We start from the raw sequence: 922,746 nt of genomic DNA on the forward strand, positions 1-922,746 counted from the left end.
TATTGCACATAAGTGGGCACGTCGCTGGCGCGCACAATCACCAAGCGCACGTTGGGCAGGTTGGTGCCGATAATCAGTTTGCGCGAGCTGCCCGGTTCTTCGAGCGGCACGATGCCGGCGGCGGCCAGCAGCGGCAGGGTTTCATCAAAAATACGGCCTTTGGAAAGGGCGATGGTCAGTTGGTTTTCTTGCATGATGTATAAAGAAATGATGGTTTCAGGCCGTCTGAAAATGTTTCAGACGGCCTCTTCGGACGGGTTATGATTTTAGCAAGATGCGGATATCGTCTGCAATCTGTTGTGCCGTGCTTCCGTAAGGCTCAAATACCGCCACTTCGCCGTTTTTATCAATCAGATAAGCCCCTGCAGAGTGGTCAACCAGATAAACCTTTTCAGATTGCTGCTGCGCTTTGGCCGATACAACACGGTATTGCTGCTTGATCAAAGGTAAGTCCTGCCCTTCGGTTGCGGTTACGCCGATAAAGCCGGGATTAAACTGCTTAACGTATTTGCCGATTAATTCGGGCGTGTCGCGCTCGGGATCGACGCTGGCAAAAACCACCGCCACATCTTTGGCATCGCCGCCCAGTTGCTTGATGGTGTCGCTGTATGTTAAAAGCTCGGTAGGGCATACGTCGGGGCAGTGGGTGTAGCCGAAAGAAAGAATAACCGTTTTGCCTTTTAAATCGTCGAGATTAAACACTTTTCCGTCGCCGTCGGTAAGCGTGAAATTACCGCCGATATCTTCTTTGCCCATGTCCGTGCCGTGAAAACCCGCAGAGGCACGGGCAGGCTCTGAAACCTGTTCGGGGACAGGTTGCGATGCCGCAGGAGCGTTTTCCTGAGGCGTACAGGCATTCAAAGCAGCCAATACGCACGCAGCAAGCACGAAATTTCGGGTAATCGGATTCATGTCGTCTCACTCCAAAACAAGTAGGGTAAATGAAGGCTATCTTAACGCGTTTGCCTGTGTAGATGTTGAAGAAAATACGCAATCGCATTAAATTAATCAGGCCTTGATTAAACCTTCGGGGCAGATTTTGATTCCGACCATAAGGGCAGCAACCCCGTTTAAGGCAGAATCGTTTGCTTCGGTTAAAAAATAGATGTTTTAATTTTATTTATTTTCAATGAATTGTAAATTTTGAGGCAATTAATACATATTTGGGGCTTTACAGGAATTTTTTTATCACTATAATAGCCAACTCTTCTCACCTGCCCAGGTGGCGAAATTGGTAGACGCAGGGGACTCAAAATCCCCCGCCGAAAGGTGTGTCGGTTCGAGTCCGACCCTGGGCACCATAAAAAAACCGCTCTCAAGCGGTTATTTTTTTGCCTGTTGGAAACGTGCAGCCGAATTGTGCTTAAACTGGATTGGCTATGGTCGGTTTCTGAATGCGTTAAATCTGTGAGGCCGTCTGAAAATTTCTTTTGTGCTTGAAAAGTTTGATTGCTACCAAAGCGTCAAGCCGCGATATCTTAATCTCCAACTGTTGTGAATTTGATGACCACACCGAGCGGGCGCAATGGGCGGCTGATGTGTTGCGGTTGAAGGTTATCGGTTTTTCAGACGGCCTCAATCTTTTCTTTTCCTTTGTCTTTATAGATTAACCAAACAATACCGACTTGCATCTCAGAGATTTTGAACAGGCTGTTCTAATACTGAGACACAAGTCGGTTTTGATTGCTGTTTTAGCGCAGCCTTTGTTTCAACAGCAGGTACATCAATGCAACATTGATGGAGTCGTTGAGCGCGTCGTGGCGGGGCAGGCCGGTGAGTTTGAGTTTTTTCAGCATGGTGTCCATACGCAGGTCAACGTAACCGTCGTGGATGTTTTCTTTTTGCTGCCAGCGGTGGAAGAGTGAAGATACATCGGTTTGCGGGTTGGGCAGTTTGATGCCGATCATGGGTTTGAGAAATTTGTTGACCATGGCGACGTCGTATTCCAAGTAATAGCCTACCAAGCCGCGGCCACCGATGAATTCGAGCAGCTGCTTGATGGCTTCTTGCACGGGGATGCCGTCTGAAAGGTCTTTCGGCCTTAAGCCGTGTACGCTGATGTTGGCGGCTTTCATCGGGTTTTCGGGCTTAACCAGCACATAAAACGATTCGCTCACCAATACTTGGTTTTTGCGGATTTTAACGGCACCGATGGATAGGATTTCGGCTTCTTTTACGTCGAGGCTGGTGGTTTCGCAGTCGAAGCTCACCCATTCGTCGGGGTGTTCGTCGAAAAGGAAGCTGTAATACGGGTCGGTGAGTTTTTTGCGCTCTCTGCCCTGCAAGAATTTTTTAAACATAGACGGCACCCCTGATTACGAAGTGATGTGGAAGTGGTGGCGGATCACGTTTTTAAACCGCTTAACGACTTGCAGCGCATCTTTGAGCAGGTCGCGTTCGAGCGTGGACAGGTTGCCGAAATCGAGTTGGTTGGGGGTGCCGGAGCCGCCGTTGTGCAGGATGGCGAGGTTGGCGCTCAGGCGTAAGTCCATGATGTAGCTGAGGGCTTCGGCAACGTCTTTGCCTAATGCTTCGTCGATAACGTTCAGTTGGACGAGATGGTGAATGCGCTCGAACGTATTGGTTTCTTCGATGCGGGCTTCGAGGCTGAGGGCGCGGATGCCGTGAACAACGGGAAACTGCCCCATTTTTTTGATGTCCATTTTTTCGGCTTGGCCGCGGTTGAGCAGTTGGGAGAAAAAGCCTTTGCTTTGGCTTTCAAATTGATCGACGGCGCGTGCAAAGGCCATCAGCATGCCTACGTCGTTAACCATCACTTTTTGCAGATGTTCTTTGACTTCGGCCAGCATGGAGGTGTCGCCGGCTACGGCTTTGGCATCGATAAAAATGGCGAGGTTCATCATGTTTTCGCCGCTGGCATTGTGGCACCAGCTGCTGACCATTTTTTTGAATTCGGGCAACGGTTTGCGCCATTGGGGGTTGTTGACCATGATATTGCCGGGGCAGGGCGGATAGCCGAGACGGGTAAGCGTTTGTGAAAATTGGGCGGCTATTTCGGCGGCGAGATCGGGGTCGACGCTTTCGTGCAGAATCAGGGCATTGTCTTGGTCGGTTTTGAGAATTTGTTCGCCGCGCCCTTCGGAACCCATCACGATCAGGCAGGATTTGTCGTAGAGTTCGGCCGGTGCGAGGATGCGCCACGCTTTTTCAAACAGGCTGCTGTTGAGCACCTGCATTAACTCGGCCAGTTGCGGGGCCCGCACGCCGTTGTTGCGCAACAGGCGGATCGAATCGGTCATCTGGCCGGAGATATCTACCAACTCGTCTATGGTTTTGGCGCGCTCCAAACGCTGTGCGACCAAATGGCTGTGGTTGGAGAGATAAGCCAATACGTCGATTTGTTCGAGCGTGCCGATGGGGATGCCGTTTTCTTCTACTACAACGCGCTGGATTTGGTAGCGCATCATGCGCAGCAAGGCGTTGAACACGAAATCGTCGATGTCGGCGGAAATCAGATTGAAGGCTGTCCATTTGTGTACGGCTTCGTCTGACGGTGCTCCGGCGATGACGATGTCGCGGAAGGCGGATTCGGTGAACACGCCGATTTTACCTTCGTGGCGTACCAATGCGGATTTGGTTTTGCGTTCTTTCAATACGCCGGCGGCGTGGAAAATGGTGTCGCTGCCTTCGAGCCAAACGGGTTTGTTGCGGTAGGCATCACGGACTTTGGCGGTAAACAGGCTTTCAAATTCGCTTTCGTTTTTGGTGTTGGAAAGGCTGGCAAATTTGTCGGCCACGCTGGTGTAGCAATAGGCTCCGAAGCGCGGGTTGGAATCGATGATTTCGAGCACTACGGCTTTGGGAATGGTGTAGACCAGCGCTTCTTCTTCCACTACGAACTGGTGGTGGCTGATGCCTTCGATCAGGCCGCGGGCTTCAAAGGTGTCGCGGGGGTGGTAGAGGGAGACGACATCGCCGTCGGCACCGATTTCTTTTACCAAGCCTTTGATAACGACATACAGAAATTCGATGGGTTCGTCGGGGCGGATAATGGTTTCGTTGTCGTGAAAAAACGAGATGTTGACCGATTTTTGCAGGGCAACGCGCTCGGGGTTGCTTAAGTAGTTGAATGGGGCGTAGCTGAAGTCGAACCGTTCCATGATGATTTCTTCCTTTGTTTTTTGTTTTATTGTCAGTTAATTATGCCATGCTTTCAGTGGAATGGGTGTATGCTGTGAGGCCGTCTGAAATTAATTTATACTGTGTTCGGGGTGTGTTTTCAGACGGCCTGCTGCTTAACGCGCATTTTCCTCGGGCATTTGCGTTTTTTATACCGAAAAACCACCCCGCCAGCACACTTTGAACAGATTGAATAAGCCGATCAACTTATTTTTAATACAAAGCGGCAACGCGCTAGTAAAAGTTAAGTTGAATGGCTAGATGAGGCGGTTGCGCCTGTTTATTGCCGAGAGTCGTATCATGAAAACCGTTCTGCAGTTGTTGAAACACCCTGATATTAAGTTTGAATCTTTTTCAGACGGCCTGCCGGTAAAAAATCCGGCCACGGGCGATACCATCGCCTATGTGCGTATGACCACGCCGCAAATGTTGGGCGAACTGATTGCCAAAGCACATGCCGCGCAAAAAGAGTGGGCGGCGAAAACCGCTTTGGAGCGTGCCGATGTTTTGTGGAATTGGTATCGTTTGGTCAAAGCCAACAAGGAAAGTTTGGCGCGCATCATGACGATGGAGCAGGGTAAAAGCCTTACCGAATCGTTGGGCGAAATCGACTACGCCGCCGGTTTTATCCGCTGGTTTGCCGAAGAAGCGCGTCGGGTGGATGGCGATATTCTCACGAGCGTCAAGCAAAGCCAAAAGCTGATGGTGATTAAACAGCCGGTGGGTGTTGCAGCGTCCATCACTCCGTGGAATTTCCCCGCCGCCATGATCACGCGCAAGGCCGCACCGGCATTGGCTGCGGGGTGTGCAATGATTGTGAAATCCGCCAGCCAAACGCCTTTGAGCGCTTATGCGCAGGCATTATTGGCTTATGAGGCGGGCGTGCCCGAAGCATTGTTTGCAGTGGTTAACGGCAAAGCGGCAGAGCTTAGCGCGGTTTTTGCCCGAAATCCGGTGGTAAGAAAAATCAGTTTTACAGGTTCGACCGAAACCGGTATGAAAATTTACCGCCAAAGTGCCGACCATATCAAAAAACTCAGTTTGGAACTGGGCGGCAATGCACCTTTGATAGTGTTTGACGATGCCGATTTGGATAAAGCCGTGCAAGGGGTTTTGCTCAGCAAATTCCGCAACAGCGGGCAAACTTGCGTATGCAGTAACCGCATTTACGCACAATCAGGCGTGTATGACGAACTCTGCCGCCGGGTTGCCCGCGAAGCAGGCCGTCTGAAACTGGGCAACGGCTTGGATGACGGCGTTCAGCAGGGGCCGTTGATTGACGAGCAAGCGGTGGCCAAAGTGGAAGAACATATCCGCGATGCGCTGGAGAAGGGCGCGGAATGTTTAACCGGCGGTAAGCGCAGCAGTTTGGGCGGTACCTTTTTCGAGCCTACGGTGTTGAGCGGCGTAACGGAAGCTATGTTGGTGGCGAAAGAAGAAACCTTCGGGCCGCTTTGCCCCATTTTTAAGTTTGAAACCGAAGAAGATGTGATCAGGCAGGCCAATGATACCGAATCGGGCTTGGCGGCTTATTTATTTACGCAAGATACCGCACGCCAATGGCGGGTATCGGAAGCCTTGGAATACGGCATGGTCGGCATCAATACGGGTTTAATCAGCAATGAAGTGGCACCGTTTGGCGGAATCAAAACCAGCGGCTTAGGCAGAGAAGGTAGCAAATATGGAATGGACGAATATTTGGAACTGAAATATCTGTGTTTGGATCTGAGTTGATATGGCATCTGTACTGTCTGCGACTTGCTGTCTTGTGTTAAATGATTGACTACATTGGAATATTACGGATGCGTTTTCAATGCCCTGAAAACGCGCATCAATTAAAAAGCACACTTTAATTCGCTTAAAGTGTGCTTTTTTATCACTCAGATTGATCGGGTCAGTTAAAACTTACCGCCTGATTCGTTCACCATATAAGTTACGGCAGCTTTAACTTCGTCGTCGCTTAAGTTGGTGTTGCCGCCTTTGGCAGGCATCAGGCTGCCGCTCGGGCCGGTGTAGCCTTCGATGGCACTTTTGAACAATGCGTCTTTACCTTTTTTGATGCGTGGAGCCCATTCGTCGTTTTTGGTAATGCGCGGTGCATTGGGAATGGCAGAAGTGGCACCGTGGCAGGCTACGCAAGTGGTATCAAAAATACTTTTGCCGTCAATCGAAGTGGCTGGAGAAGCAGCGGCAGCGGTTTCACCGGATGCGGCAGCTTCGGATGCGGCAGCACCTACGGCAGGCGCTTCAAAATTACCGCCGGATTGGTTGGTCATGTAAGCGATAACGCGTTTGAGTTCGTCGTCGGTCAAATCGGCTTGGCCGCCTTTGGCGGGCATGGCATTGAAGCCGTTGAGTGCGTTGTTAAACAGGGTTTCAAAACCTTTGGCAATGCGCGGTGCCCATTCGCCGTTATTGGTGATGCGCGGTGCGTTGGGAACGTTGCCGTCTGCAGCATGGCACTGAATGCAGACTTTGTTGAAAATCTGTTCGCCGGTGCGTTCGCCGATCGGTGTGCCGTCGCCCATAGCCAAGCTGCCGGCAGGCATGATGCGGGTTTCTGTGGCGGATGTGGTGGTTTCTTCTACGTTGCTGAAATAGTTGCTGTTTGCCAGTTTAACCAGAAAAAACAGTACTGCAAGCAGGATAACGATACCGCCCACAAGGGTGGTTAATGCAGAACCTCGGGCTTTGTGATTGCTCAGTTGATTCATTTGGTATGGCCTCGCCGTTTTGGTAGGTTGTGACGAAATTAAGTTGTAATTCTAGGGGTTGTGTTAATTCGAGTTAACAATATTTTGCTGGATTATACTGAATTCACGCCGTCTTTCCAATCTTTAAGTTGAATCCGCCGCAAAAAATGCCGTTAAATTAACAGCGGAGCGGGCAGTTTGCCGCAAGCTGTGCCATGATCGGGTATCTGTTCGGAGCTGCGGTAAATTAATTTTGCCAAACGGGATGTTTTACGCTAACCTTACGCCTTTTCGCACCCATAGCTCAGTTGGAAGAGCGTCAGTTTCCGAAGCTGGAGGTCACAGGTTCGATCCCTGTTGGGTGCGCCAGAATAACCGCAAACCCTGCAATCCAAACGAGCTTTATTGCTATGGCTCGAAAAGAGGCGGGGTTTGTTTGTATTTCTTAGAGCTGTTTGATATTTAAGGCCGTCTGAAAAGCATGTTTTCAGACGGCCTTTTGTTTACGTCCGTTTAATCTGAATATTGTAGTCGGATGTTGTTTTAATTTATTTTGATGAAAATCAAATAGTAAAGGCTTTATGAAAATTTTGTGCAGGCAGATGAAAGTTTTTGTCTTGATTGGATTGGGGAGTTTGGGGTATTGTGCAAACTCTTTTTTACTTTGATGAACGCTCAAGCGTCTGATTCAATTGATTGGGCAGCTTGGTTGTCGCCGTTTTTCTGTGGTGCGCGTACCCTAAATCGCTGCTTACAGAAAATGCATTACAGGTGCTGTGGCGAAGCCGGTTGCTCCTATTGGTTTACACGCAGAAAATAGAGGCAGACATGCAATTATCAGGTGCACAAATACTCGTGCAGAGTCTTAAGGCCGAGGGCGTGGAATACGTTTTCGGTTATCCGGGCGGCGCAGTTCTCGAAATCTACGATGCGCTTTTCCAACTCAATAAATTCAAACATATTTTGGTACGCCACGAACAGGCGGCGGTGCATGCCGCAGACGCTTATTCGCGCACCAGCGGTAAAGTCGGCGTGGCGTTGGTTACTTCCGGGCCGGGAGCAACCAATGCGCTAACCGGTATCGCCACCGCGTATTCCGATTCCATTCCCATGGTGGTTATTACCGGTCAGGTGGGTACGCCCGCAATCGGCACGGATGCGTTTCAGGAGGTGGATACGGTAGGTATTACCCGTCCCTGCGTGAAGCATAACTTCTTGGTTACCGACATCAACGAGCTGGCAACGACCATCAAAAAAGCCTTTCAGATTGCTTCAACCGGCCGACCCGGCCCGGTGGTGGTGGATATCCCCAAAGACGTAACGCAGGCGATGGCGAAATTCAGCTATCCGCAAGAAGATATTTTTATCAGGTCTTACCAACCGGTTACGCAAGGGCACACCGGTCAAATCAAAAAAGCCGTACAGATGTTTGCTTCGGCCAAACGGCCGTTGGTGTATTTCGGCGGCGGCGTGGTATTGGGCAACGCGCATCAGGAATTGATTGATTTCGTGCGTTTAACCGGAGCGCCCTGCACCGGCACCTTAATGGGCTTGGGTGCGTTCCCTTCCAGCGACCGTCAGTATTTGGGTATGCTGGGTATGCACGGCACTTACGAAGCCAACTTGGCTATGCAGAATGCCGATGTGGTGTTGGCCGTAGGTGCGCGTTTTGACGACCGTGTGGTTTCGGTACCTGCTAAATTTTTAGAAAAACCTAAGAAAATCATCCATATCGACATTGATCCTTCCAGCATCGCCAAGCGCGTTAAAGTTGACGTGCCGATTGTGGGTGATGTGAAAAACGTATTGTCGGAAATGTCGTGCCTGTGGAAAAAGCAGGAGCTGCTTGTGACGCCTGCCGCTTTGGAAAAATGGTGGCACAACATCGAATCATGGCGCAGCCGTGATTGCTTGTGGGTGGATTACGACAGCGAGATTATCAAACCGCAATATGTGGTGAAAAAGCTGGCCGAAGTAACCAACAATTCAGCCATTATCACTTCCGACGTAGGGCAGCACCAAATGTTCGCCGCTCAATACTACCCGTTTGAGCGGCCGCGCCAATGGCTCAATTCAGGCGGCCTCGGTACGATGGGCGTAGGTTTGCCTTATGCAATGGGTGCGAAACTTGCCGCTCCCGACCAGGATGTGTTCTGTATTACCGGCGAAGGCTCGATTCAGATGAACATCCAAGAGCTTTCAACCTGTTTCCAATACCGCATACCGATTAATGTGGTAACACTCAACAACGGTTATTTGGGTATGGTGCGCCAATGGCAGGAGCTGTATTACAGCAACCGCGAATCGGAAACTTACTTTGATTCACTGCCCGATTTTGTGAAATTGGCCGAAGCCTACGGGCATATCGGTATCCGAGTGGACAAAAAATCAGATGTAGAGGGTGCGCTGCTTGAAGCTTTGAATCAGAAAGACCGTTTGGTTTTCTTGGATTTCATTACCGACAAAAAGCAAAATGTGTTCCCGATGGTAGGCAACGGCAAAGGTTTGGACGAAATGGTGCTGCCGCCTCATATGCGCGAAACCCCGATGGATTCGGACGTGAACGACGTTAAAGACCGTGATTACGACACAAGGAGCGTGCCATAATGCGACATATATTATCTATCCTGATGGAAAACGAATCAGGCGCGATGAGCCGCGTGGTAGGCTTGTTCTCCGCTCGTGATTACAACATTGATTCTTTAGCCGTTGCGGCAACCGAAGATAAAACCCTTTCGCGCATGACCATTGTTACTCATGGCGACGACACCGTGTTGGAACAAATCACCAAACAACTCAACAAACTGGTTGAAGTGGTGAAGGTGGTCGATTTGAATGAAAGCCGGTTTGTCGAGCGCGAACTGATGCTGGTTAAGCTGCGTGCCGTTGGAAAAGACCGCGACGAGTTTTTGCGCCTGACCGAAATCTACCGCGGCAGCGTCGTTGACGTAACCGATAAAACCTACACCATCGAAATTACCGGTTCCAGCGATAAACTGGACTCATTTTTGGAAACCGTAGGCCGTAGCCAGATTTTGGAAACCGTGCGTACCGGTGCGGCAGGTATCGGCCGCGGCGAACGGATATTGAGAATCTGACTTTTTCAGACGGCCTCTTCACTATATAGATAGTTTGATGGAGCTTTCTAGAGGCCGTCTGAAAAATATCGATAAGGAAAAACGCCATGCCTAACGTAAAAATTGCCGCAATGATTGTTGTGAAACCCGAATACCGCCAAGAGCTGTTTGATGAGTTCCTGCAATTAGTCTCCGCCAGCCGCAGAGAAGCAGGCAATATACGTTACGATTTACACCAAGATTTGGAAAACCCCGACAGAGTAGTGTTTTTTGAAATCTGGAAATCACAGGCAGCAGTTGACGAACATGCCGCCTCGGCACATTTTCAAGCCTTTCTCAAGGCAATCGAGGGCAAAACTCAAAGTGTGGAAATCATATCCATGCGAGATCTTTCCGAAAATGCACCACAATAAGCCCGCCCAACCCAATATTATTTACTAAATGAACAAAGGAAAAAACATGCAAGTTTTTTATGATAAAGATGCAGACCTGTCATTGATCAAAGGTAAAACCGTAGCCATCATCGGTTATGGTTCGCAAGGCCATGCCCACGCGGCTAACTTAAAAGATTCCGGCGTAAACGTAGTGATCGGTTTGCGCCAAGGCGGTTCTTGGAATAAAGCCGTAGCCGCCGGTCACGACGTACGCTCCGTAGCGGAAGCCACCAAAGCTGCCGATGTGGTAATGATTCTGTTGCCTGACGAAACCGCTCCTGCCGTTTACAACGCCGAAGTCCACGATAATTTGAAAGACGGTGCCGTTTTGGCATTCGCACACGGCTTCAATGTTCATTACAACCAAATTGTTCCTGCAAAAAATGTCGACGTTATAATGGTTGCGCCTAAAGGCCCCGGCCACACCGTACGCAGCGAATACCTCAAAGGCGGCGGCGTGCCTACCCTGATTGCCGTTTACCAAGACAACTCAGGTAAAGCACGCGATATCGCCTTGTCTTACGCAGCAGCCAACGGCGGCACCAAAGGCGGTGTGATTGAAACCAACTTCCGCGAAGAAACCGAAACCGACTTGTTCGGCGAGCAAGCCGTATTGTGCGGCGGCGCAGTGGAATTGGTGAAATGCGGTTTTGAAACATTGGTAGAAGCCGGTTATGCCCCCGAAATGGCTTATTTCGAATGCTTGCACGAGCTGAAACTGATTGTGGATTTGATGTATGAAGGCGGTATTGCCAACATGAACTACTCCATTTCCAACAATGCCGAATACGGCGAATATGTTACCGGCCCCGAAGTGGTTACTCCTGCCACTAAAGAAGCCATGAAAAAGGCACTGTACCGCATCCAAAGCGGCGAATACGCAAAAATGTTTATTCAAGAAGGTGCCACCAACTATGCCAGCATGACTGCCCGCCGCCGTTTGAATGCAGATCACCAAATCGAAAAAGTGGGCGCACAACTCCGCAGCATGATGCCTTGGATTTCCAAAAACAAACTGGTTGATTTAGACAAAAACTAAATGTTCGACTTTTCGTGAAATGCGCTCTCAGCAGCTAACGATTCTGCCTGTTTCAGTAAGCGGGTAAACAGTAAGCGGATAAAAGAGTGCATGGGGCATCTGCCGGCCGAGACCTTATGTTCATATAAGGTCTCGGTTTTTTTTAGGAATAAAGAAAGGAGGCAATCATCTGTTGTAAAAAGAAAGTAAGTATGCCCCGATTTAGCGGAATATATTCAATCACCTTAACTGTTACTAGGGTGTTATTGCGTCTTGATCGGCATCCATATTCGTTGTTCGCAAAATTTTATACCGTTTGTCTTAAAATAATGCCGACTGTATCATTTTGTTAACAGAATGGCTTTTATATTTGTTATTGATTTTAATATGAAAATTATATTTTTAGCCGGAGTTTTGATGCGGTGGGTTGAAATGATGTTGCAACAACAAACAAGTGGTTAATATGTTAATTGTCTATATCTATAATTTGGCATTTTAAAATTTATATTAAAATCAAATATTTATTATTTTTATTTGTTATATATACCGAATATCCGGTATTTTTTATGCTTTTTGATAGATATTTTCTAACGAAATTATTTTTACAGTTAAAAATAATAACTAGAGAAAATACGTTTGTCTTGATAATATGCCGTTTATCGAAATAAACCAATTATCTTAAATTTGTTCCGTTTATTTGTTCGGGAACCATTTTTAAAGGGGCAAACATCATGACCATCATTGCTATCGACCTTCAACCCCAATGCCGTTTTTCTTGCTTTGCGGCTAACGACCAACAATGTGTTCACCAACCGGAAAACATTGTACCGGAGTTGAACCGTCAGGCCCGTTTTGCCCACAAGCGTTTATTAGTTGAAAACATTTCTGCTGCGAAAAAGACCTTATGCGCCAGCTTGTGCAGCGGTGGGGCAGGTCAAGTGCACAACACATTTACGTTCAGCCGCGAAAGCCAGTTTGCTATCCGTGTTGAATCTTGCCGCGGAACACATTTGCTCAAAGGCTTGCCCAGCCCGGCGGATTACGATCATGCCGTAGAAGTGGAGGGTGACGAGTCTTTCAGTGCCTGCTTTCATGATGCCAAAGAAAGCCGCAGCACCGGTTTAATCGAATGGCTGCATGCGCAAAATGCCCAAACTGTGATTATCGGCGGTTTGGCAATGGAACAGGCTGTTTTGGAAACTGCCGCTCATTTGGCTTGGTATAACGACAACTGGCATATTATTGTGAATCTGGCGGCATGCAGCGGTTATACACCTGAAGATACCTTGAAAGCAGTATATGCTTTGCGCCAAGCAGGTATTACGGTAGTGGCTTCTTCGGAAGAATTGGAAGCGGCAATTGCTGCCGGCCCCACCCGTTTGATGGAAAAAGTATCTTAAGCTGAAAGATTAAATCAGTCTGGGTTTAGGCAGGCTGCTTCTGTGTGATAGCGTAAAGCCGTATATGAGTAGAGTACGGTGCCGATAGGGCGGGAGCAGTATTGGAAGAACCTCAGGCTGCTTTATGTTTTGATTGATTTCCTTTAGTTTAACTCTCCAGAATCTCTTTGCAGACACTCCCATCTGTAAGAGCACTTCAAAGGCCGTCGTTTTTTTTCAGACGGCCTCTTTTTTATATCGCAAATAAACTTATTGTTGATACAAGGCAGTGAGCGACCTGACAATATGTGTATAGCCAATCAACTTAATTTCTGCTACGGCGTTGCTGCTCAGTAGCAGAAATTAAGTTGATTGGCTATATGCGTGTGGCAGGTAAACTCTGCTTGAGACCTTTGCAAAATCCCCATCTGCATTTCTGTACGCGTTACGACGCGTTGAATTGCATCTGCATCAGGGGATTTGTAAAGGTTGCAGCCTGTTTATTGCTGTTGCTGGGCAGCGCGAACCGCGTTTTGATCAGGGTTGATCAAGATTTCTACACGGCGGTTCTTGGCTCTTCCTTCAAGGGTGTCGTTGCCTGCAACGGGTTGGCGCGAGCCGTAACCGATGGTGCTGAGTCGCGAAGCTGCCACACCGCGGCGGTTCAGGTAATCGGCTACCGATTGGGCGCGGCGTTGCGACAGCGGCTCGTTGATGGCATCGGAACCGGTGTTGTCGGTATGGCCGGCTATGGTTAAAGTGGTGTCGTGATATTGAACGAGCGTTTCGGCCGCTTTATTCAAGGCGTCCATGGCATTGCCGCTCAATGCCGCACTATTGGTAGCAAAGGTTACGCTTTCGGGCATGATCAATTTGATTTGATTGCCTTGGCGTTCGATTTCTACGTTGGTATTGGCTAAGCTTTCACGCAGTTTTTTCTCTTGGTAGTCCATATAGCCGCCAACGCCCGCACCTACTGCGCCGCACGCCAAAGCCGAGTTGCGTGCGCCTTTGCCGCCGTGGGTAAGTGCGCCGACGATGCCGCAGGCTGCTGCGCTGCCTAAGCCGTACATAGCGGTTTTGCTCATTTTTTGTTGGCCGGTTACGGGGTCGGTTACGCAGCCTGAAAGCATTAATGCGGAAGTGGCTGCCAATACGGTTAAGGGTTTCAACAGGTTCATAGGTTTTCCTTTCGATTCTGTACTAATGATTTATTCAGGTTTTCGGCCTGTTTTGTTGAGACATGTTTCTGCGTTTACTATATAGAACATTATCCATGCTAAACAGTTTGCTTAACGTTATATTACAAAGCTGGCCGCTTGCTTACTGTTCAGACGGCCTGATGCCGTCTGAACGGGTATAAACCGTGTCTTTTATGATACACGGAGAAGTAGCAGGTGCTTATTGCCGGCTGTGCTTTCTTTGGCCGTATTTCTGTAAACGCTGTATCAGCCTGAGCTTGATTCTCAGTTTGACATCGTATCCGACCGAACCGAATCCCAACACGAACAGTATTGCCGATACGGGTAAGGCGAAGTGATGGCCTACCGTGTGGTAGCCCCATGCGCCGATCAGGCCGCCGGCAAAAAAGGCTGTTAACAGGCCGGTAAAGAGTTTGGCTTTGGGTTTGTTAACGTGCACGTTGGGCAGTTTGGGGTTGTTGCTGCGGCTGTAATAGAGCATTTTGGAAATTTCTATGCCTAAATCGGTTGCCGTGCCGGTCATGTGGGTGGAACGGATGGCACCGCCGGAAAGTATGGTAACGACGGTATTGTGCATACCCATAATGAAACACAATAAAAACATGGCCAATGATGGCATTTCTGCAATGTCCCATTCGAGCGCGGTAACGCCCAAAACGCCGAAAAGCAGCATATAGATTCCTTCCAGCCACATCGAAAAACCGAATCCGCCGCGAAACCTCCGCCTTTTCGCCCATAAAACCACCCAACTCGAGTGGGCTGCGCCGAGAATAAAGCACACCAGCCCGAGCATGGCAATCAATACCGCTTTCCATTCGCCCAAATAAGCCATATCGGCTGCGTGCGACATTTCGCCGGTAACGTGGGAAGTGTAGCGTACAACCGCAAAAAAGCCCCCGGCGTTAATGGCTCCCGCTAACAGTGCCATCAGATAACCGAGTATGCGGAAGCGCACATCGCTGATATTGTGTTCGTGCAGATAAGGTTTGTCGGCCTGCCAAAACGGCTGCGCGTTTTTTGTGCGGCGGCGTTTGATGCGGTAGGAATCGGGGGCTTTGTTGTCCATGTGGCAGATAGAATACGGATGTTATGGAGATGCCTTTGCGTAATGGTTATCGGAATATGCGGGGGCCGGCAAAATAAAATTCGGCAAAAGCATCGTAATCAGCGGTGTGTGTCTGCTTTTATTGTAACGTGCCGTCTGAAAAAAGAAAGTTCAAATCATGCCGGTTTATCGGTAAAACCGTTTTAGATATCGAACGAAGCGGTTTTTCCGCCTTTACATTTTGCCGCAGCATCGATTGGCGGACGCTTTACGGCTCTTTTCTAACCCGTAAAAACGTAGCGAAGCGCGGCGTGCCTTTTTGTGTGAATCCGCTGTAACGGTAGGTGATTGTGCTGCCGATGGCAGGCGGGTTGGCGCGGTCGGCATCTTTCAAACCGCTGCCGATGCGGAATTCGCCGTGGCGGTTGGTGCAGCCCAAGGCACCGACCATGCCGGCATATTTGCCTTTGCCCTCGTAGTGGCGGGTAACGGTACATTCGTCGTCGTGCCGGCTTTTTAGTTTGAGCAGGTAGTTGCTGCGTCCGCTTTGATAAGGCATGTCGGGATGGCGCAACATCACGCCTTCACCGCCGGCCGCTTCGATTTGCTTTAAAAATGCGTGGGCGTGGGCATTGTTTCGAACCGGTGTTTGAGGAATGATTTTGACAGGTGCTTGAGGGTGTTGTTTCAGCCAGTTTTCCAATACTGCCAAGCGCCGGTAGAGATTGCCTTGTGCTTGCGGCACGTCGAACACATGCAGTTTGATGTGCTGCCAGCTGCCCGAGCTTGAACGCACGGCGGCAGATATGCGTTCGAATTGCCCTCTTTGGCTGAACAGTTCGCCGTCTAGGGGGAAGGGCGGGAAATGGGCGGTGTAGCCGGCGGGCGGAGTAAACGCATAACCTTGACGGCTGACAAGCTGTTTGCCGTTCCAATAGGCGCGCACACCGTCTAATTTTTCACTCATGGCCCAACCGCTAACATTTTGGCCGGTATATTCTTTTGCCAGCAGCAACTCCGAAGCGGCCGCTGCGGTGGTCTGCGTGATAAACAAGGCGCAAGAGAGTATGATGCGTTTCATTTTGTTTGATCCCCTGTAATGCTGTTTCATTTGTGTATTTGGTTGCGCAAGATACTATTACAGGCCGTCTGAAAAATAAAGGAATTGATTGATGACTTTACAATGCGAAATCATTGCGGTAACACCGTTCCGTCAAAACTGTACCTTGATTTGGGATGACGAAACCCGTGAGGCCGTTTTAACCGATGTGGGCGGCGATGTGCCGTTTCTGCTGCAGGAAATCGAAAAGCACAATTTGAATTTGACCCAGATTTGGCTGACGCACGGCCATTTGGATCATGTGGGCGGAGTGGTGGAACTGCGCTCGCATCTCGATGTGCCGGTATGGGGGCCGCATTCGGAAGATTTGTTTTTGCTTGAAGAATTGCCGCGCATTACGGCTGAATACGGCTTCCCCGTGTCGCCGTCGTTCACGCCTACGCGCTGGTTGCAGGAAGGCGATACTTTGAAGGTGGGCAAATATGTATTTGACGTACTGCATGCGCCCGGCCATACCCCGGGTCATGTTGTGTTTTATTGTAAAGATGCGGAATTATTGATAGCAGGGGATGTCTTGTTTTATGAAAGTATCGGCAGAACGGATTTTCCGCGCGGAAATCACGCCGATTTGATCCGTAATATCACAAGCAAGCTGCTGGTATTGCCCGAAACGACACAAGTGATCAGCGGGCATGGCAGAACAACCACGATAGGCCATGAAAAACGCCATAATCCGTTTTTGCGGGCGTGATGGCTTTGTTAAGAAATGAAAAACTCAAAAAATGCCGATGAAATTTATTTAACGTGCTTCGGCATTTTGTTTTATTTTCTCCGGGTTGCGCGATATTGCCGATACGTTAAGTTTAAGTGTCAGAAAAAACGTGCTGCGGAAGCATAAACACAAATTATGAGCCGTGCCGTATTTTTGGTGCTTATTTTCGACACCTCTCACAACAAGGAGAAAGAAGTATGTCTTTTGATTTGGGCAATTTATTGCAAAGCCAACTGGGCGGCGTGTTGAGCCGTTTTCTTACCCAATCGGGCGAAAGTGCCGAAAACAGCACCAAAGCAGTCCGTCTCGCCCTTCCTGCGGTAGTAGCCGGTATGCTGAAACACATCAGCAACCAGCCGGACAACGCAGCCAATTTATACGAAACCGTTAGCGGTGCTTCGGGCAATCTCTTGACCAATGCCGTGGGCCGCGCGGAAGAGGGCGGTTCCGGCTTTAACGATTTGCTGGTATGGGGTAAAACCCAACTGCCTCATTTCTTGGGAGGAAACGCAGCCGATGTATCCGACCAGATCTCCCAAGAAAGCGGCGTGTCAAAATCGGCCGCGGGTTCTTTGATAGCCTTGGCTCTGCCTTTGGTATTGTCGGTTTTGCGCAATAAAATGAAAACCGAAAATCTCGACCGCGATCAAATGCTGGGCTTGTTCAGCTCGCAACGCGATTGGTTGTCGGGTTCGCTCAGCAACGGCATGTTGTCGGCCTTGGGTATCGGTAGTTTGAGCGGCCTGTTCGGCAGCCTTTCCGGTTTGTTCGGTACTACCGCGCGCACCGCGGCTACCGGAGCTTCTGCCGCCGCTGCTCCCGTCGCATCAACTGCTGCGGCAAAAGGTTCGGGATTGGGCAAATGGATTGCTTTGGTGCTTGCCGCACTGTTGGCCTTGTTTGCTTTCAAGAGCTGCGACCGCAAAGCAGGCGATACCACGCCGGTTGCCGCATCGGGTGAAGCGGTTTCTGATGTGGGAGCGGTTGTCGAGCCTATGGATGCGTCCGGCGTGTCTGCCCCCGTTATGCCGTCTGAACCTTCTGTGATTGCCACGCCGGTTGCCAGTGAAGCGGCAGCATCCGCGGCTTCTCAAATCGTTGTCGATGCCGTCAAACCCGATGATGCACACGTGCTTTATCAAGACGGCGTAGCCAAATTCTATTTTGCTACCGCCAAAGCCGATGTAGCCGAAGGTGCGGAAGTGATGGCGGCTGATCTGATTGCCGCAGGTAAAGAAGGCAAAAAACTGATTATCAGCGGTTTTGCCGACAGCACCGGTAATGCCGCCGCCAATGCCGAATTATCGAAAAAACGCGCCAACGCCGTGAAAGCGTTCTTTGAAGCACAAGGCGTAAACCCCGCGAACATCGAATTGCGCAAACCTGAAAACACTACCGGCGCCATCGGTAACGATGCCGAAGGCCGCCGTGTAGAAGTAAGGGTGGAAGGCTAACGGTAATGTGATTGCCGATTAGGAAAGGCCGTCTGAACATGATTCAGACGGCCTTTTAAGTATGGCTGCAAGCTACTGTTTATTTCGTGCTGTTGCAAGAAGTTTGGGTTACGTTGCCGTAGCGGTCGGAGAAAGACAAGATGGCTTCGCCGCCTTTTTGGTGCCATTCGGTTTTTTTGTCGCGTGATACGTAACGCTCGCCCGAACCGGATACTGCGCTTTCAAGAGTGGCGTTATAACGCTCGTCTTGCAGGCCGTATTCAACAGCAACGCGGTCGCCGTTGATGCGGTTTACGTTAACGGTAAAGCCGTTTTGGCAGCTGAATTTGGTAGCTGAACCGTGTGTATGGTGGCTGTGGTCATGGCCGTGGCTGTGGTCGTGACGGTGGCCGTGGTCGTGATGTCGGGGAGCATCAGAAGCACATGCAGCCAAAATCAGGGCAGCAGCGGCAGGAGCAAGCATTTTTACAAATTTCATCAAACATTCCTTTCCAGTAAAATCATCTTTATAAATAGAGCCGACCGAAGGCAGGCTGCGGATATACTACTGCCGTTTGGCCGAAACATTGTCTGCACGGCCTAAACATTGTAACGTTTAACTTTCATTTACCGGCCTTTTCACAGTCTGTTGCACTTTTCAGACAACGCAAAGCCTTATAAAATGAAACAATTTTGCAAGCCTGAAAACAGGCCGTCTGAAATAACCGGCTTCACAGGTTTGGCCAAATCCGCTAAAACGATTTGAATCACTGCTATATAACCGAATAACCGAGAACACCATGACCGATTACAGCAAAACCGTCAATCTTCACGAATCGCCTTTTCCCATGCGCGGCAATCTCGCCAAGCGCGAGCCGGCGTGGGTGAAAGATTGGCAGGATCAGCAACGCTACCAAAAACTGCGCCAAAAAGCCCAAGGCCGCCCGAAATTCATTCTGCACGACGGCCCGCCCTATGCCAACGGCGACATCCACATCGGTCATGCCGTTAACAAAATTCTGAAAGACATCATCATCCGCAGCAAAACGCTGGCCGGCTTCGACGCGCCCTATGTGCCGGGTTGGGACTGCCACGGCCTGCCGATTGAAGTGATGGTGGAAAAACTGCACGGCAAAAACATGCCCGATGCCAAGTTCCGCGAACTGTGCCGCGAATATGCCGCCGAACAGATCGCCCGCCAGAAAAAAGACTTCATCCGCTTAGGCGTGCTCGGCGATTGGGGCAAACCTTACCTGACTATGGATTTCAAAACCGAAGCCGACACCGTGCGCACCCTCGGCGAAATCTACAAAGCCGGCTACCTCTACCGCGGCGAAAAACCTGTACAGTTTTGCTTGGATTGCGGCTCTTCGCTGGCCGAAGCCGAAGTGGAATACAAAGACAAAGTATCGCCCGCCATCGACGTGGCTTATCCGTTTAAAGACAACGCCGCCCTTGCCCAAGCCTTCGGTTTGAGCAACCTCGACGGCCAAGCCTTTGCCGTGATTTGGACAACCACGCCGTGGACATTGCCCGCCAGCCAAGCCGTGAGCGCAGGTGCTGATGTGGTTTACCGGCTGATCGACACGCCGAAAGGCAAACTCGTACTCGCCAAAGATTTGGCCGAAGACGCTTTGAAACGCTACGGCTTTTCAGACGGCCAAACCCAAGTGTTGGCAGAGACCACCGGCGACAAGCTCGAAAACCTGCACATGAGCCATCCGTTTTTAGAGCGCGACATCCCGATGCTTAACGGCGAACACGTTACCACCGATGCCGGTACCGGCTTGGTTCACACCGCACCTTCGCACGGCTTGGAAGACTATTTCGTCTGCTTGAAATACAACATCACGCTCGACAACCCCGTTAACAGCGAAGGCCGCTACCGCAGCGACGTGCCGCGCGTGGCCGGCTTAACCGTTTGGGAAGCCAACGCCGTGATTATCGAATGGCTGCAAGAAGAAAACAGATTGCTTTCCCACGCCAAAATCGAACACAGCTACGCCCATTGCTGGCGGCACAAAACCCCGCTGATTTACCGCGCCACCGGCCAATGGTTTATCGGCATGGACAAAGCCGGAGCCAGCGGCAAAACCCTGCGCAACAACGCGCTCAAAGCCGTGGACGATACCGAGTTCTTCCCCTCATGGGGCCGCGCCCGCCTGCAAGCCATGATTGAAGGCCGCCCCGACTGGGTGGTGTCGCGCCAACGCTATTGGGGCACGCCGATGACCTTCTTCGTCCACAAAGAAACCGGCGAACTGCACCCGCGTTCCGCCGAGCTTTTGGAAGAAGTGGCCAAACGCATCGAAGAAAAAGGCATCGAAGCATGGTTCTCGCTGGATGCCGCCGAACTCTTGGGCGCGGAAGCCGATCAATACGAAAAACTCAAAGACACCATGGACGTATGGTTCGATTCGGGCAGCACCCACTTTTCTGTGCTGAAACAGCGCGACGAGCTGGCTTGGCCTGCCGACCTTTACCTCGAAGGCAGCGACCAGCACCGCGGCTGGTTCCAGTCGTCCATGCTCACCGGCTGCGCATCGATGGGCCGCGCACCTTACAAACAACTGCTCACGCACGGTTTTGTGGTGGATCAAAACGGCAGAAAAATGTCCAAATCGCTGGGCAACGTTGTCGCTCCGCAAGAAGTGTATAACGAATTCGGTGCCGACATCCTGCGCTTGTGGACGGCCTCTACCGATTACAGCGGCGAATTGGCGATTTCCAAAGAAATCCTCAAACGCGTTACCGAAAGCTACCGCCGCATCCGCAACACTTTGAGCTTTTTGTTTGCCAACCTGAGCGATTTCCGCCCCATCGAGCACGCCGTGCCGCAAGACCAAATGGTGGAAATCGACCGCTACGCCTTGATTTTGGCGCGCCAACTGCAAGAGCGTTTGGCCGGCGATTACTACCCGCGTTATGCCTTCCACTTCGCCGTGAAAGACATCGTGAGCTTCTGTTCGGAAGACTTGGGCGCGTTCTATCTCGATATTCTGAAAGACCGCCTCTACACCACCCACGCCGACAGCCACGCCCGCCGCAGCGCGCAAACCGCGCTTTACCACATCACCCGCAGCTTGGTGTTGCTGATTTCGCCGATTCTCTGCTTCACCGCAGAAGAAGCGTGGGACATCATCGGCGGCGGCGAAGAAGACAGCGTGCTGTTCCACACATGGCACGAATTCCCGCCCATCAACGAGAAGAGCGAAGCCGAACTCGTGAAAAAATGGCAAGCCGTGCGCCAAGTGCGCGAAGCGGCCACCGCCGCCATCGAGCCGTTGCGCACCGATAAAACCGTCGGTTCTTCTTTGCAGGCCGAAGTCGAAATCACTGCTCCCGAAGATTTGGCAGGCTACCTGAAAATGCTTGGCGACGAATTGCGTTTCGTGTTGCTGGTGTCCAAAGCCTCCGTTAGCAAAGGTGAAGAGCTGGCGGTAACGGCCAAAGTGAGCAGCGGCGAAAAATGCGAACGCTGCTGGCACTACACCGACGACATCGGCGCGGTTGCCGAACATCCCACCATCTGCAAACGCTGTGCCGACAATGTGGACGGCAAAGGCGAAGAACGCCACTATGCCTAAACCCCGCTGAATGGTCTAATCAGTAAGAGGCCGTCTGAAAACATGGTTTTCAGACGGCCTTGATGTTTTTATCTTGCAACAGTTTCAACCTGCCTTTGCAAACCGTTGCTTGGGCAAATTTACATGGGAAAACAATCTGCCGTGTAAGAATTTACCGTTGCGCGCGTCTGCTGTATAAAATCCCGATCAACAGGAGGAAATCATGAAAACCCCCAAACATACGGGCTGGAAAATTTTTGCCCTGATTGCCGCAATTGGTGCGGGCACGGCCGTTTTGCTGCCGCAAACGCAATCGGCAGCCGCTGCGCCCGTGCCGCAAGTTTTGTATAAGCTGCAAGACACTCAAGGCAAGCCCGCCGGAAACTATCTGCAAAAAGACAAGCCTACGTTGATTAAATTTTGGGCGAGTTGGTGTCCGCTGTGCCTTTCCGAGCTGGGGCATACCGAAGAATGGGCAAAAGACAGCCGTTTTCAGACGGCCAATCTGATTACCGTGGCCTCTCCCGGCTTTCTCGGCGAGAAAAAAACGGGCGAATTTCAGCAATGGTATGCCGGCCTGAACTACCCCAAGCTGCCGGTGATTGCGGATGACGGTGGTAAAATCGCCAAAAGCCTCAATATCGGTGTTTACCCCTCGTGGGCGGTGCTCAACAAAAAAGGCGAAGTCGCCCGCATTATCAAAGGCAGCATCAACGAAGCGCAGGCTTTGGCTCTGATCGATAACCCCGATGCCGACATAGGCCGTCTGAAAACCCAATTCTACAAACCCAGCGACAAGAAAAAGGAATCTGCCGTGATCAACACCAAAACCATTTATCTGGCCGGAGGCTGCTTTTGGGGCTTGGAAGCCTACTTCCAGCGCGTGCCCGGCGTAGTGGATGCCGTATCCGGATACGCCAACGGCAAAACCGACCACCCTTCTTATGAAGACGTGGTTTACCGCGATACCGGCCATGCCGAAACCGTAAAAGTTACCTACGATGCCGACAAACTCAGCCTCGACGATATCCTGCAATACTATTTCCGCGTAATCGACCCCACCAGCCTCAACAAACAAGGCAACGACCGCGGCACACAGTACCGTACTGGCGTTTACTATACCGATTCTGCCGAAAAAGCAGTGGTAGAAGCTGCCCTGAAAAAAGAGCAAACCAAATACAGCCTGCCGCTGGTTGTGGAAAACCTGCCGTTGCAACATTTCTACGAAGCAGAGGAATACCATCAAGATTACCTGATTAAAAACCCCAACGGCTACTGCCATATCGATATCCGCAAAGCCGACGAGCCGCTGCCCGGAAAAAGCGCACCGAAAACCGAAAAAGGTTTTAATGCCGCCACCTACCGCAAACCGAGCGATGCCGAACTGAGACGCATATTAACCGACGAGCAATACCGCGTTACCCAGCAAAGCGGCACCGAATACGCTTTCAGCCACGAATACGACCATCTGTTCGACCCGGGTATTTACGTTGATGTGGTCAGCGGCGAACCCCTGTTCAGCTCCGCCGACAAATACAATTCCCACTGCGGCTGGCCGAGCTTTACCCGCCCGATCGAACAGGCCGCCGTTACCGAACACGACGACTTAAGCTACAACATGCGCCGCGTCGAAGTACGCAGCCGTGCCGCCGATTCGCACTTGGGCCATGTGTTCCCCGACGGTCCCAAAGACAAAGGCGGTTTGCGCTACTGCATCAACGGCGCCAGCCTGCGTTTTATTCCGCTGGATAAAATGGATGCCGAAGGTTACGGCCATCTGAAATCAAGCGTGAACCCTTGATAGATGTTTGAAAAACAGCAGGTTTGTTGATTCAAATGTGAAATACCGTTTTCCTTCGTCAAAAAAGGCAGTGTGCTGATGCATACTGCCTTTTCTGCGGGATTAAAGCGTATTGAGAATACAGAGTTACTCAATCCCCGCCCATTTATGTGTTTGCACGCTCAATTGCCAATGCACGGGGGCATCGGAGCGGCTGTTGAGCACACCGATTTGGCGGATGGTATCGTAAATATTCATTTCGCCGTTTTGCTCGCAGGGCGAAAGGTAGTAATGCTTGGCACGGATTTTGTGCTCCATACGTTCGCAAAACGCCAGCACATCGCCGTCGGCCACGATGCGTACTTCGTCGGCGGTTGCGATGCACTGCTTTTCGTATTTTTCTGCATAGCAGGCTTTGGGGCTGGTGGCGACAAAGTCGATTTGCGGCGGCGCGGGGTTGAGGCCGTTGGTTTCGATACAGAGCGTGTAGCCTTCGGTTTTCAGTGCATCGAGCAGAATATCGAGATGCGGCTGGATGGTGGGTTCGCCGCCGGTGATGATGATGTTGCGTGCTGTGTAGCTTTTCAGACGGCCTAAAATATCCTGCAAACTCATCATATTGAATGTGAGGTAGTCGGTGTCGCACCATGAGCAGGCGAGGTTGCACTTGCCGAGGCGGATGAATACGGCGGGCATGCCAGTGTTATAGCCTTCCCCTTGCAGGCTTTCGAAGATTTCAACGATGCGGTATTGCGGGTTTTCGGGGCGGATTTCGGTCATGGCTTTATTCCCCTTCGTATTCCGCGCAAGACGTAGGTGTTTCCCACAGGCGGATCAGGCTCACGGGCAGGCCGGCGTTTTTCAGACGGCCGAACATTTCCACCGTCATGTTTTCGGCGGTGGTGCGGAAACCGAACCGCAGGGTTTTCATGTTCCAGCTTTCGAGCAGGGCGGCGATTTGGCTTTCGCGCGGGTTGTTGCCGTTATAGATAAAGGCGTGGTCGAACGGCTCGATAATGGTGCGTTTGACGATGGTTTTAAGGTCGGAAAAGTCCATCACCATGCCGTCTTTCGCGCCGCCTTGAATGAGGCCGTCTGAAACCGTGACTTCGAGCTTATAGGTGTGGCCGTGCAGGTTTTGGCATTTGCCGTCGTGTCCGTCGAGCATGTGCGACGAATCGAATGTGAAGATTTTGGTGATTTTCATGGTGGGTTTGGTTTGGAGTTCGGGCCGTCTGAAACGGGTTTGGCAGGTTTTGCTATAGTGGGTCAACTTACAAATAGTACGTTCGTCATACTCGGGCTTGACCCGAGTATCTCTTAAAGTTAGCGGAACTCAAGATACTCGGGTCAAGCCCGAGTATGACGGTAATGCTACTAAAATTAAGTTTTTTAACTATAAAACCCGTTTCAGACGGCTTTTTTTGTTTTGGAAAGCTGGGGCGTGTTTTCACAAGCCTTCTGAAGACAAGCCTTTAAGACGGTCAACGTGAAGCGAGATATTCTGCCAGCCCGCGTTCGCGCAGCACGCAGCTTGGGCATTCGCCGCAGCCGCCTTCCACGCCGTGATAGCAGGTGTGGGTGTGTTCGCGGATGTAGTCGAGGCAGCCCAAACGGTCGGCCAACGCCCACGTTTGTGCTTTGGTGAGATACATCAGCGGCGTGTGGATTTGAAAGGCGTAGTCCATTGCCAGATTGAGGGTAACATTCATCGATTTCACGAATATGTCGCGGCAGTCGGGATAGCCCGAAAAGTCGGTTTCGCATACGCCCACGATAATGTGCTTGATGTTTTGGCTTTTGGCGTAAATGGCGGCGTAGAGCAGAAACAGCGCATTGCGGCCGTCGACAAAGGTATTCGGCACGCCGTTTGAGGCCGTCTGAATTTCGGCGGTGTCGTCCATCAAGGCGTTATGGGTGATTTGCTGCATCAGGCTTAAATCAAGCACGGTTTGCGCGATGCCTAAATCTTCGGCAATCCAACGGGCGCGTTCCAGCTCGATGGCGTGGCGTTGCCCGTATTGAAACGTGATGGCCTGCACATTTTCGCGGCCGTAGGTTTGGACCGCCTGAATCAGGCAGGTAGTGGAATCTTGGCCGCCTGAAAAGACGACCAGTGCTTTTTCGTTGTGCATTTGGGTTCCTAGTTTTGGTATCGCGGGAGGATTTCGAACCGCGTGGAAACAAACGCGCGATTATACAGCAAAAGCTCCGAGGCCGTCTGAACACAGGCTTGCCGGATTATCTCTCCGGTGTGTAAAGCTCGCAGCAACGGGCTTAACTATAAGGTTCAGACGGCCTCAATAAGAAGGAAGTAAAACCGCTTATATGCTTTTTGGTTTTCGATGTAAGAATGTTTTTGAATTAAATCTTCTTTAAAAACATAAATATAAAAATTTTTTTGTGTATTTTTTCCAATGGGTTGTAAGTTTTCATTTATTGTTCCGTCATTTTATCTGCAAGGCGGGCGGATGTGTCCGGCAAGTGTTGAAGGCTGAACAATGCCCTACAGTTTACTGCCGTGCCCTTATATCCGGCTGCCGTTACCGGTTGTCTACTCAAACAAAACTAAAGGAATATAAAATGAAAAAACAATCATTCAATACTTTACTTTCATTGACTGCGGCAGCAGTGTTGACTGTTTTTGCCGGGCAGGCACATGCTGAAAACAGTACAGATTTGGCAGAAACGGTGAAGCAAAATAGAAAATTAATCCATGATAATGACCAACGGATTTCGGAGGTGCGTGCAAAATTTGGCTTGCACCAAGAGCTTATTGATAGTCATGCCAATCTCATAACGGCAGGCCAGCAAAATCGTCAAGAGTTGGCTAGGAAGAATACTCAACAGGACGAGCAAATCAAAAAAAAATACAGATGCTGTGGCGGCTCAATCAACCAAAGTCAACAAGATTGAAGGTGATTATGCCAATTTAGCTTCAAAAGTAGGATTAAACCTCGGCTATATTAAAAACCTTGAGAAACAACATAAAGAACAGGAAACAAACATCAATGGTATTAAGGCAGATTTACAAAAAGTAAAAACGAATGATGCAAAGGTCAACCAACTCGCAGCAGAGACTAAAAAAGCACGCGAAGAGTTTGCAATACTGAAAAATGAGGCGCAACAAGTTAAAGAAGCTACTATTAAACTTAGAGATACAACAGTTCCCGCAAACACAACAGCTATTGCAGCCAATAAGTCAGAGATTGCAACTATCAAAGCCGATTTGGGCAAAGCTAAAGAGACCATTAAAGCGAATGAAGAAGCGTTAAAAGAGCAAGTTAAAGGTCTTGTTGAAAACGAAGTTAAAGTGAATGTGCTTACCGGCGAAGTAGACAAACAAGGCAAAACAATTAAGAAACATGAAGAGCAGCTGACAGCTTTGAATAAGTTGACTCAGGATAATCAAGTGGGAGTCCAACAACTGCGAGCAGGCGCGGATGCTCAGGCTAAACAAATCCAAGAGAATAAAGATGCTATTGCACGTATTTCTCTCGGTAAAGGTGTAGATCCTCAAAAAGTGGAACAAATCGACAAGAATGCTGCAAAAATCAAGAGCAATGCCGAAGAAATCAAACGCAATACAAACAGAATAACCGAAGTGAGCAATGCGGTGGATGCGAACAGAGCCCGAATCGCCGCCAACGAAGCAGGTATTGCCACCAATAAGAAAGACATTGCCGCAAACAAAGCCGATATTGCCACCAACAAGGCGGGCATTGCCGCCAACAAAGCCGATATCGCCACCAATAAAGCAGGCATTGCTGCCAACAAAGCCGATATCGCCACCAACAAAGCGGGCATTGCTGCAAACAAAGCCGACATTGCCACCAACAAAGCAGGCATTGCCGCAAACAAAGCCGATATTGCCACCAACAAAGCAGGCATTGCAGCAAACAAAACCGATATCGCTGCCAACAAAGCCGGTATCGCAGAGAACAAATCAAGAATTTCTGCCAACGTAGAAGCGATTAACCGCTTGAACCAAAGCAGAGCATTGGATCAAAAGCGTTTGGACGGCGTTCAAGCTCAAGCAGCACAAAACAGCAAGAAAATCCAACAGTTAGACAGAAAAGTCAAAGATTTGGATAAAGAAGTGCGCCGTGGCTTTGCCACACAAGCAGCATTAGGCGGTTTGTTCCAACCCTACAACGTAGGCAAATTGAACGTATCTGCGGCAGTAGGCGGCTACCGTTCTGAAACTGCTGTTGCCGTAGGCACGGGCTACCGTTTCAACGAACACTTCGCTACCAAAGCGGGCGTATCGTTCAACCCGAAAGGTGGTCACACTGCTTATAATGTGGGCGTGAACTTCGAGTGGTAATCTCTTTGAAAACGGTATAAATGGCCAAAGAAGCCGCCAACGGCAACACGAGCGGCTTCTGCAAACACTACGGGGGAACAGCCGGAGCGGGTAAAACCGTTCCGGCTGTTTTTCATTTGATTGGTTATATCGGTAAAAGGCCGTCTGAAAAAAGTTTTTTCAGACGGCCTGAATTTAAACTGCATCGCCATTCGGCAATGCTGCCAAAGGTTTGAGGTATGGCTATTTAGAGAAAAAACGGTTTAACGCTGTGATTCGATAAAGGCTTCCACTTGGGCGGCATCGGTTAATGCGCTGCATACCGCTTCTTTATTAATGCGTTTGGCCAGCCCTGCCAACACTTTGCCGGGGCCGCATTCGGCGGATTGGGTAATGCCTTCCGCTACCAATGTGTTAACGGTTTCTGTCCAGCGCACGGGGCTGTAAAGCTGGCGCACCAAAGCGTCTTTGATTTTGTCGGGATCGTCATAAGAGGCAACATCGGCATTGTGAATCACGCGTATTTGCGGTGGTTTGATGTCGATGTTTTTCAGGGCTTCGGCCAATTTTTCGGCGGCGGGTTTCATCAGGCTGCAATGCGAAGGCACGGATACCGGCAGGGGCAGGGCACGCTTTGCGCCTTTTTCTTTGGCCAAATTCATAGCGCGTTCGACTGCGGCGGCAGAGCCGGCAATCACCACTTGACCGGGCGAGTTGAAGTTTACGGCTTCAACTACCTCGCCTTGTGCGGCTTCAGAGCACACTTGGCGCACAACTTCATCGTCCAGACCCAAAATGGCGGCCATTGCGCCTTCGCCTTGCGGCACGGCACTTTGCATCAATTCTGCCCGCAAGCGCACCAGTTTGACGGCATCGGCAAAATCCAATGCACCTGCGGCTACCAAAGCGGTGTATTCACCCAAACTGTGGCCGGCTACCGCATCGGGTGTTTTGCCGCCGGCTTCGAGATAAGCGCGGTAAGTGGCTATGCCTGCGGCAAGCATAAGCGGTTGGGTATTAACGGTTTCGTTGATGGCGGCGACATCTTCGCCGTTCATCATGGCCCACAAATCTTGGCCGAGGGCGGTAGAGGCTTCATCAAAGGTGGCTTTTACTGCGGCTGTGCCTTCAAAGCCGTTCATCATGCCGAGGCTTTGCGAGCCTTGGCCGGGAAAGAAAAATGCAAAAGACATGATATTCCTTTTAGCGTTAACTTTTTAAGAATAAGGCAACGGGATTGTCGCAGTAATGTATCAGCAGGCCGTAGGTTATGGCAATATTTATGGCTACGGTAATCCAGAAAATGCGGATAAAAGAGGCTTTGCCGGTTTTGTGGTTGTATGCGCCGCGTGCAAACAAGGCTCCAGGCCAACCGCCGAGCAGGCCGATTTGGTGCAGTTTTTTTTCAGGCACGCGCCCGAGATAACCTTGTTTTTTATGTGATTGGGTTACTGCGGTTTGTTTGTCGCTGCGGTAAAGCCAAAAGGCTGCTGCGCTGGTCAGGCAGTAAAAAGCCGCCACGATGGGTGAAAAATAGGCCACTCCGAAAAGGTAGAGGCTGCCGAACAGGCCGTAACACAACAGTTTGCGCATATTGAGGTTGAATTCGTGGTAATCGTAGGGGCGTTCGGAAAACAGCGAGGCTTCGTGTCCGCTCAATACCACCCGCATTGCCCGCTGCGGTTCGCTGCCTACCGGCCGGTTGCAGTAAAAACTGACTTTTTGGTCGGTGCGGGGGCGTTGCGACATATAGTGGAATGCGGAAATATGAAAGAAAACATTTTGCCGGTTTTCGGTGGCGATAAAGCCGTAACCTTTTTCATCGTTCCAGCGCGCGATTGTGCCGCCCAGCACCCGGTTTGCGGGCAGGGCTGCCGGCAGCTCGGTGTTTTGCGCTTCGAGTGTGGTATTTTTGACCCAACGAGGCGGCGGGAGCGGCGGTGCCGGAATATCTTCCGGAATCGGTATGTCAGGCAGGGGTGCCGGCATTTTTTCGATGATATCGACTTCTACCAGCAGCCATTGGCCGTTGCTGTGTTTGACCAGACGGCCTTCGAGTGTTTCGCCGTTTTCGGGGATGCGGGTTTGATCGTTGAGAAACTGCCCCAAAACGAAAATGGGCGAGTTGCGTTGCACATGGTGTATGCCGTAGCCGCCGTTTTGCTGGTAATTCCAATCGCTCAGGGTAATTTCTATCCGTTCGTTTTCCGCTAGGGGCGGCAGCAGGGTGGCGTTTTCTGCGCATAAACGGTTTCTGCCGTCTTCGTGCAGGCTGAAACTGATGCGGTCGCCGCTTTGAGGGCAGCGGTAATTCGGGGTTAGCGAATAGGCTTCAAGCAAGATGCGTTGTGTGCCGTGGTCGTCGGATAATACCGAGCCGCGTTGAAGATCGGTAAACCAGTGGGTTACCGTGCCGTAATGTATTTGTTTGTCCATTTTTTATTCTGTGTGAGTAAGGAGCTTCCCCTGCTCCTGATTAAAGGCCGTCTGAAAAATTATTTTTTTGTAGCCGGTTGGTGCCGAAGCCGATTATATAAGCTGCTGTTTGCGCTTGTGTGTTTGTTTGGATTCGGTTGCCGAAATTCAGACGGCCCGTATTTAGGCGATTAGTATTTCAATAATACTGCTCCCCATGCGAATCCGCCGCCGATACCTTCCAGCAGCAGGTGTTGCCCGCGACGGATTTGCCCGTTGCGGATGCCGTGATCCAAAGCCAAAGGAATGGATGCGGCGGAAGTGTTGCCGTGCTCTTGCACGGTTAGGATCACTTTGTCCATGCTCAGCCCTAAATGCTTGGCCGTGCTGTCGATGATGCGCTTGTTGGCTTGGTGCGGCACGAGCCAGTCGATTTGTTGCGGGGTGTAGCCTGCTTCTTTGATAACATCGTCTGCCACTTTGGCCAGCATTTTAACGGCGAATTTGAATACGCCGGGGCCGTCCATTGTCAGAAACGGCGTGCCGCATACTTGGCCGTTCATCACTTGGCCGGGCGTTTTGAGCAAATCGATATAGTTACCGTCGGCTTGCAGCTTGCTGTGGATGATGCCCGGTTCGTCCGATGCGCCGAGTACGACTGCGCCGGCACCGTCGCCGAACAGCACGCAAGTGGTTCGGTCTTCCCAGTTCATGATGCGGCTGAATGTTTCGGCACCGATAACCAACACTTTTTCAGCCATGCCGCTTTTGATGTAGGCATTGGCGGAGGTTAAGGCATACATAAAGCCCGCGCACACGGCTTGAACGTCGAAAGCGGGGCAGCCGGTTGAGCCGATGCCGAGCTTTTGTTGGACGATGGTGGCGGTGGAAGGAAAAATCATATCGGGTGTTGAGGTTGCCACGATAATCAAATCAATTTCGTCGGCGGCAACACCCGCATCTTGCAGTGCACGGCGTGCGGCGGCAACGGCCAAATCGCTGGTTTTTTCGTGTTCGTCGGCGATATGGCGGAATTTGATACCGGTGCGGGTGGTAATCCACTCGTCGGATGTATCTACTTTTTTGGCTAAATCATCATTGCTTACGCGGTTGGCGGGCAGGTAGCTGCCTGTTCCGAGAATTTTGGCATACTGCATGGTATCGCCTTTGTGATGGTTTTTGAATAAAGAGTATTGTAAGGGAATACGCCTGATTTTCCTAACACTATAACGATGAAAACCAATCTTTTCGGCTATGTGGTTTGGCGGCGGCAGAAGGCGGCGGGTTGCTTAAATTGCTGAAACGGTAGCGGAATCGGCTTTTGTTGCAAGTGAATGCTTGAATGTTAACCTTGCGTATGGATTATTCATTTTCACAACGGTTGTTATGTGTTTTTCAGACGGCCGCAGATGTGTGCAAATTTGCTGCCTGCTTACGGTGCATTGAAAACTGATTCACCGTTTGGCTGCGTCTTGGATAAATAAAAGCTTGACTACAAAGTAAAACAGGCGGCTTTGAATATTCAAAGCCGCCTGAAAAATGGTGGTCGGAATGAGAGGATTCGAACCTCCGACCCCTTCGTCCCGAACGAAGTGCGCTACCGGGCTGCGCTACATTCCGAATAAGCGGCAGATTATAGGCAAAGAATGTGTGCTTGGCAAGCAAACAAGCAAAAGTTATGCCGCGTGCAAGATGAAAATGGTCGGGCGCTTTTTCAAATCGGGCAGGGCGGGGAGTTTTCTCCAATCGGCAACAGGTTTGCTGATGATGCTTTGTGTGGGTAAGGTTAAGTCGCTGGCCGTGCACAAACGCGTTGCGGGAGCAAGTGTGGCAACAGCGTCTTCCAGCATTGCCGTATTGCGGTAGGGTGTTTCGATGAATATTTGGGTTTCTTTGTGCTTGCGGGAATGTTGTTCCAGTGTTTTCAATGATTGGATGCGCGCGGTTTTTTCAGACGGCAGATAACCCTTAAAAGCGAAGCTCTGGCCGTTTGCTCCCGAAGCCATCAGGGCAAGCAGCAGGCTGGAAGGGCCGACAAGCGGGCGGACTTCAAACCCGTGGGCGTGGGCAAGGGCAACAAGGTCGGCACCGGGGTCGGCTATGGCAGGGCAGCCCGCTTCGCTGACTATGCCCATACTGCGGCCTTCATGCAAAGGTTTGAGTAGCTCGGGGAGTGTTGCCGGCGGGGTGTGCTCGTTGAGTGCCTGCAAATTAAGCTCGCGAATCGGCGTGCTGACGCCCAAATGCTTGAGATGGGTGCGGGCGGTTTTTTCGGCTTCCACAACGAAATCCGTCAGGCCGGTAATTTGAGCCTGTTCATGCGGCAGAAGGCAAGGTGTGTCGGGTGTGCCCAGCGGTGTGGGAATCAGATAAAGAATAGGTTGCATAACGATGTCGTGCAAAATGGTTTGTATGTTAAAAATACGGGTGGTTTGGGCAGGCCGTCTGAAACATTAATAACACTTACAAAACAATTTTCAGACGGCCTCATAGAAATAATCGCGTGCTTTAAAGCACGTTGAAACCTTCTGCCGCCAAAAAATCAATCAGCTTGAAGACAGGTAAGCCGATTAAGGCGTTCGGGTCTGTGCTGTCGACGCGTTCCAACAAGGCCGCGCCCACCCCTTCGCTTTTGGCAGCGCCGGCGCAAAACACAGCATCCGGTTCGCGTTCGAGGTAGCGGCTGATTTGCGCGGATGTGAGCTTACGCATAGCGACCACGGTTTTGTCGACATGTGTTTGCAGGTTGCCCGAAAATGTGTTCAGCAAACAAACCGCGCTATAAAATTCAATGTTTTTGCCGCTTAAAGATGCCAGCATATGTTGTGCGTTTGCTACGTTCATCGGTTTGCCCAACTGAGTGCCGTTACACCATGCCACTTGGTCTGCGCCGATGATCAAGGCTTCGGGAAATCGGGCGGCAAGCGAATGCGCTTTGCCCACGGCCAAACGCAATGCGGTCTCTTCGGCCGTTTCGTTTTGCGAAGGCGTTTCATCGTAATCGGGCGGGGCCGTCTGAAAATCAATGCCCAAGCGTTGAAGTTGGGCTTGGCGGAATGCCGAGCTTGAGCCTAAAATAAGCGGCAAACGAGTATTCATAGCTGCAATAAAATCGTTGACGTTAAACCTTTTAAATTATATCATATCCCGTTTATGTCAGACCTTAATTTGATTGACCCCGCAGCTTTCGCCGCAGAAAAGCAGAGTTTGCAAGGCAGATTTTTGCTTAGCCAGTTGGACGAACGCGTTTGGTCGCACGAATATTTTGCCGACAAACAGTCTGAGGTTTCGTTTACGCTGCAAGGCGGGCAAGACCGCTTGCAGCGTTTGTTTCTCGATTTGAGCGTAACCGGAAACCTTCCTTTGGTTTGCCAACGCTGCATCAAACCGATGGCATTCGAGCTGAAAGAAAACAGCCGCATCGTTTTGTTTGATGATGAAGCCGTTTTGGACGAAGCCATGCTTTCCGATGAAGAGTTGGAAGGAATGGTGGCAGAAAGCGAAATGGACGTGCGCGTTTTGGTGGAAGACCAAATCCTGATGGCACTGCCGTTTTCGCCCCGTCACGAATCGTGCGGCAATACCGCTCTTGAAGAGGTTAATCAGGACAAACCCAATCCGTTTGCCGTTTTGGCAGGGCTGAAAAGCAGCCGCTAACCGGTTTTAGTTTTATATATTTTTAGGAGCTTGAAATGGCCGTTCAACAAAATAAAAAATCTCCCTCAAAACGCGGTATGCACCGTTCGCATGATGCGTTGACTGCACCTGCCCTGTCTGTAGACAGTGCCACCGGTGAAGTGCACCGCCCGCACCACATTTCTCCCAACGGTATGTACCGTGGCCGTAAAGTGGTAAAAGCCAAAGGCGAATAATTTTTCCGCCTCTGCTGATGAAGAGAAAGCCAGAAAATTGCCCGTAAACTGCAATTGCTGGCTTTTTTGCGTTAACTGCCGCAAGTTGGGCAGCAAAGGCCGTTTGAACGGCTTTTAAAGCCTGATTTGCCGGGCTTGGTGGTGTTTTGAATGATGAAAAAGAAAATCTGGTATACATACGATGATGTCCACCGCGTCATCAAACAACTGGCCGACAAAGTTAAAGCATCGGGTGTTCGATATGATGCAATGATTGCTATCGGCGGCGGCGGGTTTATTCCTGCAAGAATCTTGCGCTGTTTTTTGAATATTCCCATTTATGCCGTTACCACCGCTTATTACGATGGCGAGCATACGGGCCAAGTAACCGACGGTGTTAAAAAAATCCAATGGCTGGATCCTTTGCCCGAAACCTTAAAAGGCAAAAACGTATTGGTGGTGGATGAAGTGGACGACAGCCGGGTTACTTTGGAATTCTGTCTCAACGAGTTGGCCAAAGAAAATTTCGGCACAATCGGCATTGCCGTTCTGCATGAGAAAATCAAAGAAAAGAAAGGCCGGTTGCCGCAGGGTATGCCTTATTTCAGCGGTATCACCGTGCAAGATTGGTGGATTAATTATCCTTGGGATGCCGAAGATATCGACGAACATAACCGTTTGGCCGATCAGTCGACCATTGATTAAGTTTAGATAAAAAGTCCGGCGTTGTTATATAGTCAGGTCAACACATTTTTAATATAAGGCATCAAGCCGCAGCAAAGCCTGAGTTAATCGACTATCGGGCGGTTTGTAACAGGCCGCTTGTTCGCCGGAGCCGATGAATAACAAAATATCGCTGCTCAAAATAAAATAGATTGGTTTCAGGATAGCGTTGAATAATTCAGGCTGGGCCGGATAGTGTTTTTTCAGACGGCCTAGCCGGATTATGAGGCCGTCTGAAAACATTGCAGGGGTTGCCGTGCGCACGCAGGAATATCTGATCAAATACCTGCCGTTGCCGGTATTTTGAGCGTGTTATCGTGAGTATGCTGGCGGTTGTATTAGTCAAGCCACTTATTTTTAATATAAGGCGGCAAGCCGCAGACAGTACAACAGTAGGGAGCAGATTCTGTTGCCGCTTCAGCGGCTTATACAATCGTTCTCTTTGAGATAAGGCGTAGCAACGCCGTAGTAAAAATAAGTGGCTTGACTATATATGCGGTTTTACCGGAAAGCCGATTCAGCTTTACTAGATAAGTTAAACGGTACGCGTTTAGGGAACACGGAGAATATTTATGATTACTTTGGCAGTAGATGCTATGGGCGGAGATGCGGGTTTGGATGTTACCGTGCCCGGTGCCGTAGCTTTTCTTAAGCAGCAGAGTAATGTACATCTGATTATGGTAGGCGATGAGCCTGTTTTGAAATCTGCATTGGCGGCCGCGCAGGCGCCGATGGATAGAATTACCGTCCATCATTCCACTCAGGTTGTGGAAATGGACGAACCGCCGCAGTTGGCATTGAAAAATAAAAAAGATTCTTCTATGCGTGTGGCGATTAACCAAGTTAAAGAAGGGCATGCCCAAGCCGCCGTGTCGGCAGGCAATACGGGCGCATTAATGGCTACGGCGCGTTTTGTGCTGAAAACCATTCCGGGTATTGAGCGTCCGGCGATTGCCAAGTTTCTACCGTCGGCTTCGGAACATGTTACTTTGATGTTGGATTTGGGTGCCAATGTAGACTGTTCGGCCGAGCAGTTGATGCAATTTGCCGTTATCGGCAGCGAGCTTTATCAGGCGCTTTATCCTGAAAAAGGAAACCCTAAGGTGGGCTTGCTGAATGTGGGTACGGAAGAGATTAAAGGTACCGACACGGTTAAGCAGACTTTCAAGCTGCTGAGTGAAAGCAATTTAAACTTTATCGGCAATGTGGAAGGCAATACGGTATTCACCGGCAAAGTGGATGTGATTGTGGCCGACGGTTTTGTCGGAAATATCGTGCTGAAAACCATTGAAGGCGCGGTTAAGTTTATGGGCGGCGCCATCAAACAGGAATTTAAAGCCAACCTGTTTACCAAAGCGGCGGCATTGGTTTCCATGCCTGCTTTGAAAGGGTTTAAAAACAAGTTTGATCCGCGCCGGTTCAACGGGGCGATTTTTCTCGGTTTGCGCGGTGTGGTTGTGAAAAGCCACGGCGGCACGGATTCTGTGGGTTTCGCCTTCGCTCTTGAGGAAGCCTATCACGAAGCACATGCGGCCAGCTTGACTAAAATAGAGCAGGGTGTGGCATCGCAGCTTGCCGTGCTGGCTGAGAAACAGTTGGAAAGCGAACATGCCGCGATGGCGGATAACTTGGGTTGATTACGATGGTTTATAAAAAAGCAGATGTTGAAACATCTGCTTTTTTTATTTTAGGCCGTCTGAATGGAAAGCCATAGATAGTGTCCGGCAATGGCCAAAAACCATATCAAACCGATACGGTTGTTTTCTAGAAAAGTACGGAAACACAACCAGCAATCACGCGTTTTGATTTGTTTGTATTGTTTGTATTGCCAGTAAATGCTGATAGGCAAGGCTATCCAGAAAGGCCATGTGGCCTGAATCTGCAAGCCGAGTATGGTCATCAATACGGTAAACCAAAAGTGGCAGATCATGATGGCGGAAATATCGTTATCTCCGAATGTGATGGCAGAGGTGCGGATGCCGATTTTTAAGTCGTCTTCTTTATCGGCCATGGCATAGATGGTGTCGTAGGCCAAAGTCCATAATACATTGGCGGTAAAAATCAGCCAGGCTAGGGGTGGAACGGTTTCGTTAACGGCGGCGAATGCCATGGGGATGCCGAATGAAAAGGCTAATCCTAAATAAAATTGGGGAAGTGGGAAAAAGCGTTTGGTAAACGGGTAGGTTACGGCTAAAAACAAAGCCGGAAGGCTCATCAGCCATGTGAGACGGTTGAGGGGAAGCAGGCAGAGTGCTGCCAGCAGGCAGAGGATGAGTGCCAACAAAATGGCTTCTTCGGTAGAAACCAAACCTTTGGCAAACGGGCGGTTTTTGGTGCGCTCTACCGAGCCGTCAAATTTGCGGTCGGCAAAATCGTTAACAACACACCCTGCGCTGCGCATCAGAAAAGTGCCCACGGCAAAGGCAATCAAAATGGTGAAGTCGGGTATGCCCTCGGATGCAATCCACAAAGCCCATAAGGTCGGCCACAACAGCAATAAAGTGCCGATGGGTTTTTCTATCCGCATCAGCCTGCTGTAAATCACCAGTCTGCCCACCACATAGCGGGGTAGGAATGTTAAGAGCAATCGTTTTATGTTCATGTGCAATATTTACTTTATTTATTGATGGCTTGTAAATACAGAAAGCCGTCTGTTTCCAAACGGCTTGTGTTGCGCTGTTTCACAAAGTAATTATAGACCAGATTATGAAAATGCTCACATCCTTAAACAAAACTTTTCAGCCCGGGCAGGAAGTATTCGGTTAAGCCCAATATTTCCCGCTGCCAGCTGAAAAACGAACGGCGTGCCGCAAAGGCCGTGCCGTCGAAGCCGTGTAGTGTGCGGTCGGGTTGGACGGCGGCGTATTCGAAACAGGAGCGGGTAAGCGGCAGGGAGCCGTCAAACAGTTTTTCACCCAACGGGCGTGTGCCGCAATCGAGAAGGCCGCGCCAGTTGCCGGCATCACTTTTGCACATACTGCGCGCCCATACGACCGGTATGCCGTTCAAGCACAATAAAACATCGCGGGCAAACCATGAGTCTGCTCCGTCGGATATGAGGCCGTCTGAAAAGGCTTGGTCGAAGCTGTGTTCCCCCAAATGCAGCAGGCGTACGGAAAAATCGGAATGAATGCTGCGTAGCGCGGTGGTGAGCGACTGCGCCTGCATAAGGGCGGCGGCATGGTCTGAAACGCTGTGTAAAACGGTTTGCGGCAATTCGGGCTGCCAGATCATATTGTTGTTCATATGGTTTGCGATAGCGTGATGGTTGTTCGGCTTGCGGGTTTTCTGCGGAAATGGAGAGGTTAAGCAGGTTCGGCCATGCTCAAAGCTTGTTGGATATCCACCGCTACAATCCGTGATACGCCTTTTTCCTGCATGGTAACGCCGATAAGCTGCTCGGCCATTTCCATGGTAAGGCGGTTGTGCGAGATGTAGAGAAACTGGGTTTGCGCCGACATTTCTTTCACCAGATTGCAGAAGCGGCCGGTGTTGGCATCGTCGAGCGGTGCGTCCACTTCGTCGAGCAGGCAGAAGGGGGCGGGGTTGAGGCTGAACAGGGCAAACACCAAACTCATGGCGGTAAGGGCTTTTTCGCCGCCGCTCAAGAGGTGGATGGTGCTGTTTTTCTTGCCGGGCGGGCGGGCCATGATGGATACGCCGGAAGTGAGCAGGTCATCGCCGATCATGTGTAATTTGGCTTCGCCGCCGCCGAATAGGGTGGGGAAGAAGGTTTGTACTTTCTCGTTAACGGCATCGAAGGTTTCTTTAAACCGCGATTTGGTTTTGTTGTCGATTTGTTCGATGGCTTCTTCGAGCAGGTTGATAGCGGCCTGCACGTCTTCGCTTTGGCCGCGGTAGTAGCCGTCGCGTTCGCGGGCTTCTTCCAACTCTTGCAGGGCGGCGAGGTTGACGGCACCGAGGGCTTCGATTTGTTGGGCGAGACTGCCGATGTCGCTGTTGAGGTTTTTTAAGCTGCCGGACGCAGCAGCCAGCGATTCGAGTGCGTCGAAATCGGCTTGGCGTTCGGCAAGATTTTGATGGAAGCGTTTGGCGTTCAGCAGGGCTTCTTGTTGTTGCAGCAAAGCGGTTTGGGTGGCGGCCTGCAATTGCGGCAGTTTGGCCGACAGGGTTTGCTGGCGGGCGTATTGTTCGCGGCCTTTTGTTTGGGTGGCGGCGAGTTGCTCCTGCATGGCGGCGTATTGCTCGTCGAGGGTTTGTACGGATTCGCTCAGTTCGCTGAGTTTGGCGTGCTGTTCGTCGTTTTGGGTTTCGGTTTCGTAGGCGAGTGCCAGTTCGGATTGGCGTTCCTGCCAATCTAAGGTTTGCTGTTCAAGTTGGGCAAGCTGCTGCTGGAAGTGCTGTTTTTGCTGTTGCAGTTTGTGTACGGCCACTTCTGCCAAACCGTATTGGCGGTTGGCTTCGAGCAGTGCAAGCTGGGCTTGTTTCAGACGGCCTTGTTGTTCTTGGCGGCTGCCGCCGGTATTTTGCTGCTGGTGTTCGAGTTCGGCTGCTGCTTCGGTAAGCGTGGCGATGTCGTCTTCGAGGCCGTCTGAAGTTTGTTCGAGAATGAGTTGTTCTTCTTCGAGTTGAGCCAGTTCGCGTTCGATGTGCTCGCGGCGGATTTGGCCCTGATTGGTGCGGGCGAGCAGTTCGGCGGCGCGGTTTTGTGCCGCTTGGTATTGCTGGCTGTGCTGTTTTTGCTGCTGTTGCAGGTTTTTATGGTGTTGTTCGGCAGCGTTCAAGGCGTTTTGGGTTTGGGCGTACTGCTGCTCGGCGGCGGCCAGTTGGGGGGTGAGTTTTTCCAGTTCGGCGGTTAATTCGTCCAAACGGGCTTTGCGTGCCATCAGGTTGTCTTGCGCGGCTTGGGCGTACAGCACCACGCTGACGCGGTCGATTTGGTGGCCTTCGGGGGTTAGCCAGATTTGGTTGTTTTGCAAGTCGGCTTGATGCGCGAGTGCGTAATCTAAATCGGGCGCGCACAATACGCCGTCGAGCCAGTGGTGTAAGGCCGTCTGAAAAGGGGCTTTGGCTTGGATTTGGTTTAAGAGTGCTTGAGCGGGCAGGGTTTTCTTGAGACCGCCTGAAAGGTTGTCGTGAAGCCATGCGGCACGGCCTTCGGGCAACGGCGACGGCAGGCTAAACGAAGGCGGTACGGCGCGGGCGTGCAGCCGTTCGGCCAAAATAACGCTTAAGGCGTGCTGCCAGTCGGCAGGGGCGGTGATGTGCTGCCACAGTTGCGGGGCTTCGGCAGCAGCAGTGTGTTGCCAAAAATCGGTTTGGGCGGCTTCGTCTTGAGTGAGCAGTTGTGCCAATGCCTGCTGTTGCGCTTGCAGGGTGATATGTTGTTGCTTCAGGTTTTGCAGGTGTTGTGAGGCCGTCTGAAACTGTTCGCGCAGATGATTGAGCTGTTCTTCGGCAGCGAGAATCTGTTCTTCGTAATGTTCTTGTTGGCTTTGCAACAAGGCGGCCTGCTCTTGTGCGGCGGCGGTTTCGCTGTCGTCGGGCAGGTTGAGTGCTTGGCTTTCCTGTTTCAGACGGCCTCTGCGTGCTTGATGCTGTTGCAGGGTTTGCTGCGAATGGGCGAGTTGCTGCTGTTTCAAGGCCAGCTCGCGTTTGATGCGGTTGTGTTCGTCCTGCTGGTTTTGGTAGGCGGTGTTCAGCACGGACTGTGCTTCTTCGAGTTCGGGCAGGCGTTCTTCGTATTCGGCAACCTGCATGGCCAGTTCGGTCAATTCAACTTGCTTTTCTTCTATGTGAATGTCTGCTTCTTCCAGTTGCTCTTTGATTTGCCGCTGCTCTTGGTGGATGCGCGAAAGCTGCACCTGCGCGGCGGCTTTGTCGCGCTCGATGCGTTGATGCAGGGTTTGTTGGTGGCGGATTTGTTCTTCCAAGCGGGCAATCTGTTCGCGCAATACACCGCGCTGATTGCTGATGTCGTGCACGCTTTGCTGCTGCGCCTGCTCGGTGGCTTGTAGGGCGTGGATTTCTTCGGTTAGGGCTTGAACTTGGGCGGAGGTTTCGTCTTGCTGCTGCTGGAATGTTTGGTGTTGTGCAGTGGCTTTGTCGGCAGTGGCCAGCGATTGCTGCCATTGTACATAGTCGAGCAAGTCCTGCTGTTGTGAAAGCTGACGGGTGAGCGTTTGGTAGCGCTCGGCAGTTTCGGCCTGTTTTTCCAGTTTTTCCACTTGGCGGGCGAGTTCGCTTTGCAGGTCGGCAAGGCGTTGCAGATGCTCGCGGGTGTCTTTCAGACGGCCTTCCGTTTCTTTGCGGCGTTCTTTGTATTTGGATACGCCCGCCGCTTCTTCTATATAAGCCCGCAATTCTTCCGGCCGTGCTTCGATGATGCGCGAAATCATGCCTTGTTCAATCACGGCATATCCGCGCGCGCCCACGCCCGTTCCTAAAAATAAATCGGTAATGTCGCGGCGGCGCACCACTTGGTTGTTAATAAAGTAAGTGGATTCGCCTTGCCGCGTAAGCTGCCGCTTGATGCTCACTTCCGCATATTGCCCCCACGCCCCCTGCAAACTGTGATCGCTGTTGTCGAACACCAATTCCACCGATGCGCGCGGAGCCGGGCGGCGGGTGGCCGCGCCGTTGAAAATCACGTCCTGCATGCTCTCGCCGCGCAATTGTTTGGCAGAAGCTTCGCCCAATACCCAGCGCACGGCATCAATCACGTTTGATTTGCCGCAGCCGTTCGGCCCGATAACGGCAACGAGCTGCCCGGGCACATGAATGGTTGTGGGGTCGGTAAACGATTTGAAGCCTGCAAGTTTGATATGGGTAAGGCGCATAAAGTGGAAAAGTTGAAGCGTGAAAGGCCGTATTTTAACGGAAATTGCAAAGCTGATGTGTGAAAGGCCGGCAAGTTGCAGGAATGTTTAAAGCCGGAAAAATGAAAGGTGTGTTGCAAAAAGGATAATTACCTTATTTATTATGTTGTTTTTGTCAAAATATTTTAAATGATTAAAATTAGGTTGTTTAAATTCAACTTATTAACGTTTTCTGCTAAAAAGTTATTAAATGTTAAGGCGAATACAATAGGATACCTGTTATCCGTAAAAAAATACCGTTGGTATTCTGATATGAAAAAGCACAGTTGATGCGTATATCATCTTATTATTGCCATGTACTATGTCATGTGGAAAATCATTAGCCAGATTCTAATTATAGTTGGAAATATTTAAATATAACGAACGGCATCTATTGTGCAGATGCATTATCGAAAGTCAGGAGTTTTGAATTATGTTTCAGTATCGTAAATTATTGTGGATGTTATTGCCGCTCACAGCAGTAGGGTGTGCTCATCAGCAGAGAGAAAGCTGGGTGGGTACTAAAGAGGCCGCATACAGCACTTCCGTGCCGGACAACCGCTCTTCCGTGGTGGTTTACCGCCAAGCCGACGCGATTGTAGGCCCGACCGTCAATATTTACGTTAACGGACAATATTCAGGCTCGCTGCAACCCAATGCTTACCGTCAGGAAACCGTATGTGCGCAAAACCAGCGTTTCCATGCGGAGTTCACCAAGCGGGATGAAGGTTACCGTCACAAATTAAATTCAGGCGACTACTACAACCTGCCTGAAGCCGCCGTTTCTTTTTTCAAAATTGTCGATGACGGAGCAGGTAATCCGGTGCTGCAAGCCGTATCGCCCGAGCAGGCCGCCGTTGAAATGAAGGGCATTCCCCGCCAAAACCACACCCTTTCGCGTGTTTCAAGTGCACAACAATGTTCAACCGTATTGAAAAAATACGATTTGCAAGCCGCAACCCTGTTTGCGTTCAATCGTTCAGATTATGCCAGTATGCTGCCTAAAGGCAAACAGGAAATTGCCGACATTTCCAATGAAATCAGACAACATCCAAATTTAGTGCGCAGCGTGGTTGTGGTAGGTCATACAGATCCCTCCGGCAAACCGGAATACAACCAAAAACTGTCGGTTGAACGTGCTGAAACCGTTAAACGCGTTTTGGCGGAAAGCGGCTTAGACAACAGATTAATCACAGCAGAAGGGCGTGGTGAGCGCGAATTATTGGTAGAAGATTGCCGCGCCAAGCACCCGACTGATGCGAATGCACGCAAACAATGCGACCAACCTAACCGTCGCGTCGAAGTGATTCTGCACGGCGAAAAAAAATAAATTAAATCTAAAAAATAAAGGTGAATAATATGTCTAAAAACATTACGTTAAAAATTAACAATGCCAAAGAAACTGTGGAAACAGTCAAGTTTCAGACGGCCTCAAGCGAAGTTTTGCGCATTCCTGCGCAAGCCGATGTGAACTATCAATTTGTCGATGAGATGACCCAGTTCGCTCCTGAAAACATCATGACTAAGCGCGTGGGTGACAACCTTGAAATTGCGTTCGAAGGCAGCGAAATCCAAAATCCGGATTTGATTTTAGAAGGTTACTATTCAAGCGAAACAGGCGCATCGAAAAGCAGCTTGCTGGTCGGCGAGCACGAAAACGGAAATGTTTATCCTTATGTTCCGGAAAGCACGGAAACTTCTGATGCGGTAACGATGCTGGCCAAAGAAGTTCAGGCCGGTCAGGCTTTGGGCGGTGAGATCATCAGCGCAATGTGGCTGCCTAATCCCTTGTGGCTGTTGGCCGCTCTGCCTTTGGGCGGTTTGGCCGCTTTGGGTGCAAATGATGACGATGCTCCGCGTGATCCGGCTATTTCGGTTAATGCCCCCGACAATACAACCGATAACACCCCTGAAATTACAGGTAATGTAGCTTTTGCCGAGCCGGGAAGCATTGTAACGGTTGTGTTAACCGACAGCCAAGGCAATACCCAAACCGTTTCTACCATTATCGGAGAAACCGGCTTTTATTCTGTAGAACCGCAAGCACCTTTGGCCGACGGAGAGTATCTCGCTACCGCTACTGTGCAGACGTCTTCCGGCAAGTCAGCTACTGCAACCGACCCGGGCAGCATTGATACAACCGCTAAAATTACCGTTGATGCGCCTGATGCAAGCGTTGATACCACACCTACCATCACAGGTTCTGTAAAAGATGTAGAAGAAGGCCAAATTGTTACCATCGTAGTAACCGATGCCAACGGTAAAGTACAAACCCTAACTACCACCGTTCAAAAAGACGGCAGCTATAGTATCGATGTTCCCGAAGCATTGCCCGATGGAAAATATACCGTAACAGCAACCGTTAAAGATAAATTGGGTAATGAAGGTACTGCCCAAGATAACGGTTCTATCGACACCACCGCGCCGATGATCAGCGTAGACGCACCGGACAACAGCAAAGACAACACCCCGACGATTACGGGCAAAACCGACGCTCCGGCCGGTTCCGTGGTAACCGTAGTAGTGACCGATGCCAAGGGCAACACCCAAACCGTCAGCACCACCGTTCAGAAAGACGGCGGTTACAGCGTAGACGTGCCGAACGCATTGCCCGACGGCAACTACACGGCGGAAGCCAAAGTCAAAGATCCGTCCGGTAACGAAGGCAAAGCCGCCGACAAAGGTTCGGTGGACACCCAAGCCGCCATCACCGTAGACGCACCGGCACTGAGCAGCGACAACACCCCGACCATCACCGGCACCACCACCGACGTGGAAGAAGGCCAAGTGGTGACTTTGGTGGTAACCGATGCCAAAGGCAATACCCAAACCGTCAGCACCACCGTTCAGAAAGACGGCGGTTACAGCGTAGACGTACCGAATGCATTGCCGGACGGCGAATACAGCGTTAAAGCCACCGTCAGCGACAAAGCGGGCAATACCGCCACTGCCGAAGACAAAGAAGGCAACGTTATCGATACCTCTGCGCCGATGATCAGCGTAGACGCACCGGACAACAGCAAAGACAACACCCCGACGATTACGGGCAAAACCGACGCTCCGGCCGGTTCCGTGGTAACCGTAGTAGTGACCGATGCCAAGGGCAACACCCAAACCGTCAGCACCACCGTTCAGAAAGACGGCGGTTACAGCGTAGACGTGCCGAACGCATTGCCCGACGGCAACTACACGGCGGAAGCCAAAGTCAAAGATCCGTCCGGTAACGAAGGCAAAGCCGCCGACAAAGGTTCGGTGGACACCCAAGCCGCCATCACCGTAGACGCACCGGCACTGAGCAGCGACAACACCCCGACCATCACCGGCACCACCACCGACGTGGAAGAAGGCCAAGTGGTGACTTTGGTGGTAACCGATGCCAAAGGCAATACCCAAACCGTCAGCACCACCGTTCAGAAAGACGGCGGTTACAGCGTAGACGTACCGAATGCATTGCCGGACGGCGAATACAGCGTTAAAGCCACCGTCAGCGACAAAGCGGGCAATACCGCCACTGCCGAAGACAAAGAAGGCAACGTTATCGATACCTCTGCGCCGATGATCAGCGTAGACGCACCGGACAACAGCAAAGACAACACCCCGACGATTACGGGCAAAACCGACGCTCCGGCCGGTTCCGTGGTAACCGTAGTAGTGACCGATGCCAAGGGCAACACCCAAACCGTCAGCACCACCGTTCAGAAAGACGGCGGTTACAGCGTAGACGTGCCGAACGCATTGCCCGACGGCAACTACACGGCGGAAGCCAAAGTCAAAGATCCGTCCGGTAACGAAGGCAAAGCCGCCGACAAAGGTTCGGTGGACACCCAAGCCGCCATTACCGTAGACGCACCGGCACTGAGCAGCGACAACACCCCGACCATCACCGGCACCACCACCGACGTGGAAGAAGGCCAAGTGGTGACTTTGGTGGTAACCGATGCCAAAGGCAATACCCAAACCGTCAGCACCACCGTTCAGAAAGACGGCGGTTACAGCGTAGACGTACCGAATGCATTGCCGGACGGCGAATACAGCGTTAAAGCCACCGTCAGCGACAAAGCGGGCAATACCGCCACTGCCGAAGACAAAGAAGGCAACGTTATCGATACCTCTGCGCCGATGATCAGCGTAGACGCACCGGACAACAGCAAAGACAACACCCCGACGATTACGGGTAAAACCGACGCTCCGGCCGGTTCCGTGGTAACCGTAGTAGTGACCGATGCCAAGGGCAACACCCAAACCGTCAGCACCACCGTTCAGAAAGACGGCGGTTACAGCGTAGACGTGCCGAACGCATTGCCCGACGGCAACTACACGGCGGAAGCCAAAGTCAAAGATCCGTCCGGTAACGAAGGCAAAGCCGCCGACAAAGGTTCGGTGGACACCCAAGCCGCCATTACCGTAGACGCACCGGCACTGAGCAGCGACAACACCCCGACCATCACCGGCACCACCACCGACGTGGAAGAAGGCCAAGTGGTGACTTTGGTGGTAACCGATGCCAAAGGCAATACCCAAACCGTCAGCACCACCGTTCAGAAAGACGGCGGTTACAGCGTAGACGTACCGAATGCATTGCCGGACGGCGAATACAGCGTTAAAGCCACCGTCAGCGACAAAGCGGGCAATACCGCCACTGCCGAAGACAAAGAAGGCAACGTTATCGATACCTCTGCGCCGATGATCAGCGTAGACGCACCGGACAACAGCAAAGACAACACCCCGACGATTACGGGCAAAACCGACGCTCCGGCCGGTTCCGTGGTAACCGTAGTAGTGACCGATGCCAAGGGCAACACCCAAACCGTCAGCACCACCGTTCAGAAAGACGGCGGTTACAGCGTAGACGTGCCGAACGCATTGCCCGACGGCAACTACACGGCGGAAGCCAAAGTCAAAGATCCGTCCGGTAACGAAGGCAAAGCCGCCGACAAAGGTTCGGTGGACACCCAAGCCGCCATTACCGTAGACGCACCGGCACTGAGCAGCGACAACACCCCGACCATCACCGGCACCACCACCGACGTGGAAGAAGGCCAAGTGGTGACTTTGGTGGTAACCGATGCCAAAGGCAATACCCAAACCGTCAGCACCACCGTTCAGAAAGACGGCGGTTACAGCGTAGACGTACCGAATGCATTGCCAGACGGCGAATACAGCGTTAAAGCCACCGTCAGCGACAAAGCGGGCAATACCGCCACTGCCGAAGACAAAGAAGGCAACGTTATCGATACCTCTGCGCCGATGATCAGCGTAGACGCACCGGACAACAGCAAAGACAACACCCCGACGATTACGGGTAAAACCGACGCTCCGGCCGGTTCCGTGGTAACCGTAGTAGTGACCGATGCCAAGGGCAACACCCAAACCGTCAGCACCACCGTTCAGAAAGACGGCGGTTACAGCGTAGACGTGCCGAACGCATTGCCCGACGGCAACTACACGGCGGAAGCCAAAGTCAAAGATCCGTCCGGTAACGAAGGCAAAGCCGCCGACAAAGGTTCGGTGGACACCCAAGCCGCCATTACCGTAGACGCACCGGCACTGAGCAGCGACAACACCCCGACCATCACCGGCACCACCACCGACGTGGAAGAAGGCCAAGTGGTGACTTTGGTGGTAACCGATGCCAAAGGCAATACCCAAACCGTCAGCACCACCGTTCAGAAAGACGGCGGTTACAGCGTAGACGTACCGAATGCATTGCCGGACGGCGAATACAGCGTTAAAGCCACCGTCAACGACAAAGCGGGCAATACCGCCACTGCCGAAGACAAAGAAGGCAACGTTATCGATACCTCTGCGCCGATGATCAGCGTAGACGCACCGGACAACAGCAAAGACAACACTCCGACGATTACGGGCAAAACCGACGCTCCGGCCGGTTCCGTGGTAACCGTAGTAGTGACCGATGCCAAGGGCAACACCCAAACCGTCAGCACCACCGTTCAGAAAGACGGCGGTTACAGCGTAGACGTGCCGAACGCATTGCCCGACGGCAACTACACGGCGGAAGCCAAAGTCAAAGATCCGTCCGGTAACGAAGGCAAAGCCGCCGACAAAGGTTCGGTGGACACCCAAGCCGCCATTACCGTAGACGCACCGGCACTGAGCAGCGACAACACCCCGACCATCACCGGCACCACCACCGACGTGGAAGAAGGCCAAGTGGTGACTTTGGTGGTAACCGATGCCAAAGGCAATACCCAAACCGTCAGCACCACCGTTCAGAAAGACGGCGGTTACAGCGTAGACGTACCGAATGCATTGCCGGACGGCGAATACAGCGTTAAAGCCACCGTCAGCGACAAAGCGGGCAATACCGCCACTGCCGAAGACAAAGAAGGCAACGTTATCGATACCTCTGCGCCGATGATCAGCGTAGACGCACCGGACAACAGCAAAGACAACACCCCGACGATTACGGGTAAAACCGACGCTCCGGCCGGTTCCGTGGTAACCGTAGTAGTGACCGATGCCAAGGGCAACACCCAAACCGTCAGCACCACCGTTCAGAAAGACGGCGGTTACAGCGTAGACGTGCCGAACGCATTGCCCGACGGCAACTACACGGCGGAAGCCAAAGTCAAAGATCCGTCCGGTAACGAAGGCAAAGCCGCCGACAAAGGTTCGGTGGACACCCAAGCCGCCATTACCGTAGACGCACCGGCACTGAGCAGCGACAACACCCCGACCATCACCGGCACCACCACCGACGTGGAAGAAGGCCAAGTGGTGACTTTGGTGGTAACCGATGCCAAAGGCAATACCCAAACCGTCAGCACCACCGTTCAGAAAGACGGCGGTTACAGCGTAGACGTACCGAATGCATTGCCAGACGGCGAATACAGCGTTAAAGCCACCGTCAGCGACAAAGCGGGCAATACCGCCACTGCCGAAGACAAAGAAGGCAACGTTATCGATACCTCTGCGCCGATGATCAGCGTAGACGCACCGGACAACAGCAAAGACAACACCCCGACGATTACGGGCAAAACCGACGCTCCGGCCGGTTCCGTGGTAACCGTAGTGGTGACCGATGCCAACGGCAACACCCAAACTGTGACGACTACCGTTAAAGGTAACGGCAGCTACGGTGTAGATGTGCCGAACGCATTGCCTGACGGTGGATATAGTGTCGAAGCCAAAGTGAAGGATCCTGCCGGTAACGAAGGCAAAGGCCGTGATCACGGTTCTATTGATACGGTTGCACCGAAAATCACTGTAGACGCACCGGACAACAGCAAAGACAACACCCCGACGATTACGGGTAAAACCGACGCACCGGCCGGTTCCGTAGTAACCGTAGTGGTGACCGATGCCAACGGCAACACCCAAACTGTGACGACTACCGTTAAAGGTAACGGCAGCTACGGTGTAGATGTGCCGAACGCATTGCCTGACGGTGGATATAGTGTCGAAGCCAAAGTGAAGGATCCTGCCGGTAACGAAGGCAAAGGCCGTGATCACGGTTCTATTGATACGGTTGCACCGAAAATCACTGTAGACGCACCGGACAACAGCAAAGACAACACCCCGACGATTACGGGCAAAACCGACGCTCCGGCCGGTTCCGTAGTAACCGTAGTGGTGACCGATGCCAACGGCAACACCCAAACTGTGACGACTACCGTTAAAGGTAACGGCAGCTACGGTGTAGATGTGCCGAACGCATTGCCTGACGGTGGATATAGTGTCGAAGCCAAAGTGAAGGATCCTGCCGGTAACGAAGGCAAAGGCCGTGATCACGGTTCTATTGATACGGTTGCACCGAAAATCACTGTAGACGCACCGGACAACAGCAAAGACAACACTCCGACGATTACGGGTAAAACCGACGCTCCGGCCGGTTCCGTAGTAACCGTAGTGGTGACCGATGCCAACGGCAACACCCAAACTGTGACGACTACCGTTAAAGGTAACGGCAGCTACGGTGTAGATGTGCCGAACGCATTGCCTGACGGTGGATATAGTGTCGAAGCCAAAGTGAAGGATCCTGCCGGTAACGAAGGCAAAGGCCGTGATCACGGTTCTATTGATACGGTTGCACCGAAAATCACTGTAGACGCACCGGACAACAGCAAAGACAACACCCCGACGATTACGGGCAAAACCGACGCTCCGGCCGGTTCCGTAGTAACCGTAGTGGTGACCGATGCCAACGGCAACACCCAAACTGTGACGACTACCGTTAAAGGTAACGGCAGCTACGGTGTAGATGTGCCGAACGCATTGCCTGACGGTGGATATAGTGTCGAAGCCAAAGTGAAGGATCCTGCCGGTAACGAAGGCAAAGGCCGTGATCACGGTTCTATTGATACGGTTGCACCGAAAATCACTGTAGACGCACCGGACAACAGCAAAGACAACACTCCGACGATTACGGGTAAAACCGACGCTCCGGCCGGTTCCGTAGTAACCGTAGTGGTGACCGATGCCAACGGCAACACCCAAACTGTGACGACTACCGTTAAAGGTAACGGCAGCTACGGTGTAGATGTGCCGAACGCATTGCCTGACGGTGGATATAGTGTCGAAGCCAAAGTGAAGGATCCTGCCGGTAACGAAGGCAAAGGCCGTGATCACGGTTCTATTGATACGGTTGCACCGAAAATCACTGTAGACGCACCGGACAACAGCAAAGACAACACCCCGACGATTACGGGTAAAACCGACGCACCGGCCGGTTCCGTAGTAACCGTAGTGGTGACCGATGCCAACGGCAACACCCAAACTGTGACGACTACCGTTAAAGGTAATGGCAGCTACGGTGTAGACGTGCCGAACGCATTGCCTGATGGTCGATATATTGCTAAAGCTACGGTGAAAGATGCAGCAGGTAATATTGCTAAAGCAACAGATCCCGGTTCGATTGATACGGCAGCTCCGTCTGTGAAAGCAGTAGATCAGCAAGTACAGGAGGCAAGTTGTGCCAAGGTTAGTGGCATTATCAAAATTGGTGATGCCAATGGTGTAGCGATGATTACTGTTGCCGGAAAAGATGTGACGACAGCGTCTGTGTCTAATCCGATTGTTATCAAAACAAACAAAGGTATTTTGACTGTAAATGGTTACAATGCAGCAAAAGGTGAAGTTGCTTACACTTATGCAGAAAATGGTGAACGCAAAGACCATTCTAGAGGGGATGATTCCGTAGCCGATAAATTTGTGGTAACGGTTAAAGATAAAGCCGGTAATACCGGAATGGATACTTTAGATATCAAGATTACCGATACGGCTCCTGTGGCGGTTAATGATGTAAACAGCATGAGCGAGCGCGATACTGCAGTACGCGGTAATGTGTTGGCTAATGATCAAACGGGTGCAGATACCCCGGTTATGTCATCCTCAGGTAGTGCTAACGGTCAGTATGGCAAATTGGTACTGGCACAAGATGGTACTTATACCTACACTCTGAATGGCAATAATTCTGCTGTTAAAGCCTTGAATAGCGGTCAGAAGCTTGTTGATACATTCACTTATACCGTGAGAGATGCCGATGGTGATACTTCTACTGCTAAATTGAGCATCACGATTAATGGAGTCGACAACGATAAAATTACGATCGGTACAAATGACTCCAATACCATTAAAGGTGGAAGCGGTAATGATGTATTAATCGGCGATCATGGCGGTACACAAACCATTATCACGAAAGGTACGAATTACAACGTAGCTATCCTGTTTGACGTTTCAAGCAGTATGAAAAACTTTATTGCAGCAGATGGTAAGTCCTATCTGCATATGGCTAAGAAGTCGCTGCTTAAGCTGGCTGCCGATTTGGCCGCACATGACGGTAGCGTGAATACAAGCTTGATCGTTTTCAGCGGTACTGCGCGCGAGGTGGTAGATATTCGTGATTTGAACGAGCGTAATGTCAATAAATTGCTGAAAGGCATTTTGGCTCAAACGGCAGATGAAACGGGCGGTGTAACTAACTATGAAGATGCTTTCCGAGATACTGCCAAATGGTTTAAAGAAGTATCCGGCAACGGCTACACTAACGTTACTTACTTCTTGACCGACGGCCAACCTACTGCCTACGGTAAAGACGGTTCCAGCGGACATCCGCGTACAATCGGTTATGTAACACAAGAAGCAGTAGATGCCGGTTTACATAGCTTCAAGAAATTGAGTGCATTATCCGATGTGCATGCAATCGGCTTTAGAAACGGTGTTGAACAAACAACATTGAAGTATTTCGACACAACAACTCCTTCAGGCCAATTGGGTTATGGTCGTGATGTGGTAAGTGCACCGATTTTCTATGATAAATATGCATCTGTGGTTTATCACGGTAAAACCGGTGAAGCGTCGATTGTTCATTCACCCAAAGAGTTGGATGCAGCGTTACAAAAAGGTTCTACTTCGATCATCGCGAACGAAGTGTCTAACGATACTTTATTTGGTGGTGAAGGTAACGATATTCTGTTTGGTGATTCCATCAATACAGATAATCTGTCTTGGGTTAATGGTACTACTGGAGCTTCTTATGAAGCAGGCAGCCACGACGGTATGGGCTCTGCTGCACTGGATGAGTTCATCAAATGGAGTGAAAACGGCGGCAAGGCAGCAACTATGCAGCAAAAAGTTGATTTTGTGCGTAAAAACTGGGAAGACCTGTTAGACGGACGCTCTGATGGCGGCGATGATAGGCTGAACGGCGGTGCCGGTGACGACATTCTGTTTGGTGGTGCCGGTAACGACAGTTTGTCCGGCGGAGAAGGTTCAGATAAATTTGTATTCTTAGCCAACAGCAACAGCGGCAAAGATCAAATTCTGGATTTCCAAGCAGGCACCGATAAAGTGGTGTTTGCCGATTTGGTAAGCCCTGCTGACTTACAAGGTGCGGTATGGAATGACCAAACTCACACATTAAGCTTTACCGGAGTGGGTGAGGATGGAGTAAGATACCAAAACAGCATTACATTCTCCGGCATGTCGTCAGGTGAAACTCTGAACAGCATTTTAGAGAAACACGTTGAATTTATCGGTTAATGAAATTGTTTAAGCAAAGGGTTCTGTCGAAAGGCAGAACCCTTTTTTATAATCAAATTAATTATTTATAGTAAATCAGCTTAGCTTTTGCTATGGCATTGCTGTATCGGCATCCAGTTTTGCAAAGCCCTCCAACAATTTTCAGACGGCTGCTCTGCTTTCCCATTTAAAAAAGAAAACGCCTTCATATAAGAAGGCGTTTTGCAATGTGTTATTTGATTGTAATTATTTGGTTGAGGATGCAGCAGAAGCTGTTGCTGCCGCTTCAGAAGCTGCACCTTGAGCAGCTTGTTCACCCCATGAAGCAGGATATTTATATCCTGCGAAGCGTTGCTTGGCATAAGTTTTAAATTCTTCGGAATTGTAAACTTCGGTAACGTCTTTAACCCACTGGCTGTCTTTGTCGGTTGTTTTAACTGCGGCCCAGTTCACATAAGCAAAGCTCGGCTCTTGGAACAAGGTTTCTGTCAATTTCATACCGCTGCTCATTGCATAGTTGCCATTGACAACTGCAAAGTCAACATCGGCGCGGCTACGCGGAAGTTGGGCAGCTTCAAGTTCTACGATTTTGATTTTTTTCAAATTGTCTGCAATATCGTTTTTAGAAGCTGTTAACGGGTTAATACCGTCTTTCAATTTCACCCAACCTAACTCATTCATCATCACCAAAGCACGGGCAAAGTTGGACGGATCATTGGGTGCAGAAACGCTGCTGCCTTCTTTTACTTCGTCTAATGATTTCAATTTACCCGGATAAAGACCTAACGGGGCAGTTGGAACTTGGAATACTTCAACAATATCCAATTTATGTTCTTTTTTGAAATCATCCAAATAAGGTTTGTGTTGAAATACGTTGATATCCAGTTCACCTTCGGCTAAGGCTTGGTTCGGCCGCACATAGTCGGTAAATTCAATCAACTTAACGGTATAACCTTTTTTCTCCAAAGCAGGCTGGATTTGTTCTTTAACCATGTCGCCGAAATCACCTACTGTGGTGCCGAATACGATTTCTTTCTTTTCCGCTTTCGCTACGGCTGAAGCTGAATCGGATGCGGGAGTAGAAGCACTTTCTTTTTGGCCTTGACCGCCACAGGCAGCCAGGGCGAATAGTATCGCACCGGCAGAAAAAGTTTTAAACAACACAGACGCTTGCATAATCATATACTCCTTGAGTAAATTAGATAAAAGAAGATTGGGCCGTCTGAAAAGTTCAGACGGCATTAGGCATCAAAAGAAAAATTATCGTTTATCCAGTTTGCGGGAAATGAAATTTCCCAAACTTTGAATCAAAATAACCAGCAGCACCAAAATAGCCACAATGAAAATGATTACTTCGGTTTGATAACGGTAATAACCGTATCGTATGGCCAAATCACCCAAACCGCCGCCGCCGATCATGCCTGCGGCAGCGCTGTAAGACAACAGGCCGATTGCCAAAACAGTAATGCTCGATACCATACCCGCTCTGGCTTCGTTCAACAGCACTTTACGGATAATCGTCATCGGCGTGGCTCCCATACTGCTGGCTGCTTCAATTACTCCCCGGGGTACTTCGCGCAGGTTTTGCTCAACCAAACGTGCAAAATAAAACATGCCTGAAACGCTAAGCACCAAAGAAGCTGCCACAGGGCCGATTGTACTGCCGACAATCGCGCGGGTTGACGGAATCATCGCAATCATCAAAATAACAAAAGGAAATGCCCGCATTAAATTAACCAAATTGTCCCACACTAAATTAACCGGACGGTTATAGTGCAGCTGACGGTTGGCAGTTACAAATAAAAATACGCCCAACAGTGTGCCAAATAGAGTAGCGAAGGTTGTGGAAAGTCCTACCATGATGAACGTTTCCCACAAAGCCTGCACAATTTCACCGCGCATACGGGCAATGTTTTCTACTGCTTCAGTGAAGGTTACATCAGCCATCTCAATCTTCCCTCACCAATTCGCAACCAATTTCTGAACGTGCATGTATCTGATTGTTTTCAACATTTACTACTTCTACAATTTTCCCTTGGTGCAGCAGGGCAGCACGGTCGCACAAACGGCGGATAACGCTCATTTCATGAGTTACGATAACAATTGTTACATTGAAACGTTTGTTAATATCTTCCAAACATTCCAATACGCTGCGGGTGGTTGCCGGATCTAACGCAGAAGTAGGCTCGTCGGCCAAGATGACTTTAGGGCTTGAGGCCAATGCGCGCGCTATGCCAACCCTTTGTTTCTGCCCGCCTGAAAGTTGTGCCGGATAATGTTCGGATCGGTTTTCCAATCCTACAATTTCCAAGCACTCCGCAACGCGCTTTTTGATTTTTTCAGACGGCCAGCCTGCGATTTCTAAAGGAAAAGCAACATTATCGGCAACAGTACGGTTGCTCAACAAATTAAATTGCTGAAACACCATGCCGATATTTTGGCGTGCGTTGCGCAGTGCCGCCGCATTTAAGGCCGTAAGCTCCTCTCCACCGACAGTTACTTTGCCGGTGTCGGGTCGTTCCAACAAATTAATCAGGCGCAACAGGGTAGATTTTCCTGCGCCCGAATAACCCATCAGGCCGAAAATTTCGCCTGCTTTTATTTCCAAGGTAGTGGGTTCTACCGCAGTAAACCATGATTTGTCACGGTTTTGGTAACGCTTGGAAACATTGTCCAAAATAATCATAAATTTTCCAACACATACAACAAAAGCCCGATGTGTAACACAGCGGGCTGGAATCACAAAACGGAAGGGTGCAGTCAGCAACCTAACGCTTTAGCTGTTTAACGCCCGCAAGCTGTATCAAATCGGCGGATAAATGAATGCAGCAATATTACTGCAAGGCAGCTGTTAAATCAAGTTTATACATGTGAATTTAAATATAAAAAACACCGTTGTAATTCAAACCGCACAGGCCGTCTGAACGCTTCGCTGTTGTTGCGGTTGGACGTGGTTAGCAATGGGTTTATAATTAAATATGGCAAAAATATTTAATAGATACATAAAGTTGAAGGAGAATGCCCATGTTTGTTAAATTTATTTTTCCAGCCTTGGTGGTGGCTTTGGCTGCCTGCACTTCAAAAAATGAAGTTGAAAATTTGCGCAACAAATTAACTGAGGCAGAAGTGGCGGTAAAACTGTCTGCCGAAAATACCAAAAGGTTGGAAAACACTTATTCCGATATTTATTTTGTTTTAAACAGCCTGACTGTTGATAATTTTAAGAACAAAGTGGCCAAAGGTGATACTTTTTACGTTTATATTGGCCGTCCGAGTTGTGGAGATTGTGACGCTTTCGAGCCTATGTTCAAGCGTTACATCCATAAACACCAATTGCAAGGCAAAATTTATTATGTGAATGTGCACAGGCTAAATCAAGACAAACCGGCATGGACTGCGTTTAAAAAACAATACGGTTTGAGCGGTACTCCAGTTCTGGCCAAATATGGACGGGGAAAACTGCTTAATAAATTAGATTTTGAAGACAATCAAGGTATTAGTCCGCAGGCTTTGGAAAATTGGATTAAACAGAACCATCTTTAATCGGCATTGAGATGGCATCAGAGTGTTTGAGCAGTCGGTGCATTGTTGATATGGGGCTAAATCTCGGCGCTAAGGTGTGAAAAATGCTTGTAAAGCAGCTGATTTTGGTGTGCTTTTGGCCTTGAGACTACGAATTTTTTTCGGAAGTGCGGCAGATTGGCAAAGTTAGCAACCGCTACACAAGGGTACACGGGCATGTTGGAAGCTGTTTTAAAATCAGTGAATAACACCTTGAATCGTTGCCTTATGGGGTGAGAGCTAAAATCATATGGCTCTCATTTTTTATTTTTTGAGGAGATTCTTATATATAGTCAATCAATACTTTTTAATACAAGAAATCAAGTTGCAGACAGTACAGGCAGTGCGGAACCGATTCTGTTGTTATTCCAGTGGCTTACACAATCGTTCTCTTTGGGCTAAGGCGCGGCAGCGCCGCAGTAAAAGTTAAGTTGATTATAGTGGTTCTTATTCATATACCACTCCAGCGACCAACATTTCTGCATCTAAACTACCGTAAGATTGTTCCCATGCCTGAGCCGCTTCTGCCGCCGAACAGTTTTGGGCAAATATTTGTTGAGAGTGGCTCATTTTATCGAAAGCAATATGGTTCAATTGGGTACATTCATTTAAAGAAAAAGCAGCTTCTGCTTCAGAAGAAGAACCGGTAACCATCATAAAAAATGCTGAAACCAATGCGCCTGACACAATTAAAATTCTACCTATTTTCATAATATCGCTCCTGAATAGCACGCTTTTTGCGTAACAGATGTCAATTAACCATTTCAAGTTTTTCGAACGTGAAGTAAGGGAAATATTGAAAAAATCGAAATGAAGATAGTTATGCTTACTTGAGAGGGTATGTTTTTCATTTAATCTCATGTTTTTTTATTCTACTAAGGTAAATCTGAATTATCAATACTTTTTCTTATTTAATTTTTCAATTAATCTTACTTTTTATTCAAAACTAAAGTAAAATAAAGCTTACTGGATTCAAAGTATGAAAAAACACACCCGACCAAGGAACAAAAGATGGATACATTTAAAGACAGATTAGTTTTTCTTTGGAAAGACGAAGCCCGTCAAGCCAAAATTGCTGCCGACATCGACATGACCATTGCGGGATTCAGCAGAATTTGGAACGAAGGAGGGCTGCCAAAAGCTGAAACGCTAAAGAAAATCAAACAACTTAAAGGGTGTAGTATAGATTGGTTGCTAACCGGCGAAGGCGAGCCTTTCCCCGATGCTTCTTCTGCTGCTTCATCAGCACAAGATACGTTGGGTAATCCGGTGGATATAGATGAATTTATTTTTGTGCCCCGTTACGATATCCAAGCAGCAGCGGGGCATGGCCGCTTGGTGGGTGATGAAAAACCTGTATTCAGCATGGCGTTCAGACGTTATTGGGTTGAAAACTACATTACCCGAGATACTAAAAACCTTTCTGTTATTTCCGTAAAAGGCGATTCAATGGAAGGGGTGTTGAATGACGGCGATTCCATCTTGATCAACCATGGCGAAACTACTCCCCGCGACGGTTTGTATGTGTTGCGCTTGAATGAAAATCTTTTGGTGAAACGCCTTCAGCTTATGCCGGGTGGGATTGTCAATGTGATTTCAGCCAATGAAGCGTATCCTACCTTTGAAATAAATCTCAATAATATGACCGATGATGTGGCAATTATCGGCAGGGTGGAATGGTTTGGTAGAAATATTTAAAACAAATGCTGATATCAAATTGCCAAAACTTTTCCGAGGCCGTCTGAAAAGAACAGGCGGTTTTCAAACGTAACCGAACATTTTTAATCAGAATCCGCTAGAATAGCGGGCTTCATTTTTCAGACGGCCTTTTAGATATTGATATGTTGGTATTGGGAATAGAATCTTCTTGCGATGAAACCGGTGTGGCTTTGTACGACACGGAACGGGGTTTGTTGGCGCATCAGCTGCACACGCAAATGGCTATGCATGCAGAGTATGGCGGCGTGGTGCCCGAGCTTGCCAGCCGCGACCATATCCGCCGGTTAGTGCCTTTAACGCAAAGCTGTTTGGAACAGGCAGGTGTGGAATATAGCGATCTTGATGCTGTGGCTTTTACTCAAGGTCCGGGATTGGGAGGAGCGCTGCTTGCGGGATCGAGCTACGCCAACGCGTTGGCTTTTGCATTAAATATTCCGGTTATACCTATTCATCATCTTGAGGGTCATTTGCTGTCACCCCTGCTTTCCGAAGAAAAGCCCGAGTTTCCTTTTGTTGCTTTGCTCGTGTCGGGAGGGCATTCCCAATTTATGGCAGTGAGATGTATTGGAGACTATACCCTGTTGGGAGAGAGCGTTGATGATGCTGCCGGTGAGGCTTTTGACAAAACAGCAAAATTATTGGGGCTGCCTTATCCCGGCGGAGCCAAGCTTTCCCAACTTGCTAAGGATGGAGCTGAAAATGCCTTTGATTTTCCCCGTCCTATGTTGCACTCGCCTGATATTCAGATGAGCTTTTCCGGTTTGAAAACCGCAGTGCTAACCGCTGTGCAAAAAGTGCGGGAACAACATGGCGGTATTGTGCCGGAGCAAACCCGTAACGATATATGCCGTGAATTTCAGGATGCGGTAGTAGATGTATTGGTTGCAAAAGCACACAAAGCCCTACTGGATACCGGTTTTCGAACTTTGGTTGTTGCAGGGGGGGTAGGGGCGAATTGGAAGTTGCGTGAAGCTTTAGGCCGTCTGAAAATACAGACTGCGCCCATCAAAGGCCAACCGAAGCCTTTGCCGGAAAAGGTAAAAGTATATTTTCCCCCGATGGAATATTGTACTGATAACGGCGCAATGATTGCTTTTGCCGGAGCAATGCGGTTAACAAACGCTCGGGAAGCGGGCAGTTTTAATGTTAAACCGCGATGGCTCTTAACGGATATTGTGGTAGCTTGAAAATGATGCAAATCCGATAAATGATAGACGGCCATTGCAAAACCAACATCAATAACGCACAGTAATCCGATAACATTTCAACAGTGAAAAACCGCAACATCCGACAAATGCCGGGTGTTGCGGTTTTTCATGTTAAACGCTTAACTGAATGTAAGCATCAAATCGGACTTTTCATACGGCATTACCGTTTTATATCCAACTCACACCGTTAGATATTGTCCGGATCGTTTAAAGCATTGATGCTGTAGCCGCCGTCAACATAGGTAATTTCACCCGTGATGCCTGAAGCCAAGTCAGACAATAAAAATGCTGCCGTGTTGCCTACTTCTGTGATGGTTACATTGCGGCCGAGCGGATTATGCGAAGCAACATGGTTTAACAATTTGCTGAAATCGGCAATGCCTGAAGCAGCCAAGGTTTTGATCGGGCCTGCTGAAATGCCATTGCACCGGATGCCTTCTTTGCCCAAGCAAGCAGCGGTAAAGCGTATGCCTGCTTCCAAGCTGGCTTTGGCCATGCCCATTACGTTGTAGTGGGGAACGGCTCTCACCGCACCGAGATAGGTTAATGCCAAAATCGAGCCGTTTCTACCCTGCATCATCGGGCGCGCCGCTTTTGCCAAGGCAGGCAAGCTGTAAGCCGAAACTTCGTGGGCGATTTTGAAAGCCTCGCGGCTGATGCTGTCTAAAAAATCACCGTCTAACGCTTCGCGGGGCGCAAAGCCGATAGAATGAACCAATCCGTCTAACCCGTCCCATACTTTTCCTAGGTCGGTAAATGTTTTCTCAATTTCTTCATCGCTTTGTACATCGCAGCGGAATACCAATTCGGAACCCAGTTCTGCGGCCATTTTACGTACGCGGTCTTCTAATTTGTCGACAACATAAGTGAAAGCCAATTCAGCACCTTGTTCATGACACGCTTTGGCAATACCGTAAGCAATAGAACGCTCAGAGATCATGCCGGTAATCAGAATTTTTTTACCTTGCAAAAAGCCCATGTATATTATCCTTAAATAGTGGTTTTGAGGATTAACCAAACGGCGCATTATATCAAAATCAGCAAGTTAAGCATAGAAAATGGGAGCATACACTTCGGCCTTTTTATAATCCGAAAAACACGGTCTTTATCGATGGGGTGGTCATTAACAACAAGCCGTTTTTTTATTTTTATTAAGCTGACATTTGGAGATTCCGGAAAGATGGAGAAGCAGTGCAAATCTGATTTCACTCAGATAGAAAAAGCCGGCTCGTGTAACATAAAAAGATTCGCAAATCAAAACGGCTTGATAATGTAGATTATTTATTTCAGATGTTCGGGCAATAAATTAAGTTTATTTTTCATAAGAGGTAACCCCTATTGTAGAACTTATTTGTTTGGACTGTGCTTCGCGATTTGAGGAAGAGTTAAGCTATAATTCGCCCTTTCCGCAATCGGAAATTTGCACAATTTTTGCGGCTTTTCCGGTGCGCTTAAGTTGGTACACTAAAGATTTTGAAAGGTTTTTCCATGAATGATTACAGCGAAATGATGCCGTCTGAAACAGACCGCGAAGTGAGCGCACTTGCTTTGCCGCCCCATTCTATGGAAGCCGAACAATCAGTATTGGGCGGATTGCTGTTGGAAAATTCGGCATGGGACAGAATAGCAGATGTTGTCAGCCCTGAAGATTTCTACCGTCATGAGCACCGCCTGATTTTTCGTCATATTGCAGCCTTGATCAACGAAAGTCGGCCGGCGGATGTGATTACAGTGCAGGAAGCACTGGAGAGAAACGAAGAGTTGGAAGCCGCGGGCGGATTCAATTACCTGATCTCGTTGGCTCAGAACACCCCTTCGGCGGCCAACATACGCCGCTATGCAGAAATTGTGCGCGAACGTTCGATAATGCGCCAGCTTGCAGAGGTTGGCACAGAAATTGCACGCAGTGCCTATAATCCTCAAGGAAGGGATGCAGGGCAGCTTTTGGATGAGGCTGAAAATAAAGTATTCCAAATTGCCGAAAGCACGGCCAAGTCGAAGCAGGGCTTTTTGGAAATGCCCGCGCTGCTGCGGGAAGTGGTTGCCCGTATCGACATGCTGTATTCGCGTGAAAACCCTGATGAAGTAACCGGCATTGCTACGGGTTTTATCGATTTGGATAAAAAAACATCGGGGCTTCAACCCGGAGATTTGATTATCGTTGCCGGCCGGCCGTCTATGGGTAAAACCGCGTTTTCAATCAATATTGCCGAGCATGTGGCAGTAGAATCCAAATTGCCGGTGGCCGTGTTTTCTATGGAAATGGGTGGCGCGCAATTGGTAATGCGTATGCTCGGTTCGGTAGGCCGCCTCGACCAGCATGTGTTGAAAACAGGCCGTTTGGAAGACGAACATTGGGGCCGTCTGAACGATGCCGTCGCAAAGCTATCTGATGCGCCGATGTTTATTGATGAAACGCCCGGGCTGACTGCACTCGAACTGCGCGCCCGCGCCCGCCGTTTGGCACGACAGTTCAATGGAAGGTTGGGGTTGATTGTCATTGACTACCTTCAGCTGATGGCAGGTTCGGGGCGGAGTGATAACCGTGCATCGGAGCTGGGAGAGATTTCACGTTCGCTGAAAGCTTTGGCCAAAGAATTGCAAGTGCCGGTGATAGCATTGTCGCAATTGAGCCGTACAGTTGAGCAGCGCACCGATAAACGGCCGATGATGTCGGATTTGCGTGAATCGGGTGCAATTGAGCAAGATGCTGATTTAATTATGTTTATGTATCGGGATGAATACTATAATGCAGAAACCCAGTTTAAAGGTTTGGCAGAATGTATCATCGGCAAGCACCGTAACGGCCCAACCGGAAAAGTATTCCTCACCTTTATCGGCCAGTTTACCAAATTTGAAAATGCCGCATATGTGCCTGAGGCGGCAATGATGGAAGATTGATACAGATTCTCCCATACTGTCAGCCGTATTTCATATTTTATTAGGCGGGCATGACGTTATCGTTTACAATAGCAAACGAAAATAAACAAATCGTTAATTCAGAAGGCAGATACATGTCGTATCACACCTTCAATAATAGGGTTGCGGGGCCCTAAATAATTGATGGCACAATGGTTTTATTGTTGGCCGTTTGTCAAACTTTCGTCTTAAAGCCGGTTGGTAGCATAACCATTATTTTCAGGCATATCACACATGAGGCCGTCTGAAGCGGTTTGCGGACGAGACACATTACTCAAACAACGTCATCAGGTTTACTCATGCATTCACAGAGCAAAGGTTTTACCTTAATAGAATTACTGATCGTTATTGCGATTGTTGCCATTATGGCTACGATCGCCCTCCCTAATATGAGCCAGTGGATTGCCTCGCGCCGTGCAGCGGGTCAGGCAGAACAAGTGGCCAATCTTTTGCGTTTTGCAAGAGCGGAAGCGGTCCGCTTAAATGCCATTGTATATGTTTGCCCCGTCCAAATTAAAAAAGACGGCAATCCGGATCAATACTGCGACATGAAATATACAGGCCAAGGGCTTGCCGCGTTTGCAGACAACAATAAAAACGGCATTTATGAGCGCAATGAAGACACGGATCTGCGTACGGTAATCCTTAATTCGCCGCAAAATACCAAAGTGAGTTATCAGGTTGATAATTATGCTTTCAGCGGAGAACGCACCGGAAATAATCACATGTGGGGCTTCCTGCCCAACGGCACCTTCGGTCATAAAGCACAAGCCGCCGACAAATTAAACCACTCCACCGGATATGTAAAGATTTCTCTTACCGATGCATCAGCCAGTAGCGAGGCAGATAAAAGGGCGCGCTCAACGATTGTTGTCATTGATAGTGCAGGTCGGGCAACCGTATGTTCGGGCAACTCCGATGGAAGTCAAAATTCTGAAGATGTTATGAAAAATTTATGTCGTTATAGCAGCGATAACACATAACATTCTGTCTGTTTATCATTTCCTTTTCATGAACACCAAAAAAGAATATCTAAAATGAATGTTAGCAACAAGAACATAATAAAGCCAAAGACAGGCCGTCTGAAAAAAAGCCAGCGCGGTATGACTTTGGTAGAAGTGTTGGTATCTATGTTTGTTTTGGCAGTTGGCGTGCTGGCTTTGCTGGCAACCCAGTTAAGAACAGTCGCAAGTGTGCAGGAAGCTGAGAGCCAAACTGTTGTAGCCCAGGCAGTTCAAAATCTTATGGAAAGTATGCTGATCAATCCTACGTTGTGTAGCAAAGATGATAAAGATGATCCTCGATGTGCCGGTAAGGTTGATGACAATACGCCTGAAAATTGGGTTGTGAAAAGTTACGATAATAATAAGATATTTGTGGATGATAATGGGAAGCCAATAAGTTATCGGTATTCAAATCCTGTTGAAGCAAAACCTTGTAGTGGAAATAATTTATGTCGCTCTCCTGATTCCACTTCTTTGAATAAAAGAGAAATTTTAGAAGATCAGTTAGGCCGTTTTGAGGACAGCTTATCAAAGGCGCTACCTAATGCGAATGTTTGGTACATTATTTGTAATGATAATTCAGGAAAAGACATGACTATTTCAGGCAGTTCGGTTACACATCATTGTTCAGGCAATGAAAGTCATCCTTTTGTTATCAAAGTGTTGTGGGAAATGGAAGCCGAAAAAATCAAAGATAATAAAGCCTTAACTCAAAATAATAAAAAAATTGTGTATACCTACCAAGCACGCCTTGCGGAGTAACGTATCATGAGAATGTACTTATCTTCTTCACACATTGCGGGCAAACATAGTCAGCAAGGTTTCAGTTTGATTGAATTCGCTGTAGCCAGCATATTGAGCCTGTTGGTATTGGTTGCGGTCAGTACAGGTTATTTTACTGCGCGCACTTTGAATACGGCGGCTGATACCCGTCTTAAATTTCAACAGGATTTGCGTAATGCCGCCAATATGGTTGTGCGGGATGCCCGTATGGCAGGTGGTTTTGGCTGTTTCAGCCTGATTGGTGAAAAAGACGGTAAGGTTATTCATGATCGCAACACTTCTACATCCGGTTCGGAAGCGTTTAAATTGGAGAACAATCCGTCCAATCTAATGCCTGTTCGTACAATAGCCCAATCTAACTTCAGGCCGGCCGGTTTTTCGGCATCGTCTGATGCATTGATATTTATGTACGGTTCGGGATCGGGACGTATAGGCAGTATAGACAGAGGTGTTTCAAATAACCAGCCTTTGATTTTCAGCAGTTGCAATACCTTGGTGCGTCCTGCAAACGATACTATACCTTCCGATGAAAGTGCGCTGAAAACCACATTAGGTGTTTCGGATTTGCAGTTAAGTGAAATTATGGTGATGAATTACACGGTAAATGCTTATGTAACCGGCAGTATTAATGGTCAATCGGGATTGTTCCGTTTTCAATTGAGTGGAAATGATTGGAGTAGCCCGCAACTGCTGATTAAAGATGTTACCGGAGCAAATTTCAGATATACCTATGTGAACAATTGCCCCGAAGAAATATTGCCGAAAGATAAAACCAAGTTTGAAAGATTCGAATATTCTCCTAATTTGACGAGAATGCCTGCGCTCATACAAATGAATTTAAGCGGAGGAGCTCAGGATCAAAATCAAATTTATACCATTAACGCTTCAGTGAGGGGGGGGAACTCATGCGCAAACCGTACACTTTAAAACACATCAATAAATCGGCACAACAAGGGTTTTCGTTGTTTATCGTGTTGATGGTGATGATTGTAGTGGCATTTTTTGTGGTGAGTGTGACGCAATCGTACAATACTGAACAGCGCATCAGTACTAATGATGCCGATAGAAAATTTGCAGCAGCTTTAGCCGAAGCGGCATTAAGGGAAGGGGAAAGTAAAATTGCAGCCTTCGATGGTATCGTTAAATTCACGGATAATTGTACGGATGCGAAATGCCGTGCCGCAGGTAGTTCTCCCGGTACTTTCGGAGATATTATCGTTGAGCCCGGTACTTCAAAGGTTGAAGCTTGGGAACGGCGCAATGGAGGCGGCAAAGCTAAACTTTTGATAGATACTAACGGAGGGACATTGGCGAACATGGGAGCAAGTGAATCACCGCGTTATATTATCGAATATATCAGCACTCAAGATGACGGCATGGTTATCTATCGTGTTACCGCCAAAGCGTGGGGAAAAAATAAAAATACGGTAGTGGTTTTACAGTCCTATGTGACTGCAGGGTAAGGGGGGAGCAGAAACATGTCTTTCCAATCAAAAGGGTTTACTTTGATTGAAATGCTGATAACCATTGCAGTAATCGGTATTTTAGCCACTATCGCTCTGCCTTCTTATATGCACTACATAGAACGTGGCCATTTGGCTCAGGCACATAACGAATTGGTAAATATCAATAACCGTATTAAAACGGAGCGGGTTAAACAGCCGTCGAGTTATAGGGATCAAAGCCAGCTCAGACTGTTTGTAGAAGGTCTTCACAAAGAAGCGGAAGTAAAGAAGAAATATGATATTCAAGTGTATGTGCCTGAGAGTAATAGTCTTGTTTATCATCTGGTGGCCAAGCCTCAAGCAAGCAGCGGTTATACAAAGGCTGTTTGGATGAATAGTGCCGGAGATGCTTATAAGTGCGATAATGCCGCTGCTGCCGAGCGCTATGCGACTAATGGAGATTGTGAAAAAATCGGCGGAAAGTAGATAACTATATTGCCTGTTTCTGTTGTCTATTTGCTTCCAAACAAGTGAAAAAGTTTAAAAAGAAATGTACTCGGGATAAGAAGTCGAAATTCAATCTAAGAATTTCGACTTCTTGTTTATGATTCCATACATTTTTTTGTGATGAATCATCATCGCCCAATCGAATATCGCATGTGGTTGTGAGCAGACAGTCGGCAGGCTTCCAATATAAGACAACAGATATTCGATCACAGATTTCGTTACTGCGTTTGGGGAGAAGATCGCAAAAAAGTCTTTCAGATGATGCATCCCAATCCCACAATAAAAGTTAAATTGATTAAACATATGGCCCCTCTTAAAACAGTTTGGTAAGTTCGGAGCATTTATAATTGTTTTCAGACGGCCTTAAGTAAGTAAACTATGGAATAACAATGAATACATTTGAAAAGATAAATAACGGCATCAGCCAAAGTCTTAGTCATTATGAAACCATGACCGGCAGTGTAAATGCGATGGTTCAGGCATTTTGGTTGCGGGTTCCTTATTTGGTATTGGCGCTGTTGGTATTTATTCTGTTTTATTTTTTATCCAAGCTGTTTAAGCGGCTGACTGCCAAACTGCTTGCCGGCCGTTTGAGTAACCGCATGAATCTTTTGCTGGTTTTGCAGCGTATCGGAGGAGCCTTAATTATATTTGCCGGATTTTTGGCTTCAATGATGATTGCTATTCCCGATTTTACGCCTACCCAGTTGATTAGTGCGTTGGGTATCGGCTCGGTTGCGATAGGTTTCGCATTTAAAGATATTTTTCAAAATTTACTTTCAGGTATTCTGTTGCTGCTCAGTGAGCCGTTTAGGATAGGGGATAGGATTGTATCCGGCTCATTTGAAGGTACGGTAGAAAATATAGAAATCCGAGCTACTACCTTGCGCACTTATGATGGCCGCCGTATTGTGATACCGAATGCGCAATTATTTACATCACCGGTAACGGTTAATACCAGTAGCGGCAGATACCGTCAAAGTACAACTTTTAATGTATCGGCACAATTAGATATAGATGCTGTTAAAAATCGAGTGATTTCAGCCGTCTTGGAGCAGTGCGGTCATGATATTTCGGATCCTCAAATTGCAGTAATTGAGCTTTCTGATGGCTCTGCTACTTTAGAATTACGCTGGTGGTCTCAAGGCCATGCAGACAATAACCGCATTTTAGATGAGGTGTTATCTTGCATTCAGCCCTTTTTGATAAAAGGGGATAAGGATTAAAGCAATGGGAATCAAAACAAAGAGTTGGTTGAAAAATATTTTTCAGACGGCCTTGATGGTTTTGTTGGTGTCTTTTGCGGTTGACTGGTGGCGAAAGCCTGAGCAGCCCCTTGAATTTGCCGAACAGCCGCTTATTCTGCTCGACGGACACAAAACCAGTTTGAGTGGGATGAGTAGCGAGCGCACGGCAATAGTTTATTTTTGGGGGAGTTGGTGCGGAATCTGCCGTCATACTTCTCCGGTTATACAACGCATACATCAAGTAGGTGTACCGGTATTAGGTGTTGCTTTGCGTTCCGGAGCGGAGAATGAAGTGCGCGATTATATGCGTAACAACGGCATGAGCTTTGATACGGTAAACGATGCAGACAGCGCACTTTCAGCGCAGTGGCAGGTGTCGGTAACACCTACGATCGTTTTGATTAAAAACGGCAAGATGGTACACAGCACCACAGGCTTGAGCAGTTATTGGGGGTTGCGCGGCAGGCTTTGGCTGGCGGACTGGATAAATTAAATTCAGACGGCTTTCGTTTTGTGTAACCAATCTTGGCAAAAGCCGTAAATGGTGGATGCAGTTAATCTTGTTCGATATTGTCAATAAAAATCCCGTGTTGTCTATATTCCAATATGGACAACACGGGACTTTTGCAAACAAGTATTTGTTACGCAGCCGGTTTCTTATTGTTTTCGGTTTCTTGATATTCTTGGCCGTCTGAAAGCAACAATTTAGGTTTGCTGCCTTTTTCAATCACGTTTTCATTGACCACAACTTTTTTCACTTCTTTCAAACCGGGCAATATGTACATGGTTTCCAGCAGGCAGCGTTCTACGATGGAACGAAGGCCGCGTGCGCCGGTTTTGCGTTCCATCGCTTGTTTGGCAATGCTGCGTAATGCGGAGGGTAAAACTTCCAACTCCACACCTTCCATAGCAAACAACGCTTGGTATTGTTTGATTAGTGCATTTTTCGGTTCGGTCAGAATATTGATTAATGCATCTTCATCGAGCTCGGCCAGAGTGGCGATAACAGGCAGGCGGCCGATAAGTTCGGGAATCAAACCGAATTTAATTAAGTCTTCAGGCTCTACGGTTTCAAATAAAGCCGTAATATCAGCGTTTTCATCTTTGCTGCTGACGGCGGCACCAAAACCGATTCCGCCTTTTTCCGTGCGTTGGCGGATAACTTTTTCCAAACCGGCAAACGCACCGCCACAGATAAACAAAATGTTGGTGGTATCTACATTGATAAATTCTTGATTGGGATGTTTGCGCCCGCCTTGGGGAGGAACGGAGGCAACCGTTCCCTCAATCAGTTTCAGCAATGCTTGTTGCACACCTTCTCCCGATACGTCACGGGTTATCGAAGGGTTGTCACTTTTGCGGGAGATTTTGTCGATTTCATCGATATACACAATACCGCGCTGTGCTTTTTCGACATCGAAATCACATTTGCCCAATAATTTCGTAATAATCTGTTCCACGTCTTCGCCCACATAGCCTGCCTCTGTGAGCGTGGTGGCATCGGCCATTACGAAAGGTACGTCGAGTTTGCGTGCCAGTGATTGGGCGAGCAGGGTTTTTCCGGAGCCCGTCGGGCCGATAAGCAGGATATTACTCTTTGATAATTCTACATTATCGCTGCTTTTGGGATGGCGCAAGCGTTTGTAGTGGTTATAAACCGCAACAGCCAAAGCCTTTTTGGCTTGCTCTTGTCCGATAACGTGATCGTTGAGATTGGCAACGATTTCGGCCGGAGTCGGTAATCGGTCTTGTGGAGCATTTTCAACAGAGATGTTGTCGGAATCTTCATGCTGGCTTTGAAGCATAATGCCGCAAGTTTCTACGCATTCATTGCAGATTAAAGCTTTTTCGCCTTCAATCAGGTTTTTGACCTCATGCTCGGGTTTGCCGCAAAACGAGCAGAAACGTTTTTCGTCTGACATATTTTAGTTTTCTTTGGAGAATTATTTTTTAAGAATGGATGAGGAGCTGGTTAAGTTCAACTGGTAAGTATAATAAGTATCTGCTTGTTTATCAAACTAAGTAGATGAGTATTCATATAGAAGCTTAAGAGGCTCTTAAGCACAATGAAGATTTACCGTGGCGGCTTTTGGAAAAAGAAAAAGTATCGGGTGATGAAAAATCAAGAATTTTTCAACATGTACGGTTTGTGCAACAAGATTTTGACTTCATTAAAAGTAAATATGGTTACTTTTTATTTGGTCTTTTCGGCAAAAATGAGCATATTGGTATGCTTATTAGATAGTTTTATAAGGTAAAATATGGTTTAAGTAGAAGAAAATATATTTTTCGACTTTACAGCAAAGCCGGTTTTAATCAATAATTTAATGAATACAGGTAAACCGTGTTGTCATAAGCCTGAAAAGCAGGAAGGTGACGGCGCGATGGTTTTATTTTAAATACACACGGAAGATGAAAAATGCCGATGATGAATATCAGCAAAAAAATTGCCGCCGCTTGTTTGAGTATCGGTTTGGCAGCTTTCAGCCTGCCTGCGGCGGCCGATGACTTAGACGTGTTAGGGCAATTTTTAGAGCAGAATTTTCCGGTTGAAAGCGATCCGTTGGGCGCATTCGCCACAATGAAAATCGAAGATCAGTTAGAAGCGCAGGCTGCTTATGCAGGTCCTTTGCTGTCTTCGCAATCTGCTTTAATCGTCAACAATAAAACAGGCGAGGTGCTTTTTCAGAAGAACCCCAACCGCGTGATGCCGATTGCCTCGATTTCAAAATTGATGTCTGCCATGGTTGTGCTTGATGCCAATCAGAATATGAATGAGCCGATTACCATTACCGCTGCGGAAATCGACCGTTTGAAAGGCACCGGCAGCCGCTTGGCAATAGGCACTACTTTAACCCGCGGCGAACTGCTTCATTTGAGTTTGATGAGCAGTGAAAACCGTGCCACTCATGCACTCGGCAGAAGTTATCCGGGCGGTATGCCCGCTTTCGTGGATGCCATGAACCGTAAAGCGCAAAGCTTGGGTATGGGCAACACCCGTTTCTACGAACCGACCGGTTTGGACTTCCGTAATGTTTCAACTGCGAACGATTTGAGCAAAATGGTACAGGCGGCGAGTAAGTATCCCGTTATCCGCCGCGACAGTGTTTCAAATTATCGTGCGGTTTATACCAACCGGGGGCAGCAAAGCTATAAAAACAGCAATGCTTTGGTTCGTGAAGGCGGTTGGAATATTGAGCTTCAAAAAACCGGCTATATCCGCGAGGCAGGCCGCTCTATGGTTGTGAAGGCGAAAGTTCAGAACCAACCGGTAACCATTGTTTTGTTGAATGCGCCTTCATCTCTCAGCCGCGTGAACGATGCGCGCAAAATTGAATCTTGGATGCTGCAAAAACGCTCTTAATATTTAGAGTATATTTTGTGGTTAATCAATAACAGCCTGACGGATATTGTTTGAATCGTCAGGCTGTTTGGTTTTGAAAACACCGGGTAAGCCGTTTAAATGATTCAGCTTGGAGCAAGGTTTGTGCTTTTTCTTAAGTTGGTTGGCTACGGTAATTACAAAAAAGCCGTCTGAAATAGATTTTCAGACGGCTTTTCAATATACGTTTTATGGTTGATTTACTCGCTTAATAGAGCAATATCGGCCACGGCGTTCATCAGATCCGCCAATTGATTCAGAAGGTTGAGGCGGTTTTGTTTTACCGCGGCATCGTCGGCCATTACCATTACATTGTCGAAGAAGGCATCTACTTGCGGCTTTACCGAAGCCAAAGCGGATAAGGCTGTCTGAAAATCTTGGGCAGCCAAGGCGGCTTCGATTTTCGGCTGCAAATCTTTTGCAGCGGCAAACAGGGCTTGTTCTTCGTTTTGTTGCAGCAGGCTTTCGTTTACTGCGCCTAATTCGGCATCGGATTTTTTCAACAGGTTCTGTACGCGCTTGTTGGCGGCGGCAAGAGCGGCTGCTTCGGGCAGTTGTTTGAACGCGGCCACAGCTTGCAGCTTGGCAGCCAAGTCGTTTAAACGGCTTGGTTTTTTGGCCAATACGGCTGCAACGATGTCTTGCGGGTAATCGTTTTGCAGCAATACGGCTAAACGCGCCTGCATGAAGTCGGCAACTTCGGCAACGGTGTTGTCGGCGAGTTTGCCTTGCGGGAAACTGTTGTAGGCCGTCTGAAGCAGATCGTTGATGTCCAAATCGTGTTGCATCAGCATACGCAACACGCCAAGTGCGGAACGGCGCAGGGCATAGGGGTCTTTGTCGCCGGTGGGAATCAGGCCGATGCCCCAAATGCCGACCAGGGTTTCCAGTTTGTCGGCCAAGGCAACGGCGGTGGCAATCGGGCTTTCAGGTAGCTTGTCGCCGGCAAAGCGGGGTTGGTAATGCTGTTCGACGGCATCGGCAATTTCCGAGCTTTCGCCGTCAAGTTGGGCGTAGTATTTGCCCATGGTGCCTTGCAGTTCGGGAAATTCGCCGACCATTTCGGTAACGAGGTCGGCTTTGGCCAAGCGGGCTGCGCGTTCTGCCGTGGCTTTGTCGGCTTCCAATTGTGCGGCAATGTGTGCGGCCAGGCTTTGCAAACGCTCGATGCGTTCGGCTTGCGAACCGATTTTGTTGTGGTAAACCACGTTGGCCAGTTTGGGCAGACGGCTTTCGAGCGAGGCTTTTTGGTCTTGTTTGTAGAAAAATTCGGCATCAGACAGGCGGGCGCGCAATACGCGTTCGTTGCCGTGGATGATGTGGCTCGGATCTTCGGTTTGCAGATTGGAAACCAGCAGGAAGCGGTTCATCAGCTTGCCGTTTTGATCGAGCAGCGGGAAGTATTTTTGGTTTTGCTGCATGGTGAGAATCAGGCATTCCTGCGGCACGGCGAGAAAGTGTTCTTCAAACTGCGCTTCCAATACCACAGGCCATTCCACAAGCGCGGTGACTTCGTCGAGCAAGGCTTCGTCGGCGGCAACCGTGGCGTTCAGACGGCCTGCCTGTTGGTTTAAGGCTGCTTGAATGGCGGCTTTGCGTTCGGCAAACGATGCAATCACTTTGCCTTGTTCGCGCATTTGCTCGGCGTAGCGGTCGGCGTGGGTAATGTCGAACAGGCCGTCTGAAAGAAAACGGTGCCCTGACGTTTGACGCTGGCTTTCCAGTCCCAATACGGAAGCGGCAACGGTATCTGCGCCGTGCATCACGATTAAACCGTGAACGGGGCGCACGAAGGTGTGCGTGCTGCTGCCCCAACGCATCACTTTCGGAATCGGCAGTTTTTTCACGGCTTGGGCGAGAATGTCTTCCAGCAATTCAGGCAGGCTTTTGCCTTGTTGGGTAAATTCGTATGCGTAAACATCTTGCTTGCCGTCGTGAACGATTTTTAAGTCGGCAATATCGGCACCGCAAGAGCGGGCAAAGCCTTCCAATGCTTTGGTGGGTGCGCCGTCTTTCATGGCATTGGCTACTGCCGGGCCTTTTTTCACCACCTCTTGGTCGGCTTGAACGGCTTTGACGTTTTTAACCTGCACGGCAAGGCGGCGGGGCGAGGCATAGGCGGTGTATTCGGCAACACCTTCGATTAATTGCGCTTTTTCTAAGCCTTCTACAATGGAAGCGGCAAGGCTGTTGCCCAAGTTGTTGAGGGCTTTGGGGGGTAGCTCTTCGGTGAGGAGTTCGATTAACAGGGTTTGGGTCATTGTTCAGACTTTCTATCTATAATACGTTTATCCGTTTTCAGACGGCCTTTATTTGTGAATTTCATCGCATTGATCGTATTCGGTTTCATGGCAGTAAAAACCGTCAATCAGTTTGCCTGCGCGTAAGTGCTGTACGTCTTTTCGTGCAACCAGCCATTCAATCAACATTTGCCGCTGCATCGACGTGATATTGTGCGGCGGGCGTTGGGTGTGGTCGAAGATGATGGAAAAGTTTTCCGCAGTTCCTCCACTTACCAAGCACATTGAGTTTGCGTACACCCAATCAATTAAGTCATCAATAAACTGTTCGAAATATGCAGCAGTTCGATATTCCGGCATCAGGCTGCCGCACACGCTGAAAACCAAGTTTTGATACTCGCCCACATAAAATTTTTTGCGTTGGCGGGCATTCATTTTGCGGATTTTCCGTCGGCTGGGTGTGCGGTGGTAATGCGGCATAAGTTTACCCACAGATGTTTTCAGACGGCCTATCTGAAGAAAAGAAGCAGGCCGTCTGAAATTAAGCAGATTGGTTTTTAATCAACGGAAAACCCAATTTCTCCCGGCTCTCGACAAACTTCTGCGCCACAATCCGGCTTAAGGTGCGGATACGGCCGATATAGGTGGCGCGTTCGGTAACGGAAATGGCGCCGCGCGCATCAAGCAGGTTGAAGGTGTGGCCGGCTTTGAGCACCAGTTCGTAAGCGGGCAGGGCGAGTGACGTGTCTTCTACTTCCAGCAGGCGTTTGGCTTGGGCTTCGTAGTCGTTAAATTGCTTCAACAGCCATTCGGCATCGGAATATTCAAAGTTGTAGGTGGATTGTTCCACTTCGTTTTGGTGGTACACGTCGCCGTAGGTAACGGTTTGGCCGTCGGGGGTTTTCGACCATACCAAGTCATATACGTTTTCTACGCCTTGCAGATACATGGCGAGGCGTTCGATGCCGTAGGTGATTTCGCCCAAAACAGGCGTGCAGTCGATGCCGCCGACTTGTTGGAAATAGGTAAATTGGGTGACTTCCATGCCGTTGAGCCACACTTCCCAGCCCAAGCCCCATGCGCCGAGGGTGGGGTTTTCCCAGTCGTCTTCTACAAAACGGATGTCGTGTACTTTCGGGTCGATGCCCAGCTCGCGCAGCGAATCGAGGTATTGTTCTTGAATGTCGGCGGGGGCGGGTTTTAAGGCCACCTGAAATTGGTAATAGTGTTGCAGGCGGTTGGGGTTGTCGCCGTAGCGGCCGTCTTTGGGGCGGCGGCTGGGTTGGACATAAGCGGCATACCACGGCTCGGGGCCTAATGCGCGCAGGCAGGTGGCGGGATGGCTGGTGCCGGCGCCGACTTCCATGTCGAAAGGTTGGATGATGGTGCAGCCGCGTTCGGCCCAAAAGTTTTGTAATTTGAAGATAATTTGTTGGAAGGTGAGCATGGTGGGCTTCTGATAATGGTGAAATATATAAAAGTGTGCATTTTACTGTTTCGGGCGGGTTTTGGGTAGGTTTCGATGGTTGTAGGGGTAGGTGGGATGAGTTGGTAAATGGGTATGCTTTATGGATAAAAATGCTGATAATTCTGTATGTTAAATTTTATTTTGTAGGGATTGGGTGCTTTCTTGATTCGGATTTTTGAGTATAATCCGTCCGTATTTCATCTATTCAAAGGAAAATAAAAATGTCGGATAACGATGATCACAAAGAACAGCGCATCGGTTTGTGGGTTGCCGGCGGTGCTTCTGCGCTGGCTGTGTTGTCTATTTTGTTCTATGCCGTTTGGGGTTGGGAGAACGGTAAAATAGAGGGATCTCCGGGATACGGAATAGCAGCTTCCGATGTGGCGGTTGCGGTTCCTGCTTCAGCTGCGGTTCAGACGACCCCTGCGGTTGGCGTTGCTCCGGTGGCAGCGGTTTCGGAACCGGAAGTTGCGGTTGTGGCTTCTGCTGTGGAACAAACTTCGGTAGCCGAGCAGATTTTGGCTGCTTCCGACACGGCTGAAATGGTGGCAGACGGTGCTCAAGCGGTGGTGGAAAACGGTGTAGTGAAATTTTATTTTGCTACGGGTAAAGCCGATTTGGCGGCAAATGCTGCCGATGCTTTGAAAGATGTGCTGGCCGGTGCGAAAGAGGGCAAGAAAGCGGTGATTTCGGGCTTTCATGATGTAACGGGCAATAAGAAGCTGAATGAAGAGCTGTCTAAAAAACGTGCGTTTGCGGTGCGTGATGCTTTGCTGCATTTGGGTGTGCCCGAAGCGCAAATAGAGTTGCGTAAGCCCGAAAATGCGACGGGTAGCGGCAATAATGCCGAAGCGCGTCGTGTAGAAGTGGTTTTGGAATAATATAGGCCGACGAATATTGGCGTATAAGCGTGAAACAACAAAGCCCGGAATATATTTCCGGGCTTTGTTGTTTTCAGACGGCCTGAGACCTTTGCAAAACCCCCATCTGCGGCGCATTTCTGCGTTGTGCGCTGCTCGCTCGTTTGCCTATCTGTATGATATGTCTGCACTCGCTGTGCTGCTACGCCTTGAACTGCATCCACATCTGAGGGTTTTGCAAAGGTCTCGGCCTGATGGATTCAAGGTTGTTGGGATGGTTGGTTTGAAGCGCAGACGCGGCAGTGCGGATTTTTTGCCAATTCAAACTGTTGCCATTCGCTGCGCAAGGCATCGTAAACAGAAAGCGTACCGTGGCTTGGGCTGCCGATGCCGGCTAAAATTTTCAGGGCTTCTGCGGCTTGTGCGGTGCCGATAATGCCGACAAGCGGGGAGAATACGCCGAATACGGCACACGCTCCGTCATCGGCGTGTTTGCCGTCAAACAGGCAGGCATAGCAGGGGGAGTCGGTCAGGTCGGGGCGGTACACGGCAAGCTGGCCTTCGAAGCGCACGGCAGCGCCGGAAACCAACGGAGTGCGGGTGGCGACGGATGCCCGGTTCACGGCTTGACGGGTGACAAAGTTGTCGCAGCAGTCGATTGCAATGGAAACGCCCGCCATCAAGTCTGTTAACCGTTCCTCGGTGAGCTGTTCGTTAAGCGCGCTGATACGGATGCGGCTGTTGATGTTTTTCAGACGGCCTGCCATCACTTCGGCTTTGCTTAAACCGATGTCGGCTTCGGTGAAGGTGATTTGGCGTTGGAGGTTGGTGCTGTCGATGGTGTCGTGGTCGGCTATTATCAAATGCCCCACGCCGGCGGCGGCCAGATAAGGCAAAACCGCCGCGCCCAAGCCGCCGCAGCCGACCACCAATGCCGAGGCATCGAGCAGTTTTTGCTGGCCTTCGATGCCGATTTCTTCAAGCAGGATGTGGCGGCTGTAACGCAGCAGGTCGCGGTCGTCCATATCGGTTTTAATAGTTGAGGTTTTCTAAGTTGTTGTCGAAAACGAAATTGCCGCTCTTGCCGCCGGCTTTTTCTTCTAAATGAATTTGTGAAATAACCATGCTTTTATCTACGGCTTTGAGCATGTCGTAAATGGTGAGCAGGGAAATGTTAACCGCCGTTAAAGCTTCCATTTCCACGCCGGTTTTGCCTTCGGTGCTGGCGGTTACGGTGGTTTTAACGCGGGCAAGTTGGAGATCGACGTCGAAATCTATGCGCACATGGGTTAGGGCAACAGGATGGCACAGGGGGATCAGAAAGCCGGTTTGTTTGGCTGCCTGTATGCCGGCAACGCGGGCAATGCCTAGCACGTCGCCTTTGTTGGCCGCACCGTCTGCAATCAGGCGCACGGCTTCGCGGCTCATATTGATGTAGCCGCTGGCTTTGGCAACGCGTTTGGTAGGGGCTTTTTCGCCGATGTCCACCATGTGGGCTTCGTTGTTTTCGTTGAAGTGGGTTAAGTCGATCATGATCGTTTCCTGAATGTGCTGAAGGTAAAAATACAGGCTCTGTTGCATCTCGGGCGTGTTGTCCTGTGCCGGTGAGGCCGTCTGAAAAAACACGCCGGCATGCCTGCTATTTTAAGTGATTTTTACAAAGCCGACTATGGTGAACAATATATTGATGTATCAATATGTTCAATGAAACAACAATATGAGGCATTGGCAAAACTAAGGTTCCGATATATTGAAAAAAGCGGTTGCAAGAAGCTTTGACAAACATTTAACCCATTTTTATATGCAGCAGGCATCTCAATCTGGTTGGCAACATGCTTCTAATCCAGTTACTTTTTACTGGATTGCTAACAATTATGGTTTCTTTCCGAACCTTGCTATAAAATTCCCGCACTTTTAAATATCGAGAGAGAAACACCATGCGGCTTGACATTCTGAGTAATCCCAAAGACGAACCGTTGGCGGCCGATGCGGAGTTTTTAACGCAATCGCTGTTTAAACTGCTGCATAACGAAACCACCGAAATTGTTTTAAACACGGTTAAGCAATTGGCCGAGTCCGACGACAGCAGCGCAATTATCGAAGAAGTTCTGCCCAAACTTAGCGAACGCCAAACCCAAAACCTGATTTTGGCGTGCGGGCTGTTTTCGCAAATGCTGAATATTGCCGAAGACGTGCATCACGAACGCCGCCGTTTGGCGCACGAACACGCGGGCAGCAGCGCCGCTTCCGGCAGCGTGGCCGATACTGTGCGCAAACTGAAAGCGCATCAGATCAGCAGCGAAGCCTTGCAAAAGCAGCTCGACCAAACCCACATCGCTGCTGTATTGACTGCACATCCGACCGAAGTACAGCGTCAGGCCACCTTAAACTTTCACCGCCGCATCCGCACGCTTTTACCCCGCTACGAACGTTGCAACAGTGCGGAAGAGCTGGAAGAGTTGCAAAGAGAAGTGGATGCGACCTTGCTGGCTTTATGGCAAACCAGCGAAACCCGCCATTTCAAAGTAACCGTTAAAAACGAAATCAACAACGGCGTATCTATTTTTCCGCTGAGCTTTTTCCACGCGCTGCCGAAACTCTACCGCAGCATGGAAAAAGAATTTCAGACGGCCTATCCCGATATCCGCATTCCCGACATTCTGCAGATCGGCGGTTGGATTGGCGGCGACCGCGACGGCAATCCTTTCGTGTCTGCCGAAACTTTGCGTCATGCGTTCAAACAGCATGCTGATACGGTGTTCCATTATTACCGCCGCCAGTTGGCCGAGCTGTATCACGACTTGCCGCTTTCTATACGGCGCGTGAACGTAAGCGACGAAGTATTGGCACTTTCGGCTTTGTCGCCCGATACCGAAATTGCCCACGAAGAAGAACCCTACCGCCGCGCCATTGCTTATATTATGTCGCGCCTGATTGCACGCGGGCATGAAATCGGTTTGACTTTGGGCTGTAAATTCGGCTTGGGCAAGCCTTACCGCAATGTCGAAGAATTTATTGCCGACTTGAACGCCATGCGGCAGTCTTTGCGCGACAACGGCAGCACCATGTTGGCCGATGCACGTTTGGCCGACATTATCCGCACCGCTTCCGTGTTCGGCTTTTACATGATGCCGCTCGATTTGCGCCAGCACGCGGCCAAACATGCCGAAGTGGTGGCCGAACTGTTCCGTCATGCCGGCTTGGAGGATTACGCCGGCCTTTCCGAGGCCGAAAAGCAAAATGTTCTACTGCGCGAACTGCACAACCAACGCCCCTTGTACAGCCCCTACATAGATTACAGCGAGCATACCTGCCACGAACTGGCCATTTTTCACGAAGCGCGTAAAGTCAAAAACGAATTGGGCGAAAAAGCCATCAACCAAAGCATCATTTCCAACTGCGAACACCCCAGCGATTTGCTGGCGTTGGCGTTGTTGCTGCAAGAAAGCGGGTTACTGGTGTTGGAAAACGGCAAGCCCGTGAGCCGTATCAACATCGTGCCGCTTTTTGAAACCATCGAAGCGCTCGAAAACGCCTGTGCCGTAATGGATACCCTGTTCAACCTGCCGTGGTATCGCGATCTGCTCGCCAGCCGCGACAATATTCAGGAAATCATGCTCGGCTATTCCGACAGCAACAAAGACGGCGGTTATGTAACCAGCTCTTGGGGTTTGTATCAGGCCGAACAAGGCTTGGTAGAACTTTTCAGACGGCATGGCATCAGAATGCGCCTGTTCCACGGTCGCGGCGGCAGCGTCGGCCGTGGCGGCGGCCCGTCTTACCAAGCCATATTGGCGCAGCCCGAAGGCAGCGTTGGCGGACAAATCCGCATTACCGAACAGGGCGAAGTGATTACCGCCAAATATGCCGACGCCGGCAACGCCCACCGCAACTTGGAAACCTTAGTAGCCGCCACCCTTGAAGCCAGCCTGCTGCCGCAACACCAAGACCCCGACAGCACGCTGATGCAGGCATTGTCTGACAGCGCCTTCAAACACTACCGCGCCCTGATTACCTGCGACGGCTTTATCGACTACTTCCTGCAAACCAGCCCGATTCAAGAGATTGCCACCCTCAACTTGGGTAGCCGCCCCGCCAGCCGCAAAACATTGGCACGCATTCAAGATTTGCGTGCGATTCCGTGGGTGTTTTCGTGGACGCAAAACCGCCTGATGCTGCCTGCGTGGTACGGCTTCGGCAGCGCGGTGGAAGAATTGTGCCAAGCCGATTCAGGCCGTCTGAAAGACTTGCAGCAGCATGCGCAAAACAATCCGTTTTTCCAAACCATGCTGTCGAACATGGAGCAGGTGATGGCGAAAACCGATTTGACGCTGGCCGAAAACTACGCAGGTTTGAGCCAATCGCCCGAACGTGCCGCCGAGATTTTCGCCATGATCAAGCAAGAATACCTCAAGAGCCGCCAAGCACTGATGGATATTCTGCAAACCGAAGAGCTGCTCAGCGACAACCGCAGCCTCGCCCGCTCGCTGGCCTTGAGGATTCCCTATCTCAACGCACTAGGCGGCTTGCAGATAGCTTTGCTCAAACGCCTGCGCCAAGACCCTGAAAATGCCCACCTGCTGCAAATGGTGCACCTGACCATTAACGGCGTGGCACAGGGATTGCGTAACACGGGTTAATGCCAAAGGCCGTCTGAAAAATATTTTTTCAGACGGCCTTTTAGGTTTGTTTTGGGAACAGCCGGCAGCAAAAGCATACCGGCTGTTTTTTTTTCCGTGTTTATAAATCAAATATGCAAAATAATTATGTAAATAAAATATTAATAGAATATAGGCATGATTGAACCGCTGATTTTTTTAAGCCATATAAGGCATAAAAAACGCAAAATGCGGGCAAAAAAAACCATTCATACCAAGGGAGAAGTATGAATGGTCAATACATTGCGGGAAAACGTCTTACTGTCTTGGGCTGCCTCAAGGGAGAAAAGGCAACCGCTGCCAGTGCTTTGCATTCTAAACCCAGTTAGCTTTAAATGGGGTTAATCTGTGCAATTATTTTCATTTTTTACGTTCAGTGTTGTTTGTTTGCAAATGGCATAAATAAATTCCAAGCGATTATTGGTTTTCGCGTATCCATTTCAGCCATTTTTCAAACAAATCCGTTTGCAGGCCGGCAATAACCGAGCGTTTGAACACATGCTCGCCGCTCCAGAAAGCGTCGCCTTCCAGCGTGGCCAAGCTGCCGCCCGCTTCTTCAAAAATTAACGCACCGGCAGCGTAATCCCACAATTTTTGACCGCCGTGAACATAAATATCGTAGCGGCCGGCGGCAAGATAACACCAATCAAGCGTGCTGCTGCCCATGCTGCGCAGGCTGCCGAACGGCGCGAGCGTGTTCATGCGGCTGGAGAGCTTGCCGGAACGCAGGTATTTGATTTCCACACCCGCAATGGCTTCGTGCAGCTGCTTGTCGACATGGCGCAAGGGCAGGGGGCGGCCGTTGAGATAAGCGCCTTTTTGGTGTTCGGCGTAGAAACATTCGTCGCTTACGGGGTTGTACACCACGCCGAGTTGGGCGCGGCCGTTGCGGATATAGGCGCACGAAAGCGCGAAATGGGGCAGGCCGTTGATGAAATTGTTGGTGCCGTCGATAGGATCGACCACCCACAGCCCGTCGCGGTTGTGCTGCCATAATTCTTGCTGGCGGCGGGGCGTCATTTCTTCGCCGAGCATGGGGCAGTCGATGATTTCGGGCAGTTTAGCCGCAAATGCCGCCTGTGCCGCCAAATCCGCTTCCGTGAGCAGCGAGCCGTCGGCTTTGCGGCTGATGCTGACATCTAAAAAGCGGGGCATTACTTCGGCACGCGCCACTTCGCGCACCAGCACATGCAGTTTGTCTAACACGATGAATCATCCTTAAATACTTGCTATTTCGGCCTGAAAACGACAATATTAACTTTTTTCTGCCAACGACACCAACCCCGTATGCCGCGCTTTTACGTCCCTTTTGCTTTGCACACCGGCCAAACCGTTGATTTGCCCGACAATGTGGTGCGCCATTTAAATGTGCTGCGCACCCGCATTCATGAAGAAATTGTTTTATTTAACGGAAACGGCAAAGCGTATTCCTCCCGACTGAGTATTTTGGAAAAACGCCGTGCCGAGGCGGAAATTTTGCGCGAAGAGGCTGCCGACAACGAATCTCTGCTGCGGATTACGCTGGTGCAGGCGGTTTCAAGCGGCGAGCGCATGGATTTTACTTTGCAGAAAAGCGTGGAATTGGGCGTAACCGAAATACGGCCTGTGTTGAGCGAACGTTGTGTGGTGCGCTTGAGCGGAGAACGTGCCGACAAGCGTGCCGCGCGTTGGCAGGATATTGTGGTTTCGGCTTGCGAACAAAGCGGCAGAAACAGCGTGCCGCAAGTGCTGCCGCTGCAAAACTACCGCGATGCGCTGGCCTCGCTGCCCGACGACGGCACACGTTTGTTGATGAGCCTGAACCGCGCTTCGGCTTTGAAAGATATTGCGCCGCCTCCGCGCCATGTGGTGCTGATGATCGGCCCCGAAGGCGGTTGGACGGCGGCGGAAGAGCAACAGGCTTTTGATGCGGGATTCCGTTCGATAACCTTAGGGCCGCGGGTATTGCGCACGGAAACGGCTTCGTTGGCAGCGATTGCGGCCATGCAGGTATTATGGGGCGATTTTGCTTGATATTGCGCTTGCGAATGGATAGGGCTGCCGAAATGAATCAGGCCGTCTGAAAGTGCTTTTTCAGACGGCCTCCGGTTTGTGTAGGGCGTTGGGTGTATGAAAAGTGTGTTGGAAAATCCGGCGTAAGCATGGGTGAACAGGTTTGCGGCCGGATATGCGGTTGAGGCCGTCTGAAAACTCAATCCAAGGCCAGCAACACATCTTCTTTCACTTCTTCCATCACCACATAGCTGCGGCTTTCGGCGGCGGCAGGCAGTTGCAGCAGGATGTTGCCGAGCATATCGCGGTAGGCCGACATATCGGGCAGGCGAACTTTGATTAAGTAGTCGTATTCGCCCGACACCAAATGGCATTCCAAAATTTGCGGAATCATCGACACTTCGCGGCGGAAGTCTTCAAAAATATTGCCCGATTTCGAGCGCAGTTTGATTTCCACAAACACCAACAGGCTTTGCCCCAAAGCGTGCGGGTTGAGGTGGGCGTGGTAGCCGGTGATGATGTTTTCACGTTCCAAACGGCGCACGCGCTCGGTTACGGGCGTGGTGGACAGGCCGACTTTTTCAGCCAATTCCGTCATCGGAATGCGGGCGTTTTGTTGCAGGATTTTTAAAATTTTGCGGTCGGTTTTATCCAGTTCTTTCATCAAATTATTCACTATATCCATTCAAATTATCATAATAATAATCTTTTTTACGGCTTAAATAAAGTGAATAAAACTATTAATAATTATTTAGACTTGAAAATACACTACGGATAAAATCGGCGGCTTTATAGCCGTTTTGCGTCAGCACCGAAAGGATGAAAAGAGAAAAACTATGCACGTTATCGTATTGGGCGCAGGCGTGGCAGGCGTGTGCACGGCTTGGTATTTGTTGGAAGCAGGCTGCAAAGTAACGGTTATCGACCGTGCCGACGGCGCGGCCATGGAAACCAGCTTTGCCAACGCAGGCCAACTTTCCTACGGCTATACCACGCCGTGGGCGGCGCCGGGTATTCCCCAAAAGGCGGCAAAATGGTTGTTTAAAAAACACTCGCCGCTGATTTTCAAACCCGACGGCAGCCTGTTTCAACTGCAATGGCTACGGCAGATGCTGGCAAACTGCAATACTGCCAGCTACCACACCAATAAAGAGCGCATGGTGCGGATTTCGGAATACAGCCGCGAAATGTTCCTCCGTTTGGAAGAGCAGACCGGCATCGGCTTCGAAGGCCGCCACAAAGGCACATTGCAGATTTTCCGCAGCCCGCACGAAGTAGAAGCCGCCGCCAAAGATATCGAAGTGCTCGAAGCATACGGCGTGCCTTACCAACGTTTGCGGCCGGAAGAATGCCTGCAATACGAACCTGCTCTGAAAGGCGCGTTGCACAAAATCGCTGGTGCGCTGCATCTGCCCAACGACGCCACCGGCGACTGCCATCTGTTTACCCGAAAACTCGCTGCCATGTGCGCCGAAAAAGGTGCGGAGTTCAAGTTTAACCATACCATCGAGCGCATCGAACATTCAGACGGCCTCATCAAAGCCGTTCACGCAGGCGGGCAGCGTTTTGAAGCCGATGGTTTCGTTTGCGCCCTCGGCAGTTTCAGCCGCCCCGCCTTAACCGAACTGGGGCTGGATTTGCCTGTTTATCCCGTTAAAGGCTACTCGCTCACCATTCCCGTTACCGAAAGCGGTGCCGCGCCCGTTTCCACCATTATCGACGAAACCTACAAAGTGGCGATTACCCGTTTCGACCAACGCATCCGCGTCGGCGGCATGGCCGAATTGTCGGGCTATGCCATCCGTCTCAATCCCGAACGACGCGAAACTTTGGAACTCGTGGTTAAAGACTTATATCCGCACGGCGGCGATTTGGGCAAAGCAACGTTCTGGAGCGGCCTGCGCCCGATGACACCCGACAGCACGCCGATTGTCGGCGCTACCCGCTTCGGCAACCTCTTTACCAACACCGGCCACGGCACGCTGGGCTGGACGATGTCGCTCGGCTCGGCAAAAATCGCCGCCGATTTGGTATGCGGCAAAGCCGCCGAAGTACGCAGCGATGATTTGGGTTTAAGCCGTTACCGCAAATAGTAAAACCGCCAATCTAAAGCAGAGGCCGTCTGAAAAAACTTTCAGACGGCCTTGATACTTGTGGAAGTCTTATTTGGGAACCTAAAAATTAGATACGTTGGGGCATGGGTTGTAGATAATCATCTTTAATGTATAGGCATTTATCGATAACGCTTTTATCTGGCTCTACTAAACTTGGACAGAAAATTTTAATTTTACCTAGATTCCATGCCATATAGCCGAAGAACGCATTGTCTGGATAGTAACTATAAAAATTCTTTTGGTGATTTTGACTTGGTTTAGGTAAAAACTTAAATTCATTGCGCCATAATGATGGGTAATTTGTTTTTAACGGACTTAAGGCTTCGATTTTATTTTTATTTATGTTGTTTAAATTGTTCCACTCAAGATAACGCTTATCCAAGAGATACCAGCGTGCTTGCGATGGCATTTCTATGTAGCCTAAGTTTTGGAACAGATGTTGTTTGAATTTTGCTTCTTCCAGTCCAAAGCTCCATAAAGAGAAAACTACGACAATAATCAAGGGAAGAAACCAAATTAGTTTCTTGATCTTTTTCTCATCTTCTTTGTTTTTAGATAGCTCGAAGCCTACTAATGAAGCTGCGAGAATGGAACTCATAAAGATAAAGAATGCAAATAATCCTAAGTAAAACCAAGATGTAGAATTATCAAACCACTCAATAGTTATACTCAATGCAAAAATAATACTAGATGAGGATATCATATTTATTACAAAATAAATAAAGCTTGACTCAATCCATGAAATAAGGTGGAAATTTTTTACATGTTTTATACATTGGGCATGTGTTATCCACAACATCATAATACATACAAGGATAAAGATTATGAGTAAGAAAGATGGAAAAAACCAACTTTCTAATATAGGCGGTATACGAGATAAAATTTCTTTTTTAAATATAATTAATAAAACAATAATTATATTAATCAGTGTAGTGAAAAATATGGAAATGAGATAAGTTTTTCCTCTTGCTTTAATAATATCTTTATTATTTCCTAAATCATCCTTCAAAAACTCGCTGTTAATGTAGCTTGCTATCATGAACGGTATATACACAGGCACCAAAATAAATAGCATAAAAACAGCAAATAAAATAACAATTGAAAGAAAAATTGAAGGTTGTGAAATAATGTCTACTAGAAGGTGCCTGCTACCAATATCAGCTAGGTAAGTATAGACAGACATGGCCGCAATGACGATTGATATAGAGGATAAAGCTGCAAGTAAGCGGTTCCACTTACTCAGTAATGTCCAAAAATTGTCCTTCTCTTTCTTTTTCTCTACACGCGTTTCCACTATGCCCTCAACAGCTACTTTATTCGTAGCCATTGGTTTGGCTTCTAAATCCTGCAAAATCTGCTGTTTGAGTTCCCGTTTGATTTTTTCCTCAAATTTTGTTGATTCCTGTGTGTCGCTAGAAGATTTTTTTTGCTTAAAGTTAAAAAAACACCTCATTATTATTTACTCCCATGCTTGTAATAAAAAGGGTTGAAATGGCTGAAACGTTTTGCAGTAGTACCATACCAAATTTTCTAGAGTTTCAGCTACTGCTTTAATTGTATAAAGTGTGCTTATTGGCTTTTAAGGCCTTGAACAGTATGGTAATCAAAAGGCCGTCTGAAAATGAGTTTGCGAACTTCGCCAACAACTTTTTCAGACGGCCTTAAATAATGTAAGCAACCTTGATTATTCAAAACCTATTGATGTGTATGCTTCACTATGTTTGCTTCGTGTTTTGCTGCTTACCGTTTTCCGTATATTTCTCGGCAACCACTTCTTTAATCGGTTCCGCTTCGGCGATTTTTTCGCGCGCTTCCTGTTTTTCTTCGCAGTCGGCAGCTTCTTTTTCCTGCACGGCTTCGGCGGCGGGGGCGAATTGGAATTTACCGTACACGGGGAAGTGGTCGGAGCCGATGGTGGGCAGCACTTCGATGCGGCTCATCATGAAGTCGCTGCTGTGGAAAATGTGGTCGAGCGGCCAGCGCAGGAGCGGGTAGCCGGCGTGGAAGGTGCTGTACATGCCGCGGCCTTTGCGGGGGTCGAGCAGGCCGCTGATTTGTTGGAACAGCCGCGAGGTGCGCGACCATGCTACGTCGTTCAGGTCGCCGAACACGAGCACGGAATGGTTGTTTTTTTCGATTTCTTTGCCGACGAGCAGCAGTTCGGCATCGCGGTCGGTGGAGGTGTCGGCTTCGGTGGGGCTGGGCGGCATGGGGTGCAGGCAGTAAATGCGTATCCATTCGCCGGAGCGCAGTTGCAGCTCGGCGGCAATCGAGGGGATGTCTTCGGCAACCCAATGGCGGATTTCGACGTTTTGCAGGGGCAGGCGGCTGTATAGGTGCATGCCGTAAAGGTTGTCGAGCGGGATTTTAACGGTGTAGGTGTAGTCGAGTTCGTGTTCGAGCGGGGCGAGTTGTTGTTCCCACCAGTCGTCGCTTTCTAAAGTGAGCACGACGTCGGGCTGATATTGGCGTACTTGGTTGAGCAGCAGGTCGGCGCGGCGGTTGTGGGTGAGCACGTTGCCGGTAATCAGTGAGATGGTGCGGTCGTTGTCGTCGCCTTTGTACTGGAGCACTTCGGGTTTGCTCAGGCGGGTGTAGGCGGCGATTTCTTTGAGCTGGTAGGCGAAGCAGGCGAGGTTGAGGATTTCAAAGGCGATGAAGAGCGGATGTTCGTGCTGCTGCCAAAGAATGTTCAGCACCACGCACAACAGGCTTACGGCGGCTATCTGCGGGCGGGGAAAGTCGAAGATGCGGAACGTCCAATGGCTGTGGTTGATTAAAGGGAGCAGGGTGGCCAAAATCGGCAACAGCAGCAAGGCAAACAGCAGCCAGTCGGTAAGATCAAATGCGGACATAATATAAAAAGCGGGAAAGAAATGGTGTATCGGGTGGATATTAACGAAAGCCTTGTGATGCTGCAAACCTGTATCGGAAATAATCTGCTTGGGATTGGTGTTTGATGCCGTCTGAAAGCCTGAAAAAGTTTGGTTTCAGACGGCCTCAAGCCTTTGTACAACCGGCAATGGTTCTTAACTATCCGAATCAAAAGCCAAACGTAGGGGAGGATTGCATATCTTCCCCTGCGCAAGCCGTTATGTAGATTGAGACCTTTGCAAAACCCCCGTCTGCGGCGCATTTCTGCGTTGTGCGCTGCTCGCTCGTTTGCCTATCTATATGATATGTCTGCACTCGCTGTGCTGCTACGCCTTGAACTGCATCCACATCTGGGGGTTTTGCAAAGGTCTCAGATTATTTTGTCAAAGTGCCGACCTTATTGAAAAACAAAAGCCGAAGCGCGCTTCAAACACGCTTCGGCTGTTTTACACTGATTCATCAGCTTATCCGCCGATTATCGGTTTACTCTTCATACGCGCTCATCGGCGGGCAGGAGCAGACCAAGTTGCGGTCGCCGTACACATCGTCCACGCGGTTCACGCTCGGCCAGAATTTGTTTTCACGCACATACGGCAGCGGGAACACGGCTTCTTCGCGGGTGTAGGCGCGGTTCCATTCTCCGGCTACGTTAAACGCGGTGTGCGGGGCGTTTACCAGCGGGTTATCGTCTTTCGGCCATACGCCGTTTTGTACTTTCAGCACTTCCTGTTTGATGGATTTCAACGCAGCGATGAAGCGGTCGAGTTCGGCTTTGCTTTCGCTTTCGGTCGGCTCGATCATCAGCGTACCGGCCACGGGGAACGACACGGTGGGGGCGTGGAAGCCGTAGTCCATCAGGCGTTTGGCGATGTCGGTTTCGGTGATGCCGCTTTCGGCTTTAAGCGGACGCAAATCGACGATACATTCGTGCGCAACGCGGCCGTTTTTGCCGGTGTAGAGAATCGGGTAATCCGCGCTCAGTTCTTTGGCCACATAGTTGGCGTTCAGCAATGCCCATTGGGTGGCCTGCTCCATGCCGGTTTTGCCCATCATGGTGATGTACATCCAGGTAATCGGCAGGATGCTGGCGGAGCCGTAGGGCGCGGCGGATACGGCGCTCATGCCGTCGGTTGCGCCTTCTACGGGCGATACGGTGTGGCTAGGGGCGAACGGGGCGAGATGGGCTTTCAAGCCGATGGGGCCCATGCCGGGGCCGCCGCCGCCGTGCGGGATGCAGAAGGTTTTGTGCAGGTTCATGTGCAACACGTCTGCGCCCACTTCGGCGGGCTGCATGATGCCGATTTGGGCGTTCATGTTCGCGCCGTCCATATATACTTGGCCGCCGTGGTCGTGGATGATTTGGCAGATGTCGCGGATGCCTTCTTCGTACACGCCGTGGGTGGAGGGATAGGTAATCATCAGTGCGCCCAAGTTTTGCTGGTGCTCGGCGGCTTTGGCTTTCAGGTCTTCGATATCGACATTGCCTTGCTCGTCGGTTTTCACCACCACCACTTTCATGCCCAACATTTGCGCGGTGGCGGGGTTGGTGCCGTGCGCAGATTGGGGAATCAGGCACACGTCGCGGTCGGGCTGGCCGTTGGCTTCGTGATAGCGGCGGATAGACAGCAAGCCGGTGTATTCGCCTTGCGCGCCGGAGTTCGGCTGGATGGAAATCGCGTCAAATCCGGTGATGGCTTTGAGCTGCTCCTGCAAATCGGTGAGCATCTGCATGTAGCCCGCCACTTGGTCGCGCGGGGCAAACGGGTGGATGCTGCTGAACTCGGGCCAGGTAATCGGCAGCATTTCGCTGGTGGCGTTTAGCTTCATGGTGCAGCTGCCGAGCGAAATCATGCTGCGGTTCATCGCCAAGTCGCGCTCTTCCAGCTTTTTCAAGTAGCGCAGCATTTCGTGTTCGGTGTGGTAGCTGTTGAACACGGGGTGTTGCAGGATGGCGTCTTTTCTCAACAGGCCGTCTGAAAGTTTGGCGGAGGCTTGTTCGGGCAGGCTTTGCGCTTTGCCGGTAAAGAGTTCCACGAGCTTGGCAAAATCGTCGGCGGACGTTTCTTCGTGGAACGCCACGGCCAACACGTTTTCGTTCACTTGGCGCAGGTTGTAGCCCGCGTTTAAGGCGGCCTGATAAATCTCTTTGGCTTTCGCGCCGCAATCTACGGCCACGGTGTCGAAGAACACTTCATGCACCACTTTGAGGCCGTCTGAAACCACCGCGTCGGCAAACGCCGCCGCCAGCGCATGAATGCGGTTGGCAATACGTTTCACCCCTTCTGGGCCGTGGTAAACGGCGTACATGCCCGCCAAGTTGGCCAGCAGAGCCTGCGCGGTACAGATGTTGGAGGTCGCCTTTTCGCGGCGGATGTGCTGCTCGCGGGTCGATAAGGCCATGCGCAGCGCGGGTTTGCCCGAAGCGTCTTTCGATACGCCGATGATGCGGCCGGGTGCCGAGCGTTTGAATTCGTCTTTAAACGAAAAATAAGCCGCGTGCGGGCCGCCGAAACCCATCGGCACGCCGAAACGCTGGGTGTTGCCCAAAGCAATGTCCGCGCCCAAAGAAGCAGGCGATTTCAGCAGCACCAAGCTCATCACGTCGGCCGCCACCGCCACAATCACGCCTTGCTCTTTCAGACGGCCTATCACGGCTTCCAAATCGCGCACATCGCCGTCTTTGCCGACATATTGGAACAGTGCGCCGAAGTATTCGCCTTCGGAGGCCGTCTGAAAATCGCCCACCACCAACTCGAAACCGAAATATTTGGCGCGGGTTTGCATCACGTCCAAAGTTTGCGGATACACGCGCTCGTCCACAAAGAAACGGTTGGATTTCGACTTGCTCACCCGTTTGGCCATCGCCACCGCTTCGGCCGCCGCCGTTGCTTCGTCCAACAGCGACGCGCCCGCTACGTCAAAACCGGTAAGGTCGAGGCACACCTGCTGGAAGTTCAGCAAAGCCTGCAAACGCCCCTGGGCAATCTCCGCCTGATAAGGCGTATAAGCCGTGTACCAGCCCGGGTTTTCCAGTACATTGCGCAAAATCACATTCGGCAGGCGGGTCGGGTAATAGCCCAAGCCGATATAGCTTTTGTTTACCTTGTTTTTCGCCGCCACAGCTTTGAGCTTCGCCAACGCATCGGCCTCGCTCAAGGCTTCGGGCAGATTGAGTTCAGACGGCATACGGATGCTTTTCGGCACGGTGTTGTCGATAAAACTTTCCATGCTGCTTTCGCCGAGGGCTTCCAGCAAAGCCGCTTCGTCTTTAAAGCTGATGTGGCGTGATGCAAATTCGTTTTGGTTGAACAAGTCGTTGAAGTTCATGATTTTTCCTTTGTATTCAATGCAAGGCGGCAGCATCGGGCAGTGCCACCCAAACGCAGGCTATTGTAAACGCTTTTTCGGGTGGCGGGGGCGGGTTAAGGGTATTTAAGAGTATTAAAAGATTGCCCGAAGGTGCGGGAGTACGGCGGGAATGCGTGAGGCCGTCTGAAACGGGTATGTGCTATGATTGAGAATAATTCCTATTAGAGTGGAGGTATATGCTGATGGACGGCAAAATTTCTCCCGATAAAGTCGGCGCTTTATCGGAAACCATGCTGATTACGCTGTGGGCGAAAGCGGTAGAAAACGACCGCGCCGATGCGCTGCTGCGGGACGAGGCGGCCGCACGCATGATGAAGCAGATCGACTACGATTTCAGCACGTTTGCCGGAGCGAAGATGTCGCAACCCGGCTGCTGCGGGCGTGCCGCTTTGATGGACAATGAAATCAAAGGCTTTTTGGCAAAACACCCCGATGCCGTGGTCGTGCAGCTCGGCGCGGGGCTGGATGCGCGTTTTGAGCGTTTGGGCAAACCCGCCGTTACCGCTTGGTATGATTTGGATTTGCCCGAAGTGATTGAACTGCGCCGACAACTGCTGCCGGAAGACGGCAATCATTATCTGGCTGAATCGATGTTTGATGAAAGCTGGATGGACACGGTAGCGGCGCACGGTAAGCCCGTTTTGCTGGTGTTGGAAGGGGTGCTGATGTATTTCGACGTGGTGGAAGTGCAGGCGCTGTTTGCCAAACTGTCGCACAAGCTGCCGGGCGTGGTTGCGGTATTCGATATCGTGCCGGTGTTTGCGGTCGGCAAAGCAAAGCACCATGATGCGTTGGGGAAAATGAATCAAGGCGGCGAACGCCCCGAATTCAAATGGTCGGTGGTTGATGCAGGCGAAATGGAAAAGTGGCTGCCCGGCCTGCGTGTCGAGCATGTGGCTTATTTAAGCGATTGCTGCGGCCACCGCTATCCGTGGATCGCCCGTTTACTTTACCGCACCCGCTGGGGCAAGCGGAATTTAGACCAACGGATTGTGCGTATTGCGTTGGGAGAGGCCGTCTGAACAGCTGATGCGGGGTTGGGCGAAACTTGCATGGCTTGCTTTAGCGAAGCTCGCAAAGCCCGCTTTCAGACGGCATCAGATAGAGATTATTTGAAATTCAAACGTTTAGACCACGTTTTCACAAACTCGGTCAGCTCGGCCACGCTTTCGGGCTTCAGCATCGGGCGGGCTTGTTTGGCCAACGCTTTGGCTTCCTGCAGATTGATTTCGCCTGCGCGGTAGCGTGCCCAATGGGTTTGAACGTAGTCGGACATTTCCTGCTGATGCGTTTCCTGCGTGTGTTTGAGGATAAATTTTAAGGCTTGTTTTTCGATAATGTTCATAGGGTTTAATGGCTTTGATTTGAAGGCAAGGCCGTCTGAAAATGTGTTTTCAGACGGCCTCCGTTTAGTGAAGTAAGCCTGATGTTAGGCCACTTGGGTTTGATGTTCGTCGCCGTTGCGTTCGCGGATTTCGCCCAAACGGTAAACGGTTTCGCCTTGTTCGGCCAAGAATTTCTGCACCGCGTCGGCATCTTCTTTGGCGATGATAACCACCATGCCGATGCCGCAGTTGAAGGTGCGGTACATTTCCTGTTGTGCCACGTTGCCCGCTTGTTGCAGCCATTGGAACAGCTTGGGCATTTCCCATGCTTTGGCGTCGATTTGGGCAACGGTGTTTTCGGGCAGCACGCGCGGTACGTTTTCGGTGATGCCGCCGCCGGTGATGTGCGCCATGCCTTTGATGGTGAACTGTTTCAGCGCGGCGAGAATCGGTTTCACATACAGGCGGGTGGGCGCGATGATGGCTTGGCGCAGGGTTTTGCCGCCGTCGAACGGTGCGTCCAAATCGGGTTGGTCGCGCTCGATGATTTTGCGTACCAATGAATAGCCGTTGGAATGTGCGCCGTTGGAAGCCAAGCCCAGCACCACGTCGCCGGGAACGATGCTGCGGCCGTTGATGACTTGGTCTTTTTCCACCACGCCCACGGCGAAGCCGGCCAAGTCGTATTCGCCTTCGGGATACATGCCGGGCATTTCGGCGGTTTCGCCGCCGATGAGGGCGCAGCCGGATTCTTCGCAGCCTTGGGCGATGCCTTTAATCACGTCGGTGGCGCGGGCAACATCGAGTTTGCCGCAGGCGAAGTAGTCGAGAAAAAACAGCGGCTCTGCGCCTTGCACCAGAATGTCGTTCACGCTCATGGCCACGAGGTCGATGCCCACGGTGTCGTGTTTGTCCCAATCGAAAGCCAGTTTCAGTTTGGTGCCCACGCCGTCGGTGCCGGAAACGAGCACGGGGTTTTGGTATTTTTGGCCGATTTCCACCAGTGCGCCGAAGCCGCCCAAATCGCCCAATACTTCGGGGCGCATGGTGCGTTTGGCAAAAGGTTTGATGTTTTCAACGAGTTGGTCGCCTGCGTCGATATCTACGCCTGCGTCGCGGTAGCTCAATGAATCGCTCATGTTTCGGGCTTTCTGTAAGGGTAAAAATCGCCGCTATTTTACCTGAATTTGCAGAATCATGGTTTGCGGTAGGCAAATAATTTCAGACGGCCTGAGACCTTTGCCCAAACCCGCAAATGGGGTAGAGGCTCCGATAAGCAAAAAAACAGCCGTTGCAATAATCGGCTGTTTCTTTTTGCGGTTTAAGCGGCGGGGGCGGTTTGGCGGTTATTCCTGCCAGCCGCCCAAATAGCCGGCCAATTCTTCAAGCATCGTACTCAAAGCCTCGGTCATCAGGATTTGCGAAGCAAATGTCAGGCTGGCGGCATCGTCGCCGTGGCCTTCGGCTTCTTCCTGCAAAACATCCAGATATTGAATGCGTTTGAGTGTGAAGTCTTGCGTGAGGATAAATGAAATTTGTTCACGCCATATCAGCCCCAGCTGGGTAACGGTTTTGCCGTTTTTCACATGTTGGATAACCTCATCGGCGGTTAAATCCTGTTTGGATACTTTAACCACCGGTGCTACGTCTCCCGTTCCTTTCAGCTCGCAATCGCTGTCCAGTTCGAAGCCGCCTTCGGCCGCGCCGCGCAGCAGCCAGTCGGTCATCAAGCTGCCGGGCGATTGTTTGGCATTGGGCAAACGTGCTTCCAAACCGCCCAATGCTTCGCGCAGTTTGGTCAGCATGCCTTCTGCTTTGGCGGCCGAAGCGTTGTTTATAAAGAGATAGCCGTGTTTGGTGTCGAAAATGGCTTGGGTGCGGCTGCTGCGGGTAAAGGCGCGCGGTAATAAGTCGTCGGTAATTTGTTCTTTTAATTCTTGTTTTTCTTTGCGCCCGACGTTACGGGCTTCTGCGTTCTGTATTTCGGCAACGCGTTCGTCCAAAATATCGCGGATCACGCCTGCCGGTAATACTTTTTCTTCTTTTTTTAATGCCACGCGCCAAGTGTAGTCAGCAGGGAAAACGGTTTCGGGCGAAAAGGAAACCGGAGCGGAAAAACCTTCGCTGAACCAATCCAAACCCATGCACGGCGTGAATTCGGCTTCGTTGAGTTTTTCGGCCAATGTTTCGAGGGCGGGAAGTTTGTCTGTGTTGAGCGGGTAAAAGCTGATTTGTTTGAACCACATGGCATTTCTTTCATATTAAACCGCGGCATTATACCGTAGCGGCAGGCCGTCTGAAAGGCGTTATGCAGGTGTTTTATTGACAAGTGTGTTGCGTATCGGTATAGTTGCGCGTTTCGGTTACGCGCCCATCGTCTAGAGGCCTAGGACACTGCCCTTTCACGGCGGCAACCGGGGTTCGAATCCCCGTGGGCGTGCCAGTTTTCAGAAAAATCCGCTTGAGTACTTAAGCGGATTTTTGTATTTAAATCGGGTTGAAAGATAGGGCGGCAAAGGCCTTGCACCGGTCTTTTGTGAACGATAACAAAACTGCACCTCACAAGTGGGAAGCATCTAACTTGTGAGGTGCAGTTGGTTTTTCAGACGGCCTCGTTGCCGGCCGCCGGATTTGGGTTAGGGATTCATAATCCGCGCAATCAATGCCTTATCTTTACCCTGCATGTTGGGAATCTTTACCTGAATACCGTTGCCGGGCGCGGCATCCACCGCTTCGCCTTTGCGGGTCATGGCGTCCAGCACCAGCGTTTGGTTGCCTTGCGGGTGGATGATTTCAATGGTGTCGCCCACGGCAAAACGGTTTTTCACTTCCACCGTCGCCCAACCGTCGGCATCGATTTCGGTAATCTGGCCCACAAACTGGCTTTGTTTGGCCAGCGAATGGCCGTGCAGGTAGTTTTGGTATTCCTGCGTTTGGTGGCGTTCCAAAAAGCCCGAAGTGTAGCCGCGGTTGGCCAAGCCTTCGAGTTCGGCCAACAGGCTGTAATCAAAGGGCTTTCCGGCAACGGCATCGTCAATCGCTTTGCGGTAGGCTTGGGCGACGCGGGCAACGTAGTAAACCGATTTGGTGCGGCCTTCCACTTTAAGGCTGTCCACACCGATTTCGGTGAGTTTGGCCACTTGCTCGATGGCGCGCAAGTCTTTGGAATTCATAATATAGGTGCCGTGCTCGTCTTCCATAATCGGCATCAGTTCGCCCGGGCGGTTGGCTTCTTCAATCAGGAACACTTTGTTGGCTTCGGGGTGACGCACTTGGCCGTTGATGCCTTCAAATGCGGCATTGGCTTCTTCTTGCGCTTGGTTGAAATTAAAGCCTTGCAACAATTTGGCATCACCCATTTCATCGGTTTCGGCGTTGTGAACCGTGTAGTCCCAGCGGCAGGCGTTGGTGCAGGTGCCTTGGTTGGGGTCGCGGTGGTTGAAGTAGCCGGAAAGCAGGCAGCGGCCGGAATAGGCGATACACAATGCGCCGTGCACGAACACTTCCAATTCAATGTCGGGGCACTGTTGGCGGATTTCGGCGATTTCTTCCATGCTCAATTCGCGCGAGAGGATAATCCGCTCCACGCCGATTTTTTGCCAGAATTTCACGCCCCAGTAGTTGGTGGTGTTGGCCTGTACGGAAAGGTGAATCGGCATTTCCGGCCATTTTTCGCGCACCTGCATAATCAGGCCGGGGTCGGCCATAATCAGCGCGTCGGGTTTCATGGCGATCAGAGGCTCCATGTCGGCCATAAAGGTTTTCAGTTTGGAGTTGTGCGGCAAGGTGTTGACGGTAAGGAAGAATTTTTTACCGCGTTGGTGCGCTTCGTTAATGCCTTGTTCCAGCACCGGCAGTTTGGCGAATTCGTTGTTGCGGGCGCGCAGGGAATAGCGGGGGCTGCCGGCATAAACGGCATCTGCGCCGAAATCGTAGGCGGCGCGCATGCGTTCGAGACCGCCGGCAGGGAGAAGGAGTTCGGGTGATTTCATGATGTGTATTGCTTTTAAAAATAAAATGTTTCAAACGCTTAGGCCGTCTGAAACATAAAACGGACAAGGTGCGGGATTATCCGCCTTTTCGTTTGAGAGGTCAATTTTGAACGGGCTGCGGGTTTTTCAGACGGCCTTATGCAAAGAACGGGGATGGGCCGTCTGAAATAAATCATTTCAAGATGTGTATTTTCTTGTAAAATACTTCGTTTCGTCCGGCACCTGCGTGATGCCGGCTTTCTCTTTCGTTTGAATGGATTTAGAGCCGCAACATGAATTTTCGTTTCGACATTATCCTTGAATATCGCGAGATGTTCATTTACGGCACACTGACCACGCTGGGGCTGACGGTGGCCGCTACTTTGGGCGGTACGGTTTTAGGCTTGTTCGGTGCTTTGGCACGGTTGACCCGTTTTGAAAAAGGCAATGTTTTTGCCCGCTTTTTCGCTTGGTTTTTACGCACCGTATCATTGGTGTATGTAACGCTGTTTCGCGGCACACCCCTATATGTGCAGATTTTTATCTGGTATTTCGTGTGGGCGGTTGCGTTAATCCACCCGACCGACGGCTGGCTCATCCGCGGTGATTTGGCGATTGAGCTGCGCCGCAATTACGGTGCTTTGATTGCAGGTGCTTTGGCGTTAACGGTGAATGCCGGCGCTTATATTACCGAGATTTTCCGCGCAGGTATCCAGTCTATCGACCGCGGGCAGATCGAAGCCGCACGCTCGCTCGGTTTGACTTATCCCCAAGCCATGCGTTATGTGATTTTGCCGCAGGCGTTGCGCCGTATGCTGCCGCCGTTGGCCAATGAGTTTATTACGCTGCTGAAAGACAGCTCGCTGTTGTCGGCAATTGCCGTAACCGAATTGGCTTACGTTCAATCTACCATTTCCGGCCGATATTCGATTTACGATACGCCGCTTTATACTGTTGCGCTGATTTATTTGGTGATGACCATGTGTTTGGGTTGGCTGTTTGCGACTTTGGAAAAACGCTACAATACCGCAGGCCACCGTTAACGGTTTGCATATTGCCCAACTGCATGAATACACTTGAAAAACCCGCTTGCAAAGCCCGATAAATAACGGTTTGGCAAGCGGGTTTTGTTGTAAAGAGACGGTTGGCGAGTAAGGTTTTGCGCGGATTAATCCACTTCGCGGTAAACCGTTACCTTGCCTTTGCGTTTCAGCGTGGCGCGGTCTTCCTGAACGTGCCAGCGGGTTGAGGCATTGCTGTATTCCACGCCTTTTGCCCAAGATTGAACCTGTTTGAGGGTTTCCGTGGTGTTGCCTTCGCGCAATTCAACCGTAAGCGGGCTGTGGTTGTTGTAATACACGGCGGTCAGGTGTTTGCCTTTGTAGGATTTATAGTGGATGGTTTGGGATTCGGATTCGGCCACAACGGGCGCGGGGGCGTCGGGGCGCACGGCTTTTTGGGTGCCGCAGGCGGCGCAGCACAACAGGGAAAAAATCAGAAAATAACGTTTAATCATAACTATGCAACCGGTAGAAATAACGGGTGCATTATAAACGAAATGCCTGTCATATTTTCCGGATGTTGCGAAAAAGCCGAATATTATAAAAAGCCGAATATTATGATGTGCAGGCTTAAAAACGGGGTGTTGTTGTGATTGGCGGTAAGCCCGAAACGGCGCGGCAGTCAAAAAGTTAATCTGCGCTACAAACCGTATGGCCAATTCACTGTTGCGGAAGGGGCGAAGCGATGCGGCAGGCGATGCACCCTAAAAAGACGCTTTGTTAAAAAAGCGTCTTTATATCCGGTTCGGGAGGGTGTGTTGCCGGTTAGTGGTGGCCTTTGATTTCGCCTTCCAGCCGGTAAATCGTGCCGCAGTAGGGGCATTCGACGGTGCCGTTAGATTGGATGGGCAGGAACACGCGCGGGTGGCCGTTCCATGTTTCGTTTTTCGGGCCGGAGCAATGCAGGGGCAGGTCGTGGGGCGTGATAACAATAGTAGTAGCGTTTTGGTTGCTCATGGGGTTTCCTTTTTTATCATGGGTGGCTGGCCGCCGCAGTAGCATGGGTTTGGTTTTTACCGCTGTAAACAGGGCGTATGGTACGGCATGCCCGCCTAATTTTAAAGTATCGGCAGCGGATTATCATCAAAACGTGTTAAAACCGTACACAATTGCGGCGGTGCGCAGATGCGCAGATAGGATGCCGGCTGTGAGGCCGTCTGAAAACAAAACGCCAACGGCCGTCGTTTGCTGCTTTCTTTGCTATAAGGGCGGCAAATCGTTTAAACTGTTGCCTCCGCACCGGCCGCTTCAGACGGCCTGCTGTTTTACCTCAAAAATAATCAGAATACGGAGCATGTGATGAAAATCATTTCCGGCATTATTAAAATACTTATTTTATTGGTATTTTTAGTACTCGCTTTAAGCAATACCCAAACCGTTCAGTTTTTCTACCTGCCTGCGCAACCGATCGAGCTGCCTTTGATTGTGGTGCTGTTCGGTGCTTTTGTGATCGGCGCCATATTCGGCCTGTTTGCCCTGTTCGGCCGTTTGATGACTTTGCGCAGCGAAAACAACCGCCTGCGCAGCGAAGTGAAAAAATCCGCCCGCATAACCGAGCAGGATTTGGTTGTGCCCTCGGCGCCCGTATCTCCGGCTGCCCCCGCCGTATCTCCGCTGCCGTCTGAACGCAAGGAATAATCCGGCATGGAAAACGAACTTTGGATTCTGCTGTTGCCGATCATCCTGCTGCCGGTGTTTTTTGCGATGGGCTGGTTTGCGGCACGGGTGGATATGAAAACCGTGCTGAAACAGGCTAAAACCGTGCCGGGCGGTTTTTACAAGAGTTTGGACGCATTGGTCGACCGCAACAGCGGCAAAGCCGCACGCGAGCTGGCGGAGGTGATCGACCAGCAGCCGCAGTCTTACGATTTGAATCTCACTTTGGGCAAACTTTACCGCCAGCGAGGCGAGAACGACAAAGCCATCAGCATGCACCAAGCGCTGCTCGAATCGCCCGATACCGTGGGTGAAAAACGCGAGCGGGTGTTGTTTGAACTGGGGCAGAATTACCAAAGCGCGGGTTTGGTTGACCGTGCCGAACAGATTTTTCTCGGCCTGCAAAACGGCAACATGGCCAAAGAAGCGCGGCAGGTATTGCTGAGTATTTACCAGCAAGACCGCGATTGGGAAAAAGCCATTGAAATGGCGCAGCTGTTAAGCCACGACGAGCAGACTTATCAGTTTGAAATCGCGCAGTTTTATTGCGAGTTGGCTCAAACCGCCCTGTTTAAGTGCGATTCCGATACCGCTTTGCATTACGTTGAAAAAGCACTGGATGCCAATAAAAAATGTACCCGTGCCAATATGATTTTGGGCGACATTGAGCAGAAGCGCGGGCGTTATGAAGCCGCCATCGAAGCCTATACCGCGATTGAGAAGCAAAACCACGCTTATTTGAGCATGGTGGGCGAGCGGCTCTACGATGCTTATGATGCGCTCGGACGGGCGCAGGAAGGGTTGAACGTGCTGATCGGCTATATGCACACCTTCCCCCAGCTTGATCTGATCAACGTGATTTATGAAAAATCGCTGCTGCTCAACGGCGAAAGCGAAGCCGCGCATACCGCAGTCGAACTGGTGCGCCAAAAGCCCGATTTGAGCGGCGTGTACCGCTTGCTGGGTTTGCAGTTGAGCGAATTGAATCCGGCTTGGAAAGCCGATGCCGATATGATGCGTTCTGTGGTCGGCCGCCAGCTGCAAAAAGCCGTGATGTACCGCTGCCGCAACTGCCATTTCAAATCGCAAGTGTTTTTCTGGCATTGCCCGGCTTGCAACAAGTGGGAAACTTTTACCCCCAACCGTATCGAAGTGTAATTTTCAGACGGCCTCGACAGTATGCAGTCAGGCCGTCTGAATTTTTTATCAGCTTTTTAACGAAATACCGTTCTTGTTATGTCTGAACATATTATCCATCTTGATGATTTGAACCCCGAAGATCCGGCAGGGTTTCTCTATACCTTGTCGGACGCTTACCTTGAATACAGCGAAACGCACGGCATGGAAACGCTGAACGACGAGCAGCACACCTTGTTGGCCTATTGCTATCTCGACAGCCAAGTGCAGGAGGGCGGTTTTCTCCAACTGATTGCAGCAGGTTACGGCGAATATATTTTTATGAACCCGTTGGCCGACAGCCTGCGCCGTTGGCGGATCAAACCGACGCCGAAAATTATCGAAAAAGCCAAAGCCCTGTATGTGGAACACGGCGCGGCTATTGAGCAGATGGCCGACGAAGAAGTGGCGTTGGAAGACATCCGCGCACAGTTCGGCATGTTTGAAGAATTGGACGGCGATTACTACGAAGCCGCCGATGAAGATTTGGCCGCCGCTGCCTTATATGTGTTGGCGAACCGCGATAAGTTTATGGTAATCGGGCGGGAATGATGCCGTCTGAAAAATTAATGGTGATGTTGTGAGGCAGTTAAACAGCAGCTTTGCGCTGTGAGTTTGTATTGCTGTTGAGTTTGTTTTTCCCCAAACTTCAAGGCCGTCTGAAAATTTCTTTTCAGACGGCCTGTTCATATACGCGGCTTGAGGAGATGGTTTTTAACCTGCCAGCGAGCCGATGTATTTGATTAAAGTCATGCCGCTTAATACCGCCATGGCGATTACCACAATCAAACCGCACACCGTCATCCATTTCGGGTGTTTGTAGTCGCCGACAATATCGGAACGGTATGCGGCCAGCAGAATCAGGCCTAGGGAAATCGGCAGAATCAAGCCGTTGAGGGTGCCGACGAACACCAACACTTGGGCGGGGCGGCCGATTGTTGCCAGCACCAGCGTTGAAACCAGAATAAAGCCGATAATCCAAGCATTGCGGTTTTTTTCGATACGCGGGCTGAAGCCTGAAATAAACGATACCGAAGTATAGGCTGCACCGATAACGGAAGTTATCGAGGCCGCCCAAATCACCACGCCGAAAATCAGCAGCCCGGCATGGCCGGCAACATGTTCAAACGGTGTGGCGGCGGGGTTTTTCGGGTCTAACGTTACGCCTTGGGATACCACGCCCAACACGGCGAGAAACAGGATAACCCGCATCACGGAAGCGATCAGAATGGCCGAAACCGAGCTGCGGTTGACTTCGGGTAATGACGATTTGCCTTTAATGCCGGCATCGAGCAAACGGTGTGCGCCCGCAAAAGTGATGTAGCCGCCCACCGTGCCGCCCACTAAGGTAACAATTGCCACCGCATCCAGTTTTACCGGCACAAAAGTACGCAGTGCCGCTTCGCCCAAAGGCGGCGATGCCCGCCATGCCACATAAAGCGTGAGAGCGATCATGATGAAGCCCATCACTTGGGCGAATCTGTCCATCGCTTTTCCCGCCTCCCTAAACAGAAAAATGCCGATGGCCACCGCGCCGCTGATAATCGCACCCATTTCGGGCGATAGGCCGGTGAGAATATTGATGCCCAAACCTGCACCGCCGACGTTGCCGATGTTGAAAGCCAATCCGCCCATCACGATCAGCAGAGCCAAAAAATAGCCCGCACCGGGAAAAACACGGTTGGCAATGTCTTGGGCGCGTTGTTCGGATACGGCGATGATGCGCCAAATATTGAGCTGCGCGCCGATGTCGAGCAGTATCGACACCAAAATCACAAAGCCGAAACTGGCAAGCAGGCTTTGCGTAAACGTGGCCGTTTGGGTAAGAAAGCCCGGCCCCACAGCCGAGGTGGCCATCAAGAAAGCCGCGCCGATAAGGGTGTTGCGGCGGTTGTTGTTTGACATAGAGTTCTCCTGTTGTTGTTATATTTCCGCACCATTGCTGCGGGGTGCTTGCGGCAATGTATGCGGTTAATGCTTTTATGGTTGGGATGTTTTGCGTTTGAAGTGCTGTTCGGTTTGATGGTGTGTATGGTGCGCAAACAACTTGCGGTGTTGTGCGCACTTTTTTGTTATGAATTGTCAAAAAAATGCAAGATACTTTAGCAAGACAGCAGATATTGTTATTAGTTCACTATCGGTATGGATTGTTTTCAGACGGCCTGTATGCCGATGCGGTTTGCTGTTAAGGCTTGGGTGATTTTGTCGGCAAACTCGAGCGCATGGGCGCCGTCTCCGTGCAGGCAGATGCTGTCGGCGCGCACTTTAACCGTGCTGCCGTCCACCGCCGTTACCGTGCCTTCTTTAACCATTTGCAATACTTGGGCGATGGCTTCTTCGTCGCTGTCCACTTGGGCGTCGGGGCGTGTGCGCGGCACGAGCTTGCCGTCGGGCAGGTAGCGGCGGTCGGCAAATACTTCCGAAATCACTTCCAAACCGGCGGCTTGCCCGGCTTCGAGCAACAGGCTGCCGGAGAGTGCCATCAGTTTCAGTTCGGGGTTGAAGCGGCGCACGGCGTCGGCCACGATGGCGGCCAGCGCGGCATCGGCGGCAGCTTGGTTATACAAAGCACCGTGCGGTTTGACATAGGCCGTCTGAACGCCTGTCGCATCGCACAAAGCCTGCAATGCACCGAGCTGGTATTGCAGATAGGCGCGCAATTCCTGTTCGGGCAAAGTCATGTTGGTGCGGCCGAAATTTTCGCGGTCGGGATAACCCGGATGCGCACCGATGCGCACGCCGTATTGTTTGGCCCAAGCGATGGCTTTCTGCATTTGAGCCGCATTGCCCGCATGGAGCGCACAAGCAATGTTGGCCGACGAAATGCGCTGCATCAGGGCGTGGTCGTTGCCGCAGCCTTCGGCTAAGTCGGCGTTTAAATCAACGTGCATTTTCCGCAATCCTTTTGATTTGGTTGAGATAAATTTGGTTTTGTTTGAGCAGGTTGGCGGCGTCTTGCATGGAGGCCGTCTGAAAAAAGATTTTGCTGCCGAAGCGGATTTGTGCCAAACGCCCTAAGTCTGCGGCAACGACCGAGGCGATTTTGGGATAGCCGCCGGTGGTTTGTGCGTCGGCCATCAAGATAATCGGTTTGCCGCTCGGCGGTACTTGTATGGTGCCGAATTGGACGGCGTGGGAAAGCATTTCCAGCGGCTCGGCGGTGGTAAGTTCCGCGCCTTCAAAACGGTAGCCCATACGGTTGCTGTTGCTTTGCAGCGTCCATGCGTTTTGCCACAGCAGCGAGTGTGAATGCCGCGTAAACGCAGCGTATTCGGAAGAAGGAACGGCACGGATGCGGTGCGACGGTGTGGGCGGAGCGATGCCGATGCGTTTGGCTTCGGCACCGCGGATGTTGAGCGGAATGCTGTCGCCTTCCTGAAGCCTGCGGCCTTCGAAACCGCCGAAAGCCGCTCTTAAATCGGTGCTGCGCGAACCCAGCACTTCGGGCACGTTAAAGCCGCCGTATACGCACAAGTAGCCGTACATGCCCTGCACGGCACGCACGAGTTTCAGCGTTTGCCCGCGCCGTGCGGTATAACGCCAATAAGAATAAACCGGTTCGCCGTCGAGTTCGGCTTCGTACACTGCGCCGGTGATGCAGAACGGCGTATCGTGTTCAAAAGAAACGGTCAGCCCGCCGAGCGTGATTTCTACGGCTGCCGCATTTTCGGCATTGCACAGCAGCAGATTGCCCGCGCGCAGCGAAAGCGTATCCATCGCTCCGGCATGGCCGACGCCGAAACGCCGCAAACCGAAGCGGCCCAAGTCTTGAATATGTGCCAAAGCGGGCGCTTGGATAACATGCATCATAGGCAAACCTTTTCGGCAACAAAACGCACCGTGTCTCCCGCCTGAAGCAGGGTGGGCGGGTATGAGGCCGTCTGAAACAAAGATATTTCCGTGCGCCCGATCAGCTGCCAGCCGCCGGGCGAGGCAAAAGGATACACGCCGGTTTGGCTGCCGCCTATGCCCACCGAGCCGGCAGGCACTTCGGTGCGCGGCACGGCGCGGCGCGGTGTGTGCAGATGTTCGGGCAGTCCGCCCAAATAGGGAAAGCCGGGTTGGAAACCCATCATAAACACAGTGTAAACCGGTTCGGTGTGGCGTCGGACGATTTCCTGCGGCGTGGTGCGGTGAAATGCGGCAACTTCATGCAGATCGGCACCGTATTCGCCGCCGTAACAAACGGGGATATCGATGTGGCGGCCTTTTTTCCGGCGGGCGGCGGTTGACTGCCATATCTCAAGCAAGATGTGCGTGCATGCGGTCAGGTCTGCATCGGAGCGGAGAAATACCGTCAGATTGTTCATGCCGGTAACGGCCTCAGCCGTTTCGGGCAGATTTTGCACGGCATCGGCAAATGCCCACAAACGCTGCTGTTTTTCCGGCGCGGCGGGCGGCGGCAGCACGCAAACCAATGCCGATTCGCTGATGGGAGTAATCTCGATGGCAGACATGATTGGATTTGTAGCGTTTTGTTATCTTATGTAGTGATTTTATATTAATCTTTTCAATAAGTTTGTCAAGGCCGTCTGAAAAAACGCCGTTTAAGCCTTACAAACATAAAAAAAAGATGTATTTCGCAACAGTTTCTTTTAAAATATAGCAATTGCATAACCACAAGATTACAAGCTAAAAAAGGGAAAGCATGCGCTATCACGGAACCATTATGCGCTGGGACTACGAGCTCGGCTTCGGATTCATTAAAGAAGAACAAACCAAATCTGAAATCTTTGCCCATATCGGTGAATTTGAAACCGAAAATCCGCCCCCGCGCGACGGCGAAACCGTGTCGTTCGACATCGTCAGCAACAGCCACGGCACGGAAGAAGCCAAAAATATCGAATACACCAACCGCCGCCGCAAGCCCGTTGCGGTGGATATCGAAACAGAAGAAGACTCGCCTAAAAACCTGTCGCTTTGGCTGAAAGGCATGGTGGCTGCTTTGGTGGGCATTCCCCTGTTGGGTGCGGCCGGCTATTACGGCTTGAGCCGTTGGCAGGATTATCAGGCCGAACACCGCGTAACGGGCGTAATGGTCGATCAAGTGGCCGACAAAATGATGGCCGAACGCGAAGCATGGAAAAGGGCGGTGGAATCTCCCGCGCAAAGGAAATCCGCTTCCCCTTTCAAATGCGACGGACGCACACATTGCTCGCAAATGAAATCGTTTGCCGAAGCGCAATATTTCTTGGGGCTGACGTAGATTAGCAGTCATGATAGGCTGCCAAAATGAAGATAACCCACTGTAAGTTAAAGAAGAGTCTGCAAAGAAAACTGCTTGAATATTTTGTATTGGAAGTAACCGCACGTTCTGCTGCCGATATCTTGGGTATTCAGCCCAATACGGCTATTCTCTTCTACCGTAAAATCCGTCTTGTTATCAGCCATCATTTGGCTTTGGAAGCAGATCAGGTTTTTGAGGGCACTATAGAATTGGATGAGAGCTATTTCGGCGGTAAGCGTAAAGGAAAGCGCGGTAGGGGAGCAGCAGGTAAAGTGGTGGTTTTCGGTATCCTTAAACGTGGAGGTAAGGTTTATACGGTTGTAGTGAATAATGCCCGAAAGGAAAGTTTATTTCCTGTTATTACAAGGAAAATTACACCTGATAGCGTAGTTTATACGGACTGCCTGAGCAGTTACGACGTGTTGGATGTCAGCGGTTTTCACCATCACAGGATTAATCACAGCAAAAAGTTTGCCGACCGACACAACCATATCAACGGCATTGAGAATTTTTGGAATCAGGCGAAACGTGTCTTGCGCAAATACAACGGAATTGACCGAAAATCTTTTCCTCTGTTCTTGAAAGAATGTGAGTTTCGTTTTAACTTCGGGACACCAAAGCAGCAGTTAAAAACTTTGCGGCTTTGGTGTGGTGTTTAGGGCTAATCTACTTCAGCCCCTATTTCTTAGAATACTGCCCCAATGTGAAGATGGACGGCGACCGTAACGGCATTCCCTGCGAGGAACAGTTTGCCGACGAAATCAAGCAGGCCGGCATGGATACCGGCAAAAACAATGGCAGCATAGGTTCCAAATTGGCAGGCATGTTCGACGATAAAGACAGCGATAACGAGCGCGGCGGCATTTGGTCGGATAACGACGGCGGCCGCAAGAGAAGATAAAGTCGGCGTATCCGCATGGCCGTCTGAAAGTAACCGTTCAGACGGCCTGACATTTTTGCAAACTCCTTGCAAAGGTCTCTGCCTGTTGCTTTGAAATCGCGTTGCCCTGCATCATCGTGAGATCAATCAACACCACAACACGCCGAATCATCTGCCGAAACAGAAAAAGATTTTTCATCAAGCCGATTTCTTTTAAAATAAGCCCATTCCGAATCAGGCCGTTTCAGACGGCCTTTAAAGCATGTTGTTCGTCGGCATTGCGGCGGTATTTCGGATCAATATCCACAACTATATTTGCCGCGTTTAAAAGCCCCTAGGGATGTCCAATCTCGCAGTGTTTTGTCTTGCCCCTGCGGATTGTTCTAAAAACTGTTCCGCAAGCGACCAATCACATGCTTACACTTAATACATTCAAAACAGAGCATCTACATGAATCTACATCAAACCGTATCCCGCGAAGCGGAACAAGCCTTTGCCGCGGCCGGTATCGCCGGTGCCCCCGTGATTTTACAGCCTGCTAAAAATGCCGATTTCGGCGATTTTCAAATCAACGGCGTGATGGGCGCCGCCAAGCAGGCCAAACAAAAACCGCGCGAGTTGGCGCAAAAAGTGGCCGATGCTTTATCAGGCAGCGACGTGATTGAACGCGCCGAAGTGGCCGGCCCCGGCTTCATCAACCTGCGCATTGCCCCCGCCTTTCTTTCAGACGGCCTGCAAAAAGCCTTGGCCGACACTGCACGTTTGGGTGTACAAGAAGCGGAACGCAAACAAACCGTCGTGATCGATTATTCTTCGCCCAACTTGGCCAAAGAAATGCACGTCGGCCATTTGCGCTCCAGCATCATCGGCGACAGCATCGCCCGCATTCTCGGCTTTTTAGGCCACAAGGTTGTCCGCCAAAACCATGTGGGCGACTGGGGTACGCAGTTCGGCATGTTGGTTGCCTATATGGTGGAACAACAACAAGACAACGCCGAGTTTGAGCTGGCCGATTTGGAACAGTTTTACCGCAATGCCAAAGTACGCTTCGATGAAGACGCCGCGTTTGCCGACACCGCCCGCGAATATGTGGTGAAGCTGCAAGGCGGCGATGAACACGTTTTGGCTCTGTGGAAGCAGTTTGTCGAGATTTCTCTGAAGCACGCGCAGAATGTTTACGACACGCTCGGCTTGCTGCTCACGCCCGACGATGTGGCCGGCGAATCGATATACAACGACGATTTGCAGGCCGTAGTCGATGATTTGAGCGCTAAAGGTTTGGCTGTGGACGACGACGGTGCCAAAGTGGTGTTTTTAGACGAATTTAAAAACCAAGACGGCGATCCGGCTGCCTTTATCGTGCAAAAACAAGGCGGCGGTTTTCTCTATGCCAGCACCGATTTGGCCTGTATGCGTTACCGTGTAGGCACACTTCAAGCCGACCGTTTGCTGTATGTGGTTGACCACCGCCAAAAACTGCATTTCGAGCAGCTGTTTACCACTTCGCGCAAAGCAGGCTATCTGCCCGAAAACGTACAGGCAGAATTTATCGGCTTCGGCACCATGATGGGCAAAGACGGCAAGCCGTTCAAAACCCGTAGCGGCGATACCGTGAAGCTGGTGGATTTGCTCAACGAAGCGGTTGAGCGTGCAACAGAGTTGGTAAAGAGCAAAAATGCCGAATTGGCTGAAAACGAAGCCAAAGCCATCGGCCGTACCGTCGGCATCGGCGCGGTCAAATACGCCGACTTGAGCAAAAACCGCGCCAGCGATTATGTGTTCGATTGGGACAACATGCTCAGTTTCGAAGGCAATACCGCGCCTTACCTGCAATACGCCTACACCCGCGTGCAAAGCGTGTTCCGCAAAGCAGGGGAGTGGGACGAAACCGCCGCGCCGGTGTTGACCGAACCGTTGGAAAAACAGCTTGCCGTTGAATTGCTGAAATTTGAAGACGTGTTGCAGTCTGCCGCCGATACTTCCCACCCGCATTATTTGGCGGGCTATCTCTACCAAGTAGCCACCCTGTTCAGCCGTTTTTATGAAGCCTGCCCGATTCTGAAAGCGCAAGGCGAGGCCCGCAATACCCGGTTGCAGTTGGCCAAATTAACCGGCGCAACCCTGAAACAAGGTTTGGAATTGCTGGGCATTGAAACGCTGGATGTAATGTAATCCGCTCGGGGGTTAAGTTTATTCAAATCAAGAGCCGTTAATATGATAATATAGCGGTCGACATAACTGTCAGAACCCATGCCGGACAAAGCAAAGCTTGTGTCCGGCAAAACTTTTCGATCATAACAATAAGGAAATACCTACCATGAAATCAAACGTTACGCTCACTATCATTGCTGCATGTGTACTCGCGGCTTGCGGAAGCAGCGGCCATAAAGCACCTGTTGCTGTGTCTAAGCCGCAATTGGAGGCTCACGGAGCGAAGAAAGAATCGGCTGACAAATCTCAGGATTTAGACGGGCAAAATTCTTCTAATGAAGGATCTCAACCTAAACAAGAAGCTAAACAAGAACCCGAACAAGAGCCTAAGCAAGAAGCTAAACAGGAGCCTAAGCAAGAAGCTAAACAAGAACCTAAACAGGAATCTAAACAAGAGCCTGAACAGGAGCCTAAGCAAGAGCCTGAACAGGAGCCTAAGCAAGAGCCTAAACAGGAGCCTAAACAGGAGCCTAAGCAAGAGCCTAAACAGGAGCCTAAACAGGAGCCTAAGCAAGAGCCTAAGCAAGAGCCTAAGCAAGAGCCTAAGCAAGAGCCTAAACAGGAGCCTGAACAAGAGCCTAAACAGGAGCCTAAACAGGAGCCTGAACAGGAGTCCAAACAAGAACTTGCGCCTGAATTGCTGAAAACCGACAATTCCGAGCCTCAAGCAGAAGCCCGTCCTTCGGATCAGGAAGTATTCTCCCGTTTAAGCCCATATGCCAAAGGTGGTTTGATAACAGACGGTTTCTTTAAAATGATATTCAATGAAGGCTCGAAAAAAATAGAACTCGACATTATTAAGCCCCATCATTTCACCGGCCAACACCAAATAGAAACATTGCGCGATATCGAAGGGGCATTGGTCGGCTATTATGGTTATGCCCGTGTGGCCGAACAGAGGCTGGACGATAACCGTGAACAGTATGCGGTTGATCACCATTACTTTATGCAATATGCAGATCCGACTTTGATGAAGCGTCCGGTAGGGCTTGAAAACATTACCTACAACGGCAAAATGCTGTATCAATACAAAGCTTACCCTAACAACCCTTCTGAGGCGGATGTCGAGGCCGTGTATTATGGTAAGGATAAAACGTTGAGCATGACCATTACTTCGCGTGAAGACGGTGTGTGGAAGCTGCATCAAGGCAGAACGCCCAAAAGCCCTGCTTTTGTGAATGTGGATGAGCGCGGGAGCGTAGCCGGAAATCTGATGTTTTTGAGTAACGAAAGGACGAAAGTAGTGCCCGACGGGCATTTTATCGGCGGCTTATACGGCAAAAACGGCAGCGTATTAACCGGTTACGTCTATTCTGAAGAGAGAGATAAAGAGTGGCAGGGTGCGGTAGGCGCAACAGCCGTTGCCAAACCTGCGCCTTAAGTTCAGCCTTTTCATGATTAAAGCCGATTATCGGTAGGCTATGGTACAGGCCGTCTGAAATTGTTCAGACGGCCTGTTTATTGATTGGCTTTAAAAGCGGTATGCCGGCAGGATTCTTTCTATCATTGCCTGCAATATCCTGATAATATAAACACATAATATGACAGATAGACGAGGTATGCGATGAGTTGGTTGGTTTTGCTGGTGTTGATAGGCGTGCTGGTGGTGCTGCCGATCGTGATTTACAACCGTTTGGTGCGTGAGCGTAACGAATACCGCAATGCGTTTGCACAAATCCAAGTACAGCTCAAGCGCAGGCATGATTTGATTCCGAATTTGGTGGAAAGCACGCGGGCCTATTTGGAACACGAAAGCCAAACGCTGGAAGCGGTGATTCAGGCGCGCAACCATGCGGCGGGGTTGTTGGAATCGGCTGCCGTCGGCAGGGCAGATGAAAACACGGTGGATATTCTTTCATTGGCGGCGGGCGAGCATCAGTTGAGCGCCGCTTTGCGCCAGTTGAGCGTGACGGTGGAGGCATATCCCGAGTTGCAGGCCAACCGTTCGGTGCAAGCGTTAACCGAAGAGTTGGCCGGTGCGGAAAACCGTGTAGCGTTTGCGCGCCAAGCCTATAACGATGCGGTGCTGGCCTACAATAACGCCCGCGAAACCTTCCCGGCATCGTTGTTGGCCGATTTTTTCGGACACCGGCACAACGCGGCCATGCTGCAATTTGACGACCATGCGGTAATCAGCCGTGTGCCGCAGATTGAATTGCGCCGTTGAGCAGCCTGATTATGCGTTTCCGTCAATATCAGAAAGACGCCCGCCGCATCAGCAGCGGGCTTTTGTGCCTGTATGCTTTGGCCGTGATGTCGGTGGCCGGCTTGACTGCTTATGTTACCGCGCTTATCTGTTCGTTCTACATCGTACCGCCTTCCGAAGGCTCCGGCATCGGGTACAGCAAAACCATTTTTATTGTGGTGTTTGCAGCTATTTCGGCGGTTATCATAGGCGCGGGCTGGGTGCGTTTGCGCCAGCTTTCGGCAGGCGGCCATGTGGTTGCCGAAGCTTTGGGCGGCATGCGGATAACGCGCGGCAAAGCGGGTTTGGCCGAACGGCGTTTGCTGAATGTGGTGGAAGAAATGGCCATTGCTTCGGGCGTGCGTATGCCTAAGGTGTATGTGCTGCCCGATTTGAGCCTGAATGCTTTTGCGGCAGGCATGAGCGAGAATGATGCCGTTATCGGCATCACACGCGGTGCGGTTCAAGGTTTCGACCGCAATGAGCTGCAGGCGGTAGTGGCGCATGAATTCAGCCATATTCTTAACGGCGATATGCGCCGCAATATGCAGTTGTGCGGCTGCCTGTACGGTTTGCAGATGATAACCAGCCTCGGCCATTTTTTTATGCACGGCGATACCGGGTCTTCGTTGCGAAGCGGCGAAAGCCGCGGCCTGCCGACCATGTTTTTGGGTGTAGTGTTGCTGTGTTTGGGCTTTGTGGGTTCGTTGGCCGCAAGCTGGATTCAGGCGGCCATCAGCAGGCAGCGCGAGTTTTTGGCAGACGCTTCCGCCGTTCAGTTTACGCGCCAAAGCGACGGTTTGGCTTCGGCGTTATATAAAGTGGCGGTGGCTTCCCATAGAAGGTTAACGTCGCCTTATGCTGCGGAATATGCCCACTTTATGTTTGAAGGCGTGCATGAGGCCGATATTTTCGACAAACTGGCGGCCACCCACCCCGATATTTATCTGCGCATCGAGCGGCTCAGCCCGTTTAAAGCCCGCCGCTGGAAGAAAGAAATCCGTGAAGCCCAATCGGTACGCACAGATTTTTTCTTCACATCTTCAGCGGCTTATCTTTCAGACGGCCGCAGTGATTTTTCAGCTGCCGAAGCAGAATACCAACAAAAACACCTCAGCCGGCAAACCGCCGAAGCGATTCGCGCTTTTGACCCCGAATCGGCAGGCCGGGCGGATGAGTTGGCGCGTATTGCGCCAAGACATTGGTTGAGCGCGGAAGGCGACGGCGAACGCCTGTTGGTGGTGTTGGCCTGCTTGTTTGCCCCGCAGGCATCGGCTCGTGCGGCTGAACAAGTGTGGGAAACGGCTTTTCCTTTGCGTTTCGCGTTTTACCGACGCTTGAGCCGCCACCCTTTGCCGCAGCCCGTACATCAGGCTCTGTTGGAGCATTTGCTGCCTTCCGCCGCCGCGCTGCCGCCCGATGAGCGCGAGCGTTTGCACGCCGATTTATACGCATTGGTTCAGAACGAAACCTTGTCGCCCGATGCCGCCGTATTGTGGTTGGAAGCTGCTGCATGGTTGGGATGGTTTAAGCCCGTTTCAGACGGCCTCTCGGAAGCGCAAATCCATACCGCCGTTATCCAAGCCGTGCAAGATTGGGCGGCCGAGGCAGGCCGTCTGAACCCTTTCGCCGCGCGAGAACTGCCGCATACCTTGCACCGCATGGCTGCTCTGGAACGCCGTAAGTGGTTGCTTTTGAGCGAAGCGTGCTGCCGGATTTTGGCAGAAGGCGGGCAGGAAGATTGGCGCACGCGGGCACAGGTTGCGGTAAAGCTGTATGGCCGGTGAAGCCTTAACCTGTTCAACGTTCCGTTGCGGCGGTGTTTTCAGTTAAAACGCCTGTGCCGGCGATTTCGGCCGAATGCCCGTGCCGAGGCCGTCTGAAAAGTAAATTCCGCTTTATTGCATCATAAATTTCAGACGGCCTATCGGCTTGCTGCGGCTTTAGTTTAGAATACACACTTTGCTTTAACCGACATCCGCAACGTGAAAATACTCATACTCGGCAGCGGGCAGGTAGGTTCTACCGTTGCCCACAACCTTGCCTCCATACCCGGTAACGACGTCACCATCATCGATATAGACGAAAACGCCCTGCACAATATCGGCAGCCGTTTAGACGTTCAAACCGTGCTCGGCAACGGCGCATCGCCGCTGGTGTTGGAGCGCGCCGGTGCGGCCGATGCCGACCTGATGCTGGCGCTGACCCGCAGCGACGAAACCAATATTGTGGCCTGTAAAATGGCAGCCGGTTTGTTTAACATTCCCGGCCGCATCGCCCGCGTGCGTTCCACCGATTATCTGGAATACCGCGCGCCCGGCAGCAATGAATACGACAACAGCCTTTCGCTGTTCGACATTACCGAATCCATCAGCCCCGAACAGCTGGTTACCGAGCGGTTGGTCGGCCTGATCAGCTACACCAGTGCTTTGCAGGTGCTGCGGTTTGCCAACGACAGAGCACGAATGGTGATTGTGCAGGCGCGTAAAGGCGGGCTGTTGGTCAACAGAGAAATTTCCCAAATCAACAAGCACCTTCCCGAAGGTGTCGACTGCCAAATCTGCGCCATCTACCGCAACAACCATCTGATCGTGCCTTCGGCCAAAACCGTGATTATCGAAGGGGACGAAGTATTCTTTGTGGCCGCCACCGAATACGTGGCCGCCATCATGCGCGAATTGCGCCCGCGCGAGCAGCAAAACCGCCGCATTATGATTGCCGGCGGCGGCAACATCGGTTACCGCTTGGCCAAGCAGCTCGAAAACCAGTACGACATCAAAATCATCGAATTCAACCGGCCGCGCGCCGAATGGTTGGCCGAACATCTCGACAATGCCCTAGTGCTGCAAGGTTCGGCTTCCGACGAAACCCTGCTCGAAGCCGAATATATCGACGAAATCGACGTATTCTGCGCATTGACGAACGACGACGAAAACAACATCATGTCGAGCCTGCTGGCCAAAAATCTCGGTGCCAAGCGCGTGATTTCGATTGTGAACCGCTCCAGCTATGTAGATTTGCTCGAAGGCAACAAAATCGACATCGTCGTGTCGCCGCACCTGATTACCATCGGCTCGATTTTGGCGCACATCCGCCGCGGCGATGTGGTGGCGGTGCATCCGCTGCGGCGCGGCACCGCAGAGGCCATCGAAGTGGTGGTGCACGGCGACAAACACACGTCTGCGCTGGTAGGCCGCCGCGTTTCCGAGATCAAATGGCCGCAAGGTTGCCATTTCGCCGCTCTTGTGCGCGACAACCAAGTGATCATGGGGCATAAAGAAGACGCCGAAATGGCCGACGGCGACCACATCATCTTTTTCGTATCGCGCCGCCGCGTATTGCGCGAACTGGAAAAACTGATTGAAGTAAAAATGGGCTTTTTCGGTTAAACATCAGGGCGCGCCGTTACCGTGTTTTCAGACGGCACGCCCCGAAGCCGCCGCCCGCGCAGGCCGTCTGAAAACACGGCAAACACTTTTTCAGACGGCCTCTGCGCACATAACCGTTTCAACGCTCGACACCATACCGGAAAACCATCATGAACATCCGAGTGAAAATCTGCGGCATCACCCGCCCCGAAGACGCCCTTGCCGCCGCCCGAGCGGGTGCTGATGCGGTCGGTTTGGTGTTTTACGAAAAAAGCAAACGCCGCATTACCGTGGCCCAAGCACAAGAAATCGTGCGCGTGTTGCCGCCGTTTGTGAGCGTAGTGGCTCTGTTTGTGAACGAAGATGCCGCGCGCATCCACGATATTTTGGCGCGGGTGCCGGTGGATGTGATTCAGTTTCACGGCGATGAAGACGATGCCTTTTGCGCTCAGTTCAGACGGCCTTATTTAAAAGCCGTGCGGGTGCGGCATGCAGAAGATATTCAGACGGCCTGTGCGCAGTTTCCCAACGCCCGCGCCTTGCTGTTTGATGCCTACCACCCGACCGAATACGGCGGCACGGGGCAGCAGTTTGATTGGACGCTGCTGCCGGAGCAGTTGGCCAAACCGTGGGTTTTGGCAGGCGGCCTCACGCCGGAGAATGTAGCCGAAGCCGTGCGTCTCAGCGGTGCGGCGGCGGTAGATGTGTCCGGCGGCGTGGAGCGTGAGCCGGGCATTAAAGATGCCGATAAAATGGCATGGTTTGTGAAGAATGCAAAACAGGCGGCCGGAGCCGTCTGAACGCGGCGGTTGGAATCCGTTTATTAAAGTGTTGTATATTTTTCCGATTTTCAAATAACTAAGGCAATTTCCATGAAAAACTACCAAGCTCCCGACGCACAGGGATTTTTCGGCGAACACGGCGGCGTATATGTTTCCGAAACCCTGATTCCCGCCTTGCAAGAATTGGCCGAAGCCTACCGCGAAGCCAAAAACGATCCGGCTTTTTGGGAAGCGTTCCGCCACGATTTGAAACATTACGTCGGCCGTCCCAGCCCGGTTTATCATGCCGCGCGTTTGAGTGAAAAGCTCGGCGGGGCGCAAATCTGGCTCAAGCGCGAAGACCTCAACCACACCGGCGCGCATAAAGTGAACAATACCATTGGTCAGGCCTTGCTGGCCAAGCGCATGGGCAAAAAACGCGTGATTGCCGAAACCGGCGCGGGGCAGCACGGTGTGGCGAGTGCCACGGTTGCCGCGCGTTTCGGCATGGAATGCCATGTTTATATGGGGGCGGACGACATCCAACGCCAAGCGCCGAACGTGTTCCGCATGAAGCTGTTGGGGGCGAACGTGGTGAGTGTCGACAGCGGTTCGCGCACGTTGAAAGATGCCATGAACGAAGCCATGCGCGAGTGGGTGGCACGGGTGGACGACACGTTCTACATCATCGGCACCGCCGCCGGCCCCGCGCCTTATCCCGAAATGGTGCGCGATTTCCAATGCGTGATCGGCAATGAAGCCAAAGAGCAGATGCTTGAAGCCATCGGCCGCCAGCCCGATGCGGCTGTGGCCTGTGTGGGCGGCGGCTCCAACGCCATCGGCTTGTTTTATCCCTATCTCGGCGAAGAAAACGTGCGTTTGGTCGGCGTGGAAGCGGGCGGTAAAGGCGTGGATACCGACGAACATGCCGCGCCGATTACCAGCAAAGCCCCGATCGGCGTGCTGCACGGTTTCCGCAGCTATCTGATGCAGGACGAACACGGCCAAGTGGTCGGCACCCATTCGGTATCCGCCGGTTTGGATTACCCGGGCATCGGCCCCGAACACAGCCATTTGGCCGACCTCGGCCGCGTCGAATACCATGCCGCCAACGACGATGCCGCACTGGAAGCCTTTGATTTGCTGTGCCGCTACGAAGGCATTATCCCCGCGCTGGAAAGCAGCCACGCGCTGGCGTGGGCGGTGGCCGAAGCGCCGAAGATGGGCAAAGACCAAGTGATTTTGGTGAACTTGTCCGGTCGCGGCGACAAAGACATTAATACCGTAGCCAAGCTCAAAGGTATCGAACTGTAACGTTGCGGGCAGCAAAGGCCGTCTGAAACGGCCGACCTGCCTAAGCAAAACTGTTAAATTGAAAGCAACCACATGATGTTTACCCAAGCCGCCGAACAACTTTCTACCGTGCGCGATATTTTGCGCTTTGCCGTCAGCCGTTTTAACGAAGCCGACCTGCATTTCGGGCATGGTAGCGACAATGCCCACGACGAGGCCGCCTATCTGATTCTGCATACCTTGAGCCTGCCGCTGGATATGCTCGAACCGTATCTCGATGCCAAGCTGCTCGACAGCGAAAAAGAAGAAGTGTTGGGCTTGATTGAAAAGCGCGTTACCGAACGTGTGCCCGTGGCTTATTTAACCAATCAGGCTTGGCAGGGCGATTTTGATTTTTATGTGGACGAGCGCGTGATTGTGCCGCGTTCGTTTATCTACGAACTTTTGGGCGAGCCGCTTGCGCCGTGGATAGAGCATGAAGAGCTGGTTCACCGCGCTTTGGATTTATGCACGGGCAGCGGCTGTTTGGCGGTTCAGATGGCCTATCATTATCCGGCTGCCGAAATCGACGCGGTCGATTTGAGCCTCGACGCTTTGGAAGTGGCCGCCATCAACGTGGAAGACTACGGCTTGGAAGAGCGCATCAATCTGATTCACACCGATTTGTTTGAAGGCTTGGAAGGCACTTACGATTTAATCGTGTCGAACCCGCCTTATGTTGATGCCGAATCGGTGGAAGCCCTGCCGCAGGAATATCTGCACGAACCCGAACTGGCATTGGGCAGCGGTTCAGACGGCCTCGATGCCACCCGCGAGATTATTTTGCATGCCGCCAAGTTTTTGAACCCCAAAGGCGTGCTGCTGGTGGAAATCGGCCACAACCGCGATGTATTGGAAGCGGCCTATCCCGAACTGCCGTTCACTTGGCTGGAAACCAGCGGCGGCGACGGCTTCGTGTTCCTGCTGACCCGCGAGCAGCTGTTGGGCGAAGCGTGATGGTGATGTAAACAGGCAGAGACCTTTTCAAAGCCTTCATCTGCAGCGCATTTCTGCATTGTGCGCTGCTCGCTAGTTTGACTATACGCCTTGAGCTGCATCTAGATCTTAAGGTTTTGCACAGCAATCAGGCCGTCTGAAAAATTATTTTCAGACGGCCTGATTGCTGTGTGAACCTAATTTCACGTTTTAAAACGGCAATCCGCAAGCCCCCGAAGCCTGCCGGTGTTGCCGGTAGCGGTCGGCCAAATCATACAGAATCATCGCAGTCAGCCCCCAAATGTCGTAGTGCAGATAAGGCAGGGCGGGGGTGTTGAGGCGGTTGCCGTTGTAGTTGAGCGTTCGGGTTTCATACGCGCGGGTGTCGAGTGCCACGGAGAGAGGCAGGTAAAAAATTTCTTCCACTTCCGCCGCATTGGGGAAGGTGGGCGGATTGCCGGCACATAACGCGGGCACGGGAGAAACAATGTAGCCCGAAGGCGTGTAATAAGGTTGGAAGTGCGGAAAGGTTTGCCAATGCTCGGCGCCGATGCCGGTTTCTTCGGCTGTTTCGCGCAAAGCGGTGTGGGTAAGGTTGGTGTCGGTAGCATCTTTTCTGCCGCCTGCCAGCGCAATCTGCCCCGCATGTTCGGGTAGGGCGGCATTGCGGCGGGTAAGCAGAACCTGCCATTGGCTGTCGCGGCAGACCATGCCCAGCAAAACGGCGGCTTCGCGCGTGGCGGTTTGCGCAAACAAGGCATTGCGCCGCTTGCCTGCGTCGGCGGGGTAATGTGCGGCTTGTTGTAAAAAACCGGCAAGTTCGGATTGGGTCATGTGTGCACCTGCGTATTGTGTTCAGACGGCCTCGTTATTTGGGGGCGTGTCGTTAGAAAGCATTGCGGCGGTATGTTCACAGCCGATTTTATAGTCAACCGACTTAACTTGATACTGCGGCGTTGCTGTCTTGTGTGAAAAATAAGTGGATTGTCTGTCGCTTCTCAAGCCTTCCGGTTGCGCACCCTAAAATAAGCCGTTTCTGCATGATATATCTGTTTGGCGGCCGGTGTGAAACCGCTTAGATATGCGGTTGCGTATCCGGCCTGTTTAAATGTTGCGGCAGATAACTTTACATATGTAATTATGATTTCTGCAATGTCAACAAAGCTCCATGCTTGTGATAAAGTATCGCACATCTGTTTTTCAGGATACAGGCCGTCTGAAATCATGTGCCTGATCCTGCACATATCGAAGGAAAGTTTTATGTTTTTGGGAAAAAACCGCATGCGTTTTGCGGCACTTGCCGTAATGGCTGTGTTTGCCGGTCAGGCTTATGCACAGGCAGAGGCGTCGAAGCAGCCCGAACAGTCGGTGAAATCTGTGGTGGCAAGAAAAAGCCAATATACGCCCGAAGAGCGTGCTTCGGAATACGAACGCCGTTCGGCCATTGTTGAGCGTGCCAACCATCTCTTTACCCTGTTGGGCGGCGAAATGGCGGTGCAGAAAGGCGATCCGGGCACGGCATTGGCCACCTATATCGTGATGCTCAACCGCACCAAAGACCCGGTGGTGGCAGAGCGTGCGGTAGAAATGGCTGTGGCGCTGCGCGCCTATCAGCAGGCCGGTCAGATTTACCAAATATGGCGCGAAATCGAACCGGTGCCGGGAGATGCCCAAAAACGGATGGCGTGGACGCTCGATTTAATCAACGGCAAGTCGGAAGCCGCAGCCAAAGGCTTGGAAGCCGTACTCGAGCGTGCGAACGAAGAGCAAACCCGCCGTATTTTCCTGCTGCTTGCGCAAATGAGCCTGCAACATGCTTCTTTGGCGGAGAAAGCCGGAAAAGAAGTGCACAAAGCCGCGAAAAAACATGCCGATAAGCCCGAAGCAGCCATTGCCGATCTGATTTTAAGCGCCCAAAGAGAGCGGGAACGCGATGCCGTTCAGGCTTTGCAAAATCTGGCCAAGCTGGATACCGATATTCTACCGCCTACCGAAATCACCCTGAGGCTGGTTGCCCAACACAGCCCCAAAGTCTTGCGCCGTTTTTTTGCAGAAACCGACACCGCCAAACTTTCCCCCGTATGGCAGGAATTGGAAATCAGCGGATTGATTGCAGACGGCCAGCATGACAAAGCCTATCAACGTCTGCAAACCTTGTTAAACGAAAACCCGAATGCCGATCTGTATATTCAGGCCGCCATTTTGTCGGTAACGCGCGAAGACGATATTTCCGTAGTCGGCAACTATCTCGACAGAGCCTACCGTATCGGCACCAGCGAACAAAAGAGCAGGGCGGCCGTGATCGGTGCCATGCGTTATGCAGATGTAAAAGATTTCAAACAAGCCAAATCGTGGGTGGAGCGCATTACCTCGCCCGAATTTAACTTCGATAAAGCCGTATTGAAAGCCTCCATCGAAGCCGAGCAGGGCAATGGCCGCAATGCTTTGGCAGAAGCGCGCCGTGCACAAAAACTGCCTGAAAAACAGGGGCGGTTTTTCGGCATGAGCGATATCCAGCGCGTTTATCTGTTTGCATTGAGCAAGCACAACAGCCCGCAAGAAGCACTGTCCGAATTGAATGCTTTGGCCGCAGATGCCGAAAAACAGCCCGACGGCAAAGAGCGGCTGTCGGATATCCTTTACCAGCGCGCCATGCTTTATGCCGACAAACTCAACCGCCCCGAAAAAGCCGTAACCGACCTGCGCCGTTATCTCGAGCTTAATCCGGACAGCGCAATAGGCATGAATGCCCTTGGCTACACCATGTTTTCCTTGCCGAAATACGATGTCGAAGAAGCATTCAAACTGATTCAGGCGGCCTATCAGCAGGAACCCGAGTCCGCCGCCATCAACGACAGTTTGGGATGGGCATATTACCTGAAAGGCGATGCCCAAGCCGCATTGCCCTATCTCGAATACGCATTTGAACAGTTTCCGGATCCCGAAGTAGCCGCACATTTAGGCGAAGTATTCTGGAAGCTCGGCCAGCAGGAAAAAGCCAAAACCGTTTGGCAGCAAGGGTTGGATAAAGACCGCAACCATGCCGTGCTGAGAAAAACCCTGCAACGGTTCGGTGTGCAGCTTCCCGAAAAAGCAAAACGTGCCAAAGCCAAGAAAAAATAAAGAAGCAGGCCGTCTGAAAACCTTTATTTCAGACGGCCTCAATGTCAGATTTACATCGGCTTGAATAAACGGCCGTCTGAATATCCACTCTTAAGGCAATCTATGAAATACAACCGTTTCAAACCCATATTACCCGTTGCAGCCTTATTGATGCTGGTTGCGTGCGCCCAACCCCACATGGCGGGCAAAGAAAGCTGGCGCGCACAAACCGATATTCCCGATTTTGCCGCCGACGGCCGCTTGGCTGTAAAAATGAACGAAAAAGGCTCGTATGCCAATTTCGACTGGACGTACCAAAACCAAGTCCAAACAATTGACGTCAACACCCCGCTGGGCAATACCATCGGCCAACTTTGCCAAGACCAACAAGGCGTGCTGGCCGTGGACAGCAAAGGAAAAAAATATCAAGCGGCCACCCCGCAGCAATTAAGCGAGCAACTATTAGGCTTCGCCTTGCCAGTACAATATCTGCATGTGTGGGCCAACGGCCAATGGGTTGCCAACGCGCCGTACCAACTGTTGCCCGACGGGCGTTTGCAGCAATTTGAATGGACGATTACCCGTTCCCTCAATACAGACGGCACGCCGAAAATCCTGTTATTGGAAAGCAGCCGATTAACATTGAGGCTGGTGTTCGACCAAATGGAATACGCCCGCAATGCCGATGCCGCAACCCAATGCGCAGCAAGATAAACAATAAAATCAATCAATGGATTGAAGGAAAATTATGACGCAGGCCATTGTTCCGAACCATGCCACAGCTTATCCCGCACCCGCCAAATTGAACTTGGATTTGCGCATCACCGGCCGCTTGGAAAACGGATATCACTGCTTGGAAAGCATTTTCTGTTTGATTGATCTGCAAGACACGGTTTATCTTGCCCCCCGCAACGACGGCAAAATCATCTTGCACACCCCGTTGCAGAACGTGCCGCCCGAAACGGATTTAACCTATCGGGCCGCTGCCGCTTTGCAGCCTTATTCAGACGGCCTAAAAGGCGTGGATATTTGGTTGGATAAACGTATTCCCATGGGCGGGGGCTTGGGAGGAGGCAGTTCCGATGCGGCAACGGTATTGATCGCCCTCAATACCTTGTGGCAATGCGGTTTGACCACGCCCGAGTTGATAGATATAGGCGTCAAACTCGGTGCAGACGTACCGTTTTTTATTTTCGGACGTAACGCTTTTGCCAAAGGCATAGGCGAGCAACTCACGCAGATTGACCTTCCCCAACAATGGTTTGTTGTAGTAAAACCACCGGTTCACGTCAGCACGGCTGCGATTTTTTCACACGAACGCTTGACACGGGATTCCCAACCCAGCATAATGCCGACTTTGCAATCGCTGCAACCTTTCAGAAATGATATGCAGGCGGTTGTGTTTCAGGAGTATCCTGAAGTCTTGAAGGCTTATCAGTTGCTGGAAAAAATAGGCAAACCTTTAATGACCGGTTCCGGCGCCTGTTTATTCATCGCTTTTGACAGCGAAGAAAATGCAAACTCAGCCTTAAGCAAAGTTTCAAAACACTATGAAGCATATTGTGTGAAAAGCTTAGATGTTCATCCGCTGCTGAATAGTTAACAGTTGATTGTGTTGGGGAGTCGTCAAGTGGTTAAGACACTGGATTTTGATTCCAGCATGCGAAGGTTCGAATCCTTCCTCCCCAGCCAACCCCTCATTGGGGAGTCGTCAAGTGGTTAAGACACTGGATTTTGATTCCAGCATGCGAAGGTTCGAATCCTTCCTCCCCAGCCAATAAAAAAGCGTGTGAGTTTACTTGCACGCTTTTTATTTTGTGAGAAGGTTTTCATTTAAGAGGCTTTGAGAAGACTTTAACGCAACAAAGTCTAGGGCCGTCTGAAAAAATATCAAGAATTAAAGAAGGGGCTTTGATGGTTGACCGTTGGCGCGTATAATAACCGCTTCGGCTGGCCGGCCAAAAGCAGAAGGAAGCAATAATGTTTTCCGAGCACAACCCCAATACACATCCAGGTGACGAAGATATGGCTGCATATGACAGTTTGATGGTTTTTACCGGTAATGCCAATCCGGAATTGGCTCAAAAAGTGGTTAAACATCTAGATATTTCCTTGGGAAATGCCTCCGTCAGCAAGTTTTCAGACGGAGAAGTAGCCATAGAACTTCTGGAAAATGTGCGCGGGCGTGATGTTTTCATTCTTCAGCCTACCTGTGCACCCACCAACGACAACTTGATGGAAATCCTTACCATGGCCGATGCCTTGAAGCGTGCATCAGCGGGGCGCATTACAGCAGCGATTCCTTATTTCGGCTATGCCCGCCAAGATCGCCGCCCCCGTTCCGTGCGCGTTCCGATTTCTGCCAAACTGGTTGCCAATATGCTTTATTCGGTAGGTATCGACAGGGTGTTGACCGTTGATCTGCATGCCGATCAAATTCAAGGTTTTTTTGATATTCCGGTAGACAATATTTACGCTACGCCCATTTTGATTAACGATATCCAGCGTCAGCGTATCGACAATCTGACAGTGGTAAGCCCCGATATCGGCGGTGTCGTTCGTGCACGGGCGGTAGCCAAAGTACTGAATGCCGATTTGGCGATTATCGACAAACGCCGCCCCAAAGCCAATGTGGCGGAAGTAATGAACATTATCGGTGATGTTCAAGACCGTACCTGTTTGATTGTCGATGATATGATTGATACCGCGAATACTTTATGTAAAGCCGCTTCGGCCTTGAAAGCCAGAGGTGCTTCCAGAGTGTTGGCTTATGCTACCCATCCGGTATTCTCCGGAGAGGCGGTATCCCGAATCGACTCTTCAGATATAGATCAGGTTGTGGTAACGGATACCATTCCTTTGTCGGCATCTGCACAGCAATGCGAACGTATCCGTCAGGTAACGATTGCCGGACTGTTGGCCGAAACCGTTCGACGTATCAGCAATGAAGAATCTGTTTCATATCTTTTCAATGAAGATGTGTTAACCAACGGCAGTGTATTTCTGCCTTAACGTGAGCTGCTTTGGGCTGGTCGCGGCCGATTGCAGTTAATTTTATTTATTTTGGAGTTTTTTAATTATGTCATACGAAATTCAAGCTACCGTTCGCGAGGCACAGGGCACTGGTGCGAGCCGCCGCCTGCGTCGTGAAGGTAAAACCCCTGCCGTATTGTACGGTGAGAACCAAGAGCCTGTAGCAATTGCGGTTGATCACAAAACAGTGTTCTATGCTTTGGAAAAAGAATCTTTCCATACTGCTCTGATCAAATTGACTCTTGACGGCAAAACCCAAGATGTGATCGTGCGCGATTTCCAAATCCACCCTTTCCGTCAAGAAGTTCAACACATCGATTTCCAAGTGGTTGATGCAGCCAAGCCCCTGCGTATCCGTGTACCTTTGCATGTAGTGAACGCAGAAACTTCCCAAGCTGTAAAATTGCAAGGCGGTCGAGTTTCACTGTTGAATACGACTGTGGAAGTTATCGCTCTGCCTAAAGACATTCCTGCTGCGTTGGAATTGGATTGTGGCAATGTTGTGGCAGGCGACATTCTGCATTTGTCGGATATCAAACTTCCGGAAGGCGTTGAAAGCGTTGCCCTGAAACGTAATGCCAATTTAGCTGTTGCTACAGTAACAGGTAAAAAACGTTAAGTGAAAAATAAAAAAATCCCACGATTATTGTCGTGGGATTTTTTTATTTGAAAGTTGATATTAATTTCTGAGTCTTTTTCTTATGTATTTTTATGGGTGGGTGTGGGAAATATTTGCGTGATATAGTCAATCCACTTAACTTTTACTACGGCGTTGCAGTGCTTTGGCTCAAAGAGAATGATTTTGTTAACAGAATCGGTTCCGTACTACCTATAACTTTCTGCGGCTTGCTGCCTTGTATTAAAAAATTGAAGTGCATTTGACCATATATGTTTGCACCTGCTGCGCTGCTACGCTTCGAATTATATTCATATCTGAGATTTTTTTGCTAAAAGTCTCAAAGGGGCAGTTTGAACAGCTGTTTCAGACGGCTTTGAACTTTTGCGCTAATACGGTAGTGAAAGCTGAAAAAAAACGCCCGATGGCATGAGCGATCGGGCGTTGGGATGCATCCTGTTTTATCGGTGCGTTTCTACTTGCACCATAGGGGCTTCATCATGAAGTGCGGTTTCTACCGGTTTCGGCACATCCGCGCGTCGCAGCCCGCTTGAGGCTTCGGTGTGCGTTGATGCAGATGCTGCTGCCAAAGCATCCGCGCGTGTTTCCACCAGTACTAAGCCGCCTAAGTTGAGGCCGTCTGAAACCGCTTTCGGTTGGCTTTCGGCAGGGGTTGTTGAAAGTGCATGTTCTGAGGTGGAAACTTCATTTTGCACTTCGCCAACCGGTTCATTTTCTATATGGCCGATACCGAAAACGGTATTGACGGCTTCTTCTACATTGGCAACCGCAGCAGCAATGATGCTTTGTTCGTCAGTGTCGACGGTATTTTCTGCCGGAGCGGAAGGTGCTGAAGATGCAATGGCTGAATCTGATTCGATAGCAAACAGGGCGGGTGCTGATTCGGCGGTGTCGGTGTCGATTTCCGGTACAACCACCACCAGCGGGCTGTCTGTTTCAGCAGCAACGGCTGTGTTTGACTGTGCCAAAGGAGCAGTAACGGCAACGGCCAAAGGTGCTTCTTCGGCTTCTCCGAATACATGTGCCACGGCAAAGCGGACTTTGTCGGCAGCTTCTTCGATGCTCAAATACTGCTCGATTTTGGCTGCGGATGGAATGTTCCGTTTTTTGCTGCTGTTGCGGCGTTCGCGTTGTTGGTCGCGGTCGCGATTGCGGCTGCGTTCTTGGCGCGGAGAACGGTTTTCTCTTTCGCTGTTGTCGGCTGTTTTATCGGTACGGACGGCTTCGGCAGCAGGAGCGGTGTTCTCCTGAACGCTCTCGGCAACATTCGGCAGGGCGGCTACGGCAGCGGCAGTCGCGGCTTTATCGTTACGGTTGCGGCGGCGGTTGTCTTGACGCTGTTCGCGATTGCCGTTTTCTTTGGCAACGGCTTTGGTTTCGGCGTCGGACTGGCACGCTTCGGCTGCGTTTTGGCGGCTGCGTTCGCGGCTGTCGTTTTGACTGCGGCGGTTACTGCGTGTTTCCTTGTTGTTTTCTTTGATGCTTTCGTGAGAATCTGCATCGGCTGTACGCGCATCTGCTTGGGTGTCGTCGCTATCTTGGCGTTTGAGATTTTGGTTGCGGCGCGGATTTTGACGTCGGTTGCTCGGGCGGCGGCTGTTCGGGCGGTTGCCGTGGCGTTTTTCCGATTTTTCTGTTTCGGAGGCTTTTTCGGGTTCGTTTTTGCTGCCGCCGAATACTTTGCCGAGCCATGATTTGAAACCTGTCCACCAAGAAGAAGACACTGGGGCTTCGCTAACAATCGGAGCAGGCTGGGTGTGCTTCACGCCTTTCACGGCAGGTTCGGGGCGGGCGGTTTTGGCTTTTTCGCCGCCGAAAGGTTTGGCGGTTTCGTCTTCTTCTGGTTCGACAACACGCTTGTAGCTCGGCTCGGCGTTATCGTCCACATCATCGGTACGCACGCGGGTAACGTCGTAGTGCGGGTTTTCGAGATGGATATTGGGGATCAGGAAAACGGATACGTCCAAACGCTCTTCCATACCGAAAAGTTCGGCACGTTTTTCGTTGAGTAGGAAGGTTGCCACATCTACCGGCACTTGTGCGTGTACTTCGCCGGTGTTGTCTTTCATGGCTTCTTCCTGAATGATGCGCAGCACATGCAGGGCGGTGGATTCGATACTGCGGATGACGCCTGTGCCGCCACAACGCGGGCAGGCGTTATGGCTGCTTTCGCCCAATGCGGGTTTCAGGCGTTGGCGCGATAATTCAAGCAGGCCGAAGCGGGAGAGTTTGCCCATTTGTACGCGGGCGCGGTCTTTTTTCAGGGCGTCGCGCAAGACGTTTTCCACATCGCGCTGATGCTTGGGGTTTTCCATGTCGATGAAGTCGATCACCACCAAGCCGCCCAAGTCGCGCAGGCGCATCTGGCGTGCCACTTCTTCGGCGGCTTCCATATTGGTTTTGAAGGCGGTGTCTTCGATGTCGGCACCGCGGGTGGCGCGTGCGGAGTTTACGTCGATGGAAACCAGTGCTTCGGTGTGGTCGATCACAATCGCTCCGCCGGAAGGCAGGCTGACGCTGCGTGAAAATGCGCTTTCGATTTGGTGTTCGATTTGGAAACGCGAAAACAGCGGAGTGTGGTCTTGATAGAGTTTCAGACGGCCGACGTTGTTGGGCATCACATACGACATAAATTCGGAAATCTGATCATACACTTCTTGGTTGTCGACCAAGATTTCGCCGATGTCGGGGCGGAAGTAGTCGCGGATGGCGCGGATAAGCAGCGAGCTTTCCATAAAGAGCAGGTAAGGCTCGTTGTGCGCACGGCCGGCTTCTTCGATGGCCTGCCACAATTGTTGCAGGTAGTTGAAATCCCATTGCAGCTCTTCCACGCTGCGGCCGATGCCGGCGGTGCGGGCGATCAGGCTCATGCCGCGCGGCACGTCCAATTCGGCCATGGCGGCTTTCAATTCTTGACGTTCTTCGCCTTCGATACGGCGCGATACGCCGCCGCCGCGCGGGTTGTTGGGCATTAAAACCAGATAACGACCGGCCAGGCTGATGAAGGTAGTTAACGCAGCGCCTTTGTTGCCGCGCTCGTCTTTTTCAACCTGCACGATTACCTGCATGCCTTCTTTCAGCACGTCTTGGATGCGGGCGCGGCCGCCTTCGTAGTCTTGGAAATAGGAACGGGAAACTTCTTTGAAAGGGAGGAAACCGTGGCGGTCGGTGCCGTAATCGACGAAACACGCTTCCAGCGACGGTTCGATGCGGGTAATCACACCTTTATAGATATTGCCTTTGCGCTGTTCTTTGCCCAGCGTTTCGATGTCGAGATCGAGCAGCGTTTGCCCGTCGACAATCGCCACGCGCAGCTCTTCGGCCTGCGTGGCATTAAATAACATTCGTTTCATAACCACCTCGTTTTTGAGCACCCACGAGGCCGGTAATCAGTATTCAACGCTTATAAGCCGCCAATGGTCAGGCCGTCTGAAACGGCGTGTGGGGCATTATCTGAACGAGAAGGAAAATAAAGAACGATAGGCATACGTTAAGGTTTGTGTTGCCGGCTGTTTGCTGTTGTTTATAGATGCCGCCGCTGAAATTGCTTGGTCGGCAATAATGGTTTTTTCATGCCAAAACGGGTGGCAGAACAGTTAAACAGACGCAGAGCGGTATACCTGCTGTTTCGCTGTGATAAATGCTGCGAAACACAATAAATCTGAGCCGTCTTCTTCATTGCTGTCCGGCGGCTTTGTTACCAACGGCTGCGCGCGAATCAACTAGGAGCGTCTTATGCCTGACGGAAAGCCTGCCGGAAAAGGTTAAACTTAATTACGTCTTCACCCGCCGGGCTTGGCGGCAGATGAAGGAAATGCTTTGTGGCGTGCTTTTTAGTATAAAATTCCGGTTTACAATAAGTTTTCAGACGGCCTGAACAATCTGTAAAACGGCCCCCGAAAACGTAAGCGGATTATAGAGAAAATGCCGACAATTAGCAAAGACTTGGTTAACCACATCAGCATCACTGCGGAAGACGCAGGGCAGCGGCTCGACAACTTTTTAATCAAGATTTTGAAAGGGGTGCCCAAAAGCCATATCCAGCGCATCATCCGCGCAGGCGAAGTACGCTTGAACAAAAAACGCTGCAAGCCTACCGACCGTATAGAAGCGGGCGATGTTTTGCGTATTCCGCCGGTGCGCATTGCCGAAAAGCAGAGGCCGTCTGAAAACATGCCGGTGCCTGCGCGTGATTTTGAAATTGTTTACGAAGACGATGCGATGCTGGTGGTGAACAAGCCCAGCGGCGTGGCGGTACACGGCGGCAGCGGGGTAAGTTTCGGCGTGATCGAGCAATTGCGCCGCGCCCGACCCGAAGCGCGTTATCTGGAGCTGGTGCACCGTTTGGACAAAGACACCAGCGGGCTGTTGATGATTGCGAAAAAGCGCAGCGCGTTGGTAAAGCTGCACGAAGCCATCCGCAACGACCATCCGAAAAAAATTTATCTGGCTTTGGGCGTAGGAAAGCTGGCGCAGGATAAGCTGAATGTGAAACTGCCACTGTTCAAATACACGGGCGCACAAGGCGAAAAGATGGTGCGCGTGAGTGAAAACGGCCAGCATGCGCATACGGTGTTCCGTGTATTGAAGCGTTTTTCAGACGGCCTGCTGCATCAGGTCGGCCTTTCGCATTTAACATTGGTGGAAGCCACCTTGAAAACCGGCCGCACTCATCAAATCCGCGTGCACATGCAGTCGCAGCATTGCCCGATTGCGGGCGACGAACGCTATGGCGATTATCAGGCCAACAAACGGCTGCACAAATTGGGTTTGAAGCGGATGTTTCTGCATGCGGCGGAGTTGCATTTGCAGCACCCGCTCACGGGCGAGCCGTTGCATTTGAAAGCCGAGCTGCCTTTGGAGTTGCGGCAGATGGTGTTGATGCTGGAGGGCGGCCGGCAAGCAGAGTAAAAAAGCGGGGCATATATGCTCCGCTTTTTTTATCCATTGCTTAGAAAAGCGGTTGTGATGTTGGTTGAAATGGGCGGTACTCGTTATGGGAAAGCATGCCTGCTTGCAATCGGTTTAGTTGTGAGCGGGGTAGGAGCATATTTGCCGCAACGATTTGATTAGAAATCAAATCCCATTTGGTCGGGTAATTCGGTGGAGATTTGCCCTTCGCGTGCGGCTTTTTGCAGTTTGCTGCGGCGCATGGCAATCAGGCGCATGACTTGGTGTTTTTGTGCGTCGGACATATTAAGCCAATAGAGCCGCTCTTCCCGACTGCGCAGGCAGCCTTTGCAATAGCCTTTGCTGTTGGCTTCGCATACGCCGATACAGGGGCTGGGAATGGCAAAGAACTCGAGTTGTTCCATAAACAGTGGCAAAAAAAAAGAAACATTTTGAGACCTTTGCAAAACTTCCGTCTGCGGCGCATTTCTGTGTTGTGCGCTGCTATGCTTTGAACTGCATCCGCATCCGAGAGTTTTGCAAAGGTTTCATTCTGCTTGAAAAATACGCTATGTTCAACGGTTTGCCGCATCAGTGTTTTTCAGACGGCCGGTTGCAGGGATATTGCAAGAGGCCGTCTGAAAAGCCGTTTAAGACCGGTTTTGCGTTTTTATTCTTTCTGTTTAAACCTGCTTTAAACGGTTTTGGAGTATTGTGCCGTGGTTTCTTTGTGGCGGAGATGGTAGTCAAACACCATGGCAATATTGCGGATAATGAATCTGCCTTTGGGCGTTACCGTTAACCCGCCGGGTTTTAGGCGCAACAGGCCGAGTTCGGCCAAATCCTGCAAATCTTGCAGCTCTTGGCTGAAATAGTCTGCAAACGAAATATTGAACAGACTTTCGTAGGTTGGGAATTCGAGAGAAAAGCGGCACATCAAATCCTGAATAATGCTGCGCCGCAGAATATCGTCGCCGTTTAGGCGGTAGCCGCGCATGACCGGCAGCCTGCCTTCATCCAAAGCGGCATAATAGGCGTCGATGTCGCGCTCGTTTTGAATGTAGGCGTGGCCGATTTTACCGATGGATGAAACGCCGATGGCAATCAGATCGCAGTCGGCATAGGTAGAGTAGCCTTGAAAATTACGTTGCAGCCAGCCTTCTTTCAGGGCGATTGAAAGTTCGTCGTTTGGCTTGGCAAAGTGATCCATGCCGATGAATACATAACCGTGGGATGTCAGGGTTTGTACGGCGTATTGCAGGATATCCAGTTTTTCTTCGCTGCCGGGCACAACGGCCGTGTCGATACGCCGTTGGGGTTTGAAAATATGGGGCAGATGGGCGTAGTGGTAAAGTGCCAAACGGTCGGGGTCGAGAGAAAGTACCGTGTCGAGAGTGGGTTTGATGCTCTCGAGCGTTTGATGGGGCAGGCCGTAAATCAAATCCACGCTCACCGATTTGAACCCTGCTTCGCGGGCCGCTTCGATAACTTCGCGGGTTTCTTCAACAGTTTGTATGCGGTTGACGGCTTGCTGTACCACGGGGTCGAAGTCCTGAATGCCGACGCTCATGCGGTTGAAGCCGAGTTTGCCCAAATGCAGCACGGTATCGCGGCTGACTTTGCGGGGGTCGATTTCGATCGAGTATTCGCCGTTGGGCAGCAAATCGAAATAGCGGCGTATCAGGCCGAACACACGCTCAAGTTGTTCATCGTTTAAAAAAGTGGGCGTGCCGCCGCCGAAGTGCAGCTGTACCAGCGGGTGGCGGCCGTTCAGATGCGGGGCAAGCAAGGCCAGCTCTTTCTCGAGATATTCGATGTAGGCGTCGGCGCGCGATGTGTCTTTGGTGATGATTTTATTGCAGCCGCAGTAATAGCAGATGGTATTGCAGAAGGGGATATGGATATACAGCGACAGAGGTTTGTTGAGTGCGCCGACTTTGCGCATGTTCAGCGACTCGATATAAGCTTCGGCATCAAAGCTGCCGGTGAAACGGTCGGCGGTGGGGTAAGAGGTGTAGCGGGGGCCGCTGGAAGGAAGCGAAGCAATCAGATTGCGGTCGAAATCGGGTGCGGTGTTTGTAGCTATCTTGATGATTTTCATGTGTAGTTTGCTTTATAAACGTCTGCCCGCCGGCCTTGGTAAGCCGAATTGCGGGAAGAATAACGCCCTTTTTAATCATTAGGCAAATTAGGGGCACTTTGGTAGAATACCTACACTATGATAAATACACCTTGACGGTAGTCAATACTCATTTAGTCGGCTTGTTTGCCGGCAGCTTAATTGAAAAGGTTAACCGTGTATGCCAACACATAATGCATCAAGCCAAATGAAAACATTGTGTTCGACATGTTCTTTGCGAGAGTTGTGCCTTCCCGTCGGTTTGATGCCGACGGAATTTGCGCAATTGGATGCGGTTATCCGCCAGAGCCGGCGTTTGAAAAAAGGCGAATGCCTGTTTCGCGCAGGCGAACCGTTCAGTTCTCTGTTTGCGATACGCACGGGTTTTTTTAAAACCACGATTGCCAGCCAAGACGGACGGGATCAGGTAACCGGCTTTTTTATGTCGGGCGAGCTGATCGGTATGGACGGTATCTGTTCGCATCTGCACAGTTGCGATGCGGTGGCTTTGGAAGACAGCGAAGTGTGCGAACTGCCTTTTTCGCATATGGAGGAATTGGGGCAGAAAATTCCCAGCCTGCAAACCCATTTTTTCCGTTTGATGAGCCGCGAAATCGTGCGTGATCAGGGTGTGATGCTGTTGCTGGGCAATATGCGTGCCGAAGAGCGTTTGGCGGCTTTTTTATTGAACTTGTCCAACCGCCTTTATTCGCGCGGCTTTGCGGCAAACGATTTCATTTTGCGTATGTCGCGCGAGGAAATCGGCAGCTATCTGGGTTTGAAGTTGGAAACGGTAAGCCGCACTTTATCGAAATTTCATCATGAAGGTTTGATTTTGGTGGAGCATAAGCATATTCAAATACTGCAGCCTGATGCTTTGAAAAAAATGGTGTCGGGTTGCGCCCATGCTTTGTGATGCCGGATAAGGTTTGAAAGAGGCCGTCTGAAGTTTTGAACTTTCAGACGGCCTCTTTGGTTTATCTAGCTGCGGTAGTCGGCATTAATCGACACATAATCGTGCGATAAGTCGCAGGTGTAAACCGTGGCCTGTTCGCCGCCGCGTTGCAGATCGACACGCACGGTAATTTCATCTTGGTTCATAACCATTTGCCCGGCTTCTTCGGTGTAGCTCTCGGCTCTGCCGCCGTGTTCGGCAACCAAAGCGGAGCCTAACCACAGGCGTACTTTGTCGGTGTCGAAGTTTTCCAAACCCGAGTAGCCGATAGCGGCAAGCAGACGGCCGAGATTGGGGTCGGACGCGAAAAACGCGGTTTTTACCAAAGGAGAATGTGCGATAGCGTAGGCGACTTTGCGCGCTTCTTCACGGCTGGCGGCGTTTTCTACTTTGACGGTGATAAATTTGGTGGCACCTTCGCCGTCGCGGACAATGGATTGGGCCAGTTCGAGTGCCAGACCGCCGAGCAGTTCTTTCAGTTGGTCGTAGCGCGGATCGGCGATATTGTCGATTTCGTTTTGGCCGCATTTGCCTGTGGCGGCTATTACAAAGCTGTCGTTGGTGCTGGTGTCGCCGTCAACGGTGATGGCGTTGAAAGAAAGGTCGGCGATTTCCTGCGTGAGCATTTGCAATACGGGTTGCGATACGTTGGCGTCGCACACGATAAAGCCGAGCATGGTGGCCATGTTGGGGCAGATCATGCCCGCACCTTTGGCAATGCCGGTGGCGCGGACGGTGTGGTTGTTGCCGATTCTGCTTTCGCGGCTGGCCGATTTGGGCACGGTGTCGGTGGTCATGATGGCGCGGGCGGCATCATTCCAGTGTGCGGGTTTTAAATTCGGCAGTGCGGAAACGATTTTAGCGGTGGGCAGCGGTTCGAGAATCACGCCGGTGGAGAAGGGCAGCACTTGTTCCGGCTCGCAGCCGATTTCTCTGGCGACGGCACGGCACACGGTTAGGGCGTCTTCACGCCCTTTGATGCCTGTGCCGGCATTGGCGTTGCCGGTATTGATTACCAGTGCGCGGATACCGTTTTCGTTGGTCAGATGTTCTTGGGCAATATGCACGGGGGCGGCGCAGAAGCGGTTTTGGGTGAACACTGCTCCGATGGTGTTGTCGGGGTTCAGTACAATCAGCGTCAAGTCGTCGTGGGCGGCTTTTTTAATGCCGGCTTGCCCGATAAAAACCTGTGCGCCGTCAACAGTAAGCAATTCTGCCGCGTATTTTTCTTTTAAGTTTACTGCCATTTATCGATTCTCCTTAATATCGGCCTGTTTGGCGGCATATTCTTCCTGAACACGCTGCCGGAAACGTGCGCCTGCCGCATGGTAAAACGGTTTGGGTGAAAATTGGCGCGACACCTGAGATGCAAAAATAGCACCAATCAACAACCAAAACAACAGATTCTGTCCGCCCGTCATTTCCATCACCACTACGCTGGAGGTGAGCGGGGATTGCGTGGCGGCGGCCAAAAACGCCGTCATGCAGATCAATACCAATACGTTGACACCGGTTTGTAGGTCGGCAAATTCGGCAAGATGCTGGCCGATCATGGCGCCGACGGTGAGCGAAGGGGTGAAGATGCCGCCGGGAATGCCTGCCCAATAAGACAGTACGGTGGCGGCCCATTTGGCAAGGGCAACGCCGAAAGGTGCGTCGTACATGCGTCTTAAGGCATCGGAAGCTTCGTGATAGCCCGTGCCGAATGTTTGGCCTTGATAAACCGTGCCGAGTGCAGCCAGCACTATGCCGATAATGCCGGCCAGCATAATGGGGTTGCGGCGTATCCAGCCGCGGTATTTTTCGGGAGAGAAGGCCGCCGCGCCTTTATACAGCATACGGGCGAACAGGCCGCCTGCTACGCCGCAAACCAGCCCGCTGAGCAACACCCACATCAGCATGTCGTCTAATTCGGTGCCGTGGAAGCCCGAAAAATAGGGGTTGTTGCCCTGAATGGCCACTTGAATGAAACCGGCTGCCAAGACGCCGATGAAAATCTGCCGTTCCCAGCGCAGCAGAATGCCGCGCCCCAGCTCTTCGATGGCAAACACCACTCCGGCAAGCGGGGCATTAAAGGCGGCGGCCAAACCGCCCGCCGCGCCTGCGGCAATCAAATCGTTTTCCTGCATGCCTTTGAAGGCGATATTGTGTTTTTTACACCATGCGCCCCAAGCCGACATCACGGCGGCGCCAACTTGCACCGAAGGCCCTTCGCGCCCGATAGACGCGCCCGCGAGCATACCTAAGAAAGTAAGCGGGATTTTCAGCATGGTTTGCCACAGCGAAATCAGTCGGGTTTTTTGTGCGCCATAGGGTAACGACAATGAAGCCAGTACCTGCGGGATGCCGCTGCCGGCGGTATAGGGCGCGAAACGGCGCGTCAGCCACACAATCAAAGGCAGGCCGAGCGGCAGGGCTACCCACGCAAACCACGGGTATTCTTTAACCAGCCGCGCATTTTCTTCTAATGCCCAGTCGGCCATTTTGGCAAAAGCCAGCGACACCAAAGCCACCAGCGCGGCACCGGCGAGCAGGAACATAAAAGCCAGCGTTTTGCGCGACAGCCGTTGGGTTTGGTTGAGTTTGTGGATGATTTTTCGCTTGAGTATCCGGTAATGTGTTGAAAAAGAGGATTTCATGGGAATGACAACCTGTAATGTGCAGTAATCGGTTTCAGACGGCCTCGGAGACATGTTCGGCAGATTGCCGGTAAATGGCGGTGCGCCGTTGCGTTCGTCGAATCGGCAAGGTGTTGCAGAATCATCATGTTTGCGGTGTGCCGACAAACCGCTATTATGAGCAGATTTTTTCTCCGTATAAAGGTTTGCCGCAATACGGCGCAAAGAATGTTGCAGCCTTGCAGATTGCGGTGTTCGCCCGAGCGGATGGGAACGCTTTTCAGGCAATATGCGGCAAATTGCGCTTTCAGACGGCCCCGTTCCGGCCAAGACGTAGATAAACATAAGATATTGCTTATGGAAAAAGTAAAAAACACTCTGCTATACTAGCGGGCTTACTTACTGACTATGAGAGCTTGTATGCCCCATAAAAGCCGTTTCAACACCACCGGCCCCAAAATCGGCCTCAGCGTGCGATTGGCGGAAAACCAACAAGAAATCGAAGCCGCGCAACGCCTGCGTTACCAAGTATTCGCCGAAGAATTGGGTGCAGACATTCAAAGCGGCAACGGTTTGGATGTGGATGAATACGACGAACACTGCCACCATTTGCTGGCTTTCGACGATGCCACCGGCGAAGTCATCGGCTGCTACCGCCTGATTACCGAAGAAAGCGCCCGAGCCGTAGGCTCGTGGTACAGCGAGCACGAATTCGACCTTTCCCCTTTGAAAGACATTCTGCCCCAAACCGTAGAACTCGGCAGAGCCTGCATCCATCCCGATTACCGCAACGGCGGCTTGATTATGCTTTTGTGGTCGGGTTTGGTGAAATTCATGCGCGATGAAAACCTGCGTTTTATGATCGGCTGCGGCAGCATCAGCACCGTCGACGGCGGCCACGAAGCGGCCGGCCTGTATCACGCTTTAAAAGAAAAGCATTTGGCGCCTGCACAATGGTGCGTGCGTCCGCTCAATCCCCTCAAATGGGACGAACTGAATCCCGTTGAAAATCCCCCTTGCCCGTCGTTGATTAAAGGCTATTTGAACGCCGGTGCCTGGTTTTGCGGCGAGCCGTGCGTCGATGAAGCATTCAACTGTGCCGATGTGTTGATTCTGATGGACATCAACCGCTTAAACGACCGCTATCTCCAACGCTTCGCCCCGCGACTTTAAAATAAATCGATCAGGCCGTCTGAAAACCCGCTGGAGGGTTTCGCTAAAGCGAACGATGCAGGCTTCGCTAAAACTTCTTATTCAGACGGCCTGCTGATGTATTGCACACACACTTCAATAATATGAAAACCTTACGCACTGCTTTCCGACTGTTCTGCATAGCCGGCTGTTTGCTTTACGGCATGCTGGAAATGTTTTTCCTGTTTCCTTTTTACAGCAAGCAACGCAAACTGCGCGCCATTCAATTGTGGTCGCTGCGCGTGCTCGCCTCTTGCGGGCTGAAGCTCAAAACCTACGGCAACCTGCCGAAAGAAGGGCAGGGGCAGATGATGATCTGCAACCATATTTCATGGCTCGATATTATGGCCATTAACGCTGCTTTCCCCGGCCGTTTTGTGGCTAAAGACGATGTGGCCAAATGGCCGGTTGTCGGCTACCTCGCCACACAGGCGCAAACGGTTTACGTTACGCGCAACAAAGGCACCGAAGGCAACAGCCGGAAAATCCGCCATGTTACCGAGGCGTTGAAAAACGGTGACACGGTTACTCTGTTTCCCGAAGGCACGAGCAGCGAAGGCCGCGAAATTCTGCCGTTTAAAACCAGCTTTTTTCAGGCGGCCAATGAAGCGGGCGTGCCGTTTATTCCGGTGCTGTGCCGCTATCCCAATCCGGACGGCAGCAGCCCAAACCCGGCCATGGCGTACTACGGCGACATCAGTTTGGTGGAATCCATTCGCATGATCGCTTCGCAGCCGGACGGTACGGCAGAACTTCATTTTCTCGACCCCGTGCAATCGGGTGCGGACAGGCAGGAAATCGCCCGCCATATCCATCATCTGTTGAGCGAAAAACAACGGGAACTGGGGTAATCTTATTGGTTATATCGAGGCCGTCTGAAATATTTTTTCAGACGGCCTTTGCGTTGCGGGCAGCGTTGGGTTTGCCTTGGTAAAAGTTAAGTTAATTGATTATAGGTGTAAGTTTCGGGCACGGGATGCGTCCATGTCAGTAGATAGATTTTTTAACCGGTTATTTAGGTGATCAAAATGGAAAAACTGATTCAAACATTCCGACAATCGAATTTTGATATTGCTGCCCTTCGCGCCGGAGTATTTCTGGTTTTTTTGGTTTACGGCATTTTCAAATGGATGCAGTTTGAAGTGGACGCTTTGGAAGCCATGCTGCCGAAAACTTGGTTGGGCTTTCTTTATCCGCTTTTAGGCGCGCACGGTGCCAGCTATCTGCTCGGGGTGGTAGAAGCTGTGGCTTATATTTCGCTGTTTTTAGGTTTTTTCAAACCGCGCCTGAGCATTGCGGGCGATGTTCTGGTTATTGTAACCGGCTTGGTTACGTTGAGCCTGCTGTTGCAGATCGGCTTTAACGGTTTTGTGTTTAAAGATGTGATGCTGATAGGTGCGGGTTTGGTGTTGTTGAAACACGATTTGGGCAAGCCGGCGTAGCCTGCAAGAAGACTTTTGCACAGGTCGCAACCTATTGGAAACCTATGGAAAAGGCTGAACTTTGCGTCAAACAAAGTTCAGCCTTTCGGTTAGTGATGAGGGCTGTCTGAGCGTTCAGACGGCCTGCTCGATCATCGCCTTGTATTACAGAAACGGTTATTTATAACCGGCCTGTTTCATCAGCATTACGGCTTTTTTCTGATTGCTGCCGGCTACCGATACGTTGATCACGTCTTGTTTGAATTTGCCCCATTTGGCCACTTTCGGATCAGGATTGATTTTCGGGTTGGCGGGGTATTCGTGGTTCAGGTCGGCAAACAGGTTTTGCGCTTCGCTGCCGCTCAACCATTCGATGAATTTCTGCGCTTGGGCGGCTTTTTTGGTGTGCTTGGTCACGCCCGCGCCGGATACGTTGACGTGTGTGCCTTTACCTTGTTGGTCGGCGAAGAATACGCCAATGGGCAGGTTGGGCTGTTTGTCCATCAGGCGGCCGTAGTAGTAGGTGTTGGCAATGCCCACGTCGCAACGGCCTGCGCCGATGGCTTCAAGCATGGCAGTGTCGTTGGCAAACGGCTCGGTGGCCAAGTTGTTGACCCAGCCTTTCACGATTTGGGCGGTTTTGGCATGGCCTTGGTTGGCAATCATGGTGCCGACCAAAGATTGGTTATAGACGTTGTTGGACGTGCGCAGGCACAGGCGGCCTTTCCATTTCGGGTCGGCCAGATTGGCATAGGTGGAAAGCTCGGAAGGCTTCACTTTTTGAGTATTGTAGAAAATGGTGCGGGCGCGTACGGAAAGGCCGAACCATTGGTTTTTCGGGTCGCGCAGGTTGGCGGGAATGTTGTTTTTCAAAGTGGCGGAATTAATCGGACGCAGCAGCCCCATTTGGGTGGCTTGCCACAAATTGCCGCCGTCAACGGTGATGAATACGTCGGCAGGGCTGTTGCTGCCTTCGGCCTTGAGTTTTTCCATCAGCGGGCCGGCTTTGTCGTTCACCAGTTTGATGGTTACGCCGGTTTTCTTTTGATAGGCTTCGGCAACGGGGCGCAGCAGGTTGTCGGCACGCGAAGAATAAACCACCAATTCTTCGGCAAATGCGGGCGCTGCGGCCAGCAGGGCTACGGAAACGGCAAGTGTTTTTTTCATCATGTTTCTGATCCTCTTAAAAATTCACCACTTAAATTGAAATGAATGCAGAAGCCGGTTTTTGCGAAAATTTGATGAAATAATGAACATGGCAAATATTTCAAATTGCTTAAAACCGACCATACATTCTTGTATTGTAATGAAGTATCGTATTAAGAACAATATAAATTATCATTTATAGCGAAATTGATGCTGTTTGGTTTGCATTCCGTATAGGCTGAATAGATAATGCCGTATCACCGTTTACGAAGTGTGTTTGCCTGTTTATGAACCGTTCTTTTTCCAAACTGTTATTGCCGCGCCTGTGGTTGACGGCCTGTATTGTGCTGGTGTTGATACCGCTGGCCGTTATCGTGGCGGCATTGGGGGAGTTTGATGCCGAAATCTGGTCGTTTCTGCTCGAATACCAATTGCCCGAGCTGCTGAAAAACACGCTGTTTCTGGTGTCTGGTGTCGGCGCGGGCGTGGCGGTGCTGGGCACTTCCTGCGCGTGGCTCACCGCGATGTATGATTTTCCGCTGCGGCGTTTTTTCTTTTGGGCATTGATGCTGCCGCTGGCGGTGCCGGCGTATGTGCTGGCATTTACCCAGCTCGGTTTGTTTGACTACACCGGCCCGCTGAATACGCTGATACGCGAACGCTACGGCATCGAGCAGTTTTTGCCCGATGTGCGTAACGGTTTCGGTTTGGCGGTGGTGATGAGCCTGACGTTTTATCCGTATGTGTACCTGTTGGCGCGAAATGCTTTCGGCAGCATGGGGCAGCGGGCGTTGGAGGCGGGCGCGTCGTTGGGTTTGTCGCCGCGGCGGGCGTTTTTCAAACTGGCCTTGCCGATGGCGCGGCCGTGGATCGGAGGCGGCGTGATTTTGGCTTTGATGGAAGTGCTGGCCGATTTCGGCACGGTATCGGTGTTCGGCTACGACACGTTTACCACGGCGATTTATCAGGCATGGTTTGATTTTTATTCGCTGGAAACGGCCAAACAGCTCGCCGCTTTGCTGATTACGCTGGTGTTCGTGCTGTTGGCGTTGGAACAGCTCAGCCGCGGCAACCGCCGTTTCAATCAGTCCGGCAAGGCGCAGCAACACCGCTGCAAGCCGCTTTCAGACGGCCTCAAGTGGCTTGCAACGGCTTATTGCGGCTTGATTTTGCTGTTTGCGTTTGTTATTCCGCTGGTGCAACTGATCGTATGGGCGCACGAAACTTGGAACGACGGTTTCAACACTTCGCTGTGGCTGCACGCATGGCATTCTTTTGCTGCCAGCTTTGCCGCCGCCGTATTGGTGGCCGTCGTCGCTTTGCTGCTGGCTTTGGCCAAGCGTGCGGATAAAAGCCGTTTCGCCGCCGTTGCCGCGCGTATTGCTACGCTGGGTTACGGCATTCCGGGGACGGTGCTGGCGGTGGGGGTGTTCGTGCCGGTGGCGTGGTTCGACAATATTTTGATTGAACACCTGAATCTGCCCGAAGGCACTACCGGTATTTTGAAAGGCACGTTGGCAGTGATGTTGGCAGCGTATCTCATCCGCTTTCTTGCCGTCGGTTACGCCGCGGTGGAAGCGGGGCTGGAGCGCATCAGTCCGTCGCAAGCCGAAGCGGCGCGTTCGCTCGGCTGTACCGGCGGCGGCGTGTTGCGGCGCGTGTATCTGCCGTTGCTGAAAGGTGCAATCGGCACGGCGGTGCTGATGGCGTTTGTGGATGTGATGAAAGAAATGCCGATTACGCTGATGACGCGCCCCTATGATTGGGACACGCTCGCCGTGCGGGTGTACGCTTTCACCATCGAAGGGCAGTTTGCCAATGCCGCACTGCCCGCTCTGCTTATCGTTTTAACCGGCCTGCTGCCCGTTATCCTGTTTTCGCGCACGGAGCAAAACACATGATTTTAGAAGTTTCCCAAATTAATCTTTCTTTCGACGGCAAACCCGTGTTGCAGGATTTTGGTTTTGCATTGGAACAAGGCGAAATCGCCTGCCTGCTCGGGCATTCGGGCTGCGGAAAAACCACCGCGCTGCGCTCGATTGCAGGCTTTGAGCAGCCCGAAAGCGGTAAGATCGTGTTGAGCGGCACCACGCTTTCAGACGGCCTCACATCCATGCCGCCGCACCTGCGCCGCATCGGTATGGTGTTTCAGGATTACGCGCTGTTTCCGCATCTTACCGTCGCCCAGAATATCGCGTTCGGTATCAGCAAACAGCCTGCCGCCGAACGCCATGCACGGGTGGGCGAGCTGCTCGAATTAATCGGCTTGCCCGACTACGGCAGCCGTTATCCGCACCAGCTTTCAGGCGGACAGCAACAGCGCGTGGCTCTTGCGCGCGCTCTTGCACCCAAGCCCGAGCTGATTTTGCTCGACGAACCGTTTTCCAACCTGGATGCCGACTTGCGCGCACGCCTGTCGAAAGAAGTGCGCCAACTGCTGAAACGGGAAAACACCAGCGCGATTCTGGTCACGCACGACCAGCAGGAAGCGTTTGCGATGGCCGACAAAATCGGCATCATGCACGAAGGCCGTCTGAAACAGTGGGATACGCCCTACAAGCTCTACCATGAGCCTGCCGACACCTATACCGCCCGCTTTATCGGCACCGGCGTAATGCTGCGCGGCAAGGTTAAAAGTCCGGCTTGCGTACAACTGGCCGTCGGCGAGTTTTGCGGCACCGTGCCGTTTGCCTGCCAATGTTGCAGCGAAGTGGACGTGCTTATCCGCCCCGACGATATCGTGCACGACCACGCCAGCCCGATTACCGCCGAAGTGCTGGATAAAGATTTCAAAGGCAGCTATTTCATCTACACGCTCAAGCTCGACAGCGGCGAAACCGTTGCCGCCCAAGTGCCCGCCCACCACGACCACCCCGTCGGCAGCCGCATCGGTATCCGCATGGATTTGGAACACTTGATTGCGTTTGGCGTGTGAGTGTGCCGGGTTAAAGTTAAATAAGCGTTAGGCCGTCTGAAAAGGTTTTCAGACGGCCTAACGCTTATTTATAAAAAGGTTTCGTATAGTCAATCCAGAATGGTTCTGAAAGTCAGGCTGATTCGGGGGGCATGCACGGTTTTGCTTTTCATCACGGCATGCCGCCAATGGGTTTGCGTGTCGCCGTGCATCACAATCAGCTGCCCGTGTTGCAGAAATATTTCACGTTTTTCATGCGTTGTTTTGTGTTTGAACGCAAATTTTCGGGTTGCCCCGAAACTGACCGAAGCAATGACCGGCTCATTGCCCAGCTCGGGTTCGTCGTCGCTGTGCCACGACATACCTTCGAGGCCGTCTGAATAAAGGTTGAGCAGGCAGGAATTGAACACGGCAGGCGTGTGGGGGCGGATGCAGTCTTCAACCGTTTGTTTGATCTCCAACAGTACAGAATGCCACGGCAAAGCAAGGCGGGAAATACCCGAATAAGTGTAGGCAAACGGTTTGTCGCCATACCAAGCGGTTTGACGGGCCGTGGTAATCCGCTTGCCGTACATCAACACTTCGTCATGCCGCCACAGAATCTCTTGAGCCAGCACGGAAAAATAAACGTCGGCCTTTTCGGCAGCAATAACCGCGCCGTAGTCGTTAACCGATCCGTCGTAGGGAAGAAGATTGGCCGGTGTGTTTCTGCCGGTTGGAAATAAACTCAATGTCATCTTTATCTCTATGTTTTTAATATATTTTTTATGACGTTTAAACTCTATTATTCAAATAGGTTATTAATAAATCATAAACGAATCGTTACTTTTAGCCGGATAACATAAAGAGCCGCTGAAAAAACCTTGTTGGCAAGGCCGATTTTATGTTTAACAATATTTAACTTACGTTAATTCTGATTGGTAAATCATTTCTTTTATTCATAAATTCGGTATGCATATATATTATTTACTCAAATTGTTAACAAATAAAATTGCCGCATCATTGAATTTTGTTAACAAAAAGTAACATTTTATTATTTCATCTCAATTGGATAATGATAAAAGTATAAAAAAATATATTAAAACAAGAGGCGTCTTTTCCGATTTGGAAAATACATTATACTCTTGCCTCGCATTTATCTTTTTGGAATGAAAGATTTATTTAGGAGGTTAGATAAAAAATGTCGAAATATGTCGTACGCACACATAAAACTTACGGAAAATATGTAGATATCAGAGATTTCAAAACCAAAAACAATAGTTATGATGATGCGGTAAAAGCAGCATTGGTTGCGGCCAATAAAGAAAAAGCTGCGCTTTATATCAACGGCATGATCAGAATCACCCAAGCAATCGAAATCAACGCCGATACCAAAGATGTGAGAGGGATTTTCGGCGACGGTATGGGAAAAACCAAGATTCTGTTTACCCATACGCAAACCGGTGTGCACAATCCCGACAGTAACAGCACCGTTCCCGAAAAAGCCGGTATTTGGATCAATAAGCAAAACGGTAAATTTATCAGCGATTTGTCGATACAGTACCAGCATACCAAACCAACCGATTTCTACCGTTCCGGCCAAAGTTATTTCGGTAAAATCAACGGTATCGTCGTGAACGATTCCGACCATACCCTGATTAAAAAAGTGGAAGTTTCCGGAGCCAACCGGGCGGGGGTTTTATTTACTTCGACCGATGCGGTGTCGACAGGTGCGAAATACTCGCTGATTAACGGAAAAATTTCTGCCAACCAACTGCCCACCGGCGACAACAATAAGATTGTAGACAGCTACCTGCACCACAACCGTGTTGCAGGTATTTTAGTATCTTATCAAAAAGGTTTTGTGGCGGAGGGCAATACCTTATCTTGGAACGGCCATAAAGACGACGGCGGAACAGGTTACGGAATCGCCTTGGTGGCAGGCAGCTACAACAACGGCATTACCATTGCCAAAAACAAAACCGACCACAATTACCGCAAAGGTATCGATTCGCACGACGGCAACAACATCACCATCAAAGACAACATACTCAACGGCGACCGTATGTATGGCATTGCAGTCGAAAACCGCCAGTTCACTATGGATAAAGTAACCATACACAATAATAAAATTATCCAAGATCCTTCGTTCCGCCTGCTGAGAGACGACAATTTCGGTGTTCCGCACGAATCCAGCGACTATGCGGGTTTTCGCGGCATCAAGCTGGAAAACAAAGCGCAAGCTTGGCAAAAATTCGCCAACCCGAAAACCGGCGCGTTTGTGATTACCAACAACACCATCGAGGGTTTAACCGATAAAAACGGCATCACCCGCGGCATTGAGATGCGCAATAACGAAAAAGATGCCACTTATTCTTTGAGCATTTCCAACAACACCATCAAGGGCAATTCTTCCGACAGCTTGATCAGCGTATTCGGCAATCCGGATAATCCGGATACCAAAGCGGTTGAAAGAGGGCCGGGTTCGGGAACAATCCGTATCATCAACAACACGATGGAAGTAACCAGAAGCCACAGCGCGCCGATTTTGATTCAAGAGCAAAATACCAACGGCCGCCTGCACGGCAGAATCATGATCGAATCCAACAAACTCCATATCAAGCAGTCGAATGCCGCCACCGAAGCACTCTCTGCCGAAACCAATGCCCAGTCGATTACCGTCAACCAAAACACATTCAATTTGGGCGGCCTGATCGACAGACCGGTTATCCGCACCAAAGGTGTCGGCGGGTCGCAGAAAATCCAACTTAATGTGTCCGGCAACAAATTCGAAACCGACGGCACCGCCGCTTTTGAAAACGGCGATTGGCTGAAAACGGAAAACACAACCACCAGAATCCACAGTAACCAACACAATAAGGCAGTCGGCATTTTGGGCAACAACGGCATTACCGTTCAAGATATTGCCGCCGCCCAAAAGCTCAAGGCACTGGCGGCCAAATCCAAAGCGTCCGCCCAAGCCAAAATGCCCTCTGCCGGCATGATTCCCGAAGAGATGCAAAACGACAATCCCCATGCGGAAAATATGCCGTCTGCGGGCAAGGCCAAGCTTGCCGACATCGGCCACACCACTTTCAGCGCGTCGGCTTCTGAAAACATTCAGGTTAATCCCGCAGCTTTACGCACGGCCGGTCAGAAAACGCCTGCAAATGCGGAGCATGCCGACAAGGCAGACGGGCTGCTCGATAACCGCCAGCCGTTAAACTTGGGTGCAATCGGTATCAACGACCGTGCGGAGCCGTGGCCGGAGAGTGCGCCGGAGGTTTACACCGCCGCCAACTCTGCCGCCTATGTGCTGCCTGAAGACAATACCGTCGGCCACGTTTGATTGGAGGCGTTGCGTTAATTAGAGCATGTTGCACAAAGCATTGCGGCGGATGTTGATTGAACAGCCGCCGCAATAAAAGCTTTCAACAAACTCTTTGTGCCATGCCGGGTTCGGAGAGCAATATAGGTTTCAGACGGCTGTTTGCGTTATAATCCGTCGATTGAACATTAATTTCAGCTCATACGAAAAACATCATGCTAGACAAATACAATCCCGCCGAAATCGAAGCCAAACATTATCAAAACTGGCAGTCTCAAGGCTATTTCCAGCCTGATTTTTCCCGCACCGAATCTTTTGCCATCCAACTTCCCCCGCCCAACGTTACCGGCACCCTGCACATGGGTCATGCCTTCAACCAAACGATTATGGACGGCCTCACGCGCTATTACCGCATGAAAGGCCGCAACACCTGCTGGATTCCCGGCACCGACCATGCCGGCATTGCCACGCAGATTGTGGTGGAGCGGCAGTTGGCCGAGCAGGGTGTTTCGCGCCACGATTTGGGGCGCGAAGGATTTTTGGAAAAAGTGTGGGAGTGGAAAAATGTTTCCGGCGGCACGATTACCGAACAAATGCGCCGCATGGGTTGTTCGGCCGACTGGAGCCGCGAATACTTCACGATGGACGACGTGCGTGCCGAAACCGTTACCGAAGTGTTCGTGCGCCTGTTTGAGCAGGGCTTGATTTACCGCGGCAAACGCTTGGTAAACTGGGATCCCGTGCTCGGCACCGCCGTTTCCGACCTTGAGGTGGAAAGCGTGGAGGAGCAGGGCAGCATGTGGCATATCCGCTATCCGTTGGCCGAGAATCCTTCAGACGGCCTCATCGTTGCCACTACCCGCCCCGAAACCTTATTGGGCGATGTGGCGGTGGCGGTGCATCCCGAAGACGAACGCTATGCCCACTTAATCGGCAAAGCATTGCTGCTGCCGTTGGCGAACCGCCGCATTCCGATTATTGGCGACGAATATGTAGAAAAAGATTTCGGCACCGGCTGCGTGAAGATTACGCCCGCGCATGATTTCAATGACTACGAAGTCGGCAAACGCCACGATACGGCTTTAATCAACGTATTTGATTTGGAAGCCAAAGTTTTAAGCCAAGCCGAAGTATTCAACTTTAAAGGCGAGGTTCAGACAGGCATTGCTTTGCCCGAAGCCTACGCAGGTTTAGACCGTTTCACCGCCCGCAAACAAATGGTGGCCGACCTTGAGGCGCAAGGTTTGTTGGTGGAAGTGAAACCGCACACCTTGATGACCCCGAAAGGCGACCGCACGGGTTCGGTTATCGAGCCGATGCTGACCAGCCAATGGTTTGTTGCCATGAGCGCGAAGCCCGAAGGCGGTGAACCGGCTGGCGAGTTTGCCGGCATGAGCTTGGCCGAAAAAGCCAAACACGCGGTGGATTCCGGCCAAGTGAAGTTTATCCCCGAAAACTGGGTCAACACCTACAACCAATGGATGAACAACATCCAAGACTGGTGTATTTCGCGCCAACTGTGGTGGGGCCATCAGATTCCCGCTTGGTACGATTCAGACGGCCGCGTTTACGTTGCCCGCAATCAGGAAGAGGCGGAAAAACTGGCAGGCAAAAGCGGTTTAACCCGCGACGAAGACGTGCTGGATACTTGGTTCTCGTCTGCGCTGGTGCCGTTCTCCACTTTGGGCTGGCCGTCTGAAACCGAAGAATTGAAAGCCTTCTTGCCGAGCAACGTATTGGTAACCGGCTACGAAATCATCTTCTTTTGGGTGGCGCGCATGATTATGATGACCACCCACTTCACCGGCAAAGTGCCGTTTAAAGACGTATATATCCACGGCATGGTGCGCGACCACGAAGGCAAAAAAATGTCGAAGTCCGAAGGCAACGTGATTGACCCCGTCGACTTAATCGACGGCATCGACCTCGAAAGCCTGCTGGTCAAACGCACCACCGGCCTGCGCCGCCCCGAAAAAGCGCCGCAAGTGAAAAAAGCCACCGAAAAACTGTTCCCCGAAGGCATTCCCGTGTTCGGTACCGACGCGCTGCGCTTCACGATGGCGAGCTACGCCAGCCTCGGCCGCAGCATCAACTTCGATTTCAAACGCGCCGAAGGCTACCGCAATTTCTGCAACAAGCTGTGGAATGCCACCAACTTTGTGTTGATGAACACCGAAGAGAAAGACTGCGGCCAAGACGAAACCCTGCCGCTGGCGTACAGCTTTGTCGATCAATGGATTATCGGCCGCCTGCAACAAACCGAAGCTGCCGTTTCCGAAGCATTCGATACCTACCGCTTTGATTTGGCAGCGCAAACGCTGTATGAATTTGTGTGGAACGAATATTGCGACTGGTATATCGAGCTGGCGAAAGTGCAACTGCAAACCGGCTGCGAATCTACCCAGCGCGCCACCCGCCGCACTTTGGTGCGCGTGTTGGAAGTGGTGCTGCGCCTGATGCACCCGATTATGCCGTTCATTACCGAAGAGCTGTGGCAGGTTGTTGCGCCGCTGGCGAACGCCAAGAAAACCGACAGCATCATGCTGGCCGCTTGGCCGGTTGCCGACAACGAAAAAATCGTGCCCGCCGCGTTTGAACAAATGGCCGCGCTGCAAGACTTAATCGGCGCGGTGCGCAACCTGCGCGGCGAAATGGGCTTGGCACCGAGCGTGAAAGCACCGTTGTTTGTCGAAGGCGGCAAAGATTTGGAAGCCTTGCTGAAATATGTGCCGATGATGGCGCGTTTGACCGAAGCCAAACTGGTCGAAAAACTGCCCGAAAGCGAAGATGCGCCGGTGGCCGTTTGCCAAAATGCGCGCCTGATGTTGAAAGTAGAAATCGACAAAGCCGCCGAAACCGCCCGCCTGAACAAAGAAGCCGAGAAGCTGCAAAAAGCGTTGGATAAACTCAACGCCAAACTCAGCAAACCCGGCTACACCGACAAAGCCCCTGCGCATCTGGTCGAAAAAGACCGCGCGGAGCTGGCCGAGTTGGAAGGCAAAATGGCAAAAGTACAAGCGCAACTGGCTAAGTTGAAATAAAAGCCGGTATTTAACAAAAGGCCGTCTGAAAACCCGCTGGCGGATTTTCAGACGGCCTCAAGTTTTGGCTGGGGCTGTTTTATCCGAGTTGTGCCAAGGTATCAAGCCGCTTGTTATCCAACCAAATACAGCCTGAGACCTTTGCAAAACCCCCATCTGCGGCGCATTTTTGCGTTGTGCGCTGCTCGCTCGTTTGCCTATCTGTATGATATGTCTGCATTTGCTGTGCTGCTACGCCTTGAACTGCATCCACATCCGAACCGCTATAACAAGAAGCCGTCTGAAAAATTTTCAGACGGCTTCTTGTTATAGCGGCGGTAGGCTGCGGATTACGCGTTACCTTCTTGCGCTTGTTGATACATGGCTTCGAAGTTGATCGGAGCCAGCAGCACGGGCGGGAAGCCTGCTCGGGTAATGGTGGTGGAAACGGCTTCGCGGGCGTAGGGGAACAGGATGTTCGGGCAGGCAACGGCCAGCAGCAGTTTCACGTCTTCTTCAGGGATGTTTTCCAAACGGAAGATACCGCTTTGCGATACTTCGTTCAGGAACATTACGCGGTCGTTCTCGAGTTTGGCGGTAACGGTTACGGTTACGGTAACTTCGTGGAAACCTTCTTCCAGTTTGGCACTTTCGGTAGAAACGCGCATATCGACTTCAGGCTCGCCTTGCTCCAAGAATACTTGGGGAGCGTTCGGCACTTCTAAAGACATATCTTTAACATATAGTTTTTCGATGCTGAATACGGGTTGCAGTTCTTCGCTCATGGTGGCTCTTTCTATGAAAAGTTATGCTGCGTGTGCAGCGGGAAAGGGTTATTCGGTTTCGCCTTCCAACAGGCTTTTGAGGCCGCCGCGTTGGTGCAGTGCGTATAAGTCGGTAAAGCCGCCCACATGGGTGTTGCCGATGAAAATTTGCGGCACGCTGCGTTGGCCGGTGATTTGCTGCATTTCGGCATAGTCGGCAGGGTTTTGATCGACGCGGATTTCTTTGATTTCGCTGATGCCTTGTGATTTTAAAAACTGTTTGGCCATGGTGCAGTAAGGGCAATAGGGGCCGGTATACATGGTAACGGGCTGCATATAACGTCCTCGATGATGAATGTGCTTGTGTTAGATTTTATGCACTATATGGGCATTAAAGTGTTTTTACAAGGGTTGGGAAACCGGGTGCGGCCGTCTGAAAATTTTTAACGGAGCCCGTATCGTTCGTTTTAGCGAAACTCGCAAGCTCGTTTTCAGACGGCCTCGCTTATGCGGCTTCCCAATAGTCGATATAAAGTTGCAATTCGATATTGTTGCGCCATTCGTTGGCCACGGGGCGGTATACCGTGCGGACGCGGGTGGGAAGCTCTTCGGTGCAGCGCCAAAACATGGCTTCAAATTCGCAGCCTTCTTTACGCAGCCACACTTTTTTGTGGTTCACGCCCATAGCCTGTTGGCGGATAACGGCAAATTCGTCGGTGAAGGTCGGCGGGGCGAATCCTTGCCCCCACACTTGGCGGGCGAGGTTTTGCGCTTGTGTGAGCGTGATGTCGGCGGCGGGCAGGCTGCCGTCGGTGATGTAGGTTTGCGCCAAGTCGTCGGCATGCACCAATTCGCGTACCGTCTGCTCAAAGGCCGTCTGAAAAGCGGCAATGTTTTCTTCGCGTATGCTCAAGCCTGCTGCCATGGCGTGTCCGCCGAATTTCAAAATCATGTCGGGGTGGCGTTTGCTCACCAAATCCAAGGCATCGCGCAAATGCAGGCCGGGAATGGAGCGGCCGGAGCCGCGCACTTCGCCGTTGTCGGCAGGGGCGAACACGATGGAGGGGCGGTAGAAACGGTCTTTCAGACGGCTGGCTACGATGCCGACCACACCTTGATGAAAGTCGTTTTGATAAACAACCAAAGTGGTTTGGCCGGACGGCAGCGATTCGGGAAAGGCATTCAGCGCGTCTTGCAGCATGGATTGTTCGATTTCGCGCCGTTCGATGTTCAAATCGTTGAGTTGGGCAGCAAGGCTTTGCGCTTCGGCTTCGTTGTCGGCCAGCAGGCAGGCGATGCCGACCGACATATCGTCAAGCCGGCCGGCGGCATTGATGCGCGGGCCGAGTGCAAAGCCCATGTCGAAAGGCTGGGCTTTGCGCCAGTCGCGCCTTGCGATTTCAAACAGGGCGCGGATACCGGGGCGCATTTTCCCCGCACGCATCCGTTTCAAGCCTTGTGAAACGAGAATGCGGTTGTTGTGGTCGAGCGGCACGACATCGGCAACGGTGCCGAGTGCGACTAAATCCAACAGTTCGGCCAGATTCGGTTCGTTGAGGCCGTCTGAAAGCGAATGTTCAGACGGCCTGAACCGGCCGCGCTGCCGCAATTCGGCACGCAAAGCCATCAGCACATAAAAAATCACGCCCACGCCCGCCAAACTTTTGCTGGCAAAGTTACAGCCGCGTTGGTTGGGGTTGACGATGATGCAGTCGGGCACGGTTTCGGCAGGCAGATGGTGGTCGGTTACGATAACATCTAAACCCAATGCCTGCGCGCGTTCTACGCCGGCAATGCTGGCGATGCCGTTATCGACGGTTAACAATAACTGCACGCCTTGGGCGGCGGCGATGTCGGCCAGTTCGGGCGTGAGGCCGTAGCCGTGCTCGAAGCGGTTGGGCACTAAAAAATCGACCGAGGCTCCCATTGCCGACAACCCTTTGATGCCGACTGCACAGGCGGTTGCGCCGTCGGCATCGTAATCGGCCACGATTAAGATTTTCTGTTTGCGCTCCACCGCATCGGCCAATCTGGACGCGGCTTCGGTGCAGCGGGTGAGACTTTGGTAGGGCAGCAGGGCGGCGAGTTTGTCGTCCAACTCGGCAGGGGAGGCCACATCGCGGGCGGCGCACAGGCGGGCGAGCAGCGGGTCGGTGCCGGCCTCGATGAGGGTGCGGCAGATGTCGGGGTTAACGGTGCGGGTTTGGATTTTAACAGCCATGAAGATGATAACCGTGTGAAATCATGAGCAGCCTTGATAAACCGCTGTGGTGTAGGGTTGAGAGCGTGTTTGCTTGCAGCGGTTTGGCAAGGTTGAAGTTGTTTTAGGTTGTTTAATTTGGTGTGTTTCGGCAGCTACGGCATTTCAGACGACCTCTGTATTCTGCCCGGACTTTAGGCAATATGTTGGCAGGCAGAATCGTGCGCCGCTTCGTGCGATTGCTTTGAAAAAAGCCGGGCAATGGTGCAGAAAGGTGCAGTTGATGAAACCGTGTCCCGCTGCCATGTTGCCCGGCTTTCAATGATGTTAAAGCGTTCCGTAGGAGTGTAGGCCGCTTAAAAACATATTCACGCCGATAAAGGCAAAAGCGGTAATGAACAGGCCGATAATCGCCCACCATGCCAGCACTTTGCCGCGCCACCCGGCCACAAGGCGCAAGTGCAGCCACACGGCGTAGTTCAACCATACGATAAACGCCCACGTTTCTTTAGGGTCCCAGCTCCAATAGCGGCCCCATGCGTCGGCCGCCCACAATGCACCGAGAATGGTGGCGATGGTGAAAAACAGAAAGCCTACGGCAATGGCTTTGTACATCACTTCCTCAATCGCCTGTGATTCGGGCAGCCACGATTTTTTACCGGCGTTTTCACTGCGGATGGCCAACAGTTCGGCCACGCCCAACATGGCGGAAATACAGAAAGCACCGTAGCCGATGAAGTTTGCCGGCACATGAATTTTCATCCACCACGATTGCAGGGCGGGAATCAGCGGCTGGATGGTATGGGCTTCGCGGGATACGCTGTACCACAATACAAAAACCACCACCACCGCCATGAAAGAGAGCACAAATGCGCCCAGTTTCTGTATGGCGAATTTGGTTTCATAGTAGAGATACATCAGGGCGGTAATCACCAAGAAGAGAATGAAGACTTCATACAGATTGGATACGGGAATATGGCCGGCGTCGGGGCGGAGCAGGTAGCTTTCATGCCAGCGCACGAGCAGGCCGGTAAAGCCTGCCAAGGCAGAAATCCATGTCAGCACGCTGCCGATGCCCAGTAAAGTGTTGGTTGCAGTATTTTGTTTTTTGGCGATTACTGCGCCCAAAATGTAGCAGAACAGGGCGAAGAAAACGGTAGCGCACTGCCACATAATCGCCGATTGGCTGCTGAGAAAGTATTTCAGCAAAAAGCGGTCGGCATGGGCGATATCGCCCGAGTAAAGCTGTACTGCACCGTAGGCCAGCAATATCGATGCAACGGTAAACCCGCGCAGGGGCTTGAAAAACCAGCCCAGCAATATGGTGCCGGCTGCGCTGCTCCACAAAATGACTATTTCGTAAATATCCATGCGGTGCCCGACATGGAATTGGGCAAACACGGCGGTCATGGTGATGAACAAGGCAAACAGCCAATCCCAACCGTTGAGACGGCGCAAAAACGACCGGTGGGTCAGCAGAGTGTGATGGTGTGGTAATTTATCCGCACCGCGTATGGTGTGGTTCATGTGTATGTTCCTTCATAATTCGGCCAACTTGTTTTCAGACGGCCGTCTGAACAAATTCTTACACAGGTTACTAAATGTTTTTGTGTAAATCTGAGGCCAATGTTGCCAAATCTTGTGTGTGTTTGGGAAATTCTTTTTGTAAATCACGTTCATTGCGTGAAGAAGACATGGAAAAGCGTACACCGTTTTGGTCAAACAGAAGCCATGCACGTTTTTCGCGGATGTAAAACATAAATACGGTGCCCAATACCAGCAATACCGAACCCAAATAAACCAAAGAAGCGCCGGGCGAGCGGGTCATTTGCAGGCCGGAAGAGCGGACTTCTTTATAACCGTTTAACTGTAAGAGTACGGGCGAAGGGTATTCGGTCAAACCGGTATAAGCGTCCATGCTGTGCAGCAGAAAACGGTTTCTATCGGCACCCGGTTTCCATTCGGGCAGTTTGTAGGTGGCGATGGTTTCTTCCAATATCGAGTTTAACGCGCCGTATAGAATGCGGTAAAAGAAATCCTGCATTTTATCACGTTCGGCTTCGGGCACTTTTTGTTCGATATATTCGTTCAATGCCAAATAACCGCCCTGTGCAAACAGAGCCAGCGTGTTTTCCACGGCCAAACTGAATCCCGCACGCACGTTATCCGGAGCGGCTTGTGCAGAGTTGGCGATAACGCGCTTGCGTACTTCGGGATCATTCAACAGCTCCCGCCAAGCCATAAAGGTATCGATACTGCCTTGTGCATCGGCAGGCAGCCGCAGCCAACGGTATTGCTGCTCCAGCCCCGAGCGGGTGCCGGTAATGAAAAAGTAATCTTCTTCCTGTTTCACGGGCAGCATGTAATTTTTATATTCGACCGCTTGTCCGGATTTGTCGCGGATGCGGTAAACAATCGAAGGGCCGATGTTGGTGAATTTTTTATCTTGTTTCACGCTGCGCACATCGTTGATGGCCGTCTGAAAACCTGCTTTGTCTTTTTCCTGCGGCGCGCTCATGTCTTCAACGTTCATGGCGGTAAACTGGTCGAATTCCAAGCGGTATTGCTTGCCGTCCAAATCCAGCGGGAATTCACGCATTGAAACCGCATTCATCTGCGCAGGTTCTCGGCTGTTGCCTGCCAAATTCCAAGCTTTCAATTTTAAGTCGGAACCGCCGTCGGCAAAGCTGGCCTGATAAATGGTGATGCCGTTGATGGTGAGGGGATGGTTTACCCTGATGGTTTGTTCGGTTACTTTACCGGTGGCCTTCTCGGTAACAACCAAGTCACTGGCAAAGTCTTTGGGCATGCCGGTGTTGTAGAAATCGATGTGGAATTTTTTCAGATTTACGGTAAAAGGCAGATCCTGAACCAACATGCCTTTGTCGGCATTTAAAAATACCACGTCGGCTTGCTGGCCTTCGGTAATGTTGACATTGCCGCGGAACGAAATATTGCCGCTGCCCAAAATGCTTTCGGGTTTAAAGTCTTTGGCAAATAAAGAATCGTTATCCGGCACGATTTTGCCGGTGAGCATGCCGGCTTTTAACAACAGGTTGCTGTCGATCAGGCCGCCCAAGCAGATAACGATAATGGCGGCGTGGGCGAAAATGTAGCCCCATTTGTTCATCGCACCTTTTTTCGCCGCCACTAAAACCGAGCCGTCTTCCCGCTCAACCGTTTTGCTGCTGAAACCTTGAACTTCCAAATAGCGCGCGGCAATTTCAGGCGAGAGGCCGCCTTCGAGCATGGCGGTGTGTTTCATGGAAGCAAGTGATTTTTTGGTGGCGTTTAAGCGGAAAGATTTCATTTCGCGCAAGAAAGGTGGGATGTTGCGCCACAGACACAAGCCGGTGGACAGCACCAAAAAAATCATAATCAGCACAAACCAGCTGGACGCATATACGTCAAACAGCCCCAAAAAGCCGAATATTTCTGTCCAAAAAGGGCCGAATTTCACCACATAATTAACCGGCGGCTGATTTTGTTGCAGAACCGTGCCGATTATGGAAGCGATACCCAACAGGCTGAGCAGAGCCACGGCAAAGCGCATGGAGCTGAGAAAAGCAAACCAAGGGCGGCGGATAAGCGGAACAGATGTTTTAGATTGGGCCATAGGGTTTTGCCGGTTAGCAGTTAAGGTGAATGAGATAAAAACATGTTTTCAAATCGGCGGAACGGTTTTTAAACGCCGTAACGCGTCATCTGAACCGAAGGCCGTCTGAAAGCGTTTCTTTCAGACGGCCCCGGTATCAAACCGCATGATGCAATGTTAATGCAGCCCTTGGATGAAGTTGGCTACGGCGTTCAATTCTTCGTCGGTCATACGGCCGGCAATGTCGGCCATGATGGTGTTTTTACGTTGGCCGGAACGGTAAGCCTTCATTTGGTCGACAATGTAGGCTTTGTGTTGGCCGCCTAAGCGGGGATAGGCCAAAATTTCTGTGCCGCCAGCAGGTATGCCGGCACCGTTGGGGCCGTGGCATGACATACAGGCGGGAATTTTTTTGTCGGCCAAACCGCCGCGGTAGATTTTCGCACCGAGTTCGGCATTTTCTTTAGGATTGGTTTCGCCCGGTTTGGGGAACTGGGTGGCGTAAAATGCCGCAACATTGCGCATATCCTGATCGGAAAGCGAGGCAACCATCGGTGCCATTGCGGCAGCTGCGCCGGTGGTGCGTTTACCTTCTTTAATCTCTTTGGTTTGAATAAAAAGATATTGGGCGTGTTGCGCAGATAATTTGGGATACATTGCGATAGCGCTGTTACCGTCGGCGGCGTGGCATGATGCGCAGATATTGGTTGCAATTTCTTTGCCTTTGGCAATATCCGCTTTAGGTGCGGCTGCTGCAACGGCGGCGGCAGTCAAAGCCAAGCCCAACAAGGTAAAACGTTTCATGGAAGTGTGCTCCTGAATGACAGCATTACGGTAGGGACTCGCAATGCCCTTTAACTATACTCAACACGGGCGTATTGGCGCCCGACTAAACCGATAACTTTATAATCGTGGTATTCTATACCAAATTCACACAATTTTACCACTTATGAACTTATTTCAAAATGCAAAATTCTTTACTACGGTCAATCATCTGAAAGATTTGCCCGATACGCCTGCCGAAATTGCCTTTGTCGGGCGCAGTAATGCGGGCAAGTCCAGCGCCATCAATACGCTCACCAACCATGTGCGTTTGGCTTATGTGTCGAAAACGCCGGGGCGTACCCAGCATATCAACTTTTTCGAGCTGGCCGGCGGCGGATTTATGGTTGATTTGCCCGGTTACGGTTATGCGCAGGTTCCGGAAGCCGTTCGCGCGCATTGGGTGAAATTGTTGGGCGATTATCTTCAGAAAAGACGGCAGTTGATCGGTTTGGTGCTGATTATGGATGCGCGTCATCCGTTGAAAGAGCTTGATATCAGAATGCTCGATTTTTTTCATCTCACCGGACGTCCGGTGCATATATTGTTGTCGAAAGCCGATAAATTATCTAAAAACGAACAGATTAAAACGCTGGGAGCTGTGAAGAAATCGTTGAAGCCTTATATGGAACGCCAGCAGATCAGCGTGCAGCTTTTTTCGAGCTTGAAAAAACAGGGCATCGAAGAAGTGAACGGGGTGGTGGGTAAGTGGTTTGCCGACTACAACGGAGCTCAGCTTGCCGAAGATGCCGAACCGGAGCATGAAGAAGTGCGCGGGGAAGAGTAAGCGTGCGGTTTGCCGTGATGTTTTTTTATCGCGTTATCCGGGCGCATGGATATGTGCCGGGCAGGATGTGAGCCCGTTTATATGGTTCTTCGGCAGTGCGGATTTTGATAAAATAGCCGCCGTTTTGTTCAGGCCGTCTGAAAAAAACTTTCAGACGGCCTGATAAGCTCATTACTTTTAATATCCAACTAAAACGGTTGTGTGGAACTTTCGAGATGGTTCCGCGCCCCATTAATCAATATAAAATTGATCAGCACGGATTTTGCCTCGAAGCATGTCGGCAGCCTGTATCGGCAATGATGTGTTTCGCATTTGATTGGCAGGCCGTCTGAAATCAGATACTTATGTATAAAATCATCCCTACCGTCCATATTTTATCGAAGCTCGGCGTATTGTTTTCGATACTTCTGCTGGTTCCCACAATGGTGTCGTATATTTATTTGGACGATGCCTTGCGTGCTTTCGGCTCTACTGCATTGGTTACGATTATCAGCTCGGTGGTTATTTGGCTGCTGACGCGCCGCCATCAGCGCGAATTGCGTGTCCGCGACGGTTTTACACTGGTGTTTATGTTGTGGGTAGGGTTTGCGGTAGTGGCTGCCATGCCCTTTTATCTGTATTTTCCGCAGATGAGCTATACCGATGCTTTGTTTGAGGCCATGTCGGGGCTGACTACCACCGGCGCAACGGTTATTACCAGCTTGGATACATTGGCTCCATCGATTAATTTTTGGCGGCACATGCTCAACTGGTTAGGCGGCATGGGTATTATTGTGTTGGCGGTGGCCATTCTGCCTATGCTCGGAGTCGGCGGTACGCAGCTTTTTAAAGCCGAGATTCCGGGTATTGATAAAGACAATAAAATCGCACCGCGCATTTCTCAGGTGGCAAAGAAATTGTGGCTGACTTATGCAATCAGCACCGTCATTGCCTGTTTGGCGCTGCATTGGGCGGGAATGAGCTGGTTTGATGCGGTTTGCCATGCCTTATCAACTATCTCGTTGGGCGGTTTTTCTACGCACGATGACAGCATTGCATACTTCAATTCGCTCTCTATCGAAATGATCGTGATGGCGATCACGTTGTTTGGTGCCATCAGTTTTGTTACCCATCTTTCAGTAGTCGGCGCACGCTCTCCGAAGCGTTATTGGAAAGACGAAGAGTTCCGCATTATGTTCAGCGTGCTGGTGGTGAGTATAACTGCCGTCAGTATATATTTGTGGCATAAGCAATATTATCCTTCTTTTGAAGAGTCGCTCCGATACACATCGTTTAACTTTGTATCGATCGGCCTTTCCAGCGGGTTCGCCAGTGCCGACTTCGCCCAGTGGCCGCTGATTACATCGTTATGGATGTTTTTTCTTGCCAATATTTTGGCCAGTTCGGGCTCTATGGGCGGCGGTATCAAAAACGCACGGGCCATCGTGCTGGCAAAATTCAGCCTGCGCGAAATGCTGCTGCTGCTGCATCCTAATGCCGTGCGCAATGTTAAAGTGAACGGCCGCACCATCCCCGAGCGCACGGCATTAACGGTTATGGCATTTATTTTTGTGTATTTCATGACCATTGTGCTGTTTACGTTTTTAATGATGGCTTCGGGGCTGGATTTCATCTCGGCTTTCAGTGCGGTAATCGCGTGCATCACCAATGCCGGCCCGGGTTTGGGCGTTGTGGGGCCCGCATATAATTATTCCGGATTGGCAGATGTTCAAAAGTGGCTGTGTACGGCAGTGATGCTGTTGGGGCGTTTGGAAATTTTTACCGTGTTGATTTTGTTTACACCGCCGTATTGGAAAAAATAAGGCTTGTGCCGACCGATATGCGGCTTAGTTTGTGTGCTGGAAATGGAAACGGCCGTCATTTTCAGACGGCCTCGAAAAGAGTAAAAAAATGTTGAATAACAGCGTGAGCATTGCCGTTATTCAACATGAGGTAGAAACAGGATTGATGTGTTCTGTGGATTTATTGAATCCGCAGTTTTTCCTCGCTCACGGCATGAACCACGTCCATTCCGAACAGCGCATTTACATCGGTTTCGTCAAATACATATTTGGCATTGCAGAAGTCGCAATCGATTTCAACGCTGCCTTGCTCAAGTAATACGGAGCCGACTTCTTCTCCGCCCAACATCAGCAGCATATCGCTTACTTTTCCGCGTGAACAGGTGCAGGCAAATTCAATCGGTTCTTGCTCAAATACGCGAGGCGGTGTTTCATGGAACAGGCGGTAGAGTACATGTTGAGCGTCTAAAGCGGCCAATTCGTCGGCAGTAACGGTTTGAGTGAGCGTAGTTACATGTTCCCAAGCCTCCGCATCGGGCACGGATTCGGGCAAACGCTGCACAAGCAGGCCGGCACATGCTTCATCTGAGGCCGTAAGTGTAATGTAGGTATCCAGCTGCTCGGAGCGTTTCATGTAGTTAACCAGCATTTCCGAAATACTGTCGCCTTCCAGCGGCACAACGCCCTGCCAAGGGTCGCCGTCTTGCGGTTGTAAAGTAATCACAAACACACCGTTTTCGCCCAATAATTCGCGTAGGCTTTCATTGTCGCCGATGTGTGCTTCTTCATTCCAGCGTGCCGTAGCGCGGCAGGTGTCGGTTGATGAGGCTTCCACAACCAGCATTTTCAGTTTGCCCTGACCCTGAACTTGAACGGTCAGCGTGCCTTCGATTTTCAAATTGCTCGACAGCAATGCGCCCGCTGCCAACAGTTCTCCCAAAGCCCGGCGGATGGCGGCGGGGTAATGTTTCTGACCGGCAATGTGCTGCCATACTTTCTCAAGGCGAACATGCTGGCCGCGAACGGGCATGTTGTCGAAAATGAAACGGGTTCGGCAGTCGGAATGGTTTACGGCTGCCGCAAGAGTGTTGTTTTTCATATTTGTCATCGCGTAGGTTGTATATATTTTTCAGATGGCCTGAATATGGTTACAGGCCGTCTGAAATCAAGTGCAGGTGAAAAAACGAAGGCCGGTGTGAATAAATCCGAATAGATTCAACACCTATTGTGCCGGCCTTTTATGATAAAATAGCCGCCTTCAAAATTTTACATGTACAGCCCGCCCGAGTTTCAGAATGGTGGACACAGAAAGGAAATACTATGGCAGGCCACAGTAAGTGGGCGAATATCCGTCATAAAAAAGAACGTCAAGATGCCAAGCGCGGTAAAATTTTTACCCGTTTGATCAAAGAGATTACCGTTGCGGCCAAAATGGGCGGCGGTGATCCTGCTTCCAACCCCCGTTTGCGTTTGGCTATGGATAAGGCATTCAGCAACAACATGCCTAAAGACAACATTCAACGTGCAATCGATAAAGGTACCGGCAATTTAGAAGGTGTTGAATATGTAGAGCTGCGCTACGAAGGCTACGGTATCGGCGGTGCAGCCTTAATGGTGGATTGTCTGACCGACAACAAAACCCGCACCGTTGCCGATGTGCGTCATGCATTCAATAAAAACGGCGGCAATTTGGGGACGGACGGCTGCGTAGCCTTCAATTTCGTGCATCAAGGCTACTTGATTTTTGCCCCCGGTGTAGATGAAGATGCCTTGATGGAAGCGGCTTTGGAAGCCGGAGCGGAAGATGTATTAACAAATGATGACGGCTCATTGGAAGTCGTCACAAGCTCCAACGATTGGGCAGGTGTTAAAGCCGCATTAGAGGAGGCAGGTTTTCAGTCTGAAGACGGCGACGTTACGATGCGTGCTCAAAATGAAACCGAACTCAGTGGCGAAGATGCTGAAAAAATGCAAAAACTGATTGATGCACTTGAAGATTTGGATGATGTGCAAGATGTTTATACTTCTGCCGTCTTGAATTTTGAATAAATTCAAACAGTCAAATTTAGGCGTTAAAAAAGCAGGCTTCAAGCCTGCTTTTTTTGATAAGTGGCGATATGCCAAAAATAAAAAGCTGAGACCTTTGCAAAACCCTCAAAAATCCTCTAAATTCCCACTCACATCAAACTCCGGGAATTTAGAGAATTTTGTTCATGAGCAGCTTTTTACACACCGACGCCCTCCACCACATCGAAAAACGTCTCGACCGCTTCCCCCTCATCAAACTCGACCGTATTCTTGACTGGACACCCATCGAACAATACCTCACCGGCCGCAAAACCCGCTACGTGCGCGACAACGGCGACCGTCCCGCCTATCCCCTGTTATCCATGTTCAAAGCCATCCTGCTCGGCCAATGGCACAGCCTCTCCGACCCCGAACTCGAATACAGCCTCATCACCCGCATCGATTTCCAACTCTTCTGCCGCTTCGACGACTTTTGCATTCCCGACCACAGCACCCTCTGCCGTTTCCGCAACTGGCTGGCGCAAGACAACACCTTGGCCGAACTACTGGATCTGATTAACCGCCAACTGACTGACAAGGGCTTAAAAGTAGAAAAAGCATCCGCCGCCATCGTTGACGCCACCATTATTCAGACGGCCGGCGGCAAACAGCGTCAGGCCATCGAAGTGGATGACGAAGGGCGGGTCAGCAGCCAAACTACACCGAGTAAAGACAAAGATGCCCGTTGGATCAAAAAAGACGGCCGCTTCCATCTGGGCTACAAACAACACACCCGTACCGATGCGGACGGCTATATCGAGAAACTGCACATTACCCCGGCCAATGCTCATGAGTGCAAACACCTGCTGCCATTACTGGCGGATATCGCAGAAGGCAGCACCGTCTATGCGGATAAAGGCTACGACAGCCGGGAGAACCGACAACATTTGGCAGCGTGCGGCTTGAAAGACGGCATCATGCAAAAAGCACACCGTGGCTGCCCATTAAGCCAAGAGCAGAAAATCCGCAACGGCCGGCTGGCGAAAGTGCGCTATGTGGTGGAACAAAGCTTTGGTACGTTGCACCGCAAATTCCGCCATGCCCGGGCAACCTATTTTGGGTTGACCAAAGTAAGGGCGCAAAGCCACCTGAAGGCGATGTGTGTGAACCTGTTGAAGGCGGCCAACAGGATAGGTGTGTCTGTTGCTGCCTGAACAGGCAGGCAGTGCCTCATAATGAGGCACTTTAAGGGGACTTTAGGGGTAGCTTGTCTACTTTTTACGCAAAAACAGCCGGAACATGATGAAGAATGTTCCGGCTGTTTGTTGGCGTGGGGTTTTGCAAAGGTCTCAAGCTGTTTTTCTGGCTGGAACCTTCACAAAATCAGTGCCTTTACCACCTTTCTGCGTTGCTGCTACTGCTGCGCCTTGAGCGGCATCTATCATTCAGAGGGGATGCAAATGTTTCAATCTAAAGAAGTGGCCGTCTGAAACTTTTTCAGACGGCCACTTCTTCAGGTTATTGGAATAGAAATCTTTTCAATAAAAATCAGCAGTTTTCCGTAAACTCAACAATAAATCACGGAAAGCATTAGGATCCTTGATGAAAGTCATTTCGCCTGCTTGTGGAAAGTGAAAGTCCAAAAGCCGTGAAACCCAAAAACGGATACAACCTGCACGCTGAGCCGTTGGAAAGTAGGTTCGCTCTTCATCGCTCAGCGGCCTTACGCTTTCATAACCTTCGATAAAAGCTTTCTGCAATTCGCTATCTAAAAAATTATCGGCAGTACGCGCCCAATCGTTTACTGCAATGGCCAAGTCATACATAAAATTGCCGTTGCATGCATAATAAAAGTCAATGAATCCCGCAACTTCTTGTCCGTCCAGTAACACATTATCTTTAAAAAGATCGGCGTGAATGATACCGGAAGGTAAAAAATCTCCGCTATTTTTATCTAAATACTCAATTTCACTTTTCAATAATTCGGCATCGTCTTTATTTAACAAGGGAGAGAGTTGAGTGTAAGCGTCGAACCACCAATCGCGGTAACGGGGATTGGTCATTTCGAAAGGGAAACTTTGTCCCGCTAAATGCATTTTGGCCAACATGGCTCCCGTATTGAAACATTGGCCGGCTGTAGGCCAACTAGTATCGGTTCCTTTTAAACATGTAACCAAGCAAGCGGGTTTATCAGCCAAAATAGAATCAAATTTACCGTCTTTTCGTGCTACCGGAGCAGGGCAAGCCACCCCTTTTTTGCTGAGATGTTGCTTGAGTTCCAAAAAAAACGGAAGCTCATTTTGCTGTAAGGTTTCGAATAGCGTTAATACAAAACGCCCCTTGGTAGTGGTTAAAAAATAATTGCTGTTTGTTATCCCTTGAGCAATGCCTTGCAGTGAAACAAAATCACCTAAATCGTAATCATTTAGAAACTGACGCATCTCTTCATCGGAAACGCTGGTGTAAACAGACATAACGAAGCCCCATAAAAATGAACTTCATATCATATCAAAAAAAGAAATCAAATGAATTGATTTTGAAACTTAGGCTTGGAGTGTGATGTCGACAAAAAAGAAATAAGCGGCTTAAAACAGTAAGATTATGTCGTGGCAAAATTAATTTGCAAAAGATTTTAAAATAAAAAAACCGATAAGAAACATCGGGATGGGTGATTTGGTGCGAATAATTGCATTTTTGGTGTTGACGGGTTGGGTTTGGGGTGTGTATAGTTCGGTTTCTTCGCTGCTGAGACGGCGGATTTAAGTTCTTTAACAACACAGATTACCGATAAGTGTGAGTGTCTTAGGCCTCACACTGCGACAAAAACAGACGAGACAAGATTATATCATTGTCAGTCGGTTTCTTTGAAGCAGACCAGAAGTTAAAAGTTAGAGATTGAACATAAGAGTTTGATCCTGGCTCAGATTGAACGCTGGCGGCATGCTTTACACATGCAAGTCGGACGGCAGCACAGAGAAGCTTGCTTCTTGGGTGGCGAGTGGCGAACGGGTGAGTAACGCATCGGAACGTACCGAGTAGTGGGGGATAACTGTCCGAAAGGATGGCTAATACCGCATACGCTTTGAGAAGGAAAGCGGGGGATCTTCGGACCTCGCGCTATTCGAGCGGCCGATGTCTGATTAGCTAGTTGGTGGGGTAAAGGCCTACCAAGGCGACGATCAGTAGCGGGTCTGAGAGGATGATCCGCCACACTGGGACTGAGACACGGCCCAGACTCCTACGGGAGGCAGCAGTGGGGAATTTTGGACAATGGGCGCAAGCCTGATCCAGCCATGCCGCGTGTCTGAAGAAGGCCTTCGGGTTGTAAAGGACTTTTGTCAGGGAAGAAAAGCTTGAGGCTAATACCCTTGAGTGATGACGGTACCTGAAGAATAAGCACCGGCTAACTACGTGCCAGCAGCCGCGGTAATACGTAGGGTGCGAGCGTTAATCGGAATTACTGGGCGTAAAGCGGGCGCAGACGGTTACTTAAGTCAGATGTGAAATCCCCGGGCTCAACCTGGGAACTGCGTTTGAAACTGGGTAGCTAGAGTATGTCAGAGGGGGGTAGAATTCCACGTGTAGCAGTGAAATGCGTAGAGATGTGGAGGAATACCGATGGCGAAGGCAGCCCCCTGGGATAATACTGACGTTCATGCCCGAAAGCGTGGGTAGCAAACAGGATTAGATACCCTGGTAGTCCACGCCCTAAACGATGTCAATTAGCTGTTGGGGCACTTGATGCCTTAGTAGCGTAGCTAACGCGTGAAATTGACCGCCTGGGGAGTACGGTCGCAAGATTAAAACTCAAAGGAATTGACGGGGACCCGCACAAGCGGTGGATGATGTGGATTAATTCGATGCAACGCGAAGAACCTTACCTGGTCTTGACATGTACGGAATCCTCCAGAGACGGAGGAGTGCCTTCGGGAGCCGTAACACAGGTGCTGCATGGCTGTCGTCAGCTCGTGTCGTGAGATGTTGGGTTAAGTCCCGCAACGAGCGCAACCCTTGTCATTAGTTGCCATCATTAAGTTGGGCACTCTAATGAGACTGCCGGTGACAAGCCGGAGGAAGGTGGGGATGACGTCAAGTCCTCATGGCCCTTATGACCAGGGCTTCACACGTCATACAATGGTCGGTACAGAGGGTAGCCAAGCCGCGAGGTGGAGCCAATCCCACAAAACCGATCGTAGTCCGGATTGCACTCTGCAACTCGAGTGCATGAAGTCGGAATCGCTAGTAATCGCAGGTCAGCATACTGCGGTGAATACGTTCCCGGGTCTTGTACACACCGCCCGTCACACCATGGGAGTGGGGGATACCAGAAGTAGGTAGGGTAACCGCAAGGAGCCCGCTTACCACGGTATGCTTCATGACTGGGGTGAAGTCGTAACAAGGTAGCCGTAGGGGAACCTGCGGCTGGATCACCTCCTTTCTAGAGAAGAAGAGGTCGCGGGCACTCACACTTATCGGTAAACTGTGAAATTAAAGATGCGTTAGAATTTTTGCATGCTTGAAGTTTGGGTGTGCAAAGACAAGAGGCCTTGGGTTTGTAGCTCAGCTGGTTAGAGCACACGCTTGATAAGCGTGGGGTCGGAGGTTCAAGTCCTCCCAGACCCACCAGACATTCTCAAAGCGAAAGTAATCGGTATCGATACTTGGTTAAGAGTATGGGGGCATAGCTCAGTTGGTAGAGCACCTGCTTTGCAAGCAGGGGGTCATCGGTTCGATCCCGTTTGCCTCCACCAAAACTACGCCAAAAGGACTTTACAAATTAAAGTAAGCTGCTAGAATGCGCAGCTCGTTTTAATTTGCAAAGTTTAACCGTAAGCGGATAAACAGACGCATTGATCTTTAACAAATTGGAAAGCCGAAATCAACAAACAAAGACAATGTCGGCTTACCGTAACAGGTAAGCCACAGTATTTGGGTGATGATTGTATCGACCGGACTGTGAAACACAAAAGGCACAGTTCGGTACACAACAAGCAGTAAGCTTTGTCAGAGTAGAGTCTTCAAGTTGCGTAGGTAGTCAACGCCGAAACAACGAAGTCAGAGAGGTTCTTGAAATGATAGAGTCAAGTGAATAAGTGCATCAGGTGGATGCCTTGGCGATGATAGGCGACGAAGGACGTGTAAGCCTGCGAAAAGCATCGGGGAGCTGGCAATAAAGCTATGATCCGGTGATGTCCGAATGGGGAAACCCACCGTATTAATACGGTATCCTAAACTGAATACATAGGTTTAGAGAAGCGAACCCGGAGAACTGAACCATCTAAGTACCCGGAGGAAAAGAAATCAACCGAGATTCCGTAAGTAGTGGCGAGCGAACGCGGAGGAGCCTGTATATGATAGCTGTTGAGATAGAAGAACAAGCTGGGAAGCTTGGCCATAGTGGGTGACAGCCCCGTATTCGAAATTTCATCAGTGGTACTAGGTATACGACAAGTAGGGCGGGACACGTGGAATCCTGTCTGAATATGGGGGGACCATCCTCCAAGGCTAAATACTCATCATCGACCGATAGTGAACCAGTACCGTGAGGGAAAGGCGAAAAGAACCCCGGGAGGGGAGTGAAATAGAACCTGAAACCTGATGCATACAAACAGTGGGAGCCTATTAATTGGGTGACTGCGTACCTTTTGTATAATGGGTCAACGACTTACATTCAGTAGCGAGCTTAACCGGATAGGGGAGGCGTAGGGAAACCGAGTCTTAATAGGGCGATGAGTTGCTGGGTGTAGACCCGAAACCGAGTGATCTATCCATGGCCAGGATGAAGGTGCCGTAACAGGTACTGGAGGTCCGAACCCACGCATGTTGCAAAATGCGGGGATGAGCTGTGGATAGGGGTGAAAGGCTAAACAAACTCGGAGATAGCTGGTTCTCCCCGAAAACTATTTAGGTAGTGCCTCATGTATCACTTCCGGGGGTAAAGCACTGTTATGGCTAGGGGGTCATTGCGACTTACCAACCCATGGCAAACTAAGAATACCGGAAAGTGCAATCATGGGAGACAGACAGCGGGTGCTAACGTCCGTTGTCGAGAGGGAAACAACCCAGACCGCCAGCTAAGGTCCCAAATGACAGATTAAGTGGTAAACGAAGTGGGAAGGCCCAGACAGCCAGGATGTTGGCTTAGAAGCAGCCATCATTTAAAGAAAGCGTAATAGCTCACTGGTCGAGTCGTCCTGCGCGGAAGATGTAACGGGGCTCAAATCTGTAACCGAAGCTGCGGATGCACTTAGTGCATGGTAGGGGAGCGTTCTGTAGGCCGATGAAGGTGACTTGAGAAGGTTGCTGGAGGTATCAGAAGTGCGAATGTTGACATGAGTAGCGATAAAGCGGGTGAAAAGCCCGCTCGCCGAAAGCCCAAGGTTTCCTACGCAACGTTCATCGGCGTAGGGTGAGTCGGCCCCTAAGGCGAGGCAGAAATGCGTAGTCGATGGGAAACGGGTTAATATTCCCGTACTTGATTCAAATGCGATGTGGGGACGGAGAAGGTTAGGTTAGCAAGCTGTTGGAATAGCTTGTTTAAGCCGGTAGGTGGAAGACTTAGGCAAATCCGGGTCTTTTTTAACACCGAGAAGTGATGACGATTGTCTACGGACAAGAAGTAACCGATACCACGCTTCCAGGAAAAGCCACTAAGCTTCAGTTTGAATCGAACCGTACCGCAAACCGACACAGGTGGGCAGGATGAGAATTCTAAGGCGCTTGAGAGAACTCGGGAGAAGGAACTCGGCAAATTGATACCGTAACTTCGGGAGAAGGTATGCCCTTTGATGTGAAAGACTTGCTCTGTAAGCATTGGAGGGTCGCAGAGAATCGGTGGCTGCGACTGTTTATTAAAAACACAGCACTCTGCTAACACGAAAGTGGACGTATAGGGTGTGACGCCTGCCCGGTGCTGGAAGGTTAATTGAAGATGTGCAAGCATCGGATCGAAGCCCCAGTAAACGGCGGCCGTAACTATAACGGTCCTAAGGTAGCGAAATTCCTTGTCGGGTAAGTTCCGACCCGCACGAATGGCGTAACGATGGCCACACTGTCTCCTCCCGAGACTCAGCGAAGTTGAAATGGTTGTGAAGATGCAATCTCCCCGCTGCTAGACGGAAAGACCCCGTGAACCTTTACTGTAGCTTTGCATTGGACTTTGAAGTCACTTGTGTAGGATAGGTGGGAGGCTTAGAAGCAGAGACGCCAGTTTCTGTGGAGCCGTCCTTGAAATACCACCCTGGTGGCTTTGAGGTTCTAACCCAGGTCCGTTATCCGGATCGGGGACCGTGCATGGTAGGCAGTTTGACTGGGGCGGTCTCCTCCCAAAGAGTAACGGAGGAGTTCGAAGGTTACCTAGGTCCGGTCGGAAATCGGACTGATAGTGCAATGGCAAAAGGTAGCTTAACTGCGAGACCGACAAGTCGAGCAGGTGCGAAAGCAGGACATAGTGATCCGGTGGTTCTGTATGGAAGGGCCATCGCTCAACGGATAAAAGGTACTCCGGGGATAACAGGCTGATTCCGCCCAAGAGTTCATATCGACGGCGGAGTTTGGCACCTCGATGTCGGCTCATCACATCCTGGGGCTGTAGTCGGTCCCAAGGGTATGGCTGTTCGCCATTTAAAGTGGTACGTGAGCTGGGTTTAAAACGTCGTGAGACAGTTTGGTCCCTATCTGCAGTGGGCGTTGGAAGTTTGACGGGGGCTGCTCCTAGTACGAGAGGACCGGAGTGGACGAACCTCTGGTGTACCGGTTGTGACGCCAGTCGCATCGCCGGGTAGCTAAGTTCGGAAGAGATAAGCGCTGAAAGCATCTAAGCGCGAAACTCGCCTGAAGATGAGACTTCCCTTGCGGTTTAACCGCACTAAAGAGTCGTTCGAGACCAGGACGTTGATAGGTCGGGTGTGGAAGCGCAGCAATGCGTGAAGCTAACCGATACTAATTGCTCGTGAGGCTTGACTCTATCATTTGAAGAACTTTGAAAGACGTGTTCTCAAAAATAAAGCTTACATCAGTCTTGAAGACGATACACATCACAGTTGATTGAATAATAAGCGGAAGAGTTCTTCCCTAACGGCTTTCCCGATTTGTACAGTTTACGTCTGGCGGCCATAGCGAGTTGGTCCCACGCCTTCCCATCCCGAACAGGACCGTGAAACGACTCAGCGCCGATGATAGTGTGGATACCCATGTGAAAGTAGGTCACTGCCAGACACTTATTCCGAACCCCTGATATTGCATATATCAGGGGTTTTTTGCTGGCTCGGGGGAAGGCTTGTTTGCCGCACATATGGTTTTACAGGCATAGGGCAAAAAAAGGTTTATTTGCGGTAGTGTTCCGTCTCGTGATGAAAGGGGATGTTGCCCGGTTGCGACAATATCCGGCATCTGTATTGTTACTTTGGTTATTAGTATTTGAAGGGTCGGGCTAATCTGTTTATGATGGTTGGCCGCCCACAAAGGTGCTGCAAAATCTGCGGCAACGGACGGGGCGTTTCAAACACATTCGGAATAAGGAGCATTATTGTGAAAACATATATGAAACGATTTTACGCAGGGGTATCGGCTATGTTGTTGTCGGCGCTGTCGCTGGCGGCGGTGAATATCAATACGGCAACGGAGGAGGAGTTGAAGGCTTTGCCGGGTATCGGCCCGTCGAAGGCGGCGGCGATTGTGGCCTACCGTCAGCATAATGGCCAGTTCAAGAGTGTGGACGATTTGAAGAACGTGAAGGGTATCGGCGAGGGTGTTTTAGCGAAGCTGCGCGATGAGGCGACGGTGAACGGTGGAGCCAAGAAGAAAACCGACAAAGCCGTTCCGGCAATTAAGGGTAAATAAGCACCGGGGACGGTGAAGCTCTGAAAACCCGTCTTCACCCAAACGGACGATAGGGCGGTCTTGCGGATGAAGACGGTATTTGAGTTTTTGAAGTGTAATAATATGAATTGCTACAGCGGACAGTGCAGGTAGTACGGAACCGATTCTGTTGCCGCTTTAACGGCCTACACAATCGTTCTCTTCAAGGCCACAGTAAAAGTTCAGTTGATTGACTGTAGCACACAGCTCAGAAATGCATCGTGGACAGTGATTTTGTAAAAGTCTCAGTTGTAGAAAATCCTAGTGTTGTTTACAGTATTTGAAAGACAATTATGTATGTGCACCCATAAAAATACCCGCTTAACTCCCACATAGCTGCCAAGCGATATGGCATAATTATGCCCAAGATAAAACCACCGTTACCTCTTTGGCTAGGCAGTACAACGTCAACAGAGTAACCATTTATCGCATATTCAAAGCCGCCTGGCTGAAATTGCTGATTCCGCAGAAGAATACCAACGACCGTTAACCGTTTCAAACAGACTACATACGGTATGAAATGCCTGGCTAAGGTCTAGCGGGAAATTGAAGAGAAATTAAAGAAAAAAGCCAAACGCTACAATAAATTCTGTCCTGGCGAAACGGTTCATGTCGATACTAAAGGATTGCCGCTGCTGCGTGATCAAAAGTAACCGAACAGAGGGATTATCTGTTTGTTGCTATTGATGATTTCTCTCGGGAGCCGTATGCGGCGATCTTGCCTGACCGCACTTCGGCCGGCGTGGCCAAATTCCCTATGTGCGATGTGATCGACTGCTGTCATTATACGATAGAGAGTGTTTATTCCGATGACGGCATGGAATACAAGGGCAGCGCCAACCATCCGTTTAGCGTTAGCTGCTATCCGTTTAGCGTTCGCTGCTATAAAAACTACATCGGCCAATTGTTACCCGTGTCGCTCCCCGCAAACCAACAGCAAGCGGAGAGGGATACGCACGCTGATGGAGATTTGGCATGACAAAGGGCAATTTAAAGATTCGGAACAACGTCGCAAGGAGTTGTGCCGCTTTGCCAATTACTACAATACATTGAAACTGCATAGCGGTTTGAAAGGAGGGACACCTTCGAGGTGTAGCAGGCTTATTTTTCTAAACCTGTTGTGCAAAAAACGCGAAGATTTCTAACTATCTTAGAAAAATATCCGAAATTGTATTCTATGATTTCGGATATTGAGTTTTGTAGAGGTCTTAAAATAAATGAATCTTGAAAAAATGGCTCTTATTTTCAAAAATAAGAGCCATTTTTTCATAAATTTGGCACGCCCACGGGGAATCGAACCCCGGTTACCGCCGTGAAAGGGCGATGTCCTAACCGCTAGACGATGGGCGCGGATTAAATTCATTTGATTGTTGGCGCACCCGGAGCGATTCGAACGCCCGACCCTCTGGTTCGTAGCCAGATACTCTATCCAACTGAGCTACGGGTGCGATAAAGATTTAAATTATATGTATTGGAATATACATTGTCAAGCCTTGTATCTTAAAAAAGTGTAGAATATTTTTATTCGTGTATTTGCGTGGAAAACATAATGGTTTTAGATTCTAGATGGCTGCAGCTTGCAAAATATTTTGCTAGCTTAGGTATACCTGTAGCAATAGTGGATATTGAATCAACCGGCGGTAATTTATATGAAGACCGTATAACCGAGATTGCTATATTGAGATTTGAAAATGGTATCGTTCGTCATTATGAATGGTTAGTGAATCCTCAAAAGCCAATTTCCGAATTTATCACAATGCTTACGGGTATTGATAACGGTATGGTTATGAATGCACCTGCATTTTCAGACATATCCGATATTCTGTTACCTTTATTACGTGGCACTTTACTTATCGCACATAATAGCCGTTTTGATTACACTTTTCTTCGCCATGAATTTCAAAGAATAGGTGTTTACTTTGCAGCACCTACTTTATGTACCGTACAACTTTCACGTCGTCTTTACTCGCAACACCATAAGCATAATCTTGATAGCATTATTGAGCGTTTTCAGATTGATGTGAAACAACGACACCGTGCAATGTCTGATGTGTTGGCATTGGCCGATTTTTTAGAAAAAAGTTTTACTGAAAAAGGGAATGGAGAGTGGGAACGGCAGTTTTATTCACTTACCCAACCGAAAGTATTGCCCTCATGGTTGCCAAATTCTTTATCTAAGCAAGTCTATGCGTTACCTGATATATACGGTGTTTCTGTATGGTTGGATAAAAAAGGGAAAACTGTAAAAATAGATGTGCATGAAAAAGCTTTTTCTGAAATATCCGCATCTTTACAAAGTACAACTGGCTTGGCATTTACACGAGAAATCAGTGAAATTCGTTTTATTCCTGCATTAGGTAAACTACATGCTTTGAGAGAAAAAGCGCTATTAGAAGTGGATTCACATATCAGGCCGTCTGAAATAAACAGTCGTTATTTTACTGTGCAATTTGTTTTCGAGGAGTCATCCAGCTTGCAGGCAAGAATTACTCCTTTGATGAGTGGTTATATGCACCAACCGCCTACTGGTTTGTTTCTTCACAAAAAGTCAGCAAAGAGAGCACTAACTGCCTGGGCAAAGGAGCATGGATTGTGTCCTTCTTTACTTGGCATTTTACCTGATTCTCATGCGCGTAATATGTCTTGCCCAGTTAAAGAAATCGGCCATTGTAGTGGTGATTGTTATGCTAAGAACGGGATAGAACTTCAAAATCGTAAAATTATTGATAATGCTTCACTTCTTCCGATTGTTGACTGGGGTAATGCCAAAAAAATAACAGTTGTCGAGTTTGATGCACTTTCCGGGCAAAAAATCGTATTAAACTGTGTAGGAGGAGCGCTGGAGTTGTCTGATGGGCGCTGGTATTTTGACCATACATTACCTAGATTGCTGAAAGAAAAATTTAAACTTGGCCGAAAAGCCGTTCAGGTAATCGAGGCCGTCTGAAATTGAACGACATACCTAAATTTGAATCTTAACTTGGAAGAAAATTTGGCCTAGTTATTTAGGATATGTCGTCAGAGAGCACTATGGCGGTATTTATGGGCAAAAATCCGCATCTGCAAAATTCAAAATCTGCAAAAGATGTCCAACCTTACTGCGCTTTTGGGCTTGCATTTACAGATTTTGCCTCGGTTGTCACAACGGGCTTGCAAAGCTAAACAACGCTTCACAAGCCCTCATGATGGCATGACAGGATAGCGTCAATCAAAATAATGTATCCGTAGGCTCTGTAAAATGCAAACCGTTGCTTTTCATAGGAGTATTTGGGTTTTCAGGCTGAGAAGGCATTACTTTCTCAGGCAGGCCGTTTTTCTTGTCTTGATTCGGTCGCTCGGCCTGATTGTTATCTTTTTTTGGAGATAGAACAGGACTTTCTGCATCTACTTCAATTTCTGTTCCCGGAGGTAATATTTCATCCTTTGGTTTTGGGGGTTCTATCGGAATGGTTTTAACTTTTGTGGGTAATGAAGACCCCGTTGTCCATGCTAAGGACGTTAAAGGAGCTTTTAACTTTACGTTTTGTTTGCAAGTTAAGCAATTAGCTTGTCCCGTGCGGTTTTTGAGAATGGCATCCACACGCTTTGGATTAATTGATTTTCCATGTGCTTTAGCCCATGAGTAGATGCTTTTGCGTAAAGTTTCAGCATTCAGATTCTTTTGATTGTAGGGGTCGCGATATGCAGCTAGCCATAAATGATTGTTAGCGTCTACATTTAATGTGGCCATCTGATAAATAACAGAAACAGGGGAGCCGCTGTGAATTGTTTTTGCAAATTCAAGTGCATCAGGTGATCTCATGCGAACACAACCATGGCTGCGAACCCCGGGGACGCTAGCTGGAGCGTTAGTGCCGTGAATACCTAAGCCGAGTTTAGGATCCCCCATGCGTACAAAAACAGGCCCTAACGGATTTTGAGGGCCGGGAGGGATTGTTTTTACGCCATCTCCACGTTCTTTTTGAATACTTTTAGGGATATGCCAAGTGGGATTGAAGGCTTTTGCTCCAATCTTATGTTCGCCTAAAGTGGTTTGAGTGGCTGCTTTTCCAACTGCCACAGGGTAAGCTTTAACTAATTTACCATCTTTATAAAGGAATAAACGCTGCTGAGGTATATTGATAACCACATGTTGGCCGGCAGCATAAGGCGATACATCAGGTAAAGGTGTGTTTGCTACTGCTGTTGTAGATAATATGAGGCAGGCAAGGCTAAAACTAATTCTTTTCATCGGTGTTGTTATATAGAGTTATTCGGTGATGGAGTGTGAATTATACTTCGGGTAGTAATTTCTTTTTTTAAATTGAACAGAGATGCCATACAAAAAATTTCTTGTGTATTCTGTGTATCTCTAATGCAAATTAATGACCCTCAAATTTTTGGAACTATGAATAATACTATTGAATCGGAACACATTGCAGATGTTTTTTCTATCGATTATGAAGGACGCGGTGTTGCAAAGATAAAAGGCAAGACTGTTTTTATTCATGGAGCATTGCCAACTGAGCGTGTTTCTTTAGTAATAGAAAAAGAGAGAAAGCATTTTAGTGAAGCGAGAGTTATAAAGGTGTTGCAACCGTCGGTTGAGCGTGTTTTTCCAAAGTGTTGCCATTTCGATACATGTGGAGGATGTGTATTACAACACGCAACACTTAAAGCCCAAGTTGCATATAAGCAAAGAATATTGGAAGAACAATTGGAAAAAATAGGAGGAGTCAAGCCTGATGAATTTTTGCCGCCTATTTACGGGTTGGAGTGGGGCTATCGGAATAGAGTGCGTTTTAGCGTTTCTGAAAATGAACAAGGAGTATTCAGTTTAGGGTTTAAGGAAAAGTACAGTCATTCAGTTGTTGATATTAAAGGTTGCGATATTTTACCGGCTTCAGTATCAGATATTCTCCCCGAATTAAAATTTGTATTGCAAAAATTAGTTAAGATAAATGGGAAGGTTAATTATGTAGAATGTTTTTTTGGGGAACGCCTGACAGTTTTGAATGTCTGTATGCAAAACATACTGAACAAGTCAGCGCAAGAGTTGTTGAAAAGGTTTTCAGACGGCCTCAATCAAGCAGGTAGCCGTTTGTGGCAAATATGGGTTAAGCATAATAAAGACCAAGCTTATCCTGTTGATACAGATTCACAGTTATCACTTGATTATACTCTGCCTGAATATGATGTTATCATGCCTTATCTGCCGGGAGATTTTACTCAGGTTAATATGCAGATGAATGCGTTAATGGTCAATAGGGCTTTGTCTTTGATTCAGGCTGAAAAAGAAGATCGGATTGCCGATTTGTTTTGTGGTTTAGGTAATTTTACGATCCCAATGGCTAAAAGCGGAGCGCAAATCATAGGTATGGAAGGAGCAGACTATCTTGTTCAGCGGGCTTCTAAAAATGCCTTTTTAAACCAATGTAGTAATGTCGAATTCAAGCAGGCTGACTTGTTTAAAACAGATAGGAAAACAATTGCAGATTGGGGGAGATTTGACAAAATGTTACTTGATCCTCCGAGAAATGGTGCTTATGCCGTAGTGAAATCGTTGCATGCACCTTATTTGCCTAGAAGAATAGTATACGTATCCTGTAATCCTGCAACACTGGCAAGAGATGCTGGTGTATTGGTTGATAAAGGTTATTGCTTTAAATCAGCGGGGGTAATGAATATGTTTGCACAAACAGCACATGTTGAAGCGATAGCATTATTCGAGTTGTATTAATGCAATTGGCAATGATGATAAACTGAGGTTGTTGGTGTAATAAACAGTTAAATCATGTTATCATTAACCCCTTAAGGGGGCAGTATGGCTTAAATAACGTTTTAAACTTGAATTTATTGAATTCGGATAAACTGTAGTAAGCTGTCGAGATATTTAGACGCATCGGGAGATATCCTTGGATTATTCACATTTTATTATATTGCTGCTGTCTGCATTGCTTATCTTATTGTTTGTACGCTATAAACAGAGCTCTGGTAAAAATACCCAGAAGCAAAAAAATATGCGTGCCGGCAACCAAAGACGACGTGTTGATACATCAGAGCAGTCGCCACAGCATGGTGGTGATTGGATGGATCAGGTTAGTCAATCTGTGTCGGAAAGCGATAATCAGGATTGGGGATGGGATGGAGGAGCCGCTTCTGAAGCGGCAACTGCGGCCGTTTCCGCTCAAGAAGTAGATCCTTTAACTGAATATCAGGTTTATAAGCAGTTTGGCTATGAGGCGAAGGCAGCCGCATCGCTAGCGAGTTATTTAAATAATCTCAGCGACGGAGCTCCTGAGAAGCTGGTGCACGAGCTTATCGGCCTGAGTTTGCGTACTAATGATATTGATCTTCTAGCTGATACTTTAGATAAACACGGCAATACTCTTTCGGAAGAAAATATAGCGGAGTATGTTAAGGCTGGTTTGATGGCTAATTCTACTCATCTCCCTCTCAGGGTGATGGCGGAAAGTCGTTTGGGCTGGGGCATGCAAGAAGTTGCACGAATTATTGGCGAGAAAACTGGGCTGGAAGACATTCAATCTGATTCAGGGGTACCTTCGCTGACAATCAATGCTGTTAATGGCCACAACCATAGCAATGTTAGTTTACCTTCACGTAATCCCTTGGTTATGGGTAACAAGGATTTGGACAAAGTCAGCAGTGAAGAAATGGGCGCGGTAATTGGTTTTGTAAAGCCTGAGAAGAGTGCAAGAATTTTGAAAGGCAAGGTGGACTATCAAACAGCATTACGTCAATACAATAAAGCTATTCAGAAATCTTCGAAACCAGCTAGTTTGATTATTGATGCTCTCAAACTTGACTACCAGCACGAAGAAGTAAATCAATTTGCTAAGCATCTTTGGAAGCTATATTACTCATTGGGCCAGTATGGACGTCAAGTAAAAGAAAGGATGTTGGGTTGGGGATACAGCTTAGGTTATCATGAACTATTTGATGATTTGGAAAAGGGTCCTTCTGAGCAAAAAGTTCGTGAAATTGGTTTGGAGCGTGGTTATCTAGAGCCGACTTCCCTTCAATTAAAATCCAAATATCGTGACTTGGTACAAAAAAATTCTTCAATGATTAGTGAGAATTCTTCTCCTGCAGAAGAAGCCATTAAAGAAGTTGAATCTTTACTTATGTATGGTCAGCTCGATCAAGCTATAGGTACCTTGGAACAGGCTGTTCTGCAATATCCTCAAGAATCACAATTATATGTAATGTTGTTTGATCTTTATGAACGTGCGGAAGATTGGCCTAGATTAGAGCAATTCTTGCGCTTGCTTAGAGAAAAAGTGGCAAGCTTGCCGGAAGAGGTTGTCTTGGCTATGAGCCAACTTTTACGTCGTGTAAATCAACATTCTAAATAACAATATTTTTTAAGAGCACTCTAATAATGGATAATTTGTTACCTAAAGTAAAAACAGTGCGGATTATGCTTAAGGACATGGGGGAGCAGCAAGAAGCTGTATTCCGCATGGCATTTAAAATGCACAATACTACTAATTATGAAATCGTGCTGCCGGACTCAGGGGAAAAGCCGGATTTGATTTTAGTAGATACTGATTCAGAGCAAGGATTTGCAAGCTGGCAAAGGTTAAAAGATGAATACAGCAAAATACCTGTTGTGATGTTTTCTGCCAAAGAGCCGACAGTTACCACGCCTTATTTAGCTAAGCCAATCAAATTTGATACTTTATTTCCTATCTTAAGAAGCCTCTCTCAAGGCGGCAATATTTTCGAGGTGACTGATAAAACTACGGATAAAGGCGATAGTTCTGAAGCCAATGGCTCACGAAAAGCAACCATCCGTCGTTTTAACCCTCAAAGAGGTTTGCTTGGTGCTTTAAAATTTGCCAGCCAGGGACATCAAGATATCGCAGTATTGTATAACGGCAAACCGGTTCTTATTGTCTTTCCTAGCATACAGCGTGTATTACTTACGGTAAGCGCTACCGAGCTGGAGAAGTTGAGCAAAGATGATAATTTATCAGTAGTTTGCAAAGCAGTTCCAGATAATCCGCAATGGAAAGAAAAAGCCAAAGTTACGATAATGTCTTGTTTATGGCAGATGGCTATTTGGACTGCTCAAGGCCGTCTGATTTATCCAATGACCCCGCAAACAATTTTTACTTTAAAGCGTTGGCCAAATTTAACTCGTCTGGCATCTGTTCCGGAGTCAATGCGTCTTTCAGCATTTTTGACAAAAACATCGGTTAATTTAAACATACTATATAAAGTAATGCCTTTAGAAATGCCTGATATTCTCAATTATCTGGCTGCGACTCACGTGACTGGTTTTTTGGCGGTGGATGCGGAATTTTCAGGTGACGGCAAACAAACTAATATTGTTGGAGATAAGGTTAATGTTAGTGGTGATGTGCCAGATAATCAAATGGCTAGGGATGCAGAAAAAGCGGTAAGTCCTTCGGCTGAGCAACCAAGAAGCCTGTTGCAAAGATTAATGCGTAAGTTGATCGGTAAGAAATAATATTAGGAGTGATAGGAATATGAAAGAAAATAAAATTATTTTTACCGGTCCAGTAGGTGTAGGCAAAACAACAGCCATTTCTGCATTATCTGATGAGCCACCTGTTCAAACTGATGCTGATGCATCTGATATGACTTTAGTGAGAAAAGGTTATACTACAGTAGCCATGGATTATGGTGTTATTCGTTTAGATGAAGAAACTAAAGTTCACTTATATGGTACTCCTGGTCAGGAGCGCTTTAATTTTATGTGGGAAATTTTGAGTCAAGGTAGCATGGGTTTAATTCTATTGTTAGACAATACAAGAACAAACCCTTTAAAAGACTTACAATTTTTCCTAGATGCTTTTCGAGAGTTACTCAAAACAGCTCCTTTAGTTGTGGGCGTTACTAAAATGGATATCCGTTCATTGCCTGGGGTGGACGTATATCAGAAATATTTGGCTCAAAATAATTTTAATGTACCGGTATTTGAAATTGATGCACGTCGGGAGGACGACGTTAAACAGTTGGTAAGTGCGATGCTCTTTTCGATTGATCCGGGATTAGAGGTATAAAATGGAATCTACACTTTCTTTACAATCAAATTTGTACCCTAAAATTACTCCGGCTGGTGCATATTATGCAGTTTCCGGAGATACTGCTAGCGCAAGCCGCACATTACTTTATGGCCTTTTACGTGCTGATCCAAATGAAACTATCAGTAGTGATAAATTAATGAAATGGGCAGATACCAATGACTTTGAAAGTGCATTAAATCTACTTTACAGATTGCAGCGCCTTGAGTTTTTGTATGGTGACGAGAGTGTAGGTAATGAAGACTTGAATCTGTCGGATGAACAGTTACCTGAATTACTGGCTAAATTGTCCAATTCAGGTAAAGCGTTATTGGCTGATGAGAATGGATTGTATTTTGCAAATGCTGGATTTCACCACGAAGCAGCTGAAGAGGTAGGTATTCTTGCCGGTGAGATTGCTGAAGTGGTTGATAGACATCAGCTGCTTATCAAAAATAATTTACATATTCACCATAGTGCTTGGGGTATTTGCGATCCTTCAGGACAAAGTGAGTTGACTTTTTTCCCGCTTTATATTGGTATGAGTAAACTGATTTTGGTAATTGGTGGGGTTCCTGATTTGAATAAAGAAGAGTTTGTTATTCTAGTTAAAGTTTTGCATAATCGTTACGGTAAATATTAAAAACCGAAAGATTAGAAATTGTTACTCAGGCTTTAAGTCTATTGATATGATATTGACGGGATAAAAATATGCGTGAACAATTATTAATTTCAGTATTAAGTGATTTGAATAATACATCCTCAGATATTACGGCATCGGCTGTAATTTCAACTGATGGTTTACCTATTGCAACTTTATTACCTAATAATTTGAATGCTGATCGAGTAGGTGCAATGTCTGCTACTTTGCTTGCATTAGGTAATCGTGCAGTTCATGAGTTGGCTTGTGGAGAGCTGGATCAAGTCATGGTTAAAGGATCTCATGGATATGTTTTATTGAGTCAGGCTGGTAATAGTGCAGTTCTTGCATTGATGGCACGAGAGAGCGGTAAGCTGGGGTTGATTTTATTGGATGCTAAGCGAGCGGCAAAACATATTGCTGATATTTTATAACTCTTAACAAAATGGTTGTTTAAGCAATAAGATTAAAGTTGTTTTATATTGTTGACAAATTTTTAATTTGTTAATATAATGCATAGCTGTTCCCCGATAGCTCAGTCGGTAGAGCGACGGACTGTTAATCCGCAGGTCCCTGGTTCGAGCCCAGGTCGGGGAGCCAAATAAGTCAAAAGATAGGCCGCAAGCAATTGCGGCCTATCTTGTTTTGGGGCTGATGTAGATTAGCAGTCATGCTAGGCTGAGACCTTTGCAAAACCCCCATCTGCGGCGCATTTCTGCGTTGTGCGCTGCTCGCTCGTTTGCCTATCTGTATGATATGTCTGCACTCGCTGTGCTGCTACGCCTTGAACTGCATCCACATCTGAGGTTTTGCAAAGGTCTCAGCTTGTCTACTTTTTACGCAAAAACAGCCGGAACATGATGAAGCATGTTCCGGCTGTTTGTTGGCGTGGGGTTTTGCAAAGGTCTCCGCCATACTGTTTTACCGCAAAATCCGCCTCGTCATCAGTCATCATTGGGCTTTGGAGGCAGATCAGGTTTTTGAGGGAAGCATAGAATTGGATGAGAGTTATTTCGGCGGTAAGCGCAAAGGAAAACGCGGCAGAGGTGCCGCAGGAAAAGTGGTGGTTTTCGGCATCCTCAAACGTGGCGGGAAGGTTTATACCGTCGTGGTGGACAGTGCCAAGAGAGAAAGTTTATCTCCTGTTATTAAAAGCCGGACAGCGTGGTTTATACGTACAGCTTGAGCAGTTACGACGTACTGGATGTCAGTAGTTTTCACCACCACAGGATTAACCACAGTAAGGCATTTGCCGAGAGGCAAAACCACATCAACGGCATTGAGAATTTCTGGAATCAGGCCAAGCGTGTCTTGCGCAAATATAATGGCATTGACCGAAAGTCTTTTCCTCTATTCTTGAAAGAATGCGAATTTCGTTTTAATTTTGGGACACTAAAGCAGCAGCTAAAAATTCTGCGGATTTGGTGTGAGGTTTTGGGCTAATCTACTTCAGCCCCAAAATTTTACTATGGTGAAATTTTAAGAAAATTTTTATACTTTTTATTCTCTTCCGTTCATATTTTTATATTGTCCTACTGTGCATCATTTTTTTATATACTAAAAACAAGCCCAACTGGAAATAAAATTTTATAAATCATAACGTTATTTGAATAGCAGGTTAAGGTTGTAGAAATTTCTAGCGTTGTTTACAGTATTTGAAAGAGAATGCTGTATGAACATTCACAAGAATACCCGGCTCACCCCACACAACCGCCAAGCCATTTGGCGGGCATATACCCAAGACAAGCACAGCGTCACCTCTTTGGCTGCAGAATACAAAGTCAGCAGGCCGACAATTTACCGCATCCTCAAAGCGGCTCGTCTTAAGCTGCTCGTCCCGCAAAAAAGCACCAATAACCGCTTCAAACAAGCCAAATACGGTATGAAGCGCCTGGCCAAGGTGGAGCGGGAAATTGAAGAGATGTTGAAAAAGCAAGCACGCCGCTACAACAAATCCTATCCCGGAGAAATGGTGCATTTTGATACCAAGCGGCTACCCGGGCTGAAAAACCAAACCGTCGCCGACCCCTTCGAATACTTGTTTGTCGCCATTGACGACTATTCCCGCGAGCTGTATGCGGCCATCCTGCCTGACCGCACCGCTGCCGGTGCGGCTAAGTTTCTGCTGCGTGATGTGATTGACTGTTGCCCGTACACCGTGGAGTGTGCCTATTCGGATAACGGTGTCGGGTACAAGGGAAATGCATCCCACCCGTTCAGTGTGGTCTGCTGCCAAAACAACATCGTGCAAAAGTTTACCCGCATTGCCCGCCCACAGACCAATGGTAAGGCGGAGCGCGTTATCCGTACACTGATGGAGATGTGGCATGACAAGCAAACTTTTGCCGATGCACAACAACGTTGTAGAGATTTGCGTCGGTTTGTGAATTTCTACAATACGGTTAAACCTCACAGCAGCCTGAAAGGTGATACGCCTTTTGAAGTTTTGGAGACCTACTTTACTCAACCTGTTGTGTAAACAACGCGGTTATTTCTTACAAATAAGTCTGTAACACCTTGAAAGGTGTTTCTCCGTTCAAACCGCTGTGAGCTGTACACTATACCAAAATTACTTTTAATTTTCCAAGATGTTATGATAAAAAAACTATACTCTTCTGATGATACTTAGCTTGAAATTATTTGGTTGCGGCTATTTTGATAAGCAAGTATCTGACACAAAACTAAATTGTGCTATCGATGTATTCGAGCAAGCTGTAAAACAGCTTATTTAAGGATTAAATACCGTTGATATGCTGTGTACCACGAGCGAACTCATTGTCACCGTGATGCACTCTGAAATGCTTCGCAAAGCCCATGTCAACCGGTCTCTGATAACCGCGCCACCCATCAGTATTGATGACGTTCTCAACCGAGATATGGCCTCTGATAACCTTTTGCAGCGTGACTTTAGAGGCATCGGGGACGATTTCGGTATACACTTTGTCACCGCGCTTTAGAATGCCGAAAAAAAATCGTTTTGCCGCCGGCACCACGACCACGTTTTCCACCAATACGCTTGGTACCAAAGTAGGATTCATCCGGTTTTACGATGCCCCACAAAGGTGTCTGTTGCTCACATTCGTCAGCCAAACGCCGACGCAATTTCAGGTATAGACTGTTATGCTTCTGACACTGATTCCTGTTAGTTTGGGGGTGTTGTAAGCCGTCAAATCCAAGGCGAAAAGTCGTAGGATTTGGCGGGGTTGGGCTCGGTGATTTTGCTTCCTAAGTCCCTAATTGCCGGATTTGGTTTCGGTAATAAATCCTACTTTGCTGATACCGGCTTCACGTGCGGAATGTAAAGCTTGTGCGACAAAATCGTATTCTACGCTTTTATCGGCGGCAATCGCCAAAATGGTATCCTCGTTATTGGTTTTGGCTTGCTTCAATCTGCTTGTTACCTCTTCCAAACTCAGTTTGGTTGTTGATTCTGCTCCAAGCAAATATGCTCCATCTGCAGCAATCGTCAAACGCAACGGTTCTTTAGGCTGTGTTTCCTGTTTCACGTTTTCCGAAGCTGTAGGCAGTTGTAATGGAATTGAGTGCGTGAGCACAGGCATGGTAATCATAAATACAATAAGCAACACCAGCATTACGTCAACCAATGGGGTAACGTTGATATCGGCCATTGGGGACTCATCACCTGAATTCATTGAACCGAATGCCATATTATCAATCCTTATTGTTTAACAGTTGTACATGGAAATCGTGGGCGAAAGCATCCATATCTTGAGCCAGCGTTTTGTTTCCGCGTACTAAAAAGTTATAGGCTAATACTGCAGGAATGGCTACAAACAGACCAAATGCCGTAGCAACCAATGCTTCACCGATAGGGCCTGCCACTGCTGCAATACTCATTTGACCGCTTTCACTAATGTTGATTAGGGCATGGTAAATACCCCAAACTGTTCCAAACAATCCAATAAACGGAGCAGTTGCACCTACAGAAGCCAGTGCTGTTAAGCCGCCATCAAATTTACGCAAAATCTGACTCATGCTGTTACGGATTTGTCTGACTAAATAATCATTCAACGGTACTGCCGCAGCAATTTGCGTATCTTTGTGCTTACGGTAGTTTTCATGAGCGCGTACAGCTTCTAAAGTCAATTCGCTCATCGGTGAAGAAACTGTTTTGGCTTTTTGTACAGCTTCATCTAAAGTTTTGGCATTCCAAATTAAGGGTTTGACCGCTTGATTGGCTTTTTTGGCTTTCATCAGTTTGATACCGCGCACAATCATAATGGTCCAAGTGATGATGCTCATGAAGAGCAATAAGAAAAAAACACTGATCAGTACGGCATCACCTGATTCAAAAATTAATTTTAAATTCATAACTTTTTCCAAAAAATAATAACAAGTAACTAAATCAATATAAATTTATTATGCGGGGCATCCGTTTGGAGATTGCAGTATTTGCAATATGCCGGGTTAAATTTAAAGATGGAATTTTACGGATATGGTGAATTCAGTCCATCCTCTAGGTTTAAATCCACCTTTGCGTGCAGCATTTACAGCCGCTTTATCCAGGCGGACATAGCCGCTGCTTCGGGAGATTTTCACATCCACCACTTTTCCGCTGGGATCTACCACTACTTTAAGCATAACCGTGCCTTCTTCTCCGTTTTCCTCGGAAATTGGAGGGTAGGGAGGGCGAGGAATAGAACCTGTTGCCCGAGTGGGGTTGCCTCTACTGCTTCCGACACCGGCACCTGCCCCTCGGGTATCGCCATCACCGTGGCCGCTTCCGGTTTTGCTGCCGCTGCCTTCGCCTTTACCTAAGCCCCGACCATCACCGGTGCCGTCTGTCCCGCTGCCTTTACCTTGAATCTTAGAATAACCGGTGCCATCGCCTTTGCCGTCTTTGGCGGTAACTTTTCCGCCTGCAGAAGTGCTCTCGGAAGACGTATCAGCAGTTTTGGCAGCTGGCTTTTCAACCGGCTTTTCTACGGGTTTTTCAACAGGTTTCGGTTGAGGTTCAGGCTTAGGTTTTTCAACGGGTTTGGGCTTGGGCGTTTCTTTGGCTTGTTTGATATCCGCCTGATCTTTTTTGGTGATCACAGGCTTGATTTCAGCCTTAGGTTGTTCTACTGGTTTGGGTTTAGGCTGGGGTTTGGCCTCAACTTTAGGTTTGGGCTTTTCCGGACGGGGCTGTTCAGCTTTTTCAGGTGCGGGCGCGCCTGAGCCTTCCGGTCTGCCGTCTCCGCCGCCGAAATCCCCTAAGTCGACAAACTCTATATGCTCTACCCCCATCTGCGCAGGCTTGGCGATTTGCCATGCCAAAAAGATCAACCATATATGCAATAAAGTGACCACTACAAAGGTGGTAGGCGTTAGTACACGTTCATTTTCCATAACGTCGAATGTTAATAGCAATTATTCCTGTTTGCAACCTATTTTTTGTACAATATAACGTATAGCAAAGCTTTTTTAACGTTTCACTATGTTTTGAAAGGAAATTTATAACTTATTAAATATGTTTATTATTTTTATAATAAAAATCACAATAAAATAAGATGTTTGGATAATTGAAAGCAGCATCTGAAACAAAGAACTGAGATTTGGTTGAGCGATCGGATTGTTTACATTTTGTGTAAAACAGCTTTTGCTTGAGCCGAAACAAAGTGATTTTGAGTGTCGGCTCAGAACGATACGGCCTTAAATATGTTTTAAGCCGACATGTTGTCGATCACGGATTTTTTCTGCTTGGAAAGTTGTACGTCAAATTTGAATCCGCTATACAATAGCCGTTACATATCGGACTTATCGGGGAAAGCAATGACACACATCGCACAAGCACCCAGCAGCATCGCACCGGATCTCAATGCTTACTATAAATGGTTTAACGAATACGTTGCCAAACTCAATGAACGTGATGCCCAACTGCTGCTCAACGCCCGCAAATTGGCGGAAGAATGTTATCCCGTTGACGGGTTTACTGCCAACGGCGAGCCTTTAATGAGTAATTTCTTAGGTGCGGCGCAAATGGTTGCCGATATGGACTTGCTGCCTGAAGCTGTTGCCGCCACTATCTTGACTGAAATTTCTTCTTACTGCCCCGAATGGCAGGAAACGGTTGCCGAAAAATGCAATGCCACCGTTGCCAATTTGGTGAAAGGCATAGACGAAGTACAGAAACTCACCCATTTCGCCCGCGTTGACAGTCTCGCTACGTCGGAAGAACGCGCCCAACAAGCAGAAACCATGCGCAAAATGCTGTTGGCAATGGTTAGCGACATCCGCGTTGTGCTGATTAAACTTGCCCTGCGTACCCGCACCATGCAGTTTATCGGCACGCTGCCCGACAGTGAAGAAAAAAGGGCACTGGCCAAAGAAACGCTGGATATATTCGCTCCGCTCGCTAACCGTTTGGGGGTATGGCAGCTTAAATGGCAGCTCGAAGACTTGGGCTTCCGCCATCAAAACCCTGAGCAATATAAAGAAATTGCCCGCCTGCTTGATGAAAAGCGCACCGAACGGCTGGAATATATCGAGCATTTTCTTCAAGCGCTGCGAAATGAGTTAGACAAATACGGCATTCATTATGATGTGGCCGGCCGCCCGAAGCATATTTATTCGATTTACCGCAAAATGGTTAAGAAAAAAATCGGGTTCGACGGTTTGTATGATATCCGTGCCGTCCGTATTTTGGTGGACACCATTCCCGAATGCTATACCACACTGGGTATCGTACACAGCTTGTGGCAGCCGATTCCGGGGGAATTCGACGACTATATCGCCCAGCCCAAGGGAAACGGTTACAAAAGTCTGCATACTGTTGTTGTGGGCCCAGAAGACAAAGGCGTCGAAGTGCAGATACGCACCTTCGATATGCACCAATTCAATGAATTCGGTGTTGCCGCTCACTGGCGTTATAAAGAAGGCGGGCGCGGCGACAATGCCTACGAGCAAAAAATCGCTTGGTTGCGCCAACTGCTCGATTGGCGCGAAAACATGGCCGACCACGACCGTGAGGATTTAGCCGGAGCCTTCCGCACCGAGCTGTTTAACGACACGATATATGTGTTGACTCCGCACGGAAAAGTGCTTTCGCTCCCTAACGGTTCCACGCCCATCGATTTCGCCTACGCTTTGCACAGCAGCATCGGCGACCGCTGCCGCGGCGCCAAGGTCGAAGGCCAAATCGTGCCGCTTTCTACGCCGCTTGAAAACGGCCAGCGTGTAGAAATCATTACAGCCAAAGAAGGTAAACCTTCCGTTAACTGGTTGTATGAAGGTTGGGTCAAGTCCAACAAAGCCATCAGCAAAATACGCGCCTTTATCCGCCAGCAGAACGCCGATGCCGTGCGCGAAAACGGACGTAGCCAATTGGAAAAACAGCTTGCGAAAGTATCCTGCAAGCCCAATCTCCAAGATTTATCTGAAAAACTCGGCTTTAAGAAAATCGACGATTTATACACCGCCGTCGGTCAAGGTGAAATTTCCCCCCGCGCGCTGCAGAAAGCATGCGGCACATTGGTTGAACCGCCTCCTGCACCTTTGAACGAAACCACCATCGTCAAGCAGTCTAAAATCAAAAAAGGCGGCAAAAACGGCATATTGATCGACGGTGAAGACGGCTTGATGACCACATTGGCCAAATGCTGCAAACCCGCACCGCCCGATGAAATTGTCGGCTTCGTTACCCGCGAACGCGGTATATCTGTGCACCGCAGCAACTGCCCCTCGTTCCAACATCTTGCCGAACAATCGCCCGATAAAGTGTTGAGTGCAAGCTGGGCACAAACACAAGAAGGCCAAGTGTTTGCCGTAGATATAGAAATCCGCGCCCAAGACCGCGGGGGACTGCTGCGCGATGTTTCCGACACCTTGGCACGCCATAAACTGAATGTTACCGCCGTACAAACCCAAAGCCGCGATTTGGAAGCCAGTATGCGGTTCACGCTGGAAGTGCGGCAAGTAAATGATTTACCGCGTGTTTTAGCCAGCCTTTCCGAAGTTAAAGGTGTGTTGAGTGTAACCCGGTTATAGAAACCGCTAAGTTCAGGCCGTCTGAAATGATCTAAACACCCGTCCGATCAGCTTTTCAGCCAATCGGGCGGGGTGTTTGTTTGTGTTTGAAAGACGAAGTTGCTAAAACGCCTCGCCCACTTTCACGCCGCCGGCAACATCTTTCGGCGTGGCCAGTTTGGCAGTAGCGACTTGAGCGGCCTTAAATTCGGGCGTTTCCATCACGGCGGCGGCTTGTTCGGCGGGCAGGGTGTTTGCCATGTATTGCCAGCGGTCGGCCAATGCGGGGTTGGACGGAATCACGAAATCCTCGCGCAATTCATCGACCAAATCGGGGCGGTTGCACACCAGCACGATGTCGCAGCCGGCATCAAACGATAATTTTGCCCGCTCTTTGATGCCGCCCGCTCCACATGCGCCTTCCATGGTGAGGTCGTCTGAAAAAATCACGCCGTTAAAGCCGATGTCTTCACGTAGAATATCTTTCAGCCATTTGGCCGAAAAGCCCGCCGGTTGGCTGTCGACTTGCGGGTAAACCACATGCGCGGGCATCACGGCCGCCATGCCTGCCGCGCTCATGCGGCGGAAAGGCACGATGTCGGCGGCTTCCAATTCGTTCAAACTGCGGTCGTCTTGCGGCAAAACATGATGGCTGTCGCCTTCGACGAAACCGTGGCCGGGAAAGTGTTTGCCGCACGATTTCATACCGCCTTTATTTAAGCCTTTCTGCAAAGCCAGTGCCAGCTCGGTAACGATTTCGGCGTTGCCGTGGAAACTGCGGTTGCCGATCACGGCGCATTGCCCCCAGTTCAAATCCAGCACGGGCGTAAACGACAAATCCACGCCGCACGCGCTCAATTCGGTTGCCAACACCCAACCCACTTGCTCGGCCTGTGCTTTGGCCGCTTCGGGGCTTTGCGTATCCCAAATTTCGCCGAGCACATTCATGGCGGGCAAGCGGGTAAAGCCGTCGATAAACCGCTGCACGCGTCCGCCTTCGTGATCGACGGCGACAATCAGTTCGGGCGAGCGCAACGCTTTGATTTCGCTTATCAACTCTTTAAGTTGGGCAACATTTTCAAAATTGCGGCGGAACAAAATCACGCCGCCGACGGCAGGGTCGAGCAGGCGTTGTTTTTCTTCGTCGGTGAGACGGAAGGCGTGGACATCGGCCATCACGGGGCCGCGCGGGATAATGGGTTTGGTCATAAGTTTTCTCAACAAATAGGGAAGGTGGTGCGGAAAAGGGAAGATTATACAAGACTGAAACGGCAGGCAGTAGGCATGTGGCCGATAGTGTGGCGTTTATATAGATAGGCCGTCTGAAAAAAAGGGTTTTCAGACGGCCTTAACCTAGCATCAGCCGTTTTACCCGGCCAGCCAAGCCATTGCTTCGATTTTGTGGCCGTCTAAATCGCGCACAAAGCAGCCGTAATACTCTTTGCCGTAATGCGGGCGCGGGCCGGGTGCGCCGCTGGCAGTTTGTGCGTGTTGTTTGTCGTGCGGAGCCTGAATCCAAAATTCGGGATAGGCGCGACCGTAAGCCACGGCTCGGTGTTCGCTTAAATCCAAAACCCGCCCGATGCCGAGCTTAGCCAACACTCTGTCTTAAAACGCCACCGCTTCTTCAAAACGGTTGGTGCCGAGCGATACATGGGAAAGAATGCCGGGATTGGCAGGCATGGTTGCGCTGCTTTCCAAAAAGAGTTGCGCCAAAAGATTTCAGACGGCCTCAAGAGGCCGTCTGAAAAAGTGTAAACGCCTGAACGGCAAAGACTTACACTTGGTTTTACGGCAGGGTTAAAGCCATAAAAATGGTATCGCCGTTTCGTTCCACCAACAGCGGAATATTTTTTCCCGCACCTTCCAGCGCGCTTTTCAATGTGGCTTCGTCTTCTACGTTGAGATGGTTCACGGTAACGATTTCGTCGCCTCGTCTCAAGCCGGCGCGCTCGGCGGGACCTTCGGCTTTAACCACCACCAAGCGTTTGCCGGTGTTGGAGGTGCGCACTTTCATGGTTAGACCCACCGCTTCAACCGCAAAGGCTTGGCCGTCGGTAGAAAACATCGGATCGTTGTTGCCTGCGTTGCTCGTTTCGGTGTCGTTACCGCTGGCGCCGAGTATCACTTTGATTTGTTGCTCTTTACCTTTGCGCCAAACATTGAGTGTGACTTCCTTGCCCGGGGCAATTGCGCCGACCATTACGGGCAGGTCGCTGGATTGGCGGACTTCCTCTCCGTTTACGCTGCGCACGATGTCGCCGGACTGCAAACCTGCTTTCAGGGCGGGGCTGTTGGGCAGCACGCGGGTAATTAAGGCGCCGGAGGCTTTTTCAAGGCCGAATGATTTGGCCAGATTATAGGAAACTTCTTGAATAATCACGCCGAGTTGGCCGCGCTGTACTTTTCCGCCGGCTTTGAGCTGTTCGGCCACGTTCATGGCTACGTCAATCGGAATGGCAAACGAAATACCCATAAATCCGCCGCTGCGGCTGTAAATCTGCGAATTGATGCCGACGACCTGACCTTTCAGGTTAAACAGCGGGCCGCCCGAATTGCCGGGGTTGATGGCAACGTCGGTTTGGATGAACGGCGTGTAGTTTTCGTTGGGCAGGCTGCGTCCTTTGGCCGACACGATGCCTGCGGTAACGCTGTTGTCGAAGCCGAAAGGCGCACCGATGGCGGCCACCCATTCGCCGGGTTTAAGGTCTTTGGCATTGCCGACTTTGATGACGGGCAGGTTTTCGGCGTCGATTTTCAACAAGGCTACATCGGATTGCACGTCGGAGCCGATTAATTTGGCGGTGTATTCGCGTTTATCGTTGAGCAGCACTTTGATGTTGCTCATGCCGCCGACCACATGGGTATTGGTTAGGATGTAGCCGTCGGGGCTGATGATGAAGCCCGAGCCGAAATGCAGTTCGGTGTCGTCTTCCTGCTCGGGAATGTCGGGCAGGTTGGGTACGAGGCGCTTGAAAAATTCGTAAAACGGATCGTTGTCGGGAAACTGGTTCAAGTCCATATTGTCGTTGCTGCGGCCTGCGCGGGGGGCTTGGAGGGCTTGAATATTGACTACCGTTTGGCCTTCTTGTTCGACCAGTTTGGTAAAGTCGGGCAGCAGCATTTCTACTTTGCCGCTGTCGGTTTGCGTTTCTACTTTTTGTACCAAATCCTTTTGCGGCTCGTCTTGCTTGCCGAAAAAGCTGTCCACTTTATCGCAGCCGTTTAAGACCAATGCAGAAGCAAGCACCAAGGCAATGTATTTTGGCGTTTTGTTCACAGTGTTTCCTTTTAAACAGATTCGTTAAGTTTCAATGGTGTGATTGTAAACGAAAATATAGGTCCCTGCACGGTGAAAACAAGTGCATATATTCCATTTAAGCAGATGTTTTTACAGTTTTTCACACTTTCTTGCGATATGCCGTACCATGCCGTGCGGTTTGTGGAAAAAATGCGGGAAACATGCCGTTGGAAATGAAGCAATCGGCAGTGCGCGGCAATGTTGTTACAATAATATGTTTTCCGGTTGGGATGGCCGGCGCTGCCGGGTATCTCTGTTTCTGCTTTTTACCGGTATGGTTTATGAACGGCGACATCACTTTTTTGACTTTGTTTCTTATCGGCTTTTTCGGCGGCGGGCATTGCGTGGGCATGTGCGGCGGGTTGAGCAGCGCGTTTGCTTTGCAGTTGCCGCCGCATATCAACCGCTTTTGGCTGATTGTGTTGCTGAATGCGGGGCGGATCAGCAGTTATGTGCTGATCGGCGTGCTGCTTGGCTTGCTGGGGCAGGTGGGGATTTCGTTGGATGAAACTCGGTGGCTGCAAAACGGTTTGTTTGTGGCGGCGAATGTGCTGCTGTTGCTGTTGGGGCTGTATCTTGCCGGCTTGTCGGCCTTAGTGGTGAAAGTGGAGGCAGTGGGCAGGCCGGTGTGGAAGCGTTTGAACCCGCTGCTGAATAAGTTGCTGCCGATACGCAGCGTGCCGGCCTGTTTTGCCGTGGGCATGTTGTGGGGCTGGCTGCCGTGCGGTTTGGTGTACAGCGCGTCGCTGTATGCTTTGGGCAGCGGCAGCGCGGCGCAGGGAGGCATGTATATGCTGGCTTTTGCATTGGGTACGCTGCCCAACCTGCTGGCGATGGGCTTTTTCGCGGCGCAGTTGAAAGCGTGGCTGCAACATAAAACGGTGCGTTTGTGCGCGGGTTTGACCGTATCGGCATGGGCGGTATGGCAGTTGGCGGTGTTTTTTCAGACGGCCGTCTGAGAAGTATGGGCTGGGAAGAGATGGGCATGCAGGGCGGGCAAGTTGCCGGTTTTATTTGTTATAATGCCGCCTTTATAGTGCCTACAAAACCGTATGAAAACCGTAGAAAAAAATATGTTGGTGCTGCACAGTGCCGAGCAGATGTTCGAGCTGGTGGATAGGGTGGAAGACTATCCGCAGTTTCTGCCGTGGTACAGCAAAACCGAAATCATCGAGCGCGGCGGCAACGAGCTGAAAGCGCGTTTATTTATGGACTATATGAAAGTTCAGCAGTCTTTCGCCACGCACAACCACAACGTGCCGGGGCGCGAAATCCGTATGAACTTGCTCGAAGGGCCGTTCAAAACCCTGCAAGGCACATGGAAGTTTATTCCCGTGGGCGACGATGCCTGCAAAATCGAATTCAAACTGCAATACGATTTTTCCAGCAGCCTGCTTTCCGCACTGATTTCGCCGGTGTTCAGCCACCTTTCGCGCACGCTGGTGGACGCATTCGTTAAAGAGGCAGACCGCCGCTATGGTTGAAATTGAAATTGTGTACGGCACGGCAGATAAGCAGCTGTTGCAGCGTCTTTCCGTTTCAGACGGCACAACCGCGCGCGAGGCGGTGTTGCAGAGCCGCATTGCCGAAGAGTTTCCCGAAGCAGACGTGCACAATGCGCCGTTGGGTATTTTCGGCAAAGCGGTGAAAGACGATACGGTGTTGCGCGATAAAGACCGCGTGGAAGTGTACCGTCCGCTGTTGATTGATCCCAAAGAAGCCCGCCGTTTGCGCGTGCGGAATAATAAAGAAGCCGATTGAGCCGTGTTTGGCGATATGGCGGCTGTGCTTTTTTGATATTAAATAAATAGGCGAATCAGAAGATACATCAGGCCGTCTGAAATTTCAGACGGCCATAAATATGGAAAGATAAAATGTCGGAAATCAAATTAATCGTCGGGCTGGGCAACCCCGGCGCGGAATACACCCACACGCGCCACAATGCCGGATTTTGGCTGATAGACGAATTGGCTTGGGCATGGAACGCCCGCTTGAAAGAAGAGAAAAAATTTTTCGGCGAAGTGGCGCGCGTTACCCACCCCGAAGGGGAAATATGGCTGCTGAAACCGAATACGTTTATGAACCGCTCCGGTCAGGCGGTGGCCGCATTGGCGTCGTTTTACAAAATCAAGCCGGAAGAAATTTTGGTGGTGCACGACGAATTGGATATCCCTTGCGGGCGCATCCGCTTCAAGCTCGGCGGCGGCAACGGCGGCCACAACGGCCTGAAAGACATTCAAGCCAGACTGGGCACGCCCGGTTTTTACCGCCTGCGTTTGGGCATCGACCACCCCGGCGACCGCAATCTGGTGGTGGGTTATGTGCTCAACAAGCCCAGCGCCGAAGACCGGCAGGCGATAGACGATGCCATCGCCAAATCCATACAGGGCTTGCCGCTGGTGTTGTCGGGTCAATGGGAAGAGGCGACCCGTTTTCTTCACAGCAAGTAATGTGAAAGCTTTTTAAAATCAAAAGCTAATCTGGAATATGGGTTTCAATGTTCCGTTACTGAAAATCACATGCGGGCGGATAGGTAATCCGCCCCGCCGCAAGATGTTGGCCGTTGGGAAGGTGTTTTAGTGAAACTCACAAGTTCGCTTTCAGACGGCCTCAAATACGCGTTTTTATTCTTCTTTATACAATCCACTCGAAACAAGCAGGTGCAAAACCTTATTTGTGCAGCCCGCATTCTTTGCTGTCTTTGTTTTCCCACCACCAACGCCCCGCACGGATGTTTTCGCCCAGTTTCACGGGGCGGGTGCAGGGTTCGCAGCCTATGCTGGGGTAGCCGCAGCGGTAAAGTGCATTCAGCGGCACATTATGCGCGTGTGCGTACGCCCAAACGTCGGCTTCTTCCCAGTCGAAAATCGGATTGAACTTGGCAATGCCGCGTGCGCCGTCGAACTCTTCAAAATCCAACCCGCTGCGGGTATCGGACTGGCTGCGCCGCTGTCCGGTTAACCATGCCGGTGCTTGGGCGAGGGCGCGGTTGAGCGGTTCGATTTTGCGAATGTGGCAGCATTGGCGGCGCAAGTCCACGCTTTCATACATAGCGGCTTGGCCGAACGCGCGCTCGAATGCGGCGGCAGCTTCGGCATCGGGGCGGAACACTTCGATTTCAAACGGATAGCGTATATTGGTTTCGCCGATTAAGGCCGAGGTTTCGGGGTTGAGCTTGCCCGTGTCGAGCGTGATGATGCGCAGCGGCAGTTTCAGACGGCCTATAATGTCTGCAATCACCATATCTTCCGCAGCAAGGCTGGATGCAAACACCGCCTGCGGAAAACGCGCGGCAATCTCGTGCAGACGTTCGCCGAGTGTGTTTTCCAATGATTTCAGACGGCCTGATCGGGTTGGGTCGGGGGCGGGGATTTGCCAGAATTTGGGAGTGTGTAGAGACATAGCGGTATGGGTTTCGTGTGTTTGAACTGTGCGTTTAATGCCGACTGATATTGTGCGCCTGCCGCCGCAGGCCATAAAAGGAATGTTTGTTTATTTGTTTATAACCAAATGAAAGAGGCCGTCTGAAAATGATGTTTCAGACGGCCTCTAAGGTTTCTTAACTATATTGTAAATGCTTGGTGCTTTATCCGCCGCGTTTGCCTGCACGTTTGGCGCGGATCACTTCAATCACGCCGGGCAGCACCGAAATCACGATAATCGCGCCCAGCACCAAGCCCAAATTGTTTTTCACCACCGGAATATTGGCGAAGAAATAGCCCGCGTAGGAAAACAGCACCACCCACAAAACCGCACCGATTACGTTAAAGCGGATAAAGCGGCCGTAGTGCATGTTCGCCATGCCCGCCACAAAAGGTGCAAAAGTGCGCACGATGGGCACGAAGCGGGCGATGATGATGGTTTTGCCACCGTATTTTTCGTAAAACTTGTGGGTTTTGTCGAGATAGCTGCGTTTAAAGATTTTGGAATCGGGGTTGGCAAACAGCTTGGCACCGAAGTATTTGCCGATCATAAAGTTCACCGCGTCGCCGATGATGGCCGAGGTAATCAGCAACGCCACCATCACATGGATATTCATTTCACCGATGGCCGCAATGCCGCCGGCGGCAAACAGCAGCGAATCGCCGGGCAGAAACGGCGTAACCACCAGCCCCGTTTCGCAGAAAATAATCAGAAACAGAATGGCGTAAATCCACACGCCGTATTGGGCGGCCAGCTCGGTAAGGTGTTGGTCGATATGCAGGATAAAGTCGATAATGGCTGAAATAAATTCCATCGGGCGTGCTTTCGGAAAAATGGGCACAAAGGCCGTCTGAACAAATATCTAAATTTAAAGGTTTCAGACGGCCCGACAAGTATAAAGTTCGCCATTTTAAGTGAAAACGTTAAATCCTGCCAAACGCCTGCCGCAGCTTGCTGCCGTTTGTTGAAACAACGTACAATGTGCCGTCTGAAAGCCGTTTGAAAACCGTTTCCGTGAACCAGCTTATTTTTGATTTTGCCGCCCGCGATTACCCTTCGTTCGATAAATTTTTAGGCACGTCGAACGCCGAACTTCTGCACGTTTTGCAACAGCAGCACGGGCAGTTTATTTACGTTTGGGGGCAGCAGGGTTCCGGCAAAAGCCATCTTTTGCAGGCTTGGGTGGCGCAGGCTTTGCAGGCGGGGCACAACGCCGTTTATATCGATGCCGCCCGCATGCCGCTGACCGACCAAGTGCTCGAAGCCGACTATCTGGCGGTGGATCAGGTTGACAAACTCAACGACGGCGAGCAGGCGGTATTGTTTGAAGCCTTCAACCGCTTTCGCAACAGCAAACACGGCTTTCTGTTGCTGAGTGCCGACGTGCCGCCGCCGCAACTGGTGATTCGCGAAGACTTGCGTACACGCATGGGCTATTGTTTGGTTTACGATGTCAAACCTTTGAATGACCAAGAAAAAATCAATGCATTAGTGAGCATGGCGGTGGCGCGACAATTAACCGTAGAACCGGAAATCTTCCAATACCTGCTCAACCACTGGCGGCGTGATATGGACAGCTTGATGCAGATGCTCGACACGCTCGACAACTACGCCGTGATGATGGGCAAACGCATCACCCTGCCGCTGCTGCGCCAACTCTTAAAACAACAGGAAACAGAATGAAAAACCTCGCCATTTTCGATTTGGACAACACCTTAATCAACACCGATTCAGACCATTCTTGGCCGCAATACTTAATGAAAAAAGGCGTGGTGGATGTCGAATACACCCGAGCCCAAAACGACAAGTTTTACCGCGACTACCAAAACGGCTGTTTGGACATCGACGAGTTTCTCGCATTTCATCTCGAACCTTTAAGCCGCTTCAGCAAAGAAGAACTGGCCGAAATGCACCGCGAATTTACCGCCGAATTTATCGCCCCGCACATCTTGCCGATGGCCAAAATGCTGGTACAGAGCCACCGCGATGCAGGCGACGAACTGCTGGTGATTTCTTCCACCAACGAATTTATCATCACCCCGATTTGCCATATGTTCGGCATTGAAAACATTATCGGCACGCAGCTCGAAACCGGTTCGGACGGCCGCTACACTGGCCGGTACGTCGGCACGCCCAGCCTAAAAGAAGGCAAAATCACCCGCCTGAACGAATGGCTGGCCGCACGCGGCGAAACGCTTGAAAACTACGGCAAAACCTATTTTTACAGCGATTCCAAAAACGATTTGCCGCTGCTGCGTTTGGTGAGCGACCCCGTAGCCGTCAACCCCGATGAAACTTTGCAGCAGGAAGCCGAAGAAAAAGGCTGGCCCGTGCTGAATTTTCGATAAGGCCGTCTGAAATGCCCCAATTCAAACCTGTTGTCGTTATAACCACCGCGCCCAACCGCGAAGAAGCCGAACGCATCGGCGGTCTGCTGCTGGAAAACCGTCTCGCCGGCTGCGTGCAATACGAAACCATCCGCAGCCAATATGTGTGGGACGGCGAATTGTGCAATGACGAAGAAATCCGCATCGTGATTAAAACCGCCCGTTGCCACTATAAAGCGGTGGAAAAAACCATCGTGCAAAACCACAGCTACGACTGCCCGCAGATTCTGATGCAGCCGGTAAGCAGAGGCTTCGTGCCGTATCTGCGTTGGATGAAAGAGCGTTTGGGCCTGTAAGCCCGCCGTTTGGTGCTCGGCAGCCCGACATATCCGGCATTTGGCCTCATCTGCGGCGTATCTTCGCTATAATAATCTTATCAACCAGTAAAACGCTTTAATTTATCGAAACAGCCTTATCGGAAACACAATGGATATACAGCCCAATCCAACCCAGCGGCATCGTGCGTCTTTGCGTAAGCACAGTATTTATCTGCTGCCCAACTCTTTTACCATTGCCGCGCTGTTTGCCGCATTTTTCGCCATCACCCAAGCCATGCACGGGCATTATGAAACGGCGGCGATTGCGGTGTTTACCGCCATGCTGCTCGACGGCATGGACGGACGGGTGGCGCGTTGGACCAACAGCCAAAGCGCGTTCGGCGAGCAGCTCGACAGCTTGGCAGATATGGTCAGCTTCGGCGTGGCGCCCGCTTTGATTGCCTATAAATGGCAGCTGTGGCAGTTTGGCAAAATCGGTTATTCGGTTGCGTTTATCTACTGCGCGTGTGCGGCATTGCGGCTGGCATTGTTCAACACCTTGATCGGGAGGGTGGACAAACGCTGGTTTATCGGTATTCCCAGCCCCACGGCGGCGGCTTTGATTGTGGGCATGATTTGGGTAAACCACAGTTACGAGCGTTTGCCTTATGTGCAATGGTTGTGTTTGCTGATTACTTTGTTTGCCGGGCTTTCGATGGTGGTACAGATTCCGTTTTGGAGCTTTAAAGAAATCAACGTGCGCCGCAAAGTGCCGTTTTTCGCCATGATTATCTTTATGCTGATTTTGGCGGTGGCGGCGTGGGAACCTTCGTTGGTGCTGTTCCTGTTTTTCTTGGGATACAGCCTGTCGGGTTATGCGATGTTTGCCTGGCGGTGGTTTAAAAAGCGCAAGAAGGCCGTCTGAAAGCGTTTGTTTGCATTCAGAGCAATTTGTTGTTTAAAAATAATACAGTCGTAACTTAATAAACGTGCAAACGCCATGCCTGGGTTAGACCAAGTAAGCGTTTGAACGATAGTCTGCAAAGAAAAGAAGAAAATATGCTCGATTTTGAATTGATTCTCATCATGCTGGCAGTAGGTGGTTTTTCCGGTTTCATTGCCGGGCTGCTGGGTGTGGGCGGCGGTATGATTATCGTGCCGGTGGTGTTGTGGGTGCTTCAAATGCAGGGGATGGAACACATTGCCCATGCCCAGCATTTGGCGGTGGGTACGTCGTTTGCGATTATGGTATTTACCACTTTTTCCAGCATGATGGCGCAAAACCGCAAAGGCGCGGTGGATTGGCAAGTGGTAAAACGCATGGCGCCGGGCATGATTTTCGGGGTGCTGGTCGGTTCGTTTATCGCCAAGCATATTTCCAATAGTGCTTTGCAGGTTTTCTTTGTTGCCTTTACGGTGGTTATCGCGCTGAAAACCTTAGCCGATGCGAAGCCTAAGCCTTCGAGGGGGTTGCCCGGCGGCGCGGGTTTGACCGGTGTGGGTACGGTGTTCGGCATTGCTTCCAGCTGGGTGGGCATCGGCGGCGGTTCTTTGTCGGTGCCGTTTTTAATGTATTGCAATGTGCCCGTGCACAAAGCGGTGGGCACTTCGGCAGGTTTGGCTTGGCCGATTGCGGTGGCCGGTGCGGTGGGTTATCTGTATTCCGGCTGGAATGTGAGCGGGTTGCCGGAGGGTTCGTTTGGATTTTGGTATCTGCCCGCGGTGGTGGTGTTGAGCGTGGCAACGGTGTTGTGCGCGCCTTTGGGCGTGAAAGCTGCGCACAAGCTCCCGCCCGAAAAACTCAAGCTGGCATTCGGTATTTTGCTGCTGGTGATTGCCGGCAGAATGTTGTGGCGTTTGATTTGATATGGTTACTCAACTTGCTTTTAACACAGGGCAGCAATGCCGTGCTTAAATCATGTTGATTGACCATGACGGCATTTTTAATCGGATTGCGGTTTCTTGCATGAGGCCGTCTGAAATGGTTTTCAGACGGCCTTGATATATAATATGCGCTGCCGTCTGAAACATTTCGGTTCATTTGCCCCATAAAAATACCCGACACAAACACAACCACAATCTCAATATGAACAAACAGATCCGCCAAGAAATCTTCGAGCGTTTGCGTACGGCCAATCCGCATCCCACAACAGAGCTGAATTTCAATAACCCTTTCGAGCTGCTGATCGCGGTGCTGCTGTCGGCACAGGCAACCGACGTGGGAGTAAACAAAGCAACCGCCAAGCTGTTTCCTGCCGCACCCACACCGCAAGCGATGTTGGATTTAGGCTTGGAAGGCGTGATGGAATACACCAAAACCATCGGCCTGTATAAAACCAAATCAAAACACATCATCGAAACCTGCCGCATTCTGCTGGAGCAGTATCAAGGCGAAGTGCCGGCCGACCGCGAGGCGTTGGAAGCCTTGCCGGGGGTGGGGCGCAAAACGGCCAATGTGGTGTTGAATACGGCGTTCGGCCAGCCGGTGATGGCGGTGGATACGCATATTTTCCGCGTATCGAACCGCACGAAAATCGCACCGGGTAAAAATGTGCGCGAAGTGGAAGACAAGTTGATGAAATTTGTGCCCAAAGAGTTTCTGCAAGACGCGCACCACTGGCTGATTCTGCACGGGCGTTATACCTGTAAGGCACAAAAGCCTTTGTGCGAAAAGTGTTTGATTCATGATTTGTGCGAATATCCGGCCAAAACCGTTCCGGCATAACAAGAGCAAACAAAAGACCCTTGCAGCGAGTGCAAGGGTCTTGTTTTATTGATTTCCGATAAACGGTTTTGAGCCGTTGGTTAAATGATTATTTAACGATTTCTACCGGACCGTGATCATCGCAATGGTCGCCGTGCTGATGATGCAGGCGGCCGTTAACGATGTAGTCGGTGTGGTCGCCGTGCGGTACGGCTTCATGGCCGCAATCGGGGCCGTGAACGTGACCGGCGCAGTCGTGTACGGGGCGGCAGCCGTCGGGGTTGGTTTCGTTTACGTCCAAGCTGTGTTCGTCGTAGTGGCCGTTATGTTCGTGATGCAGATGGCCGTCGTGAAGGTAATCTACATGGTCGCCGTGTTGGATGGCGGTATGGCCGCAGCCGCTGCCGTGAACGTGCTCGTGATCGGGGTGTGTTTTGCAATTGCTCATGGTTTTCTTTCTACAATGGTTGAGACATGCGCTTTATCATACGGGCAAATGAAAAATTTGTAAATAACTTATTGTTTATAATAGATTTTATTTCGATATAGCATAACACTGTTCGCGCAGAGTCTGCTTAGACGGCTCGGGGTAGGGCGGTTGGGGTATAATTCTGCCTTTTGCCTGATGTGCCCGTATGCCTGAGCGGGCAGCTGTTTTCATTGATTTCATGTTTAATCGGGCACGGTTCAGACGGCCTCTGACGACAAGCCCCAGGGTTTCATGAGGCTGCGGGCCGTCTGAAATAACGATATGAACGGCTTATGGATAGTCTGATTACTTTACTTTCTGTATTAATTCCGCTTTTTCTCGGCTTTTTCATTAGTGTACCCAAGCTGTATTTGCGGTTGGTGGACAAGGCTTTGGTGTGGCTGGTTTATGCGATTTTGCTGTTGATCGGCGTATCGTTGTCGCGGGTGGAGGATTTGGGCGGGCAGATTGATACCATTGTTGGCTCGGCGGCTTTGCTTTTTGCGTGCGTGATGGGCATGAATCTGCTGGTGCTGATGTGGTTCGACCGCCGTTATCCGCAGCAAACGCAGGGCGGCGGCAGGAAAAGTCGGGTCAGTATCGCCGGCAGCATCAATCAGCTCGGGTGTGTGGCGGCGGGTTTTATGCTGGGTAAAGTTATGGCCGGATGGTGGTTGCCGCCCGAAAGCACGGGCAATTACTGCCTGATGCTGATGGTGCTGCTGGTGGGGGTGCAGTTGCGCAGCAGCGGCATCACTCTGCGGCAGGTGCTGGTAAACCGCAGAGGTGTGCAAACCAGCGTGCTGTTTACGCTATCTTCTTTGCTGGGCGGCATATTATTTGCAGCATTGGTGCCGGAAGTATCGTGGAGCAAGGGGCTGGCGTTGGCATCCGGGTTCGGATGGTATTCGCTTTCGGGTATTGTGATGACTGAGGCTTATGGGCCGGTGTGGGGCAGCATTGCCTTGCTTAACGATTTGTCGCGTGAGTTTTTTGCGCTGGTGTTTATTCCCGTATTGATGCGCGGCCATCCCTGTGCGGCGGTAGGCTCGGGCGGGGCGACCAGCCTTGATTTTACGTTGCCGGTGATTCAGAGTTCGGGCGGTTTGCAGGTGGTGCCGCTCGCCATCAGCTTCGGTTTTGTTGTGAATGTGATTGCCCCTTTTCTGATGGTGGTGTTTTCCAATATGCGGTTTTGAGGTTTATACGGGCACCCAAACAGCCGCTTGCACCCTTGCGCCGAATTTGGCACAATGCGCCGCATAAGTTTATGATGTAAAATTATTTTAACAAATTATCAGTCTAAATAAGCCATGCCACCCCGCATACAACGCCACGAAAAAATCATTGCTTTAGTCCGCGAATATAACTTTATGCCTATCGAACAGCTCGCACGGCAGCTGGATGTGACGCCGCAAACCATACGCCGCGACATCAACCAGCTGTGCGAAGAAAATATTTTGCGGCGTTATCACGGCGGTGCCACTTTGGGCGAAGGCTTGGAAAACGAAGATTTAAATACGCAGAAAACCAAGCTGCAAAATGAAAAAATCCACATCGCCGATTTGATTGCCGAGCATATTCCCGATAATGCTTCGCTGTTTTTGAGTATCGGCACAACCATCGAGGCGGTGGCAATGGCCTTGGTGAAAAAGCGCAAAGGCTTGTGCATCATCACCAATAACATCCATGTGGCGTCGATTGTATCCGGCCGCAGCGATTACACGGTTATCATCACTTCCGGCGTGGTGCGCCCGATAGACGGCGGCGTAACCGGCGTGGCCACGGTTGATTTTATTAATCAGTTCAAAACCGATTATGCGGTTTTGAGTGCGTCGGGCGTGGATGCAGACGGCTCTCTGCTTGATTTCGACTATAAAGAAGTGAGCGTGATGCAGGCCATGATGCACAATGCGCGTATGTGCTATTTGGGTGTCGATCACAGCAAGTTCGGCCGCAACGCTTTGGTGCGTATGGGCGATATTACCGAATTTGATGCCGTGTTTACCGACCAAACGCCTGATGAAGCCATGTGCAAACAGCTCGAAGCCGCCGGCGTGAAGTGGTATGTGGCGGCACGCGGTATCGATGAAGAATAAGCCTGCAGCCGGGGCATGCGGCAGGATTGGCTCGGAGTTTGTTTGCCGAATTTCTCTTCACGATTGAAACGGCGTGGGCGGAACATGAACGGCAGGCCGTCTGAAACAAAAAGCCACAAAGCTTGTCAAACGTGGTTTAATGGCAATCCGGCTCCACCAGATAAGGCACAAGACGATTATCATGAAACCGAACGCTCCTATCATTCAATCGCTGCTCGACACCGATTTATATAAATTCACCATGTTGCAGGTTATCCTGCACCAATTTCCCCAAGCGCACGGTGTGTATGAATTCCGCTGCCGCAACAACGACCAAACCGTTTATCCGCTGGCCGACATCAAGGCCGATTTAGAGCAGGAATTGGATTGGCTGTGCGAATTGAAATTCACGCAGGACGAGCTGGATTATTTGCGTTCCATGCGTTTTATCAAAAGCGATTTCGTTGATTATTTGGAGCTTTTTCAGCTTAAACGCCGTTTCGTCAATGTGAGCACCGACGATGAAGGCCGTCTGAATATCAAAGTCGAAGGCCCGATGATACAGGCGATGTTTTTCGAGATTTACATTCTCGCCATGGTTAACGAGCTGTATTTCCGCCGCCTCGAAACGCCCGAAGTGCTTGCAGAAGGCGAACGCCGTTTGCAAGCCAAAGCGGAACGTCTCAAAGAGTTGACCAAGATTCAAAACCCCAACGACCCGCCGTTTCTCATTTCCGATTTCGGCACGCGCCGACGCTATACTTTGGCTTGGCAGGAACACGTTGTCCGCACCCTGCTTGCCGCAGCACCCGATATCGTGCGCGGCACCAGCAACGTTTATTTGGCCAAAAAGCTCGACATCACGCCCATCGGCACGATGGCGCATGAGTTCCTGCAAGCGTTTCAGGCTTTAGACGTGCGCCTGCGCGATTTCCAGAAAGCCGCGCTGGAAGCATGGGTAAAAGAATACCGCGGCGACCTCGGCATCGCCCTAACCGACGTAGTGGGCATGGATGCCTTCCTGCGCGATTTCGACCTTTACTTCGCCAAACTGTTTGACGGCCTGCGCCACGACAGCGGTGATCCTTATGTTTGGGGCGACAAAGCCTATGCCCACTACAAAAAGCTCAAAATCGACAGCCGCACGAAAATGCTTACCTTTTCAGACGGCCTGAATATCGAAAAATCATGGGCATTGCATCAATATTTTAAAGACCGCTTCAAAACCAGCTTCGGTATCGGCACCAATCTCACCAACGATTTAGGCCACACGACGCTGAATATCGTGTTGAAACTGGTGGAGTGCAACGGCCAATCGGTTGCCAAACTTTCCGACAGCCCGGGCAAAACCATGACCGACAACAATACCTTCCTCGCCTATTTGCGGCAGGTGTTTCAAATTCCTGAGCCGGTTGAGAAACCATAACTGCGCAACCATGATCAGGCCGTCTGAAATTTTTTCAGACGGCCTCACTATTAAATATTTAGATGGTTCACTCTATTTTTATGCCTGTACAAGCCTGTTTTCAAAATTATTTATGCCGGATTCGCAGCGGCAGAAGGTGTGCAACCTGGCCGCAACGCCCGAATCAGGCGGTTTTGCAAAGGTCTTTATTTGTGATATAAGGCGTGTGCTGATTGAAAACTAACCGACTTTATTAAACTTAAACAGGCTTCATTTGAAGGCCGTCTGAACATTTCAACAGATCAAAAAAGGAAATATCATGAGTTCACAAGATTTGAGCGGCAAAATCGCTTTGGTAACCGGCGCATCGCGCGGTATCGGCGCGGCGATTGCCGACACATTGGCACAAGCCGGCGCAACCGTTATCGGCACCGCCACCAGCGAAAGCGGTGCGCAAGCCATCGGCGAACGCTTGGCACAATGGGGCGGCAAAGGCCGCGCCTTGAATGCCGCCGATGAAAACGGCATCGAAAACCTGATTTCAGACATCGAACAGGAATTCGGCAAACTCGATATTCTCGTCAACAACGCCGGCATTACCCGCGACAATCTGCTGATGCGCATGAAAGAAGAAGAGTGGGACGAAATCATGCAGGTAAACCTGAAATCAGTATTCCGTGCCAGCAAAGCCGTATTGCGCGGCATGATGAAACAGCGCAGCGGCCGCATCATCAACATCACTTCCGTGGTCGGCACCATGGGCAATGCAGGCCAAACCAACTATGCCGCCGCCAAAGCGGGCCTGATCGGTTTTGCCAAATCGATGGCACGCGAAGTCGGCAGCCGCGGCATTACCGTGAACTGCGTTGCCCCCGGCTTTATCGACACCGACATGACCCGCGCGCTGCCGGAAGAAACCCGCAAAATGTTTACCGCGCAAACGTCATTGGGCAAGTTTGGCGAAGCGCAAGATATTGCCGACGCCGTGCTGTTTTTGGCCAGCGACCAAGCCAAATACATCACCGGCCAAACCTTGCATGTGAACGGCGGTATGTTGATGCCTTAACGGCATGTGGTTAATCAGCTTGAGAAAAGTACATACATCATGCTTGGGTCAAGCTCGAGTGTGCGGTACGGCGGCCCGGTAAGTGGATTAACCGTATAAAAAGCTAAAGGTTAGCCTTTATGCCGACGAGGCCGTCTGAAAATGTTCAGACGGCCTCGTTGCGTGAGTGGCTTACATGCTTGGAAAAAATGTTTTATCCAATCAAATCGTTATCTTCTTCAGAAGAATCAGCCGCCGCTTCTTCCGGCTCTTCCTGTACGGGCTGCTCGGAAACTTCAACACCGTCGTCTTTCAGACGGATATCAATTTCGGCAAAACTTTCCGGCTGGATGATGCGCACCAAGCCTTCTTTGGCCAGTTCCAGCAAAGCGATAAAGTTGACCACCACATAAGCGATGCCTTGTTCGGGATGAAACAGCTCAGAAAAGCGGCATTGCCCGCGTTCGTTCAAACGGCGCAAGATGCTGCTCATTTGCGCCCGCACCGAAATCGCTTCCTGCACGACGGCATGGCTGCGGGTGTGCTTGGCGCGGGAAAGGATGTTCAGCCATGCCTGCGTGAGGTCGGCAACGTGCACATCGGGCAGTTTGGCTTCGACGGCGATTTCCAGCGGCAGATAAGCCCATGCAAAATCGCGTCCGGCGCGGGGCAGGGCGTCCAAACCGGCGGCGGCGAGCTTCATTTGTTCGTAAGCCAGCAGGCGGCGCACCAGTTCGGCGCGCGGGTCGGCTTCTTCGCCTTCTTCGATGCCGGCCGGTTGCGGCAACAGCAGCCGCGATTTGATTTCAATCAGCACCGCCGCCATCAGCAGGTATTCCGCCGCCAAATCAAACTGATAGGCTTCCATCTGGGCGATGTAGTGCAGATATTGCTCGGTGATTTTAATCATCGGAATATCCAGCACATCGATATTCTGCTTGCGGATCAGGTAAAGCAGCAAATCCAGCGGCCCTTGAAAGCTGTGCAGCACCACCTTGAGCGCGTCGGGCGGGATAAACAAATCCTGCGGCACGTCGGTAACGGGCTGGCCGAAAATCCATGCGACGGCGTTGAGGTTTTCGGTTTGCAAAGGTTGTTGATCGGCGGCAAGCGGCATATCGGGGCTTTCCTATACTTCAGGGTGCAAATAGGGGTGGACTGTTTTCAGACGGCCGTGAGAGAAAATAAACAGGGCTTCGTAAACACCTGCGCCGTCGCTGTTGAGCGCAGTCAGAAAGAAGGTATCGTCTGCGGCATTATAAAAGCAGCGGTGGCGGTGTTCGCTGATTGTGTCGAAGTAGGGGTTGAAGAGGTGTTCGAATAATACTTTGTCTGCCGCACGTTTTTTTCCGTTGCGGGTAAACACGATGCTGCGGTAATGGGTTTGGGGAATCGTGCCGTCGGTTCCCCAAACTTTTTTGCCTCGGTATTTCGTTAAACCGGCTTTGTTATTGTGGCCGGTGAATTCTTTTTTATGGGCTAAGTATGGGAAATTGCCCATGGAAACCATGAGTCCGGTGCCGTTTTTGAGGCAGCTGAATCCGTCGGGGCGGGTGGTAACGGGAATGTCAGGATAGCTGCTGACCAAGCGCAGGCGGGATTGGTGTATCCAACCGTCCAATTGTTGGCCGTTGGGGTAGCGGTATGAGCTGTAATACCAACCGTCTTTGCTTGGAGAGTCTAAGCTGTCGCCTTCGGGCGTGTAAACCCATGCGCCGTGGCGTACTTTGCCGATAATCGGGCTTTTTACGGAAGGTTCCTGCCGCATATTGGTATGGCCGTCTGAGTCGATAATTTGGGCGAATTCTGCCAGCGCGCAGTTGCAGTTAACGGTGAGCAAAACGGCGAGGGCAAAAAATGTTTTCATAGCGGTGCTTTCAGACGGCCTGCAATATGGTCGATAGCTGCCTGCGCACAATACAGGCCGAATGAGGCGGTAACCAACATGCTCGCGCCGTAGCCCGCGCAGGACAACCCTTGCGGGGCGGCATCGGCGGCGCAGGCTTCGCCTGATTGCGGCGGGGTGATGTTTTCGGTGGAAAACACGCAGGGTACGTTCATTTTGGCTTTGGTGTCGCGGGAAAAGCCGTAGCGTTTGCGCAAGGTGTAGCGCAGGTTGGCGAGCAGCGGGTCGTGGGTTACGCGGCTCAAATCGGCCGTCTGAATCAGCGCGGGGTTTTTCTGTCCGCCTGCACCGCCGCTGAGGATAAAAGGTTGTTTGTGTTGGACGAAATAGGCCGCCATTGCTGCTTTGACGCGCACTTGGTCGATGGCGTCTATCACAAAATCAAAAGGCCGTCTGAACAGTTCGTCGAGGTTTTCTTCGGTAACGAAGTCTTCGATTTCGGTGACTTGGCAGGCGGGGTTGATTTGCAGGATGCGTTCGTGCAGCGAGCTGACTTTGGCTTTGCCGAATTCGGAGGTCAGCGCGGGAAGCTGGCGGTTGACGTTGGATTCGGCCACGTTATCCAAATCAATCAAGGTCAGACGGCCGATGCCGGTGCGTGCGAGTGCTTCTACCGCCCAAGAGCCGACACCGCCGACGCCCACCACGCACACATGGGCTTGATGAAAGCGTTGCAGGGCTTCGGTGCCATACAGGCGGGCAATGCCGCCGAAGCGGCGTGTAGAAAGGGATTCGGACATGTTCGGCCTTGTGGTAAGTCAAATTCAACACAAAAAACGCTGCCAAAACAGCGCGGGGGTATTATACTTGAAGCTGGGTTTGATTCACACTTCACACAAAGGGCCGGTAAGGTGCCGTTAACCAAGGAGAACGAAGATGTATAAAAATTTAGTGGTAGCCGTAGACGGTAGCGCAACGTCTCTCAATGCCTTGAAACACGCAGCCGATTTGGCAGGTGCGGGTAACGCACGGTTGACTTTGGTGCACGTTGCCAATCCGGCCGAATATATGGCGTTGGCACCGGAGTTTCTGCAACACGAAAGTTATGAGGCTGCGGCCATCGCACAAGGCAACGAGGTATTGGACTTTGCCGAAAACAGTGCCAAAGAGCAGGGTGTGGCAGATGTGGTGAAGCATTTGCTGGTGGCCAATAAAGGTGCGCGCGAGATGGCTCAGGAGTTGGTGGACTATGCTGCTTCTCAAGGTGCCGACCTGTTGGTGTTGGGTACGCACGGCCGCAGCGGTTTGATGCACCTTTTGATGGGCAGCTTTGCCGAAACCGTGATGCGTCAAAGCCACCTGCCGCTGCTGGTTATCCGCAGCACGGAAAGTGAAAAAGAATAAATACTTTTTCAATATTGAATTTGATTGAAAGCCGGAAGCCGCCGTATATTGCGCGGCGGTTCCGGCTTTTTGTTTGTGCGGCCGTTTGGCCATTCAACTGGAATTTTTCTGCGGTTTTAGGAGCGGATTGTATGTCCGCCCCCACGTTTCAAGATGACCCGAACCGGTTTGGCTGTGCCTCGGCCTTGTTTATCGGGCATGTTGATGGGAAAACAATCAGCGGTTGGCATCCAACATGTTTTCAAACTGCTCCGTCAGCTGCTGTAAATCGATCAAGCCGGCTTGCGAAAACAGCATAAGCAGCAGCGTTCCGGCCAACAGCGTGATTAAGGCGTAAACGATATAGCCGATGATGATTTTGCCGCCTTTTTGCCCGCTTAATTTCATAAAACCGATAATCTGTACCCAAAAAATCCAAATCTGCCAAAACAAGCCGATGCTTGCCATGGCGGGCACATACAAAAGCAGCAGCGTGGGAATCGCCAGTGCTTCGGTGGCGAGTACAAAGCCCCAAAAGGGCAGGCGCGGGGCTTGGGGTTGGCGCAGCATGCCGCTCATCACGCGGCTGAGAATCAGGCATTTCAATACCGTCAGCAAAACGGCGAATACAATCAGGGGCGTGCTTTTACCGAACAAGGGAGCGGAGGCGGCGGCGTTGATAATGCCCAGCAACAGCAATACTGCCAAGTTCACGGGTATCGAATAACGGTATTCTTCGGGTTGTTTGTAACGCAGGCGCAAAACATCCCACATGTCGCGCAGAAATTGATAAAGCATAAGCGGAACGGTAAGGGTAAATAAAAAACGGCATTGTAGCGGAAAAAAGCACATCAGGCCGTCTGAAAATGTATGCTTCGACGAAACGGAGGTATGCGATATAGTCTGCAACATGCAGCCGGAGTAATACGGCACGGAACACCTTGCAGGCCGGAAGGGTTTTTGGTGTAATGCAGAAACCGCCGACACAGGCGGCTTTATGCACAGCATAGGCCGTCTGAATACTAAGGCGGGCAAGTAAGGCCGAAACGGTTTTGATAGAAGAAACAGATAATTAAAGGAGAACCACCACATGACTGCTTATCCGGCGCAAATTAAAATTCCGGCGGTCTACTACCGCGGCGGAACATCGAAAGGCGTATTTTTCAAACTCAGCGATTTGCCGCAGGCGGCCCAACAGCCGGGCGACGCGCGCGACAAAATACTTTTGCGCGTACTTGGCAGCCCCGACCCTTACGGCAAACAAATCGACGGTTTGGGCAACGCCAGTTCTTCTACCAGCAAAGCCGTGATTCTCGATAAAAGCAGCCGCCCCGATCATGATGTGGATTATCTGTTCGGGCAGGTTTCCATCGATAAACCTTTTGTCGATTGGAGCGGCAACTGCGGCAACCTTACTGCTGCCGTGGGTGCTTTCGCCATTGCCAACGGCCTGATAGATCCTGCCAAAATACCTGAAAACGGTTTGTGTACCGTGCGTATCTGGCAAAAAAATATCGGCAAAACCATAGTTGCCCATGTGCCGGTTACGAACGGCGAGGTGCAGGAAACCGGCGGTTTCGAGCTGGACGGCGTTACGTTTCCTGCCGCAGAAGTGCAGATTGAGTTTCTCGACCCTGCCGACGGAGAAGGCGATATGTTCCCCACCGGTAATTTGACGGACGAATTGGATGTGCCCGGTATAGGCCGTCTGAAAGCCACTTTGATCAATTCCGGCATTCCCACCATTTTTGTGAATGCCGAAGACATCGGCTACACGGGAACGGAGCTGCAAGACGATATCAATAATGATGCAGACGCCTTGGCCAAGCTCGAAACCATCCGCGCACACGGTGCTTTGAAAATGGGTTTGATCAGCCATCTTGAAGAAGCTGCCACCCGCCAACACACACCGAAAATTGCTTGGGTGTCTGCCCCGAAAGAATATGTGTCGTCCAGCGGAAAAAACATCCAAGCCGGCGATATTGATCTGTTGGTGCGTGCCATGAGTATGGGCAAGCTTCATCATGCCATGATGGGCACGGCTTCTGTGGCTATTGCCACCGCCGCCGCTGTTCCGGGCACTCTGGTTAATCTGGCCGCAGGCGGAGGCGGGCGTAACGAAGTCCGCTTCGGCCATCCTTCAGGCACTTTGCGCGTCGGTGCGGCTGCCGAGCAAGTTGACGGCAAGTGGACGGCAACCAAAGCCGTGATGAGCCGCAGCGCGCGTGTGATTATGGAAGGTTGGGTAAGAGTGCCCGCCGACTGTTTCTAAACTGAACGGCAAGCTACGGCAGGCCGTCTGAATGAACAACGCCGCAACCGTTTATACGGTGCGGCGTTTTTTTATGAAAGTGTAGTTATCTCTACCGTTAAATTATAGTGAACCAGCTTAAAAAATAGCACGTTGCCATATTCGGGCCACGGACGAGTATGGCGGAACCGTGATGAAAATTAAACGGTTTAAAGATATTGGCTACAAAGCAGTTTTTTCACTCAAAAAATCAATCATGCTGCGGACTTTCGCGCTGAGAAACGTTCTGTCTACATAAACCGCGTAGAGTCGGGAACGGTGGATTTTATAATCCGGCAGCAATTTCACCAGTTTTCCGGCATGGATATCTTTTTCCGTGCACCATGCCGGTTGGTAGCCGATACCTATGCCTTCGCGTATCAGCTGCCCCGTCATCAGCGTGCTGTCGCAACGCACATAAGTATTTAGCGATAAAGTTTCCGTATGGCCGTCTGAATGCTGTATTTCGATATTGCTCATATCAGTGTATGAAGGCAAAACCGCAAGATGGTGCGACATTTCTTCAGGCGTATTCGGCGTGCCGTGCCGTTTGAGATAGTCGGGTGAAGCGAGAAGATAAAATTCTATATCGGCCAAAGGCTTAACGATAAGTGCGGGATTGGGGTCGTTTGAAACCCGCAAAGCCAAATCCACACCTTCAGCAATCAAATCAACATGGCGGTTGCTTAACTGTAAGTCCAGCGAAACATCGGGGTATTGGCGGCAATATTCGGTAAGCCAGCCGCTCACGCGCGGATTGGCAAACCATTGCGGCATTGCAATCCGCAACACACCTTGCGGCTTGTCTGTGCCGCTGGCGGCAATCCGCGCCGCAGTATCGAGCGTATCCAAGGCATAGCTGCATTGGCGGAAATACGCCTCACCCGCTTCGGTAAGGTGCAGATTGCGGCTGTTGCGGTGCAGCAGTTTCGCTTGAACCGTATTTTCCAAATGGCTCACATGTTTGCTTGCCATGGCCGTGGAAATGCCGAGTTGGTCCGCCGCACGCGTAAAACTGCCGTTCTGAACCACTTGGCGGAAAACTTTCAAACTGAACAGAGTATCCATTATTTAAAAATAAGAAATGTTCTTTCAATAAAACGATTGTATATTAACATAAAGGAAAGCAATATACTGCGCCTTCTTCAATATTACACACACAAACAAAAGGAAATTTTATGAACGCTTTATCACGTTACCAACCGGTTTTACTGGCCGTTCTCCGTATCACAACCGCTTATATGTTTATATTGCACGGTACGGCAAAACTGTTCGCTCTGCCCCATGTTGAAATGTTCGACAACATGCAGATTATGTCTATTTACGGGCTGGCGGGTATTTTTGAAGTAGTCGGAGGCATATTGTTACTGCTCGGCCTGTTTACCCGCCCGGTAGCTTTTATTCTTGCCGGTCAAATGGCAGTTGCTTACTTTATGGCGCACAGCGCACCTTCGGTTTTCCTGCCGCTCTTAAACGGCGGCGAGCCGGCAGCTCTCTTCTGCTTTATTTTCCTTTACATCGCATCAGCCGGTGCAGGTGTTTGGGCATTGGATAACCGTTTGCAGAAAGCTTAATATCATTTAATTTGCAAAAAGTCGTTATTGGCGTTTTACTCAATACAGCAGCCGGGCATCGATGCCCGGCTGCTGTTAAATACCAATCATGAATAAAGGCCGTCTGAAACATTTTGTTTCAGACGGCCTTTATTCATATTGAACAGTTTACAAACGGTTTATATGGTTATTGGCGTTTTGCACCGTAACCGCCAATTAATTGCTGGTTGCCGTTAGACAAGCCGTAAGTGCCTCCGATTTCATCTACTTTGGTTCCGTAGAACTTGCCGTTCAAGCTGCCTTTGAAACCGTGTTGTGCGGTAGCAGCTTCGCCTTTAAAGGTATTGCTGTTTACTGCCCATGAGGCAGAGCCGGACATATCGTAACCGGCAGCAGGGGTTGATACCCTTGCGCCTTGTTCCAAAGTATGGAAGTGAGTATTAGAAGTTTTAAACGTCAGGCCTTTTTTAGCAAAATCGGCAACGGCCACTACATTTGCAGTTAATTGACGGGCGGGTTTGCCGGTTTCGGTAAGGTGAGCTGTTGTTAAGCCTCTGTATGTTGCTGTACCTTCGGTAGGAACATCCGAAACAGGGGTTTCATTACCTAAGCTTTGGTAACCATGGTTGATATAATTGTTTAAATCTACATAGTGTGCAAAAGTTTGCTCCGTCCATCCGGCTGCGGCGGGATCATGGAGAGTAATACGTACGCCGTTTATGAATTTAATTACATATACTCCGCCGAAAGGTTTGTCGAAATCCAATTTATTTTTGTCTTTGTGGACATAAGCAATACCGTGTAGAGCATCAGCAGTTTTATTGGCATTTTCTTTCATACCGTCAATCGCATTGTTACTGTTAGCATCTAATACAATTCTCATGAGCAGTTTGTCGGTGTGTTTGGGCTCCCATTTTTTCAGGGCTTCCCAGCCGCTTTCATCACCATTGTTGACTTTCTTCCATGCGTCATCTATTTCTTTGACAGATGTTTGAGCATTTTTGAAATCGTCGGCAACTTTGTTCAAAATACCTGTTATGCCTGTAACATCAAAGGCTTCTTGATGATTTTTCGCTATTTCCAATATATCGTTATATTCAAAATCATCAGCATAACGGGGTTGGGCTTCTTTAATTTTTTTCTTGGCATCAGCAATTGCTTTAGGATCTGCTTCAGGATCTTTCAAGGTTTCCCAAGCTTCTTTCAGTTCTTTAAATTCGGCTTTGATACGTTCATCCAAAGTTGTTTTAACTTCTGAATAAACGCCCTCTTTTTTACCAAACAAAGGAGAGATGTTTTCTTTTGTAGAACCTGCAGGCGTATATTTGGTAATAGACGAATCGGGAGTTAAAAACTCGACTTGAGTGGCCGGATTGTTTTCGGCACGGTTGGTTAATACTGCGCCGTCTAATACCACTTCATCATTTTTGTTTAGAAGCAGACTGCGGATCAGGCCGATTTGGTTATCTACAAAAGCAGGTTTGCCGTCAACCTGTCTCAATTGAAGGTGGGGATTGTGCTGTTGGGCGCCTGAAGATGAAATAAAAGAAGTATGCAAAGGAGCCGGTTTGTTTAAGGGTGCCAGGCTTTTGTTGTCTTTAATTTCCGAAGTGTGGTCAGGTTGCGGATTTGCAGGGTCGGCGGGGTTGCTGTCGTTAGATAATCCTGCCAAAGCAGCCAATGCCGCCTCCAGTTTTTCAACCGTTTGTTTACTGATCAGGGCCTTTTGGCTATCGTTTAAGCTGTTGTATGCTTTTTGAGCATTTTTGATGCTTTGTGCGTCTCCCGCATCTATTTTTTCAACGCTGTCTAACGCTTCAATCATATTTATTACTTTTCGTGCGGAAATGGCGTTATCGACGAGCTTGGCATCGGGTGAACCGCCACCGCCGCATGCTGCCAATACGGCAGAACAAATAACAGTCAGTGCGATGTGTTTTAAAGGCAATTTTTTAGACATAATATCCCCTTTTTCAATAACGGAAACAGCCGGGCAGGAAGTGCTTTGGCTTACAATTCATAACAAACATGAGAAATTGTAAATCATTGTTGATTTAAAAACAAATGTCATTAACGAATTGTGTGTTTGATGTGCTTTGAATACTTCTATTTTGCAACATATCGCTTTTGGGGCGCATGGGAGCAGTTGTTAAAGTTTGCCGGTTTGTACGGTTTGTGAGTTTCTATCTTTCCGGTTTGTATCTTTTGCTGTTTAGTTCTCTTTCACTTATTCAGCCCCTGTTAAGTGGCAGGCTGTTGGAGTAAACTTGCGTTTCCTGCCATGTCGCTACCTGATGAATTCAATATGACTGCCATTGCTCCGCTTAAAAAGATTACGCTTATCGGCGTCGGCCTGATAGGCGGTTCTTTTGTGCTTGATTTAAAACACAAAGGCTTGGTGGGTCAGGTGGCGGGCGTGGATTTGAATGCCGGTAATTTGGAGCGGGCTTTAGAGCGCAAGGTAATTGATGAGGCGTTCGGCACGGTTTGTGCGGAAGCGTTGGCGGGAGCCGATTTGGTGGTGATTGCCACTCCGGTAGCGACGCTGCCTGATGTTTGCCGCAGTTTGTGTCCGCTGTTGGATAGCCATACTGTGATTACGGATGTGGGCAGTACCAAGCAATCGGCGATTGATGCTTTCCGCCGTTATCTGCCTGAGCATCTGCCCCGATGTGTTGCGGCGCATCCGATTGCAGGGTCGGACCGCAGCGGGGCGCTGGCGGCGCAGTTCGGGTTGTTTCAAAACAAAAAGTTGGTGGTTTGTCCGCACGGAAAAGAGGATTCAGACGGCCTTTTGATGCTGGAGTCGCTTTGGCAGGCGGTGGGGGCGCGCATTTGCCGGATGGGGGCGGATGAGCACGATGCGGTTTTTGCTGCGGTTTCCCATTTGCCTCATTTGTTGGCTTATGCTTATGTGCATCAGATTGCAACGCATGCGGACGGCTCGACTTATCTTGATTTTGCCGCCTCGGGTTTTAGGGACTTTACGCGTATTGCTTCCAGCCATCCGGCGATTTGGGCGGATATCTGTATGGCCAATAAAGAGAGTTTGCTCACGTTGTTATATGGTCAGCAAAAGCAGCTCGCTGCATTGGCTGCTATGTTGGAAAATGCCGATGTTTCGGCTTTGTACCGTTATTTTGAAACGGCCAAGCATACGCGGGATGATTGGGCTGCTTCGCAATAAGTTGTAGGCTGAGGCCGTCTGAACAGCTGTTTCAGACGGCCTTATGCAAAGGTTTCAGGCTGCTCAAACGAATCGAATCTGTTTCGGTTGGCGTGTGAAGATTGTGCTGCAAATGATGTGTTAAATGGAGTGTTGATGAAATGAACGGGTTCCGAAAAGTATTGTGGTTTATCGTGCTGTTGTCTGCATGTGCTGCATTCGGTTCGTTTTATTCGCAATATGTGATGGGTTTGAATCCTTGTGTATTGTGTATTCTGCAACGTTTGGCTGTGATGGCGGTAGGTTTTTTGGCTTTGGTTTGCGCGTTATTCAGCCAAACCGGTAAGGCGGCGCGTATGGTGAGTGCGCTGTTGGTGAGTATTCCGGCGGTTTATGGCGCAGGGGTTGCGGTTTATCAGCTTTATATTCAAAGCCTGCCGCCCGGTGCGGCTCCGGCATGCGGTGCGCCGTGGACTTTCCGTTTGCGCGATTGGCCTTTGTTTGAGTGGTATGAGCCGGTGATACGCGGTTTCGGCGATTGCGCCGTTCCCGATTATGTTTTGGGCATTCCTTTGCCGGTATGGAGCGTGCTGTATTTCGGCTTTGTAGGTTTGCTGGTGTGGGCGGGCTGGTTGAAAAGCCGTAAGGCTTTGCTATAAGGTGTTTGCAGCATAGTCGGTTTGTGTGCCGGAAAAGTTATTCGGGCTTGAAGATCAGTTGAACGGGCGTGCCTCTTTTAAATTTATTTAATCATTTCGGGCTGCATTTGCTTTTTAAAATACAGTACACTGGCAGCGTTATTAAAGATAAAAACGATTATTAATTATGTATGTAGGCGAACGGTTTAATGCGTACAGCCATCTGGTGGGCTCACTGCTGGCCGTAACCGGCTTGGTATTTTTGCTGGTTAAGGCGGTGGAAACGATGGATGAGTATAAAATCGTGAGTGCGGCCGCTTATGGTTCGTGTCTGATTATTCTCTATGCCGGCTCAACGGTTTATCACAGCGTTTCGCGGCCTAAGGCTAAAGCGGTTTTGCAGAAAATCGATCATTGCGCCATTTATCTGTTGATTGCCGGCAGCTATACGCCTTTTACTTTGGTATCGCTGCATGGTGCATGGGGTTGGTCTCTTTTCGGCGTATCTTGGGGTTTGGCCCTTTTCGGCATCATTCAGGAATTGACCATCAGCCGTAAAAGTGAAAAACGCAGGCTTTCGATGTTTTTATATGTGTTGATGGGCTGGCTGATTTTGGTGGCGATTTATCCGCTTACCAAGAGTTTGCCGGCGGAAGGTCTGTTTTGGCTGGTGTTGGGCGGCTTGCTTTACAGTGCAGGCATTTATTGGTTTATCAACGACGATAAAATCAAACACGCCCACGGTATATGGCATCTGTTTGTGCTGGGCGGAAGCTTGGCGCAATTTATCTGCGTGTATTTCTATGTGATTTAGGGTGTTGCTTATACTGTTTACGGTTTGCCGTCTTGTATCAACCAGTTTATTTGTTACATAGAAACGGGAGCCGTGTTTCAGACGGCCTGCGGCCTTTGGATAATCCTCTTATGCAGCCCATTTCTGGATTGTTTGCTGTTCTCGCTGTGCTGCTGATTCTTGTATTGCATACACAGTCGGAAGCAAAGGTTTCAGATTTGGTTGTGCGGCATACTTACATGGTGTTGCACGGTTTCGGAAAGTAAGCAGAATGAAAACATTAGGCATCATCGGCGGCATGAGTGCAGAGAGTACCGTGTTGTATTATCAAATCATCAACCGTGAAACCAATGCGCGCTTGGGTAGCAACCACAGTGCCGACATCTTGATGCACAGTGTTGATTTTGAAAAGATTGTAGCGTTGCAGAAAGCAGGCGACTGGGCAGCTGCCGGAGCGTTGTTGGCGGAAAGTGCGCGCAAATTGGAGAGCATGGGTGCGGATGTGTTGGTGTTGGCAACCAATACCATGCATAAAATCGCACATGTGATTGAGCAGGCTGTAGATATTCCGTTGCTGCATGTGGTGGATGCGACTGCGGAGACGGTCAAAGCCCGAGGCGTGAAGCGTGTCGGGTTGTTGGGCACACGGTTTACCATGAGCGACGGTTTTTATTCGGAACGGATGGTCAAGCTCGGTGTGGACGTTATGGTGCCGTCTGAAAAAGAGCAGGCGGAAATCCACCGGATTATTTTTGAAGAACTGTGTTTGGGCAGGGTTTGCGCCGATTCCAAAAGTTATTATCAGCAAGTGGTGCGCCGTTTGCAGGAAAGCGGGGCAGAAGGTGTGGTTTTGGGTTGTACGGAAGTCGGTTTGCTGTTGAAAGAAAACGATTGTCCGCTGCCTCTGTTCGACAGCGCTCAAATTCATGCCTTAGCTGCGGTAGATGCTGCTTTGTCTTAAAAACTTAAAACCGTTGAGGCCGTCTGAAATCTGTTTTTCAGACGGCCTCAACGGTTTTGCTTTACCGGTTAAACAATAACGGCTCCGCAATTAAGCCAATGCTTCTTCCACGGCACGGTAGGCTTGGTCGATGGCTCCGTTGACATAAGGCATCCATGCGGCATCGGCTCCGGCAATAAAAATGTTGCCTATGCGCTTTTGCATGGATGAGGTGGCGTTTTCTGCGCTGCTGTCCGAATCCCACAAACCGGTTTGTTCGTAGCTGTAACCGTGCGCCCAGCGGTTTAATGTAACGGCCACCAACACCGTATCGAGCTTTTCACCGGCAACGTCGTAAATGCTGCGCAGCTGATCAAGCATTTCTTTTTCAAGGCTCTCGTAACTTTGGCTGTTTAAGGCGCGGCGGCCGCTTTTATACATATCGCGGGCGGTTTGGCCGGTGAAATCGGTGGCGATGCGAACCATGTGGATAACCATGGGTTCGTCTGCCGTTTGCGGAAACTGATAACCGCCCATGCTCACGGGGTCGTCGAGTTTGACGAGGCAATAGGGTGCGTCGGGTGCGTAGAGTGAATGCACGCCGAGCTTTTGGAAGGCTTTGGAGTTCTTGACCACGGCTTTGCCATAAACCATCGGCACTTTGACGTTGGTGAGCGAAGCAGTTTTTTGTGCATCGGGCATTTCGGGGATCACGCGGGCGGCCAGTGCGCTGTGTCCGGCGAAAATGGCTTGTTTGGCCTGCACTTGTTTGAGGTTTTCGCCATCGTGCGGCATGTAGGCAACGGCTACGCCGTCCGAATTGTTTTCGATACGCAGTGCGGTGCTGTTCAGACGCAGGCGTACTTGGTTTTCGGGCAGGTCGAGTTTGGCGTAGTCGAATTTGGCCAAAACGATGTCTTCCATCGTGTGGCCTGGTGCCGAATCGGGAATCATTTTGCGGACGAGCATTCGGGCAATGGAGGCGTTGCCGTCGGGGAAGTGGTAGATATAGGGTTCTTCTTCCGATGCTTCGTGGGTCAGGCCGAGGTTTTGCACGCCGGGGTAGCCGTCTTCCAGTGCTTCCTGCACGGAGATGGCGTTGATGGCGTGTCCCCAATATTCGGAACTGATGTTTTTGAGATATTTCAATGCGCCTTCGGGCAGTTTGGCTTCGTTTTTCAGGAAGTCGTAATAGCTGGTGTTTTCAGCAAAATCGGCACGTTCGCCGTCGGTTTTGCCTTCGAGATAGTCGGCCGGGGCGGTGTAAAGTGCGATGAGTGCTTTTTTGTCGGCTTCCGGCAGCGGAAAGCGGTTGATGATATCGGCTGCTTTTTCTTCGCCTGCTTCAGGTACGGCGGCAACAACGGCGTTTTTGCCGAACGAAGCGGCGTTAAAGAAAATGCCTTCTTTGAGTTTGCGCTTGGTTTCGTATAAATCTTGATGGAAATAATCGGCAAATTTGGTGTAGTCGATACCGATATCTTTGAGCAGGGCGAGCGATTCTTTGGAATATTCGGATTCGGGCGAATCGATGGATTCGCTGCCTGCATAGGAAATAAGCAGTCTGCCGTTAACGGTAAATTCGTTGCGTTGGGCGTGGCCGCCGAAATCATCGTGGTTGTCGAGCAGCAGGATTTTGGCTTGAGGGCGTTGTTTTTGGTAGAGATAAGCTGCAGTCAGGCCGCTGATGCCGGCACCGATAACAACGAGATCGTAATGTTCTTCGGCCGCACCGGGCAGGGTGTAGTTTTTGTTTTGCAGAGCGATGCTGTGGGCGGCTCTTTGAACACCGTCGGCATCACCGCGCAAACCGAGCAGGGCGGGCGGATAGTAGGTGGCGTTGACGGCGGCGTTAACGGAAGATTCGAGCGTTTGCGGGGAAAATAATTTGTAGATTTTATAACCGCCCAGCATCGCTGTGCCGGTAACGGCGGCGGAGCCGGCTAGGAACGCGCGGCGCGAGAGTTTGCGTTTCATAAACTTCCTGATTGATATGGGTTAAAGTTGTGTGCCTGTTGCGTGCCCGTTTAGCCCGGGTTGGGGTATGTTTGGCGGCTCATACAGTATGAGACTTTTATAAAACCCCTGTCTGCGGTATGCCCGCTTACTTATCTGTTTGATATGTGCCTGCCCCGATATTGCAAACAGACTTGATTTGCTACGGTCTTGCGGCGGCTTGCCGTATGTTGCAAACATAGATTAATGATGGCGGCAAAACGGGTAGGAATGTGAAAAGGGCATAAGTCTAACAAATTATGTGTTCGTCGGACTACAAACGGCATGAAAAAAATGATTGTGTGATTGATATTTGCGACAGATAGTGTTGAGGCGAGAGTCTGAGCCCTTTACAAAACCCCGGTTGCGGCGCATTTCGGCGTTGTGCGTTGCCCGACTGTTTGCTTATCTGTGTGATATGTCTTGCATTCGTCGGGTTGCTGCGTGTTGAACTGCATTAACATTCGAAGGTTTTGTAAAGGTGTGAGGCCGTCTGAAAAATGGTTTTCAGACGGCCTTTTGAATATATCTGTTCCGGCAAAATGGTTACGGTAACGGTTACTGGTCGGAGGCGGGAAGGTCAACCAGTTTTTCTTTGGCTTTGAGATTGACGGCATAGCCTTGGTTTTCAATCCATTTCTCTTCTACGCGCCATTTGCCGTCGGTATCTTCGACCCGTACATACCAGTGGTGGGTAGCGGGCAGGGGCTTGAATACGGCGTTGTATTCGGCTTTGTTGCCGGAAAGCGTGCCGCTTTGGACGGCTTGCAGTTTCACGGTTTGGTCGTCAGACTTTTTGGCCGGATGCATCAATACCAAATTCAATGTTTTGTTGCGGTCGAAATCACCGCTCACGAAAACTTTGGCGGCGTTTTTATCGGGGCTGATCAGCACTTGTGCGGTGATGCCGCGCTTAAGGGCTTCTGCGTCGCGGTGCAGCTGTAAGTCGATGTGTTTACCGTCTTTGTAGTAATCGTCGCTGACCAAATCGGCGGAATTGCTTTTGGCCAGATAGAAAGTGTAAAAAGCGGCAACCACCACGATGGCGGGCCCCGCCATCAGCAGCCAGGGCCACGGTTCTTTGTACCAAACTTTGGATTTTTTGGCGCGGTCGGTCACATTATTCTCCGATAAACGATGATTTTTCAGTAAGCGTATTGGTTTCGTTGCTGCCGCTCTCGCGATAGGTAAATTCAAACTCAATCGGATGGCTGCCTTTGTCGGCATATTCCGGAATGGTGGATACTTGTACCGGCACGGTAATGGTTTCTTTCGGCGGAACTTTGATGCCGTCTGAAGGCAGGCCGGTTAGGGCGATTTCGTCGAAACCGCTGACTTTGGCCGTGAGCACCTGTTCCTGTTCGCTGTCGTTGATGATGCGCAGATTATAAGCGTTTTCCAGCCAGCCGTTGCTGTTTTCGCGCAGCATCACGCCGCGGTCTTTGATGATGTCTACGCTCATGGTTGCGCGGGTGGCGATGCCGGTAATCATGGCGGTTACGGCCACCAACAATACCGCTCCGTAGCCGATCACACGCGGGCGCAGCAGGCGTTTTTTGATGTCTTTGTCGGCGTATTCGTGCTTGAGTGCGCTTTCGGTGGTGTAGCGGATGAGGCCGCGCGGATAGTTCATTTTATCCATGATTTCGTCGCAGGCATCGATACAGGCTGCGCAGCCGATACATTGGTATTGCAGGCCGTCGCGGATGTCGATGCCGACGGGGCATACCTGCACGCACATGGTGCAGTTGATGCAGTCGCCCAGTTGGGTGTCTTCTTTGCTGGCGGATTTTTTGCGTGCGCCGCGGGGTTCGCCGCGTTCTTCGTCGTAAGAGATAATCAACGTGTCTTTATCGAACATGGCGCTTTGGAAGCGGGCATACGGGCACATGTATTTGCACACTTGCTCGCGCATTTGGTGCGCCATCAGCCACGTCATAAAGCCGTAGAATGCGGCGGCAAACAGCGAACCGCCTCCGGCCTGCAAAGTAAAGATGGCCGGTACGAACTCGCGGATGGGGGTGAACCAGCCGGCAAAGGTGATGCCTGTCCACGCGCATACGGCGAAAATCAGCAGGTATTTGGTCAGCTTGATGCGGATTTTGCGGAAATTCCACGGTTCTTTGTCGAGTTTCAGGCGTTTGTTGCGGTCGCCTTCAACCAAGTGGTCTATCCACAACATGATTTCGGTGTACACCGTTTGCGGGCAGGAATAGCCGCACCACAAGCGGCCGGCGATGGTCGTCCACCAAAACAGGCCGAACGCGGAAATAATCAGCAGCAGCGTCAGATAAATCAAATCGCCCGTACCCAACGAGAGGCCGAAAATATAGAAGTGGCGCTCGGGAATATCAAACAACACGGCTTGGCGGCCGCTCCAGTTGAACCACGGAATCACATAAAACACAAATTGCGTTGCCAATACCGCCAAAATGCGCAGATTGCTGAAACGGCCTTTGGCCAGTTTGGGGTGAATGCGTTTGGCTCCTTGGTAAAGTTGGATAACCTGCTCTTTGGGCTGGTTGGGTGTTTTGCCTTTCTGTTCGCTAGACATCACAGTGTTCCTTAAATTTTTTATGTTTTACGGCGCGTTTTCCAACGGCCTGATTTGCTTATTATAACAGTTTCATGATTTCAGACGGCCTCAAGAAGGTTAAAACGGGAGGCCGTCTGAAACAGCCGAAATCATCAAGGTTTGCGTTTGCGCCTTGCCGTGCCGGAGTTGTGCGCTTGGCAAGTAACGCTTGCCTCTCAAGAAAAAATCCATTAAATTATTTTGTATTAGAACAAAACGGATTTTGTATTGTGGAATTAAAACCTAAAGGAAGCACCGCTGTCAATATCGCCCAATCCATCAGCAGCCTGATACGCGAAGAAGTGTGGCCTGCGGGCTACCGGCTGCCTACGGTGCGCAATTTGGCCGAAGATTTGGGGGTCAATCCCAATACCGTATCGGCTGCTTACAAGCAGTTGCGTGATGCCGGTATGATTGCCACCGACGGTAGGCGAGGCAGTTTCGTGCCGGCAAAAACCGAAATCCTGCACACCGAAAGCGCCGTGCCGAAAGGTTTGGTGGATTTGGCTTCCGGCAATGTCGACCGCAAACTGTTGCCGGAGCTGCCGCCTTCGTTGCTGGACGGCTACCATTTGGCAACCGACGTCGGCGGCAGGGGCGACAATCCCGAGTTGATGGCACATATCGAACATTGGCTGCGCGACAACACCGGCATTGAAAACAGCGAGATAGTGTTGTTTTCCGGCAGCTTGGACATTATGGAACGCGCCCTTAGTCAGCGTTGTATGCCCGGTGCCAAAGTGTTGGTGGAAAGCCCTTGTTGGCTGCCTTTGCTGGCCTTGTTGTCGAACCTGCGCCTCGAAGCCGTGCCCGCCGAATTGGACGAAGAAGGCGCGCTGGTGCCGGAGCATGACGACTTAAGCGGCGTGTCTGCCGTTATCTTAACGGCGCGAGCACACAGCCCGACGGGGGTTTGTTACAGCCGCCGCCGCTGGCAGGAATGGCAGCGGGCGTTGTCGCAACATAATGCGCTGCTGATTGTGGACGACCATTGGGGCGCGCTCAGCCGCCATCCGTTTTACGGCATGCAAGGTTTTGATAACGAATGGATTTACAGTACATCGACCAGCAAGTTTCTCGGTACCGATGCGCGGATTGCCATTGCCGCCGGTAACGGCCATACACTCAAGGCGATGAAAAAACGCTTTTCGCTGGGGCCGCGCTGGATTAGCAAACTTTTGCAGCATGTTACTTTGCAACTGTGGCGGCAACTCGGTTCAGACGGCCTCAAGGCTGTGGCAGAAAGTTATCATGCGCGCCGTTGCCGTTTGATCGAGTGCTTGAACAATCACGGAATCAGCGTGCCGGGAAGCAGCGGGGAGGGCCAGCATATTTGGCTGCCGGTACAGAACGAGGCACAGGTGATTCAGTTTTTGGCAGCCAAAGGTTGGGCGGTGCAGAGCGGAGCGGCGTTTAATTTGTCGAAACAACCCGCCGTGCGCATCACCATCGGCAATTTGAGTTGGGAGGATTGCGGCACATTGGCCGACGATATCGCCGATACGCTGGCTGCCGGAAGCAGAACCTTATATTGAACCGCACCAATAAATTTAATTCTGTGTGCCGAGTGCGGCACGTTACGGTCAATAACCTATTTTGAATACACGGCGGTAAGCCGCAGCAGCCCCGAATTAACATTAAAAAGTGAAGTTGATTGGCTATAAAAGGTACAATAAGCGGCTCGGTTATGTTGCCGGGTCGGTTGAAAAACATACACAAGCCACCGTATTTTAAATATGCCTAAAAAAATTCTGATTATTTCTCCCAGCTGGATCGGCGATTGCGTGATGACCCAGCCGCTTTACCGCCGTTTACACGAATTTAATCCCGGTGTAACCATTGATGTGTTTGCGCCGAAGTGGTCGATGGCGGTATTCGAGCGCATGCCCGAAGTGAACGACATTATTGAAAACCCGTTCGGACACGGCGCTTTGCAACTCAAAAAACGCATTCAAACGGGCAGGGTGTTGGGCAAGCGCGGCTATGATCAGGTGATTGTGCTGCCCGGTTCGCTCAAGTCGGCGCTGATTGCCGCGGCTACCGGCATCAAAAAGCGCACCGGTTATGTAGGCGAATCGCGCTATCTGCTGTTAAACGATATCCGCAAGCTCGACAAACAGGCGCTGCCTTTGATGGTGGACCGCTACACCGCGCTGGCGCATCCTTCCCAAGCCGATTTCAACGGCCGTTCCGACCATCCCCTGTTCAGCATCAAACTTGAAAGCCGCAGTGCAGCTTTGGCCGCGCACGGTTTGAATACAGAAAAGCCTGTGCTGGCGTTTTGCCCCGGAGCAGAATTCGGCCCGGCCAAACGCTGGCCCGCGCGCCATTTTGCCGAACTCGCCCGCCGTTATCAGGCGCAAGGTTGGCAGGTTTGGCTGTTTGGTTCGCAAAAAGATTTTGATATTGCAGAAGAAATCAATACGCTTTCAGACGGCCTGTGTGTCAATTTGTGCGGCAAAACCAGTTTGTCGGAAGCGATAGATTTGCTCGGATGTGCCGACGCTGTAGTGTGCAACGACAGCGGCCTGATGCACTTGGCCGCCGCATTGGGGCGCAAACTGGTGGCGGTTTACGGCTCTTCCAGCGCCGACCACACGCCGCCTTTAAGCAGCCAAGCCGCCATAGTGAGCCTGAATTTGGACTGCTCGCCGTGCTTTCAGCGCGAATGCCCGTTGGGGCATATGGATTGTTTGAACAAGCTAACGCCCGATTATGTTCAGCAGGCGTTGGAAAGTTTGTAAATAAAGTTTGAGGCCGTCTGAAAAAATCCCGCAGCTCTTGTTACAAGAAACTGCGGGATTTTTTTCAGACGGCCTCATCAGACCAAGAGAATAGGGTTGTGCGAAACCCCCTTATTCCTGTTTGCCGAATTCTTTTTCAACTGCCGCGCGTACTTTTTCGGCTGAGGCTTCGATGTCGGTTTGGCTGACGGTGTGGCCGGTTTCAACCGCTTCGGTAGCCGCGGGTGTGGAAGCGGGTTCGGCAGCGAAATTCTGCACAGCCGGCACTTCTTCTGCTGTTTGGGTTTCGGCAGTTTGGCGGACAGGTTCGGTTTTCGGTGCGGCCGGCGCGGTCAGCGGCAGGCGTGCCAAAATGGTGCTGGTGCCGCTTACTTTGTCGCCGATGGCCACTTGCGCCTGTGCGTCCAACGGCAGATATACGTCAACACGCGAACCGAAGCGGATAAAGCCGTAACGCTCGCCGCGGCGCAGCGTGTCGCCCACGCGGGTGTAGCACAAGATACGGCGCGCCACCAAGCCGGCCACCTGAACAAAAGTTACTTCACGGCCGCTGCGGGTGGTGGCCAATACCGCGTTACGTTCGTTTTCGGTGCTGGCTTTGTCGAGCGCGGCATTTAAAAATTTGCCGGGGTTGTATTCCACCGCCGTTACCGTGCCGTCGATGGGAGAGCGTTGGGAATGCACGTTAAACACATTCATAAATACGCTGATTTTCAACGACTCGACTTGGCGGTAGGGGTCGGTAGCGCGTTCAACCACCACGATGCGGCCGTCCACCGGGCTTAACACCGCATCTTCGTCTTGAGGGGTAGGGCGCGCGGGGTCGCGGAAAAACTGCAATGCGAAAACGGTAAACACCCAGAAAGGCAGCGACCACCAACCTGCCGACACCGTAACCAGAATGCTGATAATCAAACCGCCGACGATAAACGGCCAGCCTTCGCGGGCAATAATCGGATGAGGGTAAAAACTGGGCATGGCGTTTCCTTTTGTGCAAATGAAAATATCTCTCGAATTATAGCCGATAACCGCGGGTAAAGGGCAAAGCAGACGGTGGGCGCAGGTGCATAGGCCGTCTGAAAAACATATCGGGCGTGGGGCGGGCAAGGATGCTCTCCCTACTATATAATTGCGTTTTAACACATAATCGGTTAACCGATGGCCTGCTGCGGTATGTGTGCCGGCACCGGTTGCGGGCGCGTTTTCCGGCGGAACGCGCGCCAAGCAGACGGTGGGCGCGGCAAAGGTTTCAGGCCGTCTGAAAGGCTTTTTTTATCATGCAACCACCCTCTAACGAACCGGTACGCCTCTCCAAACGCATGGCCGAGTTGGGCTTGTGTTCCCGCCGAGAAGCCGACAGCTACATCGAGCAAGGCTGGGTCAAAGTCAACGGGCAAACTGCCGTACTCGGCCAAAAAGTGACCGCCGCCGACCGCATCGACCTCAACAAACAGGCGCACGAAAAGCAGGCGCAGCGGGTAACGATTCTGCTCAACAAGCCGGTGGGTTATGTAAGCGCACAGGCCGAAAAAGGCTATAAATCGGCTGCCGAACTGATTACGCCCGAAAACCATTGGGAAGGCGACACCAGCCGCATCGAGTTCAGCGAAAAACACCGCTTCGGGCTGGCACCGGCGGGGCGTTTGGACATTGATTCGGTGGGCTTGCTGGTGTTGACGCAAGACGGCCGCATCGCCAAACAGCTCATCGGCGAGAACAGCAGCAGTGAAAAAGAATACCTCGTGCGCGTGCGCGGCAAGTTGAGCGACGAAGGTTTGAAACTGCTCAATCACGGCCTGAGCCTCGACGGCGAAAAGCTCAAGCCCGCGCAAGTGGAATGGCAAAACGAAGACCAACTGCGCTTTGTGTTGAAACAAGGCAAAAAACGCCAAATCCGCCGCATGTGCGAATTAGTCGGCCTGCGCGTTACCGGCCTGAAACGCATCCGCATGGGCAAAGTGAAATTGGGCCGCCTGCCGCCGGGAAAATGGCGTTATCTGCGCCATGACGAGCAGTTTTAAGAGGTGGTTGCAAAGCCTGTTTGCAAAGCTGCGGCAAGAGCATCGGTGTGCCAACAAAACCCTGAGAGGCCGTCTGAAAACAATGGTTCAGACGGCCTGAATATCCTTAAGGTATAATGCCTGCTTTCTTTCAAGTGTATTTTTCACATGATTTATCCGTGGCATCGAACCCAATGGCAGCAAATCGCCGCCCACAGGCACAATCTGCCTAACGCATGGCTGTTTACCGGCAAGGAAAACACCGGCAAAACCGCGTTTGCCCGCCATACCGCACAAGCCCTGTTGTGCGAAAACCCCGCAGCAGAAGGAGAGCCTTGCGGCGTATGCCCGTCGTGCCATCTGTTCGGCCAAAACAGCCACCCCGATTTTTACGAGCTGACACCGGAAATCCCCGAAGGCGAGGCAGTCGGGCGCAAGCTGTTGCAGATTAAAATCGATGCCGTGCGCGATATTGTCGATAACATTCATTTAACCTCCGTGCGCGGCGGCAGGCGGATTGTGTTGGTGCATCCGGCCGAAAGCATGAACCTTCAGGCGGCCAACGGTTTGCTCAAAGTACTGGAAGAGCCGCCTGAAAACGTATTGTTTCTGCTGGTAACGCACGCACGCGACAAACTGCTGCCCACCATCAAAAGCCGCTGCCGCCAAATGGTGCTGCCCGCACCGTCGCACCAAGAGGCTTTACAGTATTTGCAGCAACGCGGCACGGAGCAGGCCGAAGCGTTGCTGGCTTTTCACGGCGGTGCGCCGTTGTTTGAACACACTCCCGATTTGGACGATCTTCGCCAAGATTTGCTCGACCTGCTGTCCGCCCCGCGCCTGCTGGCGATTCTCGATTACGCCGCCGCATTCGACAAACACAAACAGCCGCTGGCGGTTTTTCTCGACTGGCTGCACAAATGGCTGCTCGATGTGGGTTTGGCGCAACAGCGTATGCCGCCGCTGTATTACCCGCAATACGCGGCTGCGCTGGAAAAAACAGGTGCAAAAACTTCTCCTGCCGCTTTGTTCGCACTTATAGGCCGTCTGAACCGTTTAAGCCCTTACGGACACCATACCTTGAGTGTTAAAATGCAGCTCGAATACTTACTCACCGAGTATCTTAACTTTTGGCAAAACAAATAAATAAGGGAAAATATATGGATACCGCAAAAGACCTGCCGGGCAAAATGATGACTTTGCAATTAAAAGAAAAAGTTGCCCTGTATAACTGCTACATGCCTTTTCTGGAACACGGCGGCCTGTTTGTGCCTACCGACGATGCCTTTTCTTTGGGGGAAGAAGTATTGCTTGCCCTTGAATTGACCAACCATCCGGGCAAAAGATTTCTGCGCACCCAAGTGGCTTGGATCAACCCCGCGCGCACCTCTGTGAACCGCCCCAAAGGCGTAGGTTTGGCGTTTGGCAACGATGAAATCTGCATTCAAACCAAAAACCTGATCGAAACCGAGTTGGGTACAAGCATCCGTAGCGACCGTGCCACTTTCACGCTGTAAAACAAAACGGTTATGTTGCTTTGCAGCTGTTCTGATATCGGATTCGTGATGCCGTCTGAAACTGACTGATTCAGACGGCCATGCTTATGGCAACATCTTTGCCCGAATGCCTGCTAACTTGAATATTCTTAATTATTCATCTTCCAAAATATTATAAAAACTTCGTTTTTTGATACCTTCTGCACCGTAGTTATGTCTGCACCCACATTTTCCGAACGCCTCGTCCGCTGGCAGAAAGCACACGGCCGCCATCACTTGCCGTGGCAGGTACGCCATCCTTATAACGTATGGCTTTCGGAAATCATGCTGCAACAAACGCAGGTGGCCACCGTTTTAGACTACTATCCCCGCTTTGTCGCCCGGTTTCCCACCGTTCGCAGCCTTGCTGAGGCTGGTCAAGACGAAGTGTTGAGTTTGTGGGCGGGTTTGGGTTATTACAGCCGCGCCCGCAACCTGCATAAAGCTGCCAAACAAGTGGTAAACGATTTCGGCGGTGAATTTCCCGAAAGCCGCGAGGGCTTGGAAAAACTGTGCGGCGTAGGCCGGAGCACCGCTGCCGCCATCGCCGCATTTGCTTTTCTGCAACGCGAAACCATCTTAGACGGCAATGTGAAGCGCGTTTTGTGCCGCGTGTTTGCCCGCGACGGCAACCCGTCCGATAAAAAATTCGAACAAGAATTATGGGATTTGGCCGAAAGCTTGCTGCCGCACTCAAGCGAAGCCATGCCGGCTTACACGCAAGGCTTAATGGATTTGGGCGCAACCGTGTGTAAGCGCACCAAACCCTTATGTACACAATGTCCGATGGAAGATATCTGCGAAGCCAAAGCCCAAAACCGCATTGCCGAACTGCCGCGAAAAAAATCCCCGCCGAAGGTTCACACCCTGCCGCTGTATTGGCTGGTGTTGCGCAATCCGAAAGGCGAAGTATGGTTGGAAAAACGCCCGCCAAAAGGCATTTGGGGCGGCTTATATTGCGTTCCCTGTTTTGAAGCGCTTGAGGATATGTACCGTTATGCCGAAAAGTTTACAGACTGTTCAGACGGCCTTAACGAAGCATTGCCCCTTACCCACCGACTTACCCACCGATTATTGCTGATTACCCCTTTTACCGCCGTTGCCTGTTCCAACAGGCCGTCTGAAAACCGTTCAGACGGCCTGTGGGTTGCCGAGCAGGATTTACCCGATTACGGCTTACCCAAACCGTTGGAAAATTATTTTTCCAAGCCTGCTTTGTACTGAATGCCGAAGAATTAAAGTGCTCGGCAAAACGGGAAAAGATTTGAATCGGGAAAAGATTTGAATAATGTGATACAGATGTCAGGTTGTGTTGTTATTTATAGTCAACTAAATTACTTTTCGCTACGGTGTTGCTACGCCTCGGCTCAAAGAGAACCACTGCGTAGCCGTACAACCGGCAACAGAATCGGTTGCATACAGCCTGTACTGCCTGCGGCTTGATATCTTGAATTAAAAATAAGCTGATTGATTTCGGCTTACTTCAGCCGTATATTTTCGTGTGCTTAAATTGTTCGGTTGTGTATTTTATTTATCAAAAAAGAAAATAATGTGTGCTTTTTTGAGATTTTTATTTTCACAAAAGAAAATTTTAAGTAAGCCGTTTTTCAAAACGCCCGAAAAGGCTTGACGGCGATTTGCCAGCAACACCGTTTGCTGATAGGATTTCGTATTAAGTAATGTATATTCAAACGCAGTTTTTTACTCTGTTTAAATATCGATAAAGCATTAATATACTAATATTTTATTAGTGCTTTGAATATTAAGAAGTATGTATTGCTGGTATCTTGGCCGGCGGCTGCAAAGCGCAAACACCGGGCAAGTTTCATAAACGAAAATGGAAAGGCCGTCTGAACCGGCCGATTCTGAAACTCAACAGAAGGGATAGATATGTCGACCCAAATCCAAGACGCTGATCCGATTGAAACCCAGGAATGGCTGGACGCGTTAAGCTCAGTATTGGAAACAGAAGGCGAAAGCCGTGCCCACTTCCTGCTGGAACAATTGGTGAAATACACCCGCCGCCGCGGCGTTCACATGCCGTTTGATGCAACCACCGCTTATTTGAACACCATTCCGGTAGGCAAAGAGCAAAAATCGCCGGGCAATCATGAATTGGAGCACCGCATCCGTTCGATTATCCGCTGGAACGCTGCCGCCATGGTATTGCGCGCAGGTAAAAAAGACTTGGAATTGGGCGGCCATATCGCTTCTTTCCAATCTGCCGCCACCCTGTATGATGTCGGCTTCAACCATTTCTGGAAAGCCAAAGGCGACGGCGAAGAGGGCGATATGGTATTTATCCAAGGCCACTCAGCCCCCGGTATTTATGCCCGTGCTTTCGTTGAAGGCCGTTTGACTGAGGAGCAGCTCGACAACTTCCGCCAAGAAGTAGACGGCAAAGGCCTGTCTTCCTATCCCCACCCCCATCTGATGCCCGATTTCTGGCAGTTCCCCACCGTATCTATGGGTTTAGGCCCGCTGATGGCCATCTACCAAGCCCGTTTCCTGAAATATCTCGAATCACGCGGCTTGAGCAAAACCAAAGGCCGCAAAGTATGGGTATTCTGCGGCGACGGCGAGATGGACGAACCCGAAAGCCAAGGTGCGATTTCTTTGGCCGCCCGCGAAGGTTTGGACAACCTGATTTTCGTGATCAACTGTAACTTGCAGCGTTTGGACGGCCCGGTGCGCGGCAACGGCAAAATTATTCAAGAGCTGGAAGGCAACTTCCGCGGCGCAGGTTGGAACGTATTGAAAGTGATTTGGGGCAGCCGCTGGGATGCGCTGTTGGCACGCGATACCGACAATGCACTGAAACAACGCATGAACGAATGCTTGGACGGCGACTACCAAACCTACAAATCCAAAGACGGTGCTTATGTGCGCGAGCACTTCTTCAACACGCCCGAATTGAAAGCCATGGTAGCCAATATGTCCGACGCCGAAATTTGGGCGTTGAACCGAGGCGGCCACGACCCGCATAAAGTATATGCAGCCTATTACGAAGCCACCCATAACGCCAACGGCCGTCCGACCGTGATTTTGGCCAAAACCATTAAAGGTTACGGCATGGGTTCTGCCGGCGAAGGTCAAAACGTTGCCCACCAAGCCAAAAAAATGGATGTGGAATCACTCAAAAAATTCCGTACCCGTTTCGGCATTCCGGTAAGCGACGAGCAAATCGAAAGCGGCGATCTGCCTTACTACCGCTTCCCCGAAGACAGCGAAGAAATGAAATACCTGCGCGAGCGTCGCAACGCTTTGGGCGGATACCTGCCGCAACGCAACCCCAACAACGAAGCATTGCCCGTGCCCGAACTGAGTGCTTTTGACGCACAGCTGCAAACCAGCGGCGACCGCGAGTTCTCTACCACCATGGCATTCGTGCGTATCCTTTCTACCTTGCTGAAAGACAAACAAATCGGCAAACGCATCGTACCTATCGTACCCGACGAAAGCCGCACCTTCGGTATGGAAGGCATGTTCCGCCAATACGGTATTTGGAATCCGAAAGGCCAACAATACACCCCGCAAGATAAAGACCAGCTGATGTTCTATAAAGAATCTACCGACGGTCAGATGTTGCAGGAAGGTATTAACGAGCCGGGTGCGATGGCCGACTGGATTGCCGCGGCAACCAGCTATGCCAACAACCGTTACGCTATGATTCCGTTCTACATTTACTACTCAATGTTCGGTTTCCAACGCGTAGGCGATTTGGCTTGGGCGGCGGGCGACATGCACGCACGCGGCTTCTTGGTAGGCGGTACCGCAGGCCGTACCACACTGAACGGCGAAGGCTTGCAGCACGAAGACGGCCACAGCCACGTTCAAGCCGATCTGATTCCGAACTGTCTGTCTTACGACCCGACTTTCCAATATGAGTTGGCCGTGATTATCCAAGACGGTTTGCGCCGCATGTATGTAGAACAAGAAGACGTGTTCTACTACCTGACCGTGATGAACGAAAACTACGCACATCCTGCCATGCCGCAACGCAAAGGCATCGAAGAAGAAATTCTGAAAGGTATGTATTTGTTCCGCGAAGGTGCGAAGAGCGACAAGAAAGTACAATTGATGGGTTCGGGCGTGATTCTGAACGAAGTCATCAAAGCCGCCGACATGCTGAAAGCCGATTTCGGCGTAGAAGCCGACGTTTGGGCCGTACCGTCGTTCAATATGCTCTACCGCGATGCCATCGAAGTGGAACGCTACAACCGCCTGCACCCGATGGAAGAAAACAAATTGCCGTTTGTAGCCCAACAGTTGCAAGGCCATGAAGGCCCCGTGGTTGCTTCTACCGACTACATCCGCAATTTCGCCGACCGCATCCGCGCCCACATCCCCAACGATTACCACGTTTTGGGTACCGACGGCTTCGGCCGCAGCGATTCGCGCGCCAACCTGCGCGATTTCTTCGAGGTAGACAGCCGCCACGTTGTCGTTACTGCCCTGAACGCATTGGCCGAGCAAGGCAAAATTGAAAAAGTGGTGGTGCAGCAAGCCATCGAAAAATACGGCATCAAAACCGATACCGCGCCGAGCTGGAAGCGTTAATGATATTTTCAGACGGCCTCGAAACGATAGAGGCCGTCTGAAAGATACTTTTCGCTTTGCAAATAGATTTTAGTTTTAAACAAAACAACATGCCGCAGCAGTTGGTTGTTGCGGTTGTTAAAGGAAAAAACGATGAGTCAAATCGTAGAAATCAAAGTGCCCGATATCGGCGGCCATGACAATGTAGATGTGATTGCCGTTGAAGTGAAAGCGGGCGATACCATCGCAGTCGACGATACCCTGATTACGTTGGAAACCGATAAAGCCACTATGGACGTACCTGCCGATGCCGCCGGTGTCGTGAAAGAAGTAAAAGTGAACGTGGGCGACAAGGTTTCCGAAGGCAGCGTGATTGTGCTGGTAGAGGCAGCCGGTGCGGCAGCAGAAGCAGCCCCTGCTGCAGAAGCCGCTCCTGCCGCCGCAGAAAAACAGGCCGAACAGGCTCCCGCCCCCGAGCAAACCGCACCCGCAGCCGCGCCGGCCGCAGGCGGTGCAACCGTTAAAGTGGAAGTGCCCGATATCGGCGGTCACGACAATGTGGACGTAATTGCCGTAGAAATCAAAGTGGGCGATACCGTATCTGAAGACGATACCCTGATTACTTTGGAAACCGACAAAGCCACTATGGATGTGCCCAGCACTGCTGCCGGCGTAGTGAAAGCCGTGTATGTGAAAGTGGGCGACAAAGTTTCGCAAGGCACACAAATTATCGAAGTGGAAACCGCAGGCGGTGCCGCTACCGCGCCGGTTCAAGAAGCGAAAGCCGAAGCACCCGCAGCCACTCCCGCACAACAAGCCGCTCCGGCTCCTGCCGCGCCTAAAGCCGATGCCGCTCCGGTTGCCGCATTCGGCAACACGCCGGTAAACGAAGCGGCATTTGCCAAAGCCCATGCCGGCCCGTCTGCACGCAAACTGGCGCGCGAATTGGGTGTGGATTTGAGCTTGGTAAAAGGTACGGGCTTGAAAGGCCGTATCGTCGGCGAAGACATCAAAGCCTTCGTTAAAGCCGCCATGCAAGGCGGTGCGGGCAAAGCTGCGCCTGCTGCTGCAACCGCTTCATTGGGCGGCGGTTTGGACTTGCTGCCGTGGCCGAAAGTCGATTTCAGCAAGTTTGGCGAAATCGAAGTCAAAGAACTTTCCCGCATTAAGAAAATTTCCGGTCAAAACCTGTCGCGCAACTGGGTGGTTATCCCACACGTTACCGTGAACGACGAAGCCGATATGACCGAGCTGGAAGAGTTCCGCAAAACGCTGAACAAAGAATGGGAGCGCGAAGGTGTGAAACTGTCGCCGCTGGCGTTCATTATCAAAGCTTCCGTAACCGCATTGAAAGCTTTCCCAGAGTTCAATTCTTCTCTCGACGGCGAAAACCTGATTCTGAAGAAATACTACAACATCGGCTTTGCCGCCGACACGCCCAACGGTTTGGTTGTGCCGGTGATTAAAGATGTCGATAAGAAAGGCTTGAAAGAAATTTCCCAAGAGCTGACCGAATTGAGCAAAAAAGCCCGCGAAGGCAAACTCAAGCCCAACGAAATGCAAGGCGCCTGCTTTACCATTTCCAGCTTGGGCGGCATCGGCGGTACAAGCTTTACGCCGATTGTGAACGCACCCGAAGTGGCCATTTTGGGCGTGTGCAAATCACAAATGAAACCGGTATGGAACGGCTCGGCCTTTGAACCGCGCCTGATGTGCCCGTTGAGCCTGTCGTTCGACCACCGCGTGATCGACGGTGCGGCCGGTATGCGCTTTACCGTGTATCTGGCGAACCTGTTGAAAGACTTCCGCCGCGTAGTGCTGTAAGGCTTTTCAGACGGCCTTTGGCAATCAGAGGCCGTCTGAAACAAGATTTAATGAAAGCAGTATGTATAAAGCTGCTTTACTGAAAGGTTTAACAATGAGCTTGATTGAACTCAAGGTTCCCGATATCGGCGGCCACGAAAACGTGGATATCATCGCCGTGGAAATCAAAGCAGGCGATACCGTGGCGCTTGAAGATACGTTGGTTACTTTGGAAACCGACAAAGCGACTATGGATGTGCCCGCCGAAGCTGCCGGCGTGGTTAAAGAAGTAAAAGTCAAAGTAGGCGACAAAATTTCCGAAGGCGGCGTGATTGCCGTGATTGAAGCCGCCGGTGCCGCAGCCGAAGCGCCGAAAGCCGAAGCAGCCCCTGCGCCGTGAAAGAAGAAGCGCCCAAAGCGGCTGCGCCCGCACCGCAAGCCGCCCAATTCAGCGGTTCTGCCGATGCCGAATACGACGTAGTGGTGTTGGGCGGCGGCCCGGGCGGTTACTCTGCCGCTTTTGCCGCAGCAGATGAAGGTTTGAAAGTGGCTATTGTCGAACGCTACGCTACTTTGGGCGGTGTGTGTTTGAACGTGGGCTGTATTCCTTCCAAAGCCTTGCTGCACAACGCCGCTGTGATTGACGAAGTGCGTCATTTGGCTGAGAACGGCATCAAATATTCCGAGCCTGAGCTGGATATCGACATGCTGCGCGCCTACAAAGAAAAAGTGATCGGCAAGCTGACCGGCGGTTTGGCCGGTATGGCTAAAATGCGTAAAGTGGATGTTATCCGCGGTAACGGACAGTTTGTCGGCCCGAACCATATGGAAGTGGCCTTGACTTCCGGCGAAGGCAAAGAAGAAACCGGCGAGAAGAAAACCGTTGCATTCAAAAACGCTATCATCGCAGCGGGCAGCCGCGTGGTGAACCTGCCGTTTATTCCTGAAGACCCGCGCATCATCGACTCTACAGGTGCGCTGGCCTTGAAAGAAGTGCCGGGCAAAATGCTGATTATCGGCGGCGGTATTATCGGTTTGGAAATGGGTACGGTGTACAGCACGCTGGGTACGCGCTTGGACGTTGTGGAAATGATGGACGGCTTGATGCAGGGTGCCGACCGTGATTTGGTTAAAGTGTGGCAAAAGCAAAACGAATACCGTTTCGACAATATTATGGTCAACACCAAAACCGTTGCCGTTGAGCCGAAAGAAGACGGTATTTACGTTACTTTTGAAGGTGCCAACGCGCCCAAAGAGCCGCAACGCTACGATACCGTATTGGTTGCCGCAGGCCGTGCGCCCAACGGTAAGCTGATCGGTGCCGAAAAAGCCGGTGTTGCCGTAACCGACCGCGGCTTTATCGAAGTGGACAAGCAGCAGCGTACCAATGTGCCGCACATTTACGCCATCGGCGATATCGTCGGCCAGCCCATGTTGGCGCATAAAGCCGTGCACGAAGGCCATGTTGCCGCTGAAAACTGTGCAGGCCACAAAGCCTATTTCGATGCACGCGTGATTCCGGGTGTAGCCTACACCGCGCCCGAAGTGGCTTGGGTGGGTGTAACCGAAACTTCTGCCAAAGAGCACGGCATTAAAATCACTAAAGCCAATTTCCCATGGGCGGCTTCAGGCCGTGCGATTGCGAACGGTTGCGATCAGGGCTTTACCAAGCTGATTTTTGATGCCGAAAGCGGCAAAATTATCGGCGGCGGTATTGTCGGCCCCAACGGCGGCGACATGATCGGCGAAATCTGTTTGGCCATCGAAATGGGCTGCGATGCTACCGACATCGGTAAAACCATTCATCCGCATCCGACTTTGGGTGAAACCATCGGCTTGGCAGCCGAAGTGGCTTTAGGTACATGTACCGACCTGCCGCCTCAACGTAAGAAATAATCCGTTTTAGCCGGATAATCATTAGGCCGTCTGAAAGTTTTTTTCAGACGGCTTTTTTGCGCTGTTGAGTTTTTAAGAATAATCAAACAAATCCGGCTGCTTATGCTCGCTGGTAACGCGCACGTCGGTTTCGCCGTCGGCAAACATAATGTGCAGTTTCTGACCCTGCTTCAAAGCATGGGCGCTGCGGATGACTTGCCCGCGGCTGTTTTTAACCACGCTGAAACCGCGTTCCAAAATGTGCTGCGGCGACACGGCTTCGAGCAGCGCGGCCTGTTTTTCAAGGCGCTGGCGGTACAGCGCAAACAAAGACAAACGGCTTTGCCGTAAGGCCGTCTGAAAACGAGCCACGTCGCGTTGTGCCGCAGATATATCGGGGCGCAGATGAATCAGGCTTTGTTGCCGGCGGGCAAGCTGCTGGATGTTGAAACGGTGGTTGTTGTGCATGGAAAAGCGCAGCGACTGCTGCAAGGCGGCAAGCTGGCCGCGCTGTTGGTTCAATTTGTGTTGCGGGTGGCGGATTTGGCGGGCGAACCAATCCACTTTTTGGCTGGCATCGTAATAACGCTGCTCCAATGCCGTTTTCAGACGGCCTTGTGCCTGTGCGAGCTTATGCAGCGATTCCAAGCGGTTGGGGCTGACCAGTTCCGCCGCGCCCGTGGGCGTGGGTGCGCGCATGTCGGCGACAAAATCCGCCAGCGTGAAATCGGTTTCATGCCCGACACCGCTGACCACGGGGATTTCACACGCTTCAATCGCCCGCACCACAGGCTCTTCGTTAAACGCCCACAAGTCTTCGATGCTACCCCCGCCGCGGCACACGATTAATACATCCGCTTCGGCACGCGCAGAGGCCGTCTGAATCGCTTGGGCGATCTGCAATTCGCTGCCCGCACCTTGCACGGCGGTCGGGTACACAATCACGGGGATTTCCGGCGCACGGCGTTTCAACGTGCTGACCACGTCGCGCAAGGCTGCCGCGGCAAGGCTGGTTACGATACCGATAGCGCGCGGATGGGCGGGCAGCGGTTTTTTGCGTTCCGCCGCAAACACGCCCTCGGCCTGCAATTGGGCTTTCAGCTTTTCATAGGCTTCGTAAAGCCGCCCCAAACCTTTCAAGCGCACTTCGTTTACGGTGATTTGAAACTCGCCGCGCGCTTCGTAAATGCTGATTTTGCCGGTCAGCTCGATGTGGTCGCCTTCTTTCAGCGGTGCAGCCAACTTCGCCGCCGTGCCTTTGAACATGGCGCAGCGCACTTGGGCGCGGCTGTCTTTGAGCGAAAAATAGTAATGCCCGCTGGCGGCGCGGGTAAGGTTGGATACTTCGCCCGCTATCCACAGCCCGAACAGGTTGTCTTCCAGCAGGCTTCTGGCTAAGGCGTTGAGTTCGGAAACGGAAATGGCGGCAGGAGCGAAAAGTTCGGACATGGTTCGGCCAAAGGGTTTTAAAAGCCGGAATTATAAAGGTTGAAAGCCGAGTAGGGGATATTTTGAGTATTGGCAGGGTCTTATAGCAAAAAAGTTTATTTGCCATGCCCGATAGCCGGGTATGGATGCGGCGGATGGGTTGTCTAGCCTGTTTTCTCATCCGATGTTAAGATGGATGGCATAAAACACCATAAAAACATGCTCTTCGGTTTTTGCGAGGGCATAACGTCTTACCCGCACAACGTTCTGTTTATCCATAATATGAAAGAAAGGTTGTGTATGTCTGCAAAAGAAAATCCCCCTGTTAAACGCCCGCCTTATTTTTTATGGACTGCGCTCTTGGTTGGGCTGATGGCGGTAACGGCGGTAGTCAAACCCGCTTTGCTGACCAATACGGTTGCCGATGTCGGTAAGTTTTTTTATTTGAAATTCGATTGGCTGATTATGTGGCTGCCGCTGCTTGCCTGCGCGGTGGGTTTGTCGGTGGCTTTGTCGCCTAGATTCGGCAATATCCGTTTGGGTGGCAAGGATGCGGAGCCGGAGTATTCGTTTTTTTCATGGATGAATATGCTGTTTACTGCGGGCATCGGTGTGGGGATTGTATTTTTCGGGCCGATTGAGGCGTTATGGCATTATTTTCATTCACCCATCGGTGTGAAAATGGAGGGGCTGACCGATTCGCAACAGGTGGAAAATGCCATGAGTTTGGCACTGCATGTGTGGGGCATTCCCGCATGGTCGCTGTATATGATTGCGGGCTTGGTTATGGCTTATTTCACCTATCAGCATAAAACCGAATGCACGCCCGCCGCGCCGTTGCAATATGCGTTCAAACATAAAAAATGGGCGGTGCCGCTGGGCATGGTTGTAACTGCGATGGCAATCTTGGCTATTGCCATGTCGGTGTCTTCTTCGATTGCGATGGCTACGGCACAGATTGCTTCGGGGCTGGGCATCATCACGGGGGAATCGTTTAACAACATCGGCTGGAAAACGCTGATATTGGTGGTATTGGCGTCGCTCTATACTTTGGGCGCGGTGCTGCCGATTAACAAAGGCATGAAATTTCTCGGCGACTGGACGGTTTATCTGTCGATCGTGCTGCTGCTGTTTGTGTTTTTGGTTGGGCCTACCCATTATTTTTTAAGCACAATGGTGGTTTCTATCGGCAATATCCTCACCAAAACCGTGCATCATTCTTTTCAGCTTTATATGTTTCATAACCGTGATTGGATGGTGTGGTATCCGATGGCGTATTGGGTGTGGTGGGTTACTTGGGCGCCGTTCGTAGGGGTGTTTTTGGCCAAAATTTCAAAAGGACGCACGTTGCGCCAGTTTGTGTTTGCCTCTGTGATGGTGCCGGCAGGGTTTATTGTGATTTGGTTTTCGGTGTTTTCGGGCTTCAGTTTGCTCGATACGGTTGAAGGCTCGGGGCGTTTGGCCGAAATCGGCAACAAGGGCGATTATGAGGGTGCGTTTTATTATCTGCTCAATATGCTGCCGCTGTCTGATTTTACCAAGCCGCTAACCGTGATTCTGTTTCTCGGTTTTATCGTAACAACGGTAACGAGTGCGGCGATTTCGTTGGGCATTATGACCAGCAACGACGGCCGCAGCGAGAATAAATTCCGCGCGGTGGTGTGGAGTATTTTTGCCACCCTTATCGGCTATGCGGTGATTGTTACCGGCAAAATTGAGGGAATTAAAGCCGTGGGTTCTTTTGCCGGTTTTCCGTTTGTGTTTGTGATGTATTTGTGGTTTGCGGCTTTATGGCGGCAGTTGAACCGCGATGTGCCGCACCGTTTCAAAGATTATTCGGAAAAGGAATAAAGCGATGAAAAAAGAAATTCTGTATTGGAACCAAAGCCCGCACGATAATATGGTAGAAACGGTCATGATGCTGCTTACCGTATTGTTTCTGTGCTATGTGGTGAAGTTGGCGTTTTTTGATAAAGACGAATAATGAAAGCCGGGTAATATGAATCATGCCGTCTGAAAGCATACTTTCAGACGGCATGATTGACTATATATAGCATCTTTAAAGTTTAACGGTATGGTGGTGTTGGCGCGGAATGGGCCGCTTCTTTTTGGTTTGGGCAATGTTGGAATAAATGGCCCAAGCGGCCAATCCTGCGTAGCCCAAGGTGGAAAGAATGCCGATAACGGCAAAGATAGGCATAAGACGTTCGATCATGGCTTCTCCGAGTAAATAAATGTTTATTTATGTGATGGTTTGTAGTTTTATTTTTAGTCAGAAAGAATAAAAACTGTGCTTTTTATTTTATCAATATTCTGTTATTAAAAAATGTTAATGTCAATTTAACTTGATAAATTTATTCTGATAGTTCCTTTATTGTTGTAAAAAAATGTAATTAATAAGTTAAGAATCTATGATGCCTCTGCAAGACCATCGGGTGCGGATGCCGTTTAAGGCGTGGCACAGCGAGTGCAGGCATATCAGACAGATAAGCAAACGGGCGGGCAGTGCGCAATGCAGCAATGCGCCGCATACGGGGTTTTGCAAAGGTCTCTTTATGTATTTTCGAGATATGGCGCGGCTATAAATGCCATTGAAGATGGTCGATTGCCCCGCCGATGGCCTGCGCGTACAATCCCTTTTCATGAAAAAAACATGCTTCCATTGCGGGCTGGATGTGCCCGACAACATTTCTCTGCCGGTGGTTTACGAAGGCGAATCACACGATACCTGTTGCGCCGGTTGTCAGGCCGTGGCGCAAAGCATTATCGATGCAGGGCTGGGCAATTATTACAAGCAGCGCACGGCCGATGCGCAACAAGCTGCTCTGCCTCCTCAAGAAATTCTCGACCGTCTCAAACTTTACGATATGCCGGAGGTGCAGGCAGGATTTGTAGAAACGGGAGCAGACGGCGTAAGCGAAGCCGTGTTGATGCTCGGCGGCATTACCTGTGCCGCCTGCGTATGGTTGATCGAGCAGCAGCTGCTGCGCACCGAGGGCATAGTGCGCGCCGATTTGAATTACAGCACCCGCCGCGTGCGCGTTGTTTGGCATAACGACAAAGTTTCGCTTTCCGACATTCTTTTGCTGATTCAAAAAACCGGTTATACCGCCGTGCCTTACGATGCGCGGAAAATGGAAGAACAGATGCAGGCCGAGCGCAAACAGGCGTTGATACGGCTGGCGGTTGCCGGGCTTTCGATGATGCAGACGATGATGTTTGCCGCGCCGACTTATCTTTACGGAAACGAAATCGAACCGCTTTACTTGGGCGTGCTGCACTGGGGCGCATTTTTGATGGTGTTGCCGGCTATGTTTTATTCTGCCGTACCGTTTTACAAAGGCTTTTGGCGCGATCTGAAAAACCGCCGTATGGGTATGGATACGCCGGTGGCCATTGCCATTTCGCTCACGTTTTTGGCGGGCGTGTACGGCTTGATCAGCAACGCAGGGCAGGGCATGTATTTTGAATCGGTGGCGATGTTTGTGTTTTTCCTGCTGGGCGGGCGCTATATGGAGCAGATTGCGCGGCGCAAAGCAGGCGATGCGGCGGAGCGCTTGGTGAAACTCGTTCCCGCTTTCTGCCACACATTGCCGAATTATCCTGAAAACGATACCGCCGAAGAAGCGGCGGTGGTGCAGCTGAAAACCGGCGATGTGGTGGCGGTGTATCCGGGCGAAGTGATTCCGGTGGACGGCACGGTGCTGTCGGGCGAGAGCGAAGTCAACGAAGCCATGCTCACCGGCGAGAGCCTGCCCGTTTTGAAACAGCAAAGCGCCAAAGTGACCGCAGGCACGTTGAATACCCTCAGCCCGCTGGTTGTCCGCACCGACCAAGTGGGCGGCGATACCCGTTTGTCGCACATCGTCAAACTGCTCGACCGGGCATTGGCACAAAAACCGCGCTTGGCCGAAATGGCCGACAAATACGCCTCTACCTTCGTTTCCGGCCTGCTGATAGCCGCCGTGCCCGTGTTTATCGGCTGGACGATTTACGCAGGGCCGTTTCAGGCATTGTGGATCACCGTTTCGCTGCTGGTAATTACCTGCCCGTGCGCCCTTTCTCTCGCTACGCCTACTGCGCTGGCGGCCTCTACGGGCATGCTGGCTTCAGACGGCATCTTGGTTAGCGGCAGCAGAAGTTTGGAAACCCTGTCGCAAATCGATGATGTGGTATTCGACAAAACCGGCACGCTCACCAAAGGCACACTTGCCGTGACCCGCGCCATCGCTTTAGGCCGTCTGAAAACAGAAGAAGCTGCCGCCATTGCCAAAGCGCTGGAAAGCCAGTCGGAACATCCGATTGCCAAAGCCATCATCCGCTACGCCGAACAAGTCGGCGGCAACCTTGCCGCATTGCAGGTAGGGCAGCGTGTCAATCATGTTGGAAAAGGCGTGAGCGCCAGCCTTACCGTTAACGGCGAAACTCAAATCTGGGCATTGGGAACCGCCGATTTTGTTGCAGGCATTGCCGGTGTACCGCTTCCGGCCGAACACATCGAACACAGCGGCAGCATTGTTTATCTCGGCAACGAACAAGGTTTTCAGACGGCCTTTTTGTTGGAGGACGAAATCAAAGAAAGTGTGGCCGACATGATTGCCGCCCTGAAAAAACAAGGCATGCATCTGCATCTGCTCAGCGGCGACCGCGAAGCCGCCGTAGCCGGTCTCACTGCTTCTTTGGGTTTGGATACCTACCGCGCAGAAGCCTTGCCGGAGGACAAACTCGCATACGTTGAAACCTTGCAGCGGCAGCAGCGCAAAGTGCTGATGGTCGGCGACGGCATCAACGACGCCCCCGTGTTAGCGCAGGCCGATGTGTCGGTTGCCGTAGCGGGCGGGGCCGACGTGGCCAGAGAAGGAGCAGACGTTATTTTGCTCAACGACGACATGCGCGTACTGCCGCATACCATCAACCAAGCGCGCCGCACGCGTGCGGTTATCCGGCAAAATCTGATATGGGCCAGCGTGTACAACCTGATTGTGATACCTTTGGCCGTGTTCGGATACGTTACCCCGTGGATTGCCGCGCTGGGCATGAGTTTCAGCTCTTTAATCGTGGCGGCCAATGCGTTGAGGCTGTTGAAGAAAAGGCCGTCTGAAACTGAATGGCAGTCGGTAAAATAGGGATATTCGCTTGGATGCTGTAAAAAAGAGAAAAAACAGAAGATTGTTTGTATCAGAAATGTGCCGGAATGCGGCAAGATGATGAAGACAATATTATGAAAACAATGATGAATGGTGGTGGAGGCGGGGGGAATTGAACCCCCGTCCGAAAGTCCTCTACAAAGCGTTCTACATACTTAGTCTTGCCAACTTAAAATCTCGTTCCCATTCCGCCGACAGACAGGCTGTTTGGAAACCAGTTACCTTAAATCTTATTTTCTGCCAAGTAACCCGACAGAAAACCAGTCAATGTAAGATGACGTTGCGGTAGCTTGCGCTACACAGCCCATTGACCAACTGCTGCAACGGCAGGCCTTAAGCGGCCAGTGCGTAAGTTTCGTCGTTTGCGACTATTTTCGTTCAGTGTTTTACGGGAATCTGAGACCCCGGTATGCCCGCATCTGCTTCGCAACCCCCGTCGAAACCAAGATCGCCCCCAGATAGGAATAGGCCATTATACGCCGGTTGCGCACAAATTGCCAATGAATGTATAAATACACAGGCCGTATGAATGGTATGCAGAAGCCGTTCAGACGGCCTTATCGGTTATAATGGCCGTCTGAAAACCATTTTACACACACCACACTATGTATGATGTCAACACCCACGATGTGCGCCGTTTTTTCGCACAAGTTTGGCAGCAGCGCATGCTGCCTCTGCAATTAGACGCGTTGCAACAAAAGGCACTGAGAATTATCGAGGCACACCCCGAATACCATCACTATTTGGAGCGCATCGAGGACTATCTCGACAAAACTTGGACACCCGAAGCAGGTGAAACCAATCCGTTTCTGCATATGTCGTTACACCTTTCGATACAGGAACAGGCGGCGATTGACCAGCCGCCGGGAATTCGTGCGATTCATGAAAAACTGTGCGGCAAATATAACGGCGATTGGGTAAAAGCCGAACACGATATGGCCGATGCGCTGGCCGAAACCGTATGGGAAGCCCAGCGTTTCGGCCGGGGTTTGGATGTGAATGCCTATATGACGCGGTTGCGTAAGCTGGTGGGTTTGGGGCAGGAAGACAATGCCCGTATCAATCCGCATGAAGTAGGGGTGTCCGACAAAATCAGCGGTCGGGAATAAGCGGCTGTTGTTTGAATAAGAATTCCGTTGGGCAGCCTGTTCCCAACCTTTGGCATAAACCGTATAACAATTGCCGGCATCTCACATATCTTGCGCCGTTCTGCTAAAATATACGCCAAATCAACAATATTTTCAGACGGCCTAACCATGAAAAAGGCCGTCTGAAAGCTTTCAGGCAGAACACATCATCATGAACGACAAACCCGAAGTTACCCCAATCGACCGCCCCGTGCTGAACCCGCCCGGCGGTGAGAAAAAAGTGCTGCTGCATTCCTGCTGCGCCCCCTGTTCCGGCGAAGTGATGGAAGCCATGCTCGCCAGCGGCATTGATTTCACTATCTTTTTCTACAATCCCAATATCCATCCGAAAAAAGAATACGAAATCCGCAAAAACGAAAACATCGCATTTGCCGAAAAACACAATATTCCTTTTATCGATGCGGATTACGATGTGGACAACTGGTTCGAGCGCGCCAAAGGCATGGAAATGGATCCCGAGCGCGGCCGCCGCTGCACCATGTGTTTCGACATGCGTTTCGAGCGTGCCGCCCTTTATGCCCACGAACACGGTTTTCCCGTACTCACCAGCTCTTTGGGTATTTCGCGCTGGAAAAACATGAACCAAATCAACGATTGCGGCCATCGCGCTGTTGCACCTTACGATGACGTGGTGTATTGGGATTTCAATTGGCGCAAAGGCGGCGGCAGCGCGCGCATGATCGAAATCAGCAAGCGCGAACATTTTTACCAACAGGAATACTGCGGCTGTGCTTATTCGTTGCGCGATACCAACCACCACCGCAAATCGCAAGGCCGCCCGCCGATTAAAATCGGTGTGAAATATTACGGCGACGAAGAAAACTGACGACACGTCCCATGCAGATATGAGGCCGTCTGAATATTTCAGACGGCCTCCTGCGGAACAGGAAGCCCGAAACCTGTGTAAAACGCCATCTGCGGCGTATTTTGCTTAGTGCCGCCTCAACGGCTTAAACTATCGTTCTATTTGAGCTAAGGCACGGCAACGCCGTAGTAGCAGGAGTAAAAGTTAAGTTGATTGGCTGTATACGCCTTGAACTTGCATCCACATCAAGGAAGCAAAAGTAAAGTTTCGGCTTACCGTTTTGCACACAGGGAGAATGTAGAGATGACCCGGATATATGATTTTACGGTGAAAAACGCCCAAGGCGGCAATGTGTCTATGCGTAACTACGCCGGTAAAGTGCTGTTGATTGTCAACACGGCAACCCAATGCGGCCTAACGCCCCAATACAAAGGCTTGCAGGCTTTGCATGAACGCTATGCCGAGCGCGGTTTGGTTATTCTTGATTTTCCATGCAACCAGTTCCGCGGGCAGGCACCGGAGAGCAGCGTAGAAATCGCACAGATATGCGAAACCCGTTTCGGAACGCAGTTTGCGGTGTTTGATAAAATCGATGTAAACGGCAGCACGGCTCATCCGCTTTACGTTTACCTGAAAGAACAGCAACCGGGCGACAGCGGCGGCAGTTGGTTGAAAAATACGCTGTTTACATTGCTTTCCCGAAATGTCAGGCAGCACAGTAGCGATATTCAATGGAATTTCACCAAGTTTTTAGTAGACAGAGAGGGCAGGGTGGTCGGCCGTTTTTCGCCTGCCGTAACACCGCAAGAGTGCGGAGAAGCCATAGAGCGTTTGTTGTAAAACAGCGCGGATAGGAAAGGAAACGTAATGGAACAGCGAGAGTTGGGAACCTCGGGTATCAAAGTAAGCAAAATCTGTTTGGGCACGATGACTTGGGGCGAGCAAAATAACGAGGACGAAGCACACGCCCAGCTTGATTATGCTTTGGCTAACGGCGTGAACTTCATCGATACGGCAGAAATGTATCCCGTGCCGCCGTGCAAAGAAACCTATACCCGCACCGAGCAATATATCGGCAGCTGGATCAAACAGCGTGGCCGGCGTGATGATTTTGTATTGGCCAGCAAAATCGCCGGCCCCACCGGCGCCAATAATCTCGACAGCTACATCCGCGGTGGAAATGATTTTTCCCGCGCTCAGATTTTTGAAGCCTGCGAGGCCAGCCTTAAGCGTTTGAATACCGATTATCTCGATTTGTACCAACTGCATTGGCCGGAGCGCAAAGTGAATTTTTTCGGCAGACTGGGCGTATCGTCGGTTCATCAAGGTGAAACGTTTACCCCTTTTGAAGAAGTGGCCGATGCTTTGGGCGAATTGGTCAAACAAGGCAAAATTCGGGCGTTCGGTTTGTCAAACGAAACGCCGTGGGGAGCCATGCGTTATTTGAATCAGCATGAGCGCAACCCCGAGTTGCCGCGTGTGGCTTCGATACAAAATCCCTATAATCTGCTTAACCGCAGTTACGAAGTGGGCATGAGTGAAATTTCGTTGCGCGAACAGGTGCCGCTGCTGGCCTATTCGCCGCTGGCTTTCGGCGTGCTGACCGGCAAATACCGCCACGGCGCTTTGCCCGAAGGCAGCCGATTGGCGCTGTTTGAGCGATTCAAACGCTACACCAAACCGCAAGGTTTCGCAGCGGTGGAGCGTTATGCCGAAATTGCCGAGCAGGCAGGTTTGAGCCTGACGGCGATGTCGCTGGCGTTTGTGAACAGCCGCGAATTTCTCGCCAGCAACATCATCGGTGCAACAAACTTGGCGCAACTGAGTGAAAACATTGCCAGTGCCGAAGTAGAGCTATCGCCGGACGTGCTCGCCGCCATCGACCAAGTGCACGCCGAAATCAGCAATCCCTGCCCTTAACGGTTGGGATTCAACGGCAAAAAACGTAACAGACAGGCAAACCGGCGGGCACCCACAAAAGTGGCAATACGCCGCAGGCAGTATCTGAAACACTCTTGAGGCCGTCTGAAAAAGGTTGATGCCATCCCCGCCCCGTATATTTGCCCGTGCGTGAAGCAGGTAAACACGCCGGCCGGTAAACGGTTGGCAGTCAATCAACATATTTTTAATACAAGGCAGCAAGCCGCAGGCAGTACGGGTAATAAGAAACCGATTCTGTTGCCGCTTCGGCGGCTTACACCGTCGACTTCTTTGAGCTAAGGCGCAGCAACGCCGTAGTAAAAGTTAATTTGATTGGCTATACAATGCCGTTTTAATATCTTATTGCAGTACCCTACAGGAACGTATTCCATGAAAATCAGCACCCAGTTTGATGCCGGTTCCGTAACCGTAACCGACCTGAGCGACCCTTCCAATATCCGCCTCAATCTGCGCCCCGACAACGCATCCGATTTTGCCCAATGGTTTTATTTCCGTTTGCAGGGCGCGGCCTACCAAAATTGCGTGATGCACTTTGAAAACGCCGCATCGTCTGCTTACCCCGACGGCTGGCAGGATTATCAGGCTGTGGCTTCTTACGACCGCAGCAACTGGTTCCGCGTACCTTCCCGCTATGAAAACGGTGTGTTTACCATCGAACACACGCCGTTGGCCAACAGCGTTTATTACGCCTATTTCGAGCCGTATTCGCACGAACAGCATCTGAATCTGCTCGGCGACGCACAAGGCAGCGGCCTGTGCCAGATTGACGACTTGGGCAGCACCGTACAAGGGCGCGACATCAATCTGCTTACCATCGGCAACCAAGTGGCCAGCGACCTGAAAGTATGGATCATCGCCCGCCAGCACCCCGGCGAAACCATGGCCGAATGGTTTATCGAAGGCTTGCTCGGCCGCCTGCTTGATCCGCAAGACCCTACCGCACGCGCTTTGCTCGACCGCGCAACCTTTTATATTGTGCCCAATATGAACCCCGACGGCTCGGTGTTGGGCAACCTGCGTGCCAATGCCGCCGGAGCCAATCTCAATCGCGAATGGCTGGAGCCGACTGTGGAACGCAGCCCCGAAGTATATTATGTGCGCGAAAAAATGCGCGAAACCGGCGTGGATTTGTTTTTAGACATTCACGGCGACGAAGCCATTCCGTTTGTGTTTGTGGCCGGCACCGAAGGCGTGCCTTCTTATGATGAGCGTATTGCCGCGCTGGAAACGCAGTTCAAAACGGCTTTTGCCGCCGCCAGCCCCGATTTCCAAGACGAACACGGTTACGACAAAGACGCCCCCGGCCAAGCCAACTTAAGCATGGCCACCGCATGGGTGGGCGAAAACTTCCGCTGCTTGGCCTACACGCTGGAGATGCCGTTTAAAGACAACGACAATCTGCCCGACGACGATTTCGGCTGGAACGGCCAACGCTCGCTGCGTTTGGGCGAAGCAGTTTTATCGGCCGTGTTGAATGTGTTACCCGATTTGCGTTAAAACGTGAAAAGAACGGTTGTACCGGCTTTACGTATTCTCGTGCCGACCGACCGATTATCCGGTGAAAAGGCCGTCTGAAAAGTTTTCAGACGGCCTTTATATCACGGCCATGAAACCGTTTGAAAAACACGTTATACTTGATTTTATTTTGCTGTTATATCACAGGATATTGAGGAAAGCACCATGCCTGACCAAAACCGTTTACTCTGCCGCGAACTGAGCCTGCTCCAGTTTAACCGCCGTGTGTTGGCACAGGCGCAGGACACGCGGATTCCGTTGTTGGAGCGTTTGCGTTTTCTGTGCATCGTTTCATCCAATTTAGATGAATTTTTTGAAGTGCGCATGGCCTATCTCAAGCGCGAACACAAACAGAATCCCAATCTGATTCTCGACAGCGGCAGAACGCCTGCCGAAACCATCGAACTCACCACCCAAGCGGCGCGGGAGCTGATTCGCGAGCAATACGCGCTGTTTAACGACGAGCTGCAACCTGCCTTGAGCAAAGAAGGCATTCATTTTTACCGCCGCCGCAACTGGACGGCCGAACAGCGTGCTTGGATTGAAGATTATTTCGACCGCGAGTTGCTGCAAGTGCTTACCCCCATCGGTTTGGACCCTTCCCATCCCTTTCCCCGTCCGCTCAATAAGTCATTGAACTTTGCCGTGGAATTAGAGGGTAACGATGCTTTCGGCCGCGCATCGGGCATGGCGATTGTTCAAGCGCCGCGCATTTTGCCGCGCGTGCTTAAGCTGCCGTCTGAAATCTGTAACGGCGACGACGGCTTTGTGTTTTTATCATCGATTCTTCACGAATATGTAGGCAAACTGTTCCCGGGCATGGAAGTGCGCGGCTGCCATCAATTCCGCGTAACGCGCGACAGCGATCTGACGGTTGACGAGGAAGACCTGCAAAACCTGCGCACCGCGATTCAGAGCGAACTGCAAGACAGACACTACGGCGACGGCGTGCGTTTGGAAGTGGCGGAAACCTGTCCGAAACATATTTACGAATTTTTGCTCGGCCATTTCGATTTGGATATTTCCGATCTGTATCAAGTTAAAGGGCCGGTTAATCTGGTGCGTCTGATGTCTGTGCCGGATATGGTGGACCGCCCCGATTTAAAGTTCCGCCCCCATCGGGCGGGGGTTCCTAAATATTTGGCTAAAGGCAAATCGATTATCGAAGCCGCCGCCGCTGCGCCGATTTTGCTGCATCATCCTTACCAGTCGTTCGAGCCGGTGGTGCGCTTTATTCAGGAAGCGGCAACCGATCCCGATGTTGTGGCGATTAAGATGACGATTTACCGCACGGGTACCGATTCCGAATTGGTTAAAGCCCTGCTGCGTGCCGCCGAAGCAGGCAAAATCGTGACGGTAGTGGTTGAGCTGATGGCGCGTTTCGACGAAGCGAACAACGTCAGCTGGGCGCAAAAACTCGAAAATGCCGGCGCACATGTGGTGTACGGCGTATTCGGTTATAAAGTTCACGCCAAAATGGCGTTGGTGATCCGTCGTGAAGAAGGGGTACTCAAACGCTATGCGCATTTGGGCACGGGTAACTACCATCAAGGCACATCGCGTATTTATACCGACTTCGGCCTGATTACCGCCGATGAAGATATTACTGCCGACGTTAACACGCTGTTTTTGGAAATCACCGGTTTGGGGCAGCCCGGACGCTTGAATAAGCTGTATCAAAGCCCGTTTACCCTGCACCCTATGGTGTTGGAGAGCATCGAGCGCGAAAAACGCAACGCCGAGGCCGGCAGGCCGGCGTGGATCATCGCCAAGATGAACTCGTTGATCGAACCGGGTGTGATCGAAGCCTTGTATGCCGCCAGCGCAGCGGGCGTGCAGATCGATCTGATTGTGCGCGGTATGTGCGCGTTGCGCCCCGAAGTGCCGGGCTTATCCGACAATATCCGCGTGCGCTCGATTATCGGCCCGCAGCTCGAACATGCGCGCGTGTATTATTTCTTCAACGACGGCGAAGAAAACACTTATATTTCGAGTGCCGACTGGATGGCGCGCAATTTCTTCCGCCGCATTGAAACCTGTACGCCCATCGAAGAGCCCGCACTCAAAGCGCGCGTGATCCGCGAAGGCTTGAGCTTGGCCTTGAAAGACAGCCGCCAAGCCTGGCTGATGCGGCCGGACGGCAGTTATGTGCGGGTACAGCCGGAAGAGGGTCAGGCCGAATCCAACCTGCAGGAACAGCTGTGGTCGGAGTATGGTGTGTAAACCGTTTGTGTAAAGAATACCGAGCCGTCTGAAAAAGGCTTTTCAGACGGCTCGGATGTTTTCAGGGTTTGCCTCGGATGCTGTTCGGAACTTTGCAAGGGTATCAGGCCGTCTGAAAAAGATATTTTGTTATAATCGGCGCAATCATTTTTATTGTATTGGGAAACCATTATGAATACATGGCACGAAGCCATCGGTTCGGAAAAAGAACAGCCGTATTTCCGGCATATTCTGAACAGCGTTAAAACCGAGCGTGAAGCCGGGCAAGTGGTTTATCCGCCTGCTTGCGATGTGTTCAATGCGTTTAAAGCGACGGAGTTTGATCAAGTTAAAGTGGTGATTTTGGGGCAAGACCCTTACCACGGCGCGGGGCAGGCGCACGGATTGGCGTTTTCGGTGCGGCCGGATATTGCCGTTCCGCCGTCGTTGGTAAACATCTATAAAGAATTGGCAAACGATATTGCCGGTTTCCAAATTCCGCGCCACGGTTTTCTGCAACATTGGGCGGAGCAGGGCGTGCTGCTGCTGAACACGGTGCTGACCGTGCGTGCAGGGCAGGCGCATTCGCACGCTTCTTTGGGTTGGGAACAGTTTACCGACCGCGTGATCGCGCAGTTGAACGAACACCGTGAGCATATCGTGTTTCTTTTGTGGGGCAGCCACGCGCAGAAAAAAGGTGCGTTTATCGACCGCAACCGCCATTTGGTGCTGACTTCGCCGCATCCCTCGCCTTTGTCGGCGCACCGCGGCTTTTTCGGTTGCCGCCATTTCTCGCAAGCCAACCGTTATTTGCAAGAGCACGGCGAAACGCCGATAGATTGGCAGGTATAGCACAACAGATGAGGCCGTCTGAACGTTTCAGACGGCCTCGATGCGGCATGATGAAGCCGTTGATATGATAAGGAAAGTCCATGAACATTTTGTTTATCGCCGACCCGATGGCGACTTTTAAAACTTATAAAGACACCACCTATGTGATGATGCGCGAAATGGCCGCGCGGAGGTGGAAGCTTTCACACACCTTGAGCAGCGAATTGGCGGTTAAAAACGGCGTGGTAACGGCTCAGGCTGCGGCGTTTGAATTTGTTGGGTTAGATCATGATGATGATAAACAATGGTTTAAAGCCGCCGATAAAGTTCAGACGGCCTTAAAAGACTTTGATGCCGTGATTATGCGCACCGATCCGCCGTTCGACATGCAATACCTCTACGCTACCCAGTTGCTCACATTGGCCGAACAGCAAGGTGCGAAAGTGTTTAACAGCGGGCAGGCCATGCGCGATTTCAACGAAAAGCTGGCGATTCTGAATTTCAGCCGTTTTACCGCGCCTACTTTAGTATCGACCCGCTCCGCCGATGTGCGCGCCTTTTTGAAAGAGCATGGCGACATCATCGTGAAACCGCTCGACGGCATGGGCGGCATGGGCATTTTCCGCTTAACCGAAGCCGACCCCAATATCGGCAGCATTCTCGAAACCCTGATGCAGCTTGATACGCGCACGATTATGGCGCAGCGTTATATCCCCGAAATCGTGCACGGTGACAAACGCGTGCTGGTGATCGGCGGCCAAGTGGTGCCGTTTGCGCTGGCGCGGATTCCGCAGCAGGGCGAAACGCGCGGCAATCTGGCTGCCGGCGGGCGCGGTGTGGCACAGGAACTGTCGGCCCGCGACCGTGAAATCGCCGAAACCCTTGCACCCGAGTTGAAACGCCGGGGTATTTTGCTGGCCGGTTTGGATGTGATCGGCGAATATCTGACCGAAGTCAACGTAACCAGCCCCACCGGTTTTCAGGAAATCATGAAACAGAAAGGTTTTGATGTGGCCGCTATGTTTGCCGATGCCGTGGCCGAATGGTCTGAGGCCGTCTGAAAACATGAACGACAAACCGAAAACCTATGCCGCATCTATGAAGGGCGGCCGCGGCATTCGGCGAATCCTGAACGCTTTGGCTTATTCGGCCGACGGCATCCGCGCGGCATGCAGCGAACAGGGATTCCGCCAATTATTATGGATACACGGTGCTTTAATGGCGTGGCTGTTTTTTGCAGACTTTACGTTGCCGGTAAAAATGATATTGGTGTTGGTGTCGGCCGTTTCGGTAGTGGTGGAATTGATTAACACCGGTTTGGAAGCGGCGGTTGACCATACTTCCGAAGAAATGCACGAGTTGGCGAAGAAAGCCAAAGATGTAGGTTCTGCCGCGCAATACACCACTTTGGCGGCTTTGGCCGTGTTGTGGATCATGGCGTTAACAGGGTAAAACATTATGTCGAACGAAAACTATGCACGCCAAAAGAAAGGCAAAAAAGGTATCCGCCGCATCATCAACGCCGCCGGATATTCCAAAGACGGACTGCGTGCCGCCTATCGTTATGAAAGCGCATTCCGCCAGCTCGTATGGCTCAACGGGCTGCTGATTGCGTTGGCGGTTGTGCTCGATTTCGGGCCGTCAACCCGTATGATGCTGATTATCGCGTCGTTCATATCGCTGATTGTCGAGCTGTTCAATACCGCCATCGAAGCGGCGGTCGATCATACGTCAACCGCCCGCCACGAGCTGGCGAAACGTGCCAAAGATGCCGGTTCGGCAGCGCAAATGCTTGCTTTGCTGTTGTTGGCCGTTTTATGGCTTATGGCGGTTTGGCGCGAATACGGGTTGAATCTTTTTTAATCTATATGGGAAAAAACTTATTTAATGCACAAACATGAAGGAGCAAACATGAAAAAATGGTTAGGCGTTTTAGTGCTTTCCGGCCTGTGTCAAACTGCGCTGGCGGGCGGCATCGACGTGGATGACGCTTGGGCGCGGGCTACCGTGGAAGGCATGACCATGGGCGGTGCGTTTATGGACATTAAAAACGAAACCGGAACCGATGATACTTTAATCGGCGCTTCCAGCCCCGTGTCGGAGCGCATCGAAGTGCATACCCACATGAACGACAACGGCGTGATGCGTATGCGCGAAGTGAAAGGCGGGATTCCGCTGCCTAAAGGGCGCGAAGTCGAGCTTAAACCCGGTAGCTACCACATTATGTTTATGGGCTTGAAACGCCCGCTGAAAGAAGGGGAAAAATTTCCGCTGACCCTCAAATTCAAAAAAGCCAAGCCGAAAACCGTAGAAGTGGAAGTAAAAAACACACCCGGAGCAGGGCATCACCACCATCACGGTCATGGCGGCAAACACAGCCACTAATCGGCAGATGGCCTATCTGACCAAGCAGCAAAGGCCGTCTGAAAACATTTTTTCAGACGGCCTTTGAAAGAAACTGTTTGGTTAGGGTTAAATTTTGATAGAATACGCGCTCCTTAAAATTCAATCAGATCCCCATTTGCAAAAACGGCGGCATACCGTGTAAAAAACAGGAGTAATTTTATGTCTGAAAAACTGATTCTAGTATTGAACTGCGGCAGCTCTTCATTGAAAGGTGCCGTTTTGGATAACGACAGCGGCGATGTATTGTTAAGCTGCTTGGCAGAAAAGTTGAATCTGCCCGATGCCTATATCACTTTCAAAGTGAACGGCGAAAAGCATAAAGTCGAATTGACTGCCAACCCCGACCATACCGGCGCGGTAGAAGCCTTGATGGAAGAATTGAAAAAACACGGCCTCGACAGCCGTATCGCAGCAGTCGGACACCGCGTTGTCAGCGGTGGCGAGCTGTATAGCGAATCCATCGTGATTACCGAAGAAGTGGTTGACGGCATTGAGAAATGTATTCCCCTTGCTCCTTTGCACAACCCCGCAAACCTGTTGGGCATCCGCGCCGCGCAAAATATTTTCAAAGGCCTGACAAACGTTGCCGTGTTTGATACCGCTTTCCACCAAAGCATTCCCGAACATGCCTACACTTATGCCGTACCGCGCGAGTTGTACCGCAAATACGGTCTGCGCCGCTACGGTTTTCACGGCACCAGCTACCGTTTTGTAGCCGATGAAGCCGCACGCTTCTTGGGTAAAGACAAAAATAACCTGCGTATGGTGATTGCCCACTTGGGTAACGGTGCGTCGATTGCTGCCGTTGCCAACGGCCAATGCCAAGATACCAGCATGGGCTTGACTCCGTTGGAAGGTTTGGTAATGGGTACGCGCAGCGGCGATGTGGATCCGAGCGTATTCTCTTTCTTGGCAGAAAATGCCAATATGAGCATTACCCAAATCACCGACATGCTGAATAAAAAATCAGGTTTGTTGGGTATTTCCGAACTTTCTAACGACTGCCGTACTATTGAAGAAGAAGCCGCCAAAGGCCACGAAGGTGCCAAATTGGCTTTGGAAGTATTCTCTTACCGCTTGGCCAAATATGTTGCTTCAATGGCGGTGGCGGCCGGCGGTTTGGATGCTTTGGTGTTTACCGGCGGTATCGGTGAAAATTCTGATCTGATCCGCAGCAAAGTATTGGCTTACTTAGGCTTCTTGGGCTTGACCGAAGATGTTCAAGGCAATGAAAAAGCCCGCTTCGGTAACGCAGGCGTGATTACTACTTCCGACAGCAAAGCCTTGGCAGTGGTTATTCCGACCAACGAAGAGCTGATGATTGCCCAAGATACGGCACATTTGAGCGGCTTGAAATAAGCACACATGAAATTGCCCGACAGCCCTGCATGCGCAGGGCTGTTTTGTTGAAAACTGCATTCATGCGGGCAGGCTTGTAAATACCCGCCTAACATGGTTATGATAAAAACTCTGTCAGCCGGGCCGTCTGAAAATATGAAACGAGCTTTTATTCTTAGTGATTGCGAACCACCTTTGTGCGAAGAAAAGCCTTATGCTTTGCTCACCGCAAATGTAACCAAAGGCCACCATTTCATTGCGCAAACCGAACAGCGTCAACATGCTTTCAACCGCGATGTAAACCCTCAAAATCAAAACGTATACCGGCTGCCGCTTTCGCTTTTTCACAAACCTTATAAGGGCAAGGCGGAGAGCGTGAACATTGAAAACAATCTGGAAGTAAACAATCTTTACACCTTATCTTTTGTAGAAGGCAGCGGCGGCAGCCAATACAACTTGGAAAGCTGGTTCAGCCGCCATGAAAGCGGCTATGAAGAGGCCACCAATACTTTGAGAACCATACGCACCGGCAGTCAGAACGTACCTGAATCGATGTGGCGTATTTTAAGATTGAAATTATTGGGTATTTTCAGAAATCCTTACAATCACAATACCTCGTTTGTACACGGCCTGCACCAATCTGTTCTGAGTCAGCTTCCGGAGGTCAGCTCGGAATTCGTCGGATTAATCGAACAAAGGCAGCAACCGCGCTTGGAAAAAATCTTAACTGCTTTTGAATTTACACCAAACAGCTATACCCGATGGTTGGCAAACCTATACGGTATGCTGAGTGAAGGTGTGATGCAGCCTTCTTTGTTTGAACGCCTGTTTGCTGCCTTGTTTGCAGACCCTGGGGCGGTAAAAATAGAATTATATTGCTACACAAAAGAGTCGGATTGCTGCCTGTTTGCCGATACGGGATTTTGCGCTCAGGTCTCTCAGGCGCAGTTCAGCATAGGCGTGAGTATAGCCTCAGACATGTTTGCGATTGTTCATCTCCAACGTGCACGTTGGAAAGCGTTGAGAGATAATTTTGCAGACCATGTTCCCAAGCCTTCAGAATTGGATATGACGGTTATCGAAAACAATCAACAGCAAAGAGCTACATTTAACCGATTGTGCATCAGAAATGCCCGTGAAGCGGTGTTCGGGCGAAGTAATCAGCGGGCAGATTATTTTTAACCGGTTCTCAACAAGAGCATAAAAGGCCGTCTGAAAATAGATTTGATGTTAAGTTGATCGATTGAAAAAATTATATTTTCCTGCTGAAGTTTAGGTTAAATTGAGAGTAGATCCACTTTAATTAAATAATCAAGGGCGTGTGGCCGGTTTACCGGCCACACGCCCTTGATTATTTAAATTTAAGAATACAGCCAATCAACTTAATTTCCAATACGGTAAAGGCGCAGCAACGCGGTAGCAGAATTTAAATTGATCAACTATAAAGGTTTGTTGCAACGGCGGCAGAAATATCTACAGGATTTTCCTTTGAATCGGATTCTTGTTCTTCAACCTGTTCTTTATCACCGGCTTCGGATAAATTGTTTTCGGTTTTAACAGGCATTCTGATTGCAGAAGGTAAAGGAATACCCGATGAAACCGGTTCTTTCATGATAGGGAATCCATTATCTTCAGGCTCTTTATCAGATTCCATTTCAATGGGTGCAGAACGGTTTATATGGCTATCAACAGTTTGTACGGCATCTTGAGTAAATTCGGTATTGCTTGTTACCGGCTCTGTAAACTCTATTTCCGATTCTGCCGCTGTGATTTCAGGTTGAGTAATTTCGGATGTATTTTGAAAAGCAGTATCTTCGGTTAAAGTGGTTTCAGGTTGGTTAACCACAGTTTCAGGCTGGGTTACCACGGTTTCAGGCTGGGTTACCACGGTTTCAGGTTGAGTCACCACGGTTTCAGGTTGAGTCACCACGGTTTCAGGTTGAGTCACCACGGTTTCAGGCTGGGTGACTACGGTTTCAGGTTGGGTTACCACAGTTTCAGGCTGGGTCACTACGGTTTTGGGTTGGTTAACCACGGTTTCGGGCTGGGTTACTACGGTTTCAGGCTGGGCTGGCAGGTCATCAGTATGCTCAGGAATAGCGCGAGCTTTCTGATTATCTGTGTTGATGTTGGTTACTGTTGCATTAGATTCGGTGGTTTCTAAATCGGATTCAAGTCTGCTTGCCGACAAAGTTTTGTGTGTATGATCGGATTTGACAGGAACAGGATCGATGTAGCAATTTTCGCCGACTTTAACAGTGTCTATACCCGAAACTAAAAAAGTATCGGTGGGTGTGTTGTCTTTAGCGTATTCGATTTCGCCTTTCAAAGCAACATATACAGGTGTTTTGGATGGGGTATTTTTTCTTATACTGATGAGTTCGGCCATGGCTTCATAGCCGTATTTTTTGTATGGCAGTAAGGAATAATGTTGGCGTCTTGTGCAATCTTGAAGACGTACAAAATTATTTTCAACGATTAACATGCCCGGGAAGTATCCATTAGCTGCATCTTTAGGGTGTTCAGCAGGTTGTGCAAAAGCCGGAACTGAAACATGGTATAGCAAAGCCAAGATTGCCAAGCGGATATGGTGAGGCATAAAAACCTTTCTGTAATAGAACTTAATGTAAGTGAGTTTGTTATGCTGTAAATATATCATTTATGCATATAAATGCAAAATGTATTTTTAATAGGTTAAAATGTTTTAATTTCATGAAGTTGTAATGATTTGTTTCTAAATGGGAAATAAGATTTTCGAGTTTGAAGGGGTATCGGAAGGGGAAAGAATTTCAAAATAGGTGGTAGATATAAACTAATATATATCATATAGATAACTCAATGTGTCGGCAGTATGCAACTGCAAAAACTGTTTGATTGGCTATATAGCAGTTATTTTGATGTTTTTATGTTTTCGGCCGGGCGGGTATATAAATGCAAATAAAAAGCCTGCTTTCCAAAAGCAGGCTTTGAGTCTATTAATATTAGTTTAATTTCCCATGGCATTGTTTATATTTTTTGCCGCTTCCGCAGGGGCATAAATCATTGCGGTGGATGATTCTGCCTTGTTGAGCAAGCACTTCGGGGCTGTAATCATTGCCTGTGGGGTCGAATGCCTCTGTTGCCAAATCATCGCGCGATTCGCCTAGCACGTCTTCCATCGACGGTGCGCCGGAGTGGGTGGCTTGCATAAACGCAGGCTCTTTGGGTTCGGTATCGGCGACAATATCATCGCTTTGTTCGATTTGAACTGCCGTTAGCAAAGATGCAACATTTTGTTTGATGCCGTTCCACAGTTGCTCAAACATGATGAAGGCTTCGCGCTTGTATTCCTGTTTGGGGTTTTTCTGGGCATAACTGCGCAAATGAATGCCTTGCCGCAGGTAATCCATAGCGGCGAGATGCTCGCGCCAGTTGTTGTCGATAACTTGCAGCAATACATTCCGCTCGAAGTTGTTCATGTTTTGTTTGCCTACCAGCTCCGATTTGTCTGCATACTCTTTTTCCGCTTGGGCGATCAGACGCTCTTTAATATCTTGGTTGTCCAAGGTATTGTTTTCTTTGAGCCAGCCTTGAATGTCGGCATTTAAACGGAATTCGCTCGCCAGTTGTGATTCCAGTGCCGGAATGTCCCATTCTTCTTCCATGGTATCGGGCGGCATGTAGCTGTCTACCAAGCTGCTTAATACTTCTTCGCGGATGGATTGCGCGAGTTCGCCGACATCTTTATTGGTAAGGATTGCATTGCGGTAATGGTAGATGACTTTACGCTGGTCGTTGGCAACATCATCGTATTCCAATACTTGTTTGCGCATATCGAAGTTGCGGCCTTCTACTTTGCGCTGTGCGCCTTCGATTTGGCGGGTCAGCATGCTGTGTTCGATGGCTACGCCGCGCTCGGGGGCTAAGCGGTTAAGAAGGGCGGCTGCGCGGTCAAGGGCAAATAGGCGCAGCAAGGGGTCTTCGAAAGAAAGATAGAAACGGCTGGAACCGGGGTCGCCCTGACGGCCGGCACGACCGCGCAATTGGTTGTCGATGCGACGGCTTTCGTGGCGCTCTGTGCCGATAATATGCAGCCCGCCCGCTGCCAATACTTTGTTGTGCTCGGCTTCCCAGCTGTTTTCCAGTTTGCTGATACGGGCTTGTTTTTCTTCTTCGCTCAGGCTTTCGTCGGCACGGATGGCGTCGCTTTGATGTTTGACGTTACCGCCCAGAACGATGTCGGTGCCTCGGCCTGCCATATTGGTGGCAACGGTAATCATGCTCGGCTTACCGGCTTGGGCAACGATTAAGGCTTCGCGTTCGTGTTCTTTGGCGTTCAATACGTTATGCGGCAACCCGGCTTTGTTGAGTAAAGCAGATACCAATTCTGAGTTTTCAATGCTGGTGGTGCCGACGAGCACGGGTTGGCCTTTATCGAAGCAGGCTTGGATGTCTTTGATAACGGCTTCGTATTTTTCTTCGGCGGTGCGGAAAATTTGGTCGTTGAAGTCTTTTCGCTGCGTCGGACGGTTGGTGGGGATGATAACGGTTTCTAAGCCGTAGATGCTTTGGAATTCGAAGGCTTCGGTGTCGGCCGTGCCGGTCATGCCTGCAAGTTTTTGATACAGGCGGAAATAGTTTTGGAAAGTGATGGAGGCAAGCGTTTGGTTTTCACGTTTGATTTCTACGCCTTCTTTGGCTTCCACCGCTTGGTGCAAACCTTCCGACCAACGGCGGCCGGACATCAGACGGCCTGTAAATTCGTCGACAATAACGATTTCGCCGTCTTGAATAACGTAGTGCTGGTCTTTATGGAACAAGGCATGTGCACGCAATGCCGCCATCAGGTGGTGCATCAGCATGATGTTGCCGGCAGAGTAGAGTGAATCGCCTTCTTGGAGCAACCCTATTTCAGACAGAATTTGCTCGGCATGTTCGTGGCCTGCTTCGCTCAAAATAACCGAATGGGCTTTTTCATCTACCCAGTAATCTCCCGCGCCTTCTTCGGTTTCTTGGCGGATGAGTCGGGCCGGAACCTGATCCATAACTTGATACAGCTGCACGTTGTCGTCGGCTTGGCCTGAGATAATCAGCGGGGTACGGGCTTCGTCGATCAAAATGGAGTCTACTTCGTCCACAACGGCAAAAGACAGCTCGCGCTGAACTTTGTCGTATTGGTCGGTAACCATGTTGTCGCGCAGGTAGTCGAAACCGAATTCGTTGTTGGTGCCGTAGGTAATGTCGGCGTTGTAGGCGGTTTGGCGGAAGAAGGGCTGCATGTCGCTCACAATCACGCCGACGCTCAAGCCCAAGAAATTATAAAGCGGTTCCATAATGCCGGCATCGCGCGAGGCGAGGTAATCATTGACGGTAACCACATGAACGCCTTTGCCGGTAAGTGCGTTGAGATATACGGCTAAGGTTGCAACCAAAGTTTTGCCTTCGCCGGTGCGCATCTCGGCAATTTTGCCGTCGTGCAGCACCATACCGCCGATCAGCTGGACATCGAAGTGGCGCATACCCAGCACGCGGCGGCTGGCTTCGCGGCATACGGCGAATGCTTCGGGCAGAATGCTGTTCAGGCTTTCGCCTTTGTTTAAGCGCTCTTTGAATTCGGGTGTTTTGGCTTTGAGGGCTTCGTCGCTGAGTTCTTTCAGTTGGGGTTCCAACGCATTGATTTTGGCTACTGTTTTGCGATATTGTTTGAGCAGACGGTCGTTGCGGCTGCCAAACACTTTTTTGGCTAAGTTGGTAAGCATGGAATTTCCTGTGACGGAGCGGCTGAATCGTTCCGCGGGTATGTAAATTTAAGATGCAAATAAATTAAATCTGAATTTTAACACAAGCCGTTTGGCAGGGTTACAATGCCGTTTGAAATGGCGGCAGTTTGACTGAATTTCAACTTTTCTTTACTGAATGAAAACAACACTCGGGCGGTTGACTTAACATGGATTTGGAAAAAATCGGCAAAAAAGACAGCAGGCTGGCGGCTTTGATCAAACAGTCGCAACAATGGCGCAAGCTCGACAGGCAGGTCAAGCAGATTATGCCGGCCAATCTGCGGCCGCATTTTCAGACGGCCTGTGTGGAAGACGGGGTGCTGATTTTGCTTGCCGATAACAATATGGCGTTGTCGCGTTTGCGCATGATTGCTCCGGGGCTGTTGCCGCAGCTTCAGGAGATTGTTGCCGACATTCGGGAAGTGCGCGTGAAGATTGTGCCTAAGCAGGCGGAAGCGGCACGGGAAAACCGGCTGGTGTTAAGCGATGCGGCGATTGAGGGGTTTAAAGATACAGCCGAACGGTTGGCACACCACCCCGAGCTGGCCGAAGCATTGCGCCAACTGGCCGACAAATACGGCAGGCGTTAAGCTGAATGAAGAATATTCCGATGCAAAACGGATTAAGGCGTTTGTGCGGGAAAGGTTGTAAACAGGCCGTCTGAAACCTTTCAGACGGCCTTTACCCAATTTTCACTTTAATTTGGGAAGTGTGTGCTCAAGACAAAATGGCAGCGCCGGATAAGCTGATAAACAGTCCGGCAATCACCGCGCTCATCAGGTTGGACAGCGAGCCGGCCACTACGGCTTTCAAACCCAAGCGGGCGACGTCTTTGCGGCGGTTGGGTGCCATAATGCTCAAACCGCCCACCAATACGGCAATCGAACCCAAGTTGGCAAAACCGCACAGGGCAAAAGAAATAATGGCTTTGGTCATGTCGCTGAGCTGAACGGCCGATTCGGGCTTCAGGTAATTGACAAATTCGGAATAGGCAACAAATTCGTTAACAACGATTTTTTGGCCGATAAGCGAACCTGCCACGCCGGCTTCGCTCCACGGTACGCCGATAACCCAAGCCAAAGGAGAGAACAGCCAGCCGAGAATGGCTTGCAGGGTAAGGTCGCCGTGGCCGAACCAGCCCGCTACCCCGCCGATAATGCCGTTAATCAGCGCAATCAAAGCCACGAAAGCGAGCAGCGAAGCACCTACCGCGATGGCAATTTGCGCACCGGTAACGGCACCGCCTGCCGCTGCGTCTATCACGTTTGTGGGTTTTTCTTCATCGCTTTGCGCCATTACTTCCAATTCGTTTTGCGTTTTTTCCGTTTCCGGAATGAGCAGTTTGGCAAACAGCAAACCGCCCGGCGCGGCCATAAACGAAGCGGCAATCAGATAAGGAAGCGGCACGCCCATTTGCGAATAACCGGCCAACACCGAGCCGGCCACCGATGCCAAGCCGCCGCTCATCACTGCAAACAGTTCCGATTCGGTCATTTTGCTGATATAGGGGCGCACCACCAGCGGGGCTTCGGTTTGGCCCACAAAAATATTGGCCGCCGCCGACATGGATTCGGCTTTGGACGTGCCGAGCATTTTTTGCAGGAAACCGCCGATAAATTTAATCAGCATCTGCATCACGCCGATGTAGTACAGCACCGCCATCAATGCCGAGAAAAACACAATCAGCGGCAATACGCGCAAGGCAAACACAAAACCGCCGCCGCCGAACACTTCAAACATTTTGTCCGACACCAGCCCGCCGAATAAAAAGCCCAAGCCGTTGTTGCCGTATGCGATTACTTTGCTTACGGCTTCCGATACCGCCAGCAGGCCGTCGCGCCCCCACGGCACATACAGCACCAATGCGCCCAAGGCCACCTGAATCAGAAACGCACCCGCCACCGTGCGGATATTGATGGCCCGGCGGTTGGTGGAAAGCAGCACCGCAATCGCCACCAGCACCGCCATGCCCAGCAAACTGTGTAAAACACCCATTTCGGTTTTCCTTTATTGACAAAGTTCCGCCATTATAAAGGAAGCCTGCGTAAAGCCGTGCCGGAATTTTCAGACGGCCTTTGGGGTAAGCGCAGAATGGTATAAGATAAAGGCCGTCTGAAAACCGATTGAGAAAGAGAACGACATGCCGCAATACAGCTTTACCCTGCCATCTTCCGCCGAGCGCGATTTCGTATCCGACGAACACCTGCCGCTGGTGGTTTATTTCTACCCCAAAGACAGCACGCCCGGCTGCACCACCGAAGGCTTGGATTTCAACGCCCGCTTAGGCCAATTCAAAGCCCTCGGCTACACCGTGGTCGGCATCTCGCGCGACGGCGTGAAATCGCATCAGAACTTTTGCGCCAAACAAGGCTTCCAATTCGAACTGCTCAGCGACAAAGACGAAACCGTGTGCAAGCTGTTTGACGTAATCAAGCTGAAAAAACTCTACGGCAAAGAATCGCTCGGTATCGAACGCAGCACCTTCGTGCTCAACAAACAAGGCGGAATCGAGCACGAATGGCGCAAAGTCAAAGTAGCGGGGCACGCGCAGGAAGTGTTGGAAACCGTCAGTAAGGCCGTCTGAAAAAAGGTGGAATCATGAACACGCCGCAACCGATTACCCTCAGCTTAAACGGCATCCGCTTGGAGCCGTTGGGTATGCAGCACGAAGAAGGTTTGCGCGAAGCCGCGGCCGACGGCGAACTGTGGCAGCTGGTGTTTGCCTCCGTGCCCGAGCCGCACAATACCGCCGCCTATATTCAGACGGCCTTAAACATGCCCAACCGCTTGGCCTTCGCCGTGATTGACGAGCGCAGCGGCAAAGTGATCGGCAGCACCAGCTATCACGATATCGTCCCCGCCGCCGCGCGTTTGGAAATCGGCTATACCTGGTATGCCCGCAGCTACTGGCGCAGCCATGTGAACACCACCTGCAAATACCTGCTGTTGCGCCATGCCTTTGAAACGCTGGCCGTACAAACCGTGGGTTGGCGCACCGATATTCTGAACACCCGTTCGCAGCAAGCCATCGAACGCTTGGGCGCGAAAAAAGACGGCGTTTTGCGCGGCCACCAAGCCCGGCGCGACGGCAGCGTGCGCGATACCGTGATGTACAGCATGATCCGTGCAGAATGGCCGCAAGCCGAAGCCAAGCTGGCGGCATGTGTGCATGTGCAGCCATAATTTTTCAGACGGCCTCAAACCATGAACTATCCTTGTCTTTATTCCGCCCCGTTCGGCGACATCACCTTAATCTTCGATGCAGAAGAAAACCTCGTCGAACTGAATCTGTACGGCCGCCCCGAATATGCGCCTTACCCCTTGCCCGAAGCATGGAAAAAGAAACTGGACGACTACTTCTCAGGCCGTCTGAAAAACTTTCATCACCCGATTTCCACGCAAGGCACGGCGTTCCAGCAGAAGGTTTGGCAGGCGATTGCCGAAATCCCCGCCGGAGAAGTGCTCACGTACCAAGACATCGCCCGCAAAATCGGCAGCCATCCCCGCACAGTCGGCGGCGCATGCGGCAAAAACCCGTTGGCCTTAGTGGTACCGTGCCACCGCGTCGTCGCCAAACAAGGCTTGGGCGGATTTTCCAGCGGAGAAGGCGACGCGCTGGCGATTAAGCGTTGGCTGCTGCAACATGAAGGCATTGAAATAAACAGCAAATAAACTTTATTTCTGCTACGGCGTTGCTGCGTCTTGCCGTATTACTCATACTGTCTTCGACTTGCTGCCTTGTATCAAAAATAAGTTTATTTTGCTGTTAAGGCCGTCTGAAAACCCTTTTCCCGCAAGGAAACCAACATGCACGAAACCTCCGACAAAGCCCCGCAAACCCGCCCGACGGAATGGGACATTGAAAAAAACAAGGCGGAAACCGCCAAACTGCAAGCCGAGGCGCGTTTGGCCGAGGCCAAAGCCCGAACCGCCAAAGTCGTGATGATCGGCATTTTGGCCGCGATTGCGCTGGTGTTCGCCTTTATTGTTGTTATGGCCGTTCTTTAAGAAAACCCTTGCGATGCCGTCTGAACACCATCCCGATACCTATATCGACCGCCTGCTCGAACACCTTTGGCTGAACGACCGTCTCAGCCAAAACACGCTCGACGGCTACCGGCGCGACCTGCAAAAAGTCGCCGCGCGCTTGGCCGAACACGGTCTTAACTGGCAAAACGCACAAAGCAGCGATTTATCCGCTGCCATTTACCATCCCGACGAGAAAACCCGTTCGCAAGCCCGCGCTCTTTCCGCCTGCAAACGCCTTTACGCTTGGCTGCTCGAAACCGAACGGCGCAGCGATAATCCCACCCGCCACCTCACCACGCCCAAACAGCCCAAAACCCTGCCCAAGCTGATTACCGAAACACAAATCGACGCGCTGCTGAATGCGCCCGACACCGAAAGCGCACACGGCCTGCGCGATAAAGCCCTGTTGGAACTCATCTACGCCACCGGCCTGCGCGTCAGCGAAGCGGTAAAACTCAAAATCGGCGAAGCCAATCTGCACAAAGGCATCATCAACACCATCGGCAAAGGCAACAAACAGCGCATCGTGCCGCTCGGCGAAGAAGCCGCTTACTGGATAAAACGCTACCTCGCCGAAGCCCGCCCGCTGCTGCTGAAAAACAAAGCCTGCGACGAATTGTTCGTCAGCCAGAAACGCACCGGCATCAGCCGCCAGCTCGCTTGGATGATTGTTGAAAAATACGCCCAAGAAGCCGGTATCGAACACCTTAGCCCGCACGGACTGCGCCACGCCTTCGCCACCCATCTCGTCAATCACGGCGCCGACCTGCGCGTGGTACAACTTCTGCTCGGCCACGCCGACATCAGCACTACCCAAATTTACACCCATGTTGCCAACGAACGGTTGAAAAGTATTGTGCAGGAACACCATCCGCGCGGTTAAGTTGGCGGTTAAGTTATTGGTGCAGAAATGAAAACAGGTCGTCTGAAAATATTTCAGACGGCCTGTGTGCTTTTCAAAAACATACGATTCAAAAACATACGAACACCGCTTGCGGGCGGCTAGGCAATCCGGCTCTAGGCACGCGGATTTTCGTTCGGCAGGTTTTGGCTAAACTCGCGAAGCTGGTTTTCAGACGGCCTCAAGCTGTGAAGCTGCGTTGCGTTACGGCATTTTCCGTTCCCGAAATGACAAACCTTCAAACACCTTCACCGGATTGCCGCGCTCCACCTGATAAAGCTGTACATGTTTTTGACGCGCATAGGCTTCTGCCCGGGTGCTGTGCGCTTCGGCCAGTTTTTCCGACAGCAATGCCAACGCCCGTTTTTTATTGGCGTGCTGGCTGCGCTCGCTTTCCACCCGCACGGAAATGCCGCTTGGCGTGTGAGTTGCACGCACCGCACTTTCGGTTTTGTTGACGTGCTGGCCGCCTTTGCCGCCCGCGCGGCAGGTTTGAAAAACGATTTCGCCGTCGCCGTACTCGGGTAAATCCTCGTCGGGCAGGCGGAAGATGCCGATGTACCAGTTTTTACGCAAATGCTGTTTGCGGACGGGGCTGCTGCATATCCATTGCAGCGTTCCCAGCCAGCGCTGCGACCACGTTTCTGCCGCCGCGCCGTTGAGTTTGACCGTGGCCGAAATCATGCCGTATTTGCTTTCGGAGGCCGTCTGAACAGCGGCGGCAATGCCTTGCGACTTGGCTTCCCGTATCAAATGCCGCACAACAAAACGGGCGAATATCTGGCATTCCGCCGGGCCTTGTGCGGTGGAGATGTGTAATAAAACTGTGTTCATGTCTTGTTCCTATGCGCCGCAAGCGCCTGATGTTTTGTAGGTCAGCACCGGTTTAAACCGCGCCACGATGGTGATCAAGCCCGCGTTCAGCAAAGCATTGACCACGCTGTCAACGTTTTTGTATGCCTGCGGTGCTTCTTCGTAAATCAACGTTTTATCTCGGCATACGACGATGCTGCCGAAGGCGGTGCGGCGCAATGAGTCGGCGGAATATTTGTGCGATAAACGGCCGCGGCATTCCGTACGCAGCCATTTCCGTCCGGATCCGTGTGCCAGCGAATTGAGCGACAGGCTGCAATCTTCGGCGGGTAAAACCAGATAGCTGAAGTCGCCGCGCGAACCGGGAATGACTACCAAGCCGCGGTCGGCCGGTGTCGCGCCTTTGCGGTGCAGCCAGCCGTGCACGCCGCCGATGTCGGCTTCTTCGAGAAAGTTGTGGTGCACATCCAGCAGGCAAGAGCCTTCGCTGCGCCAGTTGTGCAGCATTCTTTCTGCAATCAGGCGTCGGTTAGCGTGGGCGAAATCCAAAGCATCTTGATGTGCGTGTAAATAGTCTGCCGCCGCTTCAGAGCCGGCATCTAAGCCTTGATGCCCGAATTGCTGAACGTGGCGGCTGAGAATGTGTTGACCCAAGCCGCGGGAACCGCTGTGTACCAAGAGTTGTAGTTTGGTTTTGTCAAACGCAGCGGGCAGCAGGTCGGCGCGGTAAATGTCGTCAACGGCTTGCAGTTCGGCAAAATGGTTGCCGCCGCCGATGGTGCCTAAGGCCGTCTGAAACGGGTGGGCGGGCAGCAATTCGCGGATGTGTTCGTGCCAGTTTTCATCGAGCGGCATGTCGATATTGCCGAGCTGTTTGGCGAGTTTCTCGGGTTTGGCTTTGTGGGCGGTCAGATCGGTTTGCCAAAAAGCCATGCCGCAGCCGATGTCGTTGCCGATTAAGGCGGGGTAAAAGTGATTGCGGCTGAAAAAAGCCGCGCCTACCGGATAACCGCGTCCGGCGTGTAAATCCGGCATGCTGGCTACACGGAGCATGTGCGGCAACGTGGCGGTGGTGTGGAGTTGTTGAACCGCGTTGCCTTCTATCCAAGTGTCGGAATCGGCAATCACGATGGAATCAGGGTGGGAAATAAGTGTGCCCATAATATACTTTCGTGCAGGCGCAAACCGCATGAAGTCTGTGTTTCATGGGTTGACGCGAATAATCAGGAAAGCAGCCCGAACGCGGGCGACACAGAAAAAAGAGGTGCGCGCTTATACGCCGGTGCTGCAAAGAGTGATTGAGCAGATTGTGTGGTAAATCATCATGATGTGCTCCTTTCTTTGCTGAAGATGAATCGAATGGGGCGGATTGTAGTACCAAGGCGGTAAAAGTGGCAACCAACGGCCTTGATTTATGCCGGTGAGTGTGGCGGATTGTGCAACAAGTTGGGGTGGTGTTTTTAAGTTCATATAAAGCACACAGGCCGTCTGAAAGGTTTCAGACGGCCTGTGTGCTTTATAAATGGTGAACGATGACTTAGCTTTGTACGTTGATACCGGCGGTCATGGTGCTGGTGCTGGAAGTGTTGCTGCCGGTGAGGAAGGAAGAAGCCAATTCGCTGCAACAGCCGCAGCAGGTTGCGACACCCAGTTGGGCTTGCAGGTCGCTCAAGCTGGAAGCACCGGCGGCAACGGTTTCTTGAATTTGGCGGTCTGTAATGGCATTGCAGATACATACAAACATTTTCGTGCTCCTTGTTCCGTTATTCGTAATGAGATTGAGTTTTATTATAGGGGTGGTTGAGAATATAAATAAAAACGGTTCGCATTGCAAGTATAGCAATTGTAAATTAGGCAGATATTGCAAATAAATCACGGGCAGAAGTATCGGCTTCTGTGTCCTGTTATTTGCACTATCTGCCTAAGATAGGGAGCGGATGGTGAAAATGCTTTATTGAGCGGGGTGTGCTGCGGTTATCTTGCGGCAAAGGTATTGCATTGGTTCACGTCGCCGCTGTTTAGGCCGCGTTTGAACCAAGCCATGCGTTCGGCCGACGAGCCGTGGGTAAAGCTGTCGTGCACCACATAACCTTGTGAACGTTTTTGCAGGCGGTCGTCGCCCACGGCTTCGGCGGCGTTGACGGCTTCTTCGATGTCGCCTTCTTCAAACAGGTTTTGGTTGACGGCGTAATGCGCCCAAATGCCGGCAAAGCAGTCGGCCTGCAATTCCAGCTTGACGGAAAGTGCATTGGCTTGTGCTTTGGAGTTTGCCGCCTGCTGCATTTGGTTGACTTGGGGCAAGATGCCGAGCAGGTTTTGTACATGGTGGCCGACTTCGTGGGCGATTACATAAGAGAAGGCAGCATCGCCGGATGCACCGAGTTTTTTACGCATGTCTTCATAAAACGATAAGTCGATATAGACTTTACGGTCGGCAGGACAGTAAAACGGCCCCATCGCTGCTTGGCCGGTGCCGCAGGCGGTTTGCGTGCCGGCGGTGTAGAGCACCAGTGTGGTCGGTGTGTAGCGGCTGCCGTTTTTGGCGAAATAGTTGCTCCATACGGTTTCGGTGTCGGCCAGTACCACGCGCGAAAGTTCGTTGAGTTGGGCTTCGAGTTTGCTGTCTAATTTGGTTTGCGGCTGAGTGATTTGCGTAGGCGAGGGTGTGCCGACCAAGCCGGATAAATCCACGCCGTAGTAAGCGCCTACCAATAAGATGATGATGCCGATGATACCCGTGCCTTTGCCGCCGATACGGCCGGAACGCCCGCGGCGGTCTTCTACGTTTGAGCTTTGCTTTCTGCCTTGCCAGCGCATGGTTTTTTCCTTTTCGTGGTGTTATGTTGCCGCCATTATACGGTATAGATTTGATTTGGGCGGATGGTGTGAAGGGTAAATCTTTGAAGCGTATGTGATGCCGCTTTGGTGAAAATAAAGTGTGAGGCCGTCTGAAACTGTTCAGACGGCCTCATGTGTTTGGTAATCAGTTGATACGGAAATAGTGTTTCAAATCCTGCCAAAAACGCGGTTCGAGTTTGAGCAGGTAGGCAACCAGCGGTATGTTGCCCAGTGCTACCACGAGATAAAGCAGGGTAATGCTGTCGAAGGCAAACAGCAGTAATGCGCTCAACAGTGCTGCCGTTACCATAAACATACCGTTAACGATATTGTTGGCGGCAATGGCATGGGCGCGGAAGGTTTCGCTGCTGGCGGTTTGCAGCCAAGTGTAGAGCGGCACGGAGAAAAAGCCGCCGAAGAAACCGATGGCGATCATGGTAAGGATAACCGGATAGGCGTTGGCTTGAGACAAAAACCAGCCGATGCCTTGAAGCTGTTCAAAACGTTGGCCGTAAGTCAGCCATACCAACAGCAGCCCGCTAACGGTTAAGCCCGCGCCGCCTATGGCGACCAGCCCCAGATGCAGGCGTTGGTGGCTGACTTTGGCGCACATGATCGAACCGGCGGCGATGCCTATCGAAAACAGGGCCAGCATCAGGTTGAATACGTTGTCGTTGCCGCCGAGATGGATTTGCGTGAAGGTAGGCAGCTGGGTGGTATAAACCGCGCCGACAAACCAAAACCATGAAATGCCGATAATGGCTGTGTAAAGTTCGCGCTGTGCGAATGTTTCTTTCAACAGCACCCAAGTGCCTTTGGCGATATTGGGTTCGATGCGTGTGGTTGGGTCTTTGGCAGCGACAGACGGCATAAACAGGCTGGCGGCAGTGCCTGCTATGGCAACGGCCATCACCATCATGCCGACGAAATGGGGCGGAATGCCCGCCACGGCGGTGCCGAGAATCTGGCCGAACAAAATGGCGATAAACGTGCCCGATTCGATCAGGCTGTTGCCCATAATCAGTTCTTTGTTGTTGAGATAGTCGGGCAGGATGGCGTATTTCAGGGGGCCGAACAAGGTGGATTGGGTGCCCATGCAAAACAGGCAGAACAGCAGCAACGGAGCCGATTGGATATAAAAACCGTAGGCTGCCGCCGTCATCACCAGAATTTCGAGTAATTTGATTACCCGTGCCAGTTTGGCTTTATCGAATTTGGTGCTCAGTTGTCCGGATACGGCCGAAAACAGAAAGTAAGGCAGAATGAACAGCAGCGCGCCGAGATTGAGCATTTGGCTGGCCGGCAGCACGGTGTTTTGGCCCAGACCGTAGAAGCTGATCATCACAAACAATGCGGTTTTAAACAAGTTGTCGTTAAACGCGCCTAAAAACTGTGTGCCGAAAAGTGGCGCGAAACGGCGGCCGGTTGAAAAATTCAGGTTATCTTTCAGGCTCATTTTCGGGCTTTTCTCGGTTTTCGCTATTGCCGGTTTCGTTTTGTGCGGCGGTGTCGTCGTCATCCATGATGATGCGGTGGGCAGGGCCTTCCAAGTCATCAAACTGCCCGTTTTTGCCGGACCACCAGAAAAAATAAGCAATCAGAAAAGCCAAAATAATGCTGATGGGTATCAGGATAAAGATGCTTTCCATTTAGATCGTTCCTGTCAGATCGTTGAGCACCAGCGTTTGCCCGCCGATGCTGAGATATTCGTTGCGGAGGCGGCCGATAAGGGATTCGTCGTCGAATAAAACCACATGGTCTTTTTCTGTTTTCCAGTAGAGCGGCTTTCCGCATTCTTCGTAAAAGGCAATGGCGCGTGCGGCGGCGGCGTCTTGCGGTGCGGTTTCGCTTTGTGCCTTCACGGCAAAGCGGCCGCTTGAAGGCGGCTGCCCGGATTCATCGTCGGGCAGCATAATGAAAAAGCCCAGATGTTCGCCTTGTTGCGTGTGGATGCTGAAGTAGTGCATGTTTTCAGACGGCCTTATGGATGGGGGCGGTTTTAACGGATAACGGCGGATGTGCAGATGGTCAAGTTTATGCGTTCTGCTCCGCCGCTGCCTGCCGGGTATAGTCGATAAATGCCTGCTGTTTGGCTTTGGCTTTGCCCGAATCGATGGCTTGGGCGGCGGCGGCCACGCCTTCTTGCAGCGAAGGTACGATATCGCCCGCATACAGGCAGGCGGCGGCATTGAGCAATACGATGTCGCGCGCGGCTCCGGTTTCGCCTGCCAACACGCGGTTCATCATGGCGAGCGATTCGGTGCTGTCGGCTACGCGGATGTCGTCGAGGTTGGCGTAAACGGGCAGGCCGAATTGGTCGGGCGTGATGTCGTATTCGCTGATGCGGCCGTTATGCAGCTCGGCCACGCGGGTGGCGCCGGTAATGGTGATTTCATCGAGGCCGTCGCTGCCGTTGACCACTAAAACGTGGCGCGAGCCGAGTTGTTGCAGCACGCGCGAGAGAATGCCGCACAAGTCGATATGAAACACGCCCAAAAGCTGGTTGGGTGCGCCTGCGGGGTTGGTAAGCGGGCCTAAAATGTTGAAGATGCTGCGGAAGCCCAATGAACGGCGCACAGGGGCAACGTAGCGCATGGCACTGTGGTGGTTGGGGGCGAACATAAAGCCGATGCCGATATTGTCGATGCTGCCGCCGACTTGTTCGGGAGAAAGGTTAAGGCTTGCGCCCATTTGTTCCATAACGTCTGCCGCGCCGCTGGAAGACGACACCGAACGGCCGCCGTGTTTGGCTAATTTGGCTCCGGCGGCTGCGGCCACAAACATGGCGGTGCTGGATATATTGAATGTTTGCGCGCCGTCGCCGCCGGTACCGACGATATCGACCAGATGGGTGTTGTCCTGCACGGGCACGGGGGTGGCAAATTCGCGCATGACGGCGGCGGCGGCGCTGATTTCGGACACGGTTTCCACTTTGATGCGCAGGCCGGTAAGAATGGCGGCAATCTGTTCGGACGGAACCTGACCGCTCATAATCTGGCGCATCAGGTCGGTCATTTCGTCGTAAAAGAGTTCGTTATTGTCGATAAGGCGGGCAATGGCTTGCTGCGGGGTAATCATCGGGGTGTTGCCTTTAAACGGATAAGTTTTCGTGAAGGCCGTCTGAACGGTTTCAGACGGCCTTTGGTATATGTAATCAGGCCGTCTGAAAGTCGGCAAATTCTTTTAAGAAATTATCGAGCATTTCGTGCCCGTGTTCGGTGAGCAGGGCTTCGGGATGAAACTGCACGCCTTCGATGGGAAAATGCTTGTGGCGCACGCCCATGATTTCGCCGTCTTCCGTCCACGATGTCACTTCCAAGCAGTCGGGCAACGTATCGCGGTCGATAACCAAGCTGTGGTAGCGGGTGCAGGTTACGGGATTGGGCAGCTCTTTGAACATGCCGCGGCTGTGGTGGTGCACGGGCGATACTTTGCCGTGCATCAGCGTTTTGGCACGCACCACGTTGCCGCCGAACGCTTCGCCCATGGTTTGATGGCCGAGGCAGATGCCCATAATCGGCAGTTTGCCGGCAAAATGCTGCATGGCGGCTACCGAAATGCCTGCTTCTTTGGGCGAACAGGGGCCGGGGCCGATAACAAGGTATTGCGGTTTGAGGGCGGCGATTTCTTCTAATGTGATGTCGTCGTTGCGGCGCACCACCACTTCTTGGCCGAGTTCGGCGAAGTATTGGACGATGTTGTAGGTAAAGCTGTCGTAGTTGTCGATCATTAAAAGCATGATGGTTTAACTTTCATAAGGCCGTCTGAAACGGCTGGAGCGTTCAGACGGCCTGTCATACGGATGGCAAGCGCCGGTTATTTTAAAGGTTCGTTGCGCTTGCCGAAACAGATAAAGCCGATAATGCCGAGCACAATCATCGGTACGCTCAACCATTGCCCCATAGACAAACCCAAACTCAGCAGGCCGAGATAGTCGTCGGGTTGGCGGGCATATTCGGCGATAAAGCGGAAGATGCCGTAGCCTGCGAGAAACACCATAGATGTTTGACCGACCGGGCGCGGCTTTTTAGAAAACAGCCACACAATCACAAACAGGCTGATGCCTTCGAGCGCGAATTGGTAAAGCTGAGAAGGATGCCGCGGCAGCATACCGTATTGCGCCAACCATTCTGCCCATTGCGGGTTGTGTGCGGCAGCGGAGGCATCTTCGTGGCGGGCCTGCGGAAAACCCATGGCCCAGAAAGCGTTGATGTCGGTAACGCGACCCCACAGTTCGCCGTTGATAAAGTTGCCGATACGGCCGGATGCCAAGCCCAGCGGCACCAGCGGGGCAACGAAATCAGCCACGCGCCAAAAACCGATGTTGCGTTTGCGCCCGAACAGCCACATGGCAACCAACACGCCCAAAAAACCGCCGTGGAACGACATACCGCCTTCCCACACTTTCAAAATATCGCCGGGGTTTTGCATGTAGTGTGAAAACTTGTAGAACAGCACATAGCCCAACCGCCCGCCGAGAATCACGCCCAATACGCCGTAAGTCAGCAAATCGTCGAGCATTTCTTTGGTAAAAACGGTGTTGCCTTGGCTGATGCGCCGTCTGCCGAGCCAGATAAACAGAACGAATGCGAGAATATAGCTGAGCGCATACCAGCGGATTGCCAGCGGGCCGAAGCTGATCAGTTCGGGGCTGAACTGCGGATGTACCATCATAATCATGCTGCCTTGATGTGTTTTTTAAGGCGGCTATTATAACAGTTGGCATTCAAATTAGGGGCGTTACCGTTCAGACGGCCCGATTGGGCTTTGAGCGGGGACATGCTTTGTTCGAGTGCCGTCTGAAACGGTTTTTTCAGACGGCACATTGCCCGTTTGAGCGCCGTTTGTCAGGCAAAATCAACGCAGATTAACGAATCTTGACTTAAATCAAGCCCTGCGGTTAAATGCCGATGCAGGTTTTCAACGGAACCGGCAGCAGAAAAGAAATAAAAGCGTCGCGTTTTCATGCGGCTTTTCCATTTAGAAATCGAGGTTTATATGGGCAATTTTAATCCGATGTACGTTACCTTCGGGATATACCTGATTGCAGTATTGCTGATCGGTATGGCGGCATATTATTCCACCCGCAGTTTCGACGACTATATTCTCGGCGGCCGCAGTTTGGGCAGCTTTGTTACCGCGATGTCGGCAGGTGCTTCCGACATGTCGGGCTGGCTGTTGATGGGCTTGCCCGGTGCGGTTTACGCCAGCGGTTTGAGCGAAGCATGGATCGCCATCGGCCTGACAGTCGGCGCTTATTTCAACTGGCGTTTGGTGGCGGGCAGGCTGCGCGTCCACACCGAATACAACAACAATGCCTTAACGTTGCCCGATTATTTTTTCCACCGCTTCGGCAGCAAAGGTGCGGCAATGAAAGTGATTTCCGCCGCCATCATTCTGTTTTTCTTCACCATCTATTGCGCTTCGGGCATCGTGGCCGGCGCACGTCTGTTCCAAAGCCTGTTTGACGTTACCTACACTCAAGCCATGTGGCTGGGCGCGGGCGCAACCATTGCCTACACCTTTATCGGCGGCTTCTTGGCCGTGAGCTGGACGGATACGATTCAGGCAACCTTGATGATTTTCGCCCTGATTCTCACGCCGATTATGGTTTATTTGGCGTTGGGCGGAGCCGATGAAATGAATGCCGCTATCCAAGGCGTTGCCGCTTCAACCGGCAAAGAATACGGGAGCCTGCTCGCGGGCACCACGCTGATGGGCATTATTTCCACCGCCGCATGGGGCTTGGGCTATTTCGGCCAGCCGCACATTCTGGCGCGTTTTATGGCGGCCGAAAACGTGAAATCGCTGGTGTCCGCCCGCCGCATCGGCATGACGTGGATGATTCTGTGTTTGGCCGGAGCCTGTGCCGTCGGCTATTTCGGCATCGCTTACTTCGGCGGCCATCCCGATCAAGTAGCGGCCATGGGCGGCAACAACGAGCGCATCTTTATTGCCTTGACCACCATTCTGTTCAACCCGTGGATTGCCGGCGTGATTCTTTCCGCCATTCTTGCCGCCGTGATGTCCACGCTGTCTTGCCAACTGTTGGTATGTTCCAGCGCGATTACCGAAGACTTCTACAAAGGCTTTTTGCGCCCCGATGCACCGCAAAAAGAGTTGGTTTGGGTAGGCCGCCTGATGGTGTTGGCCGTGGCTGTGATTGCCATCATTATCGCCGCAGACCCCGAAAGCAGAGTGTTGGGATTGGTATCTTATGCTTGGGCGGGCTTCGGCGCTGCCTTCGGCCCCGTAGTGATTCTGTCGGTATTCTGGAAACGCATGACCGCCGCCGGAGCATTGGCCGGTATGATTGCCGGAGCATTGGTTGTGGTGGCATGGAAACCGTTAACCGGCAGCAGCCTGTATGAAATCGTTCCCGGCTTCATCGCCTGCTTTATCGCCGTGGTTGCCGTATCGCTGATCGGCAAAGCACCGAAACAAGTGGAAGAGAAGTTTGAAGAGGCAGATAAAGCCTATCAGGCAGCAAAATAAACCGCTGTTGATGCCGATATGATTGAGGCCGTCTGAAATTTCAGACGGCCTTTTGTTTAGACGGCTCAATAAAAAGTGTTAACGGCTGCTTGCTATAAAAAGCCGGGAACTTTGCATAATCAGCCATGGTTTTGAAATGCCTGTATCTAAAACCAAATCATAGTCTCGGATACATGACCACCCTGTGAAGGCTGCTTGTTGTTTGGAGGCCCTTTTAGCGAAACTCACAAAATTCACTTTCAGACGGCATGGCGGCAAAGGCTACCGATAAAACGGGTAGTTGTTGTCAATAAAAAAGCTCCCTGTTAACGGGAGCTTTTTTATTAGGCTGAAACAATTCTGTTTCGTTTTTCCTTACGCCTTTTTGTTGGCCAAAGCCGCTTTAATGTAAGCGGTAAACAGCGGGTGGCCTTTACGCGGCGTAGAGGTAAATTCCGGATGGAACTGGCAGGCGAAGAACCACGGGTGCTCGGGCAGTTCGATGGTTTCCACCAAACGCTCGCGGCCTGCGGATACACCGCCGATCACCAAACCGGCTTGTTCGAGCTGCGGCAGGAAGTTGTTGTTGACTTCGTAGCGGTGGCGGTGGCGTTCTTTGATTTCGGTGCTGCCGTAGATTCTGGCGGCGAGGCTGTCGGGTTTTAGTTCCACTTCTTGTGCGCCCAAACGCATGGTGCCGCCCAAGTCGGTGTTTTCGTCGCGTTTTTCCACGCTGCCGTCGGCAGTTTGCCATTCATCGATTAAGGCAACGACGGGATAAGCCGTTTTCAGATCGAACTCGGTTGAGTTTGCGCCTTCCATGCCGGCAACGTCGCGTGCGTATTCGATGAGTGCAATCTGCATACCCAAGCAAATGCCCAGATAAGGCACTTTGTTTTCACGCGCGTATTTCACAGCGGCGATTTTGCCTTCTACGCCGCGGATACCGAAACCGCCGGGCACTAAAACGGCATCCATGCCTTTCAGGCAGTCGGTGCCTTCTTTTTCGATGGCTTCGCTGTCGATGTAGGTAATCTGCACGTCGGTTTCGGTGTGGATGCCGGCGTGTTTCAGGGCTTCGGTGAGCGATTTGTAGGATTCGGTGAGATCGACATATTTGCCGACCATGGCGATTTTAACGGTGTGTTTCGGGTTTTTAATCGCGTAAACGATTTTTTTCCACTCGGTTAAATCGGCCTGTTGTACGTTTAATTGCAACTGCTCGCAAATGATGTTGTCGATGCCTTGGCTGTGGAGCATTTCTGGGATTTCGTAAATGCTGTCGGCGTCGTAGCTGCCGGCCACGGCGCGCTCTTCGACGTTGCAGAAGAGGGCGATTTTGCGTTTTTCTTCATCGGGCAGGATGCGGTCCATGCGGCAGATGAGCACGTCGGGCTGGATACCGATTTCGCGCAATTCTTTAACGGAATGCTGGGTCGGTTTGGTTTTGATTTCGCCCGCTGCGGCAATGTAGGGAACGTAGCTCAGGTGGACAAACAGGGTGTTGTTGCGGCCGAGCTGGCTGCGCATTTGGCGGATGGCCTCCAAGAAAGGCAGCGATTCGATGTCGCCCACGGTGCCGCCGATTTCGACGATGGCGACATCATGGCCTGCCGCGCCTTCGTGGATTTTGCGTTTGATTTCGTCGGTGATGTGCGGGATAACCTGCACGGTGCCGCCCAAATAGTCGCCGCGGCGTTCTTTGGCAATCACATGTTCGTACACTTGGCCTGCGCTGAAGCTGTTGCGCCTGAACATGGTGGAGTTGATAAAACGCTCGTAGTGGCCGAGGTCGAGGTCGGTTTCCGCGCCGTCTTCGGTAACGAACACTTCGCCGTGCTGGAAGGGGCTCATGGTGCCGGGGTCGACGTTGATATAGGGGTCGAGCTTGAGCATGGTTACTTTCAAGCCGCGCGATTCGAGAATGGTGGCAATAGAAGCGGCGGCGATACCTTTACCGAGTGAAGATACGACGCCGCCGGTTACGAAAATAAATTTGGTCATGATGTTTACCGCTCGTTTTGAATGCGTGATTTTACCTTGAATGGGGTTTGCCTTCAACTTTAGAGGCCGTCTGAAAAAACGATAATGCTTGCTTTCAGACGGCCTCTCGGTGCTATGTGGTTAAGATTTTTGGGCTTCTTCGCGCAGTTCGCGGCGGAGGATTTTGCCGACGTTCGATTTAGGCAATTCGTCGCGGAATTCGATGTCTTTCGGCACTTTATAGGCGGTCAGCTCGGTGCGGCAGAAGGCGATAAGCTCTTCTTTGGTAAGCGAAGGGTCTTTTTTCACAACGAAAAGTTTGAGCGCTTCGCCGGTTTTTTCGCTGGCTACGCCGATACAGGCCACTTCGAGCACTTTGTCGTGGTGGGCGACCACTTCTTCGATTTCGTTGGGATAAACGTTGAAGCCGGAAACGACAATCAGGTCTTTTTTACGGTCAACCAGTTTGAACCAGCCTTTTTCGTCGACAACGGCAATGTCGCCGGTTTCGAGAAAGCCGCGGCCGTCGATGGTTTTGGCGGTTTCTTCGGGGCGGTTCCAATAGCCTTTCATCACTTGCGGGCCGCGCACCCACATTTCGCCGGGTTGTCCTACCGGTACTTCTTTGCCGTCGGCATCACGCAGTTCGATTTCGGTGGAGGGCACGGGCAGGCCGATGCTGCCGGTGTAGGAAGGAATGCTGAGCGGGTTGCAGCATACGCCGGGGCTGGCTTCGGTGAGGCCGTAGGCTTCGACAATCGGCGTGCCGGTGATGTTTTTCCATTTTTCGGCCACGGGTTTTTGGGTGGCCATGCCGCCGGCAAGGGTGAGTTTGAGGGCGGAAAAGTCGATTTCGGCCAGTTCGGGGCGGTTGACCATGGCGTTAAACAAGGTGTTTACGCCGATGAATACGCTGATTTTTTCTTTTTTCAATTCGCCCATGAAGCCTTTCATGTCGCGCGGATTGGTAATCAGCAGGATTTTGGCACCGGCTTGGGTGAAGATCATCAGGTTAATGGTTAAGGCCAAGATGTGGTAGAGCGGCAGGGCGGCAATCACGATTTCTTTGCCGGGTTCCAATAAATTTTTAATCCATTCGGCGGCCTGCTGCATATTGGCGCAGATGTTGCCGTGGGTGAGGATGGCACCTTTGGCCACGCCGGTGGTGCCGCCGGTGTATTGTAGAAAGGCGGTGTCGTCGCGGGTGAGGGTAACCGGCGTGAACGGATGCGCCGCACCTTGTTTTAAGGCCGTCTGAAAAGGAATGATGTTGGCGATGCGGTATTCGGGTACCATTTTTTTGACTTTGCGTACCACAAAGTTCATCAATTTGCCTTTCAGCCCGAACATGTCGCCGACGGTGGCGACAATCACGTTTTTCACTTTGGTGCGTGGCAAAACCAGTTCCAGCGTGTTGGCGAAATTTTCCAGCACCACGATGGTGGTCGCGCCGCTGTCGTTAAGTTGGTGTTCAAGTTCGCGCGGGGTGTAAAGCGGATTGGTGTTGACCACGATCATGCCTGCTTTCAAGGCACCGAAAAGGGCGATGGGGTATTGCAGCAGGTTGGGCATCATGATGGCAACGCGTTCGCCGCGCGGCAGTTTGAGGGTATTTTGCAGGAACGAGGCGAAGTTTTCGGCCAGCTTGGCGGTTTCGGCGTAGGTGAGGGTTTTGCCCATGTTTTGAAAAGCAGGCAGATGGCCGTGTTTGCTTACGCTTTCTTGAAACACTTCGATAATCGAGTTGTAGCGTTCGGTGTCGATTTCGGCATGGATGCCTTGCTCGTAGCTTTGGAGCCAGATTTTTTCCATAAAGTGAGTTTCCTTGTTGTGAGGCCGTCTGAAAATCAGGTTGGCTTTTTCAGACGGCCTGACTGTTATTGTGTAATGATAACGGGTTTGTCGGTAGCCGTAATGATGCCGCCGCCCAAGCATACGTCGCCGTCGTAGAGTACGGCGGATTGGCCGGGGGTAACGGCCCATTGCGGTTCGTCGAACAGCAGCTCGGCGGTTTCGTTGTCGATGTAGCGCAGTTCGCACGGCGCATCGGCCATGCGGTAGCGGGTTTTGCAGGTGTAACGGCCTTCGGCGGGGCGTTCGGGCAGTGTCCAGCTTAAATCGTTCATGGTCAGGCTCTTGGTGTAGAGCAGCGGGTGGTCGTGGCCTTGTACGACGATTAATTGGTTGCGGGTCAAATCTTTACCGGCAACAAACCACGGTTCGCCTGCGCCACCGATGCCCAAACCCTTGCGCTGGCCGATGGTGTAGAACATCAGGCCGACGTGTCCGCCTACTTTTTTGCCTTCTGGCGTAACCATGTAGCCGTTGTCGGTGGGCAGGTATTGTTGCAGGAACTCGCGGAACGGGCGTTCGCCGATAAAGCAGATGCCGGTGCTGTCTTTTTTGGCGGCGGTCGGCAACTCGGCCTCGGCGGCAAGGCGGCGCACTTCGGGTTTTTCCAAGTCGCCGAGCGGGAAAATGGCGCGTTGGAGCTGGTGCGGTTTGAGGCGGTATAAAAAGTAGCTTTGGTCTTTATTGTTGTCGAGACCTTTGAGCAGGTAGTGCACGCCGTTGCGCACTTCTTTGCGGGCGTAGTGGCCGGTGGCGATCACGTCTGCGCCTTGTTCGATGGCGTAGTCGAGAAAGCATTTGAATTTGATTTCGGCGTTGCACAATACGTCGGGATTGGGCGTGCGGCCTGCCGAATATTCTGTGAGAAAATAAGCGAATACGTTGTCTTTGTATTGGGCGGCGAAGTTGACGATGTCGATGTCGATGCCGATGATGTCGGCCACGGCGATGGCATCAAACGAGTCTTGTTTGATGCTGCAATATTCGTCGTTGTCGTCGTCTTCCCAGTTTTGCATGAAAACGCCGCGCACTTGATGGCCTTGCTGTTTGAGCAGATACGCGGTTACGGATGAATCAACGCCGCCGGATAGGCCGACGATGATGTTTTGCGGAGTGGATGTGTGCATGTTTGCGGTAGTGTAAACATAATTTAAATGATTGGCGGATTTTAACATTTTTAAGCGGTTTATCACCACCGCGGCGGCATGTGCGCGTGTGCTGCGGGTAAGTGCTTGGAAAGATTTGTTGAAAAAGACGGGTTTAATGGGTGTACAATAGCGCCTTTTTTCAGACGGCCTCCCAAGCCGTATCTCATACGCTTTACCATAGAAAGAAACACGCATCATGTTCCGTACCATGCTCGGCGGCAAAATCCACCGTGCCACCGTTACCGAAGCCGATTTGAACTACGTCGGCAGCATCACCATCGACCAAGATTTACTCGACGCAGCAGGCATTTGCGTGAACGAGAAAGTGCAAATCGTCAACAACAACAACGGCGCGCGCCTTGAAACTTATACGATTCCCGGCGAGCGCGGCAGCGGCGTAATCTGCCTCAATGGTGCCGCAGCGCGCTTGGTGCAGAAAGGCGATATTGTGATTATTATGTCGTATGTGATGATGAGCAGCGAAGAAGCCGCCAAACACGAGCCGAAAGTGGTTTTGGTGAACGAGAAAAACAAAATCCGCGGCATCATTCATTACGAACCGCCGCATACCGTTTTATAAATCAAACCGTAAGGCCGTCTGAAAACATTGCTCTGTTATTTTTCAGACGGCCTCAAACCAAGCGAGGCCATATCATGAACGTTAACATCAAAAATATTACCGTAGCCAACGATGCGCCGTTTACCCTGTTCGGCGGCATCAACGTGCTGGAAGATTTGGATTCCACCCTTAAAGCCTGCGAACATTACGTTAAAGTAACCGACAAACTCGGCATTCCCTATGTGTTCAAAGCCTCGTTCGACAAGGCCAACCGTTCGTCTATCCATTCTTACCGCGGCGTCGGTTTGGACGAAGGCATGAAAATCTTTGCCGCCGTGAAAAAAGAATTCGATGTGCCGGTGATTACCGACGTGCACGAGCCGTACCAATGCCAGCCCGTTGCCGAAGTATGCGACGTCATCCAACTGCCCGCATTTTTGGCGCGTCAAACCGATTTGGTGGTGGCGATGGCGAAAACAGGCAATGTTATCAATGTGAAGAAGCCGCAGTTTTTAAGCCCTTCGCAAATGAAAAACATCGTGGAAAAATTTAAAGAAGCGGGTAACGAGCAAGTGATTTTGTGCGAACGCGGCGCACAATTCGGCTACGACAATTTGGTGGTCGATATGCTCGGCTTCGGCGTGATGAAGAAAACCTGCGGCAATCTGCCGGTGATTTTCGATGTAACCCACTCGCTGCAACAGCGCGAATCGGGTGCCGCCGCATCGGGCGGCCGCCGCAGCCAAGTGCTTGATTTGGCACTCGCAGGCATGGGAACGCGCTTGGCGGGTCTGTTTTTGGAATCGCACGCGAATCCCGACGAAGCCAAATGCGACGGCCCGAGTGCGCTGCCGTTAGCAAAATTGGAAGATTTTTTGGTGCGCGTGAAAGCGGTTGACGATGTAGTGAAATCGTTTCCGGTGCTGGCTATCGACTGATACAGCTAAAGCCATTGGATAAACATAAGGCCGTCTGAAAAAAGTTTTCAGACGGCCTTATGTTTTGGCTGAATCCTTAAGGCAAAGGCATCAAGGCTTAACGGCTTGACCGTTGATTTTAATACTTGTCAGTTTCAAATCATAGGTTTTGCCGTCGTCGGTGTAAGTGATTTGGGCAGGTATGTTGTTAAACGCCGGTGCAAAAGCGTAATTTACCGTGCTGTCGCCGCGTTGGATGCGGTATTTGTTCACTTCGGTGCTGCCGCCGCTGATTTTGTATTGGCCGCTGCCGGTTTTGTTCAGGCCGCCGACACGGTAGATTTTTTTACCGTTGGTAATGCGCAGGCCGGAGGGCAGGGAGGCATCGTTGGCGGCCAGCTGCCACGCGAGGGTGAACAAATCCATGGTGGTGCCGGAAGCAGCTTCGGTTTTTTGTTCGCCCGCTTTGCCGTAGGTAACTTTGCCGCCGCCGAATTTGGCTTCGGCATAGGTTTTGCCGCCGCGCACATCTTTATAGTAGGAAGGAATCAGGCGGTTGCCGGAAATGGTGCCGCCGGATTCAAAGCGGATGTTGTACAGCGGCACTTTGATATGGGAAACGATTTTGTAGCTGTTGCCGTTGCGGTTGAAAGTCATGGTGGCGGGGATGCCGTAGCTGCCCGAATATTTCAGTTCGGCCGATTGCGGCAGCTCGGCCGCAGATACGGATAAGGGAGCGGCCAAAGCGAGTGCGAGCAGCGGCAGGCTAAATGTTTTCATAATGGGATCCTCTCTCGGAAAATTCAGGCCAGCAGTTGGGATTCAATGTGGGCCGAAGGTGTGCGGATAACGCGGTTGCCGTTTATGTTCAGACGGCCTGCGGCAAAATCTGCCACGGCTTGTGGAAATAATTGGTGTTCTACTTTTAAAACCCGTGCCGCCAGTGTATCGGCGGTGTCGTCGTCGAACACCGGCACGGCGCCTTGTGTGATTATGGGGCCGCAGTCCAGTTCGGGTGTCACAAAATGAATGGTGCAGCCGGCAATGCGGCAGCCCGCTTCGATGGCGCGTTCGTGGGTGTGCAGGCCGGTGAAGGCGGGCAGCAGGGAAGGGTGGATGTTGATCAAACTCCCTTCGTAATGGCGGCAAAACTCGGGGGTAAGAATGCGCATAAAGCCTGCCAACACGATTAAATCCGGCTGATAAGCATCGATTTTTTCCATCATTGCGCGGTCGAACGCCGAGCGGTCGGCAAATTGCTTGTGGTTCAGGCTGTCGGTAGCAATACCGCGCTGCGCCGCCCAAGCCAAACCGGCGGCGTGTTCGTTGTTGCTCAACACGGCGGCAATACGCACATTGGGGATTTGGGCATCAACAATGGCCTGCATATTGCTGCCTCTGCCGGAAATCAGGATAACGATGTTTTTCATATTCAGACGGCCTTGAAAGGGGATTAACATATCGCCGCATTGGTTGTGCTGCAAGGGCATTAGCCTAATTTAACGGCTTTTTAATGAAGGTTGTAACAATTTGCTGCCGTGCAGCATACGGCTTGAGCGGCTTGGCAAGCCGAGGCGTATTGTATCAAGAGGAAAGAGCCGTTTGAACCGTTTCAAACAGCCTGAAATCTTTTTTAAACCTTTATCTGTCAGGAGTTTTTACACAGGCCGCGGGCTTTTCTTTTGGTTGATATTTGTTATATTATAACAACCTGTTCAATCCGATACCGACCATTCAGAGAGGAAAAGATGAAAAAATACAGCGCATTTGCTTTGGCTGCTTTGCTTGCAGCCGCTTCGGCACACGCCCACCGCGTATGGGTGGAAACCGCGCACACGCACGGCGGCGAAATTTTGAAAGCGGAATTGGGTTATGGCGAGTTCCCCGATATGGAACCGATTGCGAAAGACCGTCTCCACATTTTCCGCAAACCGATGCAGCTGGTTACCGAAAAGGGCAAAGAAGATTTGGTGCAAAAAGGCGAGCACAATTACCAATACCAAAGCAAAAAGCCGGTGAAAGACGGCAGCTATCTGGTGACAGCCGAATACCAGCCTACTTTCTGGTCTAAAAACAAAGCAGGTTGGAAGCAGGCCAGCATTAAAGAAATGCCCGATGCCGATTATTGCGAACAAACCCGCATGTACGGCAAAAACATTGTGAATGTAGGCCATGAAAGTGCCGACACCAAAATCATTACCCGTCCGGTAGGCCAAGGTTTGGAAATCGTGCCGCTTGATAATCCTGCCAATATTCATGTGGGCGACCGCTTCAAGGTGCGCGTGTTGTTTAACGGCGAACCGCTGCCGGGTGCGGTGGTAACGGCCACTTTCGACGGTTTCGACAACAGCGACCGCAGCAAATCGCACAAAGTGGAAGCGCAGGCGTTTTACGATAAAGCGGGTGACGACGGTACGGTAGATATTATCCCGTTGCGCCAAGGTTTTTGGAAAGCGATGGTGGAGCACAAGGCGGATTATCCCGACCAAAAAGTCTGCCAAAAACTCGCCAGCTATACTACGCTGACTTTCCAAATCGGACATCAGGCACATTAACGGGGATGAATGGCTACGGCAAAAAAACTTTATTTCTGCTAGGGCAAGGCGCAACAATGCCGTAGTATAAAGTTAAGTTGATTGACCATGGCCCCAAGTTAAACCTGAAAAAACGAAACCGCTTGCAAACAGAACGGCAAGCGGTTTTTTTCAGACGGCGGGATGTTTTATAGAGTTTTTATAAAGTTATGGATAAAAAGCTTTAGGCCGTCTGAAAAATCGTATTCAGACGGCCTGTTAGCAGAAGAATAAAGATGATTATTTGGCAGAAGCAGAAGGCTCGGCTTGCTCGGTATTATCCGCAGCGTTTTCGGGTTGTGCCTCGGCTTTTTTCGCTTCCGCCGCAGCTTTACGCTCGGCTTGTGCGGCAAGGGCTTGTTGTACTGACGGATGCTGTTGGGCAACAGCCTGCTCTTCGGGGCTTACTTCGCCTTTGAAGCGGTTGTTCAAATCGAAGCGTTTGCCGCCGCGTGCCAATGCTTTGAGATAGCGGGGGCGGCGGCAATGATTGGCCAATACGCGGGCAATCAGAGCCGGATCGAATTGCGGCAGGGCGGTGACGAGATCTTGATCGATGCCGACGGCCAAGGGTTTGAAGCGTTTGAATACATCGTATTTGTTGTAGATGTAGTCGGCAATCATATCGGTTTGTTTCTTTTTGCTCATGGTTTGCACTGCGGTTTTGAGCGCAGCACCCAAAGCGGTTTCCTTCGTCATGTCGGTTTCCTGTGGTAAAGCTTGTGTTTTAAATGCCGGATTCGGCCATCCGGTTTGTTTAAGGGGCAGATGCTGTGTTGTGCCGGGCGGTTGGGCGGCGGTTGCGTGTCCGCTACGGCTTCGGCTTTAAGGGGTGTGCCGGTTCGGCGCTGCTGCACGGCAAGCGGTTTTGGGTTAAACACGCCAAGCTCTTTGCAAAATTGCCGGTTGATAACACACCCGTAATATTCAGACGGCCTGAACATACTCAGGCCGTCTGAAAACTGTTTGATGCGCCTGAGGCTCGATGGTTCGCCACAAATATAAGATTTTGCGCATTTTATTATAAAGCGGATTTTTTTGCTAAGATTTTATATCTGTTTTTAATAAAGTGAGAGGCCGTCTGAATGGTTTTCAGACGGCTTTCGAGTCTATTACCTGTTTGCGGCGATATCGGGTGTGCTCACGCTCACATCGGCATTTTGTGCACGGTGGCGCAGGACATGATCGATCAGCACCAGGGCAAGCATGGCTTCGGCAATCGGAGCGGCGCGCAGGCCGACGCAGGGGTCGTGGCGGCCGTGGGTAGCCAATTCGACAGGGTTGCCGTGTATGTCAATCGAGCGGCGCGGGGTGGCGATGCTGCTGGTGGGTTTGACGGCGATGTTTGCCGTGATGTTTTGGCCGGTGCTGATGCCGCCCAAGATGCCGCCTGCGTGGTTGGATAAGAAACCTTCGGGAGTAAGTTCGTCGCCGTGTTCGCTGCCGCGCTGGGTAATGCAGCCGAAACCTGCGCCGATTTCTACGCCTTTGACGGCGTTAATCGACATCATGGCATGGGCGATGTCGGCATCCAAACGGTCGAATACGGGTTCGCCCAAGCCGACGGGCACGTTGCGGGCTTCGATAGCGAGTTTGGCGCCGACCGAATCCAGCGATTTGCGGATGCTGTCCATATAGTTTTCGAGTTCGGCAATTTGGCTTTGGTTGGCGGCAAAGAAAGGATTGTTGCCGATGTGTTCGTAGCCTTCGAAGGCGATGGTTTTTTCGCCGACTTGGGTAACGTAGGCGGTGATTTCGGTGCCGAATTGTTCTTTCAGCCATTTTTTGGCCACCGCTCCGGCGGCAACGCGGGCGGCGGTTTCTCGGGCGGAGCTGCGGCCGCCGCCTCGGTAGTCGCGGATGCCGTATTTGTGCCAGTAGGTGTAGTCGGCATGACCGGGGCGGAAGCTTTGGGCGATGTTGCCGTAGTCTTTGCTGCGCTGGTCGGTGTTGCGGATGAGCAGGGCAATCGGGGTGCCGGTGGTTTTACCTTCAAATACGCCGGAAAGGATTTCCACTTCGTCGGCTTCGCGCCGTTGGGTAACGTGGCGGCTGGTGCCGGGCTTGCGGCGGTCGAGGTCGGTTTGGATGTCGGCGGCGTTTAATGCAAGCCCGGGCGGGCAGCCGTCGATGATGCAGCCCAATGCGGGGCCGTGGCTTTCGCCGAAAGTGGTTACGGTGAAGAGTTGTCCGAATGTATTGCCTGCCATGATTTTTGATGTGGGAAAGTGGATATTGGCGGCAAGTGTAGCATAAAAGGCCGAGACCTTTGCAAAACCCTCATTTGCGGCGCATTTCTGCGTTGTGCGCTGCCCGATCGTTTGCCTATCTGTATGATATGTCTGCACTCGCTGTGCTGCTACGCCTTGAACTGCATCCGCATCTGAGGGTTTTACAAAGGTATCAGGCCGTCTGAAACGGAGTGGGGCGGGCGAAATCGCCGTATGCGTTTGGGAAGGAGTTTGCTGTAAAACACAAAACCGCTGCGGCTTGATCGGCAGGGCAGCGGTTGCGGGCTTAAAATGATACGGACTTATTCGGAGCGGGCCTGCTGGAGCCATTGTTGGGCAGATGCGGCATCATCGAAATATTTGGGATGCTGTTGGGTAATCAGGCTGGAGAGGCGGGTGCCCAGTTTGATCCATACGTCGTCTACCACGATGGCGATGCGGCCGAAGTCGTCTTCGTGTTCACGCATGAATTTCAGCTGTTCGATAGCCATGTCGATGGTGAAATCTTTAAGCATGCTTAAATCGAGCAGCATATCGGGGCGGTGGATTTTTTGTGTGCATTCGAGCGCGGCACGTTCAAATTCATAAAAGTCTTCCACTGTAAACTCGTTATACAGAGCCACATTCAAACCATAATCCTGTTCGCGGATGGAAATCATCATGCACTCCTTTTAAATTGCAGTTGGTTATTTAGATAATCTGAATGTGCGCAGCCGTGAAGGGTTTAGGCTGCTCAAGATACCGCTTGCCACAATAATACCCATTCCCAGAACTTCCTGCCAGCTGATTTTGTCGCCCAAAAACCAAACGCCTGCAAGTGAGGAAAAGACAACTGTTAAATAAGAAAGAGATGCTACGGTGAATTTTTTGCCTACTTTATAAGCGCGGGTCATACACAGTTGGGCAATCATGGCGGAAAGGCCGATGCCGACGAGATGGGGCAGGGTTTGCCATGAAAGGCTGTGCCAGCCGGTATATGTAGCCCATACGCTCGATAAAGCCATGCCGACCACAGAAAGGTAAAACACAATCCGCCAACCCGGTTCGCCCAGCAGCGAAAGTTCGCGCACGAGCAGATAAGCCCAAGCGGCAAGCAGGCCGCCGCACAGGCCGACTAAGGCGGCAAATTCCTGCCCGCTTTGAAAAGAAGGGTTGAGCAGCACGACTACGCCGATAAAGCCCAAAACCAGCACGGCCGCTGTGTAGGAAGAAATTTTTTCTTTTAAAACAATAAACGATAAAACGGCAAGAAAAATCGAAGAGGTGTAGCCGAGGGTTACGCCGGTTGCCAGCGGCAAGTGCATGATGGCGTAAAAAATGCACAGCATACCCAAGGTGCCGGATATGCTGCGGTTCAAATGCGCTTTCCAATGCGGTGTGCGGAAGCTTTTGCCTTGTGCTTTGGCACTGATGCCGAGAAAAAGGGCGGCGAAACCCATCCGCCAAAATACCAGTTCGCCGGTGCCGAGAGAGAATTTTTGCGAGGCACTTTTTACCAAAAGGTTCATCAGGGTAAAGCAGACGGCAGCAATAATCATCCAGCCTGAGCCGAGCGGGTCTTTGTATGGAGGGTGGGCGGTTGTGTTCATGGGTTTGCAGTTTCGGCAAAAAGGCAGGCCGTCTGAAAGTGTTCAGACGGCCCGGTTAGCATTCGTTCAGCTCGGGCATTTCAAGCCCAGCCATTTCATTGAACCGTCTTGCTCAAGCTCTTTCACGGTTAAGATGAAATCGCCGATGTGGATACGGTCGCCTTCTACGGGCACATTGCCTTCGAAGCGTTTTTTAAACAGCCCGCGCAAAGTCAGGTTGCGTTCTTCTTCTTCCAGCCGCAGCCCGTAAGCATCGGCCAGGTCGCCGGCCATGCTGGCGGGATTGACCACGAATTCGCCGAAGAAGTTGAAGTTGACGCGCACGGAGTTGCCGGTTTCGGAAAAGCGTTTGGCGATGGTATCCACTTGTTCGGGCGGCACGATGTACCAAGCAATATCGCCTGCCTGCAAGCGGGTATCCAGCCCCAGCTCTTCGCGTTTGTCGTTGCGGATGAGGGCGAAGCAGCGGGTGGAAAGCAAGTCTAAATCTTGGGCCACTTCGTCGGGGTGCATGCCTTCCGCATCCGAATCGGCAACCACTTCATAAGCCAAAAGCGGCACCGATTCGCTTTCGGAAAGCCATATCTCGCGGCTGTCTTTCGGCTCGGGTTTGGGCGGCACGGTTACTTTCAGCCAGCGGGCGACAATCGGAATGGTTGTGCCCTGAATCAATAACGACAAAATCACCACGGCAAAAGCCACATCGAACAGCAGCCGCGCATTAGGCACGCCCATCACCAAAGGCATCATGGCAAGGGTAATCGGCACGGCACCGCGCAAGCCTACCCAGCTGATGTAGGCCATTTCGCGCATGTTGTAGTGGAATTTCCAAATGCCGCTGGCCACGGCAAGCGGGCGGGCAACCAGCATTAGGAAGGCGGCAATCGCCAATGCGTCCAAACCGTGTTCGAGCAGGCGGGAAGGCGTAACCAGCAGACCCAGCACCACAAACATGCTGGCTTGTGCCAACCATGCCAAACCGTCCATCACGCGTAAAACATGCTCGGTGGCGTGGCTGTGGCGGTTGCCTACGATGATGCCTGCCAGATAAACGGCTAAAAATCCGCTGCCGCCGATCAGGTTGGTAAAGGCAAAAATCAACAGGCCGCCTGAAACAATCATCAGGGCATACAGGCCTTCTGCCAAATTCAGACGGCGGGTGAGGCGGGAAAGGATTTTACCGCCGATAAAGCCCAACAGCAGACCGAAACCGAGCTGCTGCACCAGCATCCATAAAAATGCAAATACGCCCGCTTCTTCGGGGTTCATGGTTAGGGCGATTAATGCCGTTACGAGAAAAATCGCCATCGGGTCGTTGGCGCCCGATTCGATTTCCAAAGTGGCCTGCACCCGTTCGTTTAAGCGCACGCCGCTGTTGCGCAGCAGGCTGAATACGGCACCGGCATCGGTAGAGCCGACAATGGCGGCCATTAAAATACCCAGCCGCCAATCCACATCCATATAAAGTGTGGCAAAAATGCCTAATAGTGCCACGGTGGCAATCACGCCCCAGCTGGCCAACACCGAAGCGGGTTTGAGTGCGATGCGGAAGCTGTCGAGCTTGGTGCGCAGGCCGCCGTCGAGCAGGATCACGGCTAAAGAAAGTTGCCCGATTAAAGTGGCGGTAACAAAGTTGTTAAAGGCGATTCCGCCGATACCGTCTTCGCCGGCCAACATGCCGACGCCGAGAAACATCAATAACAGCGGCAGCCCCAGCCGGGCTGAAAGTGTGGTGGAAACAACGCTGAGAAACAGCAGCAATCCCGCCAGTAAGAATAAGGTGTTGATTCCGTCCATAATGTTGTGTGTGTAGTATGCGGTAAAACGGCGGTATTTTAGCACAAAACACTATATTCCCCGTGAGAGCAGGCGGCTTGGAAAGGCGGATGCAGCACTTCCGGCGTGCGGTTTCAGGCATTTGCCGCGCTATGCGGTTCAGACGGCCTGCCAACCATTGGTCGGGCCGTCTGAAAACAAAATGCCGAAATCGGCTATAATGCGCGCTATTTCAAACTTGTTGTTCAGGAAACACTTATGGCCTTTGCCTCTCTTTTTACTTTGCTTGACGATATTGCCTCGGTATTGGACGACGTGGCAGTGATGACCAAAATGGCGGCGAAAAAAACCGCAGGCGTGGTAGGCGACGATTTGGCCTTGAACGCCAACCAAGTTACCGGCGTTTCGGCCGAGCGCGAGCTGCCGATTGTGTGGGCTGTCGCCAAAGGTTCGATGATTAACAAAGTGATTTTGGTTCCTGCGGCATTGCTTTTGTCTATCTTCATACCGTCGCTGATCAAACCGCTGCTGGTTATCGGCGGGGCGTTTTTATGTTTTGAAGGGGTGGAAAAACTGCTGCACAAGTTTTTAAACAAACACAGCGGTCATGATCACAATGCGGCGGTGGGCGATGAAATCGTAGATGAAAAAACCAAAATCAAAGGCGCCATCCGCACCGATTTTATTTTGTCGGCCGAAATCATCATTATTGCGTTGGGTGTGGTGGGCAGCTACGGCGTGCTGACCAAATCGCTGGTGTTGTCGGTTATCGGTATCGGCATGACGGTGCTGGTGTACGGTTTGGTGGCCGGCATTGTGAAGATGGACGATTTCGGCATGTGGCTGATGAACAAAACCAGCACCGCCGCCCGTGCGTTGGGTAAAGGCATTATCCTGTTTATGCCGTGGTTTATGCGTGCTTTAAGCGTAGTCGGCATGTTGGCGATGTTTTTGGTGGGCGGCGGAATCATTGTTCACAACATCGACTTCGTTCACCACCTGCTTGAAAAATACGGTGTGGTCGAAGGCTTGGCCAGCTATCCCGCCACGTTGCTCGTCGGCCTGCTGACCGGTGCGGCGGTGTGTGCCGTGGTGCTGCCGGCCATGAAGCTGTTCGGTAAAAAAGCGGCGCATTAAACAATTTATTAAAGGCCGTCTGAATCATGTTTTCAGACGGCCTCAAATCTTAATGGCAACCGTTTTCAGGCATCGGCAATACATTGCCAAGCCTTGTGCCCATCCCAACCCAATCCGAGCCAAACACATCTTATGAATGTTTTTTACCAAGCCGAAACCATATGGCGGAAACCCGCGGTTTATTGGCCGTTGCTGACAGCCATCGCCGCCGCCACTCCTTTAACATTCGCACCGTATTACCATTTTTGGCTGATGCCTTTACTGTTCGGTGCTTTAATCAAGCTCACCGAGCTGCGCCCGCATTATGCGGCGAGAAGTGCTTATCTCTTCGGCTTGATCGGCTACACCGCACAGTTTTATTGGATTCACACGGCACTGCATACCGTGTCGGGCTTGCCCAATCTGTATGCCGTTCCCTTAACCTTTCTGCTGCCGGCTTTTTTGGCTTTGTATCCTGCTACCGCTTTTTGGCTGGCCGGAAAATTCAATCTCCCGCGAAGTGTGCGTATCGGCTTGGTGCTGCCGATAGTATGGACGATAACCGAATTTGCCCGCGAACGCCTGCTTACCGGCTTTGCGTGGGGCGCGCTGGGTTATTCGCAGATTGCCGAAAACAGCCCTTTGGCCGGTTTCGCACCATTGGGCGGCATTCATTTGGTTACGCTGGCCACCGCTTTCACCGGCGCATGGCTGGTGTTGCTGTTGGACGGCAAAGGCCGTCTGAAACAACGTGCCGTGGCCGCAAGCGCATTGGCGGCAGTATTGTTGGCAGGTTATGCAGCCAAACAGATCGAATTTACCCGGCCAAACGGCAGTTCCGCCACCGTTGCCTTGGCACAGGGTAATATCCCGCAAACATTAAAATGGACGCCCGAGCAATTCTGGCCCACGGTTGAGCGTTATTACGAACAAGTGGCGGGCAGCCGCGCCGACATTGTTATTTTGCCCGAAACCGCCATCCCCATGATGCGGCAGGATTTGCCCGATGGTCTAATTGCCCAATTTGCCGAACAGGCACGGTCTAACGGCAGCGCATTGGCCGTAGGCATCAGCCAATACACTTCAGACGGCCGCGACTATGAAAACGCCGTTATCAACCTTTCGCAATTCAACAACCAAACCCCCGACCGTATTCCGTACTACGCCAAAAACCATTTGGTGCCCTTCGGCGAATACAAACCGCTGCCGTGGCTCACCGAGCCTCTGTATCAATTGATGAACATGCCTTTGGCCGATTTCAAACGCGGCGGCGATATCCAAACCCCGTTTCAGATGGCCAATCAGAAAGTTGCATTTAATATTTGTTACGAAGACGGTTTCGGCGACGAATTAATCGCATCGGCCAAACAATCTACCCTGCTGGCCAACGCCAGCAATATGGCTTGGTATGGAAAATCCAATGCCATGTTCCAGCATTTGCAGCAATCGCAGGCGCGGGCGTTGGAGCTTGGCCGCTACATGGTGCGGGCCACCAATACCGGAGCCACCGCGATTATCGACCCGAAAGGCAGAATCGTCAGCCAAACCGTGCCGGATACCGAAGCGGTGTTGGAAGGAAAAATCGAAGGTTACACCGGTGAAACACCTTATATGAAAACGGGCGGCTCGCTGCCCTTGGTGATTTTGCTGGCAGTTGCCGCAGCTGCATTGTTTATATGGGGCAAACGGCGCAACTAAGACCTTTCAGACGGCCTGTTGCATGCCGTAAAAACACACCATCTAAGGGCCGTCTGAAACGATAAATTCACACAATATGTATAATCTGTGTTTTAATGTGAACCAATCTTGATAAAAACACTCAAATATTATAAATTAATCAAAATTTCAAAAATACAAAATTTTACCTATTATGTATTGAACCCATACACGGAAATTCTGTTTAATAAGAAAACCGGGCATCCGGTAAACCACAGAGGCTCAGGCATCCGCCGCAAGCCTTGCACAATATAAGGAAAGCCAACTAATGACAATGAATAACGCCTTTGCATTACCCGTCCCCAGCGGCCATGGTAGCTTGGAGCAGTACATTCATACCGTAAACAATATTCCCATGCTTTCTGCCGAAGAAGAAACCCAATTGGCGGAAAGACAACAAAAAGGCGATTTAGAAGCCGCCAAACAACTGATTCTTTCACATTTGCGTGTGGTTGTTTCGATTGCACGCGGTTACGACGGCTACGGCCTCAACCAAGCCGACTTGATTCAAGAAGGCAACATCGGCCTGATGAAAGCCGTTAAGCGTTTCGAACCCACCCGCGGCGCACGTTTGTTTTCATTTGCCGTACATTGGATTAAAGCAGAGATTCACGAATTTATTCTGCGCAACTGGCGTTTGGTGCGTGTGGCAACCACCAAGCCGCAACGCAAGCTGTTTTTCAATCTGCGCAGCATGCGTAAAAACCTGAATGCCCTGTCGCCCAAAGAAGCACAGGAAATCGCCGATGATTTGGGCGTGAAACTTTCGGAAGTGCTGGAAATGGAACAGCGCATGACCGGTCGCGATATCGGTATTCTTGCCGAAAACAGCGACGACGAAGACAGCTTCGCCCCGATTGATTGGTTGGCCGACAACGACAGCGAGCCGACCCAGCAAATCGAGCAGAAAGCCCACTATGCCCTGCAAACCGAAGGTCTGCAAAACGCATTGGCCAAACTCGACGACCGCAGCCGCCGCATCGTAGAAACCCGTTGGCTGCAAGACGACGGCGGTTTGACTTTGCACGATTTGGCTGCCGAATACGGTGTGTCTGCCGAACGTATCCGTCAGATCGAGGCCAAAGCAATGCAGAAGCTGCGCGGTTATCTTTCTGAAGACGCGGAAGAAACTGTTTAAGGTTTGAATGATGTAAAAAGGCCGTCTGAATTTTCAGACGGCCTTTGCCGTATCAGGCTTATTTGCCTGCAGCTACCAATCCGGCCAAGTCTTTATCAACGTGATACAGACCTTTACCGTCGTTGCCTACCAAATTGATTTTGTCCAAAATCGACTTAAACAAGCGTTCTTCTTCGTGTTGTTCCGACACATACCATTGCAGGAAGTTGAAAGACGAATAGTCTTTTTCACTAAAAGTAGCTTCCACTAATTCATTGATTTTCTGCGTAATCATTTTTTCGTGTTTATACACGGCTTCAAACATTTCTTTCAAGCCCTTGTAGTTGGTTTTCGGAGCGGGAATCGTACCGATTTCAGGCATGGAGCCGGTTTCGCTCAGGTAGTCGAAAAGCCGGTGCATGTGTTCCATCTCTTCGGCCGCATGTGTTTTTAAAAATGCCGCGGCACCTTCAAATCCTTTGCTGTCGGCCCAAGCAGACATTTGCAGATATACGTTGGAAGAATAAAACTCAAGATTTAACTGCTCGTTCAGGTGTTTGACGATTTTTTCAGACAACATGACATCACTCCTTTGTAAAGGGTTGAGGGGAAATGGTTGAAAAACGGTGGTGTGTGCAATAGGGCGGGCGGCTTGTTAAAAATGCGTCCGAGAAGATTGCTGTTGTTATTGGCTAAGTTTTTATGAACTGCGTTGGTGTGGTAAGGCGATGATTCCGCTTTTATCTTTGAATGTTATGGTGCCGGAAATATCCGTACATACAAAGATAACACATTCAGATTAATTAAAAAATGATATAGGTTATCATTTGATTAAAGTTGGGTAAGCGTTTTGAAAAATACCCGTAGCGGGATGTGGTGATTTGAGGCCGTCTGAATTTTCAGACGGCCTGTTTGGTGTTGTTGTATTCAATATTTGGAGAGCATGACTGTTTGAGCCAAGAAACGTGCGGCTACTTTTTTTTGCGTTTGGAGCGCGGATGGGCGTCGTCATATACCTTTGCCAAGTGATCGAAATCCAGTTTGGTATAAATTTGGGTGGTCGATAAACTGCTGTGGCCGAGCAGTTCTTGTACCGCCCGGATGTTTTGTGCCGACTGGAGAAGGTGGCTGGCATAGCTGTGACGCAGCATGTGCGGGGAAATGTGTTGCGTGCTGCCTTGCGCCAAGGCCCAGTCGCGCAAACGGTTTTGAATCTGACGTACGCCGAGACGTTTGCCCAAGCGGTTGGTAAACAAAGCAGATTCATCGGCCGAAGCAATGCGATGCGGCAAATAGGCTTCAATGGCTTGGATACTTTTTGCCGTTAACGGTACGCGGCGTTCTTTGCTGCCTTTGCCTGTTACATTCACCCAGCCTTCTTGCAGCAGCACATCGCTTAGGTTTAATGCGTTCACTTCGCTAACGCGCAAGCCGCTGCCGTACATCAGTTCAAACAGGGCGTGATCGCGTATGCTTAGCGGTTCGTCGCCGCTATGCCGGTCGAGCAGTTGGTTGAGCATTTCCTGCTCCAGAGCCTTGGGCAGCCGTTGCGGGGCTTTGGGTGCTTTGAGCGTTTCGGTCGGATCGGCCTGCATCAGCCCTTGCTGCACCAACCAAGCGCAATATTGCCGCCAGACGGATAGTTTTCTGGCCATGCTGCGTTCGCCGGTATTTTTTTGCGACAGGTTTTTCAGTGCGGCAACGAAGTGTTTGCGGGACGCAGATTCGTTGTGTGAATCAGGGGGGAACAAGCCTGCAAGCTGGGTTAAATCGCGCCGGTAGGCGGCAACTGTATGCGCGGATTTTCCTTGTTGCGTCAGGGTTTGGAGATAGTTGTCTTGATGGTCGAAAAAACGGGAAATCTGCATGGTTTGAAGCTTCGGCGAAAAAGGCGCTGGAAAGGCTTGATGTGGTATATAGTCAATCAACTTAACTTTTACTAAAACGTTGCTGCCCTTAGCTCAAAGAGAACGATTGTTGTAAGCCGCTAAAGCGGCATAACTTGTACTGTTTACGGCTTGCCGCATTGTATTAAAAATGTGTTAGTTGGTTATAACACAGTGTGGCCGGTACGTTGAGGCCGTCTGAATAATGATATTCAGACGGCCTCTTTATTTATTTCAGTATGTTTTTAATCACGCCCATCACGCTGCGCGAAATGGCGCGCGTTACCTGCTTGTTGATCTGATCACCCACGCTGTCGGCCAAATTATAAGCCGCGCCTTGATTGGTTTTTTTGCGGCCGCCGAACAAACCGCCTAAAAAGCCGTCGACAATGCCGTCTTTTTGCGGCTGCGCTGCCGCTGTTTTTTCCGCTTTGGCTTGTTCCTTTGCCGCCGCTTCGGCCTGCTTGGCTTCCGCCTGCTGCTGTTCCCGTTCGGCCAGCGCTTCGTAAGCGGAATAGTTATCTACCATGTCTTTATAGTGGCGGTAGAGAATATCTTTTTGGAACTTCCCGTCGCGTTCGGCTGCGGCCAACGGGGTCAGGTTGGATTGCGGCGGCAACACCAATGCACGCTCCACCGGCATCGGCATGCCTTTTTCATCTAAAAACGATACCAGCGCCTCGCCTACGCCGAGTTCGGCAATCGCTTCCACCACATTGACTTTCGGATTGGTGCGGAAGGTTTCGGCGGCGGCTTTCACAGCTTTTTGGTCGCGCGGCGTGAACGCCCGCAAAGCATGCTGCACGCGGTTGCCGAGCTGGCCTAAAATCGTGTCGGGCAGGTCGAGCGGGTTTTGGGTAACGAAATATACGCCCACGCCTTTCGAACGAATCAGACGCACCACTTGTTCGATTTGTTCCACCAGCGCGGCGGGGGCGTTGTCGAACAGCAAATGCGCTTCGTCAAAAAACATCACGAATTTCGGCTTCTCCAAATCACCCACTTCGGGCAGGGTTTCAAACAATTCGGCCAACATCCACAGCAGAAACGCGCTATACATACGCGGCGAGCGCATCAGTTTTTCGGAATTCAGGATATTGATCACGCCTTTGCTGCCTTCGGTTTGCATCCAGTCTTCCAGATTGAGCGCAGGCTCGCCGAAGAGGTTTGCCGCCCCTTCGTTTTCAAGTGTCAGCAATTGCCGCTGCACCGCGCCGACGCTGGCCGGTGATACGTTGCCGTATTGGCTGCGGTATTCGGCGGCATTGTCTGCGACGTGTTTGAGCATACCGCGCAAGTCTTTCAAATCAATCAGATGCCAACCGTTATCGTCGGCCACGCGGAAAACCAGATTGAGCAAACCTTCCTGTGTGTCGTTCAGATTCATCAAACGTGCGAGCAGCATCGGCCCCATTTCGGAAATGGTTACGCGCACAGGAATGCCGGTTTCGCCGAACACATCCCAAAAGCGCACGGGAAAGCCTTGCAGCCAGCCGCTGCCCAAACCGAATTCGGCAATGCGCTCGGCCACTTTGCCGCTGTCGCTGCCTGCGTTCACGATGCCCGACAAATCGCCTTTCACGTCGGCCAGAAACACGGGAATGCCCGCTTCGCTGAAGGCTTCGGCCATGCGGCGCAGGGTAACGGTTTTGCCCGTACCGGTCGCACCGGCGATCAGGCCGTGGCGGTTAGCCATTTTGCCTTGTATTTCCAGCGTGTTGCCGTCTGAACGGGCGATGGGGAAAGTGGTCATCAGAATGTCCTTGATAGGTTGAATGAAGATGCACATATTGTCTTATGAATCGGTGCAAGGCGCAAACGGCTCTTCAGTGATGTTTGCTGTTTCGATTACTAAAATGTGTTGATTGGTTATAGCGGTTTTTCAGACGGCCTGACGGCCATTTGAAAAATGGCGGGAGTATGCAGATGAGTAAAAATCTTTTAAAGGTCGAATCTTGTAGAGAAAGCGCAGCGCGCAAAAATAGAGGCCATCTGAAATCAAGCAGATGGCCTTAAAAAAAGAATCGATGAAAAGGAATGTAAACCGGCTGAATTAACGGCCTTGCTACGAAACGAATCTTAACAAAGTTAAACAAATAGTGCAACTATTTTTTACAGTATTGTGTTGATTTTTACATTTTGGCGAAAATTTTAACGGTTTGATCGTCTCAATCACCCATTTCGGCCAGCAACTCGGCTTGATGTTCCGCTATTAAAGCGGTGGTCAGCTCTTCTAAATCGCCGTCCATAATAAAATCGAGTTTATGCAGGGTTAGGTTGATGCGGTGGTCGGTTACGCGGCCCTGCGGATAGTTGTAGGTGCGGATGCGTTCGCTGCGGTCGCCACTACCGATCAGGCTTTTACGTTCGGCCGCTTCTTTGGCTTGGGCTTCGCGTTTTTGCGCATCATTCAAACGCGCAGCCAATACTTTCATGGCTTGGGCTTTGTTGCTGTGCTGTGAACGGCCGTCTTGGCATTCCACCACCATGCCGGTAGGCAGATGGGTAATGCGTACGGCGGAGTCGGTTTTATTGATGTGCTGGCCGCCGGCGCCGGATGCGCGGAAGGTATCGATGCGCAAATCGGCAGGGTTGAGCTGGATTTCTTCCAGTTCGTCTGCTTCGGGCATCACTGCTACGGTGCAGGCCGATGTATGGATGCGCCCTTGGCTTTCGGTTGCGGGTACGCGCTGCACACGGTGTCCGCCCGATTCAAATTTCAGTTTGCTGTAAGCACCTAAGCCGACAATGCGGGCAATCACTTCTTTATAGCCGCCCAAGTCGCTTTCGTTGGCGGAAACGATTTCTACCTGCCAGCGGCTGCGTTCGGCAAAGCGGCTGTACATTCTTAGCAGGTCGCCGGCAAACAGCGCGGCTTCGTCGCCGCCGGTGCCTGCGCGTATTTCGATGAAGATGTTTTTATCGTCATCGGCATCTTTGGGCAGCAACAGCTTTTGCAATTCGGTGTCTAAAGAGTCAATCTGCGCTTTGGCGGCTTCGATTTCTTCTGCGGCAAAGTCTTTCATTTCCGGGTCGGACAGCATTTCTTCGGCATCTGCCAAATCACTCTGCGCTTGTGTGTATTGCCGGAATACTTCCACTACCGGTGTGATTTCCGCGTGCTCGCGGGTCAGCTTGCGGTAGTTGTCCATATCATCGGTTGCTTCGGGTTGGCCGAGCAGGTGGGTTACTTCTTCCAAACGGTCGGCCAGTTGTTGAAGTTTGTCCAAAATTGATGGTTTCATGATATTTATCCGATAGAGGCCGTCTGAAAATAGTAAATATACAAACCTAAGAACAGCGGCTTGCGTTAGGGTCTGTCGACAATTTGCCTAATGGCGGTATTTTTGCTCAAAAAACCGCTTCATCAGCCAAATGCCAACAGACCCTAGGGCTGGAATTTTTCAGACGGCCTTCATGCTAAAGGTTTAGGCAAGGGCTCGGTTTGGCTGGCTATATAGAGTAGAGGAAATACGGAGAGATTATTTCTGCATTGCCCGGTTTGCTGAAACATAACCAACCATACTCATCACAGCCCAGCCGTTTTTCTAAATCGTTGCCGTTTGATAATGCGATTTACCGATAAATAAAAAAGCCAGCTAACTTGTAGCTGACTTTGTTTATTGTTGGTCGGAGTGAAAGGATTCGAACCTTCGACCCCTTGCACCCCATGCAAGTGCGCTACCAGACTGCGCCACACTCCGACTCGAAAAGAGAACGTGATTATAAAGTCACATTACTCAACTGGCAAGTGTTTTTTCAATTTCGCCCAGCATTTTTTGCAGTTCATCCCGCATTTCATCGGCTTGAATGGCAGGGTTGCCTTCTGCATCCAGTGCGTTATGGGTAAAAGTATCTACAAAAGGGGCAAACGTGTCTTTGAGCTTGATCAGCTTTAATACGTCGGAACGGGTATAGTTATTGCCGCCGTAGCCTACTACCACGCCTTTTTCATGCTGCCATTGGGAAAATTGTGCAGGGCTGATTTGCACCAGTTCGCACATTTCGTTCAGGCTGAAATAGCGTTTGGCCGGAATAACAGGAACGGTATCAACGTTGTTTGTCATAGTAGTGCTCCACCATGCCTTTGAGTTTTTGGCTTGCATGGAAAGTAACGACTCTGCGGGCGGTAATCGGCACTTCTTCGCCGGTTTTGGGGTTGCGGCCGGGGCGTTGCGGTTTGTCGCGCAGCTGGAAGTTGCCGAATCCGGAAATTTTAATTTCTTCGCCACGGGCTAAAGTGGCGCGGATTTCTTCAAAAAAGAGTTCGACGATTTCTTTGGCATCGTTTTTGGTTACGCTGCTTACTTTTTCTACCAAAATATCTGCCAATTCGGCTTTCGTTAATGTCATATTATTACCTTCGTTTTTCAATAGGTGGGGATTATTACTAATTTTTTTTTAGAATTCAAGTGAATAAGGTTTTTTTTAGCCGCGAAGTTGCGCCCCCGCACTTTCAGCCGCTTTGATTAACTCTGCTATAAGAGGCTCTACGGCTTCGTCTGTAAGCGTGGCTTCCATATCTTGCAGCATGATTTTCACGGCCATACTCTTCATGTTGTCGGGCAGGCCGGTGCCTCGGTATACGTCGAACAGGGCGATTTCCTGAATCAGCGGGCTGCGGACGCTGCTTAACGCGGCATGCAGTTCGGCATAGCCGGTGCTTTCCGGTAACACGAAGGCCAAATCGCGGCGGGACGGTTGGAATTTGGAAACGGGCCGGTAAACGGTTTTTTCCTGTTCCAATACGGCAGCCATATCTACTTCGAAAACCAGCGGAGCTTGGGGCAGATCGTATTTTTGCAGCCATTGCGGGTGCAGTTCGCCGATGAAACCGACCGTTTTTCCGTTGATTTTAATTTCTGCGGTGCGGCCGGGGTGCAGGGCAGGGTGTTCTGCTTTGACGAACTCGGCATGTTTGCCTGCCAGCAGTTCTTCTACGTCGCCTTTAATGTCGTAAAAATCGACAGGGCGGCTTTTTTCGCCCCACTGCTCGGGCAGGGCAGAGCCGTACACCAAGCCGCCGATGCGTTCGTTTTGAATGAAACGGCCGTCTGAATCTTTGCGGAAAACGCGGGCGATTTCAAACACGCGCACGCGGTTTTGTTTGCGGTTGAGGTTGTTTTGCAGGATTTCTACCAGCCCGCCGATAAGTGTTGAGCGCATCACGCTGTATTGTGCGGCCAACGGATTTTGCAGGCGGATAGGATGCTCGTTGGCGGCAAAATCCCGTTCCCATTGCTCGTTAACGAAAGCATAGCTGACCACTTCCTGATAACCCCGTGCAGCCATTTGACGGTAAGCGGCAAAGCGCGGACGTTGGGTTTCGGGCAGCGCCATCATTTTCAGACGGCCTGAAGTGTAATCGTCGGGAATGTTTTCGTAGCCGTAAACGCGGGCGATTTCTTCAATCAAATCGGCTTCGATTTCGATGTCGTAGCGGAAACTGGGCGATGTAGCTTGCAGGCCGTCTGAAACTTTTTGCGGTTGCAGGCCGAGGGCAGACAAAATGCTTTCGATGCGCGCTTCATCTACGGCTACGCCCAGCAGTTTTTCGACTCTCTCGGTACGGACGGATACGGTTTTGCGTTCGGGCAGTTTGCCGACGGCTTCTACGATTTCGCCCGCTTGACCGCCGCAAATCTGCAAAATGAGTTCGCTGGCGCGTTCGATGGCATCTCGTTGCAATTCGAAATCCACGCCGCGCTCGAAGCGGAAAGATGAATCGGAACCGAAACCGTATTGGCGCGATTTGCCGGCAATGATTTCAGGGGCGAACCAAGCCGATTCGATCACGATATTGCGGGTGCCGTCTGAAATTGCGCTCGCTTCGCCGCCCATCAAACCGGCCATGCTCAACGCGCCTTTTTCGTCGGCAACCACTAAGGTGTTGTCGGATAGGGTAACGGTTTTTTCATTCAGGCAAGCCAGCGTTTCACCTTCGTTGGCACGGCGCACGATGATGCTGCCCGAAAGTTTGTCGGCATCAAAAACGTGCATGGGTTGGCCGATTTCCAACATCACATAGTTACCGATGTCCACCAGCGCGGAAATGCTGCGGATGCCGCTGCGCGCCAAACGGTTTTTCATCCATTCGGGCGTGGCGGCTTGAGCATCGACGTTTTCGATCACGCGGCTCAAAAAGCGACCGCAATCTTCGGGGGCATCGATGCGCACAGGTTGGGTTTTGCTGCTGCCGATCGCAGCCGTCTGAATGGCAGGCTGATTGAACGCGCAGCCCGTTAATGCTGCGGTTTCGCGCGCCAAACCTTTGATGCTTAGACAATCGGTGCGGTTCGGCGTGATTTTCAGCGTAAATACGGTGTCGTCCAAGTCCAGATAATTGCGGAGATTTTCGCCGACGGGTGCATTGTCGGGCAGGATATACAGGCCGTCGATGCCGTCATCGGGCAATCCCAGTTCATTGGTAGAACATAGCATGCCGTTTGAAACTTGCCCGCGCATTTTGGTCGGCTTGATCTTGAAATTGCCGGGCAGCACCGCGCCGGGCAGGGCGCAGGGCACTTTGATGCCCGCTTTCACATTCGGCGCACCGCAAACAATCTGAATCAGCTCTCCCGTGCCTGCATCTACCCGGGTAATATTCAGGCGGTCGGCATCGGGGTGCTTTTCTACCGATTTCACTTCGGCAACCACCACATTGGAAAATGCAGGAGCGGCGGTTTCGGCTTCTTCCACTTCAAGGCCGGACATGGTTAATAAATGACCGAATTCATCGGCTGAAAGACGGGTGTCGGCTTGGGTTTTGAGCCACGAATAAGAAAATTGCATGATTTGATCTCAATTATGTTATTTCAATTCACTTTTTAGCCAAGATATAAGTTCTGACATTATTGTTGAACCTATGAAAAACATTAATGACCAAATGCTAATATTAGTACCATCAAATTTTGCCCCTTTGTCAAGCCCTATTAATGAATTTGTATTAAGAGCGATTACAAACAATATACCTATACCTATAGAAATGATAGTCATTAGCCAATCACATACTGTCACTAATGACTTACGATTTGTAAAGAGGGATTTTATAAATTCCCACAAGGAAATAGAGGCAATACCACATGCAAAACCTAAATACTCTGATGGTATTTGATCTTTGAAAGAGTAACTCAAACCACTTATGACAACACATAATATAAACGTTGCACTTCCTAAGTTATTTTTGAACTCTTGATTCATTTTTTTTAAATCCTTTTGGAAAGTTATCAAATTTTCAATAACTTATTTAAATAAATTTAAGTTTGAATTTTGTCACAACACTGAAATAGTAAATAACAATATTTATATAATTTTAATTTGGTAGTGGACTTATTTATTTAAACTGTTTCAAAAAATTCAAATCATTATCAAAGAATAAACGCAAATCGTTGACGCCGTAGCGCAGCATAGCGAAGCGGTCGAGGCCGATGCCGAAAGCAAAGCCGGTGTATTTTTCCGAGTCGATGTTGACGTTGTTCAATACGTTGGGGTGCACCATGCCGCAGCCACCCACTTCCAGCCATTTGCCGTTGTCGCCCATGATGTCGATTTCGGCGGAAGGCTCGGTAAAGGGGAAAAACGACGGGCGGAAGCGTACTTGCAAGTCGTCGCGTTCGAAAAAGCGGCGGATGAAGTCGGTAAATACGGCTTTGAGATCGGCAAAGGTTACGCCTTCTTCCACCCACAAGCCTTCGGCCTGATGGAACATGGGCGAGTGGGTGGCATCGCTGTCTACGCGGTAAACGCGGCCGGGGGCGATGATACGGATGGGCGGATTTTTCTTGTCCAGCATGTAGCGGATTTGGATGGGCGAGGTGTGGGTGCGCAATACGTCGCCGTTTTCTACATAAAAGGTATCCTGCATGGCGCGGGCGGGGTGGTTTTGTGGAATGTTCAGTGCTTGGAAGTTGTGGAAATCGTCTTCGATTTCAGGGCCGTCGGCCACGTCGAAACCCATGCCGTGGAAGAGTTCGACCACGCGTTGGAGGGTAAGGGTAACGGGGTGCAGGCCGCCTGAAACTTGGCCGCGGCCGGGCAGGGTAACGTCTAATGCTTCGGCGGCAAGACGGGCTTGCAGCTGGGCGGCGTTGAGGGCATCGCGTTTTTCGTTATAGGCCGTCTGAAAGCGGTTTTTGCATTCGTTGATATGGGCGCCGACGGTTTTGCGCTCTTCGGGAGGCATTTGTCCGAGCTGTTTCAAAAGGGCGTTCAGTTCGCCGGTTTTGCCCATGTAGCGGGCTTTGACTAATTCTAATGCTTGAAAATCCGGGGCTTCATTAAGGGCTGCAATGCCTTCTGCAACGATTCTGTTTACATTTTCCATGATGTTTGATTCGTTTTTCTGTGGTTTGGTGCGGACGGCAAGGGTTAACAAACAAAGGCCGTCTGAAAACTGTTTCAGACAGCCTTATAAGGCGTTCCGCTTCAATTTTAAAGGGGGCTATTGTAACGCAAATTACACCTAAAAAACAGCAGGCTAAAGCAAAAAGAGAGATAGGCCGTGCCCGGTTGATAGCGAGTAGCGTTTGGGCGGGTATAGCGTATTCCTCTTCTAATATGATGAATAGTAAACATTTTTTATTTATTGCCGGAAGGTGCTTGGTTAGAAAAAGCACGCCGGCTGTTTTTTATGGCCGGCAAAAGTATTTTCAGACGGCCCGGTTGGGATAGGTTGTTGTAAATATCCCAAGATGTTGAAAATTCCAATTAAATATTTGCATGATTTTGTCATTAGTGATACCTTTTGTTTTAATTTGTAAATAATAAATAAAGTTACTTTTACAAATTGGTTTTTGAATATCGATTAATAAAATTAATATAAAAAACATATTGTTGTTTTGTTGGTTGGTTGAAGGTTGTGCTTGTTAAATGTGTATTTGAATGATGAATTAAGAATATTGATTGCTATTCAAGCTAAATATTGGTTAAAAAATTAATAAATGTTATTAATTGTTAATAAATGTTTTTTTTGAGTTTGCCTTTCAGTAATTTTTAATATATCTGATTGTTTTATAAATAAAAAATAAATATTCATATTACGGAGATTTTTAAGATGTCTAATCAGATCGTTGTTTCTGTGGGCAGGTTGGTTGGCGGACGCTTTGTGGATGCGGAAGGTGTTGTGCAATACAACGCGCACAGAGGGTCGGGTAAGCCTTTGTATATTCGGGCAGAAGCGCATGCCGTTTATCGGTTGGCAGATGAAGATACCGGCTTGGTGCCTGAAAATATCGAATTGGTGCAGGTGGGTAATCATTTGCATATCCGCGCGAAAGATTCTGCAGCAGCACAGCCGGATATTGTGATTGAAGACTACTATGTATATGCCAAACCTGAGAACGGCAGCCGGGTGTTTGCTTTCGATGCAAAGGGCAATGCGCATTATTATGAAGTAGAAGTGCCCGAAACGGCTTTGTTGGCGCAAGAAGTTACGGTTGGCCGTTCGTCGTCGGGCGGGGTAAACAAATTGGCGGTTGCTTTGGGCGGTTTGGCCGGAGCGGGTTTGATTGGTGCGTTGGCGGGAGGTGGCGGAGGCGGCAAGTCTTCGAATGAAGCTGCCGCACCTTCTGCGCCTGCTAAGGTTAACCGTAAAGAAGAAGCACCGCTTGGCAAGATGCCGTCTGAAGAGAAAAACAGTGGCGGGGCACAACTGTTTATCGCCACAAACGATGCGGAACCGACCGTTGTCGATGTGGCGCCGCCTGCAGATAAACAGGAGGAAAACAAAGAGATAGAGCAAGCAAGGCCGTCTGAAAAGGTGGCGCAGGCCGATACGGTAGAAGTTTCGGAAGTAGCGGCGGAAGTAGCTCCTGCCGAAGATGCGCCTTCGGTTGCAGATCAAGAGAAAACCAAAGAGGTAGAGCAGGACAAGCCGTCTGAAAAGGTGGCGCAGGCCGATACGGTAGAAGTTTCGGAAGAGGCGGCGGAAGTGGCTCCTACTGAAGATGCGCCTTCGGTTATAGATCAAAACACAGCCGAAAATCAGGAACCGGAAAAAACTGCCGAGGTTGAAAATGCGGCGGTTGTGAAGCCTGTTGATCAGGCCGAGCCTACATCGCCGGATTCATTGGAAAAAGTAGGCAATAACGACAGCGAAGTAATGGAAGTGCGCTTCGGTAAAGACGGGCATTTCTATATTTACCAGCATGAAAAGTACGGCCGTTATATCGATGCGGCAGAGTTCGGTACCGATGCAACCGGTAAAACCGACAGCTTGGCTGCGATTAATAATGCGCTCGCAGCCGCCCATCAAGAAAAAGTAGCCGTGCGCTTGAGCGGCAAACTGTATATTTCCGACCAAATTGTTTTTAATAAGGCAAATTCGGGTGTTACCGGTATTTTTGGCGACGGCATGGGCAAAACCGTTGTGTCTTTCGATAAAGCGCAAAAAGGGGTGTTCAATCCGAACAGCAACGAAGACGATGTGCGCGATTTTGCCGGTATTTTGGTGGACGGGCAAAGCAATAAAACCATTGCCGATTTGTCGGTGAAATACACCCACCCTGATTTTTACCGCAAAGGCCAAAGCTATTTCGGCAAGGTAAACGGTATTTTGGTTAACGATGCCGATAACACGCTGATCAGCAAAGTAGAAGTATCCGGCGCAAACCGTGCGGGCGTGTTTTTCACATCAACGCAGGCTTTGCAGAAAGACCCCGAAAGTGCGAAAGGCAGAACCTATAAAGCCAGATTGATTTGGAAAGAAGTAGACGAACACTACGACAATCTGCCTTTAGGCGAAAACAACCGCATTGTCGACAGTTATCTGCATCACAACCGTGTAGCCGGCGCCTTGGTTGCGTATCAAAAAGATTTTGTGGCCAGCGGCAACAAACTGGCGTGGAACGGACACGAAGCCGACGGCGGCACGGGTTACGGTATTGCAAGCATGGCCGGCAGTTACAACTACGGCATTACATATACGAACAACACGACAGACCACAACTACCGCAAAGGTTTGGATGTTCATGACGGCGACGACGTTGTAATTGCAAACAACACCTTAATCGGCGACAGGCTGTATGGTATTTCGGTTTATAACCGCCAATTTACAATGGATACCGTAAAGATTGCCGATAACACCATTATTCAAGATCCTACATTCCGTTTGGCGGTAAGCGACAATCCTCGATACACTTATCACGGCTATTCCGGCATCCAAGTGCAGACCAATACGCAGTTTAAAGATTTAAACAGCAGTGCTACGGGTAAATTTGAAATTCACGGTAATACCATCAAAAATTTGGAAATGTATAAAAATGCCCAGCATACTTACGGTATCGAATTCCGCAATCACGAACAGAAGATGCACTATCAATTGGATATCAGCAATAACGTGATTCAAGGCGAATCGACCAAATACATGATTGCCGTAATCAACAATACCCGCGACCGTGTAACGGGCGATAAAGGTTCGGGTGCGGGCGACATCAATATCACAGGCAATAAAATGAGCATCGGCGTGATCCCGTCGGGAACCGTGCCCGTGTTTATCAACGAAGAAAGCAATAACGGTAAGCTGCGCGGAAAAGTAACCTTCGAAGGTAATGATTTGACCATACGCAAGCAGTCCGACGGCAGCATCGAAGGCATTCAGATGATAGGCAATGCCCAAAGCTATCATGTGAACAACAACAACTTTGAAATTCACGGCAACATGAACAAGCCTTTGATCAGCGTGTTAGGACGTGCAGGCAGCGAAACGCCGGATTTGCATGCTTACGGCAACGATATTACCACCGACCTCAAAGGCCAACTTTACCGCAGCTGGATCGAGCGCAGCAAAGTTGATGTGTTTGCCGATGACAATACCCACAATAATAAAGCGCTGGCTAAAATAGAGCATATTACTGCGCCGGCAGCTGGGGCTGTTCATGATGATGGCAATACGGCCAATCTATGGGACATCGGCACGGACAGCATTTCGGGAATTCCCGTTGACCGCCAAACAAGCTCTGCACAATCGGAGCGTTCCGAATCGGTGGTGCTGAAAACGGGAGAGCAAAACGAGATATTCTTGGCCGAACCGCAGGATACAGCCAAGTTGGATAACCTGCTTGCTGTAACCGAATTGAATCTTTCCGGTTTGTTGGGAAGAGAGAATACGACGGCATTTGCCGAAAATGTGATCGTGCCGGAATATAGCGTGCTCAATGTTCAGGCAGGGCAATGGCAGGATGAATCGGCAGCGGCCTACGTTGTTTAACAGCAGTTTGTTTGCGGATGATTAGGTATTGTTTACACTTTTCGTTTTGGCATACAAGCACCGTTTGCAGATTTTTGAGATTTATCTGACAGGCGGGAAGCCTTTGCCGAATGTTATGCTGCAAAGCACAAAAATCATTTTTCAGTAAAAACAAAAGCCTTTGGCTTTGAAAAGTGTAAACACCCTAAGCCTGCCGACAATCTAATTGCATTGAAAATCAAAAAAGAAACAAAAATGGAATATATAATTTGTATGTCTGTGTTAAAATGATTTTCGAAATGTAAAGACAGATTTTCTAAAGCATGTCGTTATCGGGCGTTGCAGCCAAAATCGTTGCAACGCCCGATGGCGATATGCCTTAAATTATCTTGGTTAAATTAACGTTCAATAAAAGGCCGGAAGCCTTTGCAAAATCCCGAATACCGATGCAGTTCAATGCGCAGCAGCACAACGAGTGCCGGCCTATCATACGATAGGCTGAGCAAGTGGGTAGCGCATAATGCAGAAATGCGCCGCAGACGGGAGCGCAAAAGGTCTCAGCCGATCAATCATCTGCTTAATATATATCATGAAATACGCATTGCTTTTCCTTTCAATAAGCGGGTTGTTTTCCCAAGCGTTTGCCAATCCTGCTCCCGCGCCCGCCGATGAACTTCCGCTGCCTAATCCGGAGATGAAATTAAATCTTCATCCCGCGGAACCTTCTCTACTTCAACAGACGGGGAAGCCGGAGGTAGAGGCTCCTCCTAAGCAGGAAAAAGTGCTCGAGGTAGATGAAAAAACGCTGCTGGAAAATCCGGAATTATTGTCCCGAGCCATGTATTCTGCCGTAATGGCTCAAAACATCGAAGGTATCAAGGTATTGCTGCCGATTTACCGTAAATGGCCGAAACATGACCAGGAAATGGCTTTGTTCGGTCAGGCTTTGGTTTATCAATACAGCGGTAAAGCGGGGGAAGCGGTTAAGCTTTACCGTATTTTGATTTCCACCCAGCCTGATTCATCAATAATCCGCTTGCAGTTGGCACAAGCTTTGTTTGAGAACCAGCAAAATGAAGCGGCGGCAGACCAATTCGACAGGCTTAAGACCGAAGAATTGCCCGAGCCTGTGCTTCAGCGGGTAGAGGCATACCGAAAAGCATTGCGCCAGCGTGATTCGTGGCAGATTTACGGCGGCTTCAATATTACCCGTGAGCAAAATATCAATCAGGCTCCGAAGCAGCAGCAGTTGGGCAGGCATTTATCTCAACAAGAGTGCGAAAGCCGCCGGAAAAACAATCCGCAAAGCAGCTGTTTCGACGGTTGGACGTTTGACAAGCCGATTAATGCGACGGGTTTTAACTACCAGTTTGGTGCGGAGAAAAAATGGTCGCTGAAAAAGGGGCTGTATGCCAAAGCCGGAGTGGACTTGGCTGGGAAGGCTTACCGTTCTTATTCACGTTATAACGACGACACGGCGCGTGTTTCGGCCGGTTTGGGTTACGCAGACCAACGCAATGATATCGGGCTGACTCCTTTTCACGAGCGGCGTATTTACGGTAAGCACGCTTACAGTTATTCCAGCGGTGCGCGTATCCACTGGAACCGTTGGCAAACGCATAATTTGCAAAGCCTCACTGCAATAGAAGCCTCGCGTCTCAATAACCAGAAGCGCAAACGTTCCGATATCAACAGCCGTTTTGCCAGCGGTTCTTTGATGTATCAACGCAGTGCGAGACAATATTGGCTGGGCGGCGCAGACCTTTATCAAGAACGCAACCGCGACGACCGTTCGGATGATTTTAACCGCTATGGTTTGCGTGCCGTTTGGGGTCAGGAATGGGGGGGCGGTTTGTCCACCCGTTGGCAGGTCGGAGTGGCCAAACGCTTTTATAAAACGCCGAGCTTTTTCAGTGCAGGGGCAAAACGTCGGGATAAGGAGTTGAATACATCGGTTTCAATTTGGCACCGCGCGGTTCATTATGAAGGTTTGACTCCCCGTTTGACATTTAGCCACCAACGCACATCCAGCAATGATCCTTATCACAGTAACGATAGAAACCGCATGTTTATCGAGCTGGGCAAAACCTTTTAACCAAGCAAAGGCGTTAAATTGAATGGTGTGAATTGAATGAGGCCGTCTGAATAAAATTGTTTCAGACGGCCTCGATTTGTTTGCCTGAAAAATATATAGCCAATCAACTAATTTTTATACACGGCAGCAAGCCGAGACAGTGCAGGTAGTATGAAACCGATTCTGTGGCCGCTTTAGCAGCTTGCACGATCGTTCTCTATAAGCAAGCGGTTTGATCATAGCGTTTCAACAGAGTGATCAAGCCATTTTTTTTACGCTTTTAAACGGTTGCGTTACCCCTCTTGAGCGGATGCCATGTCGAGCAGTTCGGCGGCATGGCTGCGGGTGGTTTCGGTAATGGTTTCTCCGCCGAGCATACGGGCCACTTCCTGAATGCGTCCGGCTTGATCAAGCACACTGATTTCGCTGGTGGTTTTCCCATCTTGGCTGTGTTTGTGCACCTGCCAGTGGTTTTCTCCGCATGCGGCGACTTGAGGAAGATGGGTAACGGCCAACACTTGGTGTTTTTTACCTAATGAACGCAAAGCCTTACCCACAGTTTCGGCAACACCGCCGCCGATGCCGGTATCGACTTCATCAAATATCAAAGTCGGCACTTGGGTGTATTGGCTGGTAACCACTTGGATAGATAAGCTGATGCGGGCAAGTTCGCCGCCGGATGCAACTTTGTTCAGCGGTCTGAGCGGGCTGCCTGCATTGGCGGCAACTTGGTATTGAATTTGTTCCAAACCGTGCGCGGTAGGGGAGACGGGCAATAATTCGATATGGAATTGGGCACCTTTCATGGCCAATTGCTGCATGTGGGCAGTGGTTTCGCTGCTGAGTTTGGCGGCGGCCTGATGGCGCATGGCCGAAAGGGTTTGTGCAGCTTCCATATATTCGGCTTCGGTATGTGCTACGGCAGATTCAAGTGCGGCAATATCGGTTGCGGCCTGCAGGGTTTGCAGACGGTTGCTTAATTCTTCGAGTTTTGCGGGCAGCTCTTCGGGTTCGACACGGTATTTTCGCGCCGTTGACATCAGTTCACCCATGCGGCGTTCTTGTTCGGCCAATTCTTCGGGGTTGATTTCGACCCGGTTGGCAACATCACGCATATTGGCGCTGATTTCACTGAGTTCCGCTTCGATGCTGGCCAGCATATTCAGGCTTTCGGCAAAGCGCGGTTCGATTTGTTGCAGAGAATCCAACATTTTCTGGCATTGGTACAGTTGACGCTGCATGCCGTTGTCGCCGTTGATGTAGTCGGCCGTCTGTTCGGCAGCCTGCAATAATTCGGCAGCATGGGATAAGCTGCTGTGGCTTTGATTAAGGTGTTCCCACTCGCCCGGTTTGAGGTCGAGACGGTTGAGTTCGTTAAATTGCCATTCCAGCCGTTCGCGCTCGATGGCCATATTCTCAGCTTGATTTTGTGCTTCGCTAAGTGCTTTTTGCGCGTTATGCCAGTTTTGGTAACACTGTTTCACTGTTTCAGCCTGCTTTTGGGCGCCGGCAAAGGCATCGAGCAACTGGCGTTGAGCCGGTTCCTGATTGAGCGAGTGGTGGGCGTTTTGGCCGTGGATGTCGATAAGCTGCCCGCCGATGGCTTTGAGTTGGGCGAGGGTGGCGGTTTGGTTGTTGATGAAACTGCGGCTTTTGCCTTTGGCGTCGATAATGCGGCGGATGCTGAGTTCGTCGTCGCCCTCTTCAATCAGCCCTTGTTCGTAAAGGTTCTGTTTCAGCCGGTGCAGGCCGCCGATATCGAATAGGGCGGAAAGCTGCGCTTCTTTGGCTCCGGTGCGGACTTGGCTGTAATCGGCTTTGTCGCCCAAGAGCAGGCCGATGGCATCAAGCGTAATCGATTTGCCTGCGCCGGTTTCGCCGGTTAGCACGGTAAAGCCGTTTTGAAAGTTGAGATTCAGTTTTTCTACGATGACAAAATCGCGTAATGAAAGTGCCAAAAGCATCGGATTTCCTTCGGTTGAGAGGCCGTCTGAAAATGAGTTGGTTTAGAAAATCTGATTATAACTAAGATTTATCGTAGTTTGAATAAGTTTTTGTTGATGGTAATCGAATCTGATTGATTTTATGGCATTTTGTAATCGTCTGAAACAGTTTGATTGCCTGTTTTGCAGGATTTCGGAAGAGAAAGCAAGAATAATTTTTTACCAACGGAAAGAATGGCTTTCATCAAAATAAGAAATAAGCGCAGGCTGGAAAAAGGGTAGGGAGCAGGGGCGGGTTATGAACGTGTTTTGTTAACAATATCTGATTTTTTCATTCGCGGGTGCAGTAAATTCAGTTACAATAGCTCCGATTTTTTGCTTGATTTTTCCCAACATCTGAAGGATTTCAAACCATGTTTTCAAAAAGCGTAACCATTGAGCAATACGATCCCGAACTTGCCGCCGCGATGGCCAAAGAAGTGCAACGCCAGCAAGATCACGTTGAGCTGATTGCTTCGGAAAACTACGTCAGCTGCGCCGTGATGGAAGCGCAAGGCAGCCAGCTAACCAACAAATACGCCGAAGGCTACCCCGCCAAACGCTATTACGGCGGCTGCGAATATGTAGATATCGCCGAGCAACTGGCCATCGACCGCGTGAAAAAACTTTTCGGCGCCGAATACGCCAACGTGCAGCCGCATTCCGGCTCGCAAGCCAACCAAGCCGTGTACGCTTCGGTGCTGAAACCCGGCGACACCATTCTCGGCATGAGCTTGGCACACGGCGGCCACTTAACCCACGGCGCATCGGTTAATATTTCCGGCAAACTGTATAACGCCATCACTTACGGTTTGGACGAAAACGAAGTGCTGGATTACGCCGAAGTAGAACGCTTGGCTTTGGAACACAAACCGAAAATGATTGTGGCCGGTGCTTCCGCCTATGCCCTGCAAATCGACTGGGCCAAGTTCCGCGAAATCGCCGACAAAGTGGGCGCATACTTATTTGTGGATATGGCGCACTACGCAGGCTTGGTGGCCGGCGGCGAATATCCCAACCCCGTGCCTTATGCCGACTTCGTTACCACCACCACCCATAAAACCCTGCGCGGCCCGCGTGGCGGCGTGATTCTGTGCCGCGACAACACGCACGAAAAAGCCCTCAATTCCGCCATTTTCCCGAGCCTGCAAGGTGGCCCGCTGATGCATGTGATTGCCGCCAAAGCCGTGGCCTTTAAAGAAGCGTTGGAGCCGGAGTTCAAAGCATACGCCAAACAAGTGAAAATCAATGCCGCGGCTATGGCGGAAGAGTTGGTGAAACGCGGTTTGCGCATCATTTCAGGTCGCACCGAAAGCCACGTTTTCTTGGTGGATTTGCGTTCCAAAAACATTACCGGCAAAGCCGCCGAAGAAGCCTTGGGCAAAGCGCACATCACCATCAATAAAAACGCCATTCCGAACGACCCCGAAAAACCGTTTGTTACTTCCGGCATTCGCGTCGGCACCGCAGCGATTACCACCCGCGGTTTCAGCGAAGCCGATGCCCGCGAGTTGGCCAATTTGGTTGCAGATGTGCTGGAAAACCCCGAAGACCAAGCCACGCTGGAGCGTGTAGCCAAAGCTGCTACCGCTTTGTGTGAGAAAAATCCGGTTTACGGTGCCTAATCGGTTTGAATCCGTCGGATTGATAGCAACATGCCGTCTGAAAGGATATTTTCAGACGGCGTTTTTTTATGCTTAAGCGGGTTGACTATAATGCAGCGGTATGAAAACAGGAAAAGGCACGAGAACGATATGCTGCGGCCGAAGTCTTGTGCCAATACACTCAAACGAATCTGATAAAATAAGCGCATCTTCAACACAGGCCGTCTGAAAATGTTTCAGACGGCCTAAACTGCTATCCGTATCCATATGAATTATCCCATCCCCGCCCCCGCCCAAAAATCCCGCTGGCTCGGCCTTTCGCGCGGCAGCCTGCCTTTGATGCTTACCGAATGCCTGCCTGAACAACCTGTAAAAATCATTCTCACGCAAGACGTGGAGCAGGCTTTGCGGCTGCAAACCGCGTGGCAGTTTTTCCGCCCGCAGGATAAGGCGGTGTTTCTGCCCGATTGGGAAACGCTGCCCTACGAACGTTTTTCGCCGCATCAGGATTTGGTTTCGGAGCGGCTTTCTGCCTTGTGGCAGCTGAAAAACGGGCAGGCCGACGTGTTGGTGGTGCCGGTGGCCACCGCCATGCAGAAGCTCGCACCGGTGTCGTTTCTGCTCGGGCGCACGTTTTGGCTGAAAACGGGTCAAACGCTCGATATCGACGCGTTGCGCGAAAACTTGGTGGAAGCCGGTTACAGCCATGTTTCCAACGTGATTGCCGCCGGCGAATTTGCCGTGCGCGGCGGTATTTTGGATATTTTTCCGATGGGCGCGGAGTTGCCCTACCGCCTCGATATGTTCGGCGATGAAATCGACAGCATCAAAACTTTCGACCCCGACACCCAGCGCACGCTTGCTCCGGTAAGCGAAATCCGCCTGCTGCCCGCGCACGAGTTCCCGACCGACGACGACGCGCAAAAAATCTTCCGCAGCCGTTTCCGCGAAGAAATCGAGGGCGACTACAACGCCGCCACCGTGTACAAAGCCGTGAGCAACGGCCATTTCGGTGCGGGCGTGGAATATTATCTGCCGCTGTTTTTTGAAAACGAATGCGCCACATTGTTCGACTATATCGGCGAAGAAGCCGTTGTCGTGTGCCTCGGCGACGTGCACGCCGAAGCTGCGCGCTTTTGGGCGGACGTGAAAACCCGTTATGCGATGGCGCAGGGCGATGATACCTACCCGCCTTTGCATCCACAGCATTTGTATCTCAGCGAAGACCAGTTTGCAGGCCGTCTGAAACCTTATCCGCAAATCCTGCCCGACTTTCACGGCAAGCAGCACCAATTGCCCGATGTGGCCGTGAACCGCCAATCCGAAACCCCGCTCGCCGCCCTGCACGGTTTTCAGACGGCCTTTGAGGGCAGGATTCTGTTGTGTGCCGAAAGCGCAGGCCGCCGCGAAACCATGCTCGGCTTTTTTGCCCAGCATGGTCTGAAACCGAAAAGCGTGGACGGCTGGCAGGCGTTTTTAAACAGCGATGCGCCGCTGTGCATTGCCGTCACGCAGTTGGCGTACGGGTTTCAGCTGCCGTCTGAAAACGCGGGCGGTGTTTCCGAATCGGCCGAACCCGTAGGTCGGATTCTTGAATCCGACAAAACACAATCAGCGCAAATGTCGGATACAAGTATCCGACCTACGGCAGCCCATCTTTCAGACGGCCTTTCAGGTAGCCTGTCTGAAAATGTTGGTCAGACACACGAACCGGACGAAGTAGGTCGGATTCTCGAATCCGACAAAACACAATCGGCACAAATGTCGCGGCCTACAACCGGCCTTGCCGTTATCACCGAATCCGACCTCTACCAATATGTCGCCCGCAGCCGCACCGCACGCCGCAAGAAACACGTCCAAGTTTCAGACGGCCTTTTGCGCGATTTGGCCGAAATCAACATCGGCGACCCCGTGGTACACGAAGAGCACGGCATCGGCCGCTATATGGGCTTGGTCAGCATGGATTTGGGTGAAGGCAGCACCGAAATGATGCTGCTCGAATACGCCAACGAAGCCCAGCTTTATGTGCCCGTGTCGCAGCTGCACCTGATCAGCCGCTATTCCGGCCATGCCTATGAAAACGTGCAACTGCACCGCTTGGGCACCGCCGCGTGGAGCAAAGCCAAACGCAAAGCCGCCGAAAAAGCGCGCGATACCGCCGCCGAACTGCTCAATCTCTACGCCCAACGCGCCGCACAAGAAGGCTTTAAATTCCAGTTTAACGAATTGGACTACCAAGCCTTTTCAGACGGCTTCGGCTACGAAGAAACCGAAGACCAAGCCGCCGCCATCGCCGCCGTGCTCCAAGACCTCACCCAAGGCAAGCCGATGGACAGGCTCGTTTGCGGCGATGTCGGCTTCGGCAAAACCGAAGTCGCCCTGCGCGCCGCCTTCGTGGCCGTGATGGGCGGCAAACAAGTGGCCGTGCTCGCCCCCACCACGCTGTTGGTCGAACAACATGCACAAAATTTCAGTGACCGCTTCGCCGATTTTCCCGTTAAAGTCGCCCAGCTTTCCCGCTTCAACAGCAGCAAAGAAACCAAAGCCACGCTCGCCGGCATGGCCGACGGCACGGTCGATATCGTTATCGGCACGCACAAACTCGTGCAAGACGACATCCAATTCAAAAACTTGGGTTTGGTGATTATCGACGAAGAACACCGCTTCGGCGTGCGCCAAAAAGAGCAACTCAAACGCCTGCGCGCCAACGTCGATATCCTCACCCTCACCGCCACCCCCATTCCGCGCACCCTCAGCATGGCGCTCGAAGGCTTGCGCGATTTCTCGCTCATCACCACCGCGCCCAGCCGCCGTTTGGCCGTTAAAACCTTCGTCAAACCCTTCAGCGAAGCCAGCGTGCGCGAAGCCGTGCTGCGCGAACTCAAACGCGGCGGGCAAGTATTCTTTTTACACAACGAAGTCGAAACCATCGAAAACATGCGCGAACGCCTGCAAGAGTTGCTGCCCGAAGCCCGCATCGGCGTTGCCCACGGCCAATTGCGCGAACGCGAACTCGAACAAGTGATGCGCGACTTCCTGCAACAGCGGTTCAACCTGCTGCTGTGTTCCACCATCATCGAAACCGGCATCGACATCCCCAACGCCAACACCATCATTATCAACCGCGCCGACAAATTCGGCCTTGCCCAACTGCACCAACTGCGCGGGCGTGTCGGGCGCAGCCACCACCAAGCCTACGCCTACCTGCTCACGCCCGAATACATCACCAAAGATGCCGAAAAACGCCTCGATGCCATTTCCGCCGCCGACGAACTCGGCGCAGGCTTCACGCTGGCCATGCAGGATTTGGAAATCCGCGGCGCAGGCGAAATCCTCGGCGAAGGGCAAAGCGGCGAAATGATGCAGGTCGGCTTCACCCTCTACACCGAAATGCTCAAACAAGCCGTGCGCGACCTCAAAAAAGGCCGCCAGCCCGACATCGACGCACCGCTGGGCGTTACCACCGAAATCAAACTGCACAGCCCCGCGCTCTTGCCCGAAAGCTACTGCCCCGATATCCACGAGCGGCTAGTGCTCTATAAACGCCTCGCCACCTGCGAAACCGAAGGCCAAATCAACAGCGTGCACGAAGAACTCGTCGACCGCTTCGGCCTGCCCGAACAACCCGTCAAAACCCTGATCGAAAGCCACCGCATCCGCCTGATTGCCAAAGAAATGGGCATAGACGCGATCGACGCCACCAGCGACGCCGTTACCCTCACCTTCGGCAAACACCACAACATCGACCCCGCGCAGATTATCCTGCTGATGCAAAGCAACAAAAACTACCGCATGGCCGGCGCAGACAAATTGCGCGTAAGCGCGGTGATGGAAGATGTGGAAACACGGATTCAAACGGTGAAAGCGGTTTTGAAGAAATTGGGGGAGAAGTAAACAGGCTACCGGAAAGAAAAGGCCGTCTGAAATTTCAGACGGCTTCAACCAGCTGTGGCGCGGGCATCCTTGCCCGCCGCTTGCTAAATAAAGAAAGGACGACCAAATGCTTCATGCCATTATTCAAGGCAAAAGCAGCCGTTGGTTGAAAGGAGCTAAAAAAGAAGCGCTTTTATCTGCCAACAAACGCATCCATACACCTAAAGAAGATGAAATTACTTCGACCATTTTCGGGGTAATGAAATATCTCAACGCTTTTGACGTGTACCGTTTTTTTCGGAAACTATCAAAGCAAAGCATTCCAAACGATATTCAGCATGTCAGTCACCAAATCGTTTTTTGGGAACGTAGAAAACATAAGTGGACAGATAACACGGAAAGAGTGACCGAACCCGATATGCTGGTTTATTTTGAGGTGGATGGTAAAAAAGAAAGCTATATTGTTGAACTGAAGTGGGGAGCTTACTCGCATTTCGGGCACGATCAATTAGAGAGGGAGTGGGCTTGCTTTCAAGAAGGAGAAACGCATCTGATTTATTTGGCCGATATGATTCATCCTGATTTCTATCACAAACAAAAAGGACTTCCTTGGCATGCCCTCACTTGGCAACAATTTTTGGGTATCGTTTTATCGGAATGTAAGCATAATCATGGCTCATATGCTTTATATATGCAGGATTTGAGCAAGCTATTAAATGCTCTAAAAATAAAACAGTTTTATGCTTTTTCTGCATTAAAATTGCCTTCCGATTCGGAATGGCAAAATAGCCATTTTCGCATCTTTGATTTCACTCAAATTAATGTACCGATTTTAAATAATACTTGGAGAGTAACAGATGAACAGTAATATTCAGCAAGGCGTGGCAATCAGTCAGGCTTTAAATGAATTGGAAAAATTTTTCCAAGAGGTAGAAGCACTACGCAGATTATTATCCGAACAATTAAATGATTTTTTATCGAACAGTACAGAATTTCAAATAGGAGATATAGACTATATTTGTACGCAATCTGAAAGTACTTGGCTATTTCCTTGGGATAATCTGAGTATTGCTATATTTAAGAAAAAAACAAGAAAGTTGATAGATGATAAGGCTCACAGATTTATTAACTTTCAATTTTCGTTCTTCGGAGAAAGCACCGCAATTCCCGAACAACAGGCGCGGCCTATTCTTCATGTCAGTTCTTCAGAGTTACGTCACTGCCTTGATGACTTTTATGTTCGATATCCAATTGATAAAAATTGGTATTTGGGTGATTTTCCGGGAGTCTTATCTTTAGAAAAAAATGAATTAATTTGGTCAAATTATGATTATGGCGATAAATTTTGGCACTATAGTGTTGATTTATTAAGCATCAACGCAGCTAATGTTAAGCAAATTCTCATCGACCCCGTTTACCGCTTGTTACATGGTGAACCATGGGAAGTGGTTCCCGATTCTGCTTTAGATAAAGCTATTGTTCGATACGAAAACTTAGAAAGCATTCTCAAATAAAACCAATTGCCGTAGGGCGGTGATGCCCACCCTACAAATGGTAAAAACCAATAAACAAAACACAAAAAAAGGAAAACGTCATGCCCAATTTCCGCCGCCATTATGTGTTGGGGAATGTATTGTTTTCAAAATGCCGTCTGAAACCCAGTTTTCAGACGGCCTGTGATTTTTACCAACCCTCCCGATGTAAGTGCAGTTCAATGCGCAGCTGCGTAGCGGGTGCAGGCATATCGCATCATAGGCAAACGGGCAGGCAGCTCCTAACTCAGAAATGCGCGGAAGATAGGCGCAAAGGTTTTGGTCTGTGATTGCCAGCGAACCGCCTTAGACGTTATCCTGCTTGTCTTTGTACTTATCTCTAAAACGTTTTATGACGCGCCAAACTGCATTTCTGCTTCTGCTTTGCTGCTTTACCGCCGGCAATCTCCACGCCGATGATTTGTTTTCGTGGTGGCAATCTTACCGCAACACCGCCAAACCGGCCGGGCAGAAGCAGAAGAACGAATCTTACGTCCGATATTACGAAGGTGTGGTTACGGCGGTTTCAGACGGCGATACGCTGAGAATGATCGATACCCACGGCCGAAAGCACAAAATACGTCTGGCTTATATTGATGCACCGGAATTGCAGCAGGCACACGGGCAGGCTGCCCGCAGGGTGTTGGAAAAGGCCGTTTGGGGGCAAACCGCAGAAGTGCGTATTTTCGATATTGACCGTTATGGTCGGGAAGTGGCGCAAGTGTGGGTGCAGCGGCAGGATGTGAATTTAATGCAGATTCAACAGGGCTATGCTTGGCACTATGCGTCGATCGCCAAGCGCAGGCAGCACAAACAGGATTTTGCCGCCTACGCTTATGCCGAGGCGGTTGCCCGCAACCAACGGCTCGGCTTGTGGCGGGATAGGGAGCCGCAGGCACCGTGGGCATTCCGTAAGACGGAACGTGAGCGGCCGAACCGCTTTTTTCTGTGGTAAATCTTTGATTTTCTGTAAATGCAAGGGCTAAGCAGGCCGTCTGAAATGTTCAGACGGCCTGAATTTTTGCGAGCTTGAGAGGGCTTTAAAATGTTTTGGAAAATTCTACAAACATATTCTGTTTGCGGTAATCATAGAGAAACACGTTACTCTTGTTGCGGGCATGCTGCCAAGTGATGCGCGGGGTAATGCCCCAGAAATGGATATTGCGGTGCCATACGGAAAGGTTGAGCTGCAAGGATCGGTCTTTTCGGGTTTTTTGAATCGGCCAAGGCATGGGGGCGTGGTAGGTTTGTTTGCTCCATGCGGCGCGGGTGCGGGTGCTGAAGCCTTTGGGCCATTCCTGTATCCAGCCCAGCGATGCCGTCCATTGGTGGTTGCTGTTGTCGGGGTCGTGTAGGGTTTCGCGCTGGAAATCCAATCCGCCGAACCATGCTTGGCGCGGGTTGGATTGGTAAATCAGGGTGTGGCCGGTTTGGCGGCGCATGCCGTCGAAGCGGAAGCGGTGTTCGTGGTTGATTTTTTCGATGCGGGCGTATTGGTTCAGCCGCCAGCGGCGGTCGAGGCGGGTACTTATTCCGAGGGTGGCGCCGAAGCTCTCGGAATACGGTTTCAGGCCGCTTTCTTCTTTGCCGCCCCGCCACCAGCGTTTGGAAACGAACGGCATGATTTCGGCATCAAAACGGGCGTTGCGGTAGCCGATACCGGCGGCGGTGTTAACCAGCAGATCGTTGTATTGTTTGTGCGCGGGGTAGTGCTTGCCGTGGATGTCGGTGCTGAATTTGGCGGTGAAGCCGTGCGGCAGCGCCCAGTCTTTTTCTGCGCCGAGACGGTAGCTGACGCCGTGGGCACTTTCGGGTTGCGATCGGGTGTCGAGATTGCCTTGTTGTTTGACGATGGGGGCGTTGTTGATATTGGGTTCGTAGGTGTAGTTGGCTCCGCCGCTGAATTGCCAGCGGTGGCGTTGCCGCAGTTCGTCGAGAAAGCGGTTGATGGCTTGTTTTTCCGGTTCGGGCAGGTCGGATTGGGCGAGAAGTTTGGTAAATTGGTCTTTGGCGGCGAGGTCTTGGCGGTCGTAGAAGAGGGCAATCGCCAGATACATGCGGATTACGTTTAGCTCGGGTTTTTCGGCAATCAGGTTGCGGAGCCCGGCTACGGCTTCACCGAAGCGGCCTTGGTGCATGGCCAGTTTGCTTTCGGCCAATTGCAAAAGGATGGGGTCGCGGTTGCTTGAGGGCAGTTTGCGGTAAACGGGCAGTAATACGCCGATGCCGTCAAAGTCGTTGCGCAATACGCTTTTATCCAGCAGCAGGTTGAGCAGTTGCGGCCGGGCGAGCAGGGTGGCTTCGTCGATATCCTGTATGGGGGCGGGGGCTGCTTCGGCGGGTTGCCATACGGGCTGTTCGGATACTAGTTCGGGCAGTTCGGGTTGGACGGGTTCGGGTTTTTGTTCGGGCGTGAGTGTTTGTGCCGTTGCGGTGCATGTGAACAGTAACAAGGCAGTGGTGAAGCTCGTTTTGGCGAAACCGGCTTTGCCGGTTTTAGCGAAACTCGCAAAGCTCGTTTTCAGACGGCCTGAACGGTGTGTGTCGGTTTGCATGGTATGTGATGTCGTGAAGTAAGATAAGCGGTGTAATAAACCGCAGGTCGGTTCGATATGGTGTGCGCTGTGGCACGGCTCAGGCCGTCTGAATGTTTTTCAGACGGCCTTTAGTGTTTAAAGCCTGTTGTTTAGAACTTCATTTCAAACCCTACGGTAATGTTGCGGCCGGGTGCGGCGAACTGTTGGTAGTCGGAACCGGGTACTTTTTGCTGCGACAGGGAGTTGATAGAACTTTGGCGCACGGTTTCCCAAGTCAGATAACGGTAGTTCATGGCGTTATAAATGCCCGCTCGCAGGGTGGCTTTTTTCCACGGACGGTAATAGCCGATCAAATCGACGGTTGTCCACGGTTTGGTCGCCGCTTTGGTAACGGCGCGGTTGATAGTAGGGCCGGTATCCGAATAGGCTTTGCTGATGAGTTCCTGCGGGTTTTTGCCGCGCGAGTGTATCCAGTTCATCGACATTCCCCATTTTTCGGAAGGGGCGTCGTAATTCAGCCCGAGCACATAGCGCGAGGGCTGGATGGTTTCGAGCGGATAGTCGGCCAGCCAAGTGTAGCGTTCGGGGTGGTTGTTAAACAGGCGTTTGGCCTTGATGCGGTTGTAGGCCATGTTTAACGACAAGCCTTCGGGCAGTTTGCTCCACATGCCGTTCAAGTCTATCGACGAGCGGATATTGATACCGTTCAGATCGGTGTTTTGAAGGTTGAAGTTACCGATATTTTGGTAATTGTTTTTGTCGGTTTTGGTGATGGCATAGGCAATCAGGTCGCGGTAGCGGCTGTTGAACATGCTCAGTTCGATATTGCCGAAGTTGCCTTTAAACGTGAGGCCAAATTCTTGGTTGAACGATTTTTCCGGCTCCAAATCGGCAACGTAGTGGACTTTGCTGTCGCGCGGGATGCCCGGCACGTTGTAACCGTAAAGCTCTTGGAAGCTGGGCACGCGGAAGCCGTTGGAGGCGCGGTAGGAAAGCGCCCATCTGCTGTTGGGTTTGACAACGAGGCCGGCATTCCACGAGCGGTTGGTGTAGTTTTTGTTTTTAATGGCAACATCTTCGGAGCGGAAACGGTGGCGGTCTAAGCGCAAGCCGAGGCCGAGATCGATGTATTTTCCCAAGGCTATATTGTCGCGCAGGGCGAGATAATAGCTGTTGCCCTTAATCGGTTTGCGCGAGCAGGTTTCGATCTTCCAATCGATACAGGGATATACATCATTTATAACGGTACCCAAGTCTTTATAAATGTCGATGACGCGCTTTTGCCCGTTGATAACGCGGGTTTCCGTGCCTATTCTGACTTGGTTTTTCTGTGCAGAGGTTTCGCGGAAAGCTTTGGCAAAGCTCGAATCGAAATGGTCGTAGCCGGCTGCAATTTGAACGTCGTGTTTGCTGCGCCCCCACTGCCATTTTTTGTTCCATTTGGTGTTGAACAACGTATGGTTTTCGGTGTAGTCGATTTGCTCTTCACTTAAAAAAGAACCGGGTTTGTCTTTGCTGGGGGCGCAGTTGAGCGTTGTGCTGTAATCCGGATAGCGGGAACAGTGTGCGTGAACGGTTCCGGTGTCGGTTTTAATGTTTTGGCGGTCGATGCTCAGCTCTAAAGCGTCGGCCCAAGTTCCGCCTTCTTGAGGTTTGTAGCGGTAGGCGATGCCGTTACGCATTTTGCTGTGCCGCTCTTGCAAGAAGCGGGCGCGCGACCACAGCAGCTTGGAGTAGCCTTCGCGGAGATCGTTGCGCCAAACGCCGTCATCGTTCAGCTCGAAGATGGGTTTGGATAAAGGCGGGTAGTAGGAGGGGTAGCGCATGTCGCGACTGTCGTAGTTCTGTTTGGTGTGTTCCGTCAACCAGCCGATATGATGCTGCGGAGAAATATGGTAGCCCAAACGTGCCAACCACGAACCGCTGCGGTATTCCATCGGATTGGGGCGGATGCGGTTGCTGCCGGTGTATTCTTTGGCTGAAACGGTTTCTTTTTTGTGCCGCATCGCATGGCTGCGCTGGGCTTCTTCTTCGGGCGTGTAAGGCTCGGTGCGGCTTTGCGGCTGCCATAAGTCGGAGCGGGTAGGGGTGGATTTGTGGCGGATAACATCGGGTTCGTCTTCAAAACGGAACATATTGTTGCTCAAGAGGCCCGGCTCTCCGCGCAGGTCGTATTTGTCTTCGTAAACATGTTGTTTGTAAAACGATTGGCTGGTGTTGCCCGCATCTTTGTGGATGTTGATTTCGTTGCCTTTGCGGTGGGTGTATTGCAGCAAACCTTCAAAACCTTTATAGCTGAACGCGCCGCCGAGGGTTTGGGCGAATCGTTTGTCTTTGCTGCTGTAAACCGATTTGCCGGTCAGCCCCCATTTTTCGCCTTCTTGAAGAAAATCGCCGACGTTTTTGGTGTGGTAGTTTACCGAGCCGCCCAAGCTGCCGCTGCCGGCTTCAACGCTGTTGCTGCCTTTGCTGATTTCTACGGCCGATACGTTTTCATATTCGATTTCGTTCATGGAGCCGCTGCCGCCGCTGGACGAAGTGGTGTCGGCATAGGATTGCAGTTGGGGAATGCCGTCCACCGATACCTGTACGCGGTTTTTGTCCACCCCGCGGATGGAAAACCCGCTGCTGCCGCCCCGGCCTTGTTCTACCACGGAAATACCCGGGTCGTAGCGTACCAAGTCGCGGATATTCAGCACTTGTTCTTTTTCGAGCTGTTCGGCATTTTTAACCACTTTGCCCAAGCCGGTAACTTCTTGGGTTTTGCGGTTGATTTTTTTGGGCGCGGTTACATACACGGTGTCGAGTTCGACCGCACTTTCGGTTTGCGCTTGGTCAGCAGCGTGCAGGTTGCCGGAAAATGCGGCAAAACATAGGGATAACGAAGTTACGATGATTTTTTGCTGTGGTGAGGGATGAGTAGTAAACATAATGGTTGTCTGCTGTATTGATTTATGATTGTTGTCGGTATCGGCGGATAAGGCCGTCTGAAAACTCGGGCGGCTAGGCGGCAGGATGAAACGGGCAAACCGCCTCTCCTGCCGGGTTCAGCCTGCGGCTTATTCTTGTTTGGTTGCGCCGAATACCGCACCTGCGCGGATATCTGTGCTGTCTCGGTCTTTATCCGGTGAGTTGTAGATCAGCGTGCCGCCCAGTTCGCGTGCGCCGGGGCCGTAGAAACCGCCCTCCACTTTGGCATCGGGAACATAGGCGGAATAGCCTTTAGTGAGATTACCCGGGTCGAAGGGGAAGCTGCCGTCGGTATAGCCTCGGCCTGTAAAGCCGCTGCCGTTGATATTGGCTTCGATATTGAATACTCTGCGGCTGTCGGTGCCGATTAATGCGCCGTTCAGCTTTTTGTTATCAAAATCAACGTCAAATGATGAAACGCCGGATCTGCTGCTTGAGCTGATGTTTTTCATGGTGGCGTTATGACCGTAGTCGGGGTTGCCGAATGCGTGGCGTTGCGGCGGTTGTACTTTGATAAAGCCGGTCCAGCTGCCTAAGTATGTGGCTTTTCCTGATTGCGGCAGATCGGATACGGGGGTTCTTTCGCCTTGAAGATAGAGGGCGTGCACGGGGTCTTGCCCTGCTTTTTCCTGTAACACGAATTGACCGAAGCGCAGATAGCTCAAGTTGCTGCAACACACCTGCACGAACTCGCGGGGCTTGCCTTCGCTGTTTTCCGGCAGGGTAATGCTGTGGGTTTTGCCTGTTGTGTCGGAACCTATTTCGGCGTTGGCGTTTTTCAGCATTTCGTCAAGCTCGGCTTTTTCCAAGTCGAAAACTTTGTTGCCGAAACGCAGTTTCATGGCATAGCCGAAATTGGCCAAAGGTTTGCGCTCGGTTTCGGTGAGGTGTTGGCGGACTTGGGGTTCTTTTTCTTCTTCTTCGGTAAAGTCTTCTTCTGTAAGGGCGTCGTTTGCGGCGGTGTCGGTTTCGTTGATTTCTTCTTCGTCCTCTTCGTACTCCACATCAACCCGTTTGGGAACGGTAATATAGAAAGCGTCTAATAATGCATTGGTTTTTTTAGGTTGGTTCGGATTGTCGCTATCGCGTTTTGCGCCGAATACGACAAACAAAGAGTTGTCGTTGGCTAAGAATTTGCCGGCAAGCTCTTGGGCTTCGGGGCCGTAGAAACCGCCTTCGAGCAGGTTGGAGTCGGCAGCAAAAAATGCTTTGTCTAAGGTTGAAGAGTCGTCGTTTACCTTAGATAAGGCTTTTCCGGTAAAGCGGTTGCCGTTGAGCTGTGCTTCAATGTCGTACAGCTTCCTTTTGGATTCGATGCGTGATTCGTAATGAAGCCCGCCTGTCATGCTTTTATCGGCGAAATTAACGGTAAAGTCAGACGTATATTTTTTGTCGGTAGTCTCATTTGCTTGGCCGGTTGCACTGGCAATATCGCCGTTACCTTTCAGGCTGTTAAAACCGTTGCCGAGGTGAGGGTTGCTTCCAGGCTCTTTTCCTTTGCCTTTTTTTACGTCGCTCATGAAATACCACTCACCCCGATAGTTTACGTTGTTGTCAACGGGAAGGGCGGCTGCGGCAGAGGTGCCGTGATAAAAGGTGTGAACGTTCCAGCCTTCTCTTTGCGTATACCATTTTAAATCGCCCTCTTTATCCCTAACCGTTTCTTCAATTACTTCGGGATAATCGGCAGTAACGTGGCCGAAGCGGATATATTGGTATTTCCCTTCTTGCTGTTTGCCTGTGTGATAAACATGATGAGCCCCGCGGTTATTAGGGTCGTTCTGCATTTCTTTCAGCTTGGGAATAGTCAAATCTGCATCGTTAACGGCTTCGACATCGTTGGGATTGAGCGGTATGTAGATTTCCGCTTCGGTAGGATTGCCCGATGCGTCCAACAACGGATTGCCGTTTTGATCGTGCTTGGCTCTGTTGCGGCGCAAGCCTTTCATCACAAAACCTGCGGCAGGTTGTTTTAAGGCAGCCTGCTCTTCCGGATTTTGGCGAGGTTCGGGTACTTTTTCTACTTTGGGCGGTTCGGGTAGCGGGGGCGGTTCGGGGTTGACGTTCAGCGTATCGAAGCTGCCGCCCGCGCAAGCGGTAAGCATGGCGGTAAGGCTGCAAAGTGAGAGTGTTTTGAGCTGCTGCATCTATTGTTTCCTTATATCGTATCAATGGTGTTTTGTAACAACGGTTTTTTTAATGTGTTGTTTAAAGCGGGGAAGCATACTGATTCATTACGCCCAACATCTGTTAAATATCAAGGTGTTCGTTTTTGTAAATATGCGTTAATCCGATAAGTTGTGTTTGATAATATTTTTATGCAAAACAGGTTCTTATCGAAGAAGATGTTGCTTTGGAAATCAGTAAAACTGGGAGTAATCCCGATAGATGGTTTGGCTTGTGCGTTAAAAAGCATTTGTTATGTGAGAAGCGTATATTTAATGAAAAGACCGTAAATCATTACAATCTATTTCGTTTTTTAAAATATTAAATCAATATGTAATTTATGTAAATAGGAATTATTTGTAATTTTATTGAAAGAGTAGGGAGTAGATGTCAAACCGATGGCAGCCAAAGTTTAAGCCGGGTGAAGTAGGGGGATGTGGCAAGCGGGCAAACATCGGGCTGACTACCCAAAGGAAAGATGGCGTATAATCAATATATTTTTGATAAAGAGGCCGTCTGAACGATGTTCACGGCCGATAATGATAATATTTCAGGAACCTTACCATGACCGAAACCATAGAACGCGACAGCATGCAATACGACGTTGTGATTGTCGGCGCGGGCCCCGCAGGTTTGTCCGCCGCCATACGGCTCAAGCAGATGGCGGAGCAGTCGGGGCGTGAAATCAGTGTATGCGTGGTGGAAAAAGGTTCGGAAGTGGGGGCGCATATTTTATCGGGTGCGGTTATTGATCCGGTTGCGTTAACTGAACTGCTGCCCGATTGGAAAGAATTGGGCGCGCCGCTTACCCGCAGCGTTACCGCCGACCAAGTGCTGTTTCTTACCAAAAACAAAGCCGTCAAACTGCCCGTTACCCCCAATTTCGACAACCACGGCAACTACATCATCAGCCTCGGCGCGTTGTGCCGCTGGCTGGCGGAGCAGGCGGAAAACCTCGGTGTTGAGATTTACCCGGGCTTTGCCGCATCGGAAGTGCTGTACCATCCCGACGGCTCGGTGAAAGGCATCGCCACCGGCAATATGGGCGTAGGTAAAGACGGCGAACCGACCGACAATTTCCAGCCCGGCATGGAATTGTGGGCGCAGCAAACCATTTTTGCCGAAGGCTGCCGCGGCTCGCTCACCCGACAACTTATCCAAAAATACGCGCTCGACCGCGATTGCCAGCCGCAAACCTACGGCATCGGCATCAAAGAGATCTGGGAAGTGCCCGAAGGCTGCTGCCAACCCGGATTGGTGGTGCACAGCACGGGTTGGCCGCTGGATAGCAAAACCTACGGCGGCTCGTTTATCTACCATCTCGACAATAATCAGGTGGCCGTCGGCTTCGTGGTCGGTTTGGATTATCAAAACCCCTATCTTTCGCCGTTTGAAGAATTCCAACGTTTCAAAACCCACCCCGAAATCCGCAAAACTTTTGAAGGCGGTCGCCGCATCGCTTATGGCGCGCGTGCGCTTAGCGAGGGCGGTCTGCAAAGCCTGCCCAAGCTCTCGTTTAAAGGCGGTGTGCTGGTGGGCGATGCGGCGGGCTTCTTGAACGTGCCGCGCATCAAAGGCATCCACACCGCCATTAAATCGGCCATGTTGGCTGCCGAGGCTGTGTTTCCGATTTTGGAAAATTTAGAAGAGGTCGAATCGTTTGAACACGGCAAAGAAGCCGTTGCTTACGAAGATTTGTTCAAACAAAGCTGGGCACACCGCGAGCTTCACGCCGCACGCAATATCCGCCCGTCGTTCAAATGGGGCTTGTTCCCCGCTATGGCTTATACCGGTTTGGAACAATATGTATTCAAAGGCAGAACGCCGTGGACGATCAAGCACCACGGCACCGATCACGGTTCGCTGAAAAAAGCCGCGGCCTGCCGCCCGATCGATTATCCGAAACCCGACAATACATTAACATTCGACCGCCTGAGCAGCGTGTTTTTGGCCAACATCAGCCATGAAGAAAACCAGCCGTCGCACCTCACGCTGAAAAATCCGCAAACTATGCTTGATGTGAATGTGCAGGAATACGCGGCCCTCGAAACCCGCTATTGCCCGGCGGGTGTGTATGAAATCGTGGAAGAGGGCGGCAAACCGCAACTGCAAATCAACGCCCAAAACTGCGTGCATTGCAAAACCTGCGATATCAAAGACCCTACCCAGAATATCGTTTGGATCTGCCCCGAAGGTGCAAGCGGGCCGAATTATGGCGCCATGTAAACATAAAGGCCGTCTGAACATAAACAGCGTGTAATCATCAGTTTTCAGACGGCCTCAAACACCATCAGGCCGTCTGAAAACTTTTTCTCCCGCATCGACATGCGCCGATTGCATCCGAAAATTCATCATCTGTTTCTATTTATTGACCATGCAACTCTTCAAATATCTTCAATCCCAAGGAATAGGCAGCCGCAAAGAATGTATGTGGCTGATTGAAAACGGCTGCGTTGCGGTTAACGGAGTGGTTCAGGATTCACCGCGCAGCACGGTTGAGCCGAAAGAAGTACAAAGCTTGGAAATTGACGGCAAAGCATACACCGTTGTGCCCATGCCGTATTTTTATATCGTGCTCAACAAACCGGCAGGCTACGAAACTTCCCATAAGCCCCAGCAGTATCCCAGCGTATTCAGCCTGTTTCCCGACCATATGCGCAATATCGACATGCAGGCCGTTGGGCGTTTGGATGCCGATACAACCGGTATCTTGCTGATTACCAACGACGGCGGCTTCAACCACAGGCAAACCTCGCCCAAGCATAAAGTGGCCAAAGTTTACCGCGTTACATTAAAACATCCTGCCGACGAAACTTTGTGCGAAACGCTGAAACAAGGCGTATTGCTTCACGATGACGATGAAACCGTTGCCGCTGCCGATGCGGTTTTGGAATCGCCTAACGTGTTGGTGATGACGATTACAGAAGGCAAATACCATCAGGTAAAACGCATGATTGCAGCCGCAGGCAATCGGGTTGAGCAGCTCCACCGTACACGTTTCGGGGATTGGACAGCCGATAATATGCCGATTGGGAATTGGCGGTTTTTATATTTGTAAAGAAATGGAAAGAAAAAGAAAGCTTTTCTGGTATTTTTTATATTGAAAACAATGCTATATATATTTATCCATTTCATTTACATAACTTAATACTAAAATTCATGAACTAATATATAATTCACATGTCTGAGTAACACTTGCTCCGAAAGGAGTGAGTAAGTGAGTAAGACGTTTTCCCCGTAATGTGTTTGGCCATCTATACTTTTCCCCTTAGTATAGATGGTTTTTTTTATCTCTGAAAAATTTATTGTTTAGATAATAGTATTTATATTAACTGTTTTGGATTTACTGTTTTTGTAGCGTCCGAGTTTGGGATAAAGTGACGAGGCCGTCTGAATATTTTTTTCAGACGGCCTCTTACGGTTTCAGTCAAAACAGTTCAGCCTTGGCAATCGAGCATATCTTTGCGGATATCGCGCAGCACGAATGCGGCAGTGTCTTCATCTTCGGCTTGAACCCACACAAACAGCTTGGCGATGATTTTGCCGAGAAACACTTTTTCCAGTGCGTCGGCATCGCCCAGCCGGTATTGCGTTAAGAAAGCGGCAATGTCTTCAGGCAGTGCGGTGTGTGCGGCTTGGCGTATATCGGCGAAGCGTTTGTCGCTCTCTACGCGCATGAGCAGGGTTTGGTTTTTATCGGGTTTGATGCCTTGCTCTTTTTCTTCGAGGGTGGCACGGGTAAATTGGTCGTAAATTTCCGCGTAGAGCATATCGTTCGGGCCTTCGAAAATGGTAAAGGGGCGGATGTCGATGGCGATATTGCTGGCGGGATGACCCCGTTCGAAACCTTTGGCACCGAGCAGTTTTTGCAGGATTTGTGCTGCGCCGTAGGTGTATTCGGTGGCTAAAGTTTTAATGATGTTGGCTTCCATCAATTGGTGTGCGACGGGGGCATCGGGGGCAACGCGGTTGCAGGTAAAGCGGTAGAGCACTTGCGAGATGCCGTAACGGTGCATGATTTCGCGGCATTCGCGGGCAACGAATTTGATGTCTTGCTGCACGAAACGGCGCATGTTTTCGATGATGTATTCCATAATGCCGTGGGTCATGCCCACCAGTTGCAGGCGGCTGCGGATGAAAATGTTTTGGAATGCGCGCAAGCCGGCGGCATCGCTTTCGGAAAGTTTCATCACGCAGTCGGCGGGAATGTGTGCATCGATGCTGTTAACGGAATAACGAACGGCGAGCAGCCCTTCCGATTTGAGGGTTTCGCAGCGGATGTATTGTTTGGGCACCAGCAGCAGATTGATGGTTTTTGAGAGTTTGCCGTTTTTGCGTTCTTTGGCGGCAACGAGCAGAAATTCGCTTTGCGAATTGCCTTGCCAGTATTTGGTTGCGTTAACGTAAACGGTTTGATCGTCGGTATATTCGTAATATGACTGCATTTCGCGGGCGATCGCGGCACCCGAGGTTTCCGGCTCGGTAATGGCCAAGCCGCCGCCTTCGCCGTTGAAAATCAAATCGAGACCGGTACGGATTTGGGCTTCGTTGCCAAACTCGGTTAAGGGCTGCAAAACCAATGCGCCTTCGATACCGGTGCGCAGGGTAACGGGTACGCCGTAGTGTCCGGCAATGCGCAACACTTCCTGAATTTCAAATTGGCTGCTTTTTCTGCCGCCGTGTTTCTCCGCCAGAAAAGGCAGCAGCAGGCCGGCTTTTTTAAGCTCCAACCATTTGTTTTCAGGAAGATATTGCATTAAATCTAGGCCGTCTGAAAAAATGCGTTTGAATGCAGATTCGATATGCGCCAAAAAAGCAGCGGTGTTCATCTGAATGAGCTGTGTTTCCAAAATGCCTGATGCCATGATGATCTGTATTTCCGGTTTAGAGTAAAATTTCTATTTTATATCATATTCGCGGCAATTTGATAATGGCAGATAAAAAATAAGTTGTTCGGCGGCAAACAACGGTAGGAGACTTTTGCTCCCCTGCTTGCTTCGCATAACGAACACCGAGGTATCACGGAGATGTAAAGTTGTTGGGTAAGTGGCTCAAGAAGGTTGGCGGTAACGGCGCAACCATTCGCTTGGGCTTATGCCGGTTTCGCGCGTGAATACCCGGCTAAGGGCGGCTGCGTGGCTGTATCCCACTTTTTCGGCTACCAGCGCGACAGGCATACCTTTTTGTAGCAGGGTTTGGGCAACGGCGATGCGCCAGTTGGTAAGGTAGGCGAGCGGGGCTACGCCCATGGTGTTTTTGAAATGGGCGGCGAAAGCCGAGCGCGACATGGCGGCTTGTTCAGCCATGTTTTCCACCGTCCATTCGTATTCGGGTGTTTGGTGTATTTTTTGCAGCAAGCCGCCCAGTTTTTTATCTACCAAACCTTTCAACAGGCCGGTTTGTAATTTGTTGTTGGTTAAACAATAGCGTACAACCTGAATGGTAAAGTAGGCGCACAGATGGTGTATGGCGGCGTGGTAGCCGTAAGAGCGGCTGCTGCTTTCTTTGAAAATTTCATCGGCAAGCGCATGCAGATGGGGCTGGTTGTCTAGAAACAGCACTTCCACCCGGTCAACGGTGTGTACCAGCGGGTTGCGTATGCCTTCGCCGAAATCGAAGTTGATACACAACATGCTCAAGCCTTCTTTGTCTAGAGGGTGAACATGATGCAAAACGCTGCTCGGTGAAAAAACGATACAGGGGCGTTCTATCAATATGGTTTGGTTTTCCGATAAATTCAGCAGGCAACGACCTTGGCGGATGAAGTGGAGATAGCCTTTGTTCGGCTCGTCGAAACTGCCGGTTCGGCACAGTTGGCCGATAAAGAAAAGATCGGTTCTGAATTGAAAATGGGTAAACAGGTGGGAGAGGCTGTCCATTAAGACTTTCGGTTAAGAAATGTGGATTAACGGTTAAATTGCTGTGGCGTGTATTGATTAGAATACACCTGCTTTTGTTAGAAGTTAAATATTATCTACATTATCATAAAGGAAAATCTTATGTCAGACCACAAAGAAGAGCAAATCGACCAATCCCGCCGCGATGCTTTGGGCACAGGTTCCCGCCTTGCGATGGCGGCCACTGTTTTGGGTGCAATGGGTGTTGCTGGCACGGCCGGTGCGGCGGCACAACCGGCGGGTAAGCAAGGTATTTACGACGAGCCTAAAGAATACGGCATGAAGCGTTACGGTATGAAAATCGACCCGAAGCGTGTTGCGCTGGTGGTGGTTGACCCGCAAATTGATTTTCTAAGCCCGAAAGGCGTATTGTGGGGTGCGGTAGGCGAAAGCGTAACCGAAAACAATACCGTAGCCAACATAGAACGCCTGTTTAAAGCGGCCAAAGCTGCCGGTATGCTGACGGTGGTTTCGCCCCATTACTATTATCCTCAAGACCATCAGTGGGAATTCGGCGGCCCGGGCGAACATGCCATGCACGCTTTGGGTATGTTTGACCGCAAAGGCGCATACACTCTCGAAGGCTTCGAAGGTTCGGGCGCCGACTTTATGCCCCAATACAAACCTTATATTTTCGACGGCAAAACCGTGATTGCTTCGCCGCACAAAGTGTTCGGCCCCGAAACCAACGATGTGGTGTTGCAGTTGCGCAAACGCAAGATCGATCAGGTGATTTTGGCAGGTATGTCGGCCAACTTGTGCATCGAGTCCCATCTGCGCGAATTGGTTGAGCAAGGCTTTGAAGTGGCGGTTGTGAAAGATGCCACCGCAGGCCCCCGCCTCCCTGAAGGAGACGGCTATCTGGCGGCATTGGTTAACTTCCGCATTATTGCCAACGATTTGTGGACAACCGACCAAGCCGTGAAAAATATCAAAGGCTGATTCGGAAAAACCGTAGGTTTCACCGAGTATTTTTAGGAAGGCATTCAGACGGCCTGTTGGGGGGTGCTCCATCGGGCCGTCTGAATTGTCTATATTATGGGGAAGAGGCCGGCCGGTTATAGACAGCACCCATACCCCGCGCCATAATTGCGGTGTTTCAAGCGAATTGTTGACGGAAGAATAATATGACCGAAGCCGTATTAACCCACATTCAAAATGTGATCGATTCCCGCAAGGGGCAAGATCCGCAAACTTCTTACGTTGCCCAGCTGTTGAGCAAAGGCGGCGATAAAATTTTGAAAAAAGTCATCGAAGAAGCAGGTGAAGTATTGATGGCTTCCAAAGACGGCGACAGCGCGCATTTGGTTTACGAGGTCGCCGATTTGTGGTTTCACACGCAGGTACTGCTGGCGCATCACGGTTTGCGGGTTGAAGATGTATTGAACGAACTGGCACGCAGGCAGGGTTTGTCGGGTTTGGCAGAAAAAGCCGCGCGGCAGGAAAGCTGAATTTGTATTAAAATCCATGAACAAGATACAGAGGCCGTCTGAAGATTCGGTTTCAGACGGCCTTTCTTTTAGCATGATGATTGTGCTGCCTGATGCGCCGCCGTTGGTATACCGAACAGGCCGCCCGCTGTATTTCGGAGTATATGATGACAGACTGTATTTTTTGCAAAATCGTCGATAAGCAGATTCCGGCCGGAATAGTTTATGAAGACGACGACATGCTGTGTTTTAAAGACATTAACCCCGCAGCCCCCGTGCATTTGCTGCTGATTCCCAAAACACATTTCGATTCGCTCGCGCACGCCCGTCCCGAGCATGAAGCACTGTTGGGCAAAATGATGATGAAAGTGCCGCAAATCGCCGAAGCCAACGGATTGGGCAACGGGTTCAAAACCCAAATCAACACAGGTAAAGGCGGCGGGCAGGAAGTGTTTCACCTGCACATCCATATTATGGGGCGGCCGGTTTAAACCGCGCATATATAGTCAATCCACCCTACCTTTACTGCGGCTTGCTGCCTTGTATTCAAAAGGGGGTGTAATTGACCATAGGCCGTCTGAACCATTTAAACTGAATTAACCAATCAATAAACATAAGGATCTGATTATGGGTAGCTTTTCTATCTGGCACTGGGTTGTGGTGCTGGTGATCGTGGTGCTGGTGTTCGGCACCAAAAAACTGCGTAATGTCGGCAAAGACTTAGGCGGTGCAGTGCATGATTTCAAGAAAGGTTTGAACGAAGGCACTGAAGAAGCCGGTAAAAAAGACGACGTGATCGAACATCAAAAAGACGACAACAAATCGGCTTAACCCATGTTTGATTTCGGTTTCAGCGAACTCTTGCTAACCGGCGTGATTGCGCTGGTGGTACTCGGCCCCGAACGCCTGCCCAAAGCCGCCCGCATGGCAGGGAGCTTGGTCGGGCGCGTACAGCGCATGGCCGGCAGCGTGAAGCAGGAATTGAGCGCGCATATCGAAATGGAAGAGTTGCGCAAGGCCAAGAGCGAGTTTGAATCTGCCGCCGAATCGCTGCGCAGCGGATTGGGCGGCACGGGCGAAAGCTTGCGTAAAGAGTTGGATGATATTTCAGACGGCCTTAAAGTGCCTGCATGGGAGCGCGTGCCGGAGCAACGCACACCTGCCGATTTCGGTTTGGACGAATACGGCAATCCGCTCGGCAATACGCAGCCCGACGCTGATTGGCCGCATTATTCCGTGCCGTCAGAACATCATGCCGCCAACGTCGGCGGTTTTCAGACGGCCTCCATCCGCAAGCAGGCCATGCGGCGCAAGCGCGATATGCGCCCGCGCCACCGTCCGAAACCGCAACTGCGCGTCCGCAAAAAGCATCCGCAATGAAGTGAGTAAACGGTGTCTGAATCAGAACAACAAGCCCAACAACCTTTGGTCGAACATTTAATCGAACTGCGCCGCCGCCTGATGTGGATCATCGGCGGCCTGTTGATCTGCTTTTTGGGCCTGATGCCTTTTGCCCAAAAACTCTATACCTTCGTGGCCGAGCCGCTGATGGCTTCGCTGCCGGCCAATACCAGCATGATTGCCACCGACGTAGTTGCGCCGTTTTTCGTGCCGGTAAAAGTTACGCTGATGGCGGCTTTTTTATTGTCGTTGCCGCACACGCTGTATCAGGTTTGGGCGTTTGTTGCACCCGCCCTCTATCAAAATGAAAAACGCCTGATTACGCCTTTGGTATTGTCGAGCATGATTCTGTTTTTTGCCGGCATGGCATTCGCCTATTTCTTGGTGTTTCCGGTGGTGTTCAAATTTCTGGCCGGTGTGACGCCCATCGGCGTGAACATGGCGACCGACATCGACAAATACCTGTCGTTTGTGTTGGGCATGTTTGTCGCATTCGGTACCACGTTCGAAGTGCCGGTGGTGGTGGTTTTGCTGAACCGCATGGGCGTGGTTTCACTGGAGCAGTTAAAGTCGGCCCGGCCTTATGTGATTGTGGGCGCGTTTGTGATTGCCGCCGTCATCACGCCGCCCGACGTGATTTCGCAAATCATGCTGGCCGTGCCGTTGGTGCTGCTTTATGAAGCGGGTTTGTGGTTTTGCCGTTTTGCGAAGCCGTTGTCGCGCAGGCAGGAAAGTTGAAAGTGAGAAAACACCATGTATGTGCCCAAAGTATTCCGGCAAAACGATGTGGGTGAAATTCACCGCTTTATTGAAAGCCATCCGTTGGCGACGTTGGTTGTAGAGAGGGGCGGTATTTTGCAGGCTGCCCATATTCCTGTTTATCGGCACGACAACGGCACGGAACAGGGCGTATTGCGCGGCCATTTCGCCAGAGCCAACCCCATCTGGCAGGCGGCGGAGCATACCGGCAATCGCTGGCTGGCCATTTTTCACAACAGTGGTTGTTATATTTCTCCGAATTGGTATCCGAGCAAACACAGGGAACACAAAGCCGTGCCGACTTGGAATTATCAGGCTGTGCATGTGGGTGGAACGATGCGTTTGATTGAAGAGCCGCAGGAAGTGCGCGGCATATTGGCTTCGCTCAGTGCGATACATGAGTCGGCACAGCCCAAGCCGTGGCAGCTCGAAGATGCACCTGCCGATTATATTGATGCGATGAGCAAGGCGGTGGTGTGTTTTGAGATGGAAATAGAAACGATTGAAGCAGCCTACAAACTCAGTCAAAACAAACACGAAGAAGACCGCACGGGCATTATCGACGGTTTGCAGCAAACCGGCGGCGAAGCGGAAGGGTGCATGGCCGAAAAAGTCGCATCTTTCTCTCAAACTTGAATGATTGATGAAAGCCAAACTGTATCGGCATCGCTTTTACATGGGCATGGCGAAGCGGTGAAGCAACGTGATCAGGCCGTCTGAAAATATTTTAGCGAAACCAGCTTTGCTGGTTTTCAGACGGCCTTAACCGTTTTTAAGCTAAAATGCCGTTTGCATTTCTTGATCAGCCGCATAAAACTAATTCTCTCAAAGGCCGTCTGAAAACAATACGATTTTTCAGACGGCCTCACATTAAACAGATTGAACGATGAATACACTTGCCGATAAAAAACACTGGTCGCATACCGCCGCCGTTATCAGCCTGTGCGGGCTGATTGCCGTGAGCCTTGCTTGGGAGCTTTGGATTGCGCCGCTGCGCCCGGGCGGCTCGTGGCTGGCCTTGAAAGCCTTGCCTTTGTGTCTGCCGCTGGCGGGCATTTTGAAAGGCAGAGTTTACACTTTCCAATACAGCTGCCTGCTGATACTGTTTTATTTTGCCGAAGCGGTGGTAAGGCTGTTTGACGCTGCGCCCGCCAGCCGCGCCTGTGCAGCCGCCGCATTATTGTGCAGCAGTGTGTTTTTTGCAGCCTGTTTGGCATTTGTTAGGTATCAGAGAAAGGCGGTGCGCCATGTTTAACCGTTTTTCAGACGGCACGGCTACGGTATGGTCGTGGCGGTTGTGGCCGGTGTGGCTGTGTTTTGCGTGTATCTGCATCGCGCCTTTTGTGTCGCTGTACCGCGTAGGGCCGCTATCCAGCTTTTATCTTGAAGCAGGTTCTTTGGCCGGTGCGGTTTTATTGTTGTTGTTGACTGCGTTAACAGGCCGTCTGAATGTGCGCCTGCCTGCGGCTTCGGTTTATTTTTTGGCTTTGGCCGCTTTTTGGTGGCTTCAGGCGCGGTTGATGAATCTGACTTATCCGGGCATGAGCGATTTGGCGGTATCGGCTTTTGTGATCATTGCGCTGGCGGCTTGGGCTTGCCGCAGCTGGGTTGCCGGGTTCGGGCAGGAGCGGATAGTGTCGGTGCTGGCGTGGACTTTGCTGTTCGGTGCGTTGATTCAGTCGGTAGTGGTGGTGATGCAGTTTACCGGCTGGGCATCGGCGGAAATGTTCCGCGGTATCATATCCTACCGCGGTTTGCGCGAAGTAAGCGGGCAACTCGGCCAGCGCAACCATTTGGGCCATTATCTGATGTGGGGTACGCTGGCTGCATCTTACCTGTGGGCGGCGCGCAGAATGCCCGGTTGGCTCGGTTTCGTATTGGTGCTGCTGTTGACTTCTGCGCTGGGCTTGGTCAATTCGCGCACCATTCTCACTTATGTGGCGGGTGTGGGTCTGCTGTTGCCCTTCTGGCGCTGGCGTAGCGGAGCGGGCAGCAACCGCATGGTCGGCATCGTGCTGTTTGCGTTGGTGATGACGTTGCTGGTTCAATTCGGAATCGGTTACATCTTAGACTGGGTTTCCGGCATGAAATACGATACCGCAGTCGAACGGGCGGGCAGCTCCAGTTTCGGCGGTTCGGCACGCGATATCGAATGGCGCAAGGCTTGGACGATTTTTCTTTCTGCGCCCGTGTGGGGCTACGGCTGGGGCAGTTATTCGCTGCAAGGTTTTCTGGTGCATGCCGAAGAAGGTAAGTTCAGCATGAACATCTTAAACGTGCTGTTTACCCATTCGCACAATCTGATTTTGCAGCTGCTGTCGGAAATGGGTTTGGTCGGCACGGCCTTAACCGTATTCGGTTTTCTTGCGGCAATTTGGCGGATGTTCAGACGGCCTCCGAGCAATGCTTCGCTGCTTCTTTTGTCCATGATGGCTGTGTCGTTATGCCACAGTATGTTGGAATATCCGCTTTGGTATATTTATTTTTTGGTGCCGTTTGCTTTAATGGCCAGCTTGTCGCCCGCTGATGAACATGATGCTTCAGACGGCCTGAAAACCGCCAAACGGCAGAACATCGGCGCAGCGGTATTGGCCGTGTGTTTGCTGGCAGGCATTGCCCGCTTAGGTTTCGTTTATACCGACCTTGCCCGTTTCGACCGCCAGCCGAAAGGTGAAACCGTTGAGCAGTCCGCCCAAAAAATCGAAGGCTTGAGAAAGATTGCCGAAACCGAACCGATGTTGCGCTATTACGCCCAGCTTTCATTAACCCGCAGGGTTAATCCTTCTGCGCCTACCGTGTATCCGTGGGCAGACCAAGCGGCACGGGAAGCCTTAACTTACCGGCCGTATTCCAATGCTTATCAGGTCGGTTTGTATCAATACCGCGCCGGACAAACCCGGCAGGGCAGCGCATGGTTGGATAAAATGTATCTGTATTACCCGTATATGATGCAGCATTATCTCGATAAAATCCGCAGCAACGGCACACTCAAGCCCTTAGAGCCGCGCTTGTGGCAAACGTGTGAAGCGTTTTATGAGAAAAAATATCCCCAGTCCAAACCGTGTAAACGTTAGCCATGTCATCATTCGGTTTGGCGGCGGCGTTTTCGCCAACATTTAGTGGCATCTGCTTTATCGGAAAACCGCTAAGCCCGCCGGTTGGTACTTTTAAATAGACCCTTAACGAACCGTTATGCCGCCCATGTTCAAGCGGCATAACGATTTATTTTTTACCCGGTAAAACCATACTTGCACATATCCCGGCCGTTAGAAAAACAGCAAGGTTTTTCTAACGGCTTGTATTTTATTAGAATAAACCAAAATTAGCACAAAGACATTTTGTTATATTATAACATTATGAATTAAAAAGACAATTTGACTTTGCTCGTGGTTTGGCCTATAACAGAACTTGATATTTAACCCTGTTTTGTTATGAAAGGAAGACGCATGAAAGCAATGGCCTATTACGGTGCAGGCGATATCCGTTTTGAAGAAAAACCCAAACCCCAAATCATCGATCCGACCGATGCAGTGGTAAAAATTGTCAAAACCACCATTTGCGGTACCGACTTGGGCATCTGGAAAGGCAAAAACCCCGAAATCACTCCGGGGCGCATTCTCGGGCATGAAGGCATCGGCATTGTCGAAGAAGTGGGTTCGTCTGTTAAAAATATCAAAAAGGGCGATAAGGTTATCATTTCTTGCGTGAGCAAATGCTGCACCTGCGACAACTGTAAAGTACAGCTTTATTCTCACTGCCGTAACGGCGGTTGGATTTTGGGTTACATGATCGACGGTACCCAAGCCGAATATGTGCGCACACCGTTTGCCGACAACAGCTTGATTCTGCTGCCCGACAACGTGAACGAAGAAGTAGCGCTGTTGTTGAGCGACGCATTGCCGACCGCACACGAAATCGGCGTGCAATACGGCGATGTGCGCCCCGGCGACACAGTATTTATCGCAGGCGCAGGGCCTGTGGGTATGTCGGCTTTGCTGACCGCACAATTGTACAGCCCGTCTGTATTGATTATGTGCGATATGGATGAAAACCGCCTGAAAATGGCCAAAGAATTGGGCGCAACCCATACCGTCAACCCCGCATCCGGCGACGTGGCCAAACAGGTATTCGATATCGTGGGCGAAGACGGCGTAGATGTAGCCATTGAAGCCGTGGGTATTCCCGCTACTTGGGATATGTGTCAAGACATCGTCAAACCCGGCGGTAATGTGGCCGTAGTCGGTGTACACGGTGTGCCCGTTGATTTCAAACTGGAAAAACTGTGGATTAAAAACCTGACCATCACCACCGGTTTGGTTAATGCCAACACCACAGAGATGCTGATGAAAGCCATTTCCACCAGCTCGGTCGACTACACCAAAATGCTGACCCACCGCTTTAAATTCAGCGAACTGGAAAAAGCATACGATGTATTTAAACACGCAGCCGAAAACGGCGCGATGAAAGTGGTTTTGGAAGCCGATTAAGTTTGTTTTGTGTTTTTTAGGTAATTAAATCGAAGAAGCCGTCTGAAAATATTTTCAGGCGGCTTCTTTGCTATTGAGCTTGGATAAAGATATAAACAGTAATCTAGAAATATAGCTGATAAATTTAAAAAATGCCTGCATGTTTTATGCTTGTGCTTGTTGAGAGTGTGCCGTTATCTGTAAAATTTAGGTATAAAATCAATCTTCGGTCAGTTCGTCTACTTTTTCTACATCGCGATATTCCAGCTCATCTATACCTTTGAAATATTGTTCGGCGCATTCGATTTTCAAACGTTCAGAGTAACGCAGTTGGTCTTTATCCACGCCCGCTTGTATACCTTTAGCTGTGCCTTTGGTTTCTGCAACGAAAAACGCTTGTTTCCCGGTTTCGGCCACTACCGCCCAGTCGGGATTGTAGTTGCCCAAAGGTGTGGGAATCTTGAACCATTTGGGTAGTTTGAAATAGAAAGGTATTTTTCCAAACGTATCGTCGTTGTAATTTTCACAATCACGGGCGAAATTTTTTTCAATAGCTGAATCCAGCGGGATATAGTTTTCATTAATGGTTTTCTCCGGTCTGCTTACTTTAAACGTGTAGTCGTTTTCGTAAAACTCCGTGCCGTTGGTTTCCATATCTCGCCATTTTTCCATCAGGCTTTGGCAATAGCGCTCGTCTTCGCTGATGTCGTAGCGTATGCCTTTTACCATCAGGTTTCGCAGAGCAAGGTTGATTTTGTCGGCGGCAAGGTCGATAAAACGTTGCGGATTGCCCGGTAGGTCGGGCAGGCGGTCGGATTGGACGAGGATTTCATACACGGTGCGCCGTGTCAGCCCCGTTTTTTTCTGAATGGCACCTAATACGTCGGGAACAGCCCATTCGGCTTCCACAGTCAAGCTGCGGCTGGCGGTTTCTTCTGCCCAAACGCCGTCAGTTTGCGACTGCTTGATTCGGGCTTTGTGCATTTGTATTTTCGGTTTTTGGATTTCGGGCATATGGCGCACGGTTTCGGCGGCGGATTCAATCAGTACGGCCGTGTCGAAATCCACGCGGTAGCGCGGTTTGTGGCTGAGTTTCTGCCAAACGGCCTGAAACGCGGGGCCGAGCGTAAAATCTTTGCGGTAGTGCACGGTTTTTTTACGGGCAGCGTTTTTGATATTGTCCGATGCAAACGTGATGCCGCACTCGTCTTGGTATTCCTGTTGCAATGTGGCGGCAAAATGCTCGTAGCTTTCATTGGGAATAACCGTGAGTACGTTCACTTTTTCATCGCGCACCCGCACACCGCTTTGGTTGACTGCCAAACGCAGGCCGCGTCCGATTTCCTGCCGTTTTTTGATCGGCGAGTTGCTTTCGTTAAGCGTGCAGATTTGAAACACGTTCGGGTTATCCCAGCCTTCTTTCAGGGCGGAATGTGAAAAGATAAAGCGCAAAGGGCTGTCGAACGAAAGCAGCGTTTCTTTGTCGCGCATAATCAGATGGTAAGTGTCGTTGTCGGCCTGCGTTGTGCCGTTGGTGTTTTTCAGACGGCCTTGTTTGTCTTGCGAAAAATAGCCGTTGTGTACGCCTTCCGGGTTCTCTCCGCCCGAAAGTTTGGTGTAAATCTCTTCAAACCACAAAGCAAACTTGCCTGCTTCACCCGCTGCTGTGCGGTAGTTTTCCACCTTGTCGATAAAAAACAGCGACAGCACCTTGATACCGTAGGCTTTCAGGCGTTTTTCCTTTTTCAGGTGTTCGGCAACGGTATGGTGAATCTGCATTTTCATGATATTGTCGCGCATCGCATCACCGCTGCCGCGCTCGATTGTTCGGCCGTCTGAAAGCGCGATTTCCTGTGTTTCGCTATCCATGCCTTCAATGATAAAGCCGTGTCGGTAGGCTTCGTTGCCGCCCGATTTGTCAAACAAATCATCGCCGTTTTTCACGCTCACGGTTTTCTTTTTTGTTTGCCGCCCGTCTTCAACCAAAATATTCACTTTTGCTTTCAGACGGCCTTTGGAAGCCGATAACACTTCCAGTAGCTCCACCGGCGCGCCGTTCACATCGTTTTCTGCCTGCACCGACAACACTTCAATCTGCTTAACCAGCTTCAGGTTATAAGCCTGCACCGGATTCAGGCTGTAAATCTTGTGGCGGCTTGCTTTGTGGGTGGCCGAATAGCGCAGCGTAAACAGCGGATTGAGCGATTCAATCGCTTTCAGACGGCCTTCCGTTTCCATATTCTGCGGTTCGTCGATAATCACAATCGGACGCGTTTGGCTGATTTGCGTAATGGGCGCATCGCCGCTTTCGTTGACCTGATTGATCACATTCAAGTCTTTTTCAAACGACTGGATATTGATGACCAAAATTTCAATATTGTCGTTAACGGCAAAAGAGCGCAACGCCGACAAACGGCTGCTGCTGTATTCTGCATAATTCATCACGGGCTTGTCGAACAGGTCGGAAAAGTGCGTGCGCGTGCTGCGCAGGGTTTGCAATACCCCCTCGCGGATGGCCACGCTCGGCACCACAATCACAAACTTCGTCCAGCCGTATTGTCGGTTCAACTCGAAAATCGTGCGCAGGTATACATAAGTTTTGCCCGTACCCGTTTCCATTTCCACCGAAAAATTCAAGCCGTGTTCGCCAATGTCGGTTTGGGAGAGTTCTGATTCCTGCTGGACGGTATTCAGGTTGCGGTTTATGGTCTCCCAATCCAAAGCCAATTCATTTGCCACAAAGCGGCTGGTCGCACTGCTTTGCAATTCAAAATCCTGTTTGCGGTTAGGCTCACCTTCAAACAGGCGCAAAACCGCATTGACCGCATCAAGCTGGTAATTCAGCGTTTCAAATTTCAGTTCCATATCGTTTTCTTTTCAAATCATCTGTTGCGCTGTACGGAGCCGGTAGGTCGGATACTTGTATCCGACGATCTGATAGGCAGATATTGTCGGATTCGAGAATCCGACCTACACACATTCAAAAATAATGCCCGCGTCGCGCATCTGCAAAACGGCATTACTTTTTAGCGCATCATTGCCTTCAAACAAACGGTCGAGTGCCACGACTTTGGCGGGGTTTTCGGCAATCACTGTATCTATCAAAGCTTCGTCGGCGCGGGTAAGCAGCAGGGCGGTGCGTTTGCCCGTGTCTTCGTCTTCCGCCCAATACACGCCGTCTGATACATGTAGTGGGCAGGTGAGTTTCAAACCTAAGCGCAGCATCAGTTCGTAGGCCATATTCAGCGGTTCGGCATGTTCGGCAACAGGATCGATAAACATGGCCAGTTGCGCCTCGAGGCCGTCTGAACCTTTTTCAGACGGCCTCCACGGTTTGAAATGGCTTTCGGCCAGTTTGAATACCTTAAAACCGGTATCAATGTTTTTTTCAGGATGTTGTTCGCGGATTTGCCTGCCCGCACGGCGGATGCGTTCTTTGGCGATTTCGGCGATGGTGTCGAAACCGGCTTTGCGCGCTTCGGATTTTTCGTCGGTTTCTTCGGGAAGCTGCACGCAGATATAGCGGCGGCTGCTTCCGTCTTCGGCGTTAAGCTGCATTACGGCGTGGGCGGTGGTGCCGGAGCCGGAGAAAAAGTCAAGGATTAGGTCGTTTGAGTTGCTGACATAAGAGGCCAAGTGATGGATGAGATTGGTGGGTTTGGACTTTCCAAACACTTGGCTATTAAATAACTGCTTGATGCTTTCACCGCCGTTTCGGGTGGGTATATCAATTATTCCTTTCAAGTTGCTTTCGGTTTCTTCAATAAATAATTTCCGATAAGCTCTTTCGCCACGCCATACAATTCTGTTATTTTCAAACAGTTCATTAATGTAATCCTGTCCCATCCAATGGCGGCCTTCAGGCGCGGGAATAAGTTTATTACCGAAATAGCGGGGTGGGCCGCTGCCTTCGCCTGTTAAATCCACGGCATAGTAGATTTTCCAGTTGTTATCTAAATTGTTGTAGTTGCTAATCCAATTGTATTTTTTACTTTTTTCCCGCTTTCCTCGTTCCAAAATATCCTTAATTGCTTGGCTAAGCATTTGCCGAGTTTCATCTAGGCTTTTTCCTCGCAGCTTGGCATCGGCAATTAATGTGTTTAAAAAGGCACTTTCGGGACGAGTGTTTTTCCATCTTGTTAACCCGTAATTATTTTTGGCATAGCACAATATATATTCGTGCTCTATTGCGATCTGTTCGCTGTTTCGTGAAGAGTTGTGCCAAACCATTTGTCCCACAAAATTCTCTGCCCCAAACACCTCATCACACAGCAGCTTCAATTGCGCCTGTTCGTTGTCGTCAATCGAGATAAAAATCACACCGTCGTCGCGTAGCAGGGTTTTGGCCAGATGTAGGCGCGGCAGCATCATGGAGAGCCAGTTGCTGTGGTAATGGCCGCTTTCCTTGCTGTTTTTGCGCCATGCACCTTGGAATACGCCGTCGCGTTTCAGGTAGCCTTTGTCGCTTTTGTCGCCGACGCGGCGGGCGTATTCTTCGCGGGTTTCCGAAAACTTGTCTGGATAGATAAAAGAATCGCTGCCGGTGTTGTAAGGCGGGTCGATATAGATCATCTTCACGCTGCCGGCATAGGCTTTTTGCAGGATTTTCAGGGCTTCGAGGTTTTCGGCTTCGATAAATAGATTATTCGTGCCGTCGAAATCCACCGATTCGGCTTGGTAGGGAATCAGTGTGTTGGATGTGGGCGCTTGAAGAGTGCGGTAGGCTTCGCTTTTGCCTGCCCAGTTGAGCTGGTAGCGTTCGTTGTGATGGGCGAGATTCTCTTCGCCGAGAATGAGCTTGAGTTTTTCCCAGTCGATTTGGTCTTCGCAAAAGGCTTCGGGAAAGAGAGATTTTAGTTTTAATATATTGATTTTATTGTAATTTTCATTTATAATTTGGTTGCTGGTTGCTGGTTGCTGGTTGCTGGTTGCTGGTTGCTGGTTGCTGGTTGCTGGTTGCTGGTTGCTGGTTGCTGGTTGCTGGTTGCTGGTTGCTGGTTGCCCATATTTTATCCTTTCCCTTTGATAGCTGAAAAAAACGCATCATAACAGTTCGCTAAGCATATTATCAGAGGCCGTCTGAAAAAACAGCGCAAATCAACTTATTTTTCAGGCTATGGTTGCATTAAGCCTGAGTGTGGCGGGCATATTGTTTTCTCAAGTTGATTTGCGCTGTTTTTTCAGACGGCCTTTGTCTGCTTCGACTTCATGTTTTTAAACCCTGAAATAAACACCTTTTTCATCACATACCCGCTCGATCGGCCACTGATAGACTTCTGCCAGCAATTCGGGCTGCATCACTTGTTCGGGAGCTCCGGCGGCAACCACTTTGCCCTGATTCATCAATATCACATGTTGGGCGTAACGGGCGGCCAGATTTAAATCGTGCAACACCATAACCGCGCTGAAATGTTGGCGGTTGCCGCCCAGATAGTTCATCAAGCTGTGTTGGTGGCGGATGTCGAGATGGTTGCACGGTTCGTCGAGCAGCAGTATCGGGGCGTTTTGGAGTAGGGCGCGGATGATGTTGGCGCGTTGCTGCTCGCCGCCGGAAAGGGTTTGGATGCGCTTTTCGGCGAGTTCTTGCAAATCGAAATGAGCCAGCAGGGCTTCGGCTTGTTCAGACGGCTTGGAGGCCGTCTGAAAAGGCCATGTGCTGTCGCTTCCGCGCCCGAGTTCGATGTATTCGCGTACGGTTAGCGGCATTTGGTATTGGCCGTGCTGCGCCACCCAAGCGACGCTGCCTTGTTTCAGTTGCGGTGCTACGGCCTTGCCGAACAGATTTACCGTGCCTTGCCCCGTTTGGCGGATCAGGCTTTTGAGCAGAGTCGATTTGCCTGCCCCGTTGGGGCCGATAATGGCTGTGTGGCAGCCGTGCGGCAGGTTCAATTCTTCGATTTCCAGCAGCACCTTGGTTTTGGCTGTTACTTTCAATTGTTTGATGGTAAAAGAATAATTCGTCATATATTTTAAGAGACCGTAAGTTTGGGCGGTGGCAAAGGCGGCGTGGAAAGCAAAGCAACGGCCGCAGCAACAGTTCGGTTGATTAACTTTATTTGCGTAAAGGTTTTAAAAACAGCCACATAAAGAAAGGCCCGCCGAGCAGGGCGATAACGATGCCTACCGGAACATCTACCGGATAAGTAAACCAACGTGCCGCGCTGTCGACAGCCAGCAGAAACACGGCACCGAGCCAAGCCGAAAGAACAATCAGTTTGCTGCGTCTGCCGCCTACTGCCTGAGCCACGACATTCGGCACCATCATGCCGAGAAAGCCGATGATGCCTGAAAGCGATACGGCGGCTCCGGTAAGCAAAGCGGCACCGACCACGGTTTGTATCCGCACCGCCTGCACCGAAATCCCCATGCTGACGGCGGTATCTTCGCCAAGCATCAGAATGTCGAGCTTTTTGCCGACGATAACCAGCAGTATCAGCCCCGCCAGCATCACGGTTGCAGCATACAACGGTGAAGTAAATCCTGCTTCGGCCAAGCTGCCCGACAGCCAGATGGTTGCGCTGCGCAAAACCATATCGTCGGATAAAAACAGAATCAGGCTCACGATGGCAGCGGAAAATGCGCTCAACACAAAGCCCAGCACGAGCAACCCCAATGTGCCGCCGCCGATGAAACGGTGAATGCCCAATATCAGCAGACAAACCGCCAAAGCTCCGGCAAAGGCCGCCAGCGGTACGCCCACCGCTCCGATGCCGAAAGCCAGTACGATAATCACGCCCAATGCCGCTCCGCCGGAAGTGCCGATCAAGCTCGGGTCGGCCAGCGGGTTTTCAAACAGTGCCTGCAACGCTGCTCCGGCCGCCGCTAAAGCCGCGCCGACCAGTAAAGAAGTGAACACGCGCGGCAGTCGGATGGCCTGTATGGTTTCGTCCATTTGGTGCGGCGGCTGCCATTCGCCGAAGCCGACGCCGGCACAAAACCAGATGAGGGCGGCGGTAATTGTGAGGGAGAGAATAAGGGGGAAAGGTTTCATGGCTTTATCGCGAAACTGTTTTTTAAAAAAGCTGTTAAATTCGAGGATGACAAACGTTGTAGTTTCAACCGCGCGCAGCACGGCAAACGTCTGCCTGCGTGGGAACAAATATTATGTGCTTTGCCGTTGGGTGTAGATTTTGGTGTGGGCCGGTTGGGTGAAATGTTGATGGGGTTTGCTTGTTCCGGCGGATTGTGTTTGGCTATTTTTGTAATTTTTTTGTTAAAACAGCCGTCTGAATGTTCAGACAGCTGTTTCGAGATTAAGGCTTAACGGAAAAAGTCGCCCATTCCGGCAGGTAGGCCTTGGGTGAACGCGCCCATGGTTTTGTTGGTGGTTTCTTCGGCTTTATTGCCTGCATCGTTGATGGCGGCCAGCACCAAATCTTCGAGCATTTCTTTGTCGTCGGCCGCTTCTTTGATCAAATCTTCGCTGATGTCGATTTTGCGGACAACGTGGTTGCAGGTCATGGTTACTTTAACCAAGCCGTTGCCTGCTTCGCCGTTCACTTCGGTTTCAGCCAGCTTGGCTTGTGCTTTTTTCATGTTTTCCTGCATTTGTTGCGCCTGCTTCATCAGGCCGCCTAATCCGGCTTTTCCGAACATGGTTTTACTCCTGGTTAAAAAGGGTTTGATGATACCTTTTGAATGGGAAGACGGCAATACGGCGCGGCTTTTCAGAAGGGTTTATTCACGGTTTGTCATACTCGGGTCAAGCCCGAGTATGACGGGTATGGTTTTGCCGATATATGGTTAACGAAACTGTTTTCAGACGGCCTCAATGCTTTATTCCTGCGACTCGGCCAGTTTGAGTGTGTCTGGCAGCCACTCGGCTTCAAAAAGGTCGAGAATCTGCCGTGCGGTTTGGTCGGCTTCGAGCAGGTCTTGCGCTTTTTGGCGGCCTTCGAGTTGCAGGCGTTTGCTGCGCATGGCGGGGGTCTCCCAACCGGCATCGTCGCGCCACGGCTCGGTTTGCAGCTTCAGTTGCAAACCGTAGGCATCGGCAAGGGTGTTTTGGATTTTGTCGAGACGCTCTTTATTGGTAACGGCGCGGGCTTCGCCCGATAGTGACAACAGCATCAAGCCTTTTTCGGCATCGTAGCCGGTCCAGGCGGCGTGTTGGGTCAGCATTTGCGCCGCGCCGAGTTTGGCGGCAAAGCGTTTGGCGATGGCCGCCCAGTTTTCGGGGGCGAACTCGGGCAAGGGGGCGAAGCCTGCTTCGTCTTCATCGTCGGGCGGCGTTTCGTCCTGCTCCGTTTGTGCATTATCCGTTTTTTCGTGGTGTTCAGACGGCATCACCGGCATATCGTATTCGGGATAGGCGTATTCTTCGGGAAAATACGGCGGCTCGTCTGCATCGGGATAAGGCGGCGCATCGGCATATTCGGGCGGATAATCCGAGGCCGTCTGAAAAGCGGTTTCGGCGTTTTCAGACGGCATGGTTTGCGGGCTGTGCACTTCGCTTAACGGAGAGGCCGTCTGAATATTGGCCGTGCTTGCTGCCGGTGTTGCCGCTGCGTTTTGAAGGCTTTCCATGCTTTCAGACGGCATGGCGGCTCCGGGTTGGCCGGTTTGAGGCGTTTCAGGTGCGGTTGGTTCTTGTGCGGCAACTTGTTCGCCTACCGTTTCGGACGGCTTTGCTGTCGGCATTGAGGCCGTCTGAAAATGCTCTGCTGCCACGGCAGGCGTTTCCTGCATGGGATTATGCAAAGGTGCTTCTTCTGCCTGAACAGTTGTTTGCGTTTCAACTTTTTCAGACGGCCTTATGGGTTCGGAGGCCGTCTGAAAATGCTCTGCTGCCACGGCAGGCATTTCCTGCGTGTGATTGTGCAAAGGTGCTTCTTCTGCCTGAGCCGCTGTTTGCGGTTCAATTTTTTCAGACGGCCTGATCTCTTCGGAGGCCGTCTGAAAGCCGTTCTCTGCCGTTTCAGGTGTTTGCGGCGCATCTTCCCACGGCGGGGTGTCTTCTGCCTGAACAACCGCATCAGGCTTTTCAGACGGCCTCACGGTCGGTGCGGGCGGTGTTGGGGCGGCGGGCGGTGCGGTTTGTGTTTCAGGCAGAATCAGCGGCTTTTTTGCGGCAGGTTCCGCCGCTTCGGGGTTGTGCAGTTGCGTACCTTCAATCACGCCGTCGGGGTCGTGCGCTTTGGCGGCAATCGGGGCAAACGCGAGCATACGCAACAGCGTCATCACGAAACCGGCGTATTCGTCGGGCGCGAGGCTCAGGTCTTGTTTGCCGTGGATGGCGCATTGGTAGTAAAGCTGGATTTGTTCGCCGCTTAAATATTGCGATAAGCGCAGCAGCGTTTCGTGTTCGGGGTCGTCGGCAATGGCGGCGGGAACGGTTTTCGCCAAGGCCAACCGTTGTAGCAGCATGGCCAGTTCGCTCAGGGCGTTGTCGAAACCGATGGCGCGGGCGGCCATTTCCTGTGCTTTGCGCAGCAGTTCTTCGCCGTCTTGGTTTACGATGCCTTGCAGCAGTTCGTAAAGATAGCGTTTGTCAACCGCGCCGATCATCTGGCGGACATCATGCTCGGTAACGCTGCCGGAACCCATCGCAATCGCTTGGTCGAGCAGGCTCAAGGCATCGCGCATCGAACCCATGGCAGCGCGGCCGAGCAGTTGCAGCGCGGGCGGTTCGAACGGAATCTGCTCCACCGTCAGCACATGCGCCAAGTGGTCGGCCACTTGCTGCGTGGTCATGTTGCGCAGCACGAATTGCAGGCAGCGGCTCAATACGGTGATCGGTACTTTGTGCGGGTCGGTGGTGGCGAGAATGAATTTCACATGCTCGGGCGGCTCTTCCAGCGTTTTCAGCATGGCATTGAACGCGCTTTTGGAAAGCATGTGCACTTCGTCGATGATATAGACTTTGTATTTGCCTGCGGTGGGCGCGTATTGGGCGTTTTCGAGCACTTCGCGGATGTTGTCGATGCCGGTGTTGGAAGCCGCGTCGATTTCGAGTAGGTCGACGTATCGCCCCGCGTCAATCTGCGTGCAACTTTGGCACACGCCGCAAGGCTCGCCGTGGTTGGCGTTTTCGCAGTTGAGGCTTTTCGCCAAAATGCGGGCGATGGTGGTTTTGCCCACCCCGCGCGTGCCGGTAAGCAGATAGGCATGGTGCAGGCGGCCTTCGTCGAGCGCGTTGCGCAATGCTTTGACAACATGCTCCTGCCCGACCAAATCGGCAAAGGTTTTAGGCCGCCACTTACGGGCGAGAACTTGATAAGCCATAGATTCTCTTTTTTACTTAAAAGTATAATAATAATAAAAAGTATAATAATTTATATTTAACTTTATGATTTATTTTTTTTAAAAGGATTGCTTCTAATAAACATTTCCTTCAGTGATTTTTTTTGAAGGGCTAAGAGATTTTTTAATTTATTTTCATTTTTTAATAATTTTTTTTTTTTAATAATTTTTTGATTTTATATGCATTCCGTATACAAAGTATTGTATGCATAAATAAGTTTGATGCTAATAAGAAGAAACCAAGAGAAACTAGGTGTAAAAGTACTGCTTTAAAACCAGAAATGTTATTGAAATTAAATATAATTGCTACAGCATAAATAGAAAAAATAACAAGTAATATACAAAAAAATATAAACCAGAGATAAGCAGTCCATTTAAATTTAAATATTATTTGATTTTCTTTTAATTCTAATTTTAGATATTCGCTTGCGCCTTTGATTTGTTTGAAAGAAAATTGAGACAATTTCCTATGAAAAATATCATATATTTTTTCTCTTTCTGTATCGTTTGCGCTTAAACCTGTTAGTTTTTTAAAAAATAGCTTATTTAGTTCATTTTTCAAGAAATTTTTATTATTTTCATCAATATAATCATTTTTAAGTAAGTTTTTTATAAATTCCTCGTGTCTATTTCTAATTTTATTAAAAATAGGCATAATATATTTATAATTTAAAAATATCAAAATTATAATGAATACTATTGTACTTATTATATCGGCTGAATTGCATGTTGTGTTTGCTTTACTTACACTTTCACTTACACTTTCACTTGTACAATTCCTTATTTGATTAATAAAATTTGTAATAAAATCGTTTATTTCTTTTAATGAAGATAAATTCATAATTTAATTCCTCTCTATATATATTTGTTATTTTACAAACGGTAGTTGCCGCCCACGCCGTTGGCGATATCGCGCACGGCGGTTACATACATGCGGCTGTGGTTGTATTGCCATACGGCGTAGAAGTTATTCAGGCCAATATAGTATTCATACACGCCCGGCGCGGTTTCGAGGCGGTAGAGCACGGCTTTTTCGTTGTCGTCCACCACTTCCTGCGGCATCACGCCCAAGCGTTTGAGTTCGCCCACTGTGCGGGTGAGCGCGGTTTTTTCGTCGATGATGTTTTGCAGTTCTTGCGTGATGGTAAGCGTAACCGGCACCACCATTTTGCCGTTGGTCTGCCAGCCGTGCGCTTTCATGTAGTTCGCCACCGAAGCCGCTACGTCGCCGACGTTGTTCCAAATATCGCGCAGGCCGTCGCCGTCGTAATCGACCGCATATTTGCGGAAGCTCGAAGGCATAAACTGCGGCATGCCCATCGCGCCGGCATAGCTGCCTTTAAAACTGAATACGTCGCGCTTCTCTTCTTTCGCCATCAGCAGAAATTCATGCAGTTCTTTTTGGAAAAACTCGGCACGGCGAGGATAGTCGAATGCCAGCGTACTCAAAGAATCCGCCAAACGGAAGCTGCCCATATTGTTGCCGTAGTTGGTTTCGATGCCGATGATGGCCACAATCAGTTCGGCCGGTACGCCGTAGCTGCGCGCCACGGCATCGATGGTGGTTTTGTGTTGTTGGTAGAAGCGCTTGCCGTTATTGATTTTGGCTTCGCCGGAGTTGCCCGTGCGGAATTCGTACCACGGGCGCGACGTGCCGGGGCGGTTCATGATGTTGATGATGTTGCCTTTGTATACCACGCCGTCGAAAAAGCTTTGCAACTCGCCGCTGCTGAATTTGCCGCTTGCCGTTTCATGTGCGATGAAACGCTGCACGTTGGTGTTGCCGTTAAAGCCGCTGATGGCGACCGAGTCGGCAGTATGGTCGAACACGGGGCGTTTGCCGACGGGGGCGACGGGCGTTTCTTTCGCTTTGTGGTCGGGGGTGGTGCTGCAGGAAAGTAAGGTGAGGGCGGCAAGAACGGTGAGTGCGGTTTTTTTCATGGCGGTATGTTTTCTTGAGGCGGTTGCGGGAGATGCAGTTTATCAAATTTAGGTGGGTGCTTAAAGGCCGTCTGAACAATCAGGCTGCATGCCGTCCGGCATTTGCCGTCGGTGTGATGGGGCAGCTTGATTGTTCAGACGGCCTTTGCTTACGCTTCGCCTGCTTGGGTTATTTCACGTTGCGCAGGTAGTTGAGCAGCAGCGGTACGGGGCGGCCGGTAGCGCCTTTCTCTTTGCCCGATTTCCAAGCCGTGCCGGCAATATCGAGATGCGCCCACGGGTAGTCTTCGGTGAAATATGACAAGAACGTGGCGGCAGTAATCGTGCCTGCGCCGGGTGTGCCGATATTGGGGATGTCGGCAAAATTGGATTTGAGCTGTTCTTTATAAGTGTCGAACAGCGGCAGCTGCCATGCTTTGTCGTCTGTTTCGCGGGAGGCTGCGAGCAGTTGGTCGACGAGTTTCTGATCGTTGCCCATTACGCCGCTCACGTCGTTGCCCAATGCGATGATGCAGGCGCCGGTGAGTGTGGCAACGTCGATCACGGCTTTGGGTTTGAACTGTTCGGCGTAAGTGAGTGCGTCGCACAAAATCAGACGGCCTTCGGCATCGGTATTCAATACTTCGATGGTTAAGCCTTTCATGCTGGTTACGATGTCACCGGGTTTGTTGGCTTCGCCGGAAGGCATGTTTTCGCAGGTGGGTACGATGGCAATCAGGTTGATGGGCAGTTTCAGTTTGACGGCGGCGCAGAATGTGCCGATTACGCTGGCGGCACCGCACATGTCGTATTTCATTTCGTCCATGTTGAGGCCGGGTTTGAGCGAAATACCGCCGGTGTCGAAGGTAATGCCTTTACCCACCAACACGATGGGGGCGTCGTCTTTGTTTTTGGCGCCGGAATAGGAAAGTTCGATCAAATAGGGTTTCTGTTTGCTGCCTTTGGCCACCGACCAAAAAGAACCCATGTTTTTCTTGATGTAGTCTTTTTCGAGGATTTTCACCGATGCGCCGATTTTTTCGGCTTCTTTTTTAGCGGTTTGCGCCAAGAATTTCGGCGTGCATTCGTTGGGAGCGGCGTTGCCGAGGTCTTTGCACAAGGTCATGCCGTATATTTGCGCTTCGGCGGTTTCCAACGCGGTTTTGATGCCGGCTTCTTGGCCGGGGCAGTAGAAAGTTACGCCGGCCAGCTTGGCGGGTTTGGCTTCTTTTTTGTAGCGGTCGAAACGGTAGGCGGCATTGCCGAATGCGGTGGCGAACACTTCGGCAACCAAAGCGGCGTTCTTTTTGCTGAACGGTGCGGTGCAGATGTGGATATGCTCTTGTTTTTGCGCCCATGAAGTGGCTTCGGCGGCGGCTTTGGCAACGGTTTCGCGGCTCAGGTTGTTCAAGCGCACAACGGCGATGGCTTTGAGGCTGCCGTTTTCGACAATTTGGGTTTCGGCAAACGATTGGTTTTCTTCCAACGTGCCGCAGAGCAGGGCGGCGGTTTCATTGTCGCTGTTTTTGCTGCACGGGCAGGCATCTTCGCAGATGTAGAGCAGCGCACCTTCTTGGCTTGGCTGCAATTTTTCGGCTTTTGTGCTAAATTCCATGTTTATTCTCCTGAACTGAACGGTGGTTCGCAATATATTTTTCAGACGGCCTCAAGCAAAGCAACAGCAGGCCGTCTGAACATTTCGGCCTGATTGTACTCTATATGTCCGGCCGTCTGAAACTTTTCAGACGGCACGAACACCCGCTTCTGCACCGAAAGCTGCAAAATTTTATGATTTACCAACGCAATTTTATTAAAGAACTTTCCTTCACGGCCGTCGGCATCTTCGTGGTGCTGCTGGCGGTGCTGGTATCGACGCAGGCCATCAACCTGCTGGGGCGTGCTGCCGACGGCCGCGTGGCGATTGATGCCGTGGCCGCACTGGTGGGTTTTTGGGTAATCGGCATGACCCCGCTGCTGCTGGTATTAACCGCCTACATCAGCATCTTGACCGTGCTGACGAGATATTGGCGCGACAGCGAAATGTCGGTTTGGCTTTCATGCGGTCTGGCATTAAAACAATGGATACGCCCCGTTTTGCAGTTTGCGGTGCCCTTTGCCGTGTTGATTGCCGTGATGCAGCTTTTCGTGATGCCGTGGGCGGAACTGAGAAGCCGTGAATTTGCCGAAATCCTCAAGCAGAAACAAGAGTTATCGTTGGTAGAGGCGGGTGAGTTCCGCACACTCGGCAAGCGCAACGGGCGGGTGTATTTTGTCGAAACTTTCGACGTGGATTCAGGCATCATGAAAAACCTGTTTTTGCGCGAGCAAGACGATAAAGGCAACGACAATATCGTGTTTGCCAAAGAAGGCACGTTTTCTTTAAAAGACAACAAGCGCACGCTGGAACTGAGCAACGGCTACCGTTACAGCGGCACACCGGGCAAGGCGGACTACAACCAAGTTTCATTCCAACATTTAAGCCTGATTATCAGCACCACGCCGAAAATCATCGACCCCATTTCCCACCGCCGCACCATTCCCACCGAAAAATTATTCGGCAGCAGCAATCCGCAGTATCAGGCCGAACTGATGTGGCGTTTGTCGCTGCCCATCAGCGTATTGCTGTTGAGCATATTGGCTGTGCCGCTTTCCTATTTCAACCCGCGCACCGGCCATACTTATAATATTCTCTTTGCCATCGGCCTTTATCTGATTTACCAAAACGGGCTTACCTTTCTGCGCAACGCCGTTGAAGACGGCAAACTCAATTTCTGGCTCGGTATGTTGCCGATGCACATACTGATTGCGTTTATCGCCTTTATCCTGCTGCGTGTGCGCAGTATGCCCGCCCAACCGTTTTGGCAGGCGGTCAAACTCAGCCTGAAAGGCGGTGCGAAATGAAACTGCTTACCCGTTACCTCATCAGCCGCCTCAGTGTAACTTCGTTTTACGCGCTGTTGGCATTTCTCGCGTTATACAGTTTTTTCGACATCATCAACGAAGTGGGCGACATCGGCAAAGGCAGCTACAACGGTGCCAAAATGATGCAGTATGTGTTTATGCAGATGCCTGCCCATGCCTATGATTTAATGCCGCTGGCCGTATTGATCGGCGGTTTGGTGGCACTCAGCCAGTTGGCTTCCGGCAGCGAGCTTACCGTAATGAAAACCAGCGGTATGAGTACCAAAAAGCTGATTGCCGTGCTGCTGCAGTTCGGCCTGATTTTTGCCGTATTGACCGCACTTTTGGGCGAATGGGTTGCCCCTTCGCTCAGCAGACACGCCGAAAACATGAAAGCCACCGCCGTTAGCGGCAAAATCAGCACCGGCAGCCAAGGCTTATGGCTGAAAGAGCAGAATAATGTTATCAATGTGCGCGAAATGCTGCCCGACCATACCTTGCTGGGCGTTAAAATCTGGCGGCACAACAATGACTTTCAGCTTGCCGAAGCCGTTGAAGCGGATTCCGCCGTGGTGGAGAAACACAGCTGGAAGCTGAAAAACGTGCGCCGCAGCTTGCTGGAAAACGGGAAAGTGCGCACCGAAACCCAAGCCGTACAGCCGTGGCAGGTTAACTTGAACAGCAGTTTGCTCGACGTACTGCTGGTCAAACCCGAGCAAATGTCGGTATCTGCGCTGGGCACCTATATAGGCCATCTGAAAAACAACAGCCAGCAAACCAAAACTTATGAAATCGCATGGTGGCGCAAACTGATGTATCCGGTTGCCGCTATGGTGATGGCGCTGGTGGCATTGGCCTTTACGCCGCAAAACACCCGCCACGGCAACATGGGTTTGAGGTTGTTCGGCGGCATCTGCTTGGGCTTGGCCTTCCACTTTGCCGGCCGCCTGTTCGGTTTTACCGGCGAACTCTACGGCGTGCCGCCTTTTGTCGCGGCGGTTTTGCCGACGCTTCTTTTCGGGGTTTTAGGCGTTTATTTGATCCGCAAGCAGGAAAAGCGTTAAGCGATACCATGTAATCAGAACAATAAGCAAGGGGCCGTCTGAAAATTTTCAGACGGCCTTGTATTAAAAACGTGTTGATTGACTTGTGTTGATTGACTAAAGATAGCAGGAGAACAGCGTGAATATTTTAATTTTGGGCGGCAACGGCTTTATCGGCAGGCGTGCGGCGGCGATCCTGCGTGAGCGCGGTCATGAAGTTGTGGCGGCGGGGCGCAAAGAGTGTAATTATCTTCGTCTTGATGAGGCGGTGGCTAGAGCGTTGCTGCGCGGAAAAGATGTGGTGATTAACGCTGTGGGCGTGATGAGCCGTCATGCAGATATTTTGGAGCAGGTGCATCACCGCGCACCGGAGCAGCTGGCGCAGTGGGCGGAGCAGGAGGGTGTGTCGCGCTGGGTGCAGCTTTCTGCCTTGGGTGCGGACGCGCAGAGCGGTATTGCTTTTGTCGGCAGTAAAGGGCGGGGCGACCGCGCGGTGTATGCTTCGGGCGTGCAGGTGTCGATTGCGCGGCCTTCGGTGGTGTATGGGCGCGGCGGAGTGAGTTGCGAGCTGTTTATTCTGTTGGCCAAACTGCCGCTGTTGGCGATGCCTGCGGGCGGGCGTTTTGATGTTCAGCCCGTACATGTAGCCGAAGTGGCCGAAGGTTTGGCTAATCTGGCGGAAAATCCGGCCGAACACGGCACGGTTATCAATATGACGGGCGGCCGTGCGCTGACGTTGGCGGATTATTTCAACACATTGCGTGCAACCCTACACAAAAAGCCGCCGCAAAAAATGATTGCGCTGCCGTTGTCTTGGATTAAGCCGCTGTTGCCGTTGGCGAATATCGTCAGCAACGGCGTACTCAGCCCGGGAAGTATCGCATTGTTGGAGCAGGGTTCGTGTGCGGATAACGGAGCGTTTGCTTCGCTGTTGGGGCGGGAGCCGCTATCGCCGGAAGAGTTTGCCGATACGCCCTAACATAATCTGCCCAACATGTTTTCAGACGGCCTGAAGCTTTTCAAACCCGTTGATATTGTGGTGAATCAACTTAAAAAAGCAACCGTTGCATCATACCCAGGTTAAGCCCGAGTATGATGCAACGGTTGCTAAAATTGAGTAGGTTAAGTATAGCTTTGAGTGTATTTTCAGACGGCCTGAGACCTTTGCAAAACCCCCATCTGCGGCGCATTTCTGCGTTGTGCGCTGAACACCCGTTTGCCTATCTAAATATGATATGTCTGCACTCGCGGTGCTGCTACGCCTTGAACGGCATCCACATCTGAAGGTTTTGCAAAGGTCTCGGCCTATTCAAACTTGTTCGAGAACTGGTTTGAGAATCAGTCTGCCAATAAACCGCGCCAGCGTTCTACCTGCAAGCGCACTTGCTCAGGCGCGGTGCCGCCCAAGTGGTTACGGGCATTCAAGCTGCCTTCGGGCGTGAGCACGCTGTAAACATCTTCGGTTATCAGGTTGCTGAAACCCTGTAAAACATTCAGAGGCAGTTCGCTCAAATCCACGCCCTGCGAATCGGCATGGCGCACGGCAAGGGCAACGACTTCGTGGCTGTCGCGGAAAGGCATTCCTTTTTTCACCAGATAATCGGCCAAATCGGTTGCCGTGGCAAAACCCTGCATCACGGCGGCACGCATGTTTTCGGGCTTAACGGTTACGCCGCGCATCATGTCGGCATAAATACGCAAAGTATCAATCAGGGTGTCGGCAGTATCGAAAAGAGGTTCTTTGTCTTCCTGATTGTCTTTGTTGTAGGCCAAAGGTTGCGATTTCATCAGCATAATCAGGCCGGTAAGGTGGCCGATAACTCGGCCGGATTTGCCGCGCACCAGTTCGGGCACGTCGGGGTTTTTCTTTTGCGGCATGATCGAAGAGCCGGTGCAGAAGCGGTCGGCAATGTCGATAAAGCCGAAGCGCGGGCTCATCCACAAAATCAACTCTTCGCTCAAGCGGCTCAAATGCACCATAATCAGGCTGGCTGCAGCGGTAAACTCAATCGCAAAATCGCGGTCGGAAACGGCATCGAGCGAGTTTTGGCAGATTTGCTCGAAGCCGAGCAGTTCGGCGGTGGTTTCGCGGCTGATGGGGTAGGTGGTGCCGGCCAGGGCGGCGGCACCCAAAGGCATGCGGTTTACGCGCTTGCGGCAGTCGGCCATGCGCTCGAAATCGCGCCCCAGCATTTCCACATAAGCAAGTATGTGGTGGCCGAAACTTACCGGCTGGGCAACTTGGAGATGGGTAAATCCGGGCATCACAACATCGGCGTTGCGTTCCGCCAAATCAACCAGTGCCGATTGCAGATCGCGGATAAGGGTTTGGATGTCGGTAATCTGGTCGCGCAGCCATAAGCGGATGTCGGTAGCCACTTGGTCGTTGCGGCTGCGGCCGGTATGGAGACGTTTGCCGGCATCGCCTATTTTGTCGGTTAAATGGCGCTCGATATTCATGTGCACATCTTCGAGATCAAGCGACCACTCCATTCGGCCGGATTCGATTTCTGCTATAATATCGGCCATTCCCTGACGGATGGCAGTTAAGTCTTCTCTACTCAATACGCCTGCTTGTTCAAGCATCTGAGCATGGGCTAAAGAGCCTTGTATATCCCACTTTGCCAAGCGTTTGTCGAAGTCGATAGAGCCGGTGTATTTTTTCACCAGCTCGGCTACGGGTTCATTAAAACGCCCCGACCAGGTTTTATTATCGTTCATAAAATTCATCCACTCAGTTGTCGCATTTAGAGAGTTTGTTGTAAAGATGCCTATTATACGCCAAATACAATCTTGGTTTGCACTTCCTGATTTACGGAATTTCGGTACCATCTCGCGTTTGATTTTGTCGAGCATATTGGGTCTGATGGCCTTTCCGTTGATCAGTCTCTCCAATGCGAGCTATATCGACCAGCTTTACCATAATGCGGCATGGGCGGCGCCTACGTTGCTGGCGATTTTGATTAAAGGTTATCTGCTTGCCAACTCTTTGCCGCGTATTACCGAATCGAAATTCGCCGTATTGATCGTGCATATCAGCAATCTGATCATTTTTACGGTTGTGGATTATGTGGTGCTCGGCGAACGTATGTATTTTTGGCAGCATTTCTTTCTGTTTAACTTTTTTGCTTTGGGTTTTATGTACACCGAAGCTTCGCGCCGCCACAGTTTGGTTCCCTCGCTTTCGGAGGCGCGCCTGAGTGCGCTGACCGCGCGTATCCGCCCGCATTTTTTGTTTAACAGCTTAAACGCGGCCATCAGTTTGATCAGGCTCCGCCCTTACGATGCAGAAACGCTGCTGGAAAATCTGGCCAATTTGTTCCGCGCCCAATTGCGCGACGGCAGCCAAAACAGCACGCTCGGGCAGGAAATCGAATGGGCGCAGGAATACATTGCCATCGAGCAGATCCGTATGGGGCATACGCGCGTTCAGGTAATGTGGCAGCATCACGCGCCCGACGATGCGGAAACCCCCCATCTTTTGTTGCAGCCGCTGCTGGAAAATGCGGTATTCCACGGTATTGAATCAACCCACCGTCCGGGCTGTATTTCGGTGTTGACCACGCGCCAGAAGCATTGGATTTATATCCGCATTGAAAATCCTTATGTGCCGACCGAGAGTGAAGAAAACGCCAAACCGCATAAAGGCAATTCGATGGCTTTGCGTAATTTGAAAGAGCGTTTGGCATTGATGTACGACAACGATGCGGTGATTAAAAGCCGCCAGCTTGACGGCATTTTCCGTGTCGATATCCGCTTGCCCTACCGCAAGAAATCGTCTGATTTGAAAAAACTGTTCGGTTAGTTAATGGTTAATCATTGCCTGCATGTTTGATGCTGCAAAAGGTTCTCAGGCCGTCTGAAACTGTTTTTTCAGACGGCCTTTTTTTATGATTTGCCGGTTGCTTGGGTTTAGGGAAAACAGCAATACAATCATAGCCTTTAACATAGCTCGTTCATCAAATACGGCTATTGCCTCCGGATTCTTTTCAGCTTCAACTTAAGCTATAATAACGTGTTAGCACATTCATTTTGTTATTGTTCATGCAACTCACCGCTGTCGGTCTCAATCATCAAACCGCACCTCTCAGTATCCGCGAAAAGCTGGCTTTCACTGCCGAAAGCCTGCCCGAAGCGGTGCGCGCGTTGACTGCGGGCGGGGGCGCGCAGGAAGCCGTTATTCTCTCTACCTGCAACCGCACGGAGCTTTATTGTGTGGGCGATGAAGAATACATCGTCAAATGGCTTTCGGCTTATCACGGTATCAGTGCCGATGAAATCCGGCCTTATCTTTACACTTTGGATAACGACGAAACCATACGCCATGCTTTCCGTGTAGCCTGCGGTTTGGATTCTATGGTGTTGGGCGAGCCTCAAATTCTCGGCCAAATCAAAGATGCGGTGCGGGTGGCTCAAGAGCAGCATACTGTCGATACTTGGCTCAATGCGCTGTTTCAGAAAACATTTGCTGTGGCTAAAGAAGTGCGCACCGGCACGGCGGTGGGCGAAAATTCGGTTTCGATGGCGGCTGCTTCCGTGAAAATGGCCGAGCAGATTTTTCCCGATATTGCCGATTTGAACGTATTGTTTATCGGTGCGGGCGAGATGATTGAGTTGGTGGCCACTTATTTTGCCGCCAAAAGCCCGCGCCTGATTACGGTAGCCAACCGCACTTTGCCCCGTGCTCAGGAGTTGTGCGAAAAACTCAGTGTCAATGCCGAGCCGCGCTTGTTATCCGAATTGCCGGAAATTTTGTATGAATACGATGTGATCGTGTCTTCTACGGCCAGCCAATTGCCGATTGTGGGTAAAGGCATGGTGGAGCGCGCGTTGAAGCAGCGTCAGAATATGCCTGTGTTTATGCTTGATTTGGCCGTGCCGCGTGATATCGAGGCCGAAGTAGGCGATTTGGGCGATGCTTATCTTTATACGGTGGACGATATTGCCAATATTGTGCAAACCGGCCAGCAGGCCCGCCGCCAAGCTGCGGAGGCTGCCGAGGCGATGGTCGATCAGAAAGTGGGCGAGTTTGTCGAGTGGCAAAAAGGCCGCCAGAATGTGCCGATGATCCGTGCTTTGCGCGACGAAGGCGAACGGGCGCGCCGTCAGGTTTTGGAAAATGCCATGAAGCAGTTGGCCAAAGGTACGCCGCCCGAAGAGGTGTTGGAAAGGTTGTCGGTGCAGTTGACCAACAAGCTGCTGCATTCGCCGTCGCGCACCTTGAATAAAGCCGGTTCGCAAAGCAGCGATTTGGTGGATGCCGTGGCGCAGATTTATGATTTGGAGCATTTGAAGCAGGGCTGAATTGAGGCCGTCTGAAAAATGTGATTAAAAAAACCGATGCTCAGAAACGGCATCGGTTTTTTTAGGTTTTAAATCTGTGAAACTGATTTAAAAAAATTTTTGCTTTTAGTTGCGCTTTTTAGTTGCGCTTGGGGTCGTTCGGGCGCAGTTGCACGGCGAGTTTGTCGAGAATGCCGTTAACGAATTTGTGCCCGTCGGTGCCGCCGAAGGTTTTGGTTACTTCGATGGCTTCGTTAATGATAACGGGGTAGGGGGTTTCGGGCATGGCATTCAGTTCGTGGCATGCCATCAGCAATACCGCACGCTCGATGGGGCTGAGTTCGTTTTCGTCGCGGTCGAGCAGGGGGCGGATTTGCTGCATATATTCGCGTTGGTTGGCTTGGGTACCGAAGAAGAGGGCGGAAAACAGTTCGTCGTCGGCTTTTTTGAAGTCGCTGCTTTCGCGGATGTTTTTGGCGGTTTCGGCAGCGGGTGCGCCGGTAAGGGCGGATTGGTAGAGTGCCTGAACGGTAAATTCGCGGGCGCGGCGGCGGGGAGTTTTCATGGTGAATCCTTATGGTGTAACTGTTCAGACGGCCTGCGGCGGGTGAGGCCGTCTGAAAACGGGCGGGCTTTATTCGTCTTCTTCAAATTCTTCAAAGTCGTCGATGGCCTGCTCGCTCCACAAGCGGTTGAGCAAGTTGGCGCACTCAACGGCCACAACGGCGGCATCGGTGGCTTTTTCTTCGATGCGCGCATGTGCCTGTTCATCGTTTTCGGTGGTGAGGATGGCGTTGGCAATCGGCATGTGGTAATCGAGGCCGACTCGGGTAATGGCGGCTCCCGATTCGTTCGCCACCAGCTCGAAGTGGTAGGTTTCGCCGCGGATAACCGCACCGATGGCAATCAGCGCGTCGTATTGCATGGATTGTGCCATCTCTTGCAGGATCAACGGCACTTCCAATGCGCCGGGAACGGTGGCAACGGTAATGTTGTCGGTATGCACGCCCAAGCTGATGAGTTTGTCGGTGCAGACTTTGAGCATTGCGCTGCCGATTTCGTTGCTGAAGCGGGCTTGTACGATACCGATGCGTAAGTTTGTGCCTTCGTGGTCAGGTTCGATGATGTTCATGATTCGGTTTCCATAGAGAGAAGTTAGAAAATAAAGGGTTTGCAAGCAGCGGCTTAATGTATGTGCCGTTGCGGGTGTTGTTGTGAGGCCGTCTGAAAACAGGTGTTGCGGAATCAGTCTTTCGGCTGCCAATCGCTCACGCTTTGGAACACGCCTTCTTCATCGGCTTCCCATGCGGAGCCGGCGGGAAGGTTGAGAAATTCGGATACGGCGGGGTGGTTTCGGGTAATCTCGCTGATGCTGTACACGCCGAAATTTTCGGGATCGGCGGTGTATTCGTCGGTTTCGTCGCCGCTGAAAAAACGCCAGCCGCTGTCTTGCTCGAACACCGGTTCTTCGCGGTACATAAAGCCGATGGGGCGGCCTTCTTCGCTCACGGTTTTGGCGGCAATACAGCGGCCTAGAGCGGTTGACAGGGCATTGGCAAAGGTATTCATGTTCAGACGGCCTGTGGAGAAGTAAGGGCAGGATTTTATCACGATTCCGCCGGTTTACGCATGGCGGTTTTCGGTGCGGGCGAGCCGAGGTAGATGGCAAACAGGGTAAGTGCCGCGCCGCTCCATTGCAACGCGCCGATAGGTTTGTCGAGCAGAAAATAATCAATCGCCAGCGCGGCCACAGGCTCGCTCAACAGCAGCAGGCCGGTTAGCGACAGCGGCAGCAGCGGTATCGAATAAGCAATCAAACCCCAAGCAAAACACTGCATTACCACCCCGTAAATCAAAACCAGCCCCGCATCGCGTAAGGTTGTCGGGAAAATATGATGCGTATCCAACAGCAAAACCGGCAGCAGCAAAGCCGCCATGCCGCCCAAGCTGACCAACAGCATCATCGGAAACAGCGGCGTCGGTTCGATGTGATGGGTTTTACGCACAAATACCATCGACAAAGCCAGCATTGCGCCCGAAACGATTCCGCTGGCAAAGCCCCAGCCCGCCGCTTCGTTGCGGCCGAATTCCGGGCTGGCTATCAAAACCACGCCGGCCACTGCCATCAAAAGGCTCAAGAGTTGGATTTTTCCCAAACGCTCGCCGAAAAAGAAGAAACCGACGGCAGTGAGAAAGAAAATTTGCAGGCTGTTGAGCAAGGTAGAAATACCCGGCCCGACCGCATAAATGCTTTCGTGCCACAAGGCCAAGTCCACCCCCAGAAACGCGCCCGCCAGCAGAGCGAAGCGCAAAGCCTTGCCGTTGCGGGGGAGCTTGTGGCCGAAAAAGCGCGAAAGCCCCCAAAACACAAATGCCGCAATGCACAACCGCCAAAAAGCAATGGCATAAGCGCCAACCGGCACTACTTTCACAATCAGGCTGCCCAGCCCGAAAATCACACAGCCCGTAATCAACAGCGGTGCGGCATGGCGGTTGGTTTGGGATGTGGTCATCATGGTCGGCAGGTAAAGTTTCAGACGGCCTGAATTGTAGGTCAGGCCGTCTGAAAAGAGAAGAAGCGGTAAAACAAATGCGCGAACATGCGGTTTTAGGTCGTGTCGCCCGAAAGCTTGCGAAGCGGTTTGTGTGAGGCAAAGCCCGCAATGCAAAGCGTCAAGCACGGCAAGATTAAACATTTTGCGCGTATTTCGTTGTCCCTTTGCAGCATTAACGCCGCAGATGCGGATGGCGGCCAAAAAATACCGCCGCAATGCTTTCCGATAACACGCCCTAACACAAGGCCGTTTCAAAATTGGCTTTTTTCAGACGGCCTTAATTTCAATTAACGCAAACTTGGTTATAATCCACGCTTCCTTATCCCGTTACTCAGGAATCAAAACAATGACGAAAACTTTCAAAATGAGCGCATTGGCAGTTACCGCTGCATTGGCGTTGGCAGCGTGCAAACAAAACACCGAAAACGCACCCGCCGCCTCCGGAGAAAAAGCCGCTTCGGCAGCCGCATCAAGCATCGGTTCGCCTACCCAGCAAGCCAGCTACGCCATGGGTATGGACATCGGCCGTTCGCTCAAACAAATGAAAGATCAGGGCACCGAAGTCGACCTGAAAGTGTTTAACGAAGCCCTGCAAACCGTGTTGGACGGCAAAGAGCCGAAAATGAGCGACCAGCAGGCTCAAGAAGTGATGATGGCGTTTCTGAATGAGCAGCAGCAAAAAGCACAGGCAAAAATGGAAGCCGACGCCAAAACCAATCTTGAAAAAGGCCAAGCCTTCCTGAAAGAAAATGCCGCCAAAGAAGGCGTGAAAACCACAGCATCCGGCCTGCAATACAAAGTGAAAACCGAAGGCACGGGCGCACAGCCGAAAGCCACCGATGTCGTAACCGTAGAATATGAAGGCCGTCTGATCGATGGGACTGTATTCGACAGCAGCAAGCAGCACGGCGATAAACCGGTTACCTTCCCCCTGAACCAAGTAATCAAAGGTTGGACGGAAGGTTTGCAGCTGATGAAAGAGGGTGCCGAATACACCTTGTTCGTGCCTGCCGAAATGGCATACGGCCCCAACAGCCCCAGCGAAAAAATCGGCCCGAACTCAGTTTTGGTATTCGATGTGAAGCTACTCAAAATCGAAAAAGAGGCCGCAGCGGCCAAGCGATAATACGCAAACGCCCCATGCCGAGCCGTCTGAATATCTGTTTTCAGACGGCTTTTTTACACACCGCCGCACATCGGAAACGGCAATTTCCCTTGACCGTGCCGGTTAAAGCCTATACTATCCGCAACCTTGTCTTTTTGAAGCCATCGTCTTCAGCCAACTTCACATTATTCAAGATTCAAGCCCGCAGCAGCGGAGCTTTTCTGATTTGTTCGGCACAACCAAGAAACATCGGCCCGAATGCCGCTAAAACATGTTTTCTTTACCGTAGCCGGGCTGCTTGCAGGTTGTCGCCGATGTTAACCACAGGTTGAAAAATACCTGCGACAACCCTGCGTACGTCATTTCATGATCCGATTGCGCCTTCTTTGCTTCAGGGCCGTCTGAAAAACTCAGGCGGAAAAAGTGTTGTTGTTCCGTTCAGGAAACCCATGTCTGTAAAATTTAGCGATTTAAATCTCGACAAAAACCTCTTATCCGCATTAACCCAAGCAGGCTACGATTCGCCCACGCCGATTCAGGCACAATCGATTCCCCATGCGCTCGACGGCCGCGACATCATGGCTTCGGCGCAAACCGGCTCCGGCAAAACCGCCGCATTTTTGCTGCCCACATTGCAACGCCTGACCAAACGCAGCGACAAACCCGGGAAAGGCCCGCGCGCGCTGGTACTCACGCCCACCCGCGAATTGGCTGCCCAAGTAGAAAAAAACGCACTCACCTACGCCCAAAACATGAAATGGTTCCGCACCGTCAGCATTGTCGGCGGGTCTTCTTTCGGCTACCAAATCAGAGCCTTAAGCAAACCGATTGACCTGATTGTGGCCACGCCCGGCCGTTTGATGGACTTGATGGACAGCGGTAAAGTCGATTTCAACCGCCTCGAAGTGCTGATTTTGGACGAAGCCGACCGCATGCTCGATATGGGCTTTATCGACGACATCGAAACCATTGTTGCCGCCACGCCCGAAGACCGCCAAACCCTGCTGTTCTCGGCCACTTGGGACGGCGCAGTCGGCAAGCTGGCGCGCAAACTCACCAAAAACCCCGAAGTGGTTGAAGTAGAGCGCGTGGATGACCAAGGCAAAATCGAAGAGCAGCTTCTGTATTGCGACGATATGCGCCACAAAAACCGCCTGCTCGACCACATTTTGCGCGATGCCAACATCAATCAGTGCGTGATTTTCACATCCACCAAAGCCATGACCGAGCAACTGGCCGATGATTTGTATGAAAAAGGCTTTGCTGCTAACTGCCTGCACGGCGATATGCCGCAAGGCTGGCGTAACCGCACTTTGATGGATTTACGCAAAGGCCGCTGCAAAATTCTGGTGGCCACCGACGTTGCCGCCCGCGGTATCGACGTGCCCACCATCACCCATGTGATCAACTACGACTTGCCCAAACAGGCCGAAGATTACGTTCACCGTATCGGCCGAACCGGCCGTGCGGGCCGTACCGGTTTGGCCATTTCTTTTGCCGAAGTGAACGAATACGTTAAAGTACACAAAATCGAAAAGTACATTAACCGTAAGCTGCCCGAGATGACCATCGAGGGCATGGAGCCTACCCGCAAACGCGCATCTAAAGCGGCCAAGCCGAAAGGTAAGGGCGGTTGGGGCGACCGTAAGTTCGGCGATAAAAAATTCGGCGACAAAAAGTTTGGCGATAAGAAACCGGGTGCCAAAAAATTCTCCGGCAAGAAACCCGGTGTGAAGCCCAAGAGCGAAGGCTTCGGCGGCAAGAAAAAACCTGCCGGCGGATTCGCCAAAAAATAAAACAGGTTTCCAGCCTGATCATACTTAAACACACACGCAATAAAATGCCCGCATTCGGAAAACTGCCTGCAAGCACGATTTCTGATGCGGGATTTTTTTAGGGGCTGACGTAGATTAGCAGTCATGATAGGCTGCCAAAATGAAGATAACCCACTGTAAGTTAAAGAAGAGTCTGCAAAGAAAACTGCTTGAATATTTTGTATTGGAAGTAACCGCACGTTCTGCTGCCGATATCTTGGGTATTCAGCCCAATACGGCTATTCTCTTCTACCGTAAAATCCGTCTTGTTATCAGCCATCATTTGGCTTTGGAAGCAGATCAGGTTTTTGAGGGCACTATAGAATTGGATGAGAGCTATTTCGGCGGTAAGCGTAAAGGAAAGCGCGGTAGGGGAGCAGCAGGTAAAGTGGTGGTTTTCGGTATCCTTAAACGTGGAGGTAAGGTTTATACGGTTGTAGTGAATAATGCCCGAAAGGAAAGTTTATTTCCTGTTATTACAAGGAAAATTACACCTGATAGCGTAGTTTATACGGACTGCCTGAGCAGTTACGACGTGTTGGATGTCAGCGGTTTTCACCATCACAGGATTAATCACAGCAAAAAGTTTGCCGACCGACACAACCATATCAACGGCATTGAGAATTTTTGGAATCAGGCGAAACGTGTCTTGCGCAAATACAACGGAATTGACCGAAAATCTTTTCCTCTGTTCTTGAAAGAATGTGAGTTTCGTTTTAACTTCGGGACACCAAAGCAGCAGTTAAAAACTTTGCGGCTTTGGTGTGGTGTTTAGGGCTAATCTACTTCAGCCCCTTTTTTTATCTGTTCGTTATTCAGACTTTCAGACGGCCTGAGACCTTTGCAACATCTCCATCTGCGGCGCATTGCTGCGCTATGTGCTGTCCGCTTGCTTTGCCTTATTTATGATATATCTGCACTCGCTGTGCTGCTGCGCCTTGAACGGCATCCACATCAGAGGGTTTTGCAAAGGTCTCGGCCTGATTCGGCAAAACGTCGTTTTAGCGGTAAAGCGAAACAATGGTTTCTGTCGCTTTCACGCAGGTATCTACATCGGCCACCAATGCAATGCGCACATAACCTGTGCCCGGGTTGCCGTTGTCGGTATCGCGTGCGAGAAAGCGGCCGGGCAGCACTTGAATGGCCGCTTCCTGCCAGAGTTTGCGCGCAAACGCCAAGTCGTCGCCGTCGGGGACTTTCAGCCAAATATAAAACGAGGCTTCGGGCAGGCGTACGTCGAATACCTGCCGTAATACGGGCAGCACTTTGTCGAACTTTTCCTGATACAGACGGCGGTTTTCGGCAACGTGGGCTTCGTCGTTCCAAGCGGCAATGCTGGCGCGCTGAACGGGAATGCTCATGGCGCTGCCGTGATAAGTGCGGTATAGCAGGAACGCTTTGAGAATGTCTGCGTCGCCCGCTACAAAGCCCGAACGCATACCCGGCACGTTGGAGCGTTTCGACAGGCTGGTAAACATTACGATGCCTTTGTTGCTTCTGCCCAGCTGCTGCGCCGCTTGCAGGCCGCCCAACGGCTTTTTGCCGTCGAAATAAATTTCCGAATAACATTCGTCGGAGGCAATCACAAATCCGTAACGGTCTTGCAAATCAAACAGTTTTTGCCAGTCTTCCAACTGCATTACGCTGCCGCTGGGGTTGTCGGGCGAGCAGACAAACACGATGCGGGTGCGTTGCCAAATGGATTCGGGCACTTCCGACCAGTCGGGCAGAAAGCGCGGCGCACGGCTGTTGGCAAAATAGATTTCGCCGCCGCCGAGCATGGCTGCCCCTTCGTATATCTGATAAAAAGGATTGGGGCTGACCACCACGGGTTTGAGGCCGTCTGAAACGGGATTCAGCACGGTTTGAGTGAAGGAAAACAAGGCTTCGCGGCTGCCGAGCACGGGCAGAATTTCCGTTTCGGGGTTGAGCTTCAAGCCGTCGTAGCGGCGGAACACCCAATCGGCGCAGGCTTGGCGGAGTTCGGGCAAGCCTGCAGACAGCGGATATTTTTCCAATTCGGACAAAGCGGCGGTTAATGCATCGGTAACGACTTTAGGCGCAGGGTGTTTGGGTTCGCCGATATGCAGGGGAACAGGTTGCAGGCCGTGCGGGGCGTCGATTCCGTTCATGGCTTCGCGCAGGCGGGCGAAAGGATAAGGTTTGAGAAGGTCGAGCAATGGATTCATGGTGCGGAAGAGTTCGGCTGGATTGGTTAAATAAGGTCAAAGAACGCGTATCTTAGCATTATTCCGCTTCTTTCGGCGGCGCATATTTCGGGCATATCATGATTCTGATATGATGCGGCAAACTAAAAAATCCGAAACCTCAGTTAAGTTTACCCGAAGGTTTCGGGCCGTCTGAAAAGGATGATTCCACTATGAATATTGCCATCGTAGATTACGGCATGGGTAACCTGCATTCCGTGCTCAAATCCGTGCAGGCCGCGCAAAAACTTGCCGGAGTTGACGCTGAAATCAAACTCACCCACCGCCCTGAAGAGGTTTTTGCCGCCGATAAAATCATTTTTCCGGGGCAGGGCGCCATGCCGGACTGCATGGGCGCGTTGCAAAAAAGCGGACTTGGCGAAGCCGTTTCAGACGGCCTGAAAAACAAACCGTTTTTCGGCATCTGCGTGGGCGCACAGCTTTTGTTCGAGCACAGCGAAGAGGGTGATACCGCCGGTTTGGGTTGGTTTAAAGGCGACGTCAAACGCTTTGCCGCCAATCTTCACGACGAAGAGGGCTGCAAGCTGAAAGTGCCGCATATGGGTTGGAATACCGTACACCAAACGCAGGCGCACCCGCTGTTCCAAGATATTCCGCAAGACACCCGTTTTTATTTCGTGCACAGCTACTATTTTGCGCCCGCTGATAACGACATCATACTCGGCACCAGCAGCTACCCTAACGAATTTGCGTGTATCGTCGGCAAAGACAATGTATTCGCTACCCAATTCCACACCGAAAAAAGCCATGACGGCGGCTTACTGCTCTTGCGTAATTTTTTACGCTGGAACGGATAAGTTGTGTAAAATAAATGCTGAAAATTTTGCAAAACCGCCGTCTGCGGCGCATTTCCGCACCAGAAGTTGCCTGCCTATTTATTTGATTGATTTGATTGAACGGCATCCGCATCTGCGGGGCAAAGGTTTTATGCTGTGATTCCGGCTTTCAGACGGCCTTTATTTCTTAATGCCGTCTGAAACTTTACTTTAAAACAAAAGAAATCAATATGTTACTGATTCCTGCCATAGATTTGAAAGAAGGCCGCTGCGTGCGCCTGAAACAGGGCTTGATGGATCAAGCCACCGTGTTTTCCGACAACCCCGCCGAAACCGCCGTGCATTGGCTGAAACAAGGCGCGCGCCGCCTGCATTTGGTGGATTTGGACGGCGCATTCGCAGGCAAGCCGAAAAACCTCGATGCGATTGCGGCGATTTTGCAGGAAGTGTCTAAAGAAATCCCCGTTCAGCTCGGCGGCGGCATCCGCAATTTGGAAACCATTGAAAAATATCTGGCTTTAGGTTTGACCGATGTGATTATCGGCACGGCCGCAGTCAAAAATCCCGAATTCGTGCGCGAAGCCTGCCAAGAATTTGCCGGCCACATTATCGTTGGCTTGGATGCCAAAGACGGCATGGTGGCCATCGACGGCTGGGCAACCGTAACCGACCATCACGTTATCGATTTGAGCAAACGGTTTGAAGACGACGGCGTGAACAGCATCATCTATACCGATATCGGCCGCGACGGCATGATGAGCGGTGTCAACATCGAAGCCACCGTTAAGCTGGCCGAAGCGGTGAACATTCCTGTTATCGCTTCAGGCGGCCTGACCGATTTGAACGACATCCGCGCCTTGTGTGCGGTAGAAAAAAGCGGTGTGGCGGGTGCGATTACCGGCCGGGCGATTTACGAAGGCAGCATCGATTTTGCCGAAGCGCAGCAGTTGGCCGATTCGTTGGCATAACGCTTACATAAAAATAATATGCTCGGGTCGTCTGAAAGGGTTTGCAGCGCAGCCCGGTTTGTTTGCCCGAGCACACTATTCATCAAATTTCGTCTTACTTATTGAATTTATAAGGTAAAAATATGTTTCAGGCTTTTTTGCTCGGTTTTTGGGCAATATGGTCTTATGATCGCGATGTTCACGCCATCAGCGAAAGTTTGACTTTCATGATTATTGCCGTGCTGATCAGTATGGGTGTGAATTTTGCCATACCGATGATTAACGGCGAATGGGCGCTGATTATGGCCATTTTGTGGATGTATGTAGCCGGCGTATTAACGGTGGTTAACCGTTATTCCAACAGCTTTGTAACCACTATGCTGATTGCTTGTATTTCTGCTGTGGGCTTTTATCAGCTCTCCGAACGGTTGCCCGGCTGGGTGGCTTCGTGGATAGTATAAACGGCAGGCTGCTTGGTGCAGCCTGAATTTATTTTACGGATTTGTTTTCAGGAATGATTCATGGCATTAGCAAAACGCATTATCCCCTGTTTGGACGTGGACAACGGCCGTGTGGTCAAAGGTGTCAACTTCGTCGGCCTGCGCGATGCCGGCAATCCGGTTGACGTAGCCAAACGCTATAACGACGAAGGTGCCGACGAGCTGACCTTTCTCGACATCACCGCTTCTTCCGACAACCGCGACACCATTCTGCATGTGATTGAAGAAGTGGCCTCGCAAGTGTTTATACCGCTCACCGTCGGCGGCGGCGTGCGCTCCGTAGCCGATGTGCGCCGCCTGCTCAACGCGGGTGCCGACAAAGCCAGCATCAACACCGCTGCCGTAACCAACCCCGATTTGGTGAACGAAGCCAGCGGCTTTTTCGGCTCGCAAGCTATTGTGGTGGCGATTGATGCCAAAGCCGTCAACCCCGAAAACACCCGCTGGGAAGTGTTTACCCACGGCGGACGCAAAGCCACCGGCATTGATGCGGTCGAATGGGCGAAAAACATGCAGGCGCGCGGCGCAGGCGAGATTCTGCTCACCAGCATGGACAGAGACGGCACCAAAATCGGCTTTAACCTGCCGCTTACCCGCGCCATCAGCGAAGCGGTGGATATTCCCGTTATCGCCTCCGGCGGCGTGGGCAACGTGCAGCACCTGATTGAAGGCGTAAAAGAAGGCAAGGCCGATGCCGTGCTGGCCGCCAGCATTTTCCACTTCGGCGAAGTGAGCATACGCGAAGCCAAAGAAGCCATGCGTGCGGCGGGTATCGAAATGCGTTTGTAATATTGATTTCAGACGGCCTTTCAACCGTTGAGGCCGTCTGAAAAGAAAGAAACCGATATGAAAAAGTTCATTCCAATTATATTGATGTCTGCCCTGCTGGCCGCGTGCGGCGGCGGTGGGGATACCGATAAAATCGGCGAGGCCAGCACCGTGTTCAACATGCTCGGCAAAAACGACCGCATTGAAATCCATGCGTTCGACGACCCGCAGATCCAAGGTGTTACCTGCTATATTTCCTACGCTAAAAAAGGCGGCCTGAAAGAAACGGTGAACTTGGAAGAAGACGCTTCCGACGCTTCCGTATCCTGCGTGCAGACCGCGCCGCAAATCAGCTTTAACGAAGCCGAAATCGCCAAACCGCAGAAAATTTTCAAAAAAGGCTCCAGCTTTATTTTCAAAACCCTGCAAGTGATGCGCTATTACGACCCTGCGCGTAAAGTGTTTTCATACATGGTGTACAGCGATAAAGTGATTCAAGGTTCGCCGAAAAACTCGATGGACGCTTTCTCCTGCTACACCGGAGCGCCGCTGGACGCTGCCAAAGTGAGCGTGCAGCCCAACCAGCAGATTCACGGCTCGTGCATCGTTACGCTTGCCCAAAAATAAACAGGCCGTCTGAAAGCCCTAGGCTTCTACCAAGCTACAAACAGATCGGATCAGCATGGATTTAACCCTTTGGCATTATGCGGCGATTGCCGTGCTGGGCATTTTGGCCAGCATCATCAATATTTTGGCGGGCGGAGGTTCCAATCTGATTCTGCCGCTGTTGATGGCCTTCGGCGTGCCGCCCGATATTGCCAATGCCAGCAACCGCGTCGGCATTTTTTTCCAGTCGCTCACCGGCATCAGAGGGTTTAGAAACGCCGGCGCCTTGCCCACGCACGATTTGCGCGGCATTTTGCTGCCGATGATATTCGGAGGTTTGGTCGGCTCCGTGCTGGCTTCGGTATTGCCCAATCAGATTCTGAAACCCGCCTTGCTCGTCTGCATTCTCGGCGTGGCCACGCTCACTTTTCTCAAACCGCAGCTTTTGCTGCCGCCGCAAAACGTGCAGGAACGCAAAGTATCCGACACCCGCGGCGCAGCGGTTTTGCTGTTTGCCGTCGGCATCTACGGCGGCTTTGTGCAAGCCAGCACCGCGTTCATTTTGCTGCCCGTGCTGGCGGGCGTGCTGCATTACAACCTGCTGCGCGCCAATGCCTTAAAACTGGTATGCACGCTGGCGTTCACCATCGTGGCTTTGGCCGTGTTTATCGTGCAGGGGCAGATTTGGTGGGATGTCGGCCTTGTGCTGGCGGCAGGCAATGCCATCGGCTCGATGATCGGCGTGAAAATTGCCTTAAAACTCTCGCCCAACACCTTGCGCACGATTTTGTTTGTAATGACGGTTGTGGCCGTGGCCGCGGCGTTTTTAAAGTAAATGAGGCCGTCTGAAAACACAGATTTCAAAAGGTAAATTCATGAACATGCCCGCAAAATCCTACCGCTACATTCTGCTTGCCTCAGCCTTATTTCAGACGGCCTGTGCGCCCGAAAGCAGCAGCCAATCCCAAGCCGAACGCGAAGTTTTATCCGCAGTTGCCGCCAAAGATTCGGCTTCTTGGGTCGGCATCTATCGCGGCGAACTGCCTTGCGCCGACTGCGATTACATCGAAGCCACCATCGTTTTGCGCGACAATCTGCATTACAGCTTAACTACCCGACACGTCGGCAGAGTGGCCGGCGTATTGCCGTCTGAAAAACGCGGCATCTTCCATTGGCGCGACGATGGCCTGCTGCAATTGGATGCGGCGGGCGACGATATGGTGTTTTTCGCTCACGAAAAAGGCCTGCAAATGCGCGGCAACGACGGCAAAGCCTATCCCGACGGCAAGGGGAAAATCTGCGGTTTGGCAAAAACCGGCAGTTTTGTGCCCGGGCAGTGAGCGGTTTTCAGACAGGCATTCTTGCGATGGCCTGCTCTGCTGTACAACAAGGAGAAACCATGCAGTTTGAGGAATACAGAAAATATGATGCCGTCGGCTTGGCAGAGTTGATCCGCAAAGGCGAAGTATCTGCCGATGAAGTGCTTCAGACGGCCTTAAACCGTTTAGACGCGGTAAATCCCAAGCTGAATTTATTGGCCCATGATTTGCGCGAACGGGCTTTTTCATGGCAGAGGCCGTCTGAAAATCCCCATGCGCCTTTAGTCGGCGTGCCGTTTCTATTGAAAGACTTAATCGCCGATTGGGAAGGCACGCCCACATGGTCTGGTTCGCGCATGATGAAAAATTATGTAGCCAAACAAAACAGCGCTTTAACTCAGGCTTATCTAAATGCGGGGTTGCGCATTTTCGGTAAAACCACCACGCCGGAATGGGGCGCGTATCCCGTTACGCAAACAGAAATCTACGGGATTACCCGTAATCCGTGGAACTTAAGCTATACACCGGGCGGCAGCAGCGGCGGTTCGGCGGCAGCCGTTGCCGCAGGCGTTGTACCGGCGGCACATGGCGGCGACGGCGGCGGTTCGATACGTGTGCCTGCCCATAATTGCGGCATCTTCGGCTTGAAACCGAGCCGTGGCCGCAGCAGCTTTGAACCGTTACAAAGCGAAGCATGGCAAGGCTTGGTCAACGAACATGTGCTGACCCGCAGCGTGCGCGACAGCGCCCTGTTTCTCGATATTGCGGCTCAAACCCAAACACACGCCCTGTATGCCTGCCCCCGACCTGCCGAATCGTTTTCAGACGGCCTCAAACGTGACACAGGCCGTCTGAAAATCGCTTTTTGGCAGAAGCCGTGGTTTGGCGGAGAAAATGATGCAGACACGCAAGCGGCATTTGCCCACAGCCTGAAATTGTTGTCAGATGCAGGGCATGATTTAGAAGAAGCCTCTCCCGATTTCTCCCCGCCTAAAATACTCAACCGTGCAGCACGGGTCTTGGTGATGGGTGAAACAGCCAAACTGCTTTATCTTCATCAACAGGCAACGGGGCAAAAACTGCATCACAGCCAGTTGGAACCGACAACTTGGGCGTTGATTTCACAAGGACAGCAAATCAGTGCAGGCGAAATGGCGTGGGCGCGTGACGTGATGCTGACACAGGGGCGCGCCGCCGAAGCGTTTTTTACACGCTACGATGTCTTAATGACACCGATTTGCCCGCGTACCACACCGAAAATCGGCGAACTCATGCCGTCTGAAACCGAGCAAAAGATCATCCGTTTGCTGTTCGGTACGTTGAAATTAGGCTGGCTGATGAAACAAAACCCCTTGATTGAAAAAGAAGCCGAGCGCACGTTGCAATACATCGGCTACGCCGCACCATTTAATATGACCGGCAATCCCGCCATGAGTGTGCCGCTGTTTTGGCACAACGGGCTGCCGATAGGTACACAGTTTGCCGCAGCACACGGGCGGGAAGATTTACTGCTGCGCTTGGCGGCGCAATTAGAGCAGATTCAACCGTGGGCGGATAAACAGCCGTCCATATAAGATAAAATTACCAACCTTAAAAATGTCGTATAAGAAAGCCTGTAACAACAAGGCCGTCTGAAAAAGGAGTAACAAACATGCCGAACCCACTGCTGGATGCCGTTAAATTCGATGAAAAAGGCTTAGTTTGCGCCATCGCACAAGACGCGAAAACCCTGCGCGTGCTGATGGTGGCTTGGATGAACGCCGAAGCGCTGCAAAAAACCGCCGAAACGGGTTATGCCCACTATTACAGCCGTTCGCGCCAAAAGCAATGGATGAAAGGCGAAGAGTCGGGGCATACGCAAAAAGTGCACGAGCTGCGTTTGGATTGCGACGGCGATGCGGTGATTATGCTGATAGACCAAGCAGGCGGCATTGCCTGCCATACGGGGCGCGAAAGCTGCTTCTACCGCGTGTGGCGCGATGGAGCGTGGCAGATTGTGGATGCGGTATTGAAAGACGAAAAAGAGATTTACGGGCATACGCACGGTTGATAGAGGCCGTCTGAAAGCCGTAGGCTTCTGCGAAGCCAAAACGGGCTTTACTCGCTTCATTAAAATCGCTTAACGGGTTTTTCTAAAATATATTTTTAATACAACACGGAAAAAATGAAAAAACATCTGTGCATTTTATGGGTAATGATGGCAGTGGGCGTAAGCACGAAAGCGTTTGCCGAACCTGCCGCATTAACAACGCCTTTGACTTTTAACGAGATTAAAAAGGCTGATACAAACCCGCATTCGGGCTGGATACCTGTGCCGATGCTTCACTATCCTGAAGAAGCGGAAATGAAAGGCTGGGAAGGCGATGTGGTCGTTTCCGTTCTGGTTGCGCCCGATGCGAGTATTCAAAACGTAGAGGTAATCCAATCAAGCGGATATAAAGTATTGGACGAAGCGGCTAAAAAAACAATAGCGCAAGCCACATTCAAGCCGCACGGGTGGACAGCGTTCCGTATTCCCTTGCGCTTCCGTTTGGACGGGGGCAAACGGCAATGTGCAAAAAGCATCTGTTGAGCAGGGAAAAGAAGCGTGCATAAAACAGTTTGTATTGGTTTCGGTAAACAATCAAGTCTATAAAATCAAATTGATTAACCCTAATAAAATTCATAATAGGGATAATGCGACGGCAAAATAAGCATGGAAAGTAAAGTTTGCCGACACGAAACAACGGATAAGATATACAGCCAGATAAGCTTGTGTTCCGATAAATAAAAACTTCCCGCTGCGGACTATCTGTCTTTATTGAGGCCGTCTGAAAAGTCGGCTTAATTGGCGGGTAAGGTAACGATAGTGCGTATCCGTCCAATCGAGCATGGGCGCCACAGAAAAGAGAATCACCAAAGGGTCAACAATGAAAAAGCATAATGATATTTTTGCCGTATTGCTCGCTGCTTTTTGTGCGGGAACTGCGGTTGCCGCACCGATGGCTCCTTCAAAAACGCTGCCTGCAACGTCGTCGGCGGAAATGCCGATTAAGAAAACCGGGCAAATCTCCCGTCCTGTTTATCCCGTTATGTCTGTTGAAAAAGGCGAAGAAGGAAAAGTGGTGCTGTCTATACTGGTAGCGCCGGGAGGCCGTGTCACCGAAGTAAAGTTAATTGAATCCAGCGGATATGAAAGGTTGGACAAAGCGGCAATCCACGCGGCATGGAAAAGTAAATTCGACACACAGGAATGGACTGATTTTAGAACCATAGTGAGATTCGATTTGGACAACGATATGAAAGAAAATGCTATCCAAAAAGAAAAGCCGCAGCCATCCGAGCAGGCAGGCTCAACATAAACGGCAACCTAACCGTTGAGTAAAGCCGAGGCCGTCTGAAAAGCCGAACTGTCCCCCAATCTTTGCGCCAAACCAAGCTTTTCCAACAAGCGGTATGGGGTTTTTAAGGTTGAAACCCCGTTCAAATAAGCGCAAAATGTGGGCAATTTTTGCCGTGCTTTTTCAGACGGCCTGTTGATAACGAGAAAGAATCATGAGCGATACACTCCACCCCGAAACGCTGGCGATACGCGGTGCGAAAAGCCAAACCGAATATAACGAGCACAATCAGGCGCTGTTTTTGACCAGCAGTTTTATGTTTGACGATGCCGCGCAAGGTGCGGCCTTGTTTGCAAAAGAAATCGAAGGTTACACTTATTCGCGCACGGCCAATCCTACCGTGGCGGCGTTTGAAAAACGGGTGGCCTGTTTGGAAGCGGGCGAGAGCGGTGTGGCAACCTCTACGGGCATGTCGGCGATTCAGGCGGCCATGCTGACGTTTTTGAAAACGGGCGACCATCTGATTGCCAGCCGCAGCCTGTTCGGCACTACGGCGGGGTTTATCAACGGTATCGTGTCGAAATTCGGTATCGAAATCACGCTGGTGTCGCAAACCGATGTGTCCGAATGGCGGGCGGCGGTGAAAGAAAACACCAAGATGCTGTTTTTGGAAACGCCTTCCAATCCTTTGAACGAAATCGCCGATATCGAAGCATTGGCCGCCGTGGCGCATGATGTGGGCGCGCTTTTGGTGGTGGACAACAGTTTTTGTACGCCGGCTATTCAGCAGCCTTTGAAATTCGGTGCGGATTTGTCGGTGCAGTCGGCAACCAAAGGTATCGATGGTCAGGGCAGGGTGTTGGGCGGTGTGATTTGCGGCAAAACCGCTTTGATTAAAGAAATCGCGATGTACAGCAATTCGGCAGGTTTGGCTTTGTCACCGTTTAGTGCGTGGGTGCTGCTCAGCGGAGTGGAAACGCTGTTTGTGCGCATGGAAAAGCAGGCGGCCAATGCTTTGCAGATTGCCCGATGGCTGCGCGGTCAGGCCAAAGTGAAAGCCGTTTATTATGCCGGTTTGGATGATCACCCGCAGGCAGAGTTGATGCAAAAGCAGCAGGTTTCCGGCGGCATCGTGGTGGCTTTCGAGGTGGAAGGCGGCCAAGAAGCGGCGTGGAAAGTGATTGATTCGGTAAACATTTTCTCGAAAACCGCCAATCTCGGCGATGTGCGCTCCACCATTACGCACCCGTGGACGACCACCCACGGCAGAATGGCACCGGAAGCGAAACAGCAGGCAGGTATTGAAGCGGGTTTGCTGCGCTTGTCGGTAGGTTTGGAAAACGTGCAGGACTTGATTGCCGATTTGCAGCAGGCTCTGGCATAAGTTTCATGCGGCCTCTTGCTGTTTTATACAGAGGCCGTCTGAAAGAAAACAGTTGAGGAGTAGGAATATGGATGAGGCAGTATTTGCCGATTGGGCATTGAAAATCTGCTTAACCGTGCTGATTGTGTTTTTGGGCTTTATCGTGTGGAATCTCGGTAAAGAATCGAAAGCAGGCAAATTCGGCATGTTTGTTTTGTTTTTGGTGTTGGGGCTGGGCGTGTTCGGCTTTATCTTCAAAAACGTATTGATCGAATTTTTCGTATTGTCGAAATAAATATCAAGGCAGGCCGTCTGAACAGTTTTGCATGATTTCAGACGGCCTCTCCGTGTTTAAGCTGTATTTCTTCCCGAAAGAAAACCGATGACTTCTCTTGTTTGGCAGGCAGGGCGTTTTGCTATTGATTTAAGTGCGCCGAAAATAATGGGCATTGTAAACCTCACGCCCGATTCGTTTTCAGACGGCGGCGTGTATTCGCAAACCGTTCAGACGGCCTTGAAGCACGCCGAGCAGCTTTTGAAGGAAGGCGCGGATATACTCGATATCGGCGGCGAATCCACCCGCCCGGGATCGGATTATGTGCCGCCCGAAGAAGAATGGGCGAGGGTGTGGCCGGTGTTGAAAGAGTTGGCAACGTGGGGTGTGCCGGTTAGCTTGGACACGCGCCGCACAGTGGTTATGAAGCAGGCTTTGGAGCAGGGCGGTGTGGACATCATCAACGATGTGTCGGCATTAAGCGATGAAGGCGCGGTCGATTTGCTGGCGCAGCAGGTGCAAACCGGCATCTGTCTGATGCATATGCAGGGTATGCCCGCAACCATGCAGCAAAATCCGCAATATCAAGATGTTGTGCGGGAAGTGGCCGATTATTTGAATGAGCGGACGGCAGCGTGTGTGCAGGCGGGTATCGCGAAAAACCGCATCGTGCTCGACCCCGGCTTCGGCTTTGGAAAAACCTTGCAACACAATATCTTATTGATGCGGCATTTAAACGAACTGGCCAAACAATCCGGCCTGCCGCTGTTAATCGGCGTTTCGCGCAAACGCATGATCGGTGCGCTCACCGGCGAAGAAAACGCGGCCGACCGCGTGCACGGCAGCGTGGCGGCAGCATTGGCTGCCGTTGCCCGCGGCGCGCAAATAGTGCGAGTGCACGATGTAAAAGCCACGGCCGATGCTTTGAAAGTGTGGAATGTGCTGGGAATAAACGCAAATTAAATACCGCGCTTACCGATGCCGTCTGAAATTTTCTTTCAGACGGCATCGTTTATTGTGCCGAATACCAACCGAAAAACCTTGTAAACCGCTGGATACCGCTGCTGGGCTGCTTTACAATACGGGTTCAAGTCTGAACGGAGTGTTTTTATATGGCAAAAAAATATTTTGGAACCGATGGTGTGCGCGGCGAAGTAGGCCAGTTTCCGATTACGCCCGATTTTGTATTGAAACTCGGTTATGCGGCCGGACAGGTGCTGGTGCAGCACGACAGCGGCCAAAAGCCGACCGTGATCATCGGTAAAGACACCCGTATTTCCGGCTATATGCTCGAAGCCGCTCTGGTGGCAGGTTTTACCGCCGCAGGCGTTAACGTGATTCAAACCGGCCCGCTGCCGACACCCGGCATCGCCTATCTTACCCGTGCGTTGCGCCTTTCTGCCGGCGTGATGATTTCCGCTTCGCACAATGTTTATTCCGACAACGGCATCAAGTTTTTTGCCGAAGGCGGCGTGAAGTTGAGCGACGAAATCGAGTTGGAAATCGAAGCCAAGCTGGACGAAGAAATCAAAACCCGCCCGTCCGACCGTTTGGGCAGGGCGCGCCGTGTCAGCGGTGCCGACGACCGCTATATCGAATTCTGCAAATCCACTTTCCCCGCCAACTACGACCTGCGCGGCTTGAAACTGGTGGTCGATACCGCCAACGGAGCCGGCTATCATGTGGCGCCGAAAGTGTTTCACGAACTGGGTGCACATGTGGTGGCCATCAGCGACGAACCCAACGGCTACAACATCAACGAAAAATGCGGTGCCACCCATCCGAAAGCGTTGCAGGCCGCCGTGCTGCAAAACGAAGCCGATTACGGCATTTCGCTCGACGGCGACGGCGACCGCCTGATTATGGTTGACCGCCACGGCAAAGTGTACGACGGCGACAGCTTGATTTATGTGATTGCCAAAGCGCGTGCCGCAGAAGGTTCGGCCATCGGCGGCGTAGTCGGCACGGTAATGACCAATATGGCGATGGAATTGGCTTTGCAAGAACAGGGCGTGGCCTTTTGCCGTGCCAAAGTCGGCGACCGCTATGTGCTAGAGCAGTTGCAGCAGCGCGGTTGGCTGATTGGCGGCGAAGCCAGCGGGCATATTTTGTGCATGGATAAACACAATACCGGCGACGGCATTATTTCCGCCCTGCAAGTGCTGGCCGCCCTGCGCACGCTGAATCAGGATTTGGCTACCGTTTGCGCCGACTGGCAGGCTTTCCCGCAAACCATGATTAACGTGCGGATTCAAAAAGGCCAAGATTGGCAGGGCGCATCGAAAGATGTGTTGGCCGAAGTAGAAAAAGAGTTGGAGGGCAAAGGCCGTGTCGTGCTGCGCGCTTCCGGCACCGAGCCAGTGGTGCGCGTGATGGTAGAAGCACGTCAGGCCGATTGGGCGAAGAAAGGTGCGGAGCGGATTGCCGAGGCGATTCAAAACGCTTCGGATTCTGCCAAAGACAAGAAGTAATTCAGGTATTAATCTTAAGGTGTTTCAGACGGCCGAGGGCAATGGTTTCCGGGTCGTCTGAAATAACATGAGAAACTGTTGGGCAGCATCAAATTTCACCTTATTTTCAGACGGCCTCAAGCGCAGTATCAAGCCCGTTTGCAATACAATGAAGTTTAAACTGCGAAATATCCGGGCAGGCCGATAAGCAATGTTTTCAGACGGCCTGCCTACTCAAACCGATATTTTATTTCACACAATCAAACCAATAAGGGACAAGCGTTATGCTTGCTATTTTAGAAGCTTTCTTCATTCAATACGGTTATGCCGCAGTATTTTTGGTGCTGTTGGCATGCGGATTCGGTGTGCCGATTCCCGAAGACGTTACGCTGGTGGCAGGCGGCGTGATTTCGGGTTTGGGCTACACCAACGTGCATATTATGGTTGTTGTAGGCATGCTCGGCGTGTTGGTGGGCGACGGCCTGATGTTCGCCGCCGGACGGGTGTTCGGCCATAAAATATTGAAAGTACGCCTGATTGCCCGCGTGATGACGCCGCAGCGCTACGCACAAGTTCAGGAAAAATTCGATAAATACGGCAACCGCGTGCTGTTCGCGGCACGTTTCCTGCCCGGCTTGCGTACGCCCATTTTCATCACCGCCGGTATCAGCCGCAAAGTATCGTATATGCGCTTTTTGATGATGGACGGCCTTGCCGCCCTGATTTCGGTGCCGGTGTGGGTGTATCTGGGTTCTTACGGTGCGGAAAACCGTACATGGCTGATGGAAAAAATCCACCAGTTCCAATACGGCTTGTTTATCGTAATCGGCATCGGTGCGGCGGTGCTGCTGTATTTCTTTTGGAAAAAACGCCAACGCCAACGTTTTTTCCGCCAGCACATCCGCGAGCTGCGTTTAAAACGCAAAGAGCGCCAAACCGCAGCCAAAGCCAACCATACGGCGGATTAAGCAAGGTTGCTGTCCGGCAAAAGGCTTTCAGGCCGTCTGAAAGCCTTTGGTTTATTGATTCAGACGGCCTTTAAGCAATAAAGTATGAAAGACAGACATGAGCGGTAAAATTTACGGCGACGGTGCATTCCGTCGCGAATCACTCAAAGGTTCAACCATTGAAAACACTTATTCCGGCGCATTGTCGTTTATGCGCCGCCGCTACACGCGCGATTTGAGCGAGGCCGATGTAGTGGTTTCGGGCGTGCCGCTGGATTTGGCCACCACTTTCCGCCCGGGTGCGCGTTTAGGGCCGGCGGCTATCCGTGCCGCCAGCGTGCAGTTGGCCGAATTGAACCTGTTTCCGTGGGGCTTCGACCCGTTTGACGATTTGGCCGTAATCGATTACGGCGACTGCTGGTTTGATGCGCATCAGCCGTGGACAATTCGTGAAACCATCGTTCAACACGCGCGCGACATCATCAACAACAGCAACGCCAAAATGCTCACTTTCGGCGGCGACCATTTCATCACTTATCCGCTGTTGCAGGCACATGCCGAAAAATACGGCAAACCTTTGAGCCTGCTGCATTTCGATGCCCATTGCGACACTTGGCCGGATGATGCACCCGAATCTTTGAACCACGGCACCATGTTTTACAAAGCCATCAAAGAAGGGTTGATTGAGCCGAAAACTTCCGCCCAAGTCGGCATCCGCACTTGGAACAGCGATTTTATGGGCATGAATATGCTGTTCGCGCCGTGGATTAATGAAAACGGCGTTGAGGCGACGGTAAAACGCATTTACGAGATTATCGGCGACAACCCCGTTTACATCACGTTCGATATCGACTGCCTCGACCCTGCGTTTGCTCCCGGCACCGGCACCCCCGTTCCCGGCGGTTTGAATTCGCATACCGCTCTGGGTATTGTCCGCGCGCTGGGCGATTTGAATATTGTCGGCATGGATGTGGTGGAGGTGTCTCCGGCTTACGATAATGCAGAGATTACCGCCATTGCCGCTGCGCATGTGGCTGCCGATATGCTGTGTTTGATGCGCAATAAAAAAGTGGCGGGTAAGTTGTAAGTGCAAACTTGCTGCGCTGCCGTATAAAAAAACGGGTCTGAATCTTTTCAGACTCGTTTTTTTATACGGGGAAGCGATTTAAAAATCTAGTGAATCAATTTAAAAATAGCATATTGGTCATACTCGGGCTAAGCCCGAGTATGACGTTTTGGTTATTAAGCGGGGGATTAACGATAGCGGCTGGATATAACAAAAATGAATTTTGTTAAAACCAACCATTCTTTCCTTTTTTCAGACGGCCTGTTTAAAGTTGGGCAAAGTCAAACAGCCGTTTTACCGCACAGCGGCAACGGCGGTGTTAACAATAAAAAAGGAAACCCGCATGAGCCAAGCCAATCCGCTGCCACCTGAACTGCCCGCCCAATTAGCCGCGCTTTCGCCCACCCAACTGGCTTGGTTGTCGGGCTATTGTTGGGCGCAGAGCCAGCTGGGAGAAACCGCTTCCGTTCAGACTGCCTTTGCCTCGCCCAAAGCTCCCGCTGCCGAACCGCGCCGCGTAACCGTGCTTTCGGCCTCGCAAACCGGCAACGCCCGCCGGGTAGCCGCCGATTTGCTAGTGAAACTGGAGTCTGCGGGCATCAATGCGCGCTTGGTGGCGGTGGCCGATTTCAAGAGCAAAACGCTGCCCGAAGAAGACATTGTGCTGTTGGTAACGTCCACGCAGGGCGAGGGCGAGCCGCCGGAAGAAGCGGTGCCGCTGTATAAACTGCTGTTCGGCAAAAAAGCCCCCGATTTGAGTAAACTCAGCTTTGCCGTGCTCGGCTTGGGCGATTCTTCTTATCCCAAGTTTTGTCAGGCCGGTAAAGACTTCGATGCCAAACTTGCCGAATTGGGCGCAACCCGTTTAAGCGTGTTGGGCGAATGCGATTTGGATTTTCAGACGGCCGCCAATGCTTGGGTGGAAACCGTTTCCGCCAAAGTGACCGAACTGTGTGCCCAAACCGCAACATCGGTTTCAGACGGCCTCAAGCCCGTTCAAACACCGCCATCTGCCGCACAGGTTTACACGAAAGAGCAGCCGTTTACCGCCTCCCTTGCCGTCCGCCAGAAAATTACCGCCCGCAATGCCGAAAAAGATGTACAACATATCGAAATCGACTTGAGCGGCTCCGGCATCCGCTATCAAGCCGGCGATGCGTTGGGCATCTGGCCGCTGAACGCCCCCGACTTGGTGGCGGAAATTCTGGCCTTGAACAACTTAAACGGCAGCGAAACCGTGCGCCTTGCCGACGGCAGCGAAACCGATATTCAGACGGCCTTAACCGAACATGCCGACATCACTCAAAACACGCCTGCTTTTGTGCAGCAATATGCCGCTTTATCGGGCAGCGAAGACTTGCAGCGCACCGTAGAAAATGCCGAAGCATTGGATACTTATCTTGCCGTTACCCCGCCGGTGGGCGTGCTGGCCGATTTTCCGCATCCGTTGGATGCACAAACCCTGTTCGGGCTGTTCCGCGCCCAAACGCCGCGGCTGTATTCGATTGCTTCCGCGCAAGACGAAGTGGGCGATGAAGTGCATTTAACCGTAGGCATGGTGCGTTACGAACACCACGGCCACACCTACACCGGCGCGGCTTCGGGTTTTGTCGGCAGCACTTTGGAAGAGGGCGGCAGCGTGCGCGTGTTTGTCGAACCCAATCCGCATTTCCGCCTGCCCGAAAACGGTGATACGCCGGTAATCATGATCGGTGCAGGCACCGGCATAGCACCTTTCCGCGCCTTTATGCAGCAGCGCGAAGCCAACGGCGACGTGGGCAAAAACTGGCTGGTGTTTGGCAACCAACGGTTTACCGACGATTTTCTGTATCAGGCCGAATGGCTGCAATACCGCAAAAACGGCCTGCTGACCCGTGCCGATTTGGCTTGGAGCAGGCAGAGCAAAGAAAAAGTGTATGTACAGCACAAATTGGCCGAAAACGCCGCCGAAGTTTGGGCATGGCTGCAACAGGGCGCACATATATATGTGTGTGGCGACGCAACCCGCATGGCGCGCGATGTGGACAATACTTTGTTGGACATTATCGCCGAACAGGGCAAACTCAGCCGCGACGATGCCGAAGAATATTTGAACGGTTTGCGCGAAGACAGGCGTTACCAGCGCGATGTTTATTAACCGCTTAATCAATTGAATGTAAAACCTTGAGGCCGTCTGAAAAAAGTTTTTCAGACGGCCCCGTTGATGTATAAGCGTCATTATGCTGTGTGCAAAAAAGACACCATGCCGACGAGGCGGCAAAGGAAGCGTTTTTATACTTTATCAGCCGCGAAATAAGGCGCATAATGAGACCTTTTTACGCGCGGCAGCACCTTGTGTTTAACGGTAAAAATAGTAATAATGTTACGAATTTTTCCAAGCGCAACTAATCTTCCGTTGCATCCATAACATCAATCAAGAAAGCACGAAAAATGGCGTTAATCGTACAAAAATACGGCGGCACTTCAGTAGGCTCCGCCGAACGCATCAAAAACGTAGCCAAACGTGTCGCCAAAACCCGCGCAGAAGGCCACGACGTCGTTGTGGTGGTATCTGCCATGAGCGGTGAAACCAACCGCTTGGTTGCATTGGCGCACGAAATGCAGGATTTCCCCGACCCGCGCGAATTGGACGTTGTATTATCCACGGGCGAACAAGTTACCATCGGCCTGTTGGCGATGGCGTTGAAAAACATCGGCGTAGATGCCAAGAGCTACACCGGCTGGCAAGTACCGGTGAGAACCGACAACGCCCATACTAAAGCGCGTATCGAAGACATCGACGACAAAGCCATGCGTGCCGATTTGAAAGAAGGCAAAGTGGTGATTGTGGCCGGTTTCCAAGGCGTGAATGCCAACGGCGACATTTCCACTTTGGGCCGCGGCGGTTCGGATACTTCGGCCGTTGCATTGGCTGCCGCTTTAAAAGCCGATGAATGCCAGATTTATACCGATGTGGACGGCGTTTATACCACCGACCCGCGCGTCGTGCCGGAAGCCCGCCGTCTGGATACGGTAACTTTTGAAGAAATGCTGGAGTTGGCAAGCTTAGGCTCGAAAGTTCTACAAATCCGTTCGGTGGAATTCGCCGGCAAATACAAAGTCCGCCTGCGCGTGTTGAGCAGCCTGCAAGAAGGCGGCAGCGGTACATTAATTACCTTTGAAGAGGACAACAACATGGAAAGAGCAGCCGTATCCGGTATTGCATTCGACAAAAACCAAGCCCGTGTCAACGTGCGCGGCGTGCCGGACAAACCCGGTGTGGCTTACCAAATTCTCGGCGCGGTAGCCAATGCCAACATCGAAGTGGACATGATTATCCAAAATGTCGGCGCAGAAGGCACAACCGACTTTTCATTCACCGTACCGCGCGGCGAATACAAGCCCGTGTTGGAGCTGTTGAACGGCTTAAAAGAAAGCATCGGCGCTGCTGAAATCGATGGCGACGATACCGTGTGCAAAGTGTCTATCGTTGGTTTGGGTATGCGTTCGCATGTGGGTGTTGCTTCTAAAATGTTCCGCACCTTGGCAGAAGAAGGCATCAATATTCAAATGATTTCGACTTCCGAAATTAAAGTATCGGTATTGATCGACGAAAAATATATGGAACTGGCCACGCGCGTGTTGCACAAAGCATTTGAACTGGCATAATTTCTTCGGCCTCCATATCAAATAAAAAATACTCACAAGCGTTGGGCTTGTGAGTATTTTTTATGTTCCGGTATGAAATATGGTCAATCAACTTGTTTTTCATACAAGGCAGCAACGCCGTGGTAAAAGTTCAGTTGATTGACTGGCAAATGGCCGGAACAGAGATTTAATCTACCAAATTAACTTTGCCGCGCATCAGCCCCACATGTCCGGGGAAAGAGCAGAAAAATTCGTATTGGTTTCCGGCGGCAAACTTACCGGTATCAACCGTAATGGCAGTTTCTTCACCGCCGCCGATCAGCTTGGTTGAGGCGATAACGCGCTCATCGCCGGCTTTAAGATATTCGCCCTCCACTCCGGCAGCAGCGCCGTCTCGTGCAATGCTGTCCACATCTTCGGTTTTGGAAATAACAATGTTATGACCCATTGCTGCTTTAGGCATTTTGCCGACATGTTTCAGGTTGATGGTAAATTCTTTACATGCTTTGCTGATGTTGATTTCGGAAACATTGTATTTCATTGCATCGTCCGATTCTACAACGGTGCTGCAAGCGGCATCGGCTGCTACGGCAGGAGCCACTTCAGAAACGGCAGCGGCAGGTTCGGCGGCAGGTGCTGATGCAGGTGCGGTGGCAGCGGCAGGGGCTTCGGCTGCCGGAGCTTGTTGTGCAGGCTCTTGAGAACATGCGGTCAAACCTAATACGGCTGCGGAAATGAAAGCTAAATAAAGTTTCATGTGAAAACACTCCTTATGTGTATTGAGTTGTTTGGGTTAGCAGTTTTGAATAATTTGATTTAAACCATATTATTCATGAAAAAAGCTGAAAAATCAGGTTTTCGGATATTTTATTTCAATCTTGATTGAGTTATGTCAAGTTTGCTGTTCAGATGGCCTGCTGACGGTACGCCCGGATGATATTCAGCCCAAAAAGAGTTTATACGCCGCATTATCGGTTTCGTCTTCGTAAACATAACCGAGTCCGTCGAGAAATTCGGCAAATGCTTCACAATCTTGTTGGGGCACATCTACACCCACGAGCACTCTGCCGTAATCGGCACCGTGGTTGCGGTAGTGGAAGAGTGTGATGTTCCAATCGGTTTGCATATTGCTTAAGAATTTTGCCAAAGCACCGGGGCGTTCGGGAAACTCGAAGCTGACCACCCGTTCGTTGGCTACTTTATGCGTGCGGCCGCCCACCATATAGCGTGTGTGGATTTTGGCAACTTCATTATCGGTCAGATCGGTGTTTGGCAATCCGGCGGCGGTGAGTTCCGCGCTGATTTTGGCTAAGTCTTGTACACCGGCCGTCTGAATGCCCACAAAAATATGGGCGATTTGGTCGTCGCCGTAGCGGTAGTTGAATTCGGTAATGTTGCGGCTGCCTATAATGTTGACGAACTTTAAAAAGCTGCCCGGTTTTTCAGGAATGGATACGGCAAAAATGCCTTCGTTGCCTTCGCCCAATTCACTGCGTTCCGATACGTGGCGCAGGCGGTGGAAGTTGATGTTCGCACCGCTGGTAACGGCAATCAGCGTTTCGTCTTGTGCTTGGGTGCGGTTTACATAGGCTTTGAGTCCGGCCAATGCCAAGGCTCCGGCAGGTTCCATAATACTGCGGGTGTCGTCGAAAATATCTTTAATGGCACCGCATACTGCATCGGTATCCACCGTAATAATGTCGTCGAGCAGGTCGCGGCAGATACGGAAGGTTTCTTCGCCTACAAGTTTGACTGCCGTGCCGTCTGAAAACAGTCCCACATCTTTCAGTTCAATCCGCTTTCCTTCTTCGATCGACACTTTCATGCAGCAAGAATCATGGGTTTGCACGCCGATAATTTTAATTTCGGGGCGAACCTGTTTGATAAAAGCGGCAATGCCTGCGGCCAAACCGCCGCCGCCGATGGGCACGAAAATGGCATTGATTTTGCCGGAAGTCTGGCGCAGGATTTCCATACCTACCGTGCCTTGGCCTGCGATTACATCGGGGTCGTCAAAAGGGGCGATATAAGTTAAACCTTCTTTTTCGGCGAGTTCGACCGCATAATCATAGGCATCGTTATAAGATACGCCTTTCAATACCACCTCGCCGCCGCGGTTTCTGACGGCATCCACTTTGATTTGCGGAGTGGTTTCGGGCATCACAATCACAGCGCGACACCCCAAACGCTGTGCCGACAAAGCCACGCCTTGAGCATGGTTGCCCGCACTGGCCGCAATAATGCCGCGTGCCAAAGCTTCTTTGGAAAGCTTCGACATTTTGTTGTACGCGCCGCGAATCTTAAAAGAAAACACGGGCTGCAAGTCTTCGCGTTTCAGCAAAATATGGTTGCCTGCACGGTGGGAAAGACTGCGTGCCTGTTCGAGAGGGGTTTCTACTGCTACGTCATACACAGAAGCATTCAGAATGCGGATAAGATAGTCGGAATAAGAAGGAGTGGCCATAATATTTATTTATTCTAATCAAAGAGGTATCTGTTTTTCCGCAGCAGCGGCAAACATGGAGCAATGAAAAGCGCAAACGCAGGATTGCGCTTCATTCGGCTAACCGCGCCATTGCTGAAACAAACAGGTTAAATAATATTTGAATAAACCCGAAACCATACTCCGCGGGCCGTCTGAAAGCAAGAAAAATCTTAGCAAATGAATACATTAATCGGTATAATGCGCCACTTCAACAAGGCTTGTTTCCGGCGGATATCGTGCTGCCGGAGCGATATAAACATTCCTTTAATAATTTGCAATACTTGCGTTAAGGCATGTCCTTATTCCTACAAGGCCGTCTGAAAATACAGACGGCTGTATCGTTCATAAACATTTAAAGAAGCCACCTACATGAAGAAAACCTTACTCGGCTTGATGATAACCGCCGCACTGATTTGCAACGCCTCTGCCGCAACCGCACCCAAAGCCGATGCACCTGCCCAAACTGCCACGCCGGCGGCTATCGCACTGCCTGAAATTTCCGCCACTGCTTATATTGTGAAAGATGCGCAAAGCGGCCAAATTCTCGCCGAAAAAAATCTCAATGCCCAAGTCGAACCGGCATCCCTTACCAAATTAATGACTGCTTATCTCGCTTTCAAAGCCTTGGATAACGGCACCTTGAAACCGGAACAAATGCTAACCGTATCCGATAAAGGTTGGCGGGCAGAAGGATCACGCATGTTTCTCGATCCCAAAAAGCCGGCCAGTGTCAGCGATTTAATCAAAGGTTTGATCGTGCAGTCGGGTAATGATGCCGCGATCACATTGGCAGAAGCCATCGGCGGCAGCGAAGAAGGATTTGCTTCTATGATGAATACTGAAGCTAAGCGCTTAGGTATGACCAATACTTTTTATACCAACAGCACAGGCTTGCCCGGAGAAGGCCATTTAACCAGCGTAAACGACTTGGTGATTTTGGCGGGAGCCATTATTCGGGATTTCCCCAAGTATTATCCGATTTACGCCATGAAATCGTTTAAATACAACAATATCGAACAACCCAACCGCAATTTGCTGCTTTATCGCGATTCCAGCGTAGACGGATTGAAAACCGGTCATACCAGCAGCGCAGGTTATAATTTGGTTGCCTCAAGCAAACGTAACGGCCGCCGCGTAATCTCTGTGGTCGTCGGTACCGAAAGCACCGAAGCCCGGGCTTCCGAAAGCAGTAAATTATTGAATTGGGCCTTGCAGGCTTACGATACGCCCAAGCTGTATGATGCCAACCAAACCATCTCTCAGGTTAAGGTGTATAAAGGCAGCTCTAATGCCGTTAACGTAGGTTTTTTAAATGCCTCTTACGTTACGATTCCTCACGGTGAAGGCCAAAACATCAAACCGATATTGGAAACCGTTCAGCCCGTATTGGCTCCCATTCAAAAAGGTCAGGTTTTGGGTAAGCTCAAAGTGATGAACGGCAACACCGTGTTGGCAGAAAAAAACGTGGTTGCTTTAAACGCTGTGGAAGAAGCTGGTTGGTTCGGTCGAACTTACGACAGTATTGTGCTTTGGTTTAAGAGCCTGTTTGCCGAAGCATAAACCGATTTGCCAAAGCCGCTTGATAAAGCGGCTTTTTTATGGGGCAAAAAGCCATTCGGAAAACGGGACGAGACCTTTGCAAAACCCCATTTGCGGCGCATTTCTGCGTTGTGCACTGCCCGCTTGTTCGCCTTATATATGATATGTCTGCACTCGCTGTGCTGCTTCAAATTGAACTGTATCCGCATCTGAGAGTTTCGCAAAGGTCTCGGGGCATATAAATAAACATGCTTGTAAAAAATAAATTAATATAGATTCATATATTTATATATTTTTTACCATTAAAGTATAGACAGGCAGGGCAAACCCTATTATTATTCGGTTTCTTGATTCACAGCACTAACGAAGCGTAGTGAAATAAGCACCCGTAGCTCAGTTGGATAGAGTATCTGGCTACGAACCAGAGGGTCGGGCGTTCGAATCGCTCCGGGTGCGCCAAGAATCAAAATCAAATCCGCGCCCATCGTCTAGCGGTTAGGACATCGCCCTTTCACGGCGGTAACCGGGGTTCGATTCCCCGTGGGCGTGCCAAATTTTCAAACCTCTTAAGAATATTTTCTTAAGAGGTTTGTTTTTATTGAGACTTTTGCAAAAGAACAGATGTGGATGCCGTTCAAGCTGAAGCAGTACAGCGAGTGCGGACATATCGCGAATAAACTTATCTCTGTTTTGGCGTAGCCGCGCTTTGCCGCCTTGTATCAAAACAAGTTGATTTGCTATATCGCATGATATGCAAGTGAACGGCGCACAATGCAGAAATCCACCGCGTATGTGAATAAAGACCTCATCCAATTTGGCTCTACTCTTTGCTTTGCATCTGTAGCTTTTGCTTCGGTAGCGCAGCGGATTTTCGAAGCCAGAAAACCGCTTAGCAAGCTCTCTGAAAACACACTTTAGAATCGGATTTCTGTTCCGGTTTCATCAACGCAGCTTTGATGTAAGGCGAAAGGCCGTGTTTTAAAATCGGGCCGGTTGCTGATGTGTTTCTTTTTATGCCGGTTCTTTGATTACTTCCAAAGAACTAGGCATCTACTTAAAAAGCGTTTTTTTTCTCCGCCTTTTTCTTTCGGCTTAAACCCTTTCGATGCATATTTTCTTGAGGGTGGCTGTTCTATATTCCAATTGTAGAAAACTATTTTCAGACAGGCATTGCCCTGTCGGTGCGATAAACAAAAGGAACCCGCCATGAGCCACTTTTTAGACCGTCTGAAATTTTTCAGCCAAAAACACGAACCGTTTGCCAACGGGCACGGGGTGGTAACCGAAGAAAACCGCAAGTGGGAAAATGCCTACCGCAGCCGCTGGCAGCACGACAAGGTGGTGCGTTCCACCCACGGCGTAAACTGTACCGGTTCGTGCAGCTGGAAAGTGTATGTGAAAAACGGGCTGATTACTTGGGAAACCCAGCAGACCGACTATCCGCGCACCCGCCCCGATTTGCCGAACCACGAACCACGGGGTTGTCCGCGCGGGGCTTCGTACAGCTGGTATGTATATTCCGCCCAGCGTGTGAAATACCCGATGATACGCGGCGTGCTGGCGGAAATGTGGCGTGAAGCGCGCAAAACCATGCAACCTGTCGAGGCATGGGCTTATATTGTGGAAGACGAGGCACGTGCCAGATCGTTCAAAACCCAGCGCGGTTTGGGCGGCTTTGTACGCTCTACTTGGGAAGAAGCCAATGAAATGGTGGCGGCGGCCAACGCTTACACCGTGAAAAATTACGGCCCCGACCGTGTGATTGGTTTTTCGCCGATTCCTGCCATGTCGATGGTGAGCTATGCCGCCGGTGTACGTTATCTCAGCCTGATGGGCGGTGTGGCAATGTCTTTCTACGACTGGTATTGCGACTTACCGCCTGCCAGCCCGCAAATTTGGGGCGAGCAAACCGACGTGGCCGAGTCTGCCGACTGGTACAACTCGAATTATCTGATGGTATGGGGTTCCAACGTGCCGATGACGCGCACGCCCGATGCCCACTTCTACACCGAGGTGCGCTACAAAGGCACCAAAACCGTAGCGGTTTCTTCCGATTTCGGCGAGATGGCGAAATTCGGCGATATTTGGTTGGCGCCGAAACAAGGCACCGATGCGGCTTTGGCAATGGCGATGGGGCACGTTATCCTTAAAGAATTTCATGTCGAGAACCCGTCTCCTTACTTTACCGACTATATCCGCCGTTTAACCGATATGCCGATTTTGGTACACCTTGAGCAGGAAGGCAGCGGTTATGCGCCCAAATATTTCCTGCGTGCGTCCGAATTGGAGGGCAACTTCGGCGAAAACGACAATCCCGATTGGAAAACGCTGGCTTGGGACGAGCTTTCAGACGGCCTGATGGTACCCAACGGCTCTATCGGTTTCCGTTGGGACGGCAGCGGTAAATGGAACTTGGAAACGCAAGCGCAAGGCAATGAAGTGCGTGCCGCGCTGTCGCTGAAAAACCGTTCGGACGAAGTGGTGGAAGTCGGCTTTACCTACTTCGGCGGCGAGCACGACGAAGTGATTTACCGCAAAGTGCCTGCCAAACGCATTCCTTTGGCCGACGGCAAAAACGCATTGGTGGCAACCGTATTCGATCTGATGGTGGCCAACTACGGCGTGGACAACGGCTTGGGCTGCGAAAATTGTGCCAAAGATTATTTCGACGACAAGCCTTATACCCCTGCATGGCAGGAAAAACACACCGGCGTGAAACCGGAATTGGTGATTCAGGTAGCCCGCGAGTTCGCCCAAAACGCCCACGATACCGAAGGCCGCAGCATGGTAATTGTCGGCGCGGGTTTGAACCACTGGTACCACATGGACATGGCCTACCGCGGCATCATCAATATGCTGATGATGTGCGGTGCCATTGGAAAATCCGGCGGCGGCTGGTGCCACTATGTCGGCCAAGAAAAACTGCGCCCGCAAAGCGGCTGGATTCCGTTAACGTTTGCCACCGACTGGCACCGTCCGCCGCGCCAGATGAACAGCACCTCGTTCTTCTACGCCCATACCAGCCAATGGCGGCATGAAAAAGTAGCCGTAGATGAAATTCTCGCGCCTAATGCCGACGGCAGCATGGGCAAGCTCTCGATGATCGACTACAACGCCAAAGCCGAACGCATGGGCTGGCTGCCGAGCGCGCCGCAATTGGGCGCAAACCCTTTGGATATTGTCGATCAGGCCGAGGCTGCCAGTGTCGATCCCGCCCAATATGTGGCAGGCCGTCTGAAAGACGGTACGCTGGATATGGCGTGTAACGACCCGGACAACCCGCAAAACTTCCCGCGCAACCTGTTTGTGTGGCGTTCCAACCTGCTCGGTTCTTCGGGCAAAGGGCACGAGTATTTCCTGAAATACCTGCTGGGCACGCAAAACGCCGTGTTGAACGACGAAAACGACGAAGAGTGCATCAAGCCGTCTGAAATCAAGGTTCGCCCCGCAGCAGAGGGCAAACTCGATTTGCTCGTGGTGCTCGATTTCCGCATGTCCACCACCTGCCTATACGGCGACATCGTGCTGCCTACCGCCACATGGTATGAAAAAGACGACCTCAACACTTCCGACATGCACCCGTTTATCCACCCGCTCACCGAGGCCGTGCAACCGCTGTGGCAAAGCAAAACCGACTGGGAAATCTACAAAGGCTTTGCCAAAAAATTCAGCGAAATCGCCAAAGACTATATCGGCGTGCGCAAAGACATCGTGCTCACCCCACTGATGCACGACAGCCCGCAGGAACTCGGCCAGCCGTTTGACCCGAAAGACTGGAAACACGGCGAATGCGACCCGATTCCCGGCAAAACCATGCCCGCTATGACCGTGGTGGAACGCGACTACGGCGCGATTTATGAAAAATTCACTTCCATCGGCCCCTTGTTGGAAAAAATCAACAACAACGGTAAAGGCATGGCTTGGGATACCAAGCACGAAGTCGAATTCCTGCGCAAACTTAACGGCGTGCAAGCAAGCGGTGCAGGCAAAGGCCAGCCGAAAATCGAAACCGCCATCGATGCCTGCGAAATGGTGCTGACCCTCGCGCCAGAAACCAACGGCCACGTTGCCAAAAAAGCATGGAAAGCCTTGGGCAAAGCCACCGGCCGCGACCATACCCACCTGATTAACAGCAGCGAACACACCGCCATCCGTTTCCGCGACATCGTTGCCCAGCCGCGCAAAATCGTTACCTCGCCGATTTGGTCTGGCGTGGAAAGCGAAGAAGTGTGCTACAACGCCGGCTACACCAACGTGCACGAACTCATCCCGTGGCGCACCATCACCGGCCGCCAGCAGTTCTACCAAGACCACAAATGGATGCGCGATTTCGGCGAACACCTGTGCGTGTACAAACCTGCCGTGGACTTTAAAACCACCAAGAAACTTTTGGGCAAATACCCCAACGGCAATAAGGAAATCACCCTTAACTTCCTCACGCCGCACCAAAAATGGGGCATCCACAGCACCTATTCGGAAAACCTGCGTATGCTCACCCTCTCGCGCGGCGGCCCGCATGTGTGGATTTCCGAAATTGATGCCCAAAAAGCCGGTATCGTCGATAACGATTGGGTGGAAGTGTTCAACGCCAACGGCACGATTGCCTGCCGCGCCGTTGTCAGCCAGCGTATTCCCGAAACCATGATCCTGATGTACCACGCACAGGAAAAAATCGTCCACACTCCGGCGGGCGAGGTTTCCAAAAAACGCGGCGGCATCCACAATTCCGTTACCCGTGCCATTCTGAAACCCACCCACATGATCGGCGGCTACGCCCAACTGGCCTACGGTTTCAACTACTACGGCACGGTAGGTTCCAACCGCGACGAATGGGTGATTGTGCGTAAGATGAACAAAGTGGATTGGATGGATACACCTGTGTAACTCATCAGGCCGTCTGAACAACGCCTGCCCGAAAACCGTTTCAGGCAGGCGTTTTTATGACCGATACGAGAAAGGCGAATCGAAATGAACCGGCTCGATATTCTGCATATTGCAGAACATTTAACGGATAATCCCGCAGAATCCATCCGAACTGTGCTTCATCAGGGAAGTGATATGAATCTGGTGCTGTGGCAGCTTCCGCTCGGGGGTATTTTGCCGCCCCACCGCCATCCGGCCGGGGAAGATATTTGGGTGGTGCTGAAAGGATGTGCCGAAATATGGGGCGACGATAACAGCCGACAGGCGGTAGCGGCGGGCGACAGTGTGGTTATCGATACCAGTTGCCGTCACGGTTTGCGCAACACGGGCGAACAAGATTGTGTTTTGCTTTCCGTGCTTAGGCCGCAGGCCGGATTTGAAACGGCTTGAAACCGTAAAAACATTATTCAATCAAGATTTGAATATGGGCAGCAACGTTGCAGTAAAAGTTAAGCTGATTGATTATAGGCCGTCTGAAAAGCGTTAAATGCTGTTCAGACGGCCTCATGCGGTTAAAGCGGTAAAGCTAGCCTTTATGTTGCATAACCGCGGCAAAAAAGCCGTCGGTATGGTGTTCGGCCGTATCCAAACGGAGATATTTTCCGGTATCCAAACCGTTAACTTTGGCTGATTCGAGCAAAGCGGCACAGTCCGACAGTTCGAATTGCGGATGTTCGCTTAAAAAGCGTTCTACCTGCCGTTCGTTTTCTTCGGGCAGAATGCTGCATGTGGCATACACCAAACGGCCTTGCTCTTTAACCAATGCCGAGGCCGCGCTCAGGATATTGTGCTGCTGCTCAAGCAGTTTGGATACGGTTTCGGGCGATTGGCGGTATTTCAAATCGGGGTTGCGGCGCAAAGTACCCAAGCCGGAGCAGGGGGCATCAACCAACACGCGGTCGGCTTTGCCGTTCAGACGGCCTATACGCGGATCGTGTTCGCTGCTGATGCGTTCGGGGTGGATATTGGTTAAACCGGCGCGAACCATGCGCGGCTTGAGATTGGCAAGGCGTTTTTCGGCAATATCAAAAGCATAAATCCGCCCTTTATTGGCTGTCATCGCACCGATGGCCAGCGTTTTGCCGCCTGCGCCTGCGCAAAAATCAACAATGATTTCTCCGCGCTTGGCGCCGGTTAACAAGGCAAGCAGCTGGCTGCCTTCGTCTTGAACTTCCAACGTGCCGTCTAAGAAAAGGGGATGTTTGTTGAGCGCGGCTTTGTCTTGCAGGCGTATGCCCCAAGGCGAATACGGCGTGGCTTCGGCGGCCAAACCTTCGCTTTGCAGGGCTTCCAGTACTTTGTCGCGTTTGGCTTTGACGGTGTTGACCCGCAGATCGAGCGGGGCAGGGCGGCTGATGCTGCGTCCGAATGCGAGTATGGCTTCGTCGTCGTAATGCGCCTGCAAGTGCCTGATCAGCCATTCGGGCAGTTCCGCCGCCGTGCTGAGGCCGTCTGAAAACTCGGCTTTGCGGCTTTTCAGACGGCTTAAAAATTCGCGTTCTTCTTCATTGATCAATTCGCTGATTTGGCTGATGTTGATGCCGCGGCCGAGAACCAAAGCAGCCAGTGCCGCTTGTTTGGCTTGGGCGTGCGGCCGGCGCAGCACTGCTGAAATTTTTTGGTAATGGCGCAGTGCGGCAAATGCGGTTTCGGCGATTTCGTGACGGTCTTGGCGGCCGAGTTTTTTGTGGTCGCGGAAATAGGCGGAAAGCACGGCGTCGGCAGGCTGTTGGAACGTCAGCATTGATGAAAGCACGGCGGCGGTATGGTCAAGTTGGGTTGAATTTATCATAGCGGTATGAAATAGGTATCGGCGCGGATTATCCGTAGCAGGCCGGATAACATTGCATGTGGTTGATGGCGGGCGGTCGGAGTTTTTCAGACGGCCTGCCCGAAAATAAGCAGTCAGGTGCAGCAGGGTAACTTAACACGGGCAGATGATATGCGGTATGGCTACCACTCGCCGCGTTTGATTTTATCGATTTGGCGTCGGTCGCGCTTGGTAGGCCGTCCATCGGGATACGCGGCACTTACGCGGCTGGCTTGGTCGAGCAGTTTTTGCGCTTCGCGTTTCTCGGCCGTCTGCTTGTCTTCTTCATACAGCAACCGCGCTTCGGGAGCGGGGCGGCGTTGGTGGTTGAGTGCCAAAACGGTCAGTTTGTAGGGAAGCGAATTTAAAGTTAAATCGATAACGTCGCCGGCAGAAATGTTTTTGCTGTTTTTCACTTTGGAGCCGTTAACCTGTACGCGTCCCAATTCGATATGCTTTTGAGCCAAGGCACGGGTTTTGAAAAAACGTGCAGCCCACAGCCATTTATCGAGCCGCATCGCAGTATTATCGTGATCGCTTTTCATGTTATTGCCGTGTGATTGAAGTGTGGGCGAGTTTAGCATAAGATACGGGATTGGGTGCAGTGCGAGTATTTGCACTAAAACCCGGGAAATAGAGATACAGCCGTTATATGCAACGGCACAATACACATTAATCAGACGGGCGGCGTGATGAAACACGACAAAATACTGCCGAAACTGCTTTGATTAGCGTATGATTACGTCCGAATCCTATTGATAAGAGCATTAATTATGAAACCCGTTTTCTTGGATTTTGAACAACCTATTGCGGAATTAACGAAAAAAATCGATGAGTTGCGCTTTGTGCAAGGTGAGTCGGCCGTAGATATTTCAGAAGAAATCGTCCGCCTGCAGAAAAAAAGTGCCGATTTAACCAAATCGATTTTCAGCAAACTCACTCCCGCCCAAGTATCCCAAGTATCGCGTCATCCCCAACGCCCTTACACATTAGACTATATCAACACCATTTTTACCGATTTCGAAGAGTTGCACGGCGACCGCCACTATGCCGACGACCATGCCATTATCGGCGGATTGGCGCGCTTCAACGGCCAAAGCGTAGTAGTGATCGGACATCAGAAAGGCCGTGATACCAAAGAAAAAATCCGCCGTAATTTCGGCATGCCGCGGCCCGAAGGCTACCGTAAAGCATTGCGTTTGATGCAGCTGGCCGAAAAATTCCATCTGCCTGTGATGACGTTTATCGACACGCCGGGTGCTTATCCCGGTATCGGCGCAGAAGAACGTAACCAATCGGAAGCCATCGGCCGCAACCTTTACGAATTAACCAAACTGCATGTGCCGGTGTTGTGTACGATTATTGGCGAGGGCGGTTCCGGCGGCGCATTGGCGATTGCCGTGGGTGATTATGTCAATATGCTTCAATATTCCACCTATTCGGTGATCTCGCCCGAAGGTTGCGCCTCTATTTTGTGGAAAACTGCAGAAAAAGCATCCGATGCTGCGCAAGCGTTGGGTATTACCGCCAAGCGTTTGGCCGAATTAAAATTGATCGACCGCGTGATTGAAGAACCTTTGGGTGGTGCCCACCGTGATCATGCCGAAATGGCAAAACGCGTTAAGGATGTGTTGGCCGAGCAACTGCGTATGGCGCAAGATATGCCTATGTCCGACCTGCTTACCCGCCGTTTCGACCGGATTATGTCTTACGGCCAATTTGTAGAGAAATAAACCGGGCATCAATACAAAAAACAGCAGGCGTTAAAACCTGCTGTTTTTTTATATTGAAATGCCCGTTCGTGCCGCAAGCGTGAAGCTTTGCGGCTGCGCTGCCTATTTAAACGACGGTAACGGTTTAAGGCCGTCTGAATTAGCCCAAACCGCTTTTTTCAGCTAAAATAAGCGGCTATTTGATCCCGATTTATCAGGCCGTCTGAAACGGTATGTTCTTCTTTTTCAGACGGCCTCTCACAGAATAACGAGCAGCATGTCTAACTCAATGAAAAACATTAGAAACTTTTCCATTATCGCCCATATCGACCACGGCAAATCCACACTGGCCGACCGCTTTATCCAATATTGCGGCGGCTTGGAAATGCGCGAAATGAGCACGCAGGTGCTGGACTCGATGGATATTGAAAAAGAGCGCGGCATTACCATCAAAGCGCAAACCGCCGCCCTGAACTATAAGGCGCGCGACGGGCAAACCTATCAGCTCAACCTAATCGACACCCCCGGACACGTCGATTTTTCCTACGAAGTGTCCCGCTCGTTATCTGCTTGCGAAGGCGCGCTCTTGGTTGTGGACGCTTCGCAAGGCGTGGAAGCGCAAACCGTGGCCAACTGCTATACCGCGATTGATTTGGGTGTGGAAGTGGTGCCCGTGCTGAATAAAATCGATTTACCCGCAGCCGACCCCGACCGCGTGGCGCAGGAAATCGAAGACATCATCGGTATCGATGCTGTCGGTGCAGTAACCTGCTCTGCCAAAAGCGGCTTGGGCGTGGAAGACGTGTTGGAAGAAATCGTTGCCAAAATTCCTGCTCCCGAAGGCGATGAAGATGCACCCTTGCAAGCCATGATCATCGACTCTTGGTTTGATAATTATGTCGGCGTGGTGATGCTTATCCGCGTTAAAGAAGGCCGTCTGAAACTGAAAGACAAGCTGCTGTTTATGAGCACCAAAGCCGAAACGCAGGCGGAGCAACTTGGTGTGTTTACGCCGAAATCGGTTCAAAAACAAGAATTAAAAGCCGGCGAAGTAGGCTTCCTGATTACCGGTATTAAAGAATTGAATGCCGCCAAAGTTGGCGACACCATTACTTTGACAGCCAATCCTGCCGAAAAAGCTCTGCCCGGTTTCCAAGAGGTTCAATCGCAGGTATTTGCCGGTTTGTATCCGGTGGAAAGCCACGATTACGAAGCCTTGCGCGATGCTTTGGAAAAACTGCAATTAAACGACGCTTCGCTGAAATTCGAGCCGGAAGTTTCTCAAGCCTTGGGTTTCGGTTTCCGCTGCGGCTTCTTGGGGTTGTTGCATTTGGAAATCGTGCAGGAACGCTTGGAGCGCGAATTCGATATGGATTTGATTACCAGCGCGCCGACGGTGGTATATGAAGTATTGCTGAAAAACGGCGAAAAAATCGAAGTGGAGAACCCGTCCAAACTGCCCGATGTCGGCAGTATCGACACGATATTCGAGCCGATTATCACGGCCACGATTTTGGTGCCGCAGGAATATGTGGGTGCGGTGATGACCTTGTGCAACCAAAAACGCGGCGTGCAAAAAAACATGCAATACATGGGCCGCCAAGTGATGCTCACTTACGATCTGCCGATGAACGAAGTGGTGATGGATTTCTTCGACAAGCTCAAATCCACTTCACGCGGCTATGCTTCGTTGGATTATGAGTTTAAAGAATTCCAAGCGGCCGATCTGATTAAGCTGGATATTATGGTGAACGGCGAAAAAGTCGATGCTTTGAGCCTGATTGTCCACCGCTCCAATGCCGTGTTCCGCGGCCGCGAATTGGCGGCGAAAATGCGCGAACTGATTCCGCGTCAGATGTTCGATATTGCCGTACAAGCGGCAATCGGCAGCCAGATTATCGCCCGCGAAACCGTAAAAGCCCTGCGTAAAAACGTATTGGCCAAATGTTACGGCGGCGATATTACGCGTAAGAAAAAACTTCTTGAAAAACAGAAAGCCGGTAAACGCCGCATGAAGCAGGTCGGCAATGTGGAAATTCCGCAGAGCGCGTTTTTGGCTATTTTGCAGGTTGGGGATAAATAATGAGTAAAACATTGATACTGGGCGCAATTGCCGCTTTGATCATCGGTTTCGTGCTGTTTGCCAGAAGCAACAAACAGCGTGAAGAAAACGGTGAGTGGAGCAATTCGCTGCAATGGGGCTATTTGCTGATGATGGTCGGCATATTCGGCGTGCTGTCGGCATTCATGAGTTTTACCGCAGTTTTGCTGATTTTCGTGTTGATTACAGGCGTAATCTGGTTTGTCCATAAAGGCCGTCTGAAAAAACAACCTGAACATCATGGCAGCAACAACCACTTTACCGATTATTTGGGCGGCTTTTTTCCCATCATTTTAGTGGTATTTGTGCTGCGTACATTTGTTGCAGAGCCTTTTCAAATTCCCTCAAGCTCGATGAGGCCTGGGTTGGTAGTAGGTGATTTTATTTTGGTGAATAAATTTGCCTACGGTATCCGAACCCCGATCATCAATAATGTATTAATTCCCACCGGACAAATACAGCGCGGTGATGTTGCGGTATTTAATTATCCGGAAGACCCTAAAATCAATTACATAAAGCGGATTGTCGCCCTGCCCGGGGATGTTGTCGAATATCAAGATAAGGTATTGACGATCAACGGCGTGAGGGAAAAAGACATACTCAAAGGCACATATTCTTATCAAGATGATCAAGATCCTTCATTAAATAGAGAAGCTAAAATTTATCAGGCTTCCGTATTCGATCATGATTTCGATGTGTTAAAAATGGATGATGTTCCGGCGGTAGATTTGAATGCGGTGAATTTTGTACAGCACAGAATGGCCGAAGCCGGCTTGCAAAGCGGCCTGATTGAAAACTGCCAATATGCGGCAGACGGAAGCGGCTTTGCGTGCAAAGTGCCTGAAGGTCATTACTTTGCACTGGGCGATAATCGGGACGGAAGCTCCGATTCGCGTTATTGGGGTTTTGTGAGTGATAAATATATTGTCGGAAAAGCCTTTTTTATTTGGATGAACTTCCGCGATATGAGCCGTATAGGAACGACTATCCGTTAATCATCTCTTTTTGTTTGGAAAAGCCGAATTCGAGTTGATCGAGAATTCGGCTTTTTTAGTGCACGGCTTTTGAAGGCTTTTAGTATTAATGCAAGCAGCATTCGAGATATCTAAAATTTGAGACATTTGTGTCCAATCTGAATAAGGTGTTTGCTCATTGATTTAATTAGGCAGATTTATAGTTAATCAGCTTATTTTTAATACAAAGCAGCAAGCCGTAGACAATACAAGTAATACGAAACCTACTCCGTTACCGCTTCAGCGGCTTATACAATCGTTCTCTGTTGAGCTAAGGACCAGCAACATCGTAGTAAAATTTGATTGACTATAACATGTTTCATTAAAGAATTGGATACTATATTATAGTTTTTAAGTTAATTATTATTAATCAATAAAATAACATGTATAAACATAAGATAACTAAATCTGATAAAAATAAATAAATTTCAAATATAGTGATAAAAACTTTTACAAATTGCTAATTAATGATAATAAAATTTTATTTTTATGTCTTTTTTGAAATAAAAATTTGTTTCGGTAAGCGTTTGTTCATTATAAATGTGTAACTCAAGAATCTATCTCAATATTTATCATTTTTATGCATTAGAATTACTTCAAAAGCATAATTATGCTTAATGAATACATGTTTGTATAATGAAATTGCGAGTTTCATCTAAATTTATTATTAAATTAGGTTAATTATTGTTATATTTTGATATATGAATTGGAAGCAGATAAGAATTTAAAATTTATTATTTCAATGTAATATAACTACAACTTTATATGTTGATGAAGTATATATAATTTATTTTTTAATATACATAGATGTATGTAAAATTTTCTTTACTTATCAAAAAGATAACTTTAAAAATAGTAATTTTAAAAATAGATTGTAAGTTTTTTATGGATATAATCATCATAAATCCACTACATAGTCATTTTCTTAAAGCCGTATAGTTTAAGTGATAGGTTATCGGTGGATTTATTGCAGTGCGGGAGTTGTATATCCCTTTTTATTTGTTTCTGATCATCAAATCAAATATTTCATATTTGATTTAGAGGGTCTGTTTAACTTGTTTATGAAAGGAATGTATCATGAAAAAATTGACTGCTGCTGTCGTGGCTTTGGGTATGAGCGCTTCTGTTTTTGCTGCCGGTTCTTTCAACCAAGCTGTTTTGAGCGGTAAAGATGCTCAATTGGTTGTTTCTACCGGTTATGCTAACGCTCAAGGTTTGAACGTGATCAATGCCAATGATTCAATTACTAAAGTTGATCAAGGTGTTTTGATCAACAACTTGGATCTGGAATTGAAGAATGCTGCTTACACTACTCAAGGTGCCAACGTAGTTGTTGCCGGCAAGGAAACTAAGAACGTAGATCAAGAAGCTTGGGTTAACGAAGTTAAAATGAAAACCACCAATGGTTCTTACAACACTCAAGGTGTAAACGTAATTGAATTGAAATAAGCAGTAACTTGCTAATGGGGGTCGGTAGTTGAAATGGATTTATTTTGCTGCCGACCCCGTTTAACAATTTGATGTTTTGATGTATGGAAGGCAGGATATCATGATGAACAAATTGCTAAAGTTAACAACTCTTTTATGTGTTTCTTCAATGCTGGTGCCTGTGCCGTTGATGGCAAAACATCCGGGTTATCCTGATATACCTTCTACAAGAACAAAAGCCATGCCGCATAAGATGATTATGGAAGCACGGGTACGTCCTCAAAGAACAAGAACTGACGGCTACCATGTTACCGATCCTTATGGAAATTCATATTATGTTGATAATGTCATCAAGCCTAAATGTGCTTTTTATGCGAACTATATCAACACAGACTCCTCAGCCCTCAATCGTGCAGGAAGAGTTAATCAACCGAAAATTTCAAGCAAAGCTTATATTGGTAAAGTGACTATTAAAGGCTGCAATTAACTATTTTTTGAATTAATTTGATTAAGATTAATTGATAGGGAGAAAGCGTTATCATGAAAGCTTATGCTTTAAGGATTTTAGCTTTGGCTGTATTGTTTTCAGGCTGTTCATCGCAATCGGTAGATTATGTTTCTACTGCCGCTACGCCTAATTATACTGAATCTTCTTTAGATAAATCTTTAGACTGCGTAGGTAGGGAGTTTGAAGAATTTACCAAAACCAGCCCTCGGGTTTCTTTGTTTATCGTGTCTAATGTTATTGATGGAACGGTAAGGCAGCAGGCATTGCACAGTCCGTTGGCCGATGCGGGTGCTTTTCATTTAAAAACGCGTATCCATGCATTGTTTCCTTATACTTTAGCAAAAGTAGTGAAAGAAGAACCTTTGATTTTTCAGGCTGTTAACGGGCCGGTCGGAATCAATGCGTTCGGTTTGGTAAATACAAATTATTTGAAAGCTTATCAAGACGGTAATCTGTCGTCTATCAATTTTATTCGTAATCAAGCCGGGTTATCTCCCGCTTCTTACCTTCAATTGATCCCGATTGAGGCGGCATTTACACGCAACGACCAAGAGGATTTTTTCAATAGAGGCCGTGGTGCCAATGCTTCACAAAGCAGAGCCAGAATACAGGGTAATATTGATTACGGTTCGAGCAGTTCATCGAAAATCATTAGCTTAGCCGTAAATGTAAATGATCCTTCCACTAACACTATTGCTTATGCCACTTCTTTCGACTTGAAATATTCGGCGAAAAGAAAAGAATTCAGCATACAGTTAACGGGTAAAGAACCGGGCATCGGCTATTCGTTTTCTTCGGGACAAGTGGAAAGTGTGCAAAGTGCACAACAGGTTTTGCTTGATGCTGCCAGTTTGTGGGTTGCAGACTTGGCATATCCCGAATTACAGTTGCAAAAGAAATGCTCCCCGAAAAAATCTTAAACTGTCAGCTTTATTTAAGACATAATCCGATGGGTAGAAGTCGGTTATAGTAAAATGGTCATTAAAGGCCGTCTGTACAAACGGTATGGGCGGCCTTTATGTTTAACGATGTTTACTGCTTGGTAGGGAAAAATCGTGGCCTTTAGAAAAATGAATATAAAAGAGTATTGGCGTTTATGTATTTGTTTACCGTCGATCATGTTTGTGGCTGCATGTGCCTATCCGCAAAGCAAACCTGATCAAAAGCATCCGGTTTCAGCAGAGCAAACAAATGCTCACATACAAAGCCAGTTTGACAAACCACATGAAAATTTGGACTTGGAAACTTCTTACGGCAAAAAAAGCAGAGGCATGAAGAAGATGGCCAAGCAGGCAGATCATGTAACGGCTGAAGGTGAAGTTAAAAAGGCAGATAATCCGCCTGCTCCGATCATTAATCCGGATAAAGCCAAAGCTGCTTCGCGTGAGTTTAAGATTCAGGCTGAAGCAAATCCGCCTTACAAAGGGTTGGATGAGTTGAGCGAAGAAGAACACGATAAGATTTTGAAAAAATCTTTGCCCTTGATAGGCCAATATGGCAATGTCGATTCAACGGGTTTGGGGCATTATCCCCGCCGACAGGGGGAGCAGTATCAATCTGACAAACCGATTATTTATTATATTGATGAGTAATTTGAGTACTTAATATTAAGATGCCGTCTGAATTGTTTCAGACGGCATCATTTATTTTTCTACATTCAAACCGAAGTGCAGGTAGCTGCGTTCGGTAGCCATGCGCCCGCGCGGGGTGCGTTGCAGGAAGCCTTGCTGGATGAGATACGGTTCGATAACGTCTTCGATGGTGTCGGTGGATTCGCCGATGGCGGCGGCAATGTTTTCCAATCCGACCGGGCCGCCGCTGAATTTATAGATCACGGCTTCGAGAAATTTTCTATCCATCAAATCCAAACCGACCGAATCGACATCGAGCATACTCAAGGCGGCATCGGCGGTTTCGGCGTTAATCAATCCTTGGTTTTTCACTTCGGCGTAATCGCGCACGCGGCGTAGCAGGCGGTTGGCGATGCGGGGCGTACCGCGGCTGCGGCGGGCGATTTCCATTGCGCCTTCTTCGCCCATATTGAGTTGCAGCAGTTCGGCGGAGCGGGCAACGATGGTGGCTAAATCGTCGTACCCGTAAAATTCGAGGCGGGAAACAATGCCGAAACGGTCGCGCAAGGGGTTGGTGAGCATGCCGGCGCGGGTGGTTGCGCCCACCAGCGTGAACGGCGGCAGGTCGATTTTGACCGAGCGGGCGGCGGGGCCTTCGCCGATCATAATGTCGAGCTGGTAATCTTCGAGCGCGGGGTAGAGGATTTCTTCGACGACCGGACTGAGGCGGTGGATTTCGTCGATAAACAATACGTCGTGGGGTTCGAGGTTGGTTAGCAGGGCGGCCAAATCGCCGGCGCGTTCGAGCACGGGGCCGCTGGTTTGGCGAAGGTTTACGCCCAATTCTTTGGCGATGATGTGTGCCAGCGTGGTTTTGCCCAATCCGGGCGGGCCGAACAGCAGGGTGTGGTCGAGTGCTTCGCCGCGTTTTTTGGCGGCTTCGATGAAGATGGCGAGCTGTTCTTTGGCTTTGTGCTGGCCGATGTAGTCGCCCAATGATTTCGGGCGCAAGGCGCGTTCGAGCATTTCTTCTTGGGCGGAAATGCTTTGGGCAGTGATGATGCGTTGCGGTTGGGCGGTGCTGAGATTATCGGTTTGCAGCATAGTTAACAACTCGTAAGTTAAGTTTTTGAGGCCGTCTGAAACATATTTTCAGACGGCTTTGCTATTTATTTACCCGGTATGACTGTTTTGCCGCCAAACCAAATAATCGCGCAGCGGCGGCATGGGCGGGTTGATGCAGTGCGGGCATACGCCGGTGATGTCTTCATCGTCATCTTCGATATGGAGGGCGTTGGGATCGAACCGTGCCTGCTGTGCTACGGCATGTGCCAAAGCTTGTTCCTGCACAACGTCAAACTCAAAACCGTTGAGAATTTCGCGCAAGAGTTCATGTTCTGCGTTGCTGAAATTTTCGCTGTTCAGGGTGATCAGGCGCAGATAGTCGCGGTTGCTTATTTTTTGGTGGAGTAAGTCGGTGTTCATGGTTATAAGGCCGTCTGAAACGGTTGGGTTGGTGTGAGATGAATCAAAGAGTTTGGAATTATAACGTGTTTCAGACGGCAGCGGACGTTGCCGTGCGTTGTGAAACAGGCTCAGGGTTGGGAGGTTGATGGTGAATCATGATCTGAAACATTCATAACCATTCAGACGGCCTCATATACGTTTTAGCGCATTTTGAGGCCGTCTGAAAAATGAATAGATAGTAGGTTCGATTATTTACCGCAAGAAACGAAGTGACGCACTTGCGGCGGTGTTTCGCCTTGGTGGAAGCGTTTTACTGCGTTTTGCAGGTCGGCGTCGGTTTTGGAAACGCGTTTGTGCTGGCGCAGGTGTTCCGCCCACGATTCGACCAAGAACCATTCGAGCATAATGGAAGGATCGGCAGTGTCTTCGCTCACGCCCCATTGGTAGGCTCCGTCGCGACGGCGTTCGGCCGAAAGCGCGGTAATGGCTCGGATAAACGCTTCGCGGTCTTCGGGGCGGATGCGGTATTCGATTTGAATCAGCACCGGCCCGCGGTCGTTGGCAGGGCGGGATACGGTGAGCGGTTCGGGCCAATGGTTAGACGGGCTTAAGTCGTTTTCGCCTTGCGGCAGTTTGATGCGGTGCGCTACCAATGCGGAAACCACCAATGCCGCCGCACCTGCAAGCAAGGTCAAGGGGATACCGATAAGGCTGGCAACGCTGCCCCATAACAAGCTGCCGGCAGTCATGGCGCCGTTGAATACGGTGAGGTAAACGGCCAATGAGCGGCCGCGCACCCAGTTGGGCAGAATGCTTTGCGCCACGCCGTTGAGTGTGGTTAAAGCGGTAATCCACGACGCGCCGAGCAACAGCAATACCACCACTGCCAACCATTTGGGCGGTGCGGCGGCCAAAACGGCCATCACGGCAGCGGTTACGCCTGCGGCCAAAAGCAGTAAGCCGTCGGCACTCAAGCGGCTGTGCAAGCGCGGCATAATCACGGCGCCGATAATCGCGCCTGCGCCTACCGCACCCAGCAAGATGCCGTAAAAGCCCGCGCTACCGTTGAGAAGTTGTCGTGCCACCAAAGGCAGCAAAGCCCAAACCGAGCTGGCGATGGCGAAGAAGACAAAGGCACGCAGCAAAACGATGTGCAGCTCGCGGCTGGCGCGCACATAGCGCAATCCGGCACGGAATGCCCCGCCGAATTGTTCGGAAAGCTCGTCGCGCTGGGTTTTGGGGCGTTTCCACCACAGCAATGCGCTGATCACAAACACATAGCTCAGCACGTCGGCACCGTAGGCGAAAGCCGCGCCCGCTCCGGCCAAAATCAAGCCGCCGAGTGCGGGGCCGATGGCGCGGGCAATGTTTACGCCGAGAGAGTTCAAAGCTACGGCATTTTTCAAATCTCTTTTATCGACCAGTTCCGGTACGATGGCCTGCCAAGTCGGCCCCATCAGTGCGGCACCGATACCGCCGAGGAAGGTAAGCGCAATCAGCGAGGCAACCGACTGCATACCGCTTGCCGAGAGCAGCATCAGTCCGGCGCTGACACCGGCGAGCAGAATCTGAATGCCGATTAAGAATTTGCGGCGGTCGAGAATATCGGAAAGCACGCCGGCGGGAATGGCAAGCAGAAACACCGGCAGAGTGGCGGCGGCTTGCACCATGGCAACGGCGGCAGGCGAAGGCGATAAATCGGTCATCAGCCACGAGCTGGCAACATCGCGGATAAAGCTGCCGGTGTTGCCTAAGATGGTGGCTATCCATAACACGACAAACAAAGTTTGCCGCAACGGGGCGAAGCTGCTGCCGGAAGTTTCGGCGGCAGACGAGCGGTGTTGGGTCATATATGTTGTTCCTTTGATTCCGTAATGTGGAAAAGCTGTTCAGACGGCCTGAGACCTTTGCCGGCTTGCTGTTTATATCGTTAAAGTACTTTAAATCGATTGACTACACATACAATAAAAGATTAGGTAGGCGCTACATTAAGGCTGCTTATCAGTTCCATCGTGGCGGTGTTTTTCGGCACAATCCGCTTGGATAGCATGAGGCCGTCTGAAAAAACAAACATCGTGTGTGCACGGCTGTACGGCTTTGTGCGGTGCAAGGATAAAAGCACAAACCGGCCCGCTCGGTTCATGAAGCGGGATGTTGTGCCTGAATCCTGCGCGGTTTCCGGCAGCAGGCTGCCGTGCGGTTTTACCGATTAGCGCAAATGGTCGGGCGCTTCCGGAGAAGGCAGACGGCTGAGTTTGCTGCCGGATAAATCGATATCTCCGAAACGCGGGTGGCCGCTGTTCCAATCGGCAACGGCACGGCGGAGCGAATCGGGGTTGTCGGCTACGAAATTCCACCAAAACAGGGTCGGGTGCGGCAAAGGTTCGCCGCCAAGCAGCATGATGTGTGTTCCTGCTTCGGCCTGAATGCGGATAATGCCGTCTGCATTGCCGTTGGTGAATACCATCATTTCATCGGCGGTCGCGCGTAAGCCGTCGGCTTCTACGCTGCCGGCGAGTACGAGGATGCCGTATTCCCAGCCTGAGTGGGCGGGTATTTCCAAAGTACGGGCCGTCTGAAAACGGATATCCACACCGACCAGCGGGCTGAATTGTTTGGTCGGCGCAGTATGGCCGCCGTAGCTGCCGATGGTTAAGATGTAATCGACACCGTTTTCGTGCCATTCGGGCAGTTCGGGATAGTGTTGGAAATCAGGTTCGATTTCCTGATGGGTCGGCAAGGCAATCCACAATTGAACGGCATGCAGGGTGTTGATGCCTTCAGGGGTTTGCTCGGTATGGCTGATGCCGCGCGTGTCGCCCGTGCCGGCAGTCATCAAGTTGACCTGCTTGGGGCGGATCAATTGGCGGTAGCCGAGGCTGTCTTGATGCCACACTTCGCCTTCCAGCATCCAAGTGAAGGTTTGCAGATTGGTGTGCGGGTGCGCGCCGACCTGCATACCGTCTTCGCCCGCACCGAATTCGGCGGGGCCGGCATGGTCGAGAAAACACCATGCGCCGATGGTACGGCGTTTGCCTTGCGGCAACAGGCGAGCAACAGGAATACCGCCGACATCTTTGATTTTGGCAGGAAGTTTTTCTGTGTTCATATCAGGGTTCCTTTGTGTGTTTATATCCGGTTGGCACGACAGCTTATAACCAACCGACTATCGTGCTGCGGGGCGCAACGTTCAAGCAAGGATTGATGATAAGCCGTTTGCCAAATGCGGTTACGGATACGGAAAGTCATCCGTATCCGTTCGGGCGTTTTCAGACGGCCCAGCACGAGCAGCCGAGTGCGCCGAAGAAACCTTGCAGGTCTGAAACGGGCGCCGACGATGCCCATGCGCGGGCATGATCGTGGCCATGCAGACCGCACGCGCTGGCGCAACTGCATGAAGCGATGGCTTGTTGGCGCAGCGGTGCGAGCGAGTTTTTACCGGCACCTTCGGGGTCGCCCCATGCGCCGTAGCCGCGGTATTTGTGTACCGGCGACCAATCGGGCATGGCAGGCGGCGGCGGGGTGTCCAAATCAGCGAAGCTGCCTGCGCCGTAAACGACACGGCCGCCCACCACGGTCAGATCCGAGGTCAGGAACGGAATTTCGTCTTCCGGCACGCTGAAAAAGTCTTTGCTCGGCACCATCATGTCGGCCAAATGGCCTACTTCGATGCGGCCGCGCTTGCCGACTTCGTTGGAGAACCATGCCACATTTTCCGTCCACATGCGCAAAGCGGTTTCGCGGTCGAGCAAATTGGCTTGAGGATAGAGTTTCATACCGCCGACGGTTTTGCCGCTGATCAGCCAGGACAAGGATACCCACGGGTTGTAGGAGGCCACACGGGTGGCATCGGTACCGGCCGATACTTTCACGCCGCTTTCGAGAATGCGTTTCACCGGAGGCGTGTTGGCCGCGGCAGCCGTACCGTAGCGCTCGGCAAAGTATTCGCCTTGATAGGCCATGCGGTGCTGCACGGCGATACCGCCGCCCAGCTCGGCAATGCGGTCGATGGATTTTTGCGACACGGTTTCGGCATGGTCGAAGAACCAGTTGATGCCTTCCAGCGGAATATCGCGGTTAACCTTTTCAAATACATCCAAGGCGCGGGTAATGGTTTCGTCATAAGTCGCGTGCATACGCCACGGCCATTTGTTTTGCGCCAAAATGCGTACCACTTCTTCCAATTCGCCTTCCATTTCAGGCGGCATCTCGGGGCGGGGCTGGCGGAAATCTTCAAAGTCGGCGGCAGAAAACACCAACATCTCGCCAGCACCGTTGTGGCGGAAATAATCGTCGCCCTGTTTATAGGTAACCGAAGAAGTCCATTTGAGGAAGTCTTCTTTTTCCTCTTTCGGTTTCTGCGTGAAGAGGTTATAGGCGATGCGTACGGTGAGTTGGTTTTCTTCGGCCAGCTTGCGGATCACTTCGTAATCGTCGGGATAATTTTGGAAACCGCCGCCGGCATCAATCACACCGGTTACGCCCAAACGGTTCAGCTCGCGCATGAAATGGCGGGTGGAGTTGACTTGGTAATCAAACGGCAGTTTGGGACCTTTTGCCAAAGTCGAATACAGAATCATGGCATTCGGTTTGGCCAGCAGCAGGCCGGTGGGGTTGCCTTTCGAATCGCGTTTGATTTCGCCTCCGGGCGGTTCGGGGGTGTCTTTGGTGTAGCCGACGGCGCGTAATGCGGCTGCATTGAGTAAAGCACGGTCGTATAAATGCAGGATGAACACCGGCGTATCAGGCGCAACGGCATTGATTTCTTCAATGGTGGGCAGGCGTTTTTCGATGAATTGGTGCTCGGTAAAACCGCCGACTACGCGAACCCATTGCGGCGCAGGAGTAATATCGACTTGCGCTTTCAGCATGGCCATGGCATCGGCCAGCGAACGCACGCCGTCCCAACGCAGTTCCATGTTGTAATTGAGGCCGCCGCGGATGATATGGGTGTGGTTGTCGAAAAGGCCGGGTAAAACGCTGCGGCCTTGCAGGTCGATGCGGCGGGTATTTTCGCCCGCCATCGCTAAAATTTCGCTGTTGCTGCCGACTGCGGCAAATTTTCCGTCGGCAACGGCAACGGCTTGGGCAACCGGCTTGGAGCGGTCTAAAGTCGTAAATTCGCCGTTATAGAAAATTGTGTCGATTTGTGTCGTCATCATTTACTCCTTATTGTGATTCTGGTCTTGTGAGTGTGCGGTTTGGGAGATAGATGTTTGCGGAGAAAAAAATTGTTTGGAGAGCGGAATCATTTGTTCGCCCAACAACATGCCCAAAAGTCCCAGCAAGGCCACTACGGGCGGCGCGGGAGAGCGTACATTAAGCAGGTAGTAAACCACACCAACCAATATTCCGGCTCCGAAAGAAAACACATACAACTTCATAAATATCTCTTAATGGGCAGATTAAACAGCAAAGGTGTGATTTTGATGCAAACCACACCTTCGCATTAACAACAGTAAATCAGGGTTTACTTAGCAGGGTTAGGGCCGATGCGTTCGCCGTGTTGCACGCGCTCGGGCGCTTTGTGAACCATAGTGTAGGCGTAATCCACACCCATGCCGTATGCACCGGAATGTTCTTTTACGATATCCAATACGGCATCGTAGGTTTCTTTACGGGCCCAGTCACGTTGCCATTCGAGCAAAACTTGTTGCCAAGTTACTGGAATAATGCCTGCTTGAATCATGCGTTGCATAGCGTATTCGTGCGCTTCTACCGTTGTGCCGCCAGATGCATCTGCCACCATGTAGATATCATAGTTGCCTTCGGCAGCAGCAGCCAGAGCAAAGCCCAAGTTACATACTTCTGTCCACAAGCCAGCTACGATAACTTTTTTACGGCCGTTTGCAGCCAAAGCATCACGCACGTTTTGGTCGTCCCAAGAGTTCATTGAAGTGCGCTCGAGAATTTTGTTCTCGGGGAATACGCTCAACAATTCAGGGTAAGTGTGGCCGGAGAAGCCTTCGGTTTCAACAGTGGTGATGATGGTGGGGATGTTGAATACTTTGGCTGATTTGGCCAATGCAACCACGTTGTTTTTCAGGGTTTGGCGGTCGATAGATTGTACGCCGAAGGCCATTTGCGGCTGGTGGTCGATGAAAATCAGCTGGCTGTTTTCAGGGGTTAACAAGTCTAAAAATTTGTTTGACATGACGATTCTCCATGTGTCGTTAAAAGAATTTTAAGGCAATAAAAAAGCGGCAGATTCCAGGTTTTGGGCCTGTCTGAATTTGCCGCGTTATTGCACGGTGTATTCAGGCTGTGGTTCAGCCTGAAAATAATTACAGGCCGTAAACTTTCAGGCGGTCTTCTACGGGAGCAAAAGATTTATCGCCTGCAGGCTCGGTGATGCCGCCGAATACGAGCTGGGCGCTCATTTTCCAGTTGGCCGGCAGATTCCATGTTTTAGCCACCTCGGCATCAATGATCGGGGTGTAGTGTTGCAGGTTGGCACCTACGTTTACCGCAGCCAGGGCAGTCCAAATAGCGTATTGGCTCATGGCATCGCTGTGACCTGCCCATACGGGGAAACCGGCGGCATAAGCAGGGAACTGCTCTTGCAGGCCTTTAACAACATTTTCATCTTCAAAGAACAACACGCTGCCGGCAGCCGCTTTAAACATGTTCAGTTTGTCTTCGGTAGCTTGGAAGTTTTCGGCAGGAACGATTTTGCGCAGTTCGGCAATGGTGATGTCCCACAGTTTTTCATGCTCGGCGCCGAACAATACAACGAAACGGGTTGATTGCGAGTTGAACGCAGACGGTGTGTGTTTTACAGCGTGCTCAACGATTTTTACTACTTCTTCTTTGTTTACGGGCAGATTTTTGTTCAGCGCGTAAACAGAACGGCGGTTCTCAGCAGCTTGCTGCAAAGTTTGTACAACAGACATTGTGGTTTCCTTTATTTCAGGTTGGCTAGATGGCTGCCCGAGATTTTTCAGGCAGCTAAAAAGTTTGGATAACATTTTACTCCGATTTCCGTTAGTGTAACTGGTTGATATTGGCTTCTACGTCCATCGGTACGTCCATTAACAGGATTTCCGCATCGCCCAAAGCCTCTACGTCAAAGCCGTCGGTTTCCCACAAGCCCAAGCCGTCGCGCTCGCCCAATTCGATACCGCCTACTTTGGCTTTACCTTTAATCACAAACACATACACGCCGTTGCCTTCGCGTTTTACGTCGTAACGTTTTTGGGTGCCGTCTGAAAAACGTGCCAGCGAGAACCAAGCGTTTTGGTGAATCCACACGCCTGCGTCATCAGCATTGGGAGACAGGATTTGCTGGAAGTCGTTGGGTTTGGCTTCGTTGGCAATCGTGATTTGCTGATAGCGGGGCGCTACGTTGTTTTTGCGGGGCAACACCCAAATTTGCAGGAATTTCACAGCTTGGTCGCGGTTGGCGTTCATTTCGCTGTGGGTAACGCCGGTACCGGCCGACATAACCTGCACATCACCGTTTTTGATGATGCTGCCGTTACCCATGCTGTCGCGGTGGGCCAAATCGCCGCTCAAAGGCACGGAAATGATTTCCATGTCGCGGTGCGGGTGGGTGCCGAAGCCTTGGCCGCCTTCTACAAAATCATCATTAATCACACGCAGTACGCCGAAGCCCATGCGCTCGGGGTCGTAATAGTTGGCGAAGCTGAAAGTGTGTGCGCTTTTCAGCCAACCGTGATTGGCAAAGCCGCGTGAATTAGCCGGATGGTATACAGTTTGCATTTTATCTTTCCTTTAAATTAATTACTATTGTTAATATAACGATTTGCGATGGAGTGAATTATAGGGGGAAAGTTTGTGGGGAAAAAGACACGAATGATAAATTGATTATCAATCCAGAGTAAACAATAGTTCAAAACATAAGAGGCTGGATAACTGGTGTGAAAAATATACTATCCGAAAGAATTAGAAAAGTATTTTTTTGATGAATAGATCTGAATATTGATATTCATTTTATGATCAATCAACTTAACTTTTACTGCGGCGTTGCTGTGCTTGGTTTAAAGAGAACGAATGTGCAAGCTGCTAAGTGGCAACAGAATCGGTTCCGTACTACTTGTATTGTCTGCGGTTTTTCTCCCTTGTATTAAAAAAGTTGATTACAAGCCGTCTGAAAAGCTTTTTTAAACGGCGGGTTATCTTTGGTTGAATGAAAAGCACACCAATGTTTGCATTTTTTAAATAAAAAATGAAAGGGTGTTCGGTGAGGCCGTCTGAAAGCATTGAATTGCATCCGCACCGGGGCGTACTGGTTTCAAACGGCATCAAGGCGGGTTTTACAGGTAAACGATTTCTCCGCTGCGCCCTTTGCTTTCTTCGCTGCTCCACCAAACAAATTCGGGCATGATGTCTTCGTAGTTTTTGCGCTCGCTGCGGGCTTCGCCGGGGTGGGTTTTCATGCGTTGGGGCGAGTTGACGGCACCGGGCACGAGCACGTTGGCGCGCAGGTTGGGGAAGCGTTCCCATTCGTCGGCGGCAACTTTGCACAAATAGTTGAGTGCGGCCTTGGATGCGCCGAAACCGCCCCAGTAGGCGCGCGGGTTTTCGCCGTGGCTTTCGCCGACGAAAATCACCGAAGCGTCGGGCGATTCTTTGAGCAGGGGCAGGAAAGCGCGGGTTAAGCCCATGGGGGCAACGGTGTTGATGCGGTATTGGTTGACCCACTCGGCTACGGTTTGGAAATCGAGCGGAGAGAGGGCGTAGAAGTAGCTGGCGCAATGCACGATACCGTCGAGCTTGTTGCCGGTGGCTTCGGCGATGGTGGCGGCGAAGCGGTCGAACTCGGCTTCTTCGGCGGTTAAAAGGTCGAAGCAGATGGCGAAGGGTTCGGGGCCGCCCGATGCTGCGATTTCGTCATACACTTTTTCGAGTTTTTTCTGGTGTCTGGCAACCAGCACCACAGTGGCACCTGCGGCGGCGTAGGCTTTGGCGACTTGTTCGCCGATACCTTGCGATGCGCCGGTAATCAGGATGGTTTTGTTTTGAAGCTGGCTCATGGGTTTTTCCTTTAAGGTTTCAATCGGTATAAACGGCAGGCCGTCTGAAAAGCAATAGTGCTTAGCGGTAACGCTAAAGTTTTGGCCTGTACGGGTTGTATTCGGTCAAACACAGTTCTGCGGCGGTTGCGCCGGATTGTACGGCGGCTTCGAGCGTGGCGGGGTAGCGCGGATGCAGGTAGTCGCCGGCGGGATAGATACGGCGGTGGTGCAGCCATGCCAAATCGGGTGGGGTGCGGCCGGCCGTTGCTGCGGCGGTAGCGCGTTTTTCGGTAATCACTTGCGCGGCAAGCGGTTCGCCCAAATAAGGGCAAAGCGTTTTCAAATCGGCATCTACGCGCGCAATCCATTCTTCGTTTTTCAGACGGCCTATGTGGTCGGACACGCTGATCACGGCGGCGGTTTCATTGGCGGGCAAGCCCAGCGCGGCGCGGTGGACGAACCATTGTGCGGTGCCTTCGGCCAGGCCGGTAAGCGGCGCGGGCAGATGCACGGTTTCGGCGTAGCGCAGATAAACGGTGGTGATGGCATGGTAGGTAATGCCTTCAAAGGACGTCTGAATATCGGCGGGGGTTTCAGGCGGCATCAGTGCGGCGGCATGATAGGGGGCAACGGCAAGAATGGCGGCATCAAACGTTTCGCCGTTCACGCACACGCGGCCGTCGGGCAGGTTGGAAAGCTGCGACACGCGCGTTTCCATACGGATGTCCGCCCGATGTTTGGCCAAAAATCTCAACGCGGGTTCGGCGATGATGCTGCCTAAATCTTGCTTGGGCAAAAGATAATCGCTGCCGGTTTTATCCGCCCACACACCATCTTGCAAAACATTACACAGTGTTTGCAGACTCGCGGATTCGAGCGGCGTGTTCAATGCGCCCCATACCAGCGGCTGCCAGAATTGCGCGACGGCTTTACGTTGGACGTTGCGGCTGCGCAGCCATTCGGCCACAGTGATGTCGGGCAGCGGAAGCGGCGAGCGGTGCCGCTGTTGCAGCGCGTGCATATCGTTGAGCAGTTTGATTTTTTCGCCGAAACCGATGTTCTTGGCTTTAAGCAACCCCACAACGATATGCAGCGGCGAAGGCAAAGAGGCCGTCTGAAATTGGAGGCCGTCTGAAATATGCCATTGCAGCGGCAGGCGCAGAAAGGCTTGGTGTTCGTCCGCACCGATCTGCTTCATCAGCGCAAGCACGCCGTGGTAAGCACCGAGCAGGATGTGCTGGCCGTTGTCGAGAAAGCTGAAACCGCTGTTATCGGCATTCAGCGTGCGCGCCCGCCCGCCGGCGCTGCGGCCTGCTTCAAACAGCGTCAGGTCGGCGCGCGGTGCAAGCTGTACGGCGGCGGACAAGCCTGCCCAGCCTGCACCGATAACAGCAATTTTGGGGCGTGGGTTTTGCGGTTTCATGGGTTAAATCCGAACAGCCATGTTTTCAGGGCAATGCGTTTTTTGCGCGGCGAAGGAATGGCGATTTTGTATTTCAATACGTTTTGGGCACCGTCGGCAGCGATTTCGTTCAATAAGGCATAGTAAATGCTGCCCATCACCAAACCGGCTTTTTGAGATTTTTTGTCTTCAGACGGCAGCAGCGCCACGGCCTCGCGGTAGGTATTGCGGGCGCGGTTGATTTGGAAATCCATCAGTGCGGCGAATTCGGGCGTGGGCGTGCGCTGCATCAGCACTTGCGCGGGCACGTTGAAACGCTGCAATTCTTCGGTGGGCAGATAAATGCGGCCGTTGCGTGCGTCTTCGCCTACGTCGCGGATGATGTTGGTGAGTTGCAGAGCCAAGCCGAGCGTTTCGGCGTATTGCAATGTTTCAGGCCGTCTGAAACCGAGAATGCGGGCAATCAGCCGCCCGACCACGCCCGCCACGCGGTAGCAGTAAAGTTTCAGGTCTTCAAAACGCCCGTAGCGCGCCTGCTCCAAATCCATCTGCATGCCGTTGATGATGTCTTCCAACTCTTCCTGCGGCAGGCCGAAATCGGCGGCAACGGTTTTCAAGGCACGGCAGACGGGGTGCTCCGGCGTTTCGCTGCCGAACACTTTGGCCAGCTCGATCCGCCACCAGTTGAGCGTGGTTTGGGCAACGTGCCGGTCGGAACAGTCGTCCACCACGTCGTCCAGCTCGCGGCAGAAGGCATACAGCACGGTCATGGCATCGCGTTTCGGTTGCGGCAGAAAACGAAAACCCGCCAGAAAGCTGGATTTGCTTTCGGCGGCTTTGTGACGGCAGTATTCGAGCGGCAGCACGGCGGTTCCTGAATGGTTTTTATCGGATACGGATTGTAGCGGGAAACAGGGGGGATAACAATTCGAGGCCGTCTGAAAACAGCTGCTTTCAGACGGCAGCGGATTCAAATTTGAAGTGCAACTTTCCACAACAGAAAAAGGCCGGTATGCGGTAGCATACGGCCTTCCGTAAACGCTACGGCAGCACATGGAGCAGAGGCAAAGTGCCCGACCGCATAGGCATTGAAAACCGACCCGCCATCGTCGACGAAAAATCCCGTATAGGCGACTGGGAAGCCGACACCATCGTCGGCAAAGATCAGAAAAGCGCATTATTGACACTGGTCGAACGGGTTACCCGCTACACCATTATCTGCAAATTGAAGAACTTCAAAGCCCAAGATACGGCCAATGCCGTCATTCGGGCGCTGAGGGCGCATAAAGACAGGGTGCACACCATCACCATGGATAACGGCAAGGAATTCTACCGCCACACCCGAATAGCCAAAGCATTGGCGGCTGAAACCTATTTCTGCCGTCCTTACCGTTCTTGGGAAAAGGCGCTGAATGAAAACACCAACGGACTCATCCGCCAATACTTCCCCAAACAAACGGATTTCCGCAACATTAGTGAGCGGGAAATACGTAGGGTTCAGGATGAGCTGAACCACCGGCCAAGAAAAACACTTGGCTATGAAACGCCAAGTGTTTTATTCTTGAATCTGTTCCAACCACTACTGCCTGAGTGCTGCACTTGAAATTTGAATCTAAGCCCGTCTGAAAATATCTAGGTTTTTCAGACGGCCTCACAGCAAATATTGATAGATAAAACAAAGGAATATCATGCAAACCCTTACTATTGTCCAGCCCGACGACATGCACCTGCACCTGCGCGACGGAGAAGCATTAAAAGCCGTGTTGCCGTTTACCGCACGCCAGATGGGGCGGGCGGTCATCATGCCCAACCTGAAGCCGCCGGTAGTCAGCGTAGCCGATGCGCAAGCCTATAAAGAACGCATTTTGGCCGCCCTGCCGCAAGGCAGCACTTTTGAACCGCTGATGACCTTGTATCTGACCGATAAATCGACACCCGAACTGGTGCGCGAAGCCAAAGCGGCGGGGATTGTGGCCTTCAAACTTTACCCTGCCGGTGCAACCACCAATTCCGATTCGGGCGTAACCGATTTGTTCAAACTGATTCCCGTTTTGGAAGAAATGGCTAAACAAGACATGCTGTTTTTGGTGCACGGAGAAGTAACCGACCCCGAAATCGATATTTTCGACCGCGAGGCTGTGTTTATTGAGCGTGTGATGAAACCCGTTTTGGAAAAAGTGCCCGGTTTGAAAGTGGTGTTCGAGCATATCACCACGGCCGATGCCGCCCGTTTGGTGATGGAGGCCGGAGACAACGTGGCGGCCAGCGTTACCCCGCAGCATTTGCTGTTGAATCGTAACGACTTGTTGGTCGGAGGTGTGCGCCCGCACCACTATTGCTTGCCCGTGCTCAAGCGCGAGATACACCGCAAGGCGTTGGTAGCGGCGGTTACCGGTGAACAATCGCACAAGTTTTTTCTAGGTACAGACAGCGCACCCCACGCGCAATCAGCCAAAGAAAACGCTTGCGGCTGCGCAGGCATGTTCAGTGCGGCCACGGCAATCGAATTGTATGCCGAAGTATTTGATCAGGCCGGAGCGTTAGACAAACTGGAAGCATTTGCTTCAAAAAACGGCGCACGTTTTTACGGCCTGCCCGAAAACCCCCGAACCATCACGTTAATCAAGCAAAGCCAGCAGGTTGCTTCTGAAGTGCCTTTCGGGAGCAATGAAGTTTTGGTGCCGATGCGCGGCGGAGAGAGTGTGGCGTGGACTGTTCAATATTGATAAAAGCAGAGAATTGAAATCTCTTCGGGGCGCGGCGTGATCCGAATCACCACCTGCCTTATACCGAAAGCAGCTTTCTGTAAAAAAAACATTTCGCCGTCATTGCAAACAAAGCAAGTGCGGCGAAATGTTTTTTGCGTATATGCCGTCTGAAAACTGGCGGTTTTATAAAGGTATCCGACCTTATCCTGATTGCGATTAGTGGGGCATGTTGCGCGGTGAGCCTGAGTTGGGCGCATGGTTCAGTTCGTTTAAGCGCTGTTGTGCAGTTTTAACGGCATTTTCCAGCTGTTGGATGCGCTCTTGGTAACGCGCATAATTCCGTTCGTTACCATAACGAACCTGCTTGCCTTCGGTTAAAGCTTTTTTTGCCGCGTCGAGCTGTTGTTGTGCTTCTTGGCGTTTGGCCAGAATATCGGGCGGAACAGAAGCATCGTTTTGCCGGTCGGCCGCCGAAGCAGGCGAAGAATGCTGTGTGGTTTTGGCAGGGGTATTGGAATAAATGCCTATTCTGCCGATATCGGCTTTTTTGCATTGTTTGCCGGCATTTTGAACATAAACCGTGCGGCCGTTACTGTCTTTGCATTCATACACCGTATTTGCCAAAACGGGCAGGGCGGTTAAAACAAGTGCGGCGGCTCCCCATAACGGTATGGTTTTCATAAATGGCTTTCGTTGTGGAAATGGATGTTAACGGCTGGAAGTATGCCGTCTGAAAAAGCGGCAGGCAACTGTTGCCGTGAATAATGTTGCTCAATAGTTTCTGCGTAACCAAAACCACCACACTGCCAGCAAAACCGCCGCCATCAGAATATTGCCGGCAACAATTTTCATCCAGCTTCGGGAACCGGCCGGTTTTGCGTTCCGTTTACCCCTGCTTACATAAAAAAACGGGCTGAGCAGGATGGATACGGCCGATACAAGAATAACGGCGGCATAATATATTTTTTCACGCTCCATGATCTGCCTTTCGGTATTTTGAAATATTATTTTAAAAACATTATATAAGCGTTTGCCGGCGAAGAGGTCTTTCAACCGAAATATCGGCTTGCAAGTCAGATAAACAGCCGCAGATATTATGCAGGAGTGATAAGGTGCGGCATAAATAATCGATGTGTAATTTTTAACACATTTGCATGTTAAGCAATGGAATGAGCTTTAGGCTGAACTTTGCAAGCAGCAGGCCATCTTACTACCAACACCTTTCAAACCATGCAGTAAACGTTTGCATATTCTTACCGAAAAAGATTGGTAAAAAAATGCATTCAAGGCTAAAATCGGCACGTGTTTTTCCCGAAATACTTTAAAACCATAAATAATAACGGAGTTGAAAAAATGACCGCTAAAGGACAAATGCTACAAGATCCTTTTTTGAACGCTTTGCGTAAAGAGCATGTGCCTGTTTCCATTTATTTGGTAAACGGCATCAAGCTGCAGGGGCAAGTTGAATCGTTTGACCAATATGTTGTGCTGTTGCGTAACACTTCTGTAACGCAAATGGTTTACAAACATGCGATTTCCACTATTGTTCCGGCCCGCGCCGTGAGTTTGCAGCACGAAAACAAACAGCCCGCTTCTGCCGCACCCGTTCAAGTCGAAACCACACAGCCTTCGGCTTAAGATCAAGGCTATTAAAATACCTTACCTTTTTGAGGTAAGGTATTTTTTCTCATGTTTCAGACGGCCTTATGCTGCTGCGCAATATTCTGCCTTTTACCCATGACTTGCTGCGTGCCCGTATCCGTGCCGGAGATACCGTATTGGACGGTACGGCAGGTAACGGCCACGATACGCTTTTGCTTGCACGCTGCGTAGGCAGTAACGGTAAGGTTTGGGCGTTCGATATACAGAAACAGGCATTGGACGAAACGGCAAAACGCTTGCAGGCCGAAGGCGTTGGGGCGCAGGTCGAGTGTGTTCATGCCGGCCATGAAATTTTATCCGATTATGTGCGCGAACCTTTGGCCGCGGCTGTGTTTAATTTCGGATGGTTGCCGGGCGGCGATAAGTCGCTGACCACCCAAGCGGATACCAGTATACGCGCTCTAAATTCGGTGCTGGCGTTATTGGAAAAAGGCGGTTTGCTGGCAGCGGTGGTTTATCCCGGTCACGAAGCCGGACAATACGAGGCGTCCGCCATCGAGCATTGGGCGCAAACTCTGCCGCAACAGCAATATGCTGTATTGAAATACGGATTTGCCAACCGCCAAAACCGCCCTCCCTATCTCTTGGCTGTGGAAAAGCTGAAATAAGCAGGCTGCGGCTGTATGACGTATGGTACTGCCGGGCAACGTGTTTCAGGTACAATAGGCCGTCTGAATATACCTTTCGGAAAACCTTTTTTATGCAATATCTGATTGTAAAACACAGCCACATGACCTTTGTGGCAATCACTATTTTGCTGTTCAATCTGCGTTTTTGGATGCGTTATGCCCGCCCCGAAAAACCGCTGCCGAAAATTTTGAAAATTATCCCCCATTTCAACGACACGTTATTGCTTTTTACCGGCCTTTGGCTGATGCACATTACCCGTTTCATGCCTTTCGGCAATGCCGACTGGTTGGGTGTGAAACTGTTGCTTTTATTGGGCTATATCGGTTTAGGTATGGTTACGGTACGCGCCCGCCCGCGTACGCCGAAGTTTTGGCTGGGTTATGCCGCATCTATGTTGTGCGTGGCCGCCATTGTTTACCTTGCCTGGTTCAAACCTTTGTGAGGCCGTCTGAACATGCCAACGTCTCTACCCCATATCGCCGTGATTGCCTTGGGAAGTAATCTTGACCGGCCGCAAGAGCAGGTTAAAGCAGCATTGGAAGCCATTTCACGCCATCCGCAAATTGAACTGAACCGCGTATCTTCACTCTATATTACCGCCCCCGTGGGTTATGCGGATCAGCCCGATTTCGTGAATGCGGTGTGTATCGTGCAAACGGCTCTGGACGGCAGAGAGTTGCTGGCCGTGTTAAACCGCATCGAAAACGATTTCGGCCGCCGCCGCAGTTTTCGTAATGCGCCGCGTACTCTGGATTTAGACATCATCGATTACAACGGAGAAACCAGCAGCGACCCGCATTTAACCTTGCCGCATCCCCGTGCGCACGAACGCGGTTTCGTTATGTGGCCGTTGGCGGAGATCGCACCGGATTATGTTGTCGGTTTGCACGGAAAGGCTTCGGAGTTGGCGGCAAAACTGGGTGAAGACGGTATCCGTTTGCAAAATAAGGTTGTTTGATTCAAAAAAAGTTGAATATTGGTTTCAGACGGCCTCAATAGCGTACAGATACCTCGAAACACATTTTAAGTAAGAAGAAAGACTATTCATGCATCATCGTTACATTGTGGTTGAAGGTTCTATCGGCAGCGGCAAATCCGAATTAAGCCGGCGTTTGGCCGAGTATTTCAATGCGTTGCATCTGACGGAAAGCCCCGAGCGCAACCCTTTTTTGGAACAGTTTTATCTGAATGCGGCCAATCACGGCTTGGCAACCGAATTGTTTTTTCTGATGCGCCGTGCCGAAGCGGTAGAAGTGATTAATGAAGAAGAAGAAAAAAACGAGCTGATTATCGCTGATTTCCTGCTCGAAAAAGACCAGATTTTCGTGCCGGTGGTGTTGAAAGGCAATGATCCGGCCAACGAACAAACTTTGTTTTGGCAGATGAAACGCAAAATCATGCCCGAATATCCGGTGCCCGATTTGGTGATTTATCTGCAAACATCCGACGAAAATGCCCAAAAACGCTTGCAGAAGCAAAACAAAGGCATGTTGAACCTGTTTCCGTCGGGTTATTTGGGGCAGATTCAAGACGAATACCGCCGCTTTTTCCATCTGTATCAAAATGCGCCGTTGCTGATTGCCAATGCCGATGAGTTGGACTTCATCAACAACGATGAGCATTTCGAAATGCTGCTGCGCGCGATGAGCGATATGCAGGGCAGCCGCCATTATTTGAATTTAAGCGAAGTTTAAGCCGGGGCGGGAAGTCGTCTCTTGTAATCAATATACGTTGATTGACCATAATATGCGGAAAGGCCGTCTGAATGTTCAGACGGCCTTTTTCATAACTATAAGATAAGCATGATTTAGCGCAAACTATGCAGAAAGTGCATGTGTTTGTGATATTGGTCGATGATATCGTTAATCACGCCTTCTTTGCTCCAGCCCATGATGTCGTAGTCCTGCCCGCCTTCACCCAAATGAACTTCGGCGCGGTAATACTGCTGTTCGTCGCTTACGGCTTGTTCGGAATGGTCGGACTGCACGAATGTAGGTTGGACATGCGGCGTGGCGATAACTTGGTAGGTAAAGTTGATTTCCGCTTCATGATCGGCAACCAGCACGATTTCTCCCGAAGCAGGTTGTCGGATTTGAATGCTCACACCCAGCTGCCGCAGTTCTTCGCCGACTTCGTGGCAGGCTTCCGATACGGTGGTATCGACAAAGTGATGAACGGTTTTTTTATCCGGAAAATCCATAATCACTTTAAGACGTTCGCGCCAAGCACCTTTGGAGCGCAACATCGGCGCAACGGTGGGCGGAGACACTTGCTGCACCATCTGTTTTTGAATGTCGATATTCAGGGCTTTAAACAAGCCGTACATGGCAATCATCAAAACGGTTACAAAAGGCAGCGCGCTGGCAATCGCCATGGTTTGCAGCGCACCGAGTCCGCCGGCCAACAACAGCACGATGGCCACTACGCCGGCACCGACCGACCAATAGATACGGTAAGCCACGCCCTTGCTGCCTTCGCCGTAAGCACACAACATATCCATGACCAATGCACCGGAGTCGGCGGATGTAACGAAAAATACCACCACCATCAACAGGGCAATATAGGTAAAGAGGGTGGAGAAAGGCAGGTGTTCCAAAAAGGCAAACAAAGCCAGAGAAACGTCTTGTGATACGACTGTTCCGAGCGATGCGATATTTTGGTTCAGAATCATATCGATGGCGGAATTGCCGAAAAAGGTCATCCACATAAAGGTGAAGCCTGTCGGTACCAACAATACGCCGATAACAAATTCACGGATGGTGCGTCCGCGCGAAACGCGGGCGATAAACAGGCCGACAAAAGGCGCCCAACTCAGCCACCAGCCCCAATAAAGAATAGTCCAACCGCCGATCCAGTCGGTTTTTTGGTAGGCAAAAAGATTGAACGTCATGCTGACGATATTGGATGTGTAGTGGCCGATGTTCTGTACCAACGCCTGCAGCAGAAACACGGTAGAACCGCCGAGCAATACAAACAGCAGCAAGACCACCGCCAAGCCCAAATTCAATTCGGAGAGAAACTTAACGCCTTTATCCAAGCCTGTGGCTACCGAAACCGTTGCTAAAGCGGTAATGGCGATAATCAAGATGATTTGTGTAGAAGTGCCGACCGGAACAGCCGGAAAAAGGTGGTTCAAACCGGCGTTAACCTGCAACACACCGTAGCCCAATGAAGTGGCAACGCCAAATAAAGTGCCGACTACGGCAAAAACATCTACCGTATGACCGATCGGGCCGTAAATTTTATTGCCGATTAAAGGGTAGAGCGCAGAGCGCAGCGTTAGCGGCAGATTGTGGCGGTAAGCAAAAAACGCCAAAATCAGCGCCACAATCGCGTAAATCGCCCATGCGTGCAGGCCCCAATGGAAAAAAGTCAGCCGCATGGCTTGTCGGGCGGCTTCGACCGTGTTGCTGTCGCCGACGGGCGGAGACAAGAAATGCATGACCGGCTCGGCAATACCGAAAAACATCAAGCCGATACCCATGCCTGCGGAAAAAAGCATGGCAAACCAAGAACGGTTGCTGTAATCGGGGCGGGCGTGATCGGGGCCGAGCTTGATGGTGCCGTAGCGCGACAGGCCCAAGTAAACAGATGCCAACAAAATCACGGCAACGGTTAAAACATAATACCAACTGGCGTTGGAAACGATGGCCGTCTGAATGGCTTTGAAGGTTGAGTCTGCAGTTTGGGGAGCAATAACGGCAAACAGTATGATGGAAAAAATGATGGCTGAAGAGCTGTAAAAAACAGCCGGGTTGATTTTCCCTTGATGTGCGAGAGGGTTTGGTTTTGTAGGCATAGCTTCCTTTCTATTCGGTTGACAGCACAATGCCGAAAATGGTTTGGCGTGAAAACACCTTAACAAAACAACGCTGATGAGAAAACCTTTCCTGTAAAAAAACGATAAACAAATCGCTCTTTAAATATTTTATTGGTTATTTTTTATAATTTTTGAAATTAAATGCCAATAATTTCATGGCAAATAAACTTGTCTTTAGATACAAGGCTGCAAGCCGCAGGCAGTGTGAGCAATACGGAAGAGATTCTGTTGCCGCTCCAGTAGCTTACATAAGCGTTGTTCTCTTTGAGCTAAGGTGCAGCAACGACGTAGCAGGATTGCGGTTTATTTGCAACAGCAGCAGCAATGGGCTTTTGATATGCAAAGGCCGCCGCCGATGCCGCTTGTGCAGCCAAATCGTTTAAAATGCCTGTTTTCCTTTATGCCATCTGTTTTCCCATGATCGAACTCAAAAACCTTACCCTCCAGCGCGGCCTGAAAGTGTTGCTCAACCAAGCCAGCCTCACCATCAACCCCAATCAGCGCGTAGGCTTAATCGGCAAAAACGGCACCGGCAAATCGAGCCTATTTGCTTTAATCAAAGGGGAAATCACACATGATGCGGGCGATGTGCTGATTCCCAAACATTGGAAAACGGCGGCAGTAGCGCAGGAAACGCCCGCGTTGGATACGTCGGCTTTAGATTATGTTTTGCAGGGCGATACCGAGTTGCAGCAATTTCAGACGGCCTTAGCAGCAGCCGAGGCACAAAACGACGGCATCAAAATCGCCGAATGGCACGCCAAGCTCGAAGAAATAGATGCCTACACTGCACCCGCCCGCGCCGCCAAATTGTTAAGCGGACTGGGTTTCGCTCAGGAAGAACACAGCAAGCCCGTGAAAGCCTTTTCAGGCGGCTGGCGTATGCGTTTGAATCTCGCCCAAGCCTTGATGTGCCGCGCCGATTTATTGCTGCTCGACGAACCGACCAACCACTTGGATCTCGAAACCGTACTGTGGCTGGAAAACCATCTCGCCAACCTGCCATGTACCCAAATCATCATTTCGCACGACCGCGATTTTCTGAATGCCACTACCACGCAAACCGTTGAATTATCGAATCAGAAACTCACCCAATACGGCGGCAACTACGATTTTTACCAAACCGAACGCGCCCAGCGTTTGGCGCAACAGCAGGCCGAGTATGTGAAGCAGCAAACGCAGATCAAGCATCTGCAATCGTTTATCGACCGCTTCAAAGCCAAAGCCACCAAAGCTACGCAAGCGCAAAGCCGCATGAAAGCACTGGCCAAACTGGAGCGCATCGCACCCGCGCATCTCGACAGCGAATTTTCATTTGAATTTGAAACGCCCGCACACTTGCCCAACCCTTTGTTAAAAATGGACAAAGCCGATTTGGGCTACGGTGATACGGTAGTGCTGCACGACATCACTTTATCGCTGGAAAGCGGCGCGCGCTACGGATTGCTGGGTGTGAACGGCAGCGGCAAATCCACCTTTATCAAAGCCTTAGCCGGAGAATTGGCTTTATTGTCCGGCCAGATGGTTAAATCCGAAAAGCTCAATATCGGCTATTTCGCCCAGCACCAGCTCGATACCCTGCGCGACGACCAAAGCCCCGTTTGGCACATCCAGCAGCTTTCTCCCGATGTGCGCGAGCAGGAAATCCGCAATTTTCTCGGCGGCTTCAACTTTGTCGGCGATATGGCTTTGCAGAAAATCGAACCTTTTTCCGGCGGAGAAAAAGCGCGGTTGGCATTGGCGATGATTGTGTGGCAAAAGCCCAATCTGCTGCTGCTCGACGAACCGACCAACCACCTCGATTTGGATATGCGCCACGCACTTACCGTGGCTTTGCAGAGTTTTCAGGGCGCGTTGATTGTGGTGTCGCACGACCGCAGTTTGCTCGAAGCCACCACCGACAGCTTTTTATTGATTGATAAAGGCCGTTTGAAAAACTTCGACGGCGATTTGAACGATTACCGCCAATGGCGTTTGGCGCAGGAAAATGCCGCCGCAGCCCCCGCCGCTTCGGCGCAAACCCAAAGCCGCAAAGACACCAAACGCCTCGAAGCGCAGATACGGCAGGAAAAGGCCAAACGCACTAAGCCTGTTCTGCACAAAATAGATAAAGCAGAAAAAGAAATGGCGGAGCTAAACGAAGTTCAAACGGCATGTGAAACATTTTTGTCACAAGAAGATGCTTATTTGGAAGAGAATAAAGTAAAGCTTCAGCAAGTGCTCGCTAATTTAGCTGATGTTAAGGTAAAATTGAGTAAACTTGAGGAGAGCTGGTTGGGTTGGCAAGAAGAGTTGGAACAAATCGAAAGTGAAATCGAAGCACAGTTTCCGTCTGCCCCATCAAGTTGAATTTTAGGGCGTGCCGCCGGTGGACGTTGCATGTGGCATTTTTCTTAAAAAACCGCTTCGCAAGCCGATTGAGATGCGTCCTAATATAACCATTAAATTTTAAACTACGGGGTTTTACTCATTATGTCTTATACATCTTTCAAGCAGGCCATTCTTTTGCTGGCGGCCAGCGAAGCGCTTCTGTCTGATCAAGGGGAGGTCAAAGAGCATCTTTCATCTCTGTGTGATGCCGAATCGGCAGCAGAATCACAAACTTCGGCTGTGTATGCGGTAAACGATTAATTTAATCGGATGTGCAGATTGCAGGATTCATGCATATCGATTATGCTTCCGCCCGCTTGCCTGTTTGTTTGGAAAATATGCTTTAAACAAAATGTGCGGGCGTGATTGGGCAAAGCAAATATGAATAAAGCTGCTTCTCGTCCGGCTTGCCGTACGGTGCGATATGGCGGCCTATCGGGTAAAGCAGCTTTGGTGTTTCTAAGCTGCTTTTATTCATCTGTCTGTTGATTGCCCACACATATCCGTTTATGGATTTTTGAGATTGAGCGGTTTGCAGAGTAATCGGTTTTTCGGCTTGATCACGGCAGCCGTCTGAACATCCGCTCGGCAGAAAGGCGGCAACAACCGCAGCGGTTTACTGTTGATTCTTGTATTTAAAGATGTTTTGAATAATATGAAAAAGTTAATCGGGATAAGCGTATTTTTACTGTTGGGTTTGTCCGGCATTCAGACGGCATCGGCAAAGATTTATACTTGTGTCGTCAATGGCCAGATTACCTACACTTCCAAGCGTTTGGGTAATTGCCAAGCAGCCGATTTGCCTTCTATCGGCCGTTACAGCAGCAGCCGTTACGATCAGCCGCAATATACCCAAAGTAGAGCGGCCGAGCCCAAAAAACAGCCGGCGGAAAAAGCGCATGCTTCTAAAAACTATGTTAAAGCAGCTCCGCAACACGCTAAAGCCCCTGTTGTGCCCGTTGCACCGAAATCGTCTGCAAGCAACAGCCGCCGTTCGATTCTGGAGCAGGAATTAGCCAATGAGCGCAAAGCATTATCGGAAGCGCAACAGTCTTTAGCATCTGCACGCGCGGCAAAAAACGGCAATATAGACCAACAGCAAATCAGCCAACTTCAAGGAAGCGTACTCGACCGCCAGCAAAATATACAGGCGCTGCAACGCGAGTTGGGAAGGATGTAATCCATCCGGTTTTGTATGGCCGTCTAAAAAAAAGCTGCATCTTATTGGGATGCAGCTTTTTTTCAGACGGCCGACACCTTTGCAAAACGCCGGTTGCGGCGTATTTCTGCGTTGTACGATGCCGGCTTTGCTTGATGCGTGATATGCCTGCATTGGTTACGTTAGCTAACCCTTAAACGGCATTTGCATTTATGTTCAAATTAAAAGTTGAAAGATGTTTATTCCGCCTCGTTAATCCATGCTTGCTGTACGGCTTCGAGAATTTTTTCACCGCAACGGGCGGGATCGTCATCGAAATCGGGCAGGGCGAGAATCAAGTCGCGCAGATGGGTAAAGCGGATGGTTTTCGGGTCGATGTCGCCGTGGGTGTCGTAAAGTTCTTCGGCAATGCGTTGGGTGTCTGTCCATTTCATAATGTGTTCCTTTGCTGTGTCGAGGCCGTCTGAACTGTACTCAGACGGCCTTTCTGTTTAATGGTGCTCGCGCGCGTGGTTGATGGTGTATTTGGGGATTTCTACCACCAAATCTTCATCGGCTACTTTGGCTTGGCAGCTCAAACGTGATTCTGCCTCCAAACCCCATGCTTGGTCGAGCAGGTCTTCTTCGATTTCAGACGGCTCTTCCAAGCTGTCGAAACCTTGGCGCACGATGACGTGGCAGGTGGTGCAGGCGCAGGATTTTTCGCAGGCGTGATCAATTTCGATGTCGTGGTCGAGCAGTAAATCGCAAATGGTTTGGCCTTCGGGCGCGTTATCGATGATTTTGCCTTCGGGGCAGAGTTCGGCGTGTGGGAGTATGGTTACTTTCGGCATGTGTGTTCTCTTGGGATAAAGTTTTTTTCGGGCGTTATGGCAAATAAACTTTATTTCTGCTACGGCGTTGCTGAGCCTTAACTCAAAGAGAGCAACGCTTGTGCAAGCCGCTGAAGCGGTGCTTGCAGCCTTGTATCAAAAATAAGTTTATTGGCTGTATTTTACCCGATGCGGCAGAGGGTCTGCCGGGGTTACTATTAATGTTTTAAATTAAGCGGCAAAAAAACGGGCAAACGGGGTATTGCCTTTGCTGTTTTGCCGACAGGTCGGGTTTATGGTTTGGTTGGCGGATGTTTAAGCCAACAGTTCTAAATGTTCGATCAAAATCGACGAGCCTATCAGTATGAGCACGATACCGCCCAAAATTTCGGCCCGTTTCCCCATCGCTTTGCCGAACAAACGTCCCAAAACGATACCGAGGGCAGACATTAAGGTGGTGGCCATGCCGATTAACAGGGCGGTTGCAATAATGTTGACATTCAGAAACGCCAGGCTGATGCCGACAACCATCGAATCAATGCTGGTTGCAACGGCAGTGGCAACAATCATCAAAAAGCCGTATTTCCCCGATTGGGCTTTACAGTCCGGTTCATTTTGTTGGAAAAGGGCGCCGTATATCATTTTGCAGCCGAGTGCCGACAATAGAACGAATGCTATCCAATGATCCCAATCGGAAATAAATTTTTGAGCCATTCTGCCGCCGGCCCAGCCTATCAGCGGGGTAATGGTTTCGACAATGCCGAAAATCAAAGCGATTTTGATTATTTTCAGGGCATTGGGCTTGTTGATTACCGCACCTTTGACGATGGAGGCGGCAAAGGCATCCATAGACATGGCAAAGGCCAGCACGATAAGGGCGTAGGTGCTCATGTCTTAGATATCTTCTACTTTTTGCCCCGTTAATGCACGTTTGATGTTTCTATCCATGCGTTTGGCGGCAAAGCCGTCGGTGGTGTGGCCGAGGGCTGCGACGGCGTTGCGGATTTCGTCGGCCTTGCCGGTTTCAACAAGATTCTGCAAAGCGGTGATGCTGTCGCGGATGGCGGCAAGTTCGGTTTCGCTTAATAAATCGCCGTCCATTTCCAATGCGGCTTCTACGGCTGCAATCAGGCCTTCGGCTTCTACAACGGCTTCGGCGCGGGCGCGGGCGGCCATGTCGTCGGAGGCGTTCGACATGCTCTCTTTCAGCATTTGCGTGATGGTTTCGTCGTCGAGGCCGTAGGAAGGCTTCACTTCAATTTGCGCCTGCACGCCGGTGGATTGTTCGCGGGCGGACACGGAAAGCAGGCCGTCTGAATCCACTTGGAAGGTAACGCGGATGCGCGCGGCGCCGGCCACCATCGGCGGAATGCCGCGCAAGGTGAATTTGGCTAGGCTGCGGCAGTCGGATACGAGTTCGCGCTCGCCCTGCACCACGTGGATGGTCATCGCGGTTTGGCCGTCTTTAAAGGTGGTGAACTCTTGGGCACGGGCGGTGGGCAAGGTGCTGTTGCGCGGGATGATTTTTTCCGCCAGCCCGCCGTAGGTTTCGAGGCCGAGCGACAACGGAGTAACGTCGAGCAGCAGCCATTCGTCTTCGTTTTTATTGCCCGCCAGCACATTGGCCTGCATCGCTGCGCCGAGTGCGACCACTTGGTCGGGATTAAGGTTGTTGAGCGGCGTTTGGCCGAAAAAAGTGGCCACGGTTTGCTGAACATGCAGCATGCGGGTGGAACCGCCCACCATAATCACGCCTTTTACGTCGGCTTTGCCCACGCCTGCGTCTTTCAAAGCCTGTTTTACCGGCTCGATGGTTTTGGCAACCAGATGTTGCGTAAGGGTGTGGAATCCTTGGCGGGTAACGGTGGTATCGACTTGGCGGCCGTCTGAAAGCACGGTGCGCACGGTGGCGCTGGTGTCGGTAGTCAAGGTTTCTTTGGCGGCACGGGCGAGGCTGAGCAGCAGTTGGCTGTCTTGCTCGTTGAGTTGGGACAAACCGTTTTGTTCGAGCAGCCAGCAGAACAGGCGGTGATCGAAATCATCGCCGCCGAGTGCGCTGTTGCCGTTGGTGGCTTTCACTTCAAACAGCCCTTTGGTGAGCTGCAATACGGATACGTCGAATGTGCCGCCGCCGAGGTCGTACACCACAAACGTGCCTTCCGATGCGTTGTCCAAGCCGTAGGCAATGGCAGCGGCGGTCGGCTCGTTGAGCAGGCGCAAAACGTTTAATCCGGCCAGCCGTGCGGCATCTTTGGTGGCTTGGCGTTGGGCATCGTCGAAATAGGCGGGCACGGTAATCACGGCACCTACGAGTTCTCCGCCGAGGTTTTCTTCGGCACGCTGTTTTAAGGCGCGGAGAATGTCGGCCGATACGTCGATAGGCGTTTTGTCGCCTGCGCGGGTGTGCAGCTCGATGATGCGTTCGTTGCTGCCGAAGCGGTAGGGCAGGTAATGGGGGTCGTGTTTTAAATCTTCCAGCGTGCGGCCGATAAGGCGTTTGGCCGAGCTTATGGTGTTGACCGGGTCGATTTTTTGGGCTTTGAGCGCATCGTAGCCGACTTCGGAGCGGGAGTCTTCGCAATAGCGCACTACGGAAGGCAGCGTTACCCGCCCTTGTTCGTCGGGCAGGCAAACGGCACTGCCGCTTTTAACGGAGGCGACAAGGCTGTTGGTGGTGCCTAAGTCGATACCGACGGCTAGGCGGTGTTGGTGCGGTGCGGCGGACATGCCGGGTTCGGCGATTTGCAGAAGTGCCATGTTTTGTGTGCCTTTGAAAATTTTATTTTTGTCGGCGCGTATTTTAGCAGATTTGCAGAAGGTAGTTGAGTAGTTTTGTCGGGAATTGGAAGGTAGGCCGTCTGAAAGGCCGGTTGAGGCTTGAAAACCGTAGCATGCTGTTGCCGAAAGGTATTGGCTTGATAGTATAAATCAATAGTATGACACCTTTGCCGAACCCTTATCTGCGGCGTATTTCTGCGTTGTGCGCTGCCCGCTCGCTTAGCCTTATATATGAATATGTCTGCACACGCTGTGCTGCTAAGCCTTGAACTGCATCCACATCCGAGGGTTGGCAAAGGTATCGGTATGTTTCTGTAGAAAGGCGCGGATTCGGGTTGTTTAATGTGATTCTTCGTTTTCGTCCAGTGTTTTCAGCCAAGCCAGTTTTTCGCCGATTTTGATTTCCAGCCCGCGCGGTACGGGTTGGTAGAAGTCGGGTTCGTCCAAGCCGTCGGGCATATAGGTTTCGCCTGCGGCATAGGCGTGGGGTTCGTCGTGCGCGTATCGGTATTCGCGCCCGTAGCCCAAGTCTTTCATCAGTTTGGTGGGGGCGTTGCGAAGATGGACGGGTACTTCGTCGCTGGCGTTTTGCTTCACAAACTCACGCATCTGATTATATGCTGTATAACCTGCGTTGGATTTGGCGGCTGCGGCCAGATAAAGCACGGCTTGTGCGAGCGCGAGTTCGCCTTCGGGAGAGCCTAAGCGTTCGTAGGTGGCGGCGGCTTCGTTGGCAATCTGCATGGCGCGGGGGTCGGCCAAGCCAATGTCTTCCCAAGCCATGCGTATGATGCGGCGGGACAGGTAGCGCGGGTCGGCACCGCCGTCGAGCATGCGGCAGAACCAATAGAGTGCGGCATTGGGGTGCGAGCCGCGAACCGATTTGTGCAGGGCGGAAATTTGGTTGTAGAAGCTTTCTCCGCCTTTATCGAAACGGCGGATTTGTGCGCCGAGGCTTTCGGCCAAGAAAGCGGCATCCAGTGTTTTCAGACGGCGTGTGCCGGCGGCGCGCAACAGTTGTTCGAGCAGATTGAGCAGGCGGCGGGCGTCGCCGTCGGCCGTATCGGTAAGTAGCGAACGTGCGTCTTCGGTGAGATCGAAACCGGTGTATTCGGGCAAGGCCAGCACTTTGTCTGTTAGTTGCCGCATGTCTTGCGGATTTAAAGATTGCAGAACATACACTTGGGCGCGGCTGAGCAGGGCGGGGTTAACTTCAAAAGAAGGGTTTTCGGTGGTGGCACCGATGAAGGTTAACAGCCCGCTTTCAACATGCGGCAGAAAAGCGTCTTGCTGGGCTTTGTTGAAGCGGTGGACTTCATCGACGAATAAAATGGTGGATCGGCCTTGTTGCAGAGCCATTTCGGCTTTGTCGATGGCCTCGCGGATATCTTTCACGCCCGAAAAAACCGCCGATACGGGCAGAAACTGGGCGTTGAAGCTTTGTGCCAAAATTCGTGCCAGCGTAGTTTTGCCGACGCCGGGCGGCCCCCACAAGAGCATGGAATGCGGCTTGCCGCCTTCTACGGCCACGCGGAGCGGTTTGCCTTCGCCGATTAAATGTTGCTGCCCGATCACTTCGTCAAGTGAGTGCGGGCGCAGGCGTTCGGCCAAAGGTGCATCGGGTTGGCGGGTGAAGAGATCGGTCATGGCGTGCTTTTCTGTTCAGACGGCCTGTTATTATATAGTCAATCAACTTATTTTTAATACAAGGCAGCAAGGCCGTAGTAAATGTTAAGCTGATTGGCTATGGCGGATAAACAGAGGGCAATGCAGGCAGAAAGCTTCGGGTTGGGTTGAAGGATTTTGCCGCCGTATATAATCGTGTAAGCGGCAGCCTGATGTTGTACAATACCGGCTTGATTGGGTTTCAGACGGCCACTTTGCCGAAAGCCCCGCCGTTTGCCGCAATGGCTCCGAATACCGCTTGCCGGTTGGCTTTAAGGAAGAAAAAACCATGAAGAAAATAACAGGTTTGATGGGTGTTTTATTACTGGGCGGCTGTGTTGCCGGCGGTGACGGCATAGCAAGAACCGACGGCATTGTTAAAACCGTTGTAGAAAACCAATGCCGCACAGAATTGAATAAACGCAATGAATGGAAGCTGGCCGCTTTGGTGATGACGGCGCAGCAGCAACGCGAATGGGAAAACAAAATCTGCGGTTGCGCCAGCGAAGAAGTGCTCAATCAGGTAACAACCGAAGAGCTGATTAAAATCGTTAACCCCAATACACGCGCGCAAACTGCCGCTTCGGTAACGGCCAAAACGGTTACGGCGTGCGTCAAGCGGTTGATGCGTGAGTGAAAATATGATTCAGACGGCCTCTTTGGGTATAGGCCGTCTGAACGGTAAAACGAGCTTTAATTTCCTAACTTTCTCAGAATACAAAAAGAAATCATGAAATATATCAGCACCCGCGGCCAAACCGCACATAAAGCATTCAGCGAAGTTTTATTGATGGGTCTCGCTCCCGACGGCGGCCTGATGATGCCCGAAAGCTATCCGCAGATTGACGGTCAAACGCTGGAAAAATGGCGCGGCTTGAGCTATCCCGAATTGGCTTTTGAAATCATGAGCCTGTTTGTCACCGATATTCCCGCCGACGACCTGCGCGACATCATCAACCGCACCTACACTGCCGAAGCTTTCGGCACGGCAGACATCACGCCGGTGCGCACGCTTTCAGACGGCATCAAAATCCAAGCCCTCTCCAACGGCCCGACGCTCGCGTTTAAAGACATGGCCATGCAGTTTTTAGGTAACGCATTTGAATATGTGCTGAACAAAGAAAGCAAAAAACTCAACATTCTCGGCGCCACCAGCGGCGATACCGGTTCGGCCGCCGAATATGCTTTGCGCGGTAAAAAAGGCGTTCATGTATTCATGCTGTCGCCCGAAGGCAAAATGAGTGCGTTCCAACGTGCGCAGATGTTCAGCCTGCAAGACGACAATATCCACAATATCGCCGTAAAAGGCATGTTTGACGACTGCCAAGACATTGTAAAAGCCGTGCAAAATGACGCTTCTTTCAAAGAGAAATACCATATCGGCACGGTCAATTCCATCAACTGGGGGCGCATTTTGGCACAAGTGGTTTATTACTTTGCCGGTTATTTCAATGCCACCCTCACCAACGAACAAAAAGTCAGCTTCTGTGTGCCCAGCGGCAACTTCGGCAACGTATGCGCCGGCCATATTGCACGCCAAATGGGCTTGCCTATCCACCGCCTGATTGTGGCGACCAATGAAAACGACGTGTTGGACGAGTTCTTTAAAACCGGCGAGTACCGCCCCCGCACCGCCGACCACACGATGGTCACTTCCAGCCCGTCTATGGATATTTCCAAAGCCTCCAATTTCGAGCGTTTTGTGTTTGATTTGGTTGACCGCGATGCTGCACAAGTCGAAGCGTTATGGGCTGAAGTCGGCACAGGAAAAGGTTTCGATTTGAATTGGCTGCTCGAAAAAGTGCATCAACAATACGGTTTCGTATCGGGCAAGAGCCTGCATAAAGACCGTTTGCGTACCATCGCCGAAGTGTATCAAACCGACGGCGAACTCATCGACCCGCATACCGCCGACGGTGTGAAAGTGGCGCGTCAAGTGCGTGAGGCGGGCGAGACCATCGTGTGTTTGGAAACCGCGCTGGCAGCCAAGTTTGAAGACACCATCCGCGAAGCCGTGGGCGACGTGCAGATACCGCGCCCCGCCGGCTTGGAAGGCTTGGAAAAACTGCCGCAACGTGTTCAAGTGGTGCCGAACAATGCAGACATCGTGAAAACCATTATTCGTGAAACCTTAGAAAAAGAAAAATAAAGACATTCAGGCCGTCTGAAAACATATTCGGGCGGCCTTCGGACGATGATGCCTGAAGCACGAAAGCAGCAAGGCAAACGGGCACATGTGCCGACGGGCAAGGGTGCTTCCGCAATATCGGCAAACATTGTGATGAGAAACATTTTTGTTTAAAATTCGGTGTTTGCGCTCAATTTACGGGAAATTGTGCAGAGCAAATGAAAGAACAATCCAATCTGGTTTTATACAAACGCCTGCTGGGGTATCTGAAAGACTACTGGAAAATATTTTCGGTGGCCGTTTTTTCGATGCTGGTGGTGGCGGCAACCATGCCTGCTTTCGGTTATTTGCTTAAGCCTTTGATTAACGAAGGCTTTGTAGATAAAAACATGCAGAAGATGGCTTGGTTGCCGATGGCGATTGTGGGCCTGTTTCTGATTCGCGGCCTGTTTAATTTTCTCAACGAATATTGTACGACTTATCTCTCCAGCCATTTGGTGCAGAGAGTCCGCGGCGAAATGTTCGAAAAAATGATGCGCCTGCCGTCGGGCTATTTCGGCAACAACAGCAGCGGCCGGATCATGTCGCGCATCTTGAGCGATGCAGGGCAGATTACCGAAGCCGGTTTCAACGTGATTACCGTTATTGCCAAAGACGGCGTAAGCGTTATCGGTTTGCTCGGTCTGCTCTTGTATTTGGATTGGAAGTTAACCCTGATTACCTTCGCAATTTTGCCAGTGGTTGCCATCAGCATCCGTTTGGTCAGCCGCCGTTTGCGCAATCTGTCGCAGGTTAATCAAACCTTTCTCGGTCAAATGATGCAAGTGTTGAACGAAAGCATCGAAGGCGCGCGTGTGATTAAGGTTTATGGCGGCCAAAAATATGAAACGGCACGCTTCGAACACGTTTCCGACAATGTGCGCCGCAACACCATCAAACAAGTATCCGCCAGCTCTTTCGGCACAGGTTTTACCCAGTTGATGGCATCGGTGGCATTGGCTGTGATTGTGTATGTGGCGGCGGGTCAGGCAAACTCTTCCGATTTCAGTGCCGGCGACTTTATGGCCTTTTTATCGAGCATGATCATGATGTTCGACCCGATTAAACGGATGACGGGCGTAATGCAGTCGCTCCAGCGCGGTTTGGCGGCGGCAGAAAGCGTGTTCGGTTTTTTGGATGCCCCCGAAGAAAGCGACGGCGGCGGTTTGGCTTTAAGCGCCAAGCCCGGCAACATCGAATTCTGTAATGTTGTACACCGTTATCCCGAAGCAGAACGCAACAGCTTAAACGGTATCAACCTGCTGGTGCCGCAGGGAAAAGTGGTGGCTTTGGTCGGTGCTTCCGGCTGCGGTAAAACCACATTGGCCAATATGCTGCCGCGCTTTTTCGACCCGACGGAAGGCGAAATTCGCATCAGCGGTATTGATTTGCGCGAATTTACGCTGGAAAGCCTGCGTGCGAATATGGCGTTTGTGAGCCAAGACGTGGTGCTGTTCAACGGCACGGTGGCGGCCAATATCGCTTACGGCCGTCTGAACAAAGTGAGCGAAGCCGAGATTATTCAGGCGGCAAAAGCCGCTAATGCTTGGGAATTTATCAAGGCCATGCCCAAAGGTTTGCAGACGGAAATCGGTGAAAACGGCTTAAAACTTTCAGGCGGGCAGCGTCAGCGTTTGGCCATTGCCCGCGCCATTCTGAAAGATGCGCCGATTTTGATTTTAGACGAAGCCACCAGTGCGCTGGATAACGAATCGGAGCGTTTGGTGCAGGCGGCATTGGAAACTTTGATGCAAAACCGCACAACCATCGTTATCGCCCACCGCCTTTCCACCATCGAAAAAGCCGACAACATCGTTGTGATGCACGAAGGAAGGGTTGTTGAGCAGGGAACACACGCCGCACTGCTGGCCAAAGGCGGACGCTATGCCGATCTGCACAGCCTGCAGTTCGATAAACACTCCGAAGATTCAGACGGCACCGTTCAGGCAGCGGTGTGAATAATGATTTTCAGACGGCCTGTCTGCGCGTTCAGACGGCCTTTTCAATTTAATATTAGGAAACCGATAATGGCAGCATTCAATACCCAGAAAGTTTTATCTGTACACCATTGGACAGACGCTTACTTTACCTTTACCTGCACGCGCGACGAATCATTGCGTTTTGAAAACGGGCAGTTTGTGATGGTGGGTTTGATGGTGGACGGCAAGCCGTTGATGCGTGCATACAGCGTGGCCAGTGCCAACTGGGAAGAGCATCTCGAATTTTTCAGTATTAAAGTGCAAGACGGCCCTTTGACCAGCCGTTTGCAGCATTTGAAAGTGGGCGACGAAGTATTGATCAGCAAAAAACCCACAGGCACGTTGATCTGTGGTGATTTGAATCCCGGAAAAAATCTGTATCTGCTGTCAACCGGAACCGGTATCGCCCCGTTTTTGAGCATCACCAAAGACCCTGAAGTTTACGAGCAGTTTGAAAAAGTCATTTTGGTACACGGTGTGCGCTATGAAAAAGATTTGGCCTATTACGACCGCTTTACCAAAGAATTGCCCGAGCATGAGTATTTGGGTGAAATCGTTAAAGAAAAACTGATTTATTACCCGGTGGTATCGCGTGAAGAATATCCGCACCGCGGCCACATTACCGATCTGATGCGCAGCGGCAAGCTGTTTGAAGACATCGGCTTGCCGATGATGAATCCCGAACACGACCGCGCGATGCTGTGTGGCAGCCCGGCCATGCTGAAAGATACCAGCGAGGTATTGAACGAGTTTGGTTTGAAAGTTTCACCGAAAATGGGGCAGCGCGGCGATTATCTGATCGAACGTGCGTTTGTTGACCAATAACCAATAAGCGTAATCCGAGTGTTTGATAAGACGGTTGACTCAAAAAGTTTATCATCTTGTTAAGAAAGCACGAACCATAAACAGGCCGTCTGAAATAATATTTCAGACGGCCTGTTTATGGTTCGGCTGCTTAATCGGCCGGCCGTGAGTGTTTCGTGCACATATCGTCAATCAGCTTAACTTTAATAGCAAAACCGTCATGCTTGGGGCAAGCCTGATTATGACGAACGCACTATTTTCAAGTTGATTGACTGTCATAAATTAAATTTCAAAACTGCTTTCCTGATGGGTATTGCGTATCATGCCGGCAGCTACCGTGTGATTGGTGGCTTCATCTATCAAAATGAACGCGCCTGTGGCAGGGTTTTCATTGTAAGCCGTTGCATTGAGCGGCTGCTGGGTTTTCAAACTCACATTGCCGATGTCGTTTAAATGGAGCTGTTGTGCCGATTGAACACGGCTTAAAGTGTGAACGTCCCATATATATGAAATTTCGCTGATTTTTGCCGGAGTGGTTCGTGTGCCTTGTTTTAAAAGATATTTGCGTCGCAGATTGAGAGGGTTTTCATCAAACCAACATAACGCAGCTTGAAAATCCCGACTGGGAATGATCGGATTGTCGGCAGAAACAATGCTGTCGCCGCGAGAGATATCAATGTCGCTGTCTAAGGTTAGCGTCAACACATCTCCGGCTTGGGCGGAATCGGTTTTGCCGCCGGGAAGATGAATCTCGGCAATGCGGGCGGTTTTGTTGTTGGGCAATACCCGGATTGCGTCTCCCGTATTCAGACGGCCTGCTTCCAAACGGCCTTGGTAACCGCGGAAATCATCGCTGCTGCTGCCGTCTTGCCGGGCTACACGCTGCACGGAAAAATAGGCGGGCAGGTTATCGGTTTCCGTTTGTGAGGCCGGCAGGCTTTCCAACAGCGGCAGTAAAGGCAGACCTTCATACCACGGTGTGTTGGGGCTGGTATTGACTATGTTGTCGCCGTTCAGCGCACTAATGGGAAGAAAATGTATATCGGCTTTTATGCCGATGCGGTCGGCTAGGTTTTGGTAAGCCTGAGTAATTTTTCGGTATTTTTGTTGATTAAATTCAAGAAGATCAAGTTTGTTGACCGCTACGATGATGTTCGGGCAGCCCAGCAGTTTCAAGATGGCGCTGTGACGTTTGGTTTGGGGTAGCAATATGGGATTTTCATTATCGAAGTCCACGCGGGTGGCATCTATCAAAATAATGGCTGCATCTGCGGTGGAAGCTCCGGTAACCATATTGCGTGTGTATTGTTCGTGGCCGGGGGTGTCGGCAATGATGAATTTGCGTTTGGGCGTTGAAAAGTAACGGTAAGCAACATCGATTGTAATACCTTGTTCGCGCTCGGCTGCCAAGCCGTCGGTAAGGCTGGCAAAATCGGGAGTGGTACCGTTTTGTGCGGTTTGATCAAGTTTGGCTATTTGGTCGGCCAGAAGGGTTTTGCTGTCGTAAAGCAGGCGGCCGATAAGGGTGGACTTGCCGTCGTCAACGCTGCCGGCGGTGATAAAGCGGAGCAGGGGTGCGGTGGATGTGTTCATATTAAAATCCTTTTTTCAGATGGCCTGTTATCTGATGGTTACTGTAAACAGGCCGTCTGAAAAAAGGAAAGAATGGTTCGTTTTAATTTAAGATGATTTTGTTATATTGGAGTTGAAAATATTGTATTTCTGTGAAATGGCCGTCTGAAAAATAATGAAATCGCCCACGGGTTTAACGGCAAACAAAATCCCCTGATTGGAAACTGTAAACGGCACCAATCAGGGGATTTTTCAAACTGAATGTTTGTTAACACGTTTGATTTCAGACGGCCTCAATCAAGAAAGCAAGTGGGCAACACCGGCTTTTTCTTCTTCCAACTCTTTCAGAGTTACATTGATACGCTCTTGACTGAATTCGTCGATTTCCAAACCTTCAACCAGTTTGTATTCGCCGTTTTCGCAAGTAACCGGGAAGCCGAACATAGTACCTTCGGGAATACCGTAAGAGCCGTCTGAAGGAATGCCCATGGTCACCCATTTACCGTTGGTGCCCAATACCCAGTCGCGGATATGGTCGATGGCGGCATTGGCGGCCGATGCGGCAGAAGATAAGCCGCGTGCTTCAATAATGGCGGCACCGCGCTTGCCTACGGTCGGCAGGAACTCGTTGGCATTCCATTCTTGGTCGTTGATCATGTCTTTTACGCTTTCACCGTTGATGGTGGCAAAACGGTAGTCGGCATACATAGTGGGAGAGTGGTTGCCCCACACGCACAGTTTTTCGATATCTGCCACAGCTTTGCCGGTTTTCTCGGCGATTTGGCTTAATGCACGGTTGTGGTCAAGGCGCAGCATGGCGGTAAAGTTTTTGGCAGGCAGATCGGGAGCAGACTTCATGGCGATGTAGGCATTGGTGTTGGCAGGGTTGCCCACTACCAATACTTTTACATTGCGGTCGGCAACTTTATTCAGCGCCGCACCTTGTTTGGTAAAGATTTCGGCATTGGCCAGCAGTAGGTCGGCACGCTCCATGCCTTTGCTGCGCGGGCGCGAGCCTACCAAGATAGCAATCTGCGCATCTTTAAAAGCCACTTCGGGGTTGTCGGTAGTGAACATGTCGGCCAGCAGAGGGAACGCGCAATCTTGAAGTTCCATCATCACGCCTTTAACGGCATTTTGCGCTTGGGGCAAATCCAATAATTGCAGAATAACGGGCTGGTCTTTGCCTAACATTTCGCCGCTGGCAATACGGAACAGCAAAGCATAACCGATTTGACCGGCAGCACCGGTAACTGCAACACGAACGGGTGATTTCATACCAAAACTCTCCTGGGTGAATTTGTGATTGTGATCAAATAATAAAAAATGATTCAGACGGCCTCGTCACCAATATCCGGCTAAAATTTATCAAATAATGTGCGAGTACAGTTGAAGCATTGATTTTAAGAATGTCATCAAGGGTAAGCAAAATGATTAGAAACCATTTTGTATCCGTGCAAAAAAGCCTTTAATAATTTAATAATCAGACGGACGATTAAAACGATTAAAACCTTTTTTGCAACGCCGTATCATACCAAATTTACACAATGGGGCAATAAAATTTTGTAATTGCTTGAAACCGCAAACAAGTATTTTTTATGCCGTGTGCAAGTATTTTTGTTGGGTTTCAACATCCGCTTTTGTTTTGATTTTTCAGGTTCTCAGTGAAAAACCGATAGAAAAATCAGGCTAAGTTAAAATTTTATGTGCCTAAATCAATTATAAAAATTTATTGTTCTTTAAAGCCGCCATAAAATTCACAAAAAACTCTAATAAAAGACTGGTCAAGCAGTTGCAAAACATGTAAATTACGTCTTAACGTAGTTTTATGTAGCTTGTTGTAGTCCGAGCGCATAAACCTGCTTTTTGGTTTGAGTTTTTGAGAAAAATATACTGTGTAAAGAGGATATTGAAATGCAGACGAAGCAGCGCCCTGTGTTCCTTGAAATCCCCAATATCAGATTACCGATACCCGGGATTGTTTCTATTCTGCACCGCATCAGCGGGGTTCTTTTATTTTTGAGTCTGCCCCTTTTGCTGTGGTTTCTTGCCGGTACGTTGAGCCGTGAGGCTGCATTTGAAACTTACCGTTCCGTTGTTTCCAATCCGTTTGTGAAGCTGGTATTGATCGGCCTTTTGTGGGCTTATCTGCACCACTCTTTTGCCGGCATCCGTTTCCTGTTGTTGGACGCCCATAAAGGTCTGGAGCTGCAAACCGCCCGTGCCACCGCAAAATTGGTGTTCGTGGCAGCATTGGTTTCAACAGTAGCATTGGGAGCATGGTTATGGTAGACCGCAAATTGGCCGGTGCCCACTACGGCCTGCGCGATTGGGCGATGCAACGTGCAACAGCTGTTATTATGCTGATTTACACAATTGCTTTTATCATCTTTTTACTTGCCTTGCCGGGTGATTACGATTCATGGCAGGCATTTTTTGCGCAAACATGGGTTAAAGTATTTACCCAAGTTACTTTCGTCGCACTGTTTCTGCATGCCTGGGTAGGTATCCGCGATTTATGGATGGATTACATCAAGCCTTTTGGTTTGCGGTTGTTTTTACAAGTAGCCACCATTATTTGGCTGGTAGGTTGCTTGGTTTATTCGGTTAAAGTAATTTGGGGTATTGTATGAGTTTTCCTGTTCGTAAATTTGATGCTGTTATCGTTGGCGGCGGTGGTGCCGGTTTGCGTGCCGCCCTACAGTTATCTAAATCCGGTTTGAATACCGCTGTATTGTCTAAAGTTTTCCCTACCCGTTCACATACCGTGGCAGCCCAGGGGGGTATTTCTGCGTCGTTGGGTAATGTGCAGGAAGACCGTTGGGATTGGCACATGTACGACACCGTAAAAGGTTCGGATTGGTTGGGAGACCAAGACGCAATTGAGTTTATGTGCCGTCGCGCTCCCGAAGCCGTAATTGAATTGGAGCACATGGGCATGCCCTTCGACCGCGTGGAGAGCGGTAAGATTTATCAGCGTCCGTTTGGCGGTCATACGGCGGAACACGGTAAGCGTGCCGTTGAGCGTGCTTGCGCAGTAGCCGACCGTACCGGCCATGCTATGCTGCATACGCTTTACCAGCAAAACGTGCGTGCCAATACCCAGTTTTTTGTGGAATGGACTGCTTTGGATTTGATCCGAGACGATAACGGCGATGTTGTCGGCGTAACCGCCATGGAAATGGAAACCGGTGATGTTTACATTTTCCACGCAAAAGCCGTCTTATTTGCAACTGGTGGTGCCGGTCGTATTTATGCTTCGTCAACCAATGCCTTCATGAATACAGGCGACGGATTGGGTATTTGTGCCCGTGCAGGTATTCCTTTGGAAGATATGGAATTCTGGCAATTCCACCCGACCGGTGTTGCCGGAGCCGGCGTATTGATTACGGAAGGTGTGCGTGGTGAAGGCGGTATTCTGCTGAATTGCGACGGTGAACGTTTCATGGAGCGCTATGCGCCTACCGTAAAAGATTTGGCTTCGCGCGATGTAGTTTCCCGTGCGATGGCAATGGAAATTTACGAGGGGCGCGGTTGCGGCAAAAACAAAGACCATGTGTTGCTGAAAATCGACCATATCGGTGCAGAAAAGATTATGGAGAAACTGCCGGGTATCCGTGAAATTTCTATCCAGTTTGCCGGTATCGACCCGATTAAAGACCCGATTCCCGTCGTGCCGACTACACACTACATGATGGGCGGTATCCCGACCAACTATTTAGGCGAAGTAGTTGTTCCTCAAGGAGATAATCCTGAAGCTGTGGTGAACGGTTTGTATGCCGCAGGTGAGTGTGCCTGTGCTTCCGTGCACGGTGCGAATCGTTTGGGTACCAACTCGTTGTTGGACTTGGTTGTGTTCGGTAAATCTGCCGGTGACAGCATGATTGAGTACATTAATAAGCAAGACGGATGGAAAGAGTTGCCGAATAATGCGGGCGAATTAACCAAACAACGTTTGGATCGCCTGAACAATCAAACCGGCGGTGAAAACGTAGATGAATTGCGTCGAGAGTTGCAACGCACTGTCCAGTTGCATGCAGGCGTATTCCGTACCGATGCTATCTTAAAAGAAGGTGTGGAAAAAGTATTGAAACTCGCCGAGCGTGTTAAATACACCGAAATCAAAGACAAGAGCCAAGTATGGAATACTGCGCGCATTGAGGCTTTGGAACTGGATAACTTAATGGAAGTGGCGAAAGCGACTCTGGTTTCTGCCGAAGCGCGTAAAGAATCACGCGGGGCACATGCTTCAGACGACCACCCTGAACGTGATGATGAAAACTGGATGAAACACACGCTTTTCTATACTGCCGACAACAGCTTGTCTTACAAACCGGTTCATACCAAACCGCTGACCGTTGATTATATTGAGCCGGCTAAGCGCGTTTACTAATAATAAAAGGAACACAACACATGGAAAAAGTACGTTTTCAGGTGTATCGCTATAATCCTGACGTAGATGCCAAACCTTATATGCAGGACTATGAGCTCGAAATCGAGCCCACAGATGTGAAATTGCTGGATGCTCTCGTTAAACTGAAAGCAATAGATGACAGCCTGTCTTTCCGTCGTTCCTGCCGTGAAGGTATTTGCGGTTCAGACGGCATGAATATCAACGGTAAAAACGGCTTGGCTTGTTTAACCGATATCCGCAGCCTGAAGCAGCCGATTAAACTGCGTCCTTTACCCGGTTTGCCGGTCGTTCGTGATTTGATTGTCGATATGACTCAGTTTTTCAAGCAATATCATTCAATCAAGCCGTATGTTGTCAACGATACGCCCGCGCCGGATCGTGAACGCTTGCAAACTCAAGAAGAACGTAAAGAGCTCGATGGCCTTTATGAGTGCATTTTATGTGCATGCTGTTCTACCGCTTGCCCCTCGTTCTGGTGGAATCCGGATAAATTCGTAGGCCCGTCAGGATTGCTGAATGCATATCGCTTCATTGCAGACAGCCGTGATACTATTACTAATGAGCGTTTGGATAATTTGAACGACCCTTATCGGTTGTTCCGTTGTCATACTATTATGAACTGTGTTGACGTATGTCCGAAGCACTTGAATCCGACCCGGGCTATCGGTAAGATTAAGGAAATCATGTTGAAACGAGCAATATAAGATGCCTGTTTTTGATGAAGCTGCAAAACGCAGAATACAGTATCAAATGCGCCGTGGACTTCTCGAGTTGGATATCCTGCTCGGGAAGTTTATGGAAAAAGAATTCCAGAATCTCAATGATGAAGAGCTGGCTGTTTTTGTTGAAATTTTAGATTTGCCCGACCAGCAGTTTTTAGCTTTGGTAAATCAAAAAGAACAGACAGAACACACCCGTTTCCTTCCTCTTCTGGAAAAAATAAGACGTGCTTAAGTTTTATTTGAAGCCGTCTGAAAACAGCAAAGCCGAATTTAATGATAAAGGTAATGCACTGAGTCTAACTTCAACAGAAAAATAAAGGAGCAAGAGATGTCCAAAACGATTAAGTTGCAAGCCGATGGTAAAGAATCGTTGGAATTGCCGATTTTAGAAGGTACTTTGGGTCCGGATGTTGTTGATATCCGGACTTTCACCAAAGGAACCGGCATGTTTACATTTGATCCCGGCTTTGTATCTACTGCAAGTTGCGAATCAAAAATAACCTTTATTGATGGTGATAAAGGCCAGTTATATTACCGTGGTTACCCGATTGAACAGTTGGCTGAAAACAGTGATTATTTGGAAACCTGCTATTTGTTGATTTACGGCGAGTTACCGACTGCCGAACAAAAAGCCAAGTTTGAACACACTGTTTCGCGCCATACTATGATTCATGAGCAATTGACTTGGTTCTTCCGTGGTTTCCGTCGTGATGCACATCCCATGGCAATGATGGTGGGCGTAGTAGGTGCGTTGTCTGCATTCTATCAAGACAGCTTGGAAATCTCTGATCCTGAGCACCGTAAAATTGCTATTTACCGCTTGATTTCTAAAATCCCGACCATTGCTGCGATGTGTTACCGCTATTCCAATGGTTTGCCGTTCAATTATCCACGCAATGATTTGTCTTACACGGCCAACTTCATGCACATGATGTTTGCCACTCCTTGCGAGAATTATGAACCTAACCCTGTTTTAGTGCGTGCCTTGGATCGCATTTTCATTCTGCATGCCGATCATGAACAAAATGCTTCTACTTCTACCGTTCGTTTGGCCGGTTCTTCAGGTGCAAATCCCTTTGCATGTATTGCAGCGGGTATTGCCAGCTTGTGGGGTCCTGCACACGGCGGAGCGAATGAAGCCGTGTTGAAGATGCTGGATGAGATCGGTGATGTTTCAAATGTTGCATCGTTCATGGAAGGCGTAAAAGAGCGCAAATACCGTTTGATGGGCTTTGGACACCGTGTGTACCGCAATATGGATCCGCGTGCAAGCATCATGCGTGAAACCTGTTATGAAGTATTGAAAGAGTTGGGCTTGGAGGATGATCCTCAATTTAAATTGGCAATGGAATTAGAACAAATTGCCTTGAACGATCCTTACTTCGTAGAACGCAAACTGTATCCCAATGTAGACTTCTATTCAGGCATTGTATTGTCTGCATTAGGTATTCCGGTATCAATGTTTACCGTGATTTTCGCATTGGCACGTACAGTAGGTTGGATCTCTCATTGGCATGAGATGATCAGCGATCCTAATCAAAAAATCGGTCGTCCGCGTCAACTCTATACGGGGGAACCGCGCCGAGATTATGTATCAATCGATAAACGCTGATATTTCTCATTGTTTTAACCCTTGGTCTGTAAAGCAGGCCAGATACGGGTGTGTAATTAAATTACCTTTAAAAACAATGTAGAAAATATTAGCTAACTTAAAACGTAGAGAGTAGAATGGTGATATTTTCAACAGACATGGATTTATGTCATGAAAATAAGGATTCTACTCTCTAATTATATTCATTAAAGGGCAACACTCATGATGGAAGACAAGCTGAATTTTTCTTATTTATTTGGCTCTAATGCACCCTATATAGAAGAATTATATGAAAATTTCTTGAATGATCCGGAATCTGTGGATGAAAGATGGAAGCAATATTTTACTGATTTGGCTGCGCAGCCGGGGGGTGTAGAACGTGATGTTGCCCATCGTCCTATTCAAGAATCATTTGCCAATTTGGCAAAAAAACGAGCTACTGCTGCCATCGCAGGAACGTTAGACGAAAACATGATGAAAAAGCAGGTCGGCGTATTGCGCATGATGTCTGCTTATCGCATTCAGGGTGTCGGCGCTGCTGATCTTGATCCGTTAAAACGCATGCCTCCCCGCAATCTTGATGCTTTAGATCCTAAATTTCACGGATTGGATGCTTCTGATATGGCTGTCCAATTCAGTGTCGGTAAAGGCGACTTTGCCGGTAGTGACAAAATGGTGTTATCGGATATCGTAAGTAAGTTGAAACAGACTTATTGCGGTCACATCGGTATTGAATATATGTATATCGAGAATACCGAAGAGCGCCATTGGATCAGAAATTATTTTGAAACTGCCTTGTCTACGCCTAAATACAATGCAGATGAAAAACGTTTTATCTTAAAGCAACTTACTGCCGCTGAAACTTTAGAGCGTTATCTCCATACCAAATACGTCGGTCAGAAACGTTTCTCTGTCGAAGGCGGTGAAAGCGCTATTGCCGGTTTGAATTATCTTGTTCAGAATGTGGCTAAAGATGGCGTGGAAGAAGTGATTATCGGCATGGCTCACCGAGGCCGTCTGAACGTGTTGGTTAACACTTTAGGCAAAAAGCCCAGCGATCTGTTTGCCGAATTCGAAGGCCGCGCTGCGGCAACCTTGCCTAGTGGCGACGTGAAATACCACATGGGCTTTAGTTCGGATATCGCAACTTCTCACGGTGCAGTTCATGTTACCTTGGCATTTAACCCGTCTCACCTTGAGATTGTTAATCCGGTAGTGCAAGGTTCGACTCGAGCCAAACAGCGCCGCCGCGGAGAGAACGGCCAAGGGCAGGTATTGCCTGTGTTGATTCACGGCGACTCAGCATTTATTGGTTTAGGCGTGAACCAGGCAACATTCAATTTATCGAAAACCCGCGGTTATACAACCGGCGGTACGATTCATTTGGTGATTAATAACCAAATCGGCTTTACAACATCCGATACCCGTGATGTGCGCTCGACAGTTTATTGTACAGATATTGCCAAAATGGTTGAGGCACCTGTGTTCCATGTGAATGGAGATGATCCTGAGGCAGTGTGTTTTGTTGTTCAAGCCGCTTTGGATTACCGTAAAAAATTCCATAAAGATGTTGTGATCGATTTGGTATGTTATCGCAAGCTGGGCCATAACGAAGGTGATGACCCGACTTTGACTCAGCCGATGATGTATAAGAAAGTAGCCCAACATCCGGGTGTGCGTTCGCTTTATGCCGATAAACTGGTTGCAGAAAATGTGATTCAAGCAGATGAAGCCGAAGGTTTGATTCAGGCTTACCGAGATGCTTTGGATAAAGGCGAGCATGTCGAACAAACACGCTTAACCGATTATGAAAGCAAACACAGGGTAGATTGGTCTAAATATCAAGGCCAAGATTGGCGTGAAAAAGTAGAAAGCGGATTGCCTGTTTCAGACATCAAACGATTGGCCGATAAATTCACACAAGTTCCCGAAGGTTTTGCGTTGCACAATACGGCCAAGCGTGTGTTGGAAGCGCGTAAATCCATGTCGGTCGGCGAACAGCCTATCGATTGGGGTATGGCCGAAACATTGGCTTATGCGGCATTGGTTACCAACGGTATCGGTGTGCGCATTTCCGGTGAAGATTCGGGTCGAGGCACATTCTCACACCGCCATGCCGTGCTGCACGACCAAAAACGCGAGAAGAGCGATGACGGTGCTTATGTGCCCTTGAGAAACATGTCTGAAGGACAGGCTTCGTTTTTGGTAATCGACTCTATTCTGAATGAAGAAGCCGTTATGGCTTACGAATACGGCTTTGCTTGTTCGGCTCCTGATAAGCTGACTATTTGGGAAGCACAGTTCGGCGACTTTGCCAACGGTGCCCAAGTCGTGATCGACCAATTCATTTCTTCAGGCGAAACCAAATGGGGTCGTTTGTGCGGCTTAACAACGATTCTGCCGCATGGTTACGACGGCCAAGGCCCCGAGCACTCTTCTGCACGCTTGGAGCGTTGGTTGCAGTTGTGTTCAGAAGAAAACATGCAGATTGTTATGCCGTCTGAAGCGTCTCAGATGTTCCATATTCTGCGCCGCCAAGCATTACGTTCATACCGCAAGCCATTGGTTATCTTTATGTCTAAACGCTTGTTGCGTTTTAAAGATTCAATGAGCCCGTTGGAAAACTTTACCGAAGGTTCGACTTTCCGTCCGGTTATCGGCGATACCTTGGAGCGTGCAGATAACAATAGCGTGAAGCGCGTGATTCTTTGCTCCGGTCAGGTTTATTACGATTTGGTGGCAGGCCGTGCGGAACGTAAGCTTGAAAACGATATTGCCATTGTGCGCGTAGAGCAGCTTTATCCGTTCCCATACGACGAAGTTAAAGCCGAATTGGATAAATTCCCGAATGCCAAAGATGTGGTTTGGGCGCAAGAAGAACCCCGCAACCAAGGTGCTTTCCACCAGTTGCGCCACCGTATCGAAAAAATCTTGGGCGAGCAGCAAAAGCTCAGCTATGCGGGCCGTCCGGCCAGCGCTTCTCCAGCTGTCGGCTACATGAGTAAACACATTGCCCAGTTGAAACAGCTTGTTGAAGATGCAATGAATCTGAACTAACCATTCGGGCCGTCTGAAAACGGTTTAAACGGTTCAGACGGCCTTCACTACCGGAGAATAAAATGATTGTTGAAGTAAAAGTACCTGTGTTATCTGAAAGTGTATCTGAAGGCACATTGATGTCTTGGCACAAAAAAGTAGGCGAATACGTTGAGCGTGATGAGATTTTGATCGACGTGGAAACCGATAAAGTGGTTTTGGAAGTTCCCTCGCCGCAAGCAGGTGTGTTGGTTGAAATCGTTGCACAAGACGGTGAAACCGTAGTGGCGGAGCAGCTGCTGGCCAAGATCGACACCGAAGCCAAAGCAGAAGCTTCTGCGCCTGCCGCAGAAAGCAAACCTGCCGAAGCCCCCGCCGCCGCTCCTGCGGCATCTAACGCCCAAGCCGGTGTGGCCATGCCTGCCGCTGCCAAACTTGCCGCCGAGAAAGGTGTCGATATCGCTTCCGTACAAGGATCCGGTCGTGACGGCCGTGTATTGAAAGAAGATGTCCAAAATGCTTCCGCAGCACCGAAAGCGGCTGCACCTGCCGCTCCCGTTCCTGCCGGTGTGCGCCCCGAACAGCGCGTGCCGATGAGCCGTTTGCGTGCCCGTGTTGCCGAGCGTTTATTGGCTTCTCAACAAGAAAACGCCATTTTGACTACCTTTAACGAAGTCAACATGAAGCCGGTTATGGATTTACGTGCCAAATACAAAGAAAAATTCGAAAAAGAGCACGGCGTGAAACTGGGCTTTATGTCGTTCTTTGTTAAAGCCGCCGTTGCAGCACTGAAAAAATTCCCGGTTGTGAATGCCTCTGTTGACGGCAACGACATCGTTTACCACGGTTACTTCGATATCGGTATTGCCATCGGCAGCCCGCGCGGTTTGGTTGTGCCGATTCTGCGTGATGCCGATCAAATGAGCATTGCCGATATTGAAAAAGCCATTGTGGATTACGCCGTAAAAGCCAAAGACGGCAAAATCGCTTTAGAAGATTTAACCGGCGGTACTTTCAGCATTACCAACGGCGGTACTTTCGGCTCGATGATGTCTACCCCGATTATCAACCCGCCCCAATCAGCTATTTTGGGTATGCACGCTACCAAAGAACGTGCAGTTGTGGAAAACGGTCAAGTAGTGGTACGCCCGATGATGTATCTGGCACTGTCTTACGACCACCGTATCATCGACGGCCGCGAAGCGGTGTTGACTTTGGTAACCATCAAAGACTTGTTGGAAGATCCCGCACGTTTGCTGCTTGACCTGTAAGCGGTGTAGCCGGATACATGGTTTCAGACGGCCCGGGCATTTAATCTGTGCCGTTTGAAACCGTGCTTATAATTAAAAATAAAGTAATACAGTAAACATATTGGTTTCGGGCGTTTGCTCGAAGATTTTGGAATGTTCAAGGGGGCTCATGAGATACTTTTTGTTTTGCGCCGTATGTTTTTTGAGTGCGTGCGCTTCGACAAACAACGAGCAATATTTGGTATCTGCTTATGATGCAAAAGGGCGCTTGCTGACCAAACGCGTGGAATTGGGCAGCAATAAGGCAGGCGTTCCTTTGGTACGCGACACATTGTGCAAGGTTTATCCCAAAGCCGTTATCCGCGTACATGAAAAAACCAGCAAACAGTTGGCTAAAGATTTTCAACCGTATTCATGCCGTTAAAATAATCAGGCCGTCTGAACAAGCTGTGTTTCAGACGGCTTAAACATGAAAAGAGAAAAAGGATTCGATCATGTCTCAATTCGACGTAGCAGTTATTGGTGCAGGCCCCGGCGGTTATATCGCCGCCATCCGTGCCGCGCAACTCGGTTTTAAAACCGTCTGTATCGATGCAGGCGTAAACAAAGCAGGCGATGCGCCCGCATTGGGCGGCACATGTTTGAATGTCGGCTGTATTCCTTCCAAGGCTCTGTTGCAGTCTTCGGAACATTTTCATGCCGCCCAACACGATTTTGCCGAGCACGGCATTACCGTGGGCGATGTGAAATTCGATGCGGCCAAAATGATCGAACGCAAAGACGGCATCGTCACCAAACTTACCGGCGGTATTAAGTTTCTTTTCCAAAAAAACAAAGTGGAAAGCCTGTTCGGCAAAGGTTCTTTAAAAGGCCGTAACGGCGATGTTTGGCAGGTTGAAGTCGATAACAAAGGCGAAAAATCAGTTGTTGAGGCCAAACATGTAATCATCGCAACCGGTTCGGTTCCGCGTCCTCTGCCTTTAATCGATATCGACAACGTGAATGTATTGGACAACGAAGGTGCATTGAATCTGACCGAAGTGCCGAAGAAATTGGGCGTAATCGGTTCGGGCGTAATCGGCTTGGAAATGGGGTCGGTGTGGAAACGTGTGGGTTCTGAAGTCACCATTCTCGAAGCCATGCCTACTTTCTTGGCTGCCGCAGACCAGCAAATTGCCAAAGAAGCCTTTAAAGTATTCACGAAAGAACAAGGTTTGGCGATTGAGTTGGGTGTAAAAATCAATGAAATCAAAAACGACAAGAACGGTGTAACCGTATCTTACGAAGTCGGCGGTGGGGCGAAAACCGAAACCTTCGACAAACTGATCGTGTCTATCGGCCGTATCCCAAACACCGAAGGTTTGAATGCCGAAGGCGTGGGCTTGGAAAAAGACGAGCGCGGTTTCATTAAAGTGGACGGAGAGTGCCGCACCAATCTGCCCAACGTATGGGCCATCGGAGACGTGGTACGCGGCCCGATGTTGGCACACAAAGCCAGCGACGAAGGTGTTGCCGTAGCCGAGCGTATCGCCGGTCAAAAACCGCATTTGGATTTCAATACCATTCCGTTTGTGATTTACACCGATCCCGAAATCGCATGGGTAGGCAAAACCGAAGAACAACTGAAAGCCGAAGGCGTGGAATACAAAAAAGGCACTTCCGGCTTTGCAGCCAACGGCCGCGCTTTAGGTTTGGGCAAAGCCAAAGGTACGGTAAAAGTGTTGGCTTGTGCCAAAACCGACCGCGTATTGGGCGTTCACATGATCGGCCCGATGGTTTCCGAGCTGGTAGCCGAAGGCGTGATGAGCATGGAGTTCAGCGCCAGCAGCGAAGACATCGCGCGTATCGTTCACGCACACCCGACCTTGTCGGAAGTGTTGCACGAAGCGGCCTTGGCAGCAGACAAACGTGCTTTGCACGGCTAATTGACGATTGGCCTGATGTTTTGAAACTGCTCCGGTTTTTAGCCGGAGCAGTTTTATTTATACGACAAAAAACTTTCTTATCAAGCCCAATAAGGTTTTTCAGACGGCCTCTTGTGTTATTTTAAAACTATCAATGCTATGATTATTTCATAACAAGACGGGAAAACCTTACATGAGTATCAAACAATGGCCGGAAGGCGAACGTCCGCGCGAAAAGCTGCTGGAGCGCGGTGCGGGTGCGTTGAGCGATGCCGAATTGTTGGCGGTGCTGCTGCGGGTGGGAACGCGCGGCATGAGTGCGGTGGATTTGGCACGCCATCTGCTCAACGAGTTCGGCAGCTTGGGGCGGTTGATGAGTGCGGATGTCAAAGCATTGTCGGCGCACAAAGGCATGGGACTGGCGAGCTATACGCAATTTGCCGTGGTGCGCGAAATCGGACGGCGGATATTGGGCGAAGAGTTGCGCGAAACCGCCGTGTTGAACAATCCGCGCGACGTTGCCGATTTTCTGCGCCTGCATTTGGCGCACGAACGGGTAGAGGTGAGTTTGGCGTTGTTGCTGAATCAACAAAACCAACTGATTGCCCTGCACGAATTATCACGCGGCACGGTGGCCGAAAACACCGTTTATACCCGCGAAATCGTGAAACTCGCGCTCGACGAATACGCCAGCAGTATCATCATTGCCCACAACCACCCCGGCGGTTCGCCCGATCCTTCCGATGCCGACATTGCTTTCACGCACAGGTTGGCGCAAGCTTTGGATTTGGTAGACATCACGCTTTTAGACCATTTCATCGTTACCGCCCGCCGAGTAACGTCTTTACACGAACGCGGCTTGATGCGCGCGGTGTAGAGACACATTCAAGGCCGTCTGAAAAGCGTTATAATTCCGCCATTCTTTTTTCAGACGGCCTCAAACCTTCATGCTTTTTTCCGCCGATTTAGACTTCGACCGCCGCCATATCTGGCACCCTTACACCTCGGTGATCGATCCACTGCCCGTCTATCCCGTTGCCCGCACCGAAGGCGTGTACATAGAGCTTTCAGACGGCCGCAAGCTGGTGGACGGCATGTCGTCATGGTGGTGCGCACAACATGGCTACAATCATCCAGAACTGCTTGCCGCCGCCCACAATCAGCTCGACACCATGCCGCACATCATGTTCGGCGGCATCACCCACGAGCCTGCCGTCCGTCTGTGCCAAAGCCTGAAAACCATGCTGCCCGAAAATCTCGACTGCATTTTTCTGGCGGATTCCGGCTCGGTGGCGGTGGAAGTTTCCCTGAAAATGGCTCTGCAATATTGGCATGCGCGGGGCGAAGCGCGGAGCAAATTTCTTACCATCGAGCGCGGTTATCACGGCGACACCTTCGGCGCCATGAGCGTGTGCGACCCCGTAAACTCCATGCACAATCTTTACCGCCGTTTCCTGCCCGAACACATCTTCGTGCCTGCTCCGCAAAGCCGTTTCGACGGCGAATGGCAGCCAAGCGATATCGCCGCTTTTCAGACGGCCTTATCGCAACACAGCAACGATATCGCCGCCGTGATTCTCGAACCCATAGTGCAAGGCGCGGGCGGTATGCGCGTGTATCATCCCGAATATTTGCGGCAGGTGCGCGCCCTGTGCGACGAATACGGCATCTTATTGATTCTAGACGAAATCGCCACCGGCTTCGGGCGCACGGGCAAGCTGTTTGCGTGCGAACACGCCGCCATTCAGCCCGATATCATGTGCATCGGCAAAGCCCTCACCGGCGGCATGATGACGCTTTCCGCCACCGCCGCCACCCGCCATGTCGCCGAAACCGTGTGCGGCGGCGAAGCGGGCGTATTCATGCACGGCCCCACCTTTATGGGCAACCCGCTGGCCTGCGCCGTGGCCGAAGCCAACATGCAGATACTCAAACGCAACGAATGGCAGGCGCAAGTTGCCGCCATCGAAGCACATTTTCAGACGGCCTTAACACCGCTGGCCGCCCATAAAAACGTGGCCGACGTGCGCATTATCGGCGCCGTCGGCGTGGTCGAAACCCGCCGCCCCGTCAACATGGCCGCCATGCAGCAGTTTTTCGTGCAGCAAGGCCTGTGGATTCGGCCGTTCGGCAAGCTGGTTTACCTGATGCCGCCTTACATCATCCGCCCGCACGAATTGCAACGGCTCACCGATACCGTTGGCGCGGCCGTTCAAAAAACAGAATTGTTTCAATAACAACAAGGAATCATCATGGATTTGAAAGAAACCCAACTCAGCTCCGAGCCGATTTTTCAAGGCACGTTCATCAACATTGCCCGCGACACCATCCGCTTGCCCAACGGCAACGAAAGCACGCGCGTGGTGATCCGCCACCCCGGTGCCGCCTGCGTGCTGGCCGTAACCGACAACGACGAAGTGGTGTTGGTACGCCAATGGCGTTACGCTTGCGACCAAGCCTTGCTCGAACTGCCCGCAGGCAAACTCGATGCCGGCGAAGACCCCGCCGTCTGCGCCCTGCGCGAGCTGGCCGAAGAAACGCCTTACACTGCCGACAGCGTTAAGCTGTTGCACACTTTTTACACCGCGCCCGGCTTCTGCGACGAATTGATGTACCTCTACCAAGCCGAAGGCGTGCGCGAAGGCAGTACCTTGCAAAACGACGATGACGAATTTACCGAAACCGTGCTGATGAGCCGCGAAGAAGTGAAGGCGGCGTTGAAAAACAACCAAGTTTCAGACGGCAAAACCTTGGCCGGTTTGCAATATTGGCTGTTGAACAGTTAAGCCTGTTTGGATTGAGAATGCTTTGGCTGCTGCGTCGGCAATAGCTGTCAAGATGGCAGGCGGGTAGGGCGGAGCATCTAAAGCATTTTGAATGCCCGTAGTTTTTGCACACATAATGATGAGGCCGTCTGAAAAATTTCAGACGGCCTCAAAAAATTAACAATGTGAATGAAGCTCAAACCGTAACGTCATCAAAGCAAGGTTGGTTCATCCGTTATCAACCTGCTTTCAAACTTTGTTCAAAATCTTCCAACATGTCCAACTCAAAACGGCTGAAGCCTGCGCGCTCACGGGCTTCGATGTTGACGTAACCGCGGAAAATAAACAAATCGTAGCGCGCAATCAAAGTGCGGAATAGTGAAATCGGCTCCAAGCCGCGTTCAGCGCACAAATATTGATACCAACGGTTGCCGATTTGCACATGGCCGACTTCGTCGCGGTAGATGATGTCGAGCACTGCACAGGTTTCTAAATCGCCTTTTTGTTCCACTTTGGCTCGGATGGCGGGTGTAACGTCTAAACCGCGCGCTTCGAGTACGCGCGGCACCAACGCCATACGCAGCAGGGGGTCGTAGGCGGTTTTGTAGGCCATATCCCACAGATGGTTGTGCGCTTCGAAGTCGCCGTAATCATAGCCGTTCTCCTGAAGGCGTGCGCGCATCAGGCGGAAATGGGCGGCTTCTTCATAGGCAACGCGCAACCAGTCGGCTGTAAAAGCGGCAGGAAGGTTGCGGAAGCGGTAGGCGGCATCAAGAGCCAGATTGATGGCGTTAAATTCGATATGGCAAATCGCATGGAGCATGGCTGCGTAGCCTTCGGGCGTACCCATTTTGCGGGCGCGGACAGCGGTGGAGGGAACCAGCTCGGGTTTTTCGGGGCGGCCGGCAAAGCGGAAATCTTCGGGCGGTTCAGACGGCCCGTTGTTTAATATGCCCTTGGTGTAGGCAGAAAAAATTTCATCGGTAAGACGGCATTTAACTTCCGGATCGGTTGCATTTAACGCAGATAAAAGCAGGGGATAGACGGATTGTGTTGTATTCATGTGGCGGATTATACGGTAAACGCGATTTAAATTCAGGTTAAACGCCTGACGATTTTGCCCTTGTTCATAAGCAGTTAGTATGCCCGGCTTTCTTTACAAGGGAACACGGGGCTGAGTGCGGATGCCCAAAGTGTTGAATTTCCGATAAAAAGGCTTAATATACGCTCTAGCAATCTGCTGGGAGCCGATTGATTGATTTTCCCGAAAGGAACACCTGAGATGATTCAGAAAAAACAAATGTTTACTGCTCTTGCTGCCGTATTCGCCCTCGGTATCGGCAGCGCACAGGCCGGTGCGATTGACGCACTCAAGAAATTTAACGAAGATGCCGACGGTATCAGCGGCAGCTTCACCCAAACCGTAAAAAGTAAGAAGAAAACCCAAACCACCAGCGGTTCGTTTCAGATTTTGCGGCCCGGTTTGTTCAAATGGCAATACACTTCGCCCTACAAGCAAACGATAGTAGGCGACGGCAAAACCATTTGGTTATACGATGTAGATTTGGCGCAAGTAACCAAGTCGGCGCAAAACCAAACCATCGGCGACAGCCCCGCTGCGATTTTGTCGAACAAATCCGCGCTCGACAGCAGCTATTCTCTGCAAGAAGACGGCTCGGCAGGCGGTATTGATTATGTGCGTGCCATGCCGAAGAAAAACAACGCAGGCTATCAATACATCCGCATCGGTTTCAAAGGCGATGCTTTGGCTGCCATGCAGTTGAAAGACAGCTTCGGCAATGAAACCACCATCCGCTTCAGCAATTTGAACATGAAGCCGAATCTTTCGCGCGGCACATTTAAATTCACGCCGCCCAAAGGTGTGGATGTGTTGAGCAATTAATGTAATGTGAGCAAAGACGGGCTGTTTCAGACGGCCGTCTGAAATCATACAGATGCACCCGTTGCCGGTTGATACGGCAGCGGGTGTTTTGTTTGGTTGTAAGGCTTTTCAGACGGCCTCAAGTTTCACTAACGCAGGCCGCTTATCAATCGAAATAACGATTATGTGCGCAGACACTTGCAATCCGCGCGGGCAAAGAGTATTTTCATCACTTTTAACACATCCACTTGAGAAAATAATCATGGCAAGAGAAGTTCCCGCCGTATTCGGCAGTGTTTTTCATCAAGACATGCCTGTTTTGGCATTTGAAAACGGTTCGTGGCAGGAAGTGCGCTGGCAGCAGGCAAACGAACTGTCCCTTGCTCCGGGGGCGCATTGTTTGCATTACGGCAGCGAGTGTTTCGAAGGCTTGAAAGCATTCCGTCAAAAAAACGACGACATCGTTTTGTTCCGCCCCGATGCCAATATTGCGCGTATGCAGCAAAGTGCTAAGCTGCTCCATTTGCCTGTGCCGGAAGCGGAAGCGTTTCATGCCGCGCTGGTGGAGTTGGTGGCCCGTGCCGCCGATGAAATTCCCGATGCGCCGGCTGCGCTGTATCTGCGGCCGACTTTAATCGGCACCGACCCTGTGATCGGCAAAGCCGGTGTCGGATCGTCTAACGCATTGCTGTATATATTGGCTTCTCCTGTGGGGGATTATTTCAAAGCAGGGGCACCGATGAAGCTGTTGGTCGAAACCGAGCATATGCGCTGTGCGCCGCACATGGGGCGGGTGAAATGCGGCGGCAACTATGCGTCGGCTTTGCCGTGGGTAACGAAAGCCCGCGAAGAATATGGTGCGCATCAAGTATTGTTCTGCCCGAACGGCGACGTTCAAGAAACCGGCGCCTCTAACTTCGCACTGATTAAAGGCGACGAAATCATCACCAAGCCGCTCACCGACGAATTTCTGCACGGAGTGACCCGCGATTCGGTGCTCAAAATCGCCCGCGATATGGGTTATCAGGTGAGCGAGCGCAATTTCACGGTAAGCGAACTGAAAGAAGCGGTAGAAAACGGTGCCGAAGCCATTTTAACCGGCACGGCGGCGGTGATTTCTCCGGTAACTTCTTTTGTGATTGAGGGCAAAGAAATCGAAGTGCAAAGCCAAGAGCGCGGTGCGGCCATCCGCAAAGCAATTACCGACATTCAATACGGTTTGGTTGAAGACCGCCACGGCTGGTTGGTTAAAGTAAAGCCTTAACCAACCTGTAACAGCTTGCACGCAAAACGGCCATTTGGGCGCATTTTTGCGTTGCCTGCTTATGCTATGTCTGCCCCGTTGCGCTGCTACGCCATGAACTGTGTTCATATTAGGGGGCAAATGTCTCAGGCCGTCTGAAAAAACATAAACTTTCAGACGGCCTGTTTAGTCTTATCTTGATTGCAATCCCGCTCACTCTTTTAAACTGCAAACAATGAATATAGAAATCACATGGGGGCAGATGCTGATTTATCTGCATACTGCCGTGGCACTGGGTTTTATGGTGCGCGTACTCTACAAACAGCGCAACACCGGCACGGCATTTGCCTGGTTGATTATTTTGTTTCTGTTTCCTTTGTTCGGCGTGGCGGCATACCTGATGCTGGGCGAGCCGCGCTTGGGTATTGCCCGAGCCAAACGCACGGAAGAAATGAACCGGTTTTACGGCCGTTTCGCCGAACGTTATTTGGCCGATATCGATTTGGATACCACCGAAGAAGTTAGCCCCCGTTATCGCGGTATCGCCAAAGTGGCGGCAGACCCGACCGGATTGGGCGTTACGAAAAATAATGCCGTGTCGCTGCTGTCTTCCACCGCCGACATACTGGCGGCAATGGAAAACGATATCGAATCTGCAACCCAATCCTGCCTGCTTGCGTTTTATATCATCGACCCGCAAGGACGGATTGAACGCCTGTTAGACAGAGTTATCGAAGCGGCCGGACGCGGAGTGGATTGTGTGATTTTGGCCGATGCGGTGGGCAGCCGCAGTTTTTTCAACAGCGCATGGATAGAGAAGTTGCGTCATGCCGGCGTAGAAGTGCATGCCGCATTGCCGGTGGGGCCGCTGCGCACGCTGTTTACCCGCAGCGATTTGAGAAATCACCGCAAGTTGATGATTATCGACAAGAAAATAGGCTATACCGGCAGCTATAATCTCGTTGATCCGCACTTTTTCAAAAAAGGTGCGGGCGTGGGCGAGTGGGTGGATGTGATGATGCGCTGCACCGGCCCGATGGTGCTGGAAATGACGGCAGTGTTTTATGCCGATGTGGCGGTTGAAAACGATGAGAATTTGGTTGAAATACAAAAATACCTGAGCACTTATGTAGATATTATTCCGGCCATGCTGCCTGAAAAAATGCAAGCCGGAAAAGTGGTGGCGCAGGTTATCCCTTCCAGCCCCAGCCAAACCGACCGGGTAATCTACGAAACCATCATCAGCGCGATTTATGCGGCAACCCGCAAACTGGTGATCACCACTCCCTATTTTGTGCCCGACGATTCCCTGCTGATGGCGTTGACCAATGCCGCCAAACGGGGCGTTGAAGTTACCTTGATTCTGCCGGCCAAAGTCGATTCGCTGATGGTGCGTTACGCTTCGCAGGCCTATTACCCGATGCTGTTGCGCTCGGGCGTGAAAATCGCGCTTTTCGACGGCGGCTTGCTGCACGCCAAAACCATGACGGTGGACGACGGCTACACGCTTTTCGGCACGGTAAACATGGATATGCGCAGCTTCTTTTTGAATTTGGAAATCAGTTTGGCCATATACGATAAAGGCATGACCAAACAGGTGCGCGATTTGCAGGCGCATTATTTGCAAAGCAGCCGTTATGTGAGCATTAAAAATTGGCAGCAACGTGCGCGATGGTGGGGATTGGTCGAAAACACCGTGCGTTTGATGAGCCCGTTGTTGTAATACGGTATTGTCGTTGACAGGCCGTCTGAAAATATTCAGACGGTCTCCTATGGGCAATTGCATAATTTTATAGCAATTCTGAAAATATATAAGTGTGTATACATTTTCTTGGTGAAGTTTGGGTTAGAAATTAAGCTGAAACTAAAAGATGTTTTGTTTTGTCGTATTGGTAAAATTTTGCTAATCGCATTCAGAGAGATGTTGAATGAATAAATGTTTGATTTGAGCTACTCAAATTTATTTTTAAGTGAAGTAGATAAAATGAACATTATGAATATGAAATATAAAAGTAAAAAAAGAAGCATTGAAGCGCATAATAAAAATAAAGTACAATTCCGAACTTTGAATTTAACTCCAAAAATCCATTATATAGTAGTTTCTTTGTCTGAAAGCTACTGTATCTTGTGTTGAAGGTAAGAGTTTTTGGTATAACTTTCAATAAAGTAATTGAGATGGTACTAACTTAAGATAGGATAAGCAGATGAATGCAGCAAATGACCTGAAAGTTACAAAGCGAGACGGTAGGTTAGAACCGTTGGACCTTTATAAAATCCACCGCGTCATCAACTGGGCGGCGGAAGGTTTGGACAATGTTTCCGTTTCTCAGGTCGAGCTGAAGTCGCATATCCAGTTTTACAACGGCATCCGTACCGACGATATCCACGAAACCATCATCAAAGCGGCGGCCGATTTAATTTCACAAGATACGCCCGATTACCAATATCTCGCCGCACGCTTGGCGATTTTCCATTTACGCAAAATTGCATATGGCGAATTCGAGCCGCCGCACCTGTTCGACCACGTTTCCAAGCTCACCGAAGCGGGTAAATACGACCGCCATATCCTTGCCGATTACAGCCGTGAAGAATTCGAAGAATTGAACGATTATATCGACCACGAGCGCGATATGACTTTCTCTTACGGTGCGGTCAAGCAGCTTGAAGGCAAATATCTGGTGCAAAACCGCGTAACCCGCCAAATCTACGAAACGCCGCAGTTTCTGTATATTTTGGTGGCCATGTGCCTGTTTGCCAAATATCCGAAAGCCACCCGTTTGGATTATGTGAAACGCTTTTACGATGCCGTTTCCACCTTCAAAATTTCCCTGCCTACGCCGATTATGTCGGGCGTGCGCACGCCGACGCGCCAATTCTCAAGCTGCGTGTTGATTGAGTGCGACGACAGTCTCGACAGCATCAACGCCACCACCAGCGCGATTGTGAAATACGTTTCGCAACGTGCCGGTATCGGCATCAACGCAGGCCGTATCCGCGGCTTGGGCAGCGAAATCCGCGGCGGCGAGGCACAACACACCGGCTGTATTCCGTTTTTCAAAATGTTCCAAGCCGCGGTTAAGTCTTGTTCGCAAGGCGGCGTGCGCGGCGGCGCGGCTACTCTGTTTTACCCGCTGTGGCACATCGAAGTGGAAAGCCTGCTGGTGCTGAAAAACAACCGCGGCGTAGAAGACAACCGCGTTCGCCATCTCGACTACGGCGTGCAAATCAACCGCCTGCTTTATACCCGCCTGATTAAAGGCGGCAACATTACCTTGTTCTCGCCCAACGAAGTACCCGGCTTGTACGAAGCGTTTTTTGCCGATCAAGACCAGTTCGAGTGTTTGTATACGCAATACGAACAGGATCCGAATATCCGCAAACGTTCACTGCCTGCAACCGAACTGTTTTCATTGATGATGCAGGAACGCGCCGGCACAGGCCGCATCTACATTCAAAACGTCGATCATTGCAACACGCACAGCCCGTTTGACCCCAAAGTCGCGCCTGTGCGCCAATCCAACCTGTGCCTGGAAATCGCCCTGCCGACCAAGCCGTTAAACGACATCAACGATGAAAACGGCGAAATAGCCTTGTGTACCTTGTCGGCATTCAACTTGGGCGCGCTGGAAAGTTTGGATGAACTCGAAGGCTTGGCCGATCTCGCCGTCCGCGCACTCGATGCCTTGTTGGATTATCAGGATTACCCCGTTAAAGCGGCCAAAGTCGCCACCATGAACCGCCGCACCCTCGGCATCGGCGTGATTAACTACGCCTACTATTTGGCCAAAAACGGTGTGAAATACAGCGACGATTCCGCTATCCCTTTAACCCACCGCACCTTTGAAGCCATCCAATACTACTTGCTCAAAGCCTCGGTGGAACTCGCCAAAGAATTCGGAGCCTGCCCGCTGTTCAATGAAACTACTTACGCGCAAGGCAAACTGCCGATTGATACCTACAAAAAAGATTTGGATGCCATCTGCCAAGAGCCGCTGCATCTCGATTGGGAAAGCCTGCGTGCCGACATTGTGAAGCACGGCCTGCGCAATTCAACCTTAACCGCCTTGATGCCGTCTGAAACCAGCTCGCAGATTGCCAACGCCACCAACGGCATCGAACCGCCGCGCGGTTTGGTGTCTGTCAAAGCCTCGAAAGACGGTATTCTGAAACAAGTGGTGCCTGAATTCGGCCGTCTGAAAAACCAATACGAACTGCTGTGGCAAATGCCTTCCAACGACGGTTATTTAAAACTTGTCGGCATTATGCAGAAGTTTGTCGATCAGGCCATTTCCGCCAATACCAGCTACGACCCGCAACGCTTCGAAGGCGGCCGCGTCCCGATGAAGCAACTGCTGAAAGATTTGCTCACCGCCTACAAATTCGGCTTGAAAACCCTGTATTACCATAACACCCGCGACGGAGCTGACGATACGCAGACTGACTTGCAGGATGACGGCTGTGTTGGTGGGGCTTGTAAGATCTAGATGTAAGTTTAAAAGCTAGCCCATATTGAGTTTTTCAATATGGGCTATGCAATAGTTTTTCAGAAGAGGAACTTTTTTTGTGGCAACACGCAGAGTAATTATAGTAGGTGACCGAACTACACATGGTGGTATAGTTTTAACTGGTTCGAGTACGATGCTAGTGGAAGGAAAGCAAATCGCAAAAATAGGAGATTTGGTACATTGTCCAAAATGTAATGGCACTTTCCCTATTATAGAAGGCTCCAATCAGGCGTTTTTCTTTGGTACAGGTGTTGCACTTGAAGGAATGAAAGTGGCATGTGGAGCTGTATTAATAGGCTCACAATCATTAATGTATGTTGATGATGAAGCTAGTGGCTCGGGTAAGTCACATATTTCGCTTAATGTTTTAGAGAATAAAAAAGAGATTGAGAAAAAAATAATAGATTTATATTGGTCTTATGGTGAAAATAAAATCCGATTAGATCAAGAAAAATCAAGATATTATACGGATTTGAATTTGCATATTGTTACCGAGAATTATCATGATGGGGAGCTTGTTTCGGTAGAGTGTGAATATGAAGGGGAGATGGGGATTAGTAAGAAAACGGTTTCAGCAGTTGTGAATAATAATGCAGCCTGTATTTTGCAGGTGTTTAAAAATGAAAGAATTATAGTTTAGTGGAACTATTATGACCATCACAGTAACTGCTCAAGGAAGTTCAGCTTCTATTTCTATTAAAAGACCGAGATTTTCTGATTTATGGAAAGCTTATCCTAAAAAATCAAGTGCAGAAGAAGCTTACCGGCAGGCAGGCGGTATTCCGCTTGCGTTATATTTAGAAAACTCAACCGCTTATGAGAATGCTTGTGCTATCAGATTGAGCCATTCATTCAATGAAGGAAATTTTCCTTTAACTAAACAGAAATTATCCAGTGTGAAAAATGCTTACGCTCAAAAAGGAGCAAATGGAAAACCATATCTATTCAGAGTTAATGACATGATTAAGTATGTTACTAATCAGTTAGGAAAACCTGACATAGAATTAATAGCAAATGGAACTAATCAAAGTAAACATTTCGCAGGCATGCAAGGCATCATTATTTTTGTGGTTAAAGGGTGGGGTAATGCAACCGGGCATGTGACATTATGGAATGACTATGAATGTGGAGACAAATGTTATTTCCAACCAAATAATGCAACGTTAGTAAAAATATTATTTTGGAGATTAATAGATTGAAAAACAAATTTTATCTTTCAGTTTTTATAATATTACTCTCAAATTCTATATCATCATATGCGAAATCAAATGAAATTATAAAAAACCGTCAGCTTCTAAAAAACTATGGTATTGCTCATTGTATTGCAAAGTTTGGAGAAGGCGAGTGGTTGAAAAAAGACTTGGGCAATGCAAAAAGTCTATATTTTCAAGCAGGAAGTTATCACGGAGATGCACTTAAGCATATTGATCGTTATTTTGGAAAGGAAATGGCTAATTCCAAAGAAGCCGATAGTGGAAATAATCCTTTAATTTTTCATAAATGTTTAACTATCTATAATTCACCTAAGTATCAGAAATTTATAAATGGTTTGGTGAAATAAATTGACAATTCTATATTAGAAATTGAGATGTCGAGAGAGTTTTATGTCCTGCGAACACCTAGTGATGTCATACAGTACATTCAGCAAAGCAAAAAATGATGCTTTGCAGGAGCCGATGTTTTTCGGCCAGCCTGTGAATGTTGCCCGTTATGACCAACAAAAATACGAAATTTTTGAAAAACTGATTGAAAAACAACTGTCTTTCTTTTGGCGGCCGGAAGAAATCGACGTGTCGCGCGACCGTATCGATTACCAGAATCTGCCTGATCATGAAAAGCATATTTTCATCAGCAACCTGAAATACCAAACGCTGTTGGATTCGATTCAGGGCCGCAGCCCGAATGTGGCTTTGCTGCCGTTGGTGTCGATTCCGGAGTTGGAAACGTGGATTGAAACGTGGTCGTTTTCGGAAACCATCCATTCGCGCAGCTATACGCACATTATCCGCAATATTGTGAACGACCCTTCGTTGGTGTTCGATGATATTGTCGATAACGAATACATCATTGCCCGTGCGGAAGATATCGCCTGCTATTACGATGATTTGATTGAATATACCCAATACTACAATCTGTTGGGCGAGGGCGAGCACCGTGTGAACGGCAAGGTGGTTATGGTTAACAAGCGCGAGCTGAAAAAGAAACTGTATCTGTGCCTGATGTGCGTGAATGTGCTGGAAGCGATCCGTTTTTATGTGTCGTTTGCCTGCTCGTTTGCTTTTGCCGAACGCGAGTTGATGGAAGGCAATGCGAAAATCATCAAGTTGATTGCGCGTGATGAAGCTTTGCACTTAACCAGCACGCAGCATATGTTGAACCTGATGCGCAGCGGTGCGGACGACCCTGAAATGGCTGAAATTGCCGCCGAATTGGAACAGGAATGTTTCGAGTTGTTTAAAACGGCGGCCACTCAGGAAAAAGAGTGGGCGGAATATCTGTTTAAAGACGGCTCGATGATTGGCCTGAATAAGGAAATTTTGAGCCAGTATGTTGAATATATTACCAATTTGCGCATGGCAGCGGTTGGTTTGAAGCCTGCTTTTGAAGGGGCGAGCCAAAACCCGATTCCGTGGATCAATGCTTGGTTGTCGTCCGACAACGTTCAGGTGGCGCCGCAGGAAGTGGAAATCAGCTCTTACTTAATCGGCCAGATTGATGCCGAAGTGAGTGCCGACGATTTGGGTGATTTCGAACTTTAAGGCCGTCTGAACAGTCGGGCTGCTTACGGACAATGATTCTGCGCCCGATGTTGTTGTGATGGGTGTATCGGCGGATAGGCTGCTCCGCCTTTGCACATTATTATGCAGTGCGCTGCGGCGTTTTGAATCTGAATATTCGGGCCGTCTGAAAGCTTCTGGGAACGGGAGTTTCAGACGGCCTCAAGTTTCAAAGTTGTTTCAGGCCGTCTGAAAGCGAGCTTTAGTGAGTTTCGCTAAAGCGAATTTCGCTAAAATCTCTTAACCGGGTTTCGTCAAAATGAGTGATGCAGACGGGCAAAATACGGGCCGTTGCAGCACAAGTGGAATGTCTTGATATATGCCTTTAATTACCACACGAGACAAAATTTTCGAGCTTCAAAACGGTGAAACGTTGTTGGAAGGTTTGGAGCGCACCGGCCATGAGGTCGAATACCAATGCCGCAGCGGTTATTGCGGTTCGTGCCGTGTGAAAATATTATCGGGCAGGGTGGAATATGATGATTTTCCGTTGGCGTTTGTGGCACCGGGCGAAATTCTGCCGTGTTGTTGCCGGGTAACGGAGGCGGTGGAGCTGGATTGCCGGTTGCGCGTGGAAGAACCGGATTTGTTTGATGTCGATTTATTTGATGAATAAAAGCGGCATTAAAGATATTTTGTTACTAAACTGAAGCAGATTGACTGTATATGGCGGAGAGGCCGTCTGAAACCTTGTTTTCAGACGGCCTCTCCGCATTGGTGTGTGATGGTGTTATGCGGAAAGCTGTTCCAGCAGCGCCTGAGTTAACGCCAGTTGTTTTTTAGGGTTGTCGAGTTGGGGGCTGAACAGCACGAAGCTGTCTTCGGCGCGTTCGTCGAGCGTGGCGATTTTGGCATAGCGCAGGCTGATGTCTTGAGCGGACAGCACTTCGGCTATGTCGGCCAGTAGATAAGGGCGGTTGACGGCGACGATTTCGAGGGTGTACCAGCCCGGATAGTCGGTTTCGGGCATCAGGTGTACGCTCGGTGCGATCGGCAGGTGGCGGCTGCGGCGGCTGCGGACGGCGGTGCTGTGCGGGGTATGGTTTTGGGTGGTGTCGAAGCCGTGAATGAAATTATTGATTTCGGCTTCTAATCCGCTTTGTACGCTGCGGTATTCGCCGCTGTCGTATTTTTCGGGTATCTGCACGATAAAGGTGTCGAGAATATAGTTGTGCTCGGTAACGAAAGCGCGGGCGGCGAGAATGTCGAACCCGTGGCGGCTGAAAATGCGGCACAGGCGGGCAAACAGGCGCGGGGCGTTGGGCATGAACACCATCACTTGCAGCGTTCCGCCTTCGAGCAGGCGGCTGCGTATTTGGGGGGATTCGGTTTGGTGGACGAGATTGGCGGTGTGCCAGAGGATGTCTTGCAATTCGTGGCGCACAAAATAGGCCGAGCCGAGTGCCTGCCAAAGTTTTTTCTGTTGCTTTTCGGGTGTGCCTGCGCGGTTGAGTTGGTCGACCGCACTCTGTTGGCGGCGGCTGACCAGTTGGTGGCGGCTGCCGCTTTCTCCGGCAAAACGGCGGGCGGCGGCGTGAAACAGGCTTTCGAGCAAACCGGCTTTCCAGCTGTTCCATAATTTGGGATTGGTGCCGCGGATATCGGATACGGTGAGCAGGTAAAGGGCGGACAAGCGCTCGCGGGTTTGTACGCGTTCGCAGAAATGGCTGATCACGTCGGGGTCTTGGATGTCTTCTTTTTGCGCCACGGCCGACATGAGCAGGTGGTCTTCTACCAGCCAGCACAGCAGCGCGCTTTCTTCTTCGCTGAGAAAATGGTCGTCGGCAAAACGGCGGGCGTCGGCAATGCCTTCGATGGAGTGGTCGCCGCCGCGGCCTTTGGCGATGTCGTGGAAAAATGCGGCGAGATAGAGAATGTGTTTTTTCTCGAAAGCGTGCATCAATGCCGAAGCAAACGGCAGCTCATGGCTGCGCGAGTCCATCGCCAAACGCCGCATATTGTGCAAAACGGTGAGAATGTGGTCGTCGACGGGGTAGATGTGGAAGAGGTCGTGCTGGAGCAGGCCGACGATTTTGCCCCACGCGGGCAGATAGCGTTCCAGCACGCCGTAGAGGTTGAGAAAACGCATCACATGGGTCAGCCCTTCGCCTTGCTTGAAAAAGCCTGCGAAGCGGCGGCGGTTTTCGGCATTGTCGTAAAACCGGCGGTTGATTTTGCGGGTGGCCGCCCACCATGCGCGCAGGGTTTTTGGGGCGATGCTGGAAATATCGTTGCGGGTTTGCAGAATCTCGATGATTTTAAACAGATGCTCGGGCTGGCGGGCAAACAGTTTTTTGTCGTACACGGCAACCTGATTGTCGAGTTGGTAATAGTGCTCGTCGATGCGGTGAACCACGCGGCGCACCAGCGAATAGACGCGGCCGCGCAACATGGGCAGCAGAATGCCGCCCAATTGGATCAGGGTTTTGCCGGCACGGTAAAACATACGCATCAGCTTTTCGCTTCTTTCGCGCCGGCTTTCGTTTTGCCAGCCCAGATTCTCGGCAACTTGCGACTGCAAATCGAAAATCAGGCGGTCTTCGTTGCGCCCGGCAGACAGATGCAGCTCGATGCGGATGGTGGCCAAACGGGTGTGGCTGTTGAGCAGCATGGCGGCTTCGGTGCGGGTGAGTACGCCTTGCGCAATCAACGTGCCTAAAGGTGCATCCAAACCTTGGGCTTTGGCCAGCCACAGCATGGTGTGGATATCGCGCAGGCCGCCGGGGCAGGTTTTGATGTTAGGCTCCAGCACCGCTCCCGTTCCTTGCGATTTGGCATGCCTTTGTTGCATTTCGAGCAGTTTGGCTTCGATAAAAGATACGGTGTCGCGCTGGAGGTTCATGCGTTCGAGCAGTTCGGTGCCGACGCTGCGGTTGCCGCACAGAATGCGGGCTTCGAGAAAGGCAGTGTCGCCGGTAATGTCTTCACGCGCACTCTCGCACAATTCCGAAATGCTGCCTGCTTTAAGGGCGGGAGTAAGCTGCATATCCCACAAAGCCTGCACGAATGCGGCGGTGCGTTCCTGTTCTTGAGGCGTAAGCGGCTCGGCGGACACCAAAGCCAAATCAACATCGGAATACGGATACATTTCGCCGCGCCCGAAACCGCCCGTGGCCATCAGGCACAGGTTGGTATGGTCTGAAAAAAGCGTCTGCCACAAAACGGCCAACGCTTCTTCGACGGCCGCTCCGTATTGCTCGAAAAATATCAGGGGGTTATGCCGGACACGGTAAGCATCGACGGCTTGTTGTTTACGGGTTTTTAAGGTGTCGGCGGCTAAAGGAATCAGGTTGTGCATAATCTTATCGAGCAGTTGTGTGGTAGGCAGCAGCCGTTTGACTGTTCAGACGGCCTTATGGCTGAATGTGCGGAAGATAGGCATAAAGCCTGATTATCCGACCGAACCGCCGTGCTTACAATACTTCTGTGCCGATACCCAACTGGCTGAACTATAAGAGAGGCCGTCTGAAAGATTTTGGCGGCAAGCGTGCAAAGACTTCGGGTTAATCCCGTTATAATGCCGAATCGTTTCTGTATAAGGAATCCGTTATGACCACAATCCGTTTGAACGGCCAAGCCGCAGGCGTGAACAATATCTACTGCATCGGCCGCAATTATGTTGACCATATCGCCGAATTGAAAAACGAAACGCCCACCGAGCCGGTGGTGTTTATGAAGCCCAACAACAGCATGCTTGCCCATGGCGGCACCATACGTTTGCCGCATTACAGCCAATCGGTGCATTACGAATGCGAAATGGTGCTGTTTATCGGGCAGGATTCAGACGGCCTCGACAGCCGTGATTTAAGCGGCATTGTGGCCGGATACGGCGTCGGCCTTGATTTGACCGCCCGCGACGTTCAAAGCCGTCTGAAAGAAAAAGGGCTGCCGTGGACGAAAGCCAAAGGTTTCCGCGGCGCGGCGTGCGTATCGGATTTTGTTGATGCCGCCGCGCTGCCGCAAGCGCAGGATTGTGTGTTTACCTTGACTGTGAACGGCGAGTTGCGCCAAAAAGGGCAAACATCCCACATGATTTACCCGATTGCCGCCATTTTGCGCGAACTGGCCGAAAGCTACGGTTTGAAAGCCGGCGATGTGGTGTTTACCGGCACACCGGCGGGCGTGGGCGAACTGCATGCTGGTGACAAGTTGGAATTGGATTTGGCCGGCGTGGTGCGGGCGCATTTTGATGTGGCTTGAGAGGCCGTCTGAAAAGGAAAAACATGAAACCCGTACAGTTTTTTGAACTTGCCGCTTCCGTGCTGAAGCGTTTGGATATGCTGCTGCCGCCCGAAACGGCCGAACCGGATTGGAACGCACTGGCCTACCGTTGGCAGAGCATAGGCAGAAAAGGCCTGCTCGAAAGCCTGCCCAATCCGCACACTTTTCCGCTTAAACGGCTGGCGGCGGTGGACAACCAAATGCACAGGCTGGTGCGCAACACCGAGCAGTTTTTAACCGGCCGCCCCGCCAACAACGTATTGATGACCGGCGCGCGCGGCACGGGAAAATCGTCGTTGGTGAAAGCCCTGCTGCACGAATACGCCGACCGCGGCCTGCGCCTCATCGAAGTCGATAAAACCGATTTGATTACCTTGCCCGCATTGCTGCCGCTGCTTGAAAAACGTGCTGAAAAATTCATCGTGTTTTGCGACGACTTATCGTTTGAAAGCGGCGACGAAACCTACAAAGCCCTGAAAACCGCGCTGGACGGCGGTTTGTCGCAGCGGTGTGCCAATGTGCTGGTGTATGCCACTTCCAACCGCCGCCACCTGATGCCCGAATATATGGACGAAAACCAAGCCTTTACCGGCGAGCGCGGCGAAGGTCACCCCAAAGAAGCCGTTGAAGAAAAAGTGTCGCTGTCCGACCGTTTCGGTTTGTGGCTCAGTTTTTACCCGTTCGACCAAAACGATTATCTCAAAGCCGTAGCAAACTGGCTGGAAGATTTTGGCTTGCCCTACAACGAAGCCGCACGCAAAGCCGCGCTCGATTGGTCGCTCACACGCGGCAACCGCTCCGGCAGAACGGCATGGCAGTTTGTGTGCGATTGGGCGGGCAGGCCGTCTGAAGAACGCGAGGCATAGCCCTGCGATCGTGTTGCTCACTAGGCAGTTTAACCATATCGGAATTTTTCTTTTACCATTTTCAAAAAAAATAGGCTGAGACCTTTGCAAAACCCTCAGATGTGGATGCAGTTCAAGGCGTAGCAGCGCAGCGAGTGCAGACATATCATACAGATAGGCAAACGGGCGAGCAGCGCACAACGCAGAAATGCGCCGCAGATGGGGGTTTTGCAAAGGTCTCAGGCCGTTTTTTTTATTTGAAAAAACAGATATTTGTTTAAAACCGCTAAACTTTGTTAAAAAATAATGCAAAAAAATGCCGTTTCGCTGTAAGAAACTGGAACGTGCCCCGTCTGTTAGGCATGACTTTTTTAATAAGGCATGTCTGATTATCCGGTCATGCCGAATATATTGCTTAACCGTTTGTGTGTATTTTGAAAATAATGAAAGGAACCTAAATGTTTAAACAAACACTGATCGTTGCAGCTTCTTTACTCGCTTTGGCCGCTTGCTCTCCTTCCAACGAAACCGCGCAAGCCGAACAACCCGCCGCCGAAGTGGTGCAAGCTGTGCCGCAAACCCCTGCCAATTGGGAAGTGTCTGATGCAGGTATCAGCTTTTTGAGCAGCAAAATCAACAAACAACTGGGCAGCATTACCGAACAGTCACGTTTTACCGCCAGCCAAGCCGTGTTGGATAAAGACGGCCAGTTCAAAATGGAAATTGATTTGAGCAGCGTTAACACCGGCATCGAAATCCGCGACCAACGCTTGAAAGACTGGGTATTTGAAACCGCCAAATTCGCCAAAGCCAACGTAACCGGCACCGTAGATGTGGAGTCTGTGAGCAAGTTGGCATTGGGTGAAACCATCAACCTGAAACAGCCTTTGGTTTTGGATATTCACGGCAAGCAAATCAATCTTGAAGCTGATTTGTCTGCACAACGCGTGAGCGCAGACAAAATCATGGTCAGCACCCTCAGCCCCGTATTGCTCGACGTGAAAGCCATGGACATGACCGGTGGCGTGGCCAAACTGGTTGAAGTAATGGGCTTGAGCTCCATCGTTGAGCAAGTGCCCGTATCGTTCAACGCCGAATTTACCCGTAAAGAGTAATCAGGCATTCAAAACGGATATTCATTCTTTTATTCCCTTTTAATCGACCGTAAGGCCGTCTGAAAAAACTTTTTCAGACGGCCTTACGGTTTTGTGTTTGAAGGTAGTGCGGGAATATAGTCAATCCTCTTAAATTTCATAACAAAACCGCCATGCTCGCGCTTGATCCGAGTATCTCCCAAACTTGCTGAAACTCAAGATACTCGGGTCAAGCCCGAGTATGACGGACGTACTATTTTTAAGTTGATCCACTATAGTTAATCCACTTAACTTTTTAATTTTTAATACGGCGTTGCTGCGCCTTAGCTTTTGGCTATACATGGTTTTTAATAAAAAAGCCGTCTGAAATAATTTCAGACGGCCTCGTGTGGCATCACACGGTTAGTTTGACTTACCCAAAGCCTCCAACACTTTGGCGGCTACTTCGCCAACAGCCACGCTTTGCGCTTCGCTGTCGGTGCGCTTGGCGTATTCGACGTTGCCTTCTTTGAGCGCGCGGTCGCCGATAACGATGCGGTGCGGAATGCCCAACAGCTCGGAGTCGTTCAGCAACACGCCTGCGCGTTCGTCGCGGTCGTCGAGCAACACATCCGCGCCTTTGGCCAACAATTCGGCGTAGAGTGTGTCGGCAGCTTCGCGCACGGTATCGGATTTTTTGTAGTTCATCGGCACGATCACCACTTCAAACGGTGCCATCGCATCTGTCCAAATGATGCCGCGTTCGTCGTTGTTCTGCTCAATGGCGGCGGCCACGATGCGGGTGATGCCGATGCCGTAGCAGCCCATTTCCATGATTTGCGCTTTGCCGTTGTTATCGAGGAAGGTGGTGTTCAGGGCTTTGGAATATTTGTCGCGCAGTTGGAAAACATGGCCGACTTCGATACCGCGTGCCAGTTTCAGACGGCCTTTGCCGTCGGGGCTGGGGTCGCCTTCAACCACATTGCGCAAATCGACAAACTCAGGTTCGGGGCAGTCGCGACCGAAGTTGAAGCCGGTGTAGTGGTAGTCGTCTTCATTGGCACCGATCACGGTATCGGCCAGTTTTTCAACGGCAAAATCGGCATACACTTTGCCGGCGAAACCGACAGGGCCGAGCGAGCCGCCGTTGGCGCCGAAGGCCGTCTGAACGGCGGCTGGGGTAGCCATGGCCAAAGGTGATTTCACGCCGGCGAGTTTTTCGGCTTTGATGTCGTTGAACTCGTGATCGCCGCGCAACAGCAGCAACACCAATTCGCCTTCTTCTTCGCCTTCCACCACGATGGATTTGAGCGTTTTTTCAATCGGCACGTTCAAAAACGCCACCAAGTCGGTGATGGTTTTTACATTCGGCGTGTGCACTTTGGTTAAGGTTGCGGTGGCGGCGGCGCGTTCGCCTTGTTGCGGCAGGGTCGGTGCCAGTTCGACATTGGCGGCGAAATCGGATTGGTCGCTGTATGCGATTACGTCTTCACCGCTTTCGGCCAGCACTTGAAATTCGTGCGAGCCGGTGCCGCCGATGCTGCCGGTGTCGGCGGCTACGGGGCGGTAGTTCAAGCCCAAGCGGTTGAAAATGCGGCAATAGGCATCGTACATAGGCTGATAGCCGTCGCGCACCAGCGATTCATAATCGCTGTGGAATGAATAGGCATCTTTCATCACAAATTCGCGTGCGCGCATCACGCCGAAACGGGGGCGGACTTCGTCGCGGAATTTGGTTTGGATGTGGTAGAAATTTTTCGGCAGCTGTTTATAGCTGGTGATTTCTTTGCGCACGATGTCGGTAATCACTTCTTCGCAGGTGGGACCCATACAGAAATCGCGGTCGTGGCGGTCTTTCAGGCGCAGCAGCTCTTTGCCGTAAAATTCCCAGCGGCCGCTTTCCTGCCACAATTCGGCGGGTTGCACCACCGGCATCAGCAGCTCCACCGCGCCGGCACGGTTCATTTCTTCGCGCACGATGTTTTCGACTTTACGCAATACGCGCAAACCCATAGGCATCCATGTGTACAAACCCGAAGCATTGGCTTTGATCAGCCCGGCGCGCAGCATCAGTTTGTGGCTGGCGAGAGCGGCTTCGGCAGGGGCTTCCTTTAAGGTGGAAATGAAAAATTGACTGGCTTTCATGGTGTGGTTTCGCGTGAAAAATAAAAACCGCCATTTTACCGCAATGCAGACTTTTCGGCAGCGGTTTGATGCGGCTTGGCGGGAGGAGTTGCAGCAAGAAATAATGAATGGCAATTTCAGATGGCGAGCAGGGTAGAGGGCTGTTCAATAAAGGTATCAGGCCGTCTGAAAACCTTAAAAGGCGTTTTCAGACGGCCTCGATAGCCGATGCGCTCAATAATCGGAGATGGATGCGGGCGTTGTTATTGTTGGTGCAGCTTGTTAACGTATTCGACTTCTTCGCGGCTGCCCATTACCACCGATACGCGCTGGTGCAGCCCTTCGGGTTGGATGTCGAGCATATTTTGAACGGCATTGCTGCTGGCTCCGCCCGCCTGTTCCAATACCAAGCTTAAGGGGTTGGCTTCGTACATCAGGCGCAGTTTGCCGGGTTTGCCGGGGTCGCGTGCGTCTTGCGGATACATAAACACGCCGCCGCGCATCAGAATGCGGTGGATTTCGGCCACCATCGAGGCCACCCAGCGCATATTGTAGTTTTTGCCGCGCACGCCGGTGTCGCCCGCCAAGAGTTCGGCAATGTATTGCTGCATGGGCGGGAACCAATGGCGCTGGTTCGACATATTGATGGCAAATTCTTTGGTTTGCTCCGGCACTTTGGGTTCGGCTTGGGTTTGCACGAATTGGCCGTCTGAATCGAGCGTAAACACAAACACGCCGTGTTTCAAGGTAAACACCAGCTGGGTTTGCGGGCCGTAGAGCACATAGCCGCTGCCCACCTGTTTGCGGCCTTTTTGCAGGAACGATTCGGTGGTCAGTGCGCCTTCGGGTTTGGCGAGAATCGAGAAAATCGTGCCTACGGAAATATTCACATCAATGTTGGACGAGCCGTCTAAAGGGTCGAACAAAACGAGATAAGCACCGTTTTCGTTGCAGGTAACAAATTCGTCTTCTTCTTCGCTGGCCAAGCCCGCCACATTCGGGTTGGCTTGTAAAACGTGTATAAGGATGTCGTTGGCAATCACATCGAGCTTTTTCTGGTCTTCTCCCTGAACATTGCCCGTGCCGGCCTCACCCAACACGCCGGCCAATGCGCCCTGACGCACTTTGCCGTTGATTTGGGCGCAAGCGGCGACAACGGATTCGAACACGCTGCCTAAGGCATTGGGAATATGGTGGTGATTTAAATGTTGGGGCAGAAATTGCGATAGGGTGGTCATGTTTTTCTCACTTTTGCGGAATGGTTTTCAGGCGGCCGGCCGATGCAGCTGCGGCCTTGGGGCACAGGTGTCGGACATTATATTTTATTTTGAGTGTTTGGCTAAGAGGCCGTCTGCATCGTTTAAATATTGTAATAAAGCAACGCGGCAGGCATATTCATGACTACAATACTGCCGCAAATATGCCGACTGCGGCTTCTCACAAGTTTGGATACCTTTGCACCCCCCGTCTGCGGCTTGTTATTGAGTTGAGTGGTGCTGAGATTTCGGCTTGTTGCGGCATACACGGCGTTCAGACGGCCTCTGCCGCCGTTTCGACGATATGGTTCGATAAGATTTTTATTTTTTAAGGATACCCCATGATAACGATTCTGATTGTTCTCGGCCTGATTTTTCTGTTTGTCGGCTTGCTCGGCACCATTTATCCCGCCATTCCGGGCTTGGGGCTGATGTTTGCCGGAGCATGGCTGCTCGGATATGCAGGCGATTATCAGGTTGTTACCACCAACACGCTGATTTTTCTGGCGGTGGTAACGGTGTTGGGTACGGCTACGGATTATGTGGCGGGTATGCTGGGCGCGAAATTTACAGGTGCCAGCAAGCAGGCGGTGTGGGGAGCATTGATAGGCGGGTTGGTGGGCGCGTTTTTCTCGCTGCCCGGGCTGCTGCTGGGGCCTTTGGTGGGCGCGGGTGCGGGCGAGCTGTGGGCGCGTAAGGATTTATGGGCGGCAGGCAAAGTCAGCGTCGGCACGTTTATCGGTTTTATCATCGGCGTGGTGGCCAAATTAGGCTGTGCGATCACCATATTGCTCACATTGATAGTGGTCGGCATCGTGGGCTTGGTTTGATGCCTTAGCATTAACGGCAAAGGTCTTATCCGGCATACCTGATTTTTTATTCCCCTTTAAATACAGCATTCTGCATATGCCGGATTGGACTTGAAAAACAAACAGGGTAAACTCTGCCGAAGCCGCCGTGCCAAAAGGCGGCAACAACCATAAACCATAACCACAGGAAAATACAAATGGAACACAAATTACCCGAACTGCCGTATGCCTTGGATGCTTTGGAACCCCATCTTTCTAAAGAAACTTTGGAATACCACTACGGCAAACACCACCAAACCTACATTACCAATCTGAACAACCAAATTAAAGGCGGCGAATTTGAAAATGCTTCTTTGGAAGAGATTGTGAAAAAATCTTCCGGCGGCGTGTTCAACAATGCCGCGCAAACTTGGAACCATACTTTCTACTGGCTGGGTTTCACCCCCAAAGGGCAAGGCAAGCCTTCGGGCGAGCTGGCTGCGGCCATTGATGCGAAATGGGGCAGCTTCGAGCAGTTCCAAGAAGCGTTCAATACCTGTGCCGCAGGCACGTTCGGCGCAGGCTGGGCTTGGTTGGTGAAAACACCTTCCGGCGAGCTGGATTTGGTTTCCACTTCCAACGCCGCTACCCCGTTAACCACCGAAAACACCCCGTTGCTCACTTGCGACGTGTGGGAACATGCTTACTACATCGACTACCGCAACAGCCGCCCCAACTACTTGAAAGGCTTTTGGGAAATCGTTAACTGGGACGAAGTAGCCAAGCGTTTTGCCGCTTAAGCATCGAAACGGTTAACGCGGCAAAAACGCCGCTACGCTAACTGAGCGTAACCTTGAAGGCCGTCTGAAAACCCCTGTCGTTTTCAGACGGCCTCAATCTTGATAAGATGCCCGCATCTTTTGATTCTTTTATTTCGGACAAAACCCTATGTGGCGGTATATTTTTCATCGTCTGCTTTTGCTGGTGCCCACGCTGTTGGGCATCTTGGCGGTAACGTTTGCCGTGATCCAGTTCGTGCCCGGCGGGCCGGTGGAGCAGATGGTGCAGCAGCTCACGCAAGGCGGAGTCGGCGGCGAAACGGCAGCACAGGCCGGCGGCGTATTGAAGCGCGGGGGCGGCTTGAGTGCCGACGATATGGCCGCGCTCAATGCTTTATACGGTTTCGACAAACCGCCGCTCACGCGCTTTTTCGATATGGTATCGCGTTTTGCCCGTTTTGATTTGGGCGAAAGCTTTTTCCATCATCAAACGGTGCTGGAATTGGTGAAAGAAAAAATGCCGGTGTCGATGAGCTTGGGCTTGTGGACTTTTTTTCTAACCTATTTAATCTGCATTCCGTTGGGCATTGCCAAAGCAGTGCGCGACGGTTCACGGTTTGATGCGGTATCGGGCATCGTGATTTTGGTGGGCTACACCATTCCGCCTTTTGTGCTGGGTTTGGTGTTGCTGGTGTTGTTCGGCGGCGGCAGCTTCTTCGCATGGTTTCCGCAGGGCGGTTTGGTAAGCGATGATTGGGAAACACTCGGTTGGGGTGCGAAAATAACCGATTATCTGTGGCACATGGCTTTGCCGATCACCGCTTCGGTGGCGGGCAATCTGGCGGTGATGACGGTGCTCACCAAAAATGTGTTTCTCGAAGAAATCCGCCGCCAGTATGTGTACACTGCCCGCGCCAAAGGTTTGCCGGAAAAGCAGATTTTAATGAAACATGTGTTCCGCAACGCTATGATTCCGCTGATTACCGGCTTTCCCGCCGCCTTTATCGGCGCATTTTTTACCGGCAGCCTGCTGATTGAAACGCTGTTTTCGCTCGACGGCTTGGGTTTGCTCTCTTATGAATCGGTAATTAAACGCGATTATCCGGTGGTGATGGGCACATTGTATGTGTTTACGCTGATGGGTTTGCTGGCGAAGCTGCTGTCGGACATTTCTTATTCGTGGGTAGATCCGCGCATTCACTTCGGCGGGCAGAAATAACCAAAGGCCGTCTGAAATTTTCAGACGGCCTTTAATACATTGAATAAATAGAGAGAACAATTAACCCAATTTACCGCGGTTAATCAGCGTGAGCGGTTCGTTGACATCGAAGATTTTGTAAACCACCTCGTTGATACCGAATGTTTTCAAACGGGCGGAATGCTTTTCCACATAAGCCAGAGCGGTTTCTTCGTTTTCAAAAAGATAAATTCCGCCGGCCTCTTGGTTTTTCTCGCTTTCCGTCCATACTTTCCAAATAAAGCCCGGTTCCTGATTAATCGATTCGGCAAGTTCGCGAAGTTGGTCAGCCATTTCCGAACCGAACGGCCCGTGGAAGCTAAAATGCATTTGCAGTAATTTTTTCATTTCTGTTCCTTATCGACAATAGGCGGAAATTACATATTCCGCTCACATTTAACAGTATAAACACAAATTGCTGTGGCAGGGCCGTCTGAAAACCGTTATCCTTTTCCACGGTTTTTATTACGGTTAATGATATGCGACTTGATTCCTTACGAACCACATGGCAGGCATTCAAACAACACAAACGCGGCTGGCTGGCCTTGAGGCTGCTGGCCGTGTTGTTTGTGATTGCTTTGGCCGCGCCGCTTTGGAGCAACGACAAACCGTTATGGATACACTACAACGGCCAATATTACTTCCCGCTCGTCAACACCTATCATGAAACCGAGTTCGGCGGCGATTTCGATACGCCCGCCGATTACCTCGATCCGCTGATAAAGCACAACATCACCGGCGGCGGCAATTATGCCGTTTATCTGCCCAATCCTTATGATGCCGACACTCTCAACGATTTCGACAGGCAGCCCGACCCCGCAAGGCCGTCTGAAACGCATTGGCTCGGCACCGACGACCGCGGGCGCGACGTGTTGGCACGGTTGGTGTACGGCTTTCGCGATTCGCTGCTGTTTGCGCTGGCCTTAACTGCCGTAACCACCTTTATCGGCGTGTTGGCGGGCGCGGTACAAGGCTATTTCGGTGGCAAGGTCGATTTGGTAATGCAGCGGTTTTTGGAAATCTGGGGCGGGCTGCCCGAGCTTTATTTGCTGATTATCTTATCGTCGTTTTTCAATCCCGGCCTGCTGGTGCTGCTGGTAATTCTGTCGCTGTTCGGCTGGATGGGCTTGTCGGACTACGTGCGTGCCGAGTTTCTCAAAAACCGTCAGGCCGATTATGTGCTGGCGGCAAAAAGCATGGGCGTGGGCAACCGCACGATTATGTGGCGGCACATTCTGCCCAACAGCTTAACGCCGGTGCTGGCGTTTCTGCCGTTCCGCATTTCTGGCGCGGTGCTGGCCTTAACCAGCCTCGACTTCCTCGGCTTGGGCGTACCCGCTTCGCAAGCCAGCTTGGGCGAACTGCTGGCGCAAGGCAAAGACAATCTGGACGCATGGTGGATAGGCTTGTCGGCCGTCGGTGCGCTGACGGTGATGCTGTTGCTGCTGGTGATGATTGGTGAAGGGCTGCGGTATGCGTTTGATGTTAGGGCGCGGACATAAAACAGATAAAGGCCATTTCCCTATCAATATTTAAAAAAGCATTGATTTTGTATTTCTCTTGGCATATGGAAAGTAATGATGGAAGTAGATAAGTTTAAGGATTTTTTCTGTAATTTTAGAATGTTAAGGGAAAGAGTGATGAATCAATCGGATTTTCAGCAGCAGTTTGTTAAGTTTTATGATGAGTTTAGATGTTTATATGAAAAACAACCTGAGCAGAAAGCAAAAGCTGAGATTGATTATTCTATAAATTTGGATGCTTCTGAATTAAAAAAATTTTTGGATGCTTATCGGGAGAGAGATGATGCCTTATTTCGGGCAGGAATGCAGATGAACCTTTGGCAGTTTGTGAGAATAGGCAGATCGGAGCTGAAAAATTGTGAAGTTTTAGGCTGGTTGATGGACGAAAAAGGCGATCACGGCTTGGGGAAATGTTTTTTATTGAATCTATTGAAATTTATTGATAAAGAAAACCGCTTGGGTTCGGTAATTGATTATTTAAGATATGAATCTTATGCAACTCAGTTTGAGATTTGTCAATACGGTAATATCTCCGAACGCATAGATATCGTGATAAAAAGCCGAAGCACCTGTTTGTTTTTGGAAGCGAAAGTAGACGCTAATGAGGCAATAAATCAGCACAGCAGCCAATTACGGCGTTACTGGGAACGTTTGAATAAGGAAATGGCATCACAAAAACATTTGCTATTTCTCACGAAAAATAAACAACTTCCACATGATACATTGCTGCACAATAAAGTGATTTTGCTTTCTTGGCAGGAGATTGCTAAATGTTTAAGGCAAACAATTTCTTCGTATTCACACTATTCTCCATATCAGCAGGTTATTTTTAACCAATTGATTAATCACTTTGCATCGCTATAAAGGATTTTAAAATGAACAATACTGAGCACGAACTGGCTAAACTGGTTTTGAAAAATTTGGATATGGTTGAAAAATCCTACGATTTTTTAAGAAAGATTGATGACGATTTTTTGGAGAAAATAGATAAAAAATTTCAAGAATGGAATGAGAAGACAAAATCAAATAACAATTGGCCAAGGAATCTTGGTAAAAAAAAAGAAGAAGAGGCAATTTGGTTTGATTGGGATATGAAGACGGGGTCTAAAAAAATTGATACATACATGAAAGATCCTTCTTGGCTAAGTCTGTTTACGGATTTGGTTCGTTATGATGATGGGGAAGTTATTCAAACAGGCATAAAATTTGGTTTTAAAGCAGGTTTTTTTAATTTAGATAACGCAGGTGCAAAAAAATTTATGCAAGAACAATTTGAAAAATATATAAATTTGCACCAAGCTGGTTTCCAATATATTGCATATGCTAAAGACGAGAGAGAGATATTTTTACCTGTTAAACTTGATTTAGAAAAATTAATAGAAGAGTATCCTGATTATGAGGATGCGTTGCAGCCATTTGAAGATGCTTTGAATATCGTTGATGAACATATGTCAATTTTTGAAAGTATTGCCAAAGATTTAATAGAGAAATATTTTAAAAAAGAATATCAACAAGAAGAATAATATTTAAGTAAATGAACATTCTCGAAATCCAAAACCTAAACGCCTCTTTCCCTGGCAAGCAGGTGCTGTACGACATCAATCTCAATGTCAAACAAGGCCGCAAGCTGGCGATTGTAGGCGAGAGTGGCAGCGGCAAAACCGTGTTGGCGCAGGGCATCATGCAGTTGAATCCGGCGGTGTCGTTTGAAGGCCGTCTGAAATTCAACGGCGAAAACCTGCTCGATAAACCTCCGCGCGCGCTGCAAAAATGGCGCGGCAGGGAAATCGGTATGGTGTTTCAGGAACCGATGACGGCTTTGAACCCCGTGATGCGAGTGGGCAAGCAGATTGCCGAAGTGCTGACGCTGCATCTGGGTTTGCCGCCCAAGCAGGCATGGGCGCGGGCGGTGGAATTGCTGGCGGAAACGGGTATTCGGAATCCCGAAGAGAAAGTGTCTGCCTTTCCGTTTCAGCTTTCGGGCGGTCAGCGGCAGCGGGCAATGATTGCGATGGCGGTGGCGGCGGAGCCTAAATTGCTGATTGCCGACGAGCCGACTACCGCACTGGATGTGGCCGTGCAGGCGCAGATTCTCGATTTGCTTGCGCGCTTGCAGGCCGGCCATAACATGACTTTGGTGTACATCAGCCACGATTTGAACTTGGTGCGCCGTTTCGCCGACGATATCGCGGTGATGCGGCACGGGCGGATTGTCGAACAGGGTGAGGCCGCTCAGGTGTTTGCCCGTCCGCAGCACGAATACACCAAAATGCTGCTGAACGCCGGCGCTGTGAGGCAGGTGCAGACTGTGGCCGAAGGTGCCGAAACCGTGCTCGAGGCGGAACGTATCAGCGTGGCCGTGAGCGAGCAGGCAGGGTGGTTTAAAAAACGGCGCAAAATGCTGCTCGAACCGGTGTCGTTCGATTTGAAAGCGGGCGAAACGCTGGGCATTATCGGCGAAAGCGGCAGCGGTAAAACCACGCTGGCCAAGGCGGTGATGCGTTTGATGGAGTCGGAAGGCCGTCTGAAAATCAACGGGCAGGCTTGGCAGCCGTTGTTGCGTAAAGAAGTGCAGATGGTGTTTCAAGACCCGTTCGGCGCGTTCAACCCGCGTATGAATGTGTTTGAGATTGTTTCCGAAGCCCTGCGCGTGCACGAGCCGAAAATGAGCCGCGAAACCATGCGCTCCCGTGTGGTGGAAGTGCTGCAACAAGTCGGCCTGCCCGAAGATATTCTCGACCGCTATCCGCATGCTTTTTCAGGCGGCCAAAGGCAGCGGCTGGCGATTGCCCGTGCCATTATCGTGCACCCGAAGGTGCTGGTGCTCGACGAACCCACCAGCGCGCTCGATGTGCAGTGGCAGCAGCAGATTTTGGCATTACTGGCTGATTTGCAAAGCAAACACGGTTTGAGCTTAATCATCATCAGCCACGATTTGGCCGTTATCCGCGCCTTGTCGCACCGCGTGATGGTGTTGAAAGACGGCCGGGTGGTGGAGCAGGGCGAGTTGGAAGCGGTGTTTGCGAAACCCGATGCGGACTATACTCAAAAACTATTAGCCCACAGCAGCCCTTGAAATTTTGTCTGCCAGCCCCTATGCTAACAGCCATGAGCTAATCGAATGGCTTTCATTCACCACCATTTAAAGGAAAATAACATGAGCAGCAACTTAATCGTACACGCTACCGATGCTACATTCGAGCAAGACGTTTTGAAATCAGACGTACCCGTATTATTGGACTTTTGGGCTCCGTGGTGTGGCCCCTGCAAAATGATCGCCCCGATTTTGGACGAAGTGGCCGCCGAATTTGAAGGCCGTCTGAAAGTGGTTAAGGTAAACATCGACGAAAACGAGCAAACCCCGAGCCAATTCGGTGTGCGCGGCATTCCGACGCTGATGGTGTTCAAAGACGGCCAAAACGTGGCCACTAAAGTGGGCGCTTTGGCCAAAGGTCAGTTGGTTGCGTTTGTAAACGCTTCAATCTGATACCTGAATACTTCGGTATTCGAATCAATAAGCAAAGGCCGTCTGAACATTTCAGACGGCCTTTGCTTATTTTACGATATATTCATTGAAACCGTTTGTGTTGTTTATTCAAAACAGTGATTTAACCGCCGCTTCAATATCGTCTGCACGCATAAAGGTTTCGCCAATCAGGAAAGTGCGGACGCCGTGGCTTTGCATAAAATCGACATCCTCTTTATTGCGGATGCCGCTTTCGGTTACGACGGTTTTGCCGCTTAGTTCGGGCAATAAATCCAATGTTTGCTGTAAAGAAACATCGAATGTGCGCAGGTTTCGGTTGTTTACGCCCCAAAGCGGAGTGGTCAGGCGGCGGCATTTTTCCAATTCGGAAGGGTCGTGCAGTTCGAGCAATACCGACATGCCCAGCGCATGGGCGGTTTGTTCGAAACGCTCCAACTCTTCGGCTTCGAGAGCGGCGGCAATCAGCAAAACGGCATCCGCACCCCAAGCGCGGGCTTGGTAAATCTGGTAGTCGTCGATAATAAAATCTTTGCGCAACACGGGCAGCGAAACGGCTGCTTTAACCTGTTTCAAATATTCGGGCGAACCTTGGAAATACTGTTCGTCGGTCAACACCGACAAACATGCGGCTCCGGCGCGCTCGTAAGCCCGTGCAATATCAACCGGATTGAAATCGGCGCGAATCAACCCTTTGGAGGGGCTGGCTTTTTTGATTTCGGCAATTACTGCGGGCAGGCCGGCGCGGTGTTTGGCGTGAATAGCATCGGCGAAGCCTCGGGCAGGCTCGGCATCGGCGGCTTGGCTGCGGATGGTTTCAAACGGCACGGCGGTTTTGGCGGCGGCCACTTCTTCGGCTTTGGTGGCAAGGATTTTATTCAAAATATCAGACATAATCGGCTTTCTTAAAAGTTTTTTCAGACGGCATTTCGGTTTTGCGGCTGCGCTTTCCGTCAAGCGCAAACCGGGCGGCGGCGTTTTAAAATTCAAAACGGCAACATACGGCAGGCCGTCTGAACCGAAGGCGGAGATTGTCGAAGTATAAAGACATGGCCGCTCTAAAACAAATATTCAATCGTTTTGCAACGGCATAAATGGCGTGCCATCATTTTTTCTGATGGAAGCCATTTAAAGAAAGCATTTTACATGCGGCAGATGCTTAAACTACATTCGTCAGCTGTTGCCGTCAGGCCGCATCAGGCTGCAAAACCGGCAACCGTCATATTCGATAGATTCACGATAAGAAATAAACTGAAAAGGAGAAACCATGTCCGACAAGCTGATTTTGGTATTAAACTGCGGCAGCTCATCGCTGAAAGGCGCGTTGATCGACAACCATAGCGGCGAAGTAATTTTAAGCTGCTTGGCCGAAAAGCTCACAACCCCCGAAGCTTATATTACGTTCAAGTATTTCGAGCATCCGCATGTTCGGCCGGTTGACCGCGGTTCGTGGTTCGTAAACAGGAAAGACGGCGAAAAACACGAAGTGAGCCTGTCGGGCAGGCACGACCATACCGGTGCGGTGGAAGCTTTGTTGGAAGAATTGAAAACACATGACCTGCAAAATCTGGTTCAGGCCATCGGCCACCGTGTGGTGCACGGCGGCGAAAAATACAGCGGTTCGGTGGTAATCGACGACGACGTTATCGCCACGCTCGAAGAATGTATTCCGCTCGCCCCTCTGCACAATCCCGCCAACCTTACCGGCATCCGCGCGGCACAAAGCATTTTCCCCGGCCTGACCAATGTGGGCGTGTTTGATACCGCCTTCCACCAAACTATGCCCCAACATGCCTACACCTACGCCGTGCCGCAGGAGCTCTACCGCAAATACGGTTTCCGCCGCTACGGTTTCCACGGCACCAGCTTCCGTTACGTTGCCCCTACCGCCGCTAAAATTCTCGGCAAAGACGTTACCGATTGTTCGCTGGTGATTGCCCATTTGGGCAACGGCGCATCGGTGTGTGCGGTGAAAAACGGCGAATCGAAAGACACCAGCATGGGCGTTACCCCGCTGGAAGGTTTGGTGATGGGCACGCGCAGCGGCGATATCGACCCCAGCACTTATTCGTTTTTGGCCGAAAACGCCGGCATGGACATCAAAGCCGTTACCGATTTATTGAACAAAAAATCCGGCCTGCTCGGTATTTCCGAGCTTTCCAACGATTGCCGAACCATTCAAGAGGCAGCGGAAGAAGGCCATGAAGGTGCAAAGCTGGCTTTGGAAGTGATGACTTACCGTTTGGCCAAATACATTGCCGCTATGGCGGTGGCCACCGGCGGCATAGACGCTTTGGTGTTTACCGGAGGAATCGGCGAAAATTCGGATGTCGTGCGCAGCAAAACCGTCGGCTATCTGGGTTTTATGGGGCTGACCATCGACGAAAAAGCCAATGAAGCCACCCGTTTCGGCGCATCGGGCATGATCAGCCAAGCCGGATACAGCCCTGCCGTTTTGGTGGTGCCGACCAATGAAGAGCGGATGATTGCCATGGATACAGGCCGTTTGTCGGGTTTATCCGATTAACCGACGGATAACCATAGTCAATCAACTTGATTTTACTACGGCGTTGCAGTGCAACAGCTTAAAGAGAACGATTGTTAAGTTGCCACAGCGGCAACAGAATCGGCTCCGTATCCCTTATCATGTCTGAGGCTTGCCGCCTAGTATTCAAAATAAGTTGATTGACTGTGCAATCATGAATGCATCAGTTTGAACTTAAAAAAGCTGAGTTCTGTTGCCCACAGAACTCAGCTTGAAAAGACTGTTTGAGAGATTCTTAAACTCGTTCAAATATTGGATAGCAGTTCAACGTTCAGACGGCCTCGTTAATATGAACACTTGTTACCAATAACCCAAAACTTTCCACCATATACCGCCGATAACCACAAACACCAGCAGGTTGACGACGCTCATCACGAAGCCGGCTTTCCACCACTCGCCGAGCGTGGTATAGCCCGAGCCGAAAATCACGGGCGACGTGCCGGTGGCGTAGTGGGTAAGCGTCATCATGATGCTGGAGGCGGCTGCCATCAGCAGGGCGAACAGCATGGGCGGTGCACCCAAGGCGATACCGGCGGCGTAGAAAGCGCCGAGCATGGCGGTGATGTGGGCGGTGGTGCTGGCAAACATATAGTGCGCGTACATATAGGCCAGCAATAACAGTGCCGATGCCCCTACCCAGCCCAAACCGAGATGTTCGATGCTGTTTTCCAATACGCCGGAAAACCATGCGATCAGGCCGAGTTTGTTCAAGAAAGTGGCCATCATCACGAGCGCGGCGAACCAGGTTACGGTGTCCCACGCGCTTTTTTCTTTGAGGATGTCGTCCCAAGACAGCACGCCGGAAAGCAGCAGCAGCGAAAGGCCGATAAAGGCGGTGGTGGTGGCATCGACTTTCCAACCGCTGCCGAACAGCATGGCAGGCACGCCCGCCCACAAGATCAGCAGCAGCGCGAAAATGCCGAGCATGATTTTTTCACCGCGGTTCATCGCTCCCAATTCGTTCAGCCGTTCTTTGGCAAACTGTGCGGCGTTCGGTGTTTCTTTGATTTCGGGCGGATAGATGAAATAGAGCACCAACGGCATCAAAAACATCGCGGCCAAACCGGGCAGCAGCATGGCCAGCGCCCAAGTGCCCCAGCTCAGATGAATGTCGGAATTAGTGGCTTTGGCGATGATGTCGACCACCAGCGGGTTGGGCGCGGTGGCGGTGATGAACATGGCCGAAGTAATCGGATTGCTGTGGTAGTTGACCAAAGCCAGATATTTACCGATGCGGCCTTGCGTGCCTTTTTCGGGGTCGGAATCGTAACTGGAGGCAATCGCTTTCATCACGGGGTGGATAATACCGCCGCCGCGTGCGGTGTTACTCGGCGTAACGGGGGCGAGCAGCAGCTCCGACAAGGCCAGGCTGTAACCGATGCCTAAGGTTTTTTTGCCGAACAGGGAAATAAACAGATAACCGATACGCGCGCCCAAGCCGGTTTTCAGAATGCCGCGCGAAATCATAATGGATACGCCAATCAGCCAAATCAACGGGCTGGCGAAACTGCTCAAAGCATCTTTAATGGCATCGGCGGGCTTTTCGGCGGTAACGCCGGTAACGGCCACCAGCATAATCGCCACCATCGAAAGCGCACCAATCGGCATGGCTTTGCCGATAATCGCCGCAATCACGCCGACAAACATCGCCAGCAGATGCCATGCTTGGGGTGTTACACCTTCGGGCACGGGAATAACGAACCAAATCAATAAGGCCAACCCTACTGCAATGGCAGCGGGTATTGGTTTAAAGCCGAGTTTGTTGTCCATATCGGTATCCTTTTTTAGGTTGGAACGGAAAACATCGCTTGAATATTATTTTTGAATATAAATCCTTGCTTATTCTACCGAAAAGGCCGTCTGAAAAGAATTGCAGCTTTCAGACGGCCTGCTGTCTTTGACAAATGATTTGCGCAAGATCAAATAGCCATTTATATGGGATGGTGTTTTATGGTTGCGAATGAATACATATATAGTCAATCAACTTAACTTCTGCTACGGCGTTGCTGCGCCTTGAACGGCATCCGCCTTCAGGGAGTTTTGCAAAGATATCGGGTTTTTTATAAAAGATTTGTTGAAGAGAAGTTAAGAAATGCTTGTTTTGATGTTTTTATTCATCGTTAAAAAGCAGTTGTTTGATTTATATCAAGCAGGGGCCTCAAAGCATTTTGTGATAAAAAATAATGTTTTCAGTGTGTTAAATATGAAAAAAATCAAACTTTAATCGACATGATTTGCTGGAAGCCCGCTGTGTTTCGTGTAAAATCGCATAAGTGAAAATTTATATCAACCTTAACAAATTGAAACTTTATTTAATATACGGATAGCTTGAGGCAGGATAATTTGGGTTTTTGAGAAGTATGCCGAAAGCAACGTGTTATACGGGTTTCAAAAGGTTTAGCGTTTATGATTACGATTTTATATTTCGGTGTGCTGAAACAGAACCTGAATACTGCCCGCGAAAGCTTGGCGTGGGCGGGCGGAAACGGACATGATCTGCTGGCATTGCTGCGCGCGCGCGGCAGCGAATGGGAAAGCGCGTTGGCGGAAGACAGGATTTTCCGTTTGGTGGTAAACAAGAAAATCGGCACATGGGAAGACGAGATACCGGATGGGGCGGAAGTGGGGTTGCTGCCTCCGGTAACGGGGGGCTGACCATGAAAGCGGTTATCAGGGTTCAAACCGAAGATTTCAACCTGCAAAGCGAATATGATGCGCTGTTGGCAAAGGGAGCCAACACCGGTGCGGTCGCGGGTTTTGTGGGTTTGGTGCGCGACCGCGATACCGAAACGCCTTTGGCGCATCTTTTTTTAGAGCATTATCCCGAAGTTACCGAAAACGAAATCGCCCGTATCGTTCAGACGGCCGCGCAACGCTGGCCGCTGAGTGCGTGTACGGTGGTGCACCGTGTCGGCAGTTTGTCGGCCGATGACCAAATCGTTTTGGTGCTGACGGCGTCGGAGCACCGCAAGGCGGCATTTGCGGCTGCTGAATTTATTATGGACTACTTGAAAACCGAAGCACCGTTTTGGAAGAAGGAAACTTTTTCAGACGGCCTCGAGCGTTGGGTAGAGGCCAAACAAAGCGATGCGGAGGCTGTGTCTCAATGGGAGAAATAAACGATGACGGTAAGTGCATTGATTATGGCCGGCGGCGAAGGCCGGCGCATGGGCGGGCAAGACAAGGGATTGATGTTGTGCGGGGAAAAGGCTTTTATCGATCATGTTATTGATGCGGTTAACCCGCAGGTTGACAATATTGCCATCAGCGTGAACCGCAATATGGAAGAATACGCACAACGCACGCCGCATGTGTTTGCAGATGCGCGCCAATGGCAGGGTTTGGGGCCGTTGGCGGCGTTGGGTACGGCGGCAAGCGATATCCAGTTGGCGAAAGCGGATTGGCTGCTGATTGTGCCGTGCGATACCTTGAAGCTGCCGCCCGATTTGGTTGAGCGGTTTCTTCAGGCCGCAGGGAAACATACTTCGGCCCATGCTTTTTTTGCCGAAACGATATCGAAAAAGCATTACAGCGTGATGTTTGTGCGGCCGCAAACGCTGCAAAGCACGCCTGATTACCTGCAAACGGGTTTGCGCACGATGCGCGGTTGGTTGGAGCAAGAACATGCCGTGCCGGTGATGTTTCCCGACGACGCAGCGTTTATGAATTACAATTCGCCTCAGGATATGGAAGTTGTGCCGTGTTGATGCCGGTTGGCTGATGCGGGCAAACTATGCCGCACAATCTTTTTGATATCGGTTGTTATTACGGATGAGGCCGTCTGAAACCATATTTTCAGACGGCCTTGTTTTATTTAACGGCGGCGGGTTGCAACGTTAGCCCGGCAAGCGCAAAGATCAGGCTTTTTCTGCGTATTGTTTCAATAATTCGCGGAAGGCGTCGCCGGTTTCAGGGTGCTTCAAACCGTAGGCGAGGGTAGCTTCCAGATAACCGATTTTGCTGCCGCAGTCGTAGCGGGTGCCTTCGAAATTATGTGCCAGCACAAACTCGTGATCCAACAGGCGGGCTATGCCGTCGGTAAGTTGGATTTCGTTGCCTGCACCGCGCGGCAGGTTGGTGAGCAGGTCGAAAATACGCGGGGTGAGAATGTAGCGTCCGACCACGGCCAGATTGGAAGGTGCTTCTTCGGGCTTGGGTTTTTCAACGATATTGGTGATGCGTTTGTAGTTTTTGAGGTTTTCGATTTCAACGATACCGTATGAGCCGGTTTGCGAGGGGTCGACGGTTTCTACGCCTAAAACGCTGTTGCCGGTTTGGTTGTAGATATCCACCATCTGCTTCAATGCGCCTTGCGGTGCGTCGATCAGGTCGTCGGCCAGAATCACGGCAAACGGGTTGTCGCCGACGGCGGCTTTGGCGCATAACACGGCATGTCCCAACCCCAATGCTTCGGCTTGGCGGATATACAGGCAGGTAATTTCGGGCGGCAGAATGTCGCGCACATGTGTCAGCAGTTTTTCTTTGTTGCGCTGCTCCAGCTCGGTTTCCAGTTCGTAGGCTTTGTCGAAGTGGTCTTCGATGCTGCGTTTGTTGCGGCCGGTTACGAACACCATTTCGGTGCAACCGGCGGCCACGGCTTCTTCTACGGCATATTGGATCAAAGGCTTATCAACAATCGGCAGCATTTCTTTGGGGCTGGCTTTGGTGGCCGGCAGAAAGCGCGTGCCCATACCGGCAACGGGAAATACGGCTTTTTTAATCGGTTTCATTGTGTCTCCTTATAGATAGTGGGGATAGGACAACTTTAGCCCGATAAAGTTTAACGAATTATGTGAGCATGTCAAATATTTACGGCATTGATTATTTGGTTTGTTCGGTATGGCGGTTTACGGGTTTAAAAGTGCCATCAATTGTGCTTCATCCAATACCGCCACGCCCAGCGCATTGGCTTTTTCCAGTTTGCTGCCCGCCGCTTCGCCCGCGACTACATAATCGGTTTTTTTCGATACGCTGCCTGACACTTTCCCGCCCGCGGCTTCAATCATGGCTTGTGCTTTGTCGCGTTTCAGCGTCGGCAAAGTGCCGGTAAGCACGAAGGTTTTTCCGGCTACGGCTTGGTTGAGGCCGTCTGAAACGGATGCTTCGTTTTCAGACGGCATCTGTTCCAAAAACTGCCGCATAGATAGTAAAAGGGCTGCATTTTCGGGTTGGTTGCGCCATTGTTGCCAGTCGGCATTCAACGCATTGTCGTTCAACAGGCCGTCTGTATTTTTGCCGGCCAAATCCCACAAGGCGGCGGCTTTGGTTTCGCTGATTTTGAAACCGGGCAGGCGGCTGAGCCATTTGGCCGGAGTAACATATTGGGAAAGGGGCAGGGTAACTGTTTGGTTTTGCGGAACAACGCCGACGACAAGCAGTTCGTCTATCATGGCCTGCTGCTCCGGTTGGGCGAAGAAATGGGCGATGGAACGGGCGACGACGGCACCGATGTCGGGCAGGCAGGTCAGCACGGGTTCGGGGGCGCGGCGCACGTTTTCCAGCGTGCCGAACGCTTGAGCCAGCGATTTGGCCGTGCGCTCGCCGACGTGGCGGATGCCGAGGGCGAACAGAAAACGGGCGAGTTCGGGCTGCTTGCTGGCTTCGATACCGGCGAGGATGTTTTCAGCCCACTTGGTCGGCGACTGTTTTTTAGCCGTTGTTTTGAGGCCGTCTGAAACCGTTTCGCCGGCATCGGCAGCCTGTTCCTTATCGGCGTTTTCTTTCATCAGCTGCAAGGTCGGTACGTCCAAACGGTAAAGGTCGGCGAAATGCTGCACCAGATTTTGGGCGACCAGCTGCTCGATTTGCCGCTGGCCTAAGCCGTCGATATCCATCGCTTTGCGCGAAGCAAAATGAATCAGCCCTTGCGCGCGTTGGGCTTGGCACAACATGCCGCCGCTGCAACGGGCCACGGCTTCGCCTTCTTCGCGTTCGATTTCACTGGCGCAGATCGGGCAGCGTTCGGGCAGGCGGTATTGGGGGTAAAGCGGTATTTGTTCGGTTTGTACGTTTTCAGACGGCCTAACCGGTTCGGCAAACAAATCGTTTTGCAGGCCGTCTGAAACGGTTTCGGTAACGGTTTGCATCGGGCGGCGTTCAAGCACTACGCGCACCACTTCGGGAATCACGTCTCCCGCGCGGCGCACTACTACGGTATCGCCGATGCGCACGTCTTTGCGTTGCGTTTCGCCTTCGTTGTGCAGCGTGGCATTGGTTACGGTAACACCGCCGACAAACACCGGTTGCAAGCGGGCGACGGGGGTAACGGCTCCGGTGCGGCCGACCTGTACGTCAATCGCTTCGACCACGGTTAAGGCTTCTTCGGCGGGGAATTTGTGCGCGATGGCCCAGCGCGGCGCACGGGAAACGAAGCCCAGAGTTTCCTGCTGCGCCAAACTGTTCACTTTTACCACCATACCGTCGATTTCATACGGCAGTTCGGGGCGTTTTCGCGACATGTGTTCGTAAAATGCCAGTATTTCGGCGATATTAGGGAAAACGCCGAATTGCCCGTGCGGCAGGCTGAAACCGAGTTCAAACAAATAAGCCAGCTCTTGAATATGCTCTTCCAAACGTGTACCGCCTTCGATGCGGGCGATGCCGTAAGCGAAAAAATGCAGACGGCGTTTGGCGGTGATGCGCGAATCGAGTTGACGCAGGCTGCCCGCAGCAGCATTGCGCGGGTTGGCAAACAGTTTTTGATTGTCGGCAGCCTGTTTCTCGTTTAAGGCGGCAAAATCCGCTTTGAGCATCAGCACTTCGCCGCGCACTTCAAGCAGCGAGGGCAGGTTGTCGCCGCGCAGTTTCAGCGGGATATTGGCAATGGTTTTGATATTTTGGGTAACGTCTTCGCCGGTGGTGCCGTCGCCGCGCGTGGCCGCCTGAACCAGCACGCCGTTGCGGTAGAGCAGGCTGATGGCGAGGCCGTCGAATTTGGGTTCGATAACGTATTCGGGTTGAACGCCGGACAATCCGCCGCGCACGCGCTCGTCAAACGCCAGCATTTCGGCGTGATAGAATGCGCCGTTTTCGTCTTGCGGCGAAAAAGCATTGTTCAGCGACAGCATCGGCACGGTATGGCGCACGCTTTCAAAGCCGTCCAAAGGCATGCCGCCGACGCGCTGGGTGGGACTTTCGGGCAAGCGTAAATCGGGGTGTGCGGCTTCGAGGGCTTCGAGTTCGCGGAAAAGCCTGTCGTACTCGGCATCGGGCACGGTGGGTGCGTCGAGTGTGTAGTATTCGTAGGCGTAGCGGTTGAGCTGTTCGGTGAGTTCTTGAATGCGGCGTGTGGTGTTGTTCATGGATGAGGCCGTCTGAAAAAGGTAAGCGGTTTTTCAGACGGCCTCTGGTTTTGATGAATAAATGTTGAAGGCCGTCTGAAACAGATAGGCCGTATTATATAAAAAAAGCCGTCTGAAAAGTTTTCAGACGGCTTTTTTCTTTTTTAAGTGCGCTTGGGTCGTTGTGCCTTCAGGTTAAGAAAACAAGCGTTTGGAAAGTTCGCCCGCAGGTTCGATGCCGACTTTTTTCATTTCGTCCTGACGTGCCAACACATAAGTGCGGACATCTTTCAGCCATTGGGTTGACAGCTCTTCCAGTTTGTCATTCACCAAATCCAAGCCCAAGTTGCTGGAAAGTTTCACGGCAAGATCCATGAAGCGGTTGAACTGTTTCTCGCCCGCAGGCACATGCGGAATGTCGAACAGCATGCTGAAGCCGCGGTAGGCTTGGCTGTCGAGCAGGCTGGAAGTAAAGGGCGAATTGTCGAGGGTAACGATGGTGAACAGCGGCTCGCCTTTTTCGTCGGGGAAGTGGAACGCGCCGTCCACGCCCAGTTCAAAGCCCAATTGTTCTACGGCAGAGCGCAGTTCCACGCCGCTGACGGTGCCGCGCGAAACCAAGTGCATGGCAATGGTTTGATCGACGCGGGCGCACAGTTCGTCGAGCGGGCGGGCGACGTTAAGGAAGGTTTCCACATCGGTGAGCAGCAGGCCGCCGTTCATTTTCTCGGCAAACTGGTTAACCTGCTCGCCGAAATGTTCAAGTTCCTGAGTGGTGGCCAGGCCGCTGCGGCTGATGGATTGCAGGCCGATGATAAAGCCTTGGTAATACACGCTGGGAATCGGCTCGGCGATCTGGAAGCGGTCGTCCATGGTGCAGCCGGCGATTTGGAAGCGGTGGCGGCTGGAGAGGCGGGGAATGGTGTGCAGCTCTTGCGGTTCGCTCAGGGAAATATAGGCCATGTAGTCGAAACGCGGGTCGAACCACGGCAGCTCGAGTTTGGGGAGGTCATGCAGGTCGAGCAGCAGTTTGCGTTTGCCGTGAAGTTTGGTTTGGGAATAAACGGGTGCGGCCACGCGTTTGAAATCGTAGGCGGCATCGGCTTCTTTTGTTTCCGGTTCGATAACGCTTTCTTTGAAGTCGTCTTCGTACTCGATTTCCACATCGGGTTTGTTGGCGGCGGCTTGTGAAACTTTGGCGGCAAACAAGTCGTCTTTAGGTTCGAACGCGGGAGTGGAAATGTCTTTTTGGCGGATGGGGCGCAAGGGCACGCCGGTTTGGTCTTGCGATTTGCCGTCGCGCACAAAATCGGTTTTGCTGCCCATCAGCGCATCTTTGTCGGAATGGCCGAATTGGCGGCGTACCTGCTGGCGGTACTGGTTTTCTTGGTACATGTTGTAGGCGATGATGGCGAGAATGATGGCCAAGCCTAAAACGACAATAATCAGAATTGTTTCACTCATAAGTCTGAAAACCCGTGTTTAATTGGTTGAACGGTGCATTATGCCGGGATTATAGCTAAATTTGGGCTATATTACAGCTTAAGACGGCTTAAGGCCGTCTGAAATCTGCCGATGAATTCAAATGCGGGCAATTTCTATGCCGATTTCATGTATTTTAGCCCAGTTGAAAAAATGACCGGGGTCACTTTTTCTATTTGGTGCGATATCCTGATGACCGGTAACGGCCTCGATGGGATAGCGGTCGCGGAGGGCTTGCAGAAGCCGGTTGAGAGATTGGTATTGGGCTTCGGTAAACGGTTCGAAATCACAGCCTTCCATCTCGATGCCGATGGAGAAGGTATTGCATTTTTCGCGCCCGCGGAAAGACGACACGCCGGCGTGGTAGGCCATGTCGTCGCAGGAAACGAATTGTACGGTTTCGCCGGTGCGGGTGATGAAAAAGTGGCTGGAAACGCGCAATTCGTGAATCACGCTGAAAAAGGGATGGTCATCGGGGTTGATGCGGTTGGTAAACAGTTTTTCCACCGCGCCGTTTCCGTATTCGAACGGGGGCAGGGAAATATTGTGCAATACGGCCAATGAAACGGCTTCTCCGTCGGGCCGCGGTGAAAAATTGGGCGAATCGATCCGCTTTGCGGGCTGCCACCAGCCTTGCTGCCAGTTGTGTTCCATGATGGTTTTCTTTTCTGTCTGTTTGTAACGGCCCGGTTTGGCAGGCCGTCTGAAACGGTTGGTGGGTTCAGACGGCCTTTTATCGGAAAATAACGTGCCTGTCTGCGCTTTTGGGCGATAATTTTTTAATGTAGAGTATGTGCAGTGTAAGCGGCTTTGTTTGATAGTCGGCCAACTTAGCTTTTTCTGCGGCGTGCTGCTTTGTATTAAATAATGTGTTGATTGACGATAAAGGTTTTATACTGTCGCCCGAACTTTAGCCCGAACTTTAATAGAACGAATCCTACCATGTTGAAAAAATTGTTTAAATGGCTTGCGTGCCTTTTTGTTTTATTGGTTGCGGTATGGTCGGCATTGCTGTTTGCGCCGAAAACCAACGATAAACCTTATCGCGTAAAAGTAGAGAAAAACCAGGGTATTGCTTCGGTGAGCCGTAAGTTGGCCGACGACGGGGTGATTTACAGCCGCCATGTTTTGTTGGGAACGGCTTATCTGCTGGGCGTACACAACCGGCTGCGCACAGGTGCGTACCGTTTGCCCAAAAAAGTATCCGCATGGCAGATTCTGCAACGACTGCGCGGCGGCCGGCCCGATTCGGTTACGGTGCGTATTGTCGAAGGTATGCGTTTTTCACAGATGCGCGGCATCATTAACGGCACAGAAGATATTGCGCACGAAACGCGCGGTTGGAGCAATGAAAAACTGCTGCAAACGATTGATCCCAACGCATTGAGCAGTAATCCCGAAGGGCTGTTTTTCCCTGACAGCTACGAAATCGACGCGGGCAGCAGCGACCTTCAGATTTATAAAACCGCCTACCGCACGATGCAGCGGCATTTGCAGGCGGCTTGGGACGAGCGCCAGAGCGGGTTGCCGTATAAAAATCCGTATGAGCTGCTGATTATGGCGAGCCTGATTGAAAAGGAAACCGCTCACGAAGCCGACCGCCGCCATGTTGCCGCCGTGTTCGTTAACCGTTTGGCCATCGGTATGCGTCTGCAAACCGACCCTACCGTGATTTACGGTATGGGCAGCGCATATAAAGGCCGCATCCGCAAAGCCGATCTGCAACGCGATACGCCTTACAACACTTACACCCGGGCCGGTTTAACGCCCACGCCGATTGCTTTGCCGGGCAAGGCCGCGCTTGAGGCTGCCGCTCATCCGTCGTCGGCGAAATATCTGTATTTTGTTTCTAAAATGGATAATACGGGCTTGAGCCAGTTCAGCCATACTTTGGAAGAGCATAACGCGGCGGTGCGCAAATACATTCTCAAACGGTAAACGGCAACCGCTATCAACCGAATTGGCTTTTTTGTTGGAAAACAGGCCGTCTGAAAACGCTTTCGGGCGGCCTTGGCGTTATAATGCGACGTTTGAGCGTTCAGACGGCCTCTTAACCGCTATTGAAGGCGGTCTGAAATAATGGAACACTTTACATAAAATGATTCAAGCACAGTTTATTACTCTCGACGGTATCGACGGTGCGGGCAAATCTACGAATTTGGCCGTTATCAGGCAATGGTTTGAACGCCGAAACCTGCCTGTTTTGTTTACCCGCGAACCGGGCGGCACGCCGGTGGGGGAAACGTTGCGCGACATTCTGCTGAATCCGGCAACGAAAGCCGGCTTGCGTACCGAAACGCTGCTGATGTTTGCCGCCCGCTGCCAGCATATTGAAGATGTGATTTTGCCCGCATTGGCGCGCGGCGTGCATGTGGTGTCCGACCGCTTTACCGATGCGACGTTTGCTTATCAGGGCGGCGGCCGCGGCGTGCCGTTGGAAGACATTGCAGTGCTGGAAAATTGGGTGCAGGGCAGTTTGCGCCCCGATTTAACAGTGTTGCTCGATGTGCCTCTGGAAATATCTATGCAGCGCATCGCCAAAAGCCGCGAGAAAGACCGTTTCGAGCAGGAAGAAGCGGCATTTTTTACCCGTGTGCGCGATGTTTATCTGAACCGCGCAGCCGCCGCGCCCGAGCGTTATGCGTTGGTGGACAGCAGTAAAAGCCCCGAAGAAGTAAAAAACGCTATCGAATCGCTGCTCGATAAACACTTTGCCGTGTAACAGGCGTTTTCAGACGGCCTTCTCCGTAAAAAAACTTTGTTATAACCTAATGATGTATAACAGTTTTATCTGTTATGCGCAGAAACAGCAAAACAAGAGGAAAATCAAATTATGATGTACCGTTGGCTTTTAGCACTAAAAAAACCGAGCAACCGCTTGTGGGTAACGCCCGCTTTATGGGCGTTGGTGGCCGTTTTATTTGCGTTTGGCGCGCGTTTGGCCACCATTTGGTTACCCGCCAATCTGCTCCCCCAAATCAGTTTGTCGACATTGGAAAGCCTGCTTGAAGTGATTGCTTCGAGTATGCTGGCAGTGAGTACATTCTCGTTGTCGATTATGGTGTCGGCCTTCTCTTCTGCCGCCAACGGTGCCACACCGCGCGCTACCGAGTTGGTGATGAGCGACGACAACACGCGCACGGCCATCGCCAGTTTTATTTCTGCCTTCATCTACGCCATCATTGCCAAAACCGCATTGGGTATGGAGTTTTACGGGCAAAACGGGCGTTTCGTTTTGTTTGTGAGTACCGTATTGGTATTGGCATATCTGATCGTAACCCTGATCCGCTGGGTGCATACCATTTCCCAATTGGGCGGCATGGCCCATACGGTCAACAAAATTTTGAAGGCGGCAGAAGAATCGCTCGACAAATACCGTGCCGATCCGAATATGGGCGCGGGCTGGCGCGGCTCGTGCAGCAACCGGGCGCGGATGGTGCAGGCAGGCCACAGCGGCTACCTGACCCATATCGACATGGCTTCGCTGCAAAGCAGGGCGGAAGATTCCGATGTGCGCATCCATATTTTGGTGCGCCCCGGCGAACTGGTGGCGCATGATACCCCGCTGCTGTTGGTAGAAGGCGGAGAAACGGATAACGAAGACTTGTTGAAATGCTTCGTGTTCGGAAGTGCGCGAGGCTATGATTTCGACCCGAGCTGGGGTTTCGTGGTATTGAGCGAAGTCGCCCAGCGTGCCTTGTCTCCAGCGGTTAACGATCCGGGCACGGCCATCAATGTAATGACGGGCATGATGAAGGTGTTGACCAAGCAGCCGTCTGAAGAAGCGTCCGGCGAAGAAGGTCGATACGACCGTTTATCCATCAAGCCCGAAGATTGCGGCAAATGGGTGGAAGAAGCCTTCTATCCGATTGCACGCGACGGCGCGGGTATTTTGGAAGTGGGCGTGGTGATGCAGAAAGTCTTGGCAGGCATCTGGCGTAATGCTCCGGAAACCGGCGTTTCCCAAGCAGCTGCGAGAGTGTCTGAAAAAGCCTTGAAACGTGCTTTGCAGGAACTTTCTTTCGAACCGGACGCGGAAGAGCTGCGCAGCAAACACGAGGCATTGTTCGGCAGAAAACAAGCAGTTTAATGTGTTTTCCCGTTATGAAGCCCGGCATGCCGCATAAGAATACCGTATAGTTAAAGGCCGTCTGAAACCCTGTTTTCAGACGGCCTTTCCTTTCCTGAAAAATGCAGCTATTGAAATTCCGGTAAAAAACATCATATCTGTTGCCACGTTGATTGAAACTGTAAAACATGAAAACACTTTTACGTTTGTTGTTTACCGTATTTCTTCTGTTGGCTGCCGCAGGAGCGGCTTGGTATGTTTGGCAAAACCGTGTTCAAGAGCCGAGCCACCAAGTGCTTACGCGCGAAAGTGTGTTGACGCGTATTCAAAATCTCAACCGTTTGGAAAGTACTGCGTTCCATATCGACACCATTATTAAAACCGAGAAAAAAGGCAATTGGTATGCTTTGTGGCAAGATTCGCAAACCGGCCTGTTTATCGCTCAAGGCAAGGTGTTGGCGGGTTTGGATTTAAATAAGCTGGATGCGGAAAATGTTCATGTAGTGGACAACAAAGTGATTATCAGCCTGCCGCCGGTAGAAATTCTGAGTGTCGGTCTCGACAATATTGAAGTGTACGACATCAAAACCGGTTCGCTCGGCCTGCATCCGATAGATAAAAGCGTGTTCCAAAGCGTTCAGGAGCAGGCGAAAAAACAAGTATTGGCCGGTGCATGCAAAGCCGATATATTGGCCCATGCCCAAACTCAGGCGCAGCAGCAGCTGGAAACGCTGTTTGCCCTTACCCAAACCGAGGTATCGATTTACCCTTCCGCTTTGCCGCCGTGCAAGGCATAAACCGTTTGATAATTTTTTGATGATTAAGGAGATGTTATGGCTCAAGTTACCCTGCAAGGCAACCCTGTCGAAGTAGGCGGTTCTTTTCCGCAAAAAGGCCAGTCCGCCCCTGATTTCCAACTGACTGCGGGGGATTTGTCTGAGAAAACGCTGGCTGATTTTTCGGGTAAACGCAAGATTTTGAATATTTTCCCCAGCGTAGATACAGGTGTGTGCGCCCAATCGGTGCGTACGTTTAACGAAAAAGCCGCCGATCTCGACAATACGGTTGTGTTGTGTGTGTCTGCCGATCTGCCTTTTGCACAAAAACGCTTCTGCGGTGCCGAAGGTATCGAAAACGTAGCCATGCTTTCTACATTCCGCAGCGGATTTGCGCAAGATTACGGCGTGGCATTGGAAAGCAGCGCGTTGAAGGGTTTAACCGCCCGTTCGGTAGTGGTATTGGACGAAAACAATCAAGTTTTGCACAGCGAACTGGTTGGCGAAATTGCCCGCGAACCGAATTATGAAGCCGCATTGGCGGTGTTGTAATCCGAGCGTTTTTGAAGAAGCCGGCCGTCTGAAAAGATATTTTTCAGACGGCCTTTATTGTTTTTTGTAGAATAAACGCTGTTTTCGGCAAGACCTGTTGATTACTGCCGCAACAGGCTGAGGCCGTCTGAAAACATATGCGTTTTTCTCACTATCGAATGTAGCTGCTTATGCCTTCTCTGCCTGATAACGATTTGAACCATGCCGCCGCCGATGCGGCGGTTGCCATGCTGCAACGCCATGCTCCTGAAGATGCGGCATTGGCCGAGCCTTATGTGCGCCGCCTGTTTGCCGCGTTGCAGGAAGGGCATGCTTTTATTTGGCTGGAAGACGACGAAGTGCAGATGGTTCGGCAGGCCGCAGATGTTGTCGGCGGCAGCGGTGATACGCCGTTGATTTTGGCAGGTAAAAAGCTTTTTTTAGGGCGGATGTGGCAATTTGAACGGGATTTGGCGGCAGAAATACTCCGCCTCGCCGATGCGGCCGTGCCGCCCGTAGATTGGTTGCAGGCGGGTCAGAATCTGGCGGAATGGTTCGCACAAAAAGGAAGCGAAGGCCAGCGTGATGCGGCGGCGTTGGCTTTGTTGAAACCGTTTATGCTGATCAGCGGCGGGCCGGGTACGGGCAAAACCACAACGGTGGCGAAACTGCTCGGTTTGTTGTGCAGCCATGCGGGCAAACTGCCGCGCATCGCCTTGGCCGCGCCTACGGGCAAAGCCGCCGCGCACATGTCGCGCGCTTTGCACCGTGCCGTGCAAACATTTGCTCTGCCCGAAAATGTGCGCAATCATCTGCTGCAACTGGAAGGCCAAACCGTACACCGCCTGTTGAAGCTGCGTCCGCCGCAAATGCAGCCGCTGTTTCATCGCGAACAGCCGTTGCCGCTGGATATTTTAGTGATAGACGAAGCTTCTATGCTTGACCTTGCCTTGCTGCTGCAACTTCTGCAAGCCGTGCCTTCGGGTTGCAGGGTGGTGCTTTTGGGTGATGAGAACCAACTGCCTTCGGTAGGGGCGGGAGCCGTATTGTCGGAGCTGGCGCAGCCGACCGTATTGGCCGCCGATACGGCCAGAGAACTCGAAACCATGTTGCCGCAACACGGTTTTGCCGTTTCAGACGGCCCGCCGCCCTTGGCAGAAAACATAGCGCGTTTGCAGATTAGCCACCGTTTCGGCAGCAACAGCGGCATAGGGTGTTTGGCGCGTGCGGTGGCATCGGACGATGCAGCCGAAGCATGGGCGCAGTTCGGCCGCTTTCCTCAAGAGTTGGAGGTGCGAAGCGGCAGCGGAAAACAGCAGGCAGAAATACTGTATCAACGTCATGCACGATATTGGCAGGCGGTTGACGAAGGCGACGTGGCTGCCGCATTCCAATATCAGGCCGATGCAGTTGTGCTGGCTGCCAGACGCGACGATGCCGAAGCATTCAACGGAGAATACCGCCGCTGTCTGCAACGCCACGGCCGTGCCAGAGCCGATGCACCGTGGTTTGCAGGGCAAGTGATTATGGTTTCGAGCAACGATTATGCCTTAGATGTGTTTAACGGCGATATCGCACTGATTCTGCCCGATCAAGAACAGAAAGACGTTTTGGCAGCTTATTTTCCGGCGGCAGAAGGTTTCCGCAAAACAGCCCTCAGCCGCCTGCCTGCATACGAAACCGCCTTTGCCATAACCGTACATAAAAGCCAAGGTTCGGAATACCGCGAGGTATGGCTGTTGCCGCCCGCGCTTGCGGAAACAGGCGGAGCGCAGCACGGTTTGAACAAAGCCTTGCTCTACACCGCCATTACCCGTGCCCGCGAGCGTTTTGTGTTTTGGGGCAGCCAAGCTGTTTTTCAGACGGCCTGTATGCTTAACGAACGCCGCCGCAGCGCCTTAAGGGAAATGATACATAAACACCGCTCAAGCGCGGCCGTTAATACCGAATAGCGGGGGTTTACCCGATCCCGAGGTTTGCGATTAAAATAGGCATCCGTAAAGAAAACCGAAAACTTCAGGCCGAAACCGTTGCCGCCGTCTGCAGTGCAGCTTTGCCTTGTATGCTGCCTGCCTATAACTATATTCGATATGTCTGCATCCGTTGCGTTGCTGTACCTTAAACTGCACTCATATCGGGAGATTTTGAAAAGGTCTCAGGCCGTCTGAACAATTTATTTGGAAAGAACATCAATCATGCAGAACTACCTAACCCCCAATTTTGCATTTGCGCCGGTTATTCCCGAGCGTGCGGCAGGCAGCCGCGTATGGGATACCGAAGGGCGCGAATACATTGATTTGGCAGGCGGAATCGCCGTAAACGCACTCGGGCATTGCCATCCGGCCTTAATCGAAGCCCTTAAAGAGCAGGCCGAAAAGCTGTGGCATATTTCCAATATCTACACCACCGTACCCGCGCAACAACTTGCCCGAAAACTAACCGAACACACCTTTGCCGATAAAGTATTTTTGTGTAATTCTGGCGCGGAAGCCAATGAAGCCGCATTAAAATTGGCACGCAAATATGCCCGCGACCATTTCGGCGGCGAAAAAAACGAGATCATTGCATGCGTCAATGCTTTTCACGGACGCACATTGTTTACCGTATCGGTGGGCGGCCAACCCAAATACAGTCAAGATTTCGCACCTCTGCCGCCGGCCATCACCCACGTTCCTTTTAATGATGCCGAAGCTTTGGCGGCAGCGATTTCCGATAAAACCTGTGCCGTCATTATCGAACCGATACAAGGCGAAAGCGGTGTGCTGCCTGCCGAACAAGCTTTTTTACAAGCCGCCCGTCAAGCCTGTGATGTGCACAATGCCTTGCTGATTTTTGACGAAGTGCAAACCGGTATGGGGCGCACCGGCAAATTGTTTGCCTACCAGCATTACGATGTTGTGCCCGATATTCTGACCAGCGCCAAAGCACTCGGCAGCGGCTTTCCCATCGGTGCCATGCTGACCACCGACGCCATCGCTCCCAGCTTCGGCCCCGGTACTCATGGCACCACTTTCGGCGGCAACCCGCTGGCCTGTGCCGTAGCCAATCGTGCTTTTGATGTGATCCATACTCCTCAAACATTGCAACAAGTTACAGATAACGGCCTGAAACTGCAAAAAGAATTGGCCGCTTTAGGCAGGGAAACAGGTGTTTTTAAAGAAGTGCGCGGTATCGGCCTGTTAATCGGTTGCGTATTGGCCGACCAATATGCCGGCAGGGCGGGCGAACTGATGCAGCAAGCCCTCAGGCACGGTTTAATGGTTTTGGTGGCCGGCAGCAATGTTGTCCGCCTCGCTCCCAGCCTGCTGTTAAGCGAAGAAGACAGACAAGAAGGTTTAACACGCCTGAAAGCCGCCATAGATGCTTGGTTGCCGGTTTGAGGCCGTCTGAAAACCCGGTTGTTTATATCGTATAAGCTTTAACCTTATCTGCAGGTTTGTTGTTTGATAAGGTACGGGCGCATGGTCTTAAACTGTCTCTACATTTGGGAGCATAGCTTTCAACCCGTTTATTTCAAGAAAATGTCAAACTGAAAGTATTTGTTTGCTTTTCTTTTGTAAGTAAACGGGTTATAATCGGTAAATTTTTCAATTTTCACGAAAAATGGCCACCCGGCCATTTTTTTGTTTTTGGAGTGTTATGGATATTCAAACCATTCTCGATAAAACCCTGCCGGGCTTGGGATACGAGCTTGTAGATTTCGAATTGACTGCTCAAGGCGATTTGCGCGTATTCATCGACAAAGAAGGCGGTATCACAGTAGAAGACTGTGCAACCGTGAGCAACCACCTGAGCCGTTTGTTTATGGTAGAAGATGTTGACTACAAACGCTTGGAAATTTCCAGCCCCGGTTTGGACCGCCCGTTGAAGAAGGCGGCCGACTTTGTGCGTTTCGCCGGGCAGCAGGCCAAAATCAAAACCCGCTTGCCGATAGACGGGCAAAAAAACTTCATCGGCCGTATCGAGAGCTGCGAAAACAACATCGTGCGTATCGCGTTTGACGGAAAAACAGCCGATATCGAGCTGGATAATATCGACCGCGCGCGGCTGCGCCCTGAATTTGATTTTTAAAAATATTGAGCTAACGGAGAATAATGAATGAGTCGTGAGATGCTGTTGCTGGCGGAAGCCTTGGCTAGTGAGAAAAACGTTGATCCCGAAGTAGTATTCAGTGCATTGGAATTTGCACTCAGTACGGCGGCTAAAAAGAAAAACGGGCGCGAAAATATGGATGTCCGCGTAGAGATCGACCGCGATACCGGCGAATATAAAACATTCCGCCGTTGGTTGATTGTGGCGGACGAAGATTACACCTACCCCGATGTAGAAAAAACCATCGAAGAAATCCAAGAAGAAATTCCCGATACAACTCTCCAGATCGGTGAATATCACGAAGAATTGTTGGAAAACGAAGGTTTCGGCCGCCAAGCCGCCCAAACTGCCAAACAAATTATTCTGCAACGCATCCGTGATGCCGAGCGTGAGCAGATTTTGGAAGAATTTTTAGCCCGTAAAGAAGATATCGTAATGGGTACCGTTAAACGTGTGGAGCGTCACGGTGCCATCATCGAAATCGGCAAATTGGACGCTTTGCTGCCGCGCGACCAAATGATTCCGCGCGAGAATTTCCGCAACGGCGACCGCGTGCGCGCGCTGTTTTTGCGTGTGGACGAAATCGGTGCGTCAGGCCGCAAGCAAGTGATTTTGAGCCGCACTTCGCGTGATTTCTTAGTGAAATTGTTTGCTATGGAAGTGCCTGAAATCGAAGACGGTTTGTTGGAAATCAAAGAAGCCGCCCGCGATCCCGGCCACCGTGCCAAGATTGCCGTTAAAGCCAATGACCAGCGTATCGATCCGCAAGGTACCTGTATCGGCGTGCGCGGTTCGCGCGTTAATGCCGTAACCAACGAACTGTCGGGCGAGCGTATCGACGTGGTGTTATGGTCGCCTGAAACCGCCCAATTTGTGATTAACGCATTGTCGCCGGCCGAAGTAACGCGCATTTTGATCGATGAAGACAAACATGCGGTAGACGTTATCGTGGCGGAAGACCAGTTGGCATTGGCGATTGGCCGCGGCGGTCAAAACGTGCGCTTGGCTGCCGATTTAACCGGCTGGCAGTTGAACATCATGACGGTTGCCGAAGCCGAAGAACGCAACGCCGCTGAAGATGCCGCCATCCGCAATCTTTTTGTGGAACATTTGAATGTGGACGAAGAAACGGCCGACATTCTCGTGCAGGAAGGTTTTGCTACTTTGGAAGAAGTAGCCTATGTGCCTGCTGCCGAATTGCTGGAAATCGAAGGTTTCGACGAAAACATTGTAGAAACCTTGCGTAACCGTGCCCGCGACGCGATTCTGACTCTGGCCATCGCATCCGAAGAAAAACTGGAAGATGTAGAAGAAGATATGCGTAATCTCGACGGTATCGATCAAGAGATGTTGCGTGATCTGGCGCAGGCCGGTATTACCACGCGCGACGATCTGGCTGAACTGGCGGTAGACGAATTGATTGAAATTACCGGAGTAAGCGAGGAAGAAGCCAAAAAAGTGATTTTGGCCGCCCGCGAACATTGGTTCACCGAAGAAAACTAAGGGGGTAATAGTATGAGTAACACTACAGTAGAACAATTTGCCGCCGAACTTAAAAAGCCCGTCGACGATTTATTGAAACAGTTAAAAAGTGCCGGAGTAAACAAAAGCAGCGGCAACGACAGCATAACGTCTGACGACAAGCAGCTGTTGTTGGCGTATCTGAAAAAATCGCACGGAAGCGAAAGCGCTACCATCAGCATCAGCCGCAAAAAAGCCGAGGTCAGCACCATCGGCGGCGTACAAGTAGAAACCCGCCGCCGCAGCCGTAAAGTGATTGTGCCTTCTGCCGACGAGCTGGCTGCCGAAGCCAAAGCTAAGGCGGCAGAGCAGGAAGAAGCGCGCAAAGCAGCCGAAGCCGCTGCTCAGGCAGAGCGCGAAGCGGCCGCCAAAGCAGATGCGGAACGTGCGGCTGCCGAAAAAGCCAAGGCCGAAGAAGAAGCGGCCAAATTGAAAGCCGCTCAGGCGCGTGCCGAGAAAGCCGTTGAAGAAAAAGCGGCCGGTCAAGAAACGGCAGCCGAAGCAAAAGCCGAACAAGCTGTTCAGACGGCCAAAACGGAAAAGCCGGCCAAACACGCCAAACAGAAAGAACCGAAAAAACAAGCGGCACCTGCGGTTATCCAACCGGTGGTCAGCGCAGAGGAACAAGCCCAACGCGACGAAGAAGCCCGCCGTGCCGCCGCCATGCGCGCGCATCAGGAGGCGTTGCTGAGAGAAAAGCAGGAACGCCAAGCCCGCCGTGAAGCCGTGAAACTTCAGGCGCAACAGGAAGCGAAGGCTGCCAAAGAAGGCAAAACAGCCGAACAGCGTTCCGCCAAACCAAGCGAAAAAGCACCTTTGGCTTCTACTTCAAACAAGCCTGCCGCACCTGCGCGAGCCAAGAAAGAAGACCGCCACAACCGAGACGAGATGGAAAGCCGTCCGCGCGGAGGCAAAGACAAAGGCAAAGGCCGCAATCAAAACGCCAATCAGGAAGAACGTGTACGCGGCGGTAAAAAAGGTAAAAAACTCAAGTTGGAACCGAACCAGCACGCTTTCCAAGCACCGACCGAGCCGGTGGTGCACGAAGTGTTGGTGCCCGAAACCATTACAGTGGCCGATTTGGCGCACAAAATGGCGGTTAAAGGCGTTGAAGTAGTCAAAGCCTTAATGAAGATGGGCATGATGGTGACCATCAACCAATCCATCGACCAAGATACCGCTTTGATTGTGGTGGAAGAGTTAGGCCATATCGGTAAACCTGCGGCGGCAGACGATCCTGAAGCCTTCTTGAGTGATGATGCCGAAAGTGCGGCAACGGCAGAGCAATTGCCCCGTCCGCCGGTAGTCACCGTAATGGGTCACGTTGACCACGGTAAAACCTCGTTGCTCGACTACATCCGCCGTGCCAAAGTGGTGCAAGGCGAAGCGGGCGGTATTACCCAGCACATCGGCGCTTATCATGTGGAAACCCCGCGCGGTGTGATTACCTTCTTGGATACGCCGGGTCACGAAGCGTTTACCGCGATGCGTGCCCGCGGTGCCAAAGCCACCGACATTGTGATTCTGGTAGTCGCCGCCGACGACGGTGTAATGCCGCAAACCATCGAGGCGATTGCCCATGCGAAAGCAGCGGGCGTGCCGATTGTGGTGGCCGTAAACAAAATCGACAAGGAAGCCGCCAATCCAGAGCGTATCCGCCAAGAGTTGACGGCACATGAAGTGGTGCCGGACGAGTGGGGCGGTGATACCCAGTTTGTGAATGTGTCCGCCAAACAAGGTTTGAACATCGATGCCCTGCTGGAAGCGGTTTTGCTGGAAGCCGAAGTATTGGAGTTGACCGCTCCCGTCGATGCCCCCGCCAAAGGCATTATTGTGGAAGCGCGTTTGGACAAAGGCCGCGGTGCCGTTGCCACCCTGCTGGTACAAAGCGGTACGCTGAAGAAAGGCGATATGCTGTTGGCCGGCACCGCATTCGGTAAAGTCCGTGCGATGACCGATGAAAACGGCAAACCGATTGAAGAAGCCGGCCCGTCGATTCCCGTGGAAATCCTCGGTTTGTCCGATGTGCCGAATGCAGGCGAAGATGCTATGGTGTTGGCAGACGAGAAAAAAGCCCGTGAAATCGCGTTGTTCCGCCAAGGCAAATTCCGCGACGTGCGTTTGGCCAAGCAACAAGCGGCCAAGCTGGAAAACATGTTCAGCAACATGGGCGAACAGGCGCAATCGCTGTCGGTTATCATCAAGGCCGACGTTCAAGGTTCGTACGAAGCACTTTCGGGCAGCCTGAAAAAACTGTCTACCGACGAAGTGAAAGTCAACGTGCTGCACAGCGGCGTGGGTGGTATTACCGAGTCTGATGTGAACTTGGCGATTGCATCCGGCGCATTCATTATCGGGTTCAACGTGCGTGCCGACGGTTCGGCCCGCAAGCTGGCTGAGAGCGAAGATGTGGAAATCCGCTACTACAACATCATCTATGATGCCATCGACGATGTGAAAGCGGCCATGAGCGGCATGTTGGCGCCGGAAGAGAAAGAGCAAGTGATCGGTACGGTGGAAATCCGTCAGGTAATCAGCGTGTCGAAAGTGGGCAATATTGCCGGCTGTATGGTTACCGACGGTATTGTGAAGCGCGATTCGCATATCCGCCTCATCCGCAACAACGTGGTTATCCATACAGGTGAACTTGCTTCGCTGAAACGCTTCAAAGACGATGTCAAAGAAGTACGCATGGGCTACGAATGTGGTTTGATGCTGAAAAACTTCAATGAAATCATGGAAGGCGACCAGCTGGAAGTATTTGAAATCGTAGAAGTGGCACGTTCGCTGTAATCAGCTTTTGAACAACCCTACAGGCCGTCTGAAAACGTTTGGCGAAACCCGCTAAGCCTGTTTTCAGACGGCCTTTCGCATATATATAGCAAAAAAACTTATTTTTGATACAAAGCAGCAAGCCGCAGGCAGTATGAGTAATACGGAACCGATTCTGTTGCCGCTTTAGCAGCTTACACTATCGTTCTCTTTGAGCTAAGGCAATGCGGCGCCGTAGCAGAAATAAAGTTTATTTGCTATAAGGCAACACCGTTATAATAAGCATTCTTCAATCAGCAACAGGCCGTCTGAAAAGCCATGACTACTATTAATATTAAAGAAAAAATTCTCGCCCAAGCCAAACAAGAAGGGGCGCAGGTAACTGCTCTGCGCGAGCAGGTTTTAGACATCGTTTTGCAGCAAACCGGTGTGATTAAGGCATATAACGTATTGTCGCAAATGCAGCAGCAGAGTGAAGGCGTAGTGGCACCGCCGACTGCGTATCGGGCGTTGGATTTCTGGGCAGAACAGGGCGTGCTGCATAAAGTGGCTGCCGTAAACGGCTATGTTTTGTGCAGCCATGCCCAGCACGACTGCAATACGCATTGTCATGAGCATGATGAAGCGGCTCACCACAGTGCGTTTATTCTGGTGTGTACCGAATGCGGGGCGGTTGACGAGCAAACCCTCAGTAAAGAATGGTCGGCTTTGCGGGCCGGTGTGGCGGCAAGCGGGTTTGCTTTAAAAGAAGAGCATGTCGTATTAACAGGAGTATGTAAGAAATGTCAGTAAAAAAAACCAAAGTCCACCTGATTTCGGGCTTTCTCGGTACGGGTAAAACGACAGCGTTAAAAAGTTTGATGGAACAAAAAGACCCGAATGAAAAATGGGTCATTATCGTCAATGAATTTGGAGAAATCGGCATCGACGGTGCCGTGTTGAGCGATAACGGTATTCCCGTTGCCGAAATTGCAGGCGGCTGTTTGTGCTGCACCGCCGGCCCGCAGCTGGGTGCTACCGTACAGAAAATGTTGCGCGATGCCCAACCCGACCGTTTGATGATTGAAGCCAGCGGTTTGGCACATGCCGCCAGTGTGATTGACGAATTGAAAGTCAAGCCGCTTGAAGAGCAGCTTGAAATCGCCGCTGTGTTTACGGTGGTAGACCCCCGCCAGTTTGTCGATCCCAACTACGCACAGCAAGCCTTGTATAAAGACCAGATCGGCGTGTGCGATGTATTGGTGGCCAGCAAAACCGATTTGTGCACGCCCGAAGTATTGGCGGAATTTCGCGAAAAAGCCGCCAAGCTGTTCCCGCCCAAAGCCAAAGTGGTAGAGGTTGAAAATGCCAAAATGGATATCGCTTGGTTGGAAATCCCCGTTGTGGAAAAATCCCGTTACCGCTTGAAAGCCCTGCCCGACAATACCATGGGCTATCAATCGCAAGGTTTTACATTTCCGGCGGGTAAAGATTTTGACGGCGAACGCCTTACCAATTTTTTCAACGATCTGCCGAAATTTACCGAAGGTCTGGTGCGTGCCAAAGGTGTGTTTCAGGTAATGGGCACATGGGTGTGGCTCAACTGGGTGGACGGTAAATGGGGCGCAAACCAGGTTTCATGGCGGCGCGACAGCCGTTTCGAGCTGATTGCCAAAGCTTTTGATGCCGATTTGATTGAGCAAAAACTTAACGACGCTTTGGAATAAACACTTATTCGACGAGGCCGTCTGAAAGCAGATAACTCCATATCCGCCGAGAGGCTTTGCACAACCAAAACCCTCGAATGCAGTTTGCAGCGTTTTTGGCCTTATGTTGTGCAGCCACATCCCAAAAAAATCATCTAAGTAGGAACATAATGAACAAAATCATTGCCGCCGTACTGGTTGCTTGCACACTTGCCGCTTGTACCGGCGGTGTGCCGAAGCCGAGTGTGGTGCCGGATATTGCTGCCGAATCGGGCACATGGTTCCGGCTAACCGAATATGATGCAGACGGAAACATGCTTCAAAACAGCCTGTTGGCGGTTGAAAAAAATGCACACATGCTGCGGTTCGTGCAAACCGATGCGTTAGGTGCACCTTTGGCGCGTCAGGTGCTCACGCAAAAAGGATGGCGCAACGACGGTTTTGTGATGCCGAACGTGCCTGCCCGCCGTTTGTTTGCGGCCATGTTGCCCGTTTTATCCGGCAATTCTGCGGCACCTTATCCTGAAATGGTGCGCCGAAAAACCGAAAATGGCGAATGTTTTCAACAGTACGGGCATGATGTGTGGTGCGTTAAGCAGGCAGATAAAGGATGGCAATTCGTTTTTCCCGACCAAACAAAATGGGCGGTTGTGCCGATTGAAGAATAAATAATCCGATGAATATATTGATCATATGAACACCCCTGTTTATCTATCTGCACCGGCTCTCGTCAGTGCGTTGGGAAGCGGTTTGCAGCACCATATCCACGTCTTGCTCAACCCCTCCGGCCGCTCTCCGCTGATATTTTCCGACCAATGGGTAAAAGGCAAAACATACGCTTTCGGTGTGGTTGAAGAAAGTTTGAAACCGTTTCTGGAACATCTGCCAGAGGCATTCCGCAGCAGAAACAATCAGCTGCTTTGGCAGGCATTGGTACAAATCGAGCCGCAAATCGAACAAGTGGTTTCGCGGTTCGGCAGGGAACGTATTGCCGTGGTTATCGGCACATCAACCAGCGGCGTAGATGAAAATATCGCCATGTTCGAGCATGTTGCACGCGGCGGGGCTTGGCAAGACGTATCGTTCAAACAGGCGCAACAGTTGATGCACGCGCCGGCCGAATGCGTGGCCGAAATATACGGCCTGCGTAATCTGAATTATGTTGTGTCCACCGCCTGCACTTCGGGTGCGAGAGCGTTAATCAGTGCCGCCCGTTTGCTGCGTGCCGGTTTGTGCGACGCCGTGATATGCGGCGGTGTGGATACGCTTTCTCCTTTAACCGTTAACGGATTTGCATCATTGGAAGTATTGTCGGAAAGTTTGGCAACACCGTTCTCAGCCAACCGCAACGGCATCAACATCGGAGAGGGTGCCGCCGTGTTTGTGATGACGCGCGAACCTTGCTTCGGCGAAAGCCTGCCGCTTTTGGGCTACGGCTCGAGCAGCGATGCTTATCACATGTCTTCCCCCCGCCCCGACGGATTGGGCGCAATCAAAGCTTTCCAGACGGCCTTAAGCCATGCCCGAATCGCTGCGCAAGACATCGGCTGGATTAATTTGCACGGTACCGGCACGCTTCATAACGACAGCATGGAAAGCATGGCTGTGGCAGAGGTGTTTGGCGCAGATACCCCTTGCACTTCCACTAAGCCCTATACAGGCCATACGCTTGGCGCGGCGGGCGCGTTGGAAGCGGCTTTCTTGTGGGGCATAGTCAGCCGCCATACCAATCCTGAAGGCAAACTGCCCACCCAGTTGTGGGACGGCGAGCGCGACCCTGCTTTGCCCAAGATAGCTCTAACCGACAACGGCAGCAGTTGGCTGCAAGCGCGCAGAATCGGTGCCAGCTCGTCTTTTGCGTTCGGCGGCAGTAATGCGGTATTGATCATCGGAGAGCATGGTTAGAGACCTGTGCAAAACACATTTGGCGGTTTTGCAGGAGGCTCAAGCCGTTTTCGATTAAAGTTTGAGGCCGTCTGAATGGTTTGAATTGTCCCCAAAGTCTTGGGCAAACGACAAACCTTTTCAGACGGCCTTGTTTGCTGTGCTTAGCCCAAAGCCTTGCGCGCTCCGGCGAACATTCTGTACCAGCCGGAAAGTTCGCTGTTTTGCCAATCGTCGGGATGCCAGCTCATTTGGGCGGTGCGGTACACGCGCTCGGGGTGTGGCATCATGATGGTAACGCGGCCGTCGGCGTTGGTTACGCCTGCGATGCCCAGCGGCGAGCCGTTGGGGTTGAGCGGGTAGGTTTGGGTAACTGCGCCCAAGCCGTCCACATATTGCAGGGCGATGTTGAGGCCGTCTGAAATTTTGCCGCCGATATGGGCGAAATCGGCGCGGCCTTCGCCGTGGCTCACGACGACGGGCAGGCTGCTGCCTTGCATTTCGGCCAGAATCAGCGAGGGCGATTTGGGCACGTTGACCATGCTCAGGCGGGCTTCAAACTGCTCGCTTTGGTTGCGTTTGAACTTCGGCCAGCCTTGCGTGCCGGGGATGATTTCCGCCAAGTTGCTCACCATTTGGCAGCCGTTGCACACGCCCAAAGTGAGCGTGTCGCCGCGCTCGAAGAAGGCGCTGAACCGGTCGCGCAATTCGGGGTGGAACAGGATGGATTTCGCCCAGCCTTCGCCTGCGCCCAATACGTCGCCGTAGCTGAAGCCGCCGCACGCGGCGAGCATGTGGAAGTCGGCCAGTTTCACGCGGCCGGCCATCAAGTCGCTCATGTGTACGTCGTAAGCGTCGAAGCCCGCGCGGGTAAAGGCGGCGGCCATTTCCACCTGTCCGTTCACGCCTTGTTCGCGCAACACGGCGATTTTCGGCTTGGCACCGCTCGCGATAAACGGTGCGGCGATGTCTTCTTTAAGGTCGAATTTCAGGTCGGCAAACAGCGCGCTGCGTTGGTTGTCTTCCAGCAGGGCAAATTCGCTGTCGGCGCATTCGGGGTTGTCGCGCAGACGTTGGATTTGGTAGCCGGTTTTCTGCCATGTTTGTTGTAACTCTAAACGGCTTTCGTTAAAAATTCCATCACGTGGCTTGACAGCAGTCATGCGTCTAAAAATATTAATGCGAATTTTATCTTCGCTATTTAGTCCACCAAGTTCCTGAACTGCTTCGTGTAATTGATGTTTAGTAAAAATAGATTGGATGTATTCGATATCTTCTCGATGAATCTGTAAAACAGCTCCAAGTTCTTCATTAAATAATAGGCGAATAGCATCTTCATCAGAAGAATCCCTTTTTTCTCTATCTACTAATTGCATATGCATCTTAGTTAAATCAATATCTAAACCGACACGCCCGGCAAACGCCATTTCCGCCAACGTAGCAAACAGGCCGCCGTCGCTGCGGTCATGATAAGCCAGCAACTTATTTTCGGCTACAAGCTGCTGAATCACTTGGTAAAATGCTTTCAGACGGCCTGCTTCGATATCCGGCGCTTCGCCTGCCATATCGTTATACACTTGGCTTAAGGCCGAGCCGCCCATGCGCGCTTTGCCGAAGCCCAAATCCACGGCAAGCAATACGCTGTCTGCAGTGTTTTTCAATTCGGGCGTAACGGTTTTGCGCACGTCCTGTACCGGTGCGAAGCCGGTAATAATCAGGCTCAACGGCGAAGTTACCGATTTTTGCGCGCCGTTGTCTTGCCACACGGTTTTCATCGACAGCGAATCTTTGCCCACGGGAATGCTGATGCCCAGTTCCTGACAGGCCTGCGACACGGCTTCGACGGTGCGGTAGAGTTTTTCGTCTTCGCCGGCGTTGCCGCAGGCGGCCATCCAGTTGGCGGAAAGTTTGATGTTGCCGATGTCGCCGATATTCACGCCGGCGAGATTGGTCAGCGTTTCGCCGATGGCCATGCGGCCGGAAGCGGGCGCGTTAAAGAGGGCGACGGTCGGTTTTTCGCCCATAGCCATGGTTTCGCCTTTGTGGATGTTGAAGCCCATCATGGTGACGGCGGCATCGGCTACGGGGGTTTGGTAACGCCCCACCATTTGGTCGCGGTGGGTCATGCCGCCAACGCTGCGGTCGCCGATGGTAATCAGGAAGTTTTTGGCGGCCACGGTGGGCAGGCGCAACACGCGGTAGGCGGCTTCTTTCAGGTCGATATGCCTGCCTGAAAACGGTTTTTCAGACGGCCTCACGGTGTTGTCGCTGCGGGTGGTTTTGGGCGGTTTGCCGAGCAAAACGTTCAGCGGCAAATCGACGGGATTGTTGCCGTACAAATCGTCGCGCACTTGCAGATGGCCGTCGTCGGTGGCGGTGCCGACCACGGCAAACGGGCAGCGTTCGCGCTCGCAGATTTGGCGGAACAAGTCTAAGTGTTCGGGCAAAATTGACAACACATAACGCTCTTGCGCCTCATTACACCAAATCTGCATCGGGCTTAGGCCGTGTTCTTCCAACGGTACGTCGCGCAGTTTGAATATTGCGCCTCGGCCTGCGTCGTTGACCAATTCGGGAAAGGCGTTCGACAAGCCGCCTGCGCCGACATCGTGAATGGCAATAATCGGATTGCCTGCGCCCAACTGCCAGCAGCGGTCAATCACTTCCTGTGCGCGGCGTTCGATTTCGGGGTTGCCGCGCTGTACCGAGTTGAAGTCCAAATCGGCGGCGTTGCTGCCGGTATCCATAGACGAAGCCGCACCGCCACCTAAACCGATGAGCATGCCGGGGCCGCCGAGTTGCACCAATAATGCGCCCTCGGGGATTTGGTCTTTATGGGTTTGCCCTGCCTGAATGTTGCCCAAGCCGCCGGCAATCATAATCGGTTTGTGGTAGCCGCGCATTTGGCCTTCGAACTCTTCTTCAAAGGTGCGGAAATAGCCCAAAAGGTTGGGGCGGCCGAATTCGTTGTTGAACGCCGCGCCCCCGATGGGGCCTTCGATCATGATGTCGAGCGGGCTGCTGATGTGGTCGGGCTTGCCGTAGCCGCCTTCCCACGGTTGTTTGAAATCGGGAATGTTGAGGTTGGACACGGTAAAGCCGGTCAAACCCGCTTTCGGGCGCGCGCCGCGTCCGGTGGCACCTTCGTCGCGGATTTCGCCGCCCGCACCGGTGGCCGCGCCTGCAAAAGGCGCGATGGCGGTGGGGTGGTTGTGGGTTTCCACTTTCATCAAAATATGCGTTTCTTCCTCGCTGAAGCGGTAGCCTTGCTGCTCGTCCGCACGCGGGTAGAATCGCTCGATTTTCGCGCCTTCGATAATGGAGGCGTTGTCTTTATAGGCCACTATGGTGCCTTCGGGGTGGGCGTTGTGGGTGTCGCGAATCATGCCGAACAGCGATTTGGGCTGTTTTTCGCCGTTTAAGATGAAGTCGGCATTGAAGATTTTGTGGCGGCAGTGCTCGGAGTTGGCCTGCGCGAACATCATCAGTTCGACATCGCTGGGGTTGCGCTGCAAGGCTTGGTAGTTTTCCAGCAGATAGTCTATTTCGTCGGGCGACAGCGCCAAGCCCAGTTCGCTATTGGCTTGTATCAAAGCGTCTTTGCCTTTGCCTAAAACGTCAACGGTGGCAAAAGTTTGCGCTTCGGGGTGGGCGAAGAGTTGGGAGGCCGTCTGAAAATCGGGCAACACGCTTTCGGTCATGCGGTCGTGCAAGAGGGCGGCCCATTGCTGTTTTTGCTCGGCGTTCAGTTCGCCTTTCACCCACACCGCCATGCCGCGCTCGATGCGTTCGATTTCGCCCAAACCGCAGTTGTGCGCGATGTCGGTGGCTTTCGATGCCCACGGCGAAATGGTGCCGATGCGCGGGGTGATTAAAAACAAATGCAGGCTGTTTTCGGCTTCGGGTGTTTTTTCAACACGTTCAGCTTCCAACAAAGCCTGCAATTTCGTTGCGGTTTCGTGGTTCAGCGCGGATTCGCTGCTCACAAAATACCAAAATTCGCTGCTTAATTCTGCTTTCGGCAGGCCGGCAGCCGCAGCTTTTTGCAGGAGTTTTTCGACACGGAAATCAGACAGGGCGGTAACGCCGCGCAAAGGCAATACGACAGACATGAATCTAGCTCACACATGCGGTTGGAAATGGGCGTAATTGTACACAAAACCGGCTCCGGCCGCTTGGCTAAATTTCCCTTTTCAGACGGCCTGAAAAGCCCATTGAACCTTGCCGTGCTTTGTGCTAAAACAGGCCGTCTGAAACCATTTCACAGCGAGAAAAAACATGAAAAAAATAGAGGCGATTATCAAGCCGTTCAAACTCGACGACGTGCGCGAAGCGTTAACCGAAATCGGCATCACCGGCATGACCGTTACCGAAGTGAAAGGCTTCGGCCGCCAGAAAGGGCACACCGAAATCTATCGCGGCGCGGAATACGCGGTTGATTTTCTGCCCAAAGTGAAAGTGGAGTTGGTATTGAGCGATGCCGATGTGGAGCGGGCGGTGGAAACCATTATCGAAACCGCGCGTTCGGGCAAAATCGGCGACGGCAAGATTTTTATTCTGCCGGTGGAAGAGGCCATCCGCATCCGCACGGGCGAGCGGTCGGATGCGGCGGTTTAATATAATATGTAATGCAAATTCCGTTTTAGCAAATACAGCATAAGGCCGTCTGAAAATATTTTTTCAGACGGCCTTATGTGTTGGAAAAGGTCGGGTTATTTACACTTTTTATGCCAAACAGCTTTTGTTTTTTGCAGGAATGATGGTTTCGTGATTTTTGAGTATTCTCAAGAACGATGCGGCTTCGCCGTGCCTTTCGGCATTCTTGACAACCCTCAAAAATCCCAAAATGGGTCTGCATGCAAAACACGGAAAGTGTAAACAACGCTAGAATTTCCTACACCTATGGCGGCACGCCTGAACCTTTGCAAAAAACCAACTGATGCAGTACGCAACGCCGAAATGCGCCGCATACGCAGATGCAAAGGTGTCAGCCTGAAAGTTAAAGTGCTATATAATCCGAGCTGTTTGAATTTACTTCGCAGGCCGTCTGAAATGCCTAAAAATCCCGATGCCTTTACCCGATTAATCAATGCCTTGAAAATTCTGCCCAACGTCGGCCCCAAGTCTGCACAGCGTATGGCTTACCAATTGTTGCAGCACAGCCGCGACGGTGCGCAGGAATTGGCAGATGCGTTACAACACGCGTTGAAACAGGTGCATCACTGCAGCCGCTGCAATACGTTTTGCGAAGGCGAGTTGTGCGACATCTGCGCCGATACCGAACGCGACCCGCGCCGCCTGATGATTGTGCACATGCCTGCCGATGTGTCGGGCATGGAAGCGGCCAACTGCCACGACGGCTTGTATTTCGTGCTGATGGGGCAGGTTAATCCGGCGCAGGGCATGGATTTGAGCCATATCGCTTTAGACAAACTGGTCGAGCGGCTGCAAAACAGCGAAGTGGAAGAAATCATCATTGCCACCAATTTCACCGCAGAAGGCGATGCCACGGCTTATGTGCTGTCGGAGCTGTTTAAAAACCTTTCTTATAAGGTCAGCCGTTTGGCGCGCGGGATTCCTTTGGGCGGCGAGCTTGAATACATAGATGCCGGCACTTTGGCGCAGGCGGTTTATGAACGGCGTTTGCTCAAAGAATGATGCGGCACGAGCCGGAAATGCCGTCTGAATTAAAAAATATCCGTTTATAGAGAAAAAGTTACGCTTGGTATAAATAACTTCACAGCCGGCAAAAAACCGCGTATTTTCCGCATGAAATTTTCCCTTTTTTCTTTCTTTTTTCAGACGGTCTCTATCCGCATACAGGCCGTCTGAAAACCAAGAGACGACGATGAGCCTGATTACCGTACTCCGCCCAGCAACGCCCCAAGATTGCGAACACATCTACAATGCCCACCGCTATTCCGTGCAATACACCTGCACCCGCAGCTATAACGATCGGATATTGGCTGTGTGGAGCAAGCTGATCAGTCCTGCGGGATACCTCGATACCATCGCCGATCCCAACAAAGCCTTGTGGGTGGTTGAATACCGCGGCCATATTCAGGGGTTTTTCCAGTTTGATTTTAAAGAAGCCCAATTGGATGCCTTATACGTCCACCCTTTCGTGCACAATCACGGCTTAGGTACGGCGTTGTTGCAGCGGGCCGAAGAGTTGGCCGTGGATGCGGGTTTGAGTTTTATCAAACTGTATGCCTCGTTGAACTCGGTGGCGTTTTACAAGCTCAACGGATACGAATCGCTGGGCGAAGCGGTTTTGCCGCTAAACCGCGAAGTGGCGGTAGAGTGCGAATTGATGAGAAAATATCTTTAAATTTAGAAAGATTGTTTTGCCGGCTAAAAATATCCGCCTATCCGAACGAATCGGGCAGGCGGATATTTTATGGTTTCAGACTTTGCCCAGCTTCACAAAATAAAGGACATAACGGCGAATACGCCCATAATCCACAGCCCCGACAACACCAGCCACATCACGCAATAGCCCATGATGTCGCGTGCCGACAGGCCGGCTACGTCCAGCAGCGGCAAAGCCCAAAAAGGTTGGATCTGGTTGGTCCAAGCATCGCCCCACGCAAACGCCATAATGGTTTGGGGCAAATCGGCTCCCAATGCTTTGGCCGCTTCCACAACTACCGGCCCCTGTATCGCCCATTGGCCGCCGCCGGAAGGAATAAAAATGTTGACCAAACCTGCCGATAAGAAGGTCATCACCGGAAAGTTGGCGGCATCGGATACCGATACGAACCATTGCGCCATCAGGTTGACCAAACCCGAATCGGTCATCATGCCCGCAATGCCGGCATAGAGTGGAAATTGGACGATAATGCCCTGAGTGGAAGATATGGCGGTTTTCGCCGCATCAAGAAAAGCGGCAGGCGAGCGGTGGAGCAGCAATGATGCCGCCAAAAACAGCATGATCACAATATTCAGATTAACGTCGAAACCTTTTTCGGCGAAATGCTTGCCTGCAAACAGCAAAGGCAGCACGGCCAGCAGCAGATTAAACAGATAGCGCTGCTCCAGTTTTTCCGAAAAGAAGAGTGGGCCGGCGTGTTGCGCCGCTTGGGTTTTTTCGGGTGTTTCTTGGTGCGCCTGCGTTACCGAAACAGGCTGTTTGGGCGGCGACACGAAAGCATACATCAACAGCAGCAAAACCAAAATGCCGGCGGAAATAAGCAGATTCCATGAAGAATACAGGGTTTGCGACACCGGTATCACGCCGAGTGTTTCGTGTAAAAAGTGTTTGGGTGTCGCCACCACCAGCGGAATGGCCGAAGAGGGGCCGCGTATGATTTCTGCGCTGTATGCCGCCGCCACCACCAACGGAAAATGCAGCCCCTGCACTTTTCTGCCCATCTCTTTGGCTACCATCGCGCCGACTACCAAGCCGAAGCCCCAGTTCAGATAACATGCGGCAAACGATACCGTACCGGTGAGCATCAGTGCCTGCCGGGGCGTTTTGGCTGCATCGGTGAGCTTGTCTAAAAAACGGTTTACCGCCGGCGTTAATGCCAATATGTATCCCAAAAGCAGCACCAGCACCATCTGCATGCCGAAAGTGAAAAGCTTGGAAAAACCTTTGCCCCAGTAGTCGGCCATGTCAAAAAGGCTGTGGCCGCCTGCGGTAACGCCCGCTACCACAATCAAAGCGGTCAGTATGATGGCGAGTAAAAACGAATCGGGCAGGTAACGCGGCATTATTTTGCTTAAGAAATTGGCAATCATGGTTTCTCTCCTGCGCTGTTGAGGTGTGTTGCGACGGGGCGCATAAGGCAAATAAACTTTATTTCTGCTACGGTGTTGCTGCGCCTTGCTATAGTTAAAACACTTAATTTTAGTAGCATTTCCGTCATACTCGGGCTTGACCCGAGTATCTTGAGTTCCGCTAACTTTAGGAGATACTCGGGTCAAGCCCGAGTATGACGAACGTACTATTTTTAAGTTGAGCCACTATAGTGTCTGCGGCTTGCTGCCCTGTATCCAAAATAAGTTTATTTGCCGTATCTTTATTTCAAACTCTTTAATTTCAGACGGCCTTTGGCGGTTAACGGACGGTTTTGACCGTACGGAAGCCGACATGGCTGATGGCTAAGTCTTTTTCCTGCGGATGGCGGGCGGCGGCACGGTAGCGCATGCAGTAGTTTTCGGCGCATAAAAACGAGCCGCCTTTGATGGTGTAGCTGTTGAACGAATGCTGCATGTGGCCGGAATGAAGCTGGCCGATGCCCATATGGTCGTCGTGGTTGCCCGAAAAAGGCGTGCGCGTGTATTCCCATACGTTGCCGATGGTGTCGAACAGGCCGAAGCCGTTGGCAGGGTAGCAGCCGACGGGAGCGGCATCGGCATGGCCGTCTTTACCGAGGTTTTGGTAGGGAAATTCGCCGTGCCAAGTGTTGGCGTCGATACGCTCGCGGTCGGCGCTGATGTCGCGTTCTTTACTGAAGCCTTTGGCGGCGTATTCCCATTGCTCTTCGGTGGGCAGCTCGCGCCCGACCCATGCGGCGTAGGTTTGGGCATCTTTCAGCGTGATCATGCGCACGGGTTCGTTGGGGCGGATGCTGCGTTGTGCGTCAGGCCCCCACGGCTGTTTCCAGCTGGCACCTTTTACCAGCTTCCACCAGCCCAGCTCGGCCACGGCCTGGGTGGGTTGGATGAACACTGCGGCTTCGCCCTGCTGTTCGGCTTCGGTAACGTAGCCGGTGGCCTCCACAAAACTTTGGAATTGGGCGTTGGTTACTTCGGTGCGGTCTATCCAGAAATCACCGACGGTTCTGCGGCGGTTTTTGAGTGCAAATTCTTCGGGATAATGGTCTTCGCTGCCGATGTCGAAACTGCCGCCTTTGATTTTGACCATACCGGCATAGGGGTCTTGCTGCCATTTTTCGGGCAGGCCGGAATAATTCAGACAGGCATCGGCGTTGCCCAAACCGGCTTTATCAGCGGCGGTATTTACGGCAGCAGCTTTATCCGAAGCAGGCGCATTCTGTGCGGTTTTGGGGGTGTCGGGCGAACAGGCTGCGGTTAGGGCGGCAGCAAGGCAAAGGATGAAACGGGTGTGCAGAGTGTACGGCATGGCGGCTCCTTATTCGTATCGCGGCAAAAAGCAGCGGTTGAGGCCGTCTGAAAAGCAAATGCCTGCCTGAAAGCGGCAGCCGTGTGTTTTGGCTGCCGCCGGGCAAAAGGCTTGAAAAGCGTGACGGCACACTTTAGGCGGTGTTTTCAGACGGCCTGACAGCGTATCGGGTTAACCGCCTGATTTTTTCAGGAAATCGGGTTGGATACATTCGGTGTAGAAGCAGTTCATTTGGCCGTATTTGTAGCGCACGGGTGCTTCCACCACGCCTACGCGGCGGGCATAGCGGTTCCATTCGCCCGCCAGCTCGCGCGTTTTTTGCGGATGGCGTGCGGAGAGATCGGTGCGGAACGACGGGTCGGTTTTACGGTTGTACAACGCCCATTTGCCGGTGCCGTAAGGCGGGGTTTGGTGCAGTGCCGCCCAATCGCCGCGGTAGAGTGCTTTGCGGTTGTTGAACTCCCAGCCCAAAGAGCGTTCGGGCAGCTTCTTGCCGGCGAACACGGGCAGGAACGAGCGGCCTTCCATGGCCAGCAGCTTGTTGCCTTGATACGAGGCGGGGCGTTTGGCTCCGGTCAGCTCCAACACCGTGGGCACGAAGTCGATAACGTGCAGGGTTTCGCTTTGAATCTGCCCGGCCTTGATCTTGCCGGGATAGCGGATAACGGCCGGTACATGGATGCCGCCGTCAGACAAAATGCTCTTGAAATAAGGCAGCGGTGTGGAGGCAACCTGCGCCCATTGCGGCCCCAATGTAACATACGAACCTTTTTTGCCCATGTTGGCCATGCTGTTGTCGAAAGTGCTGTCCACCCATTCCCTGATGCCGTTTTTGTCTTCGGTGGTGCCGAGCGATTCGGGCGTGGCCGATTCGGCGCCGTTGTCCGACATAAACAGAATCAGAGTGTTGTCGAGTTCTCCCGTGGTGTTGAGATAATCAACAACGCGGCCGATGTTGTGGTCGAGGTTATCTACCATCGCCGCGTAAATCTGCATGGCTTTGGTTTGTTCCTGACGCTGCGCCTCGGTGAGGCGGTTCCAAGACGAAAACACGCCTTCCAGCGGATTGTTGATCTGCGTTCCGGCCGGCATCACGCCTTTTTCAATCATGCGTGCAAGACGCTGTTTGCGTACCGCATCGTATCCTTCGCGGTAATGGTTGCGGTATTTTTCCAAAAACGCATCGGGTGCCTGCAACGGCCAATGCGGTGCGGTAAACGCGAGATAACCGAAGAACGGCTGGCCGGGTTTGCGGTCGTTTTTCAGGTAGGAAATCATCCTGTCGGTAAAGAAATCGCTTGAGAATTTAAAGTCGGCGGGCAGTACGGTTTCTTTGCCGTCTTCAAAATAACGGGCTTTGTAATTGCCGGGGAACATCTGGCTGGCATCCATATGCGCCGCCCCGCCCGGCATCAGGGTAAACGAACGGTCGAAGCCGCGGGCTTTGGGGTGGCTGTCGTCGGTTGCGCCCAAATGCCATTTTCCGGTAACAAACGAAGCATAGCCGTGGTTTTTCAGAATTTCGGCAACCGTCATCACTCTGCCGTTCAGACGGCCTTCATAACCGGGTTTGCCTTTTTGCTCGGGCTGGAGGTATTCGGCCATCGTGCCGAAACCCGCCTGATGGTGGTCGTTGCCGGTGAGCAGCATCGAGCGGGTTACCGAACAGGTGGGGCCGGTGTAGAAATTGTTTAATACCGCGCCTTCTTTGGCGAGACGGTTGATGTTGGGCGTGGAAATTTCGCCGCCGAAAGGTTCGGTGTCGGAAAAGCCCAAATCGTCTGCCACGATAACCAGCACGTTGGGCGGCTGTTGGGCGGCAGGTTTGGCCGTGGCCGCAGATGTGCACAGCATGGCCGGCACGGATAAGGCCAAAATGATGGGTTTGATGTTCATGTTGTTTCTCCTCTGTGAAAAACAGGCCGTCTGAAAAAGTTATTTTTTAGTTGTTTATTGTTTATGATGTTTTGTGGTGTTGTGCGGTTGAGTGCGTTTGTTTGATGCTTGAAACGGGTTAACTTCGGGTATGGAAAACGTGTTGATTCAGTTATAGCGTGTGCGTCATAACAGGGTTTGCCCCGGATATGACCTAAAATGGTATGACTGTAAATAAAGATAAAAATTCAAATAGTTAACGGTGAGTTTTAGGTTTGGCCGTGGGAAAGATAAACGGCTTGCTCGTCTTCCGATACGCTTTCCTGTATCAGAGAATGGTTTTTACAGGGGCCGTCCACGCACAGGCCGGTTTCGATATCGAACATGGCCGAATGGTGCGCGCACATGATGTAGCGGTTTTGGTAAGTGAAAAAACGGCCTTGGGCATTGTCGAGCTGGATGGAAAAATGCGGGCACACGTTGCGGTAGGCAAAGCAGCGCCCGTCTTTCCTGATCAGCACGATGGTGATGTTCTGTTCAACGGGGTGGGGTACTTTGAACACCCCGCCGTTTTCGTCCAGCTCGGTCTGGCGGCAGAGAAAGGTTTTATCGCTCACGGCTCTCGTCTCCCGTTAGGATGAAATCGTATTCAATCAGCCGGTAATCTGTGTTCAGGCCGTAGCGTTCGCGGCTGGTGTCGTCGGCTTTTTCTTCGCTGTAACGTACAATCAGGCGGTCTTTCACGCCGAACACGGCATCGTTTTGCAGATATTCGTCGCCTTCGAGAAACAGGTGGGTAACCAAGCCTTGAAAACCGTCGGCCTCGATTTTGAAATGGATGTGCGCCGGCCGCCAAACGCTGCGCTTGGCATAAGCCATCAGCTTGCCCACCGTGCCGTCGTCGGGAATCGGGTAACTTACCGGCAAAATGGTTTGGAAGGCATAGCTGCCGTCTTCTTGGCTGAGAAACACGCCGCGGAGGTTGTCGGTGCTTTGGTGCGGGTCTTGACCGGAATACATGCCGTTTTCGGCGGTTTGCCAAACATCGATGCGCGCGCCCGCAACCGGATTGCCTTCGATGTCGGTGATTTTGCCGCGCACCAATAAAGGCGGAGCCGCCGCATCATCGGAAATGATGCTGCTGCCGAACGGCCTTATCGGCATATTGTCGATAAAGAACGGGCCGAACACGGTGGAAGGCGTTTGCACTTCGTTTTTTTCGTGCAGAATCTGATCGATCAGCATCGACACGCCCAATACGTCCGACAGCAAAATGTATTCCTGACGCTGCTCGTGGCAGAGCTTGCCGGTGTCGGTTAAGAAGCGGATGGCCTGCTCCCATTCCTGTTCGCTCGGTTCGGTTTCGCGCACATATTCGTGCAGTTTTTTGATGAAAGTGGTAATGAGAAAACGGTGCCGCTCGTTTTCGATGTTTTGAAAACTGCGGATAACCTGTTCGGTCAGATTCATGCGTTCCTCCTTGGTAGCTTATTGTTTTGTTTATTTTATTAGTAGGCCGAAGGGATGCCCAAGCCGCCGAAAGCGGCCTCGGGCAGGATGGAGGCCGTCTGAAAACAGTATTCAGGCGGGCGGCCGGCCTTCATGGGCTTTTTTCAATAAGTCGAGCAGCTCGTCGTAAACATACGGGCGCGGGTTGTAATAGGGGCTGTCGCACACGATACGGGCAACTTCTTCGGCTCCGTGTTCGGGAAAGCCGATGTCTTTCAAGGCCATCGGAATGCCTAAAGACTGGTTGAGGCGGTAAAGCTCGGAGCCGCATGCTTGCGGGTCGGCGATATCCAAAGCCGAAGCCAGACGAGCCATTGCTTCATCGTCGGCTGAGCGGTTGTAATGCACCGAATAAGGCAGCATGATGGCATGGGCTTGGGCGTGGGGCAGATTGAACGTGCCGCCTAAGGTATGGCAGATTTTGTGGTGTACCGCCATGCCGACCGAACCCAAACAGATGCCCGCCAGCCATGCGCCGTAAAACGCCTGTTCGCGCGCCGTTTCGTCTTGAGGGTTTTGAACGATTTTAGGAAGCGCGTTTTTCAGAGAACGCACCGATTCTTCGGCCATCATGCTGATAATCGGGTTTTTGTTTTCCGCATAAAGGGCTTCAACCGCGTGAGCCATCGCATTCATGCCCGATGCGGCAGATATGGCGGCAGGCAGGGTAAAGGTCAGCTCGGGGTCGTAAATCACGGCTTTGGGCAAAACGCGGATATCTTTGCCGGTGGTTTTGCGGCCGTTGTCGGTCAGGCCGTAAACCGTGGTCATTTCGCTGCCTGCGTAAGTGGTCGGTACGGCCACTATGGGCACGCCCAGCTCCAAAGCCACGGCTTTGGCCAAGCCGATGGTGGAACCGCCGCCCAGCGCGATACAGCAGTCGATTTGGTTTTCGCGCACATAGGCCGAGGCTTTTTGAGCCACTTCCACCGGAACGTGCATCACGGCATGGGGGTAAACACCGGCGGCAATCTCGCCCAATGTTCCGGCCAGTTTTTCACCGGCGCTTTTTTGGTCGGGCGTGGTCATCACCAGCACATTACGGTAGCCGTAGCGGTCTAATATGCCGCGCAGTTCGCTGATGCGTCCTTTGCCGAAATACACATCCAGCGGCAAGGCTTGGTAATGGAAACGGTTCATAACAATTCCTTTGTATTCATGATATGCAGCTAAATCGCTTCACTTAATCGATTAAGTTGTGTCGCGCCGGTTCAGACAGGCATAAGCGGCGGGTAAGTGAAGTGTGATCCTGCTCTTGGAGGCAGTGTGGATATGAGGCAAGTGCGGCGGGCGGCTACCTGAAAGGGATTAGACTTGCCGCCCGAACGCTTTGCCTGCTTACTTGCGTCTGTCGAAGTGCGGCGGAATTTGGGCATCCACATTCACCCACACCGATTTGGCTTCGGTGTAGTCGTGAATGGCTTCAAAGCCCATTTCGCGACCGTATCCCGATTTGCCTACGCCGCCGAAGGGGCTGCCGGGATTAACGCGTTTGTAGCTGTTGATCCAGCACATGCCTGCGCGTATCTTGCGGGCAAACAAATGTGCGCGTTGCAGGTTTTTCGTCCACAAGCCGCTGCCTAAGCCGTATTCGGTGCCGTTGGCGATTTCCAAAGCTTCTTCGTCGTTTTTGAAGCGCAGCACGGTAACAAACGGGCCGAACACTTCTTCTTGCGCCACGCGGTCGGTAGGTTTGGCTTCCACCACGGTGGGCAAAACGTAGTAGCCGTTTTTCAACGCGGCATCTTCGGGTGCTTTGCCGCCGGTTAGGATTTTCCCGCCCTGTTTGGTGGCGATTTCGGCATAGGAAAGCACTTTGTTGCGGTGCGATTCGGAAGTGAGCGGGCCCATTTCGGTTTCGGGGTTAAGCGGGTCGCCCAAGCGGATGGATTCGGCCAATTTCACGAATTTTTCCAAAAACTCGTCGGCGATGGATTCGTGCAGCATCAAGCGGGAACCGGCGATACAGGCTTGGCCTTGGTTGTGGAAAATCGCCCATGCCGAGCCGTTAACGGCAGCATCGATGTCGGCATCTTCAAACACGATGTTGGCACCTTTTCCGCCCAATTCCAGTTGCAGGCGTTTCAGGTTGCCGGCAGAGGCACGCACGATGCTTTGGCCGGTTTGGGTGGAGCCGGTAAAGGCCACTTTGGCGATGTCTTCATGGTCGGCAATGCGTTGTCCGGCGGTGTTGCCGTATCCTGCAACAATATTGACCACGCCGTCGGGGAAGCCTGCTTTCTGAATCAGTTCGGCAATTTTCAATGTGGAGAGCGGGGTGAGTTCAGAAGGTTTCATCACTACGGTGTTGCCCGCAGCCAAGGCCGGGCCGAGTTTCCATGAGGTAAACATCAGCGGGAAGTTCCAAGGTACGATTTGGCCGACTACGCCCACAGGCTCGCGCACAACGTAGTTCAAAAAGCCTTGTTCGACAGGAATAACCGAGCCTTGGATTTTGTCGGCCATGCCGCCGAAGTATCGGAAGCAGGCTGCGGTACGGGGAACGTCCAAACGGCGCGAATCGCGGATTGGATGGCCTGTATCGAGCGATTCGATTTGCGCCAATTCTTCGGCATGTTCTTCAATCAGGTCGGCCAGTTTCAACAGCAACCGTCCGCGCTCGGCGGCAGGTGTGGCTGCCCATGCGGGGAAGGCTTTTTTGGCGGCGGCCACGGCAATATCCACATCTTCCGCTTCGGCGGCGGCGATTTTGGTGATCAATTCGCCGTTGGCAGGATTGAGCACATCAATGGTGCCGCCTTTTTGAGCGGGAACGAATTTGCCGTTGATAAATAATTCTGTATTCATTTAACAAGCCTTTCTTTGTTTTAAATGAAGAGTGGTTTTGTGTCCGGTGTGTTTACATGCGTTTCCGGCAGGTTGCACCGAATAGCGCCGCTCTTTTTTAAAAGCTGGGCGTGGTGCGGTGCTTATCCGGAAAAGCCGGTGCGCTCGCGTCCGGCTTTTTCCTTTTTCTCTATGATGGATTCGGGCTTAAAAAGCAACCGGATAAGGGGGCAATTCGCCTGATTCGTATTTTTGCGGCAGGTTGGGCGTAGCGTTTTCCCAAACCAGCAACATAGAACGTTTGGTCGAATAACCTTGGTGGCGGATATTGGCAGGCATGGCTGCAATGTCGCCTGCTTTCATAATCAGGCGGGCAATCGGTTTGCCGTCGTTTTTATCGGCGATATCCCAAGTGATTTCGTCGGAAAGCTGTAAAAACCACTCTACGCGGTCGTTACCGTGGAAAATCGGCAGAATGTATTCTTCGGTGGTCGGGCAGAAGAGGCTTTCTTTACATACCGAAGTAACCGAAGGGTTCCAAGTAACATCCGAGCGGGAAAGGTATTTGAACAGGTTGAAACCGCCCAATTGGCCTTCAAAGCCGGGTTCGCAATGGATTTCGGGTTCGTCTTGAACCACGTCTTGGAATTGGCGGTTTACCGGCAGATCGTCGCGCAACGGAGAATCGTCGGGCAGGCTGGGCATACGCTTGGTGGCAATACGGTAACGGTCGATGGCCGCTTCGTTGTTGCCTTCTTTGCGTCCGAATGCGCTGCCTGTTTCTTCGGGGGCGGCAAACGGGTCGAAGCTTTCGTTAACCCAGTCGTGCAGGATGGCTTTAAAAGTGGCCATAATCAGCGGGGTTTCGAAGTTTTCGATGTAATCCACACCGGCTTCTTTCAATACGCCGTTAAATGTGCCTGCATAAAGGTCTACGCTGCCGTAGTGGTTGCGGGTGCCGATAACGTCGTCAAAGTTTACCCAGCCGTAGAAAAAGCCCCAAGCCACATCGCGCATCAAAGCACGCAGGAATGCATCTGCCGACATCAGGTGCGAATGGGTTTCGCCTTTTACGCTCCAAGTGATTTTGGCAAAGTATTCGTCACGCTCGAAAGTGAATTGACCCAAGCGGAATGTGCGGTAGCCGGTCAGCTCGTCGCGCTCGCCTGCCTGCACGCCGGCAGCCAGAAATTCTTCAAATTTTTTATCCATGTTTTTTCTCCTTCCGGGTGGGTTTATTGAATGCAGATGCTGTGCCATTTTTCGACCGATAGCGGGCCTTTGATGGTTTGGATTAAGATCACGCCGGGTTTGGCGGCTTCGAAACGGTAGGCGCTGCCGGCGGGCAAGATGGCCTGATGACCCTGCTTCAGAATGGCGTGTCCCATTTTTTTGCCTTGCGGGTTATCGCCGGCCAAGCGGGTGCCTTCTTCGGCTTCGTCAACCAAGGGCTGGTCGAGCTTGATATAATCAACGCGGATTTCGCCGTCCATCACAATCACGAATTCATCGTGCGAGGCGGTAAACCAAGGCGACGTACCTTCTGCTTTCAATGATTCGATAACGAATTTCAAATTCATGCCGACTACGCTTTTTTCGTAGGGGGCGGATTGCGAGGCAACTTCAAAAATATTGGAAAAAGCATAATTGCTTGCTTCTCCGCTGATCAGTTGGATAGAACCTTTTTCGTAATCGTTCAAACTGCCGAATCGGGTTGCTTTCGCTTGATTATTCTCCATGGCTGTATCTCCAGTTAGTTTGATTTCATTTCTGCATCAATGCGCTAATGCAGTTGGATGTCAAAATACAATGAAACCCGGCAAACAACAATTCGGCAATTGCCGACATGACTGTTCGTTAAATGAAAGCAATCTCAGAACAATGCGCAGCGGTAAACATTCGTTAGGCCGTCTGAAAACAGATTCAAATCTGTTCGCAAACAGTTATTATTTTGACTGTCGGAAACATATATTTCAGTATTGCTTGTGTGTGCATATAGTCAGTCCACTTAACTTTTATTATGGCGTTTACTATGGCGTTGCTGAGCCTTGGCTAAAAGAGAACGATGGTGTAAGCCGCTGAAACGGTAATGGAATCGGTTTCGTACTCCCTGTGCCGGCTTCGGCTTGCTGCCCTGTATTAAAATTAAGTGGATTGACTGTAAATATAAAAAACCGCTCCCGAAAATCGGGAGCGGTTTTTTATGTTTATGTGAAATGCGTTGGCGGCAGATATCATGCGCGGTATTGCACAGTATCTTGACCGCTGCCTTTTTGAATAAACTCGATTTTGTAGCCGTCGGGATCTTCAACAAAAGCAATCACCGTCGTGCCGTGCTTCATGGGGCCGGCCTCGCGGGTTACTTTGCCGCCTTTGGCACGCACCGCATCGCAAGCGGCGTAAGCGTCTTCAACTTCAATGGCGATATGGCCGTAGGCATTGCCCAAATCGTAGCTTTCGGTATCCCAGTTGTGGGTAAGCTCAAGCACGGTGGTGTCGGATTCTTCGCCGTAGCCCACAAAGGCCAAAGTGAATTTACCGTCGGGATAGTCTTTTTTGCGTAAGAGTTTCATGCCTAAAACGTCTTGATAAAATGCTAACGATTTGTCGAGGTTGCCGACGCGCAGCATGGTGTGGAGCATTCTCATGGTGGTTCCTTGGTATAAGAGAGAAACCGCAGATGCGGCAAGAATGTCTATTTTAACATAAGCCTGTTTTATCCCGCTGGCAGCAACGGTTTGATATGTATCGGAATAGCGTTTTTTTCAGACGGCCTGTGTGTTTGAAGCACCGTAAATTGTTAACATTTTGATATTGTGTTTGCGCTTGAAATTCGTTATAAAGTGGCTGCTAATTTATATTTAATCGTATTTTTAATGTGACTAACGTGTTTATGAGGAAAATGAGATGAGGATTGGTATTCCGAAGGAATCTCTGCCCGGTGAAACCCGTGTGGCGTGTACCCCTTCAACCGTAACCCAGTTGCAGAAACTGGGTTTCGAAGTTGTGGTGGAGCGCGGCGCAGGTTTGGCGGCGAGTTTGGATGATGCGGCATACGAAGCAGCAGGTGCGGTTGTGGCCGATGCGGCGGAAGTTTGGTCTAGCCCGTTGATTTATAAAGTCAACGCACCTTCTGAAAGCGAAGCAGGCCGTCTGAACGCGGGGCAAACGCTGGTAAGCTTCTTATGGCCGGCACAAAATCCCGAGTTGGTGCAAAAGCTCACTGATCAAAAAGTGAACGTGCTGGCGATGGATATGGTGCCGCGTATTTCGCGCGCGCAGGCATTGGATGCGCTGTCGTCTATGGCGAACATCAGCGGCTATCGTGCCGTAATTGAAGCGGCGAATGCGTTCGGCCGTTTCTTTACCGGCCAGATTACCGCTGCGGGCAAAGTGCCGCCGGCGCAAGTGCTGGTGATTGGTGCGGGCGTGGCCGGTTTGGCGGCGATTGGTACGGCAAACTCGTTGGGCGCGGTGGTTAAAGCATTTGATACCCGTTTGGAAGTGGCCGAACAAATCGAATCAATGGGCGGCCAATTCCTCAAGCTCGATTTCCCGCAAGAAGCGGGCGGCAGCGGCGACGGTTACGCCAAAGTGATGAGTGAAGAGTTTATCGCGGCGGAAATGAAACTGTTTGCCGAGCAAGCCCGACAAGTGGACATCATCATCACGACGGCGGCCATTCCGGGCAAACCTGCGCCCAAGCTGATTACCAAAGAAATGGTGGAAAGCATGAAGTCGGGTTCGGTGATTGTCGATTTGGCTGCGGCTACCGGCGGCAACTGCGAATTGACCAAACCGGGCGAGCTGTTCGTTAGCGATAACGGCGTGAAAATCATCGGCTATACCGATATGGCCAACCGTTTGGCCGGCCAGTCTTCACAGCTTTACGCCACCAACCTCGTGAACCTGAGCAAGCTGTTAAGCCCGAATAAAGACGGTGAAATTGCGCTTGATTTCGAAGATGTGATTATCCGCAACATGACCGTTACACGCGACGGCGAAATCACTTTCCCGCCGCCTGCGATTCAAGTGTCTGCCGCGCCGCAACAGCAAGCGCAAGCCGCACCTGTGTCGAAACCCGAGCCGAAACCCGTTCCGACATGGAAAAAACTGGCTCCGGCGGTGATCGGTGCGGTGTTGGTATTGTGGATGGGTGCCGTTGCTCCGGCCGAGTTCTTAAACCACTTTATCGTGTTCGTGCTGGCCTGCGTGATTGGCTATTACGTGGTGTGGAACGTGAGCCATTCGCTGCACACGCCGCTGATGTCGGTAACCAATGCCATTTCCGGCATTATCGTAGTGGGCGCATTGCTGCAAATCGGGCAGGGCAACGGCGTGGTGTCGTTTCTCGCCTTTATTGCCGTGCTGATTGCCAGCATCAATATCTTCGGCGGTTTCTACGTTACCCGCCGCATGTTGAATATGTTCCGTAAAGGTTAAGGAGGCGAGAATGTCACAAGGATTAGTTACTGCGGCATATATCGTCGCCGCAATCTTATTTATTTTTTCATTGGCCGGCCTGTCGAAACAGGAAACCGCCAAAAACGGCTGCTATTACGGCATTGCCGGTATGGTGATTGCTTTATTTGCCACCGTGTTCAGCGAACAAACCGCAGGCTTGGGTTGGATCATCATCGCTATGGCCATCGGTGCGGCCATTGGTATTTACAAAGCCCAAAAAGTGGAAATGACCGAAATGCCCGAATTGATTGCCTTGCTGCACAGCTTCGTGGGTTTGGCTGCCGTGTTGGTGGGCTTCAACAGCTTTATCGAACCGGGTAATGTATCTTCCGATATGCACACCATTCATTTGGTGGAAGTGTTTCTCGGCATTTTCATCGGTGCCGTAACCTTTACCGGTTCGATTGTGGCGTTCGGCAAACTGAACGGCAAACTCAGCAGCGCGCCCTTGCAACTGCCTCACAAACACAAGCTGAATCTGGCTGCTTTGGTGGTGTCGTTTATCTTGATGCTGGTGTTCGTATCGGCTGATGGCAGCTGGTTCGCCCTGATTCTGATGACCGCTATTGCACTCGCGTTCGGCTGGCATTTGGTGGCTTCCATCGGCGGTGCTGATATGCCGGTGGTGGTTTCCATGCTCAACTCGTATTCGGGCTGGGCGGCTGCCGCAGCGGGCTTTATGCTTGCCAACGACTTGCTGATTGTTACCGGCGCGTTGGTCGGCTCAAGCGGTGCGATTTTGTCTTACATCATGTGTAAAGCCATGAACCGCTCGTTCATTTCCGTGATTGCCGGCGGCTTCGGCACCGACGGTTCTTCCACAGCAGCAGGCGGAGAAGAAATCGGCGAATACCGCGAAGTGAAACCCGCCGAAGTGGCCGAAATGCTCAAAGGTGCAAACTCAGTGATCATCACGCCCGGATACGGTATGGCCGTTGCCCAAGCGCAATACCCGGTTGCCGAAATCACCGACTTACTGCGCAAACAAGGCGTGGAAGTGCGCTTCGGTATCCACCCCGTAGCAGGCCGTCTGCCCGGACACATGAACGTATTGCTGGCCGAAGCCAAAGTGCCTTACGACATCGTGTTGGAAATGGATGAAATCAACGACGATTTCCCCGAAACTGATGTGGTGCTGGTGATCGGCGCGAACGACACCGTGAACCCCGCCGCTCAAACCGACCCGAACAGCCCGATTGCCGGTATGCCGGTATTGGAAGTGTGGAAAGCCAAAGAAGTGGTGGTGTTCAAACGCTCGATGAATACGGGCTATGCCGGCGTACAAAACCCGCTGTTCTTCAATGAAAACAGCGTGATGTGCTTCGGCGATGCGAAAGCGACTGTGGACGAGATTCTGGCGGAATTGAAGAAATAAGGCCGTCTGAAAAATAAAATGCCTGTCTGAACAATTTCAGACAGGCATTTTATTTTTCAGACGGCCTTCATGAAGCGCATGAATCAAGAAGTTGATTGACTCTACACTTGCCATCAGCAAAGCCGGCCGGGTGGTTGCTTACTTCTATTCTTTGACCCGAATCGCCATCAAGGTATGCAGTCTGCGGTTGTCGGCGCGGGCAACGGTGAATTGCAGCGGGCCGATAACCACTTTTTCGCCGCGCACGGGCAGGTGGCCGATTTCCTGAATCACCAAGCCGCCGATGGTGTCGACTTCTTCGTTGCTGTAATCGGTGCCGAAATATTCGTTGATGTCTTCTATTTCGGTGATGGCGTTGATGCGGTAGCGTTCGGCGGAAACGGGAAAGATGTTGTCGGCGCTTTCGTCTTCGTCGAATTCGTCTTCGATGTCGCCGATAATCTGTTCGATGATGTCTTCAAACGTTACCAAGCCGGAAATGCCGCCGTATTCATCAACCACGATGGCCATGTGGTTGCGCTGCTCGCGAAATTCTTTAAGCAGGGTATTGAGCGATTTGCCTTCGGGCACAAACACGGCGGGGCGCAAGATGGTTTGAAGGTTGAACTGCTCGGGGTTGAGTGCGTATTTGAGCAGGTCTTTGGCGTGGAGGATGCCGAGCACGTTGTCTTTGTCTTCGCCGATAACGGGAAAGCGCGAGCGGGCGGTTTCGATGATGTAGGGAATGATGCGCTCCATGCTTTCGTCGGCTTTGATCACGTCCATCTGGCTGCGGGTGATCATGGCATCGCGCACTTCGAGTTCGGCGAAGTCGAGCATTTTTTCGAGCCGCAGCAGGGTTTCGCTGTCGAATACTTCCTGCTCGTGCGCTTGGCGCAGCAGGGCGACCACGTCTTCGGCGGAATCGGGGGCATCGCCCGAAATGCGGGCGATAAGGCGTTCAAAAAAAGTGGGTTTCGACTGGCTGTCGTCCATGTCTATGTTCATCCTAAGCGTATGGGTTGGGGTATCCTAACTGATTGAGCAGTCGGGTTTCAAGAGGTTCCATGATTTCGGCTTCGTTCTCTTCGATGTGGTCGTAACCCATCAGGTGCAGCGTGCCGTGTATGGTGAGGTGGGCGAAGTGCTGCGCGGGCGTTTTGTCTTGTTCTGCGGCTTCTTTCAGCACCACTTGCGGGCAGATGATCAAATCGCCGTAGAGGCCGTCTGAAAGTTGGTCGGGCATGATTTCGCCTTCGTTGAGGGCGAAACTCAATACGTTGGTGGCGTAGTCTTTGTCTCGGTAGTCGCGGTTGTAGGCGCGGGCGGGTTCTTCGTCGAGCAATATGATGCTGATGTCGGCGCGGCGGTATTCGTTTTTGAGCGCGTGCCATGCCCAGCGGTAGAAATCTTGTTCGGACGGCAGGCCGGAAAGGCTGCTTTGGTTGTCGAAATGCAGGGTAAAACGCTGTTGTTGCAGCTTGATAAAAGGGAATGTTTTGGCGCGTTTCATAAATCGTTGCGGGAATGTGGTTCAGGCTGAAATATAGCATAAGGCCGTCTGAAAAACATGATAGACTTGCGCGGTTAGTGTGACGTACCGCAAATATATTTTTATGACTCCGAAAAAACTTGTAATCGCCAGCCGCGAAAGTGCGCTGGCCATGTGGCAGGCCGAGCATATTCAAGGCCGTCTGAAACAGCTTTATCCCGAATGCGATGTGAGCATTTTGGGCATGACTACGCGCGGCGATCAGATTCTCGACAAAACGCTCTCGAAAATCGGCGGCAAGGGTTTGTTTATCAAAGAGTTGGAGCAAGCCCTGCAAGACGGCCGCGCTGATTTGGCGGTGCATTCGATTAAAGATGTGCCGATGGTGCTGCCCGAAGGGTTTACGTTGGCGGCAATCGGCGAGCGGGCCAACCCGTTTGATGCGTTCGTGTCTAACCAATATGCGCGTTTGGAAGAGCTGCCCGAAGGGGCGGTGGTGGGCACATCGAGCCTGCGCCGCGAAGCGCAGCTGCGTGCCCGCTATCCGCATTTGAACATTAAGCCGTTGCGCGGCAATGTGCAAACCCGTTTGGCCAAGCTGGATAACGGCGATTACGATGCCATTATCCTTGCCGCCGCCGGTTTGCAGCGTTTGGAGCTGGACGAGCGCATCCGCCTGATTATGTCGCCGTTCGACAGCCTGCCTGCCGCGGGGCAGGGCGCATTGGGTATCGAAATTGCCGCCCACCGCTATGATTTACTGGAAGTGTTGAACCCGCTGAACCACGCCGTTACCAATGCCTGCGTAACCGCCGAACGTGCGCTTGCCCGCGCGTTAGACGGCAGTTGCCAAGTGCCGTTGGCGGCTTATTGCACCGAAGAAAACGGCCTCTTGACCTTGCGCGGTTTGGTCGGCCACCCCGACGGTTCGGTGATTTTGCAGGCCGAAGCCCAAGCGCCCGTGGCCTATGCCGATTCGCTCGGCCGTGCCGTTGCCAAGAAATTGGCGGACGACGGTGCGGTAGAGCTGATTCAGGCGATTTTGAGCGAACAAACCGCCTAAACGCGAATCCAATAAACGGCACCGCACCATTTGCCCCGCCGGTTGGCGTGCGGATGCTGTTTCAAAACTGAAACCTGAGGCCGTCTGAACATTCTTCTGCTGACATTCTTTTCAGACGGCCTGAGAGCCTGTTCAAAGTTTTTTGTGAAGCGGTTTTTGTATTGAAAATATTCTGAATAAGCTCAAAAGGGACAAGGAATACCTGCCATGCCGCACGACCATCACCATGCCCACAGCCACACCGCCAATAAAAAAGTATTGGCGGTGTCGTTTGCCGTTATCACGTCTTTTATGGTGGTGGAAGCAGTCGGCGGCTGGCTCACCAACTCGCTGGCGTTGTTGTCGGACGCAGGGCATATGTTCAGCGACGCTTTCTCGCTCGGCATCGCCTTGCTGGCGTTCAAACTGAGTGAAAAAGCCACCACTTTCGACAAAACGTTCGGCTATAAACGCTTTGAAATTTTAACGGCCGCGTTTAACGGCATCACTCTGATAGTGATTGCCGCGATGATATTTTACGAAGCCGTCGAACGCTTCCGCCAGCCGCCGGAAATCGCCACCACCGGCATGCTGGTGATCAGTATCATCGGGCTGCTGGTTAATCTGTTTGTCGCATGGTATATGCTGCGCGGCAGCGACACCGAAGGCAATATCAACATGCGCGGAGCTTATCTGCATGTGTTGAGCGACTTGTTCGGTTCGTTCGGCGCGATAGCCGCCGCCGTGCTGATGATGGCGTTCGGCTGGAAATGGGCCGACCCGCTCGCCAGCGTTTTGGTGGCTGCTTTGGTCGGCCGCAGCGGTTGGCAGGTGTTCCGCAAAACCCTGCACATTTTAATGGAAGGCACGCCCGATAATGTCGATGTCGGGTTATTGCTTGAAACCATCCGCCAAACCGAAGGCGTACAGTCGGTGCATGATTTGCATGTGTGGATGATTACCAGCAACATCAATGCCTTATCGTGCCATGTGGTTGTGGACGGCAGTTTGAGCGTTGCCGAAGCCGAGCAAATCGTTTACCGCATCGAACATGCGCTGGCGCATCAAAATATCCAGCATACCACCGTGCAAATCGAAAGCAGCCGGCATCCGCACGAAGACAGCGTATTGTGCTCGATTCATCCGGACGATCATGAAACGCACGGCCATCATCATGCACATTAAATCTGCTAGAATTGAGGCCGTCTGAAACCTGCTTAACCTCTTTTCAGACGGCCTCAACGCATAGAAAACCGTTACCCATCATCATTAAGGACTCCCATGACCGAAGCCGTATTGTTCGACTTGGACGGCACCCTTGCCGACACCGCACTCGATTTGGGCGGCGCACTCAACACCTTGCTGCGCCGCCACAATTTACCTGAAAAAAGCATGGCAGAAATCCGCCCCGTCGCCAGCCACGGCGCAAGCGGCCTGATTTTGATGGGCGCAGGCATCGGCAAAGACCATCCCGAACATTCCTGCTGGCGGCAGGAATATCTGGCCGAATACGAACGCTGCTTCAACCATGAAACCGTGTTGTTCGACGGTATCGACCGATTGATTGCCGAACTCGATAAACGCGGCATCAAATGGGGCATCATCACCAACAAGCCGCACACCTTTACCCACCGTCTCGTGCCTAAACTCGGCTTCAGCATCGCACCTGCCGTAGTTGTCAGCGGCGATACCTGCGGCGAAGCCAAACCCAGCACCAAACCGATGTTTTACGCCTGCGAACAAATCGGCGTAAAACCCGAAAACTGTATCTATGTAGGCGATGCCGAGCGCGACATGCAGGCAGGCAGAAATGCCGGCATGAAAACCGTATTGGCAAACTGGGGCTATATCGCTGCCGAAGACAAAACCGAAGAATGGCCGCATGATGCGCGTATTGATACGCCGCTGGAATTGTTGGCGCATCTTTGAGCGGTGTAGGCTCAATCCTATTTCCCCAATAACCTAACGCCTGTTTGAAAACCTATTCAAACAGGCGTTGGTTTCATTCTCATCAAATCTCTATCGAGGCTGGCTCAGATTCCGTTAAGCAAAGCGTAAATAATTTCTTCATAAGAAATTATTTACGCTTTGTTTAATTGTAACGTGCTCCTCCAAACAGTTGAAAAAGCTGCTAAATGATGATTGATGCCGTCTGAAACGCTTATTGTTTCAGACGGCCTTTTATCATATGCAAATGGAAAATAAATATCCGTTCTGTTATATTTCTAAAGCATAATTTCCCTTTGTACACACCGCTTTGGAACACCCGCGATGACCCAAACCCAATCCTACCAGCTCAGCTTCTCCCGCTTCACTCCCTCTCTCTCCGTCGTCTCTTTCACCGCCACCGAAGCCTTAAACACAGCCTACCGTCTCGACATCGAACTCACTTCTGCCGATGCCGACCTACCACTGTCGTCGTACATCAACCAAGCGGCCAAGTTTACGGTGACGCCGGTAAGCTCTGATGTGTTGGGACTGATTGAGGGAATGATCGCCCCCCAGGCGTTGAAGGAATGGAGCGGTATCATCACTTCGTGTGAGAAGCTGTCGGTATCGGCGGACGAGACCCGTTACCGCATGGTATTGGAACCCCGCATCGCCGCATTGAAGCATCACCGCACTTCGCGTCTGTTTCAAAACCAAAACATCCCCGACATTATTTCGTCGCTGCTGAAACACCACGGCTTCTCCGGCGTTGATTTCCGTTTCAATACCTCACGCGAATACGGTGTGCGCGAGTATGTGACCCAGTATCAGGAAAGCGACTTCGCCTTTCTCAACCGGCTGTGCGAAGAAGAAGGCATCTGGTACGCCTTCGAGCAGAATGCCCAATATGGCGATGTGGCGGTATTCGGTGACGATACCGCCCATTATTTTCGCGGTAATACCTTTCCCTATCCCTACCGCCCCCACGGCGGATTGGAGAGCGTCGGAGCCGAAGCGGTGTTCGCCTTACAGGTAAAACACAACCCCATCCTCGAATCCATCCGCGTCGGCGACTACAACTACCGCGATGCCGATACCGATTTGTCGTCCCAAGTAACAGCTAAAGATAAGGAAAGCGACAGCAGCGTCTTACTCGGCAGCGACAGCCATTGGGGTTTGCATCAAAAGACACCCGCAGAAGCCCAACTTCAGACGGCCTTACTGCAACAATTGAACCACAGCCGCCGTATTGTTGCCTCCGGCAGCGGCAACATCACCGCCCTCAGCACCGGCCAAGTGTTTCAGACGGCCCCAAGCTTCAGCGAAGCGCCCAACGGCTGGCTGGTAGTGTCGCTCACCCACAGCGGCAGCCGCGACCAAGCGTACAGCCACCGCTTTAGCGCCATCCCCGCCGACAGCATCTTCCGCCCCGAACGCATCACCCCGTTACCCAAGATCCAGGGCAGCCTACCCGCACGAGTCACCAGCCCCGGCAACTACACCTACGCCTATATCGACAACATGGGCCGTTACCGCGTCAAACTGCCGTTCGACCTCGACGAATGGAGCCCGGGCGGGGAAAGCCGCCCCATCCGACTGGCCAAACCCTATGCCGGCCCCGACTACGGCCAGCACTTCCCGCTGCACGAAGGCACCGAAGTGATGCTGTCGTTCGTACAGGGCAATCCCGATAGGCCGTATATCTCGGGTGTGATGCACGACAGTTCCCACCCCGACCACGTTCCCGCCGATTGGAACACCCGCAACGTCATCCGTACTTGGGCGAATAACAAACTGCGGATGGAAGACAAACAGGGTCAGGAGCATATCAAACTGGCGACCGAATACGGCAAAACCCAACTCAACCTCGGCCATATCGTCGACAGCCAACGCCAAAAACGCGGTGATAACGGCGAAGGCTTCGAGCTGCGTACCGACAGTTGGGGGGCATTACGGGCGGGTAAGGGTTTGTTCATCAGCACCGACGCCCAAAATCAGGCTTCGGGACAGGTGTTGGATATGGATGCAGCCATCGCCCAGCTCGAACAGGCAATCTCCCTAGCCAAAAGCCTCAATAAAGCTGCCCACACCGCCCAAAACGAAGCCACCGAGGCCGAAGAGCAGGCAGGCCGTCTGAACGACAGCCTCAAACAATTGCAACGCGCCGGCATCATCCAATCCGCCCCCGACGGCATCGCCACCGCCACCCCGCAAAGCCAACTGCACACCGCCGGCCAACACATCCACCATATCAGCGGCGGCGACACCGACATCAGCACCGGCCGCAACTTTACCGCCCATGCAGTCGGAAGCGTCAACCTGTTTGCCCAAAGCAGCGGCGCGAAGTTACAGGCCAATCAGGGCAAGGTAGAGATTCAGGCACAGAACGACGAGATGCAGATCAACGCCCTCAAAGACGCCACCATTACCAGCAGCGCCGGCAAAGTAACCGTGGCAGCGAAAGACGAAATCCTGCTCACCAGCGGCGGGGCATACATCAAGATTAAAGACGGCAACATCGAACTGGGCAGCCCGAAGATGGTGTGGGTGAAGTGTGCGGGGTTTCAGGTGATGGGGCCGAGTTCTGCAGGGGTGAATATACAAGGCATACCTGCCGTTGAAAAGTATGATGAGCAGTTTCAATTGCTTTTACCCGATTCTTCCCCTATGCGTTTCGTTGAATACAATATACGGTCAGGAGAGCAGGAAATTACCGGGAAAACTACCTCGAAAGGCATGAGCCAACGCATACACACCGAACAAAAACAGGAATTAGAAGTTGAATTAAAGTGGGTTGGCTTTACCGCCGACCTTCCATACGGAGAAGCCTGATTATGACAACCCAACTGACTTTCAAGACCGCAGAAACCAATCAAACGCCCGAAAGTTGTGCTGCTTCTCAATGCGGATGCCCTACATTTTGGTCGCTTTTACAGCAGAAAAGCTATGTATTGCTTTCTAATCAAACGGTAAAAAATCAATACCACTTAGAAGCATGGTATGAACAGCGCGCCCGCAGGATAGCTGCGGTTTATGCACGGATTTACCTTGAAACGGACAAAGACATGGGAGCCAATCCGCGCTTGAAAGGCCGCTTTTATTGGATGGGCTTGGGGGCATTCGCTTCCAAAACCGTAGCGGCTACGTTTGATTCTTGGCTGACACGGACAGGTTATCAGGGCAATAAAGTAACCGCCAATTTTTTGGATGCCCCGAAATCGGTACATATTTTTGCCAAAGGCAATTTGTGGCTGTTTATGGATGTGGCACCGTGGCATTGGGCTTGGGCGGTTAGCCCCGGCTCGTTCGAGCTGTGTAAGGGCAGCCGCAATGCAGACAGCTACGTTTCGCCGGTAAAAAAGGCGCTGAATGCTTTGCCGTGGGCTTCCACCGCTCTGCCCGGGGTAAGGGGGTTTCGGCTAACTAAAGAAATTCGGGACGCTTTTGCCTTGCTACCGGAAATAGAAAAACAAAAGCCTTTTTCTTCAGAAAAAATCAAGAAGGATCAATTCACACATCTAAAAATAATTGCGGTACAGGAACAGAAAAACATCCTGCAAGGGATCTGTTGGAATCACCCGTGGATGCAGTCAGGCGCGCGAGCGCAGAGATTTTGGAGAAAACCGAAAACTTTTATTCGTTTCCACAGTAATTATGATGAAGAAATGAACGGTCTATTTGGCAAATCTGATAAAGAACGTTACGGCTTGCCGGAAGATCCTTTTTCGTACGCCCCAAAAAACATGAAAGCAGAAGAATACGACAGTAGGATGGATTGGATTTTAGCTGTAGCTAAAAAATATCATAATTTGATGATAGATCCGAATGGTAATAGCTATGTTGAAGGCCATTTGCGTAACATCGCAGGTTGGATTAATAGCAGTAAAGAAGGAGAAACCGATGGCTATTCCAACGACCCACAAGGCAACCAATAAATACCGCTGGGCTGTGCTGATCGTCTTAAGCACCATCATTTTATTATGCTCGGCAGCCTGCCGGGAAGAAAAGGAAAAAAACATGACACAAAACGTAACATTGGAATTGGGTAGAAGCGGCCCACAAACTTTCCAACAGGCTGGGGCAGCAATGGATAACCGCACCGCCGGCGAAATCGCGGGATTTCTTGATTTGAAATGGAAACCTTCCGCTTTGGGTAATGTAACCATCAAACACGGCGGCCACAGCTTAACTATTCCGCATACTTTTACCGTAATGGGTACAGTATGGCCTAAACCCGCAGGCGAGGGGGTGGCCAGTATCGACTTAAACAGCGGCATCAGCGCAGATGAACTTATCCGTCACCGCGAAGCCTATGATTTATGGGTAAAGCTGATGGAGCAGATTCAAGACAGTGGATGGCAGCCGTTTATTGAATTATCCCAGCCAAGGCTGTCAGGTAAAGATGCACTCAGGTATTTTCAGGATAAAGAAAATTTCGGCTTAGGACATGCCATAGACCCTTATATTCTGCCGGATTTTCAAACATGGCTGACAGTAGTTGCCCAAAGAGGTATTTTTACATATTTTCACCTAAATGGTCTTGCAATGAGTATTTCTCTTGATCAGACCGTTAAAGATCAAGAAGATTTAGACCGTATCAATAACAAATTAAATTTCACCGAATGGGGGCAATATATGCTGGATATTAAATTTACAACCACACGGTACAACACTCGAAATTTTGTATACCACAAATTTATTCCAGACGATTCCAGCTTGGAACAGATTGACGAAGAAATAAAGAAAATCAACGCCGACTTACCGACTTACTTAAAACGCTATCAGAATATAGAGCTTTCCAAACGTAAGCAGGAAGAAGAAAGACTAGCTAAATTAGGCTACAAAATCGATACGACTTACCAAGACCCCGACCCGTTACCTTATTTGCAGCAAGAACCGAAGTTCTAAGTTTGAGCAAATATGCCTGCTTGGCGGAATGTCGGGCAGGCATATTTACTCAAGGCTTTTGGATTCGAATTTCAAGTGAAATCTTAGGTAGTGCAGGCTAGAACAGATTCAAGAATAAAGCACTTGGTGTTTTGTAGCTAAGAGAGTATGGGAACATCTGCTGTGAAACGTTTTTAATGATTTGCCGATTGATTTAAATTCTCTATCTAGAGATAAAGTGGATCTGAAATTATTTATTTGCGGACAGATGGATAATCTAAAAATTATAATTAAAATGCCAATAATATATTTCTTTTATATTCCCTTAAAATTAAAAATCTTTTAGATACCAGCTTGGGAGCGATTATTCTTTAAGGATATATGAAGAAGTAAATTTACATGAAAAAATATTTGATTTTATTAGCATTATTATCATTAATTGCAGCTTGTAATTCAAAAAAAGACGTGCAAATATTACCCGATGCGGAATTGGGAGAGCCATATTCAGTTAGAATAGATTTTAGCAATGGCCAAAGAACATATCCCGATTTTTTTAAAGTTACTATATTACCTGCGGATTCTGGTTTATCTGATTCCGGATTAACTGGAAAATGGGATAATGAAACAGTCATCTCCGGTATACCAAAAGTAAAACAGGATATTTCTATTGAAATTTATTATTTAATACTGGGGCCGGTAGGGTTTTTTGAAGATAAAGAGCAAACGAAATTTTATAAAATAAAAGTTAAAGAATAAATAAAAGGCCGGGATCCTTACAAAACCCGCATCTGAAGGGTATTTTTGTGCTGCTCGCTTACTTGCCTATCATGTGATATGTCTGCGCTCGCTGTGCTGCTTTACCTGAAACTGTATCGATATCTAGCGGTTTTTGTAGAGATCTCGGGCCGTCTGAATCAATGCTATTCGATATTCTGAACCTGTTCGCGCATTTGTTCTATTAAAACTTTCAGTTCTACTGAAGCCTGCGTGCATTCGGCGGCAATCGCTTTGCTGCCGAGGGTGTTGGCTTCGCGGTTGAGTTCCTGCATCAGGAAGTCCAAACGCTTGCCTACGCTGCCTTGCGAGCTGGTAACGATACGGCGGACTTCTTCGATGTGGGTGCGCAGGCGGCTGAATTCTTCGTCGACGTCTGATTTTTGGATAAACAGGGCAAACTCCTGCTGGAGCCGGTCGTTATCGATATTTTCTACCGCTTCTTTCAGACGGCCGCGTACTTTTTCCATGTGCGCTTCGAGCAGTTCGGGGAATACGCCGCTTAAACCGTTGATGATTTTTTCCATTTCATACAAACGCATCAGTAAATGCTGGGCGAGCTTTTCGCCTTCGCGGGCACGGGCGGCGGTAAAATCGGTTAATGCTTGTGCCAACAGGTTTTTCAATACTTCGGCAAATGCTTCTTCGTCTTCGTTTTGGCTGGCCAGCACACCGGGAAATTTCAAAATGTCGGCCACTGTCAGCTTGCCCAAATCATCGTGTGTTTTACGCCATTGTTTGTTTAGTGCGGCAAGTTGGGCGACCAGTTCTTCGTTAACCGCCAGGCCTTGTCCGTTTTGTGCAATATCCTGAATTTGGATTCGGCATTCCAGTTTGCCCCGTGCCGCGTTGGCGGCAATGGTTTCGCGCAAGGTATTTTCGAGATGGCGCAAATCGTCAGGCATGCGGAACTGCACATCAAGATAGCGGTGGTTTACCGCACGGATTTCCAAATTGATGCGTTTGCCGCCGCACTCGCCTGCCGCATTGGCAAAGCCGGTCATACTGTGGATGGTCATAATGCCTTACTCCGAATTAAATGGTATTGGGGGGAATCGTTGCAAAATATACCACAATCCGTCATGTTATAATCCGCTCCAATTGAGAATAAAGGAACTTTTATGACTGCTTACGTCCGCACTTCGCGCCCCGCCGATTCGCTGCGCAACATCACCATCACGCCCGGTTTTCTGCCCCATGCCGACGGTTCGTGCCTGATCGAGTTCGGCAATACCAAAGTGATCTGCACGGCTTCGATTGATGAGAACCTGCCGCCTTTCCTGCGTGGTAAAGATCAAGGTTGGGTAACGGCCGAATACGGAATGCTGCCTGCATCTACTGCTTCACGAATGCGCCGCGAAGCTGCGGCAGGCAAACAAAGCGGCCGCACGCAGGAAATCCAACGTTTGATCGGCCGCTCTCTGAGGGCGGTAGTGGAATTGGATAAGTTGGGCGAACGTCAGATTTTGATCGATTGCGACGTGATTCAGGCCGACGGCGGGACGCGCACGGCTTCGATTACCGGTGCGTTTGTAGCTTTGCAGATGGCGGTAAACAAACTGGTTCATGCCGGCATGTTGATACACAATCCTATCCGCGAAGCTGTGGCGGCCGTGTCGGTAGGCGTAGTTGGCGGCGTTCCTTTACTGGATTTGGATTATCCCGAAGATTCGGGCTGCGACAGCGACATTAATTTGGTAATGACCGCTTCGGGAAAAATCATCGAAATACAAGGCACGGCCGAAGGTGCGCCGTTCAGCATCGAAGAACTCGGCCAATTAATCGGCTTAGGCAAGAAAGGCATTGAAGAACTGTTCGTCCACCAAGAACAAGCCCTGAAGCGGGCGGCAAACGGCATTCAGACGGCCTGACAGATTCAAAGGCCGAGACCTTTGTAAAACCCTCGGATGTGGATGCAGTTCAAAGCGTAGCAGCGCAGTAAGTGCAGACATATCATGTAGATAAGCAAGCGTTTGCAAAGGTCTAAGGCCGTCTGAATAATTTTTCAGACGGCCTCATCGATATAAACACTTTCATAAAACTGCTTGTTAGCAGTCATACATTTACACCGTTTATGAGCAAACATATCCTTCTCGGTATCAGCGGCGGTATTGCCGCCTATAAATCCTGCGAACTCGTGCGCCTGTTAAAAAAACAAGGGCACAGCGTAACCGTTGCCATGAGCCGCGCCGCCACCGAATTTGTGCAGCCGCTTACCTTCCAAGCCTTGAGCGGCAACCCCGTTTTGGCGGAAACCCACGCTGGTGGCAGCGGCAACGGCATGGCGCACATCAATCTTACCCGCGAAGCAGACGTATTTCTGATTGCGCCCGCCAGCGCAAACACGCTCGCCAAAATCGCCAACGGTATAGCCGACAACCTGCTTACCAATCTCGCCGCCGCCCGCAAATGCCCGTTGGCCGTCGCTCCGGCCATGAATGTAGAAATGTGGTTCAATCCGGCCAACCAACGCAATATCGCCCGGTTGATTTCAGACGGCATCACCGTGTTCCAACCTGCGTCGGGCGAACAGGCTTGCGGCGAAACCGGCGTGGGCCGTATGCCCGAAGCAGCCGAGCTGGCCGAATTGCTGCCCGATTTATGGGCCGAAAAAGCGCTGCACGGCAAAAAAGTACTGATCACGGCAGGAGCAACTTTTGAAGCCATCGACCCCGTGCGCGGCATTACCAATATTTCCAGCGGCCAAATGGGTATGGCACTTGCTCGGGCCTGCCGCGCCGCCGGAGCAGAAGTTACCCTGATTTACGGCCAAATTCAGACGGCCTTGCCGGTAGGGTTGGCGCATAGCGAACAGGCAATCAGCGCAGAAGCGATGTACCGCGCCGTAATGAAGCACATCGCACGGCAGGACGTGTTTATTTCCGTAGCCGCCGTGGCCGATTATAAAGTCAAAAACAGCAGCCCCCACAAGCTGAAAAAAGACGGCTCCGGCAACCCGCCTGTTATCGAACTTGAAGAAAACCCCGATATTCTTGCTTCGGTAGCCGCTCTTCCCGATGCGCCTTTCTGCGTCGGCTTTGCTGCCGAAAGCAACAACGTATTGGAATACGCGCGCACCAAACGGCTGAAAAAAGGCATTCCCATGTTGGTGGCAAATGATGTGGCGGTAGCGATGGGAAAAGCCGTGAACCGAATCACCATTATCGACAACCAAGGCGAAAAAGCTTTTCCCGAAACCGACAAGAACCAAGCGGCCGCAGCCATTGTTGACAGGCTGGCCGAACTGCTCGCTTAACCGTTATAGTCAATCCGCTTCATGTTTCATACAAGGCAGCAAGCCGCAGGCAGTACAGGCAGTACGGAACCGATTCTGTTGCCGCTTTAGCGGCTTACACAATCGTTCTCTTTGAGCTAAGGCGCAGCAACGCCATAGTAAAGTTTAAGTTGATTGACTATATACGGGCAAACCCGGTTTCAGACGGCCTGTATTCACAACCAGTAAGGCCGTCTAAAAATCAAAATAAAACAAGGAACCGTCGTGCATATCAAATTAACCGCCATATTTCTTTTGGCAGTATTTTCAACACCGGCTTTTGCTTCACAGTTGGAGCAAGATGCTTTGTCTGAAACGGCTAAGGTGTGGGCTCAACCGGTCAAACAAGAAGCCAATCTATACCGCATTGATCCCAATCTCTACCGCAGCGAACAACTTACCGCCGATGATGCCGCCGATTTAGAAAAAATCGGTGTAAAAAGCGTTATCAACCTGCGCTTTTTCGACCGAAATGATAATGAAACCGTTCTATCCGGCCGTAACTTCACGCTGCTCAACCGCCCCTTGCTCACTTGGCGTATCAAACCCAAAGACATAGCCGATACGCTCTACCTGATTGAACAACATCAAAAAAACGGCCCGGTGTTGATACATTGCTATCACGGTGCCGACCGTACCGGCCTGATTTCCGCTATGTACCGCATCGTTTACCACGGGTGGACAATCGAAGAGGCCAAAAACGAAATGCAGCAAGGCCCTTACGGTTTTCACAGCATTTGGAAAAATATAGGCAAACTGTTTACCGAAACCAATGTTGCCGAAGTTAAAAAACATCTCGAAGCTTTGCGCCTTCAAAACAGATATAGTTAAGCGGTTTAACGATTTTGCAATTTTGCATTTTGAAGCATGTTAATCAACACGCTAATCAATAGGTAACGGGCGGCTTAATCAAGTGTGATTGCTTATTCCGGCTTTATTCCATCATTTCCAAGCGTGCTTGCGGCGGCAACAAGAGCTGGTAAGCGGGAACGCCTAAAGCTACTGCCATTTTTTCTATGTTGGACAAAGCGATATTCCAACGCTTGCGCTCAACCGCCGAAACATAAGTACGGTCAAGCCCGCATTGGCGGGCGAGTTCTTCTTGCGACCACCCTTTGTTCACGCGAAACAGACGCATGTTATAAGCCAACACGGCGCGCAGATCAGATTCGTCGGGCAGTTCGGCCGGTGCAGTCAGTTTGTTGCTCATGATGTGTCCTTATGAATTTGCTTTAACGGATTTTACTTCACGTTAAGTTTAAATGAAATACTCTCTTTGAGATAAAGTATAGCGACGACATAGCAAGTTAAGGGTACTTATGATCACAACACAGAGAGCGCAGATATATCACATAGACAGGCAAACAAGCGGGCAGCTCATAGTCCAAAAATGCTAGAGCGGATGATGGAGGTAGAGGTTTCAGGTTGTCGGATGTGTATTATCAAATTAAATGATTCTGAGAAAAGCACAGCGGAGAAACCTGATTGTGCCAAAGCTTTTTCGGCTTTTAGCAGCTTGTTTCTCCGCTGTGCAATGCTGTGCAATAAAGACAAAACCGTGTGTATTAAATTTCTTCGTTTAATATTTCAACCGGTTTTTCATCGGGGATCAACCAGTTGAGCACAATGGCGAGAATGGCGCACAAACCCACACCGGCAAAGCTGACTGTGCCGAATTTAATCACCATGCCGCCTACGCCGGTGGTCAATACGGAGCTTACGATCACGAGATTCTTCGGCCGCATTAAATCTACTTGGGCATCAATCAGGGTTTTCAAGCCCAGAGAAGCAATTGTGCCGAACAGCAAAATCATGATGCCGCCCATCACTGGTAAGGGAATCGATGCTAAAAAAGCATTGAATTTGCCGAAAAATGCCATACAGATGGCAAATATTGCAGCCCAAGTCATGATATAGGGATTGCTGTTTTTGGTGATCATTACCGCACCGGTTACTTCACCGTAAGTGGTTACGGGCGGGCCGCCGATGAGGCCGGCTACGCATACGCCCAAGCCGTCGCCGGCGAGTGTTTTATCCAAACCGGGGTCTTTGGCATAGTTGTTTCCGGTTACTTTACCGATGGCCATTACACCGCCGATGTGCTCGATTGCCGGAGCGATGGCAACGGGAAGCATAAACAAAGCAGCTTGCCAGTTGACTTGCGGCGTTTCAAAGTGCGGTACGGCAAACCAAGGGGCATCGCTAATGGGAGCAGTATCGACTAAGCCGAGCATCCACGCCGCTATATAACCTGCCGCAACGCCGATCAGAATGGGGATAAGCTTCATCATTTTGCTGCCGAACACGGCCACCACCACGGTAACGGCAAAAGTAAAACCGGAAAGTATTAAAGATTGGGTGTAATCCACAGCCTGTTGGCCGCCTGCCTGCCCCATAGCCATCTGGCTGGCAACCACCGCAACCGACAGGCCGATTACCATAATCACAGGGCCGATAACAACCGGAGGGAGCAGGCGGTTTACCGTTGCCAATCCGCGCCATTTGATCAGCGCCGCAAATACAAAATACATAAACCCCGCGGCAAACAGGCCGAACATGGTAGAGGGCAGCCCCCATTCGCTTATCGAATAGATAATCGGAGCAATGAATGCAAAAGAAGAGCCGAGAAAAACCGGCACTTTGAATTTTGTTACCATTTGGAAAAGCAGCGTGCCGATGCCTGCGCCCAAAAGTGCTAAAGCAGGGTTTAACCCGGTAAGCAGGGGAACAAGTACCATTGCACCGAAGGCCACAAATAAAATCTGCGCGCCCGAGACGGCCAGTTTGAGTTGTTGCATGTTAAGTTCCGTTAGTTTATTGAAGTCAAACGGTTGCAATTATAACGCCGTAAAAGCAGGTTGTGTTTACAGATCATCAGGTTTCAGACGGCCGGGTTCAAAAATATCCGGCTGGCCGTTTCAGCAAAATAACTTGCAGAATCAGGGTGTGCCGATATAATCGGGCCTGAAATATCTCGGTTTGCATCTGCCGGTGTTTCAAACGGCATATCAGGCAGGCTGAATGCAAAAGGCCGTCTGAAAAGCATTCAAACCAATTTGAACATTACTGTCTGTTATCATATTTTTTCAAAAAATTCACATTAAGTTGAAGACAATACAATGGATTTAAACCGAAAAATCATCGCCATCGACGGCCCCAGCGCATCCGGAAAAGGCACCGTTGCCTCGCGGGTGGCGGCTGAATTGGGTTTTGATTATTTAGATTCAGGCGCGCTATACCGGCTCACCGCCTTACATGCGAAACACCAAAATATCGGTTGGGATGATGAAGAAGCCTTAGCCGGATTGGCTCATGGCCTGCCCGTAGAATTTGTCGGAAAAACCATTTTACTTGACGGTAAAGACGTATCCGAAGCCATCCGCACAGAAGCTATCGGCATGGGTGCTTCTGCCGTGGCCGGGTTGCCGAAAGTCAGGCAGGCACTATTGCAGCGCCAACGTGATTTCCTTACCGAAAAAGGCTTGGTAGGGGACGGGCGCGATATGGGGTCGGTTATTTTTCCCGATGCCGCTTTGAAAATATTCCTAACCGCATCGGCAGAGGTTAGGGCGGAGCGCAGAGCAAAACAGATAGGCGAGCCGCTCGGCGGCGTAGCATTTGAAAGAATATTGGCCGACATTCAAACACGCGATGAAGCCGACCGCAAAAGGCCGGTAGCTCCGCTTCAACAGCTGCCCGATGCCCACCTGCTCGACACAACAAATTTAAACATCGAGCAGGCAGTAAAAAAAGTGCTTGATTGGTATGCAGAAATCTAATTAATACTGTATAATCCCGCAATCTTTTTCAGACGGCTTCAGTTGAACAAGAGGCCGTCTGAAAAACTTTTTTGATTCATAGGCTTGTTGTGCCAAGGGCATCAAGCTTTTTGCAAACCAACCCCGCACCCCTTGGCGGTGTATTGAAAAGAGTAATATATGACTATGGAAAATTTTGCCCAGCTGTTGGAAGAAAGCTTTACCCTTCAAGAGATGAATCCCGGTGAAGTGATTACCGCTGAAGTAGTGGCAATCGACAACAACTTCGTTACCGTAAATGCCGGTTTGAAATCAGAGTCTCTGATCGACGTGAGCGAATTTAAAAACGCACAGGGCGAGATTGAAGTAAAAGTTGGCGATTTCGTTACCGTAACCATCGAATCAGTTGAAAACGGTTTCGGCGAAACCAAACTGTCGCGCGAAAAAGCCAAACGTGCCGCCGATTGGATTGCTTTGGAAGAAGCCATGGAAAACGGCGACATCCTGTCCGGCGTAATCAACGGCAAAGTAAAAGGCGGTTTAACCGTTATGATCAACAGCATCCGCGCCTTCCTGCCCGGTTCGCTGGTTGACGTACGTCCCGTAAAAGACACCTCACACTTTGAAGGCAAAGAAGTAGAATTCAAAGTGATCAAACTCGACAAAAAACGCAACAACGTAGTGGTATCACGCCGTGCCGTTCTGGAAGTGACTTTGGGCGAAGAGCGCAAAGCACTGCTGGAAAACCTGCAAGAAGGCTCAGTGGTTAAAGGTATCGTTAAAAACATTACCGACTACGGTGCATTCGTTGACTTGGGCGGTATCGACGGCCTGTTACACATCACCGACTTGGCATGGCGCCGTGTGAAACACCCGAGCGAAGTGTTGGAAGTAGGCCAAGAAGTTGAAGCTAAAGTATTGAAATTCGACCAAGACAAACAACGCGTGTCTTTGGGTATGAAACAACTGGGCGAAGATCCTTGGAACGGCCTGACCCGCCGCTATCCGCAAGGCACCCGTCTGTTCGGTAAAGTATCCAACCTGACCGACTACGGTGCATTCGTAGAAATCGAACAAGGCATCGAAGGTTTGGTACACGTTTCCGAAATGGATTGGACCAACAAAAACGTTCACCCGAGCAAAGTTGTTCAGCTGGGCGACGAAGTAGAAGTGATGATTCTGGAAATCGACGAAGACCGCCGTCGCATCAGCTTGGGCATGAAACAGTGTCAAGCCAATCCGTGGGAAGAGTTTGCCGCCAACCACAACAAAGGCGACAAATTATCCGGTGCGGTTAAATCGATTACCGACTTCGGCGTATTCGTCGGCTTGCCCGGCGGCATCGACGGATTGGTTCACTTGTCTGATCTGTCTTGGACTGAAGCAGGCGAAGAAGCCGTACGCAAATACAAAAAAGGCGAAGAAGTGGAAGCCGTTGTATTGGCGATTGATGTTGAAAAAGAGCGTATCTCCTTGGGCATCAAACAATTAGAAGGCGATCCCTTCGGTAACTTCATCAGCGTAAACGACAAAGGTTCTTTGGTAAAAGGTACTGCTAAATCAGTAGATGCCAAAGGCGCGGTTATCGCCCTGTCTGATGATGTTGAAGCATATCTGCCTGCGTCCGAGTGGTCTAGCGAGCGCGTGGAAGATCTGCGTAACGTATTGAAAGAAGGCGAAGAAGTGGAAGCTGTTGTTTCTACGGTAGATCGCAAAAACCGCAGCATCAAATTGTCTGTTAAAGCCAAAGATGCCAAAGAAAGCCGCGATGCTTTGAATTCAGTTAATGCTGCTTCAACTGCAAGCGCAGGCACCACCAGCTTGGGTGATTTGCTAAAAGCCAAGTTGTCCGGCGATCAGGAGTAATACAGGCATGACCAAGTCTGAATTAATGGTGCGTTTGGCAGAAGTTTTTGCTGAAAAAAACGGCACTCAATTGGTGGCCAAAGATGTAGAGTATAGTGTAAAGGTTTTGGTAGATACAATGACCCGCTCACTGGCAAAAGGCCAACGCATTGAAATCCGTGGTTTCGGCAGTTTCGATCTTAACCGTCGCCCCGCGCGTATCGGACGCAATCCTAAAACCGGCGAACGTGTGGAAGTACCTGAAAAATTCGTACCCCACTTCAAACCGGGTAAAGAATTGCGCGAACGCGTCGATCAAGCGATGTCAGACAAATAAGCAATGTAAACAAACGCTGCAGAAATGCAGCGTTTTTCTTTTTCTGTCTAATTTAATTTTTGTGTTTGATTTATTTTCGCCTCTTAATTTAAGCAAACCCAATCAGGCTTTTAATAATAAACACTTGGAGGCCGTCTGAAATCATTTATAATGGGCAAACCTGTTTATTTGCTCTACATAACAATGATGACTAACAAAGAAAATCGGTTTGTAGCACCTGATTTCAGCAACCACAGCCCACTTACTTGGTATCAAGCGGCTTCTGAGCAACCGGCATTTATCCGCGACGAGGCGCAGGCTAAGGCAATCGAATATCTCGACCGTTTGTGGACGGAGTTGATGATGTTCAAGCGTAAGCGTAACCGTTTTTTGGGGCGCAGTTTGCGCTCTCCGCAATTGCCTAAAGGTTTGTATTTCTACGGAGGGGTTGGCAGGGGGAAAAGCTTCCTTATGGATGTGTTCTATGGCTGTTTGCCTTACCGGCGCAAACGGCGTGTGCATTTTCATGCGTTTATGGCAGAAGTTCATAAGCGCATGAAAACCCTGAAAAGCGAGGCTAACCCTTTAAAAGCTGTTGCGGCCGAGATTGCTAAAGAAACACGGGTATTGTGTTTTGATGAATTTCATGTAAGTGATATTGCAGATGCAATGATTTTGGGCAGGTTGTTAGAAAATCTGTTCGAAAATGGGGTGGTGTTGGTTGCAACGTCTAACTATGCACCTTCGGAGTTATATCCTCAAGGGCAAAATCGAAGCAGTTTTTTACCGACCATTGCGCTGATTGAAAATAAACTGACCGTTTTGAATGTGGATGGAGGTGAAGATTACCGTTTGCGTACTTTAAAGCCGGCCGAAGTTTTTTATGTGCCCGACAGCCCGGAAAATGAGGAAAAACTTGCAGCTTTGTTTGCGCAAGTTACACACGGTAAAACCAAATCTCCCGAACCAATTATCATACACGGCCGAGAATTAATCTGTAATGCGCATGATGATAAGGCAATCTGGTTTGATTTTCGCATGTTGTGTTTTGGTCCGCGTTCCCAAGCGGATTATCTCTATTTGGCGGAAAATTATGAAATGGTGTTTGTGTCGGGTATTGAAAAGCTGAATGAAAGTGAAAAGGCAGAAGCACGCCGTTTAACGTGGCTGATAGATGTGCTATATGATTTTCGGGTTAAATTTTGTGCAACAAGTAAAGTGCCGGCAGAAGAAATTTATGTGCAGGGCGATTTTGCGCATGAGTTTGTCCGCACAGTCAGCAGAATGGTAGAAATGCAGTCGGAAGAATATTTGGCACAACCTCATTTGACTTTAGGTGTTAAAAACAAAAAAAATACTGATGTTTAACCTAAATAGGGGCGGAGTTTGATAAAATACGTGCCCAGCTTATTGTTTTCAGTTAATAATAAACGTAAAGGAACTTTTTCATGGCTATTGAACGCACTATTTCTATCATCAAGCCTGACGCGGTAGCTAAAGATGTTATCGGTCAGATTTACAGCCGCTTCGAAAATAACGGCTTGCGCGTTGTGGCAGCTAAAATGAAACATCTGAGTACAAAAGAGGCTCAAGATTTCTATGCTGTTCACAAAGAGCGTCCTTTTTTTGGCGATTTGGTTTCTTTTATGACCAGCGGCCCTGTAATGATTCAGGTTTTGGAAGGTGAAAATGCAGTAGCTAAAAACCGTGAGTTGATGGGAGCGACCAATCCGAAAGAAGCGGCGGCAGGTACGATTCGTGCTGATTTTGCAGAATCTATCGATGCGAATGCAGTTCACGGTTCGGATAGTTTGGAAAATGCTGCTAAAGAGATTGCTTATTTCTTTAGCGAAAGCGAAATCTGCGCCCGTTAAACGTATATCTGTTGTGCTTCGGGCTGTCTGATGTTTCAGACGGCCTGAAGGTTTTTAAATGGCAGCTTTATAAATATTAAGCTGGATATATATTAAAAAGCTTTCATTTAAAAGCTTAAATGATGAACATGAAAACCAATCTGCTGAATTTTGATTTAAACGGTTTAACCCAATACTTTGCTCAGATGGGTGAAAAACCTTTCCGAGCCAAGCAAGTTATGCGTTGGATACATCAATCAGGTGCTTCTGATTTTGATGAGATGACCGACTTGGCTAAATCTTTGCGTGCAAAGCTAAATGAAAATGCCGTTGTGGAAGTGCCGAAGTTGATGACTGCTCAAGAGTCTTCAGACGGCACCCGTAAATGGTTGCTGGATGTGGGAACTGGAAACGGTGTAGAAACCGTTTTTATTCCTGAGTCGGAGCGCGGAACACTATGTATTTCGTCTCAAATCGGATGTGCATTGGAATGTACATTCTGTTCAACTGGGCGCCAAGGGTTTAATCGTAATTTGACTGCCGCAGAAATTATCGGTCAATTATGGTGGGCGAACAAAGCACTGGGAGTAACGCCTAAAAACGAGCGCATTATTTCCAATGTGGTTATGATGGGCATGGGCGAGCCTTTGGCAAATTTTGATAATGTGGTAACTGCATTGAATATCATGCTCGATGATCATGGTTACGGTTTATCCCGGCGGCGCGTTACTGTTTCTACTTCGGGTATGATTCCTCAAATGGACAGGTTGAAAGAAGTTATGCCGGTAGCTTTGGCCGTTTCCTTGCATGCTTCCAACGACGCGGTTCGTGATCAGATTGTGCCATTGAATAAAAAATATCCGCTAAAAGAGCTGATGGCGGCATGCCGACGTTATTTGGAAAAAGCGCCAAGGGATTTTGTAACTTTCGAATACGTTATGCTTGACGGTGTGAATGATCAGGCTCAACACGCAAGAGAGCTGATTCAGCTTGTGCGTGATGTGCCCTGTAAGTTTAATTTGATTCCTTTCAATTCGTTTCCTAATTCGGGTTACAACCGCTCAACCAATGCCAATATCCAAGTATTCAGAGATATTTTGCAACAGGCGGGGTTCGTAGTAACAGTTAGGAAAACCCGCGGCGATGATATTGATGCAGCCTGCGGCCAGCTTGCCGGGCAGGTGAAAGACAAAACGCGCAGGCAACAGAAATGGCAACAGGTTATGTTGGAACAAAGGGGCTGATATGAAATTCAAAACCGGTTTGGTTTGTGTGTTGATGTTGGGGTTGGGGGCATGCGCCGGAAGCGGTGTTAAGCAGCCTAGTGCGCGCGAGAGAGCCCATCAAGTGTCCAATATCAAAACGCAATTGGCGTTGGAATATATGCGCGGCCAAGATTACCGTCAAGCAGTTGCCAGTATTGACGAAGCATTGGCTGCCGATGCCAAAAATGAAAATGCTTGGTTGATACGTGCCCAAATTTATCAATATTTGAAGGTTAGGGATAAGGCGGAGGAAAGTTTCCAAAAAGCTTTATCTATTAAGCCGGCGAGTGCCGAAATCAATAACAACTACGGTTGGTTTTTGTGCAGTATTCAAAACCGCCCCAACGAGTCAATAGCTTATTTTGATAAGGCTTTGGCAGATCCTACTTATCCTTCTCCACATATTGCCAATTTAAACAAGGGTATATGCAGTGCAAAAATGGGGCAGTATTCTCTATCGGAAGCTTATTTCGAACGTGCTTTAGCGGCGGCTCCCCAATTTTTCCCTGTGTTGAAAGAGATGGCGCGGACAAAAATGCTTGCCGGCAATCTCAGCGATGCGGATTATTATTTCCGTCAGTATCAAAGTAAGGTGGATATGCTTGCTGCAGATGATTTGTTATTGGGCTGGAAAATATACAAAAACTTGGGGGATATTCAGGCTGCTTATGAATATGAAGCACAATTAAGGGCAAATTATCCGTATTCCGAAGAACTGCAAACAATTACAACAGGACGTTTGTAATGACTGATAATCAAAATACCGAACAATATTCTGCAAATAGTGTTGCTGCAGAATTAGGAATGAAATTGCGTCAGGCCAGGGAGCAGAAAGGTTTTTCTATCGGTGAAGTTGCCGAGCGCTTGAAGTTGTCTGCGCGCCAAATTGAAGGCTTGGAAAGCGGAAATTACGAAGGTATGCCCGAATTGGTGTTTGTGCGCGGTTTTCTGCGTACTTATGCGCGTTTTCTAGGCTTGGACGAGCAAGAGGTTTCCGCCTATCTGGATCGGATTATGCCTCAAAGCCGCAGTAATGTTTATGCTGTGGAAAGAAACGGCAGTTCATCGTTAAACTATCAGCAAACCGAAATAGCCAAAACATTTCCTAAATGGATTTTGGGTGTCGCATTATTGGCTTTAATCGGCGGGGGCGTTTATGTTTGGCAAAGTAAATCACAAACAGAATATGCTAAACAAAACGACACTATTGTTCCGCCCGAATTAAGCAGTACTCCAACGAACGGTTTGAATGCGGATAATGTTTCTGTGGTTTCTATGGGCAGTGATGCGGTTGCTTCTGCTATTCTCAACCCGGTTTCTACTGCTTCGGGTGCGGTTGTGACGGCAGCTTCGGATTCTGTCGGTGCTCAAACAAACGTTTCGGTTGCGTCAGGTGCTTCTCAAGATATTGTTGCCGGCGCGAGTGGTGTAACTCCTGTTGCCGCAGATGAGCTTTTGGTTAAAGTTTATTATCGCTCTAAATTGGTTATCAAAGATAAGAGCGACCAATTTGTGATTAATGAAATTGTGCCTGCCGGAAGCGAACACCGTTTTAAAGGCGGGGCACCTTATAATGTTTGGATCGGTTATGCACCCGGTGCAACTGTGAATTACGGTGGTCAGGAAATCGCCGTTCGTAAGCATATGGTCGGTAAAACGACTTCATCATTTACCGCGGGACAGTAATGAGCAATTCCCCTATCAAACGAAGAGAAACCCATCAAGTTAAAATTGATCACTTAACCGTTGGTTCCGATGCGCCGGTGGTGGTGCAGTCTATGACCAATACGGACACCGCCGATGCCGCCGGTACCGCTTTGCAGGTGAAGGAACTGAGTGATGCCGGTTCTGAAATGGTGCGGATTACGGTTAACAGCCCGGAAGCTGCTTCTAAAGTTGCAGAAATCAGAAGCCGTCTGAACGATATGGGCTGTCAAACGCCTTTGGTAGGCGATTTTCATTTCAACGGTGAACGTTTGTTGCAAGAGTTTCCGGATTGCGCCAAAGCTTTATCAAAATACCGTATCAATCCGGGTAATGTGGGTAAAGGTGCGAAGGGCGATGAAAAATTTGCCTATATGATCCGCACGGCTGCCGAACACGACAAAGCGGTGCGTATCGGTGTGAATTGGGGATCGTTGGATCAAAGCCTCGCCAAGCGTATGATGGATGCGAACTTGGCATCGTCGGCTCCGCAACCGCCCGAGACGGTGATGAAAGAGGCTTTGATTGTTTCGGCATTGGAATCTGCTCAAAAAGCAGTGGATTTGGGTTTGCCTGAAAACAAAATCATATTGTCGTGCAAAGTAAGTGCAGTACAGGATTTGATTCAGGTTTACCGCAAATTGGGAGACAGCTGCCGCTATCCTCTGCATTTGGGTTTGACTGAAGCCGGTATGGGAAGTAAAGGCATTGTGGCATCTACGGCTGCGTTGTCCGTATTGCTGCAGGAGGGTATCGGCGATACGATTCGCATTTCTTTGACCCCCGAACCGGGCAGCCCGCGTACTCAAGAAGTTGTGGTTGCGCAAGAGATTCTTCAAACTATGGGTTTGCGCTCCTTCACGCCTATGGTAACGGCTTGTCCGGGCTGCGGGCGCACAACCAGTACCGTATTTCAAGAGCTGGCCAGAGATATCCAGCATTATTTGCGTGATCAGATGGCAGTATGGCGGACACAATATCCCGGAGTGGAGTCATTAAACGTGGCGGTAATGGGATGTGTGGTTAACGGCCCGGGAGAAAGCAAATTGGCTGATATCGGCATCAGTTTGCCGGGAACGGGCGAAACACCTGTTGCTCCCGTATATGTTGACGGCGAGCGTAAAGTAACGCTCAAAGGCGATAACATGGCGGCAGAGTTTTTAGCTATTGTGCAGGATTATGTGGAAACCAATTACGGAGAGGGCGGAAAAAAGCGAAATGAAAGCCGGATTATTCCTATCCGTTCCGTATAATCGGTTTCCGTTATTTTCTTGTTTGAGATCGGCATAGAGCGGTTACCCAAATTTTAATAGTAAGGCAAATGATCATGGCAGACTTGCGCGAACTACTTCTAAGACTGTATCTGATTAATAACCCGCAAGTGGAGCACCAAGTGTTTATTTACACCTATCAGGGTGTAAGCGATATGGCTGTTAATCCTTTTCAGTTTGTAAGTGCCGAGTTGTTGGATAATGTTAAAAAAAGTGTGATTTTACAGAACCTTCCTTCGGGGGAAATGGTTCAGGCTTTTATCGTGCCGACCGGTTTGGCCGCTAGGCAACCGCAATGGGAAGTTGAAAATATTATGCTGTACGGTAATAAAAACGGTGTATTGGTTTCGATTGATTTGGATAAAGAAAGCATTGCCGAGTCCGACAAATACAAGCAGTTCGTTAATTTGACTTTCAGTATGCTGCGCCAGTTTACCAACGGCGGAGTCATTTGAATAATTTCAGACGGCCTGAGGTTTGGGGCCGTCTGAAAAATAACTAAATACAAAATAAAACCTTTCAAAAACTCCGGATGCGGATGCAGTTCAAAGCATAGCAGTGCACAAGGCAGAGCACCGCAAACGGGAGTTTCGCCAAGGTTTCAAAATAAACAATACAGATAACAATAATAGACTATCGATATATGGGACAAAAAATCCAAGCCGTTAAAGGCATGAATGATTTATTGCCGGTAGAGCAGAAAGATTTCCAACTGACTGCTCCTTTATGGCAGGCATTTGAAGAAACCGTGGCACGGTGGGCAAGACGTTTCGGCTATCAGCACATCCGTACACCGATTGTGGAACAAACCAGTTTGTTTGTGCGTTCAATCGGGGAAGAAACCGATGTGGTCGGCAAAGAAATGTACACTTTTTCAGACTCCAACGATAAGCTGAGCCTTACTTTACGCCCTGAAGGTACGGCATCTTGCCTGCGTGCGGTTGTCGAGCATAATTTGCTTTACAACGGCCCGCAGAAGCTGTGGTATATGGGGCCTATGTTCCGTAGGGAGCGGCCGCAAAAAGGGCGCTACCGGCAGTTTCACCAAGTCGGAATCGAGGCCTTGGGGTTTGCAGGCCCTGACGTGGATGCCGAAATTATCGCAATGTCGGCAGCATTGTGGCAAGAATTGGGCATAAGCGAATATGTAAACCTTGAGCTTAACTGTTTGGGAAACCGTGAAGAACGTGCCGCACACCGTGATGCTTTGGTTGCTTATTTAAGCAGTCATGAAGAAAAGCTTGATGAAGACAGCAAGCGCCGTATGCACACCAATCCCTTGCGTGTTTTAGACAGTAAAAACCCCGATTTGCAGGATATTTGCAATGCCGCCCCTCGTTTGACGGAATATTTGGGCGAAGAGTCGCGCGTTCATTATGAACGGTTGAAAGCGATGTTGGACGGCTTAGGTATTGCATATATTGAAAATCCGCGCTTGGTTAGAGGCTTGGATTATTACAATCAAACGGTTTTTGAATGGACTACCGACAAGCTCGGTGCCCAAGCAACCGTATGCGGCGGCGGACGTTATGACGGATTGATCGAAGAGTTGGGCGGCAAGCCCGCACCTTCCATCGGTTTCGGTATGGGGATTGAGCGTTTGCTGCTGTTGGTGCATGAGTATGGGTCATTGAGCTGTCAAACCGCAGCCGACGTTTACGCTATGCATCAAGGCGAAGGTGCCGATTTGCAGGTTATGAAATATGCCCAATTGCTGAGAGCGGAAGGATTTGACGTATTGCAACATTCAGGCAGCCAAAGTTTGAAAGCGCAAATGAAGAAAGCAGACGGCAGCGGTGCCCGTTTTGCACTTATTGTGGCTCAAAACGAACTTTCAGACGGCACCGTTACCCTTAAAGACATGCAGGGCAAGCACGAGCAAATAACGATTGATGCTGCTTTGTTGGCAACCACTTTACAACGATGGAAGAACAGTTAAATGGCAGGACACATCCAGGAACAAGAAGAACTTGAAAATTTCAAATATTTTTGGAGAAGTTGGGGGCGTTGGCTTTTTGGCGGCTTAGTGATTGCTGCGTTGGCTTACCTTGGTTATATCATGTACCAAGGACACAAGTTGGATAAGCGTCAAGAAGCAGCGGGTATTTTGGTAAAAATTGCCGAGAAAACCGAAGCGGGGGCCGACATCAAAGAAACACAAGCCGATTTGCAGAATTTACAGCAAAATTACAGCGATAGTTTGGCGGCAGCCCAAGCCACTCTGATGGCAGCGTCTTTGGAATTCGACAAAGGCAATTACGATGTTGCGGCAGGCCATCTGAATTGGGTGTTGAAACACCAAACATCCGCTCCTGTACAGGCATTGGCAGTTCAACGTTTGGCCGTTGTGCAGTTGCAGCAGGGTAAATATGATGAAGCCCTGGCCACCTTGAATACTTCTGTGGATTCTGCTTTCGAATCCCTGATAACCGAAACCAAAGGCGATGTATATGCCGCTCAGGGTAAAAACAAAGAAGCGGTACAGATGTACGATCAAGCTTTGGCAAAGCTGGCAAAAGATTCACCTAACAGAGATGCCGTGCAATTTAAAGCCGATCAGTTGAGATAAGGCCGTCTGAAAGATGAGGCTTGTCAGGCATATTGCTTGGCAAGCCCTTGTCTGTTTCAAAATATGAACCCTCACATGTTCCAATACGCATTTTTTTAAGATATTCAGTCAAATAAGATATTTAAGGCCGTCTGAAAACAACGGCTGAAGAAAGCATCACTATGAAACCCACAATTGCCCTTGTCGGCCGCCCGAATGTAGGCAAATCTACTTTATTTAACCGCCTCACCCGCACCAAAGATGCTTTGGTAGCCGATTTGCCCGGTTTGACCCGCGACCGCCACTACGGTCACGGCAAGGTTGGCGGTAAGCCTTATTTGGTGATCGATACCGGTGGTTTTGAGCCGGTAGTCGACAGCGGCATTCTGCATGAAATGGCCAAGCACACTTTGCAAGCCATTGATGAAGCGGATGCCGTTGTGTTTTTGGTCGACGGACGCACCGGTTTGACGCCGCAGGACAAGATTATTGCAGACCGTTTGCGTCAAAGCCCGCGCCCCGTTTATTTAGCCGTTAATAAGGGCGAAGGCAGCAACCGTGCGGTATTGGCTGCCGAATTTTACGAGTTGGCTTTGGGTGAGCCGTATGTGATTTCCGGTTCGCATGGCGACGGTGTGTATGATTTGATGGAAGAAATTCTTGGATATTTTCCTGATGCCGAGGAAGATGAAGAACAACCCAAGCACCCCGTGTTCGCCGTAATCGGCCGCCCCAATGTGGGGAAATCCACTTTGGTTAACGCCATTTTAGGTGAAGAACGTGTGATTGCGTTTGATATGGCCGGCACAACCCGCGACAGTATCCACATTGATTTCGAACGTAACGGCAAACCTTTTACCATTATCGACACGGCAGGTGTACGCCGTCGCGGCAAGGTTGAAGAGGCCGTTGAGAAATTTTCGGTTATCAAAGCCATGCAGGCGGTAGAAGCCGCCAATGTAGCGGTGTTGGTGCTGGATGCCCAACAAGACATCGCCGATCAAGATGCAACCATTGCCGGTTTTGCTTTAGAGGCAGGCAGAGCCTTGGTTGTGGCTGTCAACAAATGGGACGGCATCAGCGAAGAACGTCGCGAACAGGTTAAACGCGATATCGCCCGCAAACTGTATTTTTTGGATTTTGCCAAATTCCATTATATTTCCGCGTTGAAAGAGCGCGGCATCGACGGTTTGTTCGACAGCATTCAGGCCGCCTATAATGCGGCGATGATTAAAATGCCTACGCCCAAAATTACCCGTGTGCTTCAATCGGCGGTTGAGCGTCAAGCACCGCCGCGCGCAGGTTTGGTACGTCCGAAAATGCGTTACGCCCACCAAGGCGGCATGAATCCGCCCGTGATTGTGGTACACGGCAATGCCCTGCATGCTATTTCAGACAGCTACACCCGTTATCTGACCCAAACTTTCCGCAAGGCATTTAATCTTCAGGGTACGCCGTTGCGTATCCAATACAATGTTTCCGAAAACCCGTATCAGGAAGCGGAAGACAAGCCCAAGAAAAAACCTTTGCGTCGGGTGGCTTTGAGCAACCGCATCGAGAAGCGGGAAGGGCGTAAAGAAGAAAAAAGCCGTTTTAAAAAGAAAAACAAAGTGAGCGTGAAGAAACAGCACAGCAAATAGCAAGGCTAGGCCGCAATAGATGCTGAAACCTTTATTTTCAGACGGCCTGTTGCAGAGTGATGCCGAATTTAAATAAACACCGCCGTTACTTCAGGTAAAATACGCGCTTTTTTATATTTAGGACAAAATAATGTTATTGGCCTGTTTGGGTTTGATTTTCGGTTTGATATTGTTAACGATGAGTGCCGACCGCTTTATCGAAGGTGCGGCGGAAACCGCACGCCATTTCGGTATGTCGCCACTGTTTATCGGTATGGTGATTGTGGGCTTCGGTACGTCTGCGCCGGAAATGGTGGTTTCCCTATTGTCTTCTATGCAGGGGAACTCCGGTATTGCTTTGGGCAATGCCTATGGCTCCAATATCACCAATATTGCTTTGATTCTCGGTGTAACCGCTTTAATCAGCCCGATTTTCGTGCAACGGGGCATCATTGCGCGCGAGTTTCCGGTGTTGTTGGCTGTAACGGCACTGACGGTTGTTTTGCTGCTGGACGGCGACTTGTCGCGTTGGGACGGTGTGATATTGATAGCGGCATTGATGGCGTCGTTTTTGCCTACCGTAATGAAAGCCTTGAAAGGCGGTGACAACATTGTGGAAGATATTGCCACCGAGTTTGAAAACGAAGAGAGCCGCATGTCGTTGCGTAAGGCTTTGATCGTGCTGGTTTTGGGCTTGATTGTGCTGGTGCTGAGTTCGCGCTTGCTGGTGTGGGGTGCCGTAACTATTGCCCAGAATTTCGGTGTATCCGATTTGGTAATCGGTTTGACCGTGGTGGCGGTAGGCACTTCCTTGCCCGAATTGGCTTCTTCCGTGATTGCCGCACGCAAAGGTCAGCACGATATCGCTATGGGTAATGTGATCGGTTCTAATTTGTTCAATACATTGGCCGTTGTCGGTTTGGCCGCCGTGGTTGCACCCATGCAGCCGGGGCCTGAAGTGCTGAACCGCGATGTAGCCATCATGTCTGCCTTAACCGTAGCTGTATTCGGATTGTCGTGGTTGTTGAAAGGCCGTCTGAACCGTATGGTTGGTTTGGGTTTGTTGTTGGTTTATATTGCTTATACGGTTTATTTGGTTATGGGTTCTTTCGGAGCGTAACGGACTTTAGGCAGTTAGATTGTTGAATGCTGTATCAAAAATAAGGCGGGTTTGAACACCCGCCTTATGTTTATTTTGAAAACCGATATTTCGATGCCTTTGAGAAACCTTTGCCTGCGGCCTTGCATTAAAAATAAGTTGATTGATTATGTGCTTGAGCCGCGATCACATTCGGGGGCAAGGGTCTGGTTTTATTTGCTTATGTAGGCATATCTATTGCCGCCGGTTTATCGCGGCATTCCCCGTGCCAGTGCTTTATTGGCCCGTTGAACGGCCAATTTTTCTTTCCAGTGCATATAGCGTTGGCGGTAACGTGCTTTCATCATGTTGTCGAATTTACGTTGTACCGTCAGGTTCCAGATGCTGTGTGCCTTGACTGCCAAACTTTCGTCCCATGCGCGCAGGGAAAGAGAGAATGAACCGTCGAGATATTTCATCCAATGCCACCAGCCGGTCGGCATAAACAGAGTATCGCCGTGTTCAAGATGGCATTCGATACCTTCGACGCCTTCCAATGCGGGAAAGCGGTCGGTATCGGGGTTTTCTACGCTGTAATCTTCCAAGGCATAAGTTGCGTAGGGGATGCGGTAAAGCCTTTCTTTCCATTTGTAATCGAACAGAATAATGTGCTTACGGCCGAAATGGGTGTGGAAGATGTGCGCCATGTCTATGTCGTAATGCAGAAAGGTTTCGGAGCCGATTCCGCCGAAAAACATGGTTGGGTATTTATCCAAAAAGCCGCCCATCAGATCTTTGGGAAACACATAATCGTTGAGCAGGGAAGGTGCGTGCTTGATAGGGTCGAACAGGAAAATACGCAAATCGGTAGGTTCGCGTTTGATTAAGTCGATATAGTCGCCAAACTTCATTTCTGTGCTGGCGGCATTAATTGGTGCGGCCGGGTCGGCTTTGCTGCTGTCGTAAAGCGGTACGGTAATGTCACCGATCACTTCTTTCATGTAATCCAACGACCATTTTTCGTATGCCGGCCATTGTTTGCTCATGTTTTTAATCACGAGGGGGCGGCGCGGTTTAAGGTAATGACGGCGGAAGTCTTCGCGGCTGATGTCATCTACAACATCAATCGGTGTCAGTTTGAAACCCATGGCGGTTATTTTCATCAATCAGCTATAAAAAACAGATTTTAGTTAAATTTTGACGGCTGGAAAACTGCTATAAGGCAAAAATTTTTAATCCGGGTGATTGGTATCGACAGATAAATACAAAACATCGGAAACAGTTTTTCCACAAGCTTCAATACAGTCAGTCAAATTTGAGACCTTTGCAAAACCCCCAGATGCGGATGCAGTTCAAGGCGTAGCAGCACAGCGAGTGCAGACATATCATATAGATAGGCAAACGAGCGAGCAGCGCACAACGCAGAAATGCGCCGCAGATGGGGGTTTTGCAAAGGTTTCAAATTAACTTTTATTACGGCACGGCAACGCCATAGAGGAAATGAAGTCTATTGGCCACAAAACCATGCCTGCCGTAATAGTATCCGGCAGGCATGGTTGTATGGAAAGGGCGGATTAATAGTGGGAAAAGTTGAAGCGTTGGCCGATACTGCCGTCGCAGCGGTACATACGGATTTGATTGCCGTGCTTGCCCGCATCCAAACATTTTCCGTTGAGCGCGCTGCGGATGGTGCGTCCGTCGCGATACCACTGCTGGTTTTTACCGCCGTGGCAGGCGTAGGCAATTACGGGCGTGCCGTCTTCCGTTCTGCCGCCGGCAATGTCGAGGCACTGGCCTTCTACCATGATGCGGTTGCGGGAAAGGGTAAATTGTTGGTTAGGCTCGCCGTGGCACGGGTAGGTAATCATGCCTTTGTAGCCGGAACGGCTGTGATCGACGCATTTGCCGTCTGCGCTGCGGATAAGGTGTGTGCGGGCTTCTCTGGAATCTTCGGAAGGATACGGATAACGGGGATAGGTTTTACGTTCCGGTGCGGGCTTGTCGGCACGGGTATCGTTGTTGAGATCGGGAAAGCCGATGGGCGGTTCGATGTAGATGCAGCCTCCGGCCAACAAGGGTAAAAGGAGTAAAGCGGCTTTCGTTTTCATATTATTAAATCCTTATAAAGATTGCGCGGAATGAACTGATTGTTGTGTTGCGGCAAACGGGCAACACGGGTCAGGCTGTATGTATATTACCCTTGCAAAGTGTATAAAATATGATGCTTGGGGTTAAAAATGGTCAGCGTAATTAATAAGGATGAGACCTTTGCAAACCCCCCAGATGTGGATGCAGTTCAAGGCGTAGCAGCACAGCGAGTGCAGACATATCATATAGATAGGCAAACGAGCGAGCAGCGCACAACGCAGAAATGCGCCGCAGATGGGGGGGGGTGCAAAGGTCTCAGGATGTTTGAAGTTCAGGCCGCTGCCGCGGGCTGAATATGAAAAGATGAATGGATATCGTTGGCAAATACTTTCAGACGGCCTGTAGCGTTTAGGGCATGTCGAGGCCGTCTGAAAAGGCAGATTGTTGAAAACAGGCATTGCCAAAGTTTGAAGTGTCGGGATTATTTTTGAGCGGCAATAATCTGATTGCGCAGCCAACGGGCAGCGGGGGCGATTTCGCCGGCCAACATGCCGGTTTCGCCGATTTCGGAATCTTTCAATACATCGGCAGCGGCTCCGTGCAGCCACACACCGCCGCGCACGGCCTGTTCGGTGTCTATGCCTTGAGCCAGCAGGCTGCCGATGATGCCGCTGAGCACGTCGCCGCTGCCTGCCGTAGCCAAGCCCGCATTGCCGCTGAGGTTGGTATAGAGGCTGCCGTTCGGGCTGCATACTAAACTATGACGGCCTTTGAGCACGGTGTAGGCATTAAATATACGGCTGATCTCGGTTACTGCTGCTTGGCGGTTTGACTGTATATCGGCGGTGGCGGTATTCAGCAGGCGGGCGGCTTCGGCGGGGTGGGGCGTCAGTACGAGTGTGGGGTAGTCGCGCGCCAAAGCGGTTAGATCGGCGTGGCGGGAAAGCAGGGTAACGGCGTCGGCATCGAGCAGCAGCGGGGTTGAGCGGTCGGGAGCGGTAAGCCGCGTATGCAGTAAGGCAAGGGCTTCGGGGCAGACGTCCATGCCGCATCCCATAACCCAAGCATGAATGTCGCTGCGTTTTTGGAGTGCATTGCCGGTGGAAAGCATGATTTCGGGGCGTTCGGGAATAACCGGCAAGGGCAGGGCGGCTTGGTTGAATCCTGCCCAAACTTTACCGCAGCCGCTGTAAATGGCGGCGGTGGCGGCAAGAATAACCGCTCCGCTCATGCCCGATGCACCGCCGATAACGGCCAAGGTGCCGTGGGTACCTTTGTGGCTTTGCGGGTCGCGCGGGGCGAACACTTGCGGAAACTGCGCGGCGGCTTCAATCTGGGCAGGCAGGCAGCCGCTGGTATAATGGTTTACGAACATCATGATGCCTTTGTGTAAATCTATTACAATAGCAGGTGTTCAGACGGCATCGAGGCCGTCTGAAACGGCACAAACCATCATATAAGAACGAAAGAATTTTATGAAGCAGAAATTGAAAGTTTGGGATGTTCCCACGCGGCTTTTTCATTGGACTTTGGTCATCGCGATTGCATTTATGTGGTACAGCGCCGAAACCGGCGGCAACCTGATGGTATGGCATTTGCGTGTAGGCTTATTGATATTGGGGCTGATTGTGTTCCGCCTGTGTTGGGGCATCTGGGGTAGCGACACCGCCCGTTTCGGCAGTTTTGTACGCGGCCCGGCACAGATTAAACGTTATCTCAAAGGCGAAATCACCGAAAACGAACAGCCCGGCCATAATCCGCTGGGTGCGCTGATGGTGTTGGCGCTGTTGGGAGCGGTATCGTTTCAAGTTATCACCGGCTTGTTTGCGCCGGACAACAATGCTTTTGTTAATAACGGCTTCTTAAACGGATGGGTGAGCGAAGATACCGGCAGCCTGATCCATACCCTGCACGTTCAATTTTTCAATTACCTGTTGGCACTGATCGCCGTGCATGTGGCCACCATTTTCATTTATAAATTCGTTAAAAAACACAACCTGATTACCCCTATGATCACCGGCTACAAATATCTTGAAGGCAAGCTGCCGGTAATCAAGTTTGCCGGGGCAGGCAAATTGCTGGCAGCATTGGCAGTGGCGGCGGGTGTTGTGTGTGCGGTATGGTTCGGTGCGTAAACTCGGAAAAGGCCGTCTGAAATGAAGCTGACTTCAATTACCCGTTACCCTGTGAAATCAATGGGCGGAAATAGGCTGGAGCAAAGCGCGGTTGTCGCCGCCGGTCTTCTGCATGACCGCGAATGGCTGGTGGCCACACCGCAAGGCGGTTTTATCACCGCGCGCAAATTTCCGCAGATGCTGTTGTGGAAAACCGATGTGGCCGGCGATGTGCTGACTTTAACAGCCCCAGACGGCAGCAAGCGTAGCGTTTCCACCGGTGAAACGGCTGTTCCTGCCGATGTAACAGTGTGGAAAGATCATTTTTCTGCCTATTACGGCAGCGCAGAAACAGACGCATGGCTTTCTGAAAAACTCGGCACCGATGCCCGCCTGTATTGGCTGGGCAAGCAGAGCAAGCGGGTGTTGGCTGCTGCACAAACGCCGCTTTCTTTTGCCGACAGCGCTCCGTTTATGCTGACCAATACCGCTTCGCTCGACAACCTTAATGCAATGCTTGATACGCCTGTGGAAATGGAGCGTTTCCGTGCCAACTTCGTGGTGGCAGGCTCCGAAGCCTACGAAGAAGAAAAGTGGCGGCGCATCCGCATCGGAGAAGTGGAATTTGAATACCTGAAGCCGTGTACCCGCTGCGTGATGACAACGGTGGATTTAAAAACGGCTAAGAAAGACCCGTTTCAAGAGCCGCTCAGCACCTTGGCCGTTGCACGAAAAGCCATATTCGGCGTGCACTTGATTGCAGTGAGCGCAGGCGTGGTAAAAGCGGGTGACGAAGTGGAAGTTTTATCTTATCAATAACCACGTTAAAAAATTATCTTAAGCAGCCGCAATACCTTATCTCTAGGCTTGAGTTTTCAGACGGCCAGAGACCTTTGCCAACCCCCCCCCATCTGCGGCGCATTTCTGCGTTGTGCGCTGCCCGCTTGTTTGCCTATCGTGTGATATGTCTGCATTCGCTGTGCTGCTGCGCCTTAAACTGCATCCACATCCGGGGGCAAAGGTCTCAATCTGAAAACTTCGCACCATCTGCCGGTTTTACAAAAGTCTCAGGCCGTCTGAAAACCTGTAAAACGGTTCAGACGGCCTTAGATTATTTTTTTACTTCAAGCTGTTCGGGCTTTTATAGCGCAGCCAGAACGGCATCACCCATTTCAGAGCAAGAAACGAGTTTCGTGCCTTCTTCGAAAATATCGCCGGTGCGGTATCCCTGCTCCAATACCTTTTGCACGGCTTGTTCGATTTGTTTCGCCCGTGTTTCGTCATTCAGGCTGTAACGCACGAGCATAGCCAGCGATAAAATCGTAGCCAGCGGATTGGCCTTGTTTTGGCCTGCGATATCGGGTGCGGAGCCGTGCGAAGGTTCATATAAACCTTTGCCGGTTTCGTTCAATGAAGCCGAAGGCAGCATACCGATGGAGCCGGTCAGCATTGAAGCCTGATCGCTCAAAATGTCGCCGAAAATATTGCCGGTAGCGATGACGTCGAACTGTTTCGGGGCGCGCACAAGCTGCATGGCGGCGTTGTCAACATACATGTGCGAAAGTTCTACGTCAGGGTAATCTTTAGCGGTTTCGGTGAAGATTTCTTTCCACAGTTCGGTGGTTTCCAGCACGTTGGCTTTATCGACCGAGCACAGCTTTTTATTGCGTTTTTGTGCGGCTTCAAACGACACTTTGGCGATGCGGCGGATTTCGCTTTCGCTGTATTTCATGGTGTTGAAACCTTCACGCTCGCCGTTTTCCAGCGTGCGGATGCCGCGCGGTTCGCCGAAATAAATGTCGCCGGTGAGTTCGCGCACAATCAGAATATCCAAGCCCGCAACCACTTCGGGTTTGAGCGTGGAAGCATTGGCCAATTCTTTATACAGGATGGCGGGGCGCAGGTTGGCAAACAGGTTTAAATCTTTGCGGATGGCCAGCAAACCGCGCTCGGGGCGGAGCGGGCGGTCGAGATTGTCGTATTGGGGGCCGCCGACGGCACCGAGCAATACGGCATCGGCTTCGCGGCAGAGTTTTTGAGTGAATTCGGGGTAAGGGTGGCCGTATTCGTCGTAAGCGGCGCCACCGAGAGGGGCGTATTGATACTGGACATCGAGGCCGTCTGAAATCAATTTGTCTAACACGCGCACGGCTTGGGCGATGATTTCGGGGCCGATGCCGTCGCCGGGCAATATGGCAATTTGTTTGGTCATTGAAAATTCCTCTATATATTCTTACATAAAGCAGGACATGGTTTATTGGCGTTCAAGCAAACGGATATTACCATTTTCTAACAGATAAAGTTGCGGTGAAATCAAGTAAGTTTTTTCTTCTCAAATTTTTTGGTTCTCGAATCGCTGCTTGCATTGCCGGTGTAACAGCTTTGCTTGATACATAAAAGCAAACCGCCCTTTCAGACGGCCCTATCATTGCAGCAAGGCCGTCTGAAAAACATTATAATGCCGCCCATGAAACTGATTACTTCTGCACGAAACGAACAGCTGAAACATCTATCGAAACTGCTTGGCCAAGCCAAATTCCGCCGCCTGCACGGGCAAACGGTGCTGGAAGGCGTGCATCTTCTGCAAGCCTATTTAGACAGCGGCGGGCAGCCTTTGCAGGTTTATATTCCCGAAGTCAAAAAAGACCTGCCGGAAATCCGCGCAGCCGTGCAAACCCTGCCGCCCGATGCGCTTACATGGGTATCACAAGGCATTTTGTCTAAAATCACCGGCCTTACCGAAGCGGAAGACTTGATGACGTTGATTGATATCCCGTTTCAGACGGCCTTACCTACCGAGGGCGATTGCGTGGTGCTGGAGCGTGTGCAAGACCCCGGCAATGTCGGCACCATCATGCGCAGCACGGCGGCAGCCGGTGTCAAACAATTGGTGTTGAGCCGCGATTGCGCCGACGTATGGGCGCCGAAAGTATTGCGTGCCGGCATGGGCGCGCATTTTTTGCTGAATATTTATGACCGCGCCGATTTGCCCGGGTGGAGCCGCCGCTACATCGGCGGCAATATTTGGGCGACCGCACTTTCTGAAACCAACAACCATAATCTTTATGAAATGCGTTTGGGTGAGCCTGCCGCGTGGGTGTTCGGTAACGAAGGCAGCGGTGTCAGCCACGAAATGCTCGGGCATGTGCACGGTTGCGTCAAAATTCCCATGCTCGGGCAAACCGAATCATTGAACGTTGCTATGGCGGCAACCGTATGTTTGTTTGAACAGATGCGCCAAAGATTATATTCTGCCCGATAACCGCTTATCGATTATTCTATTATTTCAGACGGCCTCATGCCGCGCTGCACAAGGAACCACCATGTTTGATGAAGCTTCCCGCCAAAGACTTTCCGAACTGCTTGATACAAAAGCAGAAACCCATGCCACCATGCGCTGCGACGAGGTGCAGGCCTATATGATGGCGCTGCTCACCGGCCCGGACGCACTCAATACGGGCGAATGGCTGCCCGAAGTGATGGGCGACGAAAACCTGTTCACGCCCAACGAGCAAAAAGAAATCGAATCGCTGGTTCTCGCTTTGGTGATGGATATGCACACCAAGCTCGAAGAAAAAATGCTGCCCGATTTGTGGCTGTATGACGACGAAGCCGAAAACCCCGATTTCCATACTTGGTGCAATGCCTATCTTTATGCTTTGGATGTGGTGCCTACCGATTGGTTTGAGGCCGTGAACAATGAAGAGTTTGAAGATTTGTTTTATCCCATCATGGCCTTGGGCGGCATCTATGATGAAGACGACAACGGCGAAGTTTTGCTCCATCTTACCGATAAGGAACTCACCCAGCTCGAATCCGAGCTGCCGCATGTATTGCTCGACATTTATTACTATTGGCGCAGCATTAAAAACAAACCGAAAACCATACGCAACAAAACCGCCAAAGTCGGCAGAAACGATCCCTGCACTTGCGGCAGCGGTAAAAAATACAAAACCTGCTGTGGTAAAGAACAATAAAGCCCAAAGGCTTCAGGCCGTCTGAAAGGTATGCCCATGAACAACCCCTTTGATTTAAACGCCGCCATCGGTTTACAGCCGCACGGTAATGCACCGTTTTTCAAAGCCGAATGGCCGGCACCCGCCAATGTGCACACTTTAATCACCACCCGCAACGGCGGCATCAGCGAAGGTGTATACCGCAGTCTCAATTTAGGCAGCCATGTCGGCGACCGCCCGGAACATGTGCGGCATAACCGCGAAACCGTTCAGGCACATGTGGGTGTGCCGGTGGTGTATCTGAATCAGATTCACGGCACAACAGTTATTCAGGCCGCCGAGCATATCGGCGTTTCCCCGGATGCCGATGCCGCCGTTGATCGAACGGCCTCCGCCGCTTGCGCCGCCATGACCGCCGACTGCCTACCCGTGTTGTTCTGCGACAAAGCGGGCACCGTGGTTGCTGCCGCACATGCGGGCTGGCGCGGTTTGGCCGGCGGCGTTCTACAAAACACCATCGCGGCCATGAATGTGCCGTCTCTTGAAATCATGGCTTATCTCGGCCCCGCCATCGGCCCCGATGCATTTGAAGTGGGGCAAGATGTTTTCGACGTATTCTGCGCCCAAACCCACGAAGCATCGCGGGCCTTCGAGCCGATAGGCGACAACAAATATCTTGCCGATATCTACGCCCTTGCCCGATTGGTTTTACAGCGGGAAGGCGTAAACATGATTTACGGCGGCAATCATTGCACCGTGCTCGAACGCGAAACTTTCTTTTCTTACCGTCGTGAAAAACAAACCGGCCGGATGGCGAGCATTATTTGGTTGGATAATAGGTAAATATTTCAAATGTTTATGTTAGCGCAATATATAAAGGCGGATGGTATGTCCGCCCTTATGAAAGTTTTTACAGTTTTAAAAGCGTTTTAGAAAAACTCACAAAGTTCTCTTTAGCAAAACTCGCGTAACAGGTTTTCAGACGGCCTCAAAGCTTTTTAAGCCCCGTTTGAGCGTGTGCAAAAGCTTCAGCATAAAAAATCCGGCACGGTTGATACCATGCCGGATTTTTGCTGTTCAAATATTGGTCGTTTCCTGCTTTTACTGCGGCACGCCTTTCAATATGGCGTGCCGCAGTAAAAAAGATTACCAACCCAACCTTATTGGCGTTGCGCATCCACCGCCGTTAACGCAATCATATTTACGATGCGGCGCACGGTAGAGATCGGCGTAACGATGTGCACGGGTTTGTTCATGCCCATCAGAATCGGGCCGACGGTAATGCCGTTGGTTGCATTCACGCGCAGAAGGTTGTAGCTGATATTGGCTGCTTCTACGTTCGGCATCACCAACAGATTGGCCGAGCCGGTGAGGGTGGTTTCGGGGAAAATGCTCTTACGCATTTCTTCGTCCATCGCCACATCGGCCTGCATTTCGCCGTCGATTTCCAGATTCGGGTCAATTTCGCGAATCATTTCCAATGCCTGCTGCATTTTGATGGCATCTTTGTCTTTGCGCGAACCGTAAGTGGAATTCGATACCAAAGCCACTTTCGGTTTGATACCGAAGCGTTTCATTTCTTTGGCGCACATCAGCGTACCTTTGGCCAGCTGCTCGGCATCGGGGTCTTCATTGATATAGGTATCGGCAATGAAGAAGTTACCTTTGTTTGAAATCAGCGCGTTCATGGCGAATGCGTGGTTTTCGGGGTTGTTGTAGCCGATTACTTCTTCAAAGATATTGAAGTGGTCGTAAAAACGCCCCATTGTGCCGCAGAGCATACCGTCGGCATGGCCGAGGCGCACCATCAATGCGCCGATCAGCGTGCTGTTTGCGCGCATACGGCGGCGTGCCATTTCTTCGGTAACGCCTTTGCGTTTGCGCAGTTGGTAGTATTCTTTCCAGCTTTCTTCAAAATAAGGGTTGTCGCTGATGTCGATCAGGTCGAAATCTTTACCCGGCTGAATGGTTAAGCCTTGAGATTGCAAGCGTTCTTCGATGATTTTGCGGTGGCCGACCAAAATAGGGAAGGCCAGTTTTTGCGATACCACTTGCTGTGCGGCGTGCAGCACGCGCTCGTCTTCGCCTTCGGTAAGTACGATGCGTTTGATCTGTTTGCGCGCTTGGTTAAAGATCGGGCGCATGAACAGGCTGGTTTTATAAACGAACTGGGTCAGTTTTTCAACATAGGCATCCATGTCGGTAATCGGGCGGGTGGCCACGCCGGAATCCATAGCGGCTTGAGCCACGGCAGGGGCGATTTTGGCAATCAGACGCGGATCGAAAGGCTTGGGAATCAGGTATTCGGGGCCGAAAGTCAGGTCGGCATCTTCGTAAGCACCGGCCACTTCCGCGCTGGATTCTGCCAAGGCCAAGTCGGCGATGGCGCGAACGCAGGCGAGCTTCATTTCTTCGTTGATGGTGGTTGCACCCACATCCAATGCGCCGCGGAAAATAAACGGGAAGCACAATACGTTGTTGACTTGATTGGGGAAGTCGGAACGGCCCGTGCCGATAATCACATCGGGGCGGGCTTCTTTGGCTTCGGGCGGCCAAATTTCAGGGGTGGGGTTGGCCAGAGCGAACACAATCGGGCTGGTGTTCATGGTTTTGAGCATGTCGGTGCTCAATACGTTGGGGCCGGACAAGCCGAGGAAAATGTCTTTACCGTTAACCGCGTCGGCCAATACGCGCTGGCCGTTGTCTTGAACGGCATAACGTACTTTGCTTTCGTCCATGCGTTCGCGGTCTTCGCGGGTGGTGTAAATCACGCCTTTGGAGTCGCATACGGTAATGTTTTCGCGCTTCATGCCCAAGGCTACCAGCAAATCCAAGCAGGCAATGGCGGCTGCTCCGGCGCCTGAGCACACGAGGGTAACGTCTTCGATTTTTTTCTCGGTTACGCGCAGCGCGTTCAGTACGGCGGCAGCGGTAATAATGGCCGTGCCGTGTTGGTCGTCGTGGAATACGGGGATGTTGCAGCGTTCGCGCAGTTTTTGTTCGATATAGAAGCACTCGGGTGCTTTGATGTCTTCAAGATTGATGCCGCCGAACGTAGGCTCTAATGAAGCGATGATTTCAACCAGTTTGTCGGGGTCGGTTTCGTTGATTTCGATATCGAATACGTCGATGCCGGCGAATTTTTTAAACAGAACGCCTTTACCTTCCATAACGGGCTTGCCGGCCAATGCGCCGATGTTGCCCAAACCCAATACGGCGGTGCCGTTGGAAATCACGGCCACTAAATTGCCGCGTGCGGTGTATTTATAAGAAGCGAGCGGGTCATTATAAATCTCCATACACGGAGCGGCTACGCCGGGCGAGTAAGCCAGCGAAAGGTCGTATTGTGTGGCCAGCGGTTTGGTGGGGGCAACTTGGATTTTGCCGGGATTGGGGTATTCGTGAAAATGAAGGGCGGCTTCTTTGATTAATTCATCCATAATGTATCCTGACTGATCGGCTGAAAGGCCGTCTGAAAAAAGATAATGGCTTCAGACGGCCTGTTGTCTGAAAGCGTAATGTTATCATGTGTAATAAACGACGCATACCGTTATGTAGGCATATGGCCCAGCAGAATAAGCCGTTATCGTGACATTTCTGTTTTCAAAGTTAGACCGCAGGTTGGGTTGTATGTTGCTATTGTGCGGCGGGTTGGGCTGATTTACGCAAGTGCTTGATATGCAAACCCATTAGGCTGCAATAAGGCTAGGGTGATCGGAATGGGCAAAAAATATTTATAAACGATGAAAAATGTTTAAGGCCGTCTGAAAACACAATGTTCAGACGGCCTTTACGTTTTACGGCAGGCTTTGCAGCAAACAAACTTATTTTTGATACAAGGCAGCAAGGCCGTAGCAGAAGCAGTTTATTTGCTATACGCGCTTGTTTGCTCAAACATAAAACGCGTACGCCCAAGCAGCTACCAACACGATACACAGCACATTCAGCAGCACGCCGGTACGCATCATTTCTTTTTGCTGTATCAAACCGGTTCCGAATACGATGGCATTCGGCGGGGTGGCAACCGGCAGCATAAATGCACACGATGCACCGATGCCGATTACAAATACCAACACTTCTTTAGGCAAACCCATTTGGGTGGCGATGCTGGCGAAAATCGGCACAAGCAGCGCGGCAGAAGCGGTATTGCTGGTAAATTCGGTTAGGAAAATAATAAAGGCGGCCACGGCAAAAATCACTACCAAAGGATGAGCCAACACAAATGCGGTGGCCAACTGTTGGCCGAGAGCAAGGGAAGCGCCGGAAACTTTCAGCAGGTTGCTCAAGGCAATGCCGCCGCCAAAGAGCATCAGCACGCCCCAGTCGGTATTGCGCGCAACTTCTTTCCAGCGGGCTACGCCGAATACCACCACGGCCACGGCTGCGGTAAGGGCGATAACGGTGTCGGGATTGGCGATACCGAACGCTGCTTTGATTTTGGCACTGAATACCCACGCTACGGCGGCAGAAATGAAAATCAGCATGGCAATCACGCGGTGCAGTGTCCACGGAATGTGTTCAGCTTTGACTTCAACGCGCTCGTTGAGATTGGGGCGCAAAATGATATACAGGGCAAACAGCATCAACGGCAGAATCAGCAGCATCATGGGTAAGCCCATTTTCATCCAGCCGGCAAAATCCAAATCCAAGGCTTTGGCGGCAATCGCGTTCGGCGGCGAGCCGACAATGGTGCCCAAGCCGCCGATACTCGCGCAGTAGGCGATACCCAGCAACACAAATACATAGGTTTTGCGTTCTTTTTCTTTATCCAAGTGGTCCATCATGCCCATGGCCAGCGGCAGCATCATCGCGGCAGTGGCCGTATTGCTGATCCACATAGACAAAAATGCGGTTACGCCGAACAGCATCAATACGGCGGCTTTCATGTTCCCGCCCGATAACGACAGCAGCCATACGGCGATTTTGCGGTCGAGACGCTGCATGTGGAGCGCGGCGGCCAGAGCGAAACCGCCGAAGAAAATATAGATAATCGGGTCGGAAAAACTGCTCATGGCTTTTTTAATATCCATTTCCGGAAAGCCGAGCAGCACCGCCAGCACGGGTACCATCAAAGCGGTAACCGTGATATGAACCGCTTCGGTAAACCACAAAATCGCTACAAACAGCAGCACGGCTATGCCTTTGTTGGCAACGGCATCGTAAGGAAGAATGTGGTAAATACCGAAGCATATTACGGCTGCGATAATGGTGGTGATCAGGCCGCGGAAATCGGTTATCGGCGCTTGTGCGCTCAGCAGCTCGATATTGTCCGGGCGTTGTTGGTTGTCAGGAGTCATCTTTTTTGTCCTGTTGAAACGTTATGAAAAAACAGCTTGGTCAGCCAGCCTGCACTTATTCAAAGCGTGGCCGTTAAACTGGATATGCCATACTACATGGCTCCGTGTGTTCTGTTTCGGCTGCCTTTGGGTATGACATATCAGGTTGCATAGCAATATGCAGGCTGCCGAATCAGTATAAGTGTAATTTTGTGTAGTTGTAAAGAATATGTAAACGAGCGGTTAAGGGCTTGGTTGAGAATAAAGGTTTTGAATCAATAAGCCTTTAAAATATATAGGGCATTAGAAGTGAAAGCCGTAGGTCGGACGCTCATTTTCAACAGCAACGGCAAAGCAAGCAACCGTAAAAAAGGCATTTTAACCGGCACGACGTCAGCGTTGTGGGGAATAACGGTTTCTTTCGATTACAACATGGCGGAGATACGCTTTCCCGCTATCCGCTTGTTTTTTCAGACGGCCTGCTATATAAATGCCGGCAGTATGTCGAACCTATATAGCAAATAAACTTATTTTTGTTAAGGCATTGCTGCCTTGTATCAAAAATAAGTTTATTTGCCATAACAATATTGATAGAGAAGAGAACACCAACGTGATGCAGCATCATTCCGAAAACTTGCGGTTGGCGTGGTTGGTAATCATGTGCGCGGCAGCCGTGTTGATGATAACTTCGGGCATACGGCTGTCGCTGGGCTTGTTTATGCAGCCCATGGTACGCGATACACCGCTCAGTATTGCCGATATCAGTTTTGCCATTGCGGTCACCCAGTTGATGTGGGGCGTTTCCCAACCGCTTACCGGTGCATTGGCCGACCGCTTCGGTGCTTGGCCGGTATTGTTGTGGGGTACGTTGCTGCTGATAGCAGGCTGCCTGCTGGTGCCGTGGGTGCCTGGTGTGTGGGGGCTTGCGCTCACTATGGGTGTGATGATTGCTTTCGGTTCGGGTGCAGGCGGTTTTTCGATTTTGATGAGCCGGGTTGCCAACAAAGTTCCCGCAAGAATGCGCGGCACCGCTTCCGGAGTGGTGAATGCGGGCGGGTCGTTTGGCCAATTTTTGTTTTCACCCTTGGTGCAGGGATTGATTCTGCTGCCGACCGCCGGTTGGCGCGCAACCATGTATGTTTTGGCCGCCGTCAGCATGCTGATTATTCCGCTTTCCCGTTTGCTGACCCGCGGCGACGGCTCGGCTAAGCCGCAACAGGCAGCCGCAGCCGGGCATACGGGCGAAACGCTCAAACAGGCGCTGGTTCGCGCTTTTAAAGACCGAAGTTATATTCTGCTGCATTTGGGTTTTTTCACTTGCGGTTTCCATATCGCTTTTCTCGTTACCCATTTGCCGACCGAAGTGGCATTATGCGGATTGCCGCCTTCCGTTGCTTCTTGGTCGCTGGCGATTATCGGATTATCGAACGTAGCAGGCAGCTTGGCCGCAGGTTGGGCGGTAGGTCGTTACCGCAGCAAATATATTTTATTTTGGATGTACGGCTCGCGCGCTGCTTTGATTGCCGTTTATCTGCTGCTGCCGCGCACCGATACCGTTTTTTATCTGTTTGCCGCCGGATTGGGTTTGACTTGGCTGGCAACCGTTCCGCCTACCGCCGCCATTGTCGGTAAACGCTTTGGTGTGCGTTATTTGGCCACGTTGTTCGGCTTAACCTTGCTTTCACACCAAATCGGTGCATTTTTCGGTGCGTATCTCGGCGGCAAGGCCATTACTGCGTTCGGTGATTACGGTTGGATGTGGTATGCCGACATGGCTCTGGCAGCTGCTGCGGCCTTGCTGAATCTGCCTATTCAAGAAGATAAAATCAACCGTCATGCTTAAGCTATCCGGGTAAAGGCTTCGAGGCCGTCTGAAAGATACGTTTGAGTAGAAAAGATTGTTTAAGCATATTTTGACACCTTTTAGAATCTTCGGATACGGATGCAGTTTAAGGCGTAGCAGCACAGCGAGCACAGATATATGAAACAACAGGCAAAAGAGCGGGCAGTGTGCAACGCAGAAATACGCCGTAAACGGGGGTTTGCAAAGGGCTCGATATGTATTAAAAAGCCGACCAAAGAAATCTCTTTCAAAAAAGACGGGGCAGATTGTTTAATCTGCCCCGTCTTAATATTACAACGCACTTATTCTTGCTGAGTATTCACTTTTTGTGCGCCTTGAGTTTGCTTAATCGTTGAATTGAGATAAGTGATTAAAACATCGAGATTATTCGCACCTTGAGCTTGACCGATGGTCTGCTTGATTGCCTTGATTTGATCTTGTGTAATGTTGTCGGGCACTTTAACGGCCTGAACCTCTACCAATACCGGTGCAGGCAGGTTGGACAACAAGGCATAAGCCGGCTTGCCTTGAGCGGGGCGGGCTTTTGCCAATTGGGTATACGCTTCAGGCGGCATCGACTTCCGCGCTTGTTCGGCTGTCATTTGCGATACCGGCGACCACGTCAAACCTGCTGTTTTGCCTTTTTGAACATCTGCTAAAGCTTGGTTGGCTTTTGTTTCCGCCAGTTTGCCCGCTTCGGCGCGGATGTAATCTGTTTTCACAAACTCTTTGGCTTGGTTAAATGTTTGGGTGGATTCTTCCCGAACTTCTTTCGCACGCACAACCCAAATCAACCCGTCGCCAACAGTTACAGGTTCGGAATTGTGTTTTTTCTTAATGACATCGTCACTGAATAAGGTATTGATGAGTGCATCGGGCATACCGGCAGCTTTACCGTTTTCTCTTGTTAGCCAATCTGCGGGCGCTTCGACTTTCAAACCTAATTTTTTGGCCACTTCGGTTAAACTGTCGGGGTGATTAAATGCTTCTTCTGTCAATTTTTCTTTGGCTTCATTAAATGCCGAAGTTGCTTTTTTCTGCTTCAACTCGGCTTCGATGCGTGCCTTTTCTTTTTCGATATCTTGAATATTCAATACGGTAATTATATGGTAGCCGGCATCGGTTTGAACCAATTCGCTAATTTGGCCTTTTTCAAGTGAAAATGCTTTATCTTCAAACTCTTTCAACAAGCCGCCGTCTTTTGGCAGATAGCCGAGATTACCGCCGTTCTCTGCCGACCCTTCGTCACGGGAATACTGTTTTGCCAATGCGGCGAATTTGGCAGGGTTGGCTTTCACTTGAGCCAATACTTTTTCAGCTTCTGCTTTAGCTGCCGCGCGCACGTTTTCTGGTGCATCTTTTGCTACGGTAAACAAAATATGCGCAATTTCACGCGCAGGCACAACTTGTTCAAGTGCTTTATTCAGCTCTTCGTTGCTGATGGTTTGCTTCTCAGCCAGATCTTGAATGTTCAATGCCACATATTCAAATTTAACCGCTTGAGGAACAATGTAGTTTTTCTTGTTGGCATCATAATATTTTTTAAGGGCCGCATCATCTGCTTTCACCTGTGCGGCAAAAGCCTCAGGCGTAAATGTTATGGTGCGTATCGTGCGCTCAACCTGACCGGCATTAATAATCTGCTTGGCTTGTGCATCGCTAACCAATACGCCGCCGCCTACCATGGCTAAAAGATGCTGTACGGCAAATTCGCTTTTGAGTTGGTCGATATATTGGTCTTCCGAAAGGTTGCGTTGGCTTAAATATTGATTAAACAGGTTTTGGCTGAATTTGCCGTTTTGATCGTGAAATGTACGGTCATTCACAATATTTTGTTTCAATTGCTCTTGAGATACGGCAAAACCCATTTCTTCGGCGCCTTCAGCCAATAAAGCGCGCTGTAACAGTGCTTGGAAAACAGTTTCGCGGGATTCCGATGCTCCGCCCGAATGCTGTAAATTCTGTAAAGTTGTGTTTAAGTCGAATTCGCTAACCTTTCGGTCGCCTACCTTCACAATATAATCGGAACCGGGAGCGGAAACGGTGCTGACTCCGAAGCCTACGAATGTGATTGCAATCAAACCCAACAAAATTTTGGCGGGTGTTTTATATTTTTCTACTGTTACAAACATGGCATTAAAATGGTGGTTGTAATGGAATTTAAAGTGATCAAGGAATATAAAATCCGGAGTTTATCTGGTTGATAAAGTATGGCTTTAAACGGATTTATTTTCCAGCAGGAATTTCGATGCACATTGTAACAGCCTTTCCATATACTGTGCAGCTTTGCTCTTTCGATGATTGAGTTGGAAAATCAAAATGTATGTATATATAGTGAATCAACTTGTTTTAATACAAGGTAGCAGGCAGTGCAGATAGCACGAAACCGATTCTACTGCCGCTTGAGCGGCGTACATCGTTCTCTTTGAGTTAAGGCGCAGCAACTCTAGAAGAAAAGTGAAGTTGATTGACTATGTTGATAAAACGATAATTTGATTAAATCAGGATAACAAAAAAGCAGGCATATAGCCTGCTTTTTGAAATAGAAAAGCTGATCCGTCAACAATTACAGAGCATCTTTCAATGCTTTGCCGGCACGGAATTTAGGTGTTTTTGCTGCAGCGATAGTCAAAGGTTCGCCGGTTTTGGGATTGCGGCCTTGACGCTCGGCACGTTCGCCAACGTAGAAAGTACCGAAACCAACCAGGGTTACAGTGTCGCCCTTTTTCAAGGCATTGGTTACGGCATTGGTCATACCGTCCAAAGCTTTGGCTGCGGCAGCTTTAGAAATATCAGCCTCTTGGGCAATAGCTTCAATCAATTCAGACTTGTTCACAATTAAGTCCCTTTCTATCGTTTGAAATAATGAAACCCCTAAAAATCGGGCGTTTAGGTACAAATCCGTACATCTGCCGACTTTATAGCAAGCCTAAAATCAACGTGTCAAGCAAAAAGATGCGTAGTATCGGGCTTTTTAAAGCTTTCTTTACAACACCCGCATCTTTTACAACAGATTCCAACAAAATCAGTGTTTGGTTGCCTTTACGCTTGACTTGCGGCCTGATTTAGCCAATGACGAATCGGTGGGCGCTTCTTCGTTTTTCCATGGTTCGGGCTGGCGTTCCAAGCCGAATGCCAGCACTTCTTCGATCCATTTCACCGGATGGATGGTAAGCCCTTTTTTCACATTGTCGGGGATTTCTTCCAAATCCTTAACATTGTCTTTCGGAATCAACACATGTTTGATGCCGCCGCGCAGTGCGGCCAGCAGTTTTTCCTTCAAACCGCCGATGGGCAATACTTCTCCGCGCAGGGTAATTTCGCCGGTCATAGCTACATCGGCCCGTACCGGAATTTGGGTGAAAGCCGATACCATGGCCAAAGTCATGGCGATACCTGCACTGGGGCCGTCTTTCGGCGTAGCACCTTCGGGCACATGGACGTGAATGTCTTTTTTCTCGTAGAAGTCGGGAGACAGACCGACGGCTTCGGCACGCGAACGTACGACGCTCCATGCTGCGGATACCGATTCTTTCATCACGTCGCCAAGTTGGCCTGTGCGGATGATGTTGCCTTTGCCGGGCAAAGCGACGGCTTCGATGGTGAGCAATTCGCCGCCGACTTCAGTCCATGCCAAACCGGTTACTTGGCCGATGCGGTTTTCGTCTTCGGCAACACCGTAATCGAAACGGCGCACGCCTAAGTACTCGTGCAGGTTTTTTTCATCAACCTTCACGGCTTTGGTTTTCAGACGGCCTCTGCCGGAAGCGGTGGTTTTTTTATCTTCGGCCAGCGTAATTTTCATCACGACTTTACGGCAGATTTTGGCGATTTCGCGGTCGAGCGAGCGTACGCCTGCTTCACGGGTGTAGTAGCGGATGATGCCGCGTACTGCACTCTCGTCTATAACCAATTCGCCTTCTTTTACGCCGTTGCGTTTCATTTGTTTGGGTACTAAATATTGCATGGCAATGTTGATTTTTTCGTCTTCTGTGTATCCTGAAAGACGGATAATCTCCATACGGTCAAGCAAAGCGGGCGGGATGTTGAGGCTGTTGGATGTGGCGATAAACATAACGTCGCTCAAATCATAATCCACTTCGGCATAGTGGTCGGCAAACGAATTGTTTTGTTCGGGGTCGAGTACCTCCAAAAGTGCGCTGGCGGGGTCGCCGCGGAAATCACTGCCGAGTTTGTCGATTTCATCGAGCAAAAACAGCGGATTTTTCACGCCGGCTTTAGCCATATTTTGCAGAATTTTACCCGGCATCGAACCGATATAGGTACGGCGGTGGCCGCGGATTTCGCTTTCGTCGCGAACGCCGCCCAGTGCCATGCGCACATATTTGCGGCCGGTTGCTTTGGCAATGGATTCGCCCAGCGAGGTTTTACCTACGCCCGGAGGGCCGACCAGACACAAAATAGGTCCTTTGATTTTGTCCATGCGTTTTTGTACGGCCAAATATTCCAAAATGCGTTCTTTAACTTTTTCCAAGCCGTAATGATCCGCGTCCAAAACCAAATCGGCTTTGGCTAAATCTTTGCTTACGCGCGATTTTTTCTTCCACGGCAGTTCGAGCAGGGTGTCGATGTAGTTACGCACTACGGTGGATTCTGCCGACATCGGCGGCATCATTTTCAGCTTTTTCAGTTCGGACAAACATTTTTCTTCGGCCTCTTTACTCATGCCGGCTTCTTTAATCTGTTTTTCCAACGCTTCGAGTTCGCCGCGTTCGTCTTCTTCTCCAAGCTCTTTTTGAATGGCTTTAACCTGTTCGTTCAAATAATATTCGCGCTGTGATTTTTCCATCTGACGTTTGACGCGGCCGCGAATGCGTTTTTCCACCTGCATGATGTCGAGTTCGGCTTCCAGTTGGCCGAGCAGGTATTCCATGCGGTCGGTAATGCTCACGGTGTCGAGCACTTCTTGGCGCTGTTCCAGTTTAAGCTGCAAATGTGCGGCCACGGTATCTACCAAGCGGCTGTTTTCGTTGATGGCGTGAATGGTGCTGATGACTTCGGCCGGAATCTTTTTGTTGAGCTTGGCAAATTGGTCGAATTGCGAAAGCAGGGTGCGGCGCAGGGCTTCCATGTCGGGATTGTCGGCATCGGTGTCTTCGGCGGTTTCAACATGCGCCATAAACAGTTCGCCGGTGTCTTCTACTTTCAAGGCACGGGCGCGGTGTACGCCTTCTACCAATACCTTCACGGTGCCGTCGGGCAGTTTCAATACTTGCAGAATTTGGGCGACCGTGCCCATTTCGTGCAAATCTTCGGCATTGGGTTCGTCGTCGTTGGGGTCGCGCTGGGCAAGCAGAAACACCCGTTCGTCGTTGTCCATGGCTAGGTTCAACGCAGCGATGGATTTTTCGCGCCCCACAAACAGGGGCAGAACCATGTGCGGATAAACCACCACGTCGCGCAGGGGCAGGGTAGCCAGAGCGGCGTATTCCTCAATATGTTTGTCTGTAGCCATAATTCTCAGTCTCTTTAATCATTTACTGGAAGACTTACTGAAACATCCGGCGTGTTTGCGGTTGTTTCGGGCAGGTCTTTTATTTATCGGGTTGCCGCCTACATTGGGCTGGTGGGGTGCTATTTCAAGCCTTGAAAAAATTTCGACAGCCGATATTTTACTGCGGGTAATCAAACGGCCTTTTACAAGGCAGTATAATGGATTGGCCAACGTGTTTGCGTTAAAATACTGCCGGTTTGAGTGATAAGGCCGTCTGAAACCTTTCAGACGGCCTATACTGAGGAAACACCATGACTGAACACAATACTTCGTTAATCGAATTTCCCTGCAATTTTCCCATCAAAGTGATGGGGGGGCAGCATCCGGAGTTCGAATCTTCGGTGCTCGCTTGCGTGCAGAAACACGCGCCGGAAACCCAAGCGCACCACGTCAGCATCCGTCCGAGCAGCAAAGGCAATTACTTGAGTGCCACGGTGCAGGTGAATAATGTGCAAAATCAAGAGCAGCTCGATAATATCTATCGCGACCTTACCGCCCACGAGTTAGTTAAAGTAGTGCTGTAAAACATGAAAACCGTACAACTGGGGTTGGCCGATTACCAACCGGTATTCGAAGCCATGAAGGCTTTCAATGCCGCCCGAACCGATGAAACCGAAGACGAATTGTGGGTGGTAGAACATCCGCCGGTATTCACGCAGGGTTTGGCGGGCAAGCCCGAACATTTGCTGTTGCACAGCGATATTCCCGTCGTGCAAATTGACCGGGGCGGGCAGATTACCTACCACGGCCCTGGGCAATTGGTTGTTTATACCTTAATCGATTTCAAACGCCGCAAAACCAGCGTGCGCCACATCGTTACCGCTTTGGAAAACAGCATCATCGCCACATTGGGCGCATACGGCATAAATGCCTCAGCCGATCCCCAACGCCCCGGCGTATATGTCGGCGGGCGTAAAATCGCTTCTTTAGGGCTGCGGATTAAAAACGGCTCGGTATATCACGGTTTGGCTTTGAACATTAATATGGATTTGTCGCCGTTTCGATATATCAATCCCTGCGGCTATGCCGGTATGGAGATGGTTCAGATGGCCGATTTCATCAACCCTTGCCCAACCTTAACGGAAGTGGCGGACAAACTTACCGCACACCTTACCAAACAACTCGCCCCGAAAGACACCATATCATGAGTGAACAAAAATTAGACAACGCCCAAGGCGTGAAGCATAAAGGTGCAGCCAAAACTGCCCGTATTCCGATTAAAGTCGTACCGCTGGAAGAAAAACTCAAAAAACCCGAATGGATCCGCGCCAAGCTGCCTACCGGTAAAAAGTTTTTCGAAATCAAAAATATCTTGCGCGACCAAAAAATGCATACCGTTTGCGAAGAAGCCAGCTGCCCCAATATCGGCGAATGTTTCAGCAAAGGTACTGCCACCTTTATGATTATGGGTGATATTTGCACCCGCCGCTGCCCGTTTTGCGACGTCGGACACGGACGCCCTAATCCGCTCGACCCCGAAGAACCCAAGAACCTTGCGGAGTCGGTAGCCGCCATGAATTTACGTTATGTGGTGATTACTTCGGTTGACCGCGACGACTTGCGCGACGGCGGCGCACAGCATTTTGCCGACTGTATCAGCGCCATCCGTGAAAAAAGCCCCAACACCAAAATCGAAATTCTTGTGCCGGACTTCCGCGGCCGTTTGGATATTGCTCTGGAGACTCTCTCGCGCACGCCGCCCGATGTGATGAACCACAATCTCGAAACCCATCCGCGTTTGTATAAACAGGCGCGCCCCGGTTCCGATTACAAACATTCGCTGGAACTGCTGCGCCGCTATAAAGAAATGCAGCCCGATATTCCCACCAAATCCGGCATTATGGTCGGCTTGGGCGAAACCGACGAAGAAGTGCGCGAAATCATGCGCGACATGCGTGAGCACAATATCGAAATGATAACCGTAGGCCAGTATCTCCAACCTTCAGACGGCCACCTGCCTGTGTTGCGTTATGTTACGCCTGCGCAATTTAAAGAGTTTGAAAAAGAGGCTTACGAAATGGGCTTCACCAACGCCGCTATCGGCGCGATGGTCAGAAGCTCGTATCATGCCGACGAACAGGCTACCCAAGCCTTGCAGGAAAATGTGTTGAATCACGCGGTTGATTAGAACGGTGTGAGCAACAGAATGAACAGCGGCAGATTTGCTGCTGTTGATTTATCTGTATCTGTAAACGGTTTTCAGACGGCCTGATGAGTATCAGAGGCCGTCTGAAAGCAAAGAACACAAAAGATTATTCTTCTTCGTCGCTATGGTTGTTGATGCGGATGGCGGTATGTATTTCACCGGCGGGAACCGTAGAAGGCGAAGATTTGTCGTCAGACAGCTTCTGCAAATATTCTTCGTCTATATCGCCGGTAAGGTAACAGCCGTTGAAACATGAAGCATCGAAACCGGCAATGTCGGGATTGAGCTTTTTAACGACTTGTTCCAGTTCGGCCAAATCTTGGAAAACGCAGCCGTCGGCACCGATTTCGCGGGCAATGTCATCATTGGAACGACCGTTGGCGATTAATTCTTCGCGCGTGGGCATGTCGATACCGTACACATTGGGAAAGCGCACTTCGGGAGCGGCTGATGCAAAATAAACTTTGCGGGCGCCGGATGCGCGAACCATCTCAACGATTTCTCTGCTGGTTGTGCCTCGAACGATGGAATCATCAACCAGCAAAACGCTTTTACCTTTAAATTCCGACTCCATAGGGCTGAGTTTTTGGCGCACCGATTTTTTGCGGGTTGCCTGACCCGGCATAATAAACGTGCGGCCGATGTAGCGGTTTTTGATTAAACCTTCGCGATATGGCTTGCCGAGATGATGAGCCAGCTCCATCGCGCTGGGGCGGCTGGTGTCGGGAATCGGCATCACCACGTCGATGTCGTCGATAGGCAGTTCGCGCTTCACTTTCTCTGCCAGAGTAATGCCCATATTCAAGCGCGATTGATACACGGATACGTTGTCAATCACCGAGTCGGGGCGGGCGAAATACACATATTCAAACAGGCAGGGACTCACTTGCGGATTCTCGGCGCATTGGCGGGAGAAAAAACGGCCGTCCAGCGTGATGAATACGGCTTCTCCGGGGGCGATGTCGCGGTCCAAATCGAAAGCCATGCCGTTGAAGGCAACCGATTCCGAGGCAATGGCGTAGGCGGTTTTGCCGTTTTCGTCGGTTTGCGTGCCCAAAACCAAAGGGCGGATGCCGAAAGGGTCGCGGAAGGCTACCAAACCGTATCCGGCGATCATGGCGACTACGCCGTATGCGCCCCGCACGCGTTTGTGCAGTTTGGCGACGGCATTGAAAATGTTGTCTACGCTGAGAATGGAAGAGTCGGAGTCGGTAACTTCGCGGCGCAGTTCGTGTGCGAATACGTTGAGCAGAACTTCTGAATCAGAACGGGTGTTGATGTGGCGCAAGTGTTTGTTACACACGTTTTCATACAGCTCGGCGGTATTGGTGAGATTGCCGTTGTGTGCCAATACGATGCCGAAAGGGGAGCTGACGTAAAAAGGTTGGGCTTCCGCGGTGCTCTCGGCATTGCCGGCGGTGGGATAGCGCACATGGGCGATGCCGGCGTGGCCGGTCAGATCGCGCATGTTGCGGGTGCGGAAAACATCGCGCACCATGCCTTTGCCTTTGTGCATATGGAAAATATTGCCTTCGACGGTTACGATGCCGGCCGCATCCTGCCCGCGGTGTTGCAGCATTTGCAGGCCGTCGTAGAGGCTTTGGTTAACGGGTTGGTAGGCTACCATGCCTAATACGCCACACATTGTTTTTTCTCCGAAAATTAAAGAGAGGGGTTGGGTAGTTGTTCTGTAATCACAGACGATAAATAAGGTACGGCAAGCTGTGCCAATGCTTCAAAGTAGCTCGCACTTAGTGACTGCTGCCAGCCGTCGGTATGCGGCAGGTCGGTAAACGAGCAAACGGTTACGGCCAATGTAACCAGCAAGATGCCTTTTGCTGCGCCGAACAGCCCGCCGAGCAGACGGTTTACGCTTCCTAAGCCGCTGGCTTTTACTGCCGAGGTAAGCAGGGAGCGTAAAAAATGCTGCACGAGCCATGCAGCAAAGAATAGGGTAACAAAAGATAAAGCGATGCCTAAGGCTTGGGGTTCGAATGAGTTGAACGCGATTTCGGCAAAAGGCACGGCGAACATTTTGGCCACGATAAACGCGATAATCCAAGTAATCAGCGAGGCGACTTCGATAATCAGGCCGCGCATCATGGAAACGATGATGCAAATGCCGATCAGGCCGAATGCGAGAATGTCGAAAGTCGTCATTATTGCTGCCCGATGACCATGCCGTCCGCACCTTTTTGGCGGATTTTTTCCAAAGCTTTTGCGGCGGCTTCACGGTTGGGATAGCTGCCGGTGCGGACGCGGTACACTTTGCCTTTGCTGGTTTCGGTTTCGCTCACATAAGTGCTCACGCCCGCATCGGCCAGTTTTTGCTGCATTTGCTGGGCTTGCTGGCGGCTGCTGTATGCGCCGATTTGAATCATGGCTTTGGTGTTGGTTTTGCCTTCGAGAATGGCTTTGGGGTCGCTTTTTTCAGCCGGGCGGGAAGATTTGTTGGCCAGAGCGTCTTGAGCGGCCTTGCGGTTGGCTTCTTGTTGTTTTTTCTGTTCGGCTTGGGCGGCACGTTTTTCCGCTTCGGCTTTGGCTTTGGCCTGCTGTTGCGCTTTCAGACGGCCTGCTTCTTGTTTGGCTTGGTGTGCGGCTTTTTCGCGTTCTGCTTCTTTGGCGGCCGCTTCGGCTTTGGCTTTTTGTGCGGCTTGTGCTGCTTTTTGCTGTGCGGCTTTCTGTTCGGCGGCTTTTTTCTCGGCGGCTTTTTTCTCGGCGGCTTTTTTCTCGGCGGCTTTTTTCTCGGCGGCTTTTTTCTCGGCGGCTTTTTTCTCGGCGGCTTTACGCGCGGCTTCGGCTTGGGCGTCGGGTTCGACGCGGTTGTTGATGATGACTACGGGAGGCGGAGCGTTGTCGGCTTCGGCTTTCGGTGCTTCGGTTTTGGCAGGCTTGCTAACCGGTGCAGGTGCGGTTTTGGCAGATTCTTTTACTGTTTTTTCAGACGGCGTTTCAGGTTTGGTTTCGGGTTTGGCTGCGGCTTGCTGTTTGGCCGTCGCTGTTGCGGCTGCGGCAGTTTCGGCTGACGGTGCGGGAGCAGGTTCGAGCACGGGTTGGGGGGCGGTTTCTGCTTCGGTTGGTGCGGGAGCGGTGAGCGGATTATCCAGCTCGACGCTTTCCGTGCCGCTTTCGGGTGCAGGTTCCAGCACGGCGGCAGGAGACAGATCGGAAGCGTCGTCGGACGAAGCGGCGCGGTTGGGCTGGATAACCGATTGCGTTTGTTCCGGAGAGGCCGTCTGAACGGAAGAGGCGGCCTTGATGGTAATGTTTTCGGCTTCGGCACCTTCGTTGCTTTGGCTTAATACCCTGGCCAAAATAAAGCCCGCCACAATAACCAGTGCCGAAGCTCCGACCAAGCGGCGGCGGTTTTTTCGCTTGAGTTGTTCGTATTCGTTTAACGATTGGAAGCGGTTGTTTGCCATGTTCTGCCTTGTTTACAGGGTTGCCATAACCTCGGCAACGGTGTGGAAGGAACCGAAGACGGTAATTCTATCATTTTCCGAAGAAGCCGCCAAAGCTGCTTGGAAGGCCGTCTGAATATTGTTGAAACAGGTTATGTTTTCGATGTTGTGTTCGGCCAGTTTCCGGCTTAATGAATCTATATTCATGCCGCGCGGCAGGTGCAGCGGGGCGATGTACCATTCGTCGAACTGGTCTTTAACGATGTCGAGCACTTGGTCGATGTCTTTGTCGGCCAAGATGCTGAATACGGCGGTGCGTTTTTGGGCGAACGGCAACGCCATCAGCCCTTGCCGCAAGGCGCGGGCGGCGTGGGGGTTGTGGCCTACGTCGAGAATCACCAGCGGGCGGCCCGGCAGCACTTGGAAGCGGCCGGGGTTGCTTACCAGCAACAGGCCGCGTTTGATGGAGCCGATGTCGATGGGCAGTTTATCGTTTAAGCATTCGATAACGGCCAGCGCACAGGCGGCGTTGTTCAGTTGGTATGCGCCGCGCAGGGCGGGAATCGGCAAGGCGTTGCGGTTGCGTTTGAGGCCGTCTGAAAACAGTCGGTCGGATTGCGGGTGGAAATGGAACGACCATTGCTGCTGTTCGAGTTTGCTGAAATCGAAATCGCGCTTGATCAGCAGCAGTTCCGCACCGATGTTTTCGGCATGTCGGCGCAGGGATTCGGGCGGCGGGTTTTGGCCGCAGATGGCGGGTTTGCCGCCGCGGAACACGCCTGCTTTTTCGTAGCCGACTTGTTCGACGGTGTCGCCCAAAAAGGATTGGTGGTCTAAATCGATGCTGGTCACGACGGCGCAGTCGGCATCGAAGATGTTGACGGCATCCAAGCGGCCGCCCAAGCCGACTTCGAGCACCATCACGTCGACTTGTTCGCGCATGAAAATATCGACGGCGGCTAAGGTGTTGAACTCGAAATAAGTCAGCGAAATATCGCCGCGAGCGGCTTCGATGCGCTCGAACGAGGAGATGATGGCTTCGTCGCTCACCGGCTCGGCGTTGACGGCGATGCGTTCGTTGAATGTGAGCAGGTGCGGGCTGGTGAGGGTGCCGACTTTGAAGCCCGCCTGTTTGTAGATTTGGGTGAGAAAGGCGCAAACCGAACCTTTGCCGTTGGTGCCTGCCACCACAATCACGGGGCATTGCGGGTTGAGGTTCATGGCGGTTTTGACTTCGCCCACGCGCGACAAACCCATGTCGATCAAGCCTGCGCTGTGTGCGGTTTCGAGGTGTGATAACCAGTCGTTGAGTGTTTTCATGATGGTGTTGCGTTGGTGTGTGAGGCCGTCTGAAAACACGCTTTGCGGGTTTTCAGACGGCCTGTTTTACGGTTTCGGTTGCCCCCAGCGCGCCCATACGAGCAGGCGGCGGTAGCTTTCACGGTCGGTCATGTCGGGCAGGATGAACTGCCGAATCTGCCGGTCGCCCAAGTCCCATTTTAAAAACAGGGCGTAGCGGGAAACCAAGCTGCCTGCACACAGGCCGGCGGTAAAGGCGGTTTGTTCGCTGCCGACAAAAACGGCGGCGTTTCCCTGCGGGCCGACGGCGATTTTGTGTATGGCATCGGGGCGGTTCAGTTTATGTATGCGCCATACCCAAATAAGGCTGGCGGCCAGTAAAATCAAGCCTGCCGCACGCATGGTTCCGTGGAAGGCAAACAGGCAGGCAAGCACCGCCCAAAGGTGCAGCAATACGGTAAGGGTTAATGCGGTGCGGGAAGGTTTTAAGGCCGTCTGAAAAGCCTGCATGGTTTACATCATGTTGTCGAACACGGGGCTGACGGTCATGTCGGCTTCTTCCATGTCCAGCACCATATCGTGGATTTCCACTTCGAAATATTCCCAAAATGCTTTCAGGCTCATGTCTTCGGGCCATTTGTTTTTGGGGATGTCCCAACCGGCGATTTCGGCTTCGAAGATTTGCTGGTAACGCTCGTCGAAATAGGAAACCACGGCTTCGGGTTCGTCGAATTGCGGCACGAGAAACACCGAGCAGTTGCTGCGGATTTGTTCGATGGTTAAATCGGGCATGTTGTCGTCGGCCTGTTTCAGCCATGCCAGAAAGTGTGCGGTGGGTTTCAGCACCACGGCGGTGCGGTCTACAAAATACATGAAGTTTCCTTACGGGCGTTTGTTTCAGACGGCATTGTACTCAATATTGAGGCCGTCTGAAATATCGTTTTCAGACGGCCTGTTATGCTACGGAACGATGTTTATTAGTGGTCGCTGGCTTCAGCCGCGCCGATACCGGTCATCGAACGTACATATTGAGCTTCGAAGCCTGCTTTATCCAATTCGGCCTGTTTCGATTTGTCGGTAATCGAGAAGAACCAAGCTGCGATAAAGGCCAGCGGAATCGAGAACAGGGCAGGGTTGCTGTATGGGAAGATGGCTTCTTTGTTGTGCAGCACTTTCACCCAAACGGTCGGGCCTAAAATAATCAGCACGAAAGCAACCAACAAGCCTAAGAAACCGCCGATCACCGCGCCGCGTGTGGTCAGGCCTTTCCAGAACATCGACAAAGCCAGAATCGGGAAGTTGGCCGAAGCCGCCAGCGCAAACGCTAAGCCCACCATGAACGCTACGTTTTGGTTTTCAAACGCAATGCCCAAGATAATCGCCAAAATACCCAAACCTAAAGTGGCCAAGCGGGATACGCGCATTTCTTCTTCTTGAGTGGCTTTGCCTTCGCGGATTACAGAAGAATACAAGTCGTGGCTGACGGCAGACGCACCGGAGAGGGTCAAACCGGCTACTACCGCCAAAATGGTGGCGAATGCTACGGCTGAAATGAAGCCCAAGAACAGGTTGCCGCCCAATGCGCCGGACAAATGCACCGCCGCCATATTGGTGCCGCCGATCATTTCGACTACGGTTTTGCCTTCGTTCACCATAGTGGTGAAGAATTGCGGGTTGTCTTTGGTAACGAAAATAATCGCACCGAAACCGATAACAAAGGTCAGCAGGTAGAAGTAGCCGATAAAGCCGGTGGCCACGAACACCGATTTACGCGCTTCTTTGGCATCGGGCACGGTAAAGAAACGCATCAGAATGTGCGGCAGACCGGCCGTACCGAACATCAAGGCCAAGCCCAACGAGAGCGCATCAATCGGGTTGGACACCAAGCCGCCCGGCGCCATAATCGCCGTGCCTTTTTCATGGATTTCGGTGGCTTTCAGGAACATACCTTCTAAGCTGAAGCCGCTGGCTTTCAGAATCATGAACGCCATGAAAGTCGCACCGGAAAGCAGCAGCACGGCTTTGATGATTTGCACCCAAGTGGTTGCCAACATACCGCCGAACAATACATACGCCACCATCAGCGCGCCCACGATAATCACCGCGGAAGTGTAGCTCATGCCGAACAGCAACTGAATCAGTTTGCCCGCGCCCACAACTTGCGCGATCAGATACAGAATCACCACCAGCAGCGAGCCGCTGGCCGCAAACACGCGCACGGGTTTTTGTTTCAGGCGGTAGGCAACTACGTCGGAAAAGGTAAATTTACCTAAGTTACGCAAGCGTTCGGCTACGAGGAACAATACGATCGGCCAGCCCACCAAGAAGCCGGTGGAGTAGATCAGGCCGTCGTAACCGGTGGTGTACACCATAGCGGAAATACCGAGAAACGAAGCGGCAGACATGTAATCGCCGGCAATCGCCAAGCCGTTTTGGAAGCCGGAAATACCGCCGCCGGCGGTGTAGAAGTCTTTGGTGGATTTGTTCTGCTTGGCCGCCCATTTGGTGATGAACAGAGTGGCACCCACGAAAATCAGGAACATCACGATGGCTGCGATGTTCAAAGGTTGTTTTTCCACTTCGCCGCTGAAGGCATCGGCCCATACGCTACCCGAAACCAGCAGGCCGGATAAGGTGATTAATAATTTATTCATGCGTTTATTCTCCCTCAACTTCCCGCACAACTTCTTTGGTCATGTCTTCAAATTTGCCGTTGGCAATGCTCACATAAATCCCTGTGGTGATGAACGAAAAGATAATCACAAACAAACCGGCGTAAATGCCCCAAGTGGTGATGCTGCCTTCGGATACGGGGCGGGCGAAAATTTCGGGCGATGTGCCGATCATCCAAATGTAGAAAACATACATAAAAAATATGACGGCAGAAAACCCCCATCCTATGAGTGCTTTCTGGCGCGCCATACGCTGGAATTTGGGATGCCGGAGCACCCGTTGTGCCGTTTGTTTTTCCATTTTTTCTTCTCCTTTCGTAAAACCTTTAAGGTATGAACGATGGGCATTAAAATTAAAAAATATTGCAATGGCTAATTTTATTTTCTGATAGTATCAATCCGTTTTATTGATGACAAAAAGCAAAAAATATGATTTTAAAAAGAAATATTGTTTTCAAAAAGCTTTTCAGACGGCCTTGAAATGTGTTAAAACAAGCAAAGGCAAGCAGCTCCGAAACGGGCTGGGCGATGCTTTATTCATAACATAATAAACAGCTGGCGTGAGAAATATGGACTACAACCAACTCAAAACATTTACCGAGGTTGCCCATATCGGCAATCTGACTCAAGCGGCGGAGCGTTTGCATTTATCGCAGCCTGCCGTTTCGGCACAAATCAAGTCGCTTGAAAAACGGCTTAACGTAACCTTGTTCAAACGCACCACCAACGGTATGGAGCTGACGCCGGCGGGGGAAGTGTTTCTGCCCGAAGCCGAAATTTTATTGCAACACCATCACAAGCTCGACTGTTTCGCCAAAACCTTGGCCGAGCATTATGTGGCTCATGCCGATATCGGTTTGATTCATCCCGTTCCTTCCGACAAAATCACTTGCCTTACCGAAAAAGTGCTCCGCCATGATCCGGATATTCTGCTGCATATCCAATACGGCATGAGCGGGGAAATCGAGCAGCGCATTCTCGACAAACAGCTGCACGGCGGCTTTTTTCTCGGGCCGGTCAACCACCGCAGCCTGCGCAGTATTTTTCTGCAAGACCTCCATTATTCGCTGATTTGCCCTGCGGAGGCCGAGCAAACGGTGCGGCAGGATTTGCCTGCCAGCCTCGGTCAGTATGCATGGATTGAAATGTCGGGTGTATCGGGCAGCCGCAAACACATGCAGCAGTTTTGGCGCAAACACAAAATTTCGCCCAAGCGGCAGATTATCTGTGATTACTCTCAAACCATCATTGATTTGGTGTGTCAGGGAACCGGCGTTGCCGTGGTGCCGGAGCACCGTGCGCGTTCGGCGAAAGAAAGCGGCAGGCCGATTGCGGTGATTGAGGAATACCGCCAAACCATGCCGTTGAATTTCATTTATCTGAATGAGTTTGAAGAAGACCCGATTCTTAATCTGCTGAAAAATTCCGTGGAAGAAGTGTGGGGAATATAGCCGATAAATCTGTGTATTTGTATTGGAGTGGCGATTGATATAACGGAGCCGTTTTTAGTCAGAAAGGCCGTCTGAACAAATATTTTCAGACGGCCTCGTGCGTTTTGAGAGGAACTTATTTGGCCTTCAATGCCGATGCTTCTTCAGCCAATCGGGTAATCGCGGCCCAATCTTTATTTGCCACTGCGTCTTTAGGCGTGAGCCATGAACCGCCGACACACAATACGTTGGGCAGTTTCAGGTATTCGGGTGCGGTTTCGAGGCTGATGCCGCCGGTGGGGCAAAACTTCACTTGGGGGAAAGGGCCGTGCAGGGCTTTGAGCATTTCGCGCCCGCCCACGACTTCGGCGGGAAAGAGTTTCATGGTGTCGATGCCGTGTTCCAAAGCCAGCATGAGTTCGCCGGGTGTGGCAATGCCGGGAATCACGGCGATGCTGCTTTGGGCGGCGGCTTTGGCGAAATGAACGTTGAAACCGGGGCTGATGGCAAACACGGCGCCTGCGTCTTCTACGGCTTTGAGTTGTTCGCCGTTGATTACCGTGCCTGCACCGACGATGGCGCCGGGCACTTCTTTTTTAATCAGTTCGATGGCTTTGATGCCGTGCTCGGTACGCAGCGTGATTTCAAGCGTGGGGATGCCGCCTTCGACCAAGGCGTGTGCCAAATCGACGGCGGTATGGATGTCGTTGATGGCCATTACGGGAACGACTGCGCCGGCGGAAAGGATGTCGCGTGCATTCATGTTTGCTCCAATCTGTTAAGACGGTAAGGCCGTCTGAAAAGTGTTGCGGAAGTGTTTTCAGACGGCCTGTCGGGAATGAGGCCGTCTGAAAAGCCGGTTCAGGCGAAGTCGCCGCCGAAGCTCATGGCACCGGTTTCTGCGCTGCTGGTCATGCTGCGGAAGCCGGCGAACAGTTCGCGACCGATGCCGTGGGTGTTTTTGCTCAAGTCGGCCTCGGCGGTTTCGCGCGCGTTCCATTCGGCTTCGTCAACCAAAGCAGTCAGCTCGCCGGTAACGGAATCGAAGCGGATCATATCGCCGGTGCGGATTTTGCCGATGCCGCCGCCGAGCAGGGCTTCCGGGCTCATGTGGATGGAGGCGGGTACTTTGCCCGATGCGCCCGACATGCGGCCGTCTGTAACCAAGGCAACTTTGAAGCCGCGGTCTTGCAGAATGCCCAAAGGCGGGGTGAGCTTGTGCAGTTCGGGCATGCCGTTGGCGCGCGGGCCTTGAAAACGAACAACGCAGATAAAGTCGCGTTCCAGCTCGCCCCGTTCAAAGGCCGCCAACACTTCGCGCTGGTCGTTGAAGACAATGGCGGGTGCTTCGATGATGCGGCAGTGTTCGCGTACGGCGGAAACTTTGATCACGCCGCGGCCGATGTTGCCTTTCATCAGGCGTAAGCCGCCGTCGGGCGAGAAGGGGCGGGAGAAGGGGCGCAGTATGTCTTCGTCGCGGCTTTCGGCTACGGCGTCTTGCCACTGGAGTTTGCCGTCGATTAAGAAAGGCTCTTTGGTGTAGGCTTCCATGCCGTGCCCCATGACGGTTTCTACATCGTCGTGCAGCAGGCCGTTGTTGCGCAGTTCGCGGATAACGAAAGGCAGGCCGCCGACTGCGGCAAAGTGGTTGACGTCGGCTTGGCCGTTGGGATAAACGCGGATCAGCAGCGGAATGATAGACGAAATCTCATCGAAGTCGTCCCAATTCAAAATAATGCCAGCCGCGCGCGCCATCGCCACCAAATGCATGGTGTGGTTGGTGGAGCCGCCGGTTGCCATCAGGCCGATAAGTGCGTTGACAAACGATTTTTCATCGAGCATTTCTCCCATAGGTTTGGCCGTGCCGTTTTTGATGCTTTCGACCAAATGGGCGGCGGCATAGCGGGTCAAGGCTTCGCGCATGGGTGTGTAGGGGTGGAAAAAGGCGGCGGCAGGCAGATGCACACCCATCATTTCCATCATCATTTGATTGGAGTTGGCTGTGCCGTAAAACGTGCAGGTGCCGGGGCTGTGATACGAACCCATTTCGCTTTCGAGCAGCGCATCGCGGCCGACTTTGCCTTCGGCGAAAAGCTGGCGGGTGCGGGCTTTTTCTTTGTTGGCGATGCCGCTTTGCATAGGTCCTGCGGGTGCGAAAATGCCGGGTATGTGGCCGCAGCTCAACGCGCCTATCATCAGGCCGGGTACGATTTTGTCGCACACGCCGAAATACAGTGCGCCGTCAAACATTTGGTGTGACAGGCCGACTGCCGTGCTCATGGCGATGACGTCGCGCGAAAACAGTGAAAGCTCCATGCCCTCGTAACCTTGGGTAATGCCGTCGCACATGGCGGGTGTGCCGCCGGCCACTTGCGCGGTGGCACCGTGTTTTCGGGCTTCGTCTTTAATCCAGTCGGGAAATTGGAAAAACGGCTGGTGTGCCGAAACCATATCGTTATAGGCGGTAATCATGCCCAAGTTCGGTGTGTTGTGTTTGAGCATTTCGATTTTGATGGTTTGCGGCATGGCGGCATAGCCGTGGGCAAGGTTGGAGCATCCCAGTTGGTCGCGTTCGACACGTCCTTGCTGTTTCAGTGCGCGGATGCGTGCAAGATAGGCTTCGCGGGTAGGGCGGCTGCGTTCGATGATGCGTTCGGTTACGGCGGCCAGTTTGGGGTGTAGGGGAGCGGGAGTGTTCATAAGGCTCTGCCTTTCGTAGTGGTCTTCGGCGGAAAGTGCTTTTTGCTTGGTGTGTGCTTTGTTTTAAAACAGATTCAAACAGATAAGGCCGTCTGAAAGCTTTATTGATTAAAATTATAATATAGATTGTAGTTAAGTTACAAAATAATGCTTGCACTAGGTCAAACTTTCTTGTGTAGTTTTGTAACAAAATGAAATGATCGGTCAAATAAGGATTTGGCGATATGTTTACATAGGTCAAATTTTTATGAAAAACAGCATAGACAAAAACTGTAGTGCTGTGTAGGATTGCTACTGATTTTATTCTGATTACAGTTACAGAATACGGCGTGTAGTTTTATGCAAATCATGTAAGCCGTATGCAGCAGATTTATATTTAGTTATGGCGTTGAGCCAGCCTCAGTAAACGAAAGAAGACGTGATGAATACGCAAACAAACTTTGATTTGGTGTTATTTGGTGCAACCGGCGATTTGGCCATGCGCAAGCTTCTACCCTGCCTGTATCAGGCTCATGTGGCCGGGCTGCTGCATCCGCAAGGCCGTATTTTGGGCGTAAGCCGCAGCGATTTGGATACCGAAGGTTTTCTCGCCAAAGTGGAAAGTCATTCCAAAATCCATATTAAAGAAAACTTAAGCGATGAGGCGTGGGCATCGTTTGTTAAACGCATCGCTTACCTCACCGTAGATGTTACCCGTTCCGAAGATTTCGGCACATTGGCCGAAATGGTTAAAGCCCGCCGCGAAACCGACAACGTCGTTATTTATCTCTCAACCGCCCCTAAATTTTTTGCCCCCGCGTGTGAAAACCTTGCCGCTGTGGGCTTGAATGCCGACAACGTGCGTATCGTGTTGGAAAAACCCTTGGGCACCGATTTGAAGTCTTCGCAAGAAATCAACACCGATGTAGCGCGTTTTTATAAAGAAGAACAGATTTACCGTATCGACCACTATTTGGGCAAAGAAGCCCTGCAAAACCTGTTGGCGCTGCGCTTTGCCAATGTTGTGTTCGAGCCGTTGTGGAACAATAAATATGTGAAAAGCGTTCAACTGACCATTGCCGAACAATTGGGCGTGGAAGAGCGCGGCGAGTTTTACGACATCACCGGTGCGCTGCGCGATATGGTGCAAAACCACTTGATGCAGATGTTGTGTATGACAGCGATGGAAGCGCCCGCCAGTTTGGATGCCGATGCCGTGCGTGATGAAAAACTGAAAGTGATTAATTCTTTAAAACCGCTGACTTCGGCCGATGTCGATGCAAATGTGGTGCGGGGCCAATATATCGCCGCCCAAAAAGACGGCCAAACCGTCAACGGCTATTTGCAAGAGCATAACGTACCTGCCGACAGCCGCACCGAAACCTATGTGGCTATTAAGGCGGAAATCGACAACCAACGTTGGGCGGGCGTGCCTTTCTATTTGCGCACCGGCAAACGCATGGCGGGTAAAGTAGCCGAAATCGTGTTGAATTTCCGCGAGCTGCCCAACCATATTTTTGAGGGCAGCCAAAAAGCCCCCAACCGTTTGGTTATCGAACTGCAACCCACCGAATCCGTCTGCCTGTACACACAAGTCAAAACGCCGGGTGCGGGCAACCGTGTGGAACTGACCGCGTTGAGCGTGGATATGGGCAAAGAAGTGGCCGGCCGCCGTGCCGAGGCTTACGAACGTTTGCTGCTCGACGTGATCAACGGCAAGCTGGCATTATTCAACCGCCGCGACGAACTGGAAGCCGCGTGGGAATGGGTAGTGCCGATTATGGACAACTGGGCTGCCAGTTCCGTGCCGCCTCACGGATACGAAGCCCATTCGTGGGGGCCGGAAGCCGCCCGCCAATTGTTGGCACGCAACGGCGACAAATGGCACGAAGAGCAATAACAGCTTTTCAGACGGCCTGTCGATTATGCGTTTGAGGCCGTCTGAAAAACGATACCGAAAGAGAGTTGATTATGGCTTACCAATGGCACCAACATGAAAACGCCGCTGCTGCTTCTGCGGCATTGGCCGACGCCGTGGCTGCTTCGTTGCAGCAGGCTTTAGTTAAACAAGGCGGAGCCGTGTTGGCTGTGTCGGGCGGGCGGTCGCCCATTGCATTTTTCGAAGCCTTATCGCAGAAAGATTTGGATTGGGCGAAAGTAGGCATAACGTTGGTGGACGAGCGCATCGTGCCGACCACCCATGCCGACAGCAACACCGGCTTGGTACACGAATACCTTTTAAAAAACAAAGCGGCCGCCGCTACTTGGATTCCCGTGGTCGAAGCAGGAAAAACCGAAGCCGGTTTATCTCCCGAAGCAGTGGTTCAGACGGCCTTAAAACACTACCGCCAACCCGACGTGCTGGTGTTGGGTATGGGCGGCGACGGGCATACTGCATCATTGTTTCCGCAGGCACCGCAATTGGACAAAGGCTTGGATATGCAAAACAGCGTGCCTTTGCTGCACACCACTCCGGTTACCGCGCCCCACGAGCGTATCAGCATGACCTTGGCTGCCATTGCCGCAACGCCTGCCGTTTTTCTCGCCATTCAGGGCGAAGAGAAAAAAGCAGTATTCGACCAAGCCGCTGCGGCCGCTTCCAAAGATTTTCCGACCGGTTATGTACTCAATAACGAAAAGGTAAACTGCCATGTCCACTACTCAAATTAAAGAAGATCAAGCTTCCGGCAAACACGCTCCCGCACCTGCCGACACCGTTGAATGGCCGCGCTTGGTTGCCGACATCGGCGGAACCAATGCCCGTTTCGCATTGGAAACCGCTCCCCAACAACTCGAAAAGATAGAAGTGCTGCCGTGCAACGATTACGACACCATCGTTGATGCCATCCGCGAATACTTGAAACGCGCGGGCAACCCGAAAATCAGCCACGCAGCGATTGCCATCGCCAATCCGATTTTGGGCGATTGGGTGCAAATGACCAACCACCACTGGGCATTTTCCATTGAAACCACCCGCCAATCTCTGTGTTTGGAAACCTTGATTTTGCTGAACGATTTTACTGCGCAGGCATTGGCGATTACCCGCCTGCCCAAAGAAGAATTGGTTCAGGTCGGCGGCTCCAAACCGGTAGAAAACGCACCCAAAGCCGTTATCGGGCCGGGCACGGGGCTGGGGGTGAGCGGGTTGATACCCAGCAATTCCGGCTGGGTGCCGTTGGCCGGAGAAGGAGGGCATGTCAGCTTTTCCCCGTTTGATGATGCCGAAATCATGATTTGGCAATTCGCTAAGAAAAAATACGGTCATGTTTCTGCCGAGCGTTTTTTGAGCGGCGCAGGTTTGACGCTGATTCATGAAGCTTTGTCGGCCAAAGAAGGCGTGAAGCGTCAAAAAATGACACCGGCCGAAATCAGCGAGCAGGCTTTGAGCGGTTCATCGCCGTTGTGCCGTTTGACGTTGGACATTTTCTGCGCCATGTTGGGCACGGTATCGTCGAATCTGGCGTTAACATTGGGTGCAAGCGGCGGCGTGTATTTGTGCGGCGGCATCATTCCGCGCTTTATCGATTACTTCAAAAACTCGCCTTTCCGCACGCGCTTCGAGAGCAAAGGCCGGTTCGATGCCTATTTGGCCGCCATTCCCGTATATATCGTATTGGGCAAATACCCCGGTATAACCGGTGCGGCCGTAGCGTTGTCGAACCATCTGCAAGGCAAGTGCAACAATACCGCGGCTTTGGGCGGTGCGGCAGGTAAAAAAGGAGAAACGGCAAAAGCATAGCCGCCTGCTTTTCGATACCGCAACCGCACGGAATGCCGTGCAATAAAACCCACACCGTTCCGTGCGGCAGTTGGCTGTTTGCTGATACGGCAATAAAATGTCGCACAAATACGCAGGTGGCGTTTAATACCTGAATACATAGTCAATGAACTTAACTTGTAGTACGACGACACGCCCTAGCAGAAATAAAGTTTATTTGCCATACCTGTTCAGACGGCATACTGCCTGAATATACAGGCAGCAGATTATAGAAAGCAGAATTATTATGTTAAGTAAAATCAGCGAATCACTCAGCGACCTTTCGGGAGCGGAACGCAAAGTGGCAGAATCGGCATTGGCCGAACCCAAGTGGTTCGTGCATGCCGCAGTAGCCGAAATTGCCGAACGGGCTTCAGTGAGCCAACCTACCGTTATTCGTTTCTGCCGCAGTTTGGGTTATAAAGGTCTGCCCGAATTCAAACTGGCGCTGTCTGCCAGCCTCGGCCACGAAGGAATGCCGTATGTGCATGAAGAATTGAATGCCGACGACGACATGGGCAATGTGGTGGAAAAAGTGCTCGGCAATGCGGCCGCTTCGATTTTGGGTGCGCGCCGTTTCCTGAAAGAAGCCGACCTCGAAACAGCCGTGGTAATGCTCAGCCATGCCCGCCGCATAGAGTTTTACGGAGTAGGCAATTCAGGCATTGTCGCCCAAGATGCGCAGCATAAATTTTTCCGTTTCGGTATTTCAACGGTGGCCTATGTCGATACCCATATTCAGCTGATGGCCGCATCGGTATTGAGCAACCGTGACGTGTTGGTGGTAATTTCCAATTCCGGTTCTTCGATCGAGCTTTTGGATGCCGTGAGCATTGCAAAAGAAAACGGTGCTTCGGTTATCGCCGTTACCCGCTCCGAATCACCGCTTGCCCAATTGGCCGATTGTGTGTTGAGCATTTCTGCGCAAGAAAACAGCGAACTTTACACGCCTATGGTTTCACGTCTGCTCCAATTGGCGGTAATCGATATACTCACCATCGGCTTGGCTTTGCGGCTGGGGGAAACCGCCAGCCTGCAATTACAGAAAGGCAAGCGCAGCATCCACAGCAAACATTTGGAATATAACAGTAAGGAAGAGTTATGAAACATTTACAGGATTTGCCTGTATGGCGGGAGCTGTGGAAGCATTTCGATGCAACCAAAAGCCTGCATATGCGCGATTTGTTCGAGCAAGACCCCGAACGGGCGCAGCGTTACTGGCTGGAAGTAGGCGGTTTGATTTTAGATTATTCGAAAAACCGCATTACCGACGAAACATTGTCTCTGCTGATGCAACTTGCCCGCGAATCAGGCGTGCCGGAGCGTATCAAACAGATGTTCCGCGGCGAAAAAATCAACACAACGGAAAACCGTGCCGTATTGCATGTGGCTTTGCGCAACCGCACCAATGCCCCGATCCGTGTCGACGGCGAAGACGTGATGCCCCAAGTCAACCGCGTGTTGAGCCGTATGGGCGAGTTTGCACACGAAGTACGCAGCGGCGAATGGCTGGGCTATACCAACCAAGTGATTACCGATGTGGTCAATATCGGTATCGGCGGTTCCGATTTGGGGCCGTTGATGATGTGTACGGCACTCAAGCCTTACGGCCATCCGCGTTTGAAAATGCACTTTGTATCGAATGTGGACGGCTCGCAGTTGCGTGATGTGCTGGAAAAGGTGCACCCCGAAACCACGTTGTTCATCATCGCTTCCAAAACCTTTACCACGCAAGAAACCCTAACCAATGCGTTAACCGCCCGCGAATGGTTCTTGAAATATGCTGATGAAGAATCTGCCGTAGCCAAGCACTTCGTAGCCGTATCGACCAACAAAAAAGCCGTGGCCGATTTCGGTATCGACACCGCCAATATGTTCGAGTTTTGGGATTGGGTCGGCGGGCGTTACAGCCTGTGGTCTGCCATCGGCTTGCCGATTATGCTTTATTTGGGCGAAGAAAACTTTATCGAAATGCTCAACGGCGCGCATCTGATGGACCAGCATTTCTTCAATGCGCCGTTGGAACAGAATATGCCTGTGCTGTTGGCATTGATCGGTATCTGGTATATCAACTATTACGGAGGCGGAAGCCACATCATCGCCCCGTACGACCAACACCTGCACCGCCTGCCCAAATTCATCCAGCAGCTGGATATGGAGAGCAACGGCAAACAGGTTACGCTCGACGGACAAGCGGTAGCCCATGAAACCGCACCGATTATCTGGGGCGAAACCGGCATCAACGGCCAACACGCTTTCTTCCAACTGCTGCATCAAGGCACGCACATTACGCCGATTGATTTGATTGCTTCGCTGCAAAAACGCAGCAATCTGCCCGGTCATCACGAGATTTTGCTGGCCAACGTATTCGCTCAAGCCGAAGCCTTTATGCGCGGCAAAACGCCCGACGAAGTGCGCGTCGAACTGAAAGCGCAGGGCATGGATGAAGCGCGCATCGAAGAATTGGTGCCGCATAAAACCTTCTCCGGCAACCGCCCCAGCAATCTGATTCTAATGAACAAAATCAACCCCCGCAACATGGGCAGCCTGATTGCGCTGTATGAACACAAAACCTTCGTGCAGGGCATTATTTGGGGCATCAACAGCTTCGACCAATGGGGCGTGGAGTTGGGCAAACAGCTTGCCAAAACCATTTTGTCGGAGCTGACGGGAGAAACCGCCGTTCAGCAGCACGACAGCTCAACCGAACGCTTGATCCGCCTCTACCGCAATGCCAATTGTGACAAAGACAGCGGCTGCCAATAGGCTCAAGCATCTCAGGCCGTCTGAAAACATGTTTTCAGACGGCACGCAATAATAGGGTATATAAAAAATAGCAATATCCGTTTAGTAAAAAGATGAGTATTATCAGTTGTTTTCAGCTATTGTTGCGCTTGGCGGCAATGCGGGAATAGCAATTTTTTAATCAATCGAGTTTGTATAAGGATTTGAAAAAATGTCTACGCAATCACAAACAAACAATAATTTTGCATTGTCGGTGTTGACCACATTGTTTTTCATGATGGGTTTCATCACATGCATGAACGACATTCTGATTCCCCATCTGAAAAGCATCTTCAACCTGACTTACACGCAGGCGATGCTGATTCAGTTCTGTTTCTTCGCCGCGTATGCCGTGATGTCGATTCCGATGGGCAAACTGGTAGAAAAAGTCGGCTATAAAAACGGCGTTATCGGCGGCTTTCTGATTGCCGCTCTCGGCTGTTTCTTGTTCTATCCCGCAGCGGGCAGCCACTCTTACCCGATTTTCTTGGGCGCATTGTTTGTGTTGGCATCCGGCATCGTGCTGCTGCAAGTGGCAGGTAACCCATACGTTACCCTGATGGCCAAACCGGGCAAAGAATCGTCTACACTCACCCTGATTCAGGCGTTCAACTCTTTGGCAACCATGATTGCCCCGCCTTTGGGTGCGATGCTGATTTTCGTGGATGCCACGGCCAGCGAAGCCGAACGTATTTCTTCCGTACAGATTCCCTACTTGGGTTTGGCGGGTTTTCTGATTCTGTTGGCCGTCGTGGTTAAGATGCTTCATTTGCCCGATGCGCGCAAAATCGCCGAAGAAGTTACCGAACACAATCACGACGGCAAAACCAGCGTATGGCAATACAAACACATGGTATTGGGTGCCGCTGCGATTTTCTGCTACGTTGGCGCCGAAGTGGCCATCGGTTCGCTGATGATTAACGTGTTGGAAGAAGTGGCCGGATTAAACCACTCTACCGGTGCGTTTTACCTGTCGTTCTACTGGGGCGGGGCAATGGTCGGCCGCTTTATCGGTTCGGCGATGATGAACAAAATCGCTCCCAACAAATACCTGACTTTCAATGCTTTGGCTGCGATTGCGCTGATTATTATTGCCATTTCCGCCGGCGGCGGCGCAGTAACCCAGTGGGCACTGTTGGGTATCGGTTTCTTCAATTCGATTATGTTCCCGACCATTTTCTCTCTGGCCACCAAAGGCTTGGGTAAATTTACCGGTGCGGCTTCGGGCATTATCTGTACGGCAATTGTGGGCGGTGCGATTGTGCCGGTGGTTCAAGGCTTCTTTGCCGACAACGCCGGCCTGTTGGTATCGTTCATCGTGCCTGCCATTTGCTACATGTACATCACGTTCTTCGCAACCAAAGGTTACAAAGCAGACGAAGTTGCTTAACGTCTGTTTCCCAACCGGATTGATATATCGACCAAACATGCCGTCTGAAAGTACAGGCGGCATGTTTTTTGTTTTCATCCTATGTTAAAAAGCGTAATATAGATAAGTTGAAACCTTTGCAAAACTTTTGTCTGCCGCGCATCTCTGCGTTGTGGATGTGCTGTAAACCTTGAACTGCATCCGCATCAGGGAGTTTTGCAAAGGTTTTAGGCTCGAATTTTTGTTTTCATCCGTTTCCCTGTTAATTCCAGAAAGGTAGCACTATGTTTTTCGACAAAATCGAAGCTGCTCCGGCCGACCCCATTTTAGGCTTGGGCGAGGCGTTCAAAGCAGAAACCCGTGAAAATAAAGTGAACTTGGGTATTGGTGTATATAAAGACGCCCAAGGCCAAACGCCGATTGTGAAAGCGGTTAAAGAGGCGGAAAAACGCTTGCTTGAAACCGAAAACACCAAAAACTACCTGACTATCGACGGCGTGGCCGAATACAACGCCCAAACGCAAAAACTGCTCTTTGGCGCAGACAGCGAAATCATCGCCTCCAAGCGCGCCAAAACTGCACAGAGTTTGGGCGGAACGGGTGCGCTGCGTGTGGCTGCCGAATTTATCAAACGCCAAACCGGCGCGAAAAACGTATGGATTTCCGCCCCAACTTGGCCGAACCACAATGCGATTTTCAAAGCCGCCGGAATCAATATCTGCGATTACCGCTACTACGACAAAACCACCCACGGTTTGGATTGGAACGGTTTGATTGAGGATTTGGGCCGTGCCGAAAAAGGCGATGTGGTGCTGCTGCACGGCTGCTGCCACAATCCTACCGGTATCGACCCCACGCCCGAACAATGGGAAACCTTGGCAAAAATGTCGGCCGAAAAAGGCTGGCTGCCCCTGTTTGACTTTGCTTATCAAGGTTTTGCCAACGGTTTGGAAGAAGATGCCTACGGTTTGCGGGCTTTTGCCAAGCTGAGTAAAGAATTGCTGGTGGCCAGCTCGTATTCAAAAAACTTCGGCATGTATAACGAGCGCGTGGGTGCGTTTACTTTGGTTGCAGCCGATGAAGAAACCGCCAACCGCGCATTCAGCCAAGTGAAAACCATCATCCGCACGCTGTATTCCAACCCCGCTTCACACGGCGGTTCGACTGTTGCTTTGGTGTTGAAAGATGAAGCATTGAAAGCGCAATGGATTGCCGAATTGGACGAAATGCGCGGCCGCATTAAAGAGATGCGTCAGAAATTTGTCGATTTGTTGAAAGAATACGGTGCCGAGCAGGATTTCAGCTTTATCGTGAAACAAAACGGCATGTTCTCGTTTTCAGGTTTGACACCCGAACAGGTTGACCGACTGAAAGACGAATTTGCCATTTATGCTGTACGCTCCGGCCGCATCAACGTAGCCGGTATCACCGAAGACAATATCCGCTATCTGTGCGAAAGCATTGTGAAAGTGTTGTAAGCATTATAGTCAATTGGCTTAATTTTGATACACGGCAGCAAGCCGCAGACAGTACGGTTAATACGGAAAGGCGCAGCAATGCAGCAGTAAAAGTTAAGTTGATTGGTTATAGCTGTTTAAAAGTCTGTTGAAAGTATCTAATCAATAAGGCCGTCTGAAAGGAAACTTAATTCTTTCAGACGGCCTTTGTGTTTTCAAACCGGCTTATTCGGGAATACGCAGTTTTTGTCCGGGGTAAATTTTGTTGGGGTCGCTCAACATGGGTTTGTTGGCTTCGAAAATTTTCATATATTGATTGGCATCGCCGTAGTATTTTTTAGCGATAGCAGACAGGGTGTCTCCGCTGACCACATCATGATATTTGGCTTCTGCTGCTGCGGGGAACGAGAGATTGTTGTCTACATCAGACACGCCGGTAACATTGCCTGCGGCCAAAACGGCTTTTTCTGCGGCTTCTTGCGAAGGGGCTGAACCGTTGAGCGTTACTTTGCCGCTGGCTCCGTCGAAAGATACGCTCAAGCCGGTCAGGCCGAGATTTTGTTTTTCAATATAGTTTTGAATCGCGGCAGAAGCTTTGTTGTTTAAGTCTTCCACATTGGCGGCTGCGGCTGCGGCCACTTCTTTTTCGTCTTTTCCAAACAGTTTTTCGCCTGCGTTTTTGATAAAGCTAAACAAACCCATTGTTCATTCCTTTTCGTGTGTTGATGAATCGTCCGGCGAGCCGGCCTTGCTTGGATTATAGACAAAAATGTTTTAGGCAAGTGCGGGGAACAATAAGATTACTTTGTTTTACATTAAAGTAAACGGTGGGCAAATACGGATACAATGTTTATTTAAACAAAAAGTAATATTAAAAAACATAAAGATGCGGTTGGTGCGGAATGATTTTGGCAGTCTGTAAGGTGCGGCGCATTTCTGCGTTGTGCGTTGCCGCTCTTGGACTGCATCCGCATTTGGCGTTTTACAAAGGTTTCAGCCTGTTCGGAACATATGAAAGCAAAGGAGAAATGCTATGACCAAACTTTATCTCGGTCCTGTGTTGTCGTTTCGCGGTGGCGCGGAATGCGGAGAATGGAAAGTAACCGCTTTGATTGCGGTATCAAACAGCGCGCCGTTTCCGGTTGTAAGGGTGGACGGCAAGCCGACTTGCGCGCCTAAAATTCTGATGGAACACGGCGGTAAAGCTTATCTGCGTTACGATTTGTCGGTTGCGCAGCAGGCGCAAGAAAGAAAAGTCGAATATTGCATCGACGGTGTGGATGAAGTTTGGCATTTCACCGTGCCTGCGCTGGGTCAGGCTCCGCGTATGATTTATGTGTCGTGCAACGGTTTTTCGGATGCGAACGGTATCCGCAAGCTGATTAAAGGCGAAAATGCGGTTTGGGAAGATATTTTGTGCAATCACGATAAATCAGTGCGGCCGCCGGGCTACCAAATCGACAAAGAGCAGCTATGGCATGAAACCCGCACGCACGATTGCGGTTTGCAGCGTTTTCATCTGCTGGTGATGGGCGGCGACCAGATTTATTTCGACCCGATTTGGGAAGACATCAAACTGCTGAAAAAGTGGATCGGTCTGCCGCGCAAAGAGCAGCTGAAATATAAAGTCAGCGCGTCGCTCGAGAAAGCGATTGAAGACTACTACATCGATTTTTATCTCAGCCGTTGGTTGCCGCGTAACCACGCGCCGTGGGGTTCGGTTAATAAAACCCTTGATTCGGCACACGGCATGGCACGGATTCCGACCGTGATGATGTGGGACGACCACGATATTTTCGACGGTTGGGGTTCGCATAGCCCGGAAATGCAGCGCAGCCCGTTGTTTCAACGCATGTTTTATCACGCCCGCCGCGCTTTTTGGGTATTTCAGATGCAGCAGGCAGCTGACCAACTGCCGGAGCTGACGCTATGCACAGAATTGAATATGCGTATCGACGACCCGATTTTCGAACCGATTAAATGGTCGGAGATTTTGCAGTCAGATCCGTTGGCATTGCCGCTTTTCGATAACCAGCCGGGTTTTTCGTTTGCACACACAGTCGGCCCGGTAAGTTTATTGGTAGCCGATTTGCGCACCGAGCGTTCTCACGAACAGATTATGGGGCCTTACACTTGGCGTGCGATGCAGCAATGGCTTTTTTGCGGCATACCCGAATGCAGCACCGAAAGGCACTTGCTGTTTGTATCGTCTGTGCCGGTTATGCACCCGAAACTTTCGTTGGCAGAGTTGCTGATGGAAAACTTGGGCTACGACCATGTGCTCGACAGCAGTGCCGATGATTTGAAAGATCATTGGACCAACGATGCCCACGAAGGCGAACGTAAAAGGTTGATTGAAACTTTGTTTAAAACCGCAGAAGCATTGCAACTCCGTGTAACGGTGTTGTCGGGAGACGTGCATGTGGCGGCTTGGGGCGTGGTGTACCGCACCGATTCGGATTACGCCAATTGCTCGACACAAATCCAGCAGCTGACATCAAGTGCCGTGGTGCATCCTTCTTTAGTATCAGTTATGGAACGCCTGTTTTGCCATGTGTTGAACTCGCTGGCCAAGAAAAAACAAAAGCTGGATGTGAATCTTGAAGCGGAAATGATGCTGTTTCCGTCGTCAAACCGTTATGTGATGCCTGCACGCAACTGGCTGGCATTGGAATTGGACGAGGGGCGTCGCGGCGGTAACAAACTGTGGGCCAGTTGGCGTTGCGAAACAAAAGGTGACTTTACCAATCATTTGCTGGCCATCGAACCGCTGCGGCGTGCGTCATCTTGAACGGTTAAGGTGCTTGCCAATCATTCAGGCCGTCTGAACACGCTGTTTCAGACGGCTTTTTCATGAGAATACGTTAAAAAACATCAAATTTATCTTTGCCAAAATTTTGTTTCAAGCAGAGAACTAATCTTCAGTCATAAAACAAGCGGATTGCGAATCTGATAAGTGGAATAAGTATCAAAAAACAAAAGATAATGATAAAAACATTTTATCGGGCAAAAAGCATTTCGGTTAATTTGGATTTTAATTTCTATTAAATTTTTAGCATTATCTTGCGATTATTTAGAAACTAAACCATACAAAGCCACTCTCACAAGCCAAGTGCAGAGTGATCTGCATACGCGGCACCATGCCCGATACAGCCGTCCGGCCCCTTCCCGAACGGTTGAAACCAAACAGAAACCAAACTGTCTTAAAAGAAAGGATGTATTTTTATGAAAAAATTATGGATTACCGCAGCAATGGCCGGCCTGATGCTGACCGCCTGTTCAAGCAACAAAGACAAAGCTGCGGTTCCCGAAGCCAATCTGACTGTTGAACAGGCAATCGAACAGTGCCAAAAAACAGTTGGTGCCAACCAAGATCAAGCCGCAATGGATGCGTGCATGAAAGAAAAAGGTTTCGAGCGTCCTGCAGACGCATCAGCTCCCGCTGCTCCTGCTCAATAACAGGGCCGCACTGCAAGGGAAACGGCTGCCTTAGGGCAGTCGTTTTTCTTGGTTTACATATATGTATATGCCGAACCGACAAAAAAAGCCGCTGAAGGTAATTCATGCGGCTTTTGCCGTATTTTGTTTGTACAGTCAATCCACTTAACGTTTACTACGGCGTGGCTATGCCTTAGTGTAAAGAAAACGATTGTGTAAGCCGCTGAAGCGGCAACAGAATCGGTTCCGTATTACATGTATTGCCTGCCGCTTGTTGTACAGTATTAAAAATGTGTTGATTGGCTATATAATCGGGCTTCACTACCGTTTTCATCGTTTGCATGACAGCGGTTTGTTTGACGCACAGAAAGGAAAAAGATGAAACACAATAAAAAATTATGGTTGTTGTGTCTGGCTGCCGTATTCAGTTTGGGCGCATGCGGCGGCGATGACGATTCAGACCGCCGCGACCGCAACCAGCGTTTTGAGCGCGACAGAGATGACCGCAGGGATAGGGATTATGGTGATGATGACGACCGCCGCGACCGTTATGATGACAGAGATGACGATGACGAAGACCGCGACAGACGCAGAATCAGAAGAGATAGGGATGATGATGACGATCGTGACGATGATCGTGATGACGACCGCCGTTAACACAGATAACAATATTTGATATATAAACATGCCGTCTGAAATATTTTTCAGACGGCATGTTTATTTACTTAAATCAAATTACTCTTCAACCAAATTACTCTTCCGGCTGCTCGCCGTCGGTATCATCCAATGTGCCTTCGGTAATTTGAACGTTTACGCCCACTTTGGCACGGATTTTGGCGTCGATTTCGTTGGCCACTTCGGGGTTTTCTTTCAGCCATACTCGCACGTTGTCTTTGCCTTGGCCGATTTTGGCACCGTTGTAGCTGTACCATGCGCCTGATTTTTCAACGATGTCGTATTTCACGCCCAAATCAACCAATTCGCCTTCCCAGCTGATGCCTTCGCCGTAGAGAATGTCGAATTCGGCTTGGCGGAAGGGCGGGGCGACTTTGTTTTTGATCACTTTGACTTTGGTTTCGTTACCCAAAACGTCGTCGCCTTTTTTGATGGAACCGGTGCGGCGGATGTCGAGGCGCACCGAGGCGTAGAATTTCAGCGCGTTACCGCCGGTGGTGGTTTCGGGACTGCCGAACATCACGCCGATTTTCATGCGGATTTGGTTGATGAATACGACTAAGGTGTTGGTTTTTTTGATGTGGCCGGTGAGTTTGCGCAAGGCTTGGCTCATCAGGCGGGCTTGCAGGCCGACGTGGCTGTCGCCCATTTCGCCTTCGATTTCGGCTTTGGGCACGAGCGCGGCTACGGAATCGACCACGACCATATCCACCCCGCCGGAGCGTACCAGCATGTCGCAGATTTCAAGCGCCTGCTCGCCGGTGTCGGGTTGGGAAACGAGCAGATCTTCCACTTTCACGCCGAGTTTGCGGGCGTAGATGGGGTCGAAAGCGTTTTCGGCATCGATAAAGGCGCAGGTGCCGCCGTTTTTCTGGCATTGGGCGATGGCTTCCAAGCACAAGGTGGTTTTACCGGATGATTCGGGGCCGAAGATTTCGACGATACGGCCGCGCGGCAGGCCGCCTACGCCGAGTGCCAAGTCCAAACCGAGCGAGCCGGTGGAAATGACTTCTAAATTTTCGTCTTTATGGCTGCCGTCCATCTTCATGATGGAGCCTTTGCCGAAGTTTTTTTCGATTTGCGCGAGCGCGGCGGCTAACGCTTTGCTTTTTTCGTCTGACATGATGTTTCCGTGTGGCAGGGTGGTAAGGATTTCGGCGCAGATTATCGCATAAATCGCGGTGTTCAGAAAAAGTTTTCGCTTTGCTTTCAGACGGCCTTTTCATGAAAGCTTAACCATATTAAGATAAGCCCCGCAATATCTTGATCATGATTGTCAACATTTTTAAGGAACACACCAATGAAAGTATTACTGCTCGGCGCACCGGGTGCGGGTAAAGGCACACAGGCTCAATTTATCACGGCAGCTTTCGGCATTCCGCAGATCTCTACCGGCGACATGTTGCGTGCGGCGATTAAGGCCGGCACGCCGTTGGGCTTGGAAGCGAAAAAAATCATCGATGAGGGCGGTTTGGTGCGTGACGACATCATCATCGGCATGGTTAAAGAGCGCATCGCACAGGATGACTGCAAAAACGGTTTCTTGTTCGACGGCTTTCCGCGCACGCTGGCACAGGCCGAAGCCATGATTGAAGCGGGTGTGGATTTGGACGCCGTGGTGGAAATCGACGTGCCGGATTCGGTGATTGTCGACCGCATGAGCGGCCGCCGCGTGCATTTGGCTTCGGGCCGTACTTACCATGTGTCTTACAATCCGCCGAAAGTGGAGGGTAAAGACGACGTTACCGGCGAAGATTTGATCCAGCGCGACGACGATAAAGAAGAAACGGTGAAAAAACGCCTTGAGGTGTATCACGACCAAACGGCGGTGCTGATCGACTTTTACGGTAAGCTCACGGGCGAACACGCACCGAAATATATCAAGGTGGACGGTACGCAGCCGGTTGAAGCGGTAAAAGCAGAGGTGTTGTCTGCGTTGGGCAAGTAAACGGTAGAGCGTAGAAATAGGATACAATACAGGCCGTCTGAAATATTTTCAGACGGCCTGATTTTCGCGGCAGCCGTTTTCCGGTGCCGCCAACTTAATTTTTTTAATGATGATACAGCCTTAAACCTTTTCAGCATTTTACCGGCGCATGCCGTTCCGGTTACGGTTGAAGTGTCGAAAAGCATTCGGGCTGCCGATGAAAGTATGCAGATGAAACACAATCCTGTCCGGCAACACGCTTTGGAGCAGATCCAGCGGCGTATCGGCTACACCTTCAAACAGCCACAGCTGTTGGAGCAGTCGCTTACCCACCGCAGTTTTTCGGGACGCAACAACGAACGCTTTGAGTTTGTGGGCGATTCGATCCTCAACTACACCGTGGCCAAAATGTTGTTCGACACTTTTCCCGATTTGCCGGAAGGCCGCCTTTCGCGTATGCGCGCGAATCTGGTCAATCAAGATACGCTTGCCGAAATCGCTGCCGATTTGAATCTGGGCGATGCTCTGTTTCTGGGGCAGGGAGAACTGAAAAGCGGCGGTTTCAGACGGCCTTCTATTCTGGCCGACGCGATGGAAGCCATGTTTGCGGCGGTGAGCTTCGACGCCGATTTTTCCACCGCCGAAAACACCGTGCGCCATCTGTTTGCCGAGCGTGTGAAAAAAGCCGATCTGAACCGTGAAGATAAAGATGCCAAAACCTTGTTGCAGGAATCGTTGCAGGCAAGGCGTTGGCCTTTGCCCAAATACCGCATCGAGCACCAGCAGGGCGAGGGTTGCGATGCCGAATTCAGCATTGCCTGCGATTTGGGCGAGTTGGGTTTTATCAGCCGCGCCAAAGCATCAAGCCGCCGCGCGGCGGAGCAGGAAGCGGCCAAAGAAGCCTATGCTTGGCTGGAGGCAAACCATCCGCAAAAGCATATCCTTAAAAGCAGAAAAAAATAAGCCGACCCGATGTGTTCAGACGGCCGTCTGAACCGTAACCGATGGAAAGAATGAAATGAATATGGAAAATACCAACGATATGCTCCCCAATGCCGACGGCTACCGCTGCGGTTTTGTGGCGATTGTCGGCCGCCCGAACGTGGGCAAATCGACGCTGATGAACCATTTGATCGGGCAGAAAATCAGCATTACCAGCAAAAAGGCGCAAACCACTCGGCATAAAGTAACCGGTATTCATACCGATGACACCGCGCAATTAGTGTTTGTGGATACGCCCGGCTTCCAAACCGACCACCGCAACGCTTTGAACGACCGTTTGAATCTGAACGTAACCGAAGCCATGAGCGGCGTGGATGTGATTGTGTTTGTGGTGGAAGCGATGCGCTTTACCGAAGCCGACCGCACGGTGATGAAACAATTGCCCAAGCATACGCCGGTATTGCTGGTGGTCAATAAAATCGATAAAGACAAAGCCAAAGACAAGCTGGCATTGCAGGCATTTATCGATACCGTGAGTGCCGAATTTGAATTTGCCGGCCATGAAGTAGTCAGCGCTAAGCACGGTTTGCGGATTGCGCATCTGCTGGAAACGCTCAAACCTTATCTGCCGGAAAGTATTCCGTTGTACCCCGAAGATATGGTAACGGACAAATCGAGCCGTTTTTTGGCGATGGAAATCGTGCGCGAAAAACTGTTCCGCTATTTGGGCGAAGAACTGCCCTATGCCATGAATGTGGAAGTGGAGCAGTTTAACGAAGAAAACGGCATGTACCACATTTATATCGCCGTGTTGGTGGATAAAGAAAACCAAAAACCGATTGTGATCGGCAAAGGCGGCGAGAAATTGAAGAAAATTTCCACCGAAGCGCGTTTGGATATGGAAAAACTGTTTGATACCAAAGTGTTTTTGAAAGTGTGGGTGAAGGTGAAATCCGGTTGGGCGGACGATGTGCGCTTTTTGAAAGAGTTGGGTTTATAACCGCCGGTGTGATGCCGGTTGCGGAACAAGGCTTTGGCGGTTTCGTCAAAGCCTGTTTTATTGTTATGGTTATGCAGCATCGCGCTTGGTTGCCGTTGGATTGGCGGAAAAGGTTTGAGGCCGTCTGAAGGCATTCGGGCTGCGTGATGTGTTTTCAGATAAAGACAGTTGTGCCCGATGCGGCTATTTTTGGTATTATCTCGCTATTTTTTATCAGGTTATTTGAGAGTCTGCCGACAATCGGCCGTATGGCGGTGTTTTCGGCCAAATTCGGCATCTGCGTGCGAACGATGACAGTAAGAAGAGGTGTTTCAACAGAGGCCGTCTGAATGTCGAGGGGCAGCAGAAATAAATACCTGTTTTATCTTTTATCTTTACCTAAACACAAACGAGAATTTCTATGTCGATCAGCTCCCATTGGACATCCAAAATAGGTTTCATTTTATCTGCGGCAGGTTCTGCCATCGGCTTGGGGGCGATTTGGAAATTCCCCTATACGGCGGGCACCAACGGCGGTGCGGTATTTTTTCTGCTGTTTTTGTTTTTTACGGTGTTGATCGGGTTGCCCGTGCTACTGGCCGAGTTTTATATCGGCAGGCAAACCCAGCGCAATGCCGTCGATGCTTTTAAGGCATTGGCTCCGAAGTCCTCATGGCCGTGGGTAGGCCGTATGGGTGTGGCGGCGTGTTTTATCTTATTATCGTTTTACAGCGTAGTGGGCGGATGGGTGTTGGCTTATGTTGTACACGCATTCACGGGTGCGATTGCTCCGGAAACCGATTTTAAACAGCTCTTCGGCGAAACCATCAGCAATCCGGCTTCCGCTGTCGGCTATCAGAGCCTGTTTATGCTGCTCACGATTTTGGTGGTTCAAAATGGTATTTCTCAAGGCATCGAAAAGGCCAGCCGTTATCTGATGCCTGCTTTGTTTATTGTCTTTCTGTTGTTGGCCGTCCGTTCGCTGTTGCTGCCGGGAGCGATGGAAGGCGTGTCTTTTTTACTGAAACCCGATTTCTCGGCAGTAACGGCCGACACGGTGCTTACTGCATTGGGGCAGGCGTTTTTCTCGTTGAGTTTGGGGGTTTCCGCCATGATCACTTATGCGGCCTATCTGGATGACAAACAGGATTTGTTCCGTTCAGCCAACAGCATTATGTGGTTGAATATGTTGGTGTCGTTGTTGGCGGGTTTGGTGATTTTTCCTGCCGTTTTTGCATTGGGGTTCGAGCCGGGAGAAGGGCCGGGCTTGATTTTTGCGGTGTTGCCTGCGGTGTTTCAGAAAATCCCTTTCGGAACGGTGCTTTTTGCCGTGTTTATGTTGCTGGTAACGTTTGCCACGCTTACGTCGGCATTTGCGATGCTGGAAACGGTGATTGCCGCCGCTATCCACAACAATGAGCAACGCCGCCGCCGCGTTACTTGGCTGACCGGTTTGGCGATTTTACTGGTGGGCATTCCTTCGGCGCTTTCTTTCGGTGCGATGTCTGAATTTACCTTATTCGGCAAAACCGTATTTGATTTATGGGATTATCTGATTACTTCTTGGATTATGCCGGTAGGCGCTTTGATGACGGCTTTATTTGTGGCTTGGATACTGCCCAAAAGCAAGGTGTTGGCACACATGCGGCAAGGCAGCACGCTTCATGCAAAAATCGCAGCGGTTTGGTATCAAACTTTGCGTTATGCCGCGCCCGTAGCGATTCTGCTGGTCTTTGCCAATACCTTGGGTTGGCTGGAGTGGTTGAAGTAACGGCCTTAAGATATGCCGCCCGTCGGCTGAACTGGATATTTCTTGGGGCTGAAGTAGAGTAACCCTAAATACCACACCAAAGCCGCAGAATTTTTAACTGCTGCTTTTTCTTTCAAAAACAGAGGAAAAGATTTCCGGTCGATTTCGTTGTATTTGCGCAAGACACGTTTCGCCTGATTCCAAAAACTTTCAATGCTTTCTTTCATACAAGGTCGCCACCGTAGTCGGTTAAATCGCCGTTGCAGCCGATCACGCGGTGGCACATTATCAGGATGGAAATCTTGATCTGCCCGTTGGCGGCAGCTACGGCACGCACAGCCTGCAGTTTGCCGATGCGCCCCACCTATTGTTTGTAGCTTCGGGTTTCTGCGTAAGGAATGGTTTGCAGTTTGCACAATACTTGCTGCTAAAAATGTGTCCCAACAGGGTCAAACGGAGTAGCTAAGATTTTCTGACAGCCGTCTGAAAGCCTTATCCCTGCTGCTCAAGCATCTTTCTGAAGCGTACCAAAGCAAAGGTCAAAAACAGCACTCCGGTGAGCGTCATCGCCGTAAGCTGCGGCCATACGATACTCAAACCCGCATCGCGGAACAGCACGTTTTGGGAAAACTGCACAAATTGGGTGCTCGGCCAATATTCGCTGATCCATTGTGCCGCTTCGGGCATATTGTTGCGCGGAGAGGCCATGCCGGAAAACAGCAGCAGCACCATATACAGCGGAATCATCAGCAATCCGAATTGCGCCATGCTCGGGGCGATGGTTGCCAGCATGATGGCCAAAGCGGAAAGCGAAAAAAGATAGATGCAGATGCCCAAAGCGTATAAAGCCAGTGAGCCGTTAATCGGAATACCGAGGCTTTGTTTCACTACAAACCACATCGACAGCATTGAGGCAATCAAAATCACCAAACTGTTGGCTGTTACTTTTGCCAACATGATTTCCGCCGCGCCTACCGGCATTACCAAAAGGTGTTCGATTGTGCCGTGTTCGCGCTCTCTGATAACCGCCGCACCCACCAATATCAAGGCCAACACCAGCACCATATTGCCCATTTCCATCGGCGGGCCGTAATACACGCCTTCGGCATTGGCATTGAAATGCATTCTGATCACGGGTTTGACCGGCAACAGCGTTTCGGCGGCAGGCCGGTTGAGAAAGACGGCGGTTTCGCGCGTAAATATCTGCATCAGATAGTTTGCACCCAAACCCGCCTGCGACATTGCCGTTGCGTCAACCAAGAGTTGAATCTGCGGGCTTCTGCCCATCAGCACATCGCGTTCGAACCCGGGCGGAATTTCAAATGCAAAAATGTATTCTCCCTTATCCATTGCCTCGTCTGCCTGCTGCGGCGACACTTCTTCGGGCGGCCGGAAATGCGGCGGGCGCACCGCGTCGCGCAGCCGGAAAGACAACGCGGAACGATCGTGATCAATCACTGCCACCGGTGCGTTATGCACGTCTTGGTTCACTTCGGCAGCCGAATAAACCGTTACCGTAAACATAAACACAATCAATATCATCAACACAGGGTCTGAAAAGAGGCTGCGCAATTCTTTCCAAGCGAGATAAAAAATGTTTTTCAGAATCCTCATCGGTTTTGCCTTTGGGTATTCAGACGGCCTGATACTTTCGCGAACATCGGTCAAGGGGTCAAAATATGGCTAACCAGTTAATAATCATACGGTTTATATAATCAGGTCAAGCCTAAAGTTGATTCACGATATACAGTTAATCAACTTAAGTTTAGTAACAAAATCGTAGATACTGTCCTTCCCCGTCAAACCGTTGCGGGCGGACATGTACTCTGCCTCTACGATTGTGTTATTAAAATTGGGTAGATTGATTATAGAACCCTTGCAAAACTTGGGTCTGCAAGCGTCTCAGATTTTTTCTTGAGATTGTACAAAGGTTTCAGGCCGTCTGAAAAATCAGTTACCCGCTTTTTCAGACGGCCTTTAGCATCAAATGTTCGCGCCTTTGCTGCAAACGCTGCGTTTTTTATGGAGCTGAAGCAGGTGCAGCAGGGGGGGAGCTTCCTCTCTCATCTCGTAGTGCTACAATGGTTAACCGATTCCTCGCTTACTTCAACCGGTTGTAGCTTCCTCTCTCATCTCGTAGTGCTACAATAGTTCAGGCCAAATCAGGTGGTAATCGTCGGTTGTAGCTTCCTCTCTCATCTCGTAGTGCTACAATTCCAGCGAGACCGAGACCAACAACAGGCAGGTTGTAGCTTCCTCTCTCATCTCGTAGTGCTACAATAGTGGTAGACTTTCTACAGCAGACATGCTCGTTGTAGCTTCCTCTCTCATCTCGTAGTGCTACAATTTTGAAGTACATGTCTAGCAAAAGTTGTAGGTTGTAGCTTCCTCTCTCATCTCGTAGTGCTACAATTTTCCCCCTACCTATAGAGACTGTAGACAGGTTGTAGCTTCCTCTCTCATCTCGTAGTGCTACAATTTCATGCTTACTTCAAGCCTGTTCATACTGGTTGTAGCTTCCTCTCTCATCTCGTAGTGCTACAATTGCAAGTTTGTGCGTCAAAGTTAAACACACGTTGTAGCTTCCTCTCTCATCTCGTAGTGCTACAATTGCAAGTTTGTGCGTCAAAGTTAAACACACGTTGTAGCTTCCTCTCTCATCTCGTAGTGCTACAATTCTTCTGCTTCCTTTTTGTCTTGTTTGGCTGTTGTAGCTTCCTCTCTCATCTCGTAGTGCTACAATCGGGCTTACCATGATTGCATCCTTTTTTCTGTTGTAGCTTCCTCTCTCATCTCGTAGTGCTACAATAGGCATAGTTAGCTTCAGGAAGTTTCGACTGTTGTAGCTTCCTCTCTCATCTCGTAGTGCTACAATTGAATTGCGCTATTTAATTGCGCGGCAACAGTTGTAGCTTCCTCTCTCATCTCGTAGTGCTACAATTTTACCGACCATAAAGGCAACGGGGTTTGGAGTTGTAGCTTCCTCTCTCATCTCGTAGTGCTACAATACTTAAACAGGTAAGCCTTATAAAATAAGGCTTACCTGTTTTATTTTGATTAAAAAAAACGGCTTCAAAAAAGCAAAAGTTGGTCGGCATTGACCTTTTTTTCGCGGGGTTTGGGTTCTCCAATAAGCATGACCATACTTGCGTATTGCTTTTCTGTTACTTCCAAATAGCGTACTTGGCCTTCTTCCGGTAAATGCAGCATCAATCTTTTGTGGTGTTTCTGCAACGCGTCCCTTCCTTTTACAATGCGTGAATAAACTGATAATTGCAGCATGTGATAGCCGTCTTTCTGCAAAAATTTACGAAATTGGCTAGCTGCTTTTCTTTTGGCGGCAGTGGTTACAGGCAAATCAAAGAAAACAATTAAGCGCATAAATTTAGCCTCACTCATAATCATGTACCTTTAAGCGCAGCATTTGCGGTAGCTTTAACAGTTTGGGCTTGTTTTGGCTGACGGCCGTCTGAAAAGATTGGATGGTGCGGTCTATGGCAGCCAATACACTATATTTGTATCCGTCTAAAGCTGCTTGGCAGCATAACAAAGAGATTAATTGTTGTTTGCTTGCGGGTGTCAGCTCATCTGGTAGACTGTTTGAAAGCATTTTGTCGTAAACCCATAAATCGGCAATGGGGCGGTATGGTTCGATAAGGTCGTCGGCCAAGTTGAAAGGATTGAGTTCGCTGCGGTGGTGCAGTCCGAGAGCAGGTAGAAAGCCGTATTGTACAAGGGCGCGGGCAATGGCTGAGCGCAAAATGCTGTAACCGTAATTCAAATGGGCATTCACGCTGTTTTCATAACTGCGGGTAAACTGTTCGCCGAACAGTACGCGGAAATGCAAAGCGGCGGCTTGGCTTTCGGCAAAGTTTTTGTCGCCCGATTTTACGCTGTCGGCCAAAGCGTTCAGACGGCTTGCGGCGATATCGTGGCCGCTGTAATCCAAAAGCCAAGCCTGATTGCGGATTTTTTGTTTCACAATTTGTTGCCACAACTGCTTTTTTTGTGGTTCCGTCATGTTGATTTGTTGTTTGAGTACTTTCAGGCTGCGGTGGTATTGTGCAAACGGCAACCATTGACCACAGGGTAAGAACTGCTCATCGCAGGTAAGCAGGGTGATACCGTATTGTGCCAAAGCCGATAGCAGAGGTGCGGTCAGTATCACCTCCCTTGCTTCAACCACAATCACGGCGATGTCTTCCAGCGGTATAGGTATGGCTTCGTCTTGTTGAATCAGCAAGTGGTTTTGTTGTAGCGACAGGCGTGCGGGGCGGCTGATTAGAATACTGCGCCAAGTCATTTGGTTTTCTCCGTAAGCAGTCTGTTAAATAGGTTACACAACAAAACGGCTGCGCATTTGATGCGCAGCCGTTGAACATTATTTTTTCTTTTTACTGTTTAGTTCAGGATGTTTTTCTACCTTGCAAAGGCAGATTTCTTTACCCAAAGGATCGACTTGGTATTTTTGAAAAGATAAGACGGTTTTTACACCGACACTTTGATGTATACCATTTTTGGCTTTCTCCTTAGATAAATCGTGCTCTTTAATATCAATGGCACCTGTTGCACGGTTTAAACCAGAGTAATAACCGAAAATCCGTCCTTTCTTGGAAATGATCTCCACTAAATCGTTTGGGTATAGCGTAAATTTAAACTCATAGCTGTCATCCATTTCATCCCAATCTGCTTCGTCAGCATAAGCTACTACGGCCCGATTCGGTAAAATACCTTTTGCTACCTGCCAAGCATAAACCGGTACTAGATAATTTTTACCTTTTTTACCGAATACATCTACACGCACCATGGTGGCATTATCGGCAATGCCGCGTGCTATACCGCCACGATCTTTTCTTACCATTACGCCGGTTTTCTGTACATCTTTCACCCGAACGGCTTTTACTAATGACCCTTGCCCGCCATTTTTTGCAGGCTTGTAAAACGGCTCGGCAAACGCTTTAACCGGATCGTCTTTATACGCCTGTAACCGTTCCCGCAAAGCTTGATATAAAGCAGGCTCGCGGTCGGGATAGCCGACGATGTTTTCAATGTCCTTCAATTTTAACGCTGTCAACGGCTTTCTCACCACGCTGATGTTTTCAGACAGGCGTTTGGCGGATTTGACGGTTTCAAGATGCCCTTGTCCCGTCATCTTGCGGTTGGGGGCGCGTGAAACAAATAAAGGGGATACAAAATCATGCAATGCTTCAGGCCGGCCACTTAATTTCTCTGCCAGCTCTTCATGCGGAGAGTCGCTGAATACCCGTATCATCACTTCTTGGCGGAAGAAATCCCACGGCTGCGGAATACGGGTTTTGATTTCGCCGGTTTCGGTGTCCACAGTTTCCAAAGTTTCACGCCGCTGCATGGCTTTGGTGATTTTCTGCTGCATGGAAACGGTGGAGCAGGCGACTACGATGGCATCGAGCGCATGATGGCGGTCGTTGTCTTCCCGTACCTTTTTCAAGCCCCATAAACCGCGCAGCAAGGCGGTGATTTGGCCGTTCGATGCAAACACGCGCCGTTTGCCGGCGCCTTGCAGATGCAGGTTTTCTTCAATAAAGACGCATAAAAAGCGGGCAATATAACGGGTATCGTTCAGGTTGCGTTCCAAAAAGCCCTGTTTGGTTTTGCCATCCAACCTGGCCGTCTGAATACGCTGTTTTTTCGCATAGGGAAAACGACAGCCTTGTAGCCGCGCCTGAAATTCGCGCCAGCGTTGGCTGTTGCTCGCTCCGTCAAGATATTCGTAAGGTGTTTGGTTACGTTTTTTTTGATTTTCGCTGCCCAGTACCAGCACTTTGTTGTTAAAGCTGTCATCCCAGGTGCGAGAGAAAGGCAGGGCGTGGTCGATTTCTACATAGCCTTTTTCGTTCAGACGGCCTAAGTCTATCGGTATGCCGGAATAGAGGCATTTACCTTGTTGCTGTTCATACAGGCGCAGTTTCAGAATATCGCCGCCTTTGGGTTCCCCGGCAAAATGTGGGAACAATTCTTTAAAATGTTCCGCCGCACGTTCGCGTTCTTTGCGGTTTTCTTCCTGACGTTTTTCGATTTCTTTTCGATCTTTAAACGCTTTGCCCAACTCGCGTGCGGTTTCGATATGCACCCGCTGAGGAGAGCCGTAGCGGCGGATAATCGCGTTAATCACTTTGCGTGCTTGTGTGAGTGTACGTAACACGACAGGATTGCGGATTTCGTTGGCAGGAATGGGTGGCAGCAGCATTTGGTTTTTCGATTGTGAGTGTACGTAACACGACAGGATTGCGGATTTCGTTGGCAGGAATGGGTGGCAGCAGCATTTGGTTTTTCGATTCTGCCAAGGCGCGGTGATCGCCGTAAACTTCTTTGCAGGCTTCGTCATAGCGTATGCCGCGTTCCATCAAAGGCAGAATATTGCCTAAAGTTTTCAGCGAAAGTTGGATGAACTTATCGAAGTTCAAACCTGCCAGCAGCGCGTCCAACACGTTTTCAGGTAGCTTTAAATCGGCCAAGGCTGCTTGGATATCTTCGTCGGTTTTGTATAGTGAAAATGCCGTGCCGATTTTATCCAGTACTTCGGGGTTGCGGATACGGTTTTCCCATTCGCCTTTTAAACCGGCTTTGTCCAATACCGTGCGGATTTTATGATAGGCTTTCATTTCCATTAACGCGCCGGTTTCCGCTTTGAGGCCGTCTGAATCTTTGCCGTAACGCAATCCTTTGAATGTGGCATCGTGAGGTATATCAAGCAATTTGCGCGCTTGCGAATAGGTCAGCTTGGCTTTTTTATACGGCTCGTCCAACAATAATTTACGTTCGGCTTCGTTTAAAGCGCGTTCTGTGCCGTTTTCTAAGATACGCAGATTATTGAGTTTGGTCAGCCAGATGAATCTTTCGGCAGAATAAGTATGCTTCGCCGCCTTGTATTCGGAAGGCTCAAACGTGCATTTTCCCAGCATTTTCAACACGGCTTCGCCCTGCAAGGCACTGCGCTGAATCATTAGTAATCCATCAACCTTGCTTTGCAACTCTGCCGAAGCAAACGGATTTCCGAATGTACGTTGTTGCTCAAACAGTAAATGCAGCTCTTTCTGTAAATCCAAGCGGTTGAAAGTGTGGGTGTAATCGCCGCCTTTATTGCGTAAATGCCCCGATTGTTCTGCAAATAATTTAACCGCCAATTCGGCAGGTGTGCGGTATTGATTGGCACTCTCTGATAATAATTTGCTGTTTTCGGCCACACCGGCAAGAAGACGTCCTAATTCCTTATTTTCCGTTTGGGTTTCGCTTTTTCGTTGCGACAGATAACCGCGGTGTTTGACCAAATGCAGCAATACCGCCGCCCACTCGTGATTTGTGAGCTTTCTATCCAAACCCGCTACACGCAATTGCCAAGTATGGATTGGCAGATTGGGCAGGCCGTCTGAATTGAAGTCGGCAGCACTCAAAACCCCTTCGCGTTTTAGCAGGCGGCGTAAACGCAACAAACGGTGGGCGCGACGGCGGATTAGGCGGCGCACACTGCGTGCTTGCCGACGGGCCAAAGCTAAAGAATCGCCAGTTTTCGGCACTTCTGCCCGTTCAAACGTGCGCACCCCACAATCCAGCAGACCGATGGGATTTTCTTCCTCATCTACCAAAATCAAACCCCAGCCAACTGAAGCAATACCCAAATCCAAACCTAAAATATAGCGTTGCGGCTGTTGTTTCATTGCTTCCCCCGTTTCATCTTGATTTACAAAAAATACATACGCTTATTTATAGTAAATAAAGAAATATTTGACAAGTGTTTTCATCATCACTTAGAATCAGCTTCATTGTTGCACTACGAGATGAGAGCCGTTGCTACAATAAGGCCGTCTGAAAAGACGTGCCGCGACGTAAAGATTCAGAAATGAGTTGAGCCCCTGTTTAAGTCTGCTTAAACAGGGGTATCGTCTTTTTATGATCTTAATAATCCCAAAATTAATATTTAAAGCTTATTTATAGTTAAACTAATTGACGTAGTAACAGCATCTTTATATCCAGACTTAATCCGAGCATGGTGTATATACTATTTTTAATTTTAAGCTGAACTACCATACAATGAAGCAGGCCGTCTGAAAATAATCAACTTACATTCAAGGTACGGCATTCTTATATAACTAAACGCTCTAAGTCCAAAATACCAAACTGTGAAGCTTAATATGGCAGTTTGACGGAGTAAAACACATTGTTGGAACGGGAAGGCTCAATGCCTGTCTGAAAAATAATCGCAATTTTCTACAACACAGGAACAAAGCATGAAACTTTTCAAAACCAGCAGTTTGGTTTCCGTAATCAACGCATCTGACTTTCAAACCTCATTGGGGTGGTATCAAACATGGTTGGGCGAGCCGGATGTGGTGCCGATGGAAAATATGGCGGAATGGCGTATTGCCGATAATGCGTGGCTGCAGCTAACAGACTCCGGTGCGATTGCTGCGGCAGAAGTGATTATCGGCGTGGACGATATCGCCGCCTGCCGCAAAGCGTTGCTTGGAGCCGGTATTGAAGCCGGAGACATTAACGATTGGGAAGTGGTGCTGACTTGCGGCATTACCGACCCCGACAACCATAAAATCTTTTTTGCGCAAGCTGTGGGCTAAGATGCCGTCTGAACATAACTTATGAAAATCATCTCAAACAAAAAATCAGGCAGATTGGAATATCTGCCTGATCATTTGAAACAGGTGAATCAGCGTTCAACCCAATCGCCTTTAATCGGGCGTGCATAATAAGCGAGCACGGCAATCATGCACACTTCGATAGACACCGACCAATACACATGGCCGAGAATTTCGCTGATGTGTTCCGCCGCATTGAGGTTCCACGCCCAACCCGTTGCGCCGTCGGCATAGGCGGGATTACGGAAACCGAACATGGGAATCAGCAGCCAGTGCATGACAACGGTAATGATGATGCCGTAAAACGCGCCATACCACAGGCGGATTTTCGGCCAATAAGCCGAAACCCACACATACACAAAAGCAAACACAAAACTAAACAGCCAGTGGTAAAGCGTTACCGCACCCAACACGCTGTTGCCTTGATACATATAATCAAGAGAGTGCTGGTTGAAGCCGAGCCAACCCAGCCATGCGTCGATATTGGCACCCGGTGGAGAAATTTCTCCCGGCATACGCGGCGGCATATTCACTTCGGAACCCCATTTCACCAGCGAGCTGAAAAAACCGCCGATGAGGGTAGTCCACAGAATCACTTTACGGTTGACCTCAGAAGAGCAGAGTGTGCGGGCCATGTTTTCTTCCTTTCCTTGAGTAGGTTAGACGTAAAACAGCGCGAAAGCGGCAACATGCAAAATGCAGCCGTCTGCTCAACAAGACGGCAAAAGCCGTTATTTAGTTTCTGTGAAGAAGCGGTAAGCTGATGATATTTGTTTTATATCAATATCACTAAACGATTGATTGAAATATTCTTTCAATGAAGATTGGATGGAAACACGCAGGCAGCCGGTTTTTCAGACGGCCTCAATATAGCATGCCTGCCGAAACCTTTAAAGAAAGCCTTTATGAATATCAGCTTGAAACATTTTTACGTCAGTGTGGCATCGGCTTTGATGCTCGCCGCCTGCAAAAGCACCGTTGTGCCGCTCGACAGCAAAATCGACATTCCGCAAGCCTTTAGCCAAGCGGAAGCGGCGCGCGGTAGCGCGGAAATCGGCCGTTGGTGGCAGCATTGGAACGACCCCGTACTCAGCCGCTTAATCGAACAAGGTTTGCAGCAAAACCACGATATCCAAATCGCCCGCAGCCGTTTGAACGAAGCGCGCGCCATTGAGCGCTTGGCCGATGCCGACAAAGGCCCGACGGTCGGCGCGGGCGCGGAAGCATCGCGTCTCAACGCCCGCATCAGCAACCCGCTGAGCGACGAAGAGCGCGCCTTGTTGGGCAGGATTCCGCAGGCTGCCGATTTGGCGGGCGAGCATTTCACGTTGAAAGGCAACAGTCTTACGGGCGGTTTTTCCGCATCGTGGGAGCCGGATATTTTCGGGCAGAAACGCAGCGATGCCGATGCCGCCGCTTATGCCGCACTCGGCAGGCAGGAAGAAGTGTACGGCACGCAAGTGCTGATCGGCGGCGAAATTGCCGAGTATTATCTGCAAGCCCGCGCCACCCAAGCGCGTCTGAAATCGGTAAACCGCAGTATCGCCACCATGGAGCGGCTGGCAAAATATGTGCAAGGCCGTTTCAAAGCAGGCCACGTTACCGCTTATGAAGTGGACGAAGTGGCTACCCAACTCACTGCTTTACGCGCCAAACACAGCACCATCGAATCGGAATACGCCGCCCATGTGCGCAGCATCGCCGTGCTTACCGGCCAAACCCCGCAAACATTTTCCCTGCCCGAAAGCAGCGTCAACATCTTAAGCACGCAACCCGCCGCACCGAGCGGCCAAACCCCGCAAGGGCTGCTTGAGCGCCGCCCCGACATCCGCGCCCATGCCGCGCAAGTGAACGCCTACGCCGCCAAGCTCGCCAGCGCCAAAGCCGATTTATTGCCGCGGTTTTCCATCGAGTTTTTGGGCAGAGGCACCATCAGCATCGACAGCGACAGCGGTTTAAAAGGCTGGGGCAGCTTAATCAAAGCAGGCATCAAAGTGCCGATTTTCACCAACGGGCGCATCAAAGCCAATATCGCCGCCGCCGATGCACGGCTTCAGACGGCCTTATTGCAATACGACCAAAACATCCTCAAAGCCCTCGGCGAAGTGGACAGCGCATATCAGGCACACAGCGCACTCACCCGCCAAAACGCTTTGCTGATTACCGCACACAAACAGGCGGCAAAACAGGCGGGCGATGCGGAAAAACTGTTTCAATACGGTCATAAAACGCTCGATAACGCCCTCACCGCACGCCTGAACGAAGAAGCGATGCAGGAAAACCTGATTCAATCGCAACTGGCGCGCGCACGGATGCTCATCGGTTTATATAAGGCTTTGGGCGGCGGTTGGGAGCAGGGCGGGTATAGTCAATCCACTTAAAAATAGGACATACGTCATACTCGGGCTTGACCCGAGTATCTCCCAAACTTGCTGAAACTCAAGATGCTCAAGTCAAACCCGATAAGTGGATTGACTATATAACAGTTGCTGCTGTTTCCCGCCTGATGTGAGAAGCAGTTTGATGAGAGAAAAAAAAAAAATAGGGGCTGACGTAGATTAGCAGTCATGATAGGCTGCCAAAATGAAGATAACCCACTGTAAGTTAAAGAAGAGTCTGCAAAGAAAACTGCTTGAATATTTTGTATTGGAAGTAACCGCACGTTCTGCTGCCGATATCTTGGGTATTCAGCCCAATACGGCTATTCTCTTCTACCGTAAAATCCGTCTTGTTATCAGCCATCATTTGGCTTTGGAAGCAGATCAGGTTTTTGAGGGCACTATAGAATTGGATGAGAGCTATTTCGGCGGTAAGCGTAAAGGAAAGCGCGGTAGGGGAGCAGCAGGTAAAGTGGTGGTTTTCGGTATCCTTAAACGTGGAGGTAAGGTTTATACGGTTGTAGTGAATAATGCCCGAAAGGAAAGTTTATTTCCTGTTATTACAAGGAAAATTACACCTGATAGCGTAGTTTATACGGACTGCCTGAGCAGTTACGACGTGTTGGATGTCAGCGGTTTTCACCATCACAGGATTAATCACAGCAAAAAGTTTGCCGACCGACACAACCATATCAACGGCATTGAGAATTTTTGGAATCAGGCGAAACGTGTCTTGCGCAAATACAACGGAATCGACCGAAAATCTTTTCCTCTGTTCTTGAAAGAATGTGAGTTTCGTTTTAACTTCGGGACACCAAAGCAGCAGTTAAAAACTTTGCGGCTTTGGTGTGGTGTTTAGGGCTAATCTACTTCAGCCCCAAAAAATATTGTAAAAATCAGTTGATCGGTTGATAAACGGCCGGGATTTTATATGTGATGCCGTCTGAAATTACTTTTGGCAATTCGGGCAATAAAACGTACCGCGTTGGCCGATGGTTTCTTTCATAATCAAACCGCCGCACCTTACGCAAGCTTGGTTGTGGCGGCCGTAAACCGTGTATTCCTGCTGGAAGTAACCGCTTTTGCCTTCACTGTCGACAAAATCGCGCAGCGTGCTGCCGCCGGTTTCGATGGCCCGCATCAGCACCGCCCGTATGTTATCCACCAGCTTGACGCATTCTTCTTCAGACACTCGGTTGGCTGGGCGTTTGGGCGAAATGCCTGATTTGAAAAGGCTTTCGTTTGCATAAATATTACCCACGCCTACCACCACGGCATTGTCCATCAAGGCCAGTTTCACGGCGCGTTTTTGCGTACTCAGTTTTGCGTGCAGATAAGCAGCATCGAATCCGCTTTCCAACGGCTCGGGCCCGAGCGATGCCAATAACGGATGGTGCTCCGCGGCTCCGGCAAACCATACGACCATACCGAAACGGCGCGGGTCGTGATAGCGAAGAACCGTGCCGTTTTCAAACCTGATATCCACATGATCATGCTTGCCCGCATGTTCGATAAGGGGATGTTCCGCCGTGAAAATACGCAAACTGCCCGACATACCCAAGTGAATCAGCAATATGCCTGCGGGAAAATGAATCAGCAAATATTTTGCACGCCGGGTGCAGCTTAATACTTTTTGCGCATGCAGAATACCGGCCAAATCAGGCGTTACCGGCAAACGCAGTTTGGCTTGGCGCACCACAACATCGGCAACGGTTTGGTTTTCGATATGGGAGCGGATGCCGCGCAGCGTGGTTTCGACTTCGGGTAATTCAGGCATGGCAGGCTTTCATAAAAGAAGCGGTTGACGGGGATGAAGAATCATATTTAAAGCAAACAAAAGTTTGCAGGCCGTCTGAAAAAATCATTCATGCTGTTTTCAGACGGCCCGTTATCGGTTAATACGGTTTATTTCCACACCAGCAAAGCATGATTACGCTTGCCGCGGCGGATAATGGTGTATTTGCCGAAACGTTTGTGTTCGTCGGTAATCAGGTAGGCATCATCGGGTTTTTCTGCGGCGTGTTCGGGATTGTTGAACGCAGCCGTTTCGCCGTTGAGCAAAACCGCTTTGTTTTTCACAAACTCGCGCGCTTCTTTGTTTGACTTGGCCAAACCCGCAGTAATCAAGGCTTCCACCACATTCAGACGGCCTGATACCTCAAACGCGGGCAAGCCGTCTAAAGCGAGCTGTGCGTAGTCGCTTTCCGTGAGGCTGCTTTCGTCGCCGGAAAACAGGCTTTCCGAAATGCGTTGCGCCGCTTCCAACGCCGCTTCGCCGTGAATCAGGTGGGTCATTTCTTCCGCCAGAATACGCTGCGCTTCCGGCTTCACGCCGCTGGCTTTGTCTTTCGCTTCGATGGCATCAATTTCTTCAACCGATAAGAACGTAAAGTATTTCAAGAATTTATACACATCGGCATCGGCTACTTTCAGCCAGAATTGGTAAAACTGATAGGGCGAAGTTTTTTGCGCATCCAACCACACCGCACCACCTTCGGTTTTGCCGAATTTCGTGCCGTCCGATTTCGTTACCAGCGGCAAAGTCAGGCCGTAAACGGTGGCTTTGTTTAAGCGGCGGCATAAGTCGATACCGCCGGTGATGTTGCCCCATTGGTCGGAACCGCCGATTTGCAGCACGGTTCCGTGGCGTTTGTTCAACTCGGCAAAGTCATAGCCTTGCAGTAACGCATAGGCAAATTCGGTGAACGAAATGCCCACATCGTCGCGCTCGATGCGCTGTTTCACGGATTCTTTGTTCAACATCGCATTCACAGAGAAATGCTTGCCGATGTCGCGCAGGAAATCCAAGCAGTTCATGCCGCCGAACCAATCGTGGTTGTTGGCCATAATCGCGGCATTGTCGCCCTCGAAACTCAAAAACGGCTTGAGCTGGTTACGGATTTTTTCCACCCAACCCGCCACGGTTTCAGCTGTATTCAAACTGCGCTCAACCGCTTTAAAACTCGGATCGCCGATCATGCCGGTTGCACCGCCCACCAAAGCCACCGGCGTATGGCCGGCCTGTTGGAAACGGCGCAAAGCCAATACCGGCAGCAAGTGGCCGATATGCAGGCTGTCGGCAGTAGGGTCGAAACCGCAATACAAAGCGATTTTTTGTTCGTTTAATAAAGCGTCTAAGGCTTCGGCATCGGTGGTTTGCGCGATTAAACCGCGGGATTGGAGGTCTTGGATAATTGATTTCATTGGACTCTGTCTAAATTAATTATTGCTACACAATAAGTTGGTAAACCAAACCTTATCAAGATTCTGTTTATTCACTTCAAATTGTTCGGTTGAAACGGGATTAGGCGATTGTTTGCCGGCCCGTTTCAAATATTTTGCATATTTTATTGGATTCGTGCCCGTAAGAGTAGGAATAATGCAGCATTCAGGCCGTCTGAAAAAAGCTTAACGGGCGACTGCTTGCGATGCTTGCTCCAAACCGCGGTTTAAAGATTCAACCATAGCCGTGTAGCCGTCGCCTTGCTGCTCGGTTTTAACATGAAACGGGCGGCTTTCGCCGTTGGGCCACAGTGCATAACCGCTGACCAATGTTTTGCCTTTATAGCTGCCTTGAAATGCCTCTATGTAAATTTTCAGTATCTGCGAACTGTTGCTTCGTGCCGCGGGCACAAACGTATAACGCGGGTTGAGCCTGTTCATTTTGTTGCTGAATCCCGAAGCTAAAGCATTATCGAGCGCACCTGCCCATAAATGGTTGCGGGCGAAGTTAACATGGTAGGCATCGGTTTGGTAAACCAAACCGCCGTTATTGAGCGGTTCGGCAAGGTAAACGCGCACGGCAACTTCGTTCAGGCTTCTGCCCGGATGGCTGTATTGGCTGTCGGGCAGGGTGAAATATTGCGGCACGGAAGTGGCGCATGCACTCAGGGCGAGTAGGGCGCCGGTTATGGTGAGTTTACGCATCAGCGGCTTCCTTTCGGTATGGGGTCTTTAACATTGCTGTTGAAAATTAAAGAGTTGGGTTTTTCTTTTAAGGTATTGATCACCGGTTGGGCATCTTTCAATGTTTTATCTATGCTTTGCAGGGTGGTTTGAACGTCGCTGTATAAAGGCGATTGCGGCGATATGCCTTTAAGGGTTTGGCGCAGTTCGTGCAGGGTTTTATTCAATTCGTTGGGAATATTTTGGGTTTGCGGTTTGCCGAGTAGTGCGTTGGCCGAGTTGAGCGTTGCTCTCAATTCGCGCAAAGATCCGTTTAATTCGCCCACGGTTTTGTCAAGCGGCAATTTGTTGAATTTTTCCAATAAGTTGCCGAGTTGGTCTTGCAGATTGTCCAAACCGCCGTTGCGGCTGGCAATCACGATATTTCCGTTGTAATCGGCCACAGGTTTGAGTTTGGGGCCGTTTGACGGGCTGTCGTCGAGTTCGATCATTTTACTGCCGGTGAGCAGATTGTCTGAAGACAGGGTGGCGGTCAGCCCTTTGTTTAAGGCCGTCTGAAAACGGTTGCGCCAATATTCTTTGCTTTGTGCATCGGCATTGATTTCCAAGCGGTCGGGTTCGATGCGGATGCGTACGGGAATCCAACCGTTATCAAACAGTTTCAGGCTGTCGTTGGGAGCGAAATAAGGCACATCGGCTACGGCGCCGATATTGATGCCTTTGTATTCTACCGGCGAGCCTGAACTCAGCCCGCGCACGCTTTGTTTGAAGAAGGCGGTGTAATACAAAGCGCGCTCGCCGGGAAGGTTGTCTACTTCGCTGCGGTTGCTGTACACCGTGAAAGTGTCTCCATTTGCGGGGGGCAGTCCTTTTTCGCCGCTCACAGGCCTTGAGAAGGCAATCGCTCCGGAAAGCAGAGCCGGAATCGGGGCGGATTCTATACGCACCCCGCCGCCGGTTGCTTCGATATTGATGCCGCTTTGCAGCCAGAATTGGCTGTTTTTGCCGACCAGTTTGTCGTTGGGGCTGGTGATGAATATGGTGTAGTTAACGGTTTGTTCGTTGGGGTCGAACGATGCGCTTTCCACTACGCCGACGCTGAAGTCTTCATACAAAACAGGGCTGCCTACGCTGATCATTTTGTCGTTTTTGCCCACCAGCTTCAGGCGCAAGCCGTGCTGGCCGATGGCGGTAATCGGCGGAATGTCCGACACTTCGAAGCGGTATTGCGTTTCTTCGCTTTTACCGGGGGTGAAGGCAATGTAAGAGCCGGACACCAGCGTGGTCAGCCCGGAAATGCCGCTTTCGTCGATGCGCGGTTTTACCACCCAAAATTGGGTGTCTTTGCGCATCATGTCTTTGGCATCGGCGGTTAAACGTACGGTAACTTCTACGCCTTTGCGGTCGTGTTGCAGACCGATGCGGGTTACGCGGCCGACTTCCACGCTCAATACTTTAACAACCGTATTGTTGACTTCGATGCCGTCCGCACTGTCCATCAGCAGCGTCACTTCAGGCCCTCTGTTGCGGATTTCCTTCATCAGCAGCCAACCGCCTACCAAAAAGGCGATTAAGGGTATCAGCCAGATAACAGAGGTAAATACATTGGTTTTGCGCACCACGGCAGGCACGGGTTTATATTCGTTTTGATGGTGGTTATTCATATTCGGCGTGTTTTACCGTCAGCTTTTCAGACGGCCTCTTGATGTTGGCTTGGTGGTTACGGGCTTTGTCCCACAATAAACGCGGGTCGAAAAAATAAGCGGAAAGCATGGTCAGCAGCACGACCAAACAGAAATATACTGCGGCCGGCCCCGGCACAACCCGTGCCACATGGGTGTGGAAAGAACTCATTAAAATAATGATGACGAAAATATCAATCATCGACCATTTGCCGATGGATTCGGTAAAGCGGTAAATCCGCAGCATGGTTTTGGCACCGGCAGGCAGGCCGTAGCGTGCACTCAGGTTCAAAACCAGCAGCAAAACGATTTTCGCACCGGGTACCAAAATGCTGGCACTGAAGATAATCGCGGCAATCAGTTTGTCGCCTTCGTCCCACATATACACGATGCCGTTGAGAATGGTGTTGATCTGCACCGTGGTGGGATTGGATGAAATCATAATCGGCAGAAGGTTGGCCGGAATATACAGCACGACGGCGGCCACTAAGAAAGCCATCGACACGGCAATGCTTTTGGGGCGGCGCTCATACAGATCGGCACCGCACACGCCGCAGGTAGGCTCTTCGCGGTTGCGGAAATAAAGACAGCGGCTGCAACACACTCGCTCTTCCGAGGCCGTCTGAATGGTGTTTCTGCCTAAAATGCGGTGGATTTTATAATATACCCAATGTTGCGGAATCGACACGGAAGTGCGGATCAGCAGCACGGCCAAGCCGAACATCAAATAAAACGCCGCACCGTATTCGACTTCTGCAACAGAAGAAAGTTTGATGTGTGCCACCAGCGTAGAAATGAAAAATACGTCCACCATAATCCAATGGCGCAGGCGCACCAACGTGCGCGTTGCCGTGCGCAGCCCCGGATAAGCCCTGCCTTGCAGTAACGCCGTATAAACATAAAGGCACAACAGCAGAAACAGCAGCGGCGTGCCGAATGTCAGCACAAACATCACTTCCGCCAAAAAACCGAAATCAAGCAAAATCAGCTTACGCATCATCGACGGCAGCGATTGGATAGACGTAACCCCCGCCATCGTTACCGTTACAAACATCATCGTATAAACGAAAGACATCAAAATCAAAGATGCGGCCGCATAAGCCAACGGAGCGATATACGGATTTTTTTCGACCTCTACCGCTTCATATCCGCAGTTCGGACAATGCGCTTCCTGCCCTTGCTGCAAACGCGGCAACTCCATACGCTGCCCGCATTCGGGGCAGTCGAGCGTATGGGCAGGCAGTGCCACATGCCGTTGCAGGGTATGGTAACGCCACCAACGGCGGTAGTTTCGAACAGCTTTCACGGTTATTCAGACGGCCTTTAAAAAGCACGGGCGGAAAAATCAAACAGGCGGGTATTATAACTGAAAACGGCAAAATACATTTTTCAGACGGCCTGATGCCGACGCACACGCACCCTTGGGGTCAATCCTGTTACAATTCGCACCTTAATCAACAACGACATCACTTGCATACAGGAAAACGCATGAGTGAGAGTATTTTCATTACCGGCTCCAACCGCGGCATAGGCAAAGCCATTGCTTTGGGGTTGGCTGAAGACGGCTACGACATTGTGGTTCATTGCCGCAGCCGCCGCGAAGAAGCAGAAGCTGTTGCAGAAGAGATACGCACATTGGGCAGACAAGCCCGCGTATTGCAGTTCGACGTATCCGACCGCTCCCGGGCACGCGAGATACTCACAGCCGATATAGAAGCCAACGGCGCTTATTACGGCGTGGTATTGAACGCCGGCCTGACGCGCGACAACGCTTTCCCCGCTTTTGAAGACGAAGATTGGGATGAAGTATTGCGCACCAATTTAGACGGTTTTTACAACGTGCTGCATCCCCTTATCATGCCGATGATCCGCCGCCGCAAAGCCGGGCGCATCGTGTGTATGTCTTCGGTATCCGGCATTGCCGGCAACCGCGGCCAAGTGAATTACAGCGCGTCTAAAGCCGGCATCATCGGCGCGGCCAAAGCATTGGCGGTTGAATTGGCCAAACGCAATATTACCGTCAACTGCGTTGCTCCCGGCTTGATTGATACCGAAATTATCGATGCAAACGTGCCGGTGGAAGAAATATTAAAAGCCGTACCGGCAGCCCGCATGGGAACGCCGGAAGAAGTAGCCCATGCAGTACGCTTTTTGATGGATGAAAAAGCCGCCTATATCACGCGGCAGGTCATTGCAGTAAACGGGGGTTTGTGTTGAAACGGGTAGTGATTACAGGCGTAGGCGGTATTACGGCTTTCGGCCGCGACTGGCCTACTGTTCAGACGGCCTTCAAACGTAAGCGCAATGCGGTGGTCAACATGGGCTGGCAAGAACGGTTTCCCGATTTGGAAGCCCATTTGGGCGCACCGGTTCCCGAATATGCGCCGCCCGCACATTGGACGCGCAAACAGCTGCGCAGTATGGGGCGCGTGTCTTATCTGTGCGTTGATGCTGCGGAGCAGGCTTTGGCCGATGCCGGCCTTTTAGGTGATGAAACCATTAAAGACGGCCGCATGGGTGTGGCCTGTGGTTCGTCAACCGGCAGCACCAAAGATATCCGCGATATCGGTGAATTGCTGTTAACCGGCTCTTCGCGAAATTTCAGCGCCAATACTTATGTGCGCATGATGCCGCACACAACCGCAGCCAATATCGGCATTTTTTTCGGACTCACCGGCCGCATTATTCCCACTTCAAGTGCCTGTTCTTCCGGCAGCCAAGGCATAGGTTATGCTTACGAAGCAATTAAATACGGCATGATAGAGATGATGCTGGCGGGCGGAGGCGAAGAGTTTTGCCCTTCTGAAGTGTATGTTTTCGATTCGCTTTACGCCGCCAGCCGCCGCAATCACGAACCCGAAGCCACACCCCGCCCTTATGATTCGGGGCGCGATGGCTTGGTTATCGGAGAAGGCGCAGGCATTTTGGTTTTGGAAGAATTGGAACATGCCAAAGCCCGGGGCGCGAAGATTTATGCCGAAATTGTCGGATACGGAGCCAACAGCGACGGCTCGCATGTAACCCAGCCCCAAAAAGATACCATGCGCCGCTGCATGGAGTTGGCTTTGAAAGATGCGGGCATACGCCCCGAACAAGTGGGTTACGTTAACGGGCACGGTACGGCTACCGAAAAAGGGGATATTGCCGAAACATTGGCTACCGAAGCGGTTTTCGGCCACATTCCCATGAGTTCGCAAAAAAGCTACTTCGGCCACACTTTAGGTGCGTGCGGTGCGCTGGAGTCTTGGTTTTCAATAGAAATGATGAACGGCAACTGGTTTGCCCCTACCATTAATTTGGAAAATATCGATCCGTTATGCGGCAAGGTAGATTATATCCGCGGAGACGGGCGGGAAATCCATACCGATTATGTGATGAACAACAACTTCGCATTCGGCGGCGTGAATACTTCACTGATTTTCAAACGCTGGCAGGAATAATGCGTATTTTTTAAGAATCAATACATTATTAATATAGCCGCAGGGTGGTGCATCTTGCTTCTATGAAAGCATGGTTAATCAGTTAAGTTATAAGTTCGGACCATATAATTCAGACGGCCCCAACCGAATGTAACATTAAGCGGTTGAGGCCGTCTGAATCATTTTTACAGGTTTAACAGCTTATTCAGCAGCGGGCAAATCCATCGCCAATACGGTTTGTTCCTGTTTTTCGCGGAATGCGGCAAGTTTCTGCGCCAATTCGGGGTTGTCGTTCGCCAACATGGAAACGGCAAATAACGCGGCATTGGCGGCACCGGCTTCTCCGATGGCAAACGTGGCAACAGGCACGCCTTTGGGCATCTGCACGATAGACAGCAGCGAATCTTCGCCGCGCAGGTATTTGCTCGGTACCGGTACGCCCAATACCGGAACGGTGGTTTTTGCGGCTACCATACCGGGCAGATGGGCCGCTCCGCCGGCTCCGGCAATAATGGCTTTGATGCCGCGCTCACGGGCTGTTTCGGCATATTCAAACATCAAATCGGGCGTGCGGTGTGCCGAAACGACGCGGGCTTCAAATTCCACACCGAAATCTTTTAAAAATTGTGCCGCGTGCTGCATAACCGGCCAATCGCTGTTGCTGCCCATGATGATGCCTACCTGTATCATATGTTTTCCTTGTGAATAAAAGGTTGGAATATTGTTGTCTGTTTTACGGCGGGATAGTTTGGCCGTATCAGCGTTTTTTCAATTCTGTGTATGCACGTTTGGCCGAAGCGCTTTCAGGATACATTTGAATCAATTTGCGCCAAGTGTCTCGGGCGATATCCTGCTGCTGCATGCGGTATTGGCATGAGCCTACGCTAAAAAGGGCTTCTGCGGCCTGTGGCGAGGTGCGGAAGCGGTTGGCAAAGCGGTTGCCTATGTTGATAACAGACTCGCAATTACCTAAACGCTGGTGGCTCTGCATCAGCAGATACATGCTTTGGCGGTCGGTTTCGCCGCCGTTTCCTCCACCGTCAACACCTTTGAGTAATGCCACGACAGCGGCGTAATTGCCTTTTTGATAGTGCTTTAAAGCCTGTTCGTATTGGTTGGTTTGGGTGGCCGAGCGGGGAGGTTCAGCCGCAACCGTGTTGGTTTGCGTGCGCACAGGCGGTTTGGTATGGGAGCGGTTGGCGGCAGGGCGGCGTTCGAGTTGGCGCACTCTGGTTTTCAAACTGTCGACTTCTTTTTCGAGGCGGGCGATTTTGATGCCTAAGTTATTGATTTGAAATTGTGCGTCAGGTTCGGGATAGGGGATGGCATCTGCTTGGTTTGGCTGATGGTCGGCGTGCGGTGCAGAAGTTGTGATGCCTGCACAGGCACTCAGTAACAAGATGCTGAATAACGGGGCGGATAATCGGATATCGTAAATAAACTTAAATTTTGCTACGTCGTTGCTGTGTCTTGAGGTGCTGCTTGTATTTTTTGCGGTTTGTTGTCTTGCATCAAAAATAAGTTTGTTTGATATATTCATCATGACCTCGCATTATTTTTTAAGCAAAAGGGTTAAACCGTCGCCTACCGGAAGCGTGATCGGAATGATACGGCCGTCTTGCGGCAGGCTTTCGTTAAACGCCTGTAAGATGCTGTGAGCCGGCGGGCTGTCGGCATGAACGGGCTGTAAAACGCGACCGCCGAGCAGCACGTTGTCGATGGCAATAACGCCGCCGCTACGCACCAATTGCAAACAGCGTTCGTAATATTCCGGGGTGGGCGGTTTGTCTGCATCAATCAGGGCAATGTCGTAAGTTTCCGATTCGCCTGCGCTGATCAGGTCGTCTAATGTCAATAAGGCCGGTTGCAGATGCAGCGTGATTTTGTGTGCTATGCCTGCCGCCTGCCAGGTTTCGCGTGCGATGTCGGTAAAGGTAACGTTGATGTCGCAGGCGGTAACGGTGCCGTGAGACGGCAAGGCCAAAGCCATGGCCGTGCTGCTGTAACCGGTAAACACACCGACTTCCAAATAACGCTCGGCGCGCATCAGTCTGGCCAGCCAGGTCAGCAATGATGCCTGCGAAGGGGCGATAGCCATTTTGCCGAGCCGGTGTGTTTGCATGCGTTCACGCAAAGCGGTCAAAGCGGGATGCTCGGCTTCGCCGATACTGTTGAGATACGCACCCAGCTTCGGATCGGTATTGTGTATGTGGGTTGCCATATTGCAAGCAAGGCCGTCTGAAAAATCAGTCGGGCTGGTAGGCGTAGGGTTTTTTGGGCAGTTTGGCCGCTTCGTATCCGGCTTGTTCTTCGGGATTTAATTCGACATCCCACAACAAGCCGCGGTTTTTCAGGCGTTGTTGCGCTTCTTCGGGATGTTGTTCGATGTATTCTTCGAGAAATTTTGTGGCATCTGATTTGTAGTGGTACATATTGTGTTCTCCTTATCGGATGTGGTGTTCGTTACATAATCAATATTATAGCTTAAAAATGAATCGGTGAAGACAACAGGCATCGTCTGCCATCGGTGCAAAATAGGGCGTGCCAAAAAATTACGTTCGGTGTGCTGCGCAGCTTTGCGTATTGTTTCCGAGTTTGCGGGAAAACAGCACGCTGAATTTCAATCGGGTATAATACGCGGTTTGTTTTTTCAGGCTTTTTACCGTGGCCGTCTGAAACCTTTGCAGAAAGGCTTGTATGCAGGCTTTTCTGCAAAGGTTCAGGTGTTTCAGACGGCATGGTTTTGAAATGGTTGATTGATTTATGTTGAAGAAATGGCTGTACAAGGTTTTGCCCGGCAAATCGGGAAAACCACGTGCGCGTAAGGAAGTGATTCCGTTTTCCGGCCACCGCATCAGTGCCGATATGTTGAGTTTTGCCGCTGAAAAAGTGGTTCGCCGTTTGCACAACGAAGGTTTTGAAGCCTATGTGGTCGGCGGCGCGGTGCGCGATTTGCTGTTGGGCATGGAGCCTAAGGATTTCGATGTGGCAACGAATGCCACGCCCGAGCAGATACGCAAAGTATTCCGCCGCAGCCGTATTATCGGCCGCCGCTTTCAGATCGTGCATGTGATGATCGGCCCGGAAACCATTGAAGTTACTACATTCCGCAGCGGCGGCAAAGTATTGCACAACGAACACGGCCGCATTATGAAAGATAATGCCTACGGTTCGATGGAAGAAGATGCGATGCGCCGCGATTTTACCTGCAACGCTCTGTATTACGACCCGATCCGCCAGCATATTATCGATTTTCATCACGGCGTGGCCGATATTGCGGCGCGAAAATTGGTGATGATCGGCAATCCTGCCGAACGCTATCAAGAAGACCCCGTGCGCGTGTTGCGTGCGGTGCGCTTGTCGGGCAAGCTCGGTTTTGATGTCGAGCAGGAAACCGCCGCGCCGATTGCCGAATATGCAGGCCGTCTGAAACAAGAACCGGTGGCACGTTTGTTTGACGAAATCATGAAGCTGCTGTTTTCAGGCTATGCTTCGGTGTGTTTGGCTCAATTTGAAAAGCTCGGGGTGCAGGAAAACATTCATCCGATTTTAACGGCTTTGCTGAATGCGGCAAAAGACGAACGGAGCATCACCGCCGCCGCCCTGCGCAATACCGATGAACGTTTGCGTGCAGATAAATCGGTGTCTGTGGGTTTTGTGTTGGCTGCCGTGATGTGGCCGCAATTGAATGCACGCTGGCAAAAAAACATGAAAAACGGTCAAAAGCCCGCGCCGGCATTAACTCAGGCCATTAACGATCTGCGCGATATGGAAAAAGGCTGGGGTGTTCCTCAGCGTTTTTCGGCTACCATGCGGGAAATTTGGCAGTTGCAGCCGCAATTTGAAAACCGCCGCGGCGCCCGGCCGCACCGCCTGTTGGCTCAGCAACGCTTTCGGGCAGCTTACGATTTCCTGCTGTTGCGTGCCGAAACGGGCAATGCAGACCCTGAGCTGGCGCAATGGTGGACGGCGTTCCAACACGCAGACGATACCGCCCGTTTGGAGATGACCGCAGCCCGGCAAGGGCAGGGTGCCGCATCGGGTAACGAAGCCAAGCGCAAACGCCGCCGCAAACCGCGCAAGAAAAAAGAGGTTGCCGCATGAAGCCGCTTGAATCTTCAACACAAAGCGGATGGCGGCTAACTTTGATGTTCCGCGAATATTGCAGTTTGTGCCACAAAATGCGGGATGCTTTAAAACCTTATCAAGAAGCATACGGCTTTGAGTTGCATATCGTTGATGTGGATAACGATCCCGTGCTGGAAGAAAAATACAACGAACTTGTGCCCGTGCTGCTCGACGGCGATATGGAAATCTGCCATTGGTTTTTAGACGAAAACAAGTTGCGCGCCTATCTCGAAACTAAGGCCGTCTGAAAAAAGCGGAGGTACAAAATGCCTCCGTTTTTTTTCAGACGGCCGATAATACGGTGGTTTACTAAGCTGTTGCGCGGCATTACCCGGGTTTGATTGAAAGGGCATAAGATTTTGCAGTTTTTAAAGTTTGCTTACGCCGATTCATAGTTAAATGCGCCGTGAACCTGATTTATCCTATTGAATCGAAAGTTGAAAGGAATAAAATGAAAACGCTAACGGCTGCATTATTTGCCGTACCTGTTGCAGTGGTGGCACCTTATGCCGCCGCCCAAACCCAGCAGCACCCTGCGCAGGCACAACTTCAACAGAACATTGATGCCGTATTGAAAGTTGTTCGTAACAAAGGCTTGAGCGAACAACAGAAAATCAAACAGATTGAACGCTATGCCGACAATTATCTCGATTACCAGCGTATTTCCGCATTGGCAGTCGGCCTGCCGTGGAAAGAGTTTTCTCCCAAGCAGAAAACCGAATTTATTTCGGCATTTAAAGAAATGATTATCGCCATGTATGCGCGGTCGGCTTTGATGGGGGCGGAAAAAGCCCAAGTAAAAGTGCTGCCGAAAATGGTGGATAACGGCAAAAACAAAGTGGATGCTTACAGCGAAATCGTTACGCCGAGCGGAAAAAAATATGAAGTTTCCTATCAGTTTTACAAAGTCGGCTCGGTTTATAAGGTGTATAACATCCGTGTGGACGGCGTGAGCATGGTTACGGTTTACCGCAATCAGTTCAACGACTTAATCAAACAAAAAGGGATTGACGGTACGATTGCCACCGTTCGTGCCAAAGGTTTGAAAAAAGCGGAATCTCTGTAACGCCATCCCGATATCGCTAATCCACTTGAATTTTAATAATGATGTTGATTAACTACGTCGGGTCATAGACCGTTGATAGACCGAGGCCGTCTGAAAAGCTTTTTTCAGACGGCCTCGGTTATTTGAATCGGATGATGCTCGAACGGTTGTGAAAAAAGGGCTGCTCAGGCTTTGCCGTTAAGACAGCAGATCATTCGGAATGCGGCATACCGGAATCGGATTAACCTTATGCTGCATGGCTTGGTGCAGGCGGGTGTAGATTTCCAGCACTTCACGCTGGCGGCCTTCGAAATCTTCGGGGCGGTTCCAGCCGTACACACTCATGGCCCATTCCAGCTCGGGATAGCTGGCGCCCATCTGTTCTTCGTCGGTGCGGTCGGTATCCCACAAGCCGTCGGTGGGTGCGGCCACCTGAATCGATTCGATTACATTGAGTGCTGAGGCAAGTTGGTAAACCTGCGTTTTCAGTAAGTCGCCGATGGGGTTGATATCGACGCCGCCGTCGCCGTATTTGGTGAAAAAGCCAACGCCGAAATCTTCCACCTTGTTACCGGTGCCCGTTACCAAAAAGCCGTTGATTTGCGCGTAGTAATAAAGCGTGAGCATACGCAAGCGCGAGCGGGCGTTGGCCAAAGCCAGTTGTTTGGATGGATAGTCGCTTTCGTTAACTTCTACCGTTTCGGCAAAAGTGTCGAATGTGGGGGTTAGATCGACAAGCATGCTTTTTACGTTGGGAAAGCGTTGGTGCAGGTTTTCGATATGGGCTTTGGAGCGGCTGCTTTGATCTGCTTTTTGGCGGATGGGCATATCGAGCACCAATACAGGCAGGCCGGTACGGGCGGCCAAAATAGATACGACCGCAGAATCGACACCGCCCGACACGCCCACTACCAAACCTTTGGCTTTGGCTTTGGCTGCGTAGTCTTTGAGCCAGCCGACGATATGGTCGATAACGGCTTGTGTTTGCATAAAGTATCCTTTCGGAGGTGATATCTGTAAGGGTTAATAACAGTAGTAAAAGACAGTATTTATTGAAATGTAATATAACGTAATTTTAATTTAAGTGAAAGTAAAGTTTGTAAGCAATAAGCTTTACATAACCATACTTGGAAATAATGTTACAGTTTTCAGTCTTTTTTATTCAAACGGGATTTTATTGCGTATGCCCATAGTCAATAAAATATTTTGAATACAAGGCAGCAATGAGCATACAAGATATAAGTATAGTCAATATATCAGGCCGTCTGAACCATAATCTGACCCTTCCGAAAGTAAGAAGTTTCAGACGGCCAAATCTCGCGGAAAGCACAGGCTTGCGGCTGAATGCCGCCGGGCAAAGTCAAAAACAGGGTCAAAGGTTTGGGCTGCATGAATTTGATGAATATACGGCTGCAAATAAAATCACTTTTCCTTTTCGTTAAGAAAAGCCCGTGTTTTGATAAAATACGCGCCTGATAAAACGGTATGGACGAAATACAGCAAACAAACTTATTTCTGATAGGCAGCAGGCCGCAGACTGTACAGACAGCACACAGCACGAAACCGATTCTGTTCACACTTCAATGGCTTAGTGGGGCGGGCAGCTGTATTTCAGATTTAATGAAGCCTTGTTGTGCGCTGTCCGCCCGCTTAGCCTTGTATTTGAATATGTCTGTGCTCGCTATGCTGCTCCGTCTTGAGCCGCATCCACATCTGAAAGTCTTACAAAGGTTTCTTCATACACACTTCAAATCAAAGGAATGTTATGTCTTTTCTAGATAAAGCCAACACCGTAGCCCCGCCCGGTTTCAATCGCTGGATGGTGCCGCCTGCGGCGTTGGCGGTTCATTTGTCTATCGGGCAGATTTATGCCTATTCCGTATTCAATGCCCCGCTTACTAAAATCATCGGTATCACCGAGTCTGCGCCCGATGATTGGAAGCTGACCACGGTAGGTTGGGTGTTCAGCATTGCTTTGGCGGTGCTGGGGGCATCGGCTGCGCTGTTCGGCACTTGGATGGAGCGGGTAGGGCCGCGTAAAGCGATGTTTGTGGCAGCCTGTTGTTTCAGCTTGGGTTTTTTTGTGTCGGCACTAGGGGTTTACACCCATAACCTGTGGTTGCTGTATCTCGGTAACGGCGTACTTGGCGGCGTAGGCTTGGGTTTGGGATATATCGGGCCGGTATCGACGTTAATGAAATGGTTTCCCGATAAACCCGGCATGGCAACCGGTTTGGCCATTATGGGATTCGGCGGCGGTGCGATGCTTGCGTCGCCTTTATCGGTAGCATTAATGAATGCTTTCAGCAGCGCCGATTCCACCGGTGTGGCGCAAACTTTTATCGTGCTCGGTATTTTCTATTTTATTTTCATGATGTTCGGTGTGTTTACCATTCGTGTACCGGCAGAAGGCTGGAAACCGAAAGGCTTTGTGCCGCCTGCCAAAACGAAAAAAATGGTCAGCAGCAGCCATGTGAATGCAGGGCAGGCGGTAAAAACGCCGCAGTTTTGGTTACTGTTTTTCATTTTGTGTTTGAATGTTACCGCCGGCATAGGTGTGCTCGGTCAGGCATCGGTGATGATTCAGGAGTTGTTTTCCGAAGCTTCGGTCGGTGCGGGTGCGGCGGTTGGCGCAGCCGCAGCAGCAGGGTTTGTCGGGTTGTTGAGTTTGTTTAATATGGGCGGCCGCTTTTTTTGGTCGAGCATTTCCGACAAAATCGGCCGCAAGCATACCTATACGCTGTTTTTTGTGCTGGGCTCGCTGCTTTATTTTGCTGTTCCGTCTATCGGCGAGAGCGGTAGCAAGGGGCTGTTTGTTATCGGGTTCTGCATCATTATGTCGATGTATGGCGGCGGTTTCGCAGCGATTCCGGCCTATTTGAAAGATTTGTTCGGCACTTATCAAGTCGGCGCGATTCACGGACGGCTGTTGCTGGCGTGGTCTGCCGCCGCCGTGTTGGGGCCTGTGTTGGTTAACTATATCCGCCAAGGGCAAATTAACAGCGGCGTACCTGCCGCACAGGCATACAGTATTACCATGTATATCATGGCCGCTTTGCTGATTATCGGTTTGTTGTGCAACCTATCGGTGAAGCCGGTGCATGAGAAACACCATGATAAAAGCGTGAAAGATGCGGCTCAAAGCCACAATCCCGACGACGAAACCACCTTGTCGGATGCTTATCTGGCAGCCGAAGAAGTGTCGCACGGTGGTGTGCGTGTGTGGTGGCGTTGGGCGTTGGCAGGTGTGCCGTTGGCTTACGGCGTGGTTATGGTGTTTGTAAAAGTAATGGATTTGTTCCGCTGATATAGCCAATCAACTTATTGTTAAACCGGAGCAGGCAACAAATACTGAAAGGTCTCAGCTGGTCAGACGCACCTCGACGTTCGCCACCCTATACTGGCAGAACTTGGAAACCGATTACCCAAGCTTGATGCAGGCCGCAGCACACATAAAAAGCCGCCACCAACTGCAATGGCTGGACTGGAGCCGCTATTCAACCCGCCAACAACAGCACATCAACTTAGGCGGAGCCATAGGCACTTGGCAATTTCAAGATTTACCGCTACCATTCAGCCAACTGCTCCATCTCGGACAATGGTTGCACATAGGCAAAGAAACCGTGTTCGGCTACGGACGCTACAAGATAAAAGAGGTTAACCCATGTTTAACTTTGTAAACTTTGAAAAGATTGGAAACCCCGTTTCCAACCCACTGACTTTAAAAGGAGAAAAACAGACCTGCGATTGAAAACAAAGCCCCACCATTCGGGGATTAGGCTGAAAGTATCATGGTCAATCGTGTAGGTGATATATTGAAAACAAAGCCCCACCATTCGGGGATTAGGCTTAGTTGCCAAGGCCGCGCCTAAAAATTAAAGGGCTGAAGTAGATTAGCCCTAAATCTCACACCAAAGCCGCAGAATTTTTAGCTGCTGCTTTGCTGTCCCAAAATTAAAACGAAACTCGCATTCTTTCAAGAATAGAGGAAAAGACTTTCGGTCAATGCCATTATATTTGCGCAAGACACGCTTGGCCTGATTCCAGAAATTCTCAATGCCGTTGATGTGGTTTTGCCTCTCGGCAAATGCCTTACTGTGGTTAATCCTGTGATGGTGAAAACCGCTGACATCCAGTACGTCGTAACTGCTCAAGCTGCCCGTATAAACCACGCTGTCCGGCATAATTTTCTTTGTAATAACAGGAAATAAACTTGGGGCTGACGTAGATTAACTGCGCATGACTGCTAATCTACTCAAGCTTCCCATTATTATGGTAATTTACATGGTAATATCATCTTGTTGTTAGTCAGTACATTGCCATTTTCATGAAACTCAATCCCCAGCAACAACAAGCCGTGCAATATCTCGGCGGCCCCCTGCTCGTTTTGGCAGGTGCGGGCAGCGGTAAAACCGGTGTGATTACCCAGAAAATCAAATACTTGATTACGCAAGTAAATTATCCTGCCCACCACATCGCCGCCATCACGTTTACCAACAAAGCCGCTAAAGAAATGCAGGAGCGTGTGGGCAAAATGTTGCCGAAAAGCCAAACGCGCGGCTTAACCATCTGTACTTTCCATTCGCTCGGTATGCGCATTTTGCGCGAAGAAGCCGCCAACATCGGTTACAAGAAAAACTTTTCTATTCTCGACGGCACCGACAGCGCCAAAATCATCAACGAGCTGCTCGGCAGCACCGGCAAAGAAGCGGTGTTCAAAGCCCAGCACCAAATTTCCCTGTGGAAAAACGATTTGAAAACGCCCGAAGAGATTCTTCAGACGGCCTCCAACGAGTGGGAAAGCCAAATGGCGAAAGTGTATGCCGGCTATCAGGCCACGCTGGAGAGCTATCAAGCCGTCGATTTCGACGACTTAATCCGCCTGCCCGCCGTGCTGTTGCAGCAAAACAGCGAAGTGCGCCACAAATGGCAGCTCCGCCTGCGCTATCTGCTGGTGGACGAATGCCAAGACACCAACGCCTGCCAATACACTTTGATGAAGCTGCTCACCGGCGCGGAAGGCATGTTTACCGCCGTGGGCGACGACGACCAATCCATCTACGCATGGCGCGGCGCAAACATGGAAAACCTGCGCCAAATGCAGGAAGACTATCCGCAGATGAAGGTAATCAAGCTGGAGCAAAACTACCGCTCCACCGCGCGGATATTGAAAGTGGCCAACAAGGTGATTGAAAACAACCCCAAGCTGTTCAAAAAAACCTTGTGGTCGCAGTTCGGCATGGGCGAACACATCAAAATCGTCGCCTGCCAGCATGAACAACACGAGGCCGAATGGGTGGTGAGTCAAATCGTGAAACAAAAACTGGTGGGCGGCGACAAAACCCGATACGCCGATTTCGCCGTCCTCTACCGCGGCAACCATCAGGCGCGGGTGTTTGAAGAAGCCTTGCGCAGCGCGCGCGTACCTTACCAGCTTTCAGGCGGCCAGAGTTTTTTTGATAAAGCCGAAATCAAAGACGTATTGTCCTACATCCGCCTGCTTGCCAATCCTAACGACGACCCCGCCTTTTTACGCGCCGTTACCACGCCCAAACGCGGCATCGGCGAAGCCACGCTCGGCAAACTCAACACCTATGCCCACAGCCACGAATGCAGCCTGTATGAAGCCGCGTTAAACCCCGAAGCACAGGCCGTCTTAAACGCCCAAAACCGCGAGCATCTGCAACAATTCATGGCCTTGATGGAAGATTACCGCGCCCGTGCCGAACACGACGACGCGGGCGAACTCGTCAACAACCTGCTGGCCGACATCGCCTACGAAGCCCATCTGCTCGGCAGCGAAGAAGGCAAGGCCGGCGAAATCAAATGGCGCAACGTTACCGACCTCACCGACTGGCTGGCGCGCAAAGGCGGGCAAGACGGCAAAAACATCATCGAAATCGCCCAAACCATCGCCCTGATGACCTTGCTCGAAGGCAAAAACGAAGAAGAAACAGATGCGGTCAAACTTTCCACCCTGCATGCCTCCAAAGGCTTGGAATATCCGTATGTGTTTCTCGTCGGCTGCGAAGAAGGCATGCTGCCCCACGCCGACAGCATCGAAGAGAGCAACGTCGAAGAAGAGCGGCGTTTGATGTATGTAGGCATCACCCGCGCCAAACGCCAACTTACGCTCACCCATTGCGTGAAGCGTAAACGGCAAGGCACATGGCAGTTTCCCGACCCCAGCCGCTTTATCGACGAAATGCCGCAGGAAGATTTGAAAATCCTCGGCAGAAAAGGCGGCGAGCCGATTGTGAGTAAGGAAGAAGGCAAGAGCAACTTGGCCGGTTTGCGGGCGATGCTGGAGTCTAAAATGAAAAAGGTATAGGAAAAAGAATTTGAGGCCGTCTGAAACGGCATTATTTGCAGATATGGCTGATTCGTAGCGGAAATACAGTTTGGTTGGGGAGCTTGCAGGCAGTTTCTAATACAAATTGGGTGTGCAGGCAGCAACGTCGTAGCAAAATTGGAGTTTATTTGCCATAGAATGGTCAACGCAAATCTAAATCGAATTGAATGATTTAAAAAGCCTGATGTATCCAACATCAGGCTTTTTTATATTATTAGCTAATAAAGCCAAGGTGTTATAGTAAATTCAGCGTTTCCAGTTTTTGTTGAAGCTGTTTGTTGTCGAGACCGTTGCTGACGGCGAGTGTGAGCAGAACGAGTGCCGTTTCTAAATTGGCCTTGCCTCCGTTTACAACACCTGCCTGCCGCAACGCACTGCCTTGTGCATACACAGCAGCCGCATTGCCTTGTTTGGCTTGGCTGATATTGAGCACTAACTTTCCGCGTGAAGTCAAATCGTTAACTGCCTGAATAAAATCCCGGTCAGACGGTGCATTGCCGTGGCCGTAGCTTTGCAGAATCACAGCATCGGCATTGCGGTAAAGGCCGTCTGAAAAAGACTGTGCCGAAAAGCCCGGCACAAGCGTGTGGCAAACCACTTTGGCTTGTGTGTCGAGTACAGGGAAGGGCGTGTGTAATGCGGCGGATGTTTTTTCAGACGGCCTTTTGTTCACATGCCGCCAACCGCATTCGGGCGACCATATTGCGATTGTGCCGAAATGGGGGTTATCAAAGCCGTCGGCCTGCTCGGTGCTGATTTTGCTGCTGCCTACGGCCTGAAAAAGTTTACCGTTGAAAGCAATAACCGTTTCGGACAGGTTTAATTCAAACGCTGCAACGGCGGTAGCTAAGTTTAAAGGGGCATCGCTGTGTTGGGCATTGTAAGGCCATTGCGAGCCGGTGATCACAATCGGAAGTTTCAAATCGGGCAGGGTAAGGGTGAAAAGATTGGCCGTGTAAGCCAGGGTGTCGGTGCCGTGAAGCACCAATATGCCGTCGTATGTACGGGCTTTTTCTTTGAGCAATTCCAACCAGTTGTGCCAATCGGACAGGGTGACGGCCGAAGAATCAATTAAGGGATTGCAGATGTGCCAGTCGAACGAATAGTTATCTGCAAACGGTATCAGGGCCTTTTCAGCCAAAGCGGTATCAGGGCTGAGCCCTTGCGGGGTTTGGCGCATTCCGATGGTGCCGCCGGTATAAAGCACAAAGATTTTTTTTCGGGTAGTCATAGTGTTGTGTGTTATGAATTGGATGTTTAATCGAGGCCGTCTGAAAAATCTTCAGACGGCCTCTAGGGGATTTTATTGATAAATCACACCGTTGTGTTTTAACCAGCCGTCAGGATGCCTGCCTTGAGGGTCGTGATGCGTCCAATGAATCACGCCGCCTTTTTCCGACCATTCGTATTCGCCGTAAAAAGCTACCGTATCGCCTTTTTTCAAGCCTTTGATTTTAGGGGCGAGATCAATGTTGTGGGCGATCAAAAGGCTTTGTCCGCTACTGAGTTTCACAATAAACCGTTGATGGCGTGAGCCTTTATTATCGTCGGGAAGGGTTTTGCTCACTCTGCCGCTGCCCTCAACCTGAATATTGCTTTGACGTTGTTCAAACGCTTTTCGGAGAGTTGTTTCGGCAGCTTCGCTTCTATTCGCCGATGACACAGATGATGGGGACTCGGTTTGGTGTCGGGAGTGTTGTTGATAAAAATATTGGGAACCGAATAGCGCGGCGGCGATGACGGCAGGTAAAATCCAATTTTTTGTCATGAGCGAAGATTCCGGTATGTATTTTGTGAATAAGAGATATCGCGGTTAACAAGTTGAGGTTCGTGCAAAATCTTCAAATGTGGATGCAGTAAAAGGCATAACAGCCCGGCAGATGCAGACATATCATATAGATAGTGTAAGCAAGCGAGCAGCGCACAACGCTGAAATGTGCCGCAGCCGAAGGGCAAAGCTTTCAAGTTTTGAAAACCCAACATCGGTGTTCGATAGCCGGTTGTCGGCCGTATGCTTTGAATGCAATGGGCAACCGCTTGCGGCTGAAACATTTTGTTTTCTATTTAAATATCCGGCCGCCGTATGGGGAACACGGCGGCCGGAGAGAATATCCAGATGTTTTCAGACGGCCTCTAACCAAAATATCAATTATCAGCGGTTATATTTCAAACTGTATTTAATCTCCGACATAGCGGCTTTTAAATTGTAGTCCAAAATCTCATCTACAATGGCGGGGGTTTGTTCGTTTAACATTTGTTGAAGCTGGTAAGTAAGGGCAGCGGTTTGTTTCTGTACCGCTACGCGTACCATGCCTGCTACCGCATCAGTCAAGTGAGGGCGCAAACGGCGGCTCAAACGCTCCAGTAATTCTTGTTCCGACAAACACATCACAGGTTTGCGCGGATCAACCTGTGGATTAATCACTTTTACCGTTACCGGCAGCCAATCTTCTGCCTGAACGTCAGCTTCAAAAGCATTTTCAGTCTGCTCTTCCGAATGCTCTGCTGTTTGACGGCCTGAACGTAAATTTTCAACTTCGTGGGGGCGGTCAAAAGAAACCGTTTGACGTTTGGGGTTGAGCCAAACCGTGCGGGTGTTTTCGATATTTTTATCGTCTATTCGTGCAGATTGGAGGGCAGTTTGGGCGGCAAGCCAGTCTTCTTGCAATAAAACAGTGGTATCGGTTTCCGCAGTAATATTTTCCGAAAATAGGTCGTTATGCTCCTTTTGCCATTGTTGCAGATATTCACGCAACATCTTCTCAGCCGCACGCGCACTCAATTGCGCTTCCGTCGGTGTCGGTTTGGAAGAAGCCGGTTGGTAAGACGGGGCGACACTTTGAGGAGCAGAGCGGGAAGGAGCAGGTGTTTCACGCGCCGTATTGCGTTGCTGGCGCAATTGTTCCAAACCGCGTTCCCAGTCGAATTCATCTTCTCCGTTTTGCGTATCGGGTTTTGTATGATCATGATAACGTGGATTATTCATTATTGATTATTCACTTTCATTCGGAGTCTGGCGGTATGTGTACCGTGTTCATTACGGTATATCCAAAACTGTTCGCCGGCTATTGCAACCAGGCCGCCGTCGAACCGCAGTATTTTTAAATCCTATATTTTAAATCCTATATAATGTTTTATTTTAACAGAATTTATAGAAGGAAAAATCATGAGCAGCATTGAGCAGCGTTTAGAATACTTAGAAGAAGCATACGATGTTTTACGTATGCAAAATCATGTACTTTCAACAGCCTTCAAAGGCATGGTAAGAGCCTTGCCTGCAGAAATCGCGCAAGATGTAGTGGAATCGGTGCAATTGGCTTTCGAAGATGCTTTAGCCGAGTTAAATTATGAAGACAGCCCTCATGTGGATTTATTTCATGATGTCACTTATGCTTTTTTTAGAGAAAAAGAGCGTTAAGATTTAAGCGGAAGCCGTAAAACCGACAGGGCGGTTTATTTACGTTGTTTTGAATAACTTAATAATTGCTTAATGATTATGGCTGCCAAACCAATTTTAGGTCGTCTGAATCATATATCCCATAATAATTGCTGTTTCCCTTTGGGTATCAGATGGCTTACTCCGATGCCGATGAGTCGGAAGGAATCTCCTGAATGTGTAGGAATACGCTGCATCAGCGTTTGTGCAGCTTTCATTAAAGAAGGTTGATCAGGAAGCGCAGAAGAATAAGTAAGAGAACGGGTAATGATATGGAAATCTGCCGTTTTCAATTTTAACGTAACGCTGCGCGCTTCAACTTGTTTGCGGTTCATTTGCGCCCATAAATCAGCAGTCAAAACAGGTAAATGAATAATCAACTCCTTTAAAGGCAAATCTTCGGGTAACGTAATTTCCGTAGAAATCTGCAACCGTTCACGGTTGGGTTTTACTTCACGTTCGTCTATACCGCGTGCCAAATCATACAAACGGTAACCGTATCGCCCAAAATGATGCAGCAGCTGCCCGCGTTCGAAACGGCGTAAATCTCCCGCCGTTTGCATCCCCAAAGCATTCATTTTCTGCAAAGTAACCCTACCTACGCCGGGGATTTTTCCAAGCGGCAGCGTTTCTAAAAATGCTTCAACCTTTTGAGGAGGCAATACAAATTGGCCGTCGGGTTTGCGCCAATCCGATGCAATTTTGGCTAAAAATTTATTCGGTGCAATACCGGCAGAGGCAGTAAGCCCGGTTTCCTGCCTGATTTCTTGGCGGATTTTTTGAGCAATTTCGCCGGCATAAGGAATATTCTGAAGATTGCGGGTTACATCCAAATAAGCTTCATCAAGCGACAAAGGCTCAATCAGTGTTGTATATCTGGAAAAAATAGCATGAATTTCGCGAGATATTTGTCTGTATAAATCAAAATGAGGAGGTACATATATCGCTTGAGGGCAAAGCCTTTTTGCAGTTGAAACGGCCATTGCCGAATGTAATCCGAATTGTCGGGCTTCATAAGAAGCCGCACAAATAACAGAACGCGGGCCTTCCCAAGCAACCACAACAGGTTTGCCGCGCAAATGCGGTTGTTCACGCAGTTCAACGGAAGCATAGAATGCATCCATATCGATATGGATAATTTTGCGGAATTCCATCATTGTTTACCACTCAATCCGAAACAAAATTCGACGTTATTTTGATAAAACAAAAAACCTTCTGCCGTCGGCTATTTCTTTTTCTTTTATAGTTCTTTTATAGTTTTATTGACACCCTATTTCTATTATTTATTGTAACGCTTTTTTCAAGCGTTGATTTATTCGTTCTAAGCCGTTATAATAGCCCGTTTTCCAACCTTGCCTTTTACTTTTCGCATGGTAAAAGGCTGTTTTTAAACCGTAAGGAGATAACATGCGTCATTACGAGATCGTGTTTATCGTTCATCCTGATCAAAGCGAGCAAGTGCCCGCAATGGTTGAGCGCTACAAAACCATGATTGCCGAAGCAGGCGGTAAAATTCACCGTTTAGAAGATTGGGGCCGTCGTCAATTGGCTTACCCAATCAACAAAATCCACAAAGCACATTATGTTTTGATGAATATCGAAACCGCTCCCGAAGTGGTTGAAGAACTGGAAACTGCTTTCCGTTTCAATGATGCAGTATTGCGTCATCTGACCATCAAAACCAAACAGGCCGTTACAGAAGCTTCTCCGATGCTGAAAGACGAAAAGTCTAAAAACCTGCTCGACAGCAATTCAGCGGCTAAAGAAGAAACTGCCGAAGCGTAATCGAAGATTGAAAAATCTTTTAAATCTTACCGCCCAAATTGTCCATTGCGGAGAATTGAGATACACGCCAGCCGGAGTACCGGTTTTGGATATTGTGCTAAGGCACGAATCATGGCAGGAAGAAAACGGGCAAAAATGTTTGGTAAAACTGGAATTGCCCGCAAAAATTCTCGGTAAGGATGCGCTTAATTGGCAACACGGGATTGAAACCGTCGTCACAGTAAACGGTTTTTTGGCACAAAAAAGCCAACGTTATCCAAAACCCGTGTTGCGCATACAAAACATTAAAGAATATAAAGGTTAAACGACAATGGCTCGTCAATCATTCAAACGTAGAAAATTCTGCCGTTTCACGGCTGAAAAAATCCAAGAAGTTGATTACAAACAAGTAGACTTGTTGAAAGACTTCATTTCTGAAAACGGTAAAATCATTCCGGCCCGCATTACCGGTACCAAAGCACACTACCAACGCCAATTGGCTGTTGCCGTAAAACGTGCCCGTTTCTTGGCTTTGCTGCCTTATACCGATCAACATAAATAATTTACGGAGATTTTGATCATGCAAATTATTCTGTTAGAAAAAATCGGTGGCTTGGGCAATTTGGGCGATATTGTTACCGTAAGAAATGGTTATGCCCGTAACTTTTTAATTCCTTCCGGCAAAGCTAAACGTGCTACCGAAGCCAATATGAAAGAATTTGAAGCACGTCGTGCCGAATTGGAAGCGAAGCAGGCCGAAATTTTGGCTGATGCTAAAGCCCGTCAAGAGAAATTGGATGGACAAACCATCACGGTGGCTCAAAAAGCAGGTGTAGACGGTCGTTTGTTTGGTTCTGTAACTAATGCCGATATTGCCGCTGCTATCGTTGAATCAGGTATTGAAGTTGCAAAATCAAATGTACGTTTACCTAACGGCCCTTTGAAAGCTGTTGGTGAATACGAGGTAGAAGTAGCTTTGCATACCGATGCAGTTGCTGCTGTTAAAGTTGCTGTGGTGGCCGCTGCCGAGTAATTTATTTTATAAAAGTACTTAACTGAATACAGGCCGTCTGAATTTTCAGACGGCCTGATTTCTTTTCTTAATATATTTTCAATAACTCTAAACTTTAATAAACTTATTGATATTACTTTGTTTATGTATATCAACCATGTTTAAATTAACATTAATATACCAAGCGTTTATTTTTAGTGAATTATTTATCAATAATAAACATTGTTTATCAAAACCGTTCTTGTAATAAATATACAAAAATATTATATTACCCGTATCTCATACCATGAAAACAACAAAGAAAGGAGATATTTATGCAGCATCGCAGACGTCAGGCTATTTTTCAGGCATCAAAACGAGCATTTAATGCGCGAAAGCCTGTAGACAATCAATCTCGTACGCGCAATAAAGTTATGTAACCTTCTCAGCTGATTTATCATTGTTTGAATAATCTAAAGCCTCAATTTAATCCAATAAGATAAATTAAGTAGCAAATGATAATTGGCCGGAATCCGGAATAAAGCAAAACCCTGCATCCAGCAGGGTTTTGCTTTTGGGTTTTTGTAAGATTGCTAGATTATTCTAGATACATTTTAAATAACTAATGTGAGAAAAGGTTTCGGGTTGTTAAGTCAGTCTATGAAATTCGGTTAAACAATATCGATGCACACTATTTCACCGCATAAAGATTTACCTGCTTCACTAAAATGCCCCGGTTTAAATGCAGCAAAGGTATAAGTAAGGTCGGCCTTAAATGCATTTTCATCAGCTTCACCGGTGTCGCCGTTTAAACCCGTAGGGATATCTAAAGCAATTTTAAAGCCGTCTGAAAGATTCAATAAACGGCAGATACTGGCTACAGATTCAGGCAATATACCGTTAAATCCTGTGCCGAAAATACCTTCGATAAGTAGGTTGTAGGAGAATTTTTTCAGACGGCCTTCCAGCTCACTAGGCTCTATAAATTCAATACCGGGTAATCCGTGTAAGCGGCTACGGTTGAGTGCGGAAAGTTCGGACACATTATCACCTAAAACAAAAACAATATCAGCTTTCCAGCCAGATTGTTGAAGCACTCTTGCGATTACCAAGCCGTCCCCACCGTTATTACCTTTTCCGCACACAACCAATACGTGACCGGCTGTCGGGTGGCGTTTGAGAATATCCGCTGCTGAACCTTGTCCGGCATTTTCCATTAACTGTTCAAAGCTAGTTCCTGCATCAACAGCGGCTTGTTCGTAACGGCGCATTTCGATAGAGGTGTATATTTTCATGATAAAGGCCTTTGCACGGAATCGATAATCGGGAGAGCGAATTTTCTTCTCTGTTTATAGAAAGTCAGATTTTTTGTTCCATCTATATGCAATATCAAGGCTGTCTGATATTTTCAGACGGCCTTGATATTGTAAGAAAAAATGTTGTTGATTCGCAAGATTGCAACAGTAGATAAGTTGGGGAAGCAACTCAGAGTTATTTCAGTTTTTGTAAGAGTATAGTCAATCAACTTAACTTTTGCTAAGGTATTGACGCGCTTTAGCTCTTCTAAAGAGAACGATTGTGTAAGCCGCTAAAGCGGCAACAGAATAGGCTGCTCATTACTTAATATTGCATACTAATCGATGCTTTGTATTCAAATTAAGTTGATTGACTATAGTAATTTTAAACAACGAAAATAAGGTATTTATTCAAATATTTTGTGTAAAAATATTTAAATTTCATGTGAATAGGCAATAAAAAATCCGGTATTAAACCGGAGTATTTTTTGGTGCCCAGGAGAAGACTCGAACTTCCACACCCGTGAGGATACTAGCACCTGAAGCTAGCGCGTCTACCAATTCCGCCACCTGGGCACGTTGAATTCTTTATGTTTTTACTGTATTAAAGCTACTCAGAGTTTCAAAGTTGAAACTATGGTGCCCAGGAGAAGACTCGAACTTCCACACCCGTGAGGATACTAGCACCTGAAGCTAGCGCGTCTACCAATTCCGCCACCTGGGCTTTGCTTTAATCTTTGCTTTACGTTAAAGTGTCGGCTGCAAAGAGATGTGAATTATATATTTAAATGAAAGATTGTCAATCATCAAAATGAAGAAAAATACTAAGTCACTCAGTTTAAGAGAGAAAGATCCTTTTTTGAGCCGCGAGCAGCAACGCTATCATCATCCGTTGCCCAGCCGCGAATGGATTATAGAAGTATTGGAGCAGGAAGGTGTTCCTTTACAGATTTTCAAATTGGCAGAGAAGTTGTCGATTACTGAAGCTGAACACGAGTTTTTCGAACGCCGTATTAAAGCGATGGCGCGAGACGGGCAGGTGTTGATTAACCGTCGCGGTGCCGTTTGTGCGGCCGAAAAACTGGCATTGGTGAAATGCCGTATCGAAGCCCATAAAGACGGCTTTGGTTTTGCCGTGCCTTTGGTGCCGACCGGTGAAGGCGATTTTGTTTTATACGAACGTCAAATGCGCGGCTTGATGCATGGTGATATCGTTACTGTGCGCCCGGCAGGAACAGACCGTCGCGGCCGTCGCGAAGGGCAGGTTTTGGATATTGTCGAACGTGCTCAAAAACAGGTTGTCGGCCGTTATTATGTAGAACGCGGTATTGCCATTCTTGAGCCTGAAGATCACCGGCTCACCCAAAGCATTGTTTTAGAGCCCGAAGGTTTGGCGGAATTAAAGCCCGAATCGGGGCAGGTTGTGGTAGCGGAAATCGAAAGCTATCCTGATGGTCACCGTCCGGCGGTTGCCAAGTTGGTTGAGGTATTGGGTGATTATGCAGACAGCGGCATGGAAATTGAAATCGCTGTGCGCAAGCACCAGCTGCCCCATATTTTTAGCGAAGCGTGTTTGCAGGCTGCCGAAAAAATTCCCGATCATGTCCGGCCGCGAGATATTAAGGGGCGCGTAGATTTGCGCGATCTGCCTTTGGTTACGATAGACGGCGAAACTGCACGAGACTTTGATGATGCGGTTTATGCTGAAAAACAGGGCAGGAATTACCGCCTTGTTGTGGCTATCGCCGATGTGAGCCATTATGTCCGCCCTAATGACCCTATTGATAAGGATGCTCAAGAGCGCGCCACCAGCGTGTATTTTCCGCGCAGGGTAATCCCGATGTTGCCGGAGAGCCTTTCCAACGGCATTTGTTCGCTCAATCCGGATGTGGAACGCTTGTGTATGGTATGCGACATGGTGGTAACGTATGCGGGCAATATCAAAGAATATAAGTTTTATCCGGCGGTTATGCGTTCACATGCTCGTTTGACTTACACGCAAGTTTGGGATTGGATAAAACAAGGCGGCGATTATCCGCATAGGGCGCAAATCGAACCGCTGTACAAGCTGTTTCAAATTTTTCAGGCAAAACGGCACAAGCGTGGTGCGGTTGAGTTTGAAAGTACTGAAACACAAATGATTTTCGATGATAACGGAAAAATCGAGCGTATTGTGCCTATCGTACGCAACGATGCCCACAAGTTGATTGAAGAGTGTATGTTGGCAGCCAACGTGTGTGCGGCTGAGTTCTTATTGAAGAATAAACATGCATCGCTGTTCCGCAACCATTTGGGGCCTACTCCTGAAAAGCTGGCTACATTGCGCGAACAACTGGGTTTGCTCGGATTGCACTTGGGCGGGGGAGACAATCCCACTCCGAAAGACTACGCGCAACTGGCCGAACAGTTTGCAGGCCGTCCTGATGCCGAATTGCTTCAGGTAATGATGCTGCGTTCTATGCAACAAGCGGTTTACGAGCCTGAAAACCAAGGCCACTTTGGCTTGGCCTATGAAGCTTATACCCATTTCACGTCGCCGATCCGCCGCTACCCCGATTTGACCGTACACCGAGCCATCAAAGCAGTATTGAATGAAGAAAAATACCGTCCTGAATCATGGCAGGCTTTAGGTGTGCATACGTCTTTCTGCGAGCGTCGTGCCGATGATGCCAGCCGCGATGTAGAAAACTGGCTGAAAACCTATTACATGCGCGACAAAGTCGGCGAAGTGTTTGAAGGCCGTATCAGCGGCATGGCTAATTTCGGCATCTTTGTGACTTTAGACGATATTCACATCGAAGGAATGGTGCATATCAGCGATTTAGGGGAGGATTATTTCAACTACCGCCCCGAAATTATGGCTATGCAGGGCGAGCGCAGCGGCATACGCTTTAATATGGGCGACCGTGTAACCGTTAAAGTGGCTCGTGCCGATTTGGATACCAGCAAAATTGATCTGACTTTGATCAGTGGCGGTGAAGTATCTAAAAAGAGCAGCAGAAAATCTGCGGTTCAGACGGCCTCATCTGAAACGGCTTCACGCAGCAAACGAGGAATTACGGTTAAAGTGAAGTCGGATGGTAAGGCTTCATCCGACCGTAAGCCTCATAAAGAAAAGCGAAAAAAAAACAGCCGTAGCGAAAGCACTAAGGCCAAACGCAAAAAGCGTTAACGGCTTATTTGGTAAAGCCCGCTAAGTGTGGGTTTTACCAAGCTCGCAAAATCGCTTTCAGATGGCATTCTGCTACTTTGGAGAAGTAAAAAGAAAGTAATTTATATGCGCTCATTAAAGAAAGCTGCAATGAGCAAAGTAGTATATCAAACACAGGTTAAACGTAAGAACCTGTTCAAAGTCTTTTAACGGTAAGAAGCTTCGCAGACGAGCAAGAGCTGTATCTGTTTGTACAGGCTTGCCTTGTACAATCGTTTTTTTGAGCTAAGGCGCAGCAACGATGTAGCAGAAATTAAAGTTTATTTGCTTATCGTTTTAATCTTTCTTTTCAACCGCATCTTGATGAAGCGAAACCAACAGCTGGTCGATTTTCAGATTATCGGTGTCGATGATTTCAAACTTGTATTTGTCGAACACCACGAAATCGGTTCGTTTGGGCACTTTGCGCAACGAATACATCATAAATCCGCCCACGGTTTCGTAGTTTTCCGAATGGGGAAAAGCGGCAATGTCGAGGGCGCGCATCACGTCTTCGAGCGGTGTTGCACCGTCCACCAGCCAAGAGGTTTCGTTGCGGCGGATAATTTGCGGCTCTTCTTCTGTCGCTACCAAATCACCCATCACAATGTTCATCACGTCTTTCAGCGTAATCACACCCACAACCAAAGCGTATTCGTTGATGATTACGGCAAAGTCTTCGCCGGCGTTTTTAAAGGTTTCCAATACTTCGTAAAGCGACAAAGTATCGGGAATAAACAAAGCTTTGCGTAACACGCGGCGGTCGGTCAGGTTGATGTTCGGCTCTTTCAGATAATGGGTGAGAAACGTGTGCGATTCGATATAGCCGATCACTTTTTCCAGCCCGCCGTTGCATACCAAGATTTTAGAGTGAGGGGTTTCGTCTATTTTTTCCAGCACGGTTTCGTTATTGTCGCTTTTATCTACATAAACCAAATATTCGCGAGCGCTCATGGTAGAAGTAACCGTGCGCTCCTGCATATCGAAAATGTTTTCAATCAGATAATGTTCCTGCTGCTTCAACACGCCTGCCTGCGCACCGGCATCGACCACGGCGTAAATGTCTTCGGAAGTCAGGCCGTCGCTGCGTACGGTAGAAATTTTCAGCAGTTTGAAAATCAGATTGGCCATGCCGTCAAACAGGAAAATCAACGGCTTGAACACGAAAATCAGCAGCATGACCGGCCGTACTACGCGCACGGCCACCCGTTCGGGGTTAATCATGGCAAAGCGTTTGGGCATCAGGTCGGCAAACAGAATAAACACGCTGGTCACAAAAACAAACGCCAGCACCGAAGCCGCTGTTTCCAAGCCGGTGCCGGCCAGCAGATTGCTCAAAAACGGCCGCACCGCCGCTTCGCCGACAATACCGCCCAATACTGCTACGGCATTCAAACCGATTTGTACTACTGTAATAAAGCTACCGGGGTGCTCCTGCATGTTCAAGACATCAAGTGCACGCACGTCGCCTTCTTTTGCCATGACCTGTAATTTGATTTTACGGGAAGAAGCCAGTGCCAGTTCGGCAGCCGAAACCAAAGCACTGATTAAAATCAGAAGAAACAGGATGATAACGGCTTCAAGAATACTCATAAAAAATAAAGGTTTGTTGTTGATAAGAAGATTGTAGCATTATTTCAGAAAGGGACACACCACACCTAAGCGGCAAGATGCCGTCTGAACACTTCAGACGGCATGGTATGTGGTCAGAGATCTTGATCGGTAGCGGCCTTTGCTTGGCCATTAATTGTAAGCGGGCAAAACGGCAGATTACACCGCAGCCGAAAATGCATCTGAGAAGAATGCTGTTTCGGGTAGACCGCATTCTTGCTGCAAAAGTTGCTTGGCCGATTCAATCATTTGAACGGAACCGCAAGCATAGACTTGAAAGCCCGATAAGTCGGGATAATCGGCAGCAACTTGGGTTTGGACATAGCCGGTTGCGCCTTGCCAGTTTGTGTCCGGTTGCGAAAGCACGGGAGTAAAACGGGCGTTCGGTAAGCGGGCGGTTAATGCCGAGGCCGTCTGAAAATCATATAAGCCGCTTTCATGGCGCGCACCCCAATACAGATGCACGGGGCGCTTGCTGTCGCTGTCGGCCAGCTGGCGGAGTATGCTGCCGATGGGTGCAAAGCCTGTGCCGGTTGCCATCAAAATAATCGGTTTATCGCCGTCTTGCAGCGCAAACGTACCCAGAGGGCCGCGCACGCGCAAAATGGTTTTTTCTTGAACAGAGGGGTTTTCTCCGAACAGCATGTCGGAAAATAAACCGCCTTGCCGTTTGGCAATATGCAAAGTGAGGGTTTCGGTGCTGTTGGGGTTGCCGGCGATGGAGTAACTGCGTGTTTCACCGTTTTTCAACAGAATATCAATGTATTGGCCGGCCCAAAAATGGAAAGGCGGTGCTTTGGGTAAAGAGAGGGTTAACACGGCAACATCATGAATATATTCCACTGAAGCCACGCGCGTAGGAAAGGTTTTAACGGGCGGGGCGGATGCGCCGTTATAACCGGGTATTTTTAATGTGACGTCGCCGTTTAATTTGGTGCAGCACATCAATATTTTACCTTGGGCGGCTTCTTCCGAACTTAAGGCCAGTTCGGCATAGGCTCCCCGTTCGATATCGCCGCTCACTACTTGAGCCTTACATTGACCGCAAATGCCGCTTTGACAGGAATGGGGCAGGTTGAAATTTTGTCTCTTGGCGGCACTCAATATCGGTTCGTCGGCTTCAACACTGAAAGTCGCATGATCGGGCACAAGGGTAACGGTGTAAGACATAAGTTGCGGAAGATAAAATTGTTTATCGGAAGGGCTTTAAAGGTTTCAGGCCGTCTGAAAATTTCAGACGGCCTCTTTAGATGCTACGCAATCAAGCCAGTTTCGCTTTCAGCAATTCCTGCACCTGCTGCGGATTGGCTTTGCCTTTGCTGGCTTTCATCACTTGACCCACCAGCGCATTAAAGGCTTTTTCCTTACCGGCTTTGAATTCTTCTACCGATTTGGCGTTGTTGGCCAACACTTCGTCGATGATTTTTTCAATCGCGCCGGTGTCGGTCATCTGTTTCAAACCGTCGCGCTCGATAATGGCCTCGGCATCCAAATCGCTGCCCCACATCGCTTCAAACACCTGTTTGGCGAGTTTGTTGCTTAATGTGCCGTCGGCGATTTTCGCCACCAATCCGGCCAAGCGGTCGGCCTGAATCGGGCTTTCAGACAGGCTCAAACCTTCTTTGTTCAATGTAGCGGCCAATTCGCCGTTCATCCAGTTTGCCACCAATTTACCTTGTCCGCTGGCTTGGGCGGCGGTTTCAAAGAAAGCGGCTTGAGAGCGGCTGGCGGTTAACAAACGGGCATCGTAGTCGCTCACGCCGAAATCGGCTACGAAACGCTGTGCCATTTCAGACGGCAGCTCAGGCATTTCGTCTTTCGCTTTTTGTAACTGGCCGTCTGAAATCATCACCGGCAATAAATCGGGGTCGGGGAAATAGCGGTAGTCGTGCGCGTCTTCTTTAAGGCGCATCACGCGGGTTTCGCCTTTATCGGGGTCGAACAGCATCGTTGCCTGCTGCACTTTGCCGCCGTCTTCGATAATCTCGATTTGGCTTTCCACTTCATAATTAATCGCCTGCTCTAAAAAGCGGAAAGAGTTTAAGTTTTTGATTTCGCGGCGCGTACCGAATTCCTGCTGTCCTTTCGGACGCACCGATACGTTCGCATCAATACGGAATGAACCCTCCGCCATATTGCCGTCGCAAATATCCAGCCACGTTACCAAGCCGTGCAAAGCTTTGGCATAAGCCACAGCCTCGGCTGCGGAACGCATTTCCGGCTCGGAAACCACTTCCAGCAGAGGCGTACCGGCGCGGTTGAGGTCGATGCCCGTTGCACCGCTCAAACCTTCATGCACCGATTTACCCGCATCTTCTTCCATGTGCGCACGCGTTACATTGATGGTTTTGACTTCGTCGCCCACCACAATTTCCAACTTGCCGTGTTCCACAATCGGCAAATCCAATTGGCTGATTTGATAGCCTTTGGGCAAGTCGGGGTAGAAATAGTTTTTACGGTCGAACACGTTTTTTTGGTTGATTTTCGCATCCAAGGCCAAACCGAGCTTAATGGCTTTTTCCACCACTTCGCGGTTCATCACCGGCAACACGCCCGGCAAAGCACATTCCACCACACTGGCATGCGCGTTCGGCTCGGCACCGAAAGCAGTAGAAGCACCGCTGAAAATTTTGGATTTGGTATTTAATTGGACGTGGATTTCCAGTCCGATTACGGTTTCCCAGGTCATAAAAAATCTTTCAAAATCAAGGAATATTTTAAAATTTAGGTAGATTGGTCGGGTATGAAACCCATATCAAGCAATTTTGGTCGCAAAATGGCAAAACCAGGTGCAAACTTTTCTGACATTATTTAACGGCATATTTAATCACTTCTTCTTTTCCATCGGGATGATGACGTATTAGATCACCGTTCTCACGCCGATACACGACAACTTCATGCTGTTTTTTTATCTGTCATCCACGCGTTGAACACAATATGAAGACGGCGCTGCTGTTCGAGCAATTCTTCGCGCTTGGTCATTAAAAACCTCTTTAATGTGAAGATTATTTATTGAAACCTTCATCTTGAAGTTTCGCAATAAATCTTTCTAATGTGGTTAAATTATAAATACTGGGAATATTATTAAATGCTTCTTCCAATTTGTTTTTAGCAGATTGCCAACCTTGGCCGTCAGTAATCCAAACAAATTCATAATTAGGATGCCGATTTATCTTAGGAGCAATATCTGAATAAGCGCGGGCAACTTCATTAGGCTTTGAACCACCAGTATTATAAAAATTGGTTTCTATTAGGTAGGTTTTGAGCTTTGTTTTAATAACAAAATCAAAACGCTTAATATCCTTCCCTAAACCAGTAATATCAGGAAAATTAGTATTGGGAACTTCTTTTAGAAATGGAATATTTGCATTCTCCAACTGTTTGGCAACGGCAAAGTTCATATTGTCCCCACCGCGATTTTTTCTGCCATGAGTGCTTAACCCAGCTTCCACACCAAAAACATAGTCCACCAGATTAGTAATATCTTTATTTTGGAAAATTTTTTCCAAACCTGTTTGTTGTATGTAGTCGTAAATCCCCTCCAATGAGGAAAAGTAACTATTTACAAAAACAATTTCCCCTTGATTGTTGAAAGTTTTAGTTTTGTTACTTTCTCGAACAGCAATCAAAATACCAAGCACATCAAAAGCTTTAGGATTTTCATTATAAATATCTCGAATGGCTTCTTTTAAATTACTTTTACCGATTAAATAATTTAGCTGATTGAGTTTTAGAGCTATTTTGCTAACATTTTTTCTGACAGTATCAAAACTAACAAAATAATCCAATGTTGCATTTGTTTCCACCAATTGATCTAAAAATTTTTGAAATTCAGACATTTTTATTATCTAACCTATTTTTTGTTAACTCAAAAAATCCTGTTTCTAGCTCACACCCACAAAATTTCCGCCCATTTTTTAATGCAGCTATACCTGTCGTGCCACTTCCCATAAATGGGTCAAAAATCAAATCACCCACATTTGAAGCTGCCTGAATGCATCGCTCAACCAAAGCCAACGGTTTTTGTGTTGGGTGTTTACCCAATGCTTTTTCTGTTTTACTTGGTGGTGCAATTTTCCAGACACATTTCATTTGTTTATCGTTGTTTTGTGCTTTTATTACATCATAATGAAAAGTATGTTTGGCTTTTTTGCTTTTCTTCGCCCATAGCAGTGTTTCAGTTGAATGTGTGAAAAAACGGCAGGATAAATTTGGCGGTGGATTGGGTTTTTCCCATGTAATGTTGTTCAAAATATGGTAGCCGATGATTTGCATCAGGTAGCCTATCAAGTAAATATTATGATAAGTACCGCATACCCATATTGTGCCGTTTGGTTTCAATAGTGCGTAAGATAGGCGTAACCACTCTTCATAAAATTCTAAATCGGCAGATAACCCTTGAGATTTATCCCATCGGCCTTTATTTACCGAAACCATTTGCCCGTTTTGGCAGGTAAAACCATCATTGGACAAAAAATAAGGCGGGTCTGCAAAAATCATATCGAAGCAGCCGTTTGGATATTTATCCAAAATACGGCGCATAACAGTTAAAGCATTTTCGTTATAAATCACGAGGCCGTCTGAAATATGTTTTTTCAAGCCAATATGGTAAGCCGCTGCTTCTTCTTTTAACCGGTTAAATTCACTCGCCATATATCGCCAACAATTCGCCTACTTTTTGCCTACTGCTACCTTTTGCTGCAATATTTCTTTGCACGTCAATGGTTTCTAATCGTGCTTCTTTGTAAATCTCTCGGGTAAAGGCTGTATCATGATTGGAAATCAATACACCTTGAGATTGTATTGAAATTTGTTTGGCTGTTTCAGCTAAACGGGTTTGGTCATTTAAATCAAATCCGCCTTTAGCATAAGCGGTAAATGAAGCTGTTTCACTCAAAGGCACATAAGGCGGATCGCAATACACGATATCATCGCTATTTGTCAAATCCAAGGCCGTCTGAAAATCAGCACACATCAACTCAATACGGTTGGCTTTCGCAATAAATGCCAACATTTCCATTTCAGGGAAATAAGGTGTTTTGTAGCGGCCGAAAGGCACATTAAAAGCACCTTTGCTGTTATATCTGCATAAACCGTTGAATGCGTGGCGGTTTAAATAAATAAATAAAGCGGAACGTTCGCTTAATTCTCGAGAAGAATTAAATTTTTCCCGTAATTCGTAAAAGCGAATTTCCTGATTATTTTCTAAAGTAAAAAAAGAACGAGCATAATTAATAAATTGCTGTTTTTCTTCTTTAAGTATATGAAATAAACCAATTAAATCAGGATTGGTATCATTTAACAAATAAGCTTCAAAATCCAAAGCCATTGACACGGCAGCAGAACCCGCAAACGGTTCGATAAGGCGTTTGCGGGGTTGTTTAGGCAGATTAAATTCAATAAATGGGGCAAGTTTGAATTTCCCACCAGCCCATTTTAAAAAAGGTTTAGAAGAGGCCATCGGATTTAAGCGGCAATAAGTAATTTATAGTTTTGTGCAGCTTCTAAAGCTTCTTCAAAGTTTTCACATTCAAATGTTTCAATATAGGCTTGGTCTTTGTCAGCAATTTGAGCATTGAATATATCCACTATATATTCTTCAGTTTCTTCGTCAAAAGAGATAAAGAAGTCTACAGTTTTATCAAAGTTCAAACCTTCTTGATAAGTGTTCATATTTAAATATCTTTCATCATTTGTATTTAATCGAATGAGTCATTAAGGCAGCTTGAATTTTTCAGACGGCCTTATTATTTTCAGGTAGCCCTTTTTTAAACACCGGTGGGCGTTTTACTGTGCCAATCACTTTCCAACTGCATCTGATGCGCCACGCCCAGCAATTTCGCTTCGGCGAAATAATTGCCAATCAACTGTACGCCAATCGGCAGGCCGTCGGAAGAGAAGCCTGCGGGCAGGGTCATAGCGGGGAGGCCGGCGAGGTTGACGGCGATGGTGTAGATGTCGGAAAGGTACATCTGCACGGGGTCGTTAATGTTGCTGTTCAGTTTGGGTGCGGCGGTGGGTGCGGTAGGTGCGAGGATGATGTCGCATTGCTGTAAGGCCGTCTGAAAATCGTTGGTTACGAGACGGCGCAGTTTTTGGGCTTTGAGGTAGTAGGCGTCGTAATAGCCGTGGCTCAAAACGTAGGTGCCGATCATGATGCGGCGTTTGACTTCGCTGCCGAAGCCTTCGGCGCGGGTGTTGCTGTACATTTCTTCCAAGTCGCCGAATCGGGCGGCGCGGTGGCCGTAGCGTACGCCGTCGTAGCGGGATAGGTTGGTGCTGGCTTCGGCCGAGGTCAAAACATAATATGCGGGGATGGAAAGCTCGGTTTGCGGCAGGCTCACTTCTACCATTTCTGCGCCTTGTGCTTTAAGCAGGTCGATGGCCGCTTGAATGGCTTTTTGTACGTCTGCACTCATGCCTTCGCCGAAGTATTCTTTGGGCAGGCCGACTTTCAAGCCTTTGAGGGGTTGGTTTAAGTTGCGGGTGTAGTCTTCTTTGGCGCGTTCCAAGCTGGTGGAATCGCGTTCGTCGAAGCTTGCCATGGCATTCAGCAGAATGGCGCAGTCTTCGGCGGTTTGTGCCATCGGGCCGGCTTGGTCGAAGCTGGATGCATAAGCCACCATGCCGAAACGCGAAACGATGCCGTAGGTGGGTTTGATGCCGGTAATGCCGCAATGCGAAGCGGGCTGGCGAATGGAGCCGCCGGTGTCGGAGCCTAATGCGGCAGGTGCCAAACGGGCGGCGATAACGGCTGCGGAACCGCCGGAAGAGCCGCCGGGTACGTTTTCTAAATTCCACGGATTTTTGGTGGCGCCGTCAAACGAGGTTTCGTTGGTCGAACCCATCGCGAATTCGTCCATATTGGTGCGGCCGAGCGTTACCATGCCTTCGTCGAGCAGGTTTTGTACGACGGTGGCAGTGTAGGGGGAAACGAAGTTATCGAGCATTTTGCTGGAACACGCGCTTCTCCAACCTTGTTGGCAGAAGATGTCTTTAAAGGCAATGGGTACGCCGGTGAGGATGCCTGCGTTTCCGGCGGCCAAGCGTTCGTCTGCGGCCTTGGCTTCGGCAAGCGTTAGTTCTTTATTCAGAGTGGTGTAGCCGTTGATGGCGGGGTTTCGGGCGTCGATGGCGTTGAGGTATTCTTGCGCCAGCTCGGTGGCGGAAATTTTTTTAGCTTGCAGCAATTCGCTGGCTTGTTTCAGAGTGTATTGGGTCATTTTATATTCAACCGTATGATTCAGACGGCCTTAAACGTTAGCTGGTGGGAGGCCGTCTGAAAATATTGCTATTATATTAACAGTATGTGTTTCACATAGGCGGTTTGATTAACCGTAAGAAATGTGTTTTATGTGCCGGTTATTCTTCGATAACTTGGGGAACGATATACAGGCGGTTGCGCACTTCGGGGGCAACGGCTTGGTATTCGGCGGCATGGTCGGTTTCGGTTACTTTGTCTTCACGCAAACGCAGGGCAACTTCGTGAGGATGTGCCATCGGTTCGATGCCTTCGGTATTTACCGATTGCATTTTTTCAACCAATGAAAATATGTCGTTCAATTCTTGAAGGTTTTGCGCTTTTTCAGCATCTGTCAGGCTCAGGCGGGAAAGTTTGGCAATTTTTTCCACATCGCTCAAGGTCAGGGCCATAAAAAATCCTTAAATTTAATTCAGCAAATACCCAAACTAGGGTATTATTACGCGTTTATCTGATTATTGCTCCGTTCGGCGGAGAATTATAACCGAAAACCATATCTTTCGGCATGGCGATTTTAGTGCTTTTCAACTGTTTGTAACAGTATGCGGCCGTCTGAAATGCGATGCTCCCTCTTTCTTAAATTGTTTAACCAAACACCATAATCCAGGACATATTTATGTTTCGCTTTTTAACACGCTATTTTTCCAACGATCTTGCGATTGATTTGGGCACGGCCAACACGCTGATTTATATCCGTAACAAGGGTATCGTTTTGGACGAGCCTTCGGTTGTGGCGATGCAGACGGATGCGGCGCACGGCAAGAGTGCGATTTTGGCGGTGGGCGCGGAAGCTAAAAAAATGCTGGGTCGCACGCCGGGCAGCATTCAGGCCATCCGCCCGATGAAAGACGGTGTGATTGCTGATTTCAACGTGACCGAAAAAATGTTGAAACAGTTTATCAAAAAAGTGAATAACAGCCGCTTTGCCGCGCCGCCGCGTATCGTTATCTGCGTGCCGTGCGGTTCTACCCAAGTGGAGCGCAAAGCCATTCGTGATTCGGCTTCGGCAGCGGGTGCTTCTTCAGTGAATCTGATTGAAGAACCGATGGCGGCGGCAATCGGTGCGGGGTTGCCGATTGAAGAAGCAACCGGCTGTATGGTAGTGGATATCGGCGGCGGAACAACCGAAGTGGGTGTGATTTCACTTTCGGGCGTAGTATATTCGCATTCCATCCGTGTGGGCGGCGATGCGTTTGACGAAAGCATTATCAATTATGTGCGCCGTAATTACGGTATGTTGATCGGGGAAGCAACCGCCGAAGAAATCAAAACCAAAATCGGCTCGGCTTTTCCGGGTATGGAAGTAAACGAAATCGAAGTCAAAGGCCGTAATTTGGCCGAAGGCATTCCGCGGGCTTTTACCATCAGCTCGAATGAAGTGTTGGAAGCATTAACCGAACCTCTAAACCAAATCGTGCAGTCGGTAAAAAATGCGTTGGAGCAAACGCCGCCCGAATTGGGTGCGGATATTGCCGAACGCGGTTTGGTGCTGACCGGCGGCGGGGCGCTGCTGAAAGGTTTGGACCGCCTGCTGGCCGAAGAAACCGGCTTGCCGGTGATGATTGCCGAAGATCCGTTAACCTGCGTGGCACGCGGTTCGGGCAAGGCTTTGGATATGATAGGCAAACTGAATTCGATTTTTGTGGTCAATCCTTAATCAATATCGAATGAATCCTAACCGTCAGGATGCCGTCTGAACAATGTCCGAACCTTCTTTAAACTTTGCCCAAAGGGGCATGAAGCCTGCCAGCAAACTGATTGTGTTGTCGATTGTTTGTGTGGCGCTGATGATGCTCGACAGCCGTTATGCTGCGGTTCAGCGCGCCAAAGGCTATGTGGCTACCGCGCTGTATCCCGTACAATGGCTGGCTAATCAGCCGGTTAATCTCTACCGCTATGTGAGCGGTTTTTTGCAGTCACAATCGGCCTTGATGGCAGACAATCAACGTTTGAATGAAGAAAACGGCCGTCTGAAATTGATGTTGGAGCAATCCAAGCTGCAAGTACGCGATTTGGCGGAGTTGAAAAAACTGCAAGGTTTGCAGGAAAGAGGCATACGCATTACCGGCGGCGCAGAAATTGTTTCCAACGGCAAAGACCCGCTTTCCGATAAACTGATTCTGAATAAAGGCAGCACGCACGGCCTGCGTGCCGGAGATGCCGTGATTGACGGCAGCGGCTTGATGGGGCAGGTTACTCAGGTGTATCCCTTGAACGCGGAGCTGACTTTAGTTACCAACGGCAAAACCGTGATTCCGGTAGCGGTGGCGCGCACGGGCGTGCGCAGCCTGCTTTACGGCAGCGGCAGTGCCGTAAGCTTGCGTTATTTTCCTGCCGATGCCGATTTGCGTGCTGGCGACGTGCTGTTGACCTCGGGTTTGGACAGCGTATATCCGGAAGGCATTCCCGTTGCTAAAATAGAACAGGTGGCGCATGCCGCAGGAACGCCTTACTACCGCGTATCACTTTCGCCTTTGGCCGGCTTCCGCAGCAGCAAGTATGTGCTGGTCATTCCGCAACAAGCCGGGCAGGCCGTGCCGTCTGAACAGGCCGCCCAAACTTCCCCTTAAGTCTATCAAGTCTTGTTATGACTGATTTTGAAGATTTTCACAACCGTGTGCCGGCGAGCATCATCGTATCCAGCTTCGTGCTTGCCATGTTGCTGGATTTTATGCCGTTTCCGTTTGAAGTGTTTTTTTGGCTGCCCGAATTTACGGCATTGGTTTTGCTGTATTGGGCATTGCACAAACCGCAAACCGTGGGTATCGGCATAGCCTTTGCAGTAGGGCTGCTGGTAGATATTGGCACCGCTTCGTTATTGGGCCAGCATGCGCTGGCTTATATGGTGATGGTGTTTTTTATCCAGCATCATCAAAGGCAGATTGTGCTTTACCATTACGGCTTTCAGGCCGTTGTTGTGTTGGCGGCTTTGTTGTGCAGCCAAGCCGTGTTGGCGGTGGTGCGTTTGATGTACGATCAGCGTTTTGCCGAGTGGCCGGCGTTTGTCGGCCCTTTCGTAGGTGCTTTGCTGTGGCCGCTCTTAAGCAAAATGATGCTGTCTATTCTTAACTCCCGCCGTTTACGCCGATGAACAACCATACTTACCGGCCCTACGACCACAACCATGATATTGCCCGACGCCAGCGCGATTTCAGATTGCGGTTGGTGCTGGCTTTTGTGCTGATTGCCGTTTTTTTCTCGGTGTTGCTGGCACGCTTTGTGTACCTTCAGGTATTCAAGCATCAAGATTATGTGGTTCAAGCCAATACCAACCGTATTTCGCTGGTGCCCACGGCACCGATACGCGGTGAAATCGTCGATGTTAACGGCGTGGTATTGGCGCACAATTATCCCGCTTATTCGCTTGAAATCGTGCCGGGAAAAGTAGAAGGCAAAATAGAAGGTTTAATCGAATCGTTACGTCCTTATGTGGATATTACGCCGGGCGACTTGAAGCGTTTTAAAAAATTCCGTGCAGAATTCCGTTCTTACGAAAACATTCCCCTTAAATTAAAACTCCATCCCGATGAAGCGGCGCGTTTGGCGGCCCAGCTTTACCGCTTCAAAGGCGTGGAAATCAATGCCCGCACCTTCCGTGCCTACCGTTATCCTGAATTGACGGCACATTTTCTCGGCTATATCGGCCGCATCAGCGACCGTGATCAGAAAAAACTCGACGAAGAAAATCTGTCTGCACTTTATCGCGGCAGCACCCATATCGGCAAATCGGGTTTGGAAAGCTTTTACGAACGCCAGCTGCACGGTTCTCCCGGTTATCAGGAAGTGGAAAAAGACGCTTATGGCAACGTGGTGCGTGTGATGAAAACCGTTCCGCCCAAAACCGGCCAGACTTTGCGTTTGGCAATGGACATCCGTTTGCAGCAGGAAGCAGACCGCCTGATGGACGGCCGCCGCGGTGCGGTTGTGGCCATCAATCCGCAAACCGGAGGCGTGTTGGCGTTTGTGTCCAAACCGTCTTTCGACCCCAATTTATTTATCGACGGGATCGACAGCGACACATGGAAAGCTTTGAACGAAGATTGGCAAAAACCGCTGATTAACCGCGTAACGCAGGGCTTGTATCCCCCGGGTTCTACATTCAAACCGTTTATGGGTATGGCTTTGCTCGAAAACGGCAAGATTACCCAAACCACGGTTGTGCCTGCTCCTGGCGCATGGAGCATTCCCGGCTCGCGCCATTTGTTCCGCGATTCTGTACGCAGCGGGCATGGTTCGGCCAACTTAAGCAAAGCGATTCAGGTGTCTTCCGATACGTTTTTCTACCGTTTGGGCTATGAAGTGGGGATTGATAAAACATGGCCTTATTTGGCCGAATTCGGTTTGGGTTCGGCAACGGGTATTGACTTGCCGCACGAATATAAAGGGGTGTTGCCTTCGCGCGAGTGGAAAGCGAAGCGGTTTGCCAAATCTAAAGACCCGAAAGCGCGCGAATGGAATCCCGCCGAAATGGTGTCGGTGAGCATCGGTCAAGGTTACAACGCTTATACGCCGCTTCAGATGGCCCATGCTACGGCTTCTCTGGCCAATAACGGCGTGGTGTACCGCCCGCACTTGGTCAAAGAGTTGCTCGACCATGAACGCCGTGAAATTACGCTGATTGATCCCAAACCCGAGCGCACGATTCCGTTTAAACGCGAAAACTTCGAATATATCAAACAAGCGATGGCCAAAGTGTTGCAGGGCGGTACGGCGCGGCGCATCAGTCACGGCCTGCAATACACCATGGGCGGCAAAACCGGCACGGCGCAAGTGGTACAGATTAAGCAGGGCGCACGTTACAATGCGGCGGCATTGGCCGAACAACACCGCGACCACGCTTGGTTTATTTCGTTTGCGCCTGTGGAGCAGCCGCAGATTGCGATAGCGGTATTGCTCGAAAACGGCGGCTGGGGAGCAAATGCCGCACCTGTGGCGCGTGCCTTAAGCGATTATTATCTGCTGACCTTGCAAGGCGGCAAAGCAGGAAAAGGCGAGGTTGTTCAGGCCGCTTCAGCGCCGCAACCCGAGCAAACCCATCCGCAGCTTACCGCTTCCAGTGCGCCGCTTGCGCCTTCTTCGGCATCTTCGGTGTTCAGGCAGGCATATCAGAGCGCGGCCGATGTTCAGACGGCCTCGGGAGCAGCACCATGAGTATGAATGAAGAAACGTTGTTCGGCCGCATCAGGCGTGCCGTGTGGGAGCCGATGGATCCGTGGCTGTTTTATGCGATGTTGGCGGTTTACATCATGAGCCTGTTTTTGCTGTATTCGGCCGACGGTCAGGAAATCGGCCAACTTGAAAATAAAACCGTCCACACCGTATTGGGCTTTATTCTGTTGTGGTTTATTGCCAAGGCGCGGCCGCAAACTTTATCGGCGTTTGCACCGCCTATGTATGCCTTGGGCGTGGTGTTGCTGTTGGGCGTGCATTTTTTCGGCGTAACGGTCAACGGTTCGACCCGTTGGCTGAGCATCGGTATCGGGCGGATACAGCCGTCTGAAATCATGAAAATTGCTTTGCCGATGATGGTGGCTTGGTATTTTCAAAAATACGAAATGTCGTTGCGTTGGTATCACTATATCGGTGCGTTACTGTTGGTGCTGATTCCGGGTGCGCTGATTCTCAAGCAGCCCGATTTGGGTACGGCAACCCTGATTATGGCTTCCGGCCTGTTTGTGATTTTCTTTGCCGGTTTGCCGTGGAAAGTGATTTTTACCGCTCTGGTCGGCTTTTTGGCCGCGCTGCCGCTGATTTGGAACTACGGTATGCACGACTACCAAAAAACGCGCGTGCTGACCCTGCTCGATCCCACCAAAGACCCGCTGGGCGCGGGCTATCATATTTTGCAGTCGATGATTGCCATCGGTTCGGGCGGTATTTGGGGTAAGGGTTGGCTCAACGGCACGCAAACCCATTTGGACTACATTCCCGAAGCCACCACAGACTTTATTTTCGCCGTTTACGGCGAAGAATTCGGCTTAATCGGCAATGTATTGCTGCTGGCGATTTACCTGCTGATTTTGGGGCGCGGCCTCTACATTGCCGCCAAAGCGCCCACTTTATACAGCCGCACGTTAGCCGGTGCGCTCACGATGACGTTTTTCTGCTATGCTTTTGTCAATATGGGCATGGTTAGCGGTATTCTGCCCGTGGTCGGCGTGCCGTTGCCGCTGGTCAGCTACGGTGGCACGGCAACTTTGTCGATTATGGTGGTGCTGGCTCTTTTGATGGGTATCGGCAACCAGCGGCGTTAAAACGGCGAAGGCGGAGAGGCCGTCTGAAAATAACATGAAACACAACAATAAAAAGGCAAACAACACATGATAGGCATGGAAATCGGCAAGCTGATATTGGCGTTTATGGTGTTGATCAACCCGTTTGGCGCATTGTCGATTTATTTGGATTTAACCCGCAACTTAAGCACGCGCGAACGGCGGAAAGTTGCACAGGTAGCATCGGCTACCGTGATGATTGTGATTACCGCATTCTGTTTGACCGGCGGAGCCATCTTAAAGCTCTTCGGCATCAGTGTGGGTGCTTTCCAAGTAGGCGGCGGCATTTTGGTGCTGCTGATTGCCATTTCGATGATGAACGGCGGCAACAATCCGGCCAAACCGGATGTGGGTACGGGGGAAGACAACGATATCACCATTCGCCCCAAAGCCGCCCAGAGCATAGGCGCGATTGCGGTTGTGCCTTTGGCGATTCCGATGATGATCGGGCCGGGCGGCATTTCTACCGTGATTATTTATGCTTCGGCGGCCAAACATTACCGCGATACGCTGCTGATTTTGGCGGCCGGTTTGGTTATCAGCCTGATTTGTTATGCAGTGTTGATGGCGGCCACTTATGTGAGTAAAAAACTCGGCGATACCGGCCTAACCATTCTCAATCGGGTGATGGGTATGCTGTTGGCGGCGGTGTCCGTAGAGATTATTGTGGCGGGGTTGAAAGCCCTGTTTCCGCAGTTGGCTGTTTGATGATAAGTTGAGGCCGTCTGAAAAGTTTTCAGACGGCCTCGGTAACACATCAGGCATCATGCCTGAACAATATTAAAAATAAAAAGCACGGATGCCGCCGTTTGCGGCTCCGACCGAATAAAAAATACCGACACATTACAAAAATGCGACTCATACGTTTTTTACTGCTTGCCGCAGTGCTTTTCTCTGCCGCCTTCGTGCGTGCGGGCAAAGTGGAGCATGTTGAAGGCAAACTCGACAACGGCTTGATTTACCACATTTTCAACGTGCCTTCCGCCGACCGCAGGCTGACCTTGCGTTTGCAGGTGCAGGCGGGTGCTGCCGATGAAAACGACGGTGAAGAAGGCATCGCCCATATCACCGAACATATGGTGTTTCAAAGCTCGGCGGCTTTTCCGCAAGGTTTGTCGGCTCATCTCAATCAGCAAGGCTGGCAGCTCGGCCGCCACTACAACGCTCAAACCGGCTACCGTTTTACCCGCTATCTGCTGTCTCCGCCGCAAGGCAAACGCCAGCTTGAAGAGGCTTTGGCGGTTTACCGGCAGATGCTTTCCCCGCAAAACTTTTCAGCGGCCGATTGGCAGAAAGAGCAGCAAGTGATTTTGGCCGAATGGCGCCAGCAGCAAACGCTGGCCAACCGTTTGAGCCGCCGGCATCACGCCTTGCTGCATAGCGGTTCGCGCAGCGGCCGTTACCCGCCTATTGGCAGCCGTGAGGCCATCGAACAGGCGCAGGCGGATACCGCCTCCCGTTTCCATTCCAAATGGTACGGCAGCAACAACGCCGTGCTGGTCATCGTCGGCGACCTCAATCCTAAAAAAGCCGTTACCGCCGTGCAAGAAGCATTAGGCCGTCTGAAACCGATTGATTTGCCGATTCGCCATGCACAAGAATACGAACCCCAACCTGCCGCCAAACAAATCCACCACATTACCGACAAAGACAACACCGAAAACAAACTGTCGTTGGTGTTCCGCTTCGACAATGCCGCGTCGCAAGAAAACAGCGATGCCGGCCTCTATCAGCGGCTGCTGGATAATTTTGCCGCCCACATCATCAACACGCGTTTGCAGGCGGAAGGCGGGACTGTGTCCATGAAGTTCGGCGATCTCGGCAAGCAAACAGGTTCGCTCGGCTTCTATACCGATGTTCCGCCGAGCGGGCATCAAGAAGCTTTGGCGGCACTGCACCGCTTGCTTGAGAGCGTGAAGCAGCAGCCCGCGTCAGACAGCGAAACCGCCGCCTACCGCAAAATCCTGCATAACCATTTAAGCCGTCAAGATGTGTTGCCGGATGATTTTCACCAAACCGTTCAGACGGCCGATGAAACCGTATTGGCAGGCAAAAGTGTGCCTTCGGCCGCATTACGCGCTGCCGAAAGGGGGCAGCTTTACCGCATAAACACGCAAGCCGTTAACCGCCGCATATCGGAATGGCTGAATGCGGCAGACAAACTGGTGATGATGCAGACGGCAGCAACGCCGCAAAACCAACCGGCCTCCGAAGCCCCTGTGCAAACCCAAGCAGCCAAGCTGGTTCCGGCCAAGCAGCAGCCTTCCATACACACACTTGCCACGCCCGCGCAAACAGCGGCTAAGCCGCAAGCTGCGCAGCATACCGCTTTTGCCGTGCATAAAGGGCAGGGCGTAGCGGTATCGAAAAGTTACGATAAAGACAATGCCGTTACCTATCTCACCTTGAGCAACGGCGACCGTATTTCGCTTCTGCAACACGCTTCGGCAGGCGGCAAAATTTATTTCAAAGCCATTGCCGACACCGGCTATCTGCACGGCGGTGCAAACGGCTGGCAGGCACAGTTGGCGGCAGACATCGCCAACCGTTCCGCCCCCGAAGGTTGGAGCACTCACGTTTTCAAACAATGGCAGCGGCAACAGGGCATCGTTTACCGTTACCGGCTCGACAGCGACCGCCAAACGGTTGATGCCCAAGTGCCCGCAACCGGTTTGGAGAAGCTGCTGCAACTTTACCGCAGCCGCCAAGCCGCATCGGTGGCGGCGGCCGATTGGCAAAGCAGGCTGGAAGCCGCTGCCGTGCGCTTGCCGGTGTATCTGCAATCGGTTCCCGGCAAGCAGGAGCAAGAGCTGGAAATTCTGCGCTACGGCCAAACCGAACCGAGACCTCACGACAGCACCGAGATCCGCGCATTAACGCCACAAGATATGCAGAGGCAATGGCGCAAGCTGACATCGGGTAATGTGAACCACTACATAGTCAGCAGTATGCCGTCTGAAAAAATCATTCCCCTGCTCACACAATATCTGGCCGATATTCCCCGCAGCCCCGCCGAAAACATGAACAGGCCGCTGTTGGAAGGGGCTACTTTGCGCCGCGCGCCCATCAACGATATCGACGGCACCGATGTGAATGCGTGGTCTTGGCAGCCCTTCTACGACTGGACGCCCGATACCTCGGAACAGATTCCGCTGCTGGTCAACCTTGCCAATGCGCGTTTGAAAGACGAATTGCGCAGCCGCAACCAAAGCACATACAGCGTCAAGTTTGCCGCTTTGCCCGAGCCTGTTTACAACCGCGTGGAAAGCAACCTCTTCTTCAGCACGCCGCCCGAACAGGCCGCCGAAGCGTGGGAAACCGCCCAACAGATTTTGCAGCGGCTGCCCGAAAACATCACCAAAGCCGAAGCCGATAATCTGCAACAGCTGTTTATCGAGCAGGAAGCCAAACGCCAAGCCAACCCCGAAATATGGCTGGAGCGTTTGGCCGCCAGCCACAGGCATTACGGTGATGCACGTTACCTGAGCCGCCTGCCTCAGCTGCACCGAACCATCATCCAAACCCGCCTGCGCCAAACGGCCAAACTGCTGTGGTCGACACACAACGCACGGGTATTGCTGATAGACCCCGCCCGTCGGCCGGAATAAGGTGCGGACAAAATAAAAAAGGGGCTGAAGTAGATTAGCCCTTTGGCAGCCTATCATGACTGCTGATCTACTTCAGCCCCTATTTCTTTGTCGGCATATTGGGGCGCTTTAATCAAAAATGCTTGCACGGTGTCCAACCCTGCAAGCATGTTTTTTTCAGACGGCCAAAGCGGTGCTGTATCGCTTATAAAACATCGGTTCATCATATTGATGATGTTTTTTATTTCTGAATCTGAACGGCCGATACTTTGATTTCCACCGCCCACTCGGGGTTGGCAAGTTTGGCTTCTACACAAGCGCGGGCGGGGGCGCGGTCGGGGGCTACCCATTCGTCCCAAGCTTCGTTCATGGCGGCGTAGTCGGATAGGTTCGGCAGGAAAATCGTGGCTTCGAGAATATGTTTTTTATCGGAGCCGCATTCGGCAAGCCATTTGTCGATTTGTGCCAATACATCGCGTGTTTGTTCGGTTACGCCCACATCGGTGCGTTCGGGAACCATGCCGGAAAGAAAAACGAAACCGTTGGCAACGGTGGCTTCCGAGAGGCGGGGTGTTTGGCCGAAGTATTGGATGGTCATATTTTGTCCTTTCTGGATAGGGAAAGCCGTTGTCGGGAAGTGCCGAAAAGCAAAGGTTTCAGGCTGTCTGTCGGCTTGAGAGTCTGTTTAAAGAGCTTATGGTAACATAGCCGGCTACATATTCTAACCGTCGCCAAACATGCCGGACACGGCAAAAAGGTTTGGCGTTTTCTGCATGATTGTTTTTCAGACGGCCTTCTGTTATGAGCAAAACCGATTATCCCGTTACGACGGCTATCCGCTTTTTGCGGGCGCACAATATTCCGTTTACGCCCTATCTTTATCCTTATGTCGAGCATGGCGGCACGGCGCATTCGGCGCAGTGTTTGGGTGTGCCGGAGCATCAGGTGGTTAAAACCATTGTGCTTCAAAACGAAAACAAGCAGGGCATGATTGTGCTGATGCACGGCGACAAACACATTTCCACCCGCAACCTCGCCCGCGAGTTGGGCATGAAGCATATCGAGCCTGCCGACCCGAAGCAGGCCAATAAATGGACGGGGTATTTGGTCGGCGGCACCAGCCCGTTCGGCACCAAAACCGTATTGCCGGTGTATGTGGAACGCACGATACGCGATTTGGAGCAGATCTATATCAACGGCGGCAAACGCGGTTTTTTGGTGGCTGTAACGCCGCAAGCGTTGGAAACATTGAATGCTAAAGACGTTTCAGTGGCTACGGAAAACTGAAAGCCGTCGGCAAAGAACCACACCGGTTCTGTGTGCCGTTTGTGCGGAAACCGGCTAAAAAGCTTTATAATGTGCCGTTTCGTATGATCAAATCACAAACCGATTATTTATTTTCATGACTGCCGATTCTTTACCGCCGCGCCGCCTTTCCGTTGCGCCCATGCTCGACTGGACGGATACCCACTACCGTTATCTTGCCCGCCAGATTACCCGCCATACTTGGCTGTATAGCGAAATGATCAATGCCGGCGCGATTATTCACGGCGACCAAAACCGCTTTTTAACATTTAACGCAGGCGAGCAGCCGGTGGCCTTGCAACTGGGCGGCAGCGAGCCGTCTGACTTGGCCAAAGCCGCAAAAGCAGGAGAAGCTTACGGCTACAACGAAGTCAACTTAAACTGCGGTTGCCCCAGCCCGCGCGTACAAAAAGGCGCATTCGGCGCGTGCCTGATGAATGAAGTGGAGCTGGTGGCCGACTGCATCAAAGCCATGCAGGATGCGGTGCAGATTCCCGTTACGGTTAAGCACCGCATCGGCGTCGACCGCCAAACCGAATACCGCACCGTGCAGGATTTTGTCGGCGCTTTATCGGATAAAACCGAGTGCACCACGTTTATCGTTCATGCCCGCAACGCTTGGTTGGACGGCTTGTCGCCGAAAGAAAACCGCGAAGTACCGCCGCTAAAATACGAATATGTGTACCAACTTAAGCGCGATTTTCCCGATTTGGAAATCATCATCAACGGCGGTATCACCACCAACGAACAGATTGCCGAACATTTGAAGTATGTGGACGGCGTGATGGTGGGGCGCGAGGCCTATCATAACCCGATGGTTATGCGCGATTGGGATTCGCTGTTTTACGGCAGCCAAGAAGCCCCCATCGAATACGCCGATTTGGTGCATCGTCTGTACCGATACAGCCGCGACCGCGTTCAGGCCGGCGGAGGTGCTTTATTGCGGCACACCGTGCGCCATTATTTAGGCTTGATGCACGGTTTGAACAAAGCGCGTGTGTGGCGGAGAATGCTGTCGGATGCCGCTTTGCTGAAAGACAACGACGGCAGCTTGATATTGCAGGCTTGGAAAGAAGTGGCCGAAGCAAACGGCTTGCCTTACGAAGCCGATGGGCCGTTGTGAGTGTTCAGACTGCCATCTATCGGAATCTACACTGAAGGCCGTCTGAAGCGCCCGTAATGCGTTTTTCAACACATGCTTCGATTGTTGAATAAAAACCGAAACGAAACAGGAAACAGCATGAACAGGCCGTCTGAACACCGTCCAGCCATTTTGATTGTCCGCCCCCCCTCGCAAGCCTCGGCGGATGCGGCCACACTTGAAGCACAAGGTTGGCGTGCCGTGCCGTTCAGCCCGATGCGGATTGAGCCGGATCACGAAGCCTTGCGGCATCTCAACCGGCAGTTTCACAACGCGGATGCCGTTTTCTGGGTGAGCCCCAGCGCGGTTGAAACCGCCGCGCCGCACATTGATTTTTCAGACGGCCTCTCCATACACATTACCGTGGGGCAGGGCAGCCGCCAAGCCTTAGCAAAGTTTTACCCTTATCACATCATCTGCCCGCAAGAAGGCAACGACAGCGAAGCCGTGTTGGCTTTACCGATATGGAATACGCTGAAACCCGGTGCGAAAATCCTGATCGTGCGTGGCCGAGGCGGGCGGGAATGGTTAAGAAACGCCTTGAATCAAAAAGGTTTTCAGGTAGAAGTGGCCGAAGTCTATTTCAGACGGCCTCTTACGCCCGATTGGCAGATATTGGCAGCCGAGCAGCCGCAAGCCGCATACGTTACCTCCGCCGAAATGGTTCGTTTATTGTTTGAGCAGGCACCGGATAGATTCGCCCAATTTCTGAGAACCTTGATATACTTCACCCATCATCCGCGTATTGCCGATGCTTTACGCGAAGCAGGTGTGCGCCGTATCAGGATGGTGCGGCGTGCAGACGAATGTGTTGTACGGAGCGACGAATGAGCGAATCCAATTCAAACACCCCTCAAAACGAACTGCCCGAAAATGCGCCAGCGCAGGAGCAGTCCAAGCATTTACTGGTGGTATCGAAAGACGGCACGGTGAGGCCGTCTGAAACGGTTTCCGACGATGCCGCCGAGCCATCATCACAAAAAGAACCGACCGCCGCCGCGCAGATACCGTCCGAACCGAAAACCGGTTTCGCCGCAGCGGCTCCGAATAATCCCGAACCAGCAGGAAATTTTATGTCTGACCCCAAAAATAACCAACCCCTAGTCACCCCGGTGGTGGTAAAGCAATCATCAGGCCGGGCGGTAGCCGTTGTGGCACTGGCTTTCTCACTGCTGGCTTTGGGCGCGGGCGGCTTTTTGTTTGTGCAGGGCCAAAACCTGCTCAAAACACAAGAAATGGATTTCAACCAAAAAATAGACAAAGCCGCATTGGGCGAATCGCAAAACGCCGCGCTGCTGCAAGAAATTTTGCGTAAACAAAACAGCAACCAAAGCGTATTAGACCAAATCGTCGGCAACCAAAAACAAAATGCCGATAAAATCGCCGCCGCCAACAAAGCTTATCAAGAATTGCTCAAAGGCCGTGCCGACTGGCTGGTGGACGAAACCGAAACCATGCTCAATATGGGTTCGCAGCAATTGCTGCTCACCGGTAATGTTCCCGCTGCGGTGAACGTGCTGGAAAACATCGAAAGCCGCTTAAGCCGCTTTGATCACCCCGAACTGCTGCCCATCAAGCAGGCCGTCAGCACCGATCTGACGGCTCTGAAAAACCGCCCTTATCTTGATGTTTCCGCCGTATCGTTGCGCCTCGACCGTTTGGAAACTGCCGTAGCCGGTTTGCCGCTGATGGTGGACGGCGCGCTGAAACCGGGTCAGAACGCCCAGCCCGAAACCGCACCGGCGGCCAATCTTTCTTGGTGGCAAAACGCTTGGCAGAAAACCGTTGCCGCGCTGAAAGGCATGGTAGAAGTGCGCCGTTTGGATAACAACGACGCCATGCTGATTGCACCCGAACAAGTGTATTTCGTGCGCGAAAACCTGAGATTGCGCCTTTTGGATGCCCGCACCGCCTTGCTCCAACATAACGGCGAAGTGTATCTGAACGATTTGAACAATGCCGAAACCGCCGTCAAACAGTATTTCGACACCGCTTCTCCGGCCACACAATCTTGGTTGCGCGAGCTGGGCGAATTGAAAGCTCTGGATTTGCGTTCCGTATCTGACGACGTGCTGAAAAACAGCTTGAATGCCGTGCGCAATTATCAGGAAGTGGTGCGCCCGAGCCGTCCTTCCACGCTCCCCGAAGCCGCATCTGCACCCGCCGCTGTGCCTGAAGCGGCATCTGCTCCGGCAGCATCGGATGCCGCAGAGAAAAAAGAAGAGGCCGCTTCTGCGCCTGTTGTCGCACCTTCTTCTCCCTCCACGTTGAGCCCGAAAAAAGAAGATGCGCCCACAAATGTGAAACCTTCGGCCGCGCCGCGTGAAAGCAAACCGGCTTCCGCTCCGGCTGTTGTGAAAGGGGAGCGGGCATGAGAGGCTTGATTTGGATTATCGTTTTGTTCGCCGTAGCCGTAGGCTTGGCGATTGCGGCAGGTTTATACAGCGGTAATGTGTATGTGGTGGTAGAGCAAACCATGCTGCGCATCAACCTGCATGCCTTTATTATCGGTTTGATTGCCCTTGTGGTGGTGCTTTACCTGCTGGTGCGCCTGATTGCCGGCATTCTCAATGTGCCCGGGCGTATGCAGCGTTTCGGTGTGGCGCGCAAAGGCCGTCAGGCTGCGACTGCTTTGAACAATGCCGGATTGGCGTTTTTTGAAGGCAAGTTCCAAAAAGCCGAACAGGAAGCGGCTAAGGTATTGGCCAATAAAGAAGCGGGCGACAACCGCACCTTGGCTTTGATGCTTGGCGCACATGCCGCCGACCAGATGGACGATACCGCCCTGCGCGACCGTTATTTGCAGGACATCGAAAGCCTGCCTGCCAAGCAGCAGCTTTCGCGTTATCTGTTGCTGGCGGAATCGGCATTGACCCGCCGCGATTATCCGGCTGCCGAAAACCACTTGGCGGCTGCGGCACAAATCAACCCCAGCCTGACCCGTTTGGTGCGTTTGCAGTTGCGTTATGCTTTCGATAAAGGCAATGCGTTGGATGTGTTGGACAAATCGGAGAAACTGGTTAAGGCCGGTGCGATCAGCGATTATGAATCCGACCAATACCACAGTTGGGCATACCGCCGCCTGTTGGCGTTGGTTTCGGATGCCGGCGGCTTGAAAGCCTGTTTGAAACGTATTCCCGATCATCTCAAATCGGGCGAGTTAAGCGTGGCCATTGCCGAGAAATATCAGCGTTTGGGCCTGTATCAACAAGCCGTAAAATGGGTGGCGGATCATTATCCGAAAACCCGTCAAATCGAATTGCTTGAGCCGTTTGTGGAGAGCGTGCGCTTTTTGAGCGATAAAGAGCAGCGCAAAGCCATTGATGTTGCAGACGGCTGGCTGAAAGACCATCCCGACAATGCCGTATTACTGATGCATTTGGGGCAGCTGGCACACGACAAGCAACTGTGGGGCAAGGCGCAAAGTTATTTGGAGGCCAGTATCGCACTCAGCCCCGAAGTGCCCGCCCGCCTTGCTTTGGCTAAAGTGTTTGAAGAAACCGAACAGCCTCAAAAAGCCGAATTGCAGCGTAAGCTGGTGTTGGAAGCCGTTGCACGGGACGAAGAAGAAAACCTGTTGCCGGTAGAAGTCCGTTAAAGGCGATACCCGCTTCAGTAAGAGGCCGTCTGAAAAAAGTCTTTCAGACGGCCTCTTGATAGGAAAAAACTGGCGCCGAACATATTATTTATCTGTTGCGGCAGCAAATTTATATTAACGAGACCGAACATGAACAATCTGAAAAACGATACTTTTCTGCGCGCTTTACTCAAGCAGCCTGTCGAATACACACCGATTTGGATGATGCGTCAGGCAGGCCGCTATCTGCCCGAATACAAAGCCACCCGCGCCCGCGCCGGCAGTTTTCTGGATTTGTGCAAAAACACCGAATTGGCCACCGAAGTAACCATTCAGCCGCTGGAACGCTTTAATTTGGACGCGGCGATTCTGTTTTCCGACATCTTAACCGTGCCCGATGCCATGGGCTTGGGTTTGTATTTTGCCGAGGGCGAAGGCCCCAAATTCGAGCGGGCTTTGCAGCATGAGGCCGACATCGCCAAACTGGACGTACCCGATATGGGCAAGCTGCAATATGTGTTTGATGCCGTTACTTCCATCCGCAAAGCCTTAGACGGCCGCGTGCCTTTAATCGGCTTTTCCGGCAGCCCGTTCACGCTGGCCTGCTATATGGTGGAAGGCGGCAGCAGCAAAGAATTCCGCACCATCAAAACCATGATGTATTCGCGCCCCGATTTGCTGCACAAGATTTTGGACGTTAACGCCCAAGCCGTAACCGCTTATTTGAATGCCCAAATCGATGCGGGCGCGCAGGCGGTGCAGATTTTCGATACATGGGGCGGCGTGTTGAGCGATGCGGCGTTTGAAGCCTTCAGCCTGCGTTATATGAAGCAGATTGTCGGCGGTTTGAAACGAGAAAGCGAAGGCCGCCGCGTGCCGGTGATTGTTTTTACCAAAGGCGGCGGTTTGTGGCTGGAAAAAATGGCCGACACCGGTGCCGATGCCCTCGGTTTGGATTGGACATGCAACATCGGCGAAGCCCGCAAGCGCGTAGGCGGTAAAGTGGCGCTGCAAGGCAATTTCGACCCCTTTGCGCTGTTCGGCACACCCGACAGCATCCGCGAAGAAGCCGCGCGTATTTTGGCAGCCTACGGCCACGGCAGCGGCCATGTGTTCAATCTCGGCCACGGCATCAACCAACATGCCGACCCCGAACACGCCAAGTTGCTGGTGGATACGGTGCATGAATTGTCAAGGCAATACCATCGTTGATCCGTATTTGAAATGGCATTGAGGCCGTCTGAAAAACTGTTTTCAGACGGCCTCAATGTGAATGGGCAAAGACCATATTTGTTATAAAACCAATATCAAAAACGGTTTTTCAGCTCCCTCATTGCAGCAAATATCGCCACTTCGTCTTGGCTGTTGATGCCGCTGAGGGCGCGAATCCGCCCGGCGGTTTCTGTGCGGCCGGTGCGTAAAAAGGGATTGATGTTGCGTTCCCGCGCAAGGCTGACCGGCAGTGTCGGAATATACCGGGCTTCATTAAGGGCCGTCTGAATATCGGCATTGTCCGGTTCGATATGGGCGGCAAAACGCAGATTGGATGCTGTGTATTCGTGGGCCGGATAAAACAGCGTGTGCTCGGGCAGGCTGTTGTAGCGCTGTAACGAAGCGAACAGCTGTGCTGCCGTGCCGGTAAATACGCGACCGCAACCTGCTGAAAACAAAGTGTCTCCGCAAAAAACGTGGAGGCCGTCTGAAATATGCAAAACATAACTCAGATGCGTGTCGGTATGCCCGGGTGTGGCCCATACGTCAACCGTGTTGCCGCCGAATGACAATTGCGAGCCTTCGTTCACATGGATATCGGCATCGGTAATGTCGCGGTTGCCGTAAACCGTACATTCGGGAAACGCCTGCTTGAGCGCGGCAATGCCGCCGGTGTGGTCGTTGTGGTGATGGGTAATCCACATTTGGCTAAGCGTCAGCCGGTGCTGTTTGAGATAAGCCAGCACGCCATCTGCTGCGCCGGGGTCGATGCAGACGGCTTCGTTTTGATGTTTGACGAGCCAAATATAGTTATCGCAAAAGGCGGGAATAGGGTGGATGTTCATTGGTTTGTTTCCTGAAATATCGCAAATAAACTTAACCTGCTGCGTTGCTGCTACGCCTTGAACGGCATCTACACCGGCGGTTTTGCAGAGGTTTCTTAAAGTCTTCTCAAAGTCTATTGTATTTCGCTCATAAGAAAACCGCACCTTAATGGGTTGGCTGATGCCCAACTTTTGGGGTGCGGTTTATATTTTTCAGACGGCCTTAGATTCAAATCGGCATTGAATGAAATCAGGCGGGGTCAAATGCTGCTTCGAAGATGCCGACAATCTGCTCTTTGTTGGCTTGAATCGGGTTGGTGAAGCCGCAAACGTCTTTCAACGCATTGTCGGCCAGTACGCCGAAATCTTCTTTTTTCACGCCCAATTCTTTCAAAGATTTGGGGATGCCGACAATACGGGCCAGTTTGGTAATCGCGTCGATGACGTCCAAGCCTTTCAAATCGTCGTTGTTTTTGCTTAAGATGGTGCCGATTTCATCCAAACGCTCTTTGGCGGCCTGTTGGTTGAAACGTTCAACGTGGGGCAGCAGTAGCGCGTTGCAGACGCCGTGCGGCAAATCGTAGAAGCCGCCCAATTGGTGTGCCATTGCGTGAACGTAACCCAATGAAGCGTTATTGAACGCCATGCCCGCCAAGAATTGCGCATAAGCCATTTTTTCGCGCGCTTCTTTGTTTTTCGGCTCTTTGACGGCGGTCGGCAGATAACGTGCAATCAGTTCGATGGCTTTAACCGCGCAGGCATCGGTAATCGGAGAGGCAATGGTAGAAACATAGGCTTCTACGGCATGGGTTAAGGCATCCATACCCGTGGCCGCAGTGAGCGGGGCGGGCATGCCTTCCATTAACGAAGGATCGTTTACCGACAGCAGCGGCGTAACATGTTTATCGACAATCGCCATTTTTACATGACGGGTTTCGTCGGTAATAATAGTGAATCGAGTCATCTCAGAAGCCGTACCGGCAGTAGTGTTCACGGCAACCAGCGGCAATTGGGGTTTCTTGGATTTGTCCAAGCCTTCGTAGTCTTCGATTTTTCCGCCGTTGGTGGCCACAATGGCTACCGCTTTGGCGCAGTCATGTGAAGAACCGCCGCCTAAAGATACGATGAAATCCGCGCCTGCGGCTTTCAAGGCAGCCAAACCGTCGTTCACGTTGGTTACGGTCGGGTTCGGCTGAACTTTGTCAAATACCGCGTAATCAATATTTTTTTCTTTTAACAAGCCGCCGATTTTGTCGGCAACGCCCATTTTGCTCAAACCGCCGTCGGTAACGATCAATGCTTTTTTCAACCCTAAAGCGGTAATAACATTCATCGCTTCAGACAAAGCATTTTCACCTAAAATGTTTTGAACGGGCATGAAGAATTGTGTAGCCATAGCTTTGCTCCTTGTAGTTGTGTTATTTGAAATAAATGGATCAATGCCGTGATGATTTTTTATAAATAAGCATTGATGTGTTGAAATTGCCACAAGGCAGGCAATACTGCAATGCAAATTTGCCTTGATTGACGTTATTTTTATATTTCTCCGCTTATTTAAAACAAATAGACTGCTATTTTTAACGTAAATTAAAAGAAGGGCTGGATGGTGTTTGCTGTTTTTGGGCGGTAAATATTTTCCTAAACGGAAGCATCAAATACTTGGGATATATAATGCCTGCCCGAAAAAAAGTCTTTCTGGGGAGCTTGGTATATGGGAAGAGGGGTCACTTTGGGTTGCAGATATTTATGATTGAGGCCGTCTGAAAAATTTTCAGACGGCCTCAGTCATAGCGGTTGCTACGGTTTAGCTTAATCAATCAAACGCCAGCTTATCTCCGTCCGCTTTCACATGAATCACGCTTTCAGGCTGATATTTGCCTTCGAGCAGAGCCAGAGCCAGCGGGTTTTCGATTTCCGCTTGGATGGCGCGTTTGAGCGGGCGTGCGCCGTATACGGGGTCGAAGCCTGCTTTGGCGATGATGTCCAGCGCGGCATCGTCGACTTTGAGATGCAGGTTTTGCGCGGCAAGGCGTTTTTCCAAGCCTTTGAGCTGGATTTTGGAGATGCTGCGGATATTGGCCTGATCCAAGCCGTGGAACACGACCACTTCGTCGATACGGTTAATCATTTCGGGGCGGAAGTGTTCTTTCACGTCTTCCATGACCACTTCTTTCACGGCCTCGTAATCCGATGTGCCCATTTGCTGGATGTGGTGGCTGCCGATGTTGGAAGTCATCACGATCACGGTGTTTTTAAAGTCTACCGTGCGGCCTTGGCCGTCGGTCAAGCGGCCGTCGTCCAGCACTTGCAGCAGGATGTTGAACACGTCGGGGTGGGCTTTTTCCACTTCGTCGAGCAGGATCACGCTGTAAGGTTTGCGGCGGACTTGTTCGGTTAGGTAGCCGCCTTCTTCGTAGCCGACGTAGCCGGGAGGCGCGCCGATTAAGCGGGCAACGGCGTGTTTTTCCATGTATTCCGACATATCGATGCGGATTAAATGGTCTTCGCTGTCAAACAGGAAGCTCGCCAATGCTTTGCACAGCTCGGTTTTGCCGACACCGGTCGGGCCTAAGAAAAGGAAGCTGCCGTAGGGTTTGTTGGGGTCGGCCAAGCCGGAGCGTGAGCGGCGGATGGCATCGGATACGGCGCGCACGGCTTCGTCTTGTCCCACTACGCGGTTGTGCAGCACGTCTTCCATTTTCAGCAGTTTTTCGCGTTCGCCTTCCATCATTTTGCTCACGGGAATGCCGGTCATGCGCGATACGATTTCGGCCACTTCGTCCGCGCCCACTTTGGTGCGGAAAAGTTTGTTGGCCTGTTTTTCTTCGGGATTGCTTTCCAGCGATTCCAGTTGGCGCGCAAGTTTGGGCAGTTCGCCGTATTCGAGTTCCGAGGCGCGGGCAAAATCGCCTTGGCGTTTGGCCTGCTCGATTTTGACTTTGATGTCGTCGATTTGTTTTTTCACGTCGGCGGTGCCGGCGGAAGCGGCTTTTTCGGCTTTCCAGATTTCGTCCAAATCGGCGTATTCTTTTTGCAGGCCGGCGATTTCTTCGTCGATCAGCTCCAAGCGTTTTTTGCTGGCATCGTCGCTTTCTTTCTCAACGTGCATTTTTTCCATTTTAAGTTGGATGATGCGGCGGTCGAGTTTGTCCATCTGCTCAGGTTTGGAATCCAATTCCATTTTGATGCGGCTGGCGGCTTCGTCGATCAAATCAATGGCCTTATCGGGCAGAAAGCGGTCGGTAATGTAGCGGTTGCTCAATTCCGCAGCAGCGACAATGGCCGGGTCGGTGATGTCGATGCCGTGGTGGATTTCGTAACGCTCCTGCAAGCCGCGCAGAATGGCGATGGTGTCTTCCACGCTTGGTTCGCCCACCAATACTTTTTGGAAGCGGCGTTCCAGCGCGGCATCTTTTTCGATGTATTGGCGGTATTCGTCCAAAGTGGTGGCACCGATACAGTGCAGTTCGCCGCGGGCAAGGGCGGGTTTGAGCATATTACCCGCGTCCATCGCGCCGTCGGTTTTGCCCGCGCCAACCAAAGTATGGATTTCATCAATGAAAATCAGCGTGTTGCCGTCGTCTTTAGCCAAATCGTTTAAGACGGCCTTTAAGCGTTCTTCAAACTCGCCGCGGTATTTGGCACCGGCAATCAATGCGGCCAAATCAAGCACCAGCAGGCGTTTGTTGCGCAGGGAATCGGGCACTTCGCCATCGACGATGCGTTGAGCCAAGCCTTCCACAATGGCGGTTTTACCCACGCCGGGCTCGCCGATTAACACCGGGTTGTTTTTGGTGCGGCGTTGCAATACTTGGATGGCGCGGCGGATTTCGTCGTCGCGGCCGATCACGGGGTCGAGTTTGCCTTCGCGGGCACGCTGGGTTAAATCGGTGGTGTATTTTTTCAGGGCTTCGCGTTGGTCTTCGGCGTTGGGGTTATCCACAGAGGCTCCTCCTCGTACCGCGTCAATGGCGGCGTTGATGTTTTGTTCGGTGGCACCGGCGTTTTTCAGAATTTTGCCGGTGCTGTCGTTTTGCTGTACCAGTGCCAGCGGAAACAGTTCGCTGGCAATATAGGCATCACCGCGCTTCACGGCGGCTTTGTCCATCAGGTTTAAGACGGCCTGCAATTCGCGGCTGGGCAGAATTTCGCCGCCGGTGCCGGATACTTTGGGCAGGCTGTTTAAGGTTTGGGTAAGTTGTTGTTTTACTTGCGGCACATTTACGCCGGCGTGTGAAAGCAGGGCGGCGGTGCCGCCTTCGTTATCGTCGAGCAGGGCTTTCAATACATGGCCAGCTTCGAGATAGCTGTTGTCGGCAGCCAAAGCCATGCTTTGGGCATCGGCCAGCGCTTGTTGGAATTTTGCGGTTAGTTTGTCGAATCTCATCTGTTTTCTTTCTTTAAAGTTTGTGTATTGTTCAGATGAAAGCTATATGGGTTCGCCTGTGGGTAAGTCAATGTATAAACGGTTTAAAAATGATGAAAAATATTTTATTTATTGATTTTTATATAGAAATTTTTATTTAAATTGTGGATAAGTTTGGTATGCTTGGAGCTGATAGCTTTTTATGCTATATGTTTTTTTAGAATGCGCAGTTTTGAAAAATATAAAATATAGTAGTTAAACATGGAGATGATTGTGTCTGAGTTTGAAAGTTACCCATTTTTTCGCGTAGTTTTATTTATACCGCTTATTTTATCCATTTTAAATGGTATTTATTTTTTTAATAATGCAGTATTTGATATCAGGAGTCGCCTTTTTTCATTAATATCATTCCTTTTAGGTATATATATAATACCGGCATTAGGAGCAGGAATTTGGGCGGTATGGAGGCGATATGACAGAAAAAACAAATGCAGATATTCGATAATTGGCGGGTTGTTTCATACTTTTGCATTTATGCTTTATATAGCTTTTAGTTTCTGTGTTGGATCGGTTGATTGCGGAAAATTTGGATGGTGGGGATTTTTTTATGCTAATGTGATTGTTTTTGTAATTTCCACAATTTTCTATTTCATCTGTTCTTTCTTAATATTGCCAAAGAAAAGCCGAGTATAATTGCGCATATTTTTTATTGTTCAGGTAAAGGTAGGGTGCCCTGAATGTTCTTGAAGAGAGTTTGAAAATAATGGAAATATTTAATAAAAAACGCGTTTTAACCGGCGTAACCACCACCGGCATTCCGCACTTGGGCAACTACGTCGGTGCCATCCGCCCTGCGATTGCGGCCTCACATGCGCCGGATACCGAATCTTTCCTGTTTCTCGCCGATTACCACGGCATCATCAAATGCCATGATCCCGAGATGATTCACGAATCCACCCAAGCCGTTGCCGCCACTTGGCTGGCTTGCGGTTTAGACCCCGAAAAAACCACGTTTTACCGCCAGAGCGACATTCCCGAAATCATGGAATTGAACTGGATTCTGACCTGCATCACCGCCAAAGGCCTGATGAACCGCGCCCATGCCTACAAAGCGGCAGTGCAAGAAAATCTGGATAAAGGGCAGGAAGACCAAGACCACCAAATCGAGATGGGCTTGTACAGCTACCCGATTCTGATGACCGCCGACATTTTGATGTTTAACGCGAAAGAAGTGCCGGTGGGTCGCGACCAAATCCAGCACGTTGAAATGGCGCGCGATATTGCAGGCCGTTTCAACCACCGCTTTAAAGAAGTGTTCACGCTGCCCGAAGTGAAAATCGACGAAAACGTCGAGTTGCTGGTAGGCTTGGACGGCCGCAAGATGAGTAAAAGCTACGGCAACACCATTCCGCTGTGGGAAAACGATAAGAAAACCCAAAAATCGGTGAATAAAATCATTACCAACTTAAAAGAGCCGGGCGAACCGAAACAGCCCGACGAAAGCCCGTTGTTTGAGATTTACAAAGCCTTTGCCACACCTGCCGAAACCGCCGAATTCACGCAAATGCTGGCCGAAGGCTTGGCATGGGGTGAAGCCAAAAAAATGCTTGCCGCAAAAATCAATGCCGAATTGGCCGAACCACGCGAACGCTACAACGCCTTAACCGCCAACCCCGCGCAAATCGAAGATATTTTGCAGGCAGGCGCACAAAAAGCCCGGAAACAGGCGCGCGTGCTGCTTGATCAAGTGCGCGATGCCGTGGGTATCCGGGCTTTGAAATAATTAAGTTTCGTATGAGGTTGGAAAGTGGGAAAGCCGGGCTTGAGGCAGTTTACTCGTCTTCAGGTTCCGGCTTGATATCTTCCAAGTGCAGCCGTTTGTTTTCGATTTCGCGGTCGCTTAAAGGATGGTCGGCATAGGTGACCAAATCGTCTACCGAATCTTCGATGACCAGCTCGCGCTCTTCGGCTTCCATTTCTTCCGCGGGTGTTAAATCGAATGTGCTGTCTTGTTCGGTCGGTTTCATAATAAACTCCTTTTAATTTGATAACGTGCCGAATACCGGCACGGTTTTATTCTAAACCAAAAAAGGCCGTCTGAAATTCAGACGGCCTTACAATGATGAAACTTAATCAATGTTATGAATTTTGATTTGAAAAATCTATATCAATCGATAGTGCAGGCTGAATTGAGACAAAGGATGCAAAATGCAGTGAATGTATTCCATTTTGCTGTATGGCTGTGGCAGCAGGATAGAGTGCCGGATATTACTGCTTATCGCGCTGCGATTAAGGCGGTGTTTGAACATTTTATCCGGCCTGAGCGTGATATGCTGCGTGAGCAGAGCCATTTGTATTATGAGAAGAAAAAAGCAGAACATGAAATTAACCATGATCCGCGCAGTGTCAGGCAGATCAGGGAGAGACTGATTCGGGAAGCAGAAAGGGAGCAAGAGCGTTTGACGCTTACTCTGAATCTGGAAGAAGCCCACCCTGTTACGCTAGGTAACAATTTTTTGCACCCGTTAGAAAAAATGAAATTTTCTGCTGCAGATGAAAATCAATGGTTTGAAACTTTGTCTTACAATTTTTGTAATCCTCCTTACGGATTGCGTGGTTTGACAGGGGAAGAAGCAATAGCTTTATGGCGAGATTTCTGTTTTTTGACGGGATTAATCAAGACCGATGAACCTGTTGTTACCGATTGGATACAGCATCAGGTGTACGGCAGAACACTCGAAACCCATCCATTCAGCAATTATTTTGACGACGGATTAGATTGGTGGGGCGTGTGGTGTTTGACGGTGTTCAATCCGAACAATAAACGCTTGCGGTTATTGTAGCCAGTGCTTCAGATTGAAATGAACAAAAGGCCGTCTGAAAAAGCATTTAGCAAATCTTAATCTTGCCTTACATCTTGATGTTTTTCGCATTTTTTCAGCCGATGCAATATCGGAAAACCCTTACCCGAGCTTTATCGGTTTTCAAAAAGGAACGAATGATGACTCCCAAAACCGTACTTGATTTTTGGTTCGATGAACAAAACCGGCCGTTTTGGTTCAGCAAAAGCGATGAGTTTGATGCGGAAATCCGCAGCCGCTTTGCCGATGTGTGGCGGCAGGCGGCTTATTCGGAGCTTTACGGCTGGCGCGACACGCTGCATGGCCGTTTGGCGGAAATCATTGTGCTCGACCAATTTTCACGCAACCTGTTCCGCGACAGCCCTATGGCGTTCGCGCAGGATAATATGGCGGTGGCGCTGGCGCAGGAAGCAGTGCGGCAGCCGGGCTTTGCCGGGATGGAGGCTTCCGAGCGCCATTTTATGTTGATGCCGCTGATGCACAGTGAAAGCCGTGTGATTCATGAGCAGGCGGTGGTATGGTTTGAACGCTACACTACGCCTTATGCGCTTGATTTTGAAATCAAACATAAGGTTATTATCGACCGCTTCGGCCGTTATCCGCACCGCAATGCTGTTTTGGGGCGCGAAAGCACTGCGGAAGAAATCGCTTTTCTGCAAGAGCCGGGTTCGTCGTTTTAACTACAATTAATTGAGACCTTTGCCATCCCCCCGTTTGCAGCGCACCGAGCAGAAACGTTGCGCAGAGAGGGCTTTGTAAAGGTTTCCGGCTGTTCCGCATGATGAAATGTGCGGGCAGGATAAACCGTCAACCAGCAATTTATCAGGAGTATTCATGACTAAAATCGCTCTCGTTATCGGCAGTTTGAGCCGCAAATCCATCAACCGCGCAGTTGCAGAACACATTACCGCCCAAGCGCCCGAAGGTGTGGAAATCGAAGAAGTAAACATCGGTGACCTGCCGCTTTATACCCAAGACCTCGACGGCGAGAACGTACCGGCTTACGAGCGCGTGCGTGCCCAGCTGAAAGCCGCCGATGCCGTGCTGATGGCCAGCCCCGAACATAACCGCACCATGCCGGCGGCTCTGAAAAACCTGATCGACATCGCTTCGCGCCCCAGCGGTCAAAGCGTATGGGCAGGCAAAAAAGTGGCTGTTGCCACCGCTTCGCCCGGCAGTTACGGCGGCATCAATGCGGCCTTGCACATCCGCCAAAGTTTGCAGGCGATGGGCGCGGATGTGTTGATTGCGCCCGAAGTATTTCTCAGCCGCGCATCCGCTGCTTTGGATAACGGCAAAGTGGCAGACGAACGCACGGCAAACTTCTTAAACAAATTCGCCGCTGCGTTTTATGCTTGGGCGGCAAAATAAAACCGAAAATACCGCCTTAACGGCGGACATCGGTGTTTTACGGGTTGCTTTACTTTGTGGGCGGAACAGCTGAACCATGATAGGCCGCATTTTACGCATTGTTTTTTTAGTCGCCTTGCTTGGCTTGGTGGTTAACCGCTTACTTAACCGCAAACATAAACGGGCAGTACACGAGACAGTGCAAACCGGAGCGTGGGTGCTGCTGGCAGCATCTGCGTTGGCTTTGGGCTGGTATGTGTTGGCGGCAGGTTGAAGTTTGAGACACCATACAGCAAATAAACTTATTTTTGATGCAAAACGGCAAGCCGTGCGACGCCGTAGCAATGAAGTTTATTGGCGATAAACCAACCGGCCGTCTGAAATGTTCAGACGGCCGGTTGGTTATCGCAAAACCGCTTATCTGCGGCTTGCTGTTTGCATTAAAAATAAGTGGATTGACCATATAGGATATGCCTGCATTCGTTCACATTTGAAGGTTTTGCAAAGGTCTTTTCGGGTTATACCACTCCGTTTTGTTTGTTTTCCAAAATTTCCCAGCGTTCCAATTTTTCCAGCAGCAGCATTTCAATTTCTTCCGCACGCGTTTGCAGGGCGCCGGCTTTTTCGTAATCTTTGAACACGTCGGGGTCGGAAAGGCTGCCGTTGATTTGGGCTTGCTCGGCTTCTAAAGCGGCGATTTCTTCGGGAAGGGCTTCAAGCTCGCGCTGCTCTTTGTAGGAGAGTTTGACGGTGCGGTTGGCTTTGGGTTTGCTCTTTTCGGCGGCGGGTTCTGCGGGCTTTTGCTCTGAGGCCGTCTGAATCGATTGTTCGCGTTTTTTGGCATCGAGATAGTCTTCATAGCCGCCGATGTATTCTTTCAGACGGCCTTCACCTTCAAACACGATGCTTTGCGTGATGACGTTATCCAAAAACATCCGGTCGTGGCTGACCAAGAATACCGTGCCTTGATAATCGCGCAGTAATTCTTCGAGCAATTCCTGAGTTTCGATATCCAAGTCGTTGGTCGGTTCGTCGAGCACGAGAATATTGGCCGGACGGGTAAACAGTTTGGCCAGCAGCAGGCGGTTGCGTTCGCCGCCGGACAGCGACGACACGGGGCTTTGGGCGCGGGCAGGGTGGAAAAGGAAGTCTTCCAAATAGCTCATCACGTGTTTTTTCTTGCCGCCTACTTCCACATAATCGTTGCCTTGGCCGAGGGTGTAAAACACGGTGTCGTTTTCGTTCAGCGCGCTGCGGAACTGGTCGAAATACGCGACTTCCTGTTTGCTGCCCAAACGGATTCTGCCGTAAGTGGGTTGGAGTTCGCCCAAAATCAGCTTTAGGAAGGTGGTTTTGCCGATGCCGTTGGGGCCGATGAGGCCGATTTTGTCGCCGCGCTGGATTACGGTAGAGAATTTGTCCATGATGATTTTGTCGCCGTATTGGAACGAGGCGTGCTCGAGTTCGGCGATGATTTTGCCGCTTTTTTCGCCGGCATCGAGTTTGAACGATACTTGCCCTTGGCGTTCGCGGCGGGCGGCGCGCTGTTTGCGCAGCTCTTCCAAGCGTTTGACGCGGCCTTCGTTGCGGGTGCGGCGGGCTTCGATGCCTTTGCGTATCCACGCTTCTTCTTGGGCGTGGAATTTGTCGAACAGGCGGTTGTGCTCGGCTTCTACGGCCAATTCTTCGGCTTTTTTCTCGCTGTATTTGGAAAAGCTGCCGGGATAGGAGCGCAGTATGCCGCGATCGAGTTCGACGATGCGGTTGGCGATATTGTCGAGAAAGCGGCGGTCGTGGGTGATGACGACGATGCTGCCGGAAAATTGCTGTAAAAGGTTTTCCAGCCACAGAATCGCGTCTATATCGAGATGGTTGGTCGGCTCGTCGAGCAGCAGCACATCGGGTTTCTGCACCCATGCTTGGGCTAAGGCCAGCCGTTTTTTCTGGCCGCCGGAAAGGTTGGCGATGGTTTCGTTTTCGGGCAAGCCGATTTCGCTGATGGTTTGTTTGATGGCGGCATCGAACTGCCAGCCGTTTTGCACTTCCAATTTGGTTTGCAGTTCGTTCAGCTCTTTCAGCAAGGCTGCGTTTTCGCCGTTTTCGAGTTGCTGGCTGACATGATGGTAGCGGCGCAAGATGTCGCGCAGGCTGCCCAGCCCGTCAGCCACTACATCGAATACGGTGGCTTGCGGGTCGAAAAAAGATTCTTGCGGCACATAAACGGTTTTCAGGCCGTTTTGCACGATGAGTTGGCCGTCATCTGCTTTTTGCACACCGGCGAGAATTTTCAGAAAAGAGGATTTGCCCGCACCGTTGCGGCCAATCAAGCCGATTTTTTCGCCGCTATCGAGTTGGAAAGAGGCTTTGTCTAAAAGGGCAACGTGGCCGACGGCAAAGGATAGGTTTTCTGCTTGCAGGATGTTCATAATATCGGGTGTGCAAAAATGGGTTATTTTAACTGATTTTGGCAAACGAGGCCGTCTGAAATGGTTTTCAGACGGCCTCGTCTCATCGGCGGGAAGGTTTACAGCAACACTTTTTCAATACCGCCGTTATTGGCTTTTTCGACAAACTCGTTTTGCCAGTTGTCGCCGAGAATGTGTTTCGCCATTTCCACCACGATGTAGTCGGCGGGCATGGCGTTGTCGTCGGTGTAGCGGCTCAAACCTTGCAGGCAGGCGGGGCAGGAGGTGAGCATTTTTACCGGCTCGCCCTGCGGCAACTGCTTGAGGTTTTTCTCGATTTCTTCCTGTTTGCGGAATTTCACTTGCGTGGCGATGTCGGGCCGTTTGACGGCAAACATACCTGATTCGCCGCAGCAGCGGTCGCTCAACACCACTTCTTTGCCCATCAGTTCGCTGGTCATTTTGGTGGCGTTCATGGTTTTGATCGGGCTGTGGCAGGGGTCGTGATACAGGTATTGCTGGCCGCTCACGCCGTCGAGCTTGATGCCTTTTTCCAATAAAAACTCATGAATATCAATGATGCGGCAGCCGGGGAAAATGTCTTCGAAGCGGTATTTTTCCAGCTGGTCGTAGCAGGTGCCGCAGCTCACGACCACGGTTTTGATGTCGAGGTAGTTTAAGGTGTTGGCCAAACGGTGGAAGAGCACGCGGTTTTCGGTGGTCATCTGTTCGGCTTTGTCGTGGTTGCCGCCTGCGTCTTGCGGATAGCCGCAGCAGAGATAGCCCGGCGGCAGCACGGTTTGTACGCCGGCATGCCAAAGCATCGCTTGCGTGGCTAGTCCGACTTGGCTGAACAGGCGCTCGGAACCGCAGCCGGGGAAATAGAACACGGCTTCGCTGTCTTCCGGCAGTTGCGGGTTGCGGATAATCGGCACGGTTTTGTTGTCTTCAATGTTCAACCAAGCGCGGGCGGTTTTTATCGGCACATGGCGCGGCAGCGGGCGGTTGATGAAATGCACCACCTGCTCTTTAATCGGCGAACCGCCCGTGGTGGCTTTTGGGGCTTTTTTCAGACGGCCTGCACCGATGTGGGCTTTCTTGCCCCAGTTGTATGCCATATTCTGAAATTTGAAACCGGCTTCCACTACGCCTTTGCGCAACACTTGGATGGTGCGCGGGTCTTTGGCGTTGAGAAAAGCCATGCCGGCGGCAACGGCGGGGTTGAACTTGCGTTTGCCGGCTTTGCGCAGATAGTTGCGGATGGCCACGGTTACGTCGCCGAAGTCGATGTTGACGGGGCAGGGCTTCACGCAGCGGTGGCATACGGTGCAGTGGTCGCCGACATCGTTCAGTTCGTCGAAATGGCGCAGCGATACGCCGCGGCGGGTTTGTTCTTCGTATAAAAACGCTTCGGTTAGCAAGCCGACACCGAGAATTTTGTTGCGCGGGCTGTACAGCAGGTTGGCACGCGGCACATGGGTGCTGCACACGGGTTTGCATTTGCCGCAGCGCAGGCAGTCTTTTACCGATTCGGCGATGGTGCCGAGGTCGGACTGCTCCATAATCAGTGATTCCACGCCGAGCAGCTCGAACGAAGGCGTGTAGGCGTTGCGTAAATCCGAGCCTTTCATCAGTTTGTGGCGGTTGAAGCGGCCTTGAGGATCGACTTTGGCTTTGTAGTCCCAAAAGGGCTGCATTTCTTCGTCGGTGAGGAATTCGAGTTTGGTGATGCCGATGCCGTGTTCGCCGGAAATCACACCGTTTAAGCTGCGGGCGATGTTCATGATGCGTTCCACCGCTTTGTGGGCAGTTTGCAGCATCTCGTAATCATCTGAATTGACAGGGATATTGGTGTGGACGTTGCCGTCGCCCGCGTGCATGTGCAGGGCAACGAACACGCGCCCGCGCACCACGCGGCTGTGAATCTTGGCCAAACCTTCCATGATTTTGGTGTCGGCCTTGCCGCTGAAGATTTCAGACAGGGGTTTCATTACGTCGGCTTTAATCGACACGCGCAGGCGGAAATCGCGGAAAGCGATAAAACTGCTTTCTTCGTCTTTGGCTTCGGGCGCGGCATGAACCGCGTCGCCGTAACGTTGTTTGTATTCGGCCAACGGTGCGTCAAGATTGGCGAGCAGCCATTCCCAGCGCTCTTTAACCGATTGAACGTGTGCCAATGCGTGTTTGGCGCGTTCGCCCAGCAATTCGCTGCTGGGCAGGTCGGTGCCCATTTTATCGACGGGCAGGCTGCCTTGCAGATATTGGATTAAGGCTTCGCACAAGGCCAGTTTGTTTTTAATCGACAACTCGATATTGATACGCTCGATGCCGTCTGAATACTCGCCCAAGCGTTCGAGCGGAATCACCACGTCTTCATTGATTTTAAAGGCGTTGGTGTGCTTGGCGATGGCGGCGGTGCGGCTGCGGTCGAGCCAGAAGGTTTTGCGCGCTTCGGGCGTAACGGCGATAAAGCCTTCGCCGTCGCGGGCTTGCGCCAGTTTGACGATATGCTCGGCCGCTTCGATAACGGCGGCTTCGTCGTCGCTCACAATATCGGCAATCAGCACCATTTTCGGGCGGCCTTTGCCTGCTGCTTTGGTGGCATAGCCGACCGCGCGTACATAACGCCAGTCGAGATGTTCCAAACCGGCCAGCTGTACCTGTTCGTGGCCGAGCAGATAATCGCGGATTTCTACGATAGACGGCGTGGCGTTGGCAACGGTGCCGAAAAACTCCAAACAAATGGTGCGGATGTGTTTCGGCATGGTGTGCAGCACAAAGGCCACGCTGGTGATGATGCCGTCGGTGCCTTCTTTTTGCACACCGGGCAGACCGCTGAGGAATTTGTCGGTAACGTCTTTGCCGAGGCCGACTTTGCGGAATTGGCGGCCGGGGATTTCCAGCCGTTCGGTTTTAACGACACGGCGGCCGTCTGAATCCAAAGTATGCACGTCGAAAACGGCGGTTTCTTCGTCGTGGATTTTGCCGAAGTTGTGGCGCACACGCTCGATTTTCAGCCATTCGCCTTGCGGGTTGACCATTTTCCAGTAGGCAAGATTGTCCAACGCCGTGCCCCATAGCACGGCTTTTTTGCCGCCCGCGTTCATGGCCACGTTGCCGCCTACGCAGGAAGCATCGGCGGAAGTCGGGTCAACTGCAAACACCAGCTTGTTGGCCGTGGCGGTTTCTTCCACCCGCCGCGTTACCACGCCCGCCCCGCAATGGATAATCGGGTGTTTGCCTTCCAAGCCGGGTAGTTCCACATATTCCACGCCGTTGTGTTTGTCGAGTTTTTCGGTGTTGATGACCGCGCTCATGGCATCGAGTGGCACCGCGCCGCCGGTGTAGCCCGTGCCGCCGCCGCGCGGAATAATGGTCAAATCCAGTTCGATTAAGGCTTTTACCAAAGGCGCGATTTCGTCTTCGGTGTCGGGGTTGATGACCACAAACGGATATTCCACGCGCCAGTCGGTCGCATCGGTAACGTGTACCACACGGGCGAGGCCGTCGAACATGATGTTGTGTTTTTTGGTGATTTTGGACAAGCGCGCCAGAATCTGTTCACGCTTTCTGCGGGTGCTTTCAAAGCTTTCGTCGAAACGCTGAACCGCCGCTTCTGCCGCCTGCAACAGTTCGGATACCTGTTCGTTGTTGTCGCGGCGTTTTTGGATTTCGTTCAAACGGTGGCGCATCTCCCGTACCAGTGCGGCAAGGCGGTTGGGGTGGTCGAGCAGGTCGTCCACCAGATAGGGGTTGCGGGTAACGACCCAAATATCGCCCAATACTTCAAACAGCATCCGTGCCGAACGGCCGGTTCTGCGTTGGCCGCGCAAGTCCTGTAATACGTTCCACGCTTCCGAACCCAGCAGGCGGACGACGATTTCGCGGTCGGAATAAGATGTGTAGTTGTAGGGGATTTCGCGTATGCGTTGCTGTGTGGCTGTGGTCATGGCGGGCGGTTCCGTATCATTCTTTTTTAAACTGTGCGGCAAGCGTAAGTTTTTTATCCGTAACAGTTTATTTTTTATTTAAGGATTCAGACGGCCCGAATCAGGCCGTCTGAAAAAAATGTTCATGTAACAAAATCGTAATTTAATGTAATTCCGATTGTTTTTCAATGGAAAAATATGGCTGAACATTATGCAGCGCGTTCATAAAGACGGCATTTTTGTCGACAATTCCGGTATTTTTGTGCGCCTCAGGCAACAGGCTATTGGTATTTTCACACAAAGCGGCTATAATGCACGGCTTACGGCGGGTCTCCCCGCATGGTAATTCGGAACAACGGGTCAGGGGCGGAAGCCAGCAGCCCACTCTGATGCGCCAGTGCCGGGGGTTGGGCTCGCCACCCTTTACCAAACACCGACGGCTTGTCTGAGCCGTCGGTGTTTTACTTTTCAGACGGCCTTAAGAGCAAGGCTCGGCCTGTTACTTTTACAGATTGAGTAGAGGCCGTCTGAATGATTTTGTTTTTATTGGGAATATCTGCCATGTCGGTTAACCATTATGAAAACTTCCCCGTCGGGTCTTTGGTATTGCCCCGTCGTTTGCGAAAACCGGTTCATGCCGTTTACGCTTTCGCCCGCACGGCAGACGATATGGCCGATGAAGGCGATGTGCCGGATGATGTGCGCTTGCAGCAGCTGGACGGACTGCGGCAGGAATTAGACAGAATTTCACGCGGCGAAACACCCGAAACCGATTTGATGCGCCGTTTGCAGCGGGAAGTGCTCCAGCCGTTCGGCGTGCCTTTGCAGCCGTTTTACGATCTGCTTTCCGCTTTCAGCCAAGACGTAGTGAAAAAGCGTTACCAGCATTTCGGCGAACTGGTAGATTATGCCCGCCGGTCTGCCAATCCCGTCGGCCGGATTCTGCTGCATCTTTACGGTGTGACAGATGAACGCAGCATCGCCCAAAGTGACGGCATCTGTACGGCTTTGCAGCTGATCAATTTTTGGCAGGATGTGGCGGTCGATTGGCAGAAAGGGCGGGTGTATATTCCGCAGCAGGATTTGGAAAAATTCGGCGTCAGCGAAGCACAAATCGCAGAGGGTAAGGCCGATTTCGCTTTCCAGCGGCTGATGGCGCACCAATGCACCCGCGCCCATCAAATGCTGAAAGCCGGTTCTCCGTTGGCAAAAACTTTGAAAGGGCGCATCGGTTTTGAGTTGCGTATGATCATTCTCGGCGGCCAACAGATTTTGAACAAGCTCGACGCAAACCGCTACGATGTGTTCAACCACCGCCCTAAATTGGAAGCGGCCGACTGGTGGAAGATCGTGAAACGGGCGGTGTTGAAAAAGTGATGCCGTGTTGGATGTTTATTGATTGAATTGAGGCCGTCTGAAAGCTCGTGTAGTTTGTTTTCAGACGGCCTGAGACTTTTCACTTTCGCGAAAGATACGGAGTATAATCCCGCGATATTTTCCCGCATCATTTTTTATGTCTGTCCAAACCCACCGCATCAATCACGAACCTGCTTTTCTGCTCACCGCCAAGCCGTGGCGCGAGAGCAGTTTGTGGGTGGAATTGTTCAGCCGCAGTTACGGGCGGGTGGCTGTGCTGGCACGCAGCGCACGCACGCGCCAGAGCGAATTGCGCGGCGTGCTGGTGCCGTTTGTGCCGATGAGTGCCTCGTGGTATGGTTCGCAGGAATTGAAAACCCTGCACCGTGCCGAATGGCTGGGCGGTTGGCGGCAGCCGCAGGGGAGGGCGCTGTTTAGCGGTTTGTATGTGAACGAACTGGTGTATAAACTCACCGCCCGCGAAGATCCGCATCCCGCCCTTTACGATGCGCTGCATACCGTGATGCAGACGATTGCCAACGAAGCCAACCATGTTGCCGCTTTGCGCCGCTTTGAATGGACGTTGTTGACCGAACTCGGTTTCGCCCCTGATTTGCAGCAAGACGAACACGGCGGGGCGGTTACTTCGGATCGCCGCTACTGGCTGCGCCCCGAACACGCGCCGCTGCCGTTTGAAGAAGCAGGCGGTTTGCCGCCCGGCGAAGTGCAGGGCGTGGCGGTGGACGGCAGCAGCTTAATCCAATTGCGCAGCGGCAGCTTTGAAAGCGGCGAGAGTTTGCAGCAGGCGCTCAAACTTACCCGCATGCTGATTGACTTCCGCCTGCCCGAAGGCATCAAATCGCGGCAGGTATTGCAGCAGATGCAGCAGTTTCAGACGGCCTGATTTGATACGGCAAACAGGCCGTCTGAACAGACAAAACACGAAAGGATTTCCCATGTTGTTAGGCGTAAACATCGACCACGTTGCCACCCTGCGCAATGCACGCGGCACCATTTACCCCAGCCCGCTCGAAGCCGCGCTGATTGCCGAAACCCACGGTGCCGACCTGATTACCCTGCATTTGCGCGAAGACCGCCGCCATATCAAAGATGCCGACGTGTTTGCCATCAAACAGGCCATCCGCACACGCATGAATCTGGAAATGGCCTTAACCGAAGAAATGCTGGAAAACGCTTTGCAGGTGATGCCCGAAGACGTGTGTATCGTGCCGGAACGCCGCGAAGAAGTCACCACCGAAGGCGGATTGGACGTGTTGGCGCAGCAAAAGAAAATCGCCGAGTTTACCAAAACGCTTACCGATGCCGGCATCCGTGTTTCGCTGTTTATTGATGCCGATGAAGCCCAGATTCAGGCGGCACGCGATGTCGGCGCGCCGGTAATCGAACTGCACACCGGTGCGTATGCCGATGCCGAAACGCCTCAACAACGTCAGGCGCAATTGCTGCGGATTGAAGAAGGCGCGAATTTCGGCAGCGATTTGGGTTTGGTAGTGAACGCAGGCCACGGCCTGACTATCCACAACGTCAGCCCGATTGCCAAAATTCTAGCCATTCACGAACTGAACATCGGCCATTCGCTGATGGCGCAAGCGATTTTTATCGGCCTGCCCGAAGCCATCCGCCAGATGAAGGAAGTGATGTTCAGAGCACGCTCGCTGCCTTATTAATCAAGACTGATTCAGGCCGTCTGAAATAACCATTCAAAGGAAACGCCATGATTTACGGAATCGGTACCGACATCGTTGCCCTGAGCCGCATCGAAAAACTGTATAAAAAATACGGACAATCCTTTGCCGAACGCCTGCTCAGCCGTGTAGAGATGCTTGAATATCCGCAGGCGGCGCGTCCGGTAAATTTTCTGGCCAAACGCTTTGCCGCCAAAGAAGCCTTTGCCAAAGCCGTCGGCACCGGCATCCGCTCGCCCGTGAGCCTGCGCAACATCGGTATCGGCCATGATGCACTCGGCAAGCCTGAATTTATCTGCGAACCCGAATTGGAAAAATGGCTGAAAGATCAAGGCATACGCCGCGTGCATCTAAGCATGAGCGATGAAGACGACAAAGTGATGGCTTTTGCGGTAGCGGAGAAATAACGCCTTTATCTATTTTATGTTCAGACGGCCTCCATTGCATGCAGGCCGTCTGAAACCCGATTGCAAATTCAACTCGAAACAAGGAAACGCAACATGAGCAATTCAGTGATTACCGTGATCGGCAAAGACCGTGTCGGCATTGTGTACGACGTGTCTAAACGGCTTGCCGAAAACCAAATCAATATTCTCAACATCAGCCAGCAACTGATGGACGATTTTTTTACCATGATTATTTTGGTGGACACGGCAAAATGCCCGAAAACGCGTCAGGAAATGCTGGATCTGTTTGCAGAAGAGAGTAAAAAACTCGCGCTCGACATCCGTATGCAAAACGAAGAAATCTTCAACGCCATGCACCGCATTTAAAGGATTGAAATCATGACAACCAGCATTCAATCCAGCGAAATATTAGAAACCGTGCGTATGGTGGCCGACCAGAATTTCGACGTGCGCACCATCACCATCGGTATCGACCTGCACGACTGCATCAGTGCCGACATCAACATTCTCAACCAAAACATCTACAACAAAATCACCCGCATCGGCAAAGATTTGGTGAAAACCGCGCAATATCTTTCTGCCAAATACGGCGTGCCGATTGTGAACCAGCGCATTTCCGTTACGCCCATCGCCCAAATCGCCGCGGCTACCCACGCCGATTCGTATGTGAGCATTGCCCAAACACTGGATAAAGCAGCCAAAGACATCGGCGTGTCATTTATCGGCGGCTTTTCCGCATTGGTGCAAAAAGGCATGTCGCCGTCGGACGAAGTGCTGATCCGCTCCATTCCCGAAGCCATGAAAACCACCGATATCGTGTGCAGTTCCGTCAATATCGGCAGCACGCGCGCCGGCATCAACATGGACGCGGTAAAACTGGCGGGCGAAATCATTAAAGAAACCGCCGAAATCACGCCCGAAGGCTTCGGTTGCGCCAAAATCGTTGTTTTCTGCAACGCCGTCGAAGACAACCCCTTTATGGCCGGTGCGTTTCACGGCGCAGGCGAAGCCGATGCGGTTATCAACGTCGGCGTATCCGGCCCCGGCGTGGTTAAAGCCGCTTTGGAAAACACTTACACGCATACGCTTACCGAAGTGGCCGAAGTAGTGAAAAAAACCGCTTTCAAAATCACCCGCGTCGGTGAATTGATCGGACACGAAGCCAGCAAAATGCTCGGCATTCCGTTCGGCATTCTCGATTTGTCGCTGGCTCCCACGCCTGCCGTCGGCGATTCGGTAGCCCGCATCCTCGAAGAAATGGGCTTGAGCGTATGCGGCACCCACGGCACCACCGCCGCCTTGGCCTTGCTGAATGATGCCGTGAAAAAAGGCGGTATGATGGCCTCCAGCGCGGTCGGCGGTTTGAGCGGCGCGTTCATCCCCGTTTCCGAAGACGAAGGCATGATTGCCGCTGCCGAATCGGGCGTGCTGACTTTAGACAAACTCGAAGCCATGACCGCCGTCTGCTCCGTAGGCTTGGATATGGTCGCTGTGCCGGGCACGACTTCTGCTGCCACCATTTCCGGCATCATTGCCGACGAAGCCGCCATCGGCATGATCAACAGCAAAACCACCGCCGTGCGCATTATCCCCGTGCCGGGTAAAGATGTGGGTGACAGCGTAGAATTCGGCGGCCTGCTCGGATACGCACCGATCATGCCCGTGAAAGAAGGCTCGTGCGAAGTGTTCGTTAACCGCGGCGGACGTATTCCCGCTCCGGTGCAGTCGATGAAGAATTGATTGGTTCGTATGGGTTAAAAGACCGTCTGAAAATATTTTCAGACGGTTTTTTTCAGACGGCCTCTCCCAATATCGCAAGAGTAAGTTGCTAAAAGCAAACCATAAAAAAAATTCCTCTCATCCTTGATAGTACGAGAGGAATTCGCTTTTATAAAGATTTCGGCTTTAACGCATAAGAAAAAAGATTCGGTAATTTTCTTAAGCGCGTTTGCGGAATTCGCCGGTGCGGGTGTCGATTTCGACTTTGTCGCCGTTTTCAACGTAGGCCATTACTTGGATTTCGGTGCCGCCGACCAAACGCGCGGTTTTCATCACTTTGCCTGAGGTGTCGCCTTTAACGGCCGGCTCGGTGTATTCCACTTCGCGCACGATGATGGTGGGCAGTTCTACGGAAATCGGGTTGCCTTCGTAGAAAGTTACTTCGCATACGTCTTCCATGCCGTCAACGATGAATTTCAATGCGTCGCCGATGTTTTCGGCTTCGATTTCGTATTGGTTGAACTCTTCGTCCATGAATACATACATGGGGTCGGCAAAGTAGCTGTATGTGCAGTTTTTGCGGGCCAAAATAACAACGTCGAATTTGTCGTCGGCTTTGTAGATAGTTTCGGTGGCTGCGCCGGTCAGCAGGTTTTTCAGTTTCATGCTGACTTTGGCAGAGCTGCGGCCGCCTTTGATGTATTCGGTTTTTTGTACCACCATCGGGTCGTTGCCGACCATAAATACGTTACCTGCGCGCAGTTCTTGTGCGGTTTTCATGTTGTGTTTCCAATCTTTGATTCGGTAAAAATAAACGCGTTATTTTAGCGGTGTTCGATAAATTTGGCTAGTTTTTCGATGGCTGAAGATTGCCGGAAAAGCCTGTTTTTCCAATCCGCCGCACTTTGTTGCCACAGATGGGCGAATTGTTGCAGGGTTTGCCATGCGGCGAGGCGTTGTTCGGCTGTGAGTGCGGTTGCGCCGTTCAGTTCGTCCGATAGGGCTTGGTGAGCGGTTTGAATGTTTTGGGGATAATCGGCATAGGCTTTGTGCCAGAAGGCGTGCAGTTTGTCGATATGCACGGATTCTTCCTGCGGATAAATATGCCAGAAAAAGGGTTTGGCGGCGAATTGGGCGCGCACGAAGCTGTCTTCGCCGCGGATGATAAGGCCGTCTGAAAGGTGCAGCAGGCGGTCGAAATCGCTTTGGGGAATAAACGGTATCTTAACCAGCTGAACCGAGGCCGTCTGAAAAACGCTGCCGCTTTCGGTTAAGGCATTTTGCGGTATGGCTCCGGCGGTTTTCAGGCTTTCGATGATTTGGTTGCCGGCCAACAGCAGGGTAATCGGCTGCCCGGCTTGCTGCCACATGGTCAGCCATTCTGCCCAAACGGGGCTGTGATAGCCGAACAGCAGCCATTCTGGGGCGGTTTTCGCGGGGAGTTGCAAGGTTTTGCGGAACGTATGTTCGTTGAAAAGGCAGCGTGTTTCGTAGTCTTGTTCGCGCAATAGTCCGCCGCTTCGTTCGCTGAAGCCCATAAACCAGAAATATTTTTGCAGACCGTCGGCTTGGGGCGAGGGTAGGGCGTGGAGTTTTTCGTTGCTGTCTTCGGCGCTGAGGTATTCCCAATTCAGCCATAAGGGGCGGTGTCGGCGGATAACTGCCAAAACATCGGGCGGTAAATCGCAGGCGAAGGTTTCGATAACGATATGCGGAGGCGGGGTGTTATCCAAGCCGTCGGCACGCTCTGCCTGCCATGTTCGCACGGTGATGTGTTGATGGGTGCAGGGCGTAGCGGGCAAATCGGGGCAGAGGGCAAGCAGGGCGGCGGCATCGTCCACCCATAAATGCACCTGCCAGCCCAGTTCGCGGGTGAGCATTTGTGCCAGCCGCCACGACACGCCGATATCGCCGAAGTTATCGATAACGCTGCAAAACAACCAGCAAATTTGAGGGGATTTTTTTTCAGACGGCATGGCTTTGAAGATAAGGCTTTGACTGGCTGGAGATTATAGCTTGAAAAGCTTTTGTCAAGCATTTTTATGTTTTTATCCACACTGTTTTTCAGTTGGGCGGTGTGTGCCCGTGTAGGATGCTTGACAACTTGAAAACTATTGTAACTTGATGATATATATTGATTTTTATAAAAGGCTTATTTTTTGTGCAACACTATGGAAAGCCTGATTTTTCGGGAAAAAGACGGGTATTTCACATATTGTCCACAAAGTTATCCACATCTTTTGTGAGTAAGCGGCAAAGCATTGACGGCACTTGGATTTAGCGTTTTGTCATGATAAAAAGCGGTGGAAATTTTTTGATATTTTTGAGTATGGGCGGCGGCTTGGAAAATAATTTTCGGTAATGCGGCTTGGAAAATAATTTTCGGTAATAAAGAGCATGTAAAAAACGGTTTTCAGACGGCCTTTATAATCGTTCTCTTCGGGCTAAGGCACAGCAACGCTTTAACAGAAACACAGTTTATTTGCTATACGGCGAGTTTACGCTTTGCCCTGCATGTTGTGGTGTTCGATTTCAAAACCGCTGTTTCGATAGGCGCGGAAGCGTTCGCGGGCTTCGGCCAACTCTTCCAAACTACTGCCGACGATTTCCAACACCCGCGCAGGCGGCACCGGCGCGTCGCACCAAAAGTCGGGCGCAAGATTCAGCACCACCAAACCGCTTTCCGTTTCGGGCAGAGTGTTGCCGCAGGCCAGCACCAGCGGCACGTCTCGGGGGCAGTCTTGGCCGGTCTCCCAAACTTCGTGAGCCAAGAAACTGGTCGGCTCGAATTGCCATAAGTCGATATCCAAGCGCGCAACGGCTTCGGGCGAATCCGCCCACACCAACACGCGGGAGCCGCTTTGCATGGCACGGGCGGCCAAACGGCAGGTGAAGGCGTAGGGGTTGCCGACATGGGTATAGAATGTTGCTTTAGGCATGTTGGTCTTTCGTGTTCGGTTGCGCTGTGTTTTTCAGACGGCCTGAAGTGTCGTATGGGTATGTTTAATATAGATGGGAAATGCGGTAAGGTCGAGTTGCGGCGGAAACAATAAGATGAGGCCGTCTGAAAGTGTTCAGACGGCCTCTGCCGTTATTTGGCTTCCAGCTTGGTTACGCCGCCCATATAAGGTTGCAGTGCGGCGGGGATGTTGATGCTGCCGTCGGCGTTTTGGTGGTTTTCCAGCACGGCCACCAGCGTGCGGCCGACCGCCAAACCCGAGCCGTTTAAGGTGTGTACCAAACGGTTTTTGCCGTTTTCGTCTTTAAAGCGGGCTTTCATGCGGCGGGCTTGGAAGTCCTCGCAGTTGGAGCAGCTCGAAATTTCGCGGTAGGTGTTTTGTGCGGGCACCCATACTTCCAAATCGTAGGTTTTGGTTGCGCCGAAGCCCATATCGCCGGTGCACAGGGTAATCACGCGGTAGGGCAGTTCCAGCAGTTGCAGGATTTTTTCGGCGTGCCCTACCATTTCTTCGAGCGCATCGTAAGATTTTTCGGGGTGGACGATTTGCACCATTTCCACTTTGTCGAACTGGTGCTGGCGGATCAGGCCGCGCACGTCTTTGCCGTATGAGCCGGCTTCGGAGCGGAAGCAGGGCGAATGTGCGGTCAGTTTAAGCGGCAGGCTTTCAGACGGCATGATGCTGTCGGCTACGGTATTGGTGAGGGTAACTTCGGCGGTGGGAATCAGGTATTGCGTGGTTTTGGTTTCGTCGCCGCCGCGGGTAACGTGGAACAGGTCTTCGCCGAATTTCGGCAATTGGCCGGTGCCGAACAGGGTGCTGTCGTTGACGATATAGGGCGTGTAGCACTCGGTGTAACCGTGTTGCGTGGTGTGGGTATCGAGCATGAATTGTGCCAAAGCGCGGTGCAGGCGGGCGATTTGGCCTTTCATCACGGTAAAGCGCGAGCCGGAAAGCTGTGCGCCGGTTTCAAAATCCAAACCCAGCGGCGCGCCCAAATCGACGTGGTCTTTTACTTCGAACTCAAATGCACGCGGCGTGCCGATTTTACGCACTTCCACATTTTCGGTTTCGTCTTTTCCTACCGGCACGCTTTCGTGCGGCAGGTTGGGAATGCCGGCCAACCATGCTTCGAATTCGGTTTGGATGGCTTCGAGTTTGGCGGCGTTTTGTTCGAGTTCGTTTTTGATATCGGCAACCTGCGCCATCACTTGTTCGGCTTCTTCGTGTTTGCCTTGGCCTTTGAGCATGCCGATTTTTTTCGATTCGCTGTTGCGGGCGGCCTGTAATTCTTCGGTGCGGACTTGCAGCTGTTTGCGTTGGTTTTCCAATGCTTCGAAACGGGCGGTGTCAAATTCGTAACCGCGTTCGGCCAAACGGGCGGCGATGGCGGCGGTGTGGTTGCGGAGTTGTTGGATATCTAACATGGTTTCTCTCAAACAAAGTAAAAATCGGAATGGCCGTTATTGTAAACCAATTCAGGGCGGAAAGGCCGTCTGAAAAACATTTTCAGACGGCCTGAGACCTTTGGGCTGTGTGTTTATCGAATCTGCATGAATGCTTATGCGTTTTCTTCTATATCGAGTTCAAGTTGCGGATCGGGTGCGGGCGGTTTTTCTAAAAACTCGTTCACGCCCCGTTCGCAGCGGGTTTTCTTTTCATTCAACGTGGCTTGCAGCAGGGCATCGTTGCGCGGCAGGGCGGCGCGTTCGGCTTCGTGGTGCCACAGATGGTAGGCAATACCGGCGAATTTCAGATTGTGCCGTTTCATGCCGCTATGGTAGCAGCGGGCGGCAAATTCGCTGTCTTCGCGACCCCAGCCGACAAATTCGTTGTTGAAGCCGTTTACCGCTAACGCATCGTCGCGGAAAAAGCCCATATTGCAGCTTTTGATGCCTTTGTGTTTGCGGTTGCCGCGTTTGCCGAGCAGCTTGGCGAGCTTGGTGAGACGCAGGGCGGACAGGCGTTTTTTCACACCGTTTGAGCTAAAAGACAGCTCCGGCAAAGGCAGGCCGGGTTGGTTTAATATGGCTTCGGTACGCTCTTTGCTGAGAATCACGCGCGAGCCTTGAATCAGACGGCCTTTTTTGGCCGCGGCGATGTGGTCGGCGATAAACGACGGATCGAGCACCATGTCGCCGTCGATAATAATCAGGTAATCCGAGGTGGCGGCGGCGATGGCGCGGTTGCGTGATTCGGCGGCGCGGAAGCCGTCGTCTTTCTGCCAAGTGTGTTTGACCGGCACGGGGCTGGCTTGGGTAAACTTACCCACCACTTCGGTGGTACGCCTGTCGGAACCGTCGTCGGCGATGATGATTTCCTGCGGCAGGCGGGTTTGCGCCAATGCCGATTTCAACACCAAAGCCAGCGCATCGGGGCGGTTGTAGGTGGTGATGATCAGCGACACGCTCATGTTGCGGTTGTGTTCGTAGAGCTTAACGTATTTATAGTAAGAGCCTTGTGCGTTAACCGAAGAAATAATCAAACCGTCGGCACCATACATAAAGCCGCGTTTGAGCAGATAGTTTTTAATAAAGGCTACTGCGCCGTGGAGCAAGCCTTTAAAAGGGGTGGCATCTTTTTTATAACGGTTTTCTTCGGCATAAAGGGTGCTGTAATGCTGCATTTTGTGAATCAGCCCTTCAACATTTTCATAAGAATAATGTTTCAGATGGCCGTTGAGCTTGCGCACGACGGTTTGAGGCGGAAGCACGATGCCTTCGTGTACTTTTCTGTCGGAAAAACCGGTGTGGGTGCGTTGGTAAAGTCGCGGCAAAATATCGGGATACCATGTGCAGCCTTTAATCAGGCGGCCGTTGTAGTGGTTGAGCCGCAAAAGGGTATAGACGGTTTGCGGGTCGTTGTGTTCAACCGCCCGGCGGATGTTTTCCACCAATTCGGCATCGGGCACTTCGTCGCTGTCGATGCTGAAAATCCAGTTATGCTTGGCCAACGACGCGGCAAGGTTTTTCATCGGGCCGAAGCCGGTAAACTCGTGCTTGCACACGCGCACGTTGCCGAAGCGGGCGGCAATTTCAAGCGTGCGGTCGGTAGAGCCGTTGTCGAGCAGCAGCACTTCGTCGAAGTCGGTCAAAGCAGTGAGCACTTCTTGCAGATAGCGTTCGGAATTTTTAACCAGCATCACGGCACTGGCGGGAATTTTGTGTGTTTGCATAAATGGTTAGGGCAGGAAGAGCCGTTTGAGGCAAACGGTTTGAGTTATATTGGACATATAAGGTAAGGCCGTCTGAAAAGCATGGTAGCACGGTTTGCATACGGTTTTTTTCAGAAAACGCTGAGTTTCCGATATTTTCGCGGGTTTGGCAAAATAAAATAAACCGTCTGCAAATATATTACAGACGGCCTTTGCAGTTTATTTTGCTTATGGCTTATGGGTTCAAACTTGCTTTTGTTGCAGTTATCTCTGCTTTGCACTGATCCAGCGATACACTTTCCAGTTTAGGTCGGCCGACAAATGCACCAAAGCCGACGCTTGCTTTGACACATTGGACTTCATTGGCCCGTAGCGGAATCGTTACGCTTCGGCGCGCTTCTGTTTTGGCCCAAATTTCGTAATCTCCCGGAGCCAATTCTTTACTGATATAACCGCCGTTGCGGATATTGCCGATTTTTTGTTCCCCCGCATATACATCATAATGAATAGCTGCACCTTTGAAAGAAGGAGAGCGGTAAACATAAAGTTTACTTTGTCCTTCGGAAGGTGCTTCAAGGGCAGAGAACTGCGTGCCGGTTGCTCCGCAGGCGGCTAATAGAAAAGCTAAAGTACCTATGGTAAATATTTTATTCAGCATAAAGTTTTAGGGGCTGACGTAGATTAGCAGTCATGATAGGCTGCCAAAATGAAGATAACCCACTGTAAGTTAAAGAAGAGTCTGCAAAGAAAACTGCTTGAATATTTTGTATTGGAGGTAACCGCACGTTCTGCTGCCGATATCTTGGGTATTCAGCCCAATACGGCTATTCTCTTCTACCGTAAAATCCGTCTTGTTATCAGCCATCATTTGGCTTTGGAAGCAGATCAGGTTTTTGAGGGCACTATAGAATTGGATGAGAGCTATTTCGGCGGTAAGCGTAAAGGAAAGCGCGGTAGGGGAGCAGCAGGTAAAGTGGTGGTTTTCGGTATCCTTAAACGTGGAGGTAAGGTTTATACGGTTGTAGTGAATAATGCCCGAAAGGAAAGTTTATTTCCTGTTATTACAAGGAAAATTACACCTGATAGCGTAGTTTATACGGACTGCCTGAGCAGTTACGACGTGTTGGATGTCAGCGGTTTTCACCATCACAGGATTAATCACAGCAAAAAGTTTGCCGACCGACACAACCATATCAACGGCATTGAGAATTTTTGGAATCAGGCGAAACGTGTCTTGCGCAAATACAACGGAATTGACCGAAAATCTTTTCCTCTGTTCTTGAAAGAATGTGAGTTTCGTTTTAACTTCGGGACACCAAAGCAGCAGTTAAAAACTTTGCGGCTTTGGTGTGGTGTTTAGGGCTAATCTACTTCAGCCCCAAGTTTTAATCCCTTTAAATTAGTTGATCAATTTAATAACGCTTACCGCCAAAAGCAGTATCAAGGCTCGGATTATTGTCGAATTTAACAACACCTGCGGTCTCTTCATAATGCTTCCCGAATAACCCTCCCTGATATCGTCCTCCATTGTTGCCAATTACACTGGCAGTTCCAGAGTAAGATGCTCCATTCAGACGCCCCTCGTGCAAAGAAATATTTCTGCGTAATCCAGGCATTTCTATCTCGCCACTAACAGTTTTATTTCCAAAATCAACATGAATACGACTTTTTGCATCCAAGAGAATGTCGTTATCGATGCTGTCGTTACGCACGGCATTACCGTGGTAAGTAGCCGAACCTGAGTTAGGTATATTTTTTTCAGGTGTTAGCGTACCTTGATAGCGTATTTCTTGGAAGTGACCGCTGTTATTTAGCCATGCTCCGTAAAATGATGAATCTTGATTCCAACCTTTTAATTTACCATCGGTAGTATCTGCTTCGATGGCTCCTTTAGGGCTGAGTTCGAGGTTAATTTTAGTGCCGTCTGGAGTGGTGGTTGTACCTGCTCCGCCGCTGCCGCAGGCGGCTAATAAAGTCGAGGCCAAAACAGTAAGAAAAATTTTTTTCATGTAGACAAGATCCTTCTGTATTTAAAGATTAAAAGTTCATTTTTTTAGTAGATGGCACAGCCGAGCTGACTGTGTAAAAATTTTTTCATTATTTTTATTTTTAATCAACTATTTATTTTATTTTTTAGCTTTTTGTAAATTATCTTTATGATTTTGTTTGTAAAATAATTCAAAAATGAACAATACTAACCTTTTGTTTTATTTAATAGTCATGAATTTACAGTTGCCGAATAACTCGTTGTGTTTTGAGAAGTGAAAAACCAATCTGTGTTTGAATAACCGCATGATGCAGATACGATCTCTTTTTCACTCCGAAGGTATATTATTGATTATCTGCCGCATACCCTGCTTAGCGCAAAAACAGTATAATCACGTTTCGACATATGCTCGGCCGTCTGAATGTGCTTTCAGACGGCATTATTGATGATCAAGGAATACCATGAGAAAACCACAGCGCGGCTATGCCCGCCAAGACCGTGTTAAAGAACAGATTATGCGCGAAATGGCCGAACTGGTGCGCACCGGCCTGAAAGACCCGCGAGCAGGCTTTATTACCATTAACGAAGTGGACGTAACCCGTGATTACAGTCATGCCACGATTTACTACACCGTGCTTGACGACAGCACCCGTGAGATCACCGAAGATGCGCTCGAACATGCCAAAGGTTATCTGCGCACCGAATTATCCAAGCGCATCAAGCTGTTTAAAACACCCGAGCTGCATTTCAAGTATGACGAATCGCTCGAGCGCGGCATGAGCATTTCCCATCTTATCGATAAAGTTGCGGCAGAAAAGCCTGTTGAAGATTAATACGGCAGGCCGTCTGAACAGCCCGTTCAGACGGCCTGAAACCTTTACACATTTATGAACCCGTTTTCCAAACCGCAAAAACGCGCCGTGAACGGCGTACTTCTGCTCGACAAACCACAAGGATTGTCGAGCAATACCGCCTTGCAGAAAGCCCGCCGTCTCTACCGCGCCGAAAAAGCCGGCCATACCGGCGTGCTCGACCCGATCGCCACCGGCCTGCTTCCCGTATGTTTCGGCGAAGCCACCAAATTCGCACAATATCTGTTGGATGCCGACAAAGCCTACACAGCCACACTCAAACTCGGCGAAGCGACTTCAACCGGCGATGCCGAAGGCGAGGTTGTTGCCACGGGCCGTGCCGATATTCCATACGAAGATTTTCAGACGGCCTGTCGGGCATTGACCGGCTCTATCCGACAAGTGCCGCCGATGTTTTCGGCATTGAAGCATGAGGGCAAACCGCTTTATGAATACGCCCGCAAAGGCATAGTCATCGAGCGCAAGCCGCGCGACATTACCATTTATTCCATCGATATCCAATCCTTTAGCCCGCCCGAAGCCGTAATTGATGTGCGTTGCAGCAAAGGCACTTACATTCGCACACTGAGTGAGGACATCGCCAAACATATCGGCACTTTCGCCCATCTGACCGCGCTGCGCCGCACCGAAACCGCCGGTTTTTCGATAGGGCAAACGCATACGCTCGAAAAATTGGAAGGGTTGGACGAAGCCGCACGCGACGGTTTGCTGCTGCCTTGCGATGTGCTGGTCGAACACCTCCCCCGTCTTGTTTTGCCCGAACCGTCTGTTCGGTTGCTCAAGTTCGGTCAGCAGCCGGCGCATTCCGGCAACAGTGTTTCTTCCGATATGCCGATTCGGATTTATGACGAAAACGGCACTTTTATCGGCTTGGTCGAGTATCAGATTGAAACAGGCCGTCTGAAAGCGCTGCGGTTGATGAATACGGCAACATAATTGCGCTTTATTTCACATCACTAAAGTTATTATTCAAAAAAGCAATCAAATAGGGGGAAATCGGCTGTAAAAAGCCCGATTTTCCCTCTGATAGTTTGATTTTGCTCAATGCATATCCTTGTTGGCTTGCGCCTGCATATCGTTCTGATAAGAACTGTGCTAACCTAGCAACGATTGTTCACGTTACACAACTATAATTTACACAAGGCTGCCGTGAATTTTCATGCGGTTCGTGCGTAAACATGCGCATGCAGTACAGACGCAGGGGATACCTTTACAAGCATCTTTCCCGCTTCAGATTGCATCCGCCTGTTTCCAATCATGCTGCATGATTCCTGTTTTGCCTTGATTCTTGCTCACTTTCGCAGTCTGTTCACCGTTTCTTTGAAAGGCGGTTTGACAGGATAAAACCTCCGTCGAACGAAGATTTTGAACAGGCTCTCAGCTTCTACTATAAAACGTAACCAAACAATTGCTTTTATCTCAACAAACTTGCGAGGTCTTTATGAAACATCTCAAAACGTTTCTGATCTGGGGCATAGTGGTATTGGTCGGCCTGGCCTCCTTTACTACGCTTGCCATCCACAGGGGCGAGCAGGTGAGCGCGGTATGGATGGTGGTTGCCGCCATTTCCGTTTACTGTATCGCCTACCGCTTTTACAGCCTGTACATTGCCAAACAGGTGATGGCACTCGACCCCAACCGCTTAACCCCGGCCGAACGCCATAACGACGGTTTGGATTATGTGCCCACACACAAAGGCGTATTGTTCGGCCACCACTTTGCCGCCATTGCAGGCGCAGGCCCGTTGGTCGGCCCGGTGTTGGCAGCGCAAATGGGTTATTTGCCCGGCACGCTGTGGATTATTTTCGGCGTGGTTTTTGCCGGTGCCGTTCAAGATATGATGGTGCTGTTTGTTTCTATGCGCCGCGACGGTAAATCGTTGGGCGATATCGTCAAACAAGAGCTGGGCACTACCGCCGGTGTTATTGCTTCTATCGGTATTTTGATGATTATGGTCATCATCATGGCCGTGTTGGCATTGATTGTGGTTAAAGCACTGGTACACAGCCCGTGGGGTACGTTCACCATTGCCGCCACCATGCCGATTGCACTGTTTATGGGCATCTATACCCGTTATATCCGTCCCGGCAAAATCGGTGAAATTTCCATCGTCGGCTTTATTCTGCTGATGTTGGCCATCATTTACGGTGAGAATGTTGCACAAAGCTCGTTTGCACACTACTTTGATTTAGACGGCATCCAGCTGACTTGGGCAATTATGATCTACGGCTTCGTGGCCGCAGTATTGCCCGTATGGCTGCTGTTGACTCCGCGCGATTATCTTTCAACCTTCCTGAAAATCGGTACCATCATTGCCTTGGCTATCGGCATTCTGATTGTCAGCCCCGCTCTGCAAATGCCCGCTGTTACCCGATTTATCGACGGCACCGGCCCCGTATTCTCAGGCAGCTTGTTCCCCTTCTTGTTCATCACCATTGCCTGCGGTGCGGTTTCAGGCTTCCATGCCCTGATTTCTTCAGGTACCACGCCGAAAATGGTGGAAAACGAAACCCACGTACGCATGATCGGCTACGGCGGCATGCTGATGGAAAGCTTTGTGGCCATTATGGCTTTGGCGGCCGCCGCATCACTTGATCCCGGCGTGTACTTTGCCATGAACAGCCCCACTGCCCTTATCGGCACCGACGCTGCTCAAGCCGCACAAGTGATTACTAACCAACTGGGCTTCCCCGTTACTGCCGACACTTTATTGCACACGGCTAAAGAAGTAGGTGAAAACACCATTCTGTCGCGTGCCGGTGGCGCACCGACTTTGGCCGTAGGTATGGCACACATCATGAGCCAACTGATTCCCGGCGAAGCCATGATGGCGTTCTGGTATCACTTCGCTCTCTTGTTTGAAGCGCTTTTCATTCTGACCGCGGTGGACGCAGGTACCCGCGTTGCCCGCTTTATGATCCAAGATTTGGGCAGCGTATTCTACAAACCTTTCGGCAACACCGATTCGCTTCCCGCCAACCTGTTTGCGACTTTCTTGGCTGTTACTTTCTGGGGCTACTTCCTTTATACCGGCGTAACCGATCCGCTGGGCGGTATCAACTCACTCTGGCCTTTGTTCGGTATCGCCAACCAAATGCTGGCCGGTGTAGCCCTGATTATGTGTTCCGTGGTGCTCGTGAAAATGAAACGCGAACGTTATGTATGGGTTCCGCTTGTTCCTGCGGTATTGGTTTTATTCGTAACCTGCTATGCCGGTTTGCAAAAACTGTTCCACAGCGACCCCAGAATCAGCTTCTTGGCACATGCCGCTAAATTCAACGATGCGGCGGCACGCGGTGAAGTTTTGGCTCCGGCTAAAGACTTAGAGCAAATGAGCCGTATCGCATTTAACGACTATGTTAACTCTGGTTTAACCATCTTGTTCCTTTCCATCGTCGTTATCGTAGCCATATACGGATTGCGGGTTGCCTTGAAAGCGCGTAAAGTAGCATGGCCTACTGCCAAAGAAGTGCCTGCGGTTTACCGTAACGAGGTTCAAAGTAATGAGTCATAATTTATTGCAATTCATCAAACGCGCATGGAAAACAGCACGCCTGACCGGCAGCCTGATGGTTGGCGTACCCGACTATGAAAACTATGTTGCCCGTCAACGCAAACACAACCCTAATGCGCCGGTGATGACGAAATTGCAATTTCAGGATTACTGCAGCAAGCGCCGCAGCGGAAGCAATGGCGGACGATGCTGTTAGTTCATCATCTGAAAACATCCTGAAAGAAAAACTCCCGCCGATGAAGGCGGGAGTTTTTTCAGACGGCCTCCATCCAGCCAAAATAAATTTCATTACAATTCATATTATTAATCTATTTTCATATAAACGGATTAAAAATATATTGACGATTATAAAAACCAAGCTATAATGTCGACTTCTTCCCCGATAGCTCAGTCGGTAGAGCGACGGACTGTTAATCCGCAGGTCCCTGGTTCGAGCCCAGGTCGGGGAGCCAAATAAATCAACAAGATAGGCCGCAAGCAATTGCGGCCTATCTTGTTTTTAGACGGTTTGATAGACGGTCTCAAATTTTACAAAACTTTTAAAATACCTTTGTTACACAATCAAAAATATCTACCGTCTTATTAGTTTAATGCTCTTTTCTCATCGAACCTAAAAATTAAGAAACTTATTCCATAAGAAACCCATTGCACGAGCAATTTACATATGACAAAAGGCCGAGACCTTTGCAAAATAGCCCCTTTACCCAACAGCCGAAACCCAAACACAGGATTTCGGCTGTTTTCCGTTCTAAATATCCCCTTTATTCTTCTCAAATACCCGATAATCGGGTATCTGAGCTGCCTTTCAGATGGCAACAGGCGCACGTAGCCTGTTGGCTGCTTTCAACAGGTTCAAACACATCGCCTTCAGATGGCTTTGCGCACTCACTTTGCTCAGGCCAAAATAAGTTGCCCGGGCATGGCAGAATTTACGGTGCAGCGTACCAAAGCTTTGTTCGACCACATAACGGGTTTTCGATAAGTGTCGGTTACGTTTGGTTTGCGCTTCCGTTAGCGGCCGGTTGCGGTGGGATTTGCACATGATGCCGTCCCGCAACTGATGTTCTTCCAGATGTTGCCGGTTTTCCATACTGTCGTAGCCTTTATCGGCATAGACAGTCGTGCCTTTGGCTAGGCCTTCCAACAAAGGCAGCAGGTGTTTGTACTCATGGGCATTGGCGGCAGTGATGTGCAGTTTCTCAATATAGCCTTCCGCATCGGTACGGGTATGTTGTTTGTAACCCAGATGGAAGCGGCCGTCTTTCTTTACCCAACGGGCATCGCTGTCTTTACTCGGTGTGGTTTGGCTGTTGACCCGCCCTTCGTCATCCACTTCTGTGGCCTGACGCTGTTTGCCGCCGGCCGTCTGAATAATGGTGGCGTCAACGATGGCGGCGGATGCTTTCTCTACTTTTAAACCCTTGTCAGTCAGTTGGCGGTTAATCAGATCCAGTAATTCGGCCAAGGTGTTGTCTTGCGCCAGCCAGTTGCGGAAACGGCAGAGGGTGCTGTGGTCGGGAATGCAAAAGTTGTCAAAGCGGCAGAAGAGTTGAAAATCGATACGGGTGATGAGGCTGTATTCGAGTTCAGGGTCGGAAAGGCTGTGCCATTGGCCGAGTAGAATGGCTTTGAACATGGATAGCAGGGGATAGGCGGGACGGCCGCGGTGGTCTCGAAGGTAGCGGGTTCTTTGATGGTTGAGGTAATGTTCGATCGGTTGCCAATCAATCACCTGCTCCAACTTCAACAGGGGGAAGCGGCCGATGTGTTTGGCAATCATGGCTTGTGCGGTTTGCTGAAAGAAGGTGCTCATGAAAAATCCCCTAAATGTCTTGGTAGGGAATTTAGGGGATTGTGGGGAATTTTGCAAAGGTCTCGGCCGTCTGAAATTTCAGACGGCCTTTTGTCATATGTAAATAGAAAATAAATATCTATTCTGCTATATTGCCAAAGCATATATCTTGAATTCCGATACTTTGACACACCGCTTTTGGAACACTCGCGATGACCCAAACCCAATCCTACCGCCTCACCTTCTCCCGCTTCAGTCCCTCCCTCTCCGTCGCCTCCTTCACCGCCGCCGAAGCCTTAAACACAGCCTACCGCCTCGACATCGAACTCACTTCTGTTGATTCTGATTTACCGCTGTCGTCATACATTAATCAGGCGGTCAAGTTTACGGTAACACCGGTAAGCTCTGATGCGTTGGGATTGATCGAAGGGATGATCGCGCCCCAAGCGTTGAAGGAATGGAGCGGTATCATCACTTCGTGTGAGAAGCTGTTGGTATCGGCCGACGAAACCCGTTACCGCATGGTATTGGAACCCCGTATCGCCGCATTGAAGCATCATCGCACTTCGCGGCTGTTTCAAAACCAAAACGTTCCCGACATTATTGCTTCATTACTGAAACACCACGGCTTCTCCGGCGTCGATTTCCGCTTTAACACTTCCCGCGAATACGGTGTGCGCGAGTATGTGACCCAGTATCAGGAAAGCGACTTCGCCTTTATCAACCGGCTGTGCGAAGAAGAAGGCATTTGGTATGCCTTCGAGCAGAACGCCCAATATGGCGAGGTGGCGGTATTCGGCGACGATGCCGCCCATTATTTTCGCGACAACCGTCATCTGTATCCCTACCGCCCTCATGGTGGGTTGGAGAGCGTCGGTGAAGAAGCGGTGTTCGCCTTACAGGTGAAACACAACCCGATTCTCGAATCCATCCGCGTCGGCGACTACAACTACCGCGATGCCGATACCGATTTGTCGTCCCAAGTAACAGCTAAAGATAAGGAAAGCGACAGCAGCGTCTTACTCGGCAGCGACAGCCATTGGGGTTTGCATCAAAAGACCCCCGAGGAAGCGCAACTTCAGACGGCCTTACTGCAACAGCTCAACCACAGCCGCCGTATTGTTGCCTCCGGCAGCGGCAACATTACCGCCCTCAGCCCCGGCCAAGTGTTTCAGACGGCCCCGAGCTTCAGCGAAGCGCCCAACGGCTGGCTGGTGGTGTCGCTCACCCATAGGGGCAGCCGCGGTCAAGCGTACAGCCACAGTTTTACCGCCATCCCCGCCGACAGCATCTTCCGCCCCGAACGCATCACCCCGCTGCCTAAGATACAGGGCAGCCTACCCGCCAGAGTCACCAGCCCCGGCAACTACACCTACGCCTATATCGACAACATGGGGCGCTATCGCGTCAAACTGCCGTTCGACCTCGACGAATGGAGCCCGGGCGGGGAAAGCCGCCCCATCCGCCTAGCCAAACCCTATGCCGGCCCCGACTACGGCCAACACTTCCCCTTACACGAAGGCACCGAAGTGATGCTGTCGTTTGTACAGGGTAATCCCGACAGGCCTTACATCAGCGGGGTAATGCACGACAGTTCCCACCCCGACCACGTTCCCGCAGACTGGAACACCCGCAACGTTATCCGCACCTGGGCGAACAACAAACTGCGGATGGAAGACAAACAGGGTCAGGAACACATCAAACTGGCGACCGAATACGGCAAAACCCAACTCAACCTCGGTCATATCGTCGACAGCGAACGAAAGCTCCGAGGTGATGATGGACAAGGCTTTGAGCTGCGTACTGACCATTGGGGTTCTGTACGCGCAGGCAAAGGCTTATTTCTATCAGCCAACGCCCAAAGTGCTGCTAATGGTGAAGTTTTAGATATGGAAGCAACTATCCAACAATTAAAAGAAGCGTTGGATATGGCACAGGGTTTAGCTAAAGCAGCCAAACGTGCGGAAACCCCATTAGGTGATCAAGATGTAAATAGCGGTAGTAAAGATTTAATGGATCAAGGCGGCCAATACGGCAGCAGCAGTCTGAGTGAACTTGATGCTAAAGGTTTGAAAAATGCCGGCCTGATTGCCAGTGCGCCAGCTGGTATCGTATTGAGCACACCAAAGCACATTCAAATCAGTGCTACTGAAAATATTCTTCATACCGCTGGCAACAATATCCACAACAGTGTCTTCAAGAAATTCACTGTTGCAGCTGGCGAATTGATCAGCTTTTTTGCCCAAACCCTAGGCATCAAAATGGTTGCGTCCAAAGGAGACATAACGCTACAGGCACAACAAGATAATATTACGGTCGCAGCAGCCAAAGATATCCGCATCGATAGCGTAAACGGTGAAATAACTATTTCCGCCTCTAAAAAGCTAACATTAGTGTGTGATGGTTCTTATATTACTTTAGGTGGCGGCAATGTCGAGATTGGCACACCTGGGCAAATCATCAATAAATCTTCTGGCTGGCAAAGTACTGGCCCCTCTAGTAAATCTGTAAAAGGTACCATGCCGAAAGTAGCTAAAGGCCAACTAGAGCTGCTTCATTACTATGCAACGCAAAAGAAAGACGGTGTAGCTGGAGGTGAATACACTGTTATCGATAGTTCCGGGCAAGTACGTAAAGGTATTTTAGATAGTAATGGTTATGCAGTTGTGAGCGGACTGGCTGAAGGTGCTGCGAAGGTAGTATTTAGTAAAGATCCGAGAGATGGCCATAGTGATAAAGATATTATCGAAGATGCTTTTAGAGTCTTACCAATTGGAAAACAAACTACTTCAGATAAAAATCAAATTGCACAATTTGAAATCGCCAAAAAAGAAGTAGACACACTTTTAGCAGATACCAAAAATTTGGTCTCACAAGCACAAGCATTAAAGCAAGTTTCCGACAACATAAAATCCCGATCTTATAAAGATTTAGCTAAAAGCTTGTCCATAAATCAACAGCTTGTTTTAACTGAAAAGATTACATCTAATATCAAAAAGAAATAATCGGAAGTTAAATAATTTTTTACAACTATATCAGTTTGAATTTTAAAGAGTAACATCAAAATGGCTCCTCAAACCACACCATATAAAAAAGTTGCAGTTGGCCCTAAAAATACTTTCACCAAGGATGCCCAAAGAGGAGCTTCTAAATTTGATAGGTGGCTCAGAAATATTTCAGACGGCTATGTAACTTTAGATAGGCTGGCAATGGCTGCCGGAGCAATACCTGTTATCGGCAATGCAATGGCTGTTGTTGATACCATGCTTGCTATTAAAGATATGGCCAGCAAAAAAAATACCGATATGTTCGACTGGATGAATTTGGCCATCAATGTTATCGGGATCATTCCAGGAACTGGTAATGCAGCAAGGACTACGTTACGTCCTACATTACTTTTAGTACGTGAACAAGCGTTGCGGCACAAAGGACTTTTGACTGAAGCAGCTGTTACAGCAATCGCCAATCATATTTTGGCAGGGCACAAGGGAGACGTTGAAAAATATGTAGCGGCTATTCAACGACAAATGAATGGCATGCTAAAAGAAGTTAGTCGGCATGCTCAGCGAACCTTATTATCTAGTGCGGATGCCTTAACAAAAATATCCTCAGGTAAAGTTTTTGACACTCGCACACTACATCGAAAATCAAGTGAGGCTTATAACAAAGGAACTGTATGGACTGAACAGGGCCGCAATCTATATCGTGTAGCAGCGGGATATAAAACTGAAGCTGTTGCGAAAGATGTAGCAAATGCAGCTGTTGCCAAGTTGGTTCCCCCGCAAATCAAAACCAAATTGTCTGTAATTGCTGCTCAATTGCATGGATATAGAAATACAGTAGATGCTCGGATTATGGGACTGGCAGGAGGATTATTAAAATTATTAAACCTGCTTTTATCTGCCCTAAAAAAACGCAAAAACATCAGCCGCCCAGCCGCTATTCCTGGTAAAAGCCAAAAAACCAACCAAAATGCTCGTCTGGATGCGTCCACTCAGCAAAGTAAAAGTAAAAATAAGCCTTCTGACTGCAAAAGCTGCGGTACCGGCGCTTCTAGAAAATCTATCGATTTTGCTACTGGACAAGAAACATTTACCCATATAGATTTTTCCCTGCCAGGTATTATGCCGATCAGCTGGACCCGCACTTACTGCTCAGGATTAATCACCTATGAGCGGGGTGAATTGGGGGCACGCTGGATCACTCCCTATACTGCACGCATAGGCATCCGTAAACGAGAGTTGTTATACCACACCTCTGACGGTCGAGCTGTACCTTTTCCATTATTGGAACCCGGTAGAGCTTATCATCATCCCATAGAAGATTTTACGTTGATGCGTGTCAGTGAGGACATTCTGACCCTTAACGTTGGCAAAGATTTGCTTGAAATTTATGAGCGTTATGGGGATGTTTTTCGTTTATTAACTATTAAAGACCGTAATGGTAATGTACTTGGCTTTCATTATTCAGGCCATCTTTTGGTTGGGATTAATGACACCAATAATAACTTGGTGGTTATCCACTATAACGAGCAGAATAAAATCAGCCGTATTGAATTGGCCGGAGACAATGCCCGTTTGCTGGTAGCCTACGAATATGATCATTTTGGAAATCTTATCAAGGCCACTGATGAGGCAGGAGACGTTTACGAATATGCTTACCAAGACCACTTGATTACACGTTATACGGACCGTACAGGAAGAGGTATCAACCTTGAATGGCAGGGACGTCGCCATTGGGCTAAATGTATTCGAGAATATGCTGATGACGGTAGCGGAGAATTAACGTTGCAATGGGATGAGAATATCCGTGAAACGATTGTAACTGATGCTTACGGCTACAAAACCAGTTATCTGTATGATGCAGAAAATTATACTTACCGGATTATTTATCCCGACCATACTGAAGAATGGTTTTTCCGCGATGAGCGTAAAAACATTACGACTCATATTCATCCTGACGGTAGCGAAGACAACTACACCTACGACGACAAAGACAATCTGCTCGAGCATATCCGAGCCGACGGCAGTGTCGTTTCTTTCGAATACGACGCTGACAATAATCTGACTGCCATTACTGACCCTCATAACCAACGCTGGCTGCGCGAATATGACAGTAACGGCAATATGGTGAGGGAAACTGATCCCGAATTTAACGAAACTCGTTATGTTTATGATGAGCGTGGTTTGCCTGTACGGATTACGGATGCCAAAGGCGGCGTTAAAACCCTAAGCTGGACAGCCGATGGACAAATTAGCAGCCATACCGATTGTTCCGGCTACACTTCACATTGGGCCTATGACGACAGAGGCCGTCTGACATCGCAAACCGATGCAGAAGGCCATACTACACGCTATACCTATGACCTACGCGGTCAATTACAAACGCTTAGCCAAGCAGACGGCACCCAGGAGCACTACCAATATGATCCCGAAGGCCGCCTACTAGAATATACCGACCCACTGGCACAATCCACCCGCTACACTTACGATCGTGCCGGTCGCGTCTTTATCCGAACCGATGCGGCAGACAACCGTGTCCAATACCGCTACGATCTCAACAGCCGGCTTACCGGTTTGGTGGATGCAAATGGTGCCGTTTACGGCTTCCGTTACAATAGTGTCGGTGCATTGTTGGAAGAAACCGGCTTTGACGGCAAAACTACCAGCTACCACTATACCGAAGGCAGTGGTGTCCTCCGTGAAATTCATGAAGCGGATACCATTACAGCCATTAACTACGATGCGGCCGGTCGCATCGAAAGCCGCAGCATCTTGATAAACAATACAGAAGGAGAAGCCCGGGAAGCCGACAAAGAAAATTACAGCTACGATGCCGCTGGTCGCCTCGTCGAGGCGCGTAACAATCATAGCCATTACCAGTATTTTTACGACACCCTCGGCAACCTAGTAAAGGAATACCAGCATTACAGGCTTGGTAACAGTCGCCGTAGTTATGTGTGGCGACACAACTATGATGAATTGGGCAACCGTATCGAAACCATCCGACCCGATGGCCAACGAATCGGAATGATGCGCTATGGCAGCGGTCATGTGCACGGCCTCACCCTCAACCAACGGGAAATTACCGCCTACCAACGTGATCGGCTGCACCGCGAAACCGAACGCACCCTTGGCAACAAAACCGCTCAACATACCCGCTACGACCCTCTCGGCAGAATTTTGCAACAAAGCAGTAACGGTAGCATCCGTAATTACCGTTACGATAAAGCTGGTCAGCTTATTGACATTCAAACCCCTAAAGGCAGCATTCAATACCACTACGACCCGGTTGGCCGTCTGATTGCCGCCATTACCCCCAACAACCAAGAAATCTTCGCCTTTGATCCAGCCGGAAATCGCTTAGATACGTACAAACCGGCAGATAAAGCGGCGGAATATCCTGTATTAAACAAAGTGTGGGGAAATCTGCTGAAAGAATACGCCGGAACACATTACCAATATGATGTTAAAGGCAATTTGATTGAAAAAACCAACAACGGCAACACCTCCCGCTACACATGGAACGGTTACAATCAGCTTATCAAACTGGAAAATCAGACAGGCATAACAGAGTATCGCTATGATGCCTTAGGCAGAAGAATTGCCAAAACGCACAACGGAAACACTACTGTTTACTTGTGGCAGGAAGATACGCTGGCAGTAGAAACTAATGGAGACAGCAGCATCCACTATATCTTTGAGCCCGATACCTTCGAACCTGTGGCTCAGTTTCAGACGGCCTCGGTAAGTGGCATCCCCAGCCCAAGCAGAGTGGTATTGCCCTACTCATATGATCCGGAAGCAGATCCACTTCTCAAAGAACCAAAACAGCCAGACACCCAACCCGACCTCATCTACTATCGCCTAGATCACCTAGGCACACCGATAGCGGCGACTGATGAAAAAGGCAAAACCGTTTGGGAAGCCACATACAAAGCTTGGGGAGAAATTGAGCACGAAAATATTTCAGACGGCCTCAGTATCAACATTCCATTCCGCTTTCAGGGGCAGTATTACGATAAGGAAAGCGGACTACATTACAATAGGTTCAGGTATTATGACCCTAGTGTCGGACGATTCATCAGTCAGGATCCAATTGGGTTGTGGGGTGGAGATAATTTGTATGCTTATGTAGATAATCCAACAGGCTGGATTGATCCATGGGGGCTGCGACCTACCAATAGCGGAAGAATGCCAAGTCATAAGGTAATGCCTTCTAAGCCAGGCTATCAGCGGCAACATATTATCCCATATAGTTTAAAAGATCATGAGGTATTTTTAAAATCGGGAATGAATATTAATTCAGCTTCCAATTTGATGTATATGCCCATTTGCGAAGGAATTGATAGAAATCCAAATTTAGGACTACATCGTGGATGGACTCAAGAACATGCACAATACAATGCAAAAGTTGCAGCTAAATTAGATGCTATCCAAGCAAGATCAAAATCAGACGCAAAAGCTAATAAAAAATGGGATTATAGAAACTATCAGCAAGAGGTTCAAAAATTACAAAGGGAACTAAGACTTGGTACTCAAACAGGTAAATATACTTGCGCATCACCTTTAAACCGTAAGAAAAAATAGGAGCAGATAATATGCAACTCTATACAATTTTTCCCCCTAAAAACATTAATGTTGATTTTTCTTTTAATTTGAAAGGTAATAACAAGGATAGTATCTTAGACTATTTCAAATTCAATGATGATGATATTTTCTTGCAAAAACCTCGTATAAATCTAACATACGACAATGAGTTTGAAACTCAAATTACTACAATTTTAAACGCGGACTTTTATTTTTCATCCTCTGGTATTTTATTGTTTTCAAGAAATTTTTTTGAAATAGCACATGATAAATTGAAAGAAGATGCCTTATTTTTCCCATGCCTAATTAATAACACTCCATCTGATATATATGCTTTATATATAAAAAATAGCATTAGTTTTTTAAATAATAAATCTTTAGATTGTTATAAAGATATGTCTTCAAAATATATATTTAGAGATGAAAAAAAACCATATATATATGGAGTTACTGATAAATTTAAAGAAATGGTCATAGAAAATAATTTAAAGATGCAATTTCTGGAACTATACGACAAAGATAATTCAGGGAATCTTTACTTCACTTTGAATTAGTTTTGATTTTTCCTATCCAATTAACTATACATAACAAACTAAGCGCCTAAAACTTAAATATTTTTTTATTCTTCTGATAATTGTTTAAGTATTAAGCCATGAAATCATATACCTAAGTGAATCAGACAGAAATAACCGAATATCACAGAGATGCCTTAAGCAAAAAGATTGCCCCCGTTTTACTTGTAACAATGAAATTAATGAGGAGTACAACCACTTGTACTATTTCTTATTGTAAGTAAAGTAATTGTTCAACTATTTCTAAAGAAGCTTGTACTAAACAAAAGGATCAGCTGATTGTCCTACAAAAATCTTTAGGAAGGATGTTAAATAAAGGGGGCCAATTATGCGTAAATCTGATGCAACTGATGAACAATGGAAAGCAATTTTAAAAGAATACTGAAATGATGCTAGATAGTTTAAAAATTAAGTTTGAAGCTCAAAAAAAGAATTTATTTGAAATTTTAAAAAATCCAAATTTCTTTTGTGGAGGATTTAATTTGTCAAATTATTCCATTACTTTTAATAAAAATGAAGCACAGGACTTATACGAAACACAAGATCCTGATTACGCAATTTATAGTAGTTATCCTGATTTACTAGAAGATAGAACTCCGTTAACTTATTTATTTGAGGGAATGAGCGTCGAAGAAGAGGAAAAAGCAGAATATTTATGGAAGGATTATAAAAAAGAATTATGGGATTTAATTATTCTCCAACAGAAAGAAAAAAAAGATTTATTTCCTGATGAGTTTACTGATTTTGTTTATAATGATTTTTTAACTTTTGCTGCATACCGCATATTTTCTCAACAAAAAGATGAATTCATTGAACAACAAATAGAAGTTTATCAAAATGGAGGTTTTCCCTGCGGTTGGAAAGGAGAATATCCCAACGGAGAAATGGTCGTTTATTCTCCTAAATAAATAATTCAAATGTAATGAAAATTCACAAGTAAACATTAAACAATTCTGCCTGAAAAAATTTAGTTGATCAATTTTCCAGCCTGTAGCTCTACTTTCAGATGGCCGTGGTAAGCTTTATGCCTAGCTCGATCAGGATTGTCTGTCCTTACTTGTAGCTTAAGGACAGACCTATATCTCAAAGAGTCAAAGTAGCTAAGGTACGACCTAATCTCATTCACTATTAGTATTGGTTCAATTAAAAAACTGCCTACTCTAAATACCCAATTAGAATAGCTAACAAGCATTAATTAAATAGTTTAATAATATGAATAATAATCTACAAGTTTTTATGAACCAGAAAAAAATAGCGATAGATAATAGTATAGTTATTGATTTCACAGATGATTGCCATAAACAATTAAAGGATTTTTTTGATCTTTCTAATAATAGCTATGTGTTGAGGCATGAAATTACATATCTGAGTGAAAAAGCAGATGTAGCGATAAATATTTCTCAGCAAATAGAAATTTATATTTTATTTAAAGATTTTGTTTATTTAGATAACGATATACTTAGCTCAAAAATTGTTCGTAGGTTTATTAAAAAATATCCTACTCTAGCTTCGAGTTATGAGCTTATTAGCCCAATGAAATTGGACTTTAAAAATTTAAATATTGTATGGGATTCTTTAAGTTTCATTTACGATGCTAAACAAGCTGCAATAACTCTTTTAATTACAGCATCAATTTAGGTAGGCATTTGTCAAAAATAGGAATAAAAGTAGAAAGATCGTGAGCAATTCTTTTATTAGAACGCTATTATTTATCGATTAATTATAAAGCAACATGACTCAATAGGAGTTTACTCATATGCAGTGGAATATTCCCGATATTCCGGAGATTCCGAAGCCTCAAAAGTACAAATGGAATACTTTACCTATTTGGTTGATGGTTTTAGTGTTCTTATATTTAATAATTACACCAACTTTATGGCTAATGTGGGGTAATACTGCACATTCTGTATGGTTTTGGGGAATCGTATTCTTTTTGCCTTTACTTATCTGTGCATTAGCTCGTTTTTTAGTGTTTTCGTGGGAAATGAATAACGAGCAACGTTTCTTAGCATGGGAAAAAGAAAAAAACAACATCCGGCAACGCTGGGGAACTTGGGCTCAAAAGCGTATTGCAATATTGGCATCAGGTTTTTACCTTCCTGAAGGTTTGAGCCGGGAGGCGCTGATCACTAAAAAACAGGACATCCCTGCTATATTCGCCCGGAAAGAGGGAACTACTGATACAGAACTGAATATTTATGCTTTATTTGTGTCAGATATTTTTAAGTTGATTGAGTCTACCGGTCACAATCATATTATGGTTTATTTGACTGGTAATGCTTCGTATGACCAAGAGGTTCAAGTTAGTAAGATTAAAACAGCCGCCAGTGATTTAGGTGAGGACTGTGCCCGCTGGACATTTGCTTCAATAGATAACTCTTTAAATAAAATTAATGATTGGTTCAAAAAACGCCCAGAGGGTTTGCAAATTGTATTTTCGGTCGCTATGAACCATGAAGATTCTATGCTGTTCACCGAAAATGCTTGCTGGGTTGCTTTTACTTCTTCTGAAGAGATTAGCCAATTTAATTGGGAAGTCAAATGGTGGTTTCAAAGACCCACAAATATAGATTTTTCTAATATAGAAAATGCAGATAAAGCAGTTAGGCACTTTACTGAATTTGGCCTGGCCAATAGGAAAATAGACGCTTTATGGAATGCCGGTTTAAATTCTAAAGATATTTTGGAATTAAGAAAATTATTTGGTCAGACATTAAATAGCCAATATTTTGCATCTAATTTTATTGAATGTATGGCAAATAATAACCTATGTGGGATTCCTCCCAATATTGCATGGCTAATTTTAGCCTTGATGATAGATTCAAGCGCTTCTCAAAAAGAACAGTTACTAGCATGGCAAAAAGAAGGAAACGTATTCTTGGGTGGATTGCAAGTCAATACCATTTTGTACAATGAATAAGCGGTTCAGATTGGGCCTCTTTTACCCGTTCCAAACTTATATTCTGTACATTTCAAATATTAATTTATTGGAAATACTCTTTTATTAAAAGATATGAGCTTTACCTATTAATCCTATCTGAAAATTCTTAATGATTGAATTATGCAGCAACCTTTCCACTATAGTGAGCTATATATATGGAACTTAAAATCCCATATATATAGCATCACATGCGTTAACGCTTTTTTAGTATCCGCGTCTATAAATATCCCAATTCTCAAACCAATTGGTTCATCCTATCTTAGATATCTCCGCCAACTTCTTTGTATTTATCGACAAATGCACTGATTTTCTGAAAAACTCTTTGCTTCTTAGTAAGGTATTGGGGATTTAAAGGACTCATTTTCGGCAAAATCTTATTGAGATCAGCGCCATTTTCACTCGCATATCCCCTCTTCAACGAAACGGTAATATAACGCTTGGTCGCTTCCTCATTTAAGTCTTCCGAAACAATTAATTCACCGGCTTCACGACGTTGCTCGCCTTGTGCAAATTGTAAAAAAGCATTGGCAACACCGTCCTTATCAGGAATATTGCCTAAATTTGTTTGATTAATAAAATCAACTAATAAAGTTTCTTTAGGGCGATTGTTCAGGCTAGCCCGGGTAATACGGATGATCTCTTCAACCAGCTCTGATTTATTCTTGACTTTTTGATTGTGTTCAAAAATCAGATCTAGAATATAGTCCAAATCAATTTCTTGCGATTTTAATAAATCGACTTCAAAAACCACATCATCACGGAAGGTAACAATATTGCCAAAGGTTTTGGTGGCATCGTAAATGCGGTTGGTGCGTGAATAAGCTTGCAGCAAACCGTGATAGCGCAGGTTTTTATCCACAAACAAAGTGTTTAGCGTAGGGGCATCGAAACCTGTTAGAAACATACCCACCACAATTAATAAATCTACTTCCTGATTTTTAACGCGCAAGGAAAGATCGCGGTAGTAGTTTTGAAACGCTTTGCTTTCTACGCTGAAATTGGTTTTGAAAGTGGCGTTATAATCATTAATTGCATAGCTTAAAAATTCTTTTGCGCTGGCACTCATGGCTGAAGGTTCAAAACTTTCATCCGGAATGTCGCCTATTGCATCTTGCTCTTCGTTGGCTGTAAAAGAAAAAATCGTTGCAATGGTTAGTGGCTTTGAATGCTCTTTTTGCAGATTTTTAAGGGTAAGCGGATTAAATGGTTGATCTTACCTTTGCATGAGAGTGAGACAGACCGGCATCTCATCGGATTATCTGGTTGATGCTTCACCTACTGCTGGTGCATGTTTCCTTCGCTAATTCCAGCAAGAACCCCACACGCCTCAACTTCCCGGTCATCGTTGCAACTCGCTCTCAGTGAAACGAGTTGTTTCTCAAGCGCTTGCAGAGCGGTTATCTGCGACCGCACATGAGAGATGTGATCATCGAGCAAGGTGTTGACGGCGGTACAAGGCTGATGAGGGTCGTCCTGATAGCTCTGTAGTTCGTGAATCTCAGCCAGTGACAGGCCCAGGATTCTGCAGCGACGGATGAAGGCCAGCCCCTCACCATGCTTCTCGGTATAGACACGGTAACCGTTGTCCTGCCGATCAGGCGGCGGCAACAAGCCCTGCTGTTCATAGAAGCGGATCGTCTGTGTTTCGACCCCTACCAACTGCGCCAACTGACCAATGCGCATCAGCCTCCTCCCCAACGGATTCTTTACTCTATTGACCTTATAGTAGCTTTATAGTTTAAAATGGTACCACAACATTGTTCAAGTGGAGTCGTATCATGAGCAAATCCTGTGGTGGCGCCTGTGGCGGTGATGCAACGTCCGCAGCGGATACCGATATACAGGCCTCCTCCGAGGCGCCAGGGAGATGGGTCAGTGTTTATGCCGTGCCGAAGATGGACTGTCCATCAGAAGAACGAATGATTCGCCTAGCCCTGAACGGCTTTGAGGAGATTCGGGCGCTGTCCTTCGACTTGTCGAACCGCCGGCTGAAGGTCGTGCATGACGGCGAGGTCGAGCCCGTCACCTCGAAACTGAAGACCTTGGGGCTAGGCGCCTCGCTTCAGGAAACCGTCGCTGCAAATCCGGAGACCATCAAGGCCGCCGAGTTTTCGGCAGCTTCTGCTAAGCAAGAATCCGGGACCCTGCGCTGGTTGCTCGGCATCAATGCACTTCTGTTCGTGGTGGAAATGACTGCCGGTCTGATCGCCCGGTCCACCGGCCTGATTGGAGAATCCCTGGACAATTTTGCCGATGCGGCGGTGTACGGGCTTGCCCTTTATGCGGTTGGACATAGCGTGAAAATGCAGGTACGTGCCGCGCATCTTGCTGGTGTACTGCAACTGATCTTGGCTGTGGGCGTGCTCGTAGAGGTGGTGAGACGCTTTGTATTCGGTAGTGAGCCTGAATCGCTGGTGATGATGGCTATCGCATTCGTCGCATTGATTGCCAATACCAGTTGTCTGCTGCTCATATCCAAACATCGGGAAGGTGGGGCGCACATGAAGGCAAGCTGGATATTCTCGGCCAACGACGTGGTGATCAACCTGGGGGTCATCACCGCCGGCGCCCTGGTCGCGTGGACCGGTTCCAATTATCCGGATCTGATTATCGGCACCATCGCGGGGGGCATTGTACTTAACGGTGCCAGACGCATTTTGGCGTTGAAGGGTTAAATAATGCTCATTATTGGCAAAAAGCTCTCGCCGTATGCCCTATTGTCCATATCGGGCCTGCTGGCAGCGTCTGATCAGGCTGTAAAGTGGCTGGTGCAGCAATCAATGGCCTATGGCGAGTATGTTTCGGTGACCCCGTTCTTTAACTGGGTGCACCTATGGAACACCGGTGCCGCATTCAGTCTTTTTGCGAATGGTGGAGGCTGGCAGCGCTACTTTTTTATCGGAATCACGGTAGTGGTCTCGATTTTTCTGATCAAGCTGATCCTTGAAAATCGTCATAAAGGAGAAGCCATCGCTTACAGTCTTATCCTCGGTGGCGCCATGGGTAACCTGATTGACCGGGTCTTTCGCGGCTATGTTGTGGATTCCTTTGATTTCTATTGGCGAGACTGGCATTGGCCGGCCTTCAACCTGGCTGATATTGCAATTGTCCTCGGTGCCTTACTTTTCGTTTCCAGCAGCTTGTTGGGTAAAAAAGCAAACACCAATGCCGAGTCGGATGGATCTGACTGACACCTACGCCTATACAACACCATGACCGAACTTCCCGACAACATCCTTCACCTGCCGCAATACCAAGTACTGGGCTGCAAATCAACCGACGACGAAATGCACTTCCAGGTGGACGTGCCCGATCCCATCGCCTGCGAGGAATGCGGCGTGCAGGGTGAGTTCGTACGGTTCGGCAAGCGTGACGTTCCCTATCGTGATCTGCCCATCCACGGCAAACGGGTCACTCTCTGGGTGGTCCGCCGCCGATACACCTGCCGGGCCTGCAAGACAACATTCAGGCCCCAGCTACCGGAGATGGTGGACGGATTCCGTATGACACTGCGGCTGCATGAGTACGTGGAGAAGGAATCCTTCAACCACCCCTACACCTTTGTGGCGGCACAGACCGGCCTGGACGAGAAGACGGTGCGCGACATCTTCAACGCCCGCGCCGAGTTCCTGGGGCGCTGGCACCGCTTCGAGACGCCCCGCATCCTGGGCATTGACGAGCTATACCTGAACAAGCGCTACCGCTGCATTCTGACCAACATTGAGGAGCGAACCCTGCTCGACCTGCTGGCCACCCGCCGCCAGGACGTGGTGACCAACTACCTGATGAAGCTGAAAGACCGGCAGAAGGTCGAGATCGTCAGCATGGACATGTGGAACCCCTACCGGGCAGCGGTCAAGGCTGTGCTGCCCCAGGCCCGTATCGTGGTCGATAAGTTCCATGTGGTGCGCATGGCCAACGATGCCCTAGAGAGAGTGCGCAAGGGCCTCAGAAAGGAGCTGAAACCGTCCCAGAGCCCGGACTCTCAAGGGAGACCGGAAAATCCTGCTGAAACGCGCTCACGAAGTCTCAGACCGGGAGCGCCTCATCATGGAGACCTGGACAGGCGCGTTCCCGCAACTGCTGGCCGCCTACGAGCACAAGGAGCGCTTCTACGGCATCTGGGACGCCACCACACGGCTCCAGGCAGAAGCCGCCCTGGACGAGTGGATAGCCACCATCCCGAAGGGCCAAAAGGAAGTCTGGAGCGATCTGGTCAGGGCAGTGGGAAACTGGCGCGAAGAGACCATGACCTACTTCGAGACGGACATGCCCGTCACCAACGCTTACACGGAGTCCATCAACCGACTGGCCAAGGACAAGAACCGTGAAGGGCGCGGTTACTCCTTCGAGGTGATGCGGGCACGAATGCTCTACACCACGAAGCACAAGAAGAAGGCACCGACTGCGAAGGTCTCTCCTTTCTACAAGAAAACCATCGGTTACGGACTGCCGGACTTCGCAGAGGAACTCAACTACGGAGTCGATCTATCAACCATCTGAGGGTGGTATCAGATTGATGGGGTGAAGGTGACCCATCAACCATTAAATCCGTATACCCATTTTTAAATGATTCATAATAAAGCTTAGCCGCCTCCACGCTGCTTACGGCAAACATGGCATTAAATCCTTTGCCCGAGGCATTGAGGCGGTGGGTTTTCTGTTTGAAATGATTCAAAATATATTGGGAAATTTCGCGGATGCGGTCAGGGTGTAGTAAGGCTTGCTTATTCTCGGCTGCGCTTAACTTCTTCTCATCGGTTTCTGTTTCAAGTGATTTAAACTGCGGGCGCACATCGTTGTAATCTACCTTGAATTTCAATACCTTTTCATCACGGATGGCATCGGTAATCACATAAGAATGCAACTGATGGCCAAACACGCTTTGCGTGGTTTCCGAACCCAATGCGTTATCAACAAAAATCGGCTTTGGATTTGGGCGGCAAAATGCCGGCCGGAGCAAAGCGTTCATCATTGATTAATGTGGGATCGTCGCTGCCTATCCATTTAACGGAATAAGGGGGATTTGAAACAATGGCATCAAAAGATTTGTTGTCTTTCAATTTGGGATTCAGCAGGGTATCGCCCAATTCGATATGGAATTTGTCGTAATTGATGTTGTGTAAAAACATGTTCATACGGGCGAGGTTGTAGGTAGTGTGGTTGATCTCCTGCCCGAAAAAACCTTCTTCAATCAGATGCTCGTCAAACTGCTTTTTGGCCTGCAGCAACAGAGAGCCAGAACCGCAAGCCGGATCATAAATTTTGTTGATGGTGCTTTGCCCGTGGGTGGCTAACTTGGCAATCAGTTTGGATACATGTTGTGGGGTAAAGAACTCCCGCCGGATTTTCCGGCATTGGCGGCGTAATTTGAAATCAAAAATTCGTAGGCATCACCAAAAAGGTCGATTTGGTTGTTTTGGAAATCGCCGAAATTTAATTCCGCCACACCTTTCAGCACGGCAGCCAAACGTTTGTTTTTTTTCTGCTACGGTATTGCCTAAACGGTTGCTGGTGGTGTCAAAATCGGCAAACAGACCTTTGATGTCTTGCTCGGAAGGGTAGCCGTTGGCTGAGTTTTCAATTTCAGAAAAAATGTCTGCCAAATCAGTGTTTAGGCTTTCATTGTTATTGGCATTAGCCGCCACATTTTGAAAAAGTTGGCTGGGATAAATAAAATAACCTTTTGTTTTAACTGAATCTTCTTTGATTTCATCTGTGATAACGTTATCGGACAGAGTGGCATAGTCGGTATCTTCGTCATTGAAAAAGGCAGCAAAGTTTTCACTGATAAAACGGTAAAACAGGGTACCTAAAACGTATTGTTTGAAATCCCAACCGTCGACGGAGCCTCGTACATCGTTAGCAATCTGCCAAATTTTACGTTGCAATTCGGCTCGCTGTTGAGTGCTTGTCATGGTAGGTACTCCTGAAAATAGATATACAGATTATGTGTAAGTTAAAACAGGGAAGTATAGCTTAAAACGCAAAGATTGTAGGCAGAATAACTGATCCGAAAGGTTAAATATGTCGAAAATAATGATGCCTTATTTCCATTTGAAATGAGGTGTCATAAAGAAAACTGCCTGTATCATTTAGGCACAAAACGGCTGGTATGATTTCCTCCTACCAGCCGCATATTTTGATTTATGGCATTTAAGATTCTTTCTGCAATTCAGCCAAAGTAATCCCTTCATTCTTCAACCGCCTTACCGTAGGCAGCTTGCCATTAAAATGCCGGGGCGGCTCCTCCCCGGTTGTTTTCAACCATTCACATTCCATACGCTTCAGCAAACCGAATGCCTGCTGTCGCACACCTGCGAAGCCTAATGTGCGGGAGAGCCTTTCGAACAACGCCAAATAGTCCGCTTCCGACTTGCGGACCAATGCCCGTTTTATATCCGCTTCAAAATCGCTCATGCGCTGCCCGGTATACCGCCACGACCACCGGTAAGGTTTCAACGGTTTCTTGGGGCTGTCCGGTTTGCGTTCATTCGGCAGGCGCACCAGCTCATAACCGCTACTGTGAATCCGGGTATGGCGGTTGGTGGCCATCTGCCATTGCTCACCTTTGGGCAAATCGCTGTTTTTATTGCGACGGTGCAGCAAAATAAACCGGACTTTATCCGGCTCCTTATCGTGACGGTAGCACAGCAATTTTGTGCTGCTTTTACCTTTCTGACGCGCACGGTAGCGTTGTTTGGGCGAGTGATGCAGTGAGAAGTTGACGGTAAATTTATCTACCAATACAGGCAACTTTACCGTCGGCACTTCACCGCAGACGTAATACTCGTAGCCGTCCTCTACAGCATCGGCAATTCTCTGCATATAGATGGAACGGCAGGTAAAAATTAACAATCCGGTTTGGGTTTGGGTTTGGGATGGCATCATCTGCACTCCTCGGCAAAATGTTATGGGGAGCCGGAGTGTTTTTTCCTCTGGCCCATATAGTTTGTTCGGGCGCTATGCGCATCATCACCAAACCGGTTGGTCAACTTAGGCTATCTGTTCGTCAGCATCCTTTCTTTCGAGAAGCCACTCAACAATATCGGTATCCGATTCGAAATGCCTGGCCGCATTTCTCTCTTGTTACACCTGATCTTTTACTTTTTTGGTTTACCGTATTCAGTTGTGTTTTTGTGTTGTGTTGCAGATATCATACGCCAAATTTTAAAATTTGGGTATGTAATCAACCCACTAGGATTATCAAGGGTTAGGGCTTTATTTTTAAGTCAGGTAGGGGCAGCAAATATAGAAGAGTCCGAGATAGGGAGCCAAAGCCCCTATCTCGGCAAAAGGAGACCCCTTACAATCACCCTATCCGATGGTGCTAGCCACACCTGTTAATCGTTGGCTAGCCCCCAACGTGATGAGATCGAGATGGTCTGCCAAACCGTCCAGTTTGCCGAAGTCGTATGCACGTAATGGTGCTGGTACGACTACGAAGGGCGCTTCGGGGTGAAACTCCCCGATTCGACCCAATCCGTTTCGGCCTTCAAGAACGGGCGACAAGGAAACGGCGGCCGCAGTAATGCGGAACCGACCTGTTTGTTTGTGAAAGCCGGTAGAGTCCGGCCTGCGGGACGTATCGAAAGAGCGTGACGTATGCAACACACGACGGCTGCGGTGCAACAGAAATGTTGTAGGGCGTACGGGAGAAATCTTGGTATGCCGGCACCCGGAGAAATCCGGGGTCGTTGAGAGCTTAAGCGTGTAACGGTAGCCGAAACGGGTCGGGAAACTGATGCCGAATGGCGCTGTGTTGAATCATCCGAATACCTCATGATGGTGATGAGGAGGCTGCGGACTGAATGAGCCGTAAGAAGCAAAATATCCAGTAAGTCAGGGTTTGTGGACTCTTTACCGACTGAAACCGGGTCACCGGGTAGCCGTAGGGTATGGATATTTATGTGAGGCGGCAGCTAGGAATGATGCAGTAACAACAAACTAACTTGGGAAAGTCTGACTGCCCATAAAACGTACGGGTGGCACCGGCGAAAAGGGTAAAAGACCGGGAGAGTGTCTGAGTAGGAAAGCGTAAGCTGCGTACCCGAGCGTGAGTTCAGCGTGCAAAGGTAAGTCCCGTGAGGGATACGAAAGGAACGGGCAAACGAACAATCTCATCGTAATCAAACCGGATGGCATCCGGGCGTTGAACGGGCTGCCGGCTGATGACCGGCGGTTCGACCGCCGGTTGTTGAGGCGGAGCCTGCGAAGGCGAAAATCGGAGTCCGGTCACTACACACCGACCGGAATAGTTCTCGGCTTGGCCGCCGAGAACTGCCTGCACTTGGCTGTGCAGGAATAACCAATCAACACAACCTACGGTAAGCCGACAGGTAAAACCGTGTATATCTATCCAAATGCTTATCAAAGATAAAATAGATAATGAATACATAGCGGGCTTGGGCCCGCTATTTGCACTTCTGAATATATCCATTTGATTTTATTAATATTAAAACTCGATATTGCTGAGGTGCGCACCTGAGCTAATAAGGTAAAAAAATGTTTCCAATTTTCAACAAAAAGGAATTTGCGAAATGGCATTTGTATTTTTAATAAATAAAACACATATCCGTTGTCTAAAGTGTAAATCACTGTGTATGAATTTTATAAATGATTGATTTTAAAAAATTAATCTATTGAAAGCAAAATGGGATATCTTCCTGTTACACCGTATACGAATCAGTTCTTTTATTTTTTTAGAAATTAATCAATTGAAATCAAAATATTTTTCATCGTTTTTATTTGCCCTGCATCCTAACTGTATGAAAAAATTTCAATAACTTCTTGGAACGATTTTCCAGTTTTTTGTGAACAGTTAACCATCGGGGAATACGGATGAAATATTATACTTTTAATCAAATAATGACTGCTTTCAATATTAAGGCTCCCAATACCGTTTATAACCGTATCAAAAGCGGTTTACTACCTGACAAGGTACGCATAGGTCCTGCTCGGATCGGTTGGCCTGTAGATGAAGTGAATTTGATTTTAGAAGCTATTTCAGCCGGCGCCGACGATACGGAAATCAAGGCATTAGTAGTCAAAATAAATGCTGCCCGTCAAAAGAAACGGGCAGCATTGAGAGAACAATTAAAGACTATCTGTTGATTGCAGATAATGATGCAATTTATTCAATGCTTCGGCCTTTTCGTCTAAAAATTCATAGGCATTGTAATGTTTGTTTTGCACCCCACCGATACCGTGGCTTTGAAGATAGCCACGAACTTCTTGTGAAACCTTCAAGCTGGCCAATAAAGTTTCTACACCGGAGCGGGTGCGTTTCAGAGTAAAGTTTTGAATCTGCCCGTCTACCGCCTTTTTAGCCCAGTCAGACAGGGTAGTGGCGGTCATGGGGGCTTTGCCGCTGCCGAATACCCGCTCGGATAATCTCGGCATTTCTGCCAATATCACTTTGACCGGTTCAATCAAAGGCAAGTAGTGCGGCCTTGGAGGCTTGCCGGGCTTGCCTTTGCCATCTTGCAAAACTAAATAGCTATGATGCACATCTTTCCATTGCAACCGCACCAACTGTGCAATACGGGGCGCTCCCAATAACAAATGCAATTTCAATGAGGCTTTAATGTGTGGTTCGGGATATTGATCAATCATTCTCCAGTAACAACGCATCTCTTCTCCTGCTAATGGGTTTTTATCGGCACGGTTGGAAGCTGTATCAGGAGAAATAACGGCAACAGGATTCATTACTGCATTGAACGAAATAAAATGTTTAGGCAAAGACGGGTTATATTTTGCCTGCATCGCCAAAGTAAATGCTGCATGAAGATAAGAGCGGATTTTATTAGCCGTACGGCCATGTCCTCTTTCATGAATGGAACGAAGAATCAATGCAATTTCATCCGGTGTAATTTGATTGGCCGGCATGTCAATAATGGCGGGATGGGTTTTAAAGACATTTTTATCCAAGTCGGTTCTTACACTGTGCGCAGAAACGCGACCTTTGCTTTTTAAATAATCCATATAAGCTGTCAACAGGTTTCCTAAAGTCAGGACAGCTTCTCCCTCGACTACTTCTTTTTCTGCTGACTGGTTCAAATTGCTTATTAATGCTTCTTGACGTTTCAGCGCTTTCTGCTCTTTCAAATAAACGGAATAACCGCCTTTAGCTTCATATTCAAGATGTTTATCTGCCATTTGTGCTGCCACTCGTGCAGCGCCTTCGATACTGTAGCCGATTCGTGAAGGGTTAATCGCCATACGGGGGTGGTTAGGATCAAAACGCCCAATCGCAAAACGATTGGTTTTACCTTTAAAGTAAGCACGAAAATAGAAAGTGATGCCACGCTTTCCGTGTAGAACTTCCAAAGAACCACAGGGGACAATTTTACGTACAAATACCCATTCGCCTTCCGAAGAGGCCAATATGCGTTGTCTGTCATCGAACATAAATCTAACCGTCTAAAATTAAAAAACAGTATTATTTTAAACAAAATTTAGACGGTTTCAAGTTGAGTGCTGGTTGATATTGAATGATAAGAATTTACAGAATAAATTGATTAACAGCATGTTTTATTTGAAAAATTGATACTGTTGGAATTTGAATGAAATTTATAAATACGGACTGTTAATCCGCAGGTCCCTGGTTCGAGCCCAGGTCGGGGAGCCAAATAAATTAAAAAATAGGCCGCAAGCGATTGCGGCCTATTTTGTTTTTAGACGATTTAACAGGCGGCCTCAGAGTTTATAAAACTTTTGAATCATCTTTGTTACACATCAAAACATACGCCTGCCGTCTTATCAGTTTAATGCTCTTTTCTCATTCGAACCTAAAAATAAGAAACCCATTGCATGAGCAATTTGCACATGACAAAAGGCCGAGACTTTTGCAAAAATAGTCTATTAACAAAATTTGACGCATAAAAATATGCTAAAAATTTTCAATTGACTAAAACCTTTCCGATTCTGAGTAAAAAGTAGGCAAAATCAGAAAGATTTTTCATTTTAAGAATTTTATTGAGTATAAGATTTTAGTAACTTATGTTATTGAAAAGGTCTCAGACCGTCTGAAATTTCAGACGGCCTTACGGTTTGTTGTTTTACTTTTTGTTAAGATTGGTCATCGAACGAGAATGTTTGCCCGAGCGTTCCATCACTCTTTGGCGCAGAACTTCCGCACTGCCGGGCTTGCCGTCTTCACAGAAGGCACGGTAAAGCACGCCGCGAACGGGATCGGCACTGTTCAAAATCGCACCTATCGGCTTCCAATCGGCATTGCGCGGTGTAATCCAGCGTTTGTTTACGGTGTCTCCGTAGCCGAAAATTTTGAATGAAGAGCGTTTGCTTTCTTTGGTTGAAAACGTGGTATCGGCACAAAACAGACCTTCGGCGCTCAAATTGTCATAACCTTGTTTGGATTCGATGTTCAGCACATAACGCACAGAAGTATCAGGCGCGATGCTGATGCTGTCGAGCAGGATTTTCGGCTTTTTGTCGTATGTATTGCCCACATAAATATCAAACCAATGCCCGCTTTGAAGGTCGGGAAAAGGCGGCAATCCGATGTCGGCTTCTTTAAATTCGCGTGCGGCTTTTTCGGTCTCGCTTTCTTGATAGCGGGTGTTGACCAAAGTATCTTTGTCGTGTCGCGGAGCCGCCGTAGAAACGGCTGAAACCGCTAACAGTAAGGGCAATAGCAGAAAACGCATAAAGATTCTCTCTTAAGTTAAACTCGCGTCATTGTAGGGTTAGAGCACACGGTCTGCAACTTGCAGGCGTGTAATCTTCCTTAACTTCACGGCTTTTTACCCGCAAAGCTCCGCAAAAGTATCAGGCCGTCTGAAGAATGCGGTTGCACATACCGGATTGCCAAAATCGTTTTCAGACGGCCTTACCGACCGAAACATCCGCAAACAAACGAACCCGACGCCGCATACGCCAATTCAAGCCCGTTTTATGCTAAAATCGCACGAAATTTTTTCTGTGAAATACCAAATATCACCATGACCGACGCAACCACCCGCAACGACCACCACTTCGCCAAAGAAACCATTCCCATCAGCCTAGAAGACGAAATGCGCCGCAGCTACCTCGATTACGCCATGAGCGTGATTGTGGGGCGTGCGCTGCCCGATGTGCGCGACGGCCTGAAGCCCGTTCACCGCCGCGTGTTATATGCCATGCACGAGCTGAAAAACAGTTGGAACAGCGCTTATAAGAAGTCTGCCCGTATCGTCGGCGACGTGATCGGTAAATACCATCCGCACGGCGACAGCGCGGTGTACGCCACCATTGTGCGCATGGCTCAAGATTTCTCGATGCGCTATGTGTTGATTGACGGTCAGGGCAACTTCGGTTCGGTAGACGGCGACGGTGCGGCGGCCATGCGTTATACCGAAATCCGCATGGCGAAAATCGCCCATGAAATGATGGCGGATATCGAAGAAGAAACCGTTAATTTCGGCCCCAACTACGACGGCAGCGAGAGCGAACCTTTGGTTTTACCGACCCGTTTTCCCGCTTTGCTGGTTAACGGTTCTTCGGGCATTGCCGTCGGTATGGCCACCAATATTCCGCCGCACAATCTGCCCGACACCATTGATGCCTGCCTGCAATTGCTGGCTCACCCCGAAACCGGTATCGACGAGTTAATTAATATCATCAAAGCCCCCGATTTCCCTACCGGTGCAACCATTTACGGTTTGGGCGGTGTGCGCGAAGGCTATAAAACCGGCCGTGGCCGCGTGGTGATGCGCGGTAAAACGCATATCGAACCCATCGGCAAAAACGGCGAGCGCGAAGCCATCATCATCGACGAAATTCCCTATCAGGTAAATAAAGCCAAGCTGGTGGAAAAAATCGGCGAGCTGGTGCGCGACAAAGTGTTGGAAGGCATTTCCGATCTGCGCGACGAATCCGACAAATCAGGCATGCGCGTGGTTATCGAACTGAAGCGCAACGAAAACGCCGAAGTGGTATTGAACCAGCTCTATAAGCTCACCCAGCTGCAAGACAGCTTCGGCATCAATATGGTGGCATTGGTCGACGGCCAACCGCGCCTGCTGAATCTGAAACAGATTTTGAGCGAGTTTTTGCGCCACCGTCGCGAAGTGGTTACCCGCCGCACCTTGTTCCGCCTCAAAAAAGCGCGTCATGAAGGCCATATCGCCGAAGGTAAAGCCGTGGCTTTATCGAATATCGACGAAATGATTCAGCTGATTAAAGAATCTGCCGATGCGCCCGAAGCCAAAGAAAAGCTGCTCGCGCGTCCGTGGCAGTCGGGCTTGGTCGGAGAAATGTTGTCCCGCACCGATTTGGATATGCAGATGGCCCGCCCGGAAGGTCTGCCTGCCGGATTGGGTTTGCAAAGCGGGGGTTATTTCCTGAGCGAAATCCAAGCCGATGCCATTTTGCGCATGAGCCTGCGTAACCTGACCGGTCTCGACCAAGATACGATTGTCAACGACTACAAAAACATCATGGCGCAGATTATCGACTTTTTGGATATTTTGGCCAAACCCGAGCGGATTACCCAAATCATTCACGAAGAATTGGAAGAAATCAAAACCCATTTTGGCGACGAACGCCGCAGCGAAATCAATCCGTTCGGCGGCGATATTGCCGATGAAGACCTGATTCCGCCGCGCGAAATGGTGGTAACGCTGACGCACGGCGGTTATATCAAAACCCAGCCGACCACTGATTATCAAGCGCAACGTCGCGGCGGGCGCGGCAAACAGGCGGCAGCCACTAAAGACGAAGACTTTATCGAAACCCTGTTTGTTGCCAACACGCATGATTATCTGATGTGCTTTACCAATTTCGGCAAATGCCATTGGATCAAAGTGTACAAACTGCCCGAAGGCGGCCGCAATAGCCGCGGCCGTCCGATTAACAACGTGATTCAGCTTGACGAAGGCGAGAAAGTCAGCGCGATTTTGGCCGTGCGCGACTTCCCGGAAGACGAATACGTTTTCTTCGCCACCGCACAAGGTATGGTGAAAAAAGTGCAGCTTTCCGCCTTTAAAAACGTGCGCGCTCAAGGCATTAAAGCCATTGCCCTCAAAGAAGGCGATTCACTGGTGGGCGTGGCCCGCACCTCCGGCACCAGCGATATTATGCTGTTTTCCAACTTGGGTAAGGCCATCCGCTTTAATGAATACTACGAACAGCGCAACGGAGATGTCGATGAAGCGGAAAACGAAGATTCAGACGGCCTCAATGAAGCGGAAGACAACAGCGACGAAAACGGCGAAACACCGGCCTTGAAAGGTAACGGTGTGCGCCCGAGCGGACGCGGCAGCGGCGGCCTGCGCGGTATGCGCTTGCCTTCAGACGGCCGTATCGTCAGCCTGATTACCTTTTCTCCCGAATGCGAACAAGACGAAACCCTGCAAGTGTTGACTGCCACGGCCAACGGTTACGGCAAGCGTACCCCGATTGCCGACTACAGCCGCAAAGGTAAAGGCGGGCAGGGTAACATTGCCATCAATACCGGCGAGCGCAACGGCGAACTGGTGGCGGCGACATTGGTTGCCGAAACCGACGATTTGATGCTGATTACCAGCGGCGGCGTATTAATCAGAACCAAAGTCGACCAAATCCGCGAAACCGGCCGTGCCGCAGCAGGCGTGAAGCTGATTAATTTGGATGAAGGCGAAACATTGGTCAGCTTGGAGCGTGTGGCGGAAGAACCTGAAGAGACAGAAGTTCCCCTTGGAGAAGCAAATAACGGAGAAGCAAACGCATCTGACGATATAGCGGTAGATGCAGACCAAGCTGGTGATGATATCTCCGAGTAATCAAAACATGTATTAAGAGGCCGTCTGAAAGCTTCATTCTTTCAGACGGCCTTTACCGATGAGACAAATAATGACTGACAACGAAGTAAATCAATCTAACAACCAAACGGTTCCCGAGCAACACAAACGCAGCATCCGCAGCTTTGTTTTGCGCCAAGGACATATGACTGCCGCTCAGCAGCGTGCCATTGATACCATGTGGCCTCAATTCGGGATCGACTATCAAACAAACCCGGCAGATTTGAACAAAATGTTTGGCCGTGATAATCCGAAGGTGTTGGAAATCGGTTTCGGCATGGGCACGGCTACCGTAGAAATTGCCAAACGCCTGCCTGAAAAAGACTTTTTAGCCATTGATGTGCACGGCCCCGGTGTAGGCAATATTCTTAAACTGATTGAAGAAGAACAGATAACGAATATCCGGGTGATGCGCCACGATGCTGTGGAAATAGTGGAAAATATGTTAAGCGACGGTTCGCTTGACGGCATTCATATTTTCTTTCCCGATCCGTGGCACAAAAAGCGCCATAACAAGCGCCGTTTGGTGCAGATACCGTTTGTTGCCAAGCTGTTGCCCAAATTAAAAACAGGCGGCTATATCCATTTGGCAACAGATTGGGAAGAATATGCGGTTCAAATGCTTGAAGTGTTAAGCGGTTTCGACAGTTTAAGCAACACCGCAGAAGATTATGCGCCCACACCGGAATACCGCCCTGAAACAAAATTTGAAGCGCGCGGAAAACGCTTGGGACACGGTGTATGGGATTTGGTGTTTGTTAAACGCTAATCTTTCCCAAAGCTTGAAACATTAAAGCCAAACTTAAATAAGCCTGAAAATTACGGCTAAGTTTGAGATTCAATCCCTATATAGCTTAAAGCTGCCTGATTCGGGCAGCTTTATTAGTTTGTCGGCTTTAAAAGATTTGAGGCCGTCTGAAATATTCAACCTACGCGATAAAAGGCCAAGCTGCCTAAAAGGTTGGGCAAAATATTGATGCGTTTACCGGCGGTCATCACGGCGCGCTCCAAAACGCGGATATGGTTTTTCGCGCATAAACGGTCGAAGTCTTGCAGCGTACACCAATGAATATTGGGCGTGTTATACCATTGATACGGCATGCGTTCGGATACAGGCATGTGCCCGCACAATCCGATTTGCAGGCGGTTGCGCCAATAACCGAAGTTTGGAAAAGACACAATGGCTTGCTTGGCGACACGGGTAAGGTCTTGCAAAATGGTTTCGGTATTCTGCATCGCCTGTATGGTTTGGCTGAGTACGAGAATATCGAAGCTGTTGTCGCCGAAATCTTGCAACCCTTGCTCCAAATCCGCCTGAATCACGCTCACACCGCGCTCTATCGAAGCGATAACGCCTTCCGTATCGATTTCTACGCCGTAGCCGGTGCACTGTTTTCGTTGAATCAAGGCGGAAAGCAGTTCGCCGTTACCGCAGCCCAAGTCCAATACCCGGCTGCCTTGCGGAATCCAGTCGTAAATCAACTGTAGGTCGTCGCGTAGTTCAGTCATGCTTGCATTCCTCGGCAACATTGTTCATATAAGCGCGAACGGCACGGATGTAAGGCTCGTCGGTCATTAAAAAAGCATCGTGGCCGTGGTGCGATTCGACTTCGATGTATTGGACATGCTTGCCGGCTTTTACCAAATGTTTCACCAACGCACGCGAACGTGCCGGTGCAAACCGCCAATCAGTGCTGAAACTAGCAATAAAAAATCGGGCTTGAGCGGTTTTTAAAGCGGCAACCAAATCATTGCCGAATTCGGCGGCAGGGGCAAAATAATCCAAAGCTTTGGTCATGCGCAGATAAGTGTTGGCATCAAAACGTTCGGCAAATTTGTCTCCCTGATAACGCAAATAAGATTCCACTTCAAATTCTACGTCATAGCCGTATTGGTAGCCGTTGCTGTGCATGTTGCGTCCGAACTTTTTGCCCAAACCTTGCTCGGCAAGATAGGTAATATGCCCCATCATACGGGCGATACGCAAACCGCGGCGGGGAACGGTATTGTGGCGGCGGTAATGGCCGTCATGAAAATCCGGGTCGGTAATAATGGCCTGACGCGCCACATCGTTAAACGCAATATTTTGTGCAGACAAGCGGGTAGACGAGGCGATAACCAACGCATGCCTGACCCGCTGGGGAAAATCTATCGTCCACTGCAGAGCCTGCATGCCGCCCAAACTTCCTCCCATCACGGCCGCCCATTGCCTAATACCGAAATGGTCAGCCAGAAGGGCTTGGCTTTTTACCCAATCTTTCACCGTTACCACAGGAAAATCAGCGCCGTATTCTTCTCCGGTTTCCGGATTGATGCTTAAAGGGCCCGTGCTGCCGTGGCATCCGCCCAAATTATTCAAACCGACCACAAAAAAACGATTGGTATCAACCGGTTTGCCGGGACCGACCATGCTGTCCCACCAGCCGGAATGTTTGTCTTCGGGAGTATGTTTTCCCGCAACATGATGATTGCCGGAAAGGGCATGGCAGATTAATACGGCATTGGATTTTTCGGCATTCAAACTGCCGTAGGTTTCCACCATCAAATCGAAACGCGGAAGGGTTTGGCCGCTTTGCAGAACAAGCGGAACTTCAAACGGTATTTTCTGGGGAAAAACAATCCACGCATCGTTATCGTGTGTCATGGTAATAAGCAAAACTTGGTAAAGCGGTTATTATAGCCGTTTGATTGTGGTTTGTGCACAACCGCAGGCAGCGTTTATTTTTAGGGATGCAAGGGTAGAAAAGCGCGGCTGCAATTGGTGTAAATTTCTGTAAAGCAATTCTGCTTTGCAGTAAAACCGGCTTATATCGCGGTTGTTCATGTTTTAGAATAAGCTTTCGAGACATTGCATTATCGGATAATCGAAGCAGAACACGAACGGCTTTTCGATTTTCAATGCAGCAGATGGCAGCAGATGTTTTATATCCGTTAAATGTAATATTGGTTATAATGACAAGTTCATCTCGATTTTCGTTTGATTAAACGTTTTTTAAAACAGGAGTATCAATATGGCTTTAGTAGATCGTACCGGTCAGCAAGTACCGAGCGTAGTATTCCACACCCGCGTCGGCGATTCTTGGAAAGATGTTTCTACCGACGAATTGTTCAAAGGTAAAAAAGTAGTGGTATTTTCTCTGCCCGGCGCATTTACCCCCACTTGTTCTTCTACCCATCTGCCGCGTTACAACGAGCTGGCTAAAGCGTTTAAAGAAAACGGTGTGGACGATATTTTGTGCGTATCTGTAAATGATACGTTTGTTATGAATGCTTGGGCTGCTGATGAAGAGTCTGACAATATCACCATGATTCCCGACGGCAACGGTGAATTTACCGAAGGCATGGGCATGCTGGTAGATAAAGACAACTTGGGCTTCGGCAAGCGTTCTTGGCGTTATTCTATGCTGGTGAATGACGGAAAAATCGAAAAAATGTTTATCGAGCCGGAAAAAGAAGGCGATCCCTTTGAAGTTTCCGATGCCGACACCATGCTGAAATATATCGCTCCTAACTGGAAAGCACAGGAATCGGTAGCCATCTTTACCAAGCCCGGTTGCCAATTTTGCGCCCAAGCTAAAAAAGCTCTGGAAGAAAAAGGCTTATCTTACGAAGAAATCGTATTGGGCAAAGATGCCAGCATTGTTTCCGTGCGTGCCATTACCGGTAAGGCAACTGCTCCGCAAATCTTTATCGGCGGTAAATACATTGGCGGTAGTGAAGACTTGGAAGTTTATTTGTCTAAAAACTAACTTGACCGATAGGATGATTGAGCTGAGGGATTAAAACCATTCCCTTATGTTTGATCGGGTAAAGCGTGCCGTGATGATAATCGATCAGAACGGCACGCTTTAGATATATTCAAAGAAATCTATTGTATCGGGCCGTCTGAAAAATCCTTTTCGGCAATTTTACACAAACAGGATAATGTGAATATTTTGTTTTTGTAAGATTGCCTTATTCCCTTTATTTGTTTCTCTAAATTTAGAACCGTTTGCAACGGTTTTTAAAAGGAAAAATAACTATGAAAAAAATCCAAGCTGATGTGGTGGTTATCGGTGGCGGTACTGCCGGTATGGGGGCGTTTCGCAGTGCCCGGCAGCATACCGACAATGTTTATTTGGTTGAAAGCCATGTGTTCGGCACAACGTGTGCCCGCGTAGGCTGTATGCCTTCCAAGCTGCTGATTGCGGCTGCCGAAGCGCGTCATCATGCTTTGCACACCGAACCGTTCGGCGTTCATTTGGATAAAAACAGCGTTACCGTTAACGGCGAAGAAGTGATGAATCGCGTGAAATCTGAGCGCGACCGTTTTGTCGGCTTTGTGGTAAGCGATGTGGAAGAGTGGCCGGCCGAGAAAAGGATCATGGGTGCGGCCAAATTCGTTAACGAGCATACCGTTCAAATTGACGACCACACTCAAATTGAGGCCGATCGGATTGTGATTGCAACCGGATCGCGTCCTATTGTATTGCCGCAATGGGAAGCCTTGGGTGATCGGCTGATCATTAACGATGATGTGTTTTCTTGGGATACGCTGCCTGAGCGGGTGGCCGTATTCGGCCCCGGTGTGATTGGTTTGGAGCTTGGGCAGGCACTTCACCGTTTGGGTGTAAAAGTAGAAATTTTCGGTGTGGGCGGCACGCTGGGCGGTATTTCCGATCCGGTTATATTGCAGGAAGCTAAATCCGTATTCGGAGAAGAACTGGTGCTGCATCTTAATGTGCGCACCGAAGCCAAACTGAATGACAAAGGCGAAGTGGAAATTCATTGGTCAGAAAACGATAAAAGCGGCGTTTTTACCGCCGACTACTTGCTGTCTGCGATAGGCCGTCGCCCGAATACCGATAATCTCGGTCTTGAAAATATAGAGATAGAATTAGACGAACGCGGTGTGCCCAAAGCCCATCCGTTAACCATGCAAACCAGCATTCCCCACATTTTTATTGCGGGCGATGCGTCCAACCAACTGCCGTTACTCCACGAAGCCAGCGACCAAGGTAAAATCGCAGGCGACAACGCCGGCAGATACCCCGATATTCACAAAGGCTTGCGCCGCAGCACCATCGGTGTGGTGTTTACCAACCCGCAAATTGCTTTTGTCGGTTTGAAATATGCACAAGTGATGGAGCGTTACAAAAATCCGGAATGCGTGGTAATCGGCGAAGTATCGTTCCGAAACCAAGGGCGCAGCCGTGTGATGTTGGTGAACAAAGGCCACATGCGCGTTTATGCCGAACAAAGCACCGGCTTGTTTATCGGAGCGGAAATGGTGGGTCCTGCGGCCGAACACTTGGCGCATTTGCTCGCATGGGCGCACCAGCAAAAGATGACGATTCCGCAAATGCTGGATATGCCTTTCTATCATCCTGTTATTGAAGAAGGTTTGCGTACTGCTTTACGCAGCGTGAACAGCCAGTTAAAGCTGGGAGAGTTGCATAGCGAATGTGCCGAATGCCCGGGTGAATAATCGGTTCGGCTTGCTCTGCATAATACGAAAAATAACCATGCCGTCTGAAACATTCAGACGACATGGTTATTTTTAATCCGATAGAATCGGTTAACCGTTTTTTATGCTTTGCCGTACTTTAAACCGAAATACGACGCGGGTACGGCAAATGTGTTGCGGTTATTTTTTCGCTTGTTTGTTCAACTTGGCGGTAGCGGCTTTATCAAGCACGCAAGAGCGTGCAACGATTTGAGATACTTGGTGCTGCTTGCCGTTTACCGTTTCGATACCTTCTTGGGTCAGCATGTTGCCGTTTACTTTATCTACATTGGCGGCATTGGCTTTTTCAGCCACCCAAGTAATGCCGTTGCCGGTAAACATGTTGGAGTCTTGATTGCCGGTTACGCGGAACAGCCCCGGAGACAATTTGTTCAGATATTTCACTTGGGCAATGACAACTTCTCCGTTTTTGAAGCCGTACATAACATGCAGCGGATTTTTGTTGCCGCATTTGTATGCCACTTCTTTTTTGCCGTCGATAGAATCAACCTGTACGGTTTGCGGCGCTTGAACTTTGGTTTGCGGAGCCTGTTGTTGTGCTTGTTGTTGAACTGCAGGCACAGGTTGGGCGGCTTGGGCTTTAGGTTGGTCTTTGCCGAACATACCGCAAGCACTCAGCGTTGCAGTCAATGCCAATACCGGAACGATGGTTTTCAAATGTGTCATAGATTACTCCGTTGTGAAAGTGGAAGTGTAATAAAAAAGTGATAAAAGCAGAAAGTGGCTGCTAAGTGCGCAAGGCACGGATTTCATTTGGTCAACCATAACAGATAAAAAGTTCCTTGTCTTTGTTGCAGCCGCAATAAGCCTGGCGGAGTGCTTGCGCAAAGGCATCCGAATGATGTTGTTAATTTTTATGCTTTTGATTTCATAGTTTTTTTATCTGTCATGAAAAAACAATTCAAATCAAGTAAAAATAGCATAAGGCCGTCTGAAAACCTGTTTGGGCTTTCAGACGGCCTGTGGGTTTGTTTTAAATGGCAGCTTATGTGTAGGAAATTCTAGCGTTGTTTACACTTTCCGTTTTTTGCATGCAGACCCATTTTGGGATTTTTGAGGGTTGTCAAGAATGCCGAAAGGCACGGCGAAGCCGCATCGTTCTTGAGAATACTCAAAAATCACGAAACCATCATTCCTGCAAAAAACAAAAGCTGTTTGGTATAAAAAGTGTAAATAACCCGACCTTTTCCAACAGCTATGGTGCTTCATGCCGGATAACGGCACCGATGTCTTTCAGACGGCCCAATACTTCGCTCCAAGCCTGTTCAATCTGCGAGCAGGCTTCGCCAACGGCTTTGATGCCGAATTCGATGTGCGGCGGAACGACTTCGCCGTTCTCTTTTGTCCAACCTACGCTGGGCAGGCTGAACGAACGGATGCCTTCGTAATGTGCCTCCACATCGCGCATAATCGGGGCGACATGGGATTCGGGCATGCTGAATATCCATACGCTGCGTTGGGCGCTGTTTACGGTATTGAAACGGTCGGCATAATAGGTTTCCAATACCCATTCGGCCATCGGGTGCGCCATCACGGGAAAGCCGGGGAAGAAATAGTGCTCTTTAATCGAAAATCCGGCGATTTTGTTGTAAGGGTTGGGAACAAGTTCTGCTCCTTCGGGGAAATCAGCCATCAGCAAACGCTGCCGGTGCGAAGGCGAGTCCAAGCCGTCGCCGCGTTTGAGGGAAGTTTCTTCGATAAACGGCACGGCTCCGGCATGTCGGACGATAGGCAGTTCCAACGCTTCGGCAGCGGCCTGACGGGTATGGTCGTCGGGGGTGGAGCCGATGCCTCCGGTAACAAATGCAGGCAGGCCGTCTGAAAAGCTGCGGCGAAGCTGCTTAACCAAAAAGGTATAGTTGTCGGGCAGATATTGCACTTGGTTTAAACGCAATCCGCGAGATTCCAACAGATGTTTGAAAAAAGCAAAATGCTTATCTATGCGGCTGCCGTGCAGAATCTCGTCGCCGATAATGATGAGGTTGAAATCGATCATAATGTTTACTTTGATAAGGTAATAAGGTCGGATCAAGCCCGCTTTCTGCTGCATCGTTTCTTGTTCCGGTCGGGGCATCACAGCAGGGCAAACCGCCGCAATGCCTTCTGACGGTACACCCTGAAGTGAAAGGCCCAAAGCCAAAGCACTTGAACACATCTTCAGGAACATTTCAGGCTGGACGAATCAGCCGATTCATACAATAATAACCCGTTTTCGGGCCGTCTGAAACGGCATAATCATAATCAACAGGATTTTCCCGATGAGCCAGCATAACCATACTATTCTACAAAGCCTACCAACAGGTCAAAAAGTGGGCATCGCCTTTTCAGGCGGCCTTGATACTTCGGCAGCCCTGCTGTGGATGAAACTCAAAGGCGCCTTGCCTTATGCCTACACCGCCAATCTCGGCCAGCCCGATGAAGACGATTACAACGCCATTCCCAAAAAAGCCAAAGAATACGGTGCTATCGAAGCCCGCCTGATCGACTGCCGCAGCCAGCTTGCGCACGAGGGCATTGCCGCCATCCAATGCGGCGCGTTTCATGTCACCACCGGCGGTGCCACCTATTTCAATACCACACCTTTAGGCCGCGCCGTAACCGGCACCATGCTGGTATCGGCCATGAAAGAAGACGACGTCAACATTTGGGGCGACGGTTCCACCTATAAAGGCAACGACATCGAGCGTTTCTACCGTTACGGCCTGCTGACCAATCCGAACCTGCGTATTTACAAACCGTGGCTCGATCAAACCTTTATCGACGAACTCGGCGGCCGCCAAGAAATGAGCGAATTTCTCATCGCCAACGGCTTCGACTACAAAATGTCGGTTGAAAAAGCCTATTCCACCGATTCCAACATGCTCGGCGCCACCCACGAGGCCAAAGATTTAGAATTTTTAAACAGCGGCATCAAAATCGTTAAACCGATTATGGGCGTAGCGTTTTGGGATGAAAATGTAACCGTTAAAGCCGAAGAAGTGACCGTGCGCTTTGAAGAGGGCATACCGGTAGCCTTGAACGGCAAAGAGTTTGCCGACCCTGTGGAACTGTTTCTCGAAGCCAACCGCATCGGCGGCCGCCACGGCTTAGGCATGAGCGACCAAATCGAAAACCGCATCATCGAAGCCAAATCACGCGGTATTTACGAAGCACCGGGCATGGCTTTGCTGCACATCGCTTACGAGCGTTTGCTGACCGGAATCCATAACGAAGACACCATCGAGCAATACCGCATCAACGGCTTGCGCTTGGGCCGCTTGCTGTATCAAGGCCGCTGGTTTGATTCACAAGCATTGATGCTGCGCGAAACCGCCCAACGCTGGGTGGCCAAAGCGATTACGGGCGAAGTAACGCTGGAGCTGCGCCGCGGCAACGATTACTCAATTCTGAACACCGAATCGCCGAACCTGACTTACCAGCCCGAGCGTTTGAGCATGGAAAAAGTAGAGAACGCCGCCTTCACCCCTGCCGACCGCATCGGCCAACTGACCATGCGTAATCTCGACATCGTCGATACGCGCAATAAGCTCGGCCTGTATTCACAAACCGGCCTTTTGGCTTTGGGCGAAGGTTCGGTGTTGCCCCAACTGGGTAACAACGAGAAATAAAGCGGATATACGCTGATATGTTGTTTTCTTAAGCAGAAGGCCGTCTGAAAAAGTGAACTGTCCCCCAATCCTTGGACAAGTTAAGAATGTTTCTCAAACATCCTCTTCAAGCTGAGTTCTGTAGGCCACAGGGCTCAGCTTTTTTAAGTTTAAACTAATACGTTCATGATTGTAGTAATGGATGTAATCATTGATCACCGTTGTCAGCTCTGCCACCGATAACGCACCTTCTTCATAAAAGCTTTCCGTTTTCAATGTGCCGAAGAAACTCTCAATCGGCGCATTGTCCCAACAGTTGCCTTTGCGCGACATGCTTTGCACAATCCCGTTCTCCGCCGATTTCGCCCGATAAGCACCGGTTCTATACAGTACGCCTTGGTCGGAATGCAGCAGCGGCGTTGCCCCTTTCAGACGACCGAATGCGTTATCCAACATTTGCGTTACCATTTCGCCGTTTGCTCTGCGGCTTAAAGAATAGGCCACAATCTCGCGATTGAACACATCCAAATATCGGCGATAAGTACAGTTTGCCGTCTGTGCATTTAAACTCGGTCACATCGGTCAACCACTTATCTCGCGATTTGACGGCACTGAATTCACGATTGAGAATGTTTGCCGCAGCCTCCCCTATGGCCTGCGGGCGGCAGGTTCTTTTGCTGCGGACTTTGGCTTTCAACCCCAATAAACCCATAATGCGCCCGGCTTTCTTTTTGTTCCACGACAATACGGCGGCAATCCGCCGTTGGCCGTAGCGGCCTTTGTGTTGACGGTATACTTCGCTCACTGCGGTTTTGGCCGCAGCATCGGGGTCGGGTTTGCCGATATGGTAATGGAAACTGCTTTTGGGGATGCCGGCACTGTGCAGCAGATATTTCAGCGGGTGTTTCGCCCTCAATTTTTGAATGGTTTCGCAGCTTTGGCGGCGTTCTCTTCCTTTTCGTTGAAGGCTTTCATGTGCTTTAGGTAGTCGTTCTCCGCACGCATATAGCGCAGTTCTTCAATCAGCTCTGCTTGGGTTTTTTCATGGTCGGGCTTATCGACGATAAACGGGTTTTTGCGTTTGGTTTTCATGGGGTGTGCCTGAGGGTGTTGCAGTGCGGCGATGCCGCCTTGCCGATAGGCGCCTATCCAACGGCGCAGGTGTGTGCGCGAGACGTTGAAATGCTCTGCGGTGCGCTGTTGGCTGCGCACTTGGTGATAATGGAGTACGGCTCGGTATTTGAAGTCTAGTGTATATTTGGACATAAGAAAACTGCACCTTTTTAAGTTGGAGGGGTGTCCAACTTTTGGGTTGCAGTTCAACCGCATACTGGCCTTTTTCTGTTGTGGAAAGTTGCACTTCAAATTTGAATCCGCTGGCCTCTGTTGGTTTGATGTGCCGAAAACCGCTTTGTTCAAGCATCATGTCGGCATGATTAAGTTTGTTTTATTGTTGTTCTAATGATTTTCTTGTAGGGCATACCGATAGGCATAAGCATACATCGATCCCACAAATACCGCTCCGCCGATGGCATTGCCTATATATACCGACAACATGTTCCAGCCGAACTGCGCCCATGAAATTTCCGCCCCGGCCCAGATGGCCGCGGGAATCACAAACATATTCGCTACAACATGTTGAAAGCCGACCAACACGAAAATCATCACCGGAAACCAAATACCCAATACCTTGCCCGAAATACTGTGCGCTCCGTAACACAGCCATACGCCCATGCACACCATCCAGTTACATCCTATTCCCGACACCCGCGCACGGCCGAAATCGGCATTGACTTTGCCTTCGGCCACCGCAATGGTTTTAGGCAGGATATCGCCTTCGGTCAGTCCGACATAATGCCCGAAAAACCAAGCAACAAATAAAGCCCCAAGCAAGTTGGCCAGCGTAACGATCAGCCAGTTGCGCCCCCATTGTGCCCATGAAATTTTTTTACCAGCCAAGCCACGGGCACAACCATCATATTGCCGGTAATCAGTTCGCCGCCGCCGATAAGAATGCACACCAGTCCGATAGGGAACACCGAAGCTCCGATAAAAACGGCCAAGCTGCCCTATTCGTGCGGCACTCCCCCTACCACTCTCAGATAAGCAAATAGCCCAACGAGATAAACATGCCGCCTAAAAAACCGAGAATAGTCAGAAAAAGCGTGCCTGCCTGCACTTTGACCATACCTTTTTCAACCGTTACCTGCAAAATCCGGTCGGGGTAGAGATCGCTCATGATGTTTACCTAATGCGTATTGTGGGATAAGCCAATTATAGTAATTGATGAAACGGTTGCTTTGATTTAACTCATTTTTGTGTAGGATAGTTACAGAATATTGAAGATATCAGGGCGTTTTTATATCGGATTTATGTTGTGCAGATCAAGCGGTTTGAACGTATAGATAAAATTTAGGTTATTGTTTCTAAAAATATTAATTTATTGTTGAATGCCAAACTTGTTTTTGTGTTTTGCCACATATTGTTTGGAATAAAACAACAATATTACAGACTGATTTTGTGAAGCATAACTTGTTTTTAAGTTGATTGATTACACTTGTACTGTCTGCGGTTTGCTGCCTTGTATTAAAAATCAAGTTAACTGACTATATATTATTTTCATATCATTTTCGGCCAAAGGCGGGTTTAAATGTTTCAGACGGCTTCAGATGCGAGCATGATAAATTACCGGTGGGTTTTTAAAGAAATTAACTGATGGAGCAGGTCGGCCAAGCTGTTTGCCTGCATTTTTTGCATCACATTGGCACGGTGGACTTCTATTGTTCGCACGGCAACGTTTAATTCGTCGGCCATCTGTTTATTGGTGTAGCCTTTCACCAGATATGCGGCGATGGCTTGTTCTTTTGTGCTCAAGAGCTTGAAGCGTTGTTTGCTTTGCCATTGGGCGTAGTTGTCGAGTGTTTGCTTGGTGGCAGTGTTTAGGGCGCTTTGGAGGCGGTGGAGCGAAACGGGTTTTTCTAAAAAGTCCACCGCGCCTTGTTGCAGCATATCGACTGCCAGCGGCACGTCGCCGAAAGCGGTCATCACAATCACGGCTAGAGGGCTTTCGCGTTGGATTAAGGCTTGTTGGAGCTGCTGGCCGTTGAGCCACGGCATGTTCCAGTCGGTGAGCACGATACCGGGTTGATCCAGCTCTGCTTGTTCGAGAAATATTTTAGGGTCGCTCCAGAGTGTGGGGCGGTAGTCTAGGCTTTCCAGTAGAAAGCCGCAGGCATCCAGCACGGCTGCGTCGTCGTCGACAACGTGAATGGCAAGTTCAGGCATCGGTGTTCCTTTCGGGTAACGAAATGTCGATTCGGGCGCCGGCGATACCGTTATCACGGTTGTTTAATGTGATGCTGCCGCCGATGCCGCGCAGCAAACGGTCGCAGATGACCAAGCCTAAACCCAAGCCGTCGGCTTTGGTGCTGCGGAACGGAATAAAGGGCTGGGCCAAAATATCTTGGTTAAAACCGCCGGCATCGTCTTCAATACGGATCACCAGTTCTTCGGATTCAGGCCGTCTGAAAACGGTGATGTCGATCCGCTTGGCCTGTTGTTGTTGGCAATTGAGCAGGCAGTTCATCAAAACTTGTTCGACAATGCCGGATACGGTGCAGATGGAAGATTGGCCGCTTTGATTGTGCCAATGCAGTTGCGGCGCGTTTTTTTGGCAGGAAAGCCAGTCGGCACAGTGTTGCAGGATCTCTTCTATATGCGCGTCGGTATAAACGTGTTCGGGCGTTTTGCTCCATTGCCGCAAATTGCGGATGATGCGGCTGCCGCGCTCGGTGGTTTGGATGATGTTGTGCAGGGCTTTGCGTATGGATTCGGGTTGTTTGCCGGCTTCCAATAATTGCAGGCAGGCTTCGGCGTAGTAATGGATGGCGGCCATAGGCTGGTTGAGTTCGTGCGCAAGACCGGCCGCCATTTCGCCGGCGATGTTCATGCGGTCGGCGTGTGCCAGCAGGCGGTCGCGCTCTAATAATTGACGGTAGGCTTGTTCCAGTTTTTTTCTGCGACGGTAGGCCAGCCAGCCCATCCAGCCGTAGTTGATGAGGGAAATCGCCAGCATCGAGGCAATGGCACCGACGAGCATGGTATTTTCAAACAGCCAGTTTCGCCATTGTGTTTGCCAGTTTGAATGAAGCGGATGCCGCCCCAATCCTGCCAAAACCTGTTCGGCTTCTACAAAAGAAACGGGCGGAGACCAAGAAGGCATATCGGATGTTGCGGTGCTGCCGAGCAGCAAGGCCGCGATTTGCGAGGCGGTTTGTTCGGGTACGGAGGGCAGGGCGGCCAGCATCCAATGCGGGAAAACGGGCGTGCCGGAGATGCAGTTGTTAACGATACTGTGCACGGATAAGGGTTTGAAAACATGCTCGGATAAACCTTGCTGCGCGCGCCACTCTTCCATTAAACACAAAGGTGCAATGGCTGCATCGACTTCTTTTTTCTGCAAAGCGGTTAAGGTTTGTTCTACCGGATAACCGGTAAAGACAATCTGATAATCTTTTCCCGAGCGTAAGCCTTTTTTGAGCAGCGCGGATTCTGCCAGCATAAACCCGCCGAACGCCTGAATATCGACGGCGGCGATTTTCAGGCCGCGCAAATCGTTTTCACTGTTTATTCTCGAATCGGCATGTACCCAAATCGTGCTGCCCACTTGCTCCGCCGCTTTCGGCCTATGCCCGCTGGGAAAACGTGCCGTTGCCAGCCAACGCCAGCCCTGCGTGTCGGGCAGGGCGACAAACTGCGCCTGCGGCCCCAATGCGAAATCAATCCGCTGTGAAGACAGCTCTTTCTGCCAATTGTTCAAACTTAAAGGAACGAGCACAAACTGTTCGCCGTTCTGCTTCTTACCCAGCCAATCCAACCACGGCTGCCATTGGTTGCGCGCAACTGCCGCACCTTGCGGTGCCAACACGCCGACATACCATGTTTTCGCCGAAACGCTGGATACGGCCAGCAGGATGATGCAGAAAAACAGCCGGATGCCCATGCTTATCCCTATGTTTTATTGCTTTATGTCAAATATGGTTTTGTTATGTGGTTTTCCACAATAGAGCCGTTATGCCCTGTGGCCGACAATGTGCTCAAGCATAAATAAATATTTCTTATGTATCAAAACACACATTTATTAAACTGTAAATATAACAACGCCCGATAGTGCGCAGAAGGAGCATATATGAAAACCCTTACCAAAACGGCATTGGCGGCGGCGGTATTGCTGGGCATCTCTTACGGAGGTGCCAAATGGCTTGTGCACAGCCGCAGCAGCCAAGATGCCGCGGTTGTTCAGGCAAATAAAGATTTAATCAGGCACGGCGAATACGTTGCCCGTTTGTCGGACTGCTTTGCCTGCCACACCGCACCCAAAGGCAAACCCTATGCGGGCGGTTTGGCGATGCAAACGCCTTTGGGCGCGGTGTACAGCACCAATATCACGCCGGATAAAGAAAGCGGCATCGGCAATTATACTTACGCCCAATTCAAAAACGCCGTGCAACACGGCATCCGTTCAGACGGCACCCCGCTGTATCCGGCCATGCCTTATCCGTCTTATACGATTATGCCCGACGACGATATGCGCGCAATGTATGCTTATTTTATGAACGGCGTGGAGCCGGTATCCCAAAAAAATGCCGACAGCACCCTGCCGCCCGTATTGAATTGGCGCTGGCCTCTCGCTTACTGGCAAGCGATGTTTGCACCGCAGCGGCAGTTTGAAGCCGACCGCCGTTTTGATGCCCGCATCAACCGCGGCAAATATCTGGTCGAAGGCCCCGGACACTGCGGCGCCTGCCATACACCCCGCGGCGTGGCTTATCAGGAAAAAGCCTTGAGCGACGATAAACGCCATTTCTTGAGCGGTGCCGTGATTGACGGTTGGCGCGCGAAAAGCCTGCGCGGCGAAGAACGCGGTTTAGGCACATGGAGCGAAGCCGAGTTGCAGGATTTCTTTGCCAGCGGCCGCACCGATGTTACTGCCGCATTCGGCGCTATGGCCGAAGTGGTGGAACACAGTACCCAATATTGGACGGACGAAGACCTAAAAGCCATGTCGGCTTATTTGAAAACGTTGTCTCCGTCGCCCGATAAAGCACAAGGGCTGCCCAAACGTGAAGACACGACCACAGCCATGCTGAAAAGCGGCAAATACAACAGCCGCGGTGCCATGCTGTATGCCGAACACTGCATCGCCTGCCACCGTGCCGACGGCAACGGCATGGCGCGCATTTTCCCAGCGTTGAATAAAAACAGCGCGGTTTACGCCAACAACGCCCAATCCGTGATTCAAGTGACGCTTGAAGGCGGGCGCACGCCGCACACCAAGCACGACACTATGGCGTTTACCATGCCCGGATTCAGGCACTTGAGCGACGAAGACATCGCCGAAGTCGTGAATTTCGTCCGCAACAGCTGGCACAACCAAGCACCGGAAATCAAAGCGCGCGACGTTGCCGAAATCCGCCGTTTTGTCAACACCAAAGCACCCAACATCGTGCCTCAAACTGTATCGGGAGACCATCATGAATAAAACATTCGCTTTATTGGGCATGACAGTCGGTGCCGCTCTTCTCGGATTGGCAGGCTGCAACGAGAGGCCGTCTGAAAAAACAGCCGAGCATCCCTACACCTATCCGATTGTGACCGGCAAGGGCGACCAGAAAAAAGTAGTCGGCCAATACACCGTACCGACCGACAGCGACATCGAAAAAGAGCCGAATGCCGAGCAAATCCGCTACGGCCAACGCCTGATGAACGAAACCCCGCGCCTGCTTCCCGAGCATGTCGGCAGCAAAATGAATTGCAGCAGCTGCCATATCGCACAAGGCAAAGTGCCGGGCGGCAACCCCTACATCAACACCTACAACCGCTATCCGCGCGTGATGCCCCGCCCCGGCAAAGAAATCGACTTAGTCGACCGCATCAACGGCTGTTTCCAACGCTCCATGAACGGCAAACCGCTGCCGAAAGACAGCGAAGCCATGCAGGCGATGGTGGCCTATATCAAATGGGTCGGACAAGGCGTACCCAAAGGCCAGCAAGTGGATATCGTGAACGCCGTGAAGATAGACACCAACCTCGTGCCCAATCCTGAACGCGGCAAAAAACTGTATGCCCAACATTGCGCCGCATGCCACGGCAGCAACGGCGAAGGTAAGAAAGACGGCACCGGCGTCTATGCCTTCCCGCCGCTGTGGGGCGACGAATCCTTCAATATCGGCGCAGGCATGGCGCGCACCTACAAAGCCGCGGCCTTCATCAAAGCCGCCATGCCAATGGGCGCACAAATGCACGGCATGTGGGGCGAAGGCAAAGTCTTGACCGACCAAGAAGCCGTGGACATCGCCGAATATTTCACCCACCAACCGCGCCCGGACTTTGCCGGCAAGGTTAAAGACTGGCCGAACGGTGACAAACCGAAAGACGCACGGTATTGAGTTAGATATTTCTGAACAACTTGTTTAGTAAACGTACCGCCATGCCCGAGTGAAGTTTTGGGTGTGGCAGTTTGTTTTTGGGGAAGTAGGGTGTTAAAAATCTTTTAAAAGTAGCATGGTTTTAGTTAATCATATATTAAACGTATTAATTTACTCGAAGGTTGGGTAAATATGTGTTTGTATAGTTGATATTTACTGATCATGAGTAGACAATGAAGAAAATGAGCATTAACTAAGTATTTGTAACTGTAGTATAGGGTAAATTACCTTCCCCTGTCATACCGTTAACACATGCGGTAATACCTTAAAGCCATCTATTTTTACTTTAATCATGTGGGGCAGGATGGCAGCTAAGTTGGCAAGGAACTTGAGATAGTTCCTGTTTTTCATGTTAATAGTTAATAAATGAAAGGAAACATCATGCTGGATCCAAAGTGTTTTGCATTGAAATTCATTAGCCAAGCAAATAATAGTACTCCTAAAATTAATGTTACTCGTGATATTCTTGTTTTCGAATATTATAAACCTCTTACTCCAAGCAAAGATGAAATGGGAGGTGCATCTCATGGTTTTAAAGTGTTAATAAAGGAAGGATTTATCCATGAAGATGAAAATGGCTATTTATCTTTGACTGATAAGGGCAAACAAGAATTATCAAACCTTTCTGAAATTTGCTAACAAAACCTTTTCTCTACTTCCACATCAAACGATTAAGACACTTCTACAAAGGTAATTAAATTTTTGGAGAACTTATCTTGCGTAAGTGCCATTAACATTCCAATTAATTAATTCCAATACTGTGCCAGTTATCGTTATCACGCTGGTATGGCAAGCACGGCTTTCGTAAAAGTATTGGCCAGTTTCCTAGCAATTTAGCGTGAGTCGAAGACAAGCAAAGTTTCATTACATACTTACATACTAACTAAAGGCCGACTGAAAAACATTTTCAGTCGGCCTTTAGCCTTCATACGATAAAGCCGAATCGGCAACGGATATTAGTTCGGTGTAATCACTTTCACGCCGTCTTGGGTGCCGAGTACCAAAACATCGGCGGCGTTGTGGCCGAACAAGCCGTTTTCCACCACGCCGGGAATTTTGTTGATTTCGTCTTCCATAGTCACCGGCAGATTGATGTTCAAGCCGTGTACGTCAACGATTTGGTGGCCGTTAAACGTGATGAAGCCCATACGCAGTTCGGGTTGGCCGCCCAAAGCCACCAGTTTGCGCGAAACCATGGAGCGGGCCATCGGAATCACTTCTACTGGCAGCGGGAATTTGCCCAAGCGCGAAACGTATTTGCTTTCGTCGGCGATGCACACGAATTTGTCGGCAATGCTGGCCACGATTTTTTCGTTTAAGTGCGCGCCGCCGCCGCCTTTGATCATTTGGAGCGAGTGGTTGATTTCGTCGGCACCGTCGATATACACGGTAAGATGCGAAACTTCGTTCATTTGCACTTCGGGGATTCCGTAGCGCACCAACAGTTCGGAAGTGGCTTTAGAGGTAGAAACCGCGCCTTTGATTTTTTTGCCGCTGTTACCCAGGGCTTCGATAAACAGGTTAACGGTAGAGCCGGTGCCGATGCCGATATATTCGTTTTCGGGCACGAATTCAACGGCTTTTTCTGCCGCGATGCGTTTCAAATCGTCTTGTGATGCCATGTTTTCTCTCTCCATAAAATAAACGGGAATAAACAAATTGCAAACGGGGGTATAGTAACAGCTTTCTGCGGGATATGCAGTATTCAGACGGCCTGCAACAGCACGGCGGCTTGGGCTTCGATGCCTTCTTGTCTGCCCAGATAGCCCAGTTTTTCGTTGGTTTTGCCTTTGATGTTGACGGCTTGTTCGGGCAATCCCAAATCGGCGGCGATATTGTCGCGCATGGCGGGGATGTGGGGGGCGAGTTTGGGCTGCTGGGCGATGATGGTGGTATCGACATTCACCACGCGCCAACCTGCTGCCTGTACGCTTTTATAGGCTTCGCGCAGCAGTACGCGGCTGTCGGCATCTTTGAATTCGGCGGCGGTGTCGGGAAAATGGCTGCCGATATCGCCCAAACCTGCCGCGCCCAACAGGGCATCGGTTAGGGCGTGTAGCAGGGCGTCGGCGTCGGAATGGCCGAGCAGACCTTTGTGGAAGGGAATGGTCACGCCGCCGAGAATCAGCGGGCGGCCTTCAACGAGTTGGTGAACGTCATAACCTTGTCCTACACGGATATTCATAATGGTCCTTCAAAAACGGAATAATGATTTTGGCAAAGCGTTTAGGTTCGCTTTCAGACGGCCTTCCGGCAGGCTGTTAATTCAATCTGTCGCGAGGCCGTCTGAACAGGGATAAATGGGAGTTTGCCGGTTAGTTATGTGGTGTTTTCCGCTTTGCTCTGCTGCGGTCAGGTCGGTATTGTACACAAAAAGGTTTGAGGCCGTCTGAATATGCTTAACCATACACTCAAAGCGGGTTTTTAAAGTATCGGAACGTTTGCAATAAAAAAAGACCGACTCCTATTGTTGAGTGGGAGTCGGTCTTTGCAAGCCGCTTGATTAAACTGCCGCATTTGCGGCGATCAATTTATTTTCAGACGGCCTGTTTGGTTTTTGAGCGGTGCCAAATCACACCACCACTTCTTCTTTTTGTTTTTGTTGTTTGGCTAAATTGTCACGGTTAAGGCCGAACATCAGCAGCAACGGGCTGGCCACCAATACCGAAGAATAAATGCCGAATACGATACCGATGGTTAAAGCCAAAGAGAAGCCGTGCAAAGCTGCGCCGCCGAAAATCAACATGGAAAGCACCATGGCTTCGGTAGAACCGTGCGTAATAGCGGTGCGGCTCATGGTTGCGGTAATCGCATTGTCGATGATTTGCGGAACGGTTTTATTGCGCATGTGAGGCTTGCGGAAGTTTTCGCGGATACGGTCGAATACCACAACCGATTCGTTCACCGAGTAGCCCAATACGGCCAGAATACCGGCAAGCACGGTGAGGGAAAACTCCCATTGGAACAGGGAGAAAAATCCCAAAATAATGATAACGTCGTGCATATTGGCAATAATCGCCGCTACCGCAAAGCGCCATTCGAAACGCACGGAGAGGTAAATAATGATGCCGACAATCACCATACCCAATGCCAGCAGGCCGTTATTGACCAACTCTTCGCCCACTTGCGGGCCGATAAATTCGACTTGGCGCAGCGTAATCGTATCCGAGCTATCCTGTTTCAATAAATCCATTACATTGTTGGAGAGCTGTGCCGAAGGCACGCCTTCTTTGTTGGGCAGGCGGATCATAATGTGTTTGTTGGTGCCGAGTGCCTGCACTTGAATGTCGCCGAGCTTGAGCGTATCAAGGCGTTGGCGAACCTTGTTGACATCGGCACCTTGCTGGTATTGAACTTCCATTACCGTACCGCCGGTAAATTCCACTGAAAAATTCAAACCTTTGGTAACAAGAAAAAATACGGCAGCAATAAAGGTAACCAACGAGATAAAAGTCGTCAGCTTGCCGTAACTCATAAACGGAATATCGCGTTTGATTTTAAATAATTCCATATTGTTTACTCCTTAGCGGCCGTTTCAGTATTGGGTTTCCATACGGAACCGATGGAAATGTGTTGCAGTTTGCGGCGGCCGCCATACCAAAGGTTAACCATCGCACGGGATACGACAACCGAGGAATACATCGACGTAAGAATGCCCAAGCAGTGCACCACGGCAAAGCCGCGAACAGGCCCCGAGCCGAAAATCAGCAGGGCGATACCGGCAATTAACGAAGTGATATTGGAATCGACAATCGTTGCCCAAGCGTGTTGGTAGCCTAAATTGATGGCCTGTTGGGGCGGCACGCCTGCACGCAGCTCCTCACGGATACGTTCGTTAATCAATACGTTGGAGTCGATCGCCATACCGAGGGTTAAGGCCAAGGCTGCAATGCCCGGTAGGGTTAAAGTGGCTTGGAGAGCCGATAAAATGGCAATCAGGAACAAAATATTGCTGGAAAGTGCGATAACGGAGAACACACCGAACAAGCGGTAGTAGAGAATCATAAACACTGCAACGGCTGCAAAACCCCACAAGGTCGAATTAAAGCCTTTTTCAATGTTTTCTTTACCCAAAGAGGGGCCGATGGTGCGTTCTTCTACGATTTCCATAGGTGCGGCCAAAGAGCCGGCGCGCAGCAGAAGAGAGGTGTCGTTGGCTTCGGCCGTCGACATGCTGCCGGAAATCTGTACGCGGCCTCCCGTAATGGCGGAGCGGATAACGGGCGCGGTAACCACTTCGGCTTTGCCTTGGTCAATCAAAACCATTGCCATGCGTTTGTTTACGTTTTGCGCGGTTAAATCTGCAAAAATGCTGCCGCCTGCGCTGTCCAAATTGATGTTGACGGCAGGTGCGCCTTTATCGTCGAAGCCGGGTTGGGCATCGTTGATGTTGTCACCCGTAAGCTCTACCTGTTTGTTCACAAGAGTAGGCTGGGGGTGTTCGCCGGCGGTGTAAAGCAATTCGTAGCCGCTCGGCACGTTGCCCGATAAGGCCGCCTGAACTTGCGCCGGATCATCGGAAACCATACGTACTTCCAAAGTAGCGGTACGGCCGATAATGTCTTTGGCTTTGGCGGTATCCTGAACGCCGGGCAGCTGTACTACGATGCGCTCGGCACCTGCCTGTTGGATAACAGGCTCGGCCACACCCAGTTCGTTTACGCGGTTGTGCAAAGTGGCGATATTTTGCTTGAGTGCGTCGGTGCGTACTTTGTTTACTGCTTCTTCTGAAAGGGTAAGTACCAGTTCGTTACCTTGGGGAGTCAGCGTGGCTTCAGGAAAAAAGCTTTGCAGTTGGGCGAGTGCTTTTTGCAGATCTGAAGCATCTTGAAACGGTACGGTCAGGCTGTTTTCAACTTGGCGGATGGTGCCGGTGCGGATTTTTTGACGGCGCAGTTCGCGGCGGATGTCGCCGGCGTAGCGGTCAAAGGTTTTTTGCATGGCGGCTTTCATATCCACCTGCATGGTGAAATGCACACCGCCGCGCAAATCCAAGCCCAAAAACATGGGATTGGCATTGATTTTAGACATCCATTCGGGGCTGTCGGCCAACAGGTTGAGTGCGGTGATATAACCGTCGCCCAATGTTTTTTCAATCACATCGCGTGCTTTGAGCTGGGTTTCGGTGTCTTTAAAACGTACTTTCAGTGAGTTTCCCGCAATAAACATTCCGTCGGTAGCAATGTTGGCCGTCTGAAGGGCGGAGGCTACGCGTGCTTCGGTTTGCTCGTTGATAACGATAGACTGGCGGTTGGTTGAGATTTGCACTGCGGGCGTTTCGCCAAACAGATTGGGCAAGGTGTAAACAATGCCCAAAATAATGGTGAAGGCAATCAGCAGGTATTTCCAAAGCGGATAACGGTTCATGATTAAACCTTTATTTTATAAATACAAACAGCCGCAGCAGGATGCGGCGGCTCTTGGGGCTGAATAAATTAGGCTACTTTGCTGGCAACGGCGTTGCGTTCTACTTCTACTTCTACGCCGCGGGCGATTTCAACAGTGAAAAACTGCTCGCCCACTCTTTTTACCGTGCCTTTGAAGCCGGAGGCCAACAACACTTTATCACCCACTTTCAATTCTGCAATCATGGCTTGATGGGCCTTAAATTTCTTTTGCTGCGGGCGCATGATTAAGAAGTAAAACACCACGATAATCAGAATCAACGGTGCAAACTGCATTAAAACGCTGGGTTGTGCGGCATCGGCGGCATAAGCGAAATCGATCATAGTTTTCCATTCCTTTTTTGATGGGGCGGCAAATGATTTGGATTGCCGTCTGAAATAAGCTATTCTAAAGGGCAGGGCGGATTTTTCCAAGAAATTTCCGTATCGGTTAACCATATTTAGCATAAGCCGTTTAAATATAGCGGCTTTCGGGGTGTGCAAATCTGAAGATGGGCACAGAAAACGGCAATGAACAAAGTAGTGCGCTATATGCGTTTGCAGTTACGCCGCCTGCTCGGGCGGCAGGCAAGAGCGGCTTGGATAAGCCATCCTGTGTTTTTACGTTACGGGTGCGGAAAGGGGCATCCTGAATCAGCGGATCGGATTAAAGCGATTGAAGCAGAAGTAAAAAAGCAGGGGTTTTGGGATGTGTTCCGGCATGCTGATGCGTGTGAGGTATCCGACAGCCAGCTGGCTTTGGTGCATCCGCGCAAATATCTGCGTTTTTTGGAATCGGTACAGCCGCAACCGGGCAAAATCTACCGCATTGATGATGATACGGTGATGGGCAGTGAATCGCTGGCTGCGGCACGTTATGCGGCCGGTGCGGTGGTTTCGGCGGTGGAAATGGTGATGAAGGGGGATGCTTACCATGCTTTTTGTGCCATCCGCCCGCCGGGGCATCATGCCAAAAGCGATCAGGCAGGGGGGTTTTGCCTGATCAACAATGTTGCCGTAGGCGTGATGCATGCGATTGCGCGTTTTCGGGTGCAAAGGGTGGCGGTTATTGATTTCGACGTTCATCACGGCGACGGAACGGCAGAAATTTTTAAAGACGACCCCCGCGTTCTTTTTCTCAATAGCTATGAGCAGGATTTGTTTCCGTTTCCCCAACAGCAGGATACGGAAAAAGCTTCGGTTTACGCCGTTAACCTTGCCTTTGCGCCAAACAGCGGCAGCCGTGATTTTAGAGAAGCCGTGCGCGAACAATGGTTGCCCAAGCTGTCGGCTTTCAAGCCCGAGCTGGTTTTACTCTCAGCCGGATTTGACGGACACAAATCAGACGAAACAGGCCGTCTGAATCTTCATGAGGCCGATTATGCTTGGTTAACGCACAAGATTATTCAGACGGCCTCAAGCTGCAAAGGTAAAATCGTTTCTGTTTTGGAAGGCGGCTATACTTTGGAGAGTTTGGCAAAATCATCCGCCGCGCATGTGTATGTTTTGGCCGGTCTCGGCAAACCGGAATGCGCTGTGATTTATGATAAGTTTTTGAAGATGGAAACAGGGTTGCAAAGGTAAAACCCTGCAATCTGCGCAGGTGGCGGATTGCAGGGTTTTTCAGACGGCCTTATGGGTTAGGGCGACAATCTTTCTTTCAGCCATGTTCCGTTTTCCAGCCGGTATTGGATGCGGTCGTGCAGACGACTGGGGCGGCCTTGCCAAAATTCGACACGGTCGGGAATCACCACATAACCTCCCCAATGCGGGGGTCTCGGCACATGCAGCGGGTGTTTTACGCCAACGGCTGCCGCGCGTGCAACCAAAATCGATTTGCCTGAAATCACTTGGCTTTGTTCGCTTGCCCATGCGCCGATGCGGCTGGTGTAGGGTCTGCTTTCAAAATATTCGTCGGATGCGGCGGCATCCAATTGCTCGACCCGGCCTTCAATGCGCACTTGGCGTTCCAGTTCGGGCCAAAAGAAAGTGAGTGCGGCAAAAGGGTTGGCTTCGAGTGCCCTTCCTTTTCTGCTGCGGTAATTGGTAAAAAATACAAAACCTTCGGCGTTCACTTCTTTTAACAGCACCTGTCTGCTCTGCGGCCTGCCGTCTGAACCGACGGTGGCGATATTCATGGCGGTGGGTTCGTTGGCTTCGGCTTTTATGGCTTCGTTCAGCCAGCGTTCAAATTGTGCAAGAGGGCTGGCATCGCAATCGGTTTCGGAAAGCTCTTGTTTGCTGTAATCTTCACGGATATGGTGTAAGTCCATCTTTTGGTCTGCTTAAAATATGGTTTACGGATAAAGATTAGATGAGGCCGTCTGAAAAAAATTCAGACGGCCTGTATCTTTGTTTATTGCGGTTGCACGATAAACGGCATATCGACTTTTTCCCATTGCTCGCTTTCGTAGTCCAACGCGCCGGCAATCAGGGGATGTTCGTCGAGCCATTGTTTGTTGATGCGCAGGATGAAGCCTTTGCCGTTATCGTTGCTGCGCAATTGGGTGTGCAGCGGCAGTTCGAGCGGCAGCCGGTTGCGGCAGAACAATGCGCCTAAGCGCAGCGATAAAATGGCAAACCACATCATTTTGTCTTCCACCAAAGGAATCATCTTACGCACGTCGCCGCGGTGGCCGAGCACCAGCAGCGACAAAATATTCTGTTCTTTGCGCGAAAAACCGGGCATATCGGCATTTTCGAGAATGTAGGCAGAATGTTTGTGGTAGCCGGTATGGGCAATATCTATGCCGATTTCGTGAAGCATGCCCGCCCAGTTGATGTATTGTTTCCAATATGCCAATTCCTGTACGGGGGTGTTTTGGGTGTGGCAGATGCTTTCCATGATTTTCTGTGCCGCCGCAGCAACGCGCGAAGCTTGGTTTTTGCTGACATGGTAGCGTTTTTGGAACTCGGCCGTGGTTTGATCGCGCATGTCTTCGTTTAACTGGCGGCCGATCAAATCGTAAAACACACCGTCGCGCAAAGCTGCTTCGGTTACGGTCATTTTTTCGATACCGAGTTCTTCAAAAGCTGCCATCATAACGGCGAGTCCGCCGGCAAAAACTTCTACGCGCTCGGGCTTCATGCCCTCGAAGCGTGCTTTTTTCACACTGCCCGCGCTCACGATTCTATCAGCCAGCTTTTTCATGCCCGCGTAGGTAATATCGGCTTCTTGAGGGTTTTCGGCCGCAATAACATCGCGGATAGACTTGGCGGAACCGGATGTGCCGACGGCAAAATCCCAGCCGGTGCGTTTCATCAACTTGCTGATACGTTGGATTTCGTTGCGGGCGGCGGTAATGGCCGCCTGAAAGTCTTTGTGGCTGATTTTGTTTTGGAAAAAACGTATGCTGTAAGTGACGCAGCCCAAGGCCAAACTTTCGGTAAGCGTGGGTTGCAAATCGGAGCCGATTACAAATTCTGTCGAACCGCCGCCGATATCGATTACCAGCATTTTGTCGCCGTTGGGCGGTAAGGTGTGTACCACGCCGGTGTAAATCAAGCGGGCTTCTTCACGTCCGGCAATCACTTCGATGGGAAAGCCCAATGCGGCCTCTGCTTTGGGAATAAAGGCATCAATGTTTTTGGCCACGCGGAAAGTGTTGGTTGCCACGGCACGCACCTGTTCCGGTTCGAAACCTTTTAAACGCTCGCCGAATTTTGCCAAGCATTCCAAAGCGCGTTCCTGAGAAGCTTGGTCGAGATTTTTCTGGCTGTCTAAGCCTGCGGCAAAGCGAACCATTTGTTTCAATGAATCAATTACTTTGAGCTGGCCGTTGTTGATTTCGCAGATTTGCAGGCGGAAGCTGTTGGAGCCTAAGTCCACCGAGGCGAGTACATTGGGGGTGGTCATATCGGAAGAAAAGGGTAGAAAGATTAAGAAGTGCAAATGTTACCGTGTGCAACTTGGGCTGTCATCTGTGTATCAAATAAGTATTTGTAACTTATTAATTAAATTATAAGTGCATGGTTTGATTTGCTTGGTTTTGCTTTTAAAACGCCGTAGTAGTGAAAGTTAAGACGATTGACTGCGGCGCTTATTTTGCAGATGTAGTGCCTTGTAAAAAAGCACATGAACCCCATTTTTGTTTCCATTCACTTACTTCAACGAGCGATAACATGAATCTCTCAGACCATTTTCTGGTAGCCATGCCGTCAATGGACGATCCGTTTTTTGAAGGCAGCGTTGTGTATTTGTGCCAGCATAACGAAGAAGGCGCAATGGGCATTGTCATCAACAAACCTTCTCCGGTAACGATGGATCTGATTTTTGCCGCCGCCGATACCAATATTCCCGAGCGTTTTCAAAACGAATGGGTAATGATGGGCGGGCCGGTGCAAATCGACCGCGGCTATGTGGTGCACACTCCGGTAGGCAATTGGCAAAACAGCCTGATTGTGAATAATCAGGTTGCCCTCACTACTTCCCGCGACATCATCGAAAACCTTGCACAGCCCGATGCTGTGGACAAAGCTGTGGTAAGCATAGGCTATGCCAGCTGGGAAGCAGGCCAACTGGAGCAAGAACTGGCGGAAAACGCATGGCTGACCGTTCCGGCAGATACCCGTATTCTGTTTGACCTGCCGTATGCCGAACGCTATGAAGCCGCATTCGCCAAAGTAGGCATTAATCCTAATTTGATCATGAACGGTGCCGGTCATGCTTAAAGCGCCGAACGGCACAACGCTGGCGTTTGATTTCGGCGAAACGCGCATCGGTGTGGCAGAGGGAGATGCCGAAGTCGGTACTGCGCACCCGATCAGCACGGTTACGGGGGAAAGCAATGATGCCAAGTTCGCTGCCATTGCCAAGCTGATTAAAGAATGGCAGCCCAAGCATTTGGTGGTCGGGCTGCCTGTTTATACCGACGGCACCGAACACGAGCTTACCCGCCTGAGCCGTAAATTCGGCCGCAGATTGCACGGGCGCTTCAATTTGCCTGTTTATTGGGTGGACGAGCGCATGTCGTCGCTCTATGCCGAAAGCCTGTTGGCCGAAGCGCAGGTGTTCGGCAGAAAACAGAAACAAGTGCTTGACCAAGTGGCGGCGCAAGCCATTTTGCAGGGCTTTTTCGAAGGTGGGGCGGTGGAATACTTTAATGGGCAGGAAGAAGGCACAGAGGCCGTCTGAAAACGGGTTTATGTTATTTTTCAGACGGCTTGTGTGAAATCGAATAAAGCAACATCTTCTTGGCCCATAATTTGCTACACTTATTTTTTATTCCAACACAAGAAAGAACACATCATGGCTTTAATGGATTCATTGATTAATGCGGCCGCATCGGCCATCGGCGGCAGCAACCAGCAAAATACCGCCGTTCAAATGGCTTTGGATTTGGTGCGTCAAAGCGGCGGCGTCGGCAACCTGATTAACCAGTTGCAGCAGGGCGGTTTGGGCAGCGCATTGGAAAGCTGGATTTCCAACGGAAGCAATGAAAGCGTATCAGGCAACGACCTGCAATCTGCTTTAGGCAGCGGGCTGATTGAGCAAATTGCTTCGAAATTCGGCATGAACGGCAGCCAAGCCAGCGATTTGTTGGCGCAATATTTGCCGAATTTGGTTGACAGTGCCACGCCCAACGGTTCTGCCCAAGATGCCGACGGCTTTGGTTTGGATGATTTGGCTGCTTTGGTGTTGAAAAATTTGATTAAATAATTCCAATGATAAAGCTGATTGTCGGCCGGCAATGAACTTTAAATTTAAAATTGTAAAAATCCGGATCGGCTCGGATGATTGGGCGGATTTCATTAAAAAACACTTGGTGTCGATAACCAAGTGTTTTTTATTAGTAGTTTAATGGATAGTTATTCAATTTTCCGAAACGGCTGATCACACTTGCTTCGTTTAAACGGTTGGTTACAGTCAATCAGCTTAATTTTGATGTAAGGCAGCAAGCCGCATGGAGTAAAGGTGCAGCAACGTCGCGGCAAAATTTAAGTTGATTGACGATACACAAAAAGCGTGTTCAGACGGCCTATATAACTGGTTTTCCAGTTTTCTAATAGCACAGCTTAAATCATGGCACACGCTAGAATATTCCGGTTGCTTTGCTATACAATAAACGCTTTCTTTTTTCTGATGATGAAAATACGATGACCACACCTGCTATCGAACACGTTCAAGCCATTGCTTTTGATTTGGACGGCACGCTTTGCGATTCCGTGCCGGATTTGGCCGCAGCCGCCAATGCTACCCGCGAGCATATGGGCCTGCAGCCCTTACCCGTTGACGTAGTAGAAAGCTATGTAGGCGACGGCTTGGCAAACCTTGTTCACCGGGTACTGACAGATAGCCGCGACGGCATGGCGGAGCAGGAAGAATGGGAAAAAGCGTTTACTTTTTACATCCGCTATTACCGCGACCATTTAAGCGACCATACCCGCGCGTATCCGGAAACCGAGGCCGGACTGGGTTTGCTCAAAACTTTAGGTATTCCGTTAGTGGTTATTACCAATAAAAACGAAATTCTGGCGGCAGAGTTGCTGAAACAGCTCGGTCTTGCTGATTATTTCAGCCTGATCTTAGGCGGCGACAGCTTGCCCGAGAAAAAACCCAGCCCCATGCCTTTGCTGCATGCCGCCGAAGTGCTCAACATTGACCCGGCCAATATGATGATGGTGGGCGATTCGCAGAATGATATTCTGGCCGCCAAAGCGGCGGGCTGCTTGAGTGTGGGCGTTACGTTTGGCTACGGCGATATGACCATGCTGTCGCAAGAAGCTGCCACCAAGCCCGACTGGATTATCGGCTCGCTGCCTGAAATTTTTGAAAACCTGCAACCGCAGAAAGAACAAGAAGAAGCATAATACTGAGGCCGTCTGAAAACTGTTCAGACGGCCTCATCCGTATATTCCCGTTTCCCACGAAACACGATGCCGATGAAACCGCAAAAATCCCTACGCGCCCGAGCTTTAGATATACTTGCGCGACAAGAAATCAGTCGCGCCGAACTCAAGCGCAAGCTTGCGCCGTATGCCGAGCATGAAGACGAGTTGGACGAGCTTTTGGACGAATTTGCCGATCGCCATTGGCAATCAGACCAACGCTTTGCAGAAGCCTATATCCACAGCAAAAGCAGACAACACGGTACACTGCGTTTGAAACAAGCATTGCAAGCCAAAGGCGTGGATGAAGAAACCGTGCGTGAATTTCTGCCTTCGCGCGAAAGCGAGTTGGATACCGCAATGGCTGTGTTAAAGAAGAAATTCAAACAACCTGCCGCAGATATGAAAGAAAAACAAAAGCAGATCCGTTTCCTCGCTTATCGGGGTTTTGATATGGATACGATTCAGACGGCCTTGAAAAACTGCCGTTATGACGATGAATAAAAAAACCTTTGCCAACCCGAGATAGAGTTATGCAAAGGTTTTAATGCCTGTTTCCCTGCTTGAAACATAAGCGGGCAAACAGGTTTTTTATTTCCGTTAACCGTAACGGCGTTGGAACTCTTTCATAAAGTCAATCAGCGCTTCCACGCCTTGCAGGGTCATGGCGTTGTAGATGCTGGCGCGCATACCGCCCATCGATTTATAGCCGCGCAGCAGTTGCAGGCCGCGGGTGGTGGATTCTTGGGCGAAGAGTTCGTCTAAATCTTTATCGCCGGTGGTGAAAATCACGTTCATTTTAGAGCGTGCGCCGGGATGGACATTGTTGATATAGAAGCCGCCGCTGTTGTCGATGGCTTCGTAAAGCGTTTTGGCTTTCAATGTGTTGATGGTTTCCATCTGTGCCACGCCGCCTTGCGATTGCAACCAGCGGAACACCAGCCCGGAAATATAAATCGGATAAGTGGCCGGCGTGTTGTACATACCTTGTTTTTCGATGTGCGATTTGTAGTTCCACACATCAGGAATGCGGTCGGAACAGCGTTCCAGCAGGTCTTCGCGGATAATCACGATGGTTGCGCCCGACGGGCCGATATTTTTCTGAGCGCCCGCATAAATCACGCCGAAATCGCTTACGTTGATTTTTCGCGAAAGAATTTCGCTCGACATATCGCAAATCAAAGGCGGCATGCCGTCTTCCAGTTTAGGCACTTCGCGGTATTGCAGGCCGTGTACGGTTTCGTTGATCACAAAATGTACAAACGCGGAGTTTTTATCGATATCCCAAGAGCTGACGGGCGGCAGATTGGTGTAGTTGAACTGTTTGCCGCCGTCGGCAGCCAAGTGGATTTCGGCATCGGAAAGTTTACCCATTTGAGAGTGGGCAATCGCCGACCAGTTGCCGGTTACCACAGAATCAACCCGTTTGAAACCGTTGGCGAAATTCATCACCACCATATTGAATTGCGAACTTGCTCCGCCTTGCAAAAACAGAACCTTATAGTTGTCGGGTATATCCATCAGCTGGCGCAAATCCTGCTCGGCGTGATAGAGAATGCTCATAAATACGTCGGAGCGGTGGCTCATGGTCATAACAGAAAAGCCCGTTCCGTTGTAGTCGAACATTTCGCTTTGAGCGGTGCGCAATACGGATTCGGGCAAGATGGCAGGGCCGGCTGAAAAATTGTAAATCGGTGTGGGTAGCATGGTGGTTGTGCCTTTTAATCGAAACAAACCCTGTTTGCAGGGCGGTGTTGTTTGAAAAACATACATAAGTTAACGCTGGATTCTAGTCCCGCCACTTGCTTTCCGCAAGGCACAAAACCACTTTTTTGAAGATATTTTTCAGACGGCCTTGTAGTGGATATTTTTAAAAATGATGTATTTCAGGTGATTTCAAATTAATTTTAACTGCCATATTCATTTATTTTAGTGATAAACCCTAGTTTAATGGCTATGGCTGTGTTTTGCTCATGTTGGATCCAACCGTCAAACACGCTTTCATTATTTCGGCAATTCATGAATATCTTATTTTGCTGAGAAGCTCATCAATATTGGCTTCGGTTTGAAAGGCCACTTCTTCTATACTGATGCCGCGCAAACCGGCTGTGATTTCCGCTATTTCGCGTACGTTTACGGGCTTATTCACCTTGTTTTTTAACATAAACGGGCTGTCGGTTTCCAAAACAATGTTTTCCAATGGCAAGGTTGCGGCAGCTTCGCGGGCTTTTTTCGCGGTAGGATTCAGCAGCAGGGAACCGATTCCGATTTTGAAACCTGCCGAAATTAATGTTCTTGCTTCTTCCAAGCTCCCCGAGAAAGCGTGCGCAATACCGCCTTGGCAAAACCGGGCTTGTTTCACGGCATCTATCACGGCAGAAGTTGCTTTGAGGTTGTGTACGATCACCGGACGGCGCAGTGCTTGTGCCAATTCAAGTTGCCGGATAAAGCAGCTTTTTTGTATGTGCCTCTGCGCTTCGGTTTGGTTTTTATCGTAAAAATCCAAACCTATTTCACCTACCCAAGCTCGAGGATGACCAATGAGCAGGGTTTCAAGCTCTGTGAAATCTTTTTCTTCAGCCGTTTCCGCATACCAAGGATGAATACCTAATCCGATGTGTATGGTTTGGTTGTTTTCCAAAGCCAGCACGTCGTGAAAATCACCGCGTTGTGTCGCCGGAACGATAAAACGGCACACCTGTGCGTTGTCCGCTTCTTCTATAACGTCGGATAAGTGTTGCCGTAATGCGGCATCGGCAAGATGGCAATGGCTGTCGGTAAGTGAAATCATATCAACGGTCTTTCAGAATCAAAGAGATCAGGCCGGAGGCAATGCGATAGGCTTGATCATGGTCTTTTGGTTATAATGCGGCGTTGTTTACATTTGATACGCGCATACATTATGCACCATTTTCCTACTGTTTCTTTCAAGCGCCGTATTGCAGCACTGCTTTACGAGGCTTTGCTCGTCGGAGCGGTGAGCATGGGTGCCGCTTTGGTGGCCGGAATGGCCGCAATGGCGCTTAACCCTGTTTCGCACATATTGTCCAGCTTGGCGGCAACGCTGATTCTGCTGGCAGTTTGGTGGCTCTATTTCAAAGCCAATTGGCATAAAAAAGGCCAAACACTGCCGATGAGGGTATGGAAAATCGGTTTGACCAATGCGGCGGGCAGCAGGCCGCCGCTGCCTCAGTTGCGTTTGCGTTTTATGTGGGCATGCGTGTTTATCGTGTTTATTCCGATGTTGGTTTATGCGGCCGTGCGCCATTTTAACGGTATCCCGCCCAAGCCGGCCTTTGGCGTTGCTTTGATTTGGTGGATTTTGCCGTGGGGCTTCGCTTTTCTCAATCCCGACCGGCAGTTCTTATACGATTTTCTTGCAGGAACAAGATTGGTTGATTTGAACGAGCAATCCTTCAAAGCAAATCAAAACAAGCCGTCTGAATAAATGTTTTTTCAGACGGCCGCTGCATAGTTTGCCTGCAAACGGCAGTTGATGTATCGAGATCTTTGCTTGTGCTGCCTGATCAGTCTGAATCACGAACTTAAAAAGACCGAATTAATTTAGGTTATAATTCATTTCGATTTTCTAACATATTATATTTTTACACACCATGTCTGATTTTTCTTCTACCGGCAACAAATTGATTGAAAGTTCCGGTATTGCCGATTTCTTTTCGGGTTTGTTTGCCCGCCAAGAGTTTGCATCACAGTTATTGGAGCGCAGCTTCAACAATCCGATAGGCTGGTTGGAATTGGGAGTCGTGGCTGCCATTATGGCGTTCACATTCTGGTTGTCGGCCTATTGGATAAAGAAACACCCCGTCCAAGAGTCTAACCGCTGGGGCTTCGCCCGCCATATTGCCCAGCGCATTCTCTGGCCGATTATGATGCTGATATCGGCAATCGTGGCTTTGTATATTTGGAATTTAAACGGATACAACGCCGTATGGCTGCAACTGCTGGCGATGGCTTCGCGCTGGATGATTCTTATCCGCTTTGCCTTGGCGGTGGTTCACGCAGCCTTACCTTCGAGTAAGTTCACAGATTGGCTGGAGCGTTTTCTCTCTGCCGTGCTTTGGTTTGCTTTTGTGCTGTGGGTTTCCGGTATTGACGACATCATCATCAACGGAATGAAAGCGCTCGAGTTTCCGATAGGCTCGGTAAGGCTCAATCTGTTTACTATTGTTACCGGTATTTTGTGGATTGTGATATTGATGGTCGTGGCCTTATGGCTGGCCCGTTTTATCGACAACCGCTTGATGTCGAGCCAACGTCTTGACCTGAATTTGCGTATCGTTTTATCTAAAGTAGTTAAAACGGTTATGGTGGCGTTATCTGTTTTAATTGCCTTGCCTTTGGTAGGTATAGATTTAACCGTGTTGTCGGTATTCGGCGGTGCATTGGGTGTCGGTATCGGTTTCGGTTTGCAGAAAGTCGCCAGTAACTATATTTCGGGCTTTATCATCTTGGGTGATAGGTCTATCCGCCCCGGCGACCGCTTAACGGTTGATAACTTTACCGGCTATGTAACCAAAATTACCTCGCGTTTTGTTGTGCTTTCCAATACTTCCGGTTCCGAAGCGTTGATACCGAACGAAACATTTGTGACATCAACGGTGATTAACGAATCGTATACCAATGCTTCTCTACGCCAAAGTTTGAACGTTCAGGTTGGCTATAACACGGATTTGGCCGTAGCCTTAAAAATTTTAGAAGAAGTTGCAGCAGAACAAGAACGCGTTGATGCTTCACCGCCGCCCAAAGCGGTTATCACCGGATTTGGCGACAACGGCATTGATTTGTCGATAGGGTTTTGGGTGAAAGACCCTGAAAACGGTTTTGTGGTATTGTTTTCAAACATATTTTTTTCAATTTGGAAACGGTTTAACGAAGAAGGCATCGAATTTCCTTACCCGCAGCGCGAAGTTCGTATTTTGAATGACCAACCTTTGCCGGAAAATTTAAACTTGCCGATTGAAGCAGAACAAAAAGGTGTGCAAAACCAAAATGCTTCAGAACACACTACCCGACAGCATATTTGAGGCAGTTATGACCCGATCTCTCAAACGGCCGGTTTCTATTCTTGTAGTGTTGCACGACGGCAACAATAATGTATTGTTAATAGAGCGCGCAGACCGAAAAAACTTTTGGCAGTCTGTTACCGGCAGCTTAGAGCCGGATGAGGAGCCGGAAACGGCAGCATTACGAGAAGTTGCAGAAGAAACAGGGGTTTATCTTTCAGGCGACCAGCTTATAAATTGGTATGAGAGTAATGTGTACGAGATTTATGAACACTGGCGCCACCGGTATCCTGAAGGGGTAACACACAATACGGAACACGTATTTTCGGCAAAGATAGCTCGCGAAACGCCTATTAAACTCAACCGTTCCGAGCATTTGGCATTCGAATGGGTACCGGTGGATCAAGCTGCAGAAAAGGTGTTTTCCCCTTCAAATAAAGAAGCCATTTTAAATTTGCATAAGCATTTGTTTTAAATTTGAATTTGTAGGATAATTTAAAGGAATGTAAAGCAAGCTGGAGGCTTTGCTGTTAAGTAGCCTGATTATATTAGATAAAATTATGAGCCAATACTTTACGTTGTTTAATCTGCCGGTTGCTTTTGATATTGATGAAAGTGTTCTTGATCAAACCTACCACACCCTGGCTACCCAATTTCACCCCGACAAATTTGCGGCAGCTTCGGTATTTGAACAGAAGCAGGCTGTTATGATGGCTTCTACGGTGAACGAAGCTTATCGGGTGCTTAAAAACCCCATCGACCGCTCGGCTTATCTGCTCAAAGAGCTGGGAATAGATGCCGATGCACCCGAGCATACGGCTTTTGCCCCTGAATTTCTCATGCAGCAGATGGAATGGCGTGAGACTTTGGCAGAAGCACGCGCAGAACACGACGAACAGGTGCTTATCAAACTCAAAGAAGAAATTATCGAGCAACAAAAACAGCTTTACATGCAGCTGCAACAAGATTTTGCCAACCATGCTTATGAAGAGGCCGCCGTTCAGGTAAGGCAAGGGCGTTTTTTAGATAAGATGTTGCAGGAAATACAGGCGGCAATGCCTTAAAGGCAATGCCTTAAATGGTTGTTGTGATTAAGCTTCATAGCCGCCGAAATGCAGCCGATATTCAGGCAAACAGTTTCAATTTGGCTATTTATCGGTTGGCGGATATATCATTTTAAGAGGAGTGATAGAAACATAAACGGTATACCCATTCTTCATTTAGTTATGGGTAAGTTAAATTTAAAATAAAGTGGAAACCATGAAACACATTACTTTACTTTTTGCTGCGCTTTTACTCAGTGCCTGTCATATACATACGGACGAAAGCCGCCGTAACAAACTGTTGCGTTTTGCGGCGAGCCATCCGGTTGCTGCCAAAGCTATCGGTTTGAAAGGCGAAGATTCCATCAATATCACCAGTAATTCGACCCGTTTCGCAGAGAAAACCGGTTTGGACAATAAAGCCAACGGTGAAGGCAGGGGCACTCAGGTGAACGCATTCCGTCATGCTTTGTGGCAGGCGGCAGTAGCATCGCGTTTTGGCACGGACATTGCTAAAAAAGTAGGGGATGCCAATGAAGACGATGCTTCTATTCGCGAAAGAAAAACCAAATATTTCAGCCGTTTTGCTGCCGATCAAGCCGTTGACTTGCGTAACAACCGCATAGGAAGAACCATCGGTGCCGCCAACCCCGAAGCCAATATAAAAGTTTTGGCTCAAAGCGTATTGACTCATTTCCACAAAGAAGGTTTGTGGACAGCCAAGCCGGTTAAAGAAAAGGGTTACACTTATTGGATGATCAGCCAAAGCAAGCTTTCCAAAGCTGAATTCCAATCTGCGCAAAGTAAAATCAATTTATTGAACCTCAATGGTTTTACAGATGAAGAACAAGAAAAATACGATGCAGATAAAGCAGCCAACCCTTTTAAAAACAATATTTTCAAATAAACAGGAGTAAGCGGCGCACAACTGCTCCGCTTTATTCCGGCAAACCAAATAATCATAATACCGGCTTGATTTGTCGTACTCAGTGTAGTACCTTCAACAAGCCTTATTACATGATTATTTGGTTTTTTGTTTGCTACTTAAATGGGCAAGAAAGGTTTGTATGACTGAAAAAATCCGCCTGATTATCGATACCGACCCCGGTCAGGATGATGCAGCAGCCATTTTGATGGCGCATGGCCTTGCCAAGCGCGGCTTGGTTGATTTTATGGCTTTAACTGTGGTTGCGGGGAATGTGGGCTTGCACCACACCGCCAATAATGCACGGATTATCTGCGATTGGGCCGGAGAAAAAGAGTTTCCCGTTTATGCGGGGGCAGGCAAACCTTTGTTGCGCACGCTGGTAACGGCTGAAGAAGTTCACGGCAAAACGGGTTTGGACGGTGTTGAATTGCATGATCCCGAATGCCCGTTGCAACCGGTGCATGCCGTGCCGTATTTGATTGATACTTTGCGTAAAGCAGATGATGCGAGCATCACGATTTGCCCGATCGGGCCGTTGACCAATATCGCCCAAGCCCTAACATTGGCTCCCGATATTGCGCGCGCCATTAAACACATTGTTTTAATGGGCGGCAATTATTTCGAGGCGGGTAATATTACCCCTGCGGCCGAATTTAATTTTTATGTCGATCCCCATGCTGCACAAATCGTGCTGCAAAGCGGTGTGCCGATTACCGCTTTACCTTTGGATGTAACGCATAAAGCCTGTATTACGACGCCGCGTATGGATGTGTTGCGCCGTCAAAACAATACCAACGGTAAGCGTTTGGCCAATATTCTGCAAAGTTACGAGCGTTTCGATACGCAGAAATTCGGCTTGGAAGGCGGCCCGTTGCACGATCCTTGTGCCGTTACTTATGCGGTGTTCCCCGAACTGTTTACCGGCAAAGCCTGTCATGTTGCGGTTGAAACACAGAGTGAATTGACAATGGGCGCGTGCGTGGTTGATTGGTGGGGAACAACCGGTAAGCCTGCAAATGTGAATTGGATTACGGAAGTTGATGCCGATAGAATGTTTGAGGAATTAGCCAAGTCTATTGAAGCATTGCCTTAAATTCAAAATATCGATTACCGGCACAATATATTGATTTGATGTTGCCGGTTATGGCGTGGAGGCCGTCTGAAAATTGTGTTTTCAGACGGCCTTTTGCATGATTCCTACCGTTTTTCTTCACAGCCATACTCCCAAATAACTATCCCCGTCCCCCTTTCAGCCAGCCGCCATACATTCCTTTGCTGCCTTTATTTGCGCTTTCGGCGCATATTTTTATTGCGTGCCATCCACTAAGCTTCTATCTGTGAAAAAGTTTTACAACAACGACAGCAACCACTTGACGAAGCTGTTGTTCAGACGGCCTTGGGGCCTGTTAGAGAGGCCGTCTGAAAACCAAACCAAAAGGAACACTACCATGAAAATCAGAGCACAAGTCGGCATGGTTCTGAACTTAGACAAATGTATCGGCTGCCACACCTGCTCCGTTACCTGTAAAAACGTCTGGACTTCGCGCGACGGCGTGGAATATGCGTGGTTTAACAACGTGGAAACAAAGCCCGGCATCGGATTTCCGAAAAATTGGGAAGACCAAAATAAATGGAACGGCGGCTGGGTGCGCAAGCCCGACGGCAAGCTGGTGCCCAAGCAGGGCGGCAAGTTGAAGATTTTGGCAAATATTTTTGCCAACCCGAATATGCCGAAAATCGACGACTACTACGAGCCGTTTACCTACGACTACGAGCATCTGCAAAACGCGCCGAAAATGCCGACACCGCCGACCGCGCGTCCGATTTCCGTGCTCACCGGCAAAAAAATGGACAAGGTGGAATGGGGCCCGAACTGGGAAGACGATTTGGCGGGCGAGTTTGAGAAGCGGGCGAAAGACGTGCTGTTTGAAGGCATTCAGAAAGACATGCACGCTGCGTTTGAGCAAACCTTCATGATGTATCTGCCGCGCCTGTGCGAGCATTGTTTGAACCCGACCTGTGTGGCTTCCTGCCCGTCCGGCAGTATTTACAAGCGCGAGGATGACGGCATCGTGTTGATCGACCAAGACAAATGTCGCGGCTGGCGCATGTGCGTATCTGGCTGCCCCTACAAAAAAATCTACTACAACTGGACTTCCGGCAAGGCCGAAAAATGCACGTTCTGCTACCCGCGCATTGAAGCCGGAGAGCCGACCGTGTGTTCCGAAACCTGTGTAGGCCGCATCCGTTATTTGGGCGTGCTGCTGTATGACGCAGACAAAATCGAACAGGCCGCTTCGGTAGCCAACCCGCAGGATTTATACGAACAGCAATTGGGCGTGTTCTTGAATCCGCACGACCCCGAAATACAACGCGAAGCCTTGAAACAGGGCATCAGCCAAAGCTGGATTGATGCGGCCAAACAATCGCCGGTGTACAAAATGGCGATGGAGTGGAAAGTGGCGTTCCCGCTGCACCCCGAATACCGTACCTTGCCGATGGTTTGGTATATCCCGCCTTTATCGCCGATTCAGTCTGCCATCGAAAACGGTTTGGTGGGCGAAAACGGCATCATTCCGAGCGTGGACGAAATGCGTATTCCGTTGCGCTATCTGGCCAATCTGCTCACCGCCGGCAAAGTGGAGCCGATTAAACTCGCGCTGGAGCGCATGATTGCCATGCGCCGTTTCAAACGCGGCCAAGTGGTGCACGGCGAAACGCTGGAGCAAACGCTGGCAGGCACCGGCCTCACGCCCGAAATGGTGGAAGACATGTATCAGATTATGGCGATTGCCAATTATGAAGACCGCTTTGTGATTCCGACTTCTCACAAAGAAATGGTGGAAAACAGCTTTGAAGACAAATCGAGCTGCGGCTTCACTTTCGGCAACGGCTGTTCCGGCGGCGGCGAAGAAAACCTGTTCGGCAAGCGCAAAGGCACGCCGATTATCTTCCACGGTCTGCGTAAAGATGCCGAGAAAAACCGCGAAGAAGGAGTGCACTGATGGGCGCGAATCCTGTTTACCGGTGGTTTTCCGCGCTGCTGTGCTACCCCGAAGCCGAGCTGATCGAAGCCTTGCCCGAATTTCAGACGGCCTTGCAAGAATGGCCGGAGCTGCAAGCACAAGCAGGCCGTCTGAATAGCTTTTTGGGCTACCTGAACAGCCACAGCCTGCGCGAATTGCAGGAACGCTACGTCGCCACCTTCGACCGCAACCGCAACCACGCGCTCTATCTCTTCGAGCATGTGTACGGCGAAGACCGCGACCGCGGCAGCGCTATGGTGGACTTACTGGAAGAATACCGCAGCCGCGGTTTCGAGTTGGGCAACGACGAGCTGCCCGATTACCTGCCCGTGCTGTTGGAATATTTAAGCCAAGTGCCGTCTGAACACGCCCAAAAGCTGCTCGGCGATGCCGTGCATGTGGTTGCCCACATCGGCGGCAAACTCGAGAAAAGCGGTTCGCCTTACGCTGTGTTGCTGCAAGGCATTACCGCACTCAGCCCGGTAGCGCCGCAGCCCCTCATCGAGCCGCCCGTGCGCGATATGGACGAAGCGATGGAAACGTTCGGCCCCGACATTTCCGGCACCGAGCCGCTGCTGAAACCCCGCATAGAAACCGTACAGTTTTATCCTAAAGCCGCTTTTCAGACGGCCACAAAAGGAGCGCAAACATGAACACCCTACACCAATTCTTTTTCGGCATTTTTCCCTATATAGCCTTGGCGATTTTCTTTTTCGGCAGCCTGGTGCGCTTCGACCGCGAACAATATTCGTGGAAAAGCGAATCCAGCCAAATCCTGTATGAAGGCCAATTGCGTTTGGGCAATATTCTGTTTCACGTCGGCATCTTGGCCGTGTTTTTCGGGCACTTGTTCGGCCTGCTCACGCCTTTATGGTTTTGGGACGCGCTGGGCATTTCGCACGGAGCTAAGCAGATTTTTGCGATGGTAATGGGCGGTATCTTCGGCGTGATGGCGATGGTCGGTTTGGTTATCCTGCTGCAACGCCGTCTGAAATGCGACCGCTTGGCCGCCTACAGCACTTGGCGCGACAAACTGGTGCTGATTTGGCTCATCATCACCTTAGGCTTGGGCTTGCTGACCATTTTCGTGAGCATGGGCCATACCGACGGCCACGAAATGGTGAAACTGATGACTTGGGCGCAGCACATCGTTACCTTCCGCGGTGATGCCGCCGGCCATATCGAAGACGTGAACTTCCTGTTCAAACTGCATATGGTGATGGGTATGGGCTTGTTTGTGATTTTTCCGTTCACCCGCTTGGTGCATGTGTGGAGCGGCTTCGCCAGCGTAACCTACTTAGGCCGTGCGTGGCAGTTGGTGCGCCGCCGTTGATGAAGTGCCGCAGCACCCGATAACCGAAAACTTTACAAACCCGCTGACGTAGATTGTGTAAAGACCACATGCGGTTATTTTTGATATAAATCAGAAGTCATAAGGCCGTCTGAAACTTTTTCAGACGGCCTTATGACTTATTACTTTGTTTTGTCATAACCTTCAATAAGGAAACGGCAATATGCAGGCATAGTTCTAACGGACTAGGGCGGCAAGGCGGTAGGCTTATTTCCGATATGGATAAAATAACGCATAGTAGCAGCTTTATCAAAGGGCGGTTGTGCGCCGCCCCACGTTTTTATGGAGCACGGCGTTGCGGTTTACTTTTCTCAACAGCTTGTCGGCACGTTTGAAATTTCTCACGGTGATGTGGGTTTCGGCGGCATTGGCATCGATTATTTTCACCTTGCTGCTGTCGTGGCGGCTGGAGGGCAGCGCGGCGGCGATTAACGATGCCGGCAGCCTGCGTATGCAGGTTTACCGCTTGGGCTTGATGTTGCGCGAACAGCATGATCCGGCAGACATAGGCGAAAGAATCAGCCGTTTCGACACCACCGTTCAGCAACTTGAAACGGGCGATCCGGTGCGGCCGCTGTTTCTGCCCGATACGCCCGAAGTAAAAAGCCGCATGGAAGGGTTGAAATCGGAATGGCGGCAAATCAGGCCGCTGCTGCAAAATGCCGCCCGCCAACGCACAGGGGTGGAAGAAAAACGTTTGCACGAATTTGTTGCTTCCATCGACGGCTTGGTGTCTGCCGTAGAAACCGTTAACTCACGCCATACCTACTGGCTGCGGCTGTTTCAAAGCGGGCTGATGGCGATGGTGCTGATCGGCGCGGGTGTGATGGTGGTGCTGCTGTATTTGTGGATTATCCGGCCGATGGAAGAGCTGCAAAACGGAGTGTTGGGCATCCACGACGGCAAATTGGGAACGCAAGTGCCGATTCACGAGTTATCCGAGTTTGCCCAGCTTGACCACGGTTTCAACCAAATGAGCAGCCGCCTGCAACAGCTTTACGCCAATCTCGAGCATGAAGTGGATGAAAAAACCCGCGACTTGGCCGATAAAAACTATACGCTGCAAACGCTGTATTCGTTTTCACGCTTTCTCAACCAAACGCAAACCGCAGCCGAAGCGGGCAATATGTTTTTAGAAAAAATCATGAGCCTGATTCCCGCCAGCGCAGGCAGCATACGCCTGCTCGATTTCAGACGGCACCGCATGGATTTGGTTGCCCACACCGGCCTGCCCGATACCCTGCAAAACGCCGAAGCCTGCCAGCGTTTGGAAGACTGCTTTTGCGGCAAAAGCGTACAGCAGAGCGGTTGGCAGCCGATTCATTTCGACAGGCCGACGGGGGCTTCGGTGGCCATGCACACCACGGGTTGCGAGAAATCGGGTTTTCACTACCTTCAGGTATTCAAAATCCGCTACAACCACCATGATTTGGGGATTATGACTCTGTATTTTCACGAAAAATACGCTTTTAACACCCACACCACCCATCTGCTCGATTCTTTGTGCAACCTTTTGGGGCTGGTGCTGACCAACATCCGCCTGGCCGACGAAAGCCGCCAGTTGGCCGTGCTGCAAGAACGCAACCTGATGGCGCAGGGGCTGCACGACAGCATCGCCCAAACGCTCACTTTTTTAAATTTGCAGGTGCAGATGCTCGAAAGCGCCATGGCGGCGGGCAATCAGGAACAGATGTCGGAAAACCTGCAATTCATCAAAGACGGCGTGCAGGAATGTTATGAAGACGTGCGCGAACTGCTGCTGAATTTCCGCACCAAAATCAGCAAAAAAGAATTTGCCGAAGCCGTGCAAACGCTTACCGCACGTTTCAAACAGCAAACCCAAACCGATATCGAAGTGGTGTGGCACGGCGACGGCCCCAATTTGAGCAGCGAGCAGCAGTTGCAGTTTATTTTTATTTTGCAGGAAAGCCTGTCGAATATCCGCAAGCACGCCCAAGCCACCTCGGTAAAGGTTACGCTGGATAACGAACATGATTTTGTGATGACGATTACCGACAACGGCAACGGCTTCGATACCGCTTCGCTCGAAACCTTATCGGGCGGCCATGTCGGCCTGAACATTATGCGCGAACGGGCATTGCGTATTCATGCGCGTTTGGATTTGGAATCTCAACCCGGGCAATATACGCAAGTGCGTTTGACTCTGCCGCAAGAAGAAAGAATTTTGATTTGATATGGAAACGAACGAAAAAATCAGCATCATTTTGGTTGACGACCACACGCTGTTTCGCAGCGGCATCAAGGCTTTGCTGGCGCGGCAGGAAGATTGCGAAGTGATCGGCGAAGCGGCCGACGGCTTGAGCGGCGTGAAACTGGCGGAGCAGCTCAATCCCGACGTGGTGCTTTTGGATTTGGACATGCCGGTGATGAACGGCCGCGAAGCCTTGGCACAGATACTCAGCAGCCGCCCCGACCAAACGGTGGTGATGCTGACCGTGTCGGAAGACAGCGAAGACTTAACCGAATGTATGCGTTTGGGTGCGCGCGGTTTTCTGCTCAAAAACATCAACGCCGAATTTTTGGTGGATGCCATCAAAAAAGCCGCCGCCGGCGATAACGTGTTTTCGCCCGAAATGACCGCGCGGCTGGTGCAGTCGCTGATCCGCCCCGCAGCACCGGCAACGGTCGGTGCACTCGACATGCTGACCCCGCGCGAGTTGGAAATTCTCGGCCATTTGGCGGCGGGACACAGCAATAAAATCATTGCCCGCAAGCTGGATTTGGCCGAATCGACCATCAAAGTGCATGTGCAAAGCATTTTGCGCAAGCTCGAGCTGACCAGCCGCGTGCAGGCGGCGGTGTATGCGGTGCAGCATAATGTGCCGCAACCTAATGATTAAAAATAAAATCGTGCCTTGAGGCCGCCTGAAAAAAACGGCCGGGCTGTTTGCAAAACGATAAAGGAAATGTTATGAAAAGCAGTGCGCGCAACCAATTGGTCGGCAAAGTGACCGCGCTCGAAGAACACGGCGGTATGTGTATGGTTACGGTAACCACCGATTCGGGCGTGCAGATATATGCCCACATTAGCAGCTTCAGCAAAGGCCGTCTGAAACTGGCACAGGGCATGGCGGTGGCAGCGATGGTTAAAGCCGCCGCAGTAGTGGTGGCCGCCGATCTGGCACCGATGATGCTTTCTGCCGAAAATTGTCTGCAAGGTACGGTTAAGCAGATAAAGCAGGGCGCGGTGAACAACGTGGTTACGCTGGATATCGGCGGCCATGATCTGTGCGCCACGATTACGCTGTATAGCAGCGAAACGTTGGCGTTGCAGCCGGGCAAGCCCGCCGTTGCCGTATTCAATGCCAACCAAGTGATGCTGGGCGTTTTGGTTTAGCCGCCGCAGCGTTTGCCGCATTCGGGCATATCAGGCCGTCTGAAAATATATTTTTCAGACGGCCTGATGCTTTTCGGCAAAAGAGATACGACTAAATAACTACTCAGATGCCCATTTCGGCGGATACAGGGCTATGCCAATGCTTTGTATGCCCGATGCTTCAAGTGAATGCGCCATGCGTATCAAGAGAGTAACTTAACCGTAGGCAAAATTTCTTTGATCACTTCAATAAGAAAGGGAGGGGCGGCGAGATGGCCTCGGAAACTTACAAGCGCTACTCGGTGCTGGTATCCAGCACGCTTTCGTTTACGGTGTGTTTTATGGTGTGGATGATGCTGGCGGTGGTCGGCATCAAAGTGCAGGAAGAAATGGGCTTCAACCAAACCCAATACGGCATTTTAATTGCGCTGCCGGTGCTGTCCGGCTCGCTGATTCGGGTGCCGCTGGGCATTCTCACCGATAAATACGGCGGGCGCGTGGTGCTGTTTGCGCTGATGGCGATTTCGGTGCCGGCGATTTTTCTGATGAGTTATGCCGACCAATATTGGCATTTTCTGATTATCGGTCTGTTGATGGGTTTGGCGGGCGGCTCGTTTTCGGTGGGTACGCCTTATGTGGCGCGCTGGTTCCCCAAGCATCAGCAAGGGATGGCGATGGGGGTGTTCGGCGCGGGCAACGCGGGTTCTGCCGTTAACAAATTTTTGGCCGCTTGGTTGATCACCACTTACGGCACTTGGCAGATCGTGCCTACCGTGTATTCGGCGATTATGCTGGCCATGGCAATTATTTTCTGGTTCACCAGCTACCATGATCCCAAGCATTTGGTGTCGTCTAGCGTTACTTTGCGCGAACAGCTTGCTCTGCTGAAAGACCCCGGCGTGCTGCGTTACAGCCAATATTATTCGGTGGTGTTCGGCGGCTATGTGGCGTTGGCTTTGTGGATGACCAAATATTATGTGGGCGAATACGGCATGGAGCTGAAAACGGCGGCGTTTCTGGCGGCATGTTTCTCGCTGCCCGGCGGCGTGCTGCGCGCGTTCGGCGGTTATCTTTCCGACAAATTCGGTGCGTATAAGGTAACGTGGGCGGTGATGTGGGTGTGTTGGGTGTGCTTCTTCCTGCTTTCTTACCCGCAAACCGACTTGGTTATCCAAACCAAAAACGGCCCTTTGAGTATGCACATCGGCTTGGGCGTTACCCTGTTTACCGTGCTGATGTTTACCGTGGGCGTGGCGACGGCGGTGGGCAAAGCCTCGGTGTTCAAATTCGTGGCCGACGACTACCCCGACAACATCGGCGCGGTATCGGGCATCGTGGGCTTGGCCGGCGGTATGGGCGGATTTCTGCTGCCGATTATGTTCGGCGCGCTGGAAGACTGGACGGGCATCCGTTCGACATCATTCATGCTGCTTTACGGCACGGTATGCGTATCGCTGATTTGGATGCACTTCTCGTTTAAAGCCAAGCGCGATCAAGAATTGAAAGCCTTGAATCAGAAGCAGTCTTAATCCTTATCAGGCCGTCTGAAACGTGCAGCGGTGTTTCAGACGGCCTCAACAGGTTTCTTTTTACGGAGTATCGTTATGTCGTATTTGATTGAACATTGGCAGCCGGAAGATAAAGACTTTTGGCAGAAAACCGGTAAAAAAATCGCCAAACGCAATTTATGGATTTCCATTCCCGCCTTGCTGTTGGCCTTTGCCGTTTGGCAGGTGTGGAGCGTGGCGGTGGTCAACCTGCCCAATATCGGCTTTAAATACAGCGAAAACCAGCTTTTCTGGCTGGCGGCGCTGCCTGCGCTTTCCGGTGCGACTTTGCGTATTTTTTATTCGTTTATGGTGCCCGTGTTCGGTGGCCGCAAATGGACGGCATTCTCTACCGCCAGCCTGCTGCTGCCCGCCGTCGGTTTGGGCTTCGCCGTGCAGAATCCCAATACCGACTACATCACCATGATGGTGTTGGCCTTGCTGTGCGGCTTCGGCGGCGGTAACTTCTCGTCGAGCATGGCCAATATCAGCTTTTTCTACCCCAAAGCGGAAAAAGGCACGGCTCTGGGCTTGAACGCGGGTTTGGGCAACTTGGGCGTTTCCACCGTTCAGTTTGTGGTGCCGCTGGTGATTACCGCGGGCATCTTCGGTGCGTTCGGTGGCGAACCGCAAACTTGGGTTAAAGGCGACGTTACCAAGCAAATGTGGCTGCAAAATGCGGGTTTTATTTGGGTGCCGTTTATCATTCTTTCCACTTTGGCGGCATGGTTCGGCATGAACGATTTGGCCAGCGCAAAAGCCAGTTTTAAAGACCAAGCCATCATTTTCAGCCGCAAACACAACTGGATTATGTGCATTCTCTATTTGGGCACGTTCGGCTCGTTTATCGGTTTTGCCGCCGGTTTCCCGCTGCTGATTAAAAGCCAGTTTACCGGCATCGACCCGGTGAAATACGCCTTCTTGGGGCCGTTGGTAGGTGCGCTGGTGCGTCCGTTCGGCGGTTGGATTTCCGATAAAATCAAAAGCGGCGCGGCCGTTACCCAAATCGTATTCGCAGGCATGATTATCGCCGTAATCGGTGTGATCGCCTTTTTACCGAGCAACGGGCAGGGCGGCAATTTCTGGGGCTTCTTCGCCTGCTTCTTGGCCTTGTTTGCGCTAACGGGCATCGGCAACGGTTCAACCTTTATGCAGGTGCCGGTGATTTTCCTCAACATGCACCAAAAGTTTGCCGACGAAGGTAAAGTCGATGCGGAGCAAGCCCGTCTCGATGCCACCAAAGAAGGCGCGGCGGTGATCGGCTTTACGGCGGCGTTTGCGGCTTACGGCGGTTTCTTTATTCCGAAAAGCTACGGCACGTCTATCGACCTCACCGGCGGCGTGAATGCAGCTTTGATCGGTTTCATCATTTTCTATGCCGTTTGTTTGGTGTTGAACTGGTGGTATTACGCCCGTAAAGGTGCGGAAGCCAAGTGCTGATCAATGAAACAAATTAGGCCGTCTGAAAAAACGTTTTTCAGACGGCCTTCATGTTTTGAGAGTGGGCTTTTTATGATAGCAGGCAGCTAATCCGTAGGATAGGGCGCAAATACTCCCAAAGTAGCATACGGGCTATGCCTTTGCGGTTTGAGTTCATGCTTTAGGCGCATTCTGTATGCGCTCTAGCGGCCTTATCATGTCATTACCCGCAAACCCTCAAGCGGGCAGACACACCGCATCGCGCCGCCGTATGCCGTTGCGCCAAAAACCTATAAAGCGCAGCACATCTTGGTATATTATCCGGCATACCGCACGCTGTTATTTTTATTTTGCAATCAAGGATAAACCATGTCGCTCACATCCGTTACCGAACTGCAAACCCTGATTAGGGCGCATATCGATAAAAGCAAATACCGCCCCGAGATGGAAACCGTTGCCGTTGCCCGCGCCGCAGGGCGCGTTTTGGCACAAGACATTACGTCGCCCCTGAATATCCCGTGCGCCGATATTTCCGCTATGGACGGCTACACTTTGCCGGCCGCAGCCGAAGCGGGCAGCCGTTGGCAGGTGGCGGGAGAGGCGGCGGCGGGCAAACCGTTTGCAGGCAATGTTCCCGAAGGCGGATGCGTGCGGATTATGACCGGAGCGGTTGTGCCCGTTGGCGGCGCGTGCGTGGTATTGAAAGAAAACGTAACCGTCGAAGAAAACGGCATCGTACTCAACCAAGCCGCCCGCGAAGGCGACAATATCCGTTATTGCGGCGAAGAAGTGGCCGCAGGAGATACGGTTTTGCAGGCAGGGCGTATTTTACGACCCGCCGACATTATGCTGCTGGCTGCTTTGGGCGTGGGCGATGTGCCGGTTTACCGAAAAATCAAAGTGGCGGTGTTATCCACCGGCGACGAACTGCACGAACCCGGCACGCCCGTAGGCACACCCGATCAGGTGTACGACAGCAACCGCCATACGCTAATGGCCAGATTAAGCATGTTGCCGGTGGATATTATCGATTTGGGGCAGGCGGCAGACGATTTGGAAGGCGTGCTGCATGTGCTCGACGAAGCCGCCCGCCAAGCCGATGCGGTGATTACTTCGGGCGGTGTGTCTGCGGGCGATTATGATTACGTTCGCGAAGCCGTATTGCGTTTGGGTGCCATCCATCATTACAAAGTGGCCATGAAACCGGGCAAGCCTTTTGTGTTCGGCAAAATGCTAAACACTTGGTATTTCGGTTTGCCCGGCAACCCCGTGTCCGGATTCGTGGGTTTTGATATGTTTGTGAAAGAAGCCTTATGGCTGCTGTGCGGGGCAACCGATGTGCCGCAACCACTGCGTTTTTCGGCCGTCTTAACCCGACCCGTGAAAAAATCGCCCGGCCGCACCGACATCCAGCGCGCACTTCTGCAACAAGAAGCCGACGGAAGCTGGTCGGCCGCACCCTCCGGAGAGCAGGATTCCCACCGCGTATGGGGCGTGAGCCGCGCCAACGGCTATATGATCCTGCCGCGTGAGGCAGGCGATTTGCCCGCAGGCAGCACCGTAACCGTCCAGCCTTTTACGGAGGCTTTCTTATGAACGCATTAACCGACCCTTTCCAACGCCGTTTAACTTACCTGCGTTTGTCCGTTACCGATTTGTGCAACTACCGCTGCGTGTATTGCCTGCCCGACGGCTATCAAGGCAAGGCCAAACCCGACGAATTAAGCCTGCGCGAAATCGAAACGCTGGTGCAAACATTCGCCCGTAACGGCACGCGCAAAATCCGCCTCACCGGCGGCGAACCGACCTTGCGCCGCGATTTGGCCGACATCATTGCCGTCTGCAAAGCACAGCCCGAAATCGAACACGTCGCCCTAACTACCAACGCCTTCAAACTCGCCAAACTTTTCCCCGCCTACCGCGCGGCAGGCTTAGACAAACTCAACATCAGCATCGACAGTTTCGACCCCGAAGTGTTTTACCAAATCACCGGCAAGCGCGAATGCCGCAATATCCTGCGCGCCTTAGACGACATCTTGGCCGAAGGTTTCTACTCGATAAAAGTGAACACCTTATTGATGCGCCGCTACATCGACAGAACGCTCGCCGACGCACTAGAGTTCGTGCGCCACCGCCCCGTTACGCTGCGTTTTATCGAACTGATGCAGACCCGCGATAATTTTTCACTCTTCAACGCACAACACCTTTCCGCCGCAGGATTGGAAGCCGATTTACAGGCACAAGGCTGGCAACTGATGCCCCGCCAAGCATACGCCGGCCCCGCCCGCGAATACTGGCATCGCGATTTCGCCGGCAGCATCGGCTTTATCGCCCCGTACAGCAAAGATTTCTGCCGCAGCTGCAACCGATTGCGCGTCAGCGCCCAAGGCAAAATGCACCTGTGCCTGTTCGGCGGCACCGCCTACGACCTCCGCCCATGGCTGCAACAAGGCGACACCGAAGGCTTGCAGCAGCACCTGCACGAATTGATGGCCGAAAAACCGGAACATCATTTCCTACACAACAAAAAATTCGGCTTGATACGCGACCTTTCAATGATTGGCGGATAGGAACAATACCCCGCAGAGCATGTTGTTAGGCCGTCTGAAACTTTCAGACGGCCTTTTGTTATATGCAAATGGAAAATAAGTATCCGTTCTGCTATATTTCTAAAGCATAATTTCCCTTTGTACACACCGCTTTGGAACGCCCGCGATGACCCAAACCCAATCCTACCACCTCAGCTTCTCCCGCTTCACTCCCTCCCTTTCCGTCGTCTCCTTCACCGCCACCGAAGCATTCAACACAGCCTACCGTCTCGACATCGAACTTACCTCCGCCGATGCCGATTTGTCGCTGTCGTCCTACATCAACCAAGCGGCTAAGTTTACGGTAACGCCGGTAAGCTCTGATGCGTTGGGATTGATTGAGGGAATGATCGCGCCTCAAGCGTTGAAGGAATGGAGCGGCATCATCACTTCCTGCGAGAAGTTGTCGGTATCGGCTGACGAAACCCGTTACCGTATGGTATTGGAACCCCGCATCGCCGCATTGAAGCACCACCGCACTTCGCGGCTGTTTCAAAACCAAAACGTTCCCGACATTATTTCATCGCTGTTGAAACATCACGGTTTTGCCGGTGTCGATTTCCGTTTCAACACTTCCCGCGAATACGGTGTGCGCGAGTATGTGACCCAGTATCAGGAAAGCGACTTCGCCTTTATCAACCGGCTGTGCGAAGAAGAAGGGATTTGGTACGCATTCGAGCAGAATGCCCAATATGGCGATGTGGCAGTATTCGGTGACGATGCCGCCCATTATTTTCGCAGTAATACCTCTCCCTATCCCTACCGCCCCCACGGCGGATTGGAGAGTGTCGGTAAAGAAGCGGTGTTCGCCTTACAGGTGAAACACAACCCGATTCTCGAATCCATCCGCGTCGGCGACTACAACTACCGCGATGCAGATACCGATTTGTCGTCCCAAGTAACGGCCAAGAGTACGGAAACCGACAGCAGCGTTCTACTCGGCAGCGACAGCCATTGGGGTTTGCATCAAAAGACCCCCGAGGAAGCGCAACTTCAGACGGCCTTACTGCAACAGCTCGACCACAGCCGCCGTATTGTTGCCTCCGGCAGCGGCAACATCACCGCCCTCAGCACCGGCCAAGTGTTTCAGACGGCCCCAAGCTTCAGCGAAGCGCCCAACGGCTGGCTGGTAGTGTCGCTCACCCACAGCGGCAGCCGCGACCAAGCGTACAGCCACCGCTTTAGCGCCATCCCCGCCGACAGCATCTTCCGCCCCGAACGCATCACCCCGTTACCCAAGATCCAGGGCAGCCTACCCGCACGAGTCACCAGCCCCGGCAACTACACCTACGCCTATATCGACAACATGGGGCGCTACCGCGTCAAACTGCCGTTCGACCTCGACGAATGGAGCCCGGGCGGAGAAAGCCGCCCCATCCGCCTGGCCAAACCCTACGCCGGCCCCGACTACGGCCAACACTTTCCGCTGCACGAAGGCACCGAAGTGATGCTGTCGTTCGTACAGGGTAATCCCGATAGGCCGTATATCTCGGGTGTGATGCACGACAGTTCCCACCCCGACCATGTTCCCGCCGATTGGAACACCCGTAACGTCATCCGCACTTGGGCGAACAACAAACTGCGGATGGAAGACAAACAGGGGCAGGAACACATCAAACTGGCGACCGAATACGGCAAAACCCAACTCAACCTCGGCCATATCGTCGACAGCCAAAGACAAAAACGCGGCGACAACGGCGAAGGCTTCGAGCTGCGTACCGACAGTTGGGGGGCGTTGCGGGCGGGTAAAGGTTTGTTTATCTCTTCAGATGGCCAAAGCGGTGCACAGGGAACGGTATTAAACCGTGACGAAGCCATCGCCAATTTGGAACAGGCATTGTCATTAGCGAAGAGTCTGAATAAAGCAGCCAATGTAGCCAAAGCGGAAGGAACCTTAACCGAAGAGCAGGAAGGCCGTCTGAAAAACTGTATCAAAGACTTATACCGACAAGTGATTTTACTGTCCGCCCCCGACGGCATTGCCAGCGCCACCCCGCAAAGCCAACTGCACACCGCCGGCCAACACATCCACCATATCAGCGGCGGCGACACCGACATCAGCGCCGGCCGCAACTTTACCGCCCATGCAGTAGAGAGCGTCAACCTGTTCGGCCAAAGCAGCGGCGCGAAGTTACAGGCCAATCAGGGCAAGGTAGAGATTCAGGCCCAGAACGACGAGATGCAGATCAATGCCCTCAAAGACACCACCATCACCAGCAGCGCGGGGAAAGTAATAGTAGCGGCCAAAGACGAAATCCTGCTGACCAGCGGCGGGGCGTACATCAAGATTAAAGACGGCAACATCGAACTGGGCTGTCCGAAAATGGTGTGGGTGAAATGCGCGGGGTTTCAGGTGATGGGGCCGAGTAGTGTGAATGTAAAAACACCTTTATTGCCTACAACAGGTATATATAGTCGTCGTTTTGATTTCAGTCATATATTCTCAAAAGATATTTTGGAGCAGGGATTAAGTTATCAAGTTATTCACAGAGGCCAAAACTCCGAAACTTTCCAAAAATTAGATCATGATGGCAGAACGTCAAGATTCTTTGGTGATACACAAGATGAAATTGAAATAGCTATTATCGGAAAGTTGACGGAAGACGGCAAATGGCGTTTAACAGAAGAAAGACATTGTGATTTGCACGATGAATGCTGTTGTGGTGCAGAAGACGAACAAGATTATCAAGAAGATATCGACGATGGTTTAGATATAGACGATTTAATAGAAGATTTTAACAATTTTGGAAATTAAATATGGGAAATAAATTAATTTTGACTGTTTTATTGGCGGTTTTTACATCTTATTCCTATGCTGCAAAAAACAATGAGATCACAATAACAACCAATGACAAACAGATTGTTCATTTTTTTGATACAGACTGTGGAAATATAAGAAATACAGATCTCTATTATATGAAAAGAGGTACAGATGCCAACATTATGTTGCGTAAGGTTTGGAAAAAAGTAAAGTTTAATCAAAATAAGTCTATTGAACAATATACTTATGCTTGTGATCAAGGGAAAAAGAACGGAAAAGTCTACACCATAAATTATGTATTCAATACAAAAGATCGCTCACAATTAACTGTAATTTATCCGCCAAATTATAAAAATGCCTATGGCGTTCACTTTACGTTTGAATGTCAATTTGTAGCAAGTGCCTTTGCAAATAAAAAAGATATCGAACTTAAATCCATATTAGATAAATTCTTGGAGCTTCAACCTAGAGCAAAATGTTTGGCGGCACCGGTGGACGATAATAACGTCCCCTATTCAACTTATAACCAAAAAGATGATTTATTGGAAGATTATAAAAATTTCGGAAATTAAGAGGAAATCAGATAAATTATGCGAACCAATAAACCGGTAGAAGGAATTGCTTATAATTCCAACAGGGAAGGATTTATCTTTGCGTTGGCGAGAAGGGAGAGTTCTGCAGATTTAAACAAAGATGATACTTTCAATGAATACCCTATTAGGGTAATTAATGATCATGGATATGTGGGTTTGTTTCAATACGGAACTCCTGCTCTTATAGACATCGGCTATAAAACAAGAGACGGGCAATGGACGGGTAAAAACGGTGCAACTTCACTAGAAGCTTTTAGGTCATCCCGTCAAACTCAGATCGCAGCTATTAATTTATCCATAGATTTGTGGTGTAAAAGATTACGTGCTACCGGCTTAAATGAATATTACGGAAAAATTGTTAAGGGTATTGAAATTACGGAATCAGGTTGCATCGCAGGTTGCCATTTGGTCGGACTGGGAGGATTGGCGTCTTTTTTAAATGTACCCGGCAACTTGAAAATCAACAAAAGCACAGGAAAAAACCATAAAGAATTTGACGGAAATGGTGTGCATATCAGCCATTACATTGATTTATTTGCTCATTATGATATGGAAAGTTGCTGTAAACGTAAGATACGGATTGGTTTGAAAGATCCAAGTGGATTACCTATAGAAGGCAAACACGTAACAATATTAAGTTCATATGAAGGGAAGCACACCAACAGCCAATTCAAGATAGAACATAAAACAGACGCAGATGGTGAGTTGCCTGTTATTGTGAGACATCCGGGTGCCAAAATTACTTTGGAAATCGACGGCAGAAAAAGTGAAGATATTACTCAAAAGGCCGATCAAATTCAGCCGTTTAATATAGTGGCTTCTGATTTGAAAATAAGTGCCCCGTTAGCTGAAAAAGGTAAACCTGAGGCTAAAAAGCAAGAGGCTGTACAAGAGAAAAAAGAAGAACAACAACAAACGCCGGTTGAAACCAATAAAGATATTAATTTTAATATTGCCATATTGGAAGGAGATACTAAAAAAACCATCAGTAATGTTAAATTTACCTTAGTTTATAAAGGCAAGCCTAAACAGCATATAACAGACAGCCAGGGAATCAAAAAAAATATCATTGCAGAAGCGGGACAAAGTGTGCAGGTTTGTGTAGCAGGAGAAGGAAACCTCCAGCCTGTTAAGTCTTTTACCGTAACCGAAAGTTTGAAAGACACAACGGTTGAAGTTGCCTTACCTGTACATACGTTCAATATTGTTGTGGTTGATACTAAGGGAAAAATCGTACCCAATGCCGAATTCAGTATTTTTTATCGTAATAAAGAACGTACGAGGAAAACCGATAGTGAAGGCCGTCTGAAAATCAAAGCGCTAGTCGGTTTCGTATGCGGATTCGGAAACAGAGGAAATCCTCTGACTTATTTCAGATGCTTGCAATCGGTATCGCTAAGGAAAATTATCGTAAATTCAGCTGCTGTGCAGATTGCGAAGGGTTCTGCCGGCAAAACTGTGGCTACAATGGTGGTACAGGCTGCAAAACAAACGAAGGAAGCAGCAAAACCAAAATCGCCGTTACCGGCGAAAACGGAGAAGCAGCAAAGCAAACCACAGGAGAAAAAGAAGGATGAAAAGCCTCCGCAACCGGAGCCGGTTAAGCAAAAGAATACACACACGGAGAAAAACGGTAATCCGCTGACGGTGGTTGGGAATGAAAAAACTGCTAATGATACAATCCGTTATCATATTTACCACGATGGCACCATAAAAAGAGAAAATAAGGAAGCTACGGGATATGTTGAATTTATTTATTATGATGAAGGAGGAGGCTACCATCATTTAGGTAAGTCCGCATTTATTTCTGCAAATAAATGGGCTAAAAAAAATATTTTAGCAATCCCTAAAAAGAAAATATATCTAGTTGATCAAAGAAAGCACAGTTATTATAAAAGTAGAGATGGAAAAATTGGTTATAGCTGGGAAATTCAAAGTGATGGTGGTCGTTATTACTTAAGCGGCAATGCTTTTGCAGCTGTTTTAGGAGCGATGTGTTCTTTAGGATATAGTGAATACATAGGATCGGGTTTTAGTACAAAAAATGGAGGACCCGGCAAAAGTGATTCACATATTAATGGTATTAATGGGGATTTTCGTTATTTAGCTAAGAATAACTTACATGTGAAAACCCCTGTTCATACTGACTATAGCATCTTTGATTGGGATGCCAATGTGAGATTTGTAGAGGCATTATATAAGTTTGGTTATAAGGATTTTAGGTCTTGGCCAGTCAAATCAAAAGGTTGGAAATTGTTGCCATATTCAAGCAAACTTAAAGATCATAAGAATCATATACATTTACAAGGGTTTAGGCCTAAAATTATTGACTTTGAAAACAAAAAATAGGGTATTAATATGCTTAAATTTATCTTACAATTAAATATTGTATTTTTATCATTCGTAACATTGATATCGTGTAAAGACAATATAAAATCAAACAATGATTCACCTGATCATACTTTGGAAAAGAAAGATAATGTTTCCATTATTAAAGATGTTGATTGTTCAGTAAACTTTCCGAAAGAACAAGAACATTTGGCTAATGCTCCATGTTTACGTTTGCCAATGAAAACGTCTGATTTCCAACACTACCCTACGTTGAAAAACGGTTTATTAGATTTAGATAAATTACCAACACCATTCGATCATAAAGAGTATTTGCGCCCTCTTCAAACTGATGTTCCAGAGTACGCTAATTTATTAGGTATTATTCCCTATGACAACAATTATGTGTGGCTACTCATTATTTATAATGAAAACTCAGAAGAAGCGGAAGGGATTAGTGTTATACAGCAAGTTTATGAATTAAGATTATTTGAAAGAAAGCTAGGCAATGAAATTGAAGAAGGATATAAAAATCGAGTTCGACTTGGAATTCAAGATCTGACTTTCGATTTACCTTTTTATAATAACCCTAAAGTGAAAAAGCCACCATTTAATTTTAAAGAAGATGAACATGGTGCTTTAAGCTACAAGCTCAAGGATACGGTAGGATTACAACATGATAAGGAATGTTACTCTAATTTTACTATTCAAACAGATTGGTCTATACATACTGATATAAACTGTTACCGAATAAAAAAATCTAAAAAAATATTAGATTCAAAAAGAACCAATATTTGGAAGTTGAATAGGGAAAGTATGGTTTTTGAAGAGTTAACTAACTAACCAAACCAAGTAACCGAATTGAAGAAAATTTTATTTTTAAAATTTAAGGTGTGATATTTTTAATATCATTTAATACTATTTAGATAGTATTTTATCTCTTTATTTATATAAAAAATCAAATTCTAGATTTTAAATTAATAAATATTATTTTTTTTGTATATATAAATATATAAGAAAGTATATGTAATGGAAAAATACAAAATATATAAAATATTATTAGGATTATTGTTAATATCTGACTTTAGGCTCTGCATATGCTCAAAACACTATCAGTAATCAATTTCAGATTGATGGATTTAACAATATTAAGATTAACTCAAAATTTAATGCTAAAAAATTAAAAAAAGAATTTGAACATGAACAGAATGTTGGTTGTGCTATTGCAACTGATAAATTACATAAAAAAGTTAGCTATATGATTGATGAGGATATTGTTGTTGTTATTAGTACAGATGATAAAAATATGTATTCTCCAGCAAATGTAAGAGTTGGTGATTCTTTAAAAACTGTTTACAAAAAGCATCCTTATAAAAAAGGTATACGTTTGGAAAATCCATATGTAGGATTTTCTATTGTCTATATGTATCCTAACAAAATTGGAGTGAAATATAATATTTTAAATAATAAAGTTGAAAGTTTTGAGATAGGAACCAAAGAATATTTAGAGCTAATGGAAAGTTGTTCATAAAGTCTATTAGTTACATTTTAAATGAGCATACAATTTAAATGAGCATACAATGTGATAGTATATATTTAGTTTATGTTCTTTGTTTTAAAGGATAAAATTTTTCAAGTATTTATTTTATGAAAACTTTTAAAGTATTTAATTCATTATATTTATTTTTATCTTTGTTTTATATAAGTGCATGTTCTACAAATAAGATGGACAAATCTTATCCTAATCAAAAAATCGAAAATCCAAAACCTAGATTTGAACATTCTAAATTTTTCTTAAATGGAGTTGGTGATATTCATATTGGGGATACATTTAATAAAAAATCTTTTGTAAAAGCTGAGGAAGAAATTGAAGGATGTTTTCATGCTGAAAATAAGGAATATCCAGATTTTTCTTTTAAATTTATAGATAATAAATTAGTAGAAATAGAATCGTATTCAAAAAATCAAGTCATTTCACCGTATGGGATAAAAATAGGAGATATGCCGAAATTAATATATCAAAAACATAAAGGAGAAAAAGAAGAAATAATGAATCATCCTTATGGTGATGAAAATGATAAAGTTATTTTTTATTGGTACAAAGTTAATGATGAAGATTTAGGTATTAAATATGTTATTATGAACAACAAAGTAGAGAGTATTAGTGTGGGTAAAAAAGAACAATTACCTTATATGGAAGGTTGTTTGTAATTTAGGATCTAATTTACAGATAATCAAGAGTTGAAGAAATATATTGATACATTGATGATATTTTGAAGCTAAAGGTAATTTACATAAAAATGTAAGTTACATGGTTCAAGATAATATTGTCACAGATGTTAGAATATCTGAAAGCAATGTTGTCCTACCTTATGGTGTGAAGTGATATAGTTACTTCTATTTCTATCGGTCTCAAAGATTCTCTATTGTTGATGGAAGGCTGCGCTTAATTGATCTCTATATGTTGATGCCGTCTGAAAGTATATTTCAGACGGCATTTATTTGTAGTAGATATATAGAAGAAAGTTTTTTAATGCAGAGTTCAATATTTTTACTTTAGCGGTTTGAAAAGCAAAATCACCAAACACGATGATAAGCGGATTTTGCTTCCAAATACCTTATACATTGAACAAGAAATGAATCACATCGCCATCCTGCACCACATATTCCTTGCCTTCCGCACGCATTTTGCCGGCTTCTTTGGCTTTGGCTTCGCCGCCTAAGGTAACGAAATCGTCGTAAGAAATCACTTGGGCGCGGATGAAGCCGCGTTCGAAATCGGTGTGGATCACGCCGGCGGCTTGCGGGGCGGTGTCTCCTTTGCGGATGGTCCAAGCGCGGACTTCTTTTACGCCGGCGGTGAAGTAGGTTTGCAGGCCGAGCAGGTCGTAGCCGGCGCGAATTAGGCGGTTGAGGCCGGGTTCTTCCAAGCCCATTTCGGCGAGGAATTCGGCTTTTTCTTCGTCTTCGAGTTCGGCGATTTCGCTTTCCAATGCGGCGCACACGGCGACTACGGGCGCGTTTTCTTTGGCAGCCAATTCTTTCAGGCGGTCTAAGTGCGGGTTGTTTTCAAAACCGTCTTCCGCTACGTTGCCCACATACATGGCGGGTTTGGCGGTGAGCAGGAACAAGGGGCGCAGCATGGCAAGTTCTTCTGCATCAAGGCCGAACGAGCGCACGGGTTTGCCTTCGTTGAGATGGGGCAGCAGTTTTTCGCACAGGGCAACGAGTTTTTGTGCGTCTTTATCGCCTGATTTGGCGCGTTTTCCTTCACGGGTGATGGCTTTTTCTACGCTGGCAAGGTCGGCCAGAGCCAGCTCGGTACCGATGGTTTCGATGTCGGCAATGGGATCGACTTTGCCGGAAACGTGCACGATATTGTCGTCGTCGAAGCAGCGAACCACGTTCACAATAGCATCGGTTTCGCGGATGTTGGCGAGAAACTGGTTGCCCAAGCCTTCACCTTTGCTCGCGCCTGCTACCAAGCCTGCGATATCGACAAACTCGACGATGGCAGGCTGCATTTTTTGCGGATTAACGATTTTAGCCAGCTCGGCCATGCGCGGATCGGGCACTTCGACGATGCCGACGTTGGGTTCAATCGTACAGAAGGGATAGTTGGCCGCTTCGATACCGGATTGGGTTAAGGCGTTGAACAAGGTGGATTTGCCGACGTTGGGCAGGCCGACGATGCCGCATTTTAAGCTCATGGGGTTTCCTGAAATTGCTGAATATAATAAACGGGCGATTTTACCATATTTCAGACGGCCTCAAGCCGCTATCTTTGATAGGTTTTTAGGTGGAATAGGGTAACGCTTCGGCATCATGTACCGCAAATTCCGCTATATCCTGTCGGTCTGATTCGGTTTGCCAAAAGTGCCGGTACTGAGCCATCTGAAAGCGGTGTGCTTAAACCTGTTTCAAACAGCCAAGAGGCTTATTGTGGCTGTTGCTGTCTAAAAGGCATCCGAATACGGATTTTAAAAGCTGCCGTTTGAATCTGATCGTTTTGAAAAAAGAAAAAGTATTCCCGCCGCAGCGGGAATATTGACGGATGATTGAATCTGTTCACAAAGCCGTTGCCCAATGCAGTTTGCTTTGGGAAGAGACTTGGGTAACTTCGTTGGTATCTAAATTAATGGCGGTAAGTTGTCCTCCCCACAGCGCGCCGGTGTCGAGCGAGATGACGCGGTAGTTGTTGAGATAGCCGAGTGCCGACCAATGGCCGAATACGATGGTATGGCTCAAGTGTTGGCGTTCGGGTGCTTCAAACCACGGGCGCAGGTCGTCGGGCATGTCTTTAAGCCCGCCTTTGAAATCATAGTCGAGCTTGTTTTTGAAGGTGAGCGCACGCATACGGGTAAAGACGTTGGTGATCATGCGCAGGCGGTCGTAGCCGGTGAGGCTGTTTTTCCATTTTTTAGGCTTGTCGCCGTACATGTTGAGAAAATAGTCTTTGGCGCGGTCGCTTTTCAATTCGGTTTCAACTTCGAGCGCGAGGCTTTCGGCTTTGTCGATGTCCCATTTGGGCAGCAGCCCGGCGTGCACCAAAACATGCTTGTCGCCGCGGATCAAGAGCGGTTGGGCGCGCACCCAATCAAGCATTTTGCGGTTGTCGGGGTGTTCGAGAATCGGTGCGATGGTGTCTCCGCGTCTGATTTTGCCGAAGCCGTAAGATACGGCCAGCATGTGCAGGTCGTGGTTGCCGAGCACGGTGCGGATGCTGCTTTCGTGCTTCATCACAAATTGCAGGGCTTCGAGCGACTGCGAGCCGCGGTTGACGATGTCGCCCGTGAGCCACAGTGTGTCGGTGCCGTGGTTAAAGCCTATTTTGGCGAGCAGGGCGTTGAGTTCGGCAAAGCAGCCTTGAATATCGCCGATTGCATAATGTGCCATGTGTGTGAATCCGTGTGGTTGGATGAGGTGTGTGAGGCCGTCTGAAAATGTGTTCAGACGGCATATCTTATCATTATGAGACCTTTGCAAAACCCTCATCTGTGGCGCATTTCTGCGTTGTGCGCTGCTCGCTCGTTTGCCTATCTAATGATATGTCTGCACTCGTTGCGCTGCTACGCCTTGAACTGCATCCACATCTGAGAGTTTGCAAAGGTCTCATTATATTTTAAATCAGCTGTTTAGTACCAATACGGCTTCCGCTTCCACCTGTACGCCTTTGGGCAGGCCGGCAACTTCGACGGCGGCGCGGGCGGGGAAGGGTTGGCTGAAGTATTCGGCCATTACTTCGTTGAATACGGCGAAGTTGCCCAAGTCGGTAAGGTAGGCGTTGACTTTGACGATGTCGTCCAAAGAACCGCCCGCCGCTTGCGCCACGGCTTGCAGGTTTTTAAACACTTGGTGCGCTTCGGCGCGGAAATCGCCGTTGCCGACTACGGTCATGGTGGCGGGGTCGAGTGGGATTTGGCCGCTCATGTAAACAGTGTTGCCCGCGCGCACGGCTTGGCTGTATGCGCCGATGGCGGCGGGGGCGTTGTCGGTGTAGATAATGGTTTTAGCCATGTGGAGATTCCTTTTCTTCAGAAGATTGTTCAGGTTCGGATTTTGTAGTATCGGTTTGATTATTTTCAGTAGTGTTCTCCGCTTGTTCGTTTTTTGATTCGGATTTGTTAAAACGAGTCTTAAAATTAGTTAAATGGGTACGAATTCGATTCAAAAATCCAGGTTCTTCACGATAAGAAAGTATAAATCCAGCTAAAGAGCCAATAGCAATAATTTCTAACAATTTACTAATAAATTTTAGAAGTTGATCCCAAAATTCATTGTTATTATTTTTTAGAGAATCTTCAATTGTGATATGAAGCCCAATGAGAAATAATAAGGCAAAAGTTGTCCTGATCAAATTATTAAAATTTTTTTTAAGGTCTATTGCAATTATTCCTATTCCAATAATAGCTAACGCAAGTATAAATGCTATGAAATGGAAACCTATAAGTTCTAAAAGAGATCTATATGGAGGCTGATTTTTAAGATCTTGAATAGCAATAGGTGCAAGACAATAAAAAAGAATGGACCCCAAAAGTATACATATAAATAAATTTCCCCAAGTTTCTCTCCTCGAAAAAAATTTTTTATTACATAGGTAGAGTAAAAAAGAAATTATCAATATGATAATAATAGTGATAACATCGTTGTTCATATTAAAAATTCTCCTGTATTTTTCAAGAGCTTCATATTTTATAAATTAAAGAGAAACGAATCAACCAATTACCCAATTCCTCGCCGCATCCATATCCGCCCAAATCTGTTTTTTCAAATCGTCGATGTTGTCGAACTTGGCTTCGTCGCGTAGTTTGTGCAGAAAGCGCACGCGGATGCGTTGGCCGTATAAATCGCCGTTGAAGTCGAACAAATGCACTTCGAGCTTTTGGCGGCGGGTTGCGGATACGGTGGGGTTGAAGCCAAAGCTGGCTACGCCGCGGCGGGTGCCGAAGCTGCCTTCCGCTTCAACTACAAACACGCCGTTGAGGGCGTAGTGGTGTTGGGGAAGCTGCACGTTGGCGGTGGGGCAGCCGATGGTGCGGCCGAGCTTGGCACCGTGTTTGACTTTGCCGCTGAGGGTGTAGGGGTGGCCGAGCAGTTTGCGGGCGTATTCCAAGAGGCCGTCTGAAAGGGCTTTGCGGATGGCGGTGCTGCTGGCGCGGATGTTTTCCACCAGCACGGAGGGGGTGCGCTCGGTAACCATGTCGGGCTGGCTTTGCAGCAGGGCGAAATCGCCTTCGCGCCCTGTGCCGAAGCGGAAATCGTCGCCGATGAGCAGGTATTTGGTGTTGAGGGTTTCGCGCAGCAGGCGGCTGATGAAGGTTTGGGCGTTGATGTCGGCAAAGGCTTGGTTGAAACGCAGCACCCACACGGCATCGACGCAGCCGGTTTCGCGCAGCAGGTGCAGTTTGCTGCGCAGCGGGCTGAGGCGGTAGGGCAGTTCGCGTCCTTGTTTGCGGGCGAAAAATTCTTGCGGCTGCGGCTCGAAAATCACGGCAACCACGGGCAGGCCGCGGCTTTGCGCTTCTTGTTTGAGCCGTTGCAGAATGTGGCGGTGGCCGAGATGCACGCCGTCGAAATTGCCGATGGTCACGGCGGAGCCTTGGGGAAAGTCGGGGCGGCTGCCCAAACCGAACCAGATTTTCATGGGTAATGTCTGCGTGTGAAAAAACGGAGTATTGTAAGCCGAATCGGCGGCGGGGGGAATGCTGCGGTTAATAGCTTTTTTTGATTGCACATGTCGTGATATTCGGCTTTGGGCCGAGTATGACGTATGTGGTTTGTTTCGGTTGGTTTACTATATGGATGTAGTGGTTTGGCAGGGAATGGTGTGAGGCCGTCTGAAAGCGGGCAAAGTGGGCTTTGCTAGGGCGCACAAGTTCGCTTTCAGACGGCCTCAAACAGCTTAGCCGTCGCCACGTTCCAGCAGCATCAACAGCATGGCGGCGTTTAGCACCAACACATCGTCTTCCGCCGGAGCTTGGGCGGTCTTTTCCAAGCTGAATTTGCGTTCGAAAAACGAGGCGTTTTTTTTGAGGAGGTAAGTTTCGTGTCCGTCGGGCGTGGCGATAGTGTAGGTCGGGTTGAGAAAATAGCCGGTAAGCATGCCGATAAAGGGAATTTCGCCGACGATGCCGTCCACCACGGCTATCCACGGGTTGGCTTCGTGCAGGGTGTAGCGCTGATTGCCCGCTGCATCGCTGAGAGTATAGCTGGTTTTCCACAATGATTTCATGCCGCTGCGTTTGATGCTGCCGATGGTTCGGCCCGCCGCGTCGCGCACGGTGTAGTTGGCGTTGAAGTCGATAATACGGTCGGCATCGATGGTGTAGAGTCTCTCGTTGCGGCTGCCGTCGCGGAAAATTTCGATGGATTCTTTAATCTTAAAAATCTTCTGGCGCGTGTAGGCTACTTCTCTACCTTGTGCATCGAACACGGTAAAGTCGTTGGACGGGGTAAAGATTTTGAAGGTGAAGTTAAGGGGGAATTGAAGGTTTTGCATGTGTTGTTTCGAGGAATCAAGAGGTTGCCGATTATAGCAAATTTTGATTCGTTATGACGGAGTTGTGTTTGAAGAGGCCGTCTGAAAACCAGCTTTGCGGGTTTCAGACGGCCTTCCTTATATTTAAGCAAACAGCCCGCTTAATGTGCGGGCTGCCGGGAAAGCTGTATGTTTTCAGACGGCCTGATCAGCCTTTTTTGAGGTGGAGAACAAAGGCTACTACTGCGGCCACGGCAAAGAAATAGCCTAAGTAAGGCGTGCTGTTCGGCTTATGGACAACCACAAAATTGATAACTGAAAGCACTACAAATACGATGGAAAGTTTTAAATAGTATCCTTTTTTCATTTTCAGCCTTTCTTTTATTGGATGAAAAACATTTCAATATAGGATGCCGCAGCAGCGTTGTTATCTTGAGCTTCACGGCAAGCCTGCATGTGAAGACAGCTTTTGCCGATAAAGGTTCTTATGCTGTTGATATTTTTATGGGATTTCAGAAAAAAGGCCGTCTGAAAATTGAAATGGTAACGCAAATGCTGGATAACGCATTTGGTCGTCTGAAAGGGGCAACGCCGCTGCTGCATTCCGACCAAGGCCAAGGCGTTACTGTATCGAACCGGTGCTTATCGGGCGAAATCGGCTGAGAACGGGATTGTGCAAAGTATGTCGCGCAAAGGCAATTGTTGGGACAATGCGCCGATGGAGAGTTTCTTCGGCACATTGAAAACGGAAAGCTTTTATGAAGAAGGTGTGCTATCGGTGGCCGAGCTGACAACGGTGATCAATGATTACATCCATTACTACAATCATGAACGTATTAGTTTAAACTTAAAAAAGCTGAGCCCTGTGGCCTACAGAACTCAGCTTGAAGAGGATGTTTGAGAAAAATTCTTAACTTGTCCAAGGATTGGGGGACAGTTCATTTTTTTTCAGACGGCCTGATTAAAGGGTGCGGCGGTTATTTGGCTATGGGCGTCGCTTGATAGAAAGCCAGTTTCAACTCGCCGTTTTCGATTTCCCAAACCGACACGGCGCGGTTGTTGAGCTTTCTGGGCTGCCCGTCCACCAATATATCGGCTTGGAAATCGGCGCGCACCAAAATGGCCGTGCCCAGATGCCGGATTTCGTGAATGGGGTAATGAATGGCTTTGTAAACGTAAAAGCCGGAATGCAGCTTGCCCATTAAAGCATCCAAATCGTCTACGGTGCCGCTGGTATGCACATAACAGAGGTTGGGGCTGCACATGGCGGCAAATTCTTCGTAACGTTGGTTGATCAGGCAATCGGCTCTTTGCTGTTCGGCGGCGCGGACGGCTTCCTGCCAATTTTGTTCTGTGTTCATCAATCTTTCTCCTGTTCGGTTTGCGTTGTTGATTATTTTGCTGCCGTTGCATCTTAATTCTAATTTGTGCGTTTTATTGTTCTAAATTCCAAAACATTGTATTTGCCCGCAGCATGACTACAGTTGGGTTCAAACAGAATAGAATAATGACGGACTCTACCTTACGGTAAGGATTAGATTTATTTTCAACAAGGCAAACCACCATGATAGACAAAACAACCCGTTCTCTGGAGGATGTGCTGGCTCAAATTTCAGACGGCGCCCGTATTATGATCGGCGGTTTCGGTACGGCAGGGCAGCCTGCCGGATTGATCGACGGCCTGATTGAAACGGGAGCGAAAGATTTGGTCATCATCAACAACAATGCAGGCAATGGCGATTACGGTTTGGCCAAACTGCTGAAAACCGGTGCGGTGCGCAAAATCATCTGCTCTTTTCCGCGCCAATCCGATTCTTGGGTTTTCGACGAGCTTTACCGCGCCGGAAAAATCGAGCTGGAACTGGTGCCGCAAGGCAACCTTGCCTGCCGCATTCAGGCGGCGGGCATGGGGTTGGGCGCGGTGTTTACGCCTACCGGCTACGGCACGCTGTTGGCGGAAGGTAAAGAAACCCGCCATATCGACGGCAAAGATTATGTGCTCGAGTATCCCATCAAAGCGGATTTTGCGCTGATTAAAGCTTTCAAAGGCGACCGCTGGGGTAATTTGGTTTACCGTAAATCGGCGCGTAATTTCGGCCCGATTATGGCGGCGGCAGCCGATGTAACCATTGCCGAAGTGTCGGAAATCGTTGAATTGGGGGCTTTGGACCCCGAACACATCATCACACCGGGAATTTTTGTCCGGCACGTCGTTAAAATTTGATAAGGAGAGCAGCGGTGAACTACCAAAAACTCAACCGTGAACAAATCGCCATGCGCGTTGCCGCAGATATTCCCGACGGTGCTTACGTTAATCTCGGCATCGGGTTGCCGACCAAAATTGCGGCTTATCTGCCCGAAGACAAAGAAATCTTTCTGCATTCCGAAAACGGCCTGCTGGCATTCGGCCCGCCGCCCGCTCCCGGCGAAGAAGACCCCGATTTGATTAACGCGGGTAAAGAATACGTTACGCTGCAAACCGGCGGATGCTACTTCCACCACGGCGACTCTTTCGCCATGATGCGCGGCGGCCATCTCGATATTTGCGTATTGGGTGCGTTTCAAGTGTCGGCCAATGGAGATTTGGCCAACTGGCACACCGGTGCGCCCGATGCCATTCCGGCGGTAGGCGGTGCAATGGACTTGGCCGTCGGTGCCAAAAAAGTGTGGGTAACGATGGAGCATACAAGCAAGCAGGGCGAGCCTAAAATTGTGCAAAACCTCACTTATCCGGCAACCGGCCTGCATTGCGTTAACCGCATCTACACCGATTTATGCGTTATCGATTTGGACGGAGAGGGTTTGCGCGTGATTGAAAAAGTCGACGGCTTGGACTTTGACGAACTGCAAAAACTGACCGATGCCCCCTTAATCGACGCCACAGCAGGAGCAAAGAAATGAAACTGAACGACGTTTATATTATTGATGCCGTGCGCACGCCTTTCGGACGCTACGGCGGCGGTCTTGCTGCGGTGCGCACTGATGATTTGGGTGCCGTGCCGATTAAAGCGTTGATGCAGCGCCATCCTCAAGTAGATTGGGCAAAAGCCGACGACTTGATTTACGGCTGTGCCAATCAGGCGGGCGAAGACAACCGCAACGTGGCCAGAATGTCTGCTTTACTGGCAGGCATGCCGCCTTCCGTGCCGGCAACCACCATCAACCGCCTGTGCGGTTCGTCTTTGGATGCGGTGGTAACGGCAGGCCGTGCGATTCAAACCGGCGATGCCGATTTATTGATTGCCGGCGGCGTGGAAAATATGTCCCGTTCGCCTTATGTGATGGGTAAATCGGAGCAGGCTTTCGGCAGAAATCAAAAAATCGAAGATACCACGATGGGTTGGCGTTTTGTCAATCCGGCTATGAAGGCGCAATACGGCGTGGATACCATGCCGCAAACCGCTGAGAATGTGGCGGAGCAATTCGGTATCAGCAGGGAAGACCAAGACCGTTTTGCCCTTGCCAGCCAGCAGAAGGCGGCGGCGGCGCAGCAGCGCGGTTTTTTCGAGCGCGAAATCGTGCCCGTGGAAATCCCGCAGCGCAAAGGCGGCAGCATTGTGGTAAATCAAGACGAGCATCCTCGCCCGGATACCAATGCGGAAGGTTTGGCAAAACTCAAGCCGGTGGTGTTTGAAGGCGGCACGGTAACGGCAGGCAATGCTTCGGGCATCAACGACGGTTCGTCTGCCGTTTTGCTGGCTTCTGCCAAAGCGGTGGAAGCCTACGGACTGAAGCCGCGCGGCCGTTTGATTGCCGGTGTAACGGTGGGCATCGAGCCGAGGATTATGGGTTTCGCCCCCGCACCGGCAATTAAAAAACTGCTGGCCAAAACAGGCGTGGCTTTGGCCGATATTGATGTAATCGAATTGAACGAAGCGTTTGCCGCCCAAGCTTTGGCGTGTACCCGCGATTTGGGTTTGGCCGACGATGATCCGCGCGTCAACCCTAACGGCGGTGCCATAGCCATCGGCCATCCTTTGGGTGCTTCGGGCACGCGCTTGTTGGCAACTGCGCTTAACCAGCTGGAAGTTTCAGGCGGTCGTTATGCGGTGTGCTCGATGTGTATCGGTGTCGGGCAAGGCATTGCGGTGCTCATTGAGCGATGCGACTAGGGGAGACAAGCAGCCTTTGGCAATCAGTTGTTCGTCCCATTCGGGCAGTTTGCTGATATGTTCCGATAAAAAGTCGATGATGTGTCTGACTTTTTTAATGTTTTTGGAATTGGGCGGAAACACCGCCCGCAAGCTGTAAGCCGGAACGGGATAATCGGTCAACACCGATACCAGCCTGCCTTCGAGCAGGCTTTCTTTTGCCACGATGGTGGGCAGGCAGACGATACCGCCGCCGGTTAATGCAAAGTCGTGCAATAGGTGGATGGAAGAAGAATTGATGCGCGCCGAAATCGGCGTTTCCTGCAATTTGCCTTGGCTGAAAAATTTGATGCGGTTGCGTTCGGGATAGCCCGAATAATAGCCCAGTTCAAAACGCGAAAGTTCGGCAGGGGTTTGGGGTTCGCCGAAGCGGGAAATGAAATCGGGCGAGGCGCAAAATACACGGTTAACATGGAAAATTTTCCGATCGATCAGGCTTTCGCCTTTGGGCGGAAAAATCTGAAAGGCCACATCGAAACCGCACGATACCGGATCGACCACTTTATCGCTCACCACCAAATCCAGCTCGATATCGGTGTAAGCTTGAGTGAAAAGAGAAAGTTTTTTGCTGAAATAACCCAAACCGAAACCGGGGACTAAATGGATACGCAATTTGCCTTTCAAATCGTTTTTGGCCATTGCCATGGCATCAACCAAAGTATCGAAGCGGTTTAACAGATCAACGCATTCGTCGTAATACTTTTCGCCGATGTCAGACAGGCGCACGGAGCGGGTGTTGCGGTGGAATAGCGGCGCGTCGACAAATTTTTCCAGCTGCTGAATGCGCGTGCTGATAACCGAACGCGCTACGCCCAGCTGTTCGGCCGCCTGAATGAAACTCCCGCTTTGTGCTACGCGCACAAAGGCCTCCATACATTGCAGTTTGTCCATGTGTTCCTCCTCTTCAAACCGGTGCGTTGAAATGATTATATAGACCCGCATCGATAAATTAACGGTTTGGCAGGTTTTTGCCAAACCGTTTTTTTCAGACGGCACGAAAACCGACTGATATAGCAAATAAAGCGGGTTAGGCCAACTGCCGGCCTTGCGGCAAGCGTTTTTGTTTTTCTTCTTGTTCGTCCGCCGCATCGTAGGCTTCGACGATTTTTTGTACAAGCGGATGGCGGACAACGTCTTCACTGGTAAAGGTGTGGAAATACAAACCTTCGATGCCGCTGAGTTTTTCTTTGGCATCTTTCAAGCCCGATTTGATGTTACGGGGCAGGTCGATCTGGCTCAAGTCGCCGGTAATCACGGCTTTGGCACCGAAACCGATGCGGGTGAGAAACATCTTCATCTGTTCGGGCGTGGTGTTTTGCGCTTCGTCGAGAATCACATACGCGCCGTTGAGCGTGCGGCCGCGCATGTAGGCCAGCGGAGCGATTTCGATTAAGCCTTTTTCCAAGAGCTTGGTAACGCGGTCGAAGCCCATTAAATCATAGAGCGCATCGTAAAGCGGGCGCAGGTAGGGGTCGACTTTTTGGGCGAGGTCGCCGGGCAGAAAGCCGAGTTTTTCGCCCGCTTCAACGGCGGGGCGCACCAAAACGATGCGTTCGATTTGGTGCTTTTCCATCGCATCTACGGCGGCGGCTACGGCCAGATAGGTTTTACCCGTACCGGCAGGGCCAAGCCCGAAAACGACATCATGGTTGAGCAGCGCACGGATATAGCCGTTTTGGCGCGGGGTGCGCCCGCCGATGCTGCCGCGTTTGGTACGCAGATAATATTGCTGGTCGTGGTGTTTTTCTTCGTGCTGCGCATCGGCGGTTTTGGCTTCGACGGCGGCAAGGCGGATGTCGGTGTCTTCCAAATCGCGGCTTTCGGCGATGTCGGCCAAAGCAAGCAGGGCACGGCGGCCTGCGTGGGCGAGGTCGCCTAAAAAGGTGAAGCTGGAAAAACGGCGGCTGATTTGGATATCAAGGGCTTTGCCCAAAGTGTCGAGATGGCTGTCGAGTGCGCCGCACAGGCGTTGCAGCACGATGTTGTCGATGTCGTCGAACTGTAAATGCACGGTATGGGTCATCTGTTTTGTATTCTTCCTGAATAAAATGAATCGGATAATCGGGTTATAAGGTTTAAAGTGCCGAAAATCAAGGCCGTCTGAATAATCTTTACCGTTTTTTCAGACGGCGGTTTGAACAATATGCCGGTTGGCTGTTTTTTTAAAAATATTTATACTAATATAAATCATTCTCAAATATATTTTTATTTTATTGAATTATTCCCATTGTTAAATAGTCATAGCATGGTGAGTAGCCGGAATTGACTTATTGAGACCTTTGCACAATTACCGAATGTAGATGCAGTTCAAAGCGCAGCAACGCCGTAGTAAAAGCCAAGTTGATTGGTGCGTTTGAGCAGCACACAAAGCAGAAATGCGCCACAGATGGCGGTTTTGCAAAGTTCTCTTAATTGGCAGGCTTTATTGTTTCATGCAAGCAGGCTGTTTCCGGCATGTTTTGTGCTTTGAGAACCTTTTTAATCAGGAAATCAGGAAAAGAGATGAAACTGAACCCTACCGTATATGCCGTTGCTTTGGCTTTTGCCGCGCCGGCCGCTTATGCCGATGCGCCGTATGTTCATAAGGCAAAACTGGAAACCGTTACCGTAACCGCCGACCGCCACGCGCAGGCTTTGGATAAGGCTGCGCCGAATGTGGCAGTAGTGTCTCGCAAAGAGTTGGATCAGGCGGCGGCAGCCAATTTGGATGATGTGGTGCTGTACGAGCCGGGCGTGGATGTGCCCACCGACAACAACCGCCGCGGCAATGCGGGGGTGAACATCCGCGGTATCGGCGGCAACCGCATTTTGATGATGGTGGACGGTATCCGCGTTCCCGAAGCCTATGCGGGCGGCGGCAGCAATGCGGCGGTGTCCGGCCGCGATTTGGTGGAAGCCGACACATTAAAGCAGGTGGATATCGTGAAAGGCCCTTATTCCGCGCTGTATGGCAGCGACGCTTTGGGCGGCGTGGTCAATTTTTCCACTTATTCGCCCGCTGATTTTGTCGATGCCGAAAAACCGTTCCATTTCGGTTTGAAACACGGCTACCGCAGCCGCGACCGCAGCCACGGCGTAACGGCAACGGCGGCAGGCTACACGGAAAATGCGCAAGGTTTGCTGATGTTCACGCACCGCCAAGGTCATGAAAGCAAAAACCGCGGCGGCGTGGATTCGCGCAACGGCCGCCGCACCAAGCCGAATCCGCAGGATTTCCGCAGCTACAACATTTTGGCCAAAGGCGATGCGGGCAACGAAAACCACCGCGTAGAAGCCTTGTTCGAGCATTTTTACCGCAAAAAAGAAACCGATTTGCTGAACACTTTGGGCACGGGTGCGCCGCGCGGCCCGCGGGTAACCACAACGACATCCAGTTCGTCGGACGACCGCGCCCGCCGCCAGCGTATCGAGTTGGGCTACCGCTACCGCGGCGACTCCGCCTTGAAAGAAGCCAATATTTACGTTTACCGGCAAAGGCTGAAATCGGAAGACGATGCGGTTACTGATGAAACCGCCCGCATGGCTGGGCGCATCACTGAAGACGGCATCCGCTATTCCGATTACGGTTTCAACCAAACCACCCAAGGCATCAATACCCGCGGCGTGTTTGAAGCCGACACAGGCCGTCTGAAACACACTATTGTGGCGGGTGCGGAATTCAAGCAAACCGACACCGAACGCCCGCGCGAAAGCACCACGGTGGGGCGCGACGGCCGCATCAGCCATATGTATGCCGGTGCGCTGTATCCGAACAAAACCTTCCCCGATTCTCGCCGCCGCACGGTCAGCGTTTATGCGCAAGACAGTTTGGCGTTTCCCAACGGCATCGTGCTGACACCGGCTTTGCGTTTCGAGCATGAAAAGCTCAAACCGCAAATCGACCAAGCCTATCTGAACAGTAAGCCCGACAGCCTGCCGAAAGACTTCAGCGACAGCTCGTTCACGCCCAGCCTGCGTTTGAGCGTGCCGTTCGGCGAGGCGTTTACCGGCTTTGCCACTTATTCGCGCGGCTTCCGAACGCCGCCGTTCGATACCGCCACAATGTCGTTCAACAACAGCCAGCACGGCTATAAAGTGATTCCGAACAACAACTTGAAATCGGAACATTCCGACAGCTTCGAGCTGGGTTTGAAATATAAAGACGAACGCACCAAAGCGCAGATCACCACCTTCTACAACCGTTACCGCGATTTCATCAACCGCACGCAGGTCAGGGTTGAACAGGGCGCAGGCGGCCGTCCGATCCGGGTGTTTAAATACGACAATCTGGATAAAGTGAAAACCTACGGCATCGAAGCCGCTACCGCCGTGAAACTTAACGACAACTGGCAGGTCGGCACCAGCATCGCTTGGATGCGCGGCAAAGACGGCGAAGGTAAACCGCTGGACACCGCCTATCCGCTCAACGGCGTGCTGAGTGTGGACTACGCACAAGAAAAATGGGGCGCAGGCACCAAATTGCGCTGGGCAACGGCGCAGAAACGCACCAGCAACCCCGCCTTTTTCAAAACACCCGGCTACGGCGTGTGGGATGCGGGCGTGTGGTACAAACCGGTTAAAAACCTTTCGCTCGGCTTAAACGTGTACAACCTCGCCAATAAGAAATACTGGCAGCACGCCGACGTGGCGGGCGTGGAAGACCTCGGCACGATGGATACCTACACCCAGCCCGGCCGCAATGTTGCCGCTTCGTTGCAGTTGAAGTTTTAAACACAATTTCAGACGGCCTCGATATGGGTTTCGGAAAGGCCGTCTGAAAAATACGGCCTTAGTGTTAAGGAATAAGCATGGAGCCCACCCTAGAACAAACCGCCGCCCAGCTCCGATGCCCGCATGGCGAGACGCGGGGAGGGTGTTCGGCCAAGTGATGAATTTGCGCAATCTGCCGCTGATTGTGAACGCATTTTCCGCCTTGGGCTTGAACGACGGCGACCGTGTACTCGAATTGGGCTACGGCAACGGCGGCTTGCTCGGTTATGTGTTGTCGCTGGCGGCGCGGCTGCACTATACGGGTGTGGAAACTTCGGCTTTAATGCACGAAGAAGCGTTGGCATTCAACCAAGCCTTTATCAATTCGGGGCTTGCCGATTACCGCCTGTATAATGGCGCGGAGTTACCGTTTGCCGACCGTGCTTTCGATAAAATCATCAGCATCAACACGCTTTATTTTTGGGAACGTCCGGCCGAGTTGATGCGGGAAATCTGCCGCGTACTCAAAACCGGCGGGCGTTTGTGCCTGAGTTTTTGCGAGAAAAACTTTATGCAGACGCTGCCGTTTTGCGCTTACGGGTTCACGCTGTACGAACCGCATGATGTCGTGGCGTTGACCCGCAGCCTGCCTTTACGCCTGTGCTTTCAGACGGCCAGACAAGATAAGGCGGTGGATAAAAGCGGCAATCTGACCGAGCGCATTTATATCGAAATGCTGTTTGAAAAAACGGCATAATGTCATCTTTTTCAGACAGGCGTTTTGCATCTAAAGAGGCCGTCTGAAAAGCAGAAAGTCATAAAAGGAGCAGAATCGAATGAATCTTTGGGAGCAATACCAAGCCAACAAAGCCCAAAAACAGGGCATGTATTTCCCGCGCGAAGCCGCCGCCGATTTGGGCGTGAGCGAAGGTGCGCTGATGGCCGACGCGCCGGAAACGGTTTACCTCGGCGGCAAAAACAATGTGCGCGGTATCGTGCTGAAACTGCACACGCTGGGTTTGGTGCAGTGCATCGTGCGCAACAGCGTGTGCGTACACGAAAAGCAGGGCATTTATGAAAACGTGAGCATGTCGGAAACATCGGGCATCGCCGTAAATGTAGGCGGCATCGACCTGCGGATTTTTCCGGCGCGCTGGCATCATGTGCTGGCCGTTACCAACCGCGACGGCGAAAAAGTGTCCCGTTCGGTTCAGTTTTACGACGAATTCGGCGTATCGGTGCAGAAAGTCTTTATGCGCGAAGAGGGCAAAGAAGCCGAGTGGCAGGCTTTGCTTGATGCCTTCCGCACCGAAGGCAAGCCCGAATTCCAAACCGGCGAACTGCCGCCCGCAACCGCCACGCCCGCGCTGCCGTCTGAAAAAGAAGCCGCATTTCAAGAGCGTTGGAACGAGTTGAAAGACGTGCACCACTTCGGCGGTCTGTTGGAAACATTTGAAGTCGACCGCCAAACCGCCTACCGCCACGCTCCCGAAGGCGCAACCAAGCTGCTGAACCGCGACGCATGGCAGCAAGTGCTCGAAGCCGCCCGCGACCGCGGCATCGACATCATGATTTTCGCCGGCAACCGCGGCCTCGTGCAGATTCAGACAGGCAAAGTGCACAACGTCGTGCGCGCCCGCGGCTACCTCAACGTGCTCGACGGCAAAGAAGAAGGCTTCAGCATGCACCTGAAAGACGACGAAATCGTAGAAACTTGGGTGGTGCGCCGCCCGATACGCGACGGCTTCGTTACCTGCGTGGAAGGTTTCGACAGCCGCCGCAAAACCGTGCTTCAGATTTTCGGCAAGCGTAAAGAAGGCGAACCCGAACTCGAAGCGTGGCGCGAAATTACCGATAAGCTGCTGGCAAGTTGATGCTCGGTAAAGTATTCAGACAGGCATTGAGGCCGTCTGAATCAACACGCCATATAGTAGGGCGGGCATCCCTGCCCGCCGCATTTGAGCCTTAAATTTGTTGGTTACACGGCGGGCAGGGATGCCCGCCCTACCGAACAGCATGAAGTCTTAACCAAACCTTTCAGACGGCCTTCCCCATACCGAAGGCCGTCTGAAAACCCCATGTCCCAAAAGGAAAAACACATGAAAAAAACCATTTTCGCCGCCGCCGTATTGTGCGCCGCCCTGCAAACCGCTTACGCCCAACGCATCGTGGTGATGTCGCCCGACGTGGCCGATATCGTGGTGGCATTGGGTGCGACCAACGAAATCGTCGGCCGCGACCAAACCGTTCAAAACCCCGCCTTGAAAAGCAAGCCCAGCATCGGCATCCACCGCCAATTAACCGTCGAGCCGATTATCGCCGCCAAACCCGACGTGGCAATCGGTTCGTGGATGGTGCAGCCGGCCACCATTTTCGCCAACCTGAAAAAAGCCGGTGTCAATGCCGTGAACGTCGCCCCCGACGACAGCATCGCCGCCTACCCGCAAAGCATCCGCGCCGTGGGCAAACTGATTAACAAAACCGCCCAAGCCGATGCATTGGCGGGCAAATGGCAGGCCGACATGAAACAGCAGCCGCAAAACGGCAAACGCTACCTGTTCAGCTACGACGGCCGCATCGTTGCCGGTAAAAACACCGCTGCCGACGAAATCATCAAACGCGCAGGCGGCATCAACGCGGCAGCCAACCTCGACGGCATGAAACCGCTTAACCGCGAAGCATGGATTGCCGCCAAGCCCGACGTGATCATCATCGCCGACCATCATGAAAAACTGATCGGCGGAGTCAAACAATTCGCCGCCCGTCCTGAAATCGCCGGCAGCAACGCCGCCAAAAACGGCAAGATTTATTTGTGGCAGGCCAATGATATGTTCCGCTACGGTTTGGATACGCCGCAGGTGGTGAAGAAGTTGAACGGGTTGGCGAAATAAGGCGGCCTGTTTTCAGACGGCCCAATCAGTAATCGATGAGTAATATAGTCATCAACTTAAGAAGAGTACATTAAAAAGAGTACATTCGTCATACTCGGGCTTGACCCGAGTATCTCCTAAATTGACTGAAACCCAAGATACTCGGGCCAAGCCCGAGTATAACGGTTTTGTTATTAATTTAGGGGCTGACGTAGATTAGCAGTCATGATAGGCTGCCAAAATGAAGATAACCCACTGTAAGTTAAAGAAGAGTCTGCAAAGAAAACTGCTTGAATATTTTGTATTGGAAGTAACCGCACGTTCTGCTGCCGATATCTTGGGTATTCAGCCCAATACGGCTATTCTCTTCTACCGTAAAATCCGTCTTGTTATCAGCCATCATTTGGCTTTGGAAGCAGATCAGGTTTTTGAGGGCGCTATAGAATTGGATGAGAGCTATTTCGGCGGTAAGCGTAAAGGAAAGCGCGGTAGGGGAGCAGCAGGTAAAGTGGTGGTTTTCGGTATCCTTAAACGTGGAGGTAAGGTTTATACGGTTGTAGTGAATAATGCCCGAAAGGAAAGTTTATTTCCTGTTATTACAAGGAAAATTACACCTGATAGCGTAGTTTATACGGACTGCCTGAGCAGTTACGACGTGTTGGATGTCAGCGGTTTTCACCATCACAGGATTAATCACAGCAAAAAGTTTGCCGACCGACACAACCATATCAACGGCATTGAGAATTTTTGGAATCAGGCGAAACGTGTCTTGCGCAAATACAACGGAATCGACCGAAAATCTTTTCCTCTGTTCTTGAAAGAATGTGAGTTTCGTTTTAACTTCGGGACACCAAGGCAGCAGTTAAAAACTTTGCGGCTTTGGTGTGGTGTTTAGGGCTAATCTACTTCAGCCCCTTAATTTAAGCGGATGAACTATAAAGGCCGTCTGAAAAAGCAGATTGAAATTTTGAATGACATTGTTCACAAATAAAGCGGGCATCTCTGCCCACTCTATGTCGTTACTTCTTATAGCCAATCAGCACATTTATACTACCGCGCCGCTGCGCTTTAGCTCAAAACGAACGATTGTGTAAGCCCTTAAAGGGGCAACAGAATCGGTTTCGTAGTGCTTGCACCGTTTGCGGCTTGCTGTCTCGTATCAAAAATGTGTTGATTGACTATATAGAGCCTTCTTCTCTCTTCACATATTGTTTCAACAAACCGACTTTCCTCAATCATTGCCCGCGCAAAAACAGCGCGTCCAATTCTTTCAAAGTGAGCTTCACCCAAGTGGGCCGGCCGTGGTTGCATTGGTTGCTGCGCGGGGTGTTTTCCATGTCGCGCAAGAGGGCGTTCATTTCGGGCAGGGTCAGCTGGCGGCCGGCGCGCACGGAGCCGTGGCAGGCCATGGTGGAAAGGATTTGGTTTTCACGCGCTTCGATGGTTTGGCTGCTGCCGTTTTGGGCGATTTCGCGCAGCATGTCGCGGGCAAGCGAGGCTACGTCGCTTTTGCCGAGCATGGCGGGCACGGCGCGCACGGCGATGGTGTTGCCGCCCATGTCGGATAATTCCAAACCGAATTCGCGCAAGGCTTCGGCGTGGTCGGCTAGGGCGGCAGTTTCTTCGTGGCTGGCGGCGAAGGTTACGGGAATCAGCAGGCGTTGGGTTTGCAGGCTGCCGAGGGTGTTGCGCTGGGTTTTCATTTTTTCGTAGTTGATGCGTTCGGCGGCGGCGTGCATATCGATAAGCAGCAGGCTGTCTTCGGCTTGGGCGAGGATATAAATGCCTAAAAGTTGGGCGATGGCAAACCCTAAAGGCGGCAGTTCGGCGGCTTGGGGATCGTGCTTTTCGGTATCGGTGCTGCTTGGTTGTTCTGCCGTTTCAGGGTGGATTTCAGACGGCCTTTGGATGCCGAAACGGGCTTGCTCGAACTGGCTTAGTTCGATGTCTTCGTTCGGTTCGGTTTTGCGGTATAGCTCGGCATAAGTATTTAAGGCGGCGCGGCTTTCGCGTAGGGAGAGGGTGCGTTGCTGCGGTGCGCGAGCGGCGGAGTAGGGCGCGGGTGCGGATTTGCCTCCAAAGCCGCCGAAATATTGTTGCGGCGGCGTAGTCAGCTTGAGGCCGTCTGAAAGGCTTTCCAGTGCGCTTGGGTTTTCAGACGGCATGGTTACGCCCAGCATGTCGTGCAATACGCTGCCGGCGTTGCTCACGCTTTCGGTTTGGTCGGCACGGGTGCCGGCCAAGGCTTTGTTGAGGGTATGGAACACCAGTTGGTGTACGGCTTGGCTGTCGCGGAAACGGATTTCGGTTTTGGTGGGATGCACGTTTACGTCCACCGCTTCGGGCGGCAGGTCGAGAAACAGCACGAAAGCGGGCGTGAGGGCGTTGTGCAGCACGTCGCGGTAGGCTTGTTTCACGGCGTGCAGCATCACTTTGTCGCGCACGAAACGGCGGTTGACGAAACAATACTGTTTGTCGATTTTGCCTTTGGCAAAGGTAGGCTTGGCGATGAAGCCGTGAAGCCGCATGATGCCTTCGCCGCTGTCGATTTCCAAAGAGGCCGTCTGAAAATCGTCGCCTACGATGGCGGCGACGCGTTCCCGCAAACTCTGGGCGGGCAGTTTGAAGATGCTTTTACCGTCGCGTTTGAGCGAAAAGGCAATATGCGGATGCGCCAGCGCAAGGCGTTCGAGCATGGTGGCGCAGTGGGCGTATTCGGTGTTTTCGGATTTTAAAAACTTGCGCCGCGCGGGGGTGTTGAAAAACAGCTCGGCTACTTCTACGGTGGTGCCGACGGGGTGTGCCGCCGCGCCGCTTTCGCTGAGTTTGCCGTCTTCCGCTTTTACCTGATTGGCGTGCGCGCTGCTTTCGGTGCGGCTGGTAAGCGTGAGGCGGCTCACCGATGCGATGCTGGCCAAACCTTCGCCGCGAAAGCCCATGCTGGCAACGTGTTCCAAATCGGTGAGCGATTTGATTTTGCTGGTGGCGTGGCGATGCAGGGCGAGGGAAATGTCGTCGGCGTGGATGCCGCTGCCGTTGTCGGTAACGCGAATCAGCCTGATGCCGCCGCCGGCAAGCTCGACATCAACCGCCGTCGCGTCCGCGTCGATGCTGTTTTCTACGATTTCTTTCAAGGCGCTGGCGGGGCGTTCCACCACTTCGCCGGCGGCGATTTGGTTGACGAGATGGTCGGGCAGGGCGGCAATACGGTTCATGGTGCGGCTCTTTCTTTATGCATATCTTCAGACGGCATTATAGTCAATCAACACATTTTTTAATACAAGGCAACAAGCCGCAGGCAGTACAGAAGGCAAGGCAACGCCGCAGTAAAAGTTAAATTGTTCGCCATATATATATAGCGGGTAGGCCGTCTGAACGTTTCGGGCTACGGCTTGCTTAATGATGTCTTCTCAATCATCTGCTTCCGAAAGGAAATTACGCAAATCAGCATGGTTCGAGATAAGGCAGGTTGCCGTGGTTTTATCAATCGGCAATATTTTTGCCATTTTAAGGGTGCGCAAATATTTAATGCATTGAATTTAATCAAATTATTTTTATTTGTGGGATATTTTTGTCAACAAAATAGGCGTAAGCTGTTTTTGAAACAATCTTACATATGTATAATATCCGGCTCGCTATATACCAATAAGTACCTTGATTTCGGCTTTGCAAATATTTAGGGAGCAGTTTTGATGATGATGTTTTTGATTCAGTTTGCCATTGTTTTATTGTGCATTCTTGTGGGTGCGAGAGTGGGCGGCATCGGCTTGGGCGTGTTCGGCGGCATCGGTTTGGCGGTATTGTCGTTCGGTTTCGGCTTGCAGCCCACCAGCCCGCCGATTGACGTGATGTTGATGATTATGGCGGTGGTTTCTGCCGCTGCCGCCATGCAGGCTTCCGGCGGTTTGGATTATATGATTAACATCGCCACCCGTGTTCTGCATAAAAATCCGAAATACATTACTTTTATCGCCCCGGCTGTTACCTACACGTTTACCGTGATGGCGGGCACCGGCCATGTGGCGTATTCCGTATTACCCGTGATTGCCGAAGTGAGCCGACGTAACGGTATCCGCCCCGAACGCCCGCTTTCTATGGCGGTGATAGCCTCGCAATTTGCTATTGTGGCCAGCCCCATAGCCGCAGCCGTGGTGGCTTGCGTGGCTTATCTCGAACCCCAGCACATCACGTTGACAGACGTTTTGAAAGTAACCATACCGGCAACCCTGCTGGGCATCGCGCTGGCATGTGTGTTTGTGAACAAAATGGGTAAGGAGCTTAAAGACGACCCGCATTATCAAAATTTGCTGAAAGACCCGGATTATGTGCGGATGAACGAGCAGCAAGCGGTGGAGGTAAACCGTGAAGTCGGCACAAGAGCTAAAATTTCACTGGGTATTTTCTTGTTCGCCGCGTTTTTGGTGGTGTTTATGGGGGCTTTTCCGGAATGGCGCCCGATATTCGACGGCAAGCCCATGGGGATGGCACACACCATTGAAATCGTGATGCTTTCTGCCGGCGCACTGATTATTTTGTTTTGCAAACCCGATAGTGATGAAATCACCCAAGGCTCGGTGTTCCATGCGGGAATGCGTGCCGTGATTGCGGTATTCGGTATCGCTTGGTTGGGCGATACGCTGATGCACGGGCATCTGGCCGAAGTGCAGGAAGCGGTATCGGGCTTGGTGCAAACGGCACCGTGGACTTTGGCATTTGCTTTGTTTGTTTTATCGATTTTAGTGAACAGTCAGGGGGCAACGGTTGCCACGCTGTTTCCCGTTGCCATTGCTTTGGGCGTGCCCGCACCGATTATTATCGGCACGTTTGTTGCGGTGAACGGTTATTTCTTTATTCCCAACTATGGCCCGATTATTGCGGCAATCGATTTTGATACGACCGGCAGCACACGCATCGGAAAGTTTATTTTTAACCACAGCTTTATGATACCGGGGCTGTTGAGCATGGCATTCAGTTTGGCCTTCGGCTTATTGTTTGCCGAGATGTTTTTGTAGGCGCAACGGGATTTAATAAAATAAAATGGAAAGGCCGTCTGAACACATAAAAAATGCGGGTTCAGACGGCCTTTGTTTTATAAAGCTGCCTTCCCCGTTATTTGCTTTCCGGAGCTTCTTCAAAACCGACCACTTCCAAACCGAAACCTGCCAGGCCGTTCATGGAAGAGGGTTTGCCCATCACGCGCATTTTCTGCACTTTCAAACCGGCCAGAATCTGCGCACCGATGCCGTAGGTTTTTCTGTCCCATTTGCGGACTTGGAAGCTGTTTTTCGGCAGCGTTCTGTCTAACAATGCCGCGCCGTCTTCGGTACGGTGCAGCAGAATAATCACGCCTGCGTCGGCTTTTTGGATATGTTCCAGCGCTTTGGGTAAAGGCCAAGAATGATTGGGATCGGCTTGGATAAAGTCCATTACGCTAAACGGCTCGTGCACGCGCACCAAAGTTTCTTTTTCGGGCGACAATTCGCCTTTTACCAAAGCCAAATGCGTTTCGCCGGAAAGTTTATCAACATAAACGTGCTGCTGAAATTCGCCCCACGCCGTGTTAACGGTGGTGTCGCCCATTTCTTCGAGCAGGCTTTCGGTGCGGCTGCGGTATTCGATTAAATCGGCGATGGTGCCGATTTTGAGATCGTGTTCTTCGGCAAACTTCATCAGTTCGGGCATGCGCGCCATCGTGCCGTCGTCATTCAGAATTTCGCAAATCACACCGGCGGGAATCAGGCCGCTCATTTGTGCCAGATCGACTGCGGCTTCGGTGTGGCCTGCGCGTACCAATACGCCGCCCTTCTGGGAGCGCAAGGGGAAAATATGGCCGGGTTGCACGATGTCTTCGGGCTTAACGGTGGGCGATACGGCCGTCTGAATGGTTAAAGCACGGTCGGCGGCGGAAATACCGGTGGAGATGCCGTTGGCGGCTTCGATGGATACGGTGAAGTTGGTGCCGTATTGCGCACCGTTTTTCTGCGTCATCTGAGGCAGGTTTAAGCGGTCGACCAGCTCGTCGTTCATCGGCAGGCAAACCAAGCCGCGGGCGTGTTTGATCATAAAATTAATGGCTTGCGGCGTTACAAATTGCGCTGCCATAATTAAATCACCTTCGTTTTCGCGGTCTTCGGCGTCGGTAATGATAACCATCTTGCCGGCTTTGATGTCGGCAAGAATATCGGAAATAGGGGAGATATGGCTCATTTTGGGCTTGTTTTCCAGAGGTGTTTGAGAGTGTGTAAGGGTAGGGGATTCGGCCGGATTGCCATGAACGGTGTCCAGCCACATGGGCGGCATACCCACGGATTGCTCGATTTTTCGGGCTTTTTTTTCACCGAATGATTTGTTTTTCAACAGTGAAGATAATTCGCCCTGATTGATGGAGGCTGCTGCGGCAAACTGCACCTGCTGCCCGCCGTGTTGCTCGATAATCCATTGGCGCAAATTATGGCGGCGCAAAGCGGCAATATCCATAACTAAAGCTTTCAGAAAGTAGGTTGGGCTGAAGTATATTACTAAATTTACCAAATGGCAATTTTATAAAGCATATTAAAATTTACCTTTTGGTAAATTTATAAGAGTTCAGGCCGTCTGAAAATATATTCAGCCCAACCAACGTCTTCCAAAAAAGAATACCGCCAAACCCAGCCCCACTATTAACAAGCCGAACACATGCCAAATATGAAAAGGCCGTGCCGCCATACCGATAAGCCCGAAATGGTCGATAACGGCGGCGGTAAGCAGTTGCCCGACAATCACAAAAAACAGCATGTTGGTAATGCCGAGTTTGGGCGCAAGAAAAATTGTGGTAAATACAAAGCCCGCTCCCAATAATCCGCCGAGATATTTCCACCACGGCTGCTGCGGCATCTGCTGCCATGCACCGCTTAAATCTGCTTTCCACACACATAAAGCCAGCAGCAGTATGGTGCCGACGGCAAAAGAAACCGTGGCCGCTACCAAAGGCTGAACCAGCAATCCTTTTGCAAGTCGGCTGTTGATGGCCGCTTGAACGGCCAATGCCGCACCGGCTGCCAGTGCCATGCAGATAAATATAACCATGAAAATTGCAATGCCGGATTTTATGCAGAAAGAAACAGCTTGGTGTATCCGTCGGCCTGAAAACCGGCCGAATAGCGGTCGTGATGGCAAAGAATAGGGCGTTTGATCAGGCTGGGATTGGCGGCCATCAGCTCAACCGCCCCGTTAGTGCTTGCGGCGGCGGCCTGCTCTTCGCTGCTGAGTTTGCGCCAAGTGGTTCCGCGTTTGTTAAGTAGCGTTTCCAAAGGAATATCCTTCAGCCAACGCTCAATCAAAGCAGCATCGGGCGGGGTTTTCTTGAAGTCTACAAATTCATAACCGATATTGTTTTCTGCCAGCCAAGTGCGTGCTTTTTTAACCGTGTCGCAATTGGGAATGCCGTATAGAATGGTCATAATGTTTATCCGTGTTTTCAGACGGCCTCTATTGTAAGGGCGCACGCAAGGTTTGTCATGAATGCCAAAAAAGGATATGCTGTTTTAACTGTAAAATTGAAATCCGCAAGGAGCCTGAAATGTATAAAACCGCTTTAACCGTTGCTTCCGCCTTATTGCTCGGTGCCTGCTCCGGCAGTACGCCCAGCAAATCGACTTTTGAAAAGGCCATCAACCATTACGTTTCTCAAAAAGGCGTATGCGTGCCTTTGGCTGTCAAAATCGAAAACAACGGCATCACCGGTCAAACTTTGCTGGGTGTCAGCCAAATTAAAATTCCCGAGCGAAATGTTAAAGGGGAAAAAATCAATGAAACGGCTATCGCGCAAATGCGTGTGCTGGATAACGAAGGTTTGTATAAAAAACAAACATCCGAAACCTTTGAATTTCCGGGCACAACAGCCAAAACCGGCGTTTATGTTTACGAGTTGACCGAAAAAGGCAAAAACAAAATCGAAGCGGGCGGGCTGGAGCCGCGTTTCTGCATCGGCAGTCAAAAAGTTGAAAAAATCAACTGGTACACGGAGCCAACCCCTTCAGACGGCCTCACTGTCAGTAAAGTATCGTATGAAGCACGTTTTGTAACGGAAAAATGGGCTGAAAAATTATTTAAAGAAGCCGGAAGCGACTGGAAACATCCCGAAACAACACGCACTAAAATGGCTACTTTAGTTAAAACCAACGACGGCTGGCGCGATATCCGCGAGCTCCGTTAACCTTTTCAGACGGCCTTAAAGCACATTATCATTAGGCCGTCTGAAAACTTGGAAACAAACACATTAATGAATTTTCTCACTCAATGGTTTCCGACCGAATGGATGTTTGCCGCTCATTTTATTTGGGCGGCTTTTCTGCTGTTTACCGCCCGCAGGGCATCGGTTACGGCTGCCGCACAACCTGCCGCAGTAGGTGTTGCCACCGTTTGTTTGGCCGTTTTGTGGACATTGAATGCCGATTTGGGCAGCGGGCAATTGGCCGGCATGAGTTACCATCTTCTCGGCATGAATTTGGCGGCCTTAATGCTGGGCATGCCAACCGCCTTATGGTTGGGATTTATTCTGCTGATTCCCTACACAATGCTGAACGGAACTGAAAATCTGAATGCCGTCAGCCTGAATGCCTTGTTTTTGTTGTTGCCGGCTTTAAGCATAAATATGCTCATGCGCAAAGTTGCACAAAAACTGCCGCCAAATTTATTTGTGTATATTTTTCTCAACGGCTTTATTTCGGCTGCTTTGGGTATGCTGTTTACCGGATTCCTGATTGTGATACTGTTACAAACAGCCGGTGCATTTCCCGCTGAAATTTTATGGTCGTCGGCATTTCCCGTGTTTTTTCTGCTCTCTTGGGGAGAAGCATTTTTAAACGGTATTTTTACCGCCATCTTCGTGGCACTTCGCCCGCAATGGCTGGCAACTTTCGACGATTCGCGCTATTTGCACACGGAAAACAGCATTTGGAAATAATCCGCACCTCGTATTTGAAGCCGTCTGAAAAATGTTTGGTGAACGATATACGTTAAACAAAACAAACCTATTTAATCTGAAAGTCCAACACAAAACGGGCAGAATTATCTTGCCCTAAGATTTTTACCAACTCAGGCAAGGTCTGTTGCAACTGCTCGGCGAGCAAATAGGGGGGATTTGCCACAAACATGCCGCTGCCGTGCATGCCGAAGCCGTCTGAACGGGGCGCATGTACATGAAGCTCGGCGTTCAGATAATTATCGGAATAAATTTTCTTAAGCTGAACAGGTAATTTTTTGCTCTCTTCACGACTCAAGCAGGGATACCAGATCAAATAGCAGCCTGATTCAAAACGCTTTTTGGCTTCTTTCAATACATTTGCCACACGGGTATAGTCTTGTTTTTCTTCATAAGGCGGGTCAATCAAAACAACTGCCCGGCGGGTCGGCGGAGGGAGCAGGGCAACCAGCCCTTGAAAACCGTCGTCCTGTATGATTTGCCCACGTTTTCCCAATCCGGCTTCCTGCATATTATTATGCAAATGCTTAAAATCAGCAGGATGCAGTTCAAACAAGCGCAATTTATCGCTTTGGCGTGTCAAATCCTGTGCAATCCAGGGTGAGCCGCAATAAAGATCTTCGCTCGGCAACATATTTTTCAGACGGCCTCTGAACGCCTGAAGCAAAGCCGGAAGTTTGTCGGCCTGATTCAATCGTTCGATACCTTGCTTGTATTCGCCAACTTTTTGAGATTCTCCGCTGCGCAAATCATACATACCGGCACCGCTGTGGGTGTCGATGTACCAATAAGGTTTATCTTTACGGTTAAAATAATCCAAAACCAAATACAGCACAAAATGTTTAAGCATATCGGCATGATTGCCGGCATGAAACGCATGTCGGTAGCTCAGCATAAAAATAAAATCCGCTAAATGTTCATGAACAATCTGAGACCTTTGCAAAAACCCATTTGCGGCGCAACCCACTATGCTGTCTACGCCTTAAACTGCATCCGTATTTGGGGATTTTGCAAAGGTCTCAATCTTTTTATTTTAAGCCAATTACAGGGCTTAAAAAATAGCTCTGCAGGAATATCAGCTTCAGAAAAGTTTGGGAGAATTCTGTATTATTTAAACTTGTATTCTATTGCTATTTAAAAGTGCGCATAATCATAATTATGTTAAATTATATAGTGTAAATAATGTGAGATTTGTTCTTTACCGCTTAACTCTTACAAAGAACAAGTCCCACATTATCGACGGCATTCAAACGGTATAACCATCAATATTTAATGCCTTTGTGTAATGCCACCACGCCGGCGGTCATATTATGATAATCCACGCTGTCAAAACCTGCGTCGAGCATCATGTGTTTCAATGTTTCTTGATCAGGATGCATACGGATGGATTCTGCCAAGTATTGGTAGCTGTCTGCATCTTTGGCAATCACTTTACCCATGAGCGGCAGCAATTTGAAGGAATACAAGTCATAAGCCGGCTCTAGAGGTTTGAATACTTTTGAAAATTCCAAAACCAATAAAGTACCGCCGGGCTTCAATACGCGGTACATTTCTTTAAGTGCGGCTTCTTTATGCGTCATGTTGCGCAAACCGAATGCAACGGATACGAGATTGAAATAGTTATCCGGGAAAGGAAGTTTTTCCGCATCAGCCAAGGATACGGGAAGAATGATGCCTTCATTAAGCAGCCGGTCGCGCCCTACGGAAAGCATGGAGGAATTGATGTCGGTAAGCCACACTTCGCCCTCCTTGCCTACCCGTTTGGCCCAACCGCGCGACAAATCTCCTGTACCGCCTGCGATATCCAATACTTTATCGCCTTTATTCAGGCGGGCGGTATTGATGGTAAAGTGCTTCCAAACACGATGCAGCCCGCCCGACATGACGTCATTCATGATGTCGTAGTTTTTTGCTACCGAGTGAAAAACTTCTGCTACTTTTCCGGCTTTTTCACTTTCATTTACGGTTTGGTAGCCGAAATGGGTTTTGTTGTCGCTCATGTTTTGGCTTTCTTTTCTGAATTTTAAATAAATTAGGTGGTTATTTTTACAGACGGCTAAAGGTTATAAAGGCTTGCGGGAAGCGCCCTGCTCTTCGATTTTTTTCAAATAGTCGGCCCACATTGTATCGTATTCGTGTGCCAATTTATATAAATAATCCCAGTCGTACAAACCGCTGTCGTGGCCGTCTGAAAAAGTGATTTTTAAAGCATAATGTCCGACAAATTCTAAATCGGTAATCGTTACTCCCGATTTGCCGGTTTGTAGAATTTCTTGGCCGGGTGCATGGCCTCTCACTTCTGCACTGGGTGAATATACGCGCAGATATTCGGCCGAAAGTGTTTTGGCTTCGTCGTTATATAAGAGGGTTAATGTGGTGCGGTCGTGTTGGAGGCGTATTTCTTGCGGGGCTTCGTGTTTCATTGAGACGGAGAAGTAATAAAATAGATTTTCGCTATTTTAACAGCAAATGTTTCAGACGGCCTTGAATAAATCCTGCCCTACCCTATATTATCTATTCGAGCGTTCTGCTTTTCCCTCTTTATATCAAAACGGAAAAACGATGAAAAAAATCATTATTCTGACGGTTGCTTCTGCTTTTGCCCTTACTGCTTGTAAAGATGACACTCAGGCAAAATTGGAGCAGCAGCAAAAGCAAATCGAGGCTTTGCAGCAGCAATTGAGCCAACAAAATGCCCAACAAGACAATACGGTTTACGAGCTGACGGCCAGCGCGGTTAAAGACACCATTCCCGCAGAGTTTTTGGCCAACGGTAATAACGGCGAGCCTGTTACCGGCACAGACGGGCAACAATATATTTATGATCAGGCAAGCGGCAGCTGGCTGTTGCAGAGCTTGGTCGGTGCTGCGGCCGGTGCGTTTATCGGTAATGCTTTAGCCAACAAGTTTCAAAAGGCGCGGGCAGACACTCCGGCCGTACGCCGTGCCCAAGCCAATTATTATCAATCGGCTCAAGCCCAACAGCGAACCAGCCAGCAGTTAAATACGAAAACCGTTCCTGCCCAAAACCGGGCGGCTCAACCCAATTACCGCCAAACCAATAAAGCACAGCCGAACCATCGTGCACCGGCCCGCCGCAGTGGGGGATTCCGTCGCCGCTAACTATTTAAGGCCGTCTGAAAACAAATTGAATGCTTTCAGACGGCCTGTGTTCAATACCCTATCCTTTCGATTGCCGCCGAGCAGTTGATAAATTTAAGAAATTGTTTAAAGACCATTTTTCTCAAGGAAATTCCATGAGTAAGCACCATAAACTCATCATTTTGGGTTCCGGCCCTGCCGGATACACCGCTGCCGTGTATGCTGCCCGCGCAAACTTGCAACCTGTGATTATTACCGGCATTGCCCAAGGCGGCCAATTGATGACAACCACCGAGGTAGACAACTGGCCTGCCGACCCCGACGGCGTGCAAGGCCCTGAATTGATGGCTCGTTTTCTTGCTCATGCCGAGCGTTTCGGCACAGAAATCGTTTTTGATCAAATCCACACCGTTGATTTGCAAAACCGCCCTTTTACGCTTACCGGCGACATGGGCGAATATACTTGCGACGCATTAATTGTTGCTACGGGCGCGTCGGCAAAATACTTGGGGCTGCCGTTTGAAGAAAAGTTTGCGGGTAAAGGTCTTTCGGCTTGCGCCACTTGCGACGGATTCTTTTATAAACAACAAGATGTTGCAGTAGTAGGTGGAGGCAACACCGCGGTTGAAGAAGCATTATATTTGGCCAATATCGCCAACACCGTTACCCTTATCCACCGCCGCGATACCTTCCGTGCCGAAAAAATTATGGTCGATAAGTTAATGCAGCGCGTGGCCGAAGGCAAAATCATCTTGAAACTGAACGCGGTTTTGGAAGATATTACCGGAGATGATAAAGGTGTGAACGGAGCGCAGTTGAAATACAATGACGGCAAAACCGAAAATATTGCCGTGCAAGGCGTATTTATCGCTATCGGCCATAAACCCAACACCGATATTTTCAAAGGCCAGCTCGATATGGATGAAACCGGTTATCTTATTACCAAGGGCGGCAGCGCCGATAACGTAGGTGCAACCAATATCGAGGGAGTATGGGCTGCGGGGGATGTGAAAGACCATACCTACCGTCAAGCCATTACCAGTGCGGCATCGGGCTGCCAAGCTGCATTGGATGCGGAACGCTGGCTGGACCGCCAACATTAACAAGCCGGCCGTCTGAACGTTTCAGACGGCCTAAATGATGATTAACCAGAAAGGAATGAACCATGATTAAACTGCATACCAACTTCGGTGTTATCGGCATTGAACTCGACCATGAAAAAGCGCCCGTTACGGCAGCAAATTTTGAACAATATGTGAAAGACGGTTTTTACGATGGTTTGATATTTCACCGTGTTATCAAAGGCTTTATGATTCAAGGCGGCGGCATGGATGAAAACATGAACGAAAAAGAAAACCGCGATCCGATTCAAAACGAAGCGCAAAACGGCCTGAAAAACGATAAATACACCATCGCTATGGCTCGCACGCAGGCGCCCCACTCTGCTTCTTCACAGTTTTTCATCAACACCAAAGACAATACTTTTCTGAACCACACGGAGCCCAGCCTTCACGGTTGGGGTTATGCCGTATTCGGCAAGGTAGTTGAAGGTACAGATGTGGTTGATGCCATTGAAAATGTACAAACCAAACGTCATGGCTATCACGACGATGTGCCGGTAGATGCCGTGGTGATTACCAAAGCCGAAATCGTGTAATGGCCTAACAAAATAAGCAGATAAAAAAGAACGCCGTCTGAAAGTATTTTCAGACGGCGTTCTTTTCAAGTTTCGACTTATTAAAGTTAAAGCGCGATATGATTTACAAACCCGTTCATTTACAACTGTTTTAAACGGGCAATACGGTTGTCTAAAGTAGGATGCGTACTCAACAATGAATCGCGCGCTTCACTGGCGATACCCATTGCCGCCATTTCTTTCGGCAAATCGCTTGTATTGCCTTTCAAACGCTGCAAGGCGGCAATCATTTTAGGCGCACCAACCAAGCGTGCCGCACCGGCATCGGCACGGTATTCGCGCTGGCGGCTGAACCACATCACGATAAAGCTGGCCAAGAAGCCGAATACTACCTGCAATACCATACTCACCAAGAAATAGGTGCCTTGAGAGGTTTCTCCGCTGTCGTTACGCGCCACCATGCCGGAAACCACGCGGGCCAAGAACACAACAAAGGTATTGACCACGCCTTGAATCAAAGTGAGCGTAACCATATCGCCGTTGCCGACGTGCGCCATTTCGTGCGCCAACACGGCTTCGACTTCGTCGCGGGTCATGCTGTCGAGCAATCCGGTGCTGACGGCAACCAATGAGTTGTTTTTACTCGCTCCCGTGGCAAAAGCGTTGGGCTCGGGAGAATGGTAAATGGCAACTTCAGGCATTTTCAGGTTCCATTGCGCAGCTTGATTGGCAACGGTTTGGAGTAACCATGCCTCCGTTTCGTTGTGCGGCTGGGTAATCACTTCGGCACCAACCGAACGCTTGGCGATGGTTTTGGACATCAAAAGCGAAATGATGGAGCCTGTAAAACCGATAACTGCCGAATATATCAGCAAGCTGACCATATCATTGGGATTACTGCTCACGCCCAATATGCTCAATATGATGCTGATAACAACCAATACGGCAATATTGGTTAATAAAAATAAGAAGATACGTTTCACAGAGTTTCCTTTGGATATGTGGTTGTGTGTTGTTGTTTTCGGCCTAGGATACTTCATCATTCGGTTTAAAAACAGTATTTCTACCGGCAATACCGTTTTCATCCTAAATGAAGAGATAACTTAGTGTTCCCAAGAACGGAGATATTTTCGCAAAAAGCCCAACCCGCGCAAAGGTGCTGCATAGAAAAGGTATGCAAATTTATGAATATCGGGCGCACACATTAATTTACTTAAGTGTTAGTACTTATTGTTACTATATCAATAGAAAAATGCACATGTATTGAAACAGATATGGAAAGCAAACTTGCAAAAATCAACCCTTGCCAAAAATTCGGCCATCTTTTTTTATTTTTCAGCGTGTTTTTTTATCGGATTTAGAATATGACTAAAGGTTAAATGAAATACAGTCCTAGCCTTTGGCGGTTACTCACAAGAGCTGTGGATAAGTTTGTGGAAAGTTTGTGAGAATTTGATTGTTTTCCCGTAAAATCAGGGTTTGCACAGTGTTGCACAAAAAATAAGCCGAATAATAATATTTATAAAAATCATAAGTTTATATCAAACATATGCTTGTCAAGCATCTTGTGCGCAGCGGTCTTTTATCAAGATGCGGAAAGTGTGGATAAACCGTTTACCGCTTGACAGAATCGATGGAAATAATAACCTTCTTTCAGTCAATGGCTTAAACTGTTCAGCACCGGAACATTATTGTTTTCGAATTCCAACACGGCCTGCCTGCAACACGTTAAAATACGCCACCCGTTTTTGAGAAGCCGCACATTCGCCCAAAGGATAATTCATGTATCAAACCCGCCTTCCCTTTTTCAGCGTTATCCGCGTTAGCGGAGACGACCGCGCCGGATTTTTGCACACCCAGCTTTCTAACGACATTAATCATTTGGCTGCGGGTGAAGCTTGTTATGCTACCTACAACACGCCCAAAGGCCGGGTAATTGCCAATATGCTGGTTTTAAACCGCGGCGATGATGTGCTGTTGGCGGTGGCTGCCGATTTGGCGGAAAGCCTGATGAAAAGGCTTCGCATGTTCGTGCTTCGCGCCAAAGTGGTTTTCGAACCCCTTCCCGATTACGCCGTTGCTTGCGGGCTGCCTGAAAATATCGAACCGGCAAATGCCGACACACCCGCTTTGTCTTTTGCCGCTCAGCAGGAAAGCAACGGGGTGTGGCGTGTTGACCTTCCCCATGGAGGCCGTCTGAAAATCGGTTTGTCTTCCGACTTGCCCGACTATGATGCGGCTGTTGAAAATACTTGGAAAGCACATGAAATTGCCAGCGGTTATCCGTGGATTTCAGCCGCCACAAGCGAAAGCAGCGTTGCGCAAATGCTCAACCAACATGTTATCGGTGGCGTTCATTTCAAAAAAGGCTGTTATCCCGGCCAAGAAATCATCGCACGCGCCCAATATCGCGGACAGGTTAAACGCGGCTTGGCGGTACTCGAAGGCCCGTCGCCCGAAGCTGAAGGAATAGCGGTAAAAAGCGGAGACGAAGAGGCCGGCATCATTATCAACAGCGCACTGACGGCAGCAGGCAGCATCAATCTTGCCGTTATTAAATTTTCTGCGGCAGAAGGCGAATTAACCGATGCCGACGGCAATGCCTTAAAACAAACCAAACTGTTTTTTAACACCGAAAAAGAATAACCATGATGTTCAGACGGCCTCGCCTTTGGCCGCGATATCCGTTTGCACAATTATATTTTGGATAAAACACAAGCCGGCAACACTACACCATGTTTAGAATGAGAATCCGCACCGACAGTGCGAAATTTACCCGCATCATGCTCAATTTTTGGCCGCCTTTGTTTTTCAGCGGCATCCGCATACTCAAACTTTCCGATGATTTCCGTTACATGAAGGCAACGCTGAAAGATTGGGCAAGCACGCGCAACGTACACGGCGCGCAATTCGGCGGCAGCCTGTTTGCGCTGACCGATGCCTCTTATTCGGCCATGCTCAACGGCATGATCGGAAAACGTTATTATGTGTGGGATAAAGCTGCCCATATCGACTTTATCAAACCCGGGCGCGGAGCGGTGTTTATCGAATGCCATATTACCGATGAAATGCTGCATGACATTTATGAGCACACCAAAAGCGGGGAAAAGTATCTGCCGGAAATTCCGGTTCGCGTATTCGATAAAAACGGTGAAACGGTTGCGGTTGCCACGCGTACGCTGTACATCAGGCTCAAGCCGACCTTCAGACCGAAAACCAAAGAAGCTTAAGATTAAGTTCAGCCAAAACAGATGCCGTCTGAAAATTTTCAGACGGCATCTGTTTTTATTTAATGCTTTTCAACAACCCGGCCTAACATTTACTGCGCATGTTTTCAGCATTGATGATTTCATCGGCTATGCCCATGGCTTGAAAACTGTCGGGGTCGGCAAGTTTCCACATGTCATCAAGAACTCTGCGGCCGCATTCACCGCTAAGCAAGGAACCGGATTGGATAAATTGATAATGTTCCGACAAGAGTTTAATCCATCCGTCCGGCTGGCGGCGCACGATGTGGTGCGGTTTAAGCTGCATGGGATGATCCAATCCCGCGCTGCCGACGATATCGGCAAGGGCTTTTAAGGTGTTGGCATGGAAATTTTTCACACGCTGCGACTTATCGGGCACATCAAGTGCTTTTTGGCGCGACGGGTCTTGAGTGGCAACGCCGGTCGGACACTTATTGGTGTGGCACGAACGCGATTGGATACAGCCTACGGCAAACATGAACCCGCGCGCGCTGTTGCACCAGTCGGCGCCCAATCCCATCATTTTGGCAATGTCGAAGCCGCTCACCAATTTGCCGCTTACGCCGACTTTGATTTTGTCGCGGATGCCGGCACCGACCAATGTATTTTGCACAAAAATCAAAGCGTCAACCAAAGGCATACCGATGGAATCCATAAATTCTACCGGTGCTGCGCCGGTGCCGCCTTCGGCACCGTCCACCACAATAAAATCGGGATAGTTGTCTTCTTCTATCATGGCCTTCACAATGGCCATAAACTCCCACGGCATGCCGATGCAGAGTTTGAAACCTACCGGTTTGCCGCCGGAAAGTTCACGTAACTGCTGCCAGAATTTCACCAACCCGCGCGGAGTGGAAAAGGCAGGATGGCTGGCCGGAGAAATACAGTCCATGCCCATGGGAATATCGCGGGTTCGGGCAATTTCTTCGGTAATTTTAGATGCAGGCAACACACCGCCTTTGCCCGGCTTTGCGCCTTGCGAGAGCTTGATTTCAATCATTTTTACCTGCTCGAGCGCAGCGCGTTCGGCAAAGGTTTTGGGATTGAAATTACCATGTTCGTCGCGGCAGCCGAAATAACCCGTGCCCAGTTCCCAAATCAGGTCGCCGCCGTGTTTTTTATGGTAAGGGCTGATGCTGCCTTCCCCTGTGTCGTGGGCAAAACCGCCCATTTTCGCCCCTTTGTTCAAGGCTTCGATAGCGGCGGCGGAAAGTGCGCCAAAACTCATGGCGGAAATATTAAACACCGATAAATCATAAGGTTGAAGGCAGCGCTCGTTCCCTACTCTCACACGGAAATCGTAATTGTCGATCTTGTGGCTGTTGCCCGAATGTAAAAACCACTCGCTGCCGGTTTTATTCAAATCATTGATACTGCCGAAAGCGGTTGTGCTGTCGAGATTTTTTGCCCGTTGGTAAACCAGCGAACGCTGCTGGCGCGAAAACGGCACTTGCTCCTGATCATCTTCCAAAAAATATTGGCGGATTTCGGGGCGGAAGTTTTCCAACAGAAAACGGATGTGTCCGCCAATAGGATAGTTGCGCAGAATCGCATGGCGTTTTTGGGTGATGTCGTGTATGCCGAGTGCCGAAAATACCAAAGATACGGCAAACAGCCACCAAATCTGCAACAGCAGGCTGATAACGGTTAACGCGCCGAACAACCACAGCAAACCGTAGCGCGGCATAATCAAAAATCCGTAATTGGCAGAATGGGTGTTGGTAGGTTTTGGGTCTTCTTGAGCCATAGAACACGGTTCCTGAACGATTATTCTTAAAACTCTGATTATACCTGCTTATCTCTACAAATACCGCATGTTGAAAAGCCGATGAATAAAGGCAATAAACCTTCTTAATGAATATTCAGACGGCCTCAAAAACTGCCTTCTTGCAATGCACTGCCTAATCCGCAGATTCCACTAAGTACCGCCGCTTGTTATAATCGCCGCCACATCTTCAAATGCACATGCAGCGATATACATGTCCCAACATAAAGCCCCTTTTACCCTGCGCATAGCCCGTTTAGCCAAACTCGCGGCATGGCTGTTTAAGACAGGCCGCAATCTCAGCAACATCGACGGCAACAATCCCCGCGAACGCGAACAGGCATTGATTACCCTCGGTTCCACCGCATTACAGGCCGTGGGCGCAAAACTTAACGTAACCACGCCTCCCGAGCATTTTCACGTTAGCGGCACGTTGGTTGTGGCCAACCATGTATCGTGGTTGGATATTTTTGCCATGAGCGCCCTATTCCCGAGCAGTTTCATTGCCAAACAAGAAATCAGCAACTGGCCGGTATTGGGAAAAATGGGTAGGAATGCCGGCACGGTGTTTATCAACCGCAATTCCCGCAAAGATGTCGAGCCGATTAACCAAGCCATTGCCGCCGCATTAAAAAACGGGCAAAACGTCAGCTTTTTCCCTGAAGCCAAAACGTCTTCGGGTATGGACGTATTGCCTTTCAAGGCTGCTTTGTTCCAATCTGCCATCGACAGCGGCGCGCCTGTGCAAACCGTAGTGCTGCGTTATTACGATCATTTGGGACGGCGCACCACCCTGCCTTCTTATGCCGATGTTAGCCTGCTCGTTTCGCTTTGGCGCGTGGTATCCATGCCCGAGCTGCACATTCATGTTGATTTCGGCAAGCCGATTACCAGTGAAGAATATCAAGAGAAAGACCGTTTCGCTTTAAAAGAAGCGGCCGAAAACTATGTGCGTAAAAAAGTATTGGAAGACAGCACCGAAAATCTTTAATCATCTTCAATCTTTAAGCCATGAGGCCGTCTGAAATATTCAGACGGCCTCATAACATAAAAGGAATGGTAAGGTGAAAGCTATTCCGAATCACCGGTTGTTTGGGTCAGCCAGCCTTGCTGCTTCATCAAAGGTATATTGTTAGGCGCATAGGTGTTGCTGTAATAACGGGCAAATTTTTCACGATAAGGCAGCTTCTCGCGTGCTTCTCCAAATTCGGTCATGGTTTGTTCATAGTGCAGAAGGCCGTCTGAAATCACCGTATCGGCAGGATAAACGTTTTCCGCATAAACCACCTGTTCGGGCAAACGCGGTTTCAGTTTCATTTCAATATCCGGTTCGCCGATACACAGCCCCACAATCGGAAAAGTATTTTTCGGCAGCTTAAGCAAATCAACCAATTCAACCGCAATATTTCTGATTCCGCCTGTATAGCAGGTGGCGTAGCCCAAACTTTCCGCAGCAATAACAGCGTTTTGGGCGGCCAATGCCGTATCGGTTACTGCCGTAATCAGGCTGTCCGGCTCACCCGCTGCGCTGTAAGAACCACCTGCCGCACGGCTGCATAAATCTGCACGGTGAAGATCTGCCACAAAAATCAGGTAAGTACCGCAGGTGCCGATTTGCGGGTTGGCAGGCTGCAATTCTGTGATTTTCCGGCGCAATTCGGGCGACGTAATGTTGATAATCGCATAGTGTTGCCCGTTCATCCAAGAAGGTGCCTGTCTGGCGCAATCGATAATGGTTTGAACATCGGCGGCAGGCAGCGGAGTGCTTTTGAAGTGGCGGTAAGTGCGGTGGTTTTTAATGGTTTCAACAGCATTTTTCATGGCAGGCATTCCTTGGTTGAAATGGAGGGGAAAATTGTATGGCTGTCGGCACAAAACGTCTATAGTCAATCAATTTAACTTTACTGCGGCTTGCTGCTTTATATTGGAAATAAGTTGATTGACGATATACCGAATCAAACCATGCGGCATCAAAAAGCTGGATGGCATTGCTGCTTTGTTATAGAATGTAATCAAACTCAGGTAAGCAATTATTTGCTTAAATTTTTCATTTCAATTGTAAGAGGAAAACGACATGTTTCCAGAGTATCGCGAATTAATTTCAAAATTAAAACAAGAAGATGCGCACTTTGCTCGTTTGTTCAACGAGCACAATGAGCTTGACGACAAAATCACCGGCCTGACCAACAACCCGGTTACCGGCGGCTTGGATGAAATCGAAGAGCTGAAAAAACAAAAATTACACCTGAAAGACCAGTTGTACGCCATCTTGTTGAAGGCTGATAAAGAAGGTAAATAAGCCGTAAATTACATCAGGCTGTCTGAAACTTTGCGTTCAGACGGCCTTTATGCATGATTGGATAAATCCGATCACACTTTATTTTATTTGCCCGTGTTTTGTGCGGATTAAAGCCGAAAGATCATAACCCTGCTCTTGTGCCTGTTTCAGATAAGACTGATACACCGTTTCATCCATCTGGGGTTTGCGCGACAACAGCCACAAATATTTTCTGTCCGGTTGCCCTACCATCGCATATTGGTAATCACTGTCTAAAGCCATTACCCAATAAGGTGCTTTGCCCACAGGCAGCCAGCGTATCGCCTTCGGCAGAAAAGTCACACTCAACTTGGTATTCTCAGCATTGTGCGCACGAGCCAGCCCCTCTGCTACCGACCATTTGCCGTCTGATTTCAAGCAACGGTTGGTTACGCTGATGGTATCGTTGCTGTTTATTCGGTAAGTAGCCGTTACATCCGAAACACACTGGTCTTGATAAGGCATAGGCAACCGCGCAATTTCATACCACTGGCCGGCATAACGCTGAACATCCACTTGAGGTACGGTTTTCAGCGGCGGTAAATCTGCAGCTTGAACCGATAAAGCACCGCACATTGCACCTGTAAAAAACACATATTTCATGTTCACAATATAATCTCCCACCGTTTAAAAGCTAAATCATATATCAACGCTTAAAAGCCTCGTGCCAATTTAAGTAAAGAAATCGGAAATATTGATTCAGGTTTTCATGCCTTGTTCAGGCAATGAACTTTAATATAGAGTTGATTGACCATATACATCCAGATCCGTTGGTTTTATATAAAATCTCATGCGGTTGAAAGATATTGACGAAACCCTAATGCTGCCAATGTTTCATTTTTCGTCCGATTCGCTATATACTGCCGATATCTGTTTGTTTTACCGTTCATTTAAGGACAAATGATGAAAAATATTTTATTTGCAGGATTGCTAGTTTCCGCAGTCTCCGCCTGCTCGGTAGGAACGCCGGGAATGTCGGTAGGCTTAGGTGTCGGTACGAATATCGGCCGCCATGTGGGTTTGGGCACTTCTATCAACATACCCGTAGGCATCGACAGCAATCATAAACAGTCCGGTGTAAATGTTGTTGAAGAACAGATTGTTACCTACTTCGACAGCAACGGCAAAGCCGGAAACCAACCTGTTCAAGGCGGATTTTACCGCCAGCTGATCAGCAGACGAGGCAACGAATACATCGTGCAGGATTTTTACTACGACAACAGTAAAAAACGCACCGATCCCTATACGCTATCGCGCAAGCAGTTGCTTGATTTTCATGCTTATCCTGAAAACGGCGCACTCACTATTTATGCCTATAACGGCAATTTGATGCAGCAGAAAGTTTATCGCAACGGTAAGCTGATTAACGCCAAATATTAACGGGCAGATGCTTTTTACAAAGGTTTTGATAGGTTTAAACCTTTACGAATCAGTTTGATACAAAAAATCGAAGCAGGTAAAGATGCCCGCCCTACTTGGTGCAACACCATTCAAATTTCCAACCCGCTTTTCAGACGGCAGCAGATTCGGATTTGAGGTGCAATGTTCCACTAAACGGATTTTTGCAACATTCAGCCATCGGGCGACACTCAGGGTTCAGAATGGGCTGAACCACCGGCAAAGAAAAACACTTGGCTATAAACGCCAAGCGTTTTATTTCGAATCTAAGGCCGTCTGAAAATTTGAACTGCACCCCAAAAGTTGGACACCCCTCCAACTTAAAAAGGTGCAGTTTTCTTATGTCCAAATATACACCAGACTTCAAATACCGAGCCGTACTCCATTATCACCAAGTGCACAGCCAACAGCGCACCGCAGAGCACCTCAACGTCTCGCGCGCACACCTGCGCCGTTGGATAGCCGCCTATCGGCAAAGCGGCATCGCCGCACTGCAACACCCTCAGGCGCACTCCATGAAAACCAAACGCAAAAACCCGTTTATCGTCGACAAGCCCGACCATGAAAAAACCCAGGCAGAGCTGATTGAAGAACTGCGCTATATGCGTGCGGAGAACGACTACCTAAAGCACATGAAAGCCCTCAACGAAAAGGAAGAGCACGCCGCCAAAGCTGCGAAACCGTTCAAAAATTGAGGGCGAAACACCCGCTGAAATATCTACTGCACAGTGCCGGCATCCCCAAAAGCAGTTTCCATTACCCTATCGGCAAACCCGACCCCGATGCTGCGGCCAAAACCGCAGTGAGCGAAGTATACCGTCAACACAAAGGCCGCTACGGCCAACGGCGGATTGCCGCCGTATTGTCGTGGAACAAAAAGAAAGTCGGGCGCATTATGGGTTTATTGGGGTTGAAAGCCAAAGTCCGCAACAAAAGAACCTACCGCCCGCAGGCCATAGGGGAAGTTTCGGCAAACATTCTCAATCGCGAATTTAATGCCGTCAAATCGCAAGATAAGTGGTTGACCGATGTGACCGGGTTCAAATGCACAGACGGCAAACTGTATTTATCGCCGATATTGGATGTCTTCAATCGCGAGATTGTGGCCTATTCTTTAAGCTGCAGAGCAAACGGCGAAATGGTAACGCAAATGTTGGATAACGCATTCGGTCGTCTGAAAGGGGCAACGCCGCTGCTGCATTCCGACCAAGGCGTACTGTATAGAACCGGTGTAAGAAATAACCGCGTTGTTTACACAACAGGTTGAGTAAAGTAGGTCTCCAAAACTTCAAAAGGCGTATCACCTTTCAGGCTGCTGTGAGGTTTAACCGTATTGTAGAAATTCACAAACCGACGCAAATCTCTACAACGTTGTTGTGCATCGGCAAAAGTTTGCTTGTCATGCCACATCTCCATCAGTGTACGGATAACGCGCTCCGCCTTACCATTGGTCTGTGGGCGGGCAATGCGGGTAAACTTTTGCACGATGTTGTTTTGGCAGCAGACCACACTGAACGGGTGGGATGCATTTCCCTTGTACCCGACACCGTTATCCGAATAGGCACACTCCACGGTGTACGGGCAACAGTCAATCACATCACGCAGCAGAAACTTAGCCGCACCGGCAGCGGTGCGGTCAGGCAGGATGGCCGCATACAGCTCGCGGGAATAGTCGTCAATGGCGACAAACAAGTATTCGAAGGGGTCGGCGACGGTTTGGTTTTTCAGCCCGGGTAGCCGCTTGGTATCAAAATGCACCATTTCTCCGGGATAGGATTTGTTGTAGCGGCGTGCTTGCTTTTTCAACATCTCTTCAATTTCCCGCTCCACCTTGGCCAGGCGCTTCATACCGTATTTGGCTTGTTTGAAGCGGTTATTGGTGCTTTTTTGCGGGACGAGCAGCTTAAGACGAGCCGCTTTGAGGATGCGGTAAATTGTCGGCCTGCTGACTTTGTATTCTGCAGCCAAAGAGGTGACGCTCTGCTTGTCTTGGGTATATGCCCGCCAAATGGCTTGGCGGTTGTGTGGGGTGAGCCGGGTATTCTTGTGAATGTTCATACAGCATTCTCTTTCTCTTTCAAATACTGTAAACAACGCTAGAAATTTCTACAGCCGAAGAGGCTGTTTGAGAAACATTCTTAACTTGTCCAAGGATTGGGGAACAGTTCAATATTTCAGACGGCCTTAATAGCAAACAAACTTTATTTCTGCTACGGTGCTGCTGCACCTTATACGCATCTGCATCCGAAGGCGTACAAAAGTCCCAATCTTTTCATCTAATCCCAAAAAAGCTAAGAAAAAATTTAGCTGACTAAATAAAATCTCATCATTATAATAATAAAACACGATTTCATTTAACAAAATAAAAGCTATGGATTATCAAAAACTCAGCCGCAAGCTGGAAATCTTAGCCGATGCGGCCAAATACGACGTTTCCTGCTCGTCTAGCGGCGGCTCGCGCGGCAACAACGGTCAGGGGTTGGGCAATTCTTCCCGTGCGGGCATCTGCCACAGTTTCACCGAAGACGGCCGCTGCGTATCGCTGCTGAAAATCCTGCTGACCAACCACTGCATCTACGATTGCGCCTACTGTACCTCGCGCCGCAGCAACGACATCCCCCGGGCAGCGTTTACGGTGGATGAAGTGGTGGATTTAACCATGAGCTTTTACCGCCGCAACTACATCGAAGGGCTGTTTTTAAGCTCCGGCATTTTCAAAAACGCCGACTACACCATGGAACGTTTGGTACGCATTGCCAAAAAACTGCGCGAAGAACACCGCTTTCACGGCTACATCCACCTGAAAACCATTCCCAAAGCCTCGCCCGAAATCCTGCACGAGGCCGGGCTGTATGCCGACCGCCTCAGCGTCAACATGGAAATCCCCACCGTTTCCGGCCTGAAGCTGCTCGCCCCCGAAAAAAACCACAGCGACATGACTCAGCCGATGGCATTTGTGCGTAACGAAATCACGGCTTTTGCCGACAGCCGCAAAACCATCAAATCCACACCCAAGTTCGCCCCGGCCGGACAAAGCACGCAGTTCATTATCGGAGCGGCAGGCGAAACCGACCGCCAAATCATCCGTGCCGCCGGCGGTTTTTACCGCAATTACGGTCTCAAGCGCGTGTATTACTCAGGTTATGTGCCCGTATTGGAAGACAAACGCCTGCCACCCTTATCGGCACAAGTGCCGCTGCGGAGGGAAAACCGGCTCTATCAGGCCGATTGGCTGATGCGTTTTTACGGCTTTTCCGACCACGAAATCTTAGACGACCAACAACCTTTTCTCGACTTGGATTTCGACCCCAAACTCGCTTGGGCGCTGCGCCACCGAGAATGGTTTCCCGTACCGCTGCAACATGCCCCGCTGGAGGCCGTCCTGCGCGTACCCGGTATCGGCGTGAAGTCCGCCCGCAGAATCGTGCAGGCCCGCCGCTTCCGCATGATTACCATGGCCCAGCTACGCAAAATGGGTGTGGCCTTAAACCGTGCCCGCTATTTCATTACCCTGCCCGAACCCAACCGCTACGCCGACTTAATCGACAGCACGCAATTGCGCGGCTTATTGCTCCACAATACCCGTTCCAAATTCGAACGCAGCGATACCCAACAAGGCGAGCTGTTCGGTTAAGCCCGCCCGTCTCTTTCCGCTTGAAAACAGCACGGCTGTTTCAGCTTAAATACCGACATACGCACCGCAGCAAGTTAAATTTATCGGCGATACAAAGGCAAACACGATGCACACCACCTTATATTACGACGGCAGTTTCGACGGCCTGTTAAGCGCGGTATTCCGCGTTTATGCCGGCAAATATGCGCCCGATGCCGTACACATTACCCACAACACGCAAGACACCGATTTGTTCAGCCGCCAAGAAACCGTTGCCACCTCAAGCGAACACGCCCAACGCGTATTCAAACGGCTCGAACGGCAAATCGGCCGTAAAGGTATGATCAAATTGCTGTATGGCTTTTTAATCGCCCTGCCCGAAATGCCCGACACCTTCCTGCGCCTCGTCCGCCTGATATTGGCACGCCCTGCCCGCACAGACGTACTCAGCGATTACGGCCATTTCGACGTTATGCAATGGGCGCAATGGGTTAAAACCGTGGGTCACGAAAAACACCGCATGGAGGCATTTGTGCGTTTTGAAGAACTTTCAGACGGCCTCTATATCGCCCGCATAGAACCGCAATACGACGTATTGCCGCTGATTGTGCGCCACTTCCGCCAACGCTATCCCCAACAACCGTGGGCCATATTCGACGTGCAGCGCGGTTACGGCATTTTCAGCCGTTCAGACGGCCTCCACCCTATCAACCATTTGGAACACAACCGCATTCCGTCCGAACATGCCGCGCACGAGCGCGATTACCAACATCTCTGGCAGCGTTACTTCAACAGCAGCACCATCTTATCCCGGCGCAACCCGAACCTGCACCGCAGGCAAATGCCGCAACGCTACTGGAAATACCTAACCGAAAAACAGCCGATGCTCTGATTCAGACGGCCTCCCCTATTTTATTGGTCAATATGAATGATTTTTTAAACACGGCTCCAAGCAGTCAAAGCATAATCCGCTGTATCCGCAGAAGCTTTTATCCGCCGCCGCAAGCCTTTGCCTTCAAGGCCGTCTGAAACGCCGATGCCATTCTTGCAAAACCCTGTTTTCAGACGGCCTTTCTCTTTGCCAAACCCTCCCAAAACCGCTATCCTTTTCCCTTTTTTCAGCTTCAAAATCTTTGCTATGAACATCATTTCCACCCTTGCATCAGAATTAAACGCCACCGCCGCCCAAATCCAAGCCGCCGTCGAACTGCTTGACGACGGCGCCACCGTACCCTTTATCGCCCGCTACCGCAAAGAAGTTACCGGCGGGCTGGACGACACGCAACTGCGCCACCTTGCCGAGCGTCTGCAATACCTGCGCGAATTGGCCGAGCGCAAGCAAACCGTTTTAAAAAGCATTGAAGAACAAGGCAAACTCACGCCCGAGCTTCAGACGGCCATCGAAGCAGCCGACAACAAAACCGCCCTCGAAGACCTCTACCTGCCCTACAAACCCAAACGCCGCACCAAAGCCCAAATCGCCCGCGAAAACGGTTTGCAGCCTTTGGCCGACAGCTTATTACAGAGGCCGTCTGAACAGCCCGAAACCACCGCCGAAGCCTATCTGAACGAGCAAGTGCCCGACACCAAAGCCGCGCTCGACGGCGCGCGCGCCATTCTGATGGAACAGTTCGCCGAAGATGCCGAACTGCTCGGCAACTTGCGCGAAAAACTGTGGAACGAAGCCGAAATCCATGCCCAAGTGGTTGCCGGACAAGAAGAAAGCGGCGAAAAATTCAAAGACTATTTCGACCACCGCGAACCCGTCCGCAGCATGCCCAGCCACCGCGCGCTCGCCGTATTGCGCGGCCGCAACGAAGGCGTGCTGCAAGTCGCCCTCAAATACCAGCCCGACGAAACCCCGATCACCGAACAGAGCGAATACGAAAAAATTATCGCCAAACATTTCGGCATCGCCGATCAAGGACGCCCCGCCGACAAATGGTTGCGCGACACCGTACGCCTCACCTGGCGCGCCAAAATCTTCCTCTCGCTGGAGCTTGAAGCCTTAGGCCGTCTGAAAGAAGCCGCCGACACTGACGCGATTACCGTGTTCGCCCGCAACCTCAAAGACCTGCTGCTCGCCGCCCCCGCCGGCCGTCTGCCCACCCTCGGCCTCGACCCCGGCTATCGTACCGGCATCAAAACCGCCGTGGTGGACGACACCGGCAAACTGCTTGACACCGCCGTCGTCTATCTGCACCAAGAAAACAACGCCTTAGCCACCCTTGCCCGCCTGATCAAACAACACGGCGTGAAACTGATTGCCATCGGCAACGGCACCGCCAGCCGCGAAACCGACAAATTGGCCGGCGAATTGGTCAAAGGCCTGCCTGAAATGGGGCTGCACAAAATCGTCGTTTCCGAAGCCGGCGCATCCGTTTATTCCGCTTCGGAGTTGGCCGCCAAAGAATTTCCCGAGTTAGACGTTTCCCTGCGCGGAGCCGTCTCCATCGCCCGCCGCCTGCAAGACCCGCTGGCCGAATTGGTAAAAATCGACCCCAAATCCATCGGCGTCGGCCAATACCAGCACGATGTCAACCAAAGCCAACTCGCCAAATCACTGGATGCCGTAGTGGAAGACTGCGTGAACGCCGTCGGTGTGGACGTGAACACCGCCTCCGCCCCCCTGCTGGCACGCATTTCCGGCCTCAACAACACACTCGCACAAAACATCGTTGCCTACCGTGACGAAAACGGCGCATTCGACAGCCGCAAAAAACTCCTCAAAGTACCGCGCCTCGGCGAAAAAACCTACGAGCTGGCCGCCGGCTTCTTGCGCATCAACGGCGGCAAAGAACCGCTGGACGCATCCGCCGTCCACCCCGAAGCCTACCCCGTCGTCGCCAAAATGCTCGACGACCTGCACATCAAAGCCGCCGACCTCATCGGCAACCGCGAAAAAATCAAACAAATCAAGCCCGCCAGCTACACCACCGAGCAATTCGGCCTGCCCACCATCATGGACATCCTCGCCGAACTCGAAAAACCCGGCCGCGACCCGCGCGGCGAATTTCAAACGGCCACCTTTGCCGAAGGCATCAACGAAATCAGCGATTTACAAGTCGGCATGATTTTGGAAGGCGTAGTGAGCAACGTCGCCAACTTCGGCGCATTCGTCGACATCGGCGTCCACCAAGACGGCCTAGTCCACATCTCCGCCTTGTCGAATCGGTTCGTTCAAGACCCGCGCGAAGTCGTGAAAGCCGGCGACGTAGTCAAAGTAAAAGTGCTGGAAGTCGATGCCGCCCGCAAACGCATCGCCCTAACCATGCGCTTGGATGACGAAGCAGGCAACGCTTCGGTAAGAAGTGGCAGGCCGTCTGAAAACCGACGCAATGATAGCGGTAGAAACCAGCGTAACCAGCGCGAGCAGACACCGGCTAATTCGGCAATGGCGGATGCGTTTGCGAAGTTGAAGCGGTGAGATGATCGAAGTAAAACTTACCATTTCAAATTACATTGCAGTAATATTGAAATTATGAATATACAAAAATTTAGGGGCTGAAGTAGATTAGCCCTAAACACCACACCAAAGCCGCAAAGTTTTTAACTGCTGCTTTGGTGTCCCGAAGTTAAAACGAAACTCACATTCTTTCAAGAACAGAGGAAAAGATTTTCGGTCGATTCCGTTGTATTTGCGCAAGACACGTTTCGCCTGATTCCAAAAATTCTCAATGCCGTTGATATGGTTGTGTCGGTCGGCAAACTTTTTGCTGTGATTAATCCTGTGATGGTGAAAACCGCTGACATCCAACACGTCGTAACTGCTCAGGCAGTCCGTATAAACTACGCTATCAGGTGTAATTTTCCTTGTAATAACAGGAAATAAACTTTCCTTTCGGGCATTATTCACTACAACCGTATAAACCTTACCTCCACGTTTAAGGATACCGAAAACCACCACTTTACCTGCTGCTCCCCTACCGCGCTTTCCTTTACGCTTACCGCCGAAATAGCTCTCATCCAATTCTATAGCGCCCTCAAAAACCTGATCTGCTTCCAAAGCCAAATGACGGCTGATAACAAGACGGATTTTACGGTAGAAGAGAATAGCCGTATTGGGCTGAATACCCAAGATATCGGCAGCAGAACGTGCGGTTACTTCCAATACAAAATATTCAAGCAGTTTTCTTTGCAGACTCTTCTTTAACTTACAGTGGGTTATCTTCATTTTGGCAGCCTATCATGACTGCTAATCTACGTCAGCCCCAAAATTTATGTCAGAGTATATGGTTAATCAACATATTTTAGTATAAGGCAGCAAAACGCACACAGTGCAAGTACTGGGGTAAGGTGTGGCAATGCCATAGTAGAAATTAAGTTGATTCACTATATTTTTAGATTTAGTTATTTCTCAAATAAAAAACTAATCATATCGAAAAAAGCACCTGAATTTTCAAGTGCTTTTTTTGATAGCTAAATAATGTGAGAGAAAATCAGCTACCCATCAATTTCAAACGTTGACCCGGCGTCACTGTACGGGTATTGCGGTTCCAACGGCGGATATCATTAATATCCACATTGAAGCGGCTTGCAATGGTGTTCAAAGTATCACCTTTACGCACAGTATAAGAAACATTACGGACGGCATTACGTTGGGTTGATGCCGCAGTAACTTTCAGCACCTGGCCTTTACGAATGCTGTTGCCTTTGATGTTATTTACCGTGATCAAATCAGCAACGCTAAGATTGTAGCGTTGGGAAATATTAAATAACGTATCCCCTGCTTCTACGCGGTGAGTATTATTTGCCAGTTTCGCAGCGGCATTGGCACGAGCCAATCGGGTTTCAGTGCGTTGCTGTTGTTTGGCTCGGCTGGCAATAATTCGGTCGGTACGGGCTTTGGTAGCCGACTCCGCTTCAAATTGAGCCAAACTGTTTTTCACACTTTCGGCAGCATTTAAGCGTTGTTGTTCAGCATCATCAACTAAAGCAAGTAAAGGATCTTCCGCCTCTGAAGATGCTTGAGAACGGCTTGGCAAGGTGATGTTATTTTCGGCTACATCAACAGGTTCGTCCGAAGGAGCCGGTTTTTCAGGAGCAGGTGTGGCCGATGTTTGAGTAGGCAACGGCAAAGGCTCTGCTACGGCAACCTGAATAGCATCTGCTGGCATTGAATTTTCTGCAATAAGAGAAGCTGCAATTGAAATGGAAGCGGGAGATGCTGAAACTTCAGCAGTTTCTTTGACCGGCTCTGATTTAGCTGCCAAGATGGTAATCGGCGAAGGATTCGATTCTACTTGTTTACTGTCAGAAATACCGTTAATTTGCTGAACGGTCACTACATTAGTTTCGTAGCGTTCGGGAAGTTGAATGTTTGTGGCTTGCGCAACCTGTACGATTTCAGAAGTATGAACCTCTTTTTTGCTTGGTTGGGTTAATGCAGCAATATTGATGGCTGAATCAATAGAGGCTTCGCCTGTAAACTTGCGGTCGGTTGAGTCATTATCCCAAGCAAGCTGAATATCATTTCTAATGCTTCGATAGTTCTTCTCGAAAGTAGAAGTAGCATGAGCCGGTAAAAGAAGTTTACGGTTTTCTTTGGGGACAAATACAGAGCCATTAAACGCCGGGTTCAAAGCTAAGAATTCACTCTCGCTGATGTTGGCCATTTTGGCGATTGAATTTGTGTCAAGCGGCTTGTCCAGTGCAACTGCTTTAAAGTAAGGTTTATTTTCAATTTCACTCAACCCCATACCAAAGGCTTGGGGATTATTGACAATATTTCTTACAGCCAGCAATTTGGGAACATAATTGCGAGTTTCGGCAGGCATGCGCAGATTTTCATAAACCGGGTTCAAGCCTTGCGCACGGGCGCGCTTGATAGCACGGCTTACATTGCCTTCACCCCAGTTATATGCGGCTAAAGCGAGCGACCAGTCACCAAACATGCCGTGGAGATATTGAAGATAATTTAATGCTGCATTGGTAGCGGCATAAACGTCATGACGTCCATCGTATTGAGAGGTTCTCTCCAAACCGAAATGACGGCCGGTTGCCGGCATAAATTGCCATAAGCCCGAAGCACCTACGTGGGATTTGGCTTTGGTTACGAATGCGCTTTCAATAAAGGGAAGCAAAGCGATTTCCGCAGGCATATTGCGTTTTTTAACTTCATTGGCAATATGATACATATAAGGTTTGCTGCGGTTGATGGTGCGGTCGAAATAAGCTCGACCTGCAGAAAATTTGCTTTCATGGCGGCGAACCAATTCAGAATTAACTTCGGTCATGCGGAAATCTTTACGCATGACATTCCATAAGCTGCCTGAAGAAATATTTTTTTGCTCTTGGTCGAGTAGTGATGAGTTCAAACGCATCATCGCCATACCTGTTTGAGTAGAAGGTGCCGCATGAGTATAAGCAGCACCTGAAACTGCCGATACGCCGGTTACGGCTAAGGCTATTGATTTCAGTTTCGCCATAGTCTCAAATAATTCTAAATGGTTAATTTATAATGGGGGAGATGTTAATATTTTGAAAGAATACAGTCAAGAAGATATTGTAAAATATTTGAAACAATTTATATATTTACATGATAAATCATATTGGTCGGGAATATTTTTGCAGGTATATTCAAAACTTATTTTTTGACTGTTTGGCAAGAGGTGCTGCAGATGGAATATGAGAAATTATTACACTGGTTCACAAATACTGAAATGGGAATTTATACATCGTCCTTAGAACGACGTTTCTTCGAGCACACCTCGAGCTCTGCTTTTTTAGGTAAATCCGTTCAATTCGGAATGGAAGAATGGTTGATGCCGTCTGAAAAATGCATATGCGTAGGTAGAGATATTCACATGAATTCGATGGCATGGCCTTGGGAACGGGGATCTTTAGATTTAATAATCATGCCTCATACATTAGATAACAGTTTATCGACACCGTATATCCTTGCAGAAGCTTTTCGCGCTTTATCTCCGGAAGGACAGTTGGTTTTGACCGGTTTCAATCCCTATTCCTTATGGCGTTTCCGTAATTGGTTTAATGGTCAATATTTGCCGGAAGCATACTATTGCCATGCTCTTCCTGATTTGAAAAACCAACTTTCTAAAGCCGGATTTCAAATAGAACAGGGGCGATTTATGGTATACCTGCCTCCGGTGAAAACAAAGAATGCCATCAAATTATTCCATTTTATGGAAAACGCCGGAAACAGATGGTGGCCTCATGCGGCAGCCGTATATGGTTTAGTAGCACGAAAACGTATAGCCAATATACGGATTTCGGGAGAATGGACTACAACCGAAGAAAACGACATGGAGATTGTTCTCGGCACCGCAAAAGTTGAGCCTTAGTTTGGAATCGGCAATTGGTAATTGCCATCTTAACTAATCGCGGTACACCGCCCTACAAGTCAGCATGGATACCCAAAGTGTAATTAATTGTGAATTTCAGTAATAAAAAATATAAATTTTAAAAAATATTTACATTTTGTAAAAATTATTGTTATAATAACCACAGAAACAACATGTGACAAAGGCATTTACAATTATAAAAATGAAAGGTGTTTTATGATGGATTCTATACTCACTTTTTCTTTTGTTATCTTCTGTGCATTATTGTTGATCGTTATCAATCGGAAATTATTAAAAGGGAAAAAACAATATATTCATGCTTTCGCCAATATCCATGACCAGCTCAAATGCCGCCATGACATTATTCCAAACTTGGTAGATGCTTCAAAAATTTATCTGAAAAGGGATGAAGCTGCATTATCTGCAGTATCCTCTGCCAGATTGCGCGCGCAAGCGGTTTTATCGGCGGCATCTGCCAATCTTGATGAAAGTTCGGTTTCTTCTTTAGGGGCGGTTGAAACTGAATTAAATGAGGCTTTATCCAATTTACAATCTGCCATTCAAACTTATCCCGAATTAAAAAAAAGACAAGTTGATATCGGATTTAATTGATATTTTAGACTGCACAGAAAATCGTGTAGCTTACGCCAAACACAATTACAATAACTCTGCACGTTCATATAATGCGATGCGGCAATCATTTCCGGCCAATATTTTTGCAAGCCTTCTCGGACATAGCAGGAATGCCGCTTTATTGACTTTCGATGAGCATGCTGCAGTACGCATCACATCAAGAATTTTGCTGTGATTTATGAAGCTCCATCGTCTATAAATCAATAAAAAAGCATCTTCCCTTCTCTCTATGTGAAAAACTACTGGAGAATCCCCTACACATTCTAAATATCATAGGATGTGTAGGGGATTCTTCAGTGGTTTTGAAGTTATACAATGGTTCGATACTTCCATCGGGCTTTGCACAAAAGCAAAAACGACAACGAATGCAGTTAAGTTGATTGATGCTATATTATGTTAGAATGAATGGCTTGAAACCAAGCAAAAATCTTTGTTTTGCTTGGTTAAATGTATATTTTCAGACGGAAACCTTTGCCCTATCTGGGGCGTATTTCTGCGTTGCGCGCTGCCCGCCCGCTTGTCTATTGTGTGAGCTTGTCTATTGTGTGATATGTCTGCGCCGGCTGTGCTGCTACTTTTTGGATCGCATCCGCATTTAGGATTTTGCAAAGATTTCAAACTTTATTATTTTTTAATTATTACAAATGATTATCATGAGTGCTATAAAAGAGTATGTCCGCAATACCGCAACATCTGCAAAACAGGCTTTCTACGAGCTGGCCGGCGCATCTACCGCACAAAAAAATTCTGCTTTGCTGCGTTTGGCAGAATTACTCAAACAGCATCAAGAAACCATCATTGCCGCTAATATTCAAGATATGCAGCAAGCCGAAGCCAAAGGTTTGGATTTTGCTTTGCTTGACCGTTTGAAACTAAGCGGCCAAACAATAGACGGCATGTGTGAAGGGTTGCTCCAGATTGCCGCTTTACCTGATCCCGTTGGAGAAATGGACGAATTCCGTATCCGCCCCAACGGCCTGCAAATCGGTAAAATGCGGGTGCCTTTGGGAGTGATAGGCATCATTTATGAATCCCGGCCAAATGTAACCGTAGATGCTGCTGCCTTGTGTTTAAAATCGGGTAATGCCTGTGTGTTGCGTGGAGGCAGTGAGGCATTTAACAGCAATATGGCCATTGCAAAATTGATTTCGCAAGCATTGGCGGAAAACGGTTTACCTACTGCCGCCGTATGTTTTATTGAAAATACCGACAGAGAGAGTGTAGGCGCCATGTTGCAGGCTCCCGACTTGATTGATGTGATTATCCCCCGGGGCGGTAAATCTTTGGTTGCGCGTATCAGTGCCGAGGCCAGAGTGCCTGTAATCAAACATCTCGACGGCATTTGCCATGTATATATTGACCAAGCTGCGGATACGCAAAAGGCCGTAGATATCGCTTTTAACGCCAAAACTTCGCGTTACGGCACTTGCAATACGATGGAAACATTGTTGATACACCAAGCGCGTGCGGTAGAAATCTTGCCGCTGCTGGCCGAAAAATATGCCGAAAAAGGTGTAGAGCTTCGCGGCTGCCAGCGGACTTTGAATATACTGAACAATATCAAAACCGCCACGGCAGAAGATTGGGACACCGAATATCTTGCGCCTGTGTTGTCGGTAAAAGTTGTAGATAATATTGCGGAGGCCGTTCAGCACATCAACCTGCACGGCAGCCATCATACCGACAGTATCGTTACAGAATCTTATACCGATGCACAATGGTTCTTGAGAATGGTGGACAGTGCCAGTGTGATGGTAAACGCCAGCACCCGGTTTGCCGACGGCTTTGAATATGGCTTGGGTGCGGAAATAGGCATTTCTACCGATAAAATCCATGTGCGTGGGCCGGTTGGATTACATGGCCTTACCGGGCAGAAATGGGTAGTGCTTGGTAATGGTCAAGTACGTCATTAGAAGGCATTTGTATAATCGCTTCCTAATTTAGATGAGCTTTGAATTTATTAGGTATTCTCTTGCATAAGTACGTCATTGAATAATCAGAACATATATTTTAGCGTATAGAAGTAAACGCTTTTTAAATCAGAAGGCCGTCTGAAAAATAATTTTCAGACGGCCTCTTTCACGACTTAGCCAGCTTAACCTTTCAGCACGGCTTTTACGGTGTTTACCACATTATTAACGGTAAAGCCGAATTCTTTAAACAGCAGTTCCGCCGGAGCCGATTCGCCGAAGCGATCGAGGCCGACTACGGCACCGTTCAGGCCGACGTATTTGTACCAGCCGTCGGTAACCCCTGCTTCAACGGCGATGCGCGGCAGGTTTTGCGGCAGTACGCTGTTGCGGTAGGCGGCATCTTGCCGGTCGAATACGTTGGTGGACGGCATGGAAACGACGTTTACGGCAATGCCTTGTTCGGCCAATGCTTTTTGTGCATTCAAAGCCAACTCGACTTCGGAGCCAGTGGCGATTACCACGGCTTGGGCTTGGCCGTTTTCGGCTTCGCTGATGACATAGCCGCCGCGTTTGATGTTATCCAACTGGGCTGGGCTGCGCGGGATGAACGGCAGGTTTTGGCGGCTGAAAATCAGGCAGCTCGGATGGTCGGCGGCTTTGGCGGCTTCAGCCCATGCCACCAGCGATTCGGCGGTATCGCACGGCCGCCATACGGCCATGTTGGGAATCAGGCGCAGGGTGGCGGTTTGTTCGACGGGTTGGTGGGTAGGGCCGTCTTCGCCGAGGCCGATGGAGTCGTGGGTGAACACGAAGATCGGATTGATTTTCATCAGCGAGGCCATGCGCAGGGCGTTGCGGGCGTATTCGCTGAACATCAGGAAGGTTGCGCCGAAGGGTTTTACGCCGCCGTGCAGGGTCATGCCGTTCATGACGGCGGCCATGCCGAATTCGCGCACGCCATAGTGGATATAGTTGCCGCCGTTTTCGGCGGTTACGGCTTTGCTTGCCGACCAATCGGTAAGGTTCGACGGAGTAAGGTCGGCGGAGCCGCCTACAAATTCGGGCAATACTTTGGCGAGAATTTCAATGCTGTTTTGGCTGGCTTTGCGGGTGGCGATTTTTTCGGCTTTGTCGCACACTTCTTTTAAGGCCGTCTGAACATAGGCATCGAAGTTTTCCGGCAGTTTGTTATCCATGCGGCGCACGAATTCGGCGGCTTCGGCGGGGAATTTTTCTTGATAACGGGCGAATTTTTCGTTCCATTCGGCTTCGAGTTTCGCGCCTTTTTCTTTGGCACTCCACGCGGCGTAAACGTCTTGCGGGATTTCAAACGGGCCGTGGTTCCAGCCCAAATGTTTGCGGGTGGCTTCGATTTCTTCGTCTCCCAACGGCGCACCGTGGGTTTTGTGGCTGCCTTCTTTGGTGGCCGCGCCTTTGCCGATTAAGGTTTTGCAGCAGATGATGGAAGGTTTGCCGGTTTCGGCTTTGGCCGCTTCGATGGCCGTCTGAATGGCGGCGGTGTCGTGGCCGTTTACGTTCGGCACCACATGCCAGCCGTAGCTTTCAAAGCGTTGCGGAATGTTTTCGGTAAACCAGCCGCCCACTTTGCCGTCGATGGAGATATTGTTGTCGTCGTAGAGCACGATCAGTTTGCCCAAGCCCAAAGTGCCGGCCAGCGAGCAGGCTTCGTGCGACACGCCTTCCATCAGGCAGCCGTCGCCCAAGAACACATAGGTGTGGTGGTCGACGATATCGAGGCCTTCTTTATTGAATTCGGCGGCAAGGATTTTTTCGGCCAGCGCCATGCCGACTGCGTTGGCAATGCCTTGCCCCAACGGGCCGGTGGTGGTTTCCACGCCGTCGGTGTAGCCGTATTCGGGGTGGCCGGGGGTTTTGCTGTGCAGTTGGCGGAAGTTTTTCAGGTCTTCAATGGATACGTTGTAGCCGGTAAGGTGCAGCAGGCTGTAAAGAATCATCGATGCGTGGCCGTTGGACAATACGAAGCGGTCGCGGTTGTAGAATTTGGGGTTGGCGGGGTTGTGGTTTAAAAATTTCGTCCACAGCACTTCGGCCATTTCAGCCATGCCCATCGGCGCACCGGGGTGGCCGGAATTGGCTTTTTGAACTGCGTCGGCGGAAAGAAAACGGATGGCATTTGCCAGTTGAGAAGCCATTTGGATACCTTTTCGAGTTTAGGGTAAAAACGTTTGGATTATCGCCCGATTTGCAAGGTGTTTCAAGGCGGTTTCAGACGGCCTGAGCCTTTGCAAAATCCTTGGATGCGAATGTTAACGGATTGACTATATCGCCGCAGTAAACGCAAAAATGTGCGCAGACAAGCGGTTTGAAAGGTTTCGGTTCTGCTTATGTCGGGCATGTTTCTCAAAGCGGGCGCCTTTAGCAGCCGCAGCCAAAAACGCAAGCAGGTATCTTGCGCTTTCCATATCTTGTACAATCTTTACTCTTTTTTCAGACGGCCCGATCTGATGCAGCTTACCCATCCTCCGCTTTCGCTTACGGTGTTACACACCTTACACTCGCTCGACATCCGCACACTTGCCGATTTGCACGCCCACGGTTCGGTTGAAACCTTTTTGCTGTTAAAAGCGGCCGGATTAACCATTACCCGCAGCACCTTATGGCAGCTGGAAGCCATGATACGCGGCATTTCTGCTCAAAAGCTGCAGCCGTCTGAAAAAGCTGCGTTACTGGAAAAGTTGAAACAACACCCGCCTGTAAATGTTTTTCCGCCGTTAACCGAAATGGAACGTTTTATGCGGGAAGCTTTGGTACAGGCCGAACAATCAGCTTTGCTGGGGGAGATTCCCGTCGGAGCGGTAGTTGTGCATCAAAACCGAATCATTGCCGCCGCACACAATACCTGCATTACCGGCTGCAACATCAGCCAGCACGCCGAAATCAACGCTTTGGCGGCTGCGGGAAAAGCCTTAAACAATTACCGCTTGGACGGCTGCGACGTTTATATTACGCTGGAGCCTTGCAACATGTGTGCCGGCGCCTTGATTCAGGCCAGAGTACAACGCGTGATATACGGCGCAAAAGAGCCGAAAACAGGTGCAGCGGGCAGCGTAACCGATTTATTTTCAGATATCCGCCTAAACCGCCATACCTCAATCAAAGGCGGCATTTTGGCGGATGAATGCAGCGACATGTTAAAACGGTTTTTCAGTAATCGGCGTTAATAAAAAAAAGAAAGCAGAAAAGTGTTCACTTTTCCGCAGCGGTTCTTAATCTTTGTTTTCTCCCACACAGATATTCTGATGCTTTGATAAGCATTTTTCTTCCAATCATTTGGCTCAAAAATCCATGCCTTCTTGCGGATTTCAAAAACTTATTGAGCGGCAATAGCAGCCGTACTCTGCGCATCTTCATCCGTCATTCAATCTTCACGCGCTTTAATCTCAAGGCATTCCCCAGTACGGATATTGAACTCATCGCCATCGCCGCGCCCGCGATAATCGGGTTCAAAAAGCCGAATGCCGCCAACGGTATGCCCAAAGTGTTGTAGATAAAGGCGAAAAACAGGTTTTGTTTGATGTTTTTCAAAGTAGCGCGGGAAATCAGCAGGGCATCGACCATTTGGTTGACGGAATGTTGCATCAGTGTGGCGGAGGCGGTGTGTTCGGCAACGTCTGCACCGTCTTTCATGGCAAAGCTCACGTTGGCGGCGGCGAGCGCGGGGGCGTCGTTGATGCCGTCGCCGACCATGGCAACCACCTTGCCGGCGTTTTTCAATTTTTGCACTTCGGCGGCTTTGTCGCGCGGACTCATATTGCCGTAGGCGTGGGCGATGCCGAGCTGTTCGGCGATGTAGCCGACCACGTTTTGGTTGTCGCCACTCATGATGTAAACGTCGATGCCGTGGTTTTTCAGACGGCCTATGGCTTGCTGCGTGTCGGCTTTAAGCGCATCGGCAAGGGCAAACGCGCCGACGGGTTGGTCGTTGACCGACACGGCCACGATGGTGGCGATGCGCCAAACGGAATCAAGGTTGTCAGGCAGCACGAGATTGCAGTAATCGGGTTTACCCACTTTCACTAAGCCCGCGCCGTCAATCTCGGCGGAAATGCCTGCGCCGACGGCGGTTTGTGCGTTTTGAGTTTCGGGAATGTCGATGCCGCGCGATAAGGCCGTCTGAACAATGGCTGCGGCCAGCGGATGAGTAGCATTTTGTTCGACGGCGGCGGCAAGGCGGTAGAGTTCGTTTTCGTCTATCGAGGCGTTTTTTTCAGACGGCCTCAACCACACCGCCGCCACCTGCGGTTTGCCTTGCGTGAGCGTGCCGGTTTTGTCCAGCACCACCGCGTTCACATGAGCCGCTTCTTCCATAGCCGCGGCATCTTTAAACCAAATGCCGTGCTTCACCGCTTTGCCCATGCCGACCATCATTGCGGCGGGCGTGGCCAAGCCGAGCGCACACGGGCAGGCGATCACCAGCACGGCCACTGCGTTCATCAACGCAGTCACCCAATCTGCCTTCACATACCATGTAATCAAAAAAGTTAACACGGCAATTCCGACCACCACGGGCACAAACACGCCCGCCACTTTGTCGGCAATGCGCGCAATCGGCGCTTTGCTGCCTTGCGCTTCCGACAAAGCCGCCATCATGTCGCCGAGCAGGGTTTGGCTGCCGAGCTGTTCGGCGCGGTAAACCACGCTGCCGTCGGTCATCACCGCGCCTGCCAGCACTTTGCTGCCTGCGGTTTTGGCTTCGGGGTTGGATTCGCCGGTGAGATGGCTTTCGTCGGCCCAGCCGTTGCCGCTTTCCACCGTGCCGTCCGCCGCGATGCGTTCGCCGTGGTTGGCGCGGATTAAATCGCCGATCTGTACTTGGTCGAGCGGTGTTTCCTGCCATTGCCCGCCGCGCTGCACGTTAACCCGCTGCGGCGTGAGCCTCAACAACAATCCCAAACTGTTGAGGCTGTTTTTCTTGGCGCGGTGTTCGAGAAATTTGCCCAAGCTCACAAAGCCAACCACCATCACGCCCGCTTCAAAATAGACATGCGCCATGTCGCCGTGATGCGCGTGCGGGTGAAAAAACAGCATAAATACCGAGTAGAGATAAATCGCCACCGTACCTACCGTTACCAGCACGTCCATATTCGCCAACCCGCCCCTGATGCTCGCCCACGCGCTTTTATAAAAGGGAACTGCGAGCCAAAGCTGCACGATACTCGCCAGCACGAATTGCCACATCGGCGGCATCATCCAATCGTGCCGCCCGATCATCATGCCCGCCATGCCGAACAAAAACGGCACGTTAATCGCCAGCAGCAGCCACAGCCGCCAGCCGATATGCGGTTCGGCCTCGGGCTGCATGGTCGCATCGGTTTTCAGCACAGCGTTAAAGCCTGCTTTTTCAATGATATGAATCAGCGCATCGGCATCGGTGCGGCTGTCGTCGAACACGACCTGCGCTTCTTCGCCGGCAAAATTCACCGAGGCCGTCTGAACAAAGTCTTTTTTGTTCAACACTTTTTCAATACGGCTGGCACAGGCTTGGCAGGTCATGCCGTCGATTTGGAAACGGGCTTTTTGTTGCATGGCGTTTCAGCCTTTCATATGTAGTTTCAGACGGCCTCGATAGGCTGCTGTGGATACCGTTTGGCAATCTGCTGCAAACTCAACTGCACCACCCAACCGACGCCGAACGCAAACAACAGCGTACCCAAACCCACCACGCCGCCGAGCAGCCAGCCGGTCAGGCACACCGAGCTTTCAATCATCGTGCGCACCACACCCACGCGCCAGCCGGTTTTTTAGCACAAGCCGATCATCAGGCCGTCGCGCGGGCCGGCACCCAGATAACAAGTCAGATACAGAGACGAGGCTATGCCGATTACCACCACGCCGCCCACACATTGCAGCACCCGCCACACCCAAGCAACCGGCGGCGGCACCCAGTACACAAACACGCCCAACACCGCGGCAATCAACACCATATTCAATACCGTGCCCAGCCCCGGCCGTTGGCGCAAAGGCAGCCACAGCATCAATACCGCCGCGCTGATTAAAAACGTAACCGTGCCGATATCGAGGCCGCTTTGCACCACAATGCCCTGCGCCAATACCGTCCACGGCGTAGAACCCAAAGCAGCGTTCACCAGCATGCCCTCGCCCACGCCGAACAAAACCAGCGCAAAACACAACATCGCCAAAGATTGCGGCCGCAAAGACCACCACGCGGGCGCAGACCACGGCGTTTTCGGCAAAATACGTCGGGCTTGAGCCACAGAAAACTACCTTTGCGCTTTATTGGGACAAAGAAGCGTCAAAGCCCGCATCTTCAATGGCTTCAACCAATTCGGCAGTTTGCACCCTGACCGGGTCGAACGTAATTTTTGCAGAGGCAGAGGCCAAATCCACTTCGGCTTTTTCCACGCCGTTCAAGGCTTCCAGCACTTTGGTAACGCTTTTCACGCAGCCGCCGCAAGTCATGCCGCCGATATTGATGTTGATGGTTTCCATGATTTTTCCTTTCGTAAACAATATGGTTGATTTGCCGTACCGGTGCTAATATAAACCTTTACCCGCAGTTAAGGTCAAGCCCCATGAACATCAGCGAAGCCGCCCGCCAAACAGGTTTGTCTGCCAAACAAATCCGCGATTATGAAAAACACGGCCTGCTCTCGCCCGCGCCGCGCACAGAAAGCGGTTACCGCCGTTATGAAGAAAACGATTTGAAACGTTTGAAATTCATCCGCCATGCCAGAGAGGTCGGATTTTCGCTGCAACAAACCGCAGAGTTGCTGAAACTGCAAGACAATCCCGTGCGCAACAGCCGCGAAGTCAAAGCCATCACCGCGCGCCATATTGCCGCATTAAACGCACAAATCGTTACCTTGCAGCAGATGGTGGCCGAGCTTCAATCACTGCACGACACTTGCAAAGGCGACGACTGCCCGGAATGTTCGATTTTGGAAGGGCTGGGCAAATAACCGCCGCCCAAGGGTATCGTGCCTGCAAAACGGTAATGTAAGCCGTCTTTGCCCAATCCCTACATTCTCTAACACAAATCCTGCTTGTATTCCCCTCAAATAACGCCATATCAGCGCAGCCACATCAATGAAAGGACGCACATGAACTTCAACAACCTCTTAAACCAAGTTTTAAACACCGTACAAAAAGGCAGCAGCCATGCCGGTAGAAACAGCAGCCTGCTCGGAAAAATCGGCGGCGGCGCTGCCGTAACCGGTTTGGCTTCTATGCTGTTAAAAAGAAAAAGTTCTAAAAAACTGCTGAATGCAGGTTCGATGGCCGCATTGGGTATGCTCGCCTACCATGCTTACCAAAGCTGGCAACGCAACAACCAAAACGCCAACGGCAATAATCCGGCGCAACCTGTGCTGAACCAAGCTTCATTCGAGCCTACCGGCCAAGCAGCCGAAGATGCGGGACGGGTGATTCTGCGCACCATGATTGCCGCTGCCGCCGCAGACGGTGTGATCGAAGACGAAGAGCGCAACCTGATTCAGTCTGAAAGCGGAAATGATCCCGAAACAGCCCGATGGGTAGAGTCTCAAATAAACAGCCCCGCATCGGCCGCAGATATTGCCCGCGATATCGGAAACAACCCCGCGCTGGCCGCCGAAGCCTACTTGGCCGCCCGCATGGTGTGCGGCGAGCTTTCACGCAAAGAAATCGTGTTTCTTTCCCAACTGTCGCAAGCACTCAAATTGGACGACAAACTGGTTGAAGCCTTAGAACAGCAGGCAGGGTTTTAAGCATTTGATGTGATTAAACTTGCAATTGCACCAGCGTGCATGCCAATACATCGAGGCCGTCTGAAAATATTTTTCAGACGGCCTCGATGCAAAAGATAAACAACACTATATAGTCAATAGTCAATCAATTTAAAAACAGTATATTCGTCATGCTCGGGCTTTGCCCAAGTATGTCTTAAATTGGCTGAAACTCAAGATACTCGGGTCAAGCCCGAGCATAACGGTTTTGTTATTAAAATTAAGCAGCTTAACTCTAATGCAATAGTTCAAAACCATTGCTGATTTTGCAAGACATCAACCCCTAATCGTCATGCGCTTTTTCCGCCCGACGAATCAATTCTTCCACCAACTCGGGCACGCCTTCGCAAGCTTTTTTAGGCAAAATTTCCACCGGAACGCCTGCATGCTGCGGATTCGGGTCAACCAAAAAACATTCTGCTTCGGGCGGGGCAAAATTCAATAAAGATGCGGCAGGATAAACCTGCAAAGACGTGCCCACCACCATCACTATATCCGCATCGCGCATTTCTTCCACCGCTTGCGGAAACAGCGGCACTTCTTCGCCGAACCATACAATATGCGGTCGTAAAGGCCGGCCTCGGCTGTCGGTGTCGTTTACAGTCAAATCGCCCGTCCAAGCCAATACTTCGCTTTCATCAACACAGCTGCGTACTTTGTTCAATTCGCCGTGCAGATGCAATACACGGCTGCTGCCTGCCCGTTCGTGCAGATCATCCACGTTTTGGGTAATGATATGCACGCGGTAATGCCGCTCCAAGCGTACCAATGATTCGTGCGCGGCATTCGGTTCTGCGGCATTGGCCTGCCTGCGCCGCATGTTGTAGAACGACAATACCGTTTGCGGATCGCGTTCAAAGGCTTGGGGCGTACACACTTCGCTGACTTTATAACCTTCCCACAAGCCGCCTGCGTCGCGAAATGTTTTTAATCCGCTCTCGGCACTTATGCCTGCGCCCGTTAACACCACACATTTTTTCATCATTGCCTTCTTTCGTGAAATGGGAGCTGTTTACGCCCGGGTTGAAATACACTCTGCCGATTGTAAGCACTTTGCTTAATGAAAGTATCGGAACCTGTTCGACGTTTCAGGCCGTCTGATTCAGACGGCCTGATGTTTATAGCAAACCTTCTATCGGCAACACCGAAAGTATCTTAACCGTTATCCGCTTCCAAAAGCCCGCTTCGGGCTCTTTTGAAGATACCGTGCCGTCTTCGGGGTCTTGCCATTGCAGCTTGTTATTCGGATTCAGGGTAACTTTGTAAGCATAGGCAGGTGTGGTTTGTTGCAGTTTGCCCTGCATGGTTTTTGCCAAATCCGGGTTTTCGATCACAACGCCCATTTCTGTGTTGAGTCTGGCCGAACGCGGGTCGAGGTTGAACGAACCGATAAACACCCTTTGTTTATCGACAATAAAGTTTTTGGCATGCAAACTCGTTGACGAGCTACCTGTCAAACCGCGGTCTTTGCTCTTGGGCACCGCATGGTTGGCTTTCAATTCGTACAATTCGACGCCTGCTTTAATCAGCGGTTTGCGATAGCGGGCATACCCGGAATGCACGGCGGCTACGTCTGTGGCCTGAAGCGAATTGGTCAACACCGTTACCTTAACACCCTGCCGCACCAAATCGGCAATCGCCTCGGTGCCTTCTTTGGTCGGCACAAAATAGGGAGAAACCAGATAAATTTCCTGTTCGGGCGAGCCTAGGGCTTCGTCGATTTTTTCGCTGATCTGCGGTTTGTTGCGGTCGCGGTTCAAGCCTTTGGAAGGGTCGTCGCTTACGAGCTTGGTTTTAACGTAACGCCATTCCAGCTGATTGTTTTTAATGGCTTCAAAAAGCTTGGACTGCTCCAAGTCATGCCGGTATCCGGCCAGAATCCTGTTTTTGTCGTCGTCGCCTATCTCGAGAGCTTTCCAACCTTTGTCGATATTGGCACGACGCACGATGCGTTCGAGCGGATAAGCCGAGTCGCTTGCCCAATAACGGTCGAAATCTTCGGAAACTTCCGAAACCACCCTTCCTGTGGCCAGAATATCCAAATCGGCAAACGCGGTGTCGGCGCTGATGTTGAAATATTCGTCGCCGATATTGCGTCCGCCGAGAATGGTGGCGTGGTTATCGGCAGTCAATGTTTTATTGTGCATGCGCCGGTTAAGACGGGGAAAGTCGGTCAGATAACCGAGCGCGCGCCATTTGCGGTTGAGAAAAGGGTTGAACAAGCGGATTTCGATATTGGGATGGCTGTTGAGTGCGGCCAACACGTTATCCAAACCGTTGGTGTTGTTGTCGTCGAGCAGCAGCCGCACCCGCACGCCGCGCACGGCGGCTCTGTGCAGCATGTTGAACAGGATTTTGCCGGAAACGTCGTTGTGCCAAATGTAGTATTGCAAATCGAGGGTGTGGTCGGCCGAATCGATCAATGTGGCGCGGGCAACGAAGGCATCGTGGGCATCGTCGAGAATATAAATACCCGAAGTATCCTCTGCCCAATCTTGATTGCTTTTGGCTGTGGATTTGAGAGCGGCAGTCAACCGTTTGGAAGCCGGTACGTCGAGATATCGGCTTTCGGTGCGGTTTTCAAGCGACGGCAGGCTCAAACAGCCCGAGAGAAAAAATGTCAGCATGAAGCAGATAGTGTAATGTCTCATGTATGGATATCAATTGTTCAGACGGCCTTACCATACTGTTAAAAGAAACGGGCGGCGGTATAAAGTTCAACCTGCGCCGCTGCTTGCGGCGCGGCGGCGTATAACAAGCCGTCTGAAAAAGTTAAAACCGGCGGGGATTGTACCTGCATTTTTATGCAGTCGGCCTGCATCCGCCTGAGCGGTGCAATCATGCAATATAAGGCCGGTAGCCTTTCAATCGGTATAGAGCATCTGGCAGCAAACGCCGATTGCGCACAGTCGCAACCCAACCCTTGCAGCTGCACCCCGCCCGCGATTGTACGCCATGATTCCGTTGCAAAAAAGCAAACCTATGAAAAAGCTGTCAAACATCATCTCAAACAGTAGCGCCCGCAACTACACCTTGCTCGGCAGTTTCCCCACGCCGAAAATGCCACTCAAACCAACGCGATGGTTTATAATTCCGCTCCGTTCAACACAGTTTCCAACCGCTACGCCAACCGTTTTCCATAACAACCATGAATAAACACAATCCCATCCTTCCTCCCGCCAATCTCGGCATTCTCGGCGGCGGCCAGCTCGGCCGTATGTTTACCGTTGCCGCCAAAACCATGGGCTACCGGGTTACCGTGCTCGACCCCGATCCCAATGCGCCTGCCGCCGACTTTGCCGACCGTCATCTGTGCGCCGCTTTCGACGACGAAGCCGCCTTAAACGAGTTGGCCAAATGCGCCGCCGTTACCACCGAATTTGAAAACGTCAACGCCGACGCCATGCGCTTTCTGGCCCAACACACCGTAGTCTCGCCCAGTGGCGACTGCGTGGCCATTGCGCAAAACCGCATTCAAGAAAAAGCATGGATTCAAAAAGCCGGCCTGCAAACCGCACCCTATCAGGCCGTCTGCAAACCTGAAGATATTACCGAAGCAAGTGCCTCCCTGCTGCCCGGCATTCTCAAAACCGCCACATTGGGCTACGACGGCAAAGGCCAAATCCGCGTCAAAACCTTGAGCGAACTCAAAACCGCATTTGCCGAACACGGCGGCGTAGATTGCGTGTTGGAAAAAATGGTGGACTTACGCGGCGAAATTTCCGTGATCGTATGCCGTCTGAACAGCGAGAACACGCAAACCTTCGACCCCGCCGAAAACATCCACGAAAACGGCATTCTCGCCTATTCCATCGTACCCGCCCGCTTAAGCGCGGATGTCCAGCAACAAGCACGGCAAATGGCACGCCGCTTGGCCGACGAGCTGGATTACGTCGGCGTATTGGCGGTGGAAATGTTTGTGGTCGGCGACACCAACGAACTGATCGTCAACGAAATCGCCCCGCGCCCGCACAACAGCGGCCACCACACCATCGATGCCTGCGCCGCCGACCAATTCCAACAGCAAGTACGCATCATGTGCGGCCTGCCGCCCGCCGATACCCGTTTATTGTCGAGCTGCTGCATGGCCAATATTTTGGGAGACGTTTGGGGCAAAAACGGTAGCGAACCCGATTGGCTGCCGCTGCAAAATCACCCGCGCGCGCACCTGCATCTATACGGCAAAAAATCCGCCCGCACCGGCAGAAAAATGGGGCATTTTACCGTGCTGGCCGACGATTCCGACGAAGCATTAAACACCGCTCGAACGTTGCACAAGGGTTTGTCTGCATAAATTCACAAACCGCCACAGGCCGTCTGAAACACTGATTCAGACGGCCTGATTTCTTTCAATAAAAAACCTTCATACTCGGGCGTGACTGAAAACACCACGGCAATGAAATCTTCAAACAATGTCAATAAAAACGCCTTGTCTTAAAACAGACAAGGCGTTTTTTCAGACGGCATCAAGCTTATTTATTCAGCTCTTTAGCCAGATACAGCCAAGTTTCAATCACGGTATCCGGATTCAGCGATACGGTTTCAATACCTTCTTCTACCAACCATTTCGCAAAATCAGGGTGGTCTGAAGGCCCTTGACCGCAAATGCCTACATATTTGTTGTGTTTACGGCAAGCCGAAATGGCCAAATGCAGCATCACTTTAACGGCAGGATTGCGCTCGTCGAACGTACCTGCGATCGGGCCGCCGCTGTCACGGTCAACACCTAAGGTCAGTTGCGTCATATCGTTGGAGCCGATTGAGAAGCCGTCGAAATATTGCAGGAACTGCTCGGCCAGCAATGCGTTGCTGGGCAGCTCGCACATCATAATCAAACGCAAGCCGTTTTTGCCGCGCTCCAAGCCGTTTTCTTTCAGGGCTTTGATTACTGCTTCGGCTTCGTTGAGGGTGCGTACAAACGGAATCATGATTTCGACGTTGGTCAAGCCCATTTCGTCGCGAACGCGTTTCAGAGCTTGGCATTCCAAAGCAAAGCAGTCTTTGAAATCATCGGAAACATAACGCGCCGCACCGCGGAAGCCCAACATCGGGTTTTCTTCGTGAGGCTCGTAAAGGTTGCCGCCCACGAGATTGGCGTATTCGTTTGATTTAAAATCCGACATGCGCACGATCACTTTGCGCGGATATACGGAAGCGGCCAAAGTGGCAACGCCTTCTGCGATTTTATCAACGTAAAATGCTACCGGAGAAGCATATCCTGCGATACGGTCGGAAATTTCATTTTGCAGTTCTGCATCCAAGCGGTCGAATTCCAACAAGGCTTTGGGGTGAATGCCGATTTGGCGGTTGATGATGAATTCCATACGCGCCAAGCCGATGCCTTCGTTGGGCAGGCTGGAGAAGCTGAACGCCAATTCCGGGTTACCCACGTTCATCATGATTTTTACCGGCGACTTGGGCATATTGTCCAAAGCCACATCGGTTACTTCCACATTCAGCAAACCGTCGTAAATCAAACCGGTATCGCCTTCGGCACACGATACGGTAACTTGCTGGCCGTCTGAAAGCACGGTGGTTGCATCTCCGCAACCGACAACGGCGGGAATACCCAACTCGCGGGCAATAATGGCTGCGTGGCAGGTACGTCCGCCGCGGTTGGTTACAATCGCCGACGCACGTTTCATTACCGGCTCCCAATCGGGGTCGGTCATATCGGTTACCAATACGTCGCCTGCCTGTACGCTTTCCATTTGCGAAGCATCTTTCACCAAGCGCACGACGCCCTGACCTACTTTCTGACCGATGGCACGGCCTTCGCACAATACTTTCTTGTCGCCGTTGATGCTGTAACGTCGCAAGCTGCGTGTGTTGTCTTCTTGCGATTTAACGGTTTCAGGGCGCGCTTGCAGAATATAGAGTTTGCCGTCTGTGCCGTCGCGACCCCACTCGATATCCATGGGGCGGCCGTAATGCTCTTCGATAATCAAAGCATATTTGGCCAACTCGGTAATCTCTTCGTCGCTGATAGAGAAAGCTTTGCGGTCTTCTTGAGGCACGTCGACAACCTGAACCGATTTACCGGCTTGCGCCTGCTCGGTAAAGGTCATTTTGATCAGTTTGGAACCCATGGTTTTGCGCAGAATAGCCGGACGGCCTGCTTTCAACGTAGGCTTGTGCACATAAAACTCGTCGGGGTTCACCGCACCTTGTACAACGGTTTCGCCCAAGCCGTAAGAAGCGGTTACGAATACCACGTCTTCAAAGCCGGATTCGGTATCGATAGAGAACATTACGCCGGCAGCGCCGCTGTCTGAACGCACCATGCGCTGAACGCCGGCAGACAAAGCGACTACGTCGTGCGCAAAGCCTTTGTGCACACGGTAAGAGATGGCACGGTCGTTATATAAAGAAGCGAATACATGTTTCATCGCTTCTTTCACGTTTTCCAAACCGTTAATGTTCAGGAAGGTTTCTTGTTGGCCGGCAAAAGAGGCATCCGGCAGATCTTCTGCGGTAGCCGAAGAGCGGACCGCTACGGAAATTTTATCGGTACCCGCATCGGCAACCATCTTATCCCATGCGGTTTTAATATCGGCATCAAGCTGCTCGGGGAACGGCGTATCGAGAATCCATTGGCGGATTTCTTTACCCACGCGCGCCAACTCGGTAACGTCTTCCACATCCAGAGCCGCAAGTGCTGCAGAGATACGTTCGTTAAGGCCGTTGTGCGCCAAAAAAGCACGGTAAGCTTCTGCCGTAGTGGCGAAACCGCCGGGTACGCGCACACCTTTTTCAGTGAGCTGACTGATCATTTCGCCTAAAGAGGCGTTTTTACCGCCTACGCTTTCAACATCAGTCATGCGCAGGTTTTCAAACCAAATCACGTAATTTGCAGCCATTTTTAAATCCATTAAACAAGTTAAAAAAGAAATAAATCTCGCGGGGGTATTCTAACCACTCAAACCCGTAGTGTCATGTATTTTTATTGCCTGAGAATACACGAGGCCGTCTGAAAAATTGCGGGAAAAGGGCTGTGTAGTCAAATGAAAGAAATCATTACCACGAACCCGAAATCTTGTTAGCCCTTGTTAAACATAGGTTTTGATTTAAAACAATGCATTTTCAACAGACGCAAAAACTAAAACTATTGGCATTTTATTTCAATAAAAATATTTTCAAGACACAAAATGTGCGTTTAAATTTTTTTAATTTTGATTGTAGTGCAATGTAGTTAAGCGGCGGGTATTGTTGCGCTCAACTTCCGGTTTGACCCTATTTCCATGTTTCCGGAAAATGAAGGATTGAGAATGCAAACTCATTCGCATAACGATTTTCAGATGGCCTGCGGGAGCCGCTCTTGGTATGATATGGCCGTATTTTACAAAGGCAATCCGACAAATCGATCACTCACATAAAAAGGAACCGTAAATGGCCCGCCGTTCTGCTTTTTTTATTTCCGACCGCACAGGCATCACTTCTGAAAGCATGGGCGAAGCCCTGCTGGATCAATTTGAAGGAGTGAATTTCAAAAGAGCAACCTATCCTTTTGTCGATACCCCTGAAAAAGCCCGTGCTATGGTGCAAATCATCAATGCCGCCGCATCAGACAGCGGCCTGCGCCCCTTGGTATTTACCAGTATCATCAATGATGAAATCCGCACCATTATTAAAACCTGCCAAGGTTTGCACCTGAGCTTTTTCGATGCTTTCTTAGGCACAATCGAGCGCGAACTCGGCCTGAGGGCGCGGCACTCGGTGGGACGCACCCACGGCATCGGCGACACCGAGCGCTACGATGCGCGTATGGAAGCGGTTAACTTCTCACTCAATCACGACGACGGCATCAGCGGTAAAGATTTAAAAGATGCCGATGTGATTCTGATGGGGGTTTCCCGTTCAGGCAAAACCCCCACCTGCCTGTATCTCGCGCTCCAATACGGTATCCGCGCCGCCAATTATCCGCTCACCCCCGACGACTTGGAAAGCACCGATTTGCCGCGCATGGTTAAACCCTACAAACACAAATTATTCGGTTTAACCATCCAACCCGAACGGCTGCAAGCCATCCGCCACGAGCGCCGGCCGGACTCAAACTATTCGCAACTCAATACCTGCCGCCGCGAAGTTGCCGACGCGCAAAGCATGTTCCGCACCCATTCCATTCCTTTTACCAACACCACAGACAAATCGGTAGAGGAATTGGCGGTGAGCATTATGCAGGCATGTCAGCTGAAACGCCGTTTTTAAACCCATGCTGCCTGCCTCCGGCCCGATAAAGTATTTTCAGACGGCCACAGCAGGCAGCATTCTGGCGTATGTATGTTAAAATTGATTTTTTAACCGTTTCTATCAGGAAAACCCAAATGAACATGAAAAAATGGATAGCCGCTGCCGTTGCCTGCTCCGCTTTTGCTTTGAGCGCATGCGGCGGACAAACCGGAGAAAGCAAACAGGCTGCCGCAGGCGAGAAAGTTTACCGCATTGCCACCAATGCAGAATTTGCCCCTTTTGAATCTATGGACAGCAGCAACCAAATTCAGGGTTTCGATATCGATTTGATGAACGCTATGGCTAAAGCGGGCAATTTCAAAGTGGAATACAAACACCAACCTTGGAACAGCCTTTTCCCCGGCTTGGCCAACGGCGATGTGGATATCCTGCTTTCAGCCATTACCATCAACGACGAACGCAAACAAACGATGGACTTTACCGATCCCTACTTCAAAATCACCCAAGTGATTTTGGTTCAAAAAGGCAAAGCCATCCAATCGGTTGAAGACCTGAAAAACAGCCAGAAAGTCGGCGTGGTAACCGGCCAAACGGGCGACCTTGCCGTTTCTAGAATTTTGGGTAAAGACAGCCCCAAAATCGCCCGTTTCGAGAGCCTGCCTCTTGTTATCAAAGAGTTGGAAAACGGCGGCTTGGATGCCGTAGTATCCGACAGCGCGGTTGTAGGCAACTACATCAAAAACAACGGCAACAAAGGTTTCAATATGGTTGCACCTCCTGATTTTGAAGTAGAAAACTACGGTATGGCCGTGCGCAAAGGCGACACCGAAACCTTGAATATGCTGAACGATGCTTTGAAAAAAGTGCGCGAAAGCGGCGAATACGAAAAAGTGGAAAAACAATATTTCGCTCAACAATAAGCAAACTTGAGGCTCAGGCGTAAGCCCGCCTCAACCGAACCACGCCTTTTCAGTTGGAAAGCAGCCGATTGAAAAGGCGTGGTTTTATATAGTCGATCAAAGGTCTCAGGCCGTCTGAAAGCTGGTTCAGACGGCCTTTCGATAGCGATTGAACATTGAAAAAACAAGCGTTTTTCCGTATAATCCGCCGTTTTTTCAGGCCGTCTGAAACCCTTTGCCATACGAGAAGATATGTCCGAAATTTTAGAACAAGTGCGCCGCCGCCGCACCTTTGCGATTATTTCCCACCCTGATGCGGGTAAAACCACCTTAACCGAAAAACTGTTGCTGTTTTCCGGTGCGATTCAAAGCGCCGGCACGGTAAAAGGTAAAAAAACCGGCAAATTCGCCACTTCCGACTGGATGGAAATCGAGAAGCAGCGCGGCATTTCCGTTGCTTCTTCGGTGATGCAGTTCGAGTATAAAGACCACACTGTCAACCTGCTCGACACCCCCGGCCACCAAGACTTTTCGGAAGATACCTACCGTGTGCTTACCGCCGTCGACAGCGCGTTGATGGTGATTGATGCGGCCAAAGGTGTGGAAGCGCAAACCATCAAACTGTTGAATGTCTGCCGCTTGCGCAACACGCCCATCGTTACGTTTATGAACAAATACGACCGTGAAGTGCGTGATTCGCTCGAATTGCTCGACGAAGTGGAAAACATTCTCAAAATCCGCTGTGCGCCGGTTACTTGGCCGATCGGTATGGGCAAGAATTTCAAAGGTGTGTATCACATTCTCAATGATGAAATTTACCTGTTTGACGCGGGCGGTGAAAAACTGCCGCACGAATTTGAAATTATCGAAGGCATCGACAACCCGCGCCTAGACGAATTGTTCCCGCTGGAAATGGACAATCTGCGCGCCGAAATCGAATTGGTTCAGGCGGCATCGAATGAATTTGTGTTGGAAGAATTTTTGGCGGGCGAACTTACTCCCGTGTTTTTCGGCTCTGCCATCAACAATTTCGGCATTCAGGAAATTCTTAACTCGCTGATCGATTGGGCACCCGCTCCCAAAGGCCGCGATGCCACCGTGCGCGAAGTGATGCCGTCTGAAGAAAAATTTTCAGGCTTTGTATTTAAAATCCAAGCCAATATGGATCCGAAACACCGCGACCGCATCGCCTTTTTGCGCGTTTGCTCCGGCAAATTCGAGCGCGGCATGAAAATCAAACATCTGCGCATCAACCGCGATATCGCCGCTTCCAGCGTAGTCACTTTTATGTCGCACGACCGCGAGCTGGTGGAAGAGGCCTATGCGGGCGATATCATCGGCATTCCCAATCACGGCAACATTCAAATCGGCGACAGTTTTTCCGAAGGCGAACAGCTGGCATTTACCGGCATTCCGTTTTTTGCGCCCGAACTGTTCCGCAGCGTCCGCATTAAAAACCCGCTTAAAATGAAGCAACTGCAAAAAGGCTTGCAGCAGCTGGGCGAAGAAGGTGCGGTGCAGGTGTTCAAACCGCACAACGGCGGCGATTTGATATTGGGTGCGGTAGGCGTTTTGCAGTTTGAAGTGGTTACTTCCCGATTGGCTGCCGAATACGGGGTAGAAGCGGTGTTCGACAACGCTAGCATTTGGTCGGCACGCTGGGTATCGTGCAGCGATAAGAAAAAACTGGCCGAGTTTGAAAAAGCCAATGCCGTGAACCTTGCTATTGATGCGGGCGGCAATTTGGCTTATCTCGCACCCAACCGCGTGAATCTGAACCTTACCCAAGAACGCTGGCCGGATATTGTGTTCCACGAAACACGCGAACATTCGGTTAACTTAAATGCCTGACGTTCAGACGGCATAAGACCTTTGCCACCGAACGGTTTTTGCAAAGGTCTTTTCACTAAACTAACATCCTCTGCGCTTCAACCGCTCATCATGCGGCAGCACAGAGGATGTTTTTTAATACAACCAATCCGGCCTGTTATTTAGCCACTTTCAGTTGCTGCCACTGACGCACCATTTCCTTCAATGCTTCAGGCTCCAGCGGCACCATAATGAAGCTGTTGGCCAAATCCTCATCGCTCGGGAAAATCGAATTGTCGCTGCTGTATTCTTTTTCCATCAAGTCTCTCGCAGGCATCGACGATGGCGCATAAGTAACAAAGTTGCCGTTTTGCGCCGCCACTTCCGGCTCTAAAAAGTTGTTGATATAACGGTAGGCGTTAAACACATTGCGCGCATCTTTGGGAATCGCAAACGAATCCACCCAAATGCCCACGCCTTCTTTCGGCATCATCACACGGATTTTTTCCTTACCGCCCGCTTCCGCCGCCCTGCGCTTGGCAATATTCAAATCGCCGCCGAAACCTACCGTTACGCAAGTATCTCCGCGCGCCAAAGCGTCAATAAAGCCGGAAGAAGTAAAACGTTTCACATTGGCACGGTTGGCTTTAAGCACATCCGTGGCCGCCTGAATATCTTCAAGCTTGCTGCTATTGGGATTTTTCCCCAGATAATTCAATACCATCGGATACATTTCCGCCGCACTGTTCAAATAACTGATACCGCATTTTTTCAGCTTGGCCGTGTATTCCGGGTTAAACACCAAATCCCATTGGTTATCGGGCAGCTTGTCCGTGCCCAAAGCGCGTTTAACTCGCTCCGTATTGATGGCAAAGGTATTCGTGCCCCAAAAAAACGGCACGGCGTATTCATTGCCGGGATCAACCTGCTTCATCAATTCCAAAAGTTTCGGGTTGATATGACGGTAGTTCGGAATCAGGCTTTTATCGAGCTTCTGATAAGCCCCTGCCTTAATCTGACGGCTCACGAAAGCATTCGACGGCCCTACCACATCGTAACCGGATTTTCCCGTTAACACTTTCGATTCAAGCGTTTCATCACTTTCATACACATCGTAAGTAACCTTTACGCCAAACTGCTTTTCAAAATCCCTAACCGTTTTCGGATCAACATAATCCGACCAGTTATAGATTTTTAAAGCAGCCGTTTCGGGAAACCGGTTTTGCGGGGCAGCCACGGTTTCAGACGGCTTGGCCTGAACTTCGGCCTTTTCCGGCGTTTCCGAAGAACGCCCGCCGCAAGCAGCCAACAAAGAAAGGGAAAACACAAGAAAAGAAAGTTTCAGAGGCATTATCATTCCTTTAGGTAGTATTATTTTATTAGGGTAAAAACCATCATAAAGTTCCCGCCGTTAAAACAAACTTATCCCGGCAAACAGAGGTTTGCCCAAGTATAGGGCAGCGCACCGCTTTTGAGTAGGCGTAACATCAAATCTGCGGTAATATACGCAAGATTTTAATCCGATTTTTCAGACGGCCTCGAGCGAACCATCGGGCCGTCTGAAACCGTTTCAAACCTTAACTGTAAATATCATGAATACATCCGAACTCCGCCAAAAATTCCTCAAATTCTTTGAAAGCAAAGGCCATCAAATCGTTCACTCGTCTTCACTCGTGCCGCACGACGATCCCACCCTGCTCTTTACCAACGCGGGCATGAACCAATTTAAAGACGTATTCTTAGGCTTCGACAAACGCCCCTACAACCGCGCCACCACCGCCCAAAAATGCGTACGCGCAGGCGGCAAACACAACGACCTTGAAAACGTAGGCTACACCGCCCGCCACCACACCTTCTTTGAAATGATGGGTAACTTTTCATTCGGCGACTACTTCAAACGCGATGCCATCCATTTCGCTTGGGAATTTCTCACCGCTCCCGAATGGCTGAACCTGCCCAAAGAAAAACTCTTGGCCACCGTTTACGCCGAAGACGACGAAGCCTACAACATCTGGCTCAACGAAATCGGCATGCCGTCTGAAAAAATCATCCGCATCGGCGACAACAAAGGCAGCCGCTACGCCAGCGACAACTTCTGGCAAATGGGCGACACCGGCCCCTGCGGCCCCTGTTCCGAAATCTTCTACGACCACGGCGACCACATCTGGGGCGGCCCTCCGGGAAGCCCCGAAGAAGACGGCGACCGCTTTATCGAAATCTGGAACTGCGTGTTCATGCAGTTCAACCGCGACGAACAAGGCAATATGAACCCGCTGCCCAAGCCTTCGGTAGATACCGGCATGGGCTTGGAACGCATGGCCGCCGTCATGCAGCATGTGAACAGCAACTACGAAATTGATTTGTTCCAAAATCTGCTCAAAGCCGCTGCGCGCGAAACCGGCACCGAATTCAGCATGGACGTACCCAGCCTGAAAGTGATTGCCGACCACATCCGCGCCTGCTCGTTTTTGATTGCCGACGGCGTGCTGCCGAGCAACGAAGGCCGCGGCTATGTGCTGCGCCGCATCATCCGCCGCGCCGTACGCCACGGCTACAAACTCGGCCAAAAAGGCGCGTTCTTCCACAAACTCGTGCCCGATTTGGTGGCCGAAATGGGCGAAGCCTATCCCGAATTGAAAGAGAAGCAAGAGGCCATCACCGAAGCCTTGCTCCATGAAGAAACACGTTTCAGCGAAACTTTAGAAAAGGGCATGAACTTATTGGAAAATGAACTAGCTAACAACTCAAAAAATATGTCAAGTATTGGTTTTCATAGTGTTTTTTCTAAATTACCTGTTTATAAAACTGGTAAGGCAAAAGATGGAGTTCTGTTGCTTTCCACTGGAAATACGGAATTTAGAGCCTTAAGCCATATTACAAACGATGGTGAAAAATGCATTGTGGTTCCTCACAAAGACAAAAACACATTAGAAAGTGCAATTTATATTTATGAAGGCGATTGGGGTAACCAGCTTTCAAAAAAAGGTACACGTATTGGGCAATATTTCGCCCCTTTAGAAAATTGGTTTGAAAATCAAAATAAACCCTTTTTATCAGGCGAAATCATCTTCAAACTCTACGATACCTACGGTTTCCCCTACGACCTTACCGCCGACATCTGCCGCGAGCGTGGTATAGACATGGACGAAGACGGCTTCAACCGCGAAATGGAAGCCCAGCGCGCCCGCGCCCGCGCCGCACAAAGCTTCAAAGCCGACACCCAAATCACCTACGACGGCCAAGACACCGAGTTCAAAGGCTACACCCAACGCCAAACCGAATCCAAAGTATTGGCCTTATATAAAGGCAGCGAAGCCGTAACCGAACTGAACGAAGGCGAAAGCGGCATCGTTGTGCTCGACCAAACCCCTTTCTACGCCGAATCGGGCGGACAAGTGGGCGATGTCGGCCATATCGTTTCAGACGGCCTCAACTTCCGCGTGGAAGACACGCAAAAAATCAAAGCCGCCGTTAACGGCCACTTCGGCAGCGTCGTAACAGGCCGTCTGAAAGTAGGCGACAGCGTCAGCGCGCAAGTCGATAACGCCATCCGCGACGCCATCACCAAAAACCACAGCGTTACCCACCTGATGCACCAAGCCCTGCGCGACGTGCTCGGCACCCATGTCGAACAAAAAGGCTCGCTTCAAAACGCCGACATCACCCGCTTCGACATCTCCCATCCGCAAGCCATCACCGCCGAAGAAATCGCCGAAGTCGAACGCCGCGTCAACCACGCCATCATGCAAAACGTGCCCGTAGAAGTCAAAACCATGAGCATGGAAGAAGCCCAAAAAACCGGAGCCATGATGCTGTTCGGCGAAAAATACGGCGACTTCGTGCGCGTTGTTGTTATGGACGAATACTCCACCGAACTGTGCGGCGGCACCCACGTTACCCGCACCGGCGAAATCGGCTTCTTTAAAATCATTTCCGAAGGCGGTATCGCAGCAGGCATCCGCCGCGTCGAAGCCATCACCGGCCAAAACGCCCTGCAATGGGCGCAAAACCAAGAGCGGTTGATCAAAAACATCATCGCCGAAGTCAAAGCCCAAACCGAGCGCGACGTATTGACTAAAATCCAAGCCAACGCCGCCCAAACCAAAGCGCTGGAAAAAGATTTGGCCAAAGCCAAAGCCGAGCTTGCCGTACACGCCGGTGCAAAACTCTTGGATAACGCCAAAGACGTAGGCGAAGCCAAACTCGTGGTGGCCCAAATCGAAGCCGACGCAGCCGCCTTGCGCGAAATCGTAACCGACCTTACCGGCAAATCCGACCAAGCCGTCGTGCTGCTCGCCGCCGTAAACGACAGCAAAGTTTCCCTGTGCGCAGGCGTTTCCAAACCGTTAGCCGCCAAAGTAAAAGCAGGCGACTTGGTTAAATTTGTCGCTGAGCAAGTAGGCGGCAAAGGTGGCGGACGGCCGGATTTGGCACAGGCCGGCGGTACGGATGCCGCTAAATTACCCGATGCTTTAAATAGCGTGAATGATTGGGTTAGCGGTAAGCTGGCTTGATTTTGTAAATTAAAAAGTTGCCTGAAGTGGTAGCTGTATACAGCTACCACTTCAGGCAACTTTTTAATTATCATATTCAGTAATCGATATACTCCAAAATATTGTAGAAAAAATAATACCTATTGTTATATAGTTAATAATTAGCATGCTAATAAAAACTATAATGTAATCTTTATAATTAAATTTTAGAAATAAAAATATCAAAAGTAACAAAAGGCATATTATAGATGATAATATTAATGAAAAAATTGTATTTTTAATTATACGACTAGATTTAAATAAACTATCTACCTTTTGCATTGGTCTTTTTACTACGATATCAGCATTAAATTTTTTATTAATTTTTTCAAATTTAATACCTTGTAGTATTAATACAAAAAAAGCAAGAAGAATTGAAATGCCAGATAAAGTGAAATCTAGATTATTATTTAAGTCTAACTCTAGATGAGAGCTAGACTTTAGTTTTATCAAGCTAAATAGTATTATAGTTAAGGCTAAGATAAAGCCATGGATACTTAAAAATGAATATAGATATAATCTATATATATAATAAATTAGATATTTAAAGATCATGTGCTTTTTGCCTTATTTTATCTTTGAATAATTGTAATGAAATATTGTTAAGATCATGTGCATTTTCAAAGAAAATATCTAATTCTATAAGAAGCTGAACTTTATCTGTTACAGATAGGATATTTCCTTTGGCATCAAAGCCTCTCATTTTTAAAAACACTCCAGGTTTTCGATATTTTTCAATTATATGCTGTACTGTATCTCCTTTAAATAATATTAATCTTGCTGGAGTTTGATATTCTAAATTTATAGTCACTTTATCCGGTTGACTATCTGTATAAATAGATTCTAAACCTGATGTATTAGCTTCAGGGTTAATCCAGTCTACTTGTTTTAAATCATTTGTTTCCAATTTAATTTTAGAAATAGAGTATAGCTTTTCTATATCAATATCAAATAAAATATTTTCTGAAGTTTCATTGAAATAATTTTTTAAAATACTCTGTAAATCGTAGGTACTAGAATTGTAGAAAATTTTTCTTATTTTGTTATCTATAAATATAAATCGCAACTCAACTAGACTTTTTCCATCATTTTTTATAATAAAATCAGTAGCAGCATCTAAAGTTCCATCAGTTTTTTGTACGCCTTTAGTCTTAGTGTTGGATTTTTTATAAATTTTTATACAAAAACATTTATCGATTTCCTGAAATTGGAAATTAGTAGAGTCAAAATCTACCTCATTTTTTAAAATTTCATTATTAAAGCTTGCGACTTTGAACTCCATTTTTAATCTCCTATGTCATTATTATATGTCATTATTAATCGTAATATTTTAAAAATTATTACAAGATTGTTCAATATTGTTATGTATGTTTAAGTACATTATACAGACTCTGAAAACGTCTCTCGTAGGGCGAGCATCCTTGTCCACCATCTGACCCGAAGGCAAAATATTTTTGATATGGGAGGCGGGCAGGGATGCTTGCCCTACTTGTTCCAACCATTTCAGGTTTTGGTTTTGTCGGGTTCGGCGGGCCGGCTTGCTTGTGTTTGTGCCGCATGCATGTTTTATATTTTTAAACAACCGTTCAATCCCTACCTTAACGCCGAGCCGTCTGAAAACGTTCAGACGGCCTTATCAAAAATCAAAACTTGCCCCTTCCCACCTCCCAACACCTATCTCAAACCTGCCCAATCACCTTAGTTTTTCGCCGCTATTTGCCTTATCCCCGCTAGATGCTGTCGGTTTTTAAGGCTATAATCCGCTTTCAGACGGCCTGAGGCAATGCAGGCCGTCTGAAAATGTATCTAACCTGCCAAAGCCTGCCTGAAACCCTAACCATGCACATATATTCAGCTTGTGTGCATCATTAGTGTTTTAGCGGCTGCGGCACTTACCGAAAGGAACGAAATGTTCAACAAACACGTTAAATCTTTCCAATACGGCGAGCACACCGTTACCCTCGAAACCGGCGAAATCGCCCGCCAAGCCGCGGCAGCCGTGAAAGTTTCTATGGGCGACACTGTGGTTTTGGTGGCTGTTACCGCCAATAAAGACGTTAAAGAAGGTCAAGACTTTTTCCCCTTAACCGTTGACTATCTCGAGCGCACTTATGCTGCGGGTAAAATCCCCGGCGGTTTCTTCAAACGCGAAGGCAAGCAAAGCGAAAAAGAAATCCTCACCAGCCGCCTGATCGACCGCCCCATCCGCCCGCTGTTCCCCGAAGGTTTCTACCACGACATCCAAATCGTAGCGATGGTGGTTTCGGTTGACCCTGAAATCGATTCCGACATCCCCGCCATGATCGGTGCTTCTGCCGCACTGGTGTTGAGCGGCGTGCCGTTTGCCGGCCCGATCGGTGCCGCGCGCGTGGGTTATGTGAACAATGTTTATGTGTTGAACCCGACCAAAGCGCAACTGGCGAAATCGCAAATGGATTTGGTGGTTGCCGGTACGCAAAAAGCCGTGCTGATGGTGGAATCCGAAGCGCAAGAGCTGCCCGAACATGTGATGTTGGGCGCGGTGGTGTACGGCCACGAGCAAATGCAGGCCGTGATTAATGCCATCAATGAATTTGCCGACGAAGTCAACCCCGAAGTGTGGGATTGGAAAGCGCCGGAAACCAACGAAGAATTGGTGGCCAAAGTTCGTGAAATTTCCGGCACCACGATTGCCGAAGCGTTCAAAATCCGCCAAAAACAAGCCCGTTCCGCCAAATTGGACGAAGCTTGGAATGCGGTTAAAGATGCATTGATTACCGAAGAAACCGACACGCTCACCGCCAACGAAATCAAAGGCATTTTCAAACAACTGGAAGCCGACGTGGTGCGCGGTCAGATTTTGGACGGCCAACCGCGTATCGACGGCCGCGACACCCGCACCGTGCGCCCGATCAACATCCAAACCGGCGTATTGCCGCGCACCCACGGTTCCGCCCTGTTTACCCGCGGCGAAACCCAAGCCTTGGCAGTAGCCACTTTGGGCACTCAGCGCGACGAGCAAATCATTGATGCTTTGAGCGGCGAATACACCGACCGCTTCATGCTGCACTACAACTTCCCGCCGTACTCTACCGGCGAAGTGGGCCGCATGGGTGCGCCGAAACGCCGCGAAATCGGCCACGGCCGCTTGGCCAAACGCGCACTGGTTGCCGTGCTGCCTTCGCAGGAAGAGTTCAGCTACACCATGCGCGTGGTTTCCGAAATTACCGAGTCTAACGGCTCGTCTTCTATGGCTTCCGTGTGCGGCGGCTGTTTGAGCCTGCTGTCTGCCGGTGTGCCGCTGAAAGCACACGTTGCCGGTATCGCCATGGGCTTGATTTTGGAAAACAACAAATTCGCCGTATTGACCGACATTTTGGGCGACGAAGACCACTTGGGCGATATGGATTTCAAAGTGGCCGGCACCACCGAAGGCGTTACCGCGCTGCAAATGGACATTAAGATTCAAGGTATTACCAAAGAAATCATGCAGATTGCTTTGGAGCAGGCCAAAGAAGCGCGTCTGCACATTTTGGCGCAGATGAAAGAAGCCGTTGAAGGCCCGCAAGAGCTGTCGCAACATGCTCCGCGCCTGTTTACCATGAAGATCAACCAAGACAAAATCCGCGATGTGATCGGCAAAGGCGGCGAAACCATCCGCAGCATCACCGCCGACACCGGCACCGAAATCAATATTGCCGAAGACGGCACGATTACCATTGCCGCCACCACTCAGGAAGCGGGCGATGCGGCGAAAAAACGCATCGAAGAAATCACCGCCGAAGTGGAAGTGGGCAAAGTGTACGACGGCACGGTATTGAAACTGCTTGATAACAACGTCGGCGCCATCGTTTCCGTGATTCCGGGTAAAGACGGTTTGGTACACATCAGCCAAATCGCCCACGAGCGCGTGAAAAACGTGAGCGACTACCTGCAAGTCGGCCAAAACGTGAAAGTGAAAGCGCTGGAAGTGGACGACCGCGGCCGTGTGCGCCTGTCGATGAAAGCCTTGATCGAAGCGCCCGAACGCGAACCGCGCCAAGAGCAACCCGTAAGCGGCGAATAAGCGTTTCACCGCATAAAGGCCGTCTGAACGATTTTCAGACGGCCTTGTTTCCATCTATTTCTTTATTGAGGCCGTCTGAAAAAAACGGCAAAAGAGAACAATCATGCATACAGAATCCGTATTGGCCGTTTTGAAAACGCTGCAAAACCAAATCTGTGAAGCCTTGGAAGCGGAAGACGGCGAAGCCCGTTTCGTTGCCGACCAATGGCAAAGCAAACTCGGTATCGGCGAGAGCCGCGTATTGAAAAACGGCAAGGTATTCGAGCAGGCCGGTGTTAATTTTTCGCATGTGAAAGGCGATGCCATGCCTTCATCCGCCACCGCACACCGCCCCGAATTGGCGGGAGCACGCTTTGAAGCGATGGGCGTGTCGCTGGTTATCCATCCGAAAAATCCCTATGTGCCCACCAGCCATGCCAATGTGCGCTTTTTTATCGCCTACCCCGAAGGCAAAGAGCCGGTGTGGTGGTTCGGCGGCGGCTTTGATTTAACGCCGTTTTACCCGTTTGAAGCAGACATTCTGCATTGGCATCAAACCGCCGCCGCCGTGTGTGCGCCTTTCGGCGAAGATATTTATCCGCAATACAAAAAATGGTGCGACGAGTATTTTTATCTCAAGCACCGCGGCGAAACACGCGGCGTGGGCGGGCTGTTTTTCGACGACTTGAACCGCTGGGATTTCGATACCTGCCTGAATTTCATCCGTGCCGTCGGCGAAGGCTATATCGAAGCCTACCGCCCCATCGTTGCCCGCCGCAAAGATACCGCATACGGCGAGCGCGAACGTCAATTCCAACTATACCGCCGCGGCCGTTATGTGGAATTTAATTTGGTGTGGGACAGAGGCACGCTGTTCGGCCTGCAAAGCGGCGGGCGCACCGAAAGCATTTTGATGTCGATGCCGCCGCTGGTGCGCTTTGAATACGCCTACGAGCCGGAAGCAGACACATCCGAAGCACGCTTGAACGAATTTCTGAAACCTCGCGATTGGTTGCAAGAATTGGCTTAAGGCGAATCCTTATAACGAGAGAGGCCGTCTGAAAAAAGATTTTCAGACGGCCTCAATAATATTTACCTCAAACCACTATATGCCCAACCAGCCCGATACCACCGGCCAGTAAAACAAACAGCCTATCGCGCACACCGCCACCACGATACCGGCCGCATTGATGGTGCTGATTTTTTCTTTAAACGCCAACGCTCCCACCAGCGTACCCAACACAATCACACCGATGTTCATGCCCGCAAACACCAGCGTAGGGTTGCTGCTCATCACCTGATGCGCCCGCACATAAGTAAAAATGTTGGCAAAATTCAAACAGCCCAACACCAAGCCGCCCAGCACGCCCGCCGCAGTCCATTTGGTTGATTTGGAAAACAGATACGCAAACATCAGCACCGCCGCCAAACAGAAAGCAATCAACAAGTTGCCCGAAAAAGCCGTGCCGCTTTTCGCCACCTGTTTAAACAGAATATCAATCACACCATAGCCCGCCCACACGCCGAGCAGCAACAGCGCACCGGCGGCGAAACCTGCCGATTTCTTACCGCCGTCCGACTTCCACAACAGGCAGAACAAAGCCGTAAACGCCAACGCCAAGCCGATCAAACGGCCTTGCGTCAATTGCTCGCCAAACAGCGTAAACGAGGCCGCCACCGGCAAAAACAGCGACAGCCGCTGCGCCGCGTCCGACTTCACAATCCCCGTTTTCTCCACCGCCCTGCCCATAATGATGAACACCACCGGCAGCAGCACGCCCAAAGCCGCAAACAGCCACCACGTCGGCAGATAAGCCTTCCAAGCATAAAGGTCGGGCTTGAGGAAATACATACACAAAGCAATAGCCGCGATATAGTTCACCGCCACCGCCTGCTCGATATCGATTTTTTTAGAACGTGCCATCTTCAACAAAACCGACACCGACACGCTGCAGAGAATACTGATAATCAAATAAATCATAAGGAATACATCAACCCATCAAAAAGCCGGAACCGCCTGCCGCCGCTTGTAAAACCTATCGCAGCCGAACGCGTTTTCCGGCAGGTTCAAACCAACCGTCAGCCGCGGATTATACCCGCCGCCGCCCAAAAATGTCTTGCCGCAACAGCCCCAATCAAGGCCAAACCCAGCCGCCCTTGCCCGCCGTCGCACCCGAAAAACCCAAGCATCACCGCACGTTACATCAAACGGCAACTCAGGCCGTCTGAAACACCAACCGCCAAAGCAAGCACATTTTCAGACGGCCTGCCAATCCGCTATAATTGCAGCTTTCATAAACCGTATCCTCCATACGCCATGTCTTTCAAACCGCTGCTGCTCTCAACCGCCCTACTCTGTTTTTCCGCCGCTACTTTTGCCCAGCCCGAATCACCACCGGCTACGGCAGCCGAAGCCGCCGGTGATTTGAAAGACGTTCAACAAGCCATCAATGCGGCACAGGCCGACTTGAAACAAAAACAGACCGCCCGCAAAAATGCCCGCGCCACCCTCGAGCGCACCCGTGCCGCCCTTGCCAAAGCGCAGCAAGAGCTTGCCGTCGTCAACAAACAGCAAAACGACGCTTGGCAAAGGCTGCAAAAGCTGCAAAACGAATTAGGCCGTCTGAAAACCGAAGTAACCGGCACCAAAGCCCAGCTCGCACGCCTGCTGTCGGGCCAATACAAAAACCGCCAGCCCAACGCCGTGGTGCTGTTTCTGAAAAACGCCGAGCCGGGCCAGAAAGCGCGTTTTCTCCAATACAGCCGCTACATCAACGAAGCCAACCAAAAAGTGATTCAAGATTTGGTACGCCAGCAGGGCGAGCTGCAAAAGCAGGAAGCCGCCATCGACGCCGAATTGGCACGGCTGAATAAAATCAAAGCCCAAAAACAAGCCGCGATGAGCAAACTCGGCCGCGCAAACACCGCCGCACAACGCGAAAGCCGCCAGCTTTCCGCCCAAATCGACAACCAAAACAAACGCATCGCCAACCTGCGTGAAAACGAACAGCAGCTCAACCGACTCATTGCCGACATTGCCCGCCGCAATGCTGAAAAACGCAGGCAGGAAGCCGCGACGCGCAAAAAAGCCGCCGAAGAGCGTTTAGCTGCCGCTGAAAAAGCACGCAAAGCAAAAACCAAAACAGCCAAAGCGCAAAACAAAGCTGAGAACAAAGCCAACAAACGCGATAACAAACCTACTCAAACCGCGCGCGCGCCGCAAGTGCCCCGCTCCACCCTCACCGCCGAAGACCGCGCCTTGCAAGCCCCGGCAGAGAATGTCGAACCGTCCGGCGGCTTCAGCCGTATGCACGGCCGTCTGAACCGTCCGGTAAGCGGCAGCATCAGCGGACGATTCGGCCAACCGCGCCCCGGCGGCGGCACATGGAAAGGCGTATTCTTCGCCACCGGCGGCGCAGCAGTGCAAAGCATCGCCCCCGGCATCGTCGCCCACGCCGGCTCGCTTGAAGGCTACGGCAATATGGTGGTCATCGACCACGGCAACGGCTATGTCAGCGTGTATTCCGGCTTGAGCGGCATTTCCGTCTCCGGCGGCAGCAGCGTCAGCGCAGGGCGAACCATCGGCACCAGCGGCAGCCTGCCTTCCGGCGAACAAGGTCTGTATTTTGAAATCCGCCGCAACGGCCAGCAGATGAACCCCTTGTCGTGGATACGCTGACAAACCGGCTTTTGCCCGCACAAACCTTTTTCAGACGGCCTCAACCCAATGCTTTCATCACAGGTACAAAGGCCGTCTGAAAAATGAAAAGGCATACTGTGAAACATACCTGAAAGCCCGATCGGCAAAGCCATGACAAGCAAACTTTAAAGATATGGCACAGTCGTCATACTCGGGCTTGACCCGAGTATCTAGCGTTCCGATAAGCTCAAGAGATAACCCGATCAAACCAGAGCATGACGAAACCATGACAAAAACCGTTTATCTGTGCTATCTATCTGTTTCAAAATAGCACTTAAATCTTGTTTAACCTACCTGAATTAGTATTTTTTTACGCGGATAAGGTTGCCCGACGCCGATAAATCACATAAAGTTTCGCCATTATCCTAACAGGCCGTCTGAAAGCCTGATGCTTACAGAAGAAAGAGAAAGCAACAAGATGTCTAATTCCACTTTGAAAAAAGTCGCACTCTACACACTCGGCGCCCTCAGCGGCGTTGCCTTGAGCCTCAGCGTACAGAGTTACGCCGCGGGCGAAAAAAACAACGAAGCCCTACCCGTTCAATCCATCCGCACCATGGCGGAAGTTTACGGTCAAATCAAAGCCAATTATTACCAAAACAAATCAGACGAAGACCTCATCGAAGGTGCCATGAAAGGCATGGTAGCCGGTCTCGATCCCCATTCCGAATACATGACCAAAAAAGACTACGCCGACCTGAAAGAATCCACCAGCGGCGAATTCGGCGGTTTGGGTATGGAAGTCGGTGCCGAAGACGGTTTTGTGAAAGTCATTTCCCCGATTGAAGACACACCTGCCGAACGCGCGGGCGTGAAAAGCGGCGATTTCATCGTTAAAATCAACGGCGTATCCACCCGCGGCATGACGGTTAACGAGGCCGTGAAAAAAATGCGCGGCAAACCCGGAACCGACATTGTGTTAACCCTGTCGCGCAAAGATGCCGCCAAACCGATTACGGTTAAAATTACCCGCGCCATCATTAAAGTGAAGAGCGTGCGCCACCACCTGCTCGAACCCGGCTACGGCTACATCCGTATCAGCCAGTTCCAAGAGCGCACCGTGCCCGCACTCAACGAATCGGCACAAGCGTTGGTAAAACAGAACAAAGGCGCACTCAAAGGCTTGGTGCTCGACCTGCGCGACGACCCCGGCGGCCTGCTTAACGGAGCGGTGGGCGTATCTGCCGCATTCCTGCCTGCCGATTCCACCGTGGTCAGCACCAAAGGCCGCGACGGCAAAGGCGGCATGAGCTTGAGAGCCGTTCCCGAAGACTACATGCTCTCTTCCGGCAAAGACCCGCTTTCCGGCCTGCCTGCCGAGCTGAAAACCATCCCCGTAACCGTGTTGATCAACTCCGGCTCGGCTTCGGCTTCCGAAATTGTGGCCGGCGCGCTGCAAGACCACCGCCGCGCAGTGGTGGTGGGTACGCAAAGTTTCGGCAAAGGCTCGGTGCAATCGGTATTGCCGCTTTCCAACGGCAGCGCCATCAAGCTGACCACCTCTTTGTATTACACGCCCAAAGACCGCTCGATTCAGGCGCAAGGCATCGTGCCCGATGTGGAAGTGAAAGACAAAGACCGTTTATTTGAAAGCCGCGAAGCCGACCTGCTCGGCCATATCGGCAACCCGCTCGGCGGCGAAGAAGTGAACGGTAACGATTATGTGCCGTCTGAAAGCGCACGGGAAGCAACCGAAAGCAAAGGCAAAAAAGAAAAAGCGAAAGATGAAGACTTATCTTCGCGCCGCATTCCCAACCCCGCCAAAGACGATCAGTTGAGAAAAGCGCTGGAACTGGTGAAATCTCCCGACCAATGGCAGAAATCACTGGGCTTGGCGGCCAAAAAACCTGCGCCTAAAAAAGAAAACGGCGAAAGCAAATAAACCTTAAGCCACCCTCTCAGGCCGTCTGAATTTTCAGACGGCCTCAATATTGAACGCATCAGAAACGGCTACGCAAACCGAATCCATTGCAAACCTGAAATCGTGCTGGATAAAAAACAGGCTGAGACCTTTGCAAAACCCTCAGATATGGATGCAGTTCAAGGCGTGGCAGCACAACGAGTGGAGACATATCATATTAGATAGGCAAACGAGCGGGCAGCGCACAACGCAGAAATGCGCCGTAGATGGGGGTTTGCAAAGGCTTCAGGCTTCAAACCCGCTTAAAACGGGCATATACAGCCGATCAACTTAATTTTGCCGCACACATTTGCACACAACCTGCCTGCCGCACACTCTGGAAATATCCGCTTCCGCCTTCATTTAGATTTTATACTTTATTTATTTTCCGACCGTTTACCGATATGACCGAACCACGCCGCACATCCTATCGCCAGAAACTCCCCAAACGCGAACAGATTTTCGCATCGCGCTGGAGCAAGCCTTTCGCGCCGCTGTTCGACAAACCTTATTTCTGGACACTCAACCGCCGCCAAGCCGCCGTATCGGTGGCGGTGGGAATGTTTTGCGGTTTGATGCCCGGCCCCACACAGATGATGAGCGCGCTGATTGTGGCCTACTTTCTCCGCACCAATCTGCCGGTTGCCGTATTCTCTACTCTCTACACCAACCCGCTCACCTACATGCCGCTTTACTACACCGCCTATAAAATCGGCTCACTGATTTTAGGCACCAACGGCGGCGACCTGACGTTCCCCTCGTGGAACAGCGGCAACTTTTTTTCAGAAGCTGCCGCTTGGCTTGCCGGCGCGGGCAAACCGCTGTTGGTCGGAGTTCCCGTTTTAGGTGCGGTATTGGCGTTTGCCGGCTACTTCGCCGTATTGGGCATTTGGCGTTTACGCACCGCCAGACTTTGGCAGAAGCGCAAGGAAAGCCGTGAACAATAACCGCAAACGCCCGCTTACCCACGGGGAAATCGAAACCGCCCGCTTAGTGTTTTCAGACGGCATCGACTACTCCCGCGTTCACATTTCACGCGGTATTCCGCTTATGCCCGCACTTAAAGTTGCCATGGTGCCGAACGGCAACATCTATTTTCCGCCCGATGACTGCCCTTGCGACTTTACCGAATCGCCGGAACATTACCGGGTATGGCTGATTCACGAGTTAACCCATGTTTGGCAATACCAGCTGGGCTACCGCACATGGCTGGGCGGTATGTTGCTCTCGGCCAAAGGCGGCTACATCAACCGCAGCGCGTATGCCTATCCGCCGCCTGCCGAAGTGAAGGCATTTTCCGAGCTGAATATGGAACAGCAAGCCGATTTTGTTGCCCACTATTACGCTGCCCGCCACTTGAAATGGGCGGCCTACTTGCCTGACTTGCCCCATTATGAAAGGGTGTTGAAGCCCCTGCTCGAAAACCCGCACCGACGTTCATTGCTGCCTGCCTACGCCAATAAGCTGCCGTGGTTCGGCTTGGCAAAAGAACTTTCCACATCCATTGAAACCAAGTTTTCCAAACCGAAATAAGCTGTTGCAGCATTGAGTGGCAAATTAGGTATAAAATAAGCTCTTGAGCCAACCGCAGCGCCATGATTGCGCCAACGGCTTTAAGGCCGTCTGAAACGCTTTAACGACAATGAATCCGAACGAAACCGACACCCTTTCCGCCCACGCCGACCTTGCCGCACCGCGCAGCAGTATTTCCGGCGCACCGAAACATGCCCTGCATCAAACCGTTTATTCTGCCGACAGCTTTTTCCAACACGATTACCTGCCGCAAGAAGGCATACCCGCCCTACGCCGCGCCGAAGCACACGAAACCAACTGGCTGCATTTTGTGGGCATCAACGACGCCACACTGCTGAAAACCCTGCTCGCTCCCTACGGCATACACGATTTGGTGCTGGAAGATATTCTCAGCCGCCGCCAACGCCCGAAAATCGAAGACTACGGCCATTATGTGTTCATTGCCGGCCGCGTTTACCAATACACCTCCGGCAGGCTGCAATCCGATCAAGTGTATCTGATAGTGGGCGAGCAATTCGTGTTTACCTTCCAGCAGAAACCTTTGGGGCTGCTCAGCAGCATCCGCAGCAGGATGAACAACGCTCACGGCGACATCCGCAGCAAAAACGCCGCCTTTCTCGCCTACCGCATCATCGACCGCTTGATAGACGATTATTTCATCACACTCGACCAATACGACCGCCGCGTAGAAAGCATAGACAAAACCCTGTTCAGCGCAGACAGCGGCAGCAGCGACCTGCTCGGCCGCATCCACAAACTCAAACGCGACGCCACCCGTCTGCGCCGTACCCTGCAAGCCCTGCGCGACGTGCTCTACCGCCTCACCCACGGCGACTTTGCCATTTTCAAAGGCGAACCGGTGATCTATCTGCGCGATGTGTACGACCACACCATGCAGCTCACCGAATCGCTCGATGCTTCCCGCGACACCGTATCCAGCATGATGGACGTGCATTTATCGTTCCAATCCAACCGCCTCAACCAGCAAATGCGCATGCTTACCGTGATTACCATTCTGTTTATGCCGCTCACCGTCATTACCGGCATTTACGGCATGAATTTTGAAAACATGCCCGAATTGCGCTGGCATTACGGCTACTACATGGTGCTGGGGCTGATGGCCTGCGTGATCATCGGTCTGCTCGTTTTCTTCTCGCGCAAAAAATGGCTGTAAACCTTTTCAGACGGCCTCAAACCCGGCAGGCCGTCTGAAAACCGGCTTTAGCAGGCTTTGCTAAAACACCAATCTAAAAAACACATCAAAAGGACACCCAACCATGAGTTCAAACCACCCTGTAGAAATCCAACACGAACTGCAAATGTCGGTATTGATGATGCCCGACATGGCCAATTTCAGCGGCAACGTACACGGCGGCGACCTGCTCAAACTGCTCGACCAAGTTGCCTACGCCTGCGCCAGCCGTTACAGCGGCCACTACTGCGTAACCCTCTCCGTCGATAAAGTAACCTTTAAAGAACCCATTCATGTGGGCGAACTCGTTACCTTTTTCGCCAGCGTCAACCATGTCGGCCGCACATCGATGGAAGTCGGCATCCGCGTTGAGGCCCAAAACATCCGCGAACGCACCGTGCGCCACACCAACAGCTGCTTTTTCACCATGGTTGCCGTAGAAAACGGCCGCCCCGTTGCCGTGCCGCCGCTCGAATTGAAAACCGAAGAACAGCGCTGCCGCTTCGAAGCCGCCGAACAACGCAAACAGCTCCGCCTGCAAGCCGATAATGTCGTCGGTTGCGCCGCTGCCGAAAAAGGCTGAAGCAACCGCCCTTGAACGCACAGCCGTCTGAAAACCGTTCGGACGGCGGCAAACTGTATTAAAATAACGCACTTTCACACCCGATATTCCAACATGGCCAACCACCCCTACCGCCGCCTGCGCACTCAAAAAACCGAATTGCCCGAAGTGGGCATTTCCGAAACAGGCAACATCCGCTCGCTGCATCTGGGCAGCAGCACCGTACAAAGCTCCATGAATCTCGACCATCCGGCCGAACTGGTGCTTTCGTACAGCCGTGCCATGATGGGCTGGCTGCTGTTTACCGAACAGCCTCCCAAACACATTACCCAAATCGGCTTGGGCGGCGGCTCGTTTGCCCGTTGGATAGACGCCTATCTGCCCGAAACCCGCCAAACCGCCATCGACATCAACCCGCAGGTTATCAACATCGCCCGCAGCCTGTTTGAGCTGCCTTTTGAAGACGAACGGTTTGAAATCATTGAAGCCGACGGCGCCGAATACATCAAAACCCTGCGCGGCAGCACCGACGTGATTCTTACCGACGGTTTCGACGGCCACCAGATTATCGACGCCTTGGTAGAAGAACCTTTCTTCTGCGACTGCCGCCAAGCACTCTCGCCCAACGGCATTTTCGTTACCAACTGGTGGAGCGGCGACAGGCGTTACCAACGCTTTGTCGAACGCCTGCTCAACGTCTTTGAAGGGCGCGTTTTAGAACTGCCCGCCGAAAGCCACGGCAACGTTGCCGTAATGGCTTTTCAAAGCACGCCCAAAGAGCAGCGTCTCGACACCCTTAAAAAAAGAGCCGAAAAACTCAGCACGCAATACGGTCTCGATTTCAAACGCATGCTGTCCGATCTAAAGGCCTCCAACCACAACAACGGAAAACATTTTTACCTCTAACGCCCGGGCCGTCTGAACCACGCCCCGGCAGAAAGCAACATTATGACCTACTTCAACCGCCATCTATTCATCTGCACCAATGCCCGCCACGACACCTGCAAACAAAGCTGCAACGACAACGGCGAAGGCACCGCAGCCGTGGATTTTCTTAAAGGCAACGCCAAAAAAATGGGCTTGATCGGCCCCGGAAAATTACGCATCAGCAGCACAAGCTGCCTCGGCCGCTGCGAATCCGGCCCCGTAATGGTCATCTACCCCGAAGGCCGCTGGTACACTTATGTCGATGAAGAAGACTTAAAAGACATTCTCGAACAAGACCTTGCGGGTGGAGAAGCCGTCGAACGCCTGCTGGTTGACGAACCCGAATCCGAATAAACATTCCCGCCACAGGCCGTCTGAAACCTTTCAGACGGCCTCCCCGCAACCCTTTCCATCCCAATCCGATTATGCTGAAAATTGCCAACCAACACTTTATCGAAGGCCCTGCCGGCCGCTTGGAAACCATCTATCTGCCTCCGCAAGGCACGGAACGCGGCGTAGCCGTTATCAACCACCCCAACCCGCTGCAAGGCGGCACCAATACCAACAAAGTCATCCAAACCGCCGCCAAAGCCCTGAATAAATTAGGCTTCCACTGCTACCTGCCCAATCTGCGCGGCGTAGGCGGCAGCGACGGCGAACACGATTACGGCCGCGGCGAAACCGAAGACTGCATCGCCGTGATCGATTATGCCCGGGCACAACACCCCGGAGCAGCACAATTCGTACTCAGCGGCTTTTCTTTCGGGGGCTACGTTTCGCTGTTTGCCGCCCAACAACGCCAACCCGATCTACTGCTGCTGCTCGCCCCCGCCGTCAAACACTACAACCGCATGCCCGAGCCAAACGCTCCCGATATGGCCAAAACCCTATTGATACACGGCGAGCAAGACGAAGTCATCGAGCTAGACAAAGCCTTGCGCTGGGCAGCGCCGCAAGACCTGCCCGTGGTCGTGCTGCCCGAATCCTCGCACTTCTTCCACGGCAAACTGATTCCCCTGCGCGACACCATTTTGCGCTTCGCACCTTCCATACTCGACCGTGAAAACTAAAATTTTGCGTCGCCAGTCAGTTTGCGCAGCGGTGTTTTGAGAGAAAATTCACAAATGCAACAATCACAGCAAATATCCAATGGTTATTTGGCAGGTATTTGATTGTGGAGCTCACCCCGAATACCGCAACGCCGACTGACACCCCCAAAAACCGTTCACCGCGGTTCGCAGCCCATATCCGCCGCGCTCACAATAATTATCATCGCAGATAAAGTATCCAACGGAACCATCCTGCTAAAAATCTATCCATGCAGAAGCATGGCTGAAACTTTTGCACGGCAGCCCTTTCAGCCCTTACCCCACCCTGCCTAAAGCGCACAAAACAATATTTTCAACAAAATACATAAATAACAATCAAATATGCGTTTTTAGGCAAAAATACCGCCAAGCGGAATATACAGTCATCGTAAAAAAATACCAAACAGCATTTTTATATCCTGTATAACCGCCATACCTCTATAATTCAGCCCCGCTAAAAAAAGGGCAAACCGACACCTTTGCAAAACCCGCCCGATGTGGATGCTGTTTAAGGCGTAACAGCACAATTAAGTGCAGGCATATTAAACAAACATATCAAAATAGATATGCATACGGTTAGCCGCCAACACGGAAATGCGCCTCCGTAAAGTTTACACAGGTGTCTCAAGCTTTCATTCAATGCCCTACTGCGAAGCGCAGCCGCGCACATTATCGACAGAAATGAGGATATTTCATGGCCAGCAAACCCCTTGTCCGCGCATTAACCATCGCAGGATCAGATTCCGGCGGCGGTGCCGGCATTCAGGCTGATTTAAAAACATTCGGTGCGCTCGGCGCATACGGAGCCAGCATCGTTACCGCCGTAACCGCCCAAAATACCCGAGGCGTGCAGGCCGTTCACGTTATCCCGCCCGAAATCATCGCCGCACAATGCGAATCGGTTTTTTCCGATATCCGCATCGATGCCGTCAAAATCGGTATGCTGCCCGATGTAGAATCCATCAAAACCGTTGCCGCCGCCCTGCGAAAATACAGCGGCGGGTTTGTCGTGCTCGATCCCGTGTTGGTAGCCACATCGGGCGACCGGCTTTCCGTAGAAGATACCGTAGAAACACTTTGCAGCGAGCTTCTGCCGTTGGCCGACGTGATTACCCCCAATTTAGAAGAACTGGCCAAACTCACCGGCAACAGCCTCGCCAAAGACGAACAGGAAATGCTGGCGCAAGGCAAACAATTAATGGAAAAAGGCGCGGCTGCGGCCCTTTTAAAAGGCGGCCATTGGGAAAACAGCAAGGAAGCCCGCGATTGGCTGCTTACCGAAGATTACGACCCCCAATGCTTCCGCAACAGCCGCATCGATACACCCAATACCCACGGCACAGGCTGCACCCTAGCCGCCGCCATCGCCGCCCTCCGCCCGCAACGCTCTAATTTAGGCACTGCCGTTGCCGCCGCCAAAAATTATCTGCACGGAGCCATCGAAGCCGGCGCCGGTTGGCGCGTGGGCAAAGGCGCAGGCCCTCTAGCCCATTTTTGGCGTCAATACCGCGACTAATCAGCCCAAATGCACACAGGCCGTCTGAAAACATTATTTCAGACGGCCTGAAACCTTTGCCAATGCCAACCATCTCAATTGTAAACAATCGGGCTTTATGCCAAAATCTGCCCTACCTTTACACCCAAATTTGCATACCCGAAGCAAAATCATTTGCCTAATGCAAGTCTATCCGCTTCAAAATACAAAGGAAATCCAAACATGTTCCAGCACGTTGCATTTTATCCCGGCGATCCGATTCTCAGCTTGGTCGAAACCTACAATAACGACCCCCGCGCCCACAAAGTCAATCTCGGAATCGGCATTTACTTTGATGAAAACGGCAAACTGCCTGTATTGGATTCCGTGCGCACAGCCGAAGAAAAACGCGCAGCCACAGCCCTGCCGCGCCCTTATCTGCCGATGGAAGGCCTAGATACCTTCCGCCGCGCCGTACAAAACCTGCTTTTCGGCACAAACAACCCCGCTTTGCAGGAAAACCGTATCGCCACCATCCAAACACTTGGCGGTTCCGGTGCCTTGAAAGTGGGTGCGGACTTTTTACACCGCTGGTTTCCTAAAGCCAAAGCCTATGTGAGCGACCCGACTTGGGACAACCACAAAAGTATTTTTGAAGGCGCGGGCTTTGAAGTCGGCACCTACCCGTATTACGACCCGGCTACCGGCGGCGTAAAATTTGAAGAGATGCTGGCGTTTTTATTAGGCTTGCCCGAAAACAGCGTTTTGATTCTGCACCCCTGCTGCCACAACCCCACCGGCGTGGATTTGACCGCCGCACAATGGGATGCGGTGCTGGAAATCGTGCAAACCCGCAAGCTGATTCCGTTTATGGATATTGCTTACCAAGGCTTCGGCGATGATTTGGACAGCGATGCCTACGCCATCCGCAAAGCCGTGCAGATGGGCTTGCCGCTGTTTGTAAGCAATTCGTTCTCCAAAAATATGTCGCTCTACGGAGAACGTGTCGGCGGTTTGTCGGTGGTGTGCCCGAATGAAGAAGAAGCCGCGTTGGTGTTCGGCCAATTGAAATTCAACGTGCGCCGCATATACTCCAGCCCGCCCGCACACGGCGGCTGTGTGGCTGCCGATGTGATGAACACGCCGGAACTGTTTGCACAATGGCAAACCGAAGTATATGCCATGCGCGACCGCATCCGCACCATGCGCCAAAAACTGTACGATGTATTAACAAACAAAGTGCCGGGAAAAAACTTCGATTACTTCATCACCCAGCGCGGCATGTTCAGCTACACCGGTTTGACACCCGAACAGGTGCAGCGTTTACAAAATGAATTTGCCGTTTACCTCGTCGGCTCCGGCCGTATGTGCGTGGCCGGTCTGAACGAATCGAATATCGATTATGTAGCCGACGCTTTTGCCGAAGTGCTGAAATTGAGTTAATCAACACGTTTTTAATACCAAGCAGTAAGCCGTAGAGAATATAGGTAAAAAAACCGATTGTGTAAGCCGTTAAAGCGGCTTACACAATCGGTTTTTTTTAAACTGAACCCAAACGCCGCAGTAAAAGTTAATTGGATTGACTATACATCCCTTACAAATATACGCCCTGCCCGACCACACCCTATCGTCCATTTCGGCAAACACCCCCTACCGGAAGGCATCGTTTGGAGCAGTATCGCCTTACAAATCATGCCCCTGCCCACAATTGCCGACATACCCCAAGAGCAAAAATAATGCCCATCCATCAAATTCATGGACAGACATACAAAAAACGGAAAGTGTAAACAACGCTAGAATTTCCTACATCTCAGCCTTACAGTCAGGAAAAGCAATCAGTTCTTTGTTTTATCAATTAATTTTTCTCCATATCTAGTAATTGTTTTGTAACCGTTGCAACTCTTCTTCTTCAAACCGAACATTTCCTCCATCTTCCCGTTGCAACAACCGCCATACCGTATCTTCACGGTATAACGGTTCAGCATTTTCATCATATTGCGCGCTTACACGTCCGGCAGGCAAGCGCTCGCCTTGTTCTACCATGATTTCATGGCCGATAAAGTTATCTATTCCGTATTTCCCTGCAAACGGGGCGGTAGCCCCCTTCGGCAGTAGCAGAGGTAAACGGTTATCCCGTTCTTCGCCTTGTTTGATTCTGCGTTGCTCTCTGGCCCAATCGACCATATCTTTGGGATAGTAGAGATATTGGCGCAATTCGGTATCGTCGATGTCTTTCAGATAAGCCACCGCAGCGGATTCAAAGCTCCAGTAACCGTAATAGCCACCATACTCGGGATCTTGGTCAAGATGTCGGTCTATTATACCGTTGCCGATTTTGCGGTTGCCTTCATACCAGCCTGCAAGGTAGGAATTAAGATGTTTAAGCGTTTCTTCTTTGCTTTCGGTCATGATTGCCTGCAACAATGGTTTGCGGAAATTGAAGCCACCTTTGGGAAACTTCTGTTTGGGATCGAATTCCGTGGGAATCTGCATGTTAAGCAAAGCATCAAATGCTACATCTCGAAAACCATCCAGTTCATAACATCGTTTAACAATTGCCAGCCAGTCGGTGCGGTCGAATAGGATGCACAATCCGATAGCATTGGGCAGGTTTTCGCTCAAATCCATACCCCCGCCCCAAACAGACATTGTCCATCCTTCTTCAATCAGTTCAGGATCGTCTATGGGGTACTTGGCATCGATTTTCAAACACAGATTGCTGTATTCAATGGCCTGCTCGAAACGTTGATAGACTGCTTCGATGGGATGTCCTGCGGTGTATTCAATCATCGCAACTAGGTAGATTTCCGCAGGTAATGCATCAGGTGAATCAAGTGGATCTTCATTCTCCGTTTCATTTATCCATTTGTTCATCAACCATAGATTGTCTGAATATAACTTTTTAAAAAATACTTCTTCAAATAGGCCTTGTCTATCTTTGTTGTGATTATATTCAATTTCATTATTATGCATTTCTTTTCCTTTATATTTATTTAGTTTTGCCTTTGGCCTTATGCCGTCTTTCCTCTGCCTCTGCATTATTCCTAGCGGTACGTATTAGGGCATTGATTTCACGTTCATTACTGATATGTTTGGTCGGCTGATGGCTTCGATGTTTACTTTCAACATACCCGTTTAATAGTGCTTCGGCATGTTTCCAGCCGTCAGTTTCGGGGATTTGCAAAGCAGTAAAGATAATATGTCTACGGTATAGAGTTTTCCAGTTTTTTCTTTTTTTTCCCAAATCTGCCTGTACCGAAATAGGTAATAAACCTGCCTTAAGCAAATCACTTACTCTTTTCTGAATCCAGACATGATCCATCTGCACTACATGTTTTCCGTTCTCTTTAGCTGCCAACACCCCCATCATCTTCGCCAAATTCGACTGTTGTCCCATATGCGACATCGAAGCCTTTGCTTCCACTACTGCATACGGTTTTCCGCCGTTAGTTGCAGGATTAGCCTTCCAAAAACCGTCTATACCTATATCGTTACCTATCGGCTGCAACTTCTTCAATTTGCCTCTGTCATTCAATTTTCTTGCATCGGCACCTGCTTTCCATTTGCCGTTAGTGTATTCATCATGGCGTATCCAGTTGCCTTTACCCCAACCCAAAGTTTCAAGACAGTAGTAGTCGGCGATATGTTCACCGACACCACCACCAAAAGAATTGGCGAGTTTGGGATAAGCTGTTTGAATCCGCTCTTTCATTTTTCCCGCGCTGACCGTTTTAGTCGGTCGATCCTGACCACTTTTCTCTTGGGCTTTCGGTGTATTTTGTTGAGCTTTAGGCGTGTTTTTATCAGGAATCCGGTGCATGGCTGAATTATTGACCCGAGCCTTACTTTTCGTAATAGCACCTAAAACATGCGGTCGCAATAGTTGGATACAGCTAATTAGATTGCTCTCTAAAAAATCAAAGCAAGTATTGATTGTACCCGACACGTCAAACCATCTGCCGAACACACTGTCTTTAGCCGATTTCAAGGCAGCTTGCCTGCCTTGTTCGAGATAGCTTTTCAGACGGCCTGTATCAACCATTTGGTTCAATAGTGCTTCAGGGTTGAATGCAATAGGTTGTATTCCGTTTTTTTTGAGTTGTACATTCGCTTTTTCAATAATCAACGTGATGATTTCAAACATCAACGGTGCATAAACATCGGGATTGCGTATCAGTTGCTTAAACGTTGTTCGAACAGGGGCACCGGCACCCGGTATCAGGCAAATAGTACCTAATATCAATTCGACTTTAAGCGCGTTTTCCTCTTCTTTGTTCTTATAGTTTTTACGGTATAAATCCCATCCTACCGAAGTAATGTCTTTTATACCCATAGCGATATTTAAGGGTGGAACAACGGCAACCATATCCACCAACAACGATTGAATAGCTTTCTGTTCTTTTTCTGTCAAAGCCATCATATTACTCCGTGTAATCCAAATCCGTATCCAAAAAAGCTGAAAGTATTGCATCCAAATCCGAGCCGGATATATCCGCATCCATTTCAGCCAATTGTTGTCTGACAGCCTCTTCGGAATAGTCCAGTCCGGCATCTATCTCAGGCAGCTTTACTTCATCTTCCGAATAGCCAAAATACACTTCTGCTTCGCTTGCGTTGATATTTTTTAAAACTGCCTTGCCATCTTTATCCAGTTTTCCGCTATATTCCTGTCCGTTTGCCAATACAACCCTGTATGGCGCATTGCCTATCGGCATGAGGTTTGCATCATGGTAAAACAGCTCAAAATCATTTTTGTGCATGGAAAATTTAGCCATATCCATCGTCCATGAACTCGGCCCCATCACCTGAAACCCCGCACACTTCACCCACACCATCTTCGGGCAGCCCAGTTCGATGTTTCCGTCTTTTATCTTGATATAACCGCCGCCGCTGGTCAGCAGGATTTCGTCTTTGGTTGCCACAGTAACTTTGCCGGCACTACTGGTGATGGTGGCATCTTTGAGCGCATTGATCTGCATCTCGTCGTTCTGTGCCTGAATCTCCACTTTGCCCTGATTGGCCTGTAACTTCGCGCCGCTGCTTTGGGCAAACAGGTTGACGCTTCCGACTGCATGGGCGGTAAAGTTGCGGCCGGTGCTGATGTCGGTGTCGCCGCCACTGATGTGGTGGATGTGTTGGCCGGCGGTGTGCAGCTGGCTTTGCGGGGTGGCGCTGGCGATGCCGTCGGGGGCGGATTGGATGATGCCGGCGCGTTGCAGTTGTTTGAGACTGTCTTTCAGACGGCCTGCCTGTTCTTCGGCTTCGGTCGCTTCGTTTTGGGCGGTTTGCGCGGCTTTGTTAAGACTTTTGGCTAGGGAGATTGCTTGTTCGATTTGGGCGATGGCGGCATCCATATCCAATACCTGTCCCGCCGCCTGATTTTGAGCGTCAGTACTGATGAACAAACCTTTGCCTGCCCTAACTGCACCCCAGCTGTCGGTACGCAGCTCGAAGCCTTCGCCGTTGTCGCCGCGTTTTTGGCGTTGGCTGTCGACGATATGGCCGAGGTTGAGTTGGGTTTTGCCGTATTCGGTCGCCAGTTTGATGTGTTCCTGCCCCTGTTTGTCTTCCATCCGCAGTTTGTTGTTGGCCCAGGTACGGATGACGTTGCGGGTGTTCCAATCGGCAGGTACGTGGTCGGGGTGGGAGCTGTCGTGCATCACACCCGAGATATACGGCCTATCGGGATTGCCCTGTACGAACGACAGCATCACTTCGGTGCCTTCGTGCAGCGGGAAGTGCTGGCCGTAGTCGGGGCCGGCATAGGGTTTGGCCAGTCGGATGGGGCGGCTTTCCCCGCCCGGACTCCATTCGTCGAGGTCGAACGGCAGTTTGACGCGGTAACGGCCCATATTGTCGATATAGGCGTAGGTGTAGTTGCCGGGGCTGGTAACCCGTGCGGGTAGGCTGCCCTGGATCGTGGGTAACGGGGTGATGCGTTCGGGGCGGAAGATGCTGTCGGCGGGAATGGTGGTGAAAGTATGGCTGTAGGCATTATCGCGGCTGCCGCTGTGGGTGAGCGATACTACCAACCAGCCGTTGGGCGCTTCGCTGAAGCTCGGGGCCGTCTGAAACACTTGGCCGGGGCTGAGGGCGGTAATGTTGCCGCTGCCGGAGGCAACAATACGGCGGCTGTGGTTCAATTGTTGCAGTAAGGCCGTCTGAAGTTGGGCTTCTGCGGGTGTCTTGTGATGCAAACCCCAATGGCTGTCGCTGCCGAGTAAGACGCTGCTATCGCTTTCCTTATCCTTCGCCGTTACTTCGGACGACAAATCGGTATCGGCATCGCGGTAGTTGTAGTCGCCGACGCGGATGGATTCGAGAATCGGGTTGTGCTTCACTTGTAAAGCAAATACTGCTTCTTCACCGACGCTCTCCAACCCACCATGGTGGCGGTAGGGATACGGATGACGGTTGTCGCGAAAATAATGGGCGGCATCGTCACCGAATACCGCCACATCGCCATATTGGGCGTTCTGCTCGAAGGCGTACCAAATGCCTTCTTCTTCGCACAGCCGGTTGATAAAGGCAAAGTCGGATTCCTGATACTGGGTCACATACTCGCGCACACCGTATTCGCGTGAAGTGTTGAAACGGAAATCGACGCCGGCAAAACCGTGGTGTTTCAGCAGCGATGAAATAATGTCGGGGATGTTTTGGTTTTGAAACAGACGCGAAGTGCGGTGGTGCTTCAATGCGGCGATGCGCGGTTCCAATACCATGCGGTAACGGGTCTCGTCCGCCGATACCGACAGCTTCTCACAGGAAGTGATGATGCCGCTCCATTCCTTCAACGCTTGGGGCGCGATCATTCCCTCGATTAATCCCAACGCATCAGAGCTTACCGGCGTTACCGTAAACTTGGCCGCTTGGTTGATATATGACGACAGCGGTAGGTCGGCATCAGTGGAAGTGAGTTCGATGTCGAGACGGTAGGCTGTGTTGAGTGCTTCGGTGGCGGTGAAGGAGACGACTGAGAGGGAGGGAGTGAAGCGGGAGAGGGTGAGACGGTAGGATTGGGTTTGGGTCATCGCGGGCGTTCCAAAACTGTATTCAAAGTATCAGGATTGAAGAAGTATGTTTTGGAAATATATCAGAATGAATATTTTTGCCCAATATGGGTATGACAAAAGGCCGTCTGAAATTTCAGACGGCCTATGCTTATGCAATAGTTTTCTCACTTGGCTACGGCCACTCCCAAAACTAGCAAACGAAATTAGCGACTATGATGATATTATTCTTTCATAATATTAACAAAGAAATGCAACCTCCTCTTCCGGCAAAATTTTGGATAACAAGAATGACCGAAGGAAAGATAGCGTTTCATTTACCAAGATGATTGTACCGAAGTGATTAACGTATCTAGTGGGTAAATAATTAAATTATAAGATAAATGACTACACATGAGAAAAGCCGGTAATGTTGACCGGCTTTTTATTTTATTGGGTATACAATATGGTACATAAAATAAATATAACCTAAAATTATCTATTTCAATCATCAGGTTATAGTAAAATATGGCAGAGAGGAAGGGATTCGAACCCTCGATACGCTATTCACGTATACACGCTTTCCAGGCGTGCGACTTCAACCACTCATCCACCTCTCTGTGGAAATGCGAATTATAAGTGCTTTAAAGCATGGTGGCAAGTAAGATTCTTCAGAATATTTTAGCTGTTGTCATCCGCAAACATGCTTTTCTGCCCTGCTTCTCTTACTAGTGAAAATAGAATATCACGCCGATTTATTTGTATGGCCACACTTCAAACGCAGGCAGCAATTTAATGTACAATACATCCCATCTTCCTTATTTTTTCAGACGGCCTGGATATTGAGGCCGTCTGAAAACTATTTATACAACAAATCAAATTTAGAAAATGAATCTATCCCCATGATGAATAAAGAACAATTTGCCGATAACCATTTTATCCGCACCATTATTGAAGACGACCTCAAAAGCGGCAAACACACTGCCATCCAAACCCGTTTCCCGCCCGAACCAAACGGCTACCTGCACATCGGCCACGCCAAATCCATCTGCCTGAACTTCGGTTTGGCTTATGTTTACGACGGCCTGTGTAACCTGCGCTTTGACGACACCAACCCCGAAAAAGAAAATCAGGAATACGTTGATTCGATTAAAGAAGACGTAGAATGGTTGGGCTTTAAATGGGCTGGCGAGCCCCGTTATGCTTCCGACTATTTCGACCAGCTGTTTGATTACGCCGTCGGCCTGATTAAAGACGGCAAAGCCTATGTGGACGATTTAACTGCCGAAGAAATGCGCGAATACCGCGGCACGCTTACCGAGCCGGGCAAAAACAGCCCTTATCGAGACCGCAGCATCGAAGAAAACCTCGATTTGTTCATGCGCATGAAAAACGGCGAATTCCCCGACGGCAGCAAAACCCTGCGCCTGAAAATCGACATGGCCGCGGGCAACGTAAACCTGCGTGATCCGGTAATTTACCGCATCCGCCGCGTGCATCACCACAATACCGGAGACAAGTGGTGCATTTACCCCATGTATGACTACACCCACGCCATTTCCGATGCCATCGAAAACATCACCCATTCGCTGTGTACACTCGAATTTGAAGCCCACCGCCCGCTGTATGACTGGGTGCTCGACAATATCCCGATCGACAGCCACCCGCGCCAATACGAGTTTTCCCGTTTGGAATTGCTGTATTCCATCACATCCAAACGTAAACTGAACCAGCTGGTTTCAGACGGCCACGTTACAGGCTGGAACGATCCGCGTATGCCCACCATCTCCGGCATGCGCCGCCGCGGTTACACGCCTGAAGGCTTGCGCCTGTTTGCCAAGCGCGTCGGCATTTCCAAGTCTGAAAACGTGGTCGACATAAGCGTGCTCGAAGGTGCGGTTCGCGAAGAGCTGGAAAATTCCGCACCGCGTTTGATGGCTGTGTTAAACCCGATTAAGGTAACGCTCACCAATTTTGAAGCCGGCAAAACCCAAAGCCGCAGCGCACCTTACCATCCGCACCACGAAGAAATGGGCGAGCGCGAAGTGCCCATCAGCCAAACCCTGTATATCGAAGCCGACGATTTCAGCGAAAATCCGCCTAAAGGCTGGCAGCGTTTGACTTTAGGCGGCGAAGTGCGCCTGCGTTACAGCTATGTGATTAAGTGCGACGAAGTGGTAAAAGACGAAAACGGTAATGTGATCGAACTCAAATGCAGCATTGACCACGACACACTGGGTAAAAAGCCCGAAGGCCGCAAAGTAAAAGGCGTGATCCACTGGCTTTCCGCCGAACACGCCGTGCCGGTGCAAGTTCGCCTGTACGACCGCCTGTTTGCCGAACCGCGCCCCGATGCCGTTCGCGGCGAAGACGGCGAATACCTGCCGTTTACTGATTTCCTGAACCCCGAATCCATGAAAGAAATCACCGCTTACGCCGAGCCGGTGGTCAACACGCTGGAGCCGGAAAGCCGCTGGCAGTTTGAGCGTTTGGGTTATTTCGTGACCGACCGCTACGACCACAGCAAAGAAAAGCCGGTATTCAACCGCACGGTTACTTTGAAAGATACTTGGCAAGCGAAGGAATGAAGCGTTATTTTTCACTGCAAGCTTAAGCCGCCTGAAAAATAATTTACCTAGAAAACAATACCTTCAAAAATTTTTTAAATTTTCTGCGTAAACCGCTTGCCAAACATCATCAAAATAGGCATAATGCGCACTTCTTCAGCCGGTATAGCTCAGTTGGTAGAGCAGCTGACTTGTAATCAGAAGGTCCCGAGTTCGACTCTTGGTGCCGGCACCATAAAACAAAAACAGCCTGATCCCAGCGGTCAGGCTGTTTTGCTTTGGTTGAAATTTCAGCCTGAGCCTCCATTATTAACCGCGTTTAAACTTAAGGCCGTCTGAAAAGAATCGGAATATTGTGATGATCACAGTCAACACTCTGCAAAAAATGAAAGCAGAAGGCGAAAAAATCGCCATGCTCACCGCCTACGAAGCCAGCTTTGCCGCCTTGATGGACAATGCCGGCGTGGATGTTCTGCTGGTAGGTGATTCACTCGGCATGACCGTACAGGGGCAAGCCTCCACCCTGCCCGTTTCGCTGCGCGATATGTGCTACCACACTGCAGCCGTCGCCCGCGGCACCCAAAACGCCATGATCGTGAGCGACCTGCCCTTCGGCGCATACCAGCAAAGCAAAGAGCAGGCGTTTGCCGCCGCTGCCGAACTGATGGCCGCCGGCGCACACATGGTCAAGCTGGAAGGCGGCGTATGGATGGCGGAAACCACCGAATTCCTGCAACTGCGCGGCATTCCCGTTTGCGCCCATATCGGCCTCACGCCGCAATCGGTGCACGCTTTCGGCGGCTATAAAGTGCAAGGCAAAGGCGACAAAGCGCAAGCGTTGCTGAACGATGCCAAAGCGCACGACGAAGCCGGTGCCGCCATCATCTTGATGGAATGCGTGCCCGCCGCCCTCGGCAAACAAGTTACCGAAACCGTGAGCAGCCCCACCATCGGCATCGGCGCGGGTGTGGATTGCGACGGGCAAGTATTGGTGATGCACGACATGCTCGGCGTATTCCCCGGCAAAACCGCCAAATTCGTCAAAAACTTTATGGAAGGCCAAACCAGCATACAGGCTGCCGTAGCCGCTTATGTTGCCGCAGTCAAAAACAAAACCTTCCCTGCCGCCGAACATACTTTTTCATAATGTGAACAGGCCGTCTGAAACATGTTTTCAGACGGCCTCCTTTGGTTAAAGGACAAACCTTTCCATGCAAATCATCCATACCATCAAAGAATTACGCGAATGGCGCAAAACCGCAGGCCGTGTGGCATTTGTGCCGACCATGGGCAACCTGCATGAGGGCCATCTGGCTTTGGTGCGCGAAGCCCGTAAGCGCGCCGATCATGTCGTGGTCAGCATCTTCGTCAACCGCCTGCAATTCGGCCAAGGCGAAGACTTCGACAAATATCCGCGCACTTTACAGCAAGATGCCGACAAACTGTCTGCCGAAGGCGTGAGCGTGGTTTTTGCTCCCGATGAAAAAGAACTGTATCCGAACGTGGAACAACGCTACAACGTCGAGCCGCCTCATCTGCAAAACGAATTATGCGGCAAATTCCGCCCTGGCCATTTCCGCGGCGTAGCTACCGTGGTGAGCAAGCTTTTCAATATCGTCGAACCCGATACGGCCTGTTTCGGCAAAAAAGATTACCAGCAGCTTGCCATCATCAAAGGGCTGGTAGAAGACTTGAACATCAACGTGGAAATCGTGCCCGTCGATACCGGCCGCGCTTCAGACGGCCTCGCCCTCTCCAGCCGCAACCAATATTTAAGCGGGCAAGAACGCGCCGAAGCCCCTCGGCTTTACCGCGAATTGAACATTATCGCCGACGCACTCCGTGAAGGGAATTTAGCTTATGCCGAATTGGAACAAGCTGCCGTAGAGCAGCTTAGCGAATCAGGATGGTCGGTTGATTATGTAGAAATACGCCGTGCCGACAACCTGAACATAGCCCACGCAGGCGATAAAAACCTAGTGGTTTTAGCAGCGGCAAGGCTGGGCACTACACGCCTGATTGATAATATTGAAGTATCGTTATAATCAATCAACACATTTTTAATACAAGACAATACAAGCACGCTTCTGCAGCTTACACAATCGTTCTCTTTGAACTAAGGCGCAGTAACGCCGTGGTAAAAATTGAATTGATTACTATATAAAGCCCCTGTTTCAACAATCAGAGCAAGTTAAGGTATAAAGCGAGCTGTTTGTTACGATACCTACCTGTAAAAAAAACGGAGCATTTAATGCTCCGTTTTTTACAGCCTTTACTTTTGCTTCGGCAATATAAAACGCATTTTCAATCCGTTGGGCTTGATATTTTCAGCAATAATTTTACCGTTGTGCTGATTCACAATATGCTTGGCGATGGCCAAACCCAAACCCGTTCCCGGCTTGCTGGCGCTACTGTCTGCCCGGTAAAAAGCCGTGAAAATATGCGGCAACTGCATTTCATCGACACCCGGGCCGTTGTCGATAATATCAACCAGCCAGTTTTTTGCATCCTGACACAGCCGAACCTTGATTTCGCTGCCTTCCGGGCTGTATGCCATTGCATTGCGGATCACATTGTCGAAAGCACGATAAAGGAAACCTTCGTTACCCATAATGGCAGCGTTATCGGGAACTTTTTCTACTTCCAACAACACTGTTTGCCGGTTTTGTTGAGCAACGGCCTGGCTATCCTCCACCAGCTGCTGAAAGAACGGCAGTAAAGGCAGGTTATCTTTTTCCAAAGGCATGTTGGATGTTTCCAAGCGCGACAAGGTCAACAATTCGCCCACCAGCGTATCCATTCGCGTCAGCTCACCTTCGAGACGTTTGATGTATTGTTCCTGCTTTTGGGGCTGAGACTGAATCAAACCGACAATTGCCTGCATCCGTGCCAACGGCGAACGCATTTCATGCGAAACGTGGTGAAGCAGATGACGCTCTTTTGCAACCAACTGCTCCAATTGAACGGCCATTTTGTCGAACAGAACCGCCAGCTGTGAAAGTTCGTCGTCACGATCGTCCATTTGCTGGGAAATACGGGTATCCAAATCGCCGGATGCCAAACGGTTCATGCCGAACCCGAGAATGCGGATGGGCTTGGTAATGTTGTTGGTCAGAATATAGGCCAGCAACAATCCAACCAAGATGATAAAAGACAGAATGATAAATTCGTGCCAAATCGGGGCGAGCTGCAAGCCGGGAATGAACAACGGGCTGGGAAGACGCTGTATCTGCTGGTTATCCCAATTGCGGATAAAAAAGAGATATTCTTCACCCCAGCGGTCATATTCTATGCTGGCCAGATCCGAATCGGGGTTGGCAACGGCAAACTTACGCGCGTTGACAATCATGTTTTTATCGACTTGCCGGTTCAGAATATCCTGTTCGTTGCCGCCGGTAATCACCAAAACATTATGTGCAACCGGATTGTTTTTCCATTCGCTTAAAATTTCATTTGCACCCTGCTCGCCTCTCACTCTGAAGGCAGAAATAATGCTGCTCATCAAAGTGGTTTCAATGGTTCTTTGCTGGTGGAACTGGTTTTCGGCAATGGTATTCTGCACAAGCCAAAAAGAAAAACTCGCCACGAAAATTGCGCAGATGATGACTGCGCAAAATGTGGCGAATATGCGTTGAAACAGTTTCATTTAGCTGTTTTATCTTTTATCAGTTTTTCACAAACAAATAACCCAAACCGCGCACAGTCTGAATCAGGGAAGCATCGCCCAGTTTGTGACGGATACTCGAAATATGCACGTCGATACTGCGGTCGAATTTGGCCAGTTTGCGGTCAAGTGCTTCCACCGACAAGGTTTCTTTGCTGACCACCTGACCGGCATGACGCATCAGCACTTCCAACAGATTGAATTCGGTGCTGGTCAGCTCCAAAGGCACGTCTTTAATGGTGGCTTGGCGTTTGGCAGGATAAAGCACCACATCGCTTACGGCGATGCTGTTGGGGCTGCTGCTTTGCTCGCCGGATTGTTGCGCACGGCGCAAAATGGCATTGATACGGGCTAACAATTCGCGCGGAGTACAGGGTTTGGGTACATAGTCGTCGGCACCCATTTCGAGACCGATAATGCGGTCGATATCGTCGCCTTTTGCAGTCAGCATGATAATGGGAACCGTGCTTTGATTACGGACGTTTTTCAATACATCCAAACCGTTCATTTTCGGCATCATGGAATCCAGCACGACCACATCGTACTGGCCCGATAAAATTTCCTGCACACCGGCTTCGCCGTCGGGCACGCTGTGTACATTTAAACCCTCTGCCGTTAAGTATTCGGTTAACAGCTCGGTTAATAGAGCATCATCATCTACCAATAATACGCGACTCATGGTCTGTCCTTTACACGGTTATAGTATAGTGGGTGGCTGCGGTTGGCGGTTATGCAGCCGCAATGGTTAAATCTTAACATGCAAATCCCGCTCGCCATATCATCTGCTTCTATGCTTTTGCGCTTTTTTGCAATGCAGACAGCGGTCTTTACAATTCATTTGGAATATTGGCCGTTTTTACTCGGTGCCGGTGCGGTTTATTGTTGCCATATAAACCGGCCATACCTTTCAGACGGCCTGTTTTGCTAATATGGTTCGCTTGGCGCTGATTTCAAGCCATACACATATCCGTGCAATCAAAAAGCTGTTTTGCCGGCGTGCCGCTTTAACGGTTTGGCTGTTTTTCAAGCAGCCACGCTGCCGACACTATGTTAAAAATGACGCCGACTGCCACGGTTAAGCCGAAAGCCGAAACGGCCGGGGTGCTGCTCATGCCTAGCAATATAAACGATATTCCCGTTGTTAATGCGGCCAACATCATGCCGCCCAAGCGTGCGGGGGCGGAATGCTTGGCCGCAACCGCATATACGGCATAATCCACACCGACGGCTGAAACCAACAGCAGGCCGAACATGGCAAACAGGCTTACGGGAATACCCAGCCAGCCCAATACTGCTACCGTAGCGACCGCAGCGGCCAACGGCACGGCCAGAATGTTGGTTCCGCGCCTGCTGCCGAACATGCGCCACAACAACAGCCATGCCAAAGTATAGGAAGCCAATTTGAGCCATGCGGCCTGATTGCGGGTTTCGTGAAACAGCTCGTTCAAATGGGCACGTTTGTCGGCCCAATGTACCCCGCTCAAGCCTTGTACGGCGGTTTGAACCGCAGCCGGCTCACCCATGCCGTTCAAAAGGATAACGGAAGCAAACCGCCCTTTTTCTGGTTGGCCCAGATAGAGCGGGCGCCATGCTTCGGCCAGCACGGGCTTGAGGCCGTCTGAAAGTGTGATTGCGGGAGAAGCGGCTGCCTGATTCAAAGCTTGACGCAAGGCAGCACGCGGCACGCCTATTTCCTGCATGGGTTGCCACGCATCGGGCAGCCTCGCCAGTTCGTGCAAACGGTTTTTCAGTTTTTGCTGTTCGCTTACGGGCAACAGCCATTGGTCGAGCGACTGAATGCCCGCCAATTTTTTCTGCGTAATCAAGGGTTGTAAAGCTTGGCGGACTTCTGCGTTTTTCTGCAGCAACGCATCTTCGCTTTGTGCTTCTACCACCAAGTATTGCCCGCTGAAATCGGTGCCGGACAAAATGCTGATCTGCTGTGCCTGTGCAAGCAGTTCAGACGGCATATTTACCCACTGGCGGATATCGTCGCGCCAATCGCTGCGCCACAGCCCGACGGCCAGCAAAATACCGCCCACTATCCACCAACCGCGCCTGTGCAGGCGTTTTTTTACCTTGGATAAAAACCCGCCCCATTTCTCCACTTTGCCGGAAAAAGGCAGGTCTTTTACCGGATAGTGTTTGAACAATACCGGCAGCCATAACACCGTTGCACCAAACGCGCCCAATAATGCAAAGCCTGAAAATACCGCCGTTTGCCGTAATACGGGCAAAGGCGTAAACCACAAAAACGCATAGCCGGAAACCGTAATAAACAGGCTCACGGCAAATGTCGGCATCACATGGCGCATGGCGGCTTGAGGCCGCCACAGGCCGTCTGAAACGCCGTGATAGCGTTCTTCGGCACGACGGAACACCGACGGTGCCAGCCAATGCAGCGGAAAATCGACCAACATCCCCACCAAACTGGTGCCGATTACGATGGTGAGAATATGCACTTCGCCGAACATCAACAAAGTCGCAGCCAAACCCGTAACCATGCCGGCGGCCAACGACAATACCAGCCAAAACACGCGCATGCTGCGGAACACCCACAGCAACAATGTAAACGTCAGCAGCAGCCCTATGCTCCCCATCAGCCTGCTTTCCCGTTGTGCCTGTGCTTTGGCGGCGGCTGCAAATACCGCCCCGCCCGCACTCAAGGTTTCGGTTTGGCGTTGTGCCGCCAAATCGCGGCTTTTTGCCAACAGCGGGATCAACGCTTCGCTGGCATTGGCGATATTGTTGTTATCGGGCAGCCTGCCGCGCAGCCAAACCCAAGTTTTTCCCTGCCCGTCTTCGGTAAACAACATGCCGTTGTCTGCATTCCACTGCAAACGGCTTTGCGGGCGGGCGCGTTCGGTAACAAAACGCCCCAAACCGAGCCAATCTTGATCCGGCGGTAACGGCGAAGGAGCGGTAAAAGGGTTTACCACCGCCTCTGCACGCTCCTGAAAATACTGCTTGGGCTGCTCGAACAACAAACGCCGCTGTTGAGACGGAATCACGGCCAACCCCAATTTCTGAATGTCCGCCCGCACCTGCGCCAAATCGGGTGTGATGCTGCTGTCGACTTCGGCAAACACCTTGCTTTGCCGCCACAGCTCCGCAATCTCCGCCGCCGTCTGAAAAGCCGTTTGCGCATCGCTGCTGCCCGCCAACAATACAACCTGCGAATTAAGCTGTTTTTCGTTGGCCGCATCCGCCGCCTGCAACAGGGCATCGGGCTGTTTTTCCTGCGGCAACAATGCCGTAAGGTCGGTTTGCAACCACGAACCGGCCGCCATGTTGTACAGCAGAAAACCCAGCAGTAACGCCATCAGCGCAGTATAGGTGCGTCGGATTGAATCGGACATGAAAGTTCCTTATATGGCAATCGGTTAAGCAGGCGGATTTCTCGGCAAAATATAAAAAACGGCGGTATCGGCAGTTACCGGAAACGGCAAACCGCTTACAACGCCTGTTTGGCAAAGGCATCCAACTCTTTGCCTGTTTGAATCCGGTTAAACTGCATGACCGTGCGGTCGCCTTGTTTTTCGTTTAATTCGATGCGGCGTACCACATCGTCGCCGCTGATGTCGATGCGGGTAAAGATCTGTTTCATCAGGGCGGTTTTCGGGTCTAAACGCAGCGTCCATTTTTGCTGCGTGCCGGAAAGTTGCAGGTTGAACTGCTTTTCCAGCCCTTGCGTGTTGCCGCCGAGCAAGTCGAGAAACAGTTTGATTTGCTGTGTTTGGCCGCTCATTTTGCTTGTGTTGGCGGCAACCCAGTTTTTGCCGTTCCACTGCATGATGCCGTCTGAACGCACGCGCAGGCGGTTGTCGAACGGCTTTTGCATGTGCCACAGCAGGCCGCGTTTGGGCACCAGCACAAATTGGCCATTGGTGGTCATCGGTTTGCTGAGTGATTTGAGATAACGCTGCTGGGTAAACGCACCTTGCACGTTGTCGGGTTTTTGCAGGGTTTGGGAAAGTTCGGCGGTTGAAAATGCCCACAACAGCGGGCTGAATGCGGTTAAGGCAACGGCAAATATCGGTTTTTTCATCGTGTTCTTTCTTGCTTAAATTTCGCGGTAAACATCTTCAAACGGCAGGCGGAAGCGTTCGCCCCAGATGCCTTTGTTTTCTTTGCGTATGCCGCAGGAAATAATCATATTGATTTCGGCGCCGCGCGGCAATTTGAGAATGCGTTTTACCATTCGGGTATCCAAGCCCTCCATCGGGCAGGTATCGTAACCTTGTTCGGCCATCGCCAGCATAAAGGTTTGCGCCGCCAAGCCGCAGCTTTTGTGAACAACCGTGCGCACATCTTGCTCTGAAACGTCGACCACAATCGGGCGGAACAGGCCGATGCTGCGGGCGATTATTTGGCGCAACGAACCCATCAAGCCGAAACCGCGGGCATAGATAAACGGCATCAGTTTGCCGTAATAAAATTCCATTTTTTTCAGACGACCGGGGAGTCTGTCGGGCGGGCTGTTTCGGCTGAGGTTGCCGCGCTCGAAATCCAACACGGCTTGTGCACGCTTGCGGTATAAATCTTGGCGGGTAACGAATACCACCATCTGCTGCGCCGTTGCAGCCGCCCCCTGCCCCAAACATGCCCGGGCAAGTTGTTTAAGGGTGTCGTGGTTGGTGATATGGTAAAACTCGTAAAGCTGCATATTGGAGCTGCTCGGTGCTAGTTGGGCCAGCTTGAGGCATTCGCGCACTTTACTGCTGTTTAAGGTTTGATCGGCATCGTAATGGCGGACGGCACGGCGGTGCCGGAGCATTTCGGAAAGAGTCATGATGGTTCCTTGATACTTAAATTTGCCGCCCGTGCCGGAATTCGTTTTCAGACGGCCTGAAACGTCGGATGGCTTCTTACCGCTTCCAACCAGCTTTGAGGGGTTTCAAACTGCATCTCGCCGCTTTGCAGCGACACCGCTGCCTGCGTGGTGCCGGCTTTCGTGAGCTTCAAACCGCTCTCGGCATCGGCAATCGTATAATCAATCCGCAGGCAGCTTTCGATTTCGACCACCGCCAAATCCACGCGGATTTTTTGGCCGAAACGGGCGGGCTTCACATATTTCAGGTTCATCTGCACCACCGGCCAAATAAAACCCTGCCGCTCCATTTCCCGATAATCGTAACCGATGGCGCTGAGAAACGCACAACGCGCCACTTCGAGATATTTCACATAATGGCCGTGCCACACGATATGCATGGCATCGACATCGAAAAACGGCACTTCCAATTCTATACTGTGGCGGCAATAAACATGTTTAGCCATTGTGTTCATCGTTCCAGAAATCGTAAAAATTAAACCATTGCAGCGGATTTTGCGCACATTCGCGTGCCAATACGTCTGCAAAACCCTGCGCCGCCGCCTGTACCGCTGCGCTGCGCTCACTGCGCTTCCAATCGGCCGTATCCAAAAAACGCCGCAGTTTCAGATGATAACGCCCGTTTTGCTTAACGCAGAAAAGCGTGTTTACCCGCGTTTTCAACAAACCGGCCAACAACCACGCCCCTTGCGGCATTTCTGCCGGCGCTCCCAAAAAATCCGCCGTTACCGTTTTTTCCCCGCGCACGGGTATGCGGTCGGCGGCGACGGCAATCCACTCGCCCGCATCAAGGCGCTTATGCAGCTCCATCATCACCGCCGCATCCAAATCGGTTACCTGAATCAGTTGGATTTCATCCGCCCCCGCTTTGGCCAATGCCTCGTTAAACGCCTGCGCGTGGCGGCTGTGCACCAACACATTCAGCCTGAAGCCCTGATGATGCGACACCAACGCACGGCAGATTTCCACATTGCCCACATGCGAACACGCAAAAATCTGCCCGCGCGAATTGCACTGCTCCATGTCGGCATAAATATTATCAGGGTCTTCCACCACCAAATCTTCATAACGGATGGTGCGCTGCCACACCGCAAAACGGTCGCACACCGCCTCGCCAAACGCCACAAACTGCCGAAACACAGGCATACTTTGCGGCAGGCGCACATCGGGAAAGGCCGTCTGAAGCCGCCGCTGGTAGCGTGCGATATTGCGCCGCTGCTTGGGCGACGTGATATAGAAATACAGCACCACAAAGCCGATACACGGATTCATCAGAAATGCAGGCAGATATTTCACCATCAGCGTGGTAATGCCCAAAAACAGGCGGTTGCCGCGTTCGTTTTGCGCGGCCCAATGCGCGTTTGCTTTCGTATCCTTTTTCATATTTTCAGACGGCCTCTCACAGCTTCCCGCCCAACCGCCGCCGCACCATCTCGCAAAACAACCTCGCGTGCATTTTGCTGATCAGCACATTATCGTCAAACGCGCGGAAATGCGACACGCCGCCGGCTTCGTATTTCACCGGCGTTTTAATCCACACCGGTTTCACGCCGCGCCAATAGAGGCGGACAAGGATTTCCGTGTCGAAATCCATGCGGTCGCCCACCCGTTCTTCACGCACCACAGCCAGCACAGGGGCGAGCGGATAAAGGCGGAAACCGCACATACCGTCTTTTATATCGGTGGAAAACGTATGCACCATATTCCAAAAATCGGTGATTTTACGCCCGTAGAGCCGTGATTTCGGCGCATCGCTGCCGTACTGCGGCCAGCCGCATATAACCGCTTCGGGGTGTTGCGCCGCAGCCGCCAGCAACTTTTCCGTGTCGGCCAAACGATGTTGCGCATCGGCATCTACCTGTAAAACATGGGTGTAGCCCTGCCCTTCGGCGTACTTCAACCCCACTTTTACCGCCGCGCCTTTACCGCCGTTAACCGGCCGGTACGCAACATCAATGCCGTCCTGCGCTGCCAAAGCGTCCAATACCGGTTTGCAGTCCGCCCGCGAACCGTCGTCCACAATCAGCACATCCAAACCAAACCCGCGCATGGCTTGGGCAACTTGGGTGATGGTGGTCGGGTGGTTGTAGTGGGGGATTAGGGCTAGGGTTTTCATAAATTTTTCAATTTGCAATTAAGCTCATAAACTACTTAAAGTAGTTCCAAACAATGGATTATATTTTTTCGCTTCTTCGAGTGTGAAAACTGGTATTTTTGTTTTCAAGTAATACGTTTTATTAAAAACATCCACTACACCAATTGTTATTGAAATTTGATTATTAACAATTTTTGGCTGACAACCACCCCAACTTTCAGGCTGTTCAAAATAAACAACTCCAGAAGTTGATTTACCAACTTCTAAAAAAGTATCTTGTTCATTGAAAGTTAGATTATTCTTTTGTAACAAAAAAGGATATATTTTTACTTTGTTTCCAATATCAACTCGAAAATCTTCTAGTGCAATTGTTGGTTTTTTTAACCAAAATAATCTAAGTGTATATTTCCACCACAATGGGCAAAAAGGAATAAGATTCCAACGATATCCAATTTTAATATTTTTAATACTGGAGGCATTATTTCCGATGTTAGAAATATCTAAATAAATAACAAATCCAATTCGATAAGCATGGTAGCCATTAAATTCATTACCTGTTTCATAAATACAGCAAAAAGATGGGCATTCCAATAAAGAAATAATAAATTTTGGTTTCCTCCTCAACGAAGAAAAAATTCCACTTACCCAACCTAATATGATAGTTAATATAAAAATGGCTAATGACAAAACCCCTTGATTTGCGTTCAACCATACTACTACTTGTTTAAATAAGCTTTCCATTTTTCAGACGGCCTCAAACGCCCCAAACACAATCCGCCCAGAAGCACACACAGCTTCATGGTTTTCCAGCTTAAACGTCAGTTTGTTTTTATCCGCATCGTATTTCAGCTCTGCAAACACTTCATGATGCGGGCGCAGGAATTGTTGGTATTTCAGGTTTTCCACGCGGATGATGTTTTGTTTGCCCCATTCAAACCGTTCGGCCAAATCGCGCACCCATTGCAGTTCCACCACGCCCGGCACCAACGGGAATGTGGCGAAGTGGCCGCCGAAATACACCAAATCCAACGGTACGCGGCCCTCGAACATATAGGTTGCGGCAATTTCAGACGGCCTTTCTTTCCAAACGGGCACAGTTTGTGCTTCGGTAAAGGCCGTCTGAAAATCCGCCGCCGTGATTTTGGATTGTGCATTGCGCGGCAGGCTGTCGGTAAAACGCCAGTAGCGCGGCAAAGCCACCGTATCTTGCGTGGCGGCGAGATGCTGTTTTAAAACCGCCGCCACCGCCGCCCTGCCCCGTTCCTGCAAGGCTTGGATGCCGTCTGAATTCAAGGCTGCCCACACGGCGGGGCGTTTGTGCTGCGGGTGCTGGCCGCAATAGGCATCGGCAATCCATTCGTGCGCCAGCAGGTCGTGTTCGATTTGGTTTAATGACACGCGTTTGTCCTCAAATTTGATAATCCGGTCTTTCCGCCCGAGCAATAAAAAGCCTTCGGGCTGCATTTCCACCATATCGGCGGTTTGAAAGCGGCCGTTTGTCCACGGCGATTGCGCCCACAACGCGCCGTCCTCGTCCTGCCCGATTTCCACGGCAGCAAAAGGCTGCCATTCGCGGCGGTGGCGGCGGGACGCAATCACGCCGGTTTCGGTGCTGCCGTAAATCTCAAAAGGCCGCACGGCATGTTTTTCGAGCAAATCGGCGCTTGCTTCGGGCAATGCGCCGCCCGCCGATACAATCCCCGCTACTTTGCCGCCCACCGCCTGCCAGTTGCGCGCTTCGCCCAAACGGTTCAGCACCGCCGGGCTGGCAATCCAAACGCATTTTCCACAAGCTGCGGTGGCCGCCAACAACGTTTCGGGGTACACATTTTGCGGGCGCACCATCGTCCACCCCATTGTGAGCGCAAGTGCAAAGCGGAAGGTAAATCCATACATATGCTGCGGGCTGACGCTGCCGATAACCGCCGGATGGTCGCGCCCGAAAGGAACGGCCTCTGCCAAAGCCAACGCTTCCGCTTCCATTTGAGCCGCCGTTTTCACAATCACCTGCGCCCCGCCGGTCGAGCCGGACGTTTTCAGACAGGCTTCGGCATCGGCAGGAATCAACAGATTATCCGGCATCGTGATTTCAGACGGCATCTCGCTCAACACCGCAGGAATGCTGCAAACCTTATTCGCGTGAAGGCCGTCTGAAAACGCTTTTTCATGCGGCGCATCCGTCAGCCACACATCCGCCGTATTGCCCCAATCCACATTGTCCCGCGCCAAATTCGGCGGCAACAACACCTTCGCTCCCGCATGCCACGCCGCCAGCACCGCGCAGGCAAAAAACGCGGCATCTTCAAACCACAGAGCGGCGGTTTGCACGTTTTGCGTTTTCAGACGGCCTGAAAGGCAGATAACGGCGCGGTTAAAGTCGGCGCGCGTCCAATCGGGGTTGGTGGCGATTAAGTTGTTAGAAAGTGTATTTGGAAGCAATATATTAGTGAGTGTATTCATGATTTAAATCACTGTTTTTGATTGCATGATCAGGCGGCAATTCAACACCTAAATGACATGAAATTCAGTTATCAAACGGCTTTGATTTCAAATCCCGCACCAAACGGTAAACCCTGCCTTTTCCCGTTCCCACCGCTTCCAACAAGCCGGCTTCGGTCAATTCGACCAGATATTTTCTAACGGTTGCCGCTGATTTTCCGGTCAGTTGCTGCGCCCGACTGTTGGAAATTTCCGTGTTTTCTTCAAGGTAGCGGCGTATCGGCAAATAGGCTTGGCGGGCCTTTTCGCTGATTTTGACACCGGCCATATCGCTTATTGAATCAAACGTGTAAGTTTTCAAAGTTTGCAGAACCATATCAAGCATAAACTCGACAAATACGGTTGAATCGTTGGCCTTATCAGCCTCGGCCAAAACACGGTAATAGCCCGGCTGGTTGCTGTACACCATCGTTTCGACGGGTATCCACGCAAACAAGGGGTTCCATCGGCTCAACATCACGCTTTGCCACAACCTGCCTATGCGGCCGTTGCCGTCTTCAAACGGATGTATCATTTCGATTTCGTAATGCACTACGGCACTTTTTACCAACATGGGCGTATCGTCGCTTTCTGCCCATGCAAACAGTTTTTCCATCAAATCGGGCACAAACTGCGGTCGCGCGCCCATGTGCAGCAATGTGCCGTCGGCGGCAAAAATACCCACATCTTTATGGCGGAAACCGCCCGCCCTACCAACAATGCCTTCGGTTAACAAACCGTGCGCTTTAAGAAAATCATTGATGCTGTATGGGTTGTAATTCAAGATTTCTTCATAAGCGTCATAAGCGTTTTTCACTTCCCGAATTTCTTTCGGACTGCCCAACACCCGTTTGCCGTTAATGATATCGGTTACTTGCTCTATGGTTAACGAATTGTTTTCAATAGCTAAAGACGATTGAATCGAGCGGATGCGGTTTTCTTTGCGCAAATGCAGATTCCGCTCGTATTGAAATTGCAGACGGCCGATAATGTGTGAAATCTCAACCATCAAGTTAAGAATATGATTGGTGATGATGAAAGGCGGCTTCATGGCGGGTTTCCTGATGTTCAGGCGGCACAAATTGAGACATTAAATTATACCGCTTATTTTATCGCTCGTTATATCGCTTATTTTATCGCTTATCTCTTCTCCACCCATCCTTGCCGCATGAGGCCGTCTGAAAGCACGCACAGTATAGAAAAACGCGATTCAGCAAAAGGCCGAAGCCGAATACAGCAAAATAAATCTATATCAATAGAAAACCGACAAGCAGCGAAACGGTTGCAATTACTCCACCGACCACTCCACCAGCTTCAACACCACAGGTCGCACGCCCAGCAAGCTCACGAAAGCTATCGGCCAAGTGATGATATAAGCCTTGATAAAGCGCGCGAAATAACCCGCATCTATACCAGTGTTCAATGCCACCAGCACACCGCTTACGATAAACACCATAATGGCAGAAGCGTAGAAAGAAAATGCCAAACCTGCGTATTTTTTCGGTAATTTTTTCATCGTTGTTCCTTTTCTATTTTAATTTTCCATAGCATGTTATCCGGATACCGGCCTGAAAACACAATCATCTTTTTTCAGACGGCCTCAAACTTTCAACACCGCTTTACGGTACAGCCACTCGCCCGCAAACAACACCCCCATCAAGATATACGAAACCATGCCGGTATAAACCGCCCACCAATCATACCGGCCGGAAAGTGCCAGCAGCCCGGAAAGGGTAGCGTTGAAAATAAAAAACATGCACCAAATTTGCGTTACCCGGCGGGTATAGCGCACGCCTTCGGGCGGCAGATCGGGGTTTTGCAGGCGGGCGAGGCGTTCGATAAGGGTTTGTTTAGCAAAGAGGCTGGTTCCGAACACGGCAAGCATCAGCAGGCTGACGGCAACGGGATACCAATACATGGAATCAGGCCGTCTGAAAACAATCACTACGGCAAAAAAAGCAGCCAGCAGCAGGGAAACGGCTTGCTGGGCACGGGTTTTCTGCATCGCGGCGCGTATCAGCCACAAGGCGCACATGGCGGCGGCAAGCCAGAAAAACGCGCCGTGTTCGCGGCCGTAATACCACAATAATGGGTAGGCGATACTAACTATGGCGAGCAAGACTTGGCCGATAATCTTCATAATGGCTTTGAATCAATGTTATTGAACGTTATAGGCTTTTTGCTTTTAAATCGAATACACAAAACACGTTTTCAGACGGCCTAAGATTTCTACAATCTTATCTGCGGCGCATTTCTTAGTGTGTGCTGTTCGTCCGCTTGCCTATCCATTTAAATATACCTGTATTCGTTGCGCTGCTGGGCCTTGAACTGCTCAGGCTTTCAACCTGTTTTTTGCTATTCTTTAAAAAAAGGCCGTCTGAAAACCGATCCGCACATAGCAAAACGGCGGGCTTAGGATGCCCGCCCTTCGGCTAGAGAACAAGCTGAACACTGTTTATTCTGCCTGTATTTTCAACACGGCCTGTACCACGTCTTCTACGGTGCGCACATTGCGGAAATCTTCGGCCTTGAGTTTGCGGCCGGTTTCGCGTTTGATATGGTCGATCAAATCGATGGCGTCGATGCTGTCGATTTCCAAATCTTCATAAAGATTGGTTTGCGGTTGGATACGCTCGGGTTCGATTTCAAACAGATTCACCAAAGCATCGCTTAAAATCCGGCGGATTTCTTGTTCGGTCATGATTCACTCCTTAAGCTTGGCGGGTGCGGACAAACTCGGCCAAAGCTGCAACACTGGCAAAGTGGTCGCGCAAATTGTCTTTTTCGCCGTCGAGCTGGAAACCGAAGGTTTTCTGTACCGCCAAACCCAACTCCAAAGCATCTACCGAATCCAAGCCCAAGCCTTCGTCGCCAAACAGGGCGGCATCGGTTTCGATGTCGTCGGCGGTAATGTCTTCCAAGCCCAAGCTGTCGATAATCATTTGTT

At 50.4% G+C, this 922,746-nt stretch carries 798 protein-coding genes, 19 tRNA genes, 3 rRNA genes, 2 other RNA genes, 20 pseudogenes and 1 CRISPR repeat array (2 of these 843 running past the window's edge); of the genes and pseudogenes, 484 read left to right on the forward strand and 358 right to left on the reverse strand.

Features of this window, described 5'->3' with window-relative positions:
- Together hisG and LVJ88_RS02345 are read right to left on the reverse strand one after the other, a co-directional pair.
- On the reverse strand, positions 1-194 hold the beginning of the coding sequence (gene hisG, locus LVJ88_RS02340; RefSeq protein ID WP_085418672.1) for an ATP phosphoribosyltransferase. It extends 460 nt beyond the left edge of the window; 194 of the gene's 654 nt are visible here — the first part of the coding sequence; it begins with the start codon at positions 192-194; its stop codon lies beyond the left edge, outside the window.
- A gap of 64 nt (positions 195-258) precedes the next feature.
- Positions 259-912 carry an SCO family protein gene (locus tag LVJ88_RS02345; RefSeq protein ID WP_085418673.1) on the reverse strand — a complete coding sequence of 218 codons (654 nt, stop codon included), beginning with the start codon at positions 910-912 and terminating at the stop codon, positions 259-261.
- Between the two features lie 304 nt (positions 913-1,216).
- Here LVJ88_RS02345 and LVJ88_RS02350 point away from each other — a divergent pair.
- Positions 1,217-1,301 (forward strand) — tRNA-Leu (locus LVJ88_RS02350).
- 390 nt (positions 1,302-1,691) lie between these two features.
- Here the strand turns inward: LVJ88_RS02350 and LVJ88_RS02355 are convergent.
- Both LVJ88_RS02355 and LVJ88_RS02360 read right to left on the reverse strand, forming a co-directional pair.
- Positions 1,692-2,300, reverse strand: coding sequence for a 3'-5' exonuclease (locus tag LVJ88_RS02355; RefSeq protein ID WP_085418674.1), 609 nt, complete (start codon positions 2,298-2,300; stop codon positions 1,692-1,694).
- Between the two features lie 15 nt (positions 2,301-2,315).
- Positions 2,316-4,121 carry a DUF294 nucleotidyltransferase-like domain-containing protein gene (locus tag LVJ88_RS02360; RefSeq protein ID WP_085355764.1) on the reverse strand — a complete coding sequence of 602 codons (1,806 nt, stop codon included), beginning with the start codon at positions 4,119-4,121 and terminating at the stop codon, positions 2,316-2,318.
- A gap of 319 nt (positions 4,122-4,440) precedes the next feature.
- Here LVJ88_RS02360 and LVJ88_RS02365 point away from each other — a divergent pair, with 319 nt between their 5' ends.
- Positions 4,441-5,874 (forward strand): NAD-dependent succinate-semialdehyde dehydrogenase, encoded by a 1,434-nt coding sequence (locus tag LVJ88_RS02365; protein WP_085418675.1) that lies wholly within the window; start codon positions 4,441-4,443, stop codon positions 5,872-5,874.
- A gap of 164 nt (positions 5,875-6,038) precedes the next feature.
- Here LVJ88_RS02365 and LVJ88_RS02370 read toward each other — a convergent pair whose 3' ends face one another.
- Entirely contained in the window at positions 6,039-6,854 is an 816-nt protein-coding gene (locus LVJ88_RS02370; protein WP_054600198.1) for a c-type cytochrome, read from the reverse strand.
- A gap of 272 nt (positions 6,855-7,126) precedes the next feature.
- On the opposite strand from LVJ88_RS02370, the gene LVJ88_RS02375 reads away from it, so the two are divergent.
- From LVJ88_RS02375 to LVJ88_RS02400, 6 genes are all read left to right on the forward strand, one after another.
- Positions 7,127-7,202, forward strand: a tRNA-Arg gene (locus LVJ88_RS02375).
- A 459-nt stretch (positions 7,203-7,661) separates the two neighbouring features.
- Positions 7,662-9,440 carry a biosynthetic-type acetolactate synthase large subunit gene (gene ilvB / locus LVJ88_RS02380; RefSeq protein WP_085355766.1) on the forward strand — a complete coding sequence of 593 codons (1,779 nt, stop codon included), beginning with the start codon at positions 7,662-7,664 and terminating at the stop codon, positions 9,438-9,440.
- Positions 9,440-9,931: an acetolactate synthase small subunit gene (gene ilvN / locus LVJ88_RS02385; RefSeq protein WP_054600200.1), complete on the forward strand. Its 492-nt coding sequence runs from the start codon at positions 9,440-9,442 to the stop codon at positions 9,929-9,931. The genes ilvB and ilvN overlap by 1 nt, the downstream gene beginning before the upstream one ends.
- An 86-nt stretch (positions 9,932-10,017) precedes the next feature.
- The gene (locus tag LVJ88_RS02390) at positions 10,018-10,323 is read left to right on the forward strand and encodes a putative quinol monooxygenase (protein WP_085418676.1); all 306 of its coding nucleotides are present in this window, start codon (positions 10,018-10,020) and stop codon (positions 10,321-10,323) included.
- A gap of 46 nt (positions 10,324-10,369) precedes the next feature.
- Positions 10,370-11,383, forward strand: a complete 1,014-nt coding sequence (ilvC, locus tag LVJ88_RS02395) for a ketol-acid reductoisomerase (RefSeq protein ID WP_054600202.1) — start codon at positions 10,370-10,372, stop codon at positions 11,381-11,383.
- Between the two features lie 710 nt (positions 11,384-12,093).
- On the forward strand, positions 12,094-12,762 hold the full coding sequence (locus LVJ88_RS02400) for an isochorismatase family protein (protein WP_085358372.1): 669 nt from the start codon (positions 12,094-12,096) through the stop codon (positions 12,760-12,762).
- A gap of 479 nt (positions 12,763-13,241) precedes the next feature.
- On the opposite strand, the gene LVJ88_RS02405 is transcribed toward LVJ88_RS02400, so the two are convergent.
- The 3 genes from LVJ88_RS02405 to LVJ88_RS02415 form a co-directional block, all read right to left on the reverse strand.
- Entirely contained in the window at positions 13,242-13,922 is a 681-nt protein-coding gene (locus tag LVJ88_RS02405) for a YiaD family glycine zipper/OmpA-like lipoprotein (protein WP_054600204.1), read from the reverse strand.
- Positions 13,923-14,142: 220 nt separating this feature from the next.
- Positions 14,143-15,009 carry a YoaK family protein gene (locus tag LVJ88_RS02410; RefSeq protein ID WP_085418771.1) on the reverse strand — a complete coding sequence of 289 codons (867 nt, stop codon included), beginning with the start codon at positions 15,007-15,009 and terminating at the stop codon, positions 14,143-14,145.
- Positions 15,010-15,256: 247 nt separating this feature from the next.
- Positions 15,257-16,069 (reverse strand): DNA ligase, encoded by an 813-nt coding sequence (locus LVJ88_RS02415; protein WP_054600206.1) that lies wholly within the window; start codon positions 16,067-16,069, stop codon positions 15,257-15,259.
- Between the two features lie 91 nt (positions 16,070-16,160).
- On the opposite strand from LVJ88_RS02415, the gene LVJ88_RS02420 reads away from it, so the two are divergent.
- Entirely contained in the window at positions 16,161-16,799 is a 639-nt protein-coding gene (locus LVJ88_RS02420) for an MBL fold metallo-hydrolase (protein WP_085355769.1), read from the forward strand.
- A 218-nt stretch (positions 16,800-17,017) separates the two neighbouring features.
- Complete coding sequence (locus LVJ88_RS02425) at positions 17,018-18,274, forward strand: OmpA family protein (RefSeq protein WP_054600208.1); 1,257 nt, start codon at positions 17,018-17,020, stop codon at positions 18,272-18,274.
- Positions 18,275-18,353: 79 nt separating this feature from the next.
- On the opposite strand, the gene LVJ88_RS02430 is transcribed toward LVJ88_RS02425, so the two are convergent.
- Positions 18,354-18,752 (reverse strand): MliC family protein, encoded by a 399-nt coding sequence (locus tag LVJ88_RS02430; RefSeq protein WP_085418772.1) that lies wholly within the window; start codon positions 18,750-18,752, stop codon positions 18,354-18,356.
- Between the two features lie 301 nt (positions 18,753-19,053).
- Between LVJ88_RS02430 and ileS the strand changes: the two genes are divergently transcribed.
- Entirely contained in the window at positions 19,054-21,840 is a 2,787-nt protein-coding gene (ileS, locus tag LVJ88_RS02435) for an isoleucine--tRNA ligase (RefSeq protein ID WP_085418773.1), read from the forward strand.
- Positions 21,841-22,042: 202 nt separating this feature from the next.
- A complete protein-coding gene (msrAB, locus tag LVJ88_RS02440) occupies positions 22,043-23,620 on the forward strand; it encodes a bifunctional peptide-methionine (S)-S-oxide reductase MsrA/peptide-methionine (R)-S-oxide reductase MsrB (RefSeq protein ID WP_085418774.1) in 1,578 nt (525 codons plus the stop codon).
- Positions 23,621-23,746: 126 nt separating this feature from the next.
- Here the strand turns inward: msrAB and LVJ88_RS02445 are convergent, their stop codons facing one another.
- The 3 genes from LVJ88_RS02445 to queC all read right to left on the reverse strand — a co-directional run bounded on the left by LVJ88_RS02445 (position 23,747) and on the right by queC (position 25,734).
- Entirely contained in the window at positions 23,747-24,379 is a 633-nt protein-coding gene (locus tag LVJ88_RS02445; RefSeq protein ID WP_085355772.1) for a 7-carboxy-7-deazaguanine synthase QueE, read from the reverse strand.
- A 4-nt stretch (positions 24,380-24,383) separates the two neighbouring features.
- Complete coding sequence (gene queD / locus LVJ88_RS02450; protein WP_085418775.1) at positions 24,384-24,806, reverse strand: 6-carboxytetrahydropterin synthase QueD; 423 nt, start codon at positions 24,804-24,806, stop codon at positions 24,384-24,386.
- 277 nt (positions 24,807-25,083) lie between these two features.
- The gene (gene queC / locus LVJ88_RS02455) at positions 25,084-25,734 is read right to left on the reverse strand and encodes a 7-cyano-7-deazaguanine synthase QueC (RefSeq protein ID WP_085418776.1); all 651 of its coding nucleotides are present in this window, start codon (positions 25,732-25,734) and stop codon (positions 25,084-25,086) included.
- 448 nt (positions 25,735-26,182) lie between these two features.
- Between queC and LVJ88_RS02460 the strand changes: the two genes are divergently transcribed.
- Genes LVJ88_RS02460 through LVJ88_RS02470 form a run of 3 tightly spaced genes read left to right on the forward strand, consistent with a single transcriptional unit; the run spans position 26,183 to position 28,141 of the window.
- A complete protein-coding gene (locus LVJ88_RS02460; protein ID WP_085418777.1) occupies positions 26,183-26,515 on the forward strand; it encodes a hypothetical protein in 333 nt (110 codons plus the stop codon).
- A complete protein-coding gene (locus tag LVJ88_RS02465) occupies positions 26,481-27,926 on the forward strand; it encodes a YadA-like family protein (RefSeq protein ID WP_143773678.1) in 1,446 nt (481 codons plus the stop codon). The genes LVJ88_RS02460 and LVJ88_RS02465 overlap by 35 nt, the downstream gene beginning before the upstream one ends.
- Positions 27,927-27,946: 20 nt before the next feature.
- Positions 27,947-28,141 carry a hypothetical protein gene (locus LVJ88_RS02470; RefSeq protein ID WP_085418779.1) on the forward strand — a complete coding sequence of 65 codons (195 nt, stop codon included), beginning with the start codon at positions 27,947-27,949 and terminating at the stop codon, positions 28,139-28,141.
- Between the two features lie 27 nt (positions 28,142-28,168).
- Here the strand turns inward: LVJ88_RS02470 and fabD are convergent, their stop codons facing one another.
- From fabD to LVJ88_RS02500, 6 genes are all read right to left on the reverse strand, one after another.
- Positions 28,169-29,098, reverse strand: a complete 930-nt coding sequence (gene fabD / locus LVJ88_RS02475; RefSeq protein ID WP_085418780.1) for an ACP S-malonyltransferase — start codon at positions 29,096-29,098, stop codon at positions 28,169-28,171.
- A 16-nt stretch (positions 29,099-29,114) separates the two neighbouring features.
- Complete coding sequence (locus LVJ88_RS02480; RefSeq protein WP_085418781.1) at positions 29,115-30,341, reverse strand: DUF1294 domain-containing protein; 1,227 nt, start codon at positions 30,339-30,341, stop codon at positions 29,115-29,117.
- Between the two features lie 170 nt (positions 30,342-30,511).
- Positions 30,512-31,477 (reverse strand): beta-ketoacyl-ACP synthase III, encoded by a 966-nt coding sequence (locus tag LVJ88_RS02485; protein ID WP_085418782.1) that lies wholly within the window; start codon positions 31,475-31,477, stop codon positions 30,512-30,514.
- A gap of 386 nt (positions 31,478-31,863) precedes the next feature.
- Positions 31,864-31,940: transfer RNA gene (locus tag LVJ88_RS02490), tRNA-Pro, on the reverse strand.
- A gap of 56 nt (positions 31,941-31,996) precedes the next feature.
- On the reverse strand, positions 31,997-32,707 hold the full coding sequence (locus LVJ88_RS02495) for an SAM-dependent methyltransferase (protein WP_085418783.1): 711 nt from the start codon (positions 32,705-32,707) through the stop codon (positions 31,997-31,999).
- A gap of 121 nt (positions 32,708-32,828) precedes the next feature.
- Positions 32,829-33,419, reverse strand: coding sequence for a Maf family protein (locus tag LVJ88_RS02500; RefSeq protein ID WP_085418784.1), 591 nt, complete (start codon positions 33,417-33,419; stop codon positions 32,829-32,831).
- A 54-nt stretch (positions 33,420-33,473) separates the two neighbouring features.
- Between LVJ88_RS02500 and LVJ88_RS02505 the strand changes: the two genes are divergently transcribed.
- The 3 genes from LVJ88_RS02505 (at position 33,474) to LVJ88_RS02515 (ending at position 34,876) form a co-directional block, all read left to right on the forward strand.
- Entirely contained in the window at positions 33,474-33,977 is a 504-nt protein-coding gene (locus LVJ88_RS02505; protein ID WP_085355781.1) for a YceD family protein, read from the forward strand.
- Positions 33,978-34,012: 35 nt separating this feature from the next.
- Positions 34,013-34,192 carry a 50S ribosomal protein L32 gene (gene rpmF, locus LVJ88_RS02510; protein ID WP_004283533.1) on the forward strand — a complete coding sequence of 60 codons (180 nt, stop codon included), beginning with the start codon at positions 34,013-34,015 and terminating at the stop codon, positions 34,190-34,192.
- A 153-nt stretch (positions 34,193-34,345) separates the two neighbouring features.
- On the forward strand, positions 34,346-34,876 hold the full coding sequence (locus tag LVJ88_RS02515) for a phosphoribosyltransferase (RefSeq protein WP_054600222.1): 531 nt from the start codon (positions 34,346-34,348) through the stop codon (positions 34,874-34,876).
- 48 nt (positions 34,877-34,924) lie between these two features.
- Here LVJ88_RS02515 and LVJ88_RS02520 read toward each other — a convergent pair whose 3' ends face one another.
- Positions 34,925-35,137, reverse strand: a complete 213-nt coding sequence (locus tag LVJ88_RS02520; RefSeq protein WP_085355782.1) for a hypothetical protein — start codon at positions 35,135-35,137, stop codon at positions 34,925-34,927.
- Between the two features lie 329 nt (positions 35,138-35,466).
- Here LVJ88_RS02520 and plsX point away from each other — a divergent pair, with 329 nt between their 5' ends.
- Positions 35,467-36,531, forward strand: a complete 1,065-nt coding sequence (gene plsX, locus LVJ88_RS02525) for a phosphate acyltransferase PlsX (protein WP_085358408.1) — start codon at positions 35,467-35,469, stop codon at positions 36,529-36,531.
- 50 nt (positions 36,532-36,581) lie between these two features.
- On the opposite strand, the gene ubiA is transcribed toward plsX, so the two are convergent.
- The 3 genes from ubiA to smc form a co-directional block, all read right to left on the reverse strand.
- Positions 36,582-37,496, reverse strand: coding sequence for a 4-hydroxybenzoate octaprenyltransferase (ubiA, locus tag LVJ88_RS02530; RefSeq protein WP_085358410.1), 915 nt, complete (start codon positions 37,494-37,496; stop codon positions 36,582-36,584).
- A 122-nt stretch (positions 37,497-37,618) separates the two neighbouring features.
- A complete protein-coding gene (locus LVJ88_RS02535; RefSeq protein WP_085358412.1) occupies positions 37,619-38,140 on the reverse strand; it encodes a chorismate--pyruvate lyase family protein in 522 nt (173 codons plus the stop codon).
- A gap of 59 nt (positions 38,141-38,199) precedes the next feature.
- Complete coding sequence (gene smc / locus LVJ88_RS02540) at positions 38,200-41,694, reverse strand: chromosome segregation protein SMC (protein WP_085418785.1); 3,495 nt, start codon at positions 41,692-41,694, stop codon at positions 38,200-38,202.
- 451 nt (positions 41,695-42,145) lie between these two features.
- Here smc and LVJ88_RS02545 point away from each other — a divergent pair, with 451 nt between their 5' ends.
- Positions 42,146-43,042, forward strand: a complete 897-nt coding sequence (locus LVJ88_RS02545) for an OmpA family protein (protein WP_085418786.1) — start codon at positions 42,146-42,148, stop codon at positions 43,040-43,042.
- Positions 43,043-43,071: 29 nt separating this feature from the next.
- Positions 43,072-52,713: an Ig-like domain-containing protein gene (locus tag LVJ88_RS02550; RefSeq protein WP_244694180.1), complete on the forward strand. Its 9,642-nt coding sequence runs from the start codon at positions 43,072-43,074 to the stop codon at positions 52,711-52,713.
- Positions 52,714-52,938: 225 nt separating this feature from the next.
- On the opposite strand, the gene LVJ88_RS02555 is transcribed toward LVJ88_RS02550, so the two are convergent.
- The 3 genes from LVJ88_RS02555 to LVJ88_RS02565 all read right to left on the reverse strand — a co-directional run bounded on the left by LVJ88_RS02555 (position 52,939) and on the right by LVJ88_RS02565 (position 55,378).
- Entirely contained in the window at positions 52,939-53,868 is a 930-nt protein-coding gene (locus LVJ88_RS02555; RefSeq protein WP_085418164.1) for a MetQ/NlpA family ABC transporter substrate-binding protein, read from the reverse strand.
- 84 nt (positions 53,869-53,952) lie between these two features.
- Positions 53,953-54,639: a methionine ABC transporter permease gene (locus tag LVJ88_RS02560; protein ID WP_085418109.1), complete on the reverse strand. Its 687-nt coding sequence runs from the start codon at positions 54,637-54,639 to the stop codon at positions 53,953-53,955.
- Between the two features lies 1 nt (position 54,640).
- A complete protein-coding gene (locus LVJ88_RS02565; RefSeq protein ID WP_085418110.1) occupies positions 54,641-55,378 on the reverse strand; it encodes a methionine ABC transporter ATP-binding protein in 738 nt (245 codons plus the stop codon).
- A 338-nt stretch (positions 55,379-55,716) separates the two neighbouring features.
- Here LVJ88_RS02565 and LVJ88_RS02570 point away from each other — a divergent pair, with 338 nt between their 5' ends.
- Entirely contained in the window at positions 55,717-56,235 is a 519-nt protein-coding gene (locus LVJ88_RS02570) for a thioredoxin family protein (RefSeq protein WP_085418111.1), read from the forward strand.
- A gap of 465 nt (positions 56,236-56,700) precedes the next feature.
- On the opposite strand, the gene LVJ88_RS02575 is transcribed toward LVJ88_RS02570, so the two are convergent.
- Positions 56,701-56,964, reverse strand: coding sequence for a hypothetical protein (locus LVJ88_RS02575; RefSeq protein ID WP_085418112.1), 264 nt, complete (start codon positions 56,962-56,964; stop codon positions 56,701-56,703).
- 300 nt (positions 56,965-57,264) lie between these two features.
- Between LVJ88_RS02575 and LVJ88_RS02580 the strand changes: the two genes are divergently transcribed.
- Together LVJ88_RS02580 and tsaD are read left to right on the forward strand one after the other, a co-directional pair.
- Positions 57,265-57,951: a S24 family peptidase gene (locus tag LVJ88_RS02580; protein ID WP_054599360.1), complete on the forward strand. Its 687-nt coding sequence runs from the start codon at positions 57,265-57,267 to the stop codon at positions 57,949-57,951.
- Positions 57,952-58,094: 143 nt separating this feature from the next.
- On the forward strand, positions 58,095-59,159 hold the full coding sequence (gene tsaD / locus LVJ88_RS02585; RefSeq protein WP_085418113.1) for a tRNA (adenosine(37)-N6)-threonylcarbamoyltransferase complex transferase subunit TsaD: 1,065 nt from the start codon (positions 58,095-58,097) through the stop codon (positions 59,157-59,159).
- Positions 59,160-59,367: 208 nt separating this feature from the next.
- Here the strand turns inward: tsaD and fabI are convergent, their stop codons facing one another.
- The gene (fabI, locus tag LVJ88_RS02590; RefSeq protein WP_054599358.1) at positions 59,368-60,159 is read right to left on the reverse strand and encodes an enoyl-ACP reductase FabI; all 792 of its coding nucleotides are present in this window, start codon (positions 60,157-60,159) and stop codon (positions 59,368-59,370) included.
- Positions 60,160-60,668: 509 nt separating this feature from the next.
- Here fabI and dnaB point away from each other — a divergent pair.
- From dnaB to LVJ88_RS02640, 8 genes are all read left to right on the forward strand, one after another.
- Complete coding sequence (gene dnaB / locus LVJ88_RS02595) at positions 60,669-62,081, forward strand: replicative DNA helicase (RefSeq protein ID WP_054599357.1); 1,413 nt, start codon at positions 60,669-60,671, stop codon at positions 62,079-62,081.
- Positions 62,082-62,398: 317 nt separating this feature from the next.
- Positions 62,399-63,082 carry a GspH/FimT family pseudopilin gene (locus tag LVJ88_RS02605; protein ID WP_085418115.1) on the forward strand — a complete coding sequence of 228 codons (684 nt, stop codon included), beginning with the start codon at positions 62,399-62,401 and terminating at the stop codon, positions 63,080-63,082.
- A 54-nt stretch (positions 63,083-63,136) separates the two neighbouring features.
- Complete coding sequence (pilV, locus tag LVJ88_RS02610; protein WP_085418116.1) at positions 63,137-63,865, forward strand: type IV pilus modification protein PilV; 729 nt, start codon at positions 63,137-63,139, stop codon at positions 63,863-63,865.
- A gap of 6 nt (positions 63,866-63,871) precedes the next feature.
- Complete coding sequence (locus LVJ88_RS02615) at positions 63,872-64,813, forward strand: PilW family protein (RefSeq protein WP_233127534.1); 942 nt, start codon at positions 63,872-63,874, stop codon at positions 64,811-64,813.
- A complete protein-coding gene (locus LVJ88_RS02620; protein ID WP_085418117.1) occupies positions 64,792-65,349 on the forward strand; it encodes a pilus assembly PilX family protein in 558 nt (185 codons plus the stop codon). The genes LVJ88_RS02615 and LVJ88_RS02620 overlap by 22 nt, the downstream gene beginning before the upstream one ends.
- Positions 65,350-65,364: 15 nt before the next feature.
- Positions 65,365-65,817 carry a PilX family type IV pilin gene (locus LVJ88_RS02630; RefSeq protein ID WP_085418166.1) on the forward strand — a complete coding sequence of 151 codons (453 nt, stop codon included), beginning with the start codon at positions 65,365-65,367 and terminating at the stop codon, positions 65,815-65,817.
- Positions 65,818-66,227: 410 nt separating this feature from the next.
- The gene (locus tag LVJ88_RS02635) at positions 66,228-67,064 is read left to right on the forward strand and encodes a mechanosensitive ion channel family protein (protein ID WP_085418119.1); all 837 of its coding nucleotides are present in this window, start codon (positions 66,228-66,230) and stop codon (positions 67,062-67,064) included.
- A 4-nt stretch (positions 67,065-67,068) separates the two neighbouring features.
- On the forward strand, positions 67,069-67,578 hold the full coding sequence (locus LVJ88_RS02640; protein WP_085418120.1) for a protein disulfide oxidoreductase: 510 nt from the start codon (positions 67,069-67,071) through the stop codon (positions 67,576-67,578).
- A 148-nt stretch (positions 67,579-67,726) separates the two neighbouring features.
- Here LVJ88_RS02640 and clpX read toward each other — a convergent pair whose 3' ends face one another.
- Entirely contained in the window at positions 67,727-69,007 is a 1,281-nt protein-coding gene (gene clpX, locus LVJ88_RS02645; protein WP_085356082.1) for an ATP-dependent Clp protease ATP-binding subunit ClpX, read from the reverse strand.
- A 503-nt stretch (positions 69,008-69,510) separates the two neighbouring features.
- Here clpX and LVJ88_RS02650 point away from each other — a divergent pair.
- Positions 69,511-70,449, forward strand: coding sequence for a serine hydrolase (locus LVJ88_RS02650; RefSeq protein WP_416171749.1), 939 nt, complete (start codon positions 69,511-69,513; stop codon positions 70,447-70,449).
- Positions 70,450-70,667: 218 nt separating this feature from the next.
- On the opposite strand, the gene glyS is transcribed toward LVJ88_RS02650, so the two are convergent.
- The 3 genes from glyS to glyQ all read right to left on the reverse strand — a co-directional run bounded on the left by glyS (position 70,668) and on the right by glyQ (position 74,154).
- Complete coding sequence (gene glyS, locus LVJ88_RS02655; RefSeq protein WP_085418122.1) at positions 70,668-72,728, reverse strand: glycine--tRNA ligase subunit beta; 2,061 nt, start codon at positions 72,726-72,728, stop codon at positions 70,668-70,670.
- Between the two features lie 48 nt (positions 72,729-72,776).
- Positions 72,777-73,187, reverse strand: a complete 411-nt coding sequence (locus LVJ88_RS02660) for a 50S ribosome-binding protein YggL (protein ID WP_085418123.1) — start codon at positions 73,185-73,187, stop codon at positions 72,777-72,779.
- 61 nt (positions 73,188-73,248) lie between these two features.
- Positions 73,249-74,154: a glycine--tRNA ligase subunit alpha gene (gene glyQ / locus LVJ88_RS02665; RefSeq protein WP_085356077.1), complete on the reverse strand. Its 906-nt coding sequence runs from the start codon at positions 74,152-74,154 to the stop codon at positions 73,249-73,251.
- 242 nt (positions 74,155-74,396) lie between these two features.
- Between glyQ and LVJ88_RS02670 the strand changes: the two genes are divergently transcribed.
- Positions 74,397-75,056: an OmpA family protein gene (locus LVJ88_RS02670; protein ID WP_085418124.1), complete on the forward strand. Its 660-nt coding sequence runs from the start codon at positions 74,397-74,399 to the stop codon at positions 75,054-75,056.
- Positions 75,057-75,147: 91 nt separating this feature from the next.
- Positions 75,148-75,291: pseudogene (locus LVJ88_RS02675) on the forward strand (lipoprotein signal peptidase); the annotation flags it as partial.
- A gap of 4 nt (positions 75,292-75,295) precedes the next feature.
- Here the strand turns inward: LVJ88_RS02675 and LVJ88_RS02680 are convergent.
- Entirely contained in the window at positions 75,296-76,060 is a 765-nt protein-coding gene (locus tag LVJ88_RS02680) for a HesA/MoeB/ThiF family protein (RefSeq protein WP_085418125.1), read from the reverse strand.
- Positions 76,061-76,067: 7 nt separating this feature from the next.
- Entirely contained in the window at positions 76,068-76,568 is a 501-nt protein-coding gene (gene moaC, locus LVJ88_RS02685; protein ID WP_085356074.1) for a cyclic pyranopterin monophosphate synthase MoaC, read from the reverse strand.
- 404 nt (positions 76,569-76,972) lie between these two features.
- Here moaC and ppc point away from each other — a divergent pair, with 404 nt between their 5' ends.
- A complete protein-coding gene (gene ppc / locus LVJ88_RS02690; RefSeq protein ID WP_085418126.1) occupies positions 76,973-79,675 on the forward strand; it encodes a phosphoenolpyruvate carboxylase in 2,703 nt (900 codons plus the stop codon).
- A 435-nt stretch (positions 79,676-80,110) separates the two neighbouring features.
- Here ppc and LVJ88_RS02695 read toward each other — a convergent pair whose 3' ends face one another.
- On the reverse strand, positions 80,111-80,899 hold the full coding sequence (locus tag LVJ88_RS02695) for an inositol monophosphatase family protein (RefSeq protein WP_085418127.1): 789 nt from the start codon (positions 80,897-80,899) through the stop codon (positions 80,111-80,113).
- Between the two features lie 81 nt (positions 80,900-80,980).
- Here LVJ88_RS02695 and LVJ88_RS02700 point away from each other — a divergent pair, with 81 nt between their 5' ends.
- The gene (locus tag LVJ88_RS02700; protein WP_085418128.1) at positions 80,981-81,706 is read left to right on the forward strand and encodes a 16S rRNA (uracil(1498)-N(3))-methyltransferase; all 726 of its coding nucleotides are present in this window, start codon (positions 80,981-80,983) and stop codon (positions 81,704-81,706) included.
- Positions 81,707-81,884: 178 nt separating this feature from the next.
- Here the strand turns inward: LVJ88_RS02700 and LVJ88_RS02705 are convergent, their stop codons facing one another.
- Positions 81,885-82,349 carry a winged helix-turn-helix transcriptional regulator gene (locus LVJ88_RS02705; protein ID WP_085356100.1) on the reverse strand — a complete coding sequence of 155 codons (465 nt, stop codon included), beginning with the start codon at positions 82,347-82,349 and terminating at the stop codon, positions 81,885-81,887.
- Between the two features lie 172 nt (positions 82,350-82,521).
- Between LVJ88_RS02705 and LVJ88_RS02710 the strand changes: the two genes are divergently transcribed.
- Entirely contained in the window at positions 82,522-83,778 is a 1,257-nt protein-coding gene (locus LVJ88_RS02710; RefSeq protein ID WP_085418129.1) for a D-amino acid dehydrogenase, read from the forward strand.
- An 88-nt stretch (positions 83,779-83,866) separates the two neighbouring features.
- On the opposite strand, the gene LVJ88_RS02715 is transcribed toward LVJ88_RS02710, so the two are convergent.
- Complete coding sequence (locus LVJ88_RS02715) at positions 83,867-85,252, reverse strand: hypothetical protein (protein ID WP_085418130.1); 1,386 nt, start codon at positions 85,250-85,252, stop codon at positions 83,867-83,869.
- Positions 85,253-85,514: 262 nt separating this feature from the next.
- Complete coding sequence (locus LVJ88_RS02720; protein ID WP_085418131.1) at positions 85,515-86,654, reverse strand: endonuclease/exonuclease/phosphatase family protein; 1,140 nt, start codon at positions 86,652-86,654, stop codon at positions 85,515-85,517.
- 225 nt (positions 86,655-86,879) lie between these two features.
- On the opposite strand from LVJ88_RS02720, the gene LVJ88_RS02725 reads away from it, so the two are divergent.
- Positions 86,880-87,077, forward strand: coding sequence for a lipoprotein signal peptidase (locus tag LVJ88_RS02725; protein ID WP_231718106.1), 198 nt, complete (start codon positions 86,880-86,882; stop codon positions 87,075-87,077).
- Positions 87,078-87,156: 79 nt separating this feature from the next.
- On the opposite strand, the gene gcvP is transcribed toward LVJ88_RS02725, so the two are convergent.
- Complete coding sequence (gene gcvP, locus LVJ88_RS02730; RefSeq protein ID WP_085418132.1) at positions 87,157-90,000, reverse strand: aminomethyl-transferring glycine dehydrogenase; 2,844 nt, start codon at positions 89,998-90,000, stop codon at positions 87,157-87,159.
- A 224-nt stretch (positions 90,001-90,224) separates the two neighbouring features.
- On the opposite strand from gcvP, the gene LVJ88_RS02735 reads away from it, so the two are divergent.
- Positions 90,225-91,064 (forward strand): class I SAM-dependent methyltransferase, encoded by an 840-nt coding sequence (locus LVJ88_RS02735; RefSeq protein ID WP_085418133.1) that lies wholly within the window; start codon positions 90,225-90,227, stop codon positions 91,062-91,064.
- Between the two features lie 86 nt (positions 91,065-91,150).
- On the opposite strand, the gene LVJ88_RS02740 is transcribed toward LVJ88_RS02735, so the two are convergent.
- From LVJ88_RS02740 to LVJ88_RS02750, 3 genes are all read right to left on the reverse strand, one after another.
- Positions 91,151-91,387, reverse strand: coding sequence for a hypothetical protein (locus LVJ88_RS02740; RefSeq protein ID WP_085418134.1), 237 nt, complete (start codon positions 91,385-91,387; stop codon positions 91,151-91,153).
- An 84-nt stretch (positions 91,388-91,471) separates the two neighbouring features.
- A complete protein-coding gene (purM, locus tag LVJ88_RS02745) occupies positions 91,472-92,506 on the reverse strand; it encodes a phosphoribosylformylglycinamidine cyclo-ligase (RefSeq protein ID WP_085418135.1) in 1,035 nt (344 codons plus the stop codon).
- Positions 92,507-92,713: 207 nt separating this feature from the next.
- Positions 92,714-93,613 (reverse strand): recombination-associated protein RdgC, encoded by a 900-nt coding sequence (locus tag LVJ88_RS02750; RefSeq protein WP_054599327.1) that lies wholly within the window; start codon positions 93,611-93,613, stop codon positions 92,714-92,716.
- Positions 93,614-93,734: 121 nt separating this feature from the next.
- Here LVJ88_RS02750 and LVJ88_RS02755 point away from each other — a divergent pair.
- Positions 93,735-93,810 (forward strand) — tRNA-Glu (locus LVJ88_RS02755).
- A gap of 193 nt (positions 93,811-94,003) precedes the next feature.
- Here the strand turns inward: LVJ88_RS02755 and trhP are convergent.
- Complete coding sequence (trhP, locus tag LVJ88_RS02760) at positions 94,004-95,359, reverse strand: prephenate-dependent tRNA uridine(34) hydroxylase TrhP (RefSeq protein WP_085418136.1); 1,356 nt, start codon at positions 95,357-95,359, stop codon at positions 94,004-94,006.
- 272 nt (positions 95,360-95,631) lie between these two features.
- On the opposite strand from trhP, the gene LVJ88_RS02765 reads away from it, so the two are divergent.
- On the forward strand, positions 95,632-96,381 hold the full coding sequence (locus LVJ88_RS02765) for an amino acid ABC transporter permease (protein ID WP_054599324.1): 750 nt from the start codon (positions 95,632-95,634) through the stop codon (positions 96,379-96,381).
- A gap of 125 nt (positions 96,382-96,506) precedes the next feature.
- Here the strand turns inward: LVJ88_RS02765 and LVJ88_RS02770 are convergent, their stop codons facing one another.
- Positions 96,507-96,854, reverse strand: a complete 348-nt coding sequence (locus LVJ88_RS02770; RefSeq protein ID WP_054599323.1) for a hypothetical protein — start codon at positions 96,852-96,854, stop codon at positions 96,507-96,509.
- Between the two features lie 310 nt (positions 96,855-97,164).
- A complete protein-coding gene (locus LVJ88_RS02775; protein WP_054599322.1) occupies positions 97,165-97,356 on the reverse strand; it encodes a zinc-finger domain-containing protein in 192 nt (63 codons plus the stop codon).
- A 342-nt stretch (positions 97,357-97,698) separates the two neighbouring features.
- On the opposite strand from LVJ88_RS02775, the gene LVJ88_RS02780 reads away from it, so the two are divergent.
- The 3 genes from LVJ88_RS02780 (at position 97,699) to LVJ88_RS02790 (ending at position 99,783) form a co-directional block, all read left to right on the forward strand.
- Entirely contained in the window at positions 97,699-98,037 is a 339-nt protein-coding gene (locus LVJ88_RS02780) for a LapA family protein (protein ID WP_085356061.1), read from the forward strand.
- Positions 98,038-98,043: 6 nt separating this feature from the next.
- Positions 98,044-99,213: a lipopolysaccharide assembly protein LapB gene (lapB, locus tag LVJ88_RS02785; protein WP_085360073.1), complete on the forward strand. Its 1,170-nt coding sequence runs from the start codon at positions 98,044-98,046 to the stop codon at positions 99,211-99,213.
- 78 nt (positions 99,214-99,291) lie between these two features.
- Complete coding sequence (locus tag LVJ88_RS02790) at positions 99,292-99,783, forward strand: DMP19 family protein (RefSeq protein WP_085418137.1); 492 nt, start codon at positions 99,292-99,294, stop codon at positions 99,781-99,783.
- 162 nt (positions 99,784-99,945) lie between these two features.
- Here LVJ88_RS02790 and LVJ88_RS02795 read toward each other — a convergent pair whose 3' ends face one another.
- The 4 genes from LVJ88_RS02795 to pxpB all read right to left on the reverse strand — a co-directional run bounded on the left by LVJ88_RS02795 (position 99,946) and on the right by pxpB (position 103,688).
- Complete coding sequence (locus LVJ88_RS02795) at positions 99,946-101,136, reverse strand: NRAMP family divalent metal transporter (protein ID WP_085418138.1); 1,191 nt, start codon at positions 101,134-101,136, stop codon at positions 99,946-99,948.
- A 248-nt stretch (positions 101,137-101,384) separates the two neighbouring features.
- Positions 101,385-102,122, reverse strand: coding sequence for a 5-oxoprolinase subunit PxpA (pxpA, locus tag LVJ88_RS02800; protein ID WP_085418139.1), 738 nt, complete (start codon positions 102,120-102,122; stop codon positions 101,385-101,387).
- Entirely contained in the window at positions 102,112-103,041 is a 930-nt protein-coding gene (locus tag LVJ88_RS02805) for a 5-oxoprolinase subunit C family protein (protein ID WP_085418140.1), read from the reverse strand. The genes pxpA and LVJ88_RS02805 overlap by 11 nt, the downstream gene beginning before the upstream one ends.
- Positions 103,038-103,688, reverse strand: a complete 651-nt coding sequence (pxpB, locus tag LVJ88_RS02810) for a 5-oxoprolinase subunit PxpB (protein ID WP_085418141.1) — start codon at positions 103,686-103,688, stop codon at positions 103,038-103,040. Before pxpB ends, LVJ88_RS02805 begins: the two co-directional genes overlap by 4 nt.
- Before the next feature lie 191 nt (positions 103,689-103,879).
- Between pxpB and LVJ88_RS02815 the strand changes: the two genes are divergently transcribed.
- The 3 genes from LVJ88_RS02815 to LVJ88_RS02825 are packed head-to-tail and all read left to right on the forward strand — an operon-like array spanning position 103,880 to position 105,359.
- Positions 103,880-104,437: a cold-shock protein gene (locus LVJ88_RS02815; RefSeq protein ID WP_085418142.1), complete on the forward strand. Its 558-nt coding sequence runs from the start codon at positions 103,880-103,882 to the stop codon at positions 104,435-104,437.
- Positions 104,438-104,463: 26 nt separating this feature from the next.
- Positions 104,464-105,117, forward strand: coding sequence for an IS1595 family transposase (locus tag LVJ88_RS02820; protein ID WP_085417784.1), 654 nt, complete (start codon positions 104,464-104,466; stop codon positions 105,115-105,117).
- Positions 105,118-105,167: 50 nt separating this feature from the next.
- Positions 105,168-105,359: a hypothetical protein gene (locus tag LVJ88_RS02825; protein ID WP_085418143.1), complete on the forward strand. Its 192-nt coding sequence runs from the start codon at positions 105,168-105,170 to the stop codon at positions 105,357-105,359.
- Between the two features lie 37 nt (positions 105,360-105,396).
- On the opposite strand, the gene LVJ88_RS02830 is transcribed toward LVJ88_RS02825, so the two are convergent.
- The gene (locus tag LVJ88_RS02830; RefSeq protein ID WP_158087936.1) at positions 105,397-105,540 is read right to left on the reverse strand and encodes a hypothetical protein; all 144 of its coding nucleotides are present in this window, start codon (positions 105,538-105,540) and stop codon (positions 105,397-105,399) included.
- Between the two features lie 248 nt (positions 105,541-105,788).
- Here LVJ88_RS02830 and argS point away from each other — a divergent pair, with 248 nt between their 5' ends.
- From argS to trkA, 5 genes are all read left to right on the forward strand, one after another.
- Entirely contained in the window at positions 105,789-107,510 is a 1,722-nt protein-coding gene (argS, locus tag LVJ88_RS02835) for an arginine--tRNA ligase (protein WP_085418144.1), read from the forward strand.
- 145 nt (positions 107,511-107,655) lie between these two features.
- On the forward strand, positions 107,656-108,930 hold the full coding sequence (locus tag LVJ88_RS02840) for a cell envelope integrity TolA family protein (protein WP_085418145.1): 1,275 nt from the start codon (positions 107,656-107,658) through the stop codon (positions 108,928-108,930).
- 183 nt (positions 108,931-109,113) lie between these two features.
- On the forward strand, positions 109,114-109,716 hold the full coding sequence (locus LVJ88_RS02845; protein ID WP_085418146.1) for a LemA family protein: 603 nt from the start codon (positions 109,114-109,116) through the stop codon (positions 109,714-109,716).
- An 11-nt stretch (positions 109,717-109,727) separates the two neighbouring features.
- The gene (locus tag LVJ88_RS02850; protein WP_085418147.1) at positions 109,728-111,521 is read left to right on the forward strand and encodes a M48 family metalloprotease; all 1,794 of its coding nucleotides are present in this window, start codon (positions 109,728-109,730) and stop codon (positions 111,519-111,521) included.
- A gap of 198 nt (positions 111,522-111,719) precedes the next feature.
- Positions 111,720-113,123 carry a Trk system potassium transporter TrkA gene (trkA, locus tag LVJ88_RS02855; RefSeq protein WP_085418148.1) on the forward strand — a complete coding sequence of 468 codons (1,404 nt, stop codon included), beginning with the start codon at positions 111,720-111,722 and terminating at the stop codon, positions 113,121-113,123.
- Here the strand turns inward: trkA and LVJ88_RS12530 are convergent.
- Entirely contained in the window at positions 113,120-113,245 is a 126-nt protein-coding gene (locus tag LVJ88_RS12530) for a hypothetical protein (protein WP_269844468.1), read from the reverse strand. The genes trkA and LVJ88_RS12530 overlap by 4 nt on opposite strands.
- A 27-nt stretch (positions 113,246-113,272) precedes the next feature.
- Here LVJ88_RS12530 and LVJ88_RS02860 point away from each other — a divergent pair, with 27 nt between their 5' ends.
- The 3 genes from LVJ88_RS02860 to prmB all read left to right on the forward strand — a co-directional run bounded on the left by LVJ88_RS02860 (position 113,273) and on the right by prmB (position 116,152).
- Positions 113,273-113,902, forward strand: coding sequence for a phosphoribosylanthranilate isomerase (locus tag LVJ88_RS02860; protein WP_085418149.1), 630 nt, complete (start codon positions 113,273-113,275; stop codon positions 113,900-113,902).
- Between the two features lie 72 nt (positions 113,903-113,974).
- The gene (gene trpB, locus LVJ88_RS02865) at positions 113,975-115,177 is read left to right on the forward strand and encodes a tryptophan synthase subunit beta (protein ID WP_085418150.1); all 1,203 of its coding nucleotides are present in this window, start codon (positions 113,975-113,977) and stop codon (positions 115,175-115,177) included.
- Between the two features lie 75 nt (positions 115,178-115,252).
- Positions 115,253-116,152 carry a 50S ribosomal protein L3 N(5)-glutamine methyltransferase gene (prmB, locus tag LVJ88_RS02870; protein WP_085418167.1) on the forward strand — a complete coding sequence of 300 codons (900 nt, stop codon included), beginning with the start codon at positions 115,253-115,255 and terminating at the stop codon, positions 116,150-116,152.
- 189 nt (positions 116,153-116,341) lie between these two features.
- Here the strand turns inward: prmB and LVJ88_RS02875 are convergent, their stop codons facing one another.
- Both LVJ88_RS02875 and LVJ88_RS02880 read right to left on the reverse strand, forming a co-directional pair.
- Positions 116,342-116,965: an NUDIX hydrolase gene (locus LVJ88_RS02875; protein ID WP_085418151.1), complete on the reverse strand. Its 624-nt coding sequence runs from the start codon at positions 116,963-116,965 to the stop codon at positions 116,342-116,344.
- A gap of 164 nt (positions 116,966-117,129) precedes the next feature.
- Entirely contained in the window at positions 117,130-117,357 is a 228-nt protein-coding gene (locus LVJ88_RS02880) for a hypothetical protein (RefSeq protein WP_085418152.1), read from the reverse strand.
- A 34-nt stretch (positions 117,358-117,391) separates the two neighbouring features.
- On the opposite strand from LVJ88_RS02880, the gene LVJ88_RS02885 reads away from it, so the two are divergent.
- From LVJ88_RS02885 to LVJ88_RS02915, 7 genes are all read left to right on the forward strand, one after another.
- Positions 117,392-119,254 carry a tetratricopeptide repeat protein gene (locus LVJ88_RS02885; protein ID WP_085360284.1) on the forward strand — a complete coding sequence of 621 codons (1,863 nt, stop codon included), beginning with the start codon at positions 117,392-117,394 and terminating at the stop codon, positions 119,252-119,254.
- Positions 119,255-119,356: 102 nt separating this feature from the next.
- On the forward strand, positions 119,357-119,947 hold the full coding sequence (gene lolB / locus LVJ88_RS02890) for a lipoprotein insertase outer membrane protein LolB (RefSeq protein ID WP_085360282.1): 591 nt from the start codon (positions 119,357-119,359) through the stop codon (positions 119,945-119,947).
- Between the two features lie 34 nt (positions 119,948-119,981).
- Complete coding sequence (ispE, locus tag LVJ88_RS02895) at positions 119,982-120,836, forward strand: 4-(cytidine 5'-diphospho)-2-C-methyl-D-erythritol kinase (RefSeq protein WP_085418153.1); 855 nt, start codon at positions 119,982-119,984, stop codon at positions 120,834-120,836.
- Between the two features lie 13 nt (positions 120,837-120,849).
- Positions 120,850-120,925 (forward strand) — tRNA-Gln (locus LVJ88_RS02900).
- Between the two features lie 9 nt (positions 120,926-120,934).
- Positions 120,935-121,010, forward strand: a tRNA-Gln gene (locus LVJ88_RS02905).
- A 248-nt stretch (positions 121,011-121,258) separates the two neighbouring features.
- Positions 121,259-122,245 carry a ribose-phosphate pyrophosphokinase gene (locus LVJ88_RS02910; RefSeq protein ID WP_143773651.1) on the forward strand — a complete coding sequence of 329 codons (987 nt, stop codon included), beginning with the start codon at positions 121,259-121,261 and terminating at the stop codon, positions 122,243-122,245.
- A gap of 67 nt (positions 122,246-122,312) precedes the next feature.
- Positions 122,313-122,885, forward strand: coding sequence for a 50S ribosomal protein L25/general stress protein Ctc (locus LVJ88_RS02915; protein ID WP_085356045.1), 573 nt, complete (start codon positions 122,313-122,315; stop codon positions 122,883-122,885).
- Between the two features lie 458 nt (positions 122,886-123,343).
- Here the strand turns inward: LVJ88_RS02915 and LVJ88_RS02920 are convergent, their stop codons facing one another.
- Positions 123,344-126,247, reverse strand: coding sequence for an Rne/Rng family ribonuclease (locus LVJ88_RS02920; RefSeq protein WP_085418168.1), 2,904 nt, complete (start codon positions 126,245-126,247; stop codon positions 123,344-123,346).
- 580 nt (positions 126,248-126,827) lie between these two features.
- Here LVJ88_RS02920 and LVJ88_RS02925 point away from each other — a divergent pair.
- Positions 126,828-127,814, forward strand: a complete 987-nt coding sequence (locus LVJ88_RS02925; RefSeq protein ID WP_085418155.1) for an RluA family pseudouridine synthase — start codon at positions 126,828-126,830, stop codon at positions 127,812-127,814.
- 158 nt (positions 127,815-127,972) lie between these two features.
- Here the strand turns inward: LVJ88_RS02925 and LVJ88_RS02930 are convergent, their stop codons facing one another.
- Both LVJ88_RS02930 and hemN read right to left on the reverse strand, forming a co-directional pair.
- Positions 127,973-128,218, reverse strand: a complete 246-nt coding sequence (locus LVJ88_RS02930; RefSeq protein WP_054600268.1) for a DUF1289 domain-containing protein — start codon at positions 128,216-128,218, stop codon at positions 127,973-127,975.
- Between the two features lie 269 nt (positions 128,219-128,487).
- Positions 128,488-129,894 (reverse strand): oxygen-independent coproporphyrinogen III oxidase, encoded by a 1,407-nt coding sequence (gene hemN / locus LVJ88_RS02935; RefSeq protein ID WP_085418156.1) that lies wholly within the window; start codon positions 129,892-129,894, stop codon positions 128,488-128,490.
- A 199-nt stretch (positions 129,895-130,093) separates the two neighbouring features.
- On the opposite strand from hemN, the gene fnr reads away from it, so the two are divergent.
- Positions 130,094-130,828 (forward strand): fumarate/nitrate reduction transcriptional regulator Fnr, encoded by a 735-nt coding sequence (gene fnr, locus LVJ88_RS02940; RefSeq protein ID WP_085360274.1) that lies wholly within the window; start codon positions 130,094-130,096, stop codon positions 130,826-130,828.
- Between the two features lie 65 nt (positions 130,829-130,893).
- Here fnr and argJ read toward each other — a convergent pair whose 3' ends face one another.
- Positions 130,894-132,114: a bifunctional glutamate N-acetyltransferase/amino-acid acetyltransferase ArgJ gene (argJ, locus tag LVJ88_RS02945; RefSeq protein WP_085418157.1), complete on the reverse strand. Its 1,221-nt coding sequence runs from the start codon at positions 132,112-132,114 to the stop codon at positions 130,894-130,896.
- Positions 132,115-133,506: a chloride channel protein gene (locus LVJ88_RS02950; RefSeq protein WP_085418169.1), complete on the reverse strand. Its 1,392-nt coding sequence runs from the start codon at positions 133,504-133,506 to the stop codon at positions 132,115-132,117.
- A gap of 399 nt (positions 133,507-133,905) precedes the next feature.
- On the opposite strand from LVJ88_RS02950, the gene LVJ88_RS02955 reads away from it, so the two are divergent.
- The 3 genes from LVJ88_RS02955 to LVJ88_RS02965 all read left to right on the forward strand — a co-directional run bounded on the left by LVJ88_RS02955 (position 133,906) and on the right by LVJ88_RS02965 (position 136,118).
- Positions 133,906-134,658 (forward strand): GNAT family N-acetyltransferase, encoded by a 753-nt coding sequence (locus LVJ88_RS02955; RefSeq protein WP_085418158.1) that lies wholly within the window; start codon positions 133,906-133,908, stop codon positions 134,656-134,658.
- Positions 134,659-134,780: 122 nt separating this feature from the next.
- Positions 134,781-135,527, forward strand: coding sequence for a lysophospholipid acyltransferase family protein (locus LVJ88_RS02960; protein ID WP_085418159.1), 747 nt, complete (start codon positions 134,781-134,783; stop codon positions 135,525-135,527).
- A 177-nt stretch (positions 135,528-135,704) separates the two neighbouring features.
- Positions 135,705-136,118: a DUF417 family protein gene (locus LVJ88_RS02965; RefSeq protein ID WP_054600291.1), complete on the forward strand. Its 414-nt coding sequence runs from the start codon at positions 135,705-135,707 to the stop codon at positions 136,116-136,118.
- Between the two features lie 156 nt (positions 136,119-136,274).
- On the opposite strand, the gene LVJ88_RS02970 is transcribed toward LVJ88_RS02965, so the two are convergent.
- Positions 136,275-137,264, reverse strand: a complete 990-nt coding sequence (locus LVJ88_RS02970; RefSeq protein ID WP_416171750.1) for an extracellular solute-binding protein — start codon at positions 137,262-137,264, stop codon at positions 136,275-136,277.
- A gap of 266 nt (positions 137,265-137,530) precedes the next feature.
- On the opposite strand from LVJ88_RS02970, the gene LVJ88_RS02975 reads away from it, so the two are divergent.
- Together LVJ88_RS02975 and LVJ88_RS02980 are read left to right on the forward strand one after the other, a co-directional pair.
- The gene (locus LVJ88_RS02975; protein WP_085418161.1) at positions 137,531-139,144 is read left to right on the forward strand and encodes an ABC transporter permease; all 1,614 of its coding nucleotides are present in this window, start codon (positions 137,531-137,533) and stop codon (positions 139,142-139,144) included.
- Positions 139,141-140,178, forward strand: a complete 1,038-nt coding sequence (locus LVJ88_RS02980; RefSeq protein WP_085418162.1) for an ABC transporter ATP-binding protein — start codon at positions 139,141-139,143, stop codon at positions 140,176-140,178. The genes LVJ88_RS02975 and LVJ88_RS02980 overlap by 4 nt, the downstream gene beginning before the upstream one ends.
- An 89-nt stretch (positions 140,179-140,267) precedes the next feature.
- Here LVJ88_RS02980 and LVJ88_RS02985 read toward each other — a convergent pair whose 3' ends face one another.
- Entirely contained in the window at positions 140,268-140,894 is a 627-nt protein-coding gene (locus tag LVJ88_RS02985; protein WP_054600276.1) for an alpha-ketoglutarate-dependent dioxygenase AlkB family protein, read from the reverse strand.
- 443 nt (positions 140,895-141,337) lie between these two features.
- Here LVJ88_RS02985 and LVJ88_RS02990 point away from each other — a divergent pair, with 443 nt between their 5' ends.
- The 3 genes from LVJ88_RS02990 (at position 141,338) to LVJ88_RS03000 (ending at position 146,817) form a co-directional block, all read left to right on the forward strand.
- The gene (locus tag LVJ88_RS02990; protein WP_085418891.1) at positions 141,338-143,485 is read left to right on the forward strand and encodes a right-handed parallel beta-helix repeat-containing protein; all 2,148 of its coding nucleotides are present in this window, start codon (positions 141,338-141,340) and stop codon (positions 143,483-143,485) included.
- A gap of 194 nt (positions 143,486-143,679) precedes the next feature.
- Entirely contained in the window at positions 143,680-146,505 is a 2,826-nt protein-coding gene (locus tag LVJ88_RS02995) for a valine--tRNA ligase (protein WP_085418890.1), read from the forward strand.
- A gap of 141 nt (positions 146,506-146,646) precedes the next feature.
- A complete protein-coding gene (locus LVJ88_RS03000; protein ID WP_096777409.1) occupies positions 146,647-146,817 on the forward strand; it encodes a lipoprotein signal peptidase in 171 nt (56 codons plus the stop codon).
- A gap of 17 nt (positions 146,818-146,834) precedes the next feature.
- Here LVJ88_RS03000 and secB read toward each other — a convergent pair whose 3' ends face one another.
- The 6 genes from secB to LVJ88_RS03030 all read right to left on the reverse strand — a co-directional run bounded on the left by secB (position 146,835) and on the right by LVJ88_RS03030 (position 153,847).
- Complete coding sequence (gene secB, locus LVJ88_RS03005; RefSeq protein WP_054600279.1) at positions 146,835-147,269, reverse strand: protein-export chaperone SecB; 435 nt, start codon at positions 147,267-147,269, stop codon at positions 146,835-146,837.
- A 48-nt stretch (positions 147,270-147,317) separates the two neighbouring features.
- A complete protein-coding gene (gene grxC / locus LVJ88_RS03010) occupies positions 147,318-147,584 on the reverse strand; it encodes a glutaredoxin 3 (protein WP_054600280.1) in 267 nt (88 codons plus the stop codon).
- A 169-nt stretch (positions 147,585-147,753) separates the two neighbouring features.
- Positions 147,754-149,469 (reverse strand): single-stranded-DNA-specific exonuclease RecJ, encoded by a 1,716-nt coding sequence (gene recJ / locus LVJ88_RS03015; protein WP_085418889.1) that lies wholly within the window; start codon positions 149,467-149,469, stop codon positions 147,754-147,756.
- A gap of 306 nt (positions 149,470-149,775) precedes the next feature.
- Entirely contained in the window at positions 149,776-150,975 is a 1,200-nt protein-coding gene (gene ccsB, locus LVJ88_RS03020) for a c-type cytochrome biogenesis protein CcsB (protein WP_085356030.1), read from the reverse strand.
- Between the two features lie 70 nt (positions 150,976-151,045).
- A complete protein-coding gene (locus LVJ88_RS03025; protein ID WP_085356029.1) occupies positions 151,046-153,064 on the reverse strand; it encodes a cytochrome c biogenesis protein ResB in 2,019 nt (672 codons plus the stop codon).
- Positions 153,065-153,220: 156 nt separating this feature from the next.
- The gene (locus tag LVJ88_RS03030) at positions 153,221-153,847 is read right to left on the reverse strand and encodes a c-type cytochrome (protein WP_085418888.1); all 627 of its coding nucleotides are present in this window, start codon (positions 153,845-153,847) and stop codon (positions 153,221-153,223) included.
- Between the two features lie 145 nt (positions 153,848-153,992).
- On the opposite strand from LVJ88_RS03030, the gene yihA reads away from it, so the two are divergent.
- Both yihA and LVJ88_RS03040 read left to right on the forward strand, forming a co-directional pair.
- Positions 153,993-154,652: a ribosome biogenesis GTP-binding protein YihA/YsxC gene (gene yihA, locus LVJ88_RS03035; protein WP_085356028.1), complete on the forward strand. Its 660-nt coding sequence runs from the start codon at positions 153,993-153,995 to the stop codon at positions 154,650-154,652.
- A 344-nt stretch (positions 154,653-154,996) separates the two neighbouring features.
- The gene (locus LVJ88_RS03040; RefSeq protein WP_054600286.1) at positions 154,997-156,454 is read left to right on the forward strand and encodes a TrkH family potassium uptake protein; all 1,458 of its coding nucleotides are present in this window, start codon (positions 154,997-154,999) and stop codon (positions 156,452-156,454) included.
- Between the two features lie 160 nt (positions 156,455-156,614).
- Here the strand turns inward: LVJ88_RS03040 and hslO are convergent, their stop codons facing one another.
- Positions 156,615-157,532 (reverse strand): Hsp33 family molecular chaperone HslO, encoded by a 918-nt coding sequence (hslO, locus tag LVJ88_RS03045; RefSeq protein WP_085418892.1) that lies wholly within the window; start codon positions 157,530-157,532, stop codon positions 156,615-156,617.
- A gap of 221 nt (positions 157,533-157,753) precedes the next feature.
- On the opposite strand from hslO, the gene LVJ88_RS03050 reads away from it, so the two are divergent.
- A complete protein-coding gene (locus LVJ88_RS03050; RefSeq protein ID WP_085418887.1) occupies positions 157,754-158,482 on the forward strand; it encodes a YebC/PmpR family DNA-binding transcriptional regulator in 729 nt (242 codons plus the stop codon).
- A gap of 164 nt (positions 158,483-158,646) precedes the next feature.
- Positions 158,647-159,654 (forward strand): IS5 family transposase, encoded by a 1,008-nt coding sequence (locus LVJ88_RS03055; protein ID WP_085418886.1) that lies wholly within the window; start codon positions 158,647-158,649, stop codon positions 159,652-159,654.
- A gap of 324 nt (positions 159,655-159,978) precedes the next feature.
- Here LVJ88_RS03055 and thrB read toward each other — a convergent pair whose 3' ends face one another.
- On the reverse strand, positions 159,979-160,914 hold the full coding sequence (thrB, locus tag LVJ88_RS03060; RefSeq protein WP_085418885.1) for a homoserine kinase: 936 nt from the start codon (positions 160,912-160,914) through the stop codon (positions 159,979-159,981).
- 423 nt (positions 160,915-161,337) lie between these two features.
- Here thrB and LVJ88_RS03065 point away from each other — a divergent pair.
- The 7 genes and pseudogenes from LVJ88_RS03065 (at position 161,338) to LVJ88_RS12590 (ending at position 168,527) form a co-directional block, all read left to right on the forward strand.
- Positions 161,338-162,878: ribosomal RNA gene (locus LVJ88_RS03065) — 16S ribosomal RNA — on the forward strand.
- Positions 162,879-162,989: 111 nt separating this feature from the next.
- Positions 162,990-163,066 (forward strand) — tRNA-Ile (locus LVJ88_RS03070).
- Between the two features lie 49 nt (positions 163,067-163,115).
- Positions 163,116-163,191, forward strand: a tRNA-Ala gene (locus LVJ88_RS03075).
- Positions 163,192-163,519: 328 nt separating this feature from the next.
- A 23S ribosomal RNA gene (locus tag LVJ88_RS03080) occupies positions 163,520-166,406 on the forward strand.
- A gap of 138 nt (positions 166,407-166,544) precedes the next feature.
- A 5S ribosomal RNA gene (gene rrf / locus LVJ88_RS03085) occupies positions 166,545-166,657 on the forward strand.
- The 16S, 23S and 5S rRNA genes sit together here with 2 tRNA genes alongside, the layout of an rRNA operon.
- Before the next feature lie 324 nt (positions 166,658-166,981).
- Complete coding sequence (locus LVJ88_RS03090; protein WP_085419017.1) at positions 166,982-167,281, forward strand: ComEA family DNA-binding protein; 300 nt, start codon at positions 166,982-166,984, stop codon at positions 167,279-167,281.
- 315 nt (positions 167,282-167,596) lie between these two features.
- Positions 167,597-168,527: pseudogene (locus LVJ88_RS12590) on the forward strand (transposase family protein).
- Between the two features lie 47 nt (positions 168,528-168,574).
- Here LVJ88_RS12590 and LVJ88_RS03100 read toward each other — a convergent pair.
- Positions 168,575-168,649, reverse strand: a tRNA-Glu gene (locus tag LVJ88_RS03100).
- A gap of 21 nt (positions 168,650-168,670) precedes the next feature.
- Positions 168,671-168,747: transfer RNA gene (locus tag LVJ88_RS03105), tRNA-Arg, on the reverse strand.
- Positions 168,748-168,848: 101 nt separating this feature from the next.
- On the opposite strand from LVJ88_RS03105, the gene LVJ88_RS03110 reads away from it, so the two are divergent.
- Entirely contained in the window at positions 168,849-170,246 is a 1,398-nt protein-coding gene (locus LVJ88_RS03110) for a 3'-5' exonuclease family protein (protein WP_085418258.1), read from the forward strand.
- A 261-nt stretch (positions 170,247-170,507) separates the two neighbouring features.
- Here the strand turns inward: LVJ88_RS03110 and LVJ88_RS03115 are convergent, their stop codons facing one another.
- Complete coding sequence (locus tag LVJ88_RS03115; protein WP_085418257.1) at positions 170,508-171,530, reverse strand: L,D-transpeptidase; 1,023 nt, start codon at positions 171,528-171,530, stop codon at positions 170,508-170,510.
- Positions 171,531-171,686: 156 nt separating this feature from the next.
- Between LVJ88_RS03115 and rlmD the strand changes: the two genes are divergently transcribed.
- The 9 genes and pseudogenes from rlmD to LVJ88_RS03160 all read left to right on the forward strand — a co-directional run bounded on the left by rlmD (position 171,687) and on the right by LVJ88_RS03160 (position 179,450).
- Positions 171,687-173,018 (forward strand): 23S rRNA (uracil(1939)-C(5))-methyltransferase RlmD, encoded by a 1,332-nt coding sequence (gene rlmD, locus LVJ88_RS03120; protein WP_085418256.1) that lies wholly within the window; start codon positions 171,687-171,689, stop codon positions 173,016-173,018.
- 280 nt (positions 173,019-173,298) lie between these two features.
- On the forward strand, positions 173,299-174,654 hold the full coding sequence (locus tag LVJ88_RS03125; RefSeq protein WP_369799580.1) for a 23S rRNA methyltransferase: 1,356 nt from the start codon (positions 173,299-173,301) through the stop codon (positions 174,652-174,654).
- Between the two features lie 26 nt (positions 174,655-174,680).
- A complete protein-coding gene (locus LVJ88_RS03130; RefSeq protein WP_085359638.1) occupies positions 174,681-175,775 on the forward strand; it encodes a response regulator in 1,095 nt (364 codons plus the stop codon).
- A gap of 19 nt (positions 175,776-175,794) precedes the next feature.
- Positions 175,795-176,331: a GTP-binding protein gene (locus LVJ88_RS03135; protein ID WP_054617398.1), complete on the forward strand. Its 537-nt coding sequence runs from the start codon at positions 175,795-175,797 to the stop codon at positions 176,329-176,331.
- A gap of 1 nt (position 176,332) precedes the next feature.
- Positions 176,333-176,974, forward strand: a complete 642-nt coding sequence (locus LVJ88_RS03140) for a hypothetical protein (protein ID WP_054617397.1) — start codon at positions 176,333-176,335, stop codon at positions 176,972-176,974.
- Between the two features lie 68 nt (positions 176,975-177,042).
- A complete protein-coding gene (locus tag LVJ88_RS03145) occupies positions 177,043-177,405 on the forward strand; it encodes a roadblock/LC7 domain-containing protein (protein ID WP_085418255.1) in 363 nt (120 codons plus the stop codon).
- Positions 177,406-177,495: 90 nt separating this feature from the next.
- Positions 177,496-177,571 (forward strand) — tRNA-Asn (locus LVJ88_RS03150).
- A 307-nt stretch (positions 177,572-177,878) separates the two neighbouring features.
- A pseudogene (locus LVJ88_RS03155) lies at positions 177,879-178,414 on the forward strand (IS1595 family transposase); the annotation flags it as partial.
- A 229-nt stretch (positions 178,415-178,643) separates the two neighbouring features.
- A complete protein-coding gene (locus LVJ88_RS03160) occupies positions 178,644-179,450 on the forward strand; it encodes an integrase core domain-containing protein (protein WP_085418253.1) in 807 nt (268 codons plus the stop codon).
- Positions 179,451-179,709: 259 nt separating this feature from the next.
- On the opposite strand, the pseudogene LVJ88_RS03165 reads toward LVJ88_RS03160, so the two are convergent.
- The 4 genes and pseudogenes from LVJ88_RS03165 to LVJ88_RS03180 form a co-directional block, all read right to left on the reverse strand.
- Positions 179,710-180,165: pseudogene (locus LVJ88_RS03165) on the reverse strand (IS1595 family transposase); the annotation flags it as partial.
- A gap of 39 nt (positions 180,166-180,204) precedes the next feature.
- The gene (locus LVJ88_RS03170; RefSeq protein ID WP_085359710.1) at positions 180,205-180,639 is read right to left on the reverse strand and encodes an ExbD/TolR family protein; all 435 of its coding nucleotides are present in this window, start codon (positions 180,637-180,639) and stop codon (positions 180,205-180,207) included.
- 4 nt (positions 180,640-180,643) lie between these two features.
- Positions 180,644-181,303 carry a MotA/TolQ/ExbB proton channel family protein gene (locus tag LVJ88_RS03175; protein WP_054617435.1) on the reverse strand — a complete coding sequence of 220 codons (660 nt, stop codon included), beginning with the start codon at positions 181,301-181,303 and terminating at the stop codon, positions 180,644-180,646.
- 102 nt (positions 181,304-181,405) lie between these two features.
- Positions 181,406-182,323 carry an energy transducer TonB gene (locus LVJ88_RS03180; protein ID WP_085418252.1) on the reverse strand — a complete coding sequence of 306 codons (918 nt, stop codon included), beginning with the start codon at positions 182,321-182,323 and terminating at the stop codon, positions 181,406-181,408.
- A 423-nt stretch (positions 182,324-182,746) separates the two neighbouring features.
- On the opposite strand from LVJ88_RS03180, the gene LVJ88_RS03185 reads away from it, so the two are divergent.
- On the forward strand, positions 182,747-184,960 hold the full coding sequence (locus LVJ88_RS03185; RefSeq protein WP_085418251.1) for a RelA/SpoT family protein: 2,214 nt from the start codon (positions 182,747-182,749) through the stop codon (positions 184,958-184,960).
- Between the two features lie 102 nt (positions 184,961-185,062).
- On the opposite strand, the gene nagZ is transcribed toward LVJ88_RS03185, so the two are convergent.
- The 3 genes from nagZ to LVJ88_RS03200 all read right to left on the reverse strand — a co-directional run bounded on the left by nagZ (position 185,063) and on the right by LVJ88_RS03200 (position 188,219).
- Positions 185,063-186,148, reverse strand: a complete 1,086-nt coding sequence (nagZ, locus tag LVJ88_RS03190) for a beta-N-acetylhexosaminidase (RefSeq protein ID WP_085418250.1) — start codon at positions 186,146-186,148, stop codon at positions 185,063-185,065.
- A 159-nt stretch (positions 186,149-186,307) separates the two neighbouring features.
- Positions 186,308-186,538 carry a VOC family protein gene (locus LVJ88_RS03195; RefSeq protein WP_233127547.1) on the reverse strand — a complete coding sequence of 77 codons (231 nt, stop codon included), beginning with the start codon at positions 186,536-186,538 and terminating at the stop codon, positions 186,308-186,310.
- Positions 186,539-186,728: 190 nt separating this feature from the next.
- Complete coding sequence (locus LVJ88_RS03200; protein ID WP_054598858.1) at positions 186,729-188,219, reverse strand: DegQ family serine endoprotease; 1,491 nt, start codon at positions 188,217-188,219, stop codon at positions 186,729-186,731.
- A gap of 302 nt (positions 188,220-188,521) precedes the next feature.
- Between LVJ88_RS03200 and LVJ88_RS03205 the strand changes: the two genes are divergently transcribed.
- From LVJ88_RS03205 to pth, 4 genes are all read left to right on the forward strand, one after another.
- Positions 188,522-189,199 carry a sulfite exporter TauE/SafE family protein gene (locus LVJ88_RS03205; protein WP_085418264.1) on the forward strand — a complete coding sequence of 226 codons (678 nt, stop codon included), beginning with the start codon at positions 188,522-188,524 and terminating at the stop codon, positions 189,197-189,199.
- A gap of 93 nt (positions 189,200-189,292) precedes the next feature.
- Positions 189,293-189,724 carry a type II toxin-antitoxin system RatA family toxin gene (locus LVJ88_RS03210; protein ID WP_085418249.1) on the forward strand — a complete coding sequence of 144 codons (432 nt, stop codon included), beginning with the start codon at positions 189,293-189,295 and terminating at the stop codon, positions 189,722-189,724.
- Positions 189,717-190,001, forward strand: a complete 285-nt coding sequence (locus tag LVJ88_RS03215) for an RnfH family protein (protein ID WP_054598862.1) — start codon at positions 189,717-189,719, stop codon at positions 189,999-190,001. Before LVJ88_RS03210 ends, LVJ88_RS03215 begins: the two co-directional genes overlap by 8 nt.
- A gap of 113 nt (positions 190,002-190,114) precedes the next feature.
- Positions 190,115-190,690 (forward strand): aminoacyl-tRNA hydrolase, encoded by a 576-nt coding sequence (gene pth, locus LVJ88_RS03220; RefSeq protein WP_085356558.1) that lies wholly within the window; start codon positions 190,115-190,117, stop codon positions 190,688-190,690.
- Between the two features lie 220 nt (positions 190,691-190,910).
- On the opposite strand, the gene LVJ88_RS03225 is transcribed toward pth, so the two are convergent.
- Together LVJ88_RS03225 and LVJ88_RS03230 are read right to left on the reverse strand one after the other, a co-directional pair.
- The gene (locus LVJ88_RS03225; protein WP_085418248.1) at positions 190,911-191,642 is read right to left on the reverse strand and encodes a phosphoadenylyl-sulfate reductase; all 732 of its coding nucleotides are present in this window, start codon (positions 191,640-191,642) and stop codon (positions 190,911-190,913) included.
- Between the two features lie 184 nt (positions 191,643-191,826).
- On the reverse strand, positions 191,827-192,477 hold the full coding sequence (locus LVJ88_RS03230) for a DedA family protein (RefSeq protein ID WP_085356560.1): 651 nt from the start codon (positions 192,475-192,477) through the stop codon (positions 191,827-191,829).
- 200 nt (positions 192,478-192,677) lie between these two features.
- On the opposite strand from LVJ88_RS03230, the gene hda reads away from it, so the two are divergent.
- The 6 genes from hda to nth all read left to right on the forward strand — a co-directional run bounded on the left by hda (position 192,678) and on the right by nth (position 197,032).
- Positions 192,678-193,346 carry a DnaA regulatory inactivator Hda gene (gene hda, locus LVJ88_RS03235; RefSeq protein ID WP_085418263.1) on the forward strand — a complete coding sequence of 223 codons (669 nt, stop codon included), beginning with the start codon at positions 192,678-192,680 and terminating at the stop codon, positions 193,344-193,346.
- Positions 193,343-194,011, forward strand: coding sequence for a histidinol-phosphatase (locus LVJ88_RS03240; protein ID WP_085418247.1), 669 nt, complete (start codon positions 193,343-193,345; stop codon positions 194,009-194,011). Before hda ends, LVJ88_RS03240 begins: the two co-directional genes overlap by 4 nt.
- Before the next feature lie 11 nt (positions 194,012-194,022).
- Positions 194,023-194,346, forward strand: coding sequence for a divalent-cation tolerance protein CutA (gene cutA, locus LVJ88_RS03245; RefSeq protein ID WP_085418246.1), 324 nt, complete (start codon positions 194,023-194,025; stop codon positions 194,344-194,346).
- Between the two features lie 130 nt (positions 194,347-194,476).
- Positions 194,477-195,232 (forward strand): CDP-diacylglycerol--serine O-phosphatidyltransferase, encoded by a 756-nt coding sequence (gene pssA, locus LVJ88_RS03250; RefSeq protein WP_054598867.1) that lies wholly within the window; start codon positions 194,477-194,479, stop codon positions 195,230-195,232.
- A gap of 134 nt (positions 195,233-195,366) precedes the next feature.
- Positions 195,367-196,173, forward strand: coding sequence for a sulfite exporter TauE/SafE family protein (locus LVJ88_RS03255; RefSeq protein WP_085418245.1), 807 nt, complete (start codon positions 195,367-195,369; stop codon positions 196,171-196,173).
- A 220-nt stretch (positions 196,174-196,393) separates the two neighbouring features.
- Positions 196,394-197,032 (forward strand): endonuclease III, encoded by a 639-nt coding sequence (gene nth, locus LVJ88_RS03260; RefSeq protein ID WP_085418244.1) that lies wholly within the window; start codon positions 196,394-196,396, stop codon positions 197,030-197,032.
- Positions 197,033-197,120: 88 nt separating this feature from the next.
- On the opposite strand, the gene LVJ88_RS03265 is transcribed toward nth, so the two are convergent.
- Positions 197,121-197,459 carry a hypothetical protein gene (locus tag LVJ88_RS03265; protein ID WP_085418243.1) on the reverse strand — a complete coding sequence of 113 codons (339 nt, stop codon included), beginning with the start codon at positions 197,457-197,459 and terminating at the stop codon, positions 197,121-197,123.
- A gap of 314 nt (positions 197,460-197,773) precedes the next feature.
- Here LVJ88_RS03265 and LVJ88_RS03270 point away from each other — a divergent pair, with 314 nt between their 5' ends.
- The 4 genes from LVJ88_RS03270 to fabG (LVJ88_RS03285) all read left to right on the forward strand — a co-directional run bounded on the left by LVJ88_RS03270 (position 197,774) and on the right by fabG (LVJ88_RS03285) (position 202,029).
- Positions 197,774-198,679 (forward strand): LysO family transporter, encoded by a 906-nt coding sequence (locus LVJ88_RS03270; RefSeq protein WP_085418242.1) that lies wholly within the window; start codon positions 197,774-197,776, stop codon positions 198,677-198,679.
- 114 nt (positions 198,680-198,793) lie between these two features.
- Positions 198,794-199,579 carry a DeoR/GlpR family DNA-binding transcription regulator gene (locus LVJ88_RS03275; protein ID WP_054598872.1) on the forward strand — a complete coding sequence of 262 codons (786 nt, stop codon included), beginning with the start codon at positions 198,794-198,796 and terminating at the stop codon, positions 199,577-199,579.
- Positions 199,580-199,760: 181 nt separating this feature from the next.
- The gene (pncB, locus tag LVJ88_RS03280) at positions 199,761-200,984 is read left to right on the forward strand and encodes a nicotinate phosphoribosyltransferase (RefSeq protein WP_085418241.1); all 1,224 of its coding nucleotides are present in this window, start codon (positions 199,761-199,763) and stop codon (positions 200,982-200,984) included.
- Positions 200,985-201,282: 298 nt separating this feature from the next.
- Positions 201,283-202,029: a 3-oxoacyl-ACP reductase FabG gene (fabG, locus tag LVJ88_RS03285; protein ID WP_054598874.1), complete on the forward strand. Its 747-nt coding sequence runs from the start codon at positions 201,283-201,285 to the stop codon at positions 202,027-202,029.
- Between the two features lie 193 nt (positions 202,030-202,222).
- Here the strand turns inward: fabG (LVJ88_RS03285) and LVJ88_RS03290 are convergent, their stop codons facing one another.
- The 3 genes from LVJ88_RS03290 to LVJ88_RS03300 are packed head-to-tail and all read right to left on the reverse strand — an operon-like array spanning position 202,223 to position 204,654.
- Complete coding sequence (locus tag LVJ88_RS03290) at positions 202,223-203,125, reverse strand: segregation and condensation protein A (RefSeq protein ID WP_085418239.1); 903 nt, start codon at positions 203,123-203,125, stop codon at positions 202,223-202,225.
- Positions 203,126-203,137: 12 nt separating this feature from the next.
- A complete protein-coding gene (locus tag LVJ88_RS03295; protein ID WP_054598876.1) occupies positions 203,138-203,875 on the reverse strand; it encodes an SH3 domain-containing protein in 738 nt (245 codons plus the stop codon).
- The gene (locus tag LVJ88_RS03300) at positions 203,872-204,654 is read right to left on the reverse strand and encodes a tRNA threonylcarbamoyladenosine dehydratase (RefSeq protein ID WP_085418238.1); all 783 of its coding nucleotides are present in this window, start codon (positions 204,652-204,654) and stop codon (positions 203,872-203,874) included. The genes LVJ88_RS03295 and LVJ88_RS03300 overlap by 4 nt, the downstream gene beginning before the upstream one ends.
- 136 nt (positions 204,655-204,790) lie before the next feature.
- On the opposite strand from LVJ88_RS03300, the gene LVJ88_RS03305 reads away from it, so the two are divergent.
- On the forward strand, positions 204,791-205,258 hold the full coding sequence (locus LVJ88_RS03305; protein ID WP_085356571.1) for a universal stress protein: 468 nt from the start codon (positions 204,791-204,793) through the stop codon (positions 205,256-205,258).
- Positions 205,259-205,474: 216 nt separating this feature from the next.
- Here LVJ88_RS03305 and LVJ88_RS03310 read toward each other — a convergent pair whose 3' ends face one another.
- Entirely contained in the window at positions 205,475-206,035 is a 561-nt protein-coding gene (locus LVJ88_RS03310; protein ID WP_085356601.1) for a hypothetical protein, read from the reverse strand.
- 292 nt (positions 206,036-206,327) lie between these two features.
- Between LVJ88_RS03310 and prpF the strand changes: the two genes are divergently transcribed.
- Positions 206,328-207,509, forward strand: a complete 1,182-nt coding sequence (prpF, locus tag LVJ88_RS03315) for a 2-methylaconitate cis-trans isomerase PrpF (RefSeq protein WP_085356572.1) — start codon at positions 206,328-206,330, stop codon at positions 207,507-207,509.
- Between the two features lie 201 nt (positions 207,510-207,710).
- Here the strand turns inward: prpF and LVJ88_RS03320 are convergent, their stop codons facing one another.
- Entirely contained in the window at positions 207,711-208,595 is an 885-nt protein-coding gene (locus tag LVJ88_RS03320; protein WP_085418237.1) for a LysR family transcriptional regulator, read from the reverse strand.
- A 110-nt stretch (positions 208,596-208,705) separates the two neighbouring features.
- Between LVJ88_RS03320 and LVJ88_RS03325 the strand changes: the two genes are divergently transcribed.
- On the forward strand, positions 208,706-209,101 hold the full coding sequence (locus tag LVJ88_RS03325; protein ID WP_054598881.1) for a DoxX family protein: 396 nt from the start codon (positions 208,706-208,708) through the stop codon (positions 209,099-209,101).
- A gap of 166 nt (positions 209,102-209,267) precedes the next feature.
- Here LVJ88_RS03325 and LVJ88_RS03330 read toward each other — a convergent pair whose 3' ends face one another.
- Complete coding sequence (locus LVJ88_RS03330; protein WP_085356574.1) at positions 209,268-211,040, reverse strand: transferrin-binding protein-like solute binding protein; 1,773 nt, start codon at positions 211,038-211,040, stop codon at positions 209,268-209,270.
- Positions 211,041-211,385: 345 nt separating this feature from the next.
- Here LVJ88_RS03330 and LVJ88_RS03335 point away from each other — a divergent pair, with 345 nt between their 5' ends.
- The 4 genes from LVJ88_RS03335 (at position 211,386) to LVJ88_RS03350 (ending at position 214,638) form a co-directional block, all read left to right on the forward strand.
- Positions 211,386-212,267 (forward strand): prephenate dehydrogenase, encoded by an 882-nt coding sequence (locus tag LVJ88_RS03335; protein WP_085418236.1) that lies wholly within the window; start codon positions 211,386-211,388, stop codon positions 212,265-212,267.
- Between the two features lie 140 nt (positions 212,268-212,407).
- Positions 212,408-212,905, forward strand: a complete 498-nt coding sequence (locus LVJ88_RS03340) for a disulfide bond formation protein B (RefSeq protein WP_085418235.1) — start codon at positions 212,408-212,410, stop codon at positions 212,903-212,905.
- A 166-nt stretch (positions 212,906-213,071) separates the two neighbouring features.
- A complete protein-coding gene (gene trhA, locus LVJ88_RS03345; RefSeq protein ID WP_085418234.1) occupies positions 213,072-213,698 on the forward strand; it encodes a PAQR family membrane homeostasis protein TrhA in 627 nt (208 codons plus the stop codon).
- Positions 213,699-213,948: 250 nt separating this feature from the next.
- Entirely contained in the window at positions 213,949-214,638 is a 690-nt protein-coding gene (locus tag LVJ88_RS03350) for an aspartate/glutamate racemase family protein (RefSeq protein ID WP_085418233.1), read from the forward strand.
- A gap of 90 nt (positions 214,639-214,728) precedes the next feature.
- On the opposite strand, the gene LVJ88_RS03355 is transcribed toward LVJ88_RS03350, so the two are convergent.
- The 3 genes from LVJ88_RS03355 to ccoG all read right to left on the reverse strand — a co-directional run bounded on the left by LVJ88_RS03355 (position 214,729) and on the right by ccoG (position 219,166).
- Positions 214,729-216,594: an NAD(P)-binding protein gene (locus LVJ88_RS03355; RefSeq protein WP_085418232.1), complete on the reverse strand. Its 1,866-nt coding sequence runs from the start codon at positions 216,592-216,594 to the stop codon at positions 214,729-214,731.
- 576 nt (positions 216,595-217,170) lie between these two features.
- Positions 217,171-217,671, reverse strand: coding sequence for a FixH family protein (locus LVJ88_RS03365; RefSeq protein WP_233127552.1), 501 nt, complete (start codon positions 217,669-217,671; stop codon positions 217,171-217,173).
- Positions 217,672-217,732: 61 nt separating this feature from the next.
- Positions 217,733-219,166 carry a cytochrome c oxidase accessory protein CcoG gene (gene ccoG / locus LVJ88_RS03370; RefSeq protein WP_085418230.1) on the reverse strand — a complete coding sequence of 478 codons (1,434 nt, stop codon included), beginning with the start codon at positions 219,164-219,166 and terminating at the stop codon, positions 217,733-217,735.
- Positions 219,167-219,417: 251 nt separating this feature from the next.
- Here ccoG and LVJ88_RS03375 point away from each other — a divergent pair, with 251 nt between their 5' ends.
- Both LVJ88_RS03375 and waaF read left to right on the forward strand, forming a co-directional pair.
- Complete coding sequence (locus LVJ88_RS03375; protein WP_233127545.1) at positions 219,418-220,722, forward strand: aminotransferase class I/II-fold pyridoxal phosphate-dependent enzyme; 1,305 nt, start codon at positions 219,418-219,420, stop codon at positions 220,720-220,722.
- A 201-nt stretch (positions 220,723-220,923) separates the two neighbouring features.
- Entirely contained in the window at positions 220,924-221,931 is a 1,008-nt protein-coding gene (gene waaF, locus LVJ88_RS03380; protein ID WP_085418229.1) for a lipopolysaccharide heptosyltransferase II, read from the forward strand.
- Positions 221,932-222,042: 111 nt separating this feature from the next.
- Here waaF and LVJ88_RS03385 read toward each other — a convergent pair whose 3' ends face one another.
- Entirely contained in the window at positions 222,043-222,909 is an 867-nt protein-coding gene (locus tag LVJ88_RS03385) for a phosphatidylserine decarboxylase (RefSeq protein ID WP_085418228.1), read from the reverse strand.
- Positions 222,910-223,208: 299 nt separating this feature from the next.
- Here LVJ88_RS03385 and LVJ88_RS03390 point away from each other — a divergent pair, with 299 nt between their 5' ends.
- The 7 genes and pseudogenes from LVJ88_RS03390 (at position 223,209) to lpdA (LVJ88_RS03420) (ending at position 233,704) form a co-directional block, all read left to right on the forward strand.
- Positions 223,209-223,952 (forward strand): pseudouridine synthase, encoded by a 744-nt coding sequence (locus LVJ88_RS03390; protein ID WP_085364011.1) that lies wholly within the window; start codon positions 223,209-223,211, stop codon positions 223,950-223,952.
- Positions 223,953-224,099: 147 nt separating this feature from the next.
- The gene (locus LVJ88_RS03395) at positions 224,100-225,077 is read left to right on the forward strand and encodes a DNA polymerase III subunit delta' (protein WP_085418227.1); all 978 of its coding nucleotides are present in this window, start codon (positions 224,100-224,102) and stop codon (positions 225,075-225,077) included.
- Between the two features lie 14 nt (positions 225,078-225,091).
- A complete protein-coding gene (locus LVJ88_RS03400) occupies positions 225,092-225,448 on the forward strand; it encodes a PilZ domain-containing protein (RefSeq protein ID WP_054598893.1) in 357 nt (118 codons plus the stop codon).
- Between the two features lie 192 nt (positions 225,449-225,640).
- On the forward strand, positions 225,641-226,690 hold the full coding sequence (gene mutY, locus LVJ88_RS03405; protein WP_085418226.1) for an A/G-specific adenine glycosylase: 1,050 nt from the start codon (positions 225,641-225,643) through the stop codon (positions 226,688-226,690).
- A gap of 666 nt (positions 226,691-227,356) precedes the next feature.
- Positions 227,357-230,026, forward strand: coding sequence for a pyruvate dehydrogenase (acetyl-transferring), homodimeric type (gene aceE / locus LVJ88_RS03410; RefSeq protein WP_054598895.1), 2,670 nt, complete (start codon positions 227,357-227,359; stop codon positions 230,024-230,026).
- Between the two features lie 132 nt (positions 230,027-230,158).
- Entirely contained in the window at positions 230,159-231,829 is a 1,671-nt protein-coding gene (gene aceF, locus LVJ88_RS03415; protein WP_085418225.1) for a dihydrolipoyllysine-residue acetyltransferase, read from the forward strand.
- A 94-nt stretch (positions 231,830-231,923) separates the two neighbouring features.
- Positions 231,924-233,704 (forward strand): annotated as a pseudogene (gene lpdA / locus LVJ88_RS03420) (dihydrolipoyl dehydrogenase).
- Positions 233,705-233,776: 72 nt separating this feature from the next.
- On the opposite strand, the gene xseA reads toward lpdA (LVJ88_RS03420), so the two are convergent.
- Positions 233,777-235,132, reverse strand: a complete 1,356-nt coding sequence (gene xseA, locus LVJ88_RS03425; protein WP_085418224.1) for an exodeoxyribonuclease VII large subunit — start codon at positions 235,130-235,132, stop codon at positions 233,777-233,779.
- A 279-nt stretch (positions 235,133-235,411) separates the two neighbouring features.
- On the opposite strand from xseA, the gene LVJ88_RS03430 reads away from it, so the two are divergent.
- Together LVJ88_RS03430 and LVJ88_RS12535 are read left to right on the forward strand one after the other, a co-directional pair.
- Positions 235,412-236,962 carry a BCCT family transporter gene (locus tag LVJ88_RS03430; RefSeq protein ID WP_054598898.1) on the forward strand — a complete coding sequence of 517 codons (1,551 nt, stop codon included), beginning with the start codon at positions 235,412-235,414 and terminating at the stop codon, positions 236,960-236,962.
- Positions 236,963-236,966: 4 nt separating this feature from the next.
- Positions 236,967-237,095 carry a hypothetical protein gene (locus LVJ88_RS12535; RefSeq protein WP_255351168.1) on the forward strand — a complete coding sequence of 43 codons (129 nt, stop codon included), beginning with the start codon at positions 236,967-236,969 and terminating at the stop codon, positions 237,093-237,095.
- A gap of 75 nt (positions 237,096-237,170) precedes the next feature.
- Here the strand turns inward: LVJ88_RS12535 and LVJ88_RS03435 are convergent, their stop codons facing one another.
- Positions 237,171-237,326: a hypothetical protein gene (locus LVJ88_RS03435; RefSeq protein WP_172392930.1), complete on the reverse strand. Its 156-nt coding sequence runs from the start codon at positions 237,324-237,326 to the stop codon at positions 237,171-237,173.
- 427 nt (positions 237,327-237,753) lie between these two features.
- On the opposite strand from LVJ88_RS03435, the gene LVJ88_RS03440 reads away from it, so the two are divergent.
- Positions 237,754-240,237, forward strand: coding sequence for a heavy metal translocating P-type ATPase (locus LVJ88_RS03440; RefSeq protein WP_085418261.1), 2,484 nt, complete (start codon positions 237,754-237,756; stop codon positions 240,235-240,237).
- Positions 240,238-240,352: 115 nt separating this feature from the next.
- Here the strand turns inward: LVJ88_RS03440 and ssrA are convergent.
- Positions 240,353-240,714, reverse strand: a transfer-messenger RNA (tmRNA) gene (gene ssrA, locus LVJ88_RS03445).
- Positions 240,715-240,863: 149 nt separating this feature from the next.
- Between ssrA and LVJ88_RS03450 the strand changes: the two genes are divergently transcribed.
- The 13 genes from LVJ88_RS03450 to LVJ88_RS03510 all read left to right on the forward strand — a co-directional run bounded on the left by LVJ88_RS03450 (position 240,864) and on the right by LVJ88_RS03510 (position 253,626).
- The gene (locus LVJ88_RS03450) at positions 240,864-241,367 is read left to right on the forward strand and encodes a DUF1841 family protein (protein WP_085356596.1); all 504 of its coding nucleotides are present in this window, start codon (positions 240,864-240,866) and stop codon (positions 241,365-241,367) included.
- Between the two features lie 190 nt (positions 241,368-241,557).
- Positions 241,558-242,232: an epoxyqueuosine reductase QueH gene (locus LVJ88_RS03455; RefSeq protein WP_054598900.1), complete on the forward strand. Its 675-nt coding sequence runs from the start codon at positions 241,558-241,560 to the stop codon at positions 242,230-242,232.
- 282 nt (positions 242,233-242,514) lie between these two features.
- Positions 242,515-243,051, forward strand: a complete 537-nt coding sequence (locus LVJ88_RS03460) for a glutathione peroxidase (RefSeq protein ID WP_085418223.1) — start codon at positions 242,515-242,517, stop codon at positions 243,049-243,051.
- Between the two features lie 27 nt (positions 243,052-243,078).
- On the forward strand, positions 243,079-244,131 hold the full coding sequence (locus LVJ88_RS03465; protein WP_085418222.1) for an NADP(H)-dependent aldo-keto reductase: 1,053 nt from the start codon (positions 243,079-243,081) through the stop codon (positions 244,129-244,131).
- A 390-nt stretch (positions 244,132-244,521) separates the two neighbouring features.
- Positions 244,522-245,649 (forward strand): M14 family metallopeptidase, encoded by a 1,128-nt coding sequence (locus LVJ88_RS03470; RefSeq protein WP_085418221.1) that lies wholly within the window; start codon positions 244,522-244,524, stop codon positions 245,647-245,649.
- 183 nt (positions 245,650-245,832) lie between these two features.
- Entirely contained in the window at positions 245,833-247,890 is a 2,058-nt protein-coding gene (gene ppk1 / locus LVJ88_RS03475; protein ID WP_085418220.1) for a polyphosphate kinase 1, read from the forward strand.
- 171 nt (positions 247,891-248,061) lie between these two features.
- Complete coding sequence (gene ung, locus LVJ88_RS03480; protein ID WP_085418260.1) at positions 248,062-248,721, forward strand: uracil-DNA glycosylase; 660 nt, start codon at positions 248,062-248,064, stop codon at positions 248,719-248,721.
- 80 nt (positions 248,722-248,801) lie between these two features.
- Positions 248,802-249,761 carry a glutathione synthase gene (gene gshB / locus LVJ88_RS03485; protein ID WP_085418219.1) on the forward strand — a complete coding sequence of 320 codons (960 nt, stop codon included), beginning with the start codon at positions 248,802-248,804 and terminating at the stop codon, positions 249,759-249,761.
- Positions 249,730-250,152: a diacylglycerol kinase gene (locus LVJ88_RS03490; protein ID WP_231718088.1), complete on the forward strand. Its 423-nt coding sequence runs from the start codon at positions 249,730-249,732 to the stop codon at positions 250,150-250,152. Before gshB ends, LVJ88_RS03490 begins: the two co-directional genes overlap by 32 nt.
- 6 nt (positions 250,153-250,158) lie before the next feature.
- Positions 250,159-250,563 carry a diacylglycerol kinase gene (locus tag LVJ88_RS03495; protein WP_085418218.1) on the forward strand — a complete coding sequence of 135 codons (405 nt, stop codon included), beginning with the start codon at positions 250,159-250,161 and terminating at the stop codon, positions 250,561-250,563.
- Between the two features lie 48 nt (positions 250,564-250,611).
- Positions 250,612-251,085 carry a copper chaperone PCu(A)C gene (locus LVJ88_RS03500; RefSeq protein WP_054598910.1) on the forward strand — a complete coding sequence of 158 codons (474 nt, stop codon included), beginning with the start codon at positions 250,612-250,614 and terminating at the stop codon, positions 251,083-251,085.
- A 180-nt stretch (positions 251,086-251,265) separates the two neighbouring features.
- On the forward strand, positions 251,266-252,465 hold the full coding sequence (locus LVJ88_RS03505) for an acetate kinase (protein ID WP_085418217.1): 1,200 nt from the start codon (positions 251,266-251,268) through the stop codon (positions 252,463-252,465).
- Between the two features lie 135 nt (positions 252,466-252,600).
- Positions 252,601-253,626, forward strand: a complete 1,026-nt coding sequence (locus tag LVJ88_RS03510; RefSeq protein WP_085418259.1) for a hypothetical protein — start codon at positions 252,601-252,603, stop codon at positions 253,624-253,626.
- Positions 253,627-253,879: 253 nt separating this feature from the next.
- On the opposite strand, the gene LVJ88_RS03515 is transcribed toward LVJ88_RS03510, so the two are convergent.
- Positions 253,880-255,043, reverse strand: coding sequence for a hypothetical protein (locus tag LVJ88_RS03515; RefSeq protein WP_085418657.1), 1,164 nt, complete (start codon positions 255,041-255,043; stop codon positions 253,880-253,882).
- Between the two features lie 382 nt (positions 255,044-255,425).
- Complete coding sequence (gene secA, locus LVJ88_RS03520; RefSeq protein WP_054598913.1) at positions 255,426-258,182, reverse strand: preprotein translocase subunit SecA; 2,757 nt, start codon at positions 258,180-258,182, stop codon at positions 255,426-255,428.
- A 188-nt stretch (positions 258,183-258,370) separates the two neighbouring features.
- On the opposite strand from secA, the gene LVJ88_RS03525 reads away from it, so the two are divergent.
- Positions 258,371-258,793: a DciA family protein gene (locus LVJ88_RS03525; protein WP_085418656.1), complete on the forward strand. Its 423-nt coding sequence runs from the start codon at positions 258,371-258,373 to the stop codon at positions 258,791-258,793.
- A 127-nt stretch (positions 258,794-258,920) separates the two neighbouring features.
- On the opposite strand, the gene LVJ88_RS03530 is transcribed toward LVJ88_RS03525, so the two are convergent.
- Complete coding sequence (locus tag LVJ88_RS03530; RefSeq protein WP_054598915.1) at positions 258,921-260,198, reverse strand: NupC/NupG family nucleoside CNT transporter; 1,278 nt, start codon at positions 260,196-260,198, stop codon at positions 258,921-258,923.
- A 145-nt stretch (positions 260,199-260,343) separates the two neighbouring features.
- On the opposite strand from LVJ88_RS03530, the gene LVJ88_RS03535 reads away from it, so the two are divergent.
- The 5 genes from LVJ88_RS03535 to xerD all read left to right on the forward strand — a co-directional run bounded on the left by LVJ88_RS03535 (position 260,344) and on the right by xerD (position 263,115).
- Positions 260,344-260,787, forward strand: a complete 444-nt coding sequence (locus LVJ88_RS03535; protein WP_085418655.1) for a peroxiredoxin — start codon at positions 260,344-260,346, stop codon at positions 260,785-260,787.
- Positions 260,788-260,801: 14 nt separating this feature from the next.
- Positions 260,802-261,386, forward strand: a complete 585-nt coding sequence (locus LVJ88_RS03540; protein ID WP_085356239.1) for a GNAT family N-acetyltransferase — start codon at positions 260,802-260,804, stop codon at positions 261,384-261,386.
- Positions 261,387-261,407: 21 nt separating this feature from the next.
- Positions 261,408-261,875, forward strand: coding sequence for a methylated-DNA--[protein]-cysteine S-methyltransferase (locus tag LVJ88_RS03545; RefSeq protein WP_085418654.1), 468 nt, complete (start codon positions 261,408-261,410; stop codon positions 261,873-261,875).
- Positions 261,876-262,010: 135 nt separating this feature from the next.
- Positions 262,011-262,211 (forward strand): hypothetical protein, encoded by a 201-nt coding sequence (locus LVJ88_RS03550; protein ID WP_085418653.1) that lies wholly within the window; start codon positions 262,011-262,013, stop codon positions 262,209-262,211.
- Between the two features lie 13 nt (positions 262,212-262,224).
- Positions 262,225-263,115, forward strand: coding sequence for a site-specific tyrosine recombinase XerD (xerD, locus tag LVJ88_RS03555; protein WP_085418652.1), 891 nt, complete (start codon positions 262,225-262,227; stop codon positions 263,113-263,115).
- A 222-nt stretch (positions 263,116-263,337) separates the two neighbouring features.
- Here xerD and prfH read toward each other — a convergent pair whose 3' ends face one another.
- The 10 genes from prfH to lgt all read right to left on the reverse strand — a co-directional run bounded on the left by prfH (position 263,338) and on the right by lgt (position 271,458).
- Positions 263,338-263,967, reverse strand: coding sequence for a peptide chain release factor H (gene prfH / locus LVJ88_RS03560; RefSeq protein WP_085418651.1), 630 nt, complete (start codon positions 263,965-263,967; stop codon positions 263,338-263,340).
- A 9-nt stretch (positions 263,968-263,976) separates the two neighbouring features.
- Positions 263,977-265,107 carry an RNA ligase RtcB family protein gene (locus tag LVJ88_RS03565; RefSeq protein WP_085418650.1) on the reverse strand — a complete coding sequence of 377 codons (1,131 nt, stop codon included), beginning with the start codon at positions 265,105-265,107 and terminating at the stop codon, positions 263,977-263,979.
- Between the two features lie 376 nt (positions 265,108-265,483).
- Positions 265,484-265,690 (reverse strand): (2Fe-2S)-binding protein, encoded by a 207-nt coding sequence (locus LVJ88_RS03570; RefSeq protein WP_085356245.1) that lies wholly within the window; start codon positions 265,688-265,690, stop codon positions 265,484-265,486.
- A 230-nt stretch (positions 265,691-265,920) separates the two neighbouring features.
- Positions 265,921-266,763, reverse strand: coding sequence for a KPN_02809 family neutral zinc metallopeptidase (ypfJ, locus tag LVJ88_RS03575; protein ID WP_085356246.1), 843 nt, complete (start codon positions 266,761-266,763; stop codon positions 265,921-265,923).
- A gap of 166 nt (positions 266,764-266,929) precedes the next feature.
- Positions 266,930-268,240 carry an MFS transporter gene (locus LVJ88_RS03580; protein WP_085418649.1) on the reverse strand — a complete coding sequence of 437 codons (1,311 nt, stop codon included), beginning with the start codon at positions 268,238-268,240 and terminating at the stop codon, positions 266,930-266,932.
- The gene (gene ccoS / locus LVJ88_RS03585) at positions 268,224-268,433 is read right to left on the reverse strand and encodes a cbb3-type cytochrome oxidase assembly protein CcoS (RefSeq protein WP_054598924.1); all 210 of its coding nucleotides are present in this window, start codon (positions 268,431-268,433) and stop codon (positions 268,224-268,226) included. Before ccoS ends, LVJ88_RS03580 begins: the two co-directional genes overlap by 17 nt.
- Positions 268,434-268,751 carry an HLGFF motif protein gene (locus tag LVJ88_RS03590; protein WP_054598925.1) on the reverse strand — a complete coding sequence of 106 codons (318 nt, stop codon included), beginning with the start codon at positions 268,749-268,751 and terminating at the stop codon, positions 268,434-268,436.
- 67 nt (positions 268,752-268,818) lie between these two features.
- Complete coding sequence (gene trpD, locus LVJ88_RS03595; RefSeq protein WP_054598926.1) at positions 268,819-269,862, reverse strand: anthranilate phosphoribosyltransferase; 1,044 nt, start codon at positions 269,860-269,862, stop codon at positions 268,819-268,821.
- Positions 269,863-269,938: 76 nt separating this feature from the next.
- Positions 269,939-270,523: an aminodeoxychorismate/anthranilate synthase component II gene (locus LVJ88_RS03600; RefSeq protein WP_054598927.1), complete on the reverse strand. Its 585-nt coding sequence runs from the start codon at positions 270,521-270,523 to the stop codon at positions 269,939-269,941.
- A 77-nt stretch (positions 270,524-270,600) separates the two neighbouring features.
- A complete protein-coding gene (gene lgt / locus LVJ88_RS03605) occupies positions 270,601-271,458 on the reverse strand; it encodes a prolipoprotein diacylglyceryl transferase (RefSeq protein WP_085418648.1) in 858 nt (285 codons plus the stop codon).
- Positions 271,459-271,782: 324 nt separating this feature from the next.
- Between lgt and putP the strand changes: the two genes are divergently transcribed.
- Positions 271,783-273,279 (forward strand): sodium/proline symporter PutP, encoded by a 1,497-nt coding sequence (putP, locus tag LVJ88_RS03610; protein ID WP_054598969.1) that lies wholly within the window; start codon positions 271,783-271,785, stop codon positions 273,277-273,279.
- Positions 273,280-273,633: 354 nt separating this feature from the next.
- On the opposite strand, the gene LVJ88_RS03615 is transcribed toward putP, so the two are convergent.
- The 3 genes from LVJ88_RS03615 to mnmA all read right to left on the reverse strand — a co-directional run bounded on the left by LVJ88_RS03615 (position 273,634) and on the right by mnmA (position 278,219).
- Positions 273,634-275,262, reverse strand: coding sequence for a CTP synthase (locus tag LVJ88_RS03615; protein ID WP_085389683.1), 1,629 nt, complete (start codon positions 275,260-275,262; stop codon positions 273,634-273,636).
- A gap of 120 nt (positions 275,263-275,382) precedes the next feature.
- Positions 275,383-277,053: an AMP-binding protein gene (locus tag LVJ88_RS03620; RefSeq protein WP_085418647.1), complete on the reverse strand. Its 1,671-nt coding sequence runs from the start codon at positions 277,051-277,053 to the stop codon at positions 275,383-275,385.
- A gap of 65 nt (positions 277,054-277,118) precedes the next feature.
- Complete coding sequence (gene mnmA / locus LVJ88_RS03625; RefSeq protein ID WP_085418659.1) at positions 277,119-278,219, reverse strand: tRNA 2-thiouridine(34) synthase MnmA; 1,101 nt, start codon at positions 278,217-278,219, stop codon at positions 277,119-277,121.
- A 217-nt stretch (positions 278,220-278,436) separates the two neighbouring features.
- Between mnmA and panD the strand changes: the two genes are divergently transcribed.
- Positions 278,437-278,820 carry an aspartate 1-decarboxylase gene (gene panD / locus LVJ88_RS03630; protein WP_054598931.1) on the forward strand — a complete coding sequence of 128 codons (384 nt, stop codon included), beginning with the start codon at positions 278,437-278,439 and terminating at the stop codon, positions 278,818-278,820.
- A 74-nt stretch (positions 278,821-278,894) separates the two neighbouring features.
- Positions 278,895-279,737 carry a 3-deoxy-8-phosphooctulonate synthase gene (gene kdsA / locus LVJ88_RS03635; protein WP_054598932.1) on the forward strand — a complete coding sequence of 281 codons (843 nt, stop codon included), beginning with the start codon at positions 278,895-278,897 and terminating at the stop codon, positions 279,735-279,737.
- A 90-nt stretch (positions 279,738-279,827) separates the two neighbouring features.
- Here the strand turns inward: kdsA and LVJ88_RS03640 are convergent, their stop codons facing one another.
- Both LVJ88_RS03640 and purN read right to left on the reverse strand, forming a co-directional pair.
- A complete protein-coding gene (locus LVJ88_RS03640) occupies positions 279,828-280,496 on the reverse strand; it encodes a DUF3108 domain-containing protein (protein WP_085418646.1) in 669 nt (222 codons plus the stop codon).
- Between the two features lie 23 nt (positions 280,497-280,519).
- The gene (purN, locus tag LVJ88_RS03645; RefSeq protein ID WP_085418658.1) at positions 280,520-281,146 is read right to left on the reverse strand and encodes a phosphoribosylglycinamide formyltransferase; all 627 of its coding nucleotides are present in this window, start codon (positions 281,144-281,146) and stop codon (positions 280,520-280,522) included.
- Positions 281,147-281,464: 318 nt separating this feature from the next.
- Here purN and LVJ88_RS03650 point away from each other — a divergent pair, with 318 nt between their 5' ends.
- Positions 281,465-282,271 (forward strand): DUF4198 domain-containing protein, encoded by an 807-nt coding sequence (locus LVJ88_RS03650; protein ID WP_085418645.1) that lies wholly within the window; start codon positions 281,465-281,467, stop codon positions 282,269-282,271.
- A 258-nt stretch (positions 282,272-282,529) separates the two neighbouring features.
- Here LVJ88_RS03650 and LVJ88_RS03655 read toward each other — a convergent pair whose 3' ends face one another.
- The 5 genes from LVJ88_RS03655 to LVJ88_RS03675 all read right to left on the reverse strand — a co-directional run bounded on the left by LVJ88_RS03655 (position 282,530) and on the right by LVJ88_RS03675 (position 287,906).
- Entirely contained in the window at positions 282,530-282,988 is a 459-nt protein-coding gene (locus tag LVJ88_RS03655; protein ID WP_085418644.1) for a ProQ/FINO family protein, read from the reverse strand.
- A gap of 413 nt (positions 282,989-283,401) precedes the next feature.
- Positions 283,402-284,607 carry a chorismate synthase gene (gene aroC, locus LVJ88_RS03660; RefSeq protein WP_416171755.1) on the reverse strand — a complete coding sequence of 402 codons (1,206 nt, stop codon included), beginning with the start codon at positions 284,605-284,607 and terminating at the stop codon, positions 283,402-283,404.
- Positions 284,608-284,822: 215 nt separating this feature from the next.
- Positions 284,823-285,179 (reverse strand): SpoIIAA family protein, encoded by a 357-nt coding sequence (locus LVJ88_RS03665; RefSeq protein WP_085356262.1) that lies wholly within the window; start codon positions 285,177-285,179, stop codon positions 284,823-284,825.
- A gap of 27 nt (positions 285,180-285,206) precedes the next feature.
- Positions 285,207-286,109, reverse strand: coding sequence for a DMT family transporter (locus LVJ88_RS03670; protein WP_085418640.1), 903 nt, complete (start codon positions 286,107-286,109; stop codon positions 285,207-285,209).
- Positions 286,110-286,175: 66 nt separating this feature from the next.
- A complete protein-coding gene (locus tag LVJ88_RS03675) occupies positions 286,176-287,906 on the reverse strand; it encodes a potassium/proton antiporter (protein WP_244694195.1) in 1,731 nt (576 codons plus the stop codon).
- Positions 287,907-288,143: 237 nt separating this feature from the next.
- On the opposite strand from LVJ88_RS03675, the gene LVJ88_RS03680 reads away from it, so the two are divergent.
- From LVJ88_RS03680 to rpoH, 3 genes are all read left to right on the forward strand, one after another.
- Positions 288,144-289,022 carry a DUF808 domain-containing protein gene (locus tag LVJ88_RS03680; RefSeq protein ID WP_085356265.1) on the forward strand — a complete coding sequence of 293 codons (879 nt, stop codon included), beginning with the start codon at positions 288,144-288,146 and terminating at the stop codon, positions 289,020-289,022.
- A gap of 132 nt (positions 289,023-289,154) precedes the next feature.
- Positions 289,155-290,699, forward strand: a complete 1,545-nt coding sequence (gene lnt / locus LVJ88_RS03685; RefSeq protein ID WP_085418638.1) for an apolipoprotein N-acyltransferase — start codon at positions 289,155-289,157, stop codon at positions 290,697-290,699.
- A gap of 292 nt (positions 290,700-290,991) precedes the next feature.
- Entirely contained in the window at positions 290,992-291,855 is an 864-nt protein-coding gene (gene rpoH / locus LVJ88_RS03690) for an RNA polymerase sigma factor RpoH (protein ID WP_054598943.1), read from the forward strand.
- Between the two features lie 58 nt (positions 291,856-291,913).
- On the opposite strand, the gene ftnA is transcribed toward rpoH, so the two are convergent.
- The 10 genes from ftnA to pheS form a co-directional block, all read right to left on the reverse strand.
- Positions 291,914-292,414 carry a non-heme ferritin gene (gene ftnA, locus LVJ88_RS03695; RefSeq protein ID WP_054598944.1) on the reverse strand — a complete coding sequence of 167 codons (501 nt, stop codon included), beginning with the start codon at positions 292,412-292,414 and terminating at the stop codon, positions 291,914-291,916.
- A gap of 391 nt (positions 292,415-292,805) precedes the next feature.
- Complete coding sequence (locus tag LVJ88_RS03700) at positions 292,806-293,702, reverse strand: tyrosine-type recombinase/integrase (RefSeq protein ID WP_085418637.1); 897 nt, start codon at positions 293,700-293,702, stop codon at positions 292,806-292,808.
- A 247-nt stretch (positions 293,703-293,949) separates the two neighbouring features.
- Positions 293,950-295,473: a helicase HerA-like domain-containing protein gene (locus LVJ88_RS03705; protein ID WP_085418636.1), complete on the reverse strand. Its 1,524-nt coding sequence runs from the start codon at positions 295,471-295,473 to the stop codon at positions 293,950-293,952.
- Between the two features lie 415 nt (positions 295,474-295,888).
- The gene (gene prfA / locus LVJ88_RS03710; protein ID WP_085356270.1) at positions 295,889-296,965 is read right to left on the reverse strand and encodes a peptide chain release factor 1; all 1,077 of its coding nucleotides are present in this window, start codon (positions 296,963-296,965) and stop codon (positions 295,889-295,891) included.
- A gap of 382 nt (positions 296,966-297,347) precedes the next feature.
- Positions 297,348-297,424: transfer RNA gene (locus tag LVJ88_RS03715), tRNA-Pro, on the reverse strand.
- A 36-nt stretch (positions 297,425-297,460) separates the two neighbouring features.
- Positions 297,461-297,787 carry a hypothetical protein gene (locus LVJ88_RS03720; protein WP_085418635.1) on the reverse strand — a complete coding sequence of 109 codons (327 nt, stop codon included), beginning with the start codon at positions 297,785-297,787 and terminating at the stop codon, positions 297,461-297,463.
- Complete coding sequence (locus tag LVJ88_RS03725) at positions 297,771-298,073, reverse strand: integration host factor subunit alpha (RefSeq protein ID WP_054598949.1); 303 nt, start codon at positions 298,071-298,073, stop codon at positions 297,771-297,773. Before LVJ88_RS03725 ends, LVJ88_RS03720 begins: the two co-directional genes overlap by 17 nt.
- 75 nt (positions 298,074-298,148) lie before the next feature.
- On the reverse strand, positions 298,149-300,512 hold the full coding sequence (pheT, locus tag LVJ88_RS03730) for a phenylalanine--tRNA ligase subunit beta (RefSeq protein WP_085418634.1): 2,364 nt from the start codon (positions 300,510-300,512) through the stop codon (positions 298,149-298,151).
- An 18-nt stretch (positions 300,513-300,530) separates the two neighbouring features.
- Complete coding sequence (locus LVJ88_RS03735; protein WP_085418633.1) at positions 300,531-300,920, reverse strand: hypothetical protein; 390 nt, start codon at positions 300,918-300,920, stop codon at positions 300,531-300,533.
- A 133-nt stretch (positions 300,921-301,053) separates the two neighbouring features.
- Positions 301,054-302,043, reverse strand: a complete 990-nt coding sequence (pheS, locus tag LVJ88_RS03740) for a phenylalanine--tRNA ligase subunit alpha (protein ID WP_085418627.1) — start codon at positions 302,041-302,043, stop codon at positions 301,054-301,056.
- Positions 302,044-302,772: 729 nt separating this feature from the next.
- Here pheS and LVJ88_RS03745 point away from each other — a divergent pair.
- The gene (locus LVJ88_RS03745) at positions 302,773-305,925 is read left to right on the forward strand and encodes a right-handed parallel beta-helix repeat-containing protein (protein WP_233127605.1); all 3,153 of its coding nucleotides are present in this window, start codon (positions 302,773-302,775) and stop codon (positions 305,923-305,925) included.
- Between the two features lie 568 nt (positions 305,926-306,493).
- Positions 306,494-307,999 carry a surface lipoprotein assembly modifier gene (locus tag LVJ88_RS03755; RefSeq protein ID WP_085418612.1) on the forward strand — a complete coding sequence of 502 codons (1,506 nt, stop codon included), beginning with the start codon at positions 306,494-306,496 and terminating at the stop codon, positions 307,997-307,999.
- 272 nt (positions 308,000-308,271) lie between these two features.
- On the opposite strand, the gene recN is transcribed toward LVJ88_RS03755, so the two are convergent.
- The gene (gene recN / locus LVJ88_RS03760) at positions 308,272-309,942 is read right to left on the reverse strand and encodes a DNA repair protein RecN (protein WP_085360558.1); all 1,671 of its coding nucleotides are present in this window, start codon (positions 309,940-309,942) and stop codon (positions 308,272-308,274) included.
- 392 nt (positions 309,943-310,334) lie between these two features.
- On the opposite strand from recN, the gene glyA reads away from it, so the two are divergent.
- The 5 genes from glyA (at position 310,335) to LVJ88_RS03785 (ending at position 317,924) form a co-directional block, all read left to right on the forward strand.
- On the forward strand, positions 310,335-311,585 hold the full coding sequence (gene glyA, locus LVJ88_RS03765) for a serine hydroxymethyltransferase (RefSeq protein ID WP_085418613.1): 1,251 nt from the start codon (positions 310,335-310,337) through the stop codon (positions 311,583-311,585).
- Positions 311,586-311,831: 246 nt separating this feature from the next.
- The gene (mfd, locus tag LVJ88_RS03770; RefSeq protein ID WP_085418615.1) at positions 311,832-315,458 is read left to right on the forward strand and encodes a transcription-repair coupling factor; all 3,627 of its coding nucleotides are present in this window, start codon (positions 311,832-311,834) and stop codon (positions 315,456-315,458) included.
- A gap of 106 nt (positions 315,459-315,564) precedes the next feature.
- Positions 315,565-316,305 carry a hypothetical protein gene (locus LVJ88_RS03775; protein ID WP_085418616.1) on the forward strand — a complete coding sequence of 247 codons (741 nt, stop codon included), beginning with the start codon at positions 315,565-315,567 and terminating at the stop codon, positions 316,303-316,305.
- A complete protein-coding gene (locus LVJ88_RS03780; protein WP_054598958.1) occupies positions 316,295-316,951 on the forward strand; it encodes a hypothetical protein in 657 nt (218 codons plus the stop codon). Before LVJ88_RS03775 ends, LVJ88_RS03780 begins: the two co-directional genes overlap by 11 nt.
- Positions 316,952-317,321: 370 nt before the next feature.
- The gene (locus LVJ88_RS03785; RefSeq protein ID WP_085418617.1) at positions 317,322-317,924 is read left to right on the forward strand and encodes a thermonuclease family protein; all 603 of its coding nucleotides are present in this window, start codon (positions 317,322-317,324) and stop codon (positions 317,922-317,924) included.
- An 85-nt stretch (positions 317,925-318,009) separates the two neighbouring features.
- Here the strand turns inward: LVJ88_RS03785 and LVJ88_RS03790 are convergent, their stop codons facing one another.
- The 3 genes from LVJ88_RS03790 to LVJ88_RS03800 form a co-directional block, all read right to left on the reverse strand.
- Positions 318,010-319,524 (reverse strand): surface lipoprotein assembly modifier, encoded by a 1,515-nt coding sequence (locus tag LVJ88_RS03790; protein ID WP_085418618.1) that lies wholly within the window; start codon positions 319,522-319,524, stop codon positions 318,010-318,012.
- 131 nt (positions 319,525-319,655) lie between these two features.
- A complete protein-coding gene (locus LVJ88_RS03795; protein WP_085356278.1) occupies positions 319,656-322,436 on the reverse strand; it encodes a lactoferrin/transferrin family TonB-dependent receptor in 2,781 nt (926 codons plus the stop codon).
- 129 nt (positions 322,437-322,565) lie between these two features.
- On the reverse strand, positions 322,566-324,623 hold the full coding sequence (locus LVJ88_RS03800; RefSeq protein ID WP_198941581.1) for a transferrin-binding protein-like solute binding protein: 2,058 nt from the start codon (positions 324,621-324,623) through the stop codon (positions 322,566-322,568).
- A 583-nt stretch (positions 324,624-325,206) separates the two neighbouring features.
- On the opposite strand from LVJ88_RS03800, the gene LVJ88_RS03805 reads away from it, so the two are divergent.
- Positions 325,207-326,868, forward strand: coding sequence for an electron transfer flavoprotein-ubiquinone oxidoreductase (locus LVJ88_RS03805; RefSeq protein WP_085418619.1), 1,662 nt, complete (start codon positions 325,207-325,209; stop codon positions 326,866-326,868).
- A 148-nt stretch (positions 326,869-327,016) separates the two neighbouring features.
- Positions 327,017-327,700: a pseudouridine synthase gene (locus LVJ88_RS03810; RefSeq protein WP_085418620.1), complete on the forward strand. Its 684-nt coding sequence runs from the start codon at positions 327,017-327,019 to the stop codon at positions 327,698-327,700.
- A gap of 379 nt (positions 327,701-328,079) precedes the next feature.
- Here the strand turns inward: LVJ88_RS03810 and LVJ88_RS03815 are convergent, their stop codons facing one another.
- Both LVJ88_RS03815 and LVJ88_RS03820 read right to left on the reverse strand, forming a co-directional pair.
- Complete coding sequence (locus LVJ88_RS03815) at positions 328,080-329,507, reverse strand: acyl-CoA dehydrogenase family protein (RefSeq protein WP_416171754.1); 1,428 nt, start codon at positions 329,505-329,507, stop codon at positions 328,080-328,082.
- 186 nt (positions 329,508-329,693) lie between these two features.
- A complete protein-coding gene (locus LVJ88_RS03820) occupies positions 329,694-330,521 on the reverse strand; it encodes an AraC family transcriptional regulator (RefSeq protein ID WP_085418621.1) in 828 nt (275 codons plus the stop codon).
- 120 nt (positions 330,522-330,641) lie between these two features.
- On the opposite strand from LVJ88_RS03820, the gene LVJ88_RS03825 reads away from it, so the two are divergent.
- The 10 genes from LVJ88_RS03825 (at position 330,642) to LVJ88_RS03870 (ending at position 338,616) form a co-directional block, all read left to right on the forward strand.
- Positions 330,642-331,481 (forward strand): cysteine hydrolase family protein, encoded by an 840-nt coding sequence (locus LVJ88_RS03825; RefSeq protein WP_085418622.1) that lies wholly within the window; start codon positions 330,642-330,644, stop codon positions 331,479-331,481.
- 185 nt (positions 331,482-331,666) lie between these two features.
- Positions 331,667-331,990: a phosphoribosyl-ATP diphosphatase gene (locus LVJ88_RS03830; RefSeq protein ID WP_085359374.1), complete on the forward strand. Its 324-nt coding sequence runs from the start codon at positions 331,667-331,669 to the stop codon at positions 331,988-331,990.
- A gap of 146 nt (positions 331,991-332,136) precedes the next feature.
- A complete protein-coding gene (locus tag LVJ88_RS03835; protein WP_085356298.1) occupies positions 332,137-332,460 on the forward strand; it encodes a histidine triad nucleotide-binding protein in 324 nt (107 codons plus the stop codon).
- 136 nt (positions 332,461-332,596) lie between these two features.
- Complete coding sequence (tatA, locus tag LVJ88_RS03840; protein ID WP_054599284.1) at positions 332,597-332,800, forward strand: Sec-independent protein translocase subunit TatA; 204 nt, start codon at positions 332,597-332,599, stop codon at positions 332,798-332,800.
- Positions 332,801-332,803: 3 nt separating this feature from the next.
- Positions 332,804-333,349, forward strand: coding sequence for a Sec-independent protein translocase protein TatB (tatB, locus tag LVJ88_RS03845; RefSeq protein WP_085418623.1), 546 nt, complete (start codon positions 332,804-332,806; stop codon positions 333,347-333,349).
- 12 nt (positions 333,350-333,361) lie between these two features.
- Positions 333,362-334,108 carry a twin-arginine translocase subunit TatC gene (gene tatC, locus LVJ88_RS03850; protein WP_054599282.1) on the forward strand — a complete coding sequence of 249 codons (747 nt, stop codon included), beginning with the start codon at positions 333,362-333,364 and terminating at the stop codon, positions 334,106-334,108.
- A gap of 15 nt (positions 334,109-334,123) precedes the next feature.
- Complete coding sequence (locus tag LVJ88_RS03855; RefSeq protein WP_085356285.1) at positions 334,124-334,765, forward strand: FMN-binding negative transcriptional regulator; 642 nt, start codon at positions 334,124-334,126, stop codon at positions 334,763-334,765.
- Between the two features lie 250 nt (positions 334,766-335,015).
- Positions 335,016-335,384, forward strand: a complete 369-nt coding sequence (locus tag LVJ88_RS03860) for a DUF2069 domain-containing protein (protein ID WP_085356286.1) — start codon at positions 335,016-335,018, stop codon at positions 335,382-335,384.
- A complete protein-coding gene (locus LVJ88_RS03865; RefSeq protein ID WP_085418624.1) occupies positions 335,377-337,203 on the forward strand; it encodes a PglL family O-oligosaccharyltransferase in 1,827 nt (608 codons plus the stop codon). The genes LVJ88_RS03860 and LVJ88_RS03865 overlap by 8 nt, the downstream gene beginning before the upstream one ends.
- Before the next feature lie 372 nt (positions 337,204-337,575).
- Positions 337,576-338,616, forward strand: coding sequence for a zinc-dependent alcohol dehydrogenase family protein (locus LVJ88_RS03870; RefSeq protein WP_054599278.1), 1,041 nt, complete (start codon positions 337,576-337,578; stop codon positions 338,614-338,616).
- Between the two features lie 198 nt (positions 338,617-338,814).
- Here LVJ88_RS03870 and LVJ88_RS03875 read toward each other — a convergent pair whose 3' ends face one another.
- From LVJ88_RS03875 to mltB, 8 genes are all read right to left on the reverse strand, one after another.
- Positions 338,815-341,460: a restriction endonuclease gene (locus LVJ88_RS03875; RefSeq protein WP_085418625.1), complete on the reverse strand. Its 2,646-nt coding sequence runs from the start codon at positions 341,458-341,460 to the stop codon at positions 338,815-338,817.
- 105 nt (positions 341,461-341,565) lie between these two features.
- Positions 341,566-343,260 (reverse strand): site-specific DNA-methyltransferase, encoded by a 1,695-nt coding sequence (locus tag LVJ88_RS03880; protein WP_244694182.1) that lies wholly within the window; start codon positions 343,258-343,260, stop codon positions 341,566-341,568.
- Positions 343,261-343,809: 549 nt separating this feature from the next.
- A complete protein-coding gene (locus LVJ88_RS03885) occupies positions 343,810-344,559 on the reverse strand; it encodes an ABC transporter ATP-binding protein (protein WP_085359387.1) in 750 nt (249 codons plus the stop codon).
- 88 nt (positions 344,560-344,647) lie between these two features.
- Positions 344,648-345,586 (reverse strand): FecCD family ABC transporter permease, encoded by a 939-nt coding sequence (locus LVJ88_RS03890; protein ID WP_085418632.1) that lies wholly within the window; start codon positions 345,584-345,586, stop codon positions 344,648-344,650.
- Positions 345,587-345,855: 269 nt separating this feature from the next.
- Positions 345,856-346,191, reverse strand: a complete 336-nt coding sequence (locus tag LVJ88_RS03895) for a YbaB/EbfC family nucleoid-associated protein (RefSeq protein ID WP_004284292.1) — start codon at positions 346,189-346,191, stop codon at positions 345,856-345,858.
- A 180-nt stretch (positions 346,192-346,371) separates the two neighbouring features.
- Complete coding sequence (gene dnaX, locus LVJ88_RS03900; RefSeq protein WP_085418626.1) at positions 346,372-348,819, reverse strand: DNA polymerase III subunit gamma/tau; 2,448 nt, start codon at positions 348,817-348,819, stop codon at positions 346,372-346,374.
- 160 nt (positions 348,820-348,979) lie between these two features.
- A complete protein-coding gene (locus LVJ88_RS03905) occupies positions 348,980-349,678 on the reverse strand; it encodes a hypothetical protein (protein ID WP_244694183.1) in 699 nt (232 codons plus the stop codon).
- Positions 349,679-349,710: 32 nt separating this feature from the next.
- The gene (gene mltB, locus LVJ88_RS03910) at positions 349,711-350,778 is read right to left on the reverse strand and encodes a lytic murein transglycosylase B (RefSeq protein ID WP_085418934.1); all 1,068 of its coding nucleotides are present in this window, start codon (positions 350,776-350,778) and stop codon (positions 349,711-349,713) included.
- A gap of 32 nt (positions 350,779-350,810) precedes the next feature.
- Between mltB and LVJ88_RS03915 the strand changes: the two genes are divergently transcribed.
- Positions 350,811-350,969, forward strand: coding sequence for a hypothetical protein (locus LVJ88_RS03915; protein ID WP_158087950.1), 159 nt, complete (start codon positions 350,811-350,813; stop codon positions 350,967-350,969).
- On the opposite strand, the gene LVJ88_RS03920 is transcribed toward LVJ88_RS03915, so the two are convergent.
- Complete coding sequence (locus tag LVJ88_RS03920) at positions 350,948-352,372, reverse strand: leucyl aminopeptidase (protein ID WP_085418935.1); 1,425 nt, start codon at positions 352,370-352,372, stop codon at positions 350,948-350,950. The two genes, LVJ88_RS03915 and LVJ88_RS03920, sit on opposite strands and share 22 nt — an antisense overlap.
- A 173-nt stretch (positions 352,373-352,545) precedes the next feature.
- Here LVJ88_RS03920 and lptF point away from each other — a divergent pair, with 173 nt between their 5' ends.
- From lptF to LVJ88_RS03940, 4 genes and pseudogenes are all read left to right on the forward strand, one after another.
- On the forward strand, positions 352,546-353,658 hold the full coding sequence (lptF, locus tag LVJ88_RS03925; RefSeq protein WP_085356778.1) for an LPS export ABC transporter permease LptF: 1,113 nt from the start codon (positions 352,546-352,548) through the stop codon (positions 353,656-353,658).
- A complete protein-coding gene (lptG, locus tag LVJ88_RS03930) occupies positions 353,655-354,722 on the forward strand; it encodes an LPS export ABC transporter permease LptG (protein ID WP_085418936.1) in 1,068 nt (355 codons plus the stop codon). Before lptF ends, lptG begins: the two co-directional genes overlap by 4 nt.
- Positions 354,723-354,840: 118 nt before the next feature.
- The gene (locus LVJ88_RS03935; RefSeq protein ID WP_085418937.1) at positions 354,841-355,680 is read left to right on the forward strand and encodes a sugar nucleotide-binding protein; all 840 of its coding nucleotides are present in this window, start codon (positions 354,841-354,843) and stop codon (positions 355,678-355,680) included.
- A 185-nt stretch (positions 355,681-355,865) separates the two neighbouring features.
- Positions 355,866-356,008, forward strand: a pseudogene (locus tag LVJ88_RS03940) (lipoprotein signal peptidase); the annotation flags it as partial.
- 31 nt (positions 356,009-356,039) lie between these two features.
- Here LVJ88_RS03940 and argH read toward each other — a convergent pair.
- On the reverse strand, positions 356,040-357,422 hold the full coding sequence (gene argH / locus LVJ88_RS03945) for an argininosuccinate lyase (protein ID WP_096777412.1): 1,383 nt from the start codon (positions 357,420-357,422) through the stop codon (positions 356,040-356,042).
- Between the two features lie 46 nt (positions 357,423-357,468).
- Here argH and LVJ88_RS03950 point away from each other — a divergent pair, with 46 nt between their 5' ends.
- Positions 357,469-358,506, forward strand: coding sequence for a sensor histidine kinase (locus LVJ88_RS03950; RefSeq protein ID WP_054599267.1), 1,038 nt, complete (start codon positions 357,469-357,471; stop codon positions 358,504-358,506).
- A 239-nt stretch (positions 358,507-358,745) separates the two neighbouring features.
- Complete coding sequence (gene hemA / locus LVJ88_RS03955; RefSeq protein WP_085418939.1) at positions 358,746-360,005, forward strand: glutamyl-tRNA reductase; 1,260 nt, start codon at positions 358,746-358,748, stop codon at positions 360,003-360,005.
- Between the two features lie 118 nt (positions 360,006-360,123).
- Here hemA and nusB read toward each other — a convergent pair whose 3' ends face one another.
- The 4 genes from nusB to LVJ88_RS03975 form a co-directional block, all read right to left on the reverse strand.
- Entirely contained in the window at positions 360,124-360,549 is a 426-nt protein-coding gene (nusB, locus tag LVJ88_RS03960; protein ID WP_085356754.1) for a transcription antitermination factor NusB, read from the reverse strand.
- Positions 360,550-360,618: 69 nt separating this feature from the next.
- Positions 360,619-361,116 (reverse strand): 6,7-dimethyl-8-ribityllumazine synthase, encoded by a 498-nt coding sequence (ribH, locus tag LVJ88_RS03965; protein ID WP_054599264.1) that lies wholly within the window; start codon positions 361,114-361,116, stop codon positions 360,619-360,621.
- 113 nt (positions 361,117-361,229) lie between these two features.
- A complete protein-coding gene (locus LVJ88_RS03970; RefSeq protein ID WP_054599263.1) occupies positions 361,230-361,553 on the reverse strand; it encodes a DUF2185 domain-containing protein in 324 nt (107 codons plus the stop codon).
- A 38-nt stretch (positions 361,554-361,591) separates the two neighbouring features.
- Positions 361,592-362,497: a DMT family transporter gene (locus tag LVJ88_RS03975; RefSeq protein WP_054599262.1), complete on the reverse strand. Its 906-nt coding sequence runs from the start codon at positions 362,495-362,497 to the stop codon at positions 361,592-361,594.
- Between the two features lie 388 nt (positions 362,498-362,885).
- Between LVJ88_RS03975 and bamJ the strand changes: the two genes are divergently transcribed.
- From bamJ to LVJ88_RS03990, 3 genes are all read left to right on the forward strand, one after another.
- A complete protein-coding gene (bamJ, locus tag LVJ88_RS03980) occupies positions 362,886-363,665 on the forward strand; it encodes a BamJ family beta-barrel-assembly machinery protein (protein ID WP_085356755.1) in 780 nt (259 codons plus the stop codon).
- A gap of 428 nt (positions 363,666-364,093) precedes the next feature.
- Positions 364,094-365,440, forward strand: a complete 1,347-nt coding sequence (locus LVJ88_RS03985; protein WP_085356756.1) for a DEAD/DEAH box helicase — start codon at positions 364,094-364,096, stop codon at positions 365,438-365,440.
- A gap of 139 nt (positions 365,441-365,579) precedes the next feature.
- Complete coding sequence (locus tag LVJ88_RS03990) at positions 365,580-366,233, forward strand: IS1595 family transposase (protein ID WP_085417784.1); 654 nt, start codon at positions 365,580-365,582, stop codon at positions 366,231-366,233.
- A gap of 226 nt (positions 366,234-366,459) precedes the next feature.
- Here LVJ88_RS03990 and dapC read toward each other — a convergent pair whose 3' ends face one another.
- Positions 366,460-367,647: a succinyldiaminopimelate transaminase gene (dapC, locus tag LVJ88_RS03995; protein ID WP_085356757.1), complete on the reverse strand. Its 1,188-nt coding sequence runs from the start codon at positions 367,645-367,647 to the stop codon at positions 366,460-366,462.
- A gap of 191 nt (positions 367,648-367,838) precedes the next feature.
- Here dapC and hisH point away from each other — a divergent pair, with 191 nt between their 5' ends.
- The 19 genes from hisH (at position 367,839) to LVJ88_RS04090 (ending at position 385,670) form a co-directional block, all read left to right on the forward strand.
- Positions 367,839-368,483: an imidazole glycerol phosphate synthase subunit HisH gene (gene hisH, locus LVJ88_RS04000; RefSeq protein ID WP_085356758.1), complete on the forward strand. Its 645-nt coding sequence runs from the start codon at positions 367,839-367,841 to the stop codon at positions 368,481-368,483.
- 209 nt (positions 368,484-368,692) lie between these two features.
- The gene (gene hisA, locus LVJ88_RS04005) at positions 368,693-369,430 is read left to right on the forward strand and encodes a 1-(5-phosphoribosyl)-5-[(5-phosphoribosylamino)methylideneamino]imidazole-4-carboxamide isomerase (protein WP_085356759.1); all 738 of its coding nucleotides are present in this window, start codon (positions 368,693-368,695) and stop codon (positions 369,428-369,430) included.
- Between the two features lie 122 nt (positions 369,431-369,552).
- On the forward strand, positions 369,553-369,870 hold the full coding sequence (locus LVJ88_RS04010) for a hypothetical protein (protein ID WP_085356760.1): 318 nt from the start codon (positions 369,553-369,555) through the stop codon (positions 369,868-369,870).
- 60 nt (positions 369,871-369,930) lie between these two features.
- Entirely contained in the window at positions 369,931-370,698 is a 768-nt protein-coding gene (gene hisF / locus LVJ88_RS04015; RefSeq protein WP_054599254.1) for an imidazole glycerol phosphate synthase subunit HisF, read from the forward strand.
- 57 nt (positions 370,699-370,755) lie between these two features.
- Positions 370,756-371,304 carry a CreA family protein gene (locus LVJ88_RS04020; protein WP_085356761.1) on the forward strand — a complete coding sequence of 183 codons (549 nt, stop codon included), beginning with the start codon at positions 370,756-370,758 and terminating at the stop codon, positions 371,302-371,304.
- Between the two features lie 55 nt (positions 371,305-371,359).
- Positions 371,360-372,118 (forward strand): sulfite exporter TauE/SafE family protein, encoded by a 759-nt coding sequence (locus LVJ88_RS04025; protein WP_085356762.1) that lies wholly within the window; start codon positions 371,360-371,362, stop codon positions 372,116-372,118.
- 40 nt (positions 372,119-372,158) lie between these two features.
- On the forward strand, positions 372,159-372,623 hold the full coding sequence (locus tag LVJ88_RS04030) for a copper resistance protein NlpE N-terminal domain-containing protein (RefSeq protein WP_085356763.1): 465 nt from the start codon (positions 372,159-372,161) through the stop codon (positions 372,621-372,623).
- A gap of 26 nt (positions 372,624-372,649) precedes the next feature.
- Positions 372,650-374,176, forward strand: a complete 1,527-nt coding sequence (locus LVJ88_RS04035) for an amidase (RefSeq protein ID WP_416171758.1) — start codon at positions 372,650-372,652, stop codon at positions 374,174-374,176.
- Positions 374,177-374,253: 77 nt separating this feature from the next.
- Positions 374,254-374,652, forward strand: a complete 399-nt coding sequence (gene hisI / locus LVJ88_RS04040; RefSeq protein ID WP_085356764.1) for a phosphoribosyl-AMP cyclohydrolase — start codon at positions 374,254-374,256, stop codon at positions 374,650-374,652.
- A 114-nt stretch (positions 374,653-374,766) separates the two neighbouring features.
- Positions 374,767-375,174: an energy transducer TonB gene (locus tag LVJ88_RS04045; RefSeq protein ID WP_085356765.1), complete on the forward strand. Its 408-nt coding sequence runs from the start codon at positions 374,767-374,769 to the stop codon at positions 375,172-375,174.
- 298 nt (positions 375,175-375,472) lie between these two features.
- Positions 375,473-375,943: an energy transducer TonB gene (locus tag LVJ88_RS04050; protein ID WP_085356766.1), complete on the forward strand. Its 471-nt coding sequence runs from the start codon at positions 375,473-375,475 to the stop codon at positions 375,941-375,943.
- A 193-nt stretch (positions 375,944-376,136) separates the two neighbouring features.
- Positions 376,137-377,306 (forward strand): O-succinylhomoserine sulfhydrylase, encoded by a 1,170-nt coding sequence (gene metZ, locus LVJ88_RS04055; RefSeq protein ID WP_085418759.1) that lies wholly within the window; start codon positions 376,137-376,139, stop codon positions 377,304-377,306.
- Between the two features lie 67 nt (positions 377,307-377,373).
- Complete coding sequence (locus LVJ88_RS04060) at positions 377,374-377,580, forward strand: DUF2788 domain-containing protein (protein WP_054599247.1); 207 nt, start codon at positions 377,374-377,376, stop codon at positions 377,578-377,580.
- Between the two features lie 87 nt (positions 377,581-377,667).
- A complete protein-coding gene (gene folP / locus LVJ88_RS04065) occupies positions 377,668-378,522 on the forward strand; it encodes a dihydropteroate synthase (RefSeq protein WP_085418760.1) in 855 nt (284 codons plus the stop codon).
- Between the two features lie 149 nt (positions 378,523-378,671).
- Positions 378,672-380,030: a phosphoglucosamine mutase gene (gene glmM / locus LVJ88_RS04070; RefSeq protein ID WP_085356769.1), complete on the forward strand. Its 1,359-nt coding sequence runs from the start codon at positions 378,672-378,674 to the stop codon at positions 380,028-380,030.
- A gap of 263 nt (positions 380,031-380,293) precedes the next feature.
- Positions 380,294-380,977, forward strand: a complete 684-nt coding sequence (locus tag LVJ88_RS04075; RefSeq protein WP_085418761.1) for a DedA family protein — start codon at positions 380,294-380,296, stop codon at positions 380,975-380,977.
- A 97-nt stretch (positions 380,978-381,074) separates the two neighbouring features.
- On the forward strand, positions 381,075-382,043 hold the full coding sequence (gene speB / locus LVJ88_RS04080) for an agmatinase (protein WP_054599243.1): 969 nt from the start codon (positions 381,075-381,077) through the stop codon (positions 382,041-382,043).
- A gap of 322 nt (positions 382,044-382,365) precedes the next feature.
- Positions 382,366-384,159, forward strand: coding sequence for an assimilatory sulfite reductase (NADPH) flavoprotein subunit (locus tag LVJ88_RS04085; RefSeq protein WP_085418762.1), 1,794 nt, complete (start codon positions 382,366-382,368; stop codon positions 384,157-384,159).
- Positions 384,160-384,452: 293 nt separating this feature from the next.
- Positions 384,453-385,670: an aspartate kinase gene (locus LVJ88_RS04090; protein ID WP_085418763.1), complete on the forward strand. Its 1,218-nt coding sequence runs from the start codon at positions 384,453-384,455 to the stop codon at positions 385,668-385,670.
- A 166-nt stretch (positions 385,671-385,836) separates the two neighbouring features.
- Here the strand turns inward: LVJ88_RS04090 and azu are convergent, their stop codons facing one another.
- Both azu and ilvA read right to left on the reverse strand, forming a co-directional pair.
- Positions 385,837-386,406, reverse strand: coding sequence for an azurin (gene azu / locus LVJ88_RS04095; RefSeq protein ID WP_085418764.1), 570 nt, complete (start codon positions 386,404-386,406; stop codon positions 385,837-385,839).
- A gap of 183 nt (positions 386,407-386,589) precedes the next feature.
- A complete protein-coding gene (gene ilvA / locus LVJ88_RS04100; protein ID WP_085356773.1) occupies positions 386,590-388,113 on the reverse strand; it encodes a threonine ammonia-lyase, biosynthetic in 1,524 nt (507 codons plus the stop codon).
- A gap of 390 nt (positions 388,114-388,503) precedes the next feature.
- Here ilvA and LVJ88_RS04105 point away from each other — a divergent pair, with 390 nt between their 5' ends.
- From LVJ88_RS04105 to LVJ88_RS04130, 5 genes are all read left to right on the forward strand, one after another.
- Complete coding sequence (locus tag LVJ88_RS04105; protein ID WP_054599238.1) at positions 388,504-389,694, forward strand: D-alanyl-D-alanine carboxypeptidase family protein; 1,191 nt, start codon at positions 388,504-388,506, stop codon at positions 389,692-389,694.
- Positions 389,695-390,055: 361 nt separating this feature from the next.
- Positions 390,056-390,132, forward strand: a tRNA-Arg gene (locus tag LVJ88_RS04115).
- Positions 390,133-390,150: 18 nt separating this feature from the next.
- Positions 390,151-390,225, forward strand: a tRNA-Glu gene (locus tag LVJ88_RS04120).
- A gap of 654 nt (positions 390,226-390,879) precedes the next feature.
- The gene (locus LVJ88_RS04125) at positions 390,880-394,557 is read left to right on the forward strand and encodes a nitrate reductase subunit alpha (RefSeq protein WP_085418765.1); all 3,678 of its coding nucleotides are present in this window, start codon (positions 390,880-390,882) and stop codon (positions 394,555-394,557) included.
- Positions 394,558-394,641: 84 nt separating this feature from the next.
- Positions 394,642-394,986 carry a cupin domain-containing protein gene (locus LVJ88_RS04130; RefSeq protein WP_085418766.1) on the forward strand — a complete coding sequence of 115 codons (345 nt, stop codon included), beginning with the start codon at positions 394,642-394,644 and terminating at the stop codon, positions 394,984-394,986.
- Between the two features lie 136 nt (positions 394,987-395,122).
- Here LVJ88_RS04130 and LVJ88_RS04135 read toward each other — a convergent pair whose 3' ends face one another.
- Positions 395,123-396,385, reverse strand: coding sequence for an RsmB/NOP family class I SAM-dependent RNA methyltransferase (locus LVJ88_RS04135; RefSeq protein ID WP_085418770.1), 1,263 nt, complete (start codon positions 396,383-396,385; stop codon positions 395,123-395,125).
- Positions 396,386-396,549: 164 nt separating this feature from the next.
- Entirely contained in the window at positions 396,550-396,951 is a 402-nt protein-coding gene (locus tag LVJ88_RS04140) for an RNA-binding S4 domain-containing protein (RefSeq protein ID WP_085418767.1), read from the reverse strand.
- 228 nt (positions 396,952-397,179) lie between these two features.
- Here LVJ88_RS04140 and LVJ88_RS04145 point away from each other — a divergent pair, with 228 nt between their 5' ends.
- The 7 genes from LVJ88_RS04145 to LVJ88_RS04175 all read left to right on the forward strand — a co-directional run bounded on the left by LVJ88_RS04145 (position 397,180) and on the right by LVJ88_RS04175 (position 404,760).
- Positions 397,180-398,139 (forward strand): acetyl-CoA carboxylase carboxyltransferase subunit alpha, encoded by a 960-nt coding sequence (locus LVJ88_RS04145; RefSeq protein ID WP_054599233.1) that lies wholly within the window; start codon positions 397,180-397,182, stop codon positions 398,137-398,139.
- 268 nt (positions 398,140-398,407) lie between these two features.
- Complete coding sequence (gene lepA / locus LVJ88_RS04150) at positions 398,408-400,201, forward strand: translation elongation factor 4 (RefSeq protein WP_085418768.1); 1,794 nt, start codon at positions 398,408-398,410, stop codon at positions 400,199-400,201.
- Positions 400,201-401,214, forward strand: coding sequence for a signal peptidase I (lepB, locus tag LVJ88_RS04155; protein ID WP_085418769.1), 1,014 nt, complete (start codon positions 400,201-400,203; stop codon positions 401,212-401,214). The genes lepA and lepB overlap by 1 nt, the downstream gene beginning before the upstream one ends.
- Positions 401,215-402,309: 1,095 nt before the next feature.
- Positions 402,310-402,681, forward strand: a complete 372-nt coding sequence (locus LVJ88_RS04160) for a hypothetical protein (protein ID WP_085417715.1) — start codon at positions 402,310-402,312, stop codon at positions 402,679-402,681.
- Between the two features lie 100 nt (positions 402,682-402,781).
- A complete protein-coding gene (locus LVJ88_RS04165; RefSeq protein ID WP_125940149.1) occupies positions 402,782-403,147 on the forward strand; it encodes a hypothetical protein in 366 nt (121 codons plus the stop codon).
- 53 nt (positions 403,148-403,200) lie between these two features.
- Positions 403,201-404,088, forward strand: coding sequence for a hypothetical protein (locus LVJ88_RS04170; protein ID WP_085417716.1), 888 nt, complete (start codon positions 403,201-403,203; stop codon positions 404,086-404,088).
- Between the two features lie 135 nt (positions 404,089-404,223).
- Positions 404,224-404,760, forward strand: a complete 537-nt coding sequence (locus LVJ88_RS04175) for a hypothetical protein (protein ID WP_143773642.1) — start codon at positions 404,224-404,226, stop codon at positions 404,758-404,760.
- A 51-nt stretch (positions 404,761-404,811) separates the two neighbouring features.
- Here the strand turns inward: LVJ88_RS04175 and ruvB are convergent, their stop codons facing one another.
- The 12 genes from ruvB to hpnD form a co-directional block, all read right to left on the reverse strand.
- Positions 404,812-405,843 carry a Holliday junction branch migration DNA helicase RuvB gene (ruvB, locus tag LVJ88_RS04180; protein ID WP_085417718.1) on the reverse strand — a complete coding sequence of 344 codons (1,032 nt, stop codon included), beginning with the start codon at positions 405,841-405,843 and terminating at the stop codon, positions 404,812-404,814.
- Positions 405,844-405,912: 69 nt separating this feature from the next.
- Positions 405,913-406,230 carry a hypothetical protein gene (locus LVJ88_RS04185; protein ID WP_085417719.1) on the reverse strand — a complete coding sequence of 106 codons (318 nt, stop codon included), beginning with the start codon at positions 406,228-406,230 and terminating at the stop codon, positions 405,913-405,915.
- A 224-nt stretch (positions 406,231-406,454) separates the two neighbouring features.
- Positions 406,455-408,056 (reverse strand): MFS transporter, encoded by a 1,602-nt coding sequence (locus tag LVJ88_RS04190; RefSeq protein WP_085417720.1) that lies wholly within the window; start codon positions 408,054-408,056, stop codon positions 406,455-406,457.
- A gap of 359 nt (positions 408,057-408,415) precedes the next feature.
- Positions 408,416-409,315, reverse strand: coding sequence for a pirin family protein (locus LVJ88_RS04195; RefSeq protein ID WP_085417721.1), 900 nt, complete (start codon positions 409,313-409,315; stop codon positions 408,416-408,418).
- A 160-nt stretch (positions 409,316-409,475) separates the two neighbouring features.
- Entirely contained in the window at positions 409,476-411,368 is a 1,893-nt protein-coding gene (locus LVJ88_RS04200; protein WP_004285367.1) for an amidohydrolase, read from the reverse strand.
- Positions 411,369-411,590, reverse strand: coding sequence for a DUF1427 family protein (locus LVJ88_RS04205; RefSeq protein ID WP_004284751.1), 222 nt, complete (start codon positions 411,588-411,590; stop codon positions 411,369-411,371). It abuts the gene before it with no gap.
- 86 nt (positions 411,591-411,676) lie between these two features.
- Complete coding sequence (locus LVJ88_RS04210) at positions 411,677-412,360, reverse strand: hydrolase (RefSeq protein ID WP_004284753.1); 684 nt, start codon at positions 412,358-412,360, stop codon at positions 411,677-411,679.
- A gap of 130 nt (positions 412,361-412,490) precedes the next feature.
- Complete coding sequence (locus tag LVJ88_RS04215) at positions 412,491-413,099, reverse strand: nitroreductase family protein (RefSeq protein WP_004284755.1); 609 nt, start codon at positions 413,097-413,099, stop codon at positions 412,491-412,493.
- A gap of 91 nt (positions 413,100-413,190) precedes the next feature.
- Positions 413,191-413,928 carry a pirin family protein gene (locus LVJ88_RS04220; RefSeq protein WP_004284756.1) on the reverse strand — a complete coding sequence of 246 codons (738 nt, stop codon included), beginning with the start codon at positions 413,926-413,928 and terminating at the stop codon, positions 413,191-413,193.
- Between the two features lie 554 nt (positions 413,929-414,482).
- The gene (locus LVJ88_RS04225; RefSeq protein WP_085417722.1) at positions 414,483-415,202 is read right to left on the reverse strand and encodes an SDR family oxidoreductase; all 720 of its coding nucleotides are present in this window, start codon (positions 415,200-415,202) and stop codon (positions 414,483-414,485) included.
- Positions 415,203-415,275: 73 nt separating this feature from the next.
- Positions 415,276-416,607 carry a hydroxysqualene dehydroxylase HpnE gene (hpnE, locus tag LVJ88_RS04230; protein ID WP_085417723.1) on the reverse strand — a complete coding sequence of 444 codons (1,332 nt, stop codon included), beginning with the start codon at positions 416,605-416,607 and terminating at the stop codon, positions 415,276-415,278.
- Positions 416,604-417,452: a presqualene diphosphate synthase HpnD gene (hpnD, locus tag LVJ88_RS04235; protein WP_085417724.1), complete on the reverse strand. Its 849-nt coding sequence runs from the start codon at positions 417,450-417,452 to the stop codon at positions 416,604-416,606. The genes hpnE and hpnD overlap by 4 nt, the downstream gene beginning before the upstream one ends.
- 164 nt (positions 417,453-417,616) lie before the next feature.
- Between hpnD and LVJ88_RS04240 the strand changes: the two are divergent.
- Positions 417,617-418,189: pseudogene (locus LVJ88_RS04240) on the forward strand (IS30 family transposase); the annotation flags it as partial.
- Positions 418,190-418,274: 85 nt separating this feature from the next.
- Positions 418,275-419,312 (forward strand): dihydroorotase, encoded by a 1,038-nt coding sequence (gene pyrC, locus LVJ88_RS04245; RefSeq protein WP_085358258.1) that lies wholly within the window; start codon positions 418,275-418,277, stop codon positions 419,310-419,312.
- 198 nt (positions 419,313-419,510) lie between these two features.
- Here the strand turns inward: pyrC and LVJ88_RS04250 are convergent, their stop codons facing one another.
- Entirely contained in the window at positions 419,511-419,975 is a 465-nt protein-coding gene (locus LVJ88_RS04250) for a DUF4124 domain-containing protein (RefSeq protein ID WP_085417725.1), read from the reverse strand.
- Positions 419,976-420,647: 672 nt separating this feature from the next.
- On the opposite strand from LVJ88_RS04250, the gene hfq reads away from it, so the two are divergent.
- From hfq to LVJ88_RS04275, 5 genes are all read left to right on the forward strand, one after another.
- The gene (gene hfq / locus LVJ88_RS04255) at positions 420,648-420,932 is read left to right on the forward strand and encodes an RNA chaperone Hfq (RefSeq protein ID WP_054598531.1); all 285 of its coding nucleotides are present in this window, start codon (positions 420,648-420,650) and stop codon (positions 420,930-420,932) included.
- Positions 420,933-421,000: 68 nt separating this feature from the next.
- Complete coding sequence (gene mnmM, locus LVJ88_RS04260) at positions 421,001-421,564, forward strand: tRNA 5-(aminomethyl)-2-thiouridylate-methyltransferase MnmM (RefSeq protein ID WP_085417726.1); 564 nt, start codon at positions 421,001-421,003, stop codon at positions 421,562-421,564.
- Between the two features lie 92 nt (positions 421,565-421,656).
- Positions 421,657-422,028 (forward strand): SirB2 family protein, encoded by a 372-nt coding sequence (locus tag LVJ88_RS04265; protein ID WP_054598533.1) that lies wholly within the window; start codon positions 421,657-421,659, stop codon positions 422,026-422,028.
- A gap of 12 nt (positions 422,029-422,040) precedes the next feature.
- Complete coding sequence (gene folK / locus LVJ88_RS04270; protein WP_085417727.1) at positions 422,041-422,544, forward strand: 2-amino-4-hydroxy-6-hydroxymethyldihydropteridine diphosphokinase; 504 nt, start codon at positions 422,041-422,043, stop codon at positions 422,542-422,544.
- Between the two features lie 88 nt (positions 422,545-422,632).
- Positions 422,633-423,280, forward strand: a complete 648-nt coding sequence (locus tag LVJ88_RS04275) for a deoxynucleoside kinase (protein ID WP_054598535.1) — start codon at positions 422,633-422,635, stop codon at positions 423,278-423,280.
- A gap of 113 nt (positions 423,281-423,393) precedes the next feature.
- Here LVJ88_RS04275 and betT read toward each other — a convergent pair whose 3' ends face one another.
- Complete coding sequence (betT, locus tag LVJ88_RS04280; RefSeq protein ID WP_085417728.1) at positions 423,394-425,385, reverse strand: choline BCCT transporter BetT; 1,992 nt, start codon at positions 425,383-425,385, stop codon at positions 423,394-423,396.
- A 438-nt stretch (positions 425,386-425,823) separates the two neighbouring features.
- Between betT and LVJ88_RS04285 the strand changes: the two genes are divergently transcribed.
- From LVJ88_RS04285 to LVJ88_RS04295, 3 genes are all read left to right on the forward strand, one after another.
- Positions 425,824-427,755: an ABC-F family ATP-binding cassette domain-containing protein gene (locus LVJ88_RS04285; protein ID WP_085417729.1), complete on the forward strand. Its 1,932-nt coding sequence runs from the start codon at positions 425,824-425,826 to the stop codon at positions 427,753-427,755.
- Positions 427,756-427,878: 123 nt separating this feature from the next.
- A complete protein-coding gene (locus LVJ88_RS04290) occupies positions 427,879-428,037 on the forward strand; it encodes a hypothetical protein (protein WP_156300585.1) in 159 nt (52 codons plus the stop codon).
- Positions 428,038-428,431: 394 nt separating this feature from the next.
- Complete coding sequence (locus LVJ88_RS04295; protein WP_054598686.1) at positions 428,432-428,956, forward strand: hypothetical protein; 525 nt, start codon at positions 428,432-428,434, stop codon at positions 428,954-428,956.
- A gap of 218 nt (positions 428,957-429,174) precedes the next feature.
- Here the strand turns inward: LVJ88_RS04295 and iscX are convergent, their stop codons facing one another.
- The 4 genes from iscX to hscA form a co-directional block, all read right to left on the reverse strand.
- Positions 429,175-429,369, reverse strand: coding sequence for a Fe-S cluster assembly protein IscX (iscX, locus tag LVJ88_RS04300; RefSeq protein WP_054598538.1), 195 nt, complete (start codon positions 429,367-429,369; stop codon positions 429,175-429,177).
- 57 nt (positions 429,370-429,426) lie between these two features.
- Positions 429,427-429,768: an ISC system 2Fe-2S type ferredoxin gene (fdx, locus tag LVJ88_RS04305; RefSeq protein WP_054598540.1), complete on the reverse strand. Its 342-nt coding sequence runs from the start codon at positions 429,766-429,768 to the stop codon at positions 429,427-429,429.
- Between the two features lie 294 nt (positions 429,769-430,062).
- Complete coding sequence (locus LVJ88_RS04310) at positions 430,063-430,638, reverse strand: manganese efflux pump MntP (protein ID WP_054598541.1); 576 nt, start codon at positions 430,636-430,638, stop codon at positions 430,063-430,065.
- 3 nt (positions 430,639-430,641) lie between these two features.
- On the reverse strand, positions 430,642-432,504 hold the full coding sequence (gene hscA / locus LVJ88_RS04315; RefSeq protein ID WP_085417730.1) for a Fe-S protein assembly chaperone HscA: 1,863 nt from the start codon (positions 432,502-432,504) through the stop codon (positions 430,642-430,644).
- 179 nt (positions 432,505-432,683) lie between these two features.
- Here hscA and LVJ88_RS04320 point away from each other — a divergent pair.
- Positions 432,684-432,843: pseudogene (locus tag LVJ88_RS04320) on the forward strand (lipoprotein signal peptidase).
- A gap of 21 nt (positions 432,844-432,864) precedes the next feature.
- Here LVJ88_RS04320 and LVJ88_RS04325 read toward each other — a convergent pair.
- On the reverse strand, positions 432,865-434,172 hold the full coding sequence (locus LVJ88_RS04325; protein WP_085417731.1) for a replication-associated recombination protein A: 1,308 nt from the start codon (positions 434,170-434,172) through the stop codon (positions 432,865-432,867).
- A 307-nt stretch (positions 434,173-434,479) separates the two neighbouring features.
- On the opposite strand from LVJ88_RS04325, the gene LVJ88_RS04330 reads away from it, so the two are divergent.
- The 4 genes from LVJ88_RS04330 (at position 434,480) to LVJ88_RS04345 (ending at position 439,161) form a co-directional block, all read left to right on the forward strand.
- Positions 434,480-434,827 carry a hypothetical protein gene (locus tag LVJ88_RS04330; RefSeq protein WP_054598544.1) on the forward strand — a complete coding sequence of 116 codons (348 nt, stop codon included), beginning with the start codon at positions 434,480-434,482 and terminating at the stop codon, positions 434,825-434,827.
- A 93-nt stretch (positions 434,828-434,920) separates the two neighbouring features.
- On the forward strand, positions 434,921-436,339 hold the full coding sequence (gene thrC / locus LVJ88_RS04335; protein WP_085417732.1) for a threonine synthase: 1,419 nt from the start codon (positions 434,921-434,923) through the stop codon (positions 436,337-436,339).
- A 197-nt stretch (positions 436,340-436,536) separates the two neighbouring features.
- On the forward strand, positions 436,537-438,315 hold the full coding sequence (msbA, locus tag LVJ88_RS04340; protein WP_085417733.1) for a lipid A export permease/ATP-binding protein MsbA: 1,779 nt from the start codon (positions 436,537-436,539) through the stop codon (positions 438,313-438,315).
- Positions 438,316-438,384: 69 nt separating this feature from the next.
- A complete protein-coding gene (locus tag LVJ88_RS04345; RefSeq protein WP_054598547.1) occupies positions 438,385-439,161 on the forward strand; it encodes a ferredoxin--NADP reductase in 777 nt (258 codons plus the stop codon).
- A gap of 261 nt (positions 439,162-439,422) precedes the next feature.
- Here LVJ88_RS04345 and LVJ88_RS04350 read toward each other — a convergent pair whose 3' ends face one another.
- Positions 439,423-440,733: a sulfate adenylyltransferase subunit 1 gene (locus tag LVJ88_RS04350; RefSeq protein ID WP_085417734.1), complete on the reverse strand. Its 1,311-nt coding sequence runs from the start codon at positions 440,731-440,733 to the stop codon at positions 439,423-439,425.
- A 276-nt stretch (positions 440,734-441,009) separates the two neighbouring features.
- Positions 441,010-441,990 (reverse strand): malate dehydrogenase, encoded by a 981-nt coding sequence (locus LVJ88_RS04355; protein WP_085417735.1) that lies wholly within the window; start codon positions 441,988-441,990, stop codon positions 441,010-441,012.
- Between the two features lie 636 nt (positions 441,991-442,626).
- Between LVJ88_RS04355 and sdhC the strand changes: the two genes are divergently transcribed.
- From sdhC to LVJ88_RS04420, 13 genes are all read left to right on the forward strand, one after another.
- Entirely contained in the window at positions 442,627-443,004 is a 378-nt protein-coding gene (gene sdhC / locus LVJ88_RS04360; protein WP_085417736.1) for a succinate dehydrogenase, cytochrome b556 subunit, read from the forward strand.
- A complete protein-coding gene (gene sdhD, locus LVJ88_RS04365) occupies positions 442,998-443,345 on the forward strand; it encodes a succinate dehydrogenase, hydrophobic membrane anchor protein (protein ID WP_054598687.1) in 348 nt (115 codons plus the stop codon). Before sdhC ends, sdhD begins: the two co-directional genes overlap by 7 nt.
- Positions 443,342-445,105 carry a succinate dehydrogenase flavoprotein subunit gene (gene sdhA / locus LVJ88_RS04370; RefSeq protein WP_054598551.1) on the forward strand — a complete coding sequence of 588 codons (1,764 nt, stop codon included), beginning with the start codon at positions 443,342-443,344 and terminating at the stop codon, positions 445,103-445,105. The genes sdhD and sdhA overlap by 4 nt, the downstream gene beginning before the upstream one ends.
- A 20-nt stretch (positions 445,106-445,125) precedes the next feature.
- Positions 445,126-445,830, forward strand: coding sequence for a succinate dehydrogenase iron-sulfur subunit (locus tag LVJ88_RS04375; RefSeq protein WP_085356387.1), 705 nt, complete (start codon positions 445,126-445,128; stop codon positions 445,828-445,830).
- A gap of 1 nt (position 445,831) precedes the next feature.
- Positions 445,832-446,080, forward strand: coding sequence for an FAD assembly factor SdhE (locus LVJ88_RS04380; protein ID WP_085417737.1), 249 nt, complete (start codon positions 445,832-445,834; stop codon positions 446,078-446,080).
- A 96-nt stretch (positions 446,081-446,176) separates the two neighbouring features.
- Entirely contained in the window at positions 446,177-447,460 is a 1,284-nt protein-coding gene (gltA, locus tag LVJ88_RS04385) for a citrate synthase (RefSeq protein WP_054598554.1), read from the forward strand.
- A 201-nt stretch (positions 447,461-447,661) separates the two neighbouring features.
- Positions 447,662-450,496, forward strand: coding sequence for a 2-oxoglutarate dehydrogenase E1 component (locus LVJ88_RS04390; protein ID WP_085417738.1), 2,835 nt, complete (start codon positions 447,662-447,664; stop codon positions 450,494-450,496).
- Positions 450,497-450,558: 62 nt separating this feature from the next.
- Positions 450,559-451,746, forward strand: coding sequence for a 2-oxoglutarate dehydrogenase complex dihydrolipoyllysine-residue succinyltransferase (gene odhB, locus LVJ88_RS04395; protein WP_054598556.1), 1,188 nt, complete (start codon positions 450,559-450,561; stop codon positions 451,744-451,746).
- Between the two features lie 148 nt (positions 451,747-451,894).
- A complete protein-coding gene (locus LVJ88_RS04400) occupies positions 451,895-452,149 on the forward strand; it encodes a hypothetical protein (protein ID WP_125940191.1) in 255 nt (84 codons plus the stop codon).
- Between the two features lie 70 nt (positions 452,150-452,219).
- Positions 452,220-453,650, forward strand: a complete 1,431-nt coding sequence (lpdA, locus tag LVJ88_RS04405) for a dihydrolipoyl dehydrogenase (protein ID WP_085417739.1) — start codon at positions 452,220-452,222, stop codon at positions 453,648-453,650.
- A gap of 172 nt (positions 453,651-453,822) precedes the next feature.
- On the forward strand, positions 453,823-454,506 hold the full coding sequence (radC, locus tag LVJ88_RS04410; RefSeq protein WP_085417740.1) for a RadC family protein: 684 nt from the start codon (positions 453,823-453,825) through the stop codon (positions 454,504-454,506).
- Between the two features lie 70 nt (positions 454,507-454,576).
- Entirely contained in the window at positions 454,577-455,866 is a 1,290-nt protein-coding gene (gene bioA, locus LVJ88_RS04415) for an adenosylmethionine--8-amino-7-oxononanoate transaminase (RefSeq protein ID WP_085417741.1), read from the forward strand.
- A 15-nt stretch (positions 455,867-455,881) separates the two neighbouring features.
- Positions 455,882-456,415, forward strand: a complete 534-nt coding sequence (locus LVJ88_RS04420) for an NUDIX hydrolase (RefSeq protein WP_085417742.1) — start codon at positions 455,882-455,884, stop codon at positions 456,413-456,415.
- A gap of 217 nt (positions 456,416-456,632) precedes the next feature.
- Here the strand turns inward: LVJ88_RS04420 and LVJ88_RS04425 are convergent, their stop codons facing one another.
- The gene (locus LVJ88_RS04425) at positions 456,633-457,457 is read right to left on the reverse strand and encodes a ferritin-like domain-containing protein (protein ID WP_085417743.1); all 825 of its coding nucleotides are present in this window, start codon (positions 457,455-457,457) and stop codon (positions 456,633-456,635) included.
- Positions 457,458-457,676: 219 nt separating this feature from the next.
- On the opposite strand from LVJ88_RS04425, the gene lolA reads away from it, so the two are divergent.
- From lolA to yfaE, 9 genes are all read left to right on the forward strand, one after another.
- A complete protein-coding gene (lolA, locus tag LVJ88_RS04430; RefSeq protein ID WP_054598563.1) occupies positions 457,677-458,297 on the forward strand; it encodes an outer membrane lipoprotein periplasmic chaperone LolA in 621 nt (206 codons plus the stop codon).
- Positions 458,298-458,538: 241 nt separating this feature from the next.
- A complete protein-coding gene (gene ilvE, locus LVJ88_RS04435) occupies positions 458,539-459,540 on the forward strand; it encodes a branched-chain-amino-acid transaminase (protein ID WP_085356398.1) in 1,002 nt (333 codons plus the stop codon).
- 214 nt (positions 459,541-459,754) lie between these two features.
- A complete protein-coding gene (gene cls, locus LVJ88_RS04440; RefSeq protein ID WP_054598565.1) occupies positions 459,755-461,242 on the forward strand; it encodes a cardiolipin synthase in 1,488 nt (495 codons plus the stop codon).
- 481 nt (positions 461,243-461,723) lie between these two features.
- On the forward strand, positions 461,724-464,003 hold the full coding sequence (gene nrdA / locus LVJ88_RS04445) for a class 1a ribonucleoside-diphosphate reductase subunit alpha (RefSeq protein ID WP_085417744.1): 2,280 nt from the start codon (positions 461,724-461,726) through the stop codon (positions 464,001-464,003).
- Positions 464,004-464,082: 79 nt separating this feature from the next.
- Complete coding sequence (locus LVJ88_RS04450) at positions 464,083-464,664, forward strand: PAAR domain-containing protein (protein ID WP_082402913.1); 582 nt, start codon at positions 464,083-464,085, stop codon at positions 464,662-464,664.
- A 10-nt stretch (positions 464,665-464,674) separates the two neighbouring features.
- On the forward strand, positions 464,675-465,223 hold the full coding sequence (locus LVJ88_RS04455) for a type VI secretion system amidase effector protein Tae4 (RefSeq protein ID WP_054598567.1): 549 nt from the start codon (positions 464,675-464,677) through the stop codon (positions 465,221-465,223).
- Entirely contained in the window at positions 465,220-465,585 is a 366-nt protein-coding gene (locus LVJ88_RS04460; protein WP_158087926.1) for a hypothetical protein, read from the forward strand. Before LVJ88_RS04455 ends, LVJ88_RS04460 begins: the two co-directional genes overlap by 4 nt.
- Before the next feature lie 64 nt (positions 465,586-465,649).
- Positions 465,650-466,783, forward strand: a complete 1,134-nt coding sequence (nrdB, locus tag LVJ88_RS04465) for a class Ia ribonucleoside-diphosphate reductase subunit beta (RefSeq protein ID WP_085417745.1) — start codon at positions 465,650-465,652, stop codon at positions 466,781-466,783.
- 337 nt (positions 466,784-467,120) lie between these two features.
- The gene (gene yfaE, locus LVJ88_RS04470; protein WP_054598569.1) at positions 467,121-467,417 is read left to right on the forward strand and encodes a class I ribonucleotide reductase maintenance protein YfaE; all 297 of its coding nucleotides are present in this window, start codon (positions 467,121-467,123) and stop codon (positions 467,415-467,417) included.
- Positions 467,418-467,531: 114 nt separating this feature from the next.
- On the opposite strand, the gene glnD is transcribed toward yfaE, so the two are convergent.
- Complete coding sequence (gene glnD / locus LVJ88_RS04475) at positions 467,532-470,099, reverse strand: [protein-PII] uridylyltransferase (protein WP_085417746.1); 2,568 nt, start codon at positions 470,097-470,099, stop codon at positions 467,532-467,534.
- Between the two features lie 251 nt (positions 470,100-470,350).
- Between glnD and LVJ88_RS04480 the strand changes: the two genes are divergently transcribed.
- A complete protein-coding gene (locus LVJ88_RS04480; RefSeq protein WP_085417747.1) occupies positions 470,351-471,001 on the forward strand; it encodes a fumarylacetoacetate hydrolase family protein in 651 nt (216 codons plus the stop codon).
- 23 nt (positions 471,002-471,024) lie between these two features.
- Positions 471,025-471,888 carry an ATP-binding protein gene (locus LVJ88_RS04485; RefSeq protein ID WP_085417748.1) on the forward strand — a complete coding sequence of 288 codons (864 nt, stop codon included), beginning with the start codon at positions 471,025-471,027 and terminating at the stop codon, positions 471,886-471,888.
- A 72-nt stretch (positions 471,889-471,960) separates the two neighbouring features.
- On the opposite strand, the pseudogene LVJ88_RS12595 reads toward LVJ88_RS04485, so the two are convergent.
- Positions 471,961-472,140: pseudogene (locus LVJ88_RS12595) on the reverse strand (ATP-dependent exonuclease); the annotation flags it as partial.
- 185 nt (positions 472,141-472,325) lie between these two features.
- Between LVJ88_RS12595 and LVJ88_RS04490 the strand changes: the two are divergent.
- Positions 472,326-472,982, forward strand: coding sequence for a YceI family protein (locus LVJ88_RS04490; protein WP_054598572.1), 657 nt, complete (start codon positions 472,326-472,328; stop codon positions 472,980-472,982).
- A 381-nt stretch (positions 472,983-473,363) separates the two neighbouring features.
- Here the strand turns inward: LVJ88_RS04490 and LVJ88_RS04495 are convergent, their stop codons facing one another.
- Positions 473,364-475,085, reverse strand: coding sequence for a proline--tRNA ligase (locus LVJ88_RS04495; protein ID WP_085417749.1), 1,722 nt, complete (start codon positions 475,083-475,085; stop codon positions 473,364-473,366).
- 242 nt (positions 475,086-475,327) lie between these two features.
- Positions 475,328-476,302, reverse strand: coding sequence for a class 1 fructose-bisphosphatase (locus LVJ88_RS04500; protein WP_085417750.1), 975 nt, complete (start codon positions 476,300-476,302; stop codon positions 475,328-475,330).
- A 359-nt stretch (positions 476,303-476,661) separates the two neighbouring features.
- On the opposite strand from LVJ88_RS04500, the gene LVJ88_RS04505 reads away from it, so the two are divergent.
- The 3 genes from LVJ88_RS04505 (at position 476,662) to LVJ88_RS04515 (ending at position 479,106) form a co-directional block, all read left to right on the forward strand.
- A complete protein-coding gene (locus tag LVJ88_RS04505; RefSeq protein WP_085417751.1) occupies positions 476,662-477,150 on the forward strand; it encodes a DUF456 domain-containing protein in 489 nt (162 codons plus the stop codon).
- A gap of 176 nt (positions 477,151-477,326) precedes the next feature.
- Positions 477,327-477,908, forward strand: a complete 582-nt coding sequence (locus tag LVJ88_RS04510) for a superoxide dismutase (protein WP_054598576.1) — start codon at positions 477,327-477,329, stop codon at positions 477,906-477,908.
- A gap of 148 nt (positions 477,909-478,056) precedes the next feature.
- Positions 478,057-479,106 (forward strand): ABC transporter permease subunit, encoded by a 1,050-nt coding sequence (locus LVJ88_RS04515; protein WP_054598577.1) that lies wholly within the window; start codon positions 478,057-478,059, stop codon positions 479,104-479,106.
- A gap of 60 nt (positions 479,107-479,166) precedes the next feature.
- Here the strand turns inward: LVJ88_RS04515 and LVJ88_RS04520 are convergent, their stop codons facing one another.
- A complete protein-coding gene (locus tag LVJ88_RS04520; RefSeq protein WP_085417752.1) occupies positions 479,167-479,472 on the reverse strand; it encodes a monooxygenase in 306 nt (101 codons plus the stop codon).
- Positions 479,473-479,603: 131 nt separating this feature from the next.
- Between LVJ88_RS04520 and LVJ88_RS04525 the strand changes: the two genes are divergently transcribed.
- From LVJ88_RS04525 to trxA, 5 genes are all read left to right on the forward strand, one after another.
- Positions 479,604-480,626 carry an ABC transporter permease gene (locus tag LVJ88_RS04525; protein ID WP_085417753.1) on the forward strand — a complete coding sequence of 341 codons (1,023 nt, stop codon included), beginning with the start codon at positions 479,604-479,606 and terminating at the stop codon, positions 480,624-480,626.
- 75 nt (positions 480,627-480,701) lie between these two features.
- Positions 480,702-481,511: a PD-(D/E)XK nuclease family protein gene (locus LVJ88_RS04530; RefSeq protein WP_085417754.1), complete on the forward strand. Its 810-nt coding sequence runs from the start codon at positions 480,702-480,704 to the stop codon at positions 481,509-481,511.
- Between the two features lie 11 nt (positions 481,512-481,522).
- Positions 481,523-482,170 carry a hypothetical protein gene (locus LVJ88_RS04535; RefSeq protein WP_085417755.1) on the forward strand — a complete coding sequence of 216 codons (648 nt, stop codon included), beginning with the start codon at positions 481,523-481,525 and terminating at the stop codon, positions 482,168-482,170.
- Between the two features lie 11 nt (positions 482,171-482,181).
- The gene (locus tag LVJ88_RS04540; protein ID WP_085417756.1) at positions 482,182-483,723 is read left to right on the forward strand and encodes an ABC transporter ATP-binding protein; all 1,542 of its coding nucleotides are present in this window, start codon (positions 482,182-482,184) and stop codon (positions 483,721-483,723) included.
- An 81-nt stretch (positions 483,724-483,804) separates the two neighbouring features.
- Positions 483,805-484,134: a thioredoxin TrxA gene (gene trxA / locus LVJ88_RS04545; RefSeq protein WP_054598580.1), complete on the forward strand. Its 330-nt coding sequence runs from the start codon at positions 483,805-483,807 to the stop codon at positions 484,132-484,134.
- Between the two features lie 108 nt (positions 484,135-484,242).
- On the opposite strand, the gene trpC is transcribed toward trxA, so the two are convergent.
- Entirely contained in the window at positions 484,243-485,025 is a 783-nt protein-coding gene (trpC, locus tag LVJ88_RS04550) for an indole-3-glycerol phosphate synthase TrpC (RefSeq protein WP_085417780.1), read from the reverse strand.
- Positions 485,026-485,398: 373 nt separating this feature from the next.
- On the opposite strand from trpC, the gene LVJ88_RS04555 reads away from it, so the two are divergent.
- Positions 485,399-486,658 (forward strand): acetate kinase, encoded by a 1,260-nt coding sequence (locus tag LVJ88_RS04555; RefSeq protein WP_085417757.1) that lies wholly within the window; start codon positions 485,399-485,401, stop codon positions 486,656-486,658.
- 318 nt (positions 486,659-486,976) lie between these two features.
- Here LVJ88_RS04555 and LVJ88_RS04560 read toward each other — a convergent pair whose 3' ends face one another.
- Positions 486,977-488,446: a DASS family sodium-coupled anion symporter gene (locus tag LVJ88_RS04560; RefSeq protein ID WP_085417758.1), complete on the reverse strand. Its 1,470-nt coding sequence runs from the start codon at positions 488,444-488,446 to the stop codon at positions 486,977-486,979.
- Between the two features lie 636 nt (positions 488,447-489,082).
- Here LVJ88_RS04560 and LVJ88_RS04565 point away from each other — a divergent pair.
- The 3 genes from LVJ88_RS04565 to mobA are packed head-to-tail and all read left to right on the forward strand — an operon-like array spanning position 489,083 to position 490,383.
- Positions 489,083-489,331, forward strand: coding sequence for a MoaD/ThiS family protein (locus tag LVJ88_RS04565; protein ID WP_054598583.1), 249 nt, complete (start codon positions 489,083-489,085; stop codon positions 489,329-489,331).
- A 2-nt stretch (positions 489,332-489,333) separates the two neighbouring features.
- Positions 489,334-489,795: a molybdenum cofactor biosynthesis protein MoaE gene (locus LVJ88_RS04570; protein WP_054598584.1), complete on the forward strand. Its 462-nt coding sequence runs from the start codon at positions 489,334-489,336 to the stop codon at positions 489,793-489,795.
- Between the two features lie 3 nt (positions 489,796-489,798).
- Positions 489,799-490,383: a molybdenum cofactor guanylyltransferase MobA gene (gene mobA, locus LVJ88_RS04575; RefSeq protein ID WP_085417759.1), complete on the forward strand. Its 585-nt coding sequence runs from the start codon at positions 489,799-489,801 to the stop codon at positions 490,381-490,383.
- Positions 490,384-490,533: 150 nt separating this feature from the next.
- Here the strand turns inward: mobA and galU are convergent, their stop codons facing one another.
- The 4 genes from galU to ampD form a co-directional block, all read right to left on the reverse strand.
- A complete protein-coding gene (gene galU / locus LVJ88_RS04580) occupies positions 490,534-491,406 on the reverse strand; it encodes a UTP--glucose-1-phosphate uridylyltransferase GalU (RefSeq protein WP_054598586.1) in 873 nt (290 codons plus the stop codon).
- A 117-nt stretch (positions 491,407-491,523) separates the two neighbouring features.
- The gene (gene ligA / locus LVJ88_RS04585; RefSeq protein ID WP_085417760.1) at positions 491,524-493,977 is read right to left on the reverse strand and encodes an NAD-dependent DNA ligase LigA; all 2,454 of its coding nucleotides are present in this window, start codon (positions 493,975-493,977) and stop codon (positions 491,524-491,526) included.
- Positions 493,978-494,151: 174 nt separating this feature from the next.
- Complete coding sequence (locus LVJ88_RS04590; protein ID WP_054598588.1) at positions 494,152-495,420, reverse strand: cell division protein ZipA C-terminal FtsZ-binding domain-containing protein; 1,269 nt, start codon at positions 495,418-495,420, stop codon at positions 494,152-494,154.
- A gap of 117 nt (positions 495,421-495,537) precedes the next feature.
- Complete coding sequence (ampD, locus tag LVJ88_RS04595) at positions 495,538-496,092, reverse strand: 1,6-anhydro-N-acetylmuramyl-L-alanine amidase AmpD (RefSeq protein ID WP_085417761.1); 555 nt, start codon at positions 496,090-496,092, stop codon at positions 495,538-495,540.
- A 288-nt stretch (positions 496,093-496,380) separates the two neighbouring features.
- Here ampD and mltG point away from each other — a divergent pair, with 288 nt between their 5' ends.
- From mltG to LVJ88_RS04665, 14 genes are all read left to right on the forward strand, one after another.
- The gene (mltG, locus tag LVJ88_RS04600) at positions 496,381-497,376 is read left to right on the forward strand and encodes an endolytic transglycosylase MltG (RefSeq protein ID WP_085358185.1); all 996 of its coding nucleotides are present in this window, start codon (positions 496,381-496,383) and stop codon (positions 497,374-497,376) included.
- 163 nt (positions 497,377-497,539) lie between these two features.
- Complete coding sequence (gene tmk / locus LVJ88_RS04605) at positions 497,540-498,160, forward strand: dTMP kinase (protein WP_054598690.1); 621 nt, start codon at positions 497,540-497,542, stop codon at positions 498,158-498,160.
- 111 nt (positions 498,161-498,271) lie between these two features.
- Positions 498,272-499,528, forward strand: coding sequence for a DUF2254 domain-containing protein (locus LVJ88_RS04610; protein ID WP_085417762.1), 1,257 nt, complete (start codon positions 498,272-498,274; stop codon positions 499,526-499,528).
- A 167-nt stretch (positions 499,529-499,695) separates the two neighbouring features.
- Entirely contained in the window at positions 499,696-500,304 is a 609-nt protein-coding gene (locus tag LVJ88_RS04615; RefSeq protein ID WP_085417763.1) for a DUF4230 domain-containing protein, read from the forward strand.
- Between the two features lie 36 nt (positions 500,305-500,340).
- On the forward strand, positions 500,341-500,835 hold the full coding sequence (gene tpx / locus LVJ88_RS04620; RefSeq protein ID WP_054598592.1) for a thiol peroxidase: 495 nt from the start codon (positions 500,341-500,343) through the stop codon (positions 500,833-500,835).
- Positions 500,836-501,005: 170 nt separating this feature from the next.
- Complete coding sequence (gene recD, locus LVJ88_RS04625; protein WP_085417764.1) at positions 501,006-502,766, forward strand: exodeoxyribonuclease V subunit alpha; 1,761 nt, start codon at positions 501,006-501,008, stop codon at positions 502,764-502,766.
- A 243-nt stretch (positions 502,767-503,009) separates the two neighbouring features.
- Positions 503,010-504,194 (forward strand): acetylornithine/succinyldiaminopimelate transaminase, encoded by a 1,185-nt coding sequence (locus tag LVJ88_RS04630; protein ID WP_085417765.1) that lies wholly within the window; start codon positions 503,010-503,012, stop codon positions 504,192-504,194.
- A gap of 259 nt (positions 504,195-504,453) precedes the next feature.
- Complete coding sequence (rimP, locus tag LVJ88_RS04635) at positions 504,454-504,885, forward strand: ribosome maturation factor RimP (protein ID WP_054598594.1); 432 nt, start codon at positions 504,454-504,456, stop codon at positions 504,883-504,885.
- A 27-nt stretch (positions 504,886-504,912) separates the two neighbouring features.
- Entirely contained in the window at positions 504,913-506,409 is a 1,497-nt protein-coding gene (gene nusA / locus LVJ88_RS04640; RefSeq protein ID WP_085356883.1) for a transcription termination factor NusA, read from the forward strand.
- A 12-nt stretch (positions 506,410-506,421) separates the two neighbouring features.
- Positions 506,422-509,220, forward strand: a complete 2,799-nt coding sequence (infB, locus tag LVJ88_RS04645; RefSeq protein ID WP_085417766.1) for a translation initiation factor IF-2 — start codon at positions 506,422-506,424, stop codon at positions 509,218-509,220.
- Between the two features lie 297 nt (positions 509,221-509,517).
- Positions 509,518-509,991, forward strand: a complete 474-nt coding sequence (locus LVJ88_RS04650; RefSeq protein WP_244694184.1) for a Fur family transcriptional regulator — start codon at positions 509,518-509,520, stop codon at positions 509,989-509,991.
- Positions 509,982-510,905 (forward strand): CobW family GTP-binding protein, encoded by a 924-nt coding sequence (locus LVJ88_RS04655; protein ID WP_054598598.1) that lies wholly within the window; start codon positions 509,982-509,984, stop codon positions 510,903-510,905. The genes LVJ88_RS04650 and LVJ88_RS04655 overlap by 10 nt, the downstream gene beginning before the upstream one ends.
- 149 nt (positions 510,906-511,054) lie before the next feature.
- Entirely contained in the window at positions 511,055-511,552 is a 498-nt protein-coding gene (locus LVJ88_RS04660) for a hypothetical protein (RefSeq protein WP_085417767.1), read from the forward strand.
- A gap of 25 nt (positions 511,553-511,577) precedes the next feature.
- Entirely contained in the window at positions 511,578-512,789 is a 1,212-nt protein-coding gene (locus LVJ88_RS04665) for a beta-ketoacyl-ACP synthase (RefSeq protein ID WP_085417768.1), read from the forward strand.
- Between the two features lie 143 nt (positions 512,790-512,932).
- Here LVJ88_RS04665 and purL read toward each other — a convergent pair whose 3' ends face one another.
- On the reverse strand, positions 512,933-516,880 hold the full coding sequence (gene purL, locus LVJ88_RS04670) for a phosphoribosylformylglycinamidine synthase (protein ID WP_085417769.1): 3,948 nt from the start codon (positions 516,878-516,880) through the stop codon (positions 512,933-512,935).
- Between the two features lie 166 nt (positions 516,881-517,046).
- On the opposite strand from purL, the gene LVJ88_RS04675 reads away from it, so the two are divergent.
- From LVJ88_RS04675 to LVJ88_RS04685, 3 genes are all read left to right on the forward strand, one after another.
- A complete protein-coding gene (locus tag LVJ88_RS04675) occupies positions 517,047-517,385 on the forward strand; it encodes a P-II family nitrogen regulator (protein ID WP_054598602.1) in 339 nt (112 codons plus the stop codon).
- A gap of 435 nt (positions 517,386-517,820) precedes the next feature.
- Positions 517,821-518,426 carry a recombination mediator RecR gene (gene recR, locus LVJ88_RS04680; protein ID WP_085417782.1) on the forward strand — a complete coding sequence of 202 codons (606 nt, stop codon included), beginning with the start codon at positions 517,821-517,823 and terminating at the stop codon, positions 518,424-518,426.
- A 190-nt stretch (positions 518,427-518,616) separates the two neighbouring features.
- The gene (locus LVJ88_RS04685) at positions 518,617-519,099 is read left to right on the forward strand and encodes a GNAT family N-acetyltransferase (RefSeq protein WP_054598604.1); all 483 of its coding nucleotides are present in this window, start codon (positions 518,617-518,619) and stop codon (positions 519,097-519,099) included.
- A 92-nt stretch (positions 519,100-519,191) separates the two neighbouring features.
- Here LVJ88_RS04685 and LVJ88_RS04690 read toward each other — a convergent pair whose 3' ends face one another.
- From LVJ88_RS04690 to gloA, 10 genes are all read right to left on the reverse strand, one after another.
- Complete coding sequence (locus LVJ88_RS04690; protein ID WP_085417770.1) at positions 519,192-520,511, reverse strand: short-chain fatty acid transporter; 1,320 nt, start codon at positions 520,509-520,511, stop codon at positions 519,192-519,194.
- Between the two features lie 319 nt (positions 520,512-520,830).
- The gene (locus LVJ88_RS04695) at positions 520,831-521,859 is read right to left on the reverse strand and encodes a formylglycine-generating enzyme family protein (protein ID WP_085356890.1); all 1,029 of its coding nucleotides are present in this window, start codon (positions 521,857-521,859) and stop codon (positions 520,831-520,833) included.
- A gap of 171 nt (positions 521,860-522,030) precedes the next feature.
- On the reverse strand, positions 522,031-523,755 hold the full coding sequence (locus LVJ88_RS04700) for an arylsulfatase (protein ID WP_085417771.1): 1,725 nt from the start codon (positions 523,753-523,755) through the stop codon (positions 522,031-522,033).
- A gap of 248 nt (positions 523,756-524,003) precedes the next feature.
- Positions 524,004-524,351 carry a Rieske (2Fe-2S) protein gene (locus LVJ88_RS04705; protein WP_054598608.1) on the reverse strand — a complete coding sequence of 116 codons (348 nt, stop codon included), beginning with the start codon at positions 524,349-524,351 and terminating at the stop codon, positions 524,004-524,006.
- Entirely contained in the window at positions 524,341-525,204 is an 864-nt protein-coding gene (locus LVJ88_RS04710) for a dioxygenase family protein (RefSeq protein WP_085356893.1), read from the reverse strand. The genes LVJ88_RS04705 and LVJ88_RS04710 overlap by 11 nt, the downstream gene beginning before the upstream one ends.
- 111 nt (positions 525,205-525,315) lie before the next feature.
- A complete protein-coding gene (locus LVJ88_RS04715) occupies positions 525,316-526,383 on the reverse strand; it encodes a maleylacetate reductase (protein ID WP_085417772.1) in 1,068 nt (355 codons plus the stop codon).
- A 198-nt stretch (positions 526,384-526,581) separates the two neighbouring features.
- Positions 526,582-528,051 carry an aldehyde dehydrogenase family protein gene (locus LVJ88_RS04720; RefSeq protein WP_085417773.1) on the reverse strand — a complete coding sequence of 490 codons (1,470 nt, stop codon included), beginning with the start codon at positions 528,049-528,051 and terminating at the stop codon, positions 526,582-526,584.
- A 186-nt stretch (positions 528,052-528,237) separates the two neighbouring features.
- Positions 528,238-529,242, reverse strand: coding sequence for a hypothetical protein (locus LVJ88_RS04725; protein ID WP_054598612.1), 1,005 nt, complete (start codon positions 529,240-529,242; stop codon positions 528,238-528,240).
- A 23-nt stretch (positions 529,243-529,265) separates the two neighbouring features.
- Positions 529,266-529,769: a cupin domain-containing protein gene (locus tag LVJ88_RS04730; RefSeq protein WP_054598613.1), complete on the reverse strand. Its 504-nt coding sequence runs from the start codon at positions 529,767-529,769 to the stop codon at positions 529,266-529,268.
- Positions 529,770-530,264: 495 nt separating this feature from the next.
- On the reverse strand, positions 530,265-530,678 hold the full coding sequence (gene gloA / locus LVJ88_RS04735) for a lactoylglutathione lyase (RefSeq protein WP_085417774.1): 414 nt from the start codon (positions 530,676-530,678) through the stop codon (positions 530,265-530,267).
- Between the two features lie 259 nt (positions 530,679-530,937).
- Between gloA and LVJ88_RS04740 the strand changes: the two genes are divergently transcribed.
- Complete coding sequence (locus LVJ88_RS04740) at positions 530,938-532,473, forward strand: Re/Si-specific NAD(P)(+) transhydrogenase subunit alpha (RefSeq protein ID WP_085417775.1); 1,536 nt, start codon at positions 530,938-530,940, stop codon at positions 532,471-532,473.
- 10 nt (positions 532,474-532,483) lie between these two features.
- Entirely contained in the window at positions 532,484-533,869 is a 1,386-nt protein-coding gene (gene pntB / locus LVJ88_RS04745; protein ID WP_085417776.1) for a Re/Si-specific NAD(P)(+) transhydrogenase subunit beta, read from the forward strand.
- Positions 533,870-534,013: 144 nt separating this feature from the next.
- Here pntB and LVJ88_RS04750 read toward each other — a convergent pair whose 3' ends face one another.
- Positions 534,014-534,844 (reverse strand): CorC family transporter, encoded by an 831-nt coding sequence (locus LVJ88_RS04750; RefSeq protein ID WP_085355523.1) that lies wholly within the window; start codon positions 534,842-534,844, stop codon positions 534,014-534,016.
- Positions 534,845-534,857: 13 nt separating this feature from the next.
- Positions 534,858-535,361, reverse strand: coding sequence for an rRNA maturation RNase YbeY (ybeY, locus tag LVJ88_RS04755; protein ID WP_085417777.1), 504 nt, complete (start codon positions 535,359-535,361; stop codon positions 534,858-534,860).
- 103 nt (positions 535,362-535,464) lie between these two features.
- Between ybeY and hemC the strand changes: the two genes are divergently transcribed.
- From hemC to LVJ88_RS04790, 7 genes are all read left to right on the forward strand, one after another.
- A complete protein-coding gene (hemC, locus tag LVJ88_RS04760) occupies positions 535,465-536,403 on the forward strand; it encodes a hydroxymethylbilane synthase (RefSeq protein ID WP_085417783.1) in 939 nt (312 codons plus the stop codon).
- 207 nt (positions 536,404-536,610) lie between these two features.
- A complete protein-coding gene (locus LVJ88_RS04765) occupies positions 536,611-537,567 on the forward strand; it encodes a cation diffusion facilitator family transporter (RefSeq protein WP_085417778.1) in 957 nt (318 codons plus the stop codon).
- 96 nt (positions 537,568-537,663) lie between these two features.
- A complete protein-coding gene (locus tag LVJ88_RS04770; RefSeq protein WP_085417779.1) occupies positions 537,664-538,311 on the forward strand; it encodes an HAD family hydrolase in 648 nt (215 codons plus the stop codon).
- 342 nt (positions 538,312-538,653) lie between these two features.
- Positions 538,654-541,143, forward strand: coding sequence for a type VI secretion system Vgr family protein (locus LVJ88_RS04775; protein WP_244694185.1), 2,490 nt, complete (start codon positions 538,654-538,656; stop codon positions 541,141-541,143).
- A 2-nt stretch (positions 541,144-541,145) separates the two neighbouring features.
- Entirely contained in the window at positions 541,146-542,246 is a 1,101-nt protein-coding gene (locus tag LVJ88_RS04780; protein ID WP_085418100.1) for a DUF2515 family protein, read from the forward strand.
- Positions 542,212-543,219, forward strand: a complete 1,008-nt coding sequence (locus LVJ88_RS04785) for a hypothetical protein (RefSeq protein WP_085418099.1) — start codon at positions 542,212-542,214, stop codon at positions 543,217-543,219. Before LVJ88_RS04780 ends, LVJ88_RS04785 begins: the two co-directional genes overlap by 35 nt.
- 378 nt (positions 543,220-543,597) lie before the next feature.
- Positions 543,598-543,954, forward strand: coding sequence for a hypothetical protein (locus LVJ88_RS04790; RefSeq protein WP_085418098.1), 357 nt, complete (start codon positions 543,598-543,600; stop codon positions 543,952-543,954).
- Between the two features lie 164 nt (positions 543,955-544,118).
- Here LVJ88_RS04790 and LVJ88_RS04795 read toward each other — a convergent pair whose 3' ends face one another.
- Positions 544,119-544,991, reverse strand: a complete 873-nt coding sequence (locus LVJ88_RS04795; RefSeq protein WP_054598629.1) for a YicC/YloC family endoribonuclease — start codon at positions 544,989-544,991, stop codon at positions 544,119-544,121.
- 102 nt (positions 544,992-545,093) lie between these two features.
- Between LVJ88_RS04795 and rph the strand changes: the two genes are divergently transcribed.
- The 3 genes from rph (at position 545,094) to LVJ88_RS04815 (ending at position 548,077) form a co-directional block, all read left to right on the forward strand.
- On the forward strand, positions 545,094-545,843 hold the full coding sequence (rph, locus tag LVJ88_RS04800; protein ID WP_054598630.1) for a ribonuclease PH: 750 nt from the start codon (positions 545,094-545,096) through the stop codon (positions 545,841-545,843).
- A 203-nt stretch (positions 545,844-546,046) separates the two neighbouring features.
- The gene (gene coaBC / locus LVJ88_RS04810; RefSeq protein ID WP_085418097.1) at positions 546,047-547,228 is read left to right on the forward strand and encodes a bifunctional phosphopantothenoylcysteine decarboxylase/phosphopantothenate--cysteine ligase CoaBC; all 1,182 of its coding nucleotides are present in this window, start codon (positions 546,047-546,049) and stop codon (positions 547,226-547,228) included.
- Positions 547,229-547,471: 243 nt separating this feature from the next.
- Positions 547,472-548,077: a tyrosine-protein phosphatase gene (locus LVJ88_RS04815; protein WP_416171748.1), complete on the forward strand. Its 606-nt coding sequence runs from the start codon at positions 547,472-547,474 to the stop codon at positions 548,075-548,077.
- 103 nt (positions 548,078-548,180) lie between these two features.
- On the opposite strand, the gene LVJ88_RS04820 is transcribed toward LVJ88_RS04815, so the two are convergent.
- Together LVJ88_RS04820 and LVJ88_RS04825 are read right to left on the reverse strand one after the other, a co-directional pair.
- A complete protein-coding gene (locus tag LVJ88_RS04820; RefSeq protein WP_085355503.1) occupies positions 548,181-548,456 on the reverse strand; it encodes a helix-turn-helix domain-containing protein in 276 nt (91 codons plus the stop codon).
- Positions 548,457-548,811: 355 nt separating this feature from the next.
- Positions 548,812-550,044, reverse strand: a complete 1,233-nt coding sequence (locus LVJ88_RS04825; RefSeq protein WP_085418096.1) for a uracil-xanthine permease family protein — start codon at positions 550,042-550,044, stop codon at positions 548,812-548,814.
- Between the two features lie 321 nt (positions 550,045-550,365).
- Between LVJ88_RS04825 and cmk the strand changes: the two genes are divergently transcribed.
- From cmk to LVJ88_RS04895, 14 genes are all read left to right on the forward strand, one after another.
- Positions 550,366-551,025 (forward strand): (d)CMP kinase, encoded by a 660-nt coding sequence (cmk, locus tag LVJ88_RS04830; protein ID WP_054598634.1) that lies wholly within the window; start codon positions 550,366-550,368, stop codon positions 551,023-551,025.
- Positions 551,026-551,184: 159 nt separating this feature from the next.
- Positions 551,185-552,870, forward strand: coding sequence for a 30S ribosomal protein S1 (gene rpsA, locus LVJ88_RS04835; protein WP_085355500.1), 1,686 nt, complete (start codon positions 551,185-551,187; stop codon positions 552,868-552,870).
- A 7-nt stretch (positions 552,871-552,877) separates the two neighbouring features.
- Positions 552,878-553,186 (forward strand): integration host factor subunit beta, encoded by a 309-nt coding sequence (locus LVJ88_RS04840; protein WP_054598636.1) that lies wholly within the window; start codon positions 552,878-552,880, stop codon positions 553,184-553,186.
- 186 nt (positions 553,187-553,372) lie between these two features.
- Entirely contained in the window at positions 553,373-554,533 is a 1,161-nt protein-coding gene (gene zapE, locus LVJ88_RS04845; protein WP_085418108.1) for a cell division protein ZapE, read from the forward strand.
- Between the two features lie 80 nt (positions 554,534-554,613).
- Positions 554,614-555,039, forward strand: coding sequence for a nucleoside-diphosphate kinase (ndk, locus tag LVJ88_RS04850; RefSeq protein WP_085418095.1), 426 nt, complete (start codon positions 554,614-554,616; stop codon positions 555,037-555,039).
- Between the two features lie 128 nt (positions 555,040-555,167).
- Positions 555,168-556,262 carry a dual-specificity RNA methyltransferase RlmN gene (gene rlmN / locus LVJ88_RS04855; protein ID WP_054598694.1) on the forward strand — a complete coding sequence of 365 codons (1,095 nt, stop codon included), beginning with the start codon at positions 555,168-555,170 and terminating at the stop codon, positions 556,260-556,262.
- Position 556,263: 1 nt separating this feature from the next.
- Entirely contained in the window at positions 556,264-557,028 is a 765-nt protein-coding gene (gene pilW / locus LVJ88_RS04860) for a type IV pilus biogenesis/stability protein PilW (RefSeq protein WP_085358773.1), read from the forward strand.
- Positions 557,028-557,969, forward strand: coding sequence for a RodZ domain-containing protein (locus LVJ88_RS04865; protein WP_085418094.1), 942 nt, complete (start codon positions 557,028-557,030; stop codon positions 557,967-557,969). The genes pilW and LVJ88_RS04865 overlap by 1 nt, the downstream gene beginning before the upstream one ends.
- Positions 557,969-559,240, forward strand: coding sequence for a flavodoxin-dependent (E)-4-hydroxy-3-methylbut-2-enyl-diphosphate synthase (gene ispG, locus LVJ88_RS04870; RefSeq protein WP_085418093.1), 1,272 nt, complete (start codon positions 557,969-557,971; stop codon positions 559,238-559,240). The genes LVJ88_RS04865 and ispG overlap by 1 nt, the downstream gene beginning before the upstream one ends.
- Positions 559,241-559,314: 74 nt before the next feature.
- Positions 559,315-559,713, forward strand: coding sequence for a hypothetical protein (locus LVJ88_RS04875; RefSeq protein ID WP_332888951.1), 399 nt, complete (start codon positions 559,315-559,317; stop codon positions 559,711-559,713).
- A gap of 188 nt (positions 559,714-559,901) precedes the next feature.
- Complete coding sequence (hisS, locus tag LVJ88_RS04880; RefSeq protein ID WP_054598643.1) at positions 559,902-561,197, forward strand: histidine--tRNA ligase; 1,296 nt, start codon at positions 559,902-559,904, stop codon at positions 561,195-561,197.
- Entirely contained in the window at positions 561,198-561,827 is a 630-nt protein-coding gene (locus LVJ88_RS04885) for a YfgM family protein (RefSeq protein WP_085418092.1), read from the forward strand. It begins immediately after the preceding gene.
- A 161-nt stretch (positions 561,828-561,988) separates the two neighbouring features.
- Positions 561,989-563,446 (forward strand): ribosome biogenesis GTPase Der, encoded by a 1,458-nt coding sequence (gene der / locus LVJ88_RS04890; protein ID WP_054598645.1) that lies wholly within the window; start codon positions 561,989-561,991, stop codon positions 563,444-563,446.
- 130 nt (positions 563,447-563,576) lie between these two features.
- Positions 563,577-564,545: a calcium/sodium antiporter gene (locus LVJ88_RS04895; RefSeq protein ID WP_085358785.1), complete on the forward strand. Its 969-nt coding sequence runs from the start codon at positions 563,577-563,579 to the stop codon at positions 564,543-564,545.
- Between the two features lie 227 nt (positions 564,546-564,772).
- Here LVJ88_RS04895 and LVJ88_RS04900 read toward each other — a convergent pair whose 3' ends face one another.
- The 5 genes from LVJ88_RS04900 to LVJ88_RS04920 all read right to left on the reverse strand — a co-directional run bounded on the left by LVJ88_RS04900 (position 564,773) and on the right by LVJ88_RS04920 (position 567,969).
- Complete coding sequence (locus LVJ88_RS04900) at positions 564,773-565,666, reverse strand: cupin-like domain-containing protein (protein ID WP_231718072.1); 894 nt, start codon at positions 565,664-565,666, stop codon at positions 564,773-564,775.
- Positions 565,667-565,812: 146 nt separating this feature from the next.
- Entirely contained in the window at positions 565,813-565,977 is a 165-nt protein-coding gene (locus LVJ88_RS04905) for a lipoprotein signal peptidase (RefSeq protein WP_233127531.1), read from the reverse strand.
- Positions 565,978-566,077: 100 nt separating this feature from the next.
- A complete protein-coding gene (locus LVJ88_RS04910; RefSeq protein WP_085418091.1) occupies positions 566,078-566,611 on the reverse strand; it encodes a ricin-type beta-trefoil lectin domain protein in 534 nt (177 codons plus the stop codon).
- A 142-nt stretch (positions 566,612-566,753) separates the two neighbouring features.
- On the reverse strand, positions 566,754-566,885 hold the full coding sequence (locus LVJ88_RS04915; protein ID WP_085418090.1) for a lipoprotein signal peptidase: 132 nt from the start codon (positions 566,883-566,885) through the stop codon (positions 566,754-566,756).
- 187 nt (positions 566,886-567,072) lie between these two features.
- Positions 567,073-567,969, reverse strand: coding sequence for an NAD(P)H-hydrate dehydratase (locus tag LVJ88_RS04920; RefSeq protein ID WP_085418089.1), 897 nt, complete (start codon positions 567,967-567,969; stop codon positions 567,073-567,075).
- Positions 567,970-568,066: 97 nt separating this feature from the next.
- Here LVJ88_RS04920 and LVJ88_RS04925 point away from each other — a divergent pair, with 97 nt between their 5' ends.
- Positions 568,067-568,726: a cytochrome b/b6 domain-containing protein gene (locus tag LVJ88_RS04925; RefSeq protein WP_085418088.1), complete on the forward strand. Its 660-nt coding sequence runs from the start codon at positions 568,067-568,069 to the stop codon at positions 568,724-568,726.
- A gap of 21 nt (positions 568,727-568,747) precedes the next feature.
- On the forward strand, positions 568,748-569,524 hold the full coding sequence (locus tag LVJ88_RS04930) for an MOSC domain-containing protein (protein ID WP_085418087.1): 777 nt from the start codon (positions 568,748-568,750) through the stop codon (positions 569,522-569,524).
- Between the two features lie 322 nt (positions 569,525-569,846).
- Here LVJ88_RS04930 and leuB read toward each other — a convergent pair whose 3' ends face one another.
- Positions 569,847-570,917, reverse strand: coding sequence for a 3-isopropylmalate dehydrogenase (leuB, locus tag LVJ88_RS04935; protein ID WP_244694186.1), 1,071 nt, complete (start codon positions 570,915-570,917; stop codon positions 569,847-569,849).
- A gap of 255 nt (positions 570,918-571,172) precedes the next feature.
- On the opposite strand from leuB, the gene LVJ88_RS04940 reads away from it, so the two are divergent.
- The 3 genes from LVJ88_RS04940 to pgeF all read left to right on the forward strand — a co-directional run bounded on the left by LVJ88_RS04940 (position 571,173) and on the right by pgeF (position 573,504).
- Positions 571,173-571,967, forward strand: a complete 795-nt coding sequence (locus tag LVJ88_RS04940) for a TrmH family RNA methyltransferase (protein WP_085418106.1) — start codon at positions 571,173-571,175, stop codon at positions 571,965-571,967.
- A 61-nt stretch (positions 571,968-572,028) separates the two neighbouring features.
- On the forward strand, positions 572,029-572,682 hold the full coding sequence (locus LVJ88_RS04945; protein ID WP_085355484.1) for a YecA family protein: 654 nt from the start codon (positions 572,029-572,031) through the stop codon (positions 572,680-572,682).
- Positions 572,683-572,718: 36 nt separating this feature from the next.
- Entirely contained in the window at positions 572,719-573,504 is a 786-nt protein-coding gene (gene pgeF, locus LVJ88_RS04950; RefSeq protein ID WP_085418085.1) for a peptidoglycan editing factor PgeF, read from the forward strand.
- A 145-nt stretch (positions 573,505-573,649) separates the two neighbouring features.
- Here the strand turns inward: pgeF and LVJ88_RS04955 are convergent, their stop codons facing one another.
- The 3 genes from LVJ88_RS04955 to LVJ88_RS04965 form a co-directional block, all read right to left on the reverse strand.
- On the reverse strand, positions 573,650-573,838 hold the full coding sequence (locus tag LVJ88_RS04955; protein WP_085418084.1) for a hypothetical protein: 189 nt from the start codon (positions 573,836-573,838) through the stop codon (positions 573,650-573,652).
- Positions 573,822-576,101, reverse strand: coding sequence for an NADP-dependent malic enzyme (locus tag LVJ88_RS04960; protein WP_054598975.1), 2,280 nt, complete (start codon positions 576,099-576,101; stop codon positions 573,822-573,824). The genes LVJ88_RS04955 and LVJ88_RS04960 overlap by 17 nt, the downstream gene beginning before the upstream one ends.
- A 450-nt stretch (positions 576,102-576,551) precedes the next feature.
- A complete protein-coding gene (locus LVJ88_RS04965; protein WP_085355481.1) occupies positions 576,552-577,958 on the reverse strand; it encodes an SLC13 family permease in 1,407 nt (468 codons plus the stop codon).
- 592 nt (positions 577,959-578,550) lie between these two features.
- Between LVJ88_RS04965 and LVJ88_RS04970 the strand changes: the two genes are divergently transcribed.
- Complete coding sequence (locus tag LVJ88_RS04970) at positions 578,551-579,780, forward strand: MFS transporter (RefSeq protein ID WP_085418105.1); 1,230 nt, start codon at positions 578,551-578,553, stop codon at positions 579,778-579,780.
- A 302-nt stretch (positions 579,781-580,082) separates the two neighbouring features.
- Here the strand turns inward: LVJ88_RS04970 and LVJ88_RS04975 are convergent, their stop codons facing one another.
- From LVJ88_RS04975 to lon, 3 genes are all read right to left on the reverse strand, one after another.
- Positions 580,083-581,912: a SurA N-terminal domain-containing protein gene (locus LVJ88_RS04975; RefSeq protein WP_085418082.1), complete on the reverse strand. Its 1,830-nt coding sequence runs from the start codon at positions 581,910-581,912 to the stop codon at positions 580,083-580,085.
- Between the two features lie 434 nt (positions 581,913-582,346).
- A complete protein-coding gene (locus LVJ88_RS04980) occupies positions 582,347-582,616 on the reverse strand; it encodes an HU family DNA-binding protein (RefSeq protein WP_054598979.1) in 270 nt (89 codons plus the stop codon).
- Between the two features lie 189 nt (positions 582,617-582,805).
- On the reverse strand, positions 582,806-585,256 hold the full coding sequence (lon, locus tag LVJ88_RS04985) for an endopeptidase La (protein WP_054598980.1): 2,451 nt from the start codon (positions 585,254-585,256) through the stop codon (positions 582,806-582,808).
- Positions 585,257-585,546: 290 nt separating this feature from the next.
- Here lon and LVJ88_RS04990 point away from each other — a divergent pair, with 290 nt between their 5' ends.
- The 3 genes from LVJ88_RS04990 to lipA are packed head-to-tail and all read left to right on the forward strand — an operon-like array spanning position 585,547 to position 587,423.
- A complete protein-coding gene (locus LVJ88_RS04990; RefSeq protein ID WP_054598981.1) occupies positions 585,547-585,819 on the forward strand; it encodes an HP0495 family protein in 273 nt (90 codons plus the stop codon).
- 3 nt (positions 585,820-585,822) lie between these two features.
- On the forward strand, positions 585,823-586,443 hold the full coding sequence (gene lipB, locus LVJ88_RS04995) for a lipoyl(octanoyl) transferase LipB (RefSeq protein ID WP_085358808.1): 621 nt from the start codon (positions 585,823-585,825) through the stop codon (positions 586,441-586,443).
- Positions 586,440-587,423, forward strand: a complete 984-nt coding sequence (lipA, locus tag LVJ88_RS05000; RefSeq protein WP_085418081.1) for a lipoyl synthase — start codon at positions 586,440-586,442, stop codon at positions 587,421-587,423. Before lipB ends, lipA begins: the two co-directional genes overlap by 4 nt.
- 124 nt (positions 587,424-587,547) lie before the next feature.
- On the opposite strand, the gene purF is transcribed toward lipA, so the two are convergent.
- The 8 genes from purF to LVJ88_RS05040 all read right to left on the reverse strand — a co-directional run bounded on the left by purF (position 587,548) and on the right by LVJ88_RS05040 (position 595,114).
- Positions 587,548-589,086: an amidophosphoribosyltransferase gene (purF, locus tag LVJ88_RS05005; RefSeq protein WP_085358812.1), complete on the reverse strand. Its 1,539-nt coding sequence runs from the start codon at positions 589,084-589,086 to the stop codon at positions 587,548-587,550.
- A gap of 17 nt (positions 589,087-589,103) precedes the next feature.
- Positions 589,104-589,601 (reverse strand): CvpA family protein, encoded by a 498-nt coding sequence (locus tag LVJ88_RS05010; protein WP_085418080.1) that lies wholly within the window; start codon positions 589,599-589,601, stop codon positions 589,104-589,106.
- Entirely contained in the window at positions 589,601-590,863 is a 1,263-nt protein-coding gene (locus tag LVJ88_RS05015; RefSeq protein WP_085418079.1) for an SPOR domain-containing protein, read from the reverse strand. Before LVJ88_RS05015 ends, LVJ88_RS05010 begins: the two co-directional genes overlap by 1 nt.
- 12 nt (positions 590,864-590,875) lie before the next feature.
- Positions 590,876-592,162, reverse strand: a complete 1,287-nt coding sequence (gene folC, locus LVJ88_RS05020) for a bifunctional tetrahydrofolate synthase/dihydrofolate synthase (RefSeq protein ID WP_085418104.1) — start codon at positions 592,160-592,162, stop codon at positions 590,876-590,878.
- A gap of 66 nt (positions 592,163-592,228) precedes the next feature.
- Complete coding sequence (locus LVJ88_RS05025; RefSeq protein WP_085418078.1) at positions 592,229-592,651, reverse strand: protein YgfX; 423 nt, start codon at positions 592,649-592,651, stop codon at positions 592,229-592,231.
- Between the two features lie 3 nt (positions 592,652-592,654).
- Entirely contained in the window at positions 592,655-593,014 is a 360-nt protein-coding gene (locus tag LVJ88_RS05030; protein WP_085355471.1) for a hypothetical protein, read from the reverse strand.
- A gap of 104 nt (positions 593,015-593,118) precedes the next feature.
- Positions 593,119-594,795, reverse strand: a complete 1,677-nt coding sequence (locus LVJ88_RS05035) for a cation acetate symporter (protein ID WP_085418077.1) — start codon at positions 594,793-594,795, stop codon at positions 593,119-593,121.
- A gap of 4 nt (positions 594,796-594,799) precedes the next feature.
- Positions 594,800-595,114 carry a DUF485 domain-containing protein gene (locus LVJ88_RS05040; RefSeq protein ID WP_054598991.1) on the reverse strand — a complete coding sequence of 105 codons (315 nt, stop codon included), beginning with the start codon at positions 595,112-595,114 and terminating at the stop codon, positions 594,800-594,802.
- Between the two features lie 268 nt (positions 595,115-595,382).
- Between LVJ88_RS05040 and LVJ88_RS05045 the strand changes: the two genes are divergently transcribed.
- Positions 595,383-596,264 carry a LysR family transcriptional regulator gene (locus tag LVJ88_RS05045; RefSeq protein WP_085355469.1) on the forward strand — a complete coding sequence of 294 codons (882 nt, stop codon included), beginning with the start codon at positions 595,383-595,385 and terminating at the stop codon, positions 596,262-596,264.
- Positions 596,265-596,379: 115 nt separating this feature from the next.
- Here LVJ88_RS05045 and LVJ88_RS05050 read toward each other — a convergent pair whose 3' ends face one another.
- Both LVJ88_RS05050 and edd read right to left on the reverse strand, forming a co-directional pair.
- Positions 596,380-597,006: a bifunctional 4-hydroxy-2-oxoglutarate aldolase/2-dehydro-3-deoxy-phosphogluconate aldolase gene (locus LVJ88_RS05050; RefSeq protein ID WP_085418076.1), complete on the reverse strand. Its 627-nt coding sequence runs from the start codon at positions 597,004-597,006 to the stop codon at positions 596,380-596,382.
- Between the two features lie 98 nt (positions 597,007-597,104).
- Positions 597,105-598,943, reverse strand: a complete 1,839-nt coding sequence (gene edd / locus LVJ88_RS05055) for a phosphogluconate dehydratase (protein WP_085418075.1) — start codon at positions 598,941-598,943, stop codon at positions 597,105-597,107.
- 421 nt (positions 598,944-599,364) lie between these two features.
- Between edd and zwf the strand changes: the two genes are divergently transcribed.
- The 7 genes from zwf to LVJ88_RS05090 all read left to right on the forward strand — a co-directional run bounded on the left by zwf (position 599,365) and on the right by LVJ88_RS05090 (position 608,310).
- Positions 599,365-600,822: a glucose-6-phosphate dehydrogenase gene (gene zwf / locus LVJ88_RS05060; RefSeq protein WP_085418074.1), complete on the forward strand. Its 1,458-nt coding sequence runs from the start codon at positions 599,365-599,367 to the stop codon at positions 600,820-600,822.
- Between the two features lie 71 nt (positions 600,823-600,893).
- On the forward strand, positions 600,894-601,592 hold the full coding sequence (pgl, locus tag LVJ88_RS05065) for a 6-phosphogluconolactonase (RefSeq protein ID WP_085418073.1): 699 nt from the start codon (positions 600,894-600,896) through the stop codon (positions 601,590-601,592).
- Complete coding sequence (locus tag LVJ88_RS05070; protein WP_085418072.1) at positions 601,573-602,661, forward strand: glucokinase; 1,089 nt, start codon at positions 601,573-601,575, stop codon at positions 602,659-602,661. Before pgl ends, LVJ88_RS05070 begins: the two co-directional genes overlap by 20 nt.
- Positions 602,662-602,926: 265 nt before the next feature.
- Positions 602,927-603,784 carry an SIS domain-containing protein gene (locus LVJ88_RS05075; RefSeq protein ID WP_085355464.1) on the forward strand — a complete coding sequence of 286 codons (858 nt, stop codon included), beginning with the start codon at positions 602,927-602,929 and terminating at the stop codon, positions 603,782-603,784.
- On the forward strand, positions 603,781-605,445 hold the full coding sequence (gene pgi, locus LVJ88_RS05080) for a glucose-6-phosphate isomerase (RefSeq protein WP_085355463.1): 1,665 nt from the start codon (positions 603,781-603,783) through the stop codon (positions 605,443-605,445). Before LVJ88_RS05075 ends, pgi begins: the two co-directional genes overlap by 4 nt.
- A 190-nt stretch (positions 605,446-605,635) precedes the next feature.
- A complete protein-coding gene (locus tag LVJ88_RS05085; protein WP_085355462.1) occupies positions 605,636-606,853 on the forward strand; it encodes a sugar MFS transporter in 1,218 nt (405 codons plus the stop codon).
- A 263-nt stretch (positions 606,854-607,116) separates the two neighbouring features.
- Complete coding sequence (locus LVJ88_RS05090; RefSeq protein ID WP_085418071.1) at positions 607,117-608,310, forward strand: amino acid aminotransferase; 1,194 nt, start codon at positions 607,117-607,119, stop codon at positions 608,308-608,310.
- 204 nt (positions 608,311-608,514) lie between these two features.
- Here the strand turns inward: LVJ88_RS05090 and lysM are convergent, their stop codons facing one another.
- A complete protein-coding gene (gene lysM / locus LVJ88_RS05095) occupies positions 608,515-608,991 on the reverse strand; it encodes a peptidoglycan-binding protein LysM (RefSeq protein ID WP_085355460.1) in 477 nt (158 codons plus the stop codon).
- A 331-nt stretch (positions 608,992-609,322) separates the two neighbouring features.
- Between lysM and LVJ88_RS05100 the strand changes: the two genes are divergently transcribed.
- From LVJ88_RS05100 to LVJ88_RS05110, 3 genes are all read left to right on the forward strand, one after another.
- Positions 609,323-611,080, forward strand: a complete 1,758-nt coding sequence (locus LVJ88_RS05100; RefSeq protein WP_085418070.1) for an alkaline phosphatase D family protein — start codon at positions 609,323-609,325, stop codon at positions 611,078-611,080.
- Between the two features lie 434 nt (positions 611,081-611,514).
- Complete coding sequence (locus tag LVJ88_RS05105; protein WP_085355458.1) at positions 611,515-611,748, forward strand: hypothetical protein; 234 nt, start codon at positions 611,515-611,517, stop codon at positions 611,746-611,748.
- A 357-nt stretch (positions 611,749-612,105) separates the two neighbouring features.
- Entirely contained in the window at positions 612,106-612,384 is a 279-nt protein-coding gene (locus LVJ88_RS05110) for a hypothetical protein (RefSeq protein WP_085418069.1), read from the forward strand.
- Between the two features lie 94 nt (positions 612,385-612,478).
- On the opposite strand, the gene recA is transcribed toward LVJ88_RS05110, so the two are convergent.
- Positions 612,479-613,525 carry a recombinase RecA gene (gene recA, locus LVJ88_RS05115; RefSeq protein WP_054599005.1) on the reverse strand — a complete coding sequence of 349 codons (1,047 nt, stop codon included), beginning with the start codon at positions 613,523-613,525 and terminating at the stop codon, positions 612,479-612,481.
- Between the two features lie 177 nt (positions 613,526-613,702).
- Here recA and adk point away from each other — a divergent pair, with 177 nt between their 5' ends.
- From adk to LVJ88_RS05135, 4 genes are all read left to right on the forward strand, one after another.
- Complete coding sequence (adk, locus tag LVJ88_RS05120) at positions 613,703-614,350, forward strand: adenylate kinase (RefSeq protein WP_054599006.1); 648 nt, start codon at positions 613,703-613,705, stop codon at positions 614,348-614,350.
- A gap of 210 nt (positions 614,351-614,560) precedes the next feature.
- Entirely contained in the window at positions 614,561-615,292 is a 732-nt protein-coding gene (gene rnc, locus LVJ88_RS05125; protein WP_054599007.1) for a ribonuclease III, read from the forward strand.
- Positions 615,293-615,347: 55 nt separating this feature from the next.
- On the forward strand, positions 615,348-616,271 hold the full coding sequence (gene era / locus LVJ88_RS05130; protein WP_085418068.1) for a GTPase Era: 924 nt from the start codon (positions 615,348-615,350) through the stop codon (positions 616,269-616,271).
- Between the two features lie 400 nt (positions 616,272-616,671).
- Positions 616,672-618,021 carry a sodium-dependent transporter gene (locus tag LVJ88_RS05135; RefSeq protein ID WP_085418066.1) on the forward strand — a complete coding sequence of 450 codons (1,350 nt, stop codon included), beginning with the start codon at positions 616,672-616,674 and terminating at the stop codon, positions 618,019-618,021.
- Positions 618,022-618,085: 64 nt separating this feature from the next.
- Here the strand turns inward: LVJ88_RS05135 and LVJ88_RS05140 are convergent.
- From LVJ88_RS05140 to cas9, 6 genes and pseudogenes are all read right to left on the reverse strand, one after another.
- Positions 618,086-618,215: pseudogene (locus LVJ88_RS05140) on the reverse strand (IS1595 family transposase); the annotation flags it as partial.
- Positions 618,216-618,223: 8 nt separating this feature from the next.
- Positions 618,224-618,364, reverse strand: coding sequence for a methylated-DNA--[protein]-cysteine S-methyltransferase (locus tag LVJ88_RS12630; RefSeq protein ID WP_085418065.1), 141 nt, complete (start codon positions 618,362-618,364; stop codon positions 618,224-618,226).
- A gap of 128 nt (positions 618,365-618,492) precedes the next feature.
- Positions 618,493-619,614 carry an ABC-2 transporter permease gene (locus tag LVJ88_RS05145; protein ID WP_085418064.1) on the reverse strand — a complete coding sequence of 374 codons (1,122 nt, stop codon included), beginning with the start codon at positions 619,612-619,614 and terminating at the stop codon, positions 618,493-618,495.
- A gap of 433 nt (positions 619,615-620,047) precedes the next feature.
- Positions 620,048-621,008: a CRISPR direct-repeat array (repeat unit 36 nt; unit sequence GTTGTAGCTTCCTCTCTCATCTCGTAGTGCTACAAT).
- 64 nt (positions 621,009-621,072) lie between these two features.
- Positions 621,073-621,399: a CRISPR-associated endonuclease Cas2 gene (gene cas2, locus LVJ88_RS05150; protein ID WP_085358850.1), complete on the reverse strand. Its 327-nt coding sequence runs from the start codon at positions 621,397-621,399 to the stop codon at positions 621,073-621,075.
- Positions 621,392-622,303 (reverse strand): type II CRISPR-associated endonuclease Cas1, encoded by a 912-nt coding sequence (gene cas1 / locus LVJ88_RS05155; RefSeq protein ID WP_085358852.1) that lies wholly within the window; start codon positions 622,301-622,303, stop codon positions 621,392-621,394. The genes cas2 and cas1 overlap by 8 nt, the downstream gene beginning before the upstream one ends.
- Before the next feature lie 78 nt (positions 622,304-622,381).
- A pseudogene (gene cas9, locus LVJ88_RS05160) lies at positions 622,382-625,694 on the reverse strand (type II CRISPR RNA-guided endonuclease Cas9).
- 570 nt (positions 625,695-626,264) lie between these two features.
- Here cas9 and LVJ88_RS05165 point away from each other — a divergent pair.
- A complete protein-coding gene (locus LVJ88_RS05165; RefSeq protein WP_085418063.1) occupies positions 626,265-626,609 on the forward strand; it encodes a VOC family protein in 345 nt (114 codons plus the stop codon).
- Between the two features lie 89 nt (positions 626,610-626,698).
- Here the strand turns inward: LVJ88_RS05165 and LVJ88_RS05170 are convergent, their stop codons facing one another.
- Entirely contained in the window at positions 626,699-627,262 is a 564-nt protein-coding gene (locus LVJ88_RS05170; RefSeq protein WP_085355448.1) for a YagU family protein, read from the reverse strand.
- Positions 627,263-627,532: 270 nt separating this feature from the next.
- Here LVJ88_RS05170 and LVJ88_RS05175 point away from each other — a divergent pair, with 270 nt between their 5' ends.
- Both LVJ88_RS05175 and LVJ88_RS05180 read left to right on the forward strand, forming a co-directional pair.
- Positions 627,533-629,008: an efflux transporter outer membrane subunit gene (locus LVJ88_RS05175; protein ID WP_085418062.1), complete on the forward strand. Its 1,476-nt coding sequence runs from the start codon at positions 627,533-627,535 to the stop codon at positions 629,006-629,008.
- Between the two features lie 202 nt (positions 629,009-629,210).
- Entirely contained in the window at positions 629,211-629,864 is a 654-nt protein-coding gene (locus LVJ88_RS05180) for an IS1595 family transposase (protein ID WP_085417784.1), read from the forward strand.
- Positions 629,865-629,954: 90 nt separating this feature from the next.
- On the opposite strand, the gene mutM is transcribed toward LVJ88_RS05180, so the two are convergent.
- The 5 genes from mutM to LVJ88_RS05205 form a co-directional block, all read right to left on the reverse strand.
- The gene (gene mutM, locus LVJ88_RS05185) at positions 629,955-630,782 is read right to left on the reverse strand and encodes a bifunctional DNA-formamidopyrimidine glycosylase/DNA-(apurinic or apyrimidinic site) lyase (RefSeq protein ID WP_085418314.1); all 828 of its coding nucleotides are present in this window, start codon (positions 630,780-630,782) and stop codon (positions 629,955-629,957) included.
- A 128-nt stretch (positions 630,783-630,910) separates the two neighbouring features.
- Positions 630,911-632,209, reverse strand: a complete 1,299-nt coding sequence (gene tyrS, locus LVJ88_RS05190; protein WP_085418313.1) for a tyrosine--tRNA ligase — start codon at positions 632,207-632,209, stop codon at positions 630,911-630,913.
- 204 nt (positions 632,210-632,413) lie between these two features.
- Complete coding sequence (locus tag LVJ88_RS05195; protein WP_085418312.1) at positions 632,414-632,932, reverse strand: PqiC family protein; 519 nt, start codon at positions 632,930-632,932, stop codon at positions 632,414-632,416.
- Positions 632,932-634,575 (reverse strand): intermembrane transport protein PqiB, encoded by a 1,644-nt coding sequence (gene pqiB / locus LVJ88_RS05200; RefSeq protein WP_085418311.1) that lies wholly within the window; start codon positions 634,573-634,575, stop codon positions 632,932-632,934. Before pqiB ends, LVJ88_RS05195 begins: the two co-directional genes overlap by 1 nt.
- The gene (locus LVJ88_RS05205; protein WP_085418310.1) at positions 634,568-635,899 is read right to left on the reverse strand and encodes a paraquat-inducible protein A; all 1,332 of its coding nucleotides are present in this window, start codon (positions 635,897-635,899) and stop codon (positions 634,568-634,570) included. The genes pqiB and LVJ88_RS05205 overlap by 8 nt, the downstream gene beginning before the upstream one ends.
- 182 nt (positions 635,900-636,081) lie before the next feature.
- On the opposite strand from LVJ88_RS05205, the gene fabG (LVJ88_RS05210) reads away from it, so the two are divergent.
- Positions 636,082-636,810, forward strand: a complete 729-nt coding sequence (fabG, locus tag LVJ88_RS05210) for a 3-oxoacyl-ACP reductase FabG (RefSeq protein ID WP_085418309.1) — start codon at positions 636,082-636,084, stop codon at positions 636,808-636,810.
- Entirely contained in the window at positions 636,804-638,033 is a 1,230-nt protein-coding gene (locus tag LVJ88_RS05215) for a beta-ketoacyl-ACP synthase (protein WP_085418308.1), read from the forward strand. Before fabG (LVJ88_RS05210) ends, LVJ88_RS05215 begins: the two co-directional genes overlap by 7 nt.
- Positions 638,034-638,213: 180 nt before the next feature.
- Here the strand turns inward: LVJ88_RS05215 and purE are convergent, their stop codons facing one another.
- The 4 genes from purE to LVJ88_RS05235 form a co-directional block, all read right to left on the reverse strand.
- Positions 638,214-638,702, reverse strand: coding sequence for a 5-(carboxyamino)imidazole ribonucleotide mutase (purE, locus tag LVJ88_RS05220; RefSeq protein ID WP_054599026.1), 489 nt, complete (start codon positions 638,700-638,702; stop codon positions 638,214-638,216).
- Between the two features lie 67 nt (positions 638,703-638,769).
- Entirely contained in the window at positions 638,770-639,414 is a 645-nt protein-coding gene (locus tag LVJ88_RS05225; protein WP_416171752.1) for a tetratricopeptide repeat protein, read from the reverse strand.
- Between the two features lie 150 nt (positions 639,415-639,564).
- Positions 639,565-640,233 (reverse strand): O-methyltransferase, encoded by a 669-nt coding sequence (locus tag LVJ88_RS05230; protein WP_085355437.1) that lies wholly within the window; start codon positions 640,231-640,233, stop codon positions 639,565-639,567.
- A 25-nt stretch (positions 640,234-640,258) separates the two neighbouring features.
- On the reverse strand, positions 640,259-640,444 hold the full coding sequence (locus LVJ88_RS05235) for a DUF3460 family protein (RefSeq protein WP_054599028.1): 186 nt from the start codon (positions 640,442-640,444) through the stop codon (positions 640,259-640,261).
- 331 nt (positions 640,445-640,775) lie between these two features.
- On the opposite strand from LVJ88_RS05235, the gene LVJ88_RS05240 reads away from it, so the two are divergent.
- The 3 genes from LVJ88_RS05240 (at position 640,776) to LVJ88_RS05250 (ending at position 643,206) form a co-directional block, all read left to right on the forward strand.
- Positions 640,776-642,116, forward strand: coding sequence for a polynucleotide adenylyltransferase PcnB (locus tag LVJ88_RS05240; RefSeq protein WP_085418307.1), 1,341 nt, complete (start codon positions 640,776-640,778; stop codon positions 642,114-642,116).
- A complete protein-coding gene (locus tag LVJ88_RS05245) occupies positions 642,113-642,388 on the forward strand; it encodes a glutaredoxin family protein (RefSeq protein WP_085418306.1) in 276 nt (91 codons plus the stop codon). Before LVJ88_RS05240 ends, LVJ88_RS05245 begins: the two co-directional genes overlap by 4 nt.
- Before the next feature lie 203 nt (positions 642,389-642,591).
- Positions 642,592-643,206, forward strand: coding sequence for an MlaC/ttg2D family ABC transporter substrate-binding protein (locus tag LVJ88_RS05250; protein ID WP_054599031.1), 615 nt, complete (start codon positions 642,592-642,594; stop codon positions 643,204-643,206).
- 177 nt (positions 643,207-643,383) lie between these two features.
- Here the strand turns inward: LVJ88_RS05250 and nadE are convergent, their stop codons facing one another.
- Both nadE and LVJ88_RS12540 read right to left on the reverse strand, forming a co-directional pair.
- Positions 643,384-644,175 (reverse strand): NAD(+) synthase, encoded by a 792-nt coding sequence (nadE, locus tag LVJ88_RS05255; RefSeq protein ID WP_085360458.1) that lies wholly within the window; start codon positions 644,173-644,175, stop codon positions 643,384-643,386.
- 266 nt (positions 644,176-644,441) lie between these two features.
- Positions 644,442-644,576, reverse strand: coding sequence for a hypothetical protein (locus tag LVJ88_RS12540; RefSeq protein ID WP_269844471.1), 135 nt, complete (start codon positions 644,574-644,576; stop codon positions 644,442-644,444).
- A gap of 374 nt (positions 644,577-644,950) precedes the next feature.
- Here LVJ88_RS12540 and LVJ88_RS05260 point away from each other — a divergent pair, with 374 nt between their 5' ends.
- Entirely contained in the window at positions 644,951-646,492 is a 1,542-nt protein-coding gene (locus tag LVJ88_RS05260; protein WP_054599033.1) for an L-lactate MFS transporter, read from the forward strand.
- 103 nt (positions 646,493-646,595) lie between these two features.
- Positions 646,596-646,865: a CRISPR system precrRNA processing endoribonuclease RAMP protein Cas6 gene (cas6, locus tag LVJ88_RS05265; RefSeq protein WP_233127555.1), complete on the forward strand. Its 270-nt coding sequence runs from the start codon at positions 646,596-646,598 to the stop codon at positions 646,863-646,865.
- Positions 646,866-647,084: 219 nt separating this feature from the next.
- On the opposite strand, the pseudogene LVJ88_RS05270 reads toward cas6, so the two are convergent.
- Positions 647,085-647,396 (reverse strand): annotated as a pseudogene (locus tag LVJ88_RS05270) (IS1595 family transposase); the annotation flags it as partial.
- Between the two features lie 116 nt (positions 647,397-647,512).
- Between LVJ88_RS05270 and rep the strand changes: the two are divergent.
- Positions 647,513-649,516: a DNA helicase Rep gene (rep, locus tag LVJ88_RS05275; RefSeq protein ID WP_085418304.1), complete on the forward strand. Its 2,004-nt coding sequence runs from the start codon at positions 647,513-647,515 to the stop codon at positions 649,514-649,516.
- 256 nt (positions 649,517-649,772) lie between these two features.
- Here the strand turns inward: rep and LVJ88_RS05280 are convergent, their stop codons facing one another.
- From LVJ88_RS05280 to LVJ88_RS05295, 3 genes are all read right to left on the reverse strand, one after another.
- On the reverse strand, positions 649,773-650,768 hold the full coding sequence (locus tag LVJ88_RS05280; protein ID WP_085418303.1) for an asparaginase: 996 nt from the start codon (positions 650,766-650,768) through the stop codon (positions 649,773-649,775).
- Between the two features lie 72 nt (positions 650,769-650,840).
- Positions 650,841-651,305 carry a DUF3465 domain-containing protein gene (locus LVJ88_RS05285; RefSeq protein ID WP_085418302.1) on the reverse strand — a complete coding sequence of 155 codons (465 nt, stop codon included), beginning with the start codon at positions 651,303-651,305 and terminating at the stop codon, positions 650,841-650,843.
- A 384-nt stretch (positions 651,306-651,689) separates the two neighbouring features.
- The gene (locus LVJ88_RS05295; protein ID WP_085418300.1) at positions 651,690-652,523 is read right to left on the reverse strand and encodes a hypothetical protein; all 834 of its coding nucleotides are present in this window, start codon (positions 652,521-652,523) and stop codon (positions 651,690-651,692) included.
- Positions 652,524-652,703: 180 nt separating this feature from the next.
- Between LVJ88_RS05295 and LVJ88_RS05300 the strand changes: the two genes are divergently transcribed.
- On the forward strand, positions 652,704-652,955 hold the full coding sequence (locus LVJ88_RS05300) for an NGO1151 family protein (protein ID WP_054599039.1): 252 nt from the start codon (positions 652,704-652,706) through the stop codon (positions 652,953-652,955).
- A gap of 110 nt (positions 652,956-653,065) precedes the next feature.
- Here LVJ88_RS05300 and dinB read toward each other — a convergent pair whose 3' ends face one another.
- On the reverse strand, positions 653,066-654,127 hold the full coding sequence (dinB, locus tag LVJ88_RS05305; protein ID WP_054599040.1) for a DNA polymerase IV: 1,062 nt from the start codon (positions 654,125-654,127) through the stop codon (positions 653,066-653,068).
- A gap of 253 nt (positions 654,128-654,380) precedes the next feature.
- On the opposite strand from dinB, the gene rpsF reads away from it, so the two are divergent.
- From rpsF to rplI, 4 genes are read left to right on the forward strand one after another with little or no spacing between them, the layout of a single operon-like run.
- Positions 654,381-654,758 (forward strand): 30S ribosomal protein S6, encoded by a 378-nt coding sequence (gene rpsF, locus LVJ88_RS05310; RefSeq protein WP_054599041.1) that lies wholly within the window; start codon positions 654,381-654,383, stop codon positions 654,756-654,758.
- Between the two features lie 7 nt (positions 654,759-654,765).
- A complete protein-coding gene (gene priB / locus LVJ88_RS05315; RefSeq protein ID WP_085418299.1) occupies positions 654,766-655,062 on the forward strand; it encodes a primosomal replication protein N in 297 nt (98 codons plus the stop codon).
- A 6-nt stretch (positions 655,063-655,068) separates the two neighbouring features.
- Positions 655,069-655,299, forward strand: a complete 231-nt coding sequence (gene rpsR / locus LVJ88_RS05320) for a 30S ribosomal protein S18 (RefSeq protein ID WP_054599043.1) — start codon at positions 655,069-655,071, stop codon at positions 655,297-655,299.
- Between the two features lie 18 nt (positions 655,300-655,317).
- Complete coding sequence (rplI, locus tag LVJ88_RS05325) at positions 655,318-655,770, forward strand: 50S ribosomal protein L9 (protein ID WP_085360476.1); 453 nt, start codon at positions 655,318-655,320, stop codon at positions 655,768-655,770.
- A 629-nt stretch (positions 655,771-656,399) separates the two neighbouring features.
- On the opposite strand, the gene LVJ88_RS05330 is transcribed toward rplI, so the two are convergent.
- The 3 genes from LVJ88_RS05330 to LVJ88_RS05340 form a co-directional block, all read right to left on the reverse strand.
- On the reverse strand, positions 656,400-657,023 hold the full coding sequence (locus LVJ88_RS05330; RefSeq protein ID WP_244694187.1) for an NAD(P)H-hydrate epimerase: 624 nt from the start codon (positions 657,021-657,023) through the stop codon (positions 656,400-656,402).
- A 489-nt stretch (positions 657,024-657,512) separates the two neighbouring features.
- Positions 657,513-657,599 (reverse strand) — tRNA-Leu (locus LVJ88_RS05335).
- Between the two features lie 61 nt (positions 657,600-657,660).
- Positions 657,661-657,747, reverse strand: a tRNA-Leu gene (locus LVJ88_RS05340).
- A 72-nt stretch (positions 657,748-657,819) separates the two neighbouring features.
- Between LVJ88_RS05340 and rnr the strand changes: the two genes are divergently transcribed.
- Complete coding sequence (gene rnr, locus LVJ88_RS05345; protein ID WP_085418297.1) at positions 657,820-660,195, forward strand: ribonuclease R; 2,376 nt, start codon at positions 657,820-657,822, stop codon at positions 660,193-660,195.
- 315 nt (positions 660,196-660,510) lie between these two features.
- Here rnr and paeA read toward each other — a convergent pair whose 3' ends face one another.
- The 9 genes from paeA to gatC all read right to left on the reverse strand — a co-directional run bounded on the left by paeA (position 660,511) and on the right by gatC (position 669,477).
- On the reverse strand, positions 660,511-661,806 hold the full coding sequence (gene paeA, locus LVJ88_RS05350) for a polyamine export protein PaeA (protein WP_085418296.1): 1,296 nt from the start codon (positions 661,804-661,806) through the stop codon (positions 660,511-660,513).
- Positions 661,807-661,983: 177 nt separating this feature from the next.
- Positions 661,984-662,994, reverse strand: coding sequence for a 2Fe-2S iron-sulfur cluster-binding protein (locus LVJ88_RS05355; RefSeq protein ID WP_085418295.1), 1,011 nt, complete (start codon positions 662,992-662,994; stop codon positions 661,984-661,986).
- Between the two features lie 91 nt (positions 662,995-663,085).
- Positions 663,086-664,513 (reverse strand): Asp-tRNA(Asn)/Glu-tRNA(Gln) amidotransferase subunit GatB, encoded by a 1,428-nt coding sequence (gene gatB, locus LVJ88_RS05360; protein ID WP_085418294.1) that lies wholly within the window; start codon positions 664,511-664,513, stop codon positions 663,086-663,088.
- A 316-nt stretch (positions 664,514-664,829) separates the two neighbouring features.
- Complete coding sequence (locus tag LVJ88_RS05365) at positions 664,830-665,663, reverse strand: type II restriction endonuclease (RefSeq protein ID WP_054599050.1); 834 nt, start codon at positions 665,661-665,663, stop codon at positions 664,830-664,832.
- The gene (locus LVJ88_RS05370; RefSeq protein WP_085418293.1) at positions 665,656-666,477 is read right to left on the reverse strand and encodes a DNA-methyltransferase; all 822 of its coding nucleotides are present in this window, start codon (positions 666,475-666,477) and stop codon (positions 665,656-665,658) included. Before LVJ88_RS05370 ends, LVJ88_RS05365 begins: the two co-directional genes overlap by 8 nt.
- Positions 666,467-667,285 (reverse strand): DNA adenine methylase, encoded by an 819-nt coding sequence (locus tag LVJ88_RS05375; protein ID WP_004284716.1) that lies wholly within the window; start codon positions 667,283-667,285, stop codon positions 666,467-666,469. Before LVJ88_RS05375 ends, LVJ88_RS05370 begins: the two co-directional genes overlap by 11 nt.
- Positions 667,286-667,290: 5 nt before the next feature.
- On the reverse strand, positions 667,291-667,497 hold the full coding sequence (locus LVJ88_RS05380) for a hypothetical protein (RefSeq protein ID WP_004284714.1): 207 nt from the start codon (positions 667,495-667,497) through the stop codon (positions 667,291-667,293).
- A gap of 95 nt (positions 667,498-667,592) precedes the next feature.
- Entirely contained in the window at positions 667,593-669,047 is a 1,455-nt protein-coding gene (gene gatA, locus LVJ88_RS05385) for an Asp-tRNA(Asn)/Glu-tRNA(Gln) amidotransferase subunit GatA (protein ID WP_085355421.1), read from the reverse strand.
- 139 nt (positions 669,048-669,186) lie between these two features.
- Entirely contained in the window at positions 669,187-669,477 is a 291-nt protein-coding gene (gene gatC, locus LVJ88_RS05390; RefSeq protein WP_054599055.1) for an Asp-tRNA(Asn)/Glu-tRNA(Gln) amidotransferase subunit GatC, read from the reverse strand.
- A 224-nt stretch (positions 669,478-669,701) separates the two neighbouring features.
- On the opposite strand from gatC, the gene LVJ88_RS05395 reads away from it, so the two are divergent.
- From LVJ88_RS05395 to LVJ88_RS05425, 7 genes are all read left to right on the forward strand, one after another.
- Entirely contained in the window at positions 669,702-670,742 is a 1,041-nt protein-coding gene (locus tag LVJ88_RS05395; protein ID WP_085362942.1) for a rod shape-determining protein, read from the forward strand.
- 43 nt (positions 670,743-670,785) lie between these two features.
- On the forward strand, positions 670,786-671,655 hold the full coding sequence (gene mreC / locus LVJ88_RS05400; RefSeq protein ID WP_085418292.1) for a rod shape-determining protein MreC: 870 nt from the start codon (positions 670,786-670,788) through the stop codon (positions 671,653-671,655).
- A 17-nt stretch (positions 671,656-671,672) separates the two neighbouring features.
- Complete coding sequence (mreD, locus tag LVJ88_RS05405) at positions 671,673-672,176, forward strand: rod shape-determining protein MreD (RefSeq protein ID WP_085418291.1); 504 nt, start codon at positions 671,673-671,675, stop codon at positions 672,174-672,176.
- On the forward strand, positions 672,173-674,236 hold the full coding sequence (gene mrdA, locus LVJ88_RS05410; RefSeq protein WP_054599059.1) for a penicillin-binding protein 2: 2,064 nt from the start codon (positions 672,173-672,175) through the stop codon (positions 674,234-674,236). Before mreD ends, mrdA begins: the two co-directional genes overlap by 4 nt.
- Complete coding sequence (gene rodA / locus LVJ88_RS05415; protein WP_085418290.1) at positions 674,233-675,339, forward strand: rod shape-determining protein RodA; 1,107 nt, start codon at positions 674,233-674,235, stop codon at positions 675,337-675,339. The genes mrdA and rodA overlap by 4 nt, the downstream gene beginning before the upstream one ends.
- 66 nt (positions 675,340-675,405) lie before the next feature.
- Entirely contained in the window at positions 675,406-676,065 is a 660-nt protein-coding gene (locus LVJ88_RS05420; RefSeq protein ID WP_085355417.1) for a MarC family protein, read from the forward strand.
- Between the two features lie 143 nt (positions 676,066-676,208).
- On the forward strand, positions 676,209-678,965 hold the full coding sequence (locus tag LVJ88_RS05425; RefSeq protein WP_085418289.1) for a M16 family metallopeptidase: 2,757 nt from the start codon (positions 676,209-676,211) through the stop codon (positions 678,963-678,965).
- A 220-nt stretch (positions 678,966-679,185) separates the two neighbouring features.
- On the opposite strand, the gene LVJ88_RS05430 is transcribed toward LVJ88_RS05425, so the two are convergent.
- Positions 679,186-679,542: a RidA family protein gene (locus tag LVJ88_RS05430; RefSeq protein ID WP_085360579.1), complete on the reverse strand. Its 357-nt coding sequence runs from the start codon at positions 679,540-679,542 to the stop codon at positions 679,186-679,188.
- Positions 679,543-679,745: 203 nt separating this feature from the next.
- Here LVJ88_RS05430 and ybaK point away from each other — a divergent pair, with 203 nt between their 5' ends.
- From ybaK to hemE, 6 genes are all read left to right on the forward strand, one after another.
- Positions 679,746-680,231: a Cys-tRNA(Pro) deacylase gene (gene ybaK / locus LVJ88_RS05435; protein ID WP_085418288.1), complete on the forward strand. Its 486-nt coding sequence runs from the start codon at positions 679,746-679,748 to the stop codon at positions 680,229-680,231.
- A 115-nt stretch (positions 680,232-680,346) separates the two neighbouring features.
- Entirely contained in the window at positions 680,347-681,372 is a 1,026-nt protein-coding gene (gene dusA / locus LVJ88_RS05440; RefSeq protein ID WP_085418287.1) for a tRNA dihydrouridine(20/20a) synthase DusA, read from the forward strand.
- A 117-nt stretch (positions 681,373-681,489) separates the two neighbouring features.
- Entirely contained in the window at positions 681,490-682,221 is a 732-nt protein-coding gene (locus LVJ88_RS05445) for a uroporphyrinogen-III synthase (protein ID WP_085418286.1), read from the forward strand.
- Between the two features lie 242 nt (positions 682,222-682,463).
- Positions 682,464-683,765 (forward strand): uroporphyrinogen-III C-methyltransferase, encoded by a 1,302-nt coding sequence (locus LVJ88_RS05450; protein WP_233127559.1) that lies wholly within the window; start codon positions 682,464-682,466, stop codon positions 683,763-683,765.
- Positions 683,762-684,988, forward strand: a complete 1,227-nt coding sequence (locus tag LVJ88_RS05455) for a heme biosynthesis HemY N-terminal domain-containing protein (protein WP_085418284.1) — start codon at positions 683,762-683,764, stop codon at positions 684,986-684,988. The genes LVJ88_RS05450 and LVJ88_RS05455 overlap by 4 nt, the downstream gene beginning before the upstream one ends.
- A 129-nt stretch (positions 684,989-685,117) precedes the next feature.
- On the forward strand, positions 685,118-686,179 hold the full coding sequence (hemE, locus tag LVJ88_RS05460; RefSeq protein ID WP_085418283.1) for a uroporphyrinogen decarboxylase: 1,062 nt from the start codon (positions 685,118-685,120) through the stop codon (positions 686,177-686,179).
- Positions 686,180-686,274: 95 nt separating this feature from the next.
- On the opposite strand, the gene gloB is transcribed toward hemE, so the two are convergent.
- From gloB to clpB, 3 genes are all read right to left on the reverse strand, one after another.
- Positions 686,275-687,024 carry a hydroxyacylglutathione hydrolase gene (gloB, locus tag LVJ88_RS05465; RefSeq protein WP_085418282.1) on the reverse strand — a complete coding sequence of 250 codons (750 nt, stop codon included), beginning with the start codon at positions 687,022-687,024 and terminating at the stop codon, positions 686,275-686,277.
- Between the two features lie 229 nt (positions 687,025-687,253).
- The gene (locus tag LVJ88_RS05470) at positions 687,254-688,399 is read right to left on the reverse strand and encodes an iron-containing alcohol dehydrogenase (RefSeq protein ID WP_085418281.1); all 1,146 of its coding nucleotides are present in this window, start codon (positions 688,397-688,399) and stop codon (positions 687,254-687,256) included.
- A gap of 417 nt (positions 688,400-688,816) precedes the next feature.
- The gene (clpB, locus tag LVJ88_RS05475) at positions 688,817-691,390 is read right to left on the reverse strand and encodes an ATP-dependent chaperone ClpB (protein WP_085418280.1); all 2,574 of its coding nucleotides are present in this window, start codon (positions 691,388-691,390) and stop codon (positions 688,817-688,819) included.
- Between the two features lie 252 nt (positions 691,391-691,642).
- On the opposite strand from clpB, the gene LVJ88_RS05480 reads away from it, so the two are divergent.
- Entirely contained in the window at positions 691,643-692,062 is a 420-nt protein-coding gene (locus tag LVJ88_RS05480) for a hypothetical protein (protein WP_143773653.1), read from the forward strand.
- 70 nt (positions 692,063-692,132) lie between these two features.
- Positions 692,133-693,152 carry a tryptophan--tRNA ligase gene (gene trpS / locus LVJ88_RS05485; RefSeq protein WP_085418279.1) on the forward strand — a complete coding sequence of 340 codons (1,020 nt, stop codon included), beginning with the start codon at positions 692,133-692,135 and terminating at the stop codon, positions 693,150-693,152.
- Positions 693,153-693,201: 49 nt separating this feature from the next.
- Here the strand turns inward: trpS and LVJ88_RS05490 are convergent, their stop codons facing one another.
- Positions 693,202-693,396, reverse strand: coding sequence for a hypothetical protein (locus LVJ88_RS05490; RefSeq protein ID WP_085418278.1), 195 nt, complete (start codon positions 693,394-693,396; stop codon positions 693,202-693,204).
- A 114-nt stretch (positions 693,397-693,510) separates the two neighbouring features.
- On the opposite strand from LVJ88_RS05490, the gene LVJ88_RS05495 reads away from it, so the two are divergent.
- From LVJ88_RS05495 to LVJ88_RS05510, 4 genes are all read left to right on the forward strand, one after another.
- Positions 693,511-694,212: a hypothetical protein gene (locus LVJ88_RS05495; RefSeq protein WP_085418277.1), complete on the forward strand. Its 702-nt coding sequence runs from the start codon at positions 693,511-693,513 to the stop codon at positions 694,210-694,212.
- Between the two features lie 158 nt (positions 694,213-694,370).
- A complete protein-coding gene (locus LVJ88_RS05500) occupies positions 694,371-694,910 on the forward strand; it encodes a DUF924 family protein (RefSeq protein WP_198941573.1) in 540 nt (179 codons plus the stop codon).
- Positions 694,911-695,064: 154 nt separating this feature from the next.
- On the forward strand, positions 695,065-695,601 hold the full coding sequence (locus tag LVJ88_RS05505) for an NADPH-dependent FMN reductase (protein ID WP_085418276.1): 537 nt from the start codon (positions 695,065-695,067) through the stop codon (positions 695,599-695,601).
- A 76-nt stretch (positions 695,602-695,677) separates the two neighbouring features.
- Positions 695,678-695,854 carry a protein MIGRI gene (locus LVJ88_RS05510; RefSeq protein WP_198941572.1) on the forward strand — a complete coding sequence of 59 codons (177 nt, stop codon included), beginning with the start codon at positions 695,678-695,680 and terminating at the stop codon, positions 695,852-695,854.
- A 244-nt stretch (positions 695,855-696,098) separates the two neighbouring features.
- Here LVJ88_RS05510 and LVJ88_RS05515 read toward each other — a convergent pair whose 3' ends face one another.
- Complete coding sequence (locus LVJ88_RS05515; protein ID WP_085418275.1) at positions 696,099-698,006, reverse strand: ATP-binding cassette domain-containing protein; 1,908 nt, start codon at positions 698,004-698,006, stop codon at positions 696,099-696,101.
- Positions 698,007-698,104: 98 nt separating this feature from the next.
- Positions 698,105-701,935, reverse strand: a complete 3,831-nt coding sequence (locus tag LVJ88_RS05520; RefSeq protein ID WP_085418274.1) for a DUF3683 domain-containing protein — start codon at positions 701,933-701,935, stop codon at positions 698,105-698,107.
- Between the two features lie 303 nt (positions 701,936-702,238).
- On the opposite strand from LVJ88_RS05520, the gene ffs reads away from it, so the two are divergent.
- The 7 genes from ffs to LVJ88_RS05555 all read left to right on the forward strand — a co-directional run bounded on the left by ffs (position 702,239) and on the right by LVJ88_RS05555 (position 707,123).
- Positions 702,239-702,335: signal recognition particle sRNA small type (gene ffs, locus LVJ88_RS05525), an RNA gene on the forward strand.
- A 140-nt stretch (positions 702,336-702,475) separates the two neighbouring features.
- The gene (gene hpnC, locus LVJ88_RS05530) at positions 702,476-703,291 is read left to right on the forward strand and encodes a squalene synthase HpnC (protein WP_054600389.1); all 816 of its coding nucleotides are present in this window, start codon (positions 702,476-702,478) and stop codon (positions 703,289-703,291) included.
- 136 nt (positions 703,292-703,427) lie between these two features.
- Entirely contained in the window at positions 703,428-704,174 is a 747-nt protein-coding gene (gene recO, locus LVJ88_RS05535) for a DNA repair protein RecO (protein ID WP_085418273.1), read from the forward strand.
- 52 nt (positions 704,175-704,226) lie between these two features.
- Positions 704,227-704,958, forward strand: a complete 732-nt coding sequence (gene pdxJ, locus LVJ88_RS05540; protein ID WP_085356496.1) for a pyridoxine 5'-phosphate synthase — start codon at positions 704,227-704,229, stop codon at positions 704,956-704,958.
- Positions 704,959-705,005: 47 nt separating this feature from the next.
- Positions 705,006-705,383, forward strand: a complete 378-nt coding sequence (gene acpS / locus LVJ88_RS05545) for a holo-ACP synthase (protein WP_085418272.1) — start codon at positions 705,006-705,008, stop codon at positions 705,381-705,383.
- Positions 705,384-705,476: 93 nt separating this feature from the next.
- Positions 705,477-705,749, forward strand: coding sequence for an ACT domain-containing protein (locus LVJ88_RS05550; protein WP_085418271.1), 273 nt, complete (start codon positions 705,477-705,479; stop codon positions 705,747-705,749).
- Positions 705,750-705,761: 12 nt separating this feature from the next.
- Entirely contained in the window at positions 705,762-707,123 is a 1,362-nt protein-coding gene (locus tag LVJ88_RS05555) for a PFL family protein (RefSeq protein WP_085418270.1), read from the forward strand.
- A gap of 198 nt (positions 707,124-707,321) precedes the next feature.
- On the opposite strand, the gene efp is transcribed toward LVJ88_RS05555, so the two are convergent.
- The 6 genes from efp to LVJ88_RS05585 form a co-directional block, all read right to left on the reverse strand.
- Entirely contained in the window at positions 707,322-707,882 is a 561-nt protein-coding gene (gene efp, locus LVJ88_RS05560; protein ID WP_085362958.1) for an elongation factor P, read from the reverse strand.
- 44 nt (positions 707,883-707,926) lie between these two features.
- A complete protein-coding gene (gene earP / locus LVJ88_RS05565) occupies positions 707,927-709,078 on the reverse strand; it encodes an elongation factor P maturation arginine rhamnosyltransferase EarP (RefSeq protein WP_085418269.1) in 1,152 nt (383 codons plus the stop codon).
- Between the two features lie 522 nt (positions 709,079-709,600).
- Positions 709,601-710,041, reverse strand: a complete 441-nt coding sequence (locus LVJ88_RS05570) for a DNA polymerase III subunit chi (RefSeq protein ID WP_085418268.1) — start codon at positions 710,039-710,041, stop codon at positions 709,601-709,603.
- A 152-nt stretch (positions 710,042-710,193) separates the two neighbouring features.
- Complete coding sequence (gene serS, locus LVJ88_RS05575; protein WP_085418267.1) at positions 710,194-711,489, reverse strand: serine--tRNA ligase; 1,296 nt, start codon at positions 711,487-711,489, stop codon at positions 710,194-710,196.
- A gap of 134 nt (positions 711,490-711,623) precedes the next feature.
- Complete coding sequence (locus tag LVJ88_RS05580; protein WP_085418266.1) at positions 711,624-713,237, reverse strand: glycosyltransferase family 2 protein; 1,614 nt, start codon at positions 713,235-713,237, stop codon at positions 711,624-711,626.
- A gap of 214 nt (positions 713,238-713,451) precedes the next feature.
- Positions 713,452-713,874 (reverse strand): DUF2846 domain-containing protein, encoded by a 423-nt coding sequence (locus tag LVJ88_RS05585; RefSeq protein WP_085418265.1) that lies wholly within the window; start codon positions 713,872-713,874, stop codon positions 713,452-713,454.
- Between the two features lie 48 nt (positions 713,875-713,922).
- On the opposite strand from LVJ88_RS05585, the gene LVJ88_RS05590 reads away from it, so the two are divergent.
- Positions 713,923-714,576, forward strand: a complete 654-nt coding sequence (locus tag LVJ88_RS05590; protein WP_085417784.1) for an IS1595 family transposase — start codon at positions 713,923-713,925, stop codon at positions 714,574-714,576.
- 52 nt (positions 714,577-714,628) lie between these two features.
- On the opposite strand, the gene LVJ88_RS05595 is transcribed toward LVJ88_RS05590, so the two are convergent.
- Positions 714,629-715,225, reverse strand: a complete 597-nt coding sequence (locus LVJ88_RS05595) for a Slam-dependent surface lipoprotein (protein ID WP_085418963.1) — start codon at positions 715,223-715,225, stop codon at positions 714,629-714,631.
- A gap of 439 nt (positions 715,226-715,664) precedes the next feature.
- Here LVJ88_RS05595 and rbfA point away from each other — a divergent pair, with 439 nt between their 5' ends.
- From rbfA to LVJ88_RS05620, 5 genes are all read left to right on the forward strand, one after another.
- Entirely contained in the window at positions 715,665-716,036 is a 372-nt protein-coding gene (rbfA, locus tag LVJ88_RS05600; protein WP_085356507.1) for a 30S ribosome-binding factor RbfA, read from the forward strand.
- Between the two features lie 54 nt (positions 716,037-716,090).
- Positions 716,091-717,011: a tRNA pseudouridine(55) synthase TruB gene (truB, locus tag LVJ88_RS05605; protein ID WP_085418962.1), complete on the forward strand. Its 921-nt coding sequence runs from the start codon at positions 716,091-716,093 to the stop codon at positions 717,009-717,011.
- A 505-nt stretch (positions 717,012-717,516) separates the two neighbouring features.
- A complete protein-coding gene (locus tag LVJ88_RS05610; protein WP_085356545.1) occupies positions 717,517-719,589 on the forward strand; it encodes a carbon starvation CstA family protein in 2,073 nt (690 codons plus the stop codon).
- Positions 719,579-719,785: a YbdD/YjiX family protein gene (locus tag LVJ88_RS05615; protein WP_085356509.1), complete on the forward strand. Its 207-nt coding sequence runs from the start codon at positions 719,579-719,581 to the stop codon at positions 719,783-719,785. Before LVJ88_RS05610 ends, LVJ88_RS05615 begins: the two co-directional genes overlap by 11 nt.
- Positions 719,786-719,965: 180 nt before the next feature.
- Positions 719,966-720,041, forward strand: a tRNA-Asn gene (locus LVJ88_RS05620).
- Positions 720,042-720,394: 353 nt separating this feature from the next.
- Here LVJ88_RS05620 and LVJ88_RS05625 read toward each other — a convergent pair.
- The gene (locus tag LVJ88_RS05625; RefSeq protein WP_085418960.1) at positions 720,395-721,402 is read right to left on the reverse strand and encodes an IS5 family transposase; all 1,008 of its coding nucleotides are present in this window, start codon (positions 721,400-721,402) and stop codon (positions 720,395-720,397) included.
- A 191-nt stretch (positions 721,403-721,593) separates the two neighbouring features.
- On the opposite strand from LVJ88_RS05625, the gene LVJ88_RS05630 reads away from it, so the two are divergent.
- The 6 genes from LVJ88_RS05630 (at position 721,594) to LVJ88_RS05655 (ending at position 732,462) form a co-directional block, all read left to right on the forward strand.
- The gene (locus tag LVJ88_RS05630; RefSeq protein ID WP_244694188.1) at positions 721,594-724,386 is read left to right on the forward strand and encodes a type VI secretion system Vgr family protein; all 2,793 of its coding nucleotides are present in this window, start codon (positions 721,594-721,596) and stop codon (positions 724,384-724,386) included.
- Positions 724,387-724,446: 60 nt separating this feature from the next.
- Positions 724,447-728,970 carry an RHS repeat-associated core domain-containing protein gene (locus tag LVJ88_RS05635; protein ID WP_085418958.1) on the forward strand — a complete coding sequence of 1,508 codons (4,524 nt, stop codon included), beginning with the start codon at positions 724,447-724,449 and terminating at the stop codon, positions 728,968-728,970.
- 11 nt (positions 728,971-728,981) lie between these two features.
- Positions 728,982-729,524 carry a hypothetical protein gene (locus tag LVJ88_RS05640; RefSeq protein WP_244694189.1) on the forward strand — a complete coding sequence of 181 codons (543 nt, stop codon included), beginning with the start codon at positions 728,982-728,984 and terminating at the stop codon, positions 729,522-729,524.
- Between the two features lie 404 nt (positions 729,525-729,928).
- The gene (locus LVJ88_RS05645; protein WP_244694190.1) at positions 729,929-730,450 is read left to right on the forward strand and encodes a hypothetical protein; all 522 of its coding nucleotides are present in this window, start codon (positions 729,929-729,931) and stop codon (positions 730,448-730,450) included.
- Between the two features lie 328 nt (positions 730,451-730,778).
- Complete coding sequence (locus tag LVJ88_RS05650) at positions 730,779-731,180, forward strand: hypothetical protein (protein WP_143773661.1); 402 nt, start codon at positions 730,779-730,781, stop codon at positions 731,178-731,180.
- A 118-nt stretch (positions 731,181-731,298) separates the two neighbouring features.
- Positions 731,299-732,462 (forward strand): hypothetical protein, encoded by a 1,164-nt coding sequence (locus LVJ88_RS05655; protein ID WP_085418391.1) that lies wholly within the window; start codon positions 731,299-731,301, stop codon positions 732,460-732,462.
- Between the two features lie 280 nt (positions 732,463-732,742).
- Here the strand turns inward: LVJ88_RS05655 and LVJ88_RS05660 are convergent.
- Together LVJ88_RS05660 and cadR are read right to left on the reverse strand one after the other, a co-directional pair.
- Positions 732,743-733,669 (reverse strand): annotated as a pseudogene (locus LVJ88_RS05660) (type I restriction endonuclease subunit R, EcoR124 family); the annotation flags it as partial.
- Between the two features lie 89 nt (positions 733,670-733,758).
- Positions 733,759-734,166 carry a Cd(II)/Pb(II)-responsive transcriptional regulator gene (gene cadR, locus LVJ88_RS05665; protein WP_007148576.1) on the reverse strand — a complete coding sequence of 136 codons (408 nt, stop codon included), beginning with the start codon at positions 734,164-734,166 and terminating at the stop codon, positions 733,759-733,761.
- A 95-nt stretch (positions 734,167-734,261) separates the two neighbouring features.
- Between cadR and LVJ88_RS05670 the strand changes: the two genes are divergently transcribed.
- From LVJ88_RS05670 to LVJ88_RS05680, 3 genes and pseudogenes are all read left to right on the forward strand, one after another.
- Complete coding sequence (locus LVJ88_RS05670; protein WP_004364974.1) at positions 734,262-735,158, forward strand: cation efflux transmembrane domain-containing protein; 897 nt, start codon at positions 734,262-734,264, stop codon at positions 735,156-735,158.
- Between the two features lie 3 nt (positions 735,159-735,161).
- Complete coding sequence (gene lspA, locus LVJ88_RS05675; protein ID WP_027013448.1) at positions 735,162-735,674, forward strand: signal peptidase II; 513 nt, start codon at positions 735,162-735,164, stop codon at positions 735,672-735,674.
- Between the two features lie 21 nt (positions 735,675-735,695).
- Positions 735,696-736,986, forward strand: a pseudogene (locus LVJ88_RS05680) (ISL3-like element ISPpu12 family transposase).
- A 61-nt stretch (positions 736,987-737,047) separates the two neighbouring features.
- Here LVJ88_RS05680 and LVJ88_RS05685 read toward each other — a convergent pair.
- The 3 genes and pseudogenes from LVJ88_RS05685 to LVJ88_RS05695 form a co-directional block, all read right to left on the reverse strand.
- Positions 737,048-737,410: pseudogene (locus tag LVJ88_RS05685) on the reverse strand (type I restriction endonuclease subunit R); the annotation flags it as partial.
- Positions 737,403-738,401, reverse strand: a pseudogene (locus LVJ88_RS05690) (type I restriction-modification system subunit M); the annotation flags it as partial. The pseudogenes LVJ88_RS05690 and LVJ88_RS05685, both read right to left, overlap by 8 nt.
- A 238-nt stretch (positions 738,402-738,639) precedes the next feature.
- Positions 738,640-739,374, reverse strand: coding sequence for a hypothetical protein (locus LVJ88_RS05695; protein ID WP_244694191.1), 735 nt, complete (start codon positions 739,372-739,374; stop codon positions 738,640-738,642).
- A gap of 1,950 nt (positions 739,375-741,324) precedes the next feature.
- Here LVJ88_RS05695 and LVJ88_RS05700 point away from each other — a divergent pair.
- The gene (locus tag LVJ88_RS05700; protein ID WP_085418394.1) at positions 741,325-741,597 is read left to right on the forward strand and encodes a helix-turn-helix transcriptional regulator; all 273 of its coding nucleotides are present in this window, start codon (positions 741,325-741,327) and stop codon (positions 741,595-741,597) included.
- On the opposite strand, the gene LVJ88_RS05705 is transcribed toward LVJ88_RS05700, so the two are convergent.
- Positions 741,580-742,893: a tyrosine-type recombinase/integrase gene (locus LVJ88_RS05705; RefSeq protein WP_085418395.1), complete on the reverse strand. Its 1,314-nt coding sequence runs from the start codon at positions 742,891-742,893 to the stop codon at positions 741,580-741,582. The two genes, LVJ88_RS05700 and LVJ88_RS05705, sit on opposite strands and share 18 nt — an antisense overlap.
- Before the next feature lie 650 nt (positions 742,894-743,543).
- Positions 743,544-744,152 carry a CNP1-like family protein gene (locus LVJ88_RS05710; RefSeq protein ID WP_085418396.1) on the reverse strand — a complete coding sequence of 203 codons (609 nt, stop codon included), beginning with the start codon at positions 744,150-744,152 and terminating at the stop codon, positions 743,544-743,546.
- A gap of 294 nt (positions 744,153-744,446) precedes the next feature.
- Between LVJ88_RS05710 and gyrA the strand changes: the two genes are divergently transcribed.
- Entirely contained in the window at positions 744,447-747,245 is a 2,799-nt protein-coding gene (gene gyrA, locus LVJ88_RS05715; protein WP_085418397.1) for a DNA gyrase subunit A, read from the forward strand.
- Between the two features lie 70 nt (positions 747,246-747,315).
- Positions 747,316-748,032: a tRNA (guanosine(46)-N7)-methyltransferase TrmB gene (gene trmB / locus LVJ88_RS05720; RefSeq protein WP_085418398.1), complete on the forward strand. Its 717-nt coding sequence runs from the start codon at positions 747,316-747,318 to the stop codon at positions 748,030-748,032.
- Positions 748,033-748,187: 155 nt separating this feature from the next.
- On the opposite strand, the gene metW is transcribed toward trmB, so the two are convergent.
- Entirely contained in the window at positions 748,188-748,772 is a 585-nt protein-coding gene (metW, locus tag LVJ88_RS05725) for a methionine biosynthesis protein MetW (protein WP_085418399.1), read from the reverse strand.
- A complete protein-coding gene (metX, locus tag LVJ88_RS05730) occupies positions 748,765-749,907 on the reverse strand; it encodes a homoserine O-succinyltransferase MetX (RefSeq protein ID WP_085418400.1) in 1,143 nt (380 codons plus the stop codon). Before metX ends, metW begins: the two co-directional genes overlap by 8 nt.
- 367 nt (positions 749,908-750,274) lie before the next feature.
- Here metX and LVJ88_RS05735 point away from each other — a divergent pair, with 367 nt between their 5' ends.
- Positions 750,275-751,012: a glutathione peroxidase gene (locus LVJ88_RS05735; RefSeq protein ID WP_054599718.1), complete on the forward strand. Its 738-nt coding sequence runs from the start codon at positions 750,275-750,277 to the stop codon at positions 751,010-751,012.
- 272 nt (positions 751,013-751,284) lie between these two features.
- A complete protein-coding gene (locus LVJ88_RS05740) occupies positions 751,285-752,730 on the forward strand; it encodes a dihydrolipoyl dehydrogenase (protein ID WP_085418401.1) in 1,446 nt (481 codons plus the stop codon).
- 159 nt (positions 752,731-752,889) lie between these two features.
- Here LVJ88_RS05740 and LVJ88_RS05745 read toward each other — a convergent pair whose 3' ends face one another.
- Both LVJ88_RS05745 and LVJ88_RS05750 read right to left on the reverse strand, forming a co-directional pair.
- Entirely contained in the window at positions 752,890-753,435 is a 546-nt protein-coding gene (locus tag LVJ88_RS05745; protein ID WP_085356516.1) for a hypothetical protein, read from the reverse strand.
- A gap of 529 nt (positions 753,436-753,964) precedes the next feature.
- Positions 753,965-754,765: a competence/damage-inducible protein A gene (locus LVJ88_RS05750; protein ID WP_085418427.1), complete on the reverse strand. Its 801-nt coding sequence runs from the start codon at positions 754,763-754,765 to the stop codon at positions 753,965-753,967.
- A 262-nt stretch (positions 754,766-755,027) separates the two neighbouring features.
- Here LVJ88_RS05750 and argG point away from each other — a divergent pair, with 262 nt between their 5' ends.
- A complete protein-coding gene (gene argG / locus LVJ88_RS05755) occupies positions 755,028-756,377 on the forward strand; it encodes an argininosuccinate synthase (RefSeq protein WP_085359319.1) in 1,350 nt (449 codons plus the stop codon).
- 93 nt (positions 756,378-756,470) lie between these two features.
- On the opposite strand, the gene LVJ88_RS05760 is transcribed toward argG, so the two are convergent.
- From LVJ88_RS05760 to LVJ88_RS05790, 7 genes and pseudogenes are all read right to left on the reverse strand, one after another.
- Positions 756,471-756,878 (reverse strand): IS3 family transposase, encoded by a 408-nt coding sequence (locus tag LVJ88_RS05760; RefSeq protein ID WP_332888959.1) that lies wholly within the window; start codon positions 756,876-756,878, stop codon positions 756,471-756,473.
- Positions 756,802-757,272: an IS3 family transposase gene (locus tag LVJ88_RS05765; RefSeq protein ID WP_244694192.1), complete on the reverse strand. Its 471-nt coding sequence runs from the start codon at positions 757,270-757,272 to the stop codon at positions 756,802-756,804. The genes LVJ88_RS05760 and LVJ88_RS05765 overlap by 77 nt, the downstream gene beginning before the upstream one ends.
- Positions 757,269-757,622, reverse strand: a complete 354-nt coding sequence (locus tag LVJ88_RS05770; protein WP_085418403.1) for a helix-turn-helix domain-containing protein — start codon at positions 757,620-757,622, stop codon at positions 757,269-757,271. Before LVJ88_RS05770 ends, LVJ88_RS05765 begins: the two co-directional genes overlap by 4 nt.
- 192 nt (positions 757,623-757,814) lie before the next feature.
- A pseudogene (locus LVJ88_RS05775) lies at positions 757,815-758,395 on the reverse strand (formate/nitrite transporter family protein).
- 59 nt (positions 758,396-758,454) lie between these two features.
- Positions 758,455-758,595: a hypothetical protein gene (locus tag LVJ88_RS05780; RefSeq protein ID WP_233127574.1), complete on the reverse strand. Its 141-nt coding sequence runs from the start codon at positions 758,593-758,595 to the stop codon at positions 758,455-758,457.
- A gap of 446 nt (positions 758,596-759,041) precedes the next feature.
- Entirely contained in the window at positions 759,042-759,641 is a 600-nt protein-coding gene (locus tag LVJ88_RS05785; protein ID WP_085418405.1) for a response regulator, read from the reverse strand.
- The gene (locus tag LVJ88_RS05790; protein WP_085418406.1) at positions 759,634-761,358 is read right to left on the reverse strand and encodes a sensor histidine kinase; all 1,725 of its coding nucleotides are present in this window, start codon (positions 761,356-761,358) and stop codon (positions 759,634-759,636) included. The genes LVJ88_RS05785 and LVJ88_RS05790 overlap by 8 nt, the downstream gene beginning before the upstream one ends.
- Positions 761,359-761,544: 186 nt before the next feature.
- On the opposite strand from LVJ88_RS05790, the gene LVJ88_RS05795 reads away from it, so the two are divergent.
- The 3 genes from LVJ88_RS05795 to LVJ88_RS05805 all read left to right on the forward strand — a co-directional run bounded on the left by LVJ88_RS05795 (position 761,545) and on the right by LVJ88_RS05805 (position 764,482).
- A complete protein-coding gene (locus tag LVJ88_RS05795; RefSeq protein ID WP_085418407.1) occupies positions 761,545-762,897 on the forward strand; it encodes a cytochrome c in 1,353 nt (450 codons plus the stop codon).
- The gene (locus LVJ88_RS05800; RefSeq protein WP_085418408.1) at positions 762,890-763,804 is read left to right on the forward strand and encodes a c-type cytochrome; all 915 of its coding nucleotides are present in this window, start codon (positions 762,890-762,892) and stop codon (positions 763,802-763,804) included. The genes LVJ88_RS05795 and LVJ88_RS05800 overlap by 8 nt, the downstream gene beginning before the upstream one ends.
- Before the next feature lie 420 nt (positions 763,805-764,224).
- Positions 764,225-764,482, forward strand: a complete 258-nt coding sequence (locus LVJ88_RS05805) for a hypothetical protein (protein ID WP_085418409.1) — start codon at positions 764,225-764,227, stop codon at positions 764,480-764,482.
- A 317-nt stretch (positions 764,483-764,799) separates the two neighbouring features.
- Here the strand turns inward: LVJ88_RS05805 and rpiA are convergent, their stop codons facing one another.
- The 5 genes from rpiA to yajC form a co-directional block, all read right to left on the reverse strand.
- On the reverse strand, positions 764,800-765,465 hold the full coding sequence (gene rpiA, locus LVJ88_RS05810; RefSeq protein ID WP_085418428.1) for a ribose-5-phosphate isomerase RpiA: 666 nt from the start codon (positions 765,463-765,465) through the stop codon (positions 764,800-764,802).
- An 83-nt stretch (positions 765,466-765,548) separates the two neighbouring features.
- On the reverse strand, positions 765,549-766,028 hold the full coding sequence (gene ispF / locus LVJ88_RS05815; RefSeq protein ID WP_085418410.1) for a 2-C-methyl-D-erythritol 2,4-cyclodiphosphate synthase: 480 nt from the start codon (positions 766,026-766,028) through the stop codon (positions 765,549-765,551).
- A 387-nt stretch (positions 766,029-766,415) separates the two neighbouring features.
- Positions 766,416-767,354 carry a protein translocase subunit SecF gene (gene secF / locus LVJ88_RS05820; protein WP_054600116.1) on the reverse strand — a complete coding sequence of 313 codons (939 nt, stop codon included), beginning with the start codon at positions 767,352-767,354 and terminating at the stop codon, positions 766,416-766,418.
- 5 nt (positions 767,355-767,359) lie between these two features.
- Entirely contained in the window at positions 767,360-769,210 is a 1,851-nt protein-coding gene (gene secD / locus LVJ88_RS05825) for a protein translocase subunit SecD (RefSeq protein ID WP_054600115.1), read from the reverse strand.
- A gap of 68 nt (positions 769,211-769,278) precedes the next feature.
- Positions 769,279-769,572, reverse strand: coding sequence for a preprotein translocase subunit YajC (yajC, locus tag LVJ88_RS05830; protein ID WP_054600114.1), 294 nt, complete (start codon positions 769,570-769,572; stop codon positions 769,279-769,281).
- Positions 769,573-769,758: 186 nt separating this feature from the next.
- Between yajC and LVJ88_RS05835 the strand changes: the two genes are divergently transcribed.
- Complete coding sequence (locus LVJ88_RS05835; RefSeq protein ID WP_085418411.1) at positions 769,759-770,811, forward strand: histone deacetylase family protein; 1,053 nt, start codon at positions 769,759-769,761, stop codon at positions 770,809-770,811.
- A 56-nt stretch (positions 770,812-770,867) separates the two neighbouring features.
- On the opposite strand, the gene pdxH is transcribed toward LVJ88_RS05835, so the two are convergent.
- A complete protein-coding gene (gene pdxH / locus LVJ88_RS05840) occupies positions 770,868-771,500 on the reverse strand; it encodes a pyridoxamine 5'-phosphate oxidase (protein WP_085418412.1) in 633 nt (210 codons plus the stop codon).
- An 83-nt stretch (positions 771,501-771,583) separates the two neighbouring features.
- On the reverse strand, positions 771,584-773,083 hold the full coding sequence (gene ppx, locus LVJ88_RS05845) for an exopolyphosphatase (protein ID WP_085418413.1): 1,500 nt from the start codon (positions 773,081-773,083) through the stop codon (positions 771,584-771,586).
- Positions 773,084-773,349: 266 nt separating this feature from the next.
- Here ppx and LVJ88_RS05850 point away from each other — a divergent pair, with 266 nt between their 5' ends.
- The 5 genes from LVJ88_RS05850 to recX all read left to right on the forward strand — a co-directional run bounded on the left by LVJ88_RS05850 (position 773,350) and on the right by recX (position 776,559).
- The gene (locus LVJ88_RS05850) at positions 773,350-773,898 is read left to right on the forward strand and encodes a YqgE/AlgH family protein (protein ID WP_054600110.1); all 549 of its coding nucleotides are present in this window, start codon (positions 773,350-773,352) and stop codon (positions 773,896-773,898) included.
- On the forward strand, positions 773,891-774,361 hold the full coding sequence (gene ruvX / locus LVJ88_RS05855) for a Holliday junction resolvase RuvX (RefSeq protein ID WP_085418414.1): 471 nt from the start codon (positions 773,891-773,893) through the stop codon (positions 774,359-774,361). Before LVJ88_RS05850 ends, ruvX begins: the two co-directional genes overlap by 8 nt.
- Positions 774,362-774,475: 114 nt before the next feature.
- A complete protein-coding gene (locus tag LVJ88_RS05860) occupies positions 774,476-774,886 on the forward strand; it encodes a YidB family protein (protein WP_054600108.1) in 411 nt (136 codons plus the stop codon).
- Between the two features lie 437 nt (positions 774,887-775,323).
- Entirely contained in the window at positions 775,324-776,037 is a 714-nt protein-coding gene (locus LVJ88_RS05865) for a phosphoglycolate phosphatase (protein ID WP_085418415.1), read from the forward strand.
- A gap of 72 nt (positions 776,038-776,109) precedes the next feature.
- Positions 776,110-776,559, forward strand: a complete 450-nt coding sequence (gene recX, locus LVJ88_RS05870) for a recombination regulator RecX (RefSeq protein WP_085356160.1) — start codon at positions 776,110-776,112, stop codon at positions 776,557-776,559.
- A 96-nt stretch (positions 776,560-776,655) separates the two neighbouring features.
- Here the strand turns inward: recX and serC are convergent, their stop codons facing one another.
- Both serC and LVJ88_RS05880 read right to left on the reverse strand, forming a co-directional pair.
- Positions 776,656-777,762: a phosphoserine transaminase gene (gene serC / locus LVJ88_RS05875; RefSeq protein ID WP_085359108.1), complete on the reverse strand. Its 1,107-nt coding sequence runs from the start codon at positions 777,760-777,762 to the stop codon at positions 776,656-776,658.
- 310 nt (positions 777,763-778,072) lie between these two features.
- On the reverse strand, positions 778,073-778,843 hold the full coding sequence (locus LVJ88_RS05880) for a TatD family hydrolase (RefSeq protein WP_085418429.1): 771 nt from the start codon (positions 778,841-778,843) through the stop codon (positions 778,073-778,075).
- 114 nt (positions 778,844-778,957) lie between these two features.
- Between LVJ88_RS05880 and LVJ88_RS05885 the strand changes: the two genes are divergently transcribed.
- From LVJ88_RS05885 to LVJ88_RS05990, 22 genes are all read left to right on the forward strand, one after another.
- Positions 778,958-779,503: an RDD family protein gene (locus tag LVJ88_RS05885; RefSeq protein ID WP_054600104.1), complete on the forward strand. Its 546-nt coding sequence runs from the start codon at positions 778,958-778,960 to the stop codon at positions 779,501-779,503.
- A gap of 214 nt (positions 779,504-779,717) precedes the next feature.
- Complete coding sequence (locus LVJ88_RS05890; protein WP_054600128.1) at positions 779,718-781,100, forward strand: mechanosensitive ion channel family protein; 1,383 nt, start codon at positions 779,718-779,720, stop codon at positions 781,098-781,100.
- A 7-nt stretch (positions 781,101-781,107) separates the two neighbouring features.
- Entirely contained in the window at positions 781,108-781,554 is a 447-nt protein-coding gene (gene nudB, locus LVJ88_RS05895) for a dihydroneopterin triphosphate diphosphatase (RefSeq protein ID WP_085418416.1), read from the forward strand.
- An 85-nt stretch (positions 781,555-781,639) separates the two neighbouring features.
- Positions 781,640-782,143 carry a Fe-S protein assembly co-chaperone HscB gene (gene hscB / locus LVJ88_RS05900; RefSeq protein WP_085418430.1) on the forward strand — a complete coding sequence of 168 codons (504 nt, stop codon included), beginning with the start codon at positions 781,640-781,642 and terminating at the stop codon, positions 782,141-782,143.
- 196 nt (positions 782,144-782,339) lie between these two features.
- A complete protein-coding gene (locus LVJ88_RS05905; protein WP_085356120.1) occupies positions 782,340-783,029 on the forward strand; it encodes a DUF6973 domain-containing protein in 690 nt (229 codons plus the stop codon).
- Between the two features lie 160 nt (positions 783,030-783,189).
- Entirely contained in the window at positions 783,190-784,143 is a 954-nt protein-coding gene (locus LVJ88_RS05910; RefSeq protein ID WP_085359112.1) for a nucleoside hydrolase, read from the forward strand.
- Positions 784,144-784,498: 355 nt separating this feature from the next.
- Positions 784,499-786,055: a nitrate reductase subunit beta gene (gene narH / locus LVJ88_RS05915; protein ID WP_085418417.1), complete on the forward strand. Its 1,557-nt coding sequence runs from the start codon at positions 784,499-784,501 to the stop codon at positions 786,053-786,055.
- Entirely contained in the window at positions 786,055-786,729 is a 675-nt protein-coding gene (gene narJ, locus LVJ88_RS05920) for a nitrate reductase molybdenum cofactor assembly chaperone (RefSeq protein ID WP_085418418.1), read from the forward strand. The genes narH and narJ overlap by 1 nt, the downstream gene beginning before the upstream one ends.
- The gene (gene narI, locus LVJ88_RS05925) at positions 786,726-787,409 is read left to right on the forward strand and encodes a respiratory nitrate reductase subunit gamma (RefSeq protein WP_085418419.1); all 684 of its coding nucleotides are present in this window, start codon (positions 786,726-786,728) and stop codon (positions 787,407-787,409) included. Before narJ ends, narI begins: the two co-directional genes overlap by 4 nt.
- A 280-nt stretch (positions 787,410-787,689) precedes the next feature.
- Positions 787,690-789,621 (forward strand): type IV pili methyl-accepting chemotaxis transducer N-terminal domain-containing protein, encoded by a 1,932-nt coding sequence (locus LVJ88_RS05930; RefSeq protein ID WP_342346021.1) that lies wholly within the window; start codon positions 787,690-787,692, stop codon positions 789,619-789,621.
- Position 789,622: 1 nt separating this feature from the next.
- Entirely contained in the window at positions 789,623-790,288 is a 666-nt protein-coding gene (locus tag LVJ88_RS05935; RefSeq protein ID WP_085356115.1) for a response regulator, read from the forward strand.
- Between the two features lie 71 nt (positions 790,289-790,359).
- On the forward strand, positions 790,360-790,785 hold the full coding sequence (locus tag LVJ88_RS05940; RefSeq protein WP_085418420.1) for a TOBE domain-containing protein: 426 nt from the start codon (positions 790,360-790,362) through the stop codon (positions 790,783-790,785).
- Positions 790,786-791,036: 251 nt separating this feature from the next.
- On the forward strand, positions 791,037-792,293 hold the full coding sequence (locus tag LVJ88_RS05945) for an MFS transporter (RefSeq protein ID WP_054600095.1): 1,257 nt from the start codon (positions 791,037-791,039) through the stop codon (positions 792,291-792,293).
- Positions 792,294-792,368: 75 nt separating this feature from the next.
- Positions 792,369-793,751, forward strand: coding sequence for a NarK family nitrate/nitrite MFS transporter (locus tag LVJ88_RS05950; RefSeq protein WP_085418421.1), 1,383 nt, complete (start codon positions 792,369-792,371; stop codon positions 793,749-793,751).
- 348 nt (positions 793,752-794,099) lie between these two features.
- Complete coding sequence (gene moeA, locus LVJ88_RS05955; protein ID WP_085418422.1) at positions 794,100-795,326, forward strand: molybdopterin molybdotransferase MoeA; 1,227 nt, start codon at positions 794,100-794,102, stop codon at positions 795,324-795,326.
- The gene (moaA, locus tag LVJ88_RS05960) at positions 795,323-796,300 is read left to right on the forward strand and encodes a GTP 3',8-cyclase MoaA (protein ID WP_085418423.1); all 978 of its coding nucleotides are present in this window, start codon (positions 795,323-795,325) and stop codon (positions 796,298-796,300) included. The genes moeA and moaA overlap by 4 nt, the downstream gene beginning before the upstream one ends.
- Positions 796,301-796,445: 145 nt before the next feature.
- Entirely contained in the window at positions 796,446-799,073 is a 2,628-nt protein-coding gene (locus LVJ88_RS05965; RefSeq protein WP_085418424.1) for a type VI secretion system Vgr family protein, read from the forward strand.
- 2 nt (positions 799,074-799,075) lie between these two features.
- On the forward strand, positions 799,076-799,651 hold the full coding sequence (locus tag LVJ88_RS05970; RefSeq protein ID WP_085418425.1) for a hypothetical protein: 576 nt from the start codon (positions 799,076-799,078) through the stop codon (positions 799,649-799,651).
- 18 nt (positions 799,652-799,669) lie between these two features.
- The gene (locus LVJ88_RS05975; protein ID WP_085418426.1) at positions 799,670-802,021 is read left to right on the forward strand and encodes a hypothetical protein; all 2,352 of its coding nucleotides are present in this window, start codon (positions 799,670-799,672) and stop codon (positions 802,019-802,021) included.
- A gap of 9 nt (positions 802,022-802,030) precedes the next feature.
- Positions 802,031-802,843, forward strand: a complete 813-nt coding sequence (locus LVJ88_RS05980) for a hypothetical protein (RefSeq protein ID WP_244694193.1) — start codon at positions 802,031-802,033, stop codon at positions 802,841-802,843.
- Positions 802,844-803,258: 415 nt separating this feature from the next.
- Complete coding sequence (locus LVJ88_RS05985) at positions 803,259-803,531, forward strand: hypothetical protein (protein ID WP_085419068.1); 273 nt, start codon at positions 803,259-803,261, stop codon at positions 803,529-803,531.
- Between the two features lie 116 nt (positions 803,532-803,647).
- Complete coding sequence (locus tag LVJ88_RS05990; protein WP_244694194.1) at positions 803,648-804,211, forward strand: hypothetical protein; 564 nt, start codon at positions 803,648-803,650, stop codon at positions 804,209-804,211.
- A 407-nt stretch (positions 804,212-804,618) separates the two neighbouring features.
- Here LVJ88_RS05990 and ychF read toward each other — a convergent pair whose 3' ends face one another.
- A complete protein-coding gene (gene ychF, locus LVJ88_RS05995; RefSeq protein ID WP_085418915.1) occupies positions 804,619-805,710 on the reverse strand; it encodes a redox-regulated ATPase YchF in 1,092 nt (363 codons plus the stop codon).
- A 358-nt stretch (positions 805,711-806,068) separates the two neighbouring features.
- Positions 806,069-806,896, reverse strand: a complete 828-nt coding sequence (locus LVJ88_RS06000) for a symmetrical bis(5'-nucleosyl)-tetraphosphatase (RefSeq protein ID WP_085418914.1) — start codon at positions 806,894-806,896, stop codon at positions 806,069-806,071.
- A 75-nt stretch (positions 806,897-806,971) separates the two neighbouring features.
- Between LVJ88_RS06000 and LVJ88_RS06005 the strand changes: the two are divergent.
- Positions 806,972-807,126: pseudogene (locus LVJ88_RS06005) on the forward strand (lipoprotein signal peptidase).
- Position 807,127: 1 nt separating this feature from the next.
- Here LVJ88_RS06005 and LVJ88_RS06010 read toward each other — a convergent pair.
- The 5 genes from LVJ88_RS06010 to LVJ88_RS06030 form a co-directional block, all read right to left on the reverse strand.
- Positions 807,128-807,517: a RidA family protein gene (locus LVJ88_RS06010; protein ID WP_085418913.1), complete on the reverse strand. Its 390-nt coding sequence runs from the start codon at positions 807,515-807,517 to the stop codon at positions 807,128-807,130.
- Positions 807,510-808,154: a hypothetical protein gene (locus LVJ88_RS06015; protein ID WP_085418912.1), complete on the reverse strand. Its 645-nt coding sequence runs from the start codon at positions 808,152-808,154 to the stop codon at positions 807,510-807,512. Before LVJ88_RS06015 ends, LVJ88_RS06010 begins: the two co-directional genes overlap by 8 nt.
- Positions 808,155-808,214: 60 nt before the next feature.
- Positions 808,215-809,144, reverse strand: a complete 930-nt coding sequence (gene ribF, locus LVJ88_RS06020) for a bifunctional riboflavin kinase/FAD synthetase (protein ID WP_085418917.1) — start codon at positions 809,142-809,144, stop codon at positions 808,215-808,217.
- 258 nt (positions 809,145-809,402) lie between these two features.
- Positions 809,403-809,999: an LURP-one-related family protein gene (locus tag LVJ88_RS06025; protein WP_085418911.1), complete on the reverse strand. Its 597-nt coding sequence runs from the start codon at positions 809,997-809,999 to the stop codon at positions 809,403-809,405.
- Between the two features lie 187 nt (positions 810,000-810,186).
- Complete coding sequence (locus LVJ88_RS06030) at positions 810,187-810,345, reverse strand: hypothetical protein (RefSeq protein ID WP_156300630.1); 159 nt, start codon at positions 810,343-810,345, stop codon at positions 810,187-810,189.
- Between the two features lie 167 nt (positions 810,346-810,512).
- On the opposite strand from LVJ88_RS06030, the pseudogene LVJ88_RS12685 reads away from it, so the two are divergent.
- Positions 810,513-810,879, forward strand: a pseudogene (locus tag LVJ88_RS12685) (transposase); the annotation flags it as partial.
- A 76-nt stretch (positions 810,880-810,955) separates the two neighbouring features.
- On the opposite strand, the gene LVJ88_RS06040 reads toward LVJ88_RS12685, so the two are convergent.
- Complete coding sequence (locus tag LVJ88_RS06040) at positions 810,956-811,339, reverse strand: nuclear transport factor 2 family protein (protein WP_085418908.1); 384 nt, start codon at positions 811,337-811,339, stop codon at positions 810,956-810,958.
- Between the two features lie 203 nt (positions 811,340-811,542).
- Here LVJ88_RS06040 and LVJ88_RS06045 point away from each other — a divergent pair, with 203 nt between their 5' ends.
- Genes LVJ88_RS06045 through pcaF form a run of 3 tightly spaced genes read left to right on the forward strand, consistent with a single transcriptional unit; the run spans position 811,543 to position 814,090 of the window.
- Positions 811,543-812,202 carry a 3-oxoacid CoA-transferase subunit A gene (locus tag LVJ88_RS06045; RefSeq protein WP_054599750.1) on the forward strand — a complete coding sequence of 220 codons (660 nt, stop codon included), beginning with the start codon at positions 811,543-811,545 and terminating at the stop codon, positions 812,200-812,202.
- A 14-nt stretch (positions 812,203-812,216) separates the two neighbouring features.
- The gene (locus LVJ88_RS06050; protein WP_085418907.1) at positions 812,217-812,879 is read left to right on the forward strand and encodes a 3-oxoacid CoA-transferase subunit B; all 663 of its coding nucleotides are present in this window, start codon (positions 812,217-812,219) and stop codon (positions 812,877-812,879) included.
- Positions 812,876-814,090 carry a 3-oxoadipyl-CoA thiolase gene (gene pcaF, locus LVJ88_RS06055; protein ID WP_085418906.1) on the forward strand — a complete coding sequence of 405 codons (1,215 nt, stop codon included), beginning with the start codon at positions 812,876-812,878 and terminating at the stop codon, positions 814,088-814,090. The genes LVJ88_RS06050 and pcaF overlap by 4 nt, the downstream gene beginning before the upstream one ends.
- Here pcaF and LVJ88_RS06060 read toward each other — a convergent pair.
- Together LVJ88_RS06060 and LVJ88_RS06065 are read right to left on the reverse strand one after the other, a co-directional pair.
- A complete protein-coding gene (locus LVJ88_RS06060; protein WP_085418905.1) occupies positions 814,010-815,020 on the reverse strand; it encodes a LysR family transcriptional regulator in 1,011 nt (336 codons plus the stop codon). The two genes, pcaF and LVJ88_RS06060, sit on opposite strands and share 81 nt — an antisense overlap.
- Before the next feature lie 136 nt (positions 815,021-815,156).
- Positions 815,157-816,152, reverse strand: a complete 996-nt coding sequence (locus LVJ88_RS06065; protein WP_085356535.1) for a PhoH family protein — start codon at positions 816,150-816,152, stop codon at positions 815,157-815,159.
- Positions 816,153-816,631: 479 nt separating this feature from the next.
- Here LVJ88_RS06065 and LVJ88_RS06070 point away from each other — a divergent pair, with 479 nt between their 5' ends.
- The 3 genes from LVJ88_RS06070 to LVJ88_RS06080 all read left to right on the forward strand — a co-directional run bounded on the left by LVJ88_RS06070 (position 816,632) and on the right by LVJ88_RS06080 (position 820,692).
- Positions 816,632-818,839 carry a TonB-dependent hemoglobin/transferrin/lactoferrin family receptor gene (locus LVJ88_RS06070; protein ID WP_085418904.1) on the forward strand — a complete coding sequence of 736 codons (2,208 nt, stop codon included), beginning with the start codon at positions 816,632-816,634 and terminating at the stop codon, positions 818,837-818,839.
- A 115-nt stretch (positions 818,840-818,954) separates the two neighbouring features.
- Positions 818,955-819,575, forward strand: coding sequence for a class I SAM-dependent methyltransferase (locus tag LVJ88_RS06075; protein ID WP_233127640.1), 621 nt, complete (start codon positions 818,955-818,957; stop codon positions 819,573-819,575).
- Between the two features lie 79 nt (positions 819,576-819,654).
- Entirely contained in the window at positions 819,655-820,692 is a 1,038-nt protein-coding gene (locus LVJ88_RS06080; RefSeq protein ID WP_085418903.1) for a ChuX/HutX family heme-like substrate-binding protein, read from the forward strand.
- Positions 820,693-820,796: 104 nt separating this feature from the next.
- Here LVJ88_RS06080 and LVJ88_RS12545 read toward each other — a convergent pair whose 3' ends face one another.
- On the reverse strand, positions 820,797-820,919 hold the full coding sequence (locus LVJ88_RS12545) for a hypothetical protein (RefSeq protein WP_269844515.1): 123 nt from the start codon (positions 820,917-820,919) through the stop codon (positions 820,797-820,799).
- Here LVJ88_RS12545 and LVJ88_RS06085 point away from each other — a divergent pair.
- On the forward strand, positions 820,918-821,709 hold the full coding sequence (locus LVJ88_RS06085; RefSeq protein WP_085418902.1) for a heme/hemin ABC transporter substrate-binding protein: 792 nt from the start codon (positions 820,918-820,920) through the stop codon (positions 821,707-821,709). The genes LVJ88_RS12545 and LVJ88_RS06085 overlap by 2 nt on opposite strands.
- Positions 821,710-821,929: 220 nt before the next feature.
- Positions 821,930-822,583, forward strand: a complete 654-nt coding sequence (locus LVJ88_RS06090) for an IS1595 family transposase (protein ID WP_244694147.1) — start codon at positions 821,930-821,932, stop codon at positions 822,581-822,583.
- A 340-nt stretch (positions 822,584-822,923) separates the two neighbouring features.
- Here the strand turns inward: LVJ88_RS06090 and mutL are convergent, their stop codons facing one another.
- On the reverse strand, positions 822,924-824,903 hold the full coding sequence (mutL, locus tag LVJ88_RS06095; protein WP_085418862.1) for a DNA mismatch repair endonuclease MutL: 1,980 nt from the start codon (positions 824,901-824,903) through the stop codon (positions 822,924-822,926).
- Positions 824,904-825,386: 483 nt separating this feature from the next.
- Here mutL and LVJ88_RS06100 point away from each other — a divergent pair, with 483 nt between their 5' ends.
- Positions 825,387-826,700: an anaerobic C4-dicarboxylate transporter gene (locus LVJ88_RS06100; RefSeq protein ID WP_085418863.1), complete on the forward strand. Its 1,314-nt coding sequence runs from the start codon at positions 825,387-825,389 to the stop codon at positions 826,698-826,700.
- Positions 826,701-826,797: 97 nt separating this feature from the next.
- Here the strand turns inward: LVJ88_RS06100 and ribBA are convergent, their stop codons facing one another.
- The 3 genes from ribBA to LVJ88_RS06115 all read right to left on the reverse strand — a co-directional run bounded on the left by ribBA (position 826,798) and on the right by LVJ88_RS06115 (position 829,127).
- Entirely contained in the window at positions 826,798-828,165 is a 1,368-nt protein-coding gene (gene ribBA, locus LVJ88_RS06105; protein WP_085418861.1) for a bifunctional 3,4-dihydroxy-2-butanone-4-phosphate synthase/GTP cyclohydrolase II, read from the reverse strand.
- Positions 828,166-828,294: 129 nt separating this feature from the next.
- Positions 828,295-828,753 carry a DMT family transporter gene (locus tag LVJ88_RS06110; RefSeq protein WP_085359299.1) on the reverse strand — a complete coding sequence of 153 codons (459 nt, stop codon included), beginning with the start codon at positions 828,751-828,753 and terminating at the stop codon, positions 828,295-828,297.
- A gap of 20 nt (positions 828,754-828,773) precedes the next feature.
- Positions 828,774-829,127 (reverse strand): arsenate reductase, encoded by a 354-nt coding sequence (locus tag LVJ88_RS06115; protein ID WP_085359301.1) that lies wholly within the window; start codon positions 829,125-829,127, stop codon positions 828,774-828,776.
- A gap of 119 nt (positions 829,128-829,246) precedes the next feature.
- On the opposite strand from LVJ88_RS06115, the gene LVJ88_RS06120 reads away from it, so the two are divergent.
- On the forward strand, positions 829,247-829,882 hold the full coding sequence (locus LVJ88_RS06120; RefSeq protein ID WP_054599737.1) for a hypothetical protein: 636 nt from the start codon (positions 829,247-829,249) through the stop codon (positions 829,880-829,882).
- Positions 829,883-829,948: 66 nt separating this feature from the next.
- Positions 829,949-830,632, forward strand: coding sequence for an energy-coupling factor ABC transporter permease (locus LVJ88_RS06125; protein ID WP_085359303.1), 684 nt, complete (start codon positions 829,949-829,951; stop codon positions 830,630-830,632).
- A gap of 67 nt (positions 830,633-830,699) precedes the next feature.
- Here the strand turns inward: LVJ88_RS06125 and LVJ88_RS06130 are convergent, their stop codons facing one another.
- From LVJ88_RS06130 to LVJ88_RS06140, 3 genes are all read right to left on the reverse strand, one after another.
- Positions 830,700-831,545: a 23S rRNA (adenine(2030)-N(6))-methyltransferase RlmJ gene (locus LVJ88_RS06130; RefSeq protein ID WP_085418860.1), complete on the reverse strand. Its 846-nt coding sequence runs from the start codon at positions 831,543-831,545 to the stop codon at positions 830,700-830,702.
- 367 nt (positions 831,546-831,912) lie between these two features.
- A complete protein-coding gene (gene ubiE, locus LVJ88_RS06135) occupies positions 831,913-832,650 on the reverse strand; it encodes a bifunctional demethylmenaquinone methyltransferase/2-methoxy-6-polyprenyl-1,4-benzoquinol methylase UbiE (RefSeq protein ID WP_054599735.1) in 738 nt (245 codons plus the stop codon).
- A gap of 63 nt (positions 832,651-832,713) precedes the next feature.
- Positions 832,714-833,073, reverse strand: coding sequence for a gamma-butyrobetaine hydroxylase family protein (locus LVJ88_RS06140; RefSeq protein ID WP_085418859.1), 360 nt, complete (start codon positions 833,071-833,073; stop codon positions 832,714-832,716).
- A 139-nt stretch (positions 833,074-833,212) separates the two neighbouring features.
- Here LVJ88_RS06140 and LVJ88_RS06145 point away from each other — a divergent pair, with 139 nt between their 5' ends.
- The 3 genes from LVJ88_RS06145 (at position 833,213) to LVJ88_RS06155 (ending at position 835,409) form a co-directional block, all read left to right on the forward strand.
- The gene (locus LVJ88_RS06145) at positions 833,213-833,773 is read left to right on the forward strand and encodes a hypothetical protein (protein WP_054599733.1); all 561 of its coding nucleotides are present in this window, start codon (positions 833,213-833,215) and stop codon (positions 833,771-833,773) included.
- 134 nt (positions 833,774-833,907) lie between these two features.
- Positions 833,908-834,855, forward strand: coding sequence for a thioredoxin-disulfide reductase (gene trxB / locus LVJ88_RS06150; RefSeq protein ID WP_054599732.1), 948 nt, complete (start codon positions 833,908-833,910; stop codon positions 834,853-834,855).
- Positions 834,856-834,917: 62 nt separating this feature from the next.
- Entirely contained in the window at positions 834,918-835,409 is a 492-nt protein-coding gene (locus LVJ88_RS06155; protein WP_054599731.1) for a peptidylprolyl isomerase, read from the forward strand.
- Between the two features lie 119 nt (positions 835,410-835,528).
- Here LVJ88_RS06155 and htpX read toward each other — a convergent pair whose 3' ends face one another.
- Complete coding sequence (htpX, locus tag LVJ88_RS06160; RefSeq protein ID WP_054599730.1) at positions 835,529-836,371, reverse strand: protease HtpX; 843 nt, start codon at positions 836,369-836,371, stop codon at positions 835,529-835,531.
- 799 nt (positions 836,372-837,170) lie between these two features.
- On the opposite strand from htpX, the gene ygfZ reads away from it, so the two are divergent.
- Together ygfZ and LVJ88_RS06170 are read left to right on the forward strand one after the other, a co-directional pair.
- Positions 837,171-838,034, forward strand: a complete 864-nt coding sequence (gene ygfZ, locus LVJ88_RS06165; RefSeq protein ID WP_085418858.1) for a CAF17-like 4Fe-4S cluster assembly/insertion protein YgfZ — start codon at positions 837,171-837,173, stop codon at positions 838,032-838,034.
- Positions 838,035-838,123: 89 nt separating this feature from the next.
- On the forward strand, positions 838,124-838,618 hold the full coding sequence (locus LVJ88_RS06170) for a DUF4442 domain-containing protein (RefSeq protein ID WP_054599728.1): 495 nt from the start codon (positions 838,124-838,126) through the stop codon (positions 838,616-838,618).
- Positions 838,619-838,700: 82 nt separating this feature from the next.
- Here the strand turns inward: LVJ88_RS06170 and LVJ88_RS06175 are convergent, their stop codons facing one another.
- Positions 838,701-840,383 carry an FMN-binding glutamate synthase family protein gene (locus tag LVJ88_RS06175; RefSeq protein WP_054599727.1) on the reverse strand — a complete coding sequence of 561 codons (1,683 nt, stop codon included), beginning with the start codon at positions 840,381-840,383 and terminating at the stop codon, positions 838,701-838,703.
- A 232-nt stretch (positions 840,384-840,615) separates the two neighbouring features.
- Between LVJ88_RS06175 and LVJ88_RS06180 the strand changes: the two genes are divergently transcribed.
- Positions 840,616-841,392 carry a 1-acylglycerol-3-phosphate O-acyltransferase gene (locus tag LVJ88_RS06180; RefSeq protein WP_085418857.1) on the forward strand — a complete coding sequence of 259 codons (777 nt, stop codon included), beginning with the start codon at positions 840,616-840,618 and terminating at the stop codon, positions 841,390-841,392.
- 80 nt (positions 841,393-841,472) lie between these two features.
- Here the strand turns inward: LVJ88_RS06180 and LVJ88_RS06185 are convergent, their stop codons facing one another.
- The gene (locus tag LVJ88_RS06185; RefSeq protein ID WP_085418856.1) at positions 841,473-842,222 is read right to left on the reverse strand and encodes a nitroreductase family protein; all 750 of its coding nucleotides are present in this window, start codon (positions 842,220-842,222) and stop codon (positions 841,473-841,475) included.
- 253 nt (positions 842,223-842,475) lie between these two features.
- On the opposite strand from LVJ88_RS06185, the gene LVJ88_RS06190 reads away from it, so the two are divergent.
- The gene (locus tag LVJ88_RS06190) at positions 842,476-842,700 is read left to right on the forward strand and encodes an HP1242/YdcH family protein (protein ID WP_054599724.1); all 225 of its coding nucleotides are present in this window, start codon (positions 842,476-842,478) and stop codon (positions 842,698-842,700) included.
- 78 nt (positions 842,701-842,778) lie between these two features.
- On the opposite strand, the gene LVJ88_RS06195 is transcribed toward LVJ88_RS06190, so the two are convergent.
- On the reverse strand, positions 842,779-843,321 hold the full coding sequence (locus tag LVJ88_RS06195; protein WP_085418855.1) for a lipocalin family protein: 543 nt from the start codon (positions 843,319-843,321) through the stop codon (positions 842,779-842,781).
- 300 nt (positions 843,322-843,621) lie between these two features.
- On the opposite strand from LVJ88_RS06195, the gene LVJ88_RS06200 reads away from it, so the two are divergent.
- From LVJ88_RS06200 to LVJ88_RS06210, 3 genes are all read left to right on the forward strand, one after another.
- Entirely contained in the window at positions 843,622-844,098 is a 477-nt protein-coding gene (locus LVJ88_RS06200; protein ID WP_085418854.1) for a NemA protein, read from the forward strand.
- A gap of 359 nt (positions 844,099-844,457) precedes the next feature.
- Complete coding sequence (locus tag LVJ88_RS06205; protein ID WP_244694124.1) at positions 844,458-844,811, forward strand: helix-turn-helix domain-containing protein; 354 nt, start codon at positions 844,458-844,460, stop codon at positions 844,809-844,811.
- Positions 844,808-845,383, forward strand: coding sequence for a DDE-type integrase/transposase/recombinase (locus LVJ88_RS06210; protein ID WP_244694125.1), 576 nt, complete (start codon positions 844,808-844,810; stop codon positions 845,381-845,383). The genes LVJ88_RS06205 and LVJ88_RS06210 overlap by 4 nt, the downstream gene beginning before the upstream one ends.
- Here LVJ88_RS06210 and LVJ88_RS06215 read toward each other — a convergent pair.
- Entirely contained in the window at positions 845,368-846,174 is an 807-nt protein-coding gene (locus LVJ88_RS06215; protein WP_085418851.1) for an integrase core domain-containing protein, read from the reverse strand. The two genes, LVJ88_RS06210 and LVJ88_RS06215, sit on opposite strands and share 16 nt — an antisense overlap.
- Positions 846,175-846,487: 313 nt before the next feature.
- Here LVJ88_RS06215 and LVJ88_RS06220 point away from each other — a divergent pair, with 313 nt between their 5' ends.
- The 3 genes from LVJ88_RS06220 to LVJ88_RS06230 all read left to right on the forward strand — a co-directional run bounded on the left by LVJ88_RS06220 (position 846,488) and on the right by LVJ88_RS06230 (position 851,156).
- Positions 846,488-847,750: a putative DNA modification/repair radical SAM protein gene (locus LVJ88_RS06220; RefSeq protein ID WP_085418850.1), complete on the forward strand. Its 1,263-nt coding sequence runs from the start codon at positions 846,488-846,490 to the stop codon at positions 847,748-847,750.
- 106 nt (positions 847,751-847,856) lie between these two features.
- On the forward strand, positions 847,857-848,621 hold the full coding sequence (locus LVJ88_RS06225; RefSeq protein WP_054600124.1) for a TIGR03915 family putative DNA repair protein: 765 nt from the start codon (positions 847,857-847,859) through the stop codon (positions 848,619-848,621).
- A 246-nt stretch (positions 848,622-848,867) separates the two neighbouring features.
- The gene (locus LVJ88_RS06230) at positions 848,868-851,156 is read left to right on the forward strand and encodes a Tex family protein (RefSeq protein ID WP_085418848.1); all 2,289 of its coding nucleotides are present in this window, start codon (positions 848,868-848,870) and stop codon (positions 851,154-851,156) included.
- A 93-nt stretch (positions 851,157-851,249) separates the two neighbouring features.
- Here the strand turns inward: LVJ88_RS06230 and LVJ88_RS06235 are convergent, their stop codons facing one another.
- On the reverse strand, positions 851,250-851,903 hold the full coding sequence (locus tag LVJ88_RS06235) for an IS1595 family transposase (RefSeq protein WP_244694126.1): 654 nt from the start codon (positions 851,901-851,903) through the stop codon (positions 851,250-851,252).
- A 265-nt stretch (positions 851,904-852,168) separates the two neighbouring features.
- Positions 852,169-854,157: a transglycosylase SLT domain-containing protein gene (locus tag LVJ88_RS06240; RefSeq protein WP_085359074.1), complete on the reverse strand. Its 1,989-nt coding sequence runs from the start codon at positions 854,155-854,157 to the stop codon at positions 852,169-852,171.
- 192 nt (positions 854,158-854,349) lie between these two features.
- On the opposite strand from LVJ88_RS06240, the gene LVJ88_RS06245 reads away from it, so the two are divergent.
- The 4 genes from LVJ88_RS06245 (at position 854,350) to LVJ88_RS06255 (ending at position 857,579) form a co-directional block, all read left to right on the forward strand.
- On the forward strand, positions 854,350-855,033 hold the full coding sequence (locus tag LVJ88_RS06245; protein ID WP_143773679.1) for a class I SAM-dependent methyltransferase: 684 nt from the start codon (positions 854,350-854,352) through the stop codon (positions 855,031-855,033).
- Between the two features lie 216 nt (positions 855,034-855,249).
- Positions 855,250-855,645 carry a LemA family protein gene (locus LVJ88_RS06250; RefSeq protein ID WP_085418833.1) on the forward strand — a complete coding sequence of 132 codons (396 nt, stop codon included), beginning with the start codon at positions 855,250-855,252 and terminating at the stop codon, positions 855,643-855,645.
- The gene (locus LVJ88_RS12640; RefSeq protein ID WP_085418834.1) at positions 855,626-855,841 is read left to right on the forward strand and encodes a LemA family protein; all 216 of its coding nucleotides are present in this window, start codon (positions 855,626-855,628) and stop codon (positions 855,839-855,841) included. The genes LVJ88_RS06250 and LVJ88_RS12640 overlap by 20 nt, the downstream gene beginning before the upstream one ends.
- A 478-nt stretch (positions 855,842-856,319) precedes the next feature.
- The gene (locus tag LVJ88_RS06255) at positions 856,320-857,579 is read left to right on the forward strand and encodes a glutamate-5-semialdehyde dehydrogenase (protein WP_085418845.1); all 1,260 of its coding nucleotides are present in this window, start codon (positions 856,320-856,322) and stop codon (positions 857,577-857,579) included.
- 182 nt (positions 857,580-857,761) lie between these two features.
- On the opposite strand, the gene tkt is transcribed toward LVJ88_RS06255, so the two are convergent.
- Complete coding sequence (tkt, locus tag LVJ88_RS06260) at positions 857,762-859,753, reverse strand: transketolase (protein ID WP_085418835.1); 1,992 nt, start codon at positions 859,751-859,753, stop codon at positions 857,762-857,764.
- Between the two features lie 312 nt (positions 859,754-860,065).
- Between tkt and tadA the strand changes: the two genes are divergently transcribed.
- The gene (gene tadA / locus LVJ88_RS06265) at positions 860,066-860,782 is read left to right on the forward strand and encodes a tRNA adenosine(34) deaminase TadA (RefSeq protein WP_085418846.1); all 717 of its coding nucleotides are present in this window, start codon (positions 860,066-860,068) and stop codon (positions 860,780-860,782) included.
- 193 nt (positions 860,783-860,975) lie between these two features.
- On the opposite strand, the gene LVJ88_RS06270 is transcribed toward tadA, so the two are convergent.
- The 4 genes from LVJ88_RS06270 to LVJ88_RS06285 are packed head-to-tail and all read right to left on the reverse strand — an operon-like array spanning position 860,976 to position 864,071.
- Positions 860,976-863,147: a heavy metal translocating P-type ATPase gene (locus tag LVJ88_RS06270; protein WP_085418836.1), complete on the reverse strand. Its 2,172-nt coding sequence runs from the start codon at positions 863,145-863,147 to the stop codon at positions 860,976-860,978.
- A gap of 26 nt (positions 863,148-863,173) precedes the next feature.
- Positions 863,174-863,338 carry a hypothetical protein gene (locus LVJ88_RS06275; protein WP_233127631.1) on the reverse strand — a complete coding sequence of 55 codons (165 nt, stop codon included), beginning with the start codon at positions 863,336-863,338 and terminating at the stop codon, positions 863,174-863,176.
- Positions 863,339-863,362: 24 nt separating this feature from the next.
- Positions 863,363-863,836 carry a YczE/YyaS/YitT family protein gene (locus tag LVJ88_RS06280; RefSeq protein WP_233127633.1) on the reverse strand — a complete coding sequence of 158 codons (474 nt, stop codon included), beginning with the start codon at positions 863,834-863,836 and terminating at the stop codon, positions 863,363-863,365.
- Between the two features lie 19 nt (positions 863,837-863,855).
- Positions 863,856-864,071, reverse strand: a complete 216-nt coding sequence (locus tag LVJ88_RS06285; protein ID WP_085418837.1) for a heavy-metal-associated domain-containing protein — start codon at positions 864,069-864,071, stop codon at positions 863,856-863,858.
- A gap of 83 nt (positions 864,072-864,154) precedes the next feature.
- Between LVJ88_RS06285 and cueR the strand changes: the two genes are divergently transcribed.
- Together cueR and LVJ88_RS06295 are read left to right on the forward strand one after the other, a co-directional pair.
- Positions 864,155-864,541, forward strand: a complete 387-nt coding sequence (gene cueR / locus LVJ88_RS06290; protein ID WP_085418838.1) for a Cu(I)-responsive transcriptional regulator — start codon at positions 864,155-864,157, stop codon at positions 864,539-864,541.
- A gap of 141 nt (positions 864,542-864,682) precedes the next feature.
- Positions 864,683-865,327 (forward strand): tellurite resistance TerB family protein, encoded by a 645-nt coding sequence (locus tag LVJ88_RS06295; protein ID WP_054599696.1) that lies wholly within the window; start codon positions 864,683-864,685, stop codon positions 865,325-865,327.
- Between the two features lie 301 nt (positions 865,328-865,628).
- Here LVJ88_RS06295 and LVJ88_RS06300 read toward each other — a convergent pair whose 3' ends face one another.
- Both LVJ88_RS06300 and LVJ88_RS06305 read right to left on the reverse strand, forming a co-directional pair.
- Positions 865,629-866,327, reverse strand: coding sequence for an SIR2 family NAD-dependent protein deacylase (locus LVJ88_RS06300; protein ID WP_085418839.1), 699 nt, complete (start codon positions 866,325-866,327; stop codon positions 865,629-865,631).
- 136 nt (positions 866,328-866,463) lie between these two features.
- Entirely contained in the window at positions 866,464-867,996 is a 1,533-nt protein-coding gene (locus LVJ88_RS06305) for a phospholipase D family protein (RefSeq protein WP_054599694.1), read from the reverse strand.
- 497 nt (positions 867,997-868,493) lie between these two features.
- Between LVJ88_RS06305 and LVJ88_RS06310 the strand changes: the two genes are divergently transcribed.
- Positions 868,494-869,639 carry a 5-(carboxyamino)imidazole ribonucleotide synthase gene (locus LVJ88_RS06310; protein ID WP_085418841.1) on the forward strand — a complete coding sequence of 382 codons (1,146 nt, stop codon included), beginning with the start codon at positions 868,494-868,496 and terminating at the stop codon, positions 869,637-869,639.
- 2 nt (positions 869,640-869,641) lie between these two features.
- On the opposite strand, the gene LVJ88_RS12550 is transcribed toward LVJ88_RS06310, so the two are convergent.
- Together LVJ88_RS12550 and ppsA are read right to left on the reverse strand one after the other, a co-directional pair.
- A complete protein-coding gene (locus LVJ88_RS12550; protein ID WP_269844512.1) occupies positions 869,642-869,764 on the reverse strand; it encodes a hypothetical protein in 123 nt (40 codons plus the stop codon).
- A 53-nt stretch (positions 869,765-869,817) separates the two neighbouring features.
- Entirely contained in the window at positions 869,818-872,205 is a 2,388-nt protein-coding gene (gene ppsA / locus LVJ88_RS06315; protein WP_054599691.1) for a phosphoenolpyruvate synthase, read from the reverse strand.
- 529 nt (positions 872,206-872,734) lie between these two features.
- Between ppsA and ppsR the strand changes: the two genes are divergently transcribed.
- From ppsR to LVJ88_RS06330, 3 genes are all read left to right on the forward strand, one after another.
- A complete protein-coding gene (gene ppsR / locus LVJ88_RS06320; RefSeq protein WP_054599690.1) occupies positions 872,735-873,553 on the forward strand; it encodes a posphoenolpyruvate synthetase regulatory kinase/phosphorylase PpsR in 819 nt (272 codons plus the stop codon).
- Between the two features lie 116 nt (positions 873,554-873,669).
- Positions 873,670-874,455: a basic amino acid ABC transporter substrate-binding protein gene (locus tag LVJ88_RS06325; RefSeq protein ID WP_085418847.1), complete on the forward strand. Its 786-nt coding sequence runs from the start codon at positions 873,670-873,672 to the stop codon at positions 874,453-874,455.
- Between the two features lie 231 nt (positions 874,456-874,686).
- Positions 874,687-876,285 carry a peptide chain release factor 3 gene (locus LVJ88_RS06330; protein WP_085418842.1) on the forward strand — a complete coding sequence of 533 codons (1,599 nt, stop codon included), beginning with the start codon at positions 874,687-874,689 and terminating at the stop codon, positions 876,283-876,285.
- 136 nt (positions 876,286-876,421) lie between these two features.
- Here the strand turns inward: LVJ88_RS06330 and LVJ88_RS06335 are convergent, their stop codons facing one another.
- Positions 876,422-877,594 carry a polyamine ABC transporter substrate-binding protein gene (locus LVJ88_RS06335; protein ID WP_085418843.1) on the reverse strand — a complete coding sequence of 391 codons (1,173 nt, stop codon included), beginning with the start codon at positions 877,592-877,594 and terminating at the stop codon, positions 876,422-876,424.
- A gap of 241 nt (positions 877,595-877,835) precedes the next feature.
- Here LVJ88_RS06335 and alaS point away from each other — a divergent pair, with 241 nt between their 5' ends.
- Positions 877,836-880,757 carry an alanine--tRNA ligase gene (gene alaS / locus LVJ88_RS06340; RefSeq protein WP_085418844.1) on the forward strand — a complete coding sequence of 974 codons (2,922 nt, stop codon included), beginning with the start codon at positions 877,836-877,838 and terminating at the stop codon, positions 880,755-880,757.
- 562 nt (positions 880,758-881,319) lie between these two features.
- Here alaS and LVJ88_RS06345 read toward each other — a convergent pair.
- On the reverse strand, positions 881,320-882,057 hold the full coding sequence (locus LVJ88_RS06345; RefSeq protein WP_085418581.1) for a hypothetical protein: 738 nt from the start codon (positions 882,055-882,057) through the stop codon (positions 881,320-881,322).
- Between the two features lie 279 nt (positions 882,058-882,336).
- Here LVJ88_RS06345 and LVJ88_RS06350 point away from each other — a divergent pair, with 279 nt between their 5' ends.
- The 3 genes from LVJ88_RS06350 (at position 882,337) to hemF (ending at position 885,829) form a co-directional block, all read left to right on the forward strand.
- A complete protein-coding gene (locus tag LVJ88_RS06350) occupies positions 882,337-882,477 on the forward strand; it encodes a hypothetical protein (protein WP_158087945.1) in 141 nt (46 codons plus the stop codon).
- A gap of 207 nt (positions 882,478-882,684) precedes the next feature.
- Positions 882,685-884,820 carry a polyribonucleotide nucleotidyltransferase gene (pnp, locus tag LVJ88_RS06355; RefSeq protein ID WP_085418580.1) on the forward strand — a complete coding sequence of 712 codons (2,136 nt, stop codon included), beginning with the start codon at positions 882,685-882,687 and terminating at the stop codon, positions 884,818-884,820.
- A gap of 103 nt (positions 884,821-884,923) precedes the next feature.
- A complete protein-coding gene (hemF, locus tag LVJ88_RS06360) occupies positions 884,924-885,829 on the forward strand; it encodes an oxygen-dependent coproporphyrinogen oxidase (RefSeq protein WP_085418579.1) in 906 nt (301 codons plus the stop codon).
- A gap of 75 nt (positions 885,830-885,904) precedes the next feature.
- Here the strand turns inward: hemF and LVJ88_RS06365 are convergent, their stop codons facing one another.
- On the reverse strand, positions 885,905-886,780 hold the full coding sequence (locus LVJ88_RS06365; RefSeq protein ID WP_085418578.1) for a DMT family transporter: 876 nt from the start codon (positions 886,778-886,780) through the stop codon (positions 885,905-885,907).
- Positions 886,781-887,116: 336 nt separating this feature from the next.
- Here LVJ88_RS06365 and LVJ88_RS06370 point away from each other — a divergent pair, with 336 nt between their 5' ends.
- Positions 887,117-888,478, forward strand: coding sequence for a murein hydrolase activator EnvC family protein (locus tag LVJ88_RS06370; RefSeq protein WP_085418577.1), 1,362 nt, complete (start codon positions 887,117-887,119; stop codon positions 888,476-888,478).
- A gap of 439 nt (positions 888,479-888,917) precedes the next feature.
- Positions 888,918-890,381 (forward strand): S41 family peptidase, encoded by a 1,464-nt coding sequence (locus tag LVJ88_RS06375; protein ID WP_054599708.1) that lies wholly within the window; start codon positions 888,918-888,920, stop codon positions 890,379-890,381.
- A 58-nt stretch (positions 890,382-890,439) separates the two neighbouring features.
- Here the strand turns inward: LVJ88_RS06375 and LVJ88_RS06380 are convergent.
- Positions 890,440-890,656, reverse strand: a pseudogene (locus LVJ88_RS06380) (lipoprotein signal peptidase).
- 147 nt (positions 890,657-890,803) lie between these two features.
- Between LVJ88_RS06380 and LVJ88_RS06385 the strand changes: the two are divergent.
- The 9 genes from LVJ88_RS06385 (at position 890,804) to LVJ88_RS06425 (ending at position 898,618) form a co-directional block, all read left to right on the forward strand.
- Positions 890,804-891,346: a DUF2062 domain-containing protein gene (locus tag LVJ88_RS06385; RefSeq protein WP_143773671.1), complete on the forward strand. Its 543-nt coding sequence runs from the start codon at positions 890,804-890,806 to the stop codon at positions 891,344-891,346.
- Entirely contained in the window at positions 891,336-891,932 is a 597-nt protein-coding gene (locus tag LVJ88_RS06390) for a type IV secretion protein Rhs (RefSeq protein ID WP_233127599.1), read from the forward strand. Before LVJ88_RS06385 ends, LVJ88_RS06390 begins: the two co-directional genes overlap by 11 nt.
- A gap of 109 nt (positions 891,933-892,041) precedes the next feature.
- On the forward strand, positions 892,042-893,106 hold the full coding sequence (gene corA, locus LVJ88_RS06395) for a magnesium/cobalt transporter CorA (RefSeq protein ID WP_085418576.1): 1,065 nt from the start codon (positions 892,042-892,044) through the stop codon (positions 893,104-893,106).
- Between the two features lie 103 nt (positions 893,107-893,209).
- Entirely contained in the window at positions 893,210-893,707 is a 498-nt protein-coding gene (locus LVJ88_RS06400) for an acyl-CoA thioesterase (RefSeq protein ID WP_054599678.1), read from the forward strand.
- A gap of 93 nt (positions 893,708-893,800) precedes the next feature.
- Positions 893,801-894,592, forward strand: a complete 792-nt coding sequence (locus LVJ88_RS06405; protein WP_085418575.1) for a polyamine aminopropyltransferase — start codon at positions 893,801-893,803, stop codon at positions 894,590-894,592.
- A 42-nt stretch (positions 894,593-894,634) separates the two neighbouring features.
- Complete coding sequence (locus LVJ88_RS06410; protein ID WP_054599676.1) at positions 894,635-894,967, forward strand: (2Fe-2S) ferredoxin domain-containing protein; 333 nt, start codon at positions 894,635-894,637, stop codon at positions 894,965-894,967.
- A gap of 71 nt (positions 894,968-895,038) precedes the next feature.
- Positions 895,039-895,683: an alpha/beta hydrolase gene (locus LVJ88_RS06415; RefSeq protein WP_085418574.1), complete on the forward strand. Its 645-nt coding sequence runs from the start codon at positions 895,039-895,041 to the stop codon at positions 895,681-895,683.
- Positions 895,684-896,395: 712 nt separating this feature from the next.
- Complete coding sequence (thiD, locus tag LVJ88_RS06420) at positions 896,396-897,217, forward strand: bifunctional hydroxymethylpyrimidine kinase/phosphomethylpyrimidine kinase (RefSeq protein WP_085418573.1); 822 nt, start codon at positions 896,396-896,398, stop codon at positions 897,215-897,217.
- A 201-nt stretch (positions 897,218-897,418) separates the two neighbouring features.
- Positions 897,419-898,618 carry an amino acid aminotransferase gene (locus tag LVJ88_RS06425; RefSeq protein ID WP_085418572.1) on the forward strand — a complete coding sequence of 400 codons (1,200 nt, stop codon included), beginning with the start codon at positions 897,419-897,421 and terminating at the stop codon, positions 898,616-898,618.
- Between the two features lie 429 nt (positions 898,619-899,047).
- On the opposite strand, the gene LVJ88_RS06430 is transcribed toward LVJ88_RS06425, so the two are convergent.
- The 4 genes from LVJ88_RS06430 to LVJ88_RS06445 all read right to left on the reverse strand — a co-directional run bounded on the left by LVJ88_RS06430 (position 899,048) and on the right by LVJ88_RS06445 (position 904,784).
- A complete protein-coding gene (locus tag LVJ88_RS06430) occupies positions 899,048-900,148 on the reverse strand; it encodes a PoNe immunity protein domain-containing protein (protein WP_085418571.1) in 1,101 nt (366 codons plus the stop codon).
- Positions 900,149-900,164: 16 nt separating this feature from the next.
- Entirely contained in the window at positions 900,165-901,595 is a 1,431-nt protein-coding gene (locus tag LVJ88_RS06435) for a hypothetical protein (RefSeq protein ID WP_085418570.1), read from the reverse strand.
- 1 nt (position 901,596) lies between these two features.
- Positions 901,597-904,206: a type VI secretion system Vgr family protein gene (locus LVJ88_RS06440; protein WP_085418569.1), complete on the reverse strand. Its 2,610-nt coding sequence runs from the start codon at positions 904,204-904,206 to the stop codon at positions 901,597-901,599.
- 487 nt (positions 904,207-904,693) lie between these two features.
- Positions 904,694-904,784, reverse strand: a tRNA-Ser gene (locus LVJ88_RS06445).
- A 282-nt stretch (positions 904,785-905,066) separates the two neighbouring features.
- Here LVJ88_RS06445 and LVJ88_RS06450 point away from each other — a divergent pair.
- The 4 genes from LVJ88_RS06450 (at position 905,067) to panC (ending at position 908,776) form a co-directional block, all read left to right on the forward strand.
- Entirely contained in the window at positions 905,067-906,752 is a 1,686-nt protein-coding gene (locus LVJ88_RS06450) for a glutamine--tRNA ligase/YqeY domain fusion protein (protein WP_085418568.1), read from the forward strand.
- A 138-nt stretch (positions 906,753-906,890) separates the two neighbouring features.
- A tRNA-Thr gene (locus LVJ88_RS06455) sits at positions 906,891-906,966 on the forward strand.
- Between the two features lie 123 nt (positions 906,967-907,089).
- Positions 907,090-907,878 carry a 3-methyl-2-oxobutanoate hydroxymethyltransferase gene (gene panB / locus LVJ88_RS06460; protein ID WP_085356980.1) on the forward strand — a complete coding sequence of 263 codons (789 nt, stop codon included), beginning with the start codon at positions 907,090-907,092 and terminating at the stop codon, positions 907,876-907,878.
- A 64-nt stretch (positions 907,879-907,942) separates the two neighbouring features.
- On the forward strand, positions 907,943-908,776 hold the full coding sequence (panC, locus tag LVJ88_RS06465) for a pantoate--beta-alanine ligase (RefSeq protein WP_085418567.1): 834 nt from the start codon (positions 907,943-907,945) through the stop codon (positions 908,774-908,776).
- A 227-nt stretch (positions 908,777-909,003) separates the two neighbouring features.
- Here the strand turns inward: panC and LVJ88_RS06470 are convergent, their stop codons facing one another.
- From LVJ88_RS06470 to LVJ88_RS06540, 15 genes are all read right to left on the reverse strand, one after another.
- The gene (locus tag LVJ88_RS06470; protein ID WP_085418566.1) at positions 909,004-910,377 is read right to left on the reverse strand and encodes a sensor histidine kinase; all 1,374 of its coding nucleotides are present in this window, start codon (positions 910,375-910,377) and stop codon (positions 909,004-909,006) included.
- A 19-nt stretch (positions 910,378-910,396) separates the two neighbouring features.
- Positions 910,397-911,074 (reverse strand): two-component system response regulator MisR, encoded by a 678-nt coding sequence (misR, locus tag LVJ88_RS06475; protein ID WP_054598680.1) that lies wholly within the window; start codon positions 911,072-911,074, stop codon positions 910,397-910,399.
- Between the two features lie 325 nt (positions 911,075-911,399).
- Positions 911,400-913,754: an MMPL family transporter gene (locus LVJ88_RS06480; RefSeq protein ID WP_085418565.1), complete on the reverse strand. Its 2,355-nt coding sequence runs from the start codon at positions 913,752-913,754 to the stop codon at positions 911,400-911,402.
- 95 nt (positions 913,755-913,849) lie between these two features.
- Positions 913,850-914,443 carry a LolA family protein gene (locus tag LVJ88_RS06485; RefSeq protein ID WP_085356984.1) on the reverse strand — a complete coding sequence of 198 codons (594 nt, stop codon included), beginning with the start codon at positions 914,441-914,443 and terminating at the stop codon, positions 913,850-913,852.
- Between the two features lie 15 nt (positions 914,444-914,458).
- A complete protein-coding gene (locus tag LVJ88_RS06490; RefSeq protein ID WP_085418564.1) occupies positions 914,459-915,187 on the reverse strand; it encodes a nitroreductase family protein in 729 nt (242 codons plus the stop codon).
- 47 nt (positions 915,188-915,234) lie between these two features.
- Positions 915,235-915,672, reverse strand: coding sequence for an acyl-CoA thioesterase (locus tag LVJ88_RS06495; protein WP_054598676.1), 438 nt, complete (start codon positions 915,670-915,672; stop codon positions 915,235-915,237).
- Positions 915,665-916,609: a lysophospholipid acyltransferase family protein gene (locus LVJ88_RS06500; protein WP_085418563.1), complete on the reverse strand. Its 945-nt coding sequence runs from the start codon at positions 916,607-916,609 to the stop codon at positions 915,665-915,667. Before LVJ88_RS06500 ends, LVJ88_RS06495 begins: the two co-directional genes overlap by 8 nt.
- Positions 916,610-916,625: 16 nt before the next feature.
- Positions 916,626-917,342 carry a glycosyltransferase family 2 protein gene (locus tag LVJ88_RS06505; protein WP_085418582.1) on the reverse strand — a complete coding sequence of 239 codons (717 nt, stop codon included), beginning with the start codon at positions 917,340-917,342 and terminating at the stop codon, positions 916,626-916,628.
- Positions 917,343-917,366: 24 nt separating this feature from the next.
- Positions 917,367-918,062 carry a hypothetical protein gene (locus LVJ88_RS06510; RefSeq protein WP_085418562.1) on the reverse strand — a complete coding sequence of 232 codons (696 nt, stop codon included), beginning with the start codon at positions 918,060-918,062 and terminating at the stop codon, positions 917,367-917,369.
- A 3-nt stretch (positions 918,063-918,065) separates the two neighbouring features.
- Complete coding sequence (locus LVJ88_RS06515; protein ID WP_085418561.1) at positions 918,066-919,781, reverse strand: ApeI family dehydratase; 1,716 nt, start codon at positions 919,779-919,781, stop codon at positions 918,066-918,068.
- Between the two features lie 64 nt (positions 919,782-919,845).
- On the reverse strand, positions 919,846-920,850 hold the full coding sequence (locus LVJ88_RS06520) for a Fic family protein (RefSeq protein ID WP_085418560.1): 1,005 nt from the start codon (positions 920,848-920,850) through the stop codon (positions 919,846-919,848).
- 237 nt (positions 920,851-921,087) lie between these two features.
- Positions 921,088-921,315 (reverse strand): DUF2798 domain-containing protein, encoded by a 228-nt coding sequence (locus tag LVJ88_RS06525; RefSeq protein WP_054598670.1) that lies wholly within the window; start codon positions 921,313-921,315, stop codon positions 921,088-921,090.
- A gap of 84 nt (positions 921,316-921,399) precedes the next feature.
- Positions 921,400-921,939: a COG4648 family protein gene (locus LVJ88_RS06530; RefSeq protein ID WP_085418559.1), complete on the reverse strand. Its 540-nt coding sequence runs from the start codon at positions 921,937-921,939 to the stop codon at positions 921,400-921,402.
- A 315-nt stretch (positions 921,940-922,254) separates the two neighbouring features.
- On the reverse strand, positions 922,255-922,500 hold the full coding sequence (locus tag LVJ88_RS06535) for an acyl carrier protein (protein WP_054598668.1): 246 nt from the start codon (positions 922,498-922,500) through the stop codon (positions 922,255-922,257).
- Between the two features lie 10 nt (positions 922,501-922,510).
- A protein-coding gene (locus tag LVJ88_RS06540; RefSeq protein WP_054598667.1) for a phosphopantetheine-binding protein crosses the window boundary here: on the reverse strand, positions 922,511-922,746 show its 3' portion. The gene runs 22 nt beyond the window's last position; only the last 236 of its 258 coding nucleotides appear in the window; the start codon falls outside the window, past its right edge — the gene reads right to left on this strand; it ends in the stop codon at positions 922,511-922,513.

Origin of the sequence: Neisseria dumasiana (assembly GCF_022870885.1) — a bacterium.
Lineage (GTDB): Bacteria > Pseudomonadota > Gammaproteobacteria > Burkholderiales > Neisseriaceae > Neisseria > Neisseria dumasiana.

What these genes read in the sequence shown, in the direction of transcription:
- glyA (WP_085418613.1), top strand. Translation starts at nt 310,335, where the DNA reads ATGTTTTCAAAAAGCGTAACCATTGAGCAATACGATCCCGAACTTGCC.
- LVJ88_RS03125 (WP_369799580.1), top strand. Translation starts at nt 173,299, where the DNA reads ATGCGTGCCGGCAACCAAAGACGACGTGTTGATACATCAGAGCAGTCG.
- LVJ88_RS06040 (WP_085418908.1), bottom strand. Translation starts at nt 811,339, where the DNA reads ATGAACACAGAACAAAATTGGCAGGAAGCCGTCCGCGCCGCCGAACAG.
- LVJ88_RS03270 (WP_085418242.1), top strand. Translation starts at nt 197,774, where the DNA reads ATGGATAGTCTGATTACTTTACTTTCTGTATTAATTCCGCTTTTTCTC.
- LVJ88_RS05750 (WP_085418427.1), bottom strand. Translation starts at nt 754,765, where the DNA reads ATGATCGATTTCAACCTCATCATTATCGGCGACGAGATTCTGCACGGC.
- LVJ88_RS05235 (WP_054599028.1), bottom strand. Translation starts at nt 640,444, where the DNA reads ATGTACCACTACAAATCAGATGCCACAAAATTTCTCGAAGAATACATC.
- hscB (WP_085418430.1), top strand. Translation starts at nt 781,640, where the DNA reads ATGAGCCAATACTTTACGTTGTTTAATCTGCCGGTTGCTTTTGATATT.
- LVJ88_RS03545 (WP_085418654.1), top strand. Translation starts at nt 261,408, where the DNA reads ATGAACTATCCTTGTCTTTATTCCGCCCCGTTCGGCGACATCACCTTA.
- putP (WP_054598969.1), top strand. Translation starts at nt 271,783, where the DNA reads ATGGGCAATTTTAATCCGATGTACGTTACCTTCGGGATATACCTGATT.
- rpsA (WP_085355500.1), top strand. Translation starts at nt 551,185, where the DNA reads ATGACTATGGAAAATTTTGCCCAGCTGTTGGAAGAAAGCTTTACCCTT.
- rep (WP_085418304.1), top strand. Translation starts at nt 647,513, where the DNA reads ATGAAACTCAATCCCCAGCAACAACAAGCCGTGCAATATCTCGGCGGC.
- LVJ88_RS04345 (WP_054598547.1), top strand. Translation starts at nt 438,385, where the DNA reads ATGGCAGCATTCAATACCCAGAAAGTTTTATCTGTACACCATTGGACA.
- trxA (WP_054598580.1), top strand. Translation starts at nt 483,805, where the DNA reads ATGAGCAGCAACTTAATCGTACACGCTACCGATGCTACATTCGAGCAA.
- LVJ88_RS04085 (WP_085418762.1), top strand. Translation starts at nt 382,366, where the DNA reads ATGAGCCAAGCCAATCCGCTGCCACCTGAACTGCCCGCCCAATTAGCC.
- LVJ88_RS04840 (WP_054598636.1), top strand. Translation starts at nt 552,878, where the DNA reads ATGACCAAGTCTGAATTAATGGTGCGTTTGGCAGAAGTTTTTGCTGAA.
- ligA (WP_085417760.1), bottom strand. Translation starts at nt 493,977, where the DNA reads ATGAACAACACCACACGCCGCATTCAAGAACTCACCGAACAGCTCAAC.
- LVJ88_RS03055 (WP_085418886.1), top strand. Translation starts at nt 158,647, where the DNA reads ATGAGCAGCTTTTTACACACCGACGCCCTCCACCACATCGAAAAACGT.
- LVJ88_RS05885 (WP_054600104.1), top strand. Translation starts at nt 778,958, where the DNA reads ATGCACCATTTTCCTACTGTTTCTTTCAAGCGCCGTATTGCAGCACTG.
- LVJ88_RS12545 (WP_269844515.1), bottom strand. Translation starts at nt 820,919, where the DNA reads ATGTGTTTTTCCTTTTGGGACATGGGGTTTTCAGACGGCCTTCGGTAT.
- LVJ88_RS02875 (WP_085418151.1), bottom strand. Translation starts at nt 116,965, where the DNA reads ATGACCCAATCCGAACTTGCCGGTTTTTTACAACAAGCCGCACATTAC.
- LVJ88_RS04765 (WP_085417778.1), top strand. Translation starts at nt 536,611, where the DNA reads ATGCCGCACGACCATCACCATGCCCACAGCCACACCGCCAATAAAAAA.
- alaS (WP_085418844.1), top strand. Translation starts at nt 877,836, where the DNA reads ATGAATACATCCGAACTCCGCCAAAAATTCCTCAAATTCTTTGAAAGC.
- LVJ88_RS04690 (WP_085417770.1), bottom strand. Translation starts at nt 520,511, where the DNA reads ATGATTGCCAATTTCTTAAGCAAAATAATGCCGCGTTACCTGCCCGAT.
- LVJ88_RS03745 (WP_233127605.1), top strand. Translation starts at nt 302,773, where the DNA reads ATGTCTAATCAGATCGTTGTTTCTGTGGGCAGGTTGGTTGGCGGACGC.
- LVJ88_RS03810 (WP_085418620.1), top strand. Translation starts at nt 327,017, where the DNA reads ATGCAACTCTTCAAATATCTTCAATCCCAAGGAATAGGCAGCCGCAAA.
- LVJ88_RS04920 (WP_085418089.1), bottom strand. Translation starts at nt 567,969, where the DNA reads ATGATGTTCGTAAACCATTATACCAGCGGCTGCCTGCCTGCCCAGATT.
- LVJ88_RS05980 (WP_244694193.1), top strand. Translation starts at nt 802,031, where the DNA reads ATGCTTAAATTTATCTTACAATTAAATATTGTATTTTTATCATTCGTA.
- LVJ88_RS03470 (WP_085418221.1), top strand. Translation starts at nt 244,522, where the DNA reads ATGAAAATCAGCACCCAGTTTGATGCCGGTTCCGTAACCGTAACCGAC.
- lolA (WP_054598563.1), top strand. Translation starts at nt 457,677, where the DNA reads ATGATTCAGAAAAAACAAATGTTTACTGCTCTTGCTGCCGTATTCGCC.
- LVJ88_RS05905 (WP_085356120.1), top strand. Translation starts at nt 782,340, where the DNA reads ATGAAACACATTACTTTACTTTTTGCTGCGCTTTTACTCAGTGCCTGT.
- LVJ88_RS06065 (WP_085356535.1), bottom strand. Translation starts at nt 816,152, where the DNA reads ATGACCCATACCGTGCATTTACAGTTCGACGACATCGACAACATCGTG.
- LVJ88_RS03775 (WP_085418616.1), top strand. Translation starts at nt 315,565, where the DNA reads ATGCTTCATGCCATTATTCAAGGCAAAAGCAGCCGTTGGTTGAAAGGA.
- LVJ88_RS03915 (WP_158087950.1), top strand. Translation starts at nt 350,811, where the DNA reads ATGCAGTTTATCAAATTTAGGTGGGTGCTTAAAGGCCGTCTGAACAAT.
- LVJ88_RS06410 (WP_054599676.1), top strand. Translation starts at nt 894,635, where the DNA reads ATGACCTACTTCAACCGCCATCTATTCATCTGCACCAATGCCCGCCAC.
- LVJ88_RS02575 (WP_085418112.1), bottom strand. Translation starts at nt 56,964, where the DNA reads ATGAAAATAGGTAGAATTTTAATTGTGTCAGGCGCATTGGTTTCAGCA.
- hslO (WP_085418892.1), bottom strand. Translation starts at nt 157,532, where the DNA reads ATGAAAAACAACACTCTTGCGGCAGCCGTAAACCATTCCGACTGCCGA.
- LVJ88_RS06205 (WP_244694124.1), top strand. Translation starts at nt 844,458, where the DNA reads ATGTCCAAATATACACCAGACTTCAAATACCGAGCCGTACTCCATTAT.
- ndk (WP_085418095.1), top strand. Translation starts at nt 554,614, where the DNA reads ATGGCTATTGAACGCACTATTTCTATCATCAAGCCTGACGCGGTAGCT.
- LVJ88_RS06305 (WP_054599694.1), bottom strand. Translation starts at nt 867,996, where the DNA reads ATGAGACATTACACTATCTGCTTCATGCTGACATTTTTTCTCTCGGGC.
- corA (WP_085418576.1), top strand. Translation starts at nt 892,042, where the DNA reads ATGAATCCGAACGAAACCGACACCCTTTCCGCCCACGCCGACCTTGCC.
- LVJ88_RS05710 (WP_085418396.1), bottom strand. Translation starts at nt 744,152, where the DNA reads ATGCGTTTTCTGCTATTGCCCTTACTGTTAGCGGTTTCAGCCGTTTCT.
- LVJ88_RS03515 (WP_085418657.1), bottom strand. Translation starts at nt 255,043, where the DNA reads ATGCCTCACCATATCCGCTTGGCAATCTTGGCTTTGCTATACCATGTT.
- trpS (WP_085418279.1), top strand. Translation starts at nt 692,133, where the DNA reads ATGGAAATATTTAATAAAAAACGCGTTTTAACCGGCGTAACCACCACC.
- LVJ88_RS05085 (WP_085355462.1), top strand. Translation starts at nt 605,636, where the DNA reads ATGTCTACGCAATCACAAACAAACAATAATTTTGCATTGTCGGTGTTG.
- folC (WP_085418104.1), bottom strand. Translation starts at nt 592,162, where the DNA reads ATGAAAACACTCAACGACTGGTTATCACACCTCGAAACCGCACACAGC.
- LVJ88_RS06365 (WP_085418578.1), bottom strand. Translation starts at nt 886,780, where the DNA reads ATGATTTATTTGATTATCAGTATTCTCTGCAGCGTGTCGGTGTCGGTT.
- argS (WP_085418144.1), top strand. Translation starts at nt 105,789, where the DNA reads ATGAATCTACATCAAACCGTATCCCGCGAAGCGGAACAAGCCTTTGCC.
- pxpB (WP_085418141.1), bottom strand. Translation starts at nt 103,688, where the DNA reads ATGTCTGCCATCGAGATTACTCCCATCAGCGAATCGGCATTGGTTTGC.
- LVJ88_RS05780 (WP_233127574.1), bottom strand. Translation starts at nt 758,595, where the DNA reads ATGAGCGATCTCTACCCCGACCGGATTTTGCAGGTAACGGTTGAAAAA.
- LVJ88_RS03975 (WP_054599262.1), bottom strand. Translation starts at nt 362,497, where the DNA reads ATGACCACATCCCAAACCAACCGCCATGCCGCACCGCTGTTGATTACG.
- LVJ88_RS05260 (WP_054599033.1), top strand. Translation starts at nt 644,951, where the DNA reads ATGTCTTTTCTAGATAAAGCCAACACCGTAGCCCCGCCCGGTTTCAAT.
- dusA (WP_085418287.1), top strand. Translation starts at nt 680,347, where the DNA reads ATGACTGCCGATTCTTTACCGCCGCGCCGCCTTTCCGTTGCGCCCATG.
- LVJ88_RS05635 (WP_085418958.1), top strand. Translation starts at nt 724,447, where the DNA reads ATGGCTCCTCAAACCACACCATATAAAAAAGTTGCAGTTGGCCCTAAA.
- queC (WP_085418776.1), bottom strand. Translation starts at nt 25,734, where the DNA reads ATGCACAACGAAAAAGCACTGGTCGTCTTTTCAGGCGGCCAAGATTCC.
- LVJ88_RS05950 (WP_085418421.1), top strand. Translation starts at nt 792,369, where the DNA reads ATGTCGTATTTGATTGAACATTGGCAGCCGGAAGATAAAGACTTTTGG.
- coaBC (WP_085418097.1), top strand. Translation starts at nt 546,047, where the DNA reads ATGAGCAAACATATCCTTCTCGGTATCAGCGGCGGTATTGCCGCCTAT.
- LVJ88_RS03385 (WP_085418228.1), bottom strand. Translation starts at nt 222,909, where the DNA reads ATGCCCAGTTTTTACCCTCATCCGATTATTGCCCGCGAAGGCTGGCCG.
- prpF (WP_085356572.1), top strand. Translation starts at nt 206,328, where the DNA reads ATGACTGCTTATCCGGCGCAAATTAAAATTCCGGCGGTCTACTACCGC.
- lysM (WP_085355460.1), bottom strand. Translation starts at nt 608,991, where the DNA reads ATGGGTTTGTTTAGCTTTATCAAAAACGCAGGCGAAAAACTGTTTGGA.
- rpmF (WP_004283533.1), top strand. Translation starts at nt 34,013, where the DNA reads ATGGCCGTTCAACAAAATAAAAAATCTCCCTCAAAACGCGGTATGCAC.
- LVJ88_RS05505 (WP_085418276.1), top strand. Translation starts at nt 695,065, where the DNA reads ATGACTAAAATCGCTCTCGTTATCGGCAGTTTGAGCCGCAAATCCATC.
- LVJ88_RS04515 (WP_054598577.1), top strand. Translation starts at nt 478,057, where the DNA reads ATGTGGCGGTATATTTTTCATCGTCTGCTTTTGCTGGTGCCCACGCTG.
- lon (WP_054598980.1), bottom strand. Translation starts at nt 585,256, where the DNA reads ATGGCTACAGACAAACATATTGAGGAATACGCCGCTCTGGCTACCCTG.
- LVJ88_RS04140 (WP_085418767.1), bottom strand. Translation starts at nt 396,951, where the DNA reads ATGAAAAGCGATCACGATAATACTGCGATGCGGCTCGATAAATGGCTG.
- LVJ88_RS03450 (WP_085356596.1), top strand. Translation starts at nt 240,864, where the DNA reads ATGTATGATGTCAACACCCACGATGTGCGCCGTTTTTTCGCACAAGTT.
- LVJ88_RS04560 (WP_085417758.1), bottom strand. Translation starts at nt 488,446, where the DNA reads ATGGACAACAAACTCGGCTTTAAACCAATACCCGCTGCCATTGCAGTA.
- ypfJ (WP_085356246.1), bottom strand. Translation starts at nt 266,763, where the DNA reads ATGCGCTGGCAAGGCAGAAAGCAAAGCTCAAACGTAGAAGACCGCCGC.
- recR (WP_085417782.1), top strand. Translation starts at nt 517,821, where the DNA reads ATGCCTAAAAATCCCGATGCCTTTACCCGATTAATCAATGCCTTGAAA.
- LVJ88_RS06500 (WP_085418563.1), bottom strand. Translation starts at nt 916,609, where the DNA reads ATGAAAAAGGATACGAAAGCAAACGCGCATTGGGCCGCGCAAAACGAA.
- ruvB (WP_085417718.1), bottom strand. Translation starts at nt 405,843, where the DNA reads ATGCTGCAAACCGATAATCTCAGCACCGCCCAACCGCAACGCATCATC.
- LVJ88_RS04045 (WP_085356765.1), top strand. Translation starts at nt 374,767, where the DNA reads ATGAAAAAACATCTGTGCATTTTATGGGTAATGATGGCAGTGGGCGTA.
- LVJ88_RS05585 (WP_085418265.1), bottom strand. Translation starts at nt 713,874, where the DNA reads ATGCTGAATAAAATATTTACCATAGGTACTTTAGCTTTTCTATTAGCC.
- LVJ88_RS02750 (WP_054599327.1), bottom strand. Translation starts at nt 93,613, where the DNA reads ATGTGGTTCAAACAAATCAGCTTTTACCCGCTCAACACAGACAAACTT.
- LVJ88_RS05375 (WP_004284716.1), bottom strand. Translation starts at nt 667,285, where the DNA reads ATGGCCTCTTCTAAACCTTTTTTAAAATGGGCTGGTGGGAAATTCAAA.
- LVJ88_RS05940 (WP_085418420.1), top strand. Translation starts at nt 790,360, where the DNA reads ATGAAAAGCAGTGCGCGCAACCAATTGGTCGGCAAAGTGACCGCGCTC.
- LVJ88_RS05670 (WP_004364974.1), top strand. Translation starts at nt 734,262, where the DNA reads ATGAGCAAATCCTGTGGTGGCGCCTGTGGCGGTGATGCAACGTCCGCA.
- LVJ88_RS02430 (WP_085418772.1), bottom strand. Translation starts at nt 18,752, where the DNA reads ATGAAATTTGTAAAAATGCTTGCTCCTGCCGCTGCTGCCCTGATTTTG.
- LVJ88_RS04075 (WP_085418761.1), top strand. Translation starts at nt 380,294, where the DNA reads ATGCTTGCTATTTTAGAAGCTTTCTTCATTCAATACGGTTATGCCGCA.
- secD (WP_054600115.1), bottom strand. Translation starts at nt 769,210, where the DNA reads ATGAACCGTTATCCGCTTTGGAAATACCTGCTGATTGCCTTCACCATT.
- LVJ88_RS04500 (WP_085417750.1), bottom strand. Translation starts at nt 476,302, where the DNA reads ATGACCACCCTATCGCAATTTCTGCCCCAACATTTAAATCACCACCAT.
- LVJ88_RS02555 (WP_085418164.1), bottom strand. Translation starts at nt 53,868, where the DNA reads ATGCAAGCGTCTGTGTTGTTTAAAACTTTTTCTGCCGGTGCGATACTA.
- LVJ88_RS05370 (WP_085418293.1), bottom strand. Translation starts at nt 666,477, where the DNA reads ATGGCGAGTGAATTTAACCGGTTAAAAGAAGAAGCAGCGGCTTACCAT.
- gatA (WP_085355421.1), bottom strand. Translation starts at nt 669,047, where the DNA reads ATGACCCAATACACTCTGAAACAAGCCAGCGAATTGCTGCAAGCTAAA.
- LVJ88_RS03525 (WP_085418656.1), top strand. Translation starts at nt 258,371, where the DNA reads ATGGATTTGGAAAAAATCGGCAAAAAAGACAGCAGGCTGGCGGCTTTG.
- LVJ88_RS06225 (WP_054600124.1), top strand. Translation starts at nt 847,857, where the DNA reads ATGCACACCACCTTATATTACGACGGCAGTTTCGACGGCCTGTTAAGC.
- hscA (WP_085417730.1), bottom strand. Translation starts at nt 432,504, where the DNA reads ATGGCACTTCTGCAAATCGCCGAACCCGGCATGTCCGCCGCACCGCAC.
- ilvE (WP_085356398.1), top strand. Translation starts at nt 458,539, where the DNA reads ATGGCAAGAGAAGTTCCCGCCGTATTCGGCAGTGTTTTTCATCAAGAC.
- LVJ88_RS06535 (WP_054598668.1), bottom strand. Translation starts at nt 922,500, where the DNA reads ATGACCGAACAAGAAATCCGCCGGATTTTAAGCGATGCTTTGGTGAAT.
- LVJ88_RS06525 (WP_054598670.1), bottom strand. Translation starts at nt 921,315, where the DNA reads ATGAAAAAATTACCGAAAAAATACGCAGGTTTGGCATTTTCTTTCTAC.
- LVJ88_RS05700 (WP_085418394.1), top strand. Translation starts at nt 741,325, where the DNA reads ATGAAATATTATACTTTTAATCAAATAATGACTGCTTTCAATATTAAG.
- pntB (WP_085417776.1), top strand. Translation starts at nt 532,484, where the DNA reads ATGTCACAAGGATTAGTTACTGCGGCATATATCGTCGCCGCAATCTTA.
- ispE (WP_085418153.1), top strand. Translation starts at nt 119,982, where the DNA reads ATGACGCAGGCCATTGTTCCGAACCATGCCACAGCTTATCCCGCACCC.
- LVJ88_RS04295 (WP_054598686.1), top strand. Translation starts at nt 428,432, where the DNA reads ATGAAAAAGTTAATCGGGATAAGCGTATTTTTACTGTTGGGTTTGTCC.
- LVJ88_RS02390 (WP_085418676.1), top strand. Translation starts at nt 10,018, where the DNA reads ATGCCTAACGTAAAAATTGCCGCAATGATTGTTGTGAAACCCGAATAC.
- LVJ88_RS03590 (WP_054598925.1), bottom strand. Translation starts at nt 268,751, where the DNA reads ATGCACTACTTCAGCATCCACACGCAACAAGGCGAACATCTGGGCTTT.
- LVJ88_RS04715 (WP_085417772.1), bottom strand. Translation starts at nt 526,383, where the DNA reads ATGAACCGTTTCCATTACCAAGCCTTGCCGCTGGATGTGTATTTCGGC.
- LVJ88_RS05695 (WP_244694191.1), bottom strand. Translation starts at nt 739,374, where the DNA reads ATGATGCCATCCCAAACCCAAACCCAAACCGGATTGTTAATTTTTACC.
- LVJ88_RS04520 (WP_085417752.1), bottom strand. Translation starts at nt 479,472, where the DNA reads ATGAAAAAATTACTGCAAATGCATTTTAGCTTCCACGGGCCGTTCGGT.
- pssA (WP_054598867.1), top strand. Translation starts at nt 194,477, where the DNA reads ATGGATATACAGCCCAATCCAACCCAGCGGCATCGTGCGTCTTTGCGT.
- LVJ88_RS03175 (WP_054617435.1), bottom strand. Translation starts at nt 181,303, where the DNA reads ATGAATTTAAAATTAATTTTTGAATCAGGTGATGCCGTACTGATCAGT.
- LVJ88_RS04420 (WP_085417742.1), top strand. Translation starts at nt 455,882, where the DNA reads ATGGATTTGAAAGAAACCCAACTCAGCTCCGAGCCGATTTTTCAAGGC.
- fnr (WP_085360274.1), top strand. Translation starts at nt 130,094, where the DNA reads ATGCCAACACATAATGCATCAAGCCAAATGAAAACATTGTGTTCGACA.
- LVJ88_RS06070 (WP_085418904.1), top strand. Translation starts at nt 816,632, where the DNA reads ATGAAACTGAACCCTACCGTATATGCCGTTGCTTTGGCTTTTGCCGCG.
- LVJ88_RS03950 (WP_054599267.1), top strand. Translation starts at nt 357,469, where the DNA reads ATGCCTATTATACGCCAAATACAATCTTGGTTTGCACTTCCTGATTTA.
- LVJ88_RS05100 (WP_085418070.1), top strand. Translation starts at nt 609,323, where the DNA reads ATGACCAAACTTTATCTCGGTCCTGTGTTGTCGTTTCGCGGTGGCGCG.
- LVJ88_RS03465 (WP_085418222.1), top strand. Translation starts at nt 243,079, where the DNA reads ATGGAACAGCGAGAGTTGGGAACCTCGGGTATCAAAGTAAGCAAAATC.
- LVJ88_RS03230 (WP_085356560.1), bottom strand. Translation starts at nt 192,477, where the DNA reads ATGGAATTTATTTCAGCCATTATCGACTTTATCCTGCATATCGACCAA.
- acpS (WP_085418272.1), top strand. Translation starts at nt 705,006, where the DNA reads ATGATTTACGGAATCGGTACCGACATCGTTGCCCTGAGCCGCATCGAA.
- infB (WP_085417766.1), top strand. Translation starts at nt 506,422, where the DNA reads ATGAGTAACACTACAGTAGAACAATTTGCCGCCGAACTTAAAAAGCCC.
- gatB (WP_085418294.1), bottom strand. Translation starts at nt 664,513, where the DNA reads ATGACCTGGGAAACCGTAATCGGACTGGAAATCCACGTCCAATTAAAT.
- LVJ88_RS04685 (WP_054598604.1), top strand. Translation starts at nt 518,617, where the DNA reads ATGAGCCTGATTACCGTACTCCGCCCAGCAACGCCCCAAGATTGCGAA.
- gcvP (WP_085418132.1), bottom strand. Translation starts at nt 90,000, where the DNA reads ATGAACTTCAACGACTTGTTCAACCAAAACGAATTTGCATCACGCCAC.
- LVJ88_RS05030 (WP_085355471.1), bottom strand. Translation starts at nt 593,014, where the DNA reads ATGTATTTTGTAGACCGCACCGCCGTGGTGCTGAAACCCACCGCACAC.
- lipA (WP_085418081.1), top strand. Translation starts at nt 586,440, where the DNA reads ATGAGTGAACAAAAATTAGACAACGCCCAAGGCGTGAAGCATAAAGGT.
- mutL (WP_085418862.1), bottom strand. Translation starts at nt 824,903, where the DNA reads ATGAACCGTATTGCCGCCCTGCCCGACCATCTCGTCAACCAAATCGCC.
- lipB (WP_085358808.1), top strand. Translation starts at nt 585,823, where the DNA reads ATGAAAACCGTACAACTGGGGTTGGCCGATTACCAACCGGTATTCGAA.
- ispG (WP_085418093.1), top strand. Translation starts at nt 557,969, where the DNA reads ATGAGCAATTCCCCTATCAAACGAAGAGAAACCCATCAAGTTAAAATT.
- LVJ88_RS02845 (WP_085418146.1), top strand. Translation starts at nt 109,114, where the DNA reads ATGAGTTGGTTGGTTTTGCTGGTGTTGATAGGCGTGCTGGTGGTGCTG.
- LVJ88_RS04025 (WP_085356762.1), top strand. Translation starts at nt 371,360, where the DNA reads ATGGATTTAACCCTTTGGCATTATGCGGCGATTGCCGTGCTGGGCATT.
- LVJ88_RS03820 (WP_085418621.1), bottom strand. Translation starts at nt 330,521, where the DNA reads ATGGACAGCCTCTCCCACCTGTTTACCCATTTTCAATTCAGAACCGAT.
- LVJ88_RS04455 (WP_054598567.1), top strand. Translation starts at nt 464,675, where the DNA reads ATGACCATCACAGTAACTGCTCAAGGAAGTTCAGCTTCTATTTCTATT.
- ilvN (WP_054600200.1), top strand. Translation starts at nt 9,440, where the DNA reads ATGCGACATATATTATCTATCCTGATGGAAAACGAATCAGGCGCGATG.
- hisA (WP_085356759.1), top strand. Translation starts at nt 368,693, where the DNA reads ATGTTACTGATTCCTGCCATAGATTTGAAAGAAGGCCGCTGCGTGCGC.
- LVJ88_RS03510 (WP_085418259.1), top strand. Translation starts at nt 252,601, where the DNA reads ATGAAACGAGCTTTTATTCTTAGTGATTGCGAACCACCTTTGTGCGAA.
- bamJ (WP_085356755.1), top strand. Translation starts at nt 362,886, where the DNA reads ATGACGAAAACTTTCAAAATGAGCGCATTGGCAGTTACCGCTGCATTG.
- LVJ88_RS06440 (WP_085418569.1), bottom strand. Translation starts at nt 904,206, where the DNA reads ATGACCCAAACCCAATCCTACCGTCTCACCCTCTCCCGCTTCACTCCC.
- LVJ88_RS05805 (WP_085418409.1), top strand. Translation starts at nt 764,225, where the DNA reads ATGCTGGATCCAAAGTGTTTTGCATTGAAATTCATTAGCCAAGCAAAT.
- LVJ88_RS06100 (WP_085418863.1), top strand. Translation starts at nt 825,387, where the DNA reads ATGTTTTTGATTCAGTTTGCCATTGTTTTATTGTGCATTCTTGTGGGT.
- pcaF (WP_085418906.1), top strand. Translation starts at nt 812,876, where the DNA reads ATGAAACTGAACGACGTTTATATTATTGATGCCGTGCGCACGCCTTTC.
- ybaK (WP_085418288.1), top strand. Translation starts at nt 679,746, where the DNA reads ATGAGCAAAACCGATTATCCCGTTACGACGGCTATCCGCTTTTTGCGG.
- LVJ88_RS04535 (WP_085417755.1), top strand. Translation starts at nt 481,523, where the DNA reads ATGAACAATACTGAGCACGAACTGGCTAAACTGGTTTTGAAAAATTTG.
- LVJ88_RS04990 (WP_054598981.1), top strand. Translation starts at nt 585,547, where the DNA reads ATGACTGAACACAATACTTCGTTAATCGAATTTCCCTGCAATTTTCCC.
- LVJ88_RS04160 (WP_085417715.1), top strand. Translation starts at nt 402,310, where the DNA reads ATGAAAAAATTGACTGCTGCTGTCGTGGCTTTGGGTATGAGCGCTTCT.
- lepB (WP_085418769.1), top strand. Translation starts at nt 400,201, where the DNA reads ATGAGTAAAACATTGATACTGGGCGCAATTGCCGCTTTGATCATCGGT.
- LVJ88_RS04225 (WP_085417722.1), bottom strand. Translation starts at nt 415,202, where the DNA reads ATGAGCCAGCTTCAAAACAAAACCATCCTGATTACCGGCGCATCGCAA.
- LVJ88_RS02460 (WP_085418777.1), top strand. Translation starts at nt 26,183, where the DNA reads ATGAAAAAACAATCATTCAATACTTTACTTTCATTGACTGCGGCAGCA.
- LVJ88_RS02970 (WP_416171750.1), bottom strand. Translation starts at nt 137,264, where the DNA reads ATGAAAAAAACACTTGCCGTTTCCGTAGCCCTGCTGGCCGCAGCGCCC.
- LVJ88_RS03550 (WP_085418653.1), top strand. Translation starts at nt 262,011, where the DNA reads ATGCACGAAACCTCCGACAAAGCCCCGCAAACCCGCCCGACGGAATGG.
- LVJ88_RS06075 (WP_233127640.1), top strand. Translation starts at nt 818,955, where the DNA reads ATGCCCGCATGGCGAGACGCGGGGAGGGTGTTCGGCCAAGTGATGAAT.
- LVJ88_RS06140 (WP_085418859.1), bottom strand. Translation starts at nt 833,073, where the DNA reads ATGAAACACGAAGCCCCGCAAGAAATACGCCTCCAACACGACCGCACC.
- lapB (WP_085360073.1), top strand. Translation starts at nt 98,044, where the DNA reads ATGGAAAACGAACTTTGGATTCTGCTGTTGCCGATCATCCTGCTGCCG.
- LVJ88_RS03400 (WP_054598893.1), top strand. Translation starts at nt 225,092, where the DNA reads ATGGATACCGCAAAAGACCTGCCGGGCAAAATGATGACTTTGCAATTA.
- LVJ88_RS06130 (WP_085418860.1), bottom strand. Translation starts at nt 831,545, where the DNA reads ATGCTGAGCTACCGACATGCGTTTCATGCCGGCAATCATGCCGATATG.
- nusB (WP_085356754.1), bottom strand. Translation starts at nt 360,549, where the DNA reads ATGAAAACTCCCCGCCGCCGCGCCCGCGAATTTACCGTTCAGGCACTC.
- LVJ88_RS02885 (WP_085360284.1), top strand. Translation starts at nt 117,392, where the DNA reads ATGTTTTTGGGAAAAAACCGCATGCGTTTTGCGGCACTTGCCGTAATG.
- LVJ88_RS05015 (WP_085418079.1), bottom strand. Translation starts at nt 590,863, where the DNA reads ATGGCAAACAACCGCTTCCAATCGTTAAACGAATACGAACAACTCAAG.
- rimP (WP_054598594.1), top strand. Translation starts at nt 504,454, where the DNA reads ATGGATATTCAAACCATTCTCGATAAAACCCTGCCGGGCTTGGGATAC.
- LVJ88_RS05175 (WP_085418062.1), top strand. Translation starts at nt 627,533, where the DNA reads ATGAATATCAGCTTGAAACATTTTTACGTCAGTGTGGCATCGGCTTTG.
- zwf (WP_085418074.1), top strand. Translation starts at nt 599,365, where the DNA reads ATGAATACGCAAACAAACTTTGATTTGGTGTTATTTGGTGCAACCGGC.
- LVJ88_RS05610 (WP_085356545.1), top strand. Translation starts at nt 717,517, where the DNA reads ATGAAACATCTCAAAACGTTTCTGATCTGGGGCATAGTGGTATTGGTC.
- gshB (WP_085418219.1), top strand. Translation starts at nt 248,802, where the DNA reads ATGAACATTTTGTTTATCGCCGACCCGATGGCGACTTTTAAAACTTAT.
- clpX (WP_085356082.1), bottom strand. Translation starts at nt 69,007, where the DNA reads ATGTCAGACGAAAAACGTTTCTGCTCGTTTTGCGGCAAACCCGAGCAT.
- LVJ88_RS02420 (WP_085355769.1), top strand. Translation starts at nt 16,161, where the DNA reads ATGACTTTACAATGCGAAATCATTGCGGTAACACCGTTCCGTCAAAAC.
- LVJ88_RS02955 (WP_085418158.1), top strand. Translation starts at nt 133,906, where the DNA reads ATGCCCCATAAAAGCCGTTTCAACACCACCGGCCCCAAAATCGGCCTC.
- LVJ88_RS03185 (WP_085418251.1), top strand. Translation starts at nt 182,747, where the DNA reads ATGACACACATCGCACAAGCACCCAGCAGCATCGCACCGGATCTCAAT.
- LVJ88_RS05595 (WP_085418963.1), bottom strand. Translation starts at nt 715,225, where the DNA reads ATGAAAAAAATTTTTCTTACTGTTTTGGCCTCGACTTTATTAGCCGCC.
- LVJ88_RS03725 (WP_054598949.1), bottom strand. Translation starts at nt 298,073, where the DNA reads ATGACATTAACGAAAGCCGAATTGGCAGATATTTTGGTAGAAAAAGTA.
- LVJ88_RS03700 (WP_085418637.1), bottom strand. Translation starts at nt 293,702, where the DNA reads ATGCAGATTTCCCGTTTTTTCGACCATCAAGACAACTATCTCCAAACC.
- purL (WP_085417769.1), bottom strand. Translation starts at nt 516,880, where the DNA reads ATGTCTGTCGTATTGCCTTTGCGCGGCGTTACCGCCCTGTCTGATTTC.
- rnc (WP_054599007.1), top strand. Translation starts at nt 614,561, where the DNA reads ATGAAACACAATCCTGTCCGGCAACACGCTTTGGAGCAGATCCAGCGG.
- queD (WP_085418775.1), bottom strand. Translation starts at nt 24,806, where the DNA reads ATGAAAATCACCAAAATCTTCACATTCGATTCGTCGCACATGCTCGAC.
- LVJ88_RS03830 (WP_085359374.1), top strand. Translation starts at nt 331,667, where the DNA reads ATGACCGAAGCCGTATTAACCCACATTCAAAATGTGATCGATTCCCGC.
- hemE (WP_085418283.1), top strand. Translation starts at nt 685,118, where the DNA reads ATGAACAATCTGAAAAACGATACTTTTCTGCGCGCTTTACTCAAGCAG.
- nadE (WP_085360458.1), bottom strand. Translation starts at nt 644,175, where the DNA reads ATGCAAACACAAGCCGTTATCGACCATATCGTCGGCTGGCTCAAAGAC.
- LVJ88_RS05050 (WP_085418076.1), bottom strand. Translation starts at nt 597,006, where the DNA reads ATGAATGCACGCGACATCCTTTCCGCCGGCGCAGTCGTTCCCGTAATG.
- LVJ88_RS06250 (WP_085418833.1), top strand. Translation starts at nt 855,250, where the DNA reads ATGATGGATTCTATACTCACTTTTTCTTTTGTTATCTTCTGTGCATTA.
- LVJ88_RS03570 (WP_085356245.1), bottom strand. Translation starts at nt 265,690, where the DNA reads ATGTTTGTATGTATCTGCAATGCCATTACAGACCGCCAAATTCAAGAA.
- LVJ88_RS04720 (WP_085417773.1), bottom strand. Translation starts at nt 528,051, where the DNA reads ATGAATACAGAATTATTTATCAACGGCAAATTCGTTCCCGCTCAAAAA.
- recJ (WP_085418889.1), bottom strand. Translation starts at nt 149,469, where the DNA reads ATGGCTGTTAAAATCCAAACCCGCACCGTTAACCCCGACATCTGCCGC.
- yihA (WP_085356028.1), top strand. Translation starts at nt 153,993, where the DNA reads ATGAACTTATTTCAAAATGCAAAATTCTTTACTACGGTCAATCATCTG.
- LVJ88_RS04090 (WP_085418763.1), top strand. Translation starts at nt 384,453, where the DNA reads ATGGCGTTAATCGTACAAAAATACGGCGGCACTTCAGTAGGCTCCGCC.
- LVJ88_RS03970 (WP_054599263.1), bottom strand. Translation starts at nt 361,553, where the DNA reads ATGAATACCTTTGCCAATGCCCTGTCAACCGCTCTAGGCCGCTGTATT.
- LVJ88_RS02470 (WP_085418779.1), top strand. Translation starts at nt 27,947, where the DNA reads ATGGCCAAAGAAGCCGCCAACGGCAACACGAGCGGCTTCTGCAAACAC.
- narI (WP_085418419.1), top strand. Translation starts at nt 786,726, where the DNA reads ATGAACACCCTACACCAATTCTTTTTCGGCATTTTTCCCTATATAGCC.
- LVJ88_RS02620 (WP_085418117.1), top strand. Translation starts at nt 64,792, where the DNA reads ATGCGCAAACCGTACACTTTAAAACACATCAATAAATCGGCACAACAA.
- cadR (WP_007148576.1), bottom strand. Translation starts at nt 734,166, where the DNA reads ATGCGCATTGGTCAGTTGGCGCAGTTGGTAGGGGTCGAAACACAGACG.
- LVJ88_RS03300 (WP_085418238.1), bottom strand. Translation starts at nt 204,654, where the DNA reads ATGTCCGAATCCCTTTCTACACGCCGCTTCGGCGGCATTGCCCGCCTG.
- LVJ88_RS06515 (WP_085418561.1), bottom strand. Translation starts at nt 919,781, where the DNA reads ATGAATACACTCACTAATATATTGCTTCCAAATACACTTTCTAACAAC.
- LVJ88_RS03205 (WP_085418264.1), top strand. Translation starts at nt 188,522, where the DNA reads ATGAACGGCGACATCACTTTTTTGACTTTGTTTCTTATCGGCTTTTTC.
- der (WP_054598645.1), top strand. Translation starts at nt 561,989, where the DNA reads ATGAAACCCACAATTGCCCTTGTCGGCCGCCCGAATGTAGGCAAATCT.
- LVJ88_RS04960 (WP_054598975.1), bottom strand. Translation starts at nt 576,101, where the DNA reads ATGGATGAATTAATCAAAGAAGCCGCCCTTCATTTTCACGAATACCCC.
- LVJ88_RS03225 (WP_085418248.1), bottom strand. Translation starts at nt 191,642, where the DNA reads ATGTCTCTACACACTCCCAAATTCTGGCAAATCCCCGCCCCCGACCCA.
- LVJ88_RS03135 (WP_054617398.1), top strand. Translation starts at nt 175,795, where the DNA reads ATGAAAGAAAATAAAATTATTTTTACCGGTCCAGTAGGTGTAGGCAAA.
- ruvX (WP_085418414.1), top strand. Translation starts at nt 773,891, where the DNA reads ATGCTTAAAGCGCCGAACGGCACAACGCTGGCGTTTGATTTCGGCGAA.
- folK (WP_085417727.1), top strand. Translation starts at nt 422,041, where the DNA reads ATGCCAACGTCTCTACCCCATATCGCCGTGATTGCCTTGGGAAGTAAT.
- trpC (WP_085417780.1), bottom strand. Translation starts at nt 485,025, where the DNA reads ATGTCTGATATTTTGAATAAAATCCTTGCCACCAAAGCCGAAGAAGTG.
- LVJ88_RS03455 (WP_054598900.1), top strand. Translation starts at nt 241,558, where the DNA reads ATGAACGACAAACCCGAAGTTACCCCAATCGACCGCCCCGTGCTGAAC.
- LVJ88_RS02735 (WP_085418133.1), top strand. Translation starts at nt 90,225, where the DNA reads ATGGACGGCAAAATTTCTCCCGATAAAGTCGGCGCTTTATCGGAAACC.
- LVJ88_RS04925 (WP_085418088.1), top strand. Translation starts at nt 568,067, where the DNA reads ATGAAGCAGAAATTGAAAGTTTGGGATGTTCCCACGCGGCTTTTTCAT.
- LVJ88_RS03815 (WP_416171754.1), bottom strand. Translation starts at nt 329,507, where the DNA reads ATGGCATCAGGCATTTTGGAAACACAGCTCATTCAGATGAACACCGCT.
- gloA (WP_085417774.1), bottom strand. Translation starts at nt 530,678, where the DNA reads ATGAGAATGCTCCACACCATGCTGCGCGTCGGCAACCTCGACAAATCG.
- ilvB (WP_085355766.1), top strand. Translation starts at nt 7,662, where the DNA reads ATGCAATTATCAGGTGCACAAATACTCGTGCAGAGTCTTAAGGCCGAG.
- LVJ88_RS02560 (WP_085418109.1), bottom strand. Translation starts at nt 54,639, where the DNA reads ATGGCTGATGTAACCTTCACTGAAGCAGTAGAAAACATTGCCCGTATG.
- odhB (WP_054598556.1), top strand. Translation starts at nt 450,559, where the DNA reads ATGATTGTTGAAGTAAAAGTACCTGTGTTATCTGAAAGTGTATCTGAA.
- LVJ88_RS03835 (WP_085356298.1), top strand. Translation starts at nt 332,137, where the DNA reads ATGACAGACTGTATTTTTTGCAAAATCGTCGATAAGCAGATTCCGGCC.
- LVJ88_RS02505 (WP_085355781.1), top strand. Translation starts at nt 33,474, where the DNA reads ATGTCAGACCTTAATTTGATTGACCCCGCAGCTTTCGCCGCAGAAAAG.
- LVJ88_RS05110 (WP_085418069.1), top strand. Translation starts at nt 612,106, where the DNA reads ATGAAACACAATAAAAAATTATGGTTGTTGTGTCTGGCTGCCGTATTC.
- cmk (WP_054598634.1), top strand. Translation starts at nt 550,366, where the DNA reads ATGGATTTAAACCGAAAAATCATCGCCATCGACGGCCCCAGCGCATCC.
- LVJ88_RS05615 (WP_085356509.1), top strand. Translation starts at nt 719,579, where the DNA reads ATGAGTCATAATTTATTGCAATTCATCAAACGCGCATGGAAAACAGCA.
- trmB (WP_085418398.1), top strand. Translation starts at nt 747,316, where the DNA reads ATGACTGACAACGAAGTAAATCAATCTAACAACCAAACGGTTCCCGAG.
- dnaX (WP_085418626.1), bottom strand. Translation starts at nt 348,819, where the DNA reads ATGGCTTATCAAGTTCTCGCCCGTAAGTGGCGGCCTAAAACCTTTGCC.
- LVJ88_RS04565 (WP_054598583.1), top strand. Translation starts at nt 489,083, where the DNA reads ATGATTACGATTTTATATTTCGGTGTGCTGAAACAGAACCTGAATACT.
- LVJ88_RS04885 (WP_085418092.1), top strand. Translation starts at nt 561,198, where the DNA reads ATGGCAGGACACATCCAGGAACAAGAAGAACTTGAAAATTTCAAATAT.
- LVJ88_RS05570 (WP_085418268.1), bottom strand. Translation starts at nt 710,041, where the DNA reads ATGCCTAAAGCAACATTCTATACCCATGTCGGCAACCCCTACGCCTTC.
- argG (WP_085359319.1), top strand. Translation starts at nt 755,028, where the DNA reads ATGAGCCAGCATAACCATACTATTCTACAAAGCCTACCAACAGGTCAA.
- LVJ88_RS04020 (WP_085356761.1), top strand. Translation starts at nt 370,756, where the DNA reads ATGAAAAAGTTCATTCCAATTATATTGATGTCTGCCCTGCTGGCCGCG.
- yfaE (WP_054598569.1), top strand. Translation starts at nt 467,121, where the DNA reads ATGCCTTTAATTACCACACGAGACAAAATTTTCGAGCTTCAAAACGGT.
- LVJ88_RS03440 (WP_085418261.1), top strand. Translation starts at nt 237,754, where the DNA reads ATGAAAAAAACATGCTTCCATTGCGGGCTGGATGTGCCCGACAACATT.
- LVJ88_RS05245 (WP_085418306.1), top strand. Translation starts at nt 642,113, where the DNA reads ATGAAGCCGCTTGAATCTTCAACACAAAGCGGATGGCGGCTAACTTTG.
- LVJ88_RS02495 (WP_085418783.1), bottom strand. Translation starts at nt 32,707, where the DNA reads ATGCAACCTATTCTTTATCTGATTCCCACACCGCTGGGCACACCCGAC.
- LVJ88_RS04930 (WP_085418087.1), top strand. Translation starts at nt 568,748, where the DNA reads ATGAAGCTGACTTCAATTACCCGTTACCCTGTGAAATCAATGGGCGGA.
- LVJ88_RS04725 (WP_054598612.1), bottom strand. Translation starts at nt 529,242, where the DNA reads ATGGATAAAAAATTTGAAGAATTTCTGGCTGCCGGCGTGCAGGCAGGC.
- LVJ88_RS04770 (WP_085417779.1), top strand. Translation starts at nt 537,664, where the DNA reads ATGACCGAAGCCGTATTGTTCGACTTGGACGGCACCCTTGCCGACACC.
- LVJ88_RS04495 (WP_085417749.1), bottom strand. Translation starts at nt 475,085, where the DNA reads ATGAAAGCCAGTCAATTTTTCATTTCCACCTTAAAGGAAGCCCCTGCC.
- LVJ88_RS04390 (WP_085417738.1), top strand. Translation starts at nt 447,662, where the DNA reads ATGATGGAAGACAAGCTGAATTTTTCTTATTTATTTGGCTCTAATGCA.
- sdhA (WP_054598551.1), top strand. Translation starts at nt 443,342, where the DNA reads ATGAGTTTTCCTGTTCGTAAATTTGATGCTGTTATCGTTGGCGGCGGT.
- sdhC (WP_085417736.1), top strand. Translation starts at nt 442,627, where the DNA reads ATGCAGACGAAGCAGCGCCCTGTGTTCCTTGAAATCCCCAATATCAGA.
- LVJ88_RS06330 (WP_085418842.1), top strand. Translation starts at nt 874,687, where the DNA reads ATGTCCGAAATTTTAGAACAAGTGCGCCGCCGCCGCACCTTTGCGATT.
- LVJ88_RS05495 (WP_085418277.1), top strand. Translation starts at nt 693,511, where the DNA reads ATGAATTTTGATTTGAAAAATCTATATCAATCGATAGTGCAGGCTGAA.
- grxC (WP_054600280.1), bottom strand. Translation starts at nt 147,584, where the DNA reads ATGCAGCCCGTTACCATGTATACCGGCCCCTATTGCCCTTACTGCACC.
- paeA (WP_085418296.1), bottom strand. Translation starts at nt 661,806, where the DNA reads ATGAGTATTCTTGAAGCCGTTATCATCCTGTTTCTTCTGATTTTAATC.
- LVJ88_RS04250 (WP_085417725.1), bottom strand. Translation starts at nt 419,975, where the DNA reads ATGAAAACCATACCGTTATGGGGAGCCGCCGCACTTGTTTTAACCGCC.
- LVJ88_RS04105 (WP_054599238.1), top strand. Translation starts at nt 388,504, where the DNA reads ATGAAGAAAACCTTACTCGGCTTGATGATAACCGCCGCACTGATTTGC.
- LVJ88_RS06325 (WP_085418847.1), top strand. Translation starts at nt 873,670, where the DNA reads ATGAACATGAAAAAATGGATAGCCGCTGCCGTTGCCTGCTCCGCTTTT.
- hfq (WP_054598531.1), top strand. Translation starts at nt 420,648, where the DNA reads ATGACCGCTAAAGGACAAATGCTACAAGATCCTTTTTTGAACGCTTTG.
- efp (WP_085362958.1), bottom strand. Translation starts at nt 707,882, where the DNA reads ATGAAAACCGCACAAGAACTGCGCGCAGGTAACGTATTTATGGTCGGC.
- LVJ88_RS05105 (WP_085355458.1), top strand. Translation starts at nt 611,515, where the DNA reads ATGAAAAAATTATGGATTACCGCAGCAATGGCCGGCCTGATGCTGACC.
- LVJ88_RS05420 (WP_085355417.1), top strand. Translation starts at nt 675,406, where the DNA reads ATGATAGGCATGGAAATCGGCAAGCTGATATTGGCGTTTATGGTGTTG.
- LVJ88_RS05520 (WP_085418274.1), bottom strand. Translation starts at nt 701,935, where the DNA reads ATGACCACAGCCACACAGCAACGCATACGCGAAATCCCCTACAACTAC.
- rbfA (WP_085356507.1), top strand. Translation starts at nt 715,665, where the DNA reads ATGAGAAAACCACAGCGCGGCTATGCCCGCCAAGACCGTGTTAAAGAA.
- panD (WP_054598931.1), top strand. Translation starts at nt 278,437, where the DNA reads ATGTTCCGTACCATGCTCGGCGGCAAAATCCACCGTGCCACCGTTACC.
- LVJ88_RS06045 (WP_054599750.1), top strand. Translation starts at nt 811,543, where the DNA reads ATGATAGACAAAACAACCCGTTCTCTGGAGGATGTGCTGGCTCAAATT.
- rplI (WP_085360476.1), top strand. Translation starts at nt 655,318, where the DNA reads ATGCAAATTATTCTGTTAGAAAAAATCGGTGGCTTGGGCAATTTGGGC.
- LVJ88_RS06385 (WP_143773671.1), top strand. Translation starts at nt 890,804, where the DNA reads ATGACCGAACCACGCCGCACATCCTATCGCCAGAAACTCCCCAAACGC.
- LVJ88_RS05355 (WP_085418295.1), bottom strand. Translation starts at nt 662,994, where the DNA reads ATGTCTTACACCGTTACCCTTGTGCCCGATCATGCGACTTTCAGTGTT.
- LVJ88_RS03500 (WP_054598910.1), top strand. Translation starts at nt 250,612, where the DNA reads ATGAAAAAATGGTTAGGCGTTTTAGTGCTTTCCGGCCTGTGTCAAACT.
- LVJ88_RS04750 (WP_085355523.1), bottom strand. Translation starts at nt 534,844, where the DNA reads ATGGACGACAGCCAGTCGAAACCCACTTTTTTTGAACGCCTTATCGCC.
- LVJ88_RS04290 (WP_156300585.1), top strand. Translation starts at nt 427,879, where the DNA reads ATGTCTTATACATCTTTCAAGCAGGCCATTCTTTTGCTGGCGGCCAGC.
- LVJ88_RS05240 (WP_085418307.1), top strand. Translation starts at nt 640,776, where the DNA reads ATGTTGAAGAAATGGCTGTACAAGGTTTTGCCCGGCAAATCGGGAAAA.
- LVJ88_RS04895 (WP_085358785.1), top strand. Translation starts at nt 563,577, where the DNA reads ATGTTATTGGCCTGTTTGGGTTTGATTTTCGGTTTGATATTGTTAACG.
- LVJ88_RS04875 (WP_332888951.1), top strand. Translation starts at nt 559,315, where the DNA reads ATGGCAGACTTGCGCGAACTACTTCTAAGACTGTATCTGATTAATAAC.
- LVJ88_RS03340 (WP_085418235.1), top strand. Translation starts at nt 212,408, where the DNA reads ATGAACGGGTTCCGAAAAGTATTGTGGTTTATCGTGCTGTTGTCTGCA.
- LVJ88_RS06030 (WP_156300630.1), bottom strand. Translation starts at nt 810,345, where the DNA reads ATGAAAAAAGGATACTATTTAAAACTTTCCATCGTATTTGTAGTGCTT.
- LVJ88_RS05835 (WP_085418411.1), top strand. Translation starts at nt 769,759, where the DNA reads ATGAACAAAGTAGTGCGCTATATGCGTTTGCAGTTACGCCGCCTGCTC.
- LVJ88_RS02720 (WP_085418131.1), bottom strand. Translation starts at nt 86,654, where the DNA reads ATGTCCGCATTTGATCTTACCGACTGGCTGCTGTTTGCCTTGCTGCTG.
- LVJ88_RS06270 (WP_085418836.1), bottom strand. Translation starts at nt 863,147, where the DNA reads ATGCAACAAAAAGCCCGTTTCCAAATCGACGGCATGACCTGCCAAGCC.
- LVJ88_RS03535 (WP_085418655.1), top strand. Translation starts at nt 260,344, where the DNA reads ATGCCGCAATACAGCTTTACCCTGCCATCTTCCGCCGAGCGCGATTTC.
- LVJ88_RS04615 (WP_085417763.1), top strand. Translation starts at nt 499,696, where the DNA reads ATGAAAACACTTTTACGTTTGTTGTTTACCGTATTTCTTCTGTTGGCT.
- LVJ88_RS05195 (WP_085418312.1), bottom strand. Translation starts at nt 632,932, where the DNA reads ATGCGTAAACTCACCATAACCGGCGCCCTACTCGCCCTGAGTGCATGC.
- LVJ88_RS03215 (WP_054598862.1), top strand. Translation starts at nt 189,717, where the DNA reads ATGGTTGAAATTGAAATTGTGTACGGCACGGCAGATAAGCAGCTGTTG.
- secB (WP_054600279.1), bottom strand. Translation starts at nt 147,269, where the DNA reads ATGAGCGAAGAACTGCAACCCGTATTCAGCATCGAAAAACTATATGTT.
- LVJ88_RS04350 (WP_085417734.1), bottom strand. Translation starts at nt 440,733, where the DNA reads ATGAACACATCCACCGCACCCCTGCTCCGCTTTATCACCGCCGGCAGC.
- ilvC (WP_054600202.1), top strand. Translation starts at nt 10,370, where the DNA reads ATGCAAGTTTTTTATGATAAAGATGCAGACCTGTCATTGATCAAAGGT.
- LVJ88_RS06090 (WP_244694147.1), top strand. Translation starts at nt 821,930, where the DNA reads ATGAAGATAACCCACTGTAAGTTAAAGAAGAGTCTGCAAAGAAAACTG.
- LVJ88_RS05515 (WP_085418275.1), bottom strand. Translation starts at nt 698,006, where the DNA reads ATGAACATCCTGCAAGCAGAAAACCTATCCTTTGCCGTCGGCCACGTT.
- LVJ88_RS06530 (WP_085418559.1), bottom strand. Translation starts at nt 921,939, where the DNA reads ATGAAGATTATCGGCCAAGTCTTGCTCGCCATAGTTAGTATCGCCTAC.
- LVJ88_RS04820 (WP_085355503.1), bottom strand. Translation starts at nt 548,456, where the DNA reads ATGAGCAACAAACTGACTGCACCGGCCGAACTGCCCGACGAATCTGAT.
- LVJ88_RS05735 (WP_054599718.1), top strand. Translation starts at nt 750,275, where the DNA reads ATGGCTTTAGTAGATCGTACCGGTCAGCAAGTACCGAGCGTAGTATTC.
- LVJ88_RS06425 (WP_085418572.1), top strand. Translation starts at nt 897,419, where the DNA reads ATGTTCCAGCACGTTGCATTTTATCCCGGCGATCCGATTCTCAGCTTG.
- LVJ88_RS06245 (WP_143773679.1), top strand. Translation starts at nt 854,350, where the DNA reads ATGGAATATGAGAAATTATTACACTGGTTCACAAATACTGAAATGGGA.
- LVJ88_RS03115 (WP_085418257.1), bottom strand. Translation starts at nt 171,530, where the DNA reads ATGAAAAGAATTAGTTTTAGCCTTGCCTGCCTCATATTATCTACAACA.
- LVJ88_RS02975 (WP_085418161.1), top strand. Translation starts at nt 137,531, where the DNA reads ATGAACCGTTCTTTTTCCAAACTGTTATTGCCGCGCCTGTGGTTGACG.
- cueR (WP_085418838.1), top strand. Translation starts at nt 864,155, where the DNA reads ATGAACATCAGCGAAGCCGCCCGCCAAACAGGTTTGTCTGCCAAACAA.
- LVJ88_RS04190 (WP_085417720.1), bottom strand. Translation starts at nt 408,056, where the DNA reads ATGACCCAACACCGCTCGTCTGCCGCCGAAACTTCCGGCAGCAGCTTC.
- LVJ88_RS04555 (WP_085417757.1), top strand. Translation starts at nt 485,399, where the DNA reads ATGTCCGACAAGCTGATTTTGGTATTAAACTGCGGCAGCTCATCGCTG.
- LVJ88_RS02820 (WP_085417784.1), top strand. Translation starts at nt 104,464, where the DNA reads ATGAAGATAACCCACTGTAAGTTAAAGAAGAGTCTGCAAAGAAAACTG.
- dinB (WP_054599040.1), bottom strand. Translation starts at nt 654,127, where the DNA reads ATGGAATTCCGCAAAATTATCCATATCGATATGGATGCATTCTATGCT.
- LVJ88_RS03670 (WP_085418640.1), bottom strand. Translation starts at nt 286,109, where the DNA reads ATGAACACAACCGCCCACCCTCCATACAAAGACCCGCTCGGCTCAGGC.
- LVJ88_RS02880 (WP_085418152.1), bottom strand. Translation starts at nt 117,357, where the DNA reads ATGATTTCAGACGGCCTGTATCCTGAAAAACAGATGTGCGATACTTTA.
- argH (WP_096777412.1), bottom strand. Translation starts at nt 357,422, where the DNA reads ATGAACGATAATAAAACCTGGTCGGGGCGTTTTAATGAACCCGTAGCC.
- LVJ88_RS02565 (WP_085418110.1), bottom strand. Translation starts at nt 55,378, where the DNA reads ATGATTATTTTGGACAATGTTTCCAAGCGTTACCAAAACCGTGACAAA.
- ribF (WP_085418917.1), bottom strand. Translation starts at nt 809,144, where the DNA reads ATGAAAATCTGGTTCGGTTTGGGCAGCCGCCCCGACTTTCCCCAAGGC.
- moeA (WP_085418422.1), top strand. Translation starts at nt 794,100, where the DNA reads ATGTCGCTCACATCCGTTACCGAACTGCAAACCCTGATTAGGGCGCAT.
- narJ (WP_085418418.1), top strand. Translation starts at nt 786,055, where the DNA reads ATGGGCGCGAATCCTGTTTACCGGTGGTTTTCCGCGCTGCTGTGCTAC.
- rodA (WP_085418290.1), top strand. Translation starts at nt 674,233, where the DNA reads ATGAGTATGAATGAAGAAACGTTGTTCGGCCGCATCAGGCGTGCCGTG.
- mrdA (WP_054599059.1), top strand. Translation starts at nt 672,173, where the DNA reads ATGAACAACCATACTTACCGGCCCTACGACCACAACCATGATATTGCC.
- LVJ88_RS03640 (WP_085418646.1), bottom strand. Translation starts at nt 280,496, where the DNA reads ATGAAAACATTTAGCCTGCCGCTGCTCGCACTCGCTTTGGCCGCTCCC.
- LVJ88_RS02515 (WP_054600222.1), top strand. Translation starts at nt 34,346, where the DNA reads ATGAAAAAGAAAATCTGGTATACATACGATGATGTCCACCGCGTCATC.
- edd (WP_085418075.1), bottom strand. Translation starts at nt 598,943, where the DNA reads ATGAACACTCCCGCTCCCCTACACCCCAAACTGGCCGCCGTAACCGAA.
- LVJ88_RS05510 (WP_198941572.1), top strand. Translation starts at nt 695,678, where the DNA reads ATGATAGGCCGCATTTTACGCATTGTTTTTTTAGTCGCCTTGCTTGGC.
- LVJ88_RS03320 (WP_085418237.1), bottom strand. Translation starts at nt 208,595, where the DNA reads ATGGATACTCTGTTCAGTTTGAAAGTTTTCCGCCAAGTGGTTCAGAAC.
- LVJ88_RS02950 (WP_085418169.1), bottom strand. Translation starts at nt 133,506, where the DNA reads ATGAAATCCTCTTTTTCAACACATTACCGGATACTCAAGCGAAAAATC.
- pgi (WP_085355463.1), top strand. Translation starts at nt 603,781, where the DNA reads ATGAAACATTTACAGGATTTGCCTGTATGGCGGGAGCTGTGGAAGCAT.
- LVJ88_RS04130 (WP_085418766.1), top strand. Translation starts at nt 394,642, where the DNA reads ATGAACCGGCTCGATATTCTGCATATTGCAGAACATTTAACGGATAAT.
- LVJ88_RS03090 (WP_085419017.1), top strand. Translation starts at nt 166,982, where the DNA reads ATGAAACGATTTTACGCAGGGGTATCGGCTATGTTGTTGTCGGCGCTG.
- LVJ88_RS04975 (WP_085418082.1), bottom strand. Translation starts at nt 581,912, where the DNA reads ATGTTTGTAACAGTAGAAAAATATAAAACACCCGCCAAAATTTTGTTG.
- truB (WP_085418962.1), top strand. Translation starts at nt 716,091, where the DNA reads ATGAACCCGTTTTCCAAACCGCAAAAACGCGCCGTGAACGGCGTACTT.
- LVJ88_RS05965 (WP_085418424.1), top strand. Translation starts at nt 796,446, where the DNA reads ATGACCCAAACCCAATCCTACCACCTCAGCTTCTCCCGCTTCACTCCC.
- LVJ88_RS02500 (WP_085418784.1), bottom strand. Translation starts at nt 33,419, where the DNA reads ATGAATACTCGTTTGCCGCTTATTTTAGGCTCAAGCTCGGCATTCCGC.
- argJ (WP_085418157.1), bottom strand. Translation starts at nt 132,114, where the DNA reads ATGGCAGTAAACTTAAAAGAAAAATACGCGGCAGAATTGCTTACTGTT.
- LVJ88_RS06435 (WP_085418570.1), bottom strand. Translation starts at nt 901,595, where the DNA reads ATGATGGCTTTGACAGAAAAAGAACAGAAAGCTATTCAATCGTTGTTG.
- LVJ88_RS03435 (WP_172392930.1), bottom strand. Translation starts at nt 237,326, where the DNA reads ATGATCGAACGTCTTATGCCTATCTTTGCCGTTATCGGCATTCTTTCC.
- LVJ88_RS04630 (WP_085417765.1), top strand. Translation starts at nt 503,010, where the DNA reads ATGCAGAACTACCTAACCCCCAATTTTGCATTTGCGCCGGTTATTCCC.
- LVJ88_RS04740 (WP_085417775.1), top strand. Translation starts at nt 530,938, where the DNA reads ATGAGGATTGGTATTCCGAAGGAATCTCTGCCCGGTGAAACCCGTGTG.
- LVJ88_RS02995 (WP_085418890.1), top strand. Translation starts at nt 143,680, where the DNA reads ATGCTAGACAAATACAATCCCGCCGAAATCGAAGCCAAACATTATCAA.
- LVJ88_RS02520 (WP_085355782.1), bottom strand. Translation starts at nt 35,137, where the DNA reads ATGTTTTCAGACGGCCTCATAATCCGGCTAGGCCGTCTGAAAAAACAC.
- LVJ88_RS04785 (WP_085418099.1), top strand. Translation starts at nt 542,212, where the DNA reads ATGGCTATTCCAACGACCCACAAGGCAACCAATAAATACCGCTGGGCT.
- era (WP_085418068.1), top strand. Translation starts at nt 615,348, where the DNA reads ATGAATATGGAAAATACCAACGATATGCTCCCCAATGCCGACGGCTAC.
- LVJ88_RS02910 (WP_143773651.1), top strand. Translation starts at nt 121,259, where the DNA reads ATGGCTGCATATGACAGTTTGATGGTTTTTACCGGTAATGCCAATCCG.
- recD (WP_085417764.1), top strand. Translation starts at nt 501,006, where the DNA reads ATGCCTTCTCTGCCTGATAACGATTTGAACCATGCCGCCGCCGATGCG.
- ygfZ (WP_085418858.1), top strand. Translation starts at nt 837,171, where the DNA reads ATGTATCAAACCCGCCTTCCCTTTTTCAGCGTTATCCGCGTTAGCGGA.
- LVJ88_RS05295 (WP_085418300.1), bottom strand. Translation starts at nt 652,523, where the DNA reads ATGAATAATCCACGTTATCATGATCATACAAAACCCGATACGCAAAAC.
- LVJ88_RS05165 (WP_085418063.1), top strand. Translation starts at nt 626,265, where the DNA reads ATGAAACTTTTCAAAACCAGCAGTTTGGTTTCCGTAATCAACGCATCT.
- LVJ88_RS03680 (WP_085356265.1), top strand. Translation starts at nt 288,144, where the DNA reads ATGGCCTTTGCCTCTCTTTTTACTTTGCTTGACGATATTGCCTCGGTA.
- LVJ88_RS02660 (WP_085418123.1), bottom strand. Translation starts at nt 73,187, where the DNA reads ATGCCGCATTACCACCGCACACCCAGCCGACGGAAAATCCGCAAAATG.
- plsX (WP_085358408.1), top strand. Translation starts at nt 35,467, where the DNA reads ATGATTACTTTGGCAGTAGATGCTATGGGCGGAGATGCGGGTTTGGAT.
- xerD (WP_085418652.1), top strand. Translation starts at nt 262,225, where the DNA reads ATGCCGTCTGAACACCATCCCGATACCTATATCGACCGCCTGCTCGAA.
- LVJ88_RS03990 (WP_085417784.1), top strand. Translation starts at nt 365,580, where the DNA reads ATGAAGATAACCCACTGTAAGTTAAAGAAGAGTCTGCAAAGAAAACTG.
- mutM (WP_085418314.1), bottom strand. Translation starts at nt 630,782, where the DNA reads ATGCCTGAATTACCCGAAGTCGAAACCACGCTGCGCGGCATCCGCTCC.
- LVJ88_RS06060 (WP_085418905.1), bottom strand. Translation starts at nt 815,020, where the DNA reads ATGGACAAACTGCAATGTATGGAGGCCTTTGTGCGCGTAGCACAAAGC.
- fabD (WP_085418780.1), bottom strand. Translation starts at nt 29,098, where the DNA reads ATGTCTTTTGCATTTTTCTTTCCCGGCCAAGGCTCGCAAAGCCTCGGC.
- LVJ88_RS06430 (WP_085418571.1), bottom strand. Translation starts at nt 900,148, where the DNA reads ATGCATAATAATGAAATTGAATATAATCACAACAAAGATAGACAAGGC.
- ribBA (WP_085418861.1), bottom strand. Translation starts at nt 828,165, where the DNA reads ATGGATATTGCCGCTTTGCGCCGCCATAATTTGCGCCAATGGATTATC.
- tatB (WP_085418623.1), top strand. Translation starts at nt 332,804, where the DNA reads ATGTTTGATTTCGGTTTCAGCGAACTCTTGCTAACCGGCGTGATTGCG.
- LVJ88_RS05145 (WP_085418064.1), bottom strand. Translation starts at nt 619,614, where the DNA reads ATGAGGATTCTGAAAAACATTTTTTATCTCGCTTGGAAAGAATTGCGC.
- thiD (WP_085418573.1), top strand. Translation starts at nt 896,396, where the DNA reads ATGGCCAGCAAACCCCTTGTCCGCGCATTAACCATCGCAGGATCAGAT.
- hisF (WP_054599254.1), top strand. Translation starts at nt 369,931, where the DNA reads ATGGCATTAGCAAAACGCATTATCCCCTGTTTGGACGTGGACAACGGC.
- clpB (WP_085418280.1), bottom strand. Translation starts at nt 691,390, where the DNA reads ATGAGATTCGACAAACTAACCGCAAAATTCCAACAAGCGCTGGCCGAT.
- recO (WP_085418273.1), top strand. Translation starts at nt 703,428, where the DNA reads ATGTCTGTCCAAACCCACCGCATCAATCACGAACCTGCTTTTCTGCTC.
- trpD (WP_054598926.1), bottom strand. Translation starts at nt 269,862, where the DNA reads ATGATTACCCCGCAGCAAGCCATTGCCCGCCTTATCGACAATAACGAA.
- thrB (WP_085418885.1), bottom strand. Translation starts at nt 160,914, where the DNA reads ATGTCTGTTTACACCAGCGTTTCCGATGAAGAGATGCGTCAGTTTCTA.
- pdxH (WP_085418412.1), bottom strand. Translation starts at nt 771,500, where the DNA reads ATGGACTTACACCATATCCGTGAAGATTACAGCAAACAAGAGCTTTCC.
- pgl (WP_085418073.1), top strand. Translation starts at nt 600,894, where the DNA reads ATGGCTTACCAATGGCACCAACATGAAAACGCCGCTGCTGCTTCTGCG.
- narH (WP_085418417.1), top strand. Translation starts at nt 784,499, where the DNA reads ATGAAAATCAGAGCACAAGTCGGCATGGTTCTGAACTTAGACAAATGT.
- LVJ88_RS02715 (WP_085418130.1), bottom strand. Translation starts at nt 85,252, where the DNA reads ATGAGGTGTTTTTTTAACTTTAAGCAAAAAAAATCTTCTAGCGACACA.
- LVJ88_RS05395 (WP_085362942.1), top strand. Translation starts at nt 669,702, where the DNA reads ATGTTTCGCTTTTTAACACGCTATTTTTCCAACGATCTTGCGATTGAT.
- msbA (WP_085417733.1), top strand. Translation starts at nt 436,537, where the DNA reads ATGAAAGAACAATCCAATCTGGTTTTATACAAACGCCTGCTGGGGTAT.
- speB (WP_054599243.1), top strand. Translation starts at nt 381,075, where the DNA reads ATGAGCGGTAAAATTTACGGCGACGGTGCATTCCGTCGCGAATCACTC.
- LVJ88_RS05170 (WP_085355448.1), bottom strand. Translation starts at nt 627,262, where the DNA reads ATGGCCCGCACACTCTGCTCTTCTGAGGTCAACCGTAAAGTGATTCTG.
- cls (WP_054598565.1), top strand. Translation starts at nt 459,755, where the DNA reads ATGAATATAGAAATCACATGGGGGCAGATGCTGATTTATCTGCATACT.
- LVJ88_RS02670 (WP_085418124.1), top strand. Translation starts at nt 74,397, where the DNA reads ATGTCGGATAACGATGATCACAAAGAACAGCGCATCGGTTTGTGGGTT.
- LVJ88_RS02985 (WP_054600276.1), bottom strand. Translation starts at nt 140,894, where the DNA reads ATGACATTGAGTTTATTTCCAACCGGCAGAAACACACCGGCCAATCTT.
- rpiA (WP_085418428.1), bottom strand. Translation starts at nt 765,465, where the DNA reads ATGGCATCACAAGACGATTTGAAACGCATCGCGGCAGAAAAAGCCGTT.
- LVJ88_RS04530 (WP_085417754.1), top strand. Translation starts at nt 480,702, where the DNA reads ATGATGGAAGTAGATAAGTTTAAGGATTTTTTCTGTAATTTTAGAATG.
- LVJ88_RS02825 (WP_085418143.1), top strand. Translation starts at nt 105,168, where the DNA reads ATGGACGGCGACCGTAACGGCATTCCCTGCGAGGAACAGTTTGCCGAC.
- LVJ88_RS04380 (WP_085417737.1), top strand. Translation starts at nt 445,832, where the DNA reads ATGCCTGTTTTTGATGAAGCTGCAAAACGCAGAATACAGTATCAAATG.
- LVJ88_RS05910 (WP_085359112.1), top strand. Translation starts at nt 783,190, where the DNA reads ATGACTGAAAAAATCCGCCTGATTATCGATACCGACCCCGGTCAGGAT.
- LVJ88_RS05040 (WP_054598991.1), bottom strand. Translation starts at nt 595,114, where the DNA reads ATGGAAAAACAAACGGCACAACGGGTGCTCCGGCATCCCAAATTCCAG.
- LVJ88_RS04330 (WP_054598544.1), top strand. Translation starts at nt 434,480, where the DNA reads ATGAAGAAAATAACAGGTTTGATGGGTGTTTTATTACTGGGCGGCTGT.
- LVJ88_RS04730 (WP_054598613.1), bottom strand. Translation starts at nt 529,769, where the DNA reads ATGGAGAATAATCAAGCGAAAGCAACCCGATTCGGCAGTTTGAACGAT.
- LVJ88_RS05985 (WP_085419068.1), top strand. Translation starts at nt 803,259, where the DNA reads ATGATTGATGAGGATATTGTTGTTGTTATTAGTACAGATGATAAAAAT.
- fabG (WP_085418309.1), top strand. Translation starts at nt 636,082, where the DNA reads ATGAGTGAGAGTATTTTCATTACCGGCTCCAACCGCGGCATAGGCAAA.
- LVJ88_RS06215 (WP_085418851.1), bottom strand. Translation starts at nt 846,174, where the DNA reads ATGAACATTCACAAGAATACCCGGCTCACCCCACACAACCGCCAAGCC.
- LVJ88_RS06185 (WP_085418856.1), bottom strand. Translation starts at nt 842,222, where the DNA reads ATGAAAAATGCTGTTGAAACCATTAAAAACCACCGCACTTACCGCCAC.
- LVJ88_RS04695 (WP_085356890.1), bottom strand. Translation starts at nt 521,859, where the DNA reads ATGCCGTACACTCTGCACACCCGTTTCATCCTTTGCCTTGCTGCCGCC.
- fabG (WP_054598874.1), top strand. Translation starts at nt 201,283, where the DNA reads ATGAGTTCACAAGATTTGAGCGGCAAAATCGCTTTGGTAACCGGCGCA.
- LVJ88_RS06235 (WP_244694126.1), bottom strand. Translation starts at nt 851,903, where the DNA reads ATGAAGATAACCCACTGTAAGTTAAAGAAGAGTCTGCAAAGAAAACTG.
- LVJ88_RS04790 (WP_085418098.1), top strand. Translation starts at nt 543,598, where the DNA reads ATGAAAAAATATTTGATTTTATTAGCATTATTATCATTAATTGCAGCT.
- LVJ88_RS05625 (WP_085418960.1), bottom strand. Translation starts at nt 721,402, where the DNA reads ATGAGCACCTTCTTTCAGCAAACCGCACAAGCCATGATTGCCAAACAC.
- ileS (WP_085418773.1), top strand. Translation starts at nt 19,054, where the DNA reads ATGACCGATTACAGCAAAACCGTCAATCTTCACGAATCGCCTTTTCCC.
- ppx (WP_085418413.1), bottom strand. Translation starts at nt 773,083, where the DNA reads ATGACCACCCCCAATGTACTCGCCTCGGTGGACTTAGGCTCCAACAGC.
- LVJ88_RS02680 (WP_085418125.1), bottom strand. Translation starts at nt 76,060, where the DNA reads ATGGACGACCGCGACCTGCTGCGTTACAGCCGCCACATCCTGCTTGAA.
- LVJ88_RS02635 (WP_085418119.1), top strand. Translation starts at nt 66,228, where the DNA reads ATGAATACATTTGAAAAGATAAATAACGGCATCAGCCAAAGTCTTAGT.
- LVJ88_RS05975 (WP_085418426.1), top strand. Translation starts at nt 799,670, where the DNA reads ATGCGAACCAATAAACCGGTAGAAGGAATTGCTTATAATTCCAACAGG.
- LVJ88_RS03720 (WP_085418635.1), bottom strand. Translation starts at nt 297,787, where the DNA reads ATGACAAACAACGTTGATACCGTTCCTGTTATTCCGGCCAAACGCTAT.
- LVJ88_RS06405 (WP_085418575.1), top strand. Translation starts at nt 893,801, where the DNA reads ATGGCCAACCACCCCTACCGCCGCCTGCGCACTCAAAAAACCGAATTG.
- LVJ88_RS05860 (WP_054600108.1), top strand. Translation starts at nt 774,476, where the DNA reads ATGGCTTTAATGGATTCATTGATTAATGCGGCCGCATCGGCCATCGGC.
- pilV (WP_085418116.1), top strand. Translation starts at nt 63,137, where the DNA reads ATGAATGTTAGCAACAAGAACATAATAAAGCCAAAGACAGGCCGTCTG.
- mobA (WP_085417759.1), top strand. Translation starts at nt 489,799, where the DNA reads ATGACGGTAAGTGCATTGATTATGGCCGGCGGCGAAGGCCGGCGCATG.
- LVJ88_RS03310 (WP_085356601.1), bottom strand. Translation starts at nt 206,035, where the DNA reads ATGCTTTATCAATTTCTGCGCGACATGTGGGATGTTTTGCGCCTGCGT.
- xseA (WP_085418224.1), bottom strand. Translation starts at nt 235,132, where the DNA reads ATGTCCGAACTTTTCGCTCCTGCCGCCATTTCCGTTTCCGAACTCAAC.
- LVJ88_RS04355 (WP_085417735.1), bottom strand. Translation starts at nt 441,990, where the DNA reads ATGAAATCACCCGTTCGTGTTGCAGTTACCGGTGCTGCCGGTCAAATC.
- LVJ88_RS02840 (WP_085418145.1), top strand. Translation starts at nt 107,656, where the DNA reads ATGAAATCAAACGTTACGCTCACTATCATTGCTGCATGTGTACTCGCG.
- LVJ88_RS03170 (WP_085359710.1), bottom strand. Translation starts at nt 180,639, where the DNA reads ATGGCATTCGGTTCAATGAATTCAGGTGATGAGTCCCCAATGGCCGAT.
- LVJ88_RS02915 (WP_085356045.1), top strand. Translation starts at nt 122,313, where the DNA reads ATGTCATACGAAATTCAAGCTACCGTTCGCGAGGCACAGGGCACTGGT.
- LVJ88_RS03530 (WP_054598915.1), bottom strand. Translation starts at nt 260,198, where the DNA reads ATGGGTGTTTTACACAGTTTGCTGGGCATGGCGGTGCTGGTGGCGATT.
- LVJ88_RS03490 (WP_231718088.1), top strand. Translation starts at nt 249,730, where the DNA reads ATGCCGTGGCCGAATGGTCTGAGGCCGTCTGAAAACATGAACGACAAA.
- aceF (WP_085418225.1), top strand. Translation starts at nt 230,159, where the DNA reads ATGAGTCAAATCGTAGAAATCAAAGTGCCCGATATCGGCGGCCATGAC.
- LVJ88_RS03650 (WP_085418645.1), top strand. Translation starts at nt 281,465, where the DNA reads ATGAAAAAATACAGCGCATTTGCTTTGGCTGCTTTGCTTGCAGCCGCT.
- LVJ88_RS05045 (WP_085355469.1), top strand. Translation starts at nt 595,383, where the DNA reads ATGGACTACAACCAACTCAAAACATTTACCGAGGTTGCCCATATCGGC.
- LVJ88_RS05745 (WP_085356516.1), bottom strand. Translation starts at nt 753,435, where the DNA reads ATGACACATTTGAAAACCATCGTTCCGGTATTGGCATTGACTGCAACG.
- LVJ88_RS02410 (WP_085418771.1), bottom strand. Translation starts at nt 15,009, where the DNA reads ATGGACAACAAAGCCCCCGATTCCTACCGCATCAAACGCCGCCGCACA.
- bioA (WP_085417741.1), top strand. Translation starts at nt 454,577, where the DNA reads ATGCTTTTTTCCGCCGATTTAGACTTCGACCGCCGCCATATCTGGCAC.
- LVJ88_RS03705 (WP_085418636.1), bottom strand. Translation starts at nt 295,473, where the DNA reads ATGACCACTTTCCCCATCGCCCGTTCAGACGGCAACACGCTGGAAATA.
- ubiA (WP_085358410.1), bottom strand. Translation starts at nt 37,496, where the DNA reads ATGAACATAAAACGATTGCTCTTAACATTCCTACCCCGCTATGTGGTG.
- LVJ88_RS02710 (WP_085418129.1), top strand. Translation starts at nt 82,522, where the DNA reads ATGCACGTTATCGTATTGGGCGCAGGCGTGGCAGGCGTGTGCACGGCT.
- LVJ88_RS02770 (WP_054599323.1), bottom strand. Translation starts at nt 96,854, where the DNA reads ATGATTAAACGTTATTTTCTGATTTTTTCCCTGTTGTGCTGCGCCGCC.
- LVJ88_RS04145 (WP_054599233.1), top strand. Translation starts at nt 397,180, where the DNA reads ATGAAACCCGTTTTCTTGGATTTTGAACAACCTATTGCGGAATTAACG.
- LVJ88_RS02370 (WP_054600198.1), bottom strand. Translation starts at nt 6,854, where the DNA reads ATGAATCAACTGAGCAATCACAAAGCCCGAGGTTCTGCATTAACCACC.
- trpB (WP_085418150.1), top strand. Translation starts at nt 113,975, where the DNA reads ATGAAAAACTACCAAGCTCCCGACGCACAGGGATTTTTCGGCGAACAC.
- LVJ88_RS05090 (WP_085418071.1), top strand. Translation starts at nt 607,117, where the DNA reads ATGTTTTTCGACAAAATCGAAGCTGCTCCGGCCGACCCCATTTTAGGC.
- LVJ88_RS04795 (WP_054598629.1), bottom strand. Translation starts at nt 544,991, where the DNA reads ATGACCATCCACAGTATGACCGGCTTTGCCAATGCGGCAGGCGAGTGC.
- LVJ88_RS06145 (WP_054599733.1), top strand. Translation starts at nt 833,213, where the DNA reads ATGAAAAAAATCATTATTCTGACGGTTGCTTCTGCTTTTGCCCTTACT.
- lepA (WP_085418768.1), top strand. Translation starts at nt 398,408, where the DNA reads ATGAAAAACATTAGAAACTTTTCCATTATCGCCCATATCGACCACGGC.
- LVJ88_RS05935 (WP_085356115.1), top strand. Translation starts at nt 789,623, where the DNA reads ATGGAAACGAACGAAAAAATCAGCATCATTTTGGTTGACGACCACACG.
- LVJ88_RS02860 (WP_085418149.1), top strand. Translation starts at nt 113,273, where the DNA reads ATGAACATCCGAGTGAAAATCTGCGGCATCACCCGCCCCGAAGACGCC.
- LVJ88_RS06450 (WP_085418568.1), top strand. Translation starts at nt 905,067, where the DNA reads ATGATGAATAAAGAACAATTTGCCGATAACCATTTTATCCGCACCATT.
- mltG (WP_085358185.1), top strand. Translation starts at nt 496,381, where the DNA reads ATGTTGAAAAAATTGTTTAAATGGCTTGCGTGCCTTTTTGTTTTATTG.
- mnmA (WP_085418659.1), bottom strand. Translation starts at nt 278,219, where the DNA reads ATGCACACATCCACTCCGCAAAACATCATCGTCGGCCTATCCGGCGGC.
- LVJ88_RS02790 (WP_085418137.1), top strand. Translation starts at nt 99,292, where the DNA reads ATGTCTGAACATATTATCCATCTTGATGATTTGAACCCCGAAGATCCG.
- LVJ88_RS06155 (WP_054599731.1), top strand. Translation starts at nt 834,918, where the DNA reads ATGATTAAACTGCATACCAACTTCGGTGTTATCGGCATTGAACTCGAC.
- LVJ88_RS06240 (WP_085359074.1), bottom strand. Translation starts at nt 854,157, where the DNA reads ATGGCGAAACTGAAATCAATAGCCTTAGCCGTAACCGGCGTATCGGCA.
- LVJ88_RS06000 (WP_085418914.1), bottom strand. Translation starts at nt 806,896, where the DNA reads ATGGCACATTATGCAATCGGCGATATTCAAGGCTGCTTTGCCGAACTC.
- LVJ88_RS02535 (WP_085358412.1), bottom strand. Translation starts at nt 38,140, where the DNA reads ATGAACAACAATATGATCTGGCAGCCCGAATTGCCGCAAACCGTTTTA.
- LVJ88_RS05250 (WP_054599031.1), top strand. Translation starts at nt 642,592, where the DNA reads ATGAAAACGCTAACGGCTGCATTATTTGCCGTACCTGTTGCAGTGGTG.
- ubiE (WP_054599735.1), bottom strand. Translation starts at nt 832,650, where the DNA reads ATGAGCGACAACAAAACCCATTTCGGCTACCAAACCGTAAATGAAAGT.
- LVJ88_RS05640 (WP_244694189.1), top strand. Translation starts at nt 728,982, where the DNA reads ATGCAACTCTATACAATTTTTCCCCCTAAAAACATTAATGTTGATTTT.
- LVJ88_RS05650 (WP_143773661.1), top strand. Translation starts at nt 730,779, where the DNA reads ATGAACCAGAAAAAAATAGCGATAGATAATAGTATAGTTATTGATTTC.
- moaC (WP_085356074.1), bottom strand. Translation starts at nt 76,568, where the DNA reads ATGATCGACTTAACCCACTTCAACGAAAACAACGAAGCCCACATGGTG.
- rpsF (WP_054599041.1), top strand. Translation starts at nt 654,381, where the DNA reads ATGCGTCATTACGAGATCGTGTTTATCGTTCATCCTGATCAAAGCGAG.
- hpnE (WP_085417723.1), bottom strand. Translation starts at nt 416,607, where the DNA reads ATGAAACCGCAAAACCCACGCCCCAAAATTGCTGTTATCGGTGCAGGC.
- LVJ88_RS06370 (WP_085418577.1), top strand. Translation starts at nt 887,117, where the DNA reads ATGTCTTTCAAACCGCTGCTGCTCTCAACCGCCCTACTCTGTTTTTCC.
- panC (WP_085418567.1), top strand. Translation starts at nt 907,943, where the DNA reads ATGCAAATCATCCATACCATCAAAGAATTACGCGAATGGCGCAAAACC.
- LVJ88_RS02605 (WP_085418115.1), top strand. Translation starts at nt 62,399, where the DNA reads ATGCATTCACAGAGCAAAGGTTTTACCTTAATAGAATTACTGATCGTT.
- prfA (WP_085356270.1), bottom strand. Translation starts at nt 296,965, where the DNA reads ATGAAACCATCAATTTTGGACAAACTTCAACAACTGGCCGACCGTTTG.
- rlmD (WP_085418256.1), top strand. Translation starts at nt 171,687, where the DNA reads ATGAATAATACTATTGAATCGGAACACATTGCAGATGTTTTTTCTATC.
- tadA (WP_085418846.1), top strand. Translation starts at nt 860,066, where the DNA reads ATGCAGCTTACCCATCCTCCGCTTTCGCTTACGGTGTTACACACCTTA.
- LVJ88_RS04955 (WP_085418084.1), bottom strand. Translation starts at nt 573,838, where the DNA reads ATGCGCAACGCCAATAAGGTTGGGTTGGTAATCTTTTTTACTGCGGCA.
- LVJ88_RS05300 (WP_054599039.1), top strand. Translation starts at nt 652,704, where the DNA reads ATGAGCAGCATTGAGCAGCGTTTAGAATACTTAGAAGAAGCATACGAT.
- LVJ88_RS06495 (WP_054598676.1), bottom strand. Translation starts at nt 915,672, where the DNA reads ATGGCTAAACATGTTTATTGCCGCCACAGTATAGAATTGGAAGTGCCG.
- LVJ88_RS04480 (WP_085417747.1), top strand. Translation starts at nt 470,351, where the DNA reads ATGACCACAATCCGTTTGAACGGCCAAGCCGCAGGCGTGAACAATATC.
- LVJ88_RS04010 (WP_085356760.1), top strand. Translation starts at nt 369,553, where the DNA reads ATGTTTCAGGCTTTTTTGCTCGGTTTTTGGGCAATATGGTCTTATGAT.
- LVJ88_RS02960 (WP_085418159.1), top strand. Translation starts at nt 134,781, where the DNA reads ATGAAAACCTTACGCACTGCTTTCCGACTGTTCTGCATAGCCGGCTGT.
- LVJ88_RS03240 (WP_085418247.1), top strand. Translation starts at nt 193,343, where the DNA reads ATGAAAAACCTCGCCATTTTCGATTTGGACAACACCTTAATCAACACC.
- LVJ88_RS02400 (WP_085358372.1), top strand. Translation starts at nt 12,094, where the DNA reads ATGACCATCATTGCTATCGACCTTCAACCCCAATGCCGTTTTTCTTGC.
- LVJ88_RS04590 (WP_054598588.1), bottom strand. Translation starts at nt 495,420, where the DNA reads ATGAGTGAAACAATTCTGATTATTGTCGTTTTAGGCTTGGCCATCATT.
- LVJ88_RS04945 (WP_085355484.1), top strand. Translation starts at nt 572,029, where the DNA reads ATGTTTGATGAAGCTTCCCGCCAAAGACTTTCCGAACTGCTTGATACA.
- purF (WP_085358812.1), bottom strand. Translation starts at nt 589,086, where the DNA reads ATGTGTGGCGTATTAGGCATGGTAGCCTACCAACCCGTTAACCAAAGC.
- LVJ88_RS04265 (WP_054598533.1), top strand. Translation starts at nt 421,657, where the DNA reads ATGCAATATCTGATTGTAAAACACAGCCACATGACCTTTGTGGCAATC.
- LVJ88_RS02425 (WP_054600208.1), top strand. Translation starts at nt 17,018, where the DNA reads ATGTCTTTTGATTTGGGCAATTTATTGCAAAGCCAACTGGGCGGCGTG.
- LVJ88_RS04400 (WP_125940191.1), top strand. Translation starts at nt 451,895, where the DNA reads ATGAGATACTTTTTGTTTTGCGCCGTATGTTTTTTGAGTGCGTGCGCT.
- LVJ88_RS04275 (WP_054598535.1), top strand. Translation starts at nt 422,633, where the DNA reads ATGCATCATCGTTACATTGTGGTTGAAGGTTCTATCGGCAGCGGCAAA.
- LVJ88_RS05865 (WP_085418415.1), top strand. Translation starts at nt 775,324, where the DNA reads ATGACCACACCTGCTATCGAACACGTTCAAGCCATTGCTTTTGATTTG.
- LVJ88_RS03580 (WP_085418649.1), bottom strand. Translation starts at nt 268,240, where the DNA reads ATGAGCCTGAAAGATAACCTGAATTTTTCAACCGGCCGCCGTTTCGCG.
- nusA (WP_085356883.1), top strand. Translation starts at nt 504,913, where the DNA reads ATGAGTCGTGAGATGCTGTTGCTGGCGGAAGCCTTGGCTAGTGAGAAA.
- LVJ88_RS04655 (WP_054598598.1), top strand. Translation starts at nt 509,982, where the DNA reads ATGTCAGTAAAAAAAACCAAAGTCCACCTGATTTCGGGCTTTCTCGGT.
- LVJ88_RS04205 (WP_004284751.1), bottom strand. Translation starts at nt 411,590, where the DNA reads ATGAAGTTGTATGTGTTTTCTTTCGGAGCCGGAATATTGGTTGGTGTG.
- hisH (WP_085356758.1), top strand. Translation starts at nt 367,839, where the DNA reads ATGAATATTGCCATCGTAGATTACGGCATGGGTAACCTGCATTCCGTG.
- LVJ88_RS03825 (WP_085418622.1), top strand. Translation starts at nt 330,642, where the DNA reads ATGTCAGACCACAAAGAAGAGCAAATCGACCAATCCCGCCGCGATGCT.
- LVJ88_RS03865 (WP_085418624.1), top strand. Translation starts at nt 335,377, where the DNA reads ATGTTTAACCGTTTTTCAGACGGCACGGCTACGGTATGGTCGTGGCGG.
- LVJ88_RS02445 (WP_085355772.1), bottom strand. Translation starts at nt 24,379, where the DNA reads ATGACCGAAATCCGCCCCGAAAACCCGCAATACCGCATCGTTGAAATC.
- LVJ88_RS03395 (WP_085418227.1), top strand. Translation starts at nt 224,100, where the DNA reads ATGATTTATCCGTGGCATCGAACCCAATGGCAGCAAATCGCCGCCCAC.
- LVJ88_RS02345 (WP_085418673.1), bottom strand. Translation starts at nt 912, where the DNA reads ATGAATCCGATTACCCGAAATTTCGTGCTTGCTGCGTGCGTATTGGCT.
- panB (WP_085356980.1), top strand. Translation starts at nt 907,090, where the DNA reads ATGATCACAGTCAACACTCTGCAAAAAATGAAAGCAGAAGGCGAAAAA.
- LVJ88_RS03855 (WP_085356285.1), top strand. Translation starts at nt 334,124, where the DNA reads ATGTATGTGCCCAAAGTATTCCGGCAAAACGATGTGGGTGAAATTCAC.
- LVJ88_RS06085 (WP_085418902.1), top strand. Translation starts at nt 820,918, where the DNA reads ATGAAAAAAACCATTTTCGCCGCCGCCGTATTGTGCGCCGCCCTGCAA.
- pdxJ (WP_085356496.1), top strand. Translation starts at nt 704,227, where the DNA reads ATGTTGTTAGGCGTAAACATCGACCACGTTGCCACCCTGCGCAATGCA.
- LVJ88_RS04210 (WP_004284753.1), bottom strand. Translation starts at nt 412,360, where the DNA reads ATGTCAAACAAATTTTTAGACTTGTTAACCCCTGAAAACAGCCAGCTG.
- LVJ88_RS06110 (WP_085359299.1), bottom strand. Translation starts at nt 828,753, where the DNA reads ATGGTTATATTTATCTGCATGGCACTGGCAGCCGGTGCGGCATTGGCC.
- LVJ88_RS06125 (WP_085359303.1), top strand. Translation starts at nt 829,949, where the DNA reads ATGAATTTTCTCACTCAATGGTTTCCGACCGAATGGATGTTTGCCGCT.
- LVJ88_RS06180 (WP_085418857.1), top strand. Translation starts at nt 840,616, where the DNA reads ATGTCCCAACATAAAGCCCCTTTTACCCTGCGCATAGCCCGTTTAGCC.
- LVJ88_RS06345 (WP_085418581.1), bottom strand. Translation starts at nt 882,057, where the DNA reads ATGGAGTTCAAAGTCGCAAGCTTTAATAATGAAATTTTAAAAAATGAG.
- LVJ88_RS05555 (WP_085418270.1), top strand. Translation starts at nt 705,762, where the DNA reads ATGACAACCAGCATTCAATCCAGCGAAATATTAGAAACCGTGCGTATG.
- pyrC (WP_085358258.1), top strand. Translation starts at nt 418,275, where the DNA reads ATGCAAACCCTTACTATTGTCCAGCCCGACGACATGCACCTGCACCTG.
- LVJ88_RS02990 (WP_085418891.1), top strand. Translation starts at nt 141,338, where the DNA reads ATGTCGAAATATGTCGTACGCACACATAAAACTTACGGAAAATATGTA.
- LVJ88_RS05500 (WP_198941573.1), top strand. Translation starts at nt 694,371, where the DNA reads ATGACTCCCAAAACCGTACTTGATTTTTGGTTCGATGAACAAAACCGG.
- LVJ88_RS04030 (WP_085356763.1), top strand. Translation starts at nt 372,159, where the DNA reads ATGAACATGCCCGCAAAATCCTACCGCTACATTCTGCTTGCCTCAGCC.
- LVJ88_RS04200 (WP_004285367.1), bottom strand. Translation starts at nt 411,368, where the DNA reads ATGATGACGACACAAATCGACACAATTTTCTATAACGGCGAATTTACG.
- lptF (WP_085356778.1), top strand. Translation starts at nt 352,546, where the DNA reads ATGATTTACCAACGCAATTTTATTAAAGAACTTTCCTTCACGGCCGTC.
- ung (WP_085418260.1), top strand. Translation starts at nt 248,062, where the DNA reads ATGAATACATGGCACGAAGCCATCGGTTCGGAAAAAGAACAGCCGTAT.
- LVJ88_RS02705 (WP_085356100.1), bottom strand. Translation starts at nt 82,349, where the DNA reads ATGAAAGAACTGGATAAAACCGACCGCAAAATTTTAAAAATCCTGCAA.
- trhP (WP_085418136.1), bottom strand. Translation starts at nt 95,359, where the DNA reads ATGAAATCACCCGAACTCCTTCTCCCTGCCGGCGGTCTCGAACGCATG.
- LVJ88_RS02485 (WP_085418782.1), bottom strand. Translation starts at nt 31,477, where the DNA reads ATGCAGTATGCCAAAATTCTCGGAACAGGCAGCTACCTGCCCGCCAAC.
- LVJ88_RS06200 (WP_085418854.1), top strand. Translation starts at nt 843,622, where the DNA reads ATGAAAAATATTTTATTTGCAGGATTGCTAGTTTCCGCAGTCTCCGCC.
- LVJ88_RS06480 (WP_085418565.1), bottom strand. Translation starts at nt 913,754, where the DNA reads ATGTCCGATTCAATCCGACGCACCTATACTGCGCTGATGGCGTTACTG.
- prfH (WP_085418651.1), bottom strand. Translation starts at nt 263,967, where the DNA reads ATGAACACAGTTTTATTACACATCTCCACCGCACAAGGCCCGGCGGAA.
- LVJ88_RS03495 (WP_085418218.1), top strand. Translation starts at nt 250,159, where the DNA reads ATGTCGAACGAAAACTATGCACGCCAAAAGAAAGGCAAAAAAGGTATC.
- LVJ88_RS05990 (WP_244694194.1), top strand. Translation starts at nt 803,648, where the DNA reads ATGAAAACTTTTAAAGTATTTAATTCATTATATTTATTTTTATCTTTG.
- LVJ88_RS03620 (WP_085418647.1), bottom strand. Translation starts at nt 277,053, where the DNA reads ATGGAAAAAATCTGGCTCCAAAGCTACGAGCAAGGCATCCATGCCGAA.
- LVJ88_RS04660 (WP_085417767.1), top strand. Translation starts at nt 511,055, where the DNA reads ATGAACAAAATCATTGCCGCCGTACTGGTTGCTTGCACACTTGCCGCT.
- LVJ88_RS05230 (WP_085355437.1), bottom strand. Translation starts at nt 640,233, where the DNA reads ATGGCAACCCACATACACAATACCGATCCGAAGCTGGGTGCGTATCTC.
- LVJ88_RS05455 (WP_085418284.1), top strand. Translation starts at nt 683,762, where the DNA reads ATGAGAGGCTTGATTTGGATTATCGTTTTGTTCGCCGTAGCCGTAGGC.
- LVJ88_RS02355 (WP_085418674.1), bottom strand. Translation starts at nt 2,300, where the DNA reads ATGTTTAAAAAATTCTTGCAGGGCAGAGAGCGCAAAAAACTCACCGAC.
- LVJ88_RS05035 (WP_085418077.1), bottom strand. Translation starts at nt 594,795, where the DNA reads ATGAATAAATTATTAATCACCTTATCCGGCCTGCTGGTTTCGGGTAGC.
- glnD (WP_085417746.1), bottom strand. Translation starts at nt 470,099, where the DNA reads ATGCACAACCTGATTCCTTTAGCCGCCGACACCTTAAAAACCCGTAAA.
- misR (WP_054598680.1), bottom strand. Translation starts at nt 911,074, where the DNA reads ATGAGTCGCGTATTATTGGTAGATGATGATGCTCTATTAACCGAGCTG.
- LVJ88_RS04610 (WP_085417762.1), top strand. Translation starts at nt 498,272, where the DNA reads ATGATGTACCGTTGGCTTTTAGCACTAAAAAAACCGAGCAACCGCTTG.
- LVJ88_RS03675 (WP_244694195.1), bottom strand. Translation starts at nt 287,906, where the DNA reads ATGGACGGAATCAACACCTTATTCTTACTGGCGGGATTGCTGCTGTTT.
- pqiB (WP_085418311.1), bottom strand. Translation starts at nt 634,575, where the DNA reads ATGAATAACCACCATCAAAACGAATATAAACCCGTGCCTGCCGTGGTG.
- LVJ88_RS02925 (WP_085418155.1), top strand. Translation starts at nt 126,828, where the DNA reads ATGCCGACAATTAGCAAAGACTTGGTTAACCACATCAGCATCACTGCG.
- pheS (WP_085418627.1), bottom strand. Translation starts at nt 302,043, where the DNA reads ATGGAAAATGTAAACAGAATCGTTGCAGAAGGCATTGCAGCCCTTAAT.
- LVJ88_RS03600 (WP_054598927.1), bottom strand. Translation starts at nt 270,523, where the DNA reads ATGCTTTTAATGATCGACAACTACGACAGCTTTACCTACAACATCGTC.
- LVJ88_RS05450 (WP_233127559.1), top strand. Translation starts at nt 682,464, where the DNA reads ATGTCTGACCCCAAAAATAACCAACCCCTAGTCACCCCGGTGGTGGTA.
- LVJ88_RS06400 (WP_054599678.1), top strand. Translation starts at nt 893,210, where the DNA reads ATGAGTTCAAACCACCCTGTAGAAATCCAACACGAACTGCAAATGTCG.
- LVJ88_RS04970 (WP_085418105.1), top strand. Translation starts at nt 578,551, where the DNA reads ATGCAGCATCATTCCGAAAACTTGCGGTTGGCGTGGTTGGTAATCATG.
- LVJ88_RS06310 (WP_085418841.1), top strand. Translation starts at nt 868,494, where the DNA reads ATGAATAAACACAATCCCATCCTTCCTCCCGCCAATCTCGGCATTCTC.
- LVJ88_RS02965 (WP_054600291.1), top strand. Translation starts at nt 135,705, where the DNA reads ATGGAAAAACTGATTCAAACATTCCGACAATCGAATTTTGATATTGCT.
- ribH (WP_054599264.1), bottom strand. Translation starts at nt 361,116, where the DNA reads ATGAACATCATCGAACCTGACCACGAAGGCACAAACTTACGCATCGGT.
- moaA (WP_085418423.1), top strand. Translation starts at nt 795,323, where the DNA reads ATGAACGCATTAACCGACCCTTTCCAACGCCGTTTAACTTACCTGCGT.
- LVJ88_RS02545 (WP_085418786.1), top strand. Translation starts at nt 42,146, where the DNA reads ATGTTTCAGTATCGTAAATTATTGTGGATGTTATTGCCGCTCACAGCA.
- LVJ88_RS02780 (WP_085356061.1), top strand. Translation starts at nt 97,699, where the DNA reads ATGAAAATCATTTCCGGCATTATTAAAATACTTATTTTATTGGTATTT.
- LVJ88_RS03800 (WP_198941581.1), bottom strand. Translation starts at nt 324,623, where the DNA reads ATGCAGCAGCTCAAAACACTCTCACTTTGCAGCCTTACCGCCATGCTT.
- hemF (WP_085418579.1), top strand. Translation starts at nt 884,924, where the DNA reads ATGCATACAGAATCCGTATTGGCCGTTTTGAAAACGCTGCAAAACCAA.
- LVJ88_RS04505 (WP_085417751.1), top strand. Translation starts at nt 476,662, where the DNA reads ATGATAACGATTCTGATTGTTCTCGGCCTGATTTTTCTGTTTGTCGGC.
- ppk1 (WP_085418220.1), top strand. Translation starts at nt 245,833, where the DNA reads ATGCCTGACCAAAACCGTTTACTCTGCCGCGAACTGAGCCTGCTCCAG.
- LVJ88_RS03265 (WP_085418243.1), bottom strand. Translation starts at nt 197,459, where the DNA reads ATGAGCAATTGCAAAACACACCCCGATCACGAGCACGTTCACGGCAGC.
- LVJ88_RS03985 (WP_085356756.1), top strand. Translation starts at nt 364,094, where the DNA reads ATGTCTGTAAAATTTAGCGATTTAAATCTCGACAAAAACCTCTTATCC.
- LVJ88_RS03330 (WP_085356574.1), bottom strand. Translation starts at nt 211,040, where the DNA reads ATGTCTAAAAAATTGCCTTTAAAACACATCGCACTGACTGTTATTTGT.
- nudB (WP_085418416.1), top strand. Translation starts at nt 781,108, where the DNA reads ATGACCCGATCTCTCAAACGGCCGGTTTCTATTCTTGTAGTGTTGCAC.
- glyQ (WP_085356077.1), bottom strand. Translation starts at nt 74,154, where the DNA reads ATGCTCACCTTCCAACAAATTATCTTCAAATTACAAAACTTTTGGGCC.
- LVJ88_RS02980 (WP_085418162.1), top strand. Translation starts at nt 139,141, where the DNA reads ATGATTTTAGAAGTTTCCCAAATTAATCTTTCTTTCGACGGCAAACCC.
- LVJ88_RS05655 (WP_085418391.1), top strand. Translation starts at nt 731,299, where the DNA reads ATGCAGTGGAATATTCCCGATATTCCGGAGATTCCGAAGCCTCAAAAG.
- LVJ88_RS05785 (WP_085418405.1), bottom strand. Translation starts at nt 759,641, where the DNA reads ATGCCTGAACTTGCCATTCACGTTGTCGACGACGACGCAGCCGTGCTG.
- dapC (WP_085356757.1), bottom strand. Translation starts at nt 367,647, where the DNA reads ATGAATCCATTGCTCGACCTTCTCAAACCTTATCCTTTCGCCCGCCTG.
- LVJ88_RS05580 (WP_085418266.1), bottom strand. Translation starts at nt 713,237, where the DNA reads ATGCAAACACACAAAATTCCCGCCAGTGCCGTGATGCTGGTTAAAAAT.
- LVJ88_RS04215 (WP_004284755.1), bottom strand. Translation starts at nt 413,099, where the DNA reads ATGTCTGTTGTACAAACTTTGCAGCAAGCTGCTGAGAACCGCCGTTCT.
- thrC (WP_085417732.1), top strand. Translation starts at nt 434,921, where the DNA reads ATGAAATATATCAGCACCCGCGGCCAAACCGCACATAAAGCATTCAGC.
- LVJ88_RS06175 (WP_054599727.1), bottom strand. Translation starts at nt 840,383, where the DNA reads ATGGCTCAAGAAGACCCAAAACCTACCAACACCCATTCTGCCAATTAC.
- LVJ88_RS03895 (WP_004284292.1), bottom strand. Translation starts at nt 346,191, where the DNA reads ATGTTCGGAAAAGCCGGATTAGGCGGCCTGATGAAGCAGGCGCAACAA.
- radC (WP_085417740.1), top strand. Translation starts at nt 453,823, where the DNA reads ATGAGTATCAAACAATGGCCGGAAGGCGAACGTCCGCGCGAAAAGCTG.
- LVJ88_RS06300 (WP_085418839.1), bottom strand. Translation starts at nt 866,327, where the DNA reads ATGAAAAAATGTGTGGTGTTAACGGGCGCAGGCATAAGTGCCGAGAGC.
- LVJ88_RS03755 (WP_085418612.1), top strand. Translation starts at nt 306,494, where the DNA reads ATGAAATACGCATTGCTTTTCCTTTCAATAAGCGGGTTGTTTTCCCAA.
- LVJ88_RS02815 (WP_085418142.1), top strand. Translation starts at nt 103,880, where the DNA reads ATGCGCTATCACGGAACCATTATGCGCTGGGACTACGAGCTCGGCTTC.
- LVJ88_RS06080 (WP_085418903.1), top strand. Translation starts at nt 819,655, where the DNA reads ATGAATCTTTGGGAGCAATACCAAGCCAACAAAGCCCAAAAACAGGGC.
- LVJ88_RS06335 (WP_085418843.1), bottom strand. Translation starts at nt 877,594, where the DNA reads ATGCCTCTGAAACTTTCTTTTCTTGTGTTTTCCCTTTCTTTGTTGGCT.
- LVJ88_RS05010 (WP_085418080.1), bottom strand. Translation starts at nt 589,601, where the DNA reads ATGACGACTTTCGACATTCTCGCATTCGGCCTGATCGGCATTTGCATC.
- cas2 (WP_085358850.1), bottom strand. Translation starts at nt 621,399, where the DNA reads ATGAGTGAGGCTAAATTTATGCGCTTAATTGTTTTCTTTGATTTGCCT.
- LVJ88_RS04060 (WP_054599247.1), top strand. Translation starts at nt 377,374, where the DNA reads ATGGATGAGGCAGTATTTGCCGATTGGGCATTGAAAATCTGCTTAACC.
- fabI (WP_054599358.1), bottom strand. Translation starts at nt 60,159, where the DNA reads ATGGGCTTTTTGCAAGGTAAAAAAATTCTGATTACCGGCATGATCTCT.
- LVJ88_RS02700 (WP_085418128.1), top strand. Translation starts at nt 80,981, where the DNA reads ATGCCGCGCTTTTACGTCCCTTTTGCTTTGCACACCGGCCAAACCGTT.
- LVJ88_RS12535 (WP_255351168.1), top strand. Translation starts at nt 236,967, where the DNA reads ATGAAAAAAGAAATTCTGTATTGGAACCAAAGCCCGCACGATAATATG.
- LVJ88_RS05380 (WP_004284714.1), bottom strand. Translation starts at nt 667,497, where the DNA reads ATGAACACTTATCAAGAAGGTTTGAACTTTGATAAAACTGTAGACTTC.
- LVJ88_RS03735 (WP_085418633.1), bottom strand. Translation starts at nt 300,920, where the DNA reads ATGAATCAAGAGTTCAAAAATAACTTAGGAAGTGCAACGTTTATATTA.
- kdsA (WP_054598932.1), top strand. Translation starts at nt 278,895, where the DNA reads ATGAACGTTAACATCAAAAATATTACCGTAGCCAACGATGCGCCGTTT.
- LVJ88_RS02805 (WP_085418140.1), bottom strand. Translation starts at nt 103,041, where the DNA reads ATGATGCATGTTATCCAAGCGCCCGCTTTGGCACATATTCAAGACTTG.
- pgeF (WP_085418085.1), top strand. Translation starts at nt 572,719, where the DNA reads ATGAACAACCCCTTTGATTTAAACGCCGCCATCGGTTTACAGCCGCAC.
- metX (WP_085418400.1), bottom strand. Translation starts at nt 749,907, where the DNA reads ATGACACACGATAACGATGCGTGGATTGTTTTTCCCCAGAAAATACCG.
- gatC (WP_054599055.1), bottom strand. Translation starts at nt 669,477, where the DNA reads ATGGCCCTGACCTTGAGCGATGTGGAAAAAATTGCCAAACTTTCCCGC.
- iscX (WP_054598538.1), bottom strand. Translation starts at nt 429,369, where the DNA reads ATGAAATGGACAGACACCCAACGCATTGCCGAAGAACTTTACGACACC.
- LVJ88_RS04825 (WP_085418096.1), bottom strand. Translation starts at nt 550,044, where the DNA reads ATGCAACAACTCAAACTGGCCGTCTCGGGCGCGCAGATTTTATTTGTG.
- tkt (WP_085418835.1), bottom strand. Translation starts at nt 859,753, where the DNA reads ATGGCTTCTCAACTGGCAAATGCCATCCGTTTTCTTTCCGCCGACGCA.
- gltA (WP_054598554.1), top strand. Translation starts at nt 446,177, where the DNA reads ATGTCCAAAACGATTAAGTTGCAAGCCGATGGTAAAGAATCGTTGGAA.
- rpoH (WP_054598943.1), top strand. Translation starts at nt 290,992, where the DNA reads ATGAATAACGCCTTTGCATTACCCGTCCCCAGCGGCCATGGTAGCTTG.
- LVJ88_RS04510 (WP_054598576.1), top strand. Translation starts at nt 477,327, where the DNA reads ATGGAACACAAATTACCCGAACTGCCGTATGCCTTGGATGCTTTGGAA.
- earP (WP_085418269.1), bottom strand. Translation starts at nt 709,078, where the DNA reads ATGCCGTCTGAAAAAAAATCCCCTCAAATTTGCTGGTTGTTTTGCAGC.
- LVJ88_RS04035 (WP_416171758.1), top strand. Translation starts at nt 372,650, where the DNA reads ATGGCCTGCTCTGCTGTACAACAAGGAGAAACCATGCAGTTTGAGGAA.
- LVJ88_RS04375 (WP_085356387.1), top strand. Translation starts at nt 445,126, where the DNA reads ATGGAAAAAGTACGTTTTCAGGTGTATCGCTATAATCCTGACGTAGAT.
- prmB (WP_085418167.1), top strand. Translation starts at nt 115,253, where the DNA reads ATGTTTACCCAAGCCGCCGAACAACTTTCTACCGTGCGCGATATTTTG.
- LVJ88_RS03325 (WP_054598881.1), top strand. Translation starts at nt 208,706, where the DNA reads ATGAACGCTTTATCACGTTACCAACCGGTTTTACTGGCCGTTCTCCGT.
- LVJ88_RS06120 (WP_054599737.1), top strand. Translation starts at nt 829,247, where the DNA reads ATGTATAAAACCGCTTTAACCGTTGCTTCCGCCTTATTGCTCGGTGCC.
- LVJ88_RS06350 (WP_158087945.1), top strand. Translation starts at nt 882,337, where the DNA reads ATGTTTTATATTTTTAAACAACCGTTCAATCCCTACCTTAACGCCGAG.
- LVJ88_RS03145 (WP_085418255.1), top strand. Translation starts at nt 177,043, where the DNA reads ATGCGTGAACAATTATTAATTTCAGTATTAAGTGATTTGAATAATACA.
- recX (WP_085356160.1), top strand. Translation starts at nt 776,110, where the DNA reads ATGAAACCGCAAAAATCCCTACGCGCCCGAGCTTTAGATATACTTGCG.
- LVJ88_RS04700 (WP_085417771.1), bottom strand. Translation starts at nt 523,755, where the DNA reads ATGAACATCAAACCCATCATTTTGGCCTTATCCGTGCCGGCCATGCTG.
- LVJ88_RS06285 (WP_085418837.1), bottom strand. Translation starts at nt 864,071, where the DNA reads ATGGAAACCATCAACATCAATATCGGCGGCATGACTTGCGGCGGCTGC.
- LVJ88_RS03665 (WP_085356262.1), bottom strand. Translation starts at nt 285,179, where the DNA reads ATGATTTCCATCCGCGAACAGGATTATGGTTTGAATGTGGCTCTGTAT.
- LVJ88_RS05630 (WP_244694188.1), top strand. Translation starts at nt 721,594, where the DNA reads ATGACCCAAACCCAATCCTACCGCCTCACCTTCTCCCGCTTCAGTCCC.
- LVJ88_RS03130 (WP_085359638.1), top strand. Translation starts at nt 174,681, where the DNA reads ATGGATAATTTGTTACCTAAAGTAAAAACAGTGCGGATTATGCTTAAG.
- cutA (WP_085418246.1), top strand. Translation starts at nt 194,023, where the DNA reads ATGCCCCAATTCAAACCTGTTGTCGTTATAACCACCGCGCCCAACCGC.
- LVJ88_RS04665 (WP_085417768.1), top strand. Translation starts at nt 511,578, where the DNA reads ATGAACACCCCTGTTTATCTATCTGCACCGGCTCTCGTCAGTGCGTTG.
- LVJ88_RS05470 (WP_085418281.1), bottom strand. Translation starts at nt 688,399, where the DNA reads ATGGCTACACAATTCTTCATGCCCGTTCAAAACATTTTAGGTGAAAAT.
- LVJ88_RS03030 (WP_085418888.1), bottom strand. Translation starts at nt 153,847, where the DNA reads ATGAAACGTTTTACCTTGTTGGGCTTGGCTTTGACTGCCGCCGCCGTT.
- folP (WP_085418760.1), top strand. Translation starts at nt 377,668, where the DNA reads ATGACTTCTCTTGTTTGGCAGGCAGGGCGTTTTGCTATTGATTTAAGT.
- pth (WP_085356558.1), top strand. Translation starts at nt 190,115, where the DNA reads ATGTCGGAAATCAAATTAATCGTCGGGCTGGGCAACCCCGGCGCGGAA.
- lspA (WP_027013448.1), top strand. Translation starts at nt 735,162, where the DNA reads ATGCTCATTATTGGCAAAAAGCTCTCGCCGTATGCCCTATTGTCCATA.
- LVJ88_RS02650 (WP_416171749.1), top strand. Translation starts at nt 69,511, where the DNA reads ATGATGAATATCAGCAAAAAAATTGCCGCCGCTTGTTTGAGTATCGGT.
- LVJ88_RS05180 (WP_085417784.1), top strand. Translation starts at nt 629,211, where the DNA reads ATGAAGATAACCCACTGTAAGTTAAAGAAGAGTCTGCAAAGAAAACTG.
- LVJ88_RS03890 (WP_085418632.1), bottom strand. Translation starts at nt 345,586, where the DNA reads ATGAAACCTTTCCCCCTTATTCTCTCCCTCACAATTACCGCCGCCCTC.
- pnp (WP_085418580.1), top strand. Translation starts at nt 882,685, where the DNA reads ATGTTCAACAAACACGTTAAATCTTTCCAATACGGCGAGCACACCGTT.
- LVJ88_RS04675 (WP_054598602.1), top strand. Translation starts at nt 517,047, where the DNA reads ATGAAAAAAATAGAGGCGATTATCAAGCCGTTCAAACTCGACGACGTG.
- LVJ88_RS02930 (WP_054600268.1), bottom strand. Translation starts at nt 128,218, where the DNA reads ATGGAACAACTCGAGTTCTTTGCCATTCCCAGCCCCTGTATCGGCGTA.
- nth (WP_085418244.1), top strand. Translation starts at nt 196,394, where the DNA reads ATGAACAAACAGATCCGCCAAGAAATCTTCGAGCGTTTGCGTACGGCC.
- LVJ88_RS05645 (WP_244694190.1), top strand. Translation starts at nt 729,929, where the DNA reads ATGATGCTAGATAGTTTAAAAATTAAGTTTGAAGCTCAAAAAAAGAAT.
- LVJ88_RS02765 (WP_054599324.1), top strand. Translation starts at nt 95,632, where the DNA reads ATGAATTTTCGTTTCGACATTATCCTTGAATATCGCGAGATGTTCATT.
- LVJ88_RS06510 (WP_085418562.1), bottom strand. Translation starts at nt 918,062, where the DNA reads ATGGAAAGCTTATTTAAACAAGTAGTAGTATGGTTGAACGCAAATCAA.
- lnt (WP_085418638.1), top strand. Translation starts at nt 289,155, where the DNA reads ATGAATGTTTTTTACCAAGCCGAAACCATATGGCGGAAACCCGCGGTT.
- LVJ88_RS04525 (WP_085417753.1), top strand. Translation starts at nt 479,604, where the DNA reads ATGCGACTTGATTCCTTACGAACCACATGGCAGGCATTCAAACAACAC.
- LVJ88_RS03875 (WP_085418625.1), bottom strand. Translation starts at nt 341,460, where the DNA reads ATGGAACTGAAATTTGAAACGCTGAATTACCAGCTTGATGCGGTCAAT.
- gloB (WP_085418282.1), bottom strand. Translation starts at nt 687,024, where the DNA reads ATGAACATCCACCCTATTCCCGCCTTTTGCGATAACTATATTTGGCTC.
- trhA (WP_085418234.1), top strand. Translation starts at nt 213,072, where the DNA reads ATGTATGTAGGCGAACGGTTTAATGCGTACAGCCATCTGGTGGGCTCA.
- azu (WP_085418764.1), bottom strand. Translation starts at nt 386,406, where the DNA reads ATGAAACTTTATTTAGCTTTCATTTCCGCAGCCGTATTAGGTTTGACC.
- LVJ88_RS05550 (WP_085418271.1), top strand. Translation starts at nt 705,477, where the DNA reads ATGAGCAATTCAGTGATTACCGTGATCGGCAAAGACCGTGTCGGCATT.
- LVJ88_RS02795 (WP_085418138.1), bottom strand. Translation starts at nt 101,136, where the DNA reads ATGTCAAACAACAACCGCCGCAACACCCTTATCGGCGCGGCTTTCTTG.
- LVJ88_RS03655 (WP_085418644.1), bottom strand. Translation starts at nt 282,988, where the DNA reads ATGACGAAGGAAACCGCTTTGGGTGCTGCGCTCAAAACCGCAGTGCAA.
- LVJ88_RS03870 (WP_054599278.1), top strand. Translation starts at nt 337,576, where the DNA reads ATGAAAGCAATGGCCTATTACGGTGCAGGCGATATCCGTTTTGAAGAA.
- LVJ88_RS06415 (WP_085418574.1), top strand. Translation starts at nt 895,039, where the DNA reads ATGCTGAAAATTGCCAACCAACACTTTATCGAAGGCCCTGCCGGCCGC.
- hemA (WP_085418939.1), top strand. Translation starts at nt 358,746, where the DNA reads ATGCAACTCACCGCTGTCGGTCTCAATCATCAAACCGCACCTCTCAGT.
- ccsB (WP_085356030.1), bottom strand. Translation starts at nt 150,975, where the DNA reads ATGAACCACACCATACGCGGTGCGGATAAATTACCACACCATCACACT.
- ychF (WP_085418915.1), bottom strand. Translation starts at nt 805,710, where the DNA reads ATGAGCTTAAAATGCGGCATCGTCGGCCTGCCCAACGTCGGCAAATCC.
- LVJ88_RS03025 (WP_085356029.1), bottom strand. Translation starts at nt 153,064, where the DNA reads ATGGCCCAATCTAAAACATCTGTTCCGCTTATCCGCCGCCCTTGGTTT.
- recA (WP_054599005.1), bottom strand. Translation starts at nt 613,525, where the DNA reads ATGTCAGACGAAAAAAGCAAAGCGTTAGCCGCCGCGCTCGCGCAAATC.
- LVJ88_RS06195 (WP_085418855.1), bottom strand. Translation starts at nt 843,321, where the DNA reads ATGAAATATGTGTTTTTTACAGGTGCAATGTGCGGTGCTTTATCGGTT.
- hisI (WP_085356764.1), top strand. Translation starts at nt 374,254, where the DNA reads ATGCCGAACCCACTGCTGGATGCCGTTAAATTCGATGAAAAAGGCTTA.
- LVJ88_RS05445 (WP_085418286.1), top strand. Translation starts at nt 681,490, where the DNA reads ATGAACAGGCCGTCTGAACACCGTCCAGCCATTTTGATTGTCCGCCCC.
- mfd (WP_085418615.1), top strand. Translation starts at nt 311,832, where the DNA reads ATGAATTATCCCATCCCCGCCCCCGCCCAAAAATCCCGCTGGCTCGGC.
- rlmN (WP_054598694.1), top strand. Translation starts at nt 555,168, where the DNA reads ATGAAAACCAATCTGCTGAATTTTGATTTAAACGGTTTAACCCAATAC.
- rpsR (WP_054599043.1), top strand. Translation starts at nt 655,069, where the DNA reads ATGGCTCGTCAATCATTCAAACGTAGAAAATTCTGCCGTTTCACGGCT.
- metW (WP_085418399.1), bottom strand. Translation starts at nt 748,772, where the DNA reads ATGACTGAACTACGCGACGACCTACAGTTGATTTACGACTGGATTCCG.
- ppc (WP_085418126.1), top strand. Translation starts at nt 76,973, where the DNA reads ATGCGGCTTGACATTCTGAGTAATCCCAAAGACGAACCGTTGGCGGCC.
- gyrA (WP_085418397.1), top strand. Translation starts at nt 744,447, where the DNA reads ATGACCGACGCAACCACCCGCAACGACCACCACTTCGCCAAAGAAACC.
- LVJ88_RS06220 (WP_085418850.1), top strand. Translation starts at nt 846,488, where the DNA reads ATGGATTATCAAAAACTCAGCCGCAAGCTGGAAATCTTAGCCGATGCG.
- mnmM (WP_085417726.1), top strand. Translation starts at nt 421,001, where the DNA reads ATGCTGCTGCGCAATATTCTGCCTTTTACCCATGACTTGCTGCGTGCC.
- LVJ88_RS04940 (WP_085418106.1), top strand. Translation starts at nt 571,173, where the DNA reads ATGAAACTGATTACTTCTGCACGAAACGAACAGCTGAAACATCTATCG.
- LVJ88_RS05425 (WP_085418289.1), top strand. Translation starts at nt 676,209, where the DNA reads ATGCGACTCATACGTTTTTTACTGCTTGCCGCAGTGCTTTTCTCTGCC.
- mutY (WP_085418226.1), top strand. Translation starts at nt 225,641, where the DNA reads ATGTCTGCACCCACATTTTCCGAACGCCTCGTCCGCTGGCAGAAAGCA.
- purE (WP_054599026.1), bottom strand. Translation starts at nt 638,702, where the DNA reads ATGATACAGGTAGGCATCATCATGGGCAGCAACAGCGATTGGCCGGTT.
- LVJ88_RS04775 (WP_244694185.1), top strand. Translation starts at nt 538,654, where the DNA reads ATGACCCAAACCCAATCCTACCAGCTCAGCTTCTCCCGCTTCACTCCC.
- LVJ88_RS04710 (WP_085356893.1), bottom strand. Translation starts at nt 525,204, where the DNA reads ATGAATCTGACCGAACAGGTTATCCGCAGTTTTCAAAACATCGAAAAC.
- LVJ88_RS06170 (WP_054599728.1), top strand. Translation starts at nt 838,124, where the DNA reads ATGTTTAGAATGAGAATCCGCACCGACAGTGCGAAATTTACCCGCATC.
- fdx (WP_054598540.1), bottom strand. Translation starts at nt 429,768, where the DNA reads ATGCCGAAAGTAACCATACTCCCACACGCCGAACTCTGCCCCGAAGGC.
- LVJ88_RS05135 (WP_085418066.1), top strand. Translation starts at nt 616,672, where the DNA reads ATGTCGATCAGCTCCCATTGGACATCCAAAATAGGTTTCATTTTATCT.
- LVJ88_RS02415 (WP_054600206.1), bottom strand. Translation starts at nt 16,069, where the DNA reads ATGAAACGCATCATACTCTCTTGCGCCTTGTTTATCACGCAGACCACC.
- metZ (WP_085418759.1), top strand. Translation starts at nt 376,137, where the DNA reads ATGAGCGATACACTCCACCCCGAAACGCTGGCGATACGCGGTGCGAAA.
- hemN (WP_085418156.1), bottom strand. Translation starts at nt 129,894, where the DNA reads ATGAAAATCATCAAGATAGCTACAAACACCGCACCCGATTTCGACCGC.
- LVJ88_RS04220 (WP_004284756.1), bottom strand. Translation starts at nt 413,928, where the DNA reads ATGCAAACTGTATACCATCCGGCTAATTCACGCGGCTTTGCCAATCAC.
- LVJ88_RS03615 (WP_085389683.1), bottom strand. Translation starts at nt 275,262, where the DNA reads ATGACCAAATTTATTTTCGTAACCGGCGGCGTCGTATCTTCACTCGGT.
- LVJ88_RS03275 (WP_054598872.1), top strand. Translation starts at nt 198,794, where the DNA reads ATGCCACCCCGCATACAACGCCACGAAAAAATCATTGCTTTAGTCCGC.
- LVJ88_RS04865 (WP_085418094.1), top strand. Translation starts at nt 557,028, where the DNA reads ATGACTGATAATCAAAATACCGAACAATATTCTGCAAATAGTGTTGCT.
- lptG (WP_085418936.1), top strand. Translation starts at nt 353,655, where the DNA reads ATGAAACTGCTTACCCGTTACCTCATCAGCCGCCTCAGTGTAACTTCG.
- glmM (WP_085356769.1), top strand. Translation starts at nt 378,672, where the DNA reads ATGGCAAAAAAATATTTTGGAACCGATGGTGTGCGCGGCGAAGTAGGC.
- LVJ88_RS03860 (WP_085356286.1), top strand. Translation starts at nt 335,016, where the DNA reads ATGAATACACTTGCCGATAAAAAACACTGGTCGCATACCGCCGCCGTT.
- LVJ88_RS05075 (WP_085355464.1), top strand. Translation starts at nt 602,927, where the DNA reads ATGTTAAGTAAAATCAGCGAATCACTCAGCGACCTTTCGGGAGCGGAA.
- LVJ88_RS03390 (WP_085364011.1), top strand. Translation starts at nt 223,209, where the DNA reads ATGCAACCACCCTCTAACGAACCGGTACGCCTCTCCAAACGCATGGCC.
- glyS (WP_085418122.1), bottom strand. Translation starts at nt 72,728, where the DNA reads ATGACCCAAACCCTGTTAATCGAACTCCTCACCGAAGAGCTACCCCCC.
- LVJ88_RS06470 (WP_085418566.1), bottom strand. Translation starts at nt 910,377, where the DNA reads ATGAAACTGTTTCAACGCATATTCGCCACATTTTGCGCAGTCATCATC.
- LVJ88_RS03255 (WP_085418245.1), top strand. Translation starts at nt 195,367, where the DNA reads ATGCTCGATTTTGAATTGATTCTCATCATGCTGGCAGTAGGTGGTTTT.
- LVJ88_RS05970 (WP_085418425.1), top strand. Translation starts at nt 799,076, where the DNA reads ATGGGAAATAAATTAATTTTGACTGTTTTATTGGCGGTTTTTACATCT.
- LVJ88_RS03350 (WP_085418233.1), top strand. Translation starts at nt 213,949, where the DNA reads ATGAAAACATTAGGCATCATCGGCGGCATGAGTGCAGAGAGTACCGTG.
- tyrS (WP_085418313.1), bottom strand. Translation starts at nt 632,209, where the DNA reads ATGAAATCAATTATCCAAGACCTCCAATCCCGCGGTTTAATCGCGCAA.
- zapE (WP_085418108.1), top strand. Translation starts at nt 553,373, where the DNA reads ATGACTAACAAAGAAAATCGGTTTGTAGCACCTGATTTCAGCAACCAC.
- LVJ88_RS06025 (WP_085418911.1), bottom strand. Translation starts at nt 809,999, where the DNA reads ATGCAAAACCTTCAATTCCCCCTTAACTTCACCTTCAAAATCTTTACC.
- LVJ88_RS02365 (WP_085418675.1), top strand. Translation starts at nt 4,441, where the DNA reads ATGAAAACCGTTCTGCAGTTGTTGAAACACCCTGATATTAAGTTTGAA.
- LVJ88_RS03785 (WP_085418617.1), top strand. Translation starts at nt 317,322, where the DNA reads ATGACGCGCCAAACTGCATTTCTGCTTCTGCTTTGCTGCTTTACCGCC.
- LVJ88_RS05490 (WP_085418278.1), bottom strand. Translation starts at nt 693,396, where the DNA reads ATGAAACCGACCGAACAAGACAGCACATTCGATTTAACACCCGCGGAA.
- LVJ88_RS06015 (WP_085418912.1), bottom strand. Translation starts at nt 808,154, where the DNA reads ATGAACAACGATGTTATCACTATTATTATCATATTGATAATTTCTTTT.
- LVJ88_RS03110 (WP_085418258.1), top strand. Translation starts at nt 168,849, where the DNA reads ATGGTTTTAGATTCTAGATGGCTGCAGCTTGCAAAATATTTTGCTAGC.
- LVJ88_RS03180 (WP_085418252.1), bottom strand. Translation starts at nt 182,323, where the DNA reads ATGGAAAATGAACGTGTACTAACGCCTACCACCTTTGTAGTGGTCACT.
- trxB (WP_054599732.1), top strand. Translation starts at nt 833,908, where the DNA reads ATGAGTAAGCACCATAAACTCATCATTTTGGGTTCCGGCCCTGCCGGA.
- LVJ88_RS03920 (WP_085418935.1), bottom strand. Translation starts at nt 352,372, where the DNA reads ATGGAATTTAGCACAAAAGCCGAAAAATTGCAGCCAAGCCAAGAAGGT.
- LVJ88_RS06520 (WP_085418560.1), bottom strand. Translation starts at nt 920,850, where the DNA reads ATGAAGCCGCCTTTCATCATCACCAATCATATTCTTAACTTGATGGTT.
- purN (WP_085418658.1), bottom strand. Translation starts at nt 281,146, where the DNA reads ATGAAAAACATCGTTATCCTGATTTCCGGCAGAGGCAGCAATATGCAG.
- LVJ88_RS04165 (WP_125940149.1), top strand. Translation starts at nt 402,782, where the DNA reads ATGATGAACAAATTGCTAAAGTTAACAACTCTTTTATGTGTTTCTTCA.
- LVJ88_RS03805 (WP_085418619.1), top strand. Translation starts at nt 325,207, where the DNA reads ATGACCGAAACCATAGAACGCGACAGCATGCAATACGACGTTGTGATT.
- pheT (WP_085418634.1), bottom strand. Translation starts at nt 300,512, where the DNA reads ATGCAATTTTCTTATTCGTGGCTCAAAACCCAAGCCGACACCCGTCTT.
- LVJ88_RS04125 (WP_085418765.1), top strand. Translation starts at nt 390,880, where the DNA reads ATGAGCCACTTTTTAGACCGTCTGAAATTTTTCAGCCAAAAACACGAA.
- LVJ88_RS04485 (WP_085417748.1), top strand. Translation starts at nt 471,025, where the DNA reads ATGAAACCCGTACAGTTTTTTGAACTTGCCGCTTCCGTGCTGAAGCGT.
- LVJ88_RS03790 (WP_085418618.1), bottom strand. Translation starts at nt 319,524, where the DNA reads ATGCAAACCGACACACACCGTTCAGGCCGTCTGAAAACGAGCTTTGCG.
- LVJ88_RS04490 (WP_054598572.1), top strand. Translation starts at nt 472,326, where the DNA reads ATGTTTAAACAAACACTGATCGTTGCAGCTTCTTTACTCGCTTTGGCC.
- LVJ88_RS03040 (WP_054600286.1), top strand. Translation starts at nt 154,997, where the DNA reads ATGTATAAAATCATCCCTACCGTCCATATTTTATCGAAGCTCGGCGTA.
- ccoG (WP_085418230.1), bottom strand. Translation starts at nt 219,166, where the DNA reads ATGTCTAGCGAACAGAAAGGCAAAACACCCAACCAGCCCAAAGAGCAG.
- LVJ88_RS03885 (WP_085359387.1), bottom strand. Translation starts at nt 344,559, where the DNA reads ATGACGAATTATTCTTTTACCATCAAACAATTGAAAGTAACAGCCAAA.
- nagZ (WP_085418250.1), bottom strand. Translation starts at nt 186,148, where the DNA reads ATGACCAAACCCATTATCCCGCGCGGCCCCGTGATGGCCGATGTCCAC.
- LVJ88_RS06485 (WP_085356984.1), bottom strand. Translation starts at nt 914,443, where the DNA reads ATGAAAAAACCGATATTTGCCGTTGCCTTAACCGCATTCAGCCCGCTG.
- LVJ88_RS04780 (WP_085418100.1), top strand. Translation starts at nt 541,146, where the DNA reads ATGACAACCCAACTGACTTTCAAGACCGCAGAAACCAATCAAACGCCC.
- LVJ88_RS04310 (WP_054598541.1), bottom strand. Translation starts at nt 430,638, where the DNA reads ATGAGCACCTACGCCCTTATCGTGCTGGCCTTTGCCATGTCTATGGAT.
- purM (WP_085418135.1), bottom strand. Translation starts at nt 92,506, where the DNA reads ATGAGCGATTCATTGAGCTACCGCGACGCAGGCGTAGATATCGACGCA.
- sdhD (WP_054598687.1), top strand. Translation starts at nt 442,998, where the DNA reads ATGGTAGACCGCAAATTGGCCGGTGCCCACTACGGCCTGCGCGATTGG.
- LVJ88_RS05025 (WP_085418078.1), bottom strand. Translation starts at nt 592,651, where the DNA reads ATGCAGGCTTTTCAGACGGCCTTAAAACCTTCCCGCACCGCATTAACC.
- tpx (WP_054598592.1), top strand. Translation starts at nt 500,341, where the DNA reads ATGGCTCAAGTTACCCTGCAAGGCAACCCTGTCGAAGTAGGCGGTTCT.
- LVJ88_RS03050 (WP_085418887.1), top strand. Translation starts at nt 157,754, where the DNA reads ATGGCAGGCCACAGTAAGTGGGCGAATATCCGTCATAAAAAAGAACGT.
- LVJ88_RS04170 (WP_085417716.1), top strand. Translation starts at nt 403,201, where the DNA reads ATGAAAGCTTATGCTTTAAGGATTTTAGCTTTGGCTGTATTGTTTTCA.
- mreD (WP_085418291.1), top strand. Translation starts at nt 671,673, where the DNA reads ATGACTGATTTTGAAGATTTTCACAACCGTGTGCCGGCGAGCATCATC.
- LVJ88_RS05705 (WP_085418395.1), bottom strand. Translation starts at nt 742,893, where the DNA reads ATGTTCGATGACAGACAACGCATATTGGCCTCTTCGGAAGGCGAATGG.
- LVJ88_RS05430 (WP_085360579.1), bottom strand. Translation starts at nt 679,542, where the DNA reads ATGACCATCCAATACTTCGGCCAAACACCCCGCCTCTCGGAAGCCACC.
- LVJ88_RS03905 (WP_244694183.1), bottom strand. Translation starts at nt 349,678, where the DNA reads ATGAATTTATCTTCATTAAAAGAAATAAACGATTTTATTACAAATTTT.
- LVJ88_RS06505 (WP_085418582.1), bottom strand. Translation starts at nt 917,342, where the DNA reads ATGAAAACCCTAGCCCTAATCCCCCACTACAACCACCCGACCACCATC.
- nrdA (WP_085417744.1), top strand. Translation starts at nt 461,724, where the DNA reads ATGAATGCAGCAAATGACCTGAAAGTTACAAAGCGAGACGGTAGGTTA.
- LVJ88_RS04910 (WP_085418091.1), bottom strand. Translation starts at nt 566,611, where the DNA reads ATGAAAACGAAAGCCGCTTTACTCCTTTTACCCTTGTTGGCCGGAGGC.
- dnaB (WP_054599357.1), top strand. Translation starts at nt 60,669, where the DNA reads ATGAATGATTACAGCGAAATGATGCCGTCTGAAACAGACCGCGAAGTG.
- ispF (WP_085418410.1), bottom strand. Translation starts at nt 766,028, where the DNA reads ATGAATATCCGTGTAGGACAAGGTTATGACGTTCACCAACTCGTTGAA.
- LVJ88_RS05070 (WP_085418072.1), top strand. Translation starts at nt 601,573, where the DNA reads ATGTCCACTACTCAAATTAAAGAAGATCAAGCTTCCGGCAAACACGCT.
- mreC (WP_085418292.1), top strand. Translation starts at nt 670,786, where the DNA reads ATGTCCGAACCTTCTTTAAACTTTGCCCAAAGGGGCATGAAGCCTGCC.
- pilW (WP_085358773.1), top strand. Translation starts at nt 556,264, where the DNA reads ATGAAATTCAAAACCGGTTTGGTTTGTGTGTTGATGTTGGGGTTGGGG.
- hpnC (WP_054600389.1), top strand. Translation starts at nt 702,476, where the DNA reads ATGTCGGTTAACCATTATGAAAACTTCCCCGTCGGGTCTTTGGTATTG.
- LVJ88_RS03795 (WP_085356278.1), bottom strand. Translation starts at nt 322,436, where the DNA reads ATGTTTACTACTCATCCCTCACCACAGCAAAAAATCATCGTAACTTCG.
- LVJ88_RS12540 (WP_269844471.1), bottom strand. Translation starts at nt 644,576, where the DNA reads ATGCAGCCCAAACCTTTGACCCTGTTTTTGACTTTGCCCGGCGGCATT.
- LVJ88_RS06490 (WP_085418564.1), bottom strand. Translation starts at nt 915,187, where the DNA reads ATGACTCTTTCCGAAATGCTCCGGCACCGCCGTGCCGTCCGCCATTAC.
- LVJ88_RS06375 (WP_054599708.1), top strand. Translation starts at nt 888,918, where the DNA reads ATGTCTAATTCCACTTTGAAAAAAGTCGCACTCTACACACTCGGCGCC.
- LVJ88_RS04650 (WP_244694184.1), top strand. Translation starts at nt 509,518, where the DNA reads ATGACTACTATTAATATTAAAGAAAAAATTCTCGCCCAAGCCAAACAA.
- LVJ88_RS03305 (WP_085356571.1), top strand. Translation starts at nt 204,791, where the DNA reads ATGTATAAAAATTTAGTGGTAGCCGTAGACGGTAGCGCAACGTCTCTC.
- LVJ88_RS02580 (WP_054599360.1), top strand. Translation starts at nt 57,265, where the DNA reads ATGGATACATTTAAAGACAGATTAGTTTTTCTTTGGAAAGACGAAGCC.
- LVJ88_RS04425 (WP_085417743.1), bottom strand. Translation starts at nt 457,457, where the DNA reads ATGAATACAACACAATCCGTCTATCCCCTGCTTTTATCTGCGTTAAAT.
- LVJ88_RS02570 (WP_085418111.1), top strand. Translation starts at nt 55,717, where the DNA reads ATGTTTGTTAAATTTATTTTTCCAGCCTTGGTGGTGGCTTTGGCTGCC.
- hisS (WP_054598643.1), top strand. Translation starts at nt 559,902, where the DNA reads ATGGGACAAAAAATCCAAGCCGTTAAAGGCATGAATGATTTATTGCCG.
- hemC (WP_085417783.1), top strand. Translation starts at nt 535,465, where the DNA reads ATGACTCCGAAAAAACTTGTAATCGCCAGCCGCGAAAGTGCGCTGGCC.
- waaF (WP_085418229.1), top strand. Translation starts at nt 220,924, where the DNA reads ATGCCTAAAAAAATTCTGATTATTTCTCCCAGCTGGATCGGCGATTGC.
- LVJ88_RS05770 (WP_085418403.1), bottom strand. Translation starts at nt 757,622, where the DNA reads ATGTCCAAATATACACTAGACTTCAAATACCGAGCCGTACTCCATTAT.
- LVJ88_RS03460 (WP_085418223.1), top strand. Translation starts at nt 242,515, where the DNA reads ATGACCCGGATATATGATTTTACGGTGAAAAACGCCCAAGGCGGCAAT.
- secF (WP_054600116.1), bottom strand. Translation starts at nt 767,354, where the DNA reads ATGGAATTATTTAAAATCAAACGCGATATTCCGTTTATGAGTTACGGC.
- LVJ88_RS05945 (WP_054600095.1), top strand. Translation starts at nt 791,037, where the DNA reads ATGGCCTCGGAAACTTACAAGCGCTACTCGGTGCTGGTATCCAGCACG.
- LVJ88_RS03365 (WP_233127552.1), bottom strand. Translation starts at nt 217,671, where the DNA reads ATGGCGGGGCCCGCCATCGTGGTGGTTGCCGCTTTTTACACTTTCTAT.
- lolB (WP_085360282.1), top strand. Translation starts at nt 119,357, where the DNA reads ATGAAATACAACCGTTTCAAACCCATATTACCCGTTGCAGCCTTATTG.
- LVJ88_RS05330 (WP_244694187.1), bottom strand. Translation starts at nt 657,023, where the DNA reads ATGAAAATATACACCTCTATCGAAATGCGCCGTTACGAACAAGCCGCT.
- LVJ88_RS05790 (WP_085418406.1), bottom strand. Translation starts at nt 761,358, where the DNA reads ATGGGCATCCGGCTGTTTTTCTGCATCATCCTGCTGGCCGTATCCAGC.
- LVJ88_RS03430 (WP_054598898.1), top strand. Translation starts at nt 235,412, where the DNA reads ATGTCTGCAAAAGAAAATCCCCCTGTTAAACGCCCGCCTTATTTTTTA.
- LVJ88_RS06255 (WP_085418845.1), top strand. Translation starts at nt 856,320, where the DNA reads ATGAGTGCTATAAAAGAGTATGTCCGCAATACCGCAACATCTGCAAAA.
- LVJ88_RS05795 (WP_085418407.1), top strand. Translation starts at nt 761,545, where the DNA reads ATGAAAACCCTTACCAAAACGGCATTGGCGGCGGCGGTATTGCTGGGC.
- ppsA (WP_054599691.1), bottom strand. Translation starts at nt 872,205, where the DNA reads ATGGCTGCAAATTACGTGATTTGGTTTGAAAACCTGCGCATGACTGAT.
- tsaD (WP_085418113.1), top strand. Translation starts at nt 58,095, where the DNA reads ATGTTGGTATTGGGAATAGAATCTTCTTGCGATGAAACCGGTGTGGCT.
- secA (WP_054598913.1), bottom strand. Translation starts at nt 258,182, where the DNA reads ATGCTTACCAACTTAGCCAAAAAAGTGTTTGGCAGCCGCAACGACCGT.
- LVJ88_RS05800 (WP_085418408.1), top strand. Translation starts at nt 762,890, where the DNA reads ATGAATAAAACATTCGCTTTATTGGGCATGACAGTCGGTGCCGCTCTT.
- LVJ88_RS02640 (WP_085418120.1), top strand. Translation starts at nt 67,069, where the DNA reads ATGGGAATCAAAACAAAGAGTTGGTTGAAAAATATTTTTCAGACGGCC.
- cas1 (WP_085358852.1), bottom strand. Translation starts at nt 622,303, where the DNA reads ATGACTTGGCGCAGTATTCTAATCAGCCGCCCCGCACGCCTGTCGCTA.
- LVJ88_RS04540 (WP_085417756.1), top strand. Translation starts at nt 482,182, where the DNA reads ATGAACATTCTCGAAATCCAAAACCTAAACGCCTCTTTCCCTGGCAAG.
- pxpA (WP_085418139.1), bottom strand. Translation starts at nt 102,122, where the DNA reads ATGCACGTTGATTTAAACGCCGACTTAGCCGAAGGCTGCGGCAACGAC.
- LVJ88_RS03565 (WP_085418650.1), bottom strand. Translation starts at nt 265,107, where the DNA reads ATGGGCACACTTATTTCCCACCCTGATTCCATCGTGATTGCCGATTCC.
- LVJ88_RS02850 (WP_085418147.1), top strand. Translation starts at nt 109,728, where the DNA reads ATGCGTTTCCGTCAATATCAGAAAGACGCCCGCCGCATCAGCAGCGGG.
- ccoS (WP_054598924.1), bottom strand. Translation starts at nt 268,433, where the DNA reads ATGGAAAGCATCTTTATCCTGATACCCATCAGCATTATTTTGGCTTTT.
- galU (WP_054598586.1), bottom strand. Translation starts at nt 491,406, where the DNA reads ATGAAACCGATTAAAAAAGCCGTATTTCCCGTTGCCGGTATGGGCACG.
- LVJ88_RS02550 (WP_244694180.1), top strand. Translation starts at nt 43,072, where the DNA reads ATGTCTAAAAACATTACGTTAAAAATTAACAATGCCAAAGAAACTGTG.
- ampD (WP_085417761.1), bottom strand. Translation starts at nt 496,092, where the DNA reads ATGGAACACAACTGGCAGCAAGGCTGGTGGCAGCCCGCAAAGCGGATC.
- LVJ88_RS03355 (WP_085418232.1), bottom strand. Translation starts at nt 216,594, where the DNA reads ATGAAACGCAAACTCTCGCGCCGCGCGTTCCTAGCCGGCTCCGCCGCC.
- smc (WP_085418785.1), bottom strand. Translation starts at nt 41,694, where the DNA reads ATGCGCCTTACCCATATCAAACTTGCAGGCTTCAAATCGTTTACCGAC.
- LVJ88_RS04285 (WP_085417729.1), top strand. Translation starts at nt 425,824, where the DNA reads ATGATCGAACTCAAAAACCTTACCCTCCAGCGCGGCCTGAAAGTGTTG.
- ilvA (WP_085356773.1), bottom strand. Translation starts at nt 388,113, where the DNA reads ATGGCCACTCCTTCTTATTCCGACTATCTTATCCGCATTCTGAATGCT.
- LVJ88_RS03335 (WP_085418236.1), top strand. Translation starts at nt 211,386, where the DNA reads ATGACTGCCATTGCTCCGCTTAAAAAGATTACGCTTATCGGCGTCGGC.
- pncB (WP_085418241.1), top strand. Translation starts at nt 199,761, where the DNA reads ATGAAACCGAACGCTCCTATCATTCAATCGCTGCTCGACACCGATTTA.
- LVJ88_RS03290 (WP_085418239.1), bottom strand. Translation starts at nt 203,125, where the DNA reads ATGCCGCTTGCCGCCGATCAACAACCTTTGCAAACCGAAAACCTCAAC.
- adk (WP_054599006.1), top strand. Translation starts at nt 613,703, where the DNA reads ATGAAAGTATTACTGCTCGGCGCACCGGGTGCGGGTAAAGGCACACAG.
- LVJ88_RS03780 (WP_054598958.1), top strand. Translation starts at nt 316,295, where the DNA reads ATGAACAGTAATATTCAGCAAGGCGTGGCAATCAGTCAGGCTTTAAAT.
- ftnA (WP_054598944.1), bottom strand. Translation starts at nt 292,414, where the DNA reads ATGTTGTCTGAAAAAATCGTCAAACACCTGAACGAGCAGTTAAATCTT.
- mltB (WP_085418934.1), bottom strand. Translation starts at nt 350,778, where the DNA reads ATGAAAAAAACCGCACTCACCGTTCTTGCCGCCCTCACCTTACTTTCC.
- LVJ88_RS06295 (WP_054599696.1), top strand. Translation starts at nt 864,683, where the DNA reads ATGAACTTCAACAACCTCTTAAACCAAGTTTTAAACACCGTACAAAAA.
- aceE (WP_054598895.1), top strand. Translation starts at nt 227,357, where the DNA reads ATGTCGACCCAAATCCAAGACGCTGATCCGATTGAAACCCAGGAATGG.
- betT (WP_085417728.1), bottom strand. Translation starts at nt 425,385, where the DNA reads ATGCCTACAAAACCAAACCCTCTCGCACATCAAGGGAAAATCAACCCG.
- LVJ88_RS02775 (WP_054599322.1), bottom strand. Translation starts at nt 97,356, where the DNA reads ATGAGCAACCAAAACGCTACTACTATTGTTATCACGCCCCACGACCTG.
- msrAB (WP_085418774.1), top strand. Translation starts at nt 22,043, where the DNA reads ATGAAAACCCCCAAACATACGGGCTGGAAAATTTTTGCCCTGATTGCC.
- LVJ88_RS05365 (WP_054599050.1), bottom strand. Translation starts at nt 665,663, where the DNA reads ATGTCTGAATTTCAAAAATTTTTAGATCAATTGGTGGAAACAAATGCA.
- LVJ88_RS02480 (WP_085418781.1), bottom strand. Translation starts at nt 30,341, where the DNA reads ATGGACAAACAAATACATTACGGCACGGTAACCCACTGGTTTACCGAT.
- serS (WP_085418267.1), bottom strand. Translation starts at nt 711,489, where the DNA reads ATGTTAGATATCCAACAACTCCGCAACCACACCGCCGCCATCGCCGCC.
- LVJ88_RS05285 (WP_085418302.1), bottom strand. Translation starts at nt 651,305, where the DNA reads ATGACAAAAAATTGGATTTTACCTGCCGTCATCGCCGCCGCGCTATTC.
- LVJ88_RS03540 (WP_085356239.1), top strand. Translation starts at nt 260,802, where the DNA reads ATGAACACGCCGCAACCGATTACCCTCAGCTTAAACGGCATCCGCTTG.
- LVJ88_RS05590 (WP_085417784.1), top strand. Translation starts at nt 713,923, where the DNA reads ATGAAGATAACCCACTGTAAGTTAAAGAAGAGTCTGCAAAGAAAACTG.
- LVJ88_RS04325 (WP_085417731.1), bottom strand. Translation starts at nt 434,172, where the DNA reads ATGACCGATCTCTTCACCCGCCAACCCGATGCACCTTTGGCCGAACGC.
- serC (WP_085359108.1), bottom strand. Translation starts at nt 777,762, where the DNA reads ATGCTACCCACACCGATTTACAATTTTTCAGCCGGCCCTGCCATCTTG.
- lpdA (WP_085417739.1), top strand. Translation starts at nt 452,220, where the DNA reads ATGTCTCAATTCGACGTAGCAGTTATTGGTGCAGGCCCCGGCGGTTAT.
- LVJ88_RS03210 (WP_085418249.1), top strand. Translation starts at nt 189,293, where the DNA reads ATGAAAACCGTAGAAAAAAATATGTTGGTGCTGCACAGTGCCGAGCAG.
- LVJ88_RS04570 (WP_054598584.1), top strand. Translation starts at nt 489,334, where the DNA reads ATGAAAGCGGTTATCAGGGTTCAAACCGAAGATTTCAACCTGCAAAGC.
- rph (WP_054598630.1), top strand. Translation starts at nt 545,094, where the DNA reads ATGACTGCTTACGTCCGCACTTCGCGCCCCGCCGATTCGCTGCGCAAC.
- LVJ88_RS02405 (WP_054600204.1), bottom strand. Translation starts at nt 13,922, where the DNA reads ATGAACCTGTTGAAACCCTTAACCGTATTGGCAGCCACTTCCGCATTA.
- recN (WP_085360558.1), bottom strand. Translation starts at nt 309,942, where the DNA reads ATGCTTTTGGCACTTTCATTACGCGATTTTGTCATCGTAGAAAAACTG.
- LVJ88_RS05740 (WP_085418401.1), top strand. Translation starts at nt 751,285, where the DNA reads ATGAAAAAAATCCAAGCTGATGTGGTGGTTATCGGTGGCGGTACTGCC.
- nrdB (WP_085417745.1), top strand. Translation starts at nt 465,650, where the DNA reads ATGTCATACAGTACATTCAGCAAAGCAAAAAATGATGCTTTGCAGGAG.
- LVJ88_RS03295 (WP_054598876.1), bottom strand. Translation starts at nt 203,875, where the DNA reads ATGAAAACATTTTTTGCCCTCGCCGTTTTGCTCACCGTTAACTGCAAC.
- LVJ88_RS04900 (WP_231718072.1), bottom strand. Translation starts at nt 565,666, where the DNA reads ATGAAAATAACCGCCATGGGTTTCAAACTGACACCGATTGATGTTGTA.
- LVJ88_RS06010 (WP_085418913.1), bottom strand. Translation starts at nt 807,517, where the DNA reads ATGGCTAAAACCATTATCTACACCGACAACGCCCCCGCCGCCATCGGC.
- LVJ88_RS02740 (WP_085418134.1), bottom strand. Translation starts at nt 91,387, where the DNA reads ATGAACATTATCGAAAAACAAGCCTTAAAATTTATCCTCAAACACACG.
- lgt (WP_085418648.1), bottom strand. Translation starts at nt 271,458, where the DNA reads ATGATGGTACATCCGCAGTTCAGCCCCGAACTGATCAGCTTCGGCCCG.
- LVJ88_RS06190 (WP_054599724.1), top strand. Translation starts at nt 842,476, where the DNA reads ATGTTTCCAGAGTATCGCGAATTAATTTCAAAATTAAAACAAGAAGAT.
- LVJ88_RS04965 (WP_085355481.1), bottom strand. Translation starts at nt 577,958, where the DNA reads ATGACTCCTGACAACCAACAACGCCCGGACAATATCGAGCTGCTGAGC.
- LVJ88_RS02615 (WP_233127534.1), top strand. Translation starts at nt 63,872, where the DNA reads ATGAGAATGTACTTATCTTCTTCACACATTGCGGGCAAACATAGTCAG.
- LVJ88_RS06230 (WP_085418848.1), top strand. Translation starts at nt 848,868, where the DNA reads ATGAACATCATTTCCACCCTTGCATCAGAATTAAACGCCACCGCCGCC.
- LVJ88_RS04195 (WP_085417721.1), bottom strand. Translation starts at nt 409,315, where the DNA reads ATGAACACAGAAAAACTTCCTGCCAAAATCAAAGATGTCGGCGGTATT.
- tatA (WP_054599284.1), top strand. Translation starts at nt 332,597, where the DNA reads ATGGGTAGCTTTTCTATCTGGCACTGGGTTGTGGTGCTGGTGATCGTG.
- LVJ88_RS06115 (WP_085359301.1), bottom strand. Translation starts at nt 829,127, where the DNA reads ATGACCATTCTATACGGCATTCCCAATTGCGACACGGTTAAAAAAGCA.
- LVJ88_RS04050 (WP_085356766.1), top strand. Translation starts at nt 375,473, where the DNA reads ATGGGCGCCACAGAAAAGAGAATCACCAAAGGGTCAACAATGAAAAAG.
- ppsR (WP_054599690.1), top strand. Translation starts at nt 872,735, where the DNA reads ATGGCCCGCCGTTCTGCTTTTTTTATTTCCGACCGCACAGGCATCACT.
- ybeY (WP_085417777.1), bottom strand. Translation starts at nt 535,361, where the DNA reads ATGAAACGCGCCAAAACATTCCCTTTTATCAAGCTGCAACAACAGCGT.
- LVJ88_RS03160 (WP_085418253.1), top strand. Translation starts at nt 178,644, where the DNA reads ATGAACATTCACAAGAATACCCGGCTCACCCCACACAACCGCCAAGCC.
- LVJ88_RS02920 (WP_085418168.1), bottom strand. Translation starts at nt 126,247, where the DNA reads ATGTTATTTAATGCCACGCAGGCCGAAGAGCTGCGCGTGGCGATTGTC.
- LVJ88_RS03140 (WP_054617397.1), top strand. Translation starts at nt 176,333, where the DNA reads ATGGAATCTACACTTTCTTTACAATCAAATTTGTACCCTAAAATTACT.
- yajC (WP_054600114.1), bottom strand. Translation starts at nt 769,572, where the DNA reads ATGATCGATTTCGCTTATGCCGCCGATGCCGCACAACCCAGCGTTTTA.
- leuB (WP_244694186.1), bottom strand. Translation starts at nt 570,917, where the DNA reads ATGACCAAACAAATTGCCATATTGCCCGGCGACGGCATCGGCCCCGAA.
- LVJ88_RS05850 (WP_054600110.1), top strand. Translation starts at nt 773,350, where the DNA reads ATGAATCTCTCAGACCATTTTCTGGTAGCCATGCCGTCAATGGACGAT.
- LVJ88_RS02630 (WP_085418166.1), top strand. Translation starts at nt 65,365, where the DNA reads ATGTCTTTCCAATCAAAAGGGTTTACTTTGATTGAAATGCTGATAACC.
- LVJ88_RS02360 (WP_085355764.1), bottom strand. Translation starts at nt 4,121, where the DNA reads ATGGAACGGTTCGACTTCAGCTACGCCCCATTCAACTACTTAAGCAAC.
- LVJ88_RS03505 (WP_085418217.1), top strand. Translation starts at nt 251,266, where the DNA reads ATGTCTGAAAAACTGATTCTAGTATTGAACTGCGGCAGCTCTTCATTG.
- LVJ88_RS05280 (WP_085418303.1), bottom strand. Translation starts at nt 650,768, where the DNA reads ATGACTACCCGAAAAAAAATCTTTGTGCTTTATACCGGCGGCACCATC.